The sequence below is a fragment of the Methylobacterium tardum genome (genome assembly GCF_023546765.1).
GTDB classification, from domain to species: Bacteria; Pseudomonadota; Alphaproteobacteria; order Rhizobiales; family Beijerinckiaceae; genus Methylobacterium; species Methylobacterium tardum.
In genome coordinates this window covers 3401085-4317213 of record NZ_CP097484.1, presented here as the reverse complement: position 1 = coordinate 4317213, position 916129 = coordinate 3401085, and the positions used below count along the sequence as shown (strand labels likewise).

781 protein-coding genes, 9 tRNA genes and 60 pseudogenes (2 of these 850 only partly in view) are annotated in these 916129 nt (G+C 69.0%); 449 read left to right on the top strand and 401 right to left on the bottom strand.

Annotated features, from left to right (window positions below):
- The 7 genes from dxs to M6G65_RS20520 all read left to right on the top strand — a co-directional run.
- A protein-coding gene (dxs, locus tag M6G65_RS20550) for a 1-deoxy-D-xylulose-5-phosphate synthase (RefSeq protein ID WP_250102812.1) crosses the window boundary here: on the top strand, positions 1 to 1322 show its 3' portion. The gene continues 658 nt to the left of window position 1, outside the view; only the last 1322 of its 1980 coding nucleotides appear in the window; its start codon lies beyond the left edge, outside the window; it ends in the stop codon at positions 1320 to 1322.
- 130 nt (positions 1323 to 1452) lie between these two features.
- On the top strand, positions 1453 to 2481 hold the full coding sequence (hpnA, locus tag M6G65_RS20545) for a hopanoid-associated sugar epimerase (protein ID WP_250102811.1): 1029 nt from the start codon (positions 1453 to 1455) through the stop codon (positions 2479 to 2481).
- Positions 2478 to 3374, top strand: a complete 897-nt coding sequence (gene hpnC / locus M6G65_RS20540) for a squalene synthase HpnC (protein ID WP_238196736.1) — start codon at positions 2478 to 2480, stop codon at positions 3372 to 3374. Before hpnA ends, hpnC begins: the two co-directional genes overlap by 4 nt.
- The gene (hpnD, locus tag M6G65_RS20535; RefSeq protein ID WP_250102810.1) at positions 3371 to 4222 is read left to right on the top strand and encodes a presqualene diphosphate synthase HpnD; all 852 of its coding nucleotides are present in this window, start codon (positions 3371 to 3373) and stop codon (positions 4220 to 4222) included. The genes hpnC and hpnD overlap by 4 nt, the downstream gene beginning before the upstream one ends.
- Positions 4222 to 5523: a hydroxysqualene dehydroxylase HpnE gene (gene hpnE, locus M6G65_RS20530; RefSeq protein WP_250102809.1), complete on the top strand. Its 1302-nt coding sequence runs from the start codon at positions 4222 to 4224 to the stop codon at positions 5521 to 5523. The genes hpnD and hpnE overlap by 1 nt, the downstream gene beginning before the upstream one ends.
- Before the next feature lie 43 nt (positions 5524 to 5566).
- Positions 5567 to 7564, top strand: coding sequence for a squalene--hopene cyclase (shc, locus tag M6G65_RS20525; protein WP_250102808.1), 1998 nt, complete (start codon positions 5567 to 5569; stop codon positions 7562 to 7564).
- Between the two features lie 224 nt (positions 7565 to 7788).
- Positions 7789 to 8487, top strand: coding sequence for a phosphorylase (locus M6G65_RS20520; protein ID WP_238196740.1), 699 nt, complete (start codon positions 7789 to 7791; stop codon positions 8485 to 8487).
- 149 nt (positions 8488 to 8636) lie between these two features.
- On the opposite strand, the gene M6G65_RS20515 is transcribed toward M6G65_RS20520, so the two are convergent.
- From M6G65_RS20515 to maiA, 4 genes are all read right to left on the bottom strand, one after another.
- Positions 8637 to 8948, bottom strand: a complete 312-nt coding sequence (locus tag M6G65_RS20515) for a hypothetical protein (RefSeq protein WP_238196741.1) — start codon at positions 8946 to 8948, stop codon at positions 8637 to 8639.
- Positions 8945 to 9256 (bottom strand): EthD family reductase, encoded by a 312-nt coding sequence (locus M6G65_RS20510; protein WP_192707860.1) that lies wholly within the window; start codon positions 9254 to 9256, stop codon positions 8945 to 8947. The genes M6G65_RS20515 and M6G65_RS20510 overlap by 4 nt, the downstream gene beginning before the upstream one ends.
- 54 nt (positions 9257 to 9310) lie before the next feature.
- Complete coding sequence (locus M6G65_RS20505) at positions 9311 to 10642, bottom strand: NAD(P)/FAD-dependent oxidoreductase (protein ID WP_250102807.1); 1332 nt, start codon at positions 10640 to 10642, stop codon at positions 9311 to 9313.
- 117 nt (positions 10643 to 10759) lie between these two features.
- The gene (maiA, locus tag M6G65_RS20500; RefSeq protein ID WP_238196742.1) at positions 10760 to 11407 is read right to left on the bottom strand and encodes a maleylacetoacetate isomerase; all 648 of its coding nucleotides are present in this window, start codon (positions 11405 to 11407) and stop codon (positions 10760 to 10762) included.
- 136 nt (positions 11408 to 11543) lie between these two features.
- Here maiA and moaB point away from each other — a divergent pair, with 136 nt between their 5' ends.
- On the top strand, positions 11544 to 12101 hold the full coding sequence (moaB, locus tag M6G65_RS20495) for a molybdenum cofactor biosynthesis protein B (protein WP_238196743.1): 558 nt from the start codon (positions 11544 to 11546) through the stop codon (positions 12099 to 12101).
- Positions 12102 to 12249: 148 nt separating this feature from the next.
- Here moaB and M6G65_RS20490 read toward each other — a convergent pair whose 3' ends face one another.
- Entirely contained in the window at positions 12250 to 13698 is a 1449-nt protein-coding gene (locus M6G65_RS20490; RefSeq protein WP_250102806.1) for an amino acid permease, read from the bottom strand.
- Between the two features lie 134 nt (positions 13699 to 13832).
- Complete coding sequence (locus M6G65_RS20485) at positions 13833 to 14351, bottom strand: hypothetical protein (protein ID WP_238196745.1); 519 nt, start codon at positions 14349 to 14351, stop codon at positions 13833 to 13835.
- A 165-nt stretch (positions 14352 to 14516) separates the two neighbouring features.
- Between M6G65_RS20485 and M6G65_RS20480 the strand changes: the two genes are divergently transcribed.
- Entirely contained in the window at positions 14517 to 15632 is a 1116-nt protein-coding gene (locus M6G65_RS20480; RefSeq protein ID WP_238196746.1) for a PA0069 family radical SAM protein, read from the top strand.
- Between the two features lie 418 nt (positions 15633 to 16050).
- On the top strand, positions 16051 to 18096 hold the full coding sequence (locus tag M6G65_RS20475; RefSeq protein ID WP_250102805.1) for a methyl-accepting chemotaxis protein: 2046 nt from the start codon (positions 16051 to 16053) through the stop codon (positions 18094 to 18096).
- Between the two features lie 10 nt (positions 18097 to 18106).
- Here the strand turns inward: M6G65_RS20475 and rnhB are convergent, their stop codons facing one another.
- The 3 genes from rnhB to M6G65_RS20460 form a co-directional block, all read right to left on the bottom strand.
- Complete coding sequence (gene rnhB / locus M6G65_RS20470; RefSeq protein ID WP_238196854.1) at positions 18107 to 18709, bottom strand: ribonuclease HII; 603 nt, start codon at positions 18707 to 18709, stop codon at positions 18107 to 18109.
- A 116-nt stretch (positions 18710 to 18825) separates the two neighbouring features.
- Positions 18826 to 19872 carry a glycosyltransferase family 4 protein gene (locus M6G65_RS20465; RefSeq protein WP_250102804.1) on the bottom strand — a complete coding sequence of 349 codons (1047 nt, stop codon included), beginning with the start codon at positions 19870 to 19872 and terminating at the stop codon, positions 18826 to 18828.
- 11 nt (positions 19873 to 19883) lie between these two features.
- Positions 19884 to 20699, bottom strand: a complete 816-nt coding sequence (locus M6G65_RS20460) for a UDP-2,3-diacylglucosamine diphosphatase (RefSeq protein WP_250102803.1) — start codon at positions 20697 to 20699, stop codon at positions 19884 to 19886.
- A gap of 517 nt (positions 20700 to 21216) precedes the next feature.
- Between M6G65_RS20460 and M6G65_RS20455 the strand changes: the two genes are divergently transcribed.
- From M6G65_RS20455 to M6G65_RS20420, 8 genes are all read left to right on the top strand, one after another.
- A complete protein-coding gene (locus tag M6G65_RS20455) occupies positions 21217 to 22425 on the top strand; it encodes an aminotransferase class V-fold PLP-dependent enzyme (RefSeq protein ID WP_250102802.1) in 1209 nt (402 codons plus the stop codon).
- A 103-nt stretch (positions 22426 to 22528) separates the two neighbouring features.
- A complete protein-coding gene (locus M6G65_RS20450) occupies positions 22529 to 23473 on the top strand; it encodes a D-2-hydroxyacid dehydrogenase (RefSeq protein WP_250102801.1) in 945 nt (314 codons plus the stop codon).
- 182 nt (positions 23474 to 23655) lie between these two features.
- Positions 23656 to 24519: an NADP-dependent methylenetetrahydromethanopterin/methylenetetrahydrofolate dehydrogenase gene (locus M6G65_RS20445; protein WP_238196751.1), complete on the top strand. Its 864-nt coding sequence runs from the start codon at positions 23656 to 23658 to the stop codon at positions 24517 to 24519.
- A 10-nt stretch (positions 24520 to 24529) separates the two neighbouring features.
- Entirely contained in the window at positions 24530 to 25171 is a 642-nt protein-coding gene (gene fchA, locus M6G65_RS20440) for a methenyltetrahydrofolate cyclohydrolase (protein WP_238196752.1), read from the top strand.
- A 554-nt stretch (positions 25172 to 25725) separates the two neighbouring features.
- A complete protein-coding gene (locus tag M6G65_RS20435; RefSeq protein WP_238196753.1) occupies positions 25726 to 26904 on the top strand; it encodes a malate--CoA ligase subunit beta in 1179 nt (392 codons plus the stop codon).
- Between the two features lie 18 nt (positions 26905 to 26922).
- Positions 26923 to 27813: a succinate--CoA ligase subunit alpha gene (gene sucD, locus M6G65_RS20430; protein ID WP_010687110.1), complete on the top strand. Its 891-nt coding sequence runs from the start codon at positions 26923 to 26925 to the stop codon at positions 27811 to 27813.
- Between the two features lie 251 nt (positions 27814 to 28064).
- On the top strand, positions 28065 to 30815 hold the full coding sequence (locus tag M6G65_RS20425; RefSeq protein ID WP_250102800.1) for a phosphoenolpyruvate carboxylase: 2751 nt from the start codon (positions 28065 to 28067) through the stop codon (positions 30813 to 30815).
- A gap of 187 nt (positions 30816 to 31002) precedes the next feature.
- Entirely contained in the window at positions 31003 to 31974 is a 972-nt protein-coding gene (locus M6G65_RS20420) for an HpcH/HpaI aldolase/citrate lyase family protein (protein WP_250102799.1), read from the top strand.
- A 282-nt stretch (positions 31975 to 32256) separates the two neighbouring features.
- On the opposite strand, the gene M6G65_RS20415 is transcribed toward M6G65_RS20420, so the two are convergent.
- From M6G65_RS20415 to M6G65_RS20400, 4 genes are all read right to left on the bottom strand, one after another.
- A complete protein-coding gene (locus M6G65_RS20415) occupies positions 32257 to 33108 on the bottom strand; it encodes a glycosyltransferase family 2 protein (RefSeq protein ID WP_238196756.1) in 852 nt (283 codons plus the stop codon).
- A complete protein-coding gene (locus tag M6G65_RS20410; RefSeq protein ID WP_238196757.1) occupies positions 33105 to 33698 on the bottom strand; it encodes an SAM-dependent methyltransferase in 594 nt (197 codons plus the stop codon). Before M6G65_RS20410 ends, M6G65_RS20415 begins: the two co-directional genes overlap by 4 nt.
- Entirely contained in the window at positions 33695 to 34432 is a 738-nt protein-coding gene (locus M6G65_RS20405; RefSeq protein WP_238196855.1) for a PIG-L deacetylase family protein, read from the bottom strand. The genes M6G65_RS20410 and M6G65_RS20405 overlap by 4 nt, the downstream gene beginning before the upstream one ends.
- Before the next feature lie 172 nt (positions 34433 to 34604).
- Positions 34605 to 34928 (bottom strand): helix-turn-helix domain-containing protein, encoded by a 324-nt coding sequence (locus M6G65_RS20400; protein ID WP_238196758.1) that lies wholly within the window; start codon positions 34926 to 34928, stop codon positions 34605 to 34607.
- A gap of 221 nt (positions 34929 to 35149) precedes the next feature.
- On the opposite strand from M6G65_RS20400, the gene M6G65_RS20395 reads away from it, so the two are divergent.
- Together M6G65_RS20395 and M6G65_RS20390 are read left to right on the top strand one after the other, a co-directional pair.
- Positions 35150 to 35668: an META domain-containing protein gene (locus M6G65_RS20395; protein WP_238196759.1), complete on the top strand. Its 519-nt coding sequence runs from the start codon at positions 35150 to 35152 to the stop codon at positions 35666 to 35668.
- Between the two features lie 95 nt (positions 35669 to 35763).
- Positions 35764 to 35928, top strand: a complete 165-nt coding sequence (locus M6G65_RS20390; protein ID WP_238196760.1) for a hypothetical protein — start codon at positions 35764 to 35766, stop codon at positions 35926 to 35928.
- Between the two features lie 29 nt (positions 35929 to 35957).
- Here the strand turns inward: M6G65_RS20390 and M6G65_RS20385 are convergent, their stop codons facing one another.
- Both M6G65_RS20385 and M6G65_RS20380 read right to left on the bottom strand, forming a co-directional pair.
- Positions 35958 to 36173 carry a hypothetical protein gene (locus M6G65_RS20385; protein WP_238196761.1) on the bottom strand — a complete coding sequence of 72 codons (216 nt, stop codon included), beginning with the start codon at positions 36171 to 36173 and terminating at the stop codon, positions 35958 to 35960.
- Between the two features lie 141 nt (positions 36174 to 36314).
- Positions 36315 to 36593: a hypothetical protein gene (locus tag M6G65_RS20380; protein WP_238196762.1), complete on the bottom strand. Its 279-nt coding sequence runs from the start codon at positions 36591 to 36593 to the stop codon at positions 36315 to 36317.
- A gap of 165 nt (positions 36594 to 36758) precedes the next feature.
- Here M6G65_RS20380 and M6G65_RS20375 point away from each other — a divergent pair, with 165 nt between their 5' ends.
- Positions 36759 to 37292 carry a gamma carbonic anhydrase family protein gene (locus M6G65_RS20375; RefSeq protein ID WP_238196763.1) on the top strand — a complete coding sequence of 178 codons (534 nt, stop codon included), beginning with the start codon at positions 36759 to 36761 and terminating at the stop codon, positions 37290 to 37292.
- 43 nt (positions 37293 to 37335) lie between these two features.
- Here the strand turns inward: M6G65_RS20375 and ppa are convergent, their stop codons facing one another.
- Complete coding sequence (ppa, locus tag M6G65_RS20370; protein WP_238196764.1) at positions 37336 to 37869, bottom strand: inorganic diphosphatase; 534 nt, start codon at positions 37867 to 37869, stop codon at positions 37336 to 37338.
- 111 nt (positions 37870 to 37980) lie between these two features.
- The gene (locus tag M6G65_RS20365) at positions 37981 to 38487 is read right to left on the bottom strand and encodes a GNAT family N-acetyltransferase (RefSeq protein ID WP_250102797.1); all 507 of its coding nucleotides are present in this window, start codon (positions 38485 to 38487) and stop codon (positions 37981 to 37983) included.
- 195 nt (positions 38488 to 38682) lie between these two features.
- On the opposite strand from M6G65_RS20365, the gene M6G65_RS20360 reads away from it, so the two are divergent.
- On the top strand, positions 38683 to 39408 hold the full coding sequence (locus M6G65_RS20360; RefSeq protein ID WP_238196766.1) for a tyrosine-protein phosphatase: 726 nt from the start codon (positions 38683 to 38685) through the stop codon (positions 39406 to 39408).
- A gap of 9 nt (positions 39409 to 39417) precedes the next feature.
- Here M6G65_RS20360 and M6G65_RS20355 read toward each other — a convergent pair whose 3' ends face one another.
- The 4 genes from M6G65_RS20355 to M6G65_RS20340 all read right to left on the bottom strand — a co-directional run bounded on the left by M6G65_RS20355 (position 39418) and on the right by M6G65_RS20340 (position 41688).
- Complete coding sequence (locus tag M6G65_RS20355; RefSeq protein WP_238196767.1) at positions 39418 to 39687, bottom strand: BrnA antitoxin family protein; 270 nt, start codon at positions 39685 to 39687, stop codon at positions 39418 to 39420.
- A 13-nt stretch (positions 39688 to 39700) separates the two neighbouring features.
- Positions 39701 to 39997, bottom strand: coding sequence for a BrnT family toxin (locus tag M6G65_RS20350; RefSeq protein WP_238196768.1), 297 nt, complete (start codon positions 39995 to 39997; stop codon positions 39701 to 39703).
- Positions 39998 to 40062: 65 nt separating this feature from the next.
- Complete coding sequence (locus tag M6G65_RS20345) at positions 40063 to 40920, bottom strand: prephenate dehydratase (protein ID WP_192707885.1); 858 nt, start codon at positions 40918 to 40920, stop codon at positions 40063 to 40065.
- 24 nt (positions 40921 to 40944) lie between these two features.
- Positions 40945 to 41688: a 3-deoxy-manno-octulosonate cytidylyltransferase gene (locus M6G65_RS20340; protein ID WP_238196769.1), complete on the bottom strand. Its 744-nt coding sequence runs from the start codon at positions 41686 to 41688 to the stop codon at positions 40945 to 40947.
- Positions 41689 to 42010: 322 nt separating this feature from the next.
- Between M6G65_RS20340 and M6G65_RS20335 the strand changes: the two genes are divergently transcribed.
- From M6G65_RS20335 to M6G65_RS20325, 3 genes are all read left to right on the top strand, one after another.
- Positions 42011 to 42985 (top strand): c-type cytochrome, encoded by a 975-nt coding sequence (locus M6G65_RS20335; RefSeq protein WP_250102796.1) that lies wholly within the window; start codon positions 42011 to 42013, stop codon positions 42983 to 42985.
- 219 nt (positions 42986 to 43204) lie between these two features.
- Complete coding sequence (locus M6G65_RS20330; protein WP_238196856.1) at positions 43205 to 44320, top strand: multidrug effflux MFS transporter; 1116 nt, start codon at positions 43205 to 43207, stop codon at positions 44318 to 44320.
- 72 nt (positions 44321 to 44392) lie between these two features.
- Positions 44393 to 44662 (top strand): hypothetical protein, encoded by a 270-nt coding sequence (locus M6G65_RS20325; RefSeq protein ID WP_238196771.1) that lies wholly within the window; start codon positions 44393 to 44395, stop codon positions 44660 to 44662.
- 46 nt (positions 44663 to 44708) lie between these two features.
- On the opposite strand, the gene M6G65_RS20320 is transcribed toward M6G65_RS20325, so the two are convergent.
- Positions 44709 to 45221 carry a GNAT family N-acetyltransferase gene (locus M6G65_RS20320; protein WP_238196772.1) on the bottom strand — a complete coding sequence of 171 codons (513 nt, stop codon included), beginning with the start codon at positions 45219 to 45221 and terminating at the stop codon, positions 44709 to 44711.
- A gap of 75 nt (positions 45222 to 45296) precedes the next feature.
- A complete protein-coding gene (locus tag M6G65_RS20315; protein WP_250102795.1) occupies positions 45297 to 46493 on the bottom strand; it encodes an MFS transporter in 1197 nt (398 codons plus the stop codon).
- 62 nt (positions 46494 to 46555) lie between these two features.
- On the opposite strand from M6G65_RS20315, the gene M6G65_RS20310 reads away from it, so the two are divergent.
- On the top strand, positions 46556 to 47353 hold the full coding sequence (locus tag M6G65_RS20310; protein WP_373323776.1) for an AraC family transcriptional regulator: 798 nt from the start codon (positions 46556 to 46558) through the stop codon (positions 47351 to 47353).
- Between the two features lie 119 nt (positions 47354 to 47472).
- A complete protein-coding gene (locus M6G65_RS20305) occupies positions 47473 to 48084 on the top strand; it encodes an NIPSNAP family protein (protein WP_238196775.1) in 612 nt (203 codons plus the stop codon).
- Positions 48085 to 48092: 8 nt separating this feature from the next.
- Here M6G65_RS20305 and M6G65_RS20300 read toward each other — a convergent pair whose 3' ends face one another.
- From M6G65_RS20300 to M6G65_RS20260, 9 genes and pseudogenes are all read right to left on the bottom strand, one after another.
- Positions 48093 to 49199: a microcin C ABC transporter permease YejB gene (locus M6G65_RS20300; protein WP_250102794.1), complete on the bottom strand. Its 1107-nt coding sequence runs from the start codon at positions 49197 to 49199 to the stop codon at positions 48093 to 48095.
- Positions 49200 to 49203: 4 nt separating this feature from the next.
- Positions 49204 to 51066 carry an extracellular solute-binding protein gene (locus M6G65_RS20295; RefSeq protein WP_250102793.1) on the bottom strand — a complete coding sequence of 621 codons (1863 nt, stop codon included), beginning with the start codon at positions 51064 to 51066 and terminating at the stop codon, positions 49204 to 49206.
- Positions 51063 to 52976 (bottom strand): extracellular solute-binding protein, encoded by a 1914-nt coding sequence (locus M6G65_RS20290; RefSeq protein ID WP_238196778.1) that lies wholly within the window; start codon positions 52974 to 52976, stop codon positions 51063 to 51065. Before M6G65_RS20290 ends, M6G65_RS20295 begins: the two co-directional genes overlap by 4 nt.
- 144 nt (positions 52977 to 53120) lie before the next feature.
- Positions 53121 to 55205: a hypothetical protein gene (locus tag M6G65_RS20285; protein WP_250102792.1), complete on the bottom strand. Its 2085-nt coding sequence runs from the start codon at positions 55203 to 55205 to the stop codon at positions 53121 to 53123.
- A 214-nt stretch (positions 55206 to 55419) separates the two neighbouring features.
- Positions 55420 to 58238: pseudogene (locus tag M6G65_RS20280) on the bottom strand (DUF4159 domain-containing protein).
- Between the two features lie 7 nt (positions 58239 to 58245).
- Positions 58246 to 59157: a DUF58 domain-containing protein gene (locus M6G65_RS20275; protein ID WP_250102791.1), complete on the bottom strand. Its 912-nt coding sequence runs from the start codon at positions 59155 to 59157 to the stop codon at positions 58246 to 58248.
- A 297-nt stretch (positions 59158 to 59454) separates the two neighbouring features.
- Positions 59455 to 60459 carry an AAA family ATPase gene (locus tag M6G65_RS20270; protein ID WP_250104268.1) on the bottom strand — a complete coding sequence of 335 codons (1005 nt, stop codon included), beginning with the start codon at positions 60457 to 60459 and terminating at the stop codon, positions 59455 to 59457.
- Positions 60460 to 60714: 255 nt separating this feature from the next.
- Positions 60715 to 61467 carry a type I methionyl aminopeptidase gene (map, locus tag M6G65_RS20265; protein WP_238196782.1) on the bottom strand — a complete coding sequence of 251 codons (753 nt, stop codon included), beginning with the start codon at positions 61465 to 61467 and terminating at the stop codon, positions 60715 to 60717.
- A gap of 191 nt (positions 61468 to 61658) precedes the next feature.
- The gene (locus M6G65_RS20260) at positions 61659 to 62207 is read right to left on the bottom strand and encodes a formaldehyde-activating enzyme (protein ID WP_111473287.1); all 549 of its coding nucleotides are present in this window, start codon (positions 62205 to 62207) and stop codon (positions 61659 to 61661) included.
- A 388-nt stretch (positions 62208 to 62595) separates the two neighbouring features.
- Here M6G65_RS20260 and M6G65_RS20255 point away from each other — a divergent pair, with 388 nt between their 5' ends.
- From M6G65_RS20255 to M6G65_RS20245, 3 genes are all read left to right on the top strand, one after another.
- A complete protein-coding gene (locus tag M6G65_RS20255; protein ID WP_250102790.1) occupies positions 62596 to 65721 on the top strand; it encodes a rhamnan synthesis F family protein in 3126 nt (1041 codons plus the stop codon).
- Between the two features lie 38 nt (positions 65722 to 65759).
- Positions 65760 to 67322 carry a glycosyltransferase family 2 protein gene (locus M6G65_RS20250; RefSeq protein WP_250102789.1) on the top strand — a complete coding sequence of 521 codons (1563 nt, stop codon included), beginning with the start codon at positions 65760 to 65762 and terminating at the stop codon, positions 67320 to 67322.
- A gap of 227 nt (positions 67323 to 67549) precedes the next feature.
- Positions 67550 to 68059: a cupin domain-containing protein gene (locus tag M6G65_RS20245; RefSeq protein ID WP_238196785.1), complete on the top strand. Its 510-nt coding sequence runs from the start codon at positions 67550 to 67552 to the stop codon at positions 68057 to 68059.
- A gap of 60 nt (positions 68060 to 68119) precedes the next feature.
- Here M6G65_RS20245 and M6G65_RS20240 read toward each other — a convergent pair.
- Positions 68120 to 69384, bottom strand: a pseudogene (locus tag M6G65_RS20240) (FAD-dependent monooxygenase).
- A gap of 101 nt (positions 69385 to 69485) precedes the next feature.
- On the opposite strand from M6G65_RS20240, the gene tesB reads away from it, so the two are divergent.
- The 3 genes from tesB to M6G65_RS20225 all read left to right on the top strand — a co-directional run bounded on the left by tesB (position 69486) and on the right by M6G65_RS20225 (position 72619).
- On the top strand, positions 69486 to 70385 hold the full coding sequence (gene tesB / locus M6G65_RS20235; protein WP_192707905.1) for an acyl-CoA thioesterase II: 900 nt from the start codon (positions 69486 to 69488) through the stop codon (positions 70383 to 70385).
- A 300-nt stretch (positions 70386 to 70685) separates the two neighbouring features.
- A complete protein-coding gene (locus M6G65_RS20230; protein ID WP_010683623.1) occupies positions 70686 to 71024 on the top strand; it encodes a P-II family nitrogen regulator in 339 nt (112 codons plus the stop codon).
- Between the two features lie 95 nt (positions 71025 to 71119).
- A complete protein-coding gene (locus M6G65_RS20225; protein WP_250102788.1) occupies positions 71120 to 72619 on the top strand; it encodes an ammonium transporter in 1500 nt (499 codons plus the stop codon).
- A 149-nt stretch (positions 72620 to 72768) separates the two neighbouring features.
- Here the strand turns inward: M6G65_RS20225 and M6G65_RS20220 are convergent, their stop codons facing one another.
- Positions 72769 to 73938, bottom strand: coding sequence for a phosphoserine transaminase (locus tag M6G65_RS20220; protein ID WP_238196788.1), 1170 nt, complete (start codon positions 73936 to 73938; stop codon positions 72769 to 72771).
- 214 nt (positions 73939 to 74152) lie between these two features.
- Here M6G65_RS20220 and M6G65_RS20215 point away from each other — a divergent pair, with 214 nt between their 5' ends.
- On the top strand, positions 74153 to 74332 hold the full coding sequence (locus M6G65_RS20215) for a hypothetical protein (RefSeq protein ID WP_192707907.1): 180 nt from the start codon (positions 74153 to 74155) through the stop codon (positions 74330 to 74332).
- Here M6G65_RS20215 and trmD read toward each other — a convergent pair whose 3' ends face one another.
- The gene (trmD, locus tag M6G65_RS20210) at positions 74333 to 75049 is read right to left on the bottom strand and encodes a tRNA (guanosine(37)-N1)-methyltransferase TrmD (RefSeq protein WP_250102787.1); all 717 of its coding nucleotides are present in this window, start codon (positions 75047 to 75049) and stop codon (positions 74333 to 74335) included.
- Between the two features lie 75 nt (positions 75050 to 75124).
- Here trmD and M6G65_RS20205 point away from each other — a divergent pair, with 75 nt between their 5' ends.
- On the top strand, positions 75125 to 75856 hold the full coding sequence (locus M6G65_RS20205; protein ID WP_250104267.1) for a class I SAM-dependent methyltransferase: 732 nt from the start codon (positions 75125 to 75127) through the stop codon (positions 75854 to 75856).
- Between the two features lie 127 nt (positions 75857 to 75983).
- On the opposite strand, the gene M6G65_RS20200 is transcribed toward M6G65_RS20205, so the two are convergent.
- On the bottom strand, positions 75984 to 77510 hold the full coding sequence (locus M6G65_RS20200) for a Do family serine endopeptidase (protein ID WP_250102786.1): 1527 nt from the start codon (positions 77508 to 77510) through the stop codon (positions 75984 to 75986).
- 287 nt (positions 77511 to 77797) lie between these two features.
- Here M6G65_RS20200 and M6G65_RS20195 point away from each other — a divergent pair, with 287 nt between their 5' ends.
- A complete protein-coding gene (locus M6G65_RS20195) occupies positions 77798 to 78163 on the top strand; it encodes a hypothetical protein (protein ID WP_238196791.1) in 366 nt (121 codons plus the stop codon).
- A 3-nt stretch (positions 78164 to 78166) separates the two neighbouring features.
- On the opposite strand, the gene M6G65_RS20190 is transcribed toward M6G65_RS20195, so the two are convergent.
- From M6G65_RS20190 to M6G65_RS20175, 4 genes and pseudogenes are all read right to left on the bottom strand, one after another.
- Positions 78167 to 80884 (bottom strand): valine--tRNA ligase, encoded by a 2718-nt coding sequence (locus M6G65_RS20190; RefSeq protein ID WP_238196792.1) that lies wholly within the window; start codon positions 80882 to 80884, stop codon positions 78167 to 78169.
- A gap of 331 nt (positions 80885 to 81215) precedes the next feature.
- Complete coding sequence (locus M6G65_RS20185) at positions 81216 to 81803, bottom strand: PopZ family protein (protein WP_238196793.1); 588 nt, start codon at positions 81801 to 81803, stop codon at positions 81216 to 81218.
- A 122-nt stretch (positions 81804 to 81925) separates the two neighbouring features.
- Positions 81926 to 83554 (bottom strand): TolC family outer membrane protein, encoded by a 1629-nt coding sequence (locus M6G65_RS20180; protein WP_238196794.1) that lies wholly within the window; start codon positions 83552 to 83554, stop codon positions 81926 to 81928.
- Between the two features lie 1507 nt (positions 83555 to 85061).
- A pseudogene (locus tag M6G65_RS20175) lies at positions 85062 to 87013 on the bottom strand (putative bifunctional diguanylate cyclase/phosphodiesterase).
- A gap of 268 nt (positions 87014 to 87281) precedes the next feature.
- Between M6G65_RS20175 and M6G65_RS20170 the strand changes: the two are divergent.
- Entirely contained in the window at positions 87282 to 88349 is a 1068-nt protein-coding gene (locus tag M6G65_RS20170) for a spore photoproduct lyase family protein (protein WP_238196796.1), read from the top strand.
- 50 nt (positions 88350 to 88399) lie between these two features.
- Positions 88400 to 88858 (top strand): nucleoside deaminase, encoded by a 459-nt coding sequence (locus tag M6G65_RS20165; RefSeq protein ID WP_238196797.1) that lies wholly within the window; start codon positions 88400 to 88402, stop codon positions 88856 to 88858.
- 4 nt (positions 88859 to 88862) lie between these two features.
- Here M6G65_RS20165 and M6G65_RS20160 read toward each other — a convergent pair whose 3' ends face one another.
- Complete coding sequence (locus M6G65_RS20160) at positions 88863 to 89174, bottom strand: ETC complex I subunit (protein ID WP_238196859.1); 312 nt, start codon at positions 89172 to 89174, stop codon at positions 88863 to 88865.
- A 217-nt stretch (positions 89175 to 89391) separates the two neighbouring features.
- On the opposite strand from M6G65_RS20160, the gene gmtY reads away from it, so the two are divergent.
- The 6 genes from gmtY (at position 89392) to gmtX (ending at position 97636) form a co-directional block, all read left to right on the top strand.
- Complete coding sequence (gene gmtY, locus M6G65_RS20155) at positions 89392 to 90894, top strand: gamma-mobile-trio recombinase GmtY (protein WP_347710504.1); 1503 nt, start codon at positions 89392 to 89394, stop codon at positions 90892 to 90894.
- Between the two features lie 1210 nt (positions 90895 to 92104).
- Positions 92105 to 94075 (top strand): VPA1269 family protein, encoded by a 1971-nt coding sequence (locus M6G65_RS20150; RefSeq protein ID WP_430929502.1) that lies wholly within the window; start codon positions 92105 to 92107, stop codon positions 94073 to 94075.
- 26 nt (positions 94076 to 94101) lie between these two features.
- Complete coding sequence (locus tag M6G65_RS20145) at positions 94102 to 94608, top strand: hypothetical protein (protein WP_238196800.1); 507 nt, start codon at positions 94102 to 94104, stop codon at positions 94606 to 94608.
- A gap of 906 nt (positions 94609 to 95514) precedes the next feature.
- The gene (locus M6G65_RS20135) at positions 95515 to 96615 is read left to right on the top strand and encodes an ATP-dependent DNA helicase (protein WP_347710502.1); all 1101 of its coding nucleotides are present in this window, start codon (positions 95515 to 95517) and stop codon (positions 96613 to 96615) included.
- Complete coding sequence (locus M6G65_RS20130; RefSeq protein WP_250102784.1) at positions 96599 to 96886, top strand: ATP-binding domain-containing protein; 288 nt, start codon at positions 96599 to 96601, stop codon at positions 96884 to 96886. The genes M6G65_RS20135 and M6G65_RS20130 overlap by 17 nt, the downstream gene beginning before the upstream one ends.
- A 9-nt stretch (positions 96887 to 96895) precedes the next feature.
- Positions 96896 to 97636, top strand: a complete 741-nt coding sequence (gene gmtX / locus M6G65_RS20125; protein WP_250102783.1) for a gamma-mobile-trio protein GmtX — start codon at positions 96896 to 96898, stop codon at positions 97634 to 97636.
- 114 nt (positions 97637 to 97750) lie between these two features.
- On the opposite strand, the gene M6G65_RS20120 is transcribed toward gmtX, so the two are convergent.
- The 8 genes from M6G65_RS20120 to M6G65_RS20085 all read right to left on the bottom strand — a co-directional run bounded on the left by M6G65_RS20120 (position 97751) and on the right by M6G65_RS20085 (position 105555).
- Positions 97751 to 97827: transfer RNA gene (locus M6G65_RS20120), tRNA-Pro, on the bottom strand.
- 192 nt (positions 97828 to 98019) lie between these two features.
- The gene (locus M6G65_RS20115; RefSeq protein ID WP_238196802.1) at positions 98020 to 98319 is read right to left on the bottom strand and encodes a hypothetical protein; all 300 of its coding nucleotides are present in this window, start codon (positions 98317 to 98319) and stop codon (positions 98020 to 98022) included.
- A gap of 4 nt (positions 98320 to 98323) precedes the next feature.
- Positions 98324 to 99655 carry a UDP-glucose dehydrogenase family protein gene (locus tag M6G65_RS20110; RefSeq protein ID WP_238196803.1) on the bottom strand — a complete coding sequence of 444 codons (1332 nt, stop codon included), beginning with the start codon at positions 99653 to 99655 and terminating at the stop codon, positions 98324 to 98326.
- A 63-nt stretch (positions 99656 to 99718) separates the two neighbouring features.
- Positions 99719 to 100990 (bottom strand): O-antigen ligase family protein, encoded by a 1272-nt coding sequence (locus tag M6G65_RS20105; RefSeq protein WP_238196804.1) that lies wholly within the window; start codon positions 100988 to 100990, stop codon positions 99719 to 99721.
- Entirely contained in the window at positions 100987 to 102468 is a 1482-nt protein-coding gene (locus tag M6G65_RS20100; RefSeq protein ID WP_238196805.1) for a polysaccharide biosynthesis/export family protein, read from the bottom strand. The genes M6G65_RS20105 and M6G65_RS20100 overlap by 4 nt, the downstream gene beginning before the upstream one ends.
- 59 nt (positions 102469 to 102527) lie before the next feature.
- Complete coding sequence (locus M6G65_RS20095) at positions 102528 to 103703, bottom strand: acyltransferase family protein (protein WP_238196806.1); 1176 nt, start codon at positions 103701 to 103703, stop codon at positions 102528 to 102530.
- Positions 103700 to 104782, bottom strand: a complete 1083-nt coding sequence (locus tag M6G65_RS20090) for a nucleotide-binding protein (RefSeq protein ID WP_250102782.1) — start codon at positions 104780 to 104782, stop codon at positions 103700 to 103702. The genes M6G65_RS20095 and M6G65_RS20090 overlap by 4 nt, the downstream gene beginning before the upstream one ends.
- Positions 104779 to 105555: a GumC domain-containing protein gene (locus M6G65_RS20085; RefSeq protein WP_250102781.1), complete on the bottom strand. Its 777-nt coding sequence runs from the start codon at positions 105553 to 105555 to the stop codon at positions 104779 to 104781. Before M6G65_RS20085 ends, M6G65_RS20090 begins: the two co-directional genes overlap by 4 nt.
- Before the next feature lie 128 nt (positions 105556 to 105683).
- Between M6G65_RS20085 and M6G65_RS20080 the strand changes: the two genes are divergently transcribed.
- Positions 105684 to 105932, top strand: a complete 249-nt coding sequence (locus tag M6G65_RS20080) for a hypothetical protein (protein WP_250102780.1) — start codon at positions 105684 to 105686, stop codon at positions 105930 to 105932.
- On the opposite strand, the pseudogene M6G65_RS34045 reads toward M6G65_RS20080, so the two are convergent.
- A pseudogene (locus M6G65_RS34045) lies at positions 105830 to 106081 on the bottom strand (Wzz/FepE/Etk N-terminal domain-containing protein); the annotation flags it as partial. The gene M6G65_RS20080 and the pseudogene M6G65_RS34045 sit on opposite strands and share 103 nt — an antisense overlap.
- Before the next feature lie 245 nt (positions 106082 to 106326).
- Between M6G65_RS34045 and M6G65_RS20075 the strand changes: the two are divergent.
- From M6G65_RS20075 to M6G65_RS20045, 8 genes are all read left to right on the top strand, one after another.
- Positions 106327 to 107841, top strand: a complete 1515-nt coding sequence (locus M6G65_RS20075) for a UbiA family prenyltransferase (RefSeq protein WP_250102779.1) — start codon at positions 106327 to 106329, stop codon at positions 107839 to 107841.
- Between the two features lie 54 nt (positions 107842 to 107895).
- Positions 107896 to 109143, top strand: coding sequence for an FAD-binding oxidoreductase (locus M6G65_RS20070; protein WP_250102778.1), 1248 nt, complete (start codon positions 107896 to 107898; stop codon positions 109141 to 109143).
- Positions 109082 to 109219, top strand: a complete 138-nt coding sequence (locus tag M6G65_RS34040) for a hypothetical protein (protein WP_430929578.1) — start codon at positions 109082 to 109084, stop codon at positions 109217 to 109219. Before M6G65_RS20070 ends, M6G65_RS34040 begins: the two co-directional genes overlap by 62 nt.
- A 67-nt stretch (positions 109220 to 109286) precedes the next feature.
- Entirely contained in the window at positions 109287 to 110030 is a 744-nt protein-coding gene (locus M6G65_RS20065; RefSeq protein ID WP_250102777.1) for an SDR family oxidoreductase, read from the top strand.
- Positions 110030 to 111385, top strand: coding sequence for a hypothetical protein (locus M6G65_RS20060; RefSeq protein WP_250102776.1), 1356 nt, complete (start codon positions 110030 to 110032; stop codon positions 111383 to 111385). The genes M6G65_RS20065 and M6G65_RS20060 overlap by 1 nt, the downstream gene beginning before the upstream one ends.
- Positions 111382 to 112389 carry an acyltransferase family protein gene (locus M6G65_RS20055; protein WP_250102775.1) on the top strand — a complete coding sequence of 336 codons (1008 nt, stop codon included), beginning with the start codon at positions 111382 to 111384 and terminating at the stop codon, positions 112387 to 112389. Before M6G65_RS20060 ends, M6G65_RS20055 begins: the two co-directional genes overlap by 4 nt.
- Complete coding sequence (locus M6G65_RS20050) at positions 112386 to 112703, top strand: hypothetical protein (protein WP_250102774.1); 318 nt, start codon at positions 112386 to 112388, stop codon at positions 112701 to 112703. The genes M6G65_RS20055 and M6G65_RS20050 overlap by 4 nt, the downstream gene beginning before the upstream one ends.
- A gap of 75 nt (positions 112704 to 112778) precedes the next feature.
- The gene (locus M6G65_RS20045) at positions 112779 to 113225 is read left to right on the top strand and encodes a GtrA family protein (protein WP_238196813.1); all 447 of its coding nucleotides are present in this window, start codon (positions 112779 to 112781) and stop codon (positions 113223 to 113225) included.
- A 134-nt stretch (positions 113226 to 113359) separates the two neighbouring features.
- Here the strand turns inward: M6G65_RS20045 and M6G65_RS20040 are convergent, their stop codons facing one another.
- The 10 genes from M6G65_RS20040 to M6G65_RS19995 all read right to left on the bottom strand — a co-directional run bounded on the left by M6G65_RS20040 (position 113360) and on the right by M6G65_RS19995 (position 124788).
- A complete protein-coding gene (locus M6G65_RS20040) occupies positions 113360 to 113560 on the bottom strand; it encodes a hypothetical protein (RefSeq protein ID WP_192707929.1) in 201 nt (66 codons plus the stop codon).
- A gap of 624 nt (positions 113561 to 114184) precedes the next feature.
- A complete protein-coding gene (locus M6G65_RS20035; protein WP_238196814.1) occupies positions 114185 to 115717 on the bottom strand; it encodes an exopolysaccharide biosynthesis polyprenyl glycosylphosphotransferase in 1533 nt (510 codons plus the stop codon).
- A 387-nt stretch (positions 115718 to 116104) separates the two neighbouring features.
- A complete protein-coding gene (locus M6G65_RS20030; RefSeq protein WP_238196815.1) occupies positions 116105 to 116836 on the bottom strand; it encodes a hypothetical protein in 732 nt (243 codons plus the stop codon).
- 267 nt (positions 116837 to 117103) lie between these two features.
- The gene (locus M6G65_RS20025; protein ID WP_250102773.1) at positions 117104 to 117883 is read right to left on the bottom strand and encodes a winged helix-turn-helix domain-containing protein; all 780 of its coding nucleotides are present in this window, start codon (positions 117881 to 117883) and stop codon (positions 117104 to 117106) included.
- Positions 117884 to 118131: 248 nt separating this feature from the next.
- On the bottom strand, positions 118132 to 119694 hold the full coding sequence (locus M6G65_RS20020; protein ID WP_250102772.1) for an oligosaccharide flippase family protein: 1563 nt from the start codon (positions 119692 to 119694) through the stop codon (positions 118132 to 118134).
- On the bottom strand, positions 119681 to 120334 hold the full coding sequence (locus tag M6G65_RS20015; RefSeq protein ID WP_250102771.1) for a glycosyltransferase: 654 nt from the start codon (positions 120332 to 120334) through the stop codon (positions 119681 to 119683). The genes M6G65_RS20020 and M6G65_RS20015 overlap by 14 nt, the downstream gene beginning before the upstream one ends.
- The gene (locus M6G65_RS20010; RefSeq protein WP_250102770.1) at positions 120259 to 120849 is read right to left on the bottom strand and encodes a glycosyltransferase family protein; all 591 of its coding nucleotides are present in this window, start codon (positions 120847 to 120849) and stop codon (positions 120259 to 120261) included. The genes M6G65_RS20015 and M6G65_RS20010 overlap by 76 nt, the downstream gene beginning before the upstream one ends.
- A 66-nt stretch (positions 120850 to 120915) precedes the next feature.
- Complete coding sequence (locus tag M6G65_RS20005; RefSeq protein ID WP_250102769.1) at positions 120916 to 121806, bottom strand: glycosyltransferase family 2 protein; 891 nt, start codon at positions 121804 to 121806, stop codon at positions 120916 to 120918.
- Complete coding sequence (locus M6G65_RS20000; protein ID WP_238196820.1) at positions 121803 to 123008, bottom strand: glycosyltransferase; 1206 nt, start codon at positions 123006 to 123008, stop codon at positions 121803 to 121805. Before M6G65_RS20000 ends, M6G65_RS20005 begins: the two co-directional genes overlap by 4 nt.
- A gap of 172 nt (positions 123009 to 123180) precedes the next feature.
- Positions 123181 to 124788, bottom strand: coding sequence for a GMC oxidoreductase (locus M6G65_RS19995; protein ID WP_238196821.1), 1608 nt, complete (start codon positions 124786 to 124788; stop codon positions 123181 to 123183).
- Positions 124789 to 125191: 403 nt separating this feature from the next.
- Here M6G65_RS19995 and M6G65_RS19990 point away from each other — a divergent pair, with 403 nt between their 5' ends.
- The 4 genes from M6G65_RS19990 to M6G65_RS19975 are packed head-to-tail and all read left to right on the top strand — an operon-like array spanning position 125192 to position 130111.
- The gene (locus tag M6G65_RS19990; RefSeq protein ID WP_238196822.1) at positions 125192 to 126406 is read left to right on the top strand and encodes a glycosyltransferase family 4 protein; all 1215 of its coding nucleotides are present in this window, start codon (positions 125192 to 125194) and stop codon (positions 126404 to 126406) included.
- The gene (locus M6G65_RS19985; RefSeq protein WP_238196823.1) at positions 126403 to 127842 is read left to right on the top strand and encodes a DUF1800 domain-containing protein; all 1440 of its coding nucleotides are present in this window, start codon (positions 126403 to 126405) and stop codon (positions 127840 to 127842) included. Before M6G65_RS19990 ends, M6G65_RS19985 begins: the two co-directional genes overlap by 4 nt.
- Complete coding sequence (locus tag M6G65_RS19980) at positions 127839 to 129101, top strand: DUF1501 domain-containing protein (protein ID WP_238196824.1); 1263 nt, start codon at positions 127839 to 127841, stop codon at positions 129099 to 129101. The genes M6G65_RS19985 and M6G65_RS19980 overlap by 4 nt, the downstream gene beginning before the upstream one ends.
- A 53-nt stretch (positions 129102 to 129154) precedes the next feature.
- Complete coding sequence (locus M6G65_RS19975) at positions 129155 to 130111, top strand: class I SAM-dependent methyltransferase (protein WP_250102768.1); 957 nt, start codon at positions 129155 to 129157, stop codon at positions 130109 to 130111.
- A 92-nt stretch (positions 130112 to 130203) separates the two neighbouring features.
- Here the strand turns inward: M6G65_RS19975 and M6G65_RS19970 are convergent, their stop codons facing one another.
- A complete protein-coding gene (locus tag M6G65_RS19970) occupies positions 130204 to 131214 on the bottom strand; it encodes an NAD-dependent epimerase (protein WP_250102767.1) in 1011 nt (336 codons plus the stop codon).
- A 370-nt stretch (positions 131215 to 131584) separates the two neighbouring features.
- Here M6G65_RS19970 and M6G65_RS19965 point away from each other — a divergent pair, with 370 nt between their 5' ends.
- The 6 genes from M6G65_RS19965 to M6G65_RS19940 all read left to right on the top strand — a co-directional run bounded on the left by M6G65_RS19965 (position 131585) and on the right by M6G65_RS19940 (position 136039).
- Complete coding sequence (locus M6G65_RS19965) at positions 131585 to 132301, top strand: Crp/Fnr family transcriptional regulator (RefSeq protein ID WP_347710455.1); 717 nt, start codon at positions 131585 to 131587, stop codon at positions 132299 to 132301.
- A gap of 153 nt (positions 132302 to 132454) precedes the next feature.
- Positions 132455 to 132673 carry a hypothetical protein gene (locus M6G65_RS19960; protein WP_238196827.1) on the top strand — a complete coding sequence of 73 codons (219 nt, stop codon included), beginning with the start codon at positions 132455 to 132457 and terminating at the stop codon, positions 132671 to 132673.
- A 111-nt stretch (positions 132674 to 132784) separates the two neighbouring features.
- Positions 132785 to 133723 carry an SMP-30/gluconolactonase/LRE family protein gene (locus M6G65_RS19955; RefSeq protein WP_238196828.1) on the top strand — a complete coding sequence of 313 codons (939 nt, stop codon included), beginning with the start codon at positions 132785 to 132787 and terminating at the stop codon, positions 133721 to 133723.
- 100 nt (positions 133724 to 133823) lie between these two features.
- Complete coding sequence (locus tag M6G65_RS19950) at positions 133824 to 134531, top strand: glutathione S-transferase N-terminal domain-containing protein (RefSeq protein ID WP_250102766.1); 708 nt, start codon at positions 133824 to 133826, stop codon at positions 134529 to 134531.
- Between the two features lie 9 nt (positions 134532 to 134540).
- Complete coding sequence (locus tag M6G65_RS19945) at positions 134541 to 135116, top strand: NUDIX domain-containing protein (protein ID WP_238196830.1); 576 nt, start codon at positions 134541 to 134543, stop codon at positions 135114 to 135116.
- Positions 135113 to 136039, top strand: coding sequence for an inositol monophosphatase family protein (locus tag M6G65_RS19940; protein WP_238196831.1), 927 nt, complete (start codon positions 135113 to 135115; stop codon positions 136037 to 136039). The genes M6G65_RS19945 and M6G65_RS19940 overlap by 4 nt, the downstream gene beginning before the upstream one ends.
- On the opposite strand, the gene M6G65_RS19935 is transcribed toward M6G65_RS19940, so the two are convergent.
- Entirely contained in the window at positions 136036 to 136221 is a 186-nt protein-coding gene (locus M6G65_RS19935) for a hypothetical protein (RefSeq protein WP_238196832.1), read from the bottom strand. The genes M6G65_RS19940 and M6G65_RS19935 overlap by 4 nt on opposite strands.
- A 130-nt stretch (positions 136222 to 136351) precedes the next feature.
- Positions 136352 to 138976: an ATP-dependent chaperone ClpB gene (gene clpB / locus M6G65_RS19930; RefSeq protein ID WP_238196833.1), complete on the bottom strand. Its 2625-nt coding sequence runs from the start codon at positions 138974 to 138976 to the stop codon at positions 136352 to 136354.
- A gap of 198 nt (positions 138977 to 139174) precedes the next feature.
- Here clpB and M6G65_RS19925 point away from each other — a divergent pair, with 198 nt between their 5' ends.
- Positions 139175 to 139945 (top strand): MOSC domain-containing protein, encoded by a 771-nt coding sequence (locus tag M6G65_RS19925; protein ID WP_238196834.1) that lies wholly within the window; start codon positions 139175 to 139177, stop codon positions 139943 to 139945.
- 145 nt (positions 139946 to 140090) lie between these two features.
- Here M6G65_RS19925 and M6G65_RS19920 read toward each other — a convergent pair whose 3' ends face one another.
- The 3 genes from M6G65_RS19920 to M6G65_RS19910 form a co-directional block, all read right to left on the bottom strand.
- Positions 140091 to 140666, bottom strand: a complete 576-nt coding sequence (locus tag M6G65_RS19920; RefSeq protein WP_238196835.1) for a c-type cytochrome — start codon at positions 140664 to 140666, stop codon at positions 140091 to 140093.
- Between the two features lie 17 nt (positions 140667 to 140683).
- Positions 140684 to 141955, bottom strand: a complete 1272-nt coding sequence (locus M6G65_RS19915) for a PQQ-dependent sugar dehydrogenase (RefSeq protein WP_238196836.1) — start codon at positions 141953 to 141955, stop codon at positions 140684 to 140686.
- A 135-nt stretch (positions 141956 to 142090) separates the two neighbouring features.
- Complete coding sequence (locus M6G65_RS19910; protein WP_250102765.1) at positions 142091 to 144067, bottom strand: alpha/beta hydrolase domain-containing protein; 1977 nt, start codon at positions 144065 to 144067, stop codon at positions 142091 to 142093.
- Between the two features lie 296 nt (positions 144068 to 144363).
- Between M6G65_RS19910 and M6G65_RS19905 the strand changes: the two genes are divergently transcribed.
- A complete protein-coding gene (locus tag M6G65_RS19905) occupies positions 144364 to 145017 on the top strand; it encodes a protein-L-isoaspartate O-methyltransferase family protein (protein WP_238196838.1) in 654 nt (217 codons plus the stop codon).
- 15 nt (positions 145018 to 145032) lie between these two features.
- Here M6G65_RS19905 and M6G65_RS19900 read toward each other — a convergent pair whose 3' ends face one another.
- From M6G65_RS19900 to M6G65_RS19890, 3 genes are read right to left on the bottom strand one after another with little or no spacing between them, the layout of a single operon-like run.
- On the bottom strand, positions 145033 to 146511 hold the full coding sequence (locus M6G65_RS19900) for a flavin-containing monooxygenase (RefSeq protein ID WP_238196839.1): 1479 nt from the start codon (positions 146509 to 146511) through the stop codon (positions 145033 to 145035).
- Positions 146508 to 147416, bottom strand: coding sequence for an alpha/beta hydrolase (locus M6G65_RS19895; protein WP_238196840.1), 909 nt, complete (start codon positions 147414 to 147416; stop codon positions 146508 to 146510). The genes M6G65_RS19900 and M6G65_RS19895 overlap by 4 nt, the downstream gene beginning before the upstream one ends.
- Before the next feature lies 1 nt (position 147417).
- A complete protein-coding gene (locus M6G65_RS19890) occupies positions 147418 to 148269 on the bottom strand; it encodes an SDR family NAD(P)-dependent oxidoreductase (protein ID WP_238196841.1) in 852 nt (283 codons plus the stop codon).
- 101 nt (positions 148270 to 148370) lie between these two features.
- Between M6G65_RS19890 and M6G65_RS19885 the strand changes: the two genes are divergently transcribed.
- Both M6G65_RS19885 and M6G65_RS19880 read left to right on the top strand, forming a co-directional pair.
- The gene (locus M6G65_RS19885; protein WP_238196842.1) at positions 148371 to 149012 is read left to right on the top strand and encodes a TetR/AcrR family transcriptional regulator; all 642 of its coding nucleotides are present in this window, start codon (positions 148371 to 148373) and stop codon (positions 149010 to 149012) included.
- Positions 149013 to 149069: 57 nt separating this feature from the next.
- Positions 149070 to 150316 (top strand): annotated as a pseudogene (locus tag M6G65_RS19880) (NupC/NupG family nucleoside CNT transporter).
- 221 nt (positions 150317 to 150537) lie between these two features.
- Here M6G65_RS19880 and pqqA (M6G65_RS19875) read toward each other — a convergent pair.
- Positions 150538 to 150627 carry a pyrroloquinoline quinone precursor peptide PqqA gene (gene pqqA / locus M6G65_RS19875; RefSeq protein WP_007559223.1) on the bottom strand — a complete coding sequence of 30 codons (90 nt, stop codon included), beginning with the start codon at positions 150625 to 150627 and terminating at the stop codon, positions 150538 to 150540.
- Between the two features lie 80 nt (positions 150628 to 150707).
- Complete coding sequence (pqqA, locus tag M6G65_RS19870; protein WP_007559223.1) at positions 150708 to 150797, bottom strand: pyrroloquinoline quinone precursor peptide PqqA; 90 nt, start codon at positions 150795 to 150797, stop codon at positions 150708 to 150710.
- A gap of 396 nt (positions 150798 to 151193) precedes the next feature.
- Here pqqA (M6G65_RS19870) and mgtE point away from each other — a divergent pair, with 396 nt between their 5' ends.
- Entirely contained in the window at positions 151194 to 152606 is a 1413-nt protein-coding gene (gene mgtE, locus M6G65_RS19865) for a magnesium transporter (protein WP_430929501.1), read from the top strand.
- Positions 152607 to 152826: 220 nt separating this feature from the next.
- Here the strand turns inward: mgtE and M6G65_RS19855 are convergent.
- From M6G65_RS19855 to paoA, 4 genes and pseudogenes are all read right to left on the bottom strand, one after another.
- Positions 152827 to 154370 (bottom strand): annotated as a pseudogene (locus tag M6G65_RS19855) (acetate--CoA ligase).
- A 95-nt stretch (positions 154371 to 154465) separates the two neighbouring features.
- Positions 154466 to 156688 carry a xanthine dehydrogenase family protein molybdopterin-binding subunit gene (locus tag M6G65_RS19850; RefSeq protein ID WP_250102763.1) on the bottom strand — a complete coding sequence of 741 codons (2223 nt, stop codon included), beginning with the start codon at positions 156686 to 156688 and terminating at the stop codon, positions 154466 to 154468.
- A gap of 21 nt (positions 156689 to 156709) precedes the next feature.
- Positions 156710 to 157681 carry an FAD binding domain-containing protein gene (locus M6G65_RS19845; RefSeq protein ID WP_238196847.1) on the bottom strand — a complete coding sequence of 324 codons (972 nt, stop codon included), beginning with the start codon at positions 157679 to 157681 and terminating at the stop codon, positions 156710 to 156712.
- A 9-nt stretch (positions 157682 to 157690) separates the two neighbouring features.
- Complete coding sequence (gene paoA / locus M6G65_RS19840) at positions 157691 to 158341, bottom strand: aldehyde dehydrogenase iron-sulfur subunit PaoA (RefSeq protein WP_238196848.1); 651 nt, start codon at positions 158339 to 158341, stop codon at positions 157691 to 157693.
- A 315-nt stretch (positions 158342 to 158656) separates the two neighbouring features.
- Between paoA and M6G65_RS19835 the strand changes: the two genes are divergently transcribed.
- The 10 genes and pseudogenes from M6G65_RS19835 to lptB all read left to right on the top strand — a co-directional run bounded on the left by M6G65_RS19835 (position 158657) and on the right by lptB (position 170567).
- The gene (locus M6G65_RS19835; RefSeq protein WP_250102762.1) at positions 158657 to 159481 is read left to right on the top strand and encodes an aldo/keto reductase; all 825 of its coding nucleotides are present in this window, start codon (positions 158657 to 158659) and stop codon (positions 159479 to 159481) included.
- Between the two features lie 137 nt (positions 159482 to 159618).
- On the top strand, positions 159619 to 160635 hold the full coding sequence (nadA, locus tag M6G65_RS19830) for a quinolinate synthase NadA (RefSeq protein WP_250102761.1): 1017 nt from the start codon (positions 159619 to 159621) through the stop codon (positions 160633 to 160635).
- Positions 160632 to 162155 carry an L-aspartate oxidase gene (locus tag M6G65_RS19825; protein ID WP_238196851.1) on the top strand — a complete coding sequence of 508 codons (1524 nt, stop codon included), beginning with the start codon at positions 160632 to 160634 and terminating at the stop codon, positions 162153 to 162155. Before nadA ends, M6G65_RS19825 begins: the two co-directional genes overlap by 4 nt.
- The gene (gene nadC / locus M6G65_RS19820; protein WP_250102760.1) at positions 162152 to 163024 is read left to right on the top strand and encodes a carboxylating nicotinate-nucleotide diphosphorylase; all 873 of its coding nucleotides are present in this window, start codon (positions 162152 to 162154) and stop codon (positions 163022 to 163024) included. The genes M6G65_RS19825 and nadC overlap by 4 nt, the downstream gene beginning before the upstream one ends.
- A 204-nt stretch (positions 163025 to 163228) precedes the next feature.
- Positions 163229 to 163927: a class I SAM-dependent methyltransferase gene (locus M6G65_RS19815; RefSeq protein ID WP_250102759.1), complete on the top strand. Its 699-nt coding sequence runs from the start codon at positions 163229 to 163231 to the stop codon at positions 163925 to 163927.
- Between the two features lie 228 nt (positions 163928 to 164155).
- Positions 164156 to 166144: a potassium transporter Kup gene (locus tag M6G65_RS19810; RefSeq protein ID WP_379009574.1), complete on the top strand. Its 1989-nt coding sequence runs from the start codon at positions 164156 to 164158 to the stop codon at positions 166142 to 166144.
- 119 nt (positions 166145 to 166263) lie between these two features.
- Complete coding sequence (htpG, locus tag M6G65_RS19805) at positions 166264 to 168096, top strand: molecular chaperone HtpG (protein ID WP_250102758.1); 1833 nt, start codon at positions 166264 to 166266, stop codon at positions 168094 to 168096.
- A gap of 231 nt (positions 168097 to 168327) precedes the next feature.
- Entirely contained in the window at positions 168328 to 169047 is a 720-nt protein-coding gene (gene lptC, locus M6G65_RS19800) for an LPS export ABC transporter periplasmic protein LptC (RefSeq protein ID WP_250102757.1), read from the top strand.
- A pseudogene (locus tag M6G65_RS19795) lies at positions 169044 to 169707 on the top strand (LptA/OstA family protein). Before lptC ends, M6G65_RS19795 begins: the two are co-directional and overlap by 4 nt.
- Positions 169708 to 169715: 8 nt before the next feature.
- The gene (gene lptB / locus M6G65_RS19790) at positions 169716 to 170567 is read left to right on the top strand and encodes an LPS export ABC transporter ATP-binding protein (protein WP_373323730.1); all 852 of its coding nucleotides are present in this window, start codon (positions 169716 to 169718) and stop codon (positions 170565 to 170567) included.
- A gap of 111 nt (positions 170568 to 170678) precedes the next feature.
- On the opposite strand, the gene M6G65_RS19785 is transcribed toward lptB, so the two are convergent.
- Positions 170679 to 171830, bottom strand: coding sequence for a dimethylmenaquinone methyltransferase (locus M6G65_RS19785; protein ID WP_238196035.1), 1152 nt, complete (start codon positions 171828 to 171830; stop codon positions 170679 to 170681).
- Between the two features lie 188 nt (positions 171831 to 172018).
- Here M6G65_RS19785 and M6G65_RS19780 point away from each other — a divergent pair, with 188 nt between their 5' ends.
- The 6 genes from M6G65_RS19780 to M6G65_RS19755 all read left to right on the top strand — a co-directional run bounded on the left by M6G65_RS19780 (position 172019) and on the right by M6G65_RS19755 (position 177520).
- Positions 172019 to 173332 carry an MFS transporter gene (locus tag M6G65_RS19780; RefSeq protein WP_238196036.1) on the top strand — a complete coding sequence of 438 codons (1314 nt, stop codon included), beginning with the start codon at positions 172019 to 172021 and terminating at the stop codon, positions 173330 to 173332.
- 728 nt (positions 173333 to 174060) lie between these two features.
- Positions 174061 to 175164: a helix-turn-helix transcriptional regulator gene (locus M6G65_RS19775; protein ID WP_238196037.1), complete on the top strand. Its 1104-nt coding sequence runs from the start codon at positions 174061 to 174063 to the stop codon at positions 175162 to 175164.
- Positions 175165 to 175270: 106 nt separating this feature from the next.
- Entirely contained in the window at positions 175271 to 175471 is a 201-nt protein-coding gene (locus M6G65_RS19770) for a hypothetical protein (protein WP_192707978.1), read from the top strand.
- A gap of 317 nt (positions 175472 to 175788) precedes the next feature.
- Positions 175789 to 175998: a hypothetical protein gene (locus M6G65_RS19765; protein WP_192707979.1), complete on the top strand. Its 210-nt coding sequence runs from the start codon at positions 175789 to 175791 to the stop codon at positions 175996 to 175998.
- A gap of 149 nt (positions 175999 to 176147) precedes the next feature.
- Positions 176148 to 176678 carry a GNAT family N-acetyltransferase gene (locus tag M6G65_RS19760; RefSeq protein WP_238196038.1) on the top strand — a complete coding sequence of 177 codons (531 nt, stop codon included), beginning with the start codon at positions 176148 to 176150 and terminating at the stop codon, positions 176676 to 176678.
- A gap of 230 nt (positions 176679 to 176908) precedes the next feature.
- Positions 176909 to 177520: a DUF2147 domain-containing protein gene (locus M6G65_RS19755; protein WP_192707980.1), complete on the top strand. Its 612-nt coding sequence runs from the start codon at positions 176909 to 176911 to the stop codon at positions 177518 to 177520.
- A gap of 13 nt (positions 177521 to 177533) precedes the next feature.
- Here M6G65_RS19755 and M6G65_RS19750 read toward each other — a convergent pair whose 3' ends face one another.
- On the bottom strand, positions 177534 to 178757 hold the full coding sequence (locus tag M6G65_RS19750) for a serine hydrolase domain-containing protein (protein ID WP_250102756.1): 1224 nt from the start codon (positions 178755 to 178757) through the stop codon (positions 177534 to 177536).
- Positions 178758 to 178810: 53 nt separating this feature from the next.
- Positions 178811 to 179320, bottom strand: coding sequence for a DUF427 domain-containing protein (locus tag M6G65_RS19745; RefSeq protein ID WP_238196040.1), 510 nt, complete (start codon positions 179318 to 179320; stop codon positions 178811 to 178813).
- A 129-nt stretch (positions 179321 to 179449) separates the two neighbouring features.
- Here M6G65_RS19745 and otsB point away from each other — a divergent pair, with 129 nt between their 5' ends.
- From otsB to M6G65_RS19730, 3 genes and pseudogenes are all read left to right on the top strand, one after another.
- A complete protein-coding gene (gene otsB / locus M6G65_RS19740; protein WP_238196041.1) occupies positions 179450 to 180193 on the top strand; it encodes a trehalose-phosphatase in 744 nt (247 codons plus the stop codon).
- 119 nt (positions 180194 to 180312) lie between these two features.
- A complete protein-coding gene (locus M6G65_RS19735; protein ID WP_238196042.1) occupies positions 180313 to 180714 on the top strand; it encodes a DUF4260 domain-containing protein in 402 nt (133 codons plus the stop codon).
- A gap of 51 nt (positions 180715 to 180765) precedes the next feature.
- Positions 180766 to 181844: pseudogene (locus M6G65_RS19730) on the top strand (glucokinase).
- A gap of 122 nt (positions 181845 to 181966) precedes the next feature.
- On the opposite strand, the pseudogene M6G65_RS19725 reads toward M6G65_RS19730, so the two are convergent.
- Positions 181967 to 183438 (bottom strand): annotated as a pseudogene (locus M6G65_RS19725) (MFS transporter).
- A gap of 209 nt (positions 183439 to 183647) precedes the next feature.
- On the opposite strand from M6G65_RS19725, the gene M6G65_RS19720 reads away from it, so the two are divergent.
- Together M6G65_RS19720 and M6G65_RS19715 are read left to right on the top strand one after the other, a co-directional pair.
- The gene (locus tag M6G65_RS19720) at positions 183648 to 183887 is read left to right on the top strand and encodes a hypothetical protein (RefSeq protein ID WP_250102755.1); all 240 of its coding nucleotides are present in this window, start codon (positions 183648 to 183650) and stop codon (positions 183885 to 183887) included.
- 100 nt (positions 183888 to 183987) lie between these two features.
- Positions 183988 to 184929, top strand: a complete 942-nt coding sequence (locus tag M6G65_RS19715; RefSeq protein ID WP_250102754.1) for a 2-hydroxyacid dehydrogenase — start codon at positions 183988 to 183990, stop codon at positions 184927 to 184929.
- A gap of 21 nt (positions 184930 to 184950) precedes the next feature.
- On the opposite strand, the gene M6G65_RS19710 is transcribed toward M6G65_RS19715, so the two are convergent.
- Positions 184951 to 185844, bottom strand: a complete 894-nt coding sequence (locus tag M6G65_RS19710; RefSeq protein ID WP_238196046.1) for a LysR substrate-binding domain-containing protein — start codon at positions 185842 to 185844, stop codon at positions 184951 to 184953.
- A gap of 110 nt (positions 185845 to 185954) precedes the next feature.
- On the opposite strand from M6G65_RS19710, the gene M6G65_RS19705 reads away from it, so the two are divergent.
- The 3 genes from M6G65_RS19705 (at position 185955) to M6G65_RS19695 (ending at position 189684) form a co-directional block, all read left to right on the top strand.
- Entirely contained in the window at positions 185955 to 186707 is a 753-nt protein-coding gene (locus M6G65_RS19705; protein WP_238196047.1) for an SDR family NAD(P)-dependent oxidoreductase, read from the top strand.
- 139 nt (positions 186708 to 186846) lie between these two features.
- The gene (locus tag M6G65_RS19700; protein ID WP_238196048.1) at positions 186847 to 188808 is read left to right on the top strand and encodes a cytochrome C oxidase Cbb3; all 1962 of its coding nucleotides are present in this window, start codon (positions 186847 to 186849) and stop codon (positions 188806 to 188808) included.
- Between the two features lie 27 nt (positions 188809 to 188835).
- Positions 188836 to 189684, top strand: coding sequence for an oxidoreductase (locus M6G65_RS19695; protein WP_238196049.1), 849 nt, complete (start codon positions 188836 to 188838; stop codon positions 189682 to 189684).
- Positions 189685 to 189792: 108 nt separating this feature from the next.
- On the opposite strand, the gene M6G65_RS19690 is transcribed toward M6G65_RS19695, so the two are convergent.
- The 10 genes and pseudogenes from M6G65_RS19690 to urtA all read right to left on the bottom strand — a co-directional run bounded on the left by M6G65_RS19690 (position 189793) and on the right by urtA (position 199698).
- Positions 189793 to 190377: a ClpP family protease gene (locus M6G65_RS19690; protein ID WP_250102753.1), complete on the bottom strand. Its 585-nt coding sequence runs from the start codon at positions 190375 to 190377 to the stop codon at positions 189793 to 189795.
- Positions 190378 to 190418: 41 nt separating this feature from the next.
- Positions 190419 to 191474, bottom strand: coding sequence for an aliphatic amidase (locus M6G65_RS19685; protein WP_091977677.1), 1056 nt, complete (start codon positions 191472 to 191474; stop codon positions 190419 to 190421).
- A gap of 183 nt (positions 191475 to 191657) precedes the next feature.
- Complete coding sequence (locus tag M6G65_RS19680; protein WP_238196051.1) at positions 191658 to 191975, bottom strand: FmdB family zinc ribbon protein; 318 nt, start codon at positions 191973 to 191975, stop codon at positions 191658 to 191660.
- A gap of 264 nt (positions 191976 to 192239) precedes the next feature.
- Positions 192240 to 193469 carry a formamidase gene (gene fmdA / locus M6G65_RS19675; RefSeq protein ID WP_250102752.1) on the bottom strand — a complete coding sequence of 410 codons (1230 nt, stop codon included), beginning with the start codon at positions 193467 to 193469 and terminating at the stop codon, positions 192240 to 192242.
- A gap of 63 nt (positions 193470 to 193532) precedes the next feature.
- Positions 193533 to 194552, bottom strand: a complete 1020-nt coding sequence (locus M6G65_RS19670) for an alpha/beta fold hydrolase (RefSeq protein WP_238196053.1) — start codon at positions 194550 to 194552, stop codon at positions 193533 to 193535.
- Between the two features lie 10 nt (positions 194553 to 194562).
- Entirely contained in the window at positions 194563 to 195327 is a 765-nt protein-coding gene (urtE, locus tag M6G65_RS19665) for an urea ABC transporter ATP-binding subunit UrtE (protein ID WP_250102751.1), read from the bottom strand.
- A gap of 2 nt (positions 195328 to 195329) precedes the next feature.
- Entirely contained in the window at positions 195330 to 196115 is a 786-nt protein-coding gene (gene urtD / locus M6G65_RS19660; protein ID WP_012322397.1) for an urea ABC transporter ATP-binding protein UrtD, read from the bottom strand.
- Between the two features lie 7 nt (positions 196116 to 196122).
- Positions 196123 to 197292, bottom strand: coding sequence for an urea ABC transporter permease subunit UrtC (gene urtC / locus M6G65_RS19655; protein ID WP_238196055.1), 1170 nt, complete (start codon positions 197290 to 197292; stop codon positions 196123 to 196125).
- 13 nt (positions 197293 to 197305) lie between these two features.
- A pseudogene (gene urtB, locus M6G65_RS19650) lies at positions 197306 to 198233 on the bottom strand (urea ABC transporter permease subunit UrtB).
- A 196-nt stretch (positions 198234 to 198429) separates the two neighbouring features.
- Positions 198430 to 199698, bottom strand: coding sequence for an urea ABC transporter substrate-binding protein (gene urtA, locus M6G65_RS19645; RefSeq protein ID WP_238196057.1), 1269 nt, complete (start codon positions 199696 to 199698; stop codon positions 198430 to 198432).
- 277 nt (positions 199699 to 199975) lie between these two features.
- Between urtA and M6G65_RS19640 the strand changes: the two genes are divergently transcribed.
- From M6G65_RS19640 to M6G65_RS19625, 4 genes are all read left to right on the top strand, one after another.
- Entirely contained in the window at positions 199976 to 203350 is a 3375-nt protein-coding gene (locus tag M6G65_RS19640) for an ATP-binding protein (protein ID WP_238196058.1), read from the top strand.
- On the top strand, positions 203343 to 204263 hold the full coding sequence (locus M6G65_RS19635) for a response regulator transcription factor (protein WP_238196059.1): 921 nt from the start codon (positions 203343 to 203345) through the stop codon (positions 204261 to 204263). The genes M6G65_RS19640 and M6G65_RS19635 overlap by 8 nt, the downstream gene beginning before the upstream one ends.
- Before the next feature lie 109 nt (positions 204264 to 204372).
- Complete coding sequence (locus M6G65_RS19630) at positions 204373 to 204585, top strand: hypothetical protein (RefSeq protein ID WP_284201855.1); 213 nt, start codon at positions 204373 to 204375, stop codon at positions 204583 to 204585.
- Positions 204586 to 204615: 30 nt separating this feature from the next.
- A complete protein-coding gene (locus M6G65_RS19625; RefSeq protein WP_238196061.1) occupies positions 204616 to 204990 on the top strand; it encodes a DUF6894 family protein in 375 nt (124 codons plus the stop codon).
- Between the two features lie 10 nt (positions 204991 to 205000).
- On the opposite strand, the gene M6G65_RS19620 is transcribed toward M6G65_RS19625, so the two are convergent.
- Positions 205001 to 205444, bottom strand: a complete 444-nt coding sequence (locus M6G65_RS19620) for a DUF488 domain-containing protein (protein WP_238196062.1) — start codon at positions 205442 to 205444, stop codon at positions 205001 to 205003.
- Between the two features lie 202 nt (positions 205445 to 205646).
- On the opposite strand from M6G65_RS19620, the gene M6G65_RS19615 reads away from it, so the two are divergent.
- Complete coding sequence (locus M6G65_RS19615) at positions 205647 to 206531, top strand: glycoside hydrolase family 25 protein (RefSeq protein WP_192708004.1); 885 nt, start codon at positions 205647 to 205649, stop codon at positions 206529 to 206531.
- Between the two features lie 135 nt (positions 206532 to 206666).
- Positions 206667 to 207434 (top strand): Crp/Fnr family transcriptional regulator, encoded by a 768-nt coding sequence (locus M6G65_RS19610; RefSeq protein ID WP_238196181.1) that lies wholly within the window; start codon positions 206667 to 206669, stop codon positions 207432 to 207434.
- Positions 207435 to 207466: 32 nt separating this feature from the next.
- On the opposite strand, the gene M6G65_RS19605 is transcribed toward M6G65_RS19610, so the two are convergent.
- Genes M6G65_RS19605 through M6G65_RS19590 form a run of 4 tightly spaced genes read right to left on the bottom strand, consistent with a single transcriptional unit; the run spans position 207467 to position 210730 of the window.
- Positions 207467 to 208240, bottom strand: coding sequence for an ABC transporter ATP-binding protein (locus M6G65_RS19605; protein WP_250102750.1), 774 nt, complete (start codon positions 208238 to 208240; stop codon positions 207467 to 207469).
- A complete protein-coding gene (locus tag M6G65_RS19600) occupies positions 208240 to 209295 on the bottom strand; it encodes a FecCD family ABC transporter permease (RefSeq protein ID WP_238196064.1) in 1056 nt (351 codons plus the stop codon). Before M6G65_RS19600 ends, M6G65_RS19605 begins: the two co-directional genes overlap by 1 nt.
- Positions 209292 to 210347 (bottom strand): ABC transporter substrate-binding protein, encoded by a 1056-nt coding sequence (locus M6G65_RS19595; RefSeq protein ID WP_250104262.1) that lies wholly within the window; start codon positions 210345 to 210347, stop codon positions 209292 to 209294. The genes M6G65_RS19600 and M6G65_RS19595 overlap by 4 nt, the downstream gene beginning before the upstream one ends.
- On the bottom strand, positions 210347 to 210730 hold the full coding sequence (locus M6G65_RS19590; protein ID WP_238196066.1) for a VOC family protein: 384 nt from the start codon (positions 210728 to 210730) through the stop codon (positions 210347 to 210349). Before M6G65_RS19590 ends, M6G65_RS19595 begins: the two co-directional genes overlap by 1 nt.
- Before the next feature lie 218 nt (positions 210731 to 210948).
- On the opposite strand from M6G65_RS19590, the gene M6G65_RS19585 reads away from it, so the two are divergent.
- Both M6G65_RS19585 and fabI read left to right on the top strand, forming a co-directional pair.
- The gene (locus M6G65_RS19585; RefSeq protein ID WP_238196067.1) at positions 210949 to 211860 is read left to right on the top strand and encodes a DnaJ C-terminal domain-containing protein; all 912 of its coding nucleotides are present in this window, start codon (positions 210949 to 210951) and stop codon (positions 211858 to 211860) included.
- Between the two features lie 129 nt (positions 211861 to 211989).
- On the top strand, positions 211990 to 212814 hold the full coding sequence (fabI, locus tag M6G65_RS19580; RefSeq protein ID WP_238196068.1) for an enoyl-ACP reductase FabI: 825 nt from the start codon (positions 211990 to 211992) through the stop codon (positions 212812 to 212814).
- Positions 212815 to 212855: 41 nt separating this feature from the next.
- On the opposite strand, the gene M6G65_RS19575 is transcribed toward fabI, so the two are convergent.
- Together M6G65_RS19575 and M6G65_RS19570 are read right to left on the bottom strand one after the other, a co-directional pair.
- Positions 212856 to 214010: an AAA family ATPase gene (locus tag M6G65_RS19575; protein ID WP_238196069.1), complete on the bottom strand. Its 1155-nt coding sequence runs from the start codon at positions 214008 to 214010 to the stop codon at positions 212856 to 212858.
- Positions 214011 to 214025: 15 nt separating this feature from the next.
- Complete coding sequence (locus M6G65_RS19570) at positions 214026 to 215018, bottom strand: PPK2 family polyphosphate kinase (protein ID WP_250102749.1); 993 nt, start codon at positions 215016 to 215018, stop codon at positions 214026 to 214028.
- Positions 215019 to 215116: 98 nt separating this feature from the next.
- Between M6G65_RS19570 and M6G65_RS19565 the strand changes: the two genes are divergently transcribed.
- From M6G65_RS19565 to M6G65_RS19545, 5 genes are all read left to right on the top strand, one after another.
- Positions 215117 to 215704 carry a histidine phosphatase family protein gene (locus M6G65_RS19565; protein WP_238196182.1) on the top strand — a complete coding sequence of 196 codons (588 nt, stop codon included), beginning with the start codon at positions 215117 to 215119 and terminating at the stop codon, positions 215702 to 215704.
- Between the two features lie 110 nt (positions 215705 to 215814).
- The gene (locus M6G65_RS19560; RefSeq protein ID WP_238196071.1) at positions 215815 to 219885 is read left to right on the top strand and encodes a Pls/PosA family non-ribosomal peptide synthetase; all 4071 of its coding nucleotides are present in this window, start codon (positions 215815 to 215817) and stop codon (positions 219883 to 219885) included.
- 59 nt (positions 219886 to 219944) lie between these two features.
- Positions 219945 to 220103 carry a hypothetical protein gene (locus M6G65_RS19555; protein WP_250102748.1) on the top strand — a complete coding sequence of 53 codons (159 nt, stop codon included), beginning with the start codon at positions 219945 to 219947 and terminating at the stop codon, positions 220101 to 220103.
- Between the two features lie 206 nt (positions 220104 to 220309).
- Entirely contained in the window at positions 220310 to 220846 is a 537-nt protein-coding gene (locus M6G65_RS19550) for a hypothetical protein (RefSeq protein ID WP_250102747.1), read from the top strand.
- A gap of 20 nt (positions 220847 to 220866) precedes the next feature.
- The gene (locus M6G65_RS19545) at positions 220867 to 221460 is read left to right on the top strand and encodes a GGDEF domain-containing protein (protein WP_250102746.1); all 594 of its coding nucleotides are present in this window, start codon (positions 220867 to 220869) and stop codon (positions 221458 to 221460) included.
- Between the two features lie 25 nt (positions 221461 to 221485).
- Here M6G65_RS19545 and M6G65_RS19540 read toward each other — a convergent pair whose 3' ends face one another.
- The gene (locus M6G65_RS19540) at positions 221486 to 222961 is read right to left on the bottom strand and encodes a methyl-accepting chemotaxis protein (protein ID WP_250102745.1); all 1476 of its coding nucleotides are present in this window, start codon (positions 222959 to 222961) and stop codon (positions 221486 to 221488) included.
- Positions 222962 to 223334: 373 nt separating this feature from the next.
- Between M6G65_RS19540 and M6G65_RS19535 the strand changes: the two genes are divergently transcribed.
- Positions 223335 to 223541, top strand: a complete 207-nt coding sequence (locus M6G65_RS19535) for a SlyX family protein (RefSeq protein WP_238196074.1) — start codon at positions 223335 to 223337, stop codon at positions 223539 to 223541.
- 42 nt (positions 223542 to 223583) lie between these two features.
- Here the strand turns inward: M6G65_RS19535 and M6G65_RS19530 are convergent.
- Both M6G65_RS19530 and M6G65_RS19525 read right to left on the bottom strand, forming a co-directional pair.
- A pseudogene (locus M6G65_RS19530) lies at positions 223584 to 225016 on the bottom strand (NAD-dependent succinate-semialdehyde dehydrogenase).
- Positions 225017 to 225117: 101 nt separating this feature from the next.
- Positions 225118 to 225903, bottom strand: coding sequence for a class II glutamine amidotransferase (locus tag M6G65_RS19525; RefSeq protein WP_250102744.1), 786 nt, complete (start codon positions 225901 to 225903; stop codon positions 225118 to 225120).
- Between the two features lie 322 nt (positions 225904 to 226225).
- Here M6G65_RS19525 and M6G65_RS19520 point away from each other — a divergent pair, with 322 nt between their 5' ends.
- Positions 226226 to 226618 carry a response regulator gene (locus tag M6G65_RS19520; protein ID WP_238196077.1) on the top strand — a complete coding sequence of 131 codons (393 nt, stop codon included), beginning with the start codon at positions 226226 to 226228 and terminating at the stop codon, positions 226616 to 226618.
- A gap of 221 nt (positions 226619 to 226839) precedes the next feature.
- On the opposite strand, the gene rpsU is transcribed toward M6G65_RS19520, so the two are convergent.
- Positions 226840 to 227175 carry a 30S ribosomal protein S21 gene (gene rpsU / locus M6G65_RS19515; RefSeq protein WP_192708019.1) on the bottom strand — a complete coding sequence of 112 codons (336 nt, stop codon included), beginning with the start codon at positions 227173 to 227175 and terminating at the stop codon, positions 226840 to 226842.
- A gap of 222 nt (positions 227176 to 227397) precedes the next feature.
- Between rpsU and M6G65_RS19510 the strand changes: the two genes are divergently transcribed.
- A complete protein-coding gene (locus M6G65_RS19510) occupies positions 227398 to 228444 on the top strand; it encodes a threonine aldolase family protein (RefSeq protein WP_238196078.1) in 1047 nt (348 codons plus the stop codon).
- Between the two features lie 259 nt (positions 228445 to 228703).
- Here M6G65_RS19510 and M6G65_RS19505 read toward each other — a convergent pair.
- Together M6G65_RS19505 and M6G65_RS19500 are read right to left on the bottom strand one after the other, a co-directional pair.
- Positions 228704 to 229890, bottom strand: a pseudogene (locus M6G65_RS19505) (DUF1501 domain-containing protein).
- A complete protein-coding gene (locus M6G65_RS19500; protein ID WP_238196080.1) occupies positions 229887 to 231416 on the bottom strand; it encodes a DUF1800 domain-containing protein in 1530 nt (509 codons plus the stop codon). The pseudogene M6G65_RS19505 and the gene M6G65_RS19500 overlap by 4 nt, the downstream one beginning before the upstream one ends.
- A gap of 184 nt (positions 231417 to 231600) precedes the next feature.
- Between M6G65_RS19500 and M6G65_RS19495 the strand changes: the two genes are divergently transcribed.
- A complete protein-coding gene (locus tag M6G65_RS19495; protein ID WP_250102743.1) occupies positions 231601 to 233217 on the top strand; it encodes a peptide chain release factor 3 in 1617 nt (538 codons plus the stop codon).
- A 133-nt stretch (positions 233218 to 233350) separates the two neighbouring features.
- On the opposite strand, the gene M6G65_RS19490 is transcribed toward M6G65_RS19495, so the two are convergent.
- Positions 233351 to 233809 carry a response regulator gene (locus M6G65_RS19490; protein WP_192708024.1) on the bottom strand — a complete coding sequence of 153 codons (459 nt, stop codon included), beginning with the start codon at positions 233807 to 233809 and terminating at the stop codon, positions 233351 to 233353.
- Positions 233810 to 233817: 8 nt separating this feature from the next.
- Positions 233818 to 234285, bottom strand: a complete 468-nt coding sequence (locus M6G65_RS19485) for a BLUF domain-containing protein (protein WP_238196082.1) — start codon at positions 234283 to 234285, stop codon at positions 233818 to 233820.
- Between the two features lie 301 nt (positions 234286 to 234586).
- Here M6G65_RS19485 and M6G65_RS19480 point away from each other — a divergent pair, with 301 nt between their 5' ends.
- The 5 genes from M6G65_RS19480 (at position 234587) to M6G65_RS19460 (ending at position 240060) form a co-directional block, all read left to right on the top strand.
- On the top strand, positions 234587 to 235870 hold the full coding sequence (locus M6G65_RS19480; RefSeq protein ID WP_238196083.1) for a flagellar hook protein FlgE: 1284 nt from the start codon (positions 234587 to 234589) through the stop codon (positions 235868 to 235870).
- Positions 235871 to 235904: 34 nt separating this feature from the next.
- Positions 235905 to 237740, top strand: coding sequence for a flagellar hook-associated protein FlgK (flgK, locus tag M6G65_RS19475; protein WP_250102742.1), 1836 nt, complete (start codon positions 235905 to 235907; stop codon positions 237738 to 237740).
- 2 nt (positions 237741 to 237742) lie between these two features.
- A complete protein-coding gene (locus M6G65_RS33785) occupies positions 237743 to 239371 on the top strand; it encodes a flagellin (RefSeq protein WP_347710454.1) in 1629 nt (542 codons plus the stop codon).
- A gap of 106 nt (positions 239372 to 239477) precedes the next feature.
- A complete protein-coding gene (locus M6G65_RS19465; protein ID WP_238196086.1) occupies positions 239478 to 239738 on the top strand; it encodes a hypothetical protein in 261 nt (86 codons plus the stop codon).
- Position 239739: 1 nt separating this feature from the next.
- Positions 239740 to 240060 (top strand): porin, encoded by a 321-nt coding sequence (locus M6G65_RS19460; protein WP_238196087.1) that lies wholly within the window; start codon positions 239740 to 239742, stop codon positions 240058 to 240060.
- 8 nt (positions 240061 to 240068) lie between these two features.
- On the opposite strand, the gene M6G65_RS19455 is transcribed toward M6G65_RS19460, so the two are convergent.
- Genes M6G65_RS19455 through M6G65_RS19445 form a run of 3 tightly spaced genes read right to left on the bottom strand, consistent with a single transcriptional unit; the run spans position 240069 to position 242050 of the window.
- Complete coding sequence (locus M6G65_RS19455; RefSeq protein ID WP_250102740.1) at positions 240069 to 240542, bottom strand: hypothetical protein; 474 nt, start codon at positions 240540 to 240542, stop codon at positions 240069 to 240071.
- Complete coding sequence (locus tag M6G65_RS19450) at positions 240529 to 240888, bottom strand: rod-binding protein (protein WP_238196089.1); 360 nt, start codon at positions 240886 to 240888, stop codon at positions 240529 to 240531. The genes M6G65_RS19455 and M6G65_RS19450 overlap by 14 nt, the downstream gene beginning before the upstream one ends.
- Positions 240889 to 240913: 25 nt before the next feature.
- On the bottom strand, positions 240914 to 242050 hold the full coding sequence (locus M6G65_RS19445) for a flagellar basal body P-ring protein FlgI (RefSeq protein ID WP_238196090.1): 1137 nt from the start codon (positions 242048 to 242050) through the stop codon (positions 240914 to 240916).
- Between the two features lie 242 nt (positions 242051 to 242292).
- Here M6G65_RS19445 and M6G65_RS19440 point away from each other — a divergent pair.
- Positions 242293 to 242720, top strand: a pseudogene (locus M6G65_RS19440) (flagellar assembly protein FliX).
- Positions 242721 to 242844: 124 nt separating this feature from the next.
- On the opposite strand, the gene M6G65_RS19435 reads toward M6G65_RS19440, so the two are convergent.
- A complete protein-coding gene (locus M6G65_RS19435) occupies positions 242845 to 244341 on the bottom strand; it encodes a helicase HerA domain-containing protein (RefSeq protein WP_238196092.1) in 1497 nt (498 codons plus the stop codon).
- Between the two features lie 155 nt (positions 244342 to 244496).
- Between M6G65_RS19435 and M6G65_RS19430 the strand changes: the two genes are divergently transcribed.
- The 7 genes from M6G65_RS19430 to M6G65_RS19400 all read left to right on the top strand — a co-directional run bounded on the left by M6G65_RS19430 (position 244497) and on the right by M6G65_RS19400 (position 250610).
- A complete protein-coding gene (locus M6G65_RS19430; RefSeq protein WP_250102739.1) occupies positions 244497 to 245744 on the top strand; it encodes an Hsp70 family protein in 1248 nt (415 codons plus the stop codon).
- A 233-nt stretch (positions 245745 to 245977) separates the two neighbouring features.
- The gene (locus M6G65_RS19425; protein ID WP_250102738.1) at positions 245978 to 246388 is read left to right on the top strand and encodes a cupin domain-containing protein; all 411 of its coding nucleotides are present in this window, start codon (positions 245978 to 245980) and stop codon (positions 246386 to 246388) included.
- 193 nt (positions 246389 to 246581) lie between these two features.
- A complete protein-coding gene (locus M6G65_RS19420; RefSeq protein ID WP_238196094.1) occupies positions 246582 to 247955 on the top strand; it encodes an MBOAT family O-acyltransferase in 1374 nt (457 codons plus the stop codon).
- A 2-nt stretch (positions 247956 to 247957) separates the two neighbouring features.
- Positions 247958 to 248974 (top strand): hypothetical protein, encoded by a 1017-nt coding sequence (locus M6G65_RS19415; protein WP_238196095.1) that lies wholly within the window; start codon positions 247958 to 247960, stop codon positions 248972 to 248974.
- A gap of 173 nt (positions 248975 to 249147) precedes the next feature.
- Positions 249148 to 249567: an RNA polymerase-binding protein DksA gene (dksA, locus tag M6G65_RS19410; RefSeq protein ID WP_210029488.1), complete on the top strand. Its 420-nt coding sequence runs from the start codon at positions 249148 to 249150 to the stop codon at positions 249565 to 249567.
- Positions 249568 to 249714: 147 nt separating this feature from the next.
- On the top strand, positions 249715 to 250143 hold the full coding sequence (locus M6G65_RS19405) for a hypothetical protein (RefSeq protein WP_284042354.1): 429 nt from the start codon (positions 249715 to 249717) through the stop codon (positions 250141 to 250143).
- A complete protein-coding gene (locus M6G65_RS19400) occupies positions 250140 to 250610 on the top strand; it encodes a hypothetical protein (RefSeq protein WP_238196097.1) in 471 nt (156 codons plus the stop codon). The genes M6G65_RS19405 and M6G65_RS19400 overlap by 4 nt, the downstream gene beginning before the upstream one ends.
- Positions 250611 to 250613: 3 nt before the next feature.
- Here M6G65_RS19400 and M6G65_RS19395 read toward each other — a convergent pair whose 3' ends face one another.
- Positions 250614 to 251891 carry an NAD(P)/FAD-dependent oxidoreductase gene (locus M6G65_RS19395; protein WP_238196098.1) on the bottom strand — a complete coding sequence of 426 codons (1278 nt, stop codon included), beginning with the start codon at positions 251889 to 251891 and terminating at the stop codon, positions 250614 to 250616.
- A gap of 134 nt (positions 251892 to 252025) precedes the next feature.
- On the opposite strand from M6G65_RS19395, the gene M6G65_RS19390 reads away from it, so the two are divergent.
- Positions 252026 to 253366 (top strand): glutamate--tRNA ligase, encoded by a 1341-nt coding sequence (locus tag M6G65_RS19390; protein WP_250102737.1) that lies wholly within the window; start codon positions 252026 to 252028, stop codon positions 253364 to 253366.
- A gap of 1 nt (position 253367) precedes the next feature.
- Here the strand turns inward: M6G65_RS19390 and M6G65_RS19385 are convergent, their stop codons facing one another.
- The 5 genes and pseudogenes from M6G65_RS19385 to M6G65_RS19365 form a co-directional block, all read right to left on the bottom strand.
- A complete protein-coding gene (locus M6G65_RS19385) occupies positions 253368 to 254654 on the bottom strand; it encodes a hemolysin family protein (RefSeq protein ID WP_238196184.1) in 1287 nt (428 codons plus the stop codon).
- 356 nt (positions 254655 to 255010) lie between these two features.
- Positions 255011 to 255789: pseudogene (locus M6G65_RS19380) on the bottom strand (class I SAM-dependent methyltransferase).
- Between the two features lie 15 nt (positions 255790 to 255804).
- On the bottom strand, positions 255805 to 257013 hold the full coding sequence (locus M6G65_RS19375; RefSeq protein ID WP_238196101.1) for an MFS transporter: 1209 nt from the start codon (positions 257011 to 257013) through the stop codon (positions 255805 to 255807).
- Between the two features lie 91 nt (positions 257014 to 257104).
- Complete coding sequence (locus tag M6G65_RS19370) at positions 257105 to 259186, bottom strand: OmpA family protein (RefSeq protein WP_250102736.1); 2082 nt, start codon at positions 259184 to 259186, stop codon at positions 257105 to 257107.
- Positions 259187 to 259264: 78 nt separating this feature from the next.
- On the bottom strand, positions 259265 to 260008 hold the full coding sequence (locus M6G65_RS19365; RefSeq protein WP_430929497.1) for a DUF2865 domain-containing protein: 744 nt from the start codon (positions 260006 to 260008) through the stop codon (positions 259265 to 259267).
- Between the two features lie 477 nt (positions 260009 to 260485).
- On the opposite strand from M6G65_RS19365, the gene M6G65_RS19360 reads away from it, so the two are divergent.
- The gene (locus M6G65_RS19360) at positions 260486 to 260998 is read left to right on the top strand and encodes a CreA family protein (protein WP_238196104.1); all 513 of its coding nucleotides are present in this window, start codon (positions 260486 to 260488) and stop codon (positions 260996 to 260998) included.
- Between the two features lie 31 nt (positions 260999 to 261029).
- On the opposite strand, the gene M6G65_RS19355 is transcribed toward M6G65_RS19360, so the two are convergent.
- Positions 261030 to 261377, bottom strand: a complete 348-nt coding sequence (locus tag M6G65_RS19355) for a hypothetical protein (RefSeq protein WP_238196105.1) — start codon at positions 261375 to 261377, stop codon at positions 261030 to 261032.
- Positions 261378 to 261687: 310 nt separating this feature from the next.
- Here M6G65_RS19355 and cysS point away from each other — a divergent pair, with 310 nt between their 5' ends.
- Together cysS and M6G65_RS19345 are read left to right on the top strand one after the other, a co-directional pair.
- Positions 261688 to 263085 (top strand): cysteine--tRNA ligase, encoded by a 1398-nt coding sequence (gene cysS, locus M6G65_RS19350; RefSeq protein ID WP_250102735.1) that lies wholly within the window; start codon positions 261688 to 261690, stop codon positions 263083 to 263085.
- 120 nt (positions 263086 to 263205) lie between these two features.
- Positions 263206 to 263967, top strand: a complete 762-nt coding sequence (locus tag M6G65_RS19345) for a trypsin-like serine protease (protein ID WP_238196107.1) — start codon at positions 263206 to 263208, stop codon at positions 263965 to 263967.
- 251 nt (positions 263968 to 264218) lie between these two features.
- On the opposite strand, the gene ctrA is transcribed toward M6G65_RS19345, so the two are convergent.
- Positions 264219 to 264920 carry a response regulator transcription factor CtrA gene (gene ctrA, locus M6G65_RS19340; protein ID WP_010683835.1) on the bottom strand — a complete coding sequence of 234 codons (702 nt, stop codon included), beginning with the start codon at positions 264918 to 264920 and terminating at the stop codon, positions 264219 to 264221.
- Positions 264921 to 265339: 419 nt separating this feature from the next.
- Between ctrA and fliI the strand changes: the two genes are divergently transcribed.
- From fliI to M6G65_RS19325, 3 genes are all read left to right on the top strand, one after another.
- Complete coding sequence (gene fliI / locus M6G65_RS19335) at positions 265340 to 266692, top strand: flagellar protein export ATPase FliI (protein WP_250102734.1); 1353 nt, start codon at positions 265340 to 265342, stop codon at positions 266690 to 266692.
- Positions 266693 to 266753: 61 nt separating this feature from the next.
- Entirely contained in the window at positions 266754 to 267161 is a 408-nt protein-coding gene (gene fliJ / locus M6G65_RS19330) for a flagellar export protein FliJ (protein ID WP_250102733.1), read from the top strand.
- A gap of 165 nt (positions 267162 to 267326) precedes the next feature.
- Positions 267327 to 268394: a lysylphosphatidylglycerol synthase domain-containing protein gene (locus M6G65_RS19325; RefSeq protein WP_238196109.1), complete on the top strand. Its 1068-nt coding sequence runs from the start codon at positions 267327 to 267329 to the stop codon at positions 268392 to 268394.
- Between the two features lie 580 nt (positions 268395 to 268974).
- Here the strand turns inward: M6G65_RS19325 and flhA are convergent.
- Positions 268975 to 271008, bottom strand: a pseudogene (gene flhA, locus M6G65_RS19320) (flagellar biosynthesis protein FlhA).
- Between flhA and M6G65_RS19315 the strand changes: the two are divergent.
- Entirely contained in the window at positions 270899 to 271195 is a 297-nt protein-coding gene (locus M6G65_RS19315) for a hypothetical protein (protein ID WP_250104330.1), read from the top strand. The pseudogene flhA and the gene M6G65_RS19315 sit on opposite strands and share 110 nt — an antisense overlap.
- A 155-nt stretch (positions 271196 to 271350) precedes the next feature.
- Positions 271351 to 271953, top strand: a complete 603-nt coding sequence (locus M6G65_RS19310) for a hypothetical protein (RefSeq protein ID WP_250102732.1) — start codon at positions 271351 to 271353, stop codon at positions 271951 to 271953.
- Positions 271954 to 271980: 27 nt separating this feature from the next.
- Here the strand turns inward: M6G65_RS19310 and M6G65_RS19305 are convergent, their stop codons facing one another.
- On the bottom strand, positions 271981 to 273033 hold the full coding sequence (locus M6G65_RS19305) for a KpsE/RkpR family capsule polysaccharide export protein (protein WP_238196112.1): 1053 nt from the start codon (positions 273031 to 273033) through the stop codon (positions 271981 to 271983).
- Positions 273034 to 273106: 73 nt separating this feature from the next.
- On the opposite strand from M6G65_RS19305, the gene M6G65_RS33520 reads away from it, so the two are divergent.
- Positions 273107 to 273229: a hypothetical protein gene (locus tag M6G65_RS33520; RefSeq protein WP_283214841.1), complete on the top strand. Its 123-nt coding sequence runs from the start codon at positions 273107 to 273109 to the stop codon at positions 273227 to 273229.
- Positions 273230 to 273359: 130 nt separating this feature from the next.
- Here M6G65_RS33520 and M6G65_RS19300 read toward each other — a convergent pair.
- Positions 273360 to 274012: pseudogene (locus tag M6G65_RS19300) on the bottom strand (ABC transporter ATP-binding protein).
- 295 nt (positions 274013 to 274307) lie between these two features.
- Between M6G65_RS19300 and M6G65_RS19295 the strand changes: the two are divergent.
- Together M6G65_RS19295 and frc (M6G65_RS19290) are read left to right on the top strand one after the other, a co-directional pair.
- Positions 274308 to 274781, top strand: coding sequence for a PAS domain-containing protein (locus M6G65_RS19295; protein WP_238196114.1), 474 nt, complete (start codon positions 274308 to 274310; stop codon positions 274779 to 274781).
- Positions 274782 to 274836: 55 nt separating this feature from the next.
- Positions 274837 to 276087 carry a formyl-CoA transferase gene (gene frc / locus M6G65_RS19290; protein WP_192708059.1) on the top strand — a complete coding sequence of 417 codons (1251 nt, stop codon included), beginning with the start codon at positions 274837 to 274839 and terminating at the stop codon, positions 276085 to 276087.
- Positions 276088 to 276423: 336 nt separating this feature from the next.
- Here the strand turns inward: frc (M6G65_RS19290) and M6G65_RS19285 are convergent, their stop codons facing one another.
- The 8 genes from M6G65_RS19285 to M6G65_RS19250 form a co-directional block, all read right to left on the bottom strand.
- Complete coding sequence (locus M6G65_RS19285) at positions 276424 to 277113, bottom strand: alpha/beta hydrolase (RefSeq protein WP_238196115.1); 690 nt, start codon at positions 277111 to 277113, stop codon at positions 276424 to 276426.
- A 282-nt stretch (positions 277114 to 277395) separates the two neighbouring features.
- On the bottom strand, positions 277396 to 279141 hold the full coding sequence (gene oxc / locus M6G65_RS19280) for an oxalyl-CoA decarboxylase (protein WP_250102731.1): 1746 nt from the start codon (positions 279139 to 279141) through the stop codon (positions 277396 to 277398).
- A 146-nt stretch (positions 279142 to 279287) separates the two neighbouring features.
- Positions 279288 to 280574, bottom strand: coding sequence for an oxalate/formate MFS antiporter (gene oxlT / locus M6G65_RS19275; RefSeq protein ID WP_238196117.1), 1287 nt, complete (start codon positions 280572 to 280574; stop codon positions 279288 to 279290).
- 303 nt (positions 280575 to 280877) lie between these two features.
- On the bottom strand, positions 280878 to 282068 hold the full coding sequence (locus M6G65_RS19270) for a zeta toxin family protein (protein ID WP_250102730.1): 1191 nt from the start codon (positions 282066 to 282068) through the stop codon (positions 280878 to 280880).
- Positions 282068 to 282679, bottom strand: a complete 612-nt coding sequence (locus tag M6G65_RS19265) for a hypothetical protein (protein ID WP_250102729.1) — start codon at positions 282677 to 282679, stop codon at positions 282068 to 282070. Before M6G65_RS19265 ends, M6G65_RS19270 begins: the two co-directional genes overlap by 1 nt.
- 96 nt (positions 282680 to 282775) lie before the next feature.
- Entirely contained in the window at positions 282776 to 283795 is a 1020-nt protein-coding gene (locus M6G65_RS19260; protein WP_430929577.1) for a branched-chain amino acid aminotransferase, read from the bottom strand.
- 160 nt (positions 283796 to 283955) lie between these two features.
- Positions 283956 to 285716: an ABC transporter ATP-binding protein gene (locus M6G65_RS19255; RefSeq protein WP_238196120.1), complete on the bottom strand. Its 1761-nt coding sequence runs from the start codon at positions 285714 to 285716 to the stop codon at positions 283956 to 283958.
- Positions 285717 to 285808: 92 nt separating this feature from the next.
- The gene (locus tag M6G65_RS19250) at positions 285809 to 286330 is read right to left on the bottom strand and encodes a Spy/CpxP family protein refolding chaperone (RefSeq protein WP_238196121.1); all 522 of its coding nucleotides are present in this window, start codon (positions 286328 to 286330) and stop codon (positions 285809 to 285811) included.
- Between the two features lie 151 nt (positions 286331 to 286481).
- On the opposite strand from M6G65_RS19250, the gene M6G65_RS19245 reads away from it, so the two are divergent.
- The 4 genes from M6G65_RS19245 (at position 286482) to M6G65_RS19230 (ending at position 291893) form a co-directional block, all read left to right on the top strand.
- Entirely contained in the window at positions 286482 to 287444 is a 963-nt protein-coding gene (locus tag M6G65_RS19245; protein WP_238196122.1) for a metal ABC transporter substrate-binding protein, read from the top strand.
- A gap of 463 nt (positions 287445 to 287907) precedes the next feature.
- Positions 287908 to 289656, top strand: a complete 1749-nt coding sequence (locus tag M6G65_RS19240; RefSeq protein ID WP_238196123.1) for a heparinase II/III family protein — start codon at positions 287908 to 287910, stop codon at positions 289654 to 289656.
- 70 nt (positions 289657 to 289726) lie between these two features.
- Positions 289727 to 291325 (top strand): bifunctional phosphoribosylaminoimidazolecarboxamide formyltransferase/IMP cyclohydrolase, encoded by a 1599-nt coding sequence (gene purH, locus M6G65_RS19235; protein ID WP_250102728.1) that lies wholly within the window; start codon positions 289727 to 289729, stop codon positions 291323 to 291325.
- Between the two features lie 337 nt (positions 291326 to 291662).
- Complete coding sequence (locus M6G65_RS19230; RefSeq protein WP_238196125.1) at positions 291663 to 291893, top strand: hypothetical protein; 231 nt, start codon at positions 291663 to 291665, stop codon at positions 291891 to 291893.
- A gap of 574 nt (positions 291894 to 292467) precedes the next feature.
- Here the strand turns inward: M6G65_RS19230 and M6G65_RS19225 are convergent.
- The 5 genes from M6G65_RS19225 to M6G65_RS19205 form a co-directional block, all read right to left on the bottom strand.
- A complete protein-coding gene (locus tag M6G65_RS19225; RefSeq protein WP_238196126.1) occupies positions 292468 to 294102 on the bottom strand; it encodes an MFS transporter in 1635 nt (544 codons plus the stop codon).
- Between the two features lie 292 nt (positions 294103 to 294394).
- On the bottom strand, positions 294395 to 296077 hold the full coding sequence (locus M6G65_RS19220) for a cation acetate symporter (protein WP_238196127.1): 1683 nt from the start codon (positions 296075 to 296077) through the stop codon (positions 294395 to 294397).
- Positions 296074 to 296448 carry a DUF485 domain-containing protein gene (locus M6G65_RS19215; RefSeq protein WP_238196128.1) on the bottom strand — a complete coding sequence of 125 codons (375 nt, stop codon included), beginning with the start codon at positions 296446 to 296448 and terminating at the stop codon, positions 296074 to 296076. The genes M6G65_RS19220 and M6G65_RS19215 overlap by 4 nt, the downstream gene beginning before the upstream one ends.
- 137 nt (positions 296449 to 296585) lie before the next feature.
- Positions 296586 to 298532, bottom strand: coding sequence for an acetate--CoA ligase (gene acs / locus M6G65_RS19210; RefSeq protein WP_250102727.1), 1947 nt, complete (start codon positions 298530 to 298532; stop codon positions 296586 to 296588).
- A 284-nt stretch (positions 298533 to 298816) separates the two neighbouring features.
- Entirely contained in the window at positions 298817 to 301312 is a 2496-nt protein-coding gene (locus M6G65_RS19205; protein WP_238196130.1) for a sensor histidine kinase, read from the bottom strand.
- Positions 301313 to 301535: 223 nt separating this feature from the next.
- Between M6G65_RS19205 and M6G65_RS19200 the strand changes: the two genes are divergently transcribed.
- Together M6G65_RS19200 and M6G65_RS19195 are read left to right on the top strand one after the other, a co-directional pair.
- Positions 301536 to 302024, top strand: coding sequence for a phasin (locus tag M6G65_RS19200; RefSeq protein WP_238196131.1), 489 nt, complete (start codon positions 301536 to 301538; stop codon positions 302022 to 302024).
- A 129-nt stretch (positions 302025 to 302153) separates the two neighbouring features.
- Positions 302154 to 302525 carry a hypothetical protein gene (locus M6G65_RS19195; protein WP_192708074.1) on the top strand — a complete coding sequence of 124 codons (372 nt, stop codon included), beginning with the start codon at positions 302154 to 302156 and terminating at the stop codon, positions 302523 to 302525.
- 93 nt (positions 302526 to 302618) lie between these two features.
- Here M6G65_RS19195 and M6G65_RS19190 read toward each other — a convergent pair whose 3' ends face one another.
- The 5 genes and pseudogenes from M6G65_RS19190 to M6G65_RS19170 all read right to left on the bottom strand — a co-directional run bounded on the left by M6G65_RS19190 (position 302619) and on the right by M6G65_RS19170 (position 307320).
- The gene (locus M6G65_RS19190) at positions 302619 to 303266 is read right to left on the bottom strand and encodes a L,D-transpeptidase (protein WP_250102726.1); all 648 of its coding nucleotides are present in this window, start codon (positions 303264 to 303266) and stop codon (positions 302619 to 302621) included.
- Between the two features lie 130 nt (positions 303267 to 303396).
- Entirely contained in the window at positions 303397 to 304215 is an 819-nt protein-coding gene (locus M6G65_RS19185) for a transglutaminase-like domain-containing protein (RefSeq protein ID WP_238196132.1), read from the bottom strand.
- Between the two features lie 67 nt (positions 304216 to 304282).
- Positions 304283 to 305212, bottom strand: a complete 930-nt coding sequence (locus tag M6G65_RS19180; RefSeq protein ID WP_238196133.1) for a transglutaminase family protein — start codon at positions 305210 to 305212, stop codon at positions 304283 to 304285.
- Positions 305213 to 305435: 223 nt separating this feature from the next.
- Positions 305436 to 305978, bottom strand: coding sequence for a response regulator (locus M6G65_RS19175; RefSeq protein ID WP_373323738.1), 543 nt, complete (start codon positions 305976 to 305978; stop codon positions 305436 to 305438).
- Between the two features lie 176 nt (positions 305979 to 306154).
- Positions 306155 to 307320, bottom strand: a pseudogene (locus M6G65_RS19170) (transglycosylase SLT domain-containing protein).
- Positions 307321 to 307550: 230 nt separating this feature from the next.
- Here M6G65_RS19170 and alaS point away from each other — a divergent pair.
- Positions 307551 to 310229: an alanine--tRNA ligase gene (gene alaS, locus M6G65_RS19165; RefSeq protein ID WP_250102725.1), complete on the top strand. Its 2679-nt coding sequence runs from the start codon at positions 307551 to 307553 to the stop codon at positions 310227 to 310229.
- Positions 310230 to 310313: 84 nt separating this feature from the next.
- On the opposite strand, the gene M6G65_RS19160 is transcribed toward alaS, so the two are convergent.
- From M6G65_RS19160 to mdeB, 7 genes and pseudogenes are all read right to left on the bottom strand, one after another.
- On the bottom strand, positions 310314 to 310574 hold the full coding sequence (locus M6G65_RS19160; protein WP_238196137.1) for a hypothetical protein: 261 nt from the start codon (positions 310572 to 310574) through the stop codon (positions 310314 to 310316).
- A 116-nt stretch (positions 310575 to 310690) separates the two neighbouring features.
- Positions 310691 to 311101, bottom strand: a complete 411-nt coding sequence (locus tag M6G65_RS19155; protein WP_238196138.1) for a DUF2147 domain-containing protein — start codon at positions 311099 to 311101, stop codon at positions 310691 to 310693.
- Positions 311102 to 311134: 33 nt separating this feature from the next.
- A pseudogene (locus M6G65_RS34035) lies at positions 311135 to 311690 on the bottom strand (hypothetical protein).
- 382 nt (positions 311691 to 312072) lie between these two features.
- Positions 312073 to 313008, bottom strand: a complete 936-nt coding sequence (locus tag M6G65_RS19150; RefSeq protein ID WP_238196139.1) for an AraC family transcriptional regulator — start codon at positions 313006 to 313008, stop codon at positions 312073 to 312075.
- 208 nt (positions 313009 to 313216) lie between these two features.
- A complete protein-coding gene (gene lpdA / locus M6G65_RS19145) occupies positions 313217 to 314914 on the bottom strand; it encodes a dihydrolipoyl dehydrogenase (RefSeq protein ID WP_250102724.1) in 1698 nt (565 codons plus the stop codon).
- A gap of 8 nt (positions 314915 to 314922) precedes the next feature.
- Positions 314923 to 316227 (bottom strand): 2-oxo acid dehydrogenase subunit E2, encoded by a 1305-nt coding sequence (locus M6G65_RS19140; RefSeq protein ID WP_250102723.1) that lies wholly within the window; start codon positions 316225 to 316227, stop codon positions 314923 to 314925.
- Positions 316228 to 316553: 326 nt separating this feature from the next.
- On the bottom strand, positions 316554 to 319229 hold the full coding sequence (gene mdeB / locus M6G65_RS19135; protein WP_238196142.1) for an alpha-ketoglutarate dehydrogenase: 2676 nt from the start codon (positions 319227 to 319229) through the stop codon (positions 316554 to 316556).
- A 206-nt stretch (positions 319230 to 319435) separates the two neighbouring features.
- Here mdeB and M6G65_RS19130 point away from each other — a divergent pair, with 206 nt between their 5' ends.
- On the top strand, positions 319436 to 319924 hold the full coding sequence (locus tag M6G65_RS19130) for an Lrp/AsnC family transcriptional regulator (protein ID WP_238196143.1): 489 nt from the start codon (positions 319436 to 319438) through the stop codon (positions 319922 to 319924).
- A 236-nt stretch (positions 319925 to 320160) separates the two neighbouring features.
- On the opposite strand, the gene M6G65_RS19125 is transcribed toward M6G65_RS19130, so the two are convergent.
- The 3 genes from M6G65_RS19125 to M6G65_RS19115 all read right to left on the bottom strand — a co-directional run bounded on the left by M6G65_RS19125 (position 320161) and on the right by M6G65_RS19115 (position 320906).
- A tRNA-Ala gene (locus M6G65_RS19125) sits at positions 320161 to 320236 on the bottom strand.
- A 56-nt stretch (positions 320237 to 320292) separates the two neighbouring features.
- Positions 320293 to 320368 (bottom strand) — tRNA-Ala (locus tag M6G65_RS19120).
- Positions 320369 to 320519: 151 nt separating this feature from the next.
- A complete protein-coding gene (locus M6G65_RS19115) occupies positions 320520 to 320906 on the bottom strand; it encodes a TIGR02300 family protein (RefSeq protein ID WP_192708088.1) in 387 nt (128 codons plus the stop codon).
- 244 nt (positions 320907 to 321150) lie between these two features.
- Here M6G65_RS19115 and aroA point away from each other — a divergent pair, with 244 nt between their 5' ends.
- The 3 genes from aroA (at position 321151) to M6G65_RS19100 (ending at position 323314) form a co-directional block, all read left to right on the top strand.
- Positions 321151 to 322500, top strand: coding sequence for a 3-phosphoshikimate 1-carboxyvinyltransferase (aroA, locus tag M6G65_RS19110; RefSeq protein WP_238196144.1), 1350 nt, complete (start codon positions 321151 to 321153; stop codon positions 322498 to 322500).
- Between the two features lie 4 nt (positions 322501 to 322504).
- Positions 322505 to 323143, top strand: coding sequence for a (d)CMP kinase (gene cmk / locus M6G65_RS19105; RefSeq protein WP_250102722.1), 639 nt, complete (start codon positions 322505 to 322507; stop codon positions 323141 to 323143).
- A gap of 95 nt (positions 323144 to 323238) precedes the next feature.
- Positions 323239 to 323314 (top strand) — tRNA-Lys (locus M6G65_RS19100).
- A gap of 91 nt (positions 323315 to 323405) precedes the next feature.
- On the opposite strand, the gene M6G65_RS19095 is transcribed toward M6G65_RS19100, so the two are convergent.
- The 3 genes from M6G65_RS19095 to M6G65_RS19085 all read right to left on the bottom strand — a co-directional run bounded on the left by M6G65_RS19095 (position 323406) and on the right by M6G65_RS19085 (position 325617).
- Entirely contained in the window at positions 323406 to 323660 is a 255-nt protein-coding gene (locus tag M6G65_RS19095; protein ID WP_238196146.1) for a hypothetical protein, read from the bottom strand.
- Positions 323661 to 323729: 69 nt separating this feature from the next.
- A complete protein-coding gene (locus M6G65_RS19090) occupies positions 323730 to 324176 on the bottom strand; it encodes a site-specific integrase (RefSeq protein WP_238196147.1) in 447 nt (148 codons plus the stop codon).
- 484 nt (positions 324177 to 324660) lie between these two features.
- Positions 324661 to 325617, bottom strand: a complete 957-nt coding sequence (locus M6G65_RS19085) for a DUF1643 domain-containing protein (RefSeq protein WP_238196148.1) — start codon at positions 325615 to 325617, stop codon at positions 324661 to 324663.
- 185 nt (positions 325618 to 325802) lie between these two features.
- On the opposite strand from M6G65_RS19085, the pseudogene M6G65_RS19080 reads away from it, so the two are divergent.
- Positions 325803 to 326081 (top strand): annotated as a pseudogene (locus tag M6G65_RS19080) (methyl-accepting chemotaxis protein); the annotation flags it as partial.
- Between the two features lie 421 nt (positions 326082 to 326502).
- On the opposite strand, the gene M6G65_RS19075 reads toward M6G65_RS19080, so the two are convergent.
- The 4 genes from M6G65_RS19075 to M6G65_RS19060 all read right to left on the bottom strand — a co-directional run bounded on the left by M6G65_RS19075 (position 326503) and on the right by M6G65_RS19060 (position 330780).
- Complete coding sequence (locus tag M6G65_RS19075) at positions 326503 to 327237, bottom strand: hypothetical protein (protein WP_238196149.1); 735 nt, start codon at positions 327235 to 327237, stop codon at positions 326503 to 326505.
- Positions 327238 to 327660: 423 nt separating this feature from the next.
- On the bottom strand, positions 327661 to 328074 hold the full coding sequence (locus tag M6G65_RS19070) for a Ros/MucR family transcriptional regulator (RefSeq protein ID WP_238196150.1): 414 nt from the start codon (positions 328072 to 328074) through the stop codon (positions 327661 to 327663).
- A gap of 234 nt (positions 328075 to 328308) precedes the next feature.
- Positions 328309 to 328626: a hypothetical protein gene (locus M6G65_RS19065; RefSeq protein WP_250102721.1), complete on the bottom strand. Its 318-nt coding sequence runs from the start codon at positions 328624 to 328626 to the stop codon at positions 328309 to 328311.
- A 1362-nt stretch (positions 328627 to 329988) separates the two neighbouring features.
- Positions 329989 to 330780: a GntR family transcriptional regulator gene (locus M6G65_RS19060; protein WP_238196152.1), complete on the bottom strand. Its 792-nt coding sequence runs from the start codon at positions 330778 to 330780 to the stop codon at positions 329989 to 329991.
- Positions 330781 to 330851: 71 nt separating this feature from the next.
- Here M6G65_RS19060 and M6G65_RS19055 point away from each other — a divergent pair, with 71 nt between their 5' ends.
- Positions 330852 to 331802: a ribokinase gene (locus M6G65_RS19055; RefSeq protein WP_238196153.1), complete on the top strand. Its 951-nt coding sequence runs from the start codon at positions 330852 to 330854 to the stop codon at positions 331800 to 331802.
- Between the two features lie 22 nt (positions 331803 to 331824).
- Here the strand turns inward: M6G65_RS19055 and M6G65_RS19050 are convergent, their stop codons facing one another.
- The 6 genes from M6G65_RS19050 to bcsA all read right to left on the bottom strand — a co-directional run bounded on the left by M6G65_RS19050 (position 331825) and on the right by bcsA (position 342518).
- The gene (locus M6G65_RS19050) at positions 331825 to 332904 is read right to left on the bottom strand and encodes a helix-turn-helix transcriptional regulator (protein WP_238196154.1); all 1080 of its coding nucleotides are present in this window, start codon (positions 332902 to 332904) and stop codon (positions 331825 to 331827) included.
- Between the two features lie 543 nt (positions 332905 to 333447).
- Positions 333448 to 334281 (bottom strand): cellulose biosynthesis protein BcsN, encoded by an 834-nt coding sequence (gene bcsN / locus M6G65_RS19045; RefSeq protein ID WP_250102720.1) that lies wholly within the window; start codon positions 334279 to 334281, stop codon positions 333448 to 333450.
- 119 nt (positions 334282 to 334400) lie between these two features.
- Complete coding sequence (locus tag M6G65_RS19040) at positions 334401 to 336404, bottom strand: hypothetical protein (RefSeq protein ID WP_250102719.1); 2004 nt, start codon at positions 336402 to 336404, stop codon at positions 334401 to 334403.
- On the bottom strand, positions 336389 to 337540 hold the full coding sequence (locus M6G65_RS19035; RefSeq protein WP_373323736.1) for a family 8 glycosyl hydrolase: 1152 nt from the start codon (positions 337538 to 337540) through the stop codon (positions 336389 to 336391). Before M6G65_RS19035 ends, M6G65_RS19040 begins: the two co-directional genes overlap by 16 nt.
- Positions 337537 to 340128, bottom strand: coding sequence for a cellulose biosynthesis cyclic di-GMP-binding regulatory protein BcsB (locus M6G65_RS19030; protein WP_250104261.1), 2592 nt, complete (start codon positions 340126 to 340128; stop codon positions 337537 to 337539). The genes M6G65_RS19035 and M6G65_RS19030 overlap by 4 nt, the downstream gene beginning before the upstream one ends.
- A gap of 5 nt (positions 340129 to 340133) precedes the next feature.
- Entirely contained in the window at positions 340134 to 342518 is a 2385-nt protein-coding gene (gene bcsA, locus M6G65_RS19025) for a UDP-forming cellulose synthase catalytic subunit (RefSeq protein ID WP_250102718.1), read from the bottom strand.
- A 436-nt stretch (positions 342519 to 342954) separates the two neighbouring features.
- Between bcsA and M6G65_RS19020 the strand changes: the two genes are divergently transcribed.
- From M6G65_RS19020 to M6G65_RS19005, 4 genes and pseudogenes are all read left to right on the top strand, one after another.
- Positions 342955 to 345369: a response regulator gene (locus tag M6G65_RS19020; RefSeq protein WP_250102717.1), complete on the top strand. Its 2415-nt coding sequence runs from the start codon at positions 342955 to 342957 to the stop codon at positions 345367 to 345369.
- A gap of 164 nt (positions 345370 to 345533) precedes the next feature.
- Positions 345534 to 346349: a cellulose biosynthesis protein BcsS gene (gene bcsS / locus M6G65_RS19015; protein WP_238196159.1), complete on the top strand. Its 816-nt coding sequence runs from the start codon at positions 345534 to 345536 to the stop codon at positions 346347 to 346349.
- Positions 346350 to 346355: 6 nt separating this feature from the next.
- Positions 346356 to 347009: pseudogene (locus tag M6G65_RS19010) on the top strand (adenylate/guanylate cyclase domain-containing protein); the annotation flags it as partial.
- A 143-nt stretch (positions 347010 to 347152) separates the two neighbouring features.
- Complete coding sequence (locus tag M6G65_RS19005) at positions 347153 to 347743, top strand: response regulator transcription factor (protein WP_238196160.1); 591 nt, start codon at positions 347153 to 347155, stop codon at positions 347741 to 347743.
- 103 nt (positions 347744 to 347846) lie between these two features.
- Here M6G65_RS19005 and M6G65_RS19000 read toward each other — a convergent pair whose 3' ends face one another.
- From M6G65_RS19000 to M6G65_RS18965, 8 genes are all read right to left on the bottom strand, one after another.
- Complete coding sequence (locus M6G65_RS19000; RefSeq protein ID WP_250102716.1) at positions 347847 to 349115, bottom strand: MSMEG_0569 family flavin-dependent oxidoreductase; 1269 nt, start codon at positions 349113 to 349115, stop codon at positions 347847 to 347849.
- Between the two features lie 37 nt (positions 349116 to 349152).
- The gene (locus M6G65_RS18995) at positions 349153 to 349434 is read right to left on the bottom strand and encodes an MSMEG_0570 family nitrogen starvation response protein (RefSeq protein ID WP_250102715.1); all 282 of its coding nucleotides are present in this window, start codon (positions 349432 to 349434) and stop codon (positions 349153 to 349155) included.
- Positions 349427 to 350602, bottom strand: a complete 1176-nt coding sequence (locus M6G65_RS18990; RefSeq protein WP_250102714.1) for an MSMEG_0565 family glycosyltransferase — start codon at positions 350600 to 350602, stop codon at positions 349427 to 349429. The genes M6G65_RS18995 and M6G65_RS18990 overlap by 8 nt, the downstream gene beginning before the upstream one ends.
- Positions 350599 to 351594: a sll0787 family AIR synthase-like protein gene (locus M6G65_RS18985; protein WP_238196164.1), complete on the bottom strand. Its 996-nt coding sequence runs from the start codon at positions 351592 to 351594 to the stop codon at positions 350599 to 350601. Before M6G65_RS18985 ends, M6G65_RS18990 begins: the two co-directional genes overlap by 4 nt.
- A complete protein-coding gene (locus M6G65_RS18980; RefSeq protein WP_238196165.1) occupies positions 351594 to 352139 on the bottom strand; it encodes an MSMEG_0567/Sll0786 family nitrogen starvation N-acetyltransferase in 546 nt (181 codons plus the stop codon). Before M6G65_RS18980 ends, M6G65_RS18985 begins: the two co-directional genes overlap by 1 nt.
- Positions 352136 to 353239, bottom strand: a complete 1104-nt coding sequence (locus tag M6G65_RS18975) for an MSMEG_0568 family radical SAM protein (protein WP_238196188.1) — start codon at positions 353237 to 353239, stop codon at positions 352136 to 352138. The genes M6G65_RS18980 and M6G65_RS18975 overlap by 4 nt, the downstream gene beginning before the upstream one ends.
- On the bottom strand, positions 353193 to 354269 hold the full coding sequence (locus M6G65_RS18970; RefSeq protein WP_250102713.1) for a Nit6803 family nitrilase: 1077 nt from the start codon (positions 354267 to 354269) through the stop codon (positions 353193 to 353195). The genes M6G65_RS18975 and M6G65_RS18970 overlap by 47 nt, the downstream gene beginning before the upstream one ends.
- Before the next feature lie 62 nt (positions 354270 to 354331).
- Positions 354332 to 354814, bottom strand: a complete 483-nt coding sequence (locus tag M6G65_RS18965) for an MSMEG_0572/Sll0783 family nitrogen starvation response protein (protein WP_238196167.1) — start codon at positions 354812 to 354814, stop codon at positions 354332 to 354334.
- 361 nt (positions 354815 to 355175) lie between these two features.
- On the opposite strand from M6G65_RS18965, the gene M6G65_RS18960 reads away from it, so the two are divergent.
- A complete protein-coding gene (locus tag M6G65_RS18960) occupies positions 355176 to 356615 on the top strand; it encodes an aminotransferase-like domain-containing protein (RefSeq protein ID WP_238196168.1) in 1440 nt (479 codons plus the stop codon).
- 315 nt (positions 356616 to 356930) lie between these two features.
- Positions 356931 to 357311 (top strand): nuclear transport factor 2 family protein, encoded by a 381-nt coding sequence (locus tag M6G65_RS18955; protein WP_238196169.1) that lies wholly within the window; start codon positions 356931 to 356933, stop codon positions 357309 to 357311.
- A 171-nt stretch (positions 357312 to 357482) separates the two neighbouring features.
- Here M6G65_RS18955 and M6G65_RS18950 read toward each other — a convergent pair whose 3' ends face one another.
- The 7 genes from M6G65_RS18950 to M6G65_RS18920 form a co-directional block, all read right to left on the bottom strand.
- Complete coding sequence (locus M6G65_RS18950) at positions 357483 to 357887, bottom strand: DUF983 domain-containing protein (RefSeq protein ID WP_238196170.1); 405 nt, start codon at positions 357885 to 357887, stop codon at positions 357483 to 357485.
- An 80-nt stretch (positions 357888 to 357967) separates the two neighbouring features.
- Positions 357968 to 358126 (bottom strand): hypothetical protein, encoded by a 159-nt coding sequence (locus M6G65_RS18945; RefSeq protein WP_238196171.1) that lies wholly within the window; start codon positions 358124 to 358126, stop codon positions 357968 to 357970.
- 85 nt (positions 358127 to 358211) lie between these two features.
- The gene (locus M6G65_RS18940) at positions 358212 to 358349 is read right to left on the bottom strand and encodes a DUF2474 domain-containing protein (RefSeq protein WP_238196172.1); all 138 of its coding nucleotides are present in this window, start codon (positions 358347 to 358349) and stop codon (positions 358212 to 358214) included.
- Complete coding sequence (cydB, locus tag M6G65_RS18935) at positions 358349 to 359356, bottom strand: cytochrome d ubiquinol oxidase subunit II (RefSeq protein WP_238196173.1); 1008 nt, start codon at positions 359354 to 359356, stop codon at positions 358349 to 358351. Before cydB ends, M6G65_RS18940 begins: the two co-directional genes overlap by 1 nt.
- 10 nt (positions 359357 to 359366) lie before the next feature.
- On the bottom strand, positions 359367 to 360785 hold the full coding sequence (locus M6G65_RS18930) for a cytochrome ubiquinol oxidase subunit I (protein WP_238196174.1): 1419 nt from the start codon (positions 360783 to 360785) through the stop codon (positions 359367 to 359369).
- Positions 360786 to 360835: 50 nt separating this feature from the next.
- A complete protein-coding gene (hemA, locus tag M6G65_RS18925; protein WP_238196175.1) occupies positions 360836 to 362062 on the bottom strand; it encodes a 5-aminolevulinate synthase in 1227 nt (408 codons plus the stop codon).
- Between the two features lie 102 nt (positions 362063 to 362164).
- Positions 362165 to 362569, bottom strand: a complete 405-nt coding sequence (locus M6G65_RS18920) for a DUF983 domain-containing protein (protein WP_238196176.1) — start codon at positions 362567 to 362569, stop codon at positions 362165 to 362167.
- 193 nt (positions 362570 to 362762) lie between these two features.
- On the opposite strand from M6G65_RS18920, the gene M6G65_RS18915 reads away from it, so the two are divergent.
- The 4 genes and pseudogenes from M6G65_RS18915 to M6G65_RS18900 form a co-directional block, all read left to right on the top strand.
- Complete coding sequence (locus M6G65_RS18915) at positions 362763 to 364154, top strand: aminotransferase-like domain-containing protein (protein ID WP_238196189.1); 1392 nt, start codon at positions 362763 to 362765, stop codon at positions 364152 to 364154.
- Position 364155: 1 nt separating this feature from the next.
- Positions 364156 to 365175 carry a dicarboxylate transporter/tellurite-resistance protein TehA gene (gene tehA, locus M6G65_RS18910; protein ID WP_283214842.1) on the top strand — a complete coding sequence of 340 codons (1020 nt, stop codon included), beginning with the start codon at positions 364156 to 364158 and terminating at the stop codon, positions 365173 to 365175.
- Positions 365176 to 365358: 183 nt separating this feature from the next.
- Positions 365359 to 365715, top strand: a complete 357-nt coding sequence (locus tag M6G65_RS18905; RefSeq protein ID WP_347710501.1) for a c-type cytochrome — start codon at positions 365359 to 365361, stop codon at positions 365713 to 365715.
- Between the two features lie 191 nt (positions 365716 to 365906).
- Positions 365907 to 366561 (top strand): annotated as a pseudogene (locus tag M6G65_RS18900) (IS630 family transposase); the annotation flags it as partial.
- Positions 366562 to 367037: 476 nt separating this feature from the next.
- Here the strand turns inward: M6G65_RS18900 and M6G65_RS18895 are convergent.
- Positions 367038 to 367856 (bottom strand): Crp/Fnr family transcriptional regulator, encoded by an 819-nt coding sequence (locus M6G65_RS18895; protein WP_250102712.1) that lies wholly within the window; start codon positions 367854 to 367856, stop codon positions 367038 to 367040.
- Positions 367857 to 368536: 680 nt separating this feature from the next.
- On the opposite strand from M6G65_RS18895, the gene M6G65_RS18890 reads away from it, so the two are divergent.
- From M6G65_RS18890 to M6G65_RS18880, 3 genes and pseudogenes are all read left to right on the top strand, one after another.
- Positions 368537 to 369736 carry an IS256 family transposase gene (locus M6G65_RS18890; RefSeq protein WP_238200371.1) on the top strand — a complete coding sequence of 400 codons (1200 nt, stop codon included), beginning with the start codon at positions 368537 to 368539 and terminating at the stop codon, positions 369734 to 369736.
- A gap of 528 nt (positions 369737 to 370264) precedes the next feature.
- Positions 370265 to 370926: pseudogene (locus M6G65_RS18885) on the top strand (ribonuclease H family protein).
- A 334-nt stretch (positions 370927 to 371260) separates the two neighbouring features.
- Positions 371261 to 371551 (top strand): hypothetical protein, encoded by a 291-nt coding sequence (locus tag M6G65_RS18880; RefSeq protein ID WP_238199210.1) that lies wholly within the window; start codon positions 371261 to 371263, stop codon positions 371549 to 371551.
- Positions 371552 to 371654: 103 nt separating this feature from the next.
- Here the strand turns inward: M6G65_RS18880 and M6G65_RS18875 are convergent, their stop codons facing one another.
- Complete coding sequence (locus M6G65_RS18875) at positions 371655 to 372611, bottom strand: alginate O-acetyltransferase AlgX-related protein (RefSeq protein WP_238199211.1); 957 nt, start codon at positions 372609 to 372611, stop codon at positions 371655 to 371657.
- A 231-nt stretch (positions 372612 to 372842) separates the two neighbouring features.
- Between M6G65_RS18875 and M6G65_RS18870 the strand changes: the two genes are divergently transcribed.
- A complete protein-coding gene (locus M6G65_RS18870) occupies positions 372843 to 373022 on the top strand; it encodes a hypothetical protein (protein ID WP_238199212.1) in 180 nt (59 codons plus the stop codon).
- A gap of 33 nt (positions 373023 to 373055) precedes the next feature.
- Here the strand turns inward: M6G65_RS18870 and M6G65_RS18865 are convergent, their stop codons facing one another.
- Positions 373056 to 373331, bottom strand: a complete 276-nt coding sequence (locus tag M6G65_RS18865) for a PilZ domain-containing protein (RefSeq protein WP_250102711.1) — start codon at positions 373329 to 373331, stop codon at positions 373056 to 373058.
- 267 nt (positions 373332 to 373598) lie between these two features.
- Between M6G65_RS18865 and M6G65_RS18860 the strand changes: the two genes are divergently transcribed.
- Positions 373599 to 374633, top strand: coding sequence for a hypothetical protein (locus tag M6G65_RS18860; RefSeq protein ID WP_238199214.1), 1035 nt, complete (start codon positions 373599 to 373601; stop codon positions 374631 to 374633).
- 13 nt (positions 374634 to 374646) lie between these two features.
- Here M6G65_RS18860 and M6G65_RS18855 read toward each other — a convergent pair whose 3' ends face one another.
- Together M6G65_RS18855 and M6G65_RS18850 are read right to left on the bottom strand one after the other, a co-directional pair.
- Complete coding sequence (locus M6G65_RS18855) at positions 374647 to 374988, bottom strand: hypothetical protein (RefSeq protein WP_238199215.1); 342 nt, start codon at positions 374986 to 374988, stop codon at positions 374647 to 374649.
- 71 nt (positions 374989 to 375059) lie between these two features.
- Entirely contained in the window at positions 375060 to 375923 is an 864-nt protein-coding gene (locus M6G65_RS18850) for a formyltransferase family protein (RefSeq protein WP_238199216.1), read from the bottom strand.
- A 111-nt stretch (positions 375924 to 376034) separates the two neighbouring features.
- Here M6G65_RS18850 and M6G65_RS18845 point away from each other — a divergent pair, with 111 nt between their 5' ends.
- Positions 376035 to 376199: a hypothetical protein gene (locus tag M6G65_RS18845; protein WP_238199217.1), complete on the top strand. Its 165-nt coding sequence runs from the start codon at positions 376035 to 376037 to the stop codon at positions 376197 to 376199.
- Between the two features lie 4 nt (positions 376200 to 376203).
- Positions 376204 to 377808 carry a cryptochrome/photolyase family protein gene (locus tag M6G65_RS18840; protein ID WP_238199218.1) on the top strand — a complete coding sequence of 535 codons (1605 nt, stop codon included), beginning with the start codon at positions 376204 to 376206 and terminating at the stop codon, positions 377806 to 377808.
- Positions 377809 to 377837: 29 nt separating this feature from the next.
- Here M6G65_RS18840 and bcsS (M6G65_RS18835) read toward each other — a convergent pair whose 3' ends face one another.
- Positions 377838 to 378425: a cellulose biosynthesis protein BcsS gene (gene bcsS / locus M6G65_RS18835; RefSeq protein ID WP_238199220.1), complete on the bottom strand. Its 588-nt coding sequence runs from the start codon at positions 378423 to 378425 to the stop codon at positions 377838 to 377840.
- Between the two features lie 407 nt (positions 378426 to 378832).
- On the opposite strand from bcsS (M6G65_RS18835), the gene M6G65_RS18830 reads away from it, so the two are divergent.
- Positions 378833 to 379399, top strand: a complete 567-nt coding sequence (locus tag M6G65_RS18830; protein ID WP_192707800.1) for an exopolysaccharide biosynthesis protein — start codon at positions 378833 to 378835, stop codon at positions 379397 to 379399.
- 7 nt (positions 379400 to 379406) lie between these two features.
- On the opposite strand, the gene ldtR is transcribed toward M6G65_RS18830, so the two are convergent.
- Complete coding sequence (gene ldtR / locus M6G65_RS18825) at positions 379407 to 379919, bottom strand: transcriptional regulator LdtR (RefSeq protein ID WP_250102710.1); 513 nt, start codon at positions 379917 to 379919, stop codon at positions 379407 to 379409.
- Between the two features lie 160 nt (positions 379920 to 380079).
- A complete protein-coding gene (locus tag M6G65_RS18820) occupies positions 380080 to 380538 on the bottom strand; it encodes a DUF6163 family protein (RefSeq protein WP_373323883.1) in 459 nt (152 codons plus the stop codon).
- A gap of 210 nt (positions 380539 to 380748) precedes the next feature.
- On the opposite strand from M6G65_RS18820, the gene hemB reads away from it, so the two are divergent.
- The 9 genes and pseudogenes from hemB to M6G65_RS18775 all read left to right on the top strand — a co-directional run bounded on the left by hemB (position 380749) and on the right by M6G65_RS18775 (position 389545).
- Complete coding sequence (gene hemB / locus M6G65_RS18815; protein WP_250102709.1) at positions 380749 to 381807, top strand: porphobilinogen synthase; 1059 nt, start codon at positions 380749 to 380751, stop codon at positions 381805 to 381807.
- A complete protein-coding gene (locus tag M6G65_RS18810) occupies positions 381804 to 382172 on the top strand; it encodes a hypothetical protein (protein ID WP_192707440.1) in 369 nt (122 codons plus the stop codon). The genes hemB and M6G65_RS18810 overlap by 4 nt, the downstream gene beginning before the upstream one ends.
- 80 nt (positions 382173 to 382252) lie before the next feature.
- Positions 382253 to 382741 carry an RDD family protein gene (locus M6G65_RS18805; protein ID WP_238199224.1) on the top strand — a complete coding sequence of 163 codons (489 nt, stop codon included), beginning with the start codon at positions 382253 to 382255 and terminating at the stop codon, positions 382739 to 382741.
- A gap of 125 nt (positions 382742 to 382866) precedes the next feature.
- On the top strand, positions 382867 to 383613 hold the full coding sequence (locus tag M6G65_RS18800; RefSeq protein WP_238199226.1) for an arginyltransferase: 747 nt from the start codon (positions 382867 to 382869) through the stop codon (positions 383611 to 383613).
- Between the two features lie 107 nt (positions 383614 to 383720).
- Complete coding sequence (gene purB, locus M6G65_RS18795) at positions 383721 to 385028, top strand: adenylosuccinate lyase (protein ID WP_238199227.1); 1308 nt, start codon at positions 383721 to 383723, stop codon at positions 385026 to 385028.
- A gap of 50 nt (positions 385029 to 385078) precedes the next feature.
- On the top strand, positions 385079 to 385936 hold the full coding sequence (locus M6G65_RS18790; protein ID WP_250102708.1) for a D-amino-acid transaminase: 858 nt from the start codon (positions 385079 to 385081) through the stop codon (positions 385934 to 385936).
- A gap of 134 nt (positions 385937 to 386070) precedes the next feature.
- On the top strand, positions 386071 to 386403 hold the full coding sequence (locus M6G65_RS18785) for a hypothetical protein (RefSeq protein WP_238199229.1): 333 nt from the start codon (positions 386071 to 386073) through the stop codon (positions 386401 to 386403).
- A 143-nt stretch (positions 386404 to 386546) separates the two neighbouring features.
- Positions 386547 to 387838 (top strand): annotated as a pseudogene (locus M6G65_RS18780) (adenylosuccinate synthase).
- Positions 387839 to 388120: 282 nt separating this feature from the next.
- On the top strand, positions 388121 to 389545 hold the full coding sequence (locus M6G65_RS18775) for a histidine kinase (protein ID WP_238199230.1): 1425 nt from the start codon (positions 388121 to 388123) through the stop codon (positions 389543 to 389545).
- A 50-nt stretch (positions 389546 to 389595) separates the two neighbouring features.
- Here M6G65_RS18775 and rpoH read toward each other — a convergent pair whose 3' ends face one another.
- Positions 389596 to 390489 (bottom strand): RNA polymerase sigma factor RpoH, encoded by an 894-nt coding sequence (gene rpoH, locus M6G65_RS18770; protein ID WP_250102707.1) that lies wholly within the window; start codon positions 390487 to 390489, stop codon positions 389596 to 389598.
- A 236-nt stretch (positions 390490 to 390725) separates the two neighbouring features.
- The gene (locus M6G65_RS18765) at positions 390726 to 391730 is read right to left on the bottom strand and encodes an RluA family pseudouridine synthase (protein ID WP_250102706.1); all 1005 of its coding nucleotides are present in this window, start codon (positions 391728 to 391730) and stop codon (positions 390726 to 390728) included.
- A gap of 101 nt (positions 391731 to 391831) precedes the next feature.
- On the opposite strand from M6G65_RS18765, the gene M6G65_RS18760 reads away from it, so the two are divergent.
- The 3 genes from M6G65_RS18760 to M6G65_RS18750 all read left to right on the top strand — a co-directional run bounded on the left by M6G65_RS18760 (position 391832) and on the right by M6G65_RS18750 (position 393767).
- Positions 391832 to 391907, top strand: a tRNA-Glu gene (locus M6G65_RS18760).
- A gap of 469 nt (positions 391908 to 392376) precedes the next feature.
- The gene (locus M6G65_RS18755; RefSeq protein WP_250102705.1) at positions 392377 to 393198 is read left to right on the top strand and encodes a dienelactone hydrolase family protein; all 822 of its coding nucleotides are present in this window, start codon (positions 392377 to 392379) and stop codon (positions 393196 to 393198) included.
- A gap of 203 nt (positions 393199 to 393401) precedes the next feature.
- Positions 393402 to 393767 (top strand): c-type cytochrome, encoded by a 366-nt coding sequence (locus tag M6G65_RS18750; RefSeq protein ID WP_238199235.1) that lies wholly within the window; start codon positions 393402 to 393404, stop codon positions 393765 to 393767.
- A 255-nt stretch (positions 393768 to 394022) separates the two neighbouring features.
- Here M6G65_RS18750 and M6G65_RS18745 read toward each other — a convergent pair whose 3' ends face one another.
- Positions 394023 to 394697: a sigma-70 family RNA polymerase sigma factor gene (locus M6G65_RS18745; RefSeq protein WP_238199236.1), complete on the bottom strand. Its 675-nt coding sequence runs from the start codon at positions 394695 to 394697 to the stop codon at positions 394023 to 394025.
- A 212-nt stretch (positions 394698 to 394909) separates the two neighbouring features.
- Here M6G65_RS18745 and M6G65_RS18740 point away from each other — a divergent pair, with 212 nt between their 5' ends.
- From M6G65_RS18740 to M6G65_RS18710, 7 genes are all read left to right on the top strand, one after another.
- Positions 394910 to 396469 (top strand): PAS domain S-box protein, encoded by a 1560-nt coding sequence (locus tag M6G65_RS18740; RefSeq protein ID WP_250102704.1) that lies wholly within the window; start codon positions 394910 to 394912, stop codon positions 396467 to 396469.
- A 252-nt stretch (positions 396470 to 396721) separates the two neighbouring features.
- Positions 396722 to 397228: a CsbD family protein gene (locus tag M6G65_RS18735; RefSeq protein ID WP_238199238.1), complete on the top strand. Its 507-nt coding sequence runs from the start codon at positions 396722 to 396724 to the stop codon at positions 397226 to 397228.
- Positions 397229 to 397277: 49 nt separating this feature from the next.
- Positions 397278 to 398201: a PhnA-like protein gene (locus tag M6G65_RS18730; protein ID WP_238199239.1), complete on the top strand. Its 924-nt coding sequence runs from the start codon at positions 397278 to 397280 to the stop codon at positions 398199 to 398201.
- Between the two features lie 80 nt (positions 398202 to 398281).
- Positions 398282 to 398485 (top strand): CsbD family protein, encoded by a 204-nt coding sequence (locus tag M6G65_RS18725; RefSeq protein ID WP_250102703.1) that lies wholly within the window; start codon positions 398282 to 398284, stop codon positions 398483 to 398485.
- A gap of 91 nt (positions 398486 to 398576) precedes the next feature.
- Positions 398577 to 398972 (top strand): CsbD family protein, encoded by a 396-nt coding sequence (locus tag M6G65_RS18720; protein ID WP_250102702.1) that lies wholly within the window; start codon positions 398577 to 398579, stop codon positions 398970 to 398972.
- Between the two features lie 157 nt (positions 398973 to 399129).
- On the top strand, positions 399130 to 400542 hold the full coding sequence (locus M6G65_RS18715) for a TAXI family TRAP transporter solute-binding subunit (protein WP_250102701.1): 1413 nt from the start codon (positions 399130 to 399132) through the stop codon (positions 400540 to 400542).
- A 67-nt stretch (positions 400543 to 400609) separates the two neighbouring features.
- Complete coding sequence (locus tag M6G65_RS18710; RefSeq protein WP_238199242.1) at positions 400610 to 401095, top strand: YidB family protein; 486 nt, start codon at positions 400610 to 400612, stop codon at positions 401093 to 401095.
- A 103-nt stretch (positions 401096 to 401198) separates the two neighbouring features.
- On the opposite strand, the gene M6G65_RS18705 is transcribed toward M6G65_RS18710, so the two are convergent.
- The 9 genes from M6G65_RS18705 to M6G65_RS18665 all read right to left on the bottom strand — a co-directional run bounded on the left by M6G65_RS18705 (position 401199) and on the right by M6G65_RS18665 (position 411475).
- Positions 401199 to 402008: an ABC transporter substrate-binding protein gene (locus M6G65_RS18705; RefSeq protein ID WP_250104259.1), complete on the bottom strand. Its 810-nt coding sequence runs from the start codon at positions 402006 to 402008 to the stop codon at positions 401199 to 401201.
- 226 nt (positions 402009 to 402234) lie between these two features.
- On the bottom strand, positions 402235 to 403500 hold the full coding sequence (locus M6G65_RS18700) for an adenylate/guanylate cyclase domain-containing protein (protein ID WP_250102700.1): 1266 nt from the start codon (positions 403498 to 403500) through the stop codon (positions 402235 to 402237).
- Positions 403497 to 403895 (bottom strand): response regulator, encoded by a 399-nt coding sequence (locus M6G65_RS18695; RefSeq protein ID WP_250102699.1) that lies wholly within the window; start codon positions 403893 to 403895, stop codon positions 403497 to 403499. The genes M6G65_RS18700 and M6G65_RS18695 overlap by 4 nt, the downstream gene beginning before the upstream one ends.
- Positions 403892 to 405934 carry a sensor histidine kinase gene (locus M6G65_RS18690; RefSeq protein ID WP_250102698.1) on the bottom strand — a complete coding sequence of 681 codons (2043 nt, stop codon included), beginning with the start codon at positions 405932 to 405934 and terminating at the stop codon, positions 403892 to 403894. The genes M6G65_RS18695 and M6G65_RS18690 overlap by 4 nt, the downstream gene beginning before the upstream one ends.
- A complete protein-coding gene (locus M6G65_RS18685) occupies positions 405931 to 406878 on the bottom strand; it encodes an ABC transporter substrate-binding protein (RefSeq protein WP_250102697.1) in 948 nt (315 codons plus the stop codon). Before M6G65_RS18685 ends, M6G65_RS18690 begins: the two co-directional genes overlap by 4 nt.
- A gap of 174 nt (positions 406879 to 407052) precedes the next feature.
- Complete coding sequence (locus M6G65_RS18680) at positions 407053 to 409359, bottom strand: TonB-dependent receptor family protein (RefSeq protein ID WP_238199249.1); 2307 nt, start codon at positions 409357 to 409359, stop codon at positions 407053 to 407055.
- A 56-nt stretch (positions 409360 to 409415) separates the two neighbouring features.
- Positions 409416 to 410792, bottom strand: a complete 1377-nt coding sequence (locus M6G65_RS18675) for a PepSY-associated TM helix domain-containing protein (protein WP_238199251.1) — start codon at positions 410790 to 410792, stop codon at positions 409416 to 409418.
- A 42-nt stretch (positions 410793 to 410834) separates the two neighbouring features.
- Complete coding sequence (locus M6G65_RS18670) at positions 410835 to 411200, bottom strand: hypothetical protein (RefSeq protein WP_238199252.1); 366 nt, start codon at positions 411198 to 411200, stop codon at positions 410835 to 410837.
- Between the two features lie 201 nt (positions 411201 to 411401).
- Positions 411402 to 411475: transfer RNA gene (locus tag M6G65_RS18665), tRNA-Gln, on the bottom strand.
- Between the two features lie 525 nt (positions 411476 to 412000).
- Between M6G65_RS18665 and M6G65_RS18660 the strand changes: the two genes are divergently transcribed.
- Positions 412001 to 412141 carry a hypothetical protein gene (locus tag M6G65_RS18660; RefSeq protein WP_238199253.1) on the top strand — a complete coding sequence of 47 codons (141 nt, stop codon included), beginning with the start codon at positions 412001 to 412003 and terminating at the stop codon, positions 412139 to 412141.
- Positions 412142 to 412483: 342 nt separating this feature from the next.
- On the opposite strand, the gene M6G65_RS18655 is transcribed toward M6G65_RS18660, so the two are convergent.
- Genes M6G65_RS18655 through M6G65_RS18640 form a run of 4 tightly spaced genes read right to left on the bottom strand, consistent with a single transcriptional unit; the run spans position 412484 to position 413647 of the window.
- Positions 412484 to 412666, bottom strand: a complete 183-nt coding sequence (locus tag M6G65_RS18655) for a hypothetical protein (protein WP_238199254.1) — start codon at positions 412664 to 412666, stop codon at positions 412484 to 412486.
- Complete coding sequence (locus tag M6G65_RS18650; protein WP_238199255.1) at positions 412657 to 413061, bottom strand: hypothetical protein; 405 nt, start codon at positions 413059 to 413061, stop codon at positions 412657 to 412659. The genes M6G65_RS18655 and M6G65_RS18650 overlap by 10 nt, the downstream gene beginning before the upstream one ends.
- Positions 413058 to 413276: a hypothetical protein gene (locus M6G65_RS18645; RefSeq protein ID WP_238199256.1), complete on the bottom strand. Its 219-nt coding sequence runs from the start codon at positions 413274 to 413276 to the stop codon at positions 413058 to 413060. The genes M6G65_RS18650 and M6G65_RS18645 overlap by 4 nt, the downstream gene beginning before the upstream one ends.
- Positions 413273 to 413647, bottom strand: a complete 375-nt coding sequence (locus M6G65_RS18640; RefSeq protein WP_238199257.1) for a hypothetical protein — start codon at positions 413645 to 413647, stop codon at positions 413273 to 413275. Before M6G65_RS18640 ends, M6G65_RS18645 begins: the two co-directional genes overlap by 4 nt.
- A 166-nt stretch (positions 413648 to 413813) precedes the next feature.
- Here M6G65_RS18640 and M6G65_RS18635 point away from each other — a divergent pair, with 166 nt between their 5' ends.
- The 4 genes from M6G65_RS18635 (at position 413814) to M6G65_RS18620 (ending at position 415507) form a co-directional block, all read left to right on the top strand.
- Positions 413814 to 414080: a helix-turn-helix domain-containing protein gene (locus M6G65_RS18635; protein ID WP_250102696.1), complete on the top strand. Its 267-nt coding sequence runs from the start codon at positions 413814 to 413816 to the stop codon at positions 414078 to 414080.
- 123 nt (positions 414081 to 414203) lie between these two features.
- Positions 414204 to 414698, top strand: coding sequence for a hypothetical protein (locus M6G65_RS18630; RefSeq protein WP_250102695.1), 495 nt, complete (start codon positions 414204 to 414206; stop codon positions 414696 to 414698).
- A gap of 17 nt (positions 414699 to 414715) precedes the next feature.
- Complete coding sequence (locus M6G65_RS18625) at positions 414716 to 415285, top strand: S1 family peptidase (RefSeq protein WP_250102694.1); 570 nt, start codon at positions 414716 to 414718, stop codon at positions 415283 to 415285.
- Positions 415286 to 415288: 3 nt separating this feature from the next.
- Positions 415289 to 415507 (top strand): hypothetical protein, encoded by a 219-nt coding sequence (locus M6G65_RS18620; RefSeq protein WP_238199261.1) that lies wholly within the window; start codon positions 415289 to 415291, stop codon positions 415505 to 415507.
- Between the two features lie 94 nt (positions 415508 to 415601).
- Here the strand turns inward: M6G65_RS18620 and M6G65_RS18615 are convergent, their stop codons facing one another.
- From M6G65_RS18615 to M6G65_RS18585, 8 genes are all read right to left on the bottom strand, one after another.
- On the bottom strand, positions 415602 to 416348 hold the full coding sequence (locus tag M6G65_RS18615; protein ID WP_238199262.1) for a Crp/Fnr family transcriptional regulator: 747 nt from the start codon (positions 416346 to 416348) through the stop codon (positions 415602 to 415604).
- Positions 416349 to 416462: 114 nt separating this feature from the next.
- The gene (locus M6G65_RS18610) at positions 416463 to 416714 is read right to left on the bottom strand and encodes a DUF6894 family protein (protein WP_238199263.1); all 252 of its coding nucleotides are present in this window, start codon (positions 416712 to 416714) and stop codon (positions 416463 to 416465) included.
- A 237-nt stretch (positions 416715 to 416951) separates the two neighbouring features.
- Positions 416952 to 419606 (bottom strand): phage tail tip lysozyme, encoded by a 2655-nt coding sequence (locus tag M6G65_RS18605; RefSeq protein WP_250102693.1) that lies wholly within the window; start codon positions 419604 to 419606, stop codon positions 416952 to 416954.
- Complete coding sequence (locus M6G65_RS18600; RefSeq protein WP_250102692.1) at positions 419546 to 420448, bottom strand: phage baseplate assembly protein; 903 nt, start codon at positions 420446 to 420448, stop codon at positions 419546 to 419548. Before M6G65_RS18600 ends, M6G65_RS18605 begins: the two co-directional genes overlap by 61 nt.
- Complete coding sequence (locus tag M6G65_RS18595) at positions 420445 to 420744, bottom strand: hypothetical protein (protein WP_250102691.1); 300 nt, start codon at positions 420742 to 420744, stop codon at positions 420445 to 420447. The genes M6G65_RS18600 and M6G65_RS18595 overlap by 4 nt, the downstream gene beginning before the upstream one ends.
- A gap of 51 nt (positions 420745 to 420795) precedes the next feature.
- Entirely contained in the window at positions 420796 to 421410 is a 615-nt protein-coding gene (locus M6G65_RS18590; RefSeq protein WP_238199266.1) for a hypothetical protein, read from the bottom strand.
- Positions 421403 to 421534, bottom strand: coding sequence for a hypothetical protein (locus tag M6G65_RS33515; protein WP_283214902.1), 132 nt, complete (start codon positions 421532 to 421534; stop codon positions 421403 to 421405). The genes M6G65_RS18590 and M6G65_RS33515 overlap by 8 nt, the downstream gene beginning before the upstream one ends.
- Positions 421531 to 422076, bottom strand: coding sequence for a hypothetical protein (locus M6G65_RS18585; RefSeq protein ID WP_238199267.1), 546 nt, complete (start codon positions 422074 to 422076; stop codon positions 421531 to 421533). The genes M6G65_RS33515 and M6G65_RS18585 overlap by 4 nt, the downstream gene beginning before the upstream one ends.
- A 260-nt stretch (positions 422077 to 422336) precedes the next feature.
- Between M6G65_RS18585 and M6G65_RS33510 the strand changes: the two genes are divergently transcribed.
- Complete coding sequence (locus M6G65_RS33510) at positions 422337 to 422459, top strand: hypothetical protein (protein ID WP_283214903.1); 123 nt, start codon at positions 422337 to 422339, stop codon at positions 422457 to 422459.
- 251 nt (positions 422460 to 422710) lie between these two features.
- On the opposite strand, the gene M6G65_RS18580 is transcribed toward M6G65_RS33510, so the two are convergent.
- Both M6G65_RS18580 and M6G65_RS18575 read right to left on the bottom strand, forming a co-directional pair.
- Entirely contained in the window at positions 422711 to 422983 is a 273-nt protein-coding gene (locus tag M6G65_RS18580) for a hypothetical protein (RefSeq protein WP_250102690.1), read from the bottom strand.
- Positions 422916 to 423770, bottom strand: a complete 855-nt coding sequence (locus tag M6G65_RS18575) for a hypothetical protein (protein WP_250102689.1) — start codon at positions 423768 to 423770, stop codon at positions 422916 to 422918. Before M6G65_RS18575 ends, M6G65_RS18580 begins: the two co-directional genes overlap by 68 nt.
- A gap of 501 nt (positions 423771 to 424271) precedes the next feature.
- Here M6G65_RS18575 and M6G65_RS18570 point away from each other — a divergent pair.
- From M6G65_RS18570 to M6G65_RS18555, 4 genes are all read left to right on the top strand, one after another.
- Positions 424272 to 424511, top strand: a complete 240-nt coding sequence (locus M6G65_RS18570; RefSeq protein ID WP_238199270.1) for a hypothetical protein — start codon at positions 424272 to 424274, stop codon at positions 424509 to 424511.
- A gap of 104 nt (positions 424512 to 424615) precedes the next feature.
- On the top strand, positions 424616 to 424858 hold the full coding sequence (locus M6G65_RS18565) for a hypothetical protein (protein WP_238199272.1): 243 nt from the start codon (positions 424616 to 424618) through the stop codon (positions 424856 to 424858).
- A 59-nt stretch (positions 424859 to 424917) separates the two neighbouring features.
- Positions 424918 to 425103, top strand: coding sequence for a hypothetical protein (locus M6G65_RS18560; RefSeq protein ID WP_238199277.1), 186 nt, complete (start codon positions 424918 to 424920; stop codon positions 425101 to 425103).
- 168 nt (positions 425104 to 425271) lie between these two features.
- Positions 425272 to 426081: an IS5 family transposase gene (locus M6G65_RS18555; RefSeq protein ID WP_250102688.1), complete on the top strand. Its 810-nt coding sequence runs from the start codon at positions 425272 to 425274 to the stop codon at positions 426079 to 426081.
- Between the two features lie 61 nt (positions 426082 to 426142).
- On the opposite strand, the gene M6G65_RS18550 is transcribed toward M6G65_RS18555, so the two are convergent.
- The 4 genes from M6G65_RS18550 to M6G65_RS18535 form a co-directional block, all read right to left on the bottom strand.
- Positions 426143 to 426331 carry a hypothetical protein gene (locus M6G65_RS18550; protein ID WP_238195135.1) on the bottom strand — a complete coding sequence of 63 codons (189 nt, stop codon included), beginning with the start codon at positions 426329 to 426331 and terminating at the stop codon, positions 426143 to 426145.
- 1009 nt (positions 426332 to 427340) lie between these two features.
- A complete protein-coding gene (locus M6G65_RS18545) occupies positions 427341 to 428570 on the bottom strand; it encodes an ATP-binding protein (protein WP_250102687.1) in 1230 nt (409 codons plus the stop codon).
- Positions 428567 to 428776: a hypothetical protein gene (locus M6G65_RS18540; RefSeq protein ID WP_250102686.1), complete on the bottom strand. Its 210-nt coding sequence runs from the start codon at positions 428774 to 428776 to the stop codon at positions 428567 to 428569. Before M6G65_RS18540 ends, M6G65_RS18545 begins: the two co-directional genes overlap by 4 nt.
- A 279-nt stretch (positions 428777 to 429055) precedes the next feature.
- A complete protein-coding gene (locus tag M6G65_RS18535; RefSeq protein WP_238195132.1) occupies positions 429056 to 429319 on the bottom strand; it encodes a helix-turn-helix domain-containing protein in 264 nt (87 codons plus the stop codon).
- Positions 429320 to 429384: 65 nt separating this feature from the next.
- On the opposite strand from M6G65_RS18535, the gene M6G65_RS18530 reads away from it, so the two are divergent.
- From M6G65_RS18530 to M6G65_RS18520, 3 genes are all read left to right on the top strand, one after another.
- Positions 429385 to 429909, top strand: coding sequence for a hypothetical protein (locus M6G65_RS18530; RefSeq protein ID WP_238195131.1), 525 nt, complete (start codon positions 429385 to 429387; stop codon positions 429907 to 429909).
- The gene (locus M6G65_RS18525; protein ID WP_238195130.1) at positions 429906 to 431063 is read left to right on the top strand and encodes a tyrosine-type recombinase/integrase; all 1158 of its coding nucleotides are present in this window, start codon (positions 429906 to 429908) and stop codon (positions 431061 to 431063) included. The genes M6G65_RS18530 and M6G65_RS18525 overlap by 4 nt, the downstream gene beginning before the upstream one ends.
- Positions 431064 to 431141: 78 nt before the next feature.
- Positions 431142 to 431231: transfer RNA gene (locus tag M6G65_RS18520), tRNA-Ser, on the top strand.
- Positions 431232 to 431445: 214 nt separating this feature from the next.
- Here the strand turns inward: M6G65_RS18520 and M6G65_RS18515 are convergent.
- On the bottom strand, positions 431446 to 433182 hold the full coding sequence (locus tag M6G65_RS18515) for a class I SAM-dependent methyltransferase (protein WP_238195129.1): 1737 nt from the start codon (positions 433180 to 433182) through the stop codon (positions 431446 to 431448).
- 79 nt (positions 433183 to 433261) lie between these two features.
- On the opposite strand from M6G65_RS18515, the gene M6G65_RS18510 reads away from it, so the two are divergent.
- The 7 genes and pseudogenes from M6G65_RS18510 to M6G65_RS18485 all read left to right on the top strand — a co-directional run bounded on the left by M6G65_RS18510 (position 433262) and on the right by M6G65_RS18485 (position 439169).
- Complete coding sequence (locus M6G65_RS18510; protein WP_238195128.1) at positions 433262 to 433444, top strand: DUF3606 domain-containing protein; 183 nt, start codon at positions 433262 to 433264, stop codon at positions 433442 to 433444.
- A gap of 376 nt (positions 433445 to 433820) precedes the next feature.
- The gene (locus M6G65_RS18505; protein WP_238195127.1) at positions 433821 to 434726 is read left to right on the top strand and encodes a hypothetical protein; all 906 of its coding nucleotides are present in this window, start codon (positions 433821 to 433823) and stop codon (positions 434724 to 434726) included.
- A gap of 9 nt (positions 434727 to 434735) precedes the next feature.
- Positions 434736 to 435206, top strand: coding sequence for a hypothetical protein (locus M6G65_RS18500; RefSeq protein WP_238195126.1), 471 nt, complete (start codon positions 434736 to 434738; stop codon positions 435204 to 435206).
- Between the two features lie 8 nt (positions 435207 to 435214).
- Positions 435215 to 435325, top strand: a pseudogene (locus M6G65_RS34030) (hypothetical protein); the annotation flags it as partial.
- Positions 435326 to 435556: 231 nt separating this feature from the next.
- Complete coding sequence (locus M6G65_RS18495; RefSeq protein ID WP_238195125.1) at positions 435557 to 437263, top strand: coiled-coil domain-containing protein; 1707 nt, start codon at positions 435557 to 435559, stop codon at positions 437261 to 437263.
- A 174-nt stretch (positions 437264 to 437437) separates the two neighbouring features.
- A pseudogene (locus M6G65_RS18490) lies at positions 437438 to 437815 on the top strand (MBL fold metallo-hydrolase); the annotation flags it as partial.
- An 805-nt stretch (positions 437816 to 438620) separates the two neighbouring features.
- Positions 438621 to 439169 carry a recombinase family protein gene (locus tag M6G65_RS18485; protein WP_238195124.1) on the top strand — a complete coding sequence of 183 codons (549 nt, stop codon included), beginning with the start codon at positions 438621 to 438623 and terminating at the stop codon, positions 439167 to 439169.
- 200 nt (positions 439170 to 439369) lie between these two features.
- Here M6G65_RS18485 and M6G65_RS18480 read toward each other — a convergent pair whose 3' ends face one another.
- Positions 439370 to 439579 (bottom strand): hypothetical protein, encoded by a 210-nt coding sequence (locus tag M6G65_RS18480; protein ID WP_238195123.1) that lies wholly within the window; start codon positions 439577 to 439579, stop codon positions 439370 to 439372.
- A gap of 153 nt (positions 439580 to 439732) precedes the next feature.
- Positions 439733 to 440092, bottom strand: a pseudogene (locus M6G65_RS18475) (transposase); the annotation flags it as partial.
- Between the two features lie 380 nt (positions 440093 to 440472).
- On the opposite strand from M6G65_RS18475, the gene M6G65_RS18470 reads away from it, so the two are divergent.
- The 4 genes from M6G65_RS18470 (at position 440473) to M6G65_RS18455 (ending at position 444704) form a co-directional block, all read left to right on the top strand.
- Positions 440473 to 440643, top strand: coding sequence for a hypothetical protein (locus tag M6G65_RS18470; RefSeq protein ID WP_238195122.1), 171 nt, complete (start codon positions 440473 to 440475; stop codon positions 440641 to 440643).
- Positions 440644 to 440700: 57 nt separating this feature from the next.
- Complete coding sequence (locus M6G65_RS18465; protein ID WP_238195121.1) at positions 440701 to 442074, top strand: radical SAM/SPASM domain-containing protein; 1374 nt, start codon at positions 440701 to 440703, stop codon at positions 442072 to 442074.
- 477 nt (positions 442075 to 442551) lie between these two features.
- Positions 442552 to 443079, top strand: coding sequence for a hypothetical protein (locus M6G65_RS18460; protein WP_238195120.1), 528 nt, complete (start codon positions 442552 to 442554; stop codon positions 443077 to 443079).
- A gap of 11 nt (positions 443080 to 443090) precedes the next feature.
- Positions 443091 to 444704 carry a S8 family peptidase gene (locus M6G65_RS18455; RefSeq protein ID WP_238195119.1) on the top strand — a complete coding sequence of 538 codons (1614 nt, stop codon included), beginning with the start codon at positions 443091 to 443093 and terminating at the stop codon, positions 444702 to 444704.
- A 206-nt stretch (positions 444705 to 444910) separates the two neighbouring features.
- Here M6G65_RS18455 and M6G65_RS18450 read toward each other — a convergent pair whose 3' ends face one another.
- Complete coding sequence (locus M6G65_RS18450) at positions 444911 to 445624, bottom strand: tudor domain-containing protein (RefSeq protein ID WP_238195118.1); 714 nt, start codon at positions 445622 to 445624, stop codon at positions 444911 to 444913.
- A 426-nt stretch (positions 445625 to 446050) separates the two neighbouring features.
- On the opposite strand from M6G65_RS18450, the gene M6G65_RS18445 reads away from it, so the two are divergent.
- On the top strand, positions 446051 to 446335 hold the full coding sequence (locus tag M6G65_RS18445) for a hypothetical protein (protein ID WP_238195117.1): 285 nt from the start codon (positions 446051 to 446053) through the stop codon (positions 446333 to 446335).
- 63 nt (positions 446336 to 446398) lie between these two features.
- Here the strand turns inward: M6G65_RS18445 and M6G65_RS18440 are convergent, their stop codons facing one another.
- Together M6G65_RS18440 and M6G65_RS18435 are read right to left on the bottom strand one after the other, a co-directional pair.
- On the bottom strand, positions 446399 to 447025 hold the full coding sequence (locus M6G65_RS18440; protein ID WP_238195116.1) for a hypothetical protein: 627 nt from the start codon (positions 447023 to 447025) through the stop codon (positions 446399 to 446401).
- Entirely contained in the window at positions 447018 to 447290 is a 273-nt protein-coding gene (locus M6G65_RS18435) for a hypothetical protein (RefSeq protein WP_238195115.1), read from the bottom strand. The genes M6G65_RS18440 and M6G65_RS18435 overlap by 8 nt, the downstream gene beginning before the upstream one ends.
- Before the next feature lie 39 nt (positions 447291 to 447329).
- On the opposite strand from M6G65_RS18435, the gene M6G65_RS18430 reads away from it, so the two are divergent.
- Both M6G65_RS18430 and M6G65_RS18425 read left to right on the top strand, forming a co-directional pair.
- Entirely contained in the window at positions 447330 to 447773 is a 444-nt protein-coding gene (locus M6G65_RS18430) for a hypothetical protein (protein WP_238195114.1), read from the top strand.
- A gap of 649 nt (positions 447774 to 448422) precedes the next feature.
- On the top strand, positions 448423 to 449010 hold the full coding sequence (locus tag M6G65_RS18425) for a hypothetical protein (RefSeq protein WP_250102685.1): 588 nt from the start codon (positions 448423 to 448425) through the stop codon (positions 449008 to 449010).
- Here M6G65_RS18425 and M6G65_RS18420 read toward each other — a convergent pair.
- The 5 genes from M6G65_RS18420 to M6G65_RS18400 form a co-directional block, all read right to left on the bottom strand.
- Positions 448922 to 449749: a hypothetical protein gene (locus M6G65_RS18420; RefSeq protein WP_250102684.1), complete on the bottom strand. Its 828-nt coding sequence runs from the start codon at positions 449747 to 449749 to the stop codon at positions 448922 to 448924. The two genes, M6G65_RS18425 and M6G65_RS18420, sit on opposite strands and share 89 nt — an antisense overlap.
- 136 nt (positions 449750 to 449885) lie before the next feature.
- The gene (locus tag M6G65_RS18415; RefSeq protein WP_250102683.1) at positions 449886 to 450209 is read right to left on the bottom strand and encodes a hypothetical protein; all 324 of its coding nucleotides are present in this window, start codon (positions 450207 to 450209) and stop codon (positions 449886 to 449888) included.
- Between the two features lie 286 nt (positions 450210 to 450495).
- On the bottom strand, positions 450496 to 450735 hold the full coding sequence (locus tag M6G65_RS18410) for a helix-turn-helix transcriptional regulator (RefSeq protein WP_238195110.1): 240 nt from the start codon (positions 450733 to 450735) through the stop codon (positions 450496 to 450498).
- Positions 450736 to 450841: 106 nt separating this feature from the next.
- Positions 450842 to 451879, bottom strand: a complete 1038-nt coding sequence (locus M6G65_RS18405) for a hypothetical protein (protein WP_238195109.1) — start codon at positions 451877 to 451879, stop codon at positions 450842 to 450844.
- A gap of 14 nt (positions 451880 to 451893) precedes the next feature.
- Complete coding sequence (locus tag M6G65_RS18400; RefSeq protein ID WP_250102682.1) at positions 451894 to 453099, bottom strand: tyrosine-type recombinase/integrase; 1206 nt, start codon at positions 453097 to 453099, stop codon at positions 451894 to 451896.
- Positions 453100 to 453374: 275 nt separating this feature from the next.
- Here M6G65_RS18400 and M6G65_RS18395 point away from each other — a divergent pair, with 275 nt between their 5' ends.
- From M6G65_RS18395 to M6G65_RS18385, 3 genes are all read left to right on the top strand, one after another.
- Positions 453375 to 453605: a hypothetical protein gene (locus M6G65_RS18395; RefSeq protein WP_250102681.1), complete on the top strand. Its 231-nt coding sequence runs from the start codon at positions 453375 to 453377 to the stop codon at positions 453603 to 453605.
- A 7-nt stretch (positions 453606 to 453612) separates the two neighbouring features.
- Positions 453613 to 454101: an NUDIX domain-containing protein gene (locus M6G65_RS18390; protein WP_238195107.1), complete on the top strand. Its 489-nt coding sequence runs from the start codon at positions 453613 to 453615 to the stop codon at positions 454099 to 454101.
- Between the two features lie 158 nt (positions 454102 to 454259).
- Positions 454260 to 455369 (top strand): acyltransferase family protein, encoded by a 1110-nt coding sequence (locus M6G65_RS18385; protein WP_250102680.1) that lies wholly within the window; start codon positions 454260 to 454262, stop codon positions 455367 to 455369.
- A gap of 194 nt (positions 455370 to 455563) precedes the next feature.
- Here M6G65_RS18385 and M6G65_RS18380 read toward each other — a convergent pair whose 3' ends face one another.
- Together M6G65_RS18380 and M6G65_RS18375 are read right to left on the bottom strand one after the other, a co-directional pair.
- Positions 455564 to 456901, bottom strand: a complete 1338-nt coding sequence (locus M6G65_RS18380; protein WP_250102679.1) for an MFS transporter — start codon at positions 456899 to 456901, stop codon at positions 455564 to 455566.
- Between the two features lie 346 nt (positions 456902 to 457247).
- Positions 457248 to 458165 carry a LysR family transcriptional regulator gene (locus tag M6G65_RS18375; protein ID WP_238195104.1) on the bottom strand — a complete coding sequence of 306 codons (918 nt, stop codon included), beginning with the start codon at positions 458163 to 458165 and terminating at the stop codon, positions 457248 to 457250.
- Positions 458166 to 458279: 114 nt separating this feature from the next.
- Between M6G65_RS18375 and kdgD the strand changes: the two genes are divergently transcribed.
- The 4 genes from kdgD (at position 458280) to M6G65_RS18355 (ending at position 463838) form a co-directional block, all read left to right on the top strand.
- The gene (kdgD, locus tag M6G65_RS18370; RefSeq protein ID WP_238195103.1) at positions 458280 to 459194 is read left to right on the top strand and encodes a 5-dehydro-4-deoxyglucarate dehydratase; all 915 of its coding nucleotides are present in this window, start codon (positions 458280 to 458282) and stop codon (positions 459192 to 459194) included.
- 95 nt (positions 459195 to 459289) lie between these two features.
- Positions 459290 to 460630, top strand: coding sequence for an MFS transporter (locus M6G65_RS18365; RefSeq protein ID WP_238195102.1), 1341 nt, complete (start codon positions 459290 to 459292; stop codon positions 460628 to 460630).
- Positions 460631 to 460719: 89 nt separating this feature from the next.
- Positions 460720 to 462078, top strand: coding sequence for a glucarate dehydratase (gene gudD / locus M6G65_RS18360; RefSeq protein WP_238195101.1), 1359 nt, complete (start codon positions 460720 to 460722; stop codon positions 462076 to 462078).
- A gap of 293 nt (positions 462079 to 462371) precedes the next feature.
- A complete protein-coding gene (locus M6G65_RS18355) occupies positions 462372 to 463838 on the top strand; it encodes a short-chain fatty acid transporter (protein ID WP_238195100.1) in 1467 nt (488 codons plus the stop codon).
- A gap of 13 nt (positions 463839 to 463851) precedes the next feature.
- Here M6G65_RS18355 and M6G65_RS18350 read toward each other — a convergent pair whose 3' ends face one another.
- Complete coding sequence (locus tag M6G65_RS18350; RefSeq protein ID WP_238195099.1) at positions 463852 to 465267, bottom strand: hypothetical protein; 1416 nt, start codon at positions 465265 to 465267, stop codon at positions 463852 to 463854.
- Between the two features lie 474 nt (positions 465268 to 465741).
- On the opposite strand from M6G65_RS18350, the gene M6G65_RS18345 reads away from it, so the two are divergent.
- Complete coding sequence (locus M6G65_RS18345) at positions 465742 to 466029, top strand: hypothetical protein (RefSeq protein ID WP_238195098.1); 288 nt, start codon at positions 465742 to 465744, stop codon at positions 466027 to 466029.
- Between the two features lie 106 nt (positions 466030 to 466135).
- Here the strand turns inward: M6G65_RS18345 and M6G65_RS18340 are convergent, their stop codons facing one another.
- The gene (locus tag M6G65_RS18340) at positions 466136 to 466381 is read right to left on the bottom strand and encodes a hypothetical protein (protein WP_250102678.1); all 246 of its coding nucleotides are present in this window, start codon (positions 466379 to 466381) and stop codon (positions 466136 to 466138) included.
- 523 nt (positions 466382 to 466904) lie between these two features.
- Here M6G65_RS18340 and M6G65_RS18335 point away from each other — a divergent pair.
- The 3 genes from M6G65_RS18335 (at position 466905) to M6G65_RS18325 (ending at position 471123) form a co-directional block, all read left to right on the top strand.
- Complete coding sequence (locus M6G65_RS18335) at positions 466905 to 467132, top strand: hypothetical protein (RefSeq protein WP_238195096.1); 228 nt, start codon at positions 466905 to 466907, stop codon at positions 467130 to 467132.
- Positions 467133 to 467435: 303 nt separating this feature from the next.
- Positions 467436 to 469577, top strand: coding sequence for a tetratricopeptide repeat protein (locus M6G65_RS18330; RefSeq protein ID WP_238195095.1), 2142 nt, complete (start codon positions 467436 to 467438; stop codon positions 469575 to 469577).
- A 355-nt stretch (positions 469578 to 469932) separates the two neighbouring features.
- A complete protein-coding gene (locus tag M6G65_RS18325; RefSeq protein ID WP_250102677.1) occupies positions 469933 to 471123 on the top strand; it encodes a flagellin N-terminal helical domain-containing protein in 1191 nt (396 codons plus the stop codon).
- A gap of 75 nt (positions 471124 to 471198) precedes the next feature.
- Here the strand turns inward: M6G65_RS18325 and M6G65_RS18320 are convergent.
- Positions 471199 to 473519 (bottom strand): annotated as a pseudogene (locus M6G65_RS18320) (Tex family protein).
- A gap of 401 nt (positions 473520 to 473920) precedes the next feature.
- Here M6G65_RS18320 and M6G65_RS18315 point away from each other — a divergent pair.
- Positions 473921 to 474121 (top strand): hypothetical protein, encoded by a 201-nt coding sequence (locus tag M6G65_RS18315; RefSeq protein WP_238195092.1) that lies wholly within the window; start codon positions 473921 to 473923, stop codon positions 474119 to 474121.
- Between the two features lie 29 nt (positions 474122 to 474150).
- Here M6G65_RS18315 and M6G65_RS18310 read toward each other — a convergent pair whose 3' ends face one another.
- The 3 genes from M6G65_RS18310 to M6G65_RS18300 form a co-directional block, all read right to left on the bottom strand.
- Complete coding sequence (locus tag M6G65_RS18310; RefSeq protein WP_210029131.1) at positions 474151 to 474309, bottom strand: hypothetical protein; 159 nt, start codon at positions 474307 to 474309, stop codon at positions 474151 to 474153.
- Positions 474310 to 474594: 285 nt separating this feature from the next.
- The gene (gene mdoH, locus M6G65_RS18305) at positions 474595 to 476760 is read right to left on the bottom strand and encodes a glucans biosynthesis glucosyltransferase MdoH (protein WP_430929493.1); all 2166 of its coding nucleotides are present in this window, start codon (positions 476758 to 476760) and stop codon (positions 474595 to 474597) included.
- Between the two features lie 37 nt (positions 476761 to 476797).
- Positions 476798 to 478366, bottom strand: a complete 1569-nt coding sequence (locus M6G65_RS18300; RefSeq protein ID WP_250102676.1) for a glucan biosynthesis protein D — start codon at positions 478364 to 478366, stop codon at positions 476798 to 476800.
- A 153-nt stretch (positions 478367 to 478519) separates the two neighbouring features.
- Here M6G65_RS18300 and M6G65_RS18295 point away from each other — a divergent pair, with 153 nt between their 5' ends.
- From M6G65_RS18295 to M6G65_RS18285, 3 genes are all read left to right on the top strand, one after another.
- Positions 478520 to 479113: a ribosome hibernation promotion factor gene (locus M6G65_RS18295; protein WP_238195090.1), complete on the top strand. Its 594-nt coding sequence runs from the start codon at positions 478520 to 478522 to the stop codon at positions 479111 to 479113.
- A gap of 141 nt (positions 479114 to 479254) precedes the next feature.
- Positions 479255 to 479722, top strand: coding sequence for a PTS IIA-like nitrogen regulatory protein PtsN (gene ptsN / locus M6G65_RS18290; protein ID WP_192707514.1), 468 nt, complete (start codon positions 479255 to 479257; stop codon positions 479720 to 479722).
- Positions 479722 to 480048, top strand: coding sequence for a hypothetical protein (locus M6G65_RS18285; RefSeq protein ID WP_238195089.1), 327 nt, complete (start codon positions 479722 to 479724; stop codon positions 480046 to 480048). The genes ptsN and M6G65_RS18285 overlap by 1 nt, the downstream gene beginning before the upstream one ends.
- Before the next feature lie 147 nt (positions 480049 to 480195).
- Here M6G65_RS18285 and M6G65_RS18280 read toward each other — a convergent pair whose 3' ends face one another.
- The 3 genes from M6G65_RS18280 to ftsE all read right to left on the bottom strand — a co-directional run bounded on the left by M6G65_RS18280 (position 480196) and on the right by ftsE (position 482784).
- Positions 480196 to 480978 carry a YdcF family protein gene (locus M6G65_RS18280; RefSeq protein WP_238195088.1) on the bottom strand — a complete coding sequence of 261 codons (783 nt, stop codon included), beginning with the start codon at positions 480976 to 480978 and terminating at the stop codon, positions 480196 to 480198.
- A 151-nt stretch (positions 480979 to 481129) separates the two neighbouring features.
- Positions 481130 to 482095 carry a cell division protein FtsX gene (locus tag M6G65_RS18275; RefSeq protein WP_250102675.1) on the bottom strand — a complete coding sequence of 322 codons (966 nt, stop codon included), beginning with the start codon at positions 482093 to 482095 and terminating at the stop codon, positions 481130 to 481132.
- Positions 482092 to 482784 (bottom strand): cell division ATP-binding protein FtsE, encoded by a 693-nt coding sequence (gene ftsE, locus M6G65_RS18270; protein ID WP_192707518.1) that lies wholly within the window; start codon positions 482782 to 482784, stop codon positions 482092 to 482094. Before ftsE ends, M6G65_RS18275 begins: the two co-directional genes overlap by 4 nt.
- Positions 482785 to 482964: 180 nt before the next feature.
- Between ftsE and M6G65_RS18265 the strand changes: the two genes are divergently transcribed.
- Complete coding sequence (locus M6G65_RS18265) at positions 482965 to 483738, top strand: zinc-ribbon domain-containing protein (RefSeq protein WP_238195086.1); 774 nt, start codon at positions 482965 to 482967, stop codon at positions 483736 to 483738.
- A 222-nt stretch (positions 483739 to 483960) separates the two neighbouring features.
- Here the strand turns inward: M6G65_RS18265 and M6G65_RS18260 are convergent, their stop codons facing one another.
- From M6G65_RS18260 to M6G65_RS18250, 3 genes are all read right to left on the bottom strand, one after another.
- Positions 483961 to 485133 carry a glycosyltransferase family 2 protein gene (locus M6G65_RS18260; protein ID WP_238195085.1) on the bottom strand — a complete coding sequence of 391 codons (1173 nt, stop codon included), beginning with the start codon at positions 485131 to 485133 and terminating at the stop codon, positions 483961 to 483963.
- Between the two features lie 90 nt (positions 485134 to 485223).
- Entirely contained in the window at positions 485224 to 485616 is a 393-nt protein-coding gene (locus M6G65_RS18255) for a thioredoxin family protein (RefSeq protein ID WP_238195084.1), read from the bottom strand.
- A gap of 126 nt (positions 485617 to 485742) precedes the next feature.
- A complete protein-coding gene (locus M6G65_RS18250) occupies positions 485743 to 486039 on the bottom strand; it encodes a hypothetical protein (protein WP_238195083.1) in 297 nt (98 codons plus the stop codon).
- 260 nt (positions 486040 to 486299) lie between these two features.
- On the opposite strand from M6G65_RS18250, the gene M6G65_RS18245 reads away from it, so the two are divergent.
- Both M6G65_RS18245 and M6G65_RS18240 read left to right on the top strand, forming a co-directional pair.
- The gene (locus M6G65_RS18245) at positions 486300 to 486968 is read left to right on the top strand and encodes a TetR/AcrR family transcriptional regulator (RefSeq protein WP_238195082.1); all 669 of its coding nucleotides are present in this window, start codon (positions 486300 to 486302) and stop codon (positions 486966 to 486968) included.
- 66 nt (positions 486969 to 487034) lie between these two features.
- Entirely contained in the window at positions 487035 to 487499 is a 465-nt protein-coding gene (locus M6G65_RS18240; RefSeq protein WP_238195081.1) for a DUF2852 domain-containing protein, read from the top strand.
- 159 nt (positions 487500 to 487658) lie between these two features.
- Here M6G65_RS18240 and M6G65_RS18235 read toward each other — a convergent pair whose 3' ends face one another.
- Entirely contained in the window at positions 487659 to 489350 is a 1692-nt protein-coding gene (locus M6G65_RS18235) for a methyl-accepting chemotaxis protein (protein ID WP_238195080.1), read from the bottom strand.
- A gap of 572 nt (positions 489351 to 489922) precedes the next feature.
- Here M6G65_RS18235 and upp point away from each other — a divergent pair.
- Entirely contained in the window at positions 489923 to 490558 is a 636-nt protein-coding gene (gene upp, locus M6G65_RS18230) for a uracil phosphoribosyltransferase (RefSeq protein ID WP_238195079.1), read from the top strand.
- Between the two features lie 46 nt (positions 490559 to 490604).
- Here upp and M6G65_RS18225 read toward each other — a convergent pair whose 3' ends face one another.
- From M6G65_RS18225 to kaiC, 4 genes are read right to left on the bottom strand one after another with little or no spacing between them, the layout of a single operon-like run.
- The gene (locus tag M6G65_RS18225; RefSeq protein WP_238195078.1) at positions 490605 to 492362 is read right to left on the bottom strand and encodes an ATP-binding protein; all 1758 of its coding nucleotides are present in this window, start codon (positions 492360 to 492362) and stop codon (positions 490605 to 490607) included.
- Positions 492362 to 492679 (bottom strand): circadian clock KaiB family protein, encoded by a 318-nt coding sequence (locus tag M6G65_RS18220; RefSeq protein WP_250102674.1) that lies wholly within the window; start codon positions 492677 to 492679, stop codon positions 492362 to 492364. The genes M6G65_RS18225 and M6G65_RS18220 overlap by 1 nt, the downstream gene beginning before the upstream one ends.
- Positions 492676 to 493017 carry a circadian clock KaiB family protein gene (locus M6G65_RS18215; RefSeq protein WP_250102673.1) on the bottom strand — a complete coding sequence of 114 codons (342 nt, stop codon included), beginning with the start codon at positions 493015 to 493017 and terminating at the stop codon, positions 492676 to 492678. The genes M6G65_RS18220 and M6G65_RS18215 overlap by 4 nt, the downstream gene beginning before the upstream one ends.
- Positions 493014 to 494687 (bottom strand): circadian clock protein KaiC, encoded by a 1674-nt coding sequence (kaiC, locus tag M6G65_RS18210; protein ID WP_238195144.1) that lies wholly within the window; start codon positions 494685 to 494687, stop codon positions 493014 to 493016. Before kaiC ends, M6G65_RS18215 begins: the two co-directional genes overlap by 4 nt.
- 528 nt (positions 494688 to 495215) lie before the next feature.
- Here kaiC and M6G65_RS18205 point away from each other — a divergent pair.
- The 3 genes from M6G65_RS18205 to M6G65_RS18195 all read left to right on the top strand — a co-directional run bounded on the left by M6G65_RS18205 (position 495216) and on the right by M6G65_RS18195 (position 498013).
- A complete protein-coding gene (locus M6G65_RS18205; protein WP_250102672.1) occupies positions 495216 to 496457 on the top strand; it encodes an ABC transporter substrate-binding protein in 1242 nt (413 codons plus the stop codon).
- 125 nt (positions 496458 to 496582) lie between these two features.
- Positions 496583 to 497596 (top strand): NAD(P)H-quinone oxidoreductase, encoded by a 1014-nt coding sequence (locus tag M6G65_RS18200; RefSeq protein ID WP_238195075.1) that lies wholly within the window; start codon positions 496583 to 496585, stop codon positions 497594 to 497596.
- A 111-nt stretch (positions 497597 to 497707) separates the two neighbouring features.
- Positions 497708 to 498013: a flagellar basal body-associated FliL family protein gene (locus M6G65_RS18195; protein ID WP_192707531.1), complete on the top strand. Its 306-nt coding sequence runs from the start codon at positions 497708 to 497710 to the stop codon at positions 498011 to 498013.
- 43 nt (positions 498014 to 498056) lie between these two features.
- On the opposite strand, the gene M6G65_RS18190 is transcribed toward M6G65_RS18195, so the two are convergent.
- The 10 genes from M6G65_RS18190 to M6G65_RS18145 form a co-directional block, all read right to left on the bottom strand.
- On the bottom strand, positions 498057 to 498938 hold the full coding sequence (locus M6G65_RS18190) for a 3-hydroxybutyryl-CoA dehydrogenase (protein WP_250102671.1): 882 nt from the start codon (positions 498936 to 498938) through the stop codon (positions 498057 to 498059).
- Positions 498939 to 499121: 183 nt separating this feature from the next.
- The gene (locus tag M6G65_RS18185; protein ID WP_238195074.1) at positions 499122 to 500075 is read right to left on the bottom strand and encodes an electron transfer flavoprotein subunit alpha/FixB family protein; all 954 of its coding nucleotides are present in this window, start codon (positions 500073 to 500075) and stop codon (positions 499122 to 499124) included.
- Between the two features lie 69 nt (positions 500076 to 500144).
- Positions 500145 to 500894, bottom strand: coding sequence for an electron transfer flavoprotein subunit beta/FixA family protein (locus M6G65_RS18180; protein ID WP_192707810.1), 750 nt, complete (start codon positions 500892 to 500894; stop codon positions 500145 to 500147).
- Positions 500895 to 501539: 645 nt separating this feature from the next.
- A complete protein-coding gene (locus tag M6G65_RS18175) occupies positions 501540 to 502112 on the bottom strand; it encodes a cob(I)yrinic acid a,c-diamide adenosyltransferase (protein ID WP_250102670.1) in 573 nt (190 codons plus the stop codon).
- 13 nt (positions 502113 to 502125) lie between these two features.
- On the bottom strand, positions 502126 to 502755 hold the full coding sequence (locus M6G65_RS18170) for an acyloxyacyl hydrolase (protein WP_192707535.1): 630 nt from the start codon (positions 502753 to 502755) through the stop codon (positions 502126 to 502128).
- Between the two features lie 227 nt (positions 502756 to 502982).
- On the bottom strand, positions 502983 to 503168 hold the full coding sequence (locus tag M6G65_RS18165) for a twin transmembrane helix small protein (RefSeq protein ID WP_192707536.1): 186 nt from the start codon (positions 503166 to 503168) through the stop codon (positions 502983 to 502985).
- Between the two features lie 69 nt (positions 503169 to 503237).
- Positions 503238 to 505868 (bottom strand): TIGR02302 family protein, encoded by a 2631-nt coding sequence (locus M6G65_RS18160; protein WP_250102669.1) that lies wholly within the window; start codon positions 505866 to 505868, stop codon positions 503238 to 503240.
- Between the two features lie 134 nt (positions 505869 to 506002).
- The gene (locus M6G65_RS18155) at positions 506003 to 507211 is read right to left on the bottom strand and encodes a polyhydroxyalkanoate depolymerase (protein WP_250104257.1); all 1209 of its coding nucleotides are present in this window, start codon (positions 507209 to 507211) and stop codon (positions 506003 to 506005) included.
- A 288-nt stretch (positions 507212 to 507499) separates the two neighbouring features.
- On the bottom strand, positions 507500 to 507745 hold the full coding sequence (locus M6G65_RS18150; protein ID WP_238195071.1) for a hypothetical protein: 246 nt from the start codon (positions 507743 to 507745) through the stop codon (positions 507500 to 507502).
- 142 nt (positions 507746 to 507887) lie between these two features.
- Complete coding sequence (locus tag M6G65_RS18145) at positions 507888 to 508097, bottom strand: hypothetical protein (RefSeq protein WP_250102668.1); 210 nt, start codon at positions 508095 to 508097, stop codon at positions 507888 to 507890.
- Positions 508098 to 508465: 368 nt separating this feature from the next.
- On the opposite strand from M6G65_RS18145, the gene M6G65_RS18140 reads away from it, so the two are divergent.
- From M6G65_RS18140 to M6G65_RS18125, 4 genes are all read left to right on the top strand, one after another.
- Complete coding sequence (locus tag M6G65_RS18140) at positions 508466 to 509119, top strand: Maf-like protein (RefSeq protein WP_238195069.1); 654 nt, start codon at positions 508466 to 508468, stop codon at positions 509117 to 509119.
- Entirely contained in the window at positions 509116 to 509298 is a 183-nt protein-coding gene (locus tag M6G65_RS18135) for a DNA gyrase inhibitor YacG (RefSeq protein WP_192707541.1), read from the top strand. The genes M6G65_RS18140 and M6G65_RS18135 overlap by 4 nt, the downstream gene beginning before the upstream one ends.
- Positions 509299 to 509405: 107 nt before the next feature.
- Positions 509406 to 509481, top strand: a tRNA-Phe gene (locus tag M6G65_RS18130).
- Between the two features lie 536 nt (positions 509482 to 510017).
- Positions 510018 to 510695, top strand: coding sequence for a PAS domain-containing protein (locus M6G65_RS18125; protein WP_250102667.1), 678 nt, complete (start codon positions 510018 to 510020; stop codon positions 510693 to 510695).
- 35 nt (positions 510696 to 510730) lie between these two features.
- On the opposite strand, the gene M6G65_RS18120 is transcribed toward M6G65_RS18125, so the two are convergent.
- Complete coding sequence (locus M6G65_RS18120; protein WP_238195067.1) at positions 510731 to 511471, bottom strand: Crp/Fnr family transcriptional regulator; 741 nt, start codon at positions 511469 to 511471, stop codon at positions 510731 to 510733.
- A 371-nt stretch (positions 511472 to 511842) separates the two neighbouring features.
- Here M6G65_RS18120 and M6G65_RS18115 point away from each other — a divergent pair.
- Positions 511843 to 512825, top strand: a pseudogene (locus tag M6G65_RS18115) (phosphoribosylaminoimidazolesuccinocarboxamide synthase).
- Positions 512826 to 512871: 46 nt separating this feature from the next.
- On the opposite strand, the gene M6G65_RS18110 reads toward M6G65_RS18115, so the two are convergent.
- The 3 genes from M6G65_RS18110 to M6G65_RS18100 form a co-directional block, all read right to left on the bottom strand.
- Positions 512872 to 513153, bottom strand: a complete 282-nt coding sequence (locus M6G65_RS18110) for a DUF2312 domain-containing protein (protein WP_010681866.1) — start codon at positions 513151 to 513153, stop codon at positions 512872 to 512874.
- Between the two features lie 55 nt (positions 513154 to 513208).
- Entirely contained in the window at positions 513209 to 514381 is a 1173-nt protein-coding gene (locus M6G65_RS18105) for an alpha/beta hydrolase (protein WP_238195065.1), read from the bottom strand.
- A gap of 87 nt (positions 514382 to 514468) precedes the next feature.
- Positions 514469 to 515833 carry an MFS family transporter gene (locus tag M6G65_RS18100; RefSeq protein WP_250102666.1) on the bottom strand — a complete coding sequence of 455 codons (1365 nt, stop codon included), beginning with the start codon at positions 515831 to 515833 and terminating at the stop codon, positions 514469 to 514471.
- Between the two features lie 428 nt (positions 515834 to 516261).
- Between M6G65_RS18100 and M6G65_RS33780 the strand changes: the two genes are divergently transcribed.
- Both M6G65_RS33780 and M6G65_RS33775 read left to right on the top strand, forming a co-directional pair.
- Positions 516262 to 516741 (top strand): hypothetical protein, encoded by a 480-nt coding sequence (locus M6G65_RS33780; protein WP_308445187.1) that lies wholly within the window; start codon positions 516262 to 516264, stop codon positions 516739 to 516741.
- Positions 516738 to 516995, top strand: a complete 258-nt coding sequence (locus M6G65_RS33775; protein ID WP_308445186.1) for a DUF1236 domain-containing protein — start codon at positions 516738 to 516740, stop codon at positions 516993 to 516995. The genes M6G65_RS33780 and M6G65_RS33775 overlap by 4 nt, the downstream gene beginning before the upstream one ends.
- Positions 516996 to 517052: 57 nt before the next feature.
- Here the strand turns inward: M6G65_RS33775 and hrcA are convergent, their stop codons facing one another.
- Positions 517053 to 518108: a heat-inducible transcriptional repressor HrcA gene (gene hrcA, locus M6G65_RS18090; protein WP_238195142.1), complete on the bottom strand. Its 1056-nt coding sequence runs from the start codon at positions 518106 to 518108 to the stop codon at positions 517053 to 517055.
- Positions 518109 to 518276: 168 nt separating this feature from the next.
- On the opposite strand from hrcA, the gene rph reads away from it, so the two are divergent.
- From rph to hemW, 3 genes are read left to right on the top strand one after another with little or no spacing between them, the layout of a single operon-like run.
- A complete protein-coding gene (gene rph, locus M6G65_RS18085; protein WP_250102665.1) occupies positions 518277 to 518990 on the top strand; it encodes a ribonuclease PH in 714 nt (237 codons plus the stop codon).
- Positions 518987 to 519616 (top strand): RdgB/HAM1 family non-canonical purine NTP pyrophosphatase, encoded by a 630-nt coding sequence (gene rdgB / locus M6G65_RS18080; protein ID WP_238195061.1) that lies wholly within the window; start codon positions 518987 to 518989, stop codon positions 519614 to 519616. Before rph ends, rdgB begins: the two co-directional genes overlap by 4 nt.
- A gap of 38 nt (positions 519617 to 519654) precedes the next feature.
- Positions 519655 to 520830, top strand: a complete 1176-nt coding sequence (gene hemW / locus M6G65_RS18075) for a radical SAM family heme chaperone HemW (RefSeq protein WP_250102664.1) — start codon at positions 519655 to 519657, stop codon at positions 520828 to 520830.
- Here the strand turns inward: hemW and M6G65_RS18070 are convergent.
- A pseudogene (locus M6G65_RS18070) lies at positions 520831 to 522098 on the bottom strand (penicillin-binding protein activator). It lies immediately after the preceding gene.
- Positions 522099 to 522233: 135 nt separating this feature from the next.
- On the opposite strand from M6G65_RS18070, the gene rsmI reads away from it, so the two are divergent.
- Together rsmI and M6G65_RS18060 are read left to right on the top strand one after the other, a co-directional pair.
- Positions 522234 to 523205: a 16S rRNA (cytidine(1402)-2'-O)-methyltransferase gene (gene rsmI, locus M6G65_RS18065; RefSeq protein WP_238195141.1), complete on the top strand. Its 972-nt coding sequence runs from the start codon at positions 522234 to 522236 to the stop codon at positions 523203 to 523205.
- Positions 523202 to 523590: pseudogene (locus M6G65_RS18060) on the top strand (YraN family protein). Before rsmI ends, M6G65_RS18060 begins: the two are co-directional and overlap by 4 nt.
- A gap of 201 nt (positions 523591 to 523791) precedes the next feature.
- On the opposite strand, the gene M6G65_RS18055 reads toward M6G65_RS18060, so the two are convergent.
- From M6G65_RS18055 to M6G65_RS18045, 3 genes are all read right to left on the bottom strand, one after another.
- Entirely contained in the window at positions 523792 to 524181 is a 390-nt protein-coding gene (locus M6G65_RS18055) for a response regulator (RefSeq protein WP_250102663.1), read from the bottom strand.
- A 271-nt stretch (positions 524182 to 524452) separates the two neighbouring features.
- Positions 524453 to 525571 carry a L,D-transpeptidase family protein gene (locus M6G65_RS18050; protein WP_238195056.1) on the bottom strand — a complete coding sequence of 373 codons (1119 nt, stop codon included), beginning with the start codon at positions 525569 to 525571 and terminating at the stop codon, positions 524453 to 524455.
- Positions 525572 to 525646: 75 nt separating this feature from the next.
- The gene (locus M6G65_RS18045) at positions 525647 to 526573 is read right to left on the bottom strand and encodes an extensin family protein (protein ID WP_250102662.1); all 927 of its coding nucleotides are present in this window, start codon (positions 526571 to 526573) and stop codon (positions 525647 to 525649) included.
- Between the two features lie 177 nt (positions 526574 to 526750).
- Between M6G65_RS18045 and M6G65_RS18040 the strand changes: the two genes are divergently transcribed.
- A complete protein-coding gene (locus tag M6G65_RS18040) occupies positions 526751 to 528820 on the top strand; it encodes a M3 family metallopeptidase (protein ID WP_250102661.1) in 2070 nt (689 codons plus the stop codon).
- Positions 528821 to 528904: 84 nt separating this feature from the next.
- Positions 528905 to 529822: a hypothetical protein gene (locus M6G65_RS18035; RefSeq protein ID WP_238195053.1), complete on the top strand. Its 918-nt coding sequence runs from the start codon at positions 528905 to 528907 to the stop codon at positions 529820 to 529822.
- Positions 529823 to 529847: 25 nt separating this feature from the next.
- Here M6G65_RS18035 and M6G65_RS18030 read toward each other — a convergent pair whose 3' ends face one another.
- Both M6G65_RS18030 and M6G65_RS18025 read right to left on the bottom strand, forming a co-directional pair.
- Positions 529848 to 530066 carry a hypothetical protein gene (locus M6G65_RS18030; protein WP_238195052.1) on the bottom strand — a complete coding sequence of 73 codons (219 nt, stop codon included), beginning with the start codon at positions 530064 to 530066 and terminating at the stop codon, positions 529848 to 529850.
- A 175-nt stretch (positions 530067 to 530241) separates the two neighbouring features.
- Positions 530242 to 530634, bottom strand: a complete 393-nt coding sequence (locus tag M6G65_RS18025) for a DUF2267 domain-containing protein (protein WP_238195051.1) — start codon at positions 530632 to 530634, stop codon at positions 530242 to 530244.
- Between the two features lie 146 nt (positions 530635 to 530780).
- On the opposite strand from M6G65_RS18025, the gene M6G65_RS18020 reads away from it, so the two are divergent.
- From M6G65_RS18020 to M6G65_RS17975, 10 genes and pseudogenes are all read left to right on the top strand, one after another.
- A complete protein-coding gene (locus M6G65_RS18020; protein ID WP_238195050.1) occupies positions 530781 to 532307 on the top strand; it encodes a helicase HerA-like domain-containing protein in 1527 nt (508 codons plus the stop codon).
- Between the two features lie 196 nt (positions 532308 to 532503).
- Positions 532504 to 534234: a ubiquinone-dependent pyruvate dehydrogenase gene (gene poxB / locus M6G65_RS18015; protein ID WP_250102660.1), complete on the top strand. Its 1731-nt coding sequence runs from the start codon at positions 532504 to 532506 to the stop codon at positions 534232 to 534234.
- A 64-nt stretch (positions 534235 to 534298) separates the two neighbouring features.
- Positions 534299 to 535042: a (Fe-S)-binding protein gene (locus M6G65_RS18010; RefSeq protein WP_238195048.1), complete on the top strand. Its 744-nt coding sequence runs from the start codon at positions 534299 to 534301 to the stop codon at positions 535040 to 535042.
- Positions 535039 to 536610: a lactate utilization protein B gene (locus M6G65_RS18005; protein WP_238195047.1), complete on the top strand. Its 1572-nt coding sequence runs from the start codon at positions 535039 to 535041 to the stop codon at positions 536608 to 536610. Before M6G65_RS18010 ends, M6G65_RS18005 begins: the two co-directional genes overlap by 4 nt.
- Complete coding sequence (locus tag M6G65_RS18000; RefSeq protein ID WP_238195046.1) at positions 536607 to 537212, top strand: LutC/YkgG family protein; 606 nt, start codon at positions 536607 to 536609, stop codon at positions 537210 to 537212. The genes M6G65_RS18005 and M6G65_RS18000 overlap by 4 nt, the downstream gene beginning before the upstream one ends.
- A 249-nt stretch (positions 537213 to 537461) precedes the next feature.
- The gene (locus M6G65_RS17995; protein WP_192707566.1) at positions 537462 to 538322 is read left to right on the top strand and encodes a transglutaminase-like domain-containing protein; all 861 of its coding nucleotides are present in this window, start codon (positions 537462 to 537464) and stop codon (positions 538320 to 538322) included.
- Between the two features lie 61 nt (positions 538323 to 538383).
- Positions 538384 to 539763, top strand: a complete 1380-nt coding sequence (locus M6G65_RS17990; RefSeq protein WP_238195045.1) for an ethanolamine ammonia-lyase subunit EutB — start codon at positions 538384 to 538386, stop codon at positions 539761 to 539763.
- On the top strand, positions 539760 to 540545 hold the full coding sequence (gene eutC, locus M6G65_RS17985) for an ethanolamine ammonia-lyase subunit EutC (RefSeq protein WP_250102659.1): 786 nt from the start codon (positions 539760 to 539762) through the stop codon (positions 540543 to 540545). The genes M6G65_RS17990 and eutC overlap by 4 nt, the downstream gene beginning before the upstream one ends.
- A gap of 824 nt (positions 540546 to 541369) precedes the next feature.
- A pseudogene (gene ilvD / locus M6G65_RS17980) lies at positions 541370 to 543099 on the top strand (dihydroxy-acid dehydratase).
- A complete protein-coding gene (locus M6G65_RS17975) occupies positions 543086 to 543988 on the top strand; it encodes a tetratricopeptide repeat protein (RefSeq protein ID WP_238195042.1) in 903 nt (300 codons plus the stop codon). The pseudogene ilvD (M6G65_RS17980) and the gene M6G65_RS17975 overlap by 14 nt, the downstream one beginning before the upstream one ends.
- A 7-nt stretch (positions 543989 to 543995) precedes the next feature.
- Here the strand turns inward: M6G65_RS17975 and M6G65_RS17970 are convergent, their stop codons facing one another.
- Positions 543996 to 544619 carry a glutathione S-transferase family protein gene (locus M6G65_RS17970; RefSeq protein WP_238195041.1) on the bottom strand — a complete coding sequence of 208 codons (624 nt, stop codon included), beginning with the start codon at positions 544617 to 544619 and terminating at the stop codon, positions 543996 to 543998.
- A gap of 21 nt (positions 544620 to 544640) precedes the next feature.
- The gene (gene xth / locus M6G65_RS17965; protein ID WP_238195040.1) at positions 544641 to 545441 is read right to left on the bottom strand and encodes an exodeoxyribonuclease III; all 801 of its coding nucleotides are present in this window, start codon (positions 545439 to 545441) and stop codon (positions 544641 to 544643) included.
- A gap of 95 nt (positions 545442 to 545536) precedes the next feature.
- Between xth and M6G65_RS17960 the strand changes: the two genes are divergently transcribed.
- The 3 genes from M6G65_RS17960 (at position 545537) to glpX (ending at position 548791) form a co-directional block, all read left to right on the top strand.
- Entirely contained in the window at positions 545537 to 546223 is a 687-nt protein-coding gene (locus tag M6G65_RS17960) for a ceramidase domain-containing protein (RefSeq protein WP_238195039.1), read from the top strand.
- A 109-nt stretch (positions 546224 to 546332) separates the two neighbouring features.
- A complete protein-coding gene (locus M6G65_RS17955) occupies positions 546333 to 547649 on the top strand; it encodes a homoserine dehydrogenase (RefSeq protein WP_250102658.1) in 1317 nt (438 codons plus the stop codon).
- Positions 547650 to 547807: 158 nt separating this feature from the next.
- On the top strand, positions 547808 to 548791 hold the full coding sequence (gene glpX, locus M6G65_RS17950; RefSeq protein ID WP_238195037.1) for a class II fructose-bisphosphatase: 984 nt from the start codon (positions 547808 to 547810) through the stop codon (positions 548789 to 548791).
- 34 nt (positions 548792 to 548825) lie between these two features.
- Here the strand turns inward: glpX and M6G65_RS17945 are convergent, their stop codons facing one another.
- Positions 548826 to 549782 (bottom strand): L,D-transpeptidase, encoded by a 957-nt coding sequence (locus tag M6G65_RS17945; RefSeq protein ID WP_238195036.1) that lies wholly within the window; start codon positions 549780 to 549782, stop codon positions 548826 to 548828.
- A gap of 498 nt (positions 549783 to 550280) precedes the next feature.
- On the opposite strand from M6G65_RS17945, the gene M6G65_RS17940 reads away from it, so the two are divergent.
- The 4 genes from M6G65_RS17940 (at position 550281) to M6G65_RS17925 (ending at position 555112) form a co-directional block, all read left to right on the top strand.
- A complete protein-coding gene (locus M6G65_RS17940; RefSeq protein ID WP_250102657.1) occupies positions 550281 to 551531 on the top strand; it encodes a nitrate/nitrite transporter in 1251 nt (416 codons plus the stop codon).
- Between the two features lie 225 nt (positions 551532 to 551756).
- Positions 551757 to 553049, top strand: a complete 1293-nt coding sequence (locus M6G65_RS17935; RefSeq protein ID WP_238195034.1) for an MFS transporter — start codon at positions 551757 to 551759, stop codon at positions 553047 to 553049.
- A gap of 6 nt (positions 553050 to 553055) precedes the next feature.
- Positions 553056 to 554276, top strand: coding sequence for a CaiB/BaiF CoA transferase family protein (locus tag M6G65_RS17930; protein WP_238195033.1), 1221 nt, complete (start codon positions 553056 to 553058; stop codon positions 554274 to 554276).
- A 23-nt stretch (positions 554277 to 554299) separates the two neighbouring features.
- Positions 554300 to 555112, top strand: coding sequence for an enoyl-CoA hydratase/isomerase family protein (locus M6G65_RS17925; protein WP_250102656.1), 813 nt, complete (start codon positions 554300 to 554302; stop codon positions 555110 to 555112).
- Between the two features lie 9 nt (positions 555113 to 555121).
- Here the strand turns inward: M6G65_RS17925 and M6G65_RS17920 are convergent, their stop codons facing one another.
- From M6G65_RS17920 to dctP, 4 genes are all read right to left on the bottom strand, one after another.
- Positions 555122 to 555589, bottom strand: coding sequence for a YbaK/EbsC family protein (locus M6G65_RS17920; protein ID WP_238195031.1), 468 nt, complete (start codon positions 555587 to 555589; stop codon positions 555122 to 555124).
- A gap of 234 nt (positions 555590 to 555823) precedes the next feature.
- The gene (locus tag M6G65_RS17915) at positions 555824 to 557176 is read right to left on the bottom strand and encodes a TRAP transporter large permease (RefSeq protein ID WP_192707581.1); all 1353 of its coding nucleotides are present in this window, start codon (positions 557174 to 557176) and stop codon (positions 555824 to 555826) included.
- Positions 557173 to 557865, bottom strand: coding sequence for a TRAP transporter small permease (locus M6G65_RS17910; RefSeq protein ID WP_250102655.1), 693 nt, complete (start codon positions 557863 to 557865; stop codon positions 557173 to 557175). Before M6G65_RS17910 ends, M6G65_RS17915 begins: the two co-directional genes overlap by 4 nt.
- Complete coding sequence (gene dctP / locus M6G65_RS17905) at positions 557862 to 558884, bottom strand: TRAP transporter substrate-binding protein DctP (protein WP_238195029.1); 1023 nt, start codon at positions 558882 to 558884, stop codon at positions 557862 to 557864. The genes M6G65_RS17910 and dctP overlap by 4 nt, the downstream gene beginning before the upstream one ends.
- 172 nt (positions 558885 to 559056) lie before the next feature.
- Between dctP and M6G65_RS17900 the strand changes: the two genes are divergently transcribed.
- Entirely contained in the window at positions 559057 to 559710 is a 654-nt protein-coding gene (locus M6G65_RS17900) for a GntR family transcriptional regulator (protein WP_238195028.1), read from the top strand.
- A gap of 16 nt (positions 559711 to 559726) precedes the next feature.
- Here the strand turns inward: M6G65_RS17900 and M6G65_RS17895 are convergent, their stop codons facing one another.
- The 5 genes and pseudogenes from M6G65_RS17895 to M6G65_RS17875 all read right to left on the bottom strand — a co-directional run bounded on the left by M6G65_RS17895 (position 559727) and on the right by M6G65_RS17875 (position 566963).
- Entirely contained in the window at positions 559727 to 560407 is a 681-nt protein-coding gene (locus tag M6G65_RS17895; protein ID WP_238195027.1) for a GntR family transcriptional regulator, read from the bottom strand.
- A gap of 59 nt (positions 560408 to 560466) precedes the next feature.
- A pseudogene (locus M6G65_RS17890) lies at positions 560467 to 563417 on the bottom strand (FAD-binding and (Fe-S)-binding domain-containing protein).
- 115 nt (positions 563418 to 563532) lie between these two features.
- Positions 563533 to 565339, bottom strand: a pseudogene (locus M6G65_RS17885) (IlvD/Edd family dehydratase).
- A gap of 140 nt (positions 565340 to 565479) precedes the next feature.
- On the bottom strand, positions 565480 to 566247 hold the full coding sequence (locus M6G65_RS17880; RefSeq protein WP_250102654.1) for an SDR family oxidoreductase: 768 nt from the start codon (positions 566245 to 566247) through the stop codon (positions 565480 to 565482).
- A gap of 2 nt (positions 566248 to 566249) precedes the next feature.
- The gene (locus tag M6G65_RS17875; RefSeq protein WP_238195023.1) at positions 566250 to 566963 is read right to left on the bottom strand and encodes a GntR family transcriptional regulator; all 714 of its coding nucleotides are present in this window, start codon (positions 566961 to 566963) and stop codon (positions 566250 to 566252) included.
- Between the two features lie 58 nt (positions 566964 to 567021).
- Here M6G65_RS17875 and M6G65_RS17870 point away from each other — a divergent pair, with 58 nt between their 5' ends.
- The 5 genes from M6G65_RS17870 (at position 567022) to kce (ending at position 573747) form a co-directional block, all read left to right on the top strand.
- Positions 567022 to 568341, top strand: a complete 1320-nt coding sequence (locus M6G65_RS17870; protein WP_250102653.1) for an ABC transporter substrate-binding protein — start codon at positions 567022 to 567024, stop codon at positions 568339 to 568341.
- 7 nt (positions 568342 to 568348) lie between these two features.
- Positions 568349 to 569224: a branched-chain amino acid ABC transporter permease gene (locus M6G65_RS17865; protein ID WP_238195021.1), complete on the top strand. Its 876-nt coding sequence runs from the start codon at positions 568349 to 568351 to the stop codon at positions 569222 to 569224.
- A 14-nt stretch (positions 569225 to 569238) separates the two neighbouring features.
- Positions 569239 to 571797 carry a branched-chain amino acid ABC transporter ATP-binding protein/permease gene (locus M6G65_RS17860; RefSeq protein ID WP_250102652.1) on the top strand — a complete coding sequence of 853 codons (2559 nt, stop codon included), beginning with the start codon at positions 569239 to 569241 and terminating at the stop codon, positions 571795 to 571797.
- A gap of 94 nt (positions 571798 to 571891) precedes the next feature.
- Positions 571892 to 572815, top strand: a complete 924-nt coding sequence (locus M6G65_RS17855) for a 3-hydroxyacyl-CoA dehydrogenase (RefSeq protein ID WP_238195019.1) — start codon at positions 571892 to 571894, stop codon at positions 572813 to 572815.
- A 2-nt stretch (positions 572816 to 572817) separates the two neighbouring features.
- Positions 572818 to 573747, top strand: a complete 930-nt coding sequence (gene kce / locus M6G65_RS17850) for a 3,5-dioxohexanoate:acetyl-CoA acetone transferase (protein ID WP_238195018.1) — start codon at positions 572818 to 572820, stop codon at positions 573745 to 573747.
- Between the two features lie 121 nt (positions 573748 to 573868).
- On the opposite strand, the gene M6G65_RS17845 is transcribed toward kce, so the two are convergent.
- From M6G65_RS17845 to M6G65_RS17825, 5 genes are all read right to left on the bottom strand, one after another.
- On the bottom strand, positions 573869 to 574150 hold the full coding sequence (locus M6G65_RS17845; RefSeq protein ID WP_238195017.1) for a DUF167 domain-containing protein: 282 nt from the start codon (positions 574148 to 574150) through the stop codon (positions 573869 to 573871).
- 10 nt (positions 574151 to 574160) lie between these two features.
- Positions 574161 to 574685, bottom strand: a complete 525-nt coding sequence (locus M6G65_RS17840) for an FAD-linked oxidase C-terminal domain-containing protein (protein ID WP_238195140.1) — start codon at positions 574683 to 574685, stop codon at positions 574161 to 574163.
- A gap of 463 nt (positions 574686 to 575148) precedes the next feature.
- On the bottom strand, positions 575149 to 575325 hold the full coding sequence (locus M6G65_RS17835) for a hypothetical protein (protein WP_164706348.1): 177 nt from the start codon (positions 575323 to 575325) through the stop codon (positions 575149 to 575151).
- 175 nt (positions 575326 to 575500) lie between these two features.
- Positions 575501 to 576229, bottom strand: coding sequence for a phosphatase PAP2 family protein (locus M6G65_RS17830; protein WP_043074849.1), 729 nt, complete (start codon positions 576227 to 576229; stop codon positions 575501 to 575503).
- Positions 576230 to 576248: 19 nt separating this feature from the next.
- A complete protein-coding gene (locus tag M6G65_RS17825) occupies positions 576249 to 577529 on the bottom strand; it encodes an MFS transporter (RefSeq protein ID WP_052516962.1) in 1281 nt (426 codons plus the stop codon).
- Positions 577530 to 577870: 341 nt separating this feature from the next.
- Here M6G65_RS17825 and M6G65_RS17820 point away from each other — a divergent pair, with 341 nt between their 5' ends.
- The 7 genes from M6G65_RS17820 to M6G65_RS17790 all read left to right on the top strand — a co-directional run bounded on the left by M6G65_RS17820 (position 577871) and on the right by M6G65_RS17790 (position 585070).
- Positions 577871 to 578485 (top strand): 2,3-bisphosphoglycerate-dependent phosphoglycerate mutase, encoded by a 615-nt coding sequence (locus M6G65_RS17820; protein WP_193375331.1) that lies wholly within the window; start codon positions 577871 to 577873, stop codon positions 578483 to 578485.
- Positions 578486 to 578668: 183 nt separating this feature from the next.
- A complete protein-coding gene (locus M6G65_RS17815) occupies positions 578669 to 579730 on the top strand; it encodes a YeiH family protein (RefSeq protein WP_047170696.1) in 1062 nt (353 codons plus the stop codon).
- A gap of 100 nt (positions 579731 to 579830) precedes the next feature.
- The gene (locus M6G65_RS17810) at positions 579831 to 580970 is read left to right on the top strand and encodes an adenylate/guanylate cyclase domain-containing protein (protein ID WP_250102651.1); all 1140 of its coding nucleotides are present in this window, start codon (positions 579831 to 579833) and stop codon (positions 580968 to 580970) included.
- Between the two features lie 196 nt (positions 580971 to 581166).
- Complete coding sequence (locus tag M6G65_RS17805) at positions 581167 to 582390, top strand: molybdopterin-dependent oxidoreductase (protein WP_043074850.1); 1224 nt, start codon at positions 581167 to 581169, stop codon at positions 582388 to 582390.
- An 11-nt stretch (positions 582391 to 582401) separates the two neighbouring features.
- Positions 582402 to 582740, top strand: coding sequence for a c-type cytochrome (locus M6G65_RS17800; RefSeq protein WP_007557755.1), 339 nt, complete (start codon positions 582402 to 582404; stop codon positions 582738 to 582740).
- Between the two features lie 182 nt (positions 582741 to 582922).
- Positions 582923 to 583906 carry a beta-propeller fold lactonase family protein gene (locus M6G65_RS17795; RefSeq protein WP_007557753.1) on the top strand — a complete coding sequence of 328 codons (984 nt, stop codon included), beginning with the start codon at positions 582923 to 582925 and terminating at the stop codon, positions 583904 to 583906.
- A gap of 78 nt (positions 583907 to 583984) precedes the next feature.
- The gene (locus M6G65_RS17790; RefSeq protein ID WP_007557751.1) at positions 583985 to 585070 is read left to right on the top strand and encodes a sulfite oxidase; all 1086 of its coding nucleotides are present in this window, start codon (positions 583985 to 583987) and stop codon (positions 585068 to 585070) included.
- 3 nt (positions 585071 to 585073) lie between these two features.
- Here the strand turns inward: M6G65_RS17790 and M6G65_RS17785 are convergent, their stop codons facing one another.
- Genes M6G65_RS17785 through M6G65_RS17765 form a run of 5 tightly spaced genes read right to left on the bottom strand, consistent with a single transcriptional unit; the run spans position 585074 to position 588071 of the window.
- Complete coding sequence (locus M6G65_RS17785) at positions 585074 to 585445, bottom strand: YidH family protein (RefSeq protein ID WP_007557749.1); 372 nt, start codon at positions 585443 to 585445, stop codon at positions 585074 to 585076.
- On the bottom strand, positions 585442 to 586332 hold the full coding sequence (locus M6G65_RS17780; protein WP_250102650.1) for a LysR family transcriptional regulator: 891 nt from the start codon (positions 586330 to 586332) through the stop codon (positions 585442 to 585444). Before M6G65_RS17780 ends, M6G65_RS17785 begins: the two co-directional genes overlap by 4 nt.
- The gene (locus tag M6G65_RS17775) at positions 586329 to 587138 is read right to left on the bottom strand and encodes an anti-sigma factor family protein (RefSeq protein ID WP_043074852.1); all 810 of its coding nucleotides are present in this window, start codon (positions 587136 to 587138) and stop codon (positions 586329 to 586331) included. Before M6G65_RS17775 ends, M6G65_RS17780 begins: the two co-directional genes overlap by 4 nt.
- Positions 587135 to 587644, bottom strand: coding sequence for an RNA polymerase sigma factor (locus tag M6G65_RS17770; protein WP_043074853.1), 510 nt, complete (start codon positions 587642 to 587644; stop codon positions 587135 to 587137). Before M6G65_RS17770 ends, M6G65_RS17775 begins: the two co-directional genes overlap by 4 nt.
- 43 nt (positions 587645 to 587687) lie before the next feature.
- Positions 587688 to 588071: a COG4315 family predicted lipoprotein gene (locus M6G65_RS17765; RefSeq protein WP_007557741.1), complete on the bottom strand. Its 384-nt coding sequence runs from the start codon at positions 588069 to 588071 to the stop codon at positions 587688 to 587690.
- Positions 588072 to 588252: 181 nt separating this feature from the next.
- Here M6G65_RS17765 and copM point away from each other — a divergent pair, with 181 nt between their 5' ends.
- From copM to M6G65_RS17725, 8 genes are all read left to right on the top strand, one after another.
- Positions 588253 to 588705, top strand: a complete 453-nt coding sequence (gene copM / locus M6G65_RS17760; RefSeq protein ID WP_007557739.1) for a CopM family metallochaperone — start codon at positions 588253 to 588255, stop codon at positions 588703 to 588705.
- The gene (locus M6G65_RS17755; protein WP_007557737.1) at positions 588702 to 590138 is read left to right on the top strand and encodes a YncE family protein; all 1437 of its coding nucleotides are present in this window, start codon (positions 588702 to 588704) and stop codon (positions 590136 to 590138) included. Before copM ends, M6G65_RS17755 begins: the two co-directional genes overlap by 4 nt.
- 650 nt (positions 590139 to 590788) lie before the next feature.
- The gene (locus tag M6G65_RS17750) at positions 590789 to 591733 is read left to right on the top strand and encodes an SMP-30/gluconolactonase/LRE family protein (protein WP_043074855.1); all 945 of its coding nucleotides are present in this window, start codon (positions 590789 to 590791) and stop codon (positions 591731 to 591733) included.
- A gap of 180 nt (positions 591734 to 591913) precedes the next feature.
- Positions 591914 to 593701 carry a thiamine pyrophosphate-requiring protein gene (locus tag M6G65_RS17745; RefSeq protein ID WP_250102649.1) on the top strand — a complete coding sequence of 596 codons (1788 nt, stop codon included), beginning with the start codon at positions 591914 to 591916 and terminating at the stop codon, positions 593699 to 593701.
- A gap of 15 nt (positions 593702 to 593716) precedes the next feature.
- A complete protein-coding gene (locus M6G65_RS17740; protein ID WP_071000262.1) occupies positions 593717 to 594811 on the top strand; it encodes an enolase C-terminal domain-like protein in 1095 nt (364 codons plus the stop codon).
- A gap of 40 nt (positions 594812 to 594851) precedes the next feature.
- Positions 594852 to 595838 (top strand): hypothetical protein, encoded by a 987-nt coding sequence (locus M6G65_RS17735; RefSeq protein ID WP_250102648.1) that lies wholly within the window; start codon positions 594852 to 594854, stop codon positions 595836 to 595838.
- A gap of 226 nt (positions 595839 to 596064) precedes the next feature.
- Positions 596065 to 596511: a gluconate 2-dehydrogenase subunit 3 family protein gene (locus tag M6G65_RS17730; protein ID WP_347710453.1), complete on the top strand. Its 447-nt coding sequence runs from the start codon at positions 596065 to 596067 to the stop codon at positions 596509 to 596511.
- A gap of 14 nt (positions 596512 to 596525) precedes the next feature.
- Positions 596526 to 598223, top strand: coding sequence for a GMC family oxidoreductase (locus tag M6G65_RS17725; RefSeq protein ID WP_250102647.1), 1698 nt, complete (start codon positions 596526 to 596528; stop codon positions 598221 to 598223).
- 289 nt (positions 598224 to 598512) lie between these two features.
- Here M6G65_RS17725 and M6G65_RS17720 read toward each other — a convergent pair whose 3' ends face one another.
- Positions 598513 to 601068, bottom strand: coding sequence for an ATP-binding protein (locus M6G65_RS17720; RefSeq protein WP_250102646.1), 2556 nt, complete (start codon positions 601066 to 601068; stop codon positions 598513 to 598515).
- Positions 601069 to 601628: 560 nt separating this feature from the next.
- Between M6G65_RS17720 and M6G65_RS17715 the strand changes: the two genes are divergently transcribed.
- From M6G65_RS17715 to M6G65_RS17705, 3 genes are all read left to right on the top strand, one after another.
- Positions 601629 to 601862 (top strand): hypothetical protein, encoded by a 234-nt coding sequence (locus M6G65_RS17715; RefSeq protein WP_043074859.1) that lies wholly within the window; start codon positions 601629 to 601631, stop codon positions 601860 to 601862.
- A 76-nt stretch (positions 601863 to 601938) separates the two neighbouring features.
- Complete coding sequence (locus M6G65_RS17710; protein ID WP_236961835.1) at positions 601939 to 602823, top strand: cytochrome b/b6 domain-containing protein; 885 nt, start codon at positions 601939 to 601941, stop codon at positions 602821 to 602823.
- Positions 602820 to 603740: a molybdopterin-binding protein gene (locus M6G65_RS17705; RefSeq protein WP_043074860.1), complete on the top strand. Its 921-nt coding sequence runs from the start codon at positions 602820 to 602822 to the stop codon at positions 603738 to 603740. The genes M6G65_RS17710 and M6G65_RS17705 overlap by 4 nt, the downstream gene beginning before the upstream one ends.
- A 39-nt stretch (positions 603741 to 603779) precedes the next feature.
- Here M6G65_RS17705 and M6G65_RS17700 read toward each other — a convergent pair.
- From M6G65_RS17700 to dps, 5 genes and pseudogenes are all read right to left on the bottom strand, one after another.
- Positions 603780 to 604503: pseudogene (locus tag M6G65_RS17700) on the bottom strand (ATP-binding protein); the annotation flags it as partial.
- An 89-nt stretch (positions 604504 to 604592) separates the two neighbouring features.
- Positions 604593 to 605156 (bottom strand): Crp/Fnr family transcriptional regulator, encoded by a 564-nt coding sequence (locus M6G65_RS17695; protein WP_071000265.1) that lies wholly within the window; start codon positions 605154 to 605156, stop codon positions 604593 to 604595.
- A gap of 197 nt (positions 605157 to 605353) precedes the next feature.
- Entirely contained in the window at positions 605354 to 606526 is a 1173-nt protein-coding gene (locus M6G65_RS17690; RefSeq protein WP_071000266.1) for a hybrid sensor histidine kinase/response regulator, read from the bottom strand.
- A 7-nt stretch (positions 606527 to 606533) separates the two neighbouring features.
- Positions 606534 to 608066 (bottom strand): ATP-binding protein, encoded by a 1533-nt coding sequence (locus M6G65_RS17685; protein ID WP_250102645.1) that lies wholly within the window; start codon positions 608064 to 608066, stop codon positions 606534 to 606536.
- A 593-nt stretch (positions 608067 to 608659) separates the two neighbouring features.
- Positions 608660 to 609196: a DNA starvation/stationary phase protection protein Dps gene (dps, locus tag M6G65_RS17680; RefSeq protein WP_043074865.1), complete on the bottom strand. Its 537-nt coding sequence runs from the start codon at positions 609194 to 609196 to the stop codon at positions 608660 to 608662.
- Between the two features lie 291 nt (positions 609197 to 609487).
- Here dps and M6G65_RS17675 point away from each other — a divergent pair, with 291 nt between their 5' ends.
- Positions 609488 to 610294, top strand: coding sequence for an SDR family NAD(P)-dependent oxidoreductase (locus M6G65_RS17675; protein WP_250102644.1), 807 nt, complete (start codon positions 609488 to 609490; stop codon positions 610292 to 610294).
- Positions 610295 to 611014: 720 nt separating this feature from the next.
- Positions 611015 to 613465 carry a PAS domain-containing protein gene (locus tag M6G65_RS17670; RefSeq protein ID WP_250102643.1) on the top strand — a complete coding sequence of 817 codons (2451 nt, stop codon included), beginning with the start codon at positions 611015 to 611017 and terminating at the stop codon, positions 613463 to 613465.
- A gap of 42 nt (positions 613466 to 613507) precedes the next feature.
- On the opposite strand, the gene M6G65_RS17665 is transcribed toward M6G65_RS17670, so the two are convergent.
- Together M6G65_RS17665 and M6G65_RS17660 are read right to left on the bottom strand one after the other, a co-directional pair.
- Positions 613508 to 613891: a response regulator gene (locus M6G65_RS17665; RefSeq protein ID WP_250102642.1), complete on the bottom strand. Its 384-nt coding sequence runs from the start codon at positions 613889 to 613891 to the stop codon at positions 613508 to 613510.
- On the bottom strand, positions 613888 to 616470 hold the full coding sequence (locus M6G65_RS17660) for a PAS domain S-box protein (RefSeq protein WP_250102641.1): 2583 nt from the start codon (positions 616468 to 616470) through the stop codon (positions 613888 to 613890). Before M6G65_RS17660 ends, M6G65_RS17665 begins: the two co-directional genes overlap by 4 nt.
- 593 nt (positions 616471 to 617063) lie before the next feature.
- On the opposite strand from M6G65_RS17660, the gene M6G65_RS33505 reads away from it, so the two are divergent.
- Positions 617064 to 617498 carry an HAD-IC family P-type ATPase gene (locus M6G65_RS33505; RefSeq protein ID WP_043074868.1) on the top strand — a complete coding sequence of 145 codons (435 nt, stop codon included), beginning with the start codon at positions 617064 to 617066 and terminating at the stop codon, positions 617496 to 617498.
- Positions 617499 to 617758: 260 nt separating this feature from the next.
- Here the strand turns inward: M6G65_RS33505 and M6G65_RS17650 are convergent, their stop codons facing one another.
- On the bottom strand, positions 617759 to 617992 hold the full coding sequence (locus M6G65_RS17650; RefSeq protein ID WP_052516965.1) for a YnfA family protein: 234 nt from the start codon (positions 617990 to 617992) through the stop codon (positions 617759 to 617761).
- A gap of 197 nt (positions 617993 to 618189) precedes the next feature.
- Positions 618190 to 619137 carry a WYL domain-containing transcriptional regulator gene (locus M6G65_RS17645; protein ID WP_071000268.1) on the bottom strand — a complete coding sequence of 316 codons (948 nt, stop codon included), beginning with the start codon at positions 619135 to 619137 and terminating at the stop codon, positions 618190 to 618192.
- 92 nt (positions 619138 to 619229) lie between these two features.
- Here M6G65_RS17645 and M6G65_RS17640 point away from each other — a divergent pair, with 92 nt between their 5' ends.
- From M6G65_RS17640 to M6G65_RS34025, 4 genes and pseudogenes are all read left to right on the top strand, one after another.
- Entirely contained in the window at positions 619230 to 619664 is a 435-nt protein-coding gene (locus M6G65_RS17640; RefSeq protein ID WP_127992122.1) for a hypothetical protein, read from the top strand.
- Positions 619665 to 619666: 2 nt separating this feature from the next.
- Complete coding sequence (locus M6G65_RS17635) at positions 619667 to 620050, top strand: hypothetical protein (protein WP_250102640.1); 384 nt, start codon at positions 619667 to 619669, stop codon at positions 620048 to 620050.
- A 183-nt stretch (positions 620051 to 620233) separates the two neighbouring features.
- Positions 620234 to 621382, top strand: coding sequence for a ThiF family adenylyltransferase (locus M6G65_RS17630; protein ID WP_250102639.1), 1149 nt, complete (start codon positions 620234 to 620236; stop codon positions 621380 to 621382).
- A pseudogene (locus M6G65_RS34025) lies at positions 621379 to 621699 on the top strand (M67 family metallopeptidase); the annotation flags it as partial. The gene M6G65_RS17630 and the pseudogene M6G65_RS34025, both read left to right, overlap by 4 nt.
- A 10-nt stretch (positions 621700 to 621709) precedes the next feature.
- On the opposite strand, the gene M6G65_RS17625 reads toward M6G65_RS34025, so the two are convergent.
- From M6G65_RS17625 to M6G65_RS17595, 8 genes and pseudogenes are all read right to left on the bottom strand, one after another.
- Positions 621710 to 625420, bottom strand: a complete 3711-nt coding sequence (locus M6G65_RS17625) for a UvrD-helicase domain-containing protein (RefSeq protein ID WP_250102638.1) — start codon at positions 625418 to 625420, stop codon at positions 621710 to 621712.
- The gene (locus M6G65_RS33770) at positions 625420 to 626910 is read right to left on the bottom strand and encodes a PD-(D/E)XK nuclease family protein (protein ID WP_347710452.1); all 1491 of its coding nucleotides are present in this window, start codon (positions 626908 to 626910) and stop codon (positions 625420 to 625422) included. The genes M6G65_RS17625 and M6G65_RS33770 overlap by 1 nt, the downstream gene beginning before the upstream one ends.
- Positions 626877 to 627830 carry a hypothetical protein gene (locus tag M6G65_RS33765; RefSeq protein WP_347710451.1) on the bottom strand — a complete coding sequence of 318 codons (954 nt, stop codon included), beginning with the start codon at positions 627828 to 627830 and terminating at the stop codon, positions 626877 to 626879. The genes M6G65_RS33770 and M6G65_RS33765 overlap by 34 nt, the downstream gene beginning before the upstream one ends.
- Positions 627831 to 628196: 366 nt before the next feature.
- A complete protein-coding gene (locus M6G65_RS17615) occupies positions 628197 to 630515 on the bottom strand; it encodes a DEAD/DEAH box helicase (protein ID WP_250102637.1) in 2319 nt (772 codons plus the stop codon).
- Positions 630512 to 631851: pseudogene (locus M6G65_RS17610) on the bottom strand (ATP-binding protein). The gene M6G65_RS17615 and the pseudogene M6G65_RS17610 overlap by 4 nt, the downstream one beginning before the upstream one ends.
- On the bottom strand, positions 631848 to 634010 hold the full coding sequence (locus tag M6G65_RS17605) for a tellurite resistance TerB family protein (protein ID WP_250102636.1): 2163 nt from the start codon (positions 634008 to 634010) through the stop codon (positions 631848 to 631850). Before M6G65_RS17605 ends, M6G65_RS17610 begins: the two are co-directional and overlap by 4 nt.
- Positions 633970 to 635148 (bottom strand): peptidoglycan-binding domain-containing protein, encoded by a 1179-nt coding sequence (locus M6G65_RS17600; protein WP_250102635.1) that lies wholly within the window; start codon positions 635146 to 635148, stop codon positions 633970 to 633972. Before M6G65_RS17600 ends, M6G65_RS17605 begins: the two co-directional genes overlap by 41 nt.
- A 410-nt stretch (positions 635149 to 635558) precedes the next feature.
- Positions 635559 to 636644, bottom strand: a complete 1086-nt coding sequence (locus M6G65_RS17595) for an isocitrate/isopropylmalate dehydrogenase family protein (RefSeq protein ID WP_043074874.1) — start codon at positions 636642 to 636644, stop codon at positions 635559 to 635561.
- Positions 636645 to 637161: 517 nt separating this feature from the next.
- On the opposite strand from M6G65_RS17595, the gene M6G65_RS17590 reads away from it, so the two are divergent.
- The gene (locus M6G65_RS17590; RefSeq protein WP_043074875.1) at positions 637162 to 638244 is read left to right on the top strand and encodes a catalase family protein; all 1083 of its coding nucleotides are present in this window, start codon (positions 637162 to 637164) and stop codon (positions 638242 to 638244) included.
- A 319-nt stretch (positions 638245 to 638563) separates the two neighbouring features.
- Here M6G65_RS17590 and M6G65_RS17585 read toward each other — a convergent pair.
- Positions 638564 to 640935, bottom strand: a pseudogene (locus M6G65_RS17585) (bifunctional diguanylate cyclase/phosphodiesterase).
- A 1040-nt stretch (positions 640936 to 641975) separates the two neighbouring features.
- On the opposite strand from M6G65_RS17585, the gene M6G65_RS17580 reads away from it, so the two are divergent.
- Positions 641976 to 643259 carry a hypothetical protein gene (locus tag M6G65_RS17580; protein WP_250102634.1) on the top strand — a complete coding sequence of 428 codons (1284 nt, stop codon included), beginning with the start codon at positions 641976 to 641978 and terminating at the stop codon, positions 643257 to 643259.
- Between the two features lie 182 nt (positions 643260 to 643441).
- Here M6G65_RS17580 and M6G65_RS17575 read toward each other — a convergent pair.
- A pseudogene (locus M6G65_RS17575) lies at positions 643442 to 643804 on the bottom strand (integrase core domain-containing protein); the annotation flags it as partial.
- A gap of 146 nt (positions 643805 to 643950) precedes the next feature.
- Between M6G65_RS17575 and M6G65_RS17570 the strand changes: the two are divergent.
- Positions 643951 to 645226 (top strand): annotated as a pseudogene (locus tag M6G65_RS17570) (IS110 family RNA-guided transposase).
- 238 nt (positions 645227 to 645464) lie between these two features.
- On the opposite strand, the pseudogene M6G65_RS17565 reads toward M6G65_RS17570, so the two are convergent.
- A pseudogene (locus M6G65_RS17565) lies at positions 645465 to 646300 on the bottom strand (IS3 family transposase); the annotation flags it as partial.
- 67 nt (positions 646301 to 646367) lie between these two features.
- Here M6G65_RS17565 and M6G65_RS17560 point away from each other — a divergent pair.
- Positions 646368 to 646817 (top strand): annotated as a pseudogene (locus tag M6G65_RS17560) (transposase); the annotation flags it as partial.
- A 640-nt stretch (positions 646818 to 647457) separates the two neighbouring features.
- Here M6G65_RS17560 and M6G65_RS17555 read toward each other — a convergent pair.
- The gene (locus tag M6G65_RS17555) at positions 647458 to 648138 is read right to left on the bottom strand and encodes a hypothetical protein (protein ID WP_250102633.1); all 681 of its coding nucleotides are present in this window, start codon (positions 648136 to 648138) and stop codon (positions 647458 to 647460) included.
- Between the two features lie 180 nt (positions 648139 to 648318).
- On the opposite strand from M6G65_RS17555, the gene M6G65_RS17550 reads away from it, so the two are divergent.
- Positions 648319 to 648618, top strand: coding sequence for a hypothetical protein (locus tag M6G65_RS17550; RefSeq protein WP_043075192.1), 300 nt, complete (start codon positions 648319 to 648321; stop codon positions 648616 to 648618).
- A gap of 99 nt (positions 648619 to 648717) precedes the next feature.
- On the opposite strand, the pseudogene M6G65_RS17545 reads toward M6G65_RS17550, so the two are convergent.
- Positions 648718 to 650828 (bottom strand): annotated as a pseudogene (locus tag M6G65_RS17545) (carbohydrate porin).
- Positions 650829 to 651730: 902 nt separating this feature from the next.
- Positions 651731 to 652147 carry a cyanase gene (locus M6G65_RS17540; protein WP_250102632.1) on the bottom strand — a complete coding sequence of 139 codons (417 nt, stop codon included), beginning with the start codon at positions 652145 to 652147 and terminating at the stop codon, positions 651731 to 651733.
- 407 nt (positions 652148 to 652554) lie between these two features.
- On the opposite strand from M6G65_RS17540, the gene M6G65_RS17535 reads away from it, so the two are divergent.
- Entirely contained in the window at positions 652555 to 652848 is a 294-nt protein-coding gene (locus M6G65_RS17535) for a hypothetical protein (RefSeq protein WP_043075190.1), read from the top strand.
- A 7-nt stretch (positions 652849 to 652855) separates the two neighbouring features.
- Complete coding sequence (locus tag M6G65_RS17530; protein ID WP_071000280.1) at positions 652856 to 653542, top strand: ZIP family metal transporter; 687 nt, start codon at positions 652856 to 652858, stop codon at positions 653540 to 653542.
- Between the two features lie 956 nt (positions 653543 to 654498).
- On the opposite strand, the gene M6G65_RS17525 is transcribed toward M6G65_RS17530, so the two are convergent.
- Entirely contained in the window at positions 654499 to 655374 is an 876-nt protein-coding gene (locus M6G65_RS17525) for a LysR substrate-binding domain-containing protein (protein WP_238195014.1), read from the bottom strand.
- Positions 655375 to 655594: 220 nt separating this feature from the next.
- Here M6G65_RS17525 and M6G65_RS17520 point away from each other — a divergent pair, with 220 nt between their 5' ends.
- The 4 genes from M6G65_RS17520 to M6G65_RS17505 all read left to right on the top strand — a co-directional run bounded on the left by M6G65_RS17520 (position 655595) and on the right by M6G65_RS17505 (position 657995).
- Entirely contained in the window at positions 655595 to 655972 is a 378-nt protein-coding gene (locus tag M6G65_RS17520; RefSeq protein WP_124262951.1) for a hypothetical protein, read from the top strand.
- Complete coding sequence (locus M6G65_RS17515) at positions 655960 to 656955, top strand: thioredoxin family protein (RefSeq protein WP_052516998.1); 996 nt, start codon at positions 655960 to 655962, stop codon at positions 656953 to 656955. The genes M6G65_RS17520 and M6G65_RS17515 overlap by 13 nt, the downstream gene beginning before the upstream one ends.
- Complete coding sequence (locus M6G65_RS17510; RefSeq protein WP_024828456.1) at positions 656952 to 657335, top strand: DF family (seleno)protein; 384 nt, start codon at positions 656952 to 656954, stop codon at positions 657333 to 657335. The genes M6G65_RS17515 and M6G65_RS17510 overlap by 4 nt, the downstream gene beginning before the upstream one ends.
- A 234-nt stretch (positions 657336 to 657569) precedes the next feature.
- On the top strand, positions 657570 to 657995 hold the full coding sequence (locus M6G65_RS17505) for an MgtC/SapB family protein (protein WP_043075188.1): 426 nt from the start codon (positions 657570 to 657572) through the stop codon (positions 657993 to 657995).
- Between the two features lie 984 nt (positions 657996 to 658979).
- Here the strand turns inward: M6G65_RS17505 and M6G65_RS17500 are convergent.
- Positions 658980 to 660026 carry an NAD(P)/FAD-dependent oxidoreductase gene (locus M6G65_RS17500; protein WP_250102631.1) on the bottom strand — a complete coding sequence of 349 codons (1047 nt, stop codon included), beginning with the start codon at positions 660024 to 660026 and terminating at the stop codon, positions 658980 to 658982.
- 450 nt (positions 660027 to 660476) lie between these two features.
- On the opposite strand from M6G65_RS17500, the gene M6G65_RS17495 reads away from it, so the two are divergent.
- Positions 660477 to 661088 (top strand): SCO family protein, encoded by a 612-nt coding sequence (locus M6G65_RS17495; RefSeq protein WP_024828449.1) that lies wholly within the window; start codon positions 660477 to 660479, stop codon positions 661086 to 661088.
- Between the two features lie 127 nt (positions 661089 to 661215).
- Here the strand turns inward: M6G65_RS17495 and M6G65_RS17490 are convergent, their stop codons facing one another.
- Positions 661216 to 663411 carry a heavy metal translocating P-type ATPase gene (locus M6G65_RS17490; protein WP_071000281.1) on the bottom strand — a complete coding sequence of 732 codons (2196 nt, stop codon included), beginning with the start codon at positions 663409 to 663411 and terminating at the stop codon, positions 661216 to 661218.
- A 337-nt stretch (positions 663412 to 663748) separates the two neighbouring features.
- On the opposite strand from M6G65_RS17490, the pseudogene M6G65_RS17485 reads away from it, so the two are divergent.
- Positions 663749 to 664063: pseudogene (locus tag M6G65_RS17485) on the top strand (IS256 family transposase); the annotation flags it as partial.
- Between the two features lie 63 nt (positions 664064 to 664126).
- Here the strand turns inward: M6G65_RS17485 and M6G65_RS17480 are convergent.
- Positions 664127 to 664399 carry an MgtC/SapB family protein gene (locus M6G65_RS17480; RefSeq protein WP_236962061.1) on the bottom strand — a complete coding sequence of 91 codons (273 nt, stop codon included), beginning with the start codon at positions 664397 to 664399 and terminating at the stop codon, positions 664127 to 664129.
- Positions 664400 to 664989: 590 nt separating this feature from the next.
- Between M6G65_RS17480 and M6G65_RS17475 the strand changes: the two genes are divergently transcribed.
- Both M6G65_RS17475 and M6G65_RS17470 read left to right on the top strand, forming a co-directional pair.
- Positions 664990 to 665736, top strand: coding sequence for a response regulator transcription factor (locus tag M6G65_RS17475; RefSeq protein WP_024828438.1), 747 nt, complete (start codon positions 664990 to 664992; stop codon positions 665734 to 665736).
- A gap of 499 nt (positions 665737 to 666235) precedes the next feature.
- A pseudogene (locus tag M6G65_RS17470) lies at positions 666236 to 666952 on the top strand (ATP-binding protein); the annotation flags it as partial.
- A gap of 133 nt (positions 666953 to 667085) precedes the next feature.
- On the opposite strand, the pseudogene M6G65_RS17465 reads toward M6G65_RS17470, so the two are convergent.
- A pseudogene (locus M6G65_RS17465) lies at positions 667086 to 667816 on the bottom strand (YoaK family protein).
- A 266-nt stretch (positions 667817 to 668082) separates the two neighbouring features.
- Here M6G65_RS17465 and M6G65_RS17460 point away from each other — a divergent pair.
- From M6G65_RS17460 to M6G65_RS17420, 9 genes are all read left to right on the top strand, one after another.
- A complete protein-coding gene (locus M6G65_RS17460) occupies positions 668083 to 668346 on the top strand; it encodes a hypothetical protein (protein WP_024828435.1) in 264 nt (87 codons plus the stop codon).
- Between the two features lie 330 nt (positions 668347 to 668676).
- A complete protein-coding gene (locus M6G65_RS17455) occupies positions 668677 to 669018 on the top strand; it encodes a hypothetical protein (protein ID WP_238195012.1) in 342 nt (113 codons plus the stop codon).
- 121 nt (positions 669019 to 669139) lie between these two features.
- Positions 669140 to 670507, top strand: coding sequence for an efflux RND transporter periplasmic adaptor subunit (locus M6G65_RS17450; protein WP_071000282.1), 1368 nt, complete (start codon positions 669140 to 669142; stop codon positions 670505 to 670507).
- A gap of 11 nt (positions 670508 to 670518) precedes the next feature.
- On the top strand, positions 670519 to 673767 hold the full coding sequence (locus tag M6G65_RS17445; RefSeq protein ID WP_250102630.1) for an efflux RND transporter permease subunit: 3249 nt from the start codon (positions 670519 to 670521) through the stop codon (positions 673765 to 673767).
- A 5-nt stretch (positions 673768 to 673772) separates the two neighbouring features.
- Entirely contained in the window at positions 673773 to 674333 is a 561-nt protein-coding gene (locus M6G65_RS17440; RefSeq protein WP_089231486.1) for a threonyl-trna synthetase, read from the top strand.
- Positions 674334 to 674372: 39 nt separating this feature from the next.
- Positions 674373 to 675314, top strand: a complete 942-nt coding sequence (locus M6G65_RS17435; RefSeq protein WP_250102629.1) for a cation diffusion facilitator family transporter — start codon at positions 674373 to 674375, stop codon at positions 675312 to 675314.
- A gap of 15 nt (positions 675315 to 675329) precedes the next feature.
- Entirely contained in the window at positions 675330 to 675500 is a 171-nt protein-coding gene (locus tag M6G65_RS17430; RefSeq protein WP_159392781.1) for a hypothetical protein, read from the top strand.
- A 100-nt stretch (positions 675501 to 675600) separates the two neighbouring features.
- Positions 675601 to 675891 carry a hypothetical protein gene (locus M6G65_RS17425; RefSeq protein WP_024828429.1) on the top strand — a complete coding sequence of 97 codons (291 nt, stop codon included), beginning with the start codon at positions 675601 to 675603 and terminating at the stop codon, positions 675889 to 675891.
- Between the two features lie 144 nt (positions 675892 to 676035).
- Positions 676036 to 676335: a hypothetical protein gene (locus tag M6G65_RS17420; protein ID WP_127992114.1), complete on the top strand. Its 300-nt coding sequence runs from the start codon at positions 676036 to 676038 to the stop codon at positions 676333 to 676335.
- An 848-nt stretch (positions 676336 to 677183) separates the two neighbouring features.
- On the opposite strand, the gene M6G65_RS17415 is transcribed toward M6G65_RS17420, so the two are convergent.
- A complete protein-coding gene (locus M6G65_RS17415; protein WP_043075179.1) occupies positions 677184 to 677504 on the bottom strand; it encodes a hypothetical protein in 321 nt (106 codons plus the stop codon).
- Positions 677505 to 677591: 87 nt separating this feature from the next.
- Here M6G65_RS17415 and M6G65_RS17410 point away from each other — a divergent pair, with 87 nt between their 5' ends.
- The 3 genes and pseudogenes from M6G65_RS17410 to M6G65_RS17400 all read left to right on the top strand — a co-directional run bounded on the left by M6G65_RS17410 (position 677592) and on the right by M6G65_RS17400 (position 681728).
- Positions 677592 to 677864 (top strand): metal-sensing transcriptional repressor, encoded by a 273-nt coding sequence (locus M6G65_RS17410; RefSeq protein ID WP_024828426.1) that lies wholly within the window; start codon positions 677592 to 677594, stop codon positions 677862 to 677864.
- Positions 677865 to 677874: 10 nt separating this feature from the next.
- Positions 677875 to 679205: pseudogene (locus tag M6G65_RS17405) on the top strand (MFS transporter).
- 1971 nt (positions 679206 to 681176) lie between these two features.
- The gene (locus M6G65_RS17400) at positions 681177 to 681728 is read left to right on the top strand and encodes a PAS domain-containing protein (protein ID WP_043075177.1); all 552 of its coding nucleotides are present in this window, start codon (positions 681177 to 681179) and stop codon (positions 681726 to 681728) included.
- A 64-nt stretch (positions 681729 to 681792) separates the two neighbouring features.
- Here M6G65_RS17400 and M6G65_RS17395 read toward each other — a convergent pair whose 3' ends face one another.
- The 10 genes from M6G65_RS17395 to M6G65_RS17350 all read right to left on the bottom strand — a co-directional run bounded on the left by M6G65_RS17395 (position 681793) and on the right by M6G65_RS17350 (position 692686).
- Complete coding sequence (locus tag M6G65_RS17395; protein WP_024828423.1) at positions 681793 to 682098, bottom strand: hypothetical protein; 306 nt, start codon at positions 682096 to 682098, stop codon at positions 681793 to 681795.
- 877 nt (positions 682099 to 682975) lie between these two features.
- Positions 682976 to 684895, bottom strand: a complete 1920-nt coding sequence (locus M6G65_RS17390; RefSeq protein WP_250102628.1) for a hypothetical protein — start codon at positions 684893 to 684895, stop codon at positions 682976 to 682978.
- Positions 684885 to 685997, bottom strand: coding sequence for a TniB family NTP-binding protein (locus tag M6G65_RS17385; RefSeq protein ID WP_083374423.1), 1113 nt, complete (start codon positions 685995 to 685997; stop codon positions 684885 to 684887). Before M6G65_RS17385 ends, M6G65_RS17390 begins: the two co-directional genes overlap by 11 nt.
- Before the next feature lie 11 nt (positions 685998 to 686008).
- Positions 686009 to 687505, bottom strand: a complete 1497-nt coding sequence (locus tag M6G65_RS17380; RefSeq protein ID WP_250102627.1) for a DDE-type integrase/transposase/recombinase — start codon at positions 687503 to 687505, stop codon at positions 686009 to 686011.
- 703 nt (positions 687506 to 688208) lie between these two features.
- Complete coding sequence (locus tag M6G65_RS17375; RefSeq protein ID WP_052517017.1) at positions 688209 to 688571, bottom strand: hypothetical protein; 363 nt, start codon at positions 688569 to 688571, stop codon at positions 688209 to 688211.
- A 53-nt stretch (positions 688572 to 688624) separates the two neighbouring features.
- The gene (locus tag M6G65_RS17370) at positions 688625 to 688993 is read right to left on the bottom strand and encodes a hypothetical protein (protein ID WP_250102626.1); all 369 of its coding nucleotides are present in this window, start codon (positions 688991 to 688993) and stop codon (positions 688625 to 688627) included.
- Positions 688994 to 689143: 150 nt separating this feature from the next.
- Positions 689144 to 689452 (bottom strand): hypothetical protein, encoded by a 309-nt coding sequence (locus M6G65_RS17365; RefSeq protein WP_250102625.1) that lies wholly within the window; start codon positions 689450 to 689452, stop codon positions 689144 to 689146.
- Between the two features lie 424 nt (positions 689453 to 689876).
- Positions 689877 to 690128, bottom strand: coding sequence for a hypothetical protein (locus tag M6G65_RS17360; protein WP_250102624.1), 252 nt, complete (start codon positions 690126 to 690128; stop codon positions 689877 to 689879).
- Between the two features lie 975 nt (positions 690129 to 691103).
- The gene (locus M6G65_RS17355) at positions 691104 to 691799 is read right to left on the bottom strand and encodes a hypothetical protein (protein WP_238195011.1); all 696 of its coding nucleotides are present in this window, start codon (positions 691797 to 691799) and stop codon (positions 691104 to 691106) included.
- A 452-nt stretch (positions 691800 to 692251) separates the two neighbouring features.
- A complete protein-coding gene (locus M6G65_RS17350) occupies positions 692252 to 692686 on the bottom strand; it encodes a hypothetical protein (RefSeq protein ID WP_250102623.1) in 435 nt (144 codons plus the stop codon).
- A gap of 566 nt (positions 692687 to 693252) precedes the next feature.
- On the opposite strand from M6G65_RS17350, the gene M6G65_RS17345 reads away from it, so the two are divergent.
- Positions 693253 to 693834, top strand: a complete 582-nt coding sequence (locus tag M6G65_RS17345; protein ID WP_043075269.1) for a toll/interleukin-1 receptor domain-containing protein — start codon at positions 693253 to 693255, stop codon at positions 693832 to 693834.
- A 22-nt stretch (positions 693835 to 693856) separates the two neighbouring features.
- Here M6G65_RS17345 and M6G65_RS17340 read toward each other — a convergent pair whose 3' ends face one another.
- A complete protein-coding gene (locus tag M6G65_RS17340; protein WP_250102622.1) occupies positions 693857 to 694213 on the bottom strand; it encodes a hypothetical protein in 357 nt (118 codons plus the stop codon).
- A gap of 97 nt (positions 694214 to 694310) precedes the next feature.
- On the opposite strand from M6G65_RS17340, the gene M6G65_RS17335 reads away from it, so the two are divergent.
- The gene (locus M6G65_RS17335) at positions 694311 to 694523 is read left to right on the top strand and encodes a DUF2188 domain-containing protein (RefSeq protein ID WP_043075267.1); all 213 of its coding nucleotides are present in this window, start codon (positions 694311 to 694313) and stop codon (positions 694521 to 694523) included.
- A 27-nt stretch (positions 694524 to 694550) separates the two neighbouring features.
- Here the strand turns inward: M6G65_RS17335 and M6G65_RS17330 are convergent, their stop codons facing one another.
- On the bottom strand, positions 694551 to 694850 hold the full coding sequence (locus M6G65_RS17330; protein WP_373323670.1) for a hypothetical protein: 300 nt from the start codon (positions 694848 to 694850) through the stop codon (positions 694551 to 694553).
- Positions 694851 to 694968: 118 nt separating this feature from the next.
- On the opposite strand from M6G65_RS17330, the pseudogene M6G65_RS17325 reads away from it, so the two are divergent.
- Both M6G65_RS17325 and M6G65_RS17320 read left to right on the top strand, forming a co-directional pair.
- A pseudogene (locus M6G65_RS17325) lies at positions 694969 to 695064 on the top strand (arsenic resistance protein ArsH); the annotation flags it as partial.
- Positions 695065 to 695157: 93 nt separating this feature from the next.
- Positions 695158 to 695754 (top strand): hypothetical protein, encoded by a 597-nt coding sequence (locus tag M6G65_RS17320; protein WP_052517016.1) that lies wholly within the window; start codon positions 695158 to 695160, stop codon positions 695752 to 695754.
- A gap of 127 nt (positions 695755 to 695881) precedes the next feature.
- On the opposite strand, the gene M6G65_RS17315 is transcribed toward M6G65_RS17320, so the two are convergent.
- On the bottom strand, positions 695882 to 696508 hold the full coding sequence (locus M6G65_RS17315; protein WP_052517015.1) for a DNA-binding protein: 627 nt from the start codon (positions 696506 to 696508) through the stop codon (positions 695882 to 695884).
- 322 nt (positions 696509 to 696830) lie between these two features.
- Between M6G65_RS17315 and M6G65_RS17310 the strand changes: the two genes are divergently transcribed.
- The 9 genes and pseudogenes from M6G65_RS17310 to M6G65_RS17270 all read left to right on the top strand — a co-directional run bounded on the left by M6G65_RS17310 (position 696831) and on the right by M6G65_RS17270 (position 705696).
- Positions 696831 to 697385: a metallophosphoesterase family protein gene (locus M6G65_RS17310; protein WP_043075265.1), complete on the top strand. Its 555-nt coding sequence runs from the start codon at positions 696831 to 696833 to the stop codon at positions 697383 to 697385.
- Positions 697382 to 698179: a metallophosphoesterase gene (locus M6G65_RS17305; protein WP_250102621.1), complete on the top strand. Its 798-nt coding sequence runs from the start codon at positions 697382 to 697384 to the stop codon at positions 698177 to 698179. Before M6G65_RS17310 ends, M6G65_RS17305 begins: the two co-directional genes overlap by 4 nt.
- Before the next feature lie 133 nt (positions 698180 to 698312).
- Positions 698313 to 699086, top strand: a complete 774-nt coding sequence (locus M6G65_RS17300) for a sigma-70 family RNA polymerase sigma factor (RefSeq protein WP_250102620.1) — start codon at positions 698313 to 698315, stop codon at positions 699084 to 699086.
- Positions 699083 to 699715, top strand: coding sequence for a hypothetical protein (locus tag M6G65_RS17295; RefSeq protein ID WP_043075262.1), 633 nt, complete (start codon positions 699083 to 699085; stop codon positions 699713 to 699715). Before M6G65_RS17300 ends, M6G65_RS17295 begins: the two co-directional genes overlap by 4 nt.
- Positions 699702 to 700577 (top strand): annotated as a pseudogene (locus M6G65_RS17290) (UvrD-helicase domain-containing protein); the annotation flags it as partial. The gene M6G65_RS17295 and the pseudogene M6G65_RS17290, both read left to right, overlap by 14 nt.
- Positions 700511 to 703129, top strand: a complete 2619-nt coding sequence (locus M6G65_RS17285) for an ATP-dependent DNA helicase (protein ID WP_347710500.1) — start codon at positions 700511 to 700513, stop codon at positions 703127 to 703129. The pseudogene M6G65_RS17290 and the gene M6G65_RS17285, both read left to right, overlap by 67 nt.
- Before the next feature lie 142 nt (positions 703130 to 703271).
- On the top strand, positions 703272 to 703964 hold the full coding sequence (locus tag M6G65_RS17280) for a multiubiquitin domain-containing protein (RefSeq protein WP_250102618.1): 693 nt from the start codon (positions 703272 to 703274) through the stop codon (positions 703962 to 703964).
- Positions 703964 to 705358, top strand: a complete 1395-nt coding sequence (locus tag M6G65_RS17275; protein WP_250102617.1) for a ThiF family adenylyltransferase — start codon at positions 703964 to 703966, stop codon at positions 705356 to 705358. Before M6G65_RS17280 ends, M6G65_RS17275 begins: the two co-directional genes overlap by 1 nt.
- Positions 705358 to 705696: a ubiquitination-like system serine protease family protein gene (locus M6G65_RS17270; RefSeq protein ID WP_043075215.1), complete on the top strand. Its 339-nt coding sequence runs from the start codon at positions 705358 to 705360 to the stop codon at positions 705694 to 705696. Before M6G65_RS17275 ends, M6G65_RS17270 begins: the two co-directional genes overlap by 1 nt.
- Positions 705697 to 705828: 132 nt before the next feature.
- Here the strand turns inward: M6G65_RS17270 and M6G65_RS17265 are convergent, their stop codons facing one another.
- Complete coding sequence (locus M6G65_RS17265; protein ID WP_160532431.1) at positions 705829 to 706776, bottom strand: phage exclusion protein Lit family protein; 948 nt, start codon at positions 706774 to 706776, stop codon at positions 705829 to 705831.
- A gap of 543 nt (positions 706777 to 707319) precedes the next feature.
- Between M6G65_RS17265 and M6G65_RS17260 the strand changes: the two genes are divergently transcribed.
- The gene (locus M6G65_RS17260) at positions 707320 to 707826 is read left to right on the top strand and encodes a hypothetical protein (protein ID WP_043075217.1); all 507 of its coding nucleotides are present in this window, start codon (positions 707320 to 707322) and stop codon (positions 707824 to 707826) included.
- The gene (locus M6G65_RS17255) at positions 707823 to 709490 is read left to right on the top strand and encodes a TniQ family protein (protein ID WP_071000291.1); all 1668 of its coding nucleotides are present in this window, start codon (positions 707823 to 707825) and stop codon (positions 709488 to 709490) included. Before M6G65_RS17260 ends, M6G65_RS17255 begins: the two co-directional genes overlap by 4 nt.
- A gap of 13 nt (positions 709491 to 709503) precedes the next feature.
- Here M6G65_RS17255 and M6G65_RS17250 read toward each other — a convergent pair whose 3' ends face one another.
- The 4 genes from M6G65_RS17250 to M6G65_RS33500 form a co-directional block, all read right to left on the bottom strand.
- The gene (locus tag M6G65_RS17250; protein WP_250102616.1) at positions 709504 to 710166 is read right to left on the bottom strand and encodes a DUF5069 domain-containing protein; all 663 of its coding nucleotides are present in this window, start codon (positions 710164 to 710166) and stop codon (positions 709504 to 709506) included.
- Between the two features lie 262 nt (positions 710167 to 710428).
- Entirely contained in the window at positions 710429 to 711064 is a 636-nt protein-coding gene (locus M6G65_RS17245) for a PAS domain-containing protein (RefSeq protein WP_043075221.1), read from the bottom strand.
- Positions 711065 to 711672: 608 nt separating this feature from the next.
- The gene (locus tag M6G65_RS17240) at positions 711673 to 712194 is read right to left on the bottom strand and encodes a LysR substrate-binding domain-containing protein (RefSeq protein WP_250102615.1); all 522 of its coding nucleotides are present in this window, start codon (positions 712192 to 712194) and stop codon (positions 711673 to 711675) included.
- A 295-nt stretch (positions 712195 to 712489) separates the two neighbouring features.
- Positions 712490 to 715171 carry a bifunctional diguanylate cyclase/phosphodiesterase gene (locus tag M6G65_RS33500; RefSeq protein WP_071000292.1) on the bottom strand — a complete coding sequence of 894 codons (2682 nt, stop codon included), beginning with the start codon at positions 715169 to 715171 and terminating at the stop codon, positions 712490 to 712492.
- 355 nt (positions 715172 to 715526) lie between these two features.
- Here M6G65_RS33500 and M6G65_RS17220 point away from each other — a divergent pair, with 355 nt between their 5' ends.
- Positions 715527 to 717068, top strand: a complete 1542-nt coding sequence (locus M6G65_RS17220; RefSeq protein WP_250102614.1) for a hypothetical protein — start codon at positions 715527 to 715529, stop codon at positions 717066 to 717068.
- Between the two features lie 231 nt (positions 717069 to 717299).
- Here M6G65_RS17220 and M6G65_RS17215 read toward each other — a convergent pair whose 3' ends face one another.
- A complete protein-coding gene (locus tag M6G65_RS17215; protein ID WP_250102613.1) occupies positions 717300 to 718724 on the bottom strand; it encodes a hypothetical protein in 1425 nt (474 codons plus the stop codon).
- A gap of 573 nt (positions 718725 to 719297) precedes the next feature.
- Between M6G65_RS17215 and M6G65_RS17210 the strand changes: the two genes are divergently transcribed.
- Positions 719298 to 720311, top strand: a complete 1014-nt coding sequence (locus M6G65_RS17210) for a hypothetical protein (protein WP_250102612.1) — start codon at positions 719298 to 719300, stop codon at positions 720309 to 720311.
- A gap of 309 nt (positions 720312 to 720620) precedes the next feature.
- Here the strand turns inward: M6G65_RS17210 and M6G65_RS17205 are convergent, their stop codons facing one another.
- Positions 720621 to 720899, bottom strand: a complete 279-nt coding sequence (locus M6G65_RS17205; RefSeq protein ID WP_043343706.1) for a metal-sensing transcriptional repressor — start codon at positions 720897 to 720899, stop codon at positions 720621 to 720623.
- Between the two features lie 371 nt (positions 720900 to 721270).
- Here M6G65_RS17205 and M6G65_RS17200 point away from each other — a divergent pair, with 371 nt between their 5' ends.
- On the top strand, positions 721271 to 723607 hold the full coding sequence (locus M6G65_RS17200; RefSeq protein WP_250102611.1) for an nSTAND3 domain-containing NTPase: 2337 nt from the start codon (positions 721271 to 721273) through the stop codon (positions 723605 to 723607).
- A 130-nt stretch (positions 723608 to 723737) separates the two neighbouring features.
- On the opposite strand, the pseudogene M6G65_RS17195 reads toward M6G65_RS17200, so the two are convergent.
- Positions 723738 to 724470 (bottom strand): annotated as a pseudogene (locus M6G65_RS17195) (cation transporter).
- Between the two features lie 58 nt (positions 724471 to 724528).
- Here M6G65_RS17195 and M6G65_RS17190 point away from each other — a divergent pair.
- The 13 genes from M6G65_RS17190 to M6G65_RS17130 all read left to right on the top strand — a co-directional run bounded on the left by M6G65_RS17190 (position 724529) and on the right by M6G65_RS17130 (position 738507).
- Positions 724529 to 724942, top strand: coding sequence for a MerR family transcriptional regulator (locus M6G65_RS17190; protein WP_043075225.1), 414 nt, complete (start codon positions 724529 to 724531; stop codon positions 724940 to 724942).
- A gap of 859 nt (positions 724943 to 725801) precedes the next feature.
- On the top strand, positions 725802 to 726710 hold the full coding sequence (locus M6G65_RS17185) for a GGDEF domain-containing protein (RefSeq protein WP_071000294.1): 909 nt from the start codon (positions 725802 to 725804) through the stop codon (positions 726708 to 726710).
- A gap of 212 nt (positions 726711 to 726922) precedes the next feature.
- Positions 726923 to 727189: a hypothetical protein gene (locus M6G65_RS17180; protein WP_024828390.1), complete on the top strand. Its 267-nt coding sequence runs from the start codon at positions 726923 to 726925 to the stop codon at positions 727187 to 727189.
- Between the two features lie 1332 nt (positions 727190 to 728521).
- The gene (locus tag M6G65_RS17175; protein ID WP_250102610.1) at positions 728522 to 729076 is read left to right on the top strand and encodes a hypothetical protein; all 555 of its coding nucleotides are present in this window, start codon (positions 728522 to 728524) and stop codon (positions 729074 to 729076) included.
- A 200-nt stretch (positions 729077 to 729276) separates the two neighbouring features.
- The gene (locus M6G65_RS17170) at positions 729277 to 729477 is read left to right on the top strand and encodes a hypothetical protein (RefSeq protein ID WP_250102609.1); all 201 of its coding nucleotides are present in this window, start codon (positions 729277 to 729279) and stop codon (positions 729475 to 729477) included.
- Between the two features lie 99 nt (positions 729478 to 729576).
- Positions 729577 to 730359: a metallophosphoesterase gene (locus tag M6G65_RS17165; protein WP_043075229.1), complete on the top strand. Its 783-nt coding sequence runs from the start codon at positions 729577 to 729579 to the stop codon at positions 730357 to 730359.
- Positions 730360 to 730588: 229 nt separating this feature from the next.
- Positions 730589 to 732148 carry an AAA family ATPase gene (locus tag M6G65_RS17160; RefSeq protein ID WP_250102608.1) on the top strand — a complete coding sequence of 520 codons (1560 nt, stop codon included), beginning with the start codon at positions 730589 to 730591 and terminating at the stop codon, positions 732146 to 732148.
- Positions 732145 to 733149, top strand: coding sequence for a metallophosphoesterase family protein (locus M6G65_RS17155; RefSeq protein WP_107645320.1), 1005 nt, complete (start codon positions 732145 to 732147; stop codon positions 733147 to 733149). Before M6G65_RS17160 ends, M6G65_RS17155 begins: the two co-directional genes overlap by 4 nt.
- A gap of 46 nt (positions 733150 to 733195) precedes the next feature.
- Entirely contained in the window at positions 733196 to 733651 is a 456-nt protein-coding gene (locus tag M6G65_RS17150) for a hypothetical protein (protein ID WP_250102607.1), read from the top strand.
- Complete coding sequence (locus tag M6G65_RS17145; protein WP_250102606.1) at positions 733597 to 735690, top strand: AAA family ATPase; 2094 nt, start codon at positions 733597 to 733599, stop codon at positions 735688 to 735690. The genes M6G65_RS17150 and M6G65_RS17145 overlap by 55 nt, the downstream gene beginning before the upstream one ends.
- Before the next feature lie 471 nt (positions 735691 to 736161).
- Positions 736162 to 737046, top strand: a complete 885-nt coding sequence (locus M6G65_RS17140; protein ID WP_124262945.1) for a hypothetical protein — start codon at positions 736162 to 736164, stop codon at positions 737044 to 737046.
- A 367-nt stretch (positions 737047 to 737413) separates the two neighbouring features.
- Positions 737414 to 737551, top strand: coding sequence for a hypothetical protein (locus M6G65_RS17135; protein ID WP_159392782.1), 138 nt, complete (start codon positions 737414 to 737416; stop codon positions 737549 to 737551).
- A gap of 41 nt (positions 737552 to 737592) precedes the next feature.
- Positions 737593 to 738507 (top strand): 3'-5' exonuclease, encoded by a 915-nt coding sequence (locus M6G65_RS17130; protein WP_071000297.1) that lies wholly within the window; start codon positions 737593 to 737595, stop codon positions 738505 to 738507.
- A gap of 307 nt (positions 738508 to 738814) precedes the next feature.
- Here the strand turns inward: M6G65_RS17130 and M6G65_RS17125 are convergent, their stop codons facing one another.
- Positions 738815 to 739027, bottom strand: a complete 213-nt coding sequence (locus M6G65_RS17125; protein WP_043075244.1) for a hypothetical protein — start codon at positions 739025 to 739027, stop codon at positions 738815 to 738817.
- A 771-nt stretch (positions 739028 to 739798) separates the two neighbouring features.
- Between M6G65_RS17125 and M6G65_RS34020 the strand changes: the two are divergent.
- The 4 genes and pseudogenes from M6G65_RS34020 (at position 739799) to M6G65_RS17100 (ending at position 744441) form a co-directional block, all read left to right on the top strand.
- A pseudogene (locus M6G65_RS34020) lies at positions 739799 to 740847 on the top strand (DNA-processing protein DprA).
- A 609-nt stretch (positions 740848 to 741456) separates the two neighbouring features.
- Positions 741457 to 742314, top strand: a complete 858-nt coding sequence (locus M6G65_RS17110) for a ComF family protein (protein ID WP_250102604.1) — start codon at positions 741457 to 741459, stop codon at positions 742312 to 742314.
- A gap of 556 nt (positions 742315 to 742870) precedes the next feature.
- Positions 742871 to 743746, top strand: a complete 876-nt coding sequence (locus M6G65_RS17105; RefSeq protein ID WP_250102603.1) for a hypothetical protein — start codon at positions 742871 to 742873, stop codon at positions 743744 to 743746.
- Positions 743747 to 743769: 23 nt separating this feature from the next.
- The gene (locus M6G65_RS17100; protein WP_238195007.1) at positions 743770 to 744441 is read left to right on the top strand and encodes a hypothetical protein; all 672 of its coding nucleotides are present in this window, start codon (positions 743770 to 743772) and stop codon (positions 744439 to 744441) included.
- 486 nt (positions 744442 to 744927) lie between these two features.
- Here the strand turns inward: M6G65_RS17100 and M6G65_RS17095 are convergent, their stop codons facing one another.
- Positions 744928 to 746229 carry a sodium:proton exchanger gene (locus tag M6G65_RS17095; RefSeq protein WP_083374428.1) on the bottom strand — a complete coding sequence of 434 codons (1302 nt, stop codon included), beginning with the start codon at positions 746227 to 746229 and terminating at the stop codon, positions 744928 to 744930.
- A 46-nt stretch (positions 746230 to 746275) separates the two neighbouring features.
- Complete coding sequence (locus M6G65_RS17090) at positions 746276 to 746827, bottom strand: DedA family protein (RefSeq protein ID WP_083374500.1); 552 nt, start codon at positions 746825 to 746827, stop codon at positions 746276 to 746278.
- Positions 746828 to 747051: 224 nt separating this feature from the next.
- Between M6G65_RS17090 and M6G65_RS17085 the strand changes: the two genes are divergently transcribed.
- Positions 747052 to 748305 carry a phospholipase D-like domain-containing protein gene (locus tag M6G65_RS17085; RefSeq protein WP_250102602.1) on the top strand — a complete coding sequence of 418 codons (1254 nt, stop codon included), beginning with the start codon at positions 747052 to 747054 and terminating at the stop codon, positions 748303 to 748305.
- 122 nt (positions 748306 to 748427) lie between these two features.
- On the opposite strand, the gene M6G65_RS17080 is transcribed toward M6G65_RS17085, so the two are convergent.
- Both M6G65_RS17080 and M6G65_RS17075 read right to left on the bottom strand, forming a co-directional pair.
- On the bottom strand, positions 748428 to 748586 hold the full coding sequence (locus M6G65_RS17080) for a hypothetical protein (RefSeq protein WP_250102601.1): 159 nt from the start codon (positions 748584 to 748586) through the stop codon (positions 748428 to 748430).
- A gap of 748 nt (positions 748587 to 749334) precedes the next feature.
- Positions 749335 to 749904 carry a hypothetical protein gene (locus tag M6G65_RS17075; RefSeq protein WP_124262942.1) on the bottom strand — a complete coding sequence of 190 codons (570 nt, stop codon included), beginning with the start codon at positions 749902 to 749904 and terminating at the stop codon, positions 749335 to 749337.
- Positions 749905 to 750319: 415 nt separating this feature from the next.
- Between M6G65_RS17075 and M6G65_RS17070 the strand changes: the two genes are divergently transcribed.
- The 6 genes from M6G65_RS17070 (at position 750320) to M6G65_RS17045 (ending at position 758116) form a co-directional block, all read left to right on the top strand.
- Positions 750320 to 750670, top strand: a complete 351-nt coding sequence (locus M6G65_RS17070; protein WP_250102600.1) for a PepSY domain-containing protein — start codon at positions 750320 to 750322, stop codon at positions 750668 to 750670.
- A gap of 786 nt (positions 750671 to 751456) precedes the next feature.
- Positions 751457 to 751852, top strand: a complete 396-nt coding sequence (locus M6G65_RS17065; protein ID WP_024828371.1) for a flagellar basal body rod protein FlgC — start codon at positions 751457 to 751459, stop codon at positions 751850 to 751852.
- Positions 751853 to 752586: 734 nt separating this feature from the next.
- Positions 752587 to 752997, top strand: a complete 411-nt coding sequence (locus M6G65_RS17060) for a hypothetical protein (protein WP_024828370.1) — start codon at positions 752587 to 752589, stop codon at positions 752995 to 752997.
- The gene (locus tag M6G65_RS17055; protein ID WP_250102599.1) at positions 752936 to 755155 is read left to right on the top strand and encodes an HD domain-containing protein; all 2220 of its coding nucleotides are present in this window, start codon (positions 752936 to 752938) and stop codon (positions 755153 to 755155) included. Before M6G65_RS17060 ends, M6G65_RS17055 begins: the two co-directional genes overlap by 62 nt.
- On the top strand, positions 755041 to 755904 hold the full coding sequence (locus M6G65_RS17050; protein ID WP_250102598.1) for a phosphoribosyltransferase-like protein: 864 nt from the start codon (positions 755041 to 755043) through the stop codon (positions 755902 to 755904). The genes M6G65_RS17055 and M6G65_RS17050 overlap by 115 nt, the downstream gene beginning before the upstream one ends.
- 616 nt (positions 755905 to 756520) lie before the next feature.
- Positions 756521 to 758116: a hypothetical protein gene (locus M6G65_RS17045; RefSeq protein ID WP_250102597.1), complete on the top strand. Its 1596-nt coding sequence runs from the start codon at positions 756521 to 756523 to the stop codon at positions 758114 to 758116.
- A 185-nt stretch (positions 758117 to 758301) separates the two neighbouring features.
- On the opposite strand, the gene M6G65_RS17040 is transcribed toward M6G65_RS17045, so the two are convergent.
- On the bottom strand, positions 758302 to 759030 hold the full coding sequence (locus M6G65_RS17040) for a hypothetical protein (RefSeq protein ID WP_043074887.1): 729 nt from the start codon (positions 759028 to 759030) through the stop codon (positions 758302 to 758304).
- 1334 nt (positions 759031 to 760364) lie between these two features.
- Between M6G65_RS17040 and M6G65_RS17035 the strand changes: the two genes are divergently transcribed.
- From M6G65_RS17035 to M6G65_RS17020, 4 genes and pseudogenes are all read left to right on the top strand, one after another.
- Entirely contained in the window at positions 760365 to 761489 is a 1125-nt protein-coding gene (locus tag M6G65_RS17035; protein WP_024828366.1) for a mechanosensitive ion channel family protein, read from the top strand.
- Between the two features lie 609 nt (positions 761490 to 762098).
- Positions 762099 to 762338, top strand: a pseudogene (locus M6G65_RS17030) (transposase); the annotation flags it as partial.
- Between the two features lie 328 nt (positions 762339 to 762666).
- Complete coding sequence (locus tag M6G65_RS17025; RefSeq protein ID WP_043074888.1) at positions 762667 to 762948, top strand: hypothetical protein; 282 nt, start codon at positions 762667 to 762669, stop codon at positions 762946 to 762948.
- Positions 762944 to 763081, top strand: a pseudogene (locus M6G65_RS17020) (IS5/IS1182 family transposase); the annotation flags it as partial. The gene M6G65_RS17025 and the pseudogene M6G65_RS17020, both read left to right, overlap by 5 nt.
- 219 nt (positions 763082 to 763300) lie before the next feature.
- On the opposite strand, the gene M6G65_RS17015 reads toward M6G65_RS17020, so the two are convergent.
- Entirely contained in the window at positions 763301 to 764113 is an 813-nt protein-coding gene (locus M6G65_RS17015; protein ID WP_250102596.1) for an FAD-binding oxidoreductase, read from the bottom strand.
- A gap of 58 nt (positions 764114 to 764171) precedes the next feature.
- On the bottom strand, positions 764172 to 765365 hold the full coding sequence (locus tag M6G65_RS17010; protein WP_238195005.1) for a fumarylacetoacetate hydrolase family protein: 1194 nt from the start codon (positions 765363 to 765365) through the stop codon (positions 764172 to 764174).
- Positions 765366 to 765682: 317 nt separating this feature from the next.
- Between M6G65_RS17010 and M6G65_RS17005 the strand changes: the two genes are divergently transcribed.
- The 7 genes and pseudogenes from M6G65_RS17005 (at position 765683) to M6G65_RS16975 (ending at position 773738) form a co-directional block, all read left to right on the top strand.
- The gene (locus tag M6G65_RS17005; protein ID WP_250102595.1) at positions 765683 to 766744 is read left to right on the top strand and encodes an ABC transporter ATP-binding protein; all 1062 of its coding nucleotides are present in this window, start codon (positions 765683 to 765685) and stop codon (positions 766742 to 766744) included.
- A 74-nt stretch (positions 766745 to 766818) separates the two neighbouring features.
- Entirely contained in the window at positions 766819 to 768129 is a 1311-nt protein-coding gene (locus tag M6G65_RS17000) for an ABC transporter substrate-binding protein (protein ID WP_250102594.1), read from the top strand.
- A 21-nt stretch (positions 768130 to 768150) separates the two neighbouring features.
- Positions 768151 to 769104, top strand: a pseudogene (locus tag M6G65_RS16995) (carbohydrate ABC transporter permease); the annotation flags it as partial.
- A 49-nt stretch (positions 769105 to 769153) separates the two neighbouring features.
- Positions 769154 to 770041 carry a carbohydrate ABC transporter permease gene (locus tag M6G65_RS16990; RefSeq protein WP_238195139.1) on the top strand — a complete coding sequence of 296 codons (888 nt, stop codon included), beginning with the start codon at positions 769154 to 769156 and terminating at the stop codon, positions 770039 to 770041.
- A gap of 54 nt (positions 770042 to 770095) precedes the next feature.
- Positions 770096 to 771739 (top strand): dihydroxyacetone kinase subunit DhaK, encoded by a 1644-nt coding sequence (locus M6G65_RS16985; protein ID WP_250102593.1) that lies wholly within the window; start codon positions 770096 to 770098, stop codon positions 771737 to 771739.
- 25 nt (positions 771740 to 771764) lie between these two features.
- A complete protein-coding gene (locus tag M6G65_RS16980; RefSeq protein WP_238195000.1) occupies positions 771765 to 772700 on the top strand; it encodes an alpha/beta fold hydrolase in 936 nt (311 codons plus the stop codon).
- A gap of 81 nt (positions 772701 to 772781) precedes the next feature.
- A complete protein-coding gene (locus M6G65_RS16975; protein ID WP_238194999.1) occupies positions 772782 to 773738 on the top strand; it encodes a D-2-hydroxyacid dehydrogenase family protein in 957 nt (318 codons plus the stop codon).
- Positions 773739 to 773740: 2 nt separating this feature from the next.
- Here M6G65_RS16975 and M6G65_RS16970 read toward each other — a convergent pair whose 3' ends face one another.
- The 6 genes from M6G65_RS16970 to M6G65_RS16945 form a co-directional block, all read right to left on the bottom strand.
- A complete protein-coding gene (locus tag M6G65_RS16970; protein ID WP_238195138.1) occupies positions 773741 to 774772 on the bottom strand; it encodes an ABC transporter permease in 1032 nt (343 codons plus the stop codon).
- Positions 774773 to 774840: 68 nt separating this feature from the next.
- Positions 774841 to 775764 (bottom strand): ABC transporter permease, encoded by a 924-nt coding sequence (locus M6G65_RS16965; protein WP_238194998.1) that lies wholly within the window; start codon positions 775762 to 775764, stop codon positions 774841 to 774843.
- Entirely contained in the window at positions 775761 to 777347 is a 1587-nt protein-coding gene (locus tag M6G65_RS16960; RefSeq protein WP_238194997.1) for a peptide ABC transporter substrate-binding protein, read from the bottom strand. The genes M6G65_RS16965 and M6G65_RS16960 overlap by 4 nt, the downstream gene beginning before the upstream one ends.
- Positions 777348 to 777349: 2 nt before the next feature.
- A complete protein-coding gene (locus M6G65_RS16955) occupies positions 777350 to 777787 on the bottom strand; it encodes a GlcG/HbpS family heme-binding protein (protein WP_238194996.1) in 438 nt (145 codons plus the stop codon).
- Between the two features lie 191 nt (positions 777788 to 777978).
- The gene (locus M6G65_RS16950) at positions 777979 to 779013 is read right to left on the bottom strand and encodes an alpha/beta fold hydrolase (protein WP_250102592.1); all 1035 of its coding nucleotides are present in this window, start codon (positions 779011 to 779013) and stop codon (positions 777979 to 777981) included.
- A gap of 94 nt (positions 779014 to 779107) precedes the next feature.
- Positions 779108 to 780172: a WcbI family polysaccharide biosynthesis putative acetyltransferase gene (locus M6G65_RS16945; protein WP_238194994.1), complete on the bottom strand. Its 1065-nt coding sequence runs from the start codon at positions 780170 to 780172 to the stop codon at positions 779108 to 779110.
- Positions 780173 to 780333: 161 nt separating this feature from the next.
- On the opposite strand from M6G65_RS16945, the gene M6G65_RS16940 reads away from it, so the two are divergent.
- Positions 780334 to 781665 carry an MFS transporter gene (locus M6G65_RS16940; protein WP_238194993.1) on the top strand — a complete coding sequence of 444 codons (1332 nt, stop codon included), beginning with the start codon at positions 780334 to 780336 and terminating at the stop codon, positions 781663 to 781665.
- 607 nt (positions 781666 to 782272) lie between these two features.
- A complete protein-coding gene (locus tag M6G65_RS16935) occupies positions 782273 to 782953 on the top strand; it encodes a hypothetical protein (protein WP_238194992.1) in 681 nt (226 codons plus the stop codon).
- Positions 782954 to 783061: 108 nt separating this feature from the next.
- Here M6G65_RS16935 and M6G65_RS16930 read toward each other — a convergent pair whose 3' ends face one another.
- Positions 783062 to 783916, bottom strand: coding sequence for a LysR family transcriptional regulator (locus tag M6G65_RS16930; RefSeq protein ID WP_238194991.1), 855 nt, complete (start codon positions 783914 to 783916; stop codon positions 783062 to 783064).
- 95 nt (positions 783917 to 784011) lie between these two features.
- Here M6G65_RS16930 and M6G65_RS16925 point away from each other — a divergent pair, with 95 nt between their 5' ends.
- Entirely contained in the window at positions 784012 to 785313 is a 1302-nt protein-coding gene (locus tag M6G65_RS16925) for an aspartate aminotransferase family protein (RefSeq protein ID WP_250102591.1), read from the top strand.
- 43 nt (positions 785314 to 785356) lie between these two features.
- On the opposite strand, the gene M6G65_RS16920 is transcribed toward M6G65_RS16925, so the two are convergent.
- Positions 785357 to 787222 carry an ABC-F family ATP-binding cassette domain-containing protein gene (locus M6G65_RS16920; protein ID WP_250102590.1) on the bottom strand — a complete coding sequence of 622 codons (1866 nt, stop codon included), beginning with the start codon at positions 787220 to 787222 and terminating at the stop codon, positions 785357 to 785359.
- Here M6G65_RS16920 and M6G65_RS16915 point away from each other — a divergent pair.
- Entirely contained in the window at positions 787209 to 787361 is a 153-nt protein-coding gene (locus M6G65_RS16915) for a hypothetical protein (RefSeq protein WP_238194988.1), read from the top strand. The two genes, M6G65_RS16920 and M6G65_RS16915, sit on opposite strands and share 14 nt — an antisense overlap.
- 186 nt (positions 787362 to 787547) lie before the next feature.
- The gene (locus tag M6G65_RS16910) at positions 787548 to 788609 is read left to right on the top strand and encodes an HD-GYP domain-containing protein (protein ID WP_250102589.1); all 1062 of its coding nucleotides are present in this window, start codon (positions 787548 to 787550) and stop codon (positions 788607 to 788609) included.
- A 24-nt stretch (positions 788610 to 788633) separates the two neighbouring features.
- On the opposite strand, the gene M6G65_RS16905 is transcribed toward M6G65_RS16910, so the two are convergent.
- Positions 788634 to 789548: a UDP-3-O-acyl N-acetylglycosamine deacetylase gene (locus M6G65_RS16905; protein WP_238194986.1), complete on the bottom strand. Its 915-nt coding sequence runs from the start codon at positions 789546 to 789548 to the stop codon at positions 788634 to 788636.
- Positions 789549 to 789792: 244 nt separating this feature from the next.
- Here M6G65_RS16905 and M6G65_RS16900 point away from each other — a divergent pair, with 244 nt between their 5' ends.
- The 4 genes from M6G65_RS16900 to M6G65_RS16880 all read left to right on the top strand — a co-directional run bounded on the left by M6G65_RS16900 (position 789793) and on the right by M6G65_RS16880 (position 793300).
- The gene (locus M6G65_RS16900; RefSeq protein ID WP_250102588.1) at positions 789793 to 790479 is read left to right on the top strand and encodes a Crp/Fnr family transcriptional regulator; all 687 of its coding nucleotides are present in this window, start codon (positions 789793 to 789795) and stop codon (positions 790477 to 790479) included.
- A 4-nt stretch (positions 790480 to 790483) separates the two neighbouring features.
- Complete coding sequence (locus tag M6G65_RS33760) at positions 790484 to 791545, top strand: ABC transporter ATP-binding protein (RefSeq protein WP_347710450.1); 1062 nt, start codon at positions 790484 to 790486, stop codon at positions 791543 to 791545.
- Positions 791546 to 791612: 67 nt separating this feature from the next.
- Positions 791613 to 792530, top strand: coding sequence for an ABC transporter permease (locus tag M6G65_RS16885; protein WP_238194985.1), 918 nt, complete (start codon positions 791613 to 791615; stop codon positions 792528 to 792530).
- Positions 792527 to 793300, top strand: coding sequence for an ABC transporter permease (locus M6G65_RS16880; RefSeq protein ID WP_250102587.1), 774 nt, complete (start codon positions 792527 to 792529; stop codon positions 793298 to 793300). Before M6G65_RS16885 ends, M6G65_RS16880 begins: the two co-directional genes overlap by 4 nt.
- 193 nt (positions 793301 to 793493) lie before the next feature.
- Here the strand turns inward: M6G65_RS16880 and M6G65_RS16875 are convergent, their stop codons facing one another.
- Entirely contained in the window at positions 793494 to 794960 is a 1467-nt protein-coding gene (locus M6G65_RS16875) for a sodium:solute symporter family protein (RefSeq protein WP_250102586.1), read from the bottom strand.
- Positions 794960 to 795160, bottom strand: a complete 201-nt coding sequence (locus tag M6G65_RS16870) for a DUF3311 domain-containing protein (RefSeq protein WP_238194982.1) — start codon at positions 795158 to 795160, stop codon at positions 794960 to 794962. The genes M6G65_RS16875 and M6G65_RS16870 overlap by 1 nt, the downstream gene beginning before the upstream one ends.
- A gap of 194 nt (positions 795161 to 795354) precedes the next feature.
- Here M6G65_RS16870 and M6G65_RS16865 point away from each other — a divergent pair, with 194 nt between their 5' ends.
- The gene (locus tag M6G65_RS16865) at positions 795355 to 795600 is read left to right on the top strand and encodes a hypothetical protein (protein ID WP_238194981.1); all 246 of its coding nucleotides are present in this window, start codon (positions 795355 to 795357) and stop codon (positions 795598 to 795600) included.
- A 28-nt stretch (positions 795601 to 795628) separates the two neighbouring features.
- On the opposite strand, the gene ureG is transcribed toward M6G65_RS16865, so the two are convergent.
- From ureG to M6G65_RS16835, 6 genes and pseudogenes are all read right to left on the bottom strand, one after another.
- Positions 795629 to 796246: an urease accessory protein UreG gene (ureG, locus tag M6G65_RS16860; RefSeq protein WP_250102585.1), complete on the bottom strand. Its 618-nt coding sequence runs from the start codon at positions 796244 to 796246 to the stop codon at positions 795629 to 795631.
- A gap of 9 nt (positions 796247 to 796255) precedes the next feature.
- Positions 796256 to 796945: an urease accessory protein UreF gene (locus M6G65_RS16855; protein ID WP_238194979.1), complete on the bottom strand. Its 690-nt coding sequence runs from the start codon at positions 796943 to 796945 to the stop codon at positions 796256 to 796258.
- Positions 796932 to 797429: an urease accessory protein UreE gene (locus M6G65_RS16850; RefSeq protein ID WP_250102584.1), complete on the bottom strand. Its 498-nt coding sequence runs from the start codon at positions 797427 to 797429 to the stop codon at positions 796932 to 796934. Before M6G65_RS16850 ends, M6G65_RS16855 begins: the two co-directional genes overlap by 14 nt.
- Positions 797430 to 797442: 13 nt before the next feature.
- Positions 797443 to 799169 (bottom strand): annotated as a pseudogene (gene ureC / locus M6G65_RS16845) (urease subunit alpha).
- A 2-nt stretch (positions 799170 to 799171) separates the two neighbouring features.
- Complete coding sequence (locus M6G65_RS16840; protein WP_238194976.1) at positions 799172 to 799792, bottom strand: urease subunit gamma; 621 nt, start codon at positions 799790 to 799792, stop codon at positions 799172 to 799174.
- A gap of 74 nt (positions 799793 to 799866) precedes the next feature.
- The gene (locus M6G65_RS16835; protein WP_238194975.1) at positions 799867 to 800880 is read right to left on the bottom strand and encodes a LysR family transcriptional regulator; all 1014 of its coding nucleotides are present in this window, start codon (positions 800878 to 800880) and stop codon (positions 799867 to 799869) included.
- Between the two features lie 95 nt (positions 800881 to 800975).
- Here M6G65_RS16835 and M6G65_RS16830 point away from each other — a divergent pair, with 95 nt between their 5' ends.
- Genes M6G65_RS16830 through M6G65_RS16815 form a run of 4 tightly spaced genes read left to right on the top strand, consistent with a single transcriptional unit; the run spans position 800976 to position 803039 of the window.
- Positions 800976 to 801281 carry a hypothetical protein gene (locus tag M6G65_RS16830; RefSeq protein WP_250102583.1) on the top strand — a complete coding sequence of 102 codons (306 nt, stop codon included), beginning with the start codon at positions 800976 to 800978 and terminating at the stop codon, positions 801279 to 801281.
- A gap of 11 nt (positions 801282 to 801292) precedes the next feature.
- The gene (locus M6G65_RS16825; protein WP_347710449.1) at positions 801293 to 802219 is read left to right on the top strand and encodes a GNAT family N-acetyltransferase; all 927 of its coding nucleotides are present in this window, start codon (positions 801293 to 801295) and stop codon (positions 802217 to 802219) included.
- A complete protein-coding gene (locus M6G65_RS16820) occupies positions 802216 to 802827 on the top strand; it encodes a cysteine hydrolase family protein (RefSeq protein ID WP_238194974.1) in 612 nt (203 codons plus the stop codon). The genes M6G65_RS16825 and M6G65_RS16820 overlap by 4 nt, the downstream gene beginning before the upstream one ends.
- Before the next feature lie 56 nt (positions 802828 to 802883).
- A complete protein-coding gene (locus M6G65_RS16815) occupies positions 802884 to 803039 on the top strand; it encodes a hypothetical protein (protein ID WP_238194973.1) in 156 nt (51 codons plus the stop codon).
- Here M6G65_RS16815 and M6G65_RS16810 read toward each other — a convergent pair whose 3' ends face one another.
- Together M6G65_RS16810 and M6G65_RS16805 are read right to left on the bottom strand one after the other, a co-directional pair.
- Positions 803040 to 803219 (bottom strand): hypothetical protein, encoded by a 180-nt coding sequence (locus tag M6G65_RS16810; RefSeq protein ID WP_238194972.1) that lies wholly within the window; start codon positions 803217 to 803219, stop codon positions 803040 to 803042.
- A gap of 441 nt (positions 803220 to 803660) precedes the next feature.
- The gene (locus tag M6G65_RS16805) at positions 803661 to 803888 is read right to left on the bottom strand and encodes an HOOK family protein (RefSeq protein WP_238194971.1); all 228 of its coding nucleotides are present in this window, start codon (positions 803886 to 803888) and stop codon (positions 803661 to 803663) included.
- A 300-nt stretch (positions 803889 to 804188) separates the two neighbouring features.
- On the opposite strand from M6G65_RS16805, the gene M6G65_RS16800 reads away from it, so the two are divergent.
- From M6G65_RS16800 to M6G65_RS16775, 6 genes and pseudogenes are all read left to right on the top strand, one after another.
- Positions 804189 to 805457: an efflux RND transporter periplasmic adaptor subunit gene (locus tag M6G65_RS16800; RefSeq protein ID WP_250102582.1), complete on the top strand. Its 1269-nt coding sequence runs from the start codon at positions 804189 to 804191 to the stop codon at positions 805455 to 805457.
- A gap of 49 nt (positions 805458 to 805506) precedes the next feature.
- Positions 805507 to 808671, top strand: a complete 3165-nt coding sequence (locus tag M6G65_RS16795; RefSeq protein ID WP_238194969.1) for an efflux RND transporter permease subunit — start codon at positions 805507 to 805509, stop codon at positions 808669 to 808671.
- A gap of 236 nt (positions 808672 to 808907) precedes the next feature.
- A pseudogene (locus M6G65_RS16790) lies at positions 808908 to 810046 on the top strand (CaiB/BaiF CoA transferase family protein).
- Between the two features lie 42 nt (positions 810047 to 810088).
- Positions 810089 to 810837 (top strand): annotated as a pseudogene (locus M6G65_RS16785) (SDR family oxidoreductase).
- A gap of 10 nt (positions 810838 to 810847) precedes the next feature.
- Complete coding sequence (locus tag M6G65_RS16780; protein WP_250102581.1) at positions 810848 to 811996, top strand: acyl-CoA dehydrogenase family protein; 1149 nt, start codon at positions 810848 to 810850, stop codon at positions 811994 to 811996.
- 1 nt (position 811997) lies between these two features.
- Entirely contained in the window at positions 811998 to 812834 is an 837-nt protein-coding gene (locus tag M6G65_RS16775; RefSeq protein ID WP_238194965.1) for an HTD2 family dehydratase, read from the top strand.
- Positions 812835 to 813159: 325 nt separating this feature from the next.
- Here M6G65_RS16775 and M6G65_RS16770 read toward each other — a convergent pair whose 3' ends face one another.
- The gene (locus tag M6G65_RS16770) at positions 813160 to 813585 is read right to left on the bottom strand and encodes an organic hydroperoxide resistance protein (protein ID WP_250102580.1); all 426 of its coding nucleotides are present in this window, start codon (positions 813583 to 813585) and stop codon (positions 813160 to 813162) included.
- An 87-nt stretch (positions 813586 to 813672) separates the two neighbouring features.
- Positions 813673 to 815394 (bottom strand): adenine deaminase, encoded by a 1722-nt coding sequence (gene ade, locus M6G65_RS16765; RefSeq protein WP_250104256.1) that lies wholly within the window; start codon positions 815392 to 815394, stop codon positions 813673 to 813675.
- 127 nt (positions 815395 to 815521) lie between these two features.
- Between ade and ilvD (M6G65_RS16760) the strand changes: the two genes are divergently transcribed.
- Entirely contained in the window at positions 815522 to 817351 is a 1830-nt protein-coding gene (ilvD, locus tag M6G65_RS16760; protein ID WP_250102579.1) for a dihydroxy-acid dehydratase, read from the top strand.
- On the opposite strand, the gene M6G65_RS16755 is transcribed toward ilvD (M6G65_RS16760), so the two are convergent.
- The 3 genes from M6G65_RS16755 to fcl form a co-directional block, all read right to left on the bottom strand.
- Positions 817352 to 818035 (bottom strand): GDSL-type esterase/lipase family protein, encoded by a 684-nt coding sequence (locus tag M6G65_RS16755; protein ID WP_238194962.1) that lies wholly within the window; start codon positions 818033 to 818035, stop codon positions 817352 to 817354. It lies immediately after the preceding gene.
- A gap of 3 nt (positions 818036 to 818038) precedes the next feature.
- Entirely contained in the window at positions 818039 to 819076 is a 1038-nt protein-coding gene (locus M6G65_RS16750; protein ID WP_238194961.1) for an SGNH/GDSL hydrolase family protein, read from the bottom strand.
- Positions 819077 to 819172: 96 nt separating this feature from the next.
- Positions 819173 to 820144: a GDP-L-fucose synthase gene (fcl, locus tag M6G65_RS16745; RefSeq protein ID WP_250102578.1), complete on the bottom strand. Its 972-nt coding sequence runs from the start codon at positions 820142 to 820144 to the stop codon at positions 819173 to 819175.
- A 271-nt stretch (positions 820145 to 820415) separates the two neighbouring features.
- Here fcl and crtI point away from each other — a divergent pair, with 271 nt between their 5' ends.
- From crtI to M6G65_RS33495, 3 genes are read left to right on the top strand one after another with little or no spacing between them, the layout of a single operon-like run.
- Positions 820416 to 821939: a phytoene desaturase family protein gene (crtI, locus tag M6G65_RS16740; protein WP_250102577.1), complete on the top strand. Its 1524-nt coding sequence runs from the start codon at positions 820416 to 820418 to the stop codon at positions 821937 to 821939.
- A complete protein-coding gene (locus M6G65_RS16735) occupies positions 821920 to 822990 on the top strand; it encodes a phytoene/squalene synthase family protein (RefSeq protein WP_238200247.1) in 1071 nt (356 codons plus the stop codon). Before crtI ends, M6G65_RS16735 begins: the two co-directional genes overlap by 20 nt.
- 9 nt (positions 822991 to 822999) lie before the next feature.
- Positions 823000 to 823128, top strand: a complete 129-nt coding sequence (locus tag M6G65_RS33495) for a hypothetical protein (RefSeq protein ID WP_283214923.1) — start codon at positions 823000 to 823002, stop codon at positions 823126 to 823128.
- 7 nt (positions 823129 to 823135) lie between these two features.
- Here M6G65_RS33495 and M6G65_RS16730 read toward each other — a convergent pair whose 3' ends face one another.
- Together M6G65_RS16730 and hemC are read right to left on the bottom strand one after the other, a co-directional pair.
- Positions 823136 to 824005 carry a PhzF family phenazine biosynthesis protein gene (locus M6G65_RS16730; protein WP_238200245.1) on the bottom strand — a complete coding sequence of 290 codons (870 nt, stop codon included), beginning with the start codon at positions 824003 to 824005 and terminating at the stop codon, positions 823136 to 823138.
- 10 nt (positions 824006 to 824015) lie between these two features.
- The gene (gene hemC, locus M6G65_RS16725; RefSeq protein ID WP_238200243.1) at positions 824016 to 824939 is read right to left on the bottom strand and encodes a hydroxymethylbilane synthase; all 924 of its coding nucleotides are present in this window, start codon (positions 824937 to 824939) and stop codon (positions 824016 to 824018) included.
- 199 nt (positions 824940 to 825138) lie between these two features.
- Here hemC and M6G65_RS16720 point away from each other — a divergent pair, with 199 nt between their 5' ends.
- Together M6G65_RS16720 and M6G65_RS16715 are read left to right on the top strand one after the other, a co-directional pair.
- Positions 825139 to 826059, top strand: coding sequence for a metallophosphoesterase (locus M6G65_RS16720; protein ID WP_250102576.1), 921 nt, complete (start codon positions 825139 to 825141; stop codon positions 826057 to 826059).
- 34 nt (positions 826060 to 826093) lie between these two features.
- Positions 826094 to 826594, top strand: coding sequence for an ABC transporter ATPase (locus M6G65_RS16715; protein ID WP_250102575.1), 501 nt, complete (start codon positions 826094 to 826096; stop codon positions 826592 to 826594).
- A gap of 36 nt (positions 826595 to 826630) precedes the next feature.
- Here M6G65_RS16715 and M6G65_RS16710 read toward each other — a convergent pair whose 3' ends face one another.
- Positions 826631 to 828163 carry an acyl-CoA carboxylase subunit beta gene (locus M6G65_RS16710; RefSeq protein WP_250102574.1) on the bottom strand — a complete coding sequence of 511 codons (1533 nt, stop codon included), beginning with the start codon at positions 828161 to 828163 and terminating at the stop codon, positions 826631 to 826633.
- Between the two features lie 146 nt (positions 828164 to 828309).
- Positions 828310 to 828384 (bottom strand) — tRNA-Val (locus M6G65_RS16705).
- 296 nt (positions 828385 to 828680) lie between these two features.
- Between M6G65_RS16705 and M6G65_RS16700 the strand changes: the two genes are divergently transcribed.
- A complete protein-coding gene (locus M6G65_RS16700; RefSeq protein ID WP_238195345.1) occupies positions 828681 to 828971 on the top strand; it encodes an Rdx family protein in 291 nt (96 codons plus the stop codon).
- A 55-nt stretch (positions 828972 to 829026) separates the two neighbouring features.
- A complete protein-coding gene (locus M6G65_RS16695; protein ID WP_250102573.1) occupies positions 829027 to 831243 on the top strand; it encodes a sensor histidine kinase in 2217 nt (738 codons plus the stop codon).
- 152 nt (positions 831244 to 831395) lie between these two features.
- On the opposite strand, the gene M6G65_RS16690 is transcribed toward M6G65_RS16695, so the two are convergent.
- The 10 genes and pseudogenes from M6G65_RS16690 to crtD form a co-directional block, all read right to left on the bottom strand.
- Positions 831396 to 832544 (bottom strand): ABC transporter permease, encoded by a 1149-nt coding sequence (locus M6G65_RS16690; RefSeq protein ID WP_238195147.1) that lies wholly within the window; start codon positions 832542 to 832544, stop codon positions 831396 to 831398.
- A complete protein-coding gene (locus M6G65_RS16685) occupies positions 832541 to 833557 on the bottom strand; it encodes an ABC transporter permease (protein ID WP_250102572.1) in 1017 nt (338 codons plus the stop codon). Before M6G65_RS16685 ends, M6G65_RS16690 begins: the two co-directional genes overlap by 4 nt.
- Positions 833554 to 835422, bottom strand: coding sequence for an ABC transporter substrate-binding protein (locus tag M6G65_RS16680; RefSeq protein ID WP_238195148.1), 1869 nt, complete (start codon positions 835420 to 835422; stop codon positions 833554 to 833556). Before M6G65_RS16680 ends, M6G65_RS16685 begins: the two co-directional genes overlap by 4 nt.
- A 53-nt stretch (positions 835423 to 835475) precedes the next feature.
- Positions 835476 to 836342 (bottom strand): hypothetical protein, encoded by an 867-nt coding sequence (locus M6G65_RS16675; RefSeq protein ID WP_250104255.1) that lies wholly within the window; start codon positions 836340 to 836342, stop codon positions 835476 to 835478.
- Entirely contained in the window at positions 836342 to 838183 is a 1842-nt protein-coding gene (locus M6G65_RS16670; protein ID WP_250102571.1) for an ABC transporter ATP-binding protein, read from the bottom strand. Before M6G65_RS16670 ends, M6G65_RS16675 begins: the two co-directional genes overlap by 1 nt.
- Complete coding sequence (locus M6G65_RS16665; protein ID WP_250102570.1) at positions 838180 to 840129, bottom strand: glycosyltransferase; 1950 nt, start codon at positions 840127 to 840129, stop codon at positions 838180 to 838182. The genes M6G65_RS16670 and M6G65_RS16665 overlap by 4 nt, the downstream gene beginning before the upstream one ends.
- Positions 840117 to 841397, bottom strand: coding sequence for a glycosyltransferase family 4 protein (locus M6G65_RS16660; protein ID WP_238195152.1), 1281 nt, complete (start codon positions 841395 to 841397; stop codon positions 840117 to 840119). Before M6G65_RS16660 ends, M6G65_RS16665 begins: the two co-directional genes overlap by 13 nt.
- Entirely contained in the window at positions 841394 to 842632 is a 1239-nt protein-coding gene (locus M6G65_RS16655; protein ID WP_250102569.1) for a glycosyltransferase family protein, read from the bottom strand. Before M6G65_RS16655 ends, M6G65_RS16660 begins: the two co-directional genes overlap by 4 nt.
- Before the next feature lie 441 nt (positions 842633 to 843073).
- Positions 843074 to 843934, bottom strand: a complete 861-nt coding sequence (locus M6G65_RS16650) for a carotenoid 1,2-hydratase (protein ID WP_238195154.1) — start codon at positions 843932 to 843934, stop codon at positions 843074 to 843076.
- Positions 843931 to 845489 (bottom strand): annotated as a pseudogene (crtD, locus tag M6G65_RS16645) (1-hydroxycarotenoid 3,4-desaturase CrtD). The gene M6G65_RS16650 and the pseudogene crtD overlap by 4 nt, the downstream one beginning before the upstream one ends.
- Positions 845490 to 845572: 83 nt before the next feature.
- Between crtD and M6G65_RS16640 the strand changes: the two are divergent.
- From M6G65_RS16640 to M6G65_RS16570, 15 genes and pseudogenes are all read left to right on the top strand, one after another.
- Positions 845573 to 846442 carry a polyprenyl synthetase family protein gene (locus M6G65_RS16640; RefSeq protein ID WP_238195156.1) on the top strand — a complete coding sequence of 290 codons (870 nt, stop codon included), beginning with the start codon at positions 845573 to 845575 and terminating at the stop codon, positions 846440 to 846442.
- A gap of 29 nt (positions 846443 to 846471) precedes the next feature.
- Positions 846472 to 847599, top strand: a complete 1128-nt coding sequence (locus M6G65_RS16635; RefSeq protein ID WP_373323673.1) for a methyltransferase — start codon at positions 846472 to 846474, stop codon at positions 847597 to 847599.
- Between the two features lie 94 nt (positions 847600 to 847693).
- Complete coding sequence (gene bchC / locus M6G65_RS16630; protein WP_238195158.1) at positions 847694 to 848632, top strand: chlorophyll synthesis pathway protein BchC; 939 nt, start codon at positions 847694 to 847696, stop codon at positions 848630 to 848632.
- Entirely contained in the window at positions 848629 to 849633 is a 1005-nt protein-coding gene (locus M6G65_RS16625) for a chlorophyllide a reductase iron protein subunit X (protein ID WP_238195159.1), read from the top strand. The genes bchC and M6G65_RS16625 overlap by 4 nt, the downstream gene beginning before the upstream one ends.
- A gap of 5 nt (positions 849634 to 849638) precedes the next feature.
- Positions 849639 to 851168 (top strand): chlorophyllide a reductase subunit Y, encoded by a 1530-nt coding sequence (gene bchY / locus M6G65_RS16620; RefSeq protein ID WP_250102568.1) that lies wholly within the window; start codon positions 849639 to 849641, stop codon positions 851166 to 851168.
- Positions 851168 to 852631 carry a chlorophyllide a reductase subunit Z gene (gene bchZ / locus M6G65_RS16615; protein ID WP_250102567.1) on the top strand — a complete coding sequence of 488 codons (1464 nt, stop codon included), beginning with the start codon at positions 851168 to 851170 and terminating at the stop codon, positions 852629 to 852631. The genes bchY and bchZ overlap by 1 nt, the downstream gene beginning before the upstream one ends.
- A 35-nt stretch (positions 852632 to 852666) precedes the next feature.
- Positions 852667 to 852888: a hypothetical protein gene (locus M6G65_RS16610; protein WP_238195162.1), complete on the top strand. Its 222-nt coding sequence runs from the start codon at positions 852667 to 852669 to the stop codon at positions 852886 to 852888.
- A 127-nt stretch (positions 852889 to 853015) separates the two neighbouring features.
- Entirely contained in the window at positions 853016 to 853252 is a 237-nt protein-coding gene (gene pufB / locus M6G65_RS16605) for a light-harvesting antenna LH1, beta subunit (RefSeq protein WP_192707668.1), read from the top strand.
- 10 nt (positions 853253 to 853262) lie between these two features.
- A complete protein-coding gene (pufA, locus tag M6G65_RS16600) occupies positions 853263 to 853454 on the top strand; it encodes a light-harvesting antenna LH1, alpha subunit (protein ID WP_012319766.1) in 192 nt (63 codons plus the stop codon).
- Between the two features lie 81 nt (positions 853455 to 853535).
- Positions 853536 to 854360 (top strand): photosynthetic reaction center subunit L, encoded by an 825-nt coding sequence (gene pufL / locus M6G65_RS16595; RefSeq protein ID WP_238195163.1) that lies wholly within the window; start codon positions 853536 to 853538, stop codon positions 854358 to 854360.
- Positions 854361 to 854437: 77 nt separating this feature from the next.
- Entirely contained in the window at positions 854438 to 855418 is a 981-nt protein-coding gene (gene pufM, locus M6G65_RS16590; protein ID WP_192707670.1) for a photosynthetic reaction center subunit M, read from the top strand.
- A 10-nt stretch (positions 855419 to 855428) separates the two neighbouring features.
- Entirely contained in the window at positions 855429 to 856532 is a 1104-nt protein-coding gene (gene pufC / locus M6G65_RS16585; protein WP_192707671.1) for a photosynthetic reaction center cytochrome PufC, read from the top strand.
- Positions 856533 to 856640: 108 nt separating this feature from the next.
- On the top strand, positions 856641 to 856784 hold the full coding sequence (locus M6G65_RS16580; RefSeq protein ID WP_012319762.1) for a DUF3096 domain-containing protein: 144 nt from the start codon (positions 856641 to 856643) through the stop codon (positions 856782 to 856784).
- Between the two features lie 162 nt (positions 856785 to 856946).
- Positions 856947 to 859638, top strand: a pseudogene (ppdK, locus tag M6G65_RS16575) (pyruvate, phosphate dikinase).
- A 189-nt stretch (positions 859639 to 859827) separates the two neighbouring features.
- On the top strand, positions 859828 to 860082 hold the full coding sequence (locus tag M6G65_RS16570) for a hypothetical protein (protein WP_238195165.1): 255 nt from the start codon (positions 859828 to 859830) through the stop codon (positions 860080 to 860082).
- Positions 860083 to 860210: 128 nt separating this feature from the next.
- Here M6G65_RS16570 and M6G65_RS16565 read toward each other — a convergent pair whose 3' ends face one another.
- The 3 genes from M6G65_RS16565 to M6G65_RS16555 form a co-directional block, all read right to left on the bottom strand.
- Positions 860211 to 861704, bottom strand: a complete 1494-nt coding sequence (locus tag M6G65_RS16565) for a peptidoglycan L,D-endopeptidase MepK (RefSeq protein WP_238195166.1) — start codon at positions 861702 to 861704, stop codon at positions 860211 to 860213.
- Positions 861705 to 861850: 146 nt separating this feature from the next.
- Positions 861851 to 863845 carry a L,D-transpeptidase family protein gene (locus M6G65_RS16560; RefSeq protein ID WP_238195167.1) on the bottom strand — a complete coding sequence of 665 codons (1995 nt, stop codon included), beginning with the start codon at positions 863843 to 863845 and terminating at the stop codon, positions 861851 to 861853.
- Positions 863846 to 864088: 243 nt separating this feature from the next.
- Positions 864089 to 865573, bottom strand: a complete 1485-nt coding sequence (locus tag M6G65_RS16555) for a sigma-54-dependent transcriptional regulator (protein ID WP_250102566.1) — start codon at positions 865571 to 865573, stop codon at positions 864089 to 864091.
- 246 nt (positions 865574 to 865819) lie between these two features.
- Here M6G65_RS16555 and M6G65_RS16550 point away from each other — a divergent pair, with 246 nt between their 5' ends.
- The 7 genes from M6G65_RS16550 to recJ all read left to right on the top strand — a co-directional run bounded on the left by M6G65_RS16550 (position 865820) and on the right by recJ (position 874851).
- Positions 865820 to 867691 carry a M3 family oligoendopeptidase gene (locus M6G65_RS16550; RefSeq protein ID WP_250102565.1) on the top strand — a complete coding sequence of 624 codons (1872 nt, stop codon included), beginning with the start codon at positions 865820 to 865822 and terminating at the stop codon, positions 867689 to 867691.
- A gap of 126 nt (positions 867692 to 867817) precedes the next feature.
- Positions 867818 to 869179 (top strand): ABC1 kinase family protein, encoded by a 1362-nt coding sequence (locus M6G65_RS16545; protein ID WP_238195170.1) that lies wholly within the window; start codon positions 867818 to 867820, stop codon positions 869177 to 869179.
- Positions 869180 to 869301: 122 nt separating this feature from the next.
- Entirely contained in the window at positions 869302 to 869595 is a 294-nt protein-coding gene (locus M6G65_RS16540) for an aa3-type cytochrome c oxidase subunit IV (RefSeq protein WP_192707679.1), read from the top strand.
- A 209-nt stretch (positions 869596 to 869804) separates the two neighbouring features.
- Positions 869805 to 871016: a Re/Si-specific NAD(P)(+) transhydrogenase subunit alpha gene (locus tag M6G65_RS16535; RefSeq protein ID WP_238195171.1), complete on the top strand. Its 1212-nt coding sequence runs from the start codon at positions 869805 to 869807 to the stop codon at positions 871014 to 871016.
- Between the two features lie 24 nt (positions 871017 to 871040).
- Entirely contained in the window at positions 871041 to 871496 is a 456-nt protein-coding gene (locus tag M6G65_RS16530; protein ID WP_192707681.1) for a proton-translocating transhydrogenase family protein, read from the top strand.
- A gap of 4 nt (positions 871497 to 871500) precedes the next feature.
- On the top strand, positions 871501 to 872898 hold the full coding sequence (locus tag M6G65_RS16525; RefSeq protein WP_250104193.1) for an NAD(P)(+) transhydrogenase (Re/Si-specific) subunit beta: 1398 nt from the start codon (positions 871501 to 871503) through the stop codon (positions 872896 to 872898).
- A gap of 126 nt (positions 872899 to 873024) precedes the next feature.
- On the top strand, positions 873025 to 874851 hold the full coding sequence (gene recJ, locus M6G65_RS16520; protein WP_238195173.1) for a single-stranded-DNA-specific exonuclease RecJ: 1827 nt from the start codon (positions 873025 to 873027) through the stop codon (positions 874849 to 874851).
- Positions 874852 to 874855: 4 nt separating this feature from the next.
- On the opposite strand, the gene M6G65_RS16515 is transcribed toward recJ, so the two are convergent.
- The 3 genes from M6G65_RS16515 to M6G65_RS16505 form a co-directional block, all read right to left on the bottom strand.
- Positions 874856 to 875350: a CAP domain-containing protein gene (locus tag M6G65_RS16515; protein WP_250104192.1), complete on the bottom strand. Its 495-nt coding sequence runs from the start codon at positions 875348 to 875350 to the stop codon at positions 874856 to 874858.
- A gap of 127 nt (positions 875351 to 875477) precedes the next feature.
- Positions 875478 to 876212 (bottom strand): HD-GYP domain-containing protein, encoded by a 735-nt coding sequence (locus tag M6G65_RS16510; protein WP_238195175.1) that lies wholly within the window; start codon positions 876210 to 876212, stop codon positions 875478 to 875480.
- A 1106-nt stretch (positions 876213 to 877318) separates the two neighbouring features.
- On the bottom strand, positions 877319 to 878011 hold the full coding sequence (locus M6G65_RS16505) for a GntR family transcriptional regulator (protein WP_238195177.1): 693 nt from the start codon (positions 878009 to 878011) through the stop codon (positions 877319 to 877321).
- 477 nt (positions 878012 to 878488) lie between these two features.
- Here M6G65_RS16505 and oxlT (M6G65_RS16500) point away from each other — a divergent pair, with 477 nt between their 5' ends.
- Positions 878489 to 879766, top strand: coding sequence for an oxalate/formate MFS antiporter (gene oxlT, locus M6G65_RS16500; RefSeq protein WP_250104191.1), 1278 nt, complete (start codon positions 878489 to 878491; stop codon positions 879764 to 879766).
- A 91-nt stretch (positions 879767 to 879857) separates the two neighbouring features.
- Positions 879858 to 880514, top strand: coding sequence for a class II aldolase/adducin family protein (locus tag M6G65_RS16495; protein ID WP_238195179.1), 657 nt, complete (start codon positions 879858 to 879860; stop codon positions 880512 to 880514).
- Positions 880515 to 880547: 33 nt separating this feature from the next.
- On the opposite strand, the gene M6G65_RS16490 is transcribed toward M6G65_RS16495, so the two are convergent.
- Positions 880548 to 881480 carry a methionyl-tRNA formyltransferase gene (locus tag M6G65_RS16490; RefSeq protein WP_250104190.1) on the bottom strand — a complete coding sequence of 311 codons (933 nt, stop codon included), beginning with the start codon at positions 881478 to 881480 and terminating at the stop codon, positions 880548 to 880550.
- 177 nt (positions 881481 to 881657) lie between these two features.
- Positions 881658 to 882935, bottom strand: a complete 1278-nt coding sequence (gene frc, locus M6G65_RS16485) for a formyl-CoA transferase (protein ID WP_238195181.1) — start codon at positions 882933 to 882935, stop codon at positions 881658 to 881660.
- A 461-nt stretch (positions 882936 to 883396) separates the two neighbouring features.
- On the opposite strand from frc (M6G65_RS16485), the gene M6G65_RS16480 reads away from it, so the two are divergent.
- The gene (locus M6G65_RS16480) at positions 883397 to 883681 is read left to right on the top strand and encodes a hypothetical protein (protein WP_192707692.1); all 285 of its coding nucleotides are present in this window, start codon (positions 883397 to 883399) and stop codon (positions 883679 to 883681) included.
- Positions 883682 to 883687: 6 nt separating this feature from the next.
- On the opposite strand, the gene M6G65_RS16475 is transcribed toward M6G65_RS16480, so the two are convergent.
- On the bottom strand, positions 883688 to 884389 hold the full coding sequence (locus M6G65_RS16475) for a hypothetical protein (RefSeq protein ID WP_238195182.1): 702 nt from the start codon (positions 884387 to 884389) through the stop codon (positions 883688 to 883690).
- 408 nt (positions 884390 to 884797) lie between these two features.
- Between M6G65_RS16475 and M6G65_RS16470 the strand changes: the two genes are divergently transcribed.
- The 3 genes and pseudogenes from M6G65_RS16470 (at position 884798) to M6G65_RS16460 (ending at position 888189) form a co-directional block, all read left to right on the top strand.
- Complete coding sequence (locus tag M6G65_RS16470; protein ID WP_238195183.1) at positions 884798 to 886681, top strand: MHYT domain-containing protein; 1884 nt, start codon at positions 884798 to 884800, stop codon at positions 886679 to 886681.
- Complete coding sequence (locus M6G65_RS16465; protein ID WP_192707695.1) at positions 886678 to 887130, top strand: response regulator; 453 nt, start codon at positions 886678 to 886680, stop codon at positions 887128 to 887130. The genes M6G65_RS16470 and M6G65_RS16465 overlap by 4 nt, the downstream gene beginning before the upstream one ends.
- Positions 887127 to 888189, top strand: a pseudogene (locus M6G65_RS16460) (response regulator). The gene M6G65_RS16465 and the pseudogene M6G65_RS16460 overlap by 4 nt, the downstream one beginning before the upstream one ends.
- A gap of 9 nt (positions 888190 to 888198) precedes the next feature.
- On the opposite strand, the pseudogene M6G65_RS16455 reads toward M6G65_RS16460, so the two are convergent.
- Positions 888199 to 888761: pseudogene (locus M6G65_RS16455) on the bottom strand (TetR/AcrR family transcriptional regulator).
- Between the two features lie 97 nt (positions 888762 to 888858).
- Here M6G65_RS16455 and M6G65_RS16450 point away from each other — a divergent pair.
- The 4 genes from M6G65_RS16450 to M6G65_RS16435 all read left to right on the top strand — a co-directional run bounded on the left by M6G65_RS16450 (position 888859) and on the right by M6G65_RS16435 (position 894781).
- A complete protein-coding gene (locus M6G65_RS16450) occupies positions 888859 to 889962 on the top strand; it encodes an efflux RND transporter periplasmic adaptor subunit (RefSeq protein WP_373323674.1) in 1104 nt (367 codons plus the stop codon).
- The gene (locus tag M6G65_RS16445) at positions 889959 to 891065 is read left to right on the top strand and encodes an efflux RND transporter periplasmic adaptor subunit (protein ID WP_250104189.1); all 1107 of its coding nucleotides are present in this window, start codon (positions 889959 to 889961) and stop codon (positions 891063 to 891065) included. The genes M6G65_RS16450 and M6G65_RS16445 overlap by 4 nt, the downstream gene beginning before the upstream one ends.
- A 22-nt stretch (positions 891066 to 891087) precedes the next feature.
- Positions 891088 to 894150, top strand: a complete 3063-nt coding sequence (locus M6G65_RS16440) for an efflux RND transporter permease subunit (protein WP_283214833.1) — start codon at positions 891088 to 891090, stop codon at positions 894148 to 894150.
- A 409-nt stretch (positions 894151 to 894559) separates the two neighbouring features.
- Positions 894560 to 894781, top strand: a complete 222-nt coding sequence (locus tag M6G65_RS16435; protein WP_238195187.1) for a hypothetical protein — start codon at positions 894560 to 894562, stop codon at positions 894779 to 894781.
- Between the two features lie 14 nt (positions 894782 to 894795).
- On the opposite strand, the gene M6G65_RS16430 is transcribed toward M6G65_RS16435, so the two are convergent.
- A complete protein-coding gene (locus M6G65_RS16430) occupies positions 894796 to 895173 on the bottom strand; it encodes a 4a-hydroxytetrahydrobiopterin dehydratase (RefSeq protein ID WP_238195188.1) in 378 nt (125 codons plus the stop codon).
- A 187-nt stretch (positions 895174 to 895360) separates the two neighbouring features.
- On the opposite strand from M6G65_RS16430, the gene M6G65_RS16425 reads away from it, so the two are divergent.
- From M6G65_RS16425 to M6G65_RS16415, 3 genes are read left to right on the top strand one after another with little or no spacing between them, the layout of a single operon-like run.
- Entirely contained in the window at positions 895361 to 896344 is a 984-nt protein-coding gene (locus M6G65_RS16425) for an ABC transporter substrate-binding protein (RefSeq protein ID WP_238195189.1), read from the top strand.
- Positions 896345 to 896395: 51 nt separating this feature from the next.
- Positions 896396 to 897133 carry an ABC transporter permease gene (locus M6G65_RS16420; protein WP_238195190.1) on the top strand — a complete coding sequence of 246 codons (738 nt, stop codon included), beginning with the start codon at positions 896396 to 896398 and terminating at the stop codon, positions 897131 to 897133.
- The gene (locus M6G65_RS16415; RefSeq protein ID WP_238195191.1) at positions 897114 to 897848 is read left to right on the top strand and encodes an ATP-binding cassette domain-containing protein; all 735 of its coding nucleotides are present in this window, start codon (positions 897114 to 897116) and stop codon (positions 897846 to 897848) included. Before M6G65_RS16420 ends, M6G65_RS16415 begins: the two co-directional genes overlap by 20 nt.
- Before the next feature lie 59 nt (positions 897849 to 897907).
- Here the strand turns inward: M6G65_RS16415 and M6G65_RS16410 are convergent, their stop codons facing one another.
- Together M6G65_RS16410 and M6G65_RS16405 are read right to left on the bottom strand one after the other, a co-directional pair.
- Positions 897908 to 899839, bottom strand: a complete 1932-nt coding sequence (locus tag M6G65_RS16410; protein WP_238195192.1) for a hypothetical protein — start codon at positions 899837 to 899839, stop codon at positions 897908 to 897910.
- Positions 899840 to 899977: 138 nt separating this feature from the next.
- Positions 899978 to 900304 carry a HesB/IscA family protein gene (locus M6G65_RS16405; protein ID WP_238195193.1) on the bottom strand — a complete coding sequence of 109 codons (327 nt, stop codon included), beginning with the start codon at positions 900302 to 900304 and terminating at the stop codon, positions 899978 to 899980.
- 153 nt (positions 900305 to 900457) lie between these two features.
- Here M6G65_RS16405 and M6G65_RS16400 point away from each other — a divergent pair, with 153 nt between their 5' ends.
- Positions 900458 to 901705, top strand: coding sequence for a deoxyguanosinetriphosphate triphosphohydrolase (locus tag M6G65_RS16400; RefSeq protein WP_238195194.1), 1248 nt, complete (start codon positions 900458 to 900460; stop codon positions 901703 to 901705).
- A 22-nt stretch (positions 901706 to 901727) separates the two neighbouring features.
- Here the strand turns inward: M6G65_RS16400 and M6G65_RS16395 are convergent, their stop codons facing one another.
- On the bottom strand, positions 901728 to 902117 hold the full coding sequence (locus M6G65_RS16395) for a hypothetical protein (RefSeq protein ID WP_238195195.1): 390 nt from the start codon (positions 902115 to 902117) through the stop codon (positions 901728 to 901730).
- Positions 902118 to 902385: 268 nt separating this feature from the next.
- Here M6G65_RS16395 and argS point away from each other — a divergent pair, with 268 nt between their 5' ends.
- From argS to tatC, 6 genes are all read left to right on the top strand, one after another.
- A complete protein-coding gene (gene argS / locus M6G65_RS16390; protein WP_250104188.1) occupies positions 902386 to 904137 on the top strand; it encodes an arginine--tRNA ligase in 1752 nt (583 codons plus the stop codon).
- A gap of 48 nt (positions 904138 to 904185) precedes the next feature.
- On the top strand, positions 904186 to 905550 hold the full coding sequence (locus M6G65_RS16385; RefSeq protein ID WP_238195197.1) for an SPOR domain-containing protein: 1365 nt from the start codon (positions 904186 to 904188) through the stop codon (positions 905548 to 905550).
- 272 nt (positions 905551 to 905822) lie between these two features.
- Entirely contained in the window at positions 905823 to 906827 is a 1005-nt protein-coding gene (gene nagZ / locus M6G65_RS16380; protein ID WP_250104187.1) for a beta-N-acetylhexosaminidase, read from the top strand.
- Positions 906828 to 906972: 145 nt separating this feature from the next.
- Entirely contained in the window at positions 906973 to 907245 is a 273-nt protein-coding gene (locus tag M6G65_RS16375; RefSeq protein ID WP_238195199.1) for a twin-arginine translocase TatA/TatE family subunit, read from the top strand.
- Between the two features lie 103 nt (positions 907246 to 907348).
- Positions 907349 to 907936 carry a Sec-independent protein translocase protein TatB gene (gene tatB / locus M6G65_RS16370; protein WP_238195200.1) on the top strand — a complete coding sequence of 196 codons (588 nt, stop codon included), beginning with the start codon at positions 907349 to 907351 and terminating at the stop codon, positions 907934 to 907936.
- Positions 907933 to 908733: a twin-arginine translocase subunit TatC gene (tatC, locus tag M6G65_RS16365; RefSeq protein WP_238195201.1), complete on the top strand. Its 801-nt coding sequence runs from the start codon at positions 907933 to 907935 to the stop codon at positions 908731 to 908733. The genes tatB and tatC overlap by 4 nt, the downstream gene beginning before the upstream one ends.
- Before the next feature lie 101 nt (positions 908734 to 908834).
- Here the strand turns inward: tatC and tyrS are convergent, their stop codons facing one another.
- Positions 908835 to 910106, bottom strand: a complete 1272-nt coding sequence (gene tyrS, locus M6G65_RS16360) for a tyrosine--tRNA ligase (protein ID WP_238195202.1) — start codon at positions 910104 to 910106, stop codon at positions 908835 to 908837.
- A gap of 124 nt (positions 910107 to 910230) precedes the next feature.
- On the opposite strand from tyrS, the gene M6G65_RS16355 reads away from it, so the two are divergent.
- The 4 genes from M6G65_RS16355 to ribB all read left to right on the top strand — a co-directional run bounded on the left by M6G65_RS16355 (position 910231) and on the right by ribB (position 914390).
- The gene (locus M6G65_RS16355; protein WP_238195203.1) at positions 910231 to 911364 is read left to right on the top strand and encodes an anhydro-N-acetylmuramic acid kinase; all 1134 of its coding nucleotides are present in this window, start codon (positions 910231 to 910233) and stop codon (positions 911362 to 911364) included.
- Positions 911361 to 911975, top strand: a complete 615-nt coding sequence (locus M6G65_RS16350) for a DUF3578 domain-containing protein (protein ID WP_250104186.1) — start codon at positions 911361 to 911363, stop codon at positions 911973 to 911975. The genes M6G65_RS16355 and M6G65_RS16350 overlap by 4 nt, the downstream gene beginning before the upstream one ends.
- Before the next feature lie 203 nt (positions 911976 to 912178).
- Entirely contained in the window at positions 912179 to 913279 is a 1101-nt protein-coding gene (aroC, locus tag M6G65_RS16345) for a chorismate synthase (protein WP_250104185.1), read from the top strand.
- 34 nt (positions 913280 to 913313) lie between these two features.
- Entirely contained in the window at positions 913314 to 914390 is a 1077-nt protein-coding gene (gene ribB / locus M6G65_RS16340; RefSeq protein WP_238195206.1) for a 3,4-dihydroxy-2-butanone-4-phosphate synthase, read from the top strand.
- A 9-nt stretch (positions 914391 to 914399) separates the two neighbouring features.
- Here the strand turns inward: ribB and M6G65_RS16335 are convergent, their stop codons facing one another.
- Positions 914400 to 915017: a LysE family translocator gene (locus M6G65_RS16335; RefSeq protein ID WP_238195207.1), complete on the bottom strand. Its 618-nt coding sequence runs from the start codon at positions 915015 to 915017 to the stop codon at positions 914400 to 914402.
- A gap of 263 nt (positions 915018 to 915280) precedes the next feature.
- Positions 915281 to 916129, bottom strand: the 3' portion of a protein-coding gene (locus tag M6G65_RS16330; RefSeq protein ID WP_238195208.1) for a histone deacetylase family protein. Its footprint extends 81 nt past the window's final position; only the last 849 of its 930 coding nucleotides appear in the window; its start codon lies off the right edge, out of view; it ends in the stop codon at positions 915281 to 915283.

Sequence of the window (916129 nt, the reverse complement as noted above, 5' to 3'; positions counted from 1 at the left end):
CCCTGCGCGAGACCGCCAAGCAGCTCGGCAAGCTCCTGCCGAAGGCCCTCTACCAGCGCGCCGCCGCGGCCGAGGAATACGCCCGCTCGCTGGTGGTGGGCGGCGGCACCATGTTCGAGGAGATGGGCTTCCACTATGTCGGCCCCGTCGACGGGCACAACCTCGACCACCTGCTGCCGGTGCTCAAGAACGTCCGCGACGCCGAGCACGGCCCGATCCTGCTCCACGTGGTCACCCGCAAGGGCAAGGGCTACGCGCCGGCGGAAGCGTCCGCCGACCGCTACCACGGCGTGGTCAAGTTCGACGTGGTCTCGGGCGTGCAGGCCAAGGCCAAGCCGAACGCGCCGGCCTACACGCGGGTGTTCGGCGAGAGCCTGATCAAGGCGGCGGACGCCGACGACAAGGTGGTGGCGATCACCGCCGCGATGCCGGGCGGCACCGGCATCGACCTGTTCGGCAAGGCGCATCCGGACAAGACCTTCGACGTCGGCATCGCCGAGCAGCACGCGGTGACGTTCGCGGGCGGTCTGGCCACCGAGGGCTACCGGCCGTTCGTGGCGATCTACTCGACCTTCCTGCAGCGGGCCTACGACCAGGTGGTGCACGACGTGGCGCTGCAGAACCTGCCGGTGCGGTTCTGCCTGGACCGGGCGGGCCTGGTCGGCGCGGATGGGGCGACGCATGCCGGCGCGTTCGACCTGGCGTATCTGTGCTGCCTGCCGAACATGACCGTGATGGCGGCGGCCGACGAGGCCGAGCTGGTGCACATGGTGGCCACCGCCCACGCCCATGACTCGGGCCCGATCGCCTTGCGCTACCCGCGCGGCGAGGGTGTCGGTGTCGAGCTTCCGGAGCGGGGCGAGGTGCTGGCGATCGGCAAGGGCCGGGTGGTGCGCCGGGACGCGGAGGCGCGTGTGGCGCTCCTGAGCCTGGGCACGCGTCTGTCGGAGGCGCTGAAGGCGGCCGACGCGCTGTCCGAGCAGGGCGTCGCGGTGACGGTGGCGGATGCGCGCTTTGCCAAGCCGCTGGACGAGGCGCTGATCCTGGAGCTTGCGCGGGAGCACGAGGTTCTGATCACGATCGAGGAGGGCTCGCGGGGCGGGTTCGGCGCGATGGTGCTGCATCTCCTGGCGGAGCGGGGGGCTCTGGATGCGGGGCGGGTCCGGGTGCGGACGATGACGCTGCCGGACAGCTACCAGGACCACGACAGCCCGGAGAAGATGTACGCCGAGGCCGGCCTGGACGCCGCCACCATCGTCAAGACCGCCCTCGACACCCTGCCGGAGCGCAAGGAAGGCCGTTCGCGCCTGCGGCTGGCCTGAAACCCGGCGTTCGCCACGCGGTACGGGCATGCCGCCGCGTCGCTTGCCGCCTCGACGGTTCGATGACACAAGCGCGGCGCGGCTGGGGATCCCCGGCCGCGCTGGTTTTCGGTAACCCTCCAGATCCGTGATGGCAGAGGCCACAACCCCCGGCTCTTCCGAGGTCGGACCCGTGCTGATCACCGGCGCGAGCGGCTTTCTCGGATCCGCCCTGGTCGACGTGTTCCGCCGGGCCGGCTTCCCGGTGCGCATCCTCGTGCGCGCCTCAAGCCCGCGCCGGAACCTCACCTGGACCGACGTGGAGATCGCCGAGGGCGACATGCGCGACCCGGCCGCCGTGGCGGCGGCGATGCACGGCCAGCGCTACCTGATCCACGCCGCGGCCGATTACCGGCTCTGGGCGCCGGACATGGAGGAGATCGTCCGCACCAACCGCGACGGCACGCGCCTGATGATGCGCGCGGCCCTCGAGGCCGGCGTCGAGCGGGTCGTCTACACGTCGAGCGTCGCGACGATCAAACCGCCGGCCGACGGCGTGACGCCCTCCGACGAGACCATGCCGCTGACGCCTGAGACCGCGATCGGCGCCTATAAGCGCAGCAAGGTCGTGGCCGAGCGCGTGGTCGAGGAGATGGTCGCCCGGGACGGGCTGAAGGCGGTGATCGTCAACCCGTCGACGCCGATCGGCCCCCGCGACGTCAAGCCGACGCCGACCGGGCGGATCATCCAAGAGGCGGCGCTCGGCAAGATGCCCGCCTTCGCCGATACCGGGCTCAACCTCGCCCATGTCGACGACGTGGCCCAGGGTCACCTGCTGGCGCTCCGCAACGGGCGGATCGGCGAGCGCTACATCCTTGGCGGCGAGGATGTGTTCCTGTCGCAGATGCTCGCCGATATCGCCGGCATGGTCGGCCGCAAGCCGCCGACCGTGAACCTGCCCCGGGCTGCCGTCTACCCGGTGGCGTTCTTCGCGCAGCTCGCCGCCCGGGTCACCGGCAAGCAGCCCTTCGCGACGATCGACGGGATCCGCATGTCGCGCTACCGGATGTTCTTCTCGGACAGGAAGGCGCGCGCCGAGCTGGGCTACACGGCCCGGCCCTATCGCGAGGGGCTGTCCGACGCGATCACGTGGTTCCGCGAAGCGGGGTACCTCGCATGAGCAGCCTCGATTCCGCCACCGCGACGCGCTCCGGCAAGGGCCACCGCGACGAGAACTTCCCCGTCGCCTCGCACCTGATCCATCCCCGCCACCGGGGTGCGATCCTGGCGTTCTACAACTTCGTCCGCGCCGGCGACGACGTCGCCGACCATGCCGCGCTGTCGCCCGAGCGCAAGATCGAGCTTCTCGATCGCCTGGCCGATTCGCTGACCGGTGCCGGCCCGTCCGACCCGGAGGCGGAGCCGCTGAAGCGCGAGCTCGCCGCGCGGGCGCTGCCGCCGCGCCATGCCCTGGAACTGCTCGACGCGTTCCGCATGGACGCGCGCAAGAACCGCTACGCGAACTGGGACGAGCTGATCCATTACTGCCGCTACTCGGCCATGCCGGTGGGACGCTTCGTCCTCGACATCCACGGCGAGGATCCGGCCCGGGTCTGGGGACCGTCCGACGCGATCTGCGCGGCGCTCCAGATCATCAATCACCTGCAGGATTGCGGCAAGGATTTCGCCGGTCTCGACCGGGTCTACATCCCGCAGGACGCCCTCGACCGCCACGGCGCCAGCGTGGCGATGCTCGGCGAGGCCAAGGCGCCGCCGCAGCTTCGGGCCGTGATCCGCGAGCTGGCGCAGAAATGCCTGGACCTCCTCGACGAGGGCGCGGTCCTGCCGGACCTGATCGACGATCTGCGCCTGTCCCTGGAAATCGCCGCGATCCACCGGCTCGCCGTCGTGCTGGCCACGGGCCTGACCGAGCGCGACCCGCTCTCCGAGAAGGTCCATCACGGCAAGGCCGCCTTCGCCCTGACGGCGCTCGGCGGCGTCGCCGCCACCCTGGCCCGCCGGCCCTTCCGGGGTCGGATCGTCCGGGCCGCCGCTCAAGGAAGCCGTTCGTGAGCGCCACCGCGACCCCCGCGCCCGCCGAGCCGGGCGCCGCCCCGGCGCTCCCGGCCGCCGGCTCCTCCTTCTACACGGCCATGCGCCTGCTGCCGAAGGAGCGGCGGGAGGCGATGTACGCCGTCTACGCCTTCTGCCGCGCCGTCGACGACGTCGCCGACGATGGCGGCACCCGCGCGGTCCGGCAGGTCGAGCTCGACCGCTGGCGCGCCGACATCGACGCGCTCTACGCCGGCCGTCCGGCACCGCGGGTCCGCGACCTCGCCGAGCCCGTGCGCCGCTTCGGCCTGAAGCGCGAGGATTTCCAGGCGGTCATCGACGGCATGGCCATGGATGCCGTGGAAGACATCGTCGCCCCCGACGCCGACACCCTCGACCTCTACTGCGACCGGGTCGCGAGCGCGGTCGGCCGGCTGTCGGTGCGGATCTTCGGCATGCCGGAGGCGGACGGCATCCGGCTGGCTTGGCACCAGGGCCGGGCGCTGCAGCTCACCAACATCCTCCGGGACATCGACGAGGATGCCGAGCGCGGCCGCCTCTACCTGCCCCGCGAGAAGCTCCAGGCGATAGGGCTCAACGAACCGTCCCCGGTCGAGGCGATCAGCCACCCGCGCATCGGCGAGGTCTGCCTCTCCCTCGCGCGCGAGGCCGAGGAGCATTACCAGGCCACCTGGGAGATCATCCGGCGCAGCCCGCGCAAGGCGACCAAGGCCGCGCGCCTGATGGCCGCCGCCTACCACCTGTATCTCAAGGCGGTTCTCGCACGCGGCTGGGCGATGCCCCGCGCCCGGGTCAAGCCCGGCAAGCTGGCGCTCCTCGGCGTCGTCCTCCGGCATGGCCTGATCTGATGGGAACCGTCCACGTCGTCGGCGCCGGCCTGGCCGGCCTGTCCGCCGCTGTCGCGCTGGCCGAGGCCGGCGCCCAGGTCGTGCTGCACGAGGCCGCCAAGCAGGCGGGCGGGCGCTGCCGCTCCTACTACGATCCGGCGCTGGGCCTGACGATCGACAACGGTAACCACCTGCTGCTCTCCGGCAATGCCGACACGCTGGGTCTCCTCAAGACCGTCGGTGCGCCAGCCGACGCCCTCGTCGGCCCGGACGCGGCGGAGTTCGACTTCGCCGACCTGAAGACGGGTGAGCGCTGGCGCCTGCGTCCCAATGCCGGGCGGCTGCCCTGGTGGGTGATGAGCCCGTCGCGCCGCGTGCCCGGAACCCGGGCCCGCGACTACCTCGCCCCGCTCGGGATCCTGCGGGCCGCCTCCGGCAAGCCGGACGGCGCGGGCGGCACGATCGGCGCCCACATGGCTTGCGAGGGCGACCTCTATCGCCGGCTGTGGCATCCGGTGCTGCTCGCCGCGCTCAACACCGAGCCGCGGGACAGCGATGTCGGGCTGGCCGCCCGCATCCTGCGCGAGACCCTCGGTGCGGGGGGCAAGGCGTGCCGTCCCCTGGTGGCGGTGGAGGGCCTGTCTTACGCGTTCGCCGATCCGGCGGTGCGCTACCTCTCGTCCCGCGGTTGCCAGATGCGCCTGGGCCGGCGCCTGCGCGGGCTCGACGTTGCCGACGGCCGCGTCGCGCAGCTCCAGTTCTCGGACGGCGCCGAGGCGATCGGACCGGAGGACGGGATCGTGCTCGCGCTGCCACCCTGGGTGGCCCGCGAGGTGTTGCCCGGTCTCCTCGCCCCGGTGGAATTCCGCTCCATCGTGAACGCGCATTTCGCGCTCGCCCCGAAGCCCGGCAGCCCGCTCGTTCTCGGCGTGGTGAACGCGCTCACAGAGTGGCTTTTCGCCTATCCGGACCGCTATTCGGTGACGATCAGCGGTGCCGACCGGCTGCTCGACGTGCCCCGGGAAGACCTCGCGCGCCAGATCTGGGCCGAGATCGCACACTTGTGCAATCTTGCACCGGAACTGCCCAGCTGGCAGATCGTAAAAGAGAAGCGTGCGACCTTCGCGGCGACGCCGGCGGAAGCCGCGCGGCGCTCGGGGGCCGAAACCGCCTACGACAATCTCGTCCTGGCAGGCGATTGGACAGCCACCGGCCTGCCGTCGGCGATCGAGGGAGCGATTCGCTCGGGCAAGACTGCCGCGCGTGTGCTGCGCGCGGGTTCTGCCATGCGTGCCGGAAGCGGCATGCGCGGCGCAGCTTGAGGCATGCGCGTCCGCCGCGAGGCGGCCGTTCGAGGCGAGGATTATGAGAGAGGCCGTAAGCAAAGTCGAGGCGCTGCAGCGCTCGAAGACGCAGGGGATCTCGCTCGACGATGTCGAGCGCGGCGTGGCGCATGCGACGCGCGCACTGACCGCCCTGGCGCATGACGACGGGCATATCTGCTTCGAGCTCGAGGCGGATGCGACGATCCCGTCCGAGTACGTGCTGTTCCACCATTTCCGCGGCACGCAGGTCGCCGACGGCCTTGAGGCCAAGATCGGCAACTACCTGCGCCGCACGCAAGGCAGGCATGGCGGCTGGGCCCTCGTCCACGAGGGACCGTTCGACATGAGCTGCACGGTCAAGGCGTATTTCGCCCTCAAGATGATCGGCGACGACATTGAGGCGCCGCACATGCGCCGGGCGCGCGAGGGCATCCTGTCCCGCGGTGGCGCCGCCAACGCCAACGTGTTCACCCGCTTCATGCTGGCGCTCTACGGCGAGGTGCCGTGGCGCGCCGTGCCGGTGATGCCGGTCGAGGTGATGTTCCTGCCGAAGTGGTTCCCCTTCCACCTCGACAAGATCAGCTACTGGGCGCGCACCACCGTGGTGCCGCTGTTCGTGCTCCAGGCGACCAAGCCGCGGGCCCGGAACCCGCGCGGGATCAGCGTGCAGGAGCTGTTCGTGACGCCGCCCGAGAGCGTGCGCACCTGGCCGGGCTCCCCGCACGCCACGTGGCCGTGGACGCCGATCTTCGGCTTCATCGACCGGGTGCTGCAGCGGGTCGAGAATCACCTGCCGCGCAAGAGCCGGCAGCGCGCCATGGAGAAGGCCCGCGCCTGGGTCAGCGAGCGCCTGAACGGCGAGGACGGCCTGGGGGCGATCTTCCCCGCCATGGTCAACTCGGTGCTGATGTACGAGGTGATGGGCTACCGCCCCGATCACCCGCAGGTCCGCGTCGCCTGCGACGCCATCGAGAAGCTCGTCGCCGAGAAGGCCGACGAGGCCTACGTCCAGCCCTGCGTCTCGCCGGTCTGGGACACGGCGCTGGCGAGCCATGCTCTTCTGGAGGCCGGCGGTCCCGAGGCCGAGGCCCAGGCCCGCGCCGGCCTCGACTGGCTGAAGCCCCGCCAGGTGCTCGACATCGTCGGCGACTGGGCGGCGCGCAAGCCGAAGGTCCGGCCCGGTGGCTGGGCGTTCCAGTACGCCAACGCCCACTACCCCGATCTCGACGACACCGCCGTCGTGGTGATGGCCATGGACCGGGCCATGCACCAGCACGGCCTCGTCGCCGGCATGCCGGACTACAAGGCCTCCATCACCCGCGCCCGCGAATGGGTCGAGGGGCTGCAGTCCGAGGATGGCGGCTGGGCGGCATTCGACGCCGACAACAACCACATGTACCTCAACCACATCCCGTTCTCGGATCACGGCGCGCTGCTCGATCCGCCGACCGCGGACGTGACCGCCCGCGTGGTCGGGATGCTGGCCCAGCTCGGCGAGACCCGCGAGACCTCCCGGGCGCTCGACCGCGGCGTGAACTACCTCCTCAACGACCAGGAGGAGGACGGCTCCTGGTACGGCCGCTGGGGCATGAACTTCATCTACGGCACGTGGTCGGTGCTCTGCGCCCTCAACGCCGCCGGGGTCGATCCGGCCGATCCGCGGATCCAGCGGGCGGTCTCGTGGCTGATCCGCATCCAGAACCCGGATGGCGGCTGGGGCGAGGACGCCTCTTCGTACAAGATCGATCCGGCCTTCGAGCCCGGCTCGTCCACGGCCTCGCAGACCGCCTGGGCGCTGCTCGCCCTGATGGCCGCGGGCGCCGTCGGCGACCCGGCCGTGACCCGGGGCATCAACTTCCTCACCCGCACGCAGGGCGCGGACGGGTTCTGGAAGGAGGAGCGCTACACCGCCACGGGCTTCCCGCGGGTGTTCTACCTGCGGTATCATGGTTACCCGAAGTTCTTCCCGCTCTGGGCGATGGCGCGCTTCCGCAACCTGAAGCGCGGCAACAGCCGGCGCGTCCAGTTCGGCATGTGACGTGATGGGGCCGGCCCGACGGGTCGGCTCCGCCCGAGCCGGATCGCGGCGCGTTCGACCGTCCTGGTGATCGACCCGCGAGCCCCGGTATCCGAGACGTGGCCCCTTCTGACAGCGATCCCGCGGGACCGGGTGACTCCCGCCCCGTGCCGGATCACCCCTCTGGGCCGCCGCGGCGCTCTCGCCTGCTTGCAGACCTTGCCGGACTGGTCCACCAGCGGACCATGATCGACCCGACCGCACCCGTCCTGGCCGTCACCGGCCTCGCCCGCGAGCGCCGCATGGCGGCCGGGGAGGGGGTGGAGGCCGTGGGGGCCGGCGGCAATCCGCACCGGCTGCGCCAGCTCCTCGATGCCCGCGTGCCGCCCGGCTGCCGGGCCGTGGTGAGCTTCGGGATCGCGGGCGGCCTCGATCCCTCGCTCAAGCCGGGCGACGTGGTGGTCGGCACCGGCGTGGTCGGTGAGGACGGACGGCGCGCCGCCGATCTCGACCTGTCGGCCGTGCTCCTCAACGCCCTGTCGGATGTCGGGCCCCGGGTGATCCCGGCGGATCTCGCCGGCGTCGACACGGCCGTCCTGTCGGTCGACGGCAAGGCCGAGCTTCGCGCCGCGACCGGCGCGGCGGCCGTCGACATGGAATCGCACGTGGCCGCGGCCTTCGCGGGGCGGCACGGCCTGCCCTTCGCGGTCCTGCGGGTGATCTGCGATCCGGCCGGGCAAGCGCTGCCGGCCTTCGCCGCGCAGGCGCTCACGGCGGATGGCGAGCCCGACATCGCCGCGGTGTTCTTCGCCTTCGCCCGCGGCCGGGCGCGTCTGGGAGACCTGATGCGGCTCGCCCGCGACTCGAACGCCGCCTTCGCGGCGCTCGGCCGGTGCCGGGCGCGCCTCGGGCCGGCCCTCGGGATCCCGGCGGCCCAGAGCTGACCGGTCTGGATCGCCGCATTCAGCGTTGCCGTCTCTGCGAGCGGAGCGAAGCAACCCAGGAACGCGCGACGCGCGCTGAGGGCGCGCCGCCCTGGGTCACGTCTCTGCGCTGGTGATGATCGCGAGACAATGAGACCCGGCGGTCCGGCTCAGGCCGGGTCGTCCGTCTCCTCCGGCAGCGGATCGCCGGTCCAGGTCGTGGCGAAGGCGGCGAGTTCCCGGGCCTCCGCGAAGGCCGCCACCGTCACGGCGCGCTCGGCCGGCGCCGCCCCCGGGTAGGGGGCGAGCTGGATCGTCACCCGGGCGAGGCGGCCGCCGGGGGCATTGGCGACGAGCCAGGCCTGCGCGTCCGGCGTGAAGCGCTCCGGCCCGTCAAGGGCCCGCGAGTCGCTCCGCAGCACGATGACGTAGGTGCCGAGGCTCGGATCGGCCTCCTGCACCGCCTTGACGATGTCGATCACGGGCTCTCCGCGAAGTCGTTGATCTGCACCTGGGCCTGCGCCGGGGTGAAGTTCGGGATGTCGGCGAAGATCTCCTCGCCATGGGCGGCCACGGCCTTCTTGAACGCCTCGACCGACTCGAAGGTCAGCAGAGCCATGACCTGGAACGGCGCGGTGCCGCCGTCCGGCGTGCCGGCGCCCTTGACCACCTTCGCCTCGTGGAGGCCGAGCGACGACCAGCGCTCGCGCACCAACGGCATGTGGTGGCCGAGATAGTAGCCCATGTCGAAGCTCGGGCCGGCCGGGTACATCACGCTGACCAGGATCATCGGGTTCATCCTCCCTGTGGAAACGGCCCGGATCTCCCGGGCTCGCAGCTCAAGCTAGTGCAGCTTCACGCGCGGCTCGGTGCGGCGGGTGAGCGCGCGGGCCATGGTGTCGAGGGCCGTCTTGGCAGTGCCGTGGAGCGCCCGCTCGTGCATCTTGTAGAGCGAGCGGTACATCATCCGGGCGAACAGGCCGGCGATCAGCATGTTCTTGCCGCGGACGAAGCCCATCAGGCTGCCGACGGTCGAGTACTCGCCGAGCGACACCAGCGAGCCGAAATCCTTGTACTTGAAGGCTTTCAGCGGCTTGCCGTCGATCTTGGCCTGGATCTGGCCGACGAGATGGCTCGCCTGCTGGTGCGCCGCCTGGGCCCGCGGCGGCACCGGCGTGTCCGAACCGACCTCCACCAGGTAGGCGCAATCGCCGAGCGCGAAGATGTCGGGGTCGCGGGTGGTCTGCAGCGTCGGGGTGACCACCAGCTGGTTGGTCCGCGTGGTCTCCAGCCCGCCGATGCCCTGCAGGAAGGGCGGAGCCTTCACGCCGGCCGCCCAGACCACCAGCTCCGACGGGATGAAGGTGCCGTCGGCGAGCTGCACGCCGTCGGCCCGCACCTCGGTGACGCGCGCCTTCACGCGGACGTCCACGCCGATCTTGTTGAGGAGCTGCATCACCTCCGCCGAGAGGCGCTGCGGCACCGCCGGCAGGATCCGGTCGGCGGCCTCGGCGAGGGTGATGCGGATGTCCTTGCCCGGGTCGATCCTGTCGAGGCCCGTGGAGACCACGTGGCGCAGGGTCCGGTGCAACTCGGCGGCGAGCTCGGTCCCGGTGGCGCCGGCGCCGATCACCGTCACGTGCAGCTGGCCGGGGCGGACCGGACCGACCTGCGTGTGCGCCCGCAGGGACGCGTTCACGAGGCGCTGGTGGAAGCGCACCGCCTGGTCCTGCGTGTCGAGGGCGATGGCGTGCTCGGCGACCCCGGGCGTGCCGAAATCGTTGGTCGTGGAGCCCACCGCCATCACGAGGGTATCGTACGGGACCGCGCGCTCAGGCGTGACCTCGCGCCCCTCGGAATCGTAGCTCGCCGCGAGCTGGATCGTGCGCGCCTCCCGGTCGAGCCCGGTCATGCGGCCGATCCGGTAGCGGAACCCGTGCATGTGGGCATGATGCAGGTAATCCACCGCATGATGTCCGACATCGAGGCTGCCCGCCGCGACTTCGTGGAGCAGCGGCTTCCAGATATGCGTGCGGGCGCGGTCGACGAGCGTGACATGGGCGCGCTTGCCGCGCCCGAGCTTGTCGCCGAGCTTCGTCACAAGCTGCAATCCAGCCGCGCCGCCGCCGACGACGACGATGCGATGCAGGCCGGACTCGTTCTCGACGGATGCCATCGACACTCTTTCTTCCCCCGAACCGGGATTAAAACGCCGGCCTGCTTACACGTCCTGGGTAACGAATTGCCACATCTGCCTGCCGCCCGCCCACGTGACCAGTGCGCGCGTGGCGGATCACGCGCCGGGCGCGCCGGGCTGACGCAGGGGATGTGCCGCCGCGACCTCCGGAAGGGCGAGGCAGGCCTCTGCGATCCGCGCCACGGTCGGGTAGGGCGCCGTGTCGATGCCGAAGATGCCGGTCCCGACCCAGAGGCTGACGAGGCAGAGATCGGCGTGGCTCACCGCGTCGCCCTGGCAATAGCGGCCGGTCCCCGGCTCGGTGCCGAGCCGCGTCTCCAGGGTCCTCAGGCCGGTCTCGAAGGCGTTGCGCAGAAAGTCGAGCATCCGCTCCCGGGGCAGGCCGTAATGCTCCATCAGGAAGGTGCGCACCCGCGGCACGTAGAGGGGGTGGGTGTCGCAGGCGACGACCTGCGCCAGGGAGCGCGCCCGCGCCCGGGCCCGCGGCTCCTCGGGCAGGAGCCGCACGCCGCCCTTCGTCTCCTCCAGGTAGTCGAGGATCGCGAGCGACTGGGTGAGGGGCGGACCGTCGTCGTCGAACAGGGCCGGCACCGCCCCCTGCGGGTTGATCGCCCGGAATTCCGGCTTGTGCTGGTCGCCCGCGTCGAGATCGATGAAGGTCTCCTCGTAGGGGATGCCCTTCAGCTTGAGCGCGATCCGCACCCGGAAGGCGGCGGCCGAGCGCCAGTTGCCGTACATGTGCATGGGGACAGGATCTCCGACGAGGCCGGACGAGCACAGCCGAGTTTTCGCCCCGCGGCAAGAGCCGGGACGGGGGCCCGGGGGCGACAACCGGATCGGGCCGGCCCATATCGGATGCCTGTCCCGGAGAGACCCCGCCATGGCCGACCAGCCCGACGCCCGCCGCTTCATCCCGCTCAACATCGCGGTGCTCACCGTCTCGGACACGCGCCGGCCTGAGGACGACCGCTCGGGCGATACGCTGACCCAACGCCTCACGGAGGCGGGTCACCGGCTGGCCGACCGTGCCATCGTGCCCGACGAGATCCCGGCGATCCGCGGGCAGGTGGAGGGCTGGCTGCGTGACCCGGGGGTCGACGTGGTGATCAGCACGGGCGGCACCGGCTTCACCGGTCGCGACGTGACCCCGGAGGCGCTGGAGCCGCTGTTCGAGAAGCGGATGGACGGCTTCTCGGCGGTGTTCCACCGGATCTCCTACGACAAGATCGGCACCTCGACCCTGCAATCCCGGGCCACCGCCGGGGTCGCGCAGGCGACCTACGTCTTCGTCCTGCCGGGCTCGCCGGGTGCTTGCCGGGACGCCTGGGACGGGATCCTGGCCCAGCAACTCGACTACCGCCACCGGCCCTGCAACTTCGTGGAGATCATGCCCCGGCTCGACGAGCACCTGCGGCGCGGGGCGAGCATCACCGTGTGACCCGAACCGTCTGCTCGAGGCCGCGCAGCGGAGCCCGGAAGCCAGTGCCGCGCCCCGCCAGAACCTGCAGGCTCGGTGGTTCTGGATTCCGGGCTCGCCATCGGCACCCCGGAAAGACGGGGCTGTGCTGCGGAACCAGCCCGGCGCGCTACGCCGCGTTCCCCTCCTTGCGGCGCAGCACCGAGTGCTTCCGGCCGTAGAAGAAGTAGATCACGAGCCCGATCGCCATCCAGATGACCAGCCGCAGCCACGTGTCGAGCGGCAGGCCGATCATCAGGAGCAGGCAGAACAGGATGCCGAGGATCGGCACCACCGGCACCGCGGGCGCCCGGAACGGGCGCTTCATGTGGCGATCCGTCCGCCGCAGGTAGATCACCGAGCCGCAGACCAGGATGAAGGCGGCGAGCGTCCCGATGCTGACCATCTCGCCCAGGATGTTGATCGGCACCAGGGCGGCCACCAGGGCGACCATGGCCCCGATCAGCGCCTGGCTGCGATAGGGCGTCTGGTAGGTCGGGTGCACGTGGGAGAACATCTTCGGCAGCAGGCCATCCTGGGCCATGGTGAAGAAGATCCGGCTCTGGCCGTAGAGCAGCACCAGGATCACCGTGGTCAGGCCGGTCAGCGCCCCGAGCTTGATCAGGATCGCGAACCAGCCGATGCCGATCACGTCGACCCCCTTGGCGATCGGGTCGGGGACGTTCAGGTCCTTGTAGGGCACGAGCCCGGTGAGCACGGCCGCCACCAGCACGTACAGGATGGTGCAGACGGCGAGCGAGCCCAGGATGCCGATCGGCATGTCCTTCTGCGGCCGGCGCGCCTCCTGGGCCGCGGTCGAGACCGCGTCGAAGCCGATGAAGGCGAAGAACACGACACCCGCACCGCGCAGGATGCCGCTGGCGCCGAAATGCCCGAAGGTGCCGTCGTTGTCCGGGATCAGCGGGCTCCAGTTCGCCGTGTTCACGTGACCCCAGCCCAGCGCGATGAAGGCCACCACGACGGTCAGCTTCACCGCCACCATGATGTTGTTGAAGCGCGCCGATTCCTTCGTGCCGCGCATCAGCAGGATCGTGATCAGCGCCACGATCAGCACCGCCGGCAGGTTGAACAGGGCGGTGCCGCCGCCGTCGATCGGCGTGCCGGGCGCGTGGGCGAACTGCGCCGGGATCGCGATCCCGACATCCTTGAGGATGCTGGTCACGTAGCCCGACCAGCCCACCGCCACGGTGGCCGCCCCCATGGCGTATTCGAGGATCAGGTCCCAGCCGATCAGCCACGCGAAGAACTCGCCCAGCGTCGCGTAGGTGTAGGTGTAGCTCGACCCGGCCACCGGGATCAGCGCCGCCATCTCGGAGTAGCACAGGCCCACGAAGGCGCAGGCGATGCCGCCGAGGATGAAGGAGAGCATGATCCCCGGCCCGGCATATTGTGCGGCGGCCGTGCCGGTAAGGACGAAGATGCCGGCGCCGATGATCGCGCCGATGCCCATCGCGGTGATCGAGAGGGCGCCCAGCGATTTCGAGAGCTGCTGCTCGCCCTCGCCACTCTCGAGGATGTCGCCGACCGACTTGCGCCCCATCAGGCCCGACGAATCCATGGCACCATCCTTTCAGGGCGGAAGCGGGTCAGCGTTCTCGCGCGGTGCAGAGACGGCAAATCTTCCACCCCGTTCAGGGTGTTGTAGAGGAGGCGGGACCGACAACAACGTGGCGTCGCGCAAGATTCTTCCGGTCAGGCCCTGTCGATCCGCGCGATCAGCGGCCGGACCGTGAGGCGCGGCGCGAACACCGCCCCGGCGCGCAGGGCCTCCCGCCGGACGACGTCCCCGGCCCGGGCCTGCCGGGCGCCGGCCACGAGCTCGATCCGGCCGATCAGGCGCGCGGGCCAACCGGCCGCCGGGCGCTGCAGGCGGCCGAGCCCGGTTTCGGGCCGGGCGGTCCCGACGAAGCGGTCGAGGGTCCGGATCCAGCCTTCGGCCAGAACATCCCCGGCCTCCAGGCACAGGATCCAGTCCCGGCGGGCTGCGGCTGCGCCCGCCGCGTAGGGATTGCCGTCTTGGTGCAGGACCAGCGTCGCGCCCGTCGCCTCCGCGACGGCCGCCACGGCCTCGCTGCCGCTCCCGGTGACGATCACCGCGTCGCCGATCAGGCCGCCGGCGACACCCGAGACGAGCACGCTGAGCGTGTCGGCCAGGCGATCGATCGCGTCCGGAGCGGCCGGGTTGGCCAGGAAGGTCACCGCAGAGAGCATGAGCGCGCCCTTAGACGATTTTCCGCCGCCGTAAACCATTGATCCGCCTCCCGAAGGCGCGAACGCGACCGTGCGACGCGTTGCCTGGGGATTTGCCTGAAAATGAGGCGTCGCATCGTTTTTTGTTCGCGTTATGTTCCACGTGAAACACGGGAGCGACTCGGCATGGGACATGGCAGAAGGGGATCCACCCGCGAGGTCGCGCTCCGTCTCGGGCCCAGCACGCCGCCCGAGAGCGCCCGGCGCGGTCGCGGCGCCACCGCCAATCCCACGAGCCGTTTCGCGGCGGCCCGGCATGAGGTGTTCCACGATCCCGACTGGGAAGCCGACGCGCCGGCTCCCGTGCGCACGCAGGTCACGCCGGAGCGCTCGGCCCGCATCATCGCCCGCAACACGTCGCCCGACATCCCGTTCGACCGGTCGGTCAATCCCTATCGCGGCTGCGAGCACGGCTGCATCTACTGCTACGCGCGGCCGACCCACGCCTGGCTCGGTCTGTCGCCGGGGCTCGATTTCGAATCGCGGATCGTCACCAAGCCCGAAGCCGCGCGGCTCCTCACCCGGGAGCTGGCGGCGCCGGGCTATCGCCCCGAGACCATCGCCCTCGGAACGGCCACCGATCCCTACCAGCCGCTGGAGCGCGAGCACCGCATCACCCGCGCGGTCTTGGAGGTGCTGCGGGAGACCCGGCACCCGGTCAGCATCACGACGAAATCCGACCTCATCCTGCGCGACCTCGACATCCTGGCCGAAATGGCCGCGCAGAACCTGATCCTCGTCGCCCTGTCGCTGCCGACCCTCGATCCGGACCTCGCCCGACGTCTCGATCCCCGCGCGCCGCGGCCGGATAAGCGGCTCGCTGCGATGCGCGCCTTGAGCGCGGCGGGCGTGCCCGTGATGGTCAACGTCTCGCCGATCATCCCGGGGCTCACCGATCCCGAGATCGAGACGATCCTCGCCCGGGCCCGGGAGAACGGCGCGAGCCGGATCGGCCACGCGCTGCTCCGGCTGCCGGGTGAGGTCGCCGACCTCGTGGCCGACTGGTTTTCCGCGCATTACCCCGAGCGGAAGGACCGGACCTTCGGGCTGCTGGCACAGGCCCGGGGCGGCCGCGAGAACGATCCGCGTTTCGGCCACCGCTTCCGCGGCGAGGGCGCCTACGCGGCGATGATCGGCCAACGGGTGCGGCTCGCGGGAACACGGCTTGGCTTCGCCTTCGGCCGAATGGCCCTGGACCGGGATGCCTTCCGCAAGCCGGGGGCGCAGTTGGCGCTGTTCTGACGGTCGGCGGATCGGTTTCGGTCGGCTCGCCCGGTCCGACGGGGCCAGCCTCGTGAGGTCGAGCCTCTGACAGGTGGACGACCGGCCGGCCCGGCCCCACCCTTCGAGCAACCTGTCTCGAATACGCGAAGCCGTGCATTGAAAATAATTTGTCCGCGATAAAGATCCACGATGTTGGTCGAGACATAAGATGTAACGACGGGGTTTATGAGCTTGTGTCGTCTAAGTGCATGAACAACACAAGATTGACATGGCCGGCTTTCAGGTTCTTACTGCGCAAAGTTGAGATTTAAAAGACAACTTGTAAGATATAAGCTCTTATAGCAGCGGCAGATCACGTGCATCTATAAAGGATGTTCTGGTGTTCAGGATCGGTCATTCATCTATCGGTGTGACGTTTGGGTCTCTCCTGTTTGCGATGAGCGCCCTGTTGCTCGTGGCGCGTGCCACCACGTTGCTGGAGGCCCGCGAGGAGACGCTGCGCAGTCAGCAGGTTGTCGCCCTGTCGCAGGCGAGCCGCGCCCTGCTCCGCTCGATCGTCGCGACACGGACGGAGCGCGGCACGGCCCTGAGGCTGCTGGCCGACGAGAACCCGATCTCCGAGGCCGACAACACCGCCTTCCAGTCGGATCACCGTGCCCGAATCGACGGCGAGACCGCGCTCTGGGCCCTCGTTGGCACCCTCGACATGCCGGCGGTGCAGGTCACGCTGGAGCCGCTGCGGCGCGCGCAGGAGGCTCTGGCAGCCTTGTGGCCGCAGGTCGAGGCGGCTGCCGCGGTGCCGAAGACCCAGCGCAACGCCACGATCCGGCAGAATGTGGAGGCGGTCAGCGCCGCGCTCCTCCAGGCCCTGGCGGCAACCAACAAGGCGGTGGATACCGTCCTTCCGCGGCAGGATGCGGCCGTCGAGCGCTATCTCGAGATCAAGCGGGCGGCCTGGGCCACCCGAATCGCGTTCGGGATATCCTGGGTCCGGATCGAGACGGCGGTAGCAGCCGGGACGGGCTGGTCCCAGGCCGAGATCGTCGCGGCTGCCGAGGAGCGGGCGCGGCTCTTCGCGGCGTGGTCCGAGGTCGCCGATGCGATCGGCGCCGACCTGCCCGACACGATCAGGCTCGCCTTTCAGGAGGCCCGGGCCCGGAATTTCGAGGGTGAGGCGGCCGCACGGCGCGTTGTCCTGACCGAGGCGCTGAGCGCGGGCAGGCCACCCGGCATCGGGGTGAAGGCGCTGCGGGCAGGCAACATCGCCGACGGAGCCGCCCTCGCCGATCTGGCCAACGCCGCCCTCGATGCGATGATCCAGCGCGCCGAGGCCCTCGCCGCCGCGACGCAGCGGTCGCTGCTGCTCGCGCTCCTGCTTCTCGCCGGTTCTCTGGTGCTGGCCATCGGCGGTACGGGGATCGTCTTCCGGCGCGTGATTCGGCCGATCCAGACCATGATTCAAGCCATGCGGGCTCTCGCGGCCGGCGACGCCACTGTCGCCATCCCGGCCCAAAATCGGCGGGACGAGATCGGCGCGATCGCGGCGGCTGTCCAGGTGTTCAAGGACAACCTGATCCGGACCCGGGCGCTGGAAGCGGAGGCCGATGCGGCCCGCCTCGCCGCGGAGGCGCAGCGCCGGTCGGCCACCGACGCCCTGGCGCAGGGCTTCGAGCAGGCGGTGTCCGGCATCGTCGCGCAAGTCTCCGGCTCCGCGGCCGAGCTGCAGACCACCGCCTGGCAGATGACCACCACAGCCCAGCAGACCGCCAGCCAGTCCAACGCCGTGGCGGCCGCCGCCGAGGAGGCGTCCGCCGGCGTCAGGACGGTGGCGGCCGCCGTCGAGGAACTCGGGACGTCCGTCCAGGAGATCGGGCGTCAGGTCCAGGGCTCATCCGAGCTGGCCCGGATCGCGGTCGGCGAGGCCGATCAGACCGCCACGCTCGTGGCCGCGCTCAACGGGGCGGCCGCCCGGGTCGGGGCCGTGATCGAGCTGATCGCCGGCATCGCCGCGCAGACGAATCTCCTGGCGCTCAACGCGACGATCGAGGCGGCGCGGGCTGGCGAGGCGGGACGGGGTTTCGCGGTGGTCGCCACGGAGGTGAAGGCGCTCGCCGCCCAGACCGGCCAGGCCACCGAGGAGATCGGCCGGCAGATTGGCGAGATCCGCAGCGTGACCGGCCAGGCGGTGGATGCGATCGGCACGATCACCGGCCGGATCGGGGAGATCAGCGCCGTGGCGGCGGCGATCGCGGCGGCGGTGGAGCAGCAGGGAGCGGCCACGCAGGAGATCGTCCGCAACATCACACAGGCCAATGCGGGGACGCAGGAGGTCACCGGCAACATCACCGGCGTGGCGAACGCGGCCGACCAGACGGGCCGCGCGGCCGATCACGTGCTCACCGCGGCCACCGCGCTGTCGCGCCAGTCCGAGCAGCTCGCGGCCGAGGTCGATCGGTTCCTGGCAAGCGTCCGGGCCGCGTGAACCCGACCGGTCAGGCCGGGCCGAACCCGCGGGTGAAGCTGAGCCGGTGATGCGGGCTCCGGCCGAGCTTCGTCAGGCCGACGCGGTGGATTGCCGTGCCGTAGCCGACGTTGCGCTCCCAGCCGTAGCCGGGATGGCGCTCGGCCAAGCGCCGCATCAGGTCGTCGCGAAACACCTTGGCGACGATAGAGGCGGCGGCGATCTGCGGGACCAGCCTGTCGCCGCCGACCACCGCGCGGCCCGGCAGGCCCGGCAGGCCCGGCAGGGCATCGCGCCCGTCGACCAGGACCGGCGCGTCGAGCCCGAGGCGGGCCACTGCGCGCGCCATCGCGTCGAGGGTGGCGGCGCGGATGTTGATCCGGTCGATCAGCGCCCGGGAGCCCGCCGCCACCGCGACGCGCCCATGGGCGCGGATCAGCGGCGCCAGCCGCGCGCGGACCGGCTCGGGCACGCGCTTGCTGTCGTCCAGGGCGGCGAGCAGATCCGGTGGGAGCGCCACGGGATCGAACCAGACCGCTGCCACCACCACGGGCCCGCACAGCGCGCCGCGCCCGACCTCGTCGCAGCCGATGACGGCGGGGTACTCGGCCGCGCGGGCCGGATCGAACGGCATCGTCGTGGCGGGCGGCTTCCCGGCAGGAGACTTTAGGGCAGGGGACTTCCGGGCGGGGGACTTCCGGGGAGGCGGCATGGCCTTCTCCTGCCATCCCGCGCGGGCGCCGTCACCGGTCAGGCGGCGTCCCGGGTCCCCTGCACACCGCCATGCGCCTCGACGATGTTGCCGAAAAACTGGCGGGCGCTCTCGTCCCAGCCGCAGCGCAGGGCCTCGGCCCGGCATTCGGCGCGCGACAGGTCGAGGGCCGCGAGCGAGGCGGCCCGCAGATCCCGGTCGAGCACCCCGACGCGGGTGCCGCCGACGACGTCGTTCGGTCCCGGCACCGGGAAGGCCGCCACCGGCAGCCCGCTGGCCAGGGCCTCGAGAAGCACGATGCCGAACGTGTCGGTGAGGCTCGGGAAAACGAAGACGTCGCAGGCTGCGTAGACCGCCGAGAGGTCCGCGCCGGTCCGAGTGCCGAGGAACCGTGCTCCGGGCGCCAGCGCCTGGAGCCGCGCCCGGTCCGGGCCGTCGCCCACGACGACCTTGGTGCCCGGCAGATCGAGGCTCAGGAAGGCCGCGACGTTCTTCTCCACAGCGAGCCGCCCGACATAGAGGAACAGCGGCCGAGGCAGTCCGACGAGGTCCGCCGGGAGCGGGGCGCCGGGCTCGGCGGGCCGGAATCGCGCGGTATCGACGCCGCGGGTCCAGCGCATCAGCCGGCCGAAGCCCCTTGCCGCCAGCTCGCCCTGCAGCGAGGCGGTGCTGACCATCGTGCCCCGGGCGGCGCCGTGGAAGCGGCGCAGATAGGCGTAGGACCAAGCCTCCGGCACGGGGGCCCGGGCTGCGAGGTACTCGGGGAAGCGCGTGTGGTAGCTCGTGGTGAAGGGCAGCGCATGGGCGAGGCAGTAGCGCCGGGCCGCCGTGCCCACGGGCCCTTCGGTCGCGATGTGGACGTGGGTCGGCCGCTCCGCGTTCCAGCGCGCGGCCACCCGCTCCCGCCCGGCATAGGCGAGGCGGATCTCCGGATAGCCCGGCAGGGGCAGCGAGCGGAAATCCGCGACCGTCAGCAAGGCCGTCTCGAAGCCGTGCTCCGGCGCGCGCCACACCATCTGCTCCAGGGAGCGCACCACGCCGTTCACCTGCGGGTGCCAGGCATCGCTGGCGATGAGGAGCTTCACGGGCGGTGACCTCACGCCACGGCGCGCCGGCCCGGCAGCGTGTCCGGGACGCTCTCGGCCCTGCGCGCCCGCAGGACGCTCGGATAGTGCAGCACCTCGATGCGACCGTCGTAGTGCTCGACCAAGCCGGTGCAGGATTCGACCCAGTCGCCGGTGTTGAGGTAGCGCAGATCGCCGATCGGCCGGTCGGCCGCATGGTGGATGTGGCCGCAGATCACGCCGTCGGCGCCCTGCCGGCGCGCCTCGTCGGCCAGGATCGTCTCGAAGCGGCCGATGAAGCTGACGGCGTTCTTCACGCGCAGCTTCGCCCAGGCGGAGAGCGACCAGTAGGACAGGCCGAGGCGCCGCCGCGCCTTGTTGATCACGGTGTTGAGGGACAAAGCCAGCGTGTAGGCACCGTCGCCGAGATGGGCGAGCCAGCGCGAGTGGCGCACCACCATGTCGAACTGGTCGCCGTGGATCACGAGGTAGCGCCGGCCGTCGGCCGCCTCGTGGATCGCGGTCTCCGCCAGCTCGATCCCGCCGAAATTGGTGCCGACATAGTCGCGCAGGAACTCGTCGTGGTTGCCCGGCAGGTAGACGATGCGGGTCCCCTTGCGGACCTTGCGCAGGAGCTTCTGCACGACGTCGTTGTGCTCCTGCGGCCAGTACCATCCGGAGCGCAGCTGCCAGCCATCCACGATGTCGCCGACGAGGTAGATCGTATCGGCGTCGTAATCCTTCAGGAACGACAGCAGCAGCCCGGCACGGCAGCCGCGCGTGCCGAGATGCAGGTCGGACAGGAACAGCGTCCGAACCCGGACCGGCATCTCCTCAACCTCGGCCACGGTACCCTCTCCCGGCGGCTGTACGGTGCCAGGATCCAGAGCGCGATCGCATCTCAGTTTGATGACGCGGGTCCTAGGCGGCGGAGCCAGCGCTGGTGCGGTGCCGCGACGCCTCTCAACCCGAGATCATCTTCGTTGCGGCGCACAAAAAATTTTTTTGCCAAGTTCCGGAAGTTTTTCCGGTTTTCCTTTCCGGGCTCGCCGCCTCATAATACCAGGAACCGGCGGCTCGGCACGAGCTCGGCCGGACCTTGACAGGAAGGCGGCGAGGACGGCCCTGAGGCCGTTGGACGGGACGGCATTTCGGAGGCGACCGGCGCGCGGGGGCGTGCCGCGACGCGAGCGGCGTGAGGCCGCCTGCCGCTCCGCGGAGGCCCCCCGATCACGGCAGAGGATGGCGTTCGAGGGGGTGCGGCGCGAGCCGCTTTCGACGGCGCCGGACCGGCTCCCTGAGGACGCTTGAACAACCCGGCGCGGGTTCACGCTCGCCCACAATGGACTTTTCGGAGGAAACATCATGGCCGCAACCCGGCGCCCCGGTCGCAACCACCTCTTCATCCCGGGTCCCACCAACATCCCGGAGCGCGTCCTGCGCGCCATGCACGTGCAGTCCGAGGATCACCGCTCGCCGAGCTTCCCCGAGCTGGTGAAGCCGCTCCTGCAGGACTCCAAGATGGTGTTCGGCTCGACCAACGGGACGGTCATCCTGTTCCCGTCCTCGGGCACCGGCATCTGGGAATCGGCCCTGTCCAACACCCTCTGCCGCGGCGACAAGGTGCTCACCGCCCGCTACGGCCAGTTCAGCCACCTGTGGGTCGACATGGCCCAGCGCCTCGGCCTCGACGTGGTCGTTCAGGAGGAGGAGTGGGGCGCCGGCGCCGATCCGCAGAAGATCGAGGAGGCGCTCCGGGCCGACAAGGATCACGCCATCAAGGCCGTGATGGTCGTCCACAACGAGACCGCCACGGGCGTCACCAGCGACATCGGCGCGGTGCGCAGGGCGATCGACGCCGCCGGCCACCCGGCGCTGCTGTTCGTGGACGGCATCTCGCCGATCGGCTCGCTGCCGTTCTACATGGACGACTGGAAGGTCGATTGCGCCATCGCGGGCTCGCAGAAGGGCTTCATGCTGCCGGCCGGCCTCGGCCTGATCTGCATCAGCCCGAAGGCGCTTAAGATCGCCGAGGGCGGCACCGGCCGCAACGACCGGCTCGGCCACGCCTACTTCGCCTGGAAGGACCAGCTGGCCGCCAACGCCACCGGCTACTTCCCCTACACCCCCGTCCTGCCGCTGCTCTACGGCCTGCGCGAGGCCCTGGCGATCGTGAAGGAAGAGGGGCTGGAGAACGTCTACCACCGCCATCACGTGCTCGCCGAGGCGACCCGCCAGGCCGTGGCGGCCTGGGGCCTCAAGCCCTGCGCCAAGGAGCCGAAGTGGAACTCCGACACGGTCACGGCGATCGTGGTGCCGGAGGGCGCCGACGCCGCCAAGGTGATCACCCACGCCTACGAGCGCTACAACCTCTCGCTGGGCGCCGGCCTGTCGAAAGTCGCCGGCAAGGTGTTCCGCATCGGCCACCTGGGCGACCTGAACGAGCTGTCGCTGCTGGGCGCCATCGCGGGCGCCGAGATGGCCATGCTCGATTGCGGCATCAAGGTCACGCCGGGTTCGGGCGTCGCCGCCGCCTCCAGCTACCTGCGCGAGAATCCGCTGCATAAGGCGTGATCGGCGCACGCGATCGGGGCGGGACCGGGTTGCCGGGCCCGCCCCGACGCGCAAGTAAGACCAAGACTATCGAGGAAACCGCCCGTCGTCCGAGAGGGGTTCTATGACCAAGAAGATCGTGTTCCTGGATCGTGAATCCCTCGACGCCAGGGTCCGACCGTTCAACTTCCCGCATGAATACGTCGAGCACGAGTCGACCTGGACGCCGGAAGAGATCGTCTCCCGCCTCCAGGGGGCGGAGATCGCGCTGATCAACAAGGTCCCGATGCGGGCCGAGACGCTGAAGCAGCTGCCCGACCTGAAGCTGATCGCGGTGGCCGCCACCGGCACCGACGTGGTCGACAAGGCCCAGGCCAAACAGCAGGGCATTACCGTCGTCAACATCCGCAACTACGCGTTCAACACCGTGCCGGAGCACGTGGTCGGGCTGATGTTCGCCCTGCGCCGGGCGATCGTGCCCTACGCCAACTCGGTCCGGCGCGGCGATTGGGCGAAGTCGAAGCAGTTCTGCTACTTCGACTATCCGATCTACGACATCGCCGGCTCGACGCTCGGCATCGTCGGCTACGGGGCGCTGGGCAAGTCGATCGCCAAGCGCGCCGAGGCACTCGGCATGAAGGTCCTCGCCTACGACGTGTTCCCGCAGGACGGGCTCGCCGACTTCGAGACAATCCTGACGCAGTCCGACGTGATCACGCTGCACGTGCCGCTGACCCCCGACACCAAGGGTATGATCGGCGCCGCCGAGCTCAAGAAGATGAAGAAGAGCGCCATCCTCATCAACACGGCCCGGGGTGGGCTGGTGGACGAGGCGGCCCTGCTCGAAGCGCTCAAGGACGGCACGATCGCGGGCGCCGGCTTCGACGTGGTGGCGCAGGAGCCGCCCAAGGACGGCAACATCCTGTGCGACGCCGACCTGCCGAACCTGATCGTCACGCCGCACGTGGCCTGGGCCAGCAAGGAGGCGATGCAGATCCTGGCCGATCAGCTCGTCGACAACGTCGAGGCGTTCGTGGCGGGCAAGCCGCAGAACGTGGTCGAGAGCTGAGGCGGCGCAGATCGCACGCCGTCGTTCCGGGGCGCCGCAGGCGAGCCCGGAACCCAGTTGCGCCGACGGTGTCGGCCGAGAACCACCTGTGCGTCTGGATTCCGGGCTCCGCTCCGCGGCCCCGGAATGACGGGGTGGATGTCCCTGACGTGATGATGCCCATCCTGGGCCGAGGTTAAGACATGACCAAGAAGCTGCTGTTCCTGTTCGACACCGATGCGGTTCCGAACGTGTTCGACACGGTGGTCGGCTACGACGGCGGTGCCGACCACATCACCGGCTACGGCGGCGTCAATCCCGACAATGTCGGCGCGCTCGTGGACGGCACGATCTACACCCGCGGCGGCTCCGAGAAGAAGTCGACGGCGATCTTCGTCGGCGGCGGCAGCATGGCGGCCGGCGAAGAGCTGTTCACCGCGGTCAAGAAGCGGTTCTTCGGCCCGTTCAGGGTCTCGGTGATGCTCGATTCCAACGGCTCCAACACCACGGCCGCCGCGGGCGTTGCCCTGGTGGCCAAGGCCGCGGGCTCGCTCCAGGGCAAGAAGGCCGTCGTGCTGGCGGGCACCGGGCCGGTCGGCATGCGCTCGGCCGCGCTCCTCGCCGGCGAGGGCGCCGAGGTCACCATCGCGGGCCGCGCGCTGGACAAGACCCAGGCCGCCGCGGACCAGATCAACAAGCGCTTCAAGGTCAACGTGAAGGCCGCCGCGACCCCCGACGAGGCCTCCCGCGTCGCCCTGGTGAAGGGCACGAACCTCGTGTTCACCGCCGGCGCCATCGGCGTCGAGCTGCTGCCGGAAGCGGCCTGGGCGCAGGAATCGTCGATCGAGTTCGTCGCCGACTACAACGCCCAGCCCCCGACCGGCATCGGCGGCATCGACGTGATGGACAAGGGCAAGGAGCGCAACGGCAAGCAGGCCTTCGGCGCTCTCGGCATCGGCGGCCTGAAGCTCAAGCTGCACCGGGCCTGCGTCGGCCAGCTCTTCGACAGCACCGACAAGGTGCTCGACGCCGAGGAGATCTACGCCCTCGCCAAGACCATGGCCTGAGGAGGCGCCGGTGACCGAGACGCATCGCCCCGAGACCGACAGCATCGAGAAATTCCTGACGGAGCTGGCGAGTGCCGCCCCCACCCCCGGGGGCGGCGGCGCGGCGGCGATCTCCGGCGCCATGGGCGCGGCCCTGGTGTCGATGGTCTGCAACCTCACCATCGGCAAGAAGAAGTACGTCGAGGTCGAGGCCGAGCTGAATGAGGTCCTGGCCAAGTCCGAGGGCCTGCGGGTCGTGCTCACCGGCATGATCGGGGAGGACGTCCAGGCCTTCGACGCCGTGATGGGCGCCTACGGCCTGCCCAAGGCCACCGATGACGAGAAGGCGGCCCGGGCCGAGAAGATCCAGGCCGCGCTCAAGACAGCCTGCGACGTGCCGCTCGCCTGCTGCCGGGCCTGCCGCGCGGTAATCGACCTCGCGGCGGTCACGGCCGACAAGGGCAACCTCAACGTCGTGTCGGATGCCGGCGTGGCGGTGCTGTCCGCCTATGCCGGCCTGCGCAGCGCGGCCCTCAACGTCTACGTGAACGCCAAGGGCCTCGAGGACCGCGAGTTCGCCGACGAGCGGCTGAAGGAACTCGAAGATCTGCTCTCGGAGGCCGGTGCGCTGACCGAGAAGGTCTACGCGGTCGTGAAAGCCAAGGTAAACTGAGAGGGGCACACGGCTCTCCCCGTCGTTCCGGGGAGACGCAGGCGAGCCCGGACCCGTAGGGGCACGCCGGAGGCGGGCAACCCAAAACCGCTGCTGGTGGATGATCTTGGCGCGTCGGCGGCTCTGGATCCCGGGCTCCGCTGCGCGGCCCCGGGATGACGGCGAGGGGCAGCCTAGGCCGCGACGACGCTGCCCTCAGGTGATGGCCCACGCCGTCATTCCGGGGCGCCGCAGGCGAGCCCGGAATCCAGAAGCGCCAGCCGTGCACGACCTTGCCGCGTCGGCGGCTCTGGATGTCCGGTTCCGCTGCCCGGCCCCGGGATGACGGCAAGGGACGGGTTCGGTTCTGGATCTACAGTCGAGGCCGGGTGCATCGTGCCCCCGGCCTCGTTGTTTTTCTGTATGTCGCGGTGCAGCATCGAATACGATCCGTGCTGCGGCCGCGAAAAAGTCTCGATCAATCAGCCGCTTAAAAAATTTGACGGGCGTAATCTTTCGACTCAACTAAAGTGAAGGGCGTCAACGGCGGCAACGAACCGCGGAGGAGACGCCGAATGGACGTCCACGAGTATCAGGCCAAGGAGCTGCTCGCGAGCTTCGGCGTGGCCGTCCCGAAAGGGGCCATCGCGTTCAGCCCGGATCAGGCGGTCTACGCGGCCACCGAGCTCGGCGGCTCGTTCTGGGCCGTCAAGGCGCAGATCCACGCCGGCGCCCGCGGCAAGGCCGGCGGCATCAAGCTGTGCCGGACCTACAACGAGGTCCGCGACGCCGCCAAGGACCTCCTCGGCAAGCGCCTCGTCACCCACCAGACCGGCCCCGAGGGCAAGCCGGTGCAGCGCGTCTACGTGGAGACCGCCGACCCGTTCGAGCGCGAGCTCTACCTCGGCTACGTGCTGGACCGGAAGGCCGAGCGCGTCCGGGTCATCGCCAGCCAGCGCGGCGGCATGGATATCGAGGAGATCGCCGCCAAGGAGCCGGACTCGCTCATCCAGGTGGTGGTCGAGCCGGCGGTCGGCCTGCAGCAGTTCCAGGCGCGGGAGATCGCCTTCCAGCTCGGCCTCAACATCAAGCAGGTCTCGGCCGCGGTGAAGACGATCATGAACGCCTACCGGGCGTTCCGCGACTGCGACGGCACCATGCTGGAGATCAACCCGCTCGTCGTCACCAAGGACGACCGGGTGCTGGCGCTCGATGCCAAGATGAGCTTCGACGACAACGCCCTGTTCCGTCGGCCGGGCATCGCCGACATGCACGACCCGTCCCAGGGCGACCCCCGCGAGGCCCAGGCCGCCGAGCACAACCTCAGCTACATCGGCCTTGAGGGGGAGATCGGCTGCATCGTCAACGGCGCCGGGCTGGCCATGGCCACCATGGACATGATCAAGCACGCGGGCGGCGAGCCGGCGAATTTCTTGGATGTCGGTGGTGGTGCTTCTCCGGAACGCGTCGCGACGGCGTTCCGGCTGGTCCTGTCGGACCGCAACGTGAAGGCGATCCTCGTCAACATCTTCGCCGGCATCAACCGCTGCGACTGGGTCGCCGAGGGCGTCGTGCAGGCCGCCCGCGAGGTCAAGATCGACGTGCCGCTGGTGGTGCGGCTGGCCGGCACGAATGTGGAGGCGGGCAAGAAGATCCTGGCCGAGAGCGGCCTCGACCTGATCACCGCCGACACCCTGGCGGAGGCGGCCAAGAAGGCGGTCGACGCCTGCTCCGCCGCCAAGACGCAGCACTAAAAAGGGGGAGACCGCGCCATGAGCATCCTCATCGACGAGACCACCCCGATCATCGTCCAGGGCATCACGGGCGACAAGGGCACCTTCCACGCCAAGGAGATGCTGGACTACGGCACGAACGTCGTCGGCGGCGTCACGCCCGGCAAGGGCGGGCGCACCCATCTCGGCCTGCCGGTGTTCAACACCGTCAAGGAAGCGGTGGCGGCGACCGGCGCCACGACCTCGATCACCTTCGTGGCGCCGCCCTTCGCGGCGGACGCCATCATGGAGGCGGCCGATGCCGGGCTGCGGCTGGTCTGCTCGATCACCGACGGCATCCCCGCCCAGGACATGATGCGGGTGAAGCGCTACCTGTACCGCTACCCGAAAGAGAAGCGGACCATGGTGGTCGGCCCGAACTGCGCCGGCATCATCTCGCCCGGCAAGGCGATGCTGGGCATCATGCCCGGCCACATCTACCTCCCGGGCAATGTCGGGGTCATCTCCCGCTCGGGCACGCTGGGCTACGAGGCCGCCTCCCAGCTCAAGGAGCTCGGTCTCGGGATCTCGACCTCGGTGGGCATCGGCGGCGACCCGATCAACGGCTCGTCGTTCCTCGACCACCTCGCCCTGTTCGAGACCGATCCGGACACCGACGCGGTGCTGATGATCGGCGAGATCGGCGGCCCGCAGGAGGCCGAGGCCTCGGCCTGGATCCGCGAGAACATGTCGAAGCCCGTGATCGGCTTCGTGGCCGGACTCACGGCGCCGAAGGGCCGGCGGATGGGCCATGCCGGCGCGATCATCTCGGCGGCCGGCGACAGCGCCGCCGAGAAGGCCGAGATCATGCGCTCCTACGGGCTGACCGTGGCGCCGGATCCGGGGTCGTTCGGGCAGACCGTGGCCGACGTGCTGGCCCGGGCGGCGTAGCGCGCCGGCATCCAGAAGCGTGCCGCGCTCCCTCCCACTCTGCGGGGGAGGGTGGCCCGCGAAGCGGGCCGGGACGAAGTCCCGCAAAGGGGGAGCCCGGCCCCAGGAAATCGCGCGACCTTCAAGACGGCCGCAGCCTCGTACTGCACCGTCGCTCCCCCTTGCGGGACTTCGTCCCGACCCGCCCCCGCAGAGTGGGAGGGGGCGCGTCGCGCCTCGTCCTTCAAGAAAGTGCGCCACGAGGTGGCCCCATGACCCGTACCCTTCACGCAACCCCCGGCCTCGCCGACGCCACCGCCTTCGCGCCGCCGGTGATCACCGGCACCTCGTCGGAGCAGGCGCTGGACATCCTGTTCCAGGCGCTGCTCGACGTCGCTCGCCGGCACGACCCCGACCTTGAGGCGGTGCTGCACGGCACGGCCGACATCTCGCGCTTCTCGCCGCAGATGCTGGCGCGCGCCCTTCAGGTTCAGGGCATCTGGTTCCAGCTGATCTCCATCGCCGAGCAGAACGCCGCGATGCGCCGCCGCCGCCACGTGGAGCGCACGGAGGGGCGGGCCGCGCTCGGCGGCTCCTTCGCCAAGGTCTTCTCCGACGCGCGCAAGCAGGGTGTGCCCCCGGAGAAGATCCAGGCGCTGCTCAGCGACCTGCGCATCCGCCCGACGCTGACCGCCCACCCCACCGAGGGCAAGCGGGTCACGGTGCTGGAGAAGTTCCGGCGGATCTACCTCGTCCTGCGCGAGCTGGAGATGCCGCGCTGGACCGATCGCGAGCGCAACGGCCTCATGAACGAGCTGCGCGACCAGATCGAGCTGGTCTGGATGACGGGCGAGCTGCATCTGGAGAAGGCCACGGTCGAGCGGGAGGTGGCCTGGGGGCTGCACTTCTTCGACGAGACCCTGTTCGAGATGCTGCCCGAGACCCTGGAAACCCTGGAGGAGACGCTCGCCGAGACCTATCCGGGGACCGAATTCAAGGTGCCGCCGTTCTTCCAGTTCGGCTCGTGGATCGGCGGCGACCGGGACGGCAACCCCTACGTCACGGCGGCCGTCACCCGGCAGACCCTGCACCGCAACGCGCTGGCCTCGCTGACCCGCTACCGTGACGGTGTGCGCGAGCTGGGGCGAACCCTGTCGCTGACCGAGCGGTCGCTGCCGCTGCCCGAGAGCTTCCGCGCGGAACTCGACCGGCACCTCGCCGAGAGCGGCCAGGCCCGGGCGATCACCCGCCGCAATCCCGGCGAGCCCTATCGCCAGTACCTGTCCTGCGTCTCGCGCAAGATCGACGCGACCATCGCCCGCAACGAGGGCGAGCACCCGTCCGGTCCCGATTATGCCAGCGCGGACGGGCTGATCGAGGACCTGCGCGTTCTCGAGCGCGGCCTGACCGATGCCAAGTGCCCGGCGCTGGCGCGGGACCTCGTCCGCCCGGTCCGGCGCATGGTCGAGATCTTCCGGTTCTCGACGGTCCGTCTGGACCTGCGCGAGAACACCACCCGGACCACCGACACGCTCCAGGCCCTCTGGCGCCAGCGCAACGGCGAGGGCGAGCCGCCCGCCCTCGGCTCGGCCGCCTGGCGCCAGTGGCTCGACACGGAACTCGCCCGGCCGCGCGATCCCGAACGCTCCTTCGAGGATCTGCCTGACGCGGCCCGGGAGACGCTCGCCACCTTCGCCCTCGTGGCCGAGATGCGCGAGGCCCTCGACCGCGAGGCGTTCGGCGCCTTCGTGCTGTCGATGACCCGCTCGGTGGAGGACGTGCTCGGCGCCTACCTTCTCGCCAAGGAGGCGGGGGTGTTCCTCGACGCGGCCGGCACCGAGATCTGCCCGCTGCCGATCGTGCCCCTGTTCGAGACCATCGATGACTTGCGCGCCGCCCCGGCGATCATGCGGGCGCTGCTCAACGTGCCGGTGGTCCGCCGCTCCACCCGCTGGCAGGGCGGCGTGCAGGAGGTGATGATCGGCTATTCCGACTCCAACAAGGATGGCGGCTTCGTCGCCGCCAACTGGGAGCTCTACAAGGCCCAGAGCAAGCTGACCCGGCTCGGCGAGGAACTCGGCGTCGGCATCGCGTTCTTCCACGGGCGCGGCGGCTCGGTGAGCCGCGGCGGCGTGCCGACCCACCGGGGCATCATGGCCCAGCCGCCGGGCTCGATCCGCGGCCGGTTCCGCACCACCGAGCAGGGCGAGGTGGTCTCGTTCAAGTACGCCAACCGCGGCACCGCCGCCTACCAGATGGAGCTGCTGGCGGCCTCGGTGTTCGAGCATGCGCTGGCCGGCGAGGGCGAGCGGGCGGGACCGGGCCACGACGACGCGCTGGAGGCTCTGGCCGGCGCGTCGCGGGCCGCCTACGTGCAGCTGCTCCAGACCGACGGCCTCGCCGATTATTTCCAGGCGGCGAGTCCGCTGGACGAGATTTCGCTCCTCAACATCGGCTCGCGCCCGGCGCGCCGGTTCGGGGCCCGCTCGCTCTCGGATCTGCGGGCGATTCCGTGGGTGTTTGCGTGGTCGCAGAACCGGCACGTGATCACCGGCTGGTACGGAGTCGGCTCGGGGCTCGCGAGCTTCCTCGACGTGCGCGGCCGCGACGGCGAGGCGACCCTGAAGCGCCTGTTCCAGGAATCCCGCGTCCTGCGCCTCGTCCTCGACGAGGTCGAGAAGACGCTGATGATGGTCGATCTCGACATCGCCCGCGCCTATGCGGGCCTCGTCCCCGATGCGGGCATCCGCGACCGGATCTTCGCGATGATCGAGGCCGAGTATGCGCTGACCCGCGAGATGGTCCTGCGGGTGAGCGGCGGATCGGATTTGGCCGAGCGCTTCCCGCTGTTCCGGGACCGCTTGAAGGGGCGGCTGCCGACCATCAACCAGGTCGGGCGCGAGCAGGTCGAGCTGCTCGCCCGCTACCGCGCCGAGACCGACGAGGACCGGCGCGAGGCGGTGAAGTCCGCCCTGCTCCTGTCGATCAACTGCATCGCGGTCGGCTTCGGGGCGACCGGTTAGGGGAGGGGCCAACAGGCTTCCTCTCCTGCACGGGAGAGGGGCCCCGCGCTTCGATCCCGCACCGGGGAACCGGTCCATTCGTGGAGCCGCGCCCTGTCAGCGACCCTCACGCGCGCCATTTGCCGCCGATGACCGGGACCCCATCCCGCAACGGCATCAGAACCGTCACCAAGAGAGAGGAACACCCATGAGCTTCACCCTGATCCAGCAGGCCAAGCCGCGCCTGCACCGCTCCGAACTCGCAGTCCCCGGCTCCAACCCGACCTTCATGGAGAAGTCGGCCTCCTCGGCGGCCGACGTGATCTTCCTCGACCTCGAGGACGCGGTCGCGCCCGACGACAAGGAGAAGGCCCGCACCAACATCATCCAGGCGCTGAACGACCTGGATTGGGGCAACAAGACCATGATGATCCGCATCAACGGTCTCGACACCCACTACATGTACCGCGACGTGGTCGACATCGCCGAAGCCTGCCCGCGGCTCGACATGGTGCTGATCCCCAAGGTCGGCGTACCGGCCGACGTCTACGCCATCGACGTGCTGGTCACCCAGATCGAGCAGGCCAAGAAGCGCGAGAAGCAGATCGGCTTCGAGGTGCTGATCGAGACGGCCCTCGGCATGGCCAATGTCGAGGCGATCGCCCAGTCGCCGAAGCGCCTGGAGGCGATGTCGTTCGGTGTCGCGGATTACGCTGCCTCGACCCGCGCCCGCTCCACGGTCATCGGCGGCGTGAACCCCGACTTCTCGGTGCTCACCGACAAGGACGAGGCCGGCAACCGCCAGACCCACTGGCAGGATCCGTGGCTGTTCGCCCAGAACCGCATGCTGGTGGCCTGCCGGGCCTACGGCCTGCGCCCGATCGACGGACCGTTCGGCGACTTCTCGGATCCGGACGGCTACCGCTCGGCGGCCCGCCGCTGCGCCGCTCTCGGCTTCGAGGGCAAGTGGGCGATCCATCCGAGCCAGATCGATCTCGCCAACGAGGTGTTCACCCCGTCCGAGGCCGAGGTCACCAAGGCCCGCCGCATCTTGGAGGCCATGGAAGAGGCCGCCAAGGCTGGCCGCGGCGCCGTCTCCCTGGACGGCCGCCTCATCGACATCGCCTCGATCCGCATGGCCGAGGCGCTGATCGAGAAGGCGAACGCCATGAAGGCATAAGCGAGGGCTCAACGTCGGCGGGTCTCGGGTCTGCCCCGGGATCCGTCGGCGTCGCTTCTTGCTACCGCTGGCTGCTTTATCAGCCGCCGTCTTTCCGGGGCGCCGCAGGCGAGCCCGGACCCGAAGGGGCCTGCTGGGGGCGGGCAGACCAGAACCGCCGACGGCGCCAGGCTGTGAATGCGTCGCGGTTCTGGATTCCGGGCCCTGCTGCGCAGTCCCGGAATGACGGGATTGTCTTCTCGAGGTGCAGCCCGGTCGAAACGGTCAAAGGCGTTCGTGCGCTCAGAACGGCCGATCGTCCGGGAGCCGCGCGGCCGCCATCTCGTCCGGCGTCGGATCGCGATGGATCACGATGCCCTTCGACCGGTCCGCGGCGATCAGCCCGAGACGCGCGAACCCATCGAGCCAGCCGTCCATCGGCCAGAGCCCGTGACGGCCGTGGAACCGCGCGGCGTTGGCCACGATATCGCGAAAGTGCTGCAGCGGCGGGTCATAGGCCGCGTGGTGCTGATGGTAGGCCCGCGGCCCGCCGAGGAACAGGATCGGCACGCCGGCCCGGTCGGCCCGGAAGGCGAGGTCGGTATCCTCCGCCCCATAGCCGGAGAACGCCTCGTCGAAGCCGCCGAGCCGGTCGTAGGTCGCGGCGCGGACCGCGAAGGCCAGGGACCAGAACAGGCCGGGCTGCGGTGCCGGCGCCACCACGCCGGCGGGCGGGAAAGCCCGCACCGGGTGCGGCTGCCCGAGCCGCTCCAGATCGGTCGCGTTCCAATGATCCGCGACGGCCCCGGCCGGCAGGTAACCGATCTCGCAGCAGACCAAGCCGTCGTGTTCGGCCACCGCCCGCGACAGGCCGGCGACGAGCCCCGCCGAGGGGATGCAGTCCACGTCGAGGAAGATCAGCGTGTCGGCCCGGGCCGCCCGGCGGCCGGCATTGCGCGCCGCCGCGAGCGGCAGGCCGGCATGCGGGAACGGAACCCGCTCCACCGGGAAAGGCAGGGGCGGGAAGGGGGCCTCGTCGCCGCCGATCTCCACGACGATGCAGGCATCCGGCGCAGTCCCGCGCGCGAGACCCTCGAGCAGGCGGGTCAGGTGCGGGCGCCGGCCCTTGTTGAGGGTGATGACCGCCGTGCTCACGCGTCGATCCCGGCCCGCAGGACATCGATCCGGTACTCCGCCGCCCGGGACTGGTGGAGAACCTTCGCGAACGGCGCGGCGGACCGGATGAAACCCTCGGCGGCGGCGTCGCCCGAGAGCGGATAGTCCGTCTCGCCGAGCCAGTGCACCAGCACGATGTCGCCCCCGGGTTCGATCGTCTCGCCGGCGCGACGCACCAGCTCGGCGAAATCCGCCGGCGCCAGGAAGTACAGGAACTCGGACAGGACGATCAGGTCGAATCGGCCGTCGGGCCAGTCGCCCGGCATGGCGCCCTCCCGGATCTCGATGTGGGGCCGGTCCGCGCAACGGGCGCGTGCGGCCTCCACGGCGGCGGGGACCAGATCCATCGCGATCAGCCTGTCGCAGCGCTCGGACAGGGCGCGGGTGAAGACCCCGATCGAGCAGGCCGGCTCGAAGGCCGACCGGTAGCGCTCCCGCGGCAGGCTCGCGAGCGTCGCCCCGTACTTGTCGCGCTCATAGGCCGACGACGTGAAGCCCCAGGGGTCCGGGTTGTCGGCGTAGATGCCGACGAAATACGCCTCCGGAAGCGTCTGCGTCCGCCGGGTCATGCCGGGACCGCGACGAAGCGTTCGAAGGGACCGCACAGCCGCTCGATCATCGCCGGCTCCAGCCGGAAACCTCCGGGATCGTCCGAGATCAGGTCGGTCGTCTGCGATTCATGGGCGGCCACGGCGCGGGCCTTGATCGCCCGGTAGGCGGAGACGTCGAGGCGCAGGCCGGTCGGCTCCGGGCCGACCTCAGTCTCGGGCGGCAGGGTCCAGCCCCAGACCGGATACTCGTAGATCCGCACGCCCGGCATCGCGGGCCGGGCTAGGGAAACGATCGCGGCGGCCGCCTTGTGGTCGCAATGCGGGTCGTGACGCCACGTCACAAAGGCCGCGCTGGCGCCGCAGGCCGTCGCCGCCCGCTCCACGGCGCGCGCCGCGGCTTCGGCGTCCGGTCCGTTGCTGGGGACATGGGCGTCGGGCAGGCGCAGGAACGTCACATCGTCAGCGCTGAGCCCGAGCAAAGTCACCGCCCGCACGGTCTCGGCCTCGCGCAGGGTGCGCAGCTTCTCGGGCGGATACAGTGCTGAATGGGTGTGCGAGCCGCATCCGTCGCTGATCACCACGAGGTGCACGCGCCGTCCGGCCGCCCGTGCGGCGGCGATCAGGCCGCCGCAGCCCAGGCTCTCGTCGTCGGGATGCGGGGCGACGACCACGAGGCCGCCCGTCCCGGCCAGAGCGTCGAGGCTCCCGAGGGGCAAGGCGTCGGCGGCGGCCAGGAACGCGTCGGCGCGCATCAGCGGATCGCCACCGAGCTTGCGAACGACGCGCGACACGCGCAGGTCCGGGACGGGCGGCGGATCAGATCGGTCACAGATCGCTCCAGGGTCGTTGAGCGGAGGCTTCCCCGCTATCGTCCCGGGCGTCTGAACGCGCCATGAGCGGCGCGTTCGGGATCCGGACGTGCCGCTACCGGTCGTTCTCGGTCGTGAGCGCGTCTGGGCGCGTGCCTTCGTCGGGGTTGGGCCGGTCTGCGAGATGAACGCCCTGCGTCGGCGCGTCGGTGAAGACCGCCCCGGCCGCACAGAGCGCGCTCCGCAGGGCCTCGATCTGTCCGCTCGGCGGATCGCCGTAACCGCCCTCGAAATCGTGGACGAGCTGCGCGTCGAGGCCAACCTTGGCGGCGAGGTCGGCTTCCGACCAGCCGAGCAGGCCCCGGGCCGCCCGCGATTGCGCCGGGCTCATCACCCCTGCTCGGGTGCCGCTCTGCGCCCCTCCGTCCGATCCGGCCAACGTCACTCTCCCGCGGTGCGATGATCAACAACGGCGACAGTCCCCGATCGTTTCCGAGCGCACGCGACGAAGCACGACCATAATTGTGCTGAAATCCTGGCGCATCCGGCAAGGCGCATAGATTCGGAACGGCCCTTCCGGGGTTGGCCCGCGCGGCAGGCGCCGCGCTTTCCGGATCCGGGATGACCTGAGCGCGGAGCGCGCGAGATGGGGACTGGACGATGAGAGGGGTGCTGATCGCGACCTTGGCCTGCGCCGTGCTGGCCATAGACCTGTCTGCGGCGACGCAGGCGCAGGCCCAGATGGGCGGCGGGTCCCCGACCGGCTTCGGCAAGGGCAACCGCCGTCCCGGCGGCGAAGACGAGAAGAAGCCCCAGTACGTGCCGGGGGCCAAGGCCAGCGAGAAGATCTTCCCGCTCGATTCGACCTGGACGGCGGTGAGCCTCAACGGCAAGCCGTTCACCGGTGGCGACCGCCCGAGCTTCATCATCGACAAGCAGTACCGGGCCCGCGGCTACGGCGGCTGCAACACCTTCGCGGCCACCGCCTTCCCGCTCAAGGAGCAGCACATCGCGGTCGGGCCGCTCGCGCTCACCAAGAAGAGCTGCGACAAGGGTCTCGCCGCCTCCGAGCAGGCCTACTTCGTCGCCCTGCGCACCTCGGCGGTGTGGGACATGGTCGGCTCCCAGCTGGTGCTGAAGAGCCCGAACGGTGAGCTGAAGTTCGACCGCGCCCTTTAACGGCCGGTTCACCACGCCACGCGAAGAGGCCCGCCGATTCAGAGGGCCTTGAGGGGCGGCGGCCCTTACTCCTCCGGCATCGGAGGAGGCCACGGATGCCAGTGGGAATCGGTATCGGGCGCGGAGAGGGGCCGCGCTCCGGCACGACGCGCACCCTGCGCTTCACCGGGCCAGAGAGCTTCCACCTCGGAGCCCTGTGGCTCGCTGCCGCCATTCCGACGCTGGCGACCTTGCTTCTGATCGTCCGCCTCGCGAGCTGAGCCGCGGGACTCGGGACGATGGAAGCCGATTATGTCGAGCCGGTCCGGCTGCGCAGGTCCTTGACGGTCCCCGACCCGGCGGTCTCGCTCGCGGCCCGCCCGTTGACCGTCACGGGGGGAAACAGCGTCTGCAGCCCTGCGGCGACGCCGTACAGGACGGGATCGGCCTTCAACCCGGACCGGGGTGGATGAAGATCACTTGCGAGCAGGGTCTGCTTGCGGATCTGACGCGCATTCGCGGGCATCTATCCGCGTCCTCGTTTCTGTCGTTCGGCACTTCGCGAAGACTCAATTCCGCGCGCCGTGTTTTGTTGCCGCAGCCCGTGGGAATCTTTGCTGGGGAGAACTGAAGAACTGGTCCGTGTGCTTCGAGCCACGCTGCGATGTCAGCCGCGACGCCGAAGAACGATCGTCGGATTCGCGTCGTGGGCCGGGCAGGCTGCCGGAACGACGCTCATGATCGCGGCGCTCGGGCAGCGGGCCCGGCATCTCTGGGCCGCCGCGATCTGATCGGGACCGCAGGCGTCGGCGAAGCAGAACGTCCCGAGATCCTCGCATGTCGCCACAAACCCGGTCCGCGGTGCGACCTCGCGCAGATCCGCCGCCGACGCGCCCGGGATCGCGAGGAGCGCCACAAGCCCGATCCATGCCGAGATCCGCGCCATCCGTGAGCCCAATCCGCGTCTCGCCTGCCCGCACATCCTGACTAGCATTGGCAGCCCGTTCGGACCGTGCCATTCCCGCGACAGACGACAATCGTCTTCGGTCACGGGCCCTGCCGGCCGCCGGTGAGCACCGTTCCGCGGACCGCGCAGCGCTGAAAGGCCGCCATGCCCCTCTACGCCCTCGACGATCACGTGCCGGACCTCGCCGATCCCGACAGGGTCTGGATCGCCCCCGACGCGCAGGTGATCGGCCGGGTCCATCTCGGTCTCGATGTCGGGATCTGGTTCGGGGCGGCCCTGCGCGGCGACAACGAGCCGATCCGCATCGGCGACCGCACCAACGTCCAGGAAGGCGTGATCATGCACGTCGATCCCGGCTTTCCGCTCAGCATCGGGACCGATGTCACGGTCGGCCACGGGGCCATTGTTCACGGCTGCACGATCGGGGACGGCAGCCTGATCGGCATGGGCGCCACGGTCCTGAACGGCGCCGTCATCGGCCGCGGCTGCCTGGTCGGCGCCAACGCGCTGGTCACCGAGGGCAAGACCTTCCCGGATCACAGCCTGATCGTCGGCGCGCCGGCCAAGGCGGTCCGCACCCTCGACGAGGCGGCCATCGAAGGCCTGCGACAGGCCGCTCTGCGCTACGTGGAGAATGCCCGGCGCTACCGGGCCGGGCTGCGCCGCATCGACGGTTGAACGGTAACGGCCGCGTCCCCCGCGGGCGCAGCCGCCGGAACCGCTACTTCTTGGCCTTGCCCCGCTCGATCGCCTCCTCGATCAGGCGGTGGGCCTCCTCCTTGTCGCCCCAGCGGACGAACTTGACCCACTTGCCGGGCTCCAGATCCTTGTAGTGCTCGAAGAAGTGCTGGATCTGGTGGATCGTGATCTCGGGCAGGTCGGTGTAGTTCTCGACCCGGTCGTAACGCTTGGTCAGGTGGCGCGACGGGACAGCGATGATCTTCTCGTCCTCGCCGCCCTCGTCCTGCATCACCATCACGCCCACGGGGCGCGCGCTGATGATGGCGCCCGGCAACACCGCGCGGGTATTGGCCACCAGCACGTCGCAGGGGTCGCCGTCGCCCGACAGGGTGTGGGGGATGAAGCCGTAATTGCCCGGGTAGAACATCGGCGTGTAGAGGAACCGGTCGACGACCAGCGCGCCGGATTCCTTGTCCATCTCATACTTGATCGGCTCGCCGCCCAGCGGCACCTCGACGATCACGTTGACGTCGTGCGGCGGCTTCTTGCCGAGCGGGATGGCGTCGATCTTCATGGCGTTTCGCTTCCGGAATGCGGTCTGCTTCGCGTCCCAGACCTCTTAGAGACGCGGATCGCCAATGCAAATCTGGAAGGGTTGCAGCCGGGCAACGGGCACTGGAAAACGTCAGCCGAACAGGTAGCCGACCTTCGGCAGCGGGATGCCCGCCACGCGGTCCAGCACGCGCGGGCCGGCCTTGCCGCCGAGCCCCTCGTAGAAGGCGCCGGCCCGTTCGTTGTCCTCCAGGCTCCAGACCCCGAGCTGGGTCAGGCCATGATCCGCAAGGTCGTTGCGGACCGCGCGGAACAGGCGGCGGCCGAGGCCGACGCCCTGGTATTCCGGCAGGAGATAGAGCTCGTCGATCTCGGCTTCCGTGCCGAGGGCGCGGCTGCGGGTGCGGCCGTAGGCGGCGTAGCCGACCACCCGATCGCCGGTCTCGGCGACGGCGATCGGCCGGCCGCGGCGCAGGGCTCCGCGCCACCATGTCCGGTCGCGGCTGGAAATCAGGCGCTCCAGGGGCAGTCCCGGAATGATCCCGCGATAGGCCTCACGCCACGAGGCATCGAACACCTTGGACAAGCCGCCGAGATCGGCCTCGCGGGCCCGGCGGATGCTCGTGGTGCGCGTGCTCATGGGATTCCGGCCTCCCCTCGTCCGACCGGCGGATAACCCGCGCGGTCGCCGCAGGTTCGATGCCGATCCGGGCGGAGTGAAGGCAAGAACGGCGCCGGTTTCCGGCGATCGGCCGCGACGGCGGCAGGAGACGCGAATTGCCGGCCCCTCGGGCGGCTGGTAGAGCCCGCGCTCGTTCCCTCCGGCAGCACGGCCTTGTTCAACCGCTTCCTCAAGCCCGAGACGCGCTACGCGCGGCGCATGGCCCGGATCGCCCGCTTCGAGCGGCCGATCGCCGGCCCCGGCGACCGGCTGAGGGCCTGGGCCAACATGCTGCTGATGGACCACGGCGTGTTCCGGCTCGCCTATCTCAACCGCCATCGGGTCGGCACCGGTGCGCTCTGGCGCTCGGCCCAGCCCGGACCGCACCAGCTCGCCCGCTTCCGCGCCGAGGGCGTGCGCACGATCATCTCCCTGCGCGGCGGCCGCGAGCACGGGTCCTGGCCGCTGCAGCGCGAGGCCTGCGAGCGCCACGGCCTGATCCTGCGGGAATTCGTGCTGCGCTCTCGGGAGGCGCCGGACCGGGAGACCATCCTGGCTGCCAAGGACTTCTTTGCGAGCGTCGCCTACCCGGCGGTGATGCACTGCAAGTCGGGCGCCGACCGGGCCGGCCTCGCCTCGGCCCTCTACCTGATCCTGCACGAGGGCCGGCCCGTCGCCGAGGCCGCCCGGCAGCTCTCGGCCCGCTACGGCCATCTCCGCTTCGCCAAGACCGGCATCCTGGACGCGTTCTTCGCCCGCTACCGCCTGGAGGGCGAGGCCAGGGGGATGGACTTCCTGACCTGGGTCGAGACCGTCTACGACCCGGAGGCGCTCAAGCGCGACTTCCGGCCGGGTTTCTGGTCGGATCTGGCCGCGGATCGGGTGCTGCGGCGGGAATGAAGGTCGACGCTACCGCCGCTTCTCTTGCGCCTGCACGTAGCTCTTCAGCACCGCGTTGATCCGGGACTGATAGTCCTTTCCGGACTTCCGGAAGTGCTGCAGCACATTCGCGTCCAGCCGAAGCGTGATCTGCTCCTTGTTCCGAGGCGGCGCCGGTTCCGCTTCGTCCCAGAAGCCGGCCGGAATCGGCCCGGCATCGGGGTCGGCGGCTGCCCGCCGTTCGACCTCTTCATCGTCCATGGCCTTGAGAGCATCGCTCAACGGTTCGGCCGCCGGCATATCGGCGAATCCGTCAAACCTGACGGGCACCCCGCGCCCGTGCCCGGGCTTCTGCGTAGACCTGCCTGTCATGGCGGTTCGCCTTCCATGCCGAGATGAGGCGGATGTCGCCGTCGCGTTCGACATAGACGACCCGCAGCACCGTCCCATCGTAGAGCCCCAGGCTGATGAACCGGCGCTCGCCGTAATCACGGCGCCTATCCTCACGGACCAGCCGGAATCCACGGAAGATCTCCGCAGCCTGTCGGAATCCGATGAGATGCTTGGCTTGATTCGCCGCATCCTTATCGGGATCCCACTGAAAGCCCATGTAGAGATGTAGCTACAAAATGTCGTTATGCCAATGACGAGGCGTAAGGTGCTTTCTGATGCGCCTCACTCCGCCGCTGGTCGCGCTGCCTCGCGGAACGGGTGGGCCGGGTAGGTGCCGATCACCCGCAGCTCGCGCGAGAAGAAGCCGAGCTCGTCGAGGGCTCGGGCGAGGCCCGGATCCTCCGGATGACCGTCCACCTCCGCGTAGAACTGCGTGGCGGTGAACTCACCGTCCATCATGTAGCTCTCGAGCTTCGACATGTTGACGCCGTTCGTCGCGAAGCCGCCGAGCGCCTTGTAGAGGGCGGCCGGGATGTTGCGGACGCGGAACACGAAGCTCGTCACGCAGGGCTCGGTCCCGGGCGCGACCGGCTCGGGCTCGGGGGAGAACACCACGAAGCGGGTGGTGTTGTGCGCCTCGTCCTCGACGTCGCGCTCCAGGATGTCGAGCCCGTAGACCGCGGCGGCGAGCGCCGGCGCCAGGGCCGCCCGGCTCGGATCGCCGATCTCGGCGATCTCGCGCGCAGCCCCGGCGGTGTCGCCGGCCACCACGGCCTTGACGCCCAGGCGACGGACGACCCGGCGGCACTGGCCCAGCGCGTGGACGTGGCTGTGAACCGTCCGGATCGTCTCGATCGACGTGCCCGGCAGGACCATGAGCTGGAAGTGGATGGGCAGGAAGTGCTCGGCCACGATGTGCAGCGGCGAGGTCGGGATCAGGTGGTGAATGTCGGCGACGCGGCCGGCGATCGAGTTCTCGATCGGGATCATCGCCCGCTGCGCCCGACCTTCCGTGACGGCCGCGAACGCATCCTCGAAGGTGGCGCAGGGCAGGTACGTCCAGTCCGGAAAGGCTTCCGCGCAGATGATGTGCGAGTTGGCTCCGGGCTCACCCTGGTAGGCGATCGTGCGGTCTGTCATGGCGGCGAGGTTTCGGGCGCGCGTTCAGTTGAGGCGCCGGGCCTGGAGCAGGGCGCGGGCGCGCTCCAGGTCGGCGGGGGTGTCGACGCCGAGCGGCAGGTCGTCGACGATGGCGGCGTCGATGCGCATGCCGGCCTCGAGCGCCCGGAGCTGCTCCAGCTTCTCGCGGACCTCCAGTTCGCCCGGAGGCAGGGCGACGAAGCGGGTCAGGGCGGTGCGCCGGTAGGCGTAGAGGCCGATATGGTGCCAGAGCGGCCCGTCGCCCCAGGGGGCGCGGGCGCGGGTGAAGTAGAGGGCGCGCAGGCGGCCGGGGCCGACGGCGTGGCCCACCAGCTTGACCACGTTCGGGTTGTCGGCCTCGTGCGGATCGGTGATCGGGGCGCACAGCGTGACAATATCCACCGTCCGGTCGGCGAGCGGCATGACGGCCGCGCCGATGATCGCCGGATCGATGGTCGGCAGGTCGCCCTGCACGTTGACGACCACGTCGTGGCGCCCCTCCGGATCGACGGTCTCCAGCGCCTCCGCGAGCCGGTCGGAGCCGGACGGGTGGTCGGCCCGGGTCATCACCGCGAGCCCGCCCGCGGCCTCCACGGTCCTGGCGATCTCGGCGGTGTCGGTGGCCACCACCACGGGGCCGATCCCGGCCTCGACGGCCCGGCGCCAGACATGGACGATCATGGCCTCGCCGGCGATGTCGGCCAGCGGCTTGTTCGGCAGGCGGGTCGCCGCGAGGCGGGCCGGGATCAGGACCAGGGGATCGGACATGAGAAATCGGACCTGGGCACGGCAACGTGGCGGCCGCGCCGGGAAACGGCCGGCTGCTTAACAGGCCCGCCCCCGGTTGTCGTCCCCCGCGGCCGGCGGGCGGGGTACGTGGAGAAAAGATGCCGCAAAGCGGCCGCGGGGTGACAAGCTGGACAATTCGGTGGAACAATCCTGCGCCGGAGCGCCGCGGATGGGCCCGTCGGCATTGTCAGGAGCCGTCCGGAACGGCTAAGGCAACCTCGAAATCTTCCAATGTCCGGTGTCCGAGCCTGCTCGCCCGTGTCAGGCGCGCGATCGGTCCGGGCCGAGTCGCGAGAAGAGCATGAACTCGTTCGAGGTGAACAAAGTCCTGGGGGCCGTCCTTGGCGCCCTGCTGTTCGCGGCCGGATCGGGTTTCGTCGCCGAATTGATCTATCATCCGAAGCCGGCGGGCAAAGCCGGCTACGACCTGCCCGAGCCGGAGCCGCAGGCCGCCGCCGCGGCGCCGGAGGCCAAGGTCGAGCCCATCGCGGTCCGGCTCGCGAGCGCCAACGCCGAGAAGGGCGAGGCCGGCACGAAGGCCTGCCACGCCTGCCACAACTTCGAGAAGGGCGGTCCTAACAAGGTCGGCCCGGATCTTTACGGTGTCGCCGAGCGGCCGAAGGGCGGCCATCCCGGCTTCGAGTACTCGGCGGCCCTGAAGGAGAAGGGCGGCACCTGGACCTACGCGGATCTCGACGCCTTCCTCACCAACCCGAAGGGCTACGCGAAGGGCACCAAGATGGCCTTCGCCGGCATCGCCTCGCCGCAGGAGCGGGCGAACGTGATCGCCTACCTGCGGTCCAACGCGGATGATCCCAAGCCGCTGCCCGCCGTCGAGAAGAGCGATGCGGCGCCTGCGGCCGCGCCGGCGGCGGCGAAGCCCGAGGACAAGCCCGCCGCCGACAAGCCGTCCGCCGCGAAGCCGGCTGCGTCGAAGCCCTCCGAGGGCAAGGAGAGCCCGGCCAAGCCGGCCGACACCGGCACGGCCAAGCCCGTCGAGGAGAAGTCCCCCGGCAGTCCGCGCGCGCCGAGCGAATCGAGCGACCGGAACGCGCCGTCGCCCCCGGCCAGCGCCCATGACGGCGACCAGCAGGGAACGCCGTCGAGCGTGATCCCCGCCGAGCCCACGGCGCCCGCGTCCCCGGCCGCCAAGGAGCCCCCGGCCCAGGCCAATCCCGAGGCGGTCGAGCGGGCGAAGGACCTCGAGGTCGGCGGCCCGACCAAGGACCAGAACGCGCCGCTGCCGACGCCGCAGCCGCTGCCCAAGCAGCAGTAGAGCCGACCGGGCCGCCACGCGGCCCGGATCCGGCGGCCGTCGGACACCCTGCGCGTCAGGCGCGTCCCGATGACATGGCTCCGGGCCCGGCCTTTGCCTTAAAGCGGCCGCGACCCGGCATCTGCCCGGGTCGGCAACCGCGAAGGAACTGCCTTGCCCGTGCGAAGTCCCGATGCGGGGGAGCGACGCGCCTCCCTGCCGCTGCTGGTCGCCGTGACCATGACCGGAACGGTGGCCCTGCACATCTTCGTGCCGGCCCTCGCGGCGGCGGCCGCGGATCTCGGCACCAACGCGGCCGGCGCGCAACTCACCATCACCGTCTACCTGATCGGTCTCGCGGGCGGTCAGCTGCTCTACGGCCCGCTCTCGGACCGGTACGGAAGGCGGCCGATCCTGATCGGCGGGCTCGGCCTCTATCTCATCGGGCTGCTGCTCGCGATCCCGGCGCCGAACATCGGCACCCTGCTGGTCGCCCGCGTCCTGCAATCGCTCGGCGCCTGCGGCTCCCTGGTGATCGGCCGCGCCATGGTGCGGGACGTCTCGACCCGCGAGGATGCGGCCCGCAAGCTCGCGATCCTGACGACCGCGATGACGCTCACGCCGGCGCTGGCGCCGGCGATCGGGGGCGTGGTGAACGAGGCTTTCGGCTGGCGCGCCGTGTTCGTGGTGCTCGCCGGCCTGGTGGCCGTGCTGGGCGCCCTGGTGGTGTTCACCCTGCCCGAGACCAACCGCCACAAGGTGGCGTTGCCGGGCTTCGTCGCCGTGCTCGCCGGCTATCTGCGGCTCGTGCGGATTCCGGTGTTCCGGGCCTACCTGGTTGCGGGCGCCTGTGGTGGCACCAGTCTCTACGCCTTCCTGGCGGTGGCGCCGTTCCTGCTCGTGGACCGGCTCGGGCGCTCGTCGCAGGAGGTCGGGTTCGATTGCCTGATCGTGGTGTTCGGCATGGTCGGCGGTGCGGTCCTGGCGAGCCGCCTCGCCGCCCGCGTGCCGATCCGCAAGGCCGCGCGGAGCGGCAACCTTCTCTGCATCGCGGCGGCGCTGTCGCTGCTGGTGGTCGACCGGATCGGGATGCTCGGCGTCGTCAGCCTGATCGTGCCGCTGTTCGCCTACGCGGTCGGCGTCGGTCTGCTCAGCCCGAACGCGGTGGCCGGTCTGATGAATGTCGATCCGCACGCGGCCGGCTCGGCCTCCAGCCTCTACGGCTTCACCCAGATGACCTTCGGGGCGCTGTTCACGGCCGCGGCCTCCGCCTGGCCCGCCACCTCGGCGACGCCCGTCGCGCTGGCGCTCCTCTCGGCCGGGCTGATCGCCGGGCTGGCCCTCCGGCGGGCATGAGGCCCGGCCGACCGTTTCGGAACGGTCCGGGCGGGTCCGGCATTACGAGGCCCCAACAGGAGGAGATACGCCATGCAGCGCTTGCCCATCATCGTCCTGGCCACCCTGGCCCTCGGCGGCACCGCCTTCGCGGCAGAGCAGGGGGCCTCGTCCCGGACGCCCGGTCACGAGATGCAGGATCGCGGCAGCAAGGCCGGAAGCCCCGGCGCCTCCGGTTACGCGCCCGGTCATGAGATGAAGTCCGGCACCTCGGACTCGACCGGCTCGACCTCCCGCACGGGCGGCTCGGCCACCGGGACTTCCGGGACGTCCGGCACCAGCGGAACCGGCACCCACCGCTGACAGCGTCACGCTTCAACGCCGCCCGGCCTCTCAGGCCGGGCGGACCCTATACGTCCGACGCCGGCACCGCTTCCACCAGACCGGCGACCCGGTCGCGAAAACCCGCCGCCAGCTCCAGCCACAGGAGCCGCGTCGGATCGACCGGTCCCGGCAGGGTGATGTGCCCCGGGGGCACGGGGGTGAACCCGAAGCGGGAGTAGTAGGGGGCATCGCCCACCAGGATCACGAGGCCTTCGCCCGCCTCCCGCGCCGCCTCGATCGCCGCGCGGGTCAGGGTGCCGCCGATCCCGCGTCCCTCGAAGCTCGGGTCGACGGCGAGAGGTCCGAGCATCACGAACGGCGTCGTTCCGGTCCGGACCGGCCCCATCCGCACCGAGCCGACGAGAAAGCTGCCCACGGAGGCGGTGACGCCGAGGTCGATCCGCTCGGCCGCGCCCTCGCGCAGGCGGTACGCGGTGCGGGCAAACCGGCCGGGGCCGAAGGCCCGGGCCTGGAGCCGCTCGATGGCGGGAGCATCCTCCGGCCGCTCGGGCCGGATGACGAGGGACAGGGGGGTCACGGCGGGGTCACAAGGGGCTCACGGGTCGGACGAGGGCCGCGTAGCAGCGTCCGCCCAGGGCCGCAAACAGTCCCGCTACTCCGCTGCGGCGAGGGCGGGCCGCGCGCCGCCCTGTGTCAGCCTGAGGAAGCCGAGAGCCGAGAGCCAGATCACCGCGCCGCAGGCGGAGGCGACGCCGAGCACCAGCCCGAAGCCGCCGCGCTCGTGCAGGAGCGCGATGGCCGGAACCACGAATCCGCTCGCCGTGAAGCCCACGAAGTAGCGCACGCTGTAGGCCCGGGCGCGGTAGGCGGGGGGCACGTAGCGGGCGATCATCGCGTCATTGATCACCACCTGCCCGTAGATCGCCGTCATGGCCAGCACGAGGCCGACGAGCAGGGGCACACCGGTGCTTAGGGCCGCGATCCCGAGGCCCAGCGGCTGCAGCACCGAGAGCGCCACGAACAGGGCGGGCAGGCTGTAGCGGTCGATCAGACGGCCCATGGCGAGCTGCATCAGGGCGCCGAACAGGAACACGCCGGTGGCGAGCGAGCCGGTGAGCGCCAGGGGCAGCGCGTGGCCGACGCCCTCGCCGATCACCTTGGGCAGGCTGATCGTCGTCAGGTTGAAGGTCAGGCCGCCCGCGAAGATCGACAGGCCGAACATCGCCATCAGCGCCCAGGGCCGGGTCACCGGGATCACCGCGGCGCCGCCGGCCTTCTTGCCCGAAGCCTCGCCGTCGCCCGGCACCAGCGCCAGGAAGGCGGCCCCGCAGGCGAGGCAGACGAGGCCCGGCACCACGAAGGCCGCGCGCCAGCTGATCGTGGCGGCGAGCAGCGCGGTGAGGCCGGAGGCCGAGGCCGCGCCGAAATTGCCCCAGACGCCGTTGATGCCGAGGTCGCGCCCGAGCCGGCGGGCATGGGTCACCAGCATGGCCGAGCCGACCGGGTGGTAGATCGCCGAGGCCAGGCCGAGCACGCAGAGCCAGAGGGCGAAGCCGAGCGGCGTCGAGGCGCTCGCCACGCCGAGGCAGGACAGGCCGTAGCCGAAGAAGAACACCGCCAGCATGTTGCGGCGCCCGAACCGGTCGGCCAGCGAGCCCATCGGCAGGGAGCACAGGCCGAAGGCCACGAAGGCGCCGGTCGCGAGCCCGATCAGCTCGCCGTAGCCGAGCCCGGTCTGGGCCGCGATGGCGATGACCGCGGTCGGGTAGATCAGCAGCACGAAGTGATCGAGGGCGTGCGCGACGTTGACGAAGCGCAGGGTGCGGCGAGACAGCGTGTCCGAATCCATCGCGGCGTATCCTCCGGGATCTGGTCCTGATAGCCTGACCCGATGGAGGTGTCGGGCCGAGTATGTATGCGAACGGGCTATTCTTGCCGGGTGACGCCGCGCGGCCAGCGCGGTCCACGAACGCGGCCGACTATCAGGACGTGCCGCGCGCGGTCGCAGTGATGCCCAAGGCCTACGCGGCCGGGATGGTCCTCGATCGCCACTTCCATCCGCGCGCGCAGCTCCTCTACGCCACCGCCGGCCTGATGATGGCGTCGGCCGAGGACGGAACCTGGGTCGTGCCCGAGGGGCACGCCCTGTGGATCCCGCCGCGCCTGCCGCACGCGGTGGCGACCCACGGCGCGGTGGCGATGTGCTCGGCCTATCTCGATCCGGCCGCGGTCACGGGCTTTCCGGCAGGCTGCCGGGTGATCGCGGTCTCGCCGCTCCTGGCCGCGGCGCTGACGGCCCTGGCGGCGGAGCCGGTGCTGTACGAGGAGGACGGGCGCGGCGGCCATCTCGCCGCCCTGGTGCTTGACGAGATCGGCCGGGCGCCCGCGACGCCGCTCGTCCTGCCGCTGCCCCGCGATCCGCGCCTGCGCCGGGTCTGTTTCGGGCTGATCGAGGATCCGGCCTCGGAGGCGGATCTCGACGCCTGGGCGGACCGCGCCGGGGCGAGCCGGCGCACGCTGACCCGCGGCTTCCGGGCGGAGACGGGCCTGAGCTTCGGCGACTGGCGGGCGCGCGCCCGGGTGATCCGCGCCCTGGCGCTGGAGGCCGAGGGGCGCTCGCCCAGGGCCGTAGCGGCGGCGGTGGGCTACCGGAGCGCTCAGGCCCTGCGCCTGACGGTGGCGCGGGTTCTGGATGGGCCCGGCGCGTGATGTGATCCCGCTTCGACGGTGGGACGTTACGATCTTGGCCGTCGATGCCCGCAGTGCTGTCCTTGCTTCGCTTCGCGCGTGATGACGGAGCGGGCGCCCACGGAAGGCGGACTCAGTCCATGCTCTACGAATTTACGACCCTGTCCTGTCCGCTTCTCGCCGCCGGCCCTGTCTGCGAACGGGCGCGGGCCTGGGTCGCCGAGGCGCAGACCGGGACGCTGCTTGGCTGCTGGCGGACCGAGATCGGCACCCTCGGGCAGGTTCTCGTCCTGCGCGGCTTCGACACGCCCGAGGCGATGACGGCGGAGCGGCGGCGCGCCCTGATGAGCGCGGCGCCGTTCAACGCCGGCGATCTGCTCACGGCTCTCACCCTGGACAGCTACGCGCCGTTCCCGTTCCTGCCGCCGCTGCGGACCGGGTCGCGCGGCGGCGTCTACGAGATCCGCACCTACCGGCTGAGGCCCGGCGGGCTGGCGCCGACCCTGGCGGCCTGGGAGGCGGCGATCGCGCCGGCCAGGACCTACACCGAACACCTCGTCACCAACCTCTACGCCCTCGACGGACCCTCGCGGATCACGCACATCTGGGCCTTCTCCAGCCTGGAGGAGCGCGCGACCCTGCGCGCGGCCGCCTACGCCTCCGGCGTCTGGCCGCCGAAAGGCGGGCCGGACCAGATCGCGGAGGCGACCTCGACCATCGCGCTGCCGGATCCGGGCTCGCCGCTGTCCTGACGCGGCCGTCAGGTCGCCCGCGCGGAGAAGTCGATCCGCGGGTCGATCCAGACGTAGATCAGGTCCGAGAGCAGGTTCACCGCGAGCCCGAGCAGCGAGAAGATGTAGAGGGTAGCAAACACCACCGGGTAATCCCGCCCGACGATCGCCCGGAACGACAGCTCGCCGAGGCCGTCGAGGGAGAAGATCGTCTCGATCAGCAGCGAACCGGTGAAGAAGGCCGAGATGAAGGCCCCGGGAAAGCCCGCGATCACGATCAGCATGGCGTTGCGGAAGACGTGGCCGTAGAGCACGCGCCGCTCGGAGAGGCCCTTCATGCGGGCGGTCAGCACGTACTGCTTGCGGATCTCGCCGAGGAACGAGTTCTTGGTGAGCAGGGTCGAGGTCGCGAAGGCGCCGATCACGAGCGCGGTCAGCGGCAGCACCATGTGCCACGCGTAGTCGGTGACCTTGTGCCAGGTGGAGAATCCCTCCCAGCCCTCGCTGGTCAGGCCGCGCAGCGGGAACCACTGGTAGAATGAGCCGCCGGCGAACAGGATGATCAGCATCAGCCCGAACATGAAGCCCGGGATCGCGTAGCCGATGATCACCACGAATGAGGTCCAGCGGTCGAAGCGCTCGCCGTCCTTCACGGCCTTGCGGATGCCGAGCGGGATCGAGATCGCGTAGGACAGGAGCGTCATCCACAGGCCCAGCGAGATCGAGACCGGCAGGCGCTCCTTGATCAGCTGGATGACGGTGACGTCGCGGAAATAGCTGCGGCCGAAATCGAAGCGGACGTAGTCCCAGAGCATCTTGGCGAAGCGCTCCGGCGCCGGCCTGTCGAAGCCGAACTGCTTCTCCAGCTTGGCGATGAATTCCGGGCTCAACCCTTGCGCGCCGCGGTAGCGGGAACTCGCCTCGCCGCCGCCACCGGAGGGGCGTGCGGCGCCGCCGAGATCGCCGGAGCCGCCGGTCACGCGCGACATCGCGCCGTCGCGCTGGCCCTGGAGCTGGGACAGCACCCGCTCCACCGGCCCGCCGGGGGCGAACTGCACGATGGTGAAGGTGATCAGCATGATTCCCAGCAGGGTGGGGATCATCAGGCCGATGCGGCGCAGGATGTAGGCGAGCATGGCGTTACTCCCGCCCGATCCGCTTAGCCTTGTCGGCGTCGAACCACCACGTGCCGGGCGCGCCGAGATCGTATTTCGGCGGGTTGGCCGGGCGGCCGTAGATGTCCCACAGCGCGAGACGGTGGGTCGAGCCGTACCACATCGGCACCCAGTAGCGCCCGGCCCGCAGCACCCGGTCGAGGGCTCGGCAGGCCGTGGTGAGTTCCGCCCGCGACTTGGCGTCGGCGATCGCGGTCAGAAGCGTATCGATCGCCGGATCCGCGATCCCCGACAGGTTGTTCGATCCCGCGGTTCTGGCCGCCCGGGAGCCGTAAGTCTCGCGCAGCTCCGCGCCCGGCGTCATGCCGCTGGCATAACGGCGGGCGGTGAGATCGAAATCGAAATCCTTTAGCCGGGCTTGGTACTGCGCGGGATCGACGGTGCGGAGGCTCGCCCGGATCCCCAGGAGCCCGAGATTGCGGATGAAGGGCTGCGTGACCGCCTGGAAGACCGGATCCTCGTCCAGGAACTCGAGGGTCAGCGGCTGCCCGCCGGGCAGCAGGAGGCTTCCCCCTTGCCGGGTGCAGCCCGCCTCGCGCAGCAGCGCGTCGGCGCGCTTGAGCAGGGCCCGGTCCTGGCCGGACCCGTCCGAGACCGGCGGTGTCCAGGCCTCGCCGAACACCTCCGGCGGCAGCGCCTTGAGCGGCTCCAGCAGGGCAATTTCCTCGGCCGAGGGCTTGCCGGTCGCCTTGAGATCGGAATTCTCGAAGAACGAGGCGGTGCGCGTGTAGGCGCCGTACATCAGGTTGCGGTTCGACCATTCGAAGTCGAAGCACAGGCCGATCGCCTCGCGCACCCGGGGATCGCGGAAGGCCTCCCGGCGGGTGTTGATCCACCAGCCCTGGGTGCCGCTCGGCCGCGCATCCGGCACCGTCTCGCGGACGACGCGCCCCTCGGCGAGCGCCGGGAAGTCGTAGCCGGTGGCCCAGACCCGGGCGGTGAATTCCTCCCGGAACGTGAAGGCGCCGCTCTTGAACGCCTCGAACGCCACGGTTCGGTCGCGGAAATACTCGTACCGGATCGCGTCGAAGTTGTTCTGGCCGACATTCACCGGCAGGTCGGCCGCCCAGTAATCCGGTACCCGCTCAAGCCCGATCGAGCGGCCGGGATCGACCGCGCCGACCCGGTAGGGGCCGGAACCCAGAGGGGGTTCCAGGGTCGAGGCCTCGAAGTCGCGGCCGCCGTAATAGGCCGCCGAGAAGATCGGCAGCTGCGCCACGAACAGCGGCAGGTCGCGGGCACGATCCGGCGCGAAGGTGACGACGAGCCGATCCTCACCCTCGGCTCGCGCGTCGGTCATGGCGCGGATGACCTCGGCGATCTCGGGATGGCCTTTGTCGCGCAGGAGCTTGAGGCTGAAGGCGGCGTCCTGTGCGGTGAGCCGCGAGCCGTCGTGGAACCGCGCCTGCGGGCGCAGCGAGAACGTGTAGGTCAGTCCGTCCGGACTGACCGCGACGGAGCGGGCCAGCAGCCCGTAGACCGCGTCCGGCTCGCCGAGGGCGCGGACCATCAGGCTGTCGAAGGTCAGGTTCATCCCGGCGGCACCCTCGCCGCGCAGCACGTAGATGTTGAGCGTGTTGAAGGTGTTGAGCGCCTGGTTTCCGGTCGACGACGAGAGCTGGCCCGAGAAGCGGCCGCCCCGCGGCGCCATCGGGTTCACGTAGGCGAAGTGCTGGAAGTCCGGGCCGTATTTCAGCTCGCCGAAACTGGAAAGGCCGTGACGCTCCGCGTCGGCCGCCCAGGTCTCGCCCGACGGCCGGATCGCCGCCAGGGCACCGGCCCCCAGGACCAGGCTCCGGCGGGTCGGCGTCCACGGGGCGCCCGTCAACGCGGGGCTCCGGTCTTCGCGGCCCGTGCTTCGTCGTACCACCACGTCGTCGGGAAGCCGGAGCTGGCGTAGAGCGGCAGGATCGCCGGGTGGCCGAACCGGTTCCAGCGCAGGGTCCGCTGCTGGTTCGAGGACCATTGCGGCACGACGTAATCGTGGGCGAGCAGCACCCGGTCGAGGGCGCGGGTGGCCGCGATGACGGCGGGCCGGTCCTTGGCGAAGATCACCTTCTCGATCAGTGCGTCGATGCCGGGATCCTTGATGCCGATCAGGTTGCGCGAGCCCGGCTTGTCGGCGGCCGCCGAGCCCCAGTACTCGCGCTGCTCGTTGCCCGGCGAGAGCGACTCGCCCCAGTTCGACGTGGTGACCTCGAAATCGAAGTTGCGGATGCGGTTCTGGTACTGGGCTTGGTCGATCACCCGTAGCGTCGCGTCGATGCCGATGAGCTTCAGCTGCGCCGAGAACGGCAGGATCACCCGCTCGAAGGTGTTCTGGAACTCCAGGAACTCGACGGTCAGCGGCTCGCCCGTGGCCTTGTTGACCATCTTGCCGCCGCGCAGCTCGTAGCCCGCCTCGCGCAGCAGGCCGACGGCCTCGCGCAGGTTCTTGCGCACGGCCTCGGGGCTGTCGTTGACCGGATTGGTGTACGGCGTGGTGAAGACGGAGGGCGGGATCTTGTCCTTGACGCTCTCGAGGACCGCCTTCTCGTCGCCCTCCGGCAGGCCCGAGGAGGCCAGCTCCGAGCCGAAGAAGTAGGAGTTGATCCGGTTGTAGAGGCCGTAGAACAGGGCCTTGTTCATCTCCTCGTAGTTCATCGCGAGGTTGAAGGCCCGGCGCACGCGCGGATCCTTGAACTTGTCCTTGCGGGTGTTGAACACGAAGGCCTGCATGATGCCCATGCCGCGGTCGGGGAACGCCTCCTTGATCAAGCGGCCTTCCTTCACGGCCGGGAAATCGTCGTAGGCCGTGGCCCAGTTCCGGGCGATGTTCTCGACGCGGAAGTCGTAGAGGTCGCCCTTCAGCGCCTCGACCAGCACGGTGCCGTCGCGGAAATACTCGTAGCGCTCCGTGTCGAAGTTGTAGCGCCCGGCATTCACCGGCAGGTCCTTGCCCCAATAGTCGGGCACGCGGGTGTAGGTCGCGGTCCGCCCGGGCTCGAACTTCGCGAGCCGATACGGGCCGGAGCCGAGCGGCGGCTCCAGGGTGGTCTCGGTGACGCTGCGTTGCTTGCCGTTGGCGTCCTTGGCGGTCCACCAGTGCTTGGGCAGGACGCGCAGCTGCCCGATCACCTGCGGCAGCTCGCGGTTGCCGGTCTCGGTGAAGGTGAAGGTTACCTCGTGCGGCCCGGTCGCCTCGGCCTTCGCGACCGTCTGGTAATAGGCGGCGTAGAACGGGCTGTTGGCCTTCAGCACGTCGAAGGACCAGACCACGTCCTCGGGGGTGATCGGCTTGCCGTCGTGCCAGCGGGCGTTCTCGCGCAGCCGGTACGAGACCGAGCCGAGATCGGGGGCGATCCGGACCGCCTCGGCGAGCAGGCCGTAGGAGGTGAACGGCTCGTCCGAGGACTCGGTCATCAGCGGATCGTAGATCTGCTGGACGCCGCCTTCGAGATCGCCCTTCAGGCCGGCGACGACGATGTTGAAGTTGTCGAATCCGCCCTGCGCGCCGAAGCGGACCATCCCGCCCTTGGGGGCGGCCGGGTCGGCGTAGTCGAAGTGCTTGAAGTCGGGGCCGTATTTCGGCTGGCCCATCAGCGTGATCGCGTGGGTCCACTGGCCGTTGGCAGCGGGCAGGGTGGCCGGCGTCGACGGCATCGCGGCCGGTTCCTGCGCGTGCGCCGGGGCGAGCTGGAGGCAGGCGACGAGGAGCGTCGCGGCGAGAAGGCGTCCGGTCGCGGTCTGCGCTGTCACGGGCAGGCTGTCTCCGTTGCGTCGAGCCCGCGCGGGGCGCGGGCGTTCAGTCAGGGTCATAGGCCGGGCGTGCCCCGGGCGTCGAGCGCGCTCGCACACGCGCCATGGGGCCGAGCGACGCGCGCCTTGCGCGAACGGATGTCCTCACGCCGCCCGGCCTCGTCGGCCCTCGACCAGCCACATGGCGAGCAGGGCGGCGGCGAGCGCGGCGAGCGCCGCCAGACCCAGCGCCAGCGGGTAGACCTCGACGCCGCGGATGTTGGCGCTGTCGCTCGGCCGGAAGCCGATCCAGTCGCCGCCGGCCGTGCGGCCGCCGCGCACCACCGCGAGACGCGGCACCTGGATGCCGCCGCCGGCCTCGGCGATCCGGCGGACCGAGCCGCCCGATCCGTCGGCCACGGCCTTCAGGCGCTCCGTGTCGCTGAAGACGTCGGCGAGCTCGCGCGGATTGGCGGGTCCGACGCTGACGAAGGCGACGAGATTGCCCGAGCGCAGGGTGTGCAGCCCGAGCGTCTCGGCGTCGAAGGTGGCGGTGAACAGGCCGGGTTCGCCGGGCTTCAGCGTCAGCATCGTCACCTTGCCGGTCGGTCCGGTGACGGTGACGGGCTCGGTCTGGTCCGCCATGGTCTGCCGCTCGACCCGCACCTCGCGGCCGCGGCCGGTGGTCTGGGCGCGCAGGGCCTCCTCCTCCAGGGCCGGCTCCTTCATCAGCCAGTGGCCGAGGCGGCGCAGCAGGTCGAGATAGGGGCCGCCCTCCTGGTAGCCCCGCGCCCAGAGCCAGGCGTGATCGGACAGCAGCAGGGCGACCCGGCCCTTGTCCTCGCGCGACAGGGCGAGCAGCGGCAGCCCCTCGGCGCCCGACAGGATCGGCTGGATGCCGGGGCGGGTCCGGGCCTCGATGATGCGCAGCCAGTCGCCCCAGGCGGGCGGGTTCGCGTCCGAGCCCGGCAGGGCGCGGGTGACCGGATGACGCTGGCCGATCTGGGTCGGCGCCGCCTTGTAGGGCTTCTCGACGACGCGCCCGTCCGGATCGCCGGGCAGGATGCCGGCGAGGCGGGTGCGGGCGAGGCTCGCGGGGCCGGCGAATTCGGGCCCGGCGGCGATCAGCAGGGCGCCGCCCTCGCGGACGTAGCGGACGATGTTGTCGAAATAGGCCTGCGGCAGCACGCTCTGGTTGGCGTAGCGGTCGAAGATGATCAGGTCGAAATCCTTGATCTTCTGGACGAACAGCTCGCGCGTCGGGAAGGCGATCAGGGAGAGTTCGGAGATCGGCGTGCCGTCCTGCTTCTCCGGCGGGCGCAGGATGGTGAAGTGGACGAGGTCGACGTTGGCGTCGGACTTCAGCAAGTTGCGCCACGTGCGCTCGCCCTGGTGCGGCTCGCCGGAGACGAGCAGCACCCGGAGCTTCTCGCGGATGCCCTCGATCGGCAGGACTGCGCGGTTGTTGACCGTGGTGAGCTCGCCCGGCAGCGGCTCGACCTCGATCTCCACCACGTTCGGGCCGCCATGCTCGATCCGTGTGGTGAGCGAGAACGGCTTGTCGGTGGCCACATCCCGACGGCCGATCTCCTCGCCGTCGCGGCGCACGGTCACGACCGCGTGGCCGGTGCCGCCGCGCTCCATCACCTCGGCGCGGATCGTCAGGTCCTTGCCGACGATGCCGAAGCGCGGCGCTTCCAGCAGCTTGATCTGCCGGTCACGCTCGTCCGGATGGCCGGTCACCAGCACGTGGAGCGGCGCCTTGATGCCGAGCTGGGCGAGCGACGCCGGGACGTCGTGGACCACGCCGTCCGTGAGCATCACGATCCCCGCGAGCCGCTCGGGCGGTACGTCGGCCAGCGCCTGGCCCAGGGCGGTGAACAGCTTGGTGCCGTCATCGCCGTCCTTGGCGTCGGGCACGTCGATGAAGCGCGGCTCGATATTGGCGAGGGCGCCGAAGCGGCGCTGCAGCTCGGCGCGGACCGCGTCGGTCATCTGCGGGCGGTCGCCGAGCTGCTGGGATCCAGACCGGTCGACCACGATCGCCGCCACGTCCTTCACGGGCTCGCGGTCCTCGCGCACCAGGGCCGGGTTGGTGAGGGCCGCCAGGACCAGTGCGAGGACCAGGACCCGCAGCAGCGCGGTCCGGCCGCGCGCCAGCACGGCGAACACCGCCAGGACGGCGACGATGGCGCCGAGGACGGCGATGGCCGGCCAGGGCAGGAGGGGGGTGAAGCTGAGGCTCAGCATGACGATCCGGCCTCCGGGACCTGTGCGTTCCGAGCGGCCGTGGACCGATCAGATCCCCGCATCCTGAGGGGCCGCGCCAGCGGCCGCGAAGGCGGGCTCCAGGGAGCGCGGCGCCCTCCGGAGGGCTCCTTCGTGGCTCCCGCCGCAATCCCGCACCTCAGGATGAGGTCGGCTGATTGGACCATGCGTTCCTGGCGGGCTCGGTTCAAACCCATCACTGCCCCAGCCGCTCCAGCAGCGCGGGCACATGGACCTGATCCGCCTTGTAGTTGCCGGTCAGCGTGTACATCACGATGTTGACGCCGCCGCGGAACGCCATCTCGCGCTGGCGCTGGTCGCCGCCCACCACCGGGTAGAGCGGCTCGCCCCGGCGGCCCACCGCCCAGGCGGCGGCGAGATCGTTGCCGGTGATGATGATCGGGCTCACCCCGTCGCCCGCGCGGGCCGGGCGGCGCTCGGCGCCCTCGGCGGCGGGCGGCAGCGCCTCCACCCAGGTCTGGCCGGTGGCGTAGCGGCCCGGGAAGCTGTCCACGAGGTAGAACGCCTTGGTCAGCACGTGGTCGAGGGGCACCGGCTCCAGCTCCGGCACCTCGAGCGTCGCCAGCATCTTGCGCAGATAGGCGGCCTCCGGTGAGGGCGGCCCGCCCGGGCGGGCGGTGAGCGCGTCGCGGGTGTCGAACAGGACCGTGCCGCCGTTGCGCATGAATGCGTCGATCTTGCGGATCGCGGCTTCCGAAGGTTGCGGCCGGGCGGGCGCGATCGGCCAGTAGATCAGCGGATAGAAGGCCAGCTCGTCCCTGGCCGGATCGATCCCGGCCGGCTCGCCGGGCTCCAGGGCGGTGCGGGAGGCCAGCATCTGGGTCAGGCCGGTGAGCCCGGTCCGGCTCGCCTCGTCCACGGCGGCATCGCCCGTGATCACGTAGGCGAGGCGCGTGACCAGCGCCGACTCGATGCCGTTCGGCCGGTTGGCCGGCGGTTCCTCGGCGCGAACCGGCTGTCCGGGCAGCGCCGCGAATACCAGCAGGCCCGCCAGTGCCACGACCGCGGGCCGCCCGCGCAGGCGGGCCGCCAGCCCAGCACGGCGCAGGAAGCCGCCGAGCCACAGGCCCGCCAGGGTGTCGAGGGCGAGCAGAAGCAGCGCGAGGGTGAACAGGCTCGGACGCAGGTCCAGGGCCTCGGCCCCGGCGAGCGATCCGGTGCGGGCGCTCGCGAGAGCGGCCGTGTCCAGGGGCTTCAGCCGGTCGTCCGGTTTCAGGGCGTTCACGCTGATGCCTCCGTCCGGCGGGCCGTAGAAGCCCGGCGGGTGTTCGGAATTGGCCCGGTCGGCGTAGTCGGCCGCCACCGCGGTGGCCGAGGCCGGCGGCGAGCCGAGCGCCCCGAACCCGTCCAGCGTCACCCGCGGCGCGAGCACCGGGGCAGCGGCTCGCGGGGCATCGCCCTGGACCGGCGCCGAGGCGCCGGCCAGCGCCACGACGCGCCGGAGCATGTCGATGAACAGCCCGGAGAGCGGCAGGTTCGACCACGTCGTGTCGGCGGTGACGTGGAAGAGCACGATCGTGCCCTGGCCACGCTTCTGCGCGGTCACGATCGGGGTGCCGTCCTGGAGCGACGCCCAGGTCCGGTTCGGCAGGTCGCCATCCGGCTCGGCCAGGATCTGGCGGCGCACGCCGATATCGGCCGGCGGCGTCAGGCCCGCGAACGGGCTCTCGGGCGGGAAGGGGGCCAGGGTCTTGGGGCTGTCCCAGGAGAGCGTCCCGCCGAGCGTCCGGCCGCCGCGGCGCAGGCGCACCGGCACTAGCGGATCGTTGCCGGCGGCTAGACGCGGGCCGGCGAAGCGCAGCAGCAGGCCGCCCTCCTTCACGAAGCTCTCGATCCGGGCGGTGGTCTTCTCGTCCAGCGCGCCGACATCGGCCAGCACCAGAACCGAGACCTGATTGTCGAGGAGTTGGTTGATCGAGTCCGCCGTGCCCTTGGCGCCGCGCGGCTCCTGCACGTCCGCGAAGGGCTGGAGCGCGCGGGCGAGGTAGTAGGTCGGCGCCAGCAGGGGCTGGGCCGGTCGAGGGTGCCGCCGAAGACGAGGCCGACCCGGCGCCGCTTACCGCGCTCGTCCTGCAGCACCACGGCGCCGGCCGAGCGCTCGCCCGCAATCTCCAGCCGGCTGATGCTGTTGCGCAGCTCCACGGGCATCTCGAAGGTCGCGTCCGCTTCGGTGGCATCGGCCGCGAAGGCGAAGTCGCGCTCGGCGAGCGGCAGGCCCTTCTGGTCCAGCGCCCGGATCACGCCGGAATCACGCCCGTTCGGCACGGCCCGCAGGGCGTGGGTGACGAGCTTGCCGGCATTCTCGGTGGCGGTGAGGGCCAAAGCCGGCGGCCTCTCGGCGCGCAGGATGGTGAGCGCGGCGCCGCTGCCGCCGACGAGGTCGGCGAGGCCCTTGGCGAAGCGCTCGTCGCTGGCGCCGGCGACGCCGTCGCTGATCCAGACGAGTCCGGCGCCCTGGTTCTTCTCCAGGAAGGCGCCGATGGTGGCGAGATGCGCGTCCCGGGCAGGCAGGATCGGGCGCGGCGCGAGGGCGCGCAGCCGCTCAAGCGCGGCGGCCGGCGTCTTCGCCTCGAAGGCTGCCGGCGCATCCGCCAGCCCGATCACCGCCACGGGTCGGCCGTCGCGGGCAGCGCCCTCCACGGCGTCGGTGGCGACGCGCAGCCGGTCGCGCCAGTCGTGGGCGGCGGGGAAGCCGTTGTCGAGGAGCACGAGAAGCGCGCTGCGGCCGCCCCCGGCCCCGACGCCCCCGGCGTTCCAGACCGGGCCGGCGACCGCCAGGATGAGGGCGGCGGCGATCAGCAGCCGGAGGATCAGCAGCCAGGGCGGCGTCCGGGCCGGCGTCTGCCGCTGCGGGATCAGGTCCGCGACGAGCTTGAGCGGCGGAAAGTTGATCCGCCGCGGGCGCGGCGGGGTCACCCGCAGCAGGAACCACAGGGCGGGAAGGCCGATCAGGGCGGCGAGCGCCAGAGGCGCCGCGAAGGTCAGACCCAGCATGCTGGCCTCACTCCGTGCCGCGGGCGGCGATCAGCGTGGCGAGCCGGAGGGCCGCCTCGCTCGCCGGCCGGTCGGTGCGGTGGATCGTCAAGGTCCAGCCCTGGCTGCGGGTGATGGCGGCCAACGCGGCCCGGTGCTCGGCGATCCGGGCGCGGTAGCGCGCGCCCCAGGCGTCGGCGTCGCCGATATCGAGGCTGAGGCTGCCTTCGAGGTCGTGCAGCACGGCCTGTCCGGTGAATGGAAAAGTCTCCTCGATCGGATCGACGATCACCAGGAGATGGCCGCGGCTGCCGCGGCCGGCGAGGCTCTGCACGGAGGCGGCGATCCGGTCCGGCGCGGTCAGGAAGTCGCCGATCAGCACCACCTCGCCGAAGCGGGCGGGACTCGCCCGGGGCGGCAGGTCCTCGCTCAGGCCGGCTTTGTCCGCCACCAGCGCCTGCGCCAGCCGCTCGACAATCCCGCGGGAGGCGGTCGCCCGGGTCAGCCCGAGAAGGCCCACACGCTCGCCGCCTTCCACGAAGGCGTCGGCGAGTCCCAGCCCCAGGATGAGCGCGCGCTCGACCTTCGGTGCCGATGCGAGGTCCGACGCGAAGCCCATGGAGGCCGAGCGGTCGATCCACAGCCAGATGTTGTGAGCGGCCTCCCATTCACGCTCGCGCACGTAGAGCCGGTCGTCCCGGGCCGAGCGGCGCCAGTCGACCCGGGCGGCGGCCTCGCCAGTGACGAAGGGCCGGAACTGCCAGAAGCTCTCGCCCGGCCCGGCGCGGCGACGGCCGTGCAGGCCGTGGGCCAGCAGGCTCGACACGCGGCGCGCCTCCAGGACGAGGCGGGGCATCTTGTCGGAGAGGGCGGTCGCGCCCTCGCTCTCGCGCCGGCCGGGGATGCGCCTGCCGGCGTCGAGGGCGTTCGTCGCGACCATCGTCAGCGCAGCCCTTCGGCGCGGTTCAGCGCAGACAAGCGGAGCCGGATGCGCAAGCCCAATATGGCGGGGCGGACTTTGCTCAAGCGTCCACCGTCATTCCGGGGCTCGCCGCAGGTGAGAGCCCGGAATCCAGATGCGCAGGCGGAGCCGGCTGACAGGCCGCCCGTGCGATCGAAGCTGCGCGGTGGTTCTGGATTGCCCGCCTCCGGCGTGCCCCTCTGGGTCCGGGCTCCGCTGCGCGGCCCCGGAATGACGGAATGGTCTTCGGCAGAAGCCTGCGCTGCTGTTGATGCATCACAGCTTCTCCGCGAGCTTGGCGATCAGGCCCTCGATGGTCTCGCCGTCGGCGCGGGCGGTGTAGCTCAGCGCCATGCGGTGCTTGAGCACCGGCTCGGCCAGCGCCTTCACGTCGGCCACGGAGGGCGCGACCCGGCCCTCGATCAGCGCCCGGGCGCGGGCGGCGAGCGTCAGCGCCTGGCTGGCGCGGGGGCCGGGGCCCCAGAGGAGCTTGTCCTTCACGATCGCGTCGCCGCTGTCCGGTCGGGCCGCCCGGACGAGGTCGAGGATCGCCTCGACCACGGCCTCGCCCACCGGCAGCCGGCGCACGAGGCGCTGGGCGGTGAGCAGCTGCTCGGTGGACATGACTGCGCGCGGGCGCGCCTCGCCGACGCCGGTGGTCTCGATCAGGATCCGGCGCTCGGCGGCGCGGTCGGGGTAGCCGACGTCGATCTCCAGGAGGAAGCGGTCGAGCTGCGCCTCGGGCAGCGGGTAGGTGCCCTCCTGCTCGATCGGGTTCTGGGTCGCCAGGACGTGGAAAGGCCGGGGCAGGTCGTGGCGGGCGCCCGCCACCGAGACGTGCCCCTCCTGCATGGCCTGGAGCAGGGCCGACTGCGTGCGCGGGCTCGCCCGGTTGATCTCGTCGGCCATCAGGAGCTGGGTGAAAACCGGCCCCTGCACGAACCGGAAGGCGCGGCGGCGGTCGGCATCCTCCTCCAGGATCTCGGTGCCGAGGATGTCGGACGGCATCAGGTCCGGGGTGAACTGCACGCGCCGCGCGTCGAGCCCAAGCACGGTGCCGAGCGTCTCCACGAGCTTGGTCTTGGCGAGGCCCGGCAGGCCGACCAGCAGGCCGTGGCCGCCCGCCAGGATGGTCACAAGGGCGAGATCGGCGACCTTCTCCTGCCCGAAGATCACCCCGTGGATCGCCTCCCGCGCCGCGCCGACGGCGGCGAGACAGCTCTCCGCGGTGGCCACGATGCCGTCGCCGAGGGTGGTGGCCGGGCTGATCCCCTGCGTCATGCCGTCATCCATCTCCTGTCCGGGGCCCCGCGGGACCCCGCCGGTCATTCCAACAAGTGTGGGGCTTCTGATACCGGGCTGGCAAGGTCGGGATCGCCGCACGCCGAATCGCGGCCGAAACTGGCGCACGGCGCCGCGGCCCTGTTCCGGACCGCGCCGCTCACCGGCGACGGCGATGATGCCGGGCGCGGGGCGCCTCGCCCGCTGCTCCGTGGCCCGAGGATCGACGGCGCCACCTTGGTACCGGCCGGGCCCCTATTGTCCCGGCATCGTCAGGACCAGCGGGCCGCTGCGCGTGGCGACGACGGTGTGCTCGTACTGGACCGTCGGAGCCCTCGGCCGGCTATAGAGGGTCCAGGGATCGTCGCCGTCCTCGGCGAACTCGGCGCCCAGCGACAGGAACGGCTCGACGGTGAATACCAGCCCCTCCGTCATGATCCGGCGCTCGGAGGCGTCGGGCCAGGTCGCGATCTCCGTCGGCTCCTCGTGGAGCGACAGGCCGACGCCGTGGCTGGCGAGGTTGCGCACCAGCGTGTAGCCGTTCTTGCGCGCGAAATCGCCGACCGCCCGGCCGATCCCCGCCAGCGGCTTGCCGGTGCCGACCTGGCGCAGGCCCGCCCACATCGCCCGGCGCCCGTCCCGGCACAGCCGCTCGACCCTGCGGGTCACCGGCGGAACGGCGAAGGACGCGCCCGTATCGGCGAAGTAGCCGTCCTTCTCGGCAGAGACATCGATGTTGACCAGGTCGCCCGGCTCGATCCGGCGGTCGCCCGGGATGCCGTGCGCGATCCGCTCGTTGACGCTGATGCAGGTCGCGCCGGGGAAGCCGTAGACCATCTCGGGCGCCGGGCGGGCCCCGGCCGCGTCCAGGTAAGCGCGTCCGATCCGGTCGAGCTCGCGCTCGGTGATGCCGGGCTCGATGGCCTTGCCCATGATCTCCAGCGCCTCGGCGACGATGCGCCCGATCCGCTTCAGTCCGGCCAGATCATCCTCGCTGGATACGGTCACGGCGTCTCCCTTCGCAAAGCCTCACGCGGCCGAGATCCCGGCGCACCGGAACGGCCGCTTCCCGTGGGCGCGCCCAGATCCGCGCCCCGCTCGGGGATTCGGACACCGGACAGGCGCGCGCCAGCCCGGGCGGGCGGAGCAGGGTCCGGCCGAAGGCGCGGATCCCGCTCCGGCACGGGCCGGGGAAGCGCTCAGATTTTCCCTTCGAGGCCCATCGTGTAGTACTTGTGGACGATCTTCTCCTGGTTCTCCAAGAGCCAGTCGATCGACGGCTCGTTGGTCATCGCCTTGCGGATCGCCTCGGTCATGCCCTTGCGCTGGATCTCGAACAGCGCCTTGTGGTCGACCGTCTGGGCCTCGATCACGCCCGGGCTCAGCCAGACCGAGCAGATGATGCCGAGATCGTTGGCCTTCTCCTTGGGGATGTAGCCCGCCCGCACGGCGTCGAGCACGCCGTTGGCGATGGCGAACTGCACCGTGCCCATCAGGATCGACGTGTACTTGCTCTCGGTCACGCTGACCTTGGAGACGCACAGCGTCACCGGGCGGACCATGATGTCGGTGTTGAGCAGCGCGAAGACGCGGCTGTGGCCCACCACCTGGTCGCCGGTCAGCGTCGCCAGGGCCGTGCCGACCGGCCCGTCGAGCTCGCCGATGATGACTTCCGGCTCGGACGCCGTGTTGGGCGGCCCGCCCGCCACAAGGGCTTCGCCGGCGCGGAGGATGATGCGTTCACTCATGACGGTAGGCTCCATCGATTGCGGCACGAAGGCGCGGGCGGGTCCGGCGGCATCCCGGCGGGCAACCCGTCCTCGGGGGTGAGATCAGCCACCGGGCTGCTCTCCTTGCAGGTGCGTTTGGCAGATGCGCTGCGTTGCCGTGAGCGCGCCTCGTATACGAACGCGAGGGCGCCCGGATAGGCGGCGCGCGGATTTTCCCGGGATCGTGCCGCGCCTCCGGCCTCGGCCGGGCGCAGCGCCCGGGTCTTGGCGCGGGCGGGCTGGACCATTAGGAAGGCGCCTGAGCCGGCGCCGGTCGTGCCCGCGACTGCCGGCCGAACCCCTTGATGTCTCTCGCGGATCGCGGCGTGGGCAGCTTTGCGGGCTTCCCGCGTATCCGGACCATGTCATGCGCCTTCGAGATGTGTTCGCCGCCGGGTCGTCCGAGAAGGCCGGCCTCGCCAGGGCCGCGCAATCCCTCGCGCGGCCGCTTACCCGGCGCCTGAAGCGGGACCGCCGCAGCGGGCCGCGGCAGGCCGATCTCGTCCGGGCCGTGAAGGAATCGGGCCTGTTCGACGCGGCCTGGTACGCGCGGCGCTACCCGGATGTCGCCACCGAGGGGATCGATCCCGCGACCCATTACGCCGTCCACGGCGGACGCGAAGGCCGCTGGCCGCACCCACTGTTCCACGGCGACCTGTACCTCGCGGCGAACCCGGCCCTGCGCGCCGAGGGCATCAACCCGCTCCTGCACTACGTCGAGCGCGGCGCGGCGGCCGGTCAGGCGCCGAACCCGCTGTTCGATCCCGACTGGTACGCCGAGCGGTATCTCGGCGGCCGGGCGGCGCGCGCGCGGGCCCTGTTCCATTTCCTGGAGAGCGGCGAGACCGACCCGTCGCCCGCCTTCGACACGGCGTGGTACCGAGCCCGCTATCCGGATGCCCGGCGCGAGCCGATCAACGCGCTCGTCCACTACATTACGGTCGGGAAGCAGCAGGGCTACCTGCGTAATGCCGAGGAACTCGCCAGCCTCTCCCGCCACGTCGAGCTGATCCGGCGATCCGGGCTGTTCGACGCCGCGTATTACCGCGATCGCTGTCCCGAGGCCGAGACCAGCGGCCTCGAGCCGCTAGAGCATTACGTGATGGCCGGCGGCTACCGCCGTCACGCGCCGCACCCGCTGTTCGATCCGGACTGGTACGCCGCCCAGGCGCCCGAGATCGTGCCGGAGAGCCTCAATCCGCTGGTCCATTTCCTGGAGCACGGTGCCGCCGACGGGCACGATCCGGGCCCGTGGTTCGACACGCGCTGGTACCGCGCGGCCTACCTCGCCGACGATGCGGCGACGAACCCGCTCGCCCATTTCCTCGCGGATGGCGGCCGAACCACCAGCCCGTCGCCCCGCTTCGACGCGCCCTGGTACCTCACGGAATACCCGGAGGCCGCGGCGCGCGGACTGAACCCGCTGGTTCACTACATCCAGTACGGCATCGGCCAGGGGAAGCGGACCCGCTGCGTCGCGGGCACGGCGGGGTCCCGGGATCCGGCCCAGGCGCCGCTCGTCTGCCTGAAGCGCGGACCGCGCCGGCATGCCCGCACCGCCCTGTTCATCACGCATTCCGGCAACGGCCGCATCAAGGGCCATGTCGAGCCGTACCTGCGCGCCTTCATCGAGAACGACGCCGACGTGGTGCTGATCGTCGCGGCCGACCAGCGCAAGACGGTGGTGCCGCAGGCGCTGATCGACCTGTGCGCCTCGGTCTACGTGCGCGAGAACGGCGGCTTCGACTTCGCCGCCTGGGCGCATGTGCTAGCTGAGGACGGTGACCTGCTCGACGCGGACACGCTCTACCTGGTGAACGACAGCCTCGTCGGTCCCCTGGACCGCGACGCCTTCGCCAGCATCCTGGCCCGGATCGATGGCTGCTCGGAGGAGGTCGTCGGCCTGCTCGACAACTTCTACTACAGTGACCACCTGCAGAGCTTCTTCCTGGCGCTGAAGCGGCGCTGCCTGTCATGCTACGGTTTCAACCAGTACATGCAGGCGATCCGGAGCTGGCCGGACAAGAACGTCGTCATCACCGAGTACGAGCTGACCTTCTCGGCCCGGATGCGTGCGGCGGGCATGAACACGCGGGCCCTGTTCTCCACCCGCAACCGGCACACGACCCTGGTGAACGATCCGCGCAACAACCGCGCCCTGTTCGACTGGGAGAACCTGCTGGGGCAGGGCTTCCCGTTCGTGAAGCGCTCGCTCCTCGGCGAGCACGCGGCGCTCGGCGGAAAGCCGTTGCGGAGGGCGCTCGAAGAGTCGGGCTTCGACCTCGATCGCCTGGAACCGACCTATGCCACGCCGGGCGCCAGGGTCTGGGCAGACCTGGCGCGGCCGACGCGCGCCGCCGGACCGCCGCGCGTCACTTTCGTGAGCCCGACCAACTACGCCAACGGTCTCGGCGTGGCCGGCCGCGGCTACGCCCGGGCGATCCACCGGACGCCCTGGCAGGTGAACCTGCACCCGCTCGAAGTGCCGTTCCACGTCCACGCGCGCGTCGCGCCGGGCTGGCAGGCCGAGACCTTCGCGGGACCGGCCGACGTCGCCGTGGTCCATCTCAACGGCGAAACGTGGACCTCGCTGATGAGCCCGCGCCAGCAGGCGATCGTCGCTCAGGCGCGCCGGAAGGTTGGGCTGTTCGTGTGGGAGACCTCCTACGTCCCGGAGGACTGGCTTCGGACCGTCGACGGCCTCGACGCGATCTGGACCCCGACCGAGTTCTGCGCCGACATCTTCCGGTCGATCACCGACATCCCGGTCGAGATTGTGCCGCACGTCGCCGAGAACGAGCCCGGCGAGCCCGCGAGTGCCGCGGCCAAGGCCCGCCTGCGGGCGAGCTTCTCGATCGACCCGGCCAAGCGGCTGATCCTCTACGCCTTTGACGGCTCGAGCTATCTCGCCCGCAAGAACCCGCACGCGCTGATCCGGGCCTTCCGCGCCGCCGGGCTCGCGAAGAGCGGCTGGCAGCTCGTGCTGAAGACCAAGCACGTCTTCGACCTTCCCGGCGAAGGCAAGAGGCTCCTCGAACTCGTGGGCAAGGGCGGAGACGTGGTCGTGATCGATCAGCCGCTCTCGGCGCGGGAGCTCGCGATCCTGTTCGAGACCTGTGACGTCTATGCCTCCTCGCATTCCTCGGAGGGCTTCGGCCTGACGATCGCGGAGGCCATGGAGATGGGCAAGGTCGTGGTCGCCACCGATTTCGGCGGCAGCCGCGACTTCCTCGACGCGACCTGCGGTTTCCCGGTCCGGGCCGACATCGTCGCCCTTGAGGATTCGTACGGCCCTTATCTCAAAGGCTCGACCTGGGGACGCGTCGATGAGGACGATCTCGCGCGTGCCCTGAACGCCGCTGCTGCTGCGGTGACGAGCGGCGAGGCGCAGCGGATCGGCGCGGCGGCTAAGGCTCGGATCCGGGAGCGCCTGTCGGCCGCCGCCGTTGCCGCCGCGATGGAGGCGAGCCTCGCCCGCCTCCTGGCCGAATGACCGCCGGACATCCGGCCCCCACGCTGAGACCGATCACGATGCGCAGCCATTCGGCCCCCTCGCCAGCCTGGGAGGCGATCGCCTGGGGGACGCCCGCCGGCCCCAAGGCGGCCGGGCCCAACGCGAACACGCCAGTCGTGCCGATCCTCCTCGACGCGGACCTTCAGCCTTTCGACACGCGCCCGCTCGCCGCGGACTCGATCGAGCGGGCGGACGGCGCGGTGTTCCTGGTCACGCCGGCCACCGCCACGCCCTGCCCGGACGTTCTCGAGCGGATCCGCGCGGCCCTGTCCGCGCGGCCCGACATCGGCATCTTCTACGGAGATGACGCCGTCGCCGACGCCGAGGGCTTGGTGACGAGCGTTCACTGCAAGCCGGCCTTCAATCCGGGCCTGCTGATGGCGGATGACTATGTCGGCTTCCCCCTGATCATCCGCGCCTCGGTGCTCGCCGCCGTGACGCCCAGCTTCGGCCGGCGGGAAGGGAACGCAGCGTGGTTCGCCTTCTGCCTGGACGCGCTCTCGGCCGGGATCGGCCTCGACCGCATCCCGCACACGCTGCTCGCCTCGCCCCTCGCTCGCCCGAAGGCCGGGCGCAAGGCCCGCGCCCGTGTCCTGGAGCGGTGGTTCCGCGCCGCCGGCCAGCCGCTCACGACGGCGGCCGGGCTCACGCCGGACACGCTGGAGATCCGGCGGACGCTGGCCGATCCGCCCCCGGTGACGCTGGTGATCCCGACCGCGCAGAGCCGGCCCAAGGACGGCGACGGCGTTCCCACCGACCGGCCGCACATCGTCCAGCTCCTGGACAGCCTCGCGCGCAGCACCTACCCGGCCAACCGGATCACCGTGCTGATCGGCGACGACCGCGAGGATGACGCGATCTATCAGGGCCGCGCCGACCGGTTCACGGTCAAGCGCATCGACACGCGTCGCCCCGCGGGCGAGCCGTTCAACTATGCCGCCAAGATGAACCGGCTGTGGCGCGCCGCCGAAACCGATCTGATCATCCTGATGAACGACGACCTCGTCGTCCGCCGGCGCGGATGGATCGAGGCCTTGCTGACCTTCGCCATGGACCAGGGCGTCGGCGGTGTCGGCGGCCGGCTGCTGTTCCCGGACGGGACGATCCAGCACGCCGGCATGACCGGCGGCATCTTCGGCGTCTTCGCCCATCCCTGGTACAAGCGGCCGGCGGCGGAGCGGACCTATGCGGACTGGGCGCTCACCCAGCGCGACTGCTCGGCCGTGACCGGGGCGCTGTTCGCCACCCGCAAGGCCGTGCTGGAGGCCGTCAACGGCTTCGACGAGGGCTTCGCCCTCGACTTCAACGACGTCGATCTCTGCCTGAAGCTGCGCCTGCTCGGCTATCGCATCGTCTACACGCCGTTCGCCGAGATGGCGCACCATGAGAGCGCGTCGCGGACGACCAACTTCGCCCCCGGCTCGCAGACAGCGCGCTTCCTGCGCCGCTGGCACGATGTCCTGGCGGAAGATCCCTCCTACAGCCCGCAGCTGCGCACCGACACCGACGTGGTCGCCCCGCGGGCCGACGCAACCCGCTGGATCACCGAGCGTGGGACCGGAGCGGCCGCCGGGCGCTGACCCGCTCGCGCTGGCGACGGGATCCGCCGGTGCGCAACGGAGGCTGCGAACGCTCGCGGACATCCGGAGCATCGCGAGGTCTGAACGAGCGCGATCGTCGGGAGGTGGAATTAAGGCAAACACGCAAAGATTGCATGGATGCGCCGTTTCAGGCTGTCCGGCCACTATTCGATGGGAGATGAAGCACGGACACTGCTGTCATCGTTCAAGGATGTCTTGAGCGCGGCGTGCCGGAGCTGACCGTGAAGAAGATCGCCCTCGTCGCCGTCCTCCTGCTGGCGGCCGGTGCCTATGCGGAGATCCGGCTCCACGAGCAGGGGCGTCCCGTCTCCGGGACCACGATCAAGCCCGGGATCGCCGCCTTCAGCCCTGCGCCGATCCCGGCCGACTGGGTCGTCTCGGGAAGTCCCGTCACCGAAGTGGCAGAAGTCTCGCAGACCCATGACGGGTCTGCGCATGTCTATCTCTGGCGCACCACCGCGAGCGCGTTCCGCTGGACCCACCACGCCGACGAGATCATCACCATCCTCGATGGCGACGTCTTCATCACCGGGGCGGATGGCGAGCGCCGTCACCTCACGGCGGGCGATGTGGCGCATTTCCCGATCGGGTCCGTCCAGCTCTGGGAGGTCCCCAAGACCCTCCTGAAGTCGGCGATCCTCAAGCACCAGAGCCCCACTTTGGTCGAGGCCTCGATGCGCTGGATGCGCCGGGCCCGCGCCCTCGTCGCCGGCTGAGAGCCTGAGCGGGTCTGCCCGCAGCCGTTGTGTTCCGATGATGCGCTGATCCGGGAGGCCCTACAGCGCCTCCCCCCGCATTAGCCGCGGCCGCGACCCCGCGAGGCGGCCGCCTCGCCGATGAAGAAGCGCTTGAGGCCGGGCAGCCGGTCCACGATCCCGAGGCCCAGGTCGCGGGCGAGCCGGAGCGGCAGGGCGTCGTTCGAGAACAGGCGGTTCAGACCGTCCGTCGCCGCTGCCATGGCGAAGCTGTCGAACCGGCGCGCACGCTCGTAGGCGCGCAGGACGTCCGGGCTGCCCGGGTCGAGGCCGAGGCGCAGCGCGCCCGTCATCGCCTCGGCCAACGCTGCCGCGTCGGCGAGGCCGAGATTGAGGCCCTGGCCGGCGATCGGGTGGATGACGTGGGCGGCATCCCCCAGCAGGGCGAGCCGCTCGGCGCGGAACGCCCGGGCGATGCCGAAGGCCAGCGGGTGCCGGCTCGGGCCGTGTTCCAGCGCGAGGGCGCCGAGGTCCAGGGTGAACCGACGCTCGATCTCGGCCAGCACCTCGTCGGGCGCCCCGGAGAGCAGGGCCTCGGCCGTGTCCGACCGCTCGGTCCAGACGATCGAGGAGCGATGGCCCAGGGCGCCGCCGTCGCGCAGCGGCAGGATCGCGAACGGGCCGGCAGGCAGGAAATGCTCGAAGGCCCGGCCCGCATGCGGCCGGGCATGGCCGATGGTCGCCACGATCCCGACCTGCGGGTAGGACCAGCCGACCCAGCCGATCCGCGCGGCCTCGCGCAGGCGCGAGCGCGCGCCGTCGGCGGCCACCAGCAGGTCGCCGCGCAGGCTGTCGCCGGTCGTCAGCACCGCGCGGATCGCGGCGCCCTCCGGCGCGGCCCGCACCACTCCCGCCGTCACGAAGGACACGCCCGCCGCCCGGCAGGTCTCCGCCAGCGCCGCAGCCAGGGGTTCGGCCTCGACCATGTGGGCGAAGGGTTCGTCGGCCGCGCGGGATTCCTCGTCCTCGCGCCCGAAGATGAGGAAGACGGGCCGGACCGGATCGGCGAGGCGACTGTCGCTGATCACCATCTCGGTGATCGGCTCGGACGCCTCCGCGACGCGGGGCCACAGGCCGAGCTGCCCCAGCATCCGACGCCCGCCGGCCGCGAGGGCGTAGGCGCGGCCGCGGTGCCGCGCGGGATCCGCGGCGCCCGGGTCGATTACCGTCACGGCGAGCGCCGGGCCGTGGGCCTGCTTGAGGGCCAGCGCCAAGGCGAGGCTCGGCAGGCCGCCGCCGGCGATCAGGAGGCTGCGGCTGCCGGGGCGGGGCATCTCGGCCGTCATGTGGCAGATCTCCGGTGTGTCGCCCGCGTGCGGGACGCGTGGATTGGTTCGTCTGAAAGGCCTATGTCGCACGCGGGCAACGAACGGAAACCCCGCGGGTCATGACCGACGCCAATACCGACGCGATGACGGATGCCGTCGCCGAGCTGATCGCCATCCTCGACCTGGAGCGGCTGGAGGTCGATCTCTTCCGGGGTCAGAACCCCAAGACGGGCTGGCGCCGGGTCTTCGGCGGTCAGGTCGTCGCGCAGGCCCTGGTCGCCGCGACTCGGACGGTGCCGGACGACCGCCCGGCCCACTCGCTGCACGCGTATTTCATGCTCCCGGGCGATCCCCGAACCCCTATCGTCTACGAGGTCGAGCGTATCCGGGACGGCCGGAGCTTCACCACGCGCCGGGTCAAGGCGATCCAGCACGGGCGGGCGATCTTCGCCACGACGGTCTCCTACCAAGTCGCCGAGGAGGGCCTCACGCACCAGCCCGCGATGCCGGCGGTGGCGGGTCCGGAGGGCCTCCTCGACGGCAAGGCCCTGGCGGAGGCGGGCGGGACCGGCATGCCGGAGGCGATCGCCGCCTATTTCGGCCGCGAGCGCCCGATCGACCTGCGCCCGGTCGACCTCAACCGCTACATCCCCGCTCAGGCGGGCGGACGGCCTCCCGAGCCGGTCTTCAATGTCTGGCTGCGCGCGGCCTCGGCGCTTCCGGACGATCCGGCCCTGCACCGGGCGGTTCTGGCCTACGCCTCCGACATGACCCTGCTCGACGTCTCGCTGATCCCGCACGGGCGCTCGGTGTTCGACCCCGCCATCCAGGCGGCGAGCCTCGACCACGCGCTCTGGTTCCATCGACCCGTGAAGATCGACGAGTGGCTTCTCTACGCGCAGGACAGCCCGGTTGCCGGGGGTGCCCGCGGCTTCGCCCGCGGGCAGATCTTCGACCGGGCCGGCAACCTCGTGGCCTCGGTCGCGCAGGAGGGACTCGTCCGCCGGATCGGGGATTAAAACACGTTCTGACGCGTGTGTTGCGAGTCTGCAACGCGGTACGGTGCATCGATTTGGGCAGTTTGCCCATCGGCTGAGCGGCATCTCCCGCCACGTTGCCTCGGATCTGGCCGTTGCGGGCTAATCCGTGGGCAGAAGCGCGATCCGGGAAAATGTTCCCGGCCCAGCCCCTCTGGCATAGTCCTTGAATAGCGGCCTTCAACCGCGGGCCATCCCGAGCCTGCGGACGATCCGGGCCGGGTCGTCCTGCAAGTCGGGCGACGGCAACGGTTCCCAAGGATTGCGAAGGGGGCGTCGCCCATGAAAATCGTGATGGCCATCATCAAGCCGTTCAAGCTCGAGGAGGTCCGCGATGCGCTGACCGGAATCGGCGTGCACGGCCTGACGGTGACGGAGGTGAAGGGTTACGGCCGGCAGAAGGGCCATACCGAGATCTACCGCGGCGCCGAGTACGCCGTGAGCTTCCTGCCCAAGCTGAAGATCGAGGTTGCCGTCGCCTCCGACCTGACGTCGAGCGTGATCGACGCCATCGCGGGCGCGGCCCGGACCGGCCAGATCGGTGACGGCAAGATTTTCGTGATGCCGCTGGAGAAGGCGGTGCGCATCCGGACCGGCGAGACCGACGCCGACGCCCTCTGACCGGACGCCGTCCGAGTCCACGCCCGGCGCGCCGGGCCCACAGAGCTTCATGCCTTTCTGACACAACGCGAATTCCGACCGGGAGCCACGTGCCCATGAAACTTCGTCATGCCCTCATGCTCGGCTTGGGAGGGGCGGCGATCGCCGCCCTCCTGATCGAGCCGTCTCTCGCGCAGACGCCGACGCCGGAGGCGGCCTCGCCGCCGCCGTCCCCGATCCCCAACAAGGGTGACACGGCCTGGATGATGATCTCGTCGGCCCTGGTGCTGATGATGTCGGTCCCGGGCCTCGCGCTGTTCTACGGCGGCCTCGTCCGCACCAAGAACATGCTGTCGGTGCTGACCCAGGTCTTCGCGATCGTGTCGATCGTCGGCCTGCTCTGGGTGTTCTACGGCTACAGCCTCGCCTTCACCAACGGCGGCGGCCTCAACGACTTCGTCGGCGGCTTCTCGAAGGCCTTCCTGAAGGGCATCGACGCGAACTCGACGGTGGCGACCTTCTCCAACGGCGTCGTGATTCCCGAATACGCCTATCTGTGCTTCCAGATGACGTTCGCGATGATCACGCCCGCGCTGATCGTCGGCGCCTTCGCCGAGCGGATGAAGTTCTCGGCTCTGGTGGTGTTCACGATCCTCTGGGTCACGGTCATCTACTTCCCGATGGCCCACATGGTCTGGTACTGGGGCGGCCCGGACGCCGTCGGCAACGCCGCCAAGGCGCTGGCCGCTGCCACCGACGATGCCTCGAAGGCGACCGCCCAGGCGGCCCTCGACGCCGTCAACAAGGATGCCGGCTTCCTCTTCCAGAAGGGCGCCCTCGACTTCGCCGGCGGCACCGTGGTCCACATCAACGCGGGCATCGCCGGCTTCGTCGGCTGCCTGATCATGGGCAAGCGCATCGGCTACGGCCGCGACCTGCTCGCCCCGCACTCCCTGACCATGACGATGATCGGCGCCTCGCTGCTGTGGGTCGGCTGGTTCGGCTTCAACGCCGGCTCGAACCTCGAGTCCAACGGCACCGCCGCCCTCGCCATGCTCAACACCTTCGTGGCGACCTGCGGCGCCGCGGTGGCGTGGCTGTTCGCCGAGTGGGCGCTCAAGGGCAAGCCGTCCCTGCTCGGTATGCTGTCGGGTGCGGTCGCCGGCCTGGTCGCCGTCACCCCGGCCTCCGGCTTCGCCGGCCCGATGGGCTCGATCGTGCTCGGCCTCGTCGCCGGCGTGGTCTGCTTCGTGATGTGCTCCACCGTGAAGAACGCCCTCGGCTACGACGACTCGCTCGACGTCTTCGGCGTCCACTGCATCGGTGGCATTCTGGGCGCGCTGGCGACCGGCATCCTGGTCGACCCGAACCTCGGCGGCGTCGGCATCCCCGACTACACCTCGAAGCCGGGCGAGCTGGCGGTCGGTGCCTACGACATGATGAGCCAGCTCATCATCCAGGCCGAGGCGGTCGGCCTGACGCTCCTCTGGTCGGGCATCGGCTCGGCGGTCCTCTACAAGCTCGCCGACGTGACGATCGGCCTGCGTGTCACGCAGGAGGAGGAGCGCGAGGGTCTCGACATCGCCGATCACGGCGAGCGCGCCTACAACTACTGAGACGGACGGCGCGGCCCCACCGGGCCGCGTCCACGCAAAGGAAAACCCCGGCTCCGAGAGAGCCGGGGTTTTTTACGTCAGGCCGTTACCGTTTCGCTGCGCTCGCAACGACGATGCGGGGCGGCGTCCGGGCGTTGCCCGCAAATCGTTTACGCCGCCCGCGTCAGCGCCGCCTTCTCCTCGGCGAAGGCCCAGTCGAGCCAGGGCGTGAGCGCTTCCAGATCCGAGGTCTCGACCGTGGCGCCGCACCAGATCCGCAGGCCCGCCGGGGCGTCGCGGTAGGCGCCGATGTCGAGGGCGACGCCCTCCCGCTCGAGGCGCTCGACGATCCCTGCCGCGAAGGCCGAGACCGCCGCGTCGCCTCGGGCGAGCACGTCCGGATCGGCGACCACGAGACAGACGCCGGTGTTCGAATAGGTGGCGGGATCGACCGCGAGCGGCGCGATCCAGGGCGTGCGCGCGACCCAGTCGTAGATCACCTTGGCATTCGCATCCGCCCGCGCGTGGAGCGCCGGCAGGCCGCCGATCCGCTCGGCCCAGCCCAGCGTGTCGAGGTAATCCTCCACCGCCAGCATCGAGGGCGTGTTGATCGTGTCGCCCTTGAAGATGCCCTCGATCAGAGTGCCGTCCTTGGTCAGGCGGAAGACCTTCGGCAGCGGCCAGGTCGGCGTGTGGCTCTCCAGCCGCGCCACGGCGCGGGGCGAGAGGATCAGCATGCCGTGCGCCGCCTCGCCGCCCATCACCTTCTGCCAGGAGAAGGTCACGACATCGAGCTTGTCCCAGGGCAGGGGCTGCGCGAAAGCGGCCGAGGTGGCGTCGCAGATCGTCAGACCTGCGCGGTCCGCCGCGATCCAATCGCCGTTCGGCACCTTCACGCCGGCTGCGGTCCCGTTCCAAGTGAAGACCACGTCGCTGTTCTTGGTGTCGATCGCCCCGAGATCCGGCAGGATTCCGTAGGGCGTCTGGTGGATGCGGGGCGCGATCTTGAGCTGCCTCAGCGCGTCCGTGACCCACTCCTTGCCGAACGCCTCCCAGGCGGCGACCTCGACGGGCTTCGGCCCCAGCATCGTCCACATCGCCATCTCGACGGCGCCGGTATCGGAGGCGGGCACGATGCCGATCCGATAGTCGGCGGGCACCTGGAGGACCGTCCGCGTCAAGTCGATAGCCCGGCCGAGCTTGGCCTTGCCGATGGGGGAGCGGTGCGACCGACCCAGAGCGGCATCGGCCAGGGCGGCCGGGGTCCAGCCCGGACGCTTGGCGCAGGGGCCGGAGGAGAAATGGGGCACGCGCGGTCGCTGCGCGGGGCGGCTGGTCATGACGAATCCATCCTTGCAGAGGGGCGCGCCTCGGCGGGGAAGCGTTCCCGGTCCCGCGCATGCGCCGAAACCGGCCGGCTTGCAAGCGCCTGTCCGGCAAGCAGTCTTCGCCGTCTGGCCCCACCCGGGACAGCCTGCTCGGGGCGGCGGAACCGTCGATTAATCCTGGGCCGTTAGCCTTAATGCTGTGCCGCGTTGCGTTTGAGGTACGCTGATGTCTATCCACAGCGCCGCGATATTGGCGGTCTGGTCTGTTCTGCTTGTGGTTATTGGGGCCTTAACGGCCCATGTCGCGCTCCCGAGCCGTCTCCGGCGGCCCATGGCGCAGCCGCTGCGCCTCGACCCGATGGATTACGAGAGCGACGGCCCGGTGATCGACCTGGAGGCTGCCTGATCAGGACCGGGTGCGGGCGCCCGCATCGAGGAGATCCGGGCGGCGTTCGGCCGTGATGCGCTCGGCCTCCGCCCGCCGCCAGCGGGCGATGGCCGCGTGATTGCCGCCGGAGAGCACGTCGGGGATCGCGCGACCCTCCCAGTCGCGCGGCCGCGTGTAGTGCGGGTATTCGAGGAGGCCGCCCTCGAAGCTCTCCTCGTCGCCCGATTCGCTCTTGCCCATCACGCCGGGCAGCAGCCGCACGCAGGCGTCGAGCACTACCAGGGCGGCGATCTCGCCGCCGGAGAGCACGTAGTCGCCGATCGAGACCTCCTCCAGGCCGCGCCCGGCGATCACCCGCTCGCCGACCCCCTCGAAGCGTCCGCAGACGATCAGCGCCCCCGGACCCGCGGCGAGCGCCCGCACCCGCGCCTGGGTGAGCGGCCGTCCGCGCGGCGACATCAGCAGGCGCGGGCGCGGATCGTCCGTCCCGGTCGCGGCGTCGATGGCGGCGCCGAGCACGTCACAGCGCAGCACCATTCCAGCGCCACCGCCCGCGGGCGTGTCGTCCACGGAGCGATGGCGGCCGAGGCCGTGCTCGCGAATGTTGCGCGCCTCCAGGCTCCAGTCGCCCCGCGCCAGGGCGTCGCCCGAGAGCGACACGCCGAGCGGGCCCGGGAACATCTCCGGGTAGAGGGTCAGGATCGTGGCCCGCCAGGGCGTGTCCGCGCGCGTCATGGCGCTTGATGGCGCGCAGGGTGCGGCACGGTCAACGTCCGCGGCACCACCGAGGCGCTCCGCGTGTTGTCGGCCATGATCCGCACCTCGGCCCTCCGCTTGGCCCTCCTCTCCGTCGCCCTGACCGGTCCGGCGCTCGCCGCCGAGCCGCTGGCACCCGCCGGGGCACCCGCGAGCGCCTTCCCCAAGCCCGACCGGCCCGTGGCCGAGATCGTCGCGCCGCGCTGGTCCTCGGAGGCAGAGCGCGACAAGGCCGGCGAGTTCGCCGAGGTCGCCAAGGGCATGGGCATCGCGCCCGGCGAAACCGTGGCCGATGTCGGCGCCGGCAGCGGCTACTACGTGGTCCGCCTGAGCCCGCTTGTCGGTCCGGGCGGCCGGGTGCTGGCCGAGGACGTGACCCCGGATTACCTGGCAGCCCTGGAAAAGCGCGTGCGTGGCCTCGGCAACGTCACATTGGTGCGGGGCGAGCCGCATGATCCGCGCCTGCCCCCGGAATCCGTGGACGCGGCGATCCTCGTGCACATGTACCACGAGATCACCCAGCCCTTCGGCCTGCTGTACAACCCGGCTTCGGCGATGCGTCCGGGCGGGCGCGTCGGCATCGCCGACGCGGACGACATTCCGTCCCGCCACGGCACCCCGCCGGCCCTCCTGCGCTGCGAGCTGTCTGCGGCCGGCTATCGGGAGACCGGCTTCCAGCCCTTGAAGGGTGGCGCCTATCTCGCGGTCTTCGCGGCGCCCGCGCCGGACGCGCGCCCGAAGCCGGACTCGATCCGCCCTTGCCGAGATTCCGCAACCGCGCGGTAGTGCCTCTCCGGGATCGAGCGCCGCGAGCCGCTTCCGACGAAAACGGCGCCGGCCTGCTCGGCCGGCGCCAGTCGGAGGCCACCACGAGACGGCGCGGGGAGGGGCCCCGCGCCGGGAGAGACCGGCCTCAGCCGGCGTTCTTGCTGAGCGAGACCGCGACGAACCGGGTCTGCCCCTTGCCGCTCTTCACCCGCATCAGCACGGCCTTGCGCCCGCTGGACTCCGCCGCCCGGATCTGTGCGGCCACGTCCGCCGGCCGGGACACGCTCTGGCCGCCGACGTCGAGGATCACGTCGCCCGTCTCGATGCCCTTGGCGGCCGCCGGCCCGTCCGGATCGACCTGCACCACCGCGACGCCCTGGTCGGACAGGCCGACCTCGCCGGCCGGCGCGAGCTGGAGGCCGAGCCGCGGCTGGCCGTTGCCGGTATCGTCATCGCGACTCGCGACCTTGGTGCCGTCGGTCGGCATGGTGCCCAGCGTCACCGTGGCGACGTCCGACTTGCCGCCGCGCAGGTAGCTGAGCTCGACCTTGGCGCCGGGCTTCATGCCGGCGATCTTGCGCGACAGCTCGCGGGCGCTGTCCACCGTGTCGCCGTTGACCTTCTCGATCACGTCGCCCGACTTGAGGCCGGCCTTCGCCGCCGGGGTGCCGCTCTCGGCGTGGTCAACGAGGGCGCCCTTGGCCTTGTCGAGGCCGAGACCCTCGGCGATGTCCTGCGTCACCGGCTGGATCTGGACGCCGAGATAGCCGCGGGCGACCTTGCCGTCGGTGCGGAGCTGCTCGACCACCGCCTGCACGGTCTCGGCCGGGATCGCGAAGGCGAGGCCGACGCTGCCGCCCGACGGAGACGCGATGGCGGTGTTCACGCCGACCACCTCGCCGTTGACGTTGAAGGTCGGGCCGCCGGAATTGCCCTTGTTGATCGGGGCATCGATCTGCAGGAAGTCGTCGTAGGGGCCGGCGCCGATGTCGCGGCCGCGGGCCGAGACGATGCCGGCGGTGACGGTGCCGCCGAGGCCGAACGGGTTGCCGATCGCCACGACCCAGTCGCCGACCTGCGGCGCGGTCTTGCCGAACTGCACGTAGGGGAAGTTCGAGCCCTCGTTGATCTTCAGGAGCGCGACGTCGGTCTTCGAATCCTTGCCGATGACCTTCGCGTCGAGCGTCCGGCCGTCGTCCAGGGTCACCTGCACGGTCTTGGCATGGTCGACCACGTGGTTGTTGGTCACCACGTAGCCGTCGGCCGAGATGATGAAGCCGGAGCCGACCGCGCCGCGCGGGCCCTGGTGCTGCGGCTGCATCCCGCCCGGGCCGTTCTGGCCGAAGCGCTTGAAGAACTCGCGCAGCTGCGGCGGCACGTTCTGGAGGTTGCGGCCCTGGCCAGGGCCGTCATCGTCGTCGCTGCTCGCCGAATCGCCGAGCTTCACCTTCACCGAGACGACGCCCGGCTTCACCTTGTTGACGATGCCGGCGAAGGAGCCCGGCGGGTGCTCGGGGGCCTCGATCGGGGATTTCGGAAGGGCCTGCGCGTAGGCCGGGGTGGCGGACGGCAGGTAGCCGCTGCCAAGGGCGCCGCCGGCGATCAGAGCGGCGGCGGCCACGGAGGCGAGGGCGCGGCGCGAGGTGCGGCCGGAAGGACGGGTCTCGGTCATGGGGGTCTGAAACCTCTCGGGACTGATCGGGACGACGCCGGCTGGCGCGGCGGTCGATGGGATCTGTCTAGAGGGCGGCCCCTGACCCGGGCGTGGCGGTCACATTACGGTTTCGACAGGTGCGGGGCGGCCAATCGCGACGACGCCGTGCGGCGTGGGAAACGTCGCTGGCTTGTGCCGCGTGTCACCGCGCTTCCGCAGCGTCGATCCATAATCCCACCGCGTTCGGCAGCGGCCGATACTTTCGGATCCGCAGGATGCCAGCGTACAGGCGGAGGGGTACAATCATGAGGACACTGTTCGCGGCCGCCGTGTTCTTCGGATCGACTGTCGGGGCGACGGCTGTCGAATCGGACACGGATTACCGCGACTATTTCGACGCCACGCCGGCCTTCGCGGTGCCGGTCGCGCGGAGCAATGCCAGGACGACCTACGGCGTCGATACGCGCCGCCACGATGAGGGTCGTGGCGCCAAGACGTCAGCCAACCCGAAGCCCGGGTACTGGAATCAGGCCGGCGGGTATGTTCCGCCGGACTACACCACGCATCCGCGTGTTGCGTCACAGAATGACTTCCGGAGACCCAGCGCCATGGCGTCCGGCAGTTGGGGGGCGCCGAAGGCGTTCACTGGCGCCCTCGGCACCCACCGGTGACGCTCAGTCCCCGCTCAGGCGCGCCAGCGCCTCCTCGATCTTCACGAGCCGCGCCGCCTCGCTCTCCCGGCGCTCGCGGTTCTCCTCGATGATCTCCTCCGGTGCGCGGGCGACGAAATCGGCGTTGCCGAGCTTGGCGTCGATCTTCTTGATCTCGCCCTCCGCCTTGCCCTGCTCCTTCTTCAGGCGCGCGACCTCGGCGGCGAGATCGACAACGCCTTCCAGGGGAAGGGCGGCGACGCTGCCGCGCACCAGAAGCTGAACCGAGTTCTTCGGCGGCGTGTCCGCGAAGGTGATCTCCGACAGCCGGGCGAGGCGCAGCAGCGTGTCGCGCCATGCCTCGACCCGCGCCCGGATCTCCTGGGCGGCGCCGACCATCACGAGCGGGATCTGCGCGCCGGCCGGCACATTGGTCTCGGACCGCGCCGAGCGGATCTGGCTGACGAGATCGACCACGAAGCCGACCTCGGCCTCCGCGGCCGCATCGGCGAGACCGCCGAGGTCCGGCCAGGCGGCGAGGGTCAGGAGGCCGCGCTCCGGCAGGGCGGCGCCCTTGATCGCCCACAGCTCCTCGGTGAGGAATGGCATGAACGGGTGCAGGAGCTTGGCGACCTGATCGATCAGGAACGCCACGCTCGCCTGCGTCTCGGCCCGGATCGCGGGATCGACATTCTCGCCCTGAAGCACGGGCTTGGCGAGTTCGAGGTACCAATCGCAGAAGATGTTCCAGACGAAGCGGTAGGCGGCGCCCGCCGCGTCGTTGAAGCGGAAGGCTTCCAGCGCCGCCGTCACCTCATCGACCGCGCGGGCGGCCTCGGTGAGCGCCCAACGGTTGATGGCGCCGGTGGCGGAGCGCGGGTCGAAGGCCGGATCCAGGCCGCAGCCGTTCAGCTCGGCGAAGCGGGCGGCGTTCCAGAGCTTGGTCGCGAAGTTGCGGTAGCTCTGGACCCGGTCGGTGGACAGCTTGATGTCGCGGCCCTGGACCGCCAGCGCGCAGAGGGTGAAGCGCAGGACGTCGGCGCCGACCTGATCGATCAGCTGCAGGGGATCGACGACGTTGCCCTTCGACTTCGACATCTTCGCGCCCGACGCGTCCCGCACCAGGGTGTGCAGGTAGACCGTGTCGAACGGCGCCCGGTCGGTGAGGTGCAGGCCCATCATCATCATCCGGGCGACCCAGAAGAACAGGATGTCCTTGCCGGTCACCAGGGTGTTGGTCGGGTAGAAGCGCGTCAGCTCCGGGGTCGAATCCGGCCAGCCGAGCGTCGAGAACGGCCAGAGCGCCGAGGAGAACCACGTGTCGAGGACGTCCTCGTCGCGGGTCAGCGCCACGGATCGGCCGTGCTTGGCCGCGGCCGCAGCCAGCGCCTCGGCCTCGCTCTCGGCGACGAAGATGCCGCCCTCCGCGTCGTACCAGACCGGGATCTGGTGGCCCCACCAGAGCTGGCGCGAGACGCACCAGGGCTCGATGTTGGTGAGCCACTGGAAGAACGTCTTCTCGTAATTCTCGGGGACGAACTTGGTCTGTCCGTCGCGCACCGCCTGCAGAGCGCGTTCGGCCAGCGGCTTGACGTTCACATACCACTGGTCGGTCAGGTACGGCTCGATGACGACGCCCGAGCGGTCGCCGTGCGGGACCGCATGGGTGTTCGGCTCGATCGTGCGCAGGCGCTCGCGCGCCTCCATCAGGGCGACAACCTCCTTGCGCGCCTGCGCCCGGTCGAGGCCGTGGAGCGCCAGGGCCTCCGGCTCGGGCGAGGTCCCGTCGAGGAAGGCCGCGTTGCCGTCGAGCAGCATCCGGCCCTCGGGATCGAGCACGTTGATCAGGCCGAGCCCGTGGCGCCGACCGACCTCGAAGTCGTTGAAGTCGTGGGCCGGGGTGATCTTGACCGCGCCGGTGCCCTTCTCGGGATCGGAATACTCATCGGCGACGATCGGGATCAGGCGGCCGACCAGGGGCAGGCGCACGCGCTTGCCGACGAGCGCCCGGTAGCGCTCGTCCTCGGGATGGACCGCGATGCCGGTATCGCCCAGCATCGTCTCGGGGCGGGTCGTCGCCACCGTGATGATCTCGCCGGTCTCACGGCCGGCCTCGTCCACGACCGGGTAGTCGAAGTGCCAGAGATGGCCCTTGGTCTCGATCTGCTGGACCTCCAGATCCGAGATCGCGGTCTGGAATTTTGGGTCCCAGTTCACCAGCCGCTTGTCGCGGTAGATCAGGCCCTGGCGGTGCAGGTCGACGAAGGTCTTGAGCACGGCGCGGCTCAGGCCCTCGTCCATGGTGAAGCGCTCCCGCGACCAGTCGCAGGAGGCACCAAGACGCTTGAGCTGGTTGACGATGGCGCCGCCGGATTCCGCCTTCCAGGCCCAGACCTTCTCGACGAAGGCCGCGCGGCCGATCTCACGTCGGCCGGGCTCCCGGGCCTCGGCCATGCGCCGCTCGACCACCATCTGCGTCGCGATCCCGGCGTGATCGGTCCCGGGCTGCCACAGCACGTCCTTGCCGCGCATGCGCTCGAAGCGGCAAAGGACGTCCTGCAGGGTGTTGTTAAGGGCGTGGCCCATGTGCAGCGAGCCCGTCACGTTCGGCGGCGGGATCACGATGCAGTACGGCGGGGCCCCAGCGCGCTCGGGCCGGCCGGCGCGGAAGGCGTCAGCCTCGACCCAGGCTGCGGAGATCCGCGCCTCGACGGAGGCGGGCTCGAAGGTCTTGTCCATCATCGCGGGTACGGGCGGGCGCTTGTCCAAACGGGGTTGGACCCGCTTTCGACCGTCACGCCGCTCCCGTCAACACGCGGCCCGGCCGCCCCTGGGCTCTGCGACGCGTGTGGCATCGAGGATGTGCCATGCCCCCGACGACGAGCCCGTCGTTCCGGGACTGCGCAGCAGGGCGCGGAACCCAGACCCCCATCGGGTGCCCGTGCTTGGTGCCTCGGCGGCTCTGGATCCCGGGTTCCGCCATGCGGACCCGGGATGACGGTGAGCGGCGATTTCGGTCGGCTCGATCGGCTCGAGGACCCGGGGATCCCGCGCCGCCGCCGCGGCGTGAGACTCAGCGACCGCGCGAGACCCGCTCGATCTCGGCCCGCACCAGACGCTCGACCACGGCCGGCAGGTTGTCGTCGAGCCAGGATTTCAGCATCGGCCGGAGCATCTCCTTGACGAGATCCTCCAGCGTCCGGGCGTTCTGCGTCAGCACCGTGTGGGCCAGCAGGTTGAACGCGCCGCTGACGCTGGCGTCGGTGGCCGGCGAGACGAGGGCCTCGGGCTCCGGCTCCGGCCGTGCGGCCTGGAACACCGGCTGCGGCGGTGGTGGTGGCGGAGGTGCCGGGGGCTCCGGGATCGGCTCCGGCTCCAGGGCGACCGGCTCGTCGAAATCGATCGCGTCGAAATCGATCATCGCCGGTTCGGGCTCCGACGCGACGGCGCGCGGACGGACGACCGGTTCAGCGACCTCCGCGAGATCGAGCACGTCGTCGGGCTCGGGCGCCGGGGCGACCTCGGCCGGCTTGGTCGCCTGATCGTCGGCGATGATCCTCCGGATCGACGCCAGGATCTCTTCCATCGAAGGCTCGTGCGCCTTGTCGGCAGCCTTGTCCTGGAAATTCGTGTCCGGGATCTTGGGGCTTGCTGCACTCATCGGCAGGCGCACTCGGGCATGGGAGACTGGAAAGCGGCCCGAACGGGCCGGTGTTCAATCAGTATTCCATGCCATTTCGTTGCGGCAAGCGCGCCAGCACCACACTCCCCGTGGAAAAGACCTCAGCGCCCGTCCGGCGTGCGCAGGCCGAACCACAGATCCTTGACCTGATCGTAGTGGACCTTGGCGCTGTAGTACTCGACCGGCAGGGCGGTGAACCGGGCCGTCAGCTGACCGATCGCCTGAACCACCCCGTAGGAGAAGATCACGCGATCGCGCTGGGCGACGATCAGGTTCACGCGCGAGGTGAGGAGCTCCTGCTGCGCGTTGAGCACGTCGAGGGTCGTGCGCTGGCCGACGCGCGCTTCCTCGCGCACGCCGTTCAGCGCCACCTCGTTGGCCTGGACCTGGGCCTGCGCCGCGATGACCTGCGCCTTCGCGGCCTCGAGCCGGCCCCAGAAATCGACGATCTGCGCCCGGACCTGGTCGCGCGCCTGGTCGACCTGAATGCGGTTCTGGCCGACCGTCTCCTTGGCCTGGCGGATCGACGCGTAGACCTGGCCGCCCTCGTAGATCGGGATATTCACCCGACCGCCCACGAATCCGATGAAGAAGCTCTGGTTCGGGCCGCTCTGATCGTAGCTCTGGGTCAGCGAGCCCTGCAGGCTGACGCTCGGCGCGAGCTGCCCCTCCAGCACCTTGACCTGTGCCTCGGCCGCATCGACGGCGTGGATCGCCGACACGATCTGCGGATGATCGCGCAGGCCGATGGCGATGGCCGCGTCCAGACTTGGCGGGACGAACCGGTCGAGCGGCCGGCCCGGTGCCAGCTGGCGCGGCTCCACGCCGATGTTCTGCCGATAGATGCCGATGCTGGTGCGCAGGGCTGATTCGGCGGCGCTGACCTGCGAGCGCGCGCCGGCGAGGCGGGCCTCCGCCTGCGCGACGTCGGTTCGCGTGACTTCGCCCACGTTGAACCGGTCGCGGGTCTGGCGAAGCTGCTCTTCCAGAACCTCGACGTTGTTCCGATTGAGCTCCAGCGTGGCCGTGTTGCTCAGCACGTTCATGTAGGACTGAACGGCGTTGTAGAGGACCGTCAGCTCCGTGAAGCGCAGGATCTCGCGCTGGCTGTAGACGGTCGACTCGGCACGCCGCGTCTGGTTGTCGGTCTGGAAGCCGTTGAACAGCGTCTGCGTGACGGTCAGGCCCGCGCTGGCCGGCAGATAAGTCTGCCCGACCGTCCGCCGCGACGTGATGGTCTGGGCGGCCGCCTCGGTCGAGGTTGCCGTCGATCCGATCGACTGACCGGGCTGACTGGCTGCGTTCGACGTCGCGCCGGAGGTCAGGCCCGCGCCACCGGCACCGCCGGCGCCGATTCCCGTGCTGGTCCCGAGCCCGGAGCCGAGCCCGGTCGTGGTGCCGAGGGTGGAGCCAGCCCCGGCCGTGCCCCCCAGAAGCGATCCGGCGCTGGAGGTCCCCGCCGCCGTTGCCGCGGCCGTCGCCGAGCCGCCGGCCGAGGAGACGGCGCTGGCGCTGGTGGTCTGCAGGTACTGAACGCCGATCGAGGCGCCGACATTGACTTGCGGCCGGTAGCCGGACTGCGCGATCGCGACGTTCTCGTCGATCGCGCGCACGCCGGCACGGCTCGCGTTGAGGCTCGGGTTGCCCTGATAGGCCTTCGCGAGTGCGCTCTCCAACGTCTCGGCGGTGGCCGGAGCCGTTGCCAAGATCGCGAGCCCGGACGCCACCATTCCGACCCCGCGGAATGGTGGGCGACTCGCTGGCGGACGTCGTTTCACGATGAACAAGCCCTTCCGGCCTCTTCCGATCCGGATGTCTGCGACGAAAACAGCCAAGGTATGGCGTTCCGTTGGGATCCGATTAAGCCCACCCCACCGTCACGCTTAACGCAAATCGAGCGTCTTGGCTCGCGTCGGCTGTGCCATGGCCTCGGAAAGTGGGCGGTTGGGGCATTAAGGTGACAGGTCTCCGACGGGGCGCCACGCCGCCCTTTTGCGGCAGCGAGCGACCCCACGAAAACGCCTTTTCGGTGGCGACACGCGGCGTCACAGGCTGCGCCGTGCGATGGAGGCCGGGCCTGGCGCGCATCCGGATGCGCCACGCTCCGGCACCCGCACAAATCCGCAAGCGGCATCGATGCGCGGTTCAATAGCGATCCTCGGCAGGCACCCCGGCGCCCGGCTCGGCCTCGGGGGCTTCGCTCGGGCGCGCCGATTCTGCGCGCCGGGCGGGGTCTCGCCGCCCGCACCGGCGTCGGGGGCACCTTCGGCTTCGCGATCGTCCCGGGCGGTCCCATCTTGCCGGGCGGCCCAGGCGGTCCCGGCGGTCCGTGCGGCCCCGGCGGCCCTTGCAGGCCGCGGGGGCCGGGCGCGCCTGCCGGACCCGCCGGGCCGATCTCGCCCGCCGGTCCGGGCGCGCCTGCCGGACCCGCCGGACCGACTGCCCCGACCGGGCCGGGGGCGCCTGCCGGACCCGCCGGGCCCACCGGACCGATCCCCCCAGCCGGGCCCGCCGGTCCAGGATCGCCGCGCGCACCGTCTGCCCCGGGCGGTCCGGGAGGACCCATGGCGCCCGGCTCGCCTCTGGGACCGGCCTCTCCTCGCTCCCCGCGCGGCCCCGCCGGGCCGACGAGGCCGGCCGCCTGCGGCCCCATCTGGCCACAGCCGGCGACGACGACGCCGCGGGACTGCCGCGGGGTGCGCAGCGTCGCGATGCAAGTGGCCGGATGGTAGACGATGCGGAACTCGAAGTAGCCGCGGCTGTCTGTTCGCTGCGGAAACCCGTCGTCCAGAGTAATCTCTGTGTCGGGATCGTCGGCATACCCGATGATCCAGAGGTCCCCACCGGTTATCTTCGCGGCCTCGATGCGCATCTCGGCCTGCGCTGGGACAGGACAGGTGGCCGATGCGATCATCAGGGAATAAAGGGCGCGGCGCGTGCGCAAGGCGCGCATGACGAGTCCTGCAATCGGTCCGGCAGTCGCACTGCCGTCGGGCTTGATTAAGCAGTCCCTTGCGGACGAAATGCAATGTGAAAAAAGCGCATCTCGCGGCTTATAGATACATATTCGATATTCGGCTGGGGAATTAGCCCTATCTTTGATGCGAACACATAAGGGGTGTATGCCGCACGCCCGCGGCGCGGACAGCAACGCCGCCGCGATGCTGACGGACGGGTCAGGCGGCCAACCCGGCCCTCAGCCTGGTCCCGATCAGTCTCGGCGCGATCGGGCGGCGTTCAGGCCGCCTCGGTCTGTGCGATGAGCAGCGTGTTCTCCAAGGCGTGCACCGGCATCGGTCGGCCGAGATGATAGCCCTGGAGGAAAGGGCAACCCATCGCCTGCAGGATGCGGAGATCCTCGGCCGATTCGACGCCCTCGGCGACGACCTCGAGCCCGAGCAGCCGGCCGAGGCCGAGCACGGCGAGCACCAAGCCGTGCTTGTCCTCGCAGGTCCCGAGCCCGGTGACGAAGCTCCGGTCGATCTTGATCCGGTCGGCCCGGAGCTGGCGCAGGGACGAGAGCGACGAGTAGCCGATGCCGAAATCGTCCAGGGCCACCCGGATGCCGGCCCGCGACAGGGCCTGCAGCTTGCCCTGGACCGCGCCGATATCAAGCGCGGTCTCCTCGGTGATCTCGATCTCCAGCATGGCGGGCGGCAGGTCGAGCAGGCTCAGCCGGCCGATGACGATCTCGTCCACCGGAACCTGCGCCATCTCCCGGGGTGAGACGTTCATCGCCACGCGGACGGTGCCCAGTCCCCGGCTGCGCAGGATCTGCATCATCGCGCAGACCTGCTCGAGGATGGCGCGGAGCAGCGATTCGGTCAGGCCGACCGAGGCGGCCGCGGCGATCAGGTCCGGCGGCGCGATCCAGCCGAGCCGGGGATGCTGCCAGCGCACCAGGGCTTCCAACCCCACCAGCGTATGAGCATCCAGGGCGTAGATCGGCTGGAACCACACCTCCAGGGCGTTCTCGGCCAGGGCCTGAGAGAGGTCGCGCTCCAGGTCGCGGCGCATCTGCAGGCGGTCGCGCAAGCCGGCATCGAAGGTGCGGAACTGGCTCTGACCGGACGCCTTCGCGGCATACAGCGCCTCGTCGGCGCAGCTCAGCATCTCCGTCAGGCTCGGCTCGGGTCCGGCATGGATGCCGATGCTGACCCCGAGCCGGCCCGCATCGAAGCCGGCGAACGGCAGGCCGACCGCCGCGATGAGGCGCTCCGCCAGCACGTCGTGGGGCGTCCCGGACGCGGCGTGATCGTACAGCACCGCGAACTCGTCGCCGCCGAGGCGGGCGGAGAGGGCGGTTTCCGGCGCTGCGGCGCGCAACCGGCGGGCGACCTCGATCAGCACATGGTCGCCGGCCTTGTGCCCGTAGCCGTCGTTGACGAACTTGAAGCCGTCGAGGTCGAGCAGCAGCAGGCTCTGCGCGCCGGCCGCGAGCCGGTCTTCCGCCTGCTGGATGAAGCCCGCCCGGTTCAGCAGGCCGGTGAGGTCGTCGTGGGTGGCGCGCCAGCGCATCTCATCGGCGAGGGCGCTCGCGCTCGCATGGGCCTCGGCGCGCGAGCGCGCCAGCGCGGTGGCCTCGTTCTTCAGCCGGCTCGCCGCGCGGAACCCGGCCTCGCTGCGGAAGGCGGTGTGGGTCAGGGCGAGGAAGTACAGCAGCACGCAGGCCGCCGGCAGGTCCGGTCGAAACCCCCGGCGATGAGGAGGCAGCCGGTCACCGACAGCAGCGGGAGCAGGATGAAGCTGACCGGGATGCGGGCGAAAGCCGTCCCGTGGGTCACGGCCCCGGCCGTGACGCCGCAGGTCACGCCGAGATAGAACAGCGCCTGCGCGGAGGTGTAGCCCTCGCAGAGCAGGGGCTGGCAGGCCCAGACCGAGCCGGACAGGAATGCCACGGCGATGTTGGCGTGCAGATGCCGATCGATCGAGTGCGCGGCCGCCTCGGCCATCCGCGGCGGCATGTCGGCCGTCAGGGACAAGCCGAGGCAGGGCGCACGGCAGAGCGCGATGCGCAGCAGGTTGACCCCGGTCGAGGCCGCATACCAGAGGGCTCCGGCAGAGCCGTGATCGCTTCGGAACGCGACCAGCAGGCTCGCCAGCCCGAGCAGCATGTTGACGGGGATCGCCGTCAGGACGCTGCCGCGCATGGCTTCGAGCTGGTCCCGACGGACCAACGCGTCGCGCATCAATCCCGCAGGTCCGACGCCCTCGCCGGGGCCGGATGTCTCCGGACCGGATCTCTTCTGGTCCTGAACGATCATCGCACGTCCACTGAGAGGCGCGTGAGGATCGCCAGGGAATCGTAAGATATCGTTGAAGATCGGCCGAGAAACAGAGATCTTCCTGATCTGAACCGGTCTTGCGGTTGATTGAGGCGTCAGGCCGCAAGCCATGTCAGTCCGGCTGCCGAACACCATATCGATCCACGGGCCATTGCAGGCTCCCGGACCCGTCATGGCACTGACCCGCGATCTCCTCGACATCCGGACGATCTACCACGAGCCCGCGGTCGATGCGTTTCCCGTCGGGCAGCAGATCCTCGCGCGCTATCCCGAGGCGGAGCGCATCGTGGTGCCGTCCCACTGGAACATCCCGGACCTGCACGGCAATGCCGGGTCCGTGGAGGATTGGGTTCGCATCAAGCGCTCGACGCTCGTTCTCGGCGTGAAGAAGAGCCTGACGATGCGCCCGAACGGACGCAGCGCCCATTTCATCGCGCCCTCCACCTCCAACGGCTGCGCCATGGCCTGCGCGTATTGCTACGTGCCGCGCCGCAAGGGCTTCTCGAACCCGATCTCCCTGTTCGTGAACGTCGAGCAGGCCTGCGCGGCGATCACCCGGCATGCCAAGCGGCAGGGGCCTCTGCCAGAGCCGGACGCGATCGATCCGGAGTACTGGGTCTACGACATCGGCGAGAACGGCGACCTCTCGGTCGACGCCGCCGTCAGCAGCGGCGTGCGCAGCATGGTCGAGCTGTTCCGCGCCCTGCCGAACGCGAAAGCCTCGTTCGCCACCAAGGCGGTGAATCGCGAGCTTCTGGACTACGATCCGCAGGGCAAGACGCGGATCCGCTTCTCCCTCATGCCGGCGAAGATCGCCAAGATCGTCGACGTGCGCACCGCTCCCATCCCGGAGCGGATCGCCGCCATCGATGACTTTGTCGCCGCCGGCTACGAGGTTCATGCCAATTTCTCGCCCGTGATCCTCTACGAGGGCTGGGAGGCCGACTGGCGGGCGCTGTTCGCCGAGATCGACGCAACGCTGTCGGACGCCGCCAAGGCGCAGCTCAAATGCGAGATCATCATGCTGACCCACAACGCGGATCTGCACGCCGTGAACCTGGGCTGGCATCCCCGCGCCGAGGATCTGCTCTGGCGGCCGGATATCCAGGAGGCGAAGGTCTCCGAGGGCGGCGGCACGAACCTGCGCTACCGGGCAGGCTGGAAGGGCCAGTGGCTCGCCCGGTTCAAGGCCCTGCTCGCCGAGACCATGCCGTACTGCACGGTGCGCTACGCGTTCTGAACTCCGGGGCCGCGCGCGGCGTTGGAGCGCCGGCGAAGGAGTTCGGATCCATGTCCACGCACGAGGCCTATATCCGCGAGGCGGTGGCGCTCGCCGAGTCGAATGTCGCGGCCGGGGGCTCACCCTACGGGGCGGTGATCGTGCGCGACGGTGCCGTGCTCGTGCGCGCGGCCAACACCGTGCACGCGACCAACGACCCGAGCGCCCATGCCGAGATGGTGGCGTTGCGCGAGGCGAGCCAGATCCTGGGCCGTCGCGACCTGTCCGATTGCGTGATGTACGCGAGCGGCCGCCCGTGCCCGATGTGCCATGCCGCGATGCGGCTTGCCGGCTTCAAGCAGGGCTATTTCGCCTTCTCGGCGGAGGAGGCCGAGCAATACGGAGCCGGCAGCGCCACGATCTACGCCGAATTGTGCCAACCCCTCGATGCACAGCCGATGCGGCTGAGCCAGATCCGGCCGGCCGGCGAAGCGCCCTATGCCGCGTGGCGGGCGCGCCGGGAGGCCTGACGCGTCAGTGCGTCCAGGGCGCCGTGCGGTTGAATTTGAAGTTGTCGGAGTAGGACAAGCCCTTGCGCAGGGCCGGCTTTGCCGGCTGCTCGACCCGGTAGGCGATGCCCTCGCGCTTCGCGTAGGCCACAGCCTCTTCCTCGGTGTCGAACTCCAGCCGCACCTGCTGCATCATGTCGGAGGATCCGTTCCAGCCCATGAGCGGATCGATCTCGCGCGGGCTGGTCCGGTCGAACTCCAGGATCCACTGCTTGGTCCGGGCGAGGCCCGATTGCGTGGCATCCCGAGATGGACGGAAGATCCGGGCGCTCGGCATCTGACGCGACATGCTCCTGAACGAATGGTCGGGGCGATAGGATTCGAACCTACGACCCCCTGGTCCCACTGTTCCCCCCAGGGCGGGTATCACATTAGGGACGCGGTTCGGATCGATACGCGGAAAATGCGACCTCTGTCCACAGCGTTGGCGCTGATCCAAGCTTCCCAATTTAATCTGCGACACCCATAACATATAACATCACATACCTCCCGTGATGTGGCGATGTTGCCTCACACGATTGGAGGTGTCCGCTCGCTGTGTAGCTCCTGGGAGGTCGTTGATGGCTGCAGAGCGCCCTATCGCTCCCCTTCACCACGTCGCCTGCGATTATCCGCTGGCGACGCCACATGGATCTTCCGTCCGTGTCCTCCTTACAGAGGACGGTATTTCTCAGGTGCTGTTGGACTGGTTTCTAGCGCCGAGGAACAGGCAGAAGAGCGCGAGCTGGCAGCGCGGATATACCCAAGCTTTCGGTCTATTCTATGATTTTGCGAAACAGCGCGGACATCTCTACGATGGGACAGCACAGCAACGAGAGATTCTCTCGGATTTTGCTGAGGCCCTTCTCTGCGGAACTATCCAAACCGATGGCAGTGACCCCACTGGCTTGTACTGGCCAAAAGTTTCGTTTGACGTCGCCGATGCTCACGTCAAACGTTTGACGGTGTTATCGGATTATTGTTTTGAGAATTGTGATACTGCCCAATTGAATCCTTGGTCCATAGCCGATTGGGGAAAGCGTTTAGCGCAATTTCGTGCATGGGACTTGAGTAACCGGCGGTCCCTTTTGAGGCACATCGGCGATCGGCAGGCTGCCTGGGATCGCGCAGGTCGAGTACGTGATGTCGCAATGAGGCGTCGTCCGCGTATCGACGAAACTCGGCCGCCCTACTTTCCACCCGACAAGTTTGCCGACCTAATCAGAAGGGGTTTTGTCGTACCCGGTAGACATCAGCGGAGGGCGACACATCAGAAGTTTCACGTGCGGGACATGATGATCGCGATCCTGCAGGGGGCCGGTGGGTTGCGGGAGTCGGAGCCCTTTCATCTATACCTAGACGACGTCCGGGAGGATCCGCGGTCACCCGGCTCCGCCCTTGTTCGCATTCATCACCCGAGCGAAGGGAAGTACCGCACATTCAATCCGATTGACCGGAAGTGGCACGTGATCAGCCGCGAGGAGTTCTTGCGCGCACAAGGTCTCTGCCCGCGTCACAAGTCCGGCTCGAAGCACCTCTTTGCCGGATGGAAGGATCCTCTCCTCGTAAGAGAGAAATCCGGTGACTTCTACCTAGAGGTTCAATGGTTCCCTACTTGGTGGGGCAAAGTCTTTTGGGGGTTATACAGATCCTATGTCAGTGATGTAAGGCCACCGACGTCCAGCCCTTTTCTATTCGTTACCCACGAGGGGCGCGGCGCTGGCAGTCCGTATAAGATCAAGCAGTATAACAAGAAATTAGCCAGGGCCGTAAAGTCCGTGGGCATAAAGCCAGTTAAGGAGACCGGGGGTACGTCGCACGGGCTGCGGCACCATTACGGTCAAATATTGACCGACGCGGACGTGCCTCAGGCCGTGATCCAGAAGGCGATGCACCACAAGTCGCCAGAGAGCACCGCGATTTACACGCGCCCGGACGCAGATAAGGTGAACCGCATTCTGAACCACGCCGTCTCGCGACAAGAGCGGATTGAGCTTCCTATACTGGCAGGGGCGTAAGCAACGATGGGATGCATCACAAGCCTGTCGCCTATCGAGGTAGCTCCTGATCTTGCGAGCGATCCGCCGCTGTTTGTTGCTGCCGATGATGTACGGCTGACCGTCATCGACCCATTCAACCCCGAGAGTGCCATAGCGGCGACAGATGCGATCGCTGCTATTCTACGACGCAAGCCAAGAGCGCGTCCGAAGGCGTTGGCGTTGCTTGCGTCCATTGCAGCAGCCTCCGACCGAGGCGAGTTCGTCGCTGCACTCGACGCCACGTATGCGTCCTTCGTGGCGCGCCGGTTCCCTCAGGCAGAGTTCGTCCTCCTCTGCCTGCATCTGTACGTACGGGGTGCGATCCTTTTCCACGCAACTTCGTGCGCGGGGGCGAGACGCTGTTCAGCCCCGTCTATAGCAATCAATCGACGCCAGTGAACGCAGTCACGGCTGCCGAGCTCGCGGCGCTTCAAGATCGCGTTAGGCGTCATGCACGCAGCAAGGCTAGCAATAACCTCGACCTGATCTCCCGTTGGGCGGTCCGCGCCGTGGTGACAGTGGGCCCCTACACCCCCGAGCTCACCATCAATGAGGACACCGCCCGTATCTTCGCTGAATTCGCTCCGAACGACGACCGTAAATATTGGGCATTCCGTGAGGCCATCTACGCTCTGAACCGAAGCGCCGGCTCGGACGGGTTCACCGGTGACATCAACGAGTTCCTCCGGCCCCGCATGGCGGCGGAGCACGCGCTTGTGTTGGATGATAAGGGCACTCGCCGCCGGCGAAGCACCCGCCGAAACGACCCAACCTTCGCTTGGTCGGTGCTCAAGGACCGCGAAGTTGAACCGTGGCGCAAGCTCCTTGAGGACTGGATCGGCAGTCGCCGGGCACGAAAGAGCCTCAGCGCAGAAATTGTGACCGGAAATCACCTGCTGGATTTCCTAATTTTGCACCCTGGCGTGACACGGGATCCTGTAGTGTTCGTGAAGGCCGACTATGCTTTGGCCGGGGGCTTCCTGACCTACATCGCGGACAAGAAGAACGACACGATCTCCAAGGCGCACGCCTTCTTCGAATTCGCCCTCGACACCCTGTGCACGGTTGAAGAGGAGGGATCCCGCTATCGTTTGAGGGGGTCGTCAACCCCGTTCCCCAGGATGCAATCCCGTCATCCCGGACATACTATGGCGGCCAGACGCACCGGCTCGCGATGCCCGTGGCCTGGGTGGCCATCCTCCAGGAGATCATCACGCGCGACCAATTCCGCTGGCCGAAGGAGACGTTCGCCGGCACGGACTGGCTGCGCGTGGCAGATCCAACGACGAAGGAGACTTCGAACGTCTGGAACCCGGTGCGCGCCTTCTTCGTGCTGCTCAAGCTCTACCTGCCACTCCGGACGCACCAAATACGGATGTTGGACAGCGGAGAGGGCGACCGCGAGGTGCTGAATGCGGCATCACGGACCTGGGTCGCGAATGACTTCGGCGTCATCCCCTCCAAGGAGGATCAGGGCGTGCTGCGCCGTATCTGGGATCCGGGGCAGACCAGCTGGTTCACTGGTATTTACGTCAACACCAACAAGACCCAGGACCGTGTCGGCGAGATAGATCGCGGCTACGTCATTCCTTGGGAAAACGAGCAGGTCATCCGGCTCGTTCTAGAACTGCGTGAATGGCAGATTCGCTACAACTCACTGACGGCCCCCACGCCCTATCGCAACATGCCGGACGCACGCCAGGCCAGCCCCGACGTGGTCGCCAGCACGCCGGCCCGCTACTATTTGTTCCGAGACGCAACCAGCGACAAGCGAGCCGTGCCCGTCACCTCGTCTCGGATGCGGAACTTCTGGATGGCCCTGTGCGCCGAGTTGGAGACGGAGCTCCAGAGGCGGGGCATCCGCAACCAGGATGGGTCAGAGATCCAGATCATCGATAGCTGGCGGGAGGAGCCCTCGGGGCCGGTCCCTGCAACCTCCATCTTCGACTTGCATGCGCTGCGTGTGACTGGCTTGACGGCGTTCGCGAAGGCAGGCGTACCCATCGAAATCCTCAGCAAGCTTGTGGCAGGTCATGCCAGCATCCTGATGACGCTCTACTATACGCGAATGGACATCGGCCACGTGAGCGACGTCCTCAGCAACGCAAAGGTCAGGATCGACGACCAGGCGCAAGTCGAGATGGCGTCGTTCATCAAGGCATTATCGGTCAACGAGCTTTCGCTTCGGACAGCTTTTAACTCCGTGCAAGGTCTGGAAACGGCGAAGAAGACGCAGCCGGCCATCTGGCAGTGGATGGACCACGGCATCTGCCCGAACGGGCGTACCCGGTGCCACGAGGGAGGCGAGCCGGTCGCCGACCAGCGCGACCGCAAGCACTACGGCCCAGTTCGGGGAGGCGTCGGCAATTGCGCCCTTTGCCGGTTCTTCGTCACGGGCCACCAGTTCCTGCCGGGCCTGGTCGCGAAGCTCAACGAGGCCAGCTTCGGGGCGGCAGAGTGGTCGAAGGCGTGGCGCTCCCGCACCCAGATCGAGCAGAGGCTCAGGGGCGAGCGCATCGCGGCCGAGGACGCGGGCGACACGCCGCGCCCGGAGCAGGACGCGGAACTGGTCAGGGCCGCGAGCGCCGCCGAGGACGCGATGCGCGAGCTGGACGTCTGCGCCGAAACGATGCACGCCTACCACAACTTGGTGGAGCAAGCGGTGGCCATCGCACGTCGTGAGGGGACCGTCGGCGACGGCACGACGCCGACGGGACCGGCACTCATCGTCAACGCGCCCGAGGGGGCCGGGATCGGCATCGACTATGTCGAGGTGCCCGAGTTCGAGCTCGTCGACGAGATCTGCCGGACGGCGCGCTTCTACCATTCCATCAACTGGTCGACAGCCAACCTAAGGCGGAAGGAGATCTTCAATCGCATGCTGATGCGTAATGGGCTGGAGCCGGTCTACGTCGGCCTCTCAGACGAGGTCAGCAAGGCGGCCCTCGACGCCGCCTCCGACCTGCTGCGGAGGCGGATGTCGCGCGACAAGATCGGTCAGCTCATGAGCGGCGAGGCACGCCTGAAGGAACTCGGCCTGCTAGAGGAGACGGTTTCCTTGATCGAGCAGCAGATCGGTCGTCCTGTACAGCGCGCGGTGATGATCGAGGCTCCGAGTGCCCGCCCGGCACTGGCACGCCCGGCGCTCCTGAAAGCCTGAACGTGGCGCAGCCTTCCATCATCCCCGTGATCCTCTCCGCGCTGGAGCCGTACCTCGATGCGATCGAGGCCGAATGGCAGGCGACACCGGCCGCCCAGCGGGTCCCGACGCTGCCTCACCTCCCGGACGGGAAGGTCAACGTGCGGCAGCTCGTCCGCGATCTCATCGACCGCGAAGCTGCCGAGGTGGAGGTTGTCGGCCGGGGGGCCCGAGTGCTGGAAAGCCACCAGCAGCACTTCTTCACCAAGCCCGAGTTGTCGGGCCCGGTGAACGTCGTTGCGAAGGCACAAGGTCTCAAGCCTATCGGCAGCAGGGCCCTCTCGGATGCAGAGGATGGCGCGGTGCGCCGGCGGCTCGCCGAGGGACGCTCCGAGGCAAAGCGGCAGGCAGAAGGGCACCTCGAAGCCCGGGCGCAGCTCGCGGACATGGCGCGGCGGAACGCGGCCTTGGAGGCCGAAAATGCCAATCTCAGGAACAGACTGCAGCACCTCCAGCGTACCGGAAGCCTCCTGCGCACGGACCCCGTCCGATGAACGGGCCCGAAGCGGAGGCCACGCTCGAAGGCGTGGTCGCGTCCGTACTCAGCGAACTTCCAAGTGGCGTCATCTTCTCGCTTCGCCTCGCGAAGGGCGAGGTCATTCGCGTCGTGGTGACCGGCCACGGTGTCGAGCCGGAGGTCGGAGCCTCCTGGCAGATCGCCGGTCGGTGGCGGAGCCATGCCGCGCACGGGTGGCAGCTGCATGCGCCCTCGGCAACCTGCCGCCGCATCCCTCCACGGGACGCGCTGGTGGTGTCCTGGCTGTGCACCCTGCCGGGCCTAGGCCCCGCAAGGGCACGCCGCTTGGCCGAGCGCTACGGCCGCGACTTGGGTCTGGTCCTTTCGGGGGAGCCCCGGTCGAGGAGATCGCCGCGACCCTCGATCCCAACCGGCCTCATCTCGCCGCCCGCATCGCTGCCAACATCAACATGAGCTGGCAGACGCTCATGGGCGAGTACACAACGACGGCGTGGCTGGATCAGCAAGGCATCGAGGATGCCAGGGCCGCCCGGACCATCGTATCGCTGATGGGGGCTCAGGCTCCCGAGATCCTTCAGGCTAACCCGTACGTCCTCGCCGGCGTCCTTCCGTGGAGGAGGGTCGACAACGTAGGTCGGCGCATCCTGGCTAACCGCAACCATGGAGCGGATGTCGATCTCGCGCCCGAAAGGCTCGTCGGGGCCGTGGATGCCACGATGCGCCACGTCGTGGCCAAGGGCGATACGGCCGCACCCAAGGCGGCCTTCATTGACGATGTCATCAAGCGTCTGGGCTGCGACCCCACGCCCGAACTAGCCGAGGCCGTCGTCGCGGTTGCCGTTAGGAACCGGGCAGTGGTCGACGGGGGCGAGGTGTGGCGCTCGCCTGGCTGTTCGCTGATGGAGGATGAGATCGCGGACCGATTCCGCAGGATGGCGCACGACATGGAGGCTCGGGGCCCGGTCATGGTGCCTGCTCCAGCGGCGCTAGACCTGAGCTTGGCGGCCTCGACTGCGGGAGGAAGGCCACTGCACCCGGAGCAGCGCGACGCCGCCTGCAAAGTCTTAGGGAACGCCCTAAGCTGCTGGTTGGTGGTGGTGGAACCGGCAAGACGAGCACCTGCCGCGCCATTGTCGAGGCGTGGGAGGGGCTCGGCGGCCGCGTCGAGATGGCCGCGTTATCCGGCAAGGCAGCCCTGCGGCTGACCGAGGGGACCGGACGCTTGGGGAGGAACTGCCGGCCGGCCCTCACAATCCATCGCCTCCTGCTCGGGCTTCGCAAGAGGCGGGACGGCGCGACCCACTGGTTGACGCCTGGAGTCAAGCCTGACGCCGCCTCGGAGTTGCCCCTGCTCGATGTGCGCACGTTGCTCGTCCTCGACGAGGCATCAATGATCGGCCTGGGCGAGATGCACCAGATCCTCGAAGCCATGCCGGCGGGCTGCCGGCTGCTCCTCGTTGGCGACCCGTTCCAGCTGCCACCGGTCAGCTTCGGGGTGTGCTTCCACCGTCTGGTCGAGGTCGAACGGATCACGGCGAGGCTGACGACTATACACCGCCAATCGGAAGCGTCGGGCATTCCGGCAGTAGCCGCCTCCGTGAGGGCCCGAAGCATGCCTGACTTGCTGCGGTTTGCGGGAGCGGCACCGGGCGTCTTCATGCTCCCCTGCGCGAGAGAGGATGTCGACGCGGCGGTGGAGGAGGTTATCAAGACCCTGGACCCGGAGGGCACCTTCGCGGAGCTGTTAGTCGTGGCCGCGCTGAACGAGCGAGGGAGCGGCTCCGTGCTGAGCCTGAACACGCGCTGCCATGACGCGCACGTCAAGCGCACCCAGGCGCAGGGCGTCAGAGGCTGGCTAGGCCAGCGGTTCGCCGCTGGCGAGCCGGTCGTGCACCTACGGAATGATTACCAGCGGGGCCTCCGCAATGGTTCCATGGGAAGGATCATCGCCGTCGGACGAGGATGGTCAAGGCCTGACGGCACGGTTCGAGGGGATCGACCGGGACATGTCGTTCGGTCGTGACCGGCTCGTTGACCTGGCGCTCGGTTATGCGGTCACCGCACATCGAGCACAGGGCAGCCAAGCGCGCCGTGTCGTGATCCCCCTCAGTGACAGCACCTGGGTCGATCCGACTTGGATCTATACGGCGCTCACCCGTGCAGAGGAACAGGCCGTATTCGTCGGCTCGCCGGGGGATCTGGCGGCGGCCCTGGGCCGCATGCCTGCCTACGAGAGGAGGATCAGCAATCTGCGCATCGACCTTGAGCAAGCTCCGATGAGTTCTGCAGCCTAGGAAGTGACGATGGACGAAGAGTTCCACCTGCCGCAGCCTTCCCCGGGGATCAAGCTGGCCGAGCAAGTCCCAGACGCCTTCGAGCCCGAAGGTGCCCTCGCCGGCTACCCGCGAACCCTGGAGCGTTACCGCGAGATCCTCTCGCGCACGTCGAGCACCACCAAGATCCGCCAACTCAGAAACCTCGCCTGGGTGCTCCTCATCCAAGCGAGCGCTCGATCTCAGGACTACCGCGTCTCGACGGTTGGCAACCGCACGGCGGCTTGCGGCGGTCCGACCGCTCAGACCATCAGGAACGCCAACGGTTCTGATTACCGAGCGCTCATCGAACTATTCGAGGGAGAGGTCGAGAAACCGAAGGCTCTGCCGGTGCCCGTCGACAAGGATGATGCTCTCCTAGCAGCCATAAACGATACGTCGGCACGAAATCAGGTTCGGCTGCTCCTCCATGACTGCGCGAGCCTCCGGAATCAGGTGAACCTTCTCAAGAACCAGATCGCGCGGGAGGCACCTCCTATCCCGACGGTGCTCAGCACGTCGGCACAGGGGCTACCTGCGACCGCGGCGGGGATGACGAAGATGTCGAGGTCGCGCCGCGATGCCATTGAGCACTTCGTCAGCGAGGCAAATATGACTACAAAGAAATGGCGTACGAACGAGCATGGTGCGTTGGTCGATGCGTTTGACATCGAGATTGCTCGCCCAGGCTTCGCCGAGGCTCTTCGTCAGGTCTTGTCCCACACTAGCTAGCCGAGAACTCTGAGCAAGGCCCTAGTAATCGCTGGTCTGTGGTTGGTGGACCCAAGGCGGCACAGGCTCAAAACGGGCGTACCCATTCTCAAGCAGGGTACTCGAACTAAAAATTGGTCGGGGCGACACGACTCGAACGTGCGACCTGATGGTCCCAAACCATCCGCTCTACCAGGCTGAGCTACGCCCCGATGTTACCACTCGATATGAGGTATCACACCCCTAACCGCTTGTATCTAAATACATAGTACCCCTGTCGGGGGGTATAAGTCCCGAACCAGGTGCGCTACCAGACTGCGCCACACCCCGACACCCCGGCGAGGGGTTCAGATCCCTAGCGTCTCGGCCGCCGGCCCGCAAGGCGGCCGAGACGGTCCGGCGCGTCAACCGGGCCGCCGCTCCGGAGGTGGAGGCCCCGACGCGACCCGACCGAGCAGACCCGGCGCTTGGTTGCCGGGCAGAGGCCGAACGCCCTCGTGTCCCGGCCGCACGTCCCAGCGGGCCAGCGCCATGCCGATCACGATGAGCGCGAAGCCGATGAGGAAGAGCCAGCCGGCCACCCCGCGCCGCAGATCCGCGCCGGTCGGCGGGACGCCTGCGGCATCGCGCCATCCCGTCCACCGGGCGCGGGGCTGCGCCCGGGCGGTCCGTCCCTCGACGACCGTCGCGGCCGGCTCCGGCACGGTCCTACGCCTTGTCCGCCTGGGACAGGCCGGGATCGGTCCCAATGCCCCGGTAGGAAAAGCCCTTCGCGCGGACATCCTGAGAGCGGTAGATGTTGCGCAGATCGACCATGACCGGCGCGTTCATGATCCGGGCGAGGCGACCGAGATCGAGCGCCCGGAAGGCGTTCCACTCGGTGACGATGACCAGGGCGTCGGCGCCCTCGGCGCAGGCATACGCATCCTCGGCGTAGGTCACCTCCGGCATCAGCGTGCGGGCGTGGGCCATGCCCTCCGGATCGTAGGCCACGATCCGCGCGCCGGCATCCTGCAGCCCGGCCACGATCGCCAGCGAGGGCGCGTCGCGCATGTCGTCGGTGTCGGGCTTGAACGTCAGCCCGAGCAGCGCCACCGTCTTGCCCCGCACCGAGCCGCCGCAGGCCTTGATCACCTTGCGGGCCATGGCGCGCTTCCTCTGGTCGTTGACCGCCACCACGGTCTCGACCAGCCGCAGCGGCGTGCCGGCATCCTGGGCGGTCTTGACCAGCGCCAGCGTGTCCTTGGGAAAGCACGAGCCGCCGTAGCCCGGCCCGGCATGCAGGAACTTCGGGCCGATGCGCTTGTCCAGGCCGATGCCGCGCGCGACCTGCTGGACGTCGGCCCCGACCGCCTCGCACAGGTCGGCGACCTCGTTGATGAAGGTGATCTTGGCGGCCAGGAACGCGTTGGCGGCGTACTTGGTCAGTTCGGCGGTGCGCCGGTCGGTGACCAGGATCGGCGCCTGGTTGAGGTAGAGCGGCCGGTAGACCTCGCGCATCACCGCCTCGGCGCGGGCATCCTGGGTGCCGACCACGATCCGGTCGGGCCGCTTGAAGTCGGCGATCGCCGCGCCCTCGCGCAGGAACTCGGGGTTGGACGCCACCGAGACCTCCGCGGCCGGGTTGACCTCCCGGATGATCCGCTCGACCTCGTCGCCCGTCCCCACCGGAACCGTCGACTTGGTGCAGACCACCGTATAGCCGCGCAGCGCCGGGGCGATTTCCCGGGCGACCGCGTGGACGAAGCTCAGGTCGGCGAAGCCGTCTCCGCGCCGCGAGGGCGTGCCCACCGCGATGAACACCGCATCGGCGTCCGAGGCCGCGGCAGCCAGGTCGGTGGTGAAGATCAGGCGCTCCTGCCGCACGTTCTCTGCGACCAGCGCGTCGAGGCCCGGCTCGTAGATCGGCATGCGGCCGGCCTTGAGCGCGGCGATCTTGTCGGCATCCTTGTCGACGCAGACGACGCTATGGCCGAAATCCGCGAAGCACGCGCCGGAGACGAGCCCGACATAGCCTGAGCCGACGATCGTGATTCTCATCTGGATCTCCTTGGTTGAAACCGGGTCTGAGCGACGGGTTGGCGACGCGGCGTCTTGATCCGATCAGGCGGGCAAGGCGACGAGCGTGCGACGGGATTCCGGCCGGGTGCGCGCCTGGGCCCGCGCCGCGATCCCCGGCATGAGGTCGGGCAGGAGCGCGACGAGCATGATCAGCGCGAACATCTCGACGCCCGACCCTTCGGACCACATGTAGGCCGCGATCGGGACTAGGATGATGAGCATGCAGCGCGGGTAGGTGGTCTGCCCGTTCAGGCGGTACAGGGTGATGCTGTCCATCGCCGTCAGATAGAGTGTTCTCAGCATCGGTATCAGCATAAATGTCATGCCGAAGATGCCGTGCTCAGCCAGTACTCTCCAGAATTCGTTGTGCGCCACGCCGGTGAGGAACTTCGGATAGTTCGAGAAATGGCTTCGCGCATAATTCACAGTCGATTCCATCCCGGAGCCGAAGATCGGATTGTCGTGGAACAGCTGGGTCGCGACCTGGATGCCGAGCTTCCGCTGGGCATCGCTCAGGGAGGCGGGGATCCCGCCCTGGAGGATGTAGAGCGGATCGTTGCGCGCATCTGAGCCCGCGAAGATGCTCTCGATGCGGCGGAAGACGTAGCCGTCGAGCACGATATCGCCGGCGATGACGACGACGAGGCCGGCGACGACCGCCAGCGCGAAGCCGCGCAGGCTGTTCAGGTCGAGGTAGACGGCCAGGCTGATCAGGAAGAAGGCCGGAAGCGCCTTGCGCTCGCCCGACATCAGGATGAGCACGCACAGGAGCGCCCAGATCGCGGCCGTGAGCGCGTTGCGCGGGAGGACCTTGAGCACGATCCCGACGCCGACGCAGGCCGGCAGGAAGATGAACAGTGACTTCGGGTCCCCGAGCCGCTTCCAATCGGTGAGATAGCCATTCGCCACGTGCCACACGACGTTGACGGCGACGATGCAGGCCATGACGGCGAGGGCGAGGACGTAGTGCCGGCGCGTGAACGCGGCGGGGTTCACGTTCAACAGCACGACCCCGAACGACACGAGGATCATGACCTGGATCGCCCGGCGCAGGCCATAGAGGAAGTCGTTCTCCAGGCAGCTCGGCACCGTGCAGACAAGATAGAAGACGATCATCAGGAGCAGGCCCGTGCTGATCTTGAAGTCCGCCAGGCTCTTGCTCGCGAGGCAGGGCACCGTGATCAGCATGATCAGGATGTCGAACGGCTTCAGGCTGCCCAGCGGCGTGTTGGCCGTGAGCCCGCTGAAGAGCCCGGCGAGCGCCAGCACGAGGCCGGTCGCCACGGCGCGCTCCGTCAGGGACGGTGCCGTCACCGGGCGGCTCCGCTGCCGGCGCCGCGCTCGCCCGGCGGCTTGCGGTCCGGGCTCGCCCGGACGGGCGACCGGCCCGGCTCGTTGGCGGCCACGGTGGCGCCGCGGGCGCCGTCCCTCTGCTCGGCATGCGCCGCGGGCTGATCGGCCTGCGGAGCCGCCCTGTCATTGGAGAAGTTCGCCTGAGGGGGGACGGGCGGGACCAGCTCGGCTTCCAGCGACACTTCGAGCACGTCGCCGGGCAGGAGTTCGGTATCGTCCCGGGCCGGGCGGCGCACCCGCCCCGTCGGGCTGCGCCGCGAGATCTTGAGATCGGGCTCTCCGCCCCTGCCGCGGACGAGCTGCGACTTGACGAGGCCAGTATAGACCAGCTTGTCCCCGACGGCCTCCAGCTTGTTGCGCAGCGCCGCGATCTTGGAGACCGAATTCTGGAGATCCTGCGTCAGGTCCATCTGGCGCTTGTCGGACGTCCGCTGGAGGTTGCGCCGGGCATCCTCGCGCTCCTTCTTCACCTGCTCGATCTGGTTCTGCGTCTGGAGCGCGCGGGTGGAGGAGAGCAGCATGGAGCGCCGTGCATCGGTCAGCCGGGTGATCGGCACCGCTCCGCGCTGGAACAGCTCGCGGATCCGCTCGTAATCGGAGGTGTCGAGGTCTGCCCCCTCCTTCTCGTTCTTCTGCTGCTCCGTCAGGACGGCCAGGTTGTTGTCGGACTGCGCGATGGCACGCTCGAAGAAGTCGCGCTCTTTCTGGTAGTCGGCATTGCGGACCTTCATCTGGTCCGCCTCGAGGCGGATGATCTGCTGCACGGCTGCGGGACGCAGGGGCGTGCCGCGGATGTCGAAGCCGCCCAGATCGGCCTGCCCCTTCAGCTCGGCCTCCAGGCGCGCGATGCGGCTCTGCTCGCGCACCAGATCCATCCAGAGCGTGTCGTAGTCGCTCTTCATGTCGGCGGTATCGAGGAACGGATTGCTGAGCCGGAACCGCATGATGTCGTAGCCGCCGGCCAGGGTGATGGCCTGGCCCACCAGGATGCCCGGGCGGAACGGGATCTCGCCGGGACGCGCCACGTCGCCGCTGATGTAGATCGGGCGATACTCCGCGATCGTGACAGTCACATCGTCGGGCTCGATCGTCTGCACCGTGTCCCGTCCGTCGAGCGTGCGCTGCTTGAGCACCTTCCGCGACAGCGCCGTGCAGATCTGCCCGCGCAGCTCCTGCAGGGTCAGGCCCGCCGCCGGGACCGATCCCGCCAGGTTGAGCTGGACGTCGCCGTCGAGCCCGACCACCACGCGCTGTTTCAGGTCGGCCGTGCCGACGACGTTGATCTCGAGAACGTCACCGGGCTCCATCCGGTGGGCCGCCGCCGCGTTGACGCCTGGCCGCGTCGGCGCGGCCGCTGGGTCGGCCGCGCTCTGCCCGGAGACCAACAGGGTCGCGAGCACAACCGTCAGGCCGAGCCGTCTCGCGCTGCGCTGTCGCATGCTTGCTGTCCTCGTCTGGAGTGCGGCGTCCGCCGCGATGATTCCGGGCATCGTCGCTCTCATCGACCGGCCGGCGTGTCGGACGCGCGGGCGCGGATCGGCACGGCCGCGCCGACCCGCGGCGCCGACAGCCGCCGCAGGTCCGGGGCGCCATGCGGAAACAGCAGGCGCCGCAGCCGGGGGAAGCCGGCCAGGAGGCGGGCCATCGCGAAGGCGAGCGCCAGGGTGAGCGCGAACAGCACCAGCCCCATGCCGATATCGCCGGCGGCAATGCCGAGCTTCCGGCTCGCGGTGAGCAGCGCAATGTAGATCGGCTGGTGGAACAGGTAGATCTCGAGAGAGTGCCGGCCGAGATCCGCGAAGATGATCTGCATCGCCGCGAGCCCGCACAGGGTCAGGCCCGAGAACAGGACGATCAGCTGCGCGGCATCCGCCGCGAGCAGCCGGACCGGTTCGGCGATCGAGGGGACTTCCAGCTTGCCCAGCGAGAACAGCGGCGCCGAGGGCGACGCGCCGAAGACGGCTCCCGCATGGCGGTAGAGCACGGCGAGGAGGATTGCGACGAGCAGCGCCGGCCCGACCTGCCGGAGGGGGATGCGGAACCCGCCGCTCTGAAGCGCGTGCGCAACGAGACCGGGAAAGAGCATATAGGCGACGATCGGCCAGCCGAGCGGCGTGACCTGGAGCCAGGCCTGGGGCAGCAGTCCGACAAACAGGTGCGCGGCGAACGCCAGGACAAGCAGCAGGCGCAGGGACGGCATCGCCGCGGCACCGAGAAGCTTCAGGGCGAAGCGCAGGCCGATCAGGGCCGGCAGGAACCAGAGAATCTGCAGGCCGGTGACCCGCTCGAAAGCCGGCGCGCTCATCGCCAAGGCAGCGTAGGGGACGTCGAGGACGGCCTCGCCCGGGCTTCGGCCGCTGAAGAGGGCGAACAGGCCCGCGTAAAGGGTGCAGAAGACCACCATCGGCCAGCCGTAGCGGACCAGGCCGTCGGCCCAGCCGAGGCGGCTCCATTCGCTCCGCGGCCGGAGGAACGGCAGCAGCAGGAACATCGCCACGTGGACCAGATAGAGGCCGCCCCGCGCCTCGCCGGCGACGGCTTCGAAGGTGTGGTTGTGCCCGGCCACGATGAGCGCGATGAAAAGACCTTTGAAGGCGTCGAGCCGCGCTGCATCGGACGACCGGTCACCGTACGGGCTGGCCGCCGGACGCTGTGAGACGGGCGACGGGGTCATGAGGCCTCGCCGCCGTGCCGGGTGGAACTGGCCTGCGCGGGCGGGGCCTGTCCGGCACCGCCGCGCTGCTCGCGACGCCGCGGCGCCGACCGGCCGCGGCGCAGCGAAGCGAGCATCCGCGGGATCGCGTTGCGCCATGTCGGGACAGCCTGGGCCGCAAGCTCAGGCTGGGAAGGCTGCAGGTAGGTGCCGTATCGGCTGCCGCGATTCGCGTCGATCTGCTTGAGGAAGCGGGGGTCGATGCGGTTGAGGACGACACCCAGGAGCTTGTCGCGGATGACGCGATTCGCGGCGAGTTCGGTGCGGATCACGTCCTGTGTCGTCTGCCCCCATTCCGCGACCAGCACGAACCGATCGATCAGCCGGTTGGCCGCGCGCACGTCGACCACCGGCACGAGCGGCGGCAGGTCGATCAGGACGTAGTCGAACGCCTCGCGCGTCCAGGACAGCACTTGCGCCAGGCCCGAGGCCGGGATCAGCTCGGCCATGTGCCGGCCGCCCTCGTAGGCGCCGACCGGAAGGAAATGCATCCCCGTGTCGGGGCACTGCCAGAGCACGTCCGAGACGGGCACCTCGCCGCGAAGCACCTCGACCAGGGCCGGGGCGCCGGCCTCGCTGACGCCGAGGGTGAGCGCACGGCGGCGCAGATCGCCGTCGATCAGCAGGACGCGATGTCCGCCATGGGCGATCAGCCGGGCGAGGTTGAGCGCGATCGTGCTCTTGCCCTCGCCGGGCAGCGTGGAGGTAATGCCGATGATCTGTGCCTGGTCGCCGGATTCCACGTCGATCGCGACCCGGATCGAGCGCAGCGTCTCGGTGAACAGCGAGGTCGGCTCGATCACCGAGTAGCGCTCGATCAGCGTGGTGCAGCGGATCTGGCGCTCGCCCGTGCAGGTGACCGCCGGCAGGGGCAGGGCCTTCCCGGCCGGGATTTCGGTCAGCAGGCCGAGGCACTCGGCCCCGGTGGCGGCCTCGATCTGATCCGGACGGCGGACCACCCGGTCCGTGGCCTCCCGCAGGAAGGCGACCCCGAGACCCGCCATCAGACCCAGCACGCCCGACACGGCCAGGACGATCATGGTCCGCGGCTCGGATTTGCCGGAGGGGGAAAGGCGGCCGTGATGATCCGGGCGTCCGTGGTCGGCAGCAGCGCCTGCTGGCTGGCCTCCATGAACTTCGTCAGCATGCTGTCGTAAAGGCCCTTGTAGCTCTGGGCCGAGCTCTCCAGCTCCCGCAACCCGACCGCCTTGAGGTCCGTGTCGGCCGACACCTTGAGCATGTGGCCCAGATTGGTCTGGATCGCCTCCTCGCGCGCCTTCGCCACCTCGAACTCGCCGCGATAGACCTCGGCGAGCCGCCGGAGCTCGTCCTCGAAGGCGCGCTGGGCCTGCTTGAGCGACGTGCGCAGGCTCTCAGACGCGGAATTGTCGCGGCCGAAGCGCCGGGACCAATCCTGCTCGCGCGCCGTCAGGTCGACGATCTGCTGGCGCAGGCGGCCGAGGACATCGCTCTTCAGGCTGTCGATCGTCGTGGCGTCGGGCATCCCGTCCTTGAGCGCCCGTTGCGCCCATTCGAGCCGCACATGCGTCTCGGCGGTCAGACCGCGCGCGGTGGTGAGCTGCGTGCTGAGTTCGGCGAGCTGCTGATCGCTGATCAGGCTGCGCCCGATCGTGACGAGATTGTTGTCCGCCTTGAACGACTGGACCGCCCGGTCCGCCGCGAAGGTCTGCTCGCGCAGTTCCGAGATCTCGATCCTGGAGCCAGACGGTGGCTCGCCGCGTCGTCTCGCGCTTGGCGTCGAGCTCGCCCGCGATGTACCCGGCCGCCACGCCGTTGGCGATGCGCGCCGCAAGCTGCGGCGTCCGCGCGGAGAAGCTGATCTCGATGACGTAGGTGATGCCGAGGCGGTTGATCTTCAGGTTGTTCCCGAAGCGGCTCAGGGCTTCGCGGACGCGATCCTCCGCGGTGGGATGCGACTCGTTGCCGAGCAGGCGCGCGATCCGCGCCATGATCATGCTGCCGAGACCCGAGGATTTCGGCATGAAGTCGGGATCGTCGAGGAGCTTGAGGTCGCGGATCACCGATCGCGCCAAGTTCTCGGAGCGGATCACTTCGACTTGGCTCTCCACCGAGGCGGCGTCGAAAGTGTCGCTTGAGACGACCGATTGCTGCGGCGAGAACAGCTGCGCCCGCCGCGTGTCGATGAGCATCCGCGCGGTGGATTGGTAGACCGGCGCGGCAAGCAAGGCGTAGGCGACACCGGCGCCCGTGCAGAGGATGATGGCCAGCGCGAGAACTCGCCAGTGCCGCCGAAGAATACGGGACAGTTCAAGCAGGTTGAACTGCCGGCCTGAAAATTCAACCGGCTCTACGTGCATGGCCATCAGGGATTCTCTGGGCGCGCTTGCTCGTGGAACACCGCTTTAAGCAGCGGGGCGCGAACATTCCGCGGCTCGGAAGTGCACAATTCCAAGTTAGGCTGTGCAGTGCGGCAGCGTGTTGACAAAAGTCATATGGCGACGCCGAGGCCCAGCTATTCAGTGACGGAATAGAGATGGTTCAAAGCAGTCGAGAGGCTGTTTTCCCTCTTCTTGTCAGCATCGTAGCGTGGAGATCCGGCAACGTGAGTAGTTTGCCCTCACTGCTCGACGACGTCGATGCCATCATCGAGCTCCCGCGCGGGCCCGCCGCGGCCGCCGACAGCGCGGCCTTTTCCGGCGTCGCCCCGACCGAGATCCCTCTCGTAGTCGATCTCGACGGGACGCTGATCCACTCGGATCTGCTCGCCGAATCCTTCCTCGCCCTTGCGGCGAGCAGGCCGCTGCGGGCGGCCTCCGCGCTCCTGAGCCTGCGCAGCGGCAAGGGTGCCCTTAAGGCACGCCTCGTCGACGAGTTGCGGCTCGACATCGGGGGCATTCCCCTGAACGAGGCCGTGGTCGCGCGGATCCGCGCGGAGAAGGCCGCGGGCCGACAGATCTATCTCGCCTCCGCCTCGGACATCCGCCTCGCCGAGGCGATGAGCGCCCGGGTCGGGCTGTTCGACGGCGTGCTCGGTTCCTCGGGAGGCGTGAACCTTTCGGGGCGCGCCAAGGCCGATGCCCTGTGCCGCCGCTTCGGTGAGCGGCGCTTCGACTACATCGGAGGCTCGAGCGTCGATCTCCACGTCTGGAGCCGCTGTCGGAAGGCTCTGATGGCCGGGGGGACCGACCGGCTCTTCCGCAAGCTGAAGATGCTCAGCCCGGACGCCGTGTCCCTCGACGCGGGCACGACGCCGTGGCGCGATTACCTGCGCGCCCTGCGCCCGCACCAGTGGCTCAAGAACATCCTCGTCTTCGCCCCCGCGCTGGCCGCCCATGCCGGATGGCCCACGCTGATGCTCTGCGTGCTGGCGTTCTGGAGCTTCAGCTTCTGCGCCTCCGCCGTCTATGTCCTGAACGATCTCCTCGATCTGCGGTCGGATCGGGCGCATCCCCGGAAATGCCGTCGCCCGTTCGCCTCCGGGCGCGTCCCCCTCGTCCACGGGGCCGCCATGATCCCGGCGCTCCTGACGGCCTCCGTCCTGCTGGCGGCGGCGCTGCCGCCGGAATTCCTGCTGGTCCTCGGCGGCTACTTCATGCTGACGACGGTCTACTCCCTCTACCTCAAGCGGAAGATGGTGGCGGATGTCGTCGCCCTGGCGGTCCTCTACGCCTGTCGCCTCGTTGGCGGTGCCGCCGCCGTCGGTCTGACGCTGTCGCATTGGCTCCAGGCGCTGTCGATCTTCCTGTTCCTGTGCCTCGCCCTCGTGAAGCGCTGCGCGGAGCTGGTCGATCGCGTGCAGGCCGGCAAGGGCGACCCGGCGGGCCGCGGCTACAAGCTGGACGATCTGCCCTCCCTCGAATCGATGGCCGCGGCGAGCGGTTACCTCACCGCCCTGGTCATGGCCCTCTACCTCAACAGCGACGCCGTCTCGGCGCTGTACCGCCACCCCGAGCGCATGTGGCTGATCTGCCTCGCGCTCCTGTTCTGGGTGAGTCGGATGATCCTGAAGACGCGCCGGGGCGAGATGGACGACGACCCGATCGTGTTCGCCCTGAAGGACAGGGTCAGCTTGGTGACGGGCGTCGCCTGCGCGGTGATCATCGCGGCGAGCATCTGAGCCCATGCGGATCCGTGCGACGACCGAGCCCGAAGCAGGTCAGGGACCCTTGCGATGATGCTGTCCGGCTGGGGCAACTACCCGCGCGTGGACTGCGCCGTCCTGCGTCCTCGGGATACCGAACAGGTGATGGACACGATCGGCGCGCGCTCGACCCTGATCGCCCGCGGCGCGGGCCGGTCCTACGGCGACGCCGCGCTCAACCGCGCCGCCACCGTGGTGGTCACGCGGCTGAACCGCATCGCCTCCTTCGATCCGAGTTCCGGCGTGGTCACCTGCGAGGCCGGCACGACGCTGGACGAGCTGATCGAGGTGTTCCTGCCCCGAGGCTGGTTCCCCTGGGTCACGCCCGGCACGCGCTTCGTCACCGTGGGGGGCGCCATCGCCAGCGACGTTCACGGCAAGAATCATCACCTCGACGGGACTTTTGGCCGTCACGTGATCTCTATCGACCTCGCCCTGGCCGACGGCTCGGTGGTGCGCTGCAGCGACAACGAGAACCCGGATCTCTTCGCCGCGACGCAAGGGGGCATGGGCCTCACCGGCGTGATCCTGCGCGCCACCTTCCGGCTCCGGCCGGTGGAGACCGACCTCGTCGTGCAGGACACGACACGGACGCAAAACCTGTCGGAGACGCTGCACGCGCTGGAAGACGCCTCCGAGTCGACCTACTCGGTCGCCTGGATCGACTGCCTCGCCCGCGGGCCCGCCCTCGGCCGCGGCGTCGTCTACCGGGGCGAGCACGCCACCCTGGGCGACCTGCTGCCGGACCGCGGCGGCCGCGCCTACGGCACGGCGCCCATCCGGAGCCGGACGGTACCGGCCTCGCCGCCGAGCTTCGCCCTGAACCGCTACAGCATGGGCGCGCTCAACGCGGTCTACTACCGGCGCGCGAAGACGGGCCGCGCTCTGGTCTCGTACCAGACGTTCTTCTATCCGCTCGACGCGCTCCTGCACTGGAACCGGATCTACGGGCGGCAGGGCTTCGTGCAGCACCAATGCGTGCTGCCTCTGGCCTCCTGCGCCGAGGCCCTGCGCGAACTGCTCACGATGATCGCCGCCCGCGGCACCGGCTCGTTCCTGGCGGTGCTGAAGCTGTGCGGGGAGGCGGCGCGCGGGCCGCTCTCGTTTCCGTTCCGCGGCTATACCCTGGCGCTGGATTTCCAGGCGACGGCCGGCAACTTCAGCCTGCTCACCGAACTCGGACGAGGTCGTGGCGGCCCATGGCGGGCGCCTCTACCTGGCCAAGGACGCCCGCGGTGGGGCCGGGCTCCTGCGCGACGGCTACCCGCGCCTCGATGAATTCTCCCGCACGCGCGACCGCTACGATCCGCGGCGGCGGTTTCGATCCGTTCAGTCAGAGAGGCTCGGGCTATGACACCGATGATCGCCGACCGCGCTCCGCCCGATACCGGGCCTCAACGCCAGCATCCGGGAGCATCGGCATGAGCGCGGACCTGTCCCCGGTCCTGATCGTCGGCGCGACATCCGATATCGGTCTCGCCCTGGCGCACGAATACGCCAAGCGCGGCGCGGCCCTGATCCTGGCGGCGCGCCAGCCCGACCGGCTCGACGCCAATCTCCTCGATCTTCAGAACCGCTACGGTGTGAGCGCGCGATCCATCGCGCTCGATCTCCTGGACGCGGACAGCCGCGCGCGGTTCCTCGACGCGCTGCCTGTCGTGCCCGGGACCGTGATCTCGGTGGCGGGGCTGCTCGGCGAGCAGGAGCGCTCGGAGAGCGACGCGGCGCTCGCCGAGGCCGTGATGACGACGAATTACGTGGCCCCGGCGCTCATCCTCTCGGCCCTGGCCAACCGGATGCTGGGGCGGGGATCCGGCACGATCATCGGCGTCAGCTCCGTTGCCGGGGATCGCGGGCGCGCCTCCAACTACCTGTACGGTTCGGCCAAGGCCGGGTTCAGCGCGTTCCTGTCGGGCCTGCGCGCCCGGCTGCGGGCGCGCGGCATCCACGTGCTGACGGTGAAGCCGGGCTTCGCCGATACCCGGATGACGAGCGGCATGAAGCTGCCGGCGGTGCTCACGGCCTCGCCCACGCAGGTCGCCCAGGAGATCGTCCGCGCCCATCTCGGTCGCCGCTCGGTGATCTACACCCTCGGCCGCTGGCGCTGGATCATGCTGCCGATCCGCCTGCTGCCCGAACCCCTCTTCATGCGGCTGAAGTTCTGATGGGCGCCTCGCCGACGCTTCCGGCTTCCGGAATGGCCCGCGCCGGGCGTGGATGGCGCGAGGCCGACCTCGTCCTGCTCGGTCTGATCTTCTCGGCCGTCCTCGCGCTCCTCGCACGGGACGGGATCCTGTCGAGCGGGGTGACCTACTCGGACGAGACCGAGCATCTGCGCCGGACGATGATCTTCGCCCGGATCTGGCGGGGCGAATTGGGCTCCGACCTGATCGCCTCCGCCTATGGCGGCGGCATCTGGCCGCCGCTCTACCCGGCCCTGATGGGCGCCCTCGAAGCCGCGACCGGCCTCGGCGTGCCCGGGCTGCGGCTGGTCAACGTCGCCTTGGTGTTCTCGGGCTTCGCATTCTTCACGCGGAGCATCGACGACCTGCGGTTGCGGCTGCTCTCGCTCGTCGTGCCGGCCTGCTTCCTGGTGGGGACCACGACCTATTTCCAGATCCGGCCGGAGAACCTGGCGATCCTTCTAGTCGGCCTCGCGTGTCACACCCTCGTGCGCGGGCACCTGTTCCATTCCGCCAGGCCCGATCCGGCGCCGCCGCTGCGCTACGCGGCACTCGGTGCGATCACCGGTCTGACCTGCCTCACACACGCCGTCTTCGCGCTCTGTGCCGCGTACCTGTCGGTGCTCGCATTCCTCGATCTCCGCCGGCGCTGGATGTTCGTCGCCGCCTTCCTGGCCGTCGCGGGGCCCTATTTCGTGGTCCAGAACAGCCTGCACACCGGCTTGGTGTTGTTCGCCACGACCGCCGAGGAAAACCTCGCCCGCAACAACAATCCGTACCTGAACAGCCATCCCCGCGGGGTCGCCGACGACCTGCTCTTCGCCGAGATGGAGCGCCGGTACGCCGCCGGGGACCGGGTCGCCTATCCCAAGCCGCGCGTGGTGCCCGACAACCGCTACGAGCAGTGGCTGCACGACGAGAACAAGCGCCGGATCTTCAAGGCGATCGCCCTCGACGAAATCCGGGCGGACCCGGCGGGTGCCCTCCAGCGCCTGGGCGAGCGCGTCGTCGGTCTGCTGTCCGGCGACGCCTGCCTGGATGACGGCCGCTACGGGTGCTTGGTCTCCGCCGGCGTCGATCGTGCGGCCTACGCGGTGTTGGTCGCCCTGGGGCTCGTCGGCATGTTCGCCGCCGGCCGGACCGAGCTGCGCCGCCCCGGCGCGCTCTCGTTCCTCGCTCTGTGCGGCGTGCTCCTCATCCCGATGGTGCTGACGCAGGGACTCGTTCGACACTTCGTGATCGTGCTGCTCATCGGCGCCTATGGCGGCCTCATGCGGCTGGGCGAGAGCGGACGCGCACGCCCAGCCGCGCTCGGCGACGGGAGGCCCGGCGCGTGACGCAAACATGGTCTGACGGCCCGGGCGCCGGCCAGCGAGAGGCCGCCACACGACAGCCCGGCGGGCAGGACGGTCTCACCGCGCCTCGTCCGGATCAACGTGTCGACGCGGGTGCCGACCTGCGTTTCGCGGCCCTGGATGGCTGGAGAGGCACGGCCGCCCTCGTGGTCTGCCTGTATCACCTGAGCGTCCTCGGCACGTTCTACGACGTCTCCCTTGTTCAAAACGGGGGATATTTCGTCGAGTTCTTCTTCGTGCTCAGCGGCTTCGTGCTCGCGCACGCCTATGCAAGCTCGTTCCGTGACCGGATCTCGCTGGCGGCGTTCATCGTCCGGCGCGTCGGTCGCCTCTGGCCCCTCCACGCGTTCACGCTGGGCCTCCTCGTCGCCTACGAGGTCGTCAAATGGTCGGCGCTGCGCTTCGCCGATCTGCGCGCCGGTGCAGGCGCCTTCGTCGGCGAAACCGGATTGCACGCGCTGATCCTGAACACGTTCCTGCTCCACGGTCTGGGCACCTTCCCGATGCCGACCTGGAATGTGCCGAGCTGGAGCATCAGCGCCGAGTTCTTCACGTATCTGCTGTTCGGCTGGATCTGCTTCCGGGTCTACGGCCGCCTGAGCCTTGTGGCTCTCGCCATCGCGCTGATGGCCGGTGCGCTCGCGGCCTTCCTCCTGCAGGTGCAGGGCGCCGCGTGGCTGCGGGCCGCCTTTCCGATCTGCGTCTGCAATTTCTTCCTCGGCGTCGCCGCGTATGGCGCGTTCCGTTACATTCGGAGCCGTGTCCGCCTGCCCTGGGCCTATCTCGAGATCGTCGCGCTCCTCCTGATCGGTCTGGCCTTCGAGTTTGCGTGGCTGCACGAACTGGTCATCGTTCTTCCCTTGCTGTTTGCCGGCATCATCATCGTCTTCGCCTTCGAGGAGGGCGAGGTCTCGCGCGTGCTCTGCACGGGGGCTTCCAATACCTCGGGAAGATTTCCTACTCGATCTACCTGGTTCATTTCGTGATCATCACCGGCATCAACGGTGGATCGCGGGTCCTTGAACAAATCCTGCATCGAAAGTTGCGTATCGGCATGGACGTCGCGGGTCGTCCCGTCGACGTGCTGGCCGTCGGGCCACTCTGGATGGGTGATCTCGTCGCGCTCTGTTACATCGCCGCCGTCATCGGCGTCGCGACCGGAACGTATCACTTCGTGGAGCGACCCTGGCAGAAGCGGTTCGACGCCTGGGCTTTTCGGATGCAGCGGTCGCGGCGCCTGACCGCCCGCGTCGGCGGCCGCTGCCCCCGACGCGCTGAAGATGCCCGCTCCTGCCCGTGATCGAGCCTTTGGGCCGGGCGCCGCCAACGCCCGTGGAGCTCGGACGCACCCCGCACCGTGAGAGCCGGAGAGGAAATGCAGATGCCCCTCGATCGCATATCCCTGATGCTGCGCTACGCGGGGTTCGCGCTGCTCTCGATCGCGATCAACTGGCTGATGCAATTCTGCATGCTCCGGACGGTGCCGGGAGCCGGGGCCATCTATGTGGCGCTGATCGCCGGAACGGGGGCGGGATTCGGCGCGAAGTATTTGCTCGACCGGAACTACATCTTCTATCACACCTCGTCCGGTGCGGCGCAGGAGATCTGGGTCATGGCCCTTTATCTAGGGACCAGCGTGCTCATGACGGGCCTGTACCTGACGTCGCAGGGCCTTGTATATTATAAATACGGCGAGTGCGCGCTTTATTACGTTACCGGTACTCTGGTGCTGATCTTTGGGTATACAACCAAATTCATTCTTGACGGATACTTCGTTTTTAAGCCGACATTGAGGAGCGGCGCGTCGGGCGCGCCGATCTGAATCCACCAAGGTGAGGTTTGGCTCGACGCTCAGGGAAGCGGGCGCCGCCTTCCGCTCAATGAACCGAGAAGGACGCGGAACGCCGTCCTGACGCAGCAGGGCATCCGGCCCCGGGCTCAGCGCGCCGCGTCCCCCTAATCGACGTGTGGGACCTCGATGGCTTCGACGGATTCCACGTCGGCGCGGATCCGCTTTCCATCTGCAAGGTGGAGCGTGACGCGGTGTCCGCTGAGCCCGAGACGGGCGCACGCGAAGGTCTTGCCGCTGGCCATGTGCACGATCGGCTGGAGGCGGCGCTCGTCATTCGCTTCGAGGGCGCTGATCCAGTCTGCCATCTCGCGAAACGTCGCTTCTCTCATCATCCGACCTCATCAGGGTGACCGGACGGTGCATGACACCGTCGGCCGAGCCGCCACTCTGGACGGTCTATCAGTCACCGGACGGATGGAAGATACAGTCAAGCCTGCGCCGGAAGATTTACACGATGCGGTGACAATGACGCAGGCGGATGCACAGCGTCCGTCCTGGGTTCGCGCAGACCGTCGGGCGGGCTCGAGCGGCGGTTGCGCGTGCCGGCGCGGGTGGCTGGTGGAGGCGGAATATCCGGCCGATGCGCAAGTGGTCGAGACGCGCACCGGCGGGGTCGCGCGCTTCAGGATCCAGAGATCGACCGTCAGCCTGAGAACCGGACCTGCTTGGGCAGGCAGTCGCGAGGCGCGCGCGTTGTAGGATCTCGGTGGGACCGGATCATCCCCTCCGCGTCCTCATCCTGAGATACGGCAAAGACGCCGTGAGGGCGCCCTCCAGCCAATCGCGCGATCCCTGGAGCCCGCCTTCGAGGCCTCCGCTGCGCTCCGGCACCTCAGGGTGAGGGCAGGCATGGGACAGACGCTCGCCGTCGCGGCTCGCCAGCACGCGCCTCGCTCGCGCAGCGCGTCGCAATCCGAACGGCCGCGGCCCTAGCGCGCATTCCGGTAGGCGCGCGACGAGAAGACGGTCGTCAGGATGATGCGGACATCCAGAAGTAACGACCAATGGTCGATGTAGTATAGATCGTGCTCGACGCGCGCCCGCATCTTGTCGTCGGTGTCCGTCTCACCGCGAAGCCCGTGGATCTGGGCCCATCCTGTGAGGCCCGGCTTGATGTTGTGGCGGCGCGCATAGGCCGGGATCTTGCTCTCGTACTCCCAGTCGTGCGCCAGGGCGTGTGGACGAGGCCCCACCAGGGACATGTCTCCGCGCAGCACATCGAACAATTGCGGCAACTCGTCGAGGTTCGTCCGACGCAGGATCGCGCCGACCTTGGTGATGCGACTGTCGTTGACCGTGGCCTGACGGATGACCGGCCCATCGTCCAGGGTGTTCATGGTGCGGAATTTGGTGATCCGGAACGGCCGCTGATTGTACCCATGGCGCTTCTGCCGGAAGAACACCGGACCCTTGGTGTCCATCTTGATGGCCACGGCGACGAGGATCATCAGCGGCGCGAGGGTCACGAGGCCGGCGAGAGCAGTGACGATGTCGAACATGCGCTTCGCCACCTGATCCAAGGCGGAGAGCGGCGGCCGACAGAGCTTGACCGCGCTGTTCCAGCCGAACCGCCGGACTTCGATCGTCTGCGGATCGTAGAGTTCCTGATCAAGGAGGAGATTGAGCCCCACCGGCAGATGGGTACAGCCGCGCACGATGTGGTGGATCAGGTCGCGTGCCTGTTCCGGCAGGAGGATGACCACTTCTTCGACGGCGGCTCCGCGCAGGGCGGCGATCCTGTCCACGACGATGCCGCGCAGTTCATCCTCGTCTGCGACGCCGGATGGGCAGACCGCCCAGTCGGGCAACTCGAAGGCCGTGAACCGGACGGCCATCCGGTCGGGCTGCTTGATCCTGAAGGCGGCGATCGCCTGAGCGGTGCCGATCAGGCCGATGCGCTGGGCCTCAAGGTAGCCGGTCCGGACGGCGGCCTCGATCAGCCGTGCGGCCGCGGCTCGTCCGAGGAGCAACCCGCCGCAGCCGGCCGCATATTGCGTGAACAAGCTGCCACGCGAGTAGAAATCGGTGACGTGCGTCAGGAAGAGGAGGCAGACGAGGACAGAGAAGGCGCTGTTGAAGCTGAAGAAGGCCTTGCGGGTGAGCTTGCCCTCGTCGCCCTGCTGCTCGACGCTGTAGCCCCCGTCGAAGACCATTGCCACGACGGTCGCGGCCGCGAGGCCAAGCGAGACGGCGATATAGATCTCGATGTCGCGCAACTGACCCGCCAGCGCGAACTGATAGCCGATCGCGCCCAGAAAGGCGCTGCCGCTGACCAGCATGAGGTCGATGGCTGCCAGGATGACGAGGAGGTCCTTCGACAGAAGGCGGAGGCGCGGGATCCGCGCTTTGGCGGCGGCCGTCGTGAGGCCCTCGGCCGTACGGCTGCCAAGCCCCGCTCCTGGAAGAGCCGCGCCCGCGAGTCCGGTCCTCGGGAATGTCGTTTCGGCCTGCAGGCTCGCCATAAGCGTCTCCAACGGCGATCGAGATCGATCCTTGATAGGGACGTCGCACGACGCCCCCGGGAGAGATTGCGCTGCGGTCGCGCGGAGAAGGCGCCATGGCCGCGCCCGCACCATCGGCGAATTCCGCTCGCCGAAGGCAGGAAGGCGGGTCTGCGCGCGACAGGCCGAAGGCGCCGAGGCACGGCCGGTCCGATGACCGACGCGATCCCCTCAGCGGCAAGAATCTTGATCGAGCAGTGACATAAGGTGTTTTAGACCTGACTCATCAACTCTCGACAGAAGTTTAGGAGGAATTTAGATCGATAGATTGACAAATCTCAAGCTATTGCGAGCCCCCGGCGGCGTTGGCATTGATCCATTCTGAAGCCTGGCTTCGGGCTTCGAAGGTCAGAGCCGCGGCTCAACCGTCGGCGCTGAATCGCTCACGAATTTGAGCATGATGCGGTCGCGCTCCACCTTGGCGCCTCTATGTACCAGATCCAGGTAGTACTGCGCATAAGGAAAGAATCGTAGCTGCGGATCCGGATATTTTCCCCAGACTAGATCGGTCTTGCTGTCCGATGTCGGCGGGCCGTACTTGCCGATCAGGGCCTTCCGGAAAATCTGGAGGGAGGCGTCGTTGACCGCCCCATCCTGCTCGGTAGACACTTGGTAGATGAGCATCCGCCCCGGATGATCGGGAAGATCTTCGACGAAGTTGACATTGACGCGGCGTTCCTGCTCGCGCCAGTTGAGCGAGCCGATGCAATTCCGCTCCACCGCCCGTGTGTTGACCACCCCCCGTTTGCGCGCTTCCCGCCATTGTTGCTCGTAGGCGATCACGTCGGCGGCGCATTCCTTCAAGGAGACGTTGCGCTCCGTGGCGTGGGCGCACTCCATGATGTGCTGCGCGTCCTCCAAGGTCATGCCGAGCTTGAGGCCCCCGATATCGAACTCGCTGACGTCGGATGGCCGGACGGATGGTCCGCGGGCCGCCTCACAGGTCGACGGGTTGGGTTCCGGCTTCTCGGGCGAAGCAGGTTCGGGCGCGATCTCGACCTGGGCGGGATAGGCGAGGAGGACGGCGCCCACGATCCCGCCGCCGAGGAGCACGATCAGGAGGTAAACGACCAGACGCATCGTCCTCGGCTGCCCCCTGAGCCCCAGTCGTCGGGAAGACTGTCGATCGGAGCGGACGGGCGCGGCCGAACGACAGGACGGAGCCGCAAGCCAATCTCAGATCATCCGAGGTCGGCCCGATGGCTGGATTGATCGCGCTTTGCGCTGACCGTTTCAATGGACCGAACAATCGCGCCAAGGTTCGGTGCTACGGCCCTCGCCAGACCGGCAGCGCGGAAAAGGAAACCGGTTCTGACCTGGCGGAACGCGCCGCCAGGATTCCCCGACTCAGTATGGCTGTGACTTTTCGGTTTGCCGGTAGAGGATCTGGTCCCTGTCCATGGCCGGCACGCCACAGGTGCGCGCGCTCGCGTAGGAGAGACGGGAGGCGAAGACATAGCCCGCGCCTCGGACCGATTTGATCAGCTGCGGGTTCTTCGGGTCGATCTCGATTTTCTTGCGCAGCCGGACGATCTGCGCATCCACGACCCGGTCGAGACCGTTCCACTCGCGCCCGCGCGTGAGATCCATGAGCTGATTGCGGGTCAGGACCTGACCCGGATGCTCGACGAAGACTTTCAGCAGCTCGTACTCGCCGGAGGTCAGGACGATGTCATGGCCGAGGGGCGAGGTGAGCTTGCGCCGACTCGGATTGAACTGCCACCCGTCGAAGGAGAAGACCTGCTCGCCCGTGCTGCTGGCGGGCATCGTGGGCTGAACGCGCCGCAGGATGCTCTTCATCCGGGCGATGAGCTCACGGATATGGAACGGCTTCAGGATGTAGTCGTCCGCACCGATCTCCAGTCCGACGATGCGGTCGATGACGTCCGTGCGGCTCGCCATCATGATCAGCCCGACCTTCCAGGACAGGCTTCTGACCTCGCGTGCGAGCTGCAATCCGTCGATGTCGGGCAGTACGAGGTCGAGGAGGATGAGGTCGATCCCGTCATGGGCGAGGCATTGGTGCATGCCGGCCGCCCCGCTCGTGTCTCGGACGCTGAACCCCTCCAGCGCGAGTTGCCGCGCCAGGGCCGAGCGACTCTCCTCGTCGGGATCGGCGATCAGCACGCGGTGTGCTCCAGGCAACACGCTTCGCAGCAACCAACGTCTCCCGACGCAGGCGAGGCACATCTCGCTATGGGAGTCTAAATAGCACGTGTATTCGTCGGTTAATAGCATCATATGTGAGATTCCGTCTGCAAGATGTCAATCAATGCGCTGACGGGCTCTGTCGCCGCGGCGTTTGTTTCAATTCTGGAAACCGCTGGATTGATTTGACGTCCCCCAACGTGCCGGTTTCAGACGCGTAGTCCTCCTCAGCCCGCCGACGGCATCGGCCGCTGGCGGACGGAGCGGAGCTTCGACGCGAGGTGGTCGCACACCCGCGTCCGCAGGGCTGCCATGTCGGTCCCGAGGGCCCCACGCGGCGTTGCGAAAAACAGGATCGTACAGGCGAGAGCCAATCCCGCACCCCCTGTGACTTGCGACGGCCAGAAGCCGAGTGAACGCGTGGCCCAGCTCAGCAGCATGTCGAGGCCCGCGGCCGAGCTTGCCCAGGCTGCGGCCGTCCCATGCATCCGCAAGATCTGAGGTCCGGACAGGCGCAGGCGGTTCGAAACAGCGCGCAGCGACAGACAGTAGTAAAGCGTTGTCGCCGCAGTCACCGCCCCGGCCACACCGTTGAGGCCGAGCGTTGTGACACACAGGGACAGTCCGACGATGCTCATCAGATAGAACAGCTGCCGTCCGGCGACGGGCCAGAACTCGCCTTTCGCCATCAGCAGGGAATCCGAAATCTTGTAGCTGATCCGCGGGAGCAGCCCCAGGGCGAGAAGCTGAAGCACCGGGATCGATTGCCCCCAATCCGGTCCCAGGAGGATCCGGACGGCCGCCTCGGCGTGGAGGACGAGGGCGACGCTGGCGATCGCGAAGGCCGGCAGGCTGGCGGCCATCGCGCGCGAGAAGGCCTCGACTTGGCGGTTGGGCTCGTGGGCCATCGCCGCGAACGTCGGGAGGAGCACGCGGGACAGACTCGATCCGAGCACGTCCTTGGCGAGATTGACCAGGGTGGCGCCGCGCGAGAACAGACCGAGCGCGTGCGCGCCGAACAGCGTCCCGACGAGAAAGTTGGGACTGCTTAGGGCCGCCCAGTTGATGACCTGCATGACCGTGCCGGCGTAGCTCGCCTTCGCCCGGTCCCGGGCGGCCGCGAGCGGAGGCCGACGAAACCTGGGGATACGGGCGGCGCGCGCCGTTAGGGCCGCTTCCAGGATGCTCGCCGCGAGGAGTCCGACCAGCAGGGCCTGGATCTGGAAGCCGGCCCAGGCCAGGGCGAGGGCGGGCAGCACGTTGCCGAACAGGTTGCTCTGAAGGGCGATGATCGTGTTGTCGCGGAAGCGCCCCTCGCGCTGAAGGATGGCGGACAACACCGAGATCCAGGCGCGGAACGGCATCGTCAGCGAGGCGAAGACCACCACCATGGCGGGGATGATCTCTCGGCCCGCCAGCGCCTGCCCGACCTGCGCGATGGCCACGAGGCCCGCGGAGAGGATGAGGGCGACGCCGGTCGCCAGGAGGAGAGCCATATGGACGTGGGCCGTCGAGATCTGGGCCCGCTGCACGAGTGGCACCGCAACGCCGCCCTCGACCACCTGCGCGGCGAGGTTGGCGATGACCGCGACGAGAATCATCACACCGAAATCCGCCGGCGACAGGATACGCGCGAGGACCGCCGTCGACACGAGGGACAGCATCATGCCGAGCAGCCGCGCGGCGGCGAGCCAGCCGACCCCACGCAGGACGCCGCGTGACGACACGCCGGCATGGACGAAGGACCGTGCGGCGGGACCCGTCGCGGATCGGGGCTCAGGCTCGGCCATGATGTCCCCCGAACAGCCCGGACGCGGCGGGCCCAGCCGCACTCTGCGCGAGCGTGCGCGTGAGCGAGTCGTAGACGGCGACGGCCGCCACTGTGCCGTAGGTATCGGCGATCCGCTCGGCCGCCGCCTCACCCAGCGCGCGGCGCCGCCCGGCATCCGCGAGCAGACCCGAGATCTGCCGGGCGACATCGTCCGGCTTCGGCGGCACCGGCGCGTGGATCGCGTCGAGCCCGTCGCGGGCATATTCGAGCACGCCGCCGACGGGACTCGCGATGACCGGCAGCCCGACCATCATCGCTTCGGCCACGACGATGCAGAACCCTTCCTCATCGCTCAGATGCACACACAGATCGTGCTCCCGCGCCGTCTCGTACCAGCGGGGTCGGAAGCCCGCGAAGGTGACGCTCGCGCCGAGGCCGAGCGACTCCGCCAGCTGCATCAGCCGCGGACGGTCCGGACCGTCGCCGAAGATCGTCAGGGTGCAGTCGTGGCCGTCCCGGCGGAGGCGCGTCAGGGCTTGCAGCAGCACGTCCACCCGCTTGCGCGGAATGAGCCGCCCGGCGGTCACGATCCGCGCGGGCGTGCCGAGCCGGTACTCCGTCTTGCGCGGTGCCTGCGCATCCGCGACGAACAAGGGCACCACCCGCTCCCGGGGACGACCGCGATGATAGCGCCGCGCCCCTCCAGGGTGACGCGGCAATCGGCCCAGACCTCATCGACGCGCGGGGAGAGCAGCCACAGCAGGGCCGCGTAGAGGGTCGTCAGCCGTCCGGCCTCCAGCTTCGCGATGTGCTCGAAGGCGATACAGCGGATCGCGCGATGGTCGAGGAGCGCGAGGCGCCCGACGATGTTGGTCTGCCGGAGCGACAGCACCACCGTGTGCGGCCGGAAGGTACGAAGCGTCGCCCGCAGGGTCCGGAAGCCGCGCCAGAGGCCGGCGAGCGTCAGCTTGGGTCCGTCCGAGGCGAGGACGAGATTTTCCGGCCCCACGAGCCGCCCGATCGCCGCCCGCAGCTCGGGCGCGCCCTCATGCAGACCGATGACGCGGACGTCGCAGCCCCTGAGAAAGCCATGCTCCAGCATGGTCTGAAGGCCGATCTCGGCGCCGCCCTTGTTGAACCCGTTGATGACGTACAGAACACGGCACGGCGACATCGTCCTACACCTTGGTTGAGCCCACGGACGTGCGCAGGTGATAGACAAGGCCGGTCACGCGCAGCTTCAGCATGGCGAGGTTGATCCAGGCCAGGGCCGAGACGGGCCGCAAGGCGAGGGCGAGCCGGTAGAAGCGGCTCGCGCTGTCTGGGCGCCCGTCCCGCGCTTCCAGGTTCCCGAGCTTGCGCGCGCGCTCGGAGAGGCGACGCGGGATGTGGGCCAGCAGCCGCGGTTCGCTCCGGGCAGGTAGAACGCCACGAAGGCGTGATGCATCATCAGGTCCTGGCGCTTATTGGTGATGCTCGAGCCGTGATTCCGCTTGTGGACGTAGTGTGGATCGGCGAGGGCGCGATACCGCGTGATGCGGGCAAGGCGGCCGAAGAACTCGGTATCCTCGAACACGCGCAGGCTCTCATCGAAGCCGCCGGCGAGTTCGAACACGGAGCGCCTGAGGAGGACCGATGAGGGAATCACCGGCGGATCGCTCAAGAAGTAGCTGAGCGCGAGATCACGCGAATCCGTGTGATCCAGAACGCGCACGGGCGTGAGCGCGTCCGGGGCATGGTTCTGGAACAGGCAGAAGCCCGTGTAGACGAGCCCGGTTTCGGGGTGCTCCGCGAGCGCTTGAAGCTGCGCGGCGAGCTTGCCCGGCATCCAGAGGTCGTCGGCGTCGAGGAAGGCGATCAGAGGGGCGCTGCAGTGGCGGACCGCGGCGTTGCGGTTGCGGGAGGTCCCGTACCCCCCGTGACGCAGCACCGTGATGCGGGCATCGAGCCCGCGGAGGCGCTCCAGCACCGCGACGGTGGCGGCGTCCGATCCGTCATCCGCGACGACGATTTCGCTGATCGCGTCGGCGGCGGTCTGCGCGAGCACGCTCGAGACCGCCTGCTCGATCCAGGCGCCCTCGTTGTAGCAAGTCAGGATGACGGCGACGCTGCCGAGACCGGCGGCGCTCACGAAGCGCTCCGGACGTCGAGGCCGGTCGGCAGGACAGTGACGCTGGCCGCGTTGCGCTTGGCACGGAGCGCGCTGCGGTAGATCTCGTTCAGCCGGTGGTACATCCGCTCGGCGCCCCATTCGCTGAGGTCGATGGCGGCTGCGTTTTCCGCCATGCGCGCCCGCGCCGTCGCGTCGTCGAGCAGGCCGCGGATCCGGGCGAAGAGGTCGATGAAATCGCCCTGCGGACAGAGATAGCCGTTATGGCCGTGCCGGATCACGGCCTCGATCCCGGGCAAGTGAAAGGCCACGACCGGACGGCCCGTGGCGCAGTACTGCACGACGGCTCGCGGAAGTCCCTCGCGCTCGCTGCAGTAGAGGCACAGGTCGGCCGAGGCGATCAGCTCGCTGGTCGCCTCCACGTAGCCCAGGATCTTGACCTTCTGCGAGAGGCCGCGGCGCTGGACCATGTCCTGCAGCGCACTCTGCTCGCGGCCCTGCCCGGCGAGGAGGAAGGTCGTATCGGGAAAGCGTGCCGCCTGCGCGGCGATCTCGTCGATGAGGCGGGCATGCTGCTTCCGCGCCTCGTAATTCGCAAGGTAGAGCACCTTGAACGCCCGGTTGTCGTTGCCGGGGGCGGGGGCTTGACCACGGGCCGCCAATCTCTGGAACGCGGCGATGTCCATGCCGCTGGCCACCACGTGGTGCCGGTCGGCGCCGCCGAGCCCGTGGGCGACGGCGATGTCGCGCATGCCCGCGCTGACGCTGACGAACTGGTCGGTGGCCCGGGCGAGGGCGCGCTCCAGCCCGAGATAGATGGCGCGCTGGGCGGCGCCGACATTCACGAAGGGCAGAATATGGATGCCGTGGATCACCGCGCTGGACCGCATCCGGACCGCCGCTGCGCGCCCGAGAATGCCGGCCTTGCTGGTGTGGGTGTGGATGATGTCCGGGCGCAGTGCCTGGAGGTGATGGCGCAGGGCGATCAGGGCCGCAGCGTCCGCGATCGGATGGATGGGCCGGATCAGGCTCGGAATGCGGATCGTGGTCACGCGCGGATGGGCCCGGGCCAGCATCTCCTCCTCTATCTCGCCGCCGCACAGGAGGGTGACGTCGTGGCCCCGCTCGGCGAATGCGTTGCAGGAGAGCATCGTATTCTCGTCTGCACCGCCGCGGATCATGCGCGTGATGACATGGGCGATCTTCAGACCAGTCTCGACCATCGGCCGCTCCCACCAGATCGGAACAAGATGGCGGCAGGCTAGGCTGGATGACTCACGGACAGTTGATTTTAGTCATGCAATCTATGCTTTTTAGCTCTGAATACGATGGCAAATTCTCGTCGATCTATGCCTTAAGATCCGGCCGAACACAGCCGGCGAACGGATGGTGACGTCAGGCCGAACGGATCTCGCCGGCGATTTGGGCGGCGCAGCGGTGGGCGAGCTGCAGGATCGTCAGCGTCGGGTTCGCGCTTCCCGCACCGGGGAACACCGAGGCGCTGACGAGGAACAGATTCGGGACCCCATGGCAGCGCAGCGCGGGGTCGACCACCGAGCGTGTCGGGTCGAGCCCCATCCGGGTCGAGCCGGCGGGATGCGAGGCATCCTGCGCCCTGTTCAGGAACCGGTCGCCCGATGCCTCGTCGTCCGGCTCCCACGCAATCGGGCTTACCGCCGTCAGCCCGGATTGCGACCAGAACGCCTTGAAATGCCGCAAGGCCGCGAGGAACGTCCGGCGATCCGCTTCCGTCGGAGACCAGTCCAGCCGCACCTGGGGTGTGCCGAACGCATCGAGGCGGTCCGACAGGGTCACCCGGTGCGCCGCGCTCGGGGCCTGCTCGATCCGCATCTCGGCCGTGATGCTGATCGTGTCCGACAGATAGAGCTGGCGGTGCCGCAGGCGCCAGAACAGGAGCCGGTACAGGGTCTCGACGTCCAGTGCCTCCCGCAGGAGCTGCCGGTCGCGATGAGGCGGCGTCTTGCCCTGGATGCGCCGACCCAGGTCGCGCAGAGCGCTGTAGATCGACCGCTCGGGCATCGCGAGCCGGAAGTCGATATAGGCGCTCGGGATCGCGTGCTGGCGCTGCGCCTGCGCGCTCAGCTCGAAATGAAGGTTCCGCCGGGTCGCTCCGGCGACGTGGTAGCCGAGAAGCCGATTGGTCGCGCAGGCGTCGATCGGAAAGACTCGGCCGACCGCCACCTTGAGATGATCGTTGAAGTAGAGGCCGAGCGCCCCGCATCCTGCGAAGGCGCGCTGGTGCGAGACCCGGTCCAGCAGGAGAGCGAGCCGGGTCGTCTCGATGGTGCCCGCCGCGAAGATGAAATACCGGGCCGCGACCCGCAGGCTCGCCCCGTCGGGAGCCCGGGCAACGACCTCGCGGAGCCGTCCGGCCTCAGCATCCAGGCCGAAATCGTGGACGGTGGCGTTGAGGTAGACGGTGACCCGTGCTCCGGCCAGGACCGAGCGCCGCAGAGCCGTGGCGATGTTCCGGTTGCGGAAGGTCGGAAACTTCGCGAATCGACAGCTCACGCCCGCATGCCGCGGATAGAGGCCGAACTTCGGCCAGACCCGCGCCAGGTCCGTCGATTCGAACGGGCGGTGATCGAGATCGAACAGCGTTTCGACCGAGGACGTATGGGCATCCAGTTCCTCGGGATTGATCGGCCACGGCTCGATCGAGGCGTAATCGCGGGCGCCGAGATCGTGTGCGGTCAGGGGCAGGAGCCGGCCGCCCCAGAGCGTCGAGGCGCCTCCGATCAGGCGGACACGGCTCGCCCGCGCCCCGGCATAGCGGCCTTTCGGATCCTCGACGTCGTTGAGGGCTTCCAGGTGCTCGTCCCGGGCGCGGCCGCCGCTCTCCAGGACACAGGTCCGGAGACCGGGGACCGCACCCAGGCGATGGGCGGCGGCAAGCCCGGCCATTCCGCCGCCGACGATGCAGACATCAACCTCCTGCCGCAGGCACGCGCCTTCGGCATCCGACAGGTTGAACACCGTCACCGCCTGACCTCCCCCGAGGCGCTACGTAAGTAGATGCCTCGCAACAGTCATGCCAGCCAGGATCTTGGCGCGAATTCAGTTCTGCACGACATTGCTAGCGCGCGAGCTGTCCAAGGTTCGGTCATCGCAGTGGACGAGAAAGAAGTGTTCCGCCTTTCCGTTGCGATGTTTGGAGAAAAAGCCGGTCCCATAGCAAATTAAGTCCAAGGTGCCGACGCGGCTGCGCTCGTGCGCTAAAATGGGCGGCCTCAATATCGGTCGCGATTGTACGCTGCTTTTCAGGTGTTGCAGCCCCGCGCCTTGACCTTTGTCAAGCATAGGGCCTCACGGCCGATCTACTTTCGTCCCACGGAGCCAGCGAACCGTCTGTGCGCCCTCCATCGCGAAAGGGACGAACCGCTCCATGCGCATCGTATTCCTGATGCCGACCTACTATCCGGACAGCTTCGGCGGTGCCGAGCGTCAGACCCGCATCCTCGCCCGCTCCCTACGCGACCGCGGCGCGGCGATCACGATCCTCACACCGACCCTCCAGGCGCAGGCGGCCGGAACCGACGACCAGCCCGAGGGTCGGGTGGTCCGCCTTCCGATGCGCAGCGATCCTGCCCTTGGCGGTCGTTACGTCTTCTCGATGCTGCATTTCTGGTTTCGCGCCTTCCTCTGGCTCGCCCGCCATCGCCGCTCCTACGACGTCATCGCGATCCAGCACCTGCGCCTGCATGCGTGGCCGGGCTTGGTTGCCGGACGGCTGTTCGGGAAGCTGCTCTCGGCCAAGCTCGGGCGCGGGGGCGAACATATGGAGTTGCGCCGGCTGCCGGCGCAGAAGCTGCCCTTCGGCAAGCTCGTGGTCTCCCTCGCGCGCCGCTCGCGGCTCATCTTCGTGGCCAACAGCAGTGACATCGCGGGGGACCTCGCCGCCCTCGGAATACCCGCTGACCGGGTGGCGCGGGTGCCGAACGGGGTCGAGTGCCCGATGGAGCCGGGGGCGGCCTACCGCGCTCCGGATGGCGCATGCGTGTTCGTCTATGCCGGCCGGCTCGCGCAGGAGAAGCGCGTCGATCGGCTGATCGAGGCCTTCCGGATCTTCGCCGCCGAGCACCCCGCGACCCTGCGCATCTTCGGGAGCGGCCCGGAGAAGAACCGTCTGATCGAGCAGGCCGCCGGTCTTTCCTCGGTGCGCTTCATGGGCGTCACCGACGATCGCGACGCCATCTACGGGGGCGCGGCCTTCATGATCCTGCCCTCCGATTCCGAGGGCATGTCGAACACCCTGCTCGAAGCCATGGCGTACGGTGCCGTGCCGGTCATCACCGATGTCAGCGGCGTCGGAGACCTCGTCGTCCCCGGGCAGTCGGGTGTGATGCTGGCGGACAACACCCGCGACGCGATCCTGGAGGGCCTCGTGACCGCCGGCGGCCTCGATGCGGCGCAGTGGGCTGCCATGAGCGCCGAGGCGCGACAGCGCGTGTGCGAGAAGCACGCGATCAATGTCGTGGCCGAGGCGTATCTGCGCCTCTATCGCGAGATGGCCGATGACCGATTGAATCGGGCGCCTCCTGCACGCGGCCGCGACATTGGCAGCGCCGAGGCCGGCGTCCCGGCGCCTGTTGGCCAATGATCGCCCGCGCGCAGGCCGCCTGCATCGCGCTGCATCGGTTCGGGCTCGGCGCCCGTCCGGGCGACCTCGACGCGGTCGCCGACGACCCGCGGGCCCGGGTGGCGGCCGAACTCGCCGGTGGCGCCGCGGTGCCTGAGGGCATGCCCAGCCTCGCCGAACTCGTCACCCACAAGATGCGCTGGGAGCAATACCTCGCCTCCACAACCGCGCGCCGGCCCGCCATGGCCATGGCCGATATGCCGGCGTCCGGCATGGGTCTCAACGGACGCGCGAACGCCGCGCCTCCATCACCGCCCGAACTGCCCCCCGGCGTCTTCCGCCTTCCGGAAGGACGCTTCTACGACAAGGAGGTCGAGGCACGCCTCGCGATCCTGCCGCAACCGGCCATCGGCCTGACCGAACGGCTCGTCTGGTTCTGGTCGAACCACTTCGCGGTGGGCGTCGCCAAGAGCGGCTGGCAGCGCATCACCGCGGGGGCCTTCGAGCGGGAGGTGGTGCGACCGCGCGTCCTGGGTCGCTTCGCCGACATGCTGAAGGCCTCGACCCGGCACTTCGCGATGTTGACCTACCTCGACAACAGCAATTCGATCGGTCCCAATTCCCCAGCCGGGCGCTCGCCGTCCGGCGCAGGCCGGGCGGGTCTCAACGAGAACCTCGCCCGTGAGATCCTGGAGCTGCACACGCTGGGCGTGGACGGCGGCTACGGGCAGCGCGATGTCGAGAACCTCGCGCGCATGCTCACCGGCTGGACGACCGGCGACGCCCGCAAGGGAGCCGTTGCCGGCAGCTTCGTGTTCAACGCCGCCGCGCACGAGCCCGGCGCCAAGGTGCTGCTGGGACGCACCTACCCCGAGGCCGGCGCGCAGGAGGCGCTGGACGCCCTCGACGAACTGGCCCGCAAGCCCGCGACCGCCCGCTTCATCGCGTTCAAGCTCTGCCGTCATTTCGTCGCCGACCAGCCGCCGGAGGCCCTCGTCCAGGCGCTCGCCGAGACCTACCGGCGGACCGACGGGGATCTCGGCGCCGTCACGCGCGCGCTGGTGGAGTCCGATCTCGCCTGGGGCGAGCGGGTGAAGCTGCGCACGCCCCAGGAATTCCTGGCGGCGGCCCTGCGCGCCACCGGCGTGCCGCTCTCGGCAGAGGGCTTCACCCTGATCCTGCGCAGCCTCGCCCAGAGGGTCTGGGACGTGCCGGGCCCGAACGGGTTCCCCGATACGGAGGCCGCGTGGCTCTCGCCCGCCAACTTCCGGGCCCGGTTCGAGGCCGCCTCCGTGGTGGCCGAGCACGAGCGGACGGACCGGGATGTCGGGGAGCTCGCGGCCGCGATCCTCGGTCCCGCTTTGACCCGCGAGACGAGCGAGGGCCTGCGTGCCGCCCCGAACAGACGGGAAGCCATCGCCGTCCTGCTCCTGTCACCCGAATTCCAGCGGAGATGACCATGGCGTACGGACATGGGGCCGGGCCGACCCGCCGGAGCCTGGCCTTCGGAGCCGGGGCGCTCTACGCCTGGGCCCACGCGCCCCGCTTCGCGCAGGCGACCACCGGCCGCGACCCCCGCCTGCTGGTGGTGATCCTGCGCGGTGCCCTCGACGGATTGTCGGCCGTCGCTCCGATCGGCGACCCGGCCTATCGCGGCCTGCGCGAATCGATCGCGCTTGAGGCCGGCGGCGCGAACCCGGCCCTGCCGCTCGACGGCTTCTTCTACCTGCACCCGGCCATGCGGGAGACGGCGCGCCTGTTCCGCGAGCGCAAGCTGTCGGTAGTCCATGCGGTCGCCACGCCGTACCGCGACCGCTCGCATTTCGACGGACAGGACGTGCTCGAGAGCGGGACGCCGCGGCCGGGCGCGTCCCGGACCGGCTGGCTGAACCGGCTCGCCGCGCACCTGCCGGCCGGGCGCGCGCTCGGGCGCGGCGAGGGGCAGGCGGGCAATCCGGGCGCGGGCGGCCTTGCCATCGGGGCCTCGACGCCTCTGATCCTTCGCGGGCCGGCTCCGGTGCTCGCGTGGTACCCGTCGGATCTGCCGGCGGCCACAGCGACGCTGTTCGACCGGATGGAGCAGATCTACGCCCATACCGATCCGAAGCTCGCGCAGGCCCTCGATCGCGCCATCGAGACCGACCGGATGGCGTCCGAGGCCGGGATCGGCGCGAACCTCAACACCCGCACCCAGCCCCACGTGCAGGCCGCACGCTCCATCGCGACCGGAGCCGCGCGGTTCCTCGTCCGGCCGGACGGCCCCCGGGTCGCGGCCCTATCCTTCGACGGCTTCGACACGCATGCCCATACCGGCGGCGCGTCCGGCCGGCTGGCGGATCTGCTGCAGGCCCTGGACGCGGCCTTGCAGGCCTTCGAGGTCGAGCTCGCGCCGGTCTGGCGGGACACGGCCATCGTCGTCACCACGGAATTCGGGCGGGCCGCCCGGCTCAACGGCACTCTCGGCACCGATCACGGCAACGGGACCATCGCGCTGCTGGCGGGCGGCGCGATCGCCGGCGGTCGGATGATCACCGACTGGCCGGGCCTGCGCGAGAACCAGCTCTACGAGCGGCGCGATCTGATGCCGACCCTGGACCTGCGGGCCGTCCTGAAGGGCGTCGCGATGGATCTGCTGGGCGCCTCCGACGCCGCCCTCTCCCGGGACGTGTTCCCGGGGACCGAGCACTTGCCGCCGGTGCGGGGGCTGATCGTCTGAGCGCGTCCTGATCGAGCACCGGCCGGATCGGCCCCGAACGTGGAGTTCCTGGTATGCTGGCAAGCTTCGAAGATTACGCAGGTCTGTTGCGCCATCCGGGCCGGCCCGACGAGCGCGTGGTGATCACACCCGGCAAGGCCGGCGCGGTCCGCGCCGCCTCCGCGCTCTCCGCCTTTCCTGTGGTGCACGGTCAGCCAGTGCTCATCGACTTCGAGCGGAGCGTCGTCCGGCGCGCCGATCTCGGCGAGGAGGGGCTCGCGCCGCTCATCGACCGCAAGCCGCATTCCGGCCTGCGCCAGATCGCCAAGGCGCTGTTTCCCTCGACCAAGCGCAGCCGCGCCAATTTCAGCGCCCTGATCGCGGCCGCCAAGGCCTCGGCCGACGATCCGATCGTGGTCGTTGTGGGCGGCGGGACGCGCGGGGAAGGCTCCCGCGACCTCTACGCAGATCCGGGCCTGAAGGTCATCGCCTTCGACGTCTACCCGAGCACGGACCTTTCCTTCATCGCCGATGGACACGCCATTCCCCTCGCGGACGCCTCGGTGGACGCGGTGGTGGTGCAGGCGGTGCTGGAGCACGTCGCCGATCCGGCCCGGATCGTCGCGGAGATCGAGCGCGTGCTCAAGCACGGCGGGCACGTCTACGCCGAGACGCCGTTCCTGCAGCACGTGCATGAGGGGCCGTACGATTTCTGGCGGTTCACGGAGAGCGGGCACCGCCTGCTGTTCCGCGCCTTCGAGCCCATGGCGCGGGGGTCCCTCGGCGGCACGGGCCTGTCCGCCTACTGGGCGATCCGCGCGCTGATGCGGGATCTGACCCGCTCCCGGAAGCTCGGGGGGCTGCTCTCCCTGCCGTTCCTGCCGCTGGCCTTCCTCGACCACCGTCTTCCCGAGGCGCGACAGGTCGACAGCGCGAACGGCGTCTATTTCCTGGGACGCAAGCCGGCCCAGGTCCCTGCCTCGACCGCCAGTCTGCACCCGCAGGACATCTATCTCGGTCACCAGCGGTGAGGTTTGCCGCGCCGGGCCTCACGCCCGGCGCGTGACGATCCGAGCGGGCGCGCGCACGAGGAGCCGGCGATGCGCGACCGCCGGCAGCCGCATCAGACGCGATAATAGTCCCGGTACCAGCGCACGAAACGCTCCACGCCGACCTCGATGGGCGTGCTCGGCGCGTAGCCGGTGGCTGCCGAGAGGTCTTCGACATCCGCATACGTGGCCGGCACATCGCCGGGTTGGAGCGGCAGGAACTCCTTCTGGGCCTTGCGGCCCAGACAGGTCTCCAGCACCTCGATCAGGTGCAGCAGCTGCACCGGCTGGTGATTGCCGATGTTGTAGACCCGGTAGGGCGCGTTGCTGGTGCCCGGGTCGGGCACATCCGAATCCCAGCCCGGGTTGCTCCGGGCCGGCTGCTCGGCAAGCCGCACGATGCCCTCGACCACGTCGCCGATATAGGTGAAATCGCGCATCATCTGACCGTTGGCGAAGACCTTGATCGGCTCGCCCGCCAGGATCGCCCGCGTGAACAGGAACAGCGCCATGTCGGGCCGTCCCCACGGCCCGTAGACCGTGAAGAAGCGCAGGCCGCTGCACGGGATCCGGTAGAGATGGCTGTAGCAGTGGGCGAGCAGCTCGTTCGACTTCTTGGTGGCCGCGTACAGGCTGACCGGATGATCGACATTCTGATGGACGGAGAACGGCATCTGCGTCACCGCGCCGTAGACCGAACTGGATGACGCGTAGAGGAGATGCGCCACCGGATTGTGCCGGCAGCCTTCGAGGACATGGAGGAAGCCTTCGACGTTGCTCTTCACGTAGACGTGCGGGTTTTCCAGCGAGTAACGCACGCCTGCTTGGGCGCCGAGATGGATGACGGTGTCGTAGGCCTGCGCCCTGAAGACATCTTCCATAGCCGAACGATCGGCCAGATCGATTTTCCTGAAGGCGAAGTTGCTGTAAGACGAGAGATTGCTGAGGCGGCTCTCCTTGAGCGCGACCTCGTAATAGTCGTTGAGGTCGCCGACGCCGATGACGGTGCGACCGGCATCCAGATAGCGCTTGGCGACATGGTATCCGATGAAACCGGCGGCGCCGGTCAACAAGACAGCTTTCATTCAGCGCTCCCGTGACGAAGTGACGACCGGCTAACACAGGTTGCATCGAGCGATGTTTGGAAATATCAATCTTTCGCCCGTTTGGACGACCCACTTGTCCACAAAATGCATAGCGTGACGGGGCTGCGTAGTGAGTACCCTATGTCACACGCTAACACGTTGTAATTCGCGTGAAAATACGGTGTCCGAGCAAGATGGAAGCATATTCTGCCCGGGCAATATGCAGAGAGTGGGTCGGAAAAGCGGCATTGTTACATTCTGTCGATCATCTGTAACCAAATATCGAATCTCGTGACAATTGGGGACACAGCAGTTATACGTGTGTGGCATCGCCTGCCTAAGCTGTTAAGGATTTTTTAACAGTCTAGAGGTGCCTGCCGTGGAATGCCTCGCTTCGCTCACCTCACGTTCTCCGATCCGGACGGCGTTGGCCGATAAAAATTTTCGTACAGCGAGCTTGAGATCAGAATTTTCTCATCGGCCCACCATCCTGTATCCTGCGGGACAGCGCATTTTCTGGGAGGACGATCAGGCTAACTCCATCTTTCTTGTGGCTGACGGTGTCTTGAGGATCTCGCGGTTCCTCATGGATGGCCGGCGTGGTGTCATAGGATTTGTCTTTCCTGGAGACATCATGGGGCTATCGGCGCGTACGAGACACATCTACTCAGCTGAGGCCGTCACGAACTGCTATATATACGCTCTGCCGCGGGAGAAGCTGAATACGCTGCTTGCCGACAGCTTGGTGCTGCGGGAGGAGTTCATCTCCGAGCTCTGCGCCGAAGTGTCGAGGACGCAGTCGCTCGTCCTGAACCTGAGCCAGAAGAGCGCCGAGGAGCGTGTCGCGAGCTTTATCCTGGAGTTGGTCCCCAGGGGCGAACGCAGATCGGCCGGCAAGGTCGAGGTCCGGATGCCGATGTCGCGCCTCGACATCGCGGACTATCTGGGCCTGACCGTCGAGACCGTCTGCCGCTCCCTCGCCAAGCTCAAGAAGGCGGGACACATCAGGACGGTCGGACGCGACATCGTGCTGATCGAGCGGCTGGCCGACCTCAAGGACTTCGCCTGCGCCGACGGGGTCTGCTGACGATTCGGTAGGACGTGGGCGAACCGGTGGCAATCGGACCGGGATCGCCCGGCGCGACGGGTGGACGTCGCCGCTTCGGCGGCTGTTGTGCCGCATCCCGGGATAACAACGCCCGGACGTCAACAAGCCTGGGGCAATGCGGAGTCAATCCTCATGAAGACCCACGAGGCCGCTGACTTTCTCCCGAGCTTTGGCAAGCGGGACCGTTTTGCCGACATGTCCGTGTGGGAGGCGCTCAATATCGCCGTGTTGTGCCTCGTCGCCGGGCTCGTGCTCGGCGCGGCTGTGCTGTCGCTCGTCCTGTATCAGGCTTGGATCGCGCTGGAGCGCCGGCGCAGGCCGTCGCCCCGGGTGCGGCACGCCGCACGTTGACCGACCCCTCGGCTGAAGGTCCGAGCCTGGAAAGGCCTCGCTCGCGCTCTCGCGTCTTGCTCCGCGACCCGGAAACCGTAACGGTGGTCCGGACGCGAGAAGATCGACACCGTGTGGACACCGAGCACGCGCTACCCCGACCCGGCGATCGAGATCATCGATGCCTCCTTCGCCCGCTATCGGGTGTTCAGCGCCGCGGTCGAGCGCCTCGCCACCGGCTTCCGCTGGTGCGAGGGGCCGGTCTGGTTCGGGGACGGGCGGTACCTCCTGTGGAGCGACATCCCCAACGACCGCATCCTGCGCTGGGACGAGGAGAGCGGGGCGATCGGCACCTTCCGCAAACCGTCGCGCTTCGCCAACGGCAACACGCGCGACCGGCAGGGGCGCCTCGTCACCTGCGAGCATGGCGGACGTCGGGTCACCCGGACGGAATATGACGGGACGATCACGGTGCTGGCCGACGCGTTCGACGGCAGGCGGCTGAATTCCCCGAACGATGTCGTCGTGGCCTCTGACGGGGCGGTCTGGTTCACCGATCCACCCTTCGGGATCGCGGGTTTCTACGAGGGCGAGCGGGCCGAGCCCGAATTGTCCCAGAACGTCTACAGGATCGATCCGGAGACGGGCGTGCTGGAGGTGGTGGCGAGCGGCATCGCCGGTCCCAACGGCCTGTGCTTCTCCCCTGACGAAAGCCGGCTCTACCTGGTGGAATCCCGCGGACAGCCGACCCGGCGGATCGTCGCCTACGACGTGGTCGGCGGCCGCGCCCTGCGCGACAGGCGGGTGCTGATCGATGCCGGGCCGGGGACGCCCGACGGGATCCGCTGCGACGTCGACGGCAATCTCTGGTGCGGATGGGGCATGGGCGACGATGCCCTGGACGGCGTGATGGTGTTCAACCCCGACGGCCGGCTGATCGGCCGGATCCGTCTGCCGGAGCGCTGCGCCAACCTCTGCTTCGGTGGGCGCCACCGCAATCGGCTGTTCATGGCCGCGAGCCAGTCCCTCTACGCCCTCTATGTCGACGTGCAGGGTTGCGCCGGGGGATGAGCCTTCCACCGCGGTGCGGCACGGATCTGGAGCCGTGCTTGACCGGAGCGCCGTGCCGACCCACTTCCCGTCCGCCGGGGGCATAGCGGGACACCAGCCGATGATCGATCTCTACTACTGGCCGACGCCGAACGGCCATAAGATCACGATGTTCCTCGAAGAAGCGGGCGTTCCATACCGCATTCACGCGGTCAATATTGGTAAGGGTGAGCAATTCAATCCGGATTTTCTGAAGATTGCTCCCAACAACCGCATGCCGGCGATCGTCGACGACGAGCCGGCGGGCGGCGGCGCGCCGGTCTCGCTGTTCGAGTCGGGTGCGATTCTCCTCTACCTCGCCGAGAAGACCGGCCGCTTCATCCCGGGCGACCTGCGCGGCCGCGCCGAGGTGCTGCAATGGCTGTTCTGGCAGATGGGCGGCCTCGGCCCGATGCTCGGCCAGAACCACCATTTCTCGCAATACGCGCCCGAGAAGATCGACTACGCGATCAAGCGCTACGTCAACGAGACCAACCGGCTCTACGGCGTGCTTGATCGGCGCTTGGCCGACCGCGCCTTCGTCGCCGGAGCGGACTACTCCATCGCCGACATGGCCTGCTATCCCTGGATCGTGCCGTGGGAGAAGCAGGGCCAGAACCTCGGCGAGCACCCGAATTTGAAGCGCTGGTTCACGGCGATTGCGGAGCGGCCCGCGACGAAGGCGGCCTACGCCCGGGCCCCGGAGGTCAACCCGGATTTCGGGAAGACCATGAGCGAGGACGCCAAGAAGGTGATGTTCGGCCAGACGGCCGCCAGCACCAAGCGCTGATCCGTCCCGATGAGCGGAACGCCGGCCGCGCTGCCGCTGAAGGTGCTCCATCGCGGGTGGAACACCTTCGGGATCGCCACGCTGACGCTGCCGGACGGCAGCACCGTGCCGCGGGCCCTGGAGGACCACGGCCAAGCCGCCTGCGTCCTGCCCTACGATCCCGAGCGGCGCGTGGCGCTACTCGTCCGGCAGGCCCGGGTCGGGCCGGCCTTCTGGGGCGAGCCGGCCGATCTCGACGAGGCGCCGGCGGGGGGCCTCGACGGCGGCGAGCCGGAGGCGACCGCGATCCGCGAGGCCATGGAGGAGGCGGGCGTCCGTCTCCGGCAGCTCGACTGCGTGGCGCATGCCTACAGCATGCCGAGCGTGTCCTCGGAGCGCCTCTGGCTCTACCTCGCGCCCTACGGTGAGGCCGACAAGGTCGCCGCCGGCGGCGGTCTGCACGCGGAGGGCGAGCAGGTGGTTCCCGTCGAGGTGCCCCTGGCGACGCTGGCGGAAGCGGCCCGCTCGGGCCGGTTTCCCGACCTCAAGACCCTGGTGCTCGTCCAGGCGCTGATGCTCCGCAGACCCGAGTTGTTCGCCGCATGACTCTTCCGCCCGACGCGCCCGCGCAGGATGTCCTCGCCCGCATGCTCGCTTTCGCCGAGGAGGCGGCCCCGCTCGCCCTGCGGATGCGCGCGGCCGGGCTGGACATGACCAACAAGGGCCCGGATCTGGGTCAGGCCCTCACCGAGGCCGATCTCGCAGTGAGCCGGCTGCTGCACGCCCGATTCGGCCCCGACCTGATCGAGGAGGAGACGGCGGACGACCTGAGCCACGCGGCCGCGGCGGCGCTGCTCGCCCGGGACGCCTGGACCTTCGTGGGCGACCCGATCGACGGCACCCGCCCCTTCGCGGGCGGCCTGACGGGCTGGGGTGTGATGGTGGCCGCCTGCCGCGCGGGCTGGCCCCGCGCCTGCGTGATGAACCTGCCCGTCTGGGCGGAGGACCGCGCCGGCCCGGCCCGCATCGATCCGGCCGAGGCGGCGCGCGGCATCCTGCTCGCGGCCTGCGACGGCCAAGCGTTTTGGGCGCCCACGCAGGGCGGTATCCGGGCCGAGGCCCTGCGGCCGCTGGAGCGGCCCGGGCGCCGGACCGGCCATGTCGGCTGGCTCTCGGTGACCGCCCAGAAATTTACCCTGGATTACGGGCGCGGCTGGTTCCCCTGGAGCGAGGGCGGCACGATCTCCGACGCCGCGCTCCTGGCGACCGGGCGCCTCGACGCGACGCTCAGCAACAACCGGCTGTGGGATCTGGCGCCGATCCTGCCGCTGTTCGAGGCGCTGGGCTTCGGCCTGTTCCACTGGCCCGATCTCACGCCGCCGCCGGCCGCCTTCGTCGATCTGTTCGATGCGGGCCTGTCAGCCCATGACGACCTCTGGATGGTCTGCCGCAACCGGGATCAGGCGGCCGACCTTGCGCAGGCGATCCGCCGTGCCGAGCCGGTGACCGGCTCGGCAGAAGGCGGCTAGGCCGAGGTCTCACCGTCCCCTTCATCGCGGCGCTGGTGCGCCATGATGGCCGCCGCAGGGGCGGGGAAGCGCGGCCGCTCGACAGCGTTCCCGGTCCGTGATTTTGCCGCCACCGTCTTTGCGAGCGGAGCGAAGCAATCCAGGTGCGCCACGCTCACCGAGATCGCGCTGCCCTGGGTCACGTCGCTTCGCTCGTGATGATTTCGGGCATCCGCATCCGAGGGGTTCGACCGGCAGCCGCGCACGCCAAACTTGCAGAAAAAGGGGCAGCGCACCCCGTAGTGGCGCGCCGCCCCTTTCCGTGTCGGTCGATCAGTTGAGCGTCGCGTGGACCGGCCGGCGCTCGGTGCGGACCGTGACGTCGCCGATCATCAGACCCATCGGGCCGAGCCGCACCGGCACCGTCTCGCCGTCGTGGACCTTGCCGGAGAGCACCAGCTCGGCCAGCGGATCCTGCACGTTCTTCTGGATCACCCGCTTCAGCGGCCGCGCCCCGTAGGCCGGGTCGTAGCCCTTGTCGGCGAGCCAGTTCTTGGCGTCCTCGTCGACCTCCAGGGTGATCTTGCGATCGTCCAGGAGCTTCTGCAGCCGCCCGAGCTGGATCTCCACGATCGCCCCCATCTCCGACCGCGCCAGGCGGTGGAACAGGATGATCTCGTCGACCCGGTTCAGGAATTCCGGCCGGAAATGGCCTCGCACTACGCCCATCACCTCGTCGCGGACCGCGTCGGTGTCCTGGCCAGCGGGCTGGTTCACCAGATACTCGGCCCCGAGATTCGAGGTCATGATCAAGAGCGTGTTGCGGAAGTCGACCGTCCGCCCCTGGCCGTCGGTGAGCCGCCCGTCGTCGAGAACCTGCAGCAGGACGTTGAACACGTCCGGATGCGCCTTCTCGACCTCGTCGAACAGCACGACCTGGTAGGGCCGGCGCCGCACGGCCTCGGTGAGGGCGCCGCCCTCCTCGTAGCCGACATAGCCCGGAGGCGCGCCGATCAGCCGGGCGACCGCGTGCTTCTCCATGTACTCGGACATGTCGATGCGCACGAGCGCCGTGTCGTCGTCGAACAGGAAGCCGGCGAGCGCCTTGGTCAGCTCGGTCTTGCCGACACCCGTCGGACCCAGGAACATGAACGAGCCGATCGGCCGGTTCGGATCCTGCAGCCCGGCGCGGGCGCGACGGACCGCGGTCGAGACCGCCTCCACCGCCTCGCGCTGGCCGACGACGCGCTTGGACAGAGCCTCCTCCATGGCCAGCAGCTTCTCGCGCTCGCCCTCCAGCATCTTGTCCACCGGCACGCCGGTCCAGCGGGAGACGACCCCGGCGACGTGGGCGGGCGTGACCGCCTCCTCCATCATGCCGTCGCGGCCGTTCTCGGCTTTCGCCTCGATCTCGGCGAGCTGCTTTTCGAGGCCTGGGATGACCCCGTAGGCGAGCTCACCGGCGCGCTGGTACTGGCCTTGGCGCTGCGCCGCGGCGAGGTCGTTCCGGGCCTCGTCGAGCTTCTTCTTGAGGCCGGCGGCCGTGCCGAGCTTGTCCTTCTCGGCCTTCCAGCGGGCGGTGATCGCCGCCGAGCGCTCCTCCAGGTCGCCAAGCTCCTTCTCCAGCCGGACCAGCCGGTCGCGGGAGGCGGAATCGGTCTCCTTCTTGAGCGCCTCGCCCTCGATCTTCAGCCGGACGATCTCGCGGTCGATGTTGTCGAGCTCCTCAGGCTTCGAGTCGACCTGCATGCGCAGGCGCGAGCCGGCCTCGTCCACGAGGTCGATCGCCTTGTCGGGCAGGAACCGGTCGGTGATGTAGCGATTCGACAGCGTCGCGGCCGCGACCAGGGCGGAATCCTGGATGCGCACGCCGTGGTGCTGCTCGTACTTCTCCTTCAGGCCGCGCAAGATCGAAACCGTGTCCTCCACGGTCGGCTCCGACACGAAGACCGGCTGGAAACGCCGGGCGAGGGCCGCGTCCTTCTCGACGTGCTTGCGGTACTCGTCGAGCGTGGTCGCGCCGACGCAGTGCAGCTCGCCGCGGGCGAGCGCGGGCTTCAGGAGGTTCGAGGCGTCCATGGCCCCGTCCGCCTTCCCGGCGCCGACCAGCGTGTGCATCTCGTCGATGAACAGGATGATGCCGCCCTCGGCCGCCGTGACCTCGGAGAGCACGCCCTTCAGCCGCTCCTCGAACTCGCCGCGGTACTTCGCGCCGGCGATCAGCGCGCCCATGTCGAGGGCGAGGAGACTCTTGTCCCGCAGGGACTCGGGCACGTCGCCGTTGACGATGCGCAGAGCCAGACCCTCGACGATCGCGGTCTTGCCGACGCCGGGCTCGCCGATGAGGACCGGGTTGTTCTTGGTGCGCCGGGACAGGACCTGAATGGTCCGCCGGATCTCCTCGTCGCGGCCGATCACCGGGTCGAGCTTGCCGTCCCGGGCGGCCTCGGTGAGGTCGCGGGCATACTTCTTCAGCGCGTCGTAGGCGTTCTCGGCCGAGGCGTTGTCGGCGGTGCGGCCCTTGCGCAGCGCGTTGATCGCGGCGTTGAGCGAGGCGGGGGTGACGCCCGCCGCCTGAAGCGCGCGGCCGGCCTCGGAATCCTTCTCCACCGCCAGGGCGAGGAGCAGCCGCTCGACCGTGACGTAGGAATCGCCCGCCTTCTCGGCGGCCTTCTCGGCGGTGTCGAACAGGCGCATCAGCTCGCGCGTCGCCTGCGGGGCGGCCGCGTTGCCGGACACCTTCGGCTGCTTGGCGAGCCACTGCTCGGTCTGAGCCAAAGCCACGCGCGACTGGCCGCCCGCACGGTCGATCAGGCCGGCGCACAGGCCTTCCGGATCGTCGAGCAGGACCTTGAGCAGGTGACCCGGCTGAAGCTGGGGGTGTCCCTCGCGCATCGCGAGGTTCTGAGCCGCCTGCACGAAGCCGCGGGCGCGCTCGGTGTATTTTTCAAAGTTCATGCACAACCCTCCCGTACCGGCATCCGCCGCCCGATGAGAGGCGCGGCGCCACCGAAACGTCGCCCTCCGGCTATCCGCCGCGCGAGGGCCCCGGCGCCGTGATGGCCGCCGGTAGACCGGATGTGGTGTTGCAATTGAGCACCACAAGGGGCGGCGAAGCTCTTGCGCGGCGGATCATTTCAGGGCCACGCTCCGCGCATGACCGCATTGATTCATGTCAGCGCCCTGTATCGCTATCCGGTGAAGGGCCTGAGCCCCGAACCCATCGAGCGGGCGGAGCTCGCGACGAGCGGATTCTTCCCCGGCGACCGGCTCTACGCCATCGAGAACGGCCCCTCGGGCTTCAACGCAGTCGCGCCCCGGCATCAGCCCAAGACCAAGTACCTGATGCTGATGCGCGACGAGGCGCTGGCCCGCCTGCGCACCCGCTACGACGACGCCACGGCGACGCTGACCATCGAGGGCTGCGGCGAGAGGCAGGCCTTCCGGCTCGACACCGAGGCCGGGCGGGACGGGCTCGCCGACCTGATGCGCCGCTTCATCCCCGAGAGCCTGCGGGGCGAGCCGAAGGTGCTCGCGGCCCCGCCGCAATACCGCTTCACGGACTCGCCCATCGGCTACGTGTCGCTGATCAACCGCGCGAGCGTGGCGGCGGTGGAGGATTACATCGGCGCGCCGGTCGATCCCCTCCGCTTCCGCGGCAACCTGCTGGTCGACGGGCTCGCGCCCTTCGCCGAGCTGGAGATGGTCGGCCGGGTGATCGAGGCGCCGAGCGGGCTGCGCCTCAAGATCACCAAGCGGACGGTGCGCTGCGCGGCCACCAATGTCGATCCGGCGAGCGGCATCCGCGATTGCGACATCCCGTGGACCCTCGACGCGCGGCTTGGCCACCGCGACCTCGGCGTCTACGCCGAGGTGATCGCCGGTGGGGCGCTCGCGAAGGGTGACGCGCTGCGGCCGGTGGGCTGACGCGCGATTCCTTCGATCCGACGCTGTCGTCCTTGCGAGCGCAGCGAAGCAATCCAGTCGGCGCCACGCCGACAAGCCGCGCGCCGCCCTGGGTCACTTCGCTGCGCTCGTGATGACGGATCGGCGCGGTCGAAGGGACAGCGTGTCAGAGGCGCGACACGTAGGCCGCCAGATCCTTGATCTCGGCCTCGCTCAGGCCCTGCGCGACCTCGTTCATCGCGGGATCGTAGCCGGGCCGGCTGTTCGACTTGTAGCCGGTCAGTGCCTTGGCCAAGTAATCTTCCCGCTGAGCCCGGATCCGCGGGATCGCGTCGCGGCCCGCGAGGTCGGGGCCGTGGCAGGAATTGCACTGGTGCTTGGCGACGAGGGCCTGCCCCCGCTCCGTCAGGGCCGGGTCGGCGGGCGGGCCGGACCGGCTCGGCGGCGGCAGGGTCGCCACCGCGTCGGCATAGGCGCGCAGGTCGTCGTCGGAGAACCCGGCGGCGACGTCGTTCATGGGGGGCGCCTCGCGCTGCTTCTCCCGGAACTGGAACAGCTGCGTGACCACGTAGTCCGGGAGCTGCCCGCCGAGCGAGGGCACCCCCTCGGTCTCCGAGGTACCCGCCCCGTGGCAGCCGATGCAGGGCGCGAGGCGCTCCTGCATCGCGGCATCCGGCGCCGCGAGTGCCGCGCCGGCCAGCATCGCGCCAAGGGCCGGTCCCAGCCCTCGGAGGATGCGCATCCGCGTCACAGGCGCCATCACTTGCCGTAGCTGACGCGGTAGATCGCGCCGTTGTAATCGTCCGCGACGAGGAGCGAGCCGTCCTTCGCGACGAGGACATCGGCCGGACGTCCGACATACTTGTTGTCTTGCAGGAAGCCGGTCAGGAACGGCTCCACCGCGGTGATCTTGCCGTCGGCGCCGGCCTTGGCCATCACCACGTCGCCGCCGAGCTTCTTGGTGCGGTTCCAGGAGCCGTGTCGGGCGATGAAGATCGCGTCGCGATACGCCTCGGGGAACTGCGTCCCGGTGTAGAACCGCATGCCGAGCGAGGCCGTGTGCGGCCCGAGCAGAGCGGCCGGCGCGGTGAATTCCGAGCAGGAATGTCCCCAGCCGTACTCGGGATCGGTGAACGTGCCCTGATGGCAGAACGGGTAGCCGAAATGCTGCTTGCCCGGCTCGGAGATGACATTCAGCTCGTCGTTCGGGATGTCCTCCGAGACCCAGTCGCGGCCGTTATCGGTGAACCAGAGCTGCTTGGTCTTGGGGTTCCAGTCGAAGCCGACCGTGTTGCGCACGCCGCGGGCGATGACCTCGGCGTTCTTGCCGTCGAGATCGATCCGGCGGATCTGCGCGTGCGTGTCCGGCGGCATCAGGATGTTGCCCGGCGCGCCGATCGGCACGTAGAGCTTGTTGTCCGGGCCGATGGCGATGAACTTCCAGCCATGCGCCTCGTCCTTCGGCAGGTCGTCGTAGACGAGGGTGGGCTTGGCCGCGCCGTCAAGATGCTGCGCGATGTCGTCGTAGCGCCAGATCTTCGAGAGCTCGGCGACGTAGAGCGCGCCGTCGTGATACGCGACGCCGTTCGGCCGGTGCAGGCCCGACGCGATGGTCTTGACCTCGCGCTTCCCGTCCTGGCCCGCCTGCGGCAGCACGGCGTAGACCTTCCCGACCGTGCGGGTGCCGACGAACAGGGTGCCGTCCGGTGCCTGGGTCATCTCGCGGGCATTGGCGAGGCCGCTCGCGTAGACCTCGATCTTGAAGCCGTCCGGCACCTTCAACTGGTCCAGGGGCAGCTTGGCCACCGGGGTGGCGAGCGGCGGCCCCGCGACGGGGGCGAGCTTCGCGGCCGCGCCGCCCTCAGGCCGACCGTACAGCGCATCACCGCGTTCGACGGCCTTCACGCTCGCCGGCGGGGCTGCGGAGGCGGGCGTCTCCTGCGCGCGCGCGGCCTGGGAGCCAATGGCGCCCAGGCAGGTGAGGGCGGCGGCGAGGGAGCGGGTGAGGAGCGGCTTGCGGTTCGGCGTCATGGTGTCTCCCGATGCGGGCGGCGCTCCGGCCGGCCCACTTGTTCTGCACTCATTATTCAACGAACTGTCCGACGACGCGACCCGCCGGGCAAGCCTGGGCGCGACAGCGCGATGGCGACGTAACTCCCGCCCGGATTAGGGGCGCTGCGCGCCCGTGCGGGCGCGTTCCACGTACCTTTCGCCATCTTCACGCAGGAGCAGCCGCTCCGCAACGAGCCCGTCGACGGCGCGGGCGACGGCGTCAGCATAGGCGGCCTGATCCGGGTAACGCTCGGCGAGCGAGAGCCGCGGGTCGCCCTTGGCCTCGCGCTCGGCCTTCGTCGCCGCGAAGGGCAGCAGGCTGCCCTCTCGATCGCACAGCGCGCCGGCCGGGAAGGGCTCGGCGTAGAGGTTCCAGCCGGTATAGGTGCCGCGCGGCACGGCGACCTCGGGCAGGCGGATACCCGCGATGGCCTGCCCGTCCGCATCGACCCGCGGAACCAGGGGCCGGTATTGCGGCCCCGCTTCGGGATGCGGATCGACGTAGGTCGGAAACCGCGCGATGGCGTTGGTGAACGTCGCGACGGCGAGACCCGGCACGTACGGGAAGCCCGTGGCGGTCGGCTCGACCAGGGTCCCGTCCGATCGGCGCGGCACCCGGCTCGCCGGCGGCGCCCGGCCGTCGCGCACCCATTCCTCGAGATCGACCAGCAGCGCGCGTAGGGCCGGGCCGGGGTTGAGCGTGTTGCGCGGATTGGCGCACGGCCCCTTGTCCGAGACGAGGCCCGAGCGGCCGTAGTGGAAGCCGCCCGCGATCAGGTAGGCCCGCGCCGTGTCCGGCAGGTCCACGTCGGCGCGGCCGAGGGGATCCGTGGTCAGGAGGGAGGCCCCTTTCTGCCAGTACTCGGTCTCGGTGTTCACTTCCATCCAGAGCGGGTCGAAGCCGTCGCCGCGCAGAAGCGCGCCGCGCTGCCCCGTCACCGGATCGTGCTGGGCGGCCGGCGAGAACGGGAAGGCGTTCTCGGGGTAGAGGTGATCCTCGTGCTGGGTGTTGGTCCGGGAGGGCTGGGCGAAGCGCGCGTTGAGGAAGACACCGCCGACCCCGGAGATATGGGCCAGCACCCCGTCGAACACGCGGGCGCCGGCCTCATCCCGGTTGAAGCCGAGATGGACGAAGTCCCGCAGGAAGCGGCCGCTCTGCGAGATGCCGAGCGCCAAGGCGCGCTGCATCTTGCCGCCGGCCGGGTTGTCCGCGGCGCTCCTGCGGAGATAGGCGACCACATCCCGCGTCGCCGCGAAGCCGAGGCCCAGAACCTTCGGGCCGACGGCCTCGTAGGTGAACTCGTAGAGCGAGCCGGGCTGGGGCTTCGTGCCCGCGGGCAGCAGCATGAGCTGGCGCGGCCCCGCGAAGGTCCAGGCCTCGCGCGGCACCGGCAGAGGCGGGTCGGCCTCTCGGCGCCGGACCGTCAGGGTGGCGCCGGGCTGGTCCGTGCCGGCAGCCGCGAAGGTCAGGTAGAACGGCGCCTCCGTCGGGCCGCGCGTTCCGCTCACCAGTTCGTCGCGCACGGTGCCGACGATCGGCTTGCCGTCGCGGGTGGCCACCGGCACGTCGATCGCCATGCCGCCGTTCTGGCGCAGGGCGTCCGCCTCCCAGCCCGACCAGACGATCGTGTCGCCGCGGTTCAGGACCAGGGCCGTGCCCGCATCCCGGGCTTCGCGCGGGTCGTTGACCGCCTGTGCGGCCTGGGCGGGCGCGTCGAGCACCCAGTTGAACAGGAACTTCCGGCCGCGGTTGAGCACCTCGTAGAGCAGCGTGCCGCTGCCGCGTGCCGGGTCCTTGGGGCGGAGGATGAACAGGTCCGTGCGGTACTCGGCGAGACCGCGCGCGTTGCGCGGCGCCAGCACGATGTCCGCAATGCCGGCATTGGCGGGGTCCGCCGGGTCGATCTCGCCGCGGGCGAAGCCTGTCACCCGCTCGTAGGCGCCGGTCTCTCCGAAGCTCGCACCGCCTGCAAACGGCTCGACGGCAGTGATGTCGAGGCCCACGATCCGGGCCGTGGCCGGCGTGGCGGCCGGCACCGCGAGGCATAGGGCAGCGACGCAGGCACGCAAGCGCACGGCGCGGACAAACATCCCTGACCCCCGAATGCCTTCTTTCTGAGGCCCTCAGGGCCATGGAGCGGATTAAGCGTCGCGCGTGCGCTCCATGTCGACGGCATTCTAAACGCCAGCGTTACAAATTTCCGTCAGCGACCAGACCGGAGCGGGCCTGGGCACGCGCGGACGGCTGCGCACGCGCTCACCTTGCGTTTTGGGCAACGATCTCCGAAAACGCCCCCCATCCGGGAAGCTTAGGCTTGGCCGGGGCGCCGGCCGGCCGCCGGGGCCGGCCGACGCGGCGTTCCGATCCGGTTCGAGGACAGGGTTCGATGATCGATTACGCGCAGGCGCGGCGGATGATGGTCGACTGCCAGTTGCGGACCTTCGACGTGAACGAAAACACGGTGCTCGACGCGTTCGACACCGTGGCGCGCGAGACCTTCGTTCCCAAGGACCGCGAGCCCTTCGCGTATATCGACCAGACCTTGCATATCGGTCCGGCCGGCGGCGAGAGCCGCTGCATGCCGGCGCCGATGGTGCTGGCGCGGATGATCCAGGCCCTGCGGATCCGGCCGGGCGTCACCGCTCTCGATGTCGCCAGCGGCTACGGCTACGCCGCGTCGGTCATGGCGCATCTCGGCGCCCAGGTGACCGCGCTGGAATCGGTTCCCGAACTCGCCGCCGAGGCGCGCAGCCGGCTCGGCACCGCCGTCCAGGTGGTCGAGGGCCCGATCGGCGCCGGCGCGCCCAAGCAGGCGCCGTTCGACGTGATCCTGGTCAACGGCCGCGTCGAGGTGCGTCCGCAGGCGCTGCTGGAGCAGCTGAAGGACGATGGCCGCCTCGTCTGCGTGATGGGCCCGCACCGCAACGCGAAGGTGACGCTGTTCGTCCGCGCCGGCGACGCGTTCGGGGCACGTCCGCTGTTCGACGCCTCGCTCCCCGGCCTCGACGCCTTCGCGGAAGAGGCCGGCTTCGCGTTCTGAGCGCCTGACGGGACGTCAGCCCAACCGGTAATCGGCCATCCGGGCCCGGCGGGCGCTGCGGCGGTAGGCCATCACCGAGTCCGGCCACAGGGTCGTGTTCCGACCCTGCGCGTCGAGATACCAGCTTTTGCAGCCGCCGGCCTGCCAGATGCTGTCGGCCATCCGGGTGCGGATCCGGTCGAGGAAGCGCGCCTGCGCCTCCGGGCGGACCTCGATGGCCCGGGCGCCCCGGCGCAGGGCCTTCAGGCAGTCGAGCACGTGCTGCACCTGGACCTCGATCATCGACACGACCGAGTTGTGGCCGAGCCCGGTATTCGGCCCGAGCAGCATGAAGTAGTTGGGAAAGCCCGCGACGGTGATGCCCTGGTAGGCGCCCATGCCGCCCGCCCAGGCCTCGGTCAGCCGCAGGCCGCCGCGCCCCACGAGGTTCATCCGCGCGAAGGTCGCGGTGACGTCGAAGCCGGTGGCGTAGACGATCACGTCCAGGTCGAGCGTGTGGCCGTCTTCCGTGACGAGGCCGGTCGGCGTGATCCGCGCGATCGAGCCCGTTTCCAGGGTGACGTTCGGGCGCTGGAGGGCCGGGTAGTAATCGTCGGAGATCAGCACCCGCTTGCAGCCGAGCCGATAGTTCGGCGTCAGCTTCGCACGCAGGTCCGGGTCCCGGATCGCCTTGGCGAGGTGCCGGCGCGCCAAGCCTTCGGCCTGGCCGGTCAGCTTCGAGACCTTGGTGAAGCCCAAAAGGGCGCGGACCTCGTGGAGCCAGAACAGCCGCGCCCGCTCCAGCTGCCGGGCGAACGGGATCTTCCGGTACCGATCCTTGGCGCGCTCCGCGATGGCATGGTCGTTCTTGGGCATGATCCAGGGCGGTGTGCGCTGGAACAGGGTCAAGTGGCTGGCGATTGCGGCGAGTTCCGGCACCACTTGGACCGCGCTCGCCCCCGTGCCGATCACCCCGACGCGCTTTCCGGCGAGGTCGACGGCATGATCCCACGCCGCCGTGTGGAAGGCGGGGCCTGCGAAGGACTCGCGGCCGGGAATGTCCGGATAGGCCGGGTGGTGCAGGCCGCCCATGCCGGAGACGATCGCCCGCGCGGTGACCGGCCCCCGGTCTGTCTCGACGTGCCAGAGGGCGCGCGCCTCGTCCCAGGTCGCGCCCTGGAAGGTGGTCCGGAGCTGGATCAGCGGCATCAGCCCGTGGCGCTCGGCGGTCTCGCGCAGATAGGCGAGGATCTCCGGCTGCGGGGCGTACATCCGGCTCCAGTCGGCCTTCGGGGCGAAGGAGAGGGAGTAGAGATGCGAGGGCACGTCGCAGGCCGCGCCCGGATAGGTGTTGTCGTGCCACGTGCCGCCGAGGCCGCCGCTCTTCTCGATCACCCGCAGCGGCCCGATCCCCGCCTGCCGGCAGCGGATCGCCATGGCAAGGCCGGAGAATCCGGCGCCGACGATGAGGACCGCCAGCGGTTCAGGGGCGGTTCCGCGCGCAGGATCGGTCATGGCACGAGGCTCCCGGAGCTGGCGTGGGCTTTCGGCGCGCGGGCCTTCAGGAAGGCGGCGGCCGCGTCGAGGGAGATGCGCGCCTCCGGCAGGATATGGGCGGCGAACTGCCAGGCATGGGAGACGACGGGGAAGACCGTCAATTCCGCCTCGACCCCGGCCGCCCGGGCCCGCTCCGCCATGCGCACGGAATCGTCGCGCAGGATCTCGCGGTCGCCCACGTGGAACAGCAGCGGCGGGAGGCCGGTCGGGTCGCCGTAGATCGGCGAGATCCGCGGGTCGGCGGGGTCGGCCTTGCCGAGATACATCGGCCGGATCGCCGCGAGCGCCTGCGGGTCGAACATCGCGTCGCGCCAGGCATTCGTCACCCGCGAGCCGTCCTCGGAGACGAAGTCGGTGGCGGGGGAGAACAGGGCGGCGGCCCAGGGCATCGGCAGGCCACGGTCGCGAGCCTCGCCCATCAGGACCAGGGCGAGGTTGCCGCCGGCCGATTCGCCGGCCAAGCAGGCCGCTCCCTCGGCGCTGAAGGCCCGCCACACCGCCACGACGTCCTCGACGGCGGCGGGGAACGGGTGCTCGGGGGCGAGGCGGTAATCCGGAGCGAAGATCGTGAAGCCGCGCAGCGCCAGCGCGCCGGTCACGGGGCGATGCGTGCGCGGCGAGCAGGCGATGAAGCCACCGCCGTGGATGTAGAGCATCCGCTGGCCGGGCCCGGATTTCGGCCGCACCCACTCGCCCCGGACGCCGCCGACGGTCCCGGGCTCGTAGGTCACGCCCTTGGGATCGGGGAAGGCGGGCGCCTCGAAGATGCGGCGGAAGGCGGCGGCGTCCCGCGCCCGGGCCAGCGGCCCGCGGATCCGGCTGCGGATCATGTAGGCGCCGATATAGGCGCGCAGGCTCGCCATCTCAGAGGTTCCCGCCCGACAGCCGCACGATCGTCTTCCAGTAGCCGACCGGCATCAGCCGCTGGATCAGCGCCGCGTTCCGGGCATCCTTGCCGATGACGATGCGCGGCGCCCGGGCCTCGATGCCGCGGATGATCGCGTCCGCGGCGTCGGCGGGGGGCAGCGTCAGGAGCTTGCCGAAGGCCTCGCGCCCCTTCTCGTCTTCGACCGCCGCACGCTTGGCCGCCTCGGGATCGGAGGGCGGCCGCCGGCCGCGGGCGTTGCGGGAGATGGCGGTGGCGACGCCGCCCGGATGGACGACCGTGATCCCGAGCCCGGTGCCCTCGTATTCATGGCGCAGGGCCTCGGAGAAACCCCGGACCCCGAACTTGCTGGTGCAGTAGGCGACTTGGCCAGGCGGCGCGATCAGCCCGAACAGGCTCGACAGGTTGACGATCTGCGCCGCCGGGCGGGCGCGCAGCATCGGCAGGAAGGCGTGGCACATCCGCACGACCGCGCGCAGGTTGATGTCCATCAGCCACTCGAAATCTTCGAGATGCGTCTCGTCGAACCGGCCGCCGAGCGCCACGCCGGCATTGTTGATCAGGATGTCGAGGCGCCCGAACCGGTCCTGGGCCCAGTCTGGCAGCGCGCGGATCGCGTCCGCATCCACGAGATCGACGATCCGGGTCTCGACCGTGGCGCCGCGCGCCCGGATCTGCCCGGCGACGTCCTCGAGGCCGACCGGATCCCGGTCCACCAGCAGCAGGCTGCAGCCCTTGGCGGCCAGACCCGCCGCCAGGGCGGCTCCGATGCCGCTCGCCGCGCCGGTGATCAGCGCGACCGCGCCTGCGAGCTGAAACCGCTGAGCCAAGCTGTGCCTCCCGTCGTGCCGGTTGGTCCGGGCCTTGAACGAGGGATAGCCTCCGCTCCGGAGGTTGTCTAGGGTGAACACCCTAGACGAGACGATGGACGATGGCGCGGGGCCGAGCATCACTGAAGGAGGAGCGGGCGCCGGCCCTGGCCGCGCCGAGCACGCGCGACCGGATCCTGGCGGTGAGCCTGGCGCTGTTCAACGCCCGCGGCCTGGGCCGGGTGACGACCGCGGAGATCGCCGCGGCCACGGGGATCCGCGAGGGCAACCTGCAATATCATTTCCCGCGCAAGAGTGGCCTCGTGGAGGCGATGTTCGCGGGCTTCGAGGCGGAGGCCGTGGCGGTCGCCGGCCAAATGCCGGCGGATCCCGCGGCACCGGAGGCGCTGCTCGCCTACCAGCGAGCGTGGTTCGACCTGATCTGGCGCTACCGCTGCGTCTACCGGGACGGGATCGCCATGGTGGAGATCGCGCCGGCCCTGCGCCCGCGTGTCCATGCGCTGCGGGCGCGGACCCAGGAACTGGCCCGCGGCGTCTTCGAGGCGGCGGCGCGAGCCGGGCGGCTCCGGATCGGCCCCGACGCCCTCGGGCGCCTCATCGACAATGCCTGGATCGTGTCCAGCCACTGGATGAGCCATCGCCCCCAGGGTGGTACCGCGCTGACCGAGGCCGATCTCGACTGGGGCTTCGCCCAGGTCCGCGACCTGTTCACCCCCTATCTCGCGCCGGATCGCCCGGATTGACGGTCGCTGGCCCGAACCTTCCATAAGCGCCGGCCAAGCTCGGACCCGAAGGACGCGATGCTCGACCGCCTGACCCATGCCAGCCTCAGCCTCCTGCTGCTGCTCGCCGTCGCGGCCCTGTTCTCCACCAACCGCCGGGCGATCCGCCCGCGGGTCGTGCTGACGGCCCTCGCGCTGCAGGTGGGTCTCGGGGCGCTGGTCCTGTTCCTGCCCGCCGGACAGGCCGCGCTGGTTGCGGCCGCCGACGTGGTGGTGACGGTGCTGTCCTACGGCGACCGCGGCACGGCCTTCCTGTTCGGCGGCCTCGCCGAGCCGAAGATGTTCGAGCTGTTCGGGGGCTCGGGCTTCATCCTGGCGCTGCGCGTGCTGCCGCAGATCCTCTACGTCTCGGCCCTGATCGCGGTGCTCTATCATGTCGGCCTGATGCAGGCCCTGGCCCGCGGCCTCGGTGCGGTCCTCCAGCGGATCCTCGGCACCGCGCCGATCGAGTCCTTCGCCGCCGTCATCACGATCGCCATCGGCCAGAGCGAGATCGCGGTGGCTCTGCGCCCGTTCCTCGCGCTCCTGACCGGGGCCGAGCTGTTCGCGGTCATGTCGAGCGGCGCCTCGCCGACGGCGGGCTCGATCCTGGCCGGCTACGCCGCCCTCGGTGTCCCGATGACCTACCTGCTCGCCGCCTCGGTGATGGCGATCCCCGGCGGCCTGCTCTACGCCAAGATCCTCATGCCCTCGACCGAGCCGACCCGGATCGCCACCACCCGGGTGGAGTTCGGCGAAACCCGTGCCGCCAACATCATCGAGGCGGCGGCGGACGGCACGCAGAGGGGCTGGCGGTGGCCGTCTCGGTCGGCGCCATGCTGATCGCCTTCGTGGGGCTGATCGCGCTGGCGGACGGGCTTCTCGGCACCGCGGGGAGCTGGCTCGGCTATCCCGGCGCCTCGTTCGAGGGCGTGCTCGGCTGGGTGCTGAGCCCCCTGGCGTGGCTTCTCGGTGTGCCGTGGGAGCACGCGGCGCTGGTCGGCGGCGCGATCGGCCAGAAGCTCGCCTTCAACGAATTCTTCGCCTACGCCAACCTGTCACCGACCCTGAAGGCCGGCACGCTCGACCCGCGCTCGCAGGCCATCGTCTGCTTCGCCCTGTGCGGCTTCGCGAATTTCGCGTCGATCGCGATCCAGCTCGCGAGCTTCTCGAGCCTCGTCCCCGAGCGCCGCTCCGAGGTCGCGCGCTACGGGCTCCGGGCGATCCTGGCGGGGTCCCTCTCGAATCTCACGAGCGCGGCCATCGCGGGGCTCTTCGTGAGCTGATTCGGCCTCGGCGGCCCCAGCGTCCTTGGGGGCCGGCATCCAACAACCGTTCCGGTTCGGCTGGGCGTCTCGTAGGCGCAGCCGGCACGACAATCCGGAGTTTGCGGCACCCACGGTCGCTTGCCGGAAGGTCTGACGCGCTAGATGCGCCGGTCACGACACTGCACAAACGAAAAGCGCCGCTTCGAATGAAGCGGCGCTCAAACCGTGCTGTCGCCGACTTAGTTGAAGGTGTCGATCTCAGCCGACTCGTAGCTGGTGACTTCCATGCCGACGCAGATCTCGGAAACGATCGGGGCAGACCAAGCCATGTTTTCCTCCTGACGAGATTCGGGAATTTTAGTTGGAGACCGCGATGACCGAGGCACGATCCGCCTCGGACCGCAGAGACTTAGTTGAAGGTGTCGATCTCAGCCGACTCGTAGCTGGTGACTTCCATGCCGACGCAGATCTCGGACACGATCGGGGCGGACCAGGCCATGGCGTTTCTCCTCGCTGTTGCTGAGTGCATATAGGCAATATCTTGGACGCAATACAAGCGAGCGCAACACTTATATTTCTCATAGGGACGCGGCCCTGATCGGGGCGCACGCTGGTGCCGCGGTGTGACACCCGCGCGCGGAGTGAGGCGGATGGTCGGAAGGCGCGGAATCGGGAACGGTTTCGGCTTGACGGGCTTTCCGCGCGGGCGCACGACGCAGCCGCGCGACATCGTCTCCGGCGACGCCGTGCTCCCATTCAGCAGCGACCCGCGAAGCGACGTGCCCGACCGATCGTGCCTGCCGTGCCCGGCCCCGTGCCGTCGTCCCGCCTGAGCCGCTGAGAGGCCTGGCCGCGGGGCGACCGGCGCGGCTGCCGGCCACGGCCCTGACCCAGGATGACCGGCGACGCGTCGTCTCGTAACCCACGAGGCGAGGCCATGAACGAGATCGCCCTCTTCGACACGCGCGTTGACCCGTCCGTGCTGGCCGCGCGGCTCTCGGATGAGCGCGCCCCCGACATCGCCGAGAAGCTCAACGACGAGGCTCCCGAGGTCGCCGCCGCCATCCTGCTGGGCCTGCCGATGGAGCGGGCGATCGAGGTGCTCGACCAGCCGGAGCTCGACTGCGTCGCCGACATCATCGAGATGCTGCCGCGCGACCGGGTCGCGGGCTACCTGTCGGGCATGTCGGCCGACCGGGTGACCGACGTGTTCCGCGAGATCGAGGAGCCGGGCCGCTCCGACCTGCGCGCCCGCCTCGATGCCGAGACCCGGGGCGCCGTGGACCGGCTCTCGGCCTACGGCGAGGAGACGGTCGGCTCGCTGATGACCACCGAGTTCGTCACCGTGCCGGGCACCTGGACGGTCGGCCAGACCCTGGAGCACATCCGCCACGTCGAGAAGACCCGCGAGACCATCTACGCGATCTTCGTGCTCGATCCCCGAACCCGCGCCCTCACCAAGGCGGTGCCCCTGCGCCGGCTGATCTCGGGGGACCCGAACGACAACGTGCTGAGCGTCGCGCCCGGGCGGCGGCCGCTCGCCGTCTCGCCGACGGCGAGCCGCGAGGAGGCGGCCCGGCTGATCTCCAAGTACGACCTGCTGGCGCTACCGGTGGTCGATGCGGTCGGCCACGTGATCGGCATCGTCACGGTCGGCGACATGATCGACGCGATGATCGAGAAGCAGACGCAGGACGTGCAGCGCTTCGGCGGCATGGAGGCGCTCCCCGAGCCCTACATGGATATCGGCTTCTTCACGATGATCCGGAAGCGGGCCGGCTGGCTGTGCGCGCTGTTCCTGTCGGAGATGCTGACCGCCTCGGCCATGCAGGGCTTCGAGGGCGAGCTGGAGAAGGCGATCGTCCTGACGCTGTTCATCCCGCTGATCATGAGCTCGGGCGGCAATTCCGGCTCGCAGGCGACCTCGCTGCTGATCCGGGCGCTGGCGCTGCACCAGATCCGCCTGCGCGACTGGTGGCGGGTGGCCTTGCGCGAATTGCCGACCGGGATCTTCCTCGGAGCGATCCTCGGCATCATCGCGGTGATCCGGATCGTGGCCTGGCAGAAGCTCGGCCTCTACGATTACGGCGAGCACTGGCCGCTGGTCGCCGCCACGGTCGGCGCGGCGCTCGTCGGGATCGTGACGTTCGGGTCGCTGTCCGGCTCGATGCTGCCGTTCCTGCTCCAGCGGATCGGCTTCGATCCGGCCACCGCCTCGGCGCCGTTCGTGGCGACCCTGGTCGATGTGACCGGACTCGTCATCTACTTCTCGGTGGCGCTGCTGATCCTGCGCGGGACGCTGCTGTAGGGGCGTCTACGCCGGGCGCGGCCCCTCTGTGGCTCGTGAACCCGCGCCGTCATTCCGGGGCGCCGCAGGCGAGCCCGGAATCCAGACGCACCGACGCGCCAGGATCGTGCAGCGGCAGAGGCTCTGGATTCCGGGCTCCGCTGCGCGGCCCCGGGATGACGGGATGGAACGGCTGCGAGGCGGCGAACCGGAGCCGCGGATCGCACCCGTACCGGGCTCCTCACCGTGACACGGTCTCGGCCAAGCGCTTCCTCTGAACTTTCCCGTTCGCCGTACGCGGCAGGGCGTCGAGGAAGCGGATCTCGCGCGGGCGCTTGTACGCGGCAAGCCGCTCGGCGCACCACGCGAGCAGGGCCGCGGCGTCGGGCTCGGCGTCGGGCTGGAGTACCACGAAACCGCAGATCACCGAGACGTCGGCCCGCACCGGCAACTCGGCTACGCCGACCTCGGCCACCGCGGGATGGGCGGAGAGCACCACCTCGACCTCGTTGGGCGAGACCCGGTAGCCCATCGCCTTCATCAGATCGTTGTTGCGGCCCTCGAACCAGAGGTAGCCGTCCGCGTCGAGCCGCGCGAGGTCGCCGCCGACGAACCACTCGCCGCGCATCACCTCGGCCTCCTCGTCGGGGCGGTTCCAGTAGCCCAGCATCAGCGCCGGCTCGGACCGATGGACGGCGAGCAGGCCGGTTTCGCCCGCCGGCAGAGGAACGGCATCGCCCTCCGTTGGGAGGATCGCCACCCGCCGGCCGGGTTGCGGCTTGCCGGGCGAGCCGGGCCGCACCGGGATCGTCGGGCCGCTGGAGATGTAGGTCGAGATCTCGCTCATCCCGAGCGCTTCGTAGAGGGGCTTGCCCGTCGCGCGCGTCCAGGCGTCGAGCAACTCGACCGGGAGCGGCTCCCCCGCAGTGCAGCCATGGCGCAGGCTCGACAAGTCGTGCGCGCCGAGATCGCCGTACTTGAGGATCTGGCGGTAGAGCGTCGGGACGGCGGCGAACAGGGTGGCGCCGTACTGCGCGATCAGGCGCGGCCAGACCGCGGGATCGCGCGGTCCGTTGTAGAGCACCGCGGTGGCGCCCACCGACCACGGATCGCTGAGGCCCACGCCCAGCGTGTAGGTCCAGTTCATGGTGCCGGCATGTGCAGCATCACGTCGGACTCGGAGAGTCCGAGCCAGTGGTCGAGCATCGGCCGGCGGCCGTAGGCGGCGCGGTGGGCGTGAAGCACGCCCTTGGGCCGGCTGGTGGTGCCGGAGGTGTAGATCAGCATCGCCGGATCGTCGGCGGCGGTGTCGGTGTAGTCGGGCAGGGGCGGCCCCGCCTTCATCCGCGCGATGGCGGCGGCGTCGAGCAGGATGCGGTCGCCCAGGGCTTCGGGTGCGACCGTGCAGCCGCTGCCGACCACAACGGCGGCGGCGGCGGAATTCTCCATCAGGAACGCCGCCTCGGCCTCGGTGAGCTGCGGCGAGGAGGGCAGGGCGACGAGGCCGGCCGCCAGCGCGCCGAAATAGACGAGGACGTAATCGGCCTCGTTGCCCATCCGGATCATCACCCGGTCGCCGGGCTTGAGCCCCAGACCGAGGAGGCCCGCCGCGATCGCGCGCGCCGAACGCTCCACCGCGCCGAAGCTGAGGCGGTCGGCCGTCCCGTCCCCGACCAGAACGAGGGCGGTCTTGTCGGCGCGCAGGCGCGCGTTCTCGGCGAGGCAGTACCGCGCGGCGTTGAACCGCGCGGGCGGCTGGCGGTCGTTGGACAGGCTCTCGGGCACCGGGCACTCCCCCGCATTCGGGCTTTTGGCCGGGTGTCCTGCCTGGGCGCCTGTCCGTCAACCTTCGGCGGGGTGCCGCGCGCAGCAGCTCCGGATCACGTCCGCCGCTGCGCCTGTCCCTCCTGCTCCTCGAAGCCCTTGAGCATCTTGTCGAGGGTCAGCGGGTACTCCCGGACCCGGATCCCGGTGGCGTTGTAGATGGCGTTGGCGAGCGATGCGCCGGCGCCGCAGATGCCGAGTTCGCCGAGGCCCTTGCTCTTCAGCGGGTTCGCCTTGTCGCCGAGCTCGGGCAGGAACACCGCGTCGATTTCCGGCAGATCGGCGTGCACGGGCACGTGGTACTCGGCCATGTCGTGGTTGACGAAGTAGCTGTAGCGCGGATCGACCACCGCATCCTCCATCAGCGCCGCGCCGACCCCGAAGGTCATGCCGCCGATTGCCTGGCTGCGCGCGGTCTTGGCGTTGAGGATGCGCCCGCCGGTGAAGACGCCGAGCATCCGCCGCAGCCGGATCTCGCCGGTATCGACGTCGACACCGACCTCGGCGAAGTGGGCGCCGTAGGAATACTGCGAGAACTTCTGCTTCATCTCGCCGGGCTTGATCTCACCCGCCGCTTCCAGCCCCGAGCCGGCGAGGTCGGTGAGCGCCTCCGTGCGGTTGCCCGACGTGACCGCGCCGTCGCGGAACGTCGCCCCGTCCGGGTTGAGGTCCCCGGCCTTGAGCAGGGCCAGACGGAGGTTGTCGCAGGCCACGTACAGGGCCGAGCCGGCCGAGGCGGCGCCGAACGAGCCGCCGGACCCGGAGGCGAAGGGAAAATCGGTATCCCCCATCTCGACCCGCACGCGCTCGGGCGGCAGCCCCAGCATCTCGCCGGCGATCTGGGTGAGGATCGTGTAGGTGCCGGTGCCGGGATCGGTCATCGCCATCCGCACCACCAGCACGCCGTCCGGCCCGAGCCGCACCTTGGCGGCGGACGGCATCAGCGGGTTGAGGCGGGCGGCGGCCGACATGCCCATGCCGACGAGCCAGTTGCCCTCGCGCCGGCTGCCCGCCGTCTGCCGCTTGTCCCAGCCGAACAGGCGGGCGCCCTCGCGCATGCAGGGCACGAGCTGGCGCGTGGAGAACGGCACCCTCTTCTCGGGATCCTCGGCCGGCTCGTTGCGCACCCGCAGCTCGATCGGATCGACCTTCAGCTGCTCGGCCAGCTCGTCCATGGCGCACTCGAAGGCGAGCTGGCCCACGGCCTCGCCGGGGGCACGCATCGACGAGGCGATGGGCATGTTGAGGTTCACGAGTCGGTGACGCGTCACGCGGTTCTGCGCCGCGTAGAGCGAGCGGGTGACGTTGGCGGAGGTCTCGAAGAAGCCGTCACCCTCGGCGGTGTCGGACCAGGATTCGTGGCTGATCGCCGAGAGGCGCCCCTCCGTGTCGGCACCGAGCCGAATCCGCTGGATCGTGTCGGTGCGGTGGGTCGCGACGTGGAATTCCTGCTGCCGGGTCAGCGCCACCTTCACGGGCCGTTGGATGACCTTCGAAGCCAGGATCGCGAGCGTGGCTTCCGGCTGGACCTGGAGCTTCGCGCCGAAGCCGCCGCCGATATAGGGGCTCACGATCCGCACCTTCTCGGGCGGCAGCTTCAGCACCGAGCCGAGCGCCTTCTGGCCCCGGTTCGGCATCTGGTTCGACGTGTGCAGCACGACGCCGTCGCCGTCCCAGGCAGCGATGGTGGCATGCGGCTCCATCTGCGCGTGGATCTGGTTCGGCGTGACGTATTCCACGTCGAGCTTCACCGGTGCGGCTGCGAAGGCCGCGTCGAAATCACCGAGCTTGGAATCGGGCGGCGAGTTGACCGGCTTCGGCTCGTAGGCGGCCGCCAAGCTGTCCTTGAGCAGCCCCTTGGGCTTGGCCGCGTCGTACCGGACCTTGACCAGCATCGCTGCGGCGCGGGCCTGCTCGAAGGTCTCGGCCACCACGAAGGCGACGGGCTGCCCGTAGAACCTGACCTCGGTTCCCTGGAGCTGCGGCCAGACCTGCTCCTTCTTCTCGCCCTGCTCGGGCACGTTCTCATGGGTCAGGACCAGGATCGTGCCCGGCGCCTTGCGGGCGGCCTCCGCGTCGATCGAGCGGATCGTGCCGGAGGCGATCGTCGCCGGCACGATGAAGCCGTAGGCGGGGTTCTCGAGCGCCCGGGTCTCGTAGGCGTAGGGCGCGCGGCCCGTGACCTTGAGCTTGCCTTCGACCCGGTTCAGCGGCTTGCCGACGAGCCCGTCGGGCCGGTCGTCGAGGGGCGTCCGGCCGATCGGCTGGTTCATCTCCATGGGAACGGTCCTTGCCGGAGTCTACGCGCGGGTCGCCTGCGCCACGACGGCGCGCAGGGTCCGCCGGGTCAGCGGGATCTTGAAGTCGTTGCTGCCGTAGCCGCGGGCGCCCTTGAGCACCGCGTCGGCGGCGGCGTCGGCGGATCCGGTCTGGACCAGGGCGGTCTCGGCTTCGGCGACCCGCCAGGGCTTGTGCGCCAGCCCGCCGAAGGCGAGGCGCGCGGCTGCCGGCTTACCGCCTTCACCGGCGATCACCGCGGCCACCGACACGGTGGCGAACGCGTAGGACGCCCGGTCGCGGACCTTGCGGTAGATGTGCGTGCCGGCCACAGGCTTCGGCAGCGTGACGGCGGTGATGATCTCGCCCTTGCGCAGCTCGGTCTCGATCTGCGGGGTGTCGCCGGGCAGCTTGTGGAAGTCGGCGATCGGGATTTTTCGCGATTGCCCGTCCGGGTTCATCGTCTCCACGGTGGCGTCGAGCGCCCGCATGGCGACCGCCATGTCGGACGGGTTGGTGGCGATGCAGGCCTCGCTCGCGCCGACGACCGCCATGATCCGGTTGAACCCGCCGATCGCCGAGCAGCCGGAGCCGGGCTCGCGCTTATTGCAGGGCATGGCGGTGTCGTAGAAGTAGTAGCAGCGCGTCCGCTGGAGCAGATTGCCGGCGGTGGTCGCCTTGTTGCGCAGCTGCCCCGACGCGCCGGCCAGCAGCGCCTTCGCCAGAACGGCGTAGTCCTTCCGCACCCGCGGGTCGGCGGCGAGGTCGGAGTTGCGCACCAGCGCGCCGACGCGCAGGCCGCCCTCCTGCGTGGCCTCGACCTTGTCGAGCGGCAGCCGGTTGACGTCGATCAGCGTCGCCGGGGTCTCGATCTGGAGCTTCATCAGGTCGAGGAGGTTGGTGCCGCCGGCGATGAACTTGGCGTTCGGCCGCTCGGCCGCGAGCTTCGCGGCGTCCTGAACCGTGGCCGGACGCTCGTACGTGAAAGCCTTCATGTCCGCCCCTCAGAGGTTGCTGGCGGCGGTGTCGCGGATCGCCGCGACGATGTTCGGGTAGGCGCTGCAGCGGCAGATGTTGCCGCTCATGCGCTCGCGGATCTCGGCATCGCTGAGCGTCGGCGTTGACGCGACGTCCTCGGTGACGTGGCTCGGCCAGCCGGCCTTGGCCTCGCTCAGCATGCCGACCGACGAGCAGATCTGGCCCGGCGTGCAGTAGCCGCACTGGAAGCCATCATGCTCCAGAAAGGCCGCCTGCATCGGGTGGAGCTGGTCGCCGGTGGCGAGCCCCTCGATCGTGGTGACCTGATCGCCCTCGTGCATCGCCGCGAGGGTCAAGCAGGAATTGATCCGCCGACCATCCACCAGCACCGTGCAGGCGCCGCACTGGCCGTGGTCGCAGCCCTTCTTGGTGCCGGTGAGCGCCAGATGCTCGCGCAGGGCATCGAGCAGCGTCGTGCGCGTGTCGAGGACGAGGTCCCGCGGCTGACCGTTGATCGTGAGCCGCACCGGGATGGTCTGCGGGGCTGGATCGCCCGGCGCCGCCGCTGCGGGCGCAGGCCGGAGACCGAGGGCGCCGAGCGCCCCGGCCGCGGCGCAGCCCTCCACCACGGCCCGCCGCGTCAAGGCGAACGGCTTCTTCGAAGTCGCGTCTGTCATGCTGTTATCCCGCCCGTGCGCAACGCATCACGGCGCGACGCAGTCTGGAATCCGGTGTGCCAACGCCCAGCTCGCCGGATTAGATCCGGTCCAGACTGCGCCCGTTCACCGCGGCTTCGCGGCTGCACGGCGTCGCGTGCTGGACTCCGGCAGTTCGTCCTCGCGAGCACAGCGAAGCGACCCAGGGCAGGGCGACATCGGTGACCGTAGCGCCGCCGGATTGCTTCGCGTTGCTCGCGAAGGCGGTGGCGCCTTGGAACGCGTCCCGCTGGCAGCATTTGGGTTGATCGGACAACGACACCGGAGTCTCGCCCCATGGCCGTCCCGACCCTGCCGCTCAACGACGGGCGCCGCATCCCGCAGATCGGCTACGGCTGCTGGCAGCTCTCGGACGCGCAGGCGCCGGACCTCGTCGGCCGGGCTCTCCAGGCCGGCTATCGCCTGATCGACACCGCCGCCATCTACGGCAACGAGGCCGGCGTCGGCCGCGCTGTCCGCGACGCGCAAGTGCCCCGGGACGAGATCGTCCTGACCACCAAGCTCTGGAACGACCGCCAGGGTCGCGACGAGACGCGGCGTGCCTTCGGCGAGAGCCTGCAGCGACTCGGCCTGTCCTATGTCGATCTCTACCTGATCCACTGGCCGTGCCCACAGCGGCGCCTGTTCGTCGAGACGTGGAAGACCCTGATCCAGCTCCGTGAAGAGGGGCGCGCAAAGTCGATCGGTGTCTCGAACTTCACGCCCGAGCACATCGCCACACTGATCGGCGAAACGGGCGTCGCGCCCGCGGTGAATCAGATCGAGCTGCACCCGCACTTCCAGCGCAAGGCGCCGCGGGCCGACGATTCCAGTCGCGGGATCGTGACCGAATCCTGGAGCCCACTGGGACAGGGCAAGGAGCTGAACGACCCGGTCATCGTGGCGATCGCGAAAGCCCACGGGAAGAGCCCCGCCCAGGTGGTGCTGCGCTGGCAAATTCAGATCGGCTGCGTGGCCATCCCGAAGACCGCTCGGCCCGAGCGCATCCTCGAGAACATCGCGCTGTCCGATTTCGAACTCGCGGCCGACGAGATGGAGAAGATCGCGGCCGTGGATCGGCCCGACGGCCGGATCGGACCCGACCCCGCCACCTTCTGCTGACCCTTCGGTCTTCGGCGGCGCAGCATAACATCGCGCCGCAAAAGATTTATGCTCACAGCTAGCATATCTGGACAGGCGCCTCCGGCCCCCATAAGTTAGACGGCACAATGCTCAAACTGAGCATAATGGAGGACGCCATGGCGGCGACCGTTGCACCCGTCTCCCGCACGCCCATCCCGGGCCTGCCGCTTCCGGATCTCTACGCCCGTGTCAGCCGGCACGTTCCGGCAATCGAGTGGCCGGCGCTGGCTCCGGACATCGAGGCGATCCTGCGCCTGAAGCGGGAGCGCAACGCCGTGATCCTGGCGCACAACTATCAAGCGCCCGAGATCTTCCACACGGTGGCCGACATCGTCGGCGACAGCCTCGCGCTCGCCCGCGAGGCGGTGAACGTCGACGCCGACGTGATCGTGCTGGCGGGCGTCCACTTCATGGCCGAGACGGCCAAGCTCCTGAACCCGAGCAAGACCGTGCTGATCCCCGACATGGGTGCGGGCTGCTCGCTGGCCGATTCGATCACCGCCGCGGACGTGCGCGGCCTGCGCGCCAAGTACCCGGGCGTTCCGATCGTCACCTACGTGAACACCTCGGCGGCCGTGAAGGCCGAGTCGGACCTGTGCTGCACCTCCGGCAACGCGGTCGCGGTGGTGAAGTCGCTGAACGCCCCGCGAGTTCTGATGATCCCGGACGAGTTCCTGGCGCAGAACGTCCAGGCCGAGATCCCCGAGGTCGAGATCTTGACCTGGGCCGGCCATTGCGAGGTGCACGAGCGCTTCACGCCGGCCGACATCCGCGACGTCCGCGACAGCTATCCCGGTGTCACCGTCATCGCGCACCCGGAATGCCCGCCGGACGTGGTGGCCGAGTCGGACTTTTCCGGCTCGACCGCGATGATGATGGACTTCGTCGCCGAGAAGCGGCCGAAGCAGGTGGTGCTCGTCACCGAGTGCTCGATGGCCGACAACATCGCGGCACAGAACCCGGACATCGAGTTCATCAAGCCCTGCAACATGTGCCCGCACATGAAGCGGATGAGCTTGGCGAACATCCGTCGGTCGCTCGAGACGATGACCCACGAGGTCACGGTCGATCCGGCGCTGGCCGACCGCGCCCGGGCGGCGGTGGAGCGCATGCTCCAGGTGCGCACGCGATGAACGCGATCTCGCCCAACGCCGCCGACCGCGTCGTCGTGGTCGGCGGCGGCGTCGCGGGGCTGAGCGTCGCGCTGCGCCTCGCGCCCCGCCCGGTGACGCTTCTCAGCGCCTCGCCCCTCGGTCTCGGCACGGCCACCGGCTGGGCGCAGGGCGGCATCGCCGCCGCGGTCGGCGCCGACGATGCGGCCGCGCTGCACGCCGCCGACACGGAAGCGGCCGGCGCCGGGCTGACCGAGCCCGACGTCGCGCTCCGCGTCGCGCAGGAAGGGCCGGCACTGATCGACTGGCTGGTGCGGATCGGCGTACCGTTCGACCGGACCGGCGATGGGGCGCTCGCCCTCGGGCTGGAGGCCGCGCACGGCCGCCGCCGGATCGTCCGCTCCGGCGGCGATGCCACCGGCGCGCGCGTCCTCGAAGGGCTTGTCCGGGCCGTGCTGGCGACACCCTCCATCGAGGTCGTCACGGCGCGCGCCTGCGACCTGCTCCGGGATACGAACGGGGCCGTGGCTGGGATCGTCGCCGAGCGCGACGGCGCCCTGTTCCGCATCCCGGCCCGCGCCGTGGTGCTGGCCACCGGCGGCGTCGGAGCCCTGTACGCGGCCACCACCAACCCGCCGGGCGCGGTCGGACGCGGGCTGGCGCTCGCCGCCCGCGCCGGAGCGGTGATGCGCGATATGGAATTCGTGCAGTTCCACCCGACCGCCATCGCGACCGGTTCCGATCCGATGCCGCTCGCCACCGAGGCTCTGCGCGGTGAGGGCGCCCGTCTGATCGATGAGACCGGCGCTCCCGTGATGGCCGGCGTCGCGGGCGGCGATCTCGCCCCTCGCGACGTGGTCGCCCGCGGCATCTTTCAGGCGCTGCAGCGGGGCCGCACGGTCTATCTCGACGCCCGCGGAACGCTCGGCGCCGCGATGCCGACGCGCTTTCCGACGGTGGCGGGCCTCTGCGCCGCTGCCGGCATCGACCCCGCGGTGCAGCCGATCCCGGTCCGCCCGGCGGCGCACTACCACATGGGCGGCGTGAAGGTAGACGCGCACGGCGCCACCTCGGTGGCGGGCCTCTATGCCTGCGGCGAGGTCTCCTCCACGGGCCTGCACGGCGCCAACCGGCTCGCCAGCAACTCGCTGCTGGAGGGGCTCGCCTATGCGCGCTTCATCGCCGACGGGCTCGACGCGCCGCCGCCGGCGGCCATCGTGCCGCAAGCCGTGACCGTCCGGACCTCCGGCGACCTGCCGGCGATCCGCACCCTGATGGACCGCCAGGTCGGGGTCGTGCGCGACGCTGCCGGTCTTGCTGGGGCGGTGGCCGCGCTGACGCCCGAGGCGGAATCCTGCGACGCGGCGCTGGTGGCGCTGCTGATCGCCCGCGGCGCGCTGGAACGCCAGGAGAGCCGCGGTGCCCATTGGCGGAGCGACTATCCGCATCTCGCAGCCCCGGTTCACACCGAGACCGCGCTGACCGAACTCCGGGCCGCGCAGAGCGGTCGTGAGACCGCCAAGGAGGCCCTGACGCCATGACCCGATCGGTGCTCTCCGAGGAGATCCTGCCCCTGCCGCGACTCCTGGTCGAGCCGGTGGTGCGCGCCGCCCTGCTGGAGGATCTCGGCCGGGCCGGCGACATCACCACCGACGCCATCGTGCCCCCGGGCGAGCGGATGCGCGGCGTGATCGCCTCCCGCCAGGATGGCGTGATCTCCGGCACCGACGCCGCCGCCATCGCGTTCGCGCTGGTCGACCCGGCCGTGACCGTCACGGTCGAGCGCGGCGACGGCACCCGCGTCGCGCCGGGCGACGTGGTCCTGCGCCTGGACGGGCCGGCGCGGGCGATCCTCACCGCCGAGCGCGTCGCCCTCAACCTGCTCTGCCGCATGTCGGGCGTCGCGACCGCCACACACGGCCTTGTCGCGGCAGCGCGCCCGCACGGCAAGGCTTCGATCGTCTGCACCCGCAAGACCACGCCGGGCCTGCGCGCCCTGGAGAAGCACGCGGTCCGGGCCGGCGGCGGCTCGAACCACCGCTTCGGCCTCGGCGACGCGGTGCTGATCAAGGACAACCACGTGGCGGTGGCCGGCGGCATCGTCCCGGCGATCGAGCGCGCCCGGTCCCGGGCCGGTCATCTCGTGAAGATCGAGTGCGAAGTCGACAGCCTGGAGCAGCTGGAGGAGGCGCTCTCGGTCGGGGTCGACGCCGTGCTCCTCGACAACATGAACCCCGACCAGCTCACCCGCGCGGTGGCGATGATCGACGGCCGGGCGCTCTCCGAGGCCTCGGGCCGGATCACCCGCGAGACAGTGGGCGCGGTCGCGGCGTCCGGGGTCGATCTGATCTCCTGCGGCTGGATCACCCACTCGGCCGCGATCATCGACCTCGGCCTCGACGCCGCTTGAGGCGGCGCTGTCCCGACCTGCGGAGCTGAAGCCGGGGCAGCACACCGGCGCCCGGGCGTCTCATCCCGCGCCTCGGTGTTGCTGCTATCGCGACCGCGGGAAAGCTGACACAACGACGTTCGCGTCGCGCAGGCTTTTCCCCGCTCGACCGCGGGGCCAGAAAGCCGGAGCCTCGTCACTAACCCATCGATCGAGGTGGCCCGGATGGCGAAGTTTCACTTCGCCGAAGACTACGAGCAGTTCGTCCGCCAGCTGATGCGCGACTTGCCTCTCGACGAGGCCATGAGCCGGGCCGTCGGCGGCGACTATGATCGCATCGGCGCGGTTGAGTGCGAGATCCTGAAGCATTTCGGATTGAAGGACGGGGATTCGGTCGCCGATTTCGGGCGCGGGTCCGGCCGCCTGGCGGTCAATCTCGCGAAAGAAACCCGGATCACTTATCTGGGTCTCGACGTCGTTCAGGATCTGCTGAACTACGCGAAAACCAAATGTCCGAACAGCTATCGTTTCGTGAAGAACAACCAGCTATCTCTGCCCGTTGCAGACGACAGCGTCGATCTGTTTGCGGCCTTCAGCATCTTCACGCATCTGCTGCACACCGAGTGCTACATCTATCTTGAGGAGATGTATCGCGCGCTGCGTCCGGGCGGGCGCGTCGTTGCGTCCTTTCTCGAATTCAGCACCCCCTCGCATTGGGGCATCTTCACGACGACCGTGGGCGAGCAACGCACCAGTTCGGTGCCTCACCTCAACACGTTCATTGAGCGGAGCGTCTGGGAGATCTGGGCCGGTCATCTCGGGTTCGAAATCGCGCAGTTCGTCGACGGGCCCGCCGCCCCTTGGCCGTCGGGCACCATGCTCGGTCAGTCCGTCGTGGTCCTCAGCAAACCGCCGGTGCGCTGACACGGTGCGGGCGGGTCCCCATCGGACCAGCCTTCGCGTCGATGGCCTTCGTCGCGGAACTCCGGCGGGACCGTGAGGCCGTGCTCTGACGCGCCGGTTTCACGCGATCGTCATCACGGACGGTGACAAGCCTTCATCGTAGTTCCTTCGGGCTATCAGACAGTCTTCCGCGGCGCCCTCGACTTGCTAAAGTCGCGCCGATAGCGACGCCATCGACCGGACCTGCCCGTGAGCCAAGCCCTCAACCCTGCGGCAGCACCGGCAGTCGGTCTCCCCAACGCACCGGTCGTGCGCAAGCCCGGCGCCGTCCGGCACGGTCCCGGGCCGGCGCTGATGCTCGGCGCGCTGGGTGTGGTCTACGGCGACATCGGCACGAGCCCGCTCTACGCGTTCAAGGAGGCGGTGAAGGCGGCGACGGCCGGCGGCGCGTCGGTGCCGGCGGCGGCCACGGGTGCGGTGTCGCTGATCCTGTGGTCGCTGATCCTGATCGTGTCGCTGAAATACGCGGTTCTGATCCTGCGCGCCGACAACCGCGGCGAGGGCGGCATCGTCGCCATGCTGGCGCTGCTGGGCGCGCGGCAGGCGCGGCCGGGGACGTGGAAGGCGCTGCTTCTGGTGGTCGGGCTCGTGGGCGCGGCTTTGCTCTACGGCGACGGGGCGATCACGCCGGCGATCTCGGTGCTGTCGGCGATCGAGGGCCTGAAGGTCGACGCGCCGGCGCTCGGGCCGTTCGTGGTGCCGATCACGCTGGTGATCCTGGTCGGGCTGTTCCTGGTCCAGCACAAGGGCGTGGCCGCCATCGGCCGGGTGTTCGGGCCCGTCATGCTGGTCTGGTTCGTCGTGCTGGTCCTGCTCGCGGTCCCGAGCATCCTTCGAGCCCCGGAGATCCTGGCGGCGGCCAATCCCTGGCGGGCCCTGGACTTCCTGATCCATGCGGGCTGGCACGTCAGCTTCCTGATGCTCGGCGCGGCCTTCCTGGCGGTGACCGGCGGCGAGGCGATGTACGCCGACCTCGGCCATTTCGGCGCCCCGGCCATCCGCGCCGCGTGGTTCGTCCTCGTCCTGCCCGCCCTGCTGATTCATTATTGCGGCCAGGGAGCCCTCATCCTCGCGAATCACGAGGCGATCGAGAACCCGTTCTACCTGCTGGCTCCGGACTGGGCGCATTATCCCCTGGTCGGTCTCGCCACGATGGCGACGGTCATCGCCTCGCAGGCGGTGATCTCGGGCGTCTATTCGCTGACCCAGCAATCCATCCAGCTCGGCTTCCTCCCGGCGATGCGCGTCGTGCACACCGACCGGGACGAGCGCGGGCAGATCTACGTGCCCGGGGTGAACTGGATGCTCGCCGTCGCGACGCTCACCGCCGTCGTGGTGTTCGGGTCGTCCGACGCGCTGGCCGGCGCCTACGGGATCGCGGTTTCGGCGCTGATGGGCATCACCACGCTGCTGGCGGCCCTGATCGCGCTTCGGTGGGGCTACAATCTGATCCTGGTCGTCGCGGTGAACGGCTTCTTCCTCGCCATCGACAGCGTCTTCTTCGCCGCCAACAGCGTGAAGCTCCTGGAAGGCGGCTGGTTTCCGCTGCTGCTGGCGGGCGCGGTCGCATTCCTGATGCTGACCTGGATGAAGGGCAACCACGTCCTTGAATCCGTCCGCCAGACCATGCGCATGTCCGAGGCGACCTTCCTCGCCCGCCTGGCCTCGCACCCACCGGTGACGCTGCCGGGAACCGCAGCCTTCCTGACGGCCGCCACGGAGGGCATCCCGATGGCGCTCGGCCGCCTGCTGGAGCGCAGCCGCTGCCTGCACGAGCGGCTCCTCCTGATCACCGTGATCTACGAGGAGGAGCCGGTCATTCCCGCTACCGAGCGGGCGGAGGTGACGCTCGTGGCCCAGGGCATCCGCAAGGCCATTTCCAAGTACACGCCCGGCATGGAGCGCGTGGTCCTGCACTACGGCTTCATGCAGACCGCCTCGATTCCCGAGGGCCTGCAATGCGCCGTGGCGAGCGGCCTGCTGCCGCCGGAATATCTGGAGGACATGACCTACTTCGTCGGCCACGAGGTGGTGATCCCGTCGCCGACCCATCCCGGCATGGCGCCCTGGCGGGAGGGCCTGTTCGCCTTCATGAAGCGCAACGCCGAGCGGACCGGCGCCCATTTCGGTCTGCCAACCCGGCAGATCGTGGAGGTGGGGACCGAGATCGAGATCTGACCGGCCGCGGCGCGCGAGCCGCGCATCGGAGGCCGAAGCCGGCCGGCATGCGCATTGAAAACGGCCGCGTTCGCAAGCATATCGCCACCGCGTTTTTCCCCACAGCGGAGGCATCACCCGTGAGCGAGACGATCGAGCGGCACGAGTTCGGGGCGGAGGTTGGCCGGCTCCTCGACCTCGTCGTGCACGCGCTCTACTCCGACCGCGAGATCTTCCTGCGCGAGCTCGTCGCCAACGCTGCCGACGCCATGGATCGGCGCCGGTTCGAGGCGCTGACCTCAGCGGCGAGCGCCCTGCCGCCGGACGCCAAGGTCCGCATCGCGCCCGACAAGGAGGCGCGCACCCTGACCGTCTCCGATGCCGGTATCGGCATGACCAAGGAGGATCTCGCCACCAATCTCGGCACCATCGCGCGCTCCGGCACGCGGGCCTTCTCGCAGACGCTGGAATCCGCCAAGGCCGAGGACCGGCCGAGCCTGATCGGCCAGTTCGGCGTCGGCTTCTACTCGGCCTTCATGGTCGCCGACCGGGTCACCGTCACGTCGCGCCGCGCCGGCAGCGACGAGGCCTGGACCTGGGCCTCGCAGGGGCAGGGCAGCTACACGCTGGAGCCGGCCACGCGTGCCGAGCCCGGCACCGACATCGTCCTGCACCTCAAGGAGGATGCCGACGAGTACCTCGAGCCCTACCGCCTCGACCATCTCGTGCGGAAGTGGGCCGACTTCATCACCGTGCCGATCGCCGTCGTGCGCGACGGGAAGGACGAGTCGGCTAACCAGGGCACCGCGCTCTGGCGCAAGCCGAAATCGGAGGTCACCGAGGAGCAGTACGAGGAATTCTACCGCTCCATCGGCATGAACTTCGACAAGCCCTGGGCGACGCTGCACTGGCGCGCCGAGGGACAACTCGAATTCTCGGCGCTGCTGTTCGTGCCGGGCTCGAAGCCGTTCCAGGCCCTCGACAACGAGCGGCAGAGCAAGGTCCGTCTGCACGTGCGGCGGATGTTCATCACCGACGAGGCCGAGTTGCTGCCGCCGTGGCTGCGTTTCGTCCAGGGCGTCGCCGACACCGAGGACCTGCCGCTCAACGTCTCCCGCGAGATGCTCCAATCGACGCCGGCCCTGGCGCGGATCCGCCGCGCCGTGACCGGCCGGGTCGTGTCCGAGCTGACGACGCGCGCCAAGGACGCGGAGAGCTACACGGCGTTCTGGGAGAATTTCGGCGCGGTCCTCAAGGAGGGCATCTACGAGGATTTCGAGCGCCGGGGCGAGATCGCGCCGCTCCTGCGCTTCCGGTCCTCGGCGGTCGAGGGCTGGACCTCGCTGCCCGACTACATGTCCCGAATGAAGGACGGGCAGGAGGCGATCTACTATCTCGTCGCCGACGATGCCGAGGCGCTGAAATCGTCGCCCCAGCTCGAGGGCTTCAAGGCCCGCGGCCTCGAAGTTCTACTCCTCTCCGACCACGTCGATGCCTTCTGGCCGGACCAGCTCGGCACGTTCGAGGAGAAGCCGCTGCGCTCGATCACCAAGGGCGGTCTCGACCTGTCGAAGTTCGCCCTCGACGGTGAGCAGCCCGAAGCGCCGGAGGGCATCGACGCCTTCGTGGCCGCCGTGAAGACGGCGCTCGGCGCCGAAGTCTCCGATGTGCGCACCACCGACCGGCTGGTCGATTCGGCTGTGGTGCTCTCGGCCGGCACCGGTGGCCCCGACCTCCAGATGCAGCGCCTCATGCGCCGCGCCGGACGGGCCGGCGGAGGCCAGCCGGTGCTGGAGATCAATCCGCGTCACCCGCTGATTCGGGCGCTCGCCGCCTCGCCCGAATCCGAGGTGCCGCAGGCTGCCGGCACGCTCCTCGACCTCGCCCGGATCCAGGACGGCGACAGCCCCCGCGACCCGGCCGCGTTCGCGCGGACGGTGGCGGCGGCCCTGGCCGCGGCGCGCGGCGCGTAAAACTACGGAGAGACGCGCCCCGCGTCGCCGTGAGGCTGCGCGCGGCGTGTGTCTCCACACACATTCGAGCCCGACATTTGCGGGTTCGGTTGATCATTCGGAAATGGTCAAGCCATAACTTCGCCACCGGTCGGGATCATTGCCCGGCCGATGGCGCGGGCGCGGTGGGGGCCGCAGGCGTCTGAGCCGATCCCTCTCGCGCGCGCTTCACATGCGCCTCACGGACGCTGCATGAACCCGGTCGAGGCTGAAGCCGGCAACGGACAGGCGGTCGCGGCAGCGCGGACTCGGGCCCACGCCCGGGCTTACCGCCACAGCGACCGCGTGCGCACGATGCGCCGCCTGATCCCCGTGGCGGCCGGTGGCTCGGTGGCGCTGTTGCTCGCCTACCTGTTCAATCCGTTCGCCGCCAAGCTCCCGGGCGTGTCGGTCGGCCCGGTGACGCTGGCGGGCTCGAAGGTCCGCATGGAGAACCCGCGGCTCTCGGGATTCCGCCAGGGCACGCGCGGCTACGAGGTGACGGCGGATGCCGCCCTGCAGGATGTGCGCAAGCCCAGCCAGATCGAGTTGCAGCAGATGCGCGGCCACATCGCCACCGACGACCAAGGCGGCGTCGCCCGGCTCTCGGCGGCCTCGGGCCTGTTCGACACCGCCCGCGAAGCCCTCGACCTGAAGGACGACATCCGGATCTGGACCGACAAGGGCGAGGAGGCGCGCCTGCGCTCGGCCGCCGTGACGTTCAAGACCGGGGCGATCAGCTCGCAGGAGCCCGTCACCGTGTCGAGCCCGCGGGCCACGGTGAACGCCGACACCCTCGACGTCGCCGAGAGCGGCAAGCGGATCTCCTTCGTGGGCAACGTCCACGTGGTCATCGTCAACGAGGATCAGGCCGAGAAGCCGCCTGCCCGCATCCTGACCTCGGATGCCGAGGCCGGGGGCGTCGGCCGATGAGGGCCGCTCGCCGCCTCTGCGCCGCCCTGACGGCCGGGCTGCTCCTGGCCGGTCCCGCGCTGGCCGAGAAGCCCGCGGCGCGCAAGGATCTCGCCCTTCGGCAATATCGGCGGCAGCGGCAAGGATCCGATCAAGATCGACGCCGACCGGCTCGACGTGTTCGACCGGGAGAACAAGGCGGTTTTCGCCGGCAACGTCGTGGCCGTGCAGGGCGACAGCACCATCCGGTGCTCGACCATGACGGTCACCTACAAGCGCGGCAAGGACGCGCCCGCCAAAGGCGCCAAGGCCGAGCCGAAGGACGAGGGCGCCGAGGCGGCGCCCCGCAACCCCGCCGAGAACGGCATCCAGAAGGTCGATTGCGCCGGCCCGGTGACGGTCGTGCAGAAGGATCAGGTCGCCACCGGCGACCACGCGGTGTTTGACCAGGATGCCAAGCGGATCGTGCTCACCGGCAACGTGGTGCTGAGCCAGTGCCAGAACGTCACCCGCGGGCAGCGGCTGGTCTACGACATGAATACCGGCCGGGCCAACATGGATCCGGTGGCGGGCGGCCGGGTCTCGGCCCTGTTCGTCCCCGGCGAGAAGACGGACGCCAAGGACGGCAAGGCGAAGGGCTGCACGCAGCCGCCGCCCAAGCCGAAGGCGCAGGTCGATTGAGCGGCGCCGTGGCATTTCAGGCTGGCCCGCAGGATGCGCCGGGCCATACGGGCTGGCTCGGCCGGCTGTTCGGCCGGCGCGCGCGGCCGCCGGAGGCTGCCGGGTCCGACGGCTGGTCCGCGGCCGAGGAGGGCGGTCTCGGCATCCTCAGCGTGCGCGGCCTGCGCAAGAGCTACGGGGCCCGCACGGTCGTGCACGAGGCTGGGCTGACGGTCCGCACCGGCGAGGCCGTGGGGCTGCTCGGGCCGAACGGCGCCGGCAAGACCACGATCTTCTACATGATCACCGGGCTGGTGGCGGCCGACCGCGGCCATATCACCCTCGATGGCCTGCCGATCACGCACCTGCCCATGTACCAGCGGGCGCGGCTCGGGATCGGCTACCTGCCGCAGGAGGCCTCGATCTTCCGGGGGCTGAGCGTCGAGGACAACATCCGCGCGGTGCTGGAGGTGGTCGAGCCCGACCGCAAGGCCCGCGCTCACAAGCTGGATTCCCTGCTGGAGGAGTTCGACATCGCGCGCCTGCGCAAGTCGCCCTCGATCGCCCTCTCGGGCGGCGAGCGGCGGCGCTGCGAGATCGCGCGGGCGCTCGCCTCCTCGCCGACCTTCATGCTCCTCGACGAGCCCTTCGCGGGCATCGACCCAATCGCGGTGGGCGACATCCAGGATCTGGTGAAGCACCTGAAGCAGCGCGGCATCGGCGTGCTGATCACTGACCACAACGTCCGCGAAACGCTGGGCCTGATCGACCGCGCCTACATCGCCCATTCCGGCCGCATCCTCACCGAGGGTACGCCGGAGGAGATCGTGGCGAACCCCGAGGCGCGGCGGCTGTATCTGGGTGAGGATTTCCGGCTCTAGGCCGTTCATCGTCCGCGCGCAGCGACGCGATCCAGAGCCCCCACGACAGTCGATGGCGTGCGACCCTGAGCCGCTCCGCTGCGCGCGCGAGAACGGGCGAGCCCGACGGCCTCACCCCTTCCAGTTCTTCAGCGCCGCGAACGGACTGTCCGAGCCCGCGGGCTTCTCGGGGTTCAGCACCGGCTCCACCTGGGCGATCGCGTCCGCCATCGAGAAGGCTGAGCCGCTCTGAAGCCGGCCACCAGCCGCGTCCCGGTGGCCGCCGCCGCGGAACAGACGGGCGCCGTCGAGCGCCGTGCCGTCATTGGAGCGGAACGACAGGTTCCCCATCCGCTGGACGTTGACGACGCGCTTCGCCCGGCCCGCATCCATGATCAGGTCCGAGACCCGCTGGAATGTGCCCGAGTCGAGGGCGAAGGACAGGAGCGTGCCGTCCTTCAGCGGCCGGAACAGGGCGTCCGAGCGGGCGAGCGCCCGGGCAAGCCGCATCCGCGTGGTGAGCGCCGGATCGTCGTCCGGCGCGTCGCGCAGCAGGGCGTCGACCACGTCGCCTCGGATGGCGACTGCGCGCCGTTCCAGCTCCGCCGCCACCGCGCCGTCCCGCAGCGCCGCAGCGGCGCCGAGCAGGATGTCGGACACGAACCGGTCGTGCCAGGGATGCCCGACCGGCACGAAGCTCGACACCACATCCCAGAACAGCTCGTCCAGCGCCAGGCCGCCCCGGAAGGCGGGGCTCTCCTTGCGCCAGAGGTCGAGGGCGTCGACCGCGGCGAGCAGGCTCGACAGGTCGGTCTCGGGCTCGTGGCTGGCGAACAGGGCGCGATGATCGAAGGTCATCCGCGTGGCGCAGAGATCCTCCTCGATCAGCACGGCGATCCCGGGATCGCCGAGATCGATCCGGTTCAGGCCGGGCCGCTCCGGATCCGCGGCCGGCTCCAGCCCGAGGCGGCGCAACTGGTCGAGAGACGAGGCGTGGTGGTCGAGAACCACGAGGCGGTGCGTCCGGCCCTCGTCGCGGCGGCGGTTCATCGCGGCGAACTTCTTCAGCCCGGCGATGGTCTGCTCCTCCAGGCCGAGGTCGGTCATCAGGAGGATCTCGCTCTCGGCGGCGCGGCCGAGGCGCTTGATCTCGTCCTCGAAGACCGGGCCGACATCGCTGTAGCGCGGCACGTGGACGACGCGCTCGACCGTCGCGCAGGCGGCGGCCACCGTGGAGGCACCGTAGCCGTCGAGGTCGTGGTGGGTGATCTGGGTCAGGCGCACGCGGAGCGGTCTCGGAGGATGAGGGAGGAGGGCGGTCTACGACGTCGGGCGCCGGGAGGCGAGGGGCGGCGGGCTCTTCCCGTCGCCCGCAATCGGTGCAGAATGCGGGCGGGACGTCACGAGTCGAGCAACGGCCGGTCGGACCCGGAGCACCCCAACGGTGCCCGTCATCCCGGGAGGAGAAATCGATGGCCCTGGCCGCAACGCCGCGCGTGAGGCGCATCCAGACGATCTCACTCGCCCTCCTCGTGACCGCGGGCGTCGTCAACTACGTCGACCGCGCCACCCTGGCGGTGGCCAACCCGCTGATCCGGGAGGATCTCGGCCTCTCCATCCCCGACATGGGCCTGCTGCTCTCGGCGTTCCTCTGGGCCTACGCCTTCGCCCAGCTTCCGGCCGGTGCGCTGGCCGACCGGCTCGGGCCGCGGCTGACGCTCACCCTCGGCCTGTCCTGCTGGTCCCTCGGCCAGATGCTGGGCGGCGCCGTGACGTCGTTCTGGCAGTTCGTGAGTGCGCGCATCGTCCTCGGCATCGGCGAGGCGCCGCATTTTCCCACCTGCGCCCGCGTCTCCCGCGACTGGTTCAACATCCGCCAGCGCGGCACCGCCACGGGCATCTGGAACTGCGCCTCCTCCCTCGGCACCTTCCTGGCCCTGCCGCTGCTCACATTCCTGATGGTGAGCTTCGGCTGGCGCGCGATGTTCGTGATCATGGGCGCGGCCGGGCTGGTGCTCGCCGCCATCGTCTACCTCGTGTTCCGCAACCCGCGCGAGACCGATCTGACCCCGGCGGAGCGCGCCTTCCTGGAAGAGGGCGACGCGCCGAATGCCAGCCGGCCGGTGACCTGGAGTGCGTGGCGGCGGCTATTCGGCTTCCGCACCAGCTGGGGCATGATCGTCGGCTATTTCGGCTGCATCTACATGACGTGGCTCTACACCGCGTGGCTGCCGAGCTACCTGGAGATCGAGCGGCACTTCACCCTGCAGAAGACCGGCCTCATCGGCTCGATCCCCTTCGCCTTCGGGGTGATGGGCGGCATCCTGGGCGGCCGGGTCGTGGACATGCTGGTCCGGCGCGGCGTCGATCCGATCCGCAGCCGCAAGATCCCGATGGTCGCCTCCCTGGTGGCGACCGCGGGTTTCACCGTGGTGGCGGCCCTGACGCCGAGCGACACGCTGGCCATCGCGTGCATCTCGGCCTCACTGTTCCTGGTCTATCTGAGCTCGTCCTCCGCCTGGGCGATGGCCTCCGTGGCGGCGCCTGCCAATTGCACGGCCTCGCTCGGCGCGATGCAGAATTTCGGCGGCTATATCGGCGGCGCCCTGGCCCCGACTGTGACCGGCTTCATCGTCGGCGGGACGGGGCATTTCTCGATGGCGTTCATCACGGGCGCGGTGATCGCGCTGATCGCGGCCCTCGGCTACTGGACGCTGATCCAGGATCCGATCGTCGACGAGGTCCCGGCGGGCCCGCTCGTGGACGGCCTGCACGCGGCCGGATGAGCTGCGGCACGGGGAGTGAGGTGTCCCTCTCCGTCATCACGAGCACAGCGAAGTGACCCAGGGCGGCGCGACTTCTCAGATCGTGGCGCCGGCTGGATTACCTCGCTCCGCTCGCAAAGACGGCGGGGCCGAGATCATCATCCGAACCCGCGACGACGGAGGCGTTTCCGATTGCGCCTTCGCGCGGACCGCTCGATCCTTTCATCTAGCGCCACATCGCAAACCCCCGACCCCGTCATTCCGGGTCGCCGCAGGCGAACCCGGAATCCAGAGCCGCCGACGCGCCAGGATCCTGTACTGATAGCGGATCTGGATCGCCCGCCTCCGGCGTGCCCCTCCGGGTCCGGGCTCTGCTGCGCGGCCCGGGTCTGACGGCGCGGCTCACCGTTCGCCGAACATCTGCGCGAAGACGGATCTTCCAGATAGCGTCGCCCCGGTCCCGCACGGGAGCGGGGCCGGTTGCGGCCGTTCGAATCGGGCGCAACTGTTTGGACGTACCTCGTGAGTCGAAATCAGCGGATACGGCCATGCCGGCGCAGTTGGCTGGCCCGATAACCGCGAAGGTCAATCGTTCGGTCAGATTTCCGCATTCAAAAATGTAAAAAACCGAGCGATTGCCTTGCGGGACCGGGCAGAATTATGGTTGCTTGGCTGATGTCTGCCATCGGGATGACGTTCGAACAGATCAAGACTGAATCGATACCCCCTGGACTCTGCGGACGGGTCCGATGGCCGGCGTGAGCCACGATCCCTGGATCCGCCTGCAGGACGACCTCGAGGCCCGTTTCCGGGAGGATCTCGAGGAGGCGGTGATCGACGCCGCACGCTGGCCCGACCTGATCGACCGGGCCTCGCGGGCGTCCGGCAGCGAAGGCGCCCTGCTCCTGCGTTCGGACCGCACCGCGCTCGATGCGCTCTGCACGCCGTCCCTGGCGGATGCCTCGCGCCGCTACTTCGATGAGGGCTGGCACCGCGAAGACCACCGGCTGCGCGGCATTCCGCTGATGCGCCAGCGCGGCATCGCGGTCGATCAGGACTTCACCTCGCCCGAGGAATTCGCGCGGCTTCCGTTCTACCAGGACCTGCTCGCCTCCCGTGGCCTGCGCTGGTTTGCGGGGATCGGGTTCGAGGTGAAGGGCCAGCTCTGGTGCCTGTCGCTGCAGCGGACGATCGCGCAGGGGCCCTACGAGCCGCACGAGCAGACGCGCCTGGCTGCCCTGTCGCCCCTTCTCCGGCGAGCCGGCCTGCTCACCGCGATGGTCGAGAAGGCCCGGCTGGCCGGGATGAATCAGGCCTTCGACGTCATCGAGCGCGCGGCGCTGATCCTCGATTCCACGGGACGCGCGGTGTGCTGGAACGCCGCCTTCGGCGCGCTGCTCGGCCGCGACCTGAAGCTCGCGGGCGGACGCCTCACCGCCGCGGAGCCCGAGGCCGCCCGGCAATTGGAGGCGTTAGGACGCCCGGCCGGCCGGCCGCCGATCTCCGCCGTGGTCGTGGCCCGCGAGGACGCGTCGCCGGTCGTGATCCACGTCGTCCCGCTCGTCGGGCCCAGCCGCGGACTGTTCGCGGGCGGATGCACCTTGCTCCTGGGAAGCGTCCCCGAGGCCGCGCCGGTGCCGACCTCGGCCATCCTTCAGGCCGCCTACCGGCTCACGCCTGCGGAGGCGCGTCTGGCGCAGGCCGTCTCCGGCGGCGCTTCGCTGGCGGAAGCGGCGGCCCGCTTCGCAATCACGGCCGCGACTGCCCGCTCGCAGCTGAAGGCGATCTTCGCCAAGACCGGCGCGACGCGTCAGTCGGACCTCGTCCGGCTGATCGCCGGTCTCGCGCGCTGACCAGCCGCCGCGCCGGGCCGTCCGGCCCGGATGGCGGAACGGGTCAGCTCGCGGCACCGTTTGACAGGGGACGACAGAACGAACCTCAACGACTGGAGACCCTCTGATGACGAATCGTATCGCGCTCGCCTCCGCCCTGGCCATCGGCGCCCTTCTCGCCGGTGCGCCGGCCGAGGCGAAGGGCTGCCTCAAAGGTGCGGTGGTGGGCGGCGTCGCCGGTCACGTGGCCGGCCACGGCAAGATGGGGGCGGCCGCGGGCTGCGCCATCGGGCACCACAACGCCAACAAGAAGGCCAAGCAGGGCTGAGCCGATCCGCACCTGAAACAGACCGGGTTCTGCGCGTGCGGGACCCGGATCGACCCCGCGACCGCTCCGAAGCCGGGCCCTGATCCAGGGTCCGGCTTCTCTGGGTTTGCGGACCAAGTCGGTCGCGCCGCATTCGCCCGATCCCGTGCAGATGACCGCGCGCCGACCCTGTTCGGAATGGCCTGCGGAAAGCCACCGATCGCAAGCCTCAGCCAAGCCTCAACGTTGACCGCTCTTTATACCTGTTCTAATTAAGAACTGTGCAGGGCGCGCCGCGAACTTGGTCGCGCCACCGCGATTCACGATGGAGAGACCCGATGGCCGGTACCGCGAACGCCGCTTGCGAGAGCTGCCGCTTCTTCGACGATCACAAGCTCAACGGCGCCAGCGCGCAGGGCGACGAGGGTCTCTGCCGGTTCAATCCGCCGGTCAGCCAGCCCGCCCCGGAGTCCAAGGGCCTCTGGCCGGTGGTCGCGTCCAAGGATTGGTGCGGCCACTTCACCGCAGAGATGTCGGCGGCCGAGTAAGCGGCCTCTCCGGAGCGCCCGACGGGTGCGGTGCCCGGCGCCGCCCCGCGCATCATCGCACGGCGCCCCGCTTGCGCCGCGCCTCTGACGACAGGGCTGCACGCGCGGGGCCGTTGCCGGCCTCGCCATCGCCCGCTTATTCTGCCGTCGTGACAGACGAAATACGCCCGGCCACCGAGGACGATCTGACGGCTATCACGGCGATCTACGGGAACGCCGTCAGCACCAGCACGGCCAGCTTCGAGACGGAGCCGCCGAGCCTCGATGAGATGACGCGGCGCTTCACAATCCTGCGCGCGGGCGGCTTCCCTTATCTGGTGGCCGTGCGGGACGGTTCCGTCGCCGGCTATGCCTATGCCGGCCCCTACCATCAACGCGCCGCCTACCGCTCGACGGTCGAGGACTCGATCTACGTCGCGCAGGCGTGCCGCGGCGGCGGGATCGGCCGCCGCCTGCTCGCGGCCCTGATCACGGAATGCGAACGGATCGACTTCCGGACGATGGTCGCCGTCATCGCCGAGAGCGGCTCTCCCGCTTCCGTCGCGCTGCATGCCGGGCTCGGCTTCACCCCGGTCGGGACCTTGTCCGGGGTCGGCTACAAGCACGGGCGCTGGCTCGACGTCACCCTGATGCAGCGCCCGCTCGCCGCCGCCCGGACGGCGCCGCCGACCCGCGTCTGAACCCGGATCCGCGCCGCACGGGAGCAGGTCTGCATCTTCAGCCCTAAGCTGCGTTGTCATGATGCGGACAACTTCGCGCGGGACAGGGCGGGCAGGAAGCGCGTGCCGCCCGGGGCTCGGCCCGGCGAGAGCGCGATGTCGCGAGGGAAGGGGGCTTTCCGCGCGCGCAAGCGGTTTACGCGTGGGCGGTCGGGTCTTCGACACGGCTCGCGAGGTATGGGAGTTCGGGTATGAGGTTTACTTCGATCAGCCGCCGGATCGCGCCGCTTGCGATCCTGGCGCTCTCGGCGCTGGCGGGCCAAGCGCATGCGGCGACCCCGACCGATCCGAGCGGCACCTATCTCACCGAGGATGGCCGCGCCCGCGTGCGCCTCGAGAAGTGCGGGGCCGCCAACGATCGGCTGTGCGGCTACGTGGTCTGGCTGAAGGTTCCGCTCAACGACAAGGGCGAGCCGCGGGTCGACTTCAAGAACCCTGATCCCAAGAAGCAGGCGCGTCCGTCCCTGGGCCACCAGCTGATCATGGGCCTGAAGCCGAATGCCGATGCCCATTACGAGGGCAAGATCTACAATTCGGAGGACGGCAAGTCGTACGACGTCACGATCTGGACGGACGCACCCGGCGAGCTGACGGTGCGCGGCTGCCTGATCGCGTTCCTGTGCAAGTCGCAGACCTGGAACAAGGTCACCGACCTCGCCCCCGGCCAGCTCCCCGGCCCGACCAACGGCCCGAACGGCCCGCGCAGCGACCCCGAATACGCCGGCGCCGCCAAGCCGACGGCCAAGGCAGCTCCGAAGCCGGCGGCGAAAACCGCCCCTGCCGGCGCGCCCGCGCAGGAGTGAGGCGCGCTGCGCCTCAGCTGTCCAGCGCCGCGTAGGTCAGGACGCGCAGCTCCCGCCGGATCGGCAGCGCCGAGGACGGCACGAGCTGCGTCATGAGCACGACCGAGAGATCCTCGGCCGGGTCGATCCAGAACGCCGTCGAGGCGAGGCCGCCCCAGGCGACTTCGCCGGGCGTGCCGAGGATCTGGGCGCGAGCCGGGTCGAGCATCACCGAGAAGCCGAGGCCGAAGCCGATCCCGGTGTAGGAGGTCTCGGCGAAGCGCGGCGTGCCCATCGCGGCGAGGTCGCCGGACAGGTGGTTCGCCAGCATCAGATCAACGGTCTTGCGGCCGAGCAGCCGCCGGCCGTCCAGCGTGCCGCGATTGAGGATCATCCGGCAGAAGCGCTGGTAATCGGTGGCCGTCGAGACGAGGCCGCCGCCGCCCGACGCGATCGCGGGCGGGTGCGCGAAGACCGTGTCCACCGAATCGCCGAACGGCCTGAGCCGGCGCTCGCGGTCATACGCGTAGGTCGCGCAGAAGCGCGGCATCAGGTCGGGCCGGACATGGAAGTCGGTATCGACCATGCCGAGCGGGGCGATGACTTCGTCCCGCAGATAGTCCGCGAAGGGCCGGCCGCTGAGCGTGGCCACGTAATGGCCGAGCACGTCGGTGGCAACGCTGTAGTTCCAGGCCGTGCCGGGCTGCGCCAGCAGCGGCAGCGCCGCTACGCGGGCGGTCATTTCGGCGAGGGTCCCTTCCCGGGCCAGGAAATCGACGCCGCGCTCGCGGTACTGCGCGTCGACGAGCGTCGCCTCCATGAAGCCGTAGGTCAGCCCCGCCGTGTGGGTGAGGAGGTCGCGCACCGTGATCGGCCGGCGCGCCGGCTCGGTCTCGAGCTTCGCCCGGTTGCCGCCGACCGCGACGCGCATCGCGGCGAATTCGGGCAGGACCCGGGACACCGGATCGTCGAGCTGGAACAGGCCCTGCTCGTAGAGCTGCATCACTGCGACCGAGGTGAGCGGCTTGGTCATCGAGTAGATCCGCGTCACCGTGTCGAGGGTGAACGGCGTCGCGCGGGCGAGGTCGGCCTGCCCGGAGGCGCGCGCGAAGGCGGTGCGGCCGCGCCGGTTGACCGTCACCGACAGGCCGGCGAGCCGCCCCTCGGCGACGAGGCGGTCCATCCACGGCGCGATCCGGGCGAGCCCCTCCGGGCTGAAGCCGGCCCCTTGCGGATCGGTCTCGGTCAGCGCGCTCATGCGGTCGTCCTCGCCTCGTCTGTCCGACGTCGTAAGGGCCGGGACCCGAAAAATCACCAGCCCATCGTGCCGGGGCCGCCCTTGAACGGGCCGACGATCCCGGGCGTGATCCAGCCGCCGTAGAAGCTGCCGGGCTGCGGCGTCACCCGTTCCGTGCCGACGAAGCAGGCATCCATCGGGCCGGCGTAGAAGGCGACGTAGCCGGCGATCCGGGTGAAGTCCGGGGTCGGGGCGGGATAGGTCCAGGCGGCGCCCGGCGCGACGCGGTCACCGCCGCGCACGTCGAACAGCCGCGCCTGCCCCTTCCATTCGCAGATCCCGCCGCGCCGCGGGTTCGCGAGCGCCCCGGCCACGATGGCGTCCGGCGGCAGGTAGTAGGTCGGCGGGTGCGAGGTCTCGAGAACGCGAAAGCCCGCTTCGGTCTCGGCGATCACGGCGCCGCCGAGCACCACGCGCAGCCGTTCCCGCACCGGCTCGAGCCGCGGCGGGCGCGGGTAGTCCCAGACGCTTTCCGCGCCCGGCCCAACCGGGTCCGGAACGGGTCGCCTCGCCGGGCCAGTCATGGGCAGCATCTCATCGGGACCTCGTGCCAATCGCTCGTGGACCCACATAGGGCACCACGGCCGTCATTTGTCGGTGGGCCGGGCCGTGCTAGCCCCGGGGCCGACGCTCAAGCCCCGGGATCGCCCGCGATGGACATCGCCCTCTTCCTCGACTTCGACGGCACCCTCGCCGAGATCGCGCCGCGGCCCGACGCCGTGCAGGTCGCGCCCGGCCTGGTGGACACCCTGGAACGGCTGCGGGAGCGCCTCGGCGGCGCCCTCGCGATCGTGACCGGGCGCCCGGTCTCGGTGATCGACGATTTCCTGGCGCCGGCCCGCCTCGATGCGGCCGGACTCCATGGGGTCGAGCGCCGCGTCGACGGGCGCCTCGCGGGCGGACGGCCGGAGGATCACCCGGATCTGCGCCGGCAGGTCGAGCGCCTTCAGGCAGAGAGCGCGGCGCTGGCCAACGTGCTGATCGAGGACAAGGGTGCCTCGGTGGCGGTGCACTGGCGCCTCGCCGATCCCGAGGATGCCGCCCGGGCCGAAGCTCTGGTCAAGGCGGCCGCCAATGCCCTGGGCGGCGTTTACAGGCTCCAGCTCGGCAAGGCGGTCGGCGAGCTCGTCCCGGCGCAGGCCACCAAGGCGCACGCGATCCGCGCCTTCCTGGAGCAGGCGCCCTACGCGGGGCGCAGGCCGGTCTTCTTCGGCGACGACCGCACCGACGAGATCGCCTTCGCCTCGGTCAACGAGGATGGCGGCATCGCGGTCCGGGTCGGCGACGGCGACACCGTGGCGGGCCGGCGCCTGCCGGATCCGGCCGCCGTCCGCGCGCTGCTGCGGGACTGGGCCGAGGGCGGCGCCATCGATCCGGCGGCGCTGCCGCCGGCCTGAGGCAGGAGCGGCCCCGTATTTGCCAAGTCCATGATGTGCCAAGTCCACGCGAGGCCTCTCGGCATGCGCGTGAGGACGGCTGGCCCGCGCTTCGCCCCGCGCATTCGACGAGGATCACGATGCCGGACGGTTTTGTGCGCGGCGTCCCGCGCGTGCTGCTGCGGATCGAGGGCGCCGGCATCCTCGGCAGTGCCGTCGGAGCGTATGCCTGGCTCGGGCAGCCCTGGTGGACGTTCGCCGTGCTGATCCTCGCGCCCGATCTCAGCATGCTCGGCTACGTGACCGGCGCCCGCTCCGGCGCCGTGCTGTACAATGCGGTCCATACGCTCGCCGGGCCGCTGATCGCCCTAGGCTTGGCGGCAAGCCTGCATCAACCGGGCCTCGCCGGCGTGGCGCTGATCTGGCTCGCCCATATCGGTCTGGACCGCATGCTCGGCTACGGCCTTAAATACGGAAGCGGTTTCGGCGATACGCATCTTGGCGCGGTCGGCCGGAGCCGTGAGAACGTGACGACATCCTGATGGGTGCGGCCGTCCTCGCACCGGGCCTGAGCGCCTGGACCCGAGCGTCGGATGGAGTCATCCACGCTGTCGGCAGGCCCGTATCTCGCCTGGGGCGGGCCAGAAACGAGAGGTAGCCTTTCGATGTTCGAGTTTCCGGTTCTGGTCGGCGACATCGGCGGCACGAATGCCCGCTTCGGCCTCATCGAGACGAAGGGTGATCAGCCCCGGCCTCTCTCGCATGAGGCCACCGCCGACCACGCCGATCCGTCGAGCGCCATCAAGGCATCCTTGGCCAAGGACGGGGACCGCGCACCCCGACCGCGTTCGGCGATCCTGGCCATCGCCGGCCGGGTCGACGGGCCGGAGATCCAGCTGACCAACGCCCATTGGAAGATCGCCGGTCAGCGCATCGCCGAGGATTTTGGTCTCTCCTCCGCGGTCGTGGTGAACGATTACGTGCCGGTCGCGGCCGGCGCCGCCGATATCGAGCCGCACGACCTTTCGCCGGTCGGACCCTGTCCCCCGGTGCCGGGGGCGCCCGCGTCGTGCTTGGGCCCGGGACTGGCTTCGGCGCTGCCGCCCTGGTGCCTTACGCTGCCCATCTCGCGATCGTCTCGACCGAGATCGGCCACACCGATTTCGGCCCCGCCGACGAATTCGAGGAGAAAGTCTGGCACGTCCTCGAGCGGGTCGAAGATCGCATCACCGTGGAGACGGTCCTGTCGGGGCCGGGTCTGGCGCGGCTCCACGCGGCCGTGGCCCATGTTCGCACCGGCAAGCCGCACGAGAAGATCGATCCTGCGGCCGTGACCGAGGCGGGTCTCAATGCCTCCGACCCGCACGCCGCCGAGACCCTGGAACTGTTCGGCCGGCTGCTCGGCCGCGTCTGCGGCGACCTCGCGCTGACCTTCCTGGCGACGAGCGGCGTCTATATCGGCGGCGGCATTGCGCCCCGGATCCTCAAGGTGCTGCAGGAGAGCGGGTTCCGCACGGCGTTCGAGCGGAAGGCTCCCTTTGCCGAGATGATGCGCAAGATCCCGACGAGCGTGATCACCGTCCAGGATCCGGCCTTCCGGGGCCTTGCCGCCCTGGCGAACGAGGGCGGCAAGTTCGTCTATCATGGGCAGGTGTGGCGGAAGGCTATGTGACCGCCTCTTGCCCGTCGTGGCGCGCGGTGAAGCAACCCGGGGCAGCGCGACGCCGACCGGCGTAGCGCGCTTCGGATTGCTTCGCTCCGCTCGCAAAGACGAAGGCTGATGCGGACAGGCGCTCAGGCCGCCGCCAGGGGCTTCGACACCTCCTCCAACGACTTGCCCTCCGCGGCCGTGCCCCAGATGCCGCCGACCACCGCGGCGACCAGCATCAGCACGGCCCCGATCCCGTAGCCGAACAACACCCAGTCCCGGGAGCCGGTCTCCACCAGGGTGCCGAACAGGAGCGGGCCCGAGACGCCGCCGATGCCGGTGCCGACCGCGTAGAAGGCCGCGATCGCGAGCGCCCGGATCTCCAGCGGGAAGGTTTCGGAGACGGTCAGGTAGGCCGAGCTCGCCGCCGCCGAGGCGAAGAAGAACACCACCATCCAGGCCCCCGTCTGGCCGACCGGCCCGAGCACGTCGAGGCGGAACAGCAGGCCGACGCCGGCGAGCAGCAGCGCCGAAATCCCGTAGGTGAAGGCGATCATCTTGCGCCGGCCGATCGTGTCGAACAGGCGGCCGAGCAGCAGCGGCCCGAGGAATGAGCCGAGCGCGAAGGGCAGCAGGTACCAGCCGACATGGTTGCCGGGCACCTCGTAGAAGCGCTCCAGCACCAGCGCGTAGGTGAAGAACAGCGCGTTGTAGAAGAACGCCTGCGCGATCATCAGCGCGAGGCCGACCATGGTCTCCTTGCGGCTCGTAACGAACAGCGCCTTGAACACCTCCGACAGGGGGTGTGATCGCGGGTGCGCACCTTCATGCGCTTGCTCTCGTCCACGGGCGGCAACGTGACGCCCTCGTCCTTGAAGCGCTTCTCGATGCCGGTGACGACCCGGTCGGCTTCCGCGGCGTAGCCGTGGGTGGCGAGCCAGCGCGGGCTCTCGGGGATCCAGGTTCGCAGGAGCAGGATCACGAGGCCGATGGCACCACCCGTGAAGAAGGCCACACGCCAGCCCCAGGCTGGATCGATCACCTCGGGCTTCAGCAGCACGATCGACATGAACGAGCCGAGCGCGGCGCCGATCCAGAACGAGCCGTTGATGACCAAGTTGGTCCAGCCCCGGACCCGGGCCGGGACGAGTTCCTGGATGGTGGAGTTGATCGCCGTGTATTCGCCGCCGATTCCCGCGCCGGTGAAGAAGCGGAAGAGGCAGAAACTCCAGACGTTCCAGGACAGGCCGGTGGCCGCCGTGGCGACCAGGTAGAGGGCCAGCGTGATGAAGAACAGCTTCTTGCGGCCGATCCGGTCGGTGAGCCAGCCGAAGCCGAGCGCCCCGGTGACGGCGCCCACGAGGTAGCAGGAGGCGGCCAGCCCCACATCGAACTCGGAGAACGACATCGGCGGCTTGCGCAGGGCGCCGACGAGCGAGCCCGCCAGCGTCACTTCCAGGCCGTCGAGCACCCAGGTGATGCCGAGCGCCACGATGACGAGGACATGGAAGCGGCCCCAGGGCAGTCGGTCGAGCCGAGCAGAGATGTCGGTGTCGATCACCCGGCCGATCTCCGCCCGCTCCGGGGTCCCGGAGCCTCCCTCGACCTTGCTCGCCATCCGCGCAAACCCTCCCGAACTGTCGTTTACCGTACCTGAACAGCCGGCATTTACCGCGACTGCAGGCAGGTGTTGGCAACGACTTGGGAATCGATTCGGTTCGATCCGGTCTTCACTTGCGACGCGCAGAACAGGGGGCGTTCACGCGGTGCCCCCTCATGCCCTCCCGACCTGCCCGTTTCCAGCCGCAACCCTTGATCCGCCTCGTCATGCTCGCGACGATGACGTTCGCGGGGCTGGCGATCGTCCCGACGGAAGGGGCGGATGTCCATCTCGAACGGCCGAAGCCCCGCGTGCAGATGCCGGCCGCCGATCGGTGGCGCCTGCGGCCGACCGAGCCGGCACTCGCGAGCACGACGGGCAGCATCCGCAAGCGGGCCGAGACCGCCATCCCGGCGGAGCGCCGCAACGTGCGCCTCGTCTACCCGGCGTTGATCGAAGCGCGCTGACCGAGCGGCGTTTCAGGCTTGGCGATTCCGGGCCATTTAGGCACAGCGCCTGCTTCGTCCCGCGCCGATGATAGGCTCGAGGTCGGTACGGAGTTCGCGGATGTCGGAAACGATCGCCCTTGTCGGGTGCAAGAGCCCGGCGCAGGAGGCGGAATATCTGCACATCCTGTCGGCGGCGATGCCCGAGGAACACCTCGCGCCGTTCCGGACGATGGGACCCGCGGAGCGGACGGCCGCGCGGATCGCCGTGGTGGCGAACCCCGATCCCGCCGAGGTCGCGGCCCTGCCGGGCCTGGTCTGGGTGCAGAGCCTGTGGGCCGGTGTCGAGAAGCTCGTCGGCGCCTTCGACCGGCCGCTGCCGATCGTCCGCCTCGCCGACCGGGAAATGGCGCGGACCATGGCGGAGGCGGTCCTCGCCTGGACCTACTATCTCCAGCGCGACATGCCGGCCTATGCGCGTCAGCAGCGCGACCGCGTCTGGCGCCCGCACGCCTATCGCAAGCCGTCCGACACGACGGTCGGCCTGCTCGGGCTCGGAGCGCTCGGCACCGCGGCGGCCGACAGGCTCGTCGGCGCGGGTTTCCGGGTCGTCGGCTGGAGCCGGACGCCGAAGGCGGTCGCGGGCCTCGACACGGTCCATGGGGCGGACGGGCTCACGGCGATGCTGGGTCGGTCCGATATCCTCGTCTGCCTCGTGCCCCTGACGGCCGAGACGCGCGGCCTCGTGAACGCCGCGCGGCTCGCGGCGCTGAAGCCCGGTGCGGCGCTGATCAATTTCGCCCGCGGGCCAATCGTCGTGACCGAGGACCTGGTCGCGGCGCTCGACAGCGGCCAGCTCGCGCACGCGGTGCTCGACGTGTTCGACGTCGAGCCGCTGCCGGCGGAGTCCGCTCTGTGGGGGCATCCCGGGGTGACCGTGCTGCCGCACGTGTCCGGCCCGACCGACATGGATTCGGCCGCCGCCACCGTCGCGACCAATATCCGGGCGTATCGCCGGACCGGACGGCCGCCCAGCGGAGTCGACGCGGCGCGGGGCTACTAGGCCGGACGCCCGGCATCGGGGTCACAGCTTCGGAAAGGCCGCCGCGAGGTGGTCGATCAGGACGCGCACCGCCGGCGGCAGGCCGCGCCGCGTCGTGAACACGAGATGGACGATGCCGGCCTGACCGCGCCAGTCGGGATAGACGGGGACCAGCCGCCCGGATGCGATGTGATCGGCGCAGGCGTGGTCGGGCAGGAAACCGACCCCGAGACCGACGGCCGCCGCATCGCAGAGCACCGCGAAATCGCTGCAGGTCAGGCGCGGCTCGTGACGGAGCGTGTAGGTCGCCCCGTCGTCCCGTTCGAGCCGCCATTCCACCGGGCCTGGATCGTCGCGCGTGCTAAGCGTCGGGACGCCGGCGAGCCCGTCGATGTCCGGCCCGATCCGGCTCGCCACCGCCGGACTCGCCACCAGGATCCAGCGCGACAGGCCGAGCGAGCGCATGGTCAGGGAGGCGTCGCTCGTCAATTCCCGCCGGACCCGCAGCGCCACGTCGACCCGCTCCTCGATCAGGTCCACAGGTCGGTCGGTGGCCAGCAGCTGCAGCCGCACCTTCGGATAGCGGGCGAGGAAGCCCCGGACGGTCGCGGCGACGACCTCGGTCAGACCGGTCGGGCAGCTCATGCGGATCAGCCCGTGCGGCTCGGTCTGGGCCTCGGCGACCAGCGCCTCGGCCCGCTCGGCCTCCAGCATGATCGCCCGGCAGCACTCATAGAAGCTCTGGCCGACCTCTGTGACCCGGAAGCGCCGGCTCGACCGCTCGATCAAGCGGACGCCCAGACGTGATTCCAGTCCGACCACCCGCCGGCTGAGCTTCGATTTGGGCTCACGGAGCGCGCGGCCCGCAGGAGCGAAGCCGCCATGGGCGACGACCTCGGCAAAGTAGACGTAGTCGTTGAGGTCGGCGCGGTTCATCGTTCCTCCAACGGAACGCTGAGTACCAAAATTATCGTCTACCGGCACCATCGTTCCATCAGCATCTCTCTCGGCAGCGGCGCAGTCGACGCCGATCGATGGAGATGACGATGACCGGCAGGTTTCAGGACAAGGTCGTGGTGGTGACCGGCGGCACCAGCGGTATCGGGCTCGCCGCCGCCAAGGCCTTCGCCACCGAGGGCGCCTCGGTGTTCATCACCGGGCGCCGACAGGAGGCGCTCGACGCAGCGGTGAGGCAGATCGGCGGCCGGATCACCGGCGTGCGGGGTGACATGGCGAACCTCGCCGACATCGACCGCCTCTACGATGCGGTCCAGCAGAAGCACGCACAGATCGACGTGGTCTACGCCAATGCCGGCGGCGGTGAATTCGCACCGCTCGGCGCGATCTCGGAAGCCCACTACCAGAGCACCTTCGACACCAACGTGAAGGGCGTGCTGTTCACCGTCCAGAAGGCCCTGCCTCTCCTGCGCGACGGGGCCGTGATCGTGCTCACCGGATCGACCGCCGGCAGCTCGGGCACGCCCGCCTTCAGCGTCTACGGAGCCACCAAGGCGGCGATACGGAGCTTCGCGCGGAACTGGATCCTCGACCTCAAGGACCGCCGCATCCGGGTCAACACGATCAGCCCGGGCGTGACCGAGACCGCCGGTCTCAACGACCTGTTCGGCGGCGGTGATCAGGCGGCGGCCACCAAGGACTACCTCGCCGGCCAGATCCCGGCCGGGCGCGTCGGCCAGCCGGAGGAGATCGCCGAGGCGGTGCTGTTCCTGGCCTCGGACGCGGCGAGCTTCGTCAACGGCGTGGAATTGTTCGCCGACGGCGGGCAGATCCAGATCTGACGGTTGAAGTCCGGCTGGGCGGGACGCGACACCCCGTCCCGGCCGCCGGCATGAACCCTGGCCGTATCCCGCGGTTAAGGGCCCGGCCCTCGATCCTCGCATATCCGCGGGCCGGCGCCGGGAAGGACGATCAGGGTTCATGGGTTGGCCGCGCCGCATCCTGACCGCCGCCGGGTTCGTGACCGTCGCGGCGGGCGTGACCCTGAGCCTCGGCCGCTTCAGCTACGCGCCGATGCCCGACCGGGCGGACCTGCTCAACCCGGACCGCTACCCGATCCAGACCGCCTTCGACGTCCTCGGCCGCCGGGTCTCGCGCGCGGAGTCCGACCGACTGATCAGCACCGAGGCCGGGCGGAAGGCGCTCGCGCCGACCAGCGGTAGCGTGGCGATCGATCCCGCTATGGTCGAACGCGGCCGGCAGGCCTTCTACCAGGAGACGTTCGGCAACGAGGTCTTCCTGACCGACGTGATGGGCATGCTCGACGGGGGGCTCACGCCCACCGCGGTGGCCCTGGCGGTGGCGAAGCTCGGCGGGCAGGGCACCGGCAACCTGCAGGTCGCCATGGCCAAGGATGTGCGCGTCGGCGACCGCCTCTACCGGACGGGCGAGCTGGTCCCGACCGGTCTCGACGTGCCGAAGGGCGGATCCTTCATCATCGGGATCAAGACCTTCTCCGACCGCGGGCACCTGCGCATGGGGATCACCTGCGCCTTGTGCCACGCCGCGGTCGATCCCGGCACCGGCAAGGTCGTGGAAGGCGCGCCGAACACCGACCTCAATGCCGGGCTGCTGCTGGCCCTCGCCAAGAATTCCTCGGCCTACTTCATGCACGCCAGCGTGCCGGAGGCCGATGCCCGGCCCTCCGCCGACCCGCAGCATACCGGTTCGACCACCACGGGACCGGCCCTGCCGGACGCCGCTTCCGTCGAGGCGGCCACCAAGGTGCAGGTCGCGAGCTGGCCCCCGGGCAGCTTCGACTCGTCCGCCGACCGGGTCACCAACCCGACCTCGATCCCGTCGAGCTTTTCCGCCCACGGCGAGCCCTACAGCTGGAGTGGGCGCGAGGCGATCGGGCCCTTCGCTGGCCTGTCCTCCCTCAACAACAACGTCCACGCCGCCAATTCCGACACGACCCAGCTCGCCGCCGCTGCGCCGTGGCTGTTCGGCATGAATCCGGAAACGTATCTCGGCATTGTCCTGCGCGGTGCGGCCACGGAGGCGTTCCGCTACAAGCCGGATGCCGGCCGGAGCCCGTCCGCAGTGCTGGACAGCGTCGATCCGACGCCGGCCTCGCCGGGCCTCAACAGCTACGCGGTCCTGCCGACCGACCCGGCGACCAACTACGTCACCGACAACGGCCTGTTCACCTCGGTCCCCGGCGAGCCGGTCAACCACGCCAACAACGCCATGTCGGCCTTTCAGAACCTGCTGCACCCGCCTGCGGCCGGGCAGGATGCCGACAGAGCGACAGCCGGGCGTGCGGTGTTCGAGAAGGCCGGTTGCGGCACCTGCCATTCCGGGCCGGCGCTCACCAACCATCGGGTCGTCCCGGAGGCCGAGATCGGCACCGAGCCGACCCGGGCGCGGGCGGGCGCCAAGATGGAGGCGCGTCTGTCGCCACCGACGATATTCGCCACCGACACCCCGTTCCCGGTGCCGACCGATCCGGTGATCGTCCCGGTGCCGCTCGCGGGCGACGCCCTCGCGCAGGTGCAACTCGCCTGGGGACAGGGCGGCACGGAGGGCGGCTACAAGGTGCCGAACCTCGTGGGCCTCGCCTGGACGGCACCCTATCTGCACGATTCCGGCGTGGCGGTCGGTCGCGACGCGGATACGCAGCTCGGCGTGCCCGGCACCCTGTACAAGGGCATCGCACCGGATCCCGCCAACAGCCTGCGCGCCCTTGTCGACCGGGACCTGCGGGCGAAGGTCATCGCCACCAACGCGGCCTCGGATACAGCGTGCACCGCCCGCGTTACCGGCAGAGGGCACGCCTTCTGGGCGGATGCGGGCTCGGGCGTCTCCCCGGAGGAGCAGACGGCGCTGATCGCCTACCTTCTCTCGGTCGATCGCCTGACCGAGCCGGCCGCGACGCCTTGACCCCGCCGCCCGAGTTCAGGATCTCCCATGACGCAGAACAGCAATCCGGTCTGGTTCATCACCGGCTGCTCCACCGGCTTCGGCCGGGAGCTCGCCCGGCTTGTCATCGGGCGCGGCTGGCGGGCGGTCGTGACGGCGCGCGACCGCACCAAGGTTGCCGACCTGGCTGAGGGCGCCGAGGACCGGGTTCTGGCCCTATCCCTCGACGTGACCGAAGCCGATCAGATCGCCGCATCCCTCCGCGCCGCGCAGGACAGGTTCGGCCGGGTCGACGTACTGGTGAACAACGCCGGCTATGGATATCAATCCTCCATCGAGGAGGGCGAGGAGGACAAGATCCGCGCCCAGTTCGACGCCAACGTCTTCGGCCTGTTCGCGCTGACCCGGGCCGTGCTGCCGGTCATGCGGGCGCAGCGCTCCGGCCACATCCTCAACATCACCTCGGTGGCGGGTTTCGTCGGCTTCCCGGCCTCGGGCTACTACGCGGCGACCAAGCACGCCGTCGAAGGGTTCTCGGATTCCCTCGCCGCCGAGGTGGCACCGCTCGGGATCCGCGTGACCTGCATCGAGCCGGGCCCGTTCCGCACCGACTGGGCCGGGCGCTCCCTGATCCAGACGCCGAACGCGATCGCCGACTACGCCGAGACCGCCGGCGCGCGACTCAAGGCGACGTCGGAGAAGAGCGGCACCCAGGCGGGCGATCCGGTGCGGGCCGGCGAGGCGATGATCCGGGTGACCGAGATGGAGAACCCACCGCGCCACCTCGTCCTCGGCGCCTGGGGCTACGACGCAGTCACGAGCCGGCTGAAGCAGCGTCTCGCCGAGATCGAGGCATGGCGCGAGACCAGCCTCGGGGCCGATTACCCGGAGACGTGAGGGCTTGCCGTCTTTGCGAGCAAGGCGAAACAATCCAGCAGCGCCACGCTCGCCGGTGTCGCGCTGCCCCGGTTTGCTTCACTGCGTTCGCAAGGGCGCGGCTCAGGCTCAGATGACCGCCTCGATCAGGCCGCGCCGCTTGGCCTCCTCGGCCTCAAGGTACCAGTTCGACGGTGCCTTCTCGAGCACCTCGTCGAGGGTGACGTCCGAGCCCGCGACGAGGTTGGCGAAACCCTCGTTCTGGATCTCGATCGAGCACAGGATCTCGTTGAGCGTCGCCTTCACGGAGGCGATGCAGGTGGTGAGCGGCCCCTCGACCTGGAGCTGCTTGTTCATCTTGCGCTCGTGGATCATCAGGCGCGTGCCGCAGGTCAGGTAGCGGTTCTGCCGGGCGAAGAAGCTCATGAAGGTCGTGCCGGCCGAGTAGATCGCCGCCTTGCCGAGGAACACGAACCGCCGGTTCGGGTCCATCGCGCTGTTGAAGCGGATATCCTCGCCCATCATCCGGGCGACCTCCGGATCGCCGCCGAGCGTCGTCAGCTCGATCACGACGATCTCGCGGTCCGCCGCCGCGCCGAGCTGGCGGCGGAAATCCTTGTACATGTCGTAGTCGACCGGGCCGGAGAGCAGCACCGCGGGGGCCCGGAAGGCGGTGGGGCCGAGGGAGTCGTGTCCATGGGTCTCCTGGTCCAATGTCCGGCCCAGGGCCGCCCCCCGCGGCGCCTGCCCGGCGATCAGCGCGCCGGGTCGGGCGCACCCTGGCCCTTGCCCACGAACGGGATGCCCTCGATCGGGCATTCCTCCGTGCCGACGCTCTGACGGGTAATGGCCCGGACGGCGTCGCGGGTTCCGTCGGGATCCTCGATCCAGCGCCGGTAGAAGTCGTAGGGGCATTCCGACATCCCGTGCCGGTTCTCCTTCGAGTTGATCATGCCCGTGTATCCGCGGTGCAGGAGCTTGAAGAGGTGGTTCTCCGATTGGCCGTGGGCGCGGAAATCCCGGATCAGGAACTTGGAGAGGGCGGCGTACTGGATGCCCATCTCCTCCTCGCCGCACTCGCCGAGCGTCCGACCGTCGAAGCCGATGATCGCCGAGTGGCCGAAATACGTGTAGACGCCGTCGAAGCCCGCCGCGTTGGCCACCGCCACGTAGGTGTTGTTGGCGAACGCCATCGCCTTCGAGATGACGACCTGCTGCTCCTTGGCCGGGTACATGTAGCCCTGGCAGCGGATGATCAGCTCGGCGCCCCGCATCGCGCAGTCGCGCCAGATCTCGGGATAATTGCCGTCGTCGCAGATGATCAGGCTGATCTTCAGCCCCTTCGGCCCGTCCGACACGTAGGTGCGGTCGCCCGGATACCAGCCCTCGATCGGCGTCCAGGGCATGATCTTGCGGTACTTCTGGACGATCTCGCCCTGGTCGTTCATCAGGATCAGGGTGTTGTAGGGCGCCTTGTGCGGGTGCTCCTCGTGGCGCTCGCCGGTGAGGGAGAACACGCCCCAGACCTTGGCCTCCCGGCAGGCCGCCGCGAACACCTCGGTCTCCGCGCCCGGGACCGTCGAGGCGGTCTCGTACATCTCGGCGGCGTCGTACATGATGCCGTGGGTTGAGTATTCGGGGAAGATCACGAGGTCGAGGCCGGGCAGGCCGGTCTTCATCCCGACGATCATCTTGCCGATCGCCTTGGCGTTCTCCAGCACCTCCGCGCGGGTGTGCAGGCGCGGCATCTTGTAGTTCACGACGGCGACGCCGACGCTGTCCTGGCTGGACGAGATGTCTCCGTGCATCATGGCGTGATGTCCTCCTGACCGTGGATTTCCAGCGCTGACGCGCTCTCCTCCCCCTTGTGGGGAGGAGTTGGAGGTGGGGGTTGAGCAGGATCGAGCGCTGCGGTGCCTTCTGCACCACCCCCACCCCTGGCCCCTCCCCACAGGGGGAGGGGAACGATGGTGCGCGCAGTCCGCCTGTCCGGCTCAGTGGCTGATCATCCAGGGCCGCGCCTTCGGGAAGCTCTTGGCGGCGGCCGGGGCGGTGGTCACCTTCTTGGGTGAGCAGCAGCCGCAGCCCGACCCGTGACTGCCCGAGCGCTTGGGCGCGTGGCGGCTGCGCTCGTTGGTGGCGTGGGCGGTTCTGAGGCCCGCATCCATGCCGGCGATGCGCGGCGCGGTGAGGAAAGCCCGCTGACTCGTCCCGCCGCAATCGGGGCAGGCGTGCGGATCGCGGAACTCGGCCATCGGCCGCATCACCGTGAACGGGCCGCAGGCCTCGCAGGCGTAGTCGTAGACGGGCATGGGGTGTGCTCCCAGCAGGGTCTTGAGAAATGCGAACGGTGCCGAAGGATCGCGGGTCCCCTCCCCCTTGCGGGGAGGGGCCAGGGGTGGGGGTGGAGCAGGAGGCACCGCAACGCCCGATCCTGAACCACCCCCACCTCCAACTCCTCCCCGCAAGGGGGGAGAGAGCGCCCCGGCTCGCGAAGTGCGAACATCGTAGCCCGCACGGGAGAGGGGGCAGGTCGCGTCCGGTGAGACCGAAATACCCACCGGACGACCGGAAGATCAGAGGTCCGGCGAGAGCGGCATCTGGATCGAGCCGTCGAGGAACTTGGTCGGTCCGTCGGCGCCGGGATTGATGTCGAACTCGAAGATCTTGGTCGGTATCCAGAGCGTCGCGCAGGCATTCGGGATGTCGGCGACGCCCGAGATGTGGCCCTGGACCGGCGCCGTGCCGAGGATCGAGTAGGCCTGCGCGCCCGAGTAGCCGAACTTCTTGAGATACTCGATCGCGTTCAGGCAGGCCTGCCGGTAGGCGATGTGGACGTCGAGGTAGTGCTGGCCGCCGCTCTCGTCGACCGAGATGCCCTCGAAGATCAGGTGATCGTCGTATTTCGGCGTGATCGGCGACGGCTTGAAGATCGGGTTCTTGATCCCGTACTTGGCCATGCCGTCCTTGATCAGCTCGACCTTGAGGTGCACCCAGCCGGCCATCTCGATGGCGCCGCAGAAGGTGATCTCGCCGTCGCCCTGGCTGAAGTGCAGGTCGCCCATGGAGAGGCCGGCGCCGGGCACGTAGACCGGGAAGTAGATCTTCGAGCCGCGCGACAGATCCTTGATGTCGCAATTGCCGCCGTGCTCGCGGGGCGGGACGGTGCGGGCGCCGGTGGCGGCGGCCGCGTCCTTCGCGTCGCCCTTGAGCCGCCCCATATGGGCGGTCGGGCCGAAGGGCAGGGTGGCGAGCGCCGGCACGCGCTCCGGGTTGGTGTCGTAGAGCGCCTTCTCGCGGGTGTTCCAGGTCTCCAGCATCTTGGGATCGGGCAGGCAGCCGATCAGGCCGGGATGGATCAGGCCCGGGAAGCGCACGCCCGGGACGTGGCGGGACTTGGTGAACATGCCCTCGAAGTCCCAGATCGACTTCTGGGCCTGCGGGAAGTGCTCGGTGAGGAAGCCGCCGCCGTTCTTCTTGGAGAAGAAGCCGTTGAAGCCCCACTGGCTCTCGGGCTTGGCGCCGATGTCGAGGAGGTCGACCACCAGAAGGTCGCCGGGCTCGGCGCCCTCGACGCCGATCGGTCCCGAGAGGAAGTGCACGATCGACAGGTCGATGTCGCGCACGTCGTCGGCGGAATCGTTGTTCTTGATGAGGCCGCCGGTCCAGTCGTAGGTCTCGACGATGAAGTCCGCGCCCGGCTTCACGTAGGCGACCATCGGGATGTCGGGGTGCCAGCGGTTGTGCACCATGTCGTTGTCGTAGGCCGATTGCGTGAGATCGACCTTGATCAGCGTCTCGGGCATCTCGTGTCTCCAGCTCCCTGACTCAACCGGGGCAGGCCCCGTCCGCGCGCCGTTGCGCGTCTCTCACCCGCTCGCGAGCAGCTCTTTCAGCGCGTCGTCGAGGACCTTGATGTCGTCCGGGCTGGTGCCGGGCCCGCCCGCGAAGTGGCCCCACCACGTGTCGATCACGCGCAGCTCCGCGTTCGGCATGGCGGCCGCCTCGATGGCGTTGTCCTCGGGCGGGAAATACAGGTCGGTCGAGGCGGGCATCAGGATCGCCCTGGCGCGGATGGCGCCGAGCGCGGCCTTGAAGTCGCCCTTGAAGGTGTCGTTCGCGCTGATGTCGCCGTGCTGCCACGTCCACAGCATGGCGAGCAGGTTGTTGGCGTCGCGCTCGTAGAACAGGCCTTCCCAGAACCCGATCAGGAAGTCCTCCAGCGAGGCGTAGCCCATGTGGGTGATGTCGGCCTCGAGCCGGTAGAAGGTCTGCGACAGGCCCCAGCCGGCGTAGACCCGGCCGAAGGCGCGCAGGCCCCGGGTCGGCGGGCTCGTGTACCAGCCCTCCGCCCAGGCGGCGTCGGCCTGCAGCGCCGCCTTGGCGCCTTCCAGGAAGACGTAGTTGTGCCGGGAGCACTTGGCCGAGCCCTGAAACGGCAGGATCTTCGGCACCATGTCGGGGTACATCGACGCCCAGTGATAGGTCTGGAGCGCGCCCATCGACCAGCCGGTGACGAGGACCAGCTTCTCGATGCCGAAATGCTCGGTGACGAGGCGGTGCTGGGCGCGGACGTTGTCGTAGGCGGTGACGTTGGGGAAGCGCGGCCCGTTCCAGGGCGCGGGCGTGTTGCTCGGCGAGGACGAGAGCCCGTTGCCGAACATGTTCGGGATGATGATGAAGTACTTATCCGGGTCGAGCGCCTTGCCGGGGCCGATCAGCCACTCGTTCTCGGTGTGCTGGCCCGAATACCAGGTCGGGTAGACGATGGCGTTGTCCTTGGCCGGGCTCAGCGTCCCGAAGGTCTTGAAGGCGAGTTTGGCCGCGCGCAGCGTCTTGCCGCACTGGAGCACGAAGTCGCCGAGTTCGAAGATCTCGTAATCGGCCATGCGCGCGCCCCTAGACCGACAGGAAGCGGGCGACGGCGGCCTCGCCGATCCCGTCGCGCGGGGCCTCGTGGACGATGGCGCCGTTCTCCATCACGATCACCCGGTCGGCGACGTCGAGGGCGAAGCTCAGGACCTGCTCGGACACCACGATGGAGAGGCCGCGCTGGTCGCGGATCGCCTTCAGCGTCCGGCCCATCTCGCGGATGATCGAGGGCTGGATGCCCTCGGTGGGCTCGTCGAGGAGCAGGACCTTCGGCCGGCTCGCCAGCGCCCGGGCGATGGCGAGCTGCTGCTGCTGGCCGCCCGAGAGGTTGCCGCCGCGCCGTCCCTTCATCTCCAGGAGGACCGGGAACATGTCGTAGAGATCCTGCGGCACCTTGCGGGCGCCGGTGACCGTCAGGCCGGTCTCGATGTTCTCCTGGACCGTCATGGTCGAGAAGATCATCCGGCCCTGCGGCACGTAGGCGAGGCCCTTGGCGACCCGGGCGTGGCTCTTCAGCCCGGCGACGTCCGCGCCCTCGACCTGGATCGAGCCGGCCTTGACCGGCACGAGGCCCATCAGGGTCTTCATGAGCGTGGTCTTGCCCATGCCGTTGCGGCCCATCACGGCGACGATCTCGCCGGGCGCCACCGAGAAGGTCAGCCCGTGCAGGACCTCGCTCTGGCCGTAGGCGGCGTGCAGGTCGTCGACGGCGAGCGCCGGCGTGGCGGACGGGATCGCGGCGAGCGGGGGCGCCTGGACGGGGGTCGCGTGCGCGGTCTGGAGCGAGGCCATCGTCAATGTCCCAGATACACTTCGATGACCTTCGGGTCGTTCTTGACCCGCTCCATCGAACCCTCGGAGAGCACCTTGCCCTGGTGCAGGACGGTCACCCGGTGGGCGATGTCCTCGACGAACTTCATGTCGTGCTCGATCACCAGCACCGAGCGGCCCTTGATGATCTGGTTGAGCAGCTCGGCGGTCTTGATCCGCTCGCCGACGCTCATCCCGGCCACCGGCTCGTCGAGCATCAGCAGCTCCGGGTCCTGGATCAGCAGCATGCCGATCTCCAGCCACTGCTTCTGGCCGTGGCTCAGGAACTCGGCCCGCTCCCGGAGCTGGTCCTTCAGGAAGATCGTCTCGGCGATGGCGTGGATGCGGTCGCGGACCTCCGCGTCCCGCTTGAACGTGAGGGCGCCGAAGACCGAGCGGCCGCGGGGGAACGAGATCTCCAGGTTCTCGAACACCGTCAGGTCGTCGTAGATCGACGGCGTCTGGAACTTGCGGCCGACGCCGGCCTGCACGATGGCGCTCTCGGAGAGCTTGGTCAGCTCCTGGCCCTTGTACTTGATCGAGCCGGCGCTGGCCCGGGTGCGCCCGCAGATCAGGTCGAGGACCGTGGTCTTGCCGGCGCCGTTCGGCCCGATGATCACCCGGATCTCGTCCGGATCGACGTAGAACGACACGTCGTTCACTGCCTTGAACCCGTCGAACGAGACCGTCAGCGCCTCGACGGCGAGGAGGTAGTCGGGCGGGGCGGCCTCGGCGCCGACCACGGGGGAGGAGAGGATCGCGGCGTTCATGGGGGACTCACTCGGCCGGGGCGCCGTGGGGGGCGATGGCGGGCGCGGGCGCCTGCAGGCTCTTGGCGCGGCGGGTGAGGCGGGGCTCGATGTGCTCCCGCCAGATCCCCGCGAGGCCGTTCGGGAAGGCCAGCACCACCGCGATGAACAGGGCGCCGAGGCCGAACAGCCAGAGGTCGGGGAAGCTCTCCGAGAAGCTGGTCTTGGCCCAGTTGACGAGCAGCGTGCCCCAGACCGCGCCGAACAGCGACAGGCGCCCGCCTACCGCGGCGTAGATCACCATCTCGATCGACGGCACGATGCCCACGAAGGAGGGCGACATGAACCCGACCTGCAGGGTGAACATCGCTCCGCCGATCGCCGCCAGCCCGGCGGCGAAGCAGAAGGCGAAGACCTTGAAGCCCGCCACCGAGTAGCCGGAGAAGCGGACCCGGTCCTCCTTGTCGCGCATGGCGACGAGGATGCGGCCGAGCTTCGACTTCTTCACGTACTGCGCCGCCAGGATGCAGGCGATCAGCAGGCCGCCGTTGACGAAGTACAGGATGAACTTGGCCGAGTCGGTGCGGATGTCCCAGCCGTGGAGCGTGCGCAGGTCGGTGATGCCGTTGATGCCGCCGGTGTAGCCCTGCTGGCCGACGATCAGGATCGTCAGGATCGCGGCGATCGCCTGGGTGATGATCGCGAAGTAGGTGCCGCCGACCCGGCGCTTGAACATCGCGAAGGAGATCAGCATCGCGAACAGGACCGGGACGGCGACCGCCAGGATCAGCGTCAGCGGCAGGCTCTTGAACGGCTGCCAGAACCAGGGCAGCGCCGTGATCTGGTTCCAGTCCATGAAGTCCGGGATGCCGGGCGTGGACTGGATCTTGGTGTTCTCGATGCTCGAAGCCTCAAGCTTCAGGTACATGGCCATGCAGTAGCCGCCGAGGCCGAAGAACACGCCCTGGCCCAGCGACAGGATCCCCGCGTAGCCCCAGCAGATCACCAGCCCGAGGGCCACGAAGGCGTAGGTCAGGTACTTGCCGACGAGGTTGAGGCGGAAGCCGTCGAGCACCAGCGGCAGGACGACCAGGATCACCCCGGCCAGGAGGAGAAGGCTCAGCCACTCCACCGGCTTCATGAACGGGTTGTCGTTGACGGTGACGGATTTGGTGAGGGTCTGGACCGGATTCGTCATGGTCGAAAAATCCTCAGCGCCGGACCTTGAGGGTGAAGAGGCCCTGGGGCCTCAGCATCAGGATGCCGACCACCGCGAGCAGGGTGATGACCTTGGCCATCGAGCCGGAGAGGAAGAACTCCAGGGTCGACTGGGTCTGGGAGATCGAGAAGGCCGACGCGATGGTGCCGAGCAGGCTCGCGGCGCCGCCGAACACGACGATCAGGAAGGTGTCGGCGATGTAGAGCTGGCCCGAGGTCGGCCCGGTCGAGCCGATCATCGTGAAGGCCGAGCCGGCGATCCCCGCGATGCCGCAGCCGAGGCCGAAGGTGTAGCGGTCGACCTTCTCGGTATCGATGCCCACCGCCCCCGCCATGGCGCGGTTCGACATGACCGCGCGCACCTGCTGGCCGAAGCGCGAGCGGAAGATCAGCAGCGCGACGCAGACGGTGATGAGGATCGTCACGCCCATGACGAACAGGCCGTTGATCGGGATCTCGATCGTGTCGGTGACCTGCACCGAGCCGATGAGCCAGGACGGCAGCTCGACGCCGACCTCGCGGGCGCCGAAGATCGACCGGTAGGCCTGCTGGAGGATCAGCGACAGGCCCCAGGTGGCCAGCAGCGTGTCGAGCGGGCGCTTGTAGAGGAACCGGATCAGGCCCCATTCCACCAGCATCCCCAGGGCCCCGGAGGCGAGGAACGCCAGTGCCCATCGCGATGAAGAAGTAGATCGGGAAGAGCGCCGGCAGGTAGGTCTGGAAGAAGGTCGAGCAGAGATAGGTGACGTAGGCGCCGAGGATCATGAACTCCCCGTGGGCCATGTTGATCACGCCCATCTGGCCGAAGATGATCGCGAGGCCGAGCGCCATCAGCAGGTAGACGGAGAACAGGATCAGGCCGGCGAAGCCCTGCATGGCAAAGATCGCGCCGAGGTCGCCGAGGGAATAGTCGCCGAGCATGTCTTGGTCTTCCGCAAAAGGAGTGCGTCTTCTGCCGACTCGTCACGGCCTCCGGGGCGGGCCGGACCGTCTTTGCGAGCGGAGCGAAGCAATCCAGGGACGCGCTACGTCCTGAGTAGTCCCGCTGCCCTGGGTCGCTTCGCTACGCTCGCGATGACGCTGGGGAGGGGCGCATTCGCCCCTCCGAACGAGGTGACTACTGGTACCCCTTCGGGAACGGATCCGGCTTGATCAGCTCGGGGCTGGTGTAGACGATCTCGAACTGGCCGTCGGGCTTGGCCCGGCCCACCCGGGTCTTCGACCAGAGGTGATGGTTCGGGTCGATCTTCACGTAGCCTTCCGGCGCGCCCGTGAATTCCAGACCGGGCGAGGCCGCCACCACCTTGTCGACGTCGAACGAGCCGGCCTTCTCGCAGGCCATCTTCCACAGGAATGGCCCGAGATAGGCCGCCTGCGTCACGTCGCCGATGACGGTCTTCTCGCCCCACATCTTCTTGAACGCGGCGACGAAGGCCTTGTTGTTGTCGTTCTGGATCGACTCGAAGTACTTCATGCAGGCGTAGGCCCCGGCGATGTTCTCGCCGCCGATGCCGTCGATCTCGTCCTCGGTGACCGAGATCGTCATCAGCACCTGCTTCGACAGGTCGATGCCCGCCGCCTTGAGCTGCTTGTAGAACGCCACATTCGAGCCGCCGACCACGTCGGCGAAGATCACCTTCGGCTTGGTCAGCTTGATCTTGTTGATCACCGAGTTGAACTGGGTGTGACCGAGGGGGAAGTACTCCTCGCCGACGACCTTGCCCTTGAGCACGTTCTCCACGTGCTTGCGGGCGATCTTGTTGGAAGTGCGCGGCCAGATGTAGTCGGAGCCGATGAAGTAGAAGCTGTCGCCGCCCTTCTCCTTGTGGACCCAGTCGAGGCCGGCGAGGATCTGCTGGGTCGCCTCCTGGCCGGTGTAGAAGACGTTCTTCGACTGCTCCAGGCCCTCGTAGAAGGTCGGGTAGTAGAGCAGGCCGTTGTACTGCTCGAAGACCGGCAGCACCGCCTTGCGCGAGGCCGAGGTCCAGCAGCCCATCACGGCGGCGCAATGGTCGTTGACGAGGAGCTTCTTGGCCTTCTCGGCGAAGGTCGGCCAGTCGGAGGCGCCGTCCTCCTGGATGATCTTGATCTTGCGGCCGAGCACGCCGCCGGCATCGTTGATCTGCTGGATCGCGAGCTTCTCAGCTTCCTGCGCGCCGGTCTCGGAGATCGCCATCGTGCCGGTGATCGAGTGCAGGATGCCGACCGTCACCTCCGTGTCCGTCACCGCGAGGCCGGTGGTGTTCACCGAAGCGGTCGGCGGCGCGGCCCAGGCGGTGCGCGGCATCAGCGCCAGCGCCGGGGCGCCTGCGAGCCCCATGAGCAGCCGGCGCCGCAGCGGGGAGCGCAAGCCGTGATCGGCGCCGGTCTCGGTGTCGTCTGCCATATGCCTGCCCCTGTTCGCGTCCGGGCCTTGAGAGGCGGACCGGATCGATGAGCGCAGGCTAGGTCCTGGGTTGCGGTGCGGCCTATACGCGATTTTGCGTATGGCCGTGCTCTTGCATGCGCTGCACCATCGCGACGGAATACTTCGAGGTCGGGGTGGCTGAGAGCGCGAAGAGTGGGAGCACCGCTCCGGTGCCCGTTTTTGCGCGCGCGTCGCGCGCCCGCCTGTGCGTGTCGCTGCCCGGGCGCGGCGGCCGGATCGCCCCGGCCGTGGGTCGATGAGCGGGCCGCAGCGCATCATCCCCATCCGGCGGGACTACAACCGCTTCGTCGCCGACGAGACGCTGGAGGATTACGCCCTCCGCTTCACCGCCAAGAAGGCGCGGCGCTGGTCGAGCCTCGAAGTGGCGCAGACCGCCCTCGGCTCGATCTCGTTTCTGGCACTGGAGGCGATCGGCGGGACGCTGGCGCTGACGGCGGGCTTTCCCAACACGATCGCGGCCGTGCTGGTCGTCGGCTTGATCATCTTCGCCACGGCCGCGCCGATCACCGTCTACGCTGCCCGCTACGGGGTGGATATGGACCTCCTGACCCGGGGCGCCGGCTTCGGCTATCTCGGCTCGACCGTGACGTCGCTGATCTACGCGAGCTTCACCTTCCTGTTCTTCGCCATCGAGGCGGCGATCATGGCGCTGGCGCTGCAGCTCTGTTTCGGGCTGCCGCTGGGCATCGGCTATCTGCTCTGTGCCGGGGCGGTAATACCCCTCGTCGTCTACGGAATCCGGCTGATCAGCCGGTTCCAGATCTGGACGCAGCCGATCTGGATCGCCTTGAGCCTGCTGCCGCTGATCTTCGTGGCGGCACAGGGTGCGGGGCCATTGCGGGCGCTCGCCGGCTTCCCCGGCCTCGACGGCGGCGGGACTGGCTTCGATCTCGCCCGGTTCGGCCTCGCCACGGGCGTCCTGCTGGCGCTGCTCGCCCAAGTCGGCGAGCAGGTCGACTTCCTGCGCTTCGTGCCGGAGCCGCAGGGCCCGCGCGACCGCCGCTGGTGGCTGGCGGTCCTGTCGGGAGGCGCCGGCTGGATCCTGCCCGGGATGCTGAAGATCCTGCTCGGCGCCGCGCTGGCGGTCCTGGCGCTGGGCCACGGCGTCCCGGCCGAGCACGCCGCCGAGCCGACCCGCATGTACGCGGTGGCGTTCGGCTACCTGACGGGGGAGGGGAGCCGGGCGGCCCTGCTGCTCACCGGGCTGTTCGTCCTCGTGTCGCAGCTCAAGATCAACCTGACCAACGCCTATGCCGGCTCGATCGCGTGGTCCAACTTCTTCTCGCGCCTGACCCACAGCCATCCGGGGCGGGTGGTCTGGCTCGTGTTCAACGTCGCCATCGCGGTGCTCCTGATGGAGCTCGGCATCGACAAGACCATCGAGAGCACCCTGCCGCTCTACGCCTCCGTGGTCTCGGCCTGGGTCGGGGCGCTGGCCGCCGACCTCGCCGTCAACAAGCCGCTCGGCCTCTCGCCCCCGGGCATCGAGTTCAAGCGCGCCCATCTCTACGCGGTGAACCCGGTGGGGACCGGCGCCATGGCGCTGGCCCTCGCGGCCGGGGGCGCGGCCTATGTCGGCTGGCTCGGCGCGACCCTGCAGCCCTTCGCGCCGCTGCTCACCCTGGCGATCGCGTTCTGCGCCGCCCCGGCGATCGCCTGGGCGACTGCGGGGCGCTGGTATCTGGCGCGGGTCCCGAAGCAGGATTGGGGCGCGGCCGAGGTGGTCTGCCGGGTCTGCGAACTGCCCTTCGAGGGCGAGGACATGGCCCATTGCCCGGCCTACGACGCGCCGATCTGCTCCCTCTGCTGCTCGCTCGACGCCCGTTGCGGCGACCTGTGCAAGCCCCACGGACGCCTGGACGTGCAGGCGCAGGCCGCCGTCGCGCGGATCCTGCCGGGCCGCACCGCCGCCTGGATCGGCGCGCCGCTGGGCCGCTATCTCGCGGTGATGCTGACGCTCTGCGCGGTGATCGGGCTGATCCTCGGCATCGTGCACGCCGGCGCGACGATCGCCCACCCGGAGAATCGCGCGTTCCTGCGCACCGCGCTGACCAGCGTGTTCTACACCCTGGTGGTGATCCTCGGCGTGGTGGCGTGGCTGTTCGTGCTCGCCCAGGAGAGCCGGCGCGTCGCCCAGGCCGAGACGATGCGCCAGACCGCGCTCTACCAGGCCGAGATCGCCGCCCATAAAGTCACCGACGCCAAGCTGCAGGAGGCCAAGGAGCGGGCCGAAGCCGCCAACCAGGCCAAGAGCCGGTACGTGGTCGGGATCAGCCACGAGCTGCGCACGCCGCTCTCGACCGTGCTCGGCTACGCCCAGCTCCTCGAATCCGACCCCGCGATCCCGGCGCATCGCCTCAACGGCCTGCGGGTGATCCGGCGCAGCGCCCAGCACTTGTCGGGACTGATCGACGGCCTCCTCGACATCTCGCGCATGGAGGCCGGGCGCCTCCAGATCCACCGCGACGAGGTCCGGCTGACCGACTTCCTGGACCAACTGGTCGACATGGTCCGCCTCCAGGCGCGGGAGGCCGGACTGGAGTTCCGGTTCTCAAGGCCCGAGATCCTGCCGGCGGTGGTCGCCACCGACGAGAAGCGCTTGCGGCAGGTGCTGCTCAACCTGCTGTCGAACGCCATCAAGTTCACGGAAGCCGGCACCGTGTCGCTGGACCTCAGCTACCGGAGCCAGATCGCGGTGTTCACGATCCGCGACACCGGCCCCGGCATCCCGGAGGCGGACCTCGCGCGGGTCTTCGAGCCCTTCGAGCGCGGCTCGACCCCGGCCGCCCGGAGCACGCCGGGGACGGGGCTCGGGCTCACCATCGCCAACCTGCTGGCGCAGCTGCTGGGCGGCGAGATCACCGTCACCGCCGCCCCTGGCGGCGGCACGCAGGCGCGGCTGCGCCTGATGCTGGCCTCCGTGGCCCAGCCCGCGCCGATCATCGCGCCCGCGCCGGTGCCGGCCCCGGAGCGGGCCTATGGGGGCGCGCGCCGCACCGTCCTGGTGGCCGACGACGACAGTGCCCATCGCGCCTTGATGCGGGCGATCCTGGAGCCGCAGGGCATCTCCGTGCGGGAGGCCGGGTCGGGAGCCGAGTGCCTCGCGATGGTCGCGCAGGGCGGCGTCGACCTCGTCCTCCTCGACATCGCGATGCCCGGGATGAGCGGCTGGGCGGCGGCGGCGGCTTTGCGGCAGGCCGGGCATACCGGCCCGATCGCCATGATGTCCGCCAACGTCCACGAGATCAGCCCGACCCGCGGCGACGACGCCCCCCACGACGCGATCTTCGCCAAGCCCTTCGACCTGCGCGACGTGATGGAGCGGATCGGCAAGCTCCTGCACCTCGAATGGACCGAGGGCGCCGCGCCGGCGCGGTCGGAGCCCGTCCCGGCCGCGGCGGATCTCCCAGGGCCCGGGCCCGAGCATATCGGCGAGCTCCTGCGCCTCGGCCGGATCGGGCATATCCGCGCCATCGAGGCCAAGCTGACCCAGATGGAGGCGGACGCGACTGTGCCGCCCGCCTTCGTCGCCCGGATGCGCGGGCTGGTCGAAGGGTACGACCTTCGCCGCTATCTCTCGGTCCTGCAGGAACTCGCCCGCCATGACTGAGGCGCCGAAGGTCCAGCCGCACCGGGACATCGTCCTGGTGATCGACGATTCGCCCGACACGCTGAGCTTCCTCACCGAGGCAATCGAGCGGTCCGGCGCGACCGTGCTAGTCGCGGTCGGCGGCGACCTCGCCCTGACCCTGGTGGACGAGATCACGCCGGACGTAATCCTGCTCGACGCGGTGATGCCCGGCCTCGACGGGTTCGAGACCTGCCGGCGGCTCAAGGCCAAGCCGCATCTCGCCGGTGTGCCGGTGATCTTCATGACCGGGCTCAGCGAGACCGAGCACATCGTGAAGGGGCTCTCCGCCGGCGGGATCGACTACGTCACGAAGCCGATCGCCCCCGACGAGATCCTGGCCCGGATCCGCGTGCACCTCGCGAGCGCCCGCGCCGCGCAGAGTGCCCGGGCCGCCCTCGACACCGCCGGCCGGACCCTGTTCGCCGTCTCGGCGGACGGGCGGGTTCTGTGGTCGACGCCGCAGGCCGGCCGGCTTCTGAGCAGCCTCGGCGTCCAGCGCTCGGGCACGCTCGAACTGCCGGCGCGCGCCCGCGACTGGCTGGGCGCGCATCTGGCCGGGGCGGTCGGCACCACCCTGACCCTGACCGATCCCGACGGCGCGGCCTACGCCCTGAGCTTCATCGGGGGCACACCGGACGAGATCCTGCTTCGCCTGTCCCGGGAGGAGCCGGCCTCCGGGATCGAGCGGCTGCGCGCGAAGCTCCCCGTCACCGGCCGTGAGGCCGAGGTTCTGCTCTGGCTATCCCGGGGCAAGTCGAGCCGCGACATCGGCGAGATCCTGGGGCTGAGCCACCGGACGGTGACGAAGCACCTCGAGGGCATCTACGCCAAGCTCGGTGTCGAGAATCGCACCGCCGCCTCGATCATCGCCGCGCGGCACCTGCAGGACTGAGCCTGCCGGAATCCCCACCTTGTCCACAGGTGTTCCGGTCCGGCGAAACTCCTTGGTAAGCGCCGGCGCTTCACGGTCGCCGCTCCCACCGATCCCGGGTCCGGATGCGATGATGACCAGCCAGCAACTCGCCGACGAACTGAAGCGGATCGCCACCACGCAGGTCAGCGACATCACGCGGGCTGTGAAGGAGGGCCAGAAGTCGATTGCGCTGAACGAGGTGCGGGACATGGCGCGGCGCCTCTCCCTGCTGGCCGACGCGTTCGATCCGGCATCGGTCCCGGAGAAGGCGGAATCCGTCGACGACGCGCAGGCCGCCTGACGCACGCCGCCGGCTCACGAGGAGCGCTCCATGATCCGCGCCCACTTCACCATTCGCCTCGGCGGCAACTCGCTGCCCGCGTCGGCGGCCCAGTCGGTCGACGACATCGAGGCCGCCCGATCGGTCGCGCGCACGATCGTCCAGCGGCTCATGCGTCAGCACGGCGGCGATCCGCGGCTGCTGGACGCCACCATGGTGATCGGTGACGATGACGGCGCGACGCTCCTGGAACTCTCCTTCCGCGACGCACTCTACATGCCGGTCGAGCCCGTGGCCGATCCGGACCGCCGGCGGCCACGCCCGCCGGGCAGGGCTCCCTCGAAGCGCCTGAGCGCCGCCTTCCACCCGGTCCGGCGGCTCGCCGGGGCGCTGGGTGCGCGCGTGCAGCCGCTGCTCGGCTCGTGAGCCGACGCGTTCAGCCGTAGAGATCGCTGACGGCGAAGCCTCTGGTCGCAAGGCGCTCCGCCAGCACGCGCCGGTGGCACAGCGCAGGATCTCGCTCGAAACAGAGCAGGCAGATCGGCGCGGCTTTGGCCATCTGGGCGAGCTCGTCGAGCGCCGCCTGTCCGCCGGCCGTGTCGAGAACATCCTCGCAGTAGATCCGCCGCATCAGCGCCGCATCGCCGGCCCGCGCCGCCTGCCGCCCGGATTTCGGCGTTCCCAGGCTGCGCAGGTGCGTGTAGCCGACCCCCGCCTCCTGAAGGGAGGCGCTGAGTGCCCCTTTCGAGAACCCGCGCTTGCGGGAGTTCGCGACCGCTCGGACGTCGGCGAGCGTGGCGATCCCGGCCGAGCGCAGGACGCTGCCGAGCCGCTCCGAATCGAGGCCTTCGTAGCCTATGGTAAACAGTTGCTTGCTCACGGCGGCGTGACCAGACTTGCGTTTCGGGACCGGCACTTAGCCGGATGTCATCCTGTGCAACAGCCGGGGATGCCCCGCGTATGTCGCGGCGTTGCAACGCATCTCGGAATTCCGCCGCAATGATCGCAAAGCTCCGTTAACCGCGCCGGGGCCATCGAATACGCCTGTCTGTGGCGCTCTTTCGGTGGCGGGCTGAGCACTGATGACGCGGATCTACACGCTTTCGCGGTCGCTTTCCGAGGATCTGAGCCGGGGCCTGAGCGGCCGCTTCGGCGCCGTCCGGCGACTCGCCGCGCGGTTCGCCGCCGCGGCGACCTTGGCTGGCCTCGCGGCCTGCGCATCGAATTCCGACTTCTACCCGACCAAGGGCGACGCGAAGCCGCATCCGGGCGTGGCCAAGGCGAAGCTCCACCCGATCCAGGGGATCGACATCTCCAAGTGGCAGGGCAACGTCGACTGGGCCTCGGTCCGGGCGGCTGGCACCCAGTTCGCCTTCATCAAGGCGACGGAGGGGGGCGACCACGTCGATGAGCGCTTCCGGACCAACTGGGACGGTGCGGCGCGGGCGGGCGTGCCTCGGGGGGCTTACCACTTCGTCTTCTGGTGCCGCTCGGCCAAGGAGCAGATGGACTGGTTCAAGAGGAACGTCCCCAACGATCCGAGCGCGCTCCCGCCGGTGCTCGACGTCGAGTGGAACGGGCATTCGCAGACCTGCCCGAAGAAGCTGCCGAAGGCGCAAGCCTTGGCGATGGTCTCGGAGATGTTGGAGGAGATGGAGCGCTACACCGGCAAGCGCCCGATCATCTACACCGACATCACCTTCCATAAGGACGTGCTGGAAGGCGAATTGCCGGATTACCCGCACTGGTTGCGCTCGACAGCGGCGGAGCCGGAGCAGCGATTCGTCAACCGCAAGTGGATGCTTTGGCAGTTCACATCCACGGGCCGGGTCCCCGGCGTCCGGGGCGATGTCGACCGAAACGCGTTCTACGGCACGCCTTCCGATTGGGCATCCTTCCTGTCGACGGATTGCGATCCGCGCGAGCACAAGCGGCTCTCGGAGCAGGGGCTTTGCACGGACAAGTAGATGCCTACGATGGAAAGAAATCTACGTTAGTTCAGGGGCGCGGGCCGCGGAGTATGCGTGTCGGGTCCGGCCGCCGACGGGCGGGTCCGAGAGGAGCTTGTCGGGAGCCTCCTGTCCCGCACTGCTCCGTTCGTGATGCCAATCGACAATGCCGCCCCGACGGGCAACCTGCTTCTCGATGCGCTTCCCGCCGCAGACCGCGGACTGATCGCGCCTGATCTGGAAGCGATCTCCCACGTCAAGGGCCAGACGATCTTCGAGGCGGGCGACGCCGTCACGCACATCACGTTCCCCTGCGATCACGCCGTGGTTGCGCTGGTCGTCTCCACCCGGGACGGGCGAACTGCCGAGACCGCCACCATCGGCCACGAGGGCGCCGTCGGCGGGATCGTGAGTCAGGGGCGCTTGCCGGCATCCGCCAACGCGCTGGTGCAGAATGGTGGGCCGATGCTGCGCCTGGAGGTGGAGCGGCTCCAGGAGGCTGTCCGCCGGTCCGCCTCGCTGCGAGACCACTTCGCGCGCTACGCCGATTGCCTCTTGGCGCAGCTGCTTCAGACCGCTGCCTGCAACGCCCTGCATCCCATCGAGCAACGCTGTCTCCGCTGGCTCATGGCGCTCCAGGATCGCATTCAGGACGACACGCTGCCGGTCACCCATGAACTGCTGGCGTCGATGCTCGGTGTCCAGCGCACCTATCTGACGCGGATCCTGCGCGTGCTTCAGGAGCAGGGGCTCATTCAGGTCGGCCGCGGACGGATCACCATCCTGGACCGGCGCGCGGTCTCGGCGGCAGCCTGCGAGTGCCACGCTCGTGTGCGGCTGCATTGCGAAGCGGTGCTCGGTGACGTGTACGGAACGGAGAACCTCGACCGGACCGCACGAGTCGCGGCTGCCGCCGGCTAGGCCGACGCGCACTGACCCAGGGCCGTTCCTGTTCAGTCGATGACCGGCATGCAGAGAGGTACGGCAAGGCCCGGCACGGACGCCATCACCACGTCGATCCCGTAGAGCAGGCGCAGCAAGGCCGGGGTGATCGTCGCCGACGGCGGGCCGTCGGCGACGAGCTGGCCGCCATGCAGCGCGACGATGCGATCCGCGCACAGCAGGGCGTGGTCGGGATCGTGGGTCGAGAACAGCACGCCGATGCCGCCGCGCGCCAGGCGCCGGACCTGTCCAAGCACACGCGCCTGATTGCCGAAATCGAGGCTGGCGGTCGGCTCGTCCATGATCAGGAGACCGGGCTCCCCGCTCAGGGCGCGCGCGATCAGGACGAGCTGCCGTTCGCCACCGCTGATCTCGGTATAGATCTTCTCCGCCAGATGGCCGATGCCGAGCGTGGCGAGCGCCTGCTCGGCCGCAGCGTCATCGGATGGTCCGGGCGCGGCGAACGGGCCGAGTCGGCTGGCGCGACCCATTACCACGACATCGCGCACCGTGAACGGGAAGAAGGCGGCATGCGCCTGCGGCACGGACGCGACTACGCGGGCGATCGCCGCGCGTGACAGCCGGGATAGGTCGGCATTCTTGAGGGTAATGCGCCCGGCCTGTGCCGGAAGCAGGCCGAGCAGCGTCTTGAGCAGGGTCGTCTTGCCGCCGCCGTTCGGCCCGAGGAGGCACAGCACCTCGCCCGCGCCGAGGTTGAACGACACGTCCCGCCCGATGGCCCGGTCGCCGTAGCCGAAGGCGAGATCCTGGACGCGGAGCAGCATCACGCAATCCTGCGGCGCCCGGCTGCCAGCAGCCACAGGAAGAAGGGGGCGCCGACCAGGGCCGTCAGGATCCCGAGCGGCACCTCGATGGTCGCCGCCGTCCGGGCGATCAGATCGACGGCCAGCAGGTAGCCGGCGCCGAGCGCCAGGGAGGCGGGCAGCAGGCGGCGGTAATCCGGCCCGACGAGCAGCCGGGCGACGTGCGGCACGATCAACCCGATCCAGCCGATGACGCCGGTCATCGAGACGGCCGCCGCGGTGATCAGCGTCGCACCGGCGATCAGGATCGGGCGCAGCACCCGGGTCTCGACGCCGAGCGCCCGGGCCTCCTCGTCCCCGAGGCTCATCAGGTTCATGCGCCAGCGCAGCAGCACCAGCGGTGCGAGCCCCAGAAGCATCATCGGCAGGATCGCGCCGACATCACCCAGGCTCACCGACGATAGGCTGCCGAGCAGCCAGAACGTGATCGCCGGCAACTGATCGTAGGGATCGGCCAGGACCTTCAGGAGCGAGATGCCGGCGCCAAGCACGGCGCCGACCGCCACACCCGCCAGAACCAGGGTGAGGACCGGATCCTGTCGCCGGACCGCAAGCCCGATCCCGTAGACAACGGCCACCGCCCCGAGGCCGCCCAGGAAGGCCAGGCCCTGAATGGGGGCCACCGGCAGGCCGAGATAGATCCCCAGCACGGCCCCGAGCCCGGCACCGGCGGAGACGCCGAGGATGTCGGGCGAGACCAGCGGGTTGCGGAACAAGCCCTGGTAGGTCGCTCCGGCCGCCGACAGCGCCGCGCCTACCACGAGGGCAGCCACGACCCGAGGCAGGCGTACCTTCATGATCACGGTATCGATCGTCGCTGATGCTCGGGCGGGCAGTCCGAGGAGGCGATGGCCGAGGACGTCCGCGACATCGGCAAGGGAGACCGGGTACTTGCCGGTGGCCAGCGCAAGCAGGGCGAGGGCCAGGAGGACGAACCCCGAGAGCAGCGTCGCCGAGACCCGGAAGCCCCAGTGCCCCCGCGCCGCGTCGACCGCCTCGAGCACGGTTCGGCTCATCGCGCCGTGTCCGGCACCGTGGATCTCAGCAGTGCGGCTGCCTGCTCCGGATCGAGGCCGACATGGTAGAAGCGCTGATAGAAGCGGCGCACGACGTCCGGCATCGGCTCCGGGAACAGGTCTGGATGAAGCAGTCCGGCCAGCCAGCGCAGGCCGATCAGCCGGTTGATCCCGGGCGGCGCGTCGAACCACGGGAATGGCTGCTGCGGGACCACATACACCCGACCCGACTGGACCGCCTTGATGTCCCGCCAGAGCGGATCGGTGCGGATCGCGGTCGCGAAGGCCGGGTCGAGCGTGACGATCACGTCCGGGTTCCAGGCCAGGACCTGCTCCGGAGAGACGCTGCCAAGGCGCCCGTCGCCGCTTTCCGCGACGTTGCGGCCGCCGGCCAGCTCCAGCACCTCGGTGTTGATCGACCCGGCGAAGCCCGTCTCCAGTCCGCGCGGTCCGCGGGCGTAGTACACCCGGGGCCGCTGATCCTGCGGCGTCGCTCCGATCGCCTTCGCCACGCCATCGATCAGATCCTGCGCCTGGGCGGCCAGCGCATCCGCCTCCGCCTGCAGGCCGAGCGCCGCGCCGAGCTGCCGGTAGGTATTGGGCGTGCTCGCGAAGCTGCCGTCGAGCAGGATGTAGGGGATGCCGGTCTGTGCCTGGACCTTGTCGGCGAGGGACGCGTAGGTCGGACCGAGACTGCCGGAATCGGCGATCACGTCGGGCTTGGCGGCCAGCACGCCCTCGACATTGGCGGTGCCGCCGCGACCGGTGAGGCGCCCGTAGGCGGGAAGCGTCCGGGTTCGGGGTTCGAGGAAAGGCAGCGCCTCGGGACGCGGGGCGCTCACCCAGCCGGTCATCCTGGCTGGGGCCAAGCTGTAGAGCAGCACCGCCGCCGGTGGACCGGCCGGGAGCACCCGCTCGATCCGGTCGGGAAGCTCGACGGTTCGGCCGGCCGCATCCGTGAACGGACGCGCCAGCGTTCCGCCCGCCGACGCGAGGAGCAGACCCAGCGCGCAGGCGAGTGCTTCGCCGCGGCCGAGGGCGAACTCGCGCATCACGCGGCCTTGCGCTCCAGGATCTCGATCAGCGCTCCGTCCGGACCCTCCACGAAGGCGATCCGGAGGTCGGGCGCGCGCTGGGTGATGCCGGTTCGGACCGGCACGCCGCGGGCGGTGAGATCGGCCATCGCCGCCTCGATATCGGCGACTCGCAACCCGATATGCTCGAGGCCGAGGCAGGGGGTCGGTGCCGCGGGGGTCGTCTCGGCCGGCGCCTGCTCGATGAACACGGTGAGCCCGCCGAGATCCAGGACGACGCGCTGCACCGGGGCGTCGCCGACGCGCTTCACCTCGCGAGCCCCGAAGGTCTCGACGTAGAACGCCCCGGCCTTCACGGCGTCGCGGCTGCGCAGATGGACGTGGTCGCAGGCGTATTGCATCGGGGCTCCGGTCTGTCGCGGTTCAGCGTCGGCAAAGGGCGGCTGAGGCAGCGCGCACCCGGCTGACGGCACAAGTATGCCTCGCCGGCCGCCGGGGCGAGAGCCGCCGCTTGACGCCACGCCCGAACCCGCAGACTTTCGGCGGCAGGACCGTTGCAGGGATGCAACATCCTTCCCACATCGGGGTCGAAACCCCACACCGCACAGCCAAGAGTTCCATGCGCAATCCCTACGACGTGCTGGGCGTGGCCAAGGGGGCGAGCGAGGCCGAGATCAAGAAGGCCTATCGCAAGCTCGCCAAGGACTTCCACCCCGACCGCAACAAGAACGACGTGAAGGCGAAAGACCGGTTCGCCGAGGCGAATGCCGCCTACGAGATCCTGGGCGACGCCGAGAAGCGCAAGCAGTTCGACCGCGGCGAGATCGACGCCGAGGGCAAGCCGCGCGCGACCGGCTTCGAGGGCTTCGGCGGCGGACGAGGCGGCGGGTTCGACTTCGAGAACATGGCCCGCGGTCGGCAGGGTGGCATGGGCGGCGGGATGGGCGAGGATATTTTCTCGCACATCTTCGGCGAGGCTTTCCGCGCGGGCGGAGCCGGTCCCGGCGCACGTCAGACCGCCAAGGGCGACGACGTGGCCGCCGAGCTGTCGGTGACGCTGGAGCAGGTCGCCAGCGAGGAGAAGCTGCGCCTGTACCTGCCCACCGGGCGCGAGGTCGACGTGGTCATCCCGCGCGGCGTGGTGGATGGCCAGACCATCCGGCTCCGCGGCCTCGGCCAGAGCGGCGGCCCGCGCGGCGAGGCGGGCGACGCGCTGCTGACCATCAAGCTCCGGCCCCATCCCGGCTTCACGGTCGAGGGCGCCGATCTGCGGACCACCGTCGAGGTGCCGCTGGAGGATGCCGTCCTCGGGGGAACGATCCGCGTCCCGACGCTCACCGGTGCCGTTGAGATGAAGATCCCGGCGATGACCAGTTCCGGCCGCACCTTCCGTCTGCGCGGCAAGGGCCTGCCGAAGAAGGACGGGACGCAGGGTGACCTGTTCGCCACGACCGCGATCGTCCTGCCGCGGGATGAGGACGCGGCCCTGATGGAGTTCGCCCGCGGCCGCCGCGCCGCCAAGGCGGCCTGAGCAAGGCGGCTTGAGAAAGTGGCGCCGGCCTGAAAGTGCGTGGAGGCAGCCCGGACTTCCGTCTCCGGGCCGCCTCCGCTAAGGAGGCGCCCCGGCGCCGCGAGGTGCCGCGAGGCTTCGGGATCGATCATGGCGGAACACGGGCAGGGCCTTCTGGCGGGCAAGCGGGGCATCGTCCTCGGGGTCGCCAACAATCGCTCGATCGCCTGGGGTATCGCCCGCAGCGCCCGTGCCCACGGAGCCGAGCTCGCCTTCACCTATCAGGGCGATGCGCTGCGCAAGCGGGTCGAGCCGCTCGCCAAGGAACTCGACGCCCACGTCATCGGCCATTGCGATGTGACCGACTCGGCCACGATCGACGCGGTGTTCGCGGAGGCGGCCAGGGTCTTTCCCGAAGGCATCGACTTCGTGGTCCATTGCGTCGCCTTCTCCGACAAGGACGAGCTGACCGGCCGCTACATCGAGACCTCGGAGGACAACTTCACCAAGTCGCTCCTGGTCTCGTGCTACTCCTTCACCGCGGTGGCGCAACGGGCCGAGAAGATCATGCGCCCGGGCGGCTCGCTCGTGACGCTGACCTATTACGGCGCCGAGAAGTGGATGCCGCATTACAACGTCATGGGCGTCGCCAAGGCGGCGCTCGAAGCCTCGGTCCGGTATCTCGCTGCCGATCTCGGCCCGAAGAACATCCGCGTCAACGCGATCTCGGCGGGCCCAATCAAGACGCTCGCGGCTTCGGGGATCGGCGACTTCCGCTACATCCTGAAGTGGAATGAGTACAACGCCCCGCTGCGGCGGACCGTGACCATCGGCGAGGTCGGTGAGACCGCCGCCTATCTCGTCTCCGATATGGCCGCCGGCATGACCGGCGAGATCCTGCACGTGGATGCCGGCTACCACGTCGTCGGCATGAAGAACCCCGAGGCGCCGGACCTGACCCTCGACAAGGATTAGGCTCCGCCGGCCTCCGTTTCGCCGCCCGGCCAGCGTCGGGATCAATCGTCGTCGGCGTCGGCGAACGTGCCCGAGAGCCGCAGCCCCTCGATCCAGGTCTCGCCCTCGCGCTTGAGGACGGTCCGCGGACGCGGACCGCCGGAGGCCGCGATCGCATCGGCCAGGCGATCGGAATGGGTGACCAGCCAGACCTGCGTGCGCTCCGCCGCCCGGGCGACCAACCGGGCCAGCGGCTCCATCAGGTCGGGATGCAGGCTGGTCTCCGGCTCGTTCAGGGCGATGAACGGCGGCAGCCGGTAGCCGAGCAGCGCACCGGCCAGGGCGAGGAAGCGCAAGGTTCCGTCCGACAGCTCCGCAGCGTCGAAGCTCCGCTTTGCGAAGTCGGGGAAGGTCACGCCGAAGCTCGCCTCCCGCGCCGGTTCCGGCACGATCAGGCGCGCCCCCGGAAAGGCGCCGTCGATGGCCTCATCGAGGTCCGTCGTGTCCTGGCGGATATGGGCGAGCGTCGCGAAGACCGCGGCGAGGTCGGACCCGTCCGAGGCCAGGGTCGGTGTGGTCACCGCGAGGCACGGCCGCCGCAGGGGTGAATCGGCGTCGGTCCGGAAACCGTGGTGGAATCGCCACGCCGTCATGGCCAGCCGCACCAGAGCGATCTCCGGCTGGCCGGTCGCGATCAGGGCACTGCCGAGGGCGGTCTCGGTGGCGAGCAGATCGATCCCGAGGCTTTGCTTGCGCCCGTCGGCGTCGCGCACGAAGCCGCTGCGGCCGTCCCGGTCGAGGATCACAGCCGTCCGGCCTCCGTTGCGCACGGTCAGACGCTCGGCCTTCACCTGCGGCTCCTGCCGGAAGGCTGCGCCGTAGATCTCGGCGCCGGCCTGCGGCACCAGCCCGATCTCCACCGTGTAGGCGAAAACCTGCTCGGTCTCGTCATCGCGCAGGCTGACGGACAGGCGGAGACGGGCGGGCTCGCCCTGTCGGCGCCGGCCGGCCCAGAGCACCGAATCCATGCCGCCTTCCGCGGCGAGGTCGCGGGTCAGCGTGCCCAGGGCCGCCGCCTGCAGCAGCTCCAGGGCCCGGTAGAGGTTGGTCTTGCCCGTCCCGTTGCCGCCGACAAAGACCGACAGGTCTTCGACCGGGAAGCTGATCCGCCGGAGCGAGCGGTAACCCGAGACCGCGACCTCGCGTACCGCCAGCATGCCGAGCCTCCCGCTTCAATCCGGAACAGTCAGATCGGCGATGCCCTTGGCAGCCTCGGGGAATCGCGGATTCATCGCCTCCAGCGTATCCGCCACGGTCTTGGCGATCACGTAGTTGCGGAACCATTTGTGATTGGCCGGCACCACCAGCCACGGGGCACGGGGGTCGAGCAGCGCGAGAGCGCGTCCGCGAAGGCCTGCTGATAGGCATCCCAGGATTTCCGCTCGGACGAGGTCGGCGGGATCGAACTTCCAGTGCTTTTCCGGATCGGCGATCCGCGCCTCCAGCCGCTTCTTCTGCTCCGCCTTGGAGATGTGCAGGAAGAATTTCAGGATGGTCGTGCCCGATTCCGTGAGCAGCTGCTCGAAGTCGTTGATCCGGCCGTAGCGGCTCTGCCAGACCGCGTCCGGGACCAAGCCTTTCACCCGCACCACGAGCACGTCCTCGTAGTGGCTGCGGTTGAAGACGCCGATCATGCCGCGCCCCGGCGTTCGGGCGTGGTAGCGCCACAGGAAATCGTGATCGCGTTCGTCGCTGGAGGGCACCTTGAACGAGGCGACGGTGCAACCCTGCGGGTTCACGCCCTTCAGAACCGCCCGGATCGTCCCATCCTTGCCGCCGGTGTCGATGGCCTGGAACACCAGCAGGAGGCTGCGGGCCCGCTCGGCATAGAGGCGCTCCTGCAGCGCGATGATCCGCTCGCGCTGGCGGCCCAGGGCCTCCTTCGCCCAGTCCTTGTCGAGGCCGCCGTCGGCGTCGGCATCCACCGCGCCGAGGTCGATCCGCGTGCCGGGCTCGACCACCGTGATGCCCGCTGCGGCAGGGATCGAGACCTCCCGATGCGCTCCCAGGGCGGCCGGGATGCTCTCGGCGTTTGCGTCGATCGTGCTGGCCCATCGGGCCGTCGAGGGGCGCTTCGCATGGGCTGTCCCGTGCAGGTCGTCCCCGTCTGTCATGCGCTGGTCGCGCTTCTGGCCGCGATGATGCTTGCCGTGCTTCTTCGACATAGGGCAGGACCTGTTTCCGGACGTTGCCGACCGACGGCGAGAACGGCCGGCACTCCTGGCCGTTCCGAACGCCTGCGCAAGGACGGGATGTGAGACGGTTGGTTACGATCTACTTCATCCGCCACGGCCAGACCGATTGGAATGCCGAAGGACGCCTTCAAGGCGGTCGCGACACCGACCTGAACGCTCAAGGGGAGGCGCAGGCGGTCGCGGTTGCGGAGCGCCTCGCCAAGCTGGCCGGCTCGACGCTCGCCCAGGCGCAGTTCGTCGCGAGTCCGCTCAAGCGCACCCGACGGACCATGGAGATCCTGCGCACGACGCTGGGGCTCAGCGCCGACGGGTATGGGACTGACCCGAGGCTGCGGGAGATCGGTTTCGGCAACTGGGAGGGCTCGACCTGGGCGGAGATCCGCCGCCGCGACCCGGCCGGCGCCGCCGGGCGCGACCGCGACCGCTGGCATCACCGCCCACCGGGCCATGGCGGCGAGAGCTATGCCGCACTCGTGGAGCGGGTCGGCCCGATGCTCGCCGGGCTGCAACGGGACACGGTCGTCGTCGCCCATGGCGGGGTGGCGCGCGCGGCCCTGGTCGCGCTCGGTCACCTCGATATCTACGCCGCGCCTCGGCTCGGCATTCGCCAGGGGGAGGTTCTGGTCCTCGAGCCTGACGGCTGGCGCTGGGGTTGATCCCGTGCGCGGGCGCAGTGCAAAGCCGCCTCGATAACGGCATGATCGGCAGGCTATAGGGCGGCCGCCACGGAAGTGCCGGCCCGGGCGGGCGGCCAGCGGAGCAGCGGATGAGCGACGTCGCCGAGAAGACCCGGCCCGGATTGGCGGCCGGGAAGCGCGAGCGTCCCGGCGAGGGGGCCGCCGTCCTGCGCGGCGCGCACCGTCCGGACCTGATCCGCGACGAGGTGCTGGCCGAGATCTTTTTGGATTCGGCCCGCAGCCGCCCTGACCATCCGTGCCTGATCGACGGCGCGCGCGTCGAGGCGGGCGGCGTCCACCCACGCCTGACCTACGCCGCCGTTGCCGCCCGCGCCGGCCGGATCGCGGCCGGGCTCGCCCACCGCGGCATCGGTCCCGGCGACGTGGTCGGCCTGTGGATGGCCCGCGGCCCGGACCTGCTCGTGGCGCAGATCGGCATCACGCTCTCGGGAGCCGCGTGGCTGCCCTTCGACGCCGAGGCGCCGGCCGACCGGGTCGGGGTCTGCCTGACGGATGCGTTCGCCAAGGCGCTGCTGGTCTCTCCGGCGCTCAAGCCTTCCGCGCCGGACGCGGCACCCGCCCTGACGCCGGCCGATCTCGACGCCGCGACCCCTGCCGACGCACCGGTCCCCGACGCCCGCGCCGCCGGCCTGACGCCCGAGCACCCCGCCTATCTGATCTACACCTCGGGCTCGACCGGCGTGCCCAAGGGCATCGTCATCAGCCACGCCAACATCTGCCACTTCCTGCGCTCGGGAAACGCGCTCTACGGGATGCGCGCCGACGACGTGGTGTTCCAGGGAGCTTCGGTCGCCTTCGATCTCTCCATGGAAGAGATCTGGGTCCCGTACCTCGTGGGCGCGACCTTGTTCGTGGCGAGCCCTGCCATGATGGGCGATGTGGAATCGCTGCCGGGCATCCTGGAGGCGGAGCGGATCACGGTGCTGGACACCGTGCCGACCCTGCTGGCGATGATCTCGGGCGATCTGCCGACCGTGCGCCTTGTGCTGCTCGGCGGCGAGGCGCTGCCCGAGCCTCTCGTCGCCCGCTGGGCGACCGGGTCGCGCCAGTTGTTCAACACCTACGGACCGACCGAGGCCACGGTCGTGGCGACCGCCGCCGAGATGCGGCCCGGCGAGCCGGTCACGATCGGCGGCCCGATCCCGAACTACTCCGTTTATGTGGCGGGCGAGGATCTGAGCCTGCTCGGCCGCGACCAGCAGGGCGAGCTGCTGATCGGCGGCCCCGGCGTGGCGCGGGGCTACCTCGCCCGGCCGGAGCTGACGGCGGAAAAATTCATCGCCAATCCCTTCGCGTCGGACGGGACCGACCCGGTCCTGTACCGCTCGGGCGACGCGGTCTCGCTCGATGCCGCCGGCCGGATCGTGTTCCACGGCCGCATCGACGATCAGGTCAAGATCCGCGGCTTCCGCGTGGAGCTCGGCGAGATCGAGGCGCGGATCCGCAGCGTACCCGAGATCAATCAGGCCGCCGTGGTGCTGCGGCAGGATGACGGGGTCGATCGCCTCGTGGCGTTCCTGATCCCGGAGCGTGGTCGCGCCATCGATACCGCGGCGCTCCGGCGGACGCTGGCCGGGCAGATGCCGCCCTACATGGTGCCCGGCCATTTCGAGGTGACCGAGACGCTGCCGCGCCTGACCTCCGGCAAGGTCGACCGCAAGGCACTGAAGATCGCCCCGCTCACCGTGGTCTCGGCCGACGGCGAGCAGGAGCCCCCGGCGAACGAGACGGAGGCGGCCCTCGTCGCAGCCGCCAAGCAGATCTTCGGCAACCAACCGATCCCGCTGGAAGGCGACTTCTTCGCCGACCTCGGCGGCCACTCGCTGCTCGCAGCCCGCTTCGTCTCGGCTGTGCGCGAGACCCCGGCCCTCGCCGGCATCACCCTGCCGGACGTCTACGCCCTGCGCACGGTGCGGGCGATGGCCGACGCGCTGATCGCGCGCACCGGCGGGATGGGCGCCTCGGCGGCAATCCGCGACCTCAGCTTCGACCCGCCCCCGCTGCTGCGCCGGGCCCTGTGCGGCCTCGCGCAACTGGTGGCGCTGCCCTTCGTGATCGCACTCGCGACCGCGCAGTGGCTCGGCATGTTCGTCACCTACCTGCTGCTCACCGGCGGCGGCCTCAGCTTCTTCGCCGAACTCGGGGTGCTGCTCATCGTCTACGTGGCGATCAACGGCGTCACGGCCGTGGCGGCGGTCGCCGGCAAGTGGCTGATCCTCGGGAAGACCAAGCCCGGCCGGTATCCGCTCTGGGGCGCCTATTATTACCGCTGGTGGCTCGCGCAGCGGCTTGCGCCGCTCGTCCACGTGAAGTGGCTGCAGGGTTCTCCGGCCATCGCGATCTATCTCCGGCTGATGGGCGCCAAGATCGGCCGCGACACCCTGATCTCCGATATCGAGGTCGGCGCGCCCGACCTCTTGACGATCGGCGACGGAGCCTCGCTCGGCGGCCGGCTGGTCATCGCCAATGCCGAGATCGTCGGAAACGAGCTGGTGATCGGCCGGGTCGAGATCGGCGCCGACACGGCGGTCGGGACCTCCTGCGTGCTCAGCCACGACACGGTGGTCGGCCCGCAGGCCGAGATCGGCGACCTCACTACGATCCCGGCCGGAACGCGGGTCGGCGCCGCCGAGCGCTGGGACGGTTCGCCCGGCCGCAAGATCGGCATGGCCGAGCCGGCAGAGCTGCCCGCACCGGCCGAGGCCTCATGGCGGCGTCGGGCCGGCTTCATGGCGGCCTATGTGGTACTGCTCGGCGCGATCCCGGCCGTCGGCCTGCTGCCGATCTTCCCGGCCTTCTTCATCTTCGACCAGATCTCGGACTCGCTGTCCGACATCACCGACGTCGACTACCATTGGTACCTGCCGATCCTCACCTGGCCCACCGCCATGCTGATGACCGCCGGCACCGTGCTGCTGATCGCCGGCATCCGCTGGATCGTGCTGCCGCGGACGCGCTCCGGTACCTACTCGGTCCACTCGCTGTTCTACCTGCGGAAATGGTCGCTGGCCCTCGCCGTCGAGGTGACGCTGGAGACGCTCTCGTCGCTGTTCGCCACGGTCTACATGCGGGCCTGGTACCGGCTGATGGGCGCCAATATGGGCCACGGCGCGGAGATCTCGACCAACCTCTCCGGACGCTACGACCTCGCCGAGGTCGGCGCGAAGAACTTCATCGCCGACGAGGTGGTGTACGGCGAGGAGGAGATCCGACGCGGCTGGATGCACCTGGAGCCGACCCGCACCGGAGCGCGGGTGTTCGTCGGCAACGACGCCGTCGTGCCGCCGGGCGCCGTGATCCCGGACGACGTGCTGATCGGCATCAAGTCGAAGCCGCCGGCGAACGAGGCCATGAACCCCGGGGAGACGTGGTTCGGCTCGCCGCCGATCCGGCTGCCGGCCCGGCAGAAGGTCGATCTCGGCTCGACCGCGCAGACCTACGAGCCCGGGATCTGGCCGAAGGTGCGACGCGGCATCTTCGAGGCGTTCGCGACCTCGTTCTCGCCGATGCTCTACATCACGCTCGCGATCACCGTGATCGACTGGTACTTCTATCCCGCCATCCTGGAGCAGGATTGGACGGGGCTGGCCGTCAGCTTCGTGGCGGCGAGCGTCGCCATCGCGCTGATCCAGTCGTCGGCCGTCATCGCCATGAAGTGGCTGCTGATGGGCGTCTACAAGCCCGGCATGCAGCCGATGTGGTCCTGGTGGGCGATGCGCACCGAGGCCATCGCGGTGGCTTACTGGGGGCTGGCCGGCAAGGTGCTGCTGGAGCACCTCCAGGGCACGCCGTTCCTGCCCTGGGTGCTGCGCCTGTTCGGCGTGAAAGTCGGCCAGGGCGTGTGCATGCTCACCACCGACATCACGGAATTCGACTGCGTGACGATCGGCGACTACGCCACGATCAACCGTGTGTCCGCGCTCCAGACCCACCTTTACGAGGACCGGATCATGAAGATCGGCCGCGTCGTCGTCGGGCGCGGCGTCTCCGTGGGCGCCTTCTCGACGGTGCTCTACGACACGAAGGTCGGTGACTTCGCGCGGCTGCGCCCCCTCACCATCGTGATGAAGGGCGAGTCGATCCCGGCCAACACCGAGTGGGAAGGCGCACCGGCGGTCCCGGTGATCCATGCCACCTGATACGAGGGCGCGTTGAGCGGTTCGGTCGACGCGTCCCTCGTCATCACGCGCGCAGAGCGGTGACCCAGGCCGGCGCGACGTCGGAAGTCGTCACGCCGGCTGGATTGCTTCGCTCCGCTCGCAAGGACGGCGATGCTGAAATCATCGATCGAGAATGGTATGAGCGGCCGGACCCTGAACAGTCGTCGGCACGGATCTCCCGCATCCACCCGGCCTGACTTCGCCTGACAGCGCTATGTTATCGGCTGACCATTCTGTGTTTTGCCGCTCAATCATTATTCGCTATGATGGTAGGTATATTGTCACATAGATAAACGTACTGTACTGATATTTGTGTCAAGCGATTCGTCTTCGAACGGGCTCAGCGGCGCGTGCTCGGGGGCGGCACTCGGCAGTGCATCTGGTTGGAGATCGATGGACGGTCGTGCAGCTTGATCCCGCCACCCTGCTGATCGTCAGTGCGGCGACGACGCTGCTGGTCGGCGCGTTGTTCCTGGCCACGTGGCGACAGGCACCCGAATCGCGTTCGCTCGCGTTCTGGGGCGCCGCGCACCTCGTCGGCGCGGTCGGCTCAGCCGGCTTGGCTTTGCGCGGGCAGATCCCCGATCTCGTCTCGATCGGCGTGGCGAACGCGATCGTCCTTGCCGCCTACGGCCTGATCTGGAGCGGCGTCCGCTCGTTCGAAGGCCTGAATCCACGTGTTGGCTGGGCCATGGCCGGTGCGCTCGTCTGGTGCGCACTTTGCTTCGTCCCCGCCTTCCACGACTCGATCGTGCTGCGGATCCTGTACGCCTCAGCGGTGGCGACGCTCTACTGCGGCGCGGCGACCGTCGAGATCTGGCGCGGCCGTGACGAGCGCCGGCCTCCCGGATCACGGCTGCCGCCGTTCTCGGGCTGCACGGGCTCTTCTATTGCGTGCGGATTCCCTCGACCCTTCTGGCGCCGCCGCGGCCCGGTCTGAACCCGCTCGCATCGCCGTGGGTGGCCATCCTGTGCTTCATGACCCTGCTATTCTCGATCGCCTCCGCCTTCACCTTCATGGCGTTGGTGAAGGAGCGGGCCGAGCGGAAGCAGCGCATCGCCGCGTCCACGGACGCGCTCACGGGCGTGCGCAACCGCCGGGCCTTCGCGGAGGCCGCCCAGGTGGCGATGACCAAGCAAGGCGGGGCGCTCCTGCTGTTCGACCTCGACCGGTTCAAGGCCGTCAACGATGTCCACGGGCATGCGGTCGGCGACGCGGTGCTGGTGGGGTTCTGCGCCATGACCGCCTCCCTGCTGCCGCGGGGGGCGCTCCTGGGGCGCCTGGGCGGCGAGGAATTCGCCTGCTTCCTGCCGGAGGTCTCCCCCGCCGAGGCACTGGCCCGGGCCGAGGGGCTGCGCCACACCTTCGCGCAGCTGGTTGTGCCCGAACTGCCCGACCTGCGCGTGAGCGTCAGCATCGGGATTGCGCAGGCCCGCGACGGCGTCGGGTTCGAGACGCTGATGCTGCGGGCCGACGCCGCGCTCTACACCGCCAAGCACGGCGGCCGCGACCGGGTCGCCGTGGCCGAGATGGCGGCCGCACGGGCCGCCTGAGGTCGGGCTCGGGGCACCTGGGCGCTCAGGCGAGGGCGCGCGCGGCCTCCGAGACCTTGCGCACCGAGGCGTCCACAGAGGCTGCGGATGCGGCGATGTCCGCCATCGCGGCGCGCGCGGTCTCGACGCTCTGCGCGGCCGATTGCATGTTCTCGGTCAGATCGCGGGTCACCGCCGCCTGCTCGGTGACGGCGGAGGATACGCTGAGCGTGATCTCGCTGAGCTGCTCGATGGTGGTGCCGATCCCGTCGATCGCGGCCACCGCGCGGGCGGTTTCCGTCTGCACGGCCGTGATCTGGGTGCCGATCTCCCCGGTCGCCCGGGCCGTCTGCTCGGCCAGCGCCTTCACCTCTGCCGCCACGACCGCGAAGCCCTTGCCCGCCGCGCCCGCCCGGGCGGCCTCGATCGTCGCGTTGAGCGCGAGCAGGTTCGTCTGGTCGGCAATCGAGCGGATCAGGCTGACGGCAGCGCCGATCCGGTCGGCGGCGCCAGTCAGGCCGACGACGATCGCACCCGCTTCCTCGGCGCGCGTGACCACCTTGTCGACCGAGGATTTCGCCAGCAAGGCATGGCGGCTCAGCTCCTCGATCGAGGAGGCGAACTCCTCCGAGCCCGCGGCGACGGCCTGGACGTTGTGCGCGGTCTGGTTCGAGGCCGCCGAGGTCTCGTCGGCCTGCTGGACCACACGGCTCATCGAGTCGCGGATCGCCGCGATGTCCGCATCGATGGTGCGCTGACCCGCGGCCCGGCGCTCCCGGTCCTCGACCTGCTGGGTGACATCGGTGGCGAACTTGACGACGGCGCAGGGCGCGCCCGCCGCATCCAGGATTGGATTGTAGGCGCCGAAGATCCAGACGGTGCGGCCGTCCTTGCCCACCCGGCGGAACTCGCCGGATTGATGGCGGCCGGCGGCGAGGTTCGCCCAGAATGTCGTGTACGCCGTGCTGGCCGCGTCGGCCGACGGCATGAACATCCTGTGATGGCGCCCGCGGACCTCCTCAAGGGTGTAGCCCATCGCCGACAGGAAATTCGCATTCGCATCCGTGATGGTGCCGTCCAGCGTGAAGCAGATCACGGCCTGCGACCGGTCGAGCGCCGCGATCTGTCCGGCGAACAGCGCGTTGCGCGCGCGCTCCTCGGTGACGTCGGTGGCGAACTTCACGACTTTGACGACTTTGCCCCGGCGGTCGAGGATCGGGTTGTACGAGCCCCTGATCCAGATGATCTGCCCGGACTTGGTCACCCGGGCGAATTCCCGCGCCTCGTGGTGCCCGGCGCCCAGTCGCGCCCAGAACGTCGCATAGTCCGGCTTGGCGCGCTCGGCCTCCGAGACGAAGAGACTGTGGTGACGCCCGCGCACCTCCTCCAGTGAGTAGCCGACAAGGTTGAGGAAGGCGGGATTGGCGTCCGTGATCGTGCCGTCCAGATCGAACTCGACCCGGCTCATGGTCCGATCGATGGCCGAGACCAGCGCGTCAGCGCGCACACCAAACATCGCCATCCGTCGCCCCGGCCCACTCTGTCAATTCGATTGACGACCTGTAAAATAGGAACGTTTAAAAAGTCACAATTTACACAAGCAGCGAGGCTAAAGCGGATGTCCTGTTTACGCGCGGACGAAGCATGCGCGGATCAGAAACTGATTTCACGGCGCGCGCTCTTTCTGACAACAACCTGAGGTGGCTTGTGCGCGGGCTCGCCGCGCACCGAGCTTCCTGGCTCGCTCGCCCGCCGGTGGTGTATTGCCGTTGGTTTCCGCGAGGATCGGTGTCGCTGCCCGGGTGCCGCTTCGGTTAGGAGGGGCGGGCGGACAGACTCGCACGGTCGGGTGGCGGCCGTGATCGGCTCATCACCTGTCCCGCTTGGAGATCGACATGAACGCCCCGAGCCGGATCGACCGCCTGGAAATGCGTCTCACCGAGCAGGAAGCGACGATCGACGATCTGAACCGGACGGTGACCGAGCAGTGGCAGGTCATCGACCGGCTCACGCGGAAGATCGAGGCCCTGCGAGAGCAGGTGGAGGAGGCGGCGGCACGAACCGGCCAGCGCGGCCCCGAGCCGCCGCCGCCTCATTACTGATACTTTCGGCCGGCGGCCCCGTGAGACCCGCCAGCCGCGCGATCAGAAATTGGCCTGCGTGACGAACTTCGTCACCAGATACGCGTCCAGTGCCTCAGCGCCGCCCTCGCTGCCATAGCCCGAATCCTTGACGCCGCCGAACGGCGTCTCCGGCAGGGCAAGACCGTGATGGTTGATCGAGATCATGCCGCTCTCGACCATGTTCGACACCCGGGCCGCCCGCTCCGCCGAGCGGGTGTAGGCGTAGGCTGCGAGCCCGTAGGGCAGGCGGTTGGCCTCTGTGAGCGCCTCGTCGTCGTCGGAGAACCGATTGATCATCGCCAGGGGGCCGAAGGGCTCCTCATTCATGATCCGGGCGGTCAGCGGCACCTCGGTGAAGACGGTGGGCTCGAAGAAGTTGCCCTGGTTGCCGATCCGCTTGCCACCGGTGCGCAGGCTCGCGCCGCTCGCCTCGGCGTCCGCCGTGAGGGCCGCGATGGCGTCAAGACGCCTCCCGTGAACCAGCGGGCCCATCTTGGTTTCGGGATCGAGGCCGTCACCGACCTTCAAGGTTTTGGCGAAGTCGGTGAACCCTTCGACGAAGCGGTCGAACACCGAATCGTGCACGAGGAAGCGGGTCGGCGACACGCAGACTGGCCGGCATTGCGGAACTTGGAGGGCGCGAGGACGGCGATGGCCTTCTCTACGTCCGCGTCACCGAATACGATCGCCGGTGCGTGGCCGCCGAGTTCCATCGTGGCGCGCTTCATGTGTTCGCCCGCGAGCGCCGCGAGCTTCTTGCCGATCACGGTGGAGCCGGTGAACGAGATCTTCCGGATCACCGGGTGCGGGATCAGGTAGGCGGAGATCGTCTCCGGGTCGCCGTAGACCAGCGACAGCGCGTCGGCCGGGATGCCGGCATCCAGGAAGGCGCGGACCAGCGCGGCGCAGCTCGCCGGGGTGTCCTCGGGGCCTTTCAGGATCACCGTGCAGCCGGTGCAGAGCGCCGCCGAGATCTTCCGGACGGCCTGGTTGATCGGGAAGTTCCAGGGCGTGAAGCAGGCCACCGGGCCGACCGCCTCGCGCACGACCGCCTGCAGCACGCCGTCGGCCCGGCCCGGGATCACGCGGCCGTAGGCGCGCTTACCCTCCTCGGCGAACCAGTCGATGATGTCGGCCGCCGCCAGGGTCTCGACCCGCGACTCGGCCAGCGGCTTGCCCTGCTCGAGGGTCATGACGCGGGCGATCTCGTCGACCCGGGCGCGCAGGAGGTCGGCGGCCTTGCGCATCACCTTGGCGCGCTCGAACGGCGCCACCTTGCGCCAATGCGGGAAGGCCCGTGCGGCCGCCGCGAGAGCCTCGTCGAGATCGCCCTGGGTGGCGACGGCGCATTGGCCGATCGTCTCGCCGGTCGCCGGATTCAGGACCCCCAGGGTCTGCCGGTCAGCGCCCGCCCGCCAGCGTCCCGCGATATGAAGCTCGGTATCCGGATACATCGGTCAGTTCCCGCTCGGCCGCATGCTCAGCCGTCAGCGGATTTTGGTCATGGGGCGCCCACGGGCAATGCCCTTTCCGGCATGGCTGGGCCGGATTGTATTCAGGCGGCGGCGCGGGCGCGCTCGGGGACCTCGGCGACGGTCGGCCCTCCGCGGCGGGCGCGGAGGGTGCCGCCCTTGGGCACGACCTGCCAGCCGTCGCGGCACCCGTCGATCGGCTCCGAAACCACGACGATGCCGCCGGGTCCATCGCGGAAATACAGGCTCGGCGGACGGCCGTCGCAGGCCCAGCGATAGGCGGTGAGGGTTTCGCCGTCGGTCAGCAGCGCGGTGAAGCGCAGCGGTTCGCAGACATTGGCGGCCGCCATCAACTCACGGACGGTCCGCAGCGTGCGCGCCATCGCGCCGATGGGATCCTCCTCGAGGCCATTGGCCAGGGCCAGCAGGAACAGCGCCTCGGAATCGGTGCTGCCGCGCCGATGATCGTAGAACGCGTCCGGGATCAGGGCCTCGAGCCGGCGCTTGATCCGATGGTAGCCGCCGATCTGCCCGTTGTGCATGAACAGGTGCCGGCCGAAGACGAACGGGTGGCAGTTGGCCCGTGCGGTGGCGGTGCCGGTCGAGGCGCGGACATGCGCGAAGAACGTCCGCGCCCGCACCTGTCCGCACAGGTTCACAAGGTTCTCGTCCGACCACGCGGGAGAGATGTCCCGATAGACCCCCGGTTCCGGCCGCTCCGCGTACCAACCGATACCGAACCCATCTCCGTTAGTCTCGGTTTTACCCTCGTCGGCGTGCAGCGACTGGTGCACCAGCGAGTGGGTCGGCGCGCAGACGAGGTCGGAGAGGAAGACCGGCTCACCGCTGTAGGCGAGGAAACGGCACATGACGGACGTTGATCCTTCAGCTCTGGTTCGCGTTGGATCCGATGGGAACGCCCCGCCGGGGTGGGTCCGCGTTGTCGCAGCAGGTTAACAGTCAGTCCGCTTCGGTGAACAGTTTCTTAACCGGCTCCCCACTGCGCCAATTTCGAGCGTTTCGCATGAAACTGGCGCGGCTTGACTGCAACGCAGGCATACGTCCGCCGATTCGCTCGGACTCTTGTGAGCCGGCTCCTGACAGGCCAGCATGGCCGAATCGGGGAATCAGAAGTCCGCTTAGGGGACCGTGACCCGTCGAGGGGCAACGCACCGTCATCAGGAGATTTTCATGGATCGCGCAACGCCCGATAGTTCCAGCCCCGTGGCGCTCGTCGTCGAGGACGATGCGGCGGTGCGCGATCTCGCCACCGCGGTTCTGGAGGAGACGGATCTGGGCGTGATCGCCTGCGAGAGCGCGGAGGCCGCCCTGTCGGTGCTCGAGCGCTCCGATGTCACGGTGGCGCTGCTCTTCGCCGACGTGCGCCTGCCGGGGGCCATGGACGGCATCTCCCTCGCTCAGGCGGTCGACCGCCGCTGGCCGGACGTGCGCGTGGTCGTCACCTCCGGAGCGAGCCGGGACGCGCGCCTGCCCGATCAAGCGGTCTACATGCAGAAGCCGTGGCGGGCGCTCGACGTGCTGGTCCAGGCCGAGCGGGCCACGATCGCCGCGAAGGCGGCGTGAGCTAGAGCCGCCGTTCCGAACCGTCATCGCGAGCACAGCGACGCAACTTAGGGCGGCGCGACATTCCTGAATGTCGCGCCGCTGGATTGCTTCGCTCCGTACGCAAAGACGGCAGGGTACCTGCGCGGCTTGATCGGCTTCGGAATCCGTCTGACATCGCGCAAAGAAAAAGCCCGGCTGCTCGCGCAGGCCGGGCTTTCTCGAAACCGTTGTACGGTCGCTCAGGCGACGGAGGCCGGGCTGACCGGGGTCTGACCCGAGGCGTTGCCGCCCTGGCCCTGCGCGGCCGACGGGGACGGGAAGCCGGGACGGCGGCCGCCGGCGGGGAAGCGCGGCTTCGGCTTCGGCGCGGCGATCAGGCCCTCGCGGATCGCGGTCTTGCGGGCCTGCTTGCGGGCGCGGCGGACGGCCTCAGCCTTCTCGCGCGCCTTGCGCACCGACGGCTTCTCATAAGCCTTGCGCTGCTTCATCTCGCGGAAGATGCCCTCACGCTGCATCTTCTTCTTGAGGACGCGGAGCGCCTGATCGACGTTGTTGTCGCGAACGAGTACCTGCAACGGACTTGATCCTCTGGACCTGGATTTTCGGGCTCACGCGGCCCGCCGCCGATCTGGAAACCGACAACGTCCCTCGCCCGGGATGGACCCGGGAGGGACGGGGACGTCGGTTTCCGAATCGGCGTGGAGCCCACGCCTTGACGGGGCTATTACACCAAGCGCGCACCAGTTCCAACCTGTCCGCGCGATCGATCTGCGCCGGAGCCGTGCTAGGTTGCGCGGATGAGACAGGACGACTCGCAGCAATTCGCCAGCGACAACTATTCCGGCATCTGTCCGGAAGCCTGGGCAGCCATGGAGGCGGCCAATCGCGGCCACGCACCGGCCTACGGCGAGGATGCCTGGACGAAGCGCGCCGCGGATGCCTTCCGTACCCTGTTCGAGACGCCGTGCGAGGTGTTCTTCGCCTTCAACGGCACCGCCGCCAACGCCCTGGCGCTGGCCGCGCTGTGTCAGTCCTACCACAGCGTGATCTGTGCCGACTCGGCCCATGTCGAGACCGACGAGTGCGGTGCGCCGGAATTCTTCTCCAACGGTTCCAAGCTCCTGACCGTCCGGACGGAGGGCGGCAAGCTCACGCCGGATCTGATCCGGGGCCTCGCCCAGAACCGCAGCGATATCCACTTCCCGCGGCCGCGGGTGGTGACGATCACCCAGCCGACCGAGACGGGGCAGGTCTACAGCCTCGCCGAGCTGCGGGCTCTGTCGGCGACCTGCCGCGAGCTGGGCCTCGCCCTGCACATGGACGGGTCGCGATTCGCCAATGCCTGCGCGAGCCTCGGCTGCAGCCCGGCCGACATGACGTGGCGGTCGGGCATCGATGTCCTGTGCTTCGGGGGGACCAAGAACGGCATGCATGCCGGCGAGGCGGTGGTGTTCTTCGACGCTAAGCTCGCCGAGGATTTCGGCTACCGATGCAAGCAGGCCGGACAGCTGGCGTCGAAGATGCGCTTCCTCGCCGCACCGTGGGTCGGCATGCTGGAAAGCGGCGCGTGGCTGAAGAACGCGGCCCATGGCAATGCCTGCGCCCGTCGCTTCGCCGAAGCCGTCGCCGGGCTGCCGGCGGTGCGGGCGCTGTTTCCCGTCGAGGCGAACGCGGTCTTCCTGACGATGCCCGCTGCCACGATGGAAGGCCTGCGCGCCCGGGGCTGGCGGTTCTACACCTTCATCGGCGGCGGGGCGCGCTTCATGTTCGCCTGGGATGCCCGGCCGGAGCGGGTCGACGAGCTGGTCGGCGACCTGCGCGCGCTGGCGGCCGCCGCGGCCTGACCGGGTGGACGATCTGGACGTGTGCAGTCCGAACCTTCGGCACGCGCCCCATCGCTCCGCCGCGCCAGTCCGATCCTCCTCCTCATCCTGAGGTGCCGGAGCGTAGCGAAGGCCTCGAGGGAGACCTCCAGAAGGCGCCGCGCTACCAGAAGCCTCCTTCGAGGACCGCTGATGCGGGCACCTCAGGATGAGGGGGATTGATGGGAAGGGCCGGTATCGCGCCGCCGACACCGCGTCGCGTCCTGACCGCGCGCCACCTCTACAGCAGCGCGAGATCTGTCGGATCCGCACTGGGGAAGATCCGCCGCAGGCTCGCTTGGTCGAGTCCGTACAGCCACCGGAACAGGTCGCCGAGCAGGCCGCGGTAGTCGGTGAGCACGGGATAGTCCCGGTTCTGGAACAGGTGCGCCTCGTCGGCCCGCACCTGCGGCCCCGCGATCCGGCCGCCGCGCACCCCGCCGCCAAGAATCCAGTAGACGCTGCCGTGGCCGTGGTCGGTGCCGCGGCTGCCGTTCTCTCGGAAGGTGCGCCCGAACTCCGAGAGCACGACCACCACCGTGTCGGACCAGCCCGGCCCGATCTCCTCGACGAAGCCCGCGAGGCCGCGGCCCAGCTCGCCGAGCCGGTCGGCGAGGTAGCCGGTGCCGGCGCCCTGGTTCACGTGCGTGTCCCAGCCGCCGACATCCACGAAGCCGAGGTTGAAGGTCTCGCGCATCAGGCGGCCGATGCGCCGGGCCGACAGCTCGAAGCCCTTAGGCGAGACCGCCCCGCGGTCGGCCTGCCCGGCATGGTCGGAGATCGTCTGGTAGACCGCGTCGCGCACCCGGAACCCCTCGGTCACGGCAGCGGCCAGCTTGGTGTCGCTGTACATGGCGGCGATGAGGCGGGCTTGCCGGTCGTCGATGCCGGGCTTGCCGACGCCGTTGATGGCGATGTTCGGCACCGTCTCGCCGCCCCGAAAGATCAGCGGCATCTGATCGGTGAAGGCGATCGGCCGAACCCGGGTCAGCTCCGCCGCGAGCCGGGCCATGAAGCCGGAATTGTAGTCGCGGGCGGCTCCGACCGTCTGGCCCATCTCGATCGTGTCCTGCGTCTCGAAATGGCTCCGAGTCAGGTCGTCGGTGCCGGCGAAGGGCACGAAGGCGGCCGGCCCTTGGCGTAGAGCGGCAGGAGCGTCTCGCGCAGCGCCGGGTGCAGGCTCCAGTCGGCGTCGAGCACCAGGGCGGCCTTCGGGTCGGCGGCGTCCGGCCTCGGGATCGCGAGGTTCGGCCGCGACCGGTAGTAGAAATCACTGCCGGTCGGGATCACCACGTTGGCGGCGTCGTAGGCGCCGCGCAGGAACACGACGAGGAGGCGGGCATCGGCCTTCGGGGCGGCCCAGACGCGGCCGGCCACCGTGGACAGGCCGAGCGCCGCTGAGGCGCGGATCAGGTCGCGGCGGTTCATCGCATGAACTCCGGCGAGGCGAGGTAGAGGGTGTTCCAGTCCTGCGGCGAGACCGCCTGGGCGAGGGCCGCCCGCGTCGCCGCCGACAGGGTGCCGGACAAAGCCGCGAAGTAGAGCCCGTTCGCGAGCACCGGGAAGGCCGGCTCCTCGGCCTGATCGGGCAGCGACGGCTTGAACAGGCCGGCCGAGCCGGACCCGATCTGCCGGGCGATCTCGAACCGCGTCGCGAGCTGCCCGGGCCCGCTCCAGGCGGCCGCGTCGAGGGGGTAGCCGTCCGGCGTCGAGCGGTTGAACAGGCCCTCGCCGAGCCGGTTCAGCCAGCCGAGCACCGGGCCGGCGTTGCGGATCACGCGCGCGTCGTAGGCCATGCGCAGGGCCGAGAAGACGTAGCGCACCGGGTCCTTGAAGGCGCCGCCGCGCTCGGACGTGAAGGCCGGCTCGCGCACCAGCGCCTCCATCACCGCGGCGATGTCGCCGTCGGTGCGGCCGAAGACAGCGGCGAGCCGCGCCACCAGCGCGTCGTCGGGTGGCTGGCCGAGGAAGTAGGTCGCGAGCGCTCGGGAGACGTTGGTGGCGGTGGCGGGATGGCGGGCGATCAGATCCACCGCCTCCTCGATCTCCGGCCAGCCGCGTCCCTGGATGCGCGTGCCGAGGAAGACCTTGTCACCGTAATCGTGCCGGTTCGGGTTGAACACGAACAGGCCGTCCCGGCGGAAATCGGCGGCGTACTCGGGGCGGAGCTTCGGGGTCTCAGGTTTCAGATCAATGCCGACGCCGCTCAGGACCCGCGCCAGCGTCTCGACGTCGCCCTGCGTGTAGCCGGAGCCGACGCCCATCGTGTGCAGCTCCATGATCTCCCGGGCGTAGTTCTCGTTCGGGCGACCGGCCGCGTTGGCGTCGTTGTCGAGGTAGCGCAGCATCGCCGGGTGGCGCAGGCTCGCCATCAGCAGGTCGCGGAAGCGGCCGAGCACGTGCGGGCGGATCGCGGTGTCGAGGTAGTCGCCCACGGCGGCGCGCAGGGTCGACTTTCCCTGGTGGACGTTGAACCGGTTGAACCAGAACCACGTCAGGCGCTCGCGCAGCTGATCGGGGCTGTAGAGCGCCCGCAGCACCCAGACGGAGGCGGCGTTCCGCGCGGCCGTGTTGAGCGCGCCCTGGAAGGCCTGCTGCGCAGCCTTTCGGGCCTCCGGATCTGCAATCTCCTTGGCGGCCTTGGCCTGGGCATCCAGCGCCTGGGCTCGCTCGAACAGGCTGCCCGGTGGGGTCAACGCGTCGACCTGCGCCTGAGCGGCGGGCGGCAGGCGCGATTCGGCCGGCGGATGAAGCTGGGCATGCAGCCAGCGCGCCCGCCCTTCCGCGGTGAGCTGCGCGAAGGCTGAGGGCGTGGCGCCCCAGGTCAGGGCATCAAGGAAAGCGGCATCGGCCGCCGCGGCGCGCTGCGGCGCCTCGGCCGCGCGGGGACCGGGGGCCGTCGCGGCGAGCAGCAGGACGGTGACCAGACAGCAGCGTGGTGCGGCGCGCGACATCGGGGCCTCGCGAAGCGTGAATCGGCCGGGGAAGCGTGGTGCCGCTCTCCTGTACTGCGCCTGAAAGGCGGCCCCATTCTGCCCGCGTCTTTGCCAATATCGGGGCTTGCCGCTACACGATCCCGAGACCGCGCGAGTGCCGCGCCGCGCACCACCATATTCCGCCGATCAGAGCGTTCGCTCCATGCTGATGCAGACCAAGACCGAGGCGACGCCGGCCGACCCGGTGTCGCGGCGGCGCACCTTCGCGATCATCTCCCACCCGGATGCGGGCAAGACCACGCTCACCGAGAAGCTGCTGCTGTTCGGGGGCGCGATCCAGCTCGCCGGCGGCGAGGTCAAGGCCAAGCGCAACCGCGTCTCGACCCGCTCCGACTGGATGGGGATCGAGAAGGAGCGCGGCATCTCGGTCGTCACCTCGGTGATGACCTTCGAGTACGGCGACTGCGTCTTCAACCTGCTCGACACGCCCGGCCACGAGGACTTCTCGGAGGACACCTACCGGACGCTGACGGCGGTCGATTCGGCCGTGATGGTGATCGACGCGGCGAAAGGCATCGAGGCGCGCACGCGCAAGCTGTTCGAGGTCTGCCGCCTGCGCGACATCCCGATCGTCACCTTCATCAACAAGCTCGACCGCGAGGCCCGCGACCCGTTCGAGCTGCTCGACGAGATCGAGAAGACGCTGGCCCTCGACGTAGCCCCGGTCACCTGGCCGATCGGCACCGGCCGCAACTTCTCCGGGACTTACGAGCTCGGCGGCAACCGCGTCCGCCGCCTCGACGCGGCCGAGGATGCCGGGATGGTCGCGGTGTCCGGCCCGGACGATCCGCTGTTCGACGAGCTGCTCACCGAGAATGGCGCCGCCGACGCGTGGCGCGAGGAGGTGGAGCTCGCCGAGGGCGGCCTGAAGCCGTTCGACCTCGACGCATTCCGCGAGGGCCACCTGACGCCGGTCTTCTTCGGCTCGGCCTTGCGGAATTTCGGCGTGCGCGACCTCATCGACGGCTTGGCCAAGGTGGCGCCGCCGCCGCGGGGCCAGGATGCCGACAAGCGCCTCGTCGAGCCGACCGAGCCGCGGATGACCGGCTTCGTGTTCAAGATCCAGGCGAACATGGACCCAAACCACCGGGACCGGATCGCGTTCATGCGGGTCTGCTCGGGCAAGCTCAACCGGGGCATGAAAGCCCGGCTGGTGCGCACCGGCAAGCCGATCTCGCTCTCGGCGCCGCAATTCTTCTTCGCCCAGGACCGCGCCATCGCCGACGAGGCCTATGCCGGCGACGTGGTCGGCATCCCGAACCACGGGACGCTGCGGATCGGCGACACGCTCACCGAGGGTGAGGACATCGTGTTCCGCGGCGTGCCGAGCTTCGCGCCGGAGATCCTGCGGCGGATCAAGCTGACCGACGCCATGAAGGCCAAGAAGCTGCGCGAGGCGCTCCAGCAGATGGGCGAGGAGGGCGTCGTCCAGGTCTTCGTGCCGCAGGACGGCAGCCAAGCGATCGTCGGCGTGGTCGGTGCGCTTCAGCTCGACGTGCTGAAGGAGCGGCTCCAGGCCGAGTACGGCCTGCCGGTGGATTACGAGACCTCGCGCTTCTCGGTCTGCCGCTGGGTGTCGTCCGATTCGGAAGCCGAACTCGACAAGTTCATCGACACGCACGGCTCGGCCATGGCCAAGGACCTCGACGGAGCCCCGGTCTTCATGGCGACGACCGCGTTCTCCCTCCGGTACGAGGAGGAGCGCTACCCGGCCGTGCGCTTCACCGACGTAAAGGATTACCAGAAGCGGGCAGCCTGAGCTGTCCGAGATGCCGCTTGAGTGACGCACACGCGTCCTTGCGAGCGCAGCGAAGCAATCCAGGGGCCGCTATCTTCAGAGAGGTCCCGCTGCCCTGGGTCGCTTCGCTGCGCTCGCGATGACGGCGTTGCCTTTAGAACTTCCCCAGCATCGGAAATTCCACGCTCAGGCTCGACTCCGCGGCGATCGGCGCTTCGCGCTTGCGCGGCTTGCGGTTGAGCACCTGCTTCAGCTTGGTCTTCAGCACCGCCATGTCGAACGGCTTGAGGATGAAGGCATCCGCGCCCGCCTGGTGCGCCAGGTTGATGTCCTCGAAGTCGAAGGATGACTCGGTCAGCATGAACGGCGTGTTCATCAGCGCGTCGTCGGCGCGGATCTCGCGGAGCAGGCTGAGCCCGTCCATCGGCTCCATGTCGAGGTCGGAGATCACGAGCGCGTAGCGGCGCTGCCTGAGCCGCTCCAGCGCCTCCGGCGCGCTGGTGACGCCCTCGACATCGGGGAATCCGATGCGGGTCATCAGCATCACGATGAGGCGGAGAAGCTTCTCCTGGTCGTCGACGATGAGGATCGGGTGCGTCTCGCTGTCGGACATCGCTCGCCTCAGACGAAGAGATGATCGATGCCCTGGCGGGACATCGTGTCGGATTGGAGCGCCAGGCACAGGCCGTGGATCGCCGAGGCCTTCGGTGTCCCGCGCTGAAGCATGGGCAGCAGGTTGGCCTTGGCGAACAGGGTTTCGTTGCCGGCGGTCCGCTGGGCGCTCTTGAACGAATGGACGAATTCACGCTTGGCGATCTCGCGCCATTCGCTGATCTGAACATCCCGATGGCGGCTGTCGGCGCTGACCCGGTCGAAGGTTTCGTGCACCGAGGAGCGTTCGCCCTCGATCACTTGGCAGGCGAAACTGCCCTCGATGACCAGGAAGCTCGTGATCACTGCAAACTCATTCTTTTTCTGAGCCGTGCGGCCGATCTCGCCGATCTGCTCGGACCGCTTCGCGGGGTCCGACGACAGGTTCAGGCGCGAGAAGTATATGATGTGGACGAGGCTCGTCCGTTTCGCCCGCATGACCCTGAGATCCGAAATCCGTATCCGTTCAGCACGTCCGGGCAGGTCGCTTTGCGCCCGATCCTGAGCCCGGGCGCATCCTCGCGCGCGCCGGATAACACCCCGTAAACGCCCAGGCGGCGCTCGCCGGAACCGGGACGGGCCCTGCCGGGCAAGATCTGCCGAGTCCAGGTCTCTAACCGGTCAAGCCTGCCGGGCGCTGGTGGCGGGCGTCCTGTTTTGTCAGTGGCTTAGCCCTGGCATGGCGGTTGCGGCTGCCCTGGCCTGCGGGCCGTCAGGGCGCGCAACGGGATTGCTTGCCATGGATCTATTCAGCGCCCTTCAGACCTCAGTCTCCGGATTGCAGGCGCAGTCCTATGCCATCAGCAACATCTCCGGGAACATCGCGAACTCCCAGACGACCGGCTACAAGCGCGTCGACACCAGCTTCATCGACATGATGGCGGAGACGACGCAGAAGCGGGAGGTCGCCGGCTCGGTTCTGGCGCAATCGCAGCTGACCAACACCATCGCCGGCAACGTCGTGGCGTCGAGCGTGCCGACCAACATGTCGATCAGCGGGAGCGGCTTCTTCACGGTGGTGCAGAAGACCGGCGACGCCAACGGGGCCGCGACCTTCAGCGGGACCAATGCCTATACGCGTCGCGGCGACTTCGCTCCGACCGCCGACGGTCACTTGATGAACGGTGCGGGCGGGTACCTCACCGGCAACAATCTCGACCCCGTGACCGGTCAGGTCACCAGTTCGGGTCCGATCGTCATCGGGAATCCCGTGCTGCCGGCCAAAGAGACGACACTCATCACCTACTCAGCCAACCTGCCGGCGACGCCGACGGTGAGCCCCTCGGCCGATCCGGCGGGCAGCATCGCCGGCCCATCGCTGACGGCTTATACATCGTCGGGTGCGCCCGTGACGATCAACACGCGCTGGGTTCAGACGACCGCCGGCAGCAATGGATCTTCCTCGACCTGGAGCTTGATGTACAACAGCAACGCCGCAGGTACGCCCAATTGGGTCGACTCGGGCACGCCGTTCACATTCGACGCGACGGGAAAATTGACGGCACCGGCCGCGAGCGCGACCACGCCCAGCACGACCACCATTGATCTGAGTGGTAAATCGATCGCCGGTTATACTTTTAGTAACCTCAAACTGGATGTGACCGGCGGGTTGACGCAATATGCCGACGCCACCGGCGCGGCGACGACCAGCACGCTGAGCCAGAACGGCAATACCTCCGCCACGTTGACGAGTGTCGCGGTCGGCACCGACGGCAAGATCAACGGCACGTTCTCGAACGGGTCGGTGGTCGCCCTCGCCACCGCCGGGGTCGTGCAGTTCGCCGATCCGGACGGATTGAAGGCCGATTCGAACGGCAACTATCTTCAGACGGCCGATTCCGGTCCGCCGATCGCGGGCCTCAATGGCAGCACCATCACGGGAGCGAGCCTCGAGCAGTCCAACACGGATATTGCGACCGAATTCTCTAAGATGATCGTAACCCAGCAGGCCTACTCTGCGAACACGCGCGTCATGTCGACCGCTCAGACCATGATGTCGGACCTGCTCAACGTGATTCGATAATCTGTCTTCCGGAGGTCGCTGAGGAGGCTGTGAAGTGTCGCTGAACGCACTGTCCAACGCGACCGCCGGGCTCGCCGCAACGCAGGCGGCGATCAATGTCGTCTCGCAGAACGTCGCCAATGCGGGGACAGCCGGCTACGTCAAGCGGACGCTTTCGTCCGTTGCCACCGGCACCAACAACCTGGGCGTCGCCTCCGGGGCGGTCACCCGCAGCTTCGATGCGGCGGCGCTGAAGCAGCTTCGGCTGGAAACCTCGGGCGCCGCCTACACGAGCACAAAATCCGGGATCATCTCCCAGCTCGACGCTCTGTACGGGACACCCGGCAGCTCCACGGCGCTCGACGGCACGCTGAACACGTTCACCGAGTCGCTCCAGGAACTCGCCGCCAATCCGACCTCGGCGGCTGCCCGGACAACGGTGCTGAGCAACGCCTCGGCGCTCGCCAGCCAGATCAACGGAGCCGCCAATTCGGTGCAGAATCTGCGCACCGGGATCGAGGCGCAGCTCGGTGCCGATACCCAATCGGCCAGCTCGCTCCTGTCCAGCATCGCGGACCTGAACAAGAAGATCCAGAATACCACGGACAGCACGTCCCTGGCCGACCTCCAGGACCAGCGCGATCAGGCGATCAACAACCTGTCGAGCTACATGGATGTCAAAACCACCGCGCAAAGCGATGGGACCGTGACGGTCCTGACGCAGTCGGGGGCGACGCTGGTCGATCGCGGCAACGCCGCATCCCTGAGCTTCGATGGCCGCGGGACGCTGAGCGCGAACTCGTCCTATTCGGCCACGCCGCGCTCGGTCGGCACGATCACCGCCACGCTGCCCGGTGGCGGCAAGATCGACCTCGGTGAGCCCGGCGTGCTGCGCTCCGGCAGTCTGGCGGCCGAGTTCGAGCTGCGCGATCAGACGCTGCCGCAGGCGCAGCGCCAGCTCGACGATCTCGCCGCGGGACTCGCGAGTTCGCTGACCGACAAGCAGGTCACCGCGACGCAGGCGACGCAGAACACGGGCACCGCCACCGCCACAATCGACCTCACAGGTTTTCAGGCCGGCAACACCCTGACAATCCCGGCCAACGCGAACAGCACCGGCCGGAACATCATCCTGGTGGCGTCCAACAACACGTCGCCCATCACAGCCAGCCAGACTGTCGATCCCAATGCACTCGTGGCGAAGATCCAACTCCCAGTGGATCAGACGCAGATCGACAAGGCTCTCAAACTTATTGACCCAAACCTCTCGGCGAGCGGTAGCGGCGCGACTCTAACCATCACAAGCGCGGCCGGCGTGCCTCCGGTCGCAGCGACAGCGCGCATCACCGTCCCAACTTCGGCGGATCCCACATCGGGCTATCCCCAGATCCCACTGTTCGCCGATAGCGCGGGCAATGCCCTCTACACCGGCTCCCTCGACTCCGGCTCGCAGCTCACCGGCTTCGCGCAACGCATCACCGTCAACGGAAATCTATCGGGAAAGCCAGCGGCGCTGACGGCAACGAGCGCCACCGATATGACGGCATCCGGTGCGCGGGCTCAGCAGCTATTCTCTGCGCTTACCTCTACCCAGCAGACCTTCTCGGCGGCAAGCGGTATCGGCGGCGTCTCGGCTCCGCATAGCACCACAGTGATCGGCTTCGCGCAGGACATCATCTCGACGCAGGGGGCCGCCTCGGCGAACGCGACAGCGCTCGACGACACGCAGCAGACCGCGCTCTCCACAGCGCAGGGCCGGTTCGCGGCCGGTGCCGGGGTCAACATCGACCAGGAGATGTCGAACCTGATCGCGCTCCAAACCGCCTACGGCGCCAATGCCCGGGTGCTGACCGCGGCCCGCGACATGCTCAACCAGCTGCTGCAGATCTAATCATGACTACGATTACCCCCTTCGCGGCCGGCTCCTACCTGACGACGCGGAATGCCGCCCAGCTTACAACGCTGAAGAGCCAGCTCAACGATCTGTCGACCCAGCTCTCGACTGGGCTGACGGCGCAGACCTATGGCGGCCTGGGCTCCGGGCGGTCCACGGCCCTGAGCGCCCAGGCGACCCTCAGCGCGCTCACCGGCTACGCCGCCGGCATCACCGCCGCGCAGACCCGGACAAATGTCGCGGTGACGAGCCTGACGCAAGTGGCGACTTTGGGCATCGATGCGCGCACCACGTTGAACAACGGTCTGCAGAGCACGCCGGTGAATGCGACCGCCGCGAAGGCCAACGCACTCAATAACCTTCAGGCGGCGCTGGATACGCTGAACCAATCGGTGGCGGGCAATTACTTGTTCGGCGGCGAAGACAGCTCGACGCAGCCGGTCCTCGACGCGGATACGATCCTGAACGGGACAAAGAAACCGGACGGCTCCACCGACCAGATGGGCCTGACGGAGTTTGTGTCGAGCCAAGTCAAGGCTGACCTCGGTGCGAATGGTAACGGTCGACTGACCCAAACCTACCTCGCATCAAATCCGACCGAGATCACACTTGCAGATGACCCGAGTTCCCGGGCGAAGCCGCAATCCGGGTTCGCGATCACCAGCGTTTCCGCGGTGCCGACCCCGGGCGGCATCGCTGCAACCCGCGCGCTTGATTCGACCGGGACATCGGCCACCGTCACGATCGATGTCAATCAGCAGCCCGCCGCAGGCGACAGCCTGACGCTAACCCTGCAATTGCCCGACGGAACGCAGACCAAAGTGACACTGACGGCGGCGGCCAGCGGCACCACGCCCGCGTCCTCAAGCACAGGCTTCGCGATCGGCGCGGACAAGGCTGAGACGGCAAACAATCTCAACGAGGCCCTGAAGAGCGCCCTGTCGGCATCCGCCAGCAGCACGCTGCCGGCGTACTCCACCGCTCAAGCGGCGAGCACTTTCTTCTCCGCGCCGAACCCGACAACCACCGCCGCGAACACCGTCGTCTGGTACCAGGGTGAGAATGGGACGACCGACCCGCTGAGCACCCAGTCGGTGCAGGTCAGCGCGGGAAGCAGCGTTCAAATCGGTGTCCGCGCCAACCAGCCGGCGATCAGCAACGTGCTCGCGGGCCTCGCGACTGTGGCTCTCGGCATGCCAAACTCGTCGGATCCGAACGCGGCCGCTCTCTACAGCGCGATCAGCAGCCAAGCGCAGCCCTTCTCTCGTCGGCCGATACCAGCCCCAGCGCGTCCTCGACCGGTGCGCTCCCGAGCGTGCAGGATACGGTCACACAGCTCAGCCTCGCGTCGACGCGCTTGTCGAACGCCGCGACGACCAACAAGGCCACCCAGAATACGCTTCAGAACACACTCGACGGCATTGAACAGGCGCCCACCGAGGAAGTCGTCACCAAGCTGCTGGACGTGCAGAACCGACTTCAGGCGAGCTACCAAGTCACGGCTTCGCTCTCCAAGCTGTCGCTGGTCAATTACATCAGCTGAGGTCAGACCCTCCCTGCTTGAATCGGCGCCGGTCGTCCGAGACCGCCTGGGCGTCGCGAGACGACGCTCCTCTGCCTGTCGTTGACCGGATCCGAATCCACCGCCCCGATCATAGTCTTGCCGTTTTCGCGTAATGAACCGCGGCGTGCGGACGCGCATCCGTGCCGTCGGTCCAACGAGGAGAGGTCCGCGTGTCGCTGTCCGAGCCCGTCGAACTCGTCCGCCGTCTCGGCTGCGCGCCACGGATCGGCGCGATCGTCATGGCCGAGCAGGCCGTCGACACGTACCTCGCCGGCTACAGCCATCCCGATGACCGCACCATCGCGCTGGACATCCTCCTGCGCGATCTCGCGCGGCTGCGCGTCCAGGAGGCCGCCCTGGACCGGTTCATCGGCGAGGTCGAGACCTACATCGATCTGCTCCATCGGGATCTCGCCCGGCGGGCGGCCTGAGATGGGCAGGCTGGTTCTGCCGATCGCGACCACCGTGGCGCTGGTACTTGTCGGTCCGGCCCTGTCCGTCGATCTGCAGAAGGCGCCGGTCACGCCGGGACTGGTGCCGTGTCCGTCGAAAGGGCAGGGCTTCGTCCGCATGCCGGGCAGCGACAGCTGCGTCCGCATTTCCGGGCGCGTCACTGCCGGGATGGACATGCGCGCCGGGCACGGGGTCGCGGCAGCCCCGGTCGTCGCGGGGCGCCTCGCCATCGACAACCGGGCCGACACGGATCTCGGCGAGGTGCGGACCTACGTGCGGATCGGCAACGGCCGCCGCTGAGGCGGTGCCTAGAGGCTCCGCGACAGGACCAGCGGGCCGCTGCGCACGCCGCGGCCGTACGGGGATGGTGCCGGAGCACGGCGACCGTAGCCCACCGGCATCTGCGCCCGCCCGATCTCCTCGGCGAGCGACTTGATCAGGCCCTCCGAGACGGTTTTGGCGCTGGCCAGGACCGCCTGGTTCGCCTCCACGGCCGCGGTGAAGCGGCGATGCGCCGACCGCAGCATCTCGACTCCCTCGGGGTGGAAGCGCTTCAGCGCGACGGCGTTCGCCTTGGCGGCTTCCAGTCCCTGCATGTAGGCGGCGGCGAGCGCCGCCTTCGGTTCGGCCACCACGGTGCTCTCGCGCAGACGCCCGGCCCGGACATGGGCCGCCTCGTCGGCCAGCACGGTCTCCAGCGCGGCCATGTTGCCGAGCACGCCCGCGACGAGCGCCTCGGCGGTCACGCGGTCCGCAACGCGCAGCGGTTCAGCCCTTTGCATTGCTCGCTCCCTCGCTCGCCGCACCCTGCAGCTTCAGGATCTCACGGAAGATCGAGTCGGCGATGCCGACGCCGCCGCTCTTCACGATCTGCCCCGCGTATTCCTTGGTCAACATCGAGCGGTAGACGCCGCCGCCGGTGCCGTTCTCGCCGAGAGGACCGTCGGTCCCTTCCGACTGGGTCAGCCGGTCGAGGCTGCTCTCGAGGAACATCGATTCGAATTCGGTCGCGGTCTTCCAGGCCTTGGCCTTGTTGGCGGTCTTGATGATGCCGTCGACCGCGCTGCCGGCGGCCGAGGTCCCGACGCCGGCGGCGGCCTTGGCCGCGAGAGTGGCAAGCTGCAACATGGTTCGACCCTCCCGTTCCGTCCGATCACATCAGCTCGATATCGGCCTGCAGGGCGCCCGCCGTCTTGATCGCCTGGAGGATCGAGATCAGGTCCCGCGGGCCGACGCCGAGGGCGTTGAGGCCGTCCACCAGCTCGCGCAGGCTCACGCCTTCCTTGACGAGGGCGAGCTTGTTGCCGTCGCCGGTATCGACCTTCACGCCGGTGCGCGGCACCACGACGGTGCGGCCGTTGGACAGCGGCGCCGGCTGGCTGACCTGCGGCTGCTCGGTGATGGTGACCGTGAGATTGCCCTGCGCGATGGCGACCGTGGAGACGCGCACGTCCCGGCCCATGACGATGATGCCGGAGCGCTCGTCAACGATGACCCGGGCCGTCTGGTCGGGCTCGACCTTGAGCTGCTCCACCTCGGTGATCAGCCGGATCATGTTGCCGGTGTAGCGGGGCGGGATCTGGATCGTGACGGTCGCCGGATCCGTGGGCTCGGCGGTATCGGCGCCCATGAAGTCGTTGATCGCGGCGGCGATCCGCTTCGAGGTGGTGAAGTCGGGATTGCGCAGGGACAGGCGCAGCGAGCGGGCATCATTCAGCTTGAACGCGATCTCGCGCTCGATATTGGCGCCGTTGGAGATCCGGCCGTTGGTCGGCACGCCCCGGGTGATCTTGGCGGCATCGCCCTCCGCCGAGAAACCGGCGATCGCCACCGAGCCCTGAGCCAGGGCGTAGACCTCGCCGTCGGCGCCGAGCAGCGGGGTCACCAAGAGCGTGCCGCCCTGGAGGGACTTCGCGTCGCCCAGTGACGAGACCGTCACGTCAATGCGCGAGCCCTGCGCGGCGAAGGGCGGGAGATTGGCCGTCACCATCACGGCGGCGAGGTTCTGCGTGCGCATCGTCGCCCCGCGCGTGTTGACGCCGAGGCGCTCCAGCATCGCCTGGAGCGACTGCTTGGTGAACGGGATGTTGTTCAGCGTGTCGCCGGTGCCGTTGAGGCCGACCACGATCCCGTAGCCGACGAGCTGGTTCTGGCGCACGCCCTCGATGGAGGCGAGATCCTTGACCCGCGACAGGGCGAGCGCCGGGCCGGCCAGCGCGACGAGGAGCAGCGCACCGGTCAGGGCGCCGAGCAGGGACCGAAGGAGACTGAACGCGGGACTCGGGCGCATGCCGGCAAATCGAGGGTGAACGGACCTGCCGCCATCCTGCCAGGGCCGTGCCAAGCGGGCCCTATCGGCAAGCCCTTGAGGCATCTCGCTTTATCCAGAAGCGGCGCGCGTAGGTCGTCCTGCGGCACCGGCACGGAAGCTGCCGACCCGGCAGCTTCTGCCGGCCCGTTTACCCGCGCTTAACCCTGCGGGCCGACTTACTGGTCCAGCGCGAGGGCGCTTGGAGCAACGCGAACGGGATCATGCGCGTCGAGACTCGCCAGCCGATCCAGAGCGCGGGCGGCGTCGCGGCCCCCGGCGGCCCGAGGGTGGAGGAGGCTTCAGCCTCGGCGCCGCGCCCGGTTCCGCCACGAGCGCCAACGCCCCCGCGGCAGCGGCCACGCTGGCGGGGCTCGACGCGGTCCTGCTTCTCCAGGCCGAGAGCGAGACTCCGCAGGAGCGGCGCCGTCGCTCGGCCAAGCGCGGCCAGGACCTCCTCGACGGCCTCGACCGGCTGAAGGCCGCCATCCTCGGCGGCCGGGTTGCCACTCATGAACTCCGGTCCATCGCGGGCCGGCTCAACGAGCGCGCCGGCCTCTCAGGCGACCCGCGCCTCGACGGGCTCATGGCCGAGATCGAGCTGCGGGCCGCGGTGGAGCTTGCCAAGCTGGACGTCGCCCGGGGCGTCTGACCGCGCGGCCTCTCCCGTCTTTGCGAGCGGAGCGAAGGAAGCCAGGGCCGCGCCACGCCGACCGGCCGCGCGCCGCCCTGGGTCGCTTCGCTGCGCGCGCGATGACGGGCCGATTAGCCGCGCGCTACACCGCCCGGCGTTTCGGGCCGGTCGGCAGCATCTGCGGCTCACCCGGCCCCGTCTCCACGCCGAGATCCGGCACGGCGATGATCGGCGCGCCGCGCAGGTCCTTCCGCGTAATGATCGCGCCGCGCTCCTCCAGATAGGCGAGCATCCGCCGGGCGCGGCCGCCGGAGCTGGTGCCGTAGGCCTCGGCCAGCATCGCGTCGGTCGGGCAGGGGGCACCCTCGATCGCCGCGCGGGCGACCACCAGGAACAGCCCCGCGAGATCGTCCGGCAGGCTCGCGGCGATCTCCTGTGCCCGCTCCCAGCCGGAATTGTCCGTCACCACCCCACCGGCCTCGGCCCGCGCCACCGCGAGCCGCCGCTTGAACTCGGGCAGCCCCATCGTGTCGCCGCGCAGGCGCCGGATGCGGCAGCGGACCGTAAAGTCCTGGTAGAGGGTGGCGGGCGTGCAGGCGGCTGCGTCGGCATCCGCCAGGACCGAGGCGAGCACCTCGGCCAGCGCCGCCTCGCGCGCCTCCGGATCCATCGGCTCCTCCTCCGGCTCCTCCACAGGCGCCGGTGGCCGGTAATTCGCGAGCTGCACCAGCACGTCCGGGGCCGGCGTCGGCCGCGGCTTCGGCCGGGGCACCAGCGGGACCGCGATCTCCGCCGGGCTTGCCGTGAGGATGAGCGCGCGGGCGTCCTCGGTCGGATCGGGGAGGGGAACCAGCACCGGCGAGGAGCTTCGGCTCACGGTCTGTGTCGGGCCGACCGCGATGGTGAGGGGGCGTCGCGACAGGGCCGGCCCGAGCGCCACGAAATGCCCGCGCGGCAGATCGCGGAACGTCTCGGCCTGGCGGCGCTCGAGGCCGAGGAGGTCTGCGGCGCGGGCCATGTCGATGTCGAGGAAGGTCCGGCCCATCAGGAAGTTCGACGCCTCGGCGGCAACGTTCTTGGCGAGCTTGGCGAGCCGCTGGGTCGCGATGATCCCGGCCAGCCCGCGCTTGCGGCCGCGGCACATCAGGTTGGTCATGGCGCCGAGCGACAGGCGCCGCGCCTCGTCCGAGACCTCGCCGGCGGCCGCGGGCGCGAAGAGCTGCGCCTCGTCGACTGCCACCAACATCGGATACCAATGGTCGCGGTCGGCGTCGAACAGGCCGCCCAGGAAGGCGGCGGCCGCCCGCATCTGCCCGTCGGCGTCCAGATTCTCCAGCGACAGCACCACCGAGACCCGATGGGTGCGCACCCGGGCGGCGATCCGCTGCAGGGCCACGTCGTCGCCGTCGGCCTCCACGACCACGTGGCCGTAGCGGTCGGCGAGGCTCGCGAAATCGCCCTCCGGATCGATGATCGCCTGCTGCACGAGCCCGGCGCTCTGCTCCAGGAGGCGCCGCAGAAGGTGCGACTTGCCGGAGCCCGAATTGCCCTGGACCAGGAGCCGCGTGGCGAGCAGTTCGGTGAGGTCGAGGAGCGCGGGGCGCTCGCCGGTCAGGCCGAGATCGATGTCGGAACGCATGGCGCCTCATAGCATGCCGGCGACGGTTCCGGGTGCCCCGCCGGACAGCTGTCCACGCTTCCCGCCATACCTGCCACGCTCTGCCGGCCTGGACCCGGGCGCCCCGGCCCTGTAGGGCCACGCCCCTCCCTGCGAAAATCCGGACCCACGACACGATGGCGGCCTGCGGCCTCGATTTCGGCACGTCGAACACCACGCTCGGTCACACCGGCCCGGATGGACCGACCCTGCTGCCCCTTGAGGAGGCGCACCGGACGATACCGAGCGCGATCTTCTTCGAACTCGGCCGCGAGCCGGTGATCGGCCGGGCCGCCACGGCAGCCTATGTGGAGGGCCGGTCGGGACGGCTGATGCGCGGGCTGAAATCGGTGCTCGGCACGCCGCTCATGGAGGAGGCGACGCCGGTCGGCCGGCAGCGCCTGCGCCTGCGCGACGTGATCGCCCGCTATCTCACGGCGGTGAAGGCCCGGGCCGAGGCGGCCTGCGGCGAGGTCCTCGACAGCGTGGTCCACGGACGGCCGGTCCATTTCGTCGACGGCGATCCGGAGGCCGACCGGCGCGCCGAGGACACGCTCCGCGAGATCGCCCGCGACGTCGGCTTTCGCGAGGTCTCGTTCCAGTACGAGCCGATCGCCGCGGCCCTCGATTACGAGCGGCAGGTCCGGTCCGAGGAGATCGCGCTGGTGGCCGATATCGGCGGCGGCACCTCGGACTTCTCGATCGTTCGCCTGTCGCCCGAGCGGCGGGGGCGCCCGGACCGGGCCGGCGACATCCTGGCCAATGACGGCGTGCGCATCGGCGGCACCGACTTCGACCGGCAGCTCAGCCTCGGAACGGTCATGCCGCTGCTCGGCCTCGGCAGCCCGATGCGCCGGGGCGATCTCGCCGTGCCGAACGCCTATTACCACGACCTCGCCACGTGGTCGGCGATCAACCGGCTCTACAATGCCAAGACGCTGCGGGAGATCGGCGAGGTGATCCGCGACTGCGCCCGGCCCGACCTCGTCGGGCGGCTGCGCGAGGTGGTCGAGGGCGAGCGCGGGCATGCCCTCGCGGGCGTGGTCGAGGGTGCGAAGATCGCAGCCTCTGAGCGCGACGCGACGATGCTCGATCTCGGTTTCGTGGAGCGCGGTCTGGCCGCGCCGGTCGATCGTGCGACCTTGTCGGCGCAGACGGGTGATCTCGCCGGCGCCGTGGCGGCGCGCATCGACCGATGCTTGTCCCAGGCGGAGCTGCCGCGGGAGCGGATCGATGCCCTGTTCCTCACCGGCGGCTCCACCGGTCTGCCGCACCTGCGCGCCGCGCTGACCGGCGCCCTGCCGGCGGCGCGCGTCGTCGAGGGCGACACGTTCGGTTCGGTGGGGCTCGGCCTGACCATCGAGGCGGCCCGGCGCGGCGCGTGATCCACGGCGCCGGCTGATCCGGCGCCCGCGACGGGGCTCGATTTGCGATAATCACCTGCATTGTCAGGACGAACGATTGCGCCTAAAACTGTACGTTCAGTCGATAGACTGTCGATCGAGATAAAATCGGACCGTCCTGAATGCTGTCGAAGAGTATGCGAGATTTATGATTGATGATCTGGCGACCTGACCGGGTCCAAGAGGTCCGTGTCGGGCACGAGGGGAGAAAGCGCATGTTGAGCAGGCGGATGTTCACCGGTTGTGCGCTCTGCGCAGCGATCGGCCTCGTGGCAGAAGACGTATCGGCACAGGCGCCGAGCGGATTAAAACGGACGATTACGTCCCGAATCGATGGCCCGACGCAGGGTTACGAGACGCTTCAAGTCATCGTCGATGTCGAGCCGAACTTCCTCATCGATTGGCACACCCATCCCGGCACCGAGGCGGGCTACGTGCTGGAAGGCGTCGGCGAGTTCCGCGTCAAGGACGCGGAGACGCGGCAGATCAAGCCCGGCACCTCCTGGGTGACCCCGGCGGAAACCCCGCACACGCTGAAGAACGGACCGCAGCCGAGCAAGCTGTTCGTGACCTTCACGGTGCAGAAGGGCAAGCCACTGGCGACTCCGGTCCCGGCGCCGACGTAAGCGCCCCGCCTCAGCAGCGTGCGCAGGATCCGCCGCGGCCGGCCTGATCCCCGGTCGCGGCGAGGCGTCGGGCACGGCCGCGTGCCGCGCGTCGGCCGGCGATTGACGGGCCGGCCTTGATCCCCGACAAGGCGGTCCCTTCCGCTCGGAGACAACGGCGGCCCATCCGGGCTCCTCCGCGCCGCCTCGCCCGATGCTGTTCAACTCCTTCGTTTTCCTCCTCGCCTTCCTGCCGGCCGCCCTGATCCTGCACGGGCTGGTGGCGCGCGCCGCGCCCGCGTGGCGGCTGCCGCTCCTCGTCGGCCTGTCCTTCGTGTTCTATGGCTGGTGGGATGTGCGCTTCGTGCCGCTGCTCGCCGGCTCGATCCTGGCGAATTGGTGCGTGGCCCGCGTCTATCGCCGGTATCCCGGCCGATGGCTGATCCCGGCCGCCATCGCCGCCAACCTCGCGCTCCTCGGCGTCTTCAAGTACCTCGACTTCTTCGCCGATCTCGCCAATCTGATCCCCGGGCTCGGGGCGCCGCGGCTCGGCCTCGCCCTGCCGCTGGGCATCTCGTTCTTCACCTTCCACCACATCATGTACCTCGCCGACCTCCGGGCCGGACGGGCGCCCGCCTTCGGGCTGGTGAAATACGCCCTCTACATCGCCTTCTTCCCGCAGGTTCTCGCCGGCCCGCTCGTGCGCTGGAGCGAGATCATGCACCAGTTCGACGAGCGGCCCTACGCGCGGCCGGACGCCGCCGAGCGCTTCGCCCGCGGCCTGATGCTGCTGACGGTTGGCCTCGCCAAGAAGGTGTTCCTCGGCGATCCGCTCGCCGAATACGTGAACCCGGTGTTCCAGGCGGCCGCCGCCGGAAAGGCCGTCACAGTCGTCGAGGCTTGGCAGGCGACGCTGGGCTTCACCTTCCAGATCTATTTCGACTTCTCCGGCTACACCGACATGGCGCTCGGCATCGCCCTGCTGTTCGGCCTCGTCCTGCCGCAGAATTTCGACGTGCCGTACCGCGCCACCTCGCTGAGTGAATTCTGGCGGCGCTGGCACATGACGCTGTCGCGCTTCCTGCGCGACTACCTCTACATCCCGATGGGCGGAAACCGCCGCGGCCTGCCGCGCCAGGTCGGCGCGCTCGCCGCAACCATGACGCTGGGCGGGCTCTGGCACGGGGCCGGCCTGACCTTCCTGACCTGGGGCGCCCTGCACGGGCTCGGCCTCGGCGCCGGGGTGCTGACGCGCCGCGCGCGGATCGCGATCCCGGCGCCGCTCGGCTGGGCGCTCACCAGCCTGTTCGTGGTGCTGACCTGGGTCCTGTTCCGGGCGACGAGCTTCGAGGCCGCGCTCGTGATCTTCAAGGGCCTGTTCGGCCTCGCGGCCAAGGGTTCGGGCTTCAAGTGGCGCACCATCGCGGTCGCGGCCCTCGTGGCGACGGTCGGGCCGACGGCGTGGGCGGCCGTCCACCGCCTGCCGCCGCGGCGCCTCCTTGCCTTCGGCTTCGCACTCCTGTTCGTGCTCGTCCTGCTCAAGATCGGCGACGATGCGAACTACGAGTTCATCTATTTCCAGTTCTGAGGATGGCGGCCCCCCAGCTCACCACGGACCGGGCGTGGCGGCGTTTCGCCGGAACCTTGTTCCTGTCGATGGTCGCGCTGTTCGTGGCCTATCTCGGCCTCGCGGCCCTGGTCGATCCCTACGATACCGGTCGCTCGACCCTGCTGTCCCAGGGCGCCGTTCGCCCGCAGGGGCCGCGCACCGCGTCGGCCGTCCGCGGCCGCGATCCGGCCTATTCCGGCGCGGTGATCGGCAACTCGCACATCCAGCTCATCGAGCCGGCGGCGCTGAGCCGGCTTACCGGCATCCCCTTCGTCCAGCTCTCGGTTCCGGCCACCGGGCCGTCGGAGCAGTTCGCGCTGCTCGGCTGGTACCTGCAGCACCATGCGCGGCCCGAGGCGATCGTGCTCTCGGCCGACGCCTTCTGGTGCGCGGACGATTCTTCCTTCCCGAGCGAGCACGGGTTTCCGTACTGGCTGCTGGGCGACTGGCCGGCCTACCTGCGCGGCCTCCTGCGCTTCACGGCCGCTCAGGAGACGGTCAACCGGGTCGGCTGGCTCCTGAACCGCCGCCACAAGACCGCCGCCGCCGACGGCTGGTGGGATTACGAGCACAATTATCTCAGCCAGGGGTTCGGTATCGATCCCGCCAAGAAGGCGGCGCTGGAGAGGCCGGTCGGGCCCGAACCCGAGCCGCATCACGGCGGCCCGTTCCCCATCGCCGAACGGCTGCGCGCCGAACTCGCGCGCATCCCCGCGCAGACCCCGGTCGTGATCGTCTTCCCGCCCGTCTACGCCCGCGCCGAGCCGGCGCCCGGCAGCCCGCGGGGCGCCGCGGAAGCGGCCTGCCGGGCGCAGGTGCGGACCGTCCTGGCGGCGCATAAGCTGAGTGCGGTGGTGGATTGGCGTGACGGCCGCCCCGAGGCGGCGAACCCGGACCTGTTCTTCGACCAGACGCATTACAGGCTGCCCCTGGCCCGCAGCCTGACGACAGAGATCGCCGCCGCGATCGTACGATTGCGGACGCATATGACAGAGTAAAAGATCTGTACCGTGGCCGGTTTGCCGCACGCGGCGCTGCAGTGACAGCTGGATACAAGCCCTGCTTCACGGCGCGTTGTCGCGCTAGATCGCCTCGACTATACGGCACCTCACGTTATCGCCGCGCACCGGCCATCCCCTGGTGGGCGGTTAGAATCCAGCGAGGGTGACGCATGGCGAAGGTGACGCTGGAGGACGGCTACGTCCCGTCCGACGACGAGCCCTTCATGAACGACCGGCAGCGCGAATATTTTCGTCGCAAGCTGCTGAGCTGGAAGAACGACATCCTGCGCGAGGCGCAGGATACCCTCGTGGCGCTGCAGAGCGAGAACGAGAACCATCCCGATCTGGCGGATCGCGCCTCGTCCGAGACGGACCGGGCGATCGAGCTGCGGGCTCGGGACCGCCAGCGCAAGCTCACCGGCAAGATCGACGCGGCGCTCGCCCGAATCGAGGATGGCTCCTACGGCTTCTGCGAGGAGACCGGCGAGCCGATCTCGCTGCGCCGGCTCGACGCGCGGCCGATCGCGACGCTCTCGCTCGAGGCTCAGGAGCGGCACGAGCGGCGCGAGCGGGTCTATCGCGACGACTGAGCTCGGGTCGCCGCCCTGTTTTCGACGGATGAATTGTCGTCGCCAGCGCTTTCTTCGACCGCGGGCCTGTCCTCGAGGCCGCGTGCGTCGGCCGGGTCTGACGCAGTTGACGCGGAAATCCCTCGCGCCACTTCGTCGCCAGCCAGCGTGGCCGGAGAAGCGCATGAGATCCCCCTGATCGCGATCGTCGCCAGTGCGGTCGCGGTGCTCGCGCTCGCCGGCTGCGAGGCGCCGAAGCCGGGACCGGCCGGGCCGCCCGGTCCGAAGGGCGATCAGGGCCCGCCGGGGCCTCAAGGGCCCGCGGGCCTGAACGGGGCGATGGGCGAGCGGGGGCCCGTGGGCGAGCGGGGCGCCGCAGGACCTGCGGGTCCGCCGGGCCCGGCCATGAACAGCCTGATCCGGCTCGACGTGGCCTGCCACCGGGATGAGGAATTGATCGGCGCCTATTGCCGGGGCATGGCGGTTGTCCCGTCCGTGACCGTGACGGACGGTGTGTCCACGGTCGGCTGCCTCGACATGACCGCGAAGGCCGCCAAGGATGCACAACCGGTCGCGGTCTGCATGAAGAAGCCATGAGAGCCCTCGCTCCCGCCCTCCTCGGCGCGCTCGTCTCCACCGCGGCCTGCGCGCAGCCGTTCGTCCCCTCCGAGCGCGCGGCCATCGACCTCGTGCGCGAACGGCGCACCGCCGGCTTCACCACGGTGGCCCGAACCTTGGCCTATGCCGAGCGCGTGACCGGGGGCGCCTTCCGGTTCGGAGGCTACCGGGTCGATTACCGCCCGGATGCGCCCTTCGCCCGGGTGCGGATCTGTTATCGCCTGGGCATCGATCCGCCCACCTGCGGCCTCGAGTACCGCGTCGCCGTCAATCCGCCCCATGCCGAGCCGTCCGACCGCTACAATGGCCTGACCCGCGACCTGGAGCACGGACCGCGCGCGTTCCTGCGGGCGCTCGCCCGGGAGGCCGACCTCCAGCGCCAGCCGGATTTCCTGCGCAAGGTTCAGGCGGCGCTGGACCCCTACAACCCCTACGACTGGCGCTGACGCTCAGAACAGGCGCGGCCAGCGCAGCAGCCGCTCGGGCGCGAAGGGCGCGACCGGAACGGCCGGCGTCCGGCCGGTGGCGAGATCGGCGACGACCTCGCCGGTGATCGGCCCGGTCGAGAGCCCGATATGGCCGTGGCCGAAGGCGAACAGCAGCCCCTCATGCCGGGGCGCCCGGCCGATCACCGGCAGGCCGTCGGGCGTCGACGGGCGCGAGCCGAGCCACGGCTCGTTGTCGAGCGGGCCTCCGAGCCGCAGCGTCTCGGCGGCCTCCTGGGAGGCGGCCTCGATCTGCGTGTAGTCCGGCGCCGCGTCGCGGGCGTTGAGTTCCACGCCCGACAGGACCCGCACGCGATGGTCGCCCATCGGCGACAGGATGGAGCCGGCGCCCGTGTCGAGCACCGGCCGCGTCAGGGGCGGGCTATCCGGGTGCAGGGCGTAGTGGCGGTGATAGCCGCGCTCGGCCGCCACCGCGAAACGGTATCCGAGCGTCCCGGCGATCTTGCCCGACGCGGCGCCGGCCGCCAGCACGACCTGCCGGGCTCGCACCGTGCCGGATTCGTGGGGGACCGCCCAGCCGCCGGCTTCCGGCGTCATCCGCCCGACGCTGCCGCGCAGCAACCGCCCGCCGAGGCCGGCAAACAGCGTCTCACAGGCCTCGATGAGGCGGCCCGGTTCGCGGACGGAGCCGGTCTCGGTGAGCAGCATCGCCCGCGCATAGGGCCGCACCAGGGCCGGCTCGAGATCGCGCACGCCTGCCGTATCCAGGATCTCGAAGGCGACGCCGTGCTGGGCCAGGATCTCGCGCTCCAGCGCGGCGGACGCGAACGCGGCCTCGGTGCGGTAGGCTTTCAGCCAGCCGGTGCGCTGGAGCCGATCGGTGGTGCCGGCCCGGGCCGCCAGACGCTCATGCGCCGGATAGGCGGCGCTCGTCAGCGGCAGCAGCGCCGCCGCGGCCCGGCGCCAGCGCGACGCCCGCGCGGCGGCCATGAAATGCGCGCCGTAGGCAACGACCTGCGGGAGATGCGCGTAGTTCAGGCGCAGACCGCGGTCGGCGTTGCGGAGATAGGCCGGGAGCTTGCCCCAGAAGGCGGGGCTCGCCATCGGCAGGATGGAGCCGCGGCTGACCACGCCGGCATTGCCGTAGGAGGTCCGGGCCCGGGCCTCGCCCGGATCGCACAGGACGACGTCGAGGCCGCGGTCCTTCAGCGCGATGGCGCTCGCAAGCCCGACCATCCCGCCGCCGACCACCACGATGTCGGCCGTCTCGTCCGTCGCCATGCTGCCACATCCTGCACCGCACCAAGCGGGGCGTTCTGACCGGTTTTCGCGGCTCTGGGTAGCGCGTCCAGACAGGGAGGCGCTGCCGTGAACGCCGGCACCAATTTTCTGCGAGATCGGCTACAGAGCGGATCATGACCCTCGTCCGCTTCGCGCCGTCGCCGACCGGCTACCTCCACATCGGCAATGCCCGTCCGGCCCTGCTCAACGCCCTGTTCGCCCGCAGGACCAGCGGCCGGTTCCTGCTGCGCCTCGGCGACACCGACGCGGAGCGCTCCACCGAGGTGTTCGCCGCGGCTATCGAGGAGGATCTGGCCTGGCTCGGCATCGTGCCGGACCTGTTCGCCCGCCAGAGCGCGCGCACGGCTCAGCACGATGCCGCCGCCGATCGTCTGCGTGCGGCGGGCCGGCTCTATCCCTGTTACGAGACGCAGGAGGAGCTGGAGCGCCGCCGCAAGCGCCAGCTCGGGCGCGGCCAGCCGCCGATCTACGACCGGGCGGCGCTTCGGCTCACCGCCGAGGAGCGCGCCGCTCTGGAGGCCGAGGGCCGCCGGCCGCATTGGCGCTTCCTGCTGGAGCCCCGGACGGTGACGTGGGACGACCTCGTCCGCGGCCCGGCTCATGTCGATTGCGCGTCGCTCTCCGACCCGGTGCTGATCCGGGCTGACGGCACCTACCTCTACACGCTCCCCTCGGTAGTGGACGACGCCGATCTCGGCATCACTCACGTGATCCGCGGCGAGGATCACGTCACCAACACCGGCGTTCAGGTGCAGATCTTCGAGGCGCTCGGCGCCGCCGTGCCGGTCTTTGGCCACCACAACCTGCTGACCACCGCGGACGGGGAGGGGCTGTCGAAGCGGCTCGGCCACCTGTCGCTGCGCGGCCTGCGCGAGGCCGGCTACGAGCCCGCCGCGGTGCGCTCGCTCGCCGTGCTCACCGGCTCGGCCGAATCGGTGCGGGCCGTGCCCGACCTCGACACGCTCGCCGGGTTGATCGATCTCGGCGAGATCTCGCGGGCGCCGGCCCGGTTCGATCCATCGGAACTCGACGGCCTCAACGCCCGCCTCGTTCACGCCATGCCGTATGCCGAGGTGGCCGACAGGCTGGCCGCTCTCGGGATCCCCGCCGACAGCGCCGAGGCGTTCTGGCTCGCGGTCCGGGCCAATCTCGACCGGGTTCCGGAGGCGGCCGCGTGGTGGCGGGTGACAACCGGGCCGCTGGAGCCGGTGATCACCGAGCCGGCGGTGATCGCGGCGGCCCGGGACAGCCTGCCGCCGGAGCCCTTCGGGCCTGAGACCTGGAAGGCCTGGACGGCCGAGATCAAGGCGCGCACCGGCGCCAAGGGTCGGGGCCTGTTCATGCCGCTGCGCCTCGCGCTCACCGGGCTCGAGCACGGGCCGGACTTGTCGGGCCTGCTGCCGCTGATCGGGCGCGACCGCGCCGCGCGGCGGCTGGCCGGCGAGACCGCCTGAGCTACTCCGCCTCGACCTCTTCCAGGCGGGTCGCCAGCAGCTTGTCGACGCGGCGCCCGTCGAGATCCACCACCTCGAAGCGCCAGCCGGCGATCTCGCAGGTCTCTCCGGTCTCCGGCAGGTGCTGGAGCGCCGCGATCACGAGGCCCGCCGCCGTCGCGTAGTCGCGGGACGGCGGCAGCCGCAGGCCGAGCTGGTCGGCCAGTTCGTCGGCCGGCATCGAGCCGGCGATCAGCCAGGAGCCGTCGGAACGGCGCACCGCATCGGGCTCGACATTCTCCGACCGGAACGCCCCCGCGATCGCGTCGAGGATGTCGGCGGGCGTCACGAGGCCGTCGAAATGCCCGTATTCGTCGTGGACCAGCGCGATCGGCACGGGCGCCTCGCGCAGCGCCTCGAGGGCGTCGAGGGCGTCGAGGGTGTCGGGCAGCACCGGGGCCGGGCGGACATGGGCGCGCGGATCGAGGGGCTCGCCGCGCGACAGGGGACCGAGCAGGTCGCGCACCTGCAGGATCCCGATCATCGCGTCGGGGCCACCATCGGCCACGGGCAGGCGGGCATGGGGGCTCGCCAGGATCTGCGCCCGGACGCTGTCGGGATTGTCGGCGAGGTCGATCCAGACCACGTCGGTGCGCGGGGTCATGACGCCGCGCACGAGCCGGTCGCCGAGGCGGAGCACGCCGGAGATCATCGCGCGCTCGTCGCCCTCGATGACGCCGGCCGTCTCTGCCTCCGCCACGAGGCTGCGGATCTCCTCCTCGGTCACCGCGCTGGCGCTCTCGGTCTCCTGGCCGATCAGGCGGAACACCGCCCGGGTCGAGGCATCGAGGAGCCAGACGGCCGGCAGGGCCGCCCGGGAGACCACGCGCATGCCGGGCGCTACCGCGCAGGCGATCCGCTCCGGGTTGCGCAGGGCGAGGTGCTTGGGCACCAGCTCGCCGATGATCACCGACAGGTAAGTGATCACGCCGATCACCAGCGTGTAGCCGAGCGTGTCGGCCCAGGCCTTCGGCAGGCCGAGATCGATCAGCGTCACCGCGAGCCGGTCGCCGAGCGCCGCGCCCGACACCACACCCGACAGGATGCCGATCAGCGTGATGCCGATCTGCACGGTGGACAGGAAGCGGCCCGGCTCCTCGGCGAGCGCGAGCGCCGCCTTGGCGCCGGCGCGGCGGTCGGCCGCGAGGGCGCGCAACCGGCTCTTGCGGGCCGAGACGACAGCCAGCTCCGAGAGGGAGAAGACGCCGTTCAGCGCGATCAGCAGGACGACGACGATAAGCTCGATCAGGCCGGATCATTGAGCCGCGTGCCCGGCGAGCGGGACCGGCTTCCTCTGGTGGCGCGGGCATCCAAGATGGGTGCAGGGTGTAGACGCTTCAACGGCCAAGCCTCATCCGGCCTGCGGCATCGATTGTGCCGTCGAGACCGATCCGGCGTGGCAACTCCGTCATCGACTCCCGCTGTCATCCCGGGGCCGCGCAGCGGAGCCCGGGATCCAGACCCGCCGCCGCGCACGATCCTGCACCGACATGCGTCTGGATTGCTCGCCTGCGACGTGCCCCTCCGGGTCCGGGCTCGCCTCCGGCGCCCCGGAATGACGGCGGAGAGCGGTTACCGGTCTCCGAACCGCTCGAACGACCTCACTCACGCAGCCTCGCCGTGCGGGCGCGCCTCGATCAGCACGGAGTTGAGCAGGAAGCTGCCGTCGGGCTCGATCGCGAAATAGGCCGTCACCTCTGCGGGGGCCGAGGCCTGCAGCGCCCGGATCGCCGCGACGTTGACCGCCGGCGTGCGCATCCGGGCGATCCAGCTCGCGAACTCCATGCGCGGCCGGCTCGCCAAGGGAAGGCCGGGATCGAAGCCCGCCGCCTCCAGCATCGCGCGCCATTCCGAGACCCGGTAGTCGCGCACATGCGAGGGATCGCGCAGGAGTTCCACCGCCTGCAGATGCGTGTCGAGGAGCGGCTCCTCGGGCGAGACGATATCGCAGACGACCAGCAGCCCGCCCGGCTTCAGCACCCGCCGCGCCTGCGCCAGGGCGGCCGGGACGTCGCGCCAGTGGTGGGCGCTGTAGCGGGTCAGCACCGCGTCGAAGCTCGCTTCCGGGAAGGGCGGGGCCTCGGCGGCACCCTGCCGGGTCTCGATGCGCTCCAGGCCGCGCCGGGCCGCCTCGGCGGCCACCGCCGCCAGCATGGCGTCCGAGAGGTCGTAGGCGGTGACCGCGGCGCCGGCTGCGGCGGCCGCGAAGGCCACGTGACCGCCACCGCAACCGAGATCGAGCACCCGCGCGCCCGGCATCCCGCGGACCAGCGCACCGATCCGGTCGAGATCGGCGCCCGCGGCATGCACGGCACTGGTGACGTAGGCCGCGGCCGGCTGCCGAACTGGTCGGCGACGTGGCTGACATGGCTGCGCGCGCTCATGAGGTTATCTCCCGCTCAGGTCGCCAGCGGCGCGAGGCGCGACAGCCGCAGAGCGATGATCAGCGCCAGACCGTACAGGCCGCCGACGAACAGCACCACGCCGTTCCAACCGGAATGGGCGAAGAACCAGCCGCCCGCCGTCCCGAGCACCGACGAGCCCAGGTAGTACAGGCAGAGATAGACCGAGGATGCCTGCGCCCGGTCGCGCAGCGCGCGCCGGCCGACCCAGCTGCTGGCCACCGAGTGCGCGCCGAAGAAGCCCACCGTCGCCACCACGACGCCCGCGATGATCAGCAGGATGTGGTCCGACAGGGTCATCAGGATGCCGGCGAGGCCGATCGCCGTGGCGACCCACAGGACGCGCCGCCGGCCGAAGCGGCTCGCGAGCTCCCCCGTCACCGGGCTGCTCACCATCCCGGCGACATAGACCGAGAAGATCAGCCCGATCACCGTCTGGCTCAGCGAGAACGGCGGATCGAGCAGGCGGAAGCCGATGTAATTGTAGATGCAGACGAAGCCGCCCATCAGCAGGAACGCCTCGGCGAACAGCCACGGCAGGCCGGCATCGCGGAAATGATGGCCGAACGTGCCCGGGACGTCGCGCCACGCCAGGCGGCGCGGCACGAAGCGGCGCGAGGGCGGCAGCCAGCGCCAGAACGCCAGGGCCGCCGCGAGCGCGAGCGCCCCGATCGTGGCGAGACCGATGCGCCAGTTCATGTGGTCGGCCATGACGCCGCTGATCAGGCGCCCCGACATGCCGCCGAGCGCATTCCCGCCGACGAGGAGGCCCATCGACAGGCCGATGGCCTGCACGTCCATCTCCTCGGCGAGATAGGCCATGGCGACGGCCGGGAGCCCGCTCGCCGTCAGGCCGGTCAGCGCGCGGAGCACGAGGAAGCCGTGCCAGCCCGGGACCAGCGCGGCCACGATCGTGAGCAGCGCCGAGGCGAACAGCGAGGCGAGCATCACGCGCTTGCGGCCCCAGATCTCCGACAGCGGGCTGACCACGAGAAGCGCCACCGCCAGCAGGGCGCAGGGCAGCGACAGGGCGAGGCTGCTCTCGGCCGGCGAGACGCCGAAATCGTCGGCGTAGATCGGCAGGAGCGGCTGGACGGCGTAGAGGACCGCGAAGGTCGAGAACCCCGCGGCCGCGAGCGCCAGGGCCGTGCGGCGGAAGACCGGTGTGCCCGACCGGATCAGTCCTCCGTCCGCTTCGCTGTCCATCACCGTCCCGCGCCGCTGTCCTCAACCGGTGGTGAGATGCCACGGCCGAGCCGTCAACTGCCGCGCAGGGCATGGCTGCGCGGCGACCGACTTAGCGCGGCGGCGGAGGCGGCGCCGCCTGTCCCTGACCCTGGCCCTGCTGCAGCAGCGGAGTGATCCGCTGAACCACGACGCGGCGGTTCTCCCGCGACGGGCCCTGCGTGTCCACCTTGAGGTACTGCTCGCCGTAGCCCTGGGTGGTCAGGTTCTCCGGCGGCACCTGGAATTGCTGCGTGAGCACGGTGGCCACCGATTGGGCGCGCCGGTCCGACAGGGACAGATTGTCGATGGCGGAGCCGACCGCGTCAGTGAATCCCTCGATCAGGAAGACCTCCTGCGGGTTCGCCTGGATAGCGCGGTTCATTGCGGCGGCGATTACCGACAGTTTGGCAGCCTGATCCGGCGTGACGGTGAACGACCCGGTGTCGAAGGTGATGGTGTTGATGTCGACCGCGCGCAGCCGGGCCCGGAGGTCCGGACTGTAGCGGATCTGGTCGAGGGTGTAGCGGCGGTCGACGGCGACGACCGGGGGCGCCGTCAGCGCCTCATAGACCTCTCCCTCGTCGGCCTGCGCGTAATCGGCGATGTAGCGCTCCCGCGGAATCCGGATGTCCGGCGGCGGCAGCACCACCACATCCTCGTAGACCGGGCGGAGCGGCCCGGCAGAGCTGTTGTCGATCAGCACGATCTCGCGGCCGTCGCGATAGCGGCGGTAGCGGCGCAGCAGGCGCCCGTCGTCGTCCGTCACGGTGATGATCTGCTCGCCGCCGGGCCGGTCGACGGTGCTGTAGAAGTCGGCGCCCCGCCGCTCGAACCGGTAGCCGCGCGGGTCGAGATCGCGGAAGCGCTCGTTCTCGTCGTGGCGGATCAGATAGCGGTCGCGGTCCTGCACGATGATCCGGCCGGGCTCGCGGTAGTAGGTGCGGCCGTCCTCCCGGAACTCGCGGCGGTCGGTGCGGACCTGCTCGAAGTCGCGCACATTGTCGTTCTGGCTAAAGCCGCCGGAAACATAGCCCGGCTGGCCCGGGCGGTTGAAGGCGCCGGGGCCGCCGGCCGGCGGCTGTCCCGGCTGCACGCCGCCGGGCGGCGGCGCCTGACCGGGCGCAGGCGCCTGACCCGGCGGCACGAACGGCCGCCCCGGGACGCCGGGTGCCATGTTGGGCGGGAGCGGCCGCCCGGGCTCGGCGCCGGGGGCCCCGTTCGGCGGGACCTGCGGCCGCCCGTCGGGCTGCGCATTCTGGGGCTGGACCGGCCGGCCCGGGACGCCCGGCGCCATGTTGGGCGGCACGGGTCGTCCGGGCTCGGCACCGGGGCCGGCACTCGGCTGCGGGCGGTTCTGAAACTGGCGGTTCTCGGGCTGTGTGTCCGGGCGCTGGACCGGCCGGCCGGGACCGCCCGGCGCCGCGTCGGGCGCCTGTGGGCGGTCGCCGGGCGTACCCGGCCCACCTGGGCGCTGGCCGGGCGGCCCGCGGTCCGGCGTGGTCCGGTCCGGAGCGGCATCGCGTTGCGCGGGACGGTTCGGCTGGGTGTCCGGACCCGGGCGATCCCGATCCGGTGCCGGGCGCTGCTGCGGCGGCGCCGGCGGCCGCTCGGGATTGGGGCGCGGCGGCGGTGCGGGGGCCTGATCCCGCTCCGGTGCCTGCTGCCGCTCGGGGCCGGGCCGCCCCGGTGCCGGACGCTCCTGAGTATCCCGATCCGGACGATCCGGCTGCCGGTCGCGCCTGTCCTGTTGTCGCTCCTGCGGGCGGTCCGGCCGCTCCTGGGCCGGGGGCCGCGCGGTTGGCGGCTCCGGGCGGCGCTCGGGCGCGCGCTCCCGCTGGGGCGACTCAGCCTGCGGCTGGCGCTGGGCGGGCGGTTCGGGGCGTTCGCGGGGCGGCGGAGGCGGTGCGGCACGCTCCGGCCGCGGCTCGGGCCGCTCGCGCGCGGCCGGCGGCCCCGGCTGCGGGCCTGGGCGCTCCTGCGGCGGACGCTCCGGGCGCGGGCCGCCATGCGGGGGCTCACCGCCGCGGGGGCCGCGCTCCTCCGGTCCGCCCTGTGCAAGGTGAATCCGGTCCGGCGACGCGCCGACGGTCTGCACGAGCAAGAGGCCCGGCAGCACCGTGCCGGTGAGGAGGATCAGGCGGAGCAGGCGCATCGCGGTCCCAAATCGGTTCAGGACGAGCCGAACCCGGGACGCGCCAATTCGTTCCCCCGCACACCGGCGGGGGCGGCCTCAGGGCGTGAGGCGCTGCGGCACTGCGACGACGTCCGGCGCGATGATGCGCACGGCAACGTGATCGGTCTTGGCCGCCTCGACTTTCGCTGCCTCGCCCTTTCCGGCCTCGTCCGGTGTCAGGCCGCCTTTCGTGTCGACTCCGGCGCGGCCGGCGGCGTCGGCGGCGAGCTCCGCCGCGGTCCGGTCGGCCCGCCCGACCAGGGTCAGGCGGACCTTCGGCCGGGACAAAGCCTCGGCCTGCATCGGCGTCACGAAGATGTCGCCCTTGTGCCGGACCAGCATGCTCTCGGCTTTGACCAGCGACTGCGCCCAGGTCTGGTTGGCGGGCTTGCAGGAGCAGTTCGGGACGAATTCCTTGCGGAACTTGAAGGCGTTGGCGAGGCTCACGTAGGCGCGGCTGCCCTTCACCGAGGCGGCGTGCTTCAGGGCCTCGTCGCCGTACGGCATGGAATAGGCCTGCGCCTCGGTCCCGGGGCAGAGCGCCGGCACATCTCGTCGGCACCGCCGCGCCCCTCGGGCAGGTTCTTCATCGGGAAGAAGCCGCCGTCGCAGGTCCGCACGCAGACCATCTGCGGACCGCCCTTGGCGTAGGACTCGCCCGTGCCGGCATAGGTCTCCCGCGCCGGGCAGGTGGAGGCCACGAGCCCCTGCAACTCGCGCCGGCGGATGCCGCTGTCGTCCATCACCGCGCCGCCATAGGTGGCCTTCAGGGCGCGGATGCGCTGCTCCACGGCCCCGCATTGCGGAGGCCGGGTATCGAAGAACAGGAACTTGCCGCCCTCGCAGTTGAGGCCGCGGAAATAGGCCTCGAGCCGGCCGATCTCATCGTTGAGCGCGCGCGTCGTGCTGGCGCCGCTCTGGAGCGCGGCGAGCTCGGCCCGGTAGCGCCGGCACTGGGGCGACGGCAGCTGCGGCGCAGGCTTCACCTCGGCGGCGGGCGCCGCGGCTGGGCCTTCCTGCGCGCCGGCGGTCTGCAGGAGCGTGCTGGACAGTCCGAGGGCGAGGGCCGCGCTCAGGATGAGGCGGCCGAGCGAACGGACGATCGGACGGTGAGGCATTGGCAGCATCGCGTTGATCGGGTGCGCGGCGCTCCGAAGAATTCTAGGCGTGCGCGCATCCGCGCTTCGGGGCCGAAGCGGAGCCATTCTATGCCCCCTCGCAAGACCACGACACCCCTCCTACATCCCGCCGGCAAGCTTGAGGGGGAATTGGCCGGCGATGTGGTTTCAGAGTCTCACCTATGTTGGCCTCGTGGCCCTCGGTCTGGCTGCGGCTGGACCCGCGGCGGCCCAGGAGCCGGACCGGATCTTCGACAAGTCGACTGTCTGGCGCCCGCTGACGCCCAACGACAAGCTGGTCGTCTACGGGGTCGATGATCCGGCGGTCGCGGGGGTGGCCTGCTGGTACACCCAGCCCGAGAAGGGCGGGATCAAGGGCACGCTGGGGCTTGCCGAGGACGTCTCGGACATCTCGCTGGCCTGCCGCCAGACCGGGCCGATCGCCTTCAAGGGCAAGCTCAACCAGGGCGAGGTGGTGTTCAGCGAGCGCCGCTCGCTGATTTTCAAGTCGATGCAGATCGTGCGCGGCTGCGACGTGAAGCGCAACGCGCTGATCTACATGGTCTACTCGGACAAGGTCATTCAGGGCTCGCCGAAGAACTCGACCTCGGCGGTGCCGCTGGCGCCCTGGGGCACGGAGCCGGCGCCGAAATGCGCGGACGCCCTGAAGTAGGGCGGGCCCGGCGCGCTTGATCCTGCCAGGTTCAGTCCTGGCAGGTGATGCGGATCGGGCGCTCGGAGGGGGTCGGGACAGGCTGGCTGATGGCGCCGGTATACTCGTCGGCGGCGGCGACGCCGTAGGAATTGGCGGCCGCGTAGCCCTGGGCCTCGCACCACGCGTTGGCTACGACCTGGCCGCAGTCGCTGCCGGGCGTCGTCAGGCATTCGCCGACGCCGTAGCCGTCGCTCGACGGGATCAGAAAGGTCTTCTCGACACGGGCCGGCGCCTTCGCGGGCGTCTCGCCGTCCGTGCCGGCCAGCGCGACATGCGTCAGGCCCGCGCAGGCGAGTGCGGTGGCGAGGACGAAGTAACCGGCGGCCGAGCGTGGCATGAAATGTCCCTAAGCACAGGATCTGTGGCGTGAGGATCGCTGTCCGAACGGTCCGACGGCGCGGTTAAGGAAGCCTTACCCGGGCGGCGCGAAGACCTTCTCGAATTCCTCACGCTTTTGGGTTAGCCCCATCGGGCGGGCCGCGCCGTCGCGGCAATGCAACACGATGCTGGGCCGGGACCGGAGGCGGTGCCACGTTTCGGCCGTTCTTCGCCGCGTGGGGCCCGCAGGTTGTTGAAGGCAGGGCCGGTTTTCCGGCCACGGCGCCAAGCCGGACGTCATCCGCGGCGCCGGGAGGGGGATGGGTTTCATGGCGCCGATGTTGCGGCTCTACAACACGCTGACCGGCGCCAAGGAGAGCTTCGCGCCGATCGATCCCGACCACGTCCGGATCTACGCCTGCGGCCCGACCGTCTACGATGCGGCCCATATCGGCAACGCCCGGCCGATCATCGTCTTCGACCTGCTGTTCCGGCTGCTGCGCCACCTCTACGGGCCGGCGCACGTGACCTACGCCCGCAACGTCACGGACGTCGGCGACAAGATCAACGCCCGTGCCGCCGAGCGCGGCATCACCATCCGCGAACTCACCGACGGGACGCTGGCGCAGTTTCACACGGACGTGCGCGACCTCGGCGTGCTGATGCCCGACGACGTCAACGTCGCTGGCGAGCGCCCCCGCTTCGTCGAGCCCCGGGCCACCGACCATATCGCCGAGATGGTGGCGATGATCGACGCGCTGGTCCGGTCCGGCCACGCCTACGTGGCGGCGGACCATGTCCTGTTCGACGTGCCGTCGATGCCCGATTACGGCGGCCTGTCCAAGCGGCCGCTGGACGAGATGGAGGCCGGCGCCCGGGTCGAGGTCGCGCCCTACAAGCGCTCGCCCCTCGACTTCGTGCTGTGGAAGCCCGCCAAGCCCGGCGAGCCGTCCTGGCTTTCGCCCGCCGGCATCACGGTGCCCGGGCGCCCGGGCTGGCACATCGAGTGCTCGGCCATGTCGGCGAAGCATCTCGGCCGGACCTTCGACATCCACGCGGGCGGCATCGACCTGATCTTCCCCCACCACGAGAATGAGGTGGCTCAGTCCCGCTGCTGCTTCGGCACGCCGGTGATGGCCAATGTCTGGCTTCACAACGGCTTCCTCCAGGTGGAGGGCGAGAAGATGTCGAAGTCGCTCGGCAACTTCATCACCATCCGCGACGTGCTGAAGGACTGGCCGGGCGAGGTGGTGCGGCTGACCATGCTCAAGACGCAGTACCGGCAGCCGATCGACTGGACCCTGCGGGGCCTGGAGGAGTCGAGCCGCGTGCTCGACCGCTGGTACAACGCGGCCGGCGACGCGGCCGTCGCGCGCGATGTCCCCGACGGAGTGGTCGAGGCGCTCTGCGACGACCTCAACACGCCGGCGGCGATCAACGAACTGCACCGCCTGAGCGGCGGGCCCGAGGCGCAGCCCGGTGCCCTGCGGGCCGGCGCCAACCTGCTCGGCTTCCTGACGCGCACGCGCAGCGACCGCGAGCAGGCCCAGGTCGCGGCCTCCGGGGTCGACGTCGGGGCGGTCGAGGCGCTGATCGCCGAGCGCCGCGCGGCCCGCGCCGCCAAGGACTGGGCCGCCTCCGACCGCGCGCGCGACGCGCTCGCCGCGATGGGCGTCGCCGTGAAGGACAACAAGGACGGCACGACCACCTGGACGGTGTCGCGCTGAACGCCGGATCGGTCCCGATGACGCGGACGTGACGGTCTCCGCGTCCTCGCGCCCGCTTGCGCCACGCTTCGCGGGGCGCATCTGTCACGGCGGGGGCCGTTCGCCGGGAGAGACCAGCACGTGAGCATCTTCGGGACCATCGGAGCACGTCGCGCCAGCGCCTTATCGGCCTTGGCGCTCGGTTTGGGGCTGGCCGGGCCGGCGCTGGCGATCGACGGCGGCGCGCCCGCGGGCCGCGATGCGCTGGCCCAAGCCACCGTCGCCATCGGCACGATCACCCGGCCCGAGGAGGCGCTGCAACTCACCCGCTGCTCCGGCGTGCTGATCGCCCCCGACCTCGTGCTCACGGCGGCGCATTGCGTGAACGGCGATCCCCTCGGCGCGCTGGTGGTGTTCTTCCGCGGCACCGAGCCGACGCGGCCGGTCTATGGTGCGCGCGTCGCGGCGCGTTACAACCCGGATCCCGGAGAGATGCTGCCGAACGACGCGTCCGGCGTCAGCCTCTCGGAGCTCTCCCTCGATCTCGCGGTGCTGCGCCTGTCCGAGCCCGTGAAGGGCCGACGCCCCGTGCCCCTGGCCGCCGATCCGCGGCGGGTTCCGAAGAGCCTGCGGATCGCCGGGGCCGGGCTGTCCGGACGCATGGTCGGACGGCTGCGCACCGCGACGCTGACGCCGGTGGCTGCCAGCAGCACCGGCCTGACGATCGCCCGGGCGAACGGAGCGCGGATCTGCTTCGGCGATTCCGGCGGTCCGGTCGTCGCGCAGGATCGCGATGGCGCCTATGTCTGGGGCGTCGCCAGCGCGGTGATCAGCCGGGCGGCGCCCTGCGGCGGCTACGTGGTGATCGCCCCCGCGGCGCAGGTCTTTTCCGGCCGGCAGTGAAGCTTCGGCCGTTCCAAGCGATCCCCTCATCCTGAGGTGCCGGAGCGCGGCGGAGACCTCGAAGGAGACCTCCAGGGATCGCGCGGCTGGCTGGAGCCCTCCTTCGAGGCTCGCTGCGCTCGCATCTCAGGATGAGGGGATCTGTCGGGATACGCCGCATCGCGCGCGCTGACGGGCGCGCCCCCGGAAACGCGAAAACCCCGCGCGGCCGGGCCGCACGGGGTTTTTCAAAACCGGAACTGGAGGGCGGATCAGACCGCCATCCGCTCCTCGCCGTCCATCGGCTCGCGCAGCACGTAGCCGCGGCCCCAGACGGTCTCGATGTAGTTCTTGCCCTGGCTGGCATTCGCGAGCTTCTTGCGCAGCTTGCAGATGAACACGTCGATGATCTTCAGCTCGGGCTCGTCCATGCCGCCGTAGAGATGATTGAGGAACATCTCCTTGGTGAGCGTCGTGCCCTTCCGCAGCGAGAGGAGTTCCAGCATCTGGTACTCCTTGCCGGTGAGGTGCACCCGGGCGCCGCCGACCTCGACGGTCTTCTGGTCGAGGTTCACGATCAGGTCGCCGGTGGTGATCACCGACTGGGCGTGGCCCTTCGAGCGGCGCACGATGGCGTGGATCCGCGCCACCAGCTCGTCCTTGTGGAACGGCTTGGTCAGGTAGTCATCGGCACCGAAGCCGAGGCCCTTCACCTTGTCCTCGATGCCAGCCATGCCGGACAGGATCAGGATCGGGGTCTTCACCTTGGCCACGCGCAGCGAGCGCAGCACCTCGTAGCCCGACATGTCGGGCAGGTTCAGATCGAGGAGGATGATGTCGTAATCGTAGAGCTTACCGAGATCGACACCCTCTTCCCCGAGGTCGGTGGTGTAGGTGTTGAAGTTCTCGGACTTGAGCATCAGCTCGATGCTCTGCGCGGTCGCGCTGTCGTCCTCGATCAAAAGTACCCGCATCGTCGGTCCCCAGCCCCGCCGGCCGCATCAGCGCGCAGACACGTCCCTATCGCTCGCCCGCCACCGGCCTGTGGACGGGCGCTCCGCCGCTCTTGACGTGGAACGCTATGGATTAATCGTTAACAAAACCTGATTCCCACCCGCAAGCGTCTTGTTCGCACTTCCGCGAGCTTGACAGGAGAAACTGCGTTTCTCCTCTCCTGCTCCGGTTCGTGATTCCAATCCGCTCGCGTCCAGGCCGCCTGCAACCTCCGGCGTAAGTACTTCTTCCGTAACGATTCGATCCCCGCTGTGGTCCTTCGGACACAGCGCACGGTTTCGTTGAGCTCGGCTGTCGTCGAGCCCCGGATCGAGCCGCTACGAGCCCGTGAAGCGCAGTGTTAAGGAGGCCGGTAAACGAAGCGTTGAGAGCGAGGCCGATGACACAGGATTCGGCAAGATCCATTGCGTCCCTCGCCGCCGCGCGGGCGGCCCTGGAGCGCGTCGAGGTGCTCGAGACGTTCGGCCGTGTCGTGGCGATCCGCGGCCTGCTGGTCGAAGTGGCCGGCCCCGTGGCGGCGATGCGGCTGGGCGGACGGATCGACGTCGAGGGCGCCAACGGCCACGGGCTGGTGCCGTGCGAGATCATCGGTTTCCAGGGGGACCGGGCGCTCGCCATGCCGTTCGGGTCCCTGGACGGCGTGCGGCGCGGCTGCCCGGCCTACGTGCGCGACGAATCAGCCGGCGCGATCCGGCCGTCCGCCGGCTGGCTGGGACGGGTGATCGACGCCCTGGGCCGTCCGGTCGACGGGCTCGGGCCGCTGCCGCAGGGGCCGGATGTCTATTCGCTCCGGGCCGATCCGCCGCCCGCCCATGCCCGGACCCGGGTCGGCGGCCCGCTCGATCTCGGCGTCCGGTGCATCAACACCTTCCTGACCATGTGCGCCGGCCAGCGGATGGGGATCTTCGCCGGCTCGGGCGTCGGCAAGTCGGTGCTGCTCTCCATGCTCGCCCGGTACACGGCGGCCGACGTGGCGGTGATCGGGCTCGTGGGCGAGCGCGGCCGCGAGGTCCAGGAATTCCTGCAGGACGACCTCGGCGCCGCCGGGCTTGCGCGTTCCGTGGTCGTGGTGGCGACCTCGGACGAGCCGGCGCTCATGCGCCGCAACGCCGCCTACGTGACCCTGTCGGTCGCCGAGCATTTCCGTGACCAGGGCGCGAAGGTCCTGTGCATGATCGATTCGATCACGCGCTTCGCCATGGCCCAGCGCGACATCGGCCTCGCCGCCGGCGAGCCGCCGACCGCCAAGGGCTACACCCCGACCGTGTTCTCCGAGCTGCCGCGCCTGCTGGAGCGCGCGGGGCCGGGCGTGGGACAGGGGACGATCTCGGCCCTGTTCACCGTGCTGGTGGAGGGCGACGACCACAACGAGCCGGTGGCCGACGCGGTGCGCGGCATTCTCGACGGCCACATCGTCATGGAGCGGGCCATCGCGGAGCGCGGGCGCTACCCGGCGATCAACGTGCTGCGCTCGGTGTCCCGGACCATGCCCCGCTCCTGCGATCCGGCCTACCTGCCGGTGGTCCGCCGGGCCCGGCGGGTGCTTTCGACCTACGCCGACATGGAGGAGCTGATCCGGCTGGGCGCCTACCGGGCGGGCTCGTCCCAGGAGGTCGGCGAGGCCGTGGCCCTCATGCCCCAGCTTGAGGCTTTTCTGGGGCAGGGTAAGGAAGAAGCAACGTCCATCGGCGATGGTTACGCACGGCTCGGCCAGATCGTCGGCGGGGCCTAAGGGCACGGCCCGGGCATGATCCGAGGCGCGGGCTCAAGCGTTGCGTGGAGTGAGCGTCCTGATGAAATCGCGTGACACGCTGATCCGCCTGCGCCGCTTCCAGGTCGGCGAGAAGCGCCGGCGTGTGACTCAGATCGAGATGATGATGGCCGACTTCCAGCGCATGGCGGTGGAGCTCGCCCGCGAGGTCGCCGTCGAGGAGGCGCGCGCCGGCATCACCGACGTCGGTCACTTCGCCTACCCGACCTACGCCCGCGCGGCGGCCACCCGGCGGGAGAACATGCTCCAGTCGGCGCAGGCGCTGGAGGGCCAGCTCGCCGAGGCGAAGGCGGAGCTGGGCGAGGCCTTCGAGGAGCTGAAGAAGGTCGAGATCCTGAACGACCGCGAGCGGACGGCCGAGCGGGCCGCCGAATCGGCCCGGGATCAGGCCGCTATGGACGGCATCGGCCTCAATCGCGCCCGGGGCTGACGCCGGGAGACCGGCCGCGCGGCGATCGGGCCGCCCGGCTTGAGCGCCGCGCGGCACGAAACCGTCACGATCACCTGACAAGGGGGATCGGGGTGGTATTCAGGCCGCTTGCAGCGCGTCGCGTGCCGGCGCATCAGGGGGCTCTTCCCCGGGGCGTCGGTGTTCATGAAGAAGATCAGCGAGTTCATCTGGCCTTTGATCGGCCTCGCGGCCGTCGTCGTGTCGGGCTACTTCCTCTACCAGGAACTGAAGACGACCTCGCTGTCCGCGATCTGGGCCGCAATCCTGGCGATCCCGCCGCACCGGATCCTGCTCGCGGCGTTCTCGACCCTGGTCGCCTACGGGGCGCTCGCCTGGTACGACCGCATCGCCCTGCTGCACTTGGGCATCCGCCACATCTCGTGGCTGTTCGTCTCGCTCTGCTCCTTCACCACCTACGCCCTCTCGCACAATATCGGCGCCTCGGTCTTCTCCGGCGCTCTCGTGCGCTACCGGGCCTACACCGCCAAAGGATTGACGGCCGCGCAGGTGGCCGTGCTGGTGGCCCTCTGCTCGTTCACCTTCTTCCTTGGCACGATCCTGCTCGGCGGCTTCACGCTGGTGGTCGATCCGCACCTGCTGACCCGCCTCGAAGGCCGGCTGCCGGGCTTCCTGACCGATCCCAAGACCGCGCTGATCGTCGGCATCGGCATGCTGGGCTTCGTCGGCCTCTACGTGGTCGGCTCGATCCTGCATCTGCGTCCGCTGCACATCCGCTCGTTCAAGCTCGAGTATCCTCGGCCGGCCATCATGGGCCGTCAGCTCCTGGCTGCGCCTCTGGAGCTACTGGGCGCCGCCGGCATCATCTACTTCGCCCTGCCGGAGGCGGTGAACCCGGGCTTCATCCCGGTCCTAGCGATCTTCCTCGCCTCGTTCTCGGTCGCGCTGGCCTCGCACGCCCCGGGCGGCCTCGGCGTGTTCGAGATCGTGTTCATCACCGCGATGCACATCACCGACGAGGCCCAGAAGGACGCGATCATCGCGGCGGTGATCATCTTCCGGATCTTCTATTTCTGGATCCCGGCCCTCGTCTCGGTGGCGGTCGTGATCGCCTTCGAGCGGTCGCGGCTGGCCGCCGCGATCGGCTCGGCCGCCCACGAATCGAAGGCGTCCGCCGTGCCGGAGCCGCCGGTGATCGTGCCGGGTCTTAACGCGCACGAGCTGGAGCGGGAGCTCAAGCAGAAGGCGGTGTGAGGCGGCCGATCTGCGTGTTTCGCAGCCGCTCTTCCGCGGACTGCGCGACCGGTAGAGATCCCCTGTGGCCAGCTCCCGAGCCGCTGCAGGGTAAGCCGACCCGTCATTCCGGGGCGTCGTAGGCGAGCCCGGAATCCAGAGCCGCAGTCGATGCTGGTTCTGACTGACTCGCGCGTCTGGATTCCGAGCTCCGCTGCGCGGCCCCGGAATGACAGGCGCGCTTTCGGGGCCAGAAGCCGCTAACGTCCGAATTGCGACAGGCTTCGAGAGTGGCGCGCTAGCCAGCCGCACGATTGGCCGATGTCCCCTCCCTTCCCTCATCCTGAGATGCCCGCGTCGGCGGGCCTCGAAGGAGGCCTCCAGGGATTGCGGTGCTGATTGGAGGGCTCCTTCGAGGCGCCTGCTGCGCGCCCGCAACTCAGGATGAGGTCGCAGAGGGGGAGACCCAACCGGACGCGTTGATCTGTGCCCCGTCGCCGACCGTGTCGACGTTATCAGGAACAGCTCTCAGCATACGTCTCCCGAGCCTACAGCCAGGAAGCCTCCGCGCTTCGATCTCCCGACGCCGTGATCGGCGCGCTCAGATCGAGCTCACCGTCCGGAGTCGCGCCCGCGGATGGATCTCGGCCGGCTCATCACCGGGGTCTCGCGGCGGAAGCGCTCGATGATCGAGCGCACGAACGGCCGGGTCTGGGCCGAGGTGACGAGCACGGGCATCTCGCCCTGGCGCGCCGCCGACTCGAAGCGGTCGCGCACGGCGTTGACGAACTCGCTGAGTTTCGACGGCTGCATCGCGAGGTAGCGCTCCTCGCGCTCGCCGACGATCGACTCCATGAAGGCCTGCTCCCAGGCCGGTGACAGCGTGATGATCGGCAGGGTGCCGTTCTGATCCTGATACTGCGCGCAGATCTGCCGTCCGAGGCGGGCGCGGACATGCTCGACCACATCGCGCGGGTTCTTCACCCCGCCTGCGACCTCCGCGACCGCCTCCACGATCGCTCCGAGGTCGCGGATCGAGACGCGCTCGGCCAGCAGGAACTGCAGCACCCGCTGGATGCCGGTCGTGGAGATCTGCGAGGGCACGATCTCCTTGAGCAGCTCGGCATGCTCCTTGGGCAGCTCGCGCAGCAGCTTCGAGACCTCGACGTGGTTGAGGAGTTCCGAGACGTGCGCCTTGATGACCTCGGTGAGGTGGGTCGAGACCACGGTGGCGGCGTCGACAACCGTGTAGCCCTTGAGCTGTGCCTGATCGCGGAGCGCCGCGTCGATCCAGGTCGCCGGCAGGCCGAAGGTCGGCTCCAGCATGTGCTGTCCGGGCAGCTGGACCTGCCCACCCATCGGGTCCATCGCCATGAACTGGCCGGGGAAGATCCGGCCGGTGCCGGCCTCGATCTCCTTGACCCGGACCACGTAGCTGTTGGCGTCGAGCTGGACGTTGTCGAGGATGCGCACGGACGGCATCACGAAGCCGAGCTCCGCCGCGAGCTGCCGGCGCAGGGCCTTGATCTGGTCGGTGAGCCTGTCCTGACCCTCGCCGTTGACCAGCGCGAGGAGCGCGTAGCCCATCTCGAGCTTGAGGTCGTCGAGCTTCAGGAGGTCGGAGACCGTCTCTTCCTTGGCGGCGGCCGCCGCCGCCACCGCGGTCGCGTCCATCGGGACGCCCTGCGCGTCGAGGGAGGGGCCTCCTTGGCATTCTTGTTGATGCGCCATGCGGCGTAGCCCGCGCCACCGCCCAGCAGCAGGAATGGCAGCATCGGCATGCCGGCAGCAGCGCGATCAGCAGCATGACGGCCGCCGACATGCCGAGCGCCTTCGGATAATGCGCGAGCTGCTTGCCGAGCGCCTTGTCGGCCGCACCCCGCACGCCGGCCTTCGAGACGAGCAGGCCCGCGGCCGTCGAGACGATCAGCGCCGGCACCTGGCTCGCAAGCCCGTCGCCGATGGTGAGCAGCGTGTAGCTCTTGGCCGCCTCGCCGAAGCTCAGGCCCTGCTGGGCCACGCCGATGATGATACCGCCGACCACGTTGATGAAGGTGATCAGCAGCGCGGCCACCGCGTCGCCGCGCACGAACTTGGAGGCGCCGTCCATCGCGCCGAAGAAGCTCGATTCCTCCTCGAGGGCCGCGCGGCGGGCCTTAGCGGCCTTCTCGTCGATCAGGCCGGCCGAGAGATCGGCGTCGATCGCCATCTGCTTGCCCGGCATGGCGTCGAGGGTGAAGCGGGCCGCGACCTCGGCGATGCGGCCCGAGCCCTTCGTGATGACCACGAAGTTCACGATGATCAGGATCGCGAACACGATGATCCCGATGACGAAATTGCCGCCCATCACGAAATGGCCGAAGGCCTCGATCACGTGGCCGGCCGCCGCCGTGCCCTCGTGACCGTGGCCGAGGATCAGCCGGGTCGAGGCGAGGTTGAGGGCGAGCCGCAGCATCGTGGCGATGAGCAGCAGCGTCGGGAAGACGGTAAATTCGAGCGGGTTGTCGATTGACAGGCCGGTCATCATGATCAGCACCGACGTGATGATCGAGACCGCCAGCAGCAGGTCGAGCAGGATCGCCGGCAGCGGGAAGATCAGCACCGCCAGGATACCCATGACGCCGGTGGCGAACAGCAGGTCCGACCGTTTCGACAGGGCCTGGATGTCGCCGCGCGTCGGCAGCGTGAACTGCCCGAGCGCCGCGGCCGCTCCAATCCGTGCCGGCGCGCTCGCCGTCTCCGCCATCACCGCCATCCGTTGCCGTCCGCCGGGAAGGCACCCCACGCGCGCACTCGGCAAGATCTGCCGGGCAGATGGTTAGCGGCGCGTTAAGAAAGGCCGTGTCGCCGGAGGGAACCGCGCCTGGCCCAACCGCTTGACCGGTCGGCAGCCGCACCGTGCCGGGCCGGCACGCGCGTCCCGGTGCGCGTTGTCGCCATGCATGCGGGCGCAGGCCCGAGGCTTCGGGAGACCGCTATGACCGTCCGCGTCCTGACCGCCCTGTTCGGCGAGTACGAGGCCGCAGCGCGGGTGGTCGGCGACCTCGAAGCGGCCGGCATCCCGCATGCCGATATCAGCATCGTCGCGAATCGGCCCGGATCCGACGCGGCCGCCCCAGTGGCGGGCCGGGCCGCACGTCATCCGGCCGATGCCGCGGACGGCGCCGGCACCGGCGCAACGGTCGGCACGGTGCTGGGGGGCGGTGCGGGGCTGCTTGCCGGCCTCGGGCTCCTGGCGATCCCGGGTCTCGGCCCCGTGGTCGCCGCGGGCTGGCTGGTCGCGGTGGCGACCGGCGCAGGGGTCGGTGCCGCGGCCGGCGGGCTGATCGGCGGCCTCACCGGCGCGGGGCTCAGCGAAGGGGAGGCCGAGACCTACGCCGAGGGCGTCCGGCGCGGCGGCACGCTGGTGACGGTGCGGGCCGACGAGAGCCGGGCCGAGCGCGTGTTGACCTTGCTCGACCAGGGGGGCTCGATCGATCTCGGCGAGCGCGTGGAAGGCTGGCGGGCACAGGGCTGGACCGGCGGAACGGTCGGCCCGGCGGCGGAGGGATCGCGCGCGCCGGCCGGAACGGACCGCTGAGCGCCACGTTCGCCGCCGGAGCCCGCCTCAGGCCATCATCTTGCGGGCGAACATCGCCGCACCAAACAGGATCCCCGAACCGAGGGTGATCAGGGAGATCATCAGCATCCGCCGCGGCTCGAGAGCGGATTCCGCCCTCACGGGCTGCACGATCGGGCTGAAGAACTCGATCTGCCGCGCCGCGATGATGCGGGCGCGCTCGGAGGCCATCAGCACCTGCTGGTAATACTTCTCAGCATTCTTGCGATCGTTCTCCAGCGCCTCGAAACGGATCAGTGCGTCGGAGAGGAGCTGCTTCTGCTCCGGATCCGAGCCGGCGGATTGCCGCTCGATCCGCGCGATGTTGTCGTCGAGATCCTTGATCTGCTGCTTGATGTCCAAGATCCGCCGGGACTCCGGGCCGAGATCGCGCTGACCGATCGCAAGCTGGCTCGCCAGAGTGATGCGGGAGGCCCGCAGCTCCGCGATGATCTTGAGATTGACGTCGTTTGCCTTCTGCGCGTCGAGCACCCCCTGGCGGTTCCGAAGATCCCGCATCGCAATGCGGATCTTGCTCATCTGCTCCCCGGCCAGCGCCAGCTCCCGTGTGCTTTCCGCGACCGCGTCCGCGCGCGCCTTCACGGTGAGATCATTCACCATCCGCTCGGCTTCCTTCATGACAGCCTGGGCGATGGCGAGGGACTGATCTCGATCGAAGGCTTCGACGGAGACTGACATGATCCCGGAAGAGGGTTCGCTGGAGACGGTGACCCGACGTTTCCAGTAGCGTAGAAATTTCTCGATCGGCTTTTCCGCGTCGAACCGCGAGAAATAGTCGATATTCTCGTTGCTGAACCACGCGCGCAGCGGCAGCTGGGCTTCGAGCGTCTCCAACATCGGTCGGCTCAGGATGTATTCGCGCGTGATCAGCCGGTCCTGCGAGACCATCTGTCCTGCGCCGTCGGAGCTGCTCGTGTCCGATCCACCTGAGGACTTCTCGGACGCACCGATCGCCTGCCGGATGGCAAAGCGCGCCTCGGTTACGTAGCGGTCCGAGGCGATGAGCCCGAAATAGACCGCTCCAACCAGCGTCGGCAGCACGAAGCAGAGCACGAACAGGATCGGAATCCAGGGATCGCTCTTGGCGCTGGTCTGGAAGGACCGGATCCCCTTCTTGCGGTCGACAAAGCGCGACATGCGCGCGATCTGCCGCAACGATTCGGTGATCGCCTGCTGGCGATCCGCGGTCGTCACCGGCTGCCCCTCGGCCTTCCGGATCTCCATGTTCATGGCTTGATTCCCGGCCTCCCCGGCCATGAAGGTCGACCCATCACCGGGCACCCGGTCCCACGGCGGCGCGCGCGTCCGAAATCCGTCGCACGCCGAGACGGCAAAAGCATGTCTTTACGGCCGCGACCCGGGACAAGTCAGGCGTTAAGGCGCCGGTAGACCTCGATGGCGTCGTCGACATCCTCGTAGACGATCGCGCGCCCGTTGAGCAGCACGAGGCCCTGCGAGCACCATTGCCGAATCGTCTCCATGGAGTGCGAGACCATGATGATGTCGGCATGCTTGCGCCGCTGGGAGAAGACTTCGTCGCAGCGCTTGGAGAAGCGGGCATCGCCCACCGAGGTGATCTCGTCGATCAGATAGCAGTCGAACGGGATCGCCATGCTCATGCCGAAGGCGAGCCGCGCGCCCATGCCGGATGAGTAGGTGTAGATCGGGACGTCCAGGTAGCTGCCGAGTTCCGAGAAATCCTCCACGAAGTCGAGGACACGTCGCGGATCCTCACCGTAGATCCGGGCCACGAAGGTGACGTTGTCGCGGCCGGTCATCCTGGGGTGGAAGCCGCCGGCGAAGCCGAGGGCCAGGAGACCCGCACCCCCCGGTGGATCTTCCCGCGCGTCGGGTCTTCCGTCCCCGCGATCAGCCGCATCGTGGTGGATTTGCCGGCGCCGTTGATGCCGAGGATGCCGTAGGAGATGCCCGGCTTCAGGCTGAAGGAGGCCTGTTCGAGGATGGTCCGCCGATGGCCGTCCGTGCGGTAGACTTTGCTGACTTTCTCGAAACGGATCACCGAAATGGTCTCCAGGTCGGCCGAGCCGCTGGCCGGCGCCTCGGGGCTTGCGGGTACCTGCGCGCCGAAAGCGGCAAATCTGAGAAGGCGATAGCACCCGTCCCGCACCGGGTTTGACACGCTGCGGCTCTCCCGGCGCGCTACACTTGGTCCGGCATGAAAGTGCAGTCTTCGGCTCCGCCGTTGACGAATTGCGGCATATGGCATACCAAATACCAACCGACGGAGCGCCTTCACGGGATGCGGCGCTGAGAAGTCGGAACTTTAGCTCCAGTGGTGGGGAGGAAGGCCGCGCATGACAGAGGCAGCGACCTGCACGGCCGCCGTATCCGATCGCGAGCCCGTCGGCCTCGCCGAGGCGATCGGCGACGCCGTGGTGGTCGCCGATCCCGAGGGTGCGATCACGGTCTGGAACCCCGCTGCCGAGCGGATCTTCGGCTTCACCGCCGCGGAGGCGCTCGGGGAGACCCTCGACCTGATCACCCCCGAGCGGCACCGGCGCCGCCACTGGGACGGCTACGCGAAGACCATGCACACCGGCGTCACCCGGTACGGGGCACAGACCCTGCGGGTGCCGGCGATCCACAAGGACGGCCGCCAGCTCTCCATCGCCTTCACGGTGGGGATGGTGCGGGACGCCTCCGACCGGGTGACCGGGATCGTCGCGGTGATCCGCGACGAGACCGAGCGCTGGGCCGAGGAGAAGCGCCTGCGCCAGCGCGTGGCCGAACTCGAAGCCTCCTCGGATCCGTCGCACCGGGCACCTTGAGCCCGCCGGACGATCCGAAGGTCCCGATCACCAAACCGCACAGGGAGAACGCCCAATGAGCCAGCCGTTGGAAGGGATCAAGATCATCGACTTCACGCACGTCCAGGCCGGGCCGGCCTGCACGCAGCTGCTCGCGTGGTTCGGCGCCGACGTGATCAAGGTCGAGCGCCCCGGCGCCGGCGACGTGACCCGCACCCAGCTGCGCCACGTCGAGGACGCGGACGCGCTCTACTTCACGATGCTGAACTCGAACAAGCGCTCGCTGACCCTCGACACCAAGACCCAGGCCGGCAAGGAAGTCCTCGAGAAGCTGATCAAGGACTCCGACGTCATGGTCGAGAACTTCGGCCCCGGCGCGCTGGACCGGATGGGCTTCTCCTGGGCGCGCATCCAGGAGCTGAACCCCGGCATGATCCTCGCCTCGGTGAAGGGCTTCTCGGACGGCCACCACTACGAGGACCTGAAGGTCTACGAGAACGTCGCCCAGTGCGCGGGCGGTGCCGCCTCGACCACGGGCTTCTGGGACGGGCCGCCCACTGTCAGCGCCGCGGCGCTCGGTGACTCCAACACCGGCATGCACCTCGCGATCGGCATCCTCACGGCGCTCCACCAGAAGAACAAGACCGGCAAGGGCCAGAAGGTCGCTGTGTCGATGCAGGACTCAGTGATCAATCTCTGCCGGGTGAAGCTGCGCGATCAGCAGCGCCTCGACGCGCTGGGCTACCTTGAGGAGTACCCGCAGTACCCCCACGGCGAGTTCTCCGACGTCGTGCCGCGCGGCGGTAACGCGGGCGGCGGCGGCCAGCCGGGCTGGGTGCTGAAGTGCAAGGGCTGGGAGACCGACCCGAACGCCTACATCTACTTCACCATCCAGGGCCACGCCTGGGCGCCGATCTGCAAGGCGCTCGGCAAGGAGGAGTGGATCACGGATCCGGGCTACAACACCCCGCGGGCCCGCCAGGACAAGATCTTCGATATCTTCAAGACGATCGAGGAGTGGCTGGCCGACAAGACCAAATTCGAGGCGGTCGATATCCTGCGCACCTACGACATCCCCTGCGCGCCGGTGCTGTCGATGAAGGAGATCGCCGAGGACAAGTCGCTGCGCGAGAGCGGCACCGTCGTCGAGGTGGCGCATCCGAAGCTCGGCAAGTACCTGACCGTCGGTAGCCCGATCAAGTTCTCCGACCTGAAGGTCGAGGTGAAGGCCTCGCCGCTGCTCGGCGAGCACACCGACGAGGTTCTCGCGGACCTGGGCTACACGCCGGAGCAGATCCGGGCGATGCACGAGGCCCGCGCGGTCTGATCGACCGCCATCTTCGCGATACCAGGACAGGACGGCGCCCAGCGGCGCCGTCCTTTTTCATGTCAGGACGCGAAACAGTTTCGCCTGCTGTCCATCGATTGGTGGCGGCAGGGCAGGAAGCCGTGATCCGCCTCTGACACGCGGCTGCGAGATCCAGCCCGTCTTTGCGAGCGGAGCGAAGCAACCCAGGATCGCCGCGCTCGGCGATGTCGCGCTGCCCTGGATTGCTTCGCTTCGCTCGCAAAGACGAAGGGGCTCAGACGTCCTTTGCCGCCCGTTGAGGTCGGGCAAAGGCGCGCATGCACGCCGGACCGGTGTCCCGTTCGGCGGGGCGCGCTAGGCTGCGTCGTCGGTCATGAAGAACGCCACGGCCTGCGCCACGACAGGCGGCTGATGCGCGTGGGGGCCGTCATACTCGACATAGGTCACGTCGTAGCCGGCTTCCCGCAGCTTGGGCACGTGGACGCGCGCGCTCCGCGCGATCGGGATCTGCGCATCCTGCGTGCCATGTGACAGGAAGATCCGCGGCGCGCCGACCTGCACGTGCACCGACAGGAACCCGGCCGACGAGACGATGAGGTGGCTGGCGACGTCGCCGTTCGCGAGCCCGAGGGACAGGGTGTAGCTGCCGCCATCCGAGTGGCCGGCGAAGCAGAGCCGCCCCGGATCGAGCAGGAAGCGGTCGGCCACCGCGTTGAGCGCCGCCGCGACCCGCTCCCGGTCCGGTCCGTGGCCGGCGATGACGATGTCCCAGGTCGGAAACAGAGATTGCGGAACGAGGAGCAGGAAGCGCTCGGCGCGGGCGTGCGCCTCCAGCATCGGCAGGATGCGCTCGGCACTGCCGCCGCCGCCGTGGAACAGCACCACGAGCGGGCAGGGGCGGCGTGGATCGAGGCCCTCGGGGACCACCAGCACCGCATCGCGCTCGGCGAAGAGGCCGAGCGCGTGCCGCCCTGGGGAGAGGGGATCGTTCGTGGGCAGCCGGTGCCGGAAATGCAGGCGGCCGGCAAGGTCTGGATCGATCATGGATGCACCGTCACCGAACGGATGACGGATCCGGCGCCGTCTTCGCGGGCGCAGCGCAGCAATCCAGGGGCTCCACGCGGATCGCGGCCGCGCTGCCCCGGGGCACTTCGCTTCGCTCGTGACGACGGTGCGGGTGAAGATCTCCGAGTGACCAGGAGCTTCAGCGGAACGCCATCCCGCACGGACCCGCGATGCGCGTTCTCATTAAGGCAAGAGGCCGGGCTCGACACGCGAGCCCGGCCTTGATGGTCTCGGATCAGAGATCGCGCGAGAGTTGCGACCTCACTTCTTCTTCTTGATGCCGCTCTGCGGGTTGAGGCTGCCGATATTGCCGCTCTCGCTGCCAGCGGCCGGGTCGATCACGGCGTTGACCAGAGCCGGGCGGCCCGAGTTCATCGCCTCGTTGACCGCACGGGTCAGCTCGTCCGGCGTGGTGACATGGTAGCCGACGCCGCCGAAGGCCTCCATCATCTTGTCGTAGCGGGAATCCGGCACGAACACCGTGGTGGCCGGGTCGCGGCCGGTCGGATCCGTGTCGGTGCCGCGGTAGATGCCGTTGTTGTTGAACACCACGATGCAGACCGGCAGGCCGTACCGGCAGATCGTCTCGACCTCCATGCCGGAGAAGCCGAAGGCGCTGTCACCCTCGACGCAGAGGACCGGCTTGCCGGTCTCGACCGCGGCCGCGACGGCGAAGCCCATGCCGATGCCCATGATGCCCCAGGTGCCGACATCCAGGCGCTTGCGCGGCTGATACATGTCGATGATGCCGCGGGCGAGGTCGAGGGTGTTGGCGCCCTCGTTGACCAGAATCGCGTCCGGCCGCTCCTTGACGATGGTGCGGAGCGCCCCGAGCGCGGCGTGGAAGTTCATGGGCGAGGCGTTGCTCATGAGCTTCGGCGCCATCTTGGCGATGTTCGCCTCGCGCTTGGTCTTGAGCGTCTCGATCCAGTCGGACGGGGGCTGCTGCCAGCCCTGGCCCATGCCGTCGAGCAGCGCCTGCACGCAGGAGGCGATATCGCCGACGACGGGCGCCACGATCTCGACGTTCGAGTCCATCTCGCGGGGCTCGATGTCGATCTGGATGAACTTGGTCGAGCCCGGCTCGCCCCAGCTCTTGCCCTTGCCGTGCGACAGCAGCCAGTTCAGCCGGGCGCCGATCAGCAGCACCACGTCCGAGTCCTTCAGCGCCGTCGAGCGGGCCGCGCCGGCCGAGAGCGGGTGGGTGTCGGGCAGGAGGCCCTTGGCCATGCTCATCGGCACGTACGGAATGCCGCTGGTCTCGGCGAGCGCGCGGATGGCCTCGTCGGCCTGCGCGTAGGCGGCGCCCTTGCCGAGCACGATCAGCGGCCGCTTGGCGGATTTCAGGACCTCCAGCGCCCGGGCGATCGCCTCGGGGGCGGGGTGCTGGGCGGGCGCCGGGTCGATCACCTTGACCAGCGACTTCTGGCCGGCCTCGGCGTCCATCACCTGAGAGAACAGCTTGGCGGGCAGATCGAGGTAGACGCCGCCCGGACGGCCCGAGCAGGCGGCGCGGATCGCGCGGGCCACGCCGATGCCGATATCGGCGGCGTGCAGCACCCGGAAGGCCGCCTTGCACAGGGGCTTGGCGATGGCGAGCTGGTCCATCTCCTCGTAGTCGCCCTGCTGCAGGTCGACGATCTCGCGCTCGGAGGAGCCTGAGATCAGGATCATCGGGAAGCAGTTGGTGGTGGCGTTGGCGAGCGCCGTCAGGCCGTTCAGGAAGCCCGGTGCCGAGACGGTGAGGCAGATGCCCGGCTTCTGGGTCAGGAAGCCCGCGATCGCGGCCGCATTGCCGGCATGCTGCTCGTGGCGGAACGAGATCACCCGCATCCCCTCGGCCTGGGCCATGCGGCCGAGATCGGTGATCGGGATGCCCGGGACGCCGTAGATCGTCTCGATGCCGTTGAGCTTGAGCGCGTCGATGACGAGGTGGAAGCCGTCGGTCAGATCGGGCTCAGCCTCGACCTCGGGGGCGGTGTGGACGATCTTGGCGACTGCGGTCATCACGGTTTCTCCCGGAGGATCGGTTTGTACGGGCGGCTCTCGGCGCCGGCTGGCTGGGGGATCCCCCACGTTCCCGAGGAGGGGAAGGGCGGGAGATCCGTGAAGGTCGGGCGTCGCTTGCGTGACGTCGTGGGGCGGGGGGCCGTTCAGGCCGTCCGGACCGGTTGGGCGGCGAGCGCGGGGGCGTGCTCGGTCTCAGCGAGGTAGCGGGCCCGCATCGGGCGCAGCACGAACATGGCGAGCGCCGCGGCGGTCACGTTGAGGATGATGATCAGCGTGAACACCGCCGACCAGCCGTAAGCCGCCGAGAGCAGGCTGGCGAACGGGACCAGGAAGGCCGCGGTGCCCTTGGCGGTGTAGAGCAGGCCGGCATTGCTGGCGGCGTATTTGGAGCCGAACGTGTCGCCGCAGGTCGCCGGGAACAGCGAGTAGATCTCGCCGAACACCCCGAAATACACTGCCGTGGCGAGCACGAACACCATCGGGTTGTGCCCGTAGGTCAGGAGCGTGATCACCGCCAGCGCCGCCGTGGAGAAGGCGATGAACATCGTGTTTTCGCGGCCGATATGGTCGGAGACGAAGCCGAAGAACGGTCGTCCGAACCCGTCGAAGATGCGGTCGAGGGAGATCGCCAGCGTCAGCGCGGCCATCTGGAGGCCGAACAGGCTCACCGGGACATTCGCCACCTGGAAGTCGTGAGCGATCGGGGCGATCTGCGCCGCCGCCATCAGGCCGCCCGACGCCACCATCACGAACATCACGTACATGACCCAGAAGACCGGGGTGCGAACCGCCTCGCGGGGGCTGCGGTCGACCTTGGTCTGCGGAAGGCGCGTGCTCTTGCGCTGGACCGGCGTGTTGGTCGACGGCTTGCGCAGCAGGAAGGCGAGGGCCAGCACCACGGCACCCTGGCCGAGGCCGAAATACAGGAACGCGTCCTGGTAGCCGCTGGAAGCGATCATGCGGGCGATCGGAACCACCGTGATGGCCGCACCGGCGCCGAATCCGGCGGCCGTAGCGCCGGCGGCGAGGCCGCGGCGATGCGGGAACCACTTGAGGGCGTTGCCCACGCAGGTGCCGTAGACCGAGCCCGCGCCGATGCCGGCGACAACGGCTCCGAGATACAGCATGGCCAGGCTGTCGGCGTAGGCGTTGATCGTCCAGGCCAGGGCGATCATCACGCCGCCGAAGGCGACCACGATCTTCGGGCCGTAGCGGTCGACGAACCAGGCCTCGACCGGGACCAGCCATGTCTCGGTGGCGACAAACAGCGTGAAGGCGAGCTGGATGGCCGCGCGGCCCCAGTGATAGCGCTGGTCAATCGGATCGACGAACAACGTCCAACCGTATTGAAGGTTGGCGATCATGGCCATGCAGATCACGCCGAAGGCGAGCTGCCACCATTTCGCCGACGGCGAATCCTGGCGTTCCATCCCTGAGCCTCTCTCTTGGGCGGCGCGGCCTTGCTATGGCGGCGTCTCTCGTACGCCGATGATCATGCACATCCGTTCTAGGTATGCAATATACCAGCGTGAGACGGACGGGATGAACTGTCAGGACGGCGATATTATTCCGTTTTGCGCCCGGGTGGAATCGGCCGGCACAGCCTCCCGACGGGCGGTCTTTCCGCCGGCCGTGGTGGCCTCGCCGCCGTCTTCGCGAGCGGGGCGAAGCAACCAAGGTTGGCGCCCAGGTCTCCCGCGTCCCGACGCGCCCGAGAAAGCCACCCGGCGTCGCTATCGCTCCTCTGTGGCAGTACTAGGCCCCCAGGCGCCGAGCGTCGGCGCGTCGGCCGGGCTCAGCGTCTCATCGAGGGCGGGAATCGCGGTCGGATCGTCCGGAAAGCCGATGAGTGCGCAGGCGGCCGCCCATTCCGACCCCTCCTTGACCGCCGTCAGGGCGCTTGGATCCAGCGCGGTGATCCGCCCGCGATCGAGGCGCAGGATCGCCCGTCCGGTCTCGGCCTGAACGAAGCGGACGACCGCCATCCGGCGCAGGCACTCGCGCAGGAAGGCGGTGTTGGCGGATGCCGAGAGGTCGGCGCCCTTGAACACCGCCTCGGGGCCGCGGGCGAAGATATCGACCTTCCGGAAGCGATCGATGTCGATCAGCCCCTTCACGTCGAGGATGTTGAGGATTCCGTCTGCCCAGAACGCGATCGTGCGTGGGCGCTCGCCGAGCGGCACGCTGTTGTCGAGGAACTCGCAGACCACCTGCTTGTCCCGCGACAGCGCCCAGTTGAAGAACAGGCGCGGCATCCCGGTATAGGCCTCGACGTTATGGGCCAGCAGGTCCTCCACCGCCTTGTAGCGGCCGAACAGCTCGCCGCGCTTCCAGGCCCGCTCGACGGTGTCGGCCGGAGGCGTGACCATGAACTGCATGTAGACCCGGTCGCCGAACCGCGTGAGCAGCTGGCCGCCGCCGTCGGATCCGGCCTCGGCTTGGAAGCTGTCGAACCGGAACCGGTCGATCAGGAGGTTCGAGATCCGCCGCTCGGCCGCCTTACGGGTGACGTAGCGGTCGAGCTTCATGTCGATGATCTCGACCTCGTAGCCCGTCAGAGTCCCAGCATAGCGGGAGGCCGGCCCCAGGCTGTCGTAGTCGAGGAGGTACTTGCGCCACACGTCCGGGGTGATGACCGCGAAATCCGACCACGCCATGCCGAGGCGCTTGGCAAGCCCGAGCTGGTAGGGGCGGATCGTGCTCTTGCCGGAGGCCGAGGCGCCCTTGACGTTCATGACCACCGGGTGGTCCTGCGGCACCAGACGGCGGTAGCCGCGCGCGTCCACCACCGCGCCGATCCAGGGTTCGATCAGTTCGCCGATGCGGCGGCTGCCGTAGCCGTTCGACACCAGCGTCCCCGCGATGGTCCGCAGCAGGGCCGCATCGCGGATGACGGCGTTCTGGCGGGCGATGAGGCCCGACACTACGGTGCGCAGGGCCTCGCAGGCGGCAATTTCCAGGCCGTCTCCGGCCTCGGCGGCGCGCCGCTGCAGGTTTCGAGATGGCGCAGGGCCCGGGTCGGGAGATCCTCGCGCGGGGCTTCGACCGCCGGCGGGCGGCGCCCGAGGAGCCGGTCGAGCCAGCGCGGCTTCGGCGGAGGCGGGGCCGGCGGGTCGTTCAGGATGGCGGCGATCTCGCGGTCGAGAACCGCGTCGGCCTCGGAGCGGATCCCGGCAAGGACGGCCTCGACCTCGCCGAGGCGGGGCTCGATCCCCTCGCGCAGGATCGTGGCGACGATGGCCCGGAAGTTCACGCCGAGGTCGGCGTAGACCGCGCCCACGGGCACGGACAAGTCCGACATGACCCGGATCAGGACCTCGTGGACGACGAGGCGACCGGCCCGGAACCGGGTGAGCTGCCGGGCAGGCAGCCCGCAGAGGTCACTCAGATCCAGGGCGTCGCGAAGCGGCGTCTCGACGTGCTCGGACCGGTAGACGGTGACCAGCGGCAGAAAGGCGGACGGCAGATCGGACCGGACGCCCGGGTTCCAGGGGCCGATGGCCGCTTCCGGGGCGGTGGCCGGCGCGTCGGTCATCCGCACGTCTCCTTCCCGCCCCCGCAGAGGGGGTGGGTGGGCGCGTGTCAGATCGGGAGGGCGAGCCGTGAAACCTCAACCTGCCCTCCGAAGACGCTAAAAGACCTTCTGGAACCAGCCATGGGCGTCGTTGGTGTTGCCCCGCTGGATGTCGACCAGCAGGCTTCGCAGCCGCTGGGCCACCGGCCCGGCCTTGCCGTTCCCGATGGTGAAGGATTCCTCCCGGCCCTTCACGGTGCCGATCGGCGTGATCACCGCCGCCGTGCCGCAGGCGAAGGCCTCGGTCAGGCGGCCCTCCCGCACGTCGGCGCGCCACGCGTCGATCGTGTAGGGCTCTTCCTTCACGGTCAGCCCGGCCTCCCGCGCCAGCGTGAGGACCGAATCGCGAGTGATCCCGTGCAGGATGCTGTCCGACAGCGGCGGCGTGACCAGCGTCCCGTCCTCGAACACGAAGAACACGTTCATGCCGCCGAGTTCCTCAATGTAGCGGCGCTCGACCGCGTCGAGGAACACGACCTGCTCGCAGCCCTGCGCGACGGCCTCCGATTGCGCCGCGAGGCTCGCCGCGTAATTGCCGCCGCACTTGGCCGCGCCGGTGCCGCCCGGCGCCGCCCGCGTGTAATGCTCAGAGACCCAGACCGAGACGGCGTTGTTCGGGTCCTTGAAGTACGAGCCCACCGCCGACGCGATGGTGATGAACAGGTACTCGGAAGCCGGCCTGACGCCGAGGAACGCCTCCGTGGCGATCATGAACGGCCGCAGATAGAGGCTCCCGTCCGGCGTGTTGGGGATCCAAGCACGGTCGATCTCGACCAGCTTGTGCATCGCCTCAACGAACGCGTCCTCGGGAAACGGTGCGATCGCCAGGCGCTCGGCCGAGTGGCGGAAGCGGCGGGCATTGGCGTCCGGCCGGAACAGGGCGGCGCCGCCATCGGCGGTGCGGTAGGCCTTGAGGCCCTCGAAGATTTCCTGCGCGTAGTGCAGCACCGCGGAGGCGGGATCGAGGGGGATCGCCTGGCGCGCCTGGATCCGGGCGTCGTGCCAGCCGCGACCGGCCTCGTAGCGCGCCACCACCATGTGGTCGGTGAACACCTTGCCGAAGCCGGGATTCGCCATCAGCGCGGCCCGCTCCTCGGCGGTCCGCGGGGCGGGATGACTTTGGATCTCGAACGTCAGGTCGCTCACGGTGTGGTCCTCATCGGCTGAGGCCCTTATGGCGCGCTCCGGCGCGCGAATCTACGGAGCCGGCGCATGACGGCGTCGCCGCATATGCGAGTCATTCCGCGCTCGCGGGCTCCGACAGCTGCAGCCGATGCAGGCGCGCATAGGCGCCGCCGGCCGCGAGCAGGTCATCGTGGCGTCCGGTCTCGATCACGCGGCCGGCGTCCATCACGGCGATCTGATCGGCGTCGCGCACCGTCGAGAGGCGATGGGCGATTACCAGGGTCGTCCGGCCGCGCATCAGCCGGGTCAGTGCTTCCTGGACCAGGCGCTCCGATTCGGAGTCGAGAGCCGAGGTCGCCTCGTCGAGGAGCAGGATCGGCGCGTCCTTGAGGAAGGCGCGGGCGAGGGCCACGCGCTGACGTTCGCCGCCGGAGAGCCGGCCGCCGCCGGGTCCGACTCGGAACTCGTATCCCTCCGGCAGGGCCGTGACGAAGCCGTGGGCCGCCGCGGCGCGGGCCGCCGCCTCGATCTCCGCGCGGGTCGCCCCCGGACGGCCGAAGCCGATATTGGCGGCGATCGTGTCGTCGAACAGGACGACCTCCTGCGAGACCACCGCCACCGCGGCGCGCAGGGACGCCAGGGTCACGGCGCGGACGTCCTGGCCGTCGATTGTCACGGCGCCGCCGGTGACGTCGTAGAGGCGCGGGACGAGGTTGAGCAGCGAGGATTTCCCGGATCCGGAGCGCCCGACCAGGGCCGTCACCGAGCCGGGCGTGACCGCGAGGTCGATGCCCTCAAGCGCCGGCGCGTCCGGCCGGTAACGGAAGTGCACGCCCGCGAAGCGGATCGCGCCGGCGGTCACCGTCAACGGGTGGGCACCCGGCGCCTCGCGGATGGCCGGCGCCTCGTCCATCACGTCGAAGTAGCGCCGCAGCGCGGCCGCCGCCTCCTGCAGGATGGCGTTGAGATTGCCCAGCGCCCGGGCCGGCTGCGCGGCAAGCAATAAGGCTGCGACGTAGCCGGTGAAGTCGCCGACCGTCTTCTCGCCCGCCAGGACGCGCTGCCCGACCAGCACCAGCACGCCCGCCACCGCGATACCGCCGCCGATCTCGAGGAGCGGGTCGAGGCGCCCGCGGGCATTGGCGGCCTTCATCTTGAGGCGGCGCACCTCGTCGAGCGCCGCTGCGGCGCGGCCCTTCAGGTAGGGTTCCATCGCGTAGGTTTTGGCGATGCGGGCGCCCTGCAGGCTCTCGGAGATCAGGCTGGCGGTGGCGCCCATCTGCTCCTGCGTCGAGGTCGAGACCCGCCGGAGCTTCTTGCCGATCCGGCCGATCGGCCCGGCTACGAACGGGACCGTGACGCCGGCCACCAGTGTAAGCACCGGATCCATCCAGATCAGCGCCGCCACCAAGCCCATCAGCATGGCGATGTCGCGGAGCAGGACCGTCGAGATGCGGGTCAGCGCCTCCTTGATGAAGGCGAAGTCGGTGGTGAAGCGCTGGGTCAGCGCCGCGGGGCTTTCGCGGCCGAGCTGGGCGAGATCCGAGTCGATCAGGTGCCCGTAGAGCGCCGCCTGCATGTCGGCCTCGACCCGGGTCACGACGCGGTTGGTCAGGACCGTCTGCCCGTAGAGCGCGAATCCGCGCGTGGCCGTGACCACGATCACCACCACCGGCCCGTAGGCGATCGCCGCGGCGTCCTTGCGGTCGAAGGCGTCGAACGCGGCTTTGATCAGCGCCGGGTAGAGCCCAGTCGAGGCGCCGACCAGCGCGATCAGCACCAGCACGACCGCGAGGGTAGCCCGGTGCGGGTACAGCCAGATGCGCCAGAGCCGGGCGAGGAGGGGGGCCGTGTCGCCGGGAAGGCGCGCCATGAAACCTACCGGGTCGGATCAGTGCCGCCGCCGGACAGGATGCGCGGCGGCTGCGGTTTGCCGCCGCCGCCGCCGCGGATCAAGGCTTTTGGTCAGCGGTCGTCGCCGTGCGGTCCGCGTTCGTCGTCATGGCCGTGATGCCAGCCGCCGTGACGCGGCCCGCCCATGGGCCGAGCGAGGATCATGGCACGCCGCTTCTGATCCTGGTCCAGGCTGGCGTAGAGCGGCTGCGAGGCATCGGCGAGCTTGCGCAGGGCGTCGCCGCGGGCGGTCGCGGAATCCGCCATCGCCCGCAGGGCCGCGGGGGCGTCGTCGCCGAATTTGGGCCGGTCGCGCATGGCCTCGCGGCGCTGCTGGCGCAGCTTCGCCATGTCGCGGATCGCCGCTTCTACCGGCGGCCATAGCTTCTCCTGGTCGGGATTGAGCTTTAGGCCGGCATGCAGGGCCGCGATGCGGGCATCCGTGAAGGCCGCACGGTCCTCGGGGCTGAGCGCGCTCCAGCGCCCGTGCCCGCGGAAGCCCTCGGGGCCGTGGTCGCGCGCAACGGCCGCGCCGGCGAGCCCCAGCCCGAGGGCACCGGTGATCAGGATGGCCGCTCTCAAACGTCGGGACATGAACACCTCCGTCTTAACGCTCTGGGCGCCGTGCTGACCGACGGCCGGCGGCAGCGCCCAACGCCGCGCATCGAGCGCCGGGCTTGTATCCCGCTTGTGTATGTAACAATGTTACATTACGTCCGGTGCCATGCGGTTGGCGGAGGCGGACATGGTGCGGCGGGCGACGGCAACGATCGGGATGGCGTGGCTCGCGGTTCTGTCCGTGTGTCTCGGTCTCGGCGGGCCGGCCGCGGCGGGATCCGGGGAGGGTCCGGTCCGTGCGGTCGCGAGCTTCTCGATCCTGGCCGATCTGGTGCGGGAGGTGGGCGGCGCGCACGTGACGGTGTCGCCGCTCGTCGGCCCCGACTCCGACGCGCACGGGTTCAGCCCCTCGCCGGGCGACGCACGCAAGGTCGCCGAGGCCGACATCGTTTTCGTCAACGGCCTGGGGCTGGAGGGATGGCTCGACCGGCTGATCCGCGCCTCCGGCACGCGCGCACCGGTGGTGGTCGCCTCCATGGGGATCGCGCCGATCGCCGCGCAGGACGAACATGCCCTTGGGGACGGCCCAGGCGACCGCGACCGCGACCACGGGGATCACGCGGTGGACCCGCATGCCTGGCAGGATGTCGCCAACGTACGGATCTACGTGGCGAATATCCGGGACGGGCTGGCCAAGGTCGATCCGGCCCATGCCGACGCCTATCGGGAGGCCGCGACCGGCTTCCTCGTCAAGCTCGACGCGCTGGAGCGGGACGTCCGGGCAGCGATCGCTCGCATCCCGCCGGAGCGGCGGCGGATCATCACGACTCACGACGCCTTCGGCTACTTCGCGGCGGCCTACGGCCTGCGCTTCATCGCACCGCAAGGCGTGTCCACCGACAGTGAGGCGAGCCCGCGGGATGTCGCGGCGATCATCCGGCAGATCCGCAAGGAGCGCGTCCCTGCGGTCTTCCTCGAGAACATCAGCGATCCGCGCCAGATGGAGCAGATCGCCCGCGAGGGCGGCGCCCGGATCGGCGGCAAGGTCTATTCCGACGCGCTCTCGGCACCGGACGGGCCGGCCGCGACCTATCTCGACCTGATGCGATCGAATGTGCAGGCCTTCGACGCCGCGTTGATGCCGGGCTAGAGCCGTCGGCGGGCACGCAGCGTGTCCGGCGGTCACAAATGGTGCGGGACTTTTCTCCCTGCGAGGTTGGAATGCCACGCAAAGGCGGACCATCGCCGCGCCGGGGTCTCGAGCCGGTCGATCAGGCTCGTCATTCCGGGGCGCCGAAGGCGAGCCTGGACCCGAAGGGGCATGCCGAAGGCGGTCAATCCAGAAGCGATGTCACGCGATATTCTGGCGCATCGGCGGCTCTGGATCCCGGGCTCCGCTGCGCGGCCCCGGGATGACGGGTGAAGTGGGCTCCGGCTTCGCGGGTGCATCCCGAGGCCTCGCGGTCATTCGCCTTCACCGCGTCGGACATGACATAGCGTAAACCGGCGGTTAAGACGCCCCAACTAGCCTTACGAAACGGGTGCCAGCCGATCCTCGTCGACGAGGGCTCAAGGCCTTGGGGCCTTGTGAAAACGCGCAGCTCGGAGATCGCGTGGCTTGGGGGCCTGACCGCTGGCGCTTCTATCGGCTCGTCGCGCGCGAGGCCGCGCGCGCAGTCCGCGCGGCCAGCGCCAGCGTCACCGCGCCGCCCGACATCCTCGCCCGGATGCGAGTGACCGGGCTGGTGATCGCCCCCCAGGATCTGCGTACCTCCGACGCGACCTTCGCGGACGACATCTACGCCGGCCTGTTCGTCTTCGCGGGCCGCTCCCTGGCTGCGAGCGGCGGCTCGCCCTTCGACTATGCGCCGCCCTCGCCGGAATGGGCCGACGAGCTCTACGGCTTCGGCTGGCTGCGGCACCTGCGCGCCGCCGACACCGCACTTGCTCGGGCCAACGCCCGCGCCTTCGTGGCCGATTTCATCGCCGGACGGGGCGACGCGGCGCTCGCCCGGCAGACGCCGGTGGCGGCCCGGCGGCTGATCTCGTTCCTGTGCCAGTCCCCGCTCGTGCTGGAGGGGGCCGACCACGGCTTCTACCAGAACTTCCTCAAGGCGATCGCCCGCAACGCGCAGCAGCTCGAGCGCGACATCCGGCGCGGCGTGCCGCCGCAATGGCGCCTCAACGCCGCGGTGGCGCTCTGCTATGCCGGCCTGTGCTGCGACGGCATCCAGCCGATCCTGCGCCGGGCGACCCGGATCCTGTCGCGGGAACTCGACCGGCAGATCCTCACCGACGGCGGCCACCGCTCCCGCGACCCGCGCTTCGCCATGGAGCTGCTGCTCGACCTGCTGCCTCTGCGGCAGAGCTATCTCAGCCGCAGCGTCGAGCCGCCGCTGGCCCTGCTGCGCGCCGTCGACCGGATGCTGCCGCTCCTGCGGCTGCTGCGGCACCCGGACGCCTCGCTCAGCCATTTCAACGGCATGGGCGCCACCGATGCGGACCATCTCGCGACGCTGCTGGTCTACGACGGTGCGCTCGCCCGGCCGCTGATGCATGCGCCGAACTCCGGCTACGAGCGCCTGGAGGGTGGCCGGGTCGTGATCGTGGCCGATGTCGGCGCGAGCCCGCCGTTGCCCTATTCGGTCAATGCCGGGGCCGGCTGCCTCGCGTTCGAGATGTCGAGTGGCCCCCAGCGGATCATCGTCAATTGCGGTCTGCCGGCGAGTGGGCCGGATCTGCGCCTCCTCGCCCGCTCGACGCCCGCGCATTCCACCGCCTCGGTCGGCGACGCGTCCTCGTGCCGGTTTCTCACCCGCACCGGCTGGTGGGGTGATCGCTGGCTGGCCGACTGGCTGATCCGGCGGCGCGGGCCCGTGGTGCTGGGCGGCCCGTCCGAAGTGGCGGCCGAGCGGGCCGAGGATGACGACAGCGTCACCCTCGCGGCCCGGCACAACGGTTACGGGCGAGATTTCGGCATCGTGCACGAGCGGCGCTGGCAGCTCTTCGCCGCGAGCGCGCGCCTGGAGGGCCGGGACGCCTTCCTGCGCCAGGGCAAGGCCTCCAGCCGAGCGCGCCAGCGCGGCCAGAACGTCGCCATTCGCTTCCACCTGCATCCCGGCATTGCCGTGCGGGGCGTTCCGGAAGGCCTCGAACTCGCCTCGGCGCTCGGCGAGATCTGGACCTTCCGCGCGGAGAACGCCGAGATCGCCCTCGAGGAGAGCGTGTACTTTTCCGGACTGACCGGACCGCGCCGCACCGACCAGATCGTGCTCCACCTGCGGGTCGCCGAGGATGTCGAGGTGCGCTGGAGCTTCGAGCGCCTGGCCTCGGCGCCCCTCAGAGGCATCGCGCCATCTTGACAGGGCGGCTGGCCCGGCCGCCCGTTTCCATGCTACCGCGCGCCGAAATCTCGAACCCCGGCACGAAGCTATGGCGCACGATCAGGTGCGGGTCTCCCGCGCGCTCCTCTCGGTCTCCGACAAGACCGGCCTCGTCGACTTCGCCTGGGCGCTGCACGAGCGCGGCGTCGCATTGGTCTCGACGGGGGGCACCCACCGGACGCTGCAGGAAGCCGGCCTGCCTGTGACCGAGGTCGCCGACCTGACCGGCTTCCCCGAGATGATGGATGGCCGGGTGAAGACGCTGCATCCGGCGGTGCATGGCGGTCTGCTCGCCATCCGCGACAACCCCGAGCACCAAGCCGCGCTCGCCGCCCACGGGATCGGGGCGATCGACCTGCTGGTGGTGAACCTCTACCCGTTCGAGGCAACCATCGCGGCCGACAAGCCGGATGCCGACTGCATCGAGAACATCGATGTCGGCGGGCCGGCCATGATCCGCGCGGCGGCCAAGAACCACGCGGACGTGGCCGTCGTCACCGACGCGTCGGACTATCCGGCCGTTCTGGCCGCGCTCGAAGCCAACGACGGCGCCACCGGGGCGGAGCTGCGCCGCCGCCTGGCGCAGAAGGCGTTTGCCCGCACTGCCGCCTACGACGCGGCCATCGCCAACTGGATGGCGGGCCGCTTCGGTTGCGACGAGCCGGCCCTGTTCCGCGCCTTCGGTGGCACCCTCGCGCAAGGGCTGCGCTACGGCGAGAACCCACACCAGAGCGCCGCCTTCTACCGAGCTCCCGGCAAGGCGCGCTCCGGCGTCGCCACGGCCCGCCAGCTCCAGGGCAAGGAGCTGTCGTACAACAACTTCAACGACACGGATGCGGCCTACGAATGCGTCGCCGAGTTCGACCCGGCGCGTTCGGCCGCGGTGGCGATCATCAAGCACGCCAACCCGTGCGGCGTCGCTGAGGGCGCGAGCCTGGTGGAGGCCTATGAGCGGGCGCTGAGCTGCGACCCGACCTCGGCCTTCGGCGGCATCGTGGCGTTGAACCGGACGCTGGACGAAGAGGCAGCCCGCAGGATCGCCGAGATCTTCACCGAGGTGATCATCGCCCCGGATGCCACGCCCGAGGCGGTGGCGGTCGTCGCGGCCAAGAAGAACCTGCGGCTCCTCCTGGCCGGCGGCCTGCCCGATCCCCGGGCCGGCGGCGAGACCGTGCGCTCCCTCTCCGGCGGCCTGCTGGTCCAGGGCCGGGACGCGGCCGTCGTGGACGACATGCCGCTTCAGGTCGTCACCCGGCGTGCGCCGACCGAGGCGGAACTCGCCGATCTCCGCTTCGCCTATCGCGTCGCCAAGCACGTGAAGTCGAACGCTATCGTGTACGCCAAGGCCGGCGCCACCGTGGGTATCGGCGCGGGTCAGATGTCGCGGGTCGATTCCTCGCGCATCGCCGCCTGGAAGGCCGCCGAGGGCGCCAAACGCCTCAACCTGCCGGAGAGCCTCGCGGTCGGTTCCGTCGTGGCGTCGGATGCCTTCTTCCCCTTCGCCGACGGTCTGCTGGCCGCAGCCGAGGCGGGTGCGACGGCGGTGATCCAGCCGGGCGGCTCGATGCGCGACTCGGACGTGATCGCGGCGGCCGACGAGGCCGGCCTCGCGATGGTCCTGACGGGACATCGCCATTTCCGTCACTGAGGCGCGGTCCGATCCGGCGGACCTCGCTTGGTCCGGGGCTGCCGTTAACGCTCTGTCGCGAATGCGCGCCCGGGACCGATTTTCCGGCCTCGGGTGCGCATCGGCGCAACGCTCACAATAGTGTTTATGGACTGACGTTCTGTAAAAATTCGGCGCTGTGGCGTTTGACTATGTTAATCTAGCGTTTTTTGTAATCGAAAATTTTATCAAATAGTCCGTCAGAGGTAAAAAACGAACGCGACTTGATATCGTACCCCCGGATCGCCATGATGATCCATATGTGTTCGCGCTGATTGCGTCGCGCAATGTCTGAACGCGATCTGGTCTGGGTGGTTTGATGCTCGTCGCCGCGATGTTGTTCTTGGTCGGATGGCTGATCGGCCGTCTGTTCGGCGTGATTGTCTTGGTGATGACTTCGTGCGTCATCCTGTTCACGGCGATGACCATCTTCACGGCCGTTTACGGGATCGATCTTCTGCACGTACTGATCGCGCTCGGCTATCTCACCGCGCACCAATCCGGATATCTGCTCGGCGCCTATCTCGGCGGTTACCCGGAGAACAATTGACGCCGGCCGCCGCCATCACCACCACCAGACCCACCGACCGGCCTGATTGTTCACGACAATCCAGATCGCTAATGTTGCCAGGCACCAGCTGACTACAAGTAGAAGTGGTGGCCTCTTGCCCGATTCACGCACGGGTCTCGTTTTCACGTCAGTCACGTCCGCTGGTTTCCGGTCTTCGGCTTCGGGCCACTCTATACGGTAATGCACGGATTTTGGTTCCATCGATCCGTCTTTGATCGCGGATCCACACTTGAGTTTAAATTGTCTTCTCGCATACCGACGTCGTTTTGCGATCGCATCGAAAACTTAATAGTTTTGGGCATAATGTCTAAATAGAGTCAGATATTCGGTTGAGAAATGGCTTCTATAATTTGATTTAATATCGTGTTACTTAGAATTCACGGCAGATGGCGCGTGGGTATATCGGTCGGCCACTCCGAACGGCGTGATCCAGCGCACGCGGCATGACAGCACAGCCGTCCGGATTGCTGCGCTGGGCGGGCTCCGCCAGGGCCGACATGACAACGCCCAGGCCGCGCGGGCGGCCTGGGCGTCGATTGGGCAGAGCCGCGGCTCAGGTATCGGCGAAGATGTCGCGGTCCTTGGTCTCGGGCACAAACAGCACGCCGATGATTACCGTCGCGACCGCGATGACGATCGGGTACCAAAGGCCGAAATAGATGTCGCCGGTCTGAGCCACCATAGCGAAGGCGGTCGCCGGCAAAAGGCCGCCGAACCAGCCGTTGCCGATGTGGTAGGGCAGCGACATCGAGGTGTAGCGGATCCGAGTCGGGAACAGCTCCACCAGCATGGCGGCGATCGGGCCGTAGACCATCGTGACGAAGAGCACGAGGATGAACAGCAGGCCGATCACCTGCGCGACCTGCGGCCGGAAGATGTCGAACGGGTTCGACATCTTGACGATCTCGGGGTCGCCGGCCTTCGGGTAACCGGCGGCCTGGAGCGCCGCGGTCGTGGCCTTGTTGGCTTCGACATTGCCGCCCTGCGGGTAGGGGATCTCGGTGTCGTTGACCCGGATCGTCGTGGGCTGTCCGGCGGCACCGGGCGCCGTCGCGTAGCGCACCGAGGACTTCGACAGGAAGTCACGGGCGAGGTCACAGGGCGCGGTGAACACCCGGGTCCCGACCGGATTGAACAGGGTCCCGCAGGCGGCCGGATCGGCCGTCACCGTGACCTTCACGCTTTCGATCGCCGCCTCGAGCTTCGGGTTGGCGGTCGAAGTGATGCCCTTGAAGATCGGGAAGAACGTCGCCGCCGCGATCGCGCAGCCCGCCAGGATGATGACCTTGCGGCCGATCTTGTCGGACAGCCAGCCGAACACCACGAAGAAGCCGGTGCCGAGGAGCAGCGACCACGCGATCAGCAGGTTGGCCGTGTAGCCGTCGACCTTGAGGATCGATTGCAGGAAGAACAGCGCGTAGAACTGGCCCGTGTACCAGACCACGCCCTGGCCGGCGACGAGTCCGAACAGGGCGATTATGGCGAACTTCGCGTTCCGCCACTGGCCGAACGCCTCCGTGAGCGGCGCCTTCGAGGTCTTGCCCTCGTCCTTCATCTTCTTGAAGGCCGGGGACTCGGAGAGCTGGAGGCGGATCCAGACCGAGATGCCGAGCAGAAGCACCGAGACCAGGAACGGAATGCGCCATCCCCACTCGGCGAACGCGGCCTCGCCCGTGAAGGTCCGGGTCGCGAGGATGACGAGGAGGGACAGGAACAGGCCTAGCGTCGCGGTCGTCTGGATCCAGCTCGTGTAGAAGCCGCGCCGGCCATTGGGGGCGTGCTCGGCCACGTAGGTGGCGGCGCCGCCATACTCGCCGCCGAGGGCGAGGCCCTGGGCGAGGCGCAGGACGATCAGGATGATCGGCGCCGCGATGCCGATGGTCGCCGCGTTGGGCAGGATGCCGACGATGAAGGTCGACAGGCCCATGATCAGGATCGTGACGAGGAAGGTGTATTTGCGTCCGACGAGATCGCCGACGCGGCCGAAGACCAGGGCGCCGAATGGCCGGACGATGAAGCCGGCCGCGAAGGCCAGCAATGCGAAGATGTCGCGCGTCGCCGGCGGGTAGGCCGAGAAGAACTGCGCGCCGATGATCGCCGCAAGGGAGCCGTAGAGATAGAAATCGTACCACTCGAACACGGTGCCGAGCGAGGATGCGAAGATCACCCGCTTCTCGGCCGACGTCATCGGCCTCGCGGCGTCTCCGGTTCGGGGGATCGCGGTTGCCACAGCCATGAAACAGGTCCTCCCAGACGCATACGGGCGCACCGGGACTCGGGCCGCCCCCTTCACCGCCCGGTTTCGCGGACGGCTCTGCGCACAGCGCAGATCACATATGCGTTATCGCAAGGGCGGGGGTCAACCGGTAAAGCGATCGTGAAGAACCCTATCAACACGGGTGCTTACGCGGGTGTGCCGGAAACGACGAAGGGCGCGGCTTGCGCCGCGCCCTCCTCCTGTTCGATGCTTCGCGTCGGGGTCAGTGCGCGTGCGCGCCGGCCGCTCCGATCCCCGTCTCGGAGCGCACGTATTGCGCCTCGAACGCGGCCCGCTCGCGCTGGGCCCGGCGGGACTTGTCCATCAGCGACACGACCCAGATCGTCGCGAAGGCCAGCGGCATCGAGAACAGCGCCGGGTTGTCGTAGGGGAACAGCGGCGCTGGGTTGCCCAGCGTCGTCACCCACACGGCCTTCGACAGCACCACCATGATCACGGCGGCGAGCAGGCCGACGAGACCGCCGGCGAGCGCGCCCCATGTCGTGGTGCCGCGCCACAGGATCGACATGGCCAGAACCGGGAAGTTGCAGCTCGCCGCCACCGCGAAGGCGAGGCCGACCATGAAGGCGACGTTCTGGTTCTCGAACACGTAGCCGAGGTAGATCGCCACGATGCCGATCACCACCGCCGAGATCTTCGAGAGGTTGACTTCATGCTTCTCGGTGGTGCGCCCGCGGGCGATCACCTGGGCGTAGAGGTCGTGGCTGATCGCCGAGGCGCCGGCCAGCGTCAGGCCGGCGACGACCGCGAGGATCGTCGCGAAGGCCACGGCGGAGATGAACCCGAGGAAGTACGGGCCGCCGACCGCGTTGGCGAGGTTCACCGCCACCATGTTGGTGCCGCCGATCATGTCCTTCAGCTTGTCGAAGGCTCCGGCCGGGCCGAGCTTGAAGTAGCTCGGATCGGACATCAGCAGGGCGATGCCGCCGAAGCCGATGATGAAGGTCAGGATGTAGAAGTAGCCGATCAGGCCGGTGGCGTAGAACACCGACTTGCGCGCAGCCTGGGCGTCCGAGACCGTGAAGAACCGCATCAGGATGTGCGGCAGGCCGGCGGTGCCGAACATCAGGCCGACGCCGAGCGAGATCGCCTCGACCGGGTTCGACACGAGGCCGCCCGGCGCCATGATGGCGTCGCCCTTCGGATGGACCTGTACGGCGTTGGCGAACAGCACCTCCGGGTTGAAGCCGTACTTGAGCAGCACCGCGCCGGCCATGAAGGTCGCGCCGCCCAGGAGCAGGCAGGCCTTGATCACCTGCACCCAGGTGGTCGCCTTCATGCCGCCGAAGGCGACGTAGACGATCATCAGGACGCCGACGATGATCACCGCGTACAGGTAGGGCAGGCCGAACAGGAGCTGGATCAGCTTCCCCGCGCCGACCATCTGGGCGATCAGGTAGAAGGCCACCACCACCAGCGTGCCGACCGCCGAGATGATGCGGATCGCCGTCTGGTCGAGACGGAAGCTCGCCACGTCCGCGAAGGTGAACTTGCCGAGGTTGCGCAGGCGCTCGGCGATCAGGAACAGCACGATCGGCCAGCCGACCAGGAAGCCCGTCGAGTAGATCAGGCCGTCGAAGCCCGAGGTGTAGACGAGGCCCGAGATGCCGAGGAACGAGGCGGCCGACATGTAGTCGCCGGCGATTGCCAGGGAGTTCGTCCCGGCCGAGATGCCGCCGCCCGCCGCGTAGAAGTCGGCGGCCGACTTGGTGCCCTTCGCGGCCTTGTAGGTGATGCCGAGCGTCAGCAGCACGAAGAACAGGAACATCAGGATGGCCGGCCAGTTCGTGGCCGATTGCTGCACGGCGCCGAGATCCGGGCCGGCGGCGTAGGCCGCGCTCGCGGCGATCGTGCCGAGCGTCAGGCCGAGGAAGAGGCGATTCATCGGGCGACGCTCCGCTTGAGGGCGTCGCTCAGCGCGTCGAAGCGCGTGTTGGCGCGGGCCACGTAGACGCCCGTGAGCGCAAAGGCGAACAGGATCACGAACACGCCCGCGAACAGGCCGAGGGAGGCGGTGCCGCCGACCTTCACGGCGAGCAGCGACTTGTCGAAGGCGATCAGGCCGATGAAGCCGAAATAGACCACCAGCATCAGGATCGTCAGGGTCCAGGCGAACCGGGTGCGCTCGCCGACGAGCTGCTGGAATTCCGGGGTCCGGGCGATCCGCGCGATCTGCGGATCCTGATCTATCCCGAGGGTGGCTGTACCCGGGGGCGCCGGGCGTCCCCGCGCGCCGAGTGTCGTTCCGCTGCTCATGACCGTCCCTCCCACGAAGGCTCTCCGGCCCTCGGGTTCATCGCGATTGTGGTTCGTGGTTCTTGTTGGAGGCGGCCGCCGCACCGGCATCCGCCCCGGTTCGAAGCCGCGCCGCCATGCCGGCGGCGCGGATGCGATCAGGCCCGGTTCTGCCGGTTCTCGATCAGGTCGTCGACGACGGCCGGCTCGGCCAGCGTCGAGGTGTCACCGAGCGAACTGAAATCGTCCTCGGCGATCTTGCGCAGGATGCGGCGCATGATCTTGCCCGAGCGGGTCTTGGGCAGGCCCGGGGCGAACTGGATCAGGTCGGGGGAGGCGATCGGACCGATATCCTTTCGGACCCAGGTCACGAGCTCCTTGCGCAGGGCGTCGTCGCCCTCCTCGCCGTCGTTGAGGGTCACGTAGGCGTAGATGCCCTGGCCCTTCACGTTGTGCGGGTAGCCGACGACGGCCGCCTCGGCGACCTTCGGGTGGGCGACCAGCGAGGATTCGACTTCCGCCGTGCCCATGCGATGGCCCGAGACGTTGATCACGTCGCCGACCCGGCCGGTGATCCAGTAATAGCCGTCGGCGTCGCGCCGGGCGCCGTCGCCGGTGAAGTACTTGCCCGGATAGGTCGAGAAGTAGGTCTGCTCGAAGCGCTCGTGGTCGCCGTAGACCGTGCGCATCTGGCCCGGCCAGGAATCCGCGATGCAGAGATTGCCCTCGCACGGTCCCTGCAGGACCTTGCCCTCGGCGTCGACCATCTCGGGCTTGACGCCGAAGAACGGCCGGGTCGCCGAGCCGGGCTTGAGGGCGGTGGCGCCCGGCAGCGGCGTGATCAGGATGCCGCCGGTCTCGGTTTGCCACCACGTGTCGACGATCGAGCAGCGCTGGTCGCCGACCACGTTGTAGTACCATTCCCAGGCTTCCGGGTTGATCGGCTCTCCGACCGAGCCCAGCACCCGCAGGGATTGCCGCGAGGTCTTCTTCACCGGCCCCTCGCCGCCGCCCATCAGCGACCGGATGGCGGTCGGCGCCGTGTAGAAGATGTTGACCTTGTGCTTGTCGATTACCTCCCAGAACCGAGAGGTTGACGGGTAGGTGGGGATCCCCTCGAACATCAGCGTCGTGGCGCCGTTCGCCAGCGGCCCGTAGACAATGTAGCTGTGGCCGGTGACCCAGCCGACATCGGCCGTGCACCAGTACACGTCGCCTTCGCGGTAATCGAAGACGTATTCGTGCGTCATCGAAGCGTAGACCAGATAACCGCCCGTGGTGTGGACCACGCCCTTCGGCTGGCCGGTCGAGCCCGAGGTGTAGAGGATGAACAGCGGGTGCTCGGCCTCCACGGCTGTGGCCGGGCACTCGTCGGTCACCTGCTCGGCGGCCTCGTCATAGTAGACGTCCCGGCCCGCCTCCATCGCGACGCTGCCGCCGGTGCGCCGGACCACGACCACGTGGTCGACGAGGTCGGTACCGATGCGCTTGATCGCCTCGTCGACATTGGCCTTGAGCGGCACCTTGCGGCCGCCGCGCAGGCCCTCGTCGGCCGTGATCACCAACTTCGAGCCGCAGCCCTGGATGCGCGAGGCGAGGGAATCCGGCGAGAAGCCGCCGAACACGATCGCGTGGATCGCGCCGAGCCGCGCGCAAGCGAGCATTGCGTAGGCGGCCTCCGGGATCATCGGCAGATAGAGCGTGACCCGGTCGCCCTTGCCGACGCCGCGGTTGCGCAGGACGTTGGCCATCCGGCAGACCTGCGCGTGCAGCTCGCGATAGCTGATGTGCTTGGACTCGTCGGGATTGTCGCCTTCCCAGATGATCGCCGTCTGATCGCCGCGGCTCTCCAAGTGGCGGTCGATGCAGTTATAGGCGACGTTCGTCGTGCCGTCCTCGAACCACTTGATCGAGACCTTGCCCGGCTCGAAGCTGGTATTCTTGACGCGCGTGTACGGCGTCATCCAGTCGATGCGCTTGCCGTGCTCGCTCCAGAAGGCGTCCGGATCGGAAACCGACGCCTCATACATCTGCCGATACTTGGCATCGCCGACGTGAGCGCCCTCACGCCACGCAGCCTGCACCTCGATGACCCTGCCTTCCATGGCGTTCCATCCCTGTTTTGGTGCCCGATCGTATCGCGGTGAGTGCCGCGCAGCCAGGACTTCCAAAGTAACGTAGCCTACATCCTACGATGACGATATCATCGTCTTTCCGCTCGCGCGGACGTCGGTTTTGCTGAATAAATTGGGCGCAATGTAAGGGGCTGATTGAAGCTTCGGACGATGCCCTGTCAAGCCGAGTTGAAGGGTCGTGATACCATCGGCCGCCGCGTGTTTTCCACGCTTGGCGGCGGACTCGGAGCGATGACCTTCCACGGTGCCCGGCCTCAGCCATTCGCCGCCCGGCGGATCGGCATGATGATCTCTACCAGCGTGCCATCCTCGGGTCGGGCCGACAGCTGAAGGCGACCGCCATTGGCCTCCACGAGGGCGCGGGGCAGGGCGAGCCCTTCCTCGACATCCCCTTCGAGATCCGCGGTCCTTGCCGACGCGGCGCCGGTGTCGCGTACCCGAAGGGCCACGGCTGTCCGCTCCGCGGCGCCGGTGGAGACGATGATCTGGCCTCCCGCGGTCGAGCGCCGGATGGCGTGCTCGATCACCAGGGAGGCCGCGCGGCTGACGGAGCGCTCGTCGGCCTCCAGATCCTCCAGATCGGAGGAGAAGCTCGTCCGCACGACGATGCGGCCGCGGGCGGCTTGGCCTTGGAGCCGCGCCACGCACCCGGCCGCGACGTCGTTGAGGTCGAGCGGACGCGGCTCGAGCTGCAGGGATCCGGCCTCGACAGCGGCGAGGTCGAGAAGCTTGCCGACCCGCTGCAGCATGGCCTCGCCGGACGCCTTGATCTCCGCGAGGCAGCCGCGATAGCGGGAGTCCCCGAGCGGACCGAACGGCTCCTTCAGCATCGCGTCGGCGAGGTCGAGCATGCCGGTCAGGGGTTCGCGGAACGCTTGATCCAGGCGGGTCAGGGCCGCGCCCCGATTCGCGCCGCGCGCGGCGGCCCGATCCTCCGCGACCGGCGGAGCAGGCGGAGCGTGAGACGAGGCAGCGGGCGCCGGGTCCAGGATTGCGACCCGACGGCCATCGTCCCGCATCGCTTTGATGTCGAGGGTCAGGGTCGCGCCGGCGAGGGAGACGGAACGCGACCCCTCGGACCCGCCGCGCAGAAGATCGGCAACGGCCAGCACGCTGTCCCGGTCGAACAGGGCCACGAAGCTGCCTCCGACCACCTCGCGGGGATCGCAGCCGAGCATGGCGGCGGCCGCGCGGTTGACCGCGACGACGCGGCCCGCTCCGTCGAGCGTGACGATCCCCGACGTGAGTGCGTCGAGCGCCGCCTCGGCGCTCGCCGTGCGCTCCGCCTGCGCTGCGTGCGCCAGGCGCTCGGCCGTGAGCGCGCCCGCCACATCGGCTTCTTCAAGCGGCCGCACGATCAGGCAGGTCGCCGGCGCGCCGGCCCACGCGCAGGCGCCGCTCAGCGCCTCGACCGGCTGGGTGCCTCCCTCGACCGTCGTGACCGCCGTCCGGCGTGCGGTTGGCGCCTCCGCCTGCGCGTAACCCGGCAGCAGCGCGCCGAGACCGGTCGCCACCAGGGCTGCCAGATCGGTGTATCCCGTTAGCGCGAGGAACCTGCCGTTCGCCGCCAGGATCGTGTCGGCGCGATGGATGAGCGCCGGAAGGGGAAGGCCGGTGAGAATCTCGGTGCCGGGCACCGGGGCGATCGCGGCGTCGCGCGTTTCCGCGAGGCCGGGCTGCGATCCGGGAAATGGCATGACGGCGCCGCTTTCCGGCTTCCGAGCTTCCGTATCGGGCTCCGCTTCATCGCCCGCGTAACGCGCGCCCAGCGCCCGGGCGATCTCGCGAAACGCAGCATGCTCGTCCGTAGACAGCGGAGCCGGTACGGGGGCCGGATCGGCGATGTCCGCAATCTCGGGCTCAGAGGCTGGAGGCGCCGGAACCGGTGTGGTCGGCGCGACCTCGACCGGCCTCGCGATCTCCGCAGCCGTATCCTGCGGGGCTGAGCTTGAGGCTTGCTGAGGAAAGGCTCGGATCAGGCCGAATCCGCCGAAGCCCGAGAACGCCGCATCGCCGCGCCCGAGCGGTGCGCCCGAGAGCTCGACCCGGACAGGGCCGCCGGCGGTCTCGAGGACGGCTGCCTCGCCGCGGAAGGTGCGCCGCTCGTGCAGAGCCGTGAGCATTCCCTCGGCACCGGTGACGCGGCCGGCCGCGGCGAGCTCCTGCCACTTTTGGCCGACGAGGCCCGCCAAGACGTCAGGACCGTTGAGCGCGGTCAGCGTACCCGATTCATCCATCCGCCATAGGAAGCGGTCGTCCCGCTGGAGCGCGAGCTCGGGTGCCGCCACGGCAGGCGGCCGTTGCGGCGCCGGTTCCGCCTCCGGCTGCGCCGAACGGATCCGAGGCACCGCAACCGGCGCTGTCGCGGCGACCAGGATCACGGTGTCGCTGGACCCTTGATCGTGGCGGGCCAGCCAGCAGAGCACGGGGGGCGCGATCCGGCGTGGATCGAGGCGCAGGCGGACGAGGCGCGGCGCGGTATCCGTCGGCGCCGTTGCCACGATCTGCCGGATCAATCCTGCCACGCTGGCGCCGCCGAGGGCGTCCGCCAGGAGGAGGGCGTTCGGGGAGGCGTGCACGATCCGCCCGGCCCCGGCATCGATCACCAGATGAACCGGATCCCGCGCGCTGAGCGCCGCGGCCAAGTTCGGCATTCCCTGCCAGGCCGCGAAGGCGGCGGCGAGCTGAGGCTCGGCTGATCCGGCAGTCGGTATCAGTGTCGTCTCCAAAGCCCGCGACCTCGAACTCACACGCCCGTCCCTGTTCCCCGACCCCGTTTGCCCGAGAAACGCCCGCGATCGAAGCCCTATTGTAAACTCCTTCACGCCGCGACGCTGGATTCTCGGCGCGACCGTCACACGTTTACGTCATGTCAACCTTAACGCCGGTGGCGCGGGTGGCATATGGTGGCGAATCGGTTATTTTGCACTGCACAAAGCGCCATCCACAGACGAAAATGAGAGGAGACGAAAGATGAGCAACCCTCCGAACTACGAAGTCCCGACCGAAATGCGCGATTTCGCCGAGAAGAGTGTCGAGCAGGCCCGCAAGGCGTTCGACAGCTTCATCGGTGCTGCCCGCCGCACGGCCGACACGGTGCAGGGTTCGGCCGAGCTGGCGCGGAGCAACGCTCTCGACGCCTCGTCGCGCGGCTTCGAATACGCTGAGCAGAACGTGAACGCCGCGTTCGACCTCGCGCAGAAGCTGGTCCGGGCGAAGGACATGCAGGAGGCCATGCAGCATCAGGCCGAGTTCGTCCGCAGCCAGTTCGCCGCCATCCAGGCGCAGGCCAAGGAGTTCAGCGGCCTCGCCCAGAGCGCGATGCAGCAGGGGGCCGAGCGCGCGAAGTCGGCCATGCAGCAGGGGGCCGACGAGGCGCGCAAGGCCATGGAGCAGGGCCAGGACGCGGCCAAGCAGACCGCCCAGAACGCCCAGGACGCCGCCGACCGCGCGACGCACTGAGCCTCCCGTCACCGAACGGGGCCGCGGCCCGCTCCCGACCCGGGGGCGGGCCGTCTCGTTTTCGCCGGTATTGCCGCCGAGAGCCGCCGGGCGGACGCGATGGGTCCGCGTCGAGCGAAGGGTTCAGGCATGCGCCTTACTGTCTCCGGCCGATCCGGCCTGCGTGGTCCTGTCCGTTTGACGATCGCCGCGCTGGCGCTCGCGGCCGTCCTGCCCGGGCCGGGTGCCCGCGCCCAGTATGTCGAGGGCCCCGGCTACGGTGGGCCGCCTGCGGGCTACGAGGATCCGGGCTACGAGCGCGGCTACCGCCGGCCGCCCCGCCGGGCGGAGCGCGCGCCGGTCGGCTTCAACTGCGATGCCGTGCAGCAGGGTCTCACCGGACCGAAGCCGTTCTCGTGTCCTCTGCCCGGGCCGCGTCCCCTCGGCGTGCGCTGCTTCTGCGACCTGCCGATCGCCTCCTTCAGCCCGGCGCAGACCGCCGTGGGCCGGGTCGTGCCGTGATCTGAGCGCGAACGCAGGCGGCCGCGCCATCCGATCCGGACGACGCGGCCGCTGTACCTCCTGCCGGGCTATGGGGGCCCGGTTGGGATCCGATCAGTTCAGCACGACGACCTTGGCGCCGACCTTCACGCGCTCGTAGAGATCGGTCACGTCGTCGTTGGTCATCCGGATGCAGCCCGACGACACGGCCTGGCCGATCGTGTCCGGCTCGTTGGAGCCGTGGATGCGGTATTCGGTGTGGCCGATATACATGGCGCGAGCGCCGAGTGGGTTCTCAATGCCGCCGGCCATGTAGCGCGGCAGATCGGGACGACGGGCGATCATGGCCTTCGGCGGCGTCCACGACGGCCACTCGCGCTTGGCGGTGATGGTGTTGGTGCCGCTCCAGCTGAAGCCCGGGCGGCCGACGCCGACGCCGTAGCGGAGCGCCTCGCCGTTGCCGAGCACGTAGTACAGGCGGCGCTCGGCGGTGGAGACCACGATCGTGCCCGGCGCATAGGGGGCGTTGAACGCCACGACCTCACGGGGGATCGGCTGGACCTGCGCCTGCGGTGCGGCCTGCACGCCCTGGCCGTAGCCCGGCGCGTACGTACCCTGGTAACCATACTGTCCCTGGTCCGAGTAGTACTCGTCGGCATTGTCGGTGCCGAAGGGATCGTACGACGAAGCGGCGAGCGCCGGTGTCGCGGCAAGAACAGCCACGCCGAGGAGCGCGCCGAGTGCGGTGAGCGAGGTCTTCATGGATGGCCTGCCTGTGCAATAACCTTTGCCATTACAAGCGTGAGCATAGCCAAGCAGTTCCACGCACGCGCCGACATTTTGATGGACGGCGGAATACGTATGCGGGCTCACCCGTGCGACGGGCGGCCGCTCAGGCCACCTCGTCGGTGTGGACGTCGAACCGCGCCAGATGGGCGAAGCCGAAATTCGTGGCGATCGCGCAGTCGGTTGCGTCCCGTCCGCGGGCCATGACGATGCGGCCGATCCGCGGCCGGTTGTGACGCGCGTCGAATGTGTACCAGCGCGGGCCGTCAGGACCGTCGAGATAGACTTCGAACCAGGCTGAGAAGTCCATCGGGGCGGGATCCTTCGGCACGCCGATATCGCCGAGATAGCCCGTGGCGTAGCGCGCCGGGATGTTCATGCAGCGGCAGAAGGCGATCGCGAGATGCGCGAAGTCGCGGCACACGCCCTCGCGTTGCATGAAGCCATCATGCGCCGTCCGTGTCGCGTCGGCGCGCTGGTAGTCGAAGCGGATGCGCTCGTGCGTGTAATCGACGATCGCCTGAACCCGCCCCCAGCCTTCCGGCGCGGCGCTGAACAGAGACCATGCCGTCTGCGAGAGCTTGTCGGTATCGCAGTAGCGCGAGCCCAGCAGGTAGACCATCACGTCATCGGGCAGGTCCTGCACTGGGATCTGCCGGGCCTCAGGCACGACGAGGTCGGGCTCTCCAGTGTCCTGGACGGTGAAGTCCGCCGAGATGAGCAACTGCCCGGGCGGTGCGACGATGCGGTGGCAGATGTTGTCGAACGAATCCCGGTATTCGTGCGCCGTGAGCGGCGGATCGAAGGCGATCGCCTGCGGGCTCAGGAGATCGGCCAGCCTGCTGGGATGGACGCTCAGCATCAGGATCATCGGGGTCGGCTGAGACAGCGTGAAGCCGATGTCGAAACCTGTCCTGATCTTCATCGCGGCCATCTCGTCGTCTCGCCATTCGCGCGGGATCGCCACGCACGCTCGTACCGGGTCCGGGGGCTCAACGCGCCAGAGGCAGCGGCGAACCTTGAAATGTGCGTGTCGTTGCCGCGTCGACCGGCACCTCGATCACGTCGACCTCGACCTGCATGCCGAGATCGTCGCTCGCCAGTCCGAAGAAGGAGCCGTGCAGCGGGACCGCCTGCGCCGGGTCGCGGGCGACTGCCACGCGGATCAGGTCGCGGTTGCCGACGATACCGTTGGTCGGATCGAACTCGACCCATCCGGCGCCCGGCAGGTAGACCTGCAGCCATGCATGGGTGGAGCCGCCGCCGACGTGGCGGGCCCGGTCGTTGCGGGGATTGTAGAGGTAGCCGGACACGAACCGTGCGGCCATGCCGAGCGCCCGCACACCCTCCATCATTAGGACCGCGAAATCACGGCAGGAGCCCCGCTTGCTGCGCAGCGTAGTGAGCGGATCCTGCACGCCCTTCTCGGCGCGGGCGAGATAGGTGAAATTCGCGCGCACGCTGCGCGTGATGGCAGCCAGCAGCTCCTGCGTGGGGATCCGTCCGTCCGCCGGCAGGAAGCCGCGCGCCCAGGCATCGATCTCGTGGCCCGGGTCCGGCCATTGCCGCTCGATGGAGCGGGACAGGTCTGGCATGTCCTCGGCGCCGTAGCCGAACGGATAATGGGTCGCGTGCGGGGCGAGGGGAAAGATCGGCGTGTGCTCGGGCGTGTGCTCAAGGGTGATGCCGCAGTCGAAGGTGAGTGCCTCCGCGCGGGTGTCGAAGGCCGCCACCGCCACGCAATTCCCGAAGACATCGAACATCCAGCGGAGCGAGGACGGCTCGGGATCTACATCGAGGGTCGCCTCGATCAGCCGCTGGTCGTAGCTGTCGCGGGGCCGAAACATGATCCGGTGCTCGCCGAACGCGACCGGACGCCGATACCGGTAGACCGTTCGGTGGCGGACGGAGAGGATCGGCACCTTCGCAGACTCCGGGCTCGCACCGATACGGTCTTCGGCCATGCAAGGGCCGGGCCCAGCGCCCTTGCGCGGTCGTCCCTTGGCCGCGCCGATCGCGGTGAAGGCCCGCGGGTGGCGCACGGTCCGCGCCCATAGGCTAGGCCTCCGGATACCGCGCTAGCTTCTCGATTCCGGACCTACAGCGCGACGTCGCCGAGCAGATTTCGGCTGTGCGCCTCGTCCGTCAAAGGACCGGGGGCGCCGGCTCTGCGGCCGCGCGCTCGGCCTCGACCAGCACGTCGAGCGCACGCCAGGGCTTGGCGATGAAGACCGCCTCGGATGGCAGCTCAGGACGTTCCAGGCCGTGTCCGGACGTGACCACCAGCCGGGCTCTCGGCCACAGGGTCGCCACCGCTCGGGCGAGTTGAAGTCCGTCCATCTCACCGGCCAGCCGAACATCGGCGAAGACCAAGGCGACGTCCCCACCCCGCGCCTGGAGGACCGACAGGGCCGCCTCGGCGCTGTCGCAGCCCACCACCTCGAGTTCGGTCTCTTCGAGCAGGGTTTCTGCCAAGGCGCGAACCTCGGGATCGTCCTCCACGACCAGGGCGACACGCGGCACTTCGCTTGCGGGGGCCGGCGCCGGGCCCGTGGTCTCTTGCGCGGTGGTGATATGCTCCGTCTGGCGGACGCGGCGCACCAGGGCGGCGAGGTGCTCCGGTACACCTTCGGAGACCAACTCGTCGTAGAACGAGGCGAGTGTCTGCCCGATCTGATCGAGCGGGATACCCGGAGACAGCGTATCGGTGAGCGGTAGGGGTGCGCTCGTCTTTTGCTTTTTCAAGGACTCCCCCGAAGTCATCCTTCGCGCCCGGCGGACATGCGGCGCACAGGGAGGAAAGTCGGCAATCCGCCGCTGGTTGCGCGCCGGCGCCCGAAACGGGCCGCGGCCTCACAGAGGCGTTACTGCGTCGCGGTCCCGGCCTCGGCATCGGCGTAGGCCATGATGCCCGAGACGGCGCGGACGTTCTGGTAGCGCGATCCGCGGGTGCTCATCATCGCCTCGAACTTCTCGTGGACTTGCGCCACCGACAGGCTCAGCGGCTTGCGGTGACGGCCGCGCCCGACGAAGCGGCCGGCGGCGAAGAAGATCGAGCGGTTGGCGCGGGCCGGCCCCGGGAGAAGCGCGGCGGCGGCCGCGGCCGGCTTGTTCACGACGTTGGCGAGGAACTCGCCCGCGTCGTCCGGTCCCAGGAAGTGGGCAGGTAGACCTCGCCGAGCGTCAGTTCGCGCCCGATGCGCAGGGCGATGCGGGCCGCGTCGCGCTTGAGCATCTCGCCGGCCATCAGGGCCGAGAGATAGGGATCGCGGCGCATTTCCAGAACCCGCGCACGCTCGGCCGGATCGGTGATCACCGGCCGATCGTTGGCGTCCGATCCGATCAGCGCGGCCTCCTTCTCCAGCCCGTACTTGGCGCCGAAATCGCGCACGACGCCGAGCCAGGTCCGCTCGATAAACTGGTAGAGACCGGTGGCCGAGGAGGTCTTGGCCTGGACCGCCGTGACGAAGCTCGACTCCTTGTCGGCCACCGCCATGAGCAGGACCGGATCGGTCTGAACGGCCTGGGCGGCGCGCACGATCGTCTGCACGAGGTGGCGCCGGATCTTCATCGGCCCGAATTCGAGGATGTCGTTCGGGTCGCCGCCCGAGCTCTCCGAAAGCAGGAAGTCGTAGGAGACCCGGTCCACCGTGTTGGAGCCGATATCGGTGTCGAGATCGTGCACGGGCGCGAAGCTGGCTGCGGCGCGCAACGGGGTCTGCTCGAGCGTGTCGTTCAGGGCCACGGTGTGGATCCGCGGCCGCGGCATCGGCAGCTCGGTCGCCGCCTCCGCGGTCGAGACCGCCGGGGACAGGCCGACCTTGCCGAGGTCGACACCCGAACCGATCAGAGCCGCGCTGAGGCCGCCGGCGATCAGCGACACGGTCAACAGCGAGCGGAACAGCGCGGGGCGGCTGCCATGGGCGCGGCCCAGCATGGGCTGGGCGGCGATCACGTCGGCGCTGCCGGCGCCGAAATGGCCCTGCTTGCCGGTGATGGTCCTCGGCGATCCGACCGTGCGGCCCTGCATCGTTATCCCGACTCTCCACACGCCGCGACGGCGCTACGGACTCACCATCGCTTGACAGATGTGGCGACAACACGGCCGTGCTTGTGGCCGAGTTGCGGCGTCCCGGGGCGAATTCACGGCAGGCCGCCCGTGACTCGCGCGGGATCCCTCCTTAAGAGGGCGCCATGCGGGCGCCGCGCGAAGGACGCGCGGCCGCCCTTTCCCTGTCTGTCCTGCCAGAGTCAGCCCCGATGAGCGGCGTCAACGAGATCCGGTCGACCTTCCTCGACTACTTCGCCAAGGCCGGGCACGAGGTCGTGTCCTCATCCAGCCTCGTGCCGAAGAACGATCCGACGCTGATGTTCACGAACGCCGGCATGGTGCAGTTCAAGAACGTCTTCACCGGGATGGAGAAGCGCGCCTACGACCGAGCGACGACCGCGCAGAAATGCGTGCGGGCCGGCGGCAAGCACAACGACCTCGACAATGTGGGCTACACCGCGCGCCACCACACGTTCTTCGAGATGCTCGGCAACTTCTCGTTCGGCGACTACTTTAAGGACCGCGCGATCGAGCTGGCTTGGACGCTGATCACCAAGGAGTTCGGCCTCAAGCCGGACAAGCTCCTCGTCACGGTCTACGCCGACGACGACGAGGCCGCCGGTCTGTGGAAGAAGATCGCCGGCTTCTCCGACGACAAGATCATCCGGATCGGGACCTCGGACAATTTCTGGCAGATGGGCGATACCGGCCCCTGTGGCCCGTGCTCGGAGATCTTCATCGACCAGGGTCCGGCCCTCCAGGGCGGCCCGCCCGGTTCTCCGGACGAGGACGGCGACCGCTTCCTCGAGTTCTGGAACCTCGTGTTCATGCAGTACGAGCAGCTGGAGCCGGGCGTCCGCAACCCGCTGCCGCGGCCGTCGATCGACACCGGCATGGGCCTGGAGCGCATGGCGGCGATCCTCCAGGGCGTGCACTCGAACTACGACACCGACCTGTTCCGGGCGCTCATCGACGCCGTCGCGCACGCGGTCTCGCGGGCGCCGGAACCGGCGACGATGGCGTCCTACCGGGTGATCGCCGACCACCTGCGCGCCGCCTCCTTCCTGGTGGCCGACGGCGTGCTGCCGGGCAACGAGGGCCGCGGCTACGTCCTGCGCCGGATCATGCGCCGGGCCATGCGCCACGCCGAGATCCTCGGCGCCCGCGAGCCCACCATGTTCCGCCTCGTGCCGACGCTGGTGCGCGAGATGGGCGAGGCCTATCCGGAACTGATGCGGGCCGAGAGCCTGATCGCCGAGACCCTGAAGCTGGAGGAGACCCGCTTTCGCCGGACCCTGGAGCGCGGCCTGTCGATCCTCGATGCCGAGAGCCGTGACCTCAAGGATGGCGACAAGCTCTCCGGCGAGACCGCCTTCACCCTCTACGACACCTACGGCTTCCCCCTCGACCTGACGCAGGACGCCCTCAAGGCCCGCGGCATCGGCGTGGACACCGACGCCTTCGCGGCCGCAATGCAGCGCCAGAAGCAGGCAGCCCGCGAGGCCTGGAAGGGCTCGGGCGAGGCGGCCACAGAGACCGTCTGGTTCGGCCTGCGCGAGCGCGTCGGGGCCACCGAATTCCTGGGCTACGAGACCGAGACCGCCGAAGGAATCATCACCGCGCTGCTGCGCGACGGCGCCGAGGTGCGGAGCCTTGAGCCCGGCCAGACCGGCCTCGTCCTCGTCAACCAGACGCCGTTCTACGGCGAGTCGGGCGGCCAGGTCGGCGATACCGGTCTGATCCTGGCCCCGGGCGTCCGCGCGCGGGTCACCGACACCCAGAAGAAGCTCGGCGACGTCTTCGTCCACCACGTAACCGTGGAGGAGGGGAGCCTCAGCCTCGACCAGCCGGTGGAGCTGAAGGTCGACCATGCCCGCCGCAAGGCGATCCGGGCCAATCACTCGGCCACCCATCTGCTGCACGAGGCGCTGCGGCAGGTGCTCGGCGACCACGTCGCCCAGAAGGGCTCGCTGGTCAGCCCCGAGCGTCTGCGCTTCGACATCAGCCATCCGAAGCCGATCGAGGCGGAAGAACTTGCCCGGGTCGAGGACATCGCCAACGCGGTGCTGCTCCAGAACGCGCCGGTCGTGACCAAGCTGATGGCGGTGGACGACGCCATCGCGTCGGGCGCCCGCGCGCTGTTCGGCGAGAAGTACGGCGACGAGGTCCGGGTGGTATCCATGGGCTTGCCGGTCGATGACGCGGCAGCCCAGGGCAAGCCGAAGAACTTCTCCGTCGAGCTCTGCGGTGGCACCCACGCCGCGCGAACCGGCGACATCGGGGCGATCACCGTCGTGGCGGAGAGCGCCGTGGGCGCCGGTGTCCGCCGGATCGAGGCGCTGACGGCCGACGCGGCGCGTCACCACCGCGCCGAGGAGGCCCGGACGCTGGCGGCGCTGGCCGGCATCCTCAAAGCCCCGGTCTCCGAGGCGCCCGATCGTCTCACGGCGCTGATGGAGGATCGGCGGCGCCTCGAGCGTGAGCTGGCCGAGACCCGGCGCAAGCTCGCCATGGGCGGTGAGGGCGGACCGGGCTCAGGCGCGCAGCAGACCGAGATCGGCGGCGTCGCGTTCCGCCGCTCGGTGGTCGAGGGGCTCGACATGCGCGATCTCAAGCCGATCGTTGATGAGGAGAAGAAGCGCTTAGGCTCCGGCATCGTGGCGGTGGTCGGCGTCGGGCCGGACGGCAAGGCCGGCCTGGTGGTCGGCGTCACTGACGACCTGACCGAGCGCTACGACGCGGTCGGGCTGGTCCGGGCCGGCGCTGGCGCCCTCGGCGGCAAGGGCGGTGGCGGTCGTCGCGACATGGCGCAGGCCGGCGGCCCGAACGGCGCCGGGGCGGAGGCCGCCCTCGACGCCGTCGCGCAGGCCCTCGCCGAAGCCGCCTGAGGTGTCTCTGCCTAGGCGAAGGCCGCACCGTCTCCGGTGCGGCCTCGGATCAGGCGACGGATCGGCCTGCTCCGGAAGGTCGGCTTACTTGTTGCCGCCACCGGCGCCACCCTGGGGCGCGACCCGCGACGGCTGATTCGCGTTTCCGGCGGCCGACGAGTTGTTGGAGATCGTGTCGGCCGGCTGTCCCGTCGGCGAGTAGGTCACCGCCGCGTTGCCGCCGGTGCTGTCGCTCTGCTGGCTGACCACGCCCGGCGCGGGCGCGACAGGCCTGTCGACCACCTGGGCGGCGGCTGGGGCGAGGGTGGCCAGGGTCAGAAAGCTCGCGAGAAGTGTCCGGGTCATGACAATCCTTGTTGGTTGCAGACCCAGCCAACTTCAATCGCGCGCTATCGATCCTGCGATGTTGCGACGCGGCACAAGAATATGCGCCGCGCCAAGCCGCCGATACGCGCCGCGGATTATTTGACCCGCGTCCAGGTTTGCCGCTTGCAGAACACGCTCATGACGCAGCCCGCCACTTCGAGGGTGTTGGGTCCGGTCAGCTTCAGCGATCCGGAATAGGTCTTCCCGTCGTTCGGGTTGTAGAGCGAGCCCGAGAAGCCGGTGCCGTCGGCCTGGCGCGCATCCAGGATCTGCACCCCCACCACGCTACGATTCTGCAGGGCTGGATCGGGGTTCTTCACGTCGAGGCCCTTGCCGGGTGCGCTGACGATCGTCCCGCAGAAGCCGCCGCCGCACGGCGCGATGCGGACGCGGGAACTCCCGGTTTCCGTCAGCCAGACCCCGGACGGGTCGGCCGCCCAGGCCGGACCGCCGAGCGCGCCCATCGCCACCAGAGCCCAAACTGTACGACGCAGCCGTGAATGCATTCCGGTCCTCCCATCCCCTGTTCGGACGGGGTCTTACCGCGAAGCTCGGGGCAGTGCACCGCCCAGATAGGTTTCGGACGACCTCGCAGAAGGGCTGACCGGCTCCTGTCGACAGCACGGCATCGACCTCGAACAGCGGATCGTCGAGACCGGGATTTGCGTGCGGCACCGGCGCGCGAACCTCGACGGTGTGACGCACCGGGGCAAGGGGGCGCACGACCCGGCCGAACGGGGTGCGGGTGCCGTCGAGCGTGGCGTTCATCTCCGGCGTGAGACGGGCGGGGACGTACCAATTGTCCGCCTCCGACAGAACCCGATCTCCGCAGGCGAGGCGGACCCGGCGGTAACGCACCGGCTCGTCCGGACCGATCGCCAGACGCGCACGCTGAGCCGCCGTCAGGGGCTTGTCGGCCCCGGGCACGCGCTCAGCGACCAGATGCGGATCCCCCGCAAGCTTGTAATCGGCGCACCAGCCCTCGAGTGCCAGCGTCGCACTGTGCGCGGCCAGAATCCGGCTTCTCAGCGCGGCGATCAGCGCCTGAGAATCGTCGGTCGGCGCCAGGGCGACAGCGGACCCCGTCTGCGCCATGCCGTCGAGCGCCCAGCCCGGGGACCCGGTCAACAGACCTGCACCCCATGCCGCCAGAACCAGGCGGATGGCCCATCGTCCGGACGCCGGTCCGGACGGGCGTTGCTCGTAGCGCGACAGCAAAGGGCCAGGCCGAGGCCGGAACAACGAGATCGGAGCGGCATGGCGAGAGAACTTTCCGGTAAGCCTCAGCATCTCGGGGCTTGTCCTCCCAGATGAACGCCCGATCGTTTTCGCAAGCCGACCGTCGAGACCGGCAGGATCTACGAACCAGACCGGCCGCTGGCCGGCCCCGCGACGGGATATATACGATCGGCAGACCCGTCGAGTTACGCCGCTCCCGATCCCGATGAATGAGCGAGCGGCGGCGATTGCGGCCGCTTCATGTTCCGCGGGCGAAAGCCCGGTAGTCGCGCGGGCTGAGGCCGTAGGCCTGCCGAAACGCACGACTGAGGAGAGCGCTGCTCCCAAAACCATAGGCCTCGCCAATCTCGCCGATCGATCGCCGATCGAGCGGATCGTCGAGCGCGGCGCGGACGGCGGCCAGCCGTTGCCGCGCGAGGTAGCGCGCCACCCCGCCTTCCGGCTCGAACAGGCGATAGAGGTGCGAGCGCGACAGGCCCAGTTCCCGCGCGACGGTGTCGATCCGGAGCGGCGTGCAGAGATTCCCGCGCATGAGCCGCTTCGCTGCCCTGAGTCGGGCGGCATCGAGGGGCGCGGCGGCACGTGCGGCTCCCTCCAGGCTCGGACGGGCACAGGCCGCAACCATGTGGAGCGTGGCCTGGGCGATATGGGCGGCGTCGATCGTGGCGATCGCGTCGCTATGCGCGGCCAAGCTCCGCATGTGGTCGGCGAGGAGACGCCCCGCACCGCCGTTCAGGATCAGCCCGTGCAACGCGTCCTCGTCCGGAAGGACGGCGGCGACGGACGAACGGGGAAACGCCAGGATCAGCGAATCCGTCTCCGGCACCCGGCTGCGGCGATAGGGCTGCGACAGGTCGTTGAGGCTGATCGCGCCCGCTGGGACTGCAACCTCGCCCCGGTCCGTTTCGACGTGAAACGGGTGCCGGCTCAGATGCAGCACGAAGCCGTCCTGGCCGTCGCGCCGGATCTGGGATCTGGTCCGGGCCGGCGCCTGCGGTGCCGCGTTCATGACGCGCAGCGCCATCGATCCGACCAGGGTGGTCTCGATCCTGCCGGCGAAGCCGTGCGGATCGGCGTCGAGGTCATGAGCGGAGAACAGGGCGCGCCAAGCCTCGAAACGGTCTCGCTCGGGCAGAGCGTCAGTCGTGAAGAGGGACCGGGGTACGAAGCTCACGGCAGTGCATCTGGTTGAGGTTCTGGATAACCTTAGCGATACTCGCGTGTCCGGTCCGTCCCATTCTCGGCACAGGTGCCGATCTTTTCCGGCTGGTTGGAGCTTCTCCTCGATGTGTGCTGGGTGGCCCCGCGCGTGGCCGGCAGCCGCCCACCGCATCGGATGCCGGCTTTACGGTGCGGGCCGGTATCGAGGATCTGACGAACCCTCAGCGCCGCACCACCGGCGGCAGGTCGGTGCACAGGCCGAGCCCCGCTTCCGCCGCGAGGCCGATCGTCTCGCCGAGGGTCGGATGCGGATGAATCGTTCGCCCGATATCGGTGGCGTCCGCCCCCATCTCGATCGCCAGGGCGACCTCGCCGATCATGTCGCCCGCGCTCGGTCCCACGATGGCGCCGCCGACGATGCGCTTCGTCTTCCCATCGAACAGGAGCTTCGTCAGGCCGTAATCGGCGCCGTTGGCGATGGCCCGGCCCGAGGCGGCCCAGGGGAAACGCGCGACCTCCACGGACCGGCCGGCCGCCTTGGCCGCCGTCTCGGTGAGGCCGACCCAGGCAATTTCCGGGTCCGTATAGGCCACAGACGGGATGACCGCGGCGTCGAACCCGGCCTTGTGGCCGGCGGCCGCCTCGGCGGCAACGTGGCCCTGATGGACCGCCTTGTGGGCGAGCATCGGCTGGCCGACGCAATCGCCGATGGCCAGGATGTGCGGCACGTTCGTGCGCATCTGGGCGTCGACCGGCACGAAGCCGCCGTCCAGGGCCACGCCGGCCGCGTCGAGCCCCAGGGTCGCGCCGTTCGGACTGCGTCCGGCTGCCTGGAGCACGAGGTCGTAGGTTTGGGCCGCTGCCTCGCCGGCGAGCCTAACGGCAATGCCGTCCGGTGTGGCGTCCGCGGCGGTGACCTCGGCCCCCGTGCAGATCCGGTCGAACCGATGGGCGTTGCGCTTCGTCCAGACCGCCACGAGGTCGCGGTCGACGCCCTCCAGCAGGTTCGGCAGGCGCTCCACCACGTCGACGCGGGCGCCGAGAGCGCTGTAGACGGTCGCCATCTCCAGGCCGATGATGCCGCCGCCGATCACGAGCAGCCGGCGGGGCACGACCGGCAGCTCCAGCGCACCCGTCGAATTCACCACGCGCGGGTCGTCCGGCAGCATCGGCAGCGCCACGGGCGAGGAGCCTGCCGCCACGATAGCGCCGGCGAAGGTGAGGTCGCGCGTGCCGCCGTCGTGCAGGGCCACAGAGACCGCGTGCGGTCCGGTAAAGCGCGCGCTGCCGCGCACCACCTCGACCTTCCGCTGTCGCGCCATCTGGGTGAGCCCGTCGGTAAGGCGGCGGACGGTGCCGGTCTTGAAGGTCCGGAGCTTGTCGAGGTCAACCGTCGGGGCGCCGAAGTGAATCCCGTGCGCGGCGAGCCGGACGGCCTCCTCGGTGACCGCCGCCACGTGCAGCAGCGCCTTGGAGGGGATGCAGCCGACGTTCAGGCAGACACCGCCGAGGGTCGCATCGCGCTCCACCAGGATCACCCGCTGCCCGAGATCGGCAGCCCGGAAAGCGGCCGAATAGCCGCCGGGACCGCCACCGATCACCAGGACATCACAGTCCGCATCGGCGCTCGGCTTCTGCGGCGGCGAGGCGGGAGCCGGCGCCTCAGCCGCCCGCGGCGCCGCGACCGCGAGGCGCGCGACCAAGGTGCCGGCCGAGACCGTGTCGCCGAGGCCGACCAGCATCTCGATGAGATGGCCCTCCGCCGGGGAGGGGATGTCCAGCGTCGCCTTGTCGGATTCGGCGACGAGCAGGGTCTGATCCTTGGCGATCGGCTGCCCCGGAGCGACCGCGATCTCGATCACGGGGACTTTGGCGTAGTCGCCGAGGTCGGGGACGCGGATGTCGAGCGTGTCGGGCATGGCGACGGTCACAGGAGGGCGCGGCGCAGGTCTGACAGGACCGACGCCACGTGGCCGAGGAAGCGGGCGGCGGCGACGCCGTCGGCGACGCGGTGGTCCCAGGACAGGCTCAAGGGGAGGATCAGGCGCGGCTGGAAGGCCTGCCCGTCCCAGACCGCCTCAGTCCGCGAGCGTGCCGCGCCCAGGATTGCGACCTCGGGAGCGTTGATGATCGGGGTGAAGCCGTCGCCGCCGACGCCGCCGAGCGACGAGACGGAAAAGCAGCCGCCCTGCATGTCGGAACCCGCGAGCGTTCCGGCCCGGGCTTTCTCGGCCATCGCGGCCATCTCTGTGGCGATCTCGATCAGGCCCTTGCGATCGCAATCGCGCACCACCGGCACCATCAGGCCTTTCGGCGTGTCCACCGCGAAGCCGATATGGACGTAGTCTTTGAAGACGAGGTCGCTGCCCTCAAGTGACGTGTTGAATCGCGGATGGGCGCGCAAGGCCAAGGCCGCCGCCTTGATCAGGAACGCCACCATGGTGACCCGGGCAGGCGGCGTCCGCGCCTCCTTGTTGAGGCCGACCCGGAACGACTCGATCTCGGTGACGTCCGCCCGGTCGAAGTTGGTGACATGGGGGATCGTCAGCCAGTTGCGGCTGAGATTGGCCCCCGACAGCGTCTGGATCCGTGACAGTGGCTCGCGCCGGACCGGGCCATACTTGGCGAAATCAACGTCAGGCCAAGGCGGAAGTCCGGCGCCGATCCCCGATGCGGCGACGGGCGCCTGGACCGGCGCGCCGAGGGCCGCCTTGACGAAGGCGTGCACGTCCTCGCGCAGGATCCGCCCCTTGGGCCCGGTGGCCGGCACGCCGTCGAGGCGCACGCCGAGCTCGCGCGCGAGCTGGCGGACGGACGGGCTGGCATGCACGTCGCCGCGGATCGCTTGGATCGGATCGGCCTGTATCGGCTCCGGTGAGGCGCGACCGGACCCCTCTCCCGTGCGGGAGAGGGAACCAGCGCCCTGCTCGGAACCCGTCGGCATCGTGGCCGCGGCAGGCGCTCCCGCCGCAGGTGCGGCCTCACCGCCCTCGCCAGGCTCGACCGTCAGGATCGGCGTCCCTTCGGACACCTTCGATCCCACCGAGACCAGCAATTCGCGCACGATTCCGGCGACCGGGGAGGGGACCTCCATGGTCGCCTTATCGGATTCGATGCTGAGGATCAGGTCGTCCACGGCGAGGCGGTCGCCCGGCTTCACCAGAAGCTCGATGACCGGCACGTCCCGGTAGTCGCCGATGTCCGGGAGGGCGATCTGCAGCGCGGCGCTCATGCGGGCGGAGTTCCGTGATTGGGCCAGTGGATGGCGAAGCGGGTTCGCGTGGCGGAGGTCCTCTGCCGGACCCTTAGAGTGCCGGCCCTGACGCGTCTTCGCCTCGGCAACCCGGACGTGACGGTCTGATAGCCAATCCCGTCATTCCGGGGCCGCGCAGCGGAGCCCGGAATCCAGAACCGCTGCACGTGCCAGGTTGGACCGGCGCGCTCCCGCCTTATCGCGGATACCCGATGGTTCTGGATTCCGGGCTCTCGCCTGCGGCGAGCCCCGGAATGACGATGTGTCGTGTTTGAGTGACGCCCGCGTCGGCACATGACCAAGGACTAGACCGTCCAGGGCGCGGGCGCGTCCGCATCAATCTCGTAGCGGCGGATCGCGTCCGCCACCGTGGTGCGCGGCACTGTGCCGGTCTCGGCCAGGGCGTGCAGGGCGGCGATGACCACGTGCTGCCGATCCACTTCGAAGAAGCGGCGGAGCGCGCTGCGGGTGTCGCTGCGGCCGAACCCATCCGTGCCGAGGGCGACGAAGCGCGCGCCGACATAGGACGCGATCAGCTGCGGGTAGGCCCGGACGTAGTCGCTCGCCGCGACGATGGGCGCCGTGCCCGGCAGCAGCGCCGCGACGTGGCTGACCGGCGCCTCGGTCTCCGGGTTGAGCATCGCCTGCCGCTCGGCCTCGCGGGCGTCGCGGGCCAGCTCGCTGAAGCTCGTCACGCTGAACACCTCGGCCGCGATGCCGAAATCGTGCGCGAGCAGCGCCGCCGCGGCGATCACCTCCGGCAGGATCGCCCCGGAGCCGAGGAGCCGTACGGCGGCGCTCCCCGCCTCCGGCCCCGACAGCCGGTACATGCCCTTCAGGATCCCGGCCTCCGCCCCGTGCGGCATGGACGGCTGGGCGTAGTTCTCGTTCATCGCCGTGAGGTAGTAGAAGGCGTCCTCACCCTCCTCCATCATCGCCCGGGCGCCCCGGTCGACGATCACCGCCATCTCGTACGCGAAGGCCGGATCGTAGGCCCGGCAGTTCGGGATCGCGGCCGCCTGCATGTGGCTCGACCCGTCCTGGTGCTGCAGGCCCTCGCCGCCCAGCGTCGTGCGGCCCGCCGTGGCGCCGATCAGGAAGCCGCGGGCGCGCTGGTCGGCCGCCGCCCAGATCAGGTCGCCGACCCGCTGGAAGCCGAACATCGAGTAGTAGATGTAGAACGGCAGCATCGACAGGCCGTGGACGCTGTAGGACGTGGCCGCCGCCGTCCAGGACGAAATCGCTCCGGCCTCGGTGATACCCTCTTCGAGGAGCTGCCCGTCCCGAGCCTCGCGGTAGTAGAGCATCGAGCCGGCATCCTCCGGCTCGTAGAGCTGGCCTTCCGGCGCGTAGATCCCGACCTGCCGGAACAGATTGGCCATGCCGAAGGTCCGCGCCTCGTCGGCGACGATCGGCACGATGCGTGGCCCGAGATCCTTGTGCTTCAGCAGGTTGCCGAACAGCCGCACCACCGCCGTCGTGGTCGACATCTCCTTGCCGCCGGCCTCGAGCGCGAAGCCCGCGTAGGTCGAGAGCGCCGGAACCGCGACGGTCGGCGCCGTGCGGCGGCGGGCCGGCAGGACGCCGCCGAGCATCTCGCGGCGCTCCCGCAGGTAGCGCATCTCGGCGCCGTCCTCGGCCGGCTTGTAGAAGGCCAGGCCCTCGACCTGCGCATCCGACAGCGGCAGGGCGAAGCGGTCGCGGAAGGCGCGCAGCGCGTCGACGTCGAGCTTCTTGGCCTGGTGGGCCGTCATGCGCGACTCGCCCGCGCCGCCCATGCCGTAGCCCTTCTTGGTCTTGGCCAGGATCACGGTCGGCCGCCCCTTGGTGGCCTTGGCCGCCGCGAAGGCCGCGTAGAGCTTGCGGAAGTCGTGTCCGCCGCGCTTCAGCCGGTCGACGTCGGCGTCCGACATGTGGGCGACGAGCTCGCGCACCTCCGGGTCCTCGCCGAAGAAGTGCGCGAGGTTGTAGGCGCCGTCCTTGGCGCCGAGCGTCTGGTACTTGCCGTCCACCGTCTCGGCGAAGCGGCGCAGCAGGGCATGGTTGGTGTCCCGGGCGAAGATCCCGTCCCACTCGGAACCCCACAGCACCTTGATGACGTTCCAGCCGGCGCCGCGGAACAGGCTCTCCAGTTCCTGGATGATCTGGCCGTTGCCGCGCACCGGCCCGTCGAGCCGCTGCAGGTTGCAGTTGATGACGAAGGTCAGGTTGTCGAGGTTCTCGCGCGCCGCCAGCGCCAGGCCGCCGATCGACTCGGGCTCGTCCATCTCGCCGTCGCCGAACACGCCCCAGACGTGCCGGCCGGAAGTGTCGGCGAGCCCGCGGTCGCCGAGGTAGCGCATGAACCGCGCCTGGTAGACCGCGTGGATCGGGCCGATGCCCATGGAGCCGGTGGGCACCTGCCAGAAATCCGGCATCAGCCAGGGATGCGGGTAGGAGCACAGGCCGTCGCCGGCGATCTCCTGGCGGTAGTGCTTCAGCTGCTCCTCGGAGAGCCGGCCCTCGAGGAAGGCCCGCGCGTAGACGCCCGGTGCCGAGTGCGGCTGGAAGTAGACGAGGTCGCCGTCCGCGCCGCCCTTGAAGAAGTGGTTGAACCCGACCTCGAACAGCTCGGCCGCCGAGGCGTAGCTGGCCACGTGGCCGCCGAGCTCGCCGTAGGCCATGTTGGCGCGCACCACCATGGCGAGCGCGTTCCAGCGCATGATCGAGGTCAGGCGCTCCTCGATGTCGAGGTCGCCCGGGTAGCGCGGCTGCTTCTCCAGCGCGATCGTGTTCCGGTAGGGCGAGTAGGGCAGGGCCTCGTCGAGGATGCCGATCTCCTTCGAGCGCCGCTCCAGCCGGTCGAGGATGAAGCGGGCCCGGGCCGCGCCCTCTGTGCGGAAGACCGATTCCAGCGCGGCGAGCCAGTCCTGGGTCTCGGCCGGGTCGTGATCGACCTCGGCGGACCGCGCGATGGTGGCTTTCGGCGGTATGGCGTTCATCGGCGCGGCCTCCCTGGCTGACCCGATCATACGAGCTTCGCCGCGGGCGGACATGCCGAATATTTGCTCTGTCGACGTCTTATCCGGATCGTTCGTTCCAAAATTGGACGCCAACTGGCAAATCATGCCACAGGGCAGTGGCTGACGCCTGCCCGCGGACTTCAGACGGCGGACATTGCTGGCCACTGCAACCGGAGACCGATCTCATGCCCACGCGACCGGCCCCCCTCGACGCCGCGAGCCTGCGCATCCTCGAATGCCTGCAGCAGGACAGCGAGATCAGCATCGCGGACCTCGCTGAGCGCGTGGGCCTGTCGACTTCGCCGTGCTGGCGCCGCGTCAACGATCTGAAAGAGGCGGGGGTGATCCGCGGCTGCGTGGCGGTGGTCGACCCGCTGAGCTTGGGACTCGCCGTCAACGTGTTCGTCCACGTGTCGCTGGAGAAGCAGACTCAGGCGGCGCTCCAGGCCTTCGACGAGGCGGTGCGCAGCCGCCCGGAGGTCATGGAGTGCTACCTGATGAGCGGCGAGGCCGACTACATGCTGCGGGTGGTGGTGGAGGATCTGGGCCAGTACCAGAAGCTCGTCCTCGATCACCTCACGCGGATCCCCGGCGTGGCCAACATCCGCTCCAGCTTCGCCCTGGGACAGGTGAAGTACACGACGGCGCTGCCGCTGGGGCATCTGACCCGCTGAGCCGGGTCTATACAGCAGTGGGTCCGGTTGGGAGCCTGATCGGCCAAGACGGTTTCCGCCAGGAACTCTCGGGCGGTGTCCTCTCCGTCATCACGATAAACGCGAAGTGACCCAGGGCCGCGGGACATCAGTCGTCGCGCCAACTGGATTGCGTCGCTCCGCTCGCAAGGACGGTGCTCTGGGGAGCTGCTTTACAGCGCAGAAGGCCAGGATGGCCGCGTTGCGCTGGAGGAAGATGGTGGAGCCTAACGGGATCGAACCGATGACCTCTTCCATGCCATGGAAGCGCTCTCCCAGCTGAGCTAAGGCCCCAATTGTTTTAACGGCGGTTCGCGTCCCGGACAGGGGCACGACACGCGGAAGTGGGATGGTGGAGCCTAACGGGATCGAACCGATGACCTCTTCCATGCCATGGAAGCGCTCTCCCAGCTGAGCTAAGGCCCCACTTTAACATCCACCACGGTTTGGGTCCCGCGGGGCCTCGCCGTCCGACTTGCGTCCGGCGAGGCCGGTTCTATAGGCGGCTCGCACCGCGGACTCAACCCCCTTTTTTCGCTCTCATCAGGGGCTTCTTGAAAGGGAGACGGAGACCGCCTCAGCTCTCCTCGTCGTTCTCGATATCGCCGTCGATCAGGTCGGACACGTCGTCGTCGCCGGTGTCCTCCTCCTCGAGGAAGGTGTCGTCCTCGGTCGAGTCCCCGTCATCGGCCGTCTCGTCATCGGGCGTCGGATCCGCCTCGTCCTCGGCGGCCTCGACCTCATCGAGCGAGACCAGCTCCGGACCCTTGTCGTCCGTCTCGTCCTCGTCATCGTTGGTGTTCGATGCGCGCGACAGCGCCGGGGGCGCCGCGCGGCTCGAGGTGGCGACCGCCTGATAGACCGCGCCGCATTTCGGGCAGACGGCGGGATCGCGGGCGAGGTCGTAGAACTTCGCGCCGCAGCTCATGCACTGGCGCTTCAAGCCAAGTTCCGGTCGGGCCACGGGGGACACCTCGTCGTCTACTACTGTCTCGGGGGAGGGGCCCCGTTAGTCGCGGGCGCGATCCCTGTCAATCGAACCCGATCGCGCGGTTCCCAACAGGGTCGGCCGCAAGGGGCACGCAGGATGACGCCGAGCAGTGCGCGTGTTAACCGCGCGGCGATTTCACGGTCCGATTGCAGCACCGCGGCCCTGCCGCGCGACGCGCCGGATCCTGGCCCACCTCGAGAGCCCGAACGGACCTCCCTTGTCGCACGATTCGCCTCCCCAGCCCCTCACCGCCGCGCCGGGTGCACCCCTGACAGGGCGCCTGCGGCCGCCGGGCGACAAATCGATTTCCCACCGGGCGATGATCCTCGGTCTCCTGAGTGAGGGCGAGACCCGGGTCGAGGGGCTTCTGGAGGGCGACGACGTGCTGCGCACGGCCGCCGCCGCGAAGGCGCTCGGCGCCGGAATCGAGCGCCTCGGTGAGGGGCGCTGGCGGGTGCGGGGCGTCGGGATCGGCGGCCTGAGCGACCCGAGCGCGGTGCTGGATTTCGGCAATGCCGGCACCGGCTCGCGCCTGATGATGGGCGTGGTCGGCGGCCAGCCGGTCACCGCGACCTTCGACGGTGACGCCTCGCTGCGCTCGCGGCCGATGCGCCGCATCCTGGACCCGCTCGCCCGCATGGGCACGCAAATCCTCGACGAGGCGCCGGGCGGACGCGTGCCGCTGACGCTGCGCGGTCCCCGGGAGGCGATCCCCATCACCTACGAGACCCCGGCGGCGTCCGCGCAGATCAAGTCCGCGGTGCTGCTCGCCGGCCTCAACGCGCCCGGCGTCACCACGGTGATCGAGTCGGCCGCGACCCGCGACCACACCGAGCGGATGCTGCGCCTGTTCGGCGCCGAAATCCGCGTCGCACCGCACGGCCCGGGCGGCCACGGCCGCACGGTCGCGCTCACCGGCCAGCCGATCCTGCGCGGGACGGAAGTGAGAGTGCCGGCCGATCCGTCCTCGGCGGCGTTCCCGCTGGTCGCGGCGCTGATCGTCCCCGGCTCCGACGTGGTGATCGAGGGCGTGATGATGAACCCGCTGCGCATCGGCCTCATCACCACGCTGCTGGAGATGGGCGCCCAGATCGAGCGCGTGGCCGAGCGCGAGGAAGGTGGCGAGACCGTGGCCGATCTGCGTATCCGCGCGAGCCGGCTCAAGGGCGTGGACGTCCCGGCCGAGCGCGCGCCCGCGATGATCGACGAGTACCCGGTGCTGGCGGTTGCGGCGGCCTTTGCCGAAGGCCGCACGCGGATGAACGGCCTACACGAGCTGCGGGTCAAGGAATCGGACCGCCTCGCCGCCGTGGCGGCCGGGCTGGCGGCCAACGGTGTCCGCCACGCCGTCGAGGGCGACGACCTCGTGATCGAGGGCGACGGCACCGCGGCCCCGGGGGGCGGTACGGTGGCGACCCATCTCGATCACCGCATCGCCATGGCCTTCCTGGTCATGGGCTTGGCCACGCGGAACCCGGTGACGGTCGATGACGGCGCGATGATCGCCACCAGCTTTCCGAGCTTCCTGCCCACCATGCAGGCCCTCGGCGGACGGATCGGAGCCTGACCCGATGGCGCTCATCATCGCGATCGACGGTCCGGCCGCCTCCGGCAAGGGCACGCTGGCGAAGCGGCTGGCCGACCATTACGGCCTGCCGCATCTCGACACCGGACTGCTCTACCGCGCCGTCGCGCTGGCGCTGATCGATGCCGGGCTGTCCCTCGGCGACCACGCGGCCGCGGCCCGGGCCGCCCAGGCGCTCGACGCCGGGATGCTCGACGACCCGCGCCTGCGCGACCGGGCGATGGGCGAGGCGGCGTCGCGCGTCTCGGCCGTGCCGGAGGTCCGCGCCGGCCTGCTCGCATGGCAGCGCCGCTTCGCCGCCGATCCCCAGGGCGCGGTCCTGGACGGGCGCGACATCGGCACGGTGGTCTGTCCGGACGCGCCCGTGAAGCTGTTCATCACCGCCTCCTCGGAGGAGCGGGCCCGCCGCCGGCACCGTGAGCTCGCCGGCCGCGGCGAGAGCGCGACCTTCGCGGCCATCCTGGCCGATATCGAAGCCCGCGACGCCCGCGACGCCTCCCGGAGTGCAGCCCCCCTGCGCATGGCCGATGACGCGGTCCGGCTCGACACCACAGAACTCGACGCCGACGCGGCCTTCGACGAGGCTCGCGGGATCGTGGAGCGTGCGCGCGGCGACGCGTCCTGAGCGTTGTCCACGGCCCTCGTGTTGACCCTCCGGTCCCGCTCACCTATTGCGAACGCGCCGTCCCTGACGGGTCGCCACAGGCGGGTCCGGGACGCGAGCGCGTAGCTCAGCTGGTAGAGCAACGGACTTTTAATCTGTAGGTCCTGGGTTCGAGTCCCAGCGCGCTCACCAAAAACGCTAGCAAATACAGTGTGATGGTGAATATCAAGGCTGTGACCAGTGGCCTCTTGTGTCCAAGGTTAGGCCGGCTGTGTCCAAACCCCTATCCGGCGGCGGCCGGAGAGCCCGGTCCGAACAGGTTGGCGCGGGTCTCTTTCCAGCACTCTTCCAGCTTCCGCATGCCGTTGATCGCGAGCCGGCGCTTGTTCACGTCGCGGCTGTAGTGGCGCACCATCTGCTCGGACATCTCGACGGTCGCCGAGACCTCAGCCTCGGGGTTGCCGGCCTCGAGCAGCATATTCACGGCGTTCTCGCGCAGCCCGTGGAACACGAAGGCGCCATCGCGCAGCGTCTTCATCGCGACGGCCTTCTCTCGGGAGACCTGGGCCGGCGCGCCCTTGCTCGTCTTCGACGTGATCTCGCGCTGCTATGCGGTCCGGTATGCGGCGCGCGTCCAAGGCTGGCCGTCCTCGCGCAGGTGAAGCGCCGGGTGATCGATGTGCGTCCGGGTCAGGATCTCCCGGTACTCCGAATGGATCGGGACGAAGACCTCGGCGCCTGTCTTCCGCGCGACGAGTTCGATGGCGTTCGCGCCCGGCGCCGGCCGGACCATCGGCAGGACATCGACCGAGCGCTGACCGGTGTAGAGGGCCGCGTAGACGGGCAGATGCAGCCCGGGTCGCGCGTGCTCGAAGAACGCCTCGAACGCACGATCCGACCACGGCTTGTGCGGCTCGACTTCGTGCTCGACCTTTTCGGTGACCCCGGGCGACGTCGGCAGCGCAGAACCCGCGGGCGGCGCCGAACGACAGCAGCTTGGACAGGACGGCGCGGAAATGGCGGGCGCCGGATGGCGTCGCGGAGCGCAGATCAATCGCCTTCTGGGCGTCCACCGCAGTGAGCTCCGCCACAGGTTCGGCGCCCCACATCCCGCTGATCGCCTTGAGGTGCCGGTCGTAATCGCGCTTCGTGAGATCCGCGAGCTTCCCGTATGCCGGGTGCCCCTGATAGGCCTCGATCAGTGCGTCGAACGTCTTGCGGGACTGCCCGTCGTCGGTGTGGTCCCGGGCCTCTGCGTCGTCCACGGCTGCCCAGAACGCCGCGGCGCCGCCATCGCCTCGAGGTAACGGCAGTGGATAGGAACGGCCGGAACTGCTCGTCCAGGCCCATACCCAGCCAGCGGTCGTCTCCTCAGCCACCAGCGCCTCGCACTGGCGGCAGCGGCGCCAGAAGGCATCGTCCTGCGGGGAATCGAGAAGAGCACTACCGGCTATGCGCGCGGGGTGCCCCGGAACCGCTCGAAGCTGAAATACATCCGGCCGGTCGGATTGGCCCGCCCGCGCACGCGGCGCGGAAGGTCAATCAGGCCGGACCCGCTCCGGGGCCTGCCGCCGTTCGTGGGCTTCACGGGCCATCGCTCCGAGGCTCTTCTTGGGGGCGGCACCAGACACCGCCGGATCAGGCGTCGTCAATTCGGGGAACAGCCCCGTATGCCGGTGCAGCTGCCACCGGTCGATCGCCTCCAGGCAGTACATGCCCGTGTCCGGATCCGCACGTGGGAAGCCGCGTATGAATAGCCGCGTCCGGACAGCGTCGAACTGCGCCGGCGTGAGGTGCAGACGGCGGGCGACCTTCTCCGCCGGGATGTCAGCCGGGTCGATCGAGAACCGCACGGCGGGCGCGCGGGGTACGCTACGCGGCACTGCCCCTCCTGTCGCTGCGGCCTTCCACAGCACCGGCTGCGCGTGATCAGGGATGCGCGACCGCCCTCGCGCCATCGGATGGATCGGCGAGCCGTCGGCGGTCAGCCCGAAGCAGTGCACGTCGGGCCATGGCGCCTCGCCGGTCGTGATCTCCTCGAACACGTGGTCGACGAACTCGGGATCCCACGCGCCGGCGCCCCAGCAGGCCAAGACGAGCGCGACCGCCTTCGCCTCGCGGACGAGGGTCGGCAGGTTGCTGAAGTGGATCACGTCCCGTGCGTACCAGTCCGGGCCGTTGACCATGTACTGCGCCCAGGCACGACACTCGGCCGGCGACGAGGTGCGCAGCGGATAGGGATTAACCGCGGTGAACCCGCCGTAGCCCCAGGACCGGGCGGAGCGGATCCAGCGGCGCACCGTCGGGTCGTCCTGCCGGTGGTCTGCCGTGCTCGGGTTCAGGCCGATAAAGCAGACGTGGCCGCTTTCGAGCGACCAGGTGCGAGTCAGCGTGAAGCGGCGGGCGCCGCAGCGGGACAGGTTGGCCGAGCGGGCGATCGTATCGTCGAACGGGACGCCTAACGGCTCGCGGGTGGCGAAGACGAACGCGCTCATTCCGCACTCCCGCCAAAGGCCTTGCGGTGTGATGCCGCTCGCCTCCCCTCCGTAACTATTCGCAATTCTCGAGTGGCACACGAGGTGCATGAACTCCGGACTAGTGGAGGATGCCCCCCATCGACGGTCAAGACGCCGATTGGGTGCCGCGACAGGTCGGATACGACGATCCAGTCAGGCGGCGGATCACCGGGCGGATCCGCGAGATCAGCGGCGTGGCGACCTCGATCGCGGCGGCGGTCGAGCAGCAGGGTGCGGCCACCCAGGAGATCGTGCGCAATGTCGCGCAAGCCGCCATGGGCACCGGCGAGGTGACGAGCAACATCTCCGGTGTGGCGGGAGCGGCCGAGGAGACCGGGGCGGCGGCCAGCCAGGTTCTGGGGGCGGCCTCCGAGCTGTCGCGTCAGTCCGAGCACCTCGGCGCGGAGGTCGCGCGCTTCCTGGCCACCGTAAGAGCGGCGTGAATCCAAAGACGCCGCTCTCTTCAGGAGCGCGGCGTCGATTAGGAGGGGTTTGAGCCAGAACTCTTAGACGTCGTATTTGGGTAGCTCGTGAGATTGGAGGCTCCCTCTCTCCGTGAGCAGATCAGGGCGGGGCCGAGCGGCCCGCCGCCCCTACCCGGAACCGCCACGCCGGTTCGCACGTAGACCGGCCTCTGATCCTCAGCGAGACCAACCTTGAACCGCCCGGCTCCGGCCGAGGCGGTTTTTTCGTGTGCGGCGTTCCTTGAGCGGAGGACGCCGCAATGGCCTCTGTCGTTATCCCGGCTCTTCTCCTGCCGGCGAAGTGACCGGCGATGCGGGCGAACGGGCTGACCTTCCTCGATCAGCACGGCGTGGAGGCGTACCGGCTCGGCTGAGTCGTTACATTGAGACGCAAAGCTTGCTAGGCGTCGATCACGCTTTCGCCCAGGGACCACAGTGCGGACCAATCGTCGTTGATCAGCGCGATCTGGCGCAACGCTGAGCGCAGCAGGTGGCGTCGGCGGGGGAGCGGGCGGAACGCCAAGTCCACGCCCAGCGCCTTCTCGACCGCCCGGACCACGGGCCCGGTGCAATCCTTGGCGATGTGGGCGAAGCCGTCACTGTAGCGCCGCTTCAGGGACCCGTCGCGCGCATGATAGATCTTCGGGATCGGGATGAAGCCGTAACCAGCCTCGCGCGCGCGCTCCTTTATCGCTTCGCTCAGCAGGTACCAGACGACGAGCCGGTCACGCAGCGGGCCGTGCGGCGGCAACACACGAGCTCCCTGCGGATGATCAAACGGCGGGACGATCCCCAAGAGGCTCACTCGGGGGCGATGGGCAAGGCCGTCGAGCGAGGCTCGCAAGGCCGTGATGTAGCGGTCGGCGAGTTCGGTCACGACCGCCTCATAGGCCCACCCCTTCTCGCCAGCGACGCGGATCAGGTGCTGGCGGACGTCGATCTCACCGAAGACGAAGATGTAGTCGTCCCCTGGGGCCGGCTCGATCAGGTTGAGGAGATGCTCTAACCCGTCGCGCCCGGCGCGGTGCATCGTATGCCCCGGCAGGCAATGCGCCGTCGCGGCCTGCGCTCGCGCGAACAGATAGTGCCCGTGGCTGTCGCCGATGACGTAAACAGACATCGCGGATGGATCCAATGGACCTGATCTACGCTAGCCTGTCCTGCCGTTGAGATACTGACTATAGCGACCGCGCAACAGGTAGCCATCAAAGCGGTTCAGCTGACGTAAAATCGAACGGTTACCGATGACCGGTATGATGCCGATCTCCGGGTTCAGCTTGACGATGCCATCCGTGTCGCTCGCGGCAACGATGGCCCGACCGAATCGTTTTCGACCGCTTTTCCGGCTACCGGACGAAGCCGGGTCAGACCTCGGGACAGCCGGTCTGGGAGTTCGCGGCGAAGCGCTGACGCGGCCCCATCGCGCTGCCTCACACCGACCTTTGAAAGGATGAAGGCGGTCCAGCTTGCGCAGGAGCGCCTTCAACTGCTTTTACCGAATGCCGTTCCTGATGCGCCAAAAGGTGCGAGCGGTAAGGCGGCCCCATCGCGCTGCGGATCAGCCGCCGGTGCCAGTCCTGCGCTGAATGCCCTGTGCACCGGGCACGCCAAGACGGGTAGCCTTCGCGATCTCCGCTCGCCGTGCAGCGTAGCTCTGCGCAACCATCGGGTAATCCGCCGGCAGGCCGTAGCGCTCGCGGTAGGTCTCCGGCGTCAGGCCGTGGGCGGTGAGGTGACGCTTCAGCGTCTTGTAGGTCTTGCCGTCGACGAAGCTTACTATCCCATCATCTTGGACGGATTTTCTTACTTGGTGTGGCGTTGGCCTCTGAACCTCGGCTTCGGCAGTCGAGTCGCGAGTGGCGCCTGTACTTGTTGCGACGATTGCTTCGTGGACCGCCACGATCAGCGCCGGCAGCTCAGAAGCTGGTATTGGATTATGACAGACGTAAGCGAAGACGATTTCGACCGCCATTCCTGTCGGGCTCTGCAGACTGCAGCTGGTGTTATCAGTCACATCGCTAATCCTTGGTGATTCGCCCCCACGGCCAACGTCTCTAGCTGAAAAATATCAGATGTTAAGGCTTATTTTCTGGGCTAGACGCTGCGGCCGTTCGTATACAAGCGACCTGGATACCTCGATTACACTGATAAGTGTTCTGCATCGCGGAAGGGGCCGGGCCTTCGTGCGCGGCGTCCGGGTCCTCGCTCATCCCTGGACCGGGAAGCCCATGATCACGGCGGTCATCACCATCGTGCGGCGCAGGCCGGTCGTGGTGGCTTCGTCCGCGAGCAGCATTTTTGCCTGCGGATGCATCTCGATCGCTTTCGCCACGTCGATAGTGGGGCCTGACTTGAAGGCGAACGGCTTGGCGTTCTCATCCGCCAGGTAAGCGGCGGTAGCAGCCTCGATCTCGTCGTCCGTCACCTCGGACTTCCGGCGCAGGTCGCCGACGCTGGGGATCTCTTTGGCCACGACGGCGGCCAATTGCACCCGGCCGGGCGAGTCCACGAGGCCGAGCCGCACGGCCAGCGCCAGGAGTTCGCCACCGGTCAGAGACTGTCCGTCGACAAGACAGAACTCATCGCCGCCCCACGGCTCGACCGCGTGGCCGCGCAGCTTCAGCGCCTCAACGGCCTAGAAAATTGGATCGTGACCTTCGCTCATAAGGCGAGGCTACAGCGGGCAGGGGAGGGACGTCGAGGGCGGCCCGCAGCTGTGTCCAATCCCTCTCCTGAAGGCCATCATTTGGCGGCATCAGGCAGACCGGATTGGACACAGTGTGCATTGCTAATACTGTGCTTTTCCAGTCCGGCAATAACTTTTAATCTGTAGGTCCTGGGTTCGGGTCCCAGCGCGCTCACAATATGTTACAGGTACTTACCAGCCCGGCCACGACGAGCGTGGCCGCTCAGGGCAAAGTCTAGGGTAACAATAGCTTCGCCTCCGACCCAGAAGACAGCCGCTGCGGTGGTTCGCTCCTGTTGCCACCGTCGACCCTCGAAGCGAACTCCCTCCATTCCTCGGCCGGTGATTGACGAGAGCGCTTAGGTCCGAACTGCCAAGCCATAGCCGTGGGTGATGGGATAGGAAGGCGGCGCGAAAGTGCGGATAAGGTTCGGGCACAGGTCGGGCCGGACCGGCGCCGCTTTGTCGAGCTGATGCGCCGATAATACATCTCGAGGTGATCCTTCATCTCACCAGGGGCCGATTCTGCGGCGCCGAGGCGCTCGTCGGCTCAGGTGATCAGGTCCTCGGTCGTGATGGGTTCGCGTGCAGGCGCGCTATAACCTGCGCGCTGAGGTTCTCCGGGTCATCGAAGGCGACATGGATGCCGCCGATGCCGCAGGCGAGAAATCCGCGGAGCAGAATGGGTCCGCATCTGCGGAAACCATCAGGGCCAGCGGCCAACGGCCGCGCATACAGACCGAACACAAGACTTCGCCCGATCAAAACGCCCACCCTCGCAACTTCCGTTGCAACGCGGGAGCCATCTACACAGGACGTTTTGTCTCCAGATCTTGTCGGGCATGCCGGAAACCGCCGCAGCCTTACAAAATCTGTCACATAGAGGCCGCCGTCTAAGAAGATTTCGGGGTGGTGGGCTGACTTTGAGTTGCCGCCGCAAAGCCGACATTCGGCTTTGCGCCCATCTCGGTCATCCAACGCCGCTGGATAAATCTCCCAAAGCGGACATCTATCATTCTGCTGTCGGCCGCAACCAATTCTGGGAGGCCGCTAATCACCGAACCCTGCCGAGTTCCATTGCGCTCTTAGATCTCGATGATTGAATTGTATGATGAATAAGCTTCTTCTTGACCAAAAATTATCTAGATAATACCTATAGGCGACGCCGAGCTCTCGTTACCGTTGAGGCCGCGGGCAGATTTAAACAGCGAGATTCAGTCTATATCGATAGACGTCACCTCGAAATAGACCTTCAACATATTCGATCATCACGGAATGCTGATTGTAGCTGTGCCGCTTTATCAACAAGCACGGCATCGGCGAGCCGAAGCCAAAAATCTCACATTCCTCAGCCGTCGGCATTGTTGCCTCGACCGTCTGCTCGCAGCGCAGGAGGCGGCCCCCCTCATGTTGCGCCAGAAACGCGTACACTGAACCGGACAAGTCGCCGCTCTCAAGGTCAGGCACTGCCCTGATGTTGTACCAGGCAATCTCGCGTGACATCGGTACTCCGTCTCCAGAACGCACCCGGATGAGTCGCAAAAACGGCGATGTCGAAGGCAGCCCGAAAATCGAAGCGATCGACCGATCTTCAGTGACCACTCGCTCAAGGATGCGGGAGGACGGGATTTTTCCCAGCTCGCGCATTTCCTCTGTGAAGCCCTTGAGACGGTCCATCCCGGGACGGACGGGCTCTGGCCGACGCCGGACGAGAAAGCCTGAGCGTCCGCGTGGGACGAGAAGCTCGTCGTCGCGCAGTTCGGCATAGGCGCGCTGAACCGTGACCCGGCTGACGCCGAGGCTATCGGCAAACTGACGCTCGGCCGGCAAGATGACGCCGGGCGGCAACGAGCCCGACAGGATCAAGTCACGCAGCTGCTCCTCAATCTGCCGATAAAGCGGCATGGCCGTGTCATCGCGCAGTCGCACGAGGGACAGCACCGAGGGGCGATCACCGATTGCGGCTTGAGGCCTCACAACGCCATCCGTCATCTGATTTCCGAATCGCACTTCCTGCCGCGCTCCGGTACTATAACCTAAGCTGACCTGGATCCGAGCGCGACATGAAGGTCTTCGTCGTTGGTAGCGTCGTCGTCGCCTGCTCCGTCAAAGTAACACGGCTGCCGCTCGCAGGTGAGTCTCTCAGTGGATCAACCTTCTTGGCGGAGCCCGGCGGCAAGGGGTTCAACCTCGCGCTCGCGGTGAGCCGGCTCGGTGTCGGAGTCGACGGCATCTTCTCCGTGGGAGAAGATTTGTTTTCATCCGTTATATCGTCCACCTTCGCGCAACTTGGTTTTTCATCTGAGATGCTCGTGCGTCGCGAGGGCTCGACAGGCGCAGGCGTCGCCTTCGTTGATCCGGCCGGAGAAAATTGTCTCGCTGTGTGCCTCGGAGCCAACCTCGCGCTTACGGCCGACGATATCCGCAGCTTCGCTCCGCGCTTGCTTCGATCGAACCTCGTCGCGGCGACGTTCGAAACGCCGGACGCGCCCATCGATGAAGCGTTCGCGCTCGCTCGAGCGCGTGGTATAACAACACTGCTTAATCCATCGCCCTTTCGCCCGATCGCGCCATCCATTCTGGCCAATACATCGATTCTCGTCGTCAACGCGGTGGAAGCGGCTGCACTTGGCATCAGCATTCCTGGCCTCAGCATGCCTGGCGTCAGCGATGAGGCATTACAGCCAACACCCGCGATCGACAGGCTCCTCGCTGACGGCGTGGATCTTCTCATCGTCACCCTGGGGCATCGCGGTGCGGTCGCGTTCCGATCGCATGGTCCACCCCTTCATCAACCGGCCTTCGAAGTGGCAGCGGTCGACACGGTCGGAGCAGGTGACGCGTTCGCAGCCGGCCTGATCGCAGGACTGCTCGCAGGCAAGCCGCTCAACGAGGCGCTGCGCAGCGCGGCAGCGTGTGGCGCACTCACCACGCTACAATTCGGCGCGTTCAAGAGTTTCCCGACAGAGCTCTCGCTCACAGCATTCGTTGGCCAGAATACCTCTGGGCAATGACGCGACATGTATCGGCCGCCTGTCAACAGCTCGCCGAAGAGCCAGCGAACGTCGAGATCGATGCAACGATGCTCAACAGTTCTGACTGGCGGTTGGTCCCCGTCTTGACGAAAATCGATCTGAGCTGGCTTCGCACGGTGCTGGCCTGAACGCCGGTATTCTCAGCATAGATCTGCAACCGTAATCCACCGGCGAGCGCTCGGAGCAGCCGCGCTTCAGCGGGGGTCAGATCGAACAGGACGTGCAGCAGATCGTTATCCGGCGCCGGCGGTGCGCCGATCTTTTTCAAGATCAATTGCATCGCGGATGCATCAAAGACGTCGTCATCCGGCTTGGCGATGCGATGGACGTGGGCGACGAAGGCGCGATGATCGGAGATCGCGCGCACCGGTAACGTACATGCGACGCTGCGGCCATCCGCGACCCCGCTAATCGCTTCGTGCAGCAATTTGCTGTTCGAGAAATTCCTGAATAGCGATTCGGTGTTCTGACCAGACGCAATCCTTCCGTGGCTCGCCTGTAAGCATTCGTTGGTGATCAGGATCCGGCCAGATGCCGTCAAGATGGCAGCTGGAAGTCCGATATGGTCCAGCGTCGTCGTGGCGACCCGCGCGCGCTCGTAGCCATATTGTGCGCTCAGGTGACAGGCGCGAACCAGATGCGGCCTCAGGGCGTCCAGTCGGGAGAGAATGCCTGCTCCGTAGGGGCCGCGTTCGGCTCGGCGTTCCGCCGTGATGATCGCGAGATCGCCATTGGGAACTTGAATGGCCGTGCCGGCCCGCCACGAATGTTCGTTGCTGCTGCACATGTCGCTGCCGCAGCAGATGAAGGCGCTGTCGACGTCTTGTATGAATTTCGTATGCGCGAGCATATGCAAGCGTGGGTTGCGCCCTGTATTACGAAGGGCAGGCGAAGCGAGAGCGGGGTTGGACTGGCATTTCGGGGCCGTTGAAGCGACCCAACGAGCCGTGCCGACTTGTGGCAGCACGATCAGCGAGCTTCGATCGGACTCGGCATAATTGCAGAGCCATTGAATGGCATCGACCCAGAGCCTTGGTGAGCCCGCAGCCTCATAGATTCGGTCGATGAGCGATTCGAGCACCGTTCTGCCTCGTCTTTATAGTGGCGGCTTCTCCTGATTAGGGCCAATATCAGTCCAAAATTTGCGACGGCATCATCCAAATGAGGGATATGAGTCGTCGGGCGAGCCATGCCGACCTGGTCGGTCGGCTTCAACCCGCCCTGACTTGAAGGATCAGCCAGGGCAAGAGGATCTGGTGATGAGGAGAGAAAGAAGGCCGAGTACAGGGCAGACGACGCTAACGCCGTGTCAATTTAAGCTTCGAACCCGTCGGAGCCACGCGCGTGCGAATTGGCCGTCATGAGGCTTCAAGATGCCATGAATTTCTATGACCAAAATGCGTCCCAAGCATTCGTCCAGCTGCCCGTGACAACACCCCTAAGCTGCCGCGACTGGCTGAAGCCGACCGATCGCAAGATGTGTTTCTAGATACGCGCCAGCGAAGAGGCCGAATGGCCGGCCCGATATAAGGGCACGCCGGCTTTCAACCTGCTCGTGTCCCGTTCAGCGACAAATATTGAAGGGAGCGCGTGATAGGTCCGAAGAGGCGGCCGCCGCCGCGCATCAATTGGGTGGACGATAGGCTTCGGGAGGCAGGTCGCGGAAGAAGGTTTCGCCGGGTGCCTGACCCGGAGCCGGCTTGGGCGCGATCCCGCTGCCGCTCCCTTCCGTGATGTAGCGTTGGCTGCCCGGCTCCGGCAGGACGGGTGCAGGGGCCTGCGGGGTCGGCGTTACGATGTAGCGCTTCTGATCGGTCGCCGCGCTCGGGGCACTTGGCGGCGGCGCGACAGGCGGCGCGACAGGCGTCTGCGGCCGTTGCACTACGGGTGTCTGTGGCGGCTCCTTGGCTTTCTGCGCCTCGGCGGCAGCCGGCCGGCTCGGGCGGCGGGCGGCCGCCTTGGGCGTGGTCCGAGGCGGCCGCGCGCGCATGACAGCCGGCGGAGGGCGAGTGCCCGGCAGGGTGATCCGGAGGCCCTCTACGGCGCGCATGAGATCGCCGAGGCTCGCTTCGGCGGTGCGGCACAGCCTGATCCGCAGGGAGATCGCACGACGCGCCAGCGGCTGCGCCTGGAACAGCGCGGGCTGCTGCGCGCCGGCGACGTCGCTGCGGCCGCCCTCAATCCATTGCCAGGCGTAGAGGCAGTCAATACCCAGCGCGATGCCCACCGGGCCGTAGGCATTGCGCAGCGGTGGCCGCACGGTCATCGCCTGTCCCGGAAACCGGACAGCGATCTCCCCCGAGATCCCGAACGCGCTGGGCTTGGCCAGGCGCGGCGGGAAGGCGAGGAGCAGGTCGGCGGTCTCCTGGCGCAAGGCGAGCTCGGCATGGTTGCGACCGTCGCCGCCGGCATAGCGCAGCCGCTGGTCGAAACCGTCGCGCTCCCGCGTCTCGATCACCGCGGTCAGGGCCCCGGCGCCCGGCATCGACAAGACCGGGACCGGCTGCGCATGCACTGCGGCGGGCAGGAGGAGCCCCGCCAGGGCACAGTACCGGGCCACGTAGGTCGCCGCGCGCCTCACGGCGTGGTCCGCTCGGTCGAGGCGGAGGTGTCGTAGGCCGAGCGCGCGGGCATCTGGAACCGCTTGGCCTCCGAATTCTCGGGCCGCTGACGCTCTGCCTGCTGGTCCTGCCACAGGGTCCCGGCAGCGGGCGGCGTCAGGAGTTCCGGCTTATCCACGCCGCGATAATCGGGCAGCAGGGCGTAGCCGAACCGCTCGTAGGGCATCGGACCCGCGCCGGGCACGCGTCGCGCCACCAGGGGCGGCGCCTGGGTCGCGGGCTCCTTGATATAGGTCCCCGCGGGAACGGGCTCGGCCAGCGCCCGCGCGAGCCCCGGCGGCGGGTAGCGCAGGGCGTTCTCCATCGAAACCGCCAGGGGAAACTCGTTGCGCTGGACGGCGAGGGGTTTCGCATCCGCGGCGGCCGGCGGCAGGTCCGGCCGGGGCACCCGGTTGGCCGGAGGAGTCTCGGCCCGCGCCGCGGGAGCCCCATGGCGCCCGGGCCCAGGCGTGGGGGGCGCGGGGTCGCAGGGCAGCGGCGATCCGCCGGTCGTCTCGCGGAACACCAGGTCGACCACCTTGGGGAAGAGGCCGTCGTAGCGGTTCACAACTTCCAGGAACGGCCGCTGCCGCTTCAGTCGCTGGAGCGTGAGGGCGTAGCCGAAGACGGTGCCCTCACTCGGCATCCAGGCGACGGCCCGCTGAAACCATTCCAGGGCCGTGTCGAACTGGCAGGAATTGTAGGCGTACCACGCGAGCCCCTGGGCGCCTTCGCCCGAGGTGGAGGCCGTCACGACCTGGGCATAGCGGGCGATGCGCGCGGGCTCGATCGCGGGCGGACGGGGCAGCGTCAGCTTCTGCTCGAGGATGTCGATGTAGAGCAACTCGTTGCCGACGAACCGGTCGCGCCACGCGTAGGCGACCTCCTCGGCCTCGCGCGCCATGTCGAGCTGGCGCAGGGTCAGGGCGAGCCCGTGGGCGACCATGGCGTCACCGTTCCGGGCGATTGCCTGTTTGAACCATTCGAGCGCTTCGCGGAATTGGCGGCGCTTGTAGGCGTACCAGCCGAGCAGGCTGGTCTGGCTGGGATCGCCGCTCTTGCGGGCGACGGTCTGGAACGCCGCGAAATCGGCGGGGGTCGGGGTCTCGGCGCTCTCCTCGTGCAGGAAGGCGGCGATCCGCGCGCGCGTGATGTCGAGGCGGATCGCGTCGAACTCCGAGGTCCCGTTCGCGCTGCGGTGACCCATCTCGATCAGGCGCTCCGCCTGTGCCATGCGCAGATGCGCCATCGCCTTCTGGATGGTGGCGAGACGCACGCCGGAATCGGCGCTGCCGTCGAGGATCGACTTGTAGAGCTCGAACGCCTCGTCGCCCGAACCGGAATCGCCCAGGGCGTCGGCGACCGTCCAGATGCTCTGCACGTCGAGCGGATCGAGGGCACCGGGGTCGGCCCGGTAGAGATCGATGACCGCGGTGGCGTCCTTGCCGGTGAGCGCCGTGATCCGGGACCGGAACTCGGCCCGGCGGAGCTTGCGGGCCAACTCCTCGGAAGGCTGCCACGCAGCATCGATCGAACGCCGCGCGGCGATCGCCGCGCGCAGGTCGCCGAAGCGTCCCGCGGTGAAGAGGTCCCAGAGGGGCGCCTCCTCGGGCGGGCTTGGCTGCAGCGCGTCGAGATCCGGCGGCTCGTTCCAGCCCGGATAGAGCCGCTTGAGACGGGCGATCTCGGCCTTCATCCGCGCCGTCTGCTTCTGGGCCGCGTAGTAGCGCAGAGCGCTCTCGCCGACCATGTCGTTCGTGCGGGACGTGGCCGGGTCGGCCAGGATCGCCGGCGCGCGCGGGCCGTCGCCGTAGACGATGCGCGGCTCGGCCCGCGTCGGCGCAGCGGAACTCTGCGGCGGGGGCCCGGATCGCGCGTCGACCTGCGCGGCGGCGGGCGAGGCGGCGAGCGCCAGCACCAGAAGACAGGGGGCGGCCGGTCGGAGTCGAGCCGGCGGAAGACCAGTCAGGACTTCAGGCATGACGGGTAGCGCATGCGGGCCGCGGTCAGGGCGAGGAGGCTCAGGGTCGCCGGATAATAGTTCTGGTTGCCGATATCGCCCCGCGCATCTTCCGGAAAGGGCGTGCCGTCGAGGGCACAGGCCACCAGGGCCGAGAGCCCCAAGTAGCCGGACTCGGTGAGCCATTCGACCTTCCGCCCGTCGCCGGTGTCGACGATCGGCAGCCGTTCCCGGTCGGAGCCCGACCACAGGGCCTGGAACGGTGCGAGGTCGTCGGGACGCACCAGTCCCGCCCAGACGAGGTAGAGCGGGATGCGGATGGCGTTGTAGGAGAACAGAGGCGGGAAGCCGGTCGCAGGATGCGGAGCGTCCTTCGCGGAGATCCACTCGGTGGGCAGGTTGCTCGGACCAAAGCGGGACTGCCGCAGCAGGGCGAGGCCGCTGCGCGTCAGGGCCGCCCAGTCGTATTCCGGCGCCACGAGGGCGAGGCGCGGGAAGGCGGGGAAGATCCAGTAGGAGAGGTTGATCAGCGGACCGTCCGGGCGCTCCCGGGCCGAGAAGCCCGAGACCGCGGGGAGCAGCAGCGCCCCGTGCGGGTCCCGGAACAGGATGGTCTTGCGCCCGAACTCGATGGCGATCCGGCGGGCTGCGGTGCGGTAGCTCGGCTCGTTCCAGGCCTCGGCCGCCTCGGTGAGCGCCCAGGCGACGAGGATGTCGCCGTCGGTGGCGTTGTTCATGTCGCCCACCGCCGGCCGCTTGTCGGGAGACCAGCGCCACGCCAGCAATTCGTCGCCTCGGACCATCAGGTTGGCCCGGGTCCAGCCCCAGATCCGCTCGAAGCTGATCCTGTCGCCCGCCGCCACGGCGAGCAGCATACCGTATCCTTGGCCCTCGCTGTGGCTGATCTGACCGTTGGCCGTGTCCACCACACGGCCCTGATCGGTGATGAACCGGGAGCGGTAGGCCCGCCACGCGCTATCGTTGCCGAGCTTGCCGACGAGGCCAGGGCTAGCCGCCTTCCCGGCCTGAGCGGGCTGCGCGCCGGGTTGCGCCGTGCTCGGTGGCACGACGGGCTCGTCCTGCGCGGAGGCCGCCGCCGCGGGCAGCATCGTCGCGACGACGAGGGCGGCGGCGAGAGGAGCGCGGTCGCGGCTCATGAGTTCCTCCTGCCGACGTTGCGCACGAGGCTCGTGGTGGCGAGGCCGAGGCAGAGGGCCATCGCGAGGGTCATGCCGACGTAGTACTCCGTGTTGACCGACAGCCACGCCGCGGAGACGAGGCGCAGGTTCGCCAGGGATCGCGGCTGCGTCTCGACGATCTCGATCCGCTCGGGCCGGGACGTCATGAGCGTCCCGTTCGACGCGTCGAGGAAGGCGGCGCTGCCGCCAAGCTTCGCCCAGACCACGGGATCGACGAGGCAGGAGACGGACGCCTTCAGCAGCGACGTGTTCGGCGCGGTGACGATCACGGTGTTGCTCGACTGAACCGGCTGCCCCTCGGCGATCAGCAGCGAGGCCGTGGCGGGGACCTCGACCGTCGCGTCCGACTTCACCTGCGCCGACACTGTCTGGCGCAGGGATCGCACCGTGTTGGTAATCTCGTTCCAGACGGAGTCCAGGGCGGCCCAGATCTGGCGTGAGCCGCGCGTCGATGCCTCCCAGCGGTCGATGAGCTCACGGTCCGACGAGGAACCCGGAGAGGTGGCCGGGGCCGATGGCGGGGAGGGCGCGGCGCTCGCCTCGCTCTGGGACGCCTGCGCTTGCTGGGGCTGGACGGGCTGCGCCGGGCGCACCTGCGGGACCAGGGTAGGCAGGGCGCAGCGCATCGGCAGGTTGCGTCTCAGGCGATCGAGGGTGAGCACGCCCTCGGGGCCGAACTGGCCCGGGGTGGCGACCATGTCGGCGCGGCCCTCCCAGACCCGCTGGATCTGCTGCGGATCGAAGCCGAACGATTCCAGGAGCGCCGGATCGAGGGCGCGGGCGGGCGCGACCACCAGTTGGCTCGTATCGGAAGCCACCTGTTGCTGGGTCACCACCTCGAAATCTATGACCCGCTCGGATGCCATTGCCAGACGGGCGGCCAGGGTCGCGGCGGCATCGGCGCTGTCGCGGTCCGGAGTCGGCAGCACGAGGCGCGGACGCTGCCCCGGGACGACGAACGGGACGGCGCCGCCTTTGATCGCCGCAAGGTCGGGACTGCGCGCCGCCCGGGCGAAATGCGGGATCTCGATCCGCGAGCGGTCAAGGAATAGGAAGCGCGCCTGCTTCGCCGCCGGACTCAGCGTGTCGCAGACTTGGTCGGCGGCGTTCGGCAGCTGCGCCGAGATCTCGACGTGATTCACCCCCGGACGCCAGAGGCTGAAGGGCAGGGGAATCGCGCTGTCGCCGAACACCTCACCGCGCCCGTCGGGGAGCGGGACGCTCGCCGCATTGCGTCCGTTGATATCGATGACGATGCGGGCGTCCGGCGAGAGTCCGGCGACGTAAGCCCCGGCCAGGTGCAGCATGACCTTGCCGTAATCGGCCGGGACGAAATCCCCAGGGAAGCGGAGGTCGAAGCCGACATGGAGCAGACGGCCCGAGAATTCGCGGGACGTTGCGCCGAGGCGGTCGAGCGTCAGGCTCTCGCCGCCATGCACCATGTAGCCGCGGAAGAGCTGAACAGCCTTGAGTCCGTCCGGCGTCCCCGTGTCGGCCGGAACGGCGAGGTTGATGATCGCCTGACGGACGTCCTCATCGCGGGCTCCCGTGACCACCAGGGTCGGCGGCGTGTTCGGCCGCGTCGGCAGCATGGCGAGGCGGGGCCCAGTGACCGGGCCGAGCTCGGAGACCCCTTCGACACCTGCGATCTCGGAGGCGGTGCCGACGACAAGGTTGATGCCGTTGCGGCCCTGCAGGAGGGGGCCGAACGTCACGGTCGGCCGGGCGACCCGCCCCACGAGTGAGAGGGCCTGCACGGCCCCGATCATCCGCTCCAGCCGCGCCAGGTTCGGGCGCTCGTTCAGGATGACCTGGATCGGCAGGGCGCCGCTCTCGTCGGGCTCTGCGGCAGCGAGGGACCGGACGTCCATGTCGGTGGCCGTTCCGACCACCAGGCCGGATCGCGACGGGTCGATCTGCGTCCACAATTCGTAGGTCGCGCCGACCGAGCAGTCGACGCGGTGGCGTTGGCTGGCGGTGAAGGTCACGGCATTGTAGCCGGGCTTCAGCACACCGTCGGCAATGGCGAACTCCACCACCTTCACGGCGCCGGGCGCCTGGATACGAGTCCAGCCAACCTTCGTGCCGTTCACGAAGGCGTCGAGTTCGGATGTCTCCGGCGCCACCGAGATTGCCGACAGATACGAGAGGCGCAGCCGTGCCGGTCCCCGCGTCTGCGCCTCGGTGAGGTAGACCGGGTAGCGCAGGGAATCCTCTTCCCCGGTCAGGCGGAAGCCGCGCGGGCCGGACGGAAGCCGGCGCGCCGGCGCGATGGTCGACTGGATCACCGCGCGCGGCACCGTCTGCGGCGCGGCGGCCCGCGGCGGCTCGGGCGGTCGCGGCGTCGATCTCGGCTCCGCCGCCGCCGCGTCCGGCCGGCGCGCGGGTCTTGCCCCATCCTCGGACGGCGCACGCAGGGCGTTGCCGCTGGGCGGGACCGTCAGCCGCTCCGCCGGGCCCGAGCCCAGGAAGCTCTGGGCCAGCGCCGGGCCGCTCGCGAGACCGAGTAGCAGCCCCAGCACGGGGAGGTGCAGCCGGGCGCCCATCGCCGTCACGCCGCGCTCGTGCGCCGGCCGCGAAGCTCGGCCAGGGTGCGCTCGTTCTCGTAGTCCATCATCAGGCGGACCCAGTCGTCCCCGCTCTCGGCGTCGGAGGGTTTGGCGGCCATGGAAAGGGATGGCGCCGCACCGGCCGTCGCCGGGCCCGGGACAGACGGCGCCGGGGCGAACACCCCGAGCGGCGCGTCGTAGACCGGTGGCTCCTCGATCTCGACGGGCCGCGGCTGTCGGCTGGCGAGGAGGTAGCGCAGGGCGCGGAACGGCTCGACAAGGCCCCACCACGCGAATTGCAACGTGCCGCTTGGGATGTCCTTGTGCCGCCGCCGCCGCAGCTGGAATCGCCGCATCGCCTCGGCGTCGCCGTACATGAGGCCTGCGAGCGCCGTGTAGTCGCGGATGGCCAGCGTGCCGAAGTTCATCCGCATGACGAGTTCCCGGCCGTCGCGCGTCGCCTGGTCCAGATGGACCGGCAGCGGCGCGGTCCGGCGTGCGCCGGCCGTCGGCTCGACGCTGAGCGTTCCCCGAAGTTGCGGGCGGGTGAGGCCCTGATCGAGGGCGCCGCTGAGGAGGCGCAGGGTGCAGCCCTCGGCGGAGACGCGCTCGATCGAGACGTCGACGCTGTGCCCGGAGAGGGTGAGGACGCCGCGGCGGTCGATCGCCAGCGATGGGGTGCGTTCGAGCTGGCGCCGCTCGGCGCAGACCCCCAGGGAGGCGCCTGCGGTCAGCAGGTTGAAGAAGTTCCACAGCCCGACGACCAGCATCAGGTTGGTCACGCCGGGCTCATACAGGTAGCGCCACGCCGCGACGGCGCAGCCGAGCATCAGGAGCAGATAGATCAGGAAGAACGGCAGGGCGAGCGACGAGATGTGGTCGTGGTCGAGAGTCGCGCCCTTGTTGGTGACGTTGAAGGTCGGCTTGCGGGGCGAAGCGATGACCGAGACGATCGCCTTAACCAGGTAGACGCCCTGAATGTACTCGTAGAGTTCCGACACGAACGGCCAGCGGAACTTGCCGTAGACGTAGTTCTGGATCATCAGATTGATGATGATGTAGGTCAGCGTATAGGCGATCGACTCGTCCACGCTGGCCACGAAGATCTTCAGATCGAAGAAGATGTGCAGCAGCGGCGCGAACATGAAGATCAGCCGCGGAACCGGGAAGAACCAGAACGCCATGCTGGAGAGATAGGCGATCTTCTGGATCGGCTTGAGGCCCTTCTGGAAGACCGGATTCTTCAGGAGCAGGATCTGGAACATCCCCTGGCACCAGCGGGAACGCTGGCCGATGAAGTCCGTCAGCGTGTCCGGCTGCAGGCCGGCGATCAGCGGCTTGTCGACGTAGGCGCTGGTCCAGTTGCGCGAGTGCAGCTCGAAGGCGGTCTCGCAATCCTCCGTGATGGTGATGCCCGAGAAGCCGCCGGCCTCGTCGAGGGCGGTGCGACGTAGCAGGGCCGCCGAGCCGCAGAAGAACGAGCCGTTCCACTTGTCGAGGCCGCGCTGCGTCACCGCGTAGAACATCTCGTTCTCAGAGGGCATGCGCTCGAAGGTTCGCAGATTGCGCTCGACCGGGTCGGGGTTGAGGAACGCGTGCGGCGTCTGCACGAGGAACAGACGCGGGTCCTGCGCGAAATAGCCGACGGTCTCCGTCAGGAACGAGCGGAACGGGACGTGGTCGGCGTCGAGCACCGCCACGAGGTCGCCCCGGGCATGGGCGAGGCCATTGTTGAGGTTGCCCGCCTTCGCGTGCTCGTTGCGGGCGCGGGTGAGATAGCGGGCGCCGAGCTCGTCGCACAGCGCCTTCAGCTCGCTCCGGCGGGCGCGCGCCGCCGCGGCCTTGGCGGCGTCGGCGTCGCTGCATTTCTGGTCGGTGCCGCCGTCGCCGAGCAACCACACGGTGAGCTTGTCGGGCGGGTAGTTCAGCTGCCGCGCCGCCGCCAGGGTCATGGCGAGGATCGTGGCGTCCTCGTTGTAGCTCGGCACGAACACGTCGACTGCGGGCAGGTCGGCGGCCGGGGCAGCCGGCGGCGGGTCACGCCGCAGCGGGTCCGCGTTGATGATCAGGCTGACGAACAGGATGAAGACGCAGTAGAGCTCCGCCACCAGCAGGATCAGGCCGAACCCGAAGCTGACCGGGTCGCCCGGCGAGGGCAGGGTGTTGGTGAGCCGCCACAGGATGTAGCGCAGCACCACGAGGCTGCCGAGCGCCATGAAGACGAACCGCGTCCGGGGACCGTCGAACACGGCCCACAGCACAATCATCACCGCCATGGCGGCGAGGCTCATGGCGAGCTGGGCCTGCGTCCCGACCGGCTGGCTGAGCAGGGCGAGGCTGGCAACTGTCGCCCCAACCCAGGCCAGCCAACGCAACGCCTGCCTCACGCTACAGCCTCCCGGGCCAAAAATCCCTCGGATCGAGGTGCAACGGCTCTATGACCGGGTTTGTACAGCGATGATGGTCAATGAACAAATCCCTTCGTAATATCCGCGCCGTTTCACTTGATCGGAAATTACGGTTAACTTAGGAATGTGGGCGTCCCAGACGACGGACGGCGCGGTGAAGTCGATCGGTCTTCAAGAGCGGAGTCGAAACGCGCGGGCGCGTCGAATACATTAACGATTCGTTCTCGACCGTCGCAATAATCGGCGACGGCGCGGCGGATGCGACGAAAAGCGCCACGGATAGTCATGATGAAACGTGCGGCGTGCCCGGCAGGCCGCGTCCGGAACAGGTGCCGCCGCCTGGATGCGCCGTGGGCCTTAATCGACCCTTAACGAAAATCGAGCCTCGCTCGGTACCGACCCCTCGGGCGTACGGATGACCGCGAAGCCGCTGCAGATATCCCTCGGATTGCTGAACGCGCTGCAGGTGGCGATCGCCGCCGCGGCGGGGTTCGCGGCCGCCGTGCTGATCGTCGCTCCGGCCGCTCAGCCCGGCACTGCATCGTCTCAGCAGGAGATGGTCGGCTCGGCCTCGCGCGCCTACGTCGCCGCCATCGCGGCGCGGTTGCGGCAGACCGTGGGTGATGCGCGCAACGCCGCCCTGACGCTCCGCGACGATGAGGGCCTGCTCTCCCCCGACCAGCGCGCCGCACGCCTGCGCGCGTGGCTCGACCTGAACCCGGCCTACCGGGACGCCGCGCTTATCGCGCCGGACGGCACCGTGCTGGCAGCCCAGGACGAGCGCCGCATCGGCAGCAGCGTCGCGCGGCAGACCTGGTTCCTGCGCGGCCGTGCCGCCGGCGTGATCGTCGTCACCGACGGGGCTGACTCCGACTCGCCGTTCGGGGCCGCCGTCGCGCTGGGTGAGCGTGGGCAGGACGGCCTGCTGCGCCTCGACGCCAACCCAAGCTACTTCACCAAGGTCGAGGAGGACGTGCGCCGCGCCGCGGCGCTGCCCGAGACACTTGGGTTCCTCGTCGCCACCCCGGACAGTCGGGTCCTCGCCGGGACCCCGGACGCCTTCCGGACGATAAGCGTCTCGGCCACGACGCCGATGCGCGTCGCGGCCGAGATCGGTTCCCCGGGATGGCTGGTGACGGCGCAAGCCGTGCCCTCCGGCGAGTCGCTCGCCGCGGCGCCGGACTGGCGGATGCTCGGCATCGGCCTCGCCCTCGTGGCCTGCGCGGCCGCCCTCGGCTTCGTCGCGGGAGAGCGGCTGACGCGACCGCTGCGCCGCCTCCTGAAAGGGGAGGGCGAGACCGATGCCGAATCCACTGCGCCTCACATGTGGATCGGCGAGTTCGCGGCGCTCTCGGACGTCTTCGCGGGCCATCGCCGCAGCGCCGGGCTGATGATGGCCGGCGCCGGATCCGAGTTCGCGCGGCTCAAGGCGCGACTGGCCACTTTCGAGTCGATTTCCGGTTGGGCCTGCTGCGAGATCGATCCCGACACCGGCCGCACCCTGCTGGATTCCCGGTCCGCGGGCGGACCCGACGGCGCCCCGTTCGCCGCCTGCTTCGTCGCCGACGACCGGCCCGTTCTCGACCGGGCGCGCTCCGCCGCCCTCGCGGCCGAGGGTCCGACCGACGTGGTCCTGCACCTGCACGACTGGCCGGAGCAGCAGGTTCAAGTGAGGCTGCACTGTCTCGCCGATGCCAGTGGCGACCGGCGGCTCTTCGCCCTGATGCGGAAGCTGCCGGGCGGCGAGGCCGCGACCCTGCCGCCACAGGTCGAGCCGCGCCGCAACCTCGTCCTGCGACGGGTGACCGATGGCATCGTCCACGAGTTCAACGACGTCCTCACCGTTGTGCTGACAAATCTCACGCTGCTCACGCGTCGGCATGCGCTCGGGGACGATCAGGAACGGTTGGTCGGGCGGGCCACGGCCGGCGCGCGCCGGGGTGCGGCGCTCACGCGCCGGATGCTGCACCTCGTGCGCGGCGACGAGACCGGCATCACCCTCGCCGAGACCGACCTTGCCACCACCTTCGAGGGTTATCTGCCGTTCCTGGCCGCAAATGCCCTTGGAGAGATGCCGGTCCTCAATCGCATCCCCGCAGGGTTGCCGCCCGTCCTGTGCAGCGAGCGCGTGCTGGAGCTGCTGCTCCTCAACCTAGCCTTCCATATCCGCGACGCCGGCCACGCCGGCTTCGCCATCGCGGCCGTCGAAGGGATTCCCGACGATGCGAGCACCGCGGCAGCGTCGTCGGCCTACGTCCGGGTGCTCGTCAGCAGCGGTCGCCGCCCCGCGGCCGCGCCGCTGCCGGCCGGTACGGGACCGACCCTGGCGACGGTCGCCGCGCTGGTCACCGAGAGCGGCGGCTTCTGGCGCCTCGTCCGCGACGGGATCGGCGCCGAGCCTTTCCTGGCCGAATTCTGGCTGCCGGCCGCACCCCGCATCACCGCCAAGCTGCCGCCAGCCCGCTTGGCTGGCCTGAAGATCCTACTCGTCGAGAGCGACGGCCTCGTGCGAGCGAGTGTCGCCGAGGTGCTTGCGGATCTTGGCCACGCCGTGGTGCAGGCCGCCTCCGGGGCGCATGCTCTTGAGGTTCTTGCCCGCGACGCTGCCTTCGACGCGATGATCGCCGATCAATCCATGCCGGTGATGGCCGGCCTCCAGCTCGCCGCTACGGTGGTCGAGCGGTATCCGGAGATTCGGATCATCCTCGCCAGCCCGCATGGCCAGCTGCCGCGATCCGCCGACGCCTTCCTGCGCATCGACAAGCCCTTCCGCAACGAGGACCTGCAGGTCGTCCTCGACATCGCGGTGAAGCGTGCCCGCGCCGCCTGATTGCGTCTTGCTCCGCCCCCCGTGCAGCCGCCAGGAGCGCGCTCAGCCGCCCGATCTTGGCGGCTACATCCTGATCGAAAGCCAGTCCATCCAAAATCGAATGTTAATCATTGTCGTTGAGTGTTGATTAAAGCGTAAATCGTACCTTAACGGAGCCGGTGAATATGGGCGGGACCGCAGAACCGACTGCCCGACGTCCTTTCGCTCCGTTCACGACTGCTCTGGCCCTCTCGTGCGCCTGCGCCGCGGCGTCCGCCACAAGCGCTGCAGCCGCAGACCTTTCGACCAGGGCCGCGGGCGTGGACTGGTACACCGGCGCCTCGCAGCAGGCGGTCGATGACAGCTGGGCCGTCGCCGTCGACGGCTCGACCAGCGTCACGTCGAACAGCTCGGCCTTCGGCGCCGTGACGGTGACTGCCGCGCCCAACGGTTCGCCCACGCAGGACGGACTGCGCGTGCGCGTCGATGCCATCGGTGGAACCTACTCGTATCCCGGCCGGTCCGTCGCGACGCGGGTGACCGGCTACCAGCAAGAGGGCGCCTTGCAGGCGGGTTACGAGTGGGTCTGGAAGGACGCTGCCCTCGCCGGTTTCATCGGATTCAATGTCCGCAGCAATCAGCTGTCCGTCCCAGATCCAGGCAACCCGGTGGTGGGCACGGGCGTCGGATTGAAGGTCGCCGGCAATTTCTACGCGACGCCGACCGACCGGACCATGGTCTCCGCCTACGGCTCATACTCGACTAAGTTCAATGCTTACTATTCCCGCCTGCGGGTCGGCTACATGCTCGCTGACGGCGTCTATGTCGGGCCGGAAGTGCTATTCCTGGGCGACGATTTCTTCCGGCAATATCGCATCGGTGCGCATCTGACCGGCGTGCGGTTCGGACCGGTCCAGATGTCCGTAGCCGCCGGCTACGTCCGGGATCGGGTTCAGGGCTCCGGCTACTACTCCAGCATCGAGGCCCGCTCGACGTTCTAACACCACCTCGCACCGCAGGTCGCCGAGCTCGTGGATCGGGCCGGCGATGACAGTGTCCTCGATGGACAGCGCGTCGAAGTCGTCGTCGTCTTCGACGACCTGCGCGGCTTCACACCGTTCTCCGCCCGATGCGAGCCGACCGTGGTCATGGATGTTCTGAGCGAATACCATGCGGTGATCGGTGCGGCCGTGAACCGGCACGGCGCGACGCTCGTGAGCCTCGCCGGCGACGGCGTCATGATCCTGGTGAACGCGCCCGTGGTCTGCCGCGAGCCGGCGTTGCGGGCCGCTCGCATGGTCATCGAGATGTAGGCGACGGTGCAGGTCCTGGCCGCGACCCGGCGGGCGCGCGGCCATGCGCTCGGCTTCGGGATCGGCCTAGCGATGGGACCCGCCACGGTCGGGCGCATCGGCTCCGACAGCCGGATGGACTACACGGCCATCGGCACGGTGACGAACCTCGCATCGCGCCTGTGCGCCTCGGCCCAGGACGGCCAGATCCTCGTCGATCGCACGGCGGCCGAGGCGATCGGGAGCGGCGTTCCCCTCGTTTTGCTCGGGACGCGGCGCCTGAAGGGCTTCGACGATCCGGTTGCCGTCTTTGCCGTGGCCGCTTGTCAGGGGACCGACGCCCGGCCAACGCCGGGTGCGGCGGCGTGAGGCTTTGCGCTTGGCGAGGGGCGACGGGATGAGGCGACGCGCCATTCTCATAGGGCCGGTCACTGCCCTGATCGGCGGCGTCTTACCCCGCGCGGTGCGGGCGCTGCCGCGAGACGGGGCGCTTTCATCCCCGGAGCCGGAGCATGCCCAGAATACTCTGCGTTGAGGACGACGAGGAGACGGCGAGCCTGCTCGCGGAAGCCCTGGTCGACCTCGGCTACACGGTGGAGCGCGCCCCGGACGGGGAGGCGGGGTTGTCGGCCATCCGGATGTCGCCTCCCGACCTGGTCGTGTGCGACGTGCGCATGCCGAGGATGAACGGCCTGGAACTGCTCGAGCAACTGGCTTCGACCGCCCCGCACCTCGCGCGGATCCCGTTCGTGTTCCTCACGGCGCTCGACGATCGCGGCAGCGAGATCGCCGCGCGCCGCCAGGGCGCGGATGACTATCTCACGAAGCCGGTCGACTTCGAGATGCTGGCCGTCGTGGTGGAGCATCGTCTCCGCGCGGGTCGCGGCGGGCAGAGCGACGACGCGTTCGGCCATCTGACCAGCCGGGAACGGGAAGTGTTGACCTGGGCCAGCCGCGGGAAGACGTCCGCCGAGATCGCCCTGATCCTCGATTTGCGGGAGCGAACCGTCAACTTCCATTTCGATCAAGCCATGAAGCGCCTGAACGTCGTCAACAGAACGCATGCGGTGGCCCGTGCGCTCTCGTTGCGGTTGATCGATTGAAGGATTTCGGCCGCTCGAGCGGCTACGCCAGACGGTCTGCAGATAGGCGTCGGTCCTTGCCGTCAGCCCGGAGAAGCCGTGGCCGCCGTTGCGGGCGACCGGTTCACACGGCGAACTTGAGGGCAAACCGCTCGGCACCCAGGCGCTTCTGGATGATCTGCACGATGTATTCGGCATCGCGGCCGACCGCACCGAAGCGCCCCGAGCCCCAGGTGTTCAGCCAGGGCAGGCCGATGAAGTACACGCCGTCCTCGTTCGTGACGCCGCGCTTGTGCTTGGGGCTGCCCGCGCCGTTGAACACGGAGGCATCCAGCCACCGGAAGTCGGGCGTGAAGCCGATGCACCAGACGACGCTGGTGATGCCGGAGCTGTCGAGGGCGAGGCTGAGCACTGGCTCGTCCGGCTCCCAGATCGGGGCGTAATGATCCTGCGCCGGGGCATCGATGCCTTTCTCGGCGATGTACTTGTCGATGGCGGCGTTGATGCCGTTATAGGTTCGGTCGGCTTGGTCGAGGGAGCGCTTGAGGTCGCCCCGGAAACGCAAGCTGCCGTCCCGGTAATCCTCCATCAGGCCGTAGAGCTTCATGCCCTCGGTTGCGAAGCGACGCAGGTCGATGTCCCGGCCACCGTCGCGACCCGTCACGTAGTGATTGGTGTTGTCGCGGACGCCGTCGCGCAGCGGATGGTCGCCGACGGTCATCTCGTAGTAACCCATGTCGGCGAGCCACGTGACGACGTCGCGGCCGCGGTAGAAGCGGGCACAGCGGGGCGCATCGCCCACCGCCAGGTGCACCTTGCGTCCGGCAAGGTGGAGGTCCTCGGCGATCTGCGCGCCCGATTGCCCGGAGCCGACCACCAGAACCTCACCCTCGGGCAGCTGGGCCGGATTGCGGTACTGGTTCGAGTGGATCTGGGTGATCGCGGGCGGCAGCTTCTCGGCCATGCGCGGGATGATCGGCGTATGGTAGCCGCCCGAGGCGACAACGACCTCGTTCGCGGTGTAGTCGCCCTCCGATGTCTGGACCGAGAAGAGGCCGTCGTCTCGCCGCACCACGCGCGTGACCGTGACTCCCTCGCGGATCGGCGGGTTCACCTTGGCCACGAAAGCTTTCAGGTAGGCGACGATCTCGTCCTTCTTCATGAAGCCGTCCGGGTCGGGGCCATCGTAGCGATGACCCGGCAGGTCGCACTGCCAGTTCGGCGTGACCAGGCAGAACGTGTCCCAGCGCTGCGTCGCCCAGGTGTGCGCGGCGGTGTACTTCTCGAACACGAGGTGTTCGATCCCGCACTGCTTGAGGTGGTAGCTGACCGAGAGGCCGGCTTGGCCGCCGCCGACGACGACAACGGGGACGTGACGGGGGTTGGAGGTCATGGCTCTGGCTCCGTGAGGGTCCGGAAGGGGCGTCGGCTCAAGGCTCGAAGGACTCGACGGTGACTTGGCCGCCAGGAGCCTGCCGCCTCGCGGCGGCTTCGATGCGCGCGAGCTGGTCCAGCGCGGAGGAGCAGGCGAAGCCGTACTTCTCGCGAACCCGCTCGCTCGCGATGTTCAGGGCCGCGCGGGTCTTCATGACGAACTCGCCGAGGGCATAGCTCTCGCCCGGCGTGAGGAAGTCCTTCACGACGAGGGAGGGCGAGTAGCAGGCCTCGCGGCGTCCGTCGGGCCAGCGAACGTGGAAGTGCATCTCAGGCATGGATCGGCTCCTGTCGGACGCGGGCACAGGCCGCGTAGGCGTCGAGGTGGCGCTCGGCGCAGCCGCGCCAGGAATGGGCGGCGGCGCGCGAGAGGCCGGCCGCCTGCAGGCGCGTGCGGGTCTCCGGCACCAAGGCCGCCGCCATGGCCTGGGCGATGTCCTCGGGGTCGGCCGGGTCGACGAACAGCCCGTCCGTCGGCTCCAGGTATTCGGTGAAGGGCGGCTGCCGGGAGACGAGGGCCGGCGTGCCGCAGGCCATGGCCTCCAGCACGCACAGGCCGAAGCCCTCCTTCCAGGACGGAAAAGCCAGCAGGTCCGCAGCCCGGTAGAGCGCCGGCATTTCGGCCTGAAGGACGGGGCCGGTCTCGATCACGGGCAGGCCCGGGCCGACGTCCAGGCCGGCCGAGACCAGCGCCGCCCGACACCGCGCACGGTAGGCGGCGTGATCGAGGAGCGAGGCGCCTCCGACGACGACGAGCTGCGCGTGAGGGTAGCGACCCCGCAGCCGGGCGAAGGCCTCGATGATGCCGATCGTGTTCTTGCGCTCCTCGAAGCCGCCGACGGCGAGGATCACTGGCCCGTCGCCAAGGCCCCAGCGCTCCCGCACGACCGCGTCCGCCTCGGTCGGCTCGCCGCGATAGACCGAGAGGTCGACCCCGTTCCCGACGATCCGGGCCTCGGCGCCGGTCTCGTCCTTGATCCAGTCGGCCCAGAGGCGGCTGACGCTGAGGAGGCGGGTGGCCTCGCGGATCGAGCGGTTCTGCCACGCCGCGAGCTGCGGGTCCGCGAAGCTGTCGACGTGGTGGACGGTGCGGGCGAAACCCGGGATCAGGCGCCTGTGCCTCAGGGTCGCGAGCGCGTTGCCGCCGATGCCGTCATGGGCGTGGAAGACGTCGAAGTCGCAGGCGGCCGATGTCGAGAAGTGGCGCAGGTAGTCGTGGATGCGGGTCCGGACGAGATCGACCGTCGCGCCACCGACCGGCTCGGCCGCCACCGCCACGGTGGGGCAGGCCGCGGCCCGGAAGAAGCCGCGGCGGGACGGGTCAGGGGCGTGGACCACCGCTTCGTGGCCGAGGGCGCACAGGGCCTCTGCCAGGGACAGGCAATGCGCGACGCCGCCCCGCGGGTTCGCCGAATGGGTCAGGATGGCGATGCGCAGGCCCGTCACGCGGCGGCCCCCGCTTCATCCTGGCCGCAGCCCATGAGCGGGCTGGCCTGGAAGTCCCAGACCACAGCGTCGTCGCCCGTTGCGCCACGCACCCGGGTCACCCGGCTCGCGTCGACGCGCCCGATCCGGGCGGCGGCGATGCCGCGCTCGGCGAAGCGCGCGGTGACGGCCGGCGTGTGGTCCGGACGCACGCTGACGAGGTAGCCGAAGCTTGGGAATGCGGTCAGCCAGCGCGCGAGCGGGACGTGGTCCGGGCGCGGGATCGCATCGAGGTCGATGACGGCGCCGACGCCCGAGCATTCGAGCAGCATCAGGGCCGTGCCCACGACGCCCGCCATGCTGATGTCCTTGGCCGCACAGGCCAGACCATCCTCGGCGAGCGCCGTCAGGAGCGCGAGGTCGCCGCGCAGCCGCGCCCCCGGCGCGCCGGTGGAGGCGTCCCAGTAGGGGTGCGGATCCCGGAAGCGTCCGCGCAGGTCGATGGCCGCGACGAGGTCATCGCCCGGCTTCGCGTCGAAGCTCGTCAGGAGGCGCGGACCCGCCCGGCCCAGCACGGCGACCGCGAGGTTGCCGCAGGACGCGCGGGTATTGGTGTGCCCGCCCACCACCGGCACGTCGTAGAGCGCGGCCGCGTCGGACAGGCCGGCCAGGATCGGGTCCGCCCCCGCTGGGTCCCGGCTCCACAGCGCGTCGACCACCGCGAGCGGGCGCCCGCCCATGGCGGCCACGTCACTGAGGTTGACCATGATCCCGCAATACCCAGCGAAGTACGGGTCGGCCGAGACGAAGCTGTCGAGAAAGCCCTCGATGGCGAACAGCAGATGGCCGTCGCCGTCCGGAATGGCGGCGCAGTCGTCGCCGACCGGAACCGCGGCGTGCTGGCTTCTCAGCCCCAGCCGGGCCACCACGGCGTCGATGTCGCGCTTGTGCGCGACGCCGCGGGCGTCTCGGATCTGGCGGGCCAGCGCCTGGATGTCGACGGCGTCCGTCATCACGCGGCCTTGCGGAAGGTGACGAGCCCGTGCTCCGGGTCGTGCATCGGCGGGTATGCCGCGAGGTCCGCCTGCATCAGGTGATGCGACCGCCCGTGCAGGTCGACGGCGTCGAGGCTTGCCCAGTGCAGGGCCTGGAACAGCGGCACGTTCCGCTCCTGCACGTGGGCGCGGAAACGGGTGCAGCCCCGGGCATGGGCCGAGGAGACCGCGACCTGGATAAGCCCGGCGCCCAGCGCGGCCGTGCGACGGAAGGCGCTGGCGACGGCGAGGCGCGAGCCCCACCACTCGCCGGGACGCTCGGCCACCTCGTGGATGCGCACGGTGCCGACGACGGCGTCGGCATCGCCGCCGAGCGTCGAGAGTGCGCAGATCGGTATGGCATGCGCGTCGATCGCGTCGCGGTCATCGTCCGCGAAGATGCCCTGCTCCGCGCAGAAAACCTGGCGGCGCAGGGCCGCGCAGGCGCGCCTCTCCCAGGCACTCGTGGCGAACTTCACGCGGAAGTGGCTCGGCCGATAGGGCGCGACGGGTTCGAGGATCACGCCGCCACCCCCGCACGCTCGTAGGTGGACAGCGCCGAGCAGGCGCCGCATCGGCCGCAGCCGGCCTTGATGTCGGTCGAGCGCAGGTTCGCGCCGGCCAGCATGTCGGCCAGCGGCTTCAGGACGGCGTGCATGAAGTCGGGTCCGGGGGCCGGATGGCTCTCCAGCGGCGTGCCGGAGATCGGCACGAAGGGCACCACGAACGGGTAGACGCCCATGCCGATCAGGCGCTCGGCCATCGCCAGGATCGCCTCCGGTGCGTCGCCCAGGCCGGCCAGCATGTACGTCGAGACCTGGCCGCGCCCGAAGACCGGAACGGCGGCTTCGAAGGCCGCATAGTACCGCTCCAGAGGCACCGACGCCTTGCCGGGCATGATCCTGGCCCGCACCTCCGGCGTGACCGCCTCCAAGTGCATGCCCAGCGCGTCGATGCCCGACGCCTTCATCCGCTCGAACCAGCGGTCGTCGTCGGGCGGCTCGCACTGGGCCTGGATCGGCAGGTCCGCCGCAGCCTTCACGGCGAAGGCGCTCTCGCAGAGCACGGCGGCGCCCCGGTCGGTGGCGTTCGGAGTGCCGGTCGTCATGACCATGTGCTTCACGCCGTCGAGGAGCACGGCGGCGCGGGCGACCTCGGCCAGCTGCTCCGGCGACTTGTGCGCCACGGTGCGACCCGCCGCCAGGGACTGGCCGATGGAGCAGAACTGGCAGGTCTTGGCCCGGCTCGCGTAGCGGATACAGGTTTGCAGCACCGTGGTGGCGAGAACGTCCCGGCCGTGCAGCACGGCGATCTTCGAGTAGGGCACGCCGTCGAAGGTCGAGAGCGCGTAGAAGCGCGGTTTGCCCGGGAAGGTCGCCTGCCCGATCACCACGCCGTCGTGCTCGATCACCGAGACGCCGTCCGCGTCCGGGCGACGCACGAGAAAAGGCGAGTCGAAGGCGGTCTCGGTATGGACCGGGACCATCACGGTGCGGCCCGCGATGGTCATCGCCTTGTGGTCCGAGGGGCCGGCGCCGCCGCGGCGGCTCGGGGCTCCGGCCCGGCTGTCGGCGAGCCTAACGCCGTAGGACTGCAACGCGTTGATCAGGCGCTCCGTCGGCATCCCGATCAGCCCCGCCACGACCGGCGGGAAGGAGGGTTCGTTCGTCAGAAGCGGGCTGGTGCTCATGGTCGAAGCTCCGGGAATCGGACGGTGAACGGACCGGCTGGTGCACGAACGAGGCCGGGCGGTCGTCGTGGAGGAGGCTGAGGAGCTCGGGGCGCGCGTAGTGGCCGACCGAGTCCATCATCCGCTTGCGCTTGGTCACCAGCGCCATGTCCATGTCGGCCATCAAAATGCCTTCGCCGGGCCCGAGCGGCTCGGCGAGGTGCTTGCCCTCGGGCGAGACGATGGCGGTGCAGTTGCCGCCGCGGCAGGCGCCGCGCAGCCGCTCGTCCGGGCAGACCTGCGCCACCTGCTCGTCGGTGAGCCAGCCGGTGGCGTTGACCACGAAGCACGCCGCCTCCAGGGCGTGGTGGCGGATCGTCACCTCCATCTGGTCGGCGAAAATCTGGCCGACCAGCGAGCCCGGGAACTGCGCGGCGTGGATCTCTTCGTGGCGCGCCATGAGGGCGTAGCGGGCGAGGGGGTTGTAGTGCTCCCAGCAGGCCAGCGCACCGACGCGACCGACGGCCGTCTCCACGACGTCGAGGCCGGCGCCGTCGCCCTGACCCCAAATCATGCGCTCGTGGTAGGTCGGCGTGATCTTGCGCCGCTTCAGCTTCAGGCTGCCGTCTGCGTCGAAGATCAGCTGCGCGTTGTAGAGCGAGCCGTGGTCGCGCTCGTTGACGCCGAGCACGATCACGGCGCTGTGCCGCCGCGCCGCCGCCGCGATTGCCTGGGTCAGCGGACCCGGGACGGTTGGGGCGCGCTCGTAGAGCTTGAGGTGCTCGGCCCCCTGCATCGCGGGCGGGAGGACGAAGGAAAAGTAGGGGTAGTAGGGCACGAGGGTCTCGGGGAAGACCATGAAGCGCGCGCCCTTGGCGGCGGCCTCGCCGATGGCGTTGAGCACGCGCTCCAGCGTGCCCTCCGGCCGGTCGAGGTCCGGCGCGATCTGGACGGCGGCGGCCCGCACGATCCGGGTCTCTGACATGGATGATCCTCCGGCTGAGACGGCGGCCGCGTCGCGCGGCCGCCGGATGCGCTGCGCGGGTGTCAGACGGTCCAGGTGTCGATGATCACCGCGTTGTCGCGCTTGTGCAGGAGGATGCAGTCGAGGACGTCGAGGGGGTTGATCATGCGGATGCCCTCGATGAAGGCCGCCTCGCCATGGCCATACAGGGCCTGGGTCGAGAACCGGCAGGCGTAGACCTTGCCGCCTTCGGCCATGAACTTCTCAAGCTGGTTGTTGAAGTTGAGGTGGCCCGGGAAGGCCTCGTCGCCGAGCCGCGGAAAGCCGCGCTGGACGCCGAGGGTGATGCCGGGGCCGTAGAGCAGGATGGAGGTCTCGAAGCCCTTGCGCTGCAGGCGGGTGGCCTGAAGCAAATTCACGAGGCCGATGGAGCCTTCGAACGCGACGGTGTGGAAGGTCACCAGCGCCTTCTGGCCCGGCTCGGCCTTCACGTCCTCGAAGACCTTCTCCTCGTAGTCGACCAGGACGTCGCCCTTCTTGTGGTGTTCGCGGTTCACGGCGGGCATTGATTTCGCTCCTCGAAGGACAGGACCGCGACAGGTGAAGCTGCCGGTGGCCACGCGTCATCAATGGCAAGCGGTGTGCCAGACGTCGGCGCTCAGTGAACCGATCAATGCGTCTTAGAGGGATGCATACAATTGTGCGATCAACGGAGCCGCTACTCCCTTCAAGGAATCAACGAATGGCGCTCGCTCGGAAGGCAGTACAAGTCTAGTTTGTGGTCGTTCAGTGCGCGTTGTTGAGCCACCGATTGATAGTATTGTATGGACTGTGCGAGCGATGCTCCCGGATCAGCGTCGCGGTACGGCACTTGCAAGCCATACAATCTCACATTGATCGCATATTGATGGTGCAGGCGCGCGACGGATGAAGACGACGGAGCGAGATGGGCGATCCGGCCTCCAGAATGCTGTCACCGGGGCCTGGGCCCCGGACCTGAAGCAGTGGGGGAAGCCCTATTACCTCGCCATCGTGGAGGCGCTTGCGGGCGACATCCGTCTGGGCCGCTTGACGCCGGGCACGCGCCTGCCGACCCAGCGCGCCCTCGCCGAAACGCTGGGCCTGAACTTCACGACCGTGTCCCGCGGCTACGTCGAGGCGCACAAGCGCGGCCTGATCGAGGGGCGCGTCGGCCAAGGGACCTTCGTGGTCGATCCGGCCCGCTCCGTCCGTTCAGGCGGGGGAACCAGCGGGGCGCGGGTCGGGCCGGTCGACTTCACCATGAACCTGCCGCCCGAGCCCGATACGCCGGCCCTGCGGGCGCGTATGCAAGCCTCGTTCGCGGAACTGTCCGGCGACCTCGCCAACCTACTGCGCTACCAGGGCTTCGGCGGCACCGATGAGGATAAGGTCGCGGCGTTACGCTGGCTGAAGGGCCGCGGGGTCGACACGACGCGAGAGCGCCTGCTGATCTGCCCAGGCGCGCACAGCGCTCTGTTCAGCGTGCTCGGGCAGGTCGCCCGGCGAGGCGACACGATCTGCGCCGAGCAAATCACTTACCCGGGTATCCGCGCGCTCGCGGCCCATCTGGGGCTGCGCCTCATCGACCTGCCGATGGATCGGCATGGCGTTGACCCGGACGCCTTCGCGGCCGCCTGCACCAAAGTCGCGCCGAAGGCGATCTACCTGAATCCGCTGCTGCAGAACCCAACCACCGCGACCCTATCCCGCTCGCGCCGGGAGGCGATCATCGCGGTGGCTCGGCGCTATGCCGTCAGCATCATCGAGGATGACGCCTACGCGCGTATCTGTCCGGCGCCGCCGCCGAGCTTCGCCGAACTCGCGCCCGAGGTCACCTACTACGTGGCAGGTGTGGCCAAGTGCCTGGGAGCGGGGCTTCGCCTCGCCTTCCTGGTGGCTCCGAGTGCCCGGGCCGCCCTTCCACTCGCGGGCTCCCTGCGCGCCGCGACCGTCATGGCCTCGCCGGTCTCGACGACGCTGGCGACGCGCTGGATCATGGACGGCACGGCGGAGGCCATCGTGCAGTTCGTCCGTGAGGAATCGGCCGCTCGCCAGCGCATCGTGGAAGCCCTGCTCCCGGCCGGGACCTACACCGCCGACCCGCACGGATTCCACGTCTGGATCACGCTGCCGGAGGGCTGGACGCGGTCGGCCTTCGCGAGCCAGGGACGGTCGGCCGGGCTGGGCGTCGTCGCGAGCGATCCCTTCTGCGTGGCAGGCCCGCCGCCTGAGGCGGTGCGCCTCTGTCTCGGCGGTCCCGCAACCCGGCAGCAGATCACACACGGCTTGGAAGTGCTCGCCCATGCGCTCGAAGGCTCGCCGGCCCTTGCCTCGACTTACATTTGAGCTGAGCGGTATCCACGCCAGCCGTCCCCGTTCGTGCTCTTAATGTCTTTAATTAGCAAAGTCCGATGTGCATCCACTTCAAGCAGATGTTGCCGCCGTAATCCGGTGAGCTCCGCTTCGGATGACAAGCGGACCTCGATCTTTCATCCGGAAGTGGATGTTCAGCGTTCGACCCAAAATTCACGTCGATGGTGACTCGCCGTATGCTCCAAAGCACTCGTGCGTAGCGCTGCGGCCTCGGCGGCTGACGGCGCGTGCCTCCATGGCAGGCCACTCGAAGCGCGCGTTGAGCTGAAACGATGAGGGAGGTCTTCCATGAGCGATCAGGAGATCAGACACGCTCTCGACCGGCACTGGGCCGCTTCGGACGCTGACGATTTTGAGGACGAGCACCAGATCTATCGCGACGACGCCGTGCTTGAGTATCCTCAATCCGGCGAGCGCATCAGCGGGCGGCGCAACATCCAGGCATCTCGTACGGCGCAACCCAACAAAAAACGGTTTGCCGTGCGACGGATCGTCGGCTCTGGAGATCTTTGGGTGACGGAGTACGTGCTCACGTATGACGGCAAACCATCCTATACGGTCAGCATCATGGAGTTCCGTGATGGGAAGGTCGTTCGTGAAACGCAATATTTCGGCGACCCATTCGCTCCGGGAAGTTCACGTTCGCAATGGGTTGAGCGAATTGTCTGACATCCCGCGTCGGACTTAGAGCGGAAACCGTCGAGAAGCGGGGGGGGGGCGCTCTCTGGATCCGGCGGTCGCGAGCAGACCAGCGGATACCCACCCGAAGCGGATCTTCCGTGTGTCCGAGACGGGGCGCGAGCAGCCCTTCGAGAGCGGGTACCGAGTGTCAGGTTTGAGCTACTCGGTCTGATCGCGGGTGGAGGCGCTTGGCCGCGCGATGCGTCCTTCCTCGGCCTTACGGATATACTGCTCGGCGACGAGCCAGCCCTTGAAGAACCGAAGCGGCAAAGTGCAGGCAATCAGCACGATGGGCAGCGTCGTGACGGCATGCACCCACAGGGGCGGCGAATAAGTGAGTTCAAGCCAGATCCCGAATGCCGTCGCGGGCACTGCGGCCGTCATCATCACGAAGAAGGCCGGGCCGTCAGCTGGATCGGCAAACCCGTAATCCAGACCACACACGTCACACCGAGGTGCAAGATTTAGGAACCCGTTGAACAGGTGACCTCGTCCGCAACGCGGGCACCGGCTTCGCACCGCCACCCCGATGGGCGACTGCTCGGCATAGGACGGTTCGGCCATGCGGGCTCCTCTTCGGGGGTGCAACGCGCCAAGTCCGACAGCGATGCGAGGCGACGCGACATCCCCGCCCAAGATGCGCTTCAGCGCGCGACGAGCAGGGTGATGGCGGTCGCGTAACCAGCGGCCAGGAAGCAATCGCGTGCCGCATGCTCGAAGCCGGCGTTCGTCAGGAATCGTGCGGCCGCGATGGAGAGCAGGGTCGCCGCGAGGGTGACCCCCTGTGCAAGTGCGAACCTCATCCCACTCACCATCCGGCTTCGAACTTCGCCAACATGGGCCGCCCATTTCTGGTGAGGAAAACCGTTGTCGTCAAAGGACGCTACGTCAGCCCGCCTTCAGCCAAGCCCGCAGGATGCCGGCGACGACCCCGAGGGAGAGGACGCTACCGGCCCATATCGAGGCGAACCATACGAGGCGCCGCCACAGGGGCGCCGGGTGACGGAAAGCGGAGGTGGTGTCCATCAGTGATACCCTGCGGCGTCGACTTTCCCGCGGAAGACCCAGTACGCGTAGGCCGTGTAGGCCAGGATGGTCGGGATCAGGACCGACGCGCCTACGAGCAGGAAGACTTGGCTCGCATGCGGTGCGGCCGCCTCCCAGATGGTGATCCGGCCCGGCACGACGTCTGGGAAAATGCTGATCCCGAGCCCGACGAAGGACAGCAGGAACAAGCCGAGCGCCAGCAAGAACGGCGTTCTCTCCGCCCCGCTGCGCAGCCGGCGGAAGAACAGGAACGACGCGATTGCGACGAGGAGTGGCACCTGTGCGGTGAGGAGCACGCTCGGCATCGTGAACCAGCGCTCCCAATACTTGCCTTCCAGGAAGGGCGTCGCTGCGCTGACAGCGGTGATGACCGCGACCGTCGTCGCGCCGAGCCAGAGCGAGAAGGTGCGCGCCCGGCCCTGCAGGCTCCCTTCCGTCCGCATCACCAGCCACGTGGCGCCGAGCAGGGCGTAGCCGCAAACGATGCCGAGACCGACGAGTAGGCTGAACGGCGTGAGCCAATCCCACCAGCCCCCCGCATAGGCACGGCCCTCGACCTTGATGCCCTGCAGGAGCGCGCCGAGGGTGATACCTTGGGCGCACGCAGCCACGACCGAGCCACCGGTGAAGGCGACGTCCCAGAGGGCCCGGTGACGCGGGTCGCGCCAGCGGAACTCGAAGGCGACGCCGCGGAAGATCAGGCCGAGCAGCATCGCGATGATCGGCGCGTAGAGCGCCGGCATGATCACCGCGTAGGCCAGCGGGAAGACCGCGAACAGGCCGCCTCCGCCGAGCACCAGCCAGGTCTCGTTGCCGTCCCAGACCGGCGCGATGGAGTTCATCGCCGTGTCGCGCTCGTGGCCCGGCCGGAAGGCCGGGAACAGGATGCCGATGCCGAGGTCGAAGCCGTCCATCACGATGTAGGCGAAGACCGCGAAGGCGATGATCAGCGCCCAGACCACTGTCAGGTCGATGTTGGCGAGCATGATGCGTTCCTCACTCGGCCGGGTGAAGGTGACGGTCGGGGTCGACCGACGGTGCGGGCGTGATGCCGGCGGTGCGGATCGGCGCCCCGGGCTCGATCCCGGGCTCGCCCCGGTGCGGCGGCTTCGCCATCAGGTGTAGGATGTAGAGGATGCCCATCCCGAACACGGCGAAGTAGACCAGCACGAAAGCGGTGAGCGAGGCGGCGACGGCGGGCGCGGACAGAGGCGAGGCCGATTCCGCCGTGCGCAGCAGTCCGTAGACCGTGAAAGGCTGGCGCCCGACCTCGGTGGTGATCCAGCCGGCCACCACGGCGACGAAGCCGGCCGGGCCCATTGCGAGGGCGAAGCGGTGCAGCGCCGGCCAGGCGTACAGCTGGCCCTTGTAGCGGGCGAGCAGGCTGAGGCCGCCGAGCAGCAGCATCAGCATCCCGAGGCTGACCATCACACGGAAGGACCAGAACACCACGGGCACCGGCGGCCAGTTCTCCCGCGGCACGCTGTCGAGGCCCTTCAGCGGCTCGTTCAGCCCGTGCTTCAGGATCAGGGAGGAGAGCTTGGGCACCTCGACCGCGTAGCGCACCGTGCCGGCCTCCTGGTCGGGCAGGCCGAACAGGATGAGCGGCGCGCCGTCCGGGTGGCTCTCGAAGTGGCCTTCCATGGCCATGACCTTGGTGGGCTGGTGCTCCAGCGTGTTCAGGCCGTGGGCATCGCCGGCCAGGATCTGGAGGGGCGCAACGACGGCGAGCATCCACATCGCCATCGAGAACATCGTCCGCGCGCCCGCGTTCGTCCGCTCGCGCAGCAAGTGCCAAGCCCCGACCGCGCCGACGACGAGGGCGGTGGTCAGATAGGCGGCCAGGACCATGTGGACGAGGCGGTAGGGGAACGACGGGTTGAAGACGATGGCCCACCAGTCGACCGGCACGAACTGGCCGGCCGGGTTGGTGGCGTAGCCCTGCGGCGTCTGCATCCAGGAGTTCACGGACAGGATCCAGAACGCCGAGAAGAACGTCCCGATGGCCACCATGAGCGTTGCGAGGAAGTGCAGTCGCGGGCCGACCTTGCTCATGCCGAACAGCATGACGCCGAGGAAGCCGGCTTCCAGGAAGAAGGCCGAGAGCACCTCGTAGGCCATCAGCGGACCGAGAACGGGCCCCGTCTTGTCGGCGTAGACCGACCAGTTCGTACCGAACTGGTAGGACATGACCAGCCCGGACACGACGCCCATGGCGAAGCCGATGGCGAAGATCTTGATCCAATACCGGAACAGGTCGATGAACACCTGCCGGCCGGTGGCGAGCCAGAGACCCTCCAGCACCATCAGATAGCTCGCCAAGCCGATGGAGAAGACCGGGAACACGATGTGGAACGCCACCGTGAACCCAAACTGCGCCCGCGCGAGCAGCAGGGCGTCAACGTTCGCCAGCATTTCGGTCACCTAATGCAAGTCTGTGATCGGCTGCGGGGCGTGTTCGCCGCTCAGGCAGCCAGCGAGACCTCGCCCCAGCCGAGGCGCGAGCGGGTTTCGACGAGCGCTCCTACGAGCGTTCGCATGTGCTCCTCGGTGTGGAGCGGCGTCGGCGTGATCCGAAGCCGCTCGCCACCGCGTCGCACGGTCGGGTAATTGATTGGCTGAACGTAGATGCCGTGCCGGTCCAGCAGCTCCTCGCTGATCCGCCGGCACAGGTGGGCGTCGCCGACCATCACGGGCAGGATGTGGCTCTGGCTGGGCAGGACCGGCAGGTCGGCCTTGCGTAGCATCGCCATCAGGGTCGCCGCGGCCCGCTGCTGCGCCGTCCGCTCCGCCTGGCTCTCCCTGAGATGCCGCACGGCGGCCCGCGCGCCGGCAGCCAGGTGCGGACACAGGGCGGTTGTGAAGATGAAGCCGGCCGCGTGGCTGCGGATGACGTCGACGACCGTGGACGGGCCGGCGACGTAGCCGCCCATGACGCCGAAGGCCTTTCCGAGCGTCGCCTCGATCAGGGTGACGCGATGGGCGACGCCCTCGCGCTCCGCGATGCCGGCGCCGTGCTGGCCGTACATCCCGACTGCGTGGACCTCGTCGAGGTAGGTGAGCGCACCGTGGCGCTCCGCGACGTCGCAGATCTCGGCGATGGGCGCCACGTCGCCGTCCATGCTGTAGACGCTCTCGAACGCCACGACCTTGGGCCGGTCGGGACCGAACTGCGCAAGCAGCCTGTCGAGCGCGGCGACGTCGTTGTGCGGAAAGACCGCCTTCGCGGCGCCTGAGCGGCGGATACCCTCGATCATCGAGTTGTGGTTGCCGGCGTCCGACAGGATGACGCTGCCCGGCAGCACCTGGCCGAGGACGCTCAGCGCCGCCAGGTTCGAGACATAGCCCGACGTGAACAGGAGAGCGGCCTCCTTCCCGTGCAGCTCCGCCAAGTCCCGCTCCAGCAGCACGTGCTCGTGGGCGGTACCGGAGATGTTGCGGGTGCCGCCCGCACCGGCGCCGTAGCGGTCGAGGGCCTCGTGCATGGCGCCGAGGACCTCGGGGCTGTGTCCCATCCCGAGATAGTCGTTGCTGCACCAGACCGTAACCGGCCGACGGCTGCCGTCCGGATGCCTCCAGACAGCCGTCGGGAAGCTCCCGACATTCCGCTCAAGCTCGATGAACGTCCGATAGCGGCCGTCCTCGCGCAGCTTCTGGAGGGAGGCTTCGAACACGTCGGAATAGGGGAGCATCGTCCCGGTCCTCGTCAGGTCGGATCGAGTCGCGGCAGACCCGAGGTGGCTCATGCCGCCGACGCGCGTGCGCTCGGGCTCGCGCATGGGGGAGCGGCGCGGTCAGTTCCTGGACGTGGGACTGACGCCAGGCGCCTTCTGGACCGCAAAGCGGCCCTCCTCGGCCCTGTTGATGTACTGGCTGGCAATGAAGAGCCCCTTCAGCGGCCGAATGATCGGTACGCAGGCCAACAGGAGCAGCGGCAGCGTCACGACCGCGTGAACCCAGAGCGGCGGGTCGTAGGCGAGCTCCAGCCAGATCCCGAAGGCGGTGACCGGGAAAGCCATCGTCATCATGATGAAGAAGGCGGGACCGTCGGCCGGGTCAGCGAAGCTGTAGTCGAGGCCGCACGCCTCGCAACGCGGCTTCAGGGTGATGAAGCCGTCGAACAGACGCCCCTGGCCGCAGCGCGGGCAGCGGCACCGCAGGCCGACTGACAGGAGGGATTGATCAATCGTCCTTTGCATCGTCCACGTTCCTGACCCGCTCGCCAATTCCGGCGGCATGGGGTTCGCCTTGCGCGCATCGAATGTATGGCTTACATATCCATACATTCGCGGTGAAAGCTTGCTGCTTCAGCGGCGCCTTTTCAGGCAAAGCCGTCTTTCGCGTTGCCTGTATGATGGATGTATGCATACACCAATGCGAAATGAGGGGTCAATGATGGAATCCTGGAACCCGACAATTGCGGGCGATGCAGGGCCAAAGTACCTCGCCATCGTGAAGGCGCTGGCTGAGGACATCCGCGCCGGACGGCTCCCGCCGGGCGTGCGCCTTCCGCCGCAGCGCGCTCTGGCCAAGCACCTCAACGTCGATCTCACCACGGTCACGCGCGCCTTCAACGAGGCGCGAAGGACCGGCTTGATTGATGCCACCGCCGGACGGGGCAGCTTCGTTCGCGGCGCCGCACCACCGGCCCCCGAGGTGCGCAGGCCGGACCCGTCCGGGAGCGTCGACTTCAGCATGAACATGCCGCCGCAACCGGTCGCGGCGCGTCTGGCCAGCCGTATGGAGGCAGGCCTCTCTCGGCTTGCCGGTTCGCCGGGCTTCCTGGATCGGATGCAGTACCAAGACAGCGCCGGGAACTTGGCCGACCGCGCCGCGGCGGCACAGTGGCTGGGCCAGCGGCTCGGGCCCCTTCCGGTGCAGCGGGTTCTCGTGGCGGGTGGTGCCCAGGTGGTGCTCGCCGCCGTGCTCGCAGCCCTCCTCAAGCCGGGCGATGCACTCTGCGTCCCGTCGCTCACCTACCCCGGGCTGCGCATGGCCGCCGAGCGCCGCGGCATTCGCCTCGTGCCGGTGGTCTGCGACGAAGAGGGGCTCGACCCGGACGCCTTCCTTGAAAGTTGCAAGTCCGAGCGGCCGCGGGCCCTGTACTTGGTCCCGACGCTCGACAACCCGACGACCGCGACATTGCCGAAGGCACGACGTGGGCGGATCGCCGAGGTCGCCCGCTTGCACGGTGTCGCGATCATCGAGGACGACGCCTACGGCGCGCTGCCACCCGACGCCCCGGCTCCCATCGCCGCCCTCGCCGCTGATATCACTTGGCACATCGCGACGCTGTCCAAGTGCGTCAGCCCGGGCCTGCGCATCGCATACGTCGCGGTACCGGGAACGAACGAGGCGGTGCGGCTCGCCGCCGAGTTGCGTGCCATCAACATGATGGCCTCGCCGCTCGCGGCCGCTCTCGCCTCGCAGTGGATTGCGGACGGCGAGCTCGATGCGGTCGTCGCGGCCATCCGACAGGAGAACGGCCTCCGGCAGGCGGTCGCACGCGAGGCCCTGCGGGATCTCGATTTCCGCGCGCAGTCCTGCGGGCACCACCTCTGGCTCCGGCTTCCCGAGCCGTGGCGGCGCGGCGAGTTCGGGGCGCATGCGCATCAACTCGGGCTTTCGGTCATCCTGAGCGACACCTTTGCAATCGGGCCCGCTCCGGAAGCCATCCGCGTCTCCCTGGGCGCCGCGCCCGACGCCGAGACCTTACGGTACGGTCTGAGCCTACTGGCGACGCTGCTGTCGCATCCGCCCGGCGCGATCTCCACGGTCGTCTGACATGGCGGATCGCGCAAGCGCATCCGGAGAGCGGGCAGCCCCCGCCCGGCCTCGCGTTGAACGCGCCTGGCTTCGCCGAACCAGGGTCCCGGCCACCTTCTTCGGCATGGTCCTGGGGCTCTGCGGCCTGGGCAACGGCTGGCGCGCCATGGCTCGCCTCGGACTGGCACCCGCCTGGGTCGGCGAGGCGCTCTCGCTCGTCGGCGTGGCGGTCTGGTCGGCGTGGCTGGTCTTCTACGCGGCGCGGTGGCTGAACGACCGGGATACGGTGCTGTTCGAGGCGCGCGACCCGACGTCCTCGTTCTTCGCCTCCCTGGCCCCCGTCGCCACGATGATCGCCAGCGTCGGCCTCGCGCCGCACTGGCCGAGCACCGCGTGGGCGATGGCATCGGCGGGACTTGTCGGGGCGACCCTCTTCGCCGTCTGGGGTGTGGGAGGCCTCTGGATGGGCGACCGCGCGTTCGAGGCGACGACGCCGATCCTCTACATGCCCACGGTCGGAGGGGGCTTCGTGGCGGCCATCACCTGCGCCACGTTCGGCATGAAGGAACTCGGCCTGCTCTATTTCGGGGCCGGCCTGCTGTCGTGGCTGACGCTGGAATCGGTCATCGTCCATAGACTGATCCTGCAGACCCTTCCCGTGCCGCTGCGCGCCTCGCTCGGGCTGCACCTCGCGCCGCCCGCGGTGGCCTGCGTCGCCTACCTGGCGGTCACGGACGGGCCGCCCGACCGGCTCGCCCAAATCCTGTTCGGCTACGCCCTGCTGCATGCCCTGGTCATGGTGCGGCTGGTACCGTGGCTGCGGCAGCAGCCGTTCTCGCCGGCGGCCTGGGCGTACACGTTCGGCGTCTCGGCCCTGCCGCTCTCCGCGTTGCGCCTGACCGAACGTGGCCTGGACGGGCCGAACGCTTCGCTCGCGGTCCCGCTGTTCGCCGCGGCGAACCTGATCATCGGCTGGATCGCGCTTAGGACGTTGGGCCTGCTGCTGCGCGGCAAGCTCTTGCCGGTCCGACCTTTCTGAAGGCGGACGCATGTCGACGATTGGCGTCGCTTCACATGATTGAACGGGAGACGCGCCTTGTCCGTCTTCCCCCTCGGCTTGCGCACCGTGCTGCTCGCGCTGGCCCTTCTCGTCACGGCCTGCTCGGATGACGGCCAGGAGCGGCGGCGTTCCCTGGGCGACTCTCCGAGCTTCGACGACTTCATGCGGGTGGCCGATGCGGGTCGGGGCGCCCGCTTGTTCGGCCAGTGCGCCGCCTGTCACACGGTCAGGATGGGAGCCGGCGACCGAAACGGTCCCGGTCTCTCTGACGTGGTTGGCAAGCCCCTCGCGAGCAACAGTCGACGCTTCGGCTACACGGGGGCTCTCCGCTCCGCAGGAGGCGTCTGGACGCCCGAGAGATTGGACGCTTGGCTGGCCGCCCCTGCGACGTTTGCACCGGGCACAAGCATGAGCTTCCGAGGGCTTCAGGACCCGCTCGACCGGGCGGATGTCATCGCATACCTGCAGACGCAGTCTGTTGATGGACCCAGCACGACGGTACCCCCATCGCAGCCGTAATCATCTTCTTCAGGTTCTCATGTATTCCCACTTCCGCGTCGCTAGGGCCGAGGTTCCTCTCGTTTCATCACGCCACTCAGCGCCTCGTTCAGCCTTCATTTTAACGATCGCAACTCCACTTTTCGTCTCTAAGCGGAACTAAGAATGATTGAAAATAGGCACTCGCACGAGATCATCTGAGACGGTTGCCTGATCCGCACGAGGCGTTCCTGCGCGGCCTGATCGACGAGAAGGTCGACATCACTTTGGATGAGATGCGCGCGCGCTTCGGGACGAGCACGATCTGACTGTCGGGCTCGGCACTCTGTGAAGCTTCCTCGACGCACGTGACCTCACCGACAAAAAGTCAGCTCACGCCGCAGAGCAAGATCGCCCGGACGTGAGGGCTGCGCGCGAGGTCTGGTTCGAGGGTCAACCGGATCTCAATCCTGAGCGTCTCGTGTTCCTCGGACGAGACCTGAACCTCAACCAACATGGCCCGCCGGCTCGGACGGTCTTCCCGCGGCGAGCGGCTGTGCTCGTTCGTGCCACACGGTCATTGGAAGACGACGCTGGTGGCGGGATTGCACCTGTCCAGGATCGCCGCGCCCAATGTGCGCGATGGGCCGATCAACCGCGATGCCTTCCAGACTTAAGTCGAGCGCGTGCTCGTACCCGAACTCGTTCCCGAGGACATCATCGTCATGGACAACCTCGGCAGCCACAAGGGTCTGGCCGTGCAAGCCGCCATAGAGGCGGCCGGCGCACGGCTGTTGTTCCTCCCGCCCTACAGCCCCGACCTCAACCCCATCGAGATGGCATTCTCAAAGCTGAAGGCACTGCTGCGCAAAGCTGCCGAACGGCTCCGAAAGAGCTTCAAAAGGGCGCTCCATCATCTTTCATCGCTAACAATGACGACATTCTGCTGTAACTAGGATGAAGAATGGTTTGCAAATTGCAGGACGCGGCCTAGCTGCTGAGCCAGGCGTCGTCTGGAGCAGTGATCCGGCTCGCGCAGTATCGGTGCTGAAGGCCCGTCGGGTATCCAATGCTCATTGCGATATTGCTGTTTATCTCTGGATTATATATCGCTTATTCGCTGCAGGCAAAGCACCTCGTGGTTTCTTCTGTTTCTATTTTGATGTTCTGTGTTGTAATATTCTCGCTGTCGCATGGCATGGGTGTGGAGCAAGCTCTTATTACGGTGGGGTACTTGTCCGCTCACCAATCCGGATATCTCGTCGGCTCGTATTTTACCGATCCTGACAACTGAGATTGCGCCGGAATTCTACAATGTCTTCGGATCGTATCGGAGATGATCTTTTCGGCGCGCTTCATCGAGCTTATCGCCTGACCTGGCCCGTCATGTCCGGCAATTTTCCAACGGGTGCGGGGTTTTCATCCGAGCCAGAAAGAAGAAGGTAGCTGGCATCAAACCTGGCGAAGTTCTCCAATCGCTTGACGTCCGGAACGCTTATATATCGTCGGCCGCTCTCGATTAAGCCGTCTTTCCGAAGGTCTGCGAGAACGCGGTAGATGTGAACGTTCGAGAGCCCGGCCGTATCCGCCAGTTCAGGCTGTGTCAGCGGCAGATGATAATTCGGCTCGAAACCGAGACCTACCGCACGCAACCGGGCGAGAAGTTCGCAGATGATGTGGGCAACCTGCTTGTCGGCGGACCGACGCCCGATCCCAACAAGCCATTCTTGTAAGACCGCTTCATCGACCAGGATCGAACGCCATAGGGCGCGATAGATATTCGGCCGCGTCGCGGCAAGTTCTTTGATCTTCTGGTAAGGCAGCGCGGCGATCGAGCAGGGAGTCAGTGTAGCAACCGAGTGGATCGCACGATTGAGAATCGAAGCGTGCAGATCGCAGCCGTCCCCGGGTACCAGGTAAGCGACGATCGAACGGCCGCCGTCAGGTACGAGTTTGTAGCGGCAGGCGAACCCGTCGAGAATGACGTAGGCGGCGTCCGGACACTCGCCTTCGAGGATCAGATCCTGACCGGCTTCCACCTGAGAGACGCTGCACAAAGCCTGTCGCAGCGCCGACACGTCGCCGACATCGAGATGCGCTCGCGATGCCAATTTCCGGATGAAAGGATTTGACATCTGCCTGTTGCGCACCCGGGCTTCGTGCGTGCCGATGGAGCAATCCATGCACGACGATTGGTCGTTGCCCGTGCGTGTAGCAGATTTTCAGCGCAGGCCTGAAACGGCTCGGTAGCCGACAATCGGTGCCAAGCCGAAGGCGGAAGGTGCTCCAACAAATGGTACGCAGCCGACGCTGCGATCGTTTCGCCTTCTGGGGGCTGTCCGATCCAGACCGAAGCGAGCCTCGCACATGATCGCGGCTCTTTTTTTCGCTACCAGAGCCAAATCACTCGGCCGCTAATCTTATAAATGACAAACCAAATCCCTGCCGCAACGACAATCGATCCTAAGACAATGGCCAAGTGCGGCCGCTTGCGGATCTCCAGGTGACTGCTGGAGACGTGTTGATCCATCCCGATCCTCTTTCCATCCTGCCGGTGCACCCCGGCTCAGACGCGCACTGACTGAGGCCGCCGACCCCTGAGAGCTGCGGATTGGCGCTGGCGCGGCGACTTAACAACAGCCCGCTTGGCCGCTGTCCTCATCAAATGGAGGGTTGGCTCGGGCGTATTCGGCGCCGAGTCGGGTCGTGTCCCTGGAGGTGGTGTAGCTCGCCGGTAGCGGGAGAGCCCGCCTGCGCGCCCTTGACAGCGCTGTAGCAGGCGGGATCTCTCGCGGGGTGGTCATCGGCGGTTGCCAGGTAGGGTGGGGTTGCGAGCACCAACCTCGAACCCGAGAGACCCCCGATGACCGACGAGATGATGGCCCTGCGCGGGCTGATGGAGAAGAGCGCCGACACAGATCTTCTGCGCGAGATGATCGGCTTTGCGGCCAAACGCCTGATGGAGCTGGAGGTCGGTGGCCTGACCGGCGCGGCCCACGGCGAAAAGAGCGCCGAGCGGCTGGTCCAACGCAACGGCTACCGTGACCGGGATTGGCAGACGCGTGCCGGCACGGTCGAGCTGCGCATTCCGAAGCTGCGCAAGGGCAGCTACTTTCCGGGCTTCCTGGAGCCTCGACGCATGGCCGAGAAGGCGCTCACGGCTGTGATCCAGGAGGCCTATATCCAGGGCATCTCAACCCGCTCGGTCGATGATCTCGTCCAAGCCATGGGTGGCACGGGTGTGTCGAAGAGCCAGGTCAGCCGGCTCTGCCAGGAGATCGACGAGCGCGTGGGCGCGTTCCTCGACCGGCCGATCGAGGGCGAGTGGCCCTACCTCTGGATCGATGCGACCTACGTGAAGGTGCGCCAGGACGGCCGCATCGTCTCGGTAGCGGTGATCGTGGCGGTGGGCGTCAACGGCGACGGCCGTCGCGAGGTGCTGGGCATGGATGTCGGTCCCTCCGAAGCCGAGACGTTCTGGACGGACTTTCTCCGCAAGCTGGCGCGCCGCGGCCTGCGCGGGGTCAAGCTGGTCATCTCGGACGCGCACGAGGGCATCAAGGCGTCGGTGGCCAAGGTAATGAACGCCACCTGGCAGCGTTGCCGTGTCCACTTCATGCGCAACGTGCTCGCCCATGCCGGACGCAGCGGGCGGCGTGTCGTCTCGGCCTTCATCGCCACGGCATTTGCCCAGGACGACGCCGAGGCGGCCCGTCAGCAGTGGCGGCGCGTGGCTGATCAGCTCCGGCCGAAGGTCCCCAAGCTCGCCGCCCTGATGGACGAGGCTGAGCCGGACGTGCTGGCCTATATGGGCTTCCCCACCCAGCATCGGGTCAAGCTGCACTCCACAAACCCGCTGGAGCGCCTGAACGGTGAGATCAAACGCCGGACCGAGGTGGTCGGCATCTTCCCCAACGAGGCGGCCATCACGCGCCTCGTCGGCGCGATCCTGCTGGAACAGAACGACGAGTGGGCCGTCCAGCGCTCCCGCTACATCACCCTGGAAAGCATCGCGCCAATCGGCGATGATCCTCTCGTCAGCCTGCCCACCCTGGCAGCCTGATCAATCCGGCCCAGGCCGGTGATCGTGGTGGCCACGCCGAAGCTACACCACGCTATGGGACACGACCCCGAGTCGCGCTGAGGAGCGCTTCCGCTTACCGAAGATTCCGGGCTCGGCGTGTTGCGCTCCGGTCCGAAGATTCGCGCACGAAGCACCCTTCGGAAAGCCCTTTGACCCGCCGTCGCAAAATCATCCGCACCAGGCATCCGCTGTCACTCGATCGATCAAGCCGGAAGCGGACACCTCCACGGTCCGGGGGAGGGGAAGCAGCACCACGCATTGCCACGCCGACCGGGTTTCGACTCAAGCCCTGCGGGGAGCCTCACGGTCAGGAGCAGCAGATTGGCGACACCCGCGTCTTACCGACCCGCCCCATGCCTGCTGCGTGTCATCGGCGGTCGATCGGCTGCGCGGCGCGCCGCCCTCCAGCGGCACCGGGCCGGGGTTAGGGATACCATCTGTCAGCCAATTTCGGGCATCGATGGCGGCCTCCCATCGACCACCCCACACGGAAGGGCCGACGCCACGATGCGAACGATCGTTTATGCCGATGGAGGTTGCGACCCGAACCCCGGTCCAGGCGGTTGGGGGTCGTCATTGCGGCCCCGGATGGCACGGTCGAACTGTGCGGCGGGGAGCCCGGCACCACGACCAACAACCGCATGGAGCTGACGGCCGCGATCAAGGGCCTCGAGCATTTCCCGGCCGGGGCCGCCATCGAGATGCGGTGCGACAGCCAGTACGTCGTCAAATCGGTGACCGAATGGATGCGCGGCTGGAAGGCGAAAGGCTGGCGCACGACGACGGGTGAGGTGAAGAACATCGACCTCATGAAGCGCCTCGACGAACTCAATGCTGCGCGCGACGTGAAATGGACCTGGGTCCGGGGGCATGCCGGCGACCGTCTGAATGAGCGCGCCGACGCTCTCGTCCACCGGGGCCGTCGCGAAGCCAAGCTCGGCAAGCTCGAGTCGCGCAACAGTGCCGCGCCCCTCCCTGCGCCTGCCGCGGCGCCAGCGTCGCCGAGCCAGAAAGCCGAGCTGCGCATCGATCTGGCGCTCGGCCTTCAGGTCACGCGGGCCGCGAAGGCGGCGGGGGTCACGCCCGACGCCCTCGCCGAGGATGCGATCCGCCTTTACCTGGAGATCGGGCCGAGCGAGGTCGCTCGCCTGCGGTCGAGCCGAGGATAGTGGATGCGGCCGGGTGCGGCGACGCTTGGTCGCCGGCTCGACCCCATTTTGCGCCACGCGTTCGCCGCGCGGACACCGGAAGGTCCGCCCTTTTGGCAAGCCGCGGCCAATCCGGGCGGTCTCCCTGACGGGCTGCTCCGGATGGGAAGCGGTCGTCCCGAATCTGGTCGCAAGCGGACAGTGGCGACCAGTTCGGCCGGCGGATGAAGCGCCAACTCGGATCCGTTGGCACGAGCGCGCCAAATGGCGCAGGCGCCGGAGCCATCCCGGAAAGATCGGAACCCATCAACACCTTTGGCATTGGTCGTCCAACGCAACAGCGAAGGAGACATCGATGCGGAAGCTCGCTCTCATCTCCGCCCTGGCTCTGTCGGTCGGAGCGATCGGCGCCACCGGCGCCCAGGCGCAGGGTTATGGATACGGCGGCTACGGCGGCCACCATGGTGGATACGGCCGGGGCTACGACCGCGGCTACGGCGGCCATCGCGACTTCGGCTACCGGCGTCACCGCGGCCTCTCGACGGGTGCCGCGATCGGCCTCGGTATCGCGGGCGCGGCGGCTGGTGCGGCCGCCGCAGGGGCCTACGACCGCGGCGGTCCGGGCTATTACGGCCGGGGCTACTGAGGAGCCTCACGGCTGCGAAATTTCTGGACCCCTGCCGCGCCTGCGCGGCGGGGGTCTTTCGTTTCGCGGGTAGCCCCTACACGGTCTCGACGGGACGGATGGCCTAGCGCAACCAGCCTTGGATCCGCGCGCGTAGGGTCGGCCGCACCGCCCGGCGCGCGCGCGCCTCCGCGAAGGCATCGATGCGGATCCGGTCCGTCGGGACCTGCCGCAGGAAACGATCCGCGATCTCGAAGATCAGAACGTCCGGCCGGACCGCCTCGACATAGGCCCAGTCGATATTGGCCGACCAGATCGCGTGAACCTCCGCGAAGGTCTCCGCCAGCATCGCGGTCAGGCGCGCGCCCGGGCTGTAGATGTAAGAGTCGCCGAACAGGACGACGCGACGCGGATCGGGCGCTTGGGGGTTGGTCAGCACGACGCGTGATCCGACGAACAAGCCGCGCAGCCGGACAGCCTGACCCGTCTCGCGGACCCGGACCAGCGCGTTCGCTTCGGTCCGTTCCGCGCGGCGCGGGAAATCGTAGGCGACGTACTCTTCGTCGATCGGCGGCGTCAGCTTCTCGCCGAGATCGAACGTGAAGCGCTCCAGCTGGCTTGAGCCCGCGAAGACGTGCTCTGCGACCGGTGCGTCGAGCGCCTCGCAGAGGGCGCGATAGGCGGTGAGATAGCCGCGATAGGTCCAGTGCGTGTCCGTCCGAAGATAGACCGGCTCCTCGGCGCGCGCCGCGGACAAGGGGGCCAGCAGGTCTACCATCACGGCCGCACTGTCTCGAGCAACCAAGCGGCCGAGGCGGACGCCCGGTGGATCGTCGAGACCGGGAAACGGACGGCCGAGCCGGTCGGGATAGACGGCGAGCTTGTCGGGCACGACCGTGTGCACGTGGCGGATGCCGAGCTTGTCCAGACGGCGAGCGCGCCGGGCGATGAGGCGGGCCCAGCGTCCGAGGATCCGACGCGACGCCGCTGTGTCGCCGTAGAAGGTCTCGACCTCACGAGCGCGCCCGACCCAGTACAGCCAGCCCTCATGCCCGACGGCGACGCCGTTGCCGCTCTTCATGAAAGGTCCGCCCCTCCTGTCGTGCCGGCGATGCCCCCGCCGGACAAGTCGCGCACCCGCCTCGACGGAACCGGTCCGGATTGCAAGCCCGCCGGTGCCTGAGGCCGGGCAGAGGCTGCCCGCGATGTTTTTCGCCCACGCCGCCGCCGTTCGGTGAAACCTTATGGGCTGCTTCGGGGTACTTCGATCAGGCGCAACGTTCTGCGCGGCGTTTGGAAGAGGCGGCGGCCGATGTCCGCGCTTGTGACCTTTGTCGGCTGCAGCCTCGTGCTTGCGGGTTTCGCGGCGGAGAAGTTCGCCGAGCACCGCTGGCTCGCCGCCAGCCATCCCGCGCCCCTCGACACCTTCGCGGTTCTCGCACTGACGCTGCCTGCCGCCGGGCTCACGCTGATGGCCGCCTTGGCAGCCTGAGGTCGGCTGCATCGCCCATCAGACCTGTCCGAGTCAGAATCGGACGCCGGCGCTCTGCCCTTCGCGCCACACCAACGTGACCGCGTAGCGCATCTCGGCGCCAGTGAGCACGAGATCGAAGGTGGGCGCCAGCACGACGGCCTGCGCGCCCAGGAACTCGAGCATCGCACCGTCGTCCGAAATGTTCTTGACCCGGCAGGCGGATCTCGAACCGTCGGGATGCTGGACGAAGGCCAGCAGGGCGGTCGGCTTCCGCTCGGTCGCGCGCCGCTCGGCGAAATTTTGGCTCGGCTTTGCAGTTCGGTACATCGGCGATGTCCCTGCGCAGGTGGGCCGAGATGGCAATATCCGGAATATTCTTCTGATTTCGCTAAGAAATCATTGACGATCAATTCGGATCGAAATCCGCCGACCTTCCGGGCTTCGTTCTGCGCGGATGACCGGGCGCCTTCGGGACAGGCATCGAGATCCGGCGATGTCCATGGCCATGGCCGAGGGCAGGGCGCTGCCTATCTGGACGCGGGCACCTTCGCCGGTTCGATCCCGAGGGGCGCCAAACGAAGGTCGGATCCGATCATGCGCACTTGCTCCGGTGCTACTCTCCTGTCGCTGCTTTTGGCCGGAACCCTGATGGCTCCGCAGGGCTCGGCGATCGCCGAGATGCCTGCTCAGCCGCAGACACCGGCTGCAGCGCCGGCGTGGCCACCGAACTTCTCCCGCAACGTCCAGGGGACCGGTCTGCCCGGGATCGACGGCGGCCACGTCTTCCTGTGGAACCGGCCGCAGGGCTTCGATCCGGTGTCCACCCTGCGGGTCGACCGGCACGTGCCGGAGGGATCCGGTGAGGCAACCCACACCTACAAGGCGATCTGGGCGCTCGGCTCGTCAGGTCCCAACAATGCCGGCTACGAGTGGACGATCACCGGAGAGCTGCACAATCGCGCCCTCGCCAGTACGGGCGCGCAGAACGTCGCGGTGAACGGGACGATCTTCAAGGAGGCGAACGGGCTGGGGCCGGTGGGGCCATCCTGGGCCGGCAACTTCAACTGCGTGGACACGACCGACGAGCCCGATCCGGTTGCCTCCTGCATCGGCGCCGAGGTCGACGTCTCGGCACAGTCGCCGACCACCGACCGCAACCGCCAGCGCGTCGGTCTTCAGATTTCGACCGGCGGGGTGCCGGGTGCCCATACCGGGTACGGGATCCTGATGGGCAATCTCACCGGCTCGGTGACCGACCGGGGCTTCTCGTTCCAGGGCGAGGGCACCTACGGCATCGGCATCGATGCCGCCGCTGGTCGTTTCACCGGCCCGGCGATTCTGCTCGGCTCCGGCCAGTCGATCGGCCTCGACGGGAACCGGGACGGTGGCTTCTCGCGCAGCCTCGGCTTCGACGGGCGCGATCTCGTCTACGGCCTGGGCGGCGCGCCGGTGTTCCGGGTCAGCGATACCGGACAGGTCGAGGCAGCCAGCGTTCGCGAGGCGATGCCGCGGCCGCCGCAGAGCAGCAGCGCACCCTGCAATCCCGGCGAACACGCCTGGGACGCCGCCTACGAATATCGCTGCGTCGCCCCGAACCGCTGGAAGCGGGCGACGCTCAGCGACTGGTAGAAGCGCGGGGACGTCAGCGGTCGAGGATGCGCACCACGGCGCGGGTGGCGGGATCGACCACCACGATCTTGTCGCCCGGCGCCACGAAGTAGCCGAAGCGGCGCAGGCGCGGATTCGGAGCGTCCGTGAAGGGTGCAAGTTCAACATCGGCCGGCACGATGCTGCCGGGTCGCAGCGGAATCGAGCCGACGATCGGCCCGGGCCCGACCGGGCGGCGCACGATGTAGTCGCGGACGATGACGTCGTCGTCCGGCCCGAAATCGTCCGGCGCCACGATCACGGCCTGGGCGAAGGCCGAGCTGGTGAACAGGGCGGCGAAGCCGAGGGACGCGGCGGGGCTTGCGCGTGTGGACATGGCGATCTCCGTGACCTTCGAGGCAGCCTGAAACCCGCGCGGCCGCCGATCGGTTCCCGGAACGGTCCCGGTCAGCGGCCGATCTGGCCGGCCTCCGCCAGGGGGACCGGTGACCAGCGGGTGATCTGCACGTAGCCGTCGAGTGCCGCCACAACCACGTGCCGGCGATGGCGGTGGACGACCGAGCCGGGCGTGTGCCCGTGACGCTCGCGCCAGCCATGGGCCTCGGCGACGAACACCCGCGCATCGCCGAGGCGCGCGATGGTCTCAACGGTGCCGAACGCGCGCACGCGCCGAAGAACGGCATCCACCTCCTGACGGAAATCGAGCGTGCGGTCCGCATCCGTGGCACGGGGCCAGTAGGAACCATCGCCCTGCGGCTCGGCCCGGCGCCAGCGATTGGGGAGGTCGCGACCGAGAGGCCCCGCGGCGAGGCGCCGGGCCGCCATCTGGCATTTCGCCAGCAAGGTCTCGTGGTTCTCCTGCCGGCTCAACGGGAAGATCTCCTGAGCCAGGATATCGCCGGTGTCGAAACCGTCGGCGAGCACATGCGCCGTGACGCCCCAGGTCTCGTACTGGTCGAGCACGGCCCGGAAGAGCGGGTAGGGACCGCGCCCAGTCGGCAAGGGCGAGGGATGGAAGTTGAGGCCGTAGCCGAGGCGGCCGCGCCAACCCCGCACCAGCCAGGGATAGCCGGCGACGACGAGCGCGCAATCCTTGCCGTGCTCAGCCTGAAGCGCCGCGATGTCGGTCTCGCGGATGCGCGAGAGCTGGATCGGCAGGCGCAGCGATCGGGCGCGGGCGACGATCACCTCGTTGTGGTCGTAGATCCCGTCGCAGGGCCTCGTGAACAGCTTCACCGGCGTCCAGCCGGCATCCAGGAGCCCCTCGAAGACGCCACCCAAGAAGTCGATGCCGGCAAACGCGAACTTCATGCTTCCCGCCTGCGACCTTGTGCACGTGGAGGGCGCGGTCCCGGCCGCCTGCCCGAGGGCGCCATCGGCCTTACCTTGATCGCGACGGAATGGGTAGCAGGAGGGCTCCGCGTGCGGCGGGTGATGATCTTCGGCGGGACGGGCGGAATCGGCCGCGCGGCGGCGCGAGCACTGTGGGCTCGCAGGTATGCCCTGCCTCTGGCCGCCCGGAATCCCGCGCCCCTGTCGACCGCCGCCGCTGATTGCGACGAAACGACGTTCAACGCCAAGGGCTGAGGCGATGCCGGCAAGAGCGGACCCGCCGCGCCCGGCCCGGTCGACGCTGCGTCTCGTCCTCGGCGACCAGCTCACCCGGCTCGTGTCCAGTATCGTGGACATCGACCCCGAGCACGACGTCGTCCTGATGGTCGAGGTGCGGGACGAGGCGACCTACGTCCGCCACCACAAGCAGAAGATCGCCTTCCTGTTCGCCGCCATGCGCCACTTCGCGGCCGAACTGGAGGCCGAGGGGATCACGGTCGATTACGTGCGGCTGACCGAGCCCGGTAATTCCGGCAGCTTCACCGGCGAGCTGGAGCGCGCGGTCGCGCGGCATCGCCCGCAGCGGGTCGTGGTCACCGAGCCCGGCGAGTGGCGCGTCTGGGAGATGATGCAGGACTGGCGCGAAATCCTGCCGGTGCCGCTGGAGATCCGGTCCGACAACCGCTTCCTGTGCCCGCGCGAGGATTTCGCTCGCTGGGCCGAGGGCCGGCACCACCTGCGCATGGAGACCTTCTACCGCGGCATGCGGCGCCGGACCGGCCTGCTCATGGATGGTGCCGAACCCGCCGGCGGCCGCTGGAACTTCGATCCCGACAACCGGAAGCGCCTGCCGAAGACGCATCGTCCGCCGGACCGGATCGGCTTTCAGCCGGATTCGCTGACGCGCGACGTCATCGCTCTCGTGGAGCAGGAGTTCGGCGACCATTTCGGCGACCTGGCCGGCTTCTCCTGGCCGGTCACGCGAACCGACGCGCTCGCCGCGCTCAGGCATTTCATCGCCGTGTGCCTGCCGACCTTCGGCGACTACCAGGACGCGATGAAGACCGGCGCACCCTTCCTCTATCACGCGCTGCTGTCGCCGGCCCTCAATGCCGGTCTGCTCACCGCGGAGGAGATCTGCTGGGCCGCCGAGCGAGCCTATCGCGACGGGGTTGCACCGCTGAACTGCGTCGAGGGCTTCATCCGGCAGATCCTTGGCTGGCGCGAATACGTGCGCGGCGTCTACTGGGCGCGGATGCCCGGTTACCGTGAGACCAATGCGCTTCAGGCCGGCCGCGCCCTGCCGTGGTTCTACTGGTCGGGCGAGACCAAGCTCAACTGCATCGCGCAGGTCGTTTCGGACACCCGCGCCCACGCCTACGCGCACCATATCCAGCGCCTCATGGTCACCGGCAACTTTGCCCTGATCGCCGGGCTCGATCCGGCGCAGGTGGAGGCGTGGTACCTGATCGTCTTCGCCGACGCCTATGAATGGGTCGAGCTGCCCAACGTGCACGGCATGGTGCTCTGGGCCGACGGCGGCGTGATGGGCTCGAAGCCCTACGCGGCTTCGGGCGCCTATATCGACCGGATGTCGGACTATTGTGCGGCCTGCGCGTACGACGTGAAGGTCAAGTCCGGGCCGGACGCCTGCCCGTTCAACTATCTGTACTGGAACTTCCTGATCGAGAACGAGGAGCGGTTGGCCGGCAATCAGCGGATGATCATGCCGTATCGAACCCTGCGCGGTCTGGGCGACAAGCGCCGCGCGGAGATCCGGCGCGACGCGGCCTCTTTCCTGGAGGCCTTGAGCAGCGAGCCCGCCGCGCTTCACCAGGGCGACCACACGGCGAGCGCCACATAAGGACCGGGTCCGCGCCGGCCGGTCTCGGATTACAGGCCCGCCGACACCCGGAAGCTGTAGCGGCCCAGGGCGAAATCCGTGCCGTGTAGGCCGAGATTCCATTTGCGATAGCCCGTGCCGTCTGCGTAGGCGGCCACCTCCGGGCCAAGATACGTGTCCCAGAGGCGGCAACCCCAGGCGAGGCGCGCCCAGACGCTGTCATGTGCCGAGCCCGCCACCGCACTCGCCTGCACGAGCGTGGCCGTCGTCGGCCGTGCCCAGATCTCGCCCTGCAGGCGAAGACCGAGATGCGGTTCCAGCGCGGACAGGCCGCGACCGTCGAGCACCATCTCCCGAACGCCCTCAGGACCGGCGTAGGCAGCAACGACGCCCCAATCGAAGAACCACTGGTAGCCGACGACCAAGGCGGCGCTCGCCGTATAGCGCTGACGTGCCGCGGTGGATCCGCGCTCGTCGCGATGTCCGCCGCCGAGACTTGCGAGCGCGACGAAACCGTCCTGATCGCGCGCGCCCCACGCCGCCTTTGCCCCGAGGGTCAGGAAGGTCGCCGCGCTCGCATCGAGGCTGCCGAACAGGAGGGTGTCGATCTCCCCAGCGGAAGTCGCGCGTGGATGCATCGCAAAACCCAGAGCAACTATGACGGCGATGCCGGGAAATTTACGTCCTATCGCCGAATTGCGCGGCATCGCACGATTCTGCCCCCGGACTTCGAGCCAGAAAGCTAAGACGATGCCGGGACCATCTGCAGGTCTTATTTTGGGAGATCCCCTGCAAACATCGCGCGTCTGCACAGGATCTGAGGCAAACGTTGGAGAGGTCGGGCGCGATGCTTGAAATTACTTGAGATTTACCTAGGCGTCTATCGGCATCCTGAGGTGGGTCGCCGCTGCCCGGCAAGGGCCGGCGCGCTGTCGCGAATCTGCCGTGCTTGGCGTGCCAAAGGTTCTCGGCTAGAGCCCCCGGCTGGAAAGCGAAGGTTGGCGGATCCTTGACCTCCGGTGCACGCACGTCGGACGTTCTCACGGTGCTGGCAAGCCAGGAGGGCGAGCGCCTCACCGTGGGCGACATCGTTGCGGTCCTGCGGGATCGCGCCTTCGCGCTGCTGGTCGTGCTGCTCGGCTTGCCGAACTGCCTGCCGATGCCGCCGCCGATCCCGCTGATCTGTGGCCTGCTTCTGCTGCTCGTGGCGATTCAGATCGCGGCCGGCATGTCGGCGCCCTGGCTGCCGCGCATGCTGCTCGGCCGCTCCATCGCCCTCGCCGACGTGCGGCGCGCGGTCACCCGGGCGGTGCCGATCCTGCGGCGGCTGGAGCGCTGGTCACGGCCGCGCGTGAGCGTCTTCGAGACCGCGCTCGGCATGCGCGGCATGGGGATCGTCCTGCTGGCCCTGGCGCTGGCGCTGATCGTGGCCGCGCCCATCGTGGGACAGATCCCGCTGGGTCTCGCCGTCTGCCTCGTTGGTCTCGGCCTCGTCGAGCGCGACGGGGTCGTGGTCATGGGCGGCCTCGTAATCGGCCTGTTCGGGGTCGCCATCAATGCCGGGTTCGCCTACGCGGTGATCGCAGGGATCCTCGGGCTCCTCAACCTCTGACGGTCCGTCAGAGGCGGTAGCGGATCTGGTCGGTCCAGAAGCGCTCGAGGCGGCCCAGCGCCTGGTTCAGCCGGCCGAAATCGTCGTCCGAGATGCCGCCGATCGGCGCGATCGTGCGGGCATGCTTGTCGTAGAGCCCCTGGATGATCTCGTGCACCTGACGACCCTTGTCGGTCAGGCTGATCCGGACCGAGCGGCGATCGGTCTTCGAGCGGGCGTGGTGCAGGTAGCCGGCCTCGGCGAGCTTCTTGACGTTGTAGGAGACGTTGGAACCCAGATAGTAGCCCTTGGTCCGCAGCTCGCTCGCGGTCAGCTCCTTGTCGCCGATGTTGTAGAGGAGCAGCGCCTGGACGCTGTTGACGTCCTCGCGGCCGCGGCGCTCGAACTCGTCCTTGATCACGTCGAGCAACCGGCGGTGAAGCCGCTCCACGAGGTGGAGTGCCTCCAGGTAGGAGCCTTTCGCGGACGACGCCTCTTCCGGGGCCTCGATCTTCGCGACTCGGGCGCTCTGGGTCTTCATCTCTGCCTCGCCATCTGATGCTGCCACTCCGTACAATGCGGGGCGGCTGATGTTGGTGAAGCTAGGGCTCGGGAATGAAAGGCGATTTAAGCGACAGGATGAATTCGCGATTTACTCTTCGAGGTAAAGACAAACTGAAGCGAAGATCAGAACATTTCGTTCACCGTGCTTCCTGGGCGGCGAGCCAGGAGAGCAGGAAGTACAACGTCACCACGCTGGCCCCGAATACGAGCAGGGGGACCGGTAGCGGTAGAAGTTGCGGTGTCAGAACCGCCAGCGTCATGGCCGACGTCACGGCGAGCAGCCAGATCACGCCGCCCCAGGCGCTGGTGAGCCACAGCCCGATCGCCGCCGCGGCGTCGACCACCGCGAAATAGACGATCGCCGCCTGCCGGCCGAAGGGCTCGACCTCGAACGGCCGCGCGCCGGGAAGCACGTCGAGGATCGTTGCCCAGGCCAGGATGCTTTTCAGAAGCCATGCGAGCGCCGTGATGCGCATGAACCAGATGAGCACCGTGTCCCACGTGCCGGGCGTCGGCCCCTGAGCGCGCTCGATCCGGTCGGTCGGGATCTCGCCGGGCCGGGGCGCCTTGCGCCGGATCGGAAGGTAGCCGGGCACTAGGACGCGCTCGCGGGTGCGGAGAGCCGGTTCATGTTCGGGGACAGGATCCTGGTCGATCGGTGAGGGATGCGCCGGGTTGAAGCGGTTCCGTCGCGCTGCGTCAACGGTCGGGTTTCGCCCTGTCCGCCCCCTATGCTAGTCCCACGCCTTCGGCGCCGGTGCGCCGGCCGTCCGCGGCATTGCCCGCGCGAACCGTAGCGAAGCCGCATGTCAGACACATTGCCAGAGCCGCGTCCCATCGCCGTGGAGGCCGCCCGCGAGGGTGCCCGTGTCGAGGGCCTGAAGATCACTCAGCGGCCACGCCGCAACCGCAAGGCGGATTGGTCGCGCCGCCTGGTCCGCGAGCACACGCTCACGGTCGATGACCTGATCTGGCCGATGTTCGTTATCGAGGGCGAGGGGCGGCGCGAGCCGATCGCCTCCATGCCGGGTGTCGAACGGCTCTCGGTGGATGAGATCGTCCGCGAAGCGGAGCGCGCGGCGCGGCTCGGCATCCCGGCGGTGGCCTTCTTCCCGTTCACCGAGGTCGAGCTGCGCGATCCGACGGGCTCGGAGGCGCTCAACGCCAACAATCTCGTCTGCCGGGCGGTGCGCGCCGTGAAGCGCGCCGTCCCGGAAGTCGGGATCATGACCGACGTCGCCCTGGACCCCTACACCAGCCACGGCCACGACGGGTTGATGAAGGACGGCGCGATCCTGAACGACGAGACCGTGGCGGTCCTAGTGGAGCAGAGTCTGATCCAGGCCGAGGCCGGCACCGACATCATCGCGCCCTCCGACATGATGGACGGGCGCGTCGGCGCGATCCGGGCCGGCCTCGACAAGGCCGGGTTCCTCGACGTGCAGATCATGGCCTACGCGGCCAAGTATGCCAGCGCCTTCTACGGACCGTTCCGCGACGCGATCGGCACCAAGGCGGCGCTGATCGGCGACAAGCGCACCTACCAGATGGATCCGGGCAACTCGGCCGAGGCCCTGCGCGAGGTCCGGCTCGACCTCGGCGAAGGGGCCGACTCGGTGATGGTGAAGCCGGGCCTGCCCTACCTCGACATCATCCGCCGCGTCCGGGACGAGTTCCAGGTGCCGACCTTCGCCTATCAGGTGTCCGGCGAGTACGCGATGATCGAGGCCGCCGCCCGGAACGGCTGGCTCGACGGCGACCGCGCGATGGTCGAGGCGCTGCTCGCCTTCAAGCGGGCCGGGGCCGACGGGGTCCTCACCTATCACGCCCCCCGCGTCGCCGAACGTCTGCGCAGCCAGCCGTGAGGCGCCTGCACCGCTGGCTCCTCGGGGCCGCGGTGGTGGCGGGCTTTCTCGGAGGGCTCGCCGCCTGTCAGGACACCCTGCGGCGCGAGCGGGTCGCCACCTGCCGCCGGGCCCTTCCGGCGATCGCGCCCCAGGCCGGGATCCGCCTGCTGCGGGCCGCCACCGGCCCGGCCGCCAACACGGTGCGGGTCGATTATGCCGACGGCAACCGGCAGCACTGGCTGACCTGCCGCTTCGACGCCGGATCGACCCTCGTGGCTCTCGCCACCGAGAGCACGAGCCTGTCGGGCCCCTCGCTCTACATGCTCAAGCGCTTCTATCTCGACACGCCCGACGCCGAGGCCGGCGACCCGGCCGAACGGTGACGCAGAATCCGGTGCCCTTGCGGCTTCCGCGGGGCGCACCCACCTCTCCGGCTGCAGCCTCGCTTGCAGGACGCGACACCATGCAGAACCCTCAACCCGGCTACGCGCAGCGTTTCGATGCACCCGGCTACGCGACCTCGCTGCCGGTTCCCTTCGTGCGGGCCAGCCTCGGCGGCCGGACGGTGGCGTATCTTCTCGATATCCTGTTCATCTTCGGGTTCACGGTCCTGCTGACGCTGCTGATCACCGTCGTCGGTGTCGTGACCTTCGGCCTGGGATGGACGCTCTTCGCCGTCCTGCCGGCGAGCGGGATCATCTACAGCGCGATCACGGTGGGCGGCGCGAAGCAGAGCACGATCGGCCAGCGGCTGATGGGTCTGCGGACGATCGCGCCCGAGAGCGGAGCGCGGGTCGACATCATCACGGCGGCCGTCCACGCGCTGCTCTTCTACGTGGCGATCTCGACCTTCCTGCTCTGGTGCGTCGACATCGCCTTCGGGTTGATGCGGTCCGACCGACGGCTCGGCCACGATCTGCTGCTCGGCCTCGCGGTCGTCCACGCGCGCTGAGGACGTTCTGACGCGACGAAAAACCCGCGGGCCGGGTGGCCGGAGGCATTGAGCCCGGCCACGCCACCTGTACACTGGTATGCCGGCGCCGAGAGGATGCATCCGGCGCAGGGTCCAGAAGAAGCGTGACCAGCCATCCCCGCGATACGCCGCAATTTTATCTCACCGCGCCTTCGCCGTGCCCCTACCTGCCGGGCCAGGAGGAGCGGAAGGTGTTCACCCACTTGGTCGGGCGCCGAGCCCGCGACCTCAACGAGATCCTGACCCAGGGCGGGTTTCGCCGCTCGCAGACTATCGCCTATCGCCCGGCCTGTGAGACCTGCCGCGCCTGCGTCTCCGTGCGCGTCGTCGTGGACGAGTTCGTGCCGAGCGCCAGCCAGCGACGCATCCTCGCCCGCAACACCGATTGGGTCGGCACCCCGGAGCCGAACCGGCCGGCCTCGGAGCAGTATGCCCTGTTCCGCCGCTACCTCGACGCGCGCCACGGCGATGGCGGCATGGTCGACATGACCGTCCTCGACTACGCCATGATGGTCGAGGACAGCCACGTCGACACGCACTTGGTGTCATACCGACGGCACGGACCGGACACGGCGATCACCGGGCGCGGCTCGGGCCCGCCGCTGGCGTTCTGCCTGACGGATGTCCTCGCCGACGGGCTGTCGATGGTCTACTCGTTCTACGATCCCACGGAGGCCGGGCGCTCGCCGGGGACTTTCATGATCCTCGACCACATCCGTCGGGCCCGCCAACTCGGCCTGCCGTATCTGTATCTCGGCTACTGGGTCGAGGGCTCGCGCAAGATGGACTACAAGTCCCGCTTCCGGCCCCAGGAGCGGCTGATGGGACAGGGCTGGGTGCGGACCGAGTGAGGTCGCTCCACAACCCGTGTCCCACGGGCATGATCCGTATGCATTGAGCGGCCGGCCCGCCGCATGCTACCGGCCTCGCACGCAATCCGGACCGTGCCGAGGCCTCCATGATCCCCCGCTATAGCCGCCCCGCGATGACCGCGATCTGGTCGCCCGAGAGCCGGTTCCGGATCTGGTTCGAGATCGAGGCCCACGCCACGACGGCGCTAGCCGAGATCGGCGTGGTGCCGAAGGAGGCCGCCGAGACCGTCTGGGCGAAGGGCAGGGACGCCGTCTTCGACGTGGCCCGGATCGACGCGATCGAGGCGGTGACGAAGCACGACGTGATCGCGTTCCTCACGCATCTCGCCGAGATCGTCGGTCCCGAGGCGCGCTTCGTCCACCAGGGCATGACCTCCTCGGACGTGCTCGACACCTGCCTCAACGTGCAGCTCGTGCGCGCGGCCGACATCCTCATCGCCGACGTGGACGCGCTGCTGTCCGCCCTGAAGGCGCGGGCCGTCGAGCACAAGCTCACGCCGACCATCGGGCGCTCGCACGGCATCCATGCCGAGCCGGTGACCTTCGGGCTCAAGCTTGTCCAGGCCTATGCCGAGTTCGAGCGCAACCGGAGCCGGCTCGTGGCGGCCCGCGAGGAAGTCGCCACCTGCGCGATCTCCGGAGCGGTCGGCACCTTCGCCAACATCGATCCGCGCGTTGAGCAGTACGTCGCCGAGAAGATGGGCCTGACCGCCGAACCGGTCTCCACCCAGGTCATTCCGCGCGACCGGCACGCGATGTTCTTCGCCACGCTGGGCGTCGTCGCCTCGTCGCTGGAGCGCCTGGCCATCGAGATCCGCCACCTGCAGCGCACCGAGGTGCTGGAGGCCGAGGAGTTCTTTTCCGAGGGTCAGAAGGGATCCTCGGCCATGCCGCACAAGCGCAACCCGGTGCTGACCGAGAACATCACCGGCCTCGCCCGAATGGTCCGCGGCTACGTCACACCCGCCCTCGAGAACGTGGCGCTCTGGCACGAGCGCGACATCTCGCACTCGTCGGTCGAGCGGATGATCGGCCCCGACGCGACCGTGACCTTGGACTTCGCGCTCGCCCGCATGACCGGCGTGGTCGAGAAGCTGCTGATCTACCCGGCCAACATGCAGAAGAACCTCGACCGGCTCGGCGGCCTCGTCCACTCGCAGCGGGTCCTGCTGGCGCTCACGCAGGCCGGCGTGTCGCGCGAGGATGCCTACCGCCTGGTCCAGCGCAACGCGATGCCGGTCTGGCGCGGGGAGGGCGACTTCCTGGCGCTCCTCAAGGCCGATCCCGAGGTCACCGCCGCGCTCTCGCCGGAGCAGATCGAGGAGTGCTTCGATCTCGGCTACCACTTCAAGCACGTGGACACGATTTTTGCGCGGGTGTTCGGCGCGGCCTGAGCGCCGCACGATTCCTGCTTGGGCCCGCGACGAACACAGGAAGGCAATCCGTGACCTCACCCCGCATCGTCTACCTCAACGGCGCATTCCTCCCCTTCGAGGAGGCCCGTGTGCCGATCATGGACCGCGGCTTCCTGTTCGCGGACGGGATCTACGAGGTCTCCGCGATCATCGACGGCAAGCTCGTCGACAACGCCGCGCATCTCGCGCGCCTCGATCGCTCCCTGGGTGAGATCGGCATCCGCAACCCGCACGCCGCCGCGGGCTGGGAGCGCCTGCAGACTGAGCTGGTCGCCCGCAACGGCGTCACCGAGGGGCTGGTCTACATGCAGGTGACGCGCGGCGTCGCCGAGCGCGACTTCGCCTTCCCGAAAGGCGATGTCGCGCCGACCGTGATGATGTTCACGCAAGCCAAGACCGTGCTGGCCAACCCGCTCGCCGAGAGCGGCGCCCGGGTGATCACCGTCGAGGACCTGCGCTGGAAGCGCCGGGACATCAAGTCCGTGGCCCTTCTGGCGCAGGTGCTCGCCAAGCAGCAGGCGGCCGAGGCCGGCGTCGCCGAGGCCTGGATGGTCGAGGACGGGGCGGTGACGGAGGGCTCGTCCTCCACGGCTTTCATCGTCAGCCGCGAGCGGGTTCTCGTGACCCGGCCGCTGTCCACGGCCCTGCTGCCCGGCATCACCCGGGCCTCGGTGCTGCGGCTCGCCCAGGAGGCCGATCTGCGGATCGAGGAGCGCCTGATCCCGGTCGCCGAGGCCTACGAGGCTCAGGAGGCGTTCTACACCAGCGCCTCGGCTTTCGTGATGCCGGTCGCCGAGATCGACGGGAAACGGATCGGCGAGGGCCGGCCCGGCCCGCTGACCCGGCGCCTGCGCGAGCTGTACATCGAGACGGCGCGCCAGGGCTGAGCCCGAGCGGCCACTCTCGGGACGGCGCCGGTCGGGATCCGGGCCGCGAGGCGATCCGCTTCGGCGGGGGCAGGAACGGATGCCGCCCCCGGCTGTTCCTCCCCGAATTCGTGTCCTGAGAGGGGAGGCCGATCGTGCCGAAGACGTTCCTGCTCGCAGCGATGGCGGCGACCCTGATCGCGCTGCCTGCCTATGCCCAGAACCCCGATGCGCCGCTGAAAGGGCGCGATTCGGATCCGGCCGTCCCGTCCGGGACGCAGACGCCGCCAGATCGCGTCCGTCCGAGCGCGAATGCGCCGCCCAAGGACCAGTCGCTCAGCGACAAGCTTCAGCAGAACGACGGCGTCATCAAGCCGCCGGAGGCGGGGACGACCGGAACCGTGGTCAAGCCCGACCAGTCCGGCTCGATGCCGGTGATCAAGCCCAATGAACTGCCCGGCCGCGCACCGGGGACCGAGGCGAAGTAGGCATCCGCACGGCAGCTATACCGGCTGCCATGCGGCGAGTTGCTTGATTTCGCTGCCCGGATCGCGGAAACGGCTCACGACGTACGGCGCCCGCACCCGCGGGCGGCGGCGTCCCGGTTTCCGTCGCGGGTAAGCAGGCAGGCATGGCCAACGTCGTCGTTGTGGGCGCCCAGTGGGGCGACGAGGGCAAGGGCAAGATCGTCGACTGGCTCTCCGAGCAGGCCGACATCGTCGTCCGGTTCCAGGGCGGGCATAATGCCGGCCACACGCTCGTCATCGACGGCGTAACTTACAAGCTGGCGCTGCTGCCCTCGGGCGTGGTCCGCGGCGGCAAGCTCTCGGTGATCGGCAACGGCGTCGTGGTCGATCCCTGGCACCTCGTCGACGAGATCGAGCGGATCAAGGCGCAAGGGGTGGAGGTCTCGCCCACCTCCCTGCGGATCGCCGACAACGCCACGCTGATCCTGCCGCTCCACCGCGAGCTGGATCATTTCCGCGAGACCGCGAATGCCGGTCTGAAGATCGGCACCACCAAGCGCGGCATCGGGCCGGCCTACGAGGACAAGGTCGGGCGCCGGGCGATCCGCGTCGCCGACCTCGCCGACCCCGACGCGCTCCCGGCCAAGATCGAGCGCGTGCTGACCCATCACAACGCCCTGCGACGCGGCCTCGGCATTGACGAGGTCAATGCCGAAGCGCTGCTCGCCGAACTGAAGGCCATCGCCCCGAAGATCCTGCCTTTCGCCGACACTGTCTGGGCGCTGCTCGACGAGGAGCGCCGGGCCGGCAAGCGCATCCTGTTCGAGGGCGCGCAGGGCGCGCTGCTCGACGTCGATCACGGCACCTATCCGTTCGTGACCTCTTCCAACATCGTGGCCGCGCAGGCGGCGACGGGTTCGGGCCTCGGCCCGGGCGCGATCGGCTACGTGCTGGGCATCGCCAAGGCCTACACCACCCGGGTGGGCGAGGGGCCGTTCCCCACCGAGCTGTTCGACGAGATCGGCGAGACCATCGGCAGCCGCGGCCGCGAGTTCGGCGTGAATACCGGGCGCAAGCGCCGCTGCGGCTGGTTCGATGCCGTGCTGGTGCGCCAGACCGTGCGCACCTCCGGCATCCACGGCATCGCGCTGACCAAGCTCGACATCCTCGACGGCTTCGAGGAGATCCGCGTCTGCACCGGCTACATGCTGGACGGCCAGCCGATCGACCACCTGCCGGCGAGCCGGCTGCACAAGCGCGGGTCGAGCCGGTCTACGAGGTGATCCCCGGCTGGTCCGAGACCACGGCGGGCGCCCGCTCCTGGGCGGATCTGCCGGCGCAGGCGATCAAGTATGTCCGCCGCATCGAGGAACTGATCGGCGCGCCGGTGGCCCTGCTGTCGACCTCGCCGGAGCGCGACGACACGATCCTGATGCACAACCCGTTCGAGGATTGACGCATCGCGCGCTATCCCGTTGACGACGCAAGTTTTTGAACACCCCGACTGTATCCAGCCCGTGCCCGCTTGATCTAGAACGGGCGCGCGGGCGGGCGGCCATCCTGATGGCCGCCCTGCCACCATCTCGGTAACCGAGGCGCGGACGCGGTTTCGCGCGGCGGATCACGACATAACCGGCCGACGGGCCGTGACCGACCCTGACGGGCGGGAGCGGCCCTCGGTCCCCGGCCCTCGACCGGTGCTGCCGGACGGTGGCCGAAGGGGGCGGACCAGGGCACCATGGCCGATTACTATCCGCTTCTGGCGCGCGCCCTCGACGCGCTGCCGGATCGAACACCCGCCTTGCGCAAGGCGGTCTACGACCGCGCGCGCAACGCCCTGATCAGTCAGCTCCGCTCGCTCGATCCGCCCTTGTCCGAGAGCGACATCGACCTGGAGCGCCGGGCCCTCGATGCCGCGATCGAGCGGCTCGAGATCGACCACGGTGGTCTGCCGGCTCCGGCCAACGACGCCGCGCAGGTCTCGGGACAGGCTCTGCCGGCCATCGCGGAGCCGGCTGACCGGGAGTCCGACATCCCGGAGCCGTCGCCGCCGCCACCGGCGATCACGCCGGAGCCCGTTCTGCCGCCGGCCGCGCCGGTCGCCTTCGCGGCGCCGGCTCTCGCCCCTGAGCCCAAGACGGAGCCCGAGCAGCCCCGCGAAGCTCCGATCCCGATCGCGCCGCCGCGCCCCGGCTCCGTCCAACCCGCCGCGCCCGAGACGCCGGAGCCGCCGGAGCCGCCGGCTTCAGCGATCCCGACGGGCGCGGAGGAACCCGACCTGTCCACCGCAGGCGATGGCGGAAGCGGGCGTCAGCGTCCGCGCATCGAGGTGGTGCCGCCGCGCGCCGGGCGTTCCCGGGTGCTGCGCAATGTCTTCATCGGCTCCGTGCTGGCGGTGGTGATCGGGCTCATCGCCGTGGCGGCGTTCCTCCTGCGCGACCGTCCGCAGACACTCCGGCCGAACGGCGCCGAGACGGCGGATACGCAGCAGCCCGAGGGCGAGACCAAGTTCGGCGATCGCGTCGGCGGCGACGCGGCGCCAGCGCCGAAGATCGCTGCCCGCCCGGAGGGCAGCGCGACGCCGCGCCCGACCACGGCTCCGGCCGAGGCGACCGTCGCGGTGGCGCAGCGCGCCGAGCTGATCGAGGAAGCGTCCGGAGCCGAGAACGCGCAGCCGACATCAACACCCGGCCGGGTGACGTGGCGGCTCGATACGGTCAACGGAGAGCAGGGGCAGCCGCTTCAGAATGCGGTGGTGGCCACGGTCACGATCCCCGATGCGGGTCTGACCCTGGTGATGACGATCCAGCGCAATCTCGACACGACCTTGCCGGCCTCGCACACGGTCAGCCTGTCCTTCAGCCAGTCCGGGAATGGGCCGGCCCGCACCGTGCAGGATGTCGGCCTCCTGCAGGCCAAGGACGAGCAGAATGCCCGCGGATCGCCGGTCTCGGGTCTGCCGGTGCGTGTCCGTGACAACTTGTTCCTGATCGGCCTGTCGTCGCTGCCGAACGACATCGAGCGCAACACCGATCTGCTGCTTCACCGCAACTGGTTCGATCTGGCTCTGCGCTACACCTCCGGCAAGCGCGCGGTCCTGACGTTCGAGAAGGGATCGGCCGGCGCGCAGGTGATGCAGAGCGCCTTCGAATCCTGGCAGTGAATCACCGGTAGCATCTGCCGGCGCGCGCAGCCGCGCGCCGGGCCGGTCGGTCAGTGGGCCTCGATGCCGGCCCGGGGCGCTTCGCGGCTGGCGATGTTGCGCTTGACCGCCTCCTGAACCTTCTCGAAGGCGCGCACCTCGATCTGCCGGACCCGCTCGCGCGACACGCCGAACTCGCCCGAGAGATCCTCCAGGGTGATCGGGTCCTCGGCGAGACGCCGGGCCTCGAAGATGCGGCGCTCGCGCGGGTTAAGGACGCCGAGCGCATCGCGCAGAGCCGAGAGGCGGTTCTGCCCCTCCTGCTCACGAGCCAGGACAGTCTCCTGGCTGGGCGCGTTGTCGGCGAGCCAGTCCTGCCACTCGCCCTCGCCCTCCTCGCGCAGGGGTGCGTTGAGCGACGTGTCACCGGACAGGCGCCGGTTCATGTCGATCACGTCCTGCTCGGGCACGCCGAGGCGGGTGGCGATCTGCTTCACTTGGTCGGGCTTGAGGTCGCCCTCGTCCAGCGCCGAAATCTTGCCCTTCGCCTTGCGCAGGTTGAAGAACAGCTTCTTCTGGTTCGCCGTGGTGCCCATCTTCACGAGCGACCAGGACCGAAGGATGTATTCCTGGATCGCCGCCTTGATCCACCACATGGCGTAGGTGGCCAGACGGAAGCCCTTGTCGGGGTCGAAGCGCTTGACGGCCTGCATGAGGCCGACATTCCCCTCGGACACCACCTCGCCGATCGGCAGCCCGTAGCCGCGATAGCCCATGGCGATCTTCGCGACGAGACGCAGATGCGAGGTCACGAGCCTGTGCGCAGCCTCACGGTCGCCGGCATCGCGCCAGCTCTTCGCCAGCGTGAACTCCTCCGTCGGCTCCAGCATCGGGAACTTGCGGATCTCATCGAGGTAGCGCGACAGGCCACCTTCGTTGGCGAGCACGGGTAGCGTACCGGCCATGGCATTCTCCTGAACCTATGTCCCCCTTGAGGGCGGACGCGACGGGCAACAGTGCCGTCCACTCGGGCCGCTCTTGAGCCGACCCTGCCGGCCACCCATCTCATACGGGCTGCCGGGGAGCCGGTCGCGGTTGAAGACACTCACGTCGTCATCAACGCGCCATCGGCCGAATAGGTCGTACCATGTCACGAAGTGACGCGGTACGGGGTGACCTTTCGCACGTTGCTCGGCTCCGGTTACAGACGCGCGGGACCCTCGGATTCCGCCCGCAGCGCCGTCACGAGCGCGGCGAGATCCGGCGGCAGCCGGCTCTCGAAGCGGAGGGTCTGACCCGTGCGCGGATGGCTGAACCCGAGCAGCTCCGCGTGAAGTGCCTGCCGGCCCAGGGCCGCAAGCGCGTCGCGCGCGTCCGGCCGCAGACGCGCGGCCTTCGTGCGGAAGGCGCCGCCGTAGACACCGTCCCCGAGGAGCGGGTGGCCGCGATGGGCGAGGTGCACGCGGATCTGATGCGTCCGCCCGGTCTCGAGCTGGCAGCGAACCAGGGCGGCCTCCGCGTAGGCTTCGGCCACCGCGTAATGCGTCACCGCGTGGCGGCCGGCCTCATCGGAGACGACCGCGATCTTCTCGCGATGGTAGCGGGAGCGCGCCAGACTCGCCCGGATGGTGCCGGTGCGCGGCTGCGGCAGCCCCCAGACCACGGCCGCGTAGGCCCGTTCCAGCGGTCCGGTCCGGCCATGATCGGCAAATTGGCTGGTCAGCCCCTGGTGGGCGGCATCGTTCTTCGCGACCACGATCAGACCGCTTGTATCCTTGTCGAGCCGATGGACGATGCCGGGCCGGCGCACGCCGCCGATCCCCGAGAGGCTCGCGCCGCAATGGGCGATCAGGGCGTTGACCAGTGTTCCGCTCTCGTGACCGGGCGCCGGATGAACGACGAGCCCGGCTGGCTTGTCGATCACGATCAGGTCGTCGTCCTCGTACACGATCGGCAGGTCGACGGCCTCGGCCTCCGGCTCGGCGGCCTTGGGCTGCGGCACCGTCAGGGCGAGCTGCGCGCCGGCACCGACCTTCGCGGCGGGATCGCGCACCGGGGTGCCATCCCGGCGCACCTGACCCTCCCGGATGAGGTCCTGCAACCGGGCCCGCGACAGGTCCGGGAACAGGGCCACCAATGCCCGGTCGAGCCGTACACCGCCCTCCGCAACCAGACCGACCCGTTCTTCGGCGACGTTGTCCACCACGATCCGTCCGCACCCGATTCGATCCGCCGACGCGGATTTCCTGAGGAAGGCTCTTGCTCCCTCGGCGGGTCGTGGCTATAGCACCCCCGCGCCGCCGGAAAGCTCCCATCGTCTAGCGGTCTAGGACGTCGCCCTCTCACGGCGAAAACAGGGGTTCGATTCCCCTTGGGAGCGCCACCGGCGCATTTCTGCAAATCCGACAACGGCATACCGGAAGTGTGCTCGATGCCGCTTCCGCGGCGGGGCCACGCTGCCCCTTTGCGAAGCGGCCCCGGGCGCGGTCGTTCCCCGCGCGCTGCGCTTCTCGGATGTCGTGTTCGACTTTCTCCGGCATCGGATAATCCGTCACACCCGTGAGCGCGCGGCATCTGGCGGTGCGCTTGTCGAGACGGACGCGGCTGACTTGCGCAGGTCAGGGCTTGAGCGATGTGGCGGCCGGAGGCAGGCCATGCCCCAGATCGATTGCGAAGCCGACCCTCGACAAGGCTTGCCGTCTCCTGCGATCCGGGAGACCAGATGCTCCGCAAGGAAGCCGCGGGCGTATGGACTGCCGGTTGCCGGCCTGAAGGTCATGTCCGGGACCGGTGGGGCTCTGGTCTCGGGCGAAGAGAGGGGCAGGGCGACCATGAGAGCGGCGACGAGCCTGTTGCGTCGTTGGGCCAGCTACCTTGGGGTGTGGGCGCTGCTGCCCAGCAGCGCCTGGGCGCAGGCCACCGACGTCACATTTCCTGGGCCGCAGGGCGTGGAGCTGCACGGCATCCAGTACCGGCCCGGCGGCACGGGCCCATTCCCCGCTGTCGTCGCCCTGCATGGCTGCGGCGGGCTCTACGATCACAGCGGTGCCCTCAACGCCCGGCACGCCGATTGGGGCGAACGTCTCGCCGCACAGGGATTTCTCGTCCTCTTCCCCGACAGCTTCGGGTCACGGGGGCTCGGCTCCCAGTGCAGCACGACCGGTCGGGCGATCCGGCCGGGCCGCGAGCGCGCCGCGGATGCCGAGGCAGCCAAGGCCTATCTGCAGGCTCGGCCCGACGTGAAGCCCACGGCCGTTTCGCTGCTCGGGTGGTCGAACGGAGGGTCGACCGTGCTCTATGCCGCCGGTGCACGTGTCTCCGACGGTCGGCCGTCGTTCGCCCGGGCTGTGGCGTTCTATCCTGGATGTCGCGCACTGGCCGAGCGCAGCTGGCACGATCGCGTCCCGCTGCAGATCCTGGTGGGCGGTGCGGATGACTGGACGGGCGCCGCCGCCTGTCAGAGTCTTGCCGCGGCCGCCCAAGCCCGCGGCGAGCCGGTCGCGATCACGGTGTATCCCGGCGCCTACCACGACTTCGATCATCCGGCCCTGCCGATCCGCGAGCGGCGGGGCTTGGCCCATACGGTGGCCGGCGACGGGGTGGCACATGTCGGCACCGATCCGGCCGCGCGCGAGGACGCCCTGATCCGCGTGCCCGCGTTCTTGGCGCGTTAGGATTCCTTGAGGCCTCTCGGATGCGCTTCGGCGAAGCGCGAAGCGTGCTCGTCGCTTCGCTTCTGCCGGTCCCGCCGGGCTCCGCGCGAAAAAAGGCCGTCGCGCCGGCGGCGGGCCGGATTAAGCCGGAACAACGGACGTCTACCTCTCGCAACGCCAGGGTTCTCATCGCGATCGAACCCGCTTGGCTCAAGAGGAAGTTCATGCGTTCATTCGTTCTCGGCGCCGTCCTTGCCGCCCTGATCCCGCTTTCGGCTCAGGCCCAGGAGGCCGGCGACGCGGCCGCCGGCGAGAAGGCGTTCGCCCCGTGCAAGGCGTGCCACAACTTCCAGAAGAACGGCGTGGGTCCGGACCTGAAGGGCGTCGTCGGCCGCAAGGCGGGCACCTATGAGGGTTACAACTACTCCGCCGCGCTGAAGAATTCCGGCCTGACCTGGGACGAGGCCACGCTCCACGAGTGGCTGAAGAACCCGAAGGCGAAGGTGCCGGGCAACAAGATGATCTTCCAGGGCTACCCCGACGACAAGAAGATCAACGACGTGATTGCCTACCTCAAGACGCAGTCCTGAGCCGGGCGCTGGCGAATAATCGGCACGGGCAGATGTGCTCGTGTCGGCTATCGCATTGCGCAAACTACTCGGGATCGATTCCGGAAGTAGACAGCGCGAGCGCAAATACGCTGACGTAATAGCCGCGAAAATTTGTCATCGTCGGCGCTTTTCATGGCGCGCGGCTTTGTTAGACTTCCGGGAGGTGCTCGGCGTAACGCACCGAGCGCCCTCTTCCTTCAGCCCCGCCGGCCTCGCCGCGCGGGGCCTTTTGGGTCAGACCTCGCCCAGTGCGCGGGTCAGCCGATCGCGCGCCCGGCTCACGCGACTCTTGACGGTGCCAGGCGGGCAGCCGAGCACGGCCGCGGCGGCCTCGTAGGGTAGGCCCTCAATCGCGACCAGCATCAACGCCTCGCGATGCGGCGGCTCGAGGCCGTCGAGGGCGGCCTGCACCTCCTGCAGGCGCAGCGCGTGATCCTGTCCGGCCGGCTCCGTCAAGGCGGCGGCATGAAGGCCGTTGGGATCCGGCACCTCGTACCGACGCTTGCGCCGCCCGTTGATGAAGCCGTTGCGGAGGATCGTGAACAGCCAGGCAACGAGGCTGGTGCCCGCCTGGAACCGCTCGCGATGCTCCCAGGCCTTGAGCAGGGTGAGCTGCACGAGGTCGTCGGCCTCGCTGCTGTCGTAGGCCAGCGACATGGCATACCGGCGCAGGCACGGCACCATGCCGAGCAGGTCGTCCTTGAAGGCGCCCGGAACCTGCCGGTCGGACTCCGCGGCGTCGAGCGCTGCCGAGAGGCGTTCCAAGACCCCACTCAGGCGAGAGCCTGGATCGATCTCTACAACTTCTGAATAGTATTGCCGCAGCCGGTCGCCGAGCTGGGCAGGCAGTTGGGAAATCACGGAGCCGGACGCATCGGCCGGTTCCCGCTGTTCGGCGGCGGGCTGCACGGGGAGCACTCGTCTCGATTGTGAGAGGTCGCCTGGTCGGCGGGTGATGAGGCCCGCATGAGGGCCGCTTATTTATCCCTAACTGAAATCGTCCACGTCAATGATGCGTGTATACCAGGAAAATAACATGGGTGACGGAACCGGCTTGCGCGCAACCCGTTTGTGCCCCGCTGCCGACTGGGCAGTGGCAGACATGACGGGTGAAACGAGCCGTGACGGTTGGCGTCGACAGGCATGAACTCCGGCAGATCATCGCCGGCCTCAGCGAAGGCGTGATCCTGGTCGAGCCCGACCAGACCATCGCGTACGCCAACGAGGCCGCGCTCGCGATGCACGGCGCCCAGAGCCTCAATGAACTCGGATCGACCGTCGACGCGTACCGGCAGCGCTTCGCCCTGCGCTACCGCAACAATCTCACGCCGAACCATTACCCGATCGAGCGCGTGGTCGCGGGAGAGCGCTTCCACGATGTGATCGTCGAGGTGAAACGCGCGGACAAGCCCGACATGGACTTCGTCCATTCGCTGCGCAGCCTCGTGGCCACCGACCGCGACGGCAATCCGAGCTGCCTGGCGCTGATCCTGAAGGACGTGTCCGACCAGTTCGAGGCCGAGGCGCGCTTCGAGGCGGCCTTCAACGCCAATCCGGCGCCCGCGGTGATCACGCGCTTGTCAGACCTGCGGCACGTCAAGGTCAATCACGGCTTCCTCGAGATGACCGGCCACACCCGCGACGCCGTGATCGGCCGCAGCGTCTACGAGGTCGACGTGCTGGCAGGCTCGCGGAACCGGGACCTCGCCGTCGCGCGCCTGAACGAGGGCGCCACCATCCCGCAGATGGAGGCCTGCCTGGATCTGCCCGACGGCGGCTCGCGCTTCGTCATCGTGGCGGGCCAGCCGATCGAAATGGGCGACGAGCCCTGCATGCTGTTCACCTTCGCGGATCTCGATCTGCGCCGGAAGGCCGAGACGGCCCTGCGGCAGAGCGAAGAGCGCTTCGCCAAGGCATTCCGGCTGACCCCCGTACCCACGGTCCTGGCGCGCGCCGAGGATTTCCTGGTCACCGGCGTCAACGAAGCCTTCGGGCGCGTCTTCGGCCTGGGCGAGGACCGGATCGTCGGCCGCAGCCTGACCGAGGCCGGACTGTGGGTGAGCGAGGCCCAGCGCTTACAGGTTGAGGCGTCGCTGGATCGGCACGGCTCCGTGCGCGGCGCCGAGGTGTGCCTGAAGCACGAGAGCGGTGCCAATCTCGACTGTCTCGTCTCCGCCGAGCGTATCGCCATCAACGAGGCCGGATTTGTGCTCCTGGTCGTCCAAGACATCACGGAGCGCAAGCACTCCGAGCGCGAACTGTTCGACGCGATCGAGACCGTGATGGCCGATACCTCGTGGTTCAGCCGGGGGCTGATCGAGAAGCTGGCCAACCTGCGCCGGCCCGACCGCGAAGGCGCGGATGGCTCGGCTCCCAATCTCACGGTGCGGGAACGCCAGATCCTGAACCTGATCTGTTCCGGGCTCGGCGACGACGCGATCGCCCGAAAGCTCAGCCTGTCGCGCAACACCGTCCGCAATCACGGCGCTGCGCTGTACCGCAAGCTCGGGATCCACAAGCGCAGCGAGGCGGTCGTCTGGGGACGAGAGAACGGTTTTCCGCTGAGCATACCGGCAGATGAAGATCACTCTACCGGTACATCTGCATCATTGATCGACACGGGTGGGCGCACATCTTCCGGTCGAGCCCCGGTAGTCTCGCGGACGACGAAGCGCCCATGACGGAAGACAGGAATTCGACTTCCGCCGATCACCTCAAGGCGTCCGTCACGGAAGCCATTGGCAAGCTGACCGGCGAGAGCCGGGTCGAAGCCGAGGGTCGGCGCAAGAAGCGCGGCGTTCGCAAGGCCGACGCAGACGGAGCCGCGCCCGGACGATCCAAGCCCACCGGCTCGGATCAACGCTAGGGCGAAGCCATCCGGCGCCCCTTGGCAGGGCGCCGCCCAACCGAACACCACCAGAGAGGAGAACGACATGGTCGACACGGATCGAATCACGGGCGCAGCCCGGGAGCTTGGCGGCAAAGTGCAGGGCGCCGTCGGCGACCTGACCGGCTCGAAGCGGGACTCCCTTGAGGGCCGCGCTCGCGAGGCAGCGGGCCAAGCCGAGGGGGTTTACGGTCAGGCGAAGGACACGATCCGCGGCGCTGCCGAGCACGTCGCCGACACCGCCCGCGACCTCGGTGGCAAGCTTCGCGATGCCGTCGATGACCGCCTGGGATCGGACGATGTCGAGACCCGCGTTCGCCGTGCACAGGGCGCCGTCGAGGATCACTACGTCCGGGCCGAGCGCGGCGTGCGCCGCGCCGCCGACGAGGCCTACGACTATGCCGAGGACGCCTATGAGCGCGGCGGCCATTACCTGCGCCGCGGCACCCGTGAGGTCAGCCATCAGGTGGCTGAGTACCCGCTGGCCTCCCTGTTGATCGCCGGCTTGGCCGGTTTCGGCCTCGGCCTCCTCATCAGCGCCTCCCGCGACTGAGCCGCCAGCTTCTCTCAACCTTCAACGACCCAAGACCCGGAGTAAGAGCGTGACCACCATACAGACCGTTGCAACGCCCCTCGGCACCGAGGCACACGCCGATACGCGTGCCGTCCTGCTGAACCAGGTCTCCTGGGGCGCCATTTTCGCCGGCGCCGTGACCGCGCTGGTGACCCAGGTCGTCGTCAATCTCGTCGGCGTCGGCGTCGGGCTGGCCTCGGTGGGCACCAACAGCGCCGACAACCCGGCCGCCTCCAGCGTCTCGCTGGGCGCGGGCATCTGGTTCGTCGCCTCCGGCATCGTCGCCTCGCTGGCCGGCGGCGCCATCGCGGGCCGGCTCTCGGGCAAGCCGCTGCCGGGCGCGGCCGCTCTGCACGGTCTGGTGTCCTGGGCGGTGACGACCCTGGTGGTCCTCTATCTGCTGACGTCGGCGGCCAGCGGCTTGATCGGCGGCACGCTCAGCACGGTGTCTGGCGCGCTGGGCGGTGCGGGCAACCTCGTGGGCGGCACCGTGCAGACCGCCGCGCAGGCTGCGGCCCCGTCGCTGTCCAAGATCTCGAACCCGCTGGACGGGATCGAGCAGAAGGTCCGCGAGCAGGCCTCCGGTCAGGATCCTCAGGCGGCCCGCGACGCGGCGGTCGCAGCCATCAAGGCGCTGTTCACCGGCGACGCGAACCAGAAGCAGCAGGCTGAGACCCGCGCGGCCGACGCCCTGGCGAAGGCGCAGAACATCCCGGTCGATCAGGCCCGCCAGCAGGTGCAGGATTACGAGAAGCAGTACGACCAGGCGGTGGCCACGGCCAAGCAGAAGGCCGAAGCGGCGGCCGTGACGGCGAAGTCGGCGGCCACGCAGGGCGCGTTCTACGCCGCGCTGGCACTGGTCCTGGGGGCGCTCGCCGCCTTCTTCGGCGGTCGCCTCGGCGCCCCGAAGCCCGCGACCCTGCTCGGTGCCTACGAGACCCGCCGTCTCTGATCCCCATCGGCTCCCGCAGGAGCGCGGGAGCCGCTCATACCGGCGCGAGGCCGGCCAACCCACCTGAAGGAGAGCACGCGATGAGCAGCACCACCGACAAGATCAAGGGCACGGCCAACGAGGCCGTCGGCAACGTCAAGCAGGCGGCCGGCAAGGCCACCGGCAACGACAAGCTCGTGGCCGAGGGTAAGGCCCAGGAGCTGAAGGGCGAGGCGCAGAAGACGGTCGGCGACGTCAAGGACGGCGCCAAGAACCTCGCCGACAAGGTCACCGGCAAGCACTGATGTCCGGGATGGCGCCGGCAGGTCCGGCGTCATCCACGCCTGCGAGGCAGACGACTTATTTCGACACTCAGTCCAGAGACAGGAGTTCCGCATGAACCGCGACCAGATCCGTGGCGCGTCCCGTCACCTCAAGGGTCGCGCCCAGACGGCCATCGGCGGCATCACCGGTGATCCGGCCCGGCAGGTCCGCGGCGCCGTGAACCAAGTTGCCGGCGGCGCGCAGTACGCCTACGGGCGCGCTCGAGACCGGGCAGAGGATCTCGCCGAAGACGGGCGCCACCTTGCCGAGGTCGCGCGCACGCGGGCCGATCGCCTGATCGGCGACGGTCGCCAGCGGGCTCGGGAGACCGCGCGGGACCTCAGCCGTCGCGGCGAGATCTACGGCCGCCGCGCCATGGGCACGATCGGCCGGAACCGCACCAACACGCTTCTCGGGCTGGGCGCGCTGGCCTTCGCGGCCGGCTGGCTCGCTCGCCGCACCCGCTGATCAAGGAGTTCTGAACCATGCTGCGCAAAATCCTGACCGCGTTCATCGTGCCGAAGATCATCGCCTATCTCGGCCGTCGCTATGGTGGCCGCGCCGAGCGCCGCGGCGGACCCGGACGGACCTTCTAGCGACATCCCGGAGACGGCGTTTGCCGCGGATGAGAGGGCTCGCATCGATCCTCCTGCGCCGGGAATTCATCTTCCTGGCGCTGGCGGTCCTGCTGGGCGCGGCCGCGGTCGCAGCCTACTGGGCGTCGCGCGCCACGGTGCTGACCGTGGCGGTCGCGCCCCGCGACGGAACCGAGCCGGCCCTGATCCAGGCCTACGCGGATGCCTTGGCCAAGCAGCGCAAGGAAATCCGCCTCAGAACCCTGGCTTTCGACGATGTGCGTGACAGCGCCGAGGCTCTACGTGACGGCCGTGCCGACCTGGCGGTCGTCCGGCCGGACGTCGATCTGCCCGACAACGGCCTGACCCTCGCGATCCTGCGGGATCAGGCCATGATCATCGCGGCGCCGGAGGGCTCCGGGATCTCCCGGTTTCCCGATCTCGACCGCAAGCGCCTCGCCATCCTTGCCCACCGCGACGCCGACGAGGCGCTGATCCGCGCGCTGCTCGGCCATTATGGCCTGACGCTGATCACGAGCGAACCGCAGGGCGCCGTGCCGCCGCGCCATGTCGCCCTGGTGGAGATTGCCGAGGCGGACCTAGCCGATGCCATCGCCCACAAGCGCGCCGATGCGGTCATCTCGGTGATCGCGCCGACCGCGCCGACCGCGCAGCGCATCGCCGACATCGTTCAGAGGGCGAGCCGGACACAGAAGGTGTCGTTCGTCGATGTCGAGAACGCCGATGCGCTCGTCGCGCGCATGCCGCGACTTCAGGTCGTGACAATGCCGGCCGAGACCTTCGGCGGCAGCCCCAAGGTGCCGGCCGAGGACGTCCACACGGTCGGAGCTTCCTACCGCCTCATGGCCCGGTCGAGCCTCCCGCGCTCGGTGGCGGCGGACGTGACCCAGCACCTCTTCGAGCTGCGCAGCGGCATGGCGAATGTCACGCCAGCTGCCGATTACGTCCAGGCGCCCGCCTACGACAGCACGGTGGGCGCGACGAGCGCGCGTCTGCCGATCCATCCAGGGGCGGTCGATTATTTCGAGCGCGAGCAGCAGAGCTTCATCGAGCGCTACGAGACCTGGATCTACCTGATCGCGTTCCTGAGCGGCGGCATCGGCTCTGCCGCCGCCTGGGTCGGGCAACGCCTGTCTCGGTTGCGCCGCGAGCGCGTCGAGGAGGCGACCGATCGCCTACTCGAGATCCGGCGGGAGGCACAGGACACCTCCGACGCGGCGCGTCTCCAGGTTCTGGCGCGGGAGATCGGCGACCTCGCCGGCGAGATCGCCAAGCATGCTCTCGAGCGTCCGACCGAGGCCAGAACCCTGTCCGCCGCGTTGATCGCCATCGATGCGGCCCGCTCCACGATCAAGCGCGCGATCGCGACGGGCCGGACGGGGAACGCGACCGCAGCTCTGTCCGAGGACATGGCCGGGCCCACCTCCGCCGCGGCGGAGTGAACCAATTGCGGCGGCTGACCGCTGCATCATCCGGGCCGATGAGCCCGATCGAAGGAAGGACGATGCGATGAGCAAGGGATACCCATCCATGACCGCGCTGCTGGGTCTTCTGGCGGTGGCCGGCTTTCAGAACCGGGACAAGATTTCCGAATGGCTCGGCGGCCACGGCAAGGAGACCGGCCGCTCCTCGGTCCCGCCGGTTCCGGGCTCGACCGCCGGGTCCAGCTCGACGATCCCGGCGAACCTGGAGCGCGTGCTCGGCGGCGTCGGCTCCGCCGGTGTCGGCGGCCTGATCGCGAGTGGCCTGGGCGAGCTGATCGAGCACTTCACCAAGGGTGGTCACGCGGATACCGCACAATCCTGGATCAATCACGGGCCCAACCGCGACATCCCGGCCGCCGACCTCGAGCGCGCCATCGGCCCGGAGACCCTGGCGGCCCTGGAGCAGCAGACCGGCCTCAGCAAGAGCGAGGTGCTGGCCCGTCTCTCGCGGGACCTGCCCTCGGCGATTGACCGCTACTCGCCGGACGGGCGCCTGCCGGCGCTCGGCTGAGCCGCACCGCACCGGCCGTCGTGGTGACATGTGGCCGCGACGGCTCCGCCGCCGCGCCGCGTTCTCACGCCGGGGCGGCGCACGGCTTCGTCCGGAGACGCCGCTACTCGATCAGCTCGTCGGCCTTCGCCATCAGCGAGGGCGCGATCGTCAGGCCGAGGGCGGCGGCCGTCCGGAGGTTGATCACGGTAAGGAAGCGCTCGCTGGCCTGAACGGGCAGATCGCCGACGACGGCGCCGCGCAGGATCCGGTCGATGTAGCCGGCCGCCCGCTGCACGTCCTGCACGACGCTGGTCGTATAGGCCGCGAGACCGCCCATCCGCACCTGCGCCGCGTAGGCGTAGACTGCGGGGAGGCGATAGGCTGCCGCCAGATCGATGATCCGCTGACCGTAGACCCCGGTCACCGCGTCGGGCAGCGCGATCAGCCCACCCCCGGGCGCCCCGGCGAAGGGGGTGATCGCTTGCGCGATCTCCTCGGCATTGTGGATGCCGGCGATCCGCGCCTCGATGCCCAGCCCGGGGCCGACCCGCGCGAGTTCGGCCGTATAGGCCGCCAGGCGGGCCGGATAATCGGGATTGACCAGGGCGAGCGCGCGGGTGACGTCCGGTTTGAGTTCCTTAAGGAGCTGCAGCCACTTGCCCACCAGGGTGAAGTCAAAATTCGTGAAGCCCGTGAGATTCCCGCCGGGCCGCGACAGGCTGGTCACGAAGCCGGCTCCGATCGGATCCTGCAGCATCATGAACACGACCGGGACGGTCGCCGTCGCCCGCTGTAGCGCGGTCGCCCCGACGACGCCCTGCGCCAGGACGACATCGGGTTTCTGCGCGAGGATCTCGTTCGTCTGCCGGCGCAGCGTCTCGGCATCGCCGTTGCCATAGCGGAGATCGACCGCGAGGTTCTGGCCCCAGATCCATCCGGCCCGCTGCAGCGATTCCTTCAGCGTCTCGGACGATCACCGGACTGTCGGGATGGGTCTCGCCATAGACGAGGAGGATCCCCAGCCGGCGCTGCCCCCCGGACTGGGCCAGGCCGGATGCGGGCCAGGCCGCGGCAACGCCCAGGCCCAGGATCACGTCACGCCGTCTCATGCCGGCGCTCCGGCCGGCACCGGGTCGCGGGCGCGCCCCGCCGCGCCGTCAGCGGATCTCGATGCGGGTCCCATTCGATCCGTTGAGCAGGCGTTTCAGGTGGTAGGCGGCTACGCCGTCGTCGGGGCGCAGCCCGACCAGCGCCGCGAAAGCGGGGAGCGCCGCGGCTTCGCCGGCCTCCAGCTTGGCGAAGGCTTCCTGGTAGCGGGTCAACGAGGCCGCGTCGTAGACGGCTTCGGTGAGGGGTTCGAAGGCGCGCAGAGCCTCCTGCTTGCCGCGCAGGAGCAGGTCGCCGAGCGGCCGGCCGCGGAACTGGCCGGCGCGGATCACCACGCTCTCGCTCACGCAGATCCGCGTCCCGAACGCCTTGTTGGCGTTCTCCAGGCGGGCCGCCGTGTTGATGGTGTCGCCGTAGGCCGTGTAGTCGAAATAGCGGCCGCCACCGAAATTCCCCACGATGGCCGGCCCGGCATGCACGCCGATCCGCGTCACGCCGATCTCGATGCCGCGCTCCCGCCAGCGGGCCCGGAAGCCCTCCGCGGCTTCATCGAGGGCCAGCGCGCAGGCGACCGCGCGGGCCGCGTGGTCCGGCTGGTCTCCCGGCGCCCCGAACAGGACGTGGAGCGCGTCGCCGACGATCTTCGCCACGGTCCCCTCGTGGGCGAAGACGAGGTCGGTCAGCTCGGCGAAGTAGCCGTTCAGGATCTCGGCCAGCTGGGTCGGGTCGAGGCTCTCCACCAGGCTGGTGAAGCCCGCGATGTCCGTGAACAGCGACGCCACGTCCCGCCGGTGGCCGCCGAGTTCCAGACCCGACGCGTCCCCGGCGAGCTGCTCGGCGAGATTCGGCGAGAAGTAGCGCGCGAGCGACGCGTGCGCGCGCTCGGCGAGCGATTGCCGCCGCCGTCCCTCGCGCAAAGCCTCGACGTGCCGCAGCGTCCGCTCGATCGTTGTCTCCAGATCCGTGAAGTCGATCGGCTTCGTCAGGAAGTCGAAAGCGCCCCGGTTCATCGCGGTGCGGATATTCGCCATGTCCCCATAGGCGGAGACGATGATGGTTGTCGGCCGGTCGGCGAGTTCCTCCAGCTTGGCGAGCAGCGTCAGCCCGTCCATGCGCGGCATGTTGATGTCCGACACCACGAGGTCGATGTCGCGGTTTTCGGACAGGCTCTCCAGCGCCTCTTGCCCATCGTGTGCGAACAGGAACGTGACGACACCCTGGCGGATCTGACGGCGGAATTTCTGGGTGATCAGCGCCTCGAGATCCGGCTCGTCGCCGACCACCAGGATCTTGGCGCTGGGCAGGCCCGAACTCATTCCGTCTCCCCGATCGTGGCGAGCCTGCGGTCGACCTCCGCCTTCAGGAGGGCGAAGTCGATGGGCTTGGTGATCAGCCCGACCGCGCCGGCGGCCTCGACGGCCTCGCGCGTCGCGGCGTCGCCGTAGGCGGTGATCATGATCACCGGCACGTCGGGCCGCGCGGCCCGTACCAGCGGGAGGAGTTCCAGCCCGGTCATTCTCGGCATGTTGATGTCGGAGAACATCAGAATCAGGCTCGGGCCGTCCGAGGCGGTGATGCGGGACAGGGCCTCGGGTGCCGAATGCGCGAACGCCATCTCGAAGCGCCCGGCCCGGAGCTCGCGGCGGAACTGCTGGCGGAACAGGTCGGTCACGTCGGGTTCGTCATCGGCGACGAGGATCAGGACGTTCATGGCTGGCTCTTGGGCTCGGCCGCGAAGGCGGGTGTAGGTGCGGTCACGGGCTCGGCCACCTCCGTCCCCCGGCGGGGCAGCACGATCGTGAATTCGGTGAAGGCGCCGGGCTCCGTGGCGACGTCGACCGTGCCACCATGCTGCTTCACCACGATGTCGTGGCTCAGGGACAGGCCGAGCCCGGTGCCCTCGCCGGCCGGCTTGGTGGTGAAGAACGGGTCGAACATCTTGGCCTTGACGCTCTCGGGTATCCCGGTGCCGTTGTCGCGCACACGGATCTCGACGCTGTCGCCGCGATCCCGGGTGGCGACCGACAGAGTCGGCGCATAGCCGGGCACGGCGCCCTCGGCCTTCTTCTCGGTGGCGTAGAAGCCGTTCGACATCAGGTTCAACAGGACGCGCGTGATCTCCTGCGGATAGATGTCGGCAATACCGGCCGCCGGGTCGTAATCGCGGGCGAGGGTCACGTTGAAGCTGGGCTTGGCCGCGCGGGCGCCGTGATAGGCCAAGTTCAGGCTCTCCTCCACGAGGGCGTTGATCTCGACCGGGCGGTGCTCGCCGGAACCCGTGCGCGAGTGCAGCAGCATGTTCTTGACGATCGAGTCGGCGCGCCGGCCGTGCTGGACCACCTTATCGAGGTTGCCCTTCAGAAGTCCGGCGATCTCGTCGACCTCGTCCCGGATGTCCGGGTCGAGTGCTGCGGGCTTGAGCGCGTCCCGAAGCTCGTCCACCAGCTCTTTCGAGAGCGACGCGAAGTTGTTCACGAAGTTCAGCGGGTTCTTGATCTCGTGGGCGATCCCGGCGGTGAGCTGCCCTAGCGAAGCGAGCTTCTCGGATTGCACGAGGCGGCTCTGCGCCCTCTGCAGGTCGTCGAGAGACTGGTTCAGGTCGCGGGTCCGCTCCTCGACCTTGGCCTCCAGGGTCTCGTAGGATTCCTGGACGCGGCGCGCCATGGAATTGAACCGGTGGGCGAGGGTCTCGATCTCGTCGCCGGTGCGGATCACGATGCGCTCCGACAGGTCTCCGGCGCCGAAGCGCTCCGCACCGTCCTCGAGCTGACGGATCGGGATCACCATACGCCGGGCCAGGAAGGTCCCGGCCACACCCGCCATGAGGACGCCCAGCCCCATCAGCGACACGGTCTGGATGATCGATTCGGTGAGTGGTTCCATTGCCTCCCGCAGCGACAGCTGCACGAACACGATCCAGTCGACGCGCGGGACGACGGCGTGCGCAGCCAGCACGAGCCCGCCGCCGAGCCCGCTGGTGATCTCATAATCCTTCGCGCCTGCCTTTCCGGACAACGCTCCCGCGACCTCCGGCAGGCCGGACAGGTCGGTGTCGCGCAGGACGAGGCTGAGGTCCGGATGGGCGATCAGGCGTCCGGTCGCGGTGGTCACGAAGGCGTAGCCGCTCGTGCCATTGCGGATGGCGCTGACCACGTCCCAGATCAGCTTCAGGTTGACCTCCGCGACGGTCACGCCCGGGTCACGCCCGGCATGCGCGACCGAAACGGTCATGTACGGCTCGGATCCGCGCCGGAAATAGACCGGCCCGAACCAGGTCTTGTCCTTGAGCGCCTGGGTGAAGCGCGGCGCGGTGGAGAAATCCTTGCCGCTGGCGACGACGTCCGGCTCAAGGCGCGAGACCCGCAGCTGTTCCTTGCCGCTCGGATCGAGATAGGCGACCTCGGTGATGGCCGGGGCCTGCCGCAGCAGCCGGATGAAGTCGTAGCGCTGTTGCTCCAGGGGAACCCGGCGCCACTCCGCCCGGGTCGTCCAGCCGATCTGGCTCTCGATCTCGGAGAGGAAGGCTTCGACGCGTTCCGCGGCTCCGCGCGCCTTCTCGCGCTGCACTTCGATCGCCGTCCGCTTGGCATCCTCGAAGTTCAGGGACAGGTCGGCGACGCCGTTGATGAGCAGCACGAGGGTCACGAGCCCGACGAAGGCCACCGCGAACTTTCCGGAGAGCGGAAGGCGGAACCGCTTCGGCGAGCCATCAACATCGGGAGCCGCGTCGAGCGCGCGAAGGCTCGTCATTCGGCGATCTCGTCAGCCTGAGCGAGCAGCGCCGACGAGACCTCCAGACTCAGGCTGCGCGCGGTCTTCAGGTTCACCACGAGATCGAACTTCGTGGGGGCCTGGACCGGCAGGGTCGCGGGGTTGTCGCCGTGCAGGATTCGGTCGACATAGGCGGCCGCGCGCCGGACCGCCTCGGTGGTGTCGGGACCGTACGACATCAGTCCGCCCCGGTTCGCGAAACGCCGGATGGCGAACACGGTCGGGATCCGGTGATCCGCCGTCAGCGCGACGATGCGGTCGCCGTTGGCTTCGCTGAAGGTGCCGGGGGCCACGATGAGCCCCGCATCCCCCTGCCGTGCGAGGTCTGCGATGACCGGATCGATCTCCGCGGCTCTCTGGACCATCACGACGGCGGGTTCGATCCCGAGGGTGGCGGCCGCGCTTCTGAAGGGATCCGCGTAGAAGTTGCTGCCCCGTATCTCGCTGCTCGGATTGGCCAGGAGCGTAACGCGCCGAAGCGTCGGAACCGCCTCCTTCAGGGCGGCCAGCCATTTCCCGCCGAGCGACGACTCGTACAGGGTGAAGCCCGTGATGTTGCCCCCCGGACGCTGCAGGCTCGCAACGTAGCCGAAGCCGACCGGGTCGGACGCCCCAACGAACACGATCGGGATCTTGCGGGTCAGCGCGGACACGGCCGTGAGCTGGGCGCTCAGATACGTGAAGATGACCTGAGGTTCCTTCGCGACCAGATCGGCTGCGAGCAGGCGCGTGCGCTCGCGGTCGGCCCCACCCCACTGGTCCTCAACCCGCAAGGTCCCTTGGCCGTGGTCGCGCAGGGCCGTGTGGAATGCCGCCGAGAGAGCGAGACCTTCGGCATCGTCGGCCGCGAACGGCCAGAGGGCCGTCACGTGCGCCTGTTGCACCTGCGCGCGCGCGCCGACGGGCCACGCTGCCAGCGCCAAGGGCAATCCAGCGATAACGCTCCGCCGCCTCATCCGTACACCGCGCCAGCCCCACCAGCATCGGCCCGCGCCACACGGGCTCGGCCGCGCGGCCACGGGAGCCGCCCTGGCGATCCAGCGCGGACCTTAGTGCAAGCCCGGACCGCGCACCACGCGCAGGCCCAAGTGCGGTTATCAAAATGCCAGCCGCATGCCGCCCACGATGTTCCGGGGCGCACCTGCGAAAACTGATCCCGTGGTTGTCGCCAGAGTAGCCGCATTGTTCTGGAGACCGCTCGTCCCGCTGATCGTGTTGGCGAGATTCTGGGCCGAGGCCACATAGGTGGTGCCGAAGACGTTCCGGACCTCGAGATAGACGCTCAGCCGCTTCGCGTACCCGCCGGTCAGCTCGGTCGCGTAATGCACGTTGGCATTGACGACCGCATATCCGGGCGCCTTCAGCAAGTTGGCATTGTCGAGATAGAAGTCGCCCTGGACCACGGTCTCGACAAAGCCGCCCAAACCGGCGAGCGGGCCGCTCGGCACGTCGTAGCCGAGACGCGCGAGGAGCTGGTGGGCCGGAACGCCGGGGATCTGGTTGCCGGCCCGGTCGAAGCGGCGCGTCAGGCTGCCGGCGCTGAGCTGCTCCGTGTAGCGCGTGTAGATCTGGTCGTCGAAGGTATAGGCCAGAACCCCACGCCAGCCCGGCGCGAAGGCCCAGTCCGCCCCGACCTCCAGGCCCCGATGTTCGGAGGCCGGCGCGTTGAACGTGTAGGGGAGGAGGCCGGCCCCCGGTGATTGAGAGACCAGCTCGTTGCGGAAGAACTCGTAGAAGCCGGTCACGCTGAGCCGCAGGGTCTCGACCGGGCTCCACTCCGCGCCGAGATCGAAGCCCAGGTTCTGCTGCGTCTGGAGCTGCGTGTTGTTGCCGGGCAGCCCGGCCGGCGTGATGAACAGATTGCTTGCCGCCGGCGTGGTGTAGCCGGTGGCGACCCGGCCGCGCAGCGCCCAGGCTTTATCCGGCCGGTAGACCAGCGCCAGCTCCGGGGCCACGTTGAGGAAGGTCCGATCGACGGCCGCGAAGGTCCGGGTCGTACCGCTCGACGCGTAGCTGTAGGCGAGATTGCGGCCCGTGATCGCGGTGCTCTCGGCGCTGAGGCCGACGATCCCGGTCCACTGGTCCGACAGGGCGAGTTCGAGCCGAGCCCGGCCGCCGAGATTGGACTGCACGGCGCCCTGATCGCCGATCAGCGCCCCGAGGCGGGGGCCGCCATAGGGCGCGCGGTTGAAGGCGGTGATGTGATTGTCGATCGTGTTGTAGGCGAGGGCCACGTAGCCCGTGGCCGGCAGTCCGAAGAGGTCGCCGCGCCGTGTCACATCCGTGAGGAAGTTCCAGGACGGATACGAGCCGCGCGAGGAGGTCGTGTAGAACGGCTGGTTGAAGTTGCGCTCGTCGAAGCCGAGCTGCGTGCGCCAGGTGGTGAAGGCGTCGAGATCGTGCTCCCAGCGCGCCGCCACGATAGTCCGGCGGTCGTTGCGCCCGAAGCCGCCCTCGTCGGCGGTGACCGGGACGGTGGCGCCGAAGGCGCCGTTGCTGAACAGGTTGAAGGTGGTGCAGCCCGGCGCCGCGCTCGCTAGCGCGGCGCAGCCCCGCTGGTAGGGGTTGACCCGGTACTGCGCCAGCGACGCGCGTGCCGGAAGATTGGTGTCGAGGGTGTTGTTGATCACCTTCAGGGTGAAGCGGTTGTCCGGCGTCGGGGTGTAGCTCGCCAGAAGGTTGATGGTCTGCGTGTCGTAGCTCGCGTGGTCCTGATAGCCGTTGGCCCGCACGTCGCTGGCGAACAGGCTGATCTCGAACGGCCCGCTGACGCCGCCGACGGTGAAGTAATTGCTGAGGTAGCCGAAGCTGCCGGCATCGACGCCGATCTCGTAGCCGTCGATCTCCCGTCCGGTGCGGGTCCGGAACGCGATCGCGCCCCCGGTCGCGTAGTTGCCGAAGAGCGGCGATTGCGGTCCGCGGAACACGTCGATGCGGCTGTAGGCGCGGGGATCCGTCAGGTCGAACCGGGCCGCGCCGTCCGGCTGCGTGAGAATGAAGCCGTCCTCCAGCACGACGGTGTTCTTGATCACCCCGGTCGAGCGGGCATTGTTGCCCCGGATCGAGATGATCACGTCTCGGCCGCCATTGCCCTGCCGCACGGTGACGCCCGGGCTGTTCGCCAGCACCGCGCCGATGCTGGTCGCCGGGCGGTCCGCGATGGTGTTGGTCCGACCGATGCTGGTGACGATCTCGCCGGCTGGATGCTCGATCACCGAGGGCGCCGAGCCCGGAGGCGCGGCCACGCCGAAGGGAACGGCCGCGTCCCGGCCCTTGGCCGGCGATGCCTCACCCTCGACGGACAGTTCGTCCAGTCTGATCGAGGTCTGCGCCAGGGCCGCCGGGGTGCCGGCGAGCAGCAGCGCGAGGGGGCCGCCCCACAGGGCAGCGTGTCGGGTGGACATGATCTGGTCTCGTCTGATCGATGGCGCGGCTCTGTCGCCGCGGAAGGGCGTCGCGATCAGGCGCGGGGCCGCTTGCGGACCCGCTGCGCGGCGAGGTCGAGCCCGAGCATGGCGAGGATTGCCAGGCCGGTGAGCGGGAATAGGGCTCCGAGAACGGCGACCAGGGCGGTCACCGTTAGGGCGACGCGCCGGTCCCGCGGCCAGGGCGGCACGCCGAGGCCGCCGGCGGGGCGGCGCTTCCACCACATCGTCCCGGCGGTCACGGCGAGCAGGATCGTGGCGAGGCAGAAGGCCAGCATGGCGAGCTGGTTCGCGCGGCCCCAGTGCTCGCCCTTGTGGATGCCGATCCCGTACTGGATGGCCCGGCCGACCGGGCCCAGATCGGCGAAATGGACGTCGAGCAGCGGTGCGCCGGTATACTGATCGAGCGCGATCACCCGCTGGCGGGTGACGTCGTGCGGGTAGACCGATGCCGCGTAGACCCCATCCGCTCCGACCGGAAGCGCCAATTCGTAGCCGCGGGGCATGCCGAGCCGGACGAGGATCGCGGCGGCTTCATCGATCCCGATGGTGCCCGCCGCGGGCGCGGCTCCCGAGCGCGGCACCGGCGCGTCCTGCAGCGTCCAGCCGGGCTCCGACAGGCGCTCGCGCAGCGGCACCGTCGAGACCGGCCGATTCGACCAGAGCGCGGCGGGTTGGCCGAGCCCGGCGGCGTTCGACCACGTGCGCAGCTGCTGGCCCCACCAGATTGACCACGGCAGTCCGGTGAGCGCCAGGAACAGCAGGCCCGCGCCGGCCACGAGGCCGGTCACCGCGTGGAGGTCGCGCCACCACACGCGGTGTCGCGGCGTGCCGCGTACGCTGACCACGCCGCCCCGACCGCGCGGCCACCACAGGTAGGCCCCGGTCACCACCAGGATGACGGCGAAGCCCGCAACCACCTCGATCACGGCGTTCGCGTACGCTCCGAGATAGGCGAGGCTGTGCAGCCCGCGCACTACATTCATGAACTCCGCATCGCGCGCGACGCGGTCGAGCACGTCGCCGGTATAGGGATCCAGGTAGACCAGGATCCGGCGCACGCCCGAGGCCAGCGTCACCACCGCGCTGCTATCGGGCGTCGCGGGGTCGCTGTAGGAGAGGGGCGCCGCGTCCGGCACGGCCTGCACGGCGTTGAAGATCAGCCGGTCCGGCCCGAGAGCGGGCACGGCCTGCGGGACGACCTGGGTGCGGTAGGCGAACAGGCTGCCGTTGATCTCGTCCTTGAACAGGTAGAGCGCGCCGGTCGCCGACAGGCTGATCAGGAACGGCAGGCACAGCAGGCCGGCATAGAAGTGCCAGCGCCAGACCGCCCGATAGACGGCGTCGCGCGAGATTCGCAAGGCGGCGCGCGCCCCGTATGCGGGGGCGCTGCCGTGCAGAAGGATCGACATGGAAAAGGCTATCCGAGCTTGAGCGATCAGCGAACGGGATCGTCAAGCTTCGGGGGGACCTCGTGCGGTGCCGTCGCACTGCGGTGGTCCGGTTTTCGGAAGCTCGGCTTCGGGACGCCAGGCGAGGCGGACCATCGGTGCGGAGGGCCATGCCGACGCGGCCGGTTCGAGGCTCGGCAACGCCAAGGCCCAAGCCTGGACCACGGTGCAGCAGGGATGGATGTGTTTGTTGACCGTCCCGCCGCCCGAAGCGTCGGCCGGGTGTTCGGCGCAGAGCACCGCACCGGTCCCCAGGATGGCTTCGGTGGGCGTGGCGTAACCGAGGAACGCCTGAAGCAGCAGCGCGTAGAGCGCGAGCAATCCTATGGCCGCGCGGCTCCGTACAGTCTGGTGCAGGCGCCAGCGCATGGCTTGATCTAGGCGGCGTCGGCGAGGTGCGTCAACGAGAGGATGGGGTGTTTCCTGCGCGAAATGGAAAGACCCAACCTCGGCCGGCGGCCCGAGCGCAGATTTGAGCGCGCTTGATCCCTGTAGGGATGCCGAACGAGATCTGGTGAGTTTGGGACAAGAAAAAACCCGCCGGATCGCTGATCGGGCGGGCTGATGTGGTGGCTGGGGGACCTGGATTCGAACCAGGACTAGAGGAGTCAGAGTCCACCGTTCTACCGTTAAACTATCCCCCAATCGGCTTTAGGCCCGGCCCGTCTGGCACGCGGACGGCTGGGCGCCGCCCGTGCTGCATTCAGCGGCTTCAGGCGTGGGCGGTGAGATAGGCGGAATGTTGCGGGAGGTCAACCGCTTGTTCTCCGGTTGACGCACCCTCCGCCGGGGCCGTAACCGTGCAGTCGCGGAAGCCGCCGGGAAGGGTGGCCGAGTGGTTTAAGGCAGCGGTCTTGAAATTCGCTCTCGGCCATCTCGCTTAGTCCCATCCTGTGTCATAACGCGCTGATCTGTCGGGTATTTTAGACCCGTGGCGCCGTTTCCATCTTGTTCCATCCCGGCCCGTGCTACCGAATTGGGTAGCAAAAGCGGTAGCAAACGGACGCGGTCTGTTCCCGTCTGCCAGCCACTACGAACGAGACGCGTGCGCCGCCGACCGAGGCTGTCTCAGCGGATTTGCCTGTCGAAAACTCCTAGCGACCGGCAACTTCCAGGTCCGACAATCGTAGCTTGCGCACCGCCGGCTAGACCGGTGCAGAGCGGCGACGATGGCCTCAATCAAGATCCGCGCGATTGACGACGGTACCTTCGTGGTCTGCCGGAACGGTGAGGTCATGGCCTCTGGACTGACCCGCGACCAAGCTGAGCGCTGCGCGACGGTTCTCGGCTGGCTCGCGCAAGGCGCCTAAGCTTAACGCCTGCACCGGATGCGCGAGCGGCGTTCGTAAGGGCATCAAATGAAGACGACCGTCTGCCGCAGCTCTCCATAGGGATGACGCATCGACCTCGGTTGATCTCCACGCCCGCAGCCTGGTGAGCCCCTCAAGCTGCTAGCGCGGGCGTGGATGCCAAGTTTTAGGGTCAAGGTGCGTCATTCGGCGGAGCCAAGATCCTCACATATGTTGGACTTGTAGCGGGCGCATAGCATAACCTGAGTTGGTCGGCTCAAGCCGATCTCCACGCCCGTCCCTCGTGTGCCCCTCAAACTCACCCGGGCGGGCGTGGATGCAGACGCCAACTGGGCGCCTGCATCACCGCATCGCTGCCAGCGGCCGCAGGTCCGCCCGATCTGCCAGAGCTTCGGCCAGCCGCACCCGCTCTCGCGACCGCTCGAAGGCCTCATCGCCATCACGGTAGAGGCGTTCCGACCGGGCGAGGTCGAAGCGGGCGAGCCGGAGCATCCGGACGGCGAGGAAGGCGTAGATCAGGCGCATAGCTTGATCACCTCCCGCAGGACCATCAGCACCATCTTCGTCCCGTCATCCGGCTCCGAGTTGTCCTCCGGGTTCCGGAAGGGGAACGCGTGCGCCTCGAAGTCAGTCAGGCAAAGGCGAGCCTTAGCCTTCAGGTCGGCGAGAGTTGCAGACGGCTCAGCCAGTGCGCGTTCGAACACCTCGTCATAGAGGTCCATCTCGGCATCCAGCTTATCGTCGTCCCAGTTCTCCGCGCGGCATCGCGGACTGATGCTGTGCCAGTGATCGGAAGCCCACTCACAGGCATGGGCGAGGTCGGATTGTCCCGGCGCCGGGACAATCGCCTCTGCCGGCACGGATGCCAGCGGGGCGGCGAGGATGGCGCCGAGAGCAGCGCGGCGGGTGGCGGCACTCATCGCCGACCTGCCACGATGTCGAACGCCTCACTCCACTGCTCATTGAGTCGCTTGCCGATATCCCTGATCGGTTCGGCAATGGCATGGATGGCGCTCGGGTCGATCATGTGAGGAGTGGAGCCAAGCAGGCCTAAGACCTCGGCCCAGCGCGCGACGCTGGCAACGTCGTCTTCCATGCGAGAGACGACCTCGAAGGCAGGGTTGCGTTCCTTCATGACCGCACCCTCCGGTAGTTGGTGCCGTCGAAGGCGACGAGGCCGACGACGCCCTCGTCCTCCTCGGCGCCCATGTCCTCCTCAGGATCGTGTGGCTCGTCCTGGATGTCGCCACCGTGCTCGTTCTCGTCCTCAAGGTCCGTGTCGCCGTCGAGAGCATCTAATAAGGCGATGTCCGCCTCGATCCGGTCGGCGATCCGGCGGCGCAGTTCGCGGAGCCGCTGCCGATCCAGATCTGGATCCGCGGACCGCATGGCCGCGAGAGCGATGGTGACGGGGCCCGGCTGCCGGCCGAGCCCCTGGTCTAATAAGGGCTGCGGGCTGCGGGGCCTGGATAATAAGGGCTTCAGGGCGAGAGAGAGCGTTGCCATAACCGGTGTTCTCCGGGGCTGAAGGCTTCAGGAATGTGCGTGGGACTGCGCTTTCGCGCAGGCGTCAGGCCTCGGCCGCGTTGCTCTCGCCAGCCGTGTCTGATAGAATATATATCGTTCGGCCGATGCAGGCTGTCAATAGAAATTCTATCGAAGAGGCGACCGCGTGCTCTCTGTCCGGCAGGTGAAGGCAGCTCGCGCGCTTCTGGCGTGGTCGCAGGCGGACCTCGCGAAGGCTTCCGGGGTGTCGTACCCGACCCTGGCGCGGCTAGAGGCGACAGACGGCCCAATCGGCGGCCGCGCCGATACTGGTGCCAAGCTGCAAGCCGCTCTCGAAGGCGCTGGCGTCATCTTCATCGGCGAGAACGGCGAGGGGCCGGGGGTACGGCTGCGGAAACAGGCAGGCAGCTCTGAGGTTTCCAGCGGCCAATAGTCCCCGCTGTTTGTGACTACCTGCAGTTGATTGCGTGCGGCGTCCTACCCTAAGGAAGCTTGTCAGCTTCGCTGTTGGCGGCGCCCAGAACGACGCTCGCCGCTACCCCAAAGAGAATAAATCATGGCAGACGCCGCAGATATCGGCCTGGCCTTCTATGAGTGGGCGAAGTCCAACGGGTTTTTGGTTAACGACGACTTCGACTCCCCGGGCAGCAGAAGGCCCCTATCTGCTCTCTTTCCTCCGAAGCCTGAAACAGATCTACCAGACGGCTCCGATCAGCTTCTAAGTCGCCTCATGGTGACCGCAGTCTTTCATGACGAGTCGTCCAATTCTGTGACGATCTGCACCAAGGGTGCAATCCCGGCCACGCGATCTAAGGGGCTGCCCCACCTTATTGAAGGGGTCACGGTGCACTGGATCGGCTCAGCTCAATTGCAGAGCAACCCTCCCCGGCTCCCCCTCAGCCGCCGACCACTAAGCGGTCTTATCGGCACAACGGCCGAATTGCTTGCGGTAGCTCGATCCACCCAGCTTCGATCCACGGGGCGGGCAGTCTCGGCTGCTTGGTTCAAGATCGCGCAGGCGGCCTCTTCGGTCTGTCAAACAACCACGTGACAGGTGGGTGCAACCACATGGAAGACGGGATGCCAATCCTGTCGCCAGCTCCGTTCGACGCCTCGCCTGACCGCACTCACCCAGTTCCTGAGACACTGGGGCGGCACAGCCGATCCATTCCGATCCTGAGCGGAGACCCTCGCATCATCCCGGCACAGTTGCATGATGCCGCCATCTTCGAGGTCGTTAATCCAGATCGGGTCACATCGATGCAGGGGGATGGCACGTACGACACGCCGGCCCAAATTATGGTGCCGACTGCCGGCGTACGCGTTATGAAAGTGGGACGCACCACGGGACTGACGCGTGGGACGGTGCGCGGGGTGCAATCTGCTCCGGTACCAATTCCTTACAATGCTGACCGGTTTAAGGCTTTGGTGTATATTGGAGGTGGATTGGCCATCGTAGGAGATGGAGGGCAGCAGTTCTCCCAGCCCGGGGACAGTGGATCGCTGGTGGTGACTGAGGATGGGCAGTTTGCAGTCGGTCTGATCGCGGCCGGCTCTTCAAGTTTTTCTATCTGCTTGCCGCTGGAACCGACGCTTAACGAACTCGGAGTAAGCCTAGTATCAAGCCATGGGGTGTGAGCCATGCCAGACTTCAACAATCCTGGTGCTAAATTGCTCCAATACCTTGGGCTGCAGCCGTGGCAGGCTATGGCTGTGCAAGACCGCGCAGAAAATCCCAGCCTGATCCGAGTCTATGTATTGGATCCTAATTTGGATCTGGCTCCCCTGGCCGCGATACACCATTGGCAGAACGCCGATGTGATCTTCGAGCGGTCTTCGCCTATCGCTCTCCACGCCTGAGCGCTCGCCGAGATGCGCTACGCCCTCGCCGCCCTCGCTCTCGTCGTCGCTGCCGAGAGGCGGGGGGTGTCCGGTCTCACCAGTGCGTGAGCCGCTATGAATGGGCGCTGGCGTTTGGCAGATGTAGATAGTGCGGGTTGAACTCCGCTAGGGCGCGCAAGGCTGGCCGGTCCTGGATCTCCAACCTGCGGTTCCGCAGGCGGACCAAGTTCTCAGTGCGCAGGTCCCGCATCACCCGGTTCACGTGAACGCTGGTCAGCCCGAGCACGTCCGCGATGTCGGTCTGCCGCAACGGCATCGGGATGGTGTCTCCATCGTTGAGGCCGGCCGCCGCCAGCCGGGCGTACAACTCGCAGAATAGGTGCGCGAGCCGCCCTTGCGCATCCCGGCGGCCGAGGCCCGTGATCCAAGCGCGATGGGTGGCGGCAGTGATCAGCGTCTCGCGCCAGAGCACGGCCGCCACGGTAGGAAAGGCTGCTACCAGCGCCCGTAATTCCGTGTGCGGGAGGAAGGCGACGGTAGCTCCGGTCAACGCCACCATGCCGAAATCAGGGGCGGGCAGGTGAAGGCCCTGGAGGTCGGGCATGTCGCCGGGGACGTGTATCGAGACGACCTGGCGCCTGCCGTCTTTGAGCGATTGCTGACAGTAGGTCCAGCCGTCGAGGATGAAGCAGCAATACAGGGATGGATCGCTCTCGCGGAGGATAACGCCGCTAGGTCCGATGGACTTGACCGTGACGGGCAAGCCCCGGATGGCCTGCTTGTCAGCATCGGATAGGCCCGTGATGCCATCAAGCTTCCGGATCAGCCGATCAAGGGCGGCGTTCTGGGGAGCGGACATGGCACCTCGCCGTGGCAGGCGGAAGCGTTTCCCTTCCAGCCATCAGCGCCTGGAAGGTATCTGCTGACGGTGCCCTCAACGTAGGTCAGCCTACCTAAGGCGACAACTCTAAGCCTAAGATGTGGCTTCGTTAGTGAGTGCAAGCCCAGCGAACGTCAGGGTCGCTGTGTAGACGATGACACCGCCCTCATCGCGGACCAGAACGGTGAAAGCATGCGTGTCGCTATCGTTCGGTAGGACGAAGCGTGCCATCTCGGGCAGGCTGGCCACGGCCTCCCGGCGTGCTGCCTCGAAGTCCGCACACTCAACTCCCTCTTCGTCACGCTGAAACTGCCCGTCGTGAATGTCGAAGAAGTAGCGCGGCACCCACGCCTCCGTGATCGGCGACCTCATGCTGCAAACTCGATGCACGCATCTAGGTTCGACTTGAGTCTGCCCAATGGCACGGCACAAGAAAGCCCGCGCCGTCGGACCGGGCGGGCTGAATGCAAGTGCGTCGGCGGGGCCGCACCGAAACGGACCGTTGACCACCGACACGGCACTGCCCTGCCGACGCGCGACCGTTAGCCTGTCGCGAATAGAAGTCTCGCGCAGGAAGATTAGTCAATCAACCCGGCCGCGCACGGAAAAAACCGCCTCGGCCGGAGCCGGGCGGTCTGAAGTGGTCTCGTCACCCCCGTCCGCCTTCGCCATCTGCCTCCCATGGTTCTGAACCACGTCGCGGAATAGGTTGCCGGCGGTCGAGGTCGTGACCCGAGCGTCGGCGCCAGCCTTGTGGACGTTGACCACCACCGAGCCGTTGTTCTCGACCTTCGGCGTGGCCACGATGCCAGCCCTGCCGGCTGAGGCGTCGAGGCGGCCCTCGCCCTGCTGCATGGCCTCGAAGGCCTTCCTGGCCTTCTCCCGGGCTGCCCAGGCCTCACCGTCGGCTCGACCGCCGCGAAGACGGTTGGCGTCCTCCGCGGTGAGACCGGGCGCATCCTTCATGCTGTTTGGCTTCAGCACCCGAGGGGCGCCGTTCGGCAGGAAATCGCTGTCACCGGCAAGGCTGGGCAGCCGCCCTGCTGTCGCCCCGGCCTGATCCCGACGCAGGCGGTCGAGGAAGGGCCTGCGGATTGCAAACGCAAGGCCCTTCTTCTGAGGGTTCTCGAACTTGTCGATCCCCTCGCGCAAAGTGTCCTCATCCGTAGGAGCGGCCATCATGGCGCGATAGGCGCGGTTGTGGCTGACAGCGCCCGGCAGGCCCAGCATCTCCATGCGGTGGTACTGCTGCTGAACGCCGACGTCTGTCCACGGCTTGCCCTGAGACGCGGCGTACCTCTGGAGCAGCGGGAAGCGAGGATTGCCCTTGGCATCGCTCCACTGCGCCGTGCCATGGGCGTGCCCGCTGTCGCCCACGATGCCGGGATCCAGGTTCAGGCCCGACTCGCCTTGCATCATAGCGATTGTCGCCTGGGCCTTGCCCAATGGCATGCCCTCGCCGCCCTCGGACACAGGGCGCTGCAGGAACTCCAACCACGAGGCTATGCGAGAACGCCCTGCTGCGGACAGGCGCCCGCGCGCCGCCCGGCGGCCGTCGTTTCCGGTGTAGGTCCCGGACTCATCGCCCCCCACACTGGGGAGCCGAGGCGCACCGCCACCGAGACCGTTGAGGCGCCCACCGCCGAGCCCCTGGCCAGCAGGCCCCTGTTCTCCGCTATAGCCCGGCCCAGAGCCGCCGCCCGGCAGGTTGGCGCCTCGACCGAGCCCAGGCAGCCGCCCGAAGCCGCCCCCGCCCCCGAACGCGGCAGTCTGGACCCGAGCCCCCGCAAATGGCCCGTCGCCGTCTGCGGAGCTTTTCTGAGCCGTGGCGCCCTGCTGCTGCTTGATCGTTTCCGACAGGCCGTCAATCGAGCGGCGCAGCTTCTCCGACGACTCCTTGAAGTCGCGGTCGCGCTGCTCCGGCGTGCGAGCCTTCAGGCGAGCCAGCTCGGCTTCTGCCGCAGTGAGCTTCTGCTGCGCGGCCTCCGGGGTGTCGATCAGGCCCATCCGCTGCTGCGTACGGCCAATCAGGTGGTCCGAGGCTTCCTTCGCCACGTCCCGCAGCTTCCGGAGGCGATCCACGTCCTCCTGGGCCGCAATCTCGTCGTCACCCTTCATGGGGGCAAGGCGGCGCGCGAGCGGACCGCTGCCCCCATCAAGGTGCCGGAACGACTCGACGTAGTTACCCTCGTTGAACGAGCGGATCGCCGCTGCGATCTCTTTCACGCTATCGGCGAGTGGCCGGACCAGCATGGTGGTTGAGACCAGCATCTCCTTCGCGGAGTTGCCGGCGCCCTTCCAGTCGATCGCGTTCAGCTCGCGACTGATGTCCTGAAGGCCACCCCGGAGGCCCTTCACGAAGTCGCCGCGCTGGTCCTTGGCCAAGCCGTCCACCCACTGGGTGAACTCCGACGCGAACGGCAGCACCTCGCGGGCGATCGTGGTGCCGATCGTCTGCATCGAGGTCCGCAGGTCGGCGATGGCCTGCTCGAACTTCTCGGCCTGCAGGATCGCCTTCGGGTCGAGCGGACCGAGCCGTTCCTTCTGCGCGTTCCAGACATCAGCGATCTTGCCGAGGTGTTCATCCGCGAGCCGCCCAAAGTCCGCGTTGCCGAACACGTGCTGGGCGAAGATGCCCCGCTCGACAGGGTTCTTGATCGTCTCCATGAAGGTGAGGCTCTTCCGGAGCTTCTCGCCTTCATCCGAGGTGCCACGGATGTCCTTGGCAAAGTCCTGAAAGGCTTGGCGCCCGGCAGCGTCGGTGCCCTGCCGGTTGAGCCACTGATAGGTCTCGCCGATCCCGCGGGAGAACTCGCGCATGTTCCCGGCGAACGTCTTGGTGCCGGCGGCTACCGCATCCTGCTCCAGCCCGAATTTGCGGGCGACAGCGCCCAAGGTCTGCAGCGTACCGGCCGCCACGCCTGTCTCGCGCGACAGGGCGCCGAGGCTCGACAGGTTGCTGGACAGTTTGCTCAGCGACATCGCCACGCCAGCCACCGCGGCGCCCGCCGTCAGGCCGGTGACGCCCACCGTCGCCAGCGCGGGGTTCAGGACCGTCGTCGCTGAGCGGGCCGTGGACTGGATCGCCGCCTCGGCCTTGCCCATACCCTTGGCCAAGGTTTCGCCGTGGCTGGCCCCCTGCCGGGAGACATCAAGCAGCTGCGCGCGCAGGCTCTTCAACGGGCCGGAGAACCGGTCGACCACCTCGGCCTGCATCCGCAAGGTCTCATCAGCCATGCCGGCCTCCTATGTCTGTGCGGGCGCTCAGGTGTAGAGCCCTGCCGGGGTGCCGCCGGAGTCCTGAGCCCCGCCGGACTGGACCCGCCGCCGCCGTTGAAGGCTTCCGGCAGGACGAGGTTGATGTCGGTGGTGGTGCCCTGCGGGCCCTGAGAAGAAGTCACGGCCTGGATCGCCAACTGCATGCGGTCCTTGGTGAACAACATCGGCGAGTAGACCGACACGACATCGCCGATGTGCTCTAGCCAGAGGCTGTTCTGGTCCTTGAACCAGCCCTGGACCTTGATGTTCACGTTGATCTGGTTGGCGAGATTGAACCCGTTCTCGTGCTGGGCCCGCATCCGCATGTCGGCCTGATCGCCCGGCATCTCAGCGATCAAGTGGTAGGGCGCATGCTCGGTGACCGCCGAGTTCTTCACCGTGGCGGTCACGTCCCGGGAGGCGTCGCCGAAGGTCTGATCGTTGCCCGGCTGCTGGCCGACGGACTGGATCTCGGAGAAGGCGTCCGCGTAGTCGAAGACGGCATTGGCCGCGAGGATGTTGCGGCCTTCCTCCAGCTCGGCGATAGCGCCAGCCTGGGCCTTCAGCCGGTAACCGACGATGTCCGCACCCTGGCCGGGCAACAGGTAGATGTTCCGGAACCGGCAGAGGCGCTCGATGAAGGCGAACACGCTTTCGCCGGCCAGGACGTTGACCTTTGGGAACGGTTTATCTGCGCCGGACGTGTCGCCCTTCAGGCTGAACTTGACGCCGTAGGGCTTCAGCACCGAGTTCGCGATCTGGCTGAGGCTATAGTTCTTGAACTCGCCCTTCTCGTGGTCGGCGACCGAGCGGGCTATCACCTGCGAGCGGGTTGTGCCGGTGATCTGCAGGCCATGCTCTCGGGCATCGTAGGCCGGCTGCCGGCCGGTGATGCGGCCCTCGGAGACGGCCGGCGCCCGCCGAGGATCACCTCGCAAGGATCACCGATACCGAGCTTCATGGATGCGAAGTCCGGCGCACTCTCGGCCGGGGCCGCCGCGGTGAAGGCGAATTTCGGGAACAGGTCGACGCCTGACCGGGTGACCGAGACCGTCTGCCAGTTCTTGTAGGTCTTGCCCTTGACCTTGATCGAGGCGACTTCCTGCGGCTTGGGCATGTCAGCGACCGATACTCATCAAAGTTGTGGGGTTGGCCGCGCCAGCAGGTCCTATCTACTGACGCGGCCGTCCCTCGCCCGAAGAACCGCATGCACTTCGGGGAGACGTGGATAGGGACGGCTACCGGCGGCGCTCATCCTCGAAGGCAGCAACGTCCCGCTCGACGCCTTGAACTGAAACCCGAGGTCAAGACCTGGATCATTGAGGAACCCCATGGTCTCACCGACGCCGCGGCGGATGTCGCGCATGTTCTGAGAGAAGGTCTTCGCGGCGGCCGAGGAAGCGTCACCCGAAACGCCGAATTTGCCGGCCACTGACTGGAACACGCGCAGCTGATCGGCCGCCATGCCGGTCTCACGTCCGAGCTGCCCGAGGCTCGACAAGCTGCTGCCCAAGCTATTCAGCGCGTTCACGACGCCGGCCACCGCCACGCCCGTGTCGAGGCCCGTGACGCCGATCGCGGCCAGCGCCGGGTTCAAGACTGTCTTGGCGGTGTTCGCAGTCGCCTGGGCGGCGGCCTCGGCCTTGTTCAGCCCCTTCGCCAGAGCCTCGCCGTGCGCCGCGCCTTGGCGGCTGGTGTCGAGCAGCTGAGCCCTCAGACTCTTCAAGGGGCCGGAAAATCGATCCTCGATTTCCGCCCGCATTCTCAAAGCTTCATCAGCCATGGGCGGTCACCTTCTGCCACTTGCTGCCGTCCCAGCGCAGGGACACGCCGAGCAGGGTTCTGATCTCGCCGATGCGCGGCGGGTCGTTCGTGGGTACGAGCTGAGGCGCCGGCTGCTCGGTCATGCCGAAGCCTCAGCTGGCGATCGCCAGTAGGCCGTGCCGGTGAACCAGGCATCGAGCGCGTCGAGGTCGAGCCGGGCGCCAGCGGCTTTGGCGAGCGCGGCCCAGTCCGCCTCCGCGAAATCGAGGCCTAGGCTCTCCAGCGCTCCGTAGCCGCTGGCCGTATCAGGGTGACCGTTCCGGGCCAGGAACCGAGCTGCGATGCCATCGGCCTCGACGGCAACAGCCTGGTCGAGCCCGTAGGCGACCTGCAACGGCGCGCCGAACTCCACCGCCATGCGCGCGGCATAGGGGCCAATCGCGCGGATCACCTCGGCAAGGCCGGCTTGCGCAAGCGCCAGCGGATCCTGAGCCGAACTATTCCCCAGATCCGGGGTAAAACTGGGACGGTCCTTCTGCGCGCTCGGCCCCTTGGCCTTGCCGCCGCGGTAGGTTTCCGCCCGGCCGCCCAGCAGCCGCTCCGACGCCTCAACGTTCACCAGCCCGTCGACCGTCAGCACGATCCAGCCCTTGGCTTCCCAGCGGCCGACCGTCGAACGGTTCACACCATGACGGCGACCGAAAGCGGCTCTGGTCTCAGTCGTTGCCATGTTGCGTGAGTTGCATGTTGCGCGTTGCATGGTTTTCAGCGGTTGCACCTAGACAGAAGCTTTGCTCGCGCGGACCCTCGGGCTTGACCACCCCTGGAAGGGACCCAGGGACTCTCCCCGGGGCATCTCTGACCGGACACCCTCCCTGGGCGATGGTCGCGATGGCACTCCCTTCGGTGTGCTCTGTTGATCCCGCGGCAGTGAAGGAACGGTCCATGCTGAAGGTGCTTCGGTTTCTGCGGAACTGGTTGCTGCTCTCGATCCCGATTGGTCTGTTCGTCGGCAGGTTCATCAAGGCAGGCAAAGGACCACCGCTGCGTGATGAGCATCGCCCGTAGAGGTGAGGGCCTTGGGCTTCGTGCTCGCCATGATGGCTCTCCGGACTGCCGTGGAGGGAGACCGCAGCAGGCACTACTCCGCCGCGATCTCCGATGGTCCGTCGCTTGGTCGACGGGGTGCAGTCGCGCTGGCCTTGGATCCTCTCCCATGGCTTGGAGGACAGGCTGGCTTGTCGCTGTTGGGCTGACTGCATCGCCCTCAATGGCGCGGGTGAAGGAGGCCCTTGCGGGTCTGCCCACGCAATTCCGTGTCAGGCCACGCGCTTCCAGCGGGTGCCGTCCATTGCAAAGCGCTCGGCACCGACCTTGTAGGCAGCACCGGGCGTGTGGAGTTCGCGCCGAGTCTGCTCGGCGACCGCGCGGGTCTGAGTGGCCTTGGCTTCGTTCTGGCGGTTCTGCGCCGACCACGCCGCAAAGCGCTCAGCCTGGGTCGGCTTGCGCTCAGCGGTCACCGGCTCAGGCTTGTTGAGGACACGGCGCCAGAACGCGGTGTGCTCGCCGGCATTGCCTCGTTCGATGCTCATCGGGTTTCTCCGTTGATGTAGTGACGGGCGCCCCAGATCGGCGACGCGTCGGCACCAAGGCCGGGCAAGTAAGGGCGGCCGCTGAGGGGGTGTGCGGAATGCTCGGCGTGGCAGGGATGCAGACCTCTTTGGGGATCCGCTTCTCGACCAGCTTGCCGGGAGTGCTCGTGACACCAGCCCGGGAGCCGTCCGGGTTCAAGCGCACGACATCGTACTGCGTCTCGTAGTAGCTGGGCGTACCGGGATTGCCGTTGTGGGGCTCGCCCGGCGGCACTGGCTCAGCGCCTTCCGGCAGGTTCTGGTTGGCTTCGGCGATCACCCGCTCGTGTTCGCGGAGCCGGCCCAAAAGGTCGGCCAACGCCGTAGCCATCGCGAGGTACTGGTCAGCGAGCTTGGCAACCTCGGCGGAAGCCTTCATGCCAGCTTTGCGGAGGGCCCTGCGGCGGACCTGCTCGGCCTCCGCCTCAGCTCTGGCCTCGGCCTCGGCGCTTATCGCAACAGCGTGCTGGGTCTCGGCCTGATCCTGCTTGATCTTGGCCAAGGCGATCCGGGTATCGAGGGCGAGCAGGTCTTCCGCCGAACCGTTCAACACCAGATCCGCGCGGCTGGCTTCCAGAGCCTCGCGCTCTGCCAGAGCGGCATCGCGGTCCAGGAGGATCTGGGCGACCGTACGCGGCGCGAGCGGCGCCGGCTGACGGTCAATGTAGCTAGGACCGAGTGTGACGTGCGGCGCAACGTTGCCGTCGTGGCGATTGTGACGGACGGAGACGGTGGGGATCATGTTCATGCCGATCTCCCTCAAGCCGCACGAGCGAGGGCGGGCGCGGCCGGCGGGGTGCGCGGGCCGTCGTCCGGACTGAGCCGAACACCATGACGGGCAAGATGAGCGCGTAGGCTCTGGCGCGTGAACTCGGACATAGTCTGACCGCGCTGGCGGGCGGTGGCTTCTACCGCTTGGGCGAGATCGGTTTCGACCTTCAGCCGGAGCAAAGCATCTCGTCGGAGAGGATTGGTCATGATGTGGCTACGCCTCAATCACTGCGTACCCAGATACCTGCTTCATCTATGCTGCTTCGACAAGATGCTGATGTCTTGCCTCGAACTCGCAGATAGAACCTGCCGTCGTCCCTAGTTATCCATTGTTGTCGTATGTTATGTTTGATCCCAAGATTTCATGCCAATATGTCGCAGCTTGGTTGTCCAGTTTTGCGAAGAGGGAGCCATGATTGGGCAGGCGCCACGTGTGGCGAGAGAGTTTCACGTCGGCCCGCGCGGTGACCGGTATGCGTTGACCCGCGATCTGACGACTGGACAGCCTTATGTGCTGCACCGCTCCTGCGAGACTGATCCTGAGGTTCAGATAGACCTCGGCTCGTTCCTCGTCCTGTTCCGAGGCCCGGAAAGGGACGACTTGCTGGAGCTGATTGCGTCACTGCTGCCCGAAGATGAGCAATCGACACAGGACGGCGCCAATGTCGTCCGGCCACCGCGGTTCATGTCGCGCTGGATGCCGGCCCGGCAAGTCTGACGTCTGACGCATCGGTCGAACGGTAGCTCTCCTCAATTTGGAGGAAGAGGGCGACGGTCCCTAGCGTTAGATCGCGTTCAGTGTTCCGACGGAGGCCTTTTCCGATGAGGCTTGATCCCGATCTCCCCAGAAGCTGGATTGTTGATCCAGAAGATGTGGCGCACCGGCTCGGTGTGAGCACGACAGCCCTGGAGCGCTGCGTCATCGAGGGGAATGCCAGGGTTCTGATCGTCCCTGGAAGTTTGGCGGACGTGGGTAGTTCACGCATCACCGTTCATCTGTACGACGGCGGGTGGCAGGGCACGTTCGATCAGAGCGGGCAGCTCGTGGCTGAGCACGTCTGGTAACTGCGGCCGCACCAATCCAGGCTAACGCGGGTTGAACCTCCTACTAGCAGGAGGACTCCATGGCCCCGCGGATCTACCCGGACGTGAACACCAGCTCGGCGAGCAGCGGAGCGGCCAACAGGCCCGTGCACCGCGTGGGTGAGGACGTGGACTCCGGCGACCAGCTCGCCAGCCCAGTTCTGCTCGGCATCGCTGTTGCCGGCGCAGTCGCGGCACTCCTGCTGGTCTATCTTGTGATCGGCTGAGCGCTGCACCAATGAGGAGCAGCGGACAAACCGGACGTTCTGAACAGATGTCCCGTTTGTCCGGCGTGTTTCACCTATCCTGAAATTCGAGCACGGAAAGTGTCCCACTCGTCCCATCCCTAGAGGCTGTTATGGACCTGGGTGGGTCTGATGCTCAGATGGGCTGGGATGAGCCCTGCCCGCAAGCCGTATCCGTCCGACGTTTCCGATGAGGAGTGGGCGCTGGTCGCGCCCTACCTGACGCTGCTGCGCGAGGATGCCGGTCAGCGCGAGCACGCGTTGCGCGAGGTGTTCAACGGGCTGCGCTACGTCGTCAGGAGCGGCTGCCCGTGGCGGCTGATGCCGCATGATCTGCCGCCTTGGTTTGTCGTGTATCAGCAGGCCCAGCGCTGGCTATCAGCTGGCTGCTTCGAGCAACTGGCCGAGGATCTGCGCGCGGTGCTGCGCATGGCTGCAGGCCGGGCCCCGGAGCCGAGCGCGGCCGTGCTCGACAGCCGGACTTTGCGCTCCTCGCCCGAGAGCGGCGAGCGGGCCGGCTACGATGGGGCCAAGCGCAAGAAGGGCTCGAAGCTGCACATGGCGGTGGACACCCTCGGCCATCTCCTGGCGCTGCACGTCACGCCCGCCGATGCCGATGATCGGGCCCAGGTGGGCCGGCTCGCCAAGGCCGTGCAGGCAGCCACCGGTGAGAGCGTCGAGGTCGCCTTCGCCGATCAGGGCTATACCGGTGAGAAGCCGGCCACGGCAGCCCGCGAGCACGGCATCGAACTGGAGGTGGTGAAGCTGCCAGAGGCCAAGCGCGGCTTCGTGCTGCTCCCACGCCGTTGGGTCGTGGAGCGCTCCTTTGCCTGGGCGACCCGCTTCCGCAGGCTCGTCAAAGATTACGAGCGCTATGCCAGCACCCTGGCAGACCTGCACCTCGTCGCTTTCGTCTGCCTCATGCTCAGACAGGCCGCTCAACTGGCCACAGGTTCATAACAGCCTCTAGTGCGTGGGACAGTGGGACAGCCCCGGACCAGTCCGGGACCAGTCCGCCCAATCAGTGCCCGAACAGCGCGACGGCTACGCCGACCAGCGTTCCGCCCGCGATCGGCGCAAACAGCGCCAAGATCGACACGAGGATGATGAGCGTGATGGCGGCGTTCTCCTGCCGTCTGGCGTTCGGATCCGGGCGCCGTGGCGGCTCCCATTGAGGTGGGATGGAGCGATCCTCGGGTGGGACGAACATCAGCGGCTCATCAAGACGTGGACCATGAGCTTAAACCCTGAGCCAAGCCTCACCCTTCGTGCTCCGAAGGCCCATGCGTCGAGCGTCTCGCCTGATCGGTAGACTCAGCTGACCTTCTTTGCCTGTGCGGCAAGCGAGCGACGACAAAGACCGAGGCGATCCAGCTTGCCTCCAAGATGCAGACAAAAATGGCGGTGTCCGCCAGTACACTTCCGATCGGGTGACCCTTAATCGCGCCGGCAACACCGGCCGCGACCGCAACCAGCGTGACGATTGGGATCAGAAGGTACCAAGTGAGCAGCACGCCACAGGCGGCCCCAAGGAGTGCAATCAGCACATATGCCATTCAACGCACCGCCTCTCGCCACCTGCTCACGAGCGAGGAAGAGCTATACGAGTACAACGAGAAGCTGCGCAAAACGATGCTATGTTAGTTGCGACAAAAGCGACCTTTCGTAGCTGGGATTAACTTCCCTTATTTTGTATGCACTTTAGACTGCCGAAGATCTTTCATAGATTACTTTAGGCTTGCCGCAACATAGTAAGCAATTGCGCTAACGATCACGGCCCAAAAAACGCCAAGTGCGCCTAATAGGATCAGTTTGCGCGTCGGCATAAGCACATTTCGGAGGCGTTCATGCTTTTCGCCGTTCCGGATTGGAAAGCGAAAGTCGAGTAGTTTGCAGATGGGATCAAAGGCGCGCCACATTGCCGGTATCACGATTGAGATGCCCTCTTTCGTACCTTTGAGTTGGCATCCGAATGTCAGCCACACTACGCAGGCTGCGGGTAGATCCACGAGGCAGACTGCCGAGGAAGTCGGCCAAGAACGGTGTAGCGCTCTATACGCTCGGCCCTCCTAGACGGTTGCAAGACTCGCTCGTGGATCTGGGCTGCCCTAATCGGACAGACCGGACACTTCGGACAGATGTCCCGTTTGTCCGGCGTCCGGCACCGGACGGACAGGACAAAACCCTAGGGATCTGTCCTGTCCGTCCGGTCGCGCCGTTCATTCCGCCGCCTCAATCAGCCAGAGATGGTCGACGCCGTTGAGGGCTACCGAGCCGATCAAGCTGCGGCCGAGGCAGGTCTCGACGGCTCGCTTGAACGCCTTGCGCTTGGCTTCAGCCCGCTTAGCTTCGTCGTCACCATCGGCCGGGTAGATGGCGAAGAAGGCCGTCCTGACGGCATGCAGCGGGACGGCGCGGACCTCGGCAGCTTCATTGCCGAACGGCCACGCGCGGATGCCATGGTCGGCAAGGCTTGTCAGCACGGCTTGCCGGAACACCTTCGAGGAGGTCGGCCAGCGCTCCTTGCCTGCCGTGACAGCCGCCGCAGAGGTACGATCCGTCTGCCAGTTCACCACGCAGGTGGTGATCGGCTCGCGGTCGTAGTTCTCGCCGACGGTGACCACTTCCAGGTCAAAGGGGATCTCGTATCCGCAGCGGGCGCCGCGCACCTTCCGGATCGCCATGCGCGTGTTGCTGATGGCGCCACCCTCGTCCCGGTTTGCGAGGACGGCAAGCACCGCGTCCGCAGCTGCCTCCTTGGCTGAGGAGCCCCTGGTGCCGGTCTCGGTAGTCTTCCCGAAGTGATCGACCCCGAGCACGAACGCGCCGGTTTGACGGCTTAGGGCCTCCATGGCGTTCATCACCCGCTGCGCTTCCGCGGCCGAGTTCTCATCTCCGAAGCCGGCCGCTGCTGCGACGGTGTCGGCGATGATCAGCGCAAGAGGCAGATCGAACACTTGGCGTAGATGCTCGGCAGCGGCCTTCGCCACAGCGACAAGCTGGGTAACTGCCTCGGTGCTGAGAAGGCGGGGGCAGTCGTCGATCCAGGCGAAGGGCAAGTGCTCGTCGGGATCGGAGCCGAGCTTACCCTGCACGAGGCCGCGCAGGCGGATCGGGATCTCGAACGCCCCCTCAGAGGCCACGAACAGGACTCCTCCCTGCCGGACTACACGCCGCCCCGCGAAGGGCTGCCCCGTCATCACAGACGCGGACAGATCGATAGCCGTGAAGGTCTTCCCGCAGCCCCACTGGCCAGGCATCAGCCCCTTGCCGGTCTCGCTGATCAGGTCCTGGACTAGCCAGGCGCGATCAGCATCTGGGTCCGCCTCGCCGTGCCATCGAAGCGTAATGGGTGACGAACTGACGATGCGCGGCGGATCGCGCCTGAACGGCACGGGATCGGGCTCGCCAAGCCGATCCAGTTCAGCCGAAAAGTGTGGCGCTCTCATTGGCGCGCCTCCGGATTGGAATGGGTGCGGGATGCGGGCTGCCGCCGCTGGCGCTCGCGTTCGGTCTGCTCGGTCAGGTCGCCGAGCAGGTTCAAGGCGGCACGGAATTCCGCGGCCGCGCACTTCATAGAGTACCGGAGGCCGGCATCGTCGCGCAGGACGGCATAGTCGCCGACCAAGTTGGCGCGCATGCTGACGAGCGCCATCAGCTCGGCGATGTGCGCCCGGTACTTGTCCGGATCGCCAAATTCGAAGTCGTCGGGATTGAGGGGGGGCGCTCATGCGCGCCCCCAACGGTCAGTGGTTGAGAAAGCCAGATCAGCGACGACGGCCGCCATAGACGGCGACAATCCGAAGCGCTTAGCGAGCGTGGATGCTTGAAGAGCGAGGGGCTTCGCGGTATCTACGAACTTGTCAGCCGCCACAGCAGACAATTCGAGACCCGCCATCGCCCCGCGCGATGCGCGGGTTTCTTGCTTCATGGCTTATGCGGCCTCCGCGCTCGTGCTGACGGAGAGCCCCAGCATCCGTTCGAACGGTACGACCGGTACCTTCAGCAGCCGTCCGATCTTGATCGTCGGGATCTCGCCGCGCTTGGCGGCCTCGTAGGCGCCGTTACGACTGATCCCAAGCCAAGCAGCTGCCTCGTCGATGCTGATCGTTTTCGCGCCTGTCCGCTCCAAACATGCCGATGTCATATAAGCCTCCAATTTCGAAACGACGATTGGCGTTATGAAAATGGACAGCACGTGAGGGCTTGTCAATAAGCGTACCGACGATCTACGATACGAAAATCAAATTGGAGAGTGTGGCGGTGACGAAGAAAGCCGAGGCGGTACGTCGTGGACGCCCCGCTAAACCTGACGCAGTACGGCTGCGTCGCCCTGTAGCCGTTCGGCTCCGCGACGAACTCCGAGCCGATCTTGAAATCTCTGCGTCAAGACACGGCAGATCTGTCTCCGAAGAGATAGAAGCTCGTCTAGAGGCGTCTCTCTCGGTCCAGAACTACCTCAAGCAAGATTGGGGTAATGACGTTTTCATGATTGCGCGATCACTTGCCTCTAGTGTCGCACAAATCGAGCATGCTTATGGATCTGCATGGTACGAGAGTGATGAGGCTGTCGAAGTTCTTAAATTGACCGCCGCTCAGACGGTCGAGAATTTCAAGGTCGGCATCAGGAACGAACTCGACGAATGGGCAGCAATTGGCAAAAAAGCTGCAGCCGACCTCAAAGGCGCGTCTCGTGAAGAGGCCGCAAAGATATTTGCCGCACGCGATATGCGTGTTCTACCTCGCCTGAAGCCAACCAAAGACTTCACGGAAGGCGGTAACTCATGAAAGGCCACATCCGCGAGCGCTCGCCCGGCAAGTGGGCGATCATCCTTGACCTGCGGGATCCGGAGACTGGTAAGCGCAAGCGGAAGTGGCACACTTTCGCCGGGACTAAGCGCGAGGCGCAGAAGGAGTGTGCCCGTCTCATCACCGCAATCGGGGGAGGGGACTACGTTGAGCCAGCCAAGGAGACGGTGGCGGCGTTCCTTGACCGGTGGCTTGAGCACGTACGCACGTTGATCTCGCCGCGCAGCCACGAGCGCTATGCCGAGCTTGCCCGCAAGAACATCGTGCCGCTGCTCGGCAATGCGGTGCTGACCAGCCTCCGGCCGGAGCAAATCTCCGCGGCCTACGCTAAGGCGCTCGTCAGCGGGCGTCGCGACGGCACCGGCGGCTTGGCGCCGCGCAGCGTCCATCACATGCACCGGATCCTCCGCCAGGCGCTCGGGCAAGCCGTGAAGTGGCGCGTCCTGGCTCGAAATCCCGCAGATGCCGTCGACCCGCCGAAGGTTGAGCGGATCAAGATGCGAGCGCTGGACGCGAACGAGACCGCGACGCTCTTGGCCCATTTCCGGCAGACCCGCATGTTCGTGCCGGTCCTGCTCGGCGTCCTCTGTGGCCTGCGTCGAGGCGAGGTCACGGCGATGCGGTGGCGGGCGGTCGACTTCGCCACCGGCCATCTCGCAATAGTTGAGAGCACCGAGCAGACCAAGGCTGGCATCAGGACCAAGGACACCAAGAGCGGGCGGTCGCGCCGAGTGGCGCTGCCCTCCCTGGCCGTCGAGGAGCTGCGCCGGCATCGGGCTCGGCAGGCCGAAGAGTTGCTGAAACTGGGCGTGCGTCTGACCGATGACGACCACGTGTTCGCCCAGGCCGACGGTCGGCCAGTCCAGCCGAACAGCCTGACGCACGAGTTCACGCGCATCCTGGCCCTCTCGAAGACGCTGCCGCGGGTCCGATTTCACGACCTCCGACACAGCCACGCGACGCAGATGCTGGCGAACGGCGTGCATCCGAAGATCGCCCAGGAGCGCCTCGGCCACTCCTCGATCGCGATCACCCTCGACCTGTACAGCCACGTGCTGCCGGGAATGCAGGAGGACGCGGCCGCGAAGGTTGACGCTGCCCTCCGCGCGGCCATAGACAGGTCCGCCGGATGATTGGGTAGCAAAGCGGTAGCAAATGCCGCTTTTCAGGCCCCTTCGCCGAGGCAAATTAGCCAAGCGCGGCAACGGCTTGGAAGGGTGGCCGAGTGGTTTAAGGCAGCGGTCTTGAAAACCGCCGTGGGGGCAACTCCACCGTGGGTTCGAATCCCACCCCTTCCGCCAGTTCTTTGCGATAAGTCGTTGTAGGAATTAATATTTTAGGTATGGTCCGGTGGCGTAGCCCACTTTGCAGCCCACATTTTCAAATGGCTTTTACCGGTCGCTACCGGACTATGATTGACACTGCGGCCTCGCGCGCGCGCGAGCGCTGAACAGGCTGAGGCATATGGAACTGTGCCCCCTGCGGATTGGATAAGCGCTTCTGAGTCGCAGTAGGTTATGGGCCAGAGGTTGTTCGACCTGACCATTCCGGCGGCTGCTGATCCTGGCTGACGCGCAGGCGGCGCCATTCCAGTCCGGCGAACGCGGCTTCATATGAGGTGTCTGCCGCAATCGGCAGCGCCGCCCGAGCCTCCGCCCAGAATCGGTCGGCTAGTGCCGCGTCACCGTCCCAAGCCGCACGCCACCACGTCAAGATCGGCTCGCGCGCCCGAGCTAGTGCCGCCGCGGAGGGAAGCCGGTCGCGTTTCTCATGCTGGTTGACCCGGCGCGAGGCCGGAAACAGGTTCCACAGGTCACCGCAGGGCCACGTTGACCACGGCAGCCCATGGTCGATGTCGAGCGTGTCGAGGCGCAGCGGTGCGCCTGACCAAACACAAACCGGCGGTGTGCCGGCTGCCGCGAGCCTTGCCGCGGCAAGGCGCGCCAGAGCAGTGTCGCGCGTCGGCTCCTGCCAAATGAGGTGCGCCTCGACCTGTCCCGGCGAACAAGCCCGGCCCATGCGCACAGCATAGCCTCGAATCAGCCTCGCCCACTCTGCGACGAGCACGGGCTCGACCCAGGCGCCGAGCCGCAACAGACTGCGCCACAGCGGCCCTGGCACCGATAGGTAGCCCCAGGCCGATAGGACATCCGGCGTGAGCGTCACGGGGCCGGACACCCGCACTGGTCGGCCTACTCCCTCGAAGACAGGCACACCTGCGTTCGGGTAGGTCGTGTAGCGGGCGGGCATTGCGAGGATGGTCCGTCGCGTCTCACCGAGCGCGGCAATCAGCGCCTCAGCGCGTGGGCCTGCGAATCGCATCCCGATGCGCAGGTCACCCGCCATCACCCCGAAAGACAATAGCGAACGGAAGCCAGCCTTGGCGAAGCCAAGACCGTCCGGCCCAGCGTTGCCGGGCACTTGTGGGAGACCTGAGGCAACGAGCGGTAGGTAGGCGCGCAGCCAGTTCAGGGCGACTGCGCCCATCGGAACAAGGACTCGGTCAGTTCCGTCCGACGCTGGCGCCGCGAGCGAGGATGCGGTGTCGGCGATCTTCGCGACCGCGCGCAGCAGCCCGAGCTTATAGGTCGAGGACTTGTCGTCGTTGAGCACGATTCCACGGACCAGCGGCAGGCCGAGGCTGCCGTCGTCGGGTACGCGGAGTACCACGGTGGTCCAGGCTACGTCGGACCGGCCGAGGCCGTCGGCTTCGTCGAGGACCCGCAGGACAGCGAGGCCGTGCTCACGTGCGAGAGCCTCGATTTCCCCGAGGCTGGTCGGGTACATCGCGCGTACCGGCTCGCTTGCGCCATGGCGCAGGGTCAGAACGAGGACGCCACCCGGCTTGAGCAGCATGGCCAGCTTACGGAAGGCGCGCGGGCGTTCGGGCGGCTGCAGGTGCATCCACACGGCCGAGAGAAGTACGAGGTCGTAACTCAAGTTCAGGCGATGGACCGCAGCGAGCGCGGGCAGGCGGTCATCGATCCAGCGCAGGTCAGGATGGCGCCGGGCGCCTTCGGCTCGCATTCCATCTGCGGGTTCTGCAGCCACGACCTCATAGCCCTGACCGGCCAACCACGCTGCGTCGCGGCCTGAGCCCGCGCCAACGTCGAGGGCGAGGCGTCCGGGGCCGACTGGGATCAGATCGCGCACGCGCGCCCACAGCACCTCGGCGGACAGGCTTTCGTAGCGCACCGCGAGGGCGGCCGCGTCGCGGTCGTAGGCCGCCAAGATCTCGTCATGGATGTTCATGGTTCACGATGACCAGACATTTTGGGTCCGTCGCGAGTTTCTTCCCACACCGCATGTTACCAACCCAACAGGATTTCCCATGGCCGGCCTCAAGGACAAGCGTGGCTTCATCGACAAGGACCGCCCCGATCTGCCGGAACGCAAAGCTGTCGAGTTCTGGATGAAACGATGGGGCGTCACGCAAGACCAGCTTACGGCGGCGCATCGGAAGGTCGGTCGAATGACCAAGGACATTGCCGCTGAGCTGGGCAAGAAGCGTTAGGGGCGCGACCGCCCCAGAGGCACAGCGCGGCAGAGGACGTCGTCACGGTGACGCCGCACCTTATTCGTGTTCGCAGCCGCGGCCATGCCGATCCTGAGGACCCGACATGGCCGCGGATCCGGCAGACTGACGGTTGGTATTGTCTCAGTTTCGAGGCGGTCGCCACCAGTCTGTGCATCACCGAAGGTGAGCATGGCCCACGGTTCAAGGCCGATACGCGGAAGGCCACGCCGCCTACCAGCGCTGCAAGCATCGAACGTGAACTAGCGTTCGGGCAGCTCCAAAGCCTCAAACCCGTGGATGTCTCTCACTAAAGCGTTAGGCTCAGTTGCCCATTTGCCGCGGACAGCTCAAGGTTGCATGAGAGGTAAAAGCGATGCAGCCGAGCTACGAGCGGGTTTGGGAGGGCACAGCGTGGCAAACCTATGCTCACCGTCTTGTCCAAATGCGCCATGGCTCGGAGAATGTCCAACGGGTGCCAGATCGGGTTCAAGGCGACCATGGACTAGAATTTTTTACGACGGACGGCTGTTTGTTCCAATGTTACGCACCAGAAGAGACGGTTAATACCGCAAAAGCATCTAGCGCGATGAAAAATAAAGCGACTCGCGATCTCGGTAAAGTTGCTAAGAATGCGAGCGCAATAGAAATTTTAGTGAAAGGTATTGATATCAGACGATGGTTCCTTTTATGCCCTTTCCTTGACGATAAATCTGTTGTTACTCATGTCCGCAATAAAGGTAAGGAGCTTGCGGGCAAATCTTTGCCTTTCATCCATAAGAACTTTGAGGCACTAGTTCACAGTCAAGACGATTTTGCTTCTGAAATTGAAAATCTACGACGAAGCGTTCTGGGCCCACAAATACAAATTCCAATTCCGGATGCTGCCGACGTTGCATTGAGGGCCGCGGGGGACGCTGGCGAGGCTCTGAACGCCAAACTTTCACGCGCCTTCCCTCAACTCGGTCCAGCAGCTTTAAATGATCGTGCGCGTGAATTTGTTCGTGGGCTCGTGTACCACGAGAACACGATGGAGCGCTTGAAGCGTGATTACCCGAATGTGTGGGAACAAGCTTATCAGACCATTGATTCTGAAGAATCACGGTTACGGATGGTAGGAGCAGATGGCAGCACACCCATCGCACAGCTCAAGCATAGTTTAGACCGCATTGAGGATGGATTGAGGAAAGACCTTCCTACGCTTCCACAGTCGACAAAAACGCATATGGCGCAAGGAGTACTGGCTAGTTGGCTTGTGCGGTGCCCGCTGGACTTCAGCTAGGGCGCATCCATGTCTCACCCGGCGGAAGCAGAGTATTTTTCTTTTAGAGACCGACCTGTTCCTGTTTCTGGGGACCTAAGGATCGGCTGGCGTATACCTGTGCTGATCTTTTCGTTATATACATCCAGAGGAAGGAAAGCCTCCCTTGCGAAGCTTTATGTGCTAAGCCAAGCTATTCAATCTCCGCTTTCTCAGAATTTACTCAATTCCATTGTCTCGCGTGAAGTACAACCGAACGAATGGCGGGTCAGAGTCGAGCCTGCATTAGGAAGAGCCGTCGACCTTATGGTGGGAGACAAGCTGGCCTCTTGGCTCACGGTTGCAAATCGAACCGGAGTTCAGCTAACGCAGCAGGGCATTGCGGCAGGTGACGCCATCAGCGAGCTGAGCGACTCTTTGAAAATGGAAAAAGTAGCGCTCAGGCACTTTGGACAGGCGATCACTGAAACCCTTGTTAGCCAGATTATTTCACGTGGATAGGTGCACCCTTGCTATTCATAGAGCGCCTCCGCCTCCGCTCGCTCGCTGGCCGTGAAGCATATGGCTGTGATCTTTCGTTTCACGAAGGGCTCAACATAATCCTTGCGCCAAACGGCTCGGGCAAATCAACGTGCTTACAGGCTATAATTTATGCTCTCGGCCTAGAACGAATGCTTGGTGCCAGATTAGAGGTCCCGCTACCGTATGCAATGCGCCAACGAATCCATGCAAATGCTGACGCGCCATACAAACCTGTGACGCGATCATTCGTTTCGATGGTTGTTCGAAATCGCGACGGACAAAGGCTGGTGCTCCGTCGCGATATTGTGGGCGGCCGAGATCGGAAGTTGGTGAGAACCATCCTTACCAGTGCAAAGGGCGAGTATGGGGGAGGAATCCGAAAGGATTTCTTTCTTCATGATCGCGGCTCTGCTCGCCATGAAGACGGGTTCCACTACTTCCTTGCAAAATTTATCGGCTGGGACATTCCATCAGTTCCGCAATTCGATGGCGGCGAGGCTCCTTTATATATCGAAACGATATTTCCAATGTTCTTCGTTGAACAGAAAAGAGGATGGTCCGCCATACAAGGTCCTTTCCCGACAATGTTTCGGATTCAGGATTTAAATCGGAGGGTAATGGAGTTTATACTTTCTCTCGATGCGGGGAAGTCGCGCCTCAGGTATGCTGAACTGCGTGCTGTAATGTCTACGGCCGTTCAAAGATGGCGAGAGGTAGTTGTACTCGCACGCGAAATAATCGGCTCAACGGGGCGGGTGCACAACCTCACTCCCGAACCGTCGGAAAGGTTCTTGCATGACGAAGTTGTCAAGCTTGATTTTTTCTACAAAGGCGAGTGGCGTGAAGCCAATGAATTGCTTGCGGACCTGAAGAGTGAAGTCGCTCGACTCGAGCAAATCGAATTATCCGAAACAGAAGACGCCTCGCCGGAATTGGAAGAAGAACTTATCTCTCGGCGCTCGCGGCAAGACGAATTGACGTCGCTTATCGAGGTGATTCGTCGTGAATGGTCAACTATTCAGGACGAGGTCAATGCAGTCGCTGAACGATTATCAGTCTTGAAATTCGATCTTGTCCGCAACCAGGATGCCCAGAAGCTCAAAACATTAGGCTCTAGGCTAGGGAAAGCAGCTTTTGAACATCGATGCCCAACTTGCCATCAGTCGCTAGAGACGGAGCTTCTCCCAGAACTTACTTCTCGCACTATGGCGCTAGAGCAAAACATTAAATTTATCAAATCACAGATCGAGTTGTACGAAGCCAGTCAAAGATCCGCGGTTAGCTCACGAGATGAGCTGGCGAGAAAATACAACGCATTCAATGCCGAACTTTACTCGGTTATGCAGCGGATACGCGAACTCCGCCAAGCGCTTACCAGACCGGCATCCTCAGCCTCGCGAGCGCAGATTGAGCAAATTGTCCGGCTGAACGCTCAGATTGAGCGAATTACGAGCGCAAGAGAGGGTATGGACAGCCTCAGCGACAACTTGGGCGGTATCAGCCGCGAATACTTCGATGCCCAGAGTGAAATACGAAGCCTTCGTTTAAATGAGCTAGGCAGCAGCGACCGAGCTAAACTTTCCAATCTACTAATCGAACTTAAAAGACAGTGTAGAGCTTACCATTTTGCTACCTACGGGATTGAGGAACTAGGACTTGCGGAAGACAACTTCCGTCCTGTCGTTGAGATTGAAACGGATGAAGGACGGCAGCAGCAAGAACTTGGCTTCGAAGTTTCTGCGAGCGATGGGATCCGCCTGAAGTGGGCTTACTATCTGTCCTTAATGCTGGTGTCTAAGTTTCCGCTCGGCAACCACCCTGGTCTTTGCGTGTTCGATGAGCCTGGGCAGCAGGCTATGGAACAAGAAAGTCTCCGTGAATTTCTTAAATTCTCTAGCATTAATTTTCGTGAAAGGCAGATTATAACGGCGGTGACAACCGAGAAGGCTAGGCCGTTCATTGAAGAGTTGCGAGGATTGGGGGCCAATGTCATTGAATTTGGAGGGCGTGTACTTCAACCTTTGCGCGCAACTTAAAAGCATCTTGTCGGCCCGCACGTCACGTGAGGGTATACCCTGAGGCGACGTCACTTCCGCTTAATCGCCACCTGTCACATGTGGGTTCTAATCGCAAGATGTGACGGTCGTTTGCTTGGAACTAGGCCCTGAAGTGACGGTCGCAAGCACGACCGTGTGGAGCACGATCTACCCCTCACCCTCGGCCCGTTCAGGGTTACGCCGACGTTGGTGGACCACTCTGCCTATGACGCCTACGCCCTGCTCGTGGAGGCCGGCCGCCGGCGGCTGTTCTACTCGGGGGATTTGCGCGCCCAAGGACGCAAGGGCGTGCTGTTCGAGCGCCTGCTGCGCGACCTGCCGCGTGGGGTGGACACGATGCTGATGGAGGGCTCGACGCTCGGCCGCCTTGCCCCCGACGGCCGTTTCCCGACCGAGGGCGAGATCGAGGCGACGTTCGTGGAGCGGCTGCGCGCGCCGGGCTTCGTGGCGGTGTGCGCCTCGGCCCAAAATATTGACCGGGTCGTCTCACTCTACCGAGCCTGCAAGAAGACCGGGCGCACCCTCGTGCTCTGCCGGATCCACCGCAAGTACGTGCGCGGTGCGCAGGCCAGCGACGGCTACGATCTTTTCGATGGCTTACAGGTCACCGGGAGCAACACGCCGATGGTGATCGCGACCTACGACGGGCCGGGCACTCTGCGCAGGTGGGTGGAGGCGGCACGGAGCTATGCCGGCGAGGAAAAGCAGGGTGTCGCGGTTATTGCGGCCAGACATCCCGAGGTCATCGACGTCGAGATGGCGCTGCCCGCAAACGAACCCACGGGAGGTGAGGCGAAGGTAGCCAACCGCATGGACATCGTCGCGCTTGAAGAAGAGCACGAGGGTGCGCGGCTCGCCTTCTATGAGGCGAAGCTGTTCACGAATCCGGAACTGCGCGCTGATGACCTCAAACCACGCGTGATGGGTCAACTCCAGCGCTACCGCGACTACGTCACGGCACCGGATCGCCGCTCCGAGGTGATCGCGGCCTACGGGAACGCGCGCAAGGTGCTCGCCGAGATTGCGGTAATGCGTGGGAGCGAGCCCGCACCTCTCGTCCGTGCTGTCGCCGATGGCGCCCCGCTCGCTCTCGATCCTGCGCCACGCCTCGTCGTGTTTGGACATCAGGCCGCGCAGGTGGCTCCGGGCTCCTCATGGCAGAGCCATGCTGACGCGCTTCGGGATGGCGGCATTGCGCTCGTGCTCGCGGCCGAGCCACACGACATCGTCCTGCGCCGTCCCGAACGAGCGATAGCGAACACGCCTGGAGGGCATTGACGCCGACTATTGCCGGTGTGGTGTGTGGGGTGAGCCAACCACCCTGAGGTGACACCCTATGGCTCGCATCGGCTACGCCCGCGTCAGCACCCTCGACCAGAACCTCGACGCTCAACTCGCCCGCCTCAAGGCCGAAGACTGTGGCGTCATTCGCGCCGAGGAAGCCTCGGGCGCTTCACGCGAGGGACGCGGCGAACTCGCGACCATCCTCGCCTTCCTACGCCCTGGCGACGAGATCGTCGTCACTCGCCTTGACCGGCTCGGGCGTGACACCCGTGACGTTCTCAACCTGATCCACGAAGCCGAACAGCGTGGCGCAAGCGTCACCGTGCTCGACCCTCATGTTTCGACACGTGGGGAGATGGGCCATGTCGTGCTGACCGTGCTTGGAATGGTCGCGCAGATGGAGCGCCGCTTCATCAAGGAGCGGCAGCGCGAAGGAATCTCACGAGCGAAGGCGGCAGGCGCCTACACTGGCGGCAAGGCACGGCTCGACTACGCCGGGATCTGGCGAATGGCGGACGAGGGGCATGGGCCGACGGTGATTGCGAAGGCGCTCTGCTGTTCGCGCATGCAGATCTACCGCGTCCTGCGCGAGCGCGGATGATGCCGGCACCTAATATTAGCACTACGGTTGACCGTTGCGTCACAAGCAACTGGGTTGCAAGCCGTAAAGGATGCAGTCGCACGCGACCCGAATTTTCGTTCAGAACGTCGCAACTCAGCGAGCGCGAGGATGACCGGACCGCGCGATGCGAAGGCTGAGATGAGCATCCCGAGTAGGACGCGGCTGCCGGAGTGCGGGCACTACGCTGCCCTGTTGAGGATGCGGTGGACGTTCACGAACCGCCGCTCCTGCACGCGGCCCGTGATGCGCAGGACGCTCGCCACCGTGCGGCGGCCCGGCGTCAGGATCGCGCCGGTCAGCAACAGCTGGGCATGGCGCCAGGAGCGGTGGACGAACAGCGGCGCGAACGCCAGGATGATCCCGGCGAAGCGGGCAGGCAGGGGCGGCATGGCCGTGTCTCTTGGCGGGGACGCCACCAGCCTACCCGGCACGCCCGCTTCGTCACCTCCGCCCAATCGACGCGCCGCATATGGCCAAAGTCGAGCTTAGGTAAGTAGGCGCGTGTCGTTACCCCCTTGGCGCCTAATACCCCCCCTCATTGATCAGGACCGATGCGCCCACGTGCGCAGGCCGATGAACATGATGCGCCAGGGCTGGTCGATGAAGCTGCGCCAAGCGTCGCAGCAATGCTCGAGGATGTCGGCGTAGGTTGTGAAGACGCGGTTGCCGAGCCAGTTGTCACGCATGAACCGCCAGAGGTTCTCGACCGGGTTGAGTTCGGGAGAGCGCGCCGGCAGCGGCAGTAGGGTGATGTTGGCGGGCACCACGAGATTCCAGGTCGTGTGCCCGCCGGCCTGATCGAGCAGCAGCACGGTGTGCGCGCCGGGGGCAACGGCGCTCGCGATTTCTTCGAGGTGCAGGCTCATCGCCTCGTTGGTGCAGCCGGGCATGACGAGCCCGGCTTCTCGTCGTGGTGCCCAGACAGGCAACTCGTAGGCAAAGCCAGGACACCGAACATGCTGGATGCTCGTTGGAGCCCACACCGCCACGACCGCAATACGATGCATCCCAGTTAGGACGGTCAGTCCATACGCAACCTCGTCAAACATGGTCTTGAGTGATGGAAACGACCCCGGTCACGCTTGCTGCACGACGCCGCGCCCGCGGTCTACGCATTTGCGACCTCACCGAGCACCATCGTAAGCAGCCCCTCCCATGCTCGGCCCGAGAGCAAAGCCCAATCGCGCGTACTGATCATCCGACGAGCAAGACTATTGACGAGGATGAAATTCGCAGCACAATATAGTACCCGGCGATCCTAAGCGTCGCCATGGAGGGCTCAATGGGCAAGAAGTTGAAGCTCAAAATTCCTGAAGGCTATGATCTAGAGATCGAATTTGTAGAAGTTGATGACGATGCGGCCGTTGTTCAGAATGAAAAAGAAGCTCAGCCTATAACAGAAGATGACCAGGGGAATCTAGCCTGGAATGGCTGTGGGTGCGGCGGAGCTTAAGCTGTATCTCAGTTCGCCGCATAAGCCGTAATCTTTACTGCAGCGCGAGCATCATCGATGTACAAACTTTCCCGCTACGTCACAACATCTCGCACTGCAGCATCGTCTGGTTCTGATCCGGTCTTGGCCTACAGTGCCAGGACCGGGCAGACCATGCGGCTATCGACCTCATTATGGGATCAGCTGGCAACAAATCAGTTTGATCGACTTACTTTGAACGACTTCCAGAGATTAAAAGAAAGCGGGATCATAGTACCATCAATCGAAGATGAATTTCGCAGCGTACTCAATGAAAATGCTAATGCTTCTATGACTTACAGTACACTGTTCCTCGTCGTTCAACCCACGGCTTCATGTCAGCTAAGTTGCTCCTACTGTGGGCAAACCCATTCAAAGCGTCGACTTACCGATGAAACGATAAAAAGCATCGTCGCTCGCGCCGATGAAAAGCTAAAGACAAAGCGTTATACTCAGTTAGAAATCGGCTGGTTCGGTGCTGAACCGCTTAATGCTCTGCCTCAGATACGGAAAGTCGGCGCGGAACTTCGATCATTATGTGGTTATTATGATGTCGCATTTTTAGGGCGAATTATTACAAACGGACTAGCATTCACGTCAGCGGCTGCGGCAGACCTGTTGCAGATTGGCGTCATACGCGCCGAGATCACTCTGGATGGTCCCGACGAAATCCATGACAATCGCCGTGGTACTAAGTCTGGGAAGGGCACGTTCCATCGTATACTCGATAACATCATCTCGGTGCTCGATAATCATAGAGATAAAATCAGTGTTAGCATCCGATGCAACGTGGATAGCTCCAATGTGCATGGGGTACATGAATTAATTTTAGAACTGCACAGGCGCGGCTTACACAACCGCATAGCTTCCTTGTATTTCGCCCCCGTCCATATTTGGGGAACCGCCGGCGCCGATCAGGCACTGACCGCATCGGCATTTGCCGCTTTGCAGGTCGAGTGGTTTCTTAAGATGCTGGCGCTCGGGTATAAAGTCGACTTAATTCCTAAGCGTACAACAATTGCATGCATGGTCTTCAAACCGGATTCTGAGTTGTACGACGCATTCGGCAACGTCTACAACTGCACTGAAGTTAGCCACGTCGAAGCCTATAATATTCGTAACGGCGACTCTAGCACCACAACAAATAAATATGCCATTGGCGCCGTCGACAATCACATTCGTTCGGACGATTTACCTTTCACGAATTTCTACGATGAAGTCTCTTCCGGAGCATACCAATGCTCTAAATGCCAAATTTTTCCTGTATGTGGAGGCAAGTGCCCGAAAAGCTGGCAGGAGGGAAACATTCCTTGCCCTCCGGAAAAGTTTAACTTACCACAGCGCCTTATAATCAAAGATCTGATTAGTAACAGGGCAACTAAGATTGTTGGGGCTCATAAAGCGGTCACATAGCCTATGCGCGCCTCTTCGATAGAGATGGCCGGATGGCCCTTAGTCGGCTTGACCGATGCTCAGGCCCCTGACAGCTACGCTACGGGAGCTGCATTCGAGTCTAGATTTGCCGACGTTCTCGATCATCACATGGACGACAGGGCGCGAAATGGCGTGCGCACAGCACGGGCGGCATGCACTCTGGGGATCGCGCAAGCAGCCAAAGGAGAAGCTAAGGGGGCAAGAGATACATTGAGAAGTGCATTCTATTCGAATCAAATTTTGCGATCTCATTCTGAACCAGCATACTTCATCGGCAGAAGTTTCCTCGAGTCCGCGGCCGCCTACGTTAACGCGAGACATGCTGAGTGGCCGCAAGCTCAACACAGGCTAATCTGTTCAATTAATATAGACTACCTGATAGCTACACAGCTTTCATTAGATGTCATGCACGTACACCGATACCAGTGTTTGCACAATCTCATCCGACTTTCTCGCATGGCTGGGGACGCGGCGAATGCTCATCACCTCATGAAGTTGGCTATGAAAGTGCTTTTTACAAATCAATCAATTTCAATCGATGGCGTCCCAGGAATCTGGGCTGCACATCAGCTACGAGGCATTGATAATGGGTTCTTAACGACCGTCCGCTCCCAAATTATCTCTGAGTTTCCTGCAATTCGCGATCACTTCAGTTTTTCCGGCCTTAATGAAACGGTCTTTTCAAGAAAAGTTAGAAAGAATCTTTACGCATTTTCTATTGTCGCGGCAGAATGGCTCGCGCATGCCGCTGGCCCGCCAGAAGACAGTTCGTTGCTCCTGAAGAGAGCACTTTATAGTCGACGGCCAAACAACGCTTGTCTCGAACTTTGGGATGATATGCTGGTTGTTTTGTTGCGAAAATTGAGCCGCAACGATCCTCTCATCGGACAAATAGTTTGGGATCAGTTCCTCTCAAAAACCAAGTCTCTCGGCGGCTGTTCTCGGCGTACTTTACGCTCGGGGCGCGCTGCCGTTTCGAGTTAAGGGAGAACCCAATGAGCACTGTTCAGCTAGATCTAGGCGGGGTTCCAACGTCTCTAACCGTAAGCGATAAGCTACTTGCCGTCGCGCCAAAGCCCGGAGCCGGCCACGAGTTTGACGGCGAACTTGCGACCACCTTGAATACAGCTACGTCAAATATGTCGGCTCTGGGCCCCTACTCCGTCGCCGATATCAGTAGTGTAGCTTCAACAGCCGGTGAGGGAAGAGAAATTCTAAAAGCAAGTCCGGTAGTAGGCGACATTGCGCATGTTTATCATACCAGCTCAGACGGCGTGCCATTCGTGCCCACGGGAACTATTTTTGTGCGATTTGCAGCCGAGGGATCTCCTGCTGATGTTCAACAACTTATCGGATCCTTGAAGGCTGAAGTTGTGGAAGCGCGCGGCGAGCGGACGTTGATCTTACGCTCGCTTGCTGACGGCCCGGATGCCGTGGAAGTTTCATCTATGCTGCAGGGCAGTAAACTAGTTGAGGTTGCTGAACCCGATTTTTACTCCGAAGCTGAAAGTACTTCCTTCGTGTTTCCAAGCGATCAGCTGATGTGCAGACAGTGGCATCTTGATAATACTGGTTTTCATCACGGAACCGCGCTGGGATTCAAGAAGGGAGCGGACGCCCGTATCACGAAGGCTTGGCAAACTTCGCAGTGTCTCGGGGACCCGTCGGTTGTTGTAGCGATCATCGATGACGGCTTCGACCTTACTCATCCGGATATATCGGGTGCAGACAAGGTCGTTGCACCATGGGACTTCAAACGGTCTTCATCGGAACCACTTCCAGACTATCTTGCTGGCGACTGGCATGGTACCGCCTGCGCTGGTGTGGCTGTCGGAAACGCGGACACGGTGGGTATTGTAGGAGCGGCGCCAGCTTGCCGTCTGATGCCAATTAGGTGGGGAGCGTCTCTCTCAGACGACCAGATAGAAAAGTGGTTTGATTGGGCGGTTGATAATGGCGCTGCTGTGATCAGTTGCAGCTGGTCCCCACGTGCTCGCAACTATCCACTCTCAACGAGAAAGCAAGAAGCAATCGCTCGGGCGTCGGAGAATGGAAGAGGTGGCCTCGGATGCGTGATCGTATTTGCTGCCGGAAACGACAATAGAAACGTTTTTGACCCGGAAAAGAATTCAATCAACGGATTTGCGTGTCACCCGAATGTCATTACTGTTTCTGCCAGTACTAGTCAGGACGTACGGGCAACGTATTCCAATTTTGGCGATCACATAGCAGTCTCGGCTCCGTCAAGCGGAGCGGGTGGCTGGCGCATCACCACTGCGGATGTCATCGGAACGTACGTAAGGAATGGTCAGATTAGCGAAGCTGGCTACTCTGCTGGATCGTATACCGATGAGTTTGGTGGCACATCGAGCGCTTGCCCCTTGGTTGCAGGTATATGCGCTCTCTTATTGTCGATCAATCCTCTTCTTCGAAGTAGCGAGATAAAGTCGATATTAACTGACACGGCAAGGAAGATTGGTGAAGAAGGCGACTATAGTTCGTCAGGTCATTCTCATTATTTTGGTTATGGGTGTGTGGATGCGGACGCCGCAGTGCGAAGTGTGTTAAATAGGATACAAGGGGAAAAACCGCAGGCGCCGTCAGTTTGATCTCTGAATACGGAGACTTTCGAAAACCGAGAATCTGTTAGACCATAAGGGTTGTCTGATCGGTGAATTGATCTTGAAATTAATTGGCCGACATAAGATTGTAGCACTATCTTGTTGTTGAGGACTGCGATGCGCTCCGTGCGGGTCGCCGCGGCCGAAGCCGCGACGTGGTGGTCGTTTGAGGTCTGAGCGGCCACGGCGGCGGCTTACTTGACCTGCGGCGCCGGGCCGGGGTGGAGCAGGCCGAGGTCGTCGCGGTAGCGGGTGAACTCCAGCAGGTCGGGGTAGTCCACCCAGGTCAAGACGAAGTTCTGATTCGCCTTCGTGGCGATGACCTTGGCGGCGTAGTACCCGTCCTCGTCATCGCCCTTCGCCAGTACGACACTACCGAGCGTGACGCCGGCCCAAGAGTCCGTGAGTGCGGCGTCGCCGGGCGGTTTGGAAGCCCCGCCAGCGCCTCCGGCCGCCCCGCCGCTGCCCAAACCGCCTGTTGGGGCGGAAGGTGCCTCAACGGCCTTGTTTGCGGCCTTGACGGGCGGCGCATCGCGCAGTCCCGCCGCAGCGAGCAGATCTGCGAACATCCGGGCCGAGCAGAAGGGCACGAAGGCCTTGCCGCTTTTGAAGAGGCGCCCCTGCGGTAGGCTGGTAGCGAGCGACTGGTGTGCCTCGGTGCCGACAAGGGTGTGCAGGCCCATCAGCGCAGCAGCGTGGGCGGCGGACTCGGCCTCGGCGGCGACGAAGCGCGAGGCGTGCGGGCGCCCCCGCTCGTCACGGCCGAACAGGATTAGGCCGGGCGCGGTCCTGTCAGGCCTCGGCTCCGGCACATCGTCGGTCGACGCGGCCGGTGGGGCAACTATGCCGCGCTTAATGGCAATGGACGGCACGGCGGCAGGCGCGAGCGGGGCGGTATCGAGGGTCATGAGAGGGCTCCAGAAACGGCGAAGGCGGCCCGGAGGCCGCCTTGCGTGAGGGTGGATGCTGGGTGCCGAAGTGGCATTGGCCGCTTTCGCAGTGCTCGGTTGATGGGCGGGGCTAGCCTCGGTTCAGGCCGTATCATTGCAGGACCCGGGGAAATCGCGAATGATGTTTAACCGTGCCCATAATACAGATTTTATTCCTAATGTCAAGTTTGGGCTATGGAGATTCCGACCGTCGCGCCGGCCGATGGCACAAATCCGCAGTAAGTGTCGTGCTTTTGAGGCCCGCTGAAGGAATGCTCAAGCTATCCCTGCCGATAGTATGGCGGCTTGTAATGTGAGACTTGTCGGAGCCCTTTGACGTCAAGTCGCGTACCCTCGCGCGAACCTTCTTGATGGCGTATGGTTGGCGTCGAGTAGGAGCCAGCCATGCCGAGCATAGATCATGAGATTGGACGTCTGGAAGGTTTGGACGAACACGCGATTGAAGTTCTCAAGACGCATGGGGCAATCGCCAAGTGCACCGATTGCGGAGAACACGAAGTCAACGGCTTATACAACGAAGGTGTAAAGGCAACATATGCGCAAGTGACAAGAGAATTTAAACGCGGCGAGATCGATGGGTCGCTAGAAGAAATATTGCATGCAGTTAGAAATGCAATGGCAAACGTCAACATCGAATGTCCAGATTGCAAGCGCGATCACGGCGAATAGCGAAAAATTCATCGGGCTAAAGCTAAGGCGATATTGCACATCACGTACACAGCTTTAGGGCGACTAGCGAGCCGTCTTCAGTTTGAGTCCGGCTTGGAACAGCAAAAACTCCTTGCACCGTAGCTGCTGTCCTTCCGGGGTTACACCGAGCAGACCGGCGGTCAGTGTCACTGCCTGTTCCGAGATTGGCCGACTGCGCAACCAATCGACGTAGGCCGCGTACAAGTCGGGGCTGTCGTACTGATAGCGATGGTCGAAGCCGCAATACCGGGCCACATGCTGATCCCAAATCGAGAATTGTTGGGGTGCGACGAAGTGTAAGAACTTAGATGCGCCGACGACCGAGTCATTGACTAGCTCCACCGCGCTGTTGACGTCAGCCAACGTACATGAGCCGTGATGTTTCATGCGATCAAGTGGGGCACAGGCAGATCGGTACTGAGCCCATGTTACTTTCTTGTCTAAACGAGATGGACTCATCCAGCTGTAAACAAGCAAAAGGCAAACCTGCGTCTGCTGATAGTCCAGCTCCATTCCATCAAACGCCAACTTAGAGCATTCGCGCAAAATGACGGGATAGGTGTGTTTGTAGAATGCATCGACCCTGCGCTCCCCAGCGGCAAACGCCGTGTGGGTTTGTTGCGCCAGCCGATCAAAATCCGGCTCCGGAGCCTTGAAGGGCTTAGTCATCCTGTGCCTCCTCAGTGGGTGCTTCTGCCGGCACGATCTTTCCGAACACCCAGTCAAGCGTCTCGTCGTTCTCCGTACCAAGCTCGCGGGATAGTTCCCCGAAGCGACGACGCTGCTCGGCCGGAGACAATGGCTCGCCCATATTGCCCAGGGGCTTGGGGCATTGTTTCTCGGGCCTCAGCTGCTCGGCGCCGCGCTCGGTGGTTGCCTTTGGCGCGGGTTTCAACGCCGTCCCAGCCAACATATCGAACCTCGTGGCGCTCACGTCGGCATCGTAGCATAGAGGCTGGCAAGGAGCTTCAAGATGGCGATCCACCCAGCGCTGATTGGCAAGGCCGGCGAGATGATGGTAGCGGCCGAACTGATGCGCCGCGGCGTCGAGGTTGCCCAACCCCATTCCGACGTAGGCGTGGACCTGCTTGCCTACAGGCTTGAGCCCGGCTCGACGGTGCCGGTTCGCATTGTGCCGATCCAAGTTAAAGCCGCATCTGGCGTTAGGTTCTCTTTTGATAAGCGGTGGCTGGAAAAATCGGCTAATCTTGTGCTGGCTTGGCGCCTGGAAACGGTGCCAGAGTTTTACGTGTTCGATTCGTTATCAAGGATTGACGAAGCCCTTGGAGCTACTTTTAGCGCATCGAAATCCTGGACAGAAAACGGGCTGTATGCTGTGACCAATCCTGGGTCGGCCGTGCTAGAGCGCATGGCCGCGCACCGGGACCAATGGGACCGCCTTATCAGCCAGCTATAAGCGCGGTGGAGGCCGCATCAGCCTTTCGGCGCCGAGCTTGACGAGCTCGGGCTTGGTGGGTGTGTCCCGCGGCGTATCCAGAACTTTTGCGCATCAATCTGTAGCTTGAGCTGTGACTCGGGTTTTCTAAAACGCGGCGCGGAAGAGGTTATGGCTCCCAGACGCCTATGAAGAACAAGATTGCGGCCGAGATTACAGCAGTAACGGCTATCATCGGATTGGCGGGACTGCTACGATTCGCTTCGTCAAGCCGATCAGCAAAGACATCCAGAATCGCCGCTTCAGCCTCGTAAAAGCCAATTGCAAATGTAGGCAATGGCTTTCGGCTGGATAGCCACCGATCACCAAACCTACTCAATCGAACTTGGATGCGAATGCCGGATCTGGCGCTCGTACATGAAGAACCTTGCCTGCTCGGTCGTGTGGACGTGCTGACAACGTTGAACGGCCCACCGCAGAGACGCCTACTTGGGCATAGGCCGATAAGTACGAAACCGCCCCCAACCCAGACCCTACCCCAACCAACCCCTGAGGAGCACACACAAGGGAGACCATCGACAACCCGCTCAGCGAAGGCTGAGATCACCCCTGAGCCTGAACCGCTCGCCCTGATGCAGACGCCAACCCCAGCGACCATGGAGAAGGCCCGATGCCCCGTCAGCCCGAGATCGAAGCCGCCTATGAGGATTGGGCCGAACGGCTCCTAGCGGAGAGCTACGTCCCCTACCTTCTTACCTTCATGTTCCAACCGCTCGGCGGTTCGCTCTCAAGCATGGGCGAGCGGATGCTCGGCGACATTGAGCGGGTTTATCGCATCCATGTCACCCGCGTCGTTCGCAAGCCGAACGCACCCGCACACCTGGATGAGCGGCCGATTTGGCTCTGCAGCCTCGACCTACCCGTGTTCAAGCACGCGAAGCAGAGCCGGCTCGACGTGCTGATCAACGACGGCCTGCATGCACACGCCGTCGGCTTCTACGCGCCGCGGTCGCGCCTGCGCGAGGGCGTTGTCGAGCACTTTGAACACCACCACGACGACCTCTACGTGCGGCGCGAGCACCCGCTCATGCGGATTGACGTCGAACCGATCACTCATCGCACCGGCTATGTCGTCGGTTACGTACGCAAGAACATCGGTCGCGGGCTCATCAGCGCCGACGCCACGCGGGTGCTGCCGGTTGACCGCAGGACTGCTCGCGCGACGTCCCTGTCGGATCGGGCGAGCGCACCGCCTTAACCTGTTCAGTCTGCTCTGAGAGATAGCGCAGCATCGCACCGTTGAAGGTATTCATAAGGGCGATTGCCTCGCCGATCTGCGCCGGCTTCAGCTTCCTCCATCGCGGCTTCGGCAAGGGTGCAGTCGGGGTGCGGTCCTCGTCGCCGACGCTGTTGAGGTCGGCGAAGTATTTGTCCTTCGATCCTTTCTGGATCCCTTTGCGCAGGGCAACTCCTTCGTCCCGCAGCGCCTCAATGCCCCGGCTTTTGATCAGCGGGATCACGCCCTCGGGCTTGAACCCCTTGTGGAAGCGATCCTGGAGCATCCCCGCATACACGCGCACCCGCCGACGGGCGTTCCCTCCCTCCGCTCGAAAAACATAGCGCAAGACATGCAGGAGCATGTGATGGCGCGCCCGCTTCGTGTTCTTGGGTCGGTTCGATAGGTCGTCCCACCCCGGATCTTTGATGAATAGCTCCCATGCTCTGTCTGTGCGCATCATGTGGTAGGCCGAAGCATAAGCCGCTCCGATGATACCGACTCGATGCTCCTTGAAGCCGGTTCGTAGCGTCCTCATCGCGATCTGCGCCTCGCGTGCGGCCGAGACCGGAGCTTCGCGCGCCAAGACTAAAAGAGCGGCCGGATCGGTGATGCTAATCGTGGCCGAATGGTCATTGAGTCGGTCTGAAAGGTGCGTTTCGCACATTTTCGAGCTGCGCTGGCTGCGGCGGTCAAGCGCTTCAATCCGGTGGTCGGTCATGGTCTGCCTTGGCCGTTCGGGCGTGTACTAGCGAGTGCCAGTTCGCTAGCTCTTTGGACTGGGAGGGCCGTAAGTGCCGGTGTGGTTCAACGGCGGTAGGCGGGCGACTGGGTAGAGCCGCCCGCCAAGGACATTGCTAGGTGCCGCTCTGGATGCTTAGCCGCTTCACCGCCTCGCCGAGACCCACATAGAAGCCCAGGCAGAACTCGGGGTCGTTGGGAAGTCCCTGACCCCAGACCTCCGTGCAATATCGGCCGAGCAAGGCGATCTCGATATATTCATTCTCGTGCGGGTTGCCCTGAACGGTCAAGCCGCCGAGCACGATTTCAGTATTTTCGTGAGAAATTGCCCAGCTGAGGGCTTCACGATAGCCGAGACTAGCAAGGATCGAGAGATCCTTGATGTCTCCCGAGCGCTCCATCTTGAACGCGCCACCCTTGAATTGCATTTCGATGCGCATTTCCTTCTCCTTTTATGTAGTGTCCGCTGGATAGAATACTGGCCGCGTGGATAACGACCGTTTCGGGATTCGCAGGTGACCTAAAGGCGATCAGTTACGGCTAGCATCGCACGCAGCGATAGCCGTGGCGGCTCTGGGGGGATCGCGTGCCGTGTGGCGCATCCGGAGCTGGGCGTCCGCCTACTCACAAACCGAGCCCGAACGCCCGACCTGTCGAGCCGCCGCGACCGCTTCACCAGCCGTCGGCGTTCTGGGACTTCCTCGGCTGCCGTTTGGGCGGGGAGCTTCACGGCTGCACCCCCCGCTCGATAAGGGCGCGAATATCGCTCGCGCGCCACGCAGTGATGCGCTTTCCGAGCCGGATCGGTTGCGGATACACGCCCTTCCGCACCCCCTCCCACCAGCTACTTTTGCTTATCGGTAGCGGTCCATTGGGTGCGAGAAGCCGAGATAATCGTACAAATCCACTGAGAGGTAGGCCATCAGGGGCCCTCTCAATCCGCGCAGTTGATGTCGAAGATGTCATTGTTTGTGCTCCTCACTTCCGAGCGCACATCACGCGGTCGGAACGAGGAAGACTTTGCTGGATGACCGCCCGCATTGTGAGCGCCCGAAGTGTCAGACGACCGTAACTACCTGTGACGCTTGCGTTTATCGCCCCTTACCGCCATTTGCATCACTGGTTTTATCGCATCTGGTAGTGGGGGTGGCAGAATAGGTTCGACTGGCAAGAAGGGAGGGAAATTGGGAAAATTGAGCCGCTGCAACGCGCGTTGGTCAAGCTTCGTACGGATCAACTCGACAGCTGAACGGCATCTACCGAGATGACGGCGCAGTACATCTGGCCGCTCAATGATCTCGTCAACGCTATCCGCAAAGGTCGCGTCCAGAGGACTTAAGGTAAAATCGAAGGATGGATGGTACCGCTCGACATAATGGAAGGGTGCCGCCGGGCCGTACGATAGCCAAAAGTTCCTGAAGGTGCTTCGCACCATAGGCCACCGGAAGCCGAAGATGCCCTCTTGCGTTGCGAGGTAAGCTTTGTTCAGGCTCGCAATATCTCGCGGGTGATTAGATAGAGGTTCATATGCAATCATAAACCACGCTACCTGAGCAAGAAAATCCAGTTCGTTGTATTTCTGACCGCGTATCGGCCAAAGATCGAAGCTTGGACCAACGAGAGCTTCACTCGAAAACATGCGTTTGAGAGTATCAACCTGCACATTGCGCAAAATCAAGTCTCGGTTGGCATCGCTCAATTGATCAAGAGTTTCGGTCGAATGGCCCTTCGCTAAGTAAGAAACCACGTATGCGGTAGTCGCAGCGGGATGATCTCCGGGCCTAGTTGGCCAGCGCAGCCAAGCGGCAAATTTGAACAAAGCTTCTAGAAAGGAAAGGCGGTCGTGATTGCCGTCGTCCGCAAGCCGAGCAATTGCAGCGTCGATGTTGAGCTTCTGAGCGGGAGTTGCTGCTGGTAGCCCCTCATACGGGTGATGAGAACGCCGCCATCGGTAAATCGAAGGAAGCGATGCGCCGACAGTTTTGGCAGCTTCGGCCGCTGAGCGGCCTTTGCCCCTCTCCTCCTCAAACTGGGCGAGGAGCGCAACCTGCTCGGTAGAAGAATGCCGGACCGAGCGAATGCGTGATGAGCGACGGCGGTGAGCACGCACAAAACCTCCTCTCCCTAGACACTGGCAGGCTTGTCGCCCTTCGAGTTGGTGGCGACGAACGTGGCCCACTGCTCCATCATCTCGCGTCGCTTGGCCAGCAGGTCGCCACGGCGATAAGCCGCCTCGACCCTGTTCTCGACAACATGGGCCAGCGCCATCTCGGCTACCTCGCGCGGCAAGGTCGTCGCCTCGGCTGCCCAGTCGCGGAACGACGAGCGGAAGCCGTGGGCCGTGATCGGCAACTTCATACGGCGCAACGCCATCAGAAACACCATGTTGGACAGCGGCCTCGCACCGTTTCGCCCAGGGAAAACGAGCGCACTGTTGCCCCCTAAAACCTTCGCTCGGGCCAGCACCTCGGCCGCCCGCGCGCTGAGCGGTACCCGATGTTCGCGGCCGGCTTTCATCCGAGCCGCCGGCACTGTCCACAGCGCCTGCGCTTCGCCGATCTCGCCCCACCGAGCGTCAAGCACCTCACTGGTGCGCGCGGCGGTCAGGATAAGGAACTCGAACGCAAGCCGCCCGATCTCACCCTGCCCGGACATCGCCCGCAGACGCGCGACGAACGCGGGCACCTCGGCGTAGGGCAGCGCCGCGTGATGCTCCTCGCGCTCACCCTGCCTTGGCAAGCCTCGGGTGACTCCCTCGACCGGGTTGTCGCCGCTGCGGTGGCCGGCTGCTTTCGCCCAATCCAAGACTGTGCCGATCCTCTGGCGCACGCGGCTGGCTGTTTCACCCTTCGTCAGCCAGATCGGCGCGAGCGCCCGCAGCACATCAGGAGTCTCGATCTGGTCGACTCGCTTCGCGCCGAAATGCGGAATAGCGTAGGTGCGAAGAGTGTTGATCCACTGCGCCGCATGCTTGGGGTTACGCCACGTCGCCTTATGTTCGGAGTGCACCGTCTCGGCCGCTTCGGCAAAGGTCGGAACCGTCAACTGCGCCCGGCGTCGCTCGGCCAGCGGGTCGCCACCGTCGCGAGCGGTCTTGCGGTAGGCGAGGGCCTTCTCGCGCGCCTCGGCGAGGGTGACGAGGCTCGCCCCGCCCAACCCGATATCGCGGCGCTTCCCCTGCACGACGATGCGCAGCAGCCATCGCTTCGACCCCGAGGGATCAACGACGAGGTAGAGACCGTGGCCGTCGGCGTAGCGCCCAGGGGTCTTGAGCGCGCGCATCTGCACGGTCGTCAGCGCCTTTTCGGGGTGCCGCCCCTTGCCGCCCATTGCCGGGTCCGCCTAACTCGCTTGCCCCACATTTTGACCCACAACAAATGTGGGGTGCAAGCGGATTGTGCTGGATCGTATTGGACGAACTTACTGCTGGCTCTGGCACCGTATATCACTGCCAATGCTGCAATTTTCGGATATCGCCGGGGCTTTCCGCATCTCCCTGGACAATCGATGAGGGCAGCCACCCCTTCCGCCAGCGGGCATCGCATGCAAACGAACCAGTCCCGTCGATCGGCGACCTGCCCCACCATCCTCGTTGCCATCCGCGGGTGTCGCGGGCGATCAAAGGGATCGCCTTCGGTCTTATTCGCGGCGCGGGAGACGGTGTGCACCGACCGCGCGGCCGGATCGTGCGGGCTCGCGAAGGGGCGATCCTCGATCTCGCCGCGACCATCGTTGTGCCCGAACGCGTGGCTTTGGGCCGGGAGGACCGGCGCAATGGCCTGGATCCGCAACGAGATCGGGATCGCGACCGTCCGATGCACAAGGTAATGGGCTGAACGCCACGTGAGCGACTTTGCCAGCTCCTACCTCGGCCGCCTGCGCGCATCCGTCGGTTCGCGGCTGCTGCTCGTGCCGGGCGCGCGCGTCGTTGTCGCCGACGCACAAGGCCGTGTGCTCTTGGAACTGCGCGCCGATTTCAATCTCTGGGGGCTGCCGGGCGGCGTGCCGGACGAGCGCGAGGATATCGTCGCCTGCGCAGTGCGCGAGACCTTCGAGGAAACCGGGCTCCGGATTTCAGATCTCGTCCCGTTCGGATTCGCGTCCAGGCCCGAAACCGAGGTGTGGACGTATCCGAACGGACATGTCTGCCACTACTTCAGCATGATGTTCACGACGCAGACGTTCTCGGGCGCCCCGGCAAGCGACGGTGGTGAGAACCTGAGGGTCGCTTGGTTCAGGCCCGACGCGCTGCCGGACGTCTTGCCCAATGTGGCGCTCACGATCGACGCTTTTCTGCGCTGGAAAGCGACGGGCGCATTTCAGATGATCTAGCGCAGGCTGCCGGTCCTCGATCGCGGAGGCATCGCCGCGTCGGCGGCCAGTCCCGCATTCATCCTCGTGTCCAACGACCCTTCGGGGTCGACAGCGCATTTTGGCAAGGTCTCGCGTGCTAGGGCTGCGCGGCAACAGCACAGGGGCCGGACGCGCGGATGCAAACCGTCGGATCTGTTCTCGACCGCCGCGGCGGCCTTGCCCCCGGCTTCGACCTGTTGCGGATCGTCTTGGCTGTGTCCGTCGTGGTCTGGCACGGGCGCGCGATCGTGAACAACGAGATCACCCGCGTCGACGGCTTCTTCGAACTCGGCAGCTACGGCATCATCGCAGCCTTCTTCGGGCTCTCGGGCTTCCTGATTACCGGAAGCGCCTTGCGCCTCCGGCTGCGCGACTTTCTGCTCAACAGAGCGCTCAGGATCATTCCCGCCCTTGCCGTCGAGATCGTGCTCAGCGCGGTGGTTCTCGGGCCGCTGTTCACCGACCTGCCCCTGTCGAACTACGCCACCGACCCGCAGACCTACCGCTATCTCGCCAATATCCTTGGCCTGATCATCTACACCCTGCCGGGCGTGTTCGCGCACAACCCCACCGATGTCGTCAACGGCTCGCTCTGGACCATCCCGCACGAGATCGTCTGCTACGGGCTGATGTCGGCCTGCGTTCTGACCGGACTGCTGCGGCGTCCGGCTCTCGTCCTCGGCGCGGCCGCCGTGGTGATCGGGCTCGGCTTCGTCTTCGGTTCTGGCGCCCTGGGTGACCCCGTCACCCTCACGGCGCGACTGGCCGACAAGTTGTTCGTCGATAAGGCGTCGCGCCTCTACGTGGCGTTCCTGCTGGGCATTGCAGCCTACCTGTATCGCTACAGGCTCCCTTACGACCTGCGCTTGATCGGGCTTGCGGCAGCCATCGTGTTCGCCGCCGGCGCCTTCGATTTGACGGCCGTCACGGCGGTGCCGGTCCACCCGTTCCTGAACCTCGTGGTCCTGCCGTCGCTGATCTATCTCACCGTCTGCTTGGGCGTGACGGATCTCTGGGTTCCGGCCCTGCTCAAGCGCGGCGACTATTCCTACGGGATCTACCTGTACGGCTGGCCGATCCAGCAGGCCCTGGTTGCGCTGGTGCCGGTGCGGAATACGACAGCAAGTCTTGCTGGCGCTGCCCTGCATCGTCCTGTTCGCGATGGTGTCCTGGCACCTGATCGAACGGCCGATCCTCGGCTTGCGGCGTCGCTTCTCGTTCGTGGCCGCGCATCGTCTGCAGAGTGAAGCGGACCGGCCGACGGACGCTGCCGCGCCGGGGCTGGGCGGCGTCCGATAGAAGCGGCGCACGATCGTGCGGAGCATGGCTGAGGCCTCGAAGCCGGCGCCCGATAGCCGGCAGGCCTCAATCGGACGTGCCGCGGTGCCCCACGGTTCTCTCATCCGTGGAGCACCGCCTCTGCTCGCGCCCGCGCTCGTCCTCAGCGCGGGACCGCGCCGCGGCGAACCGGCAATACGCCGGGACTGACCAGCAGCATCGCGGCCATGCCGATTCCGGTCGCAACCGCCGTCGCGATGAACATCGCCTGATAGCCGTAGGTGCTCGCCAGGATCCCCGCCAGCGTCGGCGCGAGCACCGAGCCGATATTGGCGAAGAAGTGCATGAAGCCGCTCCAGGCCCCGAGGTGCTCGCGGGGGGCGGTGTCGATGACCACCGTCCAGTACACGGTGTTGACGAGCGCGTTGAGGCTGTTGCCCAGGGTCATCAGGGCGATCACCGCCGCCGGGCTCGTGGCTTGTGAGACTCCGAGGAAGACGAGCGTCGTCAGAAGCAGCGTGAGCGCGGCGAACCAGCTGCGCGCGATGCGCAGATTTCCGGTCCGTTTGAGGAGCCAATCGGAGAAGCGGCCGCCCAACAGGACCGTCAGGCAAGGGCCGGTCCAGGGGATCATGCCGAGATACCAGAGCGAAGCCAGGTTGAAGTGGAACTGATCCTGAAGGTACTTCGGCGTCCAGGTCAGAAGCATGAAGTTGACGTAGATGAACGCGAAATAGCCGATCGTGTTGAAGACCATCGTGCGGCTGGTGAAGAACATCCACCACGGGACATCAGCGTCTTGCCGGCCAATGGACGTCGATGGAGCGTCCGAGACTGAAGTGCCGCTCCGTATCTCGGCCAGTTCCGCCGCGTTGACCCGCGGGTTGTCCTCCGGCCGATTGGTGAAGATCCGCATGAACGCGAGCAGCGCGACCAGCCCGGTGATGCCGAGGATCCAGAACATGGCGCGCCAGCTGCCGGTCAGCAGGAGCAGGCCGACCGACATCGGTGCCGTCAGCAAGGCGCCGAGGGGCGTGCTGAGCAGCCCGATCGAGACCGCGAAGCCGCGCTCGCGCGGCGTGGCCCAGTTCCCGACCGTCTTGTTGATGATGGAGTAGGCGGGTCCTTCCGAGAACCCGAACAGGACGCGTACGACCGCGAAGCCCGCGAGGGCCGAGCCGCCCAGAGCGGCCATCCCGAAATCGCCCGCGTAGGCCGTCGCGATCTCGAACACCGACCAGGCGATGCCCGCGATCAGCCAGACCAGCTTGGCGCCGAAGCGATCGCCCAGGGCGCCGCCGATCAGGGCGCCGAACATGTAGCCGTATCCGAAATAGCCGAGCACGGCCCCCCAGGCCGCACGATCCAGGTTGTACTCGGCCGTGATGTCGGCCGCCGCGTAGGAGATCGCACCGCGGTCGATGTAGTTGATCATCGCGATCACGACGATCGATGAGAAGATGACGAACCTGAATTTAGTTTGCTTTTCTGTTTGATTCATAACGTGTTGGTTTCCAGAGACCCGGTTCGGTGATGAAGGAAAATCGATCGCGCCGGAAGGTCCGGTCGTGCGCTTCTCGGATGCTGCTGTATCCACGGTGCAGCACCCGGCATTGGTGGTGTCCGGACTGAAATCGTGTCTTGCGGGACCGAGAGGGGTTGCCCGCGCTGCGCGTGAGCTTGGCTTGATACGGTTGGGAGGGTGCGGAGCTGCGCACGGGCGAGCCGTCGGACCGGATGCCGGGCCGATGCAACTCCTGGTGTAGGCCTGCCTGTCTCTGACCGCGGACGCAAGCGTCGCTTGGCTGATCGACGTCGGTTCGATCCTGCCCGAGAGGCGCAGCCGATCACGGAACCGCAACGGATGATCGAGCATGGCCGAGAGCCGCGTCGCGAACCGTCGGCAGGCAGGGATTCTCGTTGTCGCGGTGCCATGCGAGCATCAGCTCCGGCTGCGCGGAGGCCGGCAGCCGGATCGGGCGCAGGACCACGCCGGTCATGCGGATGCTGCGGACGCTCTCCGGCAGCAGCGCGACGCCAAGCCCGGCGCCGACCAGCGCCAGCATGGTATGTGCTTGGTTGACCCGCTGCACGATCCGCGGCCGCACCTTCGCTGCCTCGAACAGGCGGTCGAGCAGCTCGACGAAGTAGCGGCCGCCGCGCGGCGACCACGTGACCAGCGCCTGACCGTCGAGGGCCTGGATGCCAAGCTGCCGGGCCGATGCCAGCGGACGGCCGCTCGGCACCGCCAGGACGAGGCGTTCGCGCAGCAGGAGGGCCGTCGCGATCGGGCCGTCCTCGCTCAGCAGTGCGGGGGAGGGGCGCAGCAATGCGAAGTCGATCCGCTTGCCGTTGAGCGCCTGCATCTGCTCCTCCGAGACCATCTCCTCCAGGACGAGGTCGATGTCCGGCAGGGTCGCGCGAACCTGCGCCACCAGGCGGGGCAGGGCGCGGAAGGCCGAGGCCGCGGTGAAGCCGAGGCGGACCAGCCCGCTCTCGCCCTGGGCGGCCCGACGGGTGATCTGGGCGGCTCCCTCGGCCGCCGCCAGGACCCGATAGGCCTCGGCCAGGAAGGTGCGCCCGACGGGCGTGAGGCGAACGGCGCGCGTCGTGCGCTCCAGAAGGGTGACCCCGAGAGATTGCTCCAGGGCCTGGATCTGCCGGGACAGAGGCGATTGCGAGAGGTTCAGCCGCGCGGCGGCACGGCCGAAATGCATCTCTTCGGCGACGGCGACGAAGCTGCGGACGTGGCCCAGGTCAAACATTGATGCAGGATCCGGGATAAATCAGCCAAAATCAACATTGGACGCACAAATCGGAGCGCCATAGAGACGCGGCCAGCATCAGCAAGGCGCACGCCTGGTCGGGAGGACCGCGCAATGTCCAAGATGACGCCCGCCGAGATGGCGCAGGCCCTGGGTTCCGGCCTTCTGTCCTTTCCCGTCACGCATTTCCGCGACGATCTCGCCTTCGACGAGGGGGCCTATCGCCGGAATCTCGCGCGGCTCGCCGAACACAAGGTCGCCGGCCTGTTCGCCGCTGGCGGCACCGGCGAGTTCTTCTCGCTCACGCCCGCCGAGGTCGACAGCGTGCTCCGCGCGGCGGTGGAGGAGACCGCCGGCCGGGTGCCGGTCATCGCGCCGGCCGGCCACGGCACGGCCATCGCGGTCGAGCTCGCCAAGGCCGCCGAGAGCGCCGGAGCCGACGGCCTGCTGCTGCTGCCGCCCTATCTCGTGGGATCGGAGCAGGACGGCCTGGCCGCCCATGTCGAGGCGGTCTGCCGCGCCACGAAGCTCGGAATCATCGTCTACAACCGCGCCAACGCGCAGCTGAACGAGCAGACCCTGGCACGTCTGTGCGAGCGCTGCCCGAACCTCGTCGGCTTCAAGGACGGGGTCGGCGACGTCGAGCTGATGACGCGGGTCTATGCCGGCCTCGGCGACCGCCTCACCTATATCGGCGGCCTGCCCACCGCCGAAACCTTCGCGCTGCCCTACCTGGAGATGGGCGTCACCACCTACTCCTCGGCGATCTTCAACTTCCTGCCGGACTGGGCGCTGTCGTTCTACGAGGCCGTGCGCCGGCGCGACCGCGACGCGATCTATGCCGAGCTGCGCGCCTTCGTCCTGCCCTACATTGCCCTCCGCAACCGCAAGCGCGGTTACGCGGTCTCGATCGTCAAGGCCGGCATGAATGCGGTCGGGCGGCCGGCCGGTCCGGTCCGGCCGCCGCTCACCGATCTCGACGCCGCCGAGCTGGCCGAGCTGACGGCGCTCATCGGCGACCGGCGCTAAGCGCCGCGCCGAAGGTCCCAAAAAACAAGCCGAACCAACGGCGGGACCAGCAGCCGTCCGGGCGGACCGGGCGGCGCCTCTCAGGGAGAACGTTCATGACCGGTGCTACGAGCCCTGCGCTCGGCGTCATCGCCGAGAGACGCAGCCGCGTCCGCCTCCTCATCGTCCTGATGCTGTTCATCGCGACGACCATCAATTACGCCGACCGCGCGACCATCTCGATCGCCGGTCCGGACATGGCCAAGGATCTCGGCCTGACGCCGGTCCAGATGGGCTATGTCTTCTCGGCGCTGTCCTGGTCCTACGTGCTGGCGCAGATCCCGGGCGGCTGGCTTCTCGACCGCTTCAGCGTGAAGTGGGTCTATGCCGCGGCGATCTTCCTCTGGTCGGCCTTCACGCTGGTTCAGGGCGGCATCGGCTTCTTCACCGGCCTCACCGCGGTGATCCTGCTGTTCGCCCTGCGCCTCGCGGTCGGCCTCACCGAGGCCCCGATCTTCCCGGCCAATGCCCGCATCGTCGCGGCGTGGTTCCCGGCCGCGGAGCGCGGGCTCGCCTCCGCGTTCTTCAACTCGGCGCAGTACTTCGCCACCGTGCTGTTCACGCCGCTGATGGCGTGGATCGTACACACCTTCGGCTGGCACCACGTGTTCACCGTGATGGGCGCCCTCGGGATCGCCTTCGCGTTCGTCTGGGTCAAGACCATCTACGGCCCGAAGGACCACCCGTCCGTGAACCGGGCCGAGCGCGATTACATCGAGGCCGGGGGTGCGCTCGTCGACATGGACGGCGGCAGCCTGAACGCGACGTCCCACGCGGGCCGCACGATCAGGCAGCTCCTGTCGAACCGCATGCTGATCGGCATCTACATCGCGCAGTACTGCATCACCGTACTGACGTACTTCTTCCTCACGTGGTTCCCGGTCTACCTCGTGAAGGAGCGCGGCCTGTCGATCCTCCAGGCCGGCTTCGCGGCGGTGCTGCCGGCGCTCTGCGGCTTCGCCGGCGGTCTCCTCGGCGGCTTCATCTCCGACATGCTCCTCAAGCGCGGCTTCTCCCTGACCGCCGCCCGGAAGATCCCGATCGTCGGCGGGATGCTGCTGTCCATGTCGATCATCGGCTGCAACTACGTCCAGGCCGACGCCGTGGTGGTCGGGCTGATGGCGCTCGCCTTCTTCGGGAAGGGCATCGGCGCCCTCGGCTGGGCGGTGGTGGCCGACACCTCGCCGCGGGAGAGCGGCGGTCTGTCGGGCGGCCTGTTCAACACCTTCGGCAACACCGCCGGCATCACCACGCCGATCGCCATCGGCTACATCGTCCAGCAGACCGGTTCATTCTCGGGCGCCCTGGTGTTCGTCGGCGCGAACGCGTTGATCGCGGTGCTCTGCTACCTCGTCGTGGTCGGCGAGATCCGCCGGGTCCATCTGGACCCGCACTGACGTCCGACGGGCCGGCCGCGGCCGGGAACCACCTATCCGGCGCGGCCCGCGCGCGAAGACGGGCCCGCCTCAGACACGCAGGAGGAACCATGCAGACGGATCACGCCGCGACCCAACACGCCAAGCGGCAGACCCCCGTGGTCACCGAGATGAAGGTGGTCCCGGTCGCCGGGCGCGACAGCATGCTGTTGAACCTCAGCGGCGCGCACGGGCCGTTCTTCACCCGCAACCTCGTCATCCTGACCGACTCGACCGGCGCCACCGGTCTCGGCGAAGTGCCCGGCGGCGAGGGCATCCGCGGGGTGCTCGAGGAGGCGCGCGCCCTCGTGGTCGGCCAGCCGCTCGGCGCCTGGAACGCGGTCCTGAACACGATGCGCGCGACCTTCTCCGACCGCGACGCCGCCGGCCGCGGCCTCCAGACCTTCGACCTGCGCATCACGATCCACGCAGTGACGGCCGTCGAATCGGCGCTGCTCGACCTGCTCGGGCAGTTCCTCGACGTGCCGGTGGCGGCGCTGCTCGGCGAGGGTCAGCAGCGGGATGCAGTCGAGATGCTCGGCTACCTGTTCTACGTCGGCGACCGCCGCCGCACCGATCTGCCGTACCGCGCACCGGAGGCCGGCGACGGCTGGCTGCGCCTGCGCGACGAGGAGGCCCTGACCCCGGAGGCGGTGGTCCGGCTGGCCGAGGCGGCTCATGACCGCTACGGCTTCAACGACTTCAAGCTGAAGGGCGGCGTGCTGGCCGGCGAGCAGGAAATCGAGGCCGTCACGGCGATCGCCAAGCGCTTCCCGCAGGCCCGCGTGACCCTCGACCCGAACGGCGCTTGGCGCTTGGCCGAGGCGATCCGGCTGTGCAAGGGCAAGGGCGACGTGCTCGCCTATGCCGAGGATCCGTGCGGGGCCGAGGAAGGCTTCTCCGGCCGCGAGATCATGGCCGAGTTCCGGCGGGCCACGGGTCTGCCGACCGCCACCAACATGATCGCCACCGACTGGCGGCAGATGCGGCACGCGATCCAGCTGGGATCGGTCGACATCCCGCTGGCCGACCCGCATTTCTGGACCCTGGCGGGTGCGGTCCGCGTGGCGCAGCTGTGCCGCGACCACGACCTGACCTGGGGCTCGCACTCGAACAACCACTTCGACGTATCGCTCGCGATGTTCACCCACGCCGCCGCCGCCGCGCCCGGCCGCGTGACGGCGATCGACACGCACTGGATCTGGCAGGACGGCCAGCGCCTGACCAAGGAGCCGCTCGCGATCCGGGGCGGGCTCGTCCGGGTGCCCGAGCGTCCGGGGCTCGGCATCGAGATCGACTGGCCGCAGGTCGAGGCCGCCCACGCGCTCTACCAGAAGCACGGCCTCGGCGCCCGCGACGACGCGCAGGCCATGCAGGCCCTGATCCCGGGCTGGACCTTCGACAACAAGCGTCCCTGCCTCGTGCGCTAGATGCGGGCGCAGCCGGGCCGCCCCCAGAGGCTGAGGAGAGCCTGCGGACGCGCTGTTCGAGGCGTGATGCTGTCATCCTCATCCCGGGGCGCCGCTGCGCGGCCCCGGGATGACGATGGTGCGGTGGCGTTCGCTGCATGCATCCCGCGAAGCGGCTCGCGCCCCGCATGTGCTCCTGCCGCCACGCTTCACGTCCTCTGTCATGCTCCGGATGATCCGCCGCGGTGTTACGACGGAGCCGTGTGCTAACCGGACGGGTCTGCGGCCGAGAGAGCCGAACCCGGAGGATGCCCATGGCCGTCGCGCCGATCGATCGAACACGAGCCGCGCGGCCGGCCGGCCCGGGCACCGCCCCGGAGACCGGTGCCCTGGAACGGCTCGGCGTCCGGTTCACCAACTGGGCGGAACGGTGGTTCCCGGACGCGTTCATCTTCGTGGCGATTGCCGTGGTGATCGTGGCGCTCGGGGCGTTGGCGAACGGCGCCTCCGCGCCGGCCGTCGCCAAGAGCTTCGGGGACGGCTTCTGGAGCCTGATTCCGTTCACGATGCAGATGGCCTTCGTCACGATCGGCGGCTACGTCGTGGCCGTGTCGCCGCCCGTGCAGGCGCTGATCGAGCGCATGGCCCAAATCCCGCGGACCGGGCGCGGCGCGGTCGGCTTCGTGGCCGGCGCGACCATGATCTCGTCGTTCCTCAGCTGGGGTCTCAGCCTGATCTTCGGCGGATTGCTGGTTCGGGCACTGGCGCGCCGCACCGATCTGCGCATGGATTACCGGGCCGCGGGCGCGGCGGCCTATCTCGGCCTCGGCGCGACCTGGGCGCTGGGTCTCAGCTCCTCGGCGGCGCAGCTCCAGGCTAACCCGGCGAGCCTGACCAAGAACCTGCTCGCCATCTCGGGCGTCATCCCGTTCAGCGAGACGATCTTCCTGTGGCAGTCGATGCTGGTCGCCGCGGTGCTGTTCGTCGTCTCGGTGCTGATCGCCTACGCCTCGGCGCCCCTCCGCGAGACGGCGGTCACCGCCGAGAGCCTCGGCGTCGACGTGGCCCGCGAGACGAACGACCTTCCCCCGGCCCGCCAGCCCGGCGAGTGGCTCGAACATTCGCCGATCCTGACCCTCCTGCTCGTGCTGATCGCCGGCGGCTGGATCGTGCAGGAATTCGCGCGCCAGTCCTGGATCGTCGCGATCTCGAACCTCAACACGTACAACCTTCTGTTCATCACGCTCGGCCTGCTGCTCCATTGGCGGCCGAAGCGCTTCCTTCTGGCGGTCGCGAAGTCGGTGCCCGCCACGGCCGGCATCCTGATCCAGTACCCGCTCTACGCGGCGATCAGCGGCATGCTCACCGGGCCGAAGAACGCCGCCGGAACCTCTGCCTCGGATGCCATCACCCACGCCTTCGTCAGCCTCAACACCACCGGCAGCTTCCCGCTGACCATGGGCGTCTACTCGGCGATCCTCGGCTTCTTCGTGCCGTCGGGCGGCGGCAAGTGGCTCCTGGAGGCACCCTACGTCCTGCAGGCGGCCAACGAGCTGAAGGTCCATCTCGGCTGGGCGGTGATGATCTACAACGCCGCCGAGGCGCTTCCGAACCTGATCAACCCGTTCTGGATGCTGCCGCTGGTCGGCATCCTCGGCCTGAAGGCACGCGACATCGTCGGCTTCAGCTTCCTGCAGCTTCTCGTGCACCTGCCGCTGGTGCTGTTCCTGCTCTGGGCGCTCGCCTTCACACTGACCTATCACCCGCCGGTGATGCCGTGAGGCGGTCGACGGCTCAGTCGAGGGCGTAGCCCAGCAGGCCCTCATTCGTTTGGCCCTCGCAGCTCTTGTCGCGCGACACGAAGTGATCGTGTGCTCCCGCCCTGCAGCGGAACAGCGCGTGACTGCCCGGCTGCGGCGCCTCGGAGATGTAGCCGGTCTGGCCGAGGGGCGTCTGCCCCTCGCATTGTTCGTCCCGGCTGAGGAAATGATCGGTCCCGGCGACGCAGCTCATGAGCTTGGCCGTGCTGGGCCTCGGGAGGAGGAACAGCGATCCCAGGGTGGCTTCCGGCGCGAAATCCGGTGCCGCGTAGCCAGTGGTGACCCAGTGCCCGCCCGGCCCGAGGTACCGCTTGAGCGGCGCGCGATCGTTCGCGACCGATTGAGTCGCCGTCGCGATCCGCCACGTGCCTGGATAGGGATCACCGCCCGCATAGAAGACCGTGATCGCCGGCAAGAACGGCGTGAGGCTGCCGTGCGGATCACGCTGAAAACCGGGGCTGTGATTGAGGTAGAAACCGGTGACGTCCGAGTTCAGGTAGCCGGACGGCGTCCAGCGCACGGGCTTCCCGCTCAGCAGCGCCTTGAGCGGCATCTTGAAGAGGCCGAGCTGATAGGTCTCGCGGTCGGGATTGCGCGCCGGATCCTTGCAGGCCACCTGCGCGCACACCCGCCCCGGCAGGCCGGTGATCACGTAGACCTCGCCCGACGACGCGTCGTATCCGAAATCGGAATTCGGATTGATCGTCGTGCCGTCGGTGGCGAGATTCGGCACCCGGGCGGGCGCATCGAAATGCACGCCGTCGGCCGTGTGCCGCACATAGAGGTCGCCGAACCCCGGCACGCCCTGCGGCCCGGTCAGGTCGGTGACGAAGACGTAATGGCCTGGCTGGCCGCCGACGGCGAAGCTCGCCGGCTGCCCGGCCCCGTAATTTGTCTGGGCAACGACCGGGTTGAGAGGCGCGATCACCGGCGACGGGTGGCCGATCCAGGTCACCTTGTCGTTGGAGAACGCCAGGCCGGTCTGGTTGTTGTTGCCCGGCAGATTGTCGGCGCCCGAATAGTACATCGCGTAGGCGTAATGCTGCCCGTCGGCCGGGTTGGTGAAGCTCCCCTTGATCACGCTGGGGTCGCAGACGTACTGGCGGTTCCATGAGCCCGGTGTCGGCTGGAACACGACCTGAGCCGGCGAGAAGCCTGTCTGCGCATTGTAGGACCGGTGGTAGATCACGTCGGTCTTGCCCTGGCCGCACCACCAGATGTCGGTGGTCCCGTTCTCCGTGATCAGGCTCGGGGCATAGTTGTAGCCGCGCGGATTCGCCTCGTTGGTGAAGAGCGGGCGGCCCTCGGACGCCGTCCAGGCGGCGCGCGCCGAGAGGGGACCTGCGAGCGCAAGGGCGGTGCCGAGTGCAACGACGGGTTTGAGCTTCACGGTGCGCCTTCTCGGCTCGCGGTCTCGGGTGCGTTATGCGCGCCATCGTCAGTCGACGGCGCGAGGCCTGGAAGGGGCCATCCCTCCGCCGGCCGTCTGTGCCGGTCCGAAGCCTCACCCGCAACCCTCGGAGGATGACTGAACGGAACCGGGATTCGGTGCTACATCGTGGTGCCGCAACCGAACGGGGCTTCGGCGTGCAGAGCGTTCCCGCGCGCTGCCTCGGGCCGGCGGACGGTCGATCCGGCGTGTTCCGCAAATGCGCCCGGATCAAGAGCGAGGATGTCCGACGATGGGCCCTTCACCGGCCATGAGCGAGCAGGAATCGATGGTCGCCGCCCGCACAGCCTGTCACCTCCGGTCTTGGCCTGGGGCGCGCCTTGACGCCGGCAAGCTCTCTCCAGCACCTCGGGGGGGCTGGAGATGCGGTGCAAGCCTCAGCGTCCCGTTCTCCATCGCGAGACAGGGTACGCCGTGAGCGCCCGCGCCACCCTAGCGGCCGAGCGCCGGCACTGGTTTTACGACAGCAAGGTCTTGGTCTGCGCGTTCTGTCTCTTGGCCTTCGTCGCCATCTTCTGGCAGGTGAGCCAGTTCGAAGGTTTCCAGCCGATCTTCACCTGCGAGTCGAAGAGGGACATCGACCGCCTGTTGCTGACCTCCGGGATGGATGTCTGCATGAAGAGCGCGCGCTCGCAGGGCGATCAGGAGCGCTGCATGCGCACTGTTTATCTGCTGGCCTGCACGAAGGAGCGATGGCGTTAGCCGATCGGTCCTGCCGTGTCCGTGAGGAGGCGGATTTCGAGCGTGCGCACCGTCCCGGTCTCTCAGGGGATCGCGTTGTCCGACGCGATCCGGCACACCACCAGTTTCACCCCGCCTTGACGGCGCTGCGGCGGCTCGATCCGACCCGCGGTGCGGGTGACACGGCCGTCGCTTTCTGGGCGACGTCGCGGAGCGCGAAAACCATCGCGTCGGTCTGCGCATCGAGCTGTAAACGTGTCCCGGTCTCGGCGGTGTTGCGCCATGCGATCACGAAACAGGCGAGGATTGCAGCGGCACTCGAGACAAGCGGGGCGATGATCAGCGCAGCCAGGAAACTGACGGGCGCCAGCACGACCGCCGCAAGGAGGCCGGTGCTGATCCCAACCGCTATCAGAACGAACATCGGAGGTGCACCCGACCTGTGCAGCCCATGTGATCGATGGCTGCCTGACTCTCGCTAGGGCGCAGGCGTTAACGAGCGGTTAACAGCCAAATCTGGCGCCAGCTTCGGTGTTAAGACCCGGGCTGAAACAAGACTCCGCTGTAGGTCGTTACCTTCGTTCACGCATCACGTGCGCCAGCGGCCAGTCCGGGTGACGTTTCCGTGTGCCGCGATGCTGATCGGCTTGCGCGGCGGGCTGGTGTGATGAGCCACGCCTGCCGCGTTGCGGATCAGGCGATCTTCTGTCGCTCGACGAGATACCGTGAGCGGACCGAACCAAGCTGGGAAATGCTTCAATTTCAGCTTGCGATAGCTGTGACGCGTTAGAATTATGATATAAAATGATCAGCTTTGGTATAAAACGATCACTTGTTTGTGGTGGCCGCAGGATGTTAGTGCCGGCGCCCGCCGTCGAACAGGATTTGATCTGCCTATGGCTGTCGATGATCGCGCTGTCAGACGCCTGAGCGAGATCGCGGCCGTGATGGGCTGCCGCGTCGAGGTGTTCTACTTGCCCGACAGCGAAGCGCACGAAGCCGGCATGACGTGTGAGCTGCTTCGCCTGTGGAACGCCATCACCGAGCCGCAGGCCCGGCAGCGTATCCTGGCCAGCGCGCGGCTGGAGGCGCGCGGCGCCGCCCGCGTTGAGACCGTGGAGTGACATAGAGCCGGGTCTGGCAACGGATGTGTCCGCGCTTCTGGCCGGGAAAATGGCGAGGCTCGGGTCATGCGGACGGTCGATCGCCGCCTTCAATGCCGGGCAGCATCTGCGCGCACCCACGCGGACGATGGACTGCGTCTTGACCGTCCCACGTCACGGATCGACCCCATCGCGGCAATCACAAGCGCTTCGAATGCACGATGGCGGGATCCAAACCGCTCTGTTGAAATGAGAGTTACGGCCAACTTTACGCGGCTTTAACCCTGGTTTTGCGACGGTCCTGAGCACTGGAGGGCTCAGGTCATGCTCGATCATCACAATGGGCGGGCGGTCCGGTCGGCCTCATCCGGTCTGGCCCAGCGTTGTCTCGCGAAAGCCCGCGATCACCGCGCGGCCGGTCGCTCCGAACGGGCCCGCGCCAGCCTGAGCCGCGTGCTGGGCGAAGAGCCGAATCACCCCGAAGCGCATTACGAGTTGGGCCAGCTCCTCGCGGCCACCGCGCCCGAGAAGGCCATCACGCACTTTGTCACGGCTCTTCGCGGGGCGCCCGAGAAGCCGGCTCACTGGATTGCGCTGGCTTCGGCTTTGCTCGCCGCTGACCGGCTGCCTGACGCGCGCGCGATCCTGGAGCGCTATAAGGCGCAGAATTTCGGCCCCGAGGCGCGGGCGCTGACCAAGGCCTTCATCGATCGCACCCTCACGGCGGCGCAGGGCCGCTACGATCTAGGGAAATGGAAGGATGCGGAGGCGCTGCTCGATCTCATCATCCTCCTCGATGATCAGCATAGCCACGCCACCTACCTCGCGGGTGCCGTCGCCGCCCGGACGAACAGGCTCGAACTCGCCTTCGATCTGATCAGCATCGCGCTCCTGCGCGAGCCGCAGAACGCGCTGTTCTTCACCGGCCTCAGCACGGTGTTGACCCATCGCGGGGATCACGACGGCGCCATCTCCGCACTGGAGAAAGCGCTGGAGATCGACGGCGATCTGGCGATGGCTCATGCCAACATCTCGGGGGTCTACCAGCGCCGTTTCCGCTTCGGCGAAGCGCTGCGGCACGCCGAGCGGGCCATTGCCCTCGATGCGAACAATGCCGGGGCGTACAGTAACCGTGGCAGCGCACTTCTGGCACTCGGCCGCCTGGGTGAGGCCGTGGATGCCTTCGACCGGGCGCTCGCCCTCGACCCGTCGAAGCTGTTCGTTGCCTCGAATCGCTTGTTCGCCAAGCTCTACTCCGCTGACATCCCGCCAGAGGATTATACCGCGGACGCGCTGGCCTATGGCCGCCGCTTCGCGGACCCGCTCCTGCGCCGTCGGCCCTTCGCCAACGATCGCGACCCGGATCGTCCCCTGCGCGTCGGCTTCGTCTCGGGGGATCTCTGCAATCACGCGCTGGTCCGATTCTTCGAGCCCTACCTGCGTGCGGTCGACCGGGAACACTTCACGGCCTTCGCCTACATGACGCATGCGAGCGAGGATTCCGTGTCGGACCGACTGCGTCCGTTGTTCCACGCTTGGCACAACATCTCCGGGCTCGATGATGATGAGGCCGCCGACCTGATCGAGCGTGACCGAATCGACATCCTCGTCGATCTGTCGGGTCACAGCGCGGGCAACCGCCTTTTTGTCTTCGCGAGGAAGCCGGCACCGATCCAAGTGTCCTGGATCGGGCACCCGGCCACGACCGGTCTCACCGCCATCGACTATCGCTTTTCCGATCCCATCACCGATCCGCCGGGTCTCACCGAGGCGCTGCATTCGGAGCGCCTTTGGCGGTTGCCGAAGGTTTGGGTGACCTACGAGGGTCCCGATGATCTTCCGCCGGTGCGCGGCCGGGCACCGTTTGAGGACGCCGGATACGTGACGTTCGGCTGCTTCAATCGGCTGACCAAGATCAGCGATGAGGCGCTGCAGACCTGGGCACGCATCATGTCGGCCGTGCCCGATGCGCGGCTGTTCATGGTTGTCGGCGATATCGACAATCCCGATGTCCGCCGAGCCGTCGATGACCGCCTTGCGGCGGCCGGTATGCCGCTGGATCGGATCATCTATCAAGGGCGCGTGAACAGCGGCTATTACGATCTCTACCACCACGTGGACGTCGCGCTGGATCCATACCCGTACAACGGAGGCACCACGAGCTTCGACACGCTGTCGATGGGTGTGCCCATCGTGGCCTTGCGCGGTCGGCACGCCGTCGCGCGCCACGGAGTGCTGGTTCTGACGGCGATCGGTCTTCCGGACCTCATCGCCGACGATGCCGATTCCTATGTGGCGATCGCCCAGGATCTGTGCCGTGACCTCGACCGCCTGAGATCGATCCGGCACGGTCTGCGCGAGCGCATGCGCTCGAGCCCGCTGATGGATCATTGCGGCCTTGCCCGGGACGTCGGCGACGCTTTCCGGGGGATGTGGCGGACTTGGCTCTCGGAGAGCGGCGTCTGAGAAGCGGAGCCGCGGGCTCGCGCGGAGACCGCGGCGTCGCGCGACGTGGATCCGGTGCGTTGGAAACTGTCGGTCTCGGCGTTGCCTCCGGCTCCGTGCGGGCTTGGCCGGAAGCGCCAGCCCACACGGTGCGCGCGCGGAGGCCGCGCGAGGCAGTCACATGAGCGCGACGATCCGTTTCCAGCCGGACCTCGTCAACGCCTGAGCAGCATCTGAGTATTTCCTGAAGGGGTTTGTTAATTTTGTTCTTCGGCAACTGGATGTTCGAGCATCGCATTAAGATCTCGGCAAGCCGAGCTGGATAAACCACATGGGCCGCCAATAAGACGGCTCCCCGATCAAAAGGATCGCTTCCATGTCTGGTGTTACCCTCACTGCTGCCACCCGTCAGAACCTGCTCTCCCTGCAGGATACGGCGTCGCTGACCGCGACCACCCAGAACCGGCTCTCCACCGGCCTGAAGGTCTCCTCGGCCCTCGACAACCCGGTCAGCTTCTTCACCTCCCAGTCTCTGAGCCAGCGCTCCGGCGACCTGGGGAACCTGCTCGACGGCATCTCCAACGGCGTCCAGGCGATCCAGGCGGCCAACCAGGGCATCACGTCGATCCAGAAGCTGGTCGATCAGGCCAAGTCGGTCGCCAACCAGGCGCTGTCCACCCAGATCACCACCACCGGCACCGCATCGACGAAGTATTCGGCCCCGGCGGCCGACACCACCCTGAACCTGTTCGTCAACGGTGTCGCGACGACTGCCGCGCTCACCTCGACCGGAACGATCGGCGACGCGATCGCCTCTCTCAATACCGCCGTCGGCGCCGGCAGCTTCTCGAAGAGCACGGATGGTACCAAGATCGTCATGAACGCGTCGGCCGACGTCGAGTTCAAGACCTCGGCCGATCAAACGGCGCTCGGCTTCACGGGCGGAACGAACGCGTCGGGCGTGACCTATGACACCACGACCGCCGCCAGCCAGAGCACGGATCTGACGGTGTCGGGCGTCTCAGCACGAAAGACGCTTGCGTCGCAGTACAACAGCCTGTTGACCCAGATCGATCAGCTGGCCAGTGACTCGAGCTTCAACGGCACGAACCTCATCTCTGGCAAGGGCCCCAACAAGGACCTGACGATCAACTTCAACCCGAAGGGCAACTCGAACCTGACGGTTTCCGCGACTGACGAGACCTCGGCCGGCCTTAATCTCAGTGCGATCACCAACAAGTCGGATGGCACGACCAAGGCAGGACAGGGCAACTTCCTGCTGAACGACGACATCAACACGACACTTAGCAAGTTGACCACTGCCTCCAGCCAGCTGCGTACCGATGCGTCGACCTTCGGTTCGAACCTCTCGGTGGTGCAGAACCGTCAGGACTTCAGCAAGAACCTGATCAACATCCTGGATACCGGATCGTCCAACCTCACCGCGGCCGATCTCAACCAGGAGGCGGCCAACTCGCAGGCGCTGACGACCCGGCAGTCGCTGGGCATCTCGGCCCTGTCGCTGGCCAACCAGGCGCAGCAGGGCATCCTGCAGCTGCTCCGCTAAGAGCGGCATCGTCGACAACGGGACCGGCCGGGGCATCGCCCCGGCCGTTTCCTTTTGCGCTCTGTCTTCCAGCCTTCACCGGCGCCGCGACGGCGCGGCGGCGGCCCGCCGCAGCGCGTCGGCGAGCGGTCCATTCGGCGCCGCGTTCGCACGCCCGTCCGGCCGATCCCGCTGCGGATCGGGGCGGTCCTCCCTCGGGCGCGGGGCTCCCGCAGCCGGCTCGATGGGATCGTCGAGCCGCATCGACAGAGCGATGCGTTTGCGCGGGACATCGACGCCGAGCACGAGGACCCGGATGACATCACCGACCCGCACGACCTCGGATGGCGATGCGATCCGGCGGCGCGCCATGGCCGAGATGTGGACCAGACCGTCCTGGTGGACTCCGACATCCACGAAGGCGCCGAACGCCGCCACGTTGGTGACCACGCCTTCGAGCTGCATGCCGGCTTGAGATCGCCGATCGTCTCGACGCCCTCCTGGAAACTGGCCGTGCGGAACGCGGGGCGCGGATCGCGCCCGGGTTTCTCCAACTCGGCGAAGATGTCGCGCACGGTGGGAAGGCCGAAGCGCGCGTCCACGAAGGTCTCGGGGTTGAGGCCGCCGAGCGCCGCCGTGTTGCCGAGCAGGACACGGATGTCGCTCTTCGTCGCCTGCAGGATGCGGCGCACGATCGGATAGGCCTCGGGGTGGACGCCGGACGCGTCGAGCGGGTCGTCGCCGCCCTGGATCCGCAGGAAGCCCGCCGCCAGCTCGAAAGTCTTCGGGCCCAGGCCCGGTACGGATTTCAGCGCCGCTCGGGTCCGGAACGGGCCGTTGGCGTCGCGGTGCGTGATGATCCGCGTGGCCAGAGTCGAGCCGAGGCCCGACACCTGGGTCAGCAGGGCAGGGGAGGCCGTGTTCACGTCGACGCCGACCGCGTTCACCGCATCTTCCACGACCGCCGAGAGGGAGCGCGACAGCTTCGTCTCGCTCACATCGTGCTGATACTGGCCGACGCCGATCGATTTCGGATCGATCTTCACCAACTCGGCGAGGGGATCCTGAAGGCGTCGGGCGATCGATGCGGCGCCACGATGGGACACGTCGAGATCCGGCAATTCGCGGGCGGCGATCTCGGAGGCCGAGTAGACGGAAGCGCCGGCCTCGGACACCGAGACCTTGGCCAGCTTGAGATCGGGATTCTCGGCGATGATCTCCGCGGCGAGCCGCTCGGTCTCGCGCGAGGCCGTGCCGTTCCCGATGGCGAGCAGCTCGACCTTGTGGAGGCGGCACAGCCGCCCGAGCGTCGTGACGGCTTCGCGCCAGCGGCGCTGCGGCTCGTGCGGGTAGGTGGTCTCGACGGCGACGATCCGGCCCGTCGGGTCCGCCACCGCGACCTTCACGCCGTTCCGATAGCCCGGATCCAGCCCCAGCGTGGCGCGACCGCCCGCCGGCGCAGCCAGGAGCAGATCCCGCAGATTGCTGGCGAACACCGTCACGGCCTCGTCCTCGGCACGTTCGAACAGGCGGGTGCGCAGGTCCTGCTTGATCCCTGCCCGGATCTTGGTTCGCCACGCGGTGCGCACCGTTTCGAGGAGCCAGGCGTCACCGGGACGGCCGCGTGCGGCGATGCCGAAGCGGTGGCAGATCGCCCTCTCGAAGGGGCCGGGCGCGGCCGGCGGCGAATCCTCACCCTCGGCCGCGAATGCGATATCGAGCACCTCCTCGCGCTCGCCGCGAAAGAGCGCCAGGATCCGGTGCGAGGGCATCCGCTCGATCCGCTCGCTCCAGTCGAAGTAATCCGCGAATTTCGCGCCCTCCGTCGCCTTGCCCTTACGCACCTTCGAGACGAGCTGGCCGCCGCGCCAGTAATCCGTCCGCAGACGGCCGATCAGGTCGGCATCCTCGGCGAAGCGTTCCACGAGAATCGCGCGGGCGCCCTCCAGCGCCGCTTCGACATCCGGTACGCCGCGCTCGAGCGAGACGTACGGCCGAGCCTCTTGCTCGGGTGCCCTGTCGGACCGTGTCAGGAGGGTCTGCGCCAGCGGCTCCAGCCCGGCCTCCCGGGCCGTCTGAGCCTTCGATCGGCGTTTCGGGCGGAAGGGCAGATAGAGATCTTCCAGCCGCGCCTTCGTGTCGGCAGCCTCGAGGGCTGCGGCAAGCGCCGGGGTCATCTTGCCCTGCGCCGTGATGCTCTCGGCGATCACCCGACGCCGGTCGGTAAGGTCGCGCAGATAGGACAGCCGCTCCTCAAGGCCGCGCAGCTGCGTGTCGTCGAGGCCGCCCGTATTCTCCTTGCGATAGCGCGCGATGAACGGGACGGTGGCTCCGCCATCGAGCAGCGCCACTGCGGCGGCGACCTGCGCTTCCCGGACGCCGAGTTCCTCGGCGATGCGCGCGTTCACGGGCTTCATGCGGTCTCCGGAATAGGCTGCGGCGGCTGGATCGAGGCTCTGCCTGTCCCGGCAAGCCGCCGGAAACAAGGCGGTCGCGTCAAGCTGACGCCCGACCTCCGCGCAGAACCCCGGGAGCCTTCACGATCGTCTCGCACGCCCCGGGATCTTGTGGACAGTCAGCCCATGCCGCCGCCGCTCCTGCCCGCGTTTTCGCAGCGGCAGGTCCTACGAAACGCGGTTCGGATCCGTCACCGCAATCGTCAATGAGATGACTGCGTGTTTTCGGAGAAAATGCCGGTCTTTGGCTTCAGATCTTCGGTGATCAGGCTAAGCCTTGACCGTCATTCGATCATGTCATCGTGATGTCACCAACTGACGCAAAGTTCGCATCTTGCATGTCGCGTCAAGGCAGGCGTCCCGTGCAGTTTGAGATTCGCGAGAGCGGCCGGTCGGTATGGTCCTGGGTTCTCGTTAACGAGACCGCGGAAACCGTACTCGTCTCGCGGCGGAGCTTCCCATCGCGTGCGCAGGCCACGGCAGCCGCGCTGGCCTTCTCCCAACTCGTGGCCCGGGCCGGGCGCACGCTGGCGGGCGGAACGCGCCAAGTCGGATTCCTCTGACCGCAGGCGCAACCTGCGGACAGTGCCGTTCAGGCTCGCTGGCGGATCAGGCTCATCACGCTCCAGCAGGCGATCACGCAGCCGACTCCCATCGCGCCGAGGCAGCTGATGGTGCGGATCGGCTCGCCGCGGGCGAGGACGATCGCGGCCGCGAGCGGCACGAGCAGGAATGCGAGCAGCAGGGTCATGGCGGGGGTCCGATCGGCGGGAGCCGGTTAGGCAGGCCGAGCCTAGGATGCGAATGGTTAATCGCTTCTGACGGCCTTCAAGGCGGCTCGTCCGAGGGCTTCCGCGCGTGCCGCCTTGATCCGGACGTCAGTCCAGCCGGATCTATAGGAAAGGGTTGGCGGCAGCAGAAGCCGACCGTCGGGAACCGGCGCGTGGCGGACGTTAAGCCGCCGGTCTCGAGCCCGTGGGCGACCGCCGAGCCTTTCGCCCGATGCCGGCCGATAGGAGCGAACGAGGACTGCCCGCTACGTCAGGCGGATCAGCCGGTCGGCGAGCGCGCGGTCGTGCAGCAGCGCCATGCGCTCCTTCGGCGACAACCAAGCCTGCGCCTCGCCCACCGTCTCCGCCTCGCAGATCTTCGCGGTGGCCAGCGTCTGGTCCGGGTCGATCGCGCCGCGCGGTCGCGGTCGGCCGACCGGCAGCATCCGGGCATGCGCGGTCGCGAGATCGGGATCGGCGTGAATCGCCGCCAACGCGTCGGCTTCGTCGTACCCCCGTGCGGCGTTGCGCGCGGTCAGCGCGCCGGCACGCACGGCGATCTCCGGAGGCGTCGCCTCTTCAGGGGTCGCGAGAAGGCGTCGGTCCTTGAGTGCGAGGCCGAGGCCCACCTGGCCGCTCGCCCAGGAGATCGGAATCGCCAGGACGAGGCCGAGGATCGTGGGGCTCATCCAGAGGAACAGCGAGGTGGCGATCGCGAACGCCGCGATCCCCGCCACCAGGCCGAGCGCCATGTGCCAGCGGTGCCGAGCGATGATGTCGCGCAGCGGGATCGAGCCGTCGTCGCGGCGCTGCGGGTTCCAGCCCGTGTCGCGCCCGAGCAGGATGCTCACGACCGAGCCGGACTGGATCACCATCGCCACGGGCGCGACGAGCGCCGAGAGCAGGATTTCTACGAGGCTGGACAGCACCAGCCGACCGGCGCCCCCGCAGGCGCGCCGCACCGGCCCATCGAGGAGCGCCAGGATCAGGCCCAGGAATTTCGGGGCGAGCAGGACCGCCATGGTCAGCACGAACAGCTGGAGCGCGCGGACGGGGTCGAACCGCGGGAAGACCGGCGAAAATCCGGCGCCAGCGAAATAGTCGGGCCGCTCCGTGGCGGTCTGGAGGACCAGCAGGATACCGACGAGCAGTTGCAGGAGCCACAGAGGCGAGGCGAGGTACCCGGCGATCCCGGTGGCGAAATGCTGCCGCGTCGCCGGATGCAGCCCGGCGGCGCCGATCACCCGCGCGTGTTGGAGATTGCCCTGTGCCCAGCGACGGTCGCGGATCGCGACGTCGATCAGCGAGGGCGGGCTCTCCTCGTAGGAGCCGGGCAGCCGGTGAAGCATGTAGACTGCCCAGCCGGCCCGGCGGATCAGCGCCGCCTCGGCGAAGTCGTGGGACAGGATATGGCCGCCGAAGGGGGTACCGGGCAGGTCCGGCAGGCCGCAGGATTCCGCGAAGGCGCGGGTGCGGATGATGGCGTTGTGGCCCCAGTAATTCCCGTCGCGGCCCGACCAGGCACTGAGCCCGGCCGCGATCACCGGCCCGTAGATACGGGCGGCGAACTGCTGAAGCCGGGCGAACAGCGTGTTGCGGTTGATGATCAGCGGCAGCGTCTGGATGATGCCGGCATCGGGATCGGCCTCCATCGCGGCGGCGAGCGCCACGACCGCGGAGCCGCTCATCAGGCTGTCGGCGTCGAGAACGAGCATGTGGTCGTAATGCCCGCCCCAGCGGGTAACGAAGTCGCCGATGTTGCCGGCCTTGCGGTGATGGTTCTTCGGGCGATGCCGGTAGTAGAGGCGGGCCTCCGGCCCGAGGCGGTCGCGCAGGTCGAGGAAGGCGCGTTCCTCAGCGATCCAGGCGTCGGCCTGCGTCGAATCGGAGAGCACAAACCAGTCGAAATGCTGGCCGAGCCCCGTCGCCTCGACGGCCTCCCACATCGCCTCGATGCCCGCGAAGGTCCGGGCGGTCGCCTCGTTGTAGACCGGCATCAGGACGGCGGTCCGGGTCCGCAGCGCGGTCGGACGATCGAGGGTTCGCTCGCGCCGCATCAGCATCGCAAATCCGAGCAGCCCGCTGGTGAAGGCGAGCGCAATCCACGAGAAGGTCAGGCAGAACAGGACCACGAGGACGAGCTGCAGGCCGGTCGGGCTGCCCGAGACCGACACTGTCTCCAGCATCTGCCAGCCACCGTAGGCCGTCAGGGCCAGCGCGCCGCCGAAGACCGCGAGGCGCGCCAGCCACGGCGCCCGCACGGGGCGCGACGCCCTCCGGACGGATCCGGGATGCCAACGCGCCAGATCCTGGATCGGCATGGCCAGCGGCGCTTCCGGCGCCAGGCCGAACCCGGCTGAGGCTGCGGCCGAGCCGGGCTCTGCCGCGGCAACCGGGCGCTCGATTGGAATGAGTGTCTCGTCCAGTGGCACGGTGGAGGCTGATCCTCGAGTTGGAGAAGACGGACGGTTACGGGGTCCAGCGGTAGAGCCACGTTTCGCTGATCCGATTCTGTCCCCGGCGGAGCGCCAGGCGCAGCTCGCTGGCCCGTTCGCTGCCGGGATCGAGCTCGAACAGGATCCGCAGGGTCTTGCGGTCTGGGTAGCGGAACCGCTCCTGCCGGGTGATCGCACCGGCCGAGGCCCCGAGATCGACGTCGATGTCCCCGGGCTCGAACAGCGCGGCGCCCTCGAAATCCACGGCGAACAGGCGACGGGTTCCGGAGGCGCCGTGGCCGCAGCGGCTGTCGCGGACCCGCGCGATCTCCGGCGGCAGCGGGTCAGGCCAGCCCTTCGACCAGTGCTGGCGGCACAGGAAGCGCATCTCGGCGCCCTTGGCCAGCTTCGCCTTCGGCCGCCAGTAGGCGAAGACATTCTCGTTCAGCTCGGAATCACTCGGGATCTCGAGCAGCGTCACGGCGCCCTCGCTCCAGTTGTCCTGCGGCTCCAGCCACAGGGAGGGGCGCTGCTCCCAGTGTCGCGCATCGTCCTGGAAATCATCGTAGGCGCGGGCGCGCTGCATCAGCCCGAAACCCTTCGGCCCCCGGTCGAGGAAGGCTGAGACCTGGAGCGCTTCGGGGTTGTGCACCGGCCGCCAGATCGGCTCGCCGTAGCCGTTGTGGATCGCCAGGCCCTCCACCGAGAAGGCCGCCGCGCGCAGGTCATCGACGCGGTTCCGGTCGAGCGGGCCGAACAGGTAGCTGCCCTGCATGCCCCCGAGCCCGATATGATCGAGTTCGGCGCGGGCGAAGACGGTGCCGTCGATCGCGGCCGTCGAGACCTCGCGGCCGGGCGTGAGGGTCAGTTTGAACGCCGCTGTCGCCGATTCCGACTCCGCCAGGGCGTGAACCACGACCGGTTGCCCAGGCGTCGGTGTCTCGATGAACAGGGCGCGGAACAGCGGGAATTCTTCGCCGCGGGCATCGGCGGGCCGCAGGGCGAGCGCCCTCGCATTGATGCCAAAATCCTGTCCCTGCGCGACCAGACGGAAGAAGGAGGCCCCCTGGAACAACGCGAAATCCGAAAGTGGATCGCTGCCGCCGAAGCGTGCCCGCAGGCGGAAGCCCGAGAAGGCGGTTTCAGCTGTGAGGTCCGGCAGGGTCAGGCCCGGAGCCACGTACGCCGTTTTGTCGTAGGCGATCGGCTGCACGAGCCCATTCTGCACGACATACAGCGAGACCGGCGTCTCGAAGATCGCGCCGCGCAGGAGCGGCTCCAGCGTGTAGCCGAGGTCTCGATCGGCCCAGACCGTGCGTCCCTCGGCGGGATGGATCGCCGCATAGGCTTCCCGCGACAAGCTTTTCAGGACGGCCGGCACATCGCCGCTCTTCGGACCGACGTAAGGCGCAGCGGCCCGGGCGCGCGCCAGATCGGCGAGTGTATTCGCCTCGAAGGCTTCTCCGGCCCCCGGAAGAGCCGGTGCCTTGTCCGGGTCCGCCGCGTGCGCGACAGCCGGCAGCGAGCCCGCGGCAGCGGCCAGCGCCCCGGCCAGCACGGAGCGGCGGGACGGTGCGGCGGGCGGTCCGTCGGCGAGTGTCATGCGGAGTTCGGTCTCATGTGTCTGCTTGTGTCTCTATACAGGCTGCCCGGCTGAACCCAGGCTTAAACGGAGGGCCGAACCGATGCGGCTGCGTTGACTTCACGCGAGCCGGCTCTCTAATTCGAGGGAACGGTTCGAAACGGGGGAGGCAGCATGGGGTCGTTGCGAGTCACGGGCCACGGCGTGGATCTCGGCGAGAGTCTGCGCGGCCGCGTCGAGGAACGGATGTCCGCGATCCAGGCCAAATATCTCGACTCGCACATGAACGGCTCCTGCTCCGGTCACGTCACGCTTCGTCGGGACGGGACGGCGTTCCGGACGGACTGCGTGCTGCATCTCGTATCCGGACTGACCATCGAGGCGAACGGCTTTGCCCACGATGCGCGATCGAGCTTCGAGCAGACCGCCGAGCGTCTGGAAACGCGGCTGCGCCGCTACAAGCACCGGCTGAAGCAGCATGCTGCAGGGCGGGGCGACGACGTGGCGGTCGAGGCCGCTTACGCGGTGCTCGCCGCTCCGGATGATGAGGATGACGATGCGGGGGAGGGCGACGCCCACCCGCCCATCGTCGCCGAGAGCACCCGGACCTTGCAGCGCCGCACCATCGGCGAGGCGGTCACCGCCCTCGACATGACAGGGTCCCCAGTCGTTGTCTTCGTCCATGCTGGTACCGGCCGCGTCAACGTCGTATATCGGCGCAGCGACGGCGCGATCGGTTGGGTGGACCCGCCGAACACCGTCGACTGACGCCGCGGGTCGAGAGGAACGGAGCCGGAACCGGCTCGTTCCCCGGCCGATTGACTGGCAGGGGCGCGACCGGGTTGGACGGGGCGCTCCTGCGACGAGGCCCGGTCCGATGCGGACTGGTGACGGGGCAACGGTCGTTCGATGCCAGTTCTGGAATTTCTCGACCCCGAGTCGGTCGTCCCGTCCCTGCGCGCGCGGGCCAAGAAGCAGGTGCTTCAGGACCTCGCCGCCCAGGCTGCGCGGCGCCTGCCGGCCTTGGGTGAGCGCCCCGTCTTCGATACGCTTCTTCAGCGGGAGCGGCTCGGGTCGACCGGAATCGGGGAGGGCGTTGCGATCCCGCATGGAAAGCTTCCAGGCCTCGATCGGCTGTTCGGTCTGTTCGCCCGGTTCGACAGGCCGGTGGATTTCGAGGCGCTCGACGGCCAACCGGTGGATATCGCCTTCCTGCTGCTCGCCCCCGAAGGCGCGGGGGCCGATCACCTGAAAGCCTTGGCCCAGGTTGCCCGCGTCCTGCGCGAGCCCGGCATGCTCGCGCATATCCGCGCCGCCCGCGATGCCGGGGCCCTCTACGCGCTCCTGACACGCTCCACGGCACCGCAGGCCGCCTGATGACGCGGATCCGAGCTGCCGCTCTGTTCGTCCTGGCCGCCGGCTGGACCGGACCCGCGCCGGCCCAGAGTGAGACCACCTGCGCGCGCGATCTCCTGGTCGCGCAATCGATGCAGCGGCAGGCCATCGATCAGCTGGAGCAGGCGGATGGCGAAGACACCAAGAACTGCCGGATCTGGCGTCGCCACGTCGAGACCATGCGTCGGGTTGCCAGCGTCTACGGGCGTTGCCTCTCCGGTTCGGACCGGTCCGAGCGTCTCGCCCAGGTCCAAGGCTCGGACCGCGAGTTCTCGGAAGCCATCAAGGCACGGTGCAACGGGCGTTGATCGCACCGGAGACGCTGCCGCTCCAGCTTTGAGGGTTCGATACGCCGTAGCCGATCAGGGCAGCGTGGTCCGCTCCGCACGACCCGCGCGGAATGTCCAGAAAGGCCGCACGTTCACCCTCTCGGGATGGGCGTGCGCCAATCGCCCCTAATCCACTCCGCGCAGCATCAGCGGCTCCGCCACCATCTTCACCGGCTTGCCGCGACCGATCAGGATCGCCGCCCGGGAGCGCTCGGGATCCGCTTCGAACCGGGTGCGCACCCAGCTCGCCAGGAACTTCACGTATTCGGAGGCGACGAGCTTGGCGGCTGGCGGGCTCTGCCACCAGCGGTCGGCATCGAAGCCTTCGGTGACCACCGGATGCGGCAGGACGCGATCGCTGTCCTGCAGGGCGTGGTCGAGTTCGATCAGGGTCCGCGGCATGTGGTAGTTGGAGGTCACCACCGCGACGGTGCTGAATCGGTGCGCCCGCATCCAGCGCCGGGTCTCGATGGCATTGCCGATCGTGTTCCGCGCCCGGTAGTCGAGATCGACGCAGCAGGCGATCAGCGCGCGCTGGGTCGGATTCAGCCGGGCGATCTCGTCGCGGCTGGTGCGTTCGTTGACGCCGGTGATCAGCAGGCGACGACCGTAGCCGCCGGCGAGCAGGTCGATCGCATCGCCGATCCGCTGTGCGCCGCCGGTCAGCGCCACGATTCCGTCCGCCCGGTCCGCGGGAATCCGCTCATGCCGCGCCAGCGCGTTCACGAAGACCAGGAAGCCGGCCAGCAGGGCCAGCGCGGACAGCCCGGCGCCGACGCCGCAGCTCCAGAGCGCGACCGCGCGCCGATTGTGCGGCTTGGCGGGCATCACCGAACGACGCGGGCGAGCCCACTCGTGCCATGCCCAGCCGACGACGTCAGTCGAGGGCGGATCCGATGCGCGCAGCATACGCGTGGTCATCCTCCGGAGGATCTGCGCCGATTGCGGCGGCCCGGAGGCACCACTATTGGCCCCGTCCACACCGCGTCGATAAGGTTTCCCATTCGTTAACGTATGACCGGGCTCCGCCTTCTCACCTGCTCCGCAGCGCGATCCCGGTTCAGGCGAGGAAGCGACGCACCGTGATGCGCGAGACGATCCCCGTCACCAGCGAGGCGATCACGCCGATCAGGATGACGCTCGCGTAGCCCCGCAGACCCACGTGGAAGGCACCGAAGAGGGCCTCGACCTCCTGGCCGGCCGGACCGGAACGGGCGGCCCGGGCAAGGAGCCCGGTGATGACGAAGGCGAGGATCGCCAGCCCGGCGCCGATCGCGCCGCCGCGCAGGCCCAGACCGAAGAAGCGCCGCTGGAAGGCCTTGGCGATGTAATCGTCGTCCGCCCCGACGAAGTGCAGCACCTCGGCGACCTCGCGGTTGCCCGCCATGGCGCCGCGCGTGGCGAAGGTCACGGCGAGACCGGTTGCGATCAGGACGAGCAGGACCATCCCGATCCCGATCCCCACGAAGGCGTTGGCGGCCGTCGAAAGCCGCTGCAGCCAGAGGGCGTGGTCGTCGAGGCTGGCCACGCCCGGGAGCGCTTCGAGGAGCCGCGACCGGAGGCGTTTCAGGTCGGCGCCCTGGCCACCGGCGAGCCTCAAGGCGATCAGCCGCGGCACCGGAAGGTCCGAGAGATCGAGGCCGCTGCCGAGCCACGGCTCCAACAGGCGCTCGGCCTCGGCCTTGGAGAAGACCCGCGTCTCGGCGATGCCGGGCTCCGCCTTGGCGATGCCGGCGGCGCGGGCGACGTCGGCATCGACGTCGCGGCCGTGCCCGGGACGTATCTGGATCGTGACCTCCTGGGCCACGTCGCCCTGCCACTGGGACGCGTTCGCCGCGACCATCTCGGCCGCGCCCGCGCAGAGTCCCGCCAGGAAGGTCAGAATCGCGATCACCGCCGCCAGCGAGCGCCCGGCCGCCGTATCGGTGGGAACCAGCGGCGCGTTGCGGCGCAGGTTGGCCGGAACCGCCGGGTCCGCGGAACCGGACGCGTCGGGCCGCGTCCGCGAGATGGCCTGTGTGCTCATTCCTCGATCCGAAGCCGGCCTTCGCCGAGAACCATCCGGCGGGCGTCGACGGCGTCCATGATGCCGAAATCGTGGGTGGCGATGATGACCGAAGTCCCCAGCTTGTTGAGCTCGAGGAAGAGGCGCAGCAGCCGGCGGCCGAGCCCCGGATCGACGTTGCCGGTGGGTTCGTCGGCCAGCAGCAGGTCCGGTCGGGCGATCAAGGCGCGGGCGATAGCGGCGCGCTGCTTCTCCCCGCCCGACAGAAGCGGCGGCAGGGCGTGCATGCGCTCGCCGAGGCCCACCCAGCGCAGCAGCTCCACCACCTCGGCCCGGTAGCTCGTCTCGGCCCGCCCCTGGACGCGAAGCGGCAACGCAACGTTCTCGTAGGTGGTGAGATGGTCGAGGAGGCGGAAATCCTGGAACACCACGCCCATGCGGCGCCGCAGCCCGGTGAGCGCCTTGGCGGAGATGCCGCTGACCTCGTCGCCGAAGATCGACACCAGGCCGCGGGTCGGGCGCACCGACAGCAGGATCAGGCGCAGCAGCGTCGTCTTGCCGGCGCCCGAAGGTCCGGTCAGGAACTGGAAGGAGCGCGGCGCGATGCGAAAGCTCACGTCCGACAGCACCTCCGGCCCGAGGCCGTAGCGCATACCGACGTTCTCGAACTGCACCACCGGACGCTCCGCACCGGGCAGCAGGCTCTTCATGTTCGCCTGTAGGTTCAAGGCCGTGCCGTATTCCGTCCACGCATCGCCTGGGAATCGCCTTATGGGCGGGCGTTTTCAAGGCCTGCGTAATTTCACGCGCGCTTAACCCTGTTCAGCCACTCTTTCTCAGCGAATCTGTAATCCGGCCTGCTGCGGCCGCGCGTTGCGAGTCCGACACGTATGTTGATCGCCTGCCCGAGCTGCGCGAGCGAGTACCGGATCGATGCCGACAAGGTCGGCATGGAGGGCCGTTCCGTCCGCTGCGCGGCCTGCCGCGAGACCTGGTTCCTCACCCCGGCCGATGTCCTCGCGGGCCACGAGGCCGAGCTCGCCGACAGTGCCGAGGCAAGCGATGATCCGATCGCGGCTGCGGCCTGGGATGAGGCGACCGCCTCGGTCCGGGCGGCCACCAACATCCCGACCCCGGTGGTGAAACCGGCCGCCCGGCCTGCGTCGTGGGGCGGGAGGGCCCGTCGCGGCATGTCCGGGATGTCGTTCTCCCTCGCCTTCGGCCTGACTCTTCTGGCGGCGCTTCCCCTGGTCTGTCTTGCTCGCACGAGCGTCGTCCGGGTGGTCCCGCAGACCGCCGCGCTGTTTGCGCGGGTCGGGCTTCCGGTGAACCTGCGCGGCATCGAGATCCGCGACGTCGTGGCGTTCAGCAACCCTGGCGAGGAAGGCCGGCCGCCGGAACTGGTGGTCGAGGGCGACCTCGTGGGCGTCGCGCGGTCCGACTCGCCGGTCGCGCCGCTTGCCGTCGAGATTCGGGATGCCGGCGGGCGGCCGATCCGTACCTTCTCGGTCCCGGCACCCCGGACGGTCCTCGGCTCGGCCGAGACGGCGCGGTTCCGCGCGAGCCTCCCGATGCCGCCGTCGGAAGGGCGAGCGGTCGTGCTGCGCTTCGCCGACTCCCGCGCCGTGGGCACCGAGCCGCGGGTCGCGGCGGCCGATCACTGAGGCGTTCCAGTCGGCGCGGATCGTAGGTCAGGGCCGCGCGTCTGTCGTCTCGAAGGGTTTAGACGATCGCGGACTGCCGCAAGCGAGCGGCCTCATGCCCGATCGTGCCGATTGAGACCTGCCGGCGGACGATCCGGGTGGCCGCACGATTGACCGGCGCCGGCCTCTTCGATCAGTCCGGCCGTCGGCCTGACGCGTCCCGCCGCGCTGTGTCTGACCGGGTCAGATCCGGCTGCCGCGCGCGTCGGTGATCCCGCGTCCGGGAGCCACGGCCCGCCACGTTCTCTGGACGAGGCCCGAAACCGCCAAGCCAAGACGGATTGCCGCCACGCCGACCCGCGCGAGCCGGATCTGACCGGGTAATTGGCGCGGACCGATCGGACGGTAGACGAGGCGCGGGCTCGCGCGCTCGGCCTCGGCGATGGCCTGGCCGAGGGGGAGGGCGGCGATCCGTTCCGCCTCGGCCGGACCGATCCCGATGGCCTGCGCCCAGGCCAGGTTGCGGCCGAGCAGGCCGCGATCGTGCAGCCGCCGGAACCGCCGCCGCCAGACATACCGAAGGACCGCTCGCGGGAAGGCCTCCATCCGGGCGTCGCACAGCGCGTCCGGCTCCTCGCAGCGGGAGCGGATCGTATCGGCGACGCCGCCGGGGGCGCGGCCGGCGAGCCGGGCCGAGATGGTCACGCATACGTCGGTGGCGTGCCGAACCCGCAGGCCGTGCTCCAGGAGTTTGGCGATGAAGGCGCCATCCTCCCCGAGCGGTATCTCCGGCATGCCGCCGACCTGGAGATAGGCCGCGCGCGTCACCGCCAGAGTGGCACCGATCGCCGTGCGGTGGCACGGCCACGGATCGTGCGGATCGGGGTCGAGACGCGCCTCCGCTTCGGTGATCAGGGCGTCGTAGCGATCCTCCAGCTTGCCGCGGGCGGGCAGTGACGGCGGCAGCAATGCCGCTTCCGCGGGATCGAGCTCGACCCGGCCGGCGACGGCATCGGCGCCCGCCCGGATCGCCGCGACATTGCCGGCGACCCAGTTCGGCGGCACCCGGCTGTCCGCGTCGGTGGACAGGATGATCCCCGCATTCCCCGATTCCCCGAGCCACGCCGCGGCGGCGTCCATCGCCCGGCGCCGGGCCCAGCCAGCATGCGCCCCTGGGAACGTCTCGACCAGAACCCGAACCGGGATCGACAAGTCCGGCACCAGATCGGCGACGATGGCTTCCGTCCGATCCGTGCAGTTGTTCAGGAACAACACCAAGCCGAGACTGCCCGGGGCGAGACCGGCCTGAGCGTCGATGGCGCGCAGGCAGGCCGCGATGCGCTCCTCCTCGTTGCGCACGGGCACGGCCACGATCGCGTCGGGGCTCTGGTCCGCAGGGGGTCGGGCGCGCGTCACCGAATCTCTCCATCGGCCCCGTCAGATCGCGGGGCTGGGAGGGATATGCCGGGCGGTGAATGAACGGAACCGGAAGGGCGCCCCTGCCGATCAGAGCGCCTTCTCTAGAAGGCCCTCGATCCATTCCGGCTGGGTCTCGCCGACGGATCGGCCGACCTCCGTGGCGCCCTTGTAGGCGATCAGCGTGCTCTGCATGCGCACGTTCAGCCGCTTGAGCAGATCCTTCTGGCTGTCGAAGTCGATGTCGAAGATCTGCAGATCCTTGAAGCGTGGCTCGGACGCGAGCTTCGCGAGGATCGGCTTCTGCGTCTTGCAGATCGGGCACCAGGGGGCGCTGACTTCGACCAGGATCGGCCTGCCGCTCTTCTGCGCGGCCTCGAATGCGGGATCCGAGAACGGCCTCGTCTCCCCGGCCGCGGCGGGCGCGAGACTGGCGGCCACTATGAGACCGGCCAGTGTGAGGACGGCGCGACGGCTCTGCATGGTGCGTTTCCCCCGACCAGCATCTGCCCCAGAGTGCCGGCTCTGCCCACAGGGTACACGACGCCCACGCGAAGGATGCAGCGTTTGATGCCGCCGCGCGTCAAAGGTGATGCCGGGTGCGTCACATCATCGAGATGGCTCACCGTGTCGGTCCTCGGCGACGAGCGCGGCGATGTCGTCTCCGTCCACGGCATCCATGGTGCGCCGGATGCGCAAGGCGCGGGTCGGGGCGCCCGCACGCATCACCAGCACGATCGTCTCCAGGTCGGGGCAGCCGGGATCGGCGCAGGCGATCTCGTTGACCGCGAGCGCGTCGCCTTCGCCGAGCCCCAGCGCGGCGATCAGGTCCTGCTTCAACCGCGCGGCGATCTCGGCACGCTCCGCCGAGCGGGCTCGCCACGCCTTGAGGCTCACGAACGCCATGCCGGATGCACTTTCCTCGGGGAGGCCATCATGCCTCATCGACCTCCGCGCGGCGGTCGGGCTCGCGCGAGAATGTAATAGTGTTGCGGCCGTACCGGCCGGTCAAGCGCGGCTGCGGTGACGCGGCGCGAAACAAACCCGGCCCTCGGCCGTAATGCCAACGGACGCTTCACGAATCTCCGATCTCCGCTTGTGTCTCGACTCGACAGCGCGGTGGACCTTCTGTGAGGTGTCCTGGCGTGCGCAGAGGATGTGAGATCTTGCGACCCTGGCGGGACGGACCGAGCGACCGGCGGAGTTACCATCACGGTAATCTGAAGGAGGCGCTTATCGAGGCCGCGCGTCGGTTCATCGCGGAGCGGGGGATCGGCGGCTTCACTCTGGTGGACGCAGCGCGCCTCGTCGGCGTGACGCCGGCTGCGCTGTATCGCCATTTCCGCGGTCGTGAGGCTCTGCTGGAGGAACTCGCAGGACGCGGCTTTGCGGAACTCGCCGAGCGCCTGGCACGAGCGCTGACCTCGCGCGGTACGCCGCTGGAGCGGTTCACCCGTATGGGCGAGACCTACCTGACCTTCGCCGAGGAGGAGCCGGCCTACTACGCGGCGATCTTCGAGACCCGGGGGTTTCCGGCCGGCGCGACGGATCCCGACGCTGGGCCGAGCCCGAGCGACGCCGCCGTGCGTCCGAGTCCGTTCGATCTGCTGGTCGAAGCGCTTCAGGCGACATTCGCGGACGGATTCGGAGGCGTCGCGCCGCGCTTCATCGCCCTTGAGGTCTGGGCGCTGGCCCACGGACTGGCGACCCTCTCGGCTGCCGGGCACCTGCCGCGCGGCCCCGGATTTCCGGACAAATACGAGCTGCTGCGGGCCGGGGTCCTTGCTCTCGTCCATGGGGCCGCACGGAGCAGCGGACCCGAACACCGCGGCTGACGCCCTTGAAAGGCGTTCTCGGCACCCGCATGTTAACCGCGTTCACATGAACAGCGGAGCACAGCCGTGACCTCTCAATCTTCCTCTCCCTGGGCGACCGGCCGGCTCTGCCGGTCAGGCCCGTTCCCGCGCCGTTCCCTGGAGATCGGTGCCATCGTCGTCGGCTTCATCTACTGGTGGCCTGTGGGTCTCGCGTTGGTCGCCTGGAAGCTGGCCGGCTATCCGGCCATTACTGAACTCCGCGACAGCGCGCGCCGGACGTTCTCGGATTTCGAGGGTGCGCGCCCCGCGTCCCGGTTCGCCCGTGCATTCGAGGCCGCGAGCCGGCGCGAGAGCACCGGCAATGCGGCTTTCGACGCTTACCGCCGCGCCGAGCTCGACCGGCTGGAAGCGCAGCGCCGCGCCCTCGCCGAGGAGAGCCGGGCCTTCGCTGAGTTCGTCGAGGAGCTGAAGCGGGCCAAGGATCGCGAGCAGTTCGACGCCTTCATGGCCAAGCGCCGCAGCGAGGGCGGCGAGCCGCGCTCAGTCTGATCAAGACGGTGCACCGGGCACGGGCCGATCGGCTCAGGCCCGGTGCGACGACAGCCTCAGAAGCGCCGGAGCACATCGGCGAAGAGGGCGACTCCGGTCGCGGAAGCCTCGCCACGCGGTGCCTCTCGCGCGACACCGCATCGTCCGGCGGCGGGCCGGTCAGGCAGCGCGGACCGTTTCGAGAAACCGGTCGACTTCGGCTGTCAGGTGCTCGGATTGCTCCGAGAGCCTGGACGCTTCGGCCAGCACCTGGGTGGCTGCGAGTCCGGTCTCTTCGGCTGCGCCCGCGACGCTCACGATGTTGTTCGTGACCTCACCCGTTCCCGCTGCCGCTTGGCCGACATTCCGGACGATCTCCTGCGTGGCCGCACCCTGCTCCTCAACCGCCGCCGCGATGGAGCTGGCAACGCCGTTGATCTCCCGAATCCGAGCCGTGGTCGCACCGATCGCCGTGACCGCCTGTCCGGTCGAAGTCTGAACCTGCGCGATCTGGGCCGAGATCTCGTCCGTGGCCCGCGCGGTCTGTTCGGCCAGCGCCTTCACCTCCGAGGCCACCACCGCGAAGCCCCGGCCCGCCGCCCCGGCGCGGGCCGCCTCGATCGTCGCGTTCAGGGCCAGCAGGTTGGTCTGGCTGGCAATCGAGGCGATCAAACCCGCGACGTCGCCGATGCGCGCGACGGCTGCGCTGAGTTCCTGAACCAGGGTGCCGGTCTGGTCGGCCTCCCGGACCGCGACTTGCGCGAGCTTGGCGGAGCCATCGACCTGCCGGCCGATCTCCTGCACGGACGAGCCCAACTCCTCGGCGGCGGCTGCGACCGTGCTGACGTTGCTCGCCGCCTGTTCGGCCGCCGCTGCAACGGTCGTGGATTGGTCGGCAGTCCGGCGCGCCGTCGCCGTCATGACCTGTGCCGTCGCCTGCAACTCGTTCGCTGAGGCGGAGACCTGACCGATGATGCCGCCGACTGCCCTTGCGAATTGGTCGGCCATCTGACGGATCCCGGCCTTGCGTTGCGCCTCGGCGGCGAGCCGGGCCTCGGCCGCCTGCTCCTCCAATTGCCGGTTACGGATCAAGTTGTCCTTGAACACCTGAACGGCTGCAGCCATCGCGCCGATCTCGTTGCGGCGGGATTGGTAGGGCACCTCCGCGTCGGTATCGCCGGCTGCCAGGACCGACATGATGCGGGTCATCACTTGGATCGGTCGGGAAATCCGCACCAAACCGAAGATCGCCGCAGCCAGGGCGGAGGCCACAGCGAGCCCGATTCCCACATAGGCTGCGGCGGTGGCGGTATTGGCCCGCGTCATCGCGAGGTCGGCATCGCGGGCGGCCTCACGCTCGTTGAAGGAGACGAGTTGCGCGAGAGCCGCACGCGCCCCGTCGTACAGGGCGACGACATCGGGATGCGTCAGAAGAGCAATGGCTTCAGCTTGTTGACCGCCTGCAACGAGGCGGCGCACCTCGCTGTCCGCCCGCTCGAACTTGGCCCAGGACGCCGCGAAGCTCTCGTAGAGGCTACGTTCTTCCGAGCTGCTGATCAGCGGCTCGTAGCTGTTCCTGGCTTCGCGCAATTTAGCGAAGGTCGCCGCGAGATTGTTTTCGTTGACTGCGCGACGCTCCGCGGTGACCGACAGCATGAGGAGCCGGTACTGCTTGATTCGCACTTCCGAGGCGGCGACCTCCACGGCGCTGATCGTTTCGAGGGAGGGCAGCAAATTGGTGGCGAGAGCCGTCGCGGACTCGCGAATAGCGGCCAGTTCTCGGACTGAAAGACCACCCTGGATGGCCGAAATGAGGGCTAAAAATCCGAAGAGGATGGCGAGTAATGATTTGAGGGATAAGTTCAAGCGCATGAAACATTTCGCATGTCGTTGGACCTGAGTTTCGCCTCAGGCAAGAGGTTTGACTCTCTCTAATGTAGATCGAAAATCAACGTCGGCAAGACACCGCAATAAGTCGTCGAGTCATTGGCCGAGCACTATCTGTTCCTAGAAACGCCAGTATTATAGGTGTGTATATATGTAACTTGTCGAGTATATTGATTTTCAGATGTATGTTTTGACTTAATGATCGTTAATATTCTTCCATTGGGTTGACCATTTGCTCGTCTCGGTCACAGGCGGAGCGACGAACGGCACGGATCCAGGGCGGGCTGTCCGACGGCCTCGTGCCCGCCCGTGCCAAGTTCCAGCGGCCATGGGCGCGCCAGCCTTGATACGCCGCTCCGGCCGCGCCCGGCGCGGGCCCGCACATCGACGCTCGAGGTCGGATTTCGTTAGAGGGCCACGAGAGGCGGGCTCCTCGTTTCGAGGGGCGCCCGCGATCGCCGAGCGGGTTGCCGCCGGCCCGTGTCCCCGCTCCGGAAGTTGCGCCCCGGCCGAGGGTCCGGCATTGCTCCGGCAGCCGAAGCGGAGGGGTTCAGGCGATGCCGACAGCTCGGGTCACGGTGGTTGATCACCCGCTCGTGCAGCACAAGCTGACATACCTGCGGGACAAGAACCGCTCGACCAAGGGGTTCCGCCAGCTTCTCAACGAGATCGGCATGCTCCTCGCCTACGAGGTCACGCGCGATCTTCCGCTCGAGCCGGTGACCATCGAGACGCCGCTTCAGCCGATGGAGGGTCGACAGATCCAGGGCAAGAAGCTGGTCCTGGCGCCGATCCTGCGGGCAGGGGTCGGCTTCCTCGACGGCATGCTGTCGCTCGTCCCATCGGCGCGGGTTGCCCATGTCGGGCTCTACCGGGATCCGGACACGCTGGAGGCGGTAGAGTATTACTTCAAGGCGCCCTCCGATCTCGCCGACCGGACCGTCTTGGTCCTCGACCCGATGCTGGCCACCGCGAACTCGGCCATCGCGGCCCTGGACCGGTTGAAGGCCCGGGGCGCGTCGGACCTGCGATTCGTCTGCCTGCTGGCAGCGCCGGAGGGTCTCGCCAAGTTCCAGGCCGCGCATCCCGACGTGCCGGTCTGGACCGCCGCCATCGACAGTCACCTGAACGATCACGGCTACATCGTGCCGGGCCTCGGCGACGCCGGCGACCGGATGTACGGCACGCGCTGAACGCCCGCGGCCCCGCGCCGAAGCATCGAGCGTTGGCTTTGAGCCGCTACGGCCGCGAACTGAAGGGGCGGGCGCGGCCCTTGCCGACGACCTTCCGAAGCACGCGGGAGAGTTCTTCCACCGAATAGGGCTTCTGGATCAGGTCGAAGCCGTGAACCCCTTCCTGCGCGAGCACGTGGCTGTAGCCGGAGGTGAGGACGACAGGCAGGTCGGGCAGACGCCGTTCCAGCTCCCGGGCGAGGGCGATCCCGCCCATTCCGGGCATCACCACGTCCGAGAACACGGCGTCGAAGCGGAACGGGATCCGCTCGATTTCCTGAAGCGCCTCCTCGGCGTTCGTCGCCCAGACCGTCCGGTGGCCGAGATCTTCAAGGATCTGCGTGGCGAAGCGGCCGACCTCGACGTTGTCCTCGACTACGAGGATGCACAGGCTCGCGCCCTCGATGCTGCGCTCGTCGAGCGGGCCCTCATCGGCCTTCTCGGGCGCCCCTTCGACCTGCGGCAGGTACAGGGTGAAGGTCGTGCCTTCCCCGGTCCGGCTCGCGACGTCGACGTCGCCCCCGGACTGCTTCGCGAAGCCGAAGACCTGGGAGAGCCCGAGGCCGGTGCCCTTGCCGATGTCCTTGGTGGTGAAGAACGGCTCGAAGATCCGCGGCAGCACGTCGGGGGCGATCCCGAGACCGGTATCGGAGAGCGATACGGCCGCGAAGGTGCTCCGCGATCCGGCGTGGCCGCGGATCGCCGGCATCGGGCGCCCGCCGATCAGCCGAAGGGTCAGCGTGCCTTCGCCGCTCATCGCATCGCGGGCATTGACCGCCATGTTGATCAGGGCGGTCTCGAACTGACTGAGGTCCGCCCGGATGTAGCAGGGCTCGTCGGGGATTCGGGCCTCGACGGTGATCCGCGCGCCCGTGACGGAATCGAGCATCTCGGCGACGGCGCGCAGCGAGGCGCCGACCTCGAAGACCTCGGGGCGGAGGGCCTGCCGGCGGGCGAAAGCGAGGAGCTGACCGGTGAGCTTGGCGGCCCGGTCCACCGTGTCGGAGATCGCCTCGACGTAGCGCCGCCGCCGCTCCTCCGGCAGGTCCGGCCGCTTGAGCAGGTCGGTGGACGACTTGATGACGGTCAGCAGGTTGTTGAAATCGTGGGCGACGCCGCCGGTGAGCTGGCCCACCGCCTCCAGCTTCTGCGACTGCCGCAGGGCTTCCTCGACGCGCTCGCGCTCCACGCTCTCGGATTGCAGGCGGTCATGCGCCTCCGCCAGGGCACGCATGTGCCGCCGCTGCTCGGTCAGGTCGGTCAGGATCCCGCATAGGAGGGGCTTATCGCCCTGGCGCTCGAAGCGGCTCAACGACAGGAACGTCGCGCTCTCCGCGCCCGCCGACGCCTTGAGCGCGATCTCCTCGCGAACCGGGCTCGCAACGGCCCGCTGGACCAGTTGATCGAGGTCGGTATCGGGGCGCACGAAATCGCGCAACGACCGGCCGATCAGCCGCTCCTGCGGCTCGGCAAGCATGTCGGCCAATCGGCGGTTGCAATAGAGCACGGTGCCGTCCAGCCCGAGGGTGAAGGCACCCTCCTGGATCTGCTCGATCAGCACGCGGTACGGGCGGTCGGCATTCTCCAGGGTGTAGACCAGACGCTCGTGGTTCGGTCCCTCGACCACCACCGCGTCGAAATCGCCCCGGCGGATCGCCGCGAGCGTCTCCTCGCTCTCCTCGAGCCGCGCTTCGAGCTCACGGATATGGGTTCGATAAGCTTCCGGGCCCGGCTCGTCCTCGGGCAGCAGCGCGTCGACACCCATCACCGCGCCTCCATAGCGGGATCGATCTCGAGCACGCGCAGAAGGCGGTCCTCGTCCAGGAGATCCCCCGAGATGCGGCGCTCGGGCAACGGAGCGACCTTCAGCAGCGTCGGGGCAGCGAGAATCCCGTCGCGTTCGGCCAGATCGGGCTGCTGGTAAATGTCGGCGATCTCCAGCTCATACCGGTTCGGGATGTGGGTCTCGCAGACCCGGCGCAGGAATTCGACGGCGCGCAGGGATCGCGGCGCTGTCCCAGCCACGAACAGCCTCAGGCTGTAGCGATCCTGGGCGCCTGAAGGCGCGATGCCGCCGCTCAAGGCTGGTCCGCCCTCGGACGGATGTCCAGACCGACCAGAACCTTCTCGGTGTTCGACAGGTCGCCGATGATCCGCTTCAGCGGAGAGGGCAGCCGGCGCACCAGGGTCGGGATCGCGAGAATCTGATCGCCCGCGGCGAGCTGCGGATTCTTCATGAGGTCGGCGACCTCGATGTCGTAGCGGCCCGCCAGATGCTCCTCGCAGAAGCGTTTGAGATTGGTCATCGCGGCAAGCGACTTCGTGGTCTGACCGGCGACGTAGAGGCGCAGGTGATAATGGTTCGGATCGCGGTCGGGATCAGTCTCCGGAACCGGATCTTCCGAGGTCGTGTCGTTCATTCCGCAGCACTCCGTCGTGCGGTCAGCTCCTGCCGTTCCTTCGCGCGGTCAGCCTCGCGCAGCCCGTCCTCCACACGAAGATGTTCCTCCTCGTCCTCGGTGGCCTCCAGGCTGGCGCGGAGTTCCTCCATCTGCCGCTCGATCGCCGATCGTCGACGCGCGACCTCGCGGATTCTTCGCTCGGTCTCATGCAGGCGCCGCTGCGTCTCCGCCATCTCACGCGCCTCTTGCACCATCCGGGCCGTACCGGTCAGGACGCCCGCCGGACCGATATAGGCATCGACCAGCCGGATCCCGTTCGATGACATGAGAAACTCCCGAACTTGGTTCGAGTGGCTCATGCCGCGCGCTTTTATGACATAGAGCGTGCGTGTCCGTTCGCCGTTGGCCTCCATGTTCTGGAGCTTGACCCACGCATCCATCAGCGAGGACACGCCGAGATCGTTCTCCTGCACGAGTGAACCGTCGCCACGCAGGGTGGTGAACACCGCCGTGATGCCCCGGGTCTTGATCAGGTCGATCATCCGGAGGAGCGTCGCCTGTAATTCGCTCGTCGAGCCGCGCAGGGCGGAGATCGGATCGATCACGACCACGTCCGGGCGGAACTGGTCGAGGTCGCGGTGCATGCGGGCGAGGTGCGTCTCCAGCCCGAACAGGCTCGGGCGGGCGGCCTCGAAGCGCAGCAGCCCGCCCGCGACGTGCCCGGCGAGATCGAGCCCGATCGAGCGCGCGTTGCGCACGATCTGCGCGCTGCTCTCCTCAAACGCGAAGGCCATGCAGCGCTCGCCACGCCGGCACGCGGCATCGATGACCGAGGCGGTCAGCATGGTCTTGCCCGTGCCGGCCTCACCCGAGATCAGGATGCTGGAGCCGCGATAGAAGCCGCCCGGGCCGAGCATGGCATCCAGACCGGCGATGCCTGACGAGATGATCCCGCCCGGCACCTCGTAGTCGAGATCCGCTGACGTGACCGGCAGGACGCTGATGCCCGCGTGGTCGATGAGGAACGGGTATTCGTTGGTGCCGTGAGCCGAACCGCGATATTTGACCACCCGGAGACGGCGTGTGGTGATCTGGTCCTCGACGCGGTTGTCGAGCAGCACCACACAATCCGAGACGTATTCTTCCAGCCCCTGCCGGGTGAGCTGCCCTTCGCCGCGCTCGCCGGTGATGATCGCCGTCAGGCCGCGATCCTTGATCCAGCCGAACAGGCGCCGCAGCTCCGCGCGCAGCAGCGATGGGTCGGTGAAACCCGCAAACAGGGTCTCGATCGTGTCGAGCACGACGCGCTTGGCGCCGATGCTGTCCACCGCGAAGCCGAGGCGGATGAACAGGCCCTCCAGGTCGTACTCGCCGGTCTCCTCGATCTCGCTGCGCTCGACGCGCACGTGGTCGATGGCGAGCTTGCCTGCGGCGACGAGCCCGTCGAGATCGTAGCCGAGGGAGGCGACATTGGCGGCCAGATCCTCAGCCCGCTCCTCGAAGCTCATGAACACGCCCGGCTCGTCGAACTGGGTCGCGCCGTTGACCAGGAACGTGGTGGCGAACAGCGTCTTGCCGCAGCCCGCGGCGCCGCAGATCAGGGATGGGCGCCCCGCCGGAAGGCCGCCAAAGGTCAGATCGTCGAAGCCCGCGATGCCGGTGGGCGACTTGGCGAGGGCCGTCAGCATCTTCGGGGCAGCTATCTGGTCAGTCACGATGATCGGTGTCCCGAACGTCTCTGTCGAAGGCAGAGGCTCGAAAGGGCCCTGCGGCGCCGTCCCCCCGGGCGGCAGGTTACAATCCGCGGCGGAGCGGCTCGGAGAGCTGGCAAGAGGGGCCGAGATCACCCCGGATGCGGTATGGCAACGGGATCCCAAGCGCAATACGCGGCCGCTACGATCCCACCGCTTCGATCTCGGCCGGAGACCCTAGTGACTCGTGCCGGCGCGATCGGCTGAGGGTGCGACCCACGTCGTCCTGGGCCCGCGCAGCGGAAGGCGGGGCTGCAGGTCCGTCGACATGCCAGGTCTGGGCGCCGGCGCCGCTTCTGAATTCCGGGCTCGTCCGCGGCTCTACCCCGCCGAGCCCGGCGATTGACCAACATTCGCCGTCCATTGATCACAGCTGCACATTGTATTCATCCGGCGAGGTGTTGCACACTCCGACCGTCAAGCCGATGCGGCGGCAAAAGCTGCACGGTGCGCAGGAGGAAATCCATGGCGATCGATCGGAGCGTATCCCGCCGGGCGCTGGCCCTGCTTGCAGTGGCCGGGCTGGTGACCACGGAGCCGGCGCGGGCCGCCGACCCGATCAAGATCGGGGTGATCGCCGAGGCGCAATCCGTGGTCGGGGCCTCGATCCCGCAGGCGGTGCAGCTCGCCGCCGACGAGATCAACGCCAAGGGCGGGATCGACGGCCGCCAGATCCAGGTCGTCACCTACGACGACAAGTCCTCCGCGTCCGACGCGGTCCGCGCCTTCCAGCGGGCGGTCTCTGAGGACAAGGTCAACCTCGTCATCGCCAGCTACATCTCGGAGGTGGTGCTGGCCCTGATGCCCTGGGCGGCCCGGCTCAAGACGCCGATGATCACGCCCGGCGCGGCCTCGAACGAGATCAGCCTTGCGGTCCACAAGGACTACGCGCGCAACAAGTACACCTTCCACGGCTACCTGACGTCGGCAGCCCTGGCGCAGTCGATCTGCGACTCGACCAAGGACATGCTGATCGACCTGATGAAGGTGAAGACGGCCGCGATCATGAGCGAGGATGCGGCTTGGACCCGGCCGCTCGATGTCGGCTACGAGAAATGCCTGCCCGAGATCGGCGTGAAGGTCGCCGACCACATTCGCTTCTCGCCCGACACGGGCGACTTCACGCCGATCTACAACAAGATCGAGGCGGCCAAGCCCGACCTGATCGTCACCGGCATCTCGCATGTCGGCGTGCAGCCGACCGTGCAATGGCAGAACCAGCAGGTGCCGCTGGCCATGACCGGCATGAACTCGCAGGCGACCTCCTCGACCTTCTGGGCCAACACCAACGGCGCCACCCAGGGCGTGATCTTCCAGAGCATCGCGGTGCCGGGGGCGGCGATCACCGACAAGTCGATGGCGTTCAGCGACGCGTTCAAGAAGCGTTTCGGAAGCGATCCGTCCTACGCCGGCTACATGGCCTACGATCAGGTCTATTACGCGGCCGATGCCGTGAAGCGCGCGGGCACCACGGAGGCCGACAAGCTCGTGGAGGCCCTGGAGACAACCGACTGGGTCGGCACCGTCGGGCGGACGCAGTTTTACGGCAAGGACGACCCGTTCACCCACTCGATCCGATACGGCCAGGGCTTCATCACCGGTCTGATGGCGCAATGGCAGAACGGCAAGCAGGTGGCGATCTGGCCGAAGAGCCTCGCGCAGGGACAGATCGAGATCCCCGCCGCCGTGAAGGCTGCCGCGCGGTAGGAACCCGGCCCCGCGGCGGAGCCGGTTGGCGCCGCCGCTTGCCAAGCGCGGTCGATGCCGCAACTAGAGCCCGAGCGCGGTGCCGTGGACCCGGCCCGAGACCCCGCGCCGGAGAGGATTCATCGATGGCCAGCCCCGACCTGCCCGAGACCATGCGCCAGATCCGCTTCACGGGTTCCGGCGGGCCGGAGGTGATCGCCGTCGAGACCGCCCCGGTGCCGCGCCCGGGCGCGGGCCAGGTGCTGATCGAGGTCGTCGCCGCCGGGGTGAACCGGCCGGACGTTGCCCAGCGGGCCGGCGTCTACCCACCGCCTCCGGGCGCAACCGAGACCCCCGGCCTGGAAGTCGCCGGCCGCGTGATCGCACTCGGGGAGGGCGTCACCGGCCTGGCACCGGGCGACGAAGTCTGCGCCCTCGTCATCAGCGGCGGCTACGCGGAATTCGCGGTGGCGGAAGCCGGCCACTGCCTGCCGCGGCCGAAGGCGGTCTCGCTGGTCGACGCCGGCGGCCTGCCGGAGACCTTCTTCACGGTGTACTCAAACGTCGTGCAGCGCGGTCGCCTCGCCCGGGGCGAGAGCTTCCTGGTCCATGGCGGCTCGAGCGGCATCGGTGCCACCGCGATTCAGATCGCCAAGCATGTCGGCGCCCGGGTTTTCGCCACCGCGGGCTCGGCGGAGAAGTGCCGGTTCTGCGAGGAACTCGGCGCGGATGCCGCCATCGACTACAAGCAGGCGGACTTCGCCGAGGAGGTGAAGCGCCTGACCGACGGACGCGGTGTCGACGTCATCCTCGACATGATCGGGGCGAGCTATCTGCCGCGAAACCTGAAATCCCTGGCACCGGACGGTCGCTTGGTGATGATCGCCCTGATGGGCGGCTACAAGGTCGATGGCCTGAACATCACGCCGATCATGCGCAACCGCCTGACCTTCACCGGCTCGACGCTGCGCCCGCGCCCCAAGGCCGACAAGGCCGCCATCGCCGAAGGCCTGCGCAAGGACGTCTGGCCGGAGCTCGATGCAGGCCGGATCCGCACCGTCACGCACGCGACCTTCCCGCTGGAACAGGCCCAACAGGCGCACGAGCTGATGGAATCGAGCGCCCATCTCGGCAAGATCCTGCTGACGACGGGCCGCTGACGGCCCGAGCACAGGAACCCGCCTCGTCGGCACCGCGTTGGCGGCCGGTAACGGAAACGTGTCGCAGACCGCCGTCCGGCGTGTTGCGTCCTGCCGACGAGGATTGTGCAGATGGTCGAGAAATTGAACCAGCAGGAGAGCCGGCAGGGTGAGCGCGGCAAGCCCGTGCTTTGGGTGCTGGTGGCGAGCCTCGTCCTCCTGGCGATCGCCACGGTCGGGCTGCTGACATGGAACGGGTCGAATTCGCCCAAGGACTACGCCAGCCAGAGCCAGGATGCGTCGCGGCGCGAGGTGACCGGCTCGGTCAACGGCCAGTCGAACGGCGCGTCGCCGTCGAACAGCACCGGGGTTCCGGGCGGAAACCCGTCGTACCCGCAGCCGGCTCAGCCGGGCGCGAATGGCGGCGCGGCGAAGTAAGACCGGAAGCCGAGGCGGCGCGCGCGCCGCCTCATCGCGGGTTTCAGCGGGTCGGGATCGGCGTCGGGCCGCGGTAATCGTAGAAGCCGCGCTTGGCCTTGCGTCCGAGCCAGCCGGCCTCGACGTACTTCACGAGGAGCGGGCAGGGGCGGTACTTCGAATCCGCCAGGCCCTCGTAGAGCACCTGCATCACCGACAGGCAGGTATCGAGGCCAATGAAATCCGCGAGCTGCAGCGGACCCATCGGGTGGTTCGCACCGAGCTTCATGGCCGTGTCGATCGACTCGACCGACCCGACGCCCTCGTAGAGCGTGTAGATCGCCTCGTTGATCATCGGCAGCAGGATGCGGTTGACGATGAAGGCCGGGAAATCCTCCGACATGGTCGAGGTCTTGCCGAGCTTGGCGATGAAGACCTTGGCCGCCTCGTAGGTCGTGTCCTCGGTGGCGATGCCGCGGATCAGCTCGGCGAGCTGCATCACCGGCACCGGGTTCATGAAGTGGATGCCGATGAACTTCTCGGGCCGGTCGGTGGCTGCGGCCAGCCGGGTGATCGAGATGGACGAGGTGTTGGTCGCGACCAGCGTCTCCGGCCGCAGCGACGAACACAGCGTGCTGAAGATCTCGCGCTTCGTCGCCTCGTTCTCGGTCGCGGCCTCGATCACCAGATCGCAGGGGCCCAGCGCATCGAAATCCCGCGCCGGTTGGATGCGGGCGCGGGCCTCGCGGCTGTCGCCTTCCGTGAGGCTGCCCTTGGAGACGAGGCGGGCGAGGCTGCCCTCGATCACGCCGAGGCCGTTCTCAAGGCGGTTCGGATCGCGGTCGTTCAGCAGGACGTCGAGACCGGCCGCGGCGCAGACCTGCGCGATGCCACTGCCCATCTGGCCCGCGCCGATGATGCCGACCCGCTTGATCTCCATGTCCATCTGCCGACCTGTGCCCCTAATGCGGATGCCGATGCACGGCCGCCGGTTCAACGAACTGCGCCGACGCGACGGCGAGGTCCCGCGCTCGCCGTCTTCTAGACCAATCACCGGCGCGGAAGAAACCCGCGACGTCGCACGCGGCAACAATGCCCATGCCGCGTCGGCGACGCGAAAACCCCGCCGCTACTGGCCCTTGGCCTTGCCGATCTCGGATTGCAGCTCCGGAACAACCTGGAAAAGGTCGCCGACGAGGCCGTAATCCGCCACCTGAAAGATCGGCGCGTCCTCGTCCTTGTTGATCGCGACGATGACCTTGGAATCCTTCATCCCGGCGAGATGCTGGATCGCCCCGGAGATGCCGACCGCCACGTAGAGGTCCGGCGCCACCACCTTGCCGGTCTGGCCCACCTGCCAGTCGTTCGGCGCGTAGCCCGCGTCGACCGCGGCGCGCGAGGCGCCCACTGCCGCCCCGAGCGTGTCCGCCAGCGGCTCGATCAGCTCGTGGAACTTCTCCGACGAACCGAGCGAGCGTCCGCCCGACACGATGATCCGCGCCGAGGCCAGCTCCGGACGGTCCGACTTGGCGATCTCCTCGCCCTTGAAGGTCGAGCCGCCGGCCTCGGGCGCGGCCGCCGAGACGGCCTCGATGGAAGCGGCGGCGCCGCCCTCTTCCGCGGCCTTGAACGCCGCCGTGCGCACGGTGATCACGGTCTTGCCGCCGGGCGTCTGCACGGTCTGGATGGCGTTGCCGGCGTAGATCGGACGCTCGAACGTGTCGGGCGAGACCACCTTGATGATGTCGGAGACCTGCGCGACGTCGAGCAGGGCGGCCACGCGCGGCAGCACGTTCTTGCCGGTCGTGGAGGCCGACGCGATGATGACGTCATAGGGGCCGGCGATCGACGCGATCAGCGCCCCGACGGGCTCGGCGAGGTCGTGGTCGTAGGCGCCATCCTCGGCGACCAGCACCTTCTCGACGCCGTCGAGCTTGGCCGCCGCCTCGGCCACGGCCTTGGCGCCGCTGCCGAGCACGAGGGCGTGGATCGGTGCGCCGATCTGCTTGGCGGCGGTGAGGGCCTTGAGCGTGCCGTCCTTGATCTGTCCGTTGCCGTGCTCGACGAAGAGGAGTGTCGTCATGATCGTCCGAGAGCCTTCGAGTGGGGTGACGCGAGGCTCGACCGGCGGCCGGGAGCCCCGCGATGCGAATCAGATGACGCCGGCTTCGACCTTGAGCTTCTGAACGAGCTCGGCCGCCGAGCCGACCTTGACGCCCGCGGAGCGGCCCGGCGGTTCGGCGGTCTTCAGCACCTTGAGCTTCGGGGTCACGTCGACGCCCAGCGCGTCGGGCGCCAGCTCCTCGAGGGGCTTCTTCTTGGCCTTCATGATGTTCGGCAGCGACGCGTAGCGCGGCTCGTTGAGCCGCAGGTCCGTGGTGACGATCGCCGGCAGCTTCAGGCTCACCGTCTGCAGGCCGCCATCGACCTCGCGGGTCACGTCCAGGCTGCCGTCGCCGGCCTCGATCTTGTAGGCGAAGGTGCCCTGCGGCCAGCCGAGCAGCGCGCCGAGCATCTGGCCGGTCTGGTTCGAGTCGTCGTCGATCGCCTGCTTGCCCAGGATCACCAGTTCCGGGCTCTCCTTCTCGACCACGGCCTTCAGGAGCTTGGCGACCGCGAGCGGCTCGCAGTTGACGTCGGTCTTCACCAGGATGGCGCGGTCGGCGCCCATGGCCAGCGCGGTGCGGAGCGTCTCCTGGGCCTGCTGCGGACCGATCGAGACGGCCACGATCTCGGTGACCTTGCCCTTCTCCTTCAGGCGGATCGCCTCCTCGACGGCGATCTCGTCGAAGGGGTTCATCGACATCTTGACGTTGGCGAGTTCGACCCCGGAGCCGTCGGCTTTCACGCGGATCTTGACGTTGTAGTCCACCACCCGCTTGACGGGCACCAGCACCTTCATGGCGGTCACGATCCTTCCCCGGAGGATTCTTTTCGTCGTGCAAGACTCTCCGACCGGCGCCGAAGGCGCGGCGTGGCGAGGGCACGCAAAGCGCGCGGACCGTAACGGCCACATTTCCGCCTTGTCAACGCGGCGCGGCGGCGGCCCTCGGGTGCCGGGCCTGACCAAACGGAAGCGTGGGTCGCCCGGAGTCAGTGACCGCCTCGTTCCAGCTGTGAGGAGGAGGCCGCGAATTCGATCAGGACCCGAGGGCCGGCGGAGGGCCACGGCGGCTCTGGATTGCGGTCCCGCTTTCGACGCCTTGGAAGGATGGCGGGTCGGCTCCACAGCCGATCAGAGATCAGGTGCTCTGCCTAGAGCCGTGCCAGAGCGCGTTGCGCCAAGCAGCAGGCCTCCTCAGAGAACGGCCGTCCAATCCTTCCCCTCATCCTGAGGTGACCGCGAAGCGGGCCCCGAAGGAGGGCTCCAGAAAGCGCCGCGATCTCTGGAGGCCTCCTTCGAGGCCTTCGCTGCGCTCCGGCACCTCAGGATGCGGGGAATGAATGGGATCCCCCTGGTCCGGGACACCGTCGTGTCCTGTGCCGCGATGCGATCGGGCGCGGATCGAGGTCTGCCCGAGGTCGGATCCTTAGAGCGAACCCGCGATCAGCGGTTGGCGCCGGGCACCCACAGGACGTCGTCCGCGCCGTCCGAATTGGCCGCGCGGCTCGCCACAAACAGGAAGTCCGAGAGCCGGTTCAGGTAGCGCAAAGCCTCGGGCGAGACGGTCTCGTCCTCGCGGGCCGCGAGGCTCACGGCGAGGCGCTCGGCGCGCCGGCACACGGTGCGGGCGAGGTGCAGCGCGGCGGCGGCCGGCGTGCCGCCCGGCAGGACGAAGGATTTCAGCGGCGGGATCGCCGCGTTGAGCGCGTCGATGTCGCGCTCCAGGCGCTCGACCTCGCTCGCGACGATCCGCAGCGGCTCGTAGGGGAGGGGCTCCGGGGTCGGCGGCGTCGCGAGGTCGGCGCCGAGGTCGAACAGGTCGTTCTGGATCGCCCCCAGCATGGCATCGAGGGACCCCTGGCTGTGCAGGCGCGCCATCCCGATGCAGGCGTTGGTCTCGTCGACCGTGCCGTAAGTCTCGATCCGCAGGTCCGCCTTCGAGCGGCGCTGCCCATCCGCCAGGGCCGTGGTGCCCTTGTCGCCGGTACGCGTGTAGATGCGGTTGAGCTTGACCAAGGAGTAGGGCGCCTCAGAACGTGTAGCCGATCTTGCCGCCGAAATTGGTCAGCCCGCGGTTGTTCGCGCAGAGGCCGGCGTTCGACATGTGCTCGACGGTGGCCATGATGCTCCAGTGCTCGGTCAGGCGATAGCCCAGAGCCGCGGCCTCCCGGAACATGGGCGAGCAGCCAAGCGTGTTGAAGCCGTAGGGCGTCTGCGCCTTCGGACCGGTGTAGCCGTTATGGGCGACGCCGCCGAAGAAGCCGTCGAGGAAGATGCGGCGGTTGAACGTCTCGGGGAAGATCTCGAGCGTCCAGGTGGCGCCGAGATAGGCGTAGCTGGTCCGTCCGCCGGTGTTGTAGCTGCCGCCCACCGTCGGCCGCGGCACGAAGGCCTGCCAGAACGGATCGGCGCTGATCTGCGGCTTGGCGAACAGGATCTCGCCGTTGACGTTCGCCTTGCTGAATCCCGGGAGCTTGCCCTCGGCGCTGCCCGGATCCTGCACCGAGCCGCCGATCCGGACCTCTGATACGATGCTCAGCGGCTGGGCCGGCGCCGCGTAGGCCGCCGGCAGCGCCGGTGGCAGGTCGGCGGCCGAGACGGGCAGGATCGCCGCGCCGGTCATGAGGCCGATCAAACAGAGACGGGAAGGGGCGGTCATGCGGTCTCGGCCGAGTAGGCTTGGCGGGTGGCTCGGCCGAACCTAGCAGAGGCCTGCGCGCTCAGGCGCCGAATTCATCCGCCGCCTGCGCGAAACCCGCGATGTGCGGCGGCGTGGTCACACCCCTGCGTTGCCGGGCTCACGCGCACCCTGCGGGTCCGGGCTCACCTGCGACGTCCGGAGCGACGGTGCGGGCCGGACGGGCGCGATGAAGCGATCCGAGCTCCTCAGGCCGAGCGCCACCAGACAACGCCCATGATGACCAGGATGGCCACGAACTGCAGCAGCACGCGCAGGCGCATCAGCTTCTGCGAGACATTGGCGCTGCCGCCCCGCATCATGTTGGCGAGGCCGAGGAACAGCACCACCGCAACGGCAAGGCACGCGAGAAGGACGAGGGTGTTCGACGACATGCTGACGGGGATCCGTGCCGGACGCAGGGCCCCTATCGGCCCCGCGACGCTGCGTGAGATGTGGGAGATTCAGTTGCGGCGGAGCAGGCGCTCGAAATAGTCGAGTTCTTCGCGCGGCCGGGTCGGGTCGCCGAGCTTGCGCCGCAGCTCTTCCATGATGCGTCGCGCCCGCTGGACGGCCGATTCATCGGCTGTCGGCACGCGCACCCGGCCGTCGCTCATGTCGCGTCCGCGGGTGGGGCGGCCGAGCGGATCGTCGTCGCGGGCGCCGGCCTGACCCTGCTGCCCGGGCTGCTGGCCGCCGTCCTGCTGACCCTCGCCCTGGCCCTCGGCCATCTCCTGCATCTGTTGCGCCATGCCCTCGGCACCGCGCTTCAGGCCGTCGAGGGCGCGGCCCTGGGCATCGACCGCCTCGCCGGAATCACCCTGCTTCAGGGCGTTCTCGGCCTCGCGCATGGCATCCTCGGCATCGGAGAGCCCCTGCTCGCCGCGCATGCCGTTCTCCTTCATGCGCTTCTCCAGCTCCTCGAGGCGCTGGCGGAGGGCCTGCTGACGCTCGCCGACATTGCCCTGCTGGCCCTGTCCCTGCTGTCCTTGCTGGCTCTGCCCCTGCTGGCCTTGTTGTCCCTGCTGCCGCTGGCCTTGCTGACCCTGGCTGCCCTGTTGCCCGCGCTGGCCCTGCTGCTGCCCGCGATCCTGCTGCCGCTGGCCGCTGCGCGGCTGCTGACCATCCTTGAAGGTCTCGTCGCGCAGGCCCTGCTGCTCCTTGGCCATGTCGTCGAGGTCGCGCATCTGCTTCTGCATCTCGCGCGAGGCCTGATCCGAGCGGCTGCCGCGCTCGGCGGTCTGGAGGTTCTCCAGGATGTTGCGCAGCTGCTCCATGAGCCGCTGGGCCTCGGCGGTGTCCCCGCGCTTCATGGCCTCGGCCATGTCCTGGATCATCTTGTCGAGATCCTGGGGCGTGACGGTCTTGGATTGCGGATTGCTCTGCCCCCGGTCGCTCTGGTCACGGTTCTCGCGGCCCTGCTTCTGAGCCATCTCGGACAGGAACTTGTCGAGCGCCTGCTTCAGGTCCTGGGTCAGGCGCTTGATCTCGTCGTCGGGCGCATTGCGCTCGATCGCCTCCTTGAGGCGGTCCTGGGCCTGCCGCAGCTGCTTCTCGGCGTCGGACAGGTCGCCGTCCTCGATCTTGAGCGCCATCTCCCAGAGCAGGTCGGCGACATCGACCAGATCGGCATCCGAGCGCGCCCGGCGCAGGCGCTCGGTGGCCGTTCGCAGGCCGAGGAAGATCGCGGGCTGCGGCGTGAACGTGTCGGGGGCGACGAGGAGAGCGTCCAGGGCGCCCTGTACCCAGCGGCGGTCCGTATCCGGGGCCGTGATCAGGCGACGCCGCTCCTCGGCCAGTGCCCGGGCGAGCGGGTCGCGGAACGGCCGCGCCGGCAGGGTGATCTCGGTGTCGGGCGTCGTGCCTTCCTGGCCCGCCTCATCCTTCACCACGATGTGATAGCGCACCCGGGCTCCCGACCACGGGCTGTCGGTCAGGTCGGCGAGGGTCTTGGTCTCGGAATCGCCGCTGGCGTCGGCCGGCAGGGCGAGACCGATATGCGGCAGCGGGACCAGCGCCCGGCCGGTTTTCAGCGGCGCAATCACCGCCTCGGCGGAGCTGATCCCGTAATCGTCCTTGGCCTTGTAGGTGAGGTTGAAGGTACCGCGCCCGTTGACCTCGGGGCCGCCGATCGCGGTCACCTCCGGCGGCCGGTCGGGGATCGCGTCCACGGTCAGGCGCTGGCGGCCGGCCGGCGTGGCGATCACCAGCTCCGCGCCGCCGACGATGCGGTAGCGCTCCTCCCGCAGGTCGGGGCGCGCCTCCTGGCCCGGTACGGGGACGAGGCCCGAATTGGGCGTCAGCGTCGTGTCCGCGGCCGCCTTGCCTTGGCCGGCAATCCGCACGATCAGCTGCGCGTTGACCGGCGCCCGCAGGTGCTGGTCCGTGCCGTCCATGGCGATCAGGAGCGGCGGCAGGCGGGTGTAGATCGGCGGATCGATCCAGCCATCGACGCGGAAGCTCGGTCCCGGTCCGGCCGGTTCGTGCCAGTCGAAGGCGGCCCCGATGCGCTCGCGCCACTCGGGCCCGGCGGCGAACAGGCTGGCGATGGCCGCAACCGTCAGGCCGGCCCGGAGCGCGAAGGGATCGCGCCGGGTCATGCCGGGGCGCGGCAGGCCGACGCGCAGGGCCGCCACGGCCTGCGCGGCGCGGCGCTGGTGCAGGGCCCAGAGGGCCTGACTGCCCGCATCCGCGGCGCCCACCGCCAGGGTGTCCTGGGCCGCCGAAGCCGGGCCGTGCCGCAGGGCCGGATCGCGGGCGGCCGCTTCGCGGTCCAGGCGGGCGAGGGCCGCGCGCCGGCCCGGCCGGCCCAGATGGGCGAGGGGCAGGAGCGCGACGACCAACAGCACGGCCAGGATCCCGAGGCCGATCTGGCGCCAGAGCGGCGTCACGTCGAGCCACAGGCCCGACCACGACAGGATCAGGAAGAGGAGCCCGACGCCCAGCCCGCGCCAGAGCACCGGCCAAGCCTGCTCCCACACGGCGGCCGCCCGTGCCTGCGCGACGAGCCTGTCGAGCCGCGCATTCGCGGTCGTGCGACCCGGCTCGGGTCCATTCCTGCCGGTCTTGCTGCCGAAGCCGTCCCTGTCGATCACGCCGACCGTTCCGCCTCACGCCAAAGGATGGGCCGGGGGCTGCCGGACGGATCCGGACCCCGATCGCTTGAGGCTATCATGGTGGGCTGCGGCGGTCGGCGGGTCAAATCCGCGCGACAGGGCGCGCCGGGCCCTCAGTTGTGCGCCTGGATGAAGTTGCGCACCTGCGGGTAGATCTGCGTGTCCCAGCGCCGGCCCGCGAACACGCCGTAATGGCCGACGCCGGCCTGGAGATGGTGGGCGCGCATATAGGGCGGCAGGTCGGTGCAGAGATCGTGCGCCGCCATGGTCTGACCGACGGCACAGATGTCGTCCCGCTCGCCCTCTACGGTCATGAGGGCCGTCCGGCGGATCGCCCGCAGGTCGATCGGCGCGCCGCGATAGGTCGCCTCGTTCTTGGCGAGGGTGTAATCCTGGAAGACCGTCTTGACCGTCTCCAGGTAGAACTCGGCCGCGAGGTCCAGCACGGCGAAATACTCGTCGTAGAAGGTCTCGATCGCCTCGGCCTTGTCGGCCTCGCCCTTGGCCATGTGCCAGAACAGGTCGGTATGGCCCTGGACGTGGCGCTTGGCGTTCATCGCCATGAAGGCGGAGACCTGGACGAAGCCCGGATAGACCTTGCGGCCGGCGCCCTTGTGCCGCCTGGGCACCGTCGCGATCAGGTTCTGCTCGAACCACGCGATCGGCTTCGAGGTCGCGAGCTCGTTCACGCCGGTCGGGTTGATCCGGCAATCCACCGGCCCGGCCATCAGGGTCATGCTGCGCGGCGCGGCCGGGTCCTTCGCCTGCGCCATCGCGGCCGCCGCGACCAGGGCCTGGACCGCCGGCTGGCACACGGCGACCATGTGCGAGCCCTCGCCCATTGTCTGCAGGAATTGGATCAAGTGCCCGACATAATCGCCGAACCCGAACCGGCCCTCCGAGAGCGGCACGTCGCGGGCATTGTGCCAATCCGTGATGTAGACGTCGTGATCCGGCAGCATTGTGCGCACAGTGGCGCGCAGCAACGTCGCGAAATGCCCGGACATCGGCGCCACCATCAGCACCTTGGGCTGATCGGTGTGGATGTCCTTCCTGAAATGCAGCAGGGTCCCGAACGGCGTCACGGCGACCGGCTCCTCGGCGACCGGGACGCTGCGGTTGCCGACCATCACGCTGTCGATCCCGTAGGCCGGCCGGGCAAAGGTCAGGCCGGCACGCATCATCATCCGGGCGCCCGCGGACATCCAGGAGACCGGCTCGCCGAGACCGGCCCAGGGCGACCACATCGTGTCCAGCACCTGACCCCAAGCGCGGGTTTGCGCGGCGAGGTCGGTCTGCAGGTCGAACGCGTCGTACAGCATCGGGCGGGCACTCGCAGGAGCCCCGCCCGGCACGCGGGCGATCTGGGCGGCAACGTGGTTGATGCCGGGATTAATCTGCATCAGCATGGCCCTGCAGGATGGTTCTCACGGTCGAGCCCGGCAACCGCCCGAAAGGGGGAGGGAGATAAGAATCATACTGACGTGGCTTTGATGCACCAATCCGTTCTCCAGCGGCCGGAGCCGCGGAGGCAGGATCGTGCAACCGGTCGCGCGTAGCCGGGTCGCGACGGAGAGCGGGCGGGCCAGGAACCGTGCGCGGCGACCGCCCTACGACGCCCGGCGGATCACAGGCCCGGGCCCGTTGTCGGTGTGACGGTGCTCGCAGGCGATCTTGAGGTAGCGGTCGCTGCCGCCGGGCAGCCCGGCCTGCGCCGCCATGGTCTGCGCGTGCATCAGGCACTCCATCGGCGTGTGCGCCGGAGCCACGATGACGTCGAGTGCGGTGTCGCGGGAGCAATCCTGTGCGAGCAGCGTGCCGGCACAGACCAGGGCAACGGAGAGCAATTCCGACATGACGGACCTCGGCTTCGAGCGATCGAAAGGTCCGCGGGGTGCTCTGGCGTGCGAGCCGCCGCGTTGTCGTTGCCTGGGTGCTTCCTCCGCTTGTCGATCCCCTCAAGCACGGGATGTGCCAGTCGCCGACCCTGATCCCGGGTCAGTCGCGTGCGGGGAGCCAGTGCGTTTCCGGCTCGCCCGCCGGCAGGAGGGTGGCGACGGCGTCGAGATCGGCGACGTACTGGTCGGTGAGCAACTGCCACATCTCGACGGGCGAGTTCGCGTTCGGCCGCAAGCCGTCGAGGGCGCGCGCCAGCGTGGCGAGGTTCACGAGCTTCGGGCGCTGCAGGAGCGGATCAGCGTTCAACATCGGGTCCGGCCTCTTTCCGACGCCGGCATTCTCCAGCGCTCATGGTTAATAGGCAGTTACAGCCGGCCGTGAGCATTTGGGTTTGACTTAAAATTCCCGCACTAATGATTGAATTCTCGATTAGTGCAGCGAATTAGCCATCCAGGACGACAGCGTGACTGTCTTCGTTTGATACTGGCGAATTCGTCTTGCCGAATTCCGGCGGCGCGTGTTCCGGCGGGGATGGCCGTCCGCGCTGAGCAGGCATCTCGGTTCACAAGCCCGACCCCATCCCTTATCACGCAGGCGACTGAGGCGATCCCGCGCTATGAGGACGCCACCTGGCCGACGCCGCTGTCGCTCCCGGCCGATTGTGCGAACGGAACACCATGGACGCCACACCAGAAGCGATCGGTGCGACGCAGGGGCCGACGGCCCGGCTCGTGCTGGCCTCCGCGTCGCCGCGCCGCCTCGCGCTCCTGCAGCAGATCGGCATCGAGCCGGATGCGCTGTTGCCTGCCGAGATCGATGAGACCCCGCGCAAGGCCGAGCCGCCCCGTGAGCTCGCGCGCCGCCTCGCCCGCACCAAGCTGGCCACCGCCGAGGCTGCGCTCCATCTCGAGGACACGAAGACGCCGACATGGCTTCTGTCCGCCGACACCGTCGTTGCGGTCGGGCGACGGGTTCTGCCGAAGGCCGAGGTGCCGGACGAGGCGGCCGACTGCCTGCGCCTTCTCTCCGGCCGCCAGCACCGGGTCTTCACGGCGATCTGCGTGCTCTCGCCGCGCGGACGACGCGAGCGGATCGTCGAGAGCCGCGTACGATTCAAGCGCCTGTCCGGTCGGGACATTCAGGGCTACGTCGCCTCGGGCGAATGGCGCGGAAAGGCCGGCGGCTACGCGATTCAGGGTCTCGCCGGCGCTTTCGTGGTGAAGCTCGTGGGCTCCTACAGCGCCGTGGTCGGATTGCCGCTCTACGAAACGATGAGCCTGCTCGAAGGCGAAGGCTATCCTGTCCGTGCCGGCTGGGGCAGCCTCGCGTGAGCCGGGAGCCGCGGGAGGCTTGCCCGATCTGCCGACGGCCGGCGGCACCGGACTTTAGGCCGTTCTGCTCCCAGCGCTGCGCCGATGTCGACCTCGGGCGGTGGCTCAACGAACGATACGCGATTCCGGAGGAGCTCGACTCGGACGAGCCGCCGCCGGAGCCGGATCCGGAGCGCTGAAACTTTTTTCCGCCTTTCCGTCACGCCGGTGTCACGGCAAGGCTGGACACGCCGTCCGGCACTGACTATACCCCGCGGCGTCCGAGACCGAGACCGGCGCGGACGACGCCCAGGTAGCTCAGTTGGTAGAGCATGCGACTGAAAATCGCAGTGTCGGTGGTTCGATTCCGCCCCTGGGCACCATCAGCTTTCTGAACATCCTGAGAGACTCGGCGGGATCCGCGCATTCGAGCGCGCGACCATGATCGCCAGCTCTGCTGCCTCGAGCGTTCCGGTTTCCCGCCCAGGGATCTTGAGGACGTATGCGGGGCCTGAGTCGCTGAACTCGCCATCCAATCCTGATCGTCGACGAACTGCGCGGCCGGACCGTCTTCAATAGGCGGCGACGTCGCCGCGATCGGTGTGGCGAAAGAACGGCTCCAGCGTGATCGCGCCGATGTAGTCGGGTTCACGAGTATTGCTGGATCGTGGATGACTGACCATCAAGGCCGAAGATTCGATAGCACGACAGCATCCCGCGGTAGTTATACGTTAATAAAGGAAGCCAACATCCAGCACTTCTGTGTGGGGCTGCTGCTCCGTCGTGCAGGTATATCCGCCCCAGATGGCCGCCGAGCAGCCGCTTTTGTGCCACGCTGCGATAGCGGGCGCGCGAACTGTCAAGAACTATACAGTTGGTCGAGTGCGTCGGACGGTTTCAATTCTGACGAAACTTCTTGATGTCGAGTGAAAGCAGTCTAACATGGATCAGCTTTCAATGGGGGCGGCGCGATACGATGCCGAAGTGGAAGTCTCTCGACGGGTGGATTTCCGCGCCTGCGATCCAGGGCGTGACTGATGCTCTGGACGTGATCGGCAACTGGTCCTGGGATGCGGCGTCGGACCGAGCACGGTCGGACAGGTTCGCGGCACGTCTTTTCGATGTCGATCCGGAGGAAGCCGAGGCGGGTCTGCCGCTGTCCGCCTACGCTGCCTGGGTCCATGCTGCGGATCGGTCCCGCCTCCTGACGACCTTCCGCGAGGCAGCGCGCAACGGCTGGCCGTATGTCACCGAGTTCCGCGTCTGCTTTTCGGACGGTGTGCTGCGCTGGGTCCTCGCGCGCGGCCGATTCTCTCGCAATCACATGGGCCGGCCGGTGGGCGGGTGCGGGATCGTGGTGGACATCACCGACCTGCGGACGAACGACGGCGACCTCGCCTTCGCCCAACCCGAGACCGTGTTCCTGACCGGAGAGCCGCCGCTCGAACGTGCCGCTGCCGCGGCGATGATGGCCTACCGTGCCATCGATGCCGTGCCCGATCCGGGTCTCAAGGCGCGCGCCGAGGCGCTCCTGTTCGACATCGGTCGCAAGCTCGCCGCCCAGGAACGCGCGGTGCAGCGCAAGGAATTGAACTGACCGAATCCACCCGGCGCGGAACTGCGCGCGTCGGATCAGGAGGCATCCTGGTCGCGAAGGTGCAGGTAGGTCGGGTCGAATTCGGCGGCCGACATCAACCCGTCCCAATCATGCACGGTCAAACGGCGGCTCCGCAGCGTGATCAGGCCGGCCATCTTCAGATCCCGGATCGTGCGGTTCACGTGAACGGGTGTGATGCCGAGGGCATCGGCGAGTTCCGGCTGGGTCATCGGCATCTCGAAGGTCCGATCCGGCGCCAGCCCGACGGCACCGAGGCGCGTGATCAACTCGCAGAACAGATGCGCCATGCGCGCGTAGGCGTCGCGCCGTCCCGTGTTGAGCATCCATTCCCGAACCAGGGCGGCGTCGATCAGGGTCGCGCGCCAGAAGACCTCGTTGAGCCGCGGATGCTGGCGCAGCAGCGCGCGCACGGCCTCGTGCTGCACGAAACCGACCCGGCACGGGCTGACCGTGGCGATGCTGATATCGAGGACCTCGAGGTAGAGACTCTGAAAATCCGGCATGTCGCCCGGCACATGGTATCCCATGACCTGCCGCTTGCCGGCGCGTGTCGACTTGTAGGTGCAAGCGATGCCTTCCAGCACGGCGAAGCTCCGGGCCGGCCGGTCGCCCTCGCGCACGATGTCCTGGTAGGCGTCGATCTGCGCCACCTGCATCGGCATGGCCGACAGTGCAGCCATCTCGGCCTCGCTCGGCTTGAACAGGGCGATGCTGTCGATCTTGCGCAGGAACGGATGCCTGTTCGCCTGCTGCATCTGTGCTGTCATCGCTCCGCGGCGTTAAAGCGTCGGCACTCGGCCGTCGACCACGAGCAGCCGCATCCAATGCCGCCCTCGGATAGGATAGGGCTCCGCCGGGACCCGGACCAGAGCACGAAGTTTCGGAGGGCGAACGGCACGTCAGTATCATCCGTCCGAAATGGATGGCTGTTCCGCATCGCGGCTGAGAGAATGACGCGTCGGGCGATGCCGCGAATGAATCAGGGCGTGCGGCTGGCGCGGTGACGCGGTTGGCCACTTCCTGCGCACCGTCGGCGCCGCCCGGTGTTCGGGGCTGGAATTCTTCGGCCCGTCCGCGCACACAGGCACGGCGGCGCGATCGCCGTGCAGCCTCACGGACCATCCCGATGAACACGGCAGACCTCGCCCCGCACGCGCATCAAGTCCTGCGCGACGCGACCTTGCCGGAGCTGCCGAACCATTACCGCGGCAAGGTCCGGGACAATTACGACCTCCCCGACGGTCGGCGCATCCTGATCACCTCCGACCGGATCAGCGCGTTCGATCGGGCTCTCGCGGCGATCCCGTTCAAGGGACAGGTTCTGACGCAGACCGCCCGCTACTGGTTCGAGCACACGGCCGACATCTGCCCGAACCACGTGCTGGCCTATCCCGATCCGAACGTCGTGGTCGGCCGCCGGCTGGAGATCCTGCCTGTCGAGGTCGTCGTGCGCGGCTATCTCGCCGGCACGACCTCGACCTCGATCCTGACGCGCTACCGGGCGGGCGAGCGCGACATGTACGGCCACACCTTCCACGACGGTATGCGGCCGAACGAGCGTTTGCCGGAAGCGATCATCACGCCGACCACGAAGGCCTTCGACGGCGGACACGACGAGCCCCTGACCGAAGGTGAGATCCTGGAGCGGAAGCTCCTGACGCCGGAGCAGTGGCGGACGGTATCGGGGGCGGCGCTGGCGCTGTTCGCGCGGGGCAGGCTCTGGCGGCCGAGCGCGGCCTGATCCTGGCGGACACGAAGTACGAGTTCGGCACCGATCCGCAGGGCCGCATCGTCCTGGCCGACGAGATCCACACGCCGGACAGCAGCCGCTACTGGTTCGCCGCCAGCTACACGGAGCGCTTCGCCGCGGGTACGGCGCCCGAGAGCTTCGACAAGGATTTTGTCCGCAACTGGGTCGTGGCCCGCTGCGACCCGTACAAGGACCCGATCCCCGAGATCCCCGCCGAAGTCGTGCTGGAGACCGCCGCGGTCTACATCCGGGCCTACGAGACGATTACGGGCGCGCGCTTCGTGCTGCCCGACCCGGCCGAGGAGCCGCTGGCGCGCATCCGCGGCAATCTCGCCGCCTATCTCGGCACGGCCGCGTAGCTGCGAGGGGGAGCGGCGCCCCGGGCGCCGCTCCCTGCCGCAGGGCTCAGGCGGCCTGCGCGATCGGCGCCGGGGAGGGCGCGTCCATGGCGCGCAGGTACACGTCGAGCAGGGTCTCCTGCTCGTCGCGCTCGTCCTTGTCCTGCTTGCGGATCTTCAGGATCTCCTTGAGCACCTTCACGTCTAGGCCCTCGCCCTTGGCCTCGGCGAAGACCTCCTTCTTGGCCTCCATCAGGTCCTTGATCTCTTCCTCCAGCCGTTCCACGCGCTCGATGATCGAGCGGATGCGGTCGCCCGCGACGCCCACGGTGTCGGTCATGTCGGTCATGCGTTCCCTCATCGGATGACCGGGACACCCTCGCCGCCACAGGGTAAGCGGCGGGTTAAGGGCGGGGCTTTCCGTCCGGGGCGGCGGTCCGGGACGTGACCCAGCCGATGATCGCGTCGGCCACCGCGTCGCTGTTCGATTCCAGCATCATCATGTGGCCGTTGCCGTGGATCCCCTGTTCGGCGAGCCGCAGCCGGTCGGGTTTCGCGCCGGCCTGTTCCAGGAAGGCGCCGGTGCAATCGTCCATGGTGGCGCGGAACGAGGCTTCCGAGGTCACGATCACGGCCGGCACCTTGGCGAGGTTCGGCAGGGTCCGCGCCGGCTCGGCCTGGAGCCAGCACCGGATCTTGTCGGGCGCGGCGGCGGTCTCGGCCTGGACCACGGTGAGGTCGGCCGGCCCGCTCACCGGCGGCTCGAAATGGAGCGGCACCCGGGTGATGCCGTAGGGCCGGGCCCGCGAGTCGCCGACGCGCTCGTACCAGCTGTCGCCGCCCTTGAAGCGGATATCGTAGAAGGTCGGCCCGTTCGGCTCCACGGCGACGTGGGCCTTCACGAGGTCGGGCCGCTGATCGGAGACCGCCCAGCCGAACACGCCGGCCTGCGAATGCGTCAGGAGGATCGCGGGTCCGATCTTCTCCAGCAGCGCGATCAGCGCCGGATCGACCAGCTCCTCGCTCTTGAGGGCGCTGGCGATGTAGGGCACCTGCGACAGGTAGAATTGATCGAAGGCGGCGTTGCCGCGCACGCCCGGACCGCCCGGCCATTGCGTGTGCAGCTTGGCCTGCGGGTAGAGCGCGAACCGCTCCTGCCCGGTGAACACCGTCTCCAGGTCCTCGACCGGCAGGCGGGCATAAGGGCCGTAGGTCTCCGGGTCGCCGCCCGAGCGTCCGCGCCCGACCTGATCGACCACGTAGACGGCAAAGCCCTTGGCGGCGAAGTGGTCGGCCCAGCCCGGCCGGCCGTCGGGCGTGCCGAGAAAGTTGGTCCCGGTCTGGGCGGTGCCGTGCACCATCACGATCGGATAGGGCTGCGTGACCCGCTCCGGCACGCGGTAGGTCACGAACATCTGGCCGGAGGCGGTGGTCTTGTCCTTGGCGGTCTCATAATGGCCGCCGACGAAGAAGTAGCCCGCGCCCGGCGCAGGCTTGAACGGCTCGGCTGCGCGAGCCGGCGCGCCTGAAGCGAGGCACATGAGGATTAGGGCGCCGGCAAAGGCGGTCTTGCGCATGGTTTCCTCCCGCGGGCGTCTGGTGCGCCCGGCGGGTGGCATATCAGCGGGAAAGATCCGGCTGGTCCAGCCGGATCTTGCACGCTCTCAGGCGTGGGCGAAGCGCGGCTTCTTGCCGAGGGCCTCCTCGACGGTGCCGGCGCCGTCGAGATAGCCGTGCACCTTCGGGTTCGGCATGATCACCGAGGCCACGAAGGCGATCGCCATCAGCACGGTCACGTACCAGAAGAACGTGCTCTCCATGCCGTTGTCCTTGAACCACAGCGCCACGAACTCGGCGGTGCCGCCGAAGGTGGCGTTGGCCACCGCGTAGGACAGGCCGACGCCGAGCGCGCGCACGTTGGTCGGGAACAGCTCCGCTTTCACGATGCCGCTGATGCCCGTGTAGAACGACACCACCGCGAGCCCGAGGGTGATGAGCGCGAAGGCGAGGTAGGGATCCTTGTTGGTCCCGAGGGCCGTCATCAGCGGCACGACCATAAGCGTGCCGAGGCCGCTGTACAGCAGCATGTTCGCCTTGCGTCCGATCCTGTCGGACAGCGCACCGAAGAGTGGCTGGATCGCCATGTAGACGAACAGGACCACGGTCATCACCTGCGAAGCCGAAGTCTTCGGCATGCCGGCGGTGTTGACCAGGTACTTCTGCATGTAGGTCGTGAAGGTGTAGAAGCTCAGGGAGCCGCCGGCCGTGTAGGCCACGACGACCAGGAACGCCCGCCAGTGCTTGAACAGCTCGGCGAAGGTGCCGGCTGTCTCCTTGTCGCTGCTGTCCTTGGTCTCCGCCAGCGAGCGCCGCAGATAGAGCGCGACGACCGCGAGGCCCGCGCCGATGAAGAACGGGATGCGCCAGCCCCAGGCCGTCAGCTCGGGACCGGTCATGACCGTCTGCAGCAGCACCAGGACCAGCGAGGCCAGGAGCTGGCCGCCGATCAGCGTCACGTACTGGAAGGAGGCGAAGAAGCCGCGTTTCCCCTTGATCGCCACCTCGCTCATGTAGGTCGCCGAGGTCCCGTACTCGCCGCCGACCGACAGGCCCTGAAGCATGCGCGCGAGCAGCAGCAGAACCGGCGCCAGCGTGCCGACATGCTCGTAGGTCGGCAGGATGCCGATCAGGAGCGAGCCGAAGCACATCATCAGCACCGAGATGACCATCGAGGTCCGGCGCCCGACCCGGTCGGCGATGCGGCCGAACAGCCAGCCGCCGATCGGCCGCATGAAGAAGCCGACCGCGAAGATGCCGGCGGTCTGGAGCAGCTGGCTGGTGGAGTCGCCCTTCGGGAAGAAGGCTGGCGCGAAGTAGAGGGCGAAGAACGCGTAGCAGTAGAAGTCGTACCACTCGGCGAGGTTGCCCGACGACGAGCCCACGATCGCCCAGATGCGGCGCTTCCGGTCGGCTGCGTCGTCGTGGGCGCCTGGTGCGATACCGATCGTATCGTCTCTCGAGGCGGACATGGCGTCTCCGTCGATCAATTTTTCAGCCGGCGACAAGCCGCGCTCTTCTTCGTAGGACGCGACGTTACAGGTGATGACCGTGATCGCAAGTCCGTGATGGGACTTAGCCACGACCCGTCGCAGTCAGTGTCATCATCTTGCGGGTGTCCCAGAGCACGGCGCCTGCATCGTCCGAGAATCTCGTGCCGCGCCCGACGGGCAGGATTTCAGGCTCCGCTGCTCGGCTCCGGGATGACAGGGCGGATGACATCGCCGCCAACGGTGGTCCCCGCGTCGAGGACGCCGCGGAACGGTTTGGCCCGGGGGCTCGTTGCGGGCCGGCGCGGGCGTCGAGGGCGCTCCGTCATCGCCAGGAGGAGAGGCCATGAAGCGGATTCTGAGAGACACGGTAGCGGCCGTGATCGTCGTCGCCGGAGCGGCCACCGCGTTTGCACAGGGTGGTCCCGGGGGTGGCGGCGCGGGCGGCGGTCCCGGCGGTGGCGGAGCCGGTGGCGCGGCTGGTGGCCCTGCGGCGGGCGGTGGCGGTGCGGGCGGCGCCGGACCAAGCGGCGGTGCGGGCGGCGGGGGCGTTCGCGGCGGCGCCGGCGGAGCCGAGAGCGGCCCGCGCGGCGGAGCCGAAGGCGGGGCGCGCGGTGCTGAGCCGGGTGGCCCAGCTGGCCGCGGTGCCGAGGGGCCGGGGCGTCAAGGCGGTGCGGGCGAGCGTAACGGCGCCGGCGACCGCACCGGGCCCGGCGGTGCCCCGGGCGCCGCGGAGCGCGGCGGTCGCGACACAGGTCCCGCGGGTGAACGCGGCAATCGCGATGCGGCCGGTCCGAACCAGGGCGGGCGGGGCGCGGCCGGCGAGCGCGGCGGCCGCGAGGGCGCCCGTGAGGGGGTCCGCGGCGGCGGGTCGGCCCGCGGGGCGGTGAACCGTCTCGACACGCGGCAGCGCACCGAGTTCCGCAGCTCGATCACACGCCTCGGCGTGTCGCCGCTGCGCGACGTCGCGTTCGGATTATCCGTGGGTACCGCGATCCCGCGTTCGGTCACCCTGCACCGACTCCCGCCGGCGATCATCTCGCTCGTGCCGGAATACGAAGGCTACGAGTTCATCCTCGTGCGCGACGACATCGTGATCATCGATCCCGATACCTACGAGATCGTGGACGTGATCCCGGCCTGAACGTCGGCACCGTTCGCGTGATCGGCGCCGGGCGGGTCTCAGCCTGCCCGGCGCGTCTCACCGCCCCCCGTCGAGCAGCTTGGAAACGACCCGCGCGGTGTAGTCGACCATCGGCACGATGCGCGCGTAGTTCAGCCGCGTCGGGCCGATGACACCGACGACGCCGACGATCTGCTGCGACCCGTCGCGGAACGGCGCCGCGATCAGCGACGAGCCGGAGAGCGAGAACAGCTTGTTCTCGGAGCCGATGAAGATGCGCACGCCCTCGCCGCCCTCGGCCCGGGCCAGAAGATCGATGACGTCCTTCTGGGTCTCCAGATCGTTGAACAGCAGGCGGATACGCTCGAGATCCTCAACCGCGCGCAGGTCGTCCAGCAGGTTGGCCTGTCCGCGCACGATGAGCTGACGCGCCTCCGTCGGGCCGACCGGCGTGGCGAGCCCGGCATCGACCAGGCGCTCCGTCAGCGCGTCGAGCTCCCGCTTCATCGCCTTCCGGCCGGCCTCGATCTCGGCGCGCAGCGATCCGAGGGTCCGGCCCTGGAGCCGCGCGTTGAGGTAGTTGGTGGCCTCCTGGAGCGCGCCCGCCGGCAGCCCGGGGGGCAGATCCACCAGCCGGTTCTCCACTGAGCCGTCATCCGAGACCAGGATGACGAGGGCGCGGGCCGGATCGAGGCGGACGAACTCGATATGCTTCAGGTTGACGTTGGCCTTTGTGGTCAGCACCACGCCGGCCCCGCGCGAGACGCCCGACAGCATGGTCGAGGCTTCGGCCAGCGCCGACTCGAAGGTGTGGCCCGAAGCGGCGGCCCGCATCTGCGCCTCGATGCGCCGCTGCTCGTCCTGGCTGACATCGCCGAGTTCGAGCATCGCGTCGACGAAGAACCGCAAGCCCAACTCGGTCGGCAGGCGCCCGGCCGAGGTGTGCGGCGCGAAGATCAGGCCGGAATGCTCCAGATCCGCCATCACGTTGCGGATCGAAGCCGGCGACAGGGCCATCGGCAGGATACGGGCGAGGTTGCGCGATCCCACCGGCTCGCCCGTCGTGAGGTAGCTCTCGACGATCTGCCGGAAGATCTCGCGCGCTCGCTCGTTGAGTGCGGCAAGCGCCTGCATGGGCTGGCTGTTCGGAAATCGAGGGTGGGGGTCTGTCACGCGGTCATCCTGTAATCCGATCATGTCCGTCCAACACGCGCGGATCAATCCATACGGCGATGCTTGCTCGCGGTGGCGCGGCGGCCTAAGAGCCCGGCCCTCGACTTCTCACCATAGAAGGGGCCCGCGATGCGGCCTTCCAAGCGTGCCGCCGACGAGTTGCGGCCCGTGAGCCTGGAGCGCGCTGTGTCGCGCTACGCCGAGGGCTCCTGCCTCGTCAGCTTCGGCAACACCCGGGTGCTCTGCACCGCCTCTCTGGAGGAGCGTGGGCCCCCGTGGCTGCGCGGCTCGGGCAAGGGCTGGGTCACGGCCGAATACGCCATGCTCCCGCGTGCGACGCACGAACGCACCCGCCGCGAGGTCGGTTCCGGCAAACCGTCGGGCCGGACGCAGGAGATCCAGCGCCTGATCGGCCGGTCGCTGCGCGCCGTGACCAACCTGCCGGCGCTCGGCGAGCGGCAGGTCACGGTCGATTGCGACGTGATCCAGGCCGATGGCGGCACCCGGACCGCCGCCATCACCGGCGCCTGGGTGGCGCTGCACGATTGCTTCGCCTGGATGCGGGCGCGCTCGATCATCTCGGTCGATCCGCTGCGCGACCACGTCGCAGCCGTGTCGTGCGGCCTGTACAAGGGCACGCCGGTCCTCGACCTCGACTACGCCGAGGATTCGGTGGCCGAGACCGACGCCAACTTCGTGCTCACCGGCCGGGGCGGCATCGCCGAGGTGCAGGGCACCGCCGAGATGGAGCCGTTCTCGCAGGATCAGCTCCTCGAGCTGCTGCGGCTCGCCCGCGCCGGCACCGACCGGCTGGTCGCGCTTCAGAAGGAGGCGATCGCGTGAGCCGGCGGCTGACCGGAAAGGTGGCCATCGCCACCCACAATGCCGGCAAGCTCGCCGAGATGCGCGAGCTGCTGGCGCCGTTCGGAATCGAGGCCGTTTCGGCCGGTGAGCTCGGCCTGCCGGAGCCGGAGGAGACCGGCACGATGTTCGCCGAGAACGCCGCCATCAAAGCGAAGGCCGCCGCCGACGCCACCGGACTGCCGGCCTTCGCGGACGATTCCGGCCTGTGTGTGGACGCCCTCGACGGGGCGCCGGGCATCTTCTCGGCCCGCTGGGCCGGACCGACCAAGGACTTCACCGGCGCCATGGCGCGGATCTTCGCCGAGCTGGACCGGCGCGGCGCGGCGGAGCGCCGGGCGCATTTCGTCTCGGCTCTGGTGCTCGCCTGGCCGGACGGCCACACGGAGCTGTTCGAGGGCCGTGTGTTCGGCGAACTCGTCGCGGCGCGGGGCTCGGCCGGGTTCGGCTACGACCCGATCTTCCGGCCCGACGGGCATGAGCGCACGTTCGGCGAGATGACCGCGGACGAGAAGCACGGCGTCGATTGGCAGAAGGGCGCGGGTCTCTCGCACCGGGCGCGGGCCTTCATCGATCTCAGCCGGGCGTGCCTCGCGCCTGCGTCCTGATTGCCAAACGGGCCGCGCGCGCTCACATCCCGGCAATCATGACACCAATCGGCCCGGACCACCCGACCCGCGACGCGGGTTTCGGGATCTACCTGCACTGGCCCTTCTGCGCGGCGAAGTGCCCGTATTGCGACTTCAACAGCCATGTCCGCCACGCGGGCGTGGACGAGCCGCGCTTCCTCGACGCGTTCCGGGCCGAGATCGCCCACAACGCCGCCCGCACGCCGGGGCGCAAAGTCACCAGCATCTTCCTCGGCGGCGGGACGCCCTCGCTGATGCAGCCCGCGACGGTCGCCGGCCTGCTTGAGGCCGTGGCAGCCCACTGGAGCGTAGCGCCCGACGCCGAGATTACCCTGGAGGCGAACCCGTCGAGCGTCGAGGCCGGCCGCTTCCGCGGCTACCGCGCGGCCGGCATCAACCGCGTCTCGCTCGGCGTGCAGGCGCTGGACGACGCGTCCCTGCGGACGCTCGGCCGTCTCCACGACGTGGCGCAGGCACTGGCCGCGATCGAGGTCGCCCAGGCGGTCTTCGCGCGCACGTCCTTCGACCTGATCTACGCCCGCCCCGGCCAGACGCCGGCCGCGTGGCGGTCCGAGTTGGGCGAAGCTCTGGCGCGGGCGGCCGAGCATCTGAGCCTCTATCAGCTGACCATCGAGCCGGGCACGCCGTTTCACGGCCTCGCGGCCACCGGCAAGCTGGTGACCCCGGACGACGAGACCGGCCGCGCCCTTTACGACGTGACGCAGGACCTCTGCGCCAAAGCCGGCCTGCCGGCCTACGAGATCTCGAACCATGCCCGACCGGGCGCGGAATCGCGCCACAACCTGCTCTACTGGCGCTACGGCGAATATGCCGGCATCGGCCCAGGCGCCCACGGGCGGCTGGTCACGGAGCACGGGCGGATCGGCACCGTCACCGAGCGGTCGCCGGAGGCGTGGCGCGAGAAGGTCGAGCGCGACGGCCACGGTGTCGCCGAAACAGAGACGCTGTCGTCTGAGGATCAGGCTGACGAGTTCCTGGTGATGGGCCTGCGGCTCGCCGAGGGGATCGACCCCGCCCGCTACGCCGCGCTGAAGGGCCGCCCGCTCAACGGCAACCGGATCGGGATGCTGGTGGGCGACGGGTTGCTGGAATGGCGGCCCGGTGGCCGTATCGCCGCGACCGCCCGCGGTGCGCCCGTGCTCAACGCCCTGGTGGCGGAACTCGCGACCTGATCAGATCCCCGGCTTGGCGAGCACGCGCGGCGCCGGGCTCACGACAGGCGCGGCGTTGTTGCGGATCTCGTAGACCGCCAGCGCGCGCTCGCTCTGACCGTCCGGGCGGAAGCGGAATGTGCCGTCGACCCCGGCGAAGCCGGATCCGCTGGTGAGCGTCGTCTCGGCAAAGCGCTGCGAGCCGTACTGGCGCGCCAGGGCGGCGGCGAGCGTTACCGCGTCGTAGGCGAGCGAGGCAACGCGCGGCGGAACGCTGCCGAAGCGCGCCTGATAGCGGCCGCTGAAACTCGAGAACCCGCTGCGGTCCGGCGAGGCGAAGCGCCCGCCCTGGAGAGCCGGCAGGGCGAACAGGCCCGGCTCGTTCCAGAGGGCCGTTCCGATCGGACGGACCCGACCCGGCGAGAAGCCCGCCTTCGTGAGGGCGGCCGCGACGGCCGGCATGGCCTCGGCGGTTTCGGGTATGAACAGCGCGTCCGCGGTGGCGGCCGGGCCCGTGATCACCCGCGCCAGCCGCTCGACTGCGGGGCCGGGCGCTCCGGCCGGATAGCGTTCGACCGCGGCGACGCGGGCGCCCCGGCGGGCGACGACCTCCCGGAACTCCGCCTCGACGGCGTTGCCGTAGGCGGTTTCGGGGATCAGGGCCGCGAAGGAGCGTTTCCCGCCCGCGACCGAGTCCTCGGCGACGCGATCGACCTCCGGCTGCGGAAGGAAGCTCAGGAGGTAGACCCCCGGGTCGCCACCGTCGCGTCCGTCGAGAAGCCGATCACCGGCTTGCCGGCCGTCTTTGCCACGTTGGCGGCGGTCTGCACGTTGCCGGCGAAGAGCGGGCCCAGCACGATCTCGGCGCCCTGCCGCAGCGCGTCCTGCGTCGCGTCGCGGGCGCCGTCCGGGGTGCCCCGGTCGTCCTCGACCAGGATGGTCAGGTCCGGCTGCTGGGCCTCGTCGTAGGCGAGCTGCGCCGCATTGCGCAGGGCGTTTCCCACAGAAGCGCCCTGACCGTTGAGCGGCAGGACCAGCGCGACCTTGACGGTGCCGGTTCCGATCCGCTGCCCCGCGAAGGCAGCCGGCGTGGCCAGCGTTGCCGGGACGGCCGCAGCAGGCGCCTGAGGCAGATCGGCGGGCGGCGACAAGTCGGCCTGCGGGATCGGCCGGCGACGGACAGCGTCGGTCCCGAGACAACCGCCGAGCGGCAGCAGGGCGGCGCACAGCGCAGCGGTCAGAGCGGTGACACGCACGAGACGGTCCCGCGCGCGTGTCGGACGCGCCATGGCGCGGACTCCTCAGGGCAGGCGTCGGGAATCTGAAGGCCGGCCCTGAAAATGTAAACGCGCGGACGAAGACTTGCCCCCGATCCCGTCGTCCTGCCGCGACGAGAAGCGGGCAGTGTGACAAGATCGCCGATGATGACCCGCCGATTCGATGCCCCGGGGCCCGCCGCCCCGACGAGAACCCCTTTGCAGAAGCCCGGGACCGATCGTCCACGCACCAACACCTTCACGGCCTTCGGGCTGGCGAGCGAGGCCGAACAGCTGTCGCCGGGCCTGCACATCGTGGCGACTCCGATCGGCAACCTGCGCGACATCACGATCCGCGCCCTGGCCACCCTCGCGGCCGCGGATGCCGTGCTCGCCGAGGATACGCGCGTGACCCGCACGCTGCTCGCCCATTACGGCATCACCACGCCGCTTCTGGCCTACCACGAGCATTCGAACGACGCGGTGCGCGAGCGGATGGTCACCCGCCTCAAGGCAGGGGAGGCGCTCGCCCTCGTGTCCGATGCGGGCACGCCCCTGGTCTCGGATCCCGGCTACAAGCTGGTTCAGGCCGCGATCGAGGCCGGCATTCCGATCACGCCCGTGCCGGGGCCGTCGGCGGTGATGACGGCCCTCGTGGCGGCGGGCCTGCCGACCGACCGCTTCTTCTTCGAGGGTTTCCTGCCCCAGAAGGCCGGGGCACGTCGCAACCGGTTGGAGGCGCTGGTCCAGGTGCCGGGGACGCTGGTCCTGTTCGAGTCGCCACACCGCCTGCCCGAGATGCTGGCTGATGCCGCTGCGGTCCTCGGGCCGGACCGCCCGGCGGCGGTCACCCGCGAGTTGACGAAGCTCTACGAGACCGTCCGGCGCGATACGCTCGGCTCGCTGAGCGATCGCTTCGCCCAGGATGGTCCTCCGAAGGGTGAGATCGTCGTCATCATCGGCGCCGCGACCACGCCGGAGCGGACGGTCGAGGGCGATGCCGCGCTCGACGCGCTGCTGAGGACGGCGCTCGAGCGCCACTCGATCAAGGATGCGGCGAGCTTGGTGGCCGACGAAACCGGGCAGCCGCGGCGGCAGGTCTATAACCGGGCGCTCGCGCTCGCACGAGGCGAGGGATGAACGGGGTTCTGCCCGACCACGCTGACCGGCGCCGCGCCGCGTACCGGCGCGGCCATCGCGCCGAATGGATCGCGCTGGCGGCCCTGATGCTCAAGGGTACCGGCCGATCGGCCGGCGCGTCAGCTTCGCAGGGGGCGAGATCGATCTGATCGTCCAACGCTGGAACACCATCGCGTTCGTGGAGGTGAAGGCGCGGTCTCGGCGCGACGACGCCCGAGAAGCGATCGACGCGGCCAAGCGGCGCCGCTTCTCGCGCGCTGTCCGCGCCTGGATCGGCCGGAACACGTGGTGTGCGGGGATGACCTTCCGGGCCGATGCCGTGTTCGTCGGCACTCGGGAATGGCCGGCGCATATCGCCGACGCGTTCACGATCGAGGGTCTATGACGCAACGGCTCCGGAGCGCGCTTCAGCAGGCGGCGGCCGATGTCCTCGGGCGCCCGCGATCCGTCATTCCGCGACGTCGAAGCCGATCTTGAAGTCTAGGGTCACAACCGGTGCTGGGTCTTGTCGCGTAAGCGGATTGGCTTCCCGATTCCGCTGCGGCGGCCTGGGAATGACGAACCCAACCTGATGATGGCCGACCCGTCAGGCGCGGGCGGCCCGGATCGCGCCGATCAGCGTGCGCTTCAGGTCGGCCTGGCTGAAGGGCTTCTGCACGACCGGCCGATCGCGGAAGGGCTCGCGGATACCGGCGCCGCCATAGCCCGTGGAGAAGACGAGCGGCAGATCGCGCTTCGCGATCGCCTCGGCCACCGGGTAGATCGGCTCACCCGCCACGTTCACGTCGAGGATGGCGACCTCGAAAGTCTCCTGGGACGCCATCTCCAATGCGGAGGACAGGCGTGCCGCAGGGCCGACGACGGCGCAGCCGAAATCGAGGAGCATGTCCTCGAGCAGCATCGAGATCGCCGCTTCATCCTCGGCGACGAGGACGCGAATGCCGTTCAGAACGTCATCGTTGGAGTCAGCAGTCACGCCGGGCCGTCTTCCCTTCGAACGCCCCCGTCGCCGGGAGTCTTGCCGTGCGGTTGAACTCGCCGGCGCACCGCCTGCGCTGCGCCGGATAAGACCGAGGCAGCTTCGACGAGACGATCCACGAGGTAGCCTGTGGCGTCGCCCGTAATGCGTAATGTGTCAAGCGCCCGTGGGCCCTATCGAAGCCTTTCGGGGAACCTATGTTAACCGATGATACATTTTTGACCGCATCGCCCTGAAACGATCCCATTCCACGGATGAAGACCGACGCTCAATCGTCCTTGAATGTCACCTTCGCGCCCCGTGCGACGTGCGTTGCGAGGTCGCGGGCGTTCCAGTTCGTGAGCCGGATGCAGCCATGGGATTCGGTTTTGCCGACCTTCTCGGGCTCGGGCGTCCCATGAATGCCGTAGCTCGGAATCGCGAGATCGATCCACACGACCCCGACCGGGTTGTTCGGCCCCGATTGGATCGTGAATTTGTGCTGCGCTTTCACACCCTTGAACGCGTATTTCGGGTTGTAGGTATAGTCGGGATCGAACGCCACGCCCTTCACCTTGGTGTCGCCGCTCGGGGCAGGCTTTTCCGTGCTGCCGATCGAGGCGGGATAGTAGGCGAGCAGCTTACCGTCCGCCCCGAGCGCGCGGACATCCCGATTGGTCTTGTCCACCTCGATCCGCTCGACCTTGGGCTCCTGCGGAAGGTCCTTGCCCTTGGGCTTATCCAGGTTCATCGGGTCGACCGCTGCAACCACGATGCTCGTTCCGGCCTTGTCGAGGGGCTTGCCGGGGTTGAGCGCGCTGACGAGGTCGCGGCTCATGTGGAAGCGCTCCGCCAGCATCTCGCGCGGATTGGTGTAGCCGAGTTCCTTGAGATCGGCCTGCTCTTCCATCTTCGGCGGGATCTTGTCGACGTAGGGTCCCGCGGCGTCGGCATCGGTCAGCGTGTAATCGGTTACCGCCGGCTTGTCGCTCGTGGCCTGGAGCTTGTCCCAGACCTCCGGCGTCAGATCCTGAGTGGCGGGCAGACCCTGCGCCACGGCGAAGGCCGAGAGCGCGTGCTGGTAATTCTCGCCCTTCCGGCCGTCGATCGCGCCGGGATAGAAACGGGCCCGGTCCAGCAGCACCTGGGCCTTCACGATCAGGGGATCGGCCTTGTCGTCGGTCGCCTTGGACTTGCGTGCCGTGCCGGACTTCTTCGCGGCTTTGCCCCCGTCGGCCTGGCTGCCGCCCTGCGGCGCCAGGGTCGCGGTGTTGATCGCATCCGCGGTAAGGGCAGGGGCCTGATCCTCCTTGGGGGCTTTCTTGCCCGGCCGGGCATCCGCCACCTGCACGACGAGGCAGCTCGCCAGGAGAGCCGCGCAGACCGGCCGCCAAGGTGTCGGGATCATCGACGTCGCATTCTCCGGGAGCGGGTGCGCTCCGGTCGCAAAAGCGCTGAGCCGGCGGGAACGTTCCACGAATCCTTATTCACAGAGCCGGTGGCCCCCGTTCCGCTCGCGCTCGCCGAGGTGGAAGTGGTTGGCGTGGGCCGCGTTGGTGCCGGGTCCCAGGACCGTCCGGAAGAACCCGCACGCCTTGCCGCGAACGGCGGCGAGGAACTGCGCGTCGTCCGAACCCTCCGCCATCGTCTTGACCGGGATGCTGGCGCGCCCCGCGAAGGTGAAGCCCATGATGTCGGCCGCGTTCGCGAAGGCGTGCTCGCTGAGCTTGGCGTCCAGATCGTGGTTCTGGCCCCGGCACACATACGATCCGCCGAGTTCGAGACCGGTCAGCGGATGCTTGAGAATCCGGTCGGCCTCCGCCTGAACCTCCGTGACCCAGCGCGCCAGCGCCTCGGCCGTCCGGCAGGTCAGCGTCGCGCCCTGTGGCAAGGCTACGCCGTCAGCGAAGCGGGTGACCTTCAGCGGCAGCGGGGCGGTGCACTGGCCCTCGGCGATCGGCGGCAGCGGCTCGAAATCGACGCCGAGACGCTTGAGGCGGGTCCGGCAGGCGGTGTCGTCAGGCGGTGAGACCTTGAGCGCCAGGGCCGCCTGGCCGGACAGCTCCGGCGGCCGGCCGGGCGGTGTGGGCGGTGGCGTCGGGATCTCGGGCTTGGCGCTGTCCGCGCCACTCACGGGCTTGGCTGCGTCCTTGGGCACGTCCTTGGGCGCGGTCGAGGCAGGGGGCGTCAGCTCCGCGGGACGGGTTGGCGGCACGGGAGGCCCCGCCTCTGCGGGCGCTGGCGCGGACGGCTTCAGCGTATCTGGCCGCTCGGGCGGCACCGGCACGGCGGCTGTCGGAGTCTCGGCAGCGTGCCCCGCTGAGATCGGCATCGCGACGAGCCCGAGAGCGAGGAGGCCGCAGGCGAGTGGGCTCGCGGCGTGGCGGATCGGCGGCGGACGTCCTGGCATGAGGCCTCGAAGCTTAGGCGTGGCCCGGTGGTAACGAGCGAGACGCCATTCGGATCGCTCGGCCTGTTGACGCGCGCGCCGAACCGGCCACTGTCTTCCGGATCGCGGCAGCGGACCCCACCTCGTCGGATTGACGCGGCTGAGCCGTCGGTCGCCAGGACGCACCTTGAGGAATGCATGCCGCATGCAGCTGATGCCGGGCTCTCCAGCCTGCCGCAGGACAACCCGTTCCGGGAGGCGCAGTGGACGACGCCGCACGGCCTGCCGCCGTTCGAGCGGATCCGGCCGGAGCACTACATGCCGGCGTTCGAGGCCTCGCTCGCTGCTCACGCTGCCGAGATTGAGGCGATCGCGGCCGATCCGGCGGCGGCGACCTTCGACAACACGGTCGGCGCCATGGAGCGGGCAGGGCAGGCCCTCGAGCGGGTCGCCGGCGTCTTCTACAATCTGACCGGCAGTCACACGAATCCGGAGTTGCAGGCGATCGAGCGGGTGATCGGTCCGAAGCTCGCCCGGCACGGGAGCGCGATCTACCTCAACGCCCAGCTCTGGGCGCGCATTTCGGCGGTCGAGGCCGAGGGTCTGGGGCCGGAGGAGCGCCGTGTCCTCGATCGCTACCGTATCCGCTTCCGGCGCGCCGGTGCGGATCTCGGACCGGACGACAAGGCCCGCATCGCGGAGATCGCTGCGCGCATGTCGGAGCTGGGGACGCAGTTCAGCCAGAACCTGCTCGCCGACGAGAGCAGCTTCACCCTGCCGCTGAACGGTGAGGACGATCTGGCCGGCCTGCCGCCGTTCCTGCGCGCGGCGGCCGAGAGCGCCGCCAAGGAGCGGGGACTCGACGGGCATGTCATCACCCTGTCCCGCTCGCTGATCGAGCCGTTCCTGGTCTTCTCGACCCGCCGCGACCTACGCGAGCGCGCCTACGCAGCCTGGACGCACCGCGGCGAGAATGGCGGCACGACCGACAACCGCGCGATCATCGCGGAAATCATCCGCCTGCGCGCCGAGCGGGCGCGGCTCCTCGGCTTCGAGAGCTTCGCGCATTTCGCCCTCGACGACACGATGGCGGCGAGCCCCGACGCCGCCACGGGCCTGCTCCGCGACGTCTGGACGCCGGCTCGGACCCGGGCGACCGCCGAGCGCGACCGCCTCCAGGCGACGATCCAAGAGGAGGGCCACAACTTCGCCCTCCAGGCGCACGATTGGCGTCACTACGCCGAGAAGGTGCGGCGTGCCGAGCACGACCTCGACGAGAGCGAGATCAAAGCGTACTTGCCGCTGGAGCGGATGATCCAGGCCGCCTTCGACACGGCCTCACGACTGTTCGGCCTGACCTTCGCGGAGCTGTCCGACGTTCCGCGCTACCACCCCGATGTGCGGGTCTGGCGGGTCGGCAATCCGGACGGCTCCGAGGTGGGCCTGTTCCTGGGCGACTACTTCGCCCGCGCCTCGAAGCGGTCCGGCGCCTGGATGAGCGCCTTCCGCTCGCAGGAGCGCCTGAACGGCACGGTCACCCCGATCATCGTCAACGTGATGAACTTCGCGAAGGCGCCTGAGGGCGAAAGCACGCTCCTGTCCTTCGACGATGCGCGGACGCTGTTCCACGAATTCGGCCATGCCCTGCACGGTCTCCTGTCGGACGTGACCTACCCGTTGCTCTCCGGCACCGCCGTCTCGCGCGACTTCGTAGAACTGCCCTCGCAGCTCTACGAGCACTGGCTGGAGCAGCCGCAGGTTCTGCAGGCCCATGCGCGCCACCACCAGACAGGCGAGCCGATGCCGGACGCCCTGTTGCAGAAGCTGCTCGCCGCGCGGACCTTCAACCAGGGCTTCGCCACCGTGGAGTATACGGCCTCGGCGATCGCCGACATGACGCTGCATCTCTCGGCCGAGGGCGAGGCCGGTCTGGACGTGCCGGCGTTCGAGGCCGAGGCGCTGCGCCGGATCAGCATGCCGGACGAGATCAGCATGCGGCATCGGACTCCGCATTTCGCCCATATCTTCTCGGGCGACGGCTACGCGGCCGGCTACTACAGCTATCTCTGGTCCGAGGTGCTCGACGCCGACGCGTTCGACGCCTTCCGCGAGGCGGGTGACATCTTCGACCCGGAGACGGCGAAGCGTCTGCGCACCTTCGTGTACGGCGCCGGTAATCTTCGGGACCCGCGCGAAGCCTACACGGCCTTCCGCGGGCGGATGCCGAGCATCGAGCCGCTGCTGAAGAAGCGGGGGCTCGCCGCCTGAGCCGCGCGGCGGCGGTAAGGGTTTCGTAAACAAACGTCCTTAACGAACGCTTGCAGCGATGTTCTGCACGCGGAGTTCGGGGCGATGACGAAGATCGAAGCCAAGCGGGCCGTGTCGCCGGCCGACCTGCTCAAGGCCGCGGTGACCGGCAAGTCGGAGTCGCAGCCGGTCTCGCCCCCGAAGGACGAGGCCACAGCGCCGAAGGTGGCTCTGGCGAAGCGCCTGACGCTTCCACCGCTGCCGCCGCTCGATCCGCGCCGGCTGGCCGTGCCGGGCGCTGCGCTGGCGGTCGGTGCTCTGCTGGGCGGTGGCGTCATCGCCATGACCCGGTCTCCCGGCGTGCCCAACGACACCGTGATGGCGCTCAGCACCACGCTGGATGCCGGCCGGACCGAGACGGCGCGCCTCGCCAGCGACATCGCGCAGCTCCACGCTGTCCTGGCCGATCTGCGCGCCTCAACCGACACGTCCCGCAAGGAAGCGGCCAACCGCAGCGGCGTCCTCGGCGAGCGCCTGGCGCAGCTCGATAAGAGCCTCAACGCGAAGACGGCCGCGCTCGGCGAACGCTTCGAGCAGATCGAGCGCGAGCAGAACGCGCGGATCGCCAGCCTCACCGCACAGCTGGACCGCCGCGCAGCCGCGCCCGCGGCAGCCGCGGCGAAGGCCGAGCCGACCCAGACGGGCAGCATCGCGGAAGCGCCGCGCAACGCGGATGCCAAGCCCGCGGAGCCCAAAGTGACCGAAGCGAAGCTCGCCGACGCCAAGCCGGTCGAGCCGAAAATGAAGACCGCTGCACCGGAGAAGCCGCCGGTGATCGACGGCTGGGCGCTGCGCGACGTCTACGACGGAACCGCGATTCTGGAGAACCGCCGCCGGCGCCTTGTCGAGGTCGCGCCGGGCGACATGCTGCCGGGCGTCGGCCGCGTCGAAGGTGTCGAGCGCCACGGCCGCGAATGGGTGGTGGTGACCCGTCAGGGGCTCGTTACGCCGCAACCCTGGTAGAGGCTGTGGTGGGAGTCTGACCGGTTCAGCGCGTCGAGCAGTCGGAAGGCGCCAGATCGCCGCTCACGATCGGAAAGCGCGGCTCGAGCGTCATCGGATCGGCGAGGGCCGCAGCGCGCTCGGCCCGGCGTCGACCGTGCCGCAATGCGCGGGTCTGAGCCGCCCGGGTCGGATGCAGAATGGCAGCGAGGAGCGCCTGCCCCTCGAATGCGCTGTCCAGATGTTTGGCTTCGAAGACGGGCATCGCCGGCCTGCTTGGATGCTGTCGCGGATACTGCCGAGGGCAGTCTTCCGGAGCGCACCTCTAACAACGAGGATCGCGTGGACAGGTTCCGTCAAGCTTTCGCTCCGTAACCTGTTTTTCACGTTCCTCGATGTGCGGCGCCAACGCGGTGCGGCGCCGCACGCCGGTCGCGGTGTCAGACAAACTGATTGAGTCCCGGGATCGAGCCGATGATCGGGCCCATCGCGTCCTCGCCGACTTTCTCGCGACCGAAGGCGAACAGCTCCTGGCCGAGCGGCTGCATCTGACCCATCGGCACGCCGGCCGCCATCAGCTTCTGGCCGAGCGCCATCACGCCGCCGCCGCCCATCATGCCGCCGAGCATGCCCATCAGGCCGCCACCGCCGCCCTCTCCGGCATTCGATTCCGCGACCAGCGCCTCGGAGCCCGGAAGGGCTGCCATCAGCTGGCCGACCTCCGTCTCCGGCCCCTCCTTCTGCAGAAAGGCGAGGATGTGACCGATGGCCGTCTGTGCCGTCGCGGCGTCGAGCCCGGTGCGGGCGGTGACGCGGGCGAGCAATTCTTCCATGGCGATGATCTCTTCGATCTCTTCGGAACGTTTCCAGACGTCCTTCGACTCTGAGGCGCCGGAAATCAAGCGCGGGACGGAGCCTCACTGGAAAACTCCCGGCGCCTTGTCCATAACCACACGGAGGCGGTCCGGGGGCAGGGGCGATGGGCGACGGCACGATCCTGGTCGGCAAGAGCGTCCGGGCGGACGGGCCGGGCAAGCCGGAAGTTCTGGCCCTTCGGCTCGCCAACCGGCACGGCCTGGTCGCCGGCGCCACGGGTACCGGCAAGACCGTAACCCTACAGGTGCTGGCCGAAGGGTTCTCCAACGCCGGCGTCCCGGTCTTCGCCGCCGACATCAAGGGGGATCTTTCCGGCATCGCGTCCGCCGGACAGGCCAAGCCGGCTTTCGTGAAGCGTGCCGAGGAACTCGGCGTGACCTACGAGCCGGACCGGTGTCCAACGGTGTTCTGGGACCTGTTCGGCGATCAGGGGCATCCGATCCGCTGCACCGTCACCGAGATGGGACCTCTGCTGCTCGGTCGCCTCCTCGAACTCAACGATACGCAGGAGGGCGTGCTCAACATCGCCTTCCGCGTCGCGGACGAGAACCAGTGGCCGGTCATCGACCTGAAGGACCTGCGCGCCCTCCTGACCTTCTGCTCGGAGAATTTGAAGGCGATCTCCGGCCAGTACGGGAACGTCTCTTCGGCCTCGGTGGACGCGATCCAGCGCCAGCTGCTGGTGCTGGAAAACCAGGGCGCGGACAAGTTCTTCGGTGAGCCCGCGCTGGACCTGACCGATTTCATGCGCACGGATCGCGACGGGCGCGGCTTCGTCAACATCCTGGCCGCCGACAAGCTGATGCAGCGGCCGAAGCTCTACGCCTCGTTCCTGCTCTGGATGCTGTCCGAGCTGTTCGAGCAGCTTCCTGAGGTCGGCGACCTCGACAAGCCGAAGCTGGTGTTCTTCTTCGACGAGGCGCATCTGCTGTTCAACGATGCGCCCAAGTCGCTCCTGGACGCGGTGGAGCAGGTGGTGCGCCTGATCCGCTCCAAGGGCGTCGGCGTCTACTTCGTGACGCAGAACCCGCTCGACGTGCCCGAGACCGTGCTCGGGCAGCTCGGCAACCGCGTTCAGCACGCGCTACGGGCCTTCACGCCGCGCGATCAGCGGGCCGTGCGGGCCGCCGCCGAGACGTTCCGGCAGAATCCCGCCTTCGACGTGGCGACGGCGATCACCGAACTCGGCGTCGGCGAGGCGCTTGTGAGCTTTCTGGAGCCAGAGGGCACGCCATCGCTGGTGGAGCGGGCGCTGATCGCGCCGCCTCAGGGGCGCGTCGGCCCGCTCACTCCTCAGGAGCGGGCGGCGCTGATCGCGCAGAGCCCGCTGCGGGGCAGATACGAGTCGAGCGTCGACAACGAGAGCGCCTACGAGATGCTGGCCAAACGCAAGAATCTCGATGCGGCGCCGGAGGCGGCCGCCTCCGAGGGCGGGCTCGGGGGCATGCTCGGCGGGATCTTCGGCACCGTCTTCGGCACGCCCGCCAAAGGGAAGGGTGGACGGCGCCCGCCGCAGAGCCTCGCCGAACAGGTTGTGTCGAACGCCGCCCGCTCCATGGCGCGCAGCGTCGGACGCGAGGTCGGCAACGCGATCCTGCGCAACGTTCTCGGCGGCCTGACCAAGCGCTAGGTCCGGCCGGTTTCACTGCCGATCGGCGCGAAGCCCGCCGGCCGGTGGAACATCGGCCTGAACTAAGCGGTTCGGCTCGCGGGGCGTGCTGCCGCGCCGCTCATCCAGGCGGCCTGCCCCGTTCTCGGTGGCGCATGATGATCTCGGGACGCTGGATTCCGCGTCCCTGCATCGTGCCCGATTGCGGAGCCGGACCATGCGTATCAACAACGTTGCCGATGTCGTCGCCGAGACCCTTCAGGAGGCTGGTGTCGCCCGCGTTTACGGGGTGGTCGGCGACAGCCTGAACGGCATCACAGAAGCCCTCCGGGCGCGGGGCCGGATCGCATGGATCCATACGCGCCACGAGGAGGCTGCGGCCTTCGCGGCCGCTGGCGAGGCGCAGGTCACGAACCAGCTCGCGGTCTGCGCCGGCTCCTGCGGGCCGGGAAACCTCCACCTGATCAACGGCCTGTACGACGCACACCGGAGCCGGACGCCGGTCCTCGCGATCGCCGCCCATATCCCGTCTCCGGAGATCGGCTCGGGCTACTTCCAGGAGACGAAACCCACGGAGTTGTTCCGCGACTGCAGCCACTATTGCGAGCTGATCTCCGACCCGGCCCAGATGCCCTTCGTCCTGGAGAACGCGATCCGCGCCGCCGTGGGGGAGCGGGGCGTCGCGGTGATCGTCCTTCCGGGTGACGTCGCGCTCCGCGAGGCCCCCAAGCGCCCGCTGGCGCCACGGGCCGGGCTGATCCCCGCCAAGCCGGTGGTGCGGCCGGCCGATGCCGAGCTCGATGCGCTGGCGGCCATGCTCAACGCCGGCAAGCGGGTGACGCTCCTCTGCGGCCGCGGCTGCGCCGGGGCCCACGCCGATCTGCTGCAGCTCGCCGAGGCGCTGAAGAGCCCGATCGTGCACGCGCTGGGCGGCAAGGAGTTCGCCGAGTTCGACAATCCCTACGACGTCGGCATGACCGGCCTGATCGGCTTCTCGTCGGGCTACGCGGCCATGATGGCGTGCGACACGCTGCTGATGCTCGGCACCGGCTTCCCGTACAAGCAATTCTACCCGCAGGACGCCAAGGTGGCGCAGGTCGACCTGCGCCCGTCCGAGCTTGGCCGGCGCTGCCGCATCGAGCTGGGCCTGGTCGGCGATGTCGGCGCCACAATCCGGGCACTCTTGCCGCGGCTGAAGCCGAAGGCCGATCGGTCCTTTCTCGATGCCAGCCTGAAGCACTACGCCAAGGCGCGTGCAGGCCTCGACGACCTCGCCACCGGCAAGGCCGGTGGTCCCCTGCATCCGCAGTACCTCGCCCGCTCGCTCAGTGAAGCGGCCTCCGATGACGCCATCTTCACGGCCGATGTCGGCACGCCGACGATCTGGGCGGCACGCTACCTTCAGATGAACGGCCGGCGGCGGCTCCTCGGGTCCTGGGTCCACGGCTCCATGGCCAACGCCCTGTCGCAGGGCATCGGCGCCCAGGCGAGCCAGCCGGATCGGCAGGTGATCGCGCTCTGCGGCGACGGCGGGTTCGCCATGCTGATGGGCGACTTCCTGACCCTGCGGCAGCACCGCCTGCCGCTGAAGGTCGTGGTCTTCAACAACGGGACGCTCGGCTTCGCCGAGCTGGAGATGAAGGCCGCCGGCTATCTCGAGACCGGTGTCGCTCTCGACAATCCGGACTTCGCCGCCATGTCGCGGGCGGCCGGCATCTTCGCCATACGGGTCGAGGATCCCGCCGAGTTGCCCGGCGCCATCCGCGAGGTCCTGGCTTTCGATGGTCCCGCGCTCCTCGACGTGCGCACCGCCCGCAATGAGCTCTCAATGCCGCCCAAGATCGATGGCCAGCAGATGAAAGGCTTCAGCCTCTATGTCCTGCGCGCGGTGATGGATGGACGCGGTGACGCGGTTCTCGACCTCGCCAAGACCAACCTCATCCGGTAGATCCTCTCTATCAATCTCGAACCGTTCCAGACCAGCGGAGCGGCGATCCAGGAGTTGCCGGACCATGCGGGTCGGCCTGTTCGTGCCGTGCTACGTCGATGCCTTCGAGCCCGAGGTCGGGATCGCCACCCTCGAGCTGCTGGAGCGGTTCGGCTGTACGGTGGAGTACCCGTTCGATCAGACCTGCTGCGGCCAGCCGATGACCAACACCGGCTGCCATGCTGAGGCCGCCGCGACCGAGGCTTTGTTCGTCAAGAACTTCTCCGGGTTCGACTACGTGGTCGCTCCGTCTGGCTCCTGCGTGCATCAGGTCCGCGAGCACCTGACCGCGATCCCGCAGACCGACGAGGTCCGCCACGTCCGCGCCAGCACCTACGAGCTGGTGGAGTTCCTGCACGATGTGCTCAAGGTCGAGGCGCTGCCCTGGGCGAACTTTCCCCACAAGGTCGCCTATCACGGCAATTGCAACGCGCTGCGCGGCATCCACCACGCGCGGCCCTCGGAGCTGGTGAAGCCGTACTTCTCGAAGCCCCTCGACCTGCTGCGCCTCGTCAACGGGGTCGAGCTGGTTGATCTCGCCCGGCCGGACGAATGCTGCGGCTTCGGCGGGACCTTCTCGGTGTTCGAGCCGGCCGTCTCGGCCAAGATGGGCTACGACAAGGTCGCCGATCAGAACCGGGCCGGCGCCGCCTACGTCGTCTCGGCGGATTCCTCCTGCCTGATGCACCAGAAGGGCTGCGCCGAGCGTCTGGGCCTGACGCTCAAGTACATCCACATCGCGCAGGTGCTGAACGGAGCTGCCGCATGAGCGTCGAGGATCTCAATCCCCGCGATCGCGAGGGCGTCATCCATCCGGAGGTCCGCGCCCGGAGCGACGAGAGCGAGCGCAGCCAGGATGGCGGCCGTCTTCAGCACGCCGAGGCCGCCTCGAAGCCGATCCGCGCCCCGCAGGTCCGCGAGCCGCAGCCCCGCGGCGCGAAGATCCGCGGCGACCGGCCGATCGATCAGGCCGAGGCCGCCGAGCGCTTCCTCTCCGCGCCGCTGCACCAGGCGGCCCACGACGAGCGCCTCTGGGACCTGCGCAAGAAGCGCGACGCCTCCGCGCACGGCATCCCGGAATGGGAGGAGCTGCGCGAGCTCGCCTCGCAGATCAAGACTCATACGCTGAGCCACCTCGACCGCTACCTCGAGCAGTTCGAGGCGGCCGCCAAGGCCAACGGCGTCCACGTTCACTGGGCGAAGGACGGGGCCGACCACAACCGGATCGTGCTGGAGATCCTGCGCAGCCACGGCGCCAAGACCCTGGTGAAATCGAAGTCGATGCTCACCGAGGAATGCGGCTTCCGCCATCACATGGCGGCGAACGGCATCGAGATCATCGAGACCGATCTCGGCGAGCGGATCCAGCAGCTCGACAACGAGGAGCCGAGCCACGTCGTGGCGCCGGCGGTCCACAAGACCCGCATGGACGTGGCCGAGGTCTTCGCCAAGACGCTCGGCACCGACCCGGACAATGACGACGCGCATTACCTCGCCGAGAGCCAGCGCGAGACGACCCGGCCCTACATCCTGAAGGCCGATGCCGGCATGACCGGCTGCAACTTCGCCATTGCGGAGACGGGCTCGGTCGTCACATGCACCAATGAGGGCAACGCCGATCTCTCCGGCAACGTCCCGCCGCTGCAGATCCATTCCATCGGCATCGAGAAGATCATCCCGAAGGTCGAGCATCTCGGCGTCTTCATCCGCCTGCTCTCGCGCTCGGCTCTGGGCTCGCCGATCACCCAGTACACCTCGCATTTCCGCGCGCCTCGCAAGGGCACCGAGATGCACATGGTGCTGGTCGATAACGGCCGCTCGGAGCGCCTCGGCATGGAGGAGTTCTGGACCTCCCTGAAATGCATTCGCTGCGGCGCCTGCATGAACACCTGCCCGGTCTACCGGCGCTCGGGCGGACTTTCCTACGGGGCGACCTATTCCGGGCCGATCGGGCTGATCATCGATCCGACCTTCAACAAGCGGAAATACTCGACGCTGCCGTTCTCCTCGACGATGAACGGATCCTGCACCAACGTCTGCCCGGTGAAGATCAACATCCACGAACAGATCTTCGCGTGGCGCAAGGTGCTGGTCGAGGAACACCAGATCCCGGCGCTCAAGCAGGGCATGATGAAGGCCGCCGGCGCGGTCCTGTCGCGCCCGGCGGCCTATCGGGCGGCGATCGGCGCGGCGGATTCCGCCCTGAAGGTCTTGCCGCGCTTCGCGGTCTACAACCCGCTCAACACCTGGGGGAAGAAGCGCGAGATGCCGGACGCGCCGCGCCAGACCTTCCATGCCTGGTATAAGCAGAACCGGATGAAGGACACGCAGCGGTGAGCGCGCGCGACAGCATCCTGGCCGACATCCGCCGGAACCGGCCGGCCGGCGACTTCCCGCTGCCGGACGTGCCGCTGTTCACGCCGCTCATCGGCGACGACCTCGTCGCGGAGTTCGGCGAGCGGCTGAAGCGCATGGGCGGCCGGGTCGCCGAACCCGGCCCGGCCGACGTCTTCGCGGGCGTGCGCGAGCGTCTGGACGCGGCGAAGGTGATCGCCTCGGCGGTTCCGGAACTCACCGGCAACCGCGACCTGCGGAGCGTGCGCTATCCGCAAGAGGTCGAGGATGTCGACGTGGCGGTGGTCCGCGCAGTGTTCGGCATCGCCGAGACCGGCTCGGTGCTGTTCACGCAGGACCAGCTGATCGTCAACGCGGTTGCCTATCTCGCGCAGCACCTCGTCGTGCTGCTCGACCCGGCCGACATCCTGCCCAACGTTCAGGCGGCTTATCGGCGCCCGGAATTCGGCCGCTCGGCCTACGCGGTGCTTCACACCGGCCCGTCCGCCACCGCCGACATCGAGGGCGTCCTGATCCACGGCGCGCAGGGCGTGCGCTCGCTGACGGTGGTGATGCTCCCAAGAGGCGCAGCAGAGCGCGGCTGAGACCCGCCCATCGCCTCGACCGCCGTCCGTGCGAGCGCAGCGAAGCAATCCAGGAGCGCCACGATGTGCAATGTCGCGCTGCCCTGAGTCGCTTCGCTGCGCTCGCGATGACGGCGGATCCGCCCGCTCTACCCGGCACCCACGTGTCGTCTGCGTCTGCCCAGTCAAACGACGATTGATCTGGAACCGACGGTCGGGCGCGACCCTTGCTTCGGCGTCAGAGAGGCCGTCGTCCGGCAAGGAGATCCGATGCGCTACACGCTTGGTTGCAGCCTATCCTACAACATCCTCTCGGACACCACCTTCATCTTCAACTTGGAGGTGGCGAAGCTGAAGAGCGTCGAGATCCTCAGCGAGAGCCTGGTTCTGACGCCGAACCTGAAGCGCGACCTCTACACCACGCCCGACCTCCTGAACCGCTACCTCGCGGTCAACGTGCCGACCGGCCAGTTTGCGCTGGAATACAATGCCGAGGTCGACCTGACGGTGCATCGCGCCGATCCCGCCACCATCAACGAGACGCCGATCGGGCAATTGCCCCTCGACATCCTGCCGTTTCTGCTGCCCAGCCGGTTCGTGTCCTCGGACCGCCTGACGCCCTTCGCGCTGGCCGAGTTCGGTGCGCTGCCCAAGGGCCACGCCCGCGTGAATCAGATCTGCAACTGGATCCACGACCACATCGCCTATCAGCCCGGCACGAGCGACGGCGAGACGACCGCCGATGAATCTCTGCTCAAGCGAGCCGGGGTATGCCGCGACTTCGCGCATATCGGCGCCGCCTTCTGCCGGGCGCTCGGCATTCCGGCCCGGTTCGTGAGCTGCTACGCCCACGGCCTCGTGCCGAGCGACTTCCACGCGGTGTTCGAGGCCTATCTCGACGGACGCTGGTGGCTGTTCGACGCCACCCGGCAAGCCGACCTCGACGGGCTGGTGCGCATCGGTGTCGGCCGGGACGCCGCCGAGATCGCCTTCTCGACGCCCTTCGGCAACATGCAGCCCGTCAACCAGCAGGTGCGGATCCAGCGCTCGGACGGGCAGGGCAGCCCGATGCCGCGCACGATCGACGCGATCTCGACCGAGATCCCCGCGCCCCATGCCGGTGCGGCCTGAGCGGACATCTGCGCCGGATCGCCCTATCGTGTGATCCGGTAATTGTGCCCGGGGAGTCCGCATGGCCTACCGTCACGTCGTCGGCCCACGCACCCACGTCTTCCCCGACCTCGCGACCCTGATGGCGAAGGCGACGCCGGTCCGCTCGGGCGACCGGCTCGCCGGCATCGCCGCCGAATCCGCGGAGGAGAATGCCGCCGCCCGATGGTGCCTCGCCGAGGTGCCGCTCGCCGACATCCTGGCGCGGCCGCTGATCCCCTATGAGCGGGACGACGTCACCCGGCTGATCCTCGACACGCACGATACGGCGGCCTTCGCCGAGATCGGCCACCTGACGGTCGGCGACTTCCGGGAGTTTCTGCTCACCGCCCCGCCGGAGACGCTGACTCGCATCGCCCCCGCAGTCACGCCCGAGATCGCCGCCGCGGTCTCGAAGATCATGCGCAACCAGGATCTGATCTCGGTGGCCCGGAAGGCGCGGGTCGTCACGCGCTTTCGCAACACGATCGGCCTGCCGGGCACTCTGGCCGTCCGCCTCCAGCCGAACCATCCGACGGACGACCCGAAGGGCATCACGGCCGCGATCCTCGACGGGCTGGCCCTCGGCTGCGGCGACGCGGTGATCGGCATCAACCCCGCCTCCGATTCCGTCCAGGCGCTCGGCGACCTGCTCCAGCTCCTCGACGCCCTGATCCGCCGCCATGGCATCCCCACGCAGGCCTGCGTGCTCACGCACGTGACCACGACGCTCGCCGCCATGGAACGCGGCCTTCCGGTGGATCTCGTCTTCCAGTCGATCGCCGGCACCGAGAGGGCCAATGCCAGCTTCGGCGTGACGCTGTCGCTCCTCACGGAGGCCCACGAGGCCGCATTGGCGCTGAAGCGCGGCACCGTCGGCGACAATTGCATGTACTTCGAGACCGGCCAGGGCTCGGCGCTCTCGGCGGACGCGCATCACGGGATCGACCAGCAGACCCTGGAGGCGCGCGCTTACGCCGTGGCGCGGGTGTTTCGGCCGCTCCTAGTCAACACGGTGGTCGGCTTCATCGGCCCCGAATATCTGTATGACGGCAAGGAGATCATCCGGGCCGGTCTGGAGGACCATTTCTGCGGCAAGCTGATGGGCGTGCCGCTCGGCGTCGACGTCTGCTACACCAATCACGCCGAGGCCGATCAGGACGACATGGACACGCTCCTGACGCTCCTCGGGGCGGCCGGCTGCACCTACATCATGGGCGTGCCGGGAGCCGACGACGTGATGCTGAACTACCAATCCACGTCGTTCCACGATTCCCTCTACCTGCGCGAGGTTCTGGGCCTCAAGCGCGCTCCGGAATTCGAGGCTTGGCTGCACGAGATCGGGATGACCGACGCGGCGGGTCTCCTGATCCCGGGTGCGGAGACGCCGCTTCTGACCGCGGCACCGGATCTCGCCGCATGAGCGATCCGGCCGAGATCTGGAGGCGCCTCGCCGGCCTGACCCCGGCCCGGATTGGACTCGGCCGTGCGGGCAGCGGCTTGCCCACCCGGGAAGTGCTGCGCTTCGGCCTCGATCACGCCCAGGCCCGCGATGCCGTTCACGCGCCGCTGGACGCGGAGACGGTGGCGCGCGGCATTGAAGATCTCGGCTTCGCCACGCGCGCGGTCAGCTCCCGGGCGCCCGACCGGGCGACGTACCTGCGCCGGCCGGATCTCGGCCGCCGGCTCGCACCGGAGGACCGCACCGCGCTTCAGGCCGAGGCTATGCAGGCCGACCTCGCGCTCGTCATCGCCGACGGACTGTCGGCCCGGGCGGTGCACGAGAATGCCGTCCCGTTCCTCGCGGCGTTCAAGCCTCATGCTGAGAAGGCGGGATGGACTCTCGCACCGATCGTCCTCGCCCGGCAGGCCCGCGTGGCACTGGGCGACGAGATCGGCGGTGCCCTGGCGGCCCGCGCCGTCGCCGTGCTGATCGGCGAGCGGCACGGCCTCTCATCCCCCGACAGCCTCGGGATCTACCTGACCTTCGGCCCCCGGCTCGGCCGCTCGGATGCCGAGCGGAACTGCATCTCCAACGTGCGGTCAGCGGGCCTTACCCATGACCTCGCCGCGTTCAAGCTCGACTGGCTGCTGACGCGGGCGCTCAAGCTGGGTCTCACCGGCGTGGCGCTGAAAGACGAGAGCGATCAGAGTCTGGTCGGTGCGGCACAAGCCGCTGCCCTGCCAAGCCAGCCTGACTCTTGAGGTCCAGGGTCAGCCCCAAACACGTTCGGAGGGCCGAGGCAGATCAAGGGTCGTTGCCTCGGCTTGGATCATCCACTCCGCGACCTCATCCTGAGGTGCGGGCGCGTAGCGACCGCCTCGAAGGAGGGCTCCAGTCCGCCGCGCCGTTCCTGGAGGCCTCCTTCGAGGCCCGCTGGCGCGGTCACCTCAGGATGAGGGGGAGGGACGGGACGCCGCCCTCGCAGTGACCGCTGAGTGCCCGCACCTGACAAGGAGGATGGGAAAGAGAGATCACTCAGTCGGCGGTGCGTCCGACAGACCCGATAACGCCGACCAGCCGTCAAGCAGCGGCCCGCATCTGTGCCGCACACGAGAATGCGTGGCGGGTTCCGCGCTAGTCTTCAACGTGCCTGCAGCCGGCGTTCCGACGCTGTGCTCAAGATCTCCCATACGACAACACAGGCCGTTTGCCGACGCCACCGGACCGCTGCGCGGACGCCAGGGACGGTAAGTCTTCGGACGACGTCAGTTATCGCGATCCAGGAAGGATTATCCTTAATTCTGCGTCGATTTGCGCGCGGCGGGCAAGCGTAGCTGTGGCGAGGTCGCAACACCGTAAAACGATCCCGGCTCCGCCCCGAGACCTGCCTGTAAACGCCGCGATCCCGCCATAGTCCGGGCCCACCTCAGGATCGGCGGTAAACGGCAATTTCGACAACGATTTACCGTTCAGAAACGAGGACTTCCCGAGCACGCGGACGGCCCTTCCGGCACATCGCGAACGGCGATGCGCCGCGGTGGCTCGCACCCTCGGGAACGGCTGTGCGAAGGCTTGGTCTGAAGTCATGGTGACGGTGTTGAACGACAAGTCGAAGCTGCCGAGCCGCCACGTCACGGAGGGGCCCGACCGCGCCCCCCATCGCTCCTACCTCTACGCCATGGGCTTGACCCGCGAGCAGATCCATCAGCCGCTGGTCGGCGTCGCGTCCTGCTGGAACGAGGCCGCGCCCTGCAACATCTCGCTGATGCGTCAGGCCCAGGCGGTGAAGAAGGGTGTCGCCGCCGCGAGCGGCACGCCGCGCGAGTTCTGCACCATCACGGTCACCGACGGCATCGCCATGGGCCATGGCGGCATGCGCGCTTCGCTGCCGTCGCGTGAGGTCATCGCCGATTCGGTCGAGCTGACCATGCGCGGCCACGCCTACGACGCCCTGGTGGGCCGGCCGGCTGCGACAAGTCGCTGCCCGGCATGATGATGGCGATGGTCCGCCTCAACGTTCCGTCGATCTTCATCTACGGCGGCTCGATCCTGCCGGGCTCGTTCCGCGGCAAGCCCGTGACCGTGCAGGACCTGTTCGAGGCGGTCGGCAAGGTCGCGGTCGGCGACATGAGCCTCGAGGATCTCGACGAGCTGGAGCAGGTCGCCTGCCCGTCGGCCGGCGCCTGTGGTGCGCAATTCACCGCCAACACGATGGCGACCGTTTCCGAGGCGATCGGCCTCGCGCTGCCGTACTCGGCCGGCGCCCCGGCTCCTTACGAGATCCGCGACAAGTTCTGCGCCACGGCGGGCGAGAAGGTCATGGAGCTGCTGGCGAAGCGGATCCGCCCGCGCGACATCGTCACCCGCAAGGCGCTGGAGAATGCCGCGACCGTGGTCGCCGCCTCCGGTGGCTCGACCAATGCGGCCCTACACCTGCCGGCGATCGCGCATGAATGCGGCATCGAGTTCACGCTGTTCGACGTCGCCGAGATCTTCCGGCGCACGCCCTACATCGCCGACCTGAAGCCGGGCGGGCGCTACGTCGCCAAGGACATGTTCGAGGTCGGCGGCATCCCGCTCCTCATGAAGACCCTCCTCGACCACGGCTTCATGCACGGCGACTGCATGACGGTCACCGGCCGCACCATCGCGGAGAACATGGACCGGGTGACCTGGAACCCGGATCAGGACGTGGTCTACCCGGCCAACAAGCCGATCACCCCCACCGGCGGCGTCGTCGGCCTCAAGGGCAATCTCGCCCCCGAGGGCGCGATCGTGAAGGTCGCCGGCATGCCCGCGGACAAGCAGGTCTTCACCGGCCCGGCCCGCGTGTTCGACGGCGAGGAGGCCTGCTTCGAGGCCGTGCAATCGCGCACCTACAAGGAGGGCGAGGTTCTGGTCATCCGCTACGAGGGCCCGCGCGGCGGCCCCGGGATGCGCGAGATGCTGTCCACCACCGCAGCCCTCTACGGCCAGGGCATGGGCGACAAGGTCGCGCTGATCACGGACGGGCGCTTCTCGGGCGCGACCCGCGGCTTCTGCGTCGGCCATGTCGGCCCCGAGGCGGCGGTGGGGGGCCCGATCGGCCTGATCCGCGACGGCGACATGATCACCCTCGACGCGATCCAGGGCACGCTGAGCGTCGCCCTGTCGGACGACGAGTTGGCCGAGCGCCGCAAGTCCTGGGCGCCGCGGGCCAACACCGCGACCTCCGGCTACCTCTGGAAATACGCGCAGGGCGTCGGCCCGGCGCTCTACGGCGCGGTCACGCACCCGGGGGGTGCCAAGGAGACGCAGAGCTATGCGGACGTCTAGGACTGACCTCAGCCGGCGCAGGGCGCCGGCCGGGGCCGATCCCGGTCGGTTCCGGTCCGCCGGCAGGGTCGCCGTCGCGGCCTGGGCTCTCGTCCTGCTGGCCGTGCCGACGGACGCGCCGCGCGCCCTCGATGCCAATGTGCGCACGCCCGTTCAGGTGCCGGTCGCCGACCGAAGCTACCGGTCGGCCAAGGATGCGCTGCGCGCCGGCATGCGCGAGTACAATGCCGGCGACAAGCAGGGCGCCGCCCGGGCGCTGGAATACGCGGCCGGCCAGGGTCATGCCCTGGCCCTTTGGAAGCTCGGCCGCATGTACGCCGACGGGGACGGCGTGCCGCACGACGACCTGAAGGCGTTCGAGTTCTTCTCCCGGATCGCCGATGCCAGCACCGACGACGGGCCCGACCCGCAGAACTCGGCTGTTCTGGGGAGCGCCTTCACGGCGCTCGGCACCTACTTCCTGGAGGGGATCAAGGGCACCTACGTGCGCCCGAACCCCGAGCGCGCCTACGACATGTTCAACTACGCGGCGTCGTATCACGGCGACCCCAACGCGCAGTACAATCTCGCCCGGCTCTACCTCGACGGTACTGGCGTCGAGGCCGATCCACGGCAGGCGGCGCGCTGGTTCAACCTCGCGGCCGAGAAGGGACACCACCCGGCCCAGGCGCTGCTCGGCGACATGCTGATCAACGGCCTCGGCGGCGTGCCGATCCAGCGGGTCAAGGGCCTGATGTGGCTCTCCCTCGCCCGGGAAGGTGCGGAGAGCCGCAAGGACGATTGGATCGTCGCGCTCTACGACAAGAACTGGGCGGCCGCCAACGAGGACGACCGGGCCGAGGCGCAGGCGCAGCTCCAGACCGTCGGCTCGATCCGCAAGCGGCGCTGAAGGCCGCTCATCGTTTGGCCGCGGCGATCGCTGCGGCGAACGACGGGCGCTCCAGGGTCTCGGACACCCAGCCGGCGAGCTTCGGCCAGCGCGCCGGGTCCACCGTCACCCCGGCGAGCCGGAGATTGTGGAACGGCGCCGCGACGGCGATGTCGGCGATGCCGAATACGCCGGCGACGAGGTAGGGCCCGTCGATCTGCGATTCCAGGTAGTCGAACAGCGGCGGCAACGCCGTGTCGATGGTCCGCTGTGCCAGCGCCTCGTCGCCCTCGACCTTGAACAGGCGGGGCTTAAGGAAGCGCTCGACGAACGGAATGAGCACCTGCCGCGTCAGCTCGCACTCGCCGAACTTGTCGAACCAGCGCGCCCGCGCCGCGTTCCGCGGATCCTTCGGGACGAGGGCCGGCAGCGGGTCGCGCAGCTCGAGATAATCGATGATCGCGCTCGAATCCGCGAGCCGGTAATCCGCATCCTCCATCGCGGGGATCTTGCCCATCGGGCTGGCGGCCCGGAAGCCGGGATCCGGCGCATGGAAGCCCACAGGCCGGTGCTCGAAGGCAATTCCCTTCTCGTGCAGAGCGACGAGGACCTTGCGCACGAACGGCGAGATGCTGCTGCCGTAGATCACCATGACCTGCCCCCGATTTCCCGTTCAGCCAGCCGACAGTTCCACCGTCACCGGGACATGGTCGGACGGCTTGTCGAGTCCGCGCAGGTGCTTCTGCACCGAGGCCGAGACCAGCCGGTCGCAGGCCTGCGGCGAGAGCAGCAGGTGATCGATGCGGATGCCGAAATTCCGCTGCCAGCTTCCGGCCTGATAATCCCAGAATGTGTAGAGGCCATCCCGCGGGTCGCAGGCCCGCAGGCCGTCGGTGTAGCCTTCGGCCAAGATGGCGCGGAATGCCGCCCGGCTCGCCGGAAGGAACAGCGCATCGGAGCGCCAAGCCTCCGGATCGGCCGCATCGGCGGGCTCGGGAATGACGTTGTAATCGCCGGCGAGCACGACGGGGATTTCGTCTTCCATCAGGGCGCGGGCGTGCAGCCGCAGCCGCTCCATGAAGGCGAGCTTGTAGGGGTATTTCGGGCTGTCCACCGGGTTGCCGTTCGGCAGGTAGATCGACGCGACGCGGACGGGCTGTTCCGTCTCACCCGAGATCAGGGCCTCGATGTAGCGGGCCTGCTCATCGGCCGGGTCGCCGGGAAGGCCGCGCCGTACCGAGTCCGGCGCGATCGCCAGCGGCTTCCGAACCAGCAGCGCGACGCCGTTATAGGCCTTCTGCCCCAGCGCCTCGACCGCGTAGCCCGCGTTCTCGATCTCCGCGCGCGGGAACGCCTCGTCCTGGCATTTCAGCTCCTGCAGGCAGACGACGTCGGGCCGGGCCTCGTCCAGGAAGGCGAGCAGGTGCGGCAGCCGCTGCTTGATCGAGTTCACGTTCCAGGTCGTTATCCGCATCGCCTCGCATCCGATCGCCGCCGGCCCGTCATCCGCACTTCGCGTCGCGCTGACAAGGCCATCCTCGCGCAAGGTCGGGGATCTAGGATCGACGGATGGATTGGTTCGAGCCGGTCAGGGCCTATTGCGAGCGCAGCGGGCCGGGATTCTGGGGCGAGCCCGCCAACGCTCTCTCCAACGGCGCCTTTCTGCTCGCGGCCGCAGCCGCAGCCTACCGCGCCCGTACAGCGGAGCCGCCGGACCGCGCCGGTCTCGGCCTGGCGGCGCTGATCGCCGTCGTCGGAATCGGCTCGTTCCTGTTCCACACCTTGGCGGTCTACTGGGCAATGCTCGCCGACGTGATCCCGATCGCGGTCTTCATCTACGCCTATCTGGCGCTGGCGCTGCACCGCTACCTGCGCCTTGCTCCGACGCGCGTCACCGCCGCCACGGTCGGGTTCGCCCTGTTCAACTTCGCCCTCACACCGATGCTGGACGGCTTGGCCGGCGCGGGGGTGTTAAGCCTGACCAACGGGTCCATCGATTACCTGCCGGCGCTGCTCGCCCTGTTCGGCGTCGCCTGGGCCACCATGGGATCGGCCCAGGAACGGTTCATCGGCACCGGGCGCCGGCTTGCCGGCATCAGCGTGCTGTTCCTCATCTCCCTCGCGGCGCGCACCGCTGACCAAGCGGCCTGCGCGGTGCTGCCGTTCGGCACGCATCCGCTCTGGCATGTCCTGAACGCCGCCGTGCTCTACGCCCTTGTGGCGACAGCCGTGCGGCACCGCGAGGCGACCGGCTGACGGGCCCGCAGCCGTCTGGCGGTTTCCTTGCGGCGCAAGCGGAATTCTTGCAGAAGTGCGCGGCATCGGGCGCCCGGCCGGTTGCGGTCGCCCGGGCACAGAAGGGATCATGACAGTGAGCTTTCGCCTCGGGATCGCCGGTCTCGGCACCGTCGGTGCGTCCGTGGTCCGGATGGTCGAGCGCCGACGGGCGGCACTGGCGGCCGCGGGTCTCGATATCCGTGTCACGGCGGTCTCGTCGCGCGACCGGAGCCGCGACCGCGGTCTCGACCTCTCCGGCATCGCGTGGTTCGATGATCCCGTTGCGCTGGCACGCTCGGGCGAAGTCGATTGCGTGGTCGAGCTGATCGGTGGCGCGGAAGGCGCCGCAAAGGCCGTCGCCGAGGCGGCGCTCGGGGGCGGGAAGCCGGTCGTCACGGCCAACAAGGCGCTTCTCGCCCGCCACGGTGCCGCCCTCGCCACTCTCGCCGAGCAGAACGGCGTGGCGCTCGCCTTCGAGGCGGCGGTGGCCGGCGGGATCCCGGTGATCAAGACCCTGCGCGAGGGTCTGCCGGGCAACGCGATCTCCCGCGTCTACGGGATCCTCAACGGCACCTGCAACTACATCCTCAGCCGCATGGAGCGGGAGGGCCTGACCTTCGAGGCCTGCCTTAAAGACGCCCAGGCGCTCGGCTACGCAGAGGCGGACCCGACCTTCGATGTCGAGGGCTTCGACACGGCCCACAAGCTCGCCATCCTGACCAGCCTCGCCTTCGGCACCGCGATCGACGCGGAGGGCGTCTCGGTCGAGGGTATCTCGCGGGTGCAGCCCCTCGATCTGCGGATGGCCGACGAGCTGGGCTACCGGATCAAGCTGCTCGGCGTCGCGCAGGCCGCCGAGGCCGGCATCGAGCAGCGGGTTCACCCGACGATGGTGCCGAAATCCTCGGCGATTGCGCAGGTGATGGGCGTGACGAACGCCGTCACCATCGACGCGGACGCGGTTGGCGAACTCACCCTGATCGGTCCCGGCGCCGGCGGCGAGGCCACGGCCTCCGCGGTGCTGTCCGACATCGCCGACCTCGCCCGCGGGATCGTCCGTCCGACCTTCGGCGTGCCGGCCAGCGCGATGCGGCCGAGCGAGCGGGTCGAGATGCAGCGCCATGAGGGCGGCTACTACATCCGACTGACGGTCCACGACCGCCCGGGCGTCGCGGCGGGCGTCGCCCAGCGCATGGCCGAGCGCGAGATCTCCCTCGAGAGCATCCTTCAGCGCCGCACCGAGAGCGCCGACACGGATCCGCGCGGGCGGTCGGGCCGGCCGGTGCCGCTTGTGCTGATCACCTACGCGGCGACCGAGGGGAGCATCCGGGCCGCGCTCGACGCGATCGGCAACGACGGCCTGCTCGCCGAGCCCCCGCAGGTCATCCGGATCGAGCGCGAGTAACTGCCTGTGCACAAGAATACATCTTGGGCACCGGGCATCGACGCCTTAATGCAGGATATTGGGCAGCGCTGCTGACGGCGTAGGCTGAACGACCGCCCTTCGACGGCGTTCAACCGAGATCCGACTTCAAGATCGGGCTCGGATAAAGGCAGGAAACGATGGCTGACGCTTCCAACCCCGCTCCGCGCGGTGTCCCGCGCACGCTCGCCCTCGAGCTGGCCCGCGTGACCGAGCGCGCCGCCATCGCGGCCGCGCGCTTGCGCGGCAAGGGCGACGAGAAGGCGGCCGATCAGGCGGCCGTCGACGCCATGCGGGACGAGCTCAACGCCCTTCCAATCCGCGGCACGGTAGTGATCGGCGAGGGCGAGCGCGATCAGGCGCCGATGCTGTTCATCGGCGAGCAGCTCGGCCGCGGCGACGGGCCGGAGGTCGACATCGCGGTCGATCCGCTGGAGGGCACGACGCTCTGCGCGAAGGACATGCCCGGCGCCATCGCGGTGATGGCGATGGCGGAGCGCGGCTCGCTGCTCGCCGCGCCGGACGTCTACATGCAGAAGATCGCGATCGGTCCCGGCTATCCGGCCGGCCTCGTCGATCTGGACGCGAGCCCGACCGAGAACATCGCGGCCGTGGCGCGGGCCAAGGGTGTCGAGCCGAACCAGATTACCGCGCTGATCCTGGATCGTCCCCGCCACGCGGCGCTGGTCGCCGAGGTCCGGGCGGCCGGTGCGGCCGTCCGCCTGATCTCGGATGGCGACATCGCCGGCATCATCTTCACCGCCAGCCCGGAGGAGACGGGCATCGACCTGTATCTCGGGACCGGCGCGGCCCCCGAGGGCGTGCTCGCCGCCGCGGCCATGCGGTGCATCGGCGGCCAGATGCAGGGGCGCCTGATCCTCGATACGCCGGAGCGCCGCCGGCGGGCGGCCGAGATGGGGATCGAAGATCTCGACCGGAAATACGATCTCACCGATCTCGTGAGCGGCGACGTGATCGTCGCCGCCACTGGGGTGACCGACGGCGCGCTCCTGCGCGGCGTCCGGTTCAAGCCGGATCGGATCCAGACCGAGACGCTGGTCTATCGCTCCGAGGCGGGCACGGTGCGCCGCATCCTCGGCGAGCACCGCCGCGGCCTGTCCTGATCCGCCGCCGCGGCGCCGCTACAGCCCGGCCGGGTCAGTTCAGGACGACGACCTTGGTGCCGACATTGACGCGGCTGAACAGGTCGATCGCATCCTGGTTGATCATCCGGATGCAGCCCGATGACACGCTCTTGCCGATCGAGAACGGCTCCAGCGTGCCGTGGATGCGGAACAGCGTGTCCTTGTTGCCCTGCCAGAGGTACATCGCCCGGGCGCCGAGGGGATTGCGCAGGCCGCCCGCCACGCCGAGGCCGCTCTGGAGCTTATCGACCTCGCTTGCGAGCTTCGGGCTGCGGGCGATCATCTCCTTGGGCGGGTACCAGTCCGGCCAGGCCTGCTTGGAATTGACCGTCGCGCTGCCCGACCATGAGAAGCCCTGCTTGCCGACGCCCACGCCGTAGCGGCGTGCCCGTCCGTTGGGCTCGACCAGGGTGAGCTGGTGCGCCCGCGGATCGACGATGATTGTTCCGGGCTCGTAGGGGCCGTTATAAGCGATCTCCTGGCGGAGGAACGCCGGGTTCATCTTCTTGTAATTGAAGGCCTGGATCGGGAACACGTCGTCGGTGACCGGCCCGTAGGCCTTGGCGTAGTCGATCGGCTCGTTGTCGGGGGCCCGGAGCACGGCCTTGGCCTTGGCGGCCTCCAGAGGCGAGAGCCCTTCGGCCGGCGGCACGGCGCCCGGACGAGCGGGGACGGTCGGATCCGTGTCCAGCGCGGCGGCCGGCGCGGGCGGTGCGGCTTGGACCGGCGCGGCCGTTGCGGGCGCCGACGGAGCACGGCGGATGAAGTCGGTGCGGCCGGTGTAGGGCAGGTAGCGGCCGCCGCGGCGCACGTAGTAAGCGCCGTTCTGGTCTTGATAGAGCTGGCCGTCGTCCCCGAAGCCATCGATGCCGGACTCGCCGACCGGCCCGCGGCTCTGGGCGTGCGCGGTCGAGGCGAGGGCGAGGACGGTGAAGCCGGCCAGGAAGAGGCGACGGATCGGGGCGGACATGGTTCGAAATTCCTCGGGGGCGACACCCGGGCTCGCCGCGGTGCGCATTCGAGCAGGCCTGCACGAGCGCGCGGCTCAGCTCAGTCCGGGGCTTAGCAAAGATCGCGCTTTATCGCCAAGTTGCTGGCCGCACGTGCGAGCAACTTACAGGGTGTCCGGGCCCCTTTCTGCGGTCCTGTGTTGCCTTCGTGCAGCAATGACCATGACACCACCCTTCACGGATCCGTGAGAGCCGCGCCCGCCCGCCCGTTTGCTCGGCAGGCCTGCCCGGATCGACGGCAGCGGGCCCGTCGAAACCGGTCGCGTACCGCTGTCTTGACCTCAGCTTATGTCGGTCCATCCGCGGTGCCGCCGGCGTGGCACGCTTGCTGCTTGATACGAGGGCCGCGGTCGCCGCGGCATTGGAGCAACGGCGCTCCAGACAGCGGACGGTGTGAGTCCGGATCCCCGGCATGAGCGACCGCGTGACGGTTCGCCCACTATAGACGAGCACCAGCTATGGCCAGCTTCAAGACGGTGATGAAGTCGGGTCACCCCCCGACGCTGTTCGCGGCGTTCCTCTACTTCGATTTCTGTTTCGCGATCTGGGTTCTGAACGGCGCGATGGGCCCGTTCATCACCGAGACCTACAAGCTGACGCCGGCCCAGACCGGATTCATGATCTCGCTCCCGATCCTCGCTGGCGCGCTGATGCGCTTCCCACTCGGGGTCCTGGCGCAGTATATCGGCCGCAAGAACGCCGCGATCACCGAGATGAGCGTGATCATGCTGGCGATGGCCTACGGCTACCTGTTCGTCTCGTCCTACAACGACGTGCTCGCCATGGGCGTCCTGCTCGGCATCGCCGGCGCGTCCTTCGGCGTGGCCCTGTCGCTGGGCTCGGGCTGGTTCCCGCCGGAGCACAAGGGCACGGCGATGGGCATCGCCGGCGCCGGCAATTCCGGAACCGTGCTGGCCGTGCTGTTCGCGCCGCCGCTGGCGCAGGCCTACGGATGGCAGACCACTTACGCCTTCGCGGGCGTGGTCATGCTCCTGCCGCTCGTGGTCATGATCGTGCTGGCCAAGGAGCCGCCGGATTGCGAGCACCAGTCGTTCAAGGAGCACATCTCCTGCCTGTTCACGAAGGACGGCTGGGCCTTCTCGCTGATCTACGTGATCACCTTCGGCGGGTTCGTGGGCCTGTCCAACTTCCTGCCGACCTTCTTCTACGAGCAGTTCGCCGTGACGAAGGTCGAGGCCGGCCGGCTGACCATGCTGGCGGCCTTCATGGGCTCGGGCATCCGGATCGTCGGCGGCTATTTCGCCGACCGGATGGGCGGCATCGCGGTCCTGTCGGTGGTCCTTCTGGCTGCGATCGCCACCTTCCTGTCGCTGACCGCCACGCCGTCCCTTGCGCTGACCACGCTCCTGTTCATGCTGTGCTTCGCGGCGCTCGGGGCCGGCAACGGCGCGCTCTTCCAGCTCGTGCCCCTGCGCTGGCCGAACAACACGGCGGTGGCCGGGTCGATGATCGGCGAGATCGGCGCTCTCGGCGGCGCGATCCTGCCGAACGTCATGGGCCTGTCGAAGCAGTATACCGGCTCGTTCTCGATGGGGTTCATCGGCTACGCGGCCTTCACCGCGATCGTGCTGGGCTGCCTCGCCCTCTGGCAGCGCAAATGGGTCGGCAGCTGGGTGGGCCCGCGCGGTAAGGCCCTCGGGACGGCCGCCGACGCCGAGGCGCAGGCACTCCGGCCGGTGACCGCCTGACCGGCTGCGCAAGGCTGCAGATCCGGTGTATCTTGAGACGGAGGCCCTCGTGGCCTCCGTTTCTCGTTGAAGCTCACGGATGCGATTCGCGTGTAGGACGTACTTCCGCGGTTGCGTTCCGGCGCGCGAAGCGTTTGAATAATGCATTACGAGAGAGTGCCCGATCCAAAGATCGAGGCGCCCGGCGACCGCGAGAGGCGGCGCCCCTGAGTGGAGGAATGGTCGATGGCGAAGCGCTTGAGCGCCACGAACGGCGTGCTCGGCCTGCTCTGCGTGATGTATTTCATCACCTATCTGGACCGGGTGAACATCGCGACCGCCGGCGCCGAGATCATGCGCGAATTCGGCATGTCGAAGACGGATTTCGGCCTGATCCTCTCGGCGTTCGCCTATCCTTACGCGATCTTCCAGGTGATCGGCGGCTCGGTCGGCGACAAGTTCGGCGCCCGCCGCACGCTGCTGGCCTGCGGCATGATCTGGGCGATGGCCACGATCCTGACCGGGATGATCGGGGGCTTGGTCAGCCTGTTCCTCGCCCGGGTCCTGCTCGGCTTCGGTGAGGGCGCGACCTTCCCGACCGCGACGCGGGCGATGCAGAACTGGACGGCGCCCGGCAAGCGCGGCTTCGCGCAGGGCATCACCCACGCCTTCGCGCGGCTCGGCAATGCGGTCGCGCCGCCGATCGTCGCCTTCCTGATGTACCATTTCGGCTGGCGCACCAGCTTCGTGATCCTCGGCGCGGTCAGCTTCGTCTGGGTCGCGATCTGGTATCTCTACTTCCGTGACGATCCGTCGGACCATCCGGCGATCACGAAGGCCGAGCTCGAGACGCTGCCTGCGCCCCGCAAGGTCGGCGCGAAACAGACGGTGCCGTGGGGCGCCCTGACCCGGCGCATGCTGCCGGTGTCCATCACGTATTTCTGCTACGGCTGGACCCTGTGGCTGTTCCTCGGCTGGCTGCCGAGCTTCTTCAAGGAGAATTACAGCCTCGATCTCAAGAACTCGGCGCTGTTCGCCTCGGGCGTGTTCTTCGCCGGCGTCGTCGGCGACACGGTCGGCGGCATGCTGAGCGACTCGATCCTGCACCGCACCGGCAACGTGAAGCTCGCCCGGCTCTCAGTCATCGTGGTCGGCTTCCTGGGTGCCGCGGCGAGCCTCGCGGGCGTGTTCATGACGCGCGACCTGACCCTCGTCGCCCTGCTCCTGTCCTCCGGCTTCTTCTTCGCCGAGCTGGTGATCGGGCCGATCTGGTCCGTGCCAATGGACATCGCGCCGAAATATGCGGGCACGGCCAGCGGGCTGATGAACACCGGCTCGGCCCTCGCCGCCATCGTCTCGCCGATCGTCTTCGGGCTGATCGTCGACCTGACGGGCAGCTGGACCCTGCCGTTCGTCGGCTCGATCGGGCTGTGCTTGCTGGGCGCCGGCCTTGCCTTCACCATGCATCCCGAGCGGGAATTCGTGGAGCCCGCCGCGCCATCGGTCGGTCCGGTGGCCACGGTTCCGGCCGGGGAGTAGCGGTTGATGGTGGCAGCCACAGGACGGTCCGGTCCCCTTGCCGGGATGCGGGTGATCGAGCTTGCGCACATCATGGCCGGGCCGGTCTGCGGGCTGATGCTCGCCGACATGGGCGCGGAGGTGATCAAGGTCGAGAAGATGGACGGCGACGACACGCGTCGCACGGTACCGCCCGCGCTCGAGGGTGAGAGCGCCGCCTACATGATGATGAACCGCGGCAAGCGCGGCATCAGCCTCGACCTGAAGGACCCGGACGGCATCGCGGTGCTGCGCCGGCTGCTGAAAGGCGCCGACGCCCTGATCGAGAATTACCGCGGCGGCACCATGGAGCGCCTCGGGATCGGCTACGAAACCTTGCGCGAGGAGTTTCCGGAACTCGTCTACTGCTCGCTCTCGGGTTTCGGTCGCACCGGGCCCTACGCCGACCGGGCGGGATTCGACCTCGTCGCGCAGGGCATGAGCGGGCTCATGTCGGTCACTGGGGAGGGGCCCGGACAGCCGCCGATGAAGTGCGGACCGCCCGTGACCGACATTACCGCCGGCATCCTTGCGGCGATGGGCGTCCTGGCGGCGTACAGCAACCGGCTCAGGACCGGCAGGGGGCAGGCCGTCGACACCTCGCTGTTCGAGGCCGGGATCACCCACACCTACTGGCAATCGGCCATCGCCATGGCGACCGGCGTCGCGCCCGGGCCGATGGGCTCGGCGCATCCGCTGAACGCGCCCTACGAGGCCTTCGAGACCGCCGACGGCTGGATCACCATCGGGGCGGCCAACCAGACCAACTGGCTCCGGCTGCTGAAGACGATCGGCGCAGAGGCCCTCGCCGAGGATCAGCGCTTCGCCCACAATCGCGACCGGATGGCGAACCGGCACGAACTCGCCGCCACCCTGGCGCCGATCTTTTGCGCGCAGACCTCCGCCGAGTGGCTCGCCCGTCTGGAGGCCGGCGGCGTGCCGGCCGGGCCGGTGCTCGACGTCAACGCGATGCACCAGGATCCGCAGACGCTCGCCCGCGAGATGGTGGTGGAGGTGGATCACCCGCGGGTCGGGCCGATGAAGACGCTCGGTCTGCCGGTGAAATTCTCGGACACGCCCGGCCGCGTGCACGGGCCCGCACCGTTGCTCGGCGAGCATTCCCGCGCGATCCTGGCGGAGGCCGGCTATTCGGCTGCCGAGATCGATGGTCTGATCGCGCGAGGCGTGGTCCGCGAGACCCTGGCCTGAGCCTGCCATCCGGAGACGCTGCGATGAGTGTCCAGCCCGCCACCGACGAGCTGCTGTTCACCACCGACGAGGCCGGCATCGCCCGCATCGTCCTGAACCGGCCCCAGGCCCGCAACGCGATGACCTTCGCGATGTACCAGGGCCTGATCACCTGCTGCGAGGCGATCACCGAAAACCCCGCCGTCAAGGCGCTGATCATCACCGGGGCCGGCGACAAGGCCTTCGCGGCCGGCACCGACATCGCGCAGTTCCGCAGCTTCAACACGGCCGAGGATGCGCTGGGCTACGAGCGCTTCATGGACCGGGTGCTCGGATCCCTGGAACGGCTGCGGGTCCCGACCATCGCGGCAATCGCCGGGGCCTGCACGGGCGGCGGCGCGGCCATCGCGGCGGCCTGCGACCTGCGGGTTGCGACGCAGGACGCGCGCTTCGGCTTCCCGATCGCCCGGACGCTCGGGAACTGCCTGAGCCAGGGCAATCTGAAGCGCCTCTCCGGCCTGATCGGGCCGGCGCGGGTCAAGGATATCATCTTCACCGCCCGCCTCGTCGGGGCAGAGGAGGCCCTGTCCATCGGCCTCGTCGGCGAGGTCGTGGCGGATCGTGCGGCCCTGACCGAGCGGGTCGACACCCTGGCACGGCTGCTCGCCGGTCACGCGCCGCTGACCATGCAGGCGACCAAGGAGGGCCTGCGGCGCACGGCCGAGGACGAGGCTCCGGCCGAGGGCCAGCCGCATCCCGGCGATGATCTGATCCTCATGTGCTACATGAGCCAGGATTTCCGCGAGGGTATGGAAGCGTTTCTGGGCAAGCGGACGCCGGAGTGGAGCGGGCGCTGAGCGCCGCGCTCAGGCCGGCACCGCGCAGACATCGATCCAGGCCGCGTCCGTCAGTTCGGCCATGCGGCCAGGCGCGATACGCACCGAGCTGTGCGTGCTGCCGGCGGCCGGCACCACCTCGTCGAAGGCCTTCAGCGAGAGATCGCAATAGACGGGCAGGGGTGCCCGCAGGCCGAAGGGGCAGACGCCGCCGACCGGGTGGCCGGTGAGCGCCTCGACCTCACCGAGATCGAGCATCCGCACCTTGCCGCCGAAGAACGCCTTGGCTTTCTTGTTGTCCAACCGCGCATCGCCACGGGTTACGACGAGGGCGACCTGATCGCTGACGCGGATCGAGAGGGTCTTGGCGATCTGGCCGGGCGCGACCCCGTGCCCGTCCGCCGCCTCCGCCACGGTCGCCGTGCTGGTCGCGAGCTCGATGACCGCGATGTCGGGTGCCTTCTCGGCGAAGAAGGCGCGCACGGATTCGAGGCTCATGGATCCCTACATAGCTTGGACGATGGCGAGTCCGGAGGCGCGCCGGTGAGGCGAGTCCACCGGCGCCGCGACCGCGACACGCCATAAGCGTCTGCCGCAGAGCCCGCCATCGCGTGGGCGCGGGCCGCCCGCGCGCCGGGCGGGATGCTCGTGTCATCGCTGCGCCCGTCATGCGACAGGCCCCGCTCCCTGAGGAGAGGGGGCCCGCTTGGCGTTGCCGATGAACGGGTGCGCCTACCGCGTCGTCGCCAGCAGCAGATCCGGCAGCCACATCGCGATGCCCGGCACGAGGCACAGGATCAGGATCGCGACCGCCATCAGCAGCACGAAGGGCAGGGTACCCCAGATGATGTCCGACAGCGGGATGTCGGGGGCGATGTTCTTGATGACGAAGATGTTGAGGCCCACCGGCGGATGGATCAGACCCATCTCCATGGTGATGGTCATGACCACCCCAAACCAGACCAGATCGAAGCCTGCCGCCTTGAGCGGCGGCAGGATGATCGGCGCCGTCATCAGGATGATCGAGACCGGCGGCAGGAAGAACCCGAGCACGATCACCAGGGCGAGGATCGTCACCAGCAGCACCCAGGGCGAGAGCTGCATCGCAACGATCGCGGCCGCCGCCGATTGCGAGATGTGCAGGTAGCTCATCACGTAGGCGTAGAGCAGCGACATGCCGATGATCAGCATCAGCATGGTCGATTCCCGCAGCGTCGCGGTCAGGATCGGGGTGACGTCCCGGAAGCGCCAGACGCCGTAGATCGCGGCGATCAGCGCGAGCGCCAGGAGGCCGCCGAGGCCGGCGGTCTCCGATGGTGTCGCGTAGCCGCCGTAGAGCGCCACCATCACGCCGGTGAGTAGCACCACGAAGGGCAGCACCCGCGGCAGCGTCGAGAAGCGCTGCGCCATCGTGTACTGGTCGTCCGTCAGGATCGGCGAGGCCGGGCCGCCGCGCTCCAGGGCCGCCTTCGCGGTCGCGTATTCCGACCGGAAGCGGATCATCGACCAGGCGGCGAACAACCCGACGAGCAGCAGCCCCGGGCCGATGCCCGCCAGGAACAGGCGCCCCAGCGACTGCTCGGCGGCAACCGCGTACAGGATCATGGTGATGGACGGCGGCAGCAGGATTCCGAGGGTCCCTCCGGCCGCGATGATGCCCGCCGCGAAGCCCGGCGAGTAGCCGCGCTTGCGCATCTCCGGGATGCCGGCCGACCCGATCGCTGAGCAGGTGGCAGGGCTCGAGCCCGCCATGGCTGCGAATAGCGCGCAGGCGAAGACGTTGGCGATGCCGAGCCCACCGGGGATCCGGTGCATCCAGGCGTGCATGGCCGAGTAGAGATCCTGGCCCGCCCGGGACCGTCCGATCGCCGCGCCCTTCAGGATGAAGAGCGGGATCGACAGCAGGGTGATGGAGGCCATCTCCTCGTAGACGTTCTGCGCCACCGTATCGAGCGACGCGCCCGGCATGAACGCGACCATGAAGGCCAGGGCGACAAAGCCCAGCGCGAAGGCGATGGGGATGCCGGACAGCATCGCCCCGAGGGTGGCACCCGCGTACAGGAAGCCGATCGCGGCCGTGCTCATCGCTTGCCCTTCGCGGTCATGGTCTGGCCGAGCGGATCCGGACCCCTTGGCGTGATCTCCGGGGCGCCGCGCATATCCGTGTTCAGGTCGGCGCCGAGGCCGATCTTGGGCTTGGCCCAACCGGCCGCACGCGGGCCGTAGACCAGCCCCTCGGCGATCTGCAGCGCGAATTGCAGGCAGAGCAGGCTCATGCCGGCGGACATCAGCGTGTAGGGGATCCAGAGCGGCGGTCCCCAGGTCGATTGCGAGATCTGGCCGTCGACCCAGGCCTCATGGTCCAGCGACCAGCTCTTCCAGGAGAAGAACAGGCAGAAGGCGAGGCTGACGACGTCCGCCAGCAGCAACCGCACCCGGTTGGCCGCCGGCGGCAGCAGGCCGGTGACGGCCTCGATGGCGACGTGACCGCGCTTGGCCTGGACGCCGGCCGCGGAGAGGAACGTGGCCCCGACGATCAGGAACACCGCCATCTCGTCCTGCCACTCCGTCGGCTGCTTCAGGAGGTAGCGGACCACGACGCTGTGGGTCAGAACCGGGCAGGCCGCCACGAGGCAGAGGCCGCCCAGGGCTAGGATCACCCGGTTCAGGAGGCGCATCGCCCGGTCGAGGGCGCCGAGCAGGCCGGGAAGGCGCGGCTCATCGGCCGCGCCGGCTTCAGGCCCCGCCGTGGCGGCGTCGAAGCCGTGGCTCACGCGACCTGCTCCGCGAGCTTCAGCAGTTCCGCGCAGTTTGCGTTCTTGCCGGCATAGTCCTTCCAGGCGGTGTTCCGGGCCAGATCGCGCCACTGACCGAGGGACTTCTCATCGAGCTGCGAGACTTTGGCGCCGGCCTTGGAGAAGATCTCCTCGACGCGGGTGTCATCCTCCTTGGCGCCGGTCTGCCCGAAGGATTCAAGCTCGGTTCCGACGGCCATGATCAGGTCCTGCTGATCCTTCGGCAGCCCGGAGAACACGATCTTCGACATCATGATCGGCTCGAGCATGAACCAGTAGGACCGCTCCCGCCCCGAGGTCAGGGCCTTGGACAGCTCTTCCAGGCGGAACGAGATCAGGCTGGTCGAAGAGGTGATCACGGCATCGCAGGCGCCGGTCTGCATCGCCGCGTAGGATTCGTTCGACGGGATCGACAGTGTTGCGGCGCCGGCCTCCTTCATCATCATGTCCATCTCACGGGAGCCGCCGCGGACCTTCTGGCCCTTGGCGTCGGACGGAGAGACCAGCGGCCGCTCGCGGCTGGCGACGCCGCCGGCCTGCCAGACCCATGACACCAGGATGATCCCCTTCGCGTCGAGGATCTCGGCGAGCTTCCGGCCGACGGGGGCGCCCTTCCAGGCCACCGCCTGAGCGTAGGAGGTCACCAGGGCCGGCATGAGCCCGATGTTGAGCTCCGGTACCTCGCCGCCGGCATAGGGGCTCGGGTAGAGCGACATGTCGAGCGCGCCCTTCCGCATCGCGCCGAACTGGGCGTTGGTCTTCATCAGCGAGGAGCCGGGATAGACCTGCACGTCCAGGGCGCCCTTCGAGCGCTCGCCGACCATCTTGGCGAACTTCCGGCACATACGGTCGCGGAAATCGCCCTCCTCGATGGTGCCGCCCGGAAACTGGTGCGACAGCTTCAGGGTCGTCGCGGCCTGAGCGGCCCCGAGACCGAACTTCAAGACGACCGGCGCCGCGAGCGTGGCGGCGACGAGGGATCGGCGAGTGGGCGTCATTATGCTCTCCCGCACCGCAAACAAGGCGGCTAACAATTGTGCGACGCAATATTGCGGCGCCTCTTTGTATGCATGAAGGACGGCCTTGTATATTTTGTCAATGCTTGCGCATAATCCTCGTGCACAAGACGTCCGCCGTCGCCAAGCGGATCCGGGAGGAGAGGATCGGAGGATGAGCCACGCTCAGCGGCTGCGGCAGCGGATCGAGGACGAGATCGTCTCCGGCGAACTCGCGCTCGGCTCACGGCTCGACGAGAACCAGCTGGCGGCCCGCTTCGGCGTCTCACGCACGCCAATCCGCGAAGCGCTGCTGCAATTGGCGGTGACCGGCCTGATCCAGACGAAGCCTCGGCGCGGGGCGATCGTCAGCGCGCCCGAGCCGCATCTTCTGCTCGCCATGTTCGAGACCATGGCGGAGATCGAGGCCGCCTGCGGCCGGCTGGCCGCCCGGCGCCTCGTCCCAGAGGATGCCATCGCCTTGAGCGCCGCCCTGGACGGGTGCCGCGCGGCCCTGGCGACCGATGACACCGAGGCCTACTACGCCGAGAACTACGTCTTCCACACCGTGGTCTACCGGGCGAGCCATAACGCCTTCCTGGCGGATCAGGCGCTGTCCCTTCACCGCCGGCTGGCACCGTATCGCCGTCTGCAGCTGCGCGTGCGGCAGCGCCTGCCGCAATCGCTCGCGGAGCATGAAGCGATCGTGGCTGCCATCGTCGCGGGCGACGAGACGCGCGCCTCGGAGGTGCTGCGCAGCCACGTGATTGTGCAGGGTGACCGCTTCACCGACTTGGTCGCCGGTCTGCGGGCACCAAGCGCCGCCTGAGACCGCGAGCGGCCGGTCAGGCGGTCTCGACGGCCCCGTAATTGGCTGCGATCACGGACTTCTTTCCACGGATGTGCTCGCGCATCAGCGTGGCGAGGGCTGCGCCGTCGCGGGCGCGCAGCAGTTCGATCATCCGCTCATGCTCGGCCACGGCGCGGGCCCACTGATCCGGAGTTTGGTGCGCGCTGTAGCGCGATCGCTGGATGCGGCCGGACAGGCTCTCGTAGATGTTCGCCAGGATCGTGTTGTGGCTGGCCGCCATGATGGCTTCGTGGATCCGGCGGTTGTGACTGAAATAGCCGGCCTCGTCGGCCGCCTTCCAGGCCGCCACCATCGCCTCGTGATCCTTCGCGATGGCGTCGATCTCGGCCTCGCTGATCGTCCGGCAAGCCAGGTCGCCCGCCGTCGCTTCGAGGCCGGCGATGACCTCCATCATCTCCTCGAGTTCGGTGTCCGAGATGCTTGCGACACGCGCGCCGCGGTTCGGAAGAAGCTCGAGCAGACCTTCGGTGGCCAGGATCTTGATCGCTTCCCGGAGCGGCGTGCGCGAGATCCCGAAGCGTTCGGTCAGCTCGCCCTCGTTGATGCGCGCCTTCGGCTCCATCTCGCCGGAGCGGATAAGCTCGCGCATCCGCTCCGCCACCTCGTCGTGAAGATAGCGACGGCTGATACCGATCCCGGGCTCGATCTTGTTCATGGTCCCCCGACACACGCAGGTCGAAACGACCTGTCGGACATGTGTAGGTGTCCGGCAATTCAGTGTCGAGGCACGAGCGCTTGATCAAGTACGCGAGCCACATGTTCCGCCTGAAGGCCCAGCCCGTCGTGGATCTGATGTCGGCAGCTCGTGCCATCGGCCACCACGAGGTCGCCGGGCGCCGCGGCGCGCAGGGCCGGGAACAGCGACAGCTCCGCCATGGCGAAGGAGGTGTCGATCGATTCCGGCCGATAGCCGAAGGCGCCCGCCATGCCGCAGCAGCTCGATTCGATCACCCGCACGTCGAGGCCGGGCACGGTTCGCAGGACCGTCTCCACGGAACCCATCAGGCCAAAGGATTTCTGATGACAATGCCCGTGCAGGTGGGCGACGCGGCCGCCCTGATGCGCGAGCGGAAGCTCGATCCGTCCGGCGGCGAGATCGGCGGCCAGCAACTCCTCGAACAGGACGGATTGGCGGCCCAGCAGGGCTGCGTCCGCGCCCGGTAGCAGCGCCCCGAACTCGTCCCGGAAGGTAAGCAGGCAGGACGGTTCCAGTCCGACTACCCGGGCACCATCCCGGATGAACGGCAGAAGCGTGTCGAGGGTCCGGCGCGCCTCGGCGCGCGCCCGGTCGGTCTGGCCGGATGCGAGCGAGGTCCGGCCGCAGCAGAGCGGGCGGCGGCCGCGCGCCGGATAGACGCGGTGCAGTCGGTAGCCGGCCGCCTGCAGCACGCGCTCGGCGGCCTCCAGGTTCTCGCGCTCGAAGGCGCGGTTGAAGGTGTCGCCGAACAGGATGACGTCGCGGAAATCGCCCGCGACGTCGCCAGGATGGGCCGGCTCACCCTGCTCGCTCCAGGGCCGGCGCCAGCGGGCAGGGAGCGCTTGGCCGAGAGGCCGGCGAACTTCTCCGACAGGGCGGCCAGCGCCGGATGCTTGTCCCGCAGGTTCAGGAGCGGCGCGAGCTTTGCCGCGACGCCGGCATAGACCGGCATCAGGGCGATCAGCCGCTCCCGGAGCGGCAGGCCGTGCCGGGCGTGGTAGTGGTGCAGGAACTCGATCTTCATCTTGGCCATGTCGACGCCGGTCGGGCATTCCCGGCGGCAGGCCTTGCAGGAAACGCAGAGGTCGAGGGTCCGCTTCATCTCCGAACTGGTGAACGCGTCGGCACCGAGCTGGCCCGAGATGGCGAGCCGCAGGGAATTGGCGCGGCCGCGGGTCAGGTGCTGCTCTTCGCGGGTCGCCCGGTAGGACGGGCACATGGCGCCGCCGGCGAGCTTCCGGCAGGTGCCGTTGTTGTTGCACATCTCGACCGCCGCGCCGAAGCCGCCCCAATCCGACCAGTCGAGGGCCGTCTTCATCGGCTGCGTCACCGCGTAGTCCGGCTTGAACCGGAACAGCGACCGGTCGTCCATCGTCAGCGGGCGGACGATCTTGCCGGGATTGAGCTGGTTCTCGGGGTCGAAGTCGTCCTTCACGGTCTCGAAGGCGCGGGTCAGGATCGGGCCGAACAGCGGCGCGATGTATTCGGACCGCGAGATGCCGTCGCCGTGCTCGCCGGAATACGAGCCTTTGTGGCGGCGCACGAGTTCGGAGGTCTCCTCGGCGATCGCCCGCATCTTCGCGACGTCGCCCCCCTGCTTCATGTCCAGAATCGGGCGGACGTGGAGGCAGCCCACCGAGGCGTGCGCGTACCACGTGCCGCGGGTTCCGTGCTTGGTGAACACCGCGGTGACCGCGTCGGTGTAGTCGGCGAGGTGCTCAAGCGGCACCGCGCAATCCTCAATGAACGAGACCGGCTTTGCGTCGCCCTTCATCGACATCATGATGTTGAGGCACGCCTCCCGGACCTCCCAGACCGATCTCTGGCGGGCGGGCTCCACGACCTCCACGACGGCGTCGGGGAAGCCGTGGTCGGCCATGCAGGCTTCGAGGCGCTTCAGGTCGCGCTTGAGGGCGGCGAGGTCGTCGCCGGCGAATTCCGTGAGCAGCAGGCAGTTCGGCTTGCCGCGGGTGATGTCGGCGAGCGTGGTCCGGAACAGGGGGATGTCGGCACCGAGCACCAGGACGTTGTTGTCCACGAGCTCGACCGCCACCGGGTCCAGCACCACGATGTGGCGGGTGGTCTCCATGGCGTCGCGGAAGGACGGGAAATGGCAGACCCCCATGACCCGATGCGTCGGCAGGCGCGACAGCTTCAGGGTCACCGCGGTGGTGGCGGCGAGCGTGCCTTCGGACCCGACCAGCAGATGCGCGAGGTTGGGCCGTGCCTCGATCAGCGCGTCGAGGTTGTAGCCGCCCACGCGGCGCTGCACCTTCGGGTAGCGCGCCGCGATCTCGTCGCGATGCGTCTGCGCAAGGCCGAGCATGCGCTCGGCCAGCGCCTCGGCCCGGCCGGAGCCGGTGACGCCCGAGACCGCGTTGCCGGTCAGCCCGAAGCCGAAGGCCTCGCCGTCGTGGAACAGCGCCTCCAGGCTCAGGACGTTGTCGCTCATCTTGCCGTAGCGCAGGGAGCGGGCACCGCAGGAATTGTTGCCCGCCATGCCGCCGATGGTGCAGCGGGTTGCCGTGGACGGCTCCACGGGGAAGAACCAGCCGTCGGCCTTCACCCGCGCATTGAGCCGCTCCAGCACCATGCCGGGCTCGACCGTGATGGTACCGGCCTCCGGATCGTAGGCCAGGACGCCGTTGAAGTGGCGCGAGCAATCGACCACCAGCCCCGAGCCGATCGGCTGGCCGTTCTGAGACGTGCCGCCACCGCGCATGATGACCGGTGCGCCGTGCTCGGCGGCGATCCGCAGGGTGGCGGCAATGTCGGCGGCCGAGCGGGGCAGCACCACGCCGGCCGGCATGATCTGGTAGATCGACGCGTCGGTGCTGTAGCGACCGCGCGTGAAGGCGTCGAAGCGCGCCTCCCCCTGCAGCTGCTCCGCAAGCCTGCGCGCCAAGCCGGCATCCAGGCGCGCCGCTGCCCGCGGCGCCGTGGCGATCTGCGCCCCTGATCCGTTCACGTCCCAATCCTCCCGCGGTGGTCCGGGACCACCGAAGGGGGATTGTATTCAAAATTCACAGGTTCGGAAATCGCCTCGCGCGCGCTGCGCGCTTCCGGCGCGGGACGGGGCCGGATCAGTGGTTGTCCCGCGGCACGCCGGAGGCCTGTGCGACCTTCTGGAATTTCACCGCGCCCTTGAGCACCATGCCCTGGTCGAGCTGATCCACCTGATCGCGGTAGATCTCCTGCCAGGGCGTCTGGGTGGCCGGGTAGGGGAAACCGCGGCGACTCGCCGAGGTCCGCCCGCCGCCGCTCCAGCTCCTCGGGCGGGAGCAGGATGTCGGCGCTGCGCCGGTTGAGATCGACGCGGATGCGGTCACCGCTCTGCAGCAACGCCAATCCACCGCCGGCTGCGGCCTCCGGCGAGGCGTTGAGGATGGCGGGCGTGCCGGAGGTGCCGGATTGGCGCCCGTCGCCGATGCAGGGCAGGGAGGTGACGCCGCGCCGGATCAGCGAGCCGGGCGGCTGCATGTTCACCACCTCGGCGGCACCCGGATAGCCGATCGGGCCGGCGCCCCGCATGATCAGGATGGTGTTCTCGTCGATGTCGAGGGCGGGATCGTCGATGCGGGTGTGGTAGTCCTCAGGCCCGTCGAACACGACCACCCGGCCCTCGAAGGCCATCGGGTCGGCGGGATTGCGCAGATAGCGGGCGGCGAATTCCTCGGAGATCACGCAGGTCTTCATGATCGCCGAGTCGAACAGGCTGCCCTTGAGGTTGAGGAAGCCGGCGCGTTCCATCAGCGGCTCGCCGTAGGCGCGGATCACGTCGCGGTTCCAGCTGTGCCGGCCGCGGTAGTTCTCGCCGACGGTGCGGCCGTTGCAGGTCAGGACGCCCTCGTGGACCTTCCCGGCTTCGATCAGCTCGGCGAACACGGCGGGCAGGCCACCCGCACGGAAGTATTCCTCGCCGAGCCAGCGGCCGGCCGGCTGCATGTCGGCGAGCAGCGGGATCTCGAAGCCGACCCGCTCCCAGTCGTCGCAGGTCAAGGGAACGCCGATGTGCTTGGCGATGGCGTTGATGTGGATCGGCGCGTTGGTCGAGCCGCCGATCGCGGCATTGGCCACGATGGCGTTCTCGAACGCCTCCCGGGTCAGGATGTCGGAGGGCTTCAGGTCCTCCCAGACCATCTCGGCGATCCTCTGACCGGTGGCGTAGGCCGCCTGGCCGCGCTCCCGGTACGGCGCCGGGATCGCCGCGGAGCCCGGCAGGGCGAGACCGAGCGCCTCGGCCAGCGCATTCATGGTCGAGGCCGTGCCCATCGTGTTGCAATGGCCGGTGGAGGGCGCCGACGAGCCGACGATGTCCATGAACTGCTGGAAGTCGATATCGCCGGCGGCGTGGCGCTCGCGGGCCTTCCAGACGATGGTGCCCGAGCCGGTCAGCTCCTTGTGGAAGTAGCCGTTGAGCATCGGCCCGACATTGAGCGAGATCGCCGGGATATTCACGGTGGCGGCGGCCATCAGGCAGGCCGGCATGGTCTTGTCGCAACCGGTGAGCAGTACGACGCCGTCGAGGGGATAGCCGTACAGCACCTCGACCAGCGATAGGTAGGCGAGGTTGCGGTCGAGGGATGCGGTCGGCCGCTTCCCGGTCTCCTGGATCGGGTGGCAGGGGAACTCGAAGGCGACGCCGCCCGCCGCCGTGATGCCCTCCCGCACTCGCTTGGCGAGTTCGATGTGGTGGCGGTTGCACGGAGACAGGTCCGAGCCGGTCTGGGCGATGCCGATCAGCGGCTTGCCGGAGCGGAGCTCTTCCGGCGTCAGCCCGTAGTTCAGGTAGCGCTCAAGGTAGAGCGCCGTCATCCCCGGGTTGTGCGGATTGTCGAACCACGCCTTCGAGCGCAGTTCGGCGGGCGTGATCCGGCGTTTGTCGCTCATGGTCAGTCCCTCGCATCGGCGGGTGTCGCCGGCAGAGAGGCTCCGGTCACCCGAACGCGCCGCAGCCTTCGCCGTCTCAGTTTCGAGGATATCTACTCTGCCGCGACGAACTTCGCAGCACCGTCTCGGCTGGGTTGATTTCAGGACAGCATCCGCGTGTCACCGTCGATCGAGATCGCCTGACCCGAGATGGTCCGGCCGCGAGGTGAGCAGAGCAGCAGAATCTGGTCGGCGAGCTGCCGCGCGGTGACGTATTCCTTGACGGACACGAACGAGAAAGCGCGCGCTTCCATCTCGTCGAAGCTCGTGCCCTGCTGCTGCGCCTTCGATTCGAGCACCCGCCGCTGGCGGTCGCCGGCGACGAGCCCGGGCAGGATCGCGTTCACCCGGATTCCGGCGCTGCCGAGCTCGATCGCGAGCGATTTGGTGAAGCCGATGACCCCCCACTTGGCCGCCGCGTACGGGCTCCGCAGGGCGAAGCCAAATTTCCCCGCGGCCGAGGACAGGTTGACGATCGAGGCGTTCGCGCTCTGCCGGAGATGCGGCACCGCGAGGCGCGCGCAGTTGAACTGGCTCGTCAGGCAGACCGTCAGGCACCGGTCCCACTCCTCGGGAGCGATCTCCTCGACCCGTCCGGTCGGCCCGGCGATGCCGGCATTGTTGACCAGCACGTCCAGGCCTCCGAGGAAGTCGACGGCCTGATCCATCATCGCGGCCACCGCGTCGCGATCGGCCACGTCGGTCCGCGTGCGGCCGACCGCGTCCGGCAGGCCGTTCAGAGCCTCCGCGTCGATGTCGCACGCGAAGACGCGTGCGCCCTCTTCCTGGAAGGCGTCGGCGATCCCGCGCCCGATTCCGGCAGCGCCCGCCGTCACCAGGACGCGCAGGCCGGCAATCCCCAGATCCATGGTCACTCCTCTCCCTGATGGTCTCGCAATCCGCCGCGTGACAGGATGAAGTCGGCGGCCTCGCGGATATCCGCCGCGATGGCGGCCGAGGCCGCGGCGCCGTCGCGAATCTCGATGGCCGCCAGAGCCTCGGCGTGCCGCCGGAGCGCGAAGCCCTGGAGCAGCCGTTCCGGATGGGCACGCAGATCGAGGTTGATCACCGGGCCGGCCTTCAGCCAGAGCCGGGCGATGATCTCTTGCAGCGGTGCGAGGCCGCAGGCACCGTAGATCGCGAAGTGCAGGACGCGGTTGAGCTGGACAGCGCGGGTTCGGTCCGGATGCGCGGCCTCGGCCTCCATCCGGAACGCCGCCTCGGCCTGCCGGATCGCCGCGAGCTCGCCGGCCGAGCGCCGCTCCGCGGCGCGCGCCACGGCGATGCCCTCGACGGCGATGCGGGTCTCGGCCAGCGCCCGGAAGGCCGCGGCGCTCATGACCGGCACCCGGATGACCCGGTTCGGCGCCACCTCCAGCACGCCGTCGGCCGCCAGACGGCTCACCGCCTCGCGCACCGGCATCACCGAAACCCCGAGTGCCGCCGCGCTCTGGCGCAGGGACAGCCGGTCTCCCGGCGCCAGCCGGCCGGAGGCGAGCAGGTCCGAGAGTGCCTCGTAGACCGTGTCGGACAGGGTCCGCCGCTCGAGCTGTGGAAGTTCGGCCAGTGCCGAAATGGAACTCATGTGCCGACACTAGACGGAACCGGCACTATCGCGCTAGTGATCTGTGATCACAGTTTGGGTGAGGGCCGGTAGAGCCCATCAAAAAAGCCCGGCTGGAGGAAACGTACGGGAGCGGAACGATGACGGACCGGTTCGGGATTCCTTTTCTCGCCGCAGCCTTCTCAGAGCCGGTGGCGCGGCTCTCCTCGCGCCGGCCCTGGCGAGCCCGGCGCTGTCCCAGGGCCAATCCGACGTCATCCGCATCGGTCACCTGACACCGCGCACCGGCTTCCTCGGGCCGCTCGGCGAGTTCGCCGTTCAGGCCGCCCAGCTGGCGGTCGAGGAGATCAACGCCGCGGGCGGCATCGCCGGCCGGAAGGTCGAGCTGCTCTCGGAAGACAGCGTCAATCCGCAGACCGCCTCGGCCAAGGCCGAGCGCATGGTCCAGCGTGACCGCGTGGCGTGCCTCGTCGGCGAGATCAACTCCGCCTCGGCGCTGGCGATCAGCCAGGTGGCCCAGCGCGAGAAGATCCTGTTCATCAACACCGGCGCCAACTCGGACGCGCTGCGCGGCTCCGACTGCAAGCGCTTCATGTTCCACGTCGAATCGCAGAACACCATGATGGTGCGCGCCTGCGGCCGCGCGCTCCTCGACCGGGGGCTGATCAAGGGCCGGAAGGTCTACGCGCTCACCGCCGACTACGCCTTCGGGCACGATCTGCTGAAGCAGGCCAAGAAATACTTTGCGGCCCACGACGCGACCGTCGTCGGCGAGGACCTGATCCCCACCGAGCTGACCGACTTCTCGCCCTTCCTGCTGAAGCTCCGTCAGGCCAAACCGGACCTCGTAATCTGCAACCTCGCGGGCGCGCAGATCACCAACTTCCTCAAGCAGTTCAGCGAGTTCGGCCTGCCGTTCCCGGTCGCCGGCTTCGGCTTCGACACGGCGCTTGCCTGGGGCGCCGGGCCCGGCAACTTCCTCGGCACGTGGCCGGTGATCTGGCACCACCAGATCGACTCGCCCTCGGCCAAGAAATTCGTGGCGGCCTTCAAGGCCAAATACAAGAAGCCGCCGGAGAACCAGGGCTGGGGCGACTACACGGCGATGAAGATCGTCGCCCAGTCGATGAACGAGCTGAAATCGACCGAATCAATCAAGGTCGTGGAGCACCTCGAATCGGGCGCCAAGTTCGACATCGCCAAGGTTCGCGAGGGTTATTTCCGCCCCTGGGATCACGAGCTGATGCAGGAGATGTTCGCGATCACCGCCCTGCCGGCGGATCAGGTCAAGAACCCCTACGACATCTTCTCCTCGACCGGTCCGCTGCCGGGACCGGGCGAGAGCCTGGAAGTGCTCGCCACGACCCGCGACGAGAACGCCTGCACCTTCCCGGCGTGAGGCGTCCATGCAGCTCGTCTTCATCCTGGAGCAGGTGCTCAACGGCCTGCTGATCGGCGTGCAATACCTGCTGATCGCGCTCGGCCTGTCGCTGATCTTCAGCCTCGGCGGGATCGTGAACCTCGCCCATGGCGCCTTCTACGCCATCGGCGCCTACCTGACCGTGTTGCTGACGCCGACGATCGGCTTCGGCGGCGCCCTCGTCGCCTCGCCGTTGGTCGTCGGCGTGCTCGGCCTGCTGATCGAGCGCTTCCTGCTGCGGCGCTTCTACCGCGGCGACCCGACGCTCGGCCTGCTCCTCACCTTCGGGCTCGCCATGGTGGCCGAGCAGGCCCTGCGCATGGCCTTCGGGGCGGCGCCGGTGCCGTTCGGGATCCCGCTGTGGCTGCGCGGGCAGGTCTTCATCGGCGACCTGATCTACTCGCGCTACCGGCTCTCGATCCTCGTCGTGGCGCTCGCCTGCGTCGCCGGTCTGTGGCTTCTCCTCACGCGGACCAGCTTCGGGCGCGTAGTCCGGGCGGGCGTGCAGAACCCCGACATGGTCGCGGCGCTGGGCATCTCACTCCGTCCGTACATGACCGCGGTGGTGACGATCGCGGTCGGGCTCGCGGCGCTGGCCGGGACCATGATGGCCCCGGTCACCGGCGTCCATCCAGCCATGGGCGCCGAGATCCTCACCTTCGCCTTCGTGGTGGTGGTGATCGGCGGCCTCGGGTCGTTCTGGGGGGTGGTGCTCGCCGCCCTGATCGTCGGCGTGGTCCGGGGCCTCACCGCCTACGCCTACCCGCCGGCCACCGAAGCTGCCGTCTACGGTCTCATGGTGCTGGTCCTGCTGCTGCGCCCGCGCGGCTTGTTCGGCGAGCACATCGCCCGGTTCGAGTGAGCGGAGAGCGTCCCATGTCCGGAACCGCCGAGCCGCTGCCGCTCGCCCTGCCGCAGCGCGGCCTGATCCTGCGCGAGAGCCGCCAGCTCTGGGCGGCGCTCGCCCCCCTGATCGTCCTGCCCTTCGCCCTCGACGCGATCGGCCTGACCCTGATCACCGCCACCGACGTGGTGATCTTCGCGCTCGCGGTGCTGGGCCTCAATATCCTGGTCGGCTGGACCGGGCTCACCTCCTTCGGCCATGGGGCCTGGTTCGGAATCGGCGCCTACGCGGTAGCGATCCTCCAGACGCGGCTGTTCCCCGGCGACATGGCGCTGCCGCTGCTGGGTGCGCTGGCGATCACCGGGCTGGCCGCCCTGGTGGCCGGAGGCCTGATCCTGCGGCGGCGCGGGGTGTACTTCTCGCTCCTGACGCTCGCCTTCACGGCGATGCTCTACGCCATCGCGTTCCGCTGGACGGATCTCACCGGCGGCGAGAACGGCATCGGCAACCTGCACCGCTGGGCGGCGCTGCAGGAGCCCGGAGCCTATTACGCGGCGGTGTCGGGTATCGCCTTCGCGGTGCTGGTCGCGCTCTGGCGCTTCCGCCGCTCGCCGATGGGCTCCGTCCTGGTGGCGATCCGCGAGAACGAGCAGCGCGCCGGCTTCCTCGGCTATGCCACCAACCGTTACAAGCTCGCGGCCTTCGTGATCTCGGCGACGATCACCGGCCTCGCCGGGGCGCTCTCGGCCTACAGCCACCGCTTCACCTCGGCCGACCCGATCTCCATCGCCTTCTCGGGCGAGCTGCTCGCCATGGTGGTGATCGGCGGGATGCGCTCGTTCCTCGGGCCGGCGCTCGGCGCGCTGTTCTACATCCTCTTCCGCGAGTTCCTGTCGATCTACACGGCCGACTGGCTGCTGTATTTCGGCCTGCTGTTCGTCGCCTTCATCGTGTTCTCGCCGGATGGTCTCGTCGGCATCGCGGCGCGGCTGCTGAAGCCGTTCCGGCGCGTGCCCACCGAGGGAGCGGCCATGTCGGCCCGCCGCGCCGGCGCCTCGGGCCGCGTCCCGGCAAGGTTCATCGCGGAGGGCCGCACCGACGGGCCGGTGCTGGTCGCCGACGACATCAAGAAGAACTTCGGCCCCGTCGCGGCGGTGCGCGGCGTGTCCTTTGCGGTGGCCGACCGGACGCTCCACGCCCTGATCGGCCCGAACGGGGCCGGCAAGACCACGGCCTTCAACCTGCTCTCCGGCATGTTCCGGCCGAGCGCGGGCAGCATCCGCCTCGACGGCCACGAGATCGCGGGGCTCGAGCCGCATGCGATCACCCGGGCCGGTCTCGGCCGCTCGTTCCAGATCACCAACCTGTTCCCCGGCCTGTCGGTGGAGGAGAATGTCCGCCTCGCCGTCCAGGCACGGCACAAGGCGCATTTCAGCCCCTGGCGCGACGCACTGGCGATCCGCCAGATCGCCGACGACACGGCCGAGCTGCTGCGCTGGACCGGCCTGTCCGGCATCGAGCGGGCGGAAGCCGGCAGCCTGTCCTACGGCGGTCAGCGCCTGCTCGACATGGGTCTGGCACTGGCCACGCGGCCCCGCGTCCTGCTCCTCGGCGAGCCCCTCGCGGGCCTCGCGGCCGCCGAGCGCGAGCGGGTCGGCGACCTCATCAAGGCGTTGTCGGCCGACATCCCGGTGCTGCTGGTCGAGCATGACATCGACCGCGTGTTCCGCCTTGCCGACCGCGTCACCGTCATGGCCGACGGCGCCGTGCTGGTCGACGGCTCGGTGGCGGATGCCCGCGACGACGCGCGCGTGCAGGCCGTCTATCTCGGCTCGGGCACGGCCGCGATCGCCGCGAAGCCGCGCGCCAGCGCGGCCGAGGCCGAGACGCTGCTGGCCATGGAGGGCGTCGATACCTTCTACGGCAAGTCGCACATCCTCAACGGCGTGAACCTCGCGGTGCGCCGGGGCGAGGTCGTGGCCCTGCTCGGCCGAAACGGCGCCGGCAAGTCGACGCTGCTCAAGACGCTGATCGGCACCGCGCCGCCGGCCGCCGGCCGCATCGTGCTCGGCGGCACGGACATCGCCGGCCTGTCGCCCGACCGGATCGCCCGGCTCGGCATCGGCTACGTGCCGCAGGGCCGGGCGCTGTTCGCCGGGATGAGCGTCGCGGAGAATCTCGGGCTTGGCCGGCTTCGGCGGCTCACCGGCGCCGGCATCCATTGGGACGAGGACAGGGTGCTGGAGTTCTTCCCCCGGCTGAAGGAACGCTGGACCGTGGACGCCGCGCGCCTGTCCGGGGGCGAGCAGCAGATGGTGGCGGTGGCCCGCGCGCTCTCGGGCGATACGCGGCTCCTCCTCCTCGACGAGCCCTTCGAGGGCCTGTCGCCGGCCGTGACCGAGGAGCTGTTTGAAGCCTTCGACCGCCTGCGCCGCGAGATCGCGATCATCCTGGTGGACCATCACCTCGACCTCGCCCTCGCGCTCTCCGACCGCACGGTCGCGCTGGAGCGCGGCAGCGTGCAATGGACCGGTGAATCACGCCTCCTGCGCGAGGATCAGGAGTTGCGGCGGAAAGTGCTGTGGCTGTGACCGGATATTACCATCGCACTTGGCACGTTCGACCGACCCACCTCAGGATGAGGACGAGGGTCGGATCGTCCGGTCAGCACAGGAGGATCCAGCCATGACCGAATCCGTCGCGATCGTCGGCGCCGGCCTGATCGGCCGGGCCTGGGCGATGATCTTCGCCCGCGCCGGGTGGGACGTGCGCCTGTTCGATGCCGCCGCGAGCGTCGCCGAGGCCGCGGTGCCGCTCTGCGCCGAGGGCCTGCGGACCCTGGCGGCGAACGGCCTCTGCCCCGACCCGGAAGGTGCCGCGCGCCGCATCCGCGCCGCCGGGAACCTCGCCGACGCCCTCGACGGGGTCGCGTTCGTGCAGGAGAACGGCCCGGAGCGGCTCGACGTGAAGCAGAGCCTGTTCGCCGAGCTCGACGCTCTGGCGCCACCGGACGCGATCATCGCCTCCTCGTCGTCGGCGATCCGCTGCTCGCTGTTCACCGAGAGTCTGCCCGGCCGGTCGCGCTGCCTGATCGGCCATCCGGTGAACCCGCCGCACCTGATCCCGCTGGTTGAGATTTCCGGTGCGCCGTGGACCGACGCCAGGGTGCTGGACCGGGCCCGGACCACGTACGAAGCCATCGGCCAGGTGCCGATCACCGTGTTAAAGGAGATCGAGGGCTTCATCCTCAATCGCCTCCAGGGTGCTCTCCTGGCGGAGGCGTTCCGCCTGGCCTCGGAGGGCTACGTCACCCCGCAGGATCTCGACAAGACAGTCTCGGACGGGCTGGGCCTGCGCTGGAGCTTCATGGGGCCGTTCGAGACCATCGAGCTGAACGCGCCCGGCGGCATCGCCGATTATTGCGCGCGCTACACCGGCTTCTACAAGAACCTCGCCGCCGATCCGGCACCGCCGAGTGTTTACGAGGCGCCGGCCACCGAGGCGATCCTGGCGAACTGGCAGGCGCCCGCGGATCTGCCCGCCCGCATGAACCGCCGCGATGCGCGGCTCGCGGCCCTGCGGGCCCACAAGGCTTCACAGAAGGACTGAGCATGGCCTCACAGCGGAAAGTCATCATTACCTGCGCGGTGACGGGCGCGATCCATACGCCCAGCATGTCGCCGCATCTCCCGGTGACGCCCGAGGAGATCGCCGACGCCGCCATCGGCGCCGCCGAGGCGGGCGCGGCCATCGTGCACCTGCACGCCCGAAACCCGGAGAACGGCCAGCCCGACCAGACGCCCGAGGCCTTCGCCAAGTTCCTGCCGGTGATCAAGCAGCGTTCCTCCTGCGTGGTGAACATCACCACCGGCGGCGCGCCGACCATGTCGATCGAGGAGCGCGTGCGCCCGGCCGCGACCTTCCAGCCGGAAGTCGCCTCGCTGAATCTCGGCTCGATGAATTTCGGCCTGTTCGGCATGCTCGACCGCTTCAAGGACCTGAAGCACCAGTGGGAGCGGGATTACCTCGGCAACAAGGACATCATCTTCCGCAACACCTTCGGCCAGATCGAGCACATCCTGACGACCTGCGGACCGAACGGCACCAAGTTCGAGTTCGAGTGCTACGACACGGCGCATCTCTACAATCTCAAATACTTCTTCGACCGCGGTCTCGTGCAGGCGCCGCTGTTCATCCAGACGGTGTTCGGCCTCCAGGGTGGCATCGGCGCACATCCGGACGACGTGATGCACATGAAGCGCACCGCAGACCGGCTCTTCGGTGACCAGTATCGGTGGTCGGTGCTAGGGGCGGGCCGCAACCAGATGAACATCGCCGCCATGGCGGCCGCGATGGGCGGCAACGTCCGGGTCGGTCTGGAGGACAGCCTCTGGGACGGGCCGGGCAAGCTCGCCGAGACCAACGCCGCGCAGGTCCGCCGCGTCCGCTCGATCATCGAGGGGCTGGGCCTTGCCGTCGCCTCGCCTGACGAGGCGCGCGAGATCCTGGCGCTGAAGGGCGGCGACAAGGTCGCGTTCTAAGGGCGTCGGTGTGACCGTTCCGTCTTTGCGAGCGCAGCGAAGCGATCCAGGGCGGCGGGACGATGGTGTGCGCGGCGCGGCTGGGTTGCTTCGCTGCGCTCGCAAAGACGTCGGCAGTTGATCAGGGCTGGCCGAACACCCGGTCCAGATCCGCCTGGGCGAGGCCGTCGATCTCCAGGATCTTCAGACGGCTCTGGTCGCCGGTGACGATGCGGACCGAGCCGCGGCTGACCTTCAGCGCCTTGGCGATCAGGGCCACGAGCGCCGCGTTCGCGGCCCCGTCCACCGGCGGGGCCGTGACCCGGGCCTTCAGATAGGGTTGGCCCTTCTCGTCGCGGGCCCAACCCTCAGCGGCGTCGCGGCCACCGCGCGGCGTGAGGCGCACCGCCAGCCGGATCGCCACCGCAGAGGTCTCAGAAGATCTTGCCGGGGTTCAGGCGGTTATCCGGGTCGAGCGCCCGCTTTACGAGCCGCATGACGGCGATTTCCTCGGGGGAGCGCGACAGCTTCAGCTTGGCCCGCTTCTCGAGGCCGATCCCGTGCTCCGCCGAGACGGAGCCGTTCAGCGCCGCCAGGGGCTCGTAGATCGCCGCGTCGATGGCGGCGTTGCCGGCGGCGTCGAGGCGGGTCGTGTTCCAGTGCAGGTTGTTGTCACCGATATGCCCGTAGACGACGGCCCGGCAGCCCGGGATCGCGGCGAGCCGGTCGAGCGCCTCGCGGACGTAGCCGTCCATCTTCGCCAGGGGCACGCTGACGTCGAAGGCGCGCTCGATCCCGTCGGCGTTGAGGTGCTCCACGCGGTCGCGGATGCGCCACATGCCCCGGCGCTGCTCCTCCGAGGAGGCGACCGCCGCGTCGAGGATCGTGCCCTCGCCCATCAGGCCTTCGAGCAGCCCGAGGAACCGGTCGGCTTCCTCGGAGACGCACTCGACCTCGATGATCGCGTAGAACGGGTAATCGTGGCCGAGGGGCGGCGTCTGTCAGGAGCGCGTTTAACATGCCCCAAATAGGGTTTAACGTCCCCCGGTTGACGGAATAGGCTACCCCTTCGCCCTTGCAACCCGAGTTGAAGCAGTGCCATCGCCTGCCGCGCCGTTCGAATAAGCTACCCCCAAACGCGGTGCTTGGGGCTATCTCCGACCTGTATGCAAGCCATTCGCTGACCTTCCCGGCTCCTCGCCCAGACCAAGGCCGGACGCATCGGGCCGTGGAGCGTCAAGCTCGCCTTCACGGCCGATTCGGAGTTCGCACGTGAGCGGGGGCGCCCTGAGCGTGTCGATTGACCTCGGTCCTGACGCGTCGATATCCCAGCGCCCTCTCACGGGACCTGACACGGAGTCTAGGCCTCAAGCCGGGCGATATGAGGCTCGTCTGAGCGACCCAGCCCCCCCCCCGGCCCGTTCAGTACAGGCGCCAGGCTCCAGCCTGCTTCCTGGCCTTCTTCAGGCGGCGCAGGCTCCTGATCGCGCGGACGAGCTTCTTGGCCTGACGCTTCTCGCAGGTCTCGATGACTGGCCGACCGGCGACCTTGACCATGAAGTGCCCGTCGGCCGCCTTTTCCTTGGTGACGTAGTGCATGGTCGGCCTCCTGTCGTTCGGGGCTCGGACGTCGAGCGGCCTGTCTCCGGGGTAAGTGCATGCGGCGACGAAGGGCGCGCGGACGCCCGGGGTGCTTGGAATCGGAGATGGACACGCGGGCGGGCGTCGCAACCCGGCTCCCGCCTTCGTGATCCTCACCGAAGCGGCGTCCGCCTCAACGACCTGACGCTCCCTGGGCCGCGATCTCCGCGGCCGCCCGGTCGAGATCCCGTTCGAAGCGAGGATCGCGGAACAGCACCTCCGCGATGACGGCCGCGGCGATCTTCCCGGCTTCGAGGTCTGACGGGAAATGGGTTCCGGCAATCATGCGGTTCTCCCCGTAGGAGGCCGCGAACGCGAACAGCGACTGGCGTTTCTCGGGCACGAGGCGCGACAACACCGTGGCCGCGAGATACCCGAACGTGGCGTGCCCACTCGGATAGGACGTGCTGTCGGAGCGATGGCCGAACGTGGCGAGGTCCGGCTTCACCTTATAGGGGCGCGGCCGGGCGATGGTGGCCTTGGCCGCCAGCACGGCGAGTTCGCCGTCTTGGAACACATGCTCGATCAGCGCTGCGGTGACCGGCATCGTCTCCGCCGTGAAGGCCGGGCCGAGCACACCGGTGAAGCGGTCGAGGGTGCACGGCAGGTTCGCGGTGATGCGGCGCTCGTCCTCGGGCGTGCGGGCACGGACGGCGGCTTCCACGGTCTGCAAGTCCACCTTGGCTGCTTCCAAACCGGCCTCGGGCGGGGGCGGTAGGACGCGCTGGAGCGCCATCGCCTCCGGGTCGATGTAGGTGCTGCGCAGCGTCCCGGCGGCGGCGGCAGGCAGGGCAAGGGACAGGACCACCGCCAGCGTCGCAGTGAATCGCTGGCAGCCCCTGACGAAGTTCCGATGTTTCACCGCCCCTCCTCACGCCGTGTCAGGTCGTACCGCCCGCAGTCACGTCGCCGGCCAGCTCCAAGGCTTTCCCGGGGGCGGTCTCCGGCAGCATCACCACGAGCACCCCGAGCGCGACCGCCGCGACGGCGGCGCACGCGAGATAGGCGGCATCGAACCCCGCCTGCTGGACCAAGGTTCCGGCGATCACGAACGATAGGGAAGCGCCCGCGCCCTGAACGGTCCCGATCAGGCCGTGGGCGGCGTTGTAGCGGCCGGTCCCGCGGGTGATGTCGGCCATCACCAAGGGCTTCACCGCACTGAGCAGGCCGGCGCCGACGCCGTCGAGGCACTGGACCGCGATCAGCCAATACGGGTCGCGCCAGACGAGATAAAGCAAGGCGCGCATGGGCAGCGCGGCGAAGCAGATCACGAGAAGAGGCTTACGGCCCCAATGTTCGGCCCGGCGGCCGACGATGAGCCCCATCGGCACCATAACCGCCTGCGCGCCGACGATGCAGACGGACACGATGACGGACGACCAGTCAGGGCGCGCTTGCCCGATCTCCTGAGCGACAAGGGTCAGCAGCGGCGCGTTAGCAAGATGGAAAAGACCCACGCAGGCGGCGAAGATCATGAGCGGCCGGCAGGTCAGCAGGGCTCGCCATCCGGCCGGGGCTTGTTCGCCTTCACCCTCGCCGCCACCGCGGGCTCGACGCGCGTCGATGGCACCTCGCGGGATCGAGTAGAGCGCCGCGGCCGAGACGATGGCGCAGGCCGGGACCAAGAGGAAGACCGCCCGGTCCGGGAACAGCCAACCGACGAGCCCGATTAGCACGGCGATGGCGACGTTCCCGGTCCGCTCCAGTGCGGCGTTGCGGCCGAAGCGCCGGGCGAGCCTGTCGGCCGGGAAAAGGCCGAGGGTCAGCGTTGCGATGGCCGGGCTCAGCATGCCCCCGACGGCGGCTAACACGCAGGAAGCCGCGAGCACGGGCCAGAACTGCGGGAAGAGCGCGACGAGGAGCGTGGCCAGCGAGAGCGCGACCAGGGCGCCGAGCAGGATGACTCGCTTGTCCCGCACTGCGTCGATGGCCGTCCCGATGGGTGTCTGAGCCACGATGCCGACGATGCCTGACACCGTGCTGACCAGTCCGACCGAGGCGTCGTCCCATCCGCGATGCACGTAGAGGTAGACGTTGAGGTAGGGCTTGATCGCCCCGTTCACGTCGATCAGCAGGAAGTTCAGGAGATCGAGAGGTCTGGAGATGGGCTTTCGCACCTGGGCGGCAGGCTGCCCGTCATCCTCGCCGCTGTCCTGCTCCACGTGGTCGGCCTCCCTTTCAAACTCACCTAGGGCGTCGCCGAACCAAACCGAATGAGGGAGCTATCCGCGGGCATGAACGATTTGCAGCCGTGCTCGACCCGGTGATCACGGACGGGGCGCTCGCCGTATGACCGCTCGGGGTGGGAAGCAGCTTGGCTGCTTTCGGTCGCAAGACGTTCTAAAGCGGACCTAGGATGAATCGCCGTCTCCGGATGGACGGTCCAACCCATCTCAGGGTCGAAGTTCGTTAAAGCCGGATGCCGTTTTCATCAGAGGCGATGCGACCGACGCGAAAGTGCGTTGCCTTGGGAGACAGAGTGATTCACGATCGCAAAGCCCCAATCACGCGACGTCTCGTGCTGGTCCGGCATGGCCAGAGCGTAGCCAACCGATCCGGTCTGTTCACGGGATTGCTGGACTCGCCCTTGACCGAGCAGGGTCGGATAGAAGCCGTGGCAGCCGGGCGGCGTTTGGCCGAGCGCAGCTGGCGCTTTTCCGATGCCTTCACCTCGACGCTGACGCGGGCCGTCGTGAGCGGCCGGCTTATCCTCGATACGCTCGGGCAACCCGGATTAATCCCTCAACGCTTCGCCGCGCTCGACGAGCGAGACTACGGCGACCTCAGCGGGCTCGACAAGACCGCCGCCGATGCGCGCTGGGGGGCGGAGCGGATCGAGACCTGGCGGCGCTCCTACGCCGAGGCGCCGCCGAACGGTGAGAGCCTGCGCGATACCGTCGCCCGCATCGTGCCATGCTACCTCCGATCCATCCTACCGGCGGTCATGGGCGGGGACGTGCTCGTCGTCGCCCACGGTAATTGCCTGCGGGCGCTCGTTATGGCGCTCGACGACCTCAGCCCGGCGGAGGTCGAGCAACTCGAACTCGCGACGGGCTCCGTCAGGATCTATGAGTTTGCTGCGGACACGACGATCGAGGCCCGCTGGATCGACGGTTGAATCCGCCTGTAGGCCCCCAAGAATGGGTCGCCTCACGCTTCGAAGGGATCCCCATTTGATCTAATTAAGTGATTGGAATTATCTAATCATTCCGTTGGAGTGAATGAAAGGGAAGTGGGATTCTCCGGCATCACATCGGAGCCACCCATGTCCGCCCCCAGACTTGTCTCCCACCCTCGATCGATGCGTGCCCTGGCCGGCACGAGAGCCATCCTTCCAGGACTGGGCCTCTGCGTGGCAGTTACCGCCGCAGCGGTCGGCTTCGAAGCCGTCGAGACGCACCTGTTCGGTCGCGCTTGGCTCGAAGCCCTGGTGCTGGCGATCCTCCTCGGGAGCGCGATCCGCACCGCCTGGACCCCGTCGCAGCGTTTCTTTCCCGGCATCGCCTTCGGGGCCAAGACCGTGCTGGAGATCGCGGTCGTAATGCTAGGCGCGTCGCTCAGCCTCGCGACGATCCTCGCCGCCGGCCCGGGCCTGCTCTTCGGCATCGCGGGCGTCGTCGTGGTCGCGATCCTGTCGAGCTACGGCATCGGCCGGGCGCTCGGACTGCATTCGCGCATGGCGATCCTCGTCGCCTGCGGCAACTCGATCTGCGGCAACTCGGCGATCGCCGCCACCGCCCCGGTGATCGGCGCCGACGGCGAGGACGTCGCCGCCTCCATCGCCTTCACCGCGGTGCTGGGCGTGCTGGTGGTGCTCGGCCTGCCGCTGCTGGTGCCGCTGCTCGGCCTGTCGCCGATGCAGTACGGCGTGCTCGCCGGCCTCACCGTCTACGCCGTGCCGCAGGTCCTCGCCGCCACCGCGCCGGTCGCGGCGCTCAGCGTCCAGGTCGGAACCCTGGTGAAGCTCGTCCGGGTGCTGATGCTCGGGCCGGTCGTTCTGATGCTCTCCCTCGGCGCGAGCCGGCTGCGCGAGGAGACCGACGAGGCCGCCCCCGGCGTCACAACCGGCGACCGCCCGGCCCCCGGCGGCCTCGCGATCCACCGCCTGGTGCCGTGGTTCATCCTCGCCTTCCTGGCGCTCGCGGGACTCCGCTCGGCCGGGCTGATCCCGCAAGTCGCGCTCGCGCCGATGTCGGAGACCGCCAACGTGCTGACCGTAGTCTCGATGGCGGCACTCGGCCTCGGGGTCGACGTGCGCAGCGTCGCCAAGGCCGGGGCGCGGGTGACCCTCGCTGTGGTCGCCTCGCTCCTTGCCCTCGGCGCCGTCAGCCTCGGCCTGATCCATGTGCTCGGCCTCGTCTGATCCACGCTATGGCACGATCCGACCCCTTGATGGAAGAATTGCCGTGACACGTTCGTCCCAATCTTCATCCGAGGCAGTCGCGCAGGCGACGGGATGGTTGATGGGGCCGGGTCGCGAAGCGGTGGACGCGGCAGCCCTTCTCGATGGGTTCAGTGCGTGCCTCTCGGGGCTTGGCCTGCCGCTGGCCCGCGCCACCACCCACGCGCCGACCCTGCATCCGTCGTTCCGGTGGGTGATGCGCGTCTGGCATCCAGGAACGTCGAGCCTAGCCCTGCGTCGCCGCCACGGCATCGAGGGCACGCCGACCTTCCACGGCAACACCGTCGAGCACGTGGTCGAGACGCGGACCCCACTCCAATGCCGTCTCGACGGGGATGGGCCGCTGCCGTTTCCCGTGCTTGGCGAGCTTCGCAACGAGGGTCTGACCGACTACCTCATCGCGCCGCTGCATGCCGCGCGTGGACGCATGGGTGCCGCCTCCTGGGCCACGGCGAGACCGGGCGGCTTCACGCCGATCGAGATCGAGACGTTGCTAGCGCTGGTCGAGCCGTTCTCGCTGCTGTTCGAAATCAAGGCGCTCGGCGACATGCTTGGCGCGGTCCTGAGCGCCTATGTCGGGCGCGACCCGGCGCGGCAAATCCTGGCCGGCACAGTGCGGCGCGGCGACGTACGCCTCATGCGGGCCGCGATGATGCTGACCGATCTGCGCGGGTTCGGTGAACTGTCCGACCGGCAAAGCCCCGACCATGTCGTGGCCGCCCTCAACCGGATGTTCGATGCCATCGTGCCGGCCGTCGAGGCGGAAGGCGGCGAGGTGCTAAAGTATATTGGTGACGGGCTGCTGGCCGTGTTCGATGCCGATCGCGACGAGGCCGAGGCGCGCCGTGCCGCCTTGCGTGCCGCCGAGGCCGCACTCGATGCGCTTGCGACCCTGCGCGACGGTGACAGGGCTGCCTTTGAGGTCGGCGTCGCACTTCATGTTGGGGAGGTCGCCTACGGCAATATCGGCGGCGGCGACCGGGTCGACTTCACGGCGATCGGCCGCGATCTCAACGTGCTCGCTCGCGTCGAGCGCCTGTGCAAGACCTACGACACGCCGCTGATCGCCACCGACACCTTCCTCCACGGCCTGGCGCATGCCCTCGAACCGCTCGGCATTGTCGCCCTTCGCGGTTTCGCCGAGCGTCACGCCTTGTTCGGGTGTCGCAGGACCGCGCCTGTCGAAGCACCGGCGGTCTGACGTCGAGACGATATCTGGCACCACCGGCGCGGAGATCCAAAATTCTCAAATCATCGCATTGGGAGATCGTTCGCATCGCGAAAGACCGTTGGTGGGAATTAAACGCATCCCGTAGCATCTCCCTAGTCGCAAGGAATCGCCACGGGTCCGGTGCCCTCGAACGCATCGACGCCGACGAACTTTGAAGGGAGAGACCATGCACGGATTGGAAAGACCGACGAACCGCCGCCTCCTGTTGGGCGGGCTCGGGCTCGGCAGCCTTGCCGCCGCGATGCCGGCCTGGGCCGCGGGCTCGGTGAAGCTGCCGCTACCCGGCGGCCCGGATGTGCGGGATCTCACGACGGCCTTTCCCGGCAAGGGCGAGATGATCCTCCAGCGTACCCATCCGCCGCTGCTGGAGACGCCGTTTGCGGTGTTCGATGAGGGCGTGTTCACCCCCAACGACCGCTTCTACGTGCGCTGGCACTGGGCCTCGATCCCAACCGAGGTTGATGCCGGCACCTTCCGTCTCAAGGTCCACGGTCATGTCGAGAAGGAGCTCTCGCTCTCCCTCGATGCCATCGCCGGCCTGCCGCGCTTCGAGATCGCCGCGGTCAACCAGTGCTCGGGCAACTCCCGCGGGCTGTTCGAGCCGCGGGTTCCCGGCGCGCAATGGGCCAACGGCTCGATGGGAAACGCCCGCTGGACCGGGGTGCGCCTCAAGGACGTGCTCGAAAAGGCCGGGGTGAAGGCCGGTGCCGTGCAGGTGCGCTTCAGCGGCCTCGATGAGCCGGTCGTGGACGACGCGCCGGACTTCAAGAAGTCGCTCGATCTCGACCACGCCTACGACGGTGAGGTGATGATCGCCTACGCGATGAACGGCGAGCAATTGCCGCTTCTCAACGGCTTCCCGCTTCGCCTCGTGGTGCCGGGCTGGTACTCGACCTACTGGGTCAAGATGTTGTCGGAGATCGAGGTGCTGGACAAGCCCGACGACCAGTACTGGATGAAGACCGCCTACCGCATCCCGGACGTGCCGGGCGCCAACATCAAGCCCGGCCAGACCGGCTTCAAGACGGTGCCGATCAACAAGATGGTACCGCGCTCGTTCGTCACCAACCTGCAGGATGGCGCCAAGGTGACGGCCGGCGCGCCGGTGGCGTTGCGCGGCATCGCTTTCGGCGGCGATTGCGGGGTGAAGGCGGTCGACTTCTCCGGCGACGGCGGCGCGACGTGGTTTCCAGCACAGCTCGGCGCGGACGAGGGCCCCTACAGCTTCCGCCGCTTCGAGGGCAGCCTGCCGGCGTTGGCCGCCGGCACCCACACGGTGAAGGTCCGCTGCACCAACACCAACGGCGTCGCGCAGCCCACGGACCGGGTCTGGAACGGGGCCGGCTTCATGCAGAACGGTATAGAAACCGTGTCCTTCCAGGCCGCTTGAGGAGAACAGCCATGACCCCGATCCGCTCTGCAGCCCTCAGCGTCGCGCTCATACTGTCTCCCCTGGTGGCGCTCGCCGCCCCGGCTCCCGAGCCGATGCGCTTCACCTCGCAATCGATCGAGATGCCGACCTCCGACCGGATCTTCCCCGACGGGCCCGGGGCCGAGGCGGTCAACAACAACTGCCTCGCCTGCCATTCGGCCGGGATGGTGTTGACCCAGCCCAAGCTCACGAAGGCGCAGTGGACCGAGACCGTGAACAAGATGGTCCACATCTACAAGGCTCCGGTCGATCAGGCCGACGTGCAGACCATCGTCGACTACCTCACGGCGTTGAAGCCGACCCCCTGAACTCCCGAATCCCGAGGCCGCCGCGTTTTTCGCCGGCCTCGGGGAATAGACCGCCCTCGCTGGCATCTCCTTAAGGCGATGCATGGCCGGACCGGTCCCGCACGACGCAATCCGATTTCGAACCCGCCCGCACGGCTGGCCCCGGCCGCCGAACGAGCGCGCATGCCCAAGAGACCCGCTTCATGACCCATATCCGCACCAGTCTCCGCGCCTTCCTCGCCGGAGCTGCCTTGCTTCTCGCCCAGGGCCAGCCCGGGTCCGCCGCTGGTTTCGACGGCGCGATCAAGAACAACGCCTTGGCGCTGAACGCTGCCGGGACCGTCGCCGCTGTATCGAACAGCGAGGAGAGCGCCGTCGTCGTCTACGACGTCGCCAAGGGCACGGTGCTGCGCCGCCTCGACGGCTTCGTCACGCCGCGCAACATCGTGTTCGCGCCGGACGGCGCCCGCTTCTACGTCTCCGACAGCGGCACCGGCCGGATCACGGTCTACGAGACCGCCACCGGCAAGGAAGCCGGCGTTCTCGCCGCCGGGCCCGGGGTCTTCGGCACCGTGCTCTCGGCCGACGGGGGCAAGCTCTACGTCAACAACGAGGCCGCGAGCACGCTGACCGTGTTCGACACCAAGACTATGCTGGCAGATGCCGTGATTCCCGGCTTCGCGCAGCCGCGCCAGGGCGTGAAGCTGTCGCCCGACGGCAAGACCGTGTTCGTGACGAACTTCCTCGGCGACAAAATCACGTTGGTCGATACCGCCACCAACAAGATCACCGGCGAGATCGCTGGGTTCGACAAGCTGCGCGCCATCTCGATCACCAAGGACGGCAAGACGCTGTTTGCCGCCAACAGCGGCCGCAATACCATCGGCGTGGTCGATATCGCCGCCCGCAAAGTCACCTCCGAGGTGGAGGTGGGCAAGGACCCCTACGGAGCCGCACTGACACCGGACGGTCGCTTCGTCTATTCCGGCAACCTCAAGGACAACTCACTCTCAGTGATCGACACCGGCACCCTCAAGGTTGTCGCCACGGTGACCGGCCTGAACGAGCCGCGCCAGGCGATCGCGTTCTCGGCCGACAACGCCCGCGCCTACGTCCTCAACCGCGATCTCAGCGTCGCCGTGGTCGATCGCGCGAAGAATGCGGTGGTCTCGACAATGAAGCCCTGAGGCGACGCGCGCCGGGGGCCTTATCGCCCCCGGCGCGTTCTCGTCGTCGACATGTCAAGTACGCAGGACAAAGACCCCATGCTCCGCCTGTTCCAGCGCAAGGACCGCCTCATCGTCCACGGAAAGGCGCCCTACAACGCCGAGCCGCCGCTCGATCGCCTGCGGGCGGCGTTCCTCACCGAACAGGCCGACTTCTACGTCCGCAGCCACGGCGACATCCCGGACCTCGACGCCGACAGCTACCGCCTGACGGTAGATGGCATGGTCACCATGCCGCTCGAACTCTCCCTCGCGGAACTCAAGGCGCGCTTTGCGCACGCCACCGTCACGGCGGTGATGCAATGCGCCGGCAACAGACGGGCCGACATGCTGGCGGTGGCGCCGGTCTCCGGTGACCCGTGGGCGCCCGGTGCCATCGGCAACGCGGAATGGACCGGCGTGCGGCTCGCCGAGGTGCTGCGCGCGGCCGGCATCGATGCAGATGAAGAGCGCTACGTCGCCTTCGAGAGCCACGACCGGATCGCGGACACGGACACGCGCTTCGGCGCCTCGATCCCTCTCGCCAAGGCGCTGGCGCCCGAGACGCTGCTTGCCTTCGCGATGAACGGCGAGCCTCTCGCCCCCGAGCACGGCCATCCGTTGCGCGTGGTGGTGCCGGGATTTGCCGGCATCCGCAGCCCGAAATGGCTCGCCCGGATCACGGTGCAGGACCGGCCCTCCGACAACCCGATGCAGGCCGACGACTACAAGCTGTTTCCGCCCGACGTGACGGCCGAGACCGCGGACCCCGCCCACGGCATCACCATCGAGGCGATGCCGCTCAACAGCGCGATCTGCGAGCCCGCCCGCGGCGCGGCGTTGAAGGCCGGCCGGCACGCGATCCGCGGCTATGCCATCGCCAGCGACCGCGCGGTCGCCCGCGTCGACGTCTCGACGGATGGCGGCCGCAGCTGGGCGCAGGCCCGGATCGACCGCGATGCCGACGCGCCCTACGCGTGGACATTCTGGGAGATCGAGCGCGAGCTGACGGCCGGCGAGCACGAACTTGCGGTGCGGGCCTGGGACTCCGCCGGCCAGACCCAGCCGGCCGCCCCCGACGACACCTGGAACTACAAGGGCTACCTTAGCGCCGCATGGCACCGGGTGCGGGTCACCGTGGCCTGATCATCACGCCCAGAGCAAGGCGGTGGCCGCGAGGCCCGAGATCGCGATCAGCAAGGCCGCGATCCCGATGGTGAGGATGCGCGGCATCATCGGGATCTCGGCATGGGCGAGACGCGCCCGGATCGCCCGGTCCCGCCATGCGGCGCCGGCGAACGAGGCAAGCGCGCAGCCGATCAACGTGAGCGACAGCACCTTCAGCGGCCAGACCGCCAGCACCTCCCGCAGGAAGCGCTGCGCGGCCAAGCCGACGCCCAGAAAGGCGAGCCCGGTTCGAAGCCACGCCACGAACGTACGCTCGGCTGCCAGCACCGTCCGGTCCTCGGCGAGCCTCACCCGCGGGTCGTCGGGGGGCACTGGTTTCGCGGGCTCGCTCATTTGATGTTCGCCGTCGCGATCAGGTCGAGAAGCGCGTCGGCGGCCCGGCTGCGGTAGCGCTCCTTGTGGCGCAGCACCCGGAACGGCCGGCTCGGTAAGTCGAACGCCGCCCGCACCAGGGTCCCGGTTCGAAGCGCTGCGGCGACCACGGTCTCGGACAGGACGGCGGCCCCGCCCCCGGCCTCGACGGCGGCGCGCACTGCCTCGTTCGAGGGCAGTTCGAGCATGACCCGGAGCTGGGCCGCGGCAAGGCCGGCCGCACCCAGGGTCGCCTCGAAGGCCGAGCGGGTTCCCGATCCCGCTTCGCGCAGCACCCAGTCGGCCCCGGCGAGGTCTTCGGGTGCGAGTGCAGCCGCCCCGGCGAAGGGATGGTTTGGGGCGACCACGAGGACGAGTTTGTCCTGGGCGATGGTCGTGCTTGCGAGCGTCGGGTCGTCCAGCGCCCCCTCGGCGAAGCCGAGTTCGGCCTGCCCCGCGCGCACCGCGTCGGCGGCGTCGGTGGTGTTGCCCACCGCCAACCGGATAGCGATCTCAGGGTAGGCCCGGCGGAAGGCGACGAGGTGGCGAGGCAGCCAGTCGCTGGCGATGGTCTGGCTGGCAAAAAGCGCCAGCGTCCCGCGTCGTAGGCCGCTGAGGTCGGCGAGCACAAGTTCGGCGGCCTCGGCCCGGGCGAGCACGGCGCGGGCCTCGGCGAGGAACACGCGCCCTGCTTCGGTCAGCTCGATCCCGCGGCCAACCCGGTGAAACAGCTTCGTCGCGTGCCGCCCCTCGATGTTGGCGATCGCCGTGCTGACCGCCGACTGGACGAGGTTCAGCGCCTCGGCGGCCCGCGTCACGTGCTGTCGCTCGGCCACCGCCACGAAGATGCGAAGCTGATCGAGGGTCATGGCTGCCGACGATCCGGCGCGAGGTCGCGGACGTGCGCATCGACCGCCTGCGCGACGGAGAGCAGCCGGGCCTCGTCGGTGCGGCCGGTGACGACGTATGACATGCCACCATCGACCCAGGAGAAGGCAGCGATGTCGCCCTCGCGGGCGAAGCGGAAGAGCGTGCGGCCGTCGCCGTCACCGACGCGGCTGTAGAGCGTCAGCCGGGTGCCGCGGTCGTCGTCGTACATCAACATCGCCGCGGGCTCGGTGCCGGCCGGCAACAGGCGCCCGCCCATCAGCCGGAAGCCCTGCGCCGAGAGGTCGGGGGCCGCGACCGCGTGACCGAGACGCTTCGAGAGCCACGTCACGAGGTGGGGCTTCTCGTCGGCGCGCACCTCCACCGGATGCACCGCCTCGACCACGAAGGTGCGGAAGGCTGCGACCGCGTCCTGCGTCGCCGGTGCCTCCGCCACCGCCGCCGCCGCGGGCACACCGTGCAGGGCATGGCCAACCCAGCCGCCGGCACTGCCGAGCGCGAGGCAGAGCACGGCCGCAGCCGCCATGGGGAACCAGCGTGCGCCAGGGTACAGGTGTCGCGAGCGGATGTTGGCCACCCGCAGTCGCGCCGGGATCGCCTCCTCGGCGATCGGCGCGAGGCGGGCGCGCAGGCGCTCGCGCAGAACTCGGTCCGTCGAGACTTCAGCCGCACGCGCGGGGTTCCCCACGAGCCACGCCTCGACCAGCGCCTGCCGCTCCGGTTCAAGGCGGCCGTCGATCAGGCCGTGCAGATCGTCCTCGCCGACCGGGCGCGGATCCCCGCTCATTTAACCCTCCTCAGCAGGCCTGTCCGGCCCGTCTCCACAAATCCGCGCATCCGCGTGCGCGCCCGGCTCAATCGTGACATCACCGTGCCGAGCGGCACCCCGAGCACCTGTGCCGCTTCGGCATAGGACAGGTCCTCCACCGCCACGAGGAGCAACACCGAGCGCTGCTCCTCGGGCAGGGTGTCGAGCCCTGCGAGTACGTCACGGGCTCCCAAAGCTGCCCCCGGGTCGGCGCTCGGATCGGGCACCTGCTCCAACACTTCCGCGCCGAGATCGGCGCCGCGCCGGCCCCGGCGTCGGACGGCGGCGAGGAACAGGTTGCGCTCGATCGTGAACAACCACGCCCGCAGGTCGCCGTCGCGGCGACGCCCGGACCAGGCGGACAATGCCCGCTCCAGGGTGTCCTGGACGAGGTCGTCCGCCGCTTCGCGATCCCGAAGAAGCGCGACCGCGTAGCGCCGCAGGGCCGGGATCTGCGGTTCGATCAGGGGGGCGATCTCGTCCAACGACGTGTCCCAATCAGAGGGAGCCGATCCGGGCATTCACCGATCAGGGCTTTGCGATGTGCCACGCACCGTTGAGGAAGCCGTCACCGGTGGTGTCGCCCGGCTTGGTGTCCTTGGCGAAGGTGTAGAGCGGCTTGCCCTTGTAGGCCCACTGCATCGTGCCGTCGTCCCGGGTCACCGTCGTCCAATCGCCGGAGGCCGCCGATCCGGAGGCAGCCGTCAGGGCCGGCCAGTTGGCGGCGCAGGGGCCGTTGCACATCGACTTGCCGCCCATGTCCTTGTCAAAGGTGTAGAGGGTCATGCTCTTGGCATCCACGAGCGCCGGCCCCTTGGCGGTCTCGGCCGTCATGGCGGGCGCGGCGGCCTGGGCGGCCACGGCGGAGAAGGCGATAGCCGCGAAGGCGGTGCGGATCAGCAGATTGCGCATGGGTGAAGTCTCCCGCGGTCGAGCATGACCGCATCGGGAGGGATGCGAAACGGGCGCCTTTATTCCGCTGACACACGAAAAAAGGCGATCCCATCGGCGCGAACGCTTTTTCGGCCCCGCCGCGGAATAAAGGCGGTCCTCTGGCATCCCTTCCATTGATACCGGATCGCGAGGAGGCCGCATGCGCGGAGCACTGGGATTTGCCGTGACGTCGGCGCTGATGGCGAGCGGCCTCGTCGGCGGCCGGATGATGATGCGCCCGACGCTGGCCGCCAGCGAGCCTCCGGCCGCGTCGTCAACGTCGTTCGACGCGATGATGGCGCAGTCGATGACGCGGATGCACGCCGACATGATGGTCCCGCCCTCGGGCGATCCCGACCGCGATTTCGCCGCGATGATGATCCCCCACCACGAGGGCGCGATCGCGATGGCCAAGGCGGAGCTGCTCTACGGCAAGGATCCGGTCCTGCGTCGCCTCGCGCAAGGAATCGTCGTCGAGCAGGGCCAGGAGATCGATGTGATGCGCCGTGCGCTCGCCAGTCTTCCTAAAGCGCCGCAGCCATCGACTGGTGCGGCCCATTCCCACGACCACAGTGCAGCCCCCGCCGCCATGCCCTCGGAGACCCGCCGATGAAGACCGCCCTGACTATCCTCGCCCTCGCGCTGCTCTCCGGCCCGGCGCTCGCCGGGCAGGCCCCGGGCGCAGCTTCCGCCCCGGACGTGCCGGTTAGCGGCAAGGATCGGTTCTACACCTCCGACCAGTTCTCCAACACGGTCTCGGTGGTCGATCCCGCCGCCAACACCCTGCTCGGGGTGATCCGGCTCGGCGACCCGACGCCGATGAACCTGAGCCCGCTCTATCGCGGGCAGCTTCTGGTTCACGGCATGGGCTTCTCGCCGGACCACAGGACCCTGCTCGCGGTCTCGATCGGTTCGAACTCCGTGAGCTTCATAGACACGGCGACCAACGCGGTCCGCCACACCGCCTATGTCGGCCGCTCGCCGCACGAAGCCTTCTTCACGCCGGACGGCCGAGAGGTTTGGGTGAGCGTGCGCGGCGAGGACCATATCGCGGTGCTCGATGCCGCCACCGCCAAGGAGACCCGCCGGATCACCGTACCGAACGGGCCCGGCATGACGATCTTCTCGCCGGACGGCGCCTACGGCTACGTCTGCTCCAGCTTCAGCCCCGAGACCGTCGTCATCGACACCAAGACCCACACCATCGTCGGCCGCGTGAAGCAAGAGAGCCCGTTCTGCCCCGACATCGCCGCGACGCCGGACGGCAAGCAGGTGTGGTTCACCCTTAAGGATGTCGGCCGCACCCAAGTGTTTTCGGCGCGTCCGCCCTTCGCGCCGCTGAAGACGATCGAGACCGGGCCGATCACCAACCACGTCAACATCGTCTCGACCAAGGCCGGCCAGTTCGCCTACGTGACGATCGGCGGCCTGAACCAGCTCAAGGTGTTCCGCACCGACGACTTCTCTCAGGTCGCCACCATCGCGACCGGCGCCCTGCCGCACGGGCTCTGGCCCTCGGGCGACGGCAGCCGCGTCTATGTCGGCCTGGAGAACGCCGACATGGCGGCGGTGATCGACACGGCGTCGAACACGGTGATCGCTGAGGTGCCGATCGGGCAGGGTCCGCAGGGCGTCGCCTACGTCCCGAACGCCGTGCCGGAGGGCGACGGAAAGCAGAACCTCCAGCCGCTGGGTGCTGCCGGCAAGACCAGCGCGCTGACGCTCACCGGTTCCGATGACAAGCCGGCGACGCAGGTCACCCTGTTCGACCAAGGCGTGCTGCAAACGCTACAGGCCGCGGTCACAGGACTGCCCGCGAAAATGCCCTTCGTGCTGGCGCTCGCCGCCAATCCGAAGGGAGCGACCGGCCTGGAGCCGCTCGCCGCCTTCATGACCAACCCGGCCGGCGCGGCCATCGTCAACGCGATCGGCCCGATCCGACAGGTCACCCGCACGGATGCCGGCGCTAGCCGGCGCTACCTCGTGGTGGTCTCGGGCAAGCCCGGTGAACTCGGCAGTGTCGTCCAGATGCAGACTGTGGATTGATCGAGTGGGGGCGCTAGTTCGGAAGGCGAACACTCATAAGAGTACCTTGGCGGCGCGAGCCCAGTTTCGATGTCTGCTTTCGAGAACGACGTCGGACTGCTTCTACGGCGCAGTTGGGTCGATAGGAGGCTGTCCGCTTTTCCCGCGGGAGTTCTCCGAAGCGGACCAGTCGCTTTCGGCCCCACTTTGTCACGCCGTACCGCTGGAGCGCGCAACACCGGACATTCGTCTTCGCGCCCATCCCGGTCATTCAGATGGTTCTGACAATATCCCGTAAGTGGACGCTACCAGCTGCGATCGGCCATTCGCATGAGGCGACGCTACGGAACGATATTCCACGGTCGGGCTTGCGTTTAGCTGGGCACCCATTTCTAAAATGGTCTCCATGCCGCCCTGAAGACGAGGTTCGCGATTGCGTTCGACCTTCGGGACGTGCGCCGACAGTAACCTAGCCCCAAGGTGCCGGCTGCAGTCGTCATCGAAAAGATCGGCGTTTTTCTTGATTCATGATCTTCGGCGATCCCGCATTCTTTAGGTCGTACCCGACAAGTCAGCCGGGGGTGGCGGGAGAACGACATCAACCCGGAGGGATTAACCGTTCGAGACATGCACCCACTGAGGTGCCCTAAAACTTCGATCAGGGAGGGATCATGAACGCTGAACCCGCGTCGAATCTGCTGCGGCGACCCGGTCCGCCCGAGCCCGTCCACCACGTCGATCCACCCCGGGCGTCCGACCCGCGCTTCACCGAGGTAGTGCCCTACCACGCCCGTCTCGTCTCGCTCTACGATCAGGCCGTCTTCAGCGAGGGGCCGACCTGGTGGCCCGCGCGGGACATATTGGTCTGGTCCGATGTCGAGGGGCGCCGGGTGCTTGGCTGGCACGCCGACGGCTGCGTGCGGGTCGTCATCGACGCAACCCCGTTCATCAATGGCAACACGGTCGACCGGGACGGCAACCTCATCCACTGCGAGCACGGCAACCGCCGCCTGTCACGCACATCCCCGGACGGACACTACGAGGCCCTGGTCGAGACCTACGAGGGCCGCCGGTTCAACGCTCCGAACGACGTGGTCTGCGCCGCCGACGGCGCCCTCTGGTTCACCGATCCAGCCTATGGGCTACGGCTACCCAGGCAGGGGGTGTTGGCCGCGTCCGACCTGGGCCATCACAGCGTCTACAGATTTGACCCGGCGGACGGCTCCGTCAGGCGCATGGCCGACCTCGGCCAACCGAACGGGCTGGCCTTCTCGCCGGACGGGCACACCCTGTACGTCAGCGACACTTCACGGACCGAGGGCGGTGACGGGCACACGATCCACGCCTACGCGGTCGTGGATGACCGAACCCTGGGCGAACCGCGGGTCTTTGCCGAGGTCGAGCCCGGCGTGCCGGACGGGTTCCGCGTGGACCATCGCGGCTGGATCTGGACGAGCTCGGAGGCAGGGGTTCAAGTCCTCTCCGCGGAGGGGCACCGGCTCGGACTGATTCCCACGCCTCAGGTGTGCTCCAATCTCTGCTTCTCCCCGGAGCAGCAACGGCTGTTCATCACGTCCAAACAGCACCTGTACGCCCTGGACCTCGCCGCCCAGTAGATCGGGGTGAAATCACGGCATCGTCAGAACGCTCCGGAAACTCCTAGGAACCTGGGTTCCCACGCGAGGTTGGCCTCGGACTAAGGAAGCCGTGTGCCGGTACACGCAGGCTTCATCCCATGCCGCCCCCGACCACGTTCGCCCAGCGGGCGGCACCAATACCTATTCCGAGGATCCGCCATGGCCGAAGCCGTCGCCGACTTTTTCTGGAAGCGCCTGGCCGAGTGGGGGGTGAAGAAGATCTTCGGCTATCCCGGCGACGGCATCAACGGCCTGCTCGGCGCCCTCCAGCGCAACGACCTGCCGTTCGAGTTCATCCAGGTCCGCCACGAGGAGATGGCGGCGTTCATGGCCGCGGCCTACGCCAAGTTCACCGGCGAGGTCGGCGTCTGCATGGCGACCTCCGGTCCCGGCGCGACGCACCTGCTCACCGGGATGTACGACGCCCATCTCGACCACGTGCCGCTTCTCGCCATCTGCGGGCAGCAGGCGCGCAACGTCAATGGCGCCCACTACCAGCAGGAATTCGACCTCACGAGCGTCTTCAAGGACGTCTCGGCCTACGTGCAGCAGGCGTCCTCGCCCGCGCAGGTCCGCCACATCGCCGACCGCGCCATGCGGATCGCTAAGGCCGAACGGAAGGTCTCGGCCATCATTCTACCGAACGACCTGCAGGACGTTCCCTACGAGGAGCCGGTACGCAAGCACGGCAACACCTTCTCCGGGGTGGGCTACACCGCCCCGAAGGTCGTGCCCTTCGACGCCGATCTGCGCCGCGCCGCCGACGTGTTGAACGCCGGCAAGAAGGTCGCGATCCTGGTCGGTGCGGGCGCCTTGCACGCCACCGACGAGGTCATCGCCGTCGCCAATAAGCTTCAGGCCGGCGTCGCCAAGGCGCTGCTCGGCAAGGCGGCGCTGCCGGACGACCTGCCGTTCGTGACCGGCACCATCGGATTGCTCGGGTCCAAGCCGTCCTCGGACATGATGGAGGACTGCGACACCCTCCTGATGATCGGTTCCGGCTTTCCCTGGGCCGAGTTCCTCCCGAAGGAGGGGCAGGCCCGCGGTGTGCAGATCGACATCTCACCGGAGATGCTGTCGCTGCGGTACCCGATGGAGGTGCCGCTCTGCGGCGAGTCCGCCGAGACCCTGCGTGCCCTGCTGCCGCTGCTGGAGCAGAAGAAGGAGGGTGGCTCCTGGCGCACCGGCATCGAGAAGGGGATGGTCTCCTGGTGGAAGGAGGCCGAGGACCGGGCGATGGCCAAGGCCAGCCCGGTCAACCCGCAGCGCGTCACCTGGGAACTCTCGCCGCGCATGCCCGAGCGGGCGATCATCACTTCGGATTCCGGGTCCTGCGCCAACTGGTTCGCCCGCGACCTGAAGATGCGCCGCGGCCAGATGTGCTCGCTGTCGGGCGGCCTCGCTTCCATGGGCGCGGCGGTCCCCTACGCCATCGCCGCCAAGGTAGCCCATCCCGACCGGCCGGTGATCGCGCTGGTCGGCGACGGCGCCATGCAGATGAACAACATGGCCGAACTGATCACGGTCTCAAAGTACATGCATCGCTGGTCGAACAAGACCTGGATTTGCTGCGTGTTCAACAACGAGGACCTGAACCAGGTGACCTGGGAGCAGCGGGTGATGGAGGGCAACCCGAAGTTCGAGGCGAGCCAGACTATCCCGAACGTGCCCTATCACAAGTTCGCCGAGCTGATCGGCCTGAAGGGCATCTACGTCGATGATCCCCAGCGCATGGGGGCGGCCTGGGACGAGGCGCTGGCGAGCCCCGTGCCGGTGGTGCTGGAGGTAAAGACCGACCCCGAGGTGCCGCCGCTGCCGCCGTTCTTCACGCTCCAGCAGGTGCAGAACTTCATGTCGATGCTCGGCAAGGGCGACCCGAAGGAGCGTCATCTCCTTGTCGACACCGCCCGACAGGTGCTGAGTTCCGTCCTACCGGGCAGCAAGTAGGACGGCTTCTACGGCATGCATGACGATCCGAGGATCGGAACGGTGCGGGCGCGAGCCTACACCGTTCCCACCGACGCGCCGGAGGCGGACGGGACGTTCAGCTGGGACAGGACGACGCTCGTTGTCGTCCATGTCGAGGCCGGGGGCGAGACCGGCCTCGGCTACAGCTACACCGACGCCAGTGTCGCGCGCTTGATTGTAGGCACGCTCGCATCGCGTCTTACCGGGTTGTCCGCCTTCGACATCCCGCGGGCCAATGCCGTGCTGTGGGGCGCCGTGCGGAACCTCGGGCGCTCCGGGCTGGCCGCCACGGCGATCTCGGCATTGGACACCGCCTTGTGGGACCTCAAGGCACGCCTCCTCGACGTATCCCTGGCGAGCCTGTTCGGGCAGGCGCGGGAACACGCGGAGATCTACGGCAGCGGCGGCTTCACGAGCTACGGCGACCGGCAGTTGCGCGAGCAGCTTGCCGGGTGGGTCGAGCGAGACGGCTGCCGGGCGGTGAAGATGAAGGTCGGCAGCGCTCCCGAGCACGACCCGGCGCGCATGGCGGTGGCGAAGGCAGCCATCGGCAATGCACGTCTGTTCATCGACGCCAATGGCGCCTTCACCCCGAAGCGCGCCGTCGCCCTTGCGCACGAAGCACACCGCTACGACGTGGCGTGGTTCGAGGAACCCGTGTCCAGTGACGATCCCGCAGGTATGGCTTCCGTCCGTGCCTCTACGCCTGCCGGCATCGAAGTCGCCGCGGGCGAGTACATCTACACCTTGAACGATTTGCGTGGACTGCTCGACGTAGGGGCAGTCGACGTGGCCCAGGCGGACGTGACCCGCTGCGGCGGCTACAGCGGGTTTCTGAAGATCGCGGCCCTGTGCGAGGCGGCGCATATCGATCTGTCCGGCCACTGCGCCCCCGCCTTGCACCTCCCGGTGGCGGTTGCGGCTCCCCGCTTCCGACACCTCGAATGGTTCCACGACCACGTCCGCATCGAGCGGATGCTGTTCGACGGGGCGCCCGCACCGCGCGATAGCGTGATCACCCCCGATCTGACCCGGCCGGGACACGGCCTCACCCTCAAGACCCGGGATGCCGATGCCTATGCCGTCTGATCGCGGCCCACCCCCGCCGAAACGTCAACATGCGCCAGGCATGAAGCGGCGCGTCGCACCTGTGAGAGTTGAGGCGGCCGTCCACCCGGTGGTGGTCCTCGCCGCGGTGGCGGCGGGGGCCGGTTTGTTGACCTGGTTCGCCGCCGGGCGTTCCAAGCCCCTAGGTCACGCCGCCGGCGGCCGCAGCTACAGCCCGCGGGGGCGCGAGGTCACCGCGAGCGCGGCACAGCGCCTGAACCACGCCTCGGCGATGCTCGCCGCCTCGGTACTGTTCGATTCCGGCCTGGAGCACTACCGCGGCCAGTTCTTCAACCGGGCGATGTACACGCCCATCGTCGTGTCCAGCGTCATCCTGGCGGCGTCCCTGCACGGGGCCGGCGACACCGACCCCGGCAGCTCCCGCGTCCGGCACGGGGTGCAGGCGCTCGCCGGCCTGACAGGGCTGATCGGCTTCGGCTTCCACGCCTACAACGTCGGCAAGCGCGAGGGTGGGTATTCCTTCCAGAACCTGTTCTATTCCGCCCCCATCGGCGCGCCGATGGCTCTGACGCTGGCCGGCGTCCTCGGGGTCATCGCCGAGCGCGTGCGCGACGCCGACCCCGACGAGCCGCGGCTCGGTGGCTTGCCGGCGGGGCGCTCCCTTGCAGTCGCCACGGCGGGCATGCTCGCCGGCACGACCCTGGAGGCCGGGCTGCTTCACTTCCGGGGTGCTTTCCAGAACCCGGCGATGTTCGTTCCCGTCACCCTGCCGCCGCTTGCCGCCGCCCTTCTCGTCCGCGCCGCGACCAAACCGGAGGGAGCGAGTCAATCGGGCGCCAAGTGGGGGATGTGGGCGGTCTCGGCGATGGGCGTCGGTGGCGTCGCGTTCCACGGCTACGGCGTCGCCCGGATGATGGGCGGCTGGTCCAACTGGCGCCAGAACCTCATCGACGGGCCGCCTCTGCCGGCCCCGCCCTCCTTCTCGGGGGTGGCGCTCGGGGGGCTCGCGGCCCTCGAACTCATCGAACGCAGCCGCTTCCGCTTCTGACCCGAAAGATCATCATGCGTCCGAGACTGGACCTTTATCCGGGCTACGACGTGCTCGCGAAGCGCGACGGCCCGTCCTGGAACGCCAAGACCCGCGAGGTTTTGGAGGAACGGCTCGCCATCGGACCTGAGACGCGCCGCTTCTTCGGCGAGGCCGAATGGTCGGCGATGAAGTCGCTGGCCGAGCGGATCGTCCCGCAACCCGCCGACCGGGGGATCCGGTTCCGGTGGCCGCCCTCGTGGACCACAAGCTCGCGACCGATACCCGCGACGGCTACCGCAACGCCGAAATGCCCGGGGAGCGCGAGGCATGGCGCCTGGGACTGCGCGCCCTCGATGCCGAGGCACGGGCACGGTTCGGGGCACGCTTCCACGAACTCGGCGCCTGGGCGCAGGACGAGCTTCTGAAGCTTGCTGAAAAGGGTGACCTGACCGGTGCGGTCTGGGAGGGCATGCCCTCGAAGCTGTTCTTCCACCAGCGCGTCCTCGCCGATGTGGTCAAGGCGTACTACGCCCACCCCACGGCCTGGAACGAGATCGGCTGGGGCGGCCCGGCGAGCCCGCGCGGCTACGTGCGCATGGATTTCGACCGCCGCGACCCCTGGGAGGCCGCCGAGGCCAAGCCCGGCCGCGAGGACGAGGCCTACCAAGAGAACCTTCGGGTCGGTCGATAAGGATACCTCCGTCCATGCGCATCCCCGGCCTCGGCAACGCCGCCGACAACCCCAAGCACGCCACGCCCGGCGACGACCCGGAGCACCATCCCCGCGCCCGCGACGGCCGCGCGCCCAACGTCATGCGGATCGGCGAATGGGTGCCGATGCGCCAGCACCGGGACGAGGAGGAGGTCGACTTCGCCATCGTCGGCACCGGCGCGGGCGGCGGCACCCTGGCCTGCCGGCTCGCGGAGGGTGGCGTGTCGGTGGTGGCCTTCGACGCCGGACCGTATTTCCGGCCGCTGGAGGATTTCGCCTCGGACGAGAGCCATCAGTCCAAGCTCTACTGGACGGACGAGCGCATCGTCGACGGCGAGAACCCGCTGCAGATGGGCTCGAACAATTCCGGCAAGGCGGTGGGTGGCTCGACCGTACACTACGCCATGGTCGCCCTGCGTTTCCGACCGGAATGGTTCAAGACCCGCACCCTGATGGGCTACGGCGCCGACTGGCCGCTCGATTGGCGGGAGATGTGGCGCTACTACGATCAGGTCGAGGACGACCTGAAGATCTCCGGCCCGGTCTCCTACCCATGGGGACCGCACCGTCGCCGCTATCACCGCCGTGCGCACGAGATCAACGCCGCCGCCAAGGTGCTGGCCCGGGGCGCGGAGGCGATGGGCATCAACTGGACGCCGACGCCGCTCGCTACGGTCTCGGCGCCGCACGGCGACGCACCGCCTTGCGTCTACCGGGGTTTCTGCACGCTGGGCTGCTCGACCAACGCCAAGCAGAGCGTGCTCGTGAGCTACCTGCCGCGCGCCCTGAAGGCGGGCGCCGAGATCCGCGACCTCGCCATGGTCGGGCGGATCGAGACGAGGAATGGGCGCGCCACCGGCGTCCACTACTTCCGCGAGGGGAAGTGGCGGTTTCAACGCGCGAAGAACGTCGTGGTGGCGGGCTACGCCATCGAGACGCCGCGGCTCCTCTTGAACTCGGCGAACCAGGAGTTCCCGGACGGCCTCGCCAACTCCTCGGGCCTCGTCGGCAAGAACCTGATGGTCCAGGGCAACCAAGCGGTCTGGGGCGTCTTCGGCGAGGAGATCCGTAGCTACAAGGGCCCGCCATCTCTGGCGATCAGCGAGCACTGGAACTACGACGACAAGGGTCACGGCCCCTTCGTAAAGGACTTCTTCGGTGGCTATTCCTACATGAGCCAGGGGCCGCTGCCGCAGCTCTGGGCAAACACACAGGCCTCGGCGCACGGCCTGTGGGGGGAGGCGCTCGTCTCGGAGATGCAGCGCTACAACCACGTCGCCGGGCTCAAGGTCGTCTCCGAGTACATGCCGCAGGAGCGCAACCGGGTGACCCTCGCGGACGTGAAGGATCAGTACGGGCTGCCGGTGGCGCGCATCACCTACTCCTGGTGCGACAACGACAAGGCGTTGAACCGGCACGCGCTCAAGTTCATGCGCGAGGCCCTATCGGCCGCGGGCGGGCGCGAGGTCTGGGACCAGGGTGATGACACCTGCCACCTGAACGGCACCGCCCGGATGGGGTCCGGCCCGCGGACCTCCGTGGTCGATGCCGATTGCCGGTCCTGGGACATCCCGAACCTGTACGTCTGCGACGGTTCGGTCTTCCCGACGGTTGGGGGGGTCAATCCCTCGCTCACGATCCAAGCGGTCGCGTTGCGTACGGCGGACCGGATACTCGCGAGGAGGCGGTGACCGGCTTCGCGTGTCGATGACGCAAATTCATACGCCGGTGATGGCTACGCGCCGAACTATAGGTACGGTTGCCGGGCCTACGGCTACGGTTACTGAGGCATTGCGGAGTCATCGGAGGTTCGAGGCCAAATCGTCAGGATGGAAACGAAAGGGGCGACTGACAGCCCCTCGGTCGCCATTTTCCGTATGTGGATGGGGCCATCGTTCTTGTAGTTCGCGCCAGGAGACCTGCGACCGTCCATCGCTTATGCGGGTGATCCGATGCCCGCCTTTCCCGAAAAACACGCCTTCAATCTTCGGCGCGTGCCGGAGGCGAAGACAGCTTGCGCCGCAACTCCCCCAACGCCTCATCGCCTTTCCCGAGATTCAGGCCCATGCCTCCGAGAATCTCGCCCGCCTTCGTAAACTGGACATCCGGGTAGGCGACGATCTCCAGGCGGTTGCCCCAGGGGTCGAGGAAGTTGAATGGGCGGTCCAGGACCTTCGCACCCGCTTTCTCGGCGAGTTCCATGACGCCGGTCCGATCATCGGCGACGAGTCCGAAATGCCGCTCCGTGTCGGCCGGCTGTTCCCGCCCGGCCGACAGGACGAGGAACTGGTCGCCCATGTCGAGGAAGGCCATGACCGTGCGGCCTGCCTCATCCTCATGGGTGCCCCGGAGCTCGAACGAGAACACGGCCCGGTAGAACCCGAGTGACTCCCCGATATCTCCGACCTCAAGCGCGACGTGGTTCAGCCCGACGAGGCGAGGCTTCGAGGTGGTCATGAGCTCATCTCCCGCATGGATGCCGAGTGCGCGCGCGCGTCGTCGACGGCGCGTCGCCGAACGTAGGGCACCGTCGACCTGGGCGGCGGAATAGGGCTTCCGCACCAAGTCGAAGCCGTGGGCGTCGTCCTGCGCCAGCACGTGGCTGTAGCCGGACGTCAGGACCACCGGCAGGCCGGGGTGAGTCTCCCGCAGCCGCTTCGCCAGCTCGAAGCCGCCCATTCCCGGCATGACGACGTCCGAGAACACCGCGTCGTAGCGGGACGGCACCGCCTCGATCTCCGCGAGCGCCGCCTCCGCGGTCTCCGTCAGGATCGCGCCGTAACCCAGGTCGTGCAGGATCTGCGTGCAGAAGCGCCCGATCTCCACGTTGTCCTCGACCACCAGGATACACCGGGCCTCGTCGTCGGCCTGTGCGTCGTCATGGACGGCGTCCTCGGCGACGTCCATGACCGCCTCTTGGCCCTGCGGCAGGTACAGCGTGAACGTGGTCCCATGACCGACGACGCTCGCGACGTCGACGTCGCCGCCGGACTGCTTCGCGAAGCCGATGACCTGGGAGAGGCCGAGGCCCGTGCCCTTGCCGACCTCCTTGGTGGTGAAGAACGGCTCGAAGATGCGGGCCACGTTCTCCGCCGCGATTCCCGCGCCGGTATCGCCGACGCCGAGCGTTACGAACGGCGTCGACAGGCCAGCGTGGCCGCGGATCGCCGGCTTCTCCCTGCCGCAGGACAGGGTGAGGGTCAGCGTGCCCTCGCCGTCCATCGCGTCGCGGGCGTTCACTGCGAGGTTGACGATGGCGGTGTCGAACTGGCTGGCGTCGGCGTGCACGAAGCAGGGGCACTCGGGCTTGGTCGTCACGACGCGGATGCGGGCCCCCGTCAGGGTGTCCAGCATCGTGGCCAGACCGACGAGGCGGGAGCCGACGTCGAAGGTCTCGGGCCTCAGCGGCTGCCGCCGGGCGAAGGCGAGGAGCTGCCCGGTGAGCTTCGCCGCCCGGTCCACGGTGTCGGACACGGCGTCCATGTACCGAACACGCCGTTCCTCCGGCAGGTTCGGCCGGCGGAGGAACTCGACCGACGACCGGATGATGGTCAGGAGGTTGTTGAAGTCGTGGGCCACGCCGCCGGTAAGCTGCCCGATGGCCTCCATCTTCTGGGCCTGGATCAGGGCGTCCTGCGCCTGGGCGAGGTCGCGGGTCCGCTCCTCCACCCGCCGTTCAAGCGCCTCGTTCATGGCCTGGAGAGCATCCCTGAGCCGTCTCTCTCCGACGATGCGCCGCTCGACGTCACGCGCGAGGCGGAGGGCGAGCGCGGCGAGGCAGATCGCGAGCACCGTGACGAGGAGAGCGGTCCCGGTCTCGGGCTCCAGCAGGTTCGAACGGACGGCGTAGATCTCCAGCGCCCCGAGCAGCAGCGGTGCGACCACGACGGCCGGCAGGAGGACACGCGCGACCTCGCCGCCGCGGAGTACGGTCGCGACCCACGGCCCGTGCGGCCTGGAGAGCAACACCCCGGCCGACAGCAGGCCCAGGGCCAGGGCGCTGAGCAGCGACATGCGCGAGAACGGGCCGCCCTGATGGAGGGCGCCGACCCCGTAGACGTAGCCCAGGCCGCCGACGGCGGCGGCGACGAAGGCGAAGGCAGCCGTCGCCACGCCGAGGCGGGTGAATGTCCGGCCTCGCGCGTCGCCGAGGATGATACCGGCCGCGGCCCCCAGGACGCAGGCCACGGTCGCGAGCGACATCCCGTTGTCCGGCCCGAGCGGGCCTGACACGAGCCGCTGCAGCCAGTCGTCGAGCCGGAAACCGTGCGGACTGGCGTACTGGATGCCTCCGCCGGCGGCCACCGCGACGGCGACGACGGCGAGCCAGCGGCCCACAGACCTGTCGACCTCTCGCCCCTCGGGCTGGGCCGAGAGCAGCAACGAGACCGACAGGATCAGCACCGCGAGGGCGGTCAGCGCCACCATCGGCGCCTCGCCCGGTAGGATCGTCGTCAGGAGAGGCAATCGGAACGCCCAGCCCGAGGCGACAGTGATCGAGACCGCGATGCCAAAGTAGGCGAGCGCCCGGGACATGGCCCTTGCCCTTGCCGCGGGACCCGCCGCAGCCGTGTTGTCCGCTCGTCGAGGAACCTGTGCCAACTCTATTCCCGTCCGCAGCCTGGCCTTGGGAGAACGCACCGGCCCACGCGACGTTCGCGGTCGCGCCTTCTTGGTGCCGCGGTTGCCCGAATCCCCCAGATCCGGCCGGGGAGGAAGCCGTCCCCTTGTCGGTGGCGAGGCAACAGAAGGAAGGTTAGTCCGCTCCATTCAGTAACAGGCCAGCGCAGGTCAAGCTGCTCGGCTTCCGGTCCGCTCCCGTCCGTGATGCCAATAGGGTGTAAAATGCCAACAACCCCATTCATGCCCGGGACCAGATTATTCCCGCCCCCTGAAACCTTCCGCGGCGAGCCTCCGTACAGGTCGGGGTACGCCCGGTTGGGGCGTGGCGCGGCGCCTCGCCCCGGCGCCCGGAGAGTTGCGCCCATAGGCCACTAATCAAAGAAATTAATTCGATAAATCAGGAACTTGTGACGTATTTCCCTTCTTGCTCCACTGTGCGAAAGGGAAATTCTACCCTGTAAAGGAGATACCGAATGAAGATCACCACCCTCGCGCTCACCGCCTCGGTCCTCGGAAGCCTCGCGCTTGGAACTGGCGCCGCCTCGGCCGCCCCGATGGGCCCGAACGGCCTTCAGGCCGGCCCGGCAGGCATCACGCAGGTCCGCATGACGCACAGCGAGCGCATGATGATGAAGAAGCGCATGATGCATAAGAAGATGATGAAGCGCCGGATGATGAAGCGGAAGATGATGATGAACCGCATGTAAGCGGCCATCCCGAACGCGGCGGCCCGACCCTCGGTCCGGTCGCCGCGCCCCTCGGTCCTCAGGACGAGCCGCCCTTGTGCCCCGCACCTACCTGACGCGCTCCGCCCCCGACACCGGAGAGGTCGAGCATCGGCGCTGGATGTTCAGGCACCCCGCCGTCATCCGGATCACCCACTGGGTCAACGCCCTGTGCCTGCTCGTCTTGCTGATGAGCGGCCTGCAGATCTTCAACGCCCACCCGGCCCTGTACTGGGGCAAGGTCTCGACCTTCGATCACCCGCTGCTGTCGATGACCTCGACTGACGACGACCCGCCCAAGGGCGTCACGACCTTGCTAGGCCACAGCCTCGACACCACCGGCTGGCTAGGCTCCTCGCCCGGCGCTGACGGCGAGCCGGCCGACCGCGGCTTCCCCTCCTGGCTGACGCTTCCCAGCGATCAGGACCTCACGGGAGGGCGCTCCTGGCACCTCTTCTTCGCCTGGGCCTTCGTCCTGAACGGCGCCCTGTACCTCCTGTACGGGCTGCTGAGCGGCCAGCTTCGCTTTCGCGTCGTCCCGCAGCGCGACCAGGTCCGGCATTTCGCCGCCTCGGTGTGGGAGCACGTGACCCTGCGTTTCCCGCAAGGCGACGAGGCCAAGCGCTACAACGTCATCCAGAAGCTAACCTACGCCATCGTGCTGTTCGTGCTCTTGCCGATGCAGGTTCTGGCCGGGCTGGCGATGTCTCCAGCCATGGACGCGGCGTTCCCGTTCCTCCTGACCCTGTTCGACGGGCGGCAGTCGGCCCGCACGGTCCATTTCGTCGTGGCGGCCCTGCTGGTTCTGTTCGTGGTCGTCCACGTTGCCTTGGTCGTGCTCTCGGGGTTCTGGAACAACATGCGCGGCATGCTCACCGGCTGGTTCGTGATTGAGCGCAAGGTCGAGCCCGCATCGGCGGACCGCGCGGGAGACCGGGCATGACCCGGAAGCCCAGCCGACGCTCCCTCCTGCTCGGCGCCACCGCCGCGGCCGGAGCAGCGATGCTCGGAGGCTGCGACCGCCTCGGCGAGGCCGACTGGTTCCGGCGCACGCTCAAGGCCGGCGAGGACGCGAACCTGTTCGTGCAGCGGCTGCTCCTCACGGAGCGAACGCTCGCGCCCGAGTACGCCGAGGCCGACATCTCGCCGTGGTTCAAGCCGAACGGCACCGAGGATCCGCCGGACCGGGCCTACAAGGCGCTGGAGCGGCGCAAGTTCGCGGACTACCGGCTGGAGGTGTGCGGCCTCGTCGAGACCCCGCTGAAGCTTTCCCTGGCCGAGTTGCGCAAGCTCCCTTCCCGGACGCAGATCACCCGGCATGACTGCGTTGAGGGATGGAGCTGCATCGGCAAGTGGACCGGCGTGCCACTGTCCGAGATCCTGGACCGGGCACGGCTGAAACCGCAGGCGCGCTACGTCGTGTTCCGTTGCGCCGACACGATGGACCAGGGCGAGGACGATGGCGCCGAGGGTGACGGGACGGAGGACGCCTCGTCCGGCGGCAACGCCAACCCCGCGATGACGAAGCAATCGGGCGGGGGTGAGGACAAGCGGGATTCCGGAGGCCAGCAGGCCGCCGAGGGAAGCTCCACTGGCAACGACGCGCCCATTCGCTACTACGAGAGCATCGACCTCGTGGACGCCTTCCATCCCCAGACCATCCTCGCCTACGAGCTGAACGGGAAGACCCTGCCCGTGGCGAACGGCGCTCCCCTGCGGCTGCGCCTCGAACGCAACCTCGGCTACAAGCAAGCCAAGTACGTGATGCGCATCGAGGTGGTGGAGAGCTTCGCCGACATCGGCGAGGGCAAGGGCGGATACTGGGAAGACCAGGGCTACGCTTGGTACGCGGGAATCTGACCCGCTGCGGCGATCAGGGGTCGGCGCATGCGCGGGAGACTAACTCTCGGCGATGAGATCCTTGATGCGGGTGGCAAGGGTTTCCAGCACGGACGGCTTGGTCAGGACCTGCATACCGGGGCGCAGGTAACCGTTCCCGAGCATGGCATTTTTTTGCGTAGCCGGTGATGAACAGCACCTTGAGATCTGGGCGACGCTCGCAGCCGGCATCGGCCATCTGGCGCCCGTTCATACCCCCTGGCAGACCGACGTCGGTGACCAGCAGGTCGATGCGCACGTCCGACTGCAGCACCTTGAGGCCGGCGACGCTGTCGGCCGCCTCGATGGCGGTATAGCCGAGATCCTCCAGCACCTCGGTAACCAGCATCCGCACCGAGGGCTCGTCGTCGGCGATGAGCACCGTCTCGCCCTGGCCCGCCTGTTCCACCTCGGCGAGCCTGCGCACGACCTCGTCCTCGTCGGCCTCGCCGTAGTGCCGCGGCAGGTACAGGCAGACGGTCGAGCCCTCGCCGACCTCGGAGTAGATGCGCACCTGCCCGCCGGACTGCTTGGCGAAGCCGTAGACCATGGACAGGCCGAGGCCCGTGCCCTCGCCGGTGGGCTTCGTCGTGAAGAACGGCTCGAACACCTTGCCGATCAGGTCCGGGGCCATGCCGGTGCCGGTGTCGGTCACGCAGACGCCCAGGTACTGGCCGGGCGCGAGGTCGTGCTGGCGGCCGCCGGCCTCGTCGATCCAACGGTTGGCGGTCTCGATGGTGATGCGGTGATGTCGGACGGCGGCATGGCACTCGCAGGACGCGGCTTCCGCGCGTGCACGGTCCGGCAGCGTCAGGCGCCGGTGGCCGATCTCGATCAAACCCTCCCGATGTATGCGCCCGAGCACTTCCGTAAGGTAGGCGCGGCGCACCCGAGCATGTCGGCTAGGATCTCACGGGACACCGGTAAGTCGGGCGTGCCGAGGCGGTCCTGCCGGGTCAGGAGCCAGCGCAGGCAGCGTCGCTCGATGGTATGGGCGGCGTTGCAGGCGACCGACTGCAGCACCTGCGCCAGCAGGCAGTCGGCGTAGCGCACGAACAGGTCGCGGATGGCCTTCGAGGCCTGCTTGGCCTCGGACAGGCGCGCGGCGTCGATCCGGACGACCGGGCCGCCGACCTGGACCGCCTGCCCGAACGCCGGCAGGTATCCATGCCTGACGACGCCGCGCATGGCGCCTTCGCGACCGACCGTGGCGGTCTCGACGGACTTCCCGTCCATGAGCGGCACAACCAGGATGACGACGCAGCCGTGAGCCGGAAAGGTGACGTGGCTGACGTCGTCGCCGGCACGGAACAGGACGTCGCCCCGTTCGACCTCGCGCCGCTCGGCGTGCAGAGCCGGCAGGTTGCGGTCGTCGGCATCGAGGGCTTCGAGCAGCAAGTTGCCGTCGATGAAGGGCGGATGTTCACGGGGGGATGGTCGCAGCGCTGGTCGTCGGGTTGCGAACTAGCGGATTTCCTGGCGCGAAGAAGTCCGATACCTGACGAGTGGAGCCAAAGTCGTCCAAGGAGGCGCGACTTTTTCCCGGGGCGACGGACGTTTCGTCACCTCCGAAAGGCCAGGGGCGTTGGAGGAGTTCAGGAAGTCGATGCGGCGGAGGCGGGGACCTGTCTGGCCATGAGCGGTGCAGGCAGACGGAACCGGAAGGTCGTGCCACGGTCGACGGCGCTCGTCACGGTCAGCACGGCGCCCTGTCGCTCGACCAGGTCCCGACACAGCAGCAGGCCGAGCCCGCTTCCCCGCTCGCCAGCCGTGCCGTTCGTGGTGGTCCGCCTGTCCAGCCGGAACAGGTCGTCGACCTTGCCTGGCGGCATGCCGACCCCGGTGTCCGTAACGGAGATCTCGACGTCGTCCCAATCCTGGCGGCCCGTGACGGAAATGGTCCCGCCGGGCAGCGTGAACTTGACGGCATTGCCGACGAGATTGCGCAACACCGTGGTCAGCATGTCCCGCTGTGCGCGAACGATGATCCCGCCACAGGAAACCTCGATCTTCAAACCCTTGTCCGAGGCGGCCTCCGCCGCGCCGCGCACCACCTCACTGGTCACGGCGTCGAGGTCGACGTCGGTCAGGGTGACCGCCATCGTGTCCATCTGCAGGCTCGCCCAGGAGAACAGGCTTTCCAGCAGGGCGTAGGCTTGCGTCGCCGCCTCGTGGATGCCCTTCGCTCGCCGTTCGATGGAGGCGGGGTCGCGGGCCGCGACAGCCTTGCCCAGCACCTCCGACAGCCCGAGGAGGGCCTGGAACGGGTTGCGCAGGTCGTGGGCGATGATCGAGAACAAGAGGGACTTCTGCCGGTTCAGCGTGTCGAGTTCGAGGGATTTCGCCTCGGCCTCCCGCCGCGCGGCGGCAAGCTCCGCCTGAAAGGCCCGCCTCGCTTCGGCGTAGCGGATAGCCCTGGCTAGGCCGGACGGCGTGACCTCGGCCTTGTCGAGGTAATCCAGCGCGCCGGCCCGCATCAGCCGTGTCGCGAGCTCCGGGTCGGCCTCGCCGGTCAGCATCAGCACCGCCCGCGCATCGCCTTCCGCCGCGAGCAGGGTCTTGAGCAGTGCGAAGGTATCAATACCCGGAAGGCGGTAGTCGAGCAGGACGCAGTCGAAGGCCATCTCGGCGGCGAGGCGCTGGCCTTCCTCGCCACCCGACGCCTCGGTCAGCGTATGCTTGAGCCCGGACTTGCGCAGCGCCCGGCGCACGGCCGCACGGTCGACCGCATCGTCGTCGATCAGCAGGATGCGGGTCGGATTCGTCACGGGTCGACTATGCAGGAAACTCGGCGACCTTCCAGTAGTGCTCCAGCAGCGCCACCGCCTCCATGAAGGTGTTGGCCGGGTCCCGCTTCACGATGTAGCCGGCGACGTTGTGGCCGTAGGCACGCATCCGGTCCTCGTCGGCCTTCGACGTGGTGATCATGAACACCACCGCCGAGCGCAGGTCCTCGTCGGCGCGCACCGCCTCCAGGAACTCGATGCCGTTCATGCGCGGCATGTTCAGGTCGAGCAGGACCAGGTGCGGCTTGGGCAGGCGCTCGCGCCCGTTCTGGCCGCGCAGGATCTCCAGGGCCTCGATGCCGTCGCGGGCGACCGTGATCGGGTTGCCGATCTTGCTCTTTTTGAACGCCCGCTTCAGCCCCTGCACGTCGACCTCGTCGTCGTCGACCAGCAGGATGTTAACCGTCGATCCCATCCGCCCGTCCTTCCGGCCGTCGAGCGGCCACGTGAAATGCACCGCCAGCCCGCGCCCGTCCGGCCCGTCGGCGAGCCAGACCTTCCCGCCCTGACGGTCTACCAGCTTGCGCACGATGGCGAGCCCCATGCCGCTGCCCTCGACCTCGTCGCGGGGCTTGAGCGTCTGGAACATGCCGAACACGCGCTCGCGGAACTGTTCGGGAATGCCGGGGCCGTCGTCTGTCACGACGAACTCGACCACGTCCCCTGCCGGCCTCGCCTCGACCCGGATGTGCCCCTCGGCCGGCCGGTCGTGGTGCTTGATGGCGTTGCCGATGAGGTTCTGCAAGGCCTGGGTCAGCGGTGCACGCGCCGCCTGTAACGTCGGGAGGGACGCATCTGCCGTGATGGCGAAGCCTTCTGGAGGGCTTACCAGCACGGCGAGCTCATCGGCGAGGGACTTCGTGTCCACCGTGTCCATCGTCGCATCAGCCCGCCCGGCCCGTGAGTAGGCCAGGAGGTCGTCAAGCAGGCTGTCCAGCCGGCGCACACGGCTTTTCAGCAACTCCATGTTTGTCTGGACGTCGCCGGTCAGCGAGCCTTCCAGGTCCTCCTCGATCCACCCGACAAGGTTCTCGATGCCGCGCAGGGGCGCCTTCAGGTCGTGGGAGGCGACGTAGGCGAACTGCTCCAGTTCCTCGTTCGAGCGGCGCAGGTCGATGGCGTGACGGGCGAGGCGGCGCTCCAAGCCCTTGCGCTCGGTGATGTCGGTGTTGGTGCCGAACCAGCGCAGGATGGCGCCGTCCGGACCGCGGTAGGGTGCGGCCAGCGACAGGAACCAACGGTACTCGCCGTCGGTGCCGCGCAGCGGGAAAGTGTCCTTCCACGGCTCGCCGGTGCGGAACGCCTCGCTGATGAGCGCAACGACGCGCTCGACATGGTCGGGATGGTGGACGTCGCGCCAGCCCCAGCCGCGCATCTGCTCGATGGTGGTGCCGGTGTAGTCGTACCAGCGCCGATTGTACCAGATGATGTCGCCGTTCGGCTCGGCGACCCAGGCCATCTGCGGCAGCGCGTCGGCGAGCGCCCGGAAGTCGTCCGCAGTCAGGTTCGCGGCTCGCTCCACGCAAGCTCTCCTTGGTCGATAGATTGGCGGGGAAGATGACGCCCGCCCACTTCGGTATAGGCGTGACGCCCCATGCCGTGACAAAGCGGTGGCGGCAAGGCCTGTCGTAGCGTGATTGAATTGACTAGCCGTGGTCGCGTCGACATCTCCGCGGCAGCGGGCCCGGCTCACTTGGACCGCGAAGCGACGTGGATCGGGATGCACGACGGGGAATACGGTTCGATGCGCCGCTTGCTGGACGAGGCAGTCGGGCGTGAGTTTCATGCCGAAGCCCTGGTGGACCTGGCGGTATGCAGGCCCGGGGACATCCACGTTCCAACCTTGTGCGTACTGGTTCGCAGCCAGCGCATCCGCGCCATGGAGTTGCGCGGTAATGCGGCCGCCCTGCTTCGACCGCGAGGCGTCGGCGGAATCCCGGTCATGGCTGAGGGACGCCCGTCGCTCGCGGGGCAGGCAACGCTGGGTCAGCTCCCGCGCAGCCTCGGCAGGTCGCGGCTTGGGTGTCGGGGATGACCGACCTGCCGAGCGCATCGCTCGTCGATGAGCACCGTAGCCGCCCCCGTTCGGTCGGTCACGGAGAGGCGGCACACAACTCAGCTGCGGGCGTCGCCGTCCCGCATCTGGCCTGTCGGCTCCTGGACGTGGGCTTCGAGGAACCACAGTTGCTTGTCGACGGCGCGGGACACTTCCGTGAACAGGTCGGCGGTGTCGGGGTCTCCCGCCTCATCGGTCTCGTCGATGTTCTCGCGCACGGCGTTGGCGTACACGGCATAGCTGTCTATCAGCGCGGCGATATGGTCAGCGATGGCATAGATGCCGGTCGGGTAGGCGGGGAGCTTGGTCGATCCCGCCACGACCTGCGCCGTTCCCAGGGCCGTACCGCCGAGCTGAACCGCCCGCTCCGCTACCTTGTCGTTGAGGTCGCTGATCTCGGCACGGAAGCCGTCCAGCATCAGGTGGATGCCGATGAACTGCGGTCCCTTCAGGTTCCAATGGGCCTGCTTGATCGCGAGGGCGAGGTCGATGCCGTCGGCCAGCCGTGCGTTCAGCGCCTCGATGGAAACCCTTTTGGCGTTGGAATTGGTGTTGTTGCGGGTCTGGTGAGTACGCGGGGTGCTGCTCGTCGCCATGCCTGTGCTCCACTGTGTCGAGGCGGCAATAGTGGAGCGTAAAGGAGGTTCCCCCAGTCGGACACCGCCCTGCAGGTTTGCAGGCCTGCATCGTCCAGGGTGCATCGGTTCGACGCGGGGTCGTTGCACCAGTTGAAGTGGTCGTTCGGTCCAGGCGCACGCAAACGTCAAGCTTGTGCTCCCCCCGGGGAGGATCAAGGGAACGGAACTCCCGTCAAAAGGCGGACTTCTCAACTACCGGTCCTGCCGGGCCCCCGGGTGGACCTCCCAAGGATTAACGGAACCGTAGAGATGGATCTCGGCATCAGCGGACGGGTCGCAGTCGTGACGGGGGCCAAGTCGGGCATGGGCCGCTCGACCGCCGAACACCTTCTGCGCGAGGGCGTCCACGTCGTCCTGACTGACAAGGAAGGTCCCGAGCTGCAGGCGACGACCAACGAACTGGCGGCGCTGGGCGAGGTTCGCGCCGTTGAGGCGGACCTGAGCACGGCCAAGGGGATCGACGTGCTCGCCGCCTTCGCCAACATGGCCTTCGGCGACAAGCCCACCATCCTCGTCTGCGCCGCAGGCATCACCGGGGCGTCGGGGGACTTCCTCGAATTGACCGACGACGACTGGCTTGAGGCAATTCAAACTGATCTCATGGCCGGAGTGCGCGCGACCAGGGCGTTCATCCCACACATGCGCAAGGCCGGCTGGGGCCGGGTCGTGCTGTTCTCCTCCGAGGACGCCGTGCAGCCCTACGTCGAGGAACTGCCGTATGCCGCGGCCAAAGCGGGCGTCCTGAACCTCGCTAAGGGACTGTCCAAGGCCTACGGGCCTGACGGCGTACTCGTGAACGCGGTCGGGCCGGCCTTCATCGCCACGCCGATGACCGACGCCCAGATGGAAAAGAAGGCGAGGGAGAAGGGCATCTCCTTCGGCGAGGCGGTCCAGGTGACGCTGGACGAGGAGCGCCCCGGCATCGTCGCCAAGCGCCGCGGACGCGCGGAGGAAGTCGCCGCCGCAGTCACGTTCCTCTGTTCGGAACACGCCAGCTTCATCACCGGTGAGTTCCTACGGGTCGACGGTGGCTCGGTCATGACCATGGGAGCTTGAGGCGCTGATAAGCCTGTCTCGTACCGGACGAAGTCGCTGCAGCTCCGAGACGACCTGAGCCGTCAGCCCGGTTAGGACTGCCTTTCGGCGATCCTGCGGCCGGCTACGGGAAGCGGCTGGTAGAGTCAGGTCCCACGCGTCGTGCGGTGGGCTGGGGCTGGTCTCAGAGCAAGCACCTGCTTCACATGCCCTTGTCCGTATGGAAGGCAAGCTGCGGCACCGGCGAGGTGTTGTGCAGCCGGCGGCAGCACGGACGACCTCTCCGGTGCGAACGGTCTGGCCGTTTGCCGTTCCGGTCTCGACTTCTCGGTTTAGGATTGGGCCAGCGACCTTCCGGATACTTCCGCGTTGTCCCTCGCTGTCGAGCGTAGGGCAAGGCGATGGGAAACGACATTGAATCCGGCGAAGTCCCGCCGGTGACCGAGGACATCGGCCTGCCGACGCCTCCCAGCCCCGGTCGGTTGCCCCCGCCGCACCTGCCTCCGCCCGATCCGAACCAGGGCGGGAGGGGTCAAGAAGGCGACGAACCTGCACCAACTGCTGGTGGCAAGGCGTGACAGGCCGTCCGATTGCCCGGCCCACCATCACGGGCGATAGCCGCCGCATGTGGCCACTCCTATCGATCTTCCGCTCGCCCGCTCCCGGCGGCGACTTCCGCCGCCGAGGAACGAGCCCTTGCCGGAATGCCCGCCGCGCCGCGATAGCGGGGTCCGACCCGGCGTGATCGACCCGTTCCAGTTCCTCCCCTCCGGCGGTGTCACCGGCGCCGAGATCCGTAAGCGCGAATGGTCGAGCACTTCGCTCGGACTGCCCGGGACCTGGTCGCCGGCGCTCAAGGGCACGCTGGCGCAGATGCTCGCGTGCCCCACGGCGATGTTTCTCGCTTGGGGGCCCGATCTCCTGTGCTTCTTCAACGACGCGTACCGGCCGATCCTTGGCTACCGCGGGGACACGGCGCTGGGACGTCCTTTCCGGGAGGTCTGGGCCAGCATCTGGGACGAGATCGGCCCGCTCGTCGCCACGACGCTGGCCGGCGAGGGCACAACCGTCACCGACATGCCGCTCGACCTCTCGCGCGACGGCAGGCCGGAGCGGGGTTGGTGGTCCTTCACCTACTCGCCCGCCTTCGGCGAGGACGGTCGGATCGCGGGCCTGTTCTGCGTCACCGCGGAGACGACCGCCCGCGTCGTCGGCGAGGCGGCGCTCCGGGAGAGCGAGGACCACTACCGGCACACGGTCGAGCTGAACCCGCAGGTGCCCTGGACCTGCGACCCGGAAGGGAACGTCACCTCGTTCTCGAATCGGTGGCTGACCCTGACCGGCCAGGGGCCGCGCGAGCCCTACGGGTCCGGCTGGATCAAGGCGGTCCATCCCGAAGACATCCCGTCGACGGTCACGGTCTTCACGGCCTGCCTCGCCTCGGGCGACACGGTCGACGTCGATTACCGCCTGCGCATGGGCTCGACAGGCGAGTACCGCTGGATGCGCGCCCGCGCCCAGCCGCGCCGGGACGGGACCGGTGCCATCGTCTCCTGGTACGGCGTCGTCGAGGACATCCACGACCGCAAGCTCGCCGAGCGCGACCTGCGCGAGCTCAACGCGCACCTGGAGCGTCGCATCGAGGAGGCGCTCGCCCAGCGCAAGCTCTGGGCGGACGTGTTCGAGATCACCGACGCCCTCGTCTGCGCCCTCGACCCGGAGTTCCGGCTGCTCGCCCTCAACCGGGCCTACGCCGACGAGTTCGAGGCCATCTACGGCATCCGGCCCCAGGTCGGCGACGACCTGATCGGCCTGCTCTCGCACGCCCCCGACCAGCAGGCCCAGGCGCGGGCCGTCTGGTCCCGGGCGCTGACGGACGATGCCTTCACGCTGGTCGAGGAGTTCGGCGACCCCGACCGCAAGCGGCCCTACTACGAACTCGCCTTCACCCCGCTGCGCGACGCGGACGGCCGACGCATCGGCGCCTTCCAGTACGCGACCGACGTGACCCAGCGGCTGCGCGACCTGGAGCAGCTCGCCAAGGCAGAGGAAGCCCTGCGCCAAGCCCAGAAGATGGAGGCCGTCGGGCAGTTGACCGGCGGCGTCGCCCACGACTTCAACAACCTGCTGACGATCATCCGCTCGTCTATGGACCTGCTGCGCAAGCCCGACCTGCCGGAGGAGCGGCGGCGGCGCTACATGGACGCGGTGTCCGACACCGTCGACCGGGCCGCCAAGCTCACGGGCCAGCTCCTCGCCTTCGCCCGCCGTCAGTCGTTGATGCCCGAGACGTTCGACGTCGGCGCGCGCATCGCCTCGACCGCCGACATGCTGTCATCGGTCACCGGGGCCCGCATCCGGGTCGTCGTCGAGGTCCCGACGGCGACCTGCCACGTCTTCGCCGACCCGACCCAGTTCGACACGGCGCTGATTAACATGGCGGTCAACGCCCGGGACGCGATGGACGGCGAGGGCACGCTGACGCTGCGGCTCGAATGCCGGCGGAGCCTGCCCGAGATCCGCGGGCACGCCGGCACGCGCGGGCCGTTCGTCGCGGTCTCCGTCATCGACCAGGGTACGGGCATCCCCCCGGCGACGCTCCCCCACATCTTCGAGCCGTTCTTCACCACCAAGGGCATCGGCAAGGGGACCGGCCTCGGACTCAGCCAGGTCATCGGCTTCGCCAAGCAGTCCGGCGGCGACGTCGACGTCGCCAGCGTCCCTGGCCGCGAAACGGCCTTCACCCTGTACCTGCCCCAAGCCGACGCCCCCGCCGCCGAGGCACCGGACACGCAAACGGCGGCGTCCGATGGCCGGGCGCTGCGCATCCTCGTCGTCGAGGACAACCTCGATGTCGGGCGGACCTGCACGCAGATCCTGGAGGAGCTCGGGCATTCCACGGTCTGGGCAAGGAACGGCGAGGAGGCCCTCTCCGAGATCGAGCGCGACCCGGACCGGTTCGACGCGGTGTTCTCCGACGTGGTGATGCCGGGGATGGGCGGCATCGCGATGGCCCACCGCATCCGGGCGATGCTGCCGGACCTGCCCATCATCCTCACGTCCGGCTACAGCGACGTGATGGCCCGGGAGGGCACGCACGGCTTCGACCTCGTGCGCAAGCCCTACTCGGCCGCGCAAGTCGCCGAGGCCTTCCGGGCGGTACCGGGACGGTCGGAGACCGGCCCGCGATAGGCCCGGGTGAAGCGACGCCCCGGGAGGGCGCAGCTTTCGCGCTCAGGCGGCGAAGCCACGGATGGCGGAGATGACCTTGTTCTCCCGAAAGGGCTTGTCGCAGAACACGCCCCGCGCCGGGATGGCGTCGAGGTCCGGTGCCAGGGCGCCCGTCAGGACCAGCTCGATGGGCGGCCACCGGTCGCGGATCATCGCCACCAGCTTCAGCCCCGTGGTCGAGCCGCGAACGTCGAGGTCCGCGAACACGACCCGGATGTCCGTCCGCCCCTCCAGGGTGCGGACCGCCGCCTCGGCGGTGCGGACAACGACGGCCTCGCATCCCGCCTCCTCGGCGAAGTCCCTCATGATCCCCGCCAGGATCGGCTCGTCCTGGAGCACCAGCACGACCGGCTTCGGGTTCGCTCCGTCCGGCTGTCTCGCTGTCATAGACGCTGCACCTCGACCAGCGGCGCACGCATCGCCGCCACGAGCCCCTCGGTATGATAGGTCACGTCGACCTCGCCCGTTCCCACCAGGCCGGTCCGGATCAGGCGCGATCCGAAGCCGCGCCGCGTCGGGGCCACCACGGGAGGGCCGCCGTGCTCGCGCCACCGCAGCACCAACCCCGGCTCTCCCGCATCGCCGTCGATCCACCACCGCACCTTGACCTCGCCCTCCTCGCCGGACAAGCTGCCGTACTTGGCCGCGTTGGTCGCCAGTTCATGGAGGAGCAGCGACGCCGACAGCGCGGCACTGGGGCCGAGCGCCACGTCGGGGCCATCGAGCGTGAAGCGGCGCGCCTCGGCCGCGGTGCCCAGAACCTCCCGGCAGACGCTTCGCAGGTCGGCGGCCGTCCAGTCCTTGCGCAGCAACAGGTCGTGGGCCGAGGCCAGCGCCTGGATGCGCTTCTCGAAAGCCTCGACCGGTCCGCGCTCCGACACGGAGCGCAGCGTCTGGTGCGCGATGCTCACGACCATCGCCATCGTGTTCTTGAGGCGGTGGGAGAGTTCGTGGTTCAGCAGGTCCTGCCGCTCTTCCGCGCGCCGCCGCTCGACGGCCTGGCGGGTCAGCTCTGCGATCTGGCGGATGAACGCGACCTCCGGTTCCCCCCAGGAGCGCGGACGGTCGTCGTTCACGTACAGCACCGCCACCGTCCGGCCCTTCTCGGCGATGGGCACGTTGACCAGCGTTCGCGCGGAGACCGCCTCCAAGGTCGCGGCGGAAGCGGCGGTTCGCGGGTCCTCGCGCACGTCGCCGATGACGACCGTCCGCCCCTGCCGGAGGTCCTCGGCGTAGAGGCCGTAATCGTCCATGCGGTAGCGGCCGGCGAGCGTCGGGAAGTCGGGAGCGGTCCAGTCCTCCTCGACCACGAAGCCCTCGCCGTCGGGGCCGACGGTGCCGTAGCCCACCCGACCGACTCCGAGCACACGCCCGAGGATGGCGGAGGCCGCCATCGCGATCGCGTCGGTGCCGATGGCGCTCCGCAGCCGCTCCCCGAACTCCAGGAGGCCGCTGCGCCGGGCATCGGCCTGCACTCGCTCCGTCACCTCCATGAAGATCACGCCGAAGCGCCCGCTCCCGAGCGGGAAGGCCCGGCCCTCGTACCACCGCGCCAGGGTGCCGACCTGCCGGACGAACGTTACGGGCTCCCCGGTCTCGACCACGTCGGCGAACTCGTCGACCCAGGCGTCCTCCACGCCGGGGATCACCTCGCGGACCGTGCGGCCGACGACGTCGGCCGGGGCGATGCCGACGAGACGGCCCCAGGCGGAGTTGACGTCGACATAGCGCCAATCCGTGATGCGCCCGGTCGTGTCGCGCACGACCTCACCGACGACGAAGCCTTCGCTCAGGCGCTCGAACAGGCCGCGCCAATGGGCCTCGCTCGTCGCGAGGCGCTCCTCGAACGACCGCCGCTCGGTGATGTCGCGCGACACGGACAGGATCCGCTCCGGCCGCCCGTCGGGGCCGAAGATCGGCGTCACCTGGACGTCCCACCACTTGGCGTTACCGAGGAAGGTGTCCGCGCGCCCCTGGAAGTGACCGATCCGCCCGTCCCGGGCCGCTGCCAGCGCCGCGAGCGCATCGGCGTTCCCCCGGCCCTGCCAGAAGCTCGGCCATGGGCAGCCCTTGATGTGATTGAAGTCGCTGACCTCCATCACCTTCCGGCCGCCCTCGCTCATGAAGGTCAGGCCGCCGTCGAGGTCGAGCACCTTGATGCAGTCGGCGGACGACGCCAGGACGCTGCGCATGAACTCGGCGTCGGCCTGTTCCTTCGTGGCGGCGTTGCGCTCCTGCGTGCGGTCGCTGAACGCCTTGACGAAACCCTGGTGCGTCCCGTCGAGCCCCCGCAGCGAGGTCATGTCGCCGACCGCGTAGAACCGGCCGCCGTCCTTGCGCAGATGCCAGCGCATGTCCTCGGCATGCCCCTCGTCGAGGACGAGAGCCATCTCTTCCCGGGCTCGACCCGTCGCCCTATCCTCGGGCGTGAAGATCCGCTCGATGGTCTGCCCGCGCATCTCTTCGGCATTCCAGCCCAGGATGCGTTCCGCCCCGACGTTCCAGTCGGTCACCTTGCCCGCGGCATCCGTGACGACGATGGCCATCTCGCTCGCACTGTCGAAGATCGCGCGCTGGCGCGCCTCGCTCTCGGCGAGACGGCGCCGGTTGCGGTGCGCCTCGGTGACGTCGATCTGGCTGCCGAAGCGGTAGCGCAGGCGGCCCTCGCCGTCGAAGACGGGTCCGATGAACAGGGCGTTGACGAAGGGCGTGCCGTCCCGGCGATGGTTGGTGATCTCGATGGTGAGGTCGCGGTTGTCGCGCAACGCCGCGCGGATCTCGTCGACGTGGTTGGGCTCGGTGGCCGGACCCTGGAGGAACCGGCAGTTGCGACCGACGACCTCGTCGATCCCGTAATCCGTGAGGTCGAGGAAGGCGCGGTTGGTGAAGACGATGGGGTCGTCGTCCTGGTTGGGATCCGTGAGGATCATCGGCAGGCCGGTCTTGTCGACGGCGGAGAACAGCACGTCGGCATCAGATACAGGAGAGTGGTCACGCCGGCTGAACGCTTCTGCGCCGTGAGCGGTCCGCTCGCCTCGCTCCGCCCGAAGGCGCAGGACCTCTGCCTCAAGTTCCTCGCGCGAGAGGCCATGCAGATCGTTGTTCATTTAAAACTACGCCCGCCCCCCGGCGAATAATGTCGTCCTTTGAGCGCGCTGATAGCGAAGGGCCATCGCAACGTCACTGCGGCGTTCGGTTCAGCGCTTTACGATGGCTCTCTGATCCACGTCGGAGTTGCCATGTGGCCCGCGGATGGCTGCTTTTGGGATGCTCCGGTGGACACCCGCACCACCGTGTTGGGTCGATAGAGGTTGGTCCGCTTGTCCGGCGTGGCCTCTCCGAAGCAGACCGACGGCTTTTGGCGAGACTACGCCATAGCGGATCGCCGGGCGCGCGAAACCTGTCGTTCGGCTTTGCGGCGAGTGCCGGAAGTCAGATGAAGCCGGCAGCCTCCCGGAAGCAGATGGAGTGGATGGCTCCCGCTCCGACTGACGGCATGTCGGTGCCAAGATGTGGTTGCTACCGAATCCGCAGCCACGCAGGTGCAGGAGCCATCCCCATGGAGATCACCACTGTCGGCATCCATCTGGCCAAGAGCATCTTTCAGGTTCATGCCGTCGATGCAGCTGACAGCGTCGCGGCCGCGTGCGCAGGCGCCATCATGCTGACCGGCGATAATGCCCGCACGGCCCAGGCCGTCGCCAGCGCGCTCGGCATCGGGGCCCGGGCCGAGCTCCTGCCGGAGGACGAGCTGCGCATCGTGCGCGAGCTCCAGGGCGCGGGCGCCGTCGTGGCGAAGGTCGGCGATGACATCAACGACGCCCCGGCGCTGGCGGCCGCCGATGTCGGGATCGCATGGGTGGCGGCACGGACGTCGCGTAGGAGACCACCGATGCCGCGATCCTGCACGGACGGGCCGCGGACGTGGCCCGCATGGTCGCGCTCGCCCGTTAGACGCTCGGCAACATCCGGGCGGATATCGCCATCGGCCTGAAGCTGGTTTTCCTGGTGACGACCATCGTCGGCATAACCGGCCTGTTGCCGGCGATCCTGGCCGACACCGGGGCGACCGTTCCGGTGACGGGCAACGCTCTGCAGCTTCTGCGCGCACGAATCTGACCGGCGGCCCACCCGGAGCTGCCATCCATGGCCCCCATGCGACCAGGGCGCCTCGCTGACCAGGCGCCGGCATCATCGGCGGGGACTGTCCATGGTCGCGCCAGCCGCGGCGCTGTGGGCCGGCAGCCCGGCGGCCTACGAACCGCGCGGAGCGAACAGGTTGAGGGTACCGCCGGGCAGGCACACCAAGCCGCGGGTTACGTCACACCGGTCTCGGCGATGGCCCTCGAAGACGCGGAGCCGGAAGATGGCCGCAACGATGCAGAAGCCGCCGTAGGCCGCGTCGGCGCGGCCGGCGGCCTCGCCTTCCACAGGCGTGAGCAAGTAGGCCAGCAGCGCCAGCGAGATCAGCCGGGCGCGAGCCACCATGGCGCTTTGTCGAGCCGAAGCCTACGCCCCGCTCGATATCACGAACCCTCGGAAGGGCTTGAAGTCAAAAATCTTGCGTGAGGAAACTCTTGGCATAGTGGCGCGGAACTCTGCGCGCGAAAGCATATTCCGGGGCCGGGGGCGTTGGCAGGATCCACGGAATCGACGCGTCCCAGTGCATGATGCATTCGGAAGGTTCATGCCGGGCTTGAATCCCACGGGTCCGCGGCATGGCTCAAACCGTCTGCGGGACCGCCGCCGCCGGACGGGATGACCCGCCTGCGGGTCTCCTCCTTCGCCGCGGCGACCCGCAGGCCGACCTCGGCGAGGTTTTCCAGGCGCAACTGGACCCGCTCCGGCGGCAGGTCGATCAGGTCCAGGTTGTGGCGCTTGATGAAGTAGAAGGCCATCGACAGACGCACCTCCACCTCCCTGGCGCCGTCGACCATCCCGTAGTCGCGCTCGATCGCCCGGCGCTGGTCGTCCGTCAGCCCGGGATGCGGCAGCACCCTCAAGGTGATCGTCGTGTGCCACTCGACGTCGTCGGCGGGCTCGTAGCTGGCGGCCTCCGCCCCCCCGAACTCGTCGATCCGGCTCAGGACGAAGTCCCGGAAATCCTTGTGGTCGCAAGCCCAGGCGCGCACGTGCCACCGCGCACCGTCGAAGGCGAGCGCGTGCGGCGCGATGACCCGCCAACGCGAGTTCGTCAGCGACTGGTAGCGGATCCGCAGGGCGCTGCGCGACCGCATCGCGCCGAGGATCAGCCGGAGGCACTCCGGATCCACGTGCCTCGCGACGTCCGGCGCCATGTCGATCGCCGGCAAGGTCTTGAACCACACGACGTCCCGGGGGAGGGCCCCGGACATCAGCGCCCGGAGCTGCAGCAGGAGCCTGTCCGCCGACGGCACGAGGAACCGGGGCCGGATCGCGGCGCCGGGCACGAACGACTTCGCCGTGGAGTCGTACTCGACGTTGCCCTCCGCCAGGCCGCGGTAATTCTTGAGGTCGACCGAGGCCTGCGGCGTCGAGATGTCGAAGGCCGCCTCCAGGTCGCTGCGGTTGAGCTGCCCTTCCCAGAACAGCTTCCATTCCATGAACTCGTATCGGACGTTCCTCGCCCAGACGCGCCGCTCCGGCTCGGCCATGTCTACCCCTCCGCTCACTTGACGGGTATAGCAACAATACCCATCTATGGACTAGACGGGTCGCCGATTCTCGCGCGGCGACCGACGGAAGGATGCCGGCGACCGGCGCGAGGCGGCGTCATCCGGACATAGGTGACACAGGCGGCGAGGCGAAAGGAGCGGCGATGCAGGACGGAAACAAGCAGGATCGGATCCAGCACGATGCGGCGGACATCGTCGAGGCGGCGACCGACATCGAGCGGCAGCGCGCGATCGAGTTGGACGCCCGTTCGGAGACGGCGCGGATCGACGCCGAGATGGCCGAGCTCGCGCGCCGTCGCGTCATCCAGGAGGACGCCGCCACGAAGGCGCACGCGGCGATCGCCGCCGACGAGCGGCGGATCGCCGAGGACGACCGCGACATTCGCGATGCCCTGAACGGCGGCGATTGCCCGCCCGCCCATGGCGGTCAGCCCGTGCCGCCGGCCGCTCCCCCCGCGCCCGGCCCCGGGAACCCGCCGGTGGTCCCCCCGCGTCGCGTCGGATGAGCGTGCCGGCTCCCATGGCCCGGTCGGGCGGCCCCGTCGGCGGCGACACGCCGTGCGGGGCGGCCTGGCCGGACCGTTTCACCTGGGAGCTCGCCCGGCTGCGCGAGCGGGGGCGCGTGACCGGCGCCGGCCGCGAGACCGCGCCGCCCGGATTCCTGGTCGTCCGATACGAGTGGGACCATCGGGGCCGCACGCTTCCGCTGGCGATCATCTACCCGCCCGGCTTTCCCCTGACGCGACCCGAGATCCGGATGCTGCGGGTCGAGGATCGCCCGCGCAACCACTGCAACCCGGTGAACGGCAACCTCTGTTTCCTGGCGCACGACCGGCATGCCGGCAGCCGGAGACGTCGGTCGCATCCTACATCGAGGATCGGCTGCCGATGATCCTGGACGGCACCCCCGACGGCGAGCCGGTGGCCGAGCCCATGGAGGATTGGTGGGCGGCGCTCGCCGTGCCGGGCTCGGCCTTCGTGATCGAGTCGGGATGGGAATTGGGCACCCATACCTGCGGCACGTTGGCCTTGCGGGTCGGGGTGGTGCCCGGCCGCCCCCGCGCTGCGAGCGTTCGTGGAAGGGGTCCTGGACGGCGGCGGCGGCGAGATCGCCCGGAACGCCGGTCCGCTTCCCCTGGAGTTCTCCGCAGCGCGTTCGATCCGTGTCCCGTGGCGACTGCTCGACGAGGAACCCCAGCCGGACGAATACGAACGCGTGTTCGGCGCCGTGTCGCCCGGCACCGGCACGACAGGGCTGATCCCGCTCGCCGACAGTCTGCGCGCCCGCATCGCGGCCGTGGCGTGCAGGACCGAGATCACGCACGGCGAGCGCGGCCTGTCCTGGATCCTCCTGGTCCGCACGGGCAGCCGGCGGGCGTTCGAGCACGGCCGCGCGGACCAGATCCATTCCGGCACGGCCCGGACGTTGCGGGCGGGGTTGGACGACCGCCGCTCACGCTCCCCGTCCGCAGGCGTCATCGCGGGGAAGCGGATCGCGATCGTCGGCCTCGGCGCCGTCGGCGCCCCGGTCGCCCTCGACCTAGCGCGCAACGGGGCGCGTTCGATCGCGATGGCCGACTTGGACATCGTCACGCCGGGCAATGCCGTGCGCTGGCCGCTCGGCGAGTCGGCATGGGGACGCTTCAAGGTCGACGCCCTCGCCGACTTCATCGCGGCCAACCATGCGGCCACGCGGACGGCGGTCGCCCGAATGCCGATCGGCAACCTCGACTTCCGGACGGCCGAGGGGGAGGGGGGCGAGTTCGTCGCCGCCCTCAACCAGGCCGATCTCGTCGCCGACTGCAGCACCTCGTTCGAGGTCGAGCGGCTCCTCGCCCGACATGCCGGGAGCATGGGTGCGCCGCTGATTTCCGCCTACGGCACGGCGGCGTTCACCGGCGGCGTCGTGGCATGTTTCGCGCCCGGGGGTGGCTGCCCGAACTGCCTGCTCCACCAATACGGGTCCGGCGCCATCGCGCGGCCGTCCGGCGAGCGGGGGGACGCGCACGCGGTTCGGTTGCCCGGTTGCGCCGACGCGACCTTCTCCGGAGCCTCGCACGACCTGGGCGAGCTGTCGATGCACGCGGTGCGCGTCGCGGTCCGAACCCTCCGCGCGGCGCCGGCGACGTCGTTCGTCGAGACATTGAACTTCGTCGGCGAGGACCGGAGGCCCGCCTGGCGCTTCGATCCATTCGAACGCCATCCGGCCTGCGCCTGCGGTTGACCCGTCTCGCCATCCCCCGACGCCTTCTCGAACTTTGCGTCGCGGCGGCCGACGCGGCCCTGCCGCACGAGGAGGGCGGGATCCTGCTCGGATCGCGGGACGGCCGCGGCGACCGGTTCGTACGCCACGTCATCGGGTCCGGGCCCGGCGCGCGCCGGGCCCGGACCTGGCTCGAAGTCGACCACGACTGGCAGAATCGCCGGATCCGCGATCTCGCGGACCGTGGCGGCGACGTGGCGTTCCTGGCGGACTGGCATTCCCATCCGGACGCCACGGACGCCGCGTTGAGCCGGTTGGACGTCGCGACCCTGGCGAAGCTGGCTGGCTTCACCCCCTTGGGTTGTCCCGACCCGGCCATGATGATCCTGTTCCGCGGGGCGGACGGTTGGCGCGCCGGAGCCTGGAGGCTGGCACCCGGCGCCCGGCGGCCAAGGGCGTCGCCCCCGTCGGGGTCGAGGTCGTCGACGAGGTGACGCCGTAGCGGGCCATGGCGATCCGGGTCCTCCGCGCCGGCCGGGGTCGCGGTGAGGGACGCCGTGTCCGCCTTGGCCGCCCGGATCTTCGGCCGGCCGCGCAGGCCGGGCCGGCTCCGCTGCCGGCTCCCGACGTCAGGCGACGGGGAGGATCATGCGCCGCCGGCGAGTGACGGCGGAGCCTCGGTGCGGCACGCCTCACGTACGGCCCCGGCCAGGGCCCCGCCGGGGGAGCTACCGAAACGACCCGCCCGTCCGTGGCAAACACGATCAGGCCGATGCCGGCGCCCGTCGCGGCCATGTAGCGCCGGACTTGGCCCCGGTACCCCTCGACCGCGGACTCCGTCGGCGCGACGTCGCTCTTCCAGTCCACGACGACCTCCGGCCGCCCGGACTCGTCGTAGGCCATCGCGTCGACGATGCCGGCCGTCGCGTGGTCCTCGCCGTCGCGTTCCTCCAAGGCGTACACCGGCAGCTCCGGCACGAGGCGTGCGCGCAGGGCCGCGATGGCGGGCACGGCCAAGGCCCGGGCCGCGCAGGCCGCCACCTCGTCGGGGTCCACGTCCCGGACGGCGAGCTGCATCGCGAGCTGGGAAGCGCGGAGCGCGAGATCGCCGCCCTCGTCGGTCTCGCCGGTCAGCAGCTCCTCGATGAGCTTGTGCAGGATCAGCCCGCGATCGCGGCTCCCGCGGACGGCCGCCGCGAGGCCGGGCGGCGCGACGGGCGCCTCGATGTCGGGCGCCTCGATGTCGAGGGCCCCGCCGGGCGCGGCCTCGTCGCCCTCGTGGCGGCTCGGCACGACCCATCTCAACCGGCGGTGGCCTGCCACCCGCGCGGCCTCCTCCGCGAAACTCTCGCGCGTCTGGGCGTTGCGACCCGCGGGACCGGTCCTCGCGCCCGGGACCGGAAGCCGGTCCATGTCGATGGCGGCCAGCCGGTCCAGCCCCAGGCCGACGACCGAGGCCCAGGCGTCGTCGTGGGCCGGGTCGGGGAACCGCGGGATCACCAGGGTCTCGCGCGCGCGGGTCGCGGCCACGTACCAGAGCCGCACGCGCTCGTTCCCGACCTCGCGGTCCTCGGCGGCCAGGACGGCGTCGTAGCCGGCCGGCCGCACCCCGAAGACCGGGCAGTAGAGGCAGTTCGAGGCGCGGTCGACCAAGGCGCCGCTCGCCGGGATCGTGAGCGTCGAGGTGTTGATCGGGATGACCACGGGCCATTCGAGGCCCTTCGACGCGTGCATGGTGAACAGGGAGACGGCCTCGGCCTGGGCGTCCGGACGCCCCTCGACCGCGCGGGTCCGGCCGTCCCAGGCGGCCTGCATCGCGCGGGCGAACGCGCGCAGTCCGCGCACGGCGTACGGGCGGGACATCTCAAGGTACAGGTCGACGTTGGCCAGGGCGCGCTCGGCGTGGCCGTCGTGACGCCGGCCCAGGACCGGCCTCAGCATGACGGCGTCGACCGCCCGGCTGAGGATGTCGTACGGCGTGGTCCCCAGCGCCTGCCGCGCCAACGCCTGGAGGCGTTCGAGGACGGGGCGCGCGACCGGGTGCGCGACGGCGGCCACGTCGATCCCGAGGCGCAGGGGCGGCACGGCGTCCGGCCGGTCCGGGTCGCGCGGCAGGCCGTGGACCAGGTCCAGCAGTTCCTCGTCGGTCAGGCCTACGGTCGGCCCGCGCAGGAACGCGCCGAGCGCCAGGGTGTCGCGCGGGTCGGCGAGGACGCGGGTCAGGGCGATGAGGTCCTGGACCTCCTGGCGACGGAAGAAGCCCTTGCCGGCCTGCGTCGACACGGGGACGCCCCGGGCCTCCAGCGCCTCCTCGTAGCGCCACAGGTCGCTCCCGCTCGGCGCCAGCAGGGCGATGTCGCCGGGCCGGAGGGGCCGCGTGCCGTGGGTCTTGCACGTGACCAGCTGCGTCCCGATCAGGCGGGCGCAGAGTTCGGCGACCGCCTCCGCCTCGGCGTCCCGCAGGGCGCCCGCCTTGCGCTTGGTCCCGTCCGCCGGGCCGGGCACGTCGAGGGCGGCGACGCAGGGGCCGCGGTCGTGGTCCTCGTGGAACGCCGCGAGGGGGCGAACCCGGGCTGGCCGGGTCCGGCCAGGATGTCCTGGAAGCACCGGTCGGACGAACGCGAGGATCGACCGGCAGGACCGGAAGTTCGTGGAGATCGGCACGACGTCGTCGGGCGAGCGGGCCAGGATCCGCTCGCGGGCGCGGACGTAGGTCGAGACGTCGGCGCCGCGGAAGCGGTAGATCGCCTGCTTCGGGTCGCCGACGAGGAACAGGGCGCCGGGCCGCAGCACGCGCGCCGTCCAGTCGTCGGCGGGCGCCCCCTCCGGCCGTTCCCCGCACAGCAGCCAGAACAGCATCGCCTGCTGCGGGTCGGTGTCCTGGAACTCGTCCACCAGCACGTGCCGGTGCCGCCGCCCCAGCGCCTGCCGGACCGGCTCGTGGTCCCGGAGCAGGCGCACCGCGGCCTCGGCGAGGTCGTCGAAGTCGAGCAGGCCGCCGGCCCGCTTGCGCTCCCGGTAGCGGTCGAGGACCGTCCGGACCCGGGGCACGAGCACGGCCAGGAGCTCGCTCGCCGCGGACGCCCGCATGCCGTCCCACGCGGCGCAGCAATCCCCGTGCAGCGTCTTGGCCGCGGCATGGAGCCTGTCCGCCTCGACCTTCGGGAGCCCGGCGCTCCGGACCGCGGCCTGCCACTTGCCCTTCCCGCCCTTGTAGGCCGCGAACGCGCCCTTCGACGTGCAGAGCGCCGGGTCGGGCTTCGCCGTCAGGACGCCCAGGAGCTCCGCGTCCCCGACCGGGCCGTGCGCCGGCGTCCGGGACGCCATCGCGCCGAAGGCCGCGGCGGCGGCCGCGGTCTCGGCCTCGGCGGGCGACGCCGCGACGAAGGCGGCGTAGGCCGCGACGCTTTCGGCGAAGCCTTCGGCGAGGCGGGACGACGGCACCGGGGGCGGCGGGCCCACGGCGCGGCCCGCGCGCAGGCAGCCGGCGACGCGCTCTACCGCCTTCTCGGCGGCGACGGGATCCGCGAGGAACATCTCCGCCACGAGGCATCGGCCGCCCGCGAGCGTCTCGCGCAGCCAGCCGTCCAGGATGTCGCGGAACAGGCCGTCGGCCTCGGCGTCGTCGGCGACGCGCGCCCCGGGGTCCATGTCGGCCTCGACCGGGTACGGCTTCACGAGCCGCTGGCAGAACCCGTGGATGGTCGTGCACACCAGTTCGTCGATCCGGCCCTGCGCGGCGGCCGGGCTCCCCTCCTGCTCCCGCGTCAGGCCATGCGGCAGGACGCAGCGCAACTCCTCGGGGACCTCCCCGGCGAGGAGGCGGTGGACGACGTCGCCGATCCGCTCCAGCAGCTCGCTCGCGGCGAGCTCCGTGAACGTCACCGCCGCGATCTCGCGCGGCGGGACGCCGGACGCCAGCATCATGGCGATCCGGCCGGAGAGGACCGCCGTCTTCCCGGAGCCGGCGCCGGCCTCGGCGAGCATGGAGCGGTCGTGCCGCGCGATGGCCAGGGCGCGCTGCCCCGCGTCCGCCAAGGCCCTGTCGTGCACGGTCATCAGGGCGCTTCCCACACCAGGGCGGCGTCGCCGAGCGCCGCCGTCGCCGACGCCCGCTTGCGCGGGCAGTACACCTCGCCGGCGTTGGCCGGCAGCGCGAAGGCGAGGTCGTTCCACCCGGCCTCGGTGTCGGGTCCGGGCAAGGCGTTGCCCGCCCCGAGGCTTCGCCCGGCCGCCGCGAGGTGCCGGGCCAGGTCGGCCAGCGCCGCGTCGGGGCGTTCGAGGGCGATGCAGGTCCGCTCGCGCGGGTAGTGAAGCGAGGCGTCTATGGCCACGTCGCCGCCGAGCAGGACCCGGGCGGCGTAGCCGTAGATGCAGCGCTGCAGCTCCCGGCCTCCGGCCAGCACGTCGTCGGACCCGCGGGGCTTGCCGGTCTTGTAGTCGCGGACGCGGGCCGAGGCGCGGTCCCCCGAGAGGTCGAGGCGGTCGATGTAGCCGGAGATGCGGAAGCCCGTCCCCGGGATCTCCACGGGCAGGTCCGGATCCCACGGGACGGCGCCCCCGGCCCGCTTGGGGCCCCGGCCGCCGAACGGCACCTCGACCCAGCTGGACTGCCCCTCGTAGGCGTCGTCGGGGTGCGTGAGCGCGCTCCACGACGCGACCGACACGTCGTCGAGGACCCGGCGCCAGACCACCGCGGGCGGGATCGCCCGCCCGCGCTCCCACGCGTCGGCCACGGCCCGGACCGCGCCCTCCAGTGCCGCCCGCCGCGCGGCCTCGGACGACGCGGCCCCGTCCCCCGCCTCAAGGGCGATGACCGCCAGCTCCAGCACCTCGTGCATGAGGTTGCCGAACGCGCGATCGTCCAGCGTCAGCGTCTCCTGGCTGGAATCGGCGGCCTGGAGGCCGAGGCCGTAGCGCCACACGAAACCGAGGGGGTCGCGCAGCAGCTTGCGCAGGGAGTTGGCGGAGTGCACCCGGCCCAGCACCGACAGGATGACGGGGTGGTCGGGCCGGACCAGGCCGTCGTGCGGCGTCGGGGAGTGGGAGGCCCACGACGCCCAGCAGGAAGCGGCGGACCGGGCCTGGGCCGTGGACGCGAACTCCTCCGGCCGCGCCGTGAGCCGGTCGACCTCGCCGGCGGCATGCTCGGGGACGCGGTTCCTCCCGAGGTGCGCGCCGTCGGGGTGGTCGCGCAGAAGAGGGCTGCGGCCGAGGAGCCGGCCGTCGGCGCCGCGGCGGGCCCGCGACAGCACCACGGCGTCCGCGCTCGTGGCGAGGATCGCGTCGAAGTCGCCCCGGTCGACGGCCGAGCGCGGCTGCGGATCCAGGACGTGCGAGGGGACCAGATGGTCCGACAGCAGCCGGTCCTCCGTGGCCACCTGCGGCCAGCCGCGCGAGCTCAGCCCGAGGAGCCGGACGAACCGCCGCGGGGCGCTCGCCAGGGAGGACGCCGGCACCCAGACCACCGACGTGCCGGCGTCGGCGTCGTCGTCGATGCGCTGCCGTGACAGCGTCAGGTCGACCACGGCGGGCGCCCCCTCCAGCAAGGCCTTCCGCCAGATCCGGAGCGCGAGCCCGGATAGCAGGGCCTCCCCGCCCGGGCGGCCCCCGCGGTCCCGGCGGCCAGGAGCGCCAGGATCGCGCGAAGCCCGGCGGCCAGCGCGGGACCCTCCGAGTGGCCGGTCACTCCCTCCCCGCCCAGCAGGCGCTCCCAGGCGGGGAGGTCGGAAAGCGGGGCCTCGCGGGGCAGGATCCGCGTCCATCCCTCCGGCAGGGCGGCGAACGGCCCGGGGGCGTGCCGCAGCAGCGCGGCGAGGCGGCGCAGGCCATCCTGCGTGACGCCCCTCACCAGGATGTCCGCGAGCGCCGCCGCCGCCTGCCCCTCGCGCACCGCCGTCGCAGGGACCCCGTGGACGAACCGCACGTCCAGGTTCGCCTCCGCGCGGAGCGCGAGGACGACGTCGTCGTAATCCTCCGTCCTGCAGGACGACACCGCGATCTCGGACGGCCGGGCCCGGCCGGTCGCCATCAGCCACCTCGCCCAGCGGAAGGCCTCCAGCACCTCGTGGCGTGGCGTCGCCGCGGTGCAGACCTCGACCGCGGGCGCCGAGCGGGGCCCGTCGGCGACGCGAAGGGCCGCCGCCGGCACCCATTCGGGAACCGGGCGCGGCCCCGAGGCCCAGCAAACCGCCACGTGCCGGGCCAGGGCCGCGGCGACCCCTCGCCAGCAGGGCGCGAGGTCCGCCATACCCTGGAAGGTCGTCGGCCCGAGCACGCGCCCGGCGTGGGCGGCGCGGGCCGTCGCGGCGGCGGCGAGGTCGGTGGGGCGCATCATACCTGACGGCAGCTTCCCGACGACGGCCGCCTCCAGCACGGCGAGGGACGCGACGCGGCCGGCGCCCGCGCCGTCCAGGGCGAACCCGGCAGCCCAGGCCTTCCGCAGCGTCTCCGCCGCGGCGTCGACCATGCCCGGGAGCGACTTGATCGGGTCGAGCTCGCCGATCTCGACCTCGTCCAGGGCCTCCTTGAGCGCCCCCTGAGGGACTCGTCGTCGATGGGGCGGGCGAAGCCGCCGGCGAGGCGCGCGGCCAGGGCCTCCACGGTCAGCACCTGCACGCCGTGCTCGCCCCGGCGAGCCGCCGCCAGCCGTTCGTCCGCCACGGCCAGTCGACCGTGGACCACAACCGTCCGGCGAAACCCCATCGCCAACCCCCACCTCGGATTGCGGGCATTATCGGAGCACGCGATCCTTATGGTCAAGCTTGCGCCGCCGATCGACGCGTGCGGGGGGCGTCCCGTGTCCCGGATGCCGCGGTCGGCCGCGCCGACCGCGTCAGGCGCCGGGTTCGAGGATGCGGCGCGCGACGTCAGGGACGGCGTCCGCCTCCAGCCGCTCGACCGCCAGCGACCGGGCGAGCAGGGCGTCGGTCAGGTAGCCGTCGTACTTCTCGCGGACGGGCTTCGCCGCCAGGCCGGCAAGGGCGCCGGCGTCGGGGGGCGGGGAGCCGGCGATGTCGGTGAGGACGGCGCGCAGGTCGCCCGCGGAGCAACCCCGCACCTCGACGGCGTGGCCGTAGGGCGTGGCCTGCAGGTTGCGGGCCAGGAGCGTCAAGGCCAACGTCTCAAGCTTGGCCGCGCCGACCCACGGCAGGACCGTGCAGTCACGCCCGACCTCGGCGATGCAGGTCCCGTCGAGGCCGTACCCCAGGAAGGCCGCCCTGCCTTGGTCGAGCAGCGCGCGAGCCCCGGCGTCGAGGTAGGCGGGCATCCCGGTGCCGGACAGGCATCGCCGCATCGCCGCGGCGACGGCGTCGTGCACGCCCGACCATCCGCCGCCGAACCTCGGCGGCAACGCCGACTTCGTGGGAGCCACCACGACGACCTTGGCCCGTGCGTCCAGGGACTCGATCCGCCATCGGCGGCCATTGAAGATGATCGTCTGCCCGGGCGCCAGCGTCAGGTCGAGCGGCACCGTGCCCAGGACCTTCCCGCCGACGACCATGACCCGGTACTCTTCGTCCGTCTGGAAGACGGCGTAGAACTGATGGCCCTCCGCGAGACGCTCGCCGGCCGGCCCCAGCATCAGCAAGCCGTCCGGCGACATCTCGACCAGGGCCGCCTCGGGACGCGCGATCGCCCTTAGCAGCTCGACGAACAGGTCGCGCGAGACGTTTCGAAACGGCCCGCGCCCGCAGAGCGTCCTCCAGGCGGCGTCCGGCCGCAGGCCCCCCGTCTGGGCGACGAGCGCGAGCACCTGGTGTGTGAGCGTCGAGAGATGCAGCCCGCCCACCCGCGGCGGCTCGCACCAGCGCTCCAGGAGCAGGTCGACGGTCGCCACGGCCTGCACGAGGTCGAGGCGCAGCCGGTCCGCCGGATGGAGCGTCGGCCCCGCCGCCTCCTCGGCGACGTAGATGCGCAGGACCGATGGCATGCCGGGCCGCCGGCCGGACCGCCCGAGCCGCTGGCGGAGCGACGACACGGATGGGCCCGGACCGATCTGCGCGACGCTCTCGACGTCGCCGATGTCGATGCCGAGCTCCAGGGTCGTCGTCGCCACCGCGGTCGTCGGCCGGCCGTCCTCGCGCAGGCGGGTCTCGACCGCCTCGCGCTCGGCCCTGGCGAGGTTGCCGTGGTGGGCGAAGAACTCGTTGGGGAGCCGCGCGTCCTCGGCGAGGGCGCGCAGGCGGTCCGCATACACCTCCACCCGCTGCCGGGATCCGGCGAACAGGAGGTTGCGGCGGCCGCGGAGCACCTCGAACAGGTGAGACGCGATCGGCTCGTCGGCCCCGTTCGCGTCCGGGGCCGGCTTCACGGGTTCCGCGCGCTCCGGACCGTCGGCGTCGGGGGCGCCTTCGCGACGCGCGTCCGCGGCTTCGCTCCCGGTGCCATTTCGCGGCGGGCGCTCGTAGCCGCGGACCTGCAGCAGCAGGTCGGCGCCGCCCTCGCGGCTCTCCACGAGCCGGACCGAATCCGGGGCGCCCGGCCGCAACGCCTCCCGGGCGAGGCGCATGTCGCCCAACGTGGCCGACAGCCCGACGCGGTCGACGTGGTCGCGCCCGCAGGCCACCTCGACGCGCGTCAGGAGGGACTGGAGCTGGCGGCCCCGCTCCGTGCCGACGAAGGCGTGCAGCTCGTCCACCACCACCGCGTCGAGCGCCCCGAACAGCCGCGCCGCGTCGGGTCCGCGGCGGACCAGCGTCGCCTCAAGGGATTCCGGCGTGATCAGCACGACGCCCTGGGGGCGCTCGCGCGCCTTGCGCTTCGCGTCGGCCGGGACGTCGCCGTGCCAACGGTGCAGGGGGACGTCGCAGGCCTGCAGCAGGCCTTCGAGGCGCCGGTGCTGGTCGTTGATCAGCGCCTTCAGCGGGCAGACGTAGAGGATGGCGAACCCGGGCCTCCCGCCGTCCAGCCGCGGCAGGACGCGCGTCAGCAACGGCAGGAACGCCGCCTCCGTCTTGCCCGCGGCCGTGCGGGCCGAGAGGATCACGTCGCCGCCCGCCAGTATCGCCGGGACGGCCATCTCCTGGACCTCGCGCAGCGCGGTCCAGCCCTGCCGCCAGATCCAGCGGCGCACCGGCTCGGCCAGGGCTTCGAAGGCCGTCGAGGCCGCGTCGGGGACGACGTGGGCGCCCGGCGCCCGCGCGCCTGTCACAGCCGCAGGCGCGCGAGGTCGTCGGTCCCCGCGGCCTCGCCGTCGCCGTCGTCCGCGGGCGCCGAAGCGTCGGCGGCGCCGTCCTCGGGTATGGCCACGGCGCCGAGCCGTTCGCGCCAGTCCGCCCCCGGGTTCTGGTCCAGCACGGCCAGGAGGTCCACGAACGCCTTGACCGTGTTGCGGGGCGTGCGGAAGTAGGCGTCGCCCACCCTGGCCCGGCAATGGTCGAGGAACGCGTGCAGCGCCTCGTCCGGGACCAGGTGGCGGGCCCGGTCGCCGCCCGCGAACACGTCCCGCAGGCGTTCGAGCAGGACCAGCATCTCCTCGGGGGTCAGGTTCTGCAGCCGGACCACGGGACCGGACAGGTCCACAAGGCCGTCCGTCGCGAAGCTGTTGCCCGCGAGCCGGGACTGGAGCGCCTCGTAGGAGTAGAGGCCCCGCCGCGTGTCCAGCAGGAACTCCGGCGTCCCGCCGAGGACGAACCCCAGGCCCTCGACCGTGCCCTGGAGGACGTCGTTGAGGACGCGCAGGATCTGCTCGTAGTTCTGGTTGCGGGCCTGGGGGCTCTGGAGCTTGTAGAGGTTCACGAGCTCGTCGAGGCAGACGAACAGCCCGTCATAGCCGGCGAGGCGTACGAAGCGGGCGAGGAGCTTCAGGCTGTCGTAGACGTTCCCGTCGTCGATGATGCCGCGGACGCCGAGATCCTGGCGCGCCTCGGTCCGCGTCGCGTACTCGCCCCGCAGCCAGCGCAGCGCGTTCGCCTGCCGTGCCTCGTCGCCGTCCTCGTGGGCCGCGGCGTAGGCGGCGACCACGGTGGCGAAGTCGTAGCCTCCCACCTGTTCCTGCAACTCGGCGAGGCCGGCCCGGATCGCGTCCTCGGTCGCGCGCCCGGGGCGCTTCCCGTCCTCGACGGCCCTGGCGACGAAACGTTCGAGGACGTTGCGCATGGCCCCGCCGTCGGGCGCCGCGCGGGTCGCGAGGTTCCGGGCGAGCTCCGCGTACAGCAGCCGCGCCGGCCCCCCGTCGCGTGGAGCCGGCGGTCCGGGGCGAGGTCGGCCTGCATCACCACCAGGTTCTTGGCCAGGGCGAGCTGGCGCACGAGGAAGAGGAAGAACGTCTTCCCCGCACCGTACTCGCCGACGACGAAACGCAACGCCGCGCCGCCGTCGGCGACCCGCGAGACGTCCGCGAGGAGCGCCTCGATCTCCCTTCGGCGCCCCACCTGGATGTGCTGCAGGCCCAGGCGCGGCACGACCCCCGCCCGCAGTGCGTTGACGATGGTGTCGCGGTCCCGGGGCCTGATGTTCGGCGCGGGCTTGGTGACGGTGACGGTCATGCTGTTTCCAAAAGGTGGGCCGGGATCAGGCCGACGTTCACGAGGACCGGGTCGCCCTCCTCGGCGAGCGGGTCGTCGAATCGGTCGAAGGACCACGCGTTGAGGTCCTCCATCGCCGCGCCGGGCATCAGCCCGCGCTCGCGGGCCAGGCGGTCGAACGCGTCCCTCGGCCACTCGGGTCGCCCCGCGAGGGCGCGCATCAGGCCGGCGAGCCGGGCGTCGAGGCCATCGAACCCGCCGTCGGGGGCCCCGGGGGCGGCCATCGGGGCCGGTTCGGCCTCGGGGGGCGCCCCCTGCGCCTCACGGATGGGGTCGGCGTCCAGGTCGAACACCCCGGCGAGGACGGAGCTCACCGCCTCGGTTTCCGACCTGATGGCGGCCAGGCGCTCCGCATCGACGCGTCCCGCCGGCGCGGGCGGTCCCCGTTCCGCCCGTCGGGACGCGTCGGCGGCCGCACGGCCCGACGGCTCCCGCCCGTCCTCGGGGCCGCCGGGGATGAGGAAGGCCGCCTCGCGCGCCGGGCCGCGCGCGACGAGCACGGGCCCGTCCGGCGCCGCCGCCGGCGCGGCCCCGTGCAGCGCCGAGTACAAGCCGTTGAGGTCCAGGCCCATCTGACGGAACGCCTTCTCCAGCAGCGCGATCTCGGCCCGGTGGTGGCGGCCGTCGCTGGACGCCACGCGCACGAGCGTGTCGGCGACGGCCCGCTTCCGCTCCGGGTCCAGCCCGGCGAGCCGGGCGCGCATCGAGGTGAGCTCGGTCGGGTGGGCTTCGAGCCACGATGCGTCGGCACCCAGCCGCAAGCGCTCGTCCGGGCCGAGGCCCGGCGCATCGGAAGCCAGGTCGCGCAGGACCGCGCGTTCGTCCTCGGTCACGACGCCGTCCGCGCGGGCCATCAGCATGCCGACGGACAGGGTGAGGAACGCAGCCTCGTAAGCCGCGGACGGGGCGTCCACGGCGTCCCGAGGCCCGGTCAACGCGAACAGCGTCACGTCCGCCGCCGGGGCTCGGACAGGGAAGCGGGGGTCGGGGATCAGGCCGATCCCGAAGCGGCACAGGACGTCGGCCAGCTCCCGCGGCTTGGCGGCGGTGGCTCCCGCATCGGACCGCCCGGCCACGCGCCTGCCCAGCTCGGCCAGCGGCACCGGGGCGCACGCCTCCGCCCGCTCGCGCAGCCACGAGAGGTGGGCGGCGGCCGGCGCGTCCGCCGCGCGCTCGCGCTGGCCGGCCGGCAACAGGGCCAGGGCCTGGAGCGAGAGGGGGGACGCTCGGCCCGCCTCCTTGCCCAGGTGTCGGCTGTAGGCGTCCAGCCGGTCGGAGCTCAGGTCGAGCAGCTCGCGCCCGAGGGCGAGCGCGTCCGCGTGACGCGCGAGGTCGGGCATCCGCTCGGACCCGAAGAGCGCGAGGTCGACCTCGAAGGTCCGGCTCGCCGCCCGGTACAAGGCCGGGGACGGCGCGCCCTTGCGCCACTTGATCGGCAGGCCGCCGGACGGATGCCGGCGCTCGAACTCCGCCACGAACTCGTCCCTGACGCGGTCGAAGGCGCGGCGCGCCGGCGTGCGCACGCGCGTCTCGGGGTGGGACATCGTCCATGCCAGCAGCCAGACGCCCTCGACCGGCTTGCCGTCGCGGATGCGGGAGCCGACGGCGAAGCGCACCGACAGCGGCAGCTCGTAGCCGCTGGGCTCGAAGACCGGCGCCGGATCCGTCCCGGGCACGAGCGACAGGGCGTCCAGCGCCGCCAGCAGGCAGCTCGCGTAGTGGCGGAACGAGCCGTTGTCGCCGTAGACCGAGAGGAGCCGCTCGACTTCCGCTCGGATGGCGGGCCTGTCCTCGGCCGATCCTTCGAGCACCCCGCGCCGTTCGAGCCCGTAAAGGTACAGGAACACGTAGCCGATGGGCGTCCCCGGAGCGGCCCGGTCGCCGGCCAGCCATTCGAGGTAGGCCCGACGGGACGAAGGCTTCATGCTCCCGTAGGACGGGCAGTATTCCAGGTGCCGGCCGGCGGTGTCGGAGGTGGTCCTGGGGACGGCGAGCCCGGGGTCGACCAGGCAGTTGTCGTTCTGTTCGCCCCCTTGGCCGGCGGCAAGGTCCTGCCGACGTAGACGAGCCCGGGAAGGGTCAGGCCCGCGACGGCCACGCCGACGCCGGCGGGGACCCACGTCCGGTCGCCGGCAAGCCTGTGCTTCGATGGACGCGTCGCGGGTTCGGATGCCCGGGGTGGCGCGGCCGCATCCGGGGAACGCGGGGCGATGGCCGGCGGGTGGCACGAGCGGTCGTCGGCCGTCTCCGGCGATCGCGCGACGAAAGGGTTCGAGGCAGGCGCCGGACCGGCGCGCGGCGGCTCTCCGGATCCTGTCCGGGATCGATCGCGCCGGATCGATCCGTCGCTTCAATGGGATCATCCGCCGGCGGATCGGCGACGGCGTCCGGCGCCGGGACCTCCGTGGAGCCGACGAGCCCCGTCATCGGGCTCGGGTCGGCCATCGGCGTCCTCGGTTCGGGAATGACGGCGACGTGGTTCGAGGCCGCCGGCCGTGCAGCGCGCAAACCCACGGGTGCCTCGCGCGGCAGGCCGGTCGATGGAGCCGGCTCGCCGTCCCTAAGCCCGGCGTCGATGGTCTCCGGCGTGGACGGGACCAATTGGCGGCGTCTGCGGCGCACGCCCCAGGCGGCCAGCAGGGCGCCGGGTACGATGGCGCCGACCAGCGCGAGCGTGGCGAGGGGGAAGGCGGGGGCCGGGGACTGGCTCGAAGTCCCCGGCGCTTGCGATCGTGGCTCGGCGGCGGGGTTCGGCGCGTTGGCCCTGGACTCTCCCGACGCTTGACCGGAGACCGAAGGCGCGGCGGCTTTCGCCCCCCCGGTGTGTCCGTCGGGGCTGTCGCTATCGATGGCATCCTGGGCCGACGACGTCGGCGCCGGGCTTTCCTTGGCTCGCGCATCGGGATCCGGGACTTGTGCGACACCGACGGATGGCAGCGGGGAGCGCGCGGTCGCGTCGGGCTCCGGGGCCTTGGCGATCGGCGAAGCCGCAGACGGCTGCCTGGATCGTTGCCGCAAGCGCGCCAGCGTGTCTGGATCGGCCCTTCCGCTCTCGGGGAGACCTTCGCCGCGCTGGAAGCGTCTGAGGGCAGCCAACGACCGCGGGCCCCACCTGCCGTCGATCGTGCCAGGGTCGAAGCCAAGGTCCCTGAGGTCGTTCTGTGCGGCGCGGGTGGCCTGATCGACCCCCTGCGCCGAGGCATCCCCACCCGACGGGGGACGGAAACGAACGCCATCACCAAGACCAGGGCGGCCCAACGCCCCTTGGCTCTGCTTACCCTTGCCACGTGATCTGGCTCCGCGGGCCGCCGCGCGTTGTCGCCGCCTGGCCCACGACCGTATTCTGATTTGGTCCGCGAATCCAAGACCGAACGCGCCGTTCCGGGTCCGCTATCCTAGGTTGAGGATAGCCGGCCGTGCGGGTCGCACGGATGCGCGCGGTCCGATCGTGGCCGATCCGGCCCGGACAGGGCGCGCGGTTTCGGGCCGTTGGCCCCGCATCGCGCCGCGCCTGCCCGTCGAGACGGGCCACAGGCCGGCCCGATTCCTCGCAGGTCGAATCGAACCGTGCCGTCGCGCTCGTCGCAGGGTCGGCGACGCGAGCCGCGCACCCACTCGCGAGGTCCGCACCGGGGGAAGGCGGGCCAGTCGCGTCGTTGGCTGACGACCTACCGCGTATGACGAAGCCGGCTTTCGACTTCCTTGCAGAGGGTCTCCGCAAAAGCCTGGGTACCGAGCAGGCCACCGAGGTCGCGTGTGCGGGTCGCTGGGTCCTTGACCAGGTGATCGACGGCCGCGTCAATCGCCGCCGCGCCCCGCCGAAGATCGGGACGGTCGAGCCGATCTGCCAACCAATCGAGCAGCATCGCGGCCGACAGCACCAGCGAGCATGGGTTGGCCTTGTCCTGCCCCTGGATGTCGGGCGCCGAGCCGTGCTGAGCTTGCGCCACGCAGTGCTGGTCGCCTGCGTTGATCGCCGCGCCCAAACCGAGGCTGCCCGACAACTCGGAGGCGAGATCCGACAGGATGTCCCCGAACATGTTGGTGGTGACTATCACGTCGAAGCGGGCGGCATCGCGCACGAGCATCGCGGTCATCGAGTCGATCAACTGGTCGTCGGTGGCGATATCCGGATAGCTCTCCGCCACGCGGCGGCCTTCCTTCAGGAACAGGGCGTCCGACATCTTCAGCACGTTGACCTTGTGGACGTAGGTCAGCTTCCGCCGACGCCGGGTGCGGGCGATCTCGAAAGCGGCGCGGGCGATCCTTTCGGAGCCCTTGGCGGTCACCTTGCGCATGGCGATGGCGACGTCGGGCGTCGGCATGAACTCCCCGGTGCCCATGTGCATCGTGCGGTCGGCGTAGAACCCTTCCGTGTTCTCGCGGACGATCACGAGGTCGATGGGCGTGCGGCCGTAATAGGCCAGCCCTTCACGCGAGCGGCACGGCCGGATGTTGGCATAGAGGTCGAGTTCGCGCCGCAGCAGCGCCGAGCCGTTGATCCCACCCTTCTCGCGGGGCGGATAGTCCGAGTGCGAGACCGGCCCAAGGATCACCCCGTCCGACGCCCGGCAGCGCTCCAACACCGCCTCCGGGAACGTCGAGCCATCCCTCGCGAGGCGGGACAGCCCGATCTCGTGTTCCTCGAAGGTGAGCCCCAGGGCGAGCGCCCGGTCGACGACTTCCAGCACGCGGCGGGTGGCATGTGAGATCTCAGGTCCAATGCCATCACCCGGTAGCATGACGAGGTGCATGAGCGCTTCTCCCTGACCGCGCCGGTACGCTGGGCTCATAGAGTCAGCCCTCGACATCCGGAACGCAAGGCGTTCGGACTGCGGTGCGGTCGAGGGCGCATCGACGTCTTGCCCTCCAGCGAGGGCCGGCGCCGCCGCGGGCGCCGTTCAGCCTCCGGCGGTGGGTACGAGGGGGCGGATTTCGACCGCCGGAGGCCTTGCGCCTGCGCGAACGACAGGGTCTCCGCTGTGCGGCGCCGCTGGTCGCAGTCGGCGGAACACCCGGGATCGAATTGCCAGGGCGTACGTGCGCTCCGAATTGGGCATGACTCAATCGTCCGTCGCCGAGTTTCGGGGAACGAAGGGCCTGGGCTGCGTTTGTCGAGGTACGGTTGGCGATGCCGCCAGTACCCCGATCATGGCACACGCGCGCGGCAGTCCCGGGGGCGACCCGGGAGCCGGCACGTCCGCCCGGTGCAGCCATCGTCTCGCGTCGAGCGTGGCGCCCGATACGGGCACATCCTTGAGGAGGTCGGCCATGGACTACCTGCGCTACGCAGCCGAGATCGAGACCCCCGCGCCGGACGAGCAGAAGACCATCGACGGCATCATCGAGGGGATGACCCGGCAGTCACGGGCCGTCGAGGCGCGCGAGCACCATGCGGTGCGCGCGAGCCACGCCAAGAGCTCGGCCTGCGTGACCGGCGAACTGGTGGTCGCAGAGGGTCTGCCGCCCGAGTTGGCTCAGGGCCTTTTCGCCACTCCGGGGACGCATCCGGTCGCGGTGCGCTTCGCGCAAGGCCCCGGCGAAACGCTGGGGGACCGCGTCTCGACCCACCGCGGCATGTCGATCAAGGTCTTCGACGTGCCCGGCGAGAAGCTGCCCGGCCACGCGGTCGACACCCAGGATTTCGTCCTCGCCACCGGCACGACCTTCCCGTCCGGCACGGCGGCGGGGTTCCTGCGCGACGGCACGGTCATCGGCAAGTCGACGGGGATGCCGGAGGGGGTGAAGAGCGCAGTCTCCTCGACCGCGCGTAACCTCAACCGTGTCCTACACGCCTTCGGCACGGAGAGCGCCATGGCCGATTTCTTCGGCCACCCCTACAGCCATCCGCTCGCCGACAGCTACTTCAGCCAGGCGCCGGTCCGCTTCGGGGACTACGTGGCCAAGCTCGGGGCCGTGCCGGTGACCGACGCCCAGCGCGCGCTCTCCGAATGGCGGCTCGACCCCCATCAGGACGAAAACGGGTTCCGGCACGCCACGGTCGACTTCTTTCGGGAGCACGACGTCGTCTACGAGCTGAGGGTCCAGCTTTGGGCCGACGCCGACAAGCAGCCCATCGAGGACGCCTCGGTCGACTGGCCGGTCTCGGTCAGCCCGTACCGCACGGTGGCGACGGTTCGCCTGCCGCCCCAGGACGCCTACTCCCCGGAGCGGGTGAACTACTTCGACGAGGTGATGACCTTCCGTCCCGCGCATAGCCTCGCGGCGCACCGGCCGCTTGGCTCCGTCATGCGGGCGCGGCTGCAGGTGTACAGGGCGCTCAGCGCGTTCCGCCATCGCGAGAACGGCGTGGCGGAAGAGGAAACTGGCGGCATCGACCGCATCCCGGCCTGAGGACGGCGACGCCAGGGACCGGTCGGTCAGAGAGGATTCGATGACGAGCCCGAGGGCAGACGGCCCGCGACCCTGATTGCGCCGCGCGTCACGGAGGACCGGCGTTCACCAGGCCGCGCGAGGCGGTGTTCGAGGCCGGGGCGAGCATGATGGTCATCGGGCCGAACGCCGCTCAGTCGCGGGGCGCGGTCGCTCCGCTGCCTCTCCGGCGAAAGCCTGCTTCAGGTCGGCGGCGACCGCGTCCTCCGCCCGCTTGGCCATTCGGGCGATCCGTCGCGCGACCGTTCGGTGATGGCGTGCCTCTCGCTCGCCGGGGGTGTCACGCGGCATCCTGCCTGACGATCCCATGGGTATGGCGGGAGAACGCCGCGATGGGCGACGGGCGTCCCAGGAGATAGCCCTGCACCGCATGGCATCGCTCTGCGGCGAGGAAGCCGAGTTCGGCCTCGGTCTCGACCCCCTCGGCCAGGACCGGAAGCCCGAGGCCCCGGCCGAGGCCCAACACCGAGCGCACGATGGCCGCGGTCTGCTCGTTGGTGTCGACGGCGCGCGTGAACGAGCCGTCGATCTTGATCTTGTCGAACGGGAAGGAGCGCAGGTTGGAGAGCGACGAGTAGCCCGTCCCGAAATCGTCCATCGCGACACGCACGCCGACCGCCTTGAGTTGCCGCAGGGTGAGGAGCGCCCGGTTCGGGTCGCTGATCAGCGCCGTCTCCGTGATCTCGACCTCCAGCCGTCCGGGGGCCAACCCGGTCCCGAGGAGCACCTCGTGCACCAGCCCGACGAGGTCCGGGGAGTGGATCTGCACCGCCGAGACGTTGACGGCGATGGACAGGGCCTTGGCCAGCCCGCGGCCTCGCGGCAGGCCTCGCGCAGGACCCACTCGCCGATCCGAAGGATGATGTCGCTCTCCTCCGCGATGGGGATGAACACGGACGGCGGGACGTGGCCCCGCTCGGGGTGCCTCCAACGGAGCAGCGCCTCGAAGCCGATGACCTCGCCGGTGCCGACCTCGGTCTGGGGCTGGTAGACGAGCTCCATCTCGCCGCGGGCGACGGCATGGCGGAGGTCATGTTCCAGCGAGCGGCGCTCGTGCACCTCCGCGCCCATCCGGGCCTCGAAGAAGCGGTACGTGCCGCGGCCCTCCGACTTGGCCCGATACAGGGCGGTGTCCGCGAAGTTGAGGAGCGCCGCGCGTTCCCGGGTGTCGTCCGGGTAGAGGGCGACGCCGATGCTGGTCGCGATGCTGGGGCCGCCCCCCTCAGCCCGGCCGGCGCGCAGCGCCTCCAGGATGCGCTCCGCGAGTCCCCCCGCGGCGGTCGCATGCTCGCACGGCATCAGAACGGCGAACTCGTCGCCGCCGAGGCGCGCCATGGTCTGGGTGCCGTCGAGCTCCGCGGAGACGATGCGGGCGACGGCCTCCAGCATCGCGTCGCCGGCGGCGTGACCGAACAGGTCGTTGACCTCCTTGAAGCGGTCGAGGTCGAGGCAGAGCACGGCGAGCTTGCGTCCCCCCACGTCCGCCGCCCGCATCTCAAGGTCGAGCCGCTGGCCGAAGCTGGCGCGGTTCGCGAGGCCGGTGAGGGCGTCGTGGTGGGCGAGGAACGCGATACGGCTTTCGGCCTGGCGACGGGCACGCAGGTCGCGCACGGCCACGGCGTAGTGGGGCCGCCCGGCATGCTCGACCGGCTGCATGATCACCTCGACCGGGATCAAGGTGCCGTCCGCGCGCCGAAGCTCGACCTCCACCGGTCGCTCGGGATGGCCGGCCATGAGGAGGCGTGTCGCTTCCCCGGGAAGGTAGGCGGACAGGGACGAGCCCGGGAGGCCGGCCTGGGGCCGGCCGGCGAGCTTGGCGAAGCTGCGGTTGGCGCTGACGACGGTGTCGCCCGTGCAGACCACGAGCCCCTCGACGGCGGCGTTGGCGAGGCTGTGCAGGCGGTCGGCCTCCAATTGGGCATGCCGGCGGTCGCGGAGGTCCAGCGCGAGCGCGGCGCCGGCCATGAGGAGGATGGTGAAGCTCGCCAGCGCGACGGCGACGGCCAGCCACGCGTTCGGGACCGCGGCCTCGGAGACGGCCATGGTCGGGTCCGGGGTAACGGTGACGGCGCCCATCGCGGTGAAATGGTGCCCGCAGATGGCGAGCAGCAGCAGGAGCGCGGCGGGAAGCTGGCGGGCGAGGCCTCGCCCGCCCGGCCGGGCCGACAGGGCGGCCCCGCCGAGCAGGACGGAAAGGGCGAGCGAGGCCGCGACGGCGGCGGGGTCCCACGCCTTGTGCCCGGCGACGTCGTAGGCGGCCATGCCGGTGTAGTGCATCGCCGCGATGCCGAGCCCGACGACGCCACCGCCGGCCCATGCGGCCGCACGCCCCCCGACGGAGACCGAGAGGGCCACGCCGGCGCCGACCAGCGCGATCGCGAGGACGAGGGAGAGCGCGGTGAGACCGAGATCGTAGCCGCCCGGGACGCCAGGCGCGAACGCGAGCATGGCGATGAAGTGCGTCGCCCAGATGCCGGATCCCCCCGCGAAGGCGGCCACGGCGAGCCAGCCGACCTGGACCCAGGCGGCGGTCCGGCGGGCGTGGTCGACGAGGCAGACCGTCGTCAGCGCCGACAGTCCGCAGGTGGCGGCCGCCAGGACGACGAGGCGGAGATCATGGGTTTCGACGAGGCATCCGACGACGTTGAGCATGGCGCGGCCTCGAAACCCGTTGAATCCCTCTGATCGCACAAGTCCCTGTCGGACGAGTTAAGCGTGCGCGACCATGTCGTGGATCCACAGGCGATCGCCGATGGGTGCCGCGGATCGGCCGTGCCCCCTTCCGGTGGGCCTCCCGGTCATCGTCGTGGCGTCGGGACGGTGTCGCCGAGGGGCGCGGCATGGGACCACGGCTCGCCGACCTTGCCGGCCAACAAGCGAGATCGACGCGGTGTTCACCGGCCTCGACATGCGCGGCTCCACCGCGGGCATGCAGCCCGCCTTCGATCCGCCACCGCTGGCCGCCTATCGAGTTGCTGATGGTCCCGTCGCGGCCCTTGGACGCCTCGAAGATTCCGGAGCGCGGGATCGTGCTCGGCGAGCCGTTCGACCCCCGCCGCATCGAAGCCGCGCTCCAGACATTCGCGGGCTGAGCCGAAGTCGAACCCATGGTGTCCCGGGTAGCGGCGACGACGGGCAGGCCGTCGCAGTGGTCAGCCCGCCGAGCCCGTGCCGGCTCGTGCGTCGTGGCGGCGTTCGCGCCGTCCGTCTGCTGATTGTCGAGCTTGCGCATCTCCCGTGGCGATGTTCTGCGGGCTCGTTTCGCCGTTGCGCCAGCCTGGTCGGCCTCGGACGGCGGTCGCGCTCGGTCGCCGTCACGTCCCGTGCGCTGAGCGCCACCACGGGGACCTTCGCGCAGCCGGGCAGCCCCGGGAGCCTGTCGAGAGAGTGGAACCCGTCCATCACCGGCATCGTGAAGCCGAGCGCCGCGCAGCCGTTCCCGGCCCCTAGACGGCCCAGCCATTGTGCTCTGGCACGGTGCGAGGGCGGTGACGCATGTGCCCCGGTGATCGCGGAACTTTCTTGTGCGGTCCCGGCGCGGTGGCCGGGCCGTCGGCGGGGCAGGATCAGCCGGGTGGCCCATTCCCGTCGGCGGCGTGGGCCGAGGTTGTGGGTTGCAAGCCCCCCGACCAACCTTCGCCGGGACGATCGGGCATCGGGCTCGATGGTGCACTGAGCGGGACGGGCCAGTCATGACATCCATGGAAATAAGTTCTTCTGTCGGCCCCACCGTGCGGGTCACGCATTTTTGCCATATCGGACTCTCGCGCTCGATTCCGGCGGTGGGACATCCGGACGAGACTCGCGCCTTCGCCCTCAACCAGGCCCTCCCAAAGGCGAACCGCGGCGCGGTCCTCGGCGACCTCTGCGCGTCGCTGGCCGAGGCGGGCGGCGACGAAGCGGTGCAGTGTCTCGACCAATCCATGGTGGAGCACCGGATGGACGAGCTGTTCGGCATCGTCGGCGCCTGCGTCTCCGTCCAGGCCGCTCGCCTGAAGGATGGCGTCCGGGGGGCAATGACCGAGGCGATGGAGGAGGCCCGCGCCTGTGGCGTGCATGTGTCCTGGACATCCAGGATCGAGGCGGTCGCACCCGGAACCGTGCTCCATGCCGCGCCCGACAACATCCGCGAACGGGTGAAGCAGGTCCTCGGGCTGTCGCGCGCGTTCTATTTCGCCCCGGTCGATCCCTTCGTGCACGTGAACTACCAAGTCATGCTCAGCGGCCCCGACGGGGATGTCGACCGCCTGGGTCGGAAGCTCGCCGACCACCTGGCCTCCCTGATGCCGGCAGGGACTGAGCGGCCGACCGTCAGATCCGAGACGCAGACCGAGACCGTGTACCCGGGCGCCACCTACGAGGAGTGCGTGCGGAACCGGCTGGCAACCCGCAGGCCGTTGCCCCCGACGGGAGAGGCGTTCATGTCGGGCGTCCGCGAGGCCCGGCGCGCGATCGAGGCCGGCGACGCCGTGGCCGCCTTCGCGGCGGCCGACGACATCGCCCGACTCGTAAGGCGCGACCCGGTGATGACGGCATTGCTTCTCCGAGGCGATCGTCCCGGCGACGGGAGCAAGCGCTTCGAGGTCGGCAACGCCCGCAAGCTCGCCCGGCACATCGCGTGCGTCGTCGCGACCCTGAAGGCGCAGGACGATCTGGAGGGCCTTCGCGGCCTGCTCTTCGCACCCTCGGGCATGGTGGAAACGATCCGGGAGAAAGTCTGGTACGAGCTCGCCGCGAACCGACTCCCCCAATACCACGCCAAGCCGATCAGGGCGGCCTTCGGCGACGTCGGCAACGCGCAACTCCACTTCGAGGCATTCGACGTCGATGGCCAACGCCGTCCGGCGGCGACGAACGGGCCAATCGACCGGGAACAAGCCCTCCTCGATTTCATCGCCGCAGGTGCTCCGGACCAAGAGACGGCGCCATCGCCCGACGATCGTCCGGGTCTCGATGGACCGAGCCCGTCCATCTGACCCGCTGCCCCCTCCGCGGCTCCCCGATCGGACGGGCCGTCGTCTCGGGGCGAGGTTCGGTAAACGCGTACCAAGCTGCCGTGGGCCTTCCGCGCCGTAGGCGTGTTCGCCGCGCCCTGGACATCGTTAGGCTTCGAACGGCCGAGCCGCTTCGCGAAACCTGTCGATCCCTGCGAGTTTCCTCACCGGCCGTCGGCACGGGTGACCTGACCGGTATTTTGGACCGGGCCGAGTGAGAGGCTACTGCATGGCAGCGACCATGGAGGCCGGAAGGCCAGATCCGGGAAGGTGACGGGCCCGGGCGGCCGGTAGCCCAAGGACGAATGCGGCCGGACGCGGTTGTATGTGTTCTGCCAGATCCCGATCACGGTCTGCGCCTCCTTGAGCGAGTAGAAGATCTCCTGCCTCAGGCACTCGTCCTTCAGCTTGCCGTTGAAGCTCTCGCAGTACCCGTTCTTCCACGGCGAGCCTGGGGTGATGTACTGGATCTGCGGGCCCGTCTTGGCGACCCATTTGCGCAGCGCCTTCGCAATCATCTCGGGGCCATAGCACATCGGGAAGATGGCTCGACGGCTCTGGGGCGGCGCGCGAAGCCATGCTGAGCGCAGCGCGCCGCCCTGGGCGGTCATGGCCGATCGACAGGTCTCTAGAATGACGGTGTTCGAAGCCTCATTCCGGAGACGGATCGACCATGACCAGACCACAGCTTACGCCGCCGGCCGGCGTTCTCGTAGCCATCGACGTCGCCAAGGCCCGCAACGAGGTCCTCATCGAGGTGCCCGGCTCCGGCCGACGACGCCGGTTGAGCGTCCTCAACACCCGCGCCGAGCACGACCGTCTGATCGCGCTCCTGTCGAACCTCGGCCAGCCGGTGACCTGCGGTTTCGAGGCCACCGGCAACTATCACCGCCCGATCGCTTGGCGCCTGCTCCAGGCCGGCTTTGCCGTGCGCCTGATCTCCTCCGTGGGGCTCGCCCGCACCCGCGAGGCCCTGCACAACGGCTGGGACAAGAACGACCCGAAGGACGCCCAAGTCATGCTGCACATGATCCGCATCGGCGCCTCGCAGGTGTATCACGACCCGCTCGCCGCCGGCATCAACGACGTGCAGGAGCTGTCCAAGACGCACGACGCCGTCTCGCGGGCCAAGACCGAGGTGCTGCATCGGATCCTGACCCACTACCTGCCGCTGTATTTCCCAGAGGTCGACCGCTTCCGCCACAACAGCCGCTCGGACTGGTTCTTCGCCTTCCTCGATCGCTTCCCCACGCCCGCCTGCATCACCGCGCTGAGCAAGGAAGCCTTCATCGCCGCCGCCTGGGATGTCGTCGGGCGCAAGGTCGCCAAGGCGCAACTGCTCGGCGACATCTACGAGACGGCCCACAGCTCGATCGGCCTGCCGGTGCCGCCTGACGCTCCGGCGGTGAGCATGTTCCGGCTCGTCATCGGCGAGGCGCGCGGGCTGATCCAGCAGCGCGACGCCATCGAGGCCACGGCCGACGCCCTCTTGACCGACAGCTCCGACTACAAGCTGCTGCGCCGCATCCCCGGCATCGGCCCGATCAACGCCCTGACCATCCTGGCTGAGGCCGGCGACCTGCGCCGCTTCAGCCATCACCGGCAGTTCCTGAAGTTCTGCGGGCTCGATCTGGCCACCCAGCAATCCGGCACCTTCCGCGGCCAGACCAAGCTGTCGAAGTACGGCAACGCCCGGCTCCGGCGTACGCTCTGGCTGGCCGGACAGGTCGCTATCCGGCAGCGGGAGAACGGCTTCCGCGACAAGTTCGAGCGCTACATCGCCCGCGACCGGCACAATGCCGACCTGCGGCGTAAGGCGCTGACCGCGATCACCGCCAAGATGGCGCGCGTGGTGCACGCCGTCATCAAGACCGGTGCCGACTACCGGCCCTTCGTCGAGGGGCCGGTGCGGTGGGAGAACCCCTCTCAGCAGAGCCGTGAGGGCGTGAGAACCACGACCCTGTAGATAATGCTCGGGTCTCCTGCCTGGATCGACATCTCGTGTTGAGGACGGTGAGGACCACGGTGCCGCGTGCATCGGCTGGATCCTGTGTTCGCTATGGCCGAGAGTTCTTCCGGATCGGCAGGAGCCGCCTGGATCGACGTTGACGACAAACACACCGCGGGCGCATGTTCGCGGACGGAGACCTGTTGCACGGCCAGCCGTCCTTCATCGCTACGTAGGACGTTGTCGCAATGGAGATGCTCCGGGATGCCGTGCAGGCACATCGCGTCGGCCAGCGCCTCGATCACGCCGAGGCTGCCGATGCGCCGCGCCACCTTCAGCGCGAGGCAGGCCCGGCTGTGTTCGTCAATCAGCGTCAGGACGCGCAGGCTCCGCCCGTCATGGGTCTGCGCCTGGACGAAGTCGAAGCTCCAGACGTGGTTGGGGTGGAGCGGGCGCAGCCGCACGCACGAGCCGTTGTTCAGCCAGAGGCGGCTGCGCGGTCGGTGCTTTTTTGGGACCTTCAGCCCCTCACGACGCCAGATGCGCTGAACCCGGTCCTTGCCCACCCGCCAGCCGGCCGCCTGCAGCAGCGCGGTCACGCGGCGGTAGCCGTAGCGGCCGTACTCGGACGCCAGGGCGATGATGGCGCGGGTCAGTTCATCCTCGTCGGCCGCAACCGTGGGCACGTAACGCTGCGTGCCCCGGTGCTGGCCGACGATCCGGCAGGCGTGGCGCTCCAAGAGACCGTGCTTCTCTCGGGCACCATCGACCGCCTGCCGGCGTCGTTCGGGGGCTACAAGTTTCCCGCGGCGAAGTCCGCGAGCACCTGCTTTTCAAGGGACAGATCGGCGACCAGCCGGTGCAGGCGGGTATTCTCGCGCTCCAGCTCCTTCATTCGCTTGGCTTGATCGATCTGTAAGCCGCCGTAATCTTTGCGCCAGCGATAGTAGCTTTGCTCTGGGATCTCGGCTTCCTTGCATGCGAGCGCCAAGCTCTTGCCCTGTGCCGTCAGGATCTTGATCTGGCGCAGCTTGAGCACGACCTGCTTTGCGCTCGTCTTCTGACCCCGCTTCATACCCAGCTCCTTCGGTCCCGGCTGATCCTCTCAATCAGCCCGGTCCAAAGCCAGCCGGTCAGGTCAACGCGCGATGCCCCATGACTTGCCGCCGTGGCACGCCGTGTACGATCAGGCGCAACGTTGGCTGCGGCCCGGCTGCTTCGAGAGCTTGATCCACAACCTGCGCGCCGTGTTGCGCCTGGCTGCGGGTCGTGCCGAGGAGCCCTCGGCCGTGGTGCACGACAGCCGCACCCCGCGTTCGACCCCTGAGAGCGTCGCTCGCGCCGCTTGGGACGGTCACAAGCGCACCCGTGGCTCGAAGCTGCACGCAGCGGTCGGTACGCTCGGCCAAGTGCTGGCTCTGCACGTCACACCGGCCAACGCCGATGATCGCGCAGCCGTGGCCGCGCTCGCTTGTGCCGTGCAGAGGGCAACCAGTGACAGCGTGAACCTCGCCTGTGTCGATCAGGGCTCTATACCTGAGCGCGCGGCGGAAGCGGCCGCCGATCACGGCATCACCCTGGAGGTCGTGAAGCCGTTCGCCGCACTGTGGTGGCCGGACCGACCGGTGTGGAACCGCGATCTCGACCAGGTCGCGGACACCGCATGGCTCGCCGATCTCGCGGGTCGCGCCGGCCTGACGCTCGACCGGGTCCGCGCGATGACCTTGGATGCCCCTCGCCGTCGGTTCGGGCGGGGATCGGGCGATGCGTCCCTGATCCTGTCGGCCGGGATCTATCGCCGCACACGGATCCGGCACGCGCTTCAGATCTGCCCGCGGTGTCTCAGTGCCGGCGACTGTGCTGTCATCGCCGAGACCGTCGCGGCGTGGATCGAAGACTGGCCGCGCCGCTTCTTCACTGCCGCCGGCGAAGCCGGGCTCACTCAGCGGATGTTCCGAAAAGTCGCCCGGCCCGGCGATCTCGCGCGCCAGATCCTCCGCCTGCCCGAAGGTTTTCGCCGCGACCGGACCTTCCTCCCCGTCCTTCAAGACAAACGCCTGAAGCGCCTGCGGCGGATCGACAACCCACGCTACCGGCGCATCCGTGCGGCGCGGATCCTGCGCGCGACGGGCCCCAAGCTCCGGCGGCGCGGGGCGTCCCCTGGCCGAGACCGGTCAAATTGACGACGCCATGAGACCAGACGCAGTCAGGCACGAACCGGATCAAGAGTCGTCACGCAGCGCGATGCGCGTGGTCGCGGCAGCGGCGGACATACTTCACCAGGGTCCACACGGCCTCCTGCTCCTGTCCCGTCATACGGGCCTCGCCGAGAAGGTCCGTCAGAAAGGCGAGCGCCGCGTGCCCGTCATCGGCCGCGATCACCTTTCCTGGGGATTCCTCGCCCCCCGATTCGCCAAGGCTCGGGGTCTCATCCTGTGCGTCGCCGACGGGCTCGACACGGCCGCCATTCTCGCGGCCCAAAGCCTCCCGCCGCTGCCCACCCCGTCGCACGCGGCGGCCCTCGAAGAGATCCCCATTCAACGGGATCTCGGCCGACCGCGCCGCGCTGATGAAAAACGTCAGGGCCTTCCGCGTTACGCCATCCGTCGAGGGATACTGCGAGCGAAACAGGCGCTGAAACACAGTCGGCGACATCGTGCCGAGCTCATGCTGGAACAGCGGCTCGTAAGCCGCCTTGAGCACGCCCGTCAGCACGGTCGGCCATGCCGGAGTCTCGTACGCCACAACCAGGGATTTCAGCCTCGGCAGCGCACGGCCACGGGCATCGATCAGCCGCAGAAACCTCAGGCCCGAGAGCACCTGCCGTCGCATACTCTGAGACACGTGCTGCAACGCCATTTCGCCGATGGGATTTGGCGTGCCGTGATCGCGCAGGACAGTGATTACAGCCAAGACGGCGCTCAGCGAAACATAAACGGGGCCGGCGGAATTCGCACCCCCTCAGCAAGTCGCGGCATCGTCAAAGCCCTTCTGTTTCGCCAAAGGTGCCTTACTGTTTCGTTAAGGTCAGCCACTCGAATCGCCGCGGAACCAGAGGGTTGATCAAACGGGGATCGGTGGCACGAACAGGCCATGGAGGCCTCGATGGATCACGCGCATCTCGCCCTGGTACGAGCCTACGACGGGGAGCCCCTGAAACGCGTCATCCTCGCGACGGGGCCGGACGTCTTGTACGTCGCCAATCCCCGATTTCTCGACGCGATCAGGACCGGCCGCAGCCAACCGATCGGATTTCGGCCAGTCGACTGCTATGCGTGGGACGAGATCGCCTTCGAGAGGCTGTCCGAGGCTTATGCAGCATCGGGCCAGACCGAAACCGACGCATGGATCGCACTCCCGCCCTTCGCGGGATCCCACCTGCGACTGCGCTGACCCAGACGGCCCTGGCGTCAGGTCCGATCCGGCGCTGCCGCATCCGCCACGACGGCTTGCCGTCGAGCCCGTCGGCTCGTCTCCCTGGTCTCGATGCCGTCAGAAGTCGACGTGCAGGCGCGTGGCGAAGGCGTCCACTGGCCCCCGGTCGCGGTTGTATCCCGGGCTGTCGACGTGCTGGTAGTCGAACGTCACCGTCACGGCCCTGCTGACGCCGACGGCGTAGTACGCCTCGAACGCGCGCTCGGCGGCGTACCGAAGCCGCCCGTCGCCGACGACCAGGCCGAGGCCGCCCGCCGCGAGGTATGCCCGGTGCGAGGGCGACAGGGCGTTCATCACGGCCCCGACGCCGACGGTGTCCTGCGCTCTTCCCCAGCCGGCCCCCTTCAGCGAGAGGCCGCCCGAGAGCGAGCGGTCGATGTCGGCGAACGACAGGTTCTCCGTCCGGCCGTCGCCGTCGCTGAACCGGAGGAACGAGCCGAGGTCGGCCGTCAGGGCCTGCTCCAGGTTGACGTAGAAGCCGCTCTTGCGCCTCGGGCGGCGCGTTGCGGCCGCGGCTTCGTTGGCGTCGGCGAACGCGCCCGCCTGCGTGAGGGCGACGACGTCGCGATAGTTCGCGGTCACGCCCTCGTTGCTGAACAGGCCGACGCGCAGCTTGCCCGGCTGGTGGAGGAGCGGAAGGGTATGGCGCTCCTCGAACTCCAGCGTGGCCCCGCCGCGCCGGAGGACCCTCGGGTCCAGGACGTCGCTGGACGGCTCCTTCGGGACCTGCGTGTAGGCACCGCGGACGGCGAACGCGCTCCGGTTGTACTCGACCATGACGCCCTGCGTGTAGCCTGGCAGGTTGGCCGGGAAGTCGTAGGCGCCGGAGGCCCACAGCGACCAGTTGAAGAAGTCGACGCGCGGGTCGTGCGCGTAGGCGTTGCCGTCGAAGAAGTCGCCGAGCGCGAACTTGCCGGCCACCACCGTGACCCGCTCGACGTCGCGCGTCCCGGCCAACTGGTTGGGCCCGTCGGGCACGGTCTCGGTCTCGCCGCCGAGCCCGAAGGTCTGGCGCACGTAGTAGCGGTTCGACCGCAGCCGGGGCGCCGCGGCGCCGGCCTTCTGCGCCTCGCCGTTCAGGAAGCCGGCGACGCCAGTGGTCCGGCTGAGGCCGAAGCCCTGGCTGAACTCCGGGTTGTAGTAGAGCTCGGTGCTGTCGGTCAGCCTCAGGCCGAGGAACACGGTCGCGGTCGTGGTCTGCTGGGTCTGGCTCGGGACCAGGCTCTGAGGGCCGACGTAGGGCGAACGGAAGTTTGGCACGCCCTGCGCGACGAGGGTCGTCTGCCCGTGCACCGAGATGCGGTCGGAATTGCCTGTGTCCGGATCGTGCGGCGCCGCGTCGTCGGGTTCGGGCGGCAGGGCGAGGCCCCCCGGGAACCAGTAAAGGCGGGCCAACACCTGGTTCGAGGCGGCGCCGACGCGCGCGGAGAAGGGGCCCCCGTCGGCGCCGGGCACGAAGCCGAGCCCGAGGCGGTCGGTCCGCCCGAGGTCCAGGTAGCGGTAGTCGATGCCGAGCGCGAAGTTCGGGAGGATGGCGAACTGGATGCCCGCGCCCAACGTGAACCCGACCGACCCGAACTCGCGCCGGCCGCGGTCGGGGGCGGTCCCGTCCTGCCCCGGGAACGTCGACAGCACGTGGCTGTCGGCGGCCGCCGGCCGAAGCTCCCGTACACGAGGTAGCGGTCGAAGCTGTAGCCCAGCCGCGCGCGGAGCGTGCCGTACGCGCCGGTCTTGGCCCGCACGATGTCGAGCCCGTCCAGCCCGTCGCGGCGCTCGTAGCCGAAGCCGGGGGTCGTGCCGAGGACCGGCCGCTTGAGCGATGCCGCCGAGAGGTCCGCCTCCAGCCCGATCACCGTTTGCCCGGCCTGCCAGTCCCAGCCGAGGGCGAGGCCGCCGACCGCGGAGGTCGCCCGCCGGCCGGCGTCGTTGCGCCCGGCCCCGTCGCCTGTCCGGAAATCGGGGAGGGTCCGGCCCCCGACGCGCGGCGCGCCGAGGTCGAAGCCCCCGTACGACGCGCCCCCGCTGGCCTGCCCGGCCAGGTACGGCCCCGACCAATCGACGAAGCTGGCCGCGGACGGCGCGGGGATCCCCAGGTCCGCGGCTCCCGCCTCCGGGATCAACGGGACGCACCATGGAGCGGCGATCGCAAGCCTGACTAGGGTACGCATGGCTAAACTTCCGAACGTCGCACGCCGGCGATGAATCGTCTGATTGGCGGCTTTCGCTCCGACGGGGCGAGGCCCGCGAACGTCGCCCCGAAGGCATGGGCGTCAGTCACAAACCCGCAAGACATCTCGATGACGGCCGGATCCCGATCGCGCCATGGCGCCCCTCCGGCCCGTCGTGGACGGCGATGGGCTGGCGGGCAACCCCGGAATCCACCGCAGCCTCGATTCGGTCACTGGCGTCGTACGGATGTCTTGCGCCCGCGGCCGCCGCGCGCGGGCCGGCTGACGTCGCGGCGCAGATCCGCCAACGAAGGACGCCTCGCCTGTCCGCGCGGGTCGGGGGAGGGCAGCTTTGCGGGCCCCCGTCTCACGCCGCTTCCGGCAACGCAAGACGTCCAGGGCGATCCTGGGCAACCGCGGCCGCCTGCAGTGGGCCCGGCGCCCGAACCCAGGCACACTCCAGGCGACCCGTGGCGGGATTCAGCGACCAGTGGGCCGAAAGACGAGGAGGCGCCGTTCCTTCGCGAGGGGGAATGGCGGGCGCGGACGCGGCCCACGCGAGATGGACGATGGACATGAGGGTCTCCTGGGACGGGCCGCGCGTGCGGCCGGTCCCGGGTTCACCCTTCCAGGGCGAGTCCGTGCGACCTAGCCGGCGCGCGGCACAGTCGATCGACTGTGACTGTCGCTGGGCATGGGGTGGAGAGGGTTCCGGTGTGCGACGCGGGCGGCACAGGCGCGCCGGCGACGGCATTCCAGTAAACGAAGGGCCGAGGCGGTCAAGCCCAAAAATCATGAATCCGATTGACGGATGAGCAAGTTAGGCCGCATTTTCTTGGGCCGGACTGTGATTGTTAGTCTCGGCTAAGATGTCGAGTGTCGCCCCGCCGAACCGACGCACCTCATTCACTTCCATGCCTCGGCGGGTTCGTGGGGCGGCCGACGGGTCCTTGTCGATTTCGACCGTCATGACGCATATCCCGACCGGGATGCCTGGTGGGACGGAGTGGGCCCGCCGCCTCGATATGACCGGCGCGACGGCTCGCCAGCCGCCGGCCGGACCCGCGTCCCTGGTCCTCCTTGAAACCGCATTCGAGGTGTCGTCGTCGCCGTGACGCTTGTATAGCGGGAGCTTCCCCGACATCCTGGGCCGCACGCGGTCGCGCTCGTTCTTGGCCTTCTGAGCCACGTCCATGTCCAGAGCCGATCGCCGACATGATGCCGTCGCCGAACTCCCCCTGGATCGGCTCCTGGCAGGCAGTGCCGTAGACCGTCGCCAAATCCCGGAACCGGTAGATCGGAAGGCCGGCGGGCAGCATCGGGTCGGCTGGCAGATACCAGATCGGGGGCCGTGCCCGACAGCGGCACCGACGAGGAGGCGGCGGCCAGCAGGGCCCCGCGGATGCGGGCCAGGTCGAAGACGCGGCCGGGTTCTCGCAGCGGCACCCGCAGGAAGGTGACGAACGGCATCGGCGTCGGCGCGGGATCGATCCCCGGCTCAAGCCAGGCCGCGCCGGGAATCTCCGTCGCGGCGGCGATCGCGCATCGGGCACGCGACGAGGTGGGGCGAGGCCGGGAAGGATGCGACGTGGAAGACCGAGCGACCCCGGCGCGATGGCGCCGGGGTCGCTCGATTCATTTCGCTTCCCGCACGGCCCGGGAGGCTTGCCCCACCGGCCATTGGATGATCTAGGGCTCGCGGCTCGACCTCGGAAGGGAGCGTGACATGGCCAGCCTCTGCCGCGACGCGGACCCGATCGGCCGTGCCTGCGGGCCAACGGGCGCGCCTGCTGCCGGGCCGTTCCGGCACGATGGGGACGCCGCGGCCGCGGCGCACTGCCTCCGCGACCCGTCGAGCGCGTGGACCGGCCTCGCGGTCGCCAGGACGAGGGCCGGCATCTCGCCGGCCACGTCCGCACAGGTCCCGCGGCAGGCCCGGCGGAAGTTCCGCGGGGGCGAGGGGCAGCGCTTCGGGTGCAACGACGGGCCCGTCGCCGCCCGCCCGAACGGCGCCGCGTGAGGCCACGATGCAAGCCTGGATCTACACGCTGATCCCGGCCGCGGCGGCCATCCTCGGGGCCGCGATCGCGGCCAACCTGCGGCCGGGGGCCGTCTTCGTCAGCGCCATCCAGCATCTCGCGGCGGGGGTGGTGTTCGCCGCTGCCGCCGGCGAGATCCTGCCAGACCTGAAGCATGTCGGCTCCCCTTGGGCCACGCTGGTCGGGGGCGCCGTCGGCGTGGCGGCGATGCTCGGGGTCCGCATGCTGGAGCGGCGGGCGGCCGGGCCGGTGGGGCTGCTGACCGTGACCGGCATCGACATCCTGGTGGACGGCCTCGTGCTGGGCATCGCCTTCGCATCCGCCGCGAGGGCCGGCTTCCTGCTCACCGTGGCTCTCACCGTCGAGGTGCTGTTCCTGGGCCTCACGGTGGCCAGCGAGCTCGGCGAGGGCGGCGCATCGAAGTGGAAGGTGGTCGGCGCGACGGCGGGTCTCGTCCTGCTGCTGCCGCTCGGCGCCCTGCTCGGCGGTCCCGTGGGCTCCATGCCCGCCCCCGTCCAAGGCGGCTTCCTGGCCTTCGGCTTGATCGCGCTGCTTTACCTCGTCACCGAGGAACTGCTGGTCGAGGCGCACGAGTCCGAGGACCGTCCCTGGGTGACCGCCATGTTCTTCGTCGGCTTCCTGCTGCTGCTTCTTCTCGACGAGCTGGTGGGATGAGGCCCCGCGGGCGAGGCTCGCCCGCTGCCGGCCGCCCGTCACCCGTCGTGCGGCCCGTTCCCGGGCGCCGCATGGGTTCCGATCTCCGCGATCAGGGGGGCGCCTGACGCCGACCGGGATCCGCCAGCAGATCTCTGAAGGGCGAGCCATGTCTGCCCCGGGGCCGACGCCCACCCGTTCCGGGGGGACGACAAAGGTTCCGCGAGCGGCGACAGGTCACCTCCTGCGTTGGGCTCCCCCGACGCCAACTCATCGGCAAATCGTCGCGGATGGCCAGCGGGGACCGGGAAACCGAACTGCGAGGGGGCGCCGATCCCGCCCGCGGCCTCATGCTCGCGGGCGAGGATCCGCCCGGCCGGGCCCCGGCCACCAGTCCGTGGTGTCGCCTGGGCCGCAGACCCCGCCGCGCATGCGCGTCCGGGAAGTGGGACGGAATCGCAGGAGCGCCGGCCCGCGGGCTGGTTCAAACTGAGACAGGACTCGAAACGATGCACCCTGTACCGTGAGCGACGGTACTCGTAAGATACGTCCACCGGGGTCAGGGCCGAGAACGATGCCGACGACGCGCCGGCTTGGCTTGTGGGACGCGGACGTGTCCGTCGGAATGTCGCCCACGACGAGGCCGGCAGGGCTTGCTGCGTGAAGCTTGGATTGCCTGCGGTTGCGAGGACCGAACCGACCGCGATACGAGTTCCGTCTCGCAGCGACCGCCCCGAACCCGAGAAAAGTCGCCACGATCATCCCGATGCCGCGGCCGAGCGCCGCCGGATCGGTTGAAGGGCTAATGGCCGAGGTCGAGGGCTGATGCCACCTGTCGCCGATCGCGGCCGCGATCGGCTTTCATCACGACAACCGACCCAATCGATCTTCCCGCTTCCGACATACAATCCCTGCGAGGAATCTCGCTGACATGGCGAAGTGAGCGTCTTTGTGCCGGAAACGTTCGCCAGCGACCGTCATGTGAATGCATTGATGAAATTCATCAGGGCCGGGACCATGGTCGTCGCGTCATAGACGACTGAAACCTCCAGCGGTGGAATCGATAAGTCGAGGGATCGGAAAACAACGTCGGCGGTCGTGCTGATTGCCAAACCCGAGGGAACGACGGCAAGGCCAAGCCCGGCTGCAACGAGGGCAAGGAGCGAGGTCACGGTTGCGGCTCTATGGACGTCGGTCGGCACCACACCGATCCGGTCCAAAACTTCCCCGCCGAGTTCCCCGCCGTGCGCCGCGTAGACGACGAACGCATCTCCTTGAAGTTGATCGGGGCGGATCCGATCGCAGGACACGAGCGGATGGGTGGCAGGCAGCGCAACCACCAGCGACCAATGCTCGATCACGCGATGGGCCAGCCGCTCGTCGCGGAACGAGGGCAGGAACACCATCAGTCCCATGTCGATGCGGCTTGCCAGGAGCGCATCGCGTTGCAGCGTCGGATACAGCTCCTCGAAGCCGAAGGTGACGGCGGGCGCGCGTCGGCGGAAATCGCGGACCAGGCGCGACATCAGTCCCGAGTACGCAGCGGCGCCGGTGTAGCCGATCCGTAGGTGGCCGGCCTCCCCGCGCCCGGCGCGCTGAACGACCTCGATACTGTGTTGGGCCTGCGCCAGGGTTGCGCGGGCCTCGGCCAGCAAGAGGCGCCCTGGTTCGGTCAACGCCACCTTGTGTCGGCCTCTATCGAACAACTCAACGCCGAGCATGCCCTCCATGCCGCGGATCTGCGCGCTGAGCGCCGGCTGCACGATGTTGAGGCGTGCGGCGGCTCGCGCGAAGTGTAGTTCCTCGGCGAGACAGACGAACGATCGTAGGTGCCGAAGCTCAAGGTTGATCATCGATCCTGATCACAGCCTGCATCAATGACGATTGGCGGTCGCGCAGGGACGCCGGTATGCCGTCGGGTGTGCCGCAGGCATCGGATCGTTCCCCGCACCGGGCCAAGGGAGCGTCTCGCGCGGAGGTCAGCCGACTCGTGCGGCGCGAGTTGGACCGCGGGATCGGCGGTACCGGGGCCGCGTCGCATCGAGGCAACGTTCATTCGCTAGGTTAAGGGTCGTGTTGCCGCAAGGACGTTTCCGTTTTTTGATCCCGGCGGTGCTGCTGGTGCCGTTACCCGTCGTCGGTGCCGCGGGCCGACTTTGGCAGCGCCTGATACACGCCGGAGAGATGGCCGCCATCAGCAGCGCAGTCGCCGATCTCCCGCCCGGAGCCACGGCCGCTTGGACGGCCAAGCCCCTTCTGCCTTGGACCAGTCCCGTCACGGGGCAAGTCTTGGTGCAGCGCGAGACCGGAAGCGCCGACTTTGCCTGCAAGGACAGCGTCTACTCGCTCGATGGATCGTCGGTCCAACTGTTCGCCATCACCCTGTGTCGCGTCGGTCGTGACGCCCCTTGGCGCAACGACCGGGACGGCTCCGAGCGATGGGGCGGCTGACCCAGACCAGCGACGTGTCCCACGAGGAGATTCGAACCATGGTGTTGCCTGACAAGCTCCCGACTGCCGTCGCCGCATGGATGAACGCCCTCGGGCAGACCGGGCCCTCGGCCGATGCCGCCCGCCGTTCCGCGCTGAGCGACGACGTGAGACTGACCTTTGCCGGCCAGACGGTCGTCGGCATCGATGCGGTCTTGGCTCACCAAGCGCGGATGCCGGCCGGACCTGCGATGCAGGCGCTGGAATGGCGCCTGTTGCCCGCCGCAACCGCCACGAGGCTGGCCCTTCGCGCGAGGTTCACCGGCGGGGCGGATGGGCGCACTGGTCCCAACGGCCTCTCGGCGCTCGATGTCGCCTTCACTCTCGGAGACGACGGGCGCATCCAACATCTGGAGCCTTCGCCGCACCACAAGGAGCCTGCTGATCTCAAGCCTGCCCTCCGCGTGGGGGATCGTGCCCCGCCGTTCGTGCTGCGCGATACGAGCGACCGGTCGACGTCGTTGCACGGAGGGCGGGTCCCGGCCACCCTGATCGTCTGGACCTGCAACCACTGCCCCTGGGCACTTGCCTGGCATGAGCGCATACAAAACGTGGCGCGTGATTATGATCTGTTGGTCCGCGTCCTGCAGATCAACGCGAACGACCCGATCGTTTCCCCCCATGACACGCTGGATGCCTGCAGACATCGGGTGACGGCCGGGGAAATGGCCAGTCCCTACCTGATGGACGCCGGCCAGGAAGTTGCTCGGGCATGGGGCGTACGCCATACCCCAGAGGCGTTCGTGCTCGATGCCGACGGACGGGTCGCCTATCACGGTGCGCCGGATGAGGACCACCGCGACCCATCCCGCGACGCCGGATGGCTGCGCGCCGCCCTGGACGCCGTGCTCGCCGGAAGGGATGTGGCAGTCCCTGAGACCAAACCCGTCGGTTGCACCGTGAAGTGGACCCTCGGGTCCGGTCCTGGCGGGAGCGAGCGATGACCCCGCCGCATGTCGCACTGCTTTACTGGGAGGACTGCCCGTCTCACGCGGAGGCTTTGACCCAGCTGCGCCGCCTCCTGCCGGAGTTCGGCTTGGATCCACAGGCCATCGAATTGCGCGAGATCTTGGTCTTGCGGGAGGCGAGGGACGAGAACTTTGTCGGCTCGCCCACGATCCGTGTCGATGGCCGCGACATCGCGCCGGTCGGCGATGAGCCCGCCGCCTTGACCTGTCGCCTCTACCGCCACCGCAACGGTCGCTACGATCCGCTCCCCGATGACGAGGACATTCGCGATGCGCTGCGGTCGTCCGTGCGGGAGGCCGGGAAGCCGAATGCCGCGCCCGGCGATACGGAAGTGCCATCGGAAACATCCACCTAACGGGACGGTCGCTCGGCCGCCCCCATTGGGATCGGGCGGTGCCGTGATGTGACTGCCAGCTCCGCCCGCAAGGGGGCCTCGGGGTTCGCGATGGCCGAGCGCATGGGGCTTTGCTCCGCGGTAGGGGCCTGCCCGAAGTACGTGTATGTGATCGCCGTCTTCGCGCGGATCGAGAAGGCGACGCTCGTCGTCCTGAGGTCGTAGACGGATCGCCCGGTCGGGCAGGGGGACCGAATGCCAGGACGCAACTTCGACCTTTGGGAGGTCGCCTCCCACCTCATCGCCCTCGCGGTCGCGTACGCCCTGGCCCTGCCTATCGGCTGGAACCGCGAGCATGAGGCTCGGAGCGCAGGGCTGCGCACCTTCCCGCTCGTGGCGATCGCCAGTTGCGGCTTCGTGATCGTCGCCATCCGAGTGCTGGGCCAGGATTCGGCTGGTCAGGCGCGGATCATCGAGGGTCTCATCACCGGCGTCGGCTTCATCGGCGGCGGCGCGATCCTCAAGCGCGCCGGGGGAACCTCCGGCACCGCCACTGCGGCGAGCCTGTGGGCGACGGGTGCGCTCGGGGCAGCCGTCGGCTACGGGCTCTACGACATCGCCGCGATCCTATCGATCGTGACGTTCGCGACCCTACAGCTCAACACAGCGTTCAAGGGATAGGCCGCCGGTGCGGGCCGGCGAGGCGGACCCGCACAGCCCGCCCCGCCACGCGCCCGACCGGCTCGGCGTGCTCAGGATCGGGGAGCTCGCCATCCGGAAGTCGGACGCTGCCCGCCGGCTCCGGCATCTCGGTGGGCACGAGGGTCTTTTCGGGTCAGTCGTCATTTGAGGCCGATGACCTCGCCCGCCGGTCTCCGGCGCGGTTCACGCCGGGCCGTGCATCCCGGGGCGACGCACGGCCCGACGGCCCGCGTCGGCGCCCCCGAGGGTGACCCCTTCGCCAGCGGCCTTCGCCGCGCGACCACGGCCGAGGATCACCCTGGCCGCATTGACGTCACGGTGCTCGTCCGCCCCGCACGGGCAGCGGCGCCGGCGGAGCCGCGCCGCACCACCCGCACTCGGCGGGCGTGCTCTACGCATCGACCAGGATCAGCGCGGCACCGGCTCTCGCGGCCTTGTAGCGGACCATCCCGGTCAACGTCCCCCAGCCCGCGTCCTGGATGGACCGGTTCATCCATTCCTTCTGCGCCATGTGCGTGCCTGGCTCAGGCATGGCGCCGGAGGCCGGGCACACCATGTTCGCGACCGCCAATTCCTCCAGCGCGATCTGCCGGATGCCCCAGCCAACGGCCGGCGCGGGGTAATCCGCCAGCAGTAGCGGCTCGGTGGTTCACTCGCCTCTCGGGTGGCAAGGTTGCTGCGAGGGGGGCACGGGCTGCTTCACGAGGTGAGATGATCCTGTCCCCATCCCTGCCATGCTCCACCATCGAAGGCCTCATCCGGAGCGACGGTCGTGTCGAGGTCGTCGCCCGAGCGCGCCGTGTGCAGGGGCGCTGTCCCCCCCAGCGGCGCAACCAGCTCAGCCCCTCACAACCGCTATGACCGCCGTCCAGCCGATCTGCCGAGCATCGGTCATCCCGAAGCACTGCACCTGCGCGCCCGACGCTTCAACCGCCATCATGAAGAGGTTGGCAATGAGCATTGTCAGGGAAGGCCCGGCTGACTACGGCCTTCCTGCGCGCGCAGATCGTTGTGCAGGGTCGTCGCCGCAATCGCGGCGTGGCCCATGGCGACGCTGATCTGATCGAGAGCGTAGACGATGTCGCCCGCGGCATAGATGCCCTCGCGGCTCGTGCGCTGCTTCTGGTCGACCGCGATGCAGCAGCCGTCTCCCATCTCCAGCCCGAGCGCGTGCGCGAGGCCGTCGTTCGAGTCCGATCCCAGCGCGGGGTAGACGGTGTCGAAGCGGCGCTCGCCGCCACCTTCCAAAAGCGCGGTGACGCGGTCGTCGTCGAAGACAAGCCGCGCCAGCGGACGTGCCTCCATCGCGACGCCGGCCCGTTCGAGAAGCGAGCGGTCGCCGGCCGTGATCTCCATCGGGCCGGTCGGGAGAAGCGTGACGTCAGCGGAGTAGGTGCGTAGGAACAAGGCCTCCGCGACGCCGCGCGCGTCAGCGCCGATGACGCCGATCGCCTGGCTCGTTGCTTCGAAGCCGTCGCAGACCGGACAGTACCGGAGCTGGCCGCGATCGAGGGCCCGTCGGTGCGTGTCCGGATCGACGTCTGGCCGCCGGTTCACGGTTCCGGTCGCGAGGATGAGGGTGCGTGCCACCAGGGCGATGCCGTCTCCCCGCGCGAGAAAGCGGCCGGGATGCCCCTCGATCACGTCGATGCGGCCCCTCACGAACCGAGAGCCGTAGCGTCCGGCCTGCGCCGACATGCGCGCCAGGAGTTCTTCCCCGCCGATGCCGTCGGGAAAGCCGGCGTGATTGTGCGAGCGCGGGATCCATTTGGCCCGGCTGTTGCCGTCGTCGACGACCGCAACCGTCCGGTGGTAGCGGGCGAGATAGATCGCTGCCGTCAGCCCGGCAGGGCCACCGCCGATCACGAGCGTGTCTATCGGCCGCTCATCGCTGCCGCTCATTGCCATCGCCTCCTCATGGCTCCGGACGAGTGCCGCCCGCGGATTGCGTGAACCGGCCCAGGTTTCCCGGAGACGTTTTGGTTTGGGTCGGGCGGCCGAGGCTCGCACCTCGGCTGGAGCAAAGTAGCGCGTCTCAGCTTCGGCGGGACATAGCCCAATGCGCAGATCGAGCCCCTGTTTGCCGAACCCATCGAGGCCAGCAGCCCGGAGCGGGCTGCATCGGATAGCCCGACAGGTGCTACGGCCGATCTCTGCGGCAAACGCCGATCGCCTCTTCCGATGCGAGAGCTCCTCACACAAATCGTTCGAGGCAGGCCAGCTGCCGTTCCGCTCCCCGCGAGGACAAGTATCACTCCAGCGTCCCATGTCCCGTCCCTGGCGCGCTCACGGTGCGATGCTGCTTCAGGATCGCCGCGTGCTCCCACTCTGTTCGATCCTGGGGATGCGGAGATCACCTCCCGCGCTGCCCCATTCGTCGCCTCCTCCCCGGCGCGATCCTCCATCGCGCCGCCGGAAGCATGGTCGGTCAAAAGGGCGCGGGCATCATGGGAAACTCCGATGAAGAGACTTCGCATCGTGCGGGCCGGTCCCTGGACGCTCTCCCTGGCGGCCCTGGTCGCGTTTGGCCTCTACGGCAACGGCCTCTTCGAGCCGAAGCCACGGCGGATGGCGTCGACACCGGACCGAACCCAAATCGGAGGCCCTTTCCGTCTGACAAGCCACAAGGGCGAGGTGCTGACGGATGGTGACTTCGAAGGCAGGCCACTCGCGGTCTTCTTCGGCTTCACCCACTGCCCGGAGGTGTGCCCGACCGCCCTCTTGGAGATGACCGAGCTCTTGGCGGCGCTTGGCCCGGATGCGGACAAGGTCACTGCCTTGTTCGTCACGGTCGATCCCGAACGGGACACAAAGCAGATCCTCGCCGACTACCTCCGGGCCTTCGACCCGCGCATCGTCGGCCTCACCGGGACGATCGCGGAGGTCGAGGCGGCCGCGAGGGCCTACCACGCCTACTTCCGAAAAGTCCCGATCGAGGGCGGCGGTTACACGATGGACCACACGGCTACGACCTACCTGATGCGCCCTGGGGGCGGGATGGCGAACGCGCTCGACCCCCACGAACCGAGAGAAACCCGCCTGCTGAAGCTGAGGCGGCTGATCGCTCGCTGAGGCGGAGGGCCGATGCAGCGCCCTCCGACGCCACGTCCTTCGTCCAAGGCGGGGCGCTACCCGCACGGGGCGGCCGTCAACGGACGCTGACTGCCGGAAGTCAGCGGCGCGGACGGTCCGCCACGTCTCAGGCGCTCCGGATGGGTGCTAGGAGCCGAAGCGCGTTCATGGTGACGAGCACGGTGGCGCCGGTGTCGGCCAGGATCGCCGGCCACAGCCCCGTCGCGCCGATCACGGTCGTCACCAGGAATACCGCCTTCAACCCCAGCGCGACCGCGATGTTTTGACGGATGTTGCCCATGGTCCGCTTCGACAACGCGATCATGGTGGCCACATCCGTGACCCGACCGTGCAGCACCGCCGCGTCCGCGGTCTCAAGCGCCACGTCGGTGCCACCCCCCATCGCGATGCCGATGTCGGCCGCGGCGAGGGCCGGCGCGTCGTTGATGCCGTCCCCGACCTTGGCGACCTTCCGGCCGCCCGCCTGCAACTCGCGGACGATGCGTTGCTTGTCCTGCGGCAACAGCTCGGCCCGCACCGCGAGGCCCAGATCCCGCCCGATCGCCTCGGCGGTCAGCCGGTTGTCGCCGGTCAGCATCACCGGCTCCACGCCCGAGGCCCTGAGCGCCTCGATGCCGGCCCGTGCGTCGGCGCGCGGCTCGTCGCGCATCGCGACGAAGCCGGCGAGCGCGTCGCCGTCGAGCAGCACGGACACGGTCTTTCCCTCGCCGTTGAGCGCCGCGATGCGCGTTCGGTGCTCCTCGGGCACGGTGACGCGTTCCGCCGCCGCGGCCGGCGAGCCGAGGAACACCGCCTTGCCGCCGACCCGGCCGAGGATGCCCTTGCCGCCAAGGGCCGAAGCGTCGCTCACGGGGGGCACCGGCACGCCCGCGGCCTTGGCCCGCCCCAGGATGGCGAGCGCCAGCGGGTGGCTCGATCCGGTCTCCAGCGCCGCGGCGAGGGACAGCACCTGGTCCTCGGACCGCCCGATCGCCACGATGTCCGTCACCTTGGGCCTGCCCTCGGTCAGGGTGCCCGTCTTGTCGAAGGCCACGGCCTTGATGGCGCCGAGCCCCTCCAGCACCGTGCCGCCCTTCATCAGCAAGCCGCGCCGGGCGCCGGCCGAGAGGGCAGCGGCGATGGCCGCCGGCGTCGAGATGACCAGCGCGCAGGGGCAGCCGATCAGCAGGATCGCCAAGCCCTTGTAGATCCATTCGCCCCAGGCCCCGCCGAACACCAGCGGCGGCACGACCGCGACGAGCGCCGCGACCGCGACGACGGCGGGTGTGTAATAGGTGGAGAAGCGGTCGATGAAACGTTCGGTCGGAGCCTTGGCCTCCTGCGCTTCCTCCACCAGCTGCACGATCCGCGCGATGGTGTTGTCGGCCGCCGCCGCCGTCACGCGCACGCGCAGCACCCCATCCGCGTTGACGGTGCCGGCGAAGACGGCATCGCCCACCCCCTTGCGCTTGGGCGTGCTCTCGCCGGTGACCGGCGCCTCGTCGACGGCGCCGGTCCCCTCGGCCACCTCGCCGTCGGCGGCGATGCGGTCACCGGGCCGCACCAGGATGACCGAACCGACGGTCAGCTGCTCGGCGGGCACCTCGGTCGTGGTGCCGTCGCGCTCGACCAGGGCGGTCTTGGGAACCAGCGCCGCGAGGCCCTGGATCGAGGCCCTGGCCCGGCCGGCCGCCACGCCCTCCAGCAGCTCGCCGATCAGGAACAGGAACACCACCGCGGCGGCCTCCTCGGCGGCCCCGATGACGAGGGCGCCCGCGGCCGCAATCGTCATGAGGCTTTCGATGGTGAAGGGCGTGCCGAACCGAGCTGCGGCGAAGGCGCGCCGGGCGATGGGGACGAGCCCGACGAGGACGGCGGCGCCGTAAAACCAGGGCTCGTAGGCCGGGACGACCTTGGCGGCGAGCCAGGCCAGTGCAAAGGCGCAGCCGCTCGCGGCTGCCAAGCGGATCTTGGCACCCTGCCACCACGGTTCCGCCGCTGGCGTCCCATGGTCGTGGCTCTGGGCCTGCCCGTTCGCATTGTCGGGGCCATGGCTATGGGTGCCGGTGCCATCGACGTCGGCCTGAGTCGCCTGGGACAGGGGCGCGGCGCGATAACCGCCGAGGCCGTTGACCTGGCGGACCACGGCGACTCCGAGATGCGGGTCATCCTCATGCTCGACGGTCATCGTCCCGGCTGTGACCGACACCGACACGTCGGAGACGCCGGGCACGCGGCGCACGGCGTTCGTGATCTTGGCCGCACAGGCGGCGCAGTCCATGCCGGCGATGCGGTAGCGGGAGGTAGCCAGTGTGGGATTCATGGAACGTGGTCCTTGTCGCCTCGCCAGGGCGTGTACGACCTCTACCGACTAGAGGTTCAAGCCCCATGTTCGGGGCGAGGTCCACCGCGCTCCTGAGTGTCGCGCCGGGCTCAAGAAGCCGACGATCCGCCGGGGGTACCCCGCATCCGATCCTGGTCCGGCCGAAGGGTGAGTCTCCAGGTGTCGTTCGGCCGCCTGTCGGGCTGCCACCAAGGTAAATGCCGGGGGCTTCCGCCATCGAGCAATGCCGGAGATCGAGCGACGGCGGTGATTTGAAGGCGGCGTATCGGGGCGGGTGTCCTGGCCTGCCAGAACCTCTCGGCGAGAGCGATCCGGCATGGAGACACCGCCCAACGTCGTCCGGCTTCGTCAGCCCGAGGACGTCGACGATCGCCCGGTAGAGGTGCTGCGCACCGGCGACCGCCGCCCGCTCGCTCAAGCTTTCGAGATGGAAGCGGACGTCGTCCCGAGCGCGATGCAGGATCTGCGGCTGCCGGAAGGGCGCGTCCGGCTTGTGCGGTACGGCCACGGTCCCGAGCGAGCTCTCCAGACTGGCATCGGCCTGAAGCCTATAGCATGCGTTCGCGTCCAGAAACACGGCTGGAACGGGTTTCTGGACCGGGGCCGCTTCACTTCGACGCTCCCGCCGAAATAGGCGCGGCGCATCGCTTCCGCGGATTGGGAGATCCAGGCAGATGCGACGCCCATGGCCGATTCAGGGGCGCGAGTCGGCGCAGGCGAGGAACATCACGATGATCAGGATGGGGGCGACGTCGTGGAGGCCTGAGACCGCCGCCGCGCCGACCGCGCCCGTCGCCCACAAGCTCTCAGCCGTGGCCGTACCCGACGTACGCCGGGCGCGCTGGAGGACCGCGCCGCCGCCGATGAAGCCTACGCCGGTGGCCAAGCCTTCGATGATGCTGGCGGGATTGCCGGGGTCGATCCCGACGGCCCGAATGGCGACCCACACGAAGCCGCAGGCGGCGATGGAGCCAAGGGGGAAGGTCCGAATCCCTGCGGAGCGCGCATTCCGCTCGCGGTCTCATCCGATCGGGATCGCGGGCGCCAATGAAGGGCGGATGAGGTGGGAGGCCACCGACCGCGCGTTCGTTTGGAACGGCGTCATGGCCAGGACCGGCATGCGGCGTCGCGACGAGAAAGGGGCGTGGTCAAGATGGGCCGCCCCGGGGGGACCGGCGGGAGCGTCCTCGGACCTACTAGAACCGCGATGATAACGGCCTTCAGTGCGGACAGGCGGCCTTGACACGGTTTGACGCGAACGGGACAGGTCTCGGTCGGCCGGCTCGGGGGCGACCGCGCCCCGCGGCAGGGCGCGACGATCCCGTCGAGGGCCGGGAAGCCTGCCCTTGCATGGGCCGTCCTCGGCCGACACGGTGGAGGGTTCATGACGAGGGCGCCACACGCGGACAAGGCCGAGGCTCGGGCCGTCGAGGCCGGCCGACCTTGCGGCTCCCCTGCCGCACCCCTTCGGACAGCCCCCTGGTGGCCGGCGGCCAAGAGGTTCCTTGCCGCGGCCCCGACGGGCAGTCCCTCGCCGGCCGGCGGGACAGGCGCCTGATGGAGCAGGGCGGTGAACGGGGCGGGGCTTCCCCGACGGAGCACATCCTCCTCGTCGAGGATGATGACGGCATGCGCGTGCTCGTCGCGCGCATCCTTCGGGAGAGCGGCTACCGCGTGACGGGCTGCCGGAGCGGCGCCGAGATGTGGACGCTCCTGCCCGAGGTGCCCGTCGACCTCGTCCTGCTCGACGTCATGCTGCCGGGCGCCTCCGGATTCGACCTGCTCAAGGCCCTCAGGGTGAAGGGCACCGTACCCGTCATCATGCTGAGCGCCCGCAACGAGGAGGCCGACCGGGTCCTTGGCTTGGAGCTCGGCGCCGACGATTACATCGCCAAGCCGTTCGGACGGCCGGAGCTGCTGGCCCGCATCCGCGCGGTGCTGCGCCGCGCGACCATCGCGCCGGCTCCCAACGCCGCGGCGCGGCCGGAGACGCTGTCCTTCGCCGGCTGGCGCCTCGACCTGCGCAGCCGGGCCCTGACCGATCCCGAGGGAGCCGCCGTGGACCTGTCGGGGGCGGAGCACGACCTGCTCCTGGTCTTCCTGGAGCATCCCGGGCGGGTGCTCGGCCGCGAGCAGATCCTTGAGATGGGCCGCGGGCGCCTCGCCGCGCCATCCGACCGCAGCGTCGACACCCTGGTCAGCCGCCTCCGGCGCAAGCTCGAACCGCCCGAGGGCGCGGCCCCGGTGATCAAGACGGTGCGCGGCTCCGGCTACATGCTGGCCGCGAAGGTCGGGCGCACTTGAGGGGCTGGCCGGCCTCGCCCGCAGCCTGGAAGGGCGCACGGTCGCCGTCCTCCTGTTGGCGGTCCTGGCCGTGCACGGCGGCGCGCTCGCGCTCTACCGCCGGTCGGCGTCGGCCGCCGCCGATGACGCGTTCGCGACCGAGATCGCCCACCAACTCGTCTTGGCGCGCGAGGCGGTGCTGCGCCGGCCTCCGGAGGATCGCGGGACCGAGGCGCAGGCGCTCTCTTCGGCGCATTTCGAGATCGGCTGGGAACGTGGGCCGCCAGCCGGGGCCGTCGGGACCGACCCGGCGCTGCTGGACCTCCGAGACCGTGTCCTGGAGGTCGAGCCGGTGCTCGGCCCGAAGCTTGCGTTGACCCTGGCCGCGCCGGACGAGCCGCTGCGCCAGCGGGACCTGCGCGGCGCCTTCCCGCTGCCTGACGGCGGCTACCTGACCTTCCGCTCGGCCCACGCGCCGGGCCTCGCCCGCCTGGGGGCCTGGGCCTACCTGGCGACGGCGATGGCCATCCTGGTCGGTGTCGCCGCCGTGGTCGTGGTTCACCGCATCGCCGGCCCCCTGCGCGAGTTGACCCGCGCCACCGGGCGGATCGGCCGCGGGGCGGTCGTACCGGTGCCGGAGGTGGGGCCGGACGAGACGCGTGGGATCGGGCGCGCGCTGAACGCCATGCAGGACCGCATCCACGGTCTCGTCGCCGAGCGGACCCAGGCGCTGGCGGCGGTCTCGCACGACCTGCGCACGCCCATCGCCCGGCTCCGCCTGCGCCTCGACCGGGTCGAGGACGCCGACGAGCGTCGCGCGATGGCGGCGGACCTCGACGAGATGCAGGCCATGGTCGAGGCGACCCTGGCTTACGTGCGCGGCGGCGACGACCCGGAAGCGCGGCAGGCCGTCAACGTCGCGAGCCTCCTGATGGGGGTGGCGGACGCCTCGGCGGACGCCGGCCGGGATGTCGCGTATGCCGGCCCCGGACGGGCGCTGGCGGAAGTGAGGCCGGTCGCGCTTCGGCGGGCACTGGAAAACCTCGTCGACAACGGCGTCCGCTACGGCGACCGGGTGCGCATCGCCCTGGGCTTCGAAGACGGTGACCTCGTGGTGCACGTCGGCGACGACGGGCCCGGTATCCCGTCGGAGGACGTGGCCCGGGCCTTCGAGCCGTTCGTGCGTTTGGAGGCGTCGCGAAACCGGAACACGGGCGGGACCGGCCTGGGACTGACCATCGCGCGACGGGCGGTCGAGGCCGAGGGTGGCAGCCTCCGCCGGCGAACCGGCCCGGGGGAGGCCTACGGGCCGAGATCCGCCTGCCTCGGCCGGGCGGGCGCGGTCAGGGCGGCGTCCCCCCGGCCGGCCCTCAGCGCGCGGTCGCCGGCGCGTCGGGGTGCGCGTCCGGCTGCGCCGACCGCGCGTTGGACACGTAGGCGCTGCCCGGCAGCGCCAGCGTCAGTAGCAGCGTGGCTGCCGCCAGCGCCGCTGAGAGCGCGGCGGGCACGAGGAAGGCGTCGGGCCCGAGCAGCCTCTGCAGGAAGCCGCCCGCGACCGCCCCCGCGGTCAGGCCCCCCAGAGCGGGGCCTGGAGCCAGAAGGAGGGCGCGGGTTCGTGCAGGACCATGTTCGCGAGCCCGGTCCCGAAGCGCACGACCGTTCCCGTGACGTAGGTCAGCGCAAGGCTTCGGCCGCCCTCGTCCTGCAGCGTCGCGTTGAGGATCCCCAACGCCAGCACGACCGGGTACGCGTGAAGCGGGAACGCCTCCGGTCCCTCCGGCAGGAGGTTGCCGATGGACAGCAGCACGGCCTGGACGCCGAGCAGGACCGAGAGGCGCCACCGGCCGGCCCAAGCCGCCAGAAGCGTCCCGACGAAGGCGCCGAAGCAGAACAGAGAGATGGTGCTGCCGAAGCGCATGGCTCCCGGCCAGTCGAAACCGCTGGCCGCGACCCCGAAGCGGGTCGTGTTCCCGCTCATGAACGACATGAACAGCTGCGAGTGTTCGAGGAATCCGATCGAGTCCGCGGAGCCCGCCAGCGCGGCCAGCGCGATGGCGAGCGGCACGCGCGTCGCTGGGCTCGACGGGAAGGATTTGTCCATTCGTCACCTATGATCTTCGGGTGGGTGTTCCGGCCTCGCTCGGTCGCGCCGGGCTGCCGCCAGGGTTAAGGCCGCCCCGTGGTCGCGGCTTTTCCGGACGGTGACGAAGTGTGTCGACGCGATCGTCCGGGCTGCGACAGGCCCGGATGCCCGTGTGCGGAGCGGACACACTTCGTCACCGACGCGGCGACCGGCAGACATACGGGTCGTCTATCTCGGGTCCCGAAGCGGTCGGCCCGACCGCAGACCGGACAGGAGATGGACCCATGAAGAGGACGCTCACCGCCGCCCTCGCCGTCGCGACGCTCGCCGCGGCCGCGCTGCCCGCGCTCGCGATCGACGGGCACGGAAACGCGGCGAACCCCGAGCGCGCGGTCCCGAACACCGGCGGCGTCTCCGGCGGACCCGCCCACCGCGACGATCCGCGGGTCCGTGAGTCGCAGGAGCGGCGGTCCGACGGCACGCCGGCGCACGGCGCCAACGACGGCCACGCCCACGGGCACAGCCAGGACGCCAGCGGCAAGAGGTGACAGCCGCGCGGGCGGTGGAGGCGAAGGGTGGAGATGCCGTCATGCGACTGCTGCCCCTCCTCGTCGTCTTCGCGGTTCTCGCCGCGAGCATCGGCTACGCGCTCGCTTGAGCCGGCCCGCGCGACAAAGGGTTCACGGTGCGTCGTCTGCCCCTCAAGCGTGCCGTGGAACGCCCGCCCCGACGCCAGTCGGGGCGGGTACGTGGGGGCGCCCGGACAACCTTCGCTCCGGCCGGCGACCTGGATGGCGATGGCTTGCGGTCGAATCCTCTAATCGGTCATAAGGGCGGTGATGCCAGCGGCGCGGAGCCATAGGTCCTTCGGGGCGGTCATGGGGTGGTGGTCGACCGCCGCGCGCGCGCTCGCCCTGGTCCTGGCGCTCGCCATGGCGGCGCCGAGCGCCGGAATGGCCTCTGACCTAGCGTACCACCAGGGGCATCACGGGCACGGCCGCACGGAACTCGCCGTCGCGTCCGACGAGGGGGCGGCTGCGGATAGGGCCGCCGACCCGGGTGTGCACAGCCATCTCCATTGCGGCTGTCACCTCGCCGTCAGTCCGCATGGCACGACTGCGGCCACGCCTGTCATGGCCTCGCGCCTGAGTTACGCGCGGGTCGCCGCGTCCGTCCGCTCGGTCTTCCCGGACCGCCTGCCGAGGCCCCCGCGCGCCTGAGGCGACGCTGCCACGGGCGCGTCCGCGCGGAGCTGATCGCTTCCGGGGCGTCGCCGCACGTCACCCAGCATCAACGACGGCGCCGTCCCTGACGGCGCACGGTCTCGGCCGAGCGAACATCATGCGCATCTTTCTGACCGCGGTCCTCGTGGCCGCCGGCGTCTTTGCGGGCGCCACCCTTCCCGCCGTCTCCGGCTTCGTCCGCGGCCTCCTGACCGCGGTCGGCGTGCCGCCGTCGATGGTCACGTACGCCGCAGGGCCGGCTACAAGTGCCCCCGCCAAGGAGCCAGCCAAGGGACCCGCCGAGACCGCGGACGACGGCCACGACCACGGCAAGCCCTCGGCCGGGAAGGCCGACGGCCAGGCGCGCGGCGAGCACGAGCACTCCGAGTCGGAGGGCGAGGAAGGCCACATCAAGATGAGCGCCGAGCAGGTGGAGAACCAGGACATCAAGGTCGCCAAGGCGGAGGGCGGGACGATCTCCCGGCACATCCTCGCGCCGGGCACCATCACGCCGGACACCGACCGGATCGCCCGGGTCCCGGTCCGGGTCGTCGGCACGGTGTCCGAGATGCGCAAACGCCTGGGTGACGACGTGAGGAAGGGCGACGTCGTCGCCGTGCTCGACAGCCGCGAGGTCGCCGACGCCAAGAGCGAGTACCTCACCGCCATGGTGCAGTCGGACCTGCAGAAGATCAACTTCGAGCGCCAGCAGAAGCTGCTGGCGTCCGCGGCGGCGTCTCAGGCCGCGTACGACAACGCCAAGGCCGTGTTCCAGGAGAACCAATTGCGCGTCGACCTCGCCCGGCAGAAGCTCTCTGCGCTCGGCCTGAACGCCGCGGAGGTCGCCGCCGCCCAGAAGCGCGACGAGGCGACGCCCAACGCCTCGACGCTGCGCCAGTACGAGCTGCGTTCGCCGCTCGCGGGCCGGATCGTCGAACGCAAGGTCGACGTCGGCACCGCGGTGGGCAAGGAGGGCGACCCCGCCGACGTGTACACCGTCGCCGACCTCTCGACGGTCTGGATCGAGCTCTCCGTGCCGACCTCGGAACTCGCCAAGGTGAAGGAGGGCGCGGAGGTCACGGTCACCCCGGACCAGGGGGACGGCGAGCGGAAGGCCCGGGGCAAGGTCATCTTCGTCAGCCCGCTGCTCAACGCCGACACCCGCGCCGCGCGGGTCGTCGTCGCCCTGCCGAACAAGGACATGTCCTGGCGCCCGGGGACCTACGTCACCGCCGAGGTGGACGTCTCGCGCGACGACGTCGCCGTCCGCGTGCCCAAGGCGGCGGTCCAGACGGTCGAGGGCAAGAGCGTCGTCTTCGTGCGGACGCCGGAGGGGTTCGAGAAGCGCGAGGTCGAACTCGGCCGGTCCGACGACGACGCCGTCGAGGTCGCCTCGGGCCTGAAGGCCGGCGACGAACTCGCGGTCGGCAACACCTTCCTGCTGAAAGCCGAGCTCGGCAAGTCCGAAGCCGACCACGACCATTGAGGGGACGGACCATGATCGCCCGCATCCTCGACTTCTCCGTCCACCAGCGCTGGCTGATCCTCCTGCTGTCCCTGCTCGCCGCCGGCTTCGGCGGCTACGCGGTGACCAAGCTGCCGATCGACGCGGTGCCCGACATCACCAACAACCAGGTGCAGATCAACACGACGGCGCCGTCGCTGTCGCCGGTCGACATCGAGAAGCAGGTCACCTACCCGGTCGAGACGGCGCTCGCCGGCATCAAGGGCCTCGAATACACCCGCTCGCTCTCGCGCAACGGCTTCTCGCAGGTCACCGCGGTCTTCGCCGAGACCCTCGACATCTACTTCGCCCGCCAGCAGGTCGCCGAGCGCCTTGCCCAGGTCAAGAAAGACCTGCCGCCGGGCGCCGAGCCCGCGATGGGCCCGATCTCGACGGGCCTCGGCGAGATCTACATGTGGTCGATCCACTACGCGAAACCGGGCGACCGCAAGGTCTCGCAGGGCGGGAAGCCCGGCTGGCAGCCGGACGGCAGCTACCTGACCCCCGAGGGCCAGCGCCTCAGGACCCCGCTGGAGCAGACCGCCTTCCTGCGCACGGTCCAGGACTGGATCATCCGGCCGCTGATCAAGACCGTGCCCGGCGTTGCCGGGGTCGACGGGATCGGCGGCTTCGAGAAGCAGTACCACGTCCAGCCCAATCCCACGAAGCTCGCGTCCCTGGACCTGTCCTTCGCGGACGTCGGGCGCGCCCTCGACACCAACAACGCCAACCAGGGCGCCCGCTACCTGGAGGACAACGGCGAGGGCTACGTCGTCCGCGCCGCCGGCCGCCTGGAGAACATGGACGACATCGGCAACGTCGTGGTCGCGACCCGCGGCGGCATCCCGGTGCGGATCAAGGACATCGCCGAGGTCCGCATCGGCCGCGACCTGCGCACCGGCTCGGGCAGCGAGGACGGGCGGGAGGTCGTGGTCGGCACCGCGCTGATGCTGATCGGCGAGAACAGCCGCACGGTCGCGGCCGCCGTCGACGCCAAGATGGACCAGATCCGCAAGAGCCTGCCGCCCGGCGTCGAGGTCCAGACCGTCCTCGACCGGACCCGCCTGGTGGAGGCGACCGTGAAGACGGTGGCCAAGAACCTGTCCGAGGGCGCGACCCTCGTCATCGTCATCCTGTTCCTGCTGCTCGGCAACATCCGGGCGGCGATCATCACGGCGCTGGTGATCCCGGTCGCCATGCTGATGACCATGACCGGCATGGTCGAGGCGAAGATCTCGGCCAACCTGATGAGCCTCGGCGCCCTCGACTTCGGGCTGATCGTCGACGGGGCGGTGATCATCACCGAGAACGCCCTGCGCCACCTCGCCGAGAAACAGCATGCGCTGGGCCGGACCCTCGACACCGAGGAACGGTTGCAGACGGTGCGGGCCTCGGCCGAGGAGATGATCAAGCCGTCCCTCTACGGGCAGGCGATCATCATCCTGGTCTACGTGCCCCTGCTGACCTTCACCGGCGTCGAGGGGAAGATGTTCCAGCCGATGGCGCTGACCGTGATCATCGCGCTGGTCGCCGCCTTTGTGCTCTCGCTGACCTTCGTGCCGGCGCTGATCGCCATCGTCATCACGGGCAAGGTCACCGAGAAGGACAACCTGATCATCCGGGCGCTCAAGGGAGCCTACCGGCCTGTGCTCGGCGCCGCGGTCAGGGCGCCCTTCGCGTTCGTCGGCGGGGCCCTGCTGTTGCTCGTCGTCGCGGGAGCCTTGTTCACCCGGCTCGGCACCGAGTTCATCCCGACGCTGGACGAGAAGAGCATCGCGCTCAACGCGACCCGCATCCCCTCGACCTCGCTGAGCCAGTCGCAGGCTATGCAGCTCAAGGTCGAGCAGGTGGTCTCGAAGTTCCCGCAGGTCGCCTACGTCTTCTCGAAGACCGGCACCGCCGAGGTCGCCTCGGACCCGATGCCGCCGAACTCGTCCGACACCTTCGTGATCCTCAAACCGCAGGAGGAGTGGCCGGATCCGGAGCTGCCCAAGGCGGAGCTGCAGGAGCAGATCGAGAAGGCGGTCGGGCAACTCGCCGGCAACGTCTACGAGTTCTCCCAGCCGATCCAGCTGCGGTTCAACGAGCTGCTCGCCGGCAGCCGCGGCGACCTCGCCGTGAAGGTGTTCGGCGAGGAGTTCGAGCCGATGCTCAAGGTCGCCAACCAGGTCGCGGCCATCCTCAGGGGCATCGAGGGCGCCGAGGACGTTAAGGTCGAGCAGACGGCGGGCCTGCCGTTCCTGGAGATCAAGATCAACAAGGCCGAGGCGGCCCGCTACGGCCTCAGTACCGGGGCGATCCAGGACGTCATCGGCGCGGCGATCGGCGGCCGGGACGCCGGGGTCGTGTTCGAGGGCGACCGGCGCTTCCCCATCGTGGTGCGCCTCACCGACACGGTGCGCGAGGACCGGGAAGCCCTGGAGAACATCCCGGTGCCGCTGCCGCCCGGCCTGAACGGCCGGGCGACCTCGGTCCTGCTCAAGCAGGTCGCCAGCTTCTCCGTCGCGGAGGGGCCGAACCAGATCTCGCGCGAGAACGGCAAGCGCCGGGTCGTCGTCACCGCCAACGTCCGCGGGCGCGACATCGGCTCGCTCGTGGCGGAGGCCCAGGTGAAGGTCGGGAGCGAGGTGCAGCTGCCGCCCGGCTACTACGTGACCTGGGGCGGGCAGTTCGAGAACCTCGCCTCGGCCAAGAAGCGGCTCGCCGTCGTGGTGCCGGTGTGCTTCTTCCTGATCTTCCTGCTGCTCTACTCGGCGCTGGGCAGCCCGCGCGACGCGCTCCTCGTGTTCAGCGCCGTGCCGCTGGCGCTGACCGGTGGCATCGTGGCCCTGTGGCTGCGCGGGATGCCCGTCTCGGTGCCGGCGGCGGTCGGGTTCATCGCGCTCTCGGGCGTGGCGGTGCTGAACGGCCTCGTGATGCTGACCTTCATCAAGCAGCTCGTAGCCGAGGGCCGGCCGAAGCGGGAGGCGATCCTGGAGGGCGCCATGACCCGGCTGCGGCCGGTGGCGATGACCGCCCTCGTCGCGTCGCTCGGCTTCGTGCCCATGGCCATCGCCACCGAGACCGGCGCCGAGATCCAGCGGCCGCTCGCCACCGTGGTCATCGGCGGCCTGATCAGCGCCACCCTACTGACCCTGGTGGTGCTGCCGGCCCTCTATGCGCGCTTCGGCAAGGTCGAGCCCGCGAAGGCGGCCCAGCGGCCGGGCGAGGCGGCCCCCCGGCACCTCAAGGCGGCGGAGTAGGCGCGATGCGGGAAATCGCCGGACTCGCGACGGCCACCGCGCTGTGCGTCCTGAACCTGTCGCACGCGGCGCGGGCGGAGGAGGCCCCCGGCCGCGAGGCCCCGTTCGGTCTCGCCTGGGGCCCGGTCGCCACCGTGCCGCGGCCGCTCAAGGTCGACCGCGAGGCGAACCTGACCGGCCTTTACTATCCCAGCGGGTGGGGGCCGGCCACCGGATCGGAGACCGCGGAGGTGGTCCTGGTGGTCTGCCGGGACGAGGGACTCCAGGAGATGGTCTGGGTCGGCGTGCCCCTGTCCGGGGAGGCGCTGGAGCGTTCGCGCAGGACCATCCACGACGAGGGCGTGCGCCGCTACGGCGAGCCCGGGCCCGGCCCGTCGGCAGGTTCCGAGGTCTGGCCCGGCGGCCGTGCGCTCCTTGCCAGCCGCGGGACCGCCGACGGGCGGCGCCAGCTCGTGATGGCCGCCTTCGGCCCGGGCTACGCGGCCTGCTCGCAGGCCCATCGCGCCGCGACCGGGCATCCGGCCGGCGCGCACGTCGCCGACCTCATCGGGACGGACGGTCCGTGAGGCCGCCCCCTCGCAACGCAGCACATCCGGAAGGTAGGCATGGGACACGGACACGCGCACGGCGGCGGCCATGGGCACTCGCACGGCGGTGGCATCCCCTCCGGCTCGGCGGCCGCCCGGAACAAGGGGCGCCTCGCCTGGGCATTGGCGCTGACCCTCACGTACATGTTCGCCGAGGTGGTGGGCGGCCTGCTCACCGGCAGCCTGGCGTTGCTCGCGGACGCCGCGCACATGGTCACCGACGCGGGCGGTCTCGCCCTGTCGCTGCTCGCCATCCACTACGCGGGCAAGGCCCCGACGCCGGGCAAGAGCTTCGGCTACATGCGCTTCGAGATCCTGGCGGCGCTCGCGAACGCCGTCGTGCTGCTCGGGGTGACCGTCTACATCCTCTTCGAGGCCTACCGCCGCTTCGTCGAGCCGACCGAGATCCTCGGCTGGCCGATGATGCTGGTGGCGCTCGTCGGCCTCGGCGTCAACCTCGCCAGCATGCGACTTCTGTCGGGCGGATCGTCCGAGAGCCTCAACGTCAAGGGTGCCTACTTCGAGGTCTTCTCCGACATGCTGGGCTCGCTCGGCGTCATCGTCGCGGCGCTCGTGGTGATGTGGACCGGCGTTCGCTGGGTGGACCCGCTGGTCGGGGCCGGCATCGGGCTGTTCATCGTCCCGCGGACGTGGCGCCTGCTGAGCGAGGCCCTGCACATCCTGCTGGAGGGGACGCCCCCGGGCGTCGACCTCGCGGCCCTGAAGGCCGAGATCGAGGCGATGCCGGGCGTCCGGCGCGCCTACGACCTGCACGCGTGGACGCTCACCTCCGGGTTCGACGCGATGAGCGGCCACGTGGTGGTCGGCGACCCCGCCGGCGGTCCCGCCGTCATCCGGGCCGTCCGCGGGCTGATGAAGGAGCGGCACGGCATCGAGCACGTCACGGTCCAGGTCGAGGACGAGGCGCTCGCGGCCGAGGGCGCGCACCTGCCGGTGTGACCGGGGGCGTCGGACATGAGCAAGAAATCGGAGCGGCTCCAACCCGACTGGACGTCGAGGCCACGCGGCAGGCGACGCGTCAGGCCCTACGTCCGCAAGGCCGCCAACCGGGCGATGGTGGTCTACTCGATGGGGATCGCTGTCGCGCTGCTTCTGATCATGGCCATGAAGGGCAGGTTTCATTGAGGTGCCCGTCGTGGATCGGGATGTGCTCCGGCGAGGCCGGCCTTTGTCAATCGCGCGCGGGCGCACGGGAGGTTTCGGGGGCGATGCGAGGCGATAGATCATGAACAGCGAGCAGACGCATCACTTCGCGGTGACCACCACGGCGATGATCGCGGTATTGCGGACATCCACGATAGCGATGATGCATCTCGTCATGCAAAAATTGCCGCCTCACGAGCGGGAAGTGGTCTTCCGCGAGATCGCCAGCACGATCGGCGACCTGCCCCCCGACTACACCCAGGAGAGCCCGGTCGGGACGAGGTTCTACGAGGAGGTGGTGGCCGAGGCGCCGGAGCTCGCGAAGGCGTTCGCGCGGGACCTGCGCCGGACCTTCGACCGAAAGGATCCCTGACGCCGGGGGCCCGGTGCGGCCGGCCCGCGGCTCCCGGAACGGCGAAGATCGCCGCGCGACCGCCTTCCCGCCCCGCCGGGCGGACCTCGGTCCGATCGGGGGATGTCTCGGGGGACGGCCCTCGGAAGTGCCATGAGGATATCGATGGGTTCGAGGGACCGACGTTCTCGGCGGCGCCGTTCCGGCAGCCGCGTCGATGGTGGGCCCGGGGAGCCCGCGCGGCCGGCCCGGCCCGCCACGGCCGTGCTCCTGGCGGGCGTGGCCGCAGCGCTCGGCGTCCCCGAGGCGGCCTTCCGCGATGGCTCGGCGGCGCTGGCAGAGCACGCCGAGACGGCCGCGATGTTGCAGGCGTGGCAGGGCCTGCGCCACCGGGCGGACCGCCAGGAGGTCCTGGCCCTCGCGCGCGCCCTGGCGTTGGCGCCCCCTGGCGGGCCGGGCCAATGACGACTCCTGTTCGGGGCCGCGGCGGACCGGCATCGCGGGCGACAGCTCGCACCAGCCCCGGCCGGCCGGCTTCGGAACGACATCCCAGAACCGAGCGGCGACGTTGAAGACGTTGCGCCCGCTCGCCGCCTCGCCGCCTCGCCGCGGACCGTGACCGCCGGACGCTCGCCGACCAGGGGCATGCCGCCTGCGCGCACCGCGGGGCCGACACGGACCTTCGACAGGTCGGCGACCGAGTAGAGTTCGATCTCCAGGTTGTCCCGCCCGACCGCGGCCCCAGGGTCGACGCGGCGCTCGGCGATCTTGCCCGCGATGTGTGAGCGGATCTCCTGACGCTCGCACTGTGCCTCCGGCTGGTTCGACAGGCGTCGATCTCGGCCGTGCCCGGGCCCGGGAAGATGAGCTTGCGCCGGGCGGCGTCCTCCCTGACCTTGAGGTCGGGTAGCTCGCCTGCGAGCGCAGGTACTGCCGCTCGGACATGATGCGCTTGGCACAGAGGACCTTGTCGCGCTCGAACACCGGCCTCCGGGGGGCGGCGGACACCCTGGCGACGGGGTGCTCGCCCTTCGATTCGGTGATCTCGCGGCCGTCGAGCGGGGTGACGACCTCGCCCTTCGCCATCCGGTCGCCGCGGCCCATGCGCAGCTGGCGACCTCGCCGGTCGTCTTCGCCGTGATGGGCGCGGCCGGCATCCTGCGCCCCGAGCCGCCACGTCGCGATCAGGAAGCCGTCGGCGATGGTCAGCGGCGCGGGGAGGGGACGCCTGAACATGTCGATGCCATGGGCGGTCGGCCGCAGGCGTGGGCGCGCGGTGCCGCCGTTCGAGTGCAGGTACCGGACAGGCTTCCTCACGCCCTCAGTGGCTCGAACGGCTCCCGGACCCTGCCAGCGGCATGCACGGGCCGGTCGCCGACCGGGAACGTCGTGGCCGTCCAGGCGGCGCCCCCGGCGGCCGGAGCGAGAACGGGCATCGCGTCCTGCGCGCGGGATTGGGCGTGGTCGGCCAAGTCGTCCTCGGCATGCCGGCCCGCGCCATGGTCGTGGTCGGCGAACGCGTGCACGACAGGCGTCGTAGCCCCACGACGACCATCGACCATCGTCGGCATGACCAGGACGGCCATCGGCGCGAATGCGAGGGCCGCCGCCATGAGACGCCGCCACGAGGACACCCGACCCCCCTCTCTCGGAGCGAGCCAGCCGACGCCGGAACGTCGATTTCCCTTCTCATATCCTATCCGGGGGGATAGCACGTCGACATGGAACGTGCGCACGCCTCCCACCCGGACATCGTCAAGCGCCTGAGGCGCGCCAACGGCCACCTCGCCGGCGTCATCGCCATGATCGAGGAGGGCCGCGCCTGCGTGGACCTCGCGCAGCAGCTCCACGCGGTCGAAAGCGCCATCGCCAGCGCCAAGCGCGTCCTCATCGAGGACCACATGGAACACTGCATCGGCGACGGGGTCGGGGACGGCGGCACGACAGCCAAGGCCGCGCTCGCCGAGTTCAAGGCGCTGGCGAAGTACCTGTGAGGCTCGCCCGATGCTGAGCGTCCTCGCCGACCGTACCTACCGGCACCTCTACGCCGCGCAGGTCATCGCCCTGATCGGCACCGGCCTGCTGACGGTCGCACTCGGGCTGCTGGCCTATCGCCTCGCAGGCCCGGAGGCCGGCGCGGTGCTCGGCATGGCGCTCGCCATCAAGATGGTCGCCTACGTGCTGGTGGCGCCCGTGGCGAACGCATTCACCGGGCGGTTGCCGCGTCGCGCCTTCCTGGTTTCGACCGACCTCGTCCGCGCCGCCGTCGCCCTGATCCTGCCGTTCGTCGGCAGGTCTGGCAGGTCTACGTCCTCGTCTTCGTGCTTCAGTCCTGCTCGGCCGCCTTCACCCCGACCTTCCAGGCGACCATCCCGGACATCCTTCCGGAAGAGCGCGACTACACCCGGGCGCTCTCCCTCTCACGGCTGGCCTACGACCTGGAGAACCTGCTCAGCCCGGCGCTCGCTGCGGTCCTGCTGACCGTCATCGACTTCCACTGGCTGTTCGAAGGGACCGTGGTGGGCTTCCTGTGCTCGGCGGCGCTCGTCGTCTCAGTCAGCCTGCCGAGCCCGAAGTCGACCGAGCGCCGCGGGATCTATGACCGGACCACGAGGGGTCTGCGCATCTACCTCGCCACGCCCCGCCTGCGCGGGTTGCTGGCCCTGAACCTCGCGGTGTCGGCGGCCGGCTCGATGGTCATCGTCAACACAGTCGTGATCGCGCAAGCCATCCTGCACCGGCCCCAGAACGACGTCGCCGTGGCGCTCGGGTTGTTCGGCGGTGGCTCGATGGTTGCGGCCCTGCTCCTGCCGCGGGCGCTCGACCGGCTGCCGGACCGGACCGTGATGCTGCTTGCGGCGGGTCTCCTCGGCGTCGGGCTGCTCGCCTTCGCCGCGACGACCTGGGGAGGCGTGATCGGCTGGCCGATGCTCCTCACGACCTGGCTCGTGCTCGGGGCTGGCTACTCCGCCGCCCAGACCCCGACCGGGCGGCTGCTCCGGCGCTCGGCCACGCCCGAGGATCGGCCCGCGGTGTTCGCGGCGCAGTTCGCCCTGTCTCACGTCGCTTGGCTCATCACCTATCCGCTCGCGGGGTGGCTCGGCGCAGAGGCCGGCCTGCCGGTCACGCTCGCGGTCCTGGCTGCGCTCACCCTGGCGGCCGTCGCGGCGGCGGCCGTGCTGTGGCCCGCCTCGGATCCGGACGTCGTCGAGCACGCGCATCCCGACCTCTCGCCCGACCACCCCCACCTTGCGGGCGCCGGCCGGGGCCGGCACGTCCACGCCTTCGTCATCGGCGACCTGCATCCCCGGTGGCCGACGGCTGGGCCGGGCTGAGGCCGGCACGCACCGGGCGCTGCCGGCGGAACGCCAGGGCGCCGGTCCCAAGCCGTGCGCCCCATGCCGTCCACCGGGCGGGCCGCCGGCTGCGGGGAGGCTTGCTCGTCCCCGACATCTGCGTCTGACCGCGGTCTGCCGCAACGGCTGCGCATCCCGGTGGCCAGGCCGGCAGCCGCCCTGCGCGGGCCGGGCGGTGCTGCGCGGGACCGATGGGCGGGCGGCCAACTGTTCCGTCCTCGCATCCCGAAGCGCGCCGGAAGCGCGCCGCCGTTGCGGCTGGCGGCGTCGTGGCGTCCGGGACCGTCGTTCGGTCAAGCCACCGAGCCACACTCCGACTCGGCCATCGGGTGCCGCCCGGCCTTGGCCGGGTGCGCGGTGGCCCGGGCCACGGCCCCGGGTGTCGGGCGCTTCGCCGCTCCCCACGAGATGCTGAAGGTCCGGCGTGGATCGGCTCGGACCGCATTCCCCTCGGTCGCCTGACGAGCCGAGCCGCGCGTGGCGTCCCAGGAAAGGGGCGGCACGTCCCCCGAGTGGCCATCCAACCCCATGACGCGCATCGAAGTCTCGCCCGCGAAGGACTTGAGCGTCCACGACCAGCGGGGGGACGACGATGCGTCCGTCCACGGGATCCCGCCCCGGGGCCGCGACGACGGGACGTTTCAGATGCCGTGTTTCCGCGCGCCGGGAATGGGCCGCGCCGCAGCGGCGGCGATCCGTTGCCTTGTGCCAAGAAACCGCGCGCGGCATCCTCAACACGGCTCATCGGTGGCCTCAGATCATGCGGCGGACGCGCGCGATCCCGGTCCCAGACGAGCATGACCGGAGCGGCTTCGGCGACATCACGCCGGTCCCGCCGCCGCCCGAACCTCGTGCGGCCCTCGCCGCCGAGGTCGCCGCGGCGCCGGTGTCGCTGCGGCAGCGCGCTTTCACGGACACGGCGACCGCCGCCGAAGGCAGGGCCGGACTTCAAGGGACCCCGGTTCCTGGCCGGAAAGGGAACGTTCCGCGTATGCCCGATCTGGGAGGATGGGTGAGCCGCCAGATCAGAATTGCTCGGAAGCGATCGCACGCCAGAAGCCTCAGGTGAGGGGTTCCAGCTGTCGCCGGATCTGCAGCTCACGCCGGGCCTACTCTCGAACGTCGTTTCGTGTGGCGGGATTTGCGATCTTGCGGTTCAGGCTATCGGTCGTATGGCCTTCGAAGGGTCGTTCCGACGTCCAACGTCGGCGGATCAACCCGATCATCGACTGCTTGGTCATTCTCGCCTTCGCGCCGGCTGGCGCTTCCCCATCCACTCGCAGGCAGCGCAATGATCGTAGCCGAGGCCGGTGTGATCACCCCCGGATTCCGGTCGGCGTCCACGACCCGGGAAAGGCGGCCTGCCCGCTTCCGACCCAACCGAGCCGCCGAGAGCGCTGGCAGCTCCCCTCATAAGCGGCTGTCCTTCTCGGCGTGGGGGCCGGGTGGAAACGGGTTTCGGTGTGTCGGTGCGAAGTTGTGACAGCGCGCGCGGTGCCGCGTGCGCTCACACGCGGAGGGCGGCGTGGACGGGGACCGGTGCCAAGGACCGCCATCACCCGCTCCGGACCGTAGGCCAGGACCAGGAAGCCCATCTCGGTCGCCTCGTTTCTCAACCGGCGCATCCGGAAGTGCATCGCCCCCATCCAACCTCAGGGAGTCCCGAACCGCGATCGCGAGGCCAAGGTTACCGGTGCCTCCCCTGGCGGCGATGGCCCTGCCCGACTGCGCGGTCCCGATGTAGGATCGGTAGGTTTCACCGTTCGGCCGCCTTCCCGGTCCGCGACCTCGCGGTGGGCGTCGAGGGCGACCGCGCGGCCCGCGTCGGTCCGCAGTCCGTGCCACAGCCGCAGCATTCGTCAGGACCGACCGCTCGTGGCGTCGCCCTGGGGTCGAGAACCGCTCGCGTCCGTTCATCGCGCGCGGGGAGCACGGCCGGACCATGCGACGATGATCTTCGTGACCGACGCTCGCGGGCGATGCGTCTACGCCTGCCCTGAGTGGGAGGCACTCACCGGCCAGCCAAGCACGGAGGCCCTCGATCGGGGGTGGGTCCTACGCGTTCACCCGGACGACCGCGGCACCGCCACCGGCATTCTCGATGAGGCCCTCGCGAGCGGGGCGGAGTTCAGCATCCGGTATCGCCTGCTCAAGCCCGACGATACCCCGCGCTGGGTTGGGGCGGGTGGCGTGCCCTCGTTCGGCATCGAGAACGGCGCGTTCATCGGCTATCTCGGCTCGATCACCGAACTGGCCGGGGGGGCCACCGATACGATCGCGGCCTATGGCAACGTCGGTCGGTTCGTGCCGCCCCCACCCCACCCGGCGACCATGCCGATCGACACCCTCGACCTTATCGCCGATCACTTGATCATCACCCATTCGCTGATCGAGGAGGACGACGGGGCGAAGGCAGCGCTGCCGGGCGCGCGGATCGCCCTACTTGAAGTTGGCCTTGCCCTTGCCGCCCGGATGCGGATGCAAGGCCGGTCGCTGAACTGACCGACCAGGACAGAACCCGCGTCGCGGCGGACTGGATGCGGTCACCGGACACGAAGACCCACCGCTACCCCTGGCCCTCCTGCGAACCGTCGCATGCGGCCTCGGTCGCCGGCCCGGACGGCGGCTCATCCGGCGCCTCGGCGCCCGCCGCAGCGGCCTCGACGGCGGACAGCACGCGATGGCGCGTCACCGGGTCGGAGATCGCCGCGAACGCCCTGACGAGCCTTGCCGTCTCCGGATGGCGCAGCAGGTCGAGGACCGGCGATACGCCCTCGATCGAGCCGACCGTTCCGACGAAGAAGGTCGCGACCGGGACGCGCAGCCGATCCGCGATGGCTTGCAGGCGATCGGCGCCGGTCCTGTAGCCCACCGCCCCGTCCGCTGGTCGGCGCCGAACGGAGGCATGGGACGCGGGGCCGAGAGCTGTTCGGTCCGCTCCATGAGCGGTCGGCGTTTCGGCGACGCCAGTGCTGGTCGCGCATCCACCGGTCGGGCGTTTAGTGGTGGGGCGCCACCTCGACTTCGGCTCGGTCGTCATGTGCGGTGGGGACCTACGGGCGATGGCCGAAGCCTGCCGCCCCGACAAGGTTCTCAAACCGCACCACGCCGGATGGAGTTTCGTGCAGCGCAACAATCCCAGCGTGCGTCTGTGGCATGGCCCGGTCGTTCGGCTTGGCGGCACGTCCACATCCTGCGTCGCGTCGATGGGTGGGGAGTGCCGCAACGTTCGGGGCCCCGGCCCCATCTGGAGCGGCCGCCTGCGTGCCCGACGTCCGAACGGCTGGCAGCTCTCCGATGCGTGCGCATCCGCCTCGGCAGGCCCGAGCCGGCTGCGGCTGCGACGGTCAGCGAGAGGTCCCTTCGGTTCAAGGACGGACACCCTGAACGAGGGGTCGACGGTGGAATGCCGATGTCACCGCCAGCGAGCCGTCGACGATCCGCCATGAGCCCCCGGGGCTCGGCGAACCTGTCCACCGACCCGCGTCCGGTCGAGCGAGGGGCCCGCGGACAAGGCTTTGCGGGTTCCTCGGGGGAATCCGGGCGCGGGCCGGTCGACGGCTCGGATCGCGCGTCGCTGCGCCCATGACAGTCCGCAACCTCCGGCGAACACCATCGGCTGAGCCGCTTCCACGCTGCCGGTCGTCGGCGCCGCGGTCGAACGGCGCCGGGGTCGGCCGGCGGCCCCGACGGCGGGCTCGGATCGATGCCGGACGCTGGGCCGGGGCCTCGCGCCGTTCCGCGGCGCCCTATGGCGCTGCGCGGCGGCGGGTTCCTGGCAACCGGTCGGCCACGGCCCCGGCGGACGGGCGCACGACCGGTCGGGAGCCCACTCCAGGCCCGGGTCGCGGCGGCCGTCTCCGCCGTGTGGCCGGCGTCGCGCGCGGGAGGGTTCCGACGTCCTCCCTGCGATAGAACGTCGGGCCGCCGGGCGACCCGGACCCGAAGGCCGGCCCGATCCCGGACCGCGACAGCCTCCGCGCCATCGCCGCCGCAGACGTCCCCTCGGCGCGCGCCAGCTCGCCGGCGGACACGAAGCCCTGCCGGAACTGCGCCCAGTCCGCGCGCGCCACCTCGCGCCGGTGCCGGTTCCGGAAGCCGCAGGGCGCGCGGCGCAGCCCGAGCCGGCCCGACGCGACCAGGGACCTCGCGAGCCCGCGGTCGCCGACCCGGGCCACGACCTCCGTCCAGGGGACGTCGTCGCTGGGCGCCCGTTGCAGCGCCGCGACGTCGGCGACCCGGAGGACCAGGCCGGGGAGCCCGGCCCGGCCGCGCACCCGTCCCCGGGGGGCAAGGCGGCCGTCCAGGACCGCCCGCACGATCGAGCCGATCGGCGACATGCCGCGCCGCGCGGCCTCCGGCAGCGGGGCGCAGCCCGCGGGCACGTCGCGCAGGCGCGGCACCCCCGTGAACACCCCGACGGCGAGCCGCTCCACGGCGGCCCGGTCGAACCGGTCCTCGCGGACCTCGCGCCCGTGCCGGGGCAGGACAGGGACCAGGCAGCCGGCGGACACGACCGAGGCCATCCCTTCGTTGGTCAGGCCGAGCGCCCGCCGCGCCTCGGCCGACCAGCACGTCGCGGCGGCGAGGTCGGCCAGACGGGCGCAGTCCGCGGCGGCGTAGAGCGGTATCGGGCTCGGCCCCGGCGCCGGGACCGCCCCGAGAGACGCGAGCAGACGCTCGACGGTCGCCTTCTCCAGGCCGGTAACCCTGCTGAGACGGGCGACCGTCCCGAGGACCGGCTCCGTGACGGGCCGGCCGAGCAGGTCCCTGCCCGGTTGAAGGGGCAGGGACGCGATGGCGTGCGCGCGGAGCGCCTCGCGGACCGGCCCGTAGGCCGGGTCCCGCTCGTCGTGCACGAGCCAGCCGTAGAGCCGGCCGTAGGCCACGCCGGGGGTCAACTCGTCGCGGTCCGGCCGGGCCGTCGCCACCAAGCCGTCGAGGAAAGAGCGGAACGGCGAGGGGCCGCCCTCGAACGCCGCCATGCCGGCGGACAGCAGCGGGCCGGCGTCCACCAGCCCCGGCGTCGCTCCGCGCGCGGCGTCCGTGGAGGCGCATCGCGCCGACGCGCTCGGCGAGGGGGATGGCGGCGGCCAGCGACAGCGCGTCGAGCAGCGGGACCCGGCGCCGTCCCCCGAAGCCGAGGCGTCCGAGGACGTAGGTCTCGCCGGGGAATCCGGCCTCGCAGGGTGTGGTGGCGGGATCCGGCATGCCGGCGTCCCCCGCCGCCGCCGCGGCGAGGTCGGTCCCGTGCCGGGGGCAGCGCCGGAGGGAGCGGACGTCCCACCAGGCCCGGCGGAACGCCCGGGGGGCGGCGCGTCGAGCCGTGCCGCGTCCTCCGCCTCGCACGCGCGGCAGCGTCGCCGGGCCGGGGGCGACCAATCGGCCCGCGCGACGATCTCGTCGCCGAGCCGGACCGTCGCGCCCTCGACCACGAAGGTGGCGGCCCGCAGGGCGCCGGCGTCGACGCCGGCCAGCGCGGCGACCCGGTCCGTGTCGCGCCCCGCCACGACCGACCTCCAGTCCAGGCCGTTGGCGGCCGCGAACGCCGCCGGGCTCCCGGCCCCGTACCGCCGCGAGAGGCGTTCGAGCAGGGCGTAGGCCGGCTCGCCGCTGCCCGGCGCCAGGTGCAGCGGCAGGCGGGCCGCCGGCTCGGGCCTACTTGCCATAGCTCGGCTCCGGGACGCCGCCGGTCCCGCGCAGGCGGGTCAGGTCGCCCCCTGCCGGCGTCGCCGGGCGCCGGAGCGCCCTGCACACCGCGTCGGGTTTCATGAGGAACGGGTTGGCGCCGTCGCCGCGGCGACGCCAGCGCTCGTAGGCCACGGCGAGGGTGTCGTCGACGCAGTTGTGACCGGCCTTGAACGACATCTCCGCGGCGAGGTGGATGAGCTTGGACGCGAGGCCGACATAGCCGTCCGTCGCCAGCCGGAAGCGGTCGACCTTCTCGGCGAAGCCGCTTCTTGCCCGGAAATGCAGGGCCACGAGTTGGTCGTCGTAATGATTGAGGAAGTCGGCGAACTCCTCCCGGGCGGCCTCGCCGGCGAACGGCGTCATCGGCAGCTTCGCGCCGCGGCGCTCGAATTGCTTCCAGCGATCGAAGAAGGTCATGACGGACGGCTCGCCCGCCAGCACGAGCTGGATGTCGGTCTCGTTCAGGAGCGTCTTGAGGGTCTCGGACACGGTGCGCTCGTGCCTGTCCGTGCGCGCCAGGTTCACGATGTGCTGGAACTCGTCGATCTTGACCACCCGCACCCCGCGCGCCTGCGCGACCTTGACGAACTGCCGCATCAGCATCGGCTCGGACGGCCGGTCGCTCGCCTCGTACCCGGCCACCTGCGACAGCATCTTGACCAGGAGCGCCTTCATGCGGCCGGGCGAGGGCGCGTCCAGGCGCAGGACCGGCAGGGGGTCCGCCCAGCTCGTCTTGACGTCGGGGAAGTCGACCGCCGTCAGCTCGCGGTCGAGGACCCAGCTCTTGCCCGCCCCGGCCTCGCCGCCGATCACCAGGACGTTGCCCCGCTCCCGCCGGCGCGCGCGGTCGCGCAGCAGGCGCATCTCCCGCTGGGCCTCCCCGTACGCCACGGTGGGGACGTGGATGCGTTCCCGCATGGCCAGGACGAAGGCGTCGAGCCGGGCGGCGTTGTGCGGCGCGTCCCAGTTCGTCCTGCCGCCCCCCGCGGGGCCGCCGGGCGCGGCCGCGCCGGAGGGGGGCGCGGATCCGGGGACCGGCTCGCGGGAGGCGTGGGCGTCGGGCGTCATGGCGTGTGTCATGGGTGTCGTCCTCAGTCGTAGTATTGCGAGCGGGTGGCCACGGAGCCGCGGCGGGCCGGCGCGCCGGCAGCCTCGGCGGGGGAATGCGTCGCCGCGGCGGACGGTGCCTCGGCCGCCTCGGGCGTCGGCAGGGCCGCGACGGCACGGGCCGGCCGGGCGGCGTCGGCGAACTTCTGCTTCCCCCTGCCCAGGGGCTTCCCGGCGCGGTCGTCCCGGCTGGCCCGCTCGAACATCTCCACGCGCGCGTCCGCCAGCGTCTCCCGACGGACCCGCTCGGATTCGGGCGTACGCTCCTTCGACCGGTTCCTGAGCCGCTTCCACATGTCGAGGTCGAGGCCCTCGATCAGGTCCGGCTCCTGGCAGGTCGCCCGGATCTCCACGTTGGGCTCGACCGTGTCGTCCCAGACGGTCATCGTCGTCAGGTCGAGCGGGTCGAGCGCGCACCGCCACTTCCGCTTGCGTCCGTGGAGCTCCCGCAGGCGCTCCAGCTCGGCGCAGTCCCAGTGCAGTTCGAGGTACTCGATGCCGGTGTCCTGGATCGGCTTCAGCAGCGGCAGGGCGGTAGCCACCACGACGTCGCGCGCGCTGGGCGGCATGTCCACCCCGAGGGGCGACATCTCCTGCCAGACCTCCATCGGCGTCCTGTGGAACAGCCCGCGGTGGTTCTTCTGATGGTAGTAGGCCGCCACCCAGATCGCGAACAGCACCCTGATCTCGCCCATGGTCATGCGGGCGCGGTCGTGCGGGCGGTAGTCGCCGCGCCGCTCCGGGCTTCCGAACGTTCGGCCGGGCATCGTTGCGAAGTTGCGCTGGACCTCGCCGAAGAAGCGCTCGACGCGCCCCTTCTCCCAGGGCGCCCGCCGCGGGCAGTAGAGCAGCTCGAAGCCGAGCTTGGCCGCCGCGGCCTTCAGGGCGAGGCTGTGGAACTCCTTGCCGTTGTCGAGCCTCAGGACCTTCGGCATCCCGAAGACCGGATTCACGACCGCGCGCCCGTTCACGCTCACGTCTGCCTTCGCCGAGAGCATGCTGCGCAGGCACAGCATCACCGACACGTACGAGGGGGGATCCAGCGAGATCGACCATCCCACCACGCATCGCGTCGCCGTGCAGATGGCGAGCGTCAGCCAGGGCCGCCCGGCGATGCCGCGCTTTCGCCGATGGGAGCCCTCCTCGGTCTCAAGCGGTTCGCCGCCGCGGTCGCGCACGACCGTCACGTCCAGGAGGACGTGATCGATCTCGATGACCTCGCACGCCTTCTTTGGCGAGGCCCGGCGCCGCTTGGCGTCGAAGCGCATCGCCGCCTTGCGCGGCTTGAGCCGGGCCTCGGCGAGCTCGCGGGCGCCGAAGCGCCCCGTGACGAAACGGTGGAGCGCCGTCTCCGTGAGCGGCGTGAGCCTGTCGCCGGTCTCCCGGTTGTGCTGCTGGACGCGCCCCGCCACGTACTCGTGGAGCAGGCGGATCGTCGGCCCTTCCTCCTGGCGGTAGAAGGTCCTGACGGCTTCGGCCATGAGGTCGGCGAGGGCGGGCGCCAGCTCCTGGGCTTGCGCCCCTTGCGATCGTCGAGCCGCACCAGGGCGGAGGGCTCGCGGCCGGACCGCTCCCAGCGCCGCATCCAATCCCGCAGCGTGGGGGCGGACGGCGTGGCCTCGGCCCTCGCCTGCTTCCGCGCCGCGGCGTCGGGCAGGAGGCCCGGGACGCCGGCCCGGCGCCGCCTGAGGCTCGCCACCGCCCGGGCCACGGACGCGTACCGGCGTGCGTTGCGCCGGAACAGCGTTCCGTCGCCGTTCTTCCGGCGCTCCTCCAGCCCGTCGATCGTCATGACGTAGTCCAGGCGGCGCTCGGCCTCCGCCTGCCTGTGGTCGGGGAACTCGGACAGGCTCCGCCGCAGGTTCTCGCGGATGCCGGCCGGCAGGGCCGGGTGCAGCTGCCTCGGGATCACGAACTTCCCGGAGAAGTAGAGCGACGCGATCTCCTTGGATCCGTGCGTCACCGTGCGCCCGTCCACCTCGCTCCGGAACACGCAGCCGGCCTGCTCGCGCGACATGTACGTATGCGTGACGTCCTCGATCCTGACCGACGAGCCGAGGGGGAAGTTGATGAAGGGCACGATCATGGGTCGCTGCCGACTTGCTGGGCGGTGGGCGCGGGAGGGGATCGACGGCGACGGGTGCGGTCCGGGCGGCCGGGACGGCCCGCCGCCGGGACGGGCGATCAGGCGCGCCGGTCCCGCTCGGCGCGCCGGGCGGCGCACAGCAGCAGGGCGATCGCCCGTGCCGGCCGCGCCATCTCGCGCTCGGTCCAGACGACGAAGCCGATCCCCCGGGCGTGGAGGGCCTCGCGGACGGCCCTGTGACGCGCCATCGTCCCGGGCCGACGGGCGAGGCGCCGCGGCTTGACCTCGACGTAGGCGATCCCGAGCGCGGTCAGCGCGCCGAAGTCGGCGGTGTATCGGCGCGGCGTCCCCGCGTCGTCCCACGACTCGGAGGCCGGTTGCTCCAGGTAGTCGGAGACCTCCCGCGCCTCCTCCAGCAGGATCGCGGCGGTCCGTTCGAGAAGGCTTTCGTAGGCCACCATCCGCCCCGTCTTCCTCGACGGCCGGAAGCCGCTGAAGGTGTCGCGGCGGCCGGTCACCAGGCGGCGCCGCAGGCGCCGATAGCCGGGGGCGGCGCCGCGGCGGCCGGATCCGCGGCGAACGCGCCGCGCCAGGTCGCGAGGGTGCCGGCCGCCTCCTGCGGCCGAGGCCGACCCTGCGGGAGGACAGCCGGGGGTGTCCCGGAGACGGCCGGGCCGGGCCGCCCGCCGTCGGGGGCGGCCGCGACCGTCCGGTGGCCCGAGACGTTGCGGCACCAGGACGCGACCATCCCCGCCGGGGAAACGGCGACATGGATCCCGGTCGCCCGCTCCCGGAACAGGTATCCGTCGGCGATCGCCCTGACGAACTCATGGGTTTCGGCGGCGAAGGGGGTGGCACACATGGCGTGTCTGCTCTCGGTCATGGCAAGATCCTGGATCGGCGGCGGCGATCCCGAGGGTGGGGGCGGTCGCGGCCGTTCCGTCGGGGCGAGGTAGGCCCCGGCATGCGATCCGGGGCGCGGCGGGCGGCGCCCCGCCGACCGACGGTCGGCGCAGGCGGGACTGCGGCGCGGTCAGCCCGCGGTCGCGGCGATCTTCTCGCCGTCCGGTCCGAGCCACCGCCGAAGATGTTCGGCGAGGCCGCGGATGCCGGAGATGCCCATGTGCGCCGCGACCTTGCGCAGGACTCGTTCGGACGGATTCCGCTGAGACGCGCCGGTCGGCACGTAGTGGATGCTGACCCCGAGGGCGTGCGCCGCCTCGCGGAACGACGCGCTATGGAACTCGCGGGCGTTGTCGACCAGGACGGCGGTGGGGGCGAGGGCCGCGAGTCCGATCACCTCGACGCCCGCGGCGGACACGCCGCCATGGAGCAGGCGCACGAACTCGCCCGCTTCGAGGGACCGTCCGAGCGCGGCCCCGAACGGGCGCCCGCCGCGGTCCCACGCGAGGGCAGGTCCGCCGTTTCCCCCGAAGCGTCCCGCAGGCGGACGATGTCCATGCGAACCGCGCCCTCCGGAAGCCGGGGGTCGGGGCGTCGCGCGCCGTCGATCCTGCCGAAGCGCCGCGGGGCATCCGCAGGATCGACGGCCGGCTCGGCCGCGCGTCGATGCGGGGCTTGGCGGGAGCGGCGCTGTTCCGGGATGACCGTGCGCGCGGGCGTCGTCATCGACACGACGCCGTGATCAGGCGTCGTGCCGGGCTTCGCCGGTCTCGCCGGCCCCATGACGTCCGGCAGCTGTGCGCCGTCGCCCATCCGGACAGGCCTGACGGGCGTCGCCGTCCCGCGGCTGCGCAGCACCGGGATCAGAGCGGCAGGGTCGCGGCCGGCGCTTTCGTACCGGCGGCACCATGCGGCCACGGTCCGGGGGCCGGCGGCTTGCCGCCGACCTCCGCCGCGACCTCCGCGACGACGGCGGCGACCCTGGTCAGCGCAGGCCGCCGGGCCAGGCCTCGCATCGCGCGGACGTAGACGAGTCGCCGTTCGACTTCGGCGGCGAGACGCTCGCTGGGGGCGGGCGCGGCGTGGCGGGTGGGAAAGTCGTTCTGGGGGGGCATGGATCTTCCTTGCCTGGCGGCTTGCGGGACGAGCGGATGCCGGGCGGGCACGGGGCGGCCGCCGACCGGCGGCTTCGGGCGCCGCTGCACGGGCGGACCCGTGCGGGTCGTCGTCGTACCGCCGCGGCCCAAGGGGGACGCTGACGGACGGGGGCACATCGGGGACGGGCGGGCTCGCGCGGCGTCGAACGGCTGGCGCCGGCGGGGCGAACGTGCCGCCTGGATCCGGCTGACCGGGGCGGCCCCGACCGGAGAATGCGACCAGGACAGGTCGCCATGCCCGCGGTCGGGCAGGGATGTATGTTTGGGGGAGGGTTGAGCGCGGACGGGTGTCGCAGCGACGCTCACGGTCGTAATACATGCGAGAGCGGATGTATGCAAGTGAGAAAATGCGCTAAGGTCCGCAAGACTGTGGATAAGGCGTTTTGTACATCGTTAATACTATCTAAAGATCGACAAACGGCGCGGCCGGCTTCGTTCGCGTCCGGTCGCGGGGAGAAGCGCGCCGGCGTCCCGCCGATCGGCTCGGTCGAAGCTGCGCGACCCTTCGGAAGCGGGCGGCCCCGCGTACGGTCCGCCCGTCGAAGCGGCGCCGCCCGATCGATTGATCGACCGCCACCGCGAGGCTCGCCCGCACACTGCGGCGATTCCGGGCCTTGCCCGTCGCAGGTCGGACCGCGTCGACATCGGCGGCGGTGAAGAAGCAGGAGCCGCGGGCGTCGGCCAGCCATGCGTGGGGCATGGTCGGTCCGCGGGCCCGGCCTCTCCTTCGCCGACGTCAGACCGCGCAGCCGTGCTCCGGCCGGTTCCGCGGCGGCGCGGGCATCCCGGGCGACGGACGGATCCTCCGCGGGATGGCGCTTCAGGTCGCGGCGGAGCCGCGCCAGGGGAACTCCCACACGCCCTCCGTGCCGGCCATCTCCGGCCCCGTGGGCTGGCGGATCCCGTCGTCGGCCCGGGCCTCCGGCCGAGCCCCTAGCCGTTCATGACGATCTGCCAAGCGGCCGCGCCGGGGCTGACTTCCGGGCTGACCGCGCCGCACGGTTCGACCCCGTGGAAGCCGTTTTCCATCATGAGCAGCAGGCCGTGGGACTCGCCGTCCAGGGTGAAGACTTCCCAGACACGGATCGCGTCGCCGGCGCTGTGCCGGCGGGCCTCGTAGACGGGATGCGTGGGCCAATCGACCACCGGGTCGAGCACGACGGTGACGGCGGAGCCGGCACGCGTGTCGTCATCGTATTCGTCGGGGGCCATCGCGCGAACGAGGCCGCGCCGATCCTGTCGCGCCAGGTCGACGTCCGCGTCCCATCGCTGCGGCCGATCCACGACCCGCATGGGTCCGTCCAGGGGGAACAGCGCGACGCCGCCCGCATCCCGCGCCACGGCGAGGCGGCGTCCCGCCATCGTCACGAGCACCCGCGTCACGTCCGCGCCACCGCCTCGCCGAACGGTCGCGGTCTTGTCGGACTCCAGCGCGCGAACGATCTCCGCGGCCCGATCCGAGGTCCGCCGGTTTTCGCCGTGATCGATCGCGAAGGTCGACGTTCCCGACGCGACAGCGCGCCTCACGCGCTCGAATGCCTCCAGCCGATCGCGATGCAGCGGCGGTCTTCGGGGGATCTGAGTGGGCTCCGGCATAGTTGGTGACTCCTGGTGCGGGATGGTCGGCACCCGCATTCCCCCGCGTGGCCAGGCGCCTGGTCCGACTATGGCCAGGGCGGAAACGGGGTCAGGGACGCCGTGAGCGAGCCGGTTCCGAAGGTGGCGCGATGCGTAGGCGCCGCGGCCATGGGCCGATCCGCGTCTGGCCGCGCAGGCCCTGTGGCGGTTCCGGGTCGGGGGGCAGCAAAGCCGTTCTGGCCGACGTTGGCGATCGCGGATTGAGCGGATGGTTAATGGGCGGCCAACTCCAGGACTTCGCTGGCTGGGCCGCGCGCCTGATAGCCGATCCAAAGATCCGCTTTCGGACATCTAAGTTCCACGTCGGGTCAGCCTAGAGTAAAGCGGGCCGCCATCACTTGATGACGGCCCGCTGCCTTTGAGCGTGGGCGGCGCCCGAATCAGCCGTCACCGGCGTTCGTCGCTGAAGGTTTTTTCGATCTCCTTTGGACGAGCGTCCCGGGTCACCTTCCCCTTGTCGGAAGGAGAACGTCATGAAGTCCAAGGAAATCATCGAGCGCCTGGCAGCCATGCCGCCTCGGCCGCCGGGGGTTCCTGCCGTGCCGCCCATCGAGCTGGTCGCGATGGTGACCCGGATGGGACGAAGCCTGAGACAGTGGAAGAAGGAGACCCTGGCCGATTTCGCCTGTGTCTCGTTGTCTACGATCGAACGCGTCGAGCGCGCCGAGCCGGTCGGCGTTGAAAGCCTGGACAGGGTCGCCCTCGCGCTCGGCTATGAGAAGGGGGCCTTCACGGCCGCCCGCATTCCCATTCCACGCGAGCAGGCCGCCGCCGAGTTCGTCGAGGAAATGGGTAACCTCGAAGCGGTTCCGGTACGGCCCTTTCTGACGCACCGGCAGGTCCGGATGGTCGCCGGCACGCAGGCGTTCTTGATCCATCGTCCGGAACTCGGGCCCGCCTACGACGCCGACGTCGAAGCCCTGACGGAATGGATCGATCTGGTTTCATGGGTGATGGGGCCGCATTCCATAGGCGGCGGCGAGTTCAACCGCAGGCGGGATCTATGCGGGAATGTCCTTGCATCGGTGTCCGAGTTGCGAAGGAGAGGCGTGACCGTGCTGGTCGCCGTGATGGAAGCCCCTATCCCCGGTATCCCGGACTGGAAGGTCGCGATCATCTCGCTGACCCCCGTCTCTCGGATCCCGGGGCCACCAACCGGCGGACCATCCTCGCCGACAGGCGCTTGGTCCAACCAGGACCGGGATATCTGCCCCACCTCGCCTAGGCCGACGACCGAAACCCTTCCGGTTTGGGAACAAACCGGGTCCAGGGAGCATGACTCGCGACCTTGGCCGCTAGCCAAACGGGGGCAACGATGCGCGCCCGCGCTTCCTTATCCACACGGAAGGCCGTCCCCCGGCCCAAGGCGGCACGGCCGCCGGCGCGCACGACGAGGCCGTCCGGGCAGCCCGGCAGGAAGGAAAAGTCCGAGGTCAGGATCTTCGTGTCCTACTCGCACATGGACGCCGACGCGCGCAGGAAACTCGAAACGCATCTGGCCCCCTTGAAGGGCGACAACGTCTCGACTTGGTTCGACGGCGACATGAACGCGGGCGACAAGCTCGATACCGCCATCGCCCGGGCACTCAGGAACGCCCACGTCTTCGTCGGCCTGCTGAGCCCCGACTACCTGGCGAGCCACTACTGCTGGAAGATCGAGTACAGGCGCGCCATGAACCGGCGTGCCCGCGGCACAATGCGGGTGGTCGCCGTCGTCGTCCGGCCCTGCGACTGGAAGTCGACCCCGGCCGCAGGCTTCAAGCTGCTCCCGGAAGACGGGCGGGAGGTCACCCGCTGGCGCAGTGCGGATGCCGCCTATCTCAATGTCGCTCAGGGCATTCGACGCGTAGTGGCCGCCGTCCGACGGGAAATCGCGGCGGCTTCGCAGCCGGCCAAGCCGAAGCGGGCCGCCGCCAAGGCCACGGCGAAGGCGGCCGCCAAGGGTTCGGCGCCGCCGAAGGCGAAGAAGCCACGTGCCCGGGCGAACGTGGCACGCAAGCCTTCCAAAGCGGGCACCAAGACCTGATCCGCCCCGCGGCGGAGGTAGCCTAGACGTAGCCCGGGTTCGGCTGCGCCCAGATCAGCTGAAGTGTGTTCCCCTTGACCTCGATCTTCAGGGCCGTGAGGTCCTCCAGCGCCTGAGCCATGCCTGCGACGGCCGCCTTCCCGAAGCCGTAGGCCGGGATCTCCAAGGAAGGCCGCTTGCACTCGGCCATCGACACCGCTTCCTGGACGATCTGGCCTATATTCGTCTCGGCGAAGTCGACGCCGGCGTCCCGGCCATACAGCTTCACGTCGCGGAACAGGTGGTGGACGCCGCCGTCGCGCGACATCTGCAGGGAGGCGTTCGACATCGCCCGGCGGTGGGTGTCCTGAACCTTGGCCTTGATCTCCGTAGGCGTCACGGGGTTCTCCCTTGGCGTGGGTCAAATGGTTGACCCGTGCATTGAAAGCGTGGCGGCCAGCCATCACGTCACGCCTAGTTGGTGACGGAGACTGCCGATGACCAAGCCAGGAAACATCTACGTGGAGCCGCGCGAGGACGGCGACTTCGCCGTGCGCCGCGAGGGATCCAAGCGCGCGAGCGCCATCACGCCGACCCAGAAGGCGGGGATCGAGCGGGCTCGCGAACTGGAGCCCGACAAGAAGCCGAACGTGGCGCGGGTCCGGAACACGAAGGTCGGCGGTCCCGACCAGTTTCGGAAGACCCGATAGTCCACGGCCGTCGGATCGCGACCTTCGTCAGCGAAGGGTTGCGCTCTCGTCAGGTTCGAGATGCCGGTCCGCTCCGCCGGGACCGCCCGACGAGACGTGGCCATTCAAGCGCTCCAGATGCTCGAAGACATGCTCGAAGGCGGCCGTGATGGCTGCCTCGAACGAGCCGTCCGCCTTGCCCCGGGCCTGCTTCAGGCCGCTGAGCAGTTCGCGATGCTTTTCGGTGTCACTCGACATGATGCGTGCTCCCGCCGGGCAAACCGCCCGGTCCTCGAAGCCAAGTTCTCGCGTATCGTCGGGTTCCGGACGGTGGATGAAGCGCGCCAATCAGGAGCGACAGCCTTCGCGACGCTTCCCGCCGGCGGGAGGTCAAACGCTGTTTTTCGGATCGGGACCGCACACGCGCCATAGGGCGGCAGCCAGCCCGACATTCCCCAGTGCGGGTACCCGCGAGCGCGCCGACCGCTACAGCGAGCGGAAAGAACGGGAGCCCGAGCGCCTGAAGGCGGTCGTCGCCGACATCGGCTTCGTGAAGCGTTGAGGAACCGTCCGGCCCGATCACGCTGCCCCTTCCCGATCATGCCGCGATCGGGTCAGGTTTCGAACGGGACGATACGATCGGGGGCATCGGAGCATGGACGAACCGGATAACGGGGCAGCAGCCGCGCCGAGCCCTCGCGACGAAGCCGAATTCCATCGGTTCACGCGCCTTCAGCTCTCCTGCTCCGATTTCGCGCAGGCCATGAGCGCGGCCACCTTCCTCCTGCAGGAACTGGAAGACGACGTCGTCTACGGCCTGCCGGCCTGGCGGAAGTTCCGTTGCTACGAGACAACGATGGTCGTGGCCTACGCACGACCGTTCTCGCAATCCAAGGGACGGGTCCCGAAGCTCGGCTGGAAGGCGCTCGGCGTCGAACTGTCCTCGGCCGAATTGGCCCTGCACGAGAAGGTCGTCGCCCATCGCAATAGTCTCTACGGGCATTCCGACGCCGACGCCGTGGAACTACGGATGCTGTATCTCCACGAGGTGTTCAATCACAACGGCGCGGAGATGAACCTGTTCATGCCGCGGTTCGAGGAGCGGCCGCGCTTCGACCTCGATGAGATCTTCCGCATCTACGAGCTTTGCTCGAAGCTGAACCACCATGCCTTCATGGCGTGTCAGGATCTCGGCAAGCAGTTTCGCGATCGCTTCGAGCCCCTGCCCATGAATTTGAGCGATCCCGATTGAGCGGTTCGCTGGCCGGCGGTCACAGAGAAACGCCGGGCGGATCCGTCGTCTGCGCCCGAATATGCCGGCGCGGATAAAGTCGGCACAATTCCGGCGGGCCAGCCGGCAACGACCGTGGCCGCTTCGCTCAAGCTGGGGGAGCCGCTTCCCTGGCGCGGCCGAGCGTCGGGAACGTGCCGCGCGAGAATCCCGTCTCGCCGCGCTCGAAATACCAGCCGTGGCTCACCCGCACCGACATCTTCTTGTGCAGTGTCCTCGGCGTCAGCGGCTCCCGGCGATCCGCCGCCCCGCGCACCGTCGCCGGCTTCAGGAGCCGGAGGATCTGCGCCGCGGTCATCGTGCCGGAGGCGCGCAGGATCTCGTAGATCTCCCGCATGACGCGGTCCCAGAACTCCTCCGACCGGCCCCGCTCCAGCCGCGCCTCGGCCCGCGTGACGCTCTCGCGCAGCCCCGCGATCTCCGCCTCGGCCGCGTCCAGACGATCCAGCGCCTCGGCCAGCAGTTCCTCGCTCGCACGCACGGTCACCGCCAGGTTCTCGCGGTCCCGGGTCAGCCGCGCCGCCGCCTCGGCCTGCGCCGCCGCCCAGAGATCCCCCGCCACCTTCGCCAGCGCATCCTGCAGCGGCACCGGCAGCTCTTTGATCTTCAGCGCTGGCGCGTAGCCCTTCGCCGCCTTCCACTCCGCCAGCGCCGGCCCGACCTCACGGTTCGAGCCGCCCTTCTTCAGAAGCGGGATCAGCGTCCGCAGCGACACGCGTCCGGTCCTGGCTAACAGCCCGTCCGCCGCCCTGAACAGTTCCTGCTTCCGCTGCTCATTCATGGCCCGCCCCCCGCCACGCCACGAGCATCACCCAAGATGGTTAACGAGCCTATGGATTTCGGTAGCAAATCATGGTCGCGTTACCGCTACCGCTACCCCACCGAGTCGCGCTCCTTGCGCCCCGGGACCGTCCAGGGAATAAGGACCGCCCCGACCCAGGAGCCCGCCATGATACGCATCGGTCGTCCCACGCCCCCCTAAAACCCGGAGCGCGAGACCACCTGCGTCGAGCCTCCGCCAAGCGCGCGAGGCTCTCATGCCCCCTCGGATCCTCTTCTCAAGCGACCATCATTTCGCGCACCGGGCCACCCTTGGCGACCGGCTGGGCCTGCGACGCCCCTTCGACACGATGGAGGCCCATGACGAGGCCCTGATCGTGCGTTGGAACGCCGACGTCCGCCCGGGCGACACCGTCTGGCACCTCGGCGACTTCTGCTACCGCTGCTCCGAAGCCAAGGCCCGGGAGATCTTCACGCGACTGAACGGCGCCAGGCGCTATCTCGTTCGCGGCAACCACGACCGCATCGGCGCGCGCCTGCCCTGGGACGGCATCTTCGACGTCGCCCACGTGCAGGTTCCGCTGCCGGACGGGTCTGTCCAGGGCGTGTGGTGCAGCCACTATGCCCACCGAGTCTGGCCCCGAATGCACCGCGGCGACATCCATCTCTACGGCCATTCCCACGGCACGCTGCCCGGCACCGCGGCGAGCACCGACGTCGGCGTGGACTGCTTCGGCTTCCGCCCGGTCACCCTGGACGAGATCCGCATCCGCCTCGCCGAGAATGCCGCCAACGACGGGAGGGCGCCATGACGCAGAAGCTCTGGGTCTTCAGCGACCTCCATCAGGAATGGCCCGAGAACGCCTGGGATCCGGCGGCGCACGCGCCGCCCGACGGCTTCGACGTGGCCGTCGTCGCGGGCGACGTCCATACGCCGCTCGTGCGCGCCTTCGACTGGCTCGCCGAGCGCCTGCCCGACGTGCTGGTCGTCTACGTTCCGGGCAACCATGTCTTTTGGTGGGACCGGGGCGAGGACCGCTACACGCTCGTCGACCAGCTGTCCCGCGGCCGGGACGTCACCGCGCGCCACGGCATCCACCTGCTGCTCGGCGACGCCGTCGTCATCGGTGGCACGCGCTTCGCCGGCGGCACGCTCTGGACCGACTTCCGGCTCGGCCCCTTCGGGCTTCACGCCGCCATGCGCGCCGCCCAGGGCCGCGGCGGCATGAACGACTATCGCCGGATCCGGAACGGGCCGCGGTCACGGCACCGTGTCGAGCCGGGCGAGATCCTCGCCCTGCACAGGAAGACGCGTGTATTCCTGGAGGCGACGCTCGCGACGGCGCACGACGGCCCGACGGTCGTCGTCACCCATCACGCGCCGCAGCCCGACAGCCTGCCGCGTCCGCACGAGGATCTCGGCTGGTGCTACACCTCGGATCTGCGTGACCTGATCCACGCGTGCGGCCCGGACCTGTGGGTCCACGGCCACATCCACCGGAGCGTCGATTACCACGTCGGCCGGACCCGGATGGTCTGCAACTCGCGCGGCCACCACGAGGAAGCCAGCGGCTTCGAGGATGGTCGCACCATCGACCTGCCTTGATCGGCCACCGGAAGGTCAGCAGGGCCGCGCACTCCGAAGACGCACTTCGGGGAGAAGAGGACACGCCCGACGTTTCGAGCTTGGCGGCGAATCATCTTGAGGTAGCATTGCTCGAACGCGACACGGATCCGGCATGCCGCCTCCTCTCACGAAGCGCAAGAAAACGGGGGAACTCTATGTCAGGACGGCTTCCGTCGACGCCGCCATAGACCGTGCCGCAGGGCTCGATCTCGACGCCGTCATCCGCGAGGCCCGCGTCGGCGATCGAGGAGCGCCGGGCTTCATGGAGCCCGAGTGCCTGCTCCACCTCGTCAGGTCGACCCGCCTCGACAATTCCGATGACCGCTTCGCGCAGCTGTTCGAGATCCTCCTCGATCGGGTCGCCCGGTCGTTGAAAGGATCCATCCGGCCGAGCTCCCTCTACGATCCCGAGGAGTTGCGACAGGAGGTGGCCGACAGGTTCGTCGACCTCCTGGTGGAGGACCGAAACCAGCCTGGGGACGGTCTCGACTACTTCGAGGTGCGTTTCGCAAGCGCGCTCGCCGCGTTGCGCATCGACGTGCTGCGCGCGTCCGGACGCCTCGCCGCCAAGGAAGATCACGTCGAGGACATGCACGACCAGGAGGGTCAGCCACTTCCCGCGCTGGCCAAGCAACTCAGGCAGTTTTCCCAGGCAGAGGGCGCCGAACAGGAAAAAGAACATTTCCGGAACGAGCTTCTTCGGGCGATCGACCGTTTGCCAGACCACGAAAGGGTGGCTGTCACGCTCGTCCTCAAGGGGCATCCCATCGAGGGCGACGACGCGGAAACCATTGCGAAGCTTTGCGGCGTCTCCGACCGGGCGATACGGTATCGCCTCCAGAAGGCGTACGAGAAGCTGCGTCGTGAACTCGGAGAGGGACGATGACGACGACCAGCACCGCGCGCGGCGCGCGCGACGTATTGATGATGTTCGCGACCGAGGGTGAGCCGACGCCGAGACGCCTCGAAGCGTATGCGAAGGATCACCCCGAGTTGCGCCGGGAGCTGACGGAATTGGCGGTCGAGATGGTGCTGGAACCCTCCCGCCCGCTACCGCCCGCCGATGCCTCGACAAAAGCTACGGTGGCGTCCGCATGGGCCCGTTTCCAGGCCGGAACAAGGTCGGACGTCGAGAGAGCCCCCGTGCGCAGCGCGGCGGCGTTGCCGAACGTCTTCGCCGGGTTCAGCGGGGCGGCCTTCCCGCGATTGGCGGCGCGCCTGGATGTGACCCCGCTCTTTCTGATCAAGATGAAGGACGGCCTCATCGAGGCGGCCCGCTTCCCGAGGGCTTTCTCGAAGCTCGTCGCCGATGAGGTCGGGCATGAAGTGGACCTCATAATAGCCAGCCTCGGACGACCCTCCGCGATACCCCGCGGCATGATGGCCAAATCGGACGGGAAACCGGAAGCCGGGGCGAAGCAGAGCTTCGAGGAAGCCGTCGCCACGTCCGGCCTGACCCCCGAGCAGCAGGAACGGCTGCTCAACATGGCAAGGGCCGAACGTGGATCCGATTGAGGCCGCGAGGAAACGAGCTGCACGCATCCACCGGGAGATCGTCGCCGACGGCGGTGATCCCTGGCAGCCGTTCGACATCGTCGTACGTGCCATCGCCACGCACGACCTGTGGCATCAACCGGTGCAGGCCGGCGACGTGTCGCTGCATGGATGCAAAGCGCGCATCGATCCCGACACGAAGGGGATCCTGTACGGCGAGACTGGCACGGCGGGTGGCGACGCCCTGTTGATCGGGCACGAGCTCGGCCATGTGGCGATGCACGGCTGCACGGACCCGGTCCTCACCCACCACACCGATCCCAGCCGCTCGGCGGAGAGCGGCACCGCCGTCGAGAAGCTCGCCGACTATGGGCGAGGCGAGCGTCGGGAGGTCCAGGCCGACCTCTTCGCCCGCGAACTGGTGCTGCCACGATCGGTCGCGCGCGATCGTCACGCGGAGGGCATGAGCGTCGCGGACATCGCCGCCCGCCTCGGCATCACGGAAGACGTCGTCACCCAGCAATTGCTCGATGCCCTGCTGCTTCCGCCGGTCCCAGACGCGGTCGCCGTCCCCTCCGGCGGTGCGCTCCGGCGCGACCCCAGCCAGGACATCGCCGTGGCGCACCGCGGCAGCCCCTATCTCCTTCAGGCAGGCCCGGGCACGGGGAAGACGAGGACCCTCATCCGGCGTGTGACCAGCCTCATCGACGAGGGCGTCGACCCGAACGGCATCCTCGTCCTGACCTTCTCGAACAAGGCGGCCGGCGAGCTGATGGACCGGCTCGCCCTGTCCCATCCCGAGGCGGCCGCCTCAGTCTGGATCGGAACCTTCCACGCCTTCGGCCTCGACATCGTCCGCCGCTTCCACGATCGGCTCCGGCTCCCTGCGAGCCCGCGCCTCGCCGACAAGGCCACGGCCATCACGATGCTCGAAGGGGTGATCCCGAGCCGGCCCTGGACCACTACCGCGATCTCTGGGATCCCGAGGAGAACCTCGCGGACATCCTCGCCGCCATCTCGCGGGCCAAGGACGAACTCGTCGATCACGTCCGCTACGCCGAGCTCGCCGAGGCCATGGAGAGAGCCGCGACCGACGATGCGACACGCCTGCGGGCGAAGCGCGCGGCCGAGGAGGCACTCGTCTACGCGGCCTACGAACGCCTCCTGGCGGACAGCGACGCCCTGGACTTCGGCGACCTCATCATGAAGCCGGTTCGCCTGATGGCCGACCATCCCCAGGTCGCCAGGGCCTTGGCGCTCCGGCACCGTCACATCCTCGTCGACGAATACCAGGACGTGAACTTCGCCACCGTGCGCCTGATCGCGGCACTCGCGGCGGACGAGGGCGAGCGCCTCTGGGTGGTCGGCGACGCCCGCCAGTCGATCTACCGCTTCCGGGGCGCGACCTCGGCGAGCATGGGTGCCTTCAAGGACGACTATCCCAAAGCGACGGACGGCGCACTGACCGTCAATTATCGCTCCCGCGGCGAGATCATCGACACCTTCTCGGCCTTCGCGTCGAGCGTCGAGGCCTTCCGACGCCTCGGCGATCTCCGCCTCACCGCCGATCGAGGAGCCTGCGGCCGGCGACCGGTCATGCACGAGGCCGGCACGCCCGACGACGAGATCGCGCTGGTCGCCGCCTCCGTCGCCGAGGCGAACGACGGTGGGATCGACTATCGCGACCAGGCGATCCTCTGCACGGCCAACGACCGGCTCGCCGCGTTCGCCGCCGGCCTGACGGCTCGGAACATCCCCGTCCTCTACCTCGGGCCCCTCTTCGAGCGGCCCGAGATCAAGGACCTGCTCAGCCTGCTCGCCCTGTTCCACGATCCCCGCGCCGCGACGCTGGTGCGCGTCGCCATGATCCCGGAGGTCGCGATGGGCCTCGGCGACGTCGCCCTCGTCGCCGTCCACCTCAGGGAGGCGGCCGGCGGCCCGCTGGCCTGGCTGGAGGACGCCGACGCGCTCCCCGGCTTGAGCCTCGCCGGGCGTGAATCCCTCAGGCGCCTACGCGACGCCTGCGGCGGCTTCGAGGCCCGCGCCCATCCCTGGAACGTAGCGAGCGCCCTGGTGCTCGACAGGCTCGGTATCGCGCGCCGCATCGGCGGGGCCACGACGCTGGCCGACCGGATGGCCGGCGTCGCGGTCTGGCAATTCCTCAACTTCCTCAGATCCCTGCCGATCGAGGGGGAGTTCCCGACCTCCGAGGTCTCGCGTCAGATCAGGAGGTTGATCCGGCTGAACGAGGAGCGTTCGCTGCGCCAGTTCCCGGACGCCGCCCTGGAGCTCGATGCCGTCCGGCTGATGACCATCCACGGCAGCAAGGGCCTCGAATTCGACCTCGTCCATGCCCCGGGCATGATCGCGACGGGGCTGCCCAGAAGCGCGAAGGCGCCGGACTGCCCGCCGCCGGACGGTCTCATCGCCGGCAGCGCGGGCCTGACCGGCCTCCAGGCCAGCGTGGCCGGCCACGAAGAACAGGAGGCCTGCCTGTTCTTCGTGCTGCTCTCCCGCGCGCGGGACGGCCTGCGCCTCTACCGCTCCACGCTTCAGAAGGGTGGAGCGAGGAGGCGCAACCCGTCCGCGTACAACGCCCGGATCGCCGCGACGCTGGACCCCGCGCCCCCGATCGCTCCTCTCCCGGCACCGCCGGCTGCGGCCGCGCCGCCACCGGTGGCGGTGGCCTGGAGCGTGCCGGTCGAACTCGATCACCAGCACCTCGATTCCTACGGGAAGTGCGGCTTGCGCTTCCTCTACACCTACGTCCTCGGCCTCGGCGGCCGACGCGACGAGAACCCCTACATCCGGATGCACAACGCCGTCCGGGCGATGATCGATTGGCTCGACCGGAACTTCGACGCGGCGCAGGCCGAGCCGGCGGGCTTCGCGGCGGCGTTCGACGGTGCCTGGGAGGGGCACGGGCCGGCCGAGCATGGCCACGCCAACGCCTATAGGCAGATCGCCGAGGAGATGCTCCGCTTCCTCGTGGGCACGCGCGCCGAGGAAGGCCGGCAGCCCCCCAGGGCCCTGCGCCTGGGCGCCGGCGGCGGACATGTCCTGTCACGGGCGCACGACGTGGTGCGCACCCGTGACGGCCGCCTCGTCGTGAGGCGCGTCGCCACGCGCAAGGCCATGGCCTCGCTTGAGAAGGAGATCGAATACGCGATCCTCGATGCGGCCGCCGAGCAGGCCTTCGGCGAGCCCGTGACGGTCGAGGCGATCCACCTCACCGGCGCGACCCGCCGACCGGTCCCGCCCGACAAGCGGGCGGAACTCGTGGCCGCCGTCGCCCAGCACATGGCCGACGTCGGCGCTGGCCGCTTCGCCCCCAATCCCGGGCGCGGTTGCCTCCGCTGCCCGCACCTGTTCGCCTGCCCTGGCCTACCGGCCGGCGGCGCCTTCGTGCGGCACCCCCTGTCCAGGGAGCGCTGAGGCTCGGCCGGCCGGCAAGATGGCCGCGATCAATCCTGGAAAAAAGTGAGCGCGGCCGTTTCCGGATCCGCCGGTCCCTTTCGATCAACCTCTCGACGGTGCGGGGAGCACCCGACCCACCGAGAGATCGAAAGGAACAGTCATGACGACCAACGGCCACGACAACGACCGCGACGAGGACGGCACCCGCAAGGTCCAGGTCTATCGCTTCCGCATCGACAAGACGGAGTACGAGAACCCGCTTCCGGACCTGACCGGCCGCGACCTCCTCGTCATCGCCGGCAAGCACCACCCGGAGCGGTTCAAGCTCCTCCAGAAGATCGGCGCCACCATGAAGCCGATCGCCCTCGACGAGGTGGTGCACGTCAGCGACAAGGGCGAGGAGCGCTTCATCACCCTGCCGCTGGACCAGACCGAGGGGGAGCAGGCGCTCCCCCTTCGCCGGGACTTCGTGCTGCCCGAGGGCGATCGCGAGACCCTCGACGCCACGGGACTGCGCTGGGAGACCGTCCAGGACATGGGCGTCCCCCGCGTCGTGATCCGCGGCTATCCCGTCCGGGCCGGCTACGCGCCGGAACGGACGGACCTGATGCTGCGGCTCCTGCCGGGATACCCGACCTCGCAGATCGACATGTGGTACTTCCACCCGCCCCTGGCCCGCACGGACGGCGCGCAGATCCGGGCGCTCGTCGGTGACATCTTCGAGGGCAAGCACTGGCAGGGCTGGTCGCGCCACCGCACCGGCCTGAACCCCTGGCGGCCGGACATCGACGACATCGGCACCCACCTCGCCGTCGCCGAGCACAACCTCGCCAAGGAAGTGGGGGCCGCCTGATGCGCGTCACGCTCGCCCTCACCGGCGCCCAGCACGCCGCGATCCACGCCCACCTTTTCCCGGGGGATGGCCGCGAGGCCGTCGCCCTGATGCTGTGCGGTCGGGCCGTGTCGCCCGGCCGCACCAAGCTCGTCGTCCACGAGATCGTCCCGGTGCCCCACGAGGCCTGCCAGCGCACCGACCGGCGCGTCACCTGGCCAACCTCCTACCTCGAACCCTTGCTCGACAAGGCGGCGCGGCGCGGGATGGCGGTGGCGAAGATCCACTCCCATCCGGGCGGGAATCTCCACTTCAGCGAGGTCGACGACGAGGCCGACGCCGCCCTGTTCGGGAGCGTCCACGCCTGGGTCGACGACGGGGCCCCGCACCTCAGCGCCGTCATGGTGCCCTCGGGCGCCGTGCTGGCCCGCGCCCACAGGGCCGACGGGACGCATGGCGAACTGCATCACGTCTGCGTCGTGGGCGACGACATCCGCTTCTGGAGGCCGCCGGCGGACGCGGATCGCGAGATCCCCGAGTTCGCCCGGCGGCACGCGCAGGCCTTCGGACGCGGCACCTTCCAGGCTGTCCGTGGGCTCAGGCTCGGCGTAGTCGGTTGCTCCGGCACCGGCAGTCCACTCGTCGATCAGGTCGCCCGGCTCGGCGTCGGCGAGATCGTGCTCGCCGATCCGGACAAGGTCGAGGAGAAGAACCTCAATCGCATCGTCAACACGACGCGGGGCGACATCGGACGACCGAAGGTCGAGGTGCTCGCCGGCTTCGCCGAACGGCTCGGCCTGGGCTCGCGGGTCGAGGCCTTCGCCCACGACCTCTCCCACCCCGCCGCCCTGCATGCGATCTCGACCTGCGACGTCGTCTTCGGATGCATGGACGGCGTCGAGGGGCGTGATCTGCTGAACCGGCTCGCGACCTTTTACGGCCTGGCCTACTTCGATGTCGGCGTGATGCTCGACGCCGACGGACATGGGGGCATCGGGCAGATCTGCGGCTCGGTCCACTACCTGCAACCCGGACGCTCCAGCCTGCGGGGCCGGGGCCTCTACACGGACGGCATGCTGGAAGCCGAGAGCCTCCGCAGGCAGGATCCGGCGGCCTACGAGGACCGGCTCGCCCGCGGCTACATCCGTGGGGTTCCCGAGGACCGACCGGCGGTCGGGGCGCTGAACGGGCTCTTCTCCAGCCTGGCGGTCATGGAGTTCCTGCTGAGGCTGCATCCCTCGCGGCTCGACCCGAACGGCGGGTTCGCCACCCAGACGTTCAGCCTGACGGCCGGCTACTGGGAGAACCTGCCGGACGAGGGCGTCGACGAGGCGTTGGCCCGCTACGTCGGCCGCGGCGACATGGTGCCGTTCCTGAACCGGCCCGCCCTCGACATGCTCGCGAGGGCAGCGTGATGAGGGATGCCATGCTCTCGAAGATCCGGGCCGCCCTCGGCTGGGTCTCCCGTCGTCGGGGACGCCACACCGCCGCCTTCGTTGAGGAGGAGCCGGACGCGCTCGCCCCGCGCACCGTCTACGTCGTGGGCGAGGACGGCCATCGCTGGTTCGCGGCTTTCGATTGCCCCTGCGGTTGCGGCGAGACCATCAAGCTCTCGCTCGTCCCCGGCGACCGTCCCGGCTGGAAGTTGAGGGATCATTGGGACGGCACCGCGTCGCTCGCACCCAGCGTCTGGCGCAAGGTCGGATGCAAGAGCCATTTCTGGCTCCGCAAGGGCAGGGTCGAGTGGTGCTGACCGCGACGCCGGCGTCGAAATCTCGTTAGGCGACGCCTCAAGCATGCCAAGCCATGCCCGAGAGCGCGACACACCCGGGCATGGCTTGGCCGGCCCGGGTCACCGGGATCTACGAGCCTTTCGAACCGCGCGTCAGCCTTTGAAGGCGGCCACCGCACGGCTCAGCCTGAACATCGCTTCCATCGCCGCGTCCTTGGCGGTCGGGACTTCCTGGTCCGGAGGCCATACGCCTTCCGGATCGACCAACACCTTGGTCACGTAAGAGAGCATCTCACAGGCGAAACTGTCATCCGCGAGTCTCAGGTCGCCGATCATCCTACCGATGCGATCCATCACGGGCGGATGCGTCGAGCTGTTTCCATGAGGGACGAGTTCGAATTGCGCCACCCAGGCAAGCCCGGTGAACATGCCGAGGGCACGCCGCTCCAGATCCAGCTCGGTCTCCGAGGGTCGCGTCTCCAGAGCCCTGCCCGGATCGACCTGCAACGATCCCTTCATCCAATGCGTGGCTTGCGCGTCGGCCTGGAATTCCTGTTCCTTGGCTTCGTGCGGCAACGGCTCGGCCACGGCATGATGGTTCAGCCTCAGATGAGCCAACTCGTGACGCATGATCCAGCCGAGTGCGTTCTCGAAGGTGCGGTTGCCGCCAAGGCTGGCACCGACGGCGTCGGGGTCCGGCACCGGAGCCCAATCGACCCAGCCGTCGAACTTGTTCCTGCTCAGTCTCGACGACAGTTCGAAGAGATGCAGCCCCTCCTCAAGCTCTCCGCCGATCGCAAGCTGCGGAGGGCCTGCGGTAGGGTCGGCTGTTCTCTGGGCCTCGAACATGGGACGTCCGACCCGAACGACCGCCTGGGAAAAAGCCCACAGGCTCGCAAGACCGTTCCAGGTGATCCTCACTGCAGGCGGGGGCGTCACGGCCGCGAACTCCGACCTGAAGGTCCGAGGAACTTCCAGAGCCAAGTCCTCAAGCTTCAAGGGCACTTCGGCCGGTGTCACGCCGGCATCGTCACAGCAGGCGAGGTACCATCGTTCGACGACGGGTCGGAATGTCGAGAACACCTGAGGAAGGCAACTCATGGATTTTGCTCTACGTGCGGCGCGGGACACGGCATCGAGTAGGTCGTGCCTGCCGCCGCCGATATGGCTAGGACGCCCATTGGCCATCAAGTATCGGCGGCTCGCACGCTCTCGGGGTGATCCGAGGCAACCCTTGGGCTAGGGCGCGAGCGAGCTTGGGGTTCGCGCGATCGGTAGAGAGCCCCCAGCGTCATCCCCGCTATCCACGGGAACGCATGAAAGGTAGTTCGGGAACTGCCAAATCTGTTGACGCCGATTCGCGGCGTTCTGTATGTGTTCTCGGCGCGTCGAAGGCGCTTCCTGTGCCCCCGCCGATGCGGAAGCACCCATACCGCCCTCGTAGCTGACGCTCGGGCGGCCCCAGCCTCGAAAGCCCTTCTATGCCCTGGACGTGCCCGCGAAAACGGGATCGCCGGCGTTCCCGCCGGTCCGCGACGCCCGTCGGCATAGCCGGCCGGCCGCGCATCCCTCGCCAGACCCAGAAACCTCCCGAGGCCTAGCTCGCCGCGTCAGCGGATGGCTGCCTCGCGCTTGGAGGCAGCCATGACCCGTCAGACCATCGAGAGCCGCATCCTCGGCAAGCGTCGCCCGCCGGCGGACCCCATCGATGTCGAGTTCCCCGTCGAAGCGGCCGACGACACCTACGTCGCCGCCTGCCTGAACGGCCTACGCCCCGCCCGCGACGTGCTTCCCACCGTGGCGCTCGCCGAAGCCCTTGGCCCCGCGGGTCTGCGCCGCCTGCGGGAAGCGGACGGCATCGCCGTCGTGGTCGAGGTTCCGAGCCCGGACTGGATCCCCGGCATCGAACTGGCGCTCCGGAGTCTCACCGATTTCGCCCACATCTGCTGCAGATCCGGCGCCTCACGCACTCAGGATAGACCGACGGAGGGCAATGAGAAGGTCGGGCGCCTGCTCTCGGACGGCGCGCGCGTCGCAGGCGTCTCGCAGAGCCCGGCGCGCTACCTGCCTGCGACCCTCGTCGCATCCGCCGACCTCTACGTCAGGATCGGGCCGATCTCCTGGCCAACCTGCGCCGGCCGACGCCGGTGAGCCGCTTCGACCTCGGTCGCTACACGCCCACGCACGCCGTCGGCGACAAGGCCGCGGAGGTCGGCGGTCACCGGCTCCCGCCCGGATCGGTCCTGACCTCCGCGACGAGGGTCTGCCCGCACTGCGTCGCGGAAGACCTCGCCCGGTTCGAGAACCCCACGAAGGCCCGGCCGTGGTCGAGGCTTGAATGGTTGCTGCTACCGGTCCGGGTCTGCGGCCGGCACGGGGCCGTGCTGGTCCACGTCGAGGCCGATGCGACGCTCCGGGCCGGTCACGACTTCTCGGCGACGTTGGCGCGCCGCGTGCTCCCCGTGCTCGACCGGCTCCGGGCGGAGGCTGAACCCGCCACTGGCACCGCCTTCGTGGACTGGTTCGTCGCCAGGCTCGATGGCATGCGCAATCCCGGCAACTGGCTCGACGACGTGCCCCTGCACGCCGCCTCGGCCTTCTGCGAGGGGCTCGGGACCTCGGTCCTTCACGGTCCGGGAACGCATCCCTCGGACATGGGCATGGCGGACCTCGCGCGGGCCGCGGAGGAGGGCTACCGCACCGCCGCGCAGGGGGCCGAGGCGGTCGGGAGCGCCCTCGACGGCATCGTCGGGCGCGTCCGTTTCGGGAAGCGCGGCTCCGTCGGCCATGGCAAGGTCTACGGGCGCGTCCACGCAGTCCTGCGGGCGAATCCCAAGGACGTCGCGTTCGAGAAATTCCGCCACGTCCTGCGGGAGCACGCCTTCGGGAGGCTCCCCATAAGCCCGGGGACCGCCTTCCTCGGCGTGCGGCTGGACGAGCGGCGCATGCACACGCAAAGGAGCGCCGCTTTTTCGAGCTCCCGGTCCGACGCCGGGCTGATCCGGCTGGTCGGCCCCGAGGCGGTCGCCGACGGGCGGCGGCTCTGGATCACCGTCGAGGAGTTCGGGAGGGTCGTCGCCGACGTCGAGGACCACCTCACGGCCAAGGACGTCGCCGCCAGGACCGGCTTCTCAGCGAAGCAGGTCGGGCACCTTGAGGAGGCGGGACTGCTGTCGCCCTTGCCCGAGGCCGACCGGAACGCGGGCTCGAAACGCCGATTCCTCCGTCCGGACGTCGACGCCTTCATGGCGAGGCTGTTTAGGAACGCGGTGCCGGTGGCCAACCCCGCCGAGCCGAGGATGACGATCGAGCGTGCGGCGCCCGGCTTGCGCGTCGGCACCGTCGAGATCCTGAACCTCATCCTCGACGAGCGGCTCGCATGGGTCGGACGCCATACGACGGGCGGACGCTACGGCGACCTCCTGATCGACCGCGACGAGCTATCCACGGTCCTCCAGGGCGCCGGCTCCCCCGACGACGTCACCGAGACCGAGGCGGCCGCCATGCTGGCCGGCGTGGACCCGGGGAGACTGTGGTGCCCGGTCAGGGAAGGGATGCTGGAATGGTCACCCGGATACCGCCCGCGCGATCCGCGGTCAGTGAGGGCGTTGACCAGGGCGAGCGTCGAGGCGTTCGCCTCGGAGTACGTCACCCTGAAGGAGGCGGCCGCCGTCCTGGGCCTCGCGCCCCAGCAGGCGATGCGTCGGCTCGCTGAAGCCGGCATCGGGGACGCGGCGGCGTACGACCGGGTCCGGATGAAGCTTTACCGACGCCGCGACCTGACGGCTTGCCTGTCGGCGGCCGACGCCGCATGACCGGCCGCGGCGTTCAGTGCATTCCGGGGGCGGCCGCCAAGGCCAGATCGAGGTCCGCCGGCGGATCGTACGACATCTGCATGATGCCGAAGGCCATGGCGGCGCAGCACATCCGGCTAGCGTCGTAACGGAGCTGGAACTCGGCAGCCTCCCAGGCATCGGCCGTGACGGGGGCGTCGCCCGAGATGTCGGCCCGGAGGACGTCGAGTTCCTTCCGGATGTGATCCGCGTCGAACGCGACCTCCGGAACGCGGGAGACAAAGTGTTGCAGCATCCGCGGGTCGACCGGGATCTGATGCTCGCCGAACCGGAACCAGCGTAGCCCCGTCGCCGGATCCGGGGGCGGGACGTTGTCGCGCTGGGCGCACATCGACATCATCTCGACCACGCTCTCGATGGCCTCCGCCCGCGTCGCGACGGGCTCGGGGGTTCCGACGATCCTCGGGATGCCGTGCGGCAGTCCCTTGAACTCCAGGTCGGCGTGCCAGCCGCCGCCTTCCTGGTACAGGTGGACGCCGGCTGCCTTGGAAAGCTGCCAGTACGCCTCGGCGGCGGCGTAGACGTTGCTCAGGGCTTCCACCCGCACGCCCGTCACGTCCACGAGCTGGCCCTTCAGCTGCCTGAGCAGGGACGCCGCCTTCGCCCGGTTCTGCGGATTGCTATGCTTGTAGCCCATGGCGAAGCCTCGTCCCGCCCACGGCGGGAGCGCCGGCCGGTCAAGCGATTCTCTGATCCCGGGCTGCAACCCAAAAACCGTCCGAAGCCTCATCACATGTGAGGTTGCGCAGAGCCTCGAAACATGTGCGGATCTTTGGTGTTCGAGGCACGCAACTATGGTGTTGCTTGCCTCTCATCCCCTACGTTCTCAACGCGGAACATTGGGTCGGCTATCAGCGCCCGGATACTCGACTCAGACCGGGTCGGCGCGCGGGGCCGCTTCAGTGTACCTTGGAACCGCGCGATATGGCGGGCCTCGCGGCGTCCTCGTGAAGCGAGGCCGCGAGCTGGCGTCCGAGTTCGTGCAGCAAGGCGTCGACCAGCAGCCGCAGCCGCGCCGCCTTGTCCGCGTCCAGGGAGCGGATCAGGTCGCAGGCCTCGATCGCATTGTCCGCGATGCGTTCCAACACGGACCCCGACGTCTCGAAGGCCGCGAGGAAGTGCGCGGGGCCATCGATGCGGCTGTCTGTCCGGCTGTCGGTCACGTCGATGACGATCCCGCGCCCGCGCATCCCACCATCTACGTCCCGCTCGTAGTGTCCGCGGGCGAGAACCCAGCGCACGACGCCCGGCGCGGGCAGGATGCGGTGCTCCCATACGAACAGCCCGCCTTCTTCCCGCACGCTGCGGCGGCGCTCTGGGTCCCGGGCCACGTCCTCGGGATGGAAGATTGAAAGGAGGTGCGCGCGCGAGATGCCTTCTGTGACCGCCGCGCCGGACAGCCCGAACATCCGTGCCATCACCTCGTCGGCGCGGACCCGGTCGGCGTCGACGTCTTCTTCCCACAGGCCGATGTCGAGCGTCGTGAGCGGCAGGGAGGCCGCCGAGAGATGGGCGTCCGCTGATCGGCGTGGCATGCTCTGTCCAGGTTCCAAGACCGCCGAAGGCATTTGAAACACAACCCAGGGCTGCGGAGCAATCCGAAAGGCAGCTTTCGTACGACGGGTCGAGGTGGCCATGCTGTGTTTGAGCGCGTCAGGCTAGGCATTGGCCGAAACGCGGCTTCGCGGGGCATGGGCTCAGGCTTCCCAGACAAGCTTCGCCCAGGTTTCGTGCACAGCCGCTTGCATCTGCCGCGGCAGCGCTCGACGCATGCCAGCTCTCGGATCCGGACCATGCCAGCTGCGCGGATTGCGATCGTCGCTTCCGGTAGGCGGCCATTCGTGGCTAGCCCGGAAAATCAAAGCAGGCTCAGAAGCGGAAGCTGACCCGCTCCACGCAACCGGACGTTCAGACTACGACCCATGTCAGCCATGAGAACGAGTGTCGGCGCTTGCCAAAAGCAGACACTTGCGAAGTATCAAAAGTTTGTATTTGGCGTACATAGTAACAAATCATTGAACGCCCTTAGAGGCTAATCTGCTTGTGGCGCGGTTATCTATACACGCACATCAAAAAGATTTAAAGCACCAATAAACATAGCAGATTTGATGCCGTATTGATGTGCTGGATCAGAGCCTTGGGCTTATCGAGCCATCGAAGGCGCTGCGGGGGAAGAGGGAGGCGAGAACCACGGCACGAGCGCGTGAATGCGGGGCAGCTCTCGCTGGATGATCGCGGCCCGAGCCAGCTCGGCGATCCGGGGTGCCAATGAGACCAGATAACCTCGGCGCGTGACCAGCAGCGGCTCCCGGGAAAACCCCGGACCGGGCAGGGGCAGGACGCTGACGTGGCTGGCATGCGCGATGCCCTGCAGCAGGCACAGGGGCGTGGTGATGGCGACCCCCATGCCGGTCGCCACCATCGCGACGAGACTGTCCGACGTGTCGAACTCGAACGCCCGTGGAGGCCGGAGACCCGAGCGGCTGAGGTGCCGTTCGACCTGCCCGCCGACATAGGAGCGCTCGCTGTGCCGGACGCGACGATGCTTCTCGAAGATCGCGGCCAATTCCTGCCCTTCGAGTTCCTCCCTGAGCCCGCGCGGCACGACCAGCACGTAGGGCTCCCGGTAGAACGGAAACCGCTCGATGTCGCCGAGGTCGGACATCTATCGCAGGTGATCGCGGCGTCGATGGACCGGCGGAGGAGCGCCTCGGAATGGGCCGCCCTGCCACCGTTCTGACGCCACGGTCGCTGAAGGACGAGCGCTTCGCTCGATCGCGCCAGCAGTGGATGCCGAGCGTCAGAACCGCCCCCCGGATGAAGACTTCGGCGGCATCGGGAAAAGATCGATGGCACCCCTGAACGGCATGTGCCTGCTGACAGGTCTCGCCCAGGTCAGCGCTCGCGTCGCGGGTGCCGGCGCCGCCTTCCGCCGAGCGTTCGGTGCACCGGCTGCGCGCCTACGCGACGCGAAGGTCCACCTCCGCAGCGAGCAGCGGGAGATACTCCGCTATCGGCCGTGGCATGCCGCGCAGATAGCCCTGCATCTCCGCGCAGCGGTGCCGCCGCAGGAATGCGAGCTGCTCCTCCGTCTCGATCCCTTCGGCGATAACCGGGACGCCGAGGCTCTCGCCGAGGCTGATGATCGCGCGCACGATCGCGCCACCCTTGCTCGTGACGCCGACTTGGCCCACGAACGAGCGATCGATCTTGATCTTGTCGAAGGGGAATGACTGCAGCGTGGCCAGCGACGAGTAGCCGGTCCCGAAATCGTCCATGGAGATGCGCACCCCGAGCGCCTTGAGGTCGCCCAGCACCTCCTGCGAGCGCGCCGCGCTATTGAGGAACAGGCTCTCGGTCACCTCCAGTTCCAGGCGATCGGGCCGCAGTCCCGTCTCCGCGAGCGCTTGCCTGACCACGTCGCACAGGTCGGCCTGCCGGAACTGCGCAATCGAGAGGTTGACGGCGATGCCGAGGGGCAGCCCCCAGGTTGCAGCCTCGCGGCAGGCCTCCCGCAGCACCCATTCGCCGAGCGGCAGGATCGCGCCTGTCTCCTCGGCGAGCGGCACGAACAGTGTCGGCGGGATCGCTCCCCGGATCGGGTGCGTCCAGCGCAGGAGGGCCTCGAAGCCGCAGGCGCGGCCCGTGGCGACCTCGAACTGCGGTTGGTAATGCAGCGCGAACTGCGGGGTGCCGATGGCCGCGCGTAGGTCGAGCGCCAGCTGATGCCGTTCGCGCGCCGCGGCGTCCATCTCCGGCTTGAAGAAACGGTAGCCCCCCTTGCCGTCACGCTTGGCGCGCACCAACGCCATGTCGGACGCGGAGAGAAGGCGTTCGCAGGTGTCGCCGTCGCGCGGGAACGAAGCGATTCCGACGCTGCAGCCGACGTCGATCCGCCGCTCGCCGTCCGCGAAGGGCGCGCCCAGCGCGTCGATGACGGCCCGTGCGGTCGTGGCGGGCGTCCTGCGGCCATCGAGGCCGGTCGCGAGCACGGCGAACTCGTCGCCTCCCAGGCGCGCGGCGACGCAGCGTTCGCCCAGCAGCCCCCGCAGTCGTTTGGCGACCTCGACGAGCAGGCGGTCCCCGGCGGGATGGCCGAACAGGTCGTTCACCTGCTTGAACCCGTCGAGGTCGAGGCAGAGGAGCGCGGCCTCCTGCCCCGTCCCGGCGCAGATCGCCAGCTCGCGGGCTACCACGTCCGCGAACTGCACGCGATTCGGCAGCTCGGTCAGGGCGTCGTGCCGCGCGAGGAAGCCGAGGCGCTCCTCGCTCCTGCGGCGCTCCGTGACGTCCTCGTGCGTGCAGATCCACCCCCCGCCGGGAACGGGCACGCGCATGACGCTGACGTCCCGGTCGTCGGACAGGCGGACGACGGAGGCCGTCAACGAAGGGGCGTCCGAACCCGGCGGGGTGACGACCATGTCCCAGTCGCCTCCCGCTTCCCCCCGCAGCGACAGGACGACCCGGCGGAGGTCTTCCGCCTTCGCGCCTGGCTCGCGAAGATGGCGCGGGACCGCGTACAGTTCGGCGAAGCGCTGGTTCATGACGACCAGCCGCCTGTCGGCGTCGAAGAGGCAGAGGCCCTGGATCATGTTGTCGAGCGCGAAGCCGAAGCGCTCGCAATGCTCACGCAGGTCGCGTTCGCCGCGGGCGCGCTCCTCGGCGGCGGCGGCGCGCCGCAAGGCGCGGGCCTGACGGAGGAAGAGGGCGGACAGGGCGGCGATGCATGACACCAGGAGCGCCGCCGACGCGCCGACGACGAAAGCCTGGCGCCGGACGGGGGCGAGGCTCGCCTCCACCGTCCGGCTGACGCTGAGGATGAGCGGGTAGCGGGCGAGGGCCTTCGTCGCGACGAGGCGCTCGTGGCCGTCGATCGGGCTGACGTTGCGCAGGACGCCGCCCGCCCGGTCCCGCGCGGCGATCAGCGCAGCCGCCGCGGTGGGCAGGACCTTGCCGATCGTGGCCGCCCGGTGCGGGTGGCGCACGAGCAGCATGCCGTCGTCGCGGAAGACCGAGACGACGGCGTCGTCGGTCGGCGAGATCTGCCGGTAGAGGCCCTCGAAGTAGCCGAGTTCTACCGCGCCGAGCACGAGGCCGAGGAACGTCCCGTCGGAGGCTGAGACCTTGCGGGCGACGTAGATCGTCCATGCGCCGTCGCCGCGATTCCGAACCGGTCGGCCGACGAAACGTCCGCGCCCCGGGTCCGCGGCGAGCGCCTTGAAGTAGTCTCGGTCCGCGATGTTGACGTCGGGGATCGGCCAGTAGCGGCTGAAGTTCAGCAGTTTGCCGGCGTGGTCGACGATCGTGATCGCGTTGACCTGCGGGAGCGCGGCGATGCGGGCCCTGAGGGCGAGGTGGAGGTCCTGCCGGCCCGCCGCCGCCGCGTACTCCTCGGACGTGGCGACGCCCGCCTCGCGCAAGCCGTCGATGACGGCATCCTGCACCATCTCCATCGCCTGCAGGGAGCGGTCGGCCTGGTCGGCGAGGACGGCCGAAAGCCCGACCAGGCCGCGCTCGACGTCCTGAACGGCCTGCCGGTTCATGTCGACCACGAGCAGCGCCGCGGCCGACGCGATCGCCAGGGCCAATGCGGCCAGCGCGGCGGCGAGAGCCGCGCCGGGGCGAAGCGCGGAGGCGAGCATCGACCGAGGTCCCGGCACCGGCAACAGGCTCCCCTTATGTCTTCGCACGTCCCGGCTGCCTTCTGGGGCCGGGTGCGTTGAGAATCTTACCGGTCGATCGACTTCCCCTGGCCGAGCCTCGAATACGATGAACCATGCGTTACGGTGGTGCTCGAAGCGCTCCCCGCGACCCGCGCGACCTTCGGTTCGGAGACCGGCACCGGCCGCGATGGCGCCCAATGCGTCCTCCGGCGCCGTCGCGCGCGCGTGATGGCGCCGGGCGCGCTTGACGCCCGGCTATCCTGCCACGTCCATGGCGGGTGCGGGGGGGCGGCGCGAGATCCGTCGACCGGCATGAAATTGGAGCGGGTTGGAGATGGCTACGTCAGAGGCCGGCATGATCAGGGCCGACCTGCGCTTGCCCGACGTCCCGGGCCTCGATGATGCCGGGCTCGCGCATTGGTTCCCGGGCTTCGACGGGCAATGGACGGAGCAGACCAAGACGTTGCTGCGGGCGCATGGCGCCACCGGACTGGACCTGAACGCGAATTGGGCCGGCGTGCCGGCCGACTGGCACTGCACATGCTGTCGCAGGCCCAAGCCGATGATCGTGCGCAAGGCACGGAACGGGGTCCTGCTCGCGCATCTCGACCTGCATCACGACCACCTCCGGGATCACCTGCAGAGCCTGGTCGGCGCATGGGTGGGCGTCTCCCGGGTGGAGGGCGCCGGCGCCGGGTCGGCCCATGCCGGCGAGCACATGCGTGCGCTGGTGGTGCGCTTCCGCGACACGCTCGTTTGCGACGCGTGCAACGCGGCGGACGGCACCGCGAAGCGGCTGCTGGGATCGGAGATCCACCCCGCCTTCTCCTTCTCCCCGGCTGAGATCGGCCGGTTCATCCGGCCGCGGTCCAATGCGCTCCACGAGGTCGACGTGGAGGCGGCCTGCCGCACCTGGAGCGAGGTCAGGCATGGTTTCGAGGACCGGCTGGCGTTCGCCGCGCTCCTGGTCGAGCGGCTGGCCTCGGGGAGTTTCGCTCAGGAGCGCGGGCCGGACGCGGTCATGGCGTTCGCCGTGCCGGCGGACGAACGAATGATCGACCGTTGGGTCCGCGACGACCCGGACCTGCATGCGATGCGGACCTGGCAATTGGGGATCGAGGCGCGGTTGCGCGCCGTGTCCGTGCGCCGCGACGCTGTCGGCAACTCGGGACGGGCGCGCAAGCCGGTCGCCGGGCGGCGTCCCACCGCCGCCGACATCGCCGCGTTCGAGAGACAGGCCGGGAAGGGCTGGCAGCGGACGCCGCCCGATTGGGCCTGCCCGTGCTGCGGCCGTGGCAAGCCCGCGATCCTGCGTATCTCCGGCGGCGGCAAATGGTTCGCGGAGCTGCGCACCCATTCGCATCTTGAGCTGGAGACCGACCCGCAGAGCCGGGAGTTCAGGCATGCGCTCTACGGCCACGGCGGCGCCGGGCTCGTCGTGGCGTTGCGCCGGCAGGTATACGTCTGCTCGGACTGCGGCGACGTCTCCTCCAGGCTGCAGTCCGCCCGCCCCGTCGTGGATCGGAGACCTACGCTGACGCTGGAGGACATGCGCGAATGCCTCGGCGAGGTGCGCGACAACGAGAAGCCCGAGATCGATGTCGCGAAGGCGGAGGCGTGCGACCGGGCCAATCTGGCCTTGGCCGTGGCCGAGGCCGAGTTCGTCCGCCATCGGTCGCTGGCCATCGATCTCTGGGTCCTGCGGCTGAAGTTCGGCAGGCACCCCGACATCGCCGCCGCCCTGACGGGCCGGGCCCGGTCGGAAGGGCTCGACGTCGAGGCCATCCCGGCCGCGATGCGTTGGCTCCTGCGGCAAGGGGAGGCGCTTCATGCCGCGCATGTGCAGGAGATCGAGCAGGGCCGGCCCGCCGGGTGATCGGCCGTACGGACGAGGGCGGTTCGGGACCGGGGGCGGCACCCCGGTCGCCGCGCCCGCGCTGGACCTGTTCCCCGGGCCGGTCATGCCCCGCCTTCCGCGGCGGCGGCCGTCATCGGGGAAGCCACTATTTAGAGGCAGGTGGCGCTCGTGGCATCGGCGACGCAGGATGCTACTTCCCGCAGCGTCTTCGCCCACTGAGCGCGGAGGCTTGAAGCGGCGCCCGAACGCTCAGAGATCTGGGGGCTGCATGTCCGCGTCCTGGAGAACCTCGATCGTCCGCCGGTCGAACAGAAGCGTCGTCGGCCCCTGCCCGCGGTCGAGCCGTGCGCACGGCCGGATCCTGTCGCTCAGCAGGTGCCGGATGGCCCGCGCGCGATCGTGGTGGCGGGACCCGCGGCGCAGGGCCCGCGACGCGTCGCCGAAGGTCATATGGTCCGCGGTCCGGCGACCCACCGTCGGGACATCGTACCGCAACGACGCCGCCAGGCGTTCGAGGGCGCTCCGGACGAAGCGACCGCGGGTCGCCTCGCCTTCGGCCCAAGGGACCCGCGGGAGGATGTCCATACCCGCAAGCGCCGACAGCGTCCGCGTGTCGAGGTCGAGGATGCGCCTCGCCTCGGGGACCGACACGGAGGCTTCGACCGCGTCCCTGAGCCTGGCGAACTCCTCCGCGCTGCATTCTCGCTCGCCCGCGGCGGCGAGGCCGGCGTGCCGCAAGAGACGATCCAGGATCGTCGGGTCGAGGCCGAGCCGGCGCCCCAGGGCGAGGCGGTGCTCCTGGACCACCGGCGCGAGGGTCTCCCCGAGCAGGGGGAGCTCGCGCGACACGACCCAGGCGGATCGGACGTGGGACAGGAGCGCGTCCCTGATCGGACCGGTCGCATCGCCGGGATGCGCTTCGAGCCAGCCCAGCAGCGGGTCGAGCAACCGGCGCAGGCGCCGGCCGTCGAGGTGGGGAGACGGTGGCTCCAGCCCGAGGAGGCCGGCCCGCAGCGCGCGGCCCCCGTCCCCGACAAGGCCGAAGCCGAGGGTCGCGCGCGCGCGGTCGACCTGCGGGCTGCTCCTGGACGCCGAACGAGGGCTCAGCGTCTCGCCGACCGCCAGGACGCATGAGAGCGCGTCGGTGAGCGGCATGGCGTCGAGGATCGCGGCGGGACGCGCCGGACCGAAGCCCAGCCGACCGACCAGGTAGGCTTCCCAGCCCGCGTCGGGGGCCGAGGCCCCCGACGCGGCGAGAAGGTCGTGACCGCAGGACGAGCACAGGCGCGGGGGGCGATCGCGCCATGCGAGGGGCGATCCGCATCCCGGGCAGGCGTCGAGCAAGGCGCAGCCATGGCGTTCGCAGCGGTCGACGGCCCGAAGGTCCCACCACGTCCGACGGTACTTCCAGAGCGTTGCTGCGTCATCATCGCCGTTTGAATCCTGTACCAGGCACGGGATGCAGACGCGCTTCGAAGGCGCCCAGCCCCGGAACGGCACGACGAAGCCGCCGAGCCGCATGCCGCGGGCCTCCCGCACGAACGTCGCGTCGGTCAACGACCGGGCTTCCAGGCCGAGCAACTCGCCGACCCGGTCCACGCCTACGCCGTGCCGCAAGGCCTTGCGATCGATTCCCAGCGAGCGGGCCAGCCGGTCGCCGTCGGCATCGCCCAAACGGGCGGCCAGCCGCTCGAACGCCTCGTACGCGGGCTCCCCGGCCGCGGCGGAACGCGGATCGCATGTGGCATGGTGATGGCGTGCTGACGAAACCGGCCTGACGCCCGATCCCAAGGGTGGTTCCCCCTTCGGCGTCAAGCCTTCAGCCGCGCGGCCCGGCTAGGGGCAGCTCCACCCATCCGCGCGCCGAGGCAAGATCGGGCACCGGGAAGAAGGGCCGGCCGGCGGCGTCGCGCCCCGTCCACGGCTGGCGAGCGACGTCCGCGAGCGGGCCGGCCGACGGGGCCGGGACCGCACGGTTGCGTCGCTTCTCGTCCTGACCCGATCCCTGGCCGACCCGGCCGGGGCGACGCCCGCATCGGCGGCGCTGCGGCGATGAAGGTCATCGACCCTCGAACCGCGGCTCCATGCCGAGGCCACCCGATACGTGCCGTCGCGGCGGCCGGGCACGGTTCCTCGCGTCGGATCTCCGCCGCCGCCAGTCGCCGGCGCGCGCTCCCCCGGAATCGACGCTTCGGTGACAGGCCTCTATAGACGCGCCGCGCCCAGGGGCGGGCGATCCCCCCGCCGATGACGGAACGGAAGGACAGGATGCAGACGCAGCACGGTCTCGCGGGGGCCAACACCGAGGCGTCGTTGCGGTTTCATCGCTTTCACGAGAGGCTCAACCGTTCCCTCAAGACGCAGGTCATCGGGCTGGGGATGCTTAAGGACGCGATCGACAAGGGCGAGACCCGCGACGGCATCAAGGAGATCCTGTACGCCCAGAACGACCTCTGGGGCGGGATGCCGGACTGGGGCCGCCCGCAAGAGCTGATCGACGAGGGGAGGCTGGATATCGGGCGAGCGGGCGTCGTTCGCGGCTTCTCGGCGTTCGACCTGTTCCTGGACAACCTGAGCGCCGAGCTGGAGAGCTACGGCCGCTTCCGCGGGGCCAAGCCGAAGCCCAAGGGGCGTCTCCCTGCCGTGCAGGGTGGCGACGGCACCGACGACGGAGCGGCCGCGGCCGAGGCTGGGCTGACCAGATACTATGAGCGGATCGGCGCCGACCTCGACGGCGTCAAGTTCCTGCTGCCCCTGTACGTATACTTTCGCGTCGCTCGCAACTGCATCGCGCACCGCGACGCGATCGCGAGCGGCGCGGCGGAAGACCTCTCGCGAGGGGACGGGATCCGAGATGCGCTGGAGGCGTGGCCGGATCACACCGACGATATGCGCGTGCCGGAGATACTGCCGCTCAAGGAAGGTGCGGAGATCCTCTTCACCCACAGGCAGGCCCTCTCGAACTCTTCGATCCTGAGGCTGATAGCCATGGACGTCAACGAGAAGGCCTTGACCATATTGGGGGTCGAGGGCGTCGTTTACGCCGCGGCAAAACGCTTGCTTTCCATTCCGTCGGCGAACGATCCCGAGATCAGGAGAAGCATGCCGGCGACGATAAATTACATACTCTCGGATCGGTACAGGGTCAGGAATGTCGACTCGTTGGGTGCATCCAGGATCCTGTCCTCGCTCGGCATGAGCAAGAGGTGCGAGCGAAGGTTCCAGTCGCTTGTGGGTCCTGCAGGGATCGGCGGTGGCTGACGGGGCGCCGCGATCGGCGACGGACGGGCCGGCGCCGTGGGCCCGTCGGGCGCCCGTGACCCTTTTCTGCCGCTGGGCGGCGCCCCTGGCGAGGGCGTGAGCCGGCACCGCTGCGTCCGCCGTGGTTCGCATCGGCGCACCTTGCCGACGGACGGGAACTCGATCCGGGGGACCCGGCCGCGGCGCCGGGGCGCGCGTCCGCCGAAACCTCGCGTCCTGCCGTCGATGAACGCCTCGGTCGGACGATGGCCGGGCCACGCACACGTCCCCGGGCAGCCGCTGCTGGCGAGATCCGGATTCGGCGCCCGGTCACTTCATGTACGTCCGGATCGCCTTGATCAGGACGCTCGCCCCGTCGGCTCGGCCCGGATCCGGGTCGGTCGCCGGGTCCGCCAGGGTCCGGCGGACGTGCCGTTCCATCACCTCGGCCGTCAGGCCGTCGATCGCCCCGCTCAACGCCGACAGGAGCATGAGCAGCTCCAGGGTGTCGCCCTCGTCGACGATCGACCGCTCCACGGCCCCAGCCTGTCCCATGACCCGGCGGATGCGCGCGACGAGCTTCGCCTTGCCTGCGTCCGTATCCCCCACGTCACGGTCCTCCCGCCGCACCATAGGCTGAGCCGGACGGGGCCGTCGACCCTGGGGCGACAGGGCGGCGGGAGGCGCCGATGCGGGAGACCGGGAGGGCCGGCGCCCGGCATCCGTGGGCCCGTGGCGGACCGGACGCGCCGCGGGCGAGCGGGGAGGCGACGCCGCTCCGCGAAGGGGCATGCCCGGTCATCGTCCCCGCGGGCCGAAGGGGACTCCCGACCTAGCCGAGCATCGGGGGGCATCGTCCGCGGCCCCGTCGCGCCGGGCTTTCCAGTGCGGCGGCCGAATGCGCTATCGAATGGGTAGGCGATGCCGGCCTATCCTTTGGGCCTGGGCGAACGATTGCTGCCCTGGGTCGGAGGGACGGCATGGCCGGTACGATGCGGGTGCGGGCCGAGGGGCCCTGGAGCGACCTCGCCCTGCATACGATCGGGTGGAAGGCCTTCCAGGATCTATGCGCGCAGGTCTGCGAGGAGGTGCTGCGGCGCCCGGTCCAGGTCTATCGGGAGGCGCAGGACGGCGGGCAGGACGCGGTGTTCCTGTCGGGGCCGGGCGGCGGCCACGACGCGACGATCCAGTGCAAGCACTCCGCGGACGGACGGAGGCGCCTGAGGGTGGGGGACATCGCCGCGGAGCTCGCCAGCGTCGACCGGCTCGTCGCCCTGGGGCAGGCGAAGACCTACATCCTGATGACCAGCATGGGCGTGGACGCCCCGGTGGCTTGCGCGATACGCGCGCGGCTTCGTGCGCGGGGCGTCGCGAGGCCGCACGTCCTCGGCCGGGAATGGCTGATCCGGTCGATACGTGCGCGCGCCCGCCTGCGCGCCCTCGTCCCGCAGGTCTACGGCCTCGGCGACCTCGGGGCGATCCTGGACGAGCGCATGGCGGCGCAGTCGCGCGCGCTGCTGGAGCAGTGGCTGCCGAAGCTGCGTTCGTACGTGCCGACCGAGGCGCACCGCCGTGCCGTCCACGCCCTGAACGAGCACGGAGCCGTCCTGCTCCTTGGCAACCCCTCGGCGGGCAAGTCGACCATCGGCGCCATCCTCTCGGCGATGGCGAGCGAGGAGGCGGGCTGCACGGTGCTGCACCTGACCGGGCCGCGGGAGCTCGGTGACGGCTGGAATCCGAATGATCGGAAGCGCTTCTTCTGGATCGGCGACGCTTTCGGCCCGAACGTCATGCGGGACGAGTACGTCCAGGACTGGAGTTCCGCCTTCCGGAAGATCGAGGCGGCCCTGTCGCACGGCAACCGCTTCCTGCTCACCTCGCGCCGCCACATCTACCAGCGCGCCAAGCCGCTCCTTGGGCAGCGCAACCTCGCCGCCTTCGCCGACGGGCGGGCGGTCGTCGACGTCGGTGCGCTCACGGGTGCCGAGAGGGCGCAGATCCTGTACAACCACGTCGCGTTCGGCGGCCAGGCGCCGGCATGGAAGGCGTCGGTCAAGCCCTGCCTCGACGCCGTGGCCGAGGTCGACGGCTTCCTGCCCGGGGTCGCCGAGCGTCTCGGCGACCCGGCGTTCACGCGGGGCCTGCGGCCGACCGTGGAGGGTCTCCTCCGGTTCATGCGCGAGCCGCGCGAGCACCTCGTCGAGACCATCGGCTCCCTGGGCGACACGCTGCGCGCCGCCCTGATGCTCGTCTACGTCCATCAGGGGCGACTGTCGGCCGACGGCTGGGACGACGACACGAGCCGGGCCGTGGCGGACCTGCTCGGCGTCCGCCTGGCCGACGTGCGCAACCGCATCGCCGAGCTGGCGGGCTCGTTCGTCGTCGAGCGGTCGGCCGGCGGCGGAACCTGGACGTTCCCCCATCCGACCATCGGCGACGCCCTGACCGAGATCCTGCGCGGGCAGGCCCACATGGTCGCGGCGCTGCTGCGCGGCATCGCCCCCGAGAACATCCTGTCCGGTTTCGTCTCGGAGGGGATGCCGGCCGCCAGGGACGCCGGCATCATCCCGGCGTCGATGAACGACGTCGTCGCCGCCAGGATCGCCGGAGTGGAGGACAGGCAGGACACCAACCGCTCGCTGTTCCTCTTTCTGGCGCGCCGGGCCAGCGATGACCTGCTCGCCCGCGTGGTCGCGGCGGACCCGGGACTCCTGGACAGGGCGACCTGGCGGACCGAGCGCGCCGCCGACGACCCGTGGCTCAATCTCGTCGCGCGGGCGCACCGGCTTCGTCTCCTCCCGGAGACGGTCCGGGCCCGGGCGGCGGCCGAGCTCGCAGCCGCGGCCGTCGACGGCTTCGAGCTCTCGTTCCTGCCGGATCCCGGTTTCCTGGCGCTGTTGCCGCCCGGCGGCCTCGTCGCGCTCGGGCTGGAACTCAGGACGCGCGCCCTGCCGGCGGTCGCCGGCCTGATCCGGCAGGCGGCGGCCACGGCCGATCCCGAGGAGGACCCTGACAGGAACTTCGAGCGCTTCGAGGAGGGGTTCGGCGCGCTCGCCGACATCGGCGTGCTCGGCGACGGGGCCGAGGAACTCATCGAGGAGGCGCGCGACCTCATGGCGGAAGCCGTCCACGATCTAGTGCAGCGACGGCGGGAGCGGCACGCCCTGACCGAGCCCGGCGACGAGGAGGAGGAATGGGCCTTCGCCTCCGCGACCACGATCCCCGAGATCGCCGCCGCCCCGCCGCCGCCGCGGGAGCGGCCTCGGAGGTCGATCTTCAGCGACGTCGACCGAACCGATCCGACGGACGGCCGGTGAGACGCGCCGGTTCGGCCGGTTCGGCGGCCGCACCGAGGCCCACGTCCCGGCGGTCGCCGGCCCATGCCACGTCGCAACGCTCCGGCCGACGGAGCCCAGTCAGTCCGCGCTTGGCACCGGTCCGTATCGGCTACTCCACCGGCGCCGGGCGCACCCGCTCGCCCTCGCGGTACTCCGACCATGCCCGCCTTGGCAACTGCGCGGAGGAGGTGAGGAACATGCCGGGCATGAGGGCGGCGGCCGGAAGGTCGGGCCACGCGGTCGAGGTGCCCCGCACCGCCAGCACCGCGCCCATGGCGATGACATTGCCGATCGCGTCGTTGCGCGAGCACGACCAAAAGCGAGCGCATGTTCGCACCGCCGTCCTTGTACGGGCTCGGGAGCAGCACCGAGGCAGCGTTGACCGCCAGCGCCAGCTCGCCGGCCAGACCCATGACCTCCGCCTTCGGCAGGCCGAGGGCCAGCGTCTGGCAGACCGTCGAGCCGAACGCCATCAGCGACGGCGGCACGCCCGTGGTGAGCGCGGCCGACGCACGGGTGCGCAGGCTCGCTCCGATCACCGCCAGCCAGAGGCCGTAGGTCACCGTGTCGGCGAGCAAGGCCATTGCGTCGGCCTGAGCGCCTGAGACCCAGCGAGCCGGCCCGCCGCCATCTCTCCGAGGAACAACGCCCCGTTCCGGGCCGATCACCGTCCAGAGGATGCGCTTGTGGCGTGGGTTCCCGCCATCGAAGACCGGGACGCCGCCGGTGCAGCACGCAGCGGCCGCCGCGCCGTGGGCGATGGCGGGGGAGGGATGTCCCGCCGGTGCGGGCGCGGGTGGTTGGCAGCGGGCAACGCGTCTTTCGCAGCAGCCGTCGGCTATGGGGTGACTCGCCTTCGGCCCTCACCTACTTCTTATAGCCACCAAAGGTTCAAGGGCCATGGCAGAGATATCGATCGGCGAGCTGGCGCGGCGCTCAGGGGTAAAGGTGCCGACGATCCGCTATTACGAAGGCGTTGGCTTGCTGCGCGTCCCGGCGCGCACGGGTGGACTGCAGCGCCGCTACGACGCCGCCGCAGTGGCGCGGCTCCACTTCATCCGGCACGCGCGCGAGCTTGGGTTCGAGGTGGCCGCGGTGCGCGAACTGCTGGCGTTGAGTGAGCAGCCGGACCGCCCGTGCGCGGAGGTCGACGGCATCGCCCGCCGTCACGTCGAGGACATCGACCGGCGCATCGCCCGGCTCGTGGCCCTCCGACGCGAGCTGCGGCGCGCCCTGGACACCTGTGGCCGAGGGCGGGTCGGCGACTGCCGGGTGATCGAGGCGCTCGCGGATATGGAGCAACCTGCCGAGTAGCGGGCGGTCCGTCCCCGGTGTGATCCAAGCCGCGGCCCGTATGCCCGGGGAGGAGCGCCCCGCAAGAGTGGCGGGGGCGGGTCACGCCTGTCCGCCCGTCGTCGGGGATCGGGAGGGGCGGCCGCCGTCGAAAGGTCCGTTGGCCGTTGGGCCCGCTTCGGTCACCCGGACGGCGCGCCCGCCCCGTCGACGCTCGCTCGATACAAGTCCCCCCGCGGCGGCGACACTGGGCGCCGCCGGGCCGGCTGACGAGATGCGGCCGTCGTTCGCTCCAGTGCCGGAACGGGCGGCGGGGCAGGTGGCTCCGTCCGGCCGGCTCGGCCTCGATGACGAACCCAGTCGCCCGCCGTGGGGCGTGGCCACCGTGCCGGCCTCATCGCCCGGCGTGATCAGCCACCGCGCGACCAGGGCGTCGGCGATGTCGACGCCGAGCCATCCGGTGGGGTGATCGTAGCGGGTGCGGGCTTCGCGCAAGGCCGGATCCATCCTCGGGGTCGCCCCCGCAGCGCCGCGATCGGCGCGCCGGGATTCGCCATCGCCATCATCGCCTCCGGCCTGCGGAATACATCCGCCGAGACGCTGCGAAAGCAGCGTCATCGAACCTGATAGGCCTCGGTCGGGTGAAGCCCGCGAGTGGCGTCATTGATCCGGCGGCGTCCGCGGGACGACGGCCAAGGGCCATTGGTCGGGACCCGAACCCGACGGGACCGAAGGGATGCCGAATCCAGGCGGCGTCCGTCGTTCCGGCGAACGGGACCGCGGACTGTCGCCGGCGCCAGCCGCCCAGGACAACCTTAAGGAATCGCATGGCAATCTCGTGGCGCGGCGCTTGGCTCCGCGACCGATGGGAGGGAAGGCGATGCTGTCGCGGGGCAGGTTGCCGGACCGGCGTCCGATCATCCCACCGAGGGAATACCCGCTGGCGGCGTCGTGGGCGGTGCTGACCGCGGCCGGCCTCGCGCTCGCCACCATCGACCGCATGGTTCCTGGGATCGGCATGGGGCCCGCCTACATCCCGCTGATCGTCCTGGCGGGCTGGCGGCTCGGACCTGCGGTCGCCTGTGGCGTCGCCTTGGCCGCCGCTTTGCTGAACGTGTTGCCCGCCTTGCCCGAGGAAGCGGCACTGCCTCCGGCGGTCGCGGTCGCCCGGGCCTTCCTCCGCCTCGGCACCTATGCCTTCGTGGTTTTCGCCACCTGCACCTTGCGGCGCGCCTACGACCGCGAGCGGGAGGCCGCCCGCCAGGACGCGTTGACAGGCGCCCTGAACCGGATCGCGTTCGAGGATCACGCGCAGGCCGTCCTGTCGACGCGGCGCGGCGGGCGCCACGTCGTGGTGATGGCCGACCTGGACGGCTTCAAGGCGCTGAACGACCGGGAAGGCCATGCCGCCGGGGACGAGGTTCTGCGCCGGGTCGTTGCCGCGGCAGGGGCAACCCTCTCCCACGGGGAGCGGATCGCTCGGCTTGGAGGGGACGAGTTCGCTTTCCTGCTGCAGGCCGAGACGGACGCCTTGGCGGCAGTCCGGGCGGAGGCGTTGCACCAAAGCCTCGTGCATGCGCTCGCCGGCCGCGGCGTCGGCGCGAGCATGGGGGCGATCGTCCTGGCGGCCGGCTCGGGCGAGAGCCTCGCCGCGGCGCTACGTGCGTCCGACGCGCTGATGTACGCCGCCAAGGCCGGGGGCAAGGGGGGCCTGCGCCTCGGCAGCTTGCCGCCGACGGTGCGGGCCTCCCCCGAACCGGATGCCGCCGCGATCCCGATGGTTGCCTGACGTGCGAGCCGGCGCGGCAGGGCCCGCCGCCACTCGCGGGAACGGCTCGATGCCGCCGGCGATCCTCGCGGCCGACCTGACGATCCGGACCTCACGCATGATGCCCGCGGGCTGGGCGGTCGGCGCGCCCGCCGGTCGGCATGCATCGCGACCGTGATCGCATTGTCGCAGTGGATCGGGTAAGGGGTGCGGGCAGGTCGATGGAGATGCCTTTGGCCAAGGACGAAAGGAGCACGCTTCCCGGGCCGATGCCAGACCATGAGGATGCGGTGAAGGCGGAGGTCGAGCAGGTCAGCTCGAAGATCGACAAGGCCTTCCGCAAGCTCGCCAAGAAGATGCGCGAGCGTGCCGACAAGGCGAAAGCGAAGGCGGATGGGACGCGCAAGCCGGAGAGGCGCGCCGTCCTGCTCCGACGTTGCGAGCTATACGCAGACGCGGCGACGCACATCGAAGGACGATTCTCTGGTGGCGAGGATTAGCGTCCCGGCCTGAAGCTCGATGCCGGCCGATTCACGTCACCGTTCCGCCGGGGCACCGGTTCGCGCCCCGGCTCCGTCGCCCGGGCCCGATGCTGATCAGTCGGGATCGGCCGGGCATGGGGCGTCTGCCGGGTACGACGGCTTGCTTCCAACCCTGCGGGGGCGCCCGCATGCTGGCCATCCGGGGTGAACCAAAGTATAGAGTTCGCCTGATATGCGCCCATGTACGGGCGCACAGGATCCGAGACTACATACGAGGTGTGCTGGCCGTCCGGCGACAAGTCATGCGTCGGCGTGCCGTGTGGCGATGCAATGTCGCGGTGAGGCCTCTTGAGGGGCATCCGGCCGACGCCGCGCTGAAACTCCGAAGGTTTGCTGTGGTGGATGATGTCGATCCGTCCCCGGCCTCCCGGGCCGGCGGTCAGGAGCAAGCTTCCCCAGAAGGGCGGTACTGCGTCAGGCGCCTCGACGCGCGGGGTAGGACGATCCAGACCCACGACATCGTTGCCATGGATGGCGACGAGGCTGTGGAGTTGGCACACGCGCTCAGCGGAACGGGCAGGGCGCAGCTCTGGCACGGGGACAAACTCATCCACGAGATCGAGCCGTTCGCGTTCAGGCGCCGGCCGGGCGTTACGTGAGCGTGGAGCCGCCCGCCGCGCCCCGAAACGTCCCGCGCGCCGCGCGGGCGTTCGCCCCCGGCCGATGCCGTCATCGGGGCATGCGCCTCGGTGCGGTTGCCCGGGCCTGCCCGGAAGGGCCAAGTGTCCACGAGGCGGCCGTCCCGAGGCCGGCTTCGGGACGGCCGCGTCACCGGTCGGGTCACGGCAATGGCACGACCGACGCACTCCGCCGCCTCCGGCGCAAGCCACGCGCTGCGTGACCCGGCCCCCCGGACGCGGGAGCCGGGGCGCCGTTTCGCGGGGCGTCACGGCCATTCATCGAATGGCTCGGTGCGCGGGCGTCGCGGCTCGCCCTCCCGCCATCGCCGCGCGGGCGACGAAGCCAATGCGGCGTGAAGGCGGACCGGACCCACGATCAGGATCGACTGTTCCGACGGGAAAATATTTGTCGATATCCCCGCAATCAACAGATGTTTTGCCCGGTAAAGTCTAGACATCGAAGCGCTTCTGCTGTAGTGGACGCTTCTCCCGGTGAGACGTGCAGGTGCGCGCCCGGGCCCTCCATAATCCCCTGACCTCGACCATCGCCTTGTCCGCGGCGGCGCGTCGTCGTTCCCTGAACCAGCCGCGCCTCGGCGCGGCCCGGCCAGCGATGTGCCGCCGATGGCGTCCATCCCGGACGTCGTCCCGGCGTGCTTGGAGTTCCACCATGCTGATCGCCTTCTCCGGCGCCTCGGGGCGCACGGACGCGTCACACGCGTCCCTCCTCGCCGCGCACGCGGCCACCGTCGCGGACGGCGCGGCGACCCTGCTGGCGTCCGAGCGCGTCGCCGTGCCGGGATCGCGCACCGGCCTGCGCCACGTCCGCTTCCGGGAGACGGCGTCCGCGGGCGAGGTCGCCCGGGCGGCGGAAGCGTGTTTGCGGGGCGGCGGACCCGTCTTCGTCGACCTGCCGTCGAGGCACCTGCGCGCGGGAGCGGTCCGCGCGTTGCTGGACGCATCCGTCCTCGTGGTCGGCCCGCACGCCGCGGACGAGCGCGAGGCCGCCGCATGGCGCGCCGCACACACGACCCCGGTACCGACGTGGTATCTCGGCTGCCGACGCGCCGGCGGCGCGCCGGCGGCGGCGCGGTTCGCGGCCGCGATGGCGCTCCTCGATCCCGACGGACCGACGCTTCCCTGCGCGGTGCCGCCGCTAGGTCGGGGCGAGGCCTCCGGCCGGCCGACGGGACCCCCGGAGGGCATGCCCTGCGGGTCGCGCTGACGCTGCTGGGCGCCGTTCGGCGGGCCACGGGGGCTCCCGGGCGGAACCTGCCGCCCGAAGCCCGCGAGGACGAGGCGAGGCGCATCGGCGAGGCCGCAGACGTCCGGTCGCTGCCCGAGAGGCTGCGCGACCTCGCCGACGACGTCGAGGCGGCGGAGGCCGGGCTCAAGCCGACCGCCGACGACCTGGCCGGCGCGCCCGTGCTCGACGGCTGGTCGTGCGACGCCGTCTTCGCCCCGGTGCTCAAGGGACGGGTCACCGGCCACCCCGGCATCGCCGAGGGGCACCGGGTGCGGACCAGCGAGGTCTACCTCACGGATCGCGCGACGTTCGCCCGGACGCTGTCGCGCTGGTACGTCCTGCGCACGCCGGCCGGCGATTCCGCGGGCGCCGTGCACTAGGTCGGCGCGGCCTCCCCGGGCCCCCGGTCCAAGTCCCAGTTCCAAGCCCAGTCCAGCCGAGCCGAGCCGCACGCGGCGTCGGTTGACGGAGTCTTGCGCATGCGCCTCTGGATCCTGTCCGACCTGCACCGCGACATGGGCGTCCCGTGGACGCCTGAGGCCATTCCTGAGGCCGATGTCGCCGTCGTCGCGGGCGACGTCGGCGAGGGGATCGAGACCTCGCTCGATTGGCTCGCGCGCACGATACGCCCGCACATGCGCGTGGTCTTCGTGGCGGGAAACCACGAATACTACCGGTCGTGCCGTCCCGACGCCCTGGCGGCCGGGCGGATCGCGGCGGCGCGGTCCGGCGTCGACTTCCTGGAGGACGAGGCCACCTGGATCGGCGACGTCGCGTTCGCCGGGTGCACGCTCTGGACCGATTACCGGCTGGACGGGGACGGGCGGGTGGCGTCCTCGATGGACGACGCCCGGCGGATGCTCGCCGATCACCGCCGGATCGACCGGGCGCGCCGCCCGGCGGCCATGCCGTTCCGGCCCGAGGACGCCGCCGCGGTCCACCGCGCCAGCCGCGCCCGGCTGGAGTCGCTCGCCCTCGACCGGGCGTGGACCCTGGCCCGGGCCCGGGTCGTCGTCACCCACCACGCCCCGGCCGCGGCGTCCCTCGACCCGGCCTTCGCGGGCCGGCCGCTGAACCCGGCCTTCGCCTCGCGCCTGGAGGGGACGATCGGTCGCCTGGGGGCTGCCGTCTGGGTCCACGGGCACGTCCACGCCAGCCGCGACCACGTGGTCGGTCGGACCCGGGTTGTCTGCAACCCCAAGGGGTATGGGCGCGAGAACCGGGCCTTCGACCCCGCGCTGGTCCTCGACGCCACGACCTGAGCGTCCGCCGCCCGTCCCGCCGCAACCGCCTGGAGAATGCCATGAAGGACGTGACCCCGGACATCGCGCGCGGCATCGTCCTGCGGCACCTGCCGCGGGCCCTGCGCGCCGGCCTCGACGCGGACGCCACGGACGGTCCGCTCCCGGCGCAGCTCGCCGCGGACGCCGAGGCGGCCACGCCCGGGCTGGGCGCCGGCGTGACGGCGTGGCTTCGCGAGAACGTCGGGCCGTGTCCCGGGCTGGACGTGCCGCCGCAGGACGGTGCCGCGGGGCCGGGGAGGCCGACGGTTGCGGCCTCGGCGCCCTCGACCGGGCGGCCGCGCTCGGGGACGACCCCACCCTCCGGGAGATCGCCGACGCCCTCGTCCTGCTCGGCGCCTTCGAGCGCGTCGCGGAGCACGCCGGGCGCGCCGCGGCCGCGGCCTGGTCGTACCTCGATCGGCTCCCGGAGGTCGGGGCGCAGCTCCACCGGCTTGCGCCCGTCCCCGCAGGCGCTCAGGCCGGCGGGGACGCCGCGCGCGCGCCGTGGGCGCACCTCGACCCGCTCGGGAGGCCGGCGGCGGCTCCCGACGGCGCGACCCAGGCGACCGACGAGGCCGGGGCGTCCTGGCGCGCGGAACTCGAATCGGCGTTCGCGGACATCTGCCAGGAGGCGCGCCTTCTCGCCGTCGGCCTCTCGGCCGTCGCGACGGGCCGGTCCCGCGGCCTCTGGACCACGGGCACGCTCGCGCAGGTCGCGGCGGTCGTCGGGCAGGCCGTCGCGCAGCCCCTGACGGTCGCCGCCGAGCGGGACGGACGCCGGGCCGGCGAAGCGCGCGCCCAATCCGAGATCGCCGACCTGCGGGACATGGTGCGCGCCTACCGGGACGAGGCGGACCGCCGGCAGGACGGCGGGGCCGCCGCGGTCGCCGACGTCCCCGCAGGCCACGTCCTGGTCTGCCCCCACCTGAATCGGACGGGCCACAGCAAGGCCAAGGAGGTGGCGCGCGGCTACGAGAACGCGATCGGCACGGCGCTGCCGCTGGTCCCGACCCCTGACCTCGCCGGCGTGCGCCGTGCCCTCCTGGAGGAGTTCCCGCACGCCGTCGCGGCGGTGGACGCCACGCTCGGCGCGTTCGCGGCGCGTCCGCACGTCCACGCCCCGCCGATGGTCATCGCGGGGCCGCCCGGGTCCGGCAAGTCGCGGTTCGTCCGGCGGCTGGGCGAGTCGCTCGGCGTCGGGGTCTACCGCGTGGACGGCGCGAACGACGCCGGAGGCTCCTTCGGCGGCACCGAGCGGCGCTGGTACTCGTCCGAGCCCTGCCGGCCGTTCATGGCCGTCGCACGGCATGCCCAGGCCAACCCCATCGTGATGGTCGACGAGGTCGACAAGGCGGCGACGCGGACCGATCATGGGCGTCTCTGGGATTCGATGCTCCAGGCTCTCGACCCGGAGAACGCCGCCCGCTTCCCGGACCCCTGCCTGCAGGTCGAGCTCGACCTCTCGTGGGTCACCGTCATCTGCACCGCCAACGCGCCTGCCGTCCTGCCGGCGCCCCTGCTGGACCGGATGCGGGTCGTCCGGTTCCCGGAGGCACGCGCCGACCACCTCGACGCCCTGCTCCCGGGCATCCTCGCCGGGGTCGCCATGGAGGCGGGGTTCGACCCGCGATTCCACTTGCCCCTCGACGCGGTCGAGCGCGCCGCGTTGCGGGCGCGCTGGCGCGGCGGCTCGTTGCGGCGCTTGCGCCGGGCGGTCGAGGCGATCCTGCGCGTGCGGGATCGCGCGCTGACCCGGAGCCCGCAATGAACATCCGCCCGAGCGCCGACGGGACGGGGACGCCCGTCCGGGCGGAGCCGGGCGTGTGCTGGCTCGCCCCGGCCGCGATGGCCGGGATCCTGGCGCACGCGCGGGCCGCGGAGCGGGTCTCGCCGCGCCCCGCCTTCTGGGTGCTGTCGGACCTGCGCGTCGACCTCCGCCCGGACCTCGCGCTCCCGGAGCCGCTGCCCGCCTTCGACGCGATGCTGGTCGCCGGCAACGTCGGCCCGGGCCTCTCCGCGTCCCTGACCTGGCTCGCCCGGGCGCTCGACGGCCGGCAAGGCCGTCGGCCGGTCTGCGTCGTGCCCGGCAACGTCGAATACCGATCCGGCACGCCGATGGCCGAGGCGCTCGCCCGGGGTCGCGAGCTCGCCGCCGATCTCGGCCTCGTCCTGCTCTCCGACGACGCGTTCCGGTTCGGGCCCGCCCACGGCGACGGGACCGTCGTGGTCGGTGCCACCCTGTGGACGGACTGGCAGCTGGGCGCGTCGTCGGGCCGGCCCCCGGCGCGCGTCGCGGCCCGCACGGCCTGGGAGGAGGCCGGGCGCATCGAGCTCCGCCGCGGACGCCCCCTGACGCCCCTGGACACCCTCGCGATGCATGCGCGCAGCCGTGCCTTCATCGAGGACGCGCTGACGAGCGCGGCGATCGGCTCCCTGGGCCTCCCGCCCGGCCCGAACGCGTGCGTCGACACCGCGCTGCCGGGCGACGCGGCCGTCGTCGTGACGTGCCACGCGCCGACCCCGCGCTCGCTCCCCGTCGACTGGGAGGGATGGCACGCCGACCCCTGGCTGCCGGCGTCCCTGGCGTCGGAGGCCGCCGCCGCCATGGCGGCCTGGGGGGCCCCGTCGCTGTGGGTACACGGCAACGTGCCGGCGGCCGCCGACCACCGGGTCGCCAAGACGCGCGTGGTGGCCAACCCGCGGACCGGCGGCCGCGACCACGCGATGGCGGCGCACGCCTTCGACCCGACCCTCGTCGTGACGGCCTGAGGCGCCGCCACGATCCCGAACACCGGAGCTGGGAATGGGAGCGCACATGGACATGTCGAGAGCACGCGGCCCGCGCTTGGCGCGTCGGGGCGGGACGATGCCGCCGCGCTGCTGCCCGCTGACCCTGTGGCGGACCCGGGCGCCGTCCGAGATCGCCAAGTCCGACGTGACGGCCCTGGCGGGCGCTGTCGCCGCGACCGCGATCCTGCACGAGCGCCGCTGGCCCGCGGCCCGGGCCGGCGATCCCGCCGCGGCCGCGGCCGTCGCCATCGACCGGATCCGCCACCACGGTCCCGAGGGCCCGCTCGCCGACCTGGTGATGGGGAACCTTCTCGTCCTGGCGCACCGGGACGGCGACCCGACCGCGGGCGTCGTGCTGTCCCACGCGCTGCGCGCCCTGTCGCGGTCGCGCCCCGGCCACGGCGAGTTGGCCCGGATCGCGCGGGCGTGGACCGCGCGGTCTGGACGCGCGGCGCGGCCCCGCCGCGGGAGGCGCGCGTGACGGCCGGGGTGGGTCCGACCCGCGCCGCGTCCGCGATCCCGCGCCGCGAGGCGACGGCGCGCGCGTTCCTCGCCCTCCTGGTCGAGGACGGCCGTCCGGCGGCGAGCTTCGACGAGGCGGTCGACGCACTCCTCGACGGCCCCCGGCGCCCGAGCGCCGACCTCGCCGGCGCGGCCGTCGCCCTCGGCCGCGCGGTGGACGCCGTCGGCGGGGTCGGCGCGCTTCCCCGGCTCGGCCCCGCGATCCTGCTGGTGACCGTGCCGGCCATGGAATGGGTCGAGCCGGTCGCCTCCGCGTCCGCGCTGTGCCTCGTCGACCCGGGGCGGCGGTTCCCGCGCGGCGACGGCCGTGCGGGAACCGCCCTGGTCGTGCAGGCCGACGGCTCGTCGTCGGGGCACCAGCCGGACAGGCGAAACGGCGAGGTCCGGCAGGCGCTCCAGGACGGCGCCGTCGTGATCGGGGTCTCGCAGGATCCTGCGCGGCTGCTGCCGCGCGACCCGGTGCGCGGCGCCGAGCTCCGGATCGAGGTGGAGGCCCTCGACCCGACCGAGGTCGCCCTCGTCGTCGAGGCGGTGACGGGCGCGGCGCCGCGGTCGCGCCTGTCCGCCGCCGGGGCCGCGCTCTGCGATCCCGGGGACCTGAGCCTGGCCGTGCACGCCGCGCGCGGCGGCGAAGGCTCCGCGAGCAGGCTCGCCGCGATCGTGTCCGCCAAGGCCGGGACCGACCGGGGCGGACCGGGGCTGGAGGAGCTGCACGGCTACGGCGCCGCCCGCGACTGGGGCCTTTCCCTCGTCCTCGACCTGAGGGCGTGGCTCGCCGGCGGGCCGGCTGCGCCGCGGTGGGCCGACCTCGAATCCGCGGCCCTGCTGTCCGGTCCCCCGGGCGTGGGCAAGACGGCCTTCGCGGCGGCGCTGGCCCGCAGCGCCGGACTCCCCCTGATCGCGGGCTCGCTCGCGCAATGGCAGGCGGCCCGCGACGGCCACCTCGGCCACACCCTGGGCGCGATGCGCGCGTTCTTCGACCGCGCCCGCCGCTCCCCCTGCGTGGCCCTCGTCGACGAGATCGACTCCTTCGGCGACCGCGCGAGCTTTCCCGAGCATAGCCGGGATTACGCCACGCAGGTCGTCAACGCCCTGCTCGAACACCTGGCCGGGGCCGCCTCCCGCGAGGGGGTCGTGGTGGTCGGGACGACCAACCACCCCGGCCGGATCGACCCCGCGATCCTGAGGTCGGGCCGGCTTGAGCGCCACGTCCGGATCCAGCCGCCGGACGCCGTCGACCTGGCCCTCATCCTGCGCGGATACCTCGCCGGCGCCCTGCCGGGCCTCGACCTGCGGCCCCTCGCGGGCCAGCTGCTCGGCGCCACCGGCGCCGACGCCGAGGCGGTGGTCCGCCGGGCCCGCGGGCTTGCGCGCCGGGCGGGGCGCGACCTCGACGCGGCGGATCTTGCCGCGGCGGCGGCTGAGGCGTGGCCGCCGTTGCCCGCGAGCGTACGCCGCAGGGTCGCGGTCCACGAGGCGGGGCACGTGCTCGCCGCCGCGACGATCGGGGCGGGGGCGGCGTCGCTGTCGGCCGCGATCGGCGCCGAAGGCGGCGCGGCGTGGATCGGGGCCGGGGAAGGGGCGGGTCCCGTCACCGAGGCGCAGCTCGACGAGCGCCTCGCCATCATGCTGGCGGGCAGGGCCGCGGAGGAGGCCGTGTTCGGCGACGTGACGGCCGGGGCCGCGGAGGACCTCGCGGCGGCGACGCGCCTCGCCGTCGCGATGGAGACCCACCTCGGCTTCTCGCCGCGCACGCCCCTGGTGGCGCTCCCGAAGGCGGCCACGGCCGACCTGCTGCGCGTCCCCGGCGTGGCGGCCGCCGTGCACCTTCGCCTGACGGCGGCGTACGGGCGTGCCTCCGGGGCCGTTCGGGCCCGGCGGGCGGCCTTGGGTCGGCTGGCCGATGCCCTGGATCGCCAGGGCGACATCGGCGACGCGGCGATCAGAAAGATAATCCGGGGCTCGCGCCGCCGGGGCGAGCCGGACGCCGACAGGTGAGCCGTGGCGCCTGTGGACAATGTCGCCGATCCACGATCGCGGCGCCCCCGGCCGCGTCGAATACACGGCGTTTCCGCGATCGAGTGCGCTGGACTGAAATAGTCTCGTCTTCGATCTGCGAGCAAACAGCGAAATCGACTGCGGCGATAGTCGATCCTGATCCCAAGTTGATCCAAGTGTCGCGTGCAGTAGAGCGGCGATCGATGCGGGAGGGTTCTCAAAACGAGTCAACATGACGAGGCATCGGCGGCGGTGCGCCGATCGCCTCACTGAGTTACCTGGCGCATCGACTGATCGGAGGGCGCGATTGGTGAACACGGCGCTAAGCGCGAAGGGAGAATGACTGCCTTCGCGCTACGGACTCGTGACTCATCTTCGACTGAAGGCGGCCGCGACAGGCGGACAACAATACCCCCCATGGGTATATTGGCATCGTCCCGTTCCGGGGACGCGTTTAAGGAGGGCATGCTTGTGACCAAGATCGCTTTCTTCTCCGACGACGACGCGGGCGCGCTGTGCGGCCGCATGCTCTGCCTCGGGTTGTCCGCCTTGCACGGCGACACCACCCTCGCCCTCGCCGGGGCGGCCCCCGCGGCCGGGGGCGCCGGGGCGCCCGGGGGGACGTCGGTCGTCGCCCTCGCCCCGAACGCGAATGCGTTCGAGGTCGAGCGGGCGGCGCGCGCGGCGACCACGCTTGGCGGCGACTTCGTCGCCGCGCTGCCCCTGACCAGCGTGCGCGACCGCGCCTTGCGGAATCAGTTCGATGCCGTGGTCACGGTCGGCTTCCAGGAGGCCTCCGCCTCCCGGGCGCTGAGGGCGGCGCGGTATCTCGCCGCGGAGGACGCCGGGGCCTTCGCCGCGGCGCCCCCGGCCTGGTTCCTGGCGGGGCCGGGGCAGTCGGAACTCCGGACCCGGGCGCAGCTGGCCTCGGCCGTGGGGCCGCGCCTGCCGTTCGCGACCCGGGCGCTGCCGATGGCGCTGCCCTGGCTGTCGCCGGCCGAGCGTCGTCGCCTCGCCGCCTGGGAGGCGGACGCGACTGTCATCCGCATGGGCATGCTCCTCGCCGCCTTGGCGCTCTGCGTCGCGGCCGATCCCGGGGCGAGGCGGCTGGAGGCCGCCGACCTCGCGACGCTGATGGCCGCGCGGACGCTGCCCGCCGAGCTGGCGTTGTCCGACCGGCTCGTCGGACTGGCCAACGCCTATGAGGAGCTCGACGCCGCCGTCGAGGCGATGGGTTGGCCGCGCCATGCCGCGTGCGCGCCCGGCCGGCGTGCGCTGCCCGCGCGGGTCGGCGCGACGCATGCCCGTCGGAGCTCGGACGGCGAGCCGGCCGGCATCATGCCGCGCCGGGCCTGACGTGGTCCGACGCCTGTCGCCGAGTTCGCCCGGGTGCGTCGGCGCCAGCCCGGGCGCCCGTCCCATCAAGCCCCCGGCCGTTCCCGATGCGGGGACGGTCGCCGTTCCGGACCCCGCTGCGGCATGCCGCTGGGCGCGGGCCGGCCCTTGCACCGAGGAGCGTAGAATGAGCGCACGGACATCCTTGTCATGCCCCCCGCGAAAGCCGTCCCGGCCCGAGACCGGCGCCGGGGAGGGAGCGGGCTGCCGCCGTGCGCGGGGACCGAGCGGGACGAGCGCCAGGCGTGCGGTCCCCGTGCGCGGCCGCGGGTTCCTCGCTGTGCCTCGGCGGGCGGCGTCTGGCCGCCGGCCGGACGATCTTTTCCGCGTGCCCTACGAGATCGAGCTGGATCCCGGCTTCGACGCGCGCGACGACCTCGCACACGGCCTCGACGGCTTGCCGTCGCCCGGCGGGCGCGGTTCTTCGAGGCGAGGCTGGGACGACCTTGACCCGAACGCCGACTGAGGCGCCGCGGTGGGCCGGCCCGTAACGACGAGGGAGACGACATGCAGACCTGCCCGGCGTCCGCGCCCGATCCCGAACCCGCGCCGACCCCGCGTCCCGCGTCCACGCGCGTCGCCGACGCCGCCCGCCCGGTCCGGCCCCGACCGGTCGATGGGGCCGCTCCACACGACGCCCTGCTGGCCCTCGACATCGAGACCGTCCCCGACGCCGCCTTGGTGCCCCCGGACTGGCCTCCCGACCGTTTCCCGAAGAACGCTTGGCACCGGATCGTGGCGATCTCGTTCGTCACCGCGGACATCCTGCGCGAGCCCGGCGGGCGGGAATCGTACGCGGTGACGGCGTGCCGCAGCGGCGGGGAGGGGGATTGGGACGAGGCGCGCCTGCTCCGGGCGTTCTGGAGGTTCTTCGAGGCGCGCCGCTACCGCGTGGTGACATGGAACGGCCGGGCGTTCGACATGCCGACGATCCTGGCGCGGTCGATGATGCACGGCGTCGAGGCGCCCGCCTGGTTCCGCCGCGGGACGCGGTGGGAGGGTTACCGGCATCGGTTCGCCCTGGACTGGCACAACGACCTGATGGACGCGACGTCCGAGCACGGAGCGGCGCAGCGGCTGACCCTCGACGAGGCCGCGGCCTCGATCGGCCTGCCGGGCAAGATGGGCGAGCACGGGTCCCGCGTGTCGGCGATGGTCGCCGCGGGCGAGACCGAGAGGGTCAGGGCGTATTGCGAGACGGACTGCCTGAACCTCTACGCGCTCTACCTGCGCTGGGCTCACCTGTCCGGACGGACGGACGCGGCCGGGCACGATCGATCGGTCCTCGACCTCATGGACCACCTCGACCGCGCGCGGGCGGCGAGCCCCCACCTGGGGCGGTTCGTGGACGCTTGGCGGCTCTGTTCCGCTGGTCGTGCGATGGTCGTCCCGGCCCAGGCCGGCTCGGAGACCATCGCTTGAGACGCGGGCGGTGGGTGTCTTGCTGGGACTGGTCCGGATCGGCGGTGGTTCCCTCGACGGCGCCGACAGGGCATCCTGACCGGCCGCCGGCTCGGGCTTCGCGGGCGACGCTGCGGCGTGAGTTAACTGGTCGTCGCCAAGGCTGACGATCCTGTCTCGCCCGGTAAGCCCGGTACGGATGCCTTCACCCGGAGAAACAAACGCGCGCCCCTGACGTGGCCGCAAGCTAAGCCGGCACGCTGAAGGAAGCAGCCACCCGTTTAGCCGGAACGAAGTGGATCGCGCCGGCAAGGGAGCCGCACACCACTCAACGCCGTTCCGCTTCCAAGATGCTGCGTAGGGCATCGAGGGCCGCATCGCGGCCAGCCTCGGTCCTGAGGCCGCGCCATAGGCGCATGCACTCGTTGTCGGCCCACAACCGCCGGGGCACCGTCCCGGAAATCAAATCCTGTACGGGGACGCCCAGCAGGCTGGCGATCATTTGCAGGCGGGAGTGGATCGTCTCGCGCTTTTCCGGCATCGTCTAGCTCCGCCTATCCCGCCGAACCAGAGAGCTGCATCAGCATACCCAGCTCCACTTGCGATTGAAAGCCGCGTCGCGATCATGCTTGGGTCGGCTAGATCGTCGCGGGCCGGCCCATCTGGGTTTGGCGCCTCGATATACGCGACGGGGTCATGGGGCCGGACCATCCGCGCCTGCCTTGACCGGCCCGGTTTGACCGGTCGATCCATTCCCTTATCGAGGTGGACGGTGTGCAGTCCGCTTTGCCAGGCTCGAAGTCTGCCCGGTTCGAAGTCGGGCGGGCGTCGGCGGATCGCGTCCCCACATGCGCGAAGCCGAATCGAGCCGGGCTAGGCAGCCTGCGATGTATCCGAGATCGCTCTGATCGCCCGATCGTTTCGTGGGCTGGCCCCGCGCCTTGCGTCGCGGCGATCCGCCGGGGCCATGTCATCGACGGGGCCTTGCAGTTCACGATCGAGGATGGCTCGCCTTTCGAAGGACTGGGACGCGCTGGCCGCCGACGCGAGGGGCTTGGCGGCCCTGGCGGCCATCCAGGTCGATGCCACCGGCCCGTGACCTCAATCCCGGCGGTCCGGGCGAAAGGGTCGAGACCCGCCCGGACACCGCTCGCGGCGCGCGCCGGGTTCGGCCTGAGCGACGGACGCGACGGACGAGCGCGACGCCGAGCCGCGGCGGAGGAGTCGTTCACGACGCCGTGGTACGATGCGCGCCGGATTCGGCGGGCGCCGACGCCCGCGCGTCGGCGACGGACAGGGGTAAGTGCCGCTCATGAGGGACATCGACACGAAGAGCCCCGCCGGCATCGTCGCGCTGATGTCCCTGCGCGGCCTGGGACCGACGGGCGCGGAGCGGCTCGCCGAGCGCTTCGGCACGTTGGGCGAGGTCTTCGACGCCGAGCCGCGGGGACTGCGTGGCATCGTCACGGCGGCGGCGGCGGCGTCGCTCCGGGACGCGGACGCCGTCGCGGATGCGCTCGCCAGGGCGGCCCGGACCCTGGATCAGGCCGACCGGCTCGGGGTACGCGTGCTCTCGGTCCACGACGGGGATTATCCCGCGGCGCTCCGGGACCTGCAGGACCGACCGCCGATCCTCTACGCGAAGGGTGACCTCCGGGCGATCGAGCGGAGCGTCGCCTGCATCGGCACCAGGGAACCGAGCGAATTCGGCCGGAAGGTCACGGCCGCCATCGTGCGGCGGCTCGTGGAGGCCGGCTGGACGATCGTAAGCGGCCTCGCGATCGGCGTCGACGAGCTCTCCCACGCGACCGCGCTTCGGTCGGGGGGCGGACCGTAGCCGTGATGGGCGGCGGCCTGGACGGCGTGTATCCCCGGCAGAACGCGAGGCTCGCCGACGAGATCGTGGACGGGGGCGGCGCGCTGCTGAGCGAGCAGGCGTTCGGGATCCCGCCGGCCCCCCGCAACCTCGTGCAGAGGGATCGGCTGCAAAGCGGCCTGTCCGTGGCGACGTTCGTCATGCAGACCGACGTCAAGGGCGGGTCGATGCACACCGTGCGCTTCACCCTCATGCAGGGGCGCCTCCTGTTCGCGCCGGTGCCGCGGGCCCGGCACGCCGAGGAACCCAAGAGCCGGGGCATCCTCGCGCTGACGCAAGTGCCCGGGCGCAGGCTGTCGGCCATGGTCGGGGCCACGGGCGAGTATGCGGAACTGCTCCTCCGGAGGTTCGGCGAGAATGCCGTCGCCATCCCGCTGGAGAGCGGCGACGACTACCCGGCGATGCTCGACGCCATCGAGGGGCGGCTGTCCCCGGCGCGCCCCGGAGGGGAGGGGAGGGCGACGGCTCAGATATCGATGATCTGAGCGGCGTCCCGGCGGGAACCCGGGCCGGCGGCCGAGGGTCGAGGCCGGACCGCCGACGTTGCCGACGTCACGGTACGCCGATAGCCTGGCGGGCGCTTGCACGCCGAGTCGGGCCAAACGTCGTCCGGCGCGTGTCTTGCGGGTGGCGCCAGGCTGCCCGACGGCACGCGACGCGTGGCCGCCGCCCCGGGGCGTGTCCCTGGCGCGGATGGCGGGGGGGCCGGCGGACGCCATGACCAAGACCTTCCTGTTCGACCTCGACATGACCCTCGCCGACACGTCCGCCCTCGCGACGCTGCGCAAGACCCAGCAGTGGCACCTCGTGGCCGCCAACATGCACCTGGTCAGGGCGTTCCGCGCGCTTCCCGGGGGCGTCGCGCCCCACGAGATGCCCGCGGCCCTGTCGATGGCGGGGCACCGCGTCGGGATCGTCACGTCCTCCCCGCGCCCCTACGCCGAGGAGATCACGAGGCTGTTCCGCATCCCCTACGACGTGCTGGTCTGCTACGAGGACACCGCGGACCATAAGCCCGACCCCCCCCCCTCCTGGAGGCGCTCAGTCGGCTCGGGGTCGCGGCGGGGGCGGACGTCCACTACGTCGGCGACGACGTGGGCGATGTGGAGGCATCGTACCATGCGGGGATCGTGTCCGTCGGGGTGGGGTGGAGCCCGACGTCGCCCTTCGAGTTCTCGTCGGCCGCCCCCGACATCTTCGTCGGCAGGCCGTCGACCCTCCTGAGGACCGACCGGCTCGGGAGCCTGCCCTACGTCGGCGAGAGCCTCGCGGCGGGCCGGCCGTACTACGGCCATTGGGGGTCCATCCTACGATGCGACGACGGCCCGGGGGTCTATGCGCTGGGTCGGTACTTCACGACTTCCGACCCGAGGCACGCCGGGAGCCGGCTGTCCGAGGCCGTGCTGAGGCTGAAGGAGGACGATGGGCCCGCCGAGGCGCTCGGCCGCGCCCTCGGCAAGGCGGTCGACCGCCTGGACTGGACCCCCGACATCGTCGTTCCAGTTCCCCCCAAGCCCTCCCAGGCGCGCAACAGGTTCGCCGCGCTGCTCGGCGTCGCCGCGCAGCACATGCCGGACGAGGTGGAGGTCGAGCGCGACGGGCTGCGCTGCACGCGGGAGGTGGAGGGTTACAAGGCGCTCGGTCCCCTCGAACGGCGCGAGGCGGTCAAGGGCGCATTCGAGTCCGAGTTCACCTGGGGGCGAGCCAAGATCCTGCTCGTCGACGACGTCTATACGACGGGCGGCACGACCGCCGCGTGCGCGGAGGCGTTGCTCGGCGACGGCGCCTCGGAGGTCCGCATCATGGCCCTGGCCAAGGACCAGCGCACGTTCGCGAGGAAGGTCTGCCCGGCATGCGGCCGTACGATGCGCGTCAGGATCAGCGGCGTCGGGGTCAAGTTCTGGGGTTGTTCCGGGTACCCGGACGCGTGCCGCAACACCGAGGACCTGTGAGGACGGTCGAGCGCGTCCCCGGGCCCCTGGACTTTCGGCGATCCCGGCGCGGGCGGTCGGTCCGTCGGGTCCCGACCTCCCTGGGCGGCCTCGTGGTCAGCCGCCACAGGCTGGACGTGGGTGCGGGCGTCATGCGGGGGAGGAAGCCGCATGATCGCGGTGAAGAAGGCCTGCCCGAGGGCCATGCGAAGCGCTCGCGGCTCATCGGCGGGCGCATCGTGGGCGGCGCCGCGGCCGGTCGCGGGGTTTGTCCACAGGTTTGAGCGCAGCCGGGAAGGCCCCTCAGCCGCCCGCTCATCGGTTTGTGTTCGGCGACCCGGGATTCATCTCCCGCCCCGGAGTTGCGTTCGGGCGGCCCTCAAGAAGCCTCGCAAGGCCCTTCGACTGTGCCTCGGCCGCCTCGGGCAGCATGGGCCATGCGCTCGGTGAAGTTGCTACCGCCTCGGGCTTTTCTCGCGAGCGAACGGCAGTGAGCATGGCGTCGGAGCCGCCTGGACCTGTCGCCGGCCCGGAGACGATCGCGATGCCCGACCGAAGTGAAGAATGCGATGGTCACATGCCCGGCACGGGAAGCGACCTGTCGAGGATGTTCGCCCTCGACCGACAGGGAGCGTTCCCGCACACTGGCGATGACCGCGCGCGACCGCAAGGCGATCCGGAGCAGTGCCGGCAGGCGTTCGATCTGGCGTTCAGTCGTGAAGACGCGGATCCCGCCGCGGTCCATCCCGTCGACCTGAACGCGTCACTGCTAGAGACGTTCGGCCCCGACGGGGTGCTCGGCATCCGCGAATTCGCCGACCGCCACGCACGGCTCATGGCGAGCCGGTCGCGCCGCATCGAACGGTTCCCCCGGCCGGATCCCGATCCGCGTGCATACGAGGCGGCGGGTGCCTTCGCCGGCCGGTGCCACCGCCTGCGGCTCCTCTCGGTCGAGGCCGGCCCAGGCGGGGAGCCGCGCCACCGGCTGATCGACCGGGAGATGTCGTTCGCGCTCCAGGGCCGCCGCGCGGTCCGGATCCGCGGTCTGACGCAACAGGAGCAGGCCCGCAAGATTCGCGGCGAGCGAGCCCAGGCCCGACGGGCGGAGACGCTCGACCGGAAGGCGCGGGAGGTCGCCACGCCGGTCATCGGACGGCTCGCCGACGCGCTGGTCCGGCATGATCGCGACCACGTCGTGCCGCCGGCCTGGCACGACGACGGGTACCTGCCACGCGAACTCGTCGGGCGGCGCATCGCCGAGGCGGCCGCCTTCATCGCCGAGTACCATCACGTGGCCGGTTTCGACCGGGCCCGGCTCGCGCGGTGGCAGGCGACCCTGACCGGTCGGGTCCGGCAAGCCCCCAGGCCGAGGCTCCTGACGGCGGGCGCCGCGGCGATCGCGTCGGATGACGAGGCCGCGCTCCTCGGCCTGGTGCGGACCGACGAGGCGTGATGACATCGCCGCGAAGGCCGAACATGAGCGCGAATGACAACCGCTGGCCTGAGTTCGAGGACCGAACATGCGCGGTCGACCTGGCGCGGCGGATGGCTGAGGCGGATGAACGCTTGCGCGTCGCGCCGCGTGACATGCCGACGTTGCAGCGCCGCCTTGAGTACGTTCTCCGGGCCTTCGAGACCGATGACCTGGCGGTGGTGTGCCGCGCGGCCGATGGTACGCCGACCGGGGCCAACCTGACGGAACATGGCTTCGATCTCGCCGCGAGGTTGAGCCGGGGCGACATGGCGCTGTTCCCCGCGATGGGCAGGGTGAAGCCGGTGAGGCCCTGGAACCGGTGTCGGCTCCGCACCGTCCGCGAGCGATCCAATGATTTCGGGCCACCGCGAGACGGCCCGGCGAGGGTGGTGGCGACCGCGCCGTCGCACTATCGGCTAGCGGACGTCGAGGGATCCGAGACGGTCGTTCTCATCGACCCGATCGAGACCTGGCAGTCTCACCCGGCCCAACTCTCGTACGGGCGTAAAGTGGCGACCGTTCGATCGGCCTGGGAAGTCTTCTCGATCGAAGGCCGTTCCCACGGTTTGCTTTTTGAGACGTCGAACGGATACGAGGGCATCGACGCTAGCGGCGGGCATCGCGCCGAGGACACGCTCCCGGGCGCCGTTTGGCAGATCAGCGTCAACTACTGACAACCGAGTTGGGCGACGCAGCGATTTCTTGGAGCGGAGAGGCGGCATCGCACCTGCGCATGCCCGGATCTGGCCGCGTCGACAGCGCGGGATCCGTGTGGCGCATGCCCCTTCGCCAGGCCTCATTTGCCCTCGCCTTTCCTGCCGGACGGGGTTGGCTGCGCGGGGTCTCAACCTTGCGGATTGCCGGCGACGCGTTTCGGCTCGCCGGTATGCATAGCGTGGCGCGAAATAAGCGCCCCTTGAGATCGGAATAAACGACCCTTGAGCCCTGTGCGCTCTTCGAGAGCGACCGCGCCAGTCATCGACGGCCGCGAATAAGCTGCCCCGAACGCGAACGGGGCCATGCGGCCTCACGCCCTACGGAGCGATCTGCAAAGCCTGGAAGGGCGCGCCCCCCTACTTATCCAGAACCCGCACCACCAAGCTCCGCGACCAAACATCTAGCCCAGGCGGAATCCCCTCCGCCGCCTGGGCTAGATCGTCTCAGCCGACGAGCGAACTGGCTTCTCGCCCGCCCCGCCGCGGGGCCGGATCGTCCCTGTCTTCGGACGGCTCGACGTCGGAGACATCGCCCGTGATTGCGCTGCGCAGCAGAGCAACGAGCCGCCGCCGATTGATCAGGAACAGGAGGCCGGCCAGCCCAAGGTAAGTCCAAGCCAGCCAAGTCAGCGTCGTGATCGTGCGCGCCTCGTCGTTGCGGTAGACGAAGGCCAGCCCGACCTGAACGGCGAACAGACCAGCCAACGTTAGCGCGGACACCAACCCGAAGCGCAGGCGCAGCAGGAGCGCGATGCCGAGCAGCGACTGGGCCGCCGTCAGGAAGAACTCCTCGTTCTGGCGCGTATCGAGTGGCAGGGGGCTCGTCGCGCCCGCACCAATGCTCAGGGCGAGCGGCAGCATGCCGACGAGCAGGGTCCACTGGTTGATCTTGTCGCTGATCATCGCGATCAGCCCGTCACCGGCACGGTTGGCACGCACGAACAAAACCGCCACCGTTATCGCCGGGGCCTCGCTGGCCAGGGGGGCCAGCCACTGGATCAGCAGGAACTCGTTGAGCCCAATCGCCCGGCCCGTGTTGACCATGGCCTCGGCGAAGGGCTCGGCTGAAACCAGGATCACGCCACTCGCCGTCGCCACAAGTCCGGCCATTGCCGCCCATTGCAGGCCCGGAGACAGTGTGTCGAGCGCCGCGGCTGGTCCCGGCTCCTCGGCTTCCTCCGGATTGTCGCTCTTCTGCATGCTGCGCACGCGCCAGACATAGGTTCCGAAAATCGCGAGAAGCACGACGAAGTCGACGAGCGAGATGGCGCGCTTGAGGACGATCACGAAGGCGTAGAGGCTGGCAACCAATAGGAACCCGACCTCGACGGCGTTGCCGGGCGCGAGGCCGATCGAGCGGTGGCGGTCCTTCATCCAGTGCAGCCCGACCATCAGCGGCCAGGCCAGGCCGACGAGCAACCGATTCGCGCCCGTCATGTTGGCGGCCGCGTACTGCGCGTACCGCGAGTCCGGGCCGGAAGCGCCAGCCATGTAGGCATAGTAGATGTCGACGGCGTATTCCGGCAGCACGGTCACCAGCGCCACTGCTGCAAGGATGAGGCCTTGGGAGACGTACTGCTCGGCCGTCTCAGCGCCCCAGGACAGCAAAAAGCCAGCGGCCAGGATGGCGATGCCGAATGCGGCGACATCGACAAAGGGGCTCAACCGCCAGCCCCCGAAGCGGAGGATGACGGCCGGAAGGGTTGCCGCGACAGCGACGGCAACCAGCATCAGAAAGCGCTTCACGCGGGATCCTTCGCATCATGCTTCGGCCTGCCCGCCTGTCCATGCCTCAGCCCCGAGCGCCCGTCCCGGGCTCGAAGGTGGCAACACGGTAGAGATAGAGCACGAGCGCCAGGATCAACACGCCATTGCCGATCGGCTCGACGAAACGGCCCACCAGGAGGTAGTTCTCGCCAAGCCAGTATCCGGCCGCCGTCAGCAGCCCGGTCCAGACGATCGTGCCCAGGGTCGAGCAGACCAGAAAGGGCGTGAGCGGCATTGCGGCAACCCCGGCCGGCACCGAGATGAGGCTGCGCACGCCCGGGACGACGCGACCGATCAGAACGGTCACGCCACCGCGTCGGGCGAACCAGGCGCCGACCCGGTCGACCTCCGCCGGGCTCAGGGTCAGCCAACGACCATGCCGGGCGGCGAAGCGTCTCAGGCGCTCGCGCCCCAGCCAGCGCCCCACGCCGTACCAGATCAGCGCTCCGGAGAGCGATCCGGCCGAGCCGGCGAGGAACACGCCGACGAGGCTGAGTTCGCCGCGTGCCGCGGCAAAGCCTGCCAACGGCATGATAAGCTCGGAGGGGATCGGCGGGAAGATGTTGTCGACCAGCATCAGCAGGAAGACGCCGAAGGAGCCGGTCTGCTCGATCGCAATCACAATCCAGTCGACCAGCGCAATCTCCCCTCAAGCGGCACCGAGCCGCGGCCTTCACCGCCGCGGTTCACGTCGGGAACGCGCCGAGTAGGCGCGGGTTCATACCGGGGCGCCAAAGCGAAGCCCGCATCGTGCCAGCGCGACGATGCAGCGAGCAGGTATCGGGAGAACGAGACGCGCTGATGCATCATCCACCCCACACGGCACCGGTCGCGCTCACAGGCGGCACAGAGTTGCTGCAGCCAAGCTTGACCTGCTGGCGTATCGAGCGGACAGCGCGTTTTGCCCCGATCATCGATGCTGCCGCATACTTCGCTCATCTGCGCAGCGCTCTCTTGGGCGCCCGCCATGCGATCCTGTTCATCGGCTGGGAGTTCGATACTCGCATCAAGCTCGATCCCGATCACCCGCTGCCGGGCTTGCCGGAGGAGCTTGGGCCGTTCCTGGCGGAACTCGGTCGGCGCAGGCCAGAGCTCAGCATTCGGGTGCTGCAGTGGAATTTGGGGCTCCTTGGCACCCTGGCGCGCGGAACTACGCCACTCTACCTCCTGAATTGGATGCGCGCTCGCGGCTTCCAGTTCCGACTCGACAGCGCCCACCCGCCGGGGGCCTCGCATCACCAAAAGATCGTGGTGATCGACGATGCGCTCGCCTTCTGCGGCGGCATCGACATGACAGACGACCGCTGGGATACCCGCGCCCACGATGATCATGATGGACGGAGGGTGCGCCCGTCAGGGCGACCCTACGCGCCGTTCCACGATGCCACGGTCGCGGTAGACGGCGCGGCTGCCGCGGCCCTGGGTACCCTCGCTCGCGAGCGCTGGCGGCATGCCACCGGCGAGCGGATCGCGCCGCCCGGTCCGCCCGTGCAAGATCCTTGGCCTGATGGGTTGACGCCGCTTCTGCGCGACGTGGCGGTCGGAATCGCTCGGACCGCGCCTGCCTATCATAGCCGCCCTGGCGTGCATGAGATCGAGCAACTCTACCTCGCCGCCATCACAGCCGCTCGGCACACGATCTACATAGAGAGCCAATACTTCGCCGCACGCTGCGTCGCCGAGGCCGTTGCTGCCCGCCTACAGGAGCCGGATGGAGCCGAGATCGTTGTCATCAACCCAGCTCGCGCCGTCGGTTGGCTTGAGGAAAAGGCGATGGGGCGGGGCCGAAGCCGCGTCCTGGCACACATCCGCTCCGCGGATCGCTATGGGCGCTTCCGCATCTACCGTCCCGTGACGGCGAACGGGCAGCCGATCTACGTGCATGCAAAGGTGATGATCGTCGACGACCGGGTGCTGAAGATCGGCTCATCCAACCTGAACAACCGCTCGATGGGTCTGGATACGGAATGTGATTTGGCCGTCGAAGCCGCGTCCGATCAAGGAACCGATCGAGCGGTCGCGGCGGAATCCGCGGCTTGCGGAACGCTCTTCTAGGCGAGCATCTCGGCGTTCCGCCGGATGAGGTCGCAAGATCGCATTCCCGCACGGGCTCGCTCATCACCACGATCGAGGCCCTGCGCCGGGAGGCGGGGCGTACCCTGGTCCCGCTCGACGCATCAGCTGTTGAGGTCGTGAAGCCGTTGAGCGACGGTGAGCTTCTTGACCCCGAGCGGCCCGAGCCGGTCTGGCGGGCTGCGATGCACGCCTTGGCCGCCAAGCGCCACCGTGTAGCCGATCCCGCAGCATTCCTTGAATGGTGACGGGGGTGCGGTCATGATTTCCAAACATATCGGAGTAATAGGCCATATTCTCTCCTATAAATGTTATTTCTCTGCTGATTCTTCAGACAAGATTTGTTGATTGATGAACCAAACTTTGAATTATCACTTTCTTGTGCAGTCTGATAGATTTGGTCCGATGCTTTTCCATGGTAGACCACGCCAAAATGTATATTTTTTCTAATTTCGGTGACGATATGAAAAAATCTGAAGGCCTATAGCAAACAAAAATTCGCCATCAAAGGATAGATATATTAGTTGTTGAGATTCAATATCCTATGTGCCGCTTCTCGCGAAGGCCTGATATGAGAGCCTGGTATTTTGTTCTTTGCGCGCCTGGTTCAGGGATCGGAGAGGCCGACGCAGCCTCTAACCTCGAAACGGTCCGGAAGCCGTATGGCGGCGAGAACGTGAGGGGCATGCGGCTCGGTCCCAATAACGGAGCGGCAAGCGCGGCGGATACGGCTGACGACCCATGAACGAAGTCACGTTCACCTTTCCATCATGCACGAGCTGCGCGAATACAAACTGAAGCCTCGATCACGTAGGCTTCAAATCGATGGGGACCAATTCATGGGCGGCGCAGATAGTGTTCTATGAAACGTTGCGGAGGCCGTGGGCGAAGGGGATGGGTGACCGATGAATACGCTCGTAGTCGGCGGCGCCCCTTCTTGGTTGACAGCCGCGGTCGATCTAAGCTGTCACCATCGGACTGTGATGGTCGCCGGCGGCGCCGATAGCCTGGTTAGATGCTGCAGTCGGCGGCATGCCGACTGCAACACCACGCTCTCTCTTTTGATCCAGCCGACGGAACCGATGGTCGCTCGCCACGGATCGACGACTTCGAGTTCCAGCGAAATGAGTTCCTTCGACCGAATCGGTCGCGGCGGGCGCGTGCCTGGCGATCCCCAGGTGTGGCCGCATGGAGCGCCGCGTCCGGATCGAGCCGCCGGACGCGGCCGATCTCGCGCGCGCCGTACCGTGGCCGCCGTGTACCTGTGCCCGACGGCAGCCTATCCGGTTCGCCATCGAGTTCGCCTGGGTGAAAGGACTTCGCTCCCAGGATGGACCGGCCCCAGGCGGGTCGGATACCCGGGGCGGGTGTGTCGATCGGGCCGACGCTAAGGCTGTCGTCCAAACCGATCACGCGCTTGAGGATACCGAGCGACAGCTGGGTCTTGCGAAGGATGTCCGCGACGGTCGTGCCAAACGCCATGTGGTAGGTCTCGACGCGCTCTCTCATGCGAGTCTTGATATTGCGCGGCAGGGTATGGGGCGGCATCGATACGCAGTGTAAAAAGCGCAGCAATCCCATCCGCTGCGGCATCCGTCGGGCGGAAACATCGATGCGAGGAAGACGATCATCGGCTCGGGTGCAAGCCTGAACCAGGCATCGTGAAATCTCTAACGGCCGGAGCTGCTGCCTCTGGCCGCCCTGTTGCACTTGCGCCGCGACCGCACTGCTTCGTAACTGTTCGAGAACCGACGGAAGACGCCATGTCCCGAATTGCCCTTTCCATCGCGCTGCCAATCATGGTTGGCCTCGCCACGGCTCAGACGGGCGCGATCGCCCGAATTGCGGCGCCGGCGGCTATCCCTTCGAGCGGCGTGCAATTGGCCCACGGCACGACCGGCCACAGAGAGCGCGATTACGAAGGGCTGCCGGCCGCCAAGGTCTCTCTGGTCGAAGCCCTGGAGATTGCCGAGGGCGAGGGGCCGGCCGCGCTATCATGGCCGAGTTCGAGGGCGGGATTGGCAAGCCTTGCTACGAGGTCAAGCTGCTCAGCGACGATGGCAAGCTCACCCATCATCGTGTCGACGCTAATTCCGGTCAGGTGACCAAAAGCGACGATCATCCGATCGAAAGCTATTTCACTTCATTGAAACCGTCTAACCTGCGAGATGTCGATTTGAGCTTAAGGCAAGCGGCCGTCATCGCTGCGAAAACTGGCGACAAGGTCGCGGAAGCTCAAATCGAACGCGAGGATGACGGCGTGCAATACAAAATCACGGTGGTGACTAACGGCGAGGGGCACGAGGTCAAGGTCGGGGCTGACGGAAGGATCATACCGAGCAGGTAGGACTGGCCCGGCCCCGGAGGAGCCCCACGTCCGCCCCGGCTGCATCGACTCCGCCGTCCATCGAACCGGTTCCTCGCATGCGCCGCTACGCCTCGGGATCGCCCTTGGTTCCGGACGTCTCAGGGGCGAAGCGAGCGCGGGTGTTTGCGTTGTTCTGAAAGACACGAAGCCGCCGCCAAGTGATCGGGAACGGGGGACTGGCCAGCCCGAGAGGTGTCCGAGACAGCATCGTGATCGTGCGCACCCCGTCGCCGCGGCGGACGACGACAGTACGACATGCGTCGCAGGCGTCTTGTCGAGATCGTGAGCCTCGGCCGCTCGCCCGAATGGGCTGATGCCTGCACTGATCGCGATCTTTCCGCCGATTGAGTCCTGCAGGCGCGAGACCGCGGTGGCGAGATCGTGGTCAACGCGGATCTCGACTGCCCATCCCAACCGGGGCCGGGGATCTATGAGATGATCGCGACGACCCGGCGTCGATTGATCTGTCGGGTCGTCGGTTCGAGTTCGAAGACAGGTCCGACGACGTCGCACGGGTAGGTCGACGATCGTTGCCAACCGTCGGTGGCGGCTCAGCTGCGGACGTCCTGGTTTGCCTGCGTTGTGGGCGGCAATGCGGTCGCGCGCAGTCCGCCGGATGCTTGCACAAGCAACGGGGCCAGCGTCGGAACGTTATCTCTCGCGCTTGCACCGGATCGAGGAGGGGTGGCTTTCACCAATCGTTAACCATGCCGACGATCAATTGTCCGCGAGGGGCCTCAGTGCACAAGCGGGTTTGATGCATCGATGGGTGAGGTCACGGGGCGCGATCTGGCGATCGGGGGCATGCGGGTGCAGGCAGCGCGCTTGCGAGTCATTATGGAGAATCTCGCTAACGCAGAATCGACGGCGGCCACGCCGGGAGGCGACCCCTATCGACGCAGGCATGTCCTGTTCGAACCCGTCGGCGAGGATCCGTCCCCAAGGCTGCGCGTCGCCGCCAACACGTCGGCCTTTCCGCTCAGGCGGATGGCCGACCACCCTGCCGCGGACGCCGCGGGCTTGGTGAAGTTGCCCAATGTGAACAGCGTTGCGGAAACCATGGATCTCCGCAACGCCATCGGCGCCTACCAAAAGAACCTGGACGTGGTCTCCGCCTTCGAGCGGATCGAGCAAGCGACGATCGACGTCCTGAAAGCTTAGATAGATGTGAGTCGGAGCCGAAGGGCGCCCTCCCTCGGGAGAGCCAACATCCTCGAAGACCGAAGGAATCTCGATTCGAAGTGAGGCCCCGGTCGGCGCCGGTCAGGACCCTGCGGCCTTCCCGATCTTGGCAGAGGAACCAACGGGCCAACTCGGTTCTGGTTGGGAGCCGCTTCCAAGCCGACCGGCAGCTCGACGCTCCCAATCGGCAGGTGCGGCGACAGGGGCCGGACGCGCGGGCCTAACAGCGAAAGGTCGCCCCTGCGTGGCCTGCGTCGACCGGCTGCCGCCCCCCGCCGAGGCGTGGCATCGGGTCTACGAACCGTTCACGGATGTGCGGGCCGCTTTGGGAAGGCGGGTAGGGTTCGTCGACGAGCGCGACCGGCTGTGACCCGAGGAGACCCGACAGGTTTTCCGGGCCCGGGCAGCGCTCGTGACAAGGACGCAGCGAGGGCCGATGCTTGGGCGGACGGAATCGGCCTCGGTCAGCTCCGCCGCGATGATCCGCCGCCCGCCTCGCTGGCCGGTCACGCGAGTTGCGGTTATGTCGCGGGGCCGGAGTCCTAGCCCAGCGGTCGAGAACGGACGTTCGGGCGCCAAGGCCCGTCGGTTCGGTGGCTTGGCCCTGCCAAGCCCGACGCGGACCGCGGCGCGGTGCACGATGGCTGGTTAAGGAGTTCTTGATATGTTCCGTGGCAGGCACGCATGTCGGGATCGATTCGGGGTCGGCTGAGATGGCACGCATAACGCTCGACGGCTTCATCGAGGCGTTCGCCGCCTACCTGATAAAGCGTGGGCGCAACATGGTCAGGTTGAACGATCCCGACGTCCGGGACGGCCTATACCGCGTCTACCTGTTCCTCGATGGGTTCGCCGGCGTGGACGGGGCCGCGGACAAGGATCTGAGGCGCTCGATCGTGAACATCAGGAACGTCTTCAGGCCCAGTCCGATCGGCTCGTTCGATCGTTTCGAGACGCTGCTGCGCGCCAAGCAGGTGTACCTGACGGACCATCCCAACCCGTACTATCAGGACATCGTGATCAAGTTGCCGGCCGAGATGGCCGACCGGATCGTCGCCGGCCTTGACGACGCCACGTCTGATCTCGCCCGGGACAGCGTCGACCGATACCTGGCTGCCGGATGACGTGACGGGCATGGGCGTCAGGCGGATCAAGGAGAGGCTAGACGCGGCGACCGGTTTCTGGCCGGCCCTGCACGGCGCCCTCGACGCCCTCGGCTTCGACGGAGGTTACGTGGAGCGGCTGACCGCGCCGCCGCACGGCGGCCGTCGCAAGTACGTCAAGGATTCGGTCTGGGGCATGATGGACTTCGAGCCGCACGAGCTCGCCATCATCGACTCCCCGCTGCTCCAGCGGCTGCGGCGGATATCCCAGCTCGGCCTGACGTTCCTGACCTATCCCTCGGCCGAGCACAGCCGGTTCTCGCACACGCTGGGCGTCACGCACGTCCTGAAGCGGCTGGTCGCATCCATCAGCGACGCCGCGCGCAGGGAGCCGATCCTGCGGGCCGGCAACGATGAGTACCAGCTCTATGACCCGTCGGCGGACGGTGCTGTCGCACGGAGCCTCGCCCACGCCGCACTGCTCCATGACGTCGGTCACCTCGCGTTCTCGCACGCGGGGGAGACGGCCTTCTCCGCCGGGGCGGGCCTCCTGGTCGGCGGGATGGAGCTGGAGGACTTCATCGCTTGCTTCAGGGAGGAGGGGTTCGAGTCGGGCCTCTCCGAGTGCCTGTCGATCGCCGTCTGCCTGTCGCCCCGCTTCCGGGCGTTCTACGGGCGCGTGCTCGGCGCCGACGACGTCGATGGCCGGCTGCGCGAGATCTGCTGCTTCATCGGCGGCGTGCCGCACGACCCCCGGTACCCCGGCCTGGCCAACCTCATCTCCGGGGCCGCCGTCGACGCCGACAAGATCGACTACCTGAACCGCGACGCCCGCCAATGCGGCATCCCGGTGGGCGTCGACGTGTCACGCGTGTTCCTGAACTCGGCCTTGGTCCGGATCTCGCAGGACCAGGCACTCGCCCTGAGCCGGTCGCGCATCGGCCAGACCGGAGGCGGCCGGTTCTCCGCCGGCGTGCACTTCATCGTCAACTCGTCGGGGATCGACACCTACGACGAGCTCGCCAACGCCAAGGCGGTCCTTTACCAGCGCGTCTACCTGCACCAGCTCACGCGCAACGCCGAGCAGGTCCTGTCCGAGGCCGTCCACGGGGCGATCCGCGATGCGCCCGCGACCGCCGGTCCGGACCCCAGGGACATCTTCACGTGGTTCGGGTACGGCGACGACGAGTTGCTGGCGCGCCTGTCGCGCGAGCGGGGCTCGCGCCAGATCGCCGCCCGGCTGGTCACCCGGGATCTGCCGAAGCGGGCGTTCGTGATCTACCGGGACGCCTGCGAGCCGTTCGTGAGCCTGCGCGACGTGTTCGACGCGGGCGAGTGGGACGTGCACGACGCCCGGGGCGCGCTGGCCGACCTCGAACTGGTCTACCGACGCGCCACGTGCTGGCGCCTGTTCGACCAGCTCGTGCCGGTCGACCCGGTCGAGAGGCCGCGGCGGCTGGCGGAGCTGCGGGACCTGATCCGCCGCGAGGCCATCGCGGTCCGACGCAGCGTCGACCCGGGCTTCGTACCCCCGGCGCCCAACGCGGCCGAGCCCTACGTCGGCCTGTCGCCGCGCTTCGAGCTCAAGCCGATCAACGAGGTGCTCGTCCGCGAGAAGAACTCGATCGGCCACAGCGGCCAGTGGACGAAGTCCGAGGAGCTGTCCAACGCGGACAATCTCGGGCGCGGCGTCGACCACGTCCACGCGGACCGCGAATGGCTCCCCTACGTCGCGGTCGCGTGCACGAAGGTGCTCTACGACCTGCACGCGGGGACCATGGCGTCGCCGATCCCCGACGGGGCGGCAACGGGCGACGGCTCCGCCCGGGAGGGCTTCCCCGTCCGACCGCGCCTGCTTCTGCGCCTGGAAGAGGTCTGCTCGCGCACGGGCGTCGACCACGGCAGGCTGCTCGACGACATGGCGACGGCCGCCCGCGCCGGCTATTTCGGGGCCGCCGAGCGGATCGTGCCGCTCGACGGGGGGTTGCTGCCGCGGTGCGGCACCGTCGCGGCGCGCTACGCCACGTTCCGGGGGAGGGGGGCTGGCAGGTCAGCCCGGGATCGGTGGCTGCCTTCGTCCGCCAGTTCCCGGTCGGCCTGCGTCCGGAGATGCTGTCCCTGCTGGCGGAAGGGACGATCATCACCCGCGGCGCGGTCGGGCAAGCCTTCGATCGGATGACCGCCGCGTCGCGGGCCCGGGGTGAGGGTGGAATCGTCTTCGCCCGCTTCTCGCCGAACAGCGGCAACGTGACCGGCATCGCGCTGGAGCAGGAGCGCCGGGACACCTATCTCGGCGCCGGCCACGGCTTTGTCCGAAATCTGGCCGAGCTTGAGGTCCGCCTGGCGGGTGGTCCGGCCGACTGCGTCGCCTTCGTCGACGACCAGTTCGCCAGCGGCGGCCGTGCCAGCGCCCAGATCCTGCACTGGGCCGGCGTCCCGCGCGAGCGATGGCCCGCCGCGATCCAGGGCGAGCGCAACATCGACATGAGCGCCCCCGGCGACCGGACGCTGGAGCTGCTGCGGTCCGGCAGGGTCAGGCTGATGTTCGTGCACGGCACCGAGTCCGGGCGTACCCGCGTCGCCGAGACCGCGCGGTCCGCGGGCTTCGCCGACCTCGACGTCGTCTTCGACCGACTGATCCCGGCGAGCCCGATCCTGTCGGGACCGTTGCGGGAATTCCTCGCCGAGGTGGGTCGTGGCCTGTTGCGGGCCATCAGGCACGGCGACGCTCCGGTCGACGCCGCGGCGGACGCGGCGCTCGCGGCCGACGCGGTCGGCTACGGCGGCATCGGCAGCGTCATGGTCACGCCCACCAGCGCCCCCTCGCACGCGATCACCGCGCTGTGGTGTCCCGGCGCCTATGCCGGGCAACCCTGGCTCCCCCTGTTCCTCAGGCGCGGGTACCGGAAGCACCTCGTCTTCGGGTAGGCGGCGCCATCCGGCGGTCCCGGGCGTGTCGGCGAGTTCCGTCGTCTCGGTCCGGGCGGACCGAAGTCCCGAGCACGAGCCCGGCCCACGTCGTCGGCCCCGGCGCGGAAGCCGACGCGCTCGACGCTCCGGTCGCGGGTCCAAGTCCGACTCCAACCCACCTTGTCCCCGGAGCCGGGAGCGGGGGCCCGGAGTGGTCATGGCCAAAGCGGGCTCTCGCCGGCCGCGCCGCGCTTTGATGACGCGTCCGTTCACGCGGCGTGCGGCCGCCTGGATGATCCGGATCGCATCGTCCTCTGCCGAGGATCGTCCTGACATCGTGGCGCCTTATCAACGGGTGAAGCCGACCTCTCGTCGCTACGCCCTCGCGCGACGCCGCGAGCGCCGATGCTGTCTGTGGCCCCGTCACGGTTGTGATCCTGCCACACCGCCCGCGGCGACGGGGTCCGTGTCCCTGATCCCCATTACGGTCGCGGCTTCGCCCTAGGCGAACTTGGGGTGCGCGACCGGTGCGGGCGGCATGACGCTTCGCGCTCGCCGGGCCGCGGGATCTCCCTCCTCCAGCCGAGCGAAGTCGCCGCCAATTCGAGCCCGACGATCCACGAGGAGCGATGCCGTGACGCTGCCGTTACGTATCTCCACCCCGTCGCCGAATGGACGTCACGAGGATGGCGAGGGGTCGTGCTATTGCGACCTCGCCGAGATCAACGATTGGGGCGCATTCGAGATCGCCGAGGCGCTTTCCGGAGAGTTGGCGACGCTTCTGCGACAGAAATCCACGAGCGCCTATCTGGTCCGCACGCATGGCGACATGGAGGTCGGTCCGCCCTTCTGCCATCCCGACGCTGACGATGAGCCGATGTACTGCGCGGTGGACCATCTCGGGAGATTCGAGCGCGATCCCGCGGCGAACGAGGCGCTGTGGCGTTGCGCGAACGCCGCCGTGGAACTTCCCGGGGGGCACCGGCTCGCCGAGCCCGCCAGAGATCGAGTAACGGACTCGGCGGCGCGCGCGCTCGCGCACGATCGATCCCCCGTTCTCGACGCCGTGGCGGAAAGTGCGGACGGCCTTCGAACGCCCGGCCGAACGAGATCGCGGGCCCGCCGTCGTTCGGGACCATGGCGGACGGCACGACCGAGGGGCGGCGAAACGCTGCCGCTGCGTGTGGGCCCCACGCCGCTGTCGCCGTCGAGACCGGGGTATCCGTCGCCGTCCAGGCGTCGTCGTGGGTCCAAGCCGGATCGGCCGGTCGGCCACGGATGCCACGCCGCGAGCCACGCCAGACATCGACGTTTCGTCAACCAATGGATCGACTACCCGACCCCGCTCAGGCGTCCGTTAAGCCGGGCCGCCGCATCGTGCCGAAGGAAGGATGTCCGGGAGGCGAACATGCAGATGGAGTCGGTCGGGGGCGGGGTTGTCATGGATCCCAGGCCTGGGACCCTGCCGCATTTCGACCTGTTCGCGCGAACGCTCGGTGACATCGACTCGCCGGAAACGATGGCGTGGTGGTCGGATCCCGATTGGAGGGGGCACGTCGCCCTCGCGGTGATCACGGAGCGTGGGAGCGCACGCATCGCCTCCTCCAGTGTGATCCTGGGCGGGGGCAGGCAGGCGGCGCCGACCGCGGGCTCCGGCGATGCCGGAGATAGGCGCGCCTTCCTGAGACGCGAGGTCGAACGTCAGCGCTCGGCGTCGAGATCCGCGATAGACCGTGCCCTGGCGGGATTGGCATTCCGCCCCGACGGGGCGACGTTCCACGTGACGAGTGCTTTTGCACTGCGTACGGTGAAGGCGCATCTCGACGTCGGAAGCGGATGGGCGGGCGGCACAGTTCGTCTGGGGCGGGAGACAGCCCTTCGGGCGGGTGGCGGGGCAGCCTCGCGCAGCGTGCCGGGGGTGGGGGATGGCCACGCATGCGGCGCGAGGGCGGTCGACGCGCTCGCCGACGATCTCGCCACTTGGCTCGAACGCCAGTACTTCCACGACGACTGGAACCCCGACGATACAAGTCAGGCGGCACTGTCCCACGCCCTGGCTGTCATGGTCGCCGCTCACAACGGCGAGATCAGCGACTCCTTGGCGATCGGCCGTGCCGGAAGCCTCCCGGCGCCAAGGTCGTCGGCGGGAGGGGAGACCGGGGCTCAATCGCGGCTGTCCGATCACCACGCAACCGGCCGTGCGGTCACGCCGCTCGAACCCCTGGCATAGGCTCGACGCCCCCCCAGATAGTGCGACTCACGATCGTCGGGCCGACCGGGCCTCCGAGCCCGCGTCGGTCCAGGGTAGCCGTGGGGCCGTCAGCCACCCCGCGAATGTCGCGATGCGCGGCGCTCGCGGCGTTTCGGACGCTTTCGGGCGTGCTGTCGCGGAGCAGGTCGCCGCAGCCGCCGAGATCAAGGAAGGGATGGACCCGACGGAACCGCCTCTCGGTCCGCTTCATCGCGCAACGATTCGGCCTCGGCGAGGTACTTAGCCCTGATCTGCTCCTCCTGGTGTTCGATGCGCTGAATCCCGACCAAGTGCCCGCAAACCTGGAAGACCAGCTTTTCGATTTCGTTTTCAGGCGAATTTCGGCGCAGCAGCGGACCGAGCGGCTCAGGGGCGGCCAGCAGCCCCTGATGCGTTGGCACCGTCCCGCGAATCAGTTCCTGCCACGCCTCGGGCAGCATCGTTAGTTTGCCCTCGGCTTTCCTCTTGAGCTCATCGGTGAGCCACTTCTCGTTCCTCGTCGGTGTATTGGCGACGAGCCTCGCAAGCTCGGCGAGCCGTTCGTCTCGCTGGGTCACGCGCAGCTCGTCCATGTAGCCGGCATGATCGTTTGCGTAGGCGGTCGCGAGCCCCCGCGCATGGTTGAACGCGGCGTCGATCGCCGGCGGCCGCCTCCTGGGATTGTGGCGCAGCACCACATCGCGGCTGCCGTCCTCGGACCGAAGTACGGTGAACATGACCGTTTGGGAGTGCGGCCGCAGGTAAGGCCTATCCGTCAATGTGTAGGGCAGCGAATCCAAGGGGACGACGCTCACCCACACCTCGTCGCCGAACGCGGCCGCGACGTGGCGCGTCCCGAAAGGAGTTTCGTGTATCTCGACATTCGCGACGCATGTTTCTGTGGCGATGGGCATGGGAACCTCCTGTGTGTCGCAGCGAGGTTCGCGGTTGATCATGCAAGGGACAAACGTCAGGGCGGCGCAAGCGCCATGCAGCTTCAGAGTTTAGCTGCTGACGCCGCGGACGCCTGATGCGTCATTGTCGGGCGCGATCACCGAGCCAGACGGATTGGCCGGGGAGATACGTCGGCTCGACCAGGCGCAACTTCTCTCGCGTGGTCCTGCGGCCGGCGCTGCACCGAGGTGAGCACCTCGACGCGCTCTTGCGCGCACGCCTCGGCAAAACTGAGAGTGCTTCGGGTCATTCTTGGCGATTATGCAAATGCTCCGAAGGGATCGGAGCATCGTGGGGCATATTGCGTGAGTGTAGATGGATGCGACAACCTAAGGGTAACTGATAGATTCGGGCCAACGGCGGAATTGTTCGGTCAGACACACTTTGTCACGATCGCGAGGATCTGGAGACAAACCCGCGATCTATCTTGATCGTCGCGCTTTCGACCGACGCCGAATATGCCAAGGATTACCCCCTGGAGACGGCCGAGGAGGATCGACGCCTCGGCAAAACGGCTCAGAAATACCGAGCCCTGCCGTGCTCGGCCACCCAGCTATCGTAGTCTTCGAGAGCCAGACCGCGTCCGTTTATCCGAACTTTCGAACGTCTCCAGACAATCCGCAGCCGACACGGAGTTTTAGATGATGAAACAAACTGTCGAGTACTTGACGGCCGCATTCATGTTCGTCGCGACAGTATCGAGTGCGACCGCCGCCCTCGCATTCGAGCGTGGCGGCCATGGCGGTGGTCCGGACTGGGGTCGGGCAGGCGACCATGGTTCGCCTCCCGGCGGCGATCGCGCATTCCGAGGGGGTAGTCACGGGTCTGCGAGATTTGGCCTCCATCGCGGTCCTCGCTCCAACACGTTCCTGCCGGCCGTCCCGTTCGCAGGAGGGCGGCAACACCGGCCGCGCCCTCACTAGGACGAACAGACGGTCGGCTACATTCGAGGCGACCGCCGTCTGTCTCGCCTCCGGAACCTGGCGTTCGCGGCAGGTCCAGTTCGTGGGCGAGGTGGGATCGGCCAGTCCGCGCCGTCCTGCAGCATTATGTTCCGTCGCCGCGATGACTACGATCACTTGCCGGATTATATCTTCCGATAAGGCGGTCCAATATGTCACGCCTGTTTGCCGAGACGTGTATTCACCGGTTGATCGTATTGGTGTCGAGCGTCCTGGGGCCGACGACACCGACGGCACTCGCGGTCGGTAGGCAACGAGGGTGACAGTTCGAGCGGAAGCGTCTTCCCCGTCGCTCGCGCGTCACGCTTCATTTTACAAGATGTGGAGAGTCGATGCAGCATGCGGATATTGTGCTTACTGACGCTATGCGATGGCTGCGTTGGTTGCCGGGCTGGGCGCAGAGTGTCGCTCTTGTTCTCGGATGTTTTGTTGTTGTGCTGCCACTTCATCAGTTCGCGTATCGCTTCCTGACACGAGCGTCTCAAGACCGAGGCCTGTTCTGGCGCTCACTCGTTCGACGGACGCAAGGTCCCACCCGTCTCTGCCTCATCATCGTCGCTGTTGGTGCCGCTTCCGCCGTCGCACCGGTGTCCCGGGAGGTCCGGGTCTTGGTGAACCATCTTCTGCTCGTTGGTTTCGTTGCGCTCGCCGGTTGGTGCTGCTGCATCGCGATCCACATCGCTACCGTCATTTACCTGCGGCGATTCAAACTCGACGCTGAAGACAACCTTCTCGCGCGCAAGCACTTCACCCAGGTGCGCCTCCTCGAACGCGCGGCCGTGACGCTCGTGGCGTTGATTACGGTCGCCGTGTGCCTGATGACGTTCGAGCCCGTGCGGCAATACGGCGTAAGCCTTCTGGCCTCGGCGGGAGCCGCGGGCCTGATCCTCGGTCTAGCGATGCAGCCGGTACTCTCGAACCTCGTTGCCGGAATCCAAATCGCGATAACGCAGCCTATCAAGATCGAAGATGCGGTCATCGTTGAGAACGAATGGGGTTGGGTCGAGGAAATCAACTCGACGTACGTGGTTGTTAGGCTTTGGGATTGGCGTCGGCTTGTCGTGCCACTGACATATTTTATTCAAAAGCCATTCCAGAACTGGACGCGCGAGGGTTCGTCGCTCATCGGAAGCGCTTTCCTCTACGTCGACCACACCGCGCCAATCCCAGCCATGCGGAAAAAGCTTGCAGAGATCGCCGCGCAATCAAATCTCTGGGACGGAAAGGTCGTGAATCTCCAGGTCTCAGACGTGCGAGAGAACGTGATTGAAATTCGAATGCTGATGAGCGCTCGCAATGCTTCGCAGGCCTGGGATCTGCGATGTGAAGTCCGGGAGAAGATGGTCGGCTTCCTGCAGGCCGAGCTGCCCAGCGCGCTGCCGCGGTATAGGACGGAATGGCTCCGAATCGATCGTGACCGTCCAACACAGTCAGCAGGCTGCGCCCCGGCACAGTAGTTCGGCGTCGGCGCACTTCACCAACACGCCGCGAACGCTCATCATCTCGTCAATCATCGGGGGCTCTAGGTTTGAGGCAGGTGCTCGCAGCCGAACCTTACCCGGCATTCGCCGATGCCCCCCACCCCCGCGAGCTACACGACCACCCGTGACACGACGGAAGTTCGGATGGGAGCACCGCCGATTCCCATGCTTGGCTTATGTAGCCAACGGACCGGCCAGCCTGCGCTTTGAGGAACGACCACGATCCCGACGCCATATTGACCTTGAGTTGTGCATCAGCCGGTTTAACTTGATCGTCCCCGGCCATGAAACCTCTCGATCCGGTGTTAGATGCATGGGATCGCATGCGCGCCAGCCGCTTCCGTCGCTGTCTGGATTTGAAGAGTGATTGAAGCTGTCGGAACGGAGCACTTATGGCTATCTTGGATCATGCATCCGGTCTACCTTGCCTTGAAGGAACGTGAGATCAATCGCTGGCCGGGCATGCGCTGGACACGATCATAGCACCGCGCCCCTAAGAGCCCGTCCGGTAAGGGTCTGAAGCGGGGTTGAGTGGCCGGGATGGCGATGCTTCCAGGGGGTGCTGAAGCCTGACTTGGAAGCGCCATGTGGACCCCGACCACCCGGCGGCAGCATAGCCGCGTGGGCCTTCGCTATGAAACCGAACTGACCGACGCCGAGTGGGCGGTGATCGCGCCACTGATGCCGAGGCCGGCGCCCTGTGGTCGGCCTCCGCTCTGGACGACACGGGAGGTCCTGAACGCCATCTTCTACGTTCTGAGAGGTGGGATCTCTTGGCGGATGATCCCCAAGGATCTGCCGCCGCGCTCGACCACGTTCGGCTACGGTGCCTATCGCTGCATCGGCAGCGACGGCCATCGGTTCGATGGGAAGCCGGTCTGCACCAACCGGCCCGTCCGCAGCGATCGCCTTAAGCGCGCTGTCTGGACCGAGGTCGAGGCCATCTTGAACGATCCCGCGCGGGTGGCCCACGAATACCAGCAACGCTTAGCTGCGGTGAGCGCCAGGGTGGGCAGTGCCGCGGACTTGGGCGAGGCGGAGCGCCGGATCGCCACACTCCGGCGCGGGATCGGTCGGCTCATCGACGGTTATGCTGAGGGCGTGATCGAACGGAGCGAGTTCGAGCCGCGCATCGCCGATCTGAGGGGGTCGGGTGGCGCAACTGGAGGAGCAGCGCGAGGAGATCCGGGCTGCGAGCGAAGCCGAGCGCGAACTGACCTTGATTGTTGGCCAGTTGGAGCTCTTCTCCGCTCGCGTGCGCGAGAGCCTCAACGTTCTGGACTGGACGGCCAAGCGCGATGTTCTTCGTCTCATGGTTCGGCGCATCGAGATCGATGATGGCCACATCGAGATCGTCTTCCGCGTGCCACCACCCCCGAGCGGGCCGGATCAGGCCGACGCTCGCAGAGGGCAACGTTGTACAGCGGACCGTTGAGAGGTTCTTCGCCTGGATCAGCCGCAATCGACGCCTCTGGAAGGATCCGGAAGCGACACTCGCCTCCGCACGAGCCTTCCTCTACGCCGCAGCCGTCATGATCCTCGTCAGGCGCCTCGCCCGATCAGCCTGACTTCTCGGACGGACTCTAAGGAGCCGGATGGCCGCCGCGGTACAACTTCGTGCGCCTTGCCGCGGGGTCTGACGCGCCGGGGCAATTTATTCTGATCATATTCGTGGGATGGGTAGCTTTTTCCGCGGGACGGGGGTGTGTAATTTAAACAGGGTTTTGCCTAACCCCTTTTTGGCATTGGGAATTTGTCAGCCGCCGGGGGCAGTTTTTTCCAACTCCCTACAGCGTCGCGCGTCCGGGCGCCGTCATCAGCCGGTAGAAGTCGGGCCACAGCCCCTCGAAGGAGGAGACGCGCCCCTGAAAGGCGCTCTGGGCCGCCCGCAGCACCCGCGCCCCGTCGCCGACGCTGGGGCAGGCGATCAGCGCGGTCGCGTAGCCCGCGGGTTCCGGACGCAGCCGCAGCACTGCCCGTGTGACGACGCCCAGCGTGCCCTCGGTGCCGACGAAGAGCTGCTTCAGGTCGAGGCCGGTGTTGTTCTTGATCAGCGGGCGCATGGACGACACCACCGTGCCGTCGGCGAGCACCGCTTCCAGGCCCAGCACCATCTCGCGCATCATGCCGTAGCGCAGCACCCGCAGGCCGCCGGCATTGGTGGAGATCGCGCCGCCGATCGTCGCCGAGCCGCGGGCCCCGAGGTCGAGGGGGAAGAACAGGCCGCTCGAAGCGGCGGCATCCTGCACGCTCTCGATGGTGGCGCCGGTGCCGACCACAACCGTCATGCCCAGCGGGTCGACCGGCTCGATTCCGCTCATGCGCTCGGTCGAGAGGGTGATCTCGTCGGGCGCGCAGAGCGTGCCGTCGGCGAGCCCGGTGGCGCCGCCCCGCGGCACCACGGAAACGCCCGCCGCGTGGCAGGCCGCCAGGATCGCGCTGGTCTCGGCGGTGTCGCGCGGACGGACCAGCGCGAGGGCCGCGCAGGGCTCGGTCGGCCGCGTCCAGTTGGCCGAGCGTCCGCGCAGCTCGTCGCCGGTGACGAGGCCGGACGATCCGACGATCGCGGCGAGGCGGTCGAGGAGGCGGGCGTCGGTCATCGGCATCATCTCGGCGGGATCAGGTTCGGTCTCGGGCGGCACGACGGCCGACGCTCTGTCACAGAATCCCGCGCGCCGCGAGGTTGCGCATCAGCGCGCGGGCGCCGAACGTCCAGGGCTCGCAGGCGTCGCACGGGCGCATGCGGTTGACCAGGCTGCCGAGTTCCGGGCTCGCCACCACGACCCGGTCGCCCTCGGCGTGGGTGAAGCCAAGGCCCGGCCCGTGGCGGTCCTGGATCGGCGCGAACATCGTGCCGAGGAGGAGGAGAGCGCCGTCCGGGTAATTATGCGTGCGGCCCATGAGCGCCTCGGCCAGCTCCTCCGGGTCGCGGCTGATCTCGGAAAGCGGCGAGGTCCCCTCAAGCCGAAACCCGTCCGTGCCGACGACCTCCAGGGTGACGGTGGTGCGGCGCACGTCGTCGAGCCCGAACGTGTCGTCGAACAGCCGCAGGAACGGCCCGAGGGCGCAGGAGGCGTTGTTGTCCTTGGCCTTGCCGAGGAGCAGCGCCGACCGGCCCTCGAAGTCGCGCAGGTTGACGTCGTTGGCGAGCGTCGCGCCGACGATGCGCTGGTCGGACGTCACGGCCAGAGCCACTTCCGGCTCCGGGTTGTTCCAGTGCGAGTCCGGGTGGAGGCCCGCATCCGCGCCGCAGCCCACCGCCGAGAGCGGCTGCGCCTTGGTGAAGATCTCGGCATCCGGGCCGATGCCGACTTCCAGGTACTGGCTCCACGCGCCCTGCGCGACCAGCACGTCCTTGAGCGCCATGGCCTCCGGCGAGCCGGGCTTCAGCCGGCGCAGGTCGCGGCCGACCAGGCGCTCGACCTCGGCGCGGATCGCAGCCGCGGCGGCGAGGTCGCCGCGGGCGCGCTCCTCGATCACCCGCTCCAGCATGGATGTGGCGAAGGTCACGCCCGCGGCTTTCAGGGCCTGCAGGTCGACCGGCGCGAGGAGCCACGGTCGGGCGGGGTCGCGCCCATCGGGCGGGGTGTTGGCCAGGATCGCGTCGAGCCTGCCGAGATCCGCGCCCTCGGCCGCCCGCAGGGCAGCGCCGGGATCGCGGGCCTCGCACAGGTCGCTGATGGTCGGGAAGGTGGCGGTAACGTCGATGACCCGCGCCTCGCCCGCCGCATCGGCGCGGATTGCCACGACGCTCGGGCCCGAGACGTCCGGCCGCCACACGCGGCCCACGAGGGCTCCCCGGCATCCATCGGCCGGCAGAATCGCCTGCGCGGTCAGACCCGATGACGTCATGCGCTTCATTCCCCTGAATGTTTGCCCGCGGTGCGCCCGAGTCCCGAGGCCGGGGTGCCACTCGGGCGGCCACGCGCGACGCTCCGGAACCGTCTCTCCGGCATCGAAGCCGGCGCGGCGATCCATAGCATTTCACGTCGTTCAACAGCCCGTCGCGTGTTTCACCGCGACGGCCTCGTCACCTGCTCCCAGCGCATAGCCTGACAGATTGAAGTTTATCTGCAGCTTTGCCGTGGCACCCGCTTGCTTTCCTGCACACGCTCATTTGTACTGAAGCTCTAGAGCCGCCGTCAGAGTGGCCGTTATCGGGAGGAAGCATGGCCTCGGTGGGAATCCGCGAGGTTCGCAAGGCTTTCGGATCGGCGAATGTCCTGCACGGCGTGTCCGTGGATATCCGGGACGGCGAATTCGTGATCCTGGTCGGCCCGTCGGGCTGCGGGAAATCGACCCTGCTGCGGATGATTGCCGGTCTCGAGAATATTTCCGGCGGTGAGATCCGTATCGGGGAGCGCGTCGTGAACGATGTTCCGCCGAAGGAGCGGGACATCGCCATGGTTTTCCAGAACTACGCGCTCTATCCGCATCTCACGGTGCGCGAGAACATGGCGTTCTCGATGCGCATCCGGAAGGCGCCGACCTCGGAGATCGACCTTCGGGTCAACAAGGCCGCGCAGATCCTCGGGCTCTCGCACCTGCTCGACCGCTACCCGCGCCAGCTCTCCGGTGGCCAGCGGCAGCGCGTCGCCATGGGCCGCGCCATCGTGCGCGATCCCCAGGTGTTCCTGTTCGACGAGCCGCTCTCGAACCTCGATGCCAAGCTGCGCGTGGCCATGCGCACCGAGATCAAGGAGCTGCACCAGCGGCTGAAGACGACGACCATCTACGTCACCCACGACCAGATCGAGGCCATGACCATGGCCGACCGGATCGTGGTGATGCACGACGGCGTGGTCGAGCAGATCGGGCCGCCGCTGGATCTCTACGACCGTCCCGACAACCTGTTCGTCGCGGGCTTCATCGGGTCGCCGGCGATGAACTTCATCTCCGGGGCGATCCGCCGGAACGGCCATCTGGTCTTCGTCAGCGATACAGGCCTGTCGATCCCCTTGGATGCGGCGCCGGCGGGAGCGGATGGCCGGCCACTCATCCTGGGCATCCGGCCCGAACATTTCGACCTCGCGCCGGACGGCATCGCCGCCGAGGTGGTGGTGGTCGAGCCGACCGGCTCGGAGACCATGCTGGCGGTGCGGGCCGCGGGCCAGGACCTCACCTGCGTCCTGCGTGAGCGCGTCAGCGAGCGACCCGGCGAGACCGTGTTCGTGCGTCCGAATCGGGTGCACGTCTTCGACGCCGAGACCGGCCGCCGCCTGCCGGACTGAACGCCGCCATACCGCTCCACCAGGCGGGGGCACCGCGCCTCCGCGGCAGACGATCCTCCAGGGAGTAGCACCTGATGTCTGGTCTCGATCGCCGTTCCCTCCTCACCGGCGCCGCCGCAGCGGGTCTCGCCGTCGGCGGTGACCTGCTGGGCTTCGCCAAGGCCTGGGCGCAGACCGCCGAGTGGAAGCCGGAGCCCGGCGCCAGCCTGTCCCTCCTGCGCTGGAAGCGCTTCGTGCCGAGCGAGGAGGAGGCCTTCCTGAAGATGGTCGACGCCTTCACACAGGCGACGGGCGTCAAGATCACGGTCAGCAACGAATCCTACGACGACATCCAGCCGAAGGCCTCCGTCGCGGCCAATACCGGGCAGGGCCCCGACATGGTCTGGGGCCTGTTCTCGTTCCCGGCACTGTTTCCCGACAAGTGCGTGCCGCTGGAAGATGTCGCGGCATCGCTCGCCAAGAAATACGGCCCCTGGTTCCCGTCCGCGGAAGCCTACGGCAAGGTCAAGGGCAACTGGATCGCCATTCCCGTCTCGTTCAACGGCGGCTACCCGAATTACCGCATCTCGGCGATGAAGAAGGCCGGCTTCGACAAGTTCCCGACCGACACGGCCGGCTTCCTCGAACTGTGCCGGGGCCTGAAGAAGAACAACACGCCGGCCGGCTTCGCCCTGGGCCACGCCACCGGCGACGGCAACACCTGGTGCCACTGGGCGCTCTGGGCGCATGGCGGCAATCTCGCCGACGCCAACGAGAAGATCGTCATCAATTCGCCCGAGACCGCCAAGGCGCTCGAATACGTGAAATCCCTGTACGAGACCTTCGTGCCGGGCACGGTGTCGTGGAACGATTCCTCCAACAACAAGGCGTTCCTGGCCGGCGACCTGTACCTCACCAACAACGGCATCTCGATCTACGCGGCGGCCAAGAAGGACAACCCGAAGCTCGCCGAGGACATGGACCATGCGGTCTGGCCGGTCGGCCCCGTCGGCAAGCCGACCGAGTTCCAGCTCGCCTATCCGATCCTGGCCTTCAAGTACTCGAAGGCGCCCAATGCCTGTAAGGCCTTCATCGCCTTCATGATGGAGGCGTCGAACTACAATCCGTGGCTGGAGGCCGCGCAGGGATACCTGTGCGAGCCGTTGTCGAACTATCCGAAGAACCCGATCTGGACGAGCGACCCGAAGAACGCGGTCTTCGCCGAGGCGGGACGGCGTTCTCTCGCCGCCGGCGGACTCGCGCCGGTCAGCGAGCGCATCGCCGCGGTGCTGGCCGACTTCGTGGTCGCCGACATGTTCGCGAGCCACTGCACGGGCCGCGAGGACGTGAAGGGCGCGATCAAGAACGCCGAGCGCGCGGCCACGCGCATCTTCCGGAACACCTGAGCCGGAAGCGGAGCCGAGATCATGGCGCATACGGCCCTGACACAGCCCGCCCCGGTCGCGGTTCCGACCCGCTCGGCCTGGGCGCGCCTGCGCGCGAGCCGCGGCTGGGCGGGCTTCTGGTTCATGCTGCCCACCGCGCTGATCCTCGGCCTGTTCCTGGCCTACCCGCTCCTGAAGGGCATCTGGCTGTCCTTCACGAATGCCCGGATCGGCCGGGACGGCGTGTTCATTGGCCTGGAGAACTACGAGTGGCTCTGGGACGACGACGTGTTCTGGCTCTCGGTGTTCAACACCTGCCTCTACACGGCGGTCGCCTCGGTGGTGAAGTTCGGGATCGGTCTGTATCTCGCACTGCTGCTCAACAAGAACATGCCGTTCAAGGCGATCATCCGCTCGATCGTGCTGATCCCGTTCGTCGTGCCGACGGTGCTCTCGGCCATCGCGTTCTGGTGGATCTTCGACAGCCAGTTCTCGATCATCTCGTGGTCGCTGCGCCATCTCGGGATCATCGACGGCAACATCGACTTCCTGGGCGAGCCGGCCATGGCCCGGGCCTGCGTGATCTTCGCCAACATCTGGCGCGGCGTGCCGTTCATCGCCATCACGCTGCTGGCCGGGCTGCAGACGGTCTCGCCCTCCCTCTACGAGGCGGCGACGCTCGACGGCGCCTCGAACTGGCAGATCTTCTCGCGGATCACCCTGCCGTTGCTCACCCCAATCATCGCCGTGGTGATGACCTTCTCGGTCCTGTTCACCTTCACGGACTTCCAGCTGATCTGGGCCATGACCCGTGGCGGCCCGGTCAACGCCACGCACCTGATGGCGACGCTGTCGTACCAGCGGGGCATCCTGTCCGGGACGCTCGGCGAGGGCGCGGCCATCGCCACCGCCATGGTGCCGTTCCTGCTGGCCGCCATCGGGATCTCGTGGTTCGGCCTGCAGCGCCGGGCCTGGCAGGCCGGGAGTCCGACCGATGAGCGCGCCCGCACCGCCCGCACACGCCGACCCGCACCTCACTCCCCTGATGGAGGCGCGGCCGGCCGGGATCACCGACAACTCGGAAGGGATGGCCTATCTCGAGCGGCTGCCCCGGCGGCTGGTGACCACCTACCTGCCGCTCCTCGTCATTCTCGTCGTGCTGCTGTTCCCGTTCTACTGGATGGCTCTGACAGCCATCAAACCGGACGAGCAGCTGATCGACATGGAGCGGTTCAACCCGTTCTGGGTCGTGGATCCGACGTTCAAGCACATCCACAAGCTGCTATTCGAGACGCAATACCCGCGCTGGCTCTGGAACACGATGTACGTTTCGGTGGCGGCCACGGTCCTGTCGCTGTTCGCGAGCGTGCTGGCCGCCTATGCCTGCGTGCGCGTCCGCTACCGGGGCGCCGGCTGGGTCGGCGCGGCGATCTTCCTCGCCTATCTCGTGCCGCCCTCGATCCTGTTCATCCCGCTGGCCACCATCGTGCAGGCCTACGGCTTGTTCGACTCGCCGATCGCCCTGATCCTGGCCTATCCGACCATCCTGATCCCGTTCTCGACCTGGCTCCTGATGGGCTACTTCAAGACCATTCCCTACGAGCTGGAGGAATGCGCCCTGATGGACGGCGCCAGCCGGTGGCAGATCCTGACGAAGATCATCCTGCCGCTCGCCTTCCCGGGCCTGATCTCGGCGGGGATCTTCTCGCTGACCCTGTGCTGGAACGAGTTCATCTACGCGCTGACCTTCCTGTCCTCAACGCAGAATAAGACGGTGCCGATCGCCGTGGTCAGCGAGTTCGTGGACGGCGACGTCTACAAGTGGGGCTCGCTGATGGCCGGCGCGCTGCTCGGCTCCCTGCCGCTCGTGATCCTCTACTCCTTCTTCGTGGAGTATTACGTCTCCGCGCTCACCGGTGCCGTGAAGGAGTGACCCTCCGCCGAAGCCGGCCGCCAGGGCGCGGATGAATCCGGAGACGGTCACGCCATGGCCCATTTCATCGATGCCCGCGCCACCCTGGTCAACGACGCCATCGACGGGCTGCTGGCCGCCGGCGGCGGCCGCCTCGCCCGGCTCGACGGCGATCCCAGCATCCGCGTTGTTCTCCGGGCCGAGTTGGATCCCGGCAAGGTCGCCGTGGTCTCCGGCGGCGGCTCCGGTCATGAGCCGGCCCATGCCGGGTTCGTGGGCCCAGGCCTGCTGAGCGCGGCGGTCTGCGGAGATGTCTTCGCCTCGCCGAGCGTCGACGCCGTGTTGGCCGGGATCCTCGCGGTGACGGGCCCGGCCGGGTGCCTGCTCGTCATCAAGAACTATGCGGGTGACCGCCTGAACTTCGGGCTCGCCGCCGAGCGCGCCCGGGCCCTCGGCCACAAGGTCAAGACGGTCATCGTCTCGGACGACATCGCGCTGCCGGACGCCAAGCAGCCCCGCGGCGTCGCCGGCACGCTGTTCGTCCACAAGGTCGCGGGTCACGCGGCTGAGGCGGGCCAACCGCTGGAGGCGGTGGCGGCGCGCGCGCGCCGGGCGGCCGCCGCGGCGAAATCACTGGGGATCGCGGTCTCGACCTGCACCATCCCCGGCTCGCCGCGCAGCGAGCGTCTGGCCGAGGGACAGGCCGAGCTCGGCCTCGGCATCCATGGCGAGCCCGGGGTGGAGCGGATCACGCTGCCGAAAGCGAGCGACCTCGCCCGGATGATGAGCGAGCGCCTCTCCGCGGCCCTCGCGGGCGCCAACCGGTTGGCGCTGCTCGTCAACAATCTGGGCTCGGCCTCCGCGCTGGAAATGCAGGTCCTGACGCGCGCCGTGCTCGCCACCGAACTCGGGTCGCGCGTGCGCCTGCTCCTCGGGCCCGCCCCCCTGATGACGGCGCTCGACATGCACGGCGCCTCGCTGTCCGTCCTCCCGCTCGATGACGAGCTCGAAGCGGCGCTGCTCGCGCCCGTGGCCGTCCCGGCTTGGCCCGGCGCCGTGCGGGTCGCCGCGCCGGTCCTGCGCCTGGTGCCCGACGGCCTCGCGGGCGAGGCCTTCGCCCCGTCGCACGATCCCGTGACGGCCGGCCGGATCGCCGCCGCCGTTGCGGAAGCGCTGATCGCGGCCGAGGCGGCGCTGAACGCCCTCGACGCCAAGGTCGGCGACGGGGATGCCGGCACGACCTTCGCGGGTGCGGCGCGCGCGGTGAAGGCCGATCTCGACCGGCTGCCGCAGGCAGATCCTGCCGCCCTCTGCCGGGCTCTGGCGGAACGGATCGGCCGGGCCGTGGGCGGGTCGAGCGGCGTGCTCGGATCGATCTTCTTCGCGGCCGCCGCCTCCGCTTTGTCGGACGGCGCGGCGTGGCCGGACGCCCTGGCCGAAGGGGTAGCCCGGGTCCAGGGCTACGGCGGCGCCGATCGGGGCGACCGGACCCTCCTCGACGCGCTGATCCCGGCTGTCGAGGCCCTGAAGACCGGCGATCTTCAAGCCGCTGCCGAGGCGGCGCGCGAGGGCGCCGCCGCCACCGCCCGCATGGAGCGCGCCGGCGCCGGCCGGTCCAGCTACCTGGCCGCGGGCGATCTCGCGGGCGTGCAGGACCCGGGCGCCGCCGGCGTGGCCGCGGCCTTCGCGGCCCTCGCCGGCGCGGACACCACGCACTGACGATCCACGAGGACAGGGAGGTTTCATGATGCGGCTGACGATGGCGGCTCTTGTGCTCGGGGTCTTGTTCGGCCTGCCGACCGGCGCCCGCGCGCAATGGGCGATCCCGGATGGCGTGAAGACCGTGTCGGTGGGCGGATATCCCCTCGCGTACCAGGAGACCGGATCCGGCGAGCCGGTCGTCCTGGTGCACGGCTCGCTCGGCGATTACCGAATCTGGTACGCCCAGGCGCCGACCTACTCGAAGGATTACCGGGTCCTCTCCCTCAGCCTGCGCCACTATTATCCGGAGCGCTGGAACGGCGTCGCGGACGACTTCTCCATCGCCCAGCACGCCGCCGACGTGGCGGCCCTGATCCAGCGGCTCAACCTCGGCCCGGTCCACCTGCTCGGCCATTCCCGCGGTGGCGCCGTGGTGCTGACGGTGGCCAAGGAGCACCCCGAGCTGATCAAAACCCTCATCCTGGAGGATGCCAGCGGGATGGAAGGGCTGCTCCCCGAGACGCCCGGGACCAAGGCGATGGCCGGCGAGGTGAAAGGGCTGGTCGCGCGGCTGCGGGAGAACCTCGCCGCGGGCGACAAGGAGAAGGCCGGCCAGGAATTCACCGACGGTCTGAACGGGCCCGGCACCTGGGCGAAGCGCTCGGCGCTCCAGAAGGAGATCCTGATCGACAACCTCGGCACCGGCGTCGACAGCGGCGAGCGCGGGCACATCACCTGCGCGGACATCGCCAAGTTCAGCTTCCCGATCCTCACGCTCACGGGCGAGCGCAGTCCCAAGCGCTATCCCGAAGGCTTTGCGGCAGCCCGGACCTGCAACCCGTCGATCCCGGCCGCCATCGTCATCCCGAACGCGGCCCACGCGATGAACCGGGACAACCCGGATGCCTTCAACGCGGCGGTGCTCGCGTTCCTGGCCCAGCATCGCGGTCCGCTGCAGCCTGCGTCCGCGACCCGGTGAACGGGCCCGGTTTGACCCACGGTCGAGCGCGGCCTACGCCACCGCGCCGCGAGGTGCGGCCCGGCGCCGGGAGTCTTCGCCATGCGAACCTGCCTGATCCTCGATGATTACCAGCAGGCGGCGCTGACGCTCGCCGATTGGGGACGCCTCTCCGGGCAAGTCGCCGTCTCGGCGCTCTCGGACCACATCGCGGATCGCGAGGCCCTGATCGCGCGCATCGAGCAGGCCGAGATCCTCGTGATCATGCGCGAGCGGACGCCGTTCCCGGCGGCGCTGCTGGAGCGGCTGCCCCGGCTCGAACTCCTCGTCACCAGCGGCATGCGCAATCTCGCCATCGACACCGCGGCGGCCAAGGCCCGCGGGATCACGGTCTGCGGGACGGACTCGAGCCCGACGCCGCCGACCGAGCTGACCTGGGCGCTGATCCTCGGGCTCGCCCGTCAGCTTCCGCTGGAACACCAGAACCTCCGCACCGGCGGACCCTGGCAGAGTACGGTCGGGACCGATCTGGCCGGCGCGACCTTGGGCGTGCTCGGGCTCGGCAAGATCGGCAGCCGGGTCGCCGAGATCGGGCGCGCCTTCGGGATGCGGGTGATCGCCTGGAGTCCGAACCTCGATGACGGCCGCGCCGCGGCGGCCGGCGTCGAACGGGCGGCCTCGAAGGAGGCGCTGCTGGAGGCGAGCGACGTCGTCACGATCCATCTCGTCCTCGGCGATCGGACGCGCGGCCTGCTCGGCGAAGCCGACCTGCGCCGGATGCGGCGGGACGCGATCCTGGTGAACACCTCCCGGGCGCCGATCGTCGACCAGGCGGCCTTGGTGCGCGCGCTCACGGAGGGATGGATCGCCGGTGCCGGCCTCGACGTGTTCGAGACCGAGCCGCTGCCGCCGGACAGCCCGTTCCGCAGATTGCCGAACGTGCTGGCGCTGCCGCATCTCGGCTACGTCTCGCGCAACAACTACCGGACCTTCTTCACCCAGGCGGTCGAGGACATCGAGGCGTGGCTCGCCGGATCCCCGATCCGGATGCTCGCCTGACGCTAATCCGAACGCGGATCGAGGGCGTCGGCCAAGCCGTCGCCCAGCAGGTTGAGCGCCACCAGCGTGGCGATCAGGAACGCCGCCGGGGCGGCGAGCAGGTGGGGCGCCGCTTCGATCGATCGCGCACCCTCGGCGATCAGCACGCCCCAGCTCGTCTGCGGCTCCTGAACGCCCAGGCCGAGGAACGACAGGAAGCTCTCCAGCAGGATCACCTGCGGGACGAGCAGCGTCGCGGTCACCGCCACCGGCCCGAGCGTGTTGGGGATGATGTGGCGCAGGATGATGCGCCGCGCATCGAGCCCGAGCGCCTGCGCCGCGCGCACGAAGTCGCGCGTGCGCAGAGACAGGGTCTGGGCGCGCACCACGCGCCCCATGTCGAGCCACTCGACGGCCGCGATCGCCACCAGCATCAGCAGGACGCTCGGCCGGAAGAACACCAGCAGCAGAATCACGAAGAACACGAAGGGCAGGGCGTAGAGCACATCGACGAACCGCATCATCACCGCATCGACGGCGCCGCCCAAAAACCCCGCGGCAGCCCCGTAAAGAACGCCGATGAGCAGTGCCGCGAGGCTCGCCATGAGGCCGATCGCCAGCGAGATCCGGCCCGCCACGAGGCAGCGGGTGAGGAGATCGCGGCCCTGGATGTCGGTGCCAAACGGGAAGTGCAGGCGCCGGAGCGGCACGGCCACGACGAGGCTGCGGCCCGAATCCCGCTCCTCCACGACCTCGGGTGCACCAAACAGCCCCGAGCGCGGCAGATAGACGAGGCTGCGACGGTCGACCCCTGCGTCGGAGCTCAGCGACAGGCGCACGGCATCGCGGTCCCGCACCACCGCGTCGAGCCGGACGCGCATCCGGAAGGCGAGACGTTCCAGGGCCGGGCCGAGATGCGCCGCATCCGGCTGCACCGTCAGCCCGGCCGGGAGCTGCCGGAGATCCGGATAGGCGCGCTCGGGATCGTGCCCCGTCAGTGCCGGCCCGATCAGGCAGGCGAGGGCGATCAGGACCAGCACGGTGAGAGCCGCCATCGCGGTGCGTTCCCGGGCGACGCGGCCCAGTGTTCGGCGGGCGGGCCTCGCGAGGATCTGCACGGCGCTCACGCTCCGACACGCAGGCGCGGGTCGAGCCACGCACAGGCGAGGTCGGCCGCGAGGTTGAGGGCGATCACCAGCCCGGCAACCAGCAGCACCGTGCCCATCACCAGCGTATAGTCGCGGTTGAGCGCGCCCTCCACGAAGTAGCGGCCGATCCCCGGCAGGCCGAAGATGGTCTCGACCACCACCGATCCCGTGAGCAGGGCCGCCGCGAGCGGCCCGAGATAGGCCACCACCGGCAGCAAGGCCCCCCGCAGGGCGTGCCGCGTGACCCGAGCCGGCGGCAGGCCGAGGCTGCGCATCGTGCGGACGGGCTGCGTGCGCAGCACCTCGCCCAGGGACGCGCGCGTTAGCCGCGCCAGGGCGCCGACCTGGGGGAGTGCCAGGGTGATCACCGGGAGGACGAGGTGGCTCGGGGCGCCGTCGTTCCACCCGCCCAGGGGCAGCCAGCGCAGTGTCAGCCCGAAGGCGATCTGGAGCAGGGGCGCGACCACGAAGCTCGGCAGCGACAGGGTCAGCGCCGCGCCGACGCCGAGGAGACGGTCGATCACGCCACCGCGTCGGAGCGCGGCGGCGATCCCGAGGCTCACGCCGAGCCCGGCGGCGAGCGCGAGAGCGAGGGCGCCCAGGGTCGCCGAGACCGGAAGGCCTCGGGCGATCAGGTCGAGGACGCTCATGTCGCGGAACGAGAAGGACGGTCCGAGATCCCCCTGCGCCAGCGACGCCAGATAGCTGCCGAACTGAAGGATCAGCGGCCTGTCGAGGCCGTACACGCGGCGCAGGTTCTCCATGGCGGCCGGGGCCAGGGGCCGCTCCAGATCGAACGGGCCGCCGGGCGCGAGCCGCATCAGGAAGAAGCTGACGGTGACGACGGCGAGCAGGGTCGGCACCGCCTGCGCGAGGCGGCGCAGGATGAAGCGGATCACGCGTCGAGCCTCAGGAACCGCGTCGGCGCGGCGTTGCGCAGGTTCGGATGGTAGCCGTGCAGACGCGGCGCGATCAGCGCCTTGGACCGGTAGTGCATCAGCGGGATCCAGGGCAGTTCACGCAGCGCGATCGTCTCCGCGTCGTAGAGCAGATCGGCGCGGCGGCCGAGGTCGCGCTCTTTGGCGGCGCGCGCCATGAGGTCGTCGTAGGCGGCATTCGACCAGCGGACGAAATTCATGCCATCGTTTCCGCTCTGGAGCAGGAACAGGAAGTTCTGCGCGTCGGAATAGTCGGCGATCCAGCTCATGCGCGCGACGTCGAAATCGCCGCCGTCACGCAGGTAGGCGAAGTGCGTCTTGGCATCGGTGTAGACGAAGCGCGTCCTGATCCCGAGGTCGCGCCACATCTCGGCGATCGCGACCGCGACGGTGCGATTGTTGTCGCTGACGTTGAACCGGTACTCCACGGTGAGCGGGTTGTCCGGGCCGAACCCCGCCTCGGTCAGAAGCCGCCGCGCTTCGGCCTCGTGATCGATCGGCAGGCCGAGCCGTCCTTCGGTCTCGGGCGGCGTCCGGTAATGGTCGAGGCCGGGTGGGCAGAGGGAATAGGCGGGGCTCATGGTGCCGCCGTTCAGCCCGTCGGCGAGGTACTCGCGGTCGATCACGAGGGACAGGGCTCGCCGCACCCGCCGGTCCGAAAACGGCGCCTTTCGCGTGTTGACGGCCAGGGCCGCCAGCCCGAGCGAGGGCCCGAGCACCACCTGCGAACCGAAGCGCCGGCGCAGGTCGGCAATCTGGTCGACCGGCAGGTCCGCCAGCGAGTCGATCTCGCCGGCGGCGTAGCGGCGCACGGCCGCCGCCATGTCGGGCGTCGGCAGGAACGCGACCTGCCGGATCGCCAGGCCCGCGGCTGCGGGATGATGCGGATTGGCCTCGAGCGTGATCGCGCCGCCCGGGACCCGGTCGCGGAGACGGTAGGGGCCGTTCGTCACGAGGTTGCCGGGCCGGGTGAAGGAATCGCCGTGGCGCTCGACCGAGGCGCGATGGACGGGCAGGGCGGTCTGATGGGTCAGCAGTTCCAGAAAATACGGCGTCGGCTCTTCCAGAGCGATCGAGAGGCGGAGCGGCCCTTCCGCCTCGACCGCGAGCGCGTCTGCCGGCTTCTCGCCGCGATTCACCGCCGCGGCGTTCCGGATCGGGAACAGGACCTCGGCGTATTTCGCCCCGGTCCTCGGATCGAGGATCCGGCGGAGCGAGTACACGAAATCCGACGCGGTGACGGCCTCGCCGTTCGACCAGAGGCCCTCGGGCCGGAGATCGAACCGGAAGGTCAGCCCGTCCTGGGAAACGGTCCAGGCTTGGGCCGCACCCGGGATGATGGCGCCGCGATTGTCGTAGGTGAGAAGGCCGTCGCAGAGATCGCGCAGGATATGCGCCTCCGCCACCGTCGACGAGCGGTGGGGGTCGAGGGTCTCCGGATCCGCATCATTCCCGCGCCGGTACAGCAGGCCGGCCGCGCGGGCGGGCCGCACCGCCGACAGCGCGGCCGCGCCGGCCAACCAGTCGCGCCGGCGCAGGAACACGGTCAGGCGCCGGTCTCAGGCACCAGACCGGCCGCCTCGATCCCCGCCACCGCGCAGATCTCGTCATTGTCCGAGGTGTCGCCGGAAATGCCGATCGCGCCGAGGACGCGCCCCTCGCCGGAGCGGATCAGGACGCCGCCTGGAACCGGTACCAGGGCCGCTGGGCCGGCCAGATGGGTCACGGCCGCCACGAAATACGGCTGCGCCTCCGCGCGGGCATGGATCGCGCGCGAGCCGAGGCCCAGCGCCAGCGCGCCATTGGCCTTGCCGGAGGCGATCTCGGCCCGACGCAGGGAGGTTCCGTCCTCGACGGAGACGGCTTTCAGCGCGCCGCGGGCGTCGTAGACGACGACGGCCAGGGGCTTCAGGTTGCGGGCTCGCGCCTCCCGAAGGGCGGTATCCACGATGGTGCGGGCAGCCTCTAGGGTCAGGTCGAGCATCGGAATCCAGTACAGGCGCCGCACGTTGCGGCGGTCACCTCCTTACGGGATCGGGGTGTCGCGGGTCCACCACGCGCAACTGGCTGCGCCGCGAAGCCGATCATCTCCGCAGTCCGGGCCGGCCCGATGTCCGGACCGGATCGCATCGGCTCGATGCTCCTCCGGCGAAACCATCACACTGGGCGACAGGATCAGCCCGGTCGCCTCGCCGACGGTGCGCCGAGCTGCGCCAGGAACGCGTCATAGCCGGCCATAACCGCCTCCGGTTGCTCGAAATGCGGGAACGCGCCGGTCGGCAGGGTCTCGACGCGCCAATTCGGCCGGTCGGCGACGCGGGGTACCAGCCGGTAATCGACGAAGTCGCCGCGCACCCCGTGGACCATCCACACCGGCAGGCGCAGCTGCTCGTAGAGGCGGGTCGTGTCGGTCGGGAACAGGTGCCCGGCGATGAAGCACCAGGGCGCGTGCTCAGCGCCTGGCTGATGGGCCGACGCGTAATCGTAGTTGAGCAGATCTTCGCCGATGTCGGGCGAGCCGAAGGTCTTCTGGAGGAAGAAGCGCATGCTCGGCCGCGTGACCAGGGCATCGAAGAGCGGCCGGCCGAAGGGCGGACGGTCGAGGGCATCGCGCAGCCAGTCGCGCCCGCGATGCCCGTCCGGCGGACCCTCGCCGGAGAGCTGCGCATCGAAACCCGTCGGGCTGATCAGGGCGAGGCTGCGGTAGGCGTCGGAACACTCCAGGCTGGCGCGTGCCAGGAAGGAGGCGGACAGCGACAGGGCCAGGGCGTCGATCACGCAGCCGCCGTGGCGTTGCCGGATCTCGTCCACCGCCGCGTGGATCGCCTCCACCATCAGGCGCGGCGTGTAGCGGCGCCGGGAGCGGTCGGAGAAGCCGAAACCCGGCAGGTCGAGGGCGTAGACCGGGCGGCGGCCTCGATAGTGGAGGTAGAGCGGGCGAACCTCGTAGGCGTTGGCCGCCGCATTGATCGAGTGGATCAGCAGGAGCGGCACACCGTCGGCCTCCCCGGCGCTGTACAGGGAGAGAGCCCCGGCGCGCCGGCTGATGATCCGTTCGTGCCGGCCGGGCAGGGCAGGGGGCAGCGGCATGTGCCGATTCACCAGCAGCCGACTCCAGGCGACGAGGCCGGCGGCCGAGCCGAGCAGCGTCAGGCCCGCTGCGGCCGCATACTGGCCCGCACGGTTCCGGTCCCGGGACTGCAGGCTCATGAGGCACCTCGCGTCGATCCCGCTCGCGGCAGCGGTGCGCGACAACGCCGAAGATGCAGGGAAGTGCCCGCCCTAAGCCGGCGCGTTCGCGGGTCTAGGACGCGTGGCCGGCGAAGCTGCCGGCGTTCACAGTCGGGACACGGGCCGAGGCGCGGCCTGAGGCATCGTTGCGGCCCGCGGCGTCGCGCATGAATTCGACCGTCGGCGGATCGTTGCGCCAGCCCTGGACCCGCTGAGAGATCAGCAGGCTGCGCTCGCGTCGGTCGTAATTCGCGTACGAGGCCGCCACGAACTCGGCCCGGCTCATGGTGCGCGCCGGGCCGGACCGGCGGGTCTCCGCCTTGAAGAACAGGGCGCTGCCGGGAATGCCGTAATGCTGCGCGATCTCGGGATAGACCGGCCAGCTGCCCTGGCCGCCGAGATCGTCGGGCAGGAAGGCGTCGAGATCGCATTCCTCGAACGGGACGCCGGCCTTCGTCAGCAGACCGCGAGCGAGGTCAGCGACGACGTAGAGCTTCGTGTGGTTGATCGAGTGCATGAAGCAGCCGCGCCGCGCCCAGCGCGTGAGGTGCGTGTCGAGGTCGTAGCCTGCCTGCACACCCAGGCTGCGCAGATAGGACACGGACTCGTCCCAGAGGTCATAATAGCCGAGGCGCTCGAAGACCGGCTCGGCGAAGAGCCGGAGCGCCTGGGCCTGCGAGAAGCCGGACAGGTAGGCGAACAGCGTGACGGCCGAATGCGAGTGGCCCATCGGCCCGGAGATCAGGCCGTTCAGGGTCACATGATCCTGCACGCCGACATGGACCAGATCCGGGTGATAGGCGCTGAACACGATGGTCGGGATCAGCCGTACCTTCGGATGCGTCCGCAGCGTGTCGATCGTGCCGCCCCCCTTGAAGCGGGGCAGGTAGATGCTGGAGAAGACGTAGTCGTAGCCGTCGGCATGCGCCATCAGGTCAGCGAGGCGCGGGAAGCGGCGGGCGGCCGAGAACGCCGAGACGAAATCCACCTGCGCGTCGGGCAGCAGGTAGCGCATCGCCTTGGCGATGGACCCGGCCTGGCACACGCCGATCACGAGGATGCGTGGGGAGCCGGTCCGCTTCTTCCCGAACTGCGCGAGCCGGTGCCGCGCGCGCCAAAGGCTATCGACGGTCAACATGCGGCTTCTCTCGCATGTCCGGGGGCGGCGGGCAAACGGGTTCGGCTGAGCCGGGGCCGGTGTTGCGATCCGATGACAGATGTCAGCCGCTGTCTCTCGCCCAGTCTGGCTTGCGGGACACGCCTTCGCCAAGGCGGAGGAGTTAAATTTGGAGGACGGGCATGACCACGACGGAGATGCCGGCAGCGATCCCGGAGATCGAACGGGCCACGCTCCGCAGGATCACCTGGCGCATCCTGCCGTTCCTGATGGTCGCCTACTTCGTGGCCTTCGTCGACCGGGTGAATGCCGGGTTCGCGGCGCTGCAGATGAACCACGATCTCGGCCTGTCGGCCGCGCAGTTCGGGCTCGGCGGCGGCCTGTTCTACGTCTCCTACGTCCTGTGCGAGGTCCCAAGCAACCTCGCCATGGAACGCTTCGGCGCCCGGATCTGGATCGCCCGGATCATGATCACCTGGGGGCTGGTCTCCGCCGCGATGGCCTTCGTGGTCGGGCCCTACTCCTTCTACGCCGTGCGGCTGCTCCTGGGGGCGTCCGAGGCCGGGTTCTTTCCCGGCGTGATCCTCTACCTCACCTACTGGTTCCCGCGGGCCTACCGCGGACGGATCGTGGCCGTCTTCATGGTGGCGATCCCGATCTCGAGCTTCCTCGGCTCGCCGATCTCGGCCGCGATTCTCAACACCGACGGGATGCTGGGTCTGCGCGGCTGGCAATGGCTGTTCATCCTGGAGGCCGCGCCCGCGGTGCTGCTCGGCCTCCTGGCCTTCCTCCTGCTTCCGGACGGACCGGGATCGGCCCGGTGGCTCACGCCCCAGCAGAGCGCGTGGCTTCAGGAGCGGCTCGCCACGGAGCGCGCCTCCGTGGTCCCGGGCGAGGCTGCGCCGGCGCGGCATCTGTCCGTCTGGCAGGTGATGCGCAATCGGTACGTGCTCGCCGCCTCGCTGATCTACGCCGGAGCCTCGGGCGCCAGCCAGTGCCTGTCGCTGTGGCAGCCGCAGATCATCAAGGCGTTCGGGCTGACCAACCTGCAGACGGGTCTGCTCAACTCGATCCCGTTCGGGGTCGCCTCCGTCCTGATGCTCCTCTGGGGCCGGTCCTCCGACCGGAATCGCGAGCGGGTCTGGCATACGGCGCTGCCCCTCGGGCTGCTCGCGGTGAGCTTGGCCGCCTCGATCGCGACCACCCAGCTTCTGCCGACGATCCTGATCCTGTGCCTCGCCGTGACCGCCACCTACACGGTCAAGGGCCCGTTCTGGGCGCTCTCCACGGAATGGCTTTCGGCTGGCGCGGCAGCGGCCGGCATCGCGCAGATCAACGCCATCGGCAATATCGGCGGCTTCGTGGGCACCTACCTGCTCGGCGTGATCAAGGACGCGACGGGCAGCTACCCGCTCGGGCTCCTGCCGCTGGTCGTGCTCTCGGGCATCGGCTGCCTGCTTGTCCTCGGTCTCGGGCGGGGACGAACGCCCGCCGCCCAGCCGTCCCGGATATGAAGCGGTTCGCTCCGGCCTCGCATGCCGAATAGGATGGTCCGCAAGACCAGCATCCGACGAGAAGCAGCTGACGACAGACCCGTAGAGGCGGCGTCTTCCGGATTGACGCGGCCTCATCGCCGGAATTTGCGGATCTTGTAGGTGATTTGAAAGATGAGTTGATACATCGAAACGCCCCGTTGACGATCTGTGCTTCGATATGCATTGTTGAGTCCATAGAGCATGAAGCTCAAACCTGGAGCAGCCGCGGGCATGATGGCCGTTGGTTGCCCTACGTTCGAGGCGTCCGTAGCTCTCTTCCCTTCGCAATCAGAATATTGATGTGCCCGCAGGCAGAGGCCCGCGTTCGCTTGTGCCGGTCAGAGCGCGCTCATGAGGCTTAGAGGCTGCGCTCGAAAGTACGTGCACAGCTATTGGCGCGATATAGAACATCGTATTTGCTGACCTGCCAGACTGTGCTTCTGTTTCAAGACCCAGTTGAAGCCACCTTGCATGTGCGTCTGAGCTGATAGGTATGTTCATTTAAAACAATAGTTTCACGAATTTGGCTTGCGTCGTGGTGAGGGCATCGGTTTTCGCATCGGCTCCGATGGCTGGAGACTTTGAGATGGATTACTTATTTCCGGCGGCTGCGCTTTCCGGAACGGCACTGAAAACGCAGCACCCCGAGACCGCTTCACTGACCCTCACCAAGGAGGTCTCACCGAGTGTGCCCGTCGCCCTCGATCCGCGGTCGATCTACACGCTTTCGCCCGAGGCTGCCGGCGCCGTGCTATCGCTGGCCGAGGCGAAGACAGCGACGGTCGAGGCGGCCGATTCCGATGTCCGGTATGGCCGCGGACCGCAGGCCACGGGCGCCGTGATGGCGAGTACGGTGGCAACGACGCCCGTCGTGTCGCCGGAGACGACGAAGACGACCGCCGCTGCGAACCGGAATTGGAGCGAGGACGTGCGGCTCGACCACACGCCGTTCCGTAAGGTCGGTACGGATACGCTCGTTCGATACGACAATCCGCGCGTGATGGCCGCTTGGAGCGCCGCATTCCCGGACATCGCAGGCCGGAAATTCCGTGGCCTCCAGCTTGCGGACACCGATTTCAAGACCGCGCTCAGCAAGATCGCGGCCGATGGCGGCTTTGATGGGCTCGAGAAGGATATCTATCTGCTCTGCAACGACGTGCATTTCAGAAGATTCAGCGAAGATCATCCCGATACACACATCAACTGGATCAACATCGACAACGATGACATTCTGCTGTTCTGGCCGCGTGATCCCGACGAGGAGTAGGCGCGGTTCCGCGAGCCGGGATCGCGTGCGCGCGATGGCCTGATCCAGGACGCGCCGCCCGCTCTCGCGAGCGGGCCTCTGCCGTCCGGCGAGACTGGGGTGGTCCGCTCAGAGCACGGGCAGGACAGCCCGTAGATGCGCGGCGAAGGCTCGCGTGAGAGGCGAGGCACGCTGCGCGTCGAGGCGGATTGTCAGGCCGATCTGCGGAAGGCTCGGCAACCCGCTCGTGCGGGACTGGATCCGCAGGTCAGACGGAACTGCGGAGCGGGTCAGCACGGCAACCGCCTGACCGGACCGGACCACCGCGAGGAGGCCGGACAGGCTGCCGCTCGCGTAGGCGAGCCGGTAGGCTTGGTGCGCGCGGTCGAGTGCGGCGAGCGCCGCTTGATGATCGAGCGTGTCAGGGTCGCCGAGCGCGAGCGGCAACGGGTCGGGCCAATGCGACGGACCATCCCGCGCGACGACCCAGACAAGGTCCTCACGTCTGAGAATCTCCCGTTCGGCGGCGAGCGGCATCGAGATCAGCGCCAGGTCGAGACCGCCACGGTCATGACGTTCGACGAGACGCGGCGTCGCGGCGCAGACCACCTCGATCGCCGCAGCGGGGTGATGTTGCGCGAAGCCACGCAGGAGCGCCGGCAGAAAGGCCTGCGCGTAATCGTCCGGGCATCCGAATCGCAGGCTTCCCGTGAGGCTCCGGCCCGACAATTCGGCCAGGGCGTCATCGTGGGAGACCAGGATCCGGCGCGCATGGACCAGGAGGCGCTCGCCCTGCACGGTCAGCAGCACGCCGCGCCCTGTCCGTGTCAGAAGCGGCTGATCGATCAGAGACTCAAGGCGCTTCATCTGCATGCTCAGGGCGGCTTGGCTGCGGCCGACCCGCTCCGCGGCCCGGCTGAGGGCGCCTGTTTCCGCCACGACCGCAAAGCTGCGCAGCAGATCGATATCCAGGATAGGCGACATCAGAAAACCTGAACTCTCGGTTCAGCACTATCAGCTACACGGCGGGGCGATCCGGTTCTAGCCTGGCGCAGCTGGGCCATCGAGCAGGATCGATCATGACGCGGAACGCGGACGCGGATTTCTGGGACCGGGCGCGCCGGCATCTTGTGCGGTACGGCGGCGTCTTCGCCCCGCTCATCATCGAGCGGGCAGCCGGCAGCTTCGTCTACGATGCCGAGGGCCGGAAGATCCTCGACTTCACCTCCGGCCAGATGAGCGCGATCCTGGGCCACGGCCATCCCGAGATCGCCGCCGTCGCGGCGCATCACGTCGCCCATCTCGATCACCTGTTCAGCGGGATGCTGAGCCGGCCGGTCGCCGATCTCGCCTCCGAATTGGCCCGGCTGGCGCCGGGTGCCCTCGAACGGTCGATGCTGCTGACCACGGGCGCGGAGGCGAACGAGGCGGCCCTGCGCATGGCAAAGCTTGCCACCGGCGGCTGGGAGGTGGTGAGCTTCGCCCAGTCCTGGCACGGCATGACGGCGGGAGCGGCTTCAGCCACCTACAGCGCGGGACGGAAGGGTTACGGCCCGGCCCCGGTCGGGTCGTTCGCGATCCCGGCGCCGAACGCGTATCGTCCGACCTTCGAGCGGGACGGCATTCCGGACTGGCAGACGGAGCTGGATTACGCCTTCGCGCTGGTCGACCGGCAGTCGACCGGCAATCTCGCCGCGTTCCTGGCCGAGCCGATCCTCAGTTCCGGGGGGATCATCGCGCTGCCGCCCGGCTACCTCGCCGCGCTGAAGCGCAAATGCACGGAACGGGGGATGCTCCTGATCCTCGACGAGGCGCAGACCGGTATCGGCCGCACCGGCCTGATGTTCGCCTGCGAGCGGGACGGCGTCGTGCCCGACATCCTGACCCTCTCGAAGACGCTCGGCGCCGGTTTGCCGCTGGCGGCGGTCGTGACCACGGCGGAGATCGAGGATCTATGCCACGAACGCGGCTTCCTGTTCTACACGACGCACGTCTCCGACCCGCTCCCGGCGGCGGTCGGCCTCAAGGTGCTGGAGATCGTCCAGCGCGACGGTCTGGTCGCCCGGGCGGAGCAGGCCGGCGCTCGGCTCGCGGCCGGGCTTCGCGCCCTTCAGGAGCGCTTCGCCTGCATCGGCGATGTGCGGGGCCACGGCCTGCTGCAGGGCGTGGAGATCGTCGCCGACCGGCACACGAAGCGGTCGGCCCCGGAATTGGGCGACGCGATTACCCGACGCTGCCTGGACCTCGGCCTCAGCATGAATATCGTGCAGCTGCCCGGCATGGGCGGCGTCTTCCGCATCGCGCCGCCCCTGACGGCCAGCGATGCGGAGATCGACCTCGGTGTCGACATCCTGAGGCGGGCCATCGAGAGCTCGGTCTGAGGCCGAGCCGCGTGACCGCGGTCGGCGCAACGAACGCTGCGGTTCAGGCCGCCTCGATCTCGGCGCTGACCGTCAGCCATTCCTCCTCGGCGGCGGCCAGCGCGCCCGCGGCGTCCGACCGCATCTTGGCGATTTCACCGGCCTTGGTGGCGTTCTCCCGGAAGGCGGAGCCATCCTCCAGCGCGGCGTCGATCTTCTGGATCGCGGCGGTGAGCTTGGCCATGCGCGCCTCGATCGCCTCCAGGCGCTTGCGCAGGGGCGCCAGGGCGGCGCGGCGCTCGACACCGGCGCGGCGCGCCTCGGCCTTCTGGCCGCCGGCCGGTTCGGGATCGCGCTCCGCCTCCCGCTCCGGCCCCGACAGGACGAACCGACGGTAATCGTCCATGTCGCCGTCGAAGGTCTTCACCGTGCCATCCGCGACCAGCCACAGCCGGTCGGCGCAGGCCTCGACCAGGAAGCGGTCGTGGGAGACGAGAATGACAGCGCCCTCGTAGTCGTTGATCGCCTCGGCGAGGGCCTGACGGCTCTCGATGTCGAGGTGGTTGGTCGGCTCGCCGAGGATGAGCAGATGGGGTCCGTGGAACGCCGCGAGCCCCATGAGCAGGCGCGCCTTCTCGCCGCCCGAGAGCTTCTCCACCGGCGTATCGGATTTGTTGGCGCCGAAGCCGAGGCGCGCCGTCGCGGCGCGGACCTTGGCTTCCGGCACGTCCGGCATGAGCGTCCGGACATGCGCGTAGGCACTCTCGGCCGGTCGCAGCTCGCCGAGCTGGTGCTGGGCGAAGTAGGCGACCTCCATCTTGGACGAGCGCTTCACCTCGCCGACAAGCGGCCCGAGCCGGCCGCCGATCAGCTTGCAGAAGGTCGACTTGCCGTTGCCGTTGGCACCGAGCAGCGCCACCCGGTCGTCCGGGGCGAGGCTGAGATCGAGGCCCGTGAGCACGATGCGGTCGCCGTAGCCGGCCTTGACGCGCTCCATGGCTACGATCGGCGGCGAGAGCGGCTTCTCGGGACTCGGCAGGTGGATCACCGGCACGTCGTCCTCGAGCAGGGCCGCGATCGGCTCCATCTTGGCGAGGCGCTTCACGCGCGACTGGGCCTGCCGGGCCTTGGTGGCCTTTGCCTTGAACCGGTCGATGAAGCTCTGGAGATGCGCCCGCTCGGCATCCTGCTTGGCCTTGGCCTTGGCCTGGAGGACCCGCTTCTCGGACAGCTGTTTGGCAAAGCTCGTGTAGCCGCCGCGGTAGATCGCCAGCTTTCCCCGGTCGAGATGCAGGATGTGATCGACGCTGGTGTCGAGCAGGTCGCGGTCGTGGCTGATGATGATCGCGGTGCGCGGATAGCGCTCCAGGTAATCGTACAGCCAGAGGGTGCCCTCGATGTCGAGGTAGTTGGTCGGCTCATCGAGCAGCAGCAGGTCCGGCTCCGAGAACAGGACCGCGGCCAGGGCCACCCGCATGCGCCAGCCGCCGGAGAAGTCCGAGCAGGGCCGCGCCTGGGCGGCCGCGTCGAACCCCAGCCCGTGCAGGATCGCGGCGGCGCGCGCCGGCGCCGAATGCGCGCCGATATCCACCAAGCGGGTTTCGATCTCGGCCCGCCGCAACCCGTCGGCGTGCTCGGCCTCGGCCATGAGCCGGGCGCGCTCCGTGTCGGCGGCGAGCACGACGGTGTGCAGGGTCTCCGGGCCGGCGGGCGCCTCCTGTGCGACGGCGCCGATCCGCATGCCTTTGGGCAGCGAGATGGATTTCGCGTCCACCGGCAGATCGCCCAGGATGGCCTTGAACAGCGTCGTCTTGCCGGCGCCGTTGCGCCCCACGAGGCCGACTCGGGCGCCCTCCGGGATCGTGAAGGTCGCGGCGTCGAGAATCAGGCGGTCGCCGATGCGATAGGAGAGGTCATTGACGCGCAGCATGGCGGCCTTCTGGCCGCCCGGACGCGGCGAGGCAAGCGCTGCTTACGCGGCGCGCCGACGCTTCGCGAGCCGCAAGCATTCGTTCATCGTCGCGACTGCGCACGGCACCGGAAAAGCCGATGATCTGCTGCAATCTTAACGGAATCGCATCGATCCGGAAGCAAATGTTCGCCAGCGCATCAGTGATCGGGCGGAACTGGTTGTTCCGTTCGTCCGATTGCAGACATAAGCCTCAGTTCATCGCATCGCGATGCGCCGTGCGCTGGCAGGCCGTGAGGTGCGGAACTCTTACGCTCGGATCTGAGCGTATGGCGGGAGCGAAGTCTTGGGACGGACACTGATCCTGACCGACGATCTGGCCCGCGCCGAGCGTCTCGCGCGCAATCTCGGCGCGGATGGAGACGTCGCGCTCCATGATCTGTACGGCAGAGCTTCGCCTCCCGCGGGTGCGGCCCTGGTCATTAGCGACGTGAGCGCGCTGACGTCGGAATCGGTGCGGCGCCTGCGCGAAGCGCTCGCGACCGTGCGCGGTCCGGCGACACCCTTTCTGGCTCTCGTCCACGGCAATCTTGGCCGCGGCGAGATTCAGGCGACCGCCCTCGGCGCGACGCGGGTCCTGCCGGCCTCTGTGGCGGCCGCGATGCTGATGAACGCGGTTGCGACCATGACCGGCGGCCGAATCGCCGCGCCGGCGGGCACGTTGCGAGCGCAGGCCGGCGAAGCCCGGGACGCGTTCGCCCTCATGTTCCGCGCCGATTGCGCGCCGGCGCCCGCCATTGTCGAAACCGGCGCCGCCCTGGTGAATCGGGCGGTCCGCGAGGCGAAGATCCGCGACTGGCTCAGGGTCGCCGAGAGCTTCGACGACGTGACCCATCGGCACTGCCTGAGCGTGGCCGGCCTCGCCGCCGCCTTCGCGGGGACGCTCGGCCTCAAGGACTCGGATTCGCGCCATCTGGTGAAGGGTGCGCTGCTGCACGATATCGGCAAGGCCAAGATTCCGCTGGCGATCCTGAACAAGCCGGCGCCGCTGACGCCTGACGAGCGCCTGGAGATGGACCGCCATCCGGCGCTCGGCCACGACATGCTCCGGGGTGAGACTTACGATCCGCTGATCCTGTCGGTCGTCCGCTCGCACCACGAATTTCTCGACGGCTCGGGCTACCCGGATGGACTCCGCGGTCGGGACATCCCCGATCTGGTGCGGCTGATCACGATCTGCGACATCTTCGCGGCGCTCATCGAGGCGCGCCCCTACAAGGCGCCGAAATCCGTGCACGAGGCTTACGCGATCCTGGAGCGCATGGGCCCGAAACTCGACGCCGACCTCGTGCGCGCCTTCGGCCCTGTTGCTGTCGCCTGCGAAACGCCCGTTCGCGCCACGGCCTGACTGCACGCCGATCGTTTTAGGCGGTCAGGCCAGGACCCAGGCCGTGGTGTCGCGCATCAAGGCCGCAACCAGGGCGTGATTCAGCTCATGTCCGGTATGGAGCGCGGTGATCCGTCCCTCGATCGGGTGGCCCGCCAGGGCCAGATCGCCGACAAGGTCGAGAATGCGATGCCGGACCGGCTCCCCGGGCAAGCGCATCCCGCCGAGCACCCGCCCGCGCACCAGCAGCGCCGCCGACCGCGGCGACACGCCCTGCAGGAAGTCGTTCTGCATCATGTAGCCATAGGCCCGCCCGGCCATGGCCCGGACGTACCGGCCGAAGCTGCGCGCGGGCGCGATCTCGCGCTCGAAGGAATCCGGCGTGATGGCACCTGACCAGTCGATCGATCCGAAATGCGCGAGCGCGATGTGGCCGGTCACGTGAAGACCGGCACCGGGCCGGATCTCCAAACGCCTTTGGCCATGTTCAACCGCCACGGCCCGCTGAACCCGGATCACCCGGCACGGTTGGCCCTGTTCGCTCCGTCGCGCGGCGCGGATCGCTTCACACCAGGGTGTGGCGCTGCCGTCGAAGATCGGCAACTCGTCCGCATCGATTTCGGCGATGACGTTATCGATGCGCAGCGCGCTCAGCGCAGCCATCAGATGCTCGATCGTCCGGACCAGGACGCCGTCGCGCCGGATCGCCGAGGAGAGCGGCTGCGACTCGCGGAAATGCCATTGCGCCGGCACGTCGACGGCACGCCCATCCTTCAGGCGGCGACGGAACACGATGCCGTGGTCGGCCGGCGCCGGGCTGACGCGCACGGTCGCGTGCCGACCGGAATGCAGGCTGCGTCCGGAGCGCTCGAACGGAACGGCCAGCGTGGCCTGGAGGCGCGGCGCCGTCGTGCCGACCGGGTCGCGGTCCAGGTGCTCACATGTGACGTCTTGGTGCATCGAATCCGCCCGCGGCAGCGGGTCAGGAATTTAGCCCTGCGACCTGATCCACGCTAATAAACTCCTGTTCAGCGGCGCGCGGCTTGACCGGCCTGCGCGCGACGGTCACGATCACGATTGCCCAATCGATCGAGCATCGTCGTTGCGATGCTGGCGTCGCTGTGCGGGCTGTTCCCGTCCCCAGATCTGCTGGCCAGCACCCGTCAGGGCAGGGACGGAGGCCGGAGTTGAGGGAACACGATCGATGGCGCGGTTGGGGACGATACCCTTCTTCAAGGATCCGGGCATCGAGCTCAGCACCTACGAGGCCCGCTGCCATTGGCGGCGCTTCGACGAGAACGAGGTTCTCGCCGACTTCGACGACATCTCCACCGACGTCTATTTCATCGCCACCGGCGAAGTCCGCATCCTGAACCGGACCCAGTCCGGCAAGGAGGTGATCCTCGGCGAGATGCGCGGCGGCGCGTTCTTCGGCGAGCTGGCGGCGATCGACGGGATCGGCCGCTCGGCCAACGTCACGGCGCTGACCCGCGGCGAGGTCTGCGTCGTGCCGGCCGCGGTGTTCCGGCAGATGGTCTTCGCCTCGGAAGCGATCGCGGACCGGCTGTTCCGGCTGCTGGCGAAGCGCGTGCGCGAGCTGAACACCCGGCTGATGGAGCACGCGCTGCTCGACCTGAAGCACCGCCTCTACGCCGAATTGCTGCGCCTCTCGGTCCCGCGCACCGGCGCCTCCGGCGAGCGGGTCGTCTCGCCGCCGCCCTATCACCATGTCCTCGCCGCCCGGATCGGCTGCCGCCGCGAGCAGGTCACCCGTGAGTTCACCGCGATGGCCGCGGAAGGGCTGGTCGATCGCACCCGCGGCGCGCTGGTCCTGCGCCGGCCGGACCTCCTCGAAGCGCGCGTCGCCGAGGCGCTGCGCGAGGATTCCTGATCTCTTGTCGGGTGCGCCGGCGCCGCGCCTGCGGCTTCAGGATGTGAGCAAGCGCTTCGGCGGCCACCGCGCCGTCGACGCGGTGACGCTCGACCTCGAGCCCGGGGAGTTCTTCTGCCTGCTGGGCCCGTCTGGCTGCGGGAAGAGCACCCTCCTGCGCATGATCGCAGGCTTCGAGGCGCCGACGGCCGGTCGCATCTGCCTCGGCGAGCAGGATCTCACCGGGCTGCCGCCGCATCGTCGCCCCGTGAACATGATGTTCCAGTCCTACGCGCTCTTCCCGCACATGAGCGTGGCGGCCAATATCGGTTACGGTCTGAAGGGTCTGGGCCGGGACGCAGCCACGACGCGGGTGGCGGATCTGCTGCGCCTCGTCCGCCTCGACGGCTTCGGCGGCCGCCGTCCCGACACCCTCTCGGGCGGCCAGCGGCAGCGCGTCGCCCTGGCCCGCGCGCTCGCCCGCGAGCCCAAGGTGCTGCTCCTCGACGAGCCCCTCGGCGCCCTGGATCGCGGCTTGCGTGAAGAGACCCAGGGCGAGTTGCGGTCCGTGCAAAGACGCCTGGGCACCGCCTTCGTGGTCGTGACCCATGATCCCGAGGAGGCGATGATGCTGGCCGACCGGATCGGCGTCATGGAGGCGGGCCGGCTCGTCCAGGTCGGGCCGCCGGCGGAACTCTATCGCCGGCCGGCCAGCCGCTTCGTGGCAGGATTGCTCGGCGACGTGAACCTCATCGCCGGCACGCTCGGCCCCGAGGGGCCCGACGGCGTCCGCGCAGTCAAGACGGCCTACGGCACGGTGCATGGGACCGTCGGAGCGCCGCTTGCGGACGACGCCGCGGTGGTGGTCGCCGTCCGGCCGGAGGACATCGTTCTCGGAGGTCTGGAGGGGCTGCCGGTCGTGGTCGCGGACGCGACCTTTCTGGGTGACCGTCTGCGCCGGACGCTGCGTATGCCGGACGGCACGACCCTGCGGTCCAGCGGGCGACCCGGGGACGCTGTTCCTCCGATCGGTTCCGACACACGCGCCGGCTTCGCGGCCGGCGCTGCAGTGATCCTGCCCGCATGAGCGCGTCTTTGTTCAGGCGCGAGAGGTCCCGCGCATCCCGGTCGTCCGCATCCGGCGCGCAGCCGTCATGAGCGGCAGACCCCGCACCGTATTCGACCGGATCGTCCGCCTGCCGCCCCTCGTCTGGCTGTCGGCGTTCTTTCTCCTGCCGTTCGCGATCACGCTGAAGATCAGCCTGTCCGAGCCGGCCACCGCGATCCCGCCCTACCTGCCGCTGCTCGACTGGCGGGCCGGCCTCGAAGGCTGGTCGATCTTCCTCGAAGGACTCAACCTCGACAATTACGCGACGCTCTATCTTGACCCACTCTACCGCGACGCCGCCATCGGGTCGCTGAGCTACGCGGGCCTCGGCAGCCTGATCCTCGTGGCGCTCGGCACCCCACTGGCCTACGCCCTCGCGCGGGCTCCGTCGCGCTGGCAGCCGCTCCTCGTCGCCCTGGTGGTGGTGCCGTTCTGGACGAGCTTCCTGATCCGCATCTACGCCTGGATCGCGATCCTCAAGCCGGAGGGCCTGCTCAATCTCGTCCTCCTCCGGCTGGGCCTGATCGCCGGGCCGCTGACGATCCTCAACACGGACGCGGCGGTGATCATCGGCCTCGTCTACGCCTACCTGCCGTTCATGGTGCTGCCGCTCTACGCGGTGATGAACCGCCTCGATCCCACCCTGCGCGAGGCCGCCGCGGATCTCGGCGCGTCGCCGACGCGGGTGTTCTGGAGCGTGACCCTGCCGCTCAGCCTGCCCGGCATCGCGGCCGGCGCCGGCCTGTGCTTCATCCCGATGGTCGGCGAGTTCGTGATCCCGGACCTGCTCGGCGGGTCCGAGACCCTGATGCTCGGCCGGGTGCTGTGGAGCGAGTTCTTCTCGAACCGCGACTGGCCGCTCGCCTCGGCGGTCGCCGTCCTGATCCTGGCCATCGTCATCGGACCGGTCATCCTGTTCCGCGACAGCCTGCGCGCGGGCGAAGGCGAGGACGCGGGGGCATGACCTGGGTCACGCGCACCGCCCTCGTGGCCGGGCTCTGCTTCCTCTACGCCCCGATCCTGGTGCTGATCGCCTACTCGTTCAACGCGTCGCCCCTCGTGACGGTGTGGGGCGGCTTGTCCGGCCGCTGGTACGGCGCGCTGTTCTCCGACGCGCCCCTGCTTGCCGCGGCCTGGGTCTCGTTGAAGGTCGCGATCCTCTCGAGCCTCGTCGCGACGATCCTCGGCACGCTCGCAGCGCTGGTTCTGGAGCGGCACGGCCGATTCCATGGGCGCGCCCTGTTCACGGGCCTCGTCTTCGGGCCGATCGTGATGCCCGAGGTGATGATCGGCCTGTCGCTGCTGCTGATGTTCATCGGCATCGGCCTGGATCGCGGCATCCTGACGATCGTCATCGCGCACGCCACCTTCTGCACCGGCTTCGTGGCCGTGCTCGTGGCGGCGCGGCTGCGCGGCCTCGACCGGTCCCTCGAGGAGGCGGCCGCCGACCTCGGCGCGACGCCGATCCGCGTGCTGACGACCGTGACCCTGCCGTTGCTGGCACCGGCGATTGCGGCCGGTGCGCTCCTCGCGTTCACCCTGTCCCTCGACGACCTCGTTATCGCGAGCTTCGTCTCGGGCCCGGGCTCGGCGACGCTGCCGATGCGGCTCTACAGCGAGGTCCGCCTCGGCGTGAATCCCGAGATCAACGCCGCCTCGACGCTGCTGGTCGGACTCGTGAGTGCAGCCGTGCTTCTGGCCTCCTGGCTGACCGCCCGACGCGGACAAGCCTGACATCCGCGCAAGCGGGGCGAAGCCCTTCCGAGCGACGAGGGCGGCCAGAACCGAGGGTTCCCCGCGGGTGCCGTCTTTGCGAGCGGAGCGAAGCAATCCAGGGTCGCGCCGCGGTCATTGAGGAGGCGCGATGCTTCGAGTCACTGGGCTGCGCGCGTGATGACGGCGAGGGATGCGTCAGCCCGAAGACGTCTCACTCCGCCGCCCGCGCCTGGGCCGTCGAACTGGCGCGGGTCGCCTGCGCCACCGCTGCGGTCACCAGCAGGTTCACCCCCAGCGCCACGATGCCGACATTCACGTCCTGAAGCGGACCCAGGAAGGGCAGACTCGCGAGGCTGAATCCGCTGAGGACGGTGACCGCCACGGTCGCGACGCCGGCGATGATCCCGGCCATGGCCGCGCGCCGATCCAGCGGATTGCGCCGCATCAGGCTCGTGATGAAGCAGGGGAACAGCTGGGTTACGAAGTTGTAGCCCATCAGCAGCAGCTGAACGATCGTGTCGCCGCCGCTGAGCGTGAAGCCGACGCAGATCAGCGCCAGCACCGGCACGAGGATCTTGCAGAGCCGCGCTGTCGCGGCATCGTCCATGGTCGGCCGCAGTGGCCGGACGAGGTTGTTGGCGATCAGGGTCACGCCGGCGATCAGGATCATCGAGCCGGGCACGAGGGCGGTGAGCACGCCGGTGGCGCCGATCACCCCGATGAACCAGGGCGGAAAGCTCTGGAGCGAGAGCTTGAACAGAGACAGGTCGACGTCCGGCCCGGTCAGGCCGGGCACCTGCAGCACGGCGGTGAAGCCGATCATGAACACGAACAGGTTGATCAGCTGATAGATCGGCAGGATCACGGCGTTGCGCCGGAAGGCGGCGGGCTCGCGCGCCGTGTAGAGCGACGCGAAGGTGTGCGGCCACATGTAGCCGCCCAGCGCCGTGAGCAGGACCGTGCTCGAGAACCAGGTCGGGCTCTGGCCCTTCGCCGGCAACGCCAGGAAGCCGGGCTTGGCGGCTTCGATCGCTCCGAACAGGCCCTCGTAGCCGCCGTAATAATGGATGGGCAGGTAGATCCCGAGGAAGATCACCAGGGCGAGGATGCTCGTGTCCTTGATGACCGCCGTCCAGGCCGAACCGTGGACGCCTGAGACGACCACGTAGGCCGTCAGGGCCGCGGCGCCGATCCAGACCGCGCTCGTCGCCGAGGAGAGCGCCCCATAGGAGGCGGTCGAGACGATGATGCCCAGGCCTTTGAACTGGAGAACCAGGTAGGGAACGAGGGCGACGATCCCCACCAGCGCCACCAGGATGCCGAGGGCCCGGCTGCCGTATTTGCGCGCGAAGAAATCCGGCTGCGTGTAGAGGCCGTGCTGCTTCGCGTAGCGCCAGACCGGCGGCAGCATCCAGTACGACGTGATGTAGGCGAGCGTCAGGTAGCAGAGGATGTAGTAGGCCGGGCCGCCCTTGCCGTAGGCGATGCCGGACCCGCCCAGGAACGTGAAGGTGGTGTAGATCTCGCCCGCCATCAGCAGGAAGACCAGCGCGGTGCCGAAGCCACGGCCGCCGACCGTCCACTGTTCCAAGCCCATCTCCCGGCCGAGGCGGGCATAGAGCCCGAGGCCGATCGCCAGGACGAAGCCGGCCGCGACGATGATCAGCGCGATGCTCATCACCGATCCTCCGGGGCGCGGTTCTCAGGGTCGGTGACATAGATCAGGGCCATGATGGCCGAGGTCCCGAGCACGCAGAACACCAGCCACGCCAGGAGCAGCGGTAGCCCGAGAACGAAGGGCTCGACCCGGTTCAGGAAGAAGGGGCCGACCAGCACGCCGATAAAGGGCAGCGCCGCGAGCCACCGCAGATTTCGCATGCGCGATACCGATCAGAGGTGTCCGATACCGCGGGTTGAATCAGTCACAGCCGGCTGTCAATCGAGCCGGGGCGTCCGGCGGCCGCGACCCGCGCCGGCCCGCGCTGTGCGCTGGCGCACGCGGCTCAGCTTGAGGCGAACATAATCTCGAGAGGACGCCGAACCACGCGGCGGCTCCATCAGGGACCCTCGCCATGACACGTACTTTATCCATCCTGGCGGCGGCCGCGCTGCTGGCCCTGCCGGCGGCGCAAGCCGAGGCGCGCGCGACACGGGCGCCGGCCAAGACTCAGCTTGCCAAGATCCAGAACAATCCCGCGATCAAAGCGCGTCAAAACGCCATGAACGATTTCAGCGCCCGCATGAGCCGTCTGGACGCGCTGATGGGCGTGCCCACGACGACTTCGGTGCGCTCCCGGTCAGCCGAGGCCGGCCGCTAGCGCTACGTCGCGGTCTCGGTTCTCCGCGTCAGCGGCCGAGACCGCCCGCCTCTTCGACGAAGCGCGCCACGTCGTCCGCTCCGGCACCGCCCCGCAGCGACGCGAAGACGTAGGGACGCGTGCCGCGCATCCGTCGCGTATCGGCCTCCATGACCGACAGGTCCGCGCCGACCAGCGGCGCCAGATCGGTCTTGTTGACGATCAGCAGGTCAGAGCGGGTGATGCCCGGACCGCCCTTGCGCGGGATCTTCTCGCCTCCGGCGACGTCGATTACGTAGAGCGTGATGTCGGCGAGTTCCGGCGAGAAGGTCGCCGCGAGATTGTCGCCGCCGGATTCGATCAGCACCAGATCGAGCTTCGGGAAGCGCCGGCTCATCTCGGCGACGGCCGCGAGGTTAATCGAGGCGTCCTCGCGAATCGCGGTGTGGGGACAGCCGCCGGTCTCGACACCGAGGATGCGCTCCTCCGGCAGGGCGCCGGCCACGGTGAGGATGCGCGCATCCTCCTTCGTGTAGATGTCGTTGGTGATCGCGCAGATCTCGTAGCGGTCTCGGAAGCGCTTGCAGAGCTGCTCCATCAGGGCGGTCTTGCCGGACCCGACGGGTCCACCGATCCCGACGCGAAGAGGGCCGTTCGGCGAGGTCATGCTGCGCACTCAGGATCGAAAGATGCGGGAATACTGGGTCTCGTGCCGGAAGGAGCCGAGATCGAGCCGGAAGGTGGCGGCGCCAAGGGCGTCGAGATCCGCGTCCCGGGCCTCATCTGCGAGGGCCACGACACGCGGGGTCAGGGCGGCGATGACCCGGGTCCCGGCCGCCTGACCGACGGGCGCCGCCCGCAGGGCCGCCGACACGAGGTTCTGCACGAAGGCCAGGCCGTAGGCGGCAAGCACCGGCGGGAGCGCCATGTCGTGGGTGCCGGCCGCTGCCCCGACGGCAACCGCGTAGGCGATCGGTCCCGGCAGATGTTGCGCCAGGGCTGCCAATTCCGGATCGGGCCATGCGCCGAGCGTCGCGTCGAGGAAGCTCCGCCCTTGCTGACTGGTCTCGAGATGCAACTCGCGGGACGGGGCCAGGGCGAGGGCGAGGTCGTTGAGGTCGACCACCGCCTGCACCGCGCCGCGCTGCGCGGCCCGGTGGGTCTGGGCCGCGAGGATAAGGTCGTTGCGCAGGGCACCGCGCTCGCACACGTCGCCGAGCCACGCCAACAATGTCGCCTCATCGCGGACGTCCCCCGCCTCGACGGCCCATTCCAGGCCGTGCGAGTACGCGTAGGCACCGACCGGATAGCCCGGCGACAGCCACGCCATCAGGCGGAGCGCGTCGAGGGTCTCAGTTGCCGGCATGGTGGTGATGGTGATGGCCGCCCTGCGGGTGGTCGTGGCCGTGTGCGTGGCCGCCGGAATAGGCGCCGCCCTCCGGCCGGAACGGGCGCTCCACCGCCTCGGCGCTGCCGCCGAGGCCCCGGACCATCTCGGCGAGGACGTGGTCGAACGCGATCCAGACGGCATCCGCGCCGATCTCGGCCGGGATGTGCCGGTTGCCGATGTGCCAGATGAGGCGCTTCAGCGCGTGGTCGCTCGGCGCCCGGATCTCGAGCAGGCGCTCGGGTGCCGCCTCGATCCACACGAGCCGGCCATCCTCGAGGATGAGGGCGTCGCCATCGTCCAGGACGGTCGATTCCGGAAGATCGAGGAGGAAGCCGAGGCCGCCGAGGCCCCGCATGGCCACGCGGCGCCGATGCCGGTCGCCGTGATCGAGAACGACGCGGTCGGCGATCTCACCGCCGGTCAGGGTGTCTCGGCGAAGGACGCGGGTGGCGCGGATCATCGGATGCGCGTCCTCAGAACAGGAAGTAGCGCTGCGCCATCGGCAGCACCTCGGCCGGCTCGCAGACCAGGAGCTCGCCGTCGGCGCGGACATCGTAGGTCTCGGGATCGACCTCGATGACCGGGGTCGCGTCGTTCAGCACCATGCTCTTCTTCGAGATGCCGCCGCGGACGTTCTCGACCGCGACGAGCTCCTTCTGCACGCCGAGCCGCTCGCGCAGGCCATCCTCGACGGCAGCTTTTGACACGAAGGTGAGGGCCGTGGCGAACGGCACGCGGCCGTAGGCGCCGAACATGGGCCGGTAATGCACCGGCTGCGGCGTCGGGATCGAAGCGGTCGGGTCGCCCATCGGCGCGGCCGCGATGCTGCCGCCCTTGAGCACGAGATCCGGCTTCACGCCGAAGAAGGCCGGCGTCCACAGCACGAGATCGGCGAGCTTGCCGGGCTCCACCGAGCCGATATGCCGGGAAATGCCGTGCGCGATCGCCGGATTGATCGTGTACTTTGCAACGTAGCGGCGGGCCCGCAGGTTGTCGGTGCCGGAGGTATCGCCCGGCAGCGCGCCGCGCTGGCGCTTCATCTTGTCGGCGGTCTGCCAGGTGCGGATCACGACCTCGCCGACCCGGCCCATGGCCTGGCTGTCGGACGACATCATCGAGAGCGCGCCGATATCGTGCAGGATGTCCTCGGCGGCGATCGTCTCGCGCCGGATCCGGCTCTCCGCGAAGGCGAGGTCTTCCGGGATCGACGGGTCGAGGTGATGGCAGACCATGAGCATGTCGAGATGCTCGTCGATCGTGTTGCGCGTGTAGGGCCGCGTCGGATTCGTGGAAGACGGCAGCACGTTCGGCAGCCCGGCCACCTTGATGATGTCGGGCGCGTGCCCGCCGCCGGCGCCCTCGGTGTGGAAGGCGTGAATGGTCCGGCCCTTGAACGCCGCGATAGTGTCCTCGACGAAGCCCGACTCGTTGAGCGTGTCGGTGTGGATCATGACCTGGATGTCGTGGGCATCGGCCACCGACAGGCAGGTGTCGATCGCGGCCGGCGTCGTGCCCCAATCCTCGTGCAGCTTCAGCGCGCAGGCGCCGGCCCGGACCATCTCGGCGAGGCTGTCCGGTTGGGACGCGTTGCCCTTGCCGGCGAAGGCGAGGTTCATCGGGAAGGAATCGGCCGCCTCGATCATCCGGGCGATGTGCCAGGGTCCGGGCGTGCAGGTGGTGGCGAAGGTTCCGTGCGCGGGCCCGGTGCCGCCGCCGAGCATCGTGGTCACGCCCGAGCACAGCGCCTCCTCGATCTGCTGCGGGCAGATGAAGTGGATGTGGCTGTCGAAGCCCCCGGCGGTCAGGATCTTGCCCTCGCCGGCGATGACCTCGGTGCCCGGCCCGACCACGATGTCGACTCCGGGCTGCACGTCCGGGTTGCCGGCCTTGCCGAGCCTGAAGATCCGGCCGCGGACGATTCCGACATCGCATTTCACGATGCCCCAATGATCGAGCACGACGGCATTGGTGATGACCGTGTCGACCGCGCCGCCGGCATTCGTCGCCGGCTCTGGCCCATGCCGTCGCGGATGACCTTGCCGCCGCCGAACTTCACCTCCTCGCCGTAGGTGGTGAAGTCGCGCTCGATCGTGATCTCCAGGCTGGTGTCGGCGAGGCGGACGCGGTCGCCGACGGTGGGTCCGAACATGTCGGCGTAGGCGGCGCGCGGCAGGCTCGCGGGCTTCGGCGTGTTGGCCATGATCAGAGCTTGCCCATCACGTCGCCGCGGAACCCGTAGACGGTGCGTCCGCCGGACAGCGGAACCAGCGCGACTTCCCGGGTGGATCCCGGCTCGAAGCGCACGGCGGTGCCCGGCGCGATGTCGAGGCGCTTGCCGCGGGCCTGCTCGCGCGGGAACACGAGGCCCGGATTGACCTCGAAGAAATGGTAGTGCGAGCCGACCTGGATCGGCCGGTCCCCGACATTAGCGACCTCGATTACGGTCCGCTCTGCACCGGCGTTGAACACGATCTCGCCGGGCTGGGTCGTCACCGCACCGGGAACGTCGGCAGACGGCGCCCCGCGGATCGGATGATGGACAGTGACGAGCTTCGTGCCGTCCGGGAAGGTGGCCTCCACCTGAATGTCGTGGATCATCTCGGGGACCCCCGCCATCACCTGGTCGGCCGTGAGCACGCTGGCACCCGCCTGCATCAACTCCGCCACGGTCCGACCGTCCCGCGCGCCCTCGACCACGGAGTCGGTGATCAGCGCCACGGCCTCCGGGTGGTTGAGCTTGACGCCACGCGCCAAGCGATTCCGTGCCACCTGTGCCGCCATGGCGATCAGCAGCTTGTCCTTTTCGCGGGGCGTCAGCAGCACGGCAAACCTCGTCGTTGCGGCCGCGGGAGCAAGGATCATGCGCGCCGCGCGGTCAAGGTTGCCGAAACAGCGCGTTACCGTTCCATCCCGGCAAAGCCGCCGAACAGCTCGGCGGCGGCGCCACCCTTGATCGCCGCCGGGAGATCCCGCGGGTGGATGAAGGAATCGCGAAACCAGGGATACCGGACCGGATCGAAGCTGCCGCGGATCCAATCGATCGCCCGACGCACCCGATCGATCCGCTCGGCATCCGGGTGGTAGGTCAGCCAGATATCGAAGCCCAGCTGCACAAGACCATCGATCGGGACCAACCGGGCACCGATCGCCGATGCATAGGTCGGCAGCCAGCCGATCCCGGCGCCGTTGGCCACCGACCAGTAATGGGCGCTGCTGACGTTCGTCTTGAGCGTCACGTAGCCCGATTGCGGCATGCCGGGCGTATGACGGTCATATTCGGCCATGCTCACCGTTTGCCCCGACACCTGAAGCACGATCCGGTGTCGCGCCGCGTCCTCGATGCTGGTCGGAACACCGTAGATGTCGAGATAGCTGCGGGCGGCGAAGGCCATGACGTGAAGCCGCCCGAGCTTGACGACCTTCAGGTCCGGATTGACCGGCCGGACCAGCTGAACCGCGATCTCGGCTTCGAGCCGCGCGACGTCCGCCGGATCCATCGTGCAGCGCAGGTCCACAACGAGCCTCGGATTCGCCCGCTGGAACTCGACGAGCCGCGGAGCGAGCCAGAAGGTTCCGAGACCTTCGGTGACCGCGATGCGCACTTCACCGGCCGGCGTGGCCGAGACCGCATCCCGGGCTCTGAGAACCGAGTAGGCGGCGGCCTCCATCGATTGCGTCGCCGCCAGGATCGATTCGCCCTCCGCGGTCAGCCGGATCCCGTCGGCATGACGGGTCAGCAGCGTCATGCCGAGCCGCGCCTCCAGATCGTCGATCCTGCGGCGCAGGGTGTTGATGGAAAGGCCCACGACGTTGGCCGCAGCGCGGAAGCTACCCCGCCGGTCAAGCTCCAGAAAGAGCCGTAGGTCCTGCCAGTCCGGCATACCGGTATCGAGCACAGGGACGTGTTCCATCTGCGAGACCCCCATACTTCATTTTTTGCACAGACGCAGGTCTTCGGCCATGCGAAGCCGGTCGTCGCTCGCAATCATCTGCGGAAACCGACGCGATGACCGTCCACGTGACCCCGCCCGATACCGCACCGGATTTCGATGATGGGCGCGCCACGCGGCACGACATCATCGATTTGAGATCGGCACGACTCGCGCGCCATCTCGTGCTGTTCACCCCGATGCCGGCGGATCTCGAACGCCTCCTGGACGAGACACGGGTCGCGCTGCCCGGCGTCGCGGACGTCTCGGTGGTCCGCCGCGTCATGACCGCCAACCCCGACACGGTCTTCGCGATCGCCCGGCGCGAGCGCTACGACGCGCTGTCGCCGCGGGGGAGGGCCTCACGGCAATCCTTCCCCTGAACGAAGCCGGCATGGCCGCGCTTCTCTCGGGCACGTTCGACGCGAGCGATCCGGATACCCGGTTCGTTGCCCGGCAGCACGAGCGGCCCGCCGGTATCTACCTCTGGGTGATCCATGCCCGCGGGCGGCTTGCCGCGGCCGTCGCCCTGATGCTCCAGCGAATCTCCACGCCCCTGTGCGGCGAGGTCGACCTCTACGCGCGCGCCGCGACGGCCGAGGGTGCCGATTATCTCTCCGGGATGGGTTTCACCAAGGGCGCTGCCTGGAACGGCCAGCGCGCACCCGGGCTCTACATGTTCCGCCGGTCGAAACCCGCCGAGCGGCTGCCGCCCTACGACAGTCACCGCCCCGGCGGGACGGGCCCGAGCGTCGCGGTCGCGCGCAGCATGGAGGATCTCTCCCGCGTCATCGCGCTGCGCGCCGCGGTGTACATGGCGGAACAGGCCTGCCCGTACGAGGAGGAGTTCGACGGCAACGACCTCTCCGCCACGCACCTGATCGGCTACATCGGTGACGAGCCCGCGGGCTGCCTGCGAATCCGCTTCTTCGCCGATTTCGCCAAGATCGAGCGCCTCGCCGTCCGCGCCGAGCACCGCAACACGCGCATGGCCTTCGCGCTCGTTCGGGCCGGCATCGAACTCGCGCGGGTGAAGGGCTATCGGCGCCTCTACGGACACGCGCAGAAACGCCTCGTCGGTTTCTGGGGCCGCTTCGGCTTCCGCGTGTTCGAAGGTGCCCAGGAGCTGGTCTTCTCCGATTTCGACTATGTCGAGATGCTGATGGAGGCCGAACCGCATCCCCAGGCCATCGGGATCGGCGTCGATCCCTACGTGATCATCCGCCCCGAGGGACGCTGGCATCGGGCCGGCGCTCTCGATCGCTCCCGGACCCGGGCGGTCACCCGGCCCTCAATCGATCAGAAGGCGGCGGCGCGATGATCCGTCCGATGAACCCGGCGCTCTATCGCCGTCCGCGCAGCGTGCCCGTGCTGGTGCTGGTCGACATGCAGCAGGAGTATGAGGTCGCGGGGCGACCGCTCGCCTTGCCGGAGATCGCTCCAGCGCTGGAGAATTGCCGCCTCGCCCTCAACCACGCGCGCGAGAGCGGGATCCAGGTCGCCTATGTCCGCTGGATCGGCGCCCCGCTGTTTCAGGCCGGTACGCGCTTCGCCCGATGGATCGAGGGGTTCGAGCCGCACGGCTGCGACATGATCTTCGATCGGGACCGGCCCTCCTGCTTCGCCAGCCCGGCTTTCGCCGACGTGATGGAGCGCGGCTGCCCGCCGCTCGTCGTCGCGGGCTTTGCCGGCGAGGCAGCCTGCCTCGCCACCGCCATCGACGGCTACCATCGGGGGCAGGAGGTCACCTTCCTCGCCGATGCATCCGCGAGCCATGACATGGACGGCATCGCGGCGGCCGACATCCACCGGTCGATCAGCGCGGTGATGCGCTCGTTCGCGGACGTGACCGACACGCATTCCTGGATCGCCGCGTCCTCACCCTTCAGGCCGATCGCGGCCCTTTCGATGCCGAACGCACGCCAATGACTGACCGACGTCCACGCGACCGGAGCACAGGATACCGCTGGCCCGAGACGGATGAGGTGGAGCAGCGGCTGGGACGGCACGCGATCGCGCTGCTCCAGGCGGCGCGCGACGCAGGCGATCCGATGCTGATCGCGCAGGCGGAAGCGATGGCGATGGCGGTGGGCTTTGCTCTGGCCGCGCGCTCACCCGACCTCGGCGCGCGCGAAGACTGATCAGGCCGCGTCGTCCTCGCCGCCGATCAGCCGCATGGCTCGAAGGCGCGCCAAGCGCTCGTCCTGCGCACGCCGGTCCGCATCGAGGGCGAGCCACAGGGCCTCGACGTCGGCTCGGTGCTGCGGATCGGCGGCATGCTCCCCGTCGCCGATCGAGACGGTGTGATCGAAGGCGTCCATCTTGAAAGTCCCGCGCCTTGAGTTGCGGCCCGGTAACAGAGCCGCGATCGCGTGGTCCAGGCGACGATCGGTTAATCCTGAACAACCAGCTCTGATCGTCACCCGCGACAGCAATGCTTGCGCAGGGAGCAAGCTGGGCAGTCACCGCCACATCGCAAGCGCCAGCCAGCTTTGGCGGAACAGCCAAAGCGGCACATCGAGCAAATAGATCTGTTCTGATGCAGCCAATTCACCAGAACTGATTGGCGTTTTCAGTCGATCAAGACGCCAATCATCTCACGAGACAGCGCGATTTCTATCAGCGGTCGCGCCGATCTGCCGGCGCCGTTTGCACGTCCTGCTGCAGAAACATCTCGGACACTGATCTGTGCCACACCGCGTCCTCACGACACCGTGCACGATGCGCCGCCTGAGCTGAGCATGGTGCCCGGTTCGAGCAGGTCAGGACTGGGCGTTCGTCAGTGTGGCGATAATGGCATCCACCACATCAATCTGCCCTTGCACGGCGACGAGGCGTGCGCCCGCCTCCGCGCCGTCGCCCAAGACGAAGGTGCCTTTCTGCCTGCGCGCCTCGCGCAATCGGCGCACCGAGGCCACGATGATCTGGCGCTCTTCGATCAGGGCCGAACGCAACTCGTCCAGCCCTTCCAGTTCCAGTGTCGAGGCCATGCGAAATCCTGGTCTCTCCAGCGCGTCGCTCAAACATCAGCCGCTCGGCGCCGCATCGGCGCTGCGCGCCGCGGATCGGCGGCTGACTTCCTCTGTGGCGGCACGCGCGCGCGCCGGCAAGCGGACCGGTCACGGCTCGCCGCAGCGACCGTCCGACGTCGGCGATTGGACGCCCGCGGTTGACCATTTGCCGCCCGGATCGGTGGATCACATCGGTGTCGGCGCCCTGCATTGTATGCTAATGAATGCAAAATTATTCCGACCCGTCGATCGGTCGGACCTCGGGGCGGAACTGCACGCATGCTGAGCGGGGACGAGCACGATCGCGCTGCATCTCGGCCGGAGACGGGCCCGGCATTCCACGGCCGGGATGGCCTGACGCAAACTGCGCGCGCGCCGCGGCGGGGGCGCGGGCTGGTGCTGGTGCTCCTGCTGCTGGCCGCTGCGGGCGGGGGTGCCTACGGCTACACGCGGCTGAACGAGCCGGTCGCCAAGCCGAAGGCCGCCGCGCCGCTGCCCGTTCCCGTGACCCTCGGCACGGTCGAGCAAGGCCCGTTCGCCCTGGTCTCGAACGGCCTCGGCACGGTCCAGGCCTACAACACCGTCCAGGTGCGCACGCGGGTCGACGGTGAGATCCAGCAGGTCGCCTTCCGGGAGGGCCGTGCCGTCCGCAAGGGCGACGTCCTCGTGCAGGTCGATCCGCGCCCCTATCAGGCCAGCTACGATCAGGCGAAGGCGAAGAAGGAGCAGGACACCGCGAACCTCAACAACGCCAAGGCCGATCTCGTCCGGTACACGGGCCTGGGAGCCTACGCGTCGCGCCAGCAGACCGAGACGCAGACCGCTCTGGTCGCCCAGCTCACCGCGCAGGTCGCCTCCGATCAGGCCGCGATCGACAACGCCGCGACGCAGCTCGGCTACGCCACGATCCGGGCGCCGATCGACGGCGTCACGGGTTTCCGTCAGGTCGATATCGGCAACATCGTCAACGCGTCGGGCCAGACGCCGATCGTGACGATCACCCAGGTCGAGCCGATCTTCGTGGTCTTCACCGCACCTGAGGATCAGCTTCCTGCGATCACCGCGGCCTTGCGGAAGGGCGACGTGCCGGTCGAGGCCTGGAGCTCGGACGGGCTCACGAAGCTCGCGGAGGGCAAGCTTGCCCTGTTCAACAACCAAGTGGACACGGCGACCGGCACGATCCGCCTGAAGGCCGTCTACGAGAACAAGAACCACGCGCTCTGGCCGGGCCTGTCGGTCTCGACCAAGATGCGGGTCGGCACCGTGGCGCTCGCTACCACGGTGCCGGACAACGCGATCCAGCACGGCCCGGACGGGCTGTTCGCCTTCGCGGTGGACGACGCAGACCGCGCGCATCAGCGCGCGCTCAAGGCCGGCCGCTCGGATTCGGGGCGCACGCAGGTCCTGAGCGGAGATCTGAAGCCTGGGGACCGGGTGATCGTCACCGGGCAGTACAAGGTCCAGGACGGCAGCCTGGTCGCCGAGCCGCACACCGCGCAGGCGGAACGACCCGAGGCGAGCGGCCGCCAGATCGAGGCCCAGCGCTGATGGGACGGCCTTCCGATACGGCGATGGCGGGGCGGCGCGAGGTCCGGCGATGAAAGGCGGCATCTCCGCACCGTTCATCCGGTTCCCGGTGGCGACCACGCTCATCATGGTCGGCATCCTGTTTCTCGGGATCGTCGCCTATCCGCTGCTGGGCGTCGCACCCCTGCCGCAGGTCGATTTCCCGACGATCCAGGTGACGGCGCAGCTGCCCGGAGGCAGCCCGGAGACCATGGCGTCCTCGGTGGCGCAGCCGCTGGAACGGCAATTCTCGCAGATCCCCGGCGTGTCGCAGATGACCTCGACCAGCTCGCTGGGCATCTCGACCGTCACGGTCCAGTTCGATCTCAACCGCAACATCGACGGCGCGGCCAGCGACATTCAGGCGGCGATCAACGCCGCAAGCGGCCAGTTGCCGAAGAACCTGCCGACCCCGCCGACATACCGGAAGGTGAACCCGGCGGATTCGCCGATCCTGCTGCTCTCGGCGACGTCGGACAGCATGCCGCTCATCGAGGTGGACGACGCGGTCGACGTGCAGCTCGCCCAGCGGATCAGCCAGATCTCGGGCGTCGCGCAGGTATTCATCGGCGGCCAGCAGAAGCCCGCGATCCGGATTCAGCTCGATCCGGCCAAGCTCGTCGCCAAGAACCTGTCGATGGAGGACGTGCGCACGCAGCTGACCCTGACGACGGTCAACAACCCGAAGGGCAGCATCGACGGCGGCAGTCACAGCTACACGATCTACGCCAACGACCAGCTCACGGTCGCGAAGAACTGGAACGACGTGATCGTCGCCTACCAGAACGGCGCGCCCCTGCGGGTCCGCGACATCGGCCAGGCGGTCGCCGGCCCGGAGGACACCAAGCAGGCGGGCTGGACCAACGGCAAGCGGGGCGTGTTCCTCGTGGTGTTCAAGCAGCCCGGCGCTAACGTGATCGACACGGTGGACAGCATCAAGGCGCAGCTGCCGCGCCTGACCGCCACGCTCCCGTCCGCCATTAAAATCGGGATCCTGAGCGACCGCACCCAGACGATCCGCGCCTCGGTGGAGGACGTTCAGTTCACCCTTATGCTCACCATCGTGCTGGTTGTCGGGGTGATCTTCGTCTTCCTGCGCAGCTTCTGGGCGACCGTCATTCCCAGCGTGACGGTGCCGCTCGCGCTGCTCGGCGCCTGCGCGCTGATGTGGATGGCGGGCTACACCCTCGACAACCTCTCGCTGATGGCTCTGACCATCTCGGTGGGATTCGTGGTCGACGACGCCATCGTCGTCCTGGAGAACATCAGCCGCTACGTCGAGGAGGGGATGCGGCCCATGGAGGCCGCGTTCAAGGGTGCGGGCGAGATCGGCTTCACCATCGTCTCGATCTCGGTGTCGCTGATCGCCGTGCTGATCCCGCTCCTGCTGATGGGCGGCATCATAGGCCGGCTGTTCCGCGAATTCGCCGTCGTCTTATCAATGACTATCGCGGTCTCGGCCTTCGTGTCCCTGACGCTGACCCCCATGATGGCCTCGCGGCTGCTCAAGCCGCACAATGCCGAGCGCCACGGCCGCCTCTACCGGATGAGCGAGGCCGGGTTCGACTGGCTGCTGGCGGTCTACGAGAGCGCCCTCGACGTCGCCCTGCGCTTCCACCGCGTGACGCTGCTGGTGTTCTTCGCCACGCTGGCGCTGACCGGCTACCTGTTCGTCGCGATCCCGAAGGGCTTCTTCCCGCAGCAGGACACCGGCTTCATGATCGGCGTCACCGAGGCGGGCCAGGACATCTCCTTCTCGGCGATGAAGGCCCTGCAGGAGAAGGTCGGCGCGATCGTGCAGGCCGATCCCGCAGTCGCCACGGTCGGCATGTCGCTCGGCGGCAACGGCCAGGCGCTGAATTCCGGGCGCATGTACATCACGCTCAAGCCTCGCGACGAGCGCGACGTCAACGCTTTCCAGGTGATCGGCCGGCTGCGCCCGAAGCTCGAGCGCGTGGAGGGCATCCGGACCTTCATCCAGGCGACCCAGGACGTGCGCACCGGCGGCCGCACCTCGCGGACGCAGTTCGAGTACACCCTGCAGGATCCGGATCTTGCCGAGCTGAACGCCTGGGCGCCGCGCATCCTCGACAAGATGAAGACCCTGCCGGAATTGCGGGACGTCGCCACCGACCAGCAGACCCGGGGCACGACCCTGACGCTGTCGATCGATCGTGACGCGGCCTCGCGTTACGGCATCACGCCCCAGCTCATCGACGACACGCTCTACGACGCGTTCGGCCAGCGTCAGATCGCGCAGTACTTCACGCAGCTGAACAGCTACCACGTCGTGCTGGAAGTGCTTCCGGTGCTGCAGGGCAGCGTCGAGAGCCTCGACAAGATCTACATCAAGGCGCCGAACGGCGGCGGACAGGTGCCGCTGGCGGCATTCGCTCGCTGGACGACCGATCCGGTGGCGCCGCTGGCCGTCAATCACCAGGGCCAGTTCCCCGCGGTGACGATCAGCTTCAACCTCGCCCCCGACGCCGCCCTCGGTCAGGCGACGGAGGCGATCGGACGGGCGATGCGGGACTTGCAGGTGCCGCCGACGGTCGTCAGCGGCTTCCAGGGCACCGCGCAGGCCTTCCAGCAATCGCTGTCGACGGTGCCGCTCCTGATCCTGGCGGCCCTGTTCGTGGTCTACCTGATCCTCGGAATCCTCTACGAGAGCTTCATCCACCCGATCACGATCCTGTCGACCCTGCCGTCCGCCGGCGTCGGGGCGCTGGCGGTGCTGATGTGGGCGGGGTTCGATTTCAGCCTGATCGCGCTGATCGGCATCATCCTGCTGATCGGCATCGTGAAGAAGAACGGCATCATGCTGGTCGACTTCGCCATCGCGGCCGAGCGCGACGAGGGGCTCAGCCCCGAGGTCGCGATCCGGCAGGCCGCCCTCCTGCGGTTCCGCCCGATCCTGATGACCACGATGGCGGCCCTGCTCGGCGGCATCCCGCTGATGTTCGCGCACGGGACCGGATCCGAGATCCGGCAGCCCCTGGGCTACGCGATGGTCGGCGGCCTCGCGGTGAGCCAGGTGCTCACGCTCTTCACCACGCCGGTCATTTACCTCTACCTCGATCGGCTGGCGCACCGGCTGTCGTTCCGGGACAAGCCGGAGGCGGTTGACACAGCGCTCGATGATCCGGAGCCGGTGGAGGAGGTTCGCGGCCCGCCGGCGCTGCGGGCAGCGGAGTGATCGCGACCGCCGACTTTGCCAGCGGAGCGAAGCGATCCAGGGCCGCGGGACGTCGGCGAGCGTGGCGCACCTGGAGCGCTTCGCTCCGCCCGCACAGACGCTGAGCCCCGCGGGACAGCCGCTTCGAAGCCGACGGCCGGGCGGCCCTGTCACCCTGGCCCGCTTGGCGAGGCCATTCGCCGTTCCAGTTCATCCGGCGCCGGTCCTGCGAGGCCGCGCAATGTCGAAGGATTCGGATGCGCCAGAACCTGCCGCTGCGAGGGCTGACCGTGCTCGCTCTGGAGCAGGCGGTCGCCGCACCCTACTGCACCTCGCGGCTGGCCGATGCCGGCGCGCGCGTTATCAAGATCGAGCGCCCCGAGGGTGATTTCGCCCGCGGCTACGACGCGTCGGTCAACGGGCTGGCGAGCTACTTCGTCTGGCTCAATCGCGGCAAGGAGAGCCTCGTCGCCGACATCAAGGATCCCGCGGATGCCCGCCTCCTGCACGCGATCCTCGCGCAAACCGACGTGTTTGTGCAGAACCTCGCGCCGGGAGCGGCTGCCCGCGCGGGCTTCGGCGCGGCGGAGCTGCGCGCGCGCCACCCGCGGCTGATCACGGTCGACATTTCCGGCTACGGCGCCGACAACGCCTACAGCGACATGAAGGCCTACGACCTGCTGGTCCAGGCCGAGAGCGGGCTCGCCGGGATCACCGGCCATCCGGCCGGACCCGGACGCGTCGGCGTCTCCGTCTGCGACGTGGCCTGCGGGATGGATGCCCATGCCGCAATCCTGGAGGCGCTGATCGCCCGCGGCATCTCCGGGCAGGGCTGCGCCCTCGAGGTCAGCCTGTTCAGTGCCGCCGCCGACTGGATGAATGTGCCGCTGCTCTACTTCGAAGGCACCGGGGAAGCGCCCAAGCGGGTCGGCCTCGCCCACCCGTCGATCTGCCCCTACGGCGCCTTTCCGACCGCGGATGGCCGCCTGGTGCTGATCTCGATCCAGAACGAGCGCGAATGGGCGAGCTTCTCTGCGCGGGCGTGCTCGGTGAGCCGGATCTCGCTCGGGCGGAGGGGTTCGCGTCCAACAACGCCCGCGTGGCCAACCGAGCCGCCGTCGATCTGCGCATCGGCGCCGCCCTGGTGCGGCTGAGCCGCGACGCGGCTGCCGCCCGGCTGAAAGCGGCCGGCACCGCCTACGGCTTCGTGAACGCCCTGTCGGATCTCGCCAGCCATCCGGCCCTGATCCGCGCGGAGGTCGAGACCCCCGCCGGTCCGGCCCGCATCGTCGCGCCGCCTGTGCTGATCGATGGTCGAGTTCGCGCCCTTGGTCCGGTGCCGGCGATCGGCGAACACAGTGCGCGGATCCGGGCGGAGTTCGCCGGCTTGGATTGAGGGCCGCCCCACGACGGTACGTCGCACCTTCAGGAGGAGACCATGAGGCTCGACGGCAAGATCGCGCTCGTGACGGGCGCCGGCAGCGGCTTCGGGGCGGGCATCGCCCAGCGTTTCGCCGCCGAGGGCGCCAGGGTGGCGTGCGTGGACATCGACGGCGCTGCGGCCGAACGGGTCGCCGCGGAGATCGGCGACAGCGCCCTGGCGATCACCGCGGATGTCGGCCTGGCGGCTGACGTCGCCGCCAGCGTCGCCGAGACCCTCCGGCGCTTCGGGGTGCCGCACGTCCTCGTCAACAACGCCGGGACGACCCATCGCAACAAGCCGCTGATGGAGGTGACCGAGGAGGATTTCGATCGGGTCTTCCGGGTCAACGTGAAGTCGATCTTCCACTACGTCCGGGAAGTCGCCCCGCTGATGCGCGACGCGGGCGGCGGCGCGATCCTCAACGTCAGCTCGACAGCGGCGCTGCGGCCGCGACCGGGGCTCACGTGGTACAACGCCTCCAAGGGCGCCGCGAGCCTCGCCTCGAAGTCGCTGGCCCTGGAGCTGGCGCCCTGGAAGATCCGGGTGAACGCCCTCTGCCCGGTCATGGGCGCCACCGGCCTGCTGGAGCATTTCATGGGCGTCCTCGACCGCCCGAGAACCGCGACCGCTTCATCGCCACGATCCCGCTCGGCCGCCTGTCGCAGGCGAGCGACATCGCCGCCGCGGCTTTGTTCCTCGCCTCCGACGAGGCGGCGTTCATCACCGGCGTCGATCTTCCCGTCGATGGCGGGCGCACGGCCTGAGGAGCTCCCGATGGAAGCCTATACCGAGATCCGCGAGGCCGTCGCCAAGCTCTGCGCCGGCTTCCCGGGGCCGTACTGGCGGGCGCTCGACCGGGAGATGGCCTACCCGACCGCGTTCGTGAACGCGCTCACCGAGAGCGGCTACCTCTCGGTGCTGATCCCCGAGGAATATGGCGGCTTCGGCTTGCCGCTCTCCGCGGCCGCCGCGATCCTGGAGGAGGTGCAGCGGGCGGGCTGCAACGGCGGCGCCTGTCACGCGCAGATGTACACGATGGGCACGCTGCTGCGGCACGGCTCGGAGGCGCAGAAGGCCGCGTACCTGCCGGCCATCGCGGACGGGCGACTGCGGCTCCAGGCTTTCGGCGTGACCGAACCGACATCCGGCACCGATACCGGCAGCCTGAAGACCACTGCGCGCCTGGAGGGCGACCACTACGTCGTCAACGGCCAGAAGATCTGGACCAGCCGCGCCGAGCATTCGGACCTGATGCTGCTGCTCGCCCGCACGACGCCGCGGACCGAGGGCATGAAGCGCACGGACGGCTTGTCGGTTCTGCTCGCCGACATGCGCGCGGCGAAGGGCAACGGCCTCACCATCCGGCCGATCCGGACGATGATGAACCACGCCACCACCGAGGTTTTCTTCGATAATCTCCGCGTGCCGGCCCAGAACCTCATCGGCGAGGAGGGCAGGGGCTTCCGCTACATCCTGTCCGGCATGAATGCCGAGCGCATCCTGATCGCCGCCGAGTGCATCGGCGACGCCAAGTGGTTCATCGACAAGGCGAAGGCCTATGCCGGGGAGCGCGCGGTGTTCGGCCGGCCGATCGGCGCCAACCAGGGCGTGCAGTTCCCGATCGCCCGGGCCTACGCCAACATGCGGGCGGCCGAGCTGATGGTCCGCGAGGCGCTGACCCTCTACGAGGGCGGCGCCAATCCCGGGGCCGAGGCCAACATGGCCAAGATGCTCGCCGCCGACGCCTCGTTCGAGGCCGCCAATGCCTGCATCCAGACCCATGGCGGCTTCGGCTTCGCCGAGGAGTACGACATCGAGCGCAAGTTCCGCGAGACGCGCCTCTACCAGGTTGCGCCGATCTCCACGAACCTGATCCTCGCCTATCTGTCCGAGCACGTGCTCGGCCTGCCGCGATCCTACTGACATGACCGATTTTGCCGCCTGGATCGGACGGACCCGCGAGGCGTCCGACCTTGTCACCCCGCGCCTGATGGCCGAGTTCGGCGCGACCTTCGCGCCGCATCTCGCCCCGGTCGCGGACGGGATCGCGCCGCCGGCCCTGCACTGGTGCCTCGCCCCGGAAACCCCACCCGCCGATTCCCTCGGACCGGACGGCCACGCCGCCAAGGGCGGGTTCCTGCCGCCCGTGCCGCTGCCGCGGCGTATGTGGGCGGGCGGGCAGATCGAGACGCTGGCCGATCTCCGCGTCGGCGATCGTGTCACGCGCACCGAGACCGTGCGGGACGTGACGTTCAAGGCGGGACGCAGCGGCAGACTGGCCTTTGTCACCGTCGACCACGCGGTCGCGACGGAACGCGGCGTCGCGATCCGCGAGCGGCAGGACATCGTCTATCGCGAGGCGGCCAACGCGCAGACCGGCACGGCTGCCGCGCCCGAGCGCGACGATCCCGGCGCCTACGAGGCGGTCTGGGACGTGCCGGCGACGCCGACCCTGCTGTTCCGCTATTCGGCGATGACCTTCAACGGCCACCGCTTCCACTACGATCAGCCCTACGCGACGCAGGTGGAGGGTTACGCCGATCTGGTCGTCCACGGACCAATGCAGGCGAGCCTGCTCCTGAACCTCGCCGCGACGCTGCTGGGCTCCGTGCCGCCGACGTTCAGCTATCGCGGCGTGTCACCGATGACAGCGAACCAGATTTTTCGCGTGTGCGGCCGGCTGACAGAGGCAGGTTTCGAGGGCGTGACGCTCGATGCGGCCGACCGCGTCTGCATGCGGGCGCGAACGACGAGCGGGTAGCCTGGTAATTTGCCGCCCTACCGGGGCGCCGCTGGCGAGCCCGGAAACCAGACCCGCTGTCGGTGCAAGCCGTCCCGCGTCGGCGGATCTAGATCCCGAGCTCCGCTCCGCGGCCCCGGGATGACGGAGCGATCGTGGAGACTGCTCGGGGTCCTTGCGACCCGCTTCTTGGATCCGGGCTTTGGATCAGGCAACCCAGTGATCCGTCGTCATTTCGGGGCACCGCAGGCGAGCCCGGAATCCAGAGCCTCTGTCGGTGCCGACCTGCGCGCCTCGGCGTGTTTGGATCCCGGGCCGCTCGGCGCGGTCCCGGGATGACGAGCGATCAGGCGAGCTTCAGCCCGACGTTGACGTTGCCGCGCGTCGCGTTGGAGTACGGGCAAACCTGATGCGCGGCATCGACGAGCTTCTGCGCCTCGGCGCGGTCGAGGCCCGGCAGGCTGATCGTCAGGTCGGCGGTGATGCCGAAGCCGCCCTCGGAGCGCGGGCCGATGCCGACATCGGCGGTCACGGTGGTCTCAGCCGGCACCTTCAGATGCAGCGACGGGGCGACGGCCTTCATGGCGCCGAGGAAGCAGGCCGAGTAGCCGGACGCGAAGAGCTGCTCCGGATCTGCACCGGGGCCGCCCGCGCCGCCGAGTTCCTTCGGCGTGGAGAGCTTCACCTCGAAGCTGCCGTCGGCCGTCCGGGCGGCGCCGTCGCGGCCTCCGGTTGCGGTGGCGGTGGTGCGGTACTTCACGTCTACGGACATGACGGTCTCCGGTTTCTGAGCGAGAGTCGGCATGTAGGCGCCGGCTCGGATCTGCATAGGCCCAATTTAAATTGCGCGCAATCTAATTCACGGATCGATCAGCGCGAAGCGGTCAACATCCACGAGCCCGCGGTCGGTGATCTTCAGGTGCGGAATCACCGGCAGCGGCAGGAATGCCACCTGCAGGAACGGCTCCTGCAGGACCACGCCGAGGCTTCGCGCGGCGGCCCGCAAGGTTACGAGCGCGCTCCGGATCCCGTCGAACGGCATCAGGCTCATCAGGCCGGCGATCGGCAGGGCGATCTCGGCCAGAACGCGGCCGCCCTCGACCACCACGAAGCCGCCCTCGATCTCGCCCAGGCGGTTGACCGCCACGGCCATGTCGCCGTCGTCCGCGCCAACCACCGTGATGTTGTGGCTGTCGTGCCCGACCGACGAGGCGATGGCGCCGCGCTTCAGGCCGAACCCCTTCACGAACGCGACCCCGATGCCGCGTGCGGCCGGCGGCGTCCGGCCGTGTCGCTCGACCACGGCGACCTTGATGACGTCCTGATCGAGGTCGATCCGCCGCTCGCCGCCGGAATAGGGCAGGGTCAGGTCGTGGCGCAGGGTGATGATCTTGCCCGGTACGACGCCGATCACTGGCGTCGACGGTCCGGAGCCCGGCGCGGCGAAATCCGCCGCCGCGACGCGCCGTGCCCGCACGCTGCCGCGGCCGATGGGGTCGATGGGCGGCCGCGCGTCGAACAGCGCCGCATCCACCGGGCGCCCGGCGCTGAACACCTGCGAGACGGTGCAGCCGGCGAGGTCGCCGAGCACAACCAGATCGGCGCGCTGCCCGGGCGCCACCAAGCCGCGGTCGTGCAGCCCGAAGGCCCGCGCCGCCGACCAGGACGCCGCCCGGTAGGCGGCCAGCGGCGGGACGCCGAGGGCGATCGCCGTACGGATGACGAAGTCGAGATGCCCCTCCTCGGCAATGTCGAGGGGATTCCGGTCGTCGGTGCAGAAGGCCAGGAACGGCGTCGTCTGCTCGGTCAGGATCGGTGCCAGCGCGTGCAGATCCTTGCAGACCGAGCCTTCGCGAATCAGCACCGTGAGGCCCTTGGACAGCTTTTCCAGGGCCTCTTCCGGCGTGGTCGCCTCGTGCTCGGTGCGGATGCCGGCCGCGATGTAGCCGTTGAGGCCCTTGCCGCGCAGCAGCGGCGCGTGGCCGTCGATGTGTCGGCCCTGGAAGGCCGCGAGCTTGGCCAGCACCCCGGGATCGCCCGCCAGCACGCCGGGAAAGTTCATGAACTCGGCGAGCCCGATCACCTTGGGATGGCCGGCGAAGGCCAGGAGGTCCTGCGCGTCGATCCGCGCGCCCGAGGTCTCCAGATGGTCGGTGGCCGGAACGCAGGAGGAGAGCTGCACCCGCAGGTCCATCGCCAGGGTCTCCGACGCGGCGAGGAACCACGCGAAGGCCTCGGTGCCGAGGACGTTGGCCATCTCGTGGGGGTCGCAGATGCCCGTGGTGACGCCGTGCGGCAGGACGCAGCGCTCGAATTCCTGCGGCGGCATCAGCGACGACTCGACGTGGAAATGCGTGTCGATGAAGCCCGGCACCACGATCCTGCCGGCCACATCGATCTCCCGCGCGCCGCGATACGCGCCGAAAGTCCCGACGATGCGATCGCCGCAGATCGCGATGTCGGACGCGACGAGGTCGCCGGTGACGAGGTCGAGGAAGCGGCCGCCCTTCAGGACAAGGTCGGCCTCGGCCGAGCCCTGGCCCTGCGCGATGGCCCGCCGGAGGAACTCTACCTCTCTCATCGGTCTAATCCCCTCCGCACTGCCATCCGCCAGGAGCATGCCACGGGTGCAGGGCCTTCGGCGACGCTTGCGATGGCGCGAGCGCGGGCGCAGAAGCCCCTCACCTTTGAACCAGTCGAAGCTCTCGATGCCCGCCTATCGCTCCCGCACCACCACCCACGGCCGCAACATGGCCGGCGCCCGCGGCCTGTGGCGCGCCACCGGCATGAAGGATGCCGATTTCGGCAAGCCGATCATCGCGGTGGTGAACTCCTTCACCCAGTTCGTGCCGGGCCACGTCCATCTCAAGGATCTCGGCCAGCTGGTCGCCCGGGAAATCGAGGCCGCGGGCGGCGTCGCCAAGGAGTTCAACACCATCGCGGTCGATGACGGCATCGCGATGGGCCACGACGGGATGCTGTACTCGCTCCCCTCCCGCGAGCTGATCGCTGATTCCGTCGAGTACATGGTCAACGCGCACTGCGCCGACGCGATGGTGTGCATCTCGAATTGCGACAAGATCACCCCCGGCATGCTGATGGCGACTTTGCGCCTCAACATCCCGACCGTGTTCGTCTCCGGCGGCCCGATGGAGGCCGGCAAGGTCCAGCTCCCGGGCATCGCCAAGAAGGTCGACCTCGCCGACGCGATGATCGCGGCGGCCGATGACCGGATCTCCGACGAAGACGTCGCGGTGATCGAGCGCTCGGCCTGCCCGACCTGCGGCTCGTGCTCGGGCATGTTCACGGCGAACTCGATGAACTGCCTCACCGAGGCGCTCGGGCTGGCCCTTCCCGGGAACGGCTCGGTGCTCGCCACCCATGCCGACCGCAAGCGCCTGTTCGTCGAGGCCGGCCACCTGATCGTCGATCTCGCCCGCCGCCACTACGAGCAGGACGACGCGAGCGTGCTGCCGCGCGCTGTGGCGAGCTTCCGGGCGTTCGAGAACGCCATGACCCTCGACATCGCCATGGGCGGCTCGACCAACACGGTGCTGCACCTGCTGGCCGCCGCCCATGAGGGCGAGGTTCCGTTCACCATGGCCGATATCGACCGGCTGTCGCGGCGGGTGCCGGTGCTGTGCAAGGTCGCTCCGGCGGTCGCCAACGTCCATATGGAGGACGTGCACCGCGCCGGCGGGATCATGGGTATCTTGGGCGAACTCGATCGGGCGGGCCTGATCGACACCAGCGTCGGCAACGTGTCGGCCGGTACGCTGGGCGGGGCGCTCGCCCGCTGGGACGTGCGCGGTGAGCCGCCCGCCTCGGTCCAGACCTTCTACCGGGCGGCGCCGGGCGGCGTGCCGACCCAGGTGGCGTTCAGCCAGGAATCCCGGTTCGACGAGCTCGATCTCGACCGCGAGGCCGGCGTCATCCGCGACGCGGCGCACGCCTATTCGCAGGATGGCGGGCTCGCCGTTCTGTTCGGCAACCTCGCCGAGCAGGGCTGCATCGTGAAGACCGCGGGCGTCGATGCCTCGATCCTGACCTTCACCGGAACGGCCCGGGTGTTCGAGAGCCAGGACGCAGCCGTCGACGGCATCCTCAACGGCAAGGTCAAGGCCGGCGAGGTGGTGCTGATCCGCTACGAGGGTCCGCGCGGCGGCCCCGGCATGCAGGAGATGCTGTACCCGACGAGCTACCTGAAATCGAAGGGTCTCGGGAAGGCCTGCGCCCTGGTCACCGACGGGCGGTTCTCCGGCGGCTCCTCGGGCCTGTCGATCGGCCACGTCTCGCCGGAGGCGGCCGAGGGCGGGCTGATCGGCCTAGTGCGCGACGGCGATCCCATCGCCATCGACATCCCGGCCCGGAGCATCCGTCTGGAGGTGGAGCCGGCCGAGCTCGAGCGGCGGCGCGTCGCCCAGGAGGCAGCGGGCTGGCAGCCGGCGAGCCCGCGGAAGCGCAAGGTCAGCGCGGCCCTGCGTGCCTACGCCATGCTGACGACCAGCGCGGCGCACGGCGCGGTGCGCCGGGTCTGATCAGCGGACGCTGAGAACGAGGGCGGCGACGGCAGCCAGTACGGCCGCAGCCGCCACTACGATGCCGGCGAGGCGCCCCGGGCGGGGCTTCCCCGGCGGCGCGGCAGCCTCGACGGCCGGGACCGGCCGCGGGATGCGTCCGAGGGAAGCGAGCATCAGCGGCTCGATCGCCGCATAGCCGGCCGGGCTGAGATGTAGCCCGTCCGTGCCGTATTCCGGGCGCAGCGCGCCCGTCTCCGTCGCCAGCACGGAATGGTAATCGATGAAGGTTGCGCCGTGCTCGTGGGCGTGGTCTCTCAACCACGTGTTGACCGCCGCGATCATGGCCGGCGCATCCTGCACCTCCGGATTCCACGGGATCCGCTCCGCCGGCATGATCGAGCCGATCCAGGCCTTCACGCCTAGGGCCCGCGCCTCATCGAGCATGCCGGCCAAAGTCCGGGCGATCTCCTCGGCGGGGACGAAGAAGCCCTCGTTGCGGCCGATGTCGTTGACGCCGCAGAGGAGATGGACGCCCCTGGCGCCCGTCTCCTCCAGGTCCCGGCGGAACCGCATGGTGATCCAGCGCGCCGTCTGGCCGGATCCGCCGCGCGGGATGAGGTCGTAAGCCTCGAAGGTGCCGGCCCGGTGAAAGCCCCACAGCTCGGTGATCGAGTCGCCGATGAAGACGATCGGCTCGGCCATGATCTAGGCGCCCGGCTGCACCGCGCCGCCGAGCGCAGCGGAGACCTCCTCCTGGAGCCGTTCGGCCATCGTCTGCCGGCCGTCGAAGGTCATATGCACGACGTCGGTGAAGATGGGACGGTTGTCGGTCTCGAAGATCCGGGTCAGATCCCGCGCCCCGAAGGCCGCTTTCGGGACTGGCGCCGCGTCGAGGCGCGACAGCACGCTCTCGCACCGCGTGTATTGCCGGTCGAGATAGGCCAGGAATTCGCCGGAGACGGCGCGCGCCTCGTCGCCGACGCGTTCGGCTCGACGAACGACAGCCGGCTGGAGCAGGAAGCGGATTGGGGCGCCGATGCCCGGAGCGAGCCGTTGGAGCCGCTTCAGCGACAGCTCGAACTGCCGCACCACTTCCCACTCCCACAGGTCCGACTGCCAGTTCGTCAGCGCCCGGAGGTTCTCGAGACGCTGGAAGATCTGCGCCTGCAGGCCGTCGAATGTGAGATCCTGCGCCTCCCCATCCTGCTTTCTGGGATCGAAGACGTAGTCGTAGAGGCACTCGTTGGCGAAGTGGTTGTAGGGATAGCCGGCGCGCGGATCGAAGCTCCAGGGCTGCAGCATATCGGTGCCGCCGCCGACGATCAGGATCACGTCCGGCTGAAGGTCCATTAGCCGTGTCGTGATCAGGGCGATCATCTGATTCAGGCAGGCCGAGATGGCGCCGAAATTGTAGACGCGTGCGCCCTCGCCATGGACGCGCTTCAGACCGGTCTCGAGCCGGCCGGGCACGGTATCGGCGAAGGATTCCCCGTCGACCAGGGTGCTGTCACCGACGACGAACACCCGTAGGGTCTCGGAGGCCGGCCGCGCATCCGCATGGATGTCGTTGCGATAGCCGAGGGCGTCGTAACGCCAGCCCTTGTCCGCCGCCGCGTTGAGCGGCTTCCCGGCGAAGTGGGTATAAGGCGCCGGAAAGCGGATATTCGCATCGAAGTTCCGGAAATTTTTCAGGAATTCGCGGCGGCGCGCATTCTCGGTCTCGTCAGACGGCCGCTGGGCCATGATCCGGCTCCTTCCCGAGCGGATGATCGTGTGTGCGATGATCGTGGGCGGCCGGGCCCTGCGCCGAGGCGCGGGCGAGGCCGAAAGGTCTGCCGCTCAGCCGCGCAGGCTGGCGTGGTTCTCCAGGAACCAGCCGTAGGTCTGGCGCAATCCATCCTCGAGGCCGATCTGCGGACGCCAGCCCATGGCGGTGAGCCGCGACACGTCCATCAGCTTGCGCGGGGTGCCGTCGGGTTTCGTCGCGTCGAACGCAAGATCGCCTTCGTAGCCGATCACCCGCGCCAGCGCCTCGGCCAACTGGCGGATGGTACAATCCTCCCCCGTACCGACATTGATGTGCGACAGGTCCGGACGCGTATTCGCCGCGTACAGTGCGTCGTCCATCTCCATCACGAACACGCTGGCGCGGGCCATGTCGCCGACATGGAGAAATTCCCGCATCGCCCGGCCGGTCCCCCATACGGTGACCGTCGCGCGGCCCTCGGCCTTCGCCTCGTGCAGGCGCCGCATCAGCGCCGGCAGGACATGGGCGTTCTCGGGGTGGAAGTTGTCGTTCGGCCCGTACAGATTGGTCGGCATCACGCTGCGATAGCGCCGCCCGTACTGGCGGTTGTAGCTCTCGCACATCTTGATGCCGGCGATCTTGGCGATCGCGTAGGGCTCGTTGGTCGGCTCCAGTACCCCGGTGAGCAGCGCATCCTCGCGCATCGGCTGCTCGGCGAGCTTCGGGTAGATGCACGACGATCCGAGGAACAGCAGCCGGTCGACGCCGCTCATGTGGGCGGCATGGATGACGTTAATCTGGATCAGCAGGTTGTCGTGAATGAATTCGGCCGGATAGGTGTTGTTGGCGTGGATGCCGCCGACCTTGGCGGCGGCGAGGTAGACCTGATCGATCCGGTGCTCGGCGAAGAACTGCCGGACCGCCGCCTGGTCGAGCAGATCGAGCGCCTGCCGGTCGGCGGTCAGGACGCGCGCGTGGCCGAGTTCCCGCAGCCGGCGCACGATCGCCGAGCCGACCATCCCACGATGGCCCGCAACGAAGATGGTCTCTCCACGACCGTCCATCACGCTTCCGCTTCCCTGCCAAAAACTTGGCCTGCCGAGGCTCTATAGCCGTCCTGCGGCCGGATATCTCCGCGCAAACACGTGTTTTGTGAGGCGATCTGCCTGTGCGCGACGGGCCTCGAGCGAAGGCGGAAGGGCCGCAGCCGATCTTTGTTCGCCCCGGCATGATCCCGCTCCGGCCTGCCACTGGGGCGCAAGACGAACGTGTACCGCAGCAGGTTGACACCTTTCCCGCTTGCATGGCCGGAAACTGCCGCGCTAGTGTCAACTCATGCTGACACTCGCACCTGACCAGAAGGTGAGGCAGGAGATCGACCGACGGCCCCATGCCGCGGTCATCGGAGCCGGCTTCGGCGGCTTGGCGGCGGCCGTTCGATTGGGTGCGCGCGGCTATCGAGTCACGGTGCTGGAGCGTCTCACGCAGGCCGGCGGCCGCGCACGGGTGCATCGGCAGGACGGCTTCACCTTCGATGCCGGACCAACCATCGTCACCGCGCCGCAGCTGTTCGAGGAACTCTGGCACCTCGCCGGGCGCCGACTGTCGGACGACGTCACCCTCGTGCCGATGGATCCGTTCTACCGGATCCGGTTCGCCGACGGCTCCTCCTTCGCCTATAACGGCGACCCGGAGCAGATGCGCGCCGAGGTGGCGCGCGTCGCGCCGGACGATGTCGCCGGCTACGAGCGGTTCATGGCCCATAGCAGGGCCGTCTGCCAGATCGGCTTCGAGCAGCTCGGTCACGTGCCTTTCGACAGGGTCGGAGCGATGCTGCGGATCGCCCCGGATCTGCTTCGCCTGTCCGGACACCGCTCGGTTCACGACGTGGTTGCCCGCTACATCCGCGACGAGCGGCTGCGCACGGTCTTCAGCTTCCATCCGCTGCTGATCGGCGGCAACCCGTTCCGAGCCAGCGCGATCTACTGCCTGATCGCCGATCTGGAGCGGCGCTGGGGTGTCCATTTCGCCATGGGCGGGACCGGCCAGCTCGCCGACGGTTTGGTCCGGCTGATCCGCAGCCAGCGCGGCCGGGTGCGCCTCGGTGTCGATGTGGCCCGCATCCGCGTGGAGCGCGGCGAAGCGACGGGCGTCGAACTTCAGAGCGGCGAGACGATCGCGGCCGATATGGTGGTCTCCAACGCGGATTCGGCGGTGACGCACGCGCAGCTCCTGCCGCAGCCCCAGCGCTGGAGCGCGGGTCGGTTCCGCCGCGCCCGCTCCTCCATGGGACTGTTCGTCTGGTATTTCGGCACGAGCCGCCGCTATCCGGAGGTGGATCACCACACGATCCTGCTGGGACCGCGATACCGCGGGCTGCTCGCCGACATCTTCGACCGGAAGCGGCTGGCGGACGATGCGAGCCTGTACCTGCATCGGCCTACGGCGACCGACCCAAGCCTCGCGCCCGCTGGGTGCGACGCGTTCTACGTGCTCGCACCGGTGCCGAATCTCGCGGGCGGACAGGATTGGGACGCGCTGGCCGAACCGTACCGACGGCGGATCGCCCGTATCCTGGAAACCAGCGTCCTTCCTGGCCTGTCCGACGTGATCGTGACCTCGAAGATGACGACGCCGAAGGACTTCCAAGACGATTTCCTGAGCTACCGCGGCTCCGGCTTCGGACTGGAGCCGGTGCTCACACAGTCCGCCCGGTTCCGACCGCACAACCGGTCGGGCGCGGTCCGCAATCTCTACCTCGTCGGCGCCGGCACGCATCCCGGCGCCGGTCTGCCCGGGGTGCTCTCTTCCGCCCGTATCCTCGACAGCGTGGTGCCCGATGCCCGCGTTACCGCCTGAATTCGCCGCCGCGGCCGACCGGACCGCCTGCCGGGCCGCGATCCGCACGGGCTCGAAGAGCTTCTTCGCGGCCGGGCGGCTGCTGCCCTGGGACGTGCGCGAGGCGGCCTACGGGCTCTACGCCTTCTGCCGGCTCTCCGACGACCTCGTTGACGAGGCGCCGAGCCCGGCCGACCGGCGCGACGCGGTCACCCGCCTGGATGGCCGGATCAGCGGTGCCTATGCCGGCCAGCCGGCCGACTCGGCGGCCGATCGGGCGTTCTCGGACATTGTCAGCGCCTATGCGATCCCCGAGACCCTGCCGCGCGCCCTCATCGAGGGCTTCGCGTGGGATGCGGAGGGGCGGCGCTACGCCGATCTGGCCGCGGTTCACGGCTACGCCGCGCGGGTCGCGGGTTCGGTCGGGGCCATGATGGCGCTGATCATGGGGGCCCGCGAGCCGGACGCGCTCGCCCGCGCCTGCGATCTCGGGGCCGCGATGCAGCTCACCAACATCGCGCGGGATGTCGGCGAGGACGCCCGGATGGGTCGGCTCTACCTTCCGCTCGACTGGATGGGGGCGGCCGGTCTCGACCCGGACGCGTTCCTAGCCGACCCGCGACCGAGCCCCGCACTGTCCGGACTCGTGGCCCGCCTCCTCTCCGAGGCTGAGGGCCTCTATGCGCGGGCCGAAGCCGGCATCGCCGTGCTGCCGGCCCAGTGCCGTCCGGCGATCCGGGCCGCGGGCCTGATCTATGCCGAGATCGGGCGCCGGATTGCGGCGAACGGCTACGATTCGGTCACGCGCCGCGCCCGAGTCGGTGGCGCCCGCAAGGCGGTGCTGATCGCCCGCGCGATTCGCGAGCCCGCCGTCGCCGCATCCTTGTCGGCTCCGGCGCTTCCGGAAGCCGCGTTCCTGATCGAGGCGGTCGGCCGCCATCCGTTGACGCCCGCCCGCCAGCGCCCAGCGCTCAGGCCGTGGTGGGATGTCGGCGGCCGTGTCGTGCACGTGCTTGACCTGATCGAGCGCATGCGTGAGCGCGAGGCGTTCAGCCGCTCCGCCTCGCTCTGAGGCCCCGATATGGGCGACCGGCTCTTCGCCGCCCTCGATCTCGGCCTCGTCTTCCTGGTCGTGTTCGGAATCGGCATCTGGCAGCTCGTCGCCGTCCGGCGGAGCATCCGACGCGACCGCGATGGACGATCAGAGTGATCCGACCTCACGGCGTCGCGTTGAGCGCGACATCGCCCTCCAGCAGGCAGCCGATCGCGCGTCCGTCCGCGAAGCCGAGCCGGACGCGAATCTCCGACAGCCGGCCCATTGCCCGGCCCTGAAGGATGCGGATCGGCCGATCGTCCGGCGCAACGAGGCCGTCCTCCAGCAATCCGAAAGCGAGCGCGGCAGCGGCGATCCCGGTGGCCGCGTCCTCGGGATAGCCCGAGGCGCGCGGGAACTGCCGCGCCTCGAACAGTCGCGCCGGTCCGTCCAGCACCGCGTAGGGGTAGAGCCCGGTCGAGCCGATCCGCGTGCAGGCGGCCTCAACGGCGTCCGACGCCGGCGCCAGGGCATTGAGCGCGGCGGCATCACGCATGGGGACGAGGGTCTTCACGCGGGACGTCACGGCGTTGTGGACCGGCCGGTCCGCGAGGGTGCCGCGATCGATCCCCAGGGATGTCAGGACCGCGTCCTCCGCCTCGCCGGCGAGAGGACGGACGCTGCCGGCCGGCTGCGTGATCGCGATCGTCCAGTCCCCGTCGCCACGCGGCGCCACGAAGCCCGTCACCGCGCCACTGCCGGTGGCGATCCGCACGGTCGAATCCGGCAGCCGCCCCTCCCGAGCCAGAACCCAGAGCGTGCCGATCGTCGCGTGGGCGCACATCTCCATCTCGTGGTTCGGCACGAAGAAGCGAAACCGCAGGTCGTGAGCCCCGTCGTCCGACGGCAGCGCGAAGCCCGATTCATGGCCGTAGCGCCGCGCGACGTCCCGCATCGATTCGGCGTCGAGGCCGCGCGCCTCAGCGACGACGGGGCAGGGGTTGCCGCCCCGTCCGCCATGGGTGAACACGTCGACCAGGGTCACGTCCGGCATGGGCTGCCCTTCACTGCAGGTGGCGGGTGTAGGTCTCGCCGGCCTCGGCCTTGAGCACGGCGCCGGCCTCGCGGCCGATGCGCTCCGCCTCGGCGACCGGGCCCTGGCGGGTGACCGCCCAGTGACGGCTGCCGTCCGGCAGGAACAGCAGACCGTCCAGGGTCAGCGTCTCGCCGTCGATCTGCGCCAGGGCGGCGATCGGCGTCCGGCACGACCCGTCCAGCTCCGCCAGAAGCGCCCTTTCCGCCGCGATCGCGGTCGTCGTGCGGGCGCAGGCGATCGGCGCGAGGATCTCGTGGATCGCGCTGTCGCCGGATCGGCATTCGATCCCCAGAGCGCCCTGCGCCACCGCCGGCAGCATCTCGTCGACCGGGAGGATGCTGCGCGCCATGCCTTCCAGTCCGAGGCGCTGCAGGCCGGCCAGGGCCAGCAGGGTCGCATCGCACTCGCCGGCTTCGAGCTTGCGCATCCGGGTGTTGGCGTTGCCGCGCAGCGGAACGACACGAAGATCCGGCCGGTGCATCAGCACCTGCGCCCCGCGGCGCAGCGACGAGGTCCCCACCCGCGCGCCTTGCGGCAAGCCCGCCAACCCGTCCGCGTGCGGCGACAGGAACGCGTCGCGCGGGTCATCGCGCTCCAGGATGCAGGCGATGGTCAGTCCGTCGGGAAGCCACGTCTCCACGTCCTTCATGGAGTGCACCGCGACGTCCACCTCGTCGGCGAACAGCGCCTGCTCGAGCTCCTTGGTGAACAGGCCCTTGCCGCCGATCTCGGAGAGCGGCCGGTCGAGGATCTTGTCGGCCACCGTGGTGACGACGACGAGTTCGGTCTCCAGGCCCGGATTGGCGGCCACGATCCGGTCGCGCACCATGCCCGTCTGGGCAAGGGCCATCGGCGAGCCGCGGGTACCGATGCGCAGGGGACGATTCAACATCTGGTTCCGGGTCTATTCGCGGGACGGGACAGTGCCTTATAGACCGACCTCGGCGACAGGCCACGCTCCGCGGCCTCATTTCACCGTGCTGAACCAGCCGCCGTCAGGCCCACCGGACCCGGCGCAGCGGCGCCCCGCTTTCGCCGGACTGCGCAGCTAGCGGATCGCGGCGACCTCCAGAGCGAACAGGTATGGTGCGATGCTGATTCTGCCGAGCCGACGGCAGTTCCTGACCGGGCTCGGCGCGGGCGCGGGCACGGCGGCCGCCACGGGGGTCTACGCCTTCGACGTCGAGCCGATGCACCGGCTGGTCGTCACGTCCTACGCGCCCGCCTTGCCGAACTGGGATCCGGGCTTGCGCCTGCGGGTCGCGGTGCTCGCGGATTTCCACGTCTGCGAGCCGTTCATGCCGTTCGACCGCGTGGCGGAGATCGCCGACGCGACCAACGCGCTCAAACCCGATCTCGTGCTGCTGCTCGGCGATTACCCGGCAGGCAAGATCGCGTGGCGCAAGTTGCCGCTCGATCAGTTCGCCCGGATGATGGAGGATCTGAAGGCGCCCCTCGGAACGCACGCGATCCTGGGCAATCACGATTGGTGGGACGACAAGGCCGTCCAGAAGGCGCGGCGCGGGCCGCCCGCGGTCAAAGGACTTCTGGAGGCGCGCGGCATCCCCGTCATGGAAAACCAGGCGCTGCGCCTGACCAAGGATGGACGCCCGTTCTGGATCGCCGGCCTCGCCGACCAGCAGCCGTTCGAGGACGTCTGGACGTCCGTCAGCTACGCGGACGTGCCGCGCACCCTGGCAGCGGTCACCGATTCGGCGCCGGTGATCCTGATGGCGCACGAGCCCGACATCTTCATGGACGTCCCTGACCGCGTCTCCCTCACGCTGGCCGGCCATACCCATGGCGGGCAGGTCCGGATCTTCGGCCGCTCGCCCGCGATCCGGAAAATCTACGGCCACGATTATTCGTACGGCCACGTCGTCCAAGACGGCCGGCACATGATCGTGTCGGGCGGGTTCGGGATGAGCCGCATCCCGATGCGGTTCGGCGTGCCGCCGGAGATCGTCCTGCTCGAACTCGGCCAGCCGAATCCGGCCATCGCCGGGGCCTGACCGAGGACGGTACCCTCCGCGCCCGAACGCCGCGGTGCTCGTCTTCCTGGGCGCGCCGCGCTACCTCGCCCGGATGCGCGCAATTGTTCCCTGTCTGGCTTTCGTGGTGCTGGCGACCAGCCACGTTTCCGTTCACGCACAATCCTGCGACGCGCTCGCCGACAAGGTCACGGCGGAGACCTCCGCCAAAACCGCGGAGCGTCGCAGCGACTACGCGAGCTTCACTGCCGGGCCTGACATGACCCTGACGCTGGCCTGCGGCGGCGCGGACCTGTCCTCGGTCGGCGCGCAATTCCGCGGCGCGAACCCGCCGGACAGCTATTACGATCTCTTCGGTCAGGCCGGGCATGCGGTCACGGGCATCGATGCCGCGGTGATCACGGACGCCGCCCACCGCGCCCAGGCCACGGCTACGAAGCTGCGGCATAGCAACGTCGATCTCGGCGGAGCTCGCGTCACCTGCTCGGCAATGGTCTCGCCCGAGAAGGGCCCTCTGACGCTCTGCGCCGTGATCGAGAACAGCAACCGGAGCTGAGGCCGGCGGCGAGCGCCGCCGGCACACGATCCCGCCTCAGAGCGGGATGTTGTCGTGCTTCTTCCAGGGCTGCTCCATCTCCTTGGTCCGGAGCATGCCGAGCGCCCGGGCAATCCGGCGCCGGGTCGAGTGCGGCATGATCACCTCGCCGATGTAGCCGCGCTCGGCCGCCACGAACGGCGACAGGAACCGATCCTCGTACTCGCCCGTGCGCGCCGCGATCTTCTCCGGGTCGCCGAGCTCGCTGCGGAAGATGATCTCCACCGCGCCCTTGGCGCCCATCACGGCGATCTGCGCCGTCGGCCACGCGTAGTTCACGTCGGCGCCGACATGCTTCGACGCCATGACGTCGTAGGCCCCGCCGAAGGCCTTGCGGGTGATGATCGTCACCAGCGGCACGGTCGCCTGCGAATAGGCGAAGAGAAGCTTGGCGCCGTGCTTGATCAGGCCGCCATATTCCTGCGCCGTGCCCGGCAGGAAGCCCGGCACGTCCACGAAGGTGACGATCGGGATGCCGAACGCGTCGCAGTAGCGCACGAAGCGGGCGGCCTTCCGCGACGCATCCGAATCGAGCACGCCGGCCAGAACCAGGGGCTGGTTGGCCACGAAGCCGACGGTCCGGCCCTCGATCCGGCCGAAGCCGGTGATGATGTTGCGCGCGTAAGCCGCCTGGATCTCGAAGAAGTCGCCCTCGTCCACGACCCGCCGGATCACCTCGCCCATGTCGTAGGGCTTGTTCGGGTTGTCGGGGATCAGCGTGTCGAGGGACGCGTCGAGGCGATCGACATCGCCGAAGCTCTCGAGTTCCGGAACGCCGTCGATGTTGTTGGCGGGGAGGAAGTCGAGCAGGCGGCGGATCTGGAGGATCGCCTCGACGTCGTTCTCGAAGGAGCCGTCGGCGATGGACGACTTGGTCGTGTGCACCTTGGCGCCGCCGAGTTCCTCGGCGGTGACGACCTCGTTGGTCACGGTCTTCACCACGTCGGGGCCGGTGACGAACATATAGCTCGTGTCGCGGACCATGAAGATGAAGTCGGTCATGGCGGGCGAGTAGACGTCGCCGCCCGCGCAGGGGCCCATGATCACCGAGATCTGCGGGATCACGCCCGAGGCCATGACGTTGCGGCGGAACACCTCGCCATAGCCGCCGAGCGCCGCCACGCCCTCCTGGATGCGCGCGCCGCCGGCATCGAAGATGCCGATGATCGGGGCGCGCATCTTCAGCGCCATGTCCTGGACCTTCACGATCTTCTGGGCGTGCGCCTCCGAGAGGGAGCCACCGAACACCGTGAAGTCCTTCGAGAACAGGAAGACGGTCCGGCCGTTGATCGTGCCCCAGCCGGTGACGACGCCGTCGCCGGGGATCTTCTGCTTCTCCATGCCGAAATCGGTGGAGCGATGCTGCACGAACATGTCGAACTCCTCGAACGACCCGTGGTCGAGGAGGAGTTCGATGCGTTCCCGCGCCGTCAGCTTGCCGCGCTTGTGCTGGGCCTCGACGCGCTTCTCGCCACCGCCGAGCCGGGCCTGTGCCCGCCGCTCTTCGAGCTTGTCGAGGATATCCTTCATGGTCGTTTCCGCCCCTTCCCCTGCTCGTGACTCGCAACCCGGAACGGGCCGGGTCCAAGCTTATGCGTTCGCCGATCGTGCGCCCTTAGCACGCGCGTTTCGGGTGGCAAACCGACGCGATTGTCAGATTTTCGGGGGGAGGGGGATGGTGGACGGTGCAGGGATCGAACCTGCGACCTTTCCCGTGTGAAGGGAACGCACTACCGCTGTGCTAACCGTCCGTACCGGCGCACCGCCGTCAGCGGACGCCCTATGGTGGCCAGCGCTTGAAGGCGCGGCGACCCGGTGGCCGGCCTTCTAGGGCGCGGCGACCCGGGACGTCAAGCACGGCGCGCGACGTTCCTGCGCTCTGAAGCGGTGCAGCCGTCCGAAATCCGACGCTGCGATGTATGAGCCCGCACCGGAAGTGCGGCCGCCCTGATGCCGTGCAGTTGACAAGGCGGGGCCCGCAATGCGCTGTTCCGCCATGCACGAGAAGCCAGCGGGCGCGGAGCCCGACAGCGACGTGACCACCGAGATGCAGGCGCCGGTGAACCGGCCGCGCGTCGCGATCACCTACTGCACGCAATGCAACTGGCTGCTGCGCTCGGCCTGGATGGCGCAGGAGCTGCTCTCGACCTTCCGCGACGATCTGGGCGAGGTCGCCCTGATCCCCGCGGCAGGCGGCGCGTTCCGCATCGAGCTCGGCGGCGCACTGCTGTGGGAGCGCGTGCGCGACGGCGGCTTCCCCGATGTGAAGGCGCTGAAGCAACGGGTCCGGGACCACCTCGACCCGGAGCGCGATCTCGGCCATATCGACCGATCATGAGGCGAGGGAACGGCGAGGAGCCCGCGGGGCACCGCGGGCCGGGGGCGGGCCCCGCTTGAGTCCGGATCACCAGTCCGAGGGCGGCGGCGTTCCGGCGGTGATCCCCGCGCGCCGATCCTGGCTGTCGCGGCGGCTCCACCGCTTCTCCGGCAACGGCTTCTCGACGCAGGTCTACCTGATCGCCCTGGTAATCGCCCTGATCGGCCCGGGCCTGCTGTTCACCAGCATCCTTCTGATGCGCTACGCCTCCGCGGAGCGGGCCCGGTTCGAGCAGGACGCCCGCGAGAACGTGCGCGGGATCGGGCTATCCCTCGACCGCGACACGGCAGGGCTCGTGTCCGTCCTGCAGACGCTGGCGACCTCACCGCGGATCCGCCAGGGCGACTTCGACGCCTTCGACGCGCAGGCCCGCCTCGTGCGCGAGTCGATCGACCTGGATGTGCTGCTCCGGCGCCCCAACGGCCAGGAAGTGGTCAATACCGGCGTCCCGCGCACCGCGCCGCTGCCAGTGGTTCCGCTGCCGTTCGATCAGGAACTCTCCCGGGGCACCCAGCGGGCGATGGTGAGCGGCTACGTGCCCGGCCCGACCCCCGCAGAGGCGTCCTACGCGGTCGGCGTGCCCGTGATGATGGACGGGGAGGTCGCCTACATCCTGAGCTTCACGGTGCCGCTCGCGCGGCTTCAGGGCATCCTGTCGCGCGAGGTCGTCCCGGGCTGGACCACGGGGATCAGCGACCGCTCCGGCATCGTCTTGGCGCGCCTGCCGGATCCCGACGCCGTGGTCGGTCGTCAGCGGCTCGCCAGCCTGCGGCAGGTCCAGACGGCGACGCCGGGCGTGTGGGAGGGCCAGGATCGCCAGCACAAGCCCGTGGTCGTGATCGAGGCGCGCTCGCGGCTGACCGGCTGGATGGTCGCCACCAGTATCCCGCAGAGCCTCGCCGACGCGCGGGTCAGGCGCTGGATCTGGGCTTTCGCGGGCTTCGGCCTGCTGGTGCTCGCCACCTCGTCGCTGCTCGCGGTCAATCTCTGGTCGCGGGTGTCGCGCCCGCTCCGCCTGCTTGCCGCCTCCGGACCGGCATTGGCCCGCGGCGAGGCCATTCCGCGCGTGCCCTCGCCGGTCCACGAGATCCAGCGGCTCGGCGCGGTGCTGTCGGATGCCTCGCTGCGGTTGCGGACGCGGGAGGAGGAGCGCGACCGCGCGCTCGCCGACACGCGGCGCGGCCTGACCGCCCTCAGCGAGAGCGAGGCCCGGTTCCGCCACATGGCCGATTCGGCGCCGGCGCTGATCTGGATGACCGATGAGACCGGCGCGGTCAGCTTCGCGAACCTGCATTTCGAGCACGTCTTCGGCCTGCCCGCGGCGGAGTTTGCAGACGACGGCTGGCATCGGATCGTGCATCCGGACGATCTTCAGACTTTCCGGACAGCCTTCGGCGAGGCCTTCGCGGAACGCCAGCCGTTCCGCATCGAGGTCCGTGTCATCGACAAGGACGGGGTTGTGCGCTGGCTTCAATGCGAGGGCGTCGCGCGCCTCGATGATGACCACAACTTCCTCGGCTATACGGGCTGCAACATCGACATCTCGGACGCGAAGAACGCCGAGGAACACCTGCTGCTCCTGATCCACGAGCTGAATCACCGGGTGAAGAACACCCTGGCGACCGTCCAATCGATTGCGGCCCAGTCCCTGCGCGGTCTCGAAGGCGCCGAGGCCGACGCCGCCCGGGCCGCGTTCGAGGCGCGTCTCCTGGCCCTCGCCCGCGTGCATGACGTCCTGACCCGCGAGAGCTGGGAGGGCGCCGAACTTTCCGCGGTGGTGGCGGACGCGATCCGGCCGCTGGAGGCGGGCGATGGCCACGCATCCCGGTTCCGCGTGATCGGGCCGGCGCTGCGCCTGCCGCCGCGGCTCGCGCTCTCGATCGCCATGGCGCTGCATGAGCTCGGCACCAACGCCGTGAAGTATGGGGCGCTCTCGACCGAGGGCGGCTGCGTCGAGATCTCCTGGACGGTGCGCCGCGAGGCGGAGGCGCACCTGTTCTTGCGTTGGGCGGAGAGCGGCGGGCCGCTCGTGAAGAAGCCGACCCGCACCGGGTTCGGCTCGCGTCTGATCGAGCGCAGTCTCGCCCGGGAACTGGCCGGCGAGGTGACCTTGACCTACGAGCCGAGCGGCGTGGTCTGCACCATCAACGCGCCGGTACCGCCACCGGGCCTGCTCGAGCGGAAGAGCGTCGCCGCCCCGACTCGGATCGCGCCGCTTCCCCTGGCGGGGTAGGCGGCAGAGGCGGCGTCAGCGCGAGCGCAGCGAAGCGACCCAGGGCAGCGCGCGTTCGGTGATTGTCGCGCCGCTGTCTTGCTTCGCTTCGCTCGCAATGACAGCGTTGCTGCGACCGAAGCCGGGTCCAATCAGCCCGTCGACCGCCTGCCTCAGTGATACGGATCGGCGGCGTCGCGCAGACCGTCTCCCAGGAAGTTGAAGGCCAGCACCGTCACGAGGACCGGAAGAACCGGCAGCAGCAGCCACGGGTAGAGCTGCACTGCGGCCAGATTCTGCGACTCGTTGAGGAGGACGCCCCAGCTCGTCACCGGCGGCCGGAGGCCGAGACCCAGGAAGGAGAGGGCGGTCTCGCCGAGGATCATGGTCGGGATCGACAGGGTCGCCGACGCGATCAGGTGGCTCATGAAATTCGGGATCAGGTGGCGGCCGATCACGCGGGTGGGCGAGGCGCCCATCAGCTCGGCCGCCTGCACGAAATCCTCCTCGCGCAGCGCGAGCAGCTTGCCGCGTACCGCCCGGGCGAGGCCCGGCCAGTCCAGCAGCCCGAGGATCACCGTGATGCCGAAGAAGACGAGGAGCGGGCTCCAGTTCGGTGGCAGTGCGGCCGAGAGAGCCAGCCACAGCGGCAGCTCGGGCAGGGACCGCACCACCTCGATCAGCCGCTGCACACCGGCATCGACCAGGCCGCCGAAATAGCCCGCGATCCCGCCGAACAGCAGGCCGAGGGCGAACGAGATCGCGACGCCGACGAGGCCGATGGTGAGGGAGATCCGGGCCCCGTAGATCAGGCGCGAGAACAGGTCGCGGCCGAGCTTGTCGGTGCCGAGCAGGAACAGGGTTCCGGTCTCGGGCGGACAGACGAGGTGGAAATCGGTGCGTACGAGGCCGAGCCAGTCGTAGCCGTCCCCCCGGCACAGGAAGCGCAGGGGCTGAGGCGTCCGCGTGTCGACGACGTAGTCCCGACGGAACGTGTCGAGGTCGAGATGGGCCCGATACGGATAGACGAACGGGCCGACGAACCGCCCCTCGTGAAAGAGGTGCACGCCCTGTGGCGGCGCGTAGAGGAAGTCGCCATTGCGCCGCGCCTGGCCGTAGGGCGCCAGCACCTCCACGAACGGCACTGTGGCGTAGAGAGCGAGCAGGATCAGCGCCGACGCAACCGCCAGGCGGTGGCGCAGGAACTTGCGCAGGATCAGCCGCCACGCGGATGCGGTGCCGATCGAACTCTCGGCCCGTGCCTCCGGCTCGAACGGCGCGGGATCGACGAAATGGCCGGCTGCGGGGGCCGCGTCGGTCATCGTAAGCCCATGCGGATGCGGGGATCGAGCCAGACCAGGGTCACGTCCGAGATCAGCATGCCGACCAGCGTCAGCGCGGCGACGAACATCAGGATGAACCCGGCCATGAATTGATCCTGGCTGCGCAGGGCGTCGAGGAGCAGCGGCCCCACGGTCGGCAGGCTCAGCACCAGGGAGACCAGCACGGATCCGGAGACGAGGTGCGGCAGCAGGTTGCCGATATCGGCCACGAACGGGTTCAGCGACATCCGGAACGGGTATTTCAGCAGCGCCCGCAGCGGCGGAAGGCCCTTGGCGCGGGCGGTGACGGTGTAAGGTTTCGCCAACTCGCCGAGGAGGTTGGCGCGCATGCGCCGGATCATCGCCGCGGTGCCGCCCAGCCCGATCACCAGCGTCGGCACGATCAGGTGCGCGAGCAGCGAGCGGACCTTGGTCCAGGTCCAGGGCTGGTTGGTGAGGGCCGAATCGTAGAGGCCCCCGATCGAAAGTCCGAAGTATCGGTTGGTGTAGAACAGCAGGATCAGCGCGAGGAGGAAGCCCGGCACGGCCAGGCCGACATAGCCCAGGAGCGTCACGACCGCGTCGCCGAACGTGTGCCGGTGCGTCGCCGAGTAGATCGCGGCCGGGATCGCCACGACGTGCACGAAAATCACCGCGGTGATGTTGATCAGCAGCGTCAGCCAGAGCGCATCGCCGACGACCTCCGCCACCGGCTTGTCGTACTCGAACGACCAGCCCCAATCGCCCTGCAGCAGGCCGGAGAACCCGGCCGGTCCCGGCATGGCGCCGATCCACATCAGGTATTGCTGCCAGACCGGCCGATCGAGGCCGTACTGGCTGATGAGCAATTCGGCCTTCGCCACCGAGCCCGCGTCCCCGGTGGCGCGCAGCTCCATGATCCGGTTGGTGAGGTAATCCCCCGGCGGCAGCTTGATAATGACGAAGACGAGCGCCGAGATGACGAGGAGCGTCAGCGCCATCGTCACCAGGCGGCGGAGGATCTGGACGATCACCGGACCTCCGCGCGCTTGTCGGCGCCCTTGTCCCAGAACAGCTCGTCGAGGCGCTGAACACCGATCATCGCGGTGGGCTCCCAGGAATAGAGGGCGCGTTTCGGCAGGTTGATCAGGCGGTCGGCGCCGACCACCGGCTGAAGCGCGCCCGCCACCGTGCCGATCACCCAGGTGTTGCGCGCGTGGTTCATCAGCATCTCGCGCCAGATGTCGGCCTGCTTCCCGGAATCGTCGGTCTCGCGCCACGCGCGGTCGAGTTGGATCAGCCGCTGCACGTCCGGGACGTCGCAGGGCTGCCCGCTCTTGCCACGACTCTCGACGTTCAGGCTCCAGAGCGGCCAGGCGTAGTGCTCCGGCTGGGCCGGGCTCAGCTCCGTGGGCGGCATGATCGCGGTCGGGACCGCGAGGTCGAGGCCCTGCGCGGCGACCATGATCGTCATGCCGGCGATGGAGCGCCTGCGCAGGTTCGTGCGCTCCTGGGGCTTGGTGATCAGGCGGATGCCGACCTCGCGCCAGAACTCCGTGATCAGCAGCAGCGCGTCGAGCACCATCTCGGCCTCGCCGTCGCTCTCCACGACGAGCTCGAGGGCGCGGCCGTCCGGCATCAGGCGCGTGCCGGAGCCGTCGCGGCCGGTCAGTCCGATTGCATCGAGCAGCGCCGAGGCCTGCGCGGGATCGTAGCCGGCGTTCAGGGTCCGCAGCTCCGGCGAGAACAAAGGGCTCTCCGGCACGATCGTATCGTTCCCCTCCGTGCCGATGCCGAACAGCAGCGTGTTGTTCAGCGTCCGCCGGTCGATGGCGAGCGACAGGGCGTGGCGGTAGCGGACGTCGCGATTGAGGGCGCGCCAGACCGGGTCTGCTGTGGTGAGGTTCGGGTAGAGCGCGATCTCCGATCCGCGGGCCACGGGCCACAGGTTGGTCCGGTACTGGTGCGCCTTCTCGCCCTCCTTCAGGCTCGGGATGTCGGGCATCGCCAGGCCGCGGAACATCAGGTCGGCCTCGCCGGCATTGGTCTTGGCGACCAGCAGTCCTTGCGAAGCTACATCCATCACGAGGGTGTCGACATAGGGCAATTGCGTGCCGGCCGTGTCGACCCGGTGGTAGCTGCGGTTCCGCTCGAAGCGGAACCGGGTCGCCGGCGACCGGGTGCGCGGCACCCATCCCTGGAGGGTCGGACAGTCCGGGTTGTTCAGCTCGTAATTGTCGTCGAGGCGGTTATGCAGCGCCGCCCAGCTGCGCAGCTTCTGCGCCTTGGCCTTCGCCTCGGCCGCGTCCTTGCCGACGTAGCGGGTATGGTACGGCTTCAGGTAATGGGACGGGCGGTAGATCAGCGGGTCGCGCGGCGCGGCGAGCGCTGGGAGGAAGGCCGGATTCGGCCGGTCCCAGCTGTAGCGGACGGTGACCGGATCGAGGAACTCGACCTGCGGCGGCTTGCCGTCGACCAGGAAGAAGGCCGGCGGTCCTTCCGGGCTCAGCGCCTTCTCGTTGGCGACGTCCTCCCAATAGTAGCGGAAATCCTCCGTGGTGAACGGGTGCCCGTCCGACCAGCGGTGGCCCTTACGGAGGATGAAGGTGAAGCGTCCGCCCTCGACATCGACCCGCTCCAGCAGGTCCGGCCGGAGGTTGAGGTCGGCATCGTAGCCGACGAGCCGCGTGTAGCCGTAGACCGACAGGTAGCGGACGTCCCGCGCCTTGGCGATCAGCGTCCGGATCGTCCCGCCGGCGGTGCCGAGCTGCCGCCCATGGGCGGTGAGATCGACAATCAGCGGGGAGGTCGGAGGGGCGGGTGCCTCCGCATCAGACCAGCCCGCGCGGGGCCACAGAACCGAGGCGCCGAGGCCGGACAGGAGGGCGCGGCGGGACACGCCGCCGGCGCTCCGTCCGCGAGGCGGGGCACCTCTGCGCGCGCCAGGACGGCTCACGGGCCACCCCGCAGCGTTACCGAGGTGAGCCGCGCCGGCGAGTAGCCGGTGGCGCGGTGCAGGTCGCCGAAGGCGTGGGACCGCACGATCAGCCCGGCCGCCTGCCGGACAAGCGCGTCGTCGGCCGGCTGCTCGAACGCGCGGCCGTTCCGGGTCCAGCGGATCGGCTCCGGGCTGCGCTCGGGTCCGGTGATCATCGCGATCGTCGGATGCGCCGGGCCGCCATGGGCGTGGATCCGGTGCCCGGCGGCGTCGTCGTCGAACAGGAGGCGCGTCAGTCCGCGCGCCTGCGCCTCGACCACCCGCCGCCCCTGAGCGACATGGTCGCCGAAGAACGCCACGGTGGCGGCCGGATCGAGCATGGACCAGTCGGCAGTGGACCAGTCGGCGGTGCTGTAGCGGGCCTGCGGGTCGCGGTACTGGAGGCCCGAGAGATCCGGGTCGTGGCAGAAGATCCTGGCGCGCGGGCAGGCCTGCCGGATCACCCAGGTGGTGAGCCCGCGGAAGACGCCGGATTCGATGACGAAATCCGGCTTCAGCGCCCGCATCGCGACGTAGAGCTGGAGGGCGCCGTTGAAGCCGCTGCCGCCACGGCGCTGGCGGACCGGGGCGGACGGGATCAGGTCCCAGAACGTCTGCACCTGCTCCAGAACGTCGCCGTCCGCGGGGATCCCGGCGGCCGCGAGGTCGCGCTCCAGGATCGCCGCCGCGGATTCCAGCAGCGTCGTCACCTCGCGCGGCGAGGTCGGGCGGTGGCTCCAGTCCGGCGCGGCCGGAACGAGATCGTAGCCCAGGCGGTCGAACAGGGGCGACAGCACCTTGCGGCGCAGGCGCTCCAGATAGACGGGCGGCCGCGGCTGCATCACGCCGCCTCCGCCGCGCGGGCCGTACCGAAGCGGACGCGGTGGCCGGCCTCGATCGCCTGCATGGTGCCGGCCTCCTCGGCCCCAAGCCGGTAGGGCTCGGCCCAGCGCGAGGGATCGTTCTGCTCGCCCGTGATCGCGGCAAAATCGAGCGGGTGGTCGAGGCTCGGATCGGGCACCGCCGCCAACAGCGCCCGCGTGTAGGGATGGACCGGGCGGCGGAACAGGGCGGCGCGAGGGGCCTCCTCGACGATCCGGCCGCGGCACATCACGCTGATCGTGTCCGCCATGTAGTCGATCACTGCCAGGTTGTGGGAGACGATGAGGTAGGACAGGCCCAGTGCTGCCTGAAGGTCCTTGAGCAGATTCAGGATCTGCGCCTGCACCGAGACGTCGAGGGCGGAGACGGGCTCGCCGAGGACGAGCAGCCGCGGCTTCGCGGCCAGCGCCCGCGCGATGCCGATGCGCTGGCGCTGGCCGCCCGAAAAGGCGTGCGGGTAGCGGCCGAGGCCGGCTACGTCGAGGCCGACCATCGCCATCAGCGCCCGGCAGCGCTCCCGCCGATCGGCGGCGGGGACGCCGTGGATCTCCATTGGCTCGGACAGGATCTGGCGGACCGTCATGCGCGGGTCGAGCGAGGCGTAGGGGTCTTGGAAGACGAACTGCACCGTGCGCCGGTAGGCGAACAGAGCGTCGCCGCTCAGGGTGTGGACGTCCCGTGGGCCGGTGCCGTCGCCGAACAGGATGCGCCCCGAATCCGGCTGGAGCGCCCGCATGATCATCTTGGAGACCGTGGTCTTGCCGGAGCCGGATTCGCCCACGAGCCCGAGGGTCTGGCCCGCCGCGAGGCTCAGCGAGACGTCGGAGACCGCGTGGACGAGGCGGGGCTTCTGCCACAGGCGGCCGGCACGCAGCGTGAAGGTCTTGCTGACGCCCTCGACCTGCAGGAGCGGACCTGCGAGCGGCGGTCGCGCCTGGACCGGCGGGATCTCGGCCCGGGCCGGACGGATCGGCGTGAGCCGCTCGCCCGGCGCCATGTCGAACCGGGGAACCGCGTGGAGCAGCGCGCGCAGATACGCGTGGCCCGGCGCGCGCATGACCGTGTCGCGCGGGCCGGCCTCCACCAGGCGGCCGCGATACAGGACCGCCACATCGTGGGCGATGTTGGCGACGACGCCGAGATCGTGGGTGATGAGCAGGATCGCCATCCCGGTCTCCTCCTGGAGACGGGCGAGCAGGGCGAGGATCTGGGCCTGGGTGGTGACGTCGAGCGCCGTGGTCGGCTCGTCGGCGACCAGGAGGGCCGGCTTCAGAATTAGCGCCATGGCGATCATGGCGCGCTGGCGCAGGCCGCCGGACAGCTCGAACGGATAGGTCTTCAGGGCCCGGCGCGGATCCGGGAAGCCGACCCGGGCCAGTGCCTCCTGGGTTCGCGCGTCGGCCTCCCGCCGGTCGACTCCGGTATGGATGCGCAAAGCCTCGCCGATCTGGTCGCCGATCGTGTGCAGCGGCGACAGGCAGGTCATCGGCTCCTGGAAGATCATCGCGATGCGCTGCCCGCGGATCGCCCGCATCGCCGGACCCTCGGCGGGGAGCCGGGCGATGTCAGCCTCCGCGGTACCGTCGCGGAACAGGATCTGGCCACGGGTGATGGACGCGGAAGGCGGCAGGATCCGCAGAATCGCCTGCGCGGTCACGGATTTTCCCGATCCGGACTCGCCGACGAGCGCCAGGGTGCGCCCGCGCATGACATCGAGGGATAGGCCGTGCAGGGCCTCGAACGGTTCGGATTCGGTTCGAAAGGCGACGGCAAGGTCGCGGATGGACAGCAGCGGGCTCAACCAGTCCTCGCGATCTGTGGGACTGAAGAATGCGGCGACGGACCGTTGGTGTCCATTGCGGCATCGTCGAAAAGCTCGCGCGGATCGAGCGCGCGGATTGCGGGATGCTTGAAGAGACGTGCCAGCAGCGCCTCCACGAAGTCCCAGATGGCCGGGTCATGAGCGAGATGGTGGGTCAGCAGGCCGACCGGCCGGCTGGGTTCGCGGGCGATGTCGGCGGCCAGATCGCGCAGCAACGCCTCTGGATCCCGCAACGAGCGGGACCCACGCCAGTCGATTGGGTCCAGCGTCGCGTCGATGCGGCGGAGGCCCGGGACGGGCGCTTCGGGCACCGCGGAGAGGCCGCGATAGCCGAGATCCGGCAGGGCGGCCGCCAGCGTCGGTGCGAGCCGGTTCCAAGGCGGTACGAAAACCGGCAGCAGGACCGGACCGGGCACGCGCTCCCGCGCGAGGCGAAGGCCGTACGCGGCATCGGCCAGGAGCTCGGCGTGCGGCCGGTGCGCGCCGAACTCTGCGGGTTTCTCACCGCTGGGCGCGTGATTGCGATGCGCGAGGCCGTGAACCGCGACGCTCACGTTCTGAGCCGCGGCGAGCCGGCGGCCGAGGGCGGGCTCGATCCCGGCCGGTATGGCGGCGAGCAGGAGCGGCGCGGCGTGGGCCGCAGCGAGCGCGAGCAGCCGGTCGAGGGCTGGCGTCGCGGTGACCGCGTCGTCGTCGCGCCAGAAGAACTGGACCTGCCGGCCGCGCGACGCGGCCTCGTTCAAGGCGCGGTCCAACGGATCCGATCCGGTGCCCGCCGCGGGCCCCCGCGACATGCGCTGGAGGTTCGCGAGCAGCGCCGCCGTGATCTCGACCGATCGACGGGCGCCTCCGAGATCGAAGCCATGGGCGTCTGGCGCCGGCGCGACGCTCCGAGCCTCGACCGCGCGGAGCAGCGTGTCCGCGGTGAGATCCGCCTCCGGCAGGACCTCGGCGAGGCCGTGGGCGGCCAGGCGCTCGGCGCGCAGCCGCTGCTCGGTCTCGTCCCCGGCCTCGAACGGGACCAGCACAGCCGGCGTCCCGGTGGCGAGCAGATCCGTGGCGGTGTTGTAGCCGCACTGACTCACCGAGAGTGCCGCCGCCGCCAGCAGGCTGCGGTAATCGGGCCGGGCGCGGCCGAGCACGCCCTCCGGCAGTGCGTGTCCGATCGCGCGTAGATCTGACTCGGGGACACCGTGCCCGGCCAGGATCTGCCAGCCGAGGTCGGGCCGCCGCCGGGCGGATTCGGCGGCCGCGCGCAGCAGGAGCAGCCCGGCCGGACCCGACCCCGCGGCCACCAGCACGCCCGCGCGCGCGGCGGCCGGGGCCGGGCGGCTGCCCTCGCCGACGTACCCGGTGTAGCGGATCATCGCGCGTGTCCGGCCGTCGAGCGGCCAGGACGCGTCGAGCGGCACCAGCGCTGGATCGCCGTGGACCAGGACGGCATCGTAAAGCGCCGCCACGCGGTCATGCGCCTCGGCGATCCGCTCCGGCTTGGACGAGGCGACCAAGATGTCCCGCACGGAGGCAAGGACGAGCGGGCGCGGCCTCAGAGCGCGGGCGGCTTCCACCAGGGCGAGAAACTCGGCGGCGAGCGCCCGTCGGCCGAACGGGAACAACTCGGTGATGACCGTGTCCGGCCGAAATGACGCCAGGGTCTCGATCATCAGGGCACGGCGGGAATTCAGCAGCGCCGCATCCGCCGGCTCGCCATCCGGGCCGAGCGGCGTCGCGAAAGCCGTCCCGGCGACGCGCAGCGGCGGCAATTGTACGAGGCGCACGCCGTCGAGCCGCACCATCGGGGCCGGAAAGCCGCCGGACACCAGCATCGCGTCGTGCCCGGCCTCGACGAAGGCGCGGGCGAGGGCGGCGGCGCGGGTGAGATGGCCGGCGCCGAGGAGATGCGTCACTGCGATCAGGACGCGCACGCGGACAACTCCTGTTCGCTCGCCGAGGCGGCGGCTCCGAGCCCCGCGGAGGCACGAAGCCGGCCCGCGATCAGGTCGATCGCGGCTTCCTCCGAGAAGTCCTGCACGAGCCGTGCCCGCGCGGCCTCACCGAAGCGCCGGCGCAGGGCCGGCTCGCCCGCCAGGCGTTCGAGGGCCGCTGCCAGGGCTGCGGGCTCGCCGGGCGGGACCAGCACGCCGTGCACCCCGTCGGTGAGGAATTCCGGCGTGCCCGCGAAGCCCGTCGCGAGGATCGGAAGGGCTTGGCTCGCGGCCTCCATGAGCACGTTCGGCAGCCCGTCCCGGTCGCCGCCGGGCGCGGGCTTGGTCGGCAGCACGAACAGGTCCGCCTCGCGCATGGCGGCGATCACGTCGGGCTGCGCCAGCGACCCGCGGAACGACACCCGTGCCGACAGGCCGCGCGCCTCGACCTGCGCCTCCAGGGCGCGCCGCGTCTCGCCGTTGCCGATCAGGTCGAGGCGCCAGTGCAGGCTCGCGGGCAGGGCGGCGACGGCGTCGATCAGGTCGTCATGCCCCTTCTTGGCGACGAGCCGGCCGACGCAGAGGAGCCGGAGCGGCGCCGCGGGATCCGAACCGTCACGGGGTGCCCGCGTTGCGGGCGGGGCAGGGAAACGGCTGAGGTCGAGGCCGTGGTAGGCGAGCAGCGTCCGGCCCGGCGCCAGGTGATCGAGGCGTGCGAGCCCGTCGCGGGTGCAGGTCACGCCCCAGACGGCGTCGGTGAGCTTCTCGCGCAAGTCCCAGTCCGGGGTCGTCCAGATGTCCTTGGCGTGGGCGGAGAAGCTCCAGCCGCGGCCGGTCAGAAGCGCGGCATAGCGGGCGACGCTGGCAGGCGTGTGAAGGAAATGCACGTGGAGATGCGCCACGTCGGCGGGCAATTCCCGCGCGAGGACCAGGGCCTGCCCGAGCCGCCGGATCCGCGAGGCGGTCGGGTCGCGCCGGAAGTCGCGGGCGAACAGCGTGAGAAGCGCCGGGAAGCGCGGTCGCCGGAGCGCGGCGACCAAGCCGGCGAGCACGCGCAGCGGTGCGTCGCGAAGATATTCGGGAAGGTAGGCGACCGGCGCCTGGATCTGCGTGTGCATCGGGTGCCGCGCCCGATCGGTCGGGCGGCGCAGCGACCAGATCTCCAGGGGCAGGCCGCGCCGTTCGAGGGCGAGCAGTTCCTGCGCGATGAAGGTTTCGGACAGCCGCGGGTAACCCTTGAGCACCACGGCGACCCGCGCGGGCTTCACGAGAACGCCCGCACGCAGGAGGACTCCAGAGCGGCGCCCGCCAGGGCACGAACCCTGCGGGCGACCGCGTCGAGACCGTCGAGCAGGCCCGGAACCAAGACCCGCGACGGCTCGGACTGATCCGGAAGGGCGCGCAAGGCCGCAGCCATGCGCTCCGGCGCCCGGCCGTCGGCTTCCATCAGAACCCGGACAAGCCCCAGCCGCTCAGCCGCCTGCGCGCGGATCGCCTGTTCCCGCCGCGGTTCGGTGCGCGGGACGAGGATGGCGCGCCGGTCGAAGGACAGGATTTCGCAGAAGGTGTTGTAGCCGCCCATCGCCACGACGCCGGACGCCTTGCGCATCAGAAATTCGATCTCGCTGTCGAAGGTGATCGCGGAGATCCGCCCGGCGAGCCTGCGGATGCGCGCACCGAAGCGCTCGCGGGTCTCCGCATCGAGGAACGGCCCGAATGCGATGAGGGCGGGGAGGGGAATCCCGGGATCGATCTCGTAGGCGCCGATCACCCAGTCGATGAGCGCCGCGCCGTCGCCGCCACCCCCCGGTGTCACGAGGATGAACGGGCCGGACGCGATGGCCGGCTCCTCCCGGTCGGCACGCGGCTCGGGCAGCGCCCGGCGGAGATAGCCGGTGTAGATCAGGCGCTCGCCGATCCGCGCGGCCATCTCGGCCTCCATCGGCAAAGCCGCCAGCGGCTCGTGGATGCGGCTGAGGCCGTAGACCCAGATCTCGTCGTAGAAGCGCGCCATCGTCTCGGCCGCACCCTTGCGCTCCCACTCGGGAACGAGGCGGTCGGCATCGCCGAGCACGTCGCGGAGGCCGAGGACGAGCAGAATCCCGCGGCTCGCGGCCGCTTCGAGCACCGGCATCAATTCGCCGTGGAAGCCCGCGGGCTCCTTGTCGACGATGACGAGGTTGGGCCTGAAGTCTTCGCAGGCCCGCACGATGATCGAAGATCGCTGGGCGACCGTCCGAGCGAGGGGGATGTCGGCGTCGAGGCTCGCGTAACCGCCGTCGCGGAACTTCGTCACCGGCGGCAGCCGGACCGTGCGCACACCCGGCGCGAATCCGAAACGGTCGATCACCGGCGAGCCCGACACGATCGTCGCTCGCGCCCCCCGGTTGCGCGCGACGATCGCGTTGGCGATCGCCCGCGAGCGCCGCAGATGGCCGAGCCCGAAGGTGTCGTGGCTGTAGATCAGGACGCGTGGGGCGGGAGACGCCTCGTCCACTCGCATCAAGGAGACCGCCCCGTTTGACGGCGCAAGGATCGCAGCCGCCGCCCTCTCGCACAAGCCGGGCCGCACGGCAAACAGCGCGGTCGCTGGCTGGCGCGCCGACGGTCACACGCGTGACGAAATGCGGCTCACTCACCGGCGAGGATTTTCGACAAGCGGTGAGACACGCCGTCTTTCCGGGGTGCCGAAGGCGAGCCCGGACCCGGAGGGGCACGCCGGAGGCGGGCAATCCAGAACCGCTGTCCGTGCAAAGCTCTGGCGCGTCGGTGGGTCTGGATTCCGGGCTCCGCTGCGCGGACCCGGAATGACGGGGTTGAGCGAACGAACCGTTTCGATACAGGGAAGAGCATTGAGCAATCTGCCCGAGCGCGGCCGGCGGCGTCGCCGGGACTGCCGGAGCACAGCGGCAGGAAGCGAAAGTCCTGTTCGGAGCGCGTTTGCCTAACGCGGCAGCGGCCGTGGCATCCGGAACGGCAGCATCAGCCGGACCAGCGGGTTGCGGAACCGGTCCAGCGACAGGCTCTCGTGCATCGCCCGCACCGGCTCGCCGCCGAGCGTCAAGGCCAGCAGCGAGCGCGCGTAGAACGGTGTGTCCTCGAAGGTCGTGAGCACTCGCGAGCGACCGTCGTCGCTGCGGGTCTCCCGCGCCATCCGCCAGAGCTTGGTGGCCGGCAGGGCCGCGGGTGCGGGCGGGCGGATCTCGCGGCGGCTGCCGTCGGTGGCGAAGCGCAGCGACAGGTTCTGACCGCCGCCCTGACGGTGGTGGACGTCATACAGGATGGCGGCGCCGTCCGGCAGCTCGGCCCGGCACCACGTCCACCGCGAGAAGGCCGCCTCCAGGGGCTCGTCGCCGTCATTGGTGTCGAAGTAGCCGCTCCCGCACCAGCGAAGGTCCGGCTGCTCGAAGGCGACTTCGACGCGGGACGACGGTGCCATCGGCCACCAGCGGTGGCGGCCAGCCCGGTCGAGGTGGAACGGTCCTTCCGTGAAGCCACGCGGCTCCAGCCGAATTGAGCCGCGCAGCCTGTGGGGCAGCGGCGCGCCGCGCTCGTCGATCCGGACCGTCAGCGCCGTGCCGTCCCAGGTCATCGCGCTCGGCCCGATCGCGATGTGATCCGGGCCGCGATCGAGGCTGGCGGCGCGGCGCTCGGTCATGGCGAAGCGGCTCCGGTCGCCGTACAGGACCACGTTCATCGCGCAATGCGCGAAAGGGTCCTTCTCGGCGCTCCAGGCGTAGTAGGGTGAGAACACGCTGCCGATGAACGCGATGATCGTCAGGCCCTGCCGGCCGTCGTCGCTCACCGCATCGACATACCACCACGCGTAGCCGCCCCGCGCGACCGCGCCGTCGAAGAGAGGTCGTCCAGGATCGCGGTGGCCGCCAGCCGGCCCGACTGCGCCGCCATCGGAACGCCCGGGCCGGGATGGATCGACCCCCCGCCAAGTAGAGGCCCGGAACGCCCGTCCGCGCGCCGGCCCGCTTGAACGTCGCCGCCCAGCCCTGGGCCGCCCGCCCGTAGAGGGCGCCTCCCGTCCCCGGGAACAGCGTCTCGAACTCCCGCGGCGTCGTCGTGACCGGACCGGATGTCGTTTCCAGCGTCAGCCCGCAGGCTTCGAGCCGGCGCAACAGATTCGTCTCGCATGTCCGGATCTCCACGGGCGTGAGCGGGCGGTCCCGGCCATCCGCCGGGGCGTTGACGAGCATCAGCAGGCGTTCGGGCCCGGGCGGCGGCGGCCCGGCATCGGTCCGGTCCTGAGCGCAGATGTAGACCGTCGGGTCGTCGGGCATCCGGCGCGCGCGCAGGATCGCGTCGAACTCGGCGCGGTAGTCTCGCGAGAAGAACACGGAGTGGTGGGCGAGGGGGAAGCCCGACGGGATTGAGGTCGCGCACAGCGTCACGGCCGAGAGCGAGCGCTCGGCCGGTGCGAGGCGCTCGCCGGCGGATACGGCATCGGCTCCGAGAAGCCCGGCGCCCAAGGCCGCGCAGTCGGCGTTGCAGACGATCCGGTCGGCCGGGATCCGCTCACCGTCGGCCAGGACCACGCCCGCGACCCGGCCCCGTTCCACGACGATCCGGTCGACATGGGCGCCGTACCGGAATGCGGCGCCCCGCTCCACGGCGAGATCCGCCACGGCCCGGGCCAGGGCGCTCAGGCCGCCGTCCACGGTCCAGATGCCGGCTTGCTCGACATGGGCGACCAGCATCAGGGTCGCCGGAGCGGTGAACGGCGAGGCGCCGCAATAGGTGGCGTAGCGGCCGAACAGCTGCTGCAACCGGGGATCGCGGAAGAACGTGCCGAGCGCGGACCACAGGGTGGCAAAGGGCTGAATCCGCCAGAGGTCGCCGAGCCCGGAGAACCCGACCCGCTGGGCGAGGCCCGCCGGACTGGTCCGGCCCTCCCGAATGAACGGGCCCTCCAGCGTCCGGTAGACCTCGGCCGAGCGGGCGCAGAACCGCCGGTATCCTTCGGCCTCGCGCGGGCCTGCGAAGGCCGCGATCGCGGCGGCCGAAGCCTCGATGTCCGCGAAGAGATCCAGTCGCTCGTCGCGGCTCCAGGCATGCCGCGCGAGAAGATCGGCCCTCGTCAGCGCGATCTTGTCGACAAGGTCCGCGCCGCATTCGTGGAACAGGGCCTCGAAAACCCAGCGCATCGTCAGCACGGTCGGTCCCGCCTCGACGGCGCGCGTCCCGATCGGAACCGCGCGCATCTTGCCTCCGGGCGCCGGACCGCGCTCGAGCACGAGGATGTCGAGCCCGGCATGGGCGAGCCGCAGCGCGGCGGCGAGACCGCCGATCCCCGCTCCAATTACGATGACGCGCTCCTGCGCCACGGTCGCCTCGCTTCCGGCCCTCATCGGGATTGATCTGCGACGCCGCAAGTGTCAATAAGAAATGACACCTGTTGCTGACAACCGCATACAACACGGGAGGCAACGCGATGGAATCGGGTCGGCGAATCGAGATCGCCCTGGATCGCGCCGTGGCGCACGCGGAGGCCCCGGGTGCGCCGCCGCTCCTCGCGGAAGCCCTCCGCTATGCGGTTTTTCCCGGCGGGCACCGCATCCGCCCACGCCTCTGCCTCTCGGTGGCCCGAGCCTGCGGCGACGATGATCCAGGCGGCTCCGAGGCGGCCGCAGCGGCAATCGAGCTCCTTCACTGCGCCTCCCTGGTCCACGACGACCTTCCCTGCTTCGACGACGCGCCGATGCGTCGGCAGAAGCCCTCGATCCACGTCGCCTTCGGCGAACCCATCGCGGTGCTGACGGGCGACGCCCTCATCGTGCTGGCCTTCGAGACCGTGGCCCGCTCCGCCGGCTCTCACCCGGGGCGGCTCGTACGGCTCGTGGGCCTGCTCGGACGCGCGGCAGGCTCGCCATCCGGCATCGCGGCGGGGCAGGCCTGGGAGTCGGAGGCGCATGTCAGCCTCAGCGACTATCAGCAGGCGAAGACCGGCGCCCTGTTCGCGGCCGCGACGGTGGCGGGTGCCGCAGCCGCCGGAGCCGAGCCGGAGCCGTGGCGCAGGCTCGGCGAATGCCTCGGCGAGGCCTATCAGGTTGCCGACGACCTGCGCGACGTCGCCTGCCGCCAGGAGGAGATCGGCAAGCCGGCCGGTCGCGACGCCACCCTCGGCCGACCGAACGCCGCGGCGCTCCTCGGCACCGGCGGGGCGCTTGATCGCCTGTCGCGGCTGACCCGTGACGCCGTGGCGGCGATTCCGGCCTGTCCCGGCGCGGCCGCACTCACCGCCGAGATCGAGGCGCAGGCGCGGCTTTTCTTGCCGGCGAGCCTGCGGGCGGTGGTGGCCTGAGCGCCGGCCCGCTCCCCGGCGCTCAGGCCTTGGCGCGGCCCCCGACTACCCTCGGAGACCGGTGTCTGGCGTGGCGCAACCGTCTCGTGGCGAGCCCTCGCTTCCAGCGGTGGGCGGCGGGATTTCCTCTGACCCGTCGGATTGCCCGGCGGAACACCCGGGCCCTGTTCGATCTCTGCGCCGGCTTCGTCTACGCGCAGGTGCTCACGGCCTGCATCCGGCTCGATCTGTTCGGGATCCTCACCGAAGGGCCGCTCTCGGTCGCGGCGCTGGCCCTCCGCCTCGACCTGTCACCGGACGCTGCGCGCCGCCTGCTGCGCGGCGCCGAATCACTCGGGCTGGTGCGCGCGGTGTCGGATGACCGGTTCGCGCTCGCGGATCTCGGCGCCGCGCTCGTCGGAAATCCGGGCGTCGCCGCCATGATCGAGCACCACGCGCTCCTCTACGCCGATCTCGCGGATCCGGTCGCGCTGCTGCGCGGACAGGCGCCGCCGACCCGGCTCTCCGGCTACTGGCCCTACGCCCACGGCGGCGCGGGCGATGCACAGAGCGTCGCGCCCTACAGCGGCCTCATGGGCGCCTCCCAAGCCATGATCGCCGAGGACGTGCTCGACGTCTGCGACCTGTCGCGGGTCGAACACCTGATGGATGTCGGCGGCGGCGAGGGCGCGTTCCTCCAGGCATGTGCCCGCCGGCACGCCACGAAAAGGCTGACGCTCTTCGACCTTCCCGCCGTGGCCGACCGCGCTCAGAGGCGCCTCGCGCGCCTCGGTCTCGGCGAGCGGATAACGTGTTGCGGCGGCGATTTTCACGGCGGATTGCCCATCGGAGCGGATGCGATCTCGCTGGTCCGGATCGTCCACGATCACGACGACGCCCCTGCCCAGGCTCTGCTCGCGGCGGCGCATGCCGCTCTGGCGCCCGGAGGGGTGCTGATCCTTGCGGAGCCCATGGCCGGCACCCCGGGCGCCGAACCCGTCGGCGACGCGTATTTCGGCTTCTACCTGCTTGCCATGGGTTCGGGACGGCCCCGTCGCGTCGAGGAGCTTCGCGCCATGTTGCGCGAAGCGGGATTTACCGCTGTCCGCGAGCCCAAAACCCGGCGCCCGCTGCTCACCCGCGTGCTGATCGCCCAAAAATCGGGCGCTGATCTGTAGGTATGTCTTGACGCTTACATATGTCTATCTAGGATGACACTCAGCGGCTTCGCATCGGCGAGAGTCGCGCAACGTCGGGCGGAAGATCCCAGCCATGGATGCTTTGGCCGTCATTCTCGAAAGTCCGGAGCATCTCGCGGTCAAGCACGTCGCACTGACACCGCCGGCTGAGACCGACGCGGTCGTTGCGGTCACATGGAGCGGGATCAGCACCGGCACCGAGCGGCTTCTCTGGTCGGGCCGGATGCCGCCGTTTCCCGGCATGGGATATCCCCTGGTTCCCGGCTACGAATCCGTGGGCACGGTCATCGAGGCCGATGCGGGCGGATCGGTGCGGGTCGGCCAGACGGTCTACGTACCGGGCGCACGCTGCTTCGGCTCCGTCCGGGGCCTGTTCGGCGGCGCCGCCTCGCATCTCGTCGCACCGGCTGGACGGCTCGTTCCGGTGGACGCCGCCCTCGGCGACCGGGCCTGCCTGCTCGCCCTGGCAGCGACCGCATACCGCGCTCTCGGCGGGATCCGGCCCGGTTCGACGCCTCTGATCGTCGGCCACGGTGTGCTCGGCCGGCTGCTGGCCCGCCTGTCGCTGGCGGCGGGCGCCGAGCCGACCATCTGGGAGACGAATCCGGCGCGCAGAACCGGGGCGCTCGGCTACACGGTCCTGGCGCCGGCGGACGATCCGCGACGCGACTACGCGGTCATCACCGACGTCAGCGGCAACGCCGACGGTCTCGATTCCTTGATCGCCCGTCTCGCTCCCGGAGGCGAGATCGTGCTCGCCGGGTTCTACGAGGCGCCCCTCAGCTTCGCCTTCCCGCCCGCCTTCATGCGCGAGGCGCGGATCAGGATCTCCGCAGAGTTTCGGCCCGAGGATCTCGCCGCCGTGACGATGCTGATCGACGGCGGCCAGCTCTCGCTCGACGGGCTGATCACCCATCGCGCGCCGGCGGCGGAGGCCGAGGGTGCCTACCGCACCGCCTTCGCCGATCCCGCCTGCCTGAAGATGATCCTCGACTGGAGGGACGCCGCGTGAACGTTCAGCTCAACAAGGCCGCCCTGTCCCAAGCGACCCAGCTGCGCGCCGAGGCCGCGATCGAGCCCGATGCGGTCGCTACCGCACCAGCGAAGAAAGAGACTCAGATCATCGCGATCTACGGCAAGGGCGGCATCGGCAAATCGTTCACGCTGGCGAATCTCAGCTACATGATGGCCCAGCAGGGCAAGAAGGTCCTGCTGATCGGCTGCGATCCGAAGAGCGACACCACCTCGCTGCTGTTCGGCGGCAAGGCCTGCCCGACCATTATCGAGACCTCGACTAAGAAGAAGCTTGCTGGTGAGGCGGTCGCGATCGGCGACGTCTGCTTCAAGCGCGACGGCGTCTACGCGATGGAACTCGGCGGCCCCGAGGTCGGGCGCGGCTGCGGCGGGCGCGGCATCATCCACGGCTTCGAGCTGCTGGAGAAGCTCGGCTTCCACGAGTGGGGCTTCGACTTCGTCCTGCTCGACTTCCTCGGCGATGTGGTCTGCGGCGGCTTCGGCCTGCCGATCGCCCGGGACATGTGCCAGAAGGTCATCGTCGTCGGCTCGAACGACCTGCAATCGCTCTACGTCGCCAACAACGTCTGCTCGGCGGTGGAGTATTTCCGCAAGCTCGGCGGCAATGTCGGCGTCGGCGGTCTGGTGATCAACAAGGATGACGGCACCGGCGAGGCGCAGGCCTTCGCGGAGGCCGCCGGCATCCCGGTCCTCGCCTCGATCCCGGCCGACGAGGACATCCGCCGCAAGAGCGCGAATTACGAGATCATCGGCAAGCCGGACGGGCGCTGGGGCGACCTGTTCTCCGAACTCGCCGCCAACGTCGCCGAGGCCGCGCCGCACCGCCCGACGCCGCTGTCCCAGGACGGGTTGCTCGGCCTGTTCTCCAGCGAGACCACCGGCCGCGACGTGGTGCTGGTCCCGGCGACCCACGAGGACATGTGCGGCGTCGCCAACGTGGCCAAGCCGTCCCTCGAAGTCGTCTACGACGAGGTCTGACGCGCATGGCCGTCTCCCTCGACATCGCCGATCTGCGGGCCCGGAAGGCGCCGGCCAACGTCGACCTCGCCGCCACGAAAGGCGACGGCCTCGGCTGCCATGCCGGCAAGGACTCAATGGTGGCGGCCGCGGAAGTCGCGGGGATGTCGGAGACGCTGGCGCAGCTGCGCGAGGACTATCCGCAGGGCCCGCACGACCAGCCGCAGAGCATGTGCCCGGCCTTTGGCTCGCTACGCGTCGGCCTGCGCATGCGCCGCACCGCCACGATCCTCTCCGGCTCTGCGTGCTGCGTCTACGGCCTGACCTTCACGTCCCATTTCTACGGGGCGAAGCGGAGCGTCGGCTACGTGCCGTTCAACTCGGAGACGCTCGTCACCGGCAAGCTGTTCGAGGATATCCGCGAGGCAGTCCACGCCACCGCGAAGCCGGACGATTACGACGCCGTCGTCGTCATCAACCTTTGCGTCCCGACCGCCTCGGGCGTGCCGCTGCGCCTGCTGCCGAAGGAGATCGACGGCGTCCGGGTGATCGGGATCGACGTGCCGGGCTTCGGCGTGCCGACCCATGCCGAGGCCAAGGACGTGCTGGCCGGCGCCATGCTGAAGGTCGCCCGCGCGGAGGCCGAGCAGGGCCCGGTGGCAGCACCTCGCGGCGGCCGCTCCGAGCGCCCGAGTGTGGCGCTCCTCGGCGAGGTGTTTCCCGCCGACCCGGTGGTGATCGGATCGCTCCTGGAGCCGCTCGGCCTCACGGCCGGGCCGGTCGTGCCAACCCGCGAATGGCGCGAGCTCTACGCGGCCCTCGACTGCGCCGCGGTGGCGGCAATCCATCCGTTCTACACGGCCTCGATCCGCGAATTTGAGGCGGCGGGCCGCCCGGTCGTCGGCTCCGCTCCGGTCGGCGTCGATGGCACCGCCGACTGGCTGGACCGGATCGGCGAAGCCTGCGGGGTTGCCCGCGCCACCGTCGAGGCGGCCAAGAACCGGATCCTGCCCGGCATACGCGGGGCGCTCGGCGCGATGCCGATCAAGGGCCGGATCACGTTGTCCGGGTACGAAGGCTCGGAATTGCTCGTGGCCCGCCTCCTCGCCGAGAGCGGCGCCGAGGTTCCGTATGTCGGCACCGCCTGCCCACGCACGCCCTGGTCGGAGGCCGATCGCGACTGGCTGGAGGCCCGTGGCACGCAGGTGCATTACCGGGCCTCTCTCGAGGACGATCTCTACGCCCTCGAATCGCTGAAGCCCGATCTCGCCATCGGTACGACGCCGGTGGTGCAGCGGGCGAAGGAGCGCGGCACGCCGGCCCTCTATTTCACGAACCTGATCTCGGCGCGCCCGCTGATGGGTGCGGCCGGCGCCGGCTCCCTCGCCACGGTGATCAACGCTGCCCTGGGCAACCGGGCGCGGTTCGACGCCATGCGCGACTTCTTCGAGGGCGTCGGCACCGGCCACGCCGCGGGCGTCTGGCAGGACGTGCCGCAGAAGCGCCAGGGACCGAAGATCGAGGGCCCCAAGAAGCCGATCGGGGAGATGGCCTGATGCTGATCCTCGATCACGACAGGGCCGGCGGCTACTGGGGCGCGGTCTACGTCTTCACGGCGATCAAGGGCCTGCAGGTCGTCATCGACGGTCCCGTCGGCTGCGAGAATCTGCCGGTCACCTCGGTGCTGCACTACACCGACGCGCTGCCGCCGCACGAATTGCCGATCGTCGTGACCGGCCTCGCCGAGGAGGAGCTCGGCCGCCACGGCACCGAGGGTGCCATGAAGCGCGCCCACGCCACCCTCGATCCAGGTCAGCCGAGCGTGGTGGTGACCGGCTCCATCGCCGAGATGATCGGCGGCGGCGTGACGCCCGAGGGCACCGGGCTTCAGCGCTTCCTGCCGCGCACCATCGACGAGGACCAGTGGCAGGCCGCCGACCGTGCCATGCGCTGGCTCTGGCAGGAATACGGGGCGAAGAAGTTCGCCAAGGGAATCCCGGCCCGGCCGGAGAAGAAGCCCTGCGAGAAGCCGCGGGTCAACCTGATTGGCCCAGCCTACGGCACCTTCAACATGCCCTCCGACCTTGCCGAGATCCGGCGGCTGGTCGAGGGGATCGGCGCAGAGGTGAACCTCACCTTCCCGCTCGGCGCGCACCTCGCCGACGTGCCCAAGCTCGTCAACGCAGACGCCAATATCTGCCTCTACCGGGAATTTGGCCGCCTGCTTTGTGAGGATCTGGAGCGGCCCTACCTGCAGGCGCCGATCGGCATCCTCTCGACCACCAAGTTCCTGCGCTCGCTCGGCGAGATTCTGGGCCTCGACCCGGAGCCGTTCATCGAGCGCGAGCGCCACACCACGATCAAGCCGGTCTGGGACCTGTGGCGGTCGGTGACGCAGGATTTCTTCGGCACTGCCAGCTTCGGCATCGTCGCGACCGAAACCTATGCCCGCGGCGTGCGCCACTTCCTCGAAGACGAGATGGGCCTGCCCTGCCACTTCGCCTTCGGCCGTTCGGCCGGGCTGAAGCCCGACAATGCCGCCGTCCGCGCCGCCATCGCCGCCAAGCCGCCGCTGGTCCTGTTCGGCTCGTTCAACGAGCGGATGTACCTCGCGGAAAGCGGCGCTCGGGCGACCTACGTCCCGGCCTCGTTCCCCGGCGCGATCATCCGGCGGCACACCGGCACGCCGTTCATGGGCTACGCCGGCGCGACCTACCTGGTCCAGGAGGTCTGCAACGCCCTGTTCGACACCCTCTTCCACATCCTGCCGCTCGCCCGCGACATGGACAAGGTCGAGGCGACCCCGGCGCGGCGCCACGCCGAGCTGCCCTGGGACGAGGCGGCGCGACAGGCCCTCGACGCTCTGGTTGAGGCGCAGCCGGTGCTGGCCCGCATCTCGGCAGCCAAGCGCCTGCGCGACGCCGCCGAGCGCGCCGCCCGCGACACCGAATCCGCCGCCGTTGCGCCCGCCCATGTGGCGCGGGCCCGAGCCGATCTCGCCGCGGGGATCCCCGCATGAGCGCCCCTTACGTTTCACCCAGAGGAGACCTGACGATGCGAACGATGGTCCCGACCGGCCGCCAGCACCAGGAAGCGATTCAGTTCCGGCTGATCCTGACGGCGACCTACCCGTTCTTCCTCGCCGCGGCGACGCTGAACCGCTTCAGGCCCGCCCGCGAGATGGCCCGGCCGGGCCTCGCGCCGGCGCACCGCTCGGTGTTCGGCGAGGCCCGCGCAATGGCGGTTCAGGCGATTCCCTTCGCCTTCATGGGCTGATGCGCCCTTGAGCGAGACACTTCCGTCCGGTGACGCGGGGGAAGTCGGGCCGTGACCGCCGCCAGGCATCACGGCTGAACCCGTCGCGCCTCGCCAGAGGTGCGGCCAACACACGGAGGTCTGAACGATGGCGAGTGGCCCCATCACGACAGAAAGACCGAGCAGCCTGTCCGGGCTGACGGAACCGGAAGCCAAGGAGTTCCACGCGATCTTCCTGACGAGCTTCCTCATCTTCACGGCGATTGCCGTGGTCGCCCACATCCTCGTCTGGCTGTGGCGTCCGTGGCTCCCTGGACCGCAGGGCTACGCCTCCCTCGAGGGCGTTCGCGACGCGGCCCATGCCCTCGTCACGATGATCGGCTGAGGAGGATCGGATGCACAAGGTTTGGTTGCTGTTCGATCCGCGGCGCACGCTGGTGGCACTGTTCACCTTCCTCTTCATCCTGGCGCTGCTGATCCACTTCATCCTGCTCTCGACCGACCGGTTCAACTGGCTGGACGGTCCGCGCAACAACAAGGCCGCCGAGAACACCATCACGCTCGCGCTGCCGCAGATGCCGGCCTGACCGCCGGTCCGGACCGCGGCGCGCGAGGGCCGCGGTCACCCCGTCCTTCCTCTTCTCCGGCCTGACTGAGGAGCAGCCGCCATGGCGATGCTGAGCTTCGAGCGCAAATACAGGGTCCGCGGCGGCACCTTGCTCGGCGGCGACCTGTTCGACTTCTGGGTCGGGCCGTTCTTCGTCGGCTTCTTCGGCGTGGTCGGAATGTTCTTCACGGTGCTCGGCACCGCGCTCGTCATCTACGGCGCGGCGATCGGGCCGACCTGGAACATCTGGCAGATCAACATCGCGCCGCCCGACATCAGCTACGGCCTGAAGCTCGCACCGCTGAAGGATGGCGGCCTCTGGCAGATCATCACCTTCTGCGCGCTCGGCTCGTTCGTGTCCTGGGCTCTGCGCGAGGTCGAGATCTGCCGGAAGCTCGGCATCGGCTACCACGTGCCGGTTGCCTTCGGGATGGCGATCTTCGCGTATTTCACCCTCGTGGTGATCCGCCCGTTCCTGATGGGCGCCTGGGGCTACGGCTTTCCCTACGGCATCCTCAGCCATCTCGATTGGGTATCGAACACCGGATACCAGTATCTACACTTTCACTACAACCCGGCGCACATGCTGGCCGTGACGTTCTTCTTCACCACCACGCTGGCGCTGGCGATGCACGGCGGCCTGATCCTCTCGGCGACCAACCCGAAGAAGGGCGAGATAGTGAAGACGCCCGAGCACGAGGACACGTTCTTCCGCGACACGATCGGCTACTCGATCGGCACCCTCGGCATCCACCGCCTCGGGCTGTTCCTGGCCCTTTCCGCGGGGTTCTGGAGCGCCGTCTGCATCGTGATCAGCGGGCCGTTCTGGACGCAGGGCTGGCCGCAATGGTGGGGCTGGTGGCTCAACCTGCCGGTCTGGCGATGACCGGACGACACTTGGCGAGACGACACGGGTGATGCGAGCCGCCGCAGAGCGCGCGGCACTCCGGGGGAGGGCAGGCCATGGCCTATTACCAGAACATCTTCACGCAGGTTCAGGTGCGCCCGCTCGTGCCGGAGCACGGCGTTCCCGTCGCGGCCGACGACCGCGTGGGCAGGCCGTTCAACAGCTACCTGTTCGGGCTCATCGGCAACAGTCAGGTCGGTCCGATCTACATCGGCTACATCGCGGCCCTGTCGATCACCTGCGGTGTCATCGCCTTCGAAATCATCGGGCTCAACATGTGGGCGTCGGTGAACTGGGACCCGATACAGTTCGTCCGGCAATTGCCGTGGCTCGCCCTTGAGCCGCCCCTGCCGAAATACGGCTTGAAGGTCCTGCCGCCGCTCAACGAGGGCGGCTGGTGGCTGATCGCCGGCTTCTTCCTGACCGCGTCGATCCTGCTCTGGTGGGTCCACCTCTACAAGCGTGCCAAGGCGCTGGGCCTCGGCCTCCACGTGCCGTGGGCCTTTGCGTCGGCGATCTGGCTCTACCTCGTCCTCGGCTTCATCCGTCCGCTGCTGATGGGCTCGTGGTCTGAGGCCGTGCCGTTCGGGATCTTCCCGCACCTCGATTGGACCGCGGCGTTCTCGCTCCGCTATGGAAACCTCTTCTACAACCCGTTCCACATGCTCTCGATCACGTTTCTCTACGGATCGACGCTGCTGTTCGCGATGCACGGGGGCACGATCCTGGCCTGCTCGCGCTACGGCGCCGAGCGCGAGATCGACCAGATTGTCGATCGCGGCACGGCCACCGAGCGCGCCGCCCTGTTCTGGCGCTGGACCATGGGCTTCAACGCCACGATGGAATCGGTCCATCGTTGGGCCTGGTGGTTCGCGGTCCTGACCACGCTGACCGGCGGGATCGGCATCCTGCTCACCGGCACCGTGGTGGACAATTGGTACCTCTGGGCGGTCAAGCACCACGTCGCGCCCTCGTACCCGCAGGTCTACGGCCCGATCGTGGATCCCGCCCATCTCGCACCCGGCCCGAGGCCGTGAGGAGGCCGTCATGAAGACGATTCTGGCGGTTGTCGGCGGGGCGCTGGCGCTCTTCCTCACCATCGCGATGTTCGGCGGCGCGGGCTGGACCCATCCGCCCATGGCGGTCAAGCAGACCGGCTTCCGCGGCACCGGCATGGACCTGATCCGGACCCGGGCCGGCAACGAGGCGCTGTCGGAAGCCAACCGGGCACCGGCGCCGGCCGATCCAGCGGATGCCGGGGGCGAGAAGGCCTCGGCCGTCTACGAGAACGTGCAGGTGCTCGGCGATCTCTCGGCCGAGCAGTTCAACCGTCTGATGGTGTCGATCACCGAGTGGGTCGCGCCGCAGCAGGGCTGCACGTACTGCCACAGCACCGAGAACATGGCCTCTGACGAGCTCTACCAGAAGCGCGTCGCCCGGCGCATGCTGCAGATGACGCAGTACATCAACTCATCTTGGAAGGAGAACCACGTCCATCAGGCCGGCGTGACCTGCTACACCTGCCACCGGGGCAACCCGGTGCCGGCCAACATCTGGTTCGATCATCCGGTCCAGGGCGCGGGACGCTTCAGACCGCGCAACAACAGCCAGAACCTGGCCTCGCCGGAGGTCGGCAACACCTCGCTGCCCTACGACGTCTATCAGGCCTTCTACCAGCACAAGGAGACGTCGGAGGACGCCGTCCGGGTCAACGCCACCACGGCGCTGCCGGAGACCAAGGGCAAGCCGATCCAGGACGCCGAGAAGACCTTCGCGATCATGATCAGCATGTCGCAATCGTTGGGCGTGAACTGTACCTTCTGCCACAACACCCGGTCGGTTGCGCAATGGGACACCAGCACGCCCAACCGGGTCCATGCCTGGTACGGCATCCGCATGGTGCGCGACCTGAACCAGGATTACATGACGCCGCTGACCTCGACCTTCCCGCGGAACCGCCTCGGCGTTCTCGGTGACGCGCCGAAGATCAACTGCGCCACCTGCCACAACGGCGCCAACAAGCCGCTGAACGGCGCCAACGTGATCGAGCCCTATCCGGAGCTGTCTCACCCGACGATCTCGGTGAGCCTGCCGACCGGCGAGGCCAAGGACCCGATCCCCGGCACCGACAAGCCGACGCCGAAGCCCTGATCGGCTCTGGAGCGGCCGGCCACCCGGCCGCTTCACGCAAGCTACAGGGAACCTGCAACACGTAGAGGCGTCGATACCGACGGCCAAGCTCGGCCAGGAGAGACGCCCGTGACGATCACCATCTCCAACCTGCAGCCGCTGATCGCGATCCTGGCCGGGATCCTGATCCTGGTGATGCCGCGGCTGCTCAACTACATCGTGGCGATCTACCTGATCGTGGTCGGCGTGATCGGTCTGGGGATCCTGCACTGAGCGGCGCCCGCAGCGCGACGGGGCGGACCTGACAGACCGCCGGCCCCGTCAGCGACCCACGCACACTGCCATCGCGCGTTCATCTTGCGTTGCGTTGCGGGATGGTCCAACCCCGCCCATCAGCTCGGCCGTCGCCGGGCACCAGATACGGACGGGTTCGACATGGCGACCGACAGCGCGAAGTGGGTCTATGCCTTCGGCGACGGCAAGGCGGAGGGCAAGTCGCAGATGCGCGACCTGCTCGGCGGCAAGGGCGCCAATCTAGCCGAGATGTCGAACCTCGGTCTCCCGGTCCCGCCCGGCTTCACCATCACCACCGAGGTCTGCACCTACTTCTACGACCACGGCAAGTCCTACCCGCCGGAGCTGAAGGACCAGGTCGCGGCCGCGCTTGCGCAGGTCGGCACGCTCACCGGCCGCAAATTCGGCGATGCAACGAACCCGCTCCTCGTCTCGGTCCGCTCCGGCGCCCGGGCCTCCATGCCGGGCATGATGGACACGGTCCTGAACCTCGGCCTCAACGACGAGACGGTGCTGGCGCTGGCCAAGGAGGCCGATGACGAGCGCTTCGCCTACGATTCCTACCGCCGCTTCATCACCATGTACTCGAACGTGGTGCTGAACGTGGAGCACCACGCCTTCGAGGAGGCGCTGGAGCACTACAAGGAGAGCAAGGGCTTCGAGCTCGACACTGAACTCGGCGCCGAGGACTGGAAGGTTCTGATCCAGACCTACAAGAAGATCGTGCGCGACGAGCACGGCTCGGACTTCCCGCAGGGCGCCGACGACCAGCTTTGGGGCGCGATCGGCGCCGTGTTCAATTCCTGGATGATTCCCCGGGCCAAGAAGTATCGAGAGCTGAACAACATCCCGGAGAGCTGGGGCACGGCCGTGAACGTGCAGGCCATGGTGTTCGGCAACATGGGCGACACGTCCGCTACCGGCGTCGCCTTCACCCGCAATCCGTCGACCGGTGAGAAGGCGCTGTACGGCGAGTTCCTGATCAACGCCCAGGGCGAGGACGTGGTGGCGGGCATCCGCACGCCGCAGAATATCACCGAGAAGGCCCGCATCGAGGCCGAGAGCGACAAGCCTTCCATGGAGAAGGCCATGCCCGAAAGCTTCGCGGAGCTGACCCGGATCTACGGGATCCTGGAATCGCATTACCGCGACATGCAGGACATGGAGTTCACCATCGAGAAGGGGAAGCTCTGGATGCTCCAGACCCGCAACGGCAAGCGCACGGCGAAGGCCGCCCTGCGCATCGCCGTGGATCTGGCGGGCGAGGGGCTGATCTCCCGTGACGAGGCGATCGGCCGGGTCGAGCCCGGCGCCCTCGACCAGCTCCTGCACCCCACGATCGACCCGAAGGCGGACCGCAAGGTCATCGCCTCGGGCCTGCCGGCCTCGCCCGGCGCGGCGACCGGCGAGATCGTCTTCAACTCGGAAGACGCGGAGGCGCACCGCAAGGCCGAGCGCAAGTGCATCCTGGTGCGCATCGAGACCTCGCCCGAAGACATCCACGGCATGCACGCCGCCGAGGGCATCCTCACCACCCGCGGCGGCATGACCAGCCACGCGGCCGTCGTCGCCCGCGGCATGGGCAAGCCCTGCGTCTCGGGCGTCGGGTCGATCCGGATCGACTACAAGGCGCAGACGCTGACGGTCGGCGGCATCACGCTGAGGGCCGGCGACAAGATCACCATCGACGGCTCGACCGGGCAGGTGATCCAGGGCGAGGTGAAGATGCTGGAGCCCGAGCTGTCGGGCGACTTCGCCACGCTGATGGAATGGGCCGACGCGATTCGCGGCATGAAGGTGCGGGCGAACGCCGACACGCCGACCGATGCGCGGACCGCGCGCAATTTCGGCGCGGAGGGGATCGGTCTCTGCCGCACCGAGCACATGTTCTTCGAGGGTGACCGCATCATCGCGGTGCGGGAGATGATCCTGGCGGACGACGCCGAGGGCCGCCGCGCGGCGCTCGCCAAGATCCTGCCCTACCAGCGTCAGGACTTCCTGGAGCTGTTCACGATCATGTCCGGCCTGCCGGTCACGATCCGCCTGCTCGATCCGCCGCTGCACGAGTTCCTGCCGCACACCGACGCCGAGGTCGCCGAGGTCGTGAAGGCGACCGGCGTCTCGGAGGAGAAGATCCGCCACCGGACGCGGGAGCTGTCCGAGCACAACCCGATGCTGGGCTTCCGCGGCTGCCGTCTGGCGATCGCCTTCCCGGAGATCGCCGAGATGCAGGCCCGGGCGATCTTCGAGGCCGCCGTCCAGGCTGCCGCGGACACCGGCAGCCCGGTCACGCCCGAGGTGATGGTGCCGCTGGTCTTCACCCGGGCCGAGTTCGACATCGTGAAGGCGCGCATCGACGCCATGGCGAAGGCGGTCGCCGAGGAGAAGGGTGCCACCCTCGACTATCAGGTCGGCACCATGATCGAGCTGCCGCGGGCTGCCCTCAAGGCCGGCGAGATCGCCGAGACGGCCGAGTTCTTCTCCTTCGGCACGAACGACTTGACGCAGACGGCCCTGGGCATTTCCCGCGACGATGCGGCGACCTTCCTGGGCCCCTACACCCAGAAAGGCATCCTACCGGCCGACCCGTTCATCACCATTGACCAGGAGGGTGTGGGCGAGTTGGTGCGTATCGGCGTCGAGCGGGGCCGCAAGACCCGTCCTGATATCAAGCTCGGCATCTGCGGCGAGCACGGCGGCGATCCGGCCTCGGTGGGATTCTGCCAGGAAGTCGGGCTCGATTACGTCTCCTGCTCGCCCTACCGCGTGCCGATCGCCAGTGCTCGCGGCCGCCCAGGCCGCTCTCGGCAAGGTCTCGGGCAAGGAAGGCTGATCGTCTGCCGAGGGCGCCTGCGGGCGCCCTCATCGGGCTCGTCAACCAACCGGTCAAATACCGGTTGAAAATGTTTTCGTCCGTACGAACCCGCTCCAGAACGGCACGTTGACTGCTTGAGCCGACGGGTTGCGCGTGTTCCTAGTCGATCCGCCCCGGGGCCTGCGTCACCCGTCGGAATCATCGGCCATGATCCATCCTGATTCCAGCCCGATGTGCGTCGGCGAGACCCACGCGGTGGTGGCGGCCCCAAGCGCCGCGGTGCGCGCCTACCTGGCGCTGGTCGCGGGCCTGGGCGGCCTGACGACGGCCGTGATGCTGATGATGTCGGTCGCAGCCAACAGCGGCGGCGAGGCCGAGCGGATCGCCGGAACCCAGGATGACAGCTACGCGGCGACGCTCGTGGCGGCCCTGGCGGTCAATCTCTCGAAGCCGCTGCGCTGAGTTCGTCCGGGAACGGCGCCGATCGGTCTTTCCGGCAGCCTGACTCGATCGGGATCGAACCGTCAGCCGCGTTCACGCGATGCTTGAACGAGCAATCGAATCCGGATCGGCCGGTCGGTGTGCCGGATTCAGCGCGACCCTGAAACGGCGCGGGCCGCCGATCCCGTGAACCGGGCCGCGGTCAGGTCATCGCCGGGGCTACGCGCGCTGAACCGCGTCGCGACGCGATCCGGCGCTGCCGCGACCACGGCATCGGGTGCCGTATCGCGGACACGGGTGGCCGCGACGCGGACCGGCGCGTTGCGGCTCGCCGGCGACGCCACGGCACCGGCCGACACCGCGTCGAACAGGGCACGCAGCTGAATCTTGGCGTCGGCATCCGGAGCAACCAGGGCGCGGGCCCGGGCCGGCGCCGGCATCGAGGCCCGGCTTTCGAGCGGTGTCGGGAGGTTGGCCATACCGCTATTCAGCGCGGCGAACTGGACCGGCCGCGGCGGTGGGAGCGGCATCGTGATGGCCGCCACGACGGCGGCAATATCCGAGGGCCGGCGCGGCGGCAGCGGCGCCACCACCGACAGCACCGCCTCCTCGGCCGCGGCGGCTGGCTGAGCCCCGGTCAGCAGCGACTTGACGTCGGCGGGCTTGCCGTCAGGCGCCTTAGCCTGCTCGCGCGGCACCAGCGAGCCGCGCAGGGAATCGTCGGCCGCGGGCGCCGCGTAGGCGAGGGCAGTCCGCGTGCCGACCGGGTCCTGCGGGTCGGCGCTCGCGACGGCCACGACGGGTGCCCGGCGGGCCTTCGCCGCGACGGCAGGCGGCGCAGGCGCCGGCGCGGGCTCCGGAGCGGAGCGGCCGCCACCGAACAGGCTCGCCAGGAAGCCGAACAGGCCCGGCCCGTCCTCTTCCTCGCCGCTCGCCATCTGGGTGGTGAGGCCGGCCACGGTACCGCCTCGGGCAAGGATCTCGGCCTTCGCCTCCTCGTAGCGCGGGAAGGGCCGGTTGTCGCTCGGCAGCAGCACGGTCTTGCCGTCGGGGAACAGGCGGGCGAGCTGATCGTGCGTCATGCGCGGCCACATGCGCACGGAGCCGACATCGAGGTGCACGAACGGGGTACCGGCATGCGGGTACCAGCCGACGCCGCCGCGCTGCATCTGGAGGCCGACCTCGCGGATGCGATCGATGGAGACGTCCGGCAGGAAGAAGTCCATGGCCTTGCCAAGCATGTGCTGGCTGTACTCGGCCACCATCTTGGAGCGGCGGCGCAACATCGCGTTGGTGCCGGGCGAACGGTAGGCGGAGACGACGTGGATCGGCTGGCTGGCACCGACCTGCCGGTAGGCCTCCCAGACCGTGTCGAACAGGCGCGGATCCATCTTGGTGGGCTCGTTGACGCGCCAGTCGCGCAGGAGCCAGTTCAGCTGCTCGAGCGCCGCGCGGTCGTAGCGGCCGTCCCGCTTGAACGTGATGGTCGCGCTCTCCTGCGTGTGCGTGTGGTAGATCGTGAGCGCGCGCGTGTCGCCGTTCGCCACCGCGTCCTCGGTCTCGGCCGTGCCGGCGATCAGGCCCAGCGCGACGCCCGTCAGGGCCAGGGCGAAGGTGCGGAGAGGGCGCGGGAGACTCGGCACGATAGTCCTGATCCTCTGCCGGCGCGTGTGCCCGGCGGGTGTCAGGCCGGGTTCCCGGCTGAAACGGCTAAGGCTCGACCGTGGCGAAATCGTGCCCGGCTGTGCGGCCGCGCACGCGAAAGTTGCGGACTGCCGAAGACCTTCGGCTACCACCAGCTCCGCGGGGCCGGCTGCTGCGGGGCCGGCGTCCAGAGTCCGGGCTCGCCGAATTCCGGAGCGCTGTCGGCCCGCGCGGCGCGGCGCGACGCACGGCGGGGTACGGTCACCTCTTCGTAGCGGTTGTCCGGCCACTCGTCGGCGACGTGACGGTGCGTCACCCGGCGCTGAACGGTGCGCGCCGGCGCAGATGTCGCCGTACGCTCGGCCTTGCGCCGCGGCGCCTCGTCCGGCAGCCGGGCCATCGCCGGATTCCCGCCACCTGGCAGCCCGAGGGCTGCACGCATCGGCGCGTCGTATCCGTAGAGGTCGGGCAGGGTGCGGTAGGTGCCGCCATCGTCGACATAGGCGGTGAAGTAGGCGAGGTGCACCGGCAGCTTCTCCGGCAGCCGGAGCGTGCGCTCGCCCTTGCCGATCAGCTTCTTCAGCCGCTCCTCGGACCAATCCGGCAGGACCACGTCCGCGAGGCGGAACGGATCGTCCACGCGCACGCATCCGTGGCTGAAGTCGCGCTTGGAGGCCGAGAACAGCGAGCGGTTCGGCGTATCGTGCAGATAGACCGCGTGCTGGTTCGGGAACATGAACTTGATGAAGCCGAGCGCGTTGCGCTCGCCCGGCGGCTGGCGCAGCGAGATGTGGCCGCCATGGCGGACGACCTCGTAGCCGCCCCAGGTCTTGCCGCCGTAGCCGGCGAGCTTCGGCGCCATCGTCTTCAGGATGGACGGCGGCACGTACCAGGACGGGTTGACGACGGCGTATTCCATCAGCCCCGAGAACAGCGGCGTGCGCGATTCCGGCTTACCGACGATGACGCGCGCCTCGTCGCGCAGGGTGCCGCCGCGATAGGCGCGCAGCCGATATTCGGGAATGTTGACCAGGATGTAGTCGGACCCGAGATCGCCCGGCAGCCAGCGCCAGCGCTCCATGTTGACGATCAGCTCGGCCTCGCCGCCCGTCGGGCGCGCCGACCGGCCGGCATCGGCCAGAGCCAGAACGGTCTGGACGTTCAGGACGCCGTTTCCGGGCAGCCCGCGGCCGCGCTGGAACTTGGCGACCGCTTCGGCGACGACGGAATCATAATCCTCCGGCTCGCCGGGGCCGCGGTCGAACGTGCCGGCAGGCCGGGTCTCGAGCCCGAAATGCGCGCGCAGAAGCGGAACGCGCGGATCGCGCATCCCGACGCGAAGGGCCGGGCCGGACGGCAGCCGCAGCGGCCTCACCGCCGCGGGCGCCGGCCCGCGCAGAGAGGCGAGCCGCGTCTTCAGGGCCAGAAAGCCCGGGGTGGCCGGGTTGTAGCTTTGAAGCGTATCGCCGGTCTTCGCGCCGGCATCGGCCAGCTTCGCCAGCACCTCGTTCCCGGCGGGCAGATCGAGCTTCGGAGTGATCAGCCGCGAGATCGACGCGAGATTGATCCGGCCGCCACGCGCGTCGCGGGCGTAGAGGACGGCCGCAGCGGACAAGCGCAGCTCGGCATCCGCCACGGCCTTCTCGTCCGGCTTCTCGGCGAGGTTGGGAACCGTGTAGGCATGCGCGTCGAGCCCGTCCTCGCCGGCGGCCGCGAGCCGTGCCGCGACCGCCTTCGCGGCCTCGGTCCAGGCACCGTCGGCGATCCAGAGCGGCTTGTAGGCGCGCGCCTCGTAGAACGACCGGATCGCGTCGCGATCCTTGGCCGTGAGGCGCAGGAGCAGGGGCGCGTTGTCACCGAAGCGGGCTAGGATTGCGGCACCGAGGGGGTCAGCGGGCGCGACCGGCGCCGCAACCGTCGGAGCTGGCGCGGGCTCGGCGGCGGGCGCGTCCGGCTTGTAATCGGGAAGCGCCGTCGTGACGGGATCCGACGGCGCGGATTGCGCGGGCGACGACGACGGCGGCGTATCGGCGAGCGCCTTGTCGAGCGCGGCCGTTTCAGCACCGAAGGCGCCGGCCGAAGCCAACGTGCCGGTCAAGAGGGCGGCCAGCGCCATGAGGCTGGAGCGCGGGACGCGCATCGTGATCTCCCGGGGTGCGGCGGCAGGGCCGCACGCTCAGATTGTGATTATCCGCGTAAGCGTGGCATTGGGCAACCGCAGTCTTCGTGAATAGAAGTTTGGTCCAGCGGCTGCCGTCGCGACTTCAAGTCTGCACAGCTTTTGATCTGACTTGTTATCGTCCGAGAGCGGTCAGCAGCGTCCAGCTCTCGGAGCGGCAGGGCCGCCCAATACGGGTGGTGCGCTAGCGCACGTACCGCCCGCTCAAGCGGCGTCCTCGGTCTTCTCCCCGTCCTCGAGGCCGAGGTCCTTCAGCTTGCGATAGAGCGTGGACCGACCGATGCCGAGGCGGCGCGACACCTCCGACATCCGCTGACGGTAGAATTGCAGGGCGTAGCGGATGATCTCCGCCTCGAGCACGTCCATCGGCTTCATCTCGCCGGTCTCCTCGGCGACGAGGGACATGGCGTGCGGATCGCGAACCTCGACGCGCACGATCTCGCGGACCGGCTCAGGAACGTAGGCCGGCATCTGCGCCTGAGTGGGGGCCGCCGGAATGCGCACGTCGAAGCCCTCAACCTGCGCGGCGATCTGCGGGAACTCGGCGACCGTCAACTCGTCCCCGTCGGCGAGGACCACGGCGCGGAACAGGGCGTTCTCCAGTTGGCGGACGTTGCCGGGCCAGGGATAGCGGGTGAGCAGTGCCATGGCCTCCGGGCTGATCGCCCGGACCCGCTTCCCCTCCTCGGCGGCGAAGCGCGCGCAGAACGAGCGGACGAGATCGGGAATGTCCTCGCGGCGCGCCCGCAGCGGCGGCAGGGTCATCGGGAAGACGTTGAGGCGGTAATACAGGTCCTCGCGGAACTTCCCCTGCTTCACGAGGTCGAGCAGCGAACGGTTGGTGGCCGAGACGAGGCGGATATCGACCCGCACCGAGCGCTTGCCGCCGACCGGGTCGACCTCGCCCTCCTGTAGGGCGCGCAACAGCTTCACCTGGGCATCGAGCGGAAGCTCGCCGATCTCGTCGAGGAAGAGGGTGCCGCCCGAAGCCTCGGCGAACTTGCCGGCATGCTTCTCGGTGGCGCCCGTGAACGCACCCTTCTCGTGGCCGAAAAGGGTCGATTCCACGAGGTTCTCGGGGATAGCCCCGCAATTGACGGTCACGAACGGCTTGCCGCGCCGGTCGCCGGACCCCTGGATCGCCCGGGCGAGCACTTCCTTGCCGACGCCGGACTCGCCCTCGATGAGCACCGGAATGTTGGATTTCGCGGCCCGCTCGGCGAGGCGGATGACCCGCTCCATGTCGGGGCTCTTGGAGGTCAGGTCCTTGAAGGTGAGCGCGCCGGAGGCGCGACGGCGCATGCGGCGCACCTCCTCCTCCAGGGTGTCGACCCGCAGGGCGTTCTTGATCGAGACCTGCAGCCGCTCGGCGCCGGCCGGCTTGACGACAAAGTCGACGGCGCCGGCCCGCATGGCGGTGACCACCGTGTCGATCGAGCCGTTGGACGTCTGAACGATGACCGGCGTGGCGAGCCCGTTCTTGCGCATCTCCGCCAGCACGCCGAGTCCGTCGAGTTCCGGCATGACCAGGTCGAGGAGCACCACGTCCGCGCCCTCGGATTTCAGCAGCGTGAGAGCTTCCGCGCCCGTCTCGGCGACCCGCGCCTCGAAGCCGAAGCGGCGCACCGCCGCCTCGGCGAGACGCCGCTGGACCGGATCGTCGTCCACGATGAGCACGGTTGTGGACATGGCGGCTCCTGAACGGCGCGGATCGAATGACGCGGCACAGGACTTGTCCCGGCCGCAGGCTCCGATTCGGCGACTGTTTCGTTTCGAGCCGTAAGGTGACCGAGAGACGTAAAGTGGCGCTTAACGACGTTTCCACCGGATCGTCAGGCGCCGTACCGGGCCACGCCAACCGGCCGCGTTGAACGCGTGGCGGCACACTCGATATCAGGGTACGGGGCCGAGCCCCTTTTCAGAGGAACGCGCGACATGATGCCGAGCCACACCGCATCGCCGGTGAACGTCCGACTGCCGGAAGGCGTGAGCGCCGCGCGCGCCGCCGCGAAGGCTGCCGACCTCGGCCATCTCCCGGAATGGGATCTCTCGGATCTCTATGCCGGCCTCGGCGACCCGGAATTCGCCGCGGACATGAGCCGTGCCGAGGAAGAGTGCCGGCGCTTCTCCGAGACCTATGCCGGACGCATCGCGGAGATCGCCTCCGGCGCCGACGCGTCGGCACGCCTCGCCGAGGCGGTCCGCGCCTACGAGGGGATCGAGGATCTTCTCGGCAAGCTGATGTCCTTCGCCGGGCTGGTCTATTCCAGCGACACCACCGACGAGGCGCGGGCGAAGTTCTACGGCGACACGCGCGAGCGGCTGACGAACGCCTCGTCCGACCTGCTGTTCTTCGCCCTGGAGCTGAACCGGGTCGGCGACGCGGCGGTGAATGCCGCGATGGCCGACGGTCCGCTCGCCCGCTACGCGCCCTGGATCGAGGATCTCCGCCGGGAGAAGCCGCACCAGCTCGGCGACCGGACAGAGAAGCTGTTCCTCGAAAAGTCGGTCACGTCGAACGCGGCCTGGGACCGGCTGTTCAACGAGACGATCGCCTCCCTGCGCTTCACCGTGCAGGGCGAGGAGATGCCGCTGGAGCCCACGCTCAACAAGCTCCAGGATTCCGACGGTGCCGTCCGCAAGGAGGCCGCCGGCGCGGTCAGCGACGTGTTGCGCGGCCATCTGCGCGTCTTCACGCTGATCACCAACACGCTGGCAAAGGACAAGGAGATCTCCGACCGCTGGCGCGGCTTCAAGGACGTCGCCGACGCGCGTCACCTCGCCAACCGGGTCGAGCCCGAGGTGGTGGAGGCCCTGGTCGATGCCGTGCGGGCGGCCTATCCGCGCCTGTCGCACCGCTATTACAAGCTGAAGGCGAAGTGGTTCGGGCAGGAGACGCTGCCCTATTGGGACCGCAACGCGCCGCTGCCGAAGGTCGAGCAACGCACGATTCCGTGGTCCGAGGCGCGCGACACGGTGTTGTCGGCCTACGACGCGTTCTCGCCCAAGATGGCGGGCATCGCCCGGCGCTTCTTCGACGAGAGCTGGATCGATGCGCCGACCCGGCCCGGCAAGGCGCCGGGGGCCTTCGCGCACCCGACGGTGCCGTCCGTCCACCCCTACGTGCTCGTGAATTATCAGGGCAAGCCACGGGACGTGATGACCCTGGCCCACGAACTCGGCCACGGTGTCCATCAGGTGCTGGCCGGCCCGAACGGCGCCCTGATGGCGCCGACGCCCCTGACGCTGGCCGAGACCGCGAGCGTGTTCGGCGAGATGCTGACGTTCCGCAAGCTGCTCGGGGCCACCACCGACACGACCCAGCGCCGGGCGATGCTCGCCGCCAAGGTCGAGGACATGATCAACACGGTGGTGCGCCAGATCGCGTTCTACTCGTTCGAACGGAAGGTCCATCTCGCCCGCGCCAAGGGTGAGCTGACCACCGATCAGATCAACGCCCTGTGGCTGTCGGTGCAGGCCGAGTCGCTCGGCCCGGCGATCACGCTGGATGCCGGCTACGAGCCGTTCTGGGCCTACATCCCGCACTTCATCCACTCGCCGTTCTACGTCTACGCCTACGCGTTCGGCGACTGCCTCGTGAACTCGCTCTATGGGGTCTATGCGCAGGCGGAGGAGGGCTTCGTCGAGCGTTACTTCGCGCTGCTCTCGGCGGGTGGCTCGAAGCCCTACGGCGAGTTGCTGGCGCCCTTCGGCCTGGACGCGAAGGATCCGGGGTTCTGGCAGATCGGCCTCGGGATGATCGAGGGGATGATCGCGGAGCTGGAAGGGATGGAAGGGCAGGGCTGACGACCGATCGGCCGGCCTCGCGCGAGGCCGGTCATCGCGGGTCCCCGCGGCGCAGGGACCCACGCCCCTGGCGTCCGAGCGCCCGCGGCATATCTCCCGGTCAGCCGCAGACAAGCAGACCGAGAGATGGCCGAGACCGATCGCGAAGCCAACCGCTTCTCCGCCCGCGCCGGGCGCTACGCCAGCGTGGGCGCCAATGTCGGGGGCGTCGCCGCCCGGATGGCGATGTCCCGGCTGTTCGGCAAGGAGGGCACGACCAACGCCGCAGCCCTGGCCCAGGCGCTCGGCGGCCTGAAGGGGCCGATCATGAAGGTGGCCCAATTGCTGGCCACCGTGCCGGACCTTCTGCCGCCCGAATACGCGGCCGAATTGCAGAAGCTCCAGGCCGACGCGCCGCCCATGGGCGCTGCCTTCGTCCGCCGCCGCATGCAGTCCGAGCTCGGCGCCGGCTGGCAGGCGCGGTTCGGCAGCTTCGACCTGAAGCCGGCGGCCGCGGCCTCGCTCGGCCAAGTCCACCGCGCCACCACCAAGGATGGCGAGCGACTCGCCTGCAAGCTTCAGTACCCGGATATGCAATCGGCCGTGGAGGCCGACCTCAAGCAGCTGGAACTCGCCTTCGCGCTGCATCGGCGGATGAATTCCTGGCTGGACACCCGCGAGATCGCCAAGGAGATCGGTGCGCGCGTCCGAGAGGAACTCGACTACGAGCGCGAGGCGAAGCATGCCGCCCTCTACGGCGCGGTCCTCAAGGACATCGCGGCGGTGCGCGTGCCGAAGATCTACCCGGACCTGTCGACCAAGCGCCTCCTGACGCTCGGCTGGCTCGACGGCGACAAGATCCTCGGCTTTGCGGAGGAACCGGTCGAGATCCGCAACCGCATCGCGCAGGCAATGTTCAAGGCGTGGTGGCACCCGTTCAGCCGCGCCGCGGTGATCCACGGCGATCCGCATCTGGGGAACTACACGGTCTTCTCGGAGGGCGGTGAGGCCGCCGGAATCAATCTCCTGGATTACGGCTGTGTGCGCATCTTCCATCCCCGCTTCGTCGGCGGCGTCGTAGATCTCTACCGCGGCCTTCTGACCGGCGACGAGGCGCGAATCGTCCACGCCTACGAGGTCTGGGGCTTCAAGAACCTCGACCGGGAGAAGATCGAGATCCTGAACATCTGGGCGCGCTTCATCTACGGCCCCCTTCTGGAAGACCGGACCCGGACCGTCGCGGACGGCGTGAAGCCCGGCGAGTACGGCCGGCGTCAGGCCTTCGAGGTGCATCAGGCCCTGAAGGAGCGCGGCCCGGTGACAGTCCCCCAGGAATTCGTGTTCATGGATCGCGCAGCGGTCGGCCTCGGCGCGGTGTTTCTCCACCTACGGTCGGAGCTTAACTACCACCGGTTGTTCGAGGCCGAGATCGAGCACTTCTCGCTGGACACGCTGGCCGAACGCCAGGGCCAGGCGCTGGCCGAGGCGGGGCTTCCGAACCCGGCCTGATACCCGGCGTAGACCCCTCGAGAGAGCGATCAACTTGCGTGCGTCCGATTGCGGCAGGTAAACGCTTGAGCTACATCCCACCGTGACCGCAAGAAGTCGCGTCTTAGGGAAACGAGCGCACGATGGCTGAGAGTGACACGGTGGCCGGGCACACCTACAGCCCGGCGATGGACGCGCGGACGCACGAGCAGACCTATCGCGGCTTCGTCCGCTTCGTCGAGATCGGCACCGGCGTCGTGATCTGCTGGGTGCTGGCGCTGGCCGTCGGCGGGATTCGCGAAGCGTGGCTTCTGGCGATCGTCGGCGTGATTGTCTCGGGTGCGGCGGGCGCGGTCGGCGCCCTGGCCCCGGCCGTGGGCTGGCGTGGACCGCTGGTCGTCGCCATCCTGCTGCTGCTCTACCTCTTCTTCGCCTGAGGCTGCTGGGGCGGTCTCCGGACCGTCCGCCCTCCAACATTCAGCCCGCTCATGGGATCTCTGAGCGGGCGGCCGACGCGTGGTCGTTGATTAGCTTGACCACAAGTTACATTCGGCCAAGTTCCACCATTGCGCCGCAGGTCCGCATCTCGAAAAGCCGCGAGGGTTCGCGCATTCGAAGGGCCGAGCTTATCCAGGGGAATCCTCGCATGCGCATTGCTGTGCTGTCCGAGACGGACTCCGCGGAACCGCGCGTGGCCGCGGTCCCCGAGACCGTCAAGAAGTTCAAGTCTCTCGGAGCCGACGTCGTGGTGCAGTCGGGAGCGGGCCAGAAGGCCGGCATTCTAGACTCCGAGTACGAGGCGGTGGGCGCTGAGGTCGCGGGAAGCGCGGCCGACGCGGCGCGCGACGCCGATCTCGTCCTGAAGGTGCGGCGCCCGAGTGGCGAGGAGCTGCCGCAGCTCAAGCGCGGCGCGACCGTGATCGCGATCATGGATCCCTACGGCAACGAGGCCGCCCTCAAGGCGATGGCCGATGCCGGCGTCGCGGGCTTCGCCATGGAGCTGATGCCGCGGATCACCCGCGCGCAGGTCATGGACGTTCTCTCCTCGCAGGCGAACCTCGCGGGTTACCGCGCGGTGGTCGACGGTGCCGCCGAGTACGGCCGGGCCATGCCGATGATGATGACCGCCGCCGGCACCGTGCCGGCCGCCCGCGTCTTCGTGATGGGTGTCGGCGTCGCCGGGCTGCAGGCCATCGCCACGGCGCGACGCCTCGGCGCCGTCGTGACCGCCACCGACGTGCGCCCCGCCACCAAGGAGCAGGTCGAGTCGCTCGGCGCCAAGTTCGTCGCCGTCGAGGACGACGAGTTCAAGCAGGCTGAGACTGCCGGCGGCTACGCCAAGGAGATGTCGGCCGAGTACCAGAAGAAGCAGGCGGAGCTGGTCAAGGGCCACATCGCCAAGCAGGACATCGTGATCACCACCGCGCTGATCCCGGGTCGGCCGGCGCCGAAGCTGGTCTCCGAGGAGATGGTCGCGTCCATGAAGCCGGGCTCGGTCCTGGTGGATCTCGCGGTCGAGCGCGGCGGCAATGTCGCCGGAGCCAAGGCCGGCGAGGTCGTCACCACGGATCGCGGCGTGAAGATCGTCGGCCACGTCAACGTCCCCGGCCGTCTCGCTGCAACGGCGTCGAGCCTCTACGCGCGCAACCTCTACGCGTTCGCCGAGACCCTGATCGACAAGGAGTCGAAGGCGCTCGCCATCAACTGGGACGACGAGCTGGTGAAGGCCACGAACCTCACCCGAGACGGCTCCGTCGTCCACGCATCCTTCCAGCCCAAGACCGATGGACCGGCCTCGGAGGCCGCGTCCGTGGGGCTCGCAAAGTCGGAGGCCAACAAGGCCTCCGGCGCGCAGTGAAGACCGGTCGAGAGGAGTAGCAGAATGGCAACCGTCATCGTCCCTCCCGATCAGGCAGCCGATCAGGCCCGTGTGCTGGCCGATGCCGCACGGGCCGCTGCCGCGGTCGCCCGCAACGCGGCCGATCAGGCCCAGGTCATCGCCGACGGCATGGGCCACGGGCTCAGCGCCGCCACCGGCGGCGCCGTCGATCCCACGGTCTTCCGGCTGGCGATCTTCGTGCTGGCGATCTTCGTCGGGTATTACGTGGTCTGGTCGGTGACACCGGCGCTCCACACGCCGCTGATGTCGGTCACCAACGCGATCTCCTCGGTGATCATCGTCGGCGCGATCCTCGCGGTCGGCGTTCCGCTCATCGAGAAGGGCACCGGGCTGGCCCGGTTCTTCGGCTTCATCGGCATCGTGCTCGCCAGCGTGAACATCTTCGGGGGCTTCCTCGTCACGCAGCGCATGCTCGGCATGTACAAGAAGAAGGGCTGAGCCGGTGTCTGAGAACGTCTCCTCCCTTCTCTATATCGTCGCCGGCGTCCTGTTCATCATGGCGCTGCGGGGGCTCTCGCACCCCACCACCTCCCGGCAGGGCAACCTGTACGGCATGGTCGGTATGGGGCTGGCCATCCTGACCACGCTGGTCGGCCACCCGCCGGCCGGGATCGGTGCCTGGATCCTGGTGCTCCTCGGCCTCGGCATCGGCGGCGGCGCCGGCGCGGTGATCGCCAAGCGCGTGCCGATGACCGCGATGCCGCAGCTCGTCGCGGCCTTCCACTCGCTCGTCGGTCTCGCGGCGGTGTTCGTGGCAGCCGGTGCGCTCTATGCCCCGCAGGCCTTCGGCATCATCGAGAACGGCCACTTCCACAAGCAGTCGCTGTTCGAGATGGGGCTCGGCGTCGCCATCGGCGCGATCACCTTCACCGGCTCGGTGATCGCGTTCGCCAAGCTCGACGGGCGCATGTCCGGCAAGCCGATCATGCTGCCCCAGCGCCACCTCATCAACGGGTTGCTGGCCGCCGGTCTCGTGCTGCTGCTCGCCCTGTTCATCGGCACCGAGTCGAAGGCGATCTTCTGGCTGATCGTCATCGCCTCGCTGGTGCTCGGCGGCCTGATCATCATCCCGATCGGCGGCGCCGACATGCCGGTGGTCGTGTCGATGCTCAACTCCTACTCGGGCTGGGCCGCGGCCGGCATCGGCTTCACCCTCGGCAATCTCGCGCTGATCATCACCGGCTCGCTGGTCGGCTCGTCGGGCGCGATCCTGTCCTACATCATGTGCCACGCGATGAACCGGTCGTTCATCTCGGTCATCCTGGGCGGGTTCGGCGGCGATACCGCCGTGGCCGGATCCGGTCAGGTCGAGACGCGCCCGGTCAAGCAGGGCTCGGCCGATGACGCGGCCTACATCATGAAGAACGCCGAGCGCGTCATCATCGTCCCGGGCTACGGCATGGCGGTCGCCCAGGCGCAGCACTCGCTCCGCGAGATGGCCGACATGCTGAAGAAGGAGGGCGTCGACGTGAAGTACGCCATCCACCCGGTGGCGGGCCGCATGCCGGGTCACATGAACGTGCTGCTCGCCGAGGCGAACGTGCCCTACGACGAGGTGTTCGAGCTCGAGGACATCAACGGTGAGTTCCCGCAGGCGGACGTCGCCTTCGTGATCGGCGCCAACGACGTCACCAATCCGGCCGCCAAGACCGACAAGGCGTCGCCGATCTACGGCATGCCGATCCTGGACGTGGAGAAGGCCAAGACCGTGCTGTTCATCAAGCGCGGTATGGGCTCGGGCTACGCGGGTGTCGAGAACGAGGTGTTCTTCCGCGACAACACCATGATGCTGTTCGGCGACGCCAAGAAGGTCGCCGACAGCATCCTGAAATCCTTCTGATCGTTCAACCCTCGGGTGTGCGGCAGGGGCGGGCAGAGATGCCCGCCCTTTGTCGTTTCGGCCCCCGCTTGGTTTGGCTGCGCTGTTGCGGCGACGCCCGCGCGTCCGCGACCGACGCGGTGTAGGATGACGCCCGTGTCCTGCGCCCCGCTCCTCGCCGAACAGCCTGCCTTCCTGGGTGTGGCCGCCTCCGTGACCGGACGGCGGTGGCAGGAGCGCTGCGGCGGCGCGGCCATCCAGAACCACATCGCCAAGATGGTGCAGGCCCACGGGCTGCCCGAGCTGCTGGCCCGCGTCCTCGCCAGCCGCGGCGTGATACCGGAGGAATCCGCTCGTCACCTCGCACCGCGGCTCCGGGACCTGATGCCGGATCCCGACACGCTGCTCGACATGGATGCGGCGGTGCGTCGGCTCGTCCGCGCCGTGCGGCGGAACGAGACCGTGGCGATCTTCGGCGACTACGACGTTGACGGAGCTGCCAGCGCCGCTCTGCTGGCGGGCTATCTGCGCGGCCTCGGCCTGAAAGCACCCATCCACATCCCGGACCGGATCACCGAGGGTTACGGGCCCAACGTGGCGGCGATCACCGCTTTGGCAGCGGAGGGCGCGACCCTGCTCGTCTGCGTCGATTGCGGAACGAGCGGACACGGACCGCTGGAGGAAGCCGAGAAGTCGGGGCTCGACGTCATCGTCCTCGATCACCACGCCGCCTCGGAGGTCCTGCCGCCGGCGCGTGCGGTCGTGAACCCGAATCGACTCGACGACCTCTCCGGTCTCGGCCACCTGTGCGCCGCCGGGATCGTCTTTCTGACGCTCGTCGCCCTCAACCGCGCCCTGCGGCAGGAGGGGTTTTTCGGGCCGACCCGGCCCGAGCCCGTCCTTACCGATGCCCTCGACCTCGTGGCGCTGGCCACCGTTGCCGACGTGGTGCCGCTCACCGGCCTCAACCGCGCCTTCGTGACACAAGGTCTGACGGTGATGCGTCATCGCAGCCGGACGGGGTTGGCCGCGCTCCTCGACGCGGCCTCGTTGATCGAACCGCCGGAATCCTGGCATCTCGGCTTCGTGCTGGGGCCGAGGATCAATGCCGGCGGCCGCATCGGCAATTCGGGGCTCGGCGCCCGGCTTCTGACCACGGCCGACCCGGTCGAGGCCGCACGGATCGCCGCCGAACTCGACCGGCTGAACCGCGAGCGGCAAGCCATCGAGGCGCAGGCCGTCATGGAGGCAGAGGCCGAAATGGAGCGCGCGCTAAGCCTTGATCCGGCACGCGCCGTTCTGGTCACGGCGAGTGCCGAGTGGCACCCGGGCGTCGTCGGGCTGATCGCGTCGCGGCTGAAGGAGCGCTTCAACCGACCGGCCTTCGCGTTCGCGATTCGCCCGGATGGCAGCGCCACGGGTTCAGGCCGTTCGATCCCCGGGGCCGATCTCGGCCTCGCGGTTCGGGCCTGCGTGGAGGCGGGGCTCGCCAGCAAGGGCGGCGGCCATGCCATGGCGGCCGGCGTGACGGTGCGCGCCGACGATATTCCGCGCTTCGAGGCGCATCTGACAACGCTGCTCGGGGCGAGCGTTGCCGTCGCGCGCGCGGCCGATGCCCTGCTGATCGATGGCGGCCTCAGTGCAGGGGGTGCGACCGCGGAGACTGTCCGGTTGATTCAGCGTGCAGGACCGTTCGGCCAGGGTGCGCCGGAGCCCGTCTTCGCGCTCGGACGGCATCGGCTGGTCGATGCCGGGGTCGTGGGATCAAGCCACGTCCGGGCACGCCTGCGCAGCCGCGATGGGCAGGCCGTCGGGGCGATCTGCTTCCGGGCCGCCGAGCGACCGCTCGGCCTCGCGCTGCTGAACGGGATCGGCCGCGAGATGCACGTGGCGGGAACCCTGTCGTGCGATCGCTGGCGCGGCGCCGAGCGGGCGCAGCTCCGGATCGTCGATCTCGCGCCGGCCGATCCGTAGCGCGTCAGGCGCCTGCCATCACGAGGGCCCAGAACCGCTTGTAGCGGGTGCCCGGCGCGTCGACCCGTGCGATTCCGATCCGCCGGATCTGTGGGAGCAGCATGTTCTTGTTGTGCTCGGGGCTGGCCTTCCACCGGGCGAGCACCTGGTCGAGGGTCTCGGATCCGGCGCTCAGGTTCTCGGCGGCCCAAGACTTCGCCAAGCCTGCCGATGCCATGCGTGAGGTGAAGCTGCCACCGATCTCGTGGCTGAGCTGCCCATGGCGCGCATTGTTGCCGGCCTGGAACGCCGCAGCCTTCACCAGTGCGGGATCCACCACCACGGGGCTCAGCCCGTGCTGGAGGCGATAGGCCGAGATGGCCGCCGCAGCCGACACCTCGCCGAGGATCGCCGGCTGGGTCGCGTTCTCGACAGTCGGCTCGGGCGCGAACGAGAGGCCGCCGCAGCCCGTCAGCGTCAACAGCAGGGTCAGGGCGAGGGCGGGATTCAGTTTCGTCACGGTTGGACTGGCGCGTTGGAGAGGTCTGCGCGCCTCACTCCGGCCCGGTTGCGGCGAAAGCGCGGCGGCGGACGAGACGGGAATTTCCGGCGCGCGATCGTGGCCGCCGTGCCACGCCGGCAGGTCCTTACGCGGCCAGGGCGGCGCTTCCCAGCATCGCGGGCGCGAAGGCGCGCAGCAGCGCGGTATCGAGGTGGCCGCTGCTGTCCGTCATGATGGCCAAGGCCTCCGCGGCGCTGGCAGGCTGCCGGTAGGTCCGCCGTTCCGTCAGCGCCGAGTACACGTCGCAGATCGTCACGATGCGGACGAGGTCCGATATCGCGGGGCCGGACAGCCGATCCGGATAGCCCTTGCCGTCAAGCCGCTCGTGATGATGGCGGACCACGTCGATCACCGCATCCTCGAAGCCGCCCTGCGCCAGCAGCAGATCGGCGCCGATATCGGGATGTCGCTGCATCAAGCGAAGCTCTTCAGGATTGAGCGGGCCCGGCTTGTTCAGGATCTCGATGGGAATGCGCGACTTGCCGATATCATGCAGGAGTGCCGAACTCACCAGCCGCGCGAGATCTGCGCGTCCGAGCCCGATCTGCGCGCCGAACGTCGCGGCGTGACCAGCGACACCGAGGGTGTGCTGGTAGACGCCGATATCGTGGCGCCAGACTTCGGCAAGCCAAGCCGCGATGCCCACTTCCGAGACGGCCGCCAGCACCAATTCAGTACCGCGGTCGATGTCGGCCCGCTGGAACCGCGCGCCGAGGGCAGCGCTGTCGAACAGTTCGGCCACGAGTGCGGTCGCCTGCGAGACGTGCTCGGCGAGCCGTCGCTCCCGCACCTGCGCCGAGCGCGTCGCCTCCTCGATCATCGCGAACGCGTTCGCCAGAACGACCTGACGGGCTGCGACCGCGGGCAGCTGGCGGATCTGCGGAGCTGCGGGCGCCGGCTCCCCGCGGACGAGCATCAGGCGCGGTATTCGCGGCCCGGGATAGCTGAGGGCGGGCTCGATCCGCGCGACTTGCGCGGGAGGCAGATCCAGAATGATCAGGTGAGGCCGCTCGTGCGGGACGGCGGCGCCGGGCGATATGGCCCAGCAATCCATCACCAAGGCGATCGCCCGCTCCAGCCCCACTCGCTCGGTCGGCCGATCCGAGATCAGCAGGACGAACGGGGTCACAGAGAATCGCGGTAGGGGGCCGACGGCCAACACGGTCGCTCCCTCGCCCGCATGGTCAACGATGTGTTGACCTTAGCGGGAAGCTTTGAGGAAAGCGTTAACCCTACGCAGTCAGCAGCGCGACGGCGTCGGTTTAAATGCGTCTCAGGCGAGCTTCGCCTTGCAGACTTCGCGCGCGGGGCCGACGGCCGAACGATCAGCATCGGGAGCCGAGCTCAGGAAGTCCGCGTACTTTACGGCCAGCAGGGCAGGCAAGCCGCGAACGCGGCGAACAGAACGAGGAAGCTGACGGTCATAGCACTCTCCGAAACGACGTCATCGCGTCATATGCTGCGATGCGATAAGTGCCATGCCCGGCCCTTGTCTGGTATGCCAGATATCGAATACCGCGCATGCTCACCATGCATGCAGGTCAGATTGCTGGCCGTTTTCTCGAGCAATGTGCCCCACGCATGCGCTCGGATCGGCCCAACCGATCAAAGATACCGCTCGATCGCGCACAAGCGAATATTGCAGTGCAGTCGGCGACGGTATCGGAGTCACAGTGTCGAAGGGACTGACCACGCCGCCGGAGGCACGTCGGAGGCAAACCTACGGGCATGGCACAGCACTGCCATCACCAACGGCTTCGACACCGGCGAGAAGCACTTTCCCGACCGCCGGCTGATCCGATTTACCGAACTGATTCGATTGCCTCGAGCCGGCATATCGCGTCGGGATTCAGCCGTCGCATCAGAGCTGAGGTCTGCGACGCGCCGGAGAGTTTGTGCCGCGCGACGGGTCGCGGCGACCCGATCCTAGTCGAGGTAATCGCCGTAGGTGTCGACGTGATGCGCCAAGCCGAGGCCGTGCTCGCGCACGAGACGCTCGGCGAGATCGGCATCCCGGGCTTCGAGCGCGGCGATGATGGCGACGTGTTCCCGGATCGACCGCTCCGCCCGGTCACCCTGCCGCAATGCCGTGCTGCGGATGCCGCGGACATGCATCAGAAGATTACTGGTGAGATCCGCGATGGCGTCGCAATGGCCCAGGGCAATGATGCGCTGGTGGAAACGGATGTTGGCATCCGAGTATTCGTCGATGTGCTCGGCCGGCTGCCCTTCGTAGAATTCCGGGAAGGATTCCCGCAGCGAGCGGAGCTGCGCGTCGGTCGCCCGCGTACAGGCGAGACGCGCCGCCATGCTCTCCAACGCCGTCCACGCGTGGATCATGCTGACGATCTCGCGCTTGTTCTTTTTGATGACGAAGACGCCGCGCCGTGCCTCCGAGCGGACGAAGCCCTCCTGTTCGAGGACCGTCAGCGCCTCGCGCACCGGAGTCCGGCTGACGCCGAGATCCTGCGACAGCTTCCGCTCATCGAGCCGCACCTCGTCCGGACGCCCGTAGATGTCCATGTTGGTGATGGCACTCTTCAGCGCCTCATAGGCCAAGGTCCGGAGACTGGAGCTGGCGACGATCGGCTTCACGCTCAACGGTTCGGAGTTCGACATCCCTCGTCCAGTCAACTCACAGATATGATTTCCCGCACGCATTCTCTGTCGTGCGCTCTCATCGGACCTAACTCAAACCTTAGCCAGATCCTAGTCAATTGCGGCTTGGTCCCACAGACCTGTGACGAGAGCCGCCATCCTTGATCGCGCAGCAGTCCGGATGCGTACGGCTGGACCGCCGTTAAACGGCACGTTCGGGATGCCGAACTTAATCCATCGCCTCAATCCGGTATTTTTCTGCATGTTCGATTGACAGTCAGGGATGATATCAGCACCATCTTTCTGGCATACCGTCGACCACACGGCTCCGAATGCTATCGTCGATGACGTGTGCTGGAGGCAATGCGAACAAATTTGCCTGCGGGCCAAGAATTTTCCAAGAACGACGGACGGTTTGTTCTGCCATGACGCGCTGAGGCAGGGCATAAAACCGTACAGCGCATAAGGCATAAAGAATACTGCCTAGGAGGGAAGCGTATGTCCGAGATCCACAAACCGGTGGGGCGCGGCCGATGGCTGCAACTCGCCTTCGGCGTCGTCTGCATGTGCATGATTGCCAACATGCAGTACGGCTGGACCTTCTTCGTGAACCCGATGCAGGAGCGGCACGGCTGGGATCGCGCCGCGATCCAGGTCGCCTTCACCCTTTTCGTTGTCACCGAGACCTGGCTGGTTCCGATCGAGGGCTGGTTCGCCGATAAGTACGGCCCGCGGATCGTCACCCTGTTCGGCGGCCTGCTCTGCGGCATCGCCTGGGTGATCAACTCCTACGCAGAATCGCTCACGGTGCTCTACATCGCGGCCGCGATCGGCGGCACCGGCGCCGGCGCCGTCTATGGCACCTGCGTGGGCAACTCCCTGAAGTGGTTCCCGGACCGCCGCGGTCTCGCCGCCGGTATCACCGCAATGGGCTTCGGCGCGGGCTCTGCGCTCACCGTCGTGCCGATCCAGGCGATGATCAAGTCACAGGGTTACGAGGCCGCGTTCTTCTACTTCGGCATCGGCCAGGGCGTCATCGTGATGCTGATCGCCCTGTTCCTGATCGCGCCGGCCAAGGGACAGGTCCCGGAGGTTGCGCGGGTCAGCCAGTCGAAGCGGGACTACAAGCCCGCCGAGATGGTCCGGACGCCGATCTTCTGGGTCATGTACGCCATGTTCGTCATGATGGCCGCCGGCGGTCTCATGGCGACCGCACAGCTCGGCCCGATCGCCAAGGACTTCAAGATCGCCGACGTCCCGGTCTCGCTCCTCGGCATCACGCTGCCGGCGCTGACCTTCGCGGCGACGCTGGACCGGGTGCTCAACGGCGTCACGCGGCCGTTCTTCGGCTGGGTGTCCGATCATATCGGCCGCGAGAACACGATGTTCCTGTCGTTCGCGATCGAGGGCCTCGGCATCTACGCGCTGAGCCAGTTCGGCCAGAACCCGATCGCCTTCGTGCTGCTGACCGGCCTCGTGTTCTTCGCCTGGGGTGAGATCTACTCGCTGTTCCCGGCGACCTGCGGCGACACCTTCGGGTCGAAATACGCGGCGACCAATGCCGGTCTGCTCTACACCGCCAAGGGAACCGCGGCTCTGATCGTGCCCTACACCAGCGTGCTGACGACCATGACCGGCAGTTGGCACACGGTGTTCCTGGTCGCGGCGGGGCTGAACATTCTGGCGGCCCTGCTCGCGCTCTTCGTCCTGAAGCCGATGCGCGCGGCCTACACCAAGAAGCCCGAGGCCGGCCTCGCGCCAGTCCTGGCTCAGTAGCCGCCACCCGCAGCACCCGAAACAGCCCGGCGCCGTCTTTACGGCGCCGGGCTTCGTGCATACCCGGGATCGGGGAAACCGGAGACCGGGCATGGATACCGACGAGCGCATCGCGCGGGACAGCGTCGTCGCGGCGGCGCGCGACCTCGACGTGCAGGGGCTGAACCGCGGGACGTCGGGGAACGTCTCGGTCCGCTTCCGTGACGGCCTGCTCATCACGCCGTCGGGCTTACCGACCGCCCGCATGCGTCCCGAAGATATCGTCCCGATGGGATTAGACGGCACGCACCCGCCGGACCAGAAACCATCCTCGGAGTGGCGCTTCCACCGGGACATCCTGGCCCATCGGCCGGAGATCGGCGCGGTGGTCCACGCCCACCCCGTCTACTGCACGGCCTTCGCGATGTGCGGCCGGGACATTCCGGCGGTGCACTACATGATCGCGGCCTTCGGCGGGCCCACCGTCCGCTGCGCGCCCTACGCGGCCTACGGCACGGCGGAACTGTCCGAGCTCGCCCTCGCGGCTCTGGTCGACCGCAACGTCTGCCTTCTGGCGAACCACGGCATGATCGCGGCCGGCGCGAGCCTGGAGAAAGCGCTCTGGCTCGCCGTCGAGCTGGAGACCCTGTGCCACCAATACGCTGTCGCGCTCCAGGTCGGCGCACCGGTGATCCTGTCGGACCACGAGATCCACGCGACGGTAAAGCGCTTCCGCGGCTACGGGTTGAACGCGCCCGCGCGGGCCTGACGTCCGGCGGAAGGCGCGCCCAGCCGGCCCGTCCTATCGGCCCAGCACCTGCCCCGCGGCGAGCCCAATCTCCTTGGCGTACTCGGCGGCCGACACCTTTTTGCCGCCCTCCGGCTTGACCTTGCGGACTTCGATCCGGCCGCCCTGCGCGCAGACGCTGAATCCGTTCTCGCCGATGCCGATGACCTCGCCGGGCTTGCCCTTCACGTCGGAGAGGCGGCGGGTCGGGTGCAGGCAGGAATCGAAGATCTGAAGCTTCTTGCCGTCGAGGGTCGTCCAGGCGCCGGGCGCCGGGTTCGCGGCACGGATCAGGTTGTAGATCTGCTCGGCATGAGCGCCCCAGCGGATCTCGGCCTCGGCAGCGCGGAACCACCCCTCGTAGCTCGCCGCATCTTCGTCCTGGTCAACCTCGATGTGCTGCCCGGCGACGACCAGATCGGCCGCCTCGAGCATGGCGTCGACCCCCATCGGGAACAGGTTCTCGAAGTAGACGTCGCCCAGGGTCGCGTCGGCGCCGATCGGGCAGGTCTTCTGTAGGATCACCGGTCCTTCATCGAGGCCGTCGGTGGGACGAAAGATCGTGAGGCCGGTCTGCAATTCGCCGCGGGCGATCGGCCAGTTGATCGAGGACGGGCCGCGGTAACGCGGCAGCAGGCTCGGGTGGTACTGGATCGTGCCGTGCGTCGGGATGTTGACGAAGCTCTGCGGAGCGAACTGCAGCACGTAGGCCATGATGCCGATATCGGCGTTCAGGCCGCGCATGGCCGCCTCCGCCTCCGGGCTCTTCAGGCTCGGGAACTGGAAGACCTGGAGCCCCTTCTCCTGCGCTGCCGTCTTCAGCACGTCCGGCTTCGCGCCGGGCTTCTCCGGCGCGCAGAACACGCCCGCCACGTCATCGCCCCGCTTCAGGAACGCCTCGAGGACGGCTTTTCCGAAATCCTGCTGACCGATGAAGGCGATGCGCATGCGATATCCTGGGCTTGATCCGGATCCCTCGCGGTCCGGAACGGATATTCTAGGGCGCAGATCCAGCCATCGCTTGCCCGCACCCGCTCACGTGATCGCTGAATCAATACGCCCGGGACGGTTCGTCACCGTCCCGGGCTATTTCGTTCCGGATACCGACCAGGGGTCGGGCGACGCTTACTCGGCGGCGATCTTCTGGATCGCGCCGATCGCGCCCGAATTGGCGATCTCGCCGACCTCGGCCTCCGTATAGCCGAGCACGCTGCGCAGGATCTCGTCGGTGTGCTCACCCAGCAGCGGCGAGCGCACCACTTCGCTCGGGCTCGCCGACAGCTTGATGGGGTTGCCGACCGTCAGGTACTTGCCGCGAGTCGGGTGATCGACCTCGACGATCGTGCCCGTCTTCCGCAGGGCCTCATCCTCGGCGATCTCCTTCATCGACAGGATCGGTCCGCACGGGATGTCGTACTTGTTGAGGGTGTCCATCGCCTCGAACTTGGACATCTTCATTGTCCACGCCTCGATCCGCGTGAAGATCTCGTTGAGATGCGGCAGACGGCCCTTCGGGGTGGCGTAGTTCGGGTCGGTCTTCCAGTCGGGCTCACCGATGATGTCGCAGATCGGCTCCCAGACCGCCGCCTGGGTGATGACGTAGATGTAGGCGTTCGGATCCTGCTCCCAGCCCTTGCAGCGCAGGATGCGGCCCGGCTGGCCACCGCCGGAATCGTTGCCCGCGCGCGGGGTCGCCTCGCCGAACGGAATGCCCTCGCCGAACTGGCTGTATTCCCGGAGCGGGCCGTGCGCGAGGCGCTGCTGGTCGCGCAGCTTCACGCGGCACAGGTTGAGCACGCCGTCCTGCATGGCGCAGTCGACCTTCTGGCCGAGGCCGCTCTGCGTCCGGTGATAGAGGGCGGTGACGATCCCGAGCGCGAGGTGCAGGCCGGTGCCGGAATCGCCGATCTGGGCGCCGGTCACCATCGGGATGCCATCGCGGAAGCCGGTTGTGGAGGCCGAGCCGCCGGCGCATTGCGCGACGTTCTCGTAGACCTTGCAATCCTCATAGCGGCCGGGCCCGAAGCCCTTCACCGACGCCAGGATCATACGCGGGTTCGCCTCGTGGATCTTCTCCCAGGTCAGGCCCATGCGGGCGAGTGCGCCGGGCGCGAAGTTCTCGACCAGGACGTCGCATTCCTTGATGAGGCGCCAGAGCACCTCCTTGCCCTTCGGGTTCTTCGAATCCAGCGTGATCGAACGCTTGTTGTGGTTCAGCATCGTGAAATAGAGGCTGTCCACATCCGGAATATCCTGAAGCTGCTGGCGCGTGGCGTCGCCGACGCCCGGCCGCTCGACCTTGATGACGTCGGCGCCGAACCAGGCCAGAAGCTGCGTGCAGGTCGGGCCGGATTGAACGTGCGTGAAGTCCAGGATGCGGACGCCTTCGAGGGCCTTGGTCATGATCGGTCTCGGAGTTGGAGGCGGTCTTCGGGATGTGGGGAGGCGGCTCAAGCCGCTTGAGTAGCCGGTGCGATTCCCATGCGAGTTCGCGACGTGGGGCGCGCAACGCCGGGTCCGGCGCTTTCCATCCTTCGACGGATCATATCTGCACTCCCTCCCACCACGCGGTTTCGTCGTATCGCGATACCGTCATTCGGACCCAGGGTGACGAGTCCGGCGATTTGTATACCACATGCCATTGTGTGGAGGCGAGTACCCATTGTGGGCGTAGCGCGTCCGCGATCCCGGCCGACCGTAAGCTGACAATCGGGATGGCTCAACACACGTCTCCGCGTCGCCCCGCCTGCGGGCCGATGCGGATGAAAGGCCCTTGGCTTTCGTGCGGGGCCGGTCCATGATTTCGCCAAAATTGCCCGCCTGCGCGGCGAGCAGAACGATGCAACGCTGAACGAGGGACGCCCATGCTCGCCAGCACCAGCCTGATCAAGTCCTCCTGGATTGCCGTGGATGTCGGTCATGACCGGGCCGAACGTGTGCTGGTGGTCGAGACATACATCGCGGTGAGTCCGCTCGAGCCGAACTTCGACGCGGCACAATACGAGCGTGTTCTCGCCTGCGTGCAGAACGTGTTGAAGACACACCCGGAGATCGATCGCGCCTCGATCCTGAGCATGCACCGCGGATCCGGCTGCACCGCTCTGTTCCGGAACCCGCCCGCCTCGGCCAAGCAGCCGGCGGCGGCCTGAGCCGCGTCAGGCGGGATCCGCCTGCGGATCGTTCTGCGATTCGGGCGGGTCTAGCGCGACGCGGGCCGCGTGGAACCACCAGAGCGGGATGTCGCGGTTCGCCTTGACGAGTTCCGACGCCCAGCCCTCCTTGGGCATCACCTCGGCTCGGTCCGCAAAAAGACGCAACGCGCTCTCGGCGCGCTCCCTGCGGCACCGCTCATGGATCGCCGCCCGCTCGGCCGCGGCCCGCGCGTCGGTCTGCTCGATAAGCCGGCGGGTGGCGAGGTCGTCCGCGTCGAACGCGAAGCGCTGCCAGAACGCTTCCGCCTCCCGTGCCACGTCGCGTTCGCGTCGTGCCAGGGCGAGCGCCTCCTCTGACGCAGCCCTGGCCGCCTCCGCCATCTCGGCACGGAGCAGCATCCGGTTATTGGCCTCCAGCAGTTCCCGCTCACGATCCGGGGCCATCCGCTGGCGGCGGAGCACCCGCAACTCCTCCTCGTTGGCCGATCTGCCGGCAGCCGTGGTGAGCAGATCCGCCAGGGGACCGGCGGCCAGGGCTTCAGCCCGCTGCAGATAGCGTGCACGCAAGCCCGGATGCGCCGCGTCGAGCGCATCATCGTCCCAGGACGGGCGTTCGGCGCTTTCGCTCCGATCAAAATCGTACAGAGCGCGCGCGAGGGAGATGCGCAGCGGGTCGGGCAGCGGTGTCGCGGCGTGTTCGTTCATGAACCTGCATTCGCGATGAGCGATCAACGAAGCCTACAACGCGCCGGCGCGATCGAAGAGACCGGCACGGCGCGACAAACCTGTATTTTTTCTTCGTGCAGCCCCGCGTCCGCTTCCGACGGGATCAAGGCGCACGAACGAAAACGCGTTCCGTCGGTTCAATCGTCCCGCCCTGCGAAAAGGGCCACCGGCAGACCCACAGCAGGTCTATGGCGCTGCGATCAAGCTGGGTTTTGCTCTCGCCGGTCCCGTGCTGCCGTCTTGTCCGCCCGCGGCGAGGGCGATCGGAAAACGGCTGCCATGCCCGCTCACTATTCAGAAGATTTGGCTGTCTCCCAAAGACGATAGCGCGGCCCCGCGACACAGGATACATCGTGAAGCGCGGTCTTCGAGTGCCGATGAATCCACATGGTCCACACCGGCTACAATCCGGCGCTCGTCGCTCTGTCGATCGGCATCTCGATCTTCGCCTCCTACACCGCCCTGGATCTGGGTGCCCGCATCCGGGGACCGGTTCCGGGCGCGCAGTGGCCCTGGATCGCGGGGGCGGCCCTGGCCATGGGCGGCGGCATCTGGTCGATGCACTTCGTCGGGATGCTGGCCTTCGAGATGGGCCTGCCGGCCGCCTACGATATCGGCCTGACGCTTCTCTCCCTGCTCATCGCCGTCGCGTTCACCGGCGGGGCGTTCCTGTGGGTGGCCTACCAGGGGGAGGGGCTCGCGGGTCTGCTCATCGCCGGCCCGCTGATGGGGCTCGGCGTCGCCGCCATGCACTACACCGGCATGGCGGCGCTCCAGATCCCAGGACGTCTCGCCTACAGCGCAGCGGTGGTGGCCCTCTCGGTGGCAATCGCCGTCACCGCCGCGACGGCTGCGCTGTGGCTCGCGTTCCGCCAGCACGGAGTCTGGCAGAAGCTTGCCGCCGCCAGCATCATGGGCCTCGCCGTGGCCGGCATGCATTACACCGGCATGGCGGCGGCCACGATCACAGCGTCGGAGGCCGGCGCCCACGCGGCCCATGCCGGGCTGGTTCCCCAGCGGCAGGAGAATCTGGCCCTCTACGTGGCGGGCGCGACCTTCCTCATCCTGTTCCTGGCGATGCTGGCCTCGTCCATCGACCAGCAGCGCGTTCAGCGCGAGTTGCTGGCGAGCGAGGCGCGCTTCCGCGCCGCCGTCCAGGCCGTCCGCGGCGTGCTCTGGACCAACGATGCCACGGGCCGGATGCTCGGTGACCAGCCGGGCTGGAGCGCGATCACGGGTCAGGCCCGTGGGGCGTACCAGGGTTTCGGATGGGCCGACGCGGTCCATCCCGACGACCGGCAGGAATCCGTCGATCGCTGGAACGAGACGGTCCGCGCGCGGCGCACCTTCGTTCACGAGCATCGGGTTCGCTGCCACGATGGCACGTGGCGGCATTTCGCGATCCGCGCTGTCCCGGTGCTCGACGACCGGGGCGAGGTTCGGGAATGGGTCGGCGTTCACACCGACATCACCGAGCAGCGCCAAGCCGAAGCCGACCTGCGGGAATCGAACGAGGAAATCCAGCGCTACGCCTACATCGTCAGCCACGATTTGCGGTCGCCGCTCGTCAACGTGATGGGCTTCACCAGCGAGTTGGAGGCGACGCGGGTCGAGATCCGGGCTGCCCTCGGCGGCCACCCGCAGGCTGAGCGGATCGACGCGGATTTCGGCGAGGCGCTGGGCTTCATCAAGGCTGCCGTGAACCGGATGGAAGGGCTCATCGCCGCGATCCTGAAGCTGTCGCGGGAGGGCCGGCGCCAGTTCATGCCGGAACCGCTCGACATGACCGCCCTGCTTCGGAGTGTCGTGGACGCGCAGCGGCATCAAGTGGAAGCGGCCGGCGCGACCGTGACGATCGCGGACGATCTGCCCTCGATCGTCGCCGACCGGCTCGCGGTGGAGCAGATCTTCGGCAATCTCCTCGACAACGCGATCAAGTACCTCGACCCGGCCCGCCCGGGACGGGTGACCGTCACCGCCCGGCCCGCCGGCGCACGCGGCGTCTGCTTCTCGGTGACCGACAATGGTCGGGGCATCGCCGAGCGCGACCACGGGCGTGTCTTCGAACTGTTCCGGCGGTCGGGCGCCCAGGACCGTCCCGGGGAGGGGATCGGCCTCGCTCACGTCAAGGCGCTGATCCGGTCGTTCGGCGGCCGCATCGACATCACCTCGAAACTCGGGGAGGGCACGACGTTCAACGTGACCTTGCCGCACGGTGCGTCTACAGCGGTTTTCGAAGACCGTGAGCCGGCGCCCCTCGCCGCCGAATGAGCGTGGAGCGAGCCGTGCATCCCGTCAGCATCGTGATGATCGAAGACGACGAGGGTCACGCGCGCCTGATCGAGCGGAATATCCGGCGGGCGGGCGTGAACAACGAGATCGTGCCGTTTCAGAACGGCACGTCCGCCCTCGAGTACCTGTTCGGGCCGGACGGGTCCGGACTGGCGAGTGCCCGGCGTCACCTTCTGATCCTGCTCGACCTCAACCTGCCGGACATGACCGGGCTCGACATCCTGGAGAAGGTCAAGGCGAACCCGCATACGCGACGCTCACCCGTGGTGGTGCTCACCACCACCGACGACAGCCAGGAGATCCAACGCTGCTACGACCTGGGGGCGAACGTCTACATCACCAAGCCGGTGAACTACGACGGATTCGCCAACGCAATCCGGCAGCTGGGCCTGTTCTTCTCGGTCATGGAGGTCCCCGCGAACCCATGAGCGCGGAGACGACCGGCGCGGATCGCACCGCCGCGGCGGCGCGCATCCTCTACATCGACGACGATCCTGGCCTCGGCCGCTTGGTCAAGCGCTCGCTGGAGGCGCGCGGCTACGCGGTGGAGCTCTGCGCGAGCGGAGCCGAGGGCCTCGCGCGCCTCGCCCAGGGCGGGGTCGACGCCGTGGCGCTGGACCATTACATGCCGGGCCAGACCGGGCTCGACCTCCTGCCGGAGATCCGCAGCCTGCCGCAGGCCCGCCGGTCATCTACGTGACCGGCTCCGAGGACAGTCGCGTCGCGGTGGCCGCACTCAAGGCGGGTGCCGTCGACTACGTCTGGAAGGACATCCAGGGCCAGTTCCGCGAACTCCTCGGCGAGGCCGTCGCGACGGCCTTGCGACAGGAAGCCTTGCGGCGGGACAAGGAGCGCGCGGAAGCCGAGATGCGCGAGGCCCGGGACAGGGCCGAGTTGCTGCTGCGCGAGGTCAACCATCGGGTAGCGAATTCCCTGGCGCTGGTGGCGGCACTCGCGCACATGCAGCGCAATGCCGTGACCGACCCGGCTGCCAAGGCCGCCCTCGACGAGATGCAGGCGCGGATCTCGGCCATCGCTGGGATTCACCGCCGCCTCTACACATCGGAGGACGTGGAGTCGGTTGAGCTGGACGCCTATCTGGCGAGTCTCGTCGAGGAATTGCAGGCGGCAATGCGGGCGAGCGGGCGCGATCATGCGATCCGTCTGCGGGCGGCGCCGGTGCGGCTCTCGACCGACAAGGCGGTCTCGGTCGGCGTCGTCGTGACAGAACTCGTGACCAACGCTTACAAGTACGCCTACCCACCGGGCAGCTCGGGGGAGATCCGGGTCGCGGTCGACCGGGACGCTGCCGACACCGTCTCCCTCGCCGTGGAAGATGACGGCATCGGCTGGACGGGGAGGGCGAGATCCAGGGTACCGGACTCGGCTCGCGCATCGTGCGCGCCATGGCGACGAACCTGCGCTCGGCGCTGTCCTATGTTCCCGGATCGCCCGGCACCCGCGCCGTACTGGTATTCCAAGCCTGACCGGCGGCCTCAGCGCTCCGGGCGCTTGGCCATGCGCTCCAGCGCATCGAGCATCGGCTGCAGCGCGTCGTCCCCGAGCGCGTGGAATCCCAGCGCCCGCCCCATGAACAGCCCCAGGATTGCGAAGAACAGGACCGCGCCGTCGCCTGGACAGGCGCCCTCGATCCGCTCCAGACGGCCCAGCTGATCCGCCACGAAAGCCCGGTAATCAGCAAGCGCCTCGGGCGACTCGATCGAAGCCAGCAGCAGCGCGCGGGACGATTCGTCGTCGTCGCAATAATGCCCGCGGACATGCGCGACCATGGCCTGCGACAGTCGCGCCGGGCCGGGCGGGATCTCGGCCTCACAGGCGGCGATCTCCTCGCGCAGGTCCGACAGCTTTCGGGCCACGAGGGCCGAGATCAACGCGTCCTTCGAGGCGTAGTGATGCAGCACGCCGCCCTTGCTCAGACCGGCCTCGACCGCGACCGCGTCGATGGTCAGCCCCGGGCTCCGCTTTTGCGGAGGACTGCAGCGGCGGCTTCGAGGATGATCTCGGGCCGCTCCGCCAGCCGCCTGCGCTTCGCTTCCATCACTCACCTGCATTAAAAACCGACTGGACGGTATGTAACTGATCGAGTAGGACCACGCCACGCACTCTGCACGAGCCCGGCCGAGAAGGTCGACCGCATGATCCGTTTCGCCGCTCTCTGTCCAACCGGCTTCCTGCTCGCATTGATCGCGCCGGTCGGCATGAACTTCGCCCAGGCAGAGCCTGTCGCGACGGTCGATCCGTCGCTCGCGAGGGTGCGGGTCGTCGAGGCCCAGCGCACGCCGATGGCCCTCGACGTGGTGCTGACGGGCGACATCCAGGCCCAGGCGCAGGTCAACGTCTCATTCCGGACTAACGGGAAGGTCGCCGAGCGACGGGTGGAGATCGGTGACCACGTCGCGGCCGACCAAGTCCTCGCTGTGCTCGAGCCGCTGACCCAGCGGGCGAATCTCGACAATGCCAAAGCGGCCGTCACCTCGTCGGAGGCGCTGCTGACGCAGGCCAGGATGTCGTTCGAGCGGCAGAAGCAGCTTCTGGCCGGCGGCTTCACGACGCGGACCGCCTACGACAACGCCGAGCAGGAACTGAGGACCACGCAGGCCGCGGTGGATTCCGCCAAGGCCGCACTCGGCACCGCGCAGGAGCAGTTCTCCTACACGGAGCTGCGCGCCGGTGTCGCCGGCATCGTGACCAGCCGCAGCTTTGAGGTCGGGCAGGTGGTGCAGTCCGGTCAAACCGTGCTGGTGCTCGCGCAGGACGGGCCGCGGGATGCGGTCTTCAACGTGTACGAGTCACTCACCGCCCAGCCGCCTGCCAGCGAGACCGTGGCCGTCGCGCTGCAATCCGATCCGAACGTCACGGCGGCCGGGACCGTGCGCGAGATTTCGCCCACGGTCGATGCGTCGAGCGGGACGGTCCGCGTAAAGATCGGTCTCCAGTCGACGCCGGGCGCGATGGGCCTTGGGGCTGTCGTGGTCGGGCGGGGACGGTTCGCGCCGCACGAGGCTGTGGTTCTGCCCTGGTCCGCCCTCTACCGCTACGACGGACGCCCCTCCGTGTGGATCTACGATCCGGCCCAGCGGACCGTGTCGGTGCGCGCCGTCGAGATCGATCGTTTCGGGCCGGACATCATCGCGCTGAAGCGCGGCGTCGAGCCGGGCGAGCGCGTGGTGGTGGCCGGCATCCAATTCCTGCGGCCCGGCCAGACGGTCGCGGCCGCCGAGGTCGGAGCTCGTCCATGAGGCCGCATGCGCTCCTCACCGTCACGCTCCTGTCCGCGGTGCTCGGCGGGTGCAACGGTCACGAGGACAAGACGCGGGATTCCGCCGCCGAGGCGGCGCCCGTACGCCCCGTGCTGACGCAGGTCGCCGAACCGAGCGATACCATCACCTTCGGCCCCTTCGCGGGAACGATCGAACCCCGTTACCAGGCGCAGCTCGGCTTCCAGATTCCCGGCCGGATGGTGGCGCGCGACGTGACAGTCGGCGACATCGTCAAGAAAGGGCAGCGGCTGGCCGCCCTCGACATCATCGTCTCACGCTTCGACCTGACGCGCGCCGAGGCCGATCTCGCCGACGCGCGGGCGCAGGCCGAGAACGCCGATGCCGCCGAGGCGCGGACGCGCCGCCTGATGACCGGCAACAGCGTCGCGCAGGCCACCCTCGACCAGGCTGTGGCAAAACGCGAGACCGCCCGGGCGCGCGTCGAGCAGGCGCAGGCAAGCCTTCAGAAGGCCCGCGATCAGATGGGCTACACCGAGCTGAAGGCTGAATTCGACGGCGTGGTCACGCAGCGCCTGGCCGAAGTCGGTCAGGTTCTGAGCGCCGGACAGGGCGTCGTGACGGTGGCTCGGCCCGACGTTCGCGAGGCGGTGGTCGACATTCCGGAAGCCTATGTCGGCGCGTTGCCGGCGGACTGCATCTTCACGGTGGCGCTCCAGAGCGCGCCAGACCTGACCGCCCGCGGTCGGGTACGCGAGATCGCACCGCTCGCGGAGGCCGGGACGCGCTCGCGCCGCATCCGCATCTCGCTCGAGAAACCGAACCCCGCGTTCCGGCTCGGTGCGACCATCAACGTGGCGCTCACCAGCAAGGTCGAGCGACGCTTCCTGCTGCCCGCATCGGCCCTGCTCGATCAGGATGGACGCCGCTCCGTCTGGGTGGTGTCCGCCGACGCCAAGTCGGTGGCACGCCGAGACGTGACGGTGGCGCCGCAGCCCGGCCGGGGGGAGACGGGCCGAATCGCCATCACCGCCGGGTTGCAGCCCGGCGACCGGGTCGTCGTCGCCGGCGTCCACGCGCTGAAGGAAGGCCAGGCCGTGCGCCTGACCGACGGCGCCGTTTGAGCCGGCCGCACGGGGTTTCTGCGTGAAGGACTTCAACCTTTCCGACTGGGCGCTCGGGCACCGCTCGTTCGTCTGGTTCCTGATGCTCGTCTCGCTGGTCGCCGGCGTGATGGCCTATTCGCGCCTGGGCCGCGAGGAGGATCCGCCGTTCACGATCAAGACCATGGTCGTGCAGACGACGTGGCCGGGTGCGACCATCAAGGATACGATCGATCAGGTCACCGACCGGGTCGAGAAGGAGCTGCAGCAGCTCAACGGGCTCGACTACGTCCGCAGCTACACGACCCCCGGGTCGTCCACGGTCTTCGTGCAGTTCCGCGACACGCTGAAGAAGGGCGAGATCCAGCCGGCCTTCTACCAGGTGCGCAAGCGCCTCGGCGACATCAAGGGCCAGTTTCCGGACGGCGTGCAGGGCCCGTTCTTCAACGACGAGTTCGGCGACGTCTACGGCAACATCTACGCGTTCACGGCCGACGGGCTGACCTATCGGCAGCTGCGCGACTACGTGGAGGGCGTCCGCACCGAGGTGCTGCGGGTCCCTGATATCGGCAAGACCCAGCTGATCGGAACCCAGGCCGAGACGATCTTCCTCGACTTCTCGACCCGCAAGCTCGCCGGCTACGGCATCGACTTCCAGGCTCTGATCAAGGCGCTGCAGGCGCAGAACGCGGTCTCGGCCTCCGGTGTGGTCCAGGCGGGTCCGGAACGGGTCTCGCTGCGGGTCAGCGGCTCGTTCGCCTCGGAGGCGGCGCTCCAGGACTTCAACCTCCGAGTGAATGACCGCTTCTTCCGGCTCGCGGACATCGCCGAGATCAGCCGCGGCTACGAGGACCCGCCGGCACCGATGTTCCGGTTCGAGGGCAAGCCCGCCATCGGCCTCGCCATCGCGATGCGGCCGGGCGCCAACTTGCTGCATTTCGGCGAGGCCCTGAAGGAGCGCATGCGGCTGATCGAGGCCAAGCTGCCGGTGGGCGTCGGGGTCCATCTCGTGTCGGACCAGCCCAAGCAGGTGGAGCACGCGGTCGGCGGCTTCACCGAGGCCCTGGTCGAGGCGGTGATCATCGTGCTCGCCGTCAGTTTCGTGAGCCTCGGCGTCCGCGCCGGACTGGTGGTGTCCGTGTCGATCCCGCTGGTTCTGGCGATCGTGTTCGTGGTCATGCAGATCATGGACGTGACGCTGCAGCGCATCTCGCTCGGCGCCCTGATCATCGCCCTCGGCCTCCTGGTCGACGACGCCATGATCACCGTGGAGATGATGGTCGCCCGCCTGGAGCGCGGCGACACGCTGCGGAAGGCCGCGACCTTCGCCTACACCTCAACGGCGTTCCCGATGCTGACCGGGACGCTTGTCACGGTGGCGGGCTTCCTGCCCATCGGGTTCAACGGTTCGGGCGCGGGCGAGTACACCTACTCGCTGTTCGTGGTCATCGCCGCCGCTCTGCTGGTGTCGTGGGTCGTGGCGGTGCTGTTCGCCCCGCTGATCGGCGTCACGCTCCTGCCGAAGACCATGAAGCATCATACCGAGAAGCGGGGCCTCTTCACCCGCCTGTTCCTGGCCGCGCTCCGCGTCGCCATGCGGTGGCGCTGGACCACGGTGGTCCTGTCCCTCGCGCTGATGATCAGCGCGATCGTCGGGATGGGACACGTGCAGCAGCAATTCTTCCCGTCCTCGGACCGGTCCGAGCTGCTGGTCGACCTGACGCTGCCGCAGAACGCCACGATCGCCGAGACCAAGGCGCAGATGGATCGGTTCGAGGCGAAGCTGAAGGACGATCCGGACGTGACGAGCTGGTCGTCCTATGTCGGGCAGGGCGCCGTGCGCTTCTACCTGCCCCTCGACCAGCAGCTCGCGAACGCGTTCTACGGGCAGATCGTGATCGTCACGAAATCCCTGGAGCTGCGCGACCGGGTCATGGCGCGGCTTCAGGACGTCGCCCAGCGCGACTTCGTCGGCACCGACGTGCTGGTGCAGCCGCTGAGCCTCGGGCCGCCCGTCGGCCGGCCGGTCCAGTACCGTCTCAGCGGGCCCAATATGGAGACCGCGCGCCACCTCGCCCTCGACCTCGCGAACGTGGTGGCCTCCGACAAGCGACTCGACGTCCCGACCTTCGACTGGAACGAGCCCGGCAAGGTGCTGCGGGTCGAGATCCTGCAGGACAAGGCTCGCCAGCTCGGCGTGACCAGCCAGGACGTGGCCGGCATCCTCAACGGAATCGAGGGCGGTCAGGCGATCACCCAGGTGCGCGATTCGATCTATCTGGTGAACGTCGTCGGCCGGGCCCGGGCGGCGGAGCGGTCCTCGCTGGACACCCTCCAGTCGCTGCAGGTTGGTCTCGCCAACGGAACCGTGGTGCCGCTCCTCGCCTTCGCGCGGATCGGCTACGACCTCGAGCAGCCGATCGTCTGGCGTCGGGACCGGCTGCCGACCGTGACGGTGCGCGCGACGATTCACGATGCCACGCAGCCCGCCACCATCGTGGCCGCCCTGCAACCCGGAATCGACGCCTTCATCAAGACGCTGCCGGAGGGTTACACGCTCCAGACCGGCGGCGCCGTCGAGGAGTCTGCGAAGGGCCAGGGCCCGATCGCGGCCGTCGTCCCGGTCATGCTGCTCGCCATGGCTCTGCTGCTGATGATGCAGCTCCAGAGCTTCGGGCGGATGCTGCTCGTGTTCACGGTCGCGCCCCTCGGCCTGATCGGCGTGGTTCCGGCGCTCCTGCTGTTCGACAAGCCTATGGGCTTCGTCGCCATCCTGGGCATCCTGGCGCTGATCGGCATCATCATCCGCAACGCGGTGATCCTGGTGAGCCAGATCGAGGAGTTCCGGGCCGAGGGGATGGCCCCGTGGGACGCCGTGTTCGAGGCGACCCACCACCGCATGCGGCCGATCCTGCTGACGGCCGCGGCGGCGAGCCTGGGCCTGATTCCGATCGCCCGCGAGGTGTTCTGGGGCCCGATGGCCTTCGCGATGATCGGCGGCATCCTGGCAGCGACGTTCCTGACGCTTCTGTTCCTGCCCGCCCTGTATGTCGGCTGCTACCGCATCCGACCCTCTGCCGGCGGCACGGCAACGCACGCCGCCTGAGCACCGGCGGTAAGAGATCGCGGCGCCCTGTGTTGGCGCTGCGAGAAACGGTCGGCCCGCCTTTTCGCCCCCTCAGGCGGGCCGACCGTGACGGTCTTGTTGGAGGATGGCGCTCTCCGCCATCACGAGCACAGCGAAGTGACCCAGGACAGCGCGACATCGGCCGTTGTCGCGCTGTCTGGATTGCTTTGCTCCGCTCGCAAAGACGGCGAAGCCGGAGCCAGCATCCGAGCTCCTATCGCACCACGCCCGTCCGGATCGCCAAGTGGTCGGCGAGCTGCCGTCCGTCCGCCCGCACGAAGCTGGATCACCCGCGCTATTCATCGCGACATGCTGGAACATGACGACGGGCGCAACTTTCGCGCCGGCCGGCGCGTAGGGTGGAGCCGTAACGGGGAACTCCACCTGCATGAACGCCTTCATCGCCGTCGTCCTGGTCTGCGCCAACGGCCTCGCCCAGGATGTCTGCACCGACGACCAGGCGCTGGAAGTGCGCAAGGTCCGGGTCGCCAACGAGCTCGGCTGCGCCACCGGGTGGCAGGAGATCATCGCCCGCACCGAGCGGCGCGACGAGATCGGCAAGAGCGCCTACCTCAAGACCGAGTGCCGCCGGGTGAAGGACCCGCAGTGACGGTCGGCCCGCCGCTACTTGTCGTACTTGATGTAGGCGAAGCGGGCATCGGTCGGCGTGCCTTCGAGGCCCTGGCCTTCCTGGCCCGGCTGCCACGCGACCACCTCCTCGATCTTCCGCGCGAGGGCGAAATCCTTGTCGGTGATGCCCTTCGCGGCGTGGTTCATGAGCCGAACCTCGACCCAGGCGTAGGAGGCCGTGATGTCGGGATGGTGCCACGCGGCCTCGGCGAGATGGCCCACCGTGTTGATGACCATCAGCGTGCTCTTCCAGCCCGCCGTCTTGTAGGTGCGGCGGATCCACCCATCCTCCAGCCGCCACGCCGGCAACTCGGCTTTCAGCCGCGCCTCCACGGTCGCCTCGTCGAGAGCGCCTTCGCGTCGCTCGGTCATGGCCCAATCCTCCCGGTTTGCATGAACCCGGTGAAGGTGCCGCCGCGGCCGAGCACGCGCAAGCGCATCGTGCGCGGTGGACGCAGGCCCATGCGGGCCCTATGACCATTTTCCAATGGCGCCCGGACCACTCGGCACCTCAGTCTGCGGCTGCTGAAAACTGCGCAATACGATGGGAGAAGGCGTGATGCTGTCACGGCGCGCGATGCTCGCCGGAAGCCTGCTCGGCGGCCTCGGCCTGCGGGCGGCACGCGCCGACGCGCCGGTCATCCGCCTGGGAAGCCTGCCCTTCGGCACCTCGACCTGGGAGGCGGCCGTCATCAAGGCGCGCGGCCTCGATACCGCGAACGGCTTCCAGCTCGACGCGGTCAAGCTTGCCGGGAACGATGCTGCGCGGATCAGCTTCATCGGCGGCCAGGTCGACACGATCATCGGCGACCTGCTCTGGGCAGCCCGCCTCGGCAACGACGGGCAGGCGGTCCGTTTCATTCCGTATTCGACCTCGGAAGGCGCCGTGATGGTGCCGTCCGACAGCGCGATCAGGTCCTTGAAGGACCTCGACGGCAAGCGTCTCGGCGTGGCCGGCGGCCCCCTCGACAAGAACTGGCTGCTCTTGAAAGCCCAGGCCAAGGACGCTGCCGGCATCGACCTCGAGCACGCCGCCGAGATCGCCTACGGCGCGCCGCCGCTGATCACCCTGAAGCTGGAGCAGGGCGCGCTCGACGCGGCGCTGACCTACTGGACTTACTGCGCGCGGCTGGAGGCCAAGAAGTACCGCCGGCTCGTCGGGGCCGAGGACGTCATGCACGCCCTGGGCGTGTCGGGCGATGTCGCGCTGATCGGCTACCTGTTCCAGGACACGACCGTCAAGGAGAAGCCCGACGCGGTGGCCGGCTTCTCCCGGGCGTCGCGGGCTGCCAAGGACATGCTGGCGCAGGATCCGAGCACGTGGCAGATCGTGCGCCCGCTGATGGCTGCCGAGGACGACGCCACCTTCGAGGCCCTGAAGCGCGATTTCCTAACCGGCATCCCGCGCAGGCCGGTGGCCGAGGAGCGCGCCGATGCCGAGAAGCTCTACGCCGTGATGGCGCGGCTCGGCGGCACCCGCCTGGTCGGCAAGGGCAACGGGCTCCCGCCTGACCTCTACTACGATTCCGGCCGGAATGGCTGAGGCACCCCTCCGCCCGGCTGCCGTGACTTTCTTCCGGAACGCCGGGACCGCATGGGCGCACTGACCCGCATCGCGTCCCTCATCGTGCTCGTCGCCGCGTGGCAGGCCGCGGCGCCGGAGGCCGGGTCGCGTCTGCTGCCGGCCCCCCTCACGGTGCTGCGCTTCATCGTGCAAGAAGCCGAGCGCGGCGACCTCGTCCACAATGTCGGTGTGACGCTGCTCCGGGTCGCGATCTCGTTCACGGTGGCGATGGCGCTCGGGGTCGCGCTGGGCGTCGCCCTCGGGCGGTCGAAGGCCGCCGACCTGACCCTCGACACGCCGCTCCTCGTCCTCCTCAACACACCGGCCCTGGTCATCACGGTGCTGGCCTATGTCTGGGTCGGGCTGACCGAGACGGCGGCAATCCTCGCGGTGGTGCTCAACAAGCTCCCGAACGTGGCGGTGATCGTGCGCGAGGGCGCTCGGAACCTCGATCCAGGCCTCGACGAGATGGCGCGGGCCTACCGCCTCGACCGCCGTACCTGGATCCGCGACGTGCTGATCCCGCAGCTGCAGCCCTACATGGTCACCGCAGCGCGCTCGGGCCTCTCGCTCGCCTGGAAGATCGTGCTGGTGGTCGAGCTGCTCGGACGCCCGGACGGGGTCGGGTTCGCGATCAACTACTACTTCGTCCAGAGCACCGACGTGGCCGCGATCATCGGCTACAGCCTCGTCTTCATGGCCGTGATGATCGGCATCGATGTCCTCCTGCTGCAGCGGCTCGAAACCTATGTCCGCCGCTGGCGCTGAGCCCGTCCTCCAGGTCGCGATCGACTCGAAATGGTACCGGCCCCCTCGCGCCGAGCCGGTCGAGGCCGTCCGCGGCCTCGCGTTCGGCGTCGGCGCCGGCGAGATCGTCTGCCTGATCGGTCCCTCGGGCGCGGGAAAGACCACGACCCTGCGGATCCTGCTTGGCCTCGACTCGGATTTCGAGGGGCGCGTCTCAGGGGCGGACAAGGCCGGGATCGTCTTCCAGGAGCCCCGGCTGCTGCCTTGGCGAAGCATCGAGCACAATGTCCGCCTCGGGCTGCCCCGGGCACGCCGTGACCAGAACCTCGACGGGCTGTTCGCGCAGCTCGGGCTGACGGCTTGGCGCGGGAGCTATCCCAAGGCGCTCTCTCTCGGGATGCAGCGCCGGGTCGCGCTCGCCCGGGCCCTCGCCGCCGGACCGCGGATCCTCGTGCTCGACGAGCCGTTCGTCTCCCTGGACGATGCCGCCGCCGCCGAGCTGCGCGGGCTGGTGGTGGACACGGTGGACAAAGCCGGCATGAGCGTCCTGATGGTGACCCACAACGTCGCCGAGGCCATTGGCATCGCGGATCGTCTTCTGCTCGTGTCGCGGCGTCCGGCGAGCCTGATCGGCGATGTGCCCCTCGACCGTCCGCGACGCGCCCGCGACCGCGCCTGGGCCGAAGCCACGCGGGCGACGCTCGCGGCTCGGCACCCGGACATCATCGCTGTCTAGACCGGACGGCGCGGCCGCCCAGTGCGCCGGTGGTGCGCGGCGTCCCTCTCGGCCGGCGCTCAGTTCGCCTTCGCCTCGACTTCCAGCCGGTCAAGCACCGCGGCCGGCGAGCGCGCGGCGCCGAGATCGATGAAGCCGATCCCCGCCGGCTCCTTGGCCTTGGCGTGCACGACCAGCTTGCCGGGCTTCATCACGAACTGGCCCATGGCGGCGCCGATCCCTTTCGCGGCGGCGCTGTTGCCGAGGATGATCGGCACGCCGAGCAGGCTGGCGGTGACGTATTCCTTGCGCAGCTCATCCGGCTTGAGGCTCATGTCCTTCGACTGCGCTGTGAGGAAGCGCTCGAACAGGCCGGCATTCTCCACCGTCAGGTCGAGGGTCTTGGCGCTCCCGGAGAACATCAGCATCGTCGCCGCCGGCAGGGATCCGGAGAACAGCTCCGGCCCGATGCCACCCAGCGTCCCCGACAACCGGACCGTCCCGATGTCGCGCCCGGTGACCGTGATCTCGCGCAGCGACAGATCGCGCGCCTTCTCGTCCAGGCTCGCATCGGCCACGACGTCGAGGTCGAGATCCCGGTAGCCGTAGATAGGCAGCATGCCGAGGATCGGCGCGCCGGCGAGCAGATCCGCCGGCAGGCTCAGGCCGCTCAGGCTGAGGCGGCTGGTGCTTGGCACGCCGTCGCTGGGCGGCCCGAAGGCCAGGACCGCATTGCGCAGGCCGATCTGGCGCGCGGGGCGGGGCGACACCGTCACGGCGAGAGGATCGACCGCCTTCAGGTCCGCAACCTTGGGATCTGCCGCCTTGCCGACGCCCGGCCGGTTCGCGTCGGGACCGGCGCCGCGCGCGGGGGCCCGGGCGTCGCGTGGGGGCGCCGGGTCTGGCGCAACCTCGGACGGAAGATCGATCGACAGCTCGTTCAGGGTCAGGTTGCCGAGCGTCGGCGCCAGACGGCGCATCTCGACATCCGACAGGCCGGCTTCTGCCCCGGGTTCGACGGCGATCCCGCGCAGCGCCGCCACCGTGGGTGCCAGCGAGGTTCCGGCGAGGGCGAGGCGGCCGATATGCGCGCGGAGACTTCCGCGTGAAAACGCGAGATCCTGCAGAACTGTCCCGGCATCCGATCCCGCGGATGCGTAGCCGACACGGCCGATCTCGAACAGCACCGGCCCCCGCGGGTCGGAATCGCTGACGCTCAGGCCCTGCATCTCCAGGCTTCCCAGGGCGGTCGCCTCGATCAGGTCGGCGGCCGCACCGGCGAAGGCACGCCGGTCATGTGCCCCCTGGAGGCCCGCGGCCACGATCTCGAAGGCCCCGTTCCAACCGTCGGGCACCTGACGACCGCCGAGATCACGCCCGCTCAGGCGCGCGATCTTCACGGTGGTCCCGCGTGCGTCCGAGTAGGTCACGTCGGAGACCTGTACGGTGCCGTAAACCCGCTGGACCGGTCCCTTCCCGTCGCCCGGGAGGGTGTAGAGTCGATTGAGCGCCGCGAGATCGAGATCCGTGGCCCGCACCTGGCCGTAGGTGCCGGAACTGCGATTCGCCCCCGCGACGACGCTGATCGTTGCACCTGCGGCGATCAGCTCGCCGACGCGGCCGCCCCGGACATCGCGCGCGACGACGTCGCGGTACGTGACGACCTGGCGGTTTTCGCCGGGCCCGACATTCTCCGACGTCAGAACCGGAACCGTGAGGCTCCCGGCATCGAGCTGGGCGAGCCGCGTTTCCCAGGGCACGGACGAGTCCGGCCGGAGGATCCCGGCAAGGTCCTCCTTGGAGAGGCGCGTGCCACTCGCCGTCAGCTTCGGCGCCTTGAGCAGCGTCCCGCCGAGCGGCAGCACCACGTCGGTGACGGTGATGTCCTGAACGGCGGCGGCGCCCTCCTGTGCGGCGACGGGCGCCAAGGGAACGCCGAGGCCGAGCAGGGCCATCGCACCGGCCGCCGCCAAGGCCGACCGGAGGCGGAAGCAGGCCTTCGGATGGATCATGACCGTCTCGGGACCGGAGCTTTTGCAGGATCCCGTAGGGGTGCCGCGTTTTGCCGGACCTGGCAATCGCGCGGCCCAGGTCACGCGTCCGAGCCGGGCCGGGTGTCGTAAGAGCGCAACGGCCAGCCGGCGAGCCGCCTAGAGCGAGAAGGACGTGCCGCAGCCGCAGGAGGCGGTCGCCAGCGGGTTTTCGATCTTGAAGGACTGGCCGATCAGATCGTTCACGAAATCGATGGTCGAGCCGCTCATGTATTCCAGCGAGACCGGATCGACGATCACTGTGGCGCCGTCGCGCTCGATCGCGATGTCCTGAGCCTCGCGATTCCGGGCGATATCGAAGGCGTAGGAGAAGCCCGAGCAACCGCCGCCGTTAACGCTGATCCGCAACGACGAGCCGGATGGCTCGGAGCCCATGATCTCGTTGATGCGCTTGGCCGCGCGGGCGGTCAGGGTGATATCAGCCATCGGTCTCTGGCCACGCATTCGTTCGGTGGACGGCGTCGCGCGCGTGTTGCCGCGGACGCCTCGACCCACAAGATATGAGCCACGGGCCCGCGCTGCAACGCGCCGGACGGGGAGGGGTCATGACCAGGTTGCGGGCGAAGGCGAGCGGGCATCGTGCGACCGAACGGTGAGCGCTGGCGCGCGCCCTACGCCACGGATCCGGCCCGGACCCGCGGCCGGCTCATCCCCGAAGCCGGCTCGCCCACGCGCAGCGATTTCCAGCGCGACCGGGACCGGATCATCCACTCGACGGCCTTCCGCCGCCTCAAGCACAAGACACAGGTCTTCGTGCATCACGAGGGCGATCATTATCGCACGCGGCTGACCCACACTCTCGAGGTTAGCCAGATCGGCCGTGCACTCGCCCGGGCCCTGGGCCTCGACGAGGACCTCGCGGAGGCGCTGGCGCTGAGCCACGACCTCGGCCACACCTGCTTCGGCCATACCGGCGAGGATGCCCTCGACGCCTGCATGGCTGCCCACGGGGGGTTCGATCACAACGCCCAGGCCTTGCGGATCGTCACGCGCCTGGAGCGGCGCTACGCCGGTTTCGACGGGCTCAACCTCGCCTGGGAGACCCTCGAAGGCCTGGTCAAGCACAACGGGCCGCTGCTCAGCGCCGACGGTCGGCCGACCCCGCGTTACGCCGAGCGCGGTATCCCGGCCGCCATCCTCGAATACGACGCGCTGAATCCCCTCGACCTGTGGAGCCAGGCCGGCCCGGAGGCGCAGGCCGCTTCGCTTGCCGACGATATCGCCTACGCGGCCCACGACCTCGATGACGGGCTGCGTGCCGGCCTATTCGAAATACCGGACCTACGCGCGGTCCCGTTCCTGGCTGATCTCCTCGACGAGATCGACCGGCTTCATCCGGGTCTCGAACCCTCGCGGAAGATCCACGAATTGGCGCGGCGCGTGATCACGCGCTTCGTCGAGGACGTGATCCGCGAAGGCGGCCGCCGCATCGCGGCTTTGGACCCGCGCAGCATCGAGGATATCCGCCGGGCCGACGCCCCGGTCATCGCGTTCTCGCCGGAGATCGCGGCAGCCGACGCCGACATCATGCGCTTCCTGTGGGGGCGGATGTACCGGCATCCGGGCGTCGTGGCGGTGCGCACGAAGGCCGACGCCATCGTCCGCGACCTGTTCACCGCCTTCACGGCGGATCCGTCGCGCATGCCCGAGGAGTGGAGCACCGGCCTCGACGGCGCCGGCGAGGCGCGCATCGCGCGCAGGGTCGCGGACTACATCGCCGGCATGACAGACACCTACGCGGTGCTGGCCCACCGTAAGCTGTACGCTTCGACGCCGGACCTGCACTGGGAATTGCCGAGTCGGGGATTGCCCCTCGCCGAGCCGTGAGGCCGGGCGAGGGTCATCGCGGTCAGCAGCCGCAGCCGTACCCGTAACCATAACCGCCGTAATAGCCGGCCGGATAGCTGTAGCTGTAGCCGCCATAGGCGGCCGGATAGCCGTAGCCATAACCGTAGCCGCCATACCCGCCATAGCCGTAGGCACCGTAAAGGCTGCCCGCGGCGAGGCCGAGACCCAGCCCGATGCCGGCGCCGGCCAATCCGTAGCCGAGGCCGCGGCCGTAACCGTACCCGTAGCCGCGGCCGTAGAATCCGCGCCCCGCGAATCCGCGATAGCCGTAGCCGCCGCCGTGGAAGCCGCCACCGTAGAAGCCGCCGTACCGGAAGCCGCGGGCCTCTGCGCTCGGAGCAGCCAGGATCACGGCGCCGAGCGCCGCTCCCGCGATCATCAAGGTCTTCATCAGTCTCTCCGTGATCGAGGATCTTACGATCACCGGTCAGGACACCGTCTGATTTCCGTCAAGACAAGGCACGCCCATAGGGATGAGTATTCATCGCACGGGATAACGTGCCCCCGAGCGCCGCTCGGTTCAGGAGGCCTTCGGTTCGCGCATCGGACGCGGCTGCCCGATGCCGTGACACCCCTCCGCCCCCTTGCTAGAGCACCCGGGCGGGCGCAGGCCGGGTAGGCCAGCCGACGAGATCCCCGCGCGAGCGAGACCGAGACCGATGAACATCTTCGCCCTGTTCGAGGCGCGCGTGCGCGAGGCCGTGGAAGCGCTGACGCGCGCCGGCCAACTGCCGGACGGCCTCGACCTCGGCCGCGTGGTCGCCGAGCCGCCCCGCGATCCGTCGCACGGCGACCTCGCGACCAACGCGGCCCTGGTGCTCGCCAAGGAGGCCCGGACGAATCCCAAGGTCCTCGGCGAAGCGCTGGCGGCGGAACTGCGGGCCGATCCGCGGATCGCCGAGGTCAGCGTCGCCGGTCCCGGCTTCATCAACCTGCGCCTCGTACCCGAGATCTTCCAGGCGGTCCTGCGCAGCGCGCTGACGGAGCCCGAAAGGTTCGGCCGCGCGCAGCTGTCCGGCGGCCCGATCAATGTCGAGTACGTGTCGGCCAACCCGACCGGGCCGATGCATGTCGGCCACGGCCGCGGGGCGGTCTTCGGCGATGCGCTCTGCAACCTTCTGGTCGCGGCCGGCCGGCAGGTGACGCGGGAATATTACATCAACGATGCCGGCGCCCAGGTCGACGTGCTCGCCCGCTCGGCCTTCCAGCGCTACCGCGAGGCGCTCGGCGAGCCCTTCGCCATCGCCGAGGGGCTCTATCCCGGCGACTACCTCAAGCCGGTGGGTGCCAAGCTCGCGGAGCGTCACGGCCGCGCCCTGCTGGACCAGCCGGAGGCGGAATGGCTGCCTGTGGTGCGCGAGATCGCGCTCGGCATGATGATGGACATGATCCGGGCCGATCTCGAGGCGATCGGGATCCGGCACGACGTGTTCTTCTCCGAGCGGACACTGCAGCAGAGCGGCGCCGTGAAGGCGCTGCTGCAGGAGCTTCGCGAGAAAGGCCTCGTCTACGAGGGCCGTCTTCCGCCGCCCAAGGGGCAGCTGCCGGAGGATTGGGAGGATCGCGAGCAGACGCTGTTCCGCACCCGGGAATTCGGCGACGACAGCGACCGGCCGCTCCTGAAGTCTGACGGCTCCTACACCTATTTCGCCTCCGACATCGCCTATCACCGGGCGAAGTACCTCGCGGGGGCCACCGAGCTGATCGACGTCCTCGGCGCCGACCACGGCGGCTACGTGAAGCGCATGCAGGCGGCCGTGAGGGCGGTCAGCGACGGCAAGGCGACGCTCGACGTCAAGCTGTGCCAGCTGGTGCGGCTGTTACGCGCAGGCGAGCCCGTGAAGATGTCGAAGCGCGCTGGCGAATTCGTGACCCTGCGCGACGTCATCGACGAGGTCGGCCGCGACGCGATCCGTTTCATGATGCTCTACCGGAAGAACGACGCGACCCTGGATTTCGATCTCGCCAAGGTGGTCGAGCAGTCCAAGGACAACCCGGTCTTCTACGTTCAGTACGCCCATGCCCGCGCCCGATCGGTCCAGCGGCAGGCCCGCGAGGCGTTTCCCGACGCGGATCTCTCGGCCGGCGCCCTGGTGCAGGATGCGGATCTCGGTCTCCTGACCGATTCCGGCGAGATCGAGATGATGCGCCTGATCGCCCAGTACCCGCGGGTCCTCGAATCCGCCGCCGTGGCGCACGAGCCGCACAGAATCGCGTTCCACCTCTATGAACTTGCCTCCGCGCTTCATAGTTTCTGGAACAAGGGCAAAGACTTGCCGCAATTACGGTTTGTTAATGCAACCGACCGAAAGTCGACCTGGGCCCGGCTGGCGCTCGCCGAAGCTCTCAGGAGCACGCTAGCCACAGGCCTTGCGGTTCTCGGTGTGACCGCGCCGGACGAGATGCGATAGGCCCGGGAGCATCGGGCCGGTCACCGGCGCTGATGTGAGGATGCTGCCATGACGAACGCTTCGCGCGCTCAGGTCGATCTCGACGCCCTCGCGCGCGATCTGCGTCAGGACGGCACCCGCGCGCCGCAGGCCGCGGGCAAGGCGGATCCGTTGGCCGAGCTCGCACGCATCGTCGGCCAGGACGACCCGTTCCGCGCGCTCCTCGCCGCCCGCGAAGAGATGCTGACGGAGCCCAATGCCCAGCTGCAACCCGGCTGGAACGGCCGGGTCGAGCCCAGCTTCACGCCCGAGACCCCCAAGGCGACGCCGGCCGACGCGTTCGACCAGTACCTCGCCTCGGTCGACCAAGACACGCACCAGGAGGCCGGCCCCTACGCGCAGGGCGGCCAGGAGCCGCAGGACGGGATCGACGGCGCCTACGAAGATGGCCGGGCGCTGCGCCGCGTGAATCCCCGCCGTCGTCTGGTTTCGGTCGGCGCCGGAATTGCCGTCGTCGCAGTCGCGGTCACGGGTGCGCTCACCTACAAGGGTCTGAGCAGCTCCGGGCACGGCGGCGTCCCCGTCGTTCAGGCCGACACGACGCCGCTCAAGGTGGCTCCGAAGGTCGCCGACGGTGTCGAGATCCCCGATCAGAACCGCCAGATCTACGATCCCAAGGGCAAGAAGGACGGCCAGATCAAGATCGTGAACCGCGAAGAGCAGCCGCTGGACGTCGGCGAGGCCGCGCGGGCCGCTCAGGGTCCATCTCCCGCCGGCAACAGCCAGGGCGGCACGACGCCGGGCAACGGCCCCTTCGAGGCGTTCGGTGAGCCGCGTCGGGTCCGGACCGTCGCGGTCAAGCCGGAAGCCCCGCCCGCACAACCGGCCCGCGAAGCGGCTCAGGCCGACGCGGGTCCGGCCCCGATCCCCACCATGGTGCTGCCCGGCGACGAACCCGCTCCGCCCAAGGCGAAGCCGGTCCGGCAAGCCGCGGCCAGCCTGCCGCCGGCCATCCCCGCGCCGGTCGAGGCGGCGCCGGCTCCCGCGCCCGTCGATGCGCAGACGCCGAAGCCCGTCGCCGTGAAGCCGCCGCCGAAGGCCGCCCAGCGAGTCGCCGCCGTGGCTCCGGCCGCCCCGGACACGACCGCCAGCACGACCCAGTCCGACGACGCCGCCATCAGCAACGGCCCCGTCAGCGGCTTCTCTGTGCAGCTCGGCGTGCGCAATTCCGCCGCCGATGCGAAGGCGGCGTTCCGGCAGATGCAGGCCAAGTACACCCAGCTCGCCGGCAAGCCCGAGCTGATCCGGCAGGCGGAGGTCAACGGCAAGACCATCTACCGCGTCCGCGTCGGGCCGCTGGACAAGGCCGAGGCGGCCAGCCTCTGCAGCGCCCTTCAGGGCCAGGGCGGTCAGTGCTTCGTCGCCAAGAACTGACGGGCGGCCGATCCCAGGCCTCGGTGTCACCCGCCTGATCCTCTTTCAGTCGATCCGGCGGGATTGACCGGGCGAAGCGCGCGACGGACCGGACCGGGCGCAGATCCCCGGCGGCAACACCGGGCTGCCACGGTGCCGATCCGACGTTCTGAGCCGCGGTTTGGTCTTGCGGACTCCCTGATGCCGCCCGACTCTGCCGGCACCGATCCGGACCGCCTAGAGTGCGCGACTCGTCTGACGCGCAGCCACCAAGAAGTCTCCGAGACGTCCCGATGACCTCCCGTGCCCTGATCCTCGGCTGCGCCGGCAAGTCGCTCTCCGCCGAGGAGGCCGCTTTCTTCCGCGACGTGCGGCCCTGGGGCTTCATCCTGTTCAAGCGCAACATCGGAGCGCCCGAGGAAGTCCGCGCCCTGACGGACGCGCTCCGCGGCTGCATCGGCTCAGACACGGCGCCCATCCTGATCGACCAGGAGGGCGGCCGGGTTCAGCGGATGGGGCCGCCGCACTGGCCGGCCTATCCGGCGGGCGGCCGATACGGACGCCTCAACGGCAGCGCCGCGACGATCGCCCGGCTCGGCGCCCGGCTAATGGCGCACGATCTTGCCGAGGTCGGCATCAATGTCGATTGCGCGCCCGTGCTCGATGTTCCCGCGCACGGCTCGCACGACATCATCGGCGACCGGGCGTACGGCACCGACCCCGACGCCGTCGCCGAGATCGGTCGCGCGGTCGCCGAAGGCCTGATGGCCGGCGGCGTGCTTCCGGTTGTGAAACATATGCCGGGCCATGGCCGCGCGGCCTGCGACAGCCACCACGACCTTCCGATCGCCGACGCGAGCCTGGACTCCCTCGCCGCGCAGGATTTCCGACCCTTCCGGGCGCTGGCCGACATGCCGATGGCCATGAGCGCGCACGTGGTCTTCACCGCCATCGATCCCGAGCGTCCCGCGACGCAATCGCGGGAGGTCATCCGCGCGGTGATCCGGGGCGCGATCGGGTTCGACGGTCTGCTGATGACCGACGACCTGTCGATGCACGCGCTCACGGGAACGTTCCGCGACCGCACGCAAGCCGCCTTTGATGCGGGGATCGACGTCGGTCTGCATTGCAACGGCGTCATGGATGAGATGCGCGCCGTTGCCGAGGCGGCGCCGCTGCTGTCGGGCCGGGCGGCCGAGCGGGCCGGAGCGGCCCTGGCCCGCCTCGACCCTGCGGGCGACGGCCTTGATGTTCCCGAAGCGCGCGCGCAGTTCGCCGCCGCACTGGCCGCGGCCTGATCCACAGCCGCCGCTGCGGCATTCCACCGGCCGTGACATCGCCTCTGCTTGTGTTCGGGCAGCGCGATCCCTAGGTTCGCCCGGAAATCCTCAACCGGACGTGGCGTCACGCTCTCGCAGCTGGGGGCGCACGCAGGAGGTTGCCATGGGCAGCATGAGTATCTGGCACTGGGTCATCGTCGCGGTCATCGTGATGCTGCTCTTCGGCCGCGGTAAGGTCTCCGACCTGATGGGCGACGTCGCCAAGGGCATCAAGGCGTTCAAGAAGGGCATGGCCGAGGACGAGACGCCTCCGGCGACCCAGAACGTGGCACCGCCGAGCGAACCGGTCCGGACGATCCCGCACACCGCCGAAACCAGCCCCGGGACCGCGATCCCGGCGAGCCACCTGCCCGGCGGCGAACGCAAGCCGGTCTGACGGCAAGATGGTCTCGGGGACTGTCAGGGCGCGCGCGCTCGTGTAGAGCCTGACGGGATCCGGACGCAGGTGCGGATCTCAGGGCAGCAGGACCGTCGGCGACATGCTGGACATGAGCTGGGGCGAGGTGATGCTGATCGGCGGCGTCGCCCTCATCGTCATCGGGCCGAAGGATCTGCCGAAGGCGCTCCGCACCGTCGGGCAGGTCACGTCGAAGCTGCGCCGCATGGCCGGCGAGTTCCAGATGCAGTTCAACGAGGCGATCCGCGAGGCCGAACTCGACGACGTCCGGCGGGAGGTCGACGGCATCCGCAACACCGTCCGGACGGCAAGCTCGACCTTCAACCCTGTGCAAACGATCCGGGACGAGCTGAAGGGCGCGGTCGAGGGCCGCGCCAAGGTTGGGCCCGAGAAGCTGGGCCCGGAGGCGCCCGCGGCGGAGACCCGCTCGCTCGCCGACGCGACCGCACAGCTCAAGGCTGAGCAGGACGCCGTTGCACCGGCCCCGGTGCCCGAGCCGCCGGTCACCCCGCATCCGGCCGCCGGGTCCTCGCAGGATCTCGCACCGCAGGCGGCGGCCGATATCCCGCTTCCAATTCCAGGCTCGGTGGACGATCCGTTCGGCGCGCCCGAGCCACCTGCATCCCATCACGAGTCCGCGGACTCGAAGAACGGCACGGCTGCCCGATGATCAGCGAGGCGGACGAGGCCGAAATCGAGGCGTCGCGGGCGCCTCTGCTCGAGCATCTAATCGAATTGCGGTCACGATTGATCAAGTCGTTGATCGCGTTCGTGTTGATGTTCTTCGCCTGCTTCTTTTTCTCGCGCGATATCTACAACATCCTCGTCTATCCATATGTGTCGATCGTCGGCGCCCAGAACGCCGAGCTGATCGCGACGCACTTCCTCGAGCAGGTCTTCACCAACATCAAGCTCAGCGTCTTCGGCGCGGCCTTCCTGGCTTTCCCGGTGATCGCGACCCAGATCTACGCGTTCGTGGCGCCCGGCCTCTACCGGAACGAGCGCAAGGCGTTCCTGCCCTACCTCGTGGCCACGCCGATCTTCTTCATCCTCGGCGCGCTGGTGGTGTTCTTCCTGGCGATGCCGCTGCTGATCAAGTTCTCGGTGTCGCTCCAGCAGGTGGGCGTGGCCGGGGAGCCGACGATCAAGCTGCTACCGAAGGTCGACGAGTACCTCTCGCTGATCATGACGCTGATCTTCGCGTTCGGGATCGCGTTCCAGCTGCCGGTCATCCTGACCCTGCTCGGCCAGATCGGCATCATCGACTCCGCGTTCCTGCGTGAAAAGCGGCGCTACGCCATCGTCCTGGTCTTCGTGGCCGCCGCCGTGCTGACGCCGCCGGACGTGATCTCGCAGCTGTCGCTGGCGATCCCGATGCTGCTCCTCTACGAGGCGTCCGTCTTCTCGGTGGCTCGTGTCGAGAAGCTGCGCGCCGCGCGGCGGGCCGAGGAAGGCCTGGACCCGTAATCCGGAGCCGCCGAGGGATCGGCGGCTCGTCGCCCATCAGTGGGAAGCCCGCCGCGCTGACCCGCTCGGCTGCGGGACAGGCGGCGTCGCTTAGCGCCAGCTCATTCCGCCCGCAGCAGCACGTGGCGCTTCTTGCCGAACGACAGCTTGATCACCCCGTCGCCGTTGAGATCCCCCCGTCCGAGCAGGGCTTTCTCGTCGGTGACCGGCACGTCGTTGACCCGCAGGCCGCCGCCCTTGATCTGGCGCCGGGCCTCGCTGGTCGAGGGGACCAGCTTGGCGACGTCCGGGCCGAAGGCGGTGAGGACACCGAGACCGGCCTCCAGGGTCGCGGCAGGCACGGTGACGCTCGGGAGATCCGTGGCCAGCGTGCCTTCCACGAACGTCTTGCGCGCGGTCTCGGCGGCGGCCTCCGCGGCCTCGCGGCCGTGCATCAAGGCCGTGGCCTCGGTCGCCAGCACCGTCTTGGCGGCGTTGATCTCGGAGCCGGCCAGCGCCGCCAGACGGGCGATCTCCGTCATCGGCAGCAGCGTGAACAGTTTGAGGAAGCGGGCGACGTCGCCATCCTCGGTGTTCCGCCAGAACTGCCAATAATCGTAGGGCTTCAGCATGTCCGGGTTCAGCCAGACGGCGCCGGCCGCGGTCTTGCCCATCTTGGCGCCCGACGCGGTGGTGAGCAGCGGGCAAGTCAGGGCGTAGAGCTGCGGCGTGCCCATGCGGCGGCCGAGATCGATGCCGTTGACGATGTTGCCCCACTGATCCGATCCGCCCATCTGCATCACGCAGCCGTAGCGGCGGTTCAGCTCCACGAAGTCGTAGGACTGGAGGATCATGTAGTTGAACTCCAGGAACGAGAGTTCCTGGTCGCGCTCCAGCCGCAGGCGCACGCTGTCCATCGACAGCATGCGGTTCACCGAGAAGTGCCGGCCGACGTCGCGCAGCATCTCGATGTAGTTGAGCTTCGTCAGCCACTCGGCGTTGTCGACCATCACGGCGTCGCCGGTGCCCGCGCCGAAGCGCAGGAACTGGTCGAAGGTCTTGCGGATCTCGGCCTTGTTGGCGTCGATCTGCTCGACAGTCAGGATCTTGCGGGTCTCGTCGCGCCCCGACGGGTCGCCGACCCGGGTCGTGCCGCCGCCCATCAGGGCGATCGGCTTGCCCCCGGTGGCCTGCAGCCAGTGCAGCATCATGATCGACAACAGGTGCCCGACATGCAGCGAGGGCGCCGTGCAGTCGTAGCCGACATAGGTGGTCAGCCGGCCCTCCAGAGCCGCGGCGTCGATGCCGGCGAGGTCCGAGGTCTGGTGGATATAGCCGCGCTCGGTCAGGATCCGCAGGAAGTCGGATTTCGGCGCGAAGCTCTCGGCGGTCATGGATGTCATCTCGGGTCGCGGGCGTCGCGCGACAGGCCGAGGCTCGGCGTGCTAGCTCGCGCTGGGTTCAGGATACGGCGCGCTCTTAGCAGGGCGTTGGCCGAAAGGCACGGGGCAGGGCGGCATGGCGATGATGCGCGCGATCGGGCTGATGAGCGGCACCTCGCTGGACGGCGTGGACATCGCCTTGATCGAGACCGACGGCGAGCGGGTCCACGTGGTCAAGGGCCACAACAACTTCCTGGAGCCGCTGGGGCCGACCGGCTACCGCGGCTATTCGGACGACGAGAAGGCGCTGCTGCGTGCGGCCACGAAGGACGCCGAATCGGTCCTTCATCCCGGGGACCGGCCGGGCCGTCTGCCCGAGGCGGAGGCGTTCGTCACGCAGGCCCACGCTGAGGCGGTCGAGCGCTTTCTGGAGGAGCACGGGCTGCGCGCGTCCGAGATCGACGTCATCGGCTTTCACGGCCAGACGGTGATCCACCGGCCGGATCAGCGCATCTCGATCCAGATCGGCGACGGTCAGGCCCTCGCGACCCGGCTCGGCATCCCGGTGGTCTCCGACCTCCGCCGGGCCGACATCGAGGCGGGCGGGCAGGGGGCGCCGCTGGTGCCGGTGTTCCACAAGGCCCTGGCCGAGGCTTCGGGCTTCGACGGGCCCTTCGGCATCCTCAACATCGGCGGCGTCGCCAACGCCACCCTGATCGATTCGAAAGGCGGCGTCATCGCCTTCGATACGGGCCCCGGCAACGCCCTGATCGACGAGTGGATGCAGGAGCGCGAGGGCAAAAATCTCGACGATGGCGGCCGCACCGCCGCCCGCGGACGGCCCGACGAGCAGCTGCTCGCCTGGCTTCTGACCCACCCGTTCTTCTTCCGGAAGCCGCCGAAATCGCTCGACCGGAACTGGTTCTCGCACAAGCTCGCCGGGCAGCTCTCCACTGAGGACGGCGCCGCGACGCTCACGGCCTTCACGGCCCGGGCCGTGGCGCGGGCCCTCGACCACGCCCCCGAGATCCCGACCCGCTGGATCGTGGCCGGCGGCGGCGCGCGCAACGGCGAGCTGGTGCGGCTGCTGAACTACCACCTGCGGGCCGAGATCACGACGGCGGACGCCATCGGCTGGTCCTCGGCCTATCTGGAGGCCCAGGCCTTCGCCTACCTGGCGGTGCGCTCGCTTCAGGGCCTGCCGATTACCTTTCCATCGACCACCGGGGTGCGGGACGACATGACCGGCGGGGTTCTGGCCCGCCCGTGAGCCTCGGATACGCGCTGCGGCGGGTCGCCGAGGAATACCCGCTCGCCCGCCCGGACCCGCCGGCCGGGCATCCTCTGGCCGCGATCATCCGCAAGGGCGTACCCGACGAGCTACGCGGCGCCCTCGAACCGATCGACGGCCCGTTCCTGGTCAAGGGCAGCCCGGGACGCGGCAGCAGATGGGCGGCCGTTCCGTGGGTGGCGATCTTCGATCCGGCCATCACCACCAGCGCGACCCGCGGCTACTATCTCGTCTACTTGTTTCCGGCGCACCGCCAGGCGGTTCACCTGTCTCTGGCTCAGGGGACCGTCGCGGCGATCCGCCAGCATGGGCCGGGCGCCGAAGCCTATCTCCGCGCGAGCGGCGATGCTTTGCGGGCGCGCCTCTCGGATTTCGTCCGGACCCTGCCGAATGCCACGATCTCCCTGGGCAGCGTCGGCGAGCTGCCGGAGGGCTACGAGGCTGCGCACATCCTCGGGCTCAGCTACGAATTGGCCGATCTCGGCGACGAGCGCCGGCTGCGCCGGGATCTCGCGGCAGCGGTTACGGCGTATCGCGCCTTGAAGGCGCGGGGTGGGCTCGATCTGCCCGGTTCGGGTCCGGGCGCCTGACGCCGCAGATCGCTCCTCAGGCCGTCCTTGCGAGCGCGGCGAAGCCATCCAGCAGCGCCACGCCGATCCCTGTCCCGCGGCCCGGATCTGCTTCGCTCCGCTCGGAAGGACGGCGCGGTCACGCGGCCCGCTCGCGTCCGCCGTTCCGCTCTGCACCGGCGGCGTTTGTGCCCCCGGCGCTCCCGCGCTAAGGCAGCGGCGCCATGTCCCACAACAGCTTCGGCCACCTGTTCCGCGTCACGACCTTCGGCGAGAGCCACGGAGTCGCGCTCGGCTGCGTCGCCGACGGCTGCCCGCCGGGCCTGCCCCTCGAAGCCGAGGAGATCCAGGCGGAACTCGACCGGCGCAAGCCCGGCCAGTCGCGCTTCACCACGCAGCGCCGGGAGCCCGATCAGGTCCGGATCCTGTCCGGCGTCTTCGCCGACGACCGGACCGGCGGGCGGCAGTTGACCACCGGCACGCCGATCGCGCTGATGATCGAGAACACGGATCAGCGCTCGAAGGATTATTCGGAGATCCGCGACAGCTACCGCCCCGGCCACGCCGACTACACCTACGACGCCAAGTACGGCATCCGCGACTATCGCGGCGGCGGGCGATCATCCGCCCGCGAGACCGCGGCGCGCGTTGCCGCCGGCGCCGTGGCGCGCAAGGTGATCCCGGGCGTCACGATCCGGGCGGCGCTCGTCCAGATGGGCCCGCACGCCATCGACCGCGCGCGCTGGGACTGGGCCGAGACCGGCAACAATCCGTTCTTCTGCCCCGACGCCGAGACCGCTTCGTTCTACGGGACCTATCTCGACGAGATCCGCAAGGACGGCTCCTCGGTGGGCGCCGTGATCGAGGTCGTGGCCGAGGGCGTCCCGCCGGGTCTCGGCGCACCGGTTTACGGCAAGCTCGACGCGGATCTGGCCGCCGCCATGATGTCGATCAACGCCGTCAAGGGCGTCGAGATCGGCGACGGCTTCGCGGCAGCGGCGCTCCGCGGCGAGGACAACGCCGACGAGATGCGCGCCGGCAATGGCGGTCGTCCGCGATTCCTCGCCAACCATGCGGGCGGCATCCTGGGCGGGATCTCGAATGGCGAGCCGGTCGTGGTGCGCTTCGCGGTGAAGCCGACCTCCTCGATTCTCACCCCGCGGCGCTCGGTGACCCGCGACGGCACCGAGGTGGACCTCGTCACCAAGGGCCGCCACGACCCCTGCGTCGGCATCCGCGCCGTGCCGGTGGCGGAGGCCATGATGGCCTGCGTGCTGGCCGATCACTATCTGCGCCATCGCGGGCAGGTCGGGCAGCAGCCCTGATCCCGGCCCCGGCTCCAACATCTCGAGAATGCCCGTGCCCCACTGCACCGTCACCGAGGCCATCGCGGCCTTCGCCAAGGGTGAGATCGTCGTCGTCACCGACGACGACGACCGCGAGAACGAGGGCGACCTCGTCGTTGCCGCCTCGCTCTGCACGCCGGAGAAGATGGCGTTCATCATCCGCAACACCTGCGGCATCGTCTGCGCGCCGCTGACCGTGAGCGAGGCGCGGCGCCTCCATCTCGACCCGATGGTGGCGTCCAACGACGCCCCCTTGGGCACCGCCTTCACGGTGACGGTGGACGTCAAGCACGGCCTGACCACCGGCATCTCCGCGGAGCAGCGCTGCAACACGGTCCGGGCGCTCGCCAACGGCAACATGGGCGCGGGCGATTTCGTCCGACCGGGCCACGTCTTCCCGCTGATCGCCCGGGATGGCGGGGTGCTCATGCGCTCGGGCCATACCGAGGCTGCGGTGGATCTCTGCCGCCTCGCGGAGCTACCGCCGGTGGGCGTGATCTGCGAACTCGCCAACGACGACGGCACCGTCATGAAGGGGCCGCAGATCGACGCGTTCGCCGAGACGCACAATCTGAAGCGGGTCTCGGTGGCCGACCTGATCGCCTACCGGCAGGCGCGCGACCGGCTGGTGGAGCGGGTCGGGCACTTCCCCGTCCAGACGAAGCACGGCGACGTCACGGCCTACGTGTTCTCGACGCCTTTCGAGGCGATCCAGCAATTCGCCTTCGTGGTCGGCGACATCGGCGACGGCCGGGACGTGCTCGTGCGCCTGCATCGCTCCAACGTCGTCGCCGACGTGATCGGCGGCGGCAAGCAGATCGATGCCGTACTCTCGCGGTTCGCGGCGGCCGGACGCGGGGTGCTGGTCTATCTCCGGGACGGTACGGCCGGCGTGCCGATGAAGAGCGTCACCGAGGAGGGCACCGAGGCGCAGCGCGCCCGTCAGTGGCGCGAGATCGGGCTGGGCGCCCAGATCCTGCGCGACCTCGGCGTGGTGTCGTTCCGCAATCTGGCCACCTCGTCGCGGGCCTATGTCGGCCTGTCGGGCTTCGGCATCGAGCACCTGGGCGACGAGCCGCTGGAAGGATAACCCGCTCGGTCAGGCGCGGCGCGCGACGGTCCAGATCGCGGCGCCGGCCATGATCGCGGCGGCGCCGCGGTTCAGCCGCCGATGGAACGCCGAACTCTGCAGGGCATGCCGCGCCCGCGACGCAAGGGCCGCGTACGGCGTCATCACCGCAACCAGGACAAGGGTCGTGACGGCGACGAGCGTCGCGAAGTCGCCCCGCGTGACGGTCCGCAGGTCCAGGAGCGTCGGCAGCACCGCGAGGTAGAAGAAGATCGTCTTGGGGTTGGCAAGCGTCACGGTGAGCCCGGCCAGGAAGCTTGCCAGGGGGCGGTCGGCCTTTCGGGCCGCCACGGGCCGCGCGCGCGCCGCGCTGCGCCAGAGCTGGACCGCCAGGTAGCCGAGGTACAGGCCGGCGCCGATCCGGACCACGACGAACACGTCGCCGAGCGCCTCGGCCACGCGGGTCAGCCCGAACACCGCGGCCGCCAGAAAGGTCAGGTCGCCCAGAATCAGTCCCGCGCCGAAAGCCATGCCGGCCCGAAAGCCCGAAGCCAGCGCCCGGGCGACGAGCGCCACAACGCCGAGGCCCGGGATCGCGGCAGCGAAGCCCAGCGCCAGGGCGTAGGCTAGGAAACCGGCTTTCGTCACCGCCCGACGTCCGAGAAATCATCAATCAGAGCTGTAGACGTCGCGCGGATGACGGCCTTCATGATTAAGAACCCAGCCATGAGCAGACGCTAAGCCGATTTGCGTTGACAGGTCACATGGGACACGACAGCTCCCCCGTGCATCGGGCCTCCCAACCGACCCTCTCATCCTGGGGTGACCGCGCTAGCGGGCTCAGGATGAGGGGGCTGGATGGGACAATGCTCTCGCGCATGCGCCAGCGATGCTCCATCCGGGAACGAAGTCTACCGACCCATCAGCGCGTCGACATGTGCGGCCACCGACTTGGCTAGCCCTTCGAGACTGTAGCCGCCTTCCAGCACCGAGACGATCCGGCCCTGCGCGCAACGCTCGGCCAGATCCATCAGCCGGCGGGTCGCCCAGCCGAAATCCTCGGCCTCGAGCCGCAGGTTCGCCAGCGGATCCAGGCGGTGGGCATCGAAGCCTGCGGAGATCACGATTACGTCGGGCCGGAAGGCCTCCAGACGTGACAGGATGCCGGTCTCGAAGGCTTCGCGAAACACCTCGCCATCGTCGTTCGGACGCAGCGGCACGTTGACGATGGTGTTCTTCTCGCCCCGCTCGGAGGCAGAGCCCGTGCCCGGGAACAGCGGCATCTGGTGTGTCGAGCAGTAGAGCACCGTCGGATCGTCCCAGAAGATGTCCTGGCTGCCGTTGCCGTGGTGGACGTCCCAGTCCACGAGACCCACGCGCTCCGCCCCGTGCTTCTCCTGCGCGTAGCGGGCCGCGACCGCGGCGTGGTTGAACAGGCAGAACCCCATCGACCGGGTCCGCTCGGCATGGTGGCCCGGTGGCCGCATGGCCACGAAGGCGTTCCGGCACTCGCCCGCGATGACGGCGTCGAGAGCGTGGTTGGCCCCGCCGATCGCCCGCAGGGTCGCCTCCAGGCTGCCCGGAGACAGGATCGTGTCGGAGTCGATCCCGACCATCCCGCTCTCCGGGATCGCCGCGGCGAGGGCATCGACGTATTCGCGCGGATGAGCGAGCGCGGCGGTCTCGAGCTCCGCCCGCGGTGCCGAGGCGCGCACCAAACCGGCGAAGCGCTCGTCTTCTAGCGCGCGCTCGACCGCGCG

What these genes read in the sequence shown, in the direction of transcription:
- hpnA (WP_250102811.1), top strand. Translation starts at nt 1,453, where the DNA reads ATGGCAGAGGCCACAACCCCCGGCTCTTCCGAGGTCGGACCCGTGCTG.
- hpnC (WP_238196736.1), top strand. Translation starts at nt 2,478, where the DNA reads ATGAGCAGCCTCGATTCCGCCACCGCGACGCGCTCCGGCAAGGGCCAC.
- hpnE (WP_250102809.1), top strand. Translation starts at nt 4,222, where the DNA reads ATGGGAACCGTCCACGTCGTCGGCGCCGGCCTGGCCGGCCTGTCCGCC.
- shc (WP_250102808.1), top strand. Translation starts at nt 5,567, where the DNA reads ATGAGAGAGGCCGTAAGCAAAGTCGAGGCGCTGCAGCGCTCGAAGACG.
- M6G65_RS20520 (WP_238196740.1), top strand. Translation starts at nt 7,789, where the DNA reads ATGATCGACCCGACCGCACCCGTCCTGGCCGTCACCGGCCTCGCCCGC.
- M6G65_RS20510 (WP_192707860.1), bottom strand. Translation starts at nt 9,256, where the DNA reads ATGATCCTGGTCAGCGTGATGTACCCGGCCGGCCCGAGCTTCGACATG.
- M6G65_RS20505 (WP_250102807.1), bottom strand. Translation starts at nt 10,642, where the DNA reads ATGGCATCCGTCGAGAACGAGTCCGGCCTGCATCGCATCGTCGTCGTC.
- maiA (WP_238196742.1), bottom strand. Translation starts at nt 11,407, where the DNA reads ATGCACATGTACGGCAACTGGCGCTCGGCCGCCGCCTTCCGGGTGCGG.
- moaB (WP_238196743.1), top strand. Translation starts at nt 11,544, where the DNA reads ATGGCCGACCAGCCCGACGCCCGCCGCTTCATCCCGCTCAACATCGCG.
- M6G65_RS20490 (WP_250102806.1), bottom strand. Translation starts at nt 13,698, where the DNA reads ATGGATTCGTCGGGCCTGATGGGGCGCAAGTCGGTCGGCGACATCCTC.
- M6G65_RS20485 (WP_238196745.1), bottom strand. Translation starts at nt 14,351, where the DNA reads ATGCTCTCTGCGGTGACCTTCCTGGCCAACCCGGCCGCTCCGGACGCG.
- M6G65_RS20480 (WP_238196746.1), top strand. Translation starts at nt 14,517, where the DNA reads ATGGGACATGGCAGAAGGGGATCCACCCGCGAGGTCGCGCTCCGTCTC.
- M6G65_RS20475 (WP_250102805.1), top strand. Translation starts at nt 16,051, where the DNA reads ATGAGCGCCCTGTTGCTCGTGGCGCGTGCCACCACGTTGCTGGAGGCC.
- rnhB (WP_238196854.1), bottom strand. Translation starts at nt 18,709, where the DNA reads ATGCCGTTCGATCCGGCCCGCGCGGCCGAGTACCCCGCCGTCATCGGC.
- M6G65_RS20455 (WP_250102802.1), top strand. Translation starts at nt 21,217, where the DNA reads ATGGCCGCAACCCGGCGCCCCGGTCGCAACCACCTCTTCATCCCGGGT.
- M6G65_RS20450 (WP_250102801.1), top strand. Translation starts at nt 22,529, where the DNA reads ATGACCAAGAAGATCGTGTTCCTGGATCGTGAATCCCTCGACGCCAGG.
- M6G65_RS20445 (WP_238196751.1), top strand. Translation starts at nt 23,656, where the DNA reads ATGACCAAGAAGCTGCTGTTCCTGTTCGACACCGATGCGGTTCCGAAC.
- M6G65_RS20435 (WP_238196753.1), top strand. Translation starts at nt 25,726, where the DNA reads ATGGACGTCCACGAGTATCAGGCCAAGGAGCTGCTCGCGAGCTTCGGC.
- sucD (WP_010687110.1), top strand. Translation starts at nt 26,923, where the DNA reads ATGAGCATCCTCATCGACGAGACCACCCCGATCATCGTCCAGGGCATC.
- M6G65_RS20425 (WP_250102800.1), top strand. Translation starts at nt 28,065, where the DNA reads ATGACCCGTACCCTTCACGCAACCCCCGGCCTCGCCGACGCCACCGCC.
- M6G65_RS20420 (WP_250102799.1), top strand. Translation starts at nt 31,003, where the DNA reads ATGAGCTTCACCCTGATCCAGCAGGCCAAGCCGCGCCTGCACCGCTCC.
- M6G65_RS20410 (WP_238196757.1), bottom strand. Translation starts at nt 33,698, where the DNA reads ATGACCCGGCGGACGCAGACGCTTCCGGAGGCGTATTTCGTCGGCATC.
- M6G65_RS20405 (WP_238196855.1), bottom strand. Translation starts at nt 34,432, where the DNA reads ATGCGCGCCGACGCGTTCCTGGCCGCCGCCGACGCCTTGCCCCTCGGG.
- M6G65_RS20395 (WP_238196759.1), top strand. Translation starts at nt 35,150, where the DNA reads ATGAGAGGGGTGCTGATCGCGACCTTGGCCTGCGCCGTGCTGGCCATA.
- M6G65_RS20390 (WP_238196760.1), top strand. Translation starts at nt 35,764, where the DNA reads ATGCCAGTGGGAATCGGTATCGGGCGCGGAGAGGGGCCGCGCTCCGGC.
- M6G65_RS20385 (WP_238196761.1), bottom strand. Translation starts at nt 36,173, where the DNA reads ATGCCCGCGAATGCGCGTCAGATCCGCAAGCAGACCCTGCTCGCAAGT.
- M6G65_RS20380 (WP_238196762.1), bottom strand. Translation starts at nt 36,593, where the DNA reads ATGGCGCGGATCTCGGCATGGATCGGGCTTGTGGCGCTCCTCGCGATC.
- M6G65_RS20375 (WP_238196763.1), top strand. Translation starts at nt 36,759, where the DNA reads ATGCCCCTCTACGCCCTCGACGATCACGTGCCGGACCTCGCCGATCCC.
- ppa (WP_238196764.1), bottom strand. Translation starts at nt 37,869, where the DNA reads ATGAAGATCGACGCCATCCCGCTCGGCAAGAAGCCGCCGCACGACGTC.
- M6G65_RS20365 (WP_250102797.1), bottom strand. Translation starts at nt 38,487, where the DNA reads ATGAGCACGCGCACCACGAGCATCCGCCGGGCCCGCGAGGCCGATCTC.
- M6G65_RS20355 (WP_238196767.1), bottom strand. Translation starts at nt 39,687, where the DNA reads ATGCCGGCGGCCGAACCGTTGAGCGATGCTCTCAAGGCCATGGACGAT.
- M6G65_RS20350 (WP_238196768.1), bottom strand. Translation starts at nt 39,997, where the DNA reads ATGGGCTTTCAGTGGGATCCCGATAAGGATGCGGCGAATCAAGCCAAG.
- M6G65_RS20345 (WP_192707885.1), bottom strand. Translation starts at nt 40,920, where the DNA reads ATGACAGACCGCACGATCGCCTACCAGGGTGAGCCCGGAGCCAACTCG.
- M6G65_RS20340 (WP_238196769.1), bottom strand. Translation starts at nt 41,688, where the DNA reads ATGTCCGATCCCCTGGTCCTGATCCCGGCCCGCCTCGCGGCGACCCGC.
- M6G65_RS20335 (WP_250102796.1), top strand. Translation starts at nt 42,011, where the DNA reads ATGAACTCGTTCGAGGTGAACAAAGTCCTGGGGGCCGTCCTTGGCGCC.
- M6G65_RS20330 (WP_238196856.1), top strand. Translation starts at nt 43,205, where the DNA reads ATGACCGGAACGGTGGCCCTGCACATCTTCGTGCCGGCCCTCGCGGCG.
- M6G65_RS20325 (WP_238196771.1), top strand. Translation starts at nt 44,393, where the DNA reads ATGCAGCGCTTGCCCATCATCGTCCTGGCCACCCTGGCCCTCGGCGGC.
- M6G65_RS20315 (WP_250102795.1), bottom strand. Translation starts at nt 46,493, where the DNA reads ATGGATTCGGACACGCTGTCTCGCCGCACCCTGCGCTTCGTCAACGTC.
- M6G65_RS20310 (WP_373323776.1), top strand. Translation starts at nt 46,556, where the DNA reads ATGTATGCGAACGGGCTATTCTTGCCGGGTGACGCCGCGCGGCCAGCG.
- M6G65_RS20305 (WP_238196775.1), top strand. Translation starts at nt 47,473, where the DNA reads ATGCTCTACGAATTTACGACCCTGTCCTGTCCGCTTCTCGCCGCCGGC.
- M6G65_RS20300 (WP_250102794.1), bottom strand. Translation starts at nt 49,199, where the DNA reads ATGCTCGCCTACATCCTGCGCCGCATCGGCCTGATGATCCCCACCCTG.
- M6G65_RS20285 (WP_250102792.1), bottom strand. Translation starts at nt 55,205, where the DNA reads ATGCTGAGCCTCAGCTTCACCCCCCTCCTGCCCTGGCCGGCCATCGCC.
- M6G65_RS20275 (WP_250102791.1), bottom strand. Translation starts at nt 59,157, where the DNA reads ATGGTCGCGACGAACGCCCTCGACGCCGGCAGGCGCATCCCCGGCCGG.
- M6G65_RS20270 (WP_250104268.1), bottom strand. Translation starts at nt 60,459, where the DNA reads ATGACGCAGGGGATCAGCCCGGCCACCACCCTCGGCGACGGCATCGTG.
- M6G65_RS20260 (WP_111473287.1), bottom strand. Translation starts at nt 62,207, where the DNA reads ATGAGTGAACGCATCATCCTCCGCGCCGGCGAAGCCCTTGTGGCGGGC.
- M6G65_RS20255 (WP_250102790.1), top strand. Translation starts at nt 62,596, where the DNA reads ATGCGCCTTCGAGATGTGTTCGCCGCCGGGTCGTCCGAGAAGGCCGGC.
- M6G65_RS20250 (WP_250102789.1), top strand. Translation starts at nt 65,760, where the DNA reads ATGCGCAGCCATTCGGCCCCCTCGCCAGCCTGGGAGGCGATCGCCTGG.
- tesB (WP_192707905.1), top strand. Translation starts at nt 69,486, where the DNA reads ATGACCGACGCCAATACCGACGCGATGACGGATGCCGTCGCCGAGCTG.
- M6G65_RS20230 (WP_010683623.1), top strand. Translation starts at nt 70,686, where the DNA reads ATGAAAATCGTGATGGCCATCATCAAGCCGTTCAAGCTCGAGGAGGTC.
- M6G65_RS20225 (WP_250102788.1), top strand. Translation starts at nt 71,120, where the DNA reads ATGAAACTTCGTCATGCCCTCATGCTCGGCTTGGGAGGGGCGGCGATC.
- M6G65_RS20220 (WP_238196788.1), bottom strand. Translation starts at nt 73,938, where the DNA reads ATGACCAGCCGCCCCGCGCAGCGACCGCGCGTGCCCCATTTCTCCTCC.
- M6G65_RS20215 (WP_192707907.1), top strand. Translation starts at nt 74,153, where the DNA reads ATGTCTATCCACAGCGCCGCGATATTGGCGGTCTGGTCTGTTCTGCTT.
- trmD (WP_250102787.1), bottom strand. Translation starts at nt 75,049, where the DNA reads ATGACGCGCGCGGACACGCCCTGGCGGGCCACGATCCTGACCCTCTAC.
- M6G65_RS20205 (WP_250104267.1), top strand. Translation starts at nt 75,125, where the DNA reads ATGATCCGCACCTCGGCCCTCCGCTTGGCCCTCCTCTCCGTCGCCCTG.
- M6G65_RS20200 (WP_250102786.1), bottom strand. Translation starts at nt 77,510, where the DNA reads ATGACCGAGACCCGTCCTTCCGGCCGCACCTCGCGCCGCGCCCTCGCC.
- M6G65_RS20195 (WP_238196791.1), top strand. Translation starts at nt 77,798, where the DNA reads ATGAGGACACTGTTCGCGGCCGCCGTGTTCTTCGGATCGACTGTCGGG.
- M6G65_RS20190 (WP_238196792.1), bottom strand. Translation starts at nt 80,884, where the DNA reads ATGATGGACAAGACCTTCGAGCCCGCCTCCGTCGAGGCGCGGATCTCC.
- M6G65_RS20185 (WP_238196793.1), bottom strand. Translation starts at nt 81,803, where the DNA reads ATGAGTGCAGCAAGCCCCAAGATCCCGGACACGAATTTCCAGGACAAG.
- M6G65_RS20180 (WP_238196794.1), bottom strand. Translation starts at nt 83,554, where the DNA reads ATGGTGGCGTCCGGGCTCGCGATCTTGGCAACGGCTCCGGCCACCGCC.
- M6G65_RS20170 (WP_238196796.1), top strand. Translation starts at nt 87,282, where the DNA reads ATGGCACTGACCCGCGATCTCCTCGACATCCGGACGATCTACCACGAG.
- M6G65_RS20165 (WP_238196797.1), top strand. Translation starts at nt 88,400, where the DNA reads ATGTCCACGCACGAGGCCTATATCCGCGAGGCGGTGGCGCTCGCCGAG.
- M6G65_RS20160 (WP_238196859.1), bottom strand. Translation starts at nt 89,174, where the DNA reads ATGCCGAGCGCCCGGATCTTCCGTCCATCTCGGGATGCCACGCAATCG.
- gmtY (WP_347710504.1), top strand. Translation starts at nt 89,392, where the DNA reads ATGTGGCGATGTTGCCTCACACGATTGGAGGTGTCCGCTCGCTGTGTA.
- M6G65_RS20130 (WP_250102784.1), top strand. Translation starts at nt 96,599, where the DNA reads ATGTCGTTCGGTCGTGACCGGCTCGTTGACCTGGCGCTCGGTTATGCG.
- gmtX (WP_250102783.1), top strand. Translation starts at nt 96,896, where the DNA reads ATGGACGAAGAGTTCCACCTGCCGCAGCCTTCCCCGGGGATCAAGCTG.
- M6G65_RS20110 (WP_238196803.1), bottom strand. Translation starts at nt 99,655, where the DNA reads ATGAGAATCACGATCGTCGGCTCAGGCTATGTCGGGCTCGTCTCCGGC.
- M6G65_RS20100 (WP_238196805.1), bottom strand. Translation starts at nt 102,468, where the DNA reads ATGCGACAGCGCAGCGCGAGACGGCTCGGCCTGACGGTTGTGCTCGCG.
- M6G65_RS20095 (WP_238196806.1), bottom strand. Translation starts at nt 103,703, where the DNA reads ATGACCCCGTCGCCCGTCTCACAGCGTCCGGCGGCCAGCCCGTACGGT.
- M6G65_RS20090 (WP_250102782.1), bottom strand. Translation starts at nt 104,782, where the DNA reads ATGATCGTCCTGGCCGTGTCGGGCGTGCTGGGTCTGATGGCGGGTCTC.
- M6G65_RS20070 (WP_250102778.1), top strand. Translation starts at nt 107,896, where the DNA reads ATGATGCTGTCCGGCTGGGGCAACTACCCGCGCGTGGACTGCGCCGTC.
- M6G65_RS20065 (WP_250102777.1), top strand. Translation starts at nt 109,287, where the DNA reads ATGAGCGCGGACCTGTCCCCGGTCCTGATCGTCGGCGCGACATCCGAT.
- M6G65_RS20060 (WP_250102776.1), top strand. Translation starts at nt 110,030, where the DNA reads ATGGGCGCCTCGCCGACGCTTCCGGCTTCCGGAATGGCCCGCGCCGGG.
- M6G65_RS20045 (WP_238196813.1), top strand. Translation starts at nt 112,779, where the DNA reads ATGCAGATGCCCCTCGATCGCATATCCCTGATGCTGCGCTACGCGGGG.
- M6G65_RS20040 (WP_192707929.1), bottom strand. Translation starts at nt 113,560, where the DNA reads ATGGCAGACTGGATCAGCGCCCTCGAAGCGAATGACGAGCGCCGCCTC.
- M6G65_RS20035 (WP_238196814.1), bottom strand. Translation starts at nt 115,717, where the DNA reads ATGGCGAGCCTGCAGGCCGAAACGACATTCCCGAGGACCGGACTCGCG.
- M6G65_RS20030 (WP_238196815.1), bottom strand. Translation starts at nt 116,836, where the DNA reads ATGCGTCTGGTCGTTTACCTCCTGATCGTGCTCCTCGGCGGCGGGATC.
- M6G65_RS20020 (WP_250102772.1), bottom strand. Translation starts at nt 119,694, where the DNA reads ATGGCCGAGCCTGAGCCCCGATCCGCGACGGGTCCCGCCGCACGGTCC.
- M6G65_RS20010 (WP_250102770.1), bottom strand. Translation starts at nt 120,849, where the DNA reads ATGTCGCCGTGCCGTGTTCTGTACGTCATCAACGGGTTCAACAAGGGC.
- M6G65_RS20000 (WP_238196820.1), bottom strand. Translation starts at nt 123,008, where the DNA reads ATGGTCGAGACTGGTCTGAAGATCGCCCATGTCATCACGCGCATGATC.
- M6G65_RS19990 (WP_238196822.1), top strand. Translation starts at nt 125,192, where the DNA reads ATGCGCATCGTATTCCTGATGCCGACCTACTATCCGGACAGCTTCGGC.
- M6G65_RS19985 (WP_238196823.1), top strand. Translation starts at nt 126,403, where the DNA reads ATGATCGCCCGCGCGCAGGCCGCCTGCATCGCGCTGCATCGGTTCGGG.
- M6G65_RS19980 (WP_238196824.1), top strand. Translation starts at nt 127,839, where the DNA reads ATGACCATGGCGTACGGACATGGGGCCGGGCCGACCCGCCGGAGCCTG.
- M6G65_RS19975 (WP_250102768.1), top strand. Translation starts at nt 129,155, where the DNA reads ATGCTGGCAAGCTTCGAAGATTACGCAGGTCTGTTGCGCCATCCGGGC.
- M6G65_RS19970 (WP_250102767.1), bottom strand. Translation starts at nt 131,214, where the DNA reads ATGAAAGCTGTCTTGTTGACCGGCGCCGCCGGTTTCATCGGATACCAT.
- M6G65_RS19960 (WP_238196827.1), top strand. Translation starts at nt 132,455, where the DNA reads ATGAAGACCCACGAGGCCGCTGACTTTCTCCCGAGCTTTGGCAAGCGG.
- M6G65_RS19950 (WP_250102766.1), top strand. Translation starts at nt 133,824, where the DNA reads ATGATCGATCTCTACTACTGGCCGACGCCGAACGGCCATAAGATCACG.
- M6G65_RS19945 (WP_238196830.1), top strand. Translation starts at nt 134,541, where the DNA reads ATGAGCGGAACGCCGGCCGCGCTGCCGCTGAAGGTGCTCCATCGCGGG.
- M6G65_RS19940 (WP_238196831.1), top strand. Translation starts at nt 135,113, where the DNA reads ATGACTCTTCCGCCCGACGCGCCCGCGCAGGATGTCCTCGCCCGCATG.
- clpB (WP_238196833.1), bottom strand. Translation starts at nt 138,976, where the DNA reads ATGAACTTTGAAAAATACACCGAGCGCGCCCGCGGCTTCGTGCAGGCG.
- M6G65_RS19925 (WP_238196834.1), top strand. Translation starts at nt 139,175, where the DNA reads ATGACCGCATTGATTCATGTCAGCGCCCTGTATCGCTATCCGGTGAAG.
- M6G65_RS19920 (WP_238196835.1), bottom strand. Translation starts at nt 140,666, where the DNA reads ATGCGCATCCTCCGAGGGCTGGGACCGGCCCTTGGCGCGATGCTGGCC.
- M6G65_RS19915 (WP_238196836.1), bottom strand. Translation starts at nt 141,955, where the DNA reads ATGACGCCGAACCGCAAGCCGCTCCTCACCCGCTCCCTCGCCGCCGCC.
- M6G65_RS19910 (WP_250102765.1), bottom strand. Translation starts at nt 144,067, where the DNA reads ATGTTTGTCCGCGCCGTGCGCTTGCGTGCCTGCGTCGCTGCCCTATGC.
- M6G65_RS19905 (WP_238196838.1), top strand. Translation starts at nt 144,364, where the DNA reads ATGATCGATTACGCGCAGGCGCGGCGGATGATGGTCGACTGCCAGTTG.
- M6G65_RS19900 (WP_238196839.1), bottom strand. Translation starts at nt 146,511, where the DNA reads ATGACCGATCCTGCGCGCGGAACCGCCCCTGAACCGCTGGCGGTCCTC.
- M6G65_RS19895 (WP_238196840.1), bottom strand. Translation starts at nt 147,416, where the DNA reads ATGGCGAGCCTGCGCGCCTATATCGGCGCCTACATGATCCGCAGCCGG.
- M6G65_RS19885 (WP_238196842.1), top strand. Translation starts at nt 148,371, where the DNA reads ATGGCGCGGGGCCGAGCATCACTGAAGGAGGAGCGGGCGCCGGCCCTG.
- pqqA (WP_007559223.1), bottom strand. Translation starts at nt 150,627, where the DNA reads ATGGCTTGGTCTGCCCCGATCGTTTCCGAGATCTGCGTCGGCATGGAA.
- pqqA (WP_007559223.1), bottom strand. Translation starts at nt 150,797, where the DNA reads ATGGCCTGGTCCGCCCCGATCGTGTCCGAGATCTGCGTCGGCATGGAA.
- mgtE (WP_430929501.1), top strand. Translation starts at nt 151,194, where the DNA reads ATGACCGGCGACGCGTCGTCTCGTAACCCACGAGGCGAGGCCATGAAC.
- M6G65_RS19850 (WP_250102763.1), bottom strand. Translation starts at nt 156,688, where the DNA reads ATGGAGATGAACCAGCCGATCGGCCGGACGCCCCTCGACGACCGGCCC.
- M6G65_RS19845 (WP_238196847.1), bottom strand. Translation starts at nt 157,681, where the DNA reads ATGAAGGCTTTCACGTACGAGCGTCCGGCCACGGTTCAGGACGCCGCG.
- paoA (WP_238196848.1), bottom strand. Translation starts at nt 158,341, where the DNA reads ATGACAGACGCGACTTCGAAGAAGCCGTTCGCCTTGACGCGGCGGGCC.
- M6G65_RS19835 (WP_250102762.1), top strand. Translation starts at nt 158,657, where the DNA reads ATGGCCGTCCCGACCCTGCCGCTCAACGACGGGCGCCGCATCCCGCAG.
- nadA (WP_250102761.1), top strand. Translation starts at nt 159,619, where the DNA reads ATGGCGGCGACCGTTGCACCCGTCTCCCGCACGCCCATCCCGGGCCTG.
- M6G65_RS19825 (WP_238196851.1), top strand. Translation starts at nt 160,632, where the DNA reads ATGAACGCGATCTCGCCCAACGCCGCCGACCGCGTCGTCGTGGTCGGC.
- nadC (WP_250102760.1), top strand. Translation starts at nt 162,152, where the DNA reads ATGACCCGATCGGTGCTCTCCGAGGAGATCCTGCCCCTGCCGCGACTC.
- M6G65_RS19815 (WP_250102759.1), top strand. Translation starts at nt 163,229, where the DNA reads ATGGCGAAGTTTCACTTCGCCGAAGACTACGAGCAGTTCGTCCGCCAG.
- lptC (WP_250102757.1), top strand. Translation starts at nt 168,328, where the DNA reads ATGAACCCGGTCGAGGCTGAAGCCGGCAACGGACAGGCGGTCGCGGCA.
- M6G65_RS19780 (WP_238196036.1), top strand. Translation starts at nt 172,019, where the DNA reads ATGGCCCTGGCCGCAACGCCGCGCGTGAGGCGCATCCAGACGATCTCA.
- M6G65_RS19775 (WP_238196037.1), top strand. Translation starts at nt 174,061, where the DNA reads ATGGCCGGCGTGAGCCACGATCCCTGGATCCGCCTGCAGGACGACCTC.
- M6G65_RS19770 (WP_192707978.1), top strand. Translation starts at nt 175,271, where the DNA reads ATGACGAATCGTATCGCGCTCGCCTCCGCCCTGGCCATCGGCGCCCTT.
- M6G65_RS19765 (WP_192707979.1), top strand. Translation starts at nt 175,789, where the DNA reads ATGGCCGGTACCGCGAACGCCGCTTGCGAGAGCTGCCGCTTCTTCGAC.
- M6G65_RS19755 (WP_192707980.1), top strand. Translation starts at nt 176,909, where the DNA reads ATGAGGTTTACTTCGATCAGCCGCCGGATCGCGCCGCTTGCGATCCTG.
- M6G65_RS19750 (WP_250102756.1), bottom strand. Translation starts at nt 178,757, where the DNA reads ATGAGCGCGCTGACCGAGACCGATCCGCAAGGGGCCGGCTTCAGCCCG.
- M6G65_RS19745 (WP_238196040.1), bottom strand. Translation starts at nt 179,320, where the DNA reads ATGACTGGCCCGGCGAGGCGACCCGTTCCGGACCCGGTTGGGCCGGGC.
- otsB (WP_238196041.1), top strand. Translation starts at nt 179,450, where the DNA reads ATGGACATCGCCCTCTTCCTCGACTTCGACGGCACCCTCGCCGAGATC.
- M6G65_RS19735 (WP_238196042.1), top strand. Translation starts at nt 180,313, where the DNA reads ATGCCGGACGGTTTTGTGCGCGGCGTCCCGCGCGTGCTGCTGCGGATC.
- M6G65_RS19720 (WP_250102755.1), top strand. Translation starts at nt 183,648, where the DNA reads ATGCTCGCGACGATGACGTTCGCGGGGCTGGCGATCGTCCCGACGGAA.
- M6G65_RS19715 (WP_250102754.1), top strand. Translation starts at nt 183,988, where the DNA reads ATGTCGGAAACGATCGCCCTTGTCGGGTGCAAGAGCCCGGCGCAGGAG.
- M6G65_RS19710 (WP_238196046.1), bottom strand. Translation starts at nt 185,844, where the DNA reads ATGAACCGCGCCGACCTCAACGACTACGTCTACTTTGCCGAGGTCGTC.
- M6G65_RS19705 (WP_238196047.1), top strand. Translation starts at nt 185,955, where the DNA reads ATGACCGGCAGGTTTCAGGACAAGGTCGTGGTGGTGACCGGCGGCACC.
- M6G65_RS19700 (WP_238196048.1), top strand. Translation starts at nt 186,847, where the DNA reads ATGGGTTGGCCGCGCCGCATCCTGACCGCCGCCGGGTTCGTGACCGTC.
- M6G65_RS19695 (WP_238196049.1), top strand. Translation starts at nt 188,836, where the DNA reads ATGACGCAGAACAGCAATCCGGTCTGGTTCATCACCGGCTGCTCCACC.
- M6G65_RS19685 (WP_091977677.1), bottom strand. Translation starts at nt 191,474, where the DNA reads ATGATGCACGGAGACATCTCGTCCAGCCAGGACAGCGTCGGCGTCGCC.
- M6G65_RS19680 (WP_238196051.1), bottom strand. Translation starts at nt 191,975, where the DNA reads ATGCCCGTCTACGACTACGCCTGCGAGGCCTGCGGCCCGTTCACGGTG.
- fmdA (WP_250102752.1), bottom strand. Translation starts at nt 193,469, where the DNA reads ATGCCCGAGACGCTGATCAAGGTCGATCTCACGCAATCGGCCTACGAC.
- M6G65_RS19670 (WP_238196053.1), bottom strand. Translation starts at nt 194,552, where the DNA reads ATGGCCGATTACGAGATCTTCGAACTCGGCGACTTCGTGCTCCAGTGC.
- urtE (WP_250102751.1), bottom strand. Translation starts at nt 195,327, where the DNA reads ATGGCCTCGCTCCAGACCGCGCACGCGACCCCCGTCCAGGCGCCCCCG.
- urtD (WP_012322397.1), bottom strand. Translation starts at nt 196,115, where the DNA reads ATGAACGCCGCGATCCTCTCCTCCCCCGTGGTCGGCGCCGAGGCCGCC.
- urtC (WP_238196055.1), bottom strand. Translation starts at nt 197,292, where the DNA reads ATGACGAATCCGGTCCAGACCCTCACCAAATCCGTCACCGTCAACGAC.
- urtA (WP_238196057.1), bottom strand. Translation starts at nt 199,698, where the DNA reads ATGGCAGACGACACCGAGACCGGCGCCGATCACGGCTTGCGCTCCCCG.
- M6G65_RS19640 (WP_238196058.1), top strand. Translation starts at nt 199,976, where the DNA reads ATGAGCGGGCCGCAGCGCATCATCCCCATCCGGCGGGACTACAACCGC.
- M6G65_RS19635 (WP_238196059.1), top strand. Translation starts at nt 203,343, where the DNA reads ATGACTGAGGCGCCGAAGGTCCAGCCGCACCGGGACATCGTCCTGGTG.
- M6G65_RS19630 (WP_284201855.1), top strand. Translation starts at nt 204,373, where the DNA reads ATGATGACCAGCCAGCAACTCGCCGACGAACTGAAGCGGATCGCCACC.
- M6G65_RS19625 (WP_238196061.1), top strand. Translation starts at nt 204,616, where the DNA reads ATGATCCGCGCCCACTTCACCATTCGCCTCGGCGGCAACTCGCTGCCC.
- M6G65_RS19615 (WP_192708004.1), top strand. Translation starts at nt 205,647, where the DNA reads ATGACGCGGATCTACACGCTTTCGCGGTCGCTTTCCGAGGATCTGAGC.
- M6G65_RS19610 (WP_238196181.1), top strand. Translation starts at nt 206,667, where the DNA reads ATGCCAATCGACAATGCCGCCCCGACGGGCAACCTGCTTCTCGATGCG.
- M6G65_RS19605 (WP_250102750.1), bottom strand. Translation starts at nt 208,240, where the DNA reads ATGCTGCTCCGCGTCCAGGATCTCGCCTTCGGCTACGGCGACCGGGCC.
- M6G65_RS19600 (WP_238196064.1), bottom strand. Translation starts at nt 209,295, where the DNA reads ATGAGCCGAACCGTGCTCGAGGCGGTCGACGCGGCGCGGGGGCACTGG.
- M6G65_RS19595 (WP_250104262.1), bottom strand. Translation starts at nt 210,347, where the DNA reads ATGCGCGAGTTCGCCCTCGGCCGCGGCGAAGCACTCGCCTGCGCGCTG.
- M6G65_RS19590 (WP_238196066.1), bottom strand. Translation starts at nt 210,730, where the DNA reads ATGCAATACGCCTGCGACCACGTCCATCTGCGCAGCCGCGACGCCGTG.
- M6G65_RS19585 (WP_238196067.1), top strand. Translation starts at nt 210,949, where the DNA reads ATGCGCAATCCCTACGACGTGCTGGGCGTGGCCAAGGGGGCGAGCGAG.
- fabI (WP_238196068.1), top strand. Translation starts at nt 211,990, where the DNA reads ATGGCGGAACACGGGCAGGGCCTTCTGGCGGGCAAGCGGGGCATCGTC.
- M6G65_RS19575 (WP_238196069.1), bottom strand. Translation starts at nt 214,010, where the DNA reads ATGCTGGCGGTACGCGAGGTCGCGGTCTCGGGTTACCGCTCGCTCCGG.
- M6G65_RS19570 (WP_250102749.1), bottom strand. Translation starts at nt 215,018, where the DNA reads ATGTCGAAGAAGCACGGCAAGCATCATCGCGGCCAGAAGCGCGACCAG.
- M6G65_RS19560 (WP_238196071.1), top strand. Translation starts at nt 215,815, where the DNA reads ATGAGCGACGTCGCCGAGAAGACCCGGCCCGGATTGGCGGCCGGGAAG.
- M6G65_RS19540 (WP_250102745.1), bottom strand. Translation starts at nt 222,961, where the DNA reads ATGGCGATGTTTGGTGTGCGCGCTGACGCGCTGGTCTCGGCCATCGAT.
- M6G65_RS19535 (WP_238196074.1), top strand. Translation starts at nt 223,335, where the DNA reads ATGAACGCCCCGAGCCGGATCGACCGCCTGGAAATGCGTCTCACCGAG.
- M6G65_RS19525 (WP_250102744.1), bottom strand. Translation starts at nt 225,903, where the DNA reads ATGTGCCGTTTCCTCGCCTACAGCGGTGAGCCGGTCTTCCTCTCCGAC.
- M6G65_RS19520 (WP_238196077.1), top strand. Translation starts at nt 226,226, where the DNA reads ATGGATCGCGCAACGCCCGATAGTTCCAGCCCCGTGGCGCTCGTCGTC.
- M6G65_RS19510 (WP_238196078.1), top strand. Translation starts at nt 227,398, where the DNA reads ATGAGACAGGACGACTCGCAGCAATTCGCCAGCGACAACTATTCCGGC.
- M6G65_RS19500 (WP_238196080.1), bottom strand. Translation starts at nt 231,416, where the DNA reads ATGTCGCGCGCCGCACCACGCTGCTGTCTGGTCACCGTCCTGCTGCTC.
- M6G65_RS19495 (WP_250102743.1), top strand. Translation starts at nt 231,601, where the DNA reads ATGCTGATGCAGACCAAGACCGAGGCGACGCCGGCCGACCCGGTGTCG.
- M6G65_RS19490 (WP_192708024.1), bottom strand. Translation starts at nt 233,809, where the DNA reads ATGTCCGACAGCGAGACGCACCCGATCCTCATCGTCGACGACCAGGAG.
- M6G65_RS19485 (WP_238196082.1), bottom strand. Translation starts at nt 234,285, where the DNA reads ATGCGGGCGAAACGGACGAGCCTCGTCCACATCATATACTTCTCGCGC.
- M6G65_RS19480 (WP_238196083.1), top strand. Translation starts at nt 234,587, where the DNA reads ATGGATCTATTCAGCGCCCTTCAGACCTCAGTCTCCGGATTGCAGGCG.
- M6G65_RS33785 (WP_347710454.1), top strand. Translation starts at nt 237,743, where the DNA reads ATGACTACGATTACCCCCTTCGCGGCCGGCTCCTACCTGACGACGCGG.
- M6G65_RS19460 (WP_238196087.1), top strand. Translation starts at nt 239,740, where the DNA reads ATGGGCAGGCTGGTTCTGCCGATCGCGACCACCGTGGCGCTGGTACTT.
- M6G65_RS19455 (WP_250102740.1), bottom strand. Translation starts at nt 240,542, where the DNA reads ATGCAAAGGGCTGAACCGCTGCGCGTTGCGGACCGCGTGACCGCCGAG.
- M6G65_RS19450 (WP_238196089.1), bottom strand. Translation starts at nt 240,888, where the DNA reads ATGTTGCAGCTTGCCACTCTCGCGGCCAAGGCCGCCGCCGGCGTCGGG.
- M6G65_RS19445 (WP_238196090.1), bottom strand. Translation starts at nt 242,050, where the DNA reads ATGCGCCCGAGTCCCGCGTTCAGTCTCCTTCGGTCCCTGCTCGGCGCC.
- M6G65_RS19435 (WP_238196092.1), bottom strand. Translation starts at nt 244,341, where the DNA reads ATGCGTTCCGACATCGATCTCGGCCTGACCGGCGAGCGCCCCGCGCTC.
- M6G65_RS19430 (WP_250102739.1), top strand. Translation starts at nt 244,497, where the DNA reads ATGGCGGCCTGCGGCCTCGATTTCGGCACGTCGAACACCACGCTCGGT.
- M6G65_RS19425 (WP_250102738.1), top strand. Translation starts at nt 245,978, where the DNA reads ATGTTGAGCAGGCGGATGTTCACCGGTTGTGCGCTCTGCGCAGCGATC.
- M6G65_RS19420 (WP_238196094.1), top strand. Translation starts at nt 246,582, where the DNA reads ATGCTGTTCAACTCCTTCGTTTTCCTCCTCGCCTTCCTGCCGGCCGCC.
- M6G65_RS19415 (WP_238196095.1), top strand. Translation starts at nt 247,958, where the DNA reads ATGGCGGCCCCCCAGCTCACCACGGACCGGGCGTGGCGGCGTTTCGCC.
- dksA (WP_210029488.1), top strand. Translation starts at nt 249,148, where the DNA reads ATGGCGAAGGTGACGCTGGAGGACGGCTACGTCCCGTCCGACGACGAG.
- M6G65_RS19400 (WP_238196097.1), top strand. Translation starts at nt 250,140, where the DNA reads ATGAGAGCCCTCGCTCCCGCCCTCCTCGGCGCGCTCGTCTCCACCGCG.
- M6G65_RS19395 (WP_238196098.1), bottom strand. Translation starts at nt 251,891, where the DNA reads ATGGCGACGGACGAGACGGCCGACATCGTGGTGGTCGGCGGCGGGATG.
- M6G65_RS19390 (WP_250102737.1), top strand. Translation starts at nt 252,026, where the DNA reads ATGACCCTCGTCCGCTTCGCGCCGTCGCCGACCGGCTACCTCCACATC.
- M6G65_RS19375 (WP_238196101.1), bottom strand. Translation starts at nt 257,013, where the DNA reads ATGGACAGCGAAGCGGACGGAGGACTGATCCGGTCGGGCACACCGGTC.
- M6G65_RS19370 (WP_250102736.1), bottom strand. Translation starts at nt 259,186, where the DNA reads ATGCGCCTGCTCCGCCTGATCCTCCTCACCGGCACGGTGCTGCCGGGC.
- M6G65_RS19365 (WP_430929497.1), bottom strand. Translation starts at nt 260,008, where the DNA reads ATGCGGGGCCGTGGAGCAGCGCATCCGCGCCCTGAAGGCCACCTATGG.
- M6G65_RS19360 (WP_238196104.1), top strand. Translation starts at nt 260,486, where the DNA reads ATGTGGTTTCAGAGTCTCACCTATGTTGGCCTCGTGGCCCTCGGTCTG.
- M6G65_RS19355 (WP_238196105.1), bottom strand. Translation starts at nt 261,377, where the DNA reads ATGCCACGCTCGGCCGCCGGTTACTTCGTCCTCGCCACCGCACTCGCC.
- cysS (WP_250102735.1), top strand. Translation starts at nt 261,688, where the DNA reads ATGGCGCCGATGTTGCGGCTCTACAACACGCTGACCGGCGCCAAGGAG.
- ctrA (WP_010683835.1), bottom strand. Translation starts at nt 264,920, where the DNA reads ATGCGGGTACTTTTGATCGAGGACGACAGCGCGACCGCGCAGAGCATC.
- fliI (WP_250102734.1), top strand. Translation starts at nt 265,340, where the DNA reads ATGACACAGGATTCGGCAAGATCCATTGCGTCCCTCGCCGCCGCGCGG.
- fliJ (WP_250102733.1), top strand. Translation starts at nt 266,754, where the DNA reads ATGAAATCGCGTGACACGCTGATCCGCCTGCGCCGCTTCCAGGTCGGC.
- M6G65_RS19325 (WP_238196109.1), top strand. Translation starts at nt 267,327, where the DNA reads ATGAAGAAGATCAGCGAGTTCATCTGGCCTTTGATCGGCCTCGCGGCC.
- M6G65_RS19315 (WP_250104330.1), top strand. Translation starts at nt 270,899, where the DNA reads ATGATCAGCACCGACGTGATGATCGAGACCGCCAGCAGCAGGTCGAGC.
- M6G65_RS19310 (WP_250102732.1), top strand. Translation starts at nt 271,351, where the DNA reads ATGACCGTCCGCGTCCTGACCGCCCTGTTCGGCGAGTACGAGGCCGCA.
- M6G65_RS19295 (WP_238196114.1), top strand. Translation starts at nt 274,308, where the DNA reads ATGACAGAGGCAGCGACCTGCACGGCCGCCGTATCCGATCGCGAGCCC.
- frc (WP_192708059.1), top strand. Translation starts at nt 274,837, where the DNA reads ATGAGCCAGCCGTTGGAAGGGATCAAGATCATCGACTTCACGCACGTC.
- M6G65_RS19285 (WP_238196115.1), bottom strand. Translation starts at nt 277,113, where the DNA reads ATGATCGATCCAGACCTTGCCGGCCGCCTGCATTTCCGGCACCGGCTG.
- oxc (WP_250102731.1), bottom strand. Translation starts at nt 279,141, where the DNA reads ATGACCGCAGTCGCCAAGATCGTCCACACCGCCCCCGAGGTCGAGGCT.
- oxlT (WP_238196117.1), bottom strand. Translation starts at nt 280,574, where the DNA reads ATGGAACGCCAGGATTCGCCGTCGGCGAAATGGTGGCAGCTCGCCTTC.
- M6G65_RS19265 (WP_250102729.1), bottom strand. Translation starts at nt 282,679, where the DNA reads ATGACCGACGCGCCGGCCACCGCCCCGGAAGCGGCCATCGGCCCCTGG.
- M6G65_RS19260 (WP_430929577.1), bottom strand. Translation starts at nt 283,795, where the DNA reads ATGGCGAATCCCGGCTTCGGCAAGGTGTTCACCGACCACATGGTGGTG.
- M6G65_RS19255 (WP_238196120.1), bottom strand. Translation starts at nt 285,716, where the DNA reads ATGGCGCGCCTTCCCGGCGACACGGCCCCCCTCCTCGCCCGGCTCTGG.
- M6G65_RS19250 (WP_238196121.1), bottom strand. Translation starts at nt 286,330, where the DNA reads ATGTCCCGACGTTTGAGAGCGGCCATCCTGATCACCGGTGCCCTCGGG.
- M6G65_RS19245 (WP_238196122.1), top strand. Translation starts at nt 286,482, where the DNA reads ATGGTGCGGCGGGCGACGGCAACGATCGGGATGGCGTGGCTCGCGGTT.
- purH (WP_250102728.1), top strand. Translation starts at nt 289,727, where the DNA reads ATGGCGCACGATCAGGTGCGGGTCTCCCGCGCGCTCCTCTCGGTCTCC.
- M6G65_RS19230 (WP_238196125.1), top strand. Translation starts at nt 291,663, where the DNA reads ATGCTCGTCGCCGCGATGTTGTTCTTGGTCGGATGGCTGATCGGCCGT.
- M6G65_RS19225 (WP_238196126.1), bottom strand. Translation starts at nt 294,102, where the DNA reads ATGACGTCGGCCGAGAAGCGGGTGATCTTCGCATCCTCGCTCGGCACC.
- M6G65_RS19220 (WP_238196127.1), bottom strand. Translation starts at nt 296,077, where the DNA reads ATGAATCGCCTCTTCCTCGGCCTGACGCTCGGCACGATCGCCGCGAGC.
- M6G65_RS19215 (WP_238196128.1), bottom strand. Translation starts at nt 296,448, where the DNA reads ATGAGCAGCGGAACGACACTCGGCGCGCGGGGACGCCCGGCGCCCCCG.
- acs (WP_250102727.1), bottom strand. Translation starts at nt 298,532, where the DNA reads ATGGAAGGCAGGGTCATCGAGGTGCAGGCTGCGTGGCGTGAGGGCGCT.
- M6G65_RS19200 (WP_238196131.1), top strand. Translation starts at nt 301,536, where the DNA reads ATGAGCAACCCTCCGAACTACGAAGTCCCGACCGAAATGCGCGATTTC.
- M6G65_RS19195 (WP_192708074.1), top strand. Translation starts at nt 302,154, where the DNA reads ATGCGCCTTACTGTCTCCGGCCGATCCGGCCTGCGTGGTCCTGTCCGT.
- M6G65_RS19190 (WP_250102726.1), bottom strand. Translation starts at nt 303,266, where the DNA reads ATGAAGACCTCGCTCACCGCACTCGGCGCGCTCCTCGGCGTGGCTGTT.
- M6G65_RS19185 (WP_238196132.1), bottom strand. Translation starts at nt 304,215, where the DNA reads ATGAAGATCAGGACAGGTTTCGACATCGGCTTCACGCTGTCTCAGCCG.
- alaS (WP_250102725.1), top strand. Translation starts at nt 307,551, where the DNA reads ATGAGCGGCGTCAACGAGATCCGGTCGACCTTCCTCGACTACTTCGCC.
- M6G65_RS19160 (WP_238196137.1), bottom strand. Translation starts at nt 310,574, where the DNA reads ATGACCCGGACACTTCTCGCGAGCTTTCTGACCCTGGCCACCCTCGCC.
- M6G65_RS19155 (WP_238196138.1), bottom strand. Translation starts at nt 311,101, where the DNA reads ATGCATTCACGGCTGCGTCGTACAGTTTGGGCTCTGGTGGCGATGGGC.
- lpdA (WP_250102724.1), bottom strand. Translation starts at nt 314,914, where the DNA reads ATGCCCGACACGCTCGACATCCGCGTCCCCGACCTCGGCGACTACGCC.
- M6G65_RS19140 (WP_250102723.1), bottom strand. Translation starts at nt 316,227, where the DNA reads ATGAGCGCCGCGCTGCAGATCGCCCTCCCGGACATCGGCGACTACCGG.
- mdeB (WP_238196142.1), bottom strand. Translation starts at nt 319,229, where the DNA reads ATGAACGCCATACCGCCGAAAGCCACCATCGCGCGGTCCGCCGAGGTC.
- M6G65_RS19130 (WP_238196143.1), top strand. Translation starts at nt 319,436, where the DNA reads ATGCCCACGCGACCGGCCCCCCTCGACGCCGCGAGCCTGCGCATCCTC.
- cmk (WP_250102722.1), top strand. Translation starts at nt 322,505, where the DNA reads ATGGCGCTCATCATCGCGATCGACGGTCCGGCCGCCTCCGGCAAGGGC.
- M6G65_RS19095 (WP_238196146.1), bottom strand. Translation starts at nt 323,660, where the DNA reads ATGAAGACGCTGCGCGATGGCGCCTTCGTGTTCCACGGGCTGCGCGAG.
- M6G65_RS19085 (WP_238196148.1), bottom strand. Translation starts at nt 325,617, where the DNA reads ATGAGCGCGTTCGTCTTCGCCACCCGCGAGCCGTTAGGCGTCCCGTTC.
- M6G65_RS19070 (WP_238196150.1), bottom strand. Translation starts at nt 328,074, where the DNA reads ATGGCGGTCGAAATCGTCTTCGCTTACGTCTGTCATAATCCAATACCA.
- M6G65_RS19060 (WP_238196152.1), bottom strand. Translation starts at nt 330,780, where the DNA reads ATGACGGATGGCGTTGTGAGGCCTCAAGCCGCAATCGGTGATCGCCCC.
- M6G65_RS19055 (WP_238196153.1), top strand. Translation starts at nt 330,852, where the DNA reads ATGAAGGTCTTCGTCGTTGGTAGCGTCGTCGTCGCCTGCTCCGTCAAA.
- M6G65_RS19040 (WP_250102719.1), bottom strand. Translation starts at nt 336,404, where the DNA reads ATGCCTGAAGTCCTGACTGGTCTTCCGCCGGCTCGACTCCGACCGGCC.
- M6G65_RS19035 (WP_373323736.1), bottom strand. Translation starts at nt 337,540, where the DNA reads ATGAGCCGCGACCGCGCTCCTCTCGCCGCCGCCCTCGTCGTCGCGACG.
- M6G65_RS19030 (WP_250104261.1), bottom strand. Translation starts at nt 340,128, where the DNA reads ATGGGCGCCCGGCTGCACCTCCCCGTGCTGGGGCTGCTACTCGGTCTC.
- M6G65_RS19020 (WP_250102717.1), top strand. Translation starts at nt 342,955, where the DNA reads ATGACCGCGAAGCCGCTGCAGATATCCCTCGGATTGCTGAACGCGCTG.
- bcsS (WP_238196159.1), top strand. Translation starts at nt 345,534, where the DNA reads ATGGGCGGGACCGCAGAACCGACTGCCCGACGTCCTTTCGCTCCGTTC.
- M6G65_RS19005 (WP_238196160.1), top strand. Translation starts at nt 347,153, where the DNA reads ATGCCCAGAATACTCTGCGTTGAGGACGACGAGGAGACGGCGAGCCTG.
- M6G65_RS19000 (WP_250102716.1), bottom strand. Translation starts at nt 349,115, where the DNA reads ATGACCTCCAACCCCCGTCACGTCCCCGTTGTCGTCGTCGGCGGCGGC.
- M6G65_RS18995 (WP_250102715.1), bottom strand. Translation starts at nt 349,434, where the DNA reads ATGCCTGAGATGCACTTCCACGTTCGCTGGCCCGACGGACGCCGCGAG.
- M6G65_RS18985 (WP_238196164.1), bottom strand. Translation starts at nt 351,594, where the DNA reads ATGACGGACGCCGTCGACATCCAGGCGCTGGCCCGCCAGATCCGAGAC.
- M6G65_RS18975 (WP_238196188.1), bottom strand. Translation starts at nt 353,239, where the DNA reads ATGCCGACGGAGCGCCTGATCAACGCGTTGCAGTCCTACGGCGTTAGG.
- M6G65_RS18970 (WP_250102713.1), bottom strand. Translation starts at nt 354,269, where the DNA reads ATGTCAGAGACCCGGATCGTGCGGGCCGCCGCCGTCCAGATCGCGCCG.
- M6G65_RS18965 (WP_238196167.1), bottom strand. Translation starts at nt 354,814, where the DNA reads ATGCCCGCCGTGAACCGCGAACACCACAAGAAGGGCGACGTCCTGGTC.
- M6G65_RS18960 (WP_238196168.1), top strand. Translation starts at nt 355,176, where the DNA reads ATGAAGACGACGGAGCGAGATGGGCGATCCGGCCTCCAGAATGCTGTC.
- M6G65_RS18955 (WP_238196169.1), top strand. Translation starts at nt 356,931, where the DNA reads ATGAGCGATCAGGAGATCAGACACGCTCTCGACCGGCACTGGGCCGCT.
- M6G65_RS18950 (WP_238196170.1), bottom strand. Translation starts at nt 357,887, where the DNA reads ATGGCCGAACCGTCCTATGCCGAGCAGTCGCCCATCGGGGTGGCGGTG.
- M6G65_RS18945 (WP_238196171.1), bottom strand. Translation starts at nt 358,126, where the DNA reads ATGAGGTTCGCACTTGCACAGGGGGTCACCCTCGCGGCGACCCTGCTC.
- M6G65_RS18940 (WP_238196172.1), bottom strand. Translation starts at nt 358,349, where the DNA reads ATGGACACCACCTCCGCTTTCCGTCACCCGGCGCCCCTGTGGCGGCGC.
- cydB (WP_238196173.1), bottom strand. Translation starts at nt 359,356, where the DNA reads ATGCTCGCCAACATCGACCTGACAGTGGTCTGGGCGCTGATCATCGCC.
- M6G65_RS18930 (WP_238196174.1), bottom strand. Translation starts at nt 360,785, where the DNA reads ATGCTGGCGAACGTTGACGCCCTGCTGCTCGCGCGGGCGCAGTTTGGG.
- hemA (WP_238196175.1), bottom strand. Translation starts at nt 362,062, where the DNA reads ATGCTCCCCTATTCCGACGTGTTCGAAGCCTCCCTCCAGAAGCTGCGC.
- M6G65_RS18920 (WP_238196176.1), bottom strand. Translation starts at nt 362,569, where the DNA reads ATGCAAAGGACGATTGATCAATCCCTCCTGTCAGTCGGCCTGCGGTGC.
- M6G65_RS18915 (WP_238196189.1), top strand. Translation starts at nt 362,763, where the DNA reads ATGATGGAATCCTGGAACCCGACAATTGCGGGCGATGCAGGGCCAAAG.
- tehA (WP_283214842.1), top strand. Translation starts at nt 364,156, where the DNA reads ATGGCGGATCGCGCAAGCGCATCCGGAGAGCGGGCAGCCCCCGCCCGG.
- M6G65_RS18905 (WP_347710501.1), top strand. Translation starts at nt 365,359, where the DNA reads ATGCGGGTGGCCGATGCGGGTCGGGGCGCCCGCTTGTTCGGCCAGTGC.
- M6G65_RS18895 (WP_250102712.1), bottom strand. Translation starts at nt 367,856, where the DNA reads ATGGATTGCTCCATCGGCACGCACGAAGCCCGGGTGCGCAACAGGCAG.
- M6G65_RS18890 (WP_238200371.1), top strand. Translation starts at nt 368,537, where the DNA reads ATGACCGACGAGATGATGGCCCTGCGCGGGCTGATGGAGAAGAGCGCC.
- M6G65_RS18880 (WP_238199210.1), top strand. Translation starts at nt 371,261, where the DNA reads ATGCGGAAGCTCGCTCTCATCTCCGCCCTGGCTCTGTCGGTCGGAGCG.
- M6G65_RS18875 (WP_238199211.1), bottom strand. Translation starts at nt 372,611, where the DNA reads ATGAAGAGCGGCAACGGCGTCGCCGTCGGGCATGAGGGCTGGCTGTAC.
- M6G65_RS18870 (WP_238199212.1), top strand. Translation starts at nt 372,843, where the DNA reads ATGTCCGCGCTTGTGACCTTTGTCGGCTGCAGCCTCGTGCTTGCGGGT.
- M6G65_RS18865 (WP_250102711.1), bottom strand. Translation starts at nt 373,331, where the DNA reads ATGTACCGAACTGCAAAGCCGAGCCAAAATTTCGCCGAGCGGCGCGCG.
- M6G65_RS18860 (WP_238199214.1), top strand. Translation starts at nt 373,599, where the DNA reads ATGCGCACTTGCTCCGGTGCTACTCTCCTGTCGCTGCTTTTGGCCGGA.
- M6G65_RS18855 (WP_238199215.1), bottom strand. Translation starts at nt 374,988, where the DNA reads ATGTCCACACGCGCAAGCCCCGCCGCGTCCCTCGGCTTCGCCGCCCTG.
- M6G65_RS18850 (WP_238199216.1), bottom strand. Translation starts at nt 375,923, where the DNA reads ATGAAGTTCGCGTTTGCCGGCATCGACTTCTTGGGTGGCGTCTTCGAG.
- M6G65_RS18840 (WP_238199218.1), top strand. Translation starts at nt 376,204, where the DNA reads ATGCCGGCAAGAGCGGACCCGCCGCGCCCGGCCCGGTCGACGCTGCGT.
- bcsS (WP_238199220.1), bottom strand. Translation starts at nt 378,425, where the DNA reads ATGCATCCACGCGCGACTTCCGCTGGGGAGATCGACACCCTCCTGTTC.
- ldtR (WP_250102710.1), bottom strand. Translation starts at nt 379,919, where the DNA reads ATGAAGACCCAGAGCGCCCGAGTCGCGAAGATCGAGGCCCCGGAAGAG.
- hemB (WP_250102709.1), top strand. Translation starts at nt 380,749, where the DNA reads ATGTCAGACACATTGCCAGAGCCGCGTCCCATCGCCGTGGAGGCCGCC.
- M6G65_RS18805 (WP_238199224.1), top strand. Translation starts at nt 382,253, where the DNA reads ATGCAGAACCCTCAACCCGGCTACGCGCAGCGTTTCGATGCACCCGGC.
- purB (WP_238199227.1), top strand. Translation starts at nt 383,721, where the DNA reads ATGATCCCCCGCTATAGCCGCCCCGCGATGACCGCGATCTGGTCGCCC.
- M6G65_RS18775 (WP_238199230.1), top strand. Translation starts at nt 388,121, where the DNA reads ATGGCCGATTACTATCCGCTTCTGGCGCGCGCCCTCGACGCGCTGCCG.
- rpoH (WP_250102707.1), bottom strand. Translation starts at nt 390,489, where the DNA reads ATGGCCGGTACGCTACCCGTGCTCGCCAACGAAGGTGGCCTGTCGCGC.
- M6G65_RS18750 (WP_238199235.1), top strand. Translation starts at nt 393,402, where the DNA reads ATGCGTTCATTCGTTCTCGGCGCCGTCCTTGCCGCCCTGATCCCGCTT.
- M6G65_RS18735 (WP_238199238.1), top strand. Translation starts at nt 396,722, where the DNA reads ATGGTCGACACGGATCGAATCACGGGCGCAGCCCGGGAGCTTGGCGGC.
- M6G65_RS18725 (WP_250102703.1), top strand. Translation starts at nt 398,282, where the DNA reads ATGAGCAGCACCACCGACAAGATCAAGGGCACGGCCAACGAGGCCGTC.
- M6G65_RS18720 (WP_250102702.1), top strand. Translation starts at nt 398,577, where the DNA reads ATGAACCGCGACCAGATCCGTGGCGCGTCCCGTCACCTCAAGGGTCGC.
- M6G65_RS18715 (WP_250102701.1), top strand. Translation starts at nt 399,130, where the DNA reads ATGAGAGGGCTCGCATCGATCCTCCTGCGCCGGGAATTCATCTTCCTG.
- M6G65_RS18710 (WP_238199242.1), top strand. Translation starts at nt 400,610, where the DNA reads ATGAGCAAGGGATACCCATCCATGACCGCGCTGCTGGGTCTTCTGGCG.
- M6G65_RS18700 (WP_250102700.1), bottom strand. Translation starts at nt 403,500, where the DNA reads ATGAGTTCGGGCCTGCCCAGCGCCAAGATCCTGGTGGTCGGCGACGAG.
- M6G65_RS18695 (WP_250102699.1), bottom strand. Translation starts at nt 403,895, where the DNA reads ATGAACGTCCTGATCCTCGTCGCCGATGACGAACCCGACGTGACCGAC.
- M6G65_RS18690 (WP_250102698.1), bottom strand. Translation starts at nt 405,934, where the DNA reads ATGACGAGCCTTCGCGCGCTCGACGCGGCTCCCGATGTTGATGGCTCG.
- M6G65_RS18680 (WP_238199249.1), bottom strand. Translation starts at nt 409,359, where the DNA reads ATGTCCACCCGACACGCTGCCCTGTGGGGCGGCCCCCTCGCGCTGCTG.
- M6G65_RS18675 (WP_238199251.1), bottom strand. Translation starts at nt 410,792, where the DNA reads ATGTCGATCCTTCTGCACGGCAGCGCCCCCGCATACGGGGCGCGCGCC.
- M6G65_RS18670 (WP_238199252.1), bottom strand. Translation starts at nt 411,200, where the DNA reads ATGCGCTGGCGCCTGCACCAGACTGTACGGAGCCGCGCGGCCATAGGA.
- M6G65_RS18660 (WP_238199253.1), top strand. Translation starts at nt 412,001, where the DNA reads ATGGCCTCAATCAAGATCCGCGCGATTGACGACGGTACCTTCGTGGTC.
- M6G65_RS18655 (WP_238199254.1), bottom strand. Translation starts at nt 412,666, where the DNA reads ATGCGCCTGATCTACGCCTTCCTCGCCGTCCGGATGCTCCGGCTCGCC.
- M6G65_RS18650 (WP_238199255.1), bottom strand. Translation starts at nt 413,061, where the DNA reads ATGAGTGCCGCCACCCGCCGCGCTGCTCTCGGCGCCATCCTCGCCGCC.
- M6G65_RS18645 (WP_238199256.1), bottom strand. Translation starts at nt 413,276, where the DNA reads ATGAAGGAACGCAACCCTGCCTTCGAGGTCGTCTCTCGCATGGAAGAC.
- M6G65_RS18640 (WP_238199257.1), bottom strand. Translation starts at nt 413,647, where the DNA reads ATGGCAACGCTCTCTCTCGCCCTGAAGCCCTTATTATCCAGGCCCCGC.
- M6G65_RS18630 (WP_250102695.1), top strand. Translation starts at nt 414,204, where the DNA reads ATGGCAGACGCCGCAGATATCGGCCTGGCCTTCTATGAGTGGGCGAAG.
- M6G65_RS18625 (WP_250102694.1), top strand. Translation starts at nt 414,716, where the DNA reads ATGGAAGACGGGATGCCAATCCTGTCGCCAGCTCCGTTCGACGCCTCG.
- M6G65_RS18620 (WP_238199261.1), top strand. Translation starts at nt 415,289, where the DNA reads ATGCCAGACTTCAACAATCCTGGTGCTAAATTGCTCCAATACCTTGGG.
- M6G65_RS18615 (WP_238199262.1), bottom strand. Translation starts at nt 416,348, where the DNA reads ATGTCCGCTCCCCAGAACGCCGCCCTTGATCGGCTGATCCGGAAGCTT.
- M6G65_RS18605 (WP_250102693.1), bottom strand. Translation starts at nt 419,606, where the DNA reads ATGGCTGATGAGACCTTGCGGATGCAGGCCGAGGTGGTCGACCGGTTC.
- M6G65_RS18595 (WP_250102691.1), bottom strand. Translation starts at nt 420,744, where the DNA reads ATGCCCAAGCCGCAGGAAGTCGCCTCGATCAAGGTCAAGGGCAAGACC.
- M6G65_RS18590 (WP_238199266.1), bottom strand. Translation starts at nt 421,410, where the DNA reads ATGGCTGATGAAGCTTTGAGAATGCGGGCGGAAATCGAGGATCGATTT.
- M6G65_RS33515 (WP_283214902.1), bottom strand. Translation starts at nt 421,534, where the DNA reads ATGACCGAGCAGCCGGCGCCTCAGCTCGTACCCACGAACGACCCGCCG.
- M6G65_RS33510 (WP_283214903.1), top strand. Translation starts at nt 422,337, where the DNA reads ATGCTGAAGGTGCTTCGGTTTCTGCGGAACTGGTTGCTGCTCTCGATC.
- M6G65_RS18580 (WP_250102690.1), bottom strand. Translation starts at nt 422,983, where the DNA reads ATGAGCATCGAACGAGGCAATGCCGGCGAGCACACCGCGTTCTGGCGC.
- M6G65_RS18575 (WP_250102689.1), bottom strand. Translation starts at nt 423,770, where the DNA reads ATGAACATGATCCCCACCGTCTCCGTCCGTCACAATCGCCACGACGGC.
- M6G65_RS18565 (WP_238199272.1), top strand. Translation starts at nt 424,616, where the DNA reads ATGAGGCTTGATCCCGATCTCCCCAGAAGCTGGATTGTTGATCCAGAA.
- M6G65_RS18560 (WP_238199277.1), top strand. Translation starts at nt 424,918, where the DNA reads ATGGCCCCGCGGATCTACCCGGACGTGAACACCAGCTCGGCGAGCAGC.
- M6G65_RS18555 (WP_250102688.1), top strand. Translation starts at nt 425,272, where the DNA reads ATGAGCCCTGCCCGCAAGCCGTATCCGTCCGACGTTTCCGATGAGGAG.
- M6G65_RS18550 (WP_238195135.1), bottom strand. Translation starts at nt 426,331, where the DNA reads ATGTTCGTCCCACCCGAGGATCGCTCCATCCCACCTCAATGGGAGCCG.
- M6G65_RS18545 (WP_250102687.1), bottom strand. Translation starts at nt 428,570, where the DNA reads ATGAGAGCGCCACACTTTTCGGCTGAACTGGATCGGCTTGGCGAGCCC.
- M6G65_RS18540 (WP_250102686.1), bottom strand. Translation starts at nt 428,776, where the DNA reads ATGGCGCTCGTCAGCATGCGCGCCAACTTGGTCGGCGACTATGCCGTC.
- M6G65_RS18525 (WP_238195130.1), top strand. Translation starts at nt 429,906, where the DNA reads ATGAAAGGCCACATCCGCGAGCGCTCGCCCGGCAAGTGGGCGATCATC.
- M6G65_RS18515 (WP_238195129.1), bottom strand. Translation starts at nt 433,182, where the DNA reads ATGAACATCCATGACGAGATCTTGGCGGCCTACGACCGCGACGCGGCC.
- M6G65_RS18510 (WP_238195128.1), top strand. Translation starts at nt 433,262, where the DNA reads ATGGCCGGCCTCAAGGACAAGCGTGGCTTCATCGACAAGGACCGCCCC.
- M6G65_RS18505 (WP_238195127.1), top strand. Translation starts at nt 433,821, where the DNA reads ATGCAGCCGAGCTACGAGCGGGTTTGGGAGGGCACAGCGTGGCAAACC.
- M6G65_RS18500 (WP_238195126.1), top strand. Translation starts at nt 434,736, where the DNA reads ATGTCTCACCCGGCGGAAGCAGAGTATTTTTCTTTTAGAGACCGACCT.
- M6G65_RS18485 (WP_238195124.1), top strand. Translation starts at nt 438,621, where the DNA reads ATGGCTCGCATCGGCTACGCCCGCGTCAGCACCCTCGACCAGAACCTC.
- M6G65_RS18480 (WP_238195123.1), bottom strand. Translation starts at nt 439,579, where the DNA reads ATGCCGCCCCTGCCTGCCCGCTTCGCCGGGATCATCCTGGCGTTCGCG.
- M6G65_RS18470 (WP_238195122.1), top strand. Translation starts at nt 440,473, where the DNA reads ATGGGCAAGAAGTTGAAGCTCAAAATTCCTGAAGGCTATGATCTAGAG.
- M6G65_RS18465 (WP_238195121.1), top strand. Translation starts at nt 440,701, where the DNA reads ATGTACAAACTTTCCCGCTACGTCACAACATCTCGCACTGCAGCATCG.
- M6G65_RS18460 (WP_238195120.1), top strand. Translation starts at nt 442,552, where the DNA reads ATGGCTGGGGACGCGGCGAATGCTCATCACCTCATGAAGTTGGCTATG.
- M6G65_RS18455 (WP_238195119.1), top strand. Translation starts at nt 443,091, where the DNA reads ATGAGCACTGTTCAGCTAGATCTAGGCGGGGTTCCAACGTCTCTAACC.
- M6G65_RS18450 (WP_238195118.1), bottom strand. Translation starts at nt 445,624, where the DNA reads ATGACCCTCGATACCGCCCCGCTCGCGCCTGCCGCCGTGCCGTCCATT.
- M6G65_RS18445 (WP_238195117.1), top strand. Translation starts at nt 446,051, where the DNA reads ATGCCGAGCATAGATCATGAGATTGGACGTCTGGAAGGTTTGGACGAA.
- M6G65_RS18440 (WP_238195116.1), bottom strand. Translation starts at nt 447,025, where the DNA reads ATGACTAAGCCCTTCAAGGCTCCGGAGCCGGATTTTGATCGGCTGGCG.
- M6G65_RS18430 (WP_238195114.1), top strand. Translation starts at nt 447,330, where the DNA reads ATGGCGATCCACCCAGCGCTGATTGGCAAGGCCGGCGAGATGATGGTA.
- M6G65_RS18425 (WP_250102685.1), top strand. Translation starts at nt 448,423, where the DNA reads ATGCCCCGTCAGCCCGAGATCGAAGCCGCCTATGAGGATTGGGCCGAA.
- M6G65_RS18420 (WP_250102684.1), bottom strand. Translation starts at nt 449,749, where the DNA reads ATGACCGACCACCGGATTGAAGCGCTTGACCGCCGCAGCCAGCGCAGC.
- M6G65_RS18415 (WP_250102683.1), bottom strand. Translation starts at nt 450,209, where the DNA reads ATGCGCATCGAAATGCAATTCAAGGGTGGCGCGTTCAAGATGGAGCGC.
- M6G65_RS18410 (WP_238195110.1), bottom strand. Translation starts at nt 450,735, where the DNA reads ATGACATCTTCGACATCAACTGCGCGGATTGAGAGGGCCCCTGATGGC.
- M6G65_RS18400 (WP_250102682.1), bottom strand. Translation starts at nt 453,099, where the DNA reads ATGGGCGGCAAGGGGCGGCACCCCGAAAAGGCGCTGACGACCGTGCAG.
- M6G65_RS18385 (WP_250102680.1), top strand. Translation starts at nt 454,260, where the DNA reads ATGCAAACCGTCGGATCTGTTCTCGACCGCCGCGGCGGCCTTGCCCCC.
- M6G65_RS18380 (WP_250102679.1), bottom strand. Translation starts at nt 456,901, where the DNA reads ATGAATCAAACAGAAAAGCAAACTAAATTCAGGTTCGTCATCTTCTCA.
- M6G65_RS18375 (WP_238195104.1), bottom strand. Translation starts at nt 458,165, where the DNA reads ATGTTTGACCTGGGCCACGTCCGCAGCTTCGTCGCCGTCGCCGAAGAG.
- kdgD (WP_238195103.1), top strand. Translation starts at nt 458,280, where the DNA reads ATGTCCAAGATGACGCCCGCCGAGATGGCGCAGGCCCTGGGTTCCGGC.
- M6G65_RS18365 (WP_238195102.1), top strand. Translation starts at nt 459,290, where the DNA reads ATGACCGGTGCTACGAGCCCTGCGCTCGGCGTCATCGCCGAGAGACGC.
- gudD (WP_238195101.1), top strand. Translation starts at nt 460,720, where the DNA reads ATGCAGACGGATCACGCCGCGACCCAACACGCCAAGCGGCAGACCCCC.
- M6G65_RS18355 (WP_238195100.1), top strand. Translation starts at nt 462,372, where the DNA reads ATGGCCGTCGCGCCGATCGATCGAACACGAGCCGCGCGGCCGGCCGGC.
- M6G65_RS18335 (WP_238195096.1), top strand. Translation starts at nt 466,905, where the DNA reads ATGGCTGTCGATGATCGCGCTGTCAGACGCCTGAGCGAGATCGCGGCC.
- M6G65_RS18330 (WP_238195095.1), top strand. Translation starts at nt 467,436, where the DNA reads ATGCTCGATCATCACAATGGGCGGGCGGTCCGGTCGGCCTCATCCGGT.
- M6G65_RS18325 (WP_250102677.1), top strand. Translation starts at nt 469,933, where the DNA reads ATGTCTGGTGTTACCCTCACTGCTGCCACCCGTCAGAACCTGCTCTCC.
- M6G65_RS18310 (WP_210029131.1), bottom strand. Translation starts at nt 474,309, where the DNA reads ATGACCCTGCTGCTCGCATTCCTGCTCGTGCCGCTCGCGGCCGCGATC.
- M6G65_RS18300 (WP_250102676.1), bottom strand. Translation starts at nt 478,366, where the DNA reads ATGACACTCGCCGACGGACCGCCCGCCGCACCGTCCCGCCGCTCCGTG.
- M6G65_RS18295 (WP_238195090.1), top strand. Translation starts at nt 478,520, where the DNA reads ATGGGGTCGTTGCGAGTCACGGGCCACGGCGTGGATCTCGGCGAGAGT.
- ptsN (WP_192707514.1), top strand. Translation starts at nt 479,255, where the DNA reads ATGCCAGTTCTGGAATTTCTCGACCCCGAGTCGGTCGTCCCGTCCCTG.
- M6G65_RS18285 (WP_238195089.1), top strand. Translation starts at nt 479,722, where the DNA reads ATGACGCGGATCCGAGCTGCCGCTCTGTTCGTCCTGGCCGCCGGCTGG.
- M6G65_RS18280 (WP_238195088.1), bottom strand. Translation starts at nt 480,978, where the DNA reads ATGCTGCGCGCATCGGATCCGCCCTCGACTGACGTCGTCGGCTGGGCA.
- M6G65_RS18275 (WP_250102675.1), bottom strand. Translation starts at nt 482,095, where the DNA reads ATGAGCACACAGGCCATCTCGCGGACGCGGCCCGACGCGTCCGGTTCC.
- ftsE (WP_192707518.1), bottom strand. Translation starts at nt 482,784, where the DNA reads ATGAAGAGCCTGCTGCCCGGTGCGGAGCGTCCGGTGGTGCAGTTCGAG.
- M6G65_RS18265 (WP_238195086.1), top strand. Translation starts at nt 482,965, where the DNA reads ATGTTGATCGCCTGCCCGAGCTGCGCGAGCGAGTACCGGATCGATGCC.
- M6G65_RS18255 (WP_238195084.1), bottom strand. Translation starts at nt 485,616, where the DNA reads ATGCAGAGCCGTCGCGCCGTCCTCACACTGGCCGGTCTCATAGTGGCC.
- M6G65_RS18250 (WP_238195083.1), bottom strand. Translation starts at nt 486,039, where the DNA reads ATGGCGTTCGTGAGCCTCAAGGCGTGGCGAGCCCGCTCGGCGGAGCGT.
- M6G65_RS18235 (WP_238195080.1), bottom strand. Translation starts at nt 489,350, where the DNA reads ATGCGCTTGAACTTATCCCTCAAATCATTACTCGCCATCCTCTTCGGA.
- upp (WP_238195079.1), top strand. Translation starts at nt 489,923, where the DNA reads ATGCCGACAGCTCGGGTCACGGTGGTTGATCACCCGCTCGTGCAGCAC.
- M6G65_RS18225 (WP_238195078.1), bottom strand. Translation starts at nt 492,362, where the DNA reads ATGGGTGTCGACGCGCTGCTGCCCGAGGACGAGCCGGGCCCGGAAGCT.
- M6G65_RS18215 (WP_250102673.1), bottom strand. Translation starts at nt 493,017, where the DNA reads ATGAACGACACGACCTCGGAAGATCCGGTTCCGGAGACTGATCCCGAC.
- kaiC (WP_238195144.1), bottom strand. Translation starts at nt 494,687, where the DNA reads ATGCTGACGGCCCTCGCCAAGTCGCCCACCGGCATCGCGGGCTTCGAC.
- M6G65_RS18205 (WP_250102672.1), top strand. Translation starts at nt 495,216, where the DNA reads ATGGCGATCGATCGGAGCGTATCCCGCCGGGCGCTGGCCCTGCTTGCA.
- M6G65_RS18200 (WP_238195075.1), top strand. Translation starts at nt 496,583, where the DNA reads ATGGCCAGCCCCGACCTGCCCGAGACCATGCGCCAGATCCGCTTCACG.
- M6G65_RS18195 (WP_192707531.1), top strand. Translation starts at nt 497,708, where the DNA reads ATGGTCGAGAAATTGAACCAGCAGGAGAGCCGGCAGGGTGAGCGCGGC.
- M6G65_RS18190 (WP_250102671.1), bottom strand. Translation starts at nt 498,938, where the DNA reads ATGGACATGGAGATCAAGCGGGTCGGCATCATCGGCGCGGGCCAGATG.
- M6G65_RS18185 (WP_238195074.1), bottom strand. Translation starts at nt 500,075, where the DNA reads ATGACGACACTCCTCTTCGTCGAGCACGGCAACGGACAGATCAAGGAC.
- M6G65_RS18180 (WP_192707810.1), bottom strand. Translation starts at nt 500,894, where the DNA reads ATGAAGGTGCTGGTGCCCGTCAAGCGGGTGGTGGACTACAACGTCAAG.
- M6G65_RS18170 (WP_192707535.1), bottom strand. Translation starts at nt 502,755, where the DNA reads ATGACCGCCCCTTCCCGTCTCTGTTTGATCGGCCTCATGACCGGCGCG.
- M6G65_RS18165 (WP_192707536.1), bottom strand. Translation starts at nt 503,168, where the DNA reads ATGTCGTCGAACACCCTCGTCCTTCTCGCGTGCCTTGCCGTTGCGGTG.
- M6G65_RS18155 (WP_250104257.1), bottom strand. Translation starts at nt 507,211, where the DNA reads ATGCTGTACGACGCGTTCGACCTGCAGACCGACCTCGCCGCGCAAACC.
- M6G65_RS18150 (WP_238195071.1), bottom strand. Translation starts at nt 507,745, where the DNA reads ATGTCGGAATTGCTCTCCGTTGCCCTGGTCTGTGCCGGCACGCTGCTC.
- M6G65_RS18145 (WP_250102668.1), bottom strand. Translation starts at nt 508,097, where the DNA reads ATGTTGAACGCTGATCCGCTCCTGCAGCGCCCGAAGCTCGTGAACCTC.
- M6G65_RS18140 (WP_238195069.1), top strand. Translation starts at nt 508,466, where the DNA reads ATGGACGCCACACCAGAAGCGATCGGTGCGACGCAGGGGCCGACGGCC.
- M6G65_RS18125 (WP_250102667.1), top strand. Translation starts at nt 510,018, where the DNA reads ATGTCGAGTGAAAGCAGTCTAACATGGATCAGCTTTCAATGGGGGCGG.
- M6G65_RS18120 (WP_238195067.1), bottom strand. Translation starts at nt 511,471, where the DNA reads ATGCAGCAGGCGAACAGGCATCCGTTCCTGCGCAAGATCGACAGCATC.
- M6G65_RS18110 (WP_010681866.1), bottom strand. Translation starts at nt 513,153, where the DNA reads ATGACCGACATGACCGACACCGTGGGCGTCGCGGGCGACCGCATCCGC.
- M6G65_RS18105 (WP_238195065.1), bottom strand. Translation starts at nt 514,381, where the DNA reads ATGCGCAAGACCGCCTTTGCCGGCGCCCTAATCCTCATGTGCCTCGCT.
- M6G65_RS18100 (WP_250102666.1), bottom strand. Translation starts at nt 515,833, where the DNA reads ATGTCCGCCTCGAGAGACGATACGATCGGTATCGCACCAGGCGCCCAC.
- hrcA (WP_238195142.1), bottom strand. Translation starts at nt 518,108, where the DNA reads ATGCAGGCGCTTGCCGCACTCAACGAGCGAGCGCGCGAGATCTTCCGG.
- rph (WP_250102665.1), top strand. Translation starts at nt 518,277, where the DNA reads ATGCGGCCTTCCAAGCGTGCCGCCGACGAGTTGCGGCCCGTGAGCCTG.
- hemW (WP_250102664.1), top strand. Translation starts at nt 519,655, where the DNA reads ATGACACCAATCGGCCCGGACCACCCGACCCGCGACGCGGGTTTCGGG.
- rsmI (WP_238195141.1), top strand. Translation starts at nt 522,234, where the DNA reads ATGACCCGCCGATTCGATGCCCCGGGGCCCGCCGCCCCGACGAGAACC.
- M6G65_RS18050 (WP_238195056.1), bottom strand. Translation starts at nt 525,571, where the DNA reads ATGATCCCGACACCTTGGCGGCCGGTCTGCGCGGCTCTCCTGGCGAGC.
- M6G65_RS18045 (WP_250102662.1), bottom strand. Translation starts at nt 526,573, where the DNA reads ATGCCAGGACGTCCGCCGCCGATCCGCCACGCCGCGAGCCCACTCGCC.
- M6G65_RS18040 (WP_250102661.1), top strand. Translation starts at nt 526,751, where the DNA reads ATGCCGCATGCAGCTGATGCCGGGCTCTCCAGCCTGCCGCAGGACAAC.
- M6G65_RS18035 (WP_238195053.1), top strand. Translation starts at nt 528,905, where the DNA reads ATGACGAAGATCGAAGCCAAGCGGGCCGTGTCGCCGGCCGACCTGCTC.
- M6G65_RS18030 (WP_238195052.1), bottom strand. Translation starts at nt 530,066, where the DNA reads ATGCCCGTCTTCGAAGCCAAACATCTGGACAGCGCATTCGAGGGGCAG.
- M6G65_RS18025 (WP_238195051.1), bottom strand. Translation starts at nt 530,634, where the DNA reads ATGGAAGAATTGCTCGCCCGCGTCACCGCCCGCACCGGGCTCGACGCC.
- M6G65_RS18020 (WP_238195050.1), top strand. Translation starts at nt 530,781, where the DNA reads ATGGGCGACGGCACGATCCTGGTCGGCAAGAGCGTCCGGGCGGACGGG.
- poxB (WP_250102660.1), top strand. Translation starts at nt 532,504, where the DNA reads ATGCGTATCAACAACGTTGCCGATGTCGTCGCCGAGACCCTTCAGGAG.
- M6G65_RS18010 (WP_238195048.1), top strand. Translation starts at nt 534,299, where the DNA reads ATGCGGGTCGGCCTGTTCGTGCCGTGCTACGTCGATGCCTTCGAGCCC.
- M6G65_RS18005 (WP_238195047.1), top strand. Translation starts at nt 535,039, where the DNA reads ATGAGCGTCGAGGATCTCAATCCCCGCGATCGCGAGGGCGTCATCCAT.
- M6G65_RS17995 (WP_192707566.1), top strand. Translation starts at nt 537,462, where the DNA reads ATGCGCTACACGCTTGGTTGCAGCCTATCCTACAACATCCTCTCGGAC.
- M6G65_RS17990 (WP_238195045.1), top strand. Translation starts at nt 538,384, where the DNA reads ATGGCCTACCGTCACGTCGTCGGCCCACGCACCCACGTCTTCCCCGAC.
- eutC (WP_250102659.1), top strand. Translation starts at nt 539,760, where the DNA reads ATGAGCGATCCGGCCGAGATCTGGAGGCGCCTCGCCGGCCTGACCCCG.
- M6G65_RS17975 (WP_238195042.1), top strand. Translation starts at nt 543,086, where the DNA reads ATGCGGACGTCTAGGACTGACCTCAGCCGGCGCAGGGCGCCGGCCGGG.
- M6G65_RS17970 (WP_238195041.1), bottom strand. Translation starts at nt 544,619, where the DNA reads ATGGTGATCTACGGCAGCAGCATCTCGCCGTTCGTGCGCAAGGTCCTC.
- xth (WP_238195040.1), bottom strand. Translation starts at nt 545,441, where the DNA reads ATGCGGATAACGACCTGGAACGTGAACTCGATCAAGCAGCGGCTGCCG.
- M6G65_RS17960 (WP_238195039.1), top strand. Translation starts at nt 545,537, where the DNA reads ATGGATTGGTTCGAGCCGGTCAGGGCCTATTGCGAGCGCAGCGGGCCG.
- M6G65_RS17955 (WP_250102658.1), top strand. Translation starts at nt 546,333, where the DNA reads ATGACAGTGAGCTTTCGCCTCGGGATCGCCGGTCTCGGCACCGTCGGT.
- glpX (WP_238195037.1), top strand. Translation starts at nt 547,808, where the DNA reads ATGGCTGACGCTTCCAACCCCGCTCCGCGCGGTGTCCCGCGCACGCTC.
- M6G65_RS17945 (WP_238195036.1), bottom strand. Translation starts at nt 549,782, where the DNA reads ATGTCCGCCCCGATCCGTCGCCTCTTCCTGGCCGGCTTCACCGTCCTC.
- M6G65_RS17940 (WP_250102657.1), top strand. Translation starts at nt 550,281, where the DNA reads ATGGCCAGCTTCAAGACGGTGATGAAGTCGGGTCACCCCCCGACGCTG.
- M6G65_RS17935 (WP_238195034.1), top strand. Translation starts at nt 551,757, where the DNA reads ATGGCGAAGCGCTTGAGCGCCACGAACGGCGTGCTCGGCCTGCTCTGC.
- M6G65_RS17930 (WP_238195033.1), top strand. Translation starts at nt 553,056, where the DNA reads ATGGTGGCAGCCACAGGACGGTCCGGTCCCCTTGCCGGGATGCGGGTG.
- M6G65_RS17925 (WP_250102656.1), top strand. Translation starts at nt 554,300, where the DNA reads ATGAGTGTCCAGCCCGCCACCGACGAGCTGCTGTTCACCACCGACGAG.
- M6G65_RS17920 (WP_238195031.1), bottom strand. Translation starts at nt 555,589, where the DNA reads ATGAGCCTCGAATCCGTGCGCGCCTTCTTCGCCGAGAAGGCACCCGAC.
- M6G65_RS17915 (WP_192707581.1), bottom strand. Translation starts at nt 557,176, where the DNA reads ATGAGCACGGCCGCGATCGGCTTCCTGTACGCGGGTGCCACCCTCGGG.
- dctP (WP_238195029.1), bottom strand. Translation starts at nt 558,884, where the DNA reads ATGACGCCCACTCGCCGATCCCTCGTCGCCGCCACGCTCGCGGCGCCG.
- M6G65_RS17900 (WP_238195028.1), top strand. Translation starts at nt 559,057, where the DNA reads ATGAGCCACGCTCAGCGGCTGCGGCAGCGGATCGAGGACGAGATCGTC.
- M6G65_RS17895 (WP_238195027.1), bottom strand. Translation starts at nt 560,407, where the DNA reads ATGAACAAGATCGAGCCCGGGATCGGTATCAGCCGTCGCTATCTTCAC.
- M6G65_RS17880 (WP_250102654.1), bottom strand. Translation starts at nt 566,247, where the DNA reads ATGGATCTGGGGATTGCCGGCCTGCGCGTCCTGGTGACGGCGGGCGCT.
- M6G65_RS17875 (WP_238195023.1), bottom strand. Translation starts at nt 566,963, where the DNA reads ATGAGTTCCATTTCGGCACTGGCCGAACTTCCACAGCTCGAGCGGCGG.
- M6G65_RS17865 (WP_238195021.1), top strand. Translation starts at nt 568,349, where the DNA reads ATGCAGCTCGTCTTCATCCTGGAGCAGGTGCTCAACGGCCTGCTGATC.
- M6G65_RS17860 (WP_250102652.1), top strand. Translation starts at nt 569,239, where the DNA reads ATGTCCGGAACCGCCGAGCCGCTGCCGCTCGCCCTGCCGCAGCGCGGC.
- M6G65_RS17855 (WP_238195019.1), top strand. Translation starts at nt 571,892, where the DNA reads ATGACCGAATCCGTCGCGATCGTCGGCGCCGGCCTGATCGGCCGGGCC.
- kce (WP_238195018.1), top strand. Translation starts at nt 572,818, where the DNA reads ATGGCCTCACAGCGGAAAGTCATCATTACCTGCGCGGTGACGGGCGCG.
- M6G65_RS17835 (WP_164706348.1), bottom strand. Translation starts at nt 575,325, where the DNA reads ATGCACTACGTCACCAAGGAAAAGGCGGCCGACGGGCACTTCATGGTC.
- M6G65_RS17815 (WP_047170696.1), top strand. Translation starts at nt 578,669, where the DNA reads ATGCGTGCCCTGGCCGGCACGAGAGCCATCCTTCCAGGACTGGGCCTC.
- M6G65_RS17810 (WP_250102651.1), top strand. Translation starts at nt 579,831, where the DNA reads ATGGGGCCGGGTCGCGAAGCGGTGGACGCGGCAGCCCTTCTCGATGGG.
- M6G65_RS17805 (WP_043074850.1), top strand. Translation starts at nt 581,167, where the DNA reads ATGCACGGATTGGAAAGACCGACGAACCGCCGCCTCCTGTTGGGCGGG.
- M6G65_RS17800 (WP_007557755.1), top strand. Translation starts at nt 582,402, where the DNA reads ATGACCCCGATCCGCTCTGCAGCCCTCAGCGTCGCGCTCATACTGTCT.
- M6G65_RS17795 (WP_007557753.1), top strand. Translation starts at nt 582,923, where the DNA reads ATGACCCATATCCGCACCAGTCTCCGCGCCTTCCTCGCCGGAGCTGCC.
- M6G65_RS17790 (WP_007557751.1), top strand. Translation starts at nt 583,985, where the DNA reads ATGCTCCGCCTGTTCCAGCGCAAGGACCGCCTCATCGTCCACGGAAAG.
- M6G65_RS17785 (WP_007557749.1), bottom strand. Translation starts at nt 585,445, where the DNA reads ATGAGCGAGCCCGCGAAACCAGTGCCCCCCGACGACCCGCGGGTGAGG.
- M6G65_RS17780 (WP_250102650.1), bottom strand. Translation starts at nt 586,332, where the DNA reads ATGACCCTCGATCAGCTTCGCATCTTCGTGGCGGTGGCCGAGCGACAG.
- M6G65_RS17775 (WP_043074852.1), bottom strand. Translation starts at nt 587,138, where the DNA reads ATGAGCGGGGATCCGCGCCCGGTCGGCGAGGACGATCTGCACGGCCTG.
- M6G65_RS17765 (WP_007557741.1), bottom strand. Translation starts at nt 588,071, where the DNA reads ATGCGCAATCTGCTGATCCGCACCGCCTTCGCGGCTATCGCCTTCTCC.
- copM (WP_007557739.1), top strand. Translation starts at nt 588,253, where the DNA reads ATGCGCGGAGCACTGGGATTTGCCGTGACGTCGGCGCTGATGGCGAGC.
- M6G65_RS17755 (WP_007557737.1), top strand. Translation starts at nt 588,702, where the DNA reads ATGAAGACCGCCCTGACTATCCTCGCCCTCGCGCTGCTCTCCGGCCCG.
- M6G65_RS17750 (WP_043074855.1), top strand. Translation starts at nt 590,789, where the DNA reads ATGAACGCTGAACCCGCGTCGAATCTGCTGCGGCGACCCGGTCCGCCC.
- M6G65_RS17745 (WP_250102649.1), top strand. Translation starts at nt 591,914, where the DNA reads ATGGCCGAAGCCGTCGCCGACTTTTTCTGGAAGCGCCTGGCCGAGTGG.
- M6G65_RS17740 (WP_071000262.1), top strand. Translation starts at nt 593,717, where the DNA reads ATGCATGACGATCCGAGGATCGGAACGGTGCGGGCGCGAGCCTACACC.
- M6G65_RS17735 (WP_250102648.1), top strand. Translation starts at nt 594,852, where the DNA reads ATGAAGCGGCGCGTCGCACCTGTGAGAGTTGAGGCGGCCGTCCACCCG.
- M6G65_RS17725 (WP_250102647.1), top strand. Translation starts at nt 596,526, where the DNA reads ATGCGCATCCCCGGCCTCGGCAACGCCGCCGACAACCCCAAGCACGCC.
- M6G65_RS17720 (WP_250102646.1), bottom strand. Translation starts at nt 601,068, where the DNA reads ATGTCCCGGGCGCTCGCCTACTTTGGCATCGCGGTCTCGATCACTGTC.
- M6G65_RS17715 (WP_043074859.1), top strand. Translation starts at nt 601,629, where the DNA reads ATGAAGATCACCACCCTCGCGCTCACCGCCTCGGTCCTCGGAAGCCTC.
- M6G65_RS17705 (WP_043074860.1), top strand. Translation starts at nt 602,820, where the DNA reads ATGACCCGGAAGCCCAGCCGACGCTCCCTCCTGCTCGGCGCCACCGCC.
- dps (WP_043074865.1), bottom strand. Translation starts at nt 609,196, where the DNA reads ATGGCGACGAGCAGCACCCCGCGTACTCACCAGACCCGCAACAACACC.
- M6G65_RS17675 (WP_250102644.1), top strand. Translation starts at nt 609,488, where the DNA reads ATGGATCTCGGCATCAGCGGACGGGTCGCAGTCGTGACGGGGGCCAAG.
- M6G65_RS17665 (WP_250102642.1), bottom strand. Translation starts at nt 613,891, where the DNA reads ATGACAGCGAGACAGCCGGACGGAGCGAACCCGAAGCCGGTCGTGCTG.
- M6G65_RS33505 (WP_043074868.1), top strand. Translation starts at nt 617,064, where the DNA reads ATGGAGATCACCACTGTCGGCATCCATCTGGCCAAGAGCATCTTTCAG.
- M6G65_RS17650 (WP_052516965.1), bottom strand. Translation starts at nt 617,992, where the DNA reads ATGGTGGCTCGCGCCCGGCTGATCTCGCTGGCGCTGCTGGCCTACTTG.
- M6G65_RS17645 (WP_071000268.1), bottom strand. Translation starts at nt 619,137, where the DNA reads ATGGCCGAGCCGGAGCGGCGCGTCTGGGCGAGGAACGTCCGATACGAG.
- M6G65_RS17640 (WP_127992122.1), top strand. Translation starts at nt 619,230, where the DNA reads ATGCCGGCGACCGGCGCGAGGCGGCGTCATCCGGACATAGGTGACACA.
- M6G65_RS17625 (WP_250102638.1), bottom strand. Translation starts at nt 625,420, where the DNA reads ATGACCGTGCACGACAGGGCCTTGGCGGACGCGGGGCAGCGCGCCCTG.
- M6G65_RS33765 (WP_347710451.1), bottom strand. Translation starts at nt 627,830, where the DNA reads ATGGTCGACGCCGCGGCGGAGACGCTGCGGAAGGCCTGGGCTGCCGGG.
- M6G65_RS17595 (WP_043074874.1), bottom strand. Translation starts at nt 636,644, where the DNA reads ATGCACCTCGTCATGCTACCGGGTGATGGCATTGGACCTGAGATCTCA.
- M6G65_RS17590 (WP_043074875.1), top strand. Translation starts at nt 637,162, where the DNA reads ATGGACTACCTGCGCTACGCAGCCGAGATCGAGACCCCCGCGCCGGAC.
- M6G65_RS17580 (WP_250102634.1), top strand. Translation starts at nt 641,976, where the DNA reads ATGACATCCATGGAAATAAGTTCTTCTGTCGGCCCCACCGTGCGGGTC.
- M6G65_RS17550 (WP_043075192.1), top strand. Translation starts at nt 648,319, where the DNA reads ATGGAGGCCTCGATGGATCACGCGCATCTCGCCCTGGTACGAGCCTAC.
- M6G65_RS17540 (WP_250102632.1), bottom strand. Translation starts at nt 652,147, where the DNA reads ATGCTGCCCGCCGGCCTTCCGATCTACCGGTTCCGGGATTTGGCGACG.
- M6G65_RS17535 (WP_043075190.1), top strand. Translation starts at nt 652,555, where the DNA reads ATGGCCAGCCTCTGCCGCGACGCGGACCCGATCGGCCGTGCCTGCGGG.
- M6G65_RS17530 (WP_071000280.1), top strand. Translation starts at nt 652,856, where the DNA reads ATGCAAGCCTGGATCTACACGCTGATCCCGGCCGCGGCGGCCATCCTC.
- M6G65_RS17525 (WP_238195014.1), bottom strand. Translation starts at nt 655,374, where the DNA reads ATGATCAACCTTGAGCTTCGGCACCTACGATCGTTCGTCTGTCTCGCC.
- M6G65_RS17515 (WP_052516998.1), top strand. Translation starts at nt 655,960, where the DNA reads ATGGGGCGGCTGACCCAGACCAGCGACGTGTCCCACGAGGAGATTCGA.
- M6G65_RS17510 (WP_024828456.1), top strand. Translation starts at nt 656,952, where the DNA reads ATGACCCCGCCGCATGTCGCACTGCTTTACTGGGAGGACTGCCCGTCT.
- M6G65_RS17505 (WP_043075188.1), top strand. Translation starts at nt 657,570, where the DNA reads ATGCCAGGACGCAACTTCGACCTTTGGGAGGTCGCCTCCCACCTCATC.
- M6G65_RS17495 (WP_024828449.1), top strand. Translation starts at nt 660,477, where the DNA reads ATGAAGAGACTTCGCATCGTGCGGGCCGGTCCCTGGACGCTCTCCCTG.
- M6G65_RS17490 (WP_071000281.1), bottom strand. Translation starts at nt 663,411, where the DNA reads ATGAATCCCACACTGGCTACCTCCCGCTACCGCATCGCCGGCATGGAC.
- M6G65_RS17475 (WP_024828438.1), top strand. Translation starts at nt 664,990, where the DNA reads ATGGAGCAGGGCGGTGAACGGGGCGGGGCTTCCCCGACGGAGCACATC.
- M6G65_RS17460 (WP_024828435.1), top strand. Translation starts at nt 668,083, where the DNA reads ATGAAGAGGACGCTCACCGCCGCCCTCGCCGTCGCGACGCTCGCCGCG.
- M6G65_RS17455 (WP_238195012.1), top strand. Translation starts at nt 668,677, where the DNA reads ATGGGGTGGTGGTCGACCGCCGCGCGCGCGCTCGCCCTGGTCCTGGCG.
- M6G65_RS17450 (WP_071000282.1), top strand. Translation starts at nt 669,140, where the DNA reads ATGCGCATCTTTCTGACCGCGGTCCTCGTGGCCGCCGGCGTCTTTGCG.
- M6G65_RS17445 (WP_250102630.1), top strand. Translation starts at nt 670,519, where the DNA reads ATGATCGCCCGCATCCTCGACTTCTCCGTCCACCAGCGCTGGCTGATC.
- M6G65_RS17440 (WP_089231486.1), top strand. Translation starts at nt 673,773, where the DNA reads ATGCGGGAAATCGCCGGACTCGCGACGGCCACCGCGCTGTGCGTCCTG.
- M6G65_RS17435 (WP_250102629.1), top strand. Translation starts at nt 674,373, where the DNA reads ATGGGACACGGACACGCGCACGGCGGCGGCCATGGGCACTCGCACGGC.
- M6G65_RS17430 (WP_159392781.1), top strand. Translation starts at nt 675,330, where the DNA reads ATGAGCAAGAAATCGGAGCGGCTCCAACCCGACTGGACGTCGAGGCCA.
- M6G65_RS17425 (WP_024828429.1), top strand. Translation starts at nt 675,601, where the DNA reads ATGAACAGCGAGCAGACGCATCACTTCGCGGTGACCACCACGGCGATG.
- M6G65_RS17420 (WP_127992114.1), top strand. Translation starts at nt 676,036, where the DNA reads ATGGGTTCGAGGGACCGACGTTCTCGGCGGCGCCGTTCCGGCAGCCGC.
- M6G65_RS17410 (WP_024828426.1), top strand. Translation starts at nt 677,592, where the DNA reads ATGGAACGTGCGCACGCCTCCCACCCGGACATCGTCAAGCGCCTGAGG.
- M6G65_RS17400 (WP_043075177.1), top strand. Translation starts at nt 681,177, where the DNA reads ATGATCTTCGTGACCGACGCTCGCGGGCGATGCGTCTACGCCTGCCCT.
- M6G65_RS17390 (WP_250102628.1), bottom strand. Translation starts at nt 684,895, where the DNA reads ATGGCAAGTAGGCCCGAGCCGGCGGCCCGCCTGCCGCTGCACCTGGCG.
- M6G65_RS17385 (WP_083374423.1), bottom strand. Translation starts at nt 685,997, where the DNA reads ATGACACACGCCATGACGCCCGACGCCCACGCCTCCCGCGAGCCGGTC.
- M6G65_RS17380 (WP_250102627.1), bottom strand. Translation starts at nt 687,505, where the DNA reads ATGGCCGAAGCCGTCAGGACCTTCTACCGCCAGGAGGAAGGGCCGACG.
- M6G65_RS17375 (WP_052517017.1), bottom strand. Translation starts at nt 688,571, where the DNA reads ATGGTGGCCTACGAAAGCCTTCTCGAACGGACCGCCGCGATCCTGCTG.
- M6G65_RS17370 (WP_250102626.1), bottom strand. Translation starts at nt 688,993, where the DNA reads ATGACCGAGAGCAGACACGCCATGTGTGCCACCCCCTTCGCCGCCGAA.
- M6G65_RS17360 (WP_250102624.1), bottom strand. Translation starts at nt 690,128, where the DNA reads ATGCCCCCCCAGAACGACTTTCCCACCCGCCACGCCGCGCCCGCCCCC.
- M6G65_RS17350 (WP_250102623.1), bottom strand. Translation starts at nt 692,686, where the DNA reads ATGGATCAAGAACGCCTGCGTGCCGGCGACCATCCGGACCTGCCGGTG.
- M6G65_RS17335 (WP_043075267.1), top strand. Translation starts at nt 694,311, where the DNA reads ATGACCAAGCCAGGAAACATCTACGTGGAGCCGCGCGAGGACGGCGAC.
- M6G65_RS17320 (WP_052517016.1), top strand. Translation starts at nt 695,158, where the DNA reads ATGGACGAACCGGATAACGGGGCAGCAGCCGCGCCGAGCCCTCGCGAC.
- M6G65_RS17310 (WP_043075265.1), top strand. Translation starts at nt 696,831, where the DNA reads ATGCCCCCTCGGATCCTCTTCTCAAGCGACCATCATTTCGCGCACCGG.
- M6G65_RS17305 (WP_250102621.1), top strand. Translation starts at nt 697,382, where the DNA reads ATGACGCAGAAGCTCTGGGTCTTCAGCGACCTCCATCAGGAATGGCCC.
- M6G65_RS17300 (WP_250102620.1), top strand. Translation starts at nt 698,313, where the DNA reads ATGCCGCCTCCTCTCACGAAGCGCAAGAAAACGGGGGAACTCTATGTC.
- M6G65_RS17295 (WP_043075262.1), top strand. Translation starts at nt 699,083, where the DNA reads ATGACGACGACCAGCACCGCGCGCGGCGCGCGCGACGTATTGATGATG.
- M6G65_RS17280 (WP_250102618.1), top strand. Translation starts at nt 703,272, where the DNA reads ATGACGACCAACGGCCACGACAACGACCGCGACGAGGACGGCACCCGC.
- M6G65_RS17275 (WP_250102617.1), top strand. Translation starts at nt 703,964, where the DNA reads ATGCGCGTCACGCTCGCCCTCACCGGCGCCCAGCACGCCGCGATCCAC.
- M6G65_RS17270 (WP_043075215.1), top strand. Translation starts at nt 705,358, where the DNA reads ATGAGGGATGCCATGCTCTCGAAGATCCGGGCCGCCCTCGGCTGGGTC.
- M6G65_RS17265 (WP_160532431.1), bottom strand. Translation starts at nt 706,776, where the DNA reads ATGAGTTGCCTTCCTCAGGTGTTCTCGACATTCCGACCCGTCGTCGAA.
- M6G65_RS17260 (WP_043075217.1), top strand. Translation starts at nt 707,320, where the DNA reads ATGACCCGTCAGACCATCGAGAGCCGCATCCTCGGCAAGCGTCGCCCG.
- M6G65_RS17250 (WP_250102616.1), bottom strand. Translation starts at nt 710,166, where the DNA reads ATGGGCTACAAGCATAGCAATCCGCAGAACCGGGCGAAGGCGGCGTCC.
- M6G65_RS17245 (WP_043075221.1), bottom strand. Translation starts at nt 711,064, where the DNA reads ATGCCACGCCGATCAGCGGACGCCCATCTCTCGGCGGCCTCCCTGCCG.
- M6G65_RS17240 (WP_250102615.1), bottom strand. Translation starts at nt 712,194, where the DNA reads ATGTCCGACCTCGGCGACATCGAGCGGTTTCCGTTCTACCGGGAGCCC.
- M6G65_RS33500 (WP_071000292.1), bottom strand. Translation starts at nt 715,171, where the DNA reads ATGCTCGCCTCCGCGCTTCGCCCCGGCGCGGCTCTCGCCGCCGCGCTG.
- M6G65_RS17220 (WP_250102614.1), top strand. Translation starts at nt 715,527, where the DNA reads ATGGCTACGTCAGAGGCCGGCATGATCAGGGCCGACCTGCGCTTGCCC.
- M6G65_RS17210 (WP_250102612.1), top strand. Translation starts at nt 719,298, where the DNA reads ATGACGGAACGGAAGGACAGGATGCAGACGCAGCACGGTCTCGCGGGG.
- M6G65_RS17200 (WP_250102611.1), top strand. Translation starts at nt 721,271, where the DNA reads ATGGCCGGTACGATGCGGGTGCGGGCCGAGGGGCCCTGGAGCGACCTC.
- M6G65_RS17190 (WP_043075225.1), top strand. Translation starts at nt 724,529, where the DNA reads ATGGCAGAGATATCGATCGGCGAGCTGGCGCGGCGCTCAGGGGTAAAG.
- M6G65_RS17185 (WP_071000294.1), top strand. Translation starts at nt 725,802, where the DNA reads ATGCTGTCGCGGGGCAGGTTGCCGGACCGGCGTCCGATCATCCCACCG.
- M6G65_RS17175 (WP_250102610.1), top strand. Translation starts at nt 728,522, where the DNA reads ATGCTGATCGCCTTCTCCGGCGCCTCGGGGCGCACGGACGCGTCACAC.
- M6G65_RS17165 (WP_043075229.1), top strand. Translation starts at nt 729,577, where the DNA reads ATGCGCCTCTGGATCCTGTCCGACCTGCACCGCGACATGGGCGTCCCG.
- M6G65_RS17155 (WP_107645320.1), top strand. Translation starts at nt 732,145, where the DNA reads ATGAACATCCGCCCGAGCGCCGACGGGACGGGGACGCCCGTCCGGGCG.
- M6G65_RS17150 (WP_250102607.1), top strand. Translation starts at nt 733,196, where the DNA reads ATGGACATGTCGAGAGCACGCGGCCCGCGCTTGGCGCGTCGGGGCGGG.
- M6G65_RS17130 (WP_071000297.1), top strand. Translation starts at nt 737,593, where the DNA reads ATGCAGACCTGCCCGGCGTCCGCGCCCGATCCCGAACCCGCGCCGACC.
- M6G65_RS17125 (WP_043075244.1), bottom strand. Translation starts at nt 739,027, where the DNA reads ATGCCGGAAAAGCGCGAGACGATCCACTCCCGCCTGCAAATGATCGCC.
- M6G65_RS17105 (WP_250102603.1), top strand. Translation starts at nt 742,871, where the DNA reads ATGCCCGGCACGGGAAGCGACCTGTCGAGGATGTTCGCCCTCGACCGA.
- M6G65_RS17100 (WP_238195007.1), top strand. Translation starts at nt 743,770, where the DNA reads ATGAGCGCGAATGACAACCGCTGGCCTGAGTTCGAGGACCGAACATGC.
- M6G65_RS17090 (WP_083374500.1), bottom strand. Translation starts at nt 746,827, where the DNA reads ATGCTGGTCGACAACATCTTCCCGCCGATCCCCTCCGAGCTTATCATG.
- M6G65_RS17085 (WP_250102602.1), top strand. Translation starts at nt 747,052, where the DNA reads ATGCATCATCCACCCCACACGGCACCGGTCGCGCTCACAGGCGGCACA.
- M6G65_RS17080 (WP_250102601.1), bottom strand. Translation starts at nt 748,586, where the DNA reads ATGACCGCACCCCCGTCACCATTCAAGGAATGCTGCGGGATCGGCTAC.
- M6G65_RS17075 (WP_124262942.1), bottom strand. Translation starts at nt 749,904, where the DNA reads ATGGGATTGCTGCGCTTTTTACACTGCGTATCGATGCCGCCCCATACC.
- M6G65_RS17070 (WP_250102600.1), top strand. Translation starts at nt 750,320, where the DNA reads ATGGCCGAGTTCGAGGGCGGGATTGGCAAGCCTTGCTACGAGGTCAAG.
- M6G65_RS17065 (WP_024828371.1), top strand. Translation starts at nt 751,457, where the DNA reads ATGGGTGAGGTCACGGGGCGCGATCTGGCGATCGGGGGCATGCGGGTG.
- M6G65_RS17060 (WP_024828370.1), top strand. Translation starts at nt 752,587, where the DNA reads ATGGCACGCATAACGCTCGACGGCTTCATCGAGGCGTTCGCCGCCTAC.
- M6G65_RS17040 (WP_043074887.1), bottom strand. Translation starts at nt 759,030, where the DNA reads ATGCCCATCGCCACAGAAACATGCGTCGCGAATGTCGAGATACACGAA.
- M6G65_RS17035 (WP_024828366.1), top strand. Translation starts at nt 760,365, where the DNA reads ATGCAGCATGCGGATATTGTGCTTACTGACGCTATGCGATGGCTGCGT.
- M6G65_RS17015 (WP_250102596.1), bottom strand. Translation starts at nt 764,113, where the DNA reads ATGACCGACGCCCGCCTCCTCGACCGCCTCGCCGCGATCGTCGGATCG.
- M6G65_RS17010 (WP_238195005.1), bottom strand. Translation starts at nt 765,365, where the DNA reads ATGACGTCATCGGGTCTGACCGCGCAGGCGATTCTGCCGGCCGATGGA.
- M6G65_RS17005 (WP_250102595.1), top strand. Translation starts at nt 765,683, where the DNA reads ATGGCCTCGGTGGGAATCCGCGAGGTTCGCAAGGCTTTCGGATCGGCG.
- M6G65_RS17000 (WP_250102594.1), top strand. Translation starts at nt 766,819, where the DNA reads ATGTCTGGTCTCGATCGCCGTTCCCTCCTCACCGGCGCCGCCGCAGCG.
- M6G65_RS16990 (WP_238195139.1), top strand. Translation starts at nt 769,154, where the DNA reads ATGGAGGCGCGGCCGGCCGGGATCACCGACAACTCGGAAGGGATGGCC.
- M6G65_RS16985 (WP_250102593.1), top strand. Translation starts at nt 770,096, where the DNA reads ATGGCCCATTTCATCGATGCCCGCGCCACCCTGGTCAACGACGCCATC.
- M6G65_RS16980 (WP_238195000.1), top strand. Translation starts at nt 771,765, where the DNA reads ATGATGCGGCTGACGATGGCGGCTCTTGTGCTCGGGGTCTTGTTCGGC.
- M6G65_RS16975 (WP_238194999.1), top strand. Translation starts at nt 772,782, where the DNA reads ATGCGAACCTGCCTGATCCTCGATGATTACCAGCAGGCGGCGCTGACG.
- M6G65_RS16970 (WP_238195138.1), bottom strand. Translation starts at nt 774,772, where the DNA reads ATGGCGGCTCTCACCGTGCTGGTCCTGATCGCCCTCGCCTGCCTGATC.
- M6G65_RS16955 (WP_238194996.1), bottom strand. Translation starts at nt 777,787, where the DNA reads ATGCTCGACCTGACCCTAGAGGCTGCCCGCACCATCGTGGATACCGCC.
- M6G65_RS16950 (WP_250102592.1), bottom strand. Translation starts at nt 779,013, where the DNA reads ATGAGCCTGCAGTCCCGGGACCGGAACCGTGCGGGCCAGTATGCGGCC.
- M6G65_RS16945 (WP_238194994.1), bottom strand. Translation starts at nt 780,172, where the DNA reads ATGTTGACCGTCGATAGCCTTTGGCGCGCGCGGCACCGGCTCGCGCAG.
- M6G65_RS16940 (WP_238194993.1), top strand. Translation starts at nt 780,334, where the DNA reads ATGACCACGACGGAGATGCCGGCAGCGATCCCGGAGATCGAACGGGCC.
- M6G65_RS16935 (WP_238194992.1), top strand. Translation starts at nt 782,273, where the DNA reads ATGGATTACTTATTTCCGGCGGCTGCGCTTTCCGGAACGGCACTGAAA.
- M6G65_RS16930 (WP_238194991.1), bottom strand. Translation starts at nt 783,916, where the DNA reads ATGTCGCCTATCCTGGATATCGATCTGCTGCGCAGCTTTGCGGTCGTG.
- M6G65_RS16925 (WP_250102591.1), top strand. Translation starts at nt 784,012, where the DNA reads ATGACGCGGAACGCGGACGCGGATTTCTGGGACCGGGCGCGCCGGCAT.
- M6G65_RS16920 (WP_250102590.1), bottom strand. Translation starts at nt 787,222, where the DNA reads ATGCTGCGCGTCAATGACCTCTCCTATCGCATCGGCGACCGCCTGATT.
- M6G65_RS16905 (WP_238194986.1), bottom strand. Translation starts at nt 789,548, where the DNA reads ATGCACCAAGACGTCACATGTGAGCACCTGGACCGCGACCCGGTCGGC.
- M6G65_RS16900 (WP_250102588.1), top strand. Translation starts at nt 789,793, where the DNA reads ATGGCGCGGTTGGGGACGATACCCTTCTTCAAGGATCCGGGCATCGAG.
- M6G65_RS16885 (WP_238194985.1), top strand. Translation starts at nt 791,613, where the DNA reads ATGAGCGGCAGACCCCGCACCGTATTCGACCGGATCGTCCGCCTGCCG.
- M6G65_RS16880 (WP_250102587.1), top strand. Translation starts at nt 792,527, where the DNA reads ATGACCTGGGTCACGCGCACCGCCCTCGTGGCCGGGCTCTGCTTCCTC.
- M6G65_RS16875 (WP_250102586.1), bottom strand. Translation starts at nt 794,960, where the DNA reads ATGAGCATCGCGCTGATCATCGTCGCGGCCGGCTTCGTCCTGGCGATC.
- M6G65_RS16870 (WP_238194982.1), bottom strand. Translation starts at nt 795,160, where the DNA reads ATGCGAAATCTGCGGTGGCTCGCGGCGCTGCCCTTTATCGGCGTGCTG.
- M6G65_RS16865 (WP_238194981.1), top strand. Translation starts at nt 795,355, where the DNA reads ATGACACGTACTTTATCCATCCTGGCGGCGGCCGCGCTGCTGGCCCTG.
- ureG (WP_250102585.1), bottom strand. Translation starts at nt 796,246, where the DNA reads ATGACCTCGCCGAACGGCCCTCTTCGCGTCGGGATCGGTGGACCCGTC.
- M6G65_RS16855 (WP_238194979.1), bottom strand. Translation starts at nt 796,945, where the DNA reads ATGCCGGCAACTGAGACCCTCGACGCGCTCCGCCTGATGGCGTGGCTG.
- M6G65_RS16850 (WP_250102584.1), bottom strand. Translation starts at nt 797,429, where the DNA reads ATGATCCGCGCCACCCGCGTCCTTCGCCGAGACACCCTGACCGGCGGT.
- M6G65_RS16835 (WP_238194975.1), bottom strand. Translation starts at nt 800,880, where the DNA reads ATGGAACACGTCCCTGTGCTCGATACCGGTATGCCGGACTGGCAGGAC.
- M6G65_RS16830 (WP_250102583.1), top strand. Translation starts at nt 800,976, where the DNA reads ATGACCGTCCACGTGACCCCGCCCGATACCGCACCGGATTTCGATGAT.
- M6G65_RS16825 (WP_347710449.1), top strand. Translation starts at nt 801,293, where the DNA reads ATGGCCGCGCTTCTCTCGGGCACGTTCGACGCGAGCGATCCGGATACC.
- M6G65_RS16820 (WP_238194974.1), top strand. Translation starts at nt 802,216, where the DNA reads ATGATCCGTCCGATGAACCCGGCGCTCTATCGCCGTCCGCGCAGCGTG.
- M6G65_RS16810 (WP_238194972.1), bottom strand. Translation starts at nt 803,219, where the DNA reads ATGGACGCCTTCGATCACACCGTCTCGATCGGCGACGGGGAGCATGCC.
- M6G65_RS16805 (WP_238194971.1), bottom strand. Translation starts at nt 803,888, where the DNA reads ATGGCCTCGACACTGGAACTGGAAGGGCTGGACGAGTTGCGTTCGGCC.
- M6G65_RS16800 (WP_250102582.1), top strand. Translation starts at nt 804,189, where the DNA reads ATGCTGAGCGGGGACGAGCACGATCGCGCTGCATCTCGGCCGGAGACG.
- M6G65_RS16795 (WP_238194969.1), top strand. Translation starts at nt 805,507, where the DNA reads ATGAAAGGCGGCATCTCCGCACCGTTCATCCGGTTCCCGGTGGCGACC.
- M6G65_RS16780 (WP_250102581.1), top strand. Translation starts at nt 810,848, where the DNA reads ATGGAAGCCTATACCGAGATCCGCGAGGCCGTCGCCAAGCTCTGCGCC.
- M6G65_RS16775 (WP_238194965.1), top strand. Translation starts at nt 811,998, where the DNA reads ATGACCGATTTTGCCGCCTGGATCGGACGGACCCGCGAGGCGTCCGAC.
- M6G65_RS16770 (WP_250102580.1), bottom strand. Translation starts at nt 813,585, where the DNA reads ATGTCCGTAGACGTGAAGTACCGCACCACCGCCACCGCAACCGGAGGC.
- ade (WP_250104256.1), bottom strand. Translation starts at nt 815,394, where the DNA reads ATGAGAGAGGTAGAGTTCCTCCGGCGGGCCATCGCGCAGGGCCAGGGC.
- ilvD (WP_250102579.1), top strand. Translation starts at nt 815,522, where the DNA reads ATGCCCGCCTATCGCTCCCGCACCACCACCCACGGCCGCAACATGGCC.
- M6G65_RS16755 (WP_238194962.1), bottom strand. Translation starts at nt 818,035, where the DNA reads ATGGCCGAGCCGATCGTCTTCATCGGCGACTCGATCACCGAGCTGTGG.
- M6G65_RS16750 (WP_238194961.1), bottom strand. Translation starts at nt 819,076, where the DNA reads ATGGCCCAGCGGCCGTCTGACGAGACCGAGAATGCGCGCCGCCGCGAA.
- fcl (WP_250102578.1), bottom strand. Translation starts at nt 820,144, where the DNA reads ATGGACGGTCGTGGAGAGACCATCTTCGTTGCGGGCCATCGTGGGATG.
- crtI (WP_250102577.1), top strand. Translation starts at nt 820,416, where the DNA reads ATGCTGACACTCGCACCTGACCAGAAGGTGAGGCAGGAGATCGACCGA.
- M6G65_RS16735 (WP_238200247.1), top strand. Translation starts at nt 821,920, where the DNA reads ATGCCCGCGTTACCGCCTGAATTCGCCGCCGCGGCCGACCGGACCGCC.
- M6G65_RS33495 (WP_283214923.1), top strand. Translation starts at nt 823,000, where the DNA reads ATGGGCGACCGGCTCTTCGCCGCCCTCGATCTCGGCCTCGTCTTCCTG.
- M6G65_RS16730 (WP_238200245.1), bottom strand. Translation starts at nt 824,005, where the DNA reads ATGCCGGACGTGACCCTGGTCGACGTGTTCACCCATGGCGGACGGGGC.
- hemC (WP_238200243.1), bottom strand. Translation starts at nt 824,939, where the DNA reads ATGTTGAATCGTCCCCTGCGCATCGGTACCCGCGGCTCGCCGATGGCC.
- M6G65_RS16720 (WP_250102576.1), top strand. Translation starts at nt 825,139, where the DNA reads ATGCTGATTCTGCCGAGCCGACGGCAGTTCCTGACCGGGCTCGGCGCG.
- M6G65_RS16710 (WP_250102574.1), bottom strand. Translation starts at nt 828,163, where the DNA reads ATGAAGGATATCCTCGACAAGCTCGAAGAGCGGCGGGCACAGGCCCGG.
- M6G65_RS16700 (WP_238195345.1), top strand. Translation starts at nt 828,681, where the DNA reads ATGCAGGCGCCGGTGAACCGGCCGCGCGTCGCGATCACCTACTGCACG.
- M6G65_RS16690 (WP_238195147.1), bottom strand. Translation starts at nt 832,544, where the DNA reads ATGACCGACGCGGCCCCCGCAGCCGGCCATTTCGTCGATCCCGCGCCG.
- M6G65_RS16675 (WP_250104255.1), bottom strand. Translation starts at nt 836,342, where the DNA reads ATGCAGCCGCGGCCGCCCGTCTATCTGGAGCGCCTGCGCCGCAAGGTG.
- M6G65_RS16655 (WP_250102569.1), bottom strand. Translation starts at nt 842,632, where the DNA reads ATGCGAGTGGACGAGGCGTCTCCCGCCCCACGCGTCCTGATCTACAGC.
- M6G65_RS16640 (WP_238195156.1), top strand. Translation starts at nt 845,573, where the DNA reads ATGGAATCGGGTCGGCGAATCGAGATCGCCCTGGATCGCGCCGTGGCG.
- bchC (WP_238195158.1), top strand. Translation starts at nt 847,694, where the DNA reads ATGGATGCTTTGGCCGTCATTCTCGAAAGTCCGGAGCATCTCGCGGTC.
- bchY (WP_250102568.1), top strand. Translation starts at nt 849,639, where the DNA reads ATGGCCGTCTCCCTCGACATCGCCGATCTGCGGGCCCGGAAGGCGCCG.
- bchZ (WP_250102567.1), top strand. Translation starts at nt 851,168, where the DNA reads ATGCTGATCCTCGATCACGACAGGGCCGGCGGCTACTGGGGCGCGGTC.
- M6G65_RS16610 (WP_238195162.1), top strand. Translation starts at nt 852,667, where the DNA reads ATGCGAACGATGGTCCCGACCGGCCGCCAGCACCAGGAAGCGATTCAG.
- pufB (WP_192707668.1), top strand. Translation starts at nt 853,016, where the DNA reads ATGGCGAGTGGCCCCATCACGACAGAAAGACCGAGCAGCCTGTCCGGG.
- pufA (WP_012319766.1), top strand. Translation starts at nt 853,263, where the DNA reads ATGCACAAGGTTTGGTTGCTGTTCGATCCGCGGCGCACGCTGGTGGCA.
- pufL (WP_238195163.1), top strand. Translation starts at nt 853,536, where the DNA reads ATGGCGATGCTGAGCTTCGAGCGCAAATACAGGGTCCGCGGCGGCACC.
- pufM (WP_192707670.1), top strand. Translation starts at nt 854,438, where the DNA reads ATGGCCTATTACCAGAACATCTTCACGCAGGTTCAGGTGCGCCCGCTC.
- pufC (WP_192707671.1), top strand. Translation starts at nt 855,429, where the DNA reads ATGAAGACGATTCTGGCGGTTGTCGGCGGGGCGCTGGCGCTCTTCCTC.
- M6G65_RS16570 (WP_238195165.1), top strand. Translation starts at nt 859,828, where the DNA reads ATGATCCATCCTGATTCCAGCCCGATGTGCGTCGGCGAGACCCACGCG.
- M6G65_RS16560 (WP_238195167.1), bottom strand. Translation starts at nt 863,845, where the DNA reads ATGCGCGTCCCGCGCTCCAGCCTCATGGCGCTGGCCGCCCTCTTGACC.
- M6G65_RS16555 (WP_250102566.1), bottom strand. Translation starts at nt 865,573, where the DNA reads ATGTCCACAACCGTGCTCATCGTGGACGACGATCCGGTCCAGCGGCGT.
- M6G65_RS16550 (WP_250102565.1), top strand. Translation starts at nt 865,820, where the DNA reads ATGATGCCGAGCCACACCGCATCGCCGGTGAACGTCCGACTGCCGGAA.
- M6G65_RS16545 (WP_238195170.1), top strand. Translation starts at nt 867,818, where the DNA reads ATGGCCGAGACCGATCGCGAAGCCAACCGCTTCTCCGCCCGCGCCGGG.
- M6G65_RS16540 (WP_192707679.1), top strand. Translation starts at nt 869,302, where the DNA reads ATGGCTGAGAGTGACACGGTGGCCGGGCACACCTACAGCCCGGCGATG.
- M6G65_RS16535 (WP_238195171.1), top strand. Translation starts at nt 869,805, where the DNA reads ATGCGCATTGCTGTGCTGTCCGAGACGGACTCCGCGGAACCGCGCGTG.
- M6G65_RS16530 (WP_192707681.1), top strand. Translation starts at nt 871,041, where the DNA reads ATGGCAACCGTCATCGTCCCTCCCGATCAGGCAGCCGATCAGGCCCGT.
- recJ (WP_238195173.1), top strand. Translation starts at nt 873,025, where the DNA reads ATGACGCCCGTGTCCTGCGCCCCGCTCCTCGCCGAACAGCCTGCCTTC.
- M6G65_RS16510 (WP_238195175.1), bottom strand. Translation starts at nt 876,212, where the DNA reads ATGATCGAGGAGGCGACGCGCTCGGCGCAGGTGCGGGAGCGACGGCTC.
- M6G65_RS16505 (WP_238195177.1), bottom strand. Translation starts at nt 878,011, where the DNA reads ATGTCGAACTCCGAACCGTTGAGCGTGAAGCCGATCGTCGCCAGCTCC.
- oxlT (WP_250104191.1), top strand. Translation starts at nt 878,489, where the DNA reads ATGTCCGAGATCCACAAACCGGTGGGGCGCGGCCGATGGCTGCAACTC.
- M6G65_RS16495 (WP_238195179.1), top strand. Translation starts at nt 879,858, where the DNA reads ATGGATACCGACGAGCGCATCGCGCGGGACAGCGTCGTCGCGGCGGCG.
- M6G65_RS16490 (WP_250104190.1), bottom strand. Translation starts at nt 881,480, where the DNA reads ATGCGCATCGCCTTCATCGGTCAGCAGGATTTCGGAAAAGCCGTCCTC.
- frc (WP_238195181.1), bottom strand. Translation starts at nt 882,935, where the DNA reads ATGACCAAGGCCCTCGAAGGCGTCCGCATCCTGGACTTCACGCACGTT.
- M6G65_RS16480 (WP_192707692.1), top strand. Translation starts at nt 883,397, where the DNA reads ATGCTCGCCAGCACCAGCCTGATCAAGTCCTCCTGGATTGCCGTGGAT.
- M6G65_RS16475 (WP_238195182.1), bottom strand. Translation starts at nt 884,389, where the DNA reads ATGAACGAACACGCCGCGACACCGCTGCCCGACCCGCTGCGCATCTCC.
- M6G65_RS16470 (WP_238195183.1), top strand. Translation starts at nt 884,798, where the DNA reads ATGGTCCACACCGGCTACAATCCGGCGCTCGTCGCTCTGTCGATCGGC.
- M6G65_RS16465 (WP_192707695.1), top strand. Translation starts at nt 886,678, where the DNA reads ATGAGCGTGGAGCGAGCCGTGCATCCCGTCAGCATCGTGATGATCGAA.
- M6G65_RS16450 (WP_373323674.1), top strand. Translation starts at nt 888,859, where the DNA reads ATGATCCGTTTCGCCGCTCTCTGTCCAACCGGCTTCCTGCTCGCATTG.
- M6G65_RS16445 (WP_250104189.1), top strand. Translation starts at nt 889,959, where the DNA reads ATGAGGCCGCATGCGCTCCTCACCGTCACGCTCCTGTCCGCGGTGCTC.
- M6G65_RS16435 (WP_238195187.1), top strand. Translation starts at nt 894,560, where the DNA reads ATGAACGCCTTCATCGCCGTCGTCCTGGTCTGCGCCAACGGCCTCGCC.
- M6G65_RS16430 (WP_238195188.1), bottom strand. Translation starts at nt 895,173, where the DNA reads ATGACCGAGCGACGCGAAGGCGCTCTCGACGAGGCGACCGTGGAGGCG.
- M6G65_RS16425 (WP_238195189.1), top strand. Translation starts at nt 895,361, where the DNA reads ATGCTGTCACGGCGCGCGATGCTCGCCGGAAGCCTGCTCGGCGGCCTC.
- M6G65_RS16420 (WP_238195190.1), top strand. Translation starts at nt 896,396, where the DNA reads ATGGGCGCACTGACCCGCATCGCGTCCCTCATCGTGCTCGTCGCCGCG.
- M6G65_RS16415 (WP_238195191.1), top strand. Translation starts at nt 897,114, where the DNA reads ATGTCCGCCGCTGGCGCTGAGCCCGTCCTCCAGGTCGCGATCGACTCG.
- M6G65_RS16410 (WP_238195192.1), bottom strand. Translation starts at nt 899,839, where the DNA reads ATGATCCATCCGAAGGCCTGCTTCCGCCTCCGGTCGGCCTTGGCGGCG.
- M6G65_RS16405 (WP_238195193.1), bottom strand. Translation starts at nt 900,304, where the DNA reads ATGGCTGATATCACCCTGACCGCCCGCGCGGCCAAGCGCATCAACGAG.
- M6G65_RS16395 (WP_238195195.1), bottom strand. Translation starts at nt 902,117, where the DNA reads ATGAAGACCTTGATGATCGCGGGAGCGGCGCTCGGCGCCGTGATCCTG.
- argS (WP_250104188.1), top strand. Translation starts at nt 902,386, where the DNA reads ATGAACATCTTCGCCCTGTTCGAGGCGCGCGTGCGCGAGGCCGTGGAA.
- M6G65_RS16385 (WP_238195197.1), top strand. Translation starts at nt 904,186, where the DNA reads ATGACGAACGCTTCGCGCGCTCAGGTCGATCTCGACGCCCTCGCGCGC.
- nagZ (WP_250104187.1), top strand. Translation starts at nt 905,823, where the DNA reads ATGACCTCCCGTGCCCTGATCCTCGGCTGCGCCGGCAAGTCGCTCTCC.
- M6G65_RS16375 (WP_238195199.1), top strand. Translation starts at nt 906,973, where the DNA reads ATGGGCAGCATGAGTATCTGGCACTGGGTCATCGTCGCGGTCATCGTG.
- tatB (WP_238195200.1), top strand. Translation starts at nt 907,349, where the DNA reads ATGCTGGACATGAGCTGGGGCGAGGTGATGCTGATCGGCGGCGTCGCC.
- tatC (WP_238195201.1), top strand. Translation starts at nt 907,933, where the DNA reads ATGATCAGCGAGGCGGACGAGGCCGAAATCGAGGCGTCGCGGGCGCCT.
- tyrS (WP_238195202.1), bottom strand. Translation starts at nt 910,106, where the DNA reads ATGACCGCCGAGAGCTTCGCGCCGAAATCCGACTTCCTGCGGATCCTG.
- M6G65_RS16355 (WP_238195203.1), top strand. Translation starts at nt 910,231, where the DNA reads ATGGCGATGATGCGCGCGATCGGGCTGATGAGCGGCACCTCGCTGGAC.
- aroC (WP_250104185.1), top strand. Translation starts at nt 912,179, where the DNA reads ATGTCCCACAACAGCTTCGGCCACCTGTTCCGCGTCACGACCTTCGGC.